We start from the raw sequence: 922746 nt of genomic DNA, 5'->3' as shown, positions 1-922746 counted from the left end.
TGTGCGCAGTTCGACGACGTGATCCCGCGTCTTTCCCCGAATTTCGAGTTGGCCGATGAGCCGGTACCCGTCGCCTGTTTTCTCGATGCTTCTTGCGCAGAAGCGGATCCCGGGAAAACTGGCCGAGTCCAACGACTTCAACGCGTTGGACCGCACCAAAGCCTTTTCCGGCCCGGTCAATCCCTTCACGCCGCCCTCGCCGCGCAGCACCTCGAAGGAATCGACCTCGACAGCCAACTCGGCGGTGACGGGGTCGGTGCCGGCCCACGCCACCGTGGCTTCCCAGCGCGTCATCGCGATGGTGAGCCGGTGGCCCATCCGCGCGGCCCTGCCGGCGACGCCGGTGCGGATCAACAACTCACCGTCAGCAGGGGTGAGGGTCCAGAGCTCGGTCACGGACCGACTGTAGTCACATCGTCAAGACGGTGCGGTAGTGCGCTCTGCCCTGCTCCAGCGCCGCATAGCCTTCGGCCGCCTGCGACAGCGGCAACTCCTCGATCCAGGCGCGGACACCGGACAGGACGGCGAAATGCATGGTGTCCTCGACGTCCTTGGCCGTGCCGGAGGGGTGGCCGACGATGCTGAGCCCCGGCGTGATCAGCTGCACGGGACTGATGGGCAGCGGGTCCGGAGTCACCCCGATGGTCACCAGCTCGCCTTGCGGCGCCAGCCCGCCGACCGTGTCGGCCATGGCCTGGGAGTTGCCGGCGGTGCCCAGGACGACCGTCGCCCCGCCCAGTGCCTGCAGCGCCTCGGCGACGTCACGGCTGGTGGAGTCGATGTAGTGATGGGCGCCCAATTTCTTTGCGTCCTCGGCCTTACCGGTGCCGCGCGCGATCGCGATCGTTTCGAACCCCATCGCGCGGGCGAACTGCACGCCGAGGTGGCCGAGCCCGCCGACGCCGAGGATCGCCACCCGGTCACCGGGCAACGCCTTGGTGTGCCGTAGCGCGTTGTAGGTCGTGACGCCGGCGCAACCCATGGGGGCGGCTTCCGCGTCGGTGAGCTCCGACGGGATCCGGGCCAGCGCGTTGGCCGGCACGGTCACCGATTCCGCGTAGCCGCCGGGGTAGTGCCAGCTCGGCACCTTGCCGTTGACGCAGTGGATGAAAATGCCCTTGCGGCAGGGGTCGCAGTGGTAGCAGCAGCCGCCGAACCAGCCGACCGCGACGCGATCGCCCACCGCGAAATCGTCGCCCCCCTCGCCGAGTTCGGCGACGGTTCCGGCGATTTCGTGGCCCGGGGTCAGCGGCCACGACATGTCCGGGAAACCGCCGTTGACGAAGGCGCGGTCGGTTCCGCATATCCCGCACGCGGTGACCGCGATGCGCACCTCGTCGCGACCGGGTGGGGGCGTTTCGACTTCGGCGAGCTCTAAAGGGCCGCCCACGGATTGAATCCGGACGGCTTGATGTGTCGGCATCGGCTTAGCCTAGTGTGCGACAGGTTCTTTCGCCGACCCGTCGGTGTGGTAGTCGACCTGCCAGTGCTTGATCCCATTGAGCCAGCCCGACCGCAGCCGTTCGGGCTTCCCGATCGATTCCAGGTTCGGGATGCCGTCGGCGATCGCGTTGAACATCAGATCGATGGTCATCCGCGCCAGGTTCGACCCGATGCAGTAATGCGCACCGGTACCACCGAATCCCACGTGCGGGTTGGGGTCGCGAAGGATGTTGAAGGTGAACGGGTCCTCGAATACGTCCTCGTCGAAATTGGCCGAGCGGTAGACCATCACCACGCGCTGGCCCTTCTTGATCTGCACGCCGGACAGTTCGTAGTCCTCCAGGGCGGTGCGCTGGAATGACGTCACCGGCGTGGCCCAGCGGACGATCTCGTCCGCCGCCGTGGCAGGTCGCTCCCGTTTGAACAGCTCCCACTGATCGGGAAAATCGGTGAACGCCATCATGCCCTGGGTGATGGAGTTGCGGGTGGTCTCATTGCCGGCCACGGCCAGCAGGATGACGAAGAAGCCGAACTCGTCGTCGGAGAGCTTGTGTCCGTCGATGTCGGCCTGGACCAGCTTGGTGACGAGGTCTTCCCCCGGATTCTTCGCCCGGTCGGCGGCCATCTGCATGCCGTACATGATGAGTTCGACGGACGCGGTCATCGAGTCGTTGGTGGCGAACTCGGGGTCCTGGTCGCCGACCATCTCGTTGGACCAGTGGAAAAGCTTCTTCCGTTCTTCCTGTGGCACGCCCATCAACCCCGCGATGGCCTGCAGCGGCAGCTCGCACGAGACCTGCTCCACGAAGTCACCGCGGCCCTGGGCGGCCGCCTCCTCGACGATGCGCCGGGCGCGCTCGGCGAGGTCGCCGCGCAGGCGTTCGATGGAGCGCGGGGTGAAGGCGCGCGAGATGATCTTGCGCAGTCGGGTGTGCTGCGGCGCATCCATGTTGAGTAGGACGAACTTGCCGCGTTCGACCTGCTCGCCGACTGTGCCGTCCTTGTAGCGCGGCAGGGCGGTGTTCTTCAGGCTGGAGAAGACGTCGCTGCGCAGCGAGATCTCTTTGACGTCCTTGTGCTTGGTGACCACCCAGAAGCCGCCGTCGTCGAATCCGCCCGCACCGATCGGCTGTTCGTTCCACCAGATCGGCGCCGTCCGCCGCAGTTCGGCCAGTTCCTCCACCGGCAGCCGTTCGGCGTGGATGTCCGGATCGGTGAAGTCGAATCCGGGCGGGAGATTGGGGACCGGCTTGGCGGTTGGCTCGACGGTTGGCATGGCCCGCTCCTCGATGACGAAGTGGTCTAGTCGTCTTTGTGCAAATAAACCATTGCCGCACCACGGTTGGGAAGCATTGACACAAGATCGCCGGGTCGAAATTGAAACGTGTTCCTCGTTGCCCGCCCCTCCGGTCGATACGGTCTTGTGGCGCGGGCCCCGATGGATATGCTTTGGTGCAGGTCACCGGCGACGACAGGCGGGGTGGAACATGATTCGGGAACTGCTCAGCGCCGCTGCTGCAGCGGGCATCGCGATCGGCGTCGCGCCGTGCGCCGCCGCCGGATACGACGGCGACGTGCCGGGCATGAATTATCAGGCGTCGCTGGGCGCGCCGTGCGACAACTACGAACGCTTCATCTTCGGCCGGGGCCCCAGCGGCCAGGCCGAGGCGTGCCACTTCCCGCCGCCCAACCAATTCCCGGCGGCCACCACCGGATACTGGGTCATGTCGTATCCCCTGTACGGGGTGCAGCAGGCCGGCGCGAAGTGCCCCGGGCCGCAGGCCGCGGCGCAGTCGGATCGCGGGTTGCCCATGCTGTGCCTGGGGGAGCGGGGTTGGCAGGAGGGATGGTTCACCGGGGCGGGCTTCTTCCCCCCGGCCGAATGAGATGACCATGAGCGACGGTCGGCCCGCCGAAACCGCGCTCCCGCGCTGGCTGCGCTTCGTCCTCGCGTCGGATCGCGCCGGCTCCGCCTGGTACATCGGTACCGGGTTCTTCTTCGCGCCGATCCTGGCCGTGCTGTCGCCATGGCCCGTCGTGACCGCCGTGCTCTGGGCGGTCATCGGGCTGGCCGGGCTGTGGCTGGGTCTACTCGGTATCGCGATGGCTGCGGGCCTAACCCGAGTGTTGCGGTCCGGGGCGGAAATCCCCGAATCTTATTGGCGCGCTTTGGTGAAGTACTGAGGCGCAGCGCCCGGGCTAGAGTCATAGCAACCGGTCCTGTGACAAGAGGAGACTCGAGATGGGCTTCAATCCGAAAGATGCGGTCGACGCGGCCCGGGACATCGCGACCAACGCGGTCGAGAAGGCCTCCGACATCGTCGAACACGCCAGCGACATCATCCGCGGCGACATCGCCGGCGGTGCCAGCGGGATCGTTCAGAACTCGATCGACATCGGCACGTACGCGGTGGACCGGACGAAGGAGATGTTCACCGGCCGCGACGAGGTCGACGACGACGTCTAGAAGTCCTCAGACGGAGGCGGCCTCATTGAGCTCGTCGAGCCTGTTGGTCGCCTCCAAGTACTCCTGCACCCAGCGCTCGATGACGGTCGCCGTCTTCTCCACCTTGGTGAACTGGCCGACGACCTGACCCACCGGGTTGAACGCGACGTCCACGCTCTCGTTCGGGTAGCGGTTGGTCGCCCGCACCGCCATCCCGGACACCATGTACTGCAGCGGCATACCGAGCGGCTTGGGGTTGTCCGGCTGTTCCCACGCCTCGGTCCAGTCGTTGCGCAGCATGCGGGCGGGCTTGCCGGTGAAGGACCGGCTGCGGACGGTGTCCCGGCTGCCCGCCTTGGCGTACGCCGCTTGCTGGATCGGCGTGTTCGAGGATTCCTCGACCATCAGCCACTGCGAGCCCGTCCATGCCCCCTGGGCACCCAGCGCCAGCGCCGCCGCGATCTGCTGGCCGCTGCCGATACCGCCGGCCGCGAGCACCGGCACCGGGGCGACCTCCTTGACCACCTGCGGCCACAACACGATGGAGCCCCCCTCGCCGCAGTGGCCGCCGGCCTCGCCGCCCTGGGCGATGATGATGTCGACGCCGGCGTCGGCGTGCTTGCGAGCCTGCGAGGGGGAGCCGCACAGCGCGGCCACCTTGAGGCCCGCCTCATGGATGTGCTTGATCATGTCGGCCGGCGGGGTGCCGAGCGCGTTCGCGATCATCTTCACCTTGGGGTGCTTGAGCGCCACCTCGACCTGCGGAGTGGCGGTCGCCTCGGTCCAGCCGAGCAGCTGCAGGCTGTCGCCGTCGCTGTCCTCGATCGGCACGCCGTGGTCGGCGAGGATCTTCTTGCCGAAGTCCAGGTGCTCCTGCGGCACCATCTTGCGCAGCGTCTCGGCGAGCTCCTCGGCGGACAGGTGCGAGTCCATGCCCTCGTATTTGTTGGGGATGACGATGTCGACGCCGTACGGGTGGTCGCCGATGTTCTCGTCGATCCAGTTGAGCTCGATCTCGAGCTGCTCGGGGGTGAAGCCGACCGCGCCAAGCACGCCGAACCCTCCGGCCTTGCTGACCGCGACCACGACATCACGACAGTGGGTGAACGCGAAGATCGGAAACTCGATACCAAGCTCATCGCAGATGGCGGTGTGCATCTCTACTCCTGGGACGCGGCCGAATTGAAACGTGTTCTAGTTTAGTACGTACCTCATTGACGTGGCCAGCGGGTCCTGACCTGCGTTTTGTCACTACGACCCGTCACGGGCGTCCACCGGCCACTCAGAGCGCCACACTGCGGGCGACCCACAGCGCCAGGAAGGCGAACATGCAACCGGCGCACACCAGATGATCCCGGCAAACCGACCGCGCCAGACGGGTCTGCTCGGGCCGGTCATCGGCCCGGCGCCCGAGTCGCACGGCATCCGGAACCGTTTGCGTCAAGGCCAGCATGATTGGAACTCCGGCGAGAACGGCCGAGAACACCAGAACCCACCACGGCTGGGGCCCGCGCGCGAACTCGTAGGTCAACGCCCCCAATAGGACCACCATGACAACGGCGATCAGCCGGCTCATCGGGCGCGACGTGGTCGTCGCGCGATGGTAGTAAGCCGCGATGGAATCAAGCACTGCGTCGGGCAAACCGGTTGGGGCAGAACGGAACCGGAGGACCTGAACGTCGAATACCAAATCCATCCACAAGACGGCGAACAAGAATCCGCCGCAGGCCGTGAGCAATGAGGCCATGACGCTCCTCCCTCTTCGGCTCACCATTGTTTCGCAGCAAACACTCGTCCGGGTAGGACCGAGCCGATCCGGTTGGTGCACGCCGGGGAGGCCGTCGGCTGCCATGATGGTGTGCGGTGCGGGTAGGGAGGTAGCGGTGCAGGACAGGGGCGCACGCAAACCGGCGACCGGCGTCGACGTCGCGCGCCGCGCCGGCGTGTCTACGGCAACGGTCAGCTATGTGCTCAATGGCGCTCGGGGCCAGTCGATCTCGGCGCAGACCAGGGCGGCCGTCCTGGGCGCGGCAAAGGACCTCGGTTACCGGCCGAACCTGGTGGCCCGCCACCTGCGCACCGGCGGCAGCGGGCTGGTGCTCTACGTGGTGCCGCGCATGGCTCTGGGCGAGGTGCTCATCGAGGTGGCCAGCCGGCTGACGGCCGCGTTGTCGCAACGTGGGCTGGTGCTGTCGTTGCAGGTGGAGACCACGGATGCGCAAGACGTCATCGACGCGATTCACAATTTACGGCCGATGGCGGTGACCAGCGTCTTCCCGCTCAGCGGTCGGGTGCGTGACGCCGTGGAAGCCGCTGGACTGCCGCAGGTCTATCTGGGCAGCGCGAACCTGCAGACGTTGGAATCGCTCAACGACAGCCTCGGCCGGATCTGGGTCGATCATCTGATCAGCCGCGGACATCGTCACCTGGCGTTCGCCTACTCGGGCGACGAGAAACTACGGGCGCAAGGCGACTACTGGCTGAACGGGCTTCGGGCCGCGGCATCGCAGGCCGGTCTGCCCGAGGTGGCCGCGGCAACGGTACCGACCATCGGGGGCGGCGCCGTCGCCGTCGTGGACGAGTGGAAGCAGTCGGGTGTCACCGCGATCTGTGCTCAGACCGATCTGACCGCGCTGATGGTTCTACGCAGCATCCACCAGTTGGGCTTGCAGTGCCCTGGCGACATGGCGGTGATCGGCGCCGATGCGGGTGAACTCGGCAACGTCAGCGACCCGCTCCTCACGTCGGTGTCCTTCAACATCGAGGCAATCGCCAGAGAGGCCGTGACGGCGCTGATGACACAACTGGGCTTGGAGGTCGACGTCGATGTCGATGACAGTCCCGCTGGCGGCGCGACCGAATTCGTCACGCTGATCCAACGCGAGTCCACCTAAGCCTCGGATAGTCGGCAGGGCCCCGGGGGTTGACTTAATCGCGTAACTAGCTTAATCGTGTAAGCGACCTCGTCTGAAAGGACGGCCCATGACCGTCAGCAACCCGACCCGGGTGTACTACGACCCCTACGATGCGGCGCTGAACACCGACCCGTACCCGATGTTCGCGCGGCTGCGTGAGGAGGCGCCGCTGTATTACAACGCCGACCACGACTTCTATGCGCTAAGCCGCTTCAGCGACGTCGCCGCGGCGCTGGTCGATCACGAGACCTACAGTTCCGCGCGAACGGCGATCATCGAGTTGATCAAGGCCGACATCACCATCCCGCCCGGTGTCTTGATCTTCGAGGATCCGCCGCTGCACGACGTGCACCGCAAGCTGTTGTCGCGGATGTTCACGCCCCGCAAGGTGATGGCACTGGAGCCACAGATCCGGAAGTTCTGCGCCGAGAGCCTCGACCCGCTGGTCGGGACCGGACGCTTCGACTTCGTCCAAGATCTCGGGGCGCAGATGCCGATGAAGACCATCAGCATGCTGGTCGGTATCCCCGAGGCCGACCGGGAGGCGATTCGCGATCACTCGAACGCACAGATGCGCACCGACGACGGTGAGCCGATGAAGGCGGCGTCAGAGGGCCTGGTGCTGGGAGAGATGTTCGGCGAGTACCTCGACTGGCGCGCACAGCACCCCGCCGACGACATCATGACCGAGTTGCTCAATGCGGAGTTCGTCGACGAGACCGGTACCAGGCGCCGGTTGACCCGGGAAGAGATCCTCAACTACGTCAACGTCGTCGCCGGTGCGGGTAACGAGACCACCGTCCGATTGATCGGGTGGACGGGCAAGGTGCTCGCCGACCACCCCGACCAACGTCGCGAACTCGTCGAACGCCCGGAGCTGATCCCGCAGGCGATAGAAGAACTGCTGCGGTTCGAGACCCCGGCTCCGCATGTCGCTCGCTACGTCACTCGCGATGTCCAGCTGCACGGGCAGACCGTGCCCCAAGGGAGCATCATGTTGTTGCTGCTGGCCGCCGCGACTCGCGACCATCGTCAGCATCCCCCCAGCGGTGACGTGTTCGACATTCGCCGCCAGGTACATCAGCATGCGGTCTTCGGCGTGGGCGCGCACTACTGCCTGGGGTCGGCGCTGGCGCGACTGGAAGGCCGGATTGCGCTCGAGGAAATCCTCAAGCGATTCCCCGAATGGGACGTAGACGTGGCCAATGCTCGGTTCTCCACCACGTCGACGGGTCGGGGCTGGGACACGCTTCCCGCCCACACCTATGCCGCAAAGTGCGGATGACTCCGAACATCTCGGCCCCCAGGGGTCGATCCGATTCAGCGCCGGCACAACGAGACCGGCACGTCGGCCCCGCAGATCCGCCGCAGCCGCCGAAGACCGGTCGCTATCGCCTCGACGTTGTCGGTCCTGATGTGCCGGAGATCGTCTGCGGCCTGGGAGGATGGCTCTTCGACCACGCCACGGCCGGCTGGGACGTGCGGGCCAGAATTGAGACGGTAACTGGGGAGCGTGCACTGCGGATACTGGGCGCTGAAATGTCGGACTTCGGCGAGACGCTGAGCCTCTCCTACTGGACCGAGGCGCCAGACGTCGTCGCCGTATCGGTCCGAGCCTGCCTGCAGCACAAGCCGATTCGCCAAGGAATCCTTCACGCGCTCGAAGATTTCCGTACCGACGTATTGCTGTGGGGAGATCACTGCCCCTCGTCGCTGCTTCGCGCACACCATGCGGTGCCCGTGCACTGCAGCCTGGCCGCGCGCGCCTTCGCGGACATAGCCCGCGCCGCCACGGACGGCGGCTGCGTCTCCTCACCCGCCACGCTGTTTCGCCTCACACCGGGGCGAGCGCACCCCGTGCGACGGAGGCGCCACGGCGTGCGACCTTCCTGGGCATCGGGACACACCAGCGGTCAGGGCGCGCACGCGTGAAGACGATCGTGATCACCGGCGCGACGGCCGGTATCGGCTTGCACAGCGCCGAGCAACTCGGCGCCCAGGGTCATCACCTGGTGCTCGTTGGCCGCAGTGAAGCCAAGCTCGGCGCCGCAGCCGCGAGAGTCCGTGCCGCCGGCGCGGTTCACGTCGACACGGTGGTGGCCGACTTCCAATCACTGAGCGCGGTCGATGCGGCGGCACATGTCATCCTCGACGGCTACGACCGACTCGACGTCTTGATCAACAACGCCGGCGGGCTGTTCCGGCACCGCACTCTGACACAGGACGGGTACGAGGCCACCTTCGGCGTGAACCACCTGGCGGGTTATCTGCTGACCGAACGCCTCAAACCCTTGCTGATACACACCGCCCCGGCGCGCGTCGTCATCACCGCCTCCTCGGGGCACTCCCACGGGTCCATCGACTTTGACGACCTGCACTTCGAACATCGCTACGACGGCTTCAGGGCCTACTACCGATCCAAACTGGCCAACGTCCTCTACACGCGCGCCCTGGCCACCGAGCTGACGGGCAAGGGGGTCACCGTCAACGCCCTGCACCCGGGCATGGTGGCCACCGACATCTGGGACAGCACACCCGCTTTGGCGCGCCCGCTGGTCGCAGCGGTCAAACGAGTCGCGATGCTGACTCCCGCCCAAGGCGGTGCTCGCATCACCCACGTCGCCGTCGAACCGCGGCTCGAGACCGTCACCGGCGCCTACTTCAGCCGAAATCGCGTCAAGCAACCCTCCAAGCTTGCGCGCGACGCGGCGCTGGGCACCCGGCTCTGCCGCGTCAGCGACCAGCTCACCGGCATGGACCGCAACCCCCTTCGCTGATCCCACCCGTCGCCACTCACCGAGGAGCAAGCACCTATGAAAGCCTGGCACCTGATCGCGGCCCACCAGCCGTTGCAGCGCGCGGAATGCGACGACCCCCGGCCCGGACCGGGTCATGTCGTTCTTGACGTCCGCGCCGCGGGCCTGTGCCACAGCGACGTCGGATTCCTCGACGGCACCCTGACCCCGTTGCTCCCCAAGCTGCCGATCATCCCCGGCCACGAAGTGGCCGGCGTCATCGCCGAGGTGGGCCCCGACGTCGGCGATCTGGCCGTCGGCGACCGCGTCGTCATCGAATTGAGCGAACATGGAGCGCCCGGCTGGTCAGCCGACGGCGGCTTCGCCGACAAGTGCCTGGCCTCAGCCAAGGGCGTCATCAAACTGGCCGATCAGATCAGCTTCGCCCAAGCAGCCACCGCCACCGACGCGGGCCAAACCGCCTACGGAGCCGTCATGGGAGTCGGCGCGCTACAAGCCGGGGAACGCGTCGGAATCGTCGGTCTGGGCGGATTAGGTCTCACCGGTGCACGCATCGCGGTGGTGGCTGGGGCCGAGGTTTTCGCCGCCGAACCCAAACGGGATGTCTGGGAGCTGGCGACGCAAAACGGCGTCACCCAGGTCTTCGAGGACGTTCGAGACCTGGCGCCCCTGCAACTGGACGTCATCGTCGACTTCGCCGGATTCGGGACCACCACCGCCGGCGCCATCAGCGCGGTCCGACCGGAAGGACGGGTCATCCAGGTTGGCCTCGGGGTCAACGAAGCCACCATCCCGACCACCGAACTCGTCTACAAAGAAGTGGCCCTGCGCGGGGCGCGCGGTGGGCACCCCGGCGACCTGGAGGCCGTGCTGGGCCTGATGGCCGCCGGCCAGCTGTCCATCCACACCGAGACCATCGGATTCGATGACATCCCCGAAGCGATCGAACGGCTCAAGACCGGTGACACCCGAGGACGCCTGGTCGCCGAAACCGAGTGACGTCGGATGACGCGCCGTAGCGCGCTATTGATCCGTTCCCTCGCCAGCGGGTAGCGTAGTGCTGCCAATTACGACACGGTACGTAGCGTAATTGGAGTCATTCACCGAGAGGATCCGCTCGATGCGCAGCGCCTATGCCGGCGTTCCCTTCAACACGTCCACGGCGGACATCGAAGCCGCCCTGGCGGACGTCAGCATTCCGACGCTGCTGCTTTCACTCGTGCACATCACCGGCGACCCCCGGTTCATCCGCGAGTTCAAGCAGATGGGCGTCTTCCTCAACGAGATCCAGGGCTTCATGTCCGAGGAGGACAAGGCCCGTGCCCGCGCCGCGGCCCTACCGGTGATCGCCGACTATCGGGACCGCGGTTGTCCCGAACCGAAGCCACTCGGCCTCGACCTCATCCGGGAGATGATGGACTGGGCGGCCTGCGAGCACGTGACCGACGACTACCTGCCGCTGGTGCTGGAAGAGATGGACCTCGACGGCGTCGACCCGCGCCGCCCGCCGGCGCTGCCGGCCGAAAGCGCGGCCGACACCCCGGTCTTGGTCGTCGGCTGTGGCGAGTCGGGCATTCTGGCCGGAATCCGGCTCAAGCAGGCCAACATTCCCTTCACCATCGTGGAGAAGAACGCCGGGCCGGGCGGAACGTGGTGGGAGAACAGCTATCCGGGCGCCCGCGTCGACGTGGCAAACCATTTCTATTGCTACAGCTTCGAACCCAACAACGACTGGACGCATTTCTTCGCCGAGCAGCACGAGCTGCAGGACTATTTCACCCGGGTGGTGACCAAGCACGATCTGGCCGAGCACGTGCTGTGGAATACCGAAGTGCTGGCCGCCGAGTGGATCGACGAGGACGGCACCTGGAGCGTTCGGTTGCGCGGCGCCGAGGGCCAGACCAGGACGGTGCGAGCCAGGGCCCTGATCACCGCGGTCGGTCAGCTGAACCGGCCCAGCATCCCCGACTTCGACGGGGCCGAGACGTTCGCCGGCCCGGCGTTCCATTCCGCCGCCTGGGACCACTCCGTCGATCTCAGCGGCAAGCGGGTGGCACTCGTCGGTGCCGGCGCCAGCGGATTCCAGATCGCACCCGCCATCGCCCCAGAAGTCGAGCACCTCACCGTGTTCCAGCGGACGGCACAGTGGATGTTCCCCAACCCGATGTACCACGATGAGGTCGGCGAGGGCATGCGCTGGGCGATGCGCCACCTGCCGTTCTATGGCCGGTGGTACCGCTTCCTGGTGCTCTGGCCCGGCTCCGACAAGGGCCTGGACGCCGCCGAGAGCGACCCTGACTTTGCCGACCAGGAGCATGCCGTCAGCGACATCAACGCCGCCGCCCAGATGATGTTCTCCCAGTGGATCACCAGCCAGATCGGGGAAGGGGACGAGCTGCTGAGCAAGGTGATGCCCGACTATCCGGCTTGTGGCAAACGGACGCTGCAGGACAACGGCAGCTGGCTGCAAACGCTGCAGCGGGACAACGTCGAGTTGGTGCGCACACCGATTCGGCGGATCACTCCCCACGGCATCGTCACCGAAGACGGTGTGACGCATGAGGCCGACATCATCGTGTACGCCACGGGTTTCCGGCACACCGACGTGCTCTGGCCGCTGAAGATCACCGGCCGCGACGGCGTCGACCTGCGCGAGTCATGGGGGAGCCGGCCGTACGCCTACCTCGGCATCACCGTTCCGAAGTTCCCCAACCTGTTCATCATCTACGGACCGGGGACTCACCTGGCGCACGGAGGCAGCCTGATCTTCCAGTCCGAACTGCAGATGCGCTATATCGACCAGTGCCTGGCGCGGCTGGCCGACCCGGACGTGCACTCGCTGGAACCGAAGCCAGAGGCCGCCACCGATTGGCACGAGCGCACCCAGACCCAGATCAAAAAGATGGTGTGGGCGCACCCCGCGGTCAAACACTCCTACTTCAAGAACGCCGACGGCGAGATCCACACCGTCAGCCCCTGGCGCCTCAACGAGTACTGGGCCGCGGTGCGCGAGCCCGACTGGTCACAGTTCGTCATGCGACAAAGGAAGTGAGCGCCTCATCATGCGTACGGTAGTCGTCGACGGGCCGCACAGCATTCGGGTCGACACCCGGCCCGATCCAGCCCTTCCCGGCCCCGGCGGGGCGATCGTCGAGGTCACCGCCGCCGGCATCTGCGGATCCGATTTGCACTTCTACGAGGCGGACTTCCCGATGCCGGCCCCGATCGCGCTCGGCCATGAAGCCATCGGCACCGTCGTGGAAGTCGGCGGCGACGTGCGCACGATCAAGGTGGGCGACCCGGTGATGGTCTCGTCGGTGACCGGGTGCGGTGCCTGCGCGGGCTGCGCCACCCGCGATCCGGTCATGTGCCACAACGGCTTCCAGATCTTCGGCGGCGGGGTGCTGGGCGGCGCGCAGGCCGACCTGCTGGCCGTGCCGGCGGCCGACTTTCAGCTGCTCAAAATGCCGGAAGCCATCAGCACCGAACAGGCGTTACTGCTCACCGACAACCTCGCCACCGGCTGGGCGGCGGCCCAGCGTGCCGACATTCCGCTCGGGGGCACCGTGGCCGTCATCGGCCTGGGCGCTGTCGGCCTGTGCTCCCTACGGAGTGCGTTATTCCAGGGCGCCGCAACGGTTTTCGCCGTCGATCAGGTGCAGGGACGGTTGGACCGCGCCGTCCGGTGGGGAGCGACACCCCTGCGGGCACCCGCGGTCGAGGCCATCCTCGAAGCCACCGGGGGCCGCGGCGCTGACGCCGTGATCGACGCCGTCGCCACCGACGCGTCCCTGACCGACGCGCTCAACGCGGTGCGGCCCGGCGGCACCGTCTCGGTTGTCGGCGTGCACGACATGAACCCGTTCCCACTGAACGCGCTGGGATGCCTGATCCGCAGCATCACGCTGCGGATGACGACGGCGCCGGTGCAGCGGACCTGGCCGGAATTGATCCCGCTGCTGCAGTCCGGGCGCCTCGACGTCGACGGCATCTTCACCACCACGCTGCCATTGGAGGAAGCGTCCAAGGGCTACGCCACCGCGGCATCCCGCTCGGGCAACGACGTGAAGATCCTGCTGACGCCCTAGCTACCGGGTCGCCGTGATGTATTGGGACCGCATGAAACCGTCGATCTTGACGTCGACGTCCGGCGGGGTCATGCCATAACCGGCCTGCAGTTCGAGCGTGTTGCGGACGGGTTCAACCGCCCATCCGTGCGCGGCCAGTCGTTCGGCGGGGTCGGTCCGCGGCTCGTATGTCAGGGCGGAGAAGTCGACATCGCCGGACAGGTTGACGCCGGGATGGGACGCCTCCAGGGCCTTGAGTTGGTCGTGATCCAGGCGGGACCCCAGCGCCCCGATGGCGATTCGGCTGCCGGGTGCACTGAGCCCGCTGATCCGGGTGAGGAGCGTGTTCTGGGCCTCGTCGGTGAGGTAGGGCAGCACTCCCTCCACCGACCAGGCGCTGGGGCGTTCCACGTCGAAGCCGGCGGCCTCCAGCGCCCTCGACCAGTCGGTGCGCAGGTCGGCGGCGACCTCGACCCGGGGGGCCTTGGGTTTGGCGCCGTGCTGGGCGAGCACGTGCGCCTTGAATTCCAGCACCTTCGGCAGGTCGATCTCGAAAACCTTTGTGCCCTGCACCCATTCGAGTCGGTATGCACGGGAGTCCAGGCCGGCGGCAACGATCACCGCCTGACGGATTCCCGCATCGCCGGCCGCGATGAAGAAGTCGTCGAAGAGCCGGGTCTGCACCCCGTAGAGGCGGGGGAAGGCCATCTCGTCTTCGGACGTTCCCGGGTTGGCGATCAGGCCCGCCAGATACGGGTCGCCCGAGGCCTCGATGAAGGCCTTGGCGTAGTCGTCGCGGACCAGCGGTTGCGGGCTCAGCGCATGCAGCGCCCGCCAGCCGGCCACCAGCAACGCGGTGTAACCCACGCTGCTGACGATGTCCCAGTGGTCGTCGTCGGAACGCAGCGAGCCGAATTCGGGCGTCGCGCTCATGGTCGGGCCTCCTGTCAAAAATCCGGCCACCGAAGAGCCGGCGTCGTCAACGTACCCGGAGTTCCTGTGTCAGAGCTCCAGAACAACTGTGACCGGTCCGTCGTTGACCAACTCGACCTGCATGTTCGCGCCGAACACCCCGGTCTGGACCTCGGCGCCCAACCGCCGCAACGCCTCGGCGAACGCCTCGACCAGCGGCTGCGCGACCGCACCCGGGGCGGCCGCGTTCCACGACGGTCGTCGGCCCTTGGCGGTGTCGGCGTACAGGGTGAACTGACTGACGACCAGAATCGGAGCGTTCACGTCCGCCGCCGACCGTTCCTGGTCGAGAATCCTTAAATACCAAACCTTTTCAGCGAGCCGCCGCGCCTTGTCCGAATCGTCGGTGTGGGTCACGCCGACGAAGGCCAGCAGGCCCTGACCGGACGGCCGGATGGCGCCCACCACTTCGCCTTCGACCGACACCGTCGCCGACGTAACCCGCTGCACCAAGACCCGCATGAGGCTCGATGCTGCCAGTCCGGCCCGGGAAAGGTTCGGTAGGCTCGTCGGGTGTCCGTGCTCGTCGCCTTTTCCGTCACACCGATGGGTGTCGGTGAGGGGGTGGGCGAGATCGTCGCCGAAGCGGTTCGGGTCGTTCGTGATTCCGGCCTGCCCAACGAGACCGATTCGATGTTCACCGTCATCGAGGGCGAAACCTGGGAAGAAGTGATGGCCGTCGTGCAGCGCGCGGTCGAGGCGGTGGCCGCCCGCGCGCCCCGGGTCAGCACGGTGATCAAGGCGGACTGGCGGGCCGGGGTCAGCGACGCGATGACGCAGAAGGTCGCCTCCGTCGAGCGTTACCTGGAGGGCGGCTAGCCCGTCGCCGTGGCTCGGCTCGGCGCTCCCGCCCTGCCAGTAGGCTCGTGGCGGTGAGCGCACGCGCAGGCATCGTCGTCACCGGAACGGAAGTCCTCACCGGGCGGGTCCAAGACGCGAACGGCCCGTGGATCGCCGACCGACTGCTGGAGCTGGGCGTCGAGCTGGCGCACATCACCATCTGCGGCGACCGCCCGGCCGACATCGAGGCTCAACTGCGCTTCCTGGCGGAGCAGGGCATGGACCTGATCGTCACCAGCGGCGGCCTGGGGCCCACGGCCGACGACATGACGGTGGAGGTGGTGGCGCGGTTCTGCGGTCGCGAGCTGGTGTTGGACGACGAGACCGAGAACAAGATCGCCGACATCCTCAGGAAGCTGATGGGGCGCTTCGAGGGCGTCGACTTCGAAGCGGTGCGCGCCGCCAATCGCAAGCAGGCGATGATTCCGGCCGGGGCACAGGTGCTCGACCCGGTCGGCACCGCACCCGGCGTCGTCGTCCCCGGCAAGCCGACCGTCATCGTGCTGCCGGGGCCACCGCGCGAGCTGCAGCCGATGTGGCGCCGGGCCATCGAGACGCCCGCGGCGCAGCAGGCGATCGCCGGCCGGACGCTCTACCGCCAGGACATCGTGCGCATGTTCGGGCTGCCCGAGTCAGGTTTGGCCGAAACGCTGCGCGACGCCGAGGCGTCGGTTCCCGGCTTCGAATCACTCGAAATCACGACCTGCCTCCGACGGGGCGAAATCGAGATGGTCACCCGCTACGAGCCGGACGCCGCGCCCGGCTACGCAAAGCTGATGCAGCTCGTGCGCGACCGGCACGCACAGCAGCTCTTCTCCGAAGACGGTTCCACGGTGGACGATCTGGTCGCCCGGGCGCTGGCCGGCCGCCGGATCGCGACGGCCGAATCCTGCACCGCCGGGCTGCTGGCCGCGCGGCTGACCGACCGGCCCGGCTCGTCGGACTACGTGGCGGGCGGGGTGGTGGCCTACGCCAACGACGCGAAGGTCGAGCTGCTCGGCGTCGACCCGGCGCTGATCGAGGCGCATGGCGCGGTGTCCGAGCCGGTGGCCGAGGCGATGGCGGCCGGCGCGCTACGCCGGTTCGGCGCCGACACCGCCGTCGCGATCACCGGTGTCGCCGGCCCGGGTGGGGGAACTCCGGAAAAGCCCGTCGGCACAGTGTGTTTCACGGTGACGCTGGCGGACGGCTTCACGGACACCCGCACGTTGCGGCTGCCCGGGAACCGCTCCGACGTCCGGGAACGCTCGACGACGGTGGCGATGCACCTGCTGCGCCGCGCCCTCACCAGCCCCGAGTAGGGATGTCGTCGAGGTTGCCGCCATGGTCGTGGGCGGCGCCCCGATCACAGCCGTGGCGGCCATCTCGGCGTGACTAACTCACCTCGGATCGGTTGCCAGGAAGGCGGTTTGCGCGGTGCCGAAACGAATTCCCGTGGCGTCCTTGCCGATCAGCGTCAGCAACGCGACGGCGATCAGCACCGGAACGATCGTCGCCGCCAGCGCGAAGGGATAGCCGTGCGACTCGGCCAGGCGCTCCTGAATCGGCAGGTTGAACGCCGCCAGTAGGTTGCCCAGTTGGTAGGTCACGCCGGGGTAGAGCCCGCGGATGGCGTCCGGCGACATCTCGGTCAGGTGGGCCGGGATGACACCCCAGGCGCCCTGCACGAACAACTGCATCAAGAACGAGCCGAGACACAACATGGCCGCGGTGCGTGAGTAGGCGAACAACGGCACGATCGGTAGCGCCAACAGCGCGCAGAAGATGATGGTGTGGCGGCGGCTGAACCGCTGCGACAGCGTGCCGAAGAACAGCCCGCCGATGATGGCGCCGACGTTGTAGACGATCACGATCCACTTGACCGTCGCGCTGGACAGGCCGGCGCCGTGGTTGGCGGTGGCCGTCAAAAATGTCGGGTAGACGTCCTGGGTGCCGTGACTCATCCAGTTGAAGGCGGTCATCAGCAGCACGAGGTAGAAGAACCGGCGGATGATCTTGGCGTCGCGCAGCACGTCGCGGATCTTGGTGCTGGTGAGCTTCATCTGGTCCTGCGCGGCCTCCCAGACCTCGGATTCCTCCACCCGGTACCGGATGATCAGGCTGACCAGCGCCGGAATGATGCTCAGCGCGAACAACCACCGCCACGACAGGCCGAGCCAATTCATCACGACCAGCGATGCGACGCTCGCCAGCAGATAGCCGAACGCATAGCCCTCCTGCAACAGGCCGGAGAAAAAGCCGCGCCGCTCGACGGGAACCTTCTCCATGGCCAGCGCGGCGCCCAACCCCCACTCGCCGCCCATGCCGATGCCGTAGAGCAGCCGCAGGATCACCAGCACGGTGAAGTTGGGGGCGAACGCGCACAGGAAGCCCACCACCGAGTAGAACATCACGTCCACCATCAACGGCAGCCGCCGACCGACTCGGTCGGCCCACAGCCCGAACAGCAGCGCGCCGACGGGACGCATGATCAGGGTGGCGGTGGTGACGAACGCGACCTCCGCCTTGCTGTGGTGAAACGTCTTCGCGATGTCGGCGTAGACGAGCACGACGATGAAGTAGTCGAAGGCGTCCATCGTCCAGCCCAATAGGGCCGCGATGAAGGAGTTCCGCTGATCCGCGGTCAACTTCTGCCGAGGGCTTTGAGTGGTCACGTCAGCATCGTGGCGTACCGGGCACCCTAAAGCGAGCCGTTTCGACATGCAATCCGCGAGAGTAAGTTGCGAATACATGCGGATCATCGACGCCGACGGACATGTTGCCGAGAACCCCTCACTGGCGACCGAAGCGATCAAACGCTGGCCGCAATACGTCAAGCCCGCGGCCGACGGCAGCAGGTTGATGTTCGAGGGGCGCAGCTACCCGGAGGATCAGGGCCCGGGTGCCGGGTGTCCGCCCCAGCACGGGATCAGCAAGGCGCCGGACATCAACTGCCGCTCGACCGAAGGCGTGCTCGGCGACGCCGATCGCGACCACATCGACACCATGGTGTTGTATCCGAGTCTGGGCCTGTGCGCGCCCACGCTGGAGGATCCGGAGTTCGCGGCGGGATTCGCCCGGCTCTACAACGAGTGGATCGCGGACTACTGCGCCCCGTCGGGCGGGCGGCTACGCGGCGTCGCGGTGACCCCGATCGAGCACGGCCAAGCGGCCATCGACGTGATGACCGAAGCGAAAGATCTTGGGCTGGTGGCGACTTTGGTTCCGCCGGCGCTCAAGAACCGCAACCTCGACCACCCCGACCTCGATCCCTTCTACGCCGCCGCGGTCGACCTGGAGATGCCGGTGGGGATTCACGGCGCGCCGGGCATCCACCTCCCGAAGATCGGCGTGGACCGCTTCACCAACTACATACAGGTGCACTGCATCAGTTTCCCGTTCGACCAGATGACCGCAATGACCGCGCTGGTATCCGGCGGCGTCTTCGAGCGCCACCCGCGGTTGCGGGTCGCCTTCCTCGAGGCTGGCGCGGGTTGGGTCCCGTTCTTCATGGATCGCCTGCACGAGCACTACGAGAAGCGCGGCGACTGGGTCGAGGACGGCTGGCGCCGCGATCCGCACGAGTACCTGGCCGCCGGCAACATCTGGGTGACGTGCGAGCCGGAGGAGCCGATCCTGCCCGGGGTGATCGACGTGCTCGGCGCCGACTTCATCATGTTCGCCAGCGACTACCCGCACTGGGACGGCGAATGGCCGGAGAGCACCAAGCATTTGCGCACCCGCGCCGATATCAGCGAGGAGGCCCGCGAAAAGATCGGCGGACTCAACGCGCAGCGCTTCTACAACCTGAACTAGGCTCTCGCGGCTCACCGCCCGGGGTTTCAGCCCGCACGATCCTGCTGGGCGGCGACCCGATAGCCTCCTAGCACCGGGGTTTTTTGGAGGCGATGATCTGACATGACCGACAAGTGGTTCTCCGATTTCAGCGCGCCGGGACAGCTGACCCTCGCGGACCTGTGCGACCAAATCGAGCAGAAGATCCATGTCAACGCGGACAACCAGAAAGCCCCGCAGGAGTTTCCCGATTGGCAGGCGTGTGTGGCAGATCGGGACGCGACCATCCAGAAGTTGAGCGCGGCTGTTGTCAACCTGTGCCAGATGGTGAAGTACCTGGCAGCGGAAGGCCGGCGCGGCGACGCCTAGCGACGAATGTCGACACGAATGGGCTGCCCTTCGCCGACGGCCGGTGGCAGGATCTTGGACCATGGGCCCTTTTCTGCTTCGCGCCGCACTGACCGGTTTCGCGCTGTGGCTGGTCACGAAGTTCGTCCACGGGATCACGTTCGTCGGCGGTGACACCAAGCTTCAGCGGGTCGGCATCATCTTCGTCGTCGCCGTCATCTTCGGTCTGGTCAACGCGTTCATCAAGCCGATCGTCCAGCTCTTGTCGATCCCGCTGTACGTCCTGACCCTCGGCCTGTTCCACGTCGTCGTCAACGCGCTGATGTTGTGGATCACCGCGTGGATCACCGAGCACACCACGCATTGGGGTTTGCAGATCGACCGTTTCTGGTGGACGGCGATCTGGGCCGCGGTCGTCTTGTCGATCGTGAGCTGGCTGCTGTCGCTGATCATTCGCGACGTCAGCCGCCGCTAGCGGCCCTGCCAGCGCGGCGGTCGCTTCTCGGCGAAGGCGCGCGGCCCCTCCTTGGCGTCCTCGGTCTCGAAAATGCGGTCGCTGTGCCGGGTTTCGTTGTCGTACGCCGACTCGAGATCGAGCGCCAAACCCTCGACGGCGGACTGCTTCGTCGCGAACACCGCGAGCGGGGCGTTCGCCGCGATGCGCTCGGCGTAGTCGTACGCGGTGTCCATCAGCCGCTCCGGCGGGACCACGCGGTTGATCAGCCCCATCGCCAGCGCCCGGTCCGCGTCCACCATGTCGGCGGTCAGCAATAGCTCCATCGCCAGCGGGTAGGGCATCTGACGCGGCAGTCGCACGGTGCTCCCACCCCCGGCGAACAGGCCGCGCTTGGGCTCCATCACCGCGAATCGCGCGGCCGGCACGGCGACCCGAATGTCGGTGGAGCTCAGCATCTCGAAGCCGCCGGCGACGCAGGTGCCGTTGACCGCGGCGATGACCGGTTTGTAGACGGGGAAGCGGTGCAGGACGGCGTGGATGGCGTCGTCCTTGTTCCATCCTTCCGGTTGCGGCAGGTCGCCGGTGAGCTCCGGGATGAACTTCTTGAGGTCGGCGCCGGTGCAAAAGTCTTGCCCCACACCGGTGATCACGGCCACCCAGGCGCTGGTGTCGTCGCGGAATGCCGCCCAGGCGTGGGCCAGGTCGCGGAAGTGCTGCATGTCGAGCGAGTTGCGGGTTTCGGGACGGTTGATGGTGATGGTCACGATGTGGGCGTCCAGCGCGTAGTCGATGCTCATCGTGCCTCCGACTGACCGGCCAGCCGGACCACGTCGCGTGCGCAACCCCACGACAGGGTCACGCCGTTGCCGCCGTGGCCGTAGTTGTGGATGCATAGCGCCCGCCCCAGCGGCTCGACCGCCACCCGCACCGAGGGGCGGTCGGGACGCAGCCCGGTGATGGTCTCCACCACCTCCGCTTCGGCGAGGCGCGGCTCAATCCGGCGGCAGCGGTGCAGGATTCGCTCGGTCACGTCGGGGTCCGCGGTGGTGTCCCAGCGGTCGGGGATGCTGATCCCGCCGCACACGACGCGCTGGGGATGGGGGAAATAGCAGGTCCATTCCGGGCCGCCGTTGATCTCCAAAAACAGTTGCCGCAGACCGGGATTGGTGAGCACGACGTGCTGGCCGAACAGGGGGCGAACGGTGTCGTCTCCGGCCAGGCGTCCGGCGGCGAGACCGGTGCAGTTAACCACGATCGGCGCGGCGTCGGCGACCTCGGCCAGTGACCGCACCGGATGCTCCTCGATTTCACCGCCGGCCGCGGCCAGCCGGCGCGTCAGGTAGTCGAGATAGTGCGACATGTCGATCATCGGCAGCGTGGCCCGGAAGCCATTGCCGACGCCGTCCGGCAGGTCCGTTGGGTCGGCCGGGCGCAGGTGGGGGATCAATCCCGCGGCGGACGCCATCGCCTCGGTCGCGGTCAGCTCGCCGGCGGCCAGCGCGGGCGCCAGTTGGACGCCCGAGCCCGCATCGGTGGCGAGTTCGCGAAAGACCCCCAGGGAGTGTTCGGTCCAGTCCAGTGTGTCGCTGGCCCGTTCGGCGGGCCGCGGTGGCAGCCATACCGCGCCCGCCACCTTCGATGTGGTGTGCTGTGGCAGGGCGGCGGTCCAGACCCGCACCGGCCAACCGGCCTCGGCCAGGCACACCGCCGATGTCAGCCCGCTGACACCGGCACCGACGACGACGATCTGTTGCGCACTGGCCACGGCGCCACCGTAGCGAAAGTAGCCCTACCGCGGGAGGTGCGGCCGGGTCGCGTCGGGACTTGTCAGTTGTGCGGGGGCGGCGGCGACGGCTGCTGCCCGGCCTGGCCGCCGAGCAACCCGTTGAGCAGGCCGAGGGTGCCCTGCACACCGGCGGGGGGCGTGGTGGGCGGCGGGGTGGCGTCCGGCGTCAGCTGCCACGGCTGGCAACCCGAGGTCTTGAATGCCTTGTCCGTCGGGTCGATCTGCACCACCTGCGGCTTCTTGCTCATGCTGTTGTCGATGATGTTGCCGTCGGGGTTGCCCGTCCGCTTCCAGTAACAGGTGCCGTTGTTGACGGGTCCACCCGAGCTGTAGATCCCGGGGACGATGTCGGTCCCGACGTTGTAGATACCGTCCTTGTCGATGCTCGTCTTGGGTCCGGGTGCCGGCGAGGCCGCCGGTGAAGCGCCCGGTGACGGCGCCGGTGAGGCGGACGACGGCGGGGGTCCCGGCGGGGGGCCCTGCGACGCCGCAGGCGACGGCGACGGTGCAGGCGTCTGGTCCGGGTCGGCCCCCGCGAAGCCCGCCGACGCCGTCCAACCCGCGATCACAAGTCCCGCGACGGCCAACCGCGCCGCGGTAGGAACACCAGCCTCAAACCCCATAGCACGCCAGCGTACCGGGACGAGCAGCCTAAATCACGTGAGGCGCCAACCGCCGGCCGCCGCGTCGGGACGCATAACCCCTGGTCGCAGCCGGCGGCGGACCTTACGCGAGCCGGCGCACCCGACCGGCGTAGCCGAGCGCATGCTCATACGTCTTGAGGTTGTCGCGAGAGATCTTCGCGTGCACCGGGCGTTCGAGAAGGAAGCGGAGCACCGGGTTGTAGGCGCGATAAGTCTCGTGGAAGGTCAGCACGGTGGTCCCGTCCGGCTGTTCCTCGAGCCGGTGATAGCCCTCGGCGCGGGACCACAGCGGCGCGCCGACGGCGACGTAGCGCGACAGCTTGTTCTTCTCGGCTTCCGTGACGGTCTCCCACGACCGTGCCCGGCCGCCCGACAGCAGGTACTTGGGCACCTCGTAGACGCAGGTGCGGACCAGGCCCTCGCCGGCCTCGTTGCCCTCGTTGAGGATCTCCATGCTGCCGCCGGGCCATTCGAGGACCCGCGGCCGCGGCGCGTGGGGCGGGGGGGGCGGATGCAGCACCCGCCACACCTTCGCCGGTGGCGCGTCGACGTGGAACCGCACGGTGTAGGACTTCATCAGCCGTCTCCCCAGCTATCCCAGAATGTGACGGTCTCGGCGGGCGGCCGCGCGGCCGGCCGGAAGTCGGTGCCGATGGTGTAGGCCACCGGGAACAGCGCGGCCTGCGTGACGGTGTCCGGGATGCCGAGCAACTCCGCCACCTCCTGCTCCTTGGCCAGATGCATCGTCGTCCACACCGATCCCAGCCCGCGGGATCGCAGGGCGAGCAGGAAGCTCCAGCCGGCCGGGATGATCGACGCCCATGCCGACGCGGCGGTCAACAGGTTCGAGTTGTCGATGCGACTGTCCAGGCACGGGATGACATGCACGGGGACCTTGCCCAGCGTCTCGGTCAGCGCCAGGGCGCCCGCGTACACCCGCCGGGTCTGCGGGTCGGAGGTCTCCTTGGCCGCGTGCGCCAGATAGTCGGCGCCGACGCTGCGGTAGATCTCGGCGATGGCGGCACGCTTGTCGGCATCGGTGATCACCAGCCACCGCCAGTCCTGCGCGTTGCTCGCGGTCGGCGCCTGCATCGCCAGCCGGATGCACTCGAGGATCACCTCGCGGCCCACCGGCCGGTCCAAGTCGAGACGCCTGCGCACCGACCGCGTCGTCGTCAGCAGTTCGTCGACGGTGGCCAGGTCCATCCCGTGTTCCTCACTAGAGATCGATTGCGCAGGACTGATCGACGCCCAGCACGGTCAACGAGCGCCCCAGGCCCAGGAAGACCGCGACACAGAGGGTGAGATCGAGGATCTCAGGGTCGGAGAACGACTCTCGCAGCCGCCCGAAGAAGGCATCGTCCAGCGACGCATGGTCCGTCGCGAACCGCTCGGCGTACTCGATGGCGAGTCGCTGCCGCGGCGTATAGCCGGGGTAGCTGGCGTACGCGGCGACGTTGTCGTAGAGCTCCGGCGCGACACCGGCGTCCAGCACCGATTGGGCCCGGAAACCGGCGCAGGCGACGCAGTCGTTGATCTGCGCGATGCGCATCCTGGCCAGCTCGCGCTCGTCGGCCGGCAGCACGCTCTGTTGGTATGCGCCGCGGATCATCCGCTCCACCATGTCACCGAGTTGCGGCCGCAGCGTCCAGAGCATGGCGGCTTCGCCGCCCGGGCCGTCCGGCACGTTGAGGCGGGCCATCGGCGACTCCTGCGGTGAGGTAGTTACTGAGTCGAGCAAACCAGTTCGCAACTCGGCTGTCCAGGGCGCGATGCGCACCCGTAGACCCGACAATACGTTCGGAGTTACCGTCTCGACGTGCTGTTCATGCACGAGGTGCACAAGGTACGCGGGCGCTGCGAGGACGACTTCGAGGCCGCGTTCCGGCAGGGCTGGATGCCCATGCTCGCCGCCGGTGACGATGCGCGGCTGCTCTGGTACGCCGACCACGCCCAGGGCAGCGGCCCGTCCTACACCGTCGTGACCGTCACCGCGGTCCGGGACGGCGCGGCGTGGGAGCGCCTGGCGCTGCGGGTGCAAAGGGGCGATCTGCAGGCGTGGATGCGCGAGCTGGACGAACTGCGCTACGACGTCGACGCCAAGCTGCTCGCGCCACTGCCGTGGTCGCCGTTGCAAGAGATGCGGCTGGAGGAGGTGCCGGTCGACGGGCGGGAGCACGAATTGAGCCTCTACATGGAAGACACCATGTGGCCCTTCCCGGACAGTTTCGACGAATACATCGAGCGCAGCGGCGACGTGTACGCCCAGAGCCTGGAGCGGCCGTCATCAATGCTGTTGATCCAGGCGGCTTTTCAGCCCGCCCTGGGCAGTCACCTGCACCGCGAGGTCATCCTGATGCAACGCATTGAGCAGCCCGAGCAACTGCTCGCGCTGCTCCGCACCCGGATCCCCCACCAATTTCGCGCCCCGGGGACCTGGATGCACGACGCCCTCGAACTGCGGGACCAGTGGACCAGTCGGCTGCTGCGCACCTCCGCGTGGTCACCCCTGCACTGAGCCTGGACCCCATGAATATCGGAACGATCCTCGAAGCCGCCGCGACGAACGATCCCGCTCGCGTCGCGCTCATCATCGACGGGCGCTCGATCGGTTACGGCGAGCTGGCGGACACCGTGCGCCGGTGCGCCGCCGGCCTGGCCGACCGCGGCGTGGTGGCCGGCCAGCGCATTGCGGTCGTCGATGGCGGAAGCGTGCTCTCGATCGCGGCCGTGCTGGGGGCGGCCCGCATCGGCGCCGCGGCCGCGCTGATGAACCCGGCGCTGACCCCGCCTGAACTCCGTGGGCTTTTGACGAATGCGGGCTGCGCCGAAGTGGCCGTCGCGGGGCAGCCGTACATCGGCCGGCTCCGAGAGGCCGGTGCGCCAACGGTATTGGGTGCCGAGCTGCTGCTGGAGGGCACCGATGCCGCGGCGCCTGATGAGATCGCCGACCGCGATGCCCTGATCCTGTTCACCAGCGGGACTACGGGACTGCCGAAGGCCGTCGGCATCACCGGCCGGCAGCTGACACGGCGGATCAAGGGGATGGCGGCGCCGTTTCGGGCCGACGCCAAACCCTCGGTGGGGATGATGTGCGTTCCGTTCTTTCACGTCGGGGGCGCGCTGGGCACGCTCGGCAGCCTCTACTCGGGCAACACCTCGGTGGTACAGCCGCGCTTTGACGCCGGCGAGTGGCTGCGCCTGGTGTCCCAACATCGGGTGACCACCACATTCCTCGTTCCGACGATGCTGCGACGCATCCTCGACCATCCGCACTTCGCCGACGCCGACCTGTCGTCGTTGGTCGCCATCGCCTACGGCGCCGCCGCCGCACCCGTCGCTTTGGTGCGCCGGGCGATGGCCGCCCTGCCCCATGTGGCTTTTGCCAACGTGTTCGGGCAGACCGAGACCCTCGGCGCCTACACCACGCTGATGCCCGCCGATCACCGCGATCCCGCACGGGCGGGATCCGTCGGCCGGCCGCTGCCCGGGGTCGACGTGCGCCTGGTGGACCCCGAAACGGGAGAGGACGTGAAGCCCGGGACGGTGGGCGAGTTGTGGGTGAACACCACCCAGAACGTCACCGACGGCTGGCTGCGCACCGGTGACCTGGCCCGCCAGGACGCCGACGGCTACCTCTTCCCGTGCGGACGGCTCAGCGACACCATCAATCGCGGGGGCGAGAAGTTCGGGCCGACCGAAGTCGAGGAAGCGCTGCGTTCCCACCCGGCGGTACGTGACGTCGCGGTCGCCGGAATCGCCGACGACGAGCTCGGCCAGCGGGTGGGAGCTGCGGTGGTGGCTTGCGCCCCAGTGACTCTGGAAGATCTGCGATCGCACTGCCGCGAGTCGCTCGCCTACTTCAAGCTGCCCGAGCGGCTGGCGCTCGTCGACGACATCCCCTATAGCTCGACCGGCAAGGTCAGCCGCCGCCAGCTCGCCACGCTGATCGCCAATCAGGGCTGAAACCAAGGAGTGTCGATGCTGTTCCTTCACGAGACCCACCAGGTGGTCGGCGCACGGCAGGACGAATTCGAGGCGGCCTACCGCGAGGGCTGGATGCCCACGCTCGCCGACGGCGATGAAGCGCGGCTGCTCTGGTACACCAACCACGCCCCCACGGGTCCGGGCCGTCCTACAACGTGGTCACCATCACCGGCATCGCCGACGGCGCGGCCTGGGAAAGGCTCGCGCGCCGGACTCGAAGCGGAGACCTGCGCCCATGGATGCGCAAACTGGACAACCTTCGCCACGAAGTGACGGGCAAGCTGCTGCTGCCGGTCAACTGGTCACCGTTGCAGTCGGTCGATCTGGCCGGCGTGCCCACGACGGGCCAGACGCACCCGCTGACGATGTTCATGGAAGACACCGGTTGGCCGTCCGCGCCGCTCGACGACTACATCCGGTCGTGGGACGAAATCTACTATCGGCCGCTGTCCCAGGCGCCGGCCAGGATGCGCATCCTCGACATCCAGGCGTGTTTCCAGGTGGCACATGGGAGCCACCGGCGCCGGGAGGCCATGCTGTGGCAGAAGATCGACGACTCCAACAACTACGCGGCGCTCGTCCACCTGCTGACCAAGGAGATCCCGCCGGAGCACCGGGGGCCCGGCAGCTACATGTTCGACGCCCTGCAGTACCGCGACCAGTGGCAGAGTCGGCTGCTGCGGACGTCGGACTGGTCACCGCTGTACTGAGGCCGTTCGGTTGAGGATCCGGGCGGCCTGCTCGACCATGTCGGCCAGGATGTCGGCGGCGGGCCGGACGTGGCGAATAAGCCCCACCCCCTCGCCCACGAGTATGGCCGCGGTGTCGAAGTCCTCTGCCGCAACGGCATTTTCGTACTCGGCCACCGCGTCGGGCAGCGACGCCGCCAACCGGTCCTCGTTGCCGTGCCACCTGTCGAGGAAGGCGTTGCCCAGCGCCCGCGCGTTGTAGTCTTCCGGCCAATCCAGCCGCCGCACAAGGTCATAGGCGCGCGTGCGAAAGGTGTCGTCACCGCTGGCCGTCAGCGCCCGCTCGTGCGCCCTCGGCGACACCAACGCCTCCGGCGACGCCCAGAACCTGGTGCCCACGAGCGCGCCGTCGGCGCCGAGCGCCAGCGCGGCGGCCAGGCCGCGCCCGTCGCTGACCCCGCCCGCGGCCAGCACCGGCGTGCCCGGTGCGCGTTCGACGACCAGGTCGACGACGTCGGGCACCAGCGTGAAGGTGGACCGAAGGGTCATGCCGTGCCCGCCCGCCTCGCCGCCCTGAGCCACGACGACGTCCGCGCCGGCATCCAGGGCCCGGCGCGCGTGGTCGAGCGTCTGCGCCTGCGCGATCAGCGGGACGCCCGCGGCGCGAACGCGATCGGCGAACGGCTGCAGCTCACCGAAGGACAGCATGATCGCGGCGGGCCGCCGCTCCAGGGCCTCGTCGAGCAGCCCGGGCTGGCGGGCCAGGCTCCAGGTGATGAACCCGCATCCGACATTTGCCCCCTCGGCTCGGGCGAATTCGCGCCGCAGCCATTGCGTGTCGCCGTAGCCGCCGCCGATGAGGCCCAGGCCGCCGGCCGCCGTCACCGCGGCCGCCAGCCGCCCCCCGGAGATCATCGCCATCGGGGCGAGCACGACGGGGTGTTCGACGCCGAAGAACCTGGTGACTCGTGTGTCGAGGCTCATCGCAGCTCCCCGGTGAGAAACTGCGCCCGGCCGTGGCCGAAAGACCAATCCTCGTCGCCGTTCTCGGTGACCGACACGATCAGGTCGGCCCCGTCGAGCCCGCACCGCTCCGCCAGGTTGCCGGCCAGCAGCTCGTAGAACTTCTCCTTCATCGCCCGCGTGCGCCGCCGACTCACCACCTGCACGATCACCTGCTGCGCCGAGCGGGTGATGCCGAGCCCGGTATCCAAAGCGACGATTTCGTGGGCCGGATGGGTCCGCACCACCTGGTAGCGGTCCCGCGGGGGCACGCCGAACGCTTCGACGACGGCGTCGTGAACGGCGTCGAGCAGTGCCCGGACCTCCGACGGCGTGCGGCCCTCGATGAGGTCGATGTACAGCAGCGGCATTTCGTCTCCTCCGATTGATGTCCTGGCAATGACGCTAGGTTCGCAGCGAGCGCCTGTGAAATGCCCGCTGTCATCGATCTATGCTTGTCAGGCATGGGCGTCACGGAGAGCGGCAGGGTCGAGTTGCGCCACCTGCGCGCCTTCGAGGCGGTCGCGCGGCTCAAGTCGTTCACCCGGGCCGCCGACGAACTCCGCATCACCCAACCGGCGCTCAGCCGTACCATCCGCCAGCTGGAAGACGCACTCGGCGTCACGCTGGTGGACCGCACGTCGCGGCACGTCGAGACCACTCAGGCCGGGCGGGCGTTCCTCGACCACGTCGAGCGGCTCCTCGCGGAGCTGGAGCGTGCCTTCGGCGCCGTACGCCGGCAGGCGAGCATCGGCCTCGGCTTCAGCTGGTTGCTACCCGACCCGTGGGCGCAGGACACCGTGGCCCGTTTCGAGCGGGCCACCGGGACGACGGTACGGCTGGTCCGTACCGACGATGCGCTCAGCGCCGTGCAACAGGGCCGGGTCGACGTCGCCGTTGTCCGCGGGCAGGTGACGTCAACGGCCGTCCGGGTCATGCACCTGTTCGACGAGACCCGGGTGGCCGTGTGTTCGGTCCACTCGCCGTTGGCCGGCAGAAGCGAGTTGGACTGGGCTGAGGTGCCGCAGTGGCCGCTAGTCGTCAACACCACCAGCGGGACCACCGGGCCGTGGTCGTGGCCGGCGGACGAAGGGCCGAAAGCCATTGTGGAGACAGCCAACTTCGACGAATGGCTGGAATCCGTCGCCGCGGACCGCGGCATCGGCGTGATCCCCGACGTCGCCGTTCGCCGCAACATCCACCCCGGCGTCCGATTCGTCGCGCTGCGGGGTGCACCCCGGAGCCCGGTCTCGCTGGCGTTTCTGCCGCGCGCCCGCAACGCCGTGCTGCGCCGCTTCGTCGAGGCCGCCGTCGAGAGCGCGCGGAACGTTTGAGTGTGCGCTGACGGCTTCGAGTGTGCGCACACGGCGCCGTTGCTCGGCGTGTCGCCACCGTGGGCGCACACTACTCCACCTACCGCGGCCCCTACACACCGGGAAGCGCCACCTGCCTGGCCTTCGCCCTGGCGGTGCCGGACGACTCCACGGCGATGATGACCAAACTCAAGGGCGGCATCGGCGCCCTCACCGAACACCTGCGGGAGCTCTTCGTCTCCCACGGTGGTGAGATCCGCTTCCGCACCAAGGTGGAACAGATCCTCGTCGAGCGCGGCGCGGTGACGGGGGTGCGGTTGCGCGACGGGTCGACGATCACCGCGCCGATCGTGGTATCCAACCTCGCACCGGACGTCACGCTCACCGACCTCGTTGCGCACGAGCATGTTCCGGCGGAGCTGATCTCGCGGCTGTCCGGCCGTGACCACCGGGCCTCCTTCGTGCAGATCCACTTCGCCCTTGACGGACTGCCCGAATTCGCCGCCCCCTACGAGTTCTTGAACGAAGAGGGCATGCAGCAGTCGGTCGGAATCTTCGGCGCTCCGGAGGAGCAGCAGCTGCACTGGGAGAACTGCCGGCGGGGCATCGTGCCGGACAACCCGTCGATGGGAATGCAGATACCGTCGGTGCATGATCCGGGCATGGCGCTGCCCGGCAAGCACGCCGCCAGCGCCTACGCGTACGCGTTCCCGGTCGAAGTCGACCGACAGGACCATGGGCGACTCAAAAACGAGATGGCACAGCGTGTTATCGACAAGATCACCAGGCTGGCGCCCAACTTCAGGGACATCGTGATCCGCCACATCACGTTCGCCCCCTACCACATGAACACGATGTTCGGCGCGCCCGCCGGTGACTTCTGCCACGGCCTGCTGCATCCGGACTTGATGGGCCCGAACAGGCCGGGCCCCAAGGGATTCCTCGACTTGCCGATCCCGATCGACGGCCTCTACCTCGGCGGTGCGGGATGCCACGGCGGGCCGGGCATCACCTTCACGCCCGGCTACAACGCCGGCTATCAAGCGCTCGACGACATGGCCTGAAGCGCGGTCAGCCGCCGAAGGTTCCTGTGAGCTGCGCCTGCGCGGTCGCGGCGCCGGCGATCGTGTTCTCCGCCTGGACGCCGGCGAGGCCGTCGGGCAACCGGTAGTCGTTGGGAAGCTGGTAGAGCGTGAACCGGTAGTGGTGGGTGCCGGTTCCCGCGGGCGGACACGGACCTTGGTAGGCGCGCTGTCCGGAGGTGTTCGGCAGGGTGGTCGCCCCGGCGGGCGTCTGACCGTCGGCGGTGCTGCCGCTGCCCGGAGCGATTCCGGTGACGACCCAGTGCACGTATAGCCCGTTGACGGCGTCGGGGTCGTCGACCACGAGCGCCGCGCCCAGCGGGGCCGACCATGTCAATGGCGGCGCCATGTTGGCGCCCTTGCAGGTGTACTGCACGGGGATCGCCGCGCCGTCGGCGAACGCCGGGCTGGCGATGCTCAACGGTCCGCCGGCGGGCGCGGCCGGGACGCTGCGCCCGAGGGTCGTCACCTTCGGCGTCGACGGCACCGTCATCCGGGTGTCGCCGTGCCCGCCGCAGCCGGCCATGCCCAGCACCGGCGCCAGCGCCGCCATGGCGAATGCGATCCGCCGAGGGCTGCCTGCCGTCATGGTTTTCATAGGGAAAGTGTCGCCGACCGGGGCGCCGTAGAAAAGGTGCTAGCTTCCGGACTTCTTCACCTCCAGGACCCGCTTGCGCAGGCCCTTGGTGGCGGTGTCCATCAGGCTTTTGGTGCCCCGCTTGAGCAGGAACCCCGGAACCGGCATCAGTAGGTCGACGGTGAGGTCGAAACGGACGCGGGTGGAATCCCCGTCGGGGGTCAGCGTGTACCGGCCCTCCTGCGCGCGCTGCTGTTTGGCGCTGTCCAGCGTCCAGCTGACACCGTCGTCGTGAACCACGTAGGACAACACCTGCTCCTCGGTGAAGCCCACCAGTTTGACCACTTGCCGGGACCTGAGCGGATGACCCTCGTCGTCGCGCTCGAGGATGTCGACGGTTTGATGCACCGAGGACCAGTCGGGCAACGACTCCAGGTCGAACAAGACGTCCATGACCTGATCGGGGGTGGCCTCGATGACGACTTCTCGGGATTCGGTGACAGCCATGGGTGCAACATAGCCAGAGCAACGACGCCAGAAACCCACTTTCCCGCGATAGTCGTGTGCCATAGGCGTGCCACCGATCCGGCGCTACCGTCGGAAGCCGTGCAGTTGACCTGGGAACGGCTGAGCGACGGAGTGCACCGCACCCGGCTGCCGTTCTGCGATGTCACGGTCGGGCTGGCGTGGGGGAGCACCGGGGTGCTCCTCGTCGATACCGGCTCCACCCTCACCGAGGCGGCGGCGATCGACGCCGACGTACGGCGGCTCGCTGGACGCCCGGTCACTCATATTGTGTTGACGCACAAGCATTTCGACCATGTCCTGGGCTCGTCGGTGTTCGCCGGGGCGGAGCTCTACTGCGCGCCCGGAGTCGTCGGCGCGCTGTCCTCGGCGACGGGCGCGCTCCGCGACGACGCGCTGCGCCACGGCGCCGAACCCCGCGCGATCGACCGCGCGATTGCGGCCCTGCGTCGCCCCGACCGGGGGCTGTACAACGCGGTCGTCGACCTCGGCGACCGCACCGTCGAGGTTGCGTACCCCGGCCGCGGCCACACCACGTCCGATCTGGTGGTGGTGGTGCCCGGGACGAACCCGGACGACCCGATCGTCGTCTTCACCGGTGATCTGATCGAAGAGTCCGGAGATCCGGCCATCGACGCGGACTCCGACCTCGCCGCGTGGCCGGCATCCCTCGATCGGGTGCTTGCACTCGGCGGATCGGAAGCCCTCTACGTCCCGGGCCACGGACATGTCGTCGACGCGGAGTTCGTGCGTCGCCAGCGCGACTGGCTTAGCCGACGCGCGGCCGGCGGGCCGAAATGACGAAAGAGACTGCGCTGCAAGACGTTGCGACCTCGAGCGGTCGCCCCGGTGCGCGACCCGCCCCGATCGGCGGCCACTCCCCGGCCGGGGGAGGCGCTCGATGGCTGTCGGAATACGGCACGACAACAGTTTTGGCTCGGGTCTTTTGACCCCTGATTGAACGGCCTGTTCCGGGGATAGACTCTCGTTTTCAGGGGAATCTCGCCGAAGAGGAGCTCACGGCCATGGCCATCATTGACTCGGACACCGAGGTCCGGACATCGTTCGCAGACGACATCGCCGCCACCCAGCGGTACATGGACGGCCCGCGCTTCGCCGGCATCACCCGCCTCTACACCGCCCGCCAGGTAGTCGAGCAACGCGGCACCATCCCCACCGACTATCCGGTGGCGCGCAACGCGGCGGCGGCCTTCTACGACCGGCTGCGCGAACTGTTCGCCGCCAAGAAGAGCATCACGACCTTCGGCCCCTACTCGCCCGGCCAGGCGGTGGCCATGAAGCGGATGGGCATCGAGGGCATCTACCTCGGCGGCTGGGCGACCTCGGCCAAGGGTTCCACCACCGAAGACCCCGGCCCCGACCTCGCCAGCTACCCCCTGAGCCAGGTGCCCGACGACGCCGCGGTGCTGGTGCGCGCCCTGCTCACCGCCGACCGCAATCAGCAGTACCTGCGCCTGAACATGAGTGAGCAGCAGCGAGCCACCACACCCGCGTACGACTATCGCCCGTTCATCATCGCCGACGCGGACACCGGCCACGGCGGTGATCCGCACGTGCGCAACCTGATCCGCCGTTTCGTCGAGGTCGGTGTGGCGGGCTACCACATCGAGGACCAGCGGCCGGGCACCAAGAAGTGTGGTCATCAGGGCGGCAAGGTGCTGGTGCCGTCCGACGAACAGATCAAGCGGCTCAACGCGGCTCGCTTCCAGCTGGACATCATGCGCGTGCCGGGGATCATCGTCGCGCGCACCGACGCCGAGGCGGCCAACCTGATCGACAGCCGTGCCGACGAGCGCGACCAGCCGTTCCTGCTCGGCGCCACCAACCTCAACATCCCTTCGTACAAGGCGTGTTTCCTGGCGATGGTCCGGCGGTTCTATGAGCTGGGCGTCAAGGAGCTCAACGGCCACCTCCTCTACGCGCTGGCCGATTCCGAGTACGCCGCCGCCACGGCCTGGCTCGAGCGCCAGGGCATCCAGGGCCTGATCTCCGACGCGGTGAATGCGCGGCGGGAGGACGGCCACGACTCGATCGACGACCTGTTCGACCAGGTCGAGTCGCGGTTCGTGGCCGCCTGGGAGGACGACGCCGGGCTGATGACCTACGGCGAGGCCGTTGCCGAGGTGCTCGCATTCGGCGAGAGGGAGGACGAGCCCGTCGGCATGAGCCCCGAGCAGTGGCGCCAGTTCTCCGAGTCCGCGTCGCTGTACGCGGCCCGGGAGAAGGCGAAGGAGCTTGGGGCGGACCCGCCGTGGGACTGCGAGCTGGCGAAGACACCGGAGGGCTACTACCAGATTCGCGGCGGAATCCCGTATGCGATCGCCAAGTCGCTGGCGGCCGCTCCGTTCGCCGACATCCTGTGGATGGAGACCAAGACCGCCGACCTGGCCGACGCCCGGCAGTTCGCCGAGGCGATCCACGCCAAGTTCCCCGACCAGATGCTGGCCTACAACCTCTCGCCGTCGTTCAACTGGGACACCACCGGCATGAGCGACGAGGAGATGAAGCGCTTCCCCGAGGAGCTCGGCAAGATGGGCTTCGTCTTCAACTTCATCACCTACGGTGGCCACCAGATCGACGGCGTGGCGGCCGAGGAGTTCGCCACCTCCCTCAAGCAGGACGGCATGCTGGCGCTGGCCCGGCTGCAGCGCAAGATGCGCCTGGTCGAGTCGCCGTACCGCACGCCGCAGACGCTGGTCGGCGGCCCGCGCAGCGATGCGGCGCTGCAGGCGTCCTCCGGGCGGACGGCGACCACGAAAGCGATGGGCAAGGGCTCGACCCAGCATCAGCATCTGGTGCAGACCGAGGTGCCCAAGAAGCTGCTCGAGGAATGGCTGACGCTGTGGAGCGAGCACTACCACCTGGGCGAGAAGCTGCGGGTGCAGTTGCGGCCCCGGCGCGCCGGCTCGGACGTGTTGGTGCTGGGCATTTATGGCAATGGGGACGAGCAGCTCGCCAACGTCGTCTTCGACCCCATCAAGGATCGGCACGGCCGCAGCATCCTGACCGTCCGCGATCAGAACACCTTCGCGGAGAAGTTGCGCCAGAAGCGGCTGATGACGCTGATCCACCTGTGGCTCGTGCACCGCTTCAAGGCCGACGCGGTGTACTACGTGACTCCGACGGAGGACAACCTGTACCAGACCTCGAAGATGAAGTCCCACGGCATCTTCAGCGAGGTGAACCAGGAGGTCGGCGAGATCATCGTTGCGGAGGTGAACCGGCCGCGCATCGAGGAGTTGCTGAAGCCCGACCGCGTCGCCCTGCGAAAGCTCATCACCAAGGAGGATTAGCCGGCGGATCCGTGCTCGCCGCTGCCGAAGGCGTTGGACGGCAACACGATCCGGGTTTCGGGCCCAGCACGGCGCCCGGGGTGGTTATCCAATTTACGAATAAGAAAATTTCTTATTGCCACGTTTGTAAATTCCCGCATGACAACAGTTGTCAGCGGATACGATTTGGCTCGCCGATGGTCCATTAGCCCGAGATGGGCCATCGGCCCCAACTCCTTCAGCCGCAAGGGCTTTCCGCTCGCGCCACCACCCGCACCCAGCACCGCCCCGGCCCTACATCAAGGGCCGTCAACGGGCGTGCCTTGCTGCGGTATTCACTCGCCGCCCGACACACAATGTGTCTTGTAGCAACAGTTGCACACGTGTATTATTGCCTTCATGGAAGCGCGCCACGCACGACGCGCTGCACCGGGAAGGAGCGGTTGATGAAGGCGCAGATCAAGACGGCGGTTGCAGTGTTCGGCGGGATGTCCGCGATCGCCCTGGCGGTGGGATTCGGCGGGGTCGGCGTTGACCCGGCGGGCGGCGCGTCGGCACCGGCGGCGCACACGCCGTCCAGCACGGCGGCGGCGACGACCGGCGGCACCCACGTGGCCACCCTGGCCAGCTGCGTGTCCGGCCTCGACTGCTAGGCCCGCCGCGGTTCCGGTGGCCCATCCGCGTGATGGGCCACCGGCGTTTTCGGGGGGAAGTCACGGCGTCGAATCCCGTTTGCCGCCACGCAACCCGGGGTAAGGAGAAGTGGACCTACTTGCACGCGGTGCGGGTGGGGTTTGCGACTCCGTCCGTCGGCTGAACCGGCCGTAATGCAGCCGAGACCAAGGCTTGCTCCCTAGTCGGCGGGGCTGGGATCACCCGGCCCCGCCGGCTGAAAACTCCCGACTTCGCCCAACGTCGCGCCGCCAACGCCCTAGGCCGGGCACCGCATTCGGGTTATGGTTCTGCCCAACTCGGATGCAAGGGGACTTCAATGGCGAAGCTCAGGTTTGGATACTTCATCGCCCCGTTCCATCGAGCGGGCACCAACCCGACGCTCGCCTTGCAGCGTGACCTCGAGTTCATCGAGCACCTCGACGCACTCGGCTTCGACGAAGTCTGGTTGGGCGAACACCACTCGGCGGGCAGCGAGATCATCAGCTCGCCGGAGATCTTCATCGCCGCCGCGGCCGAACGCGCCAAGCGGATTCGCTTTGGCACCGGGGTCATTTCGCTCTCGTACCACAACCCGCTCTGGGCCGCCGATCGGCTGATGCTGCTGGATCACCTCACCCATGGCCGGATCATCGGCGGCGTGGGTCCGGGTTCACTGCCCAGCGACTCGTCGATGATCGGGCTCACCCCCACGGACACCCGCGAGCTGCTCGAAACGAACCTCGACATCGTCGTCCGGCTGCTGGCGGGGGAGACGGTCAGCGCCAAGACGGCCACGCACCAGTTGTTCGACGCCAAGCTGCAACTCGCCCCGTACTCGGACGGCGGAATCCCGCTGTCGGTCGCCGCGGTCGCGTCGCCAACCGGTGCACGGCTGGCGGGCAAGCACGGCATCGGCCTGCTGTCCATCGGGGCGACGCTGACCGTCGAGGGTTTCAACGCGCTCTCCTATCACTGGGGCATCGTCGAGGAGCGCGCGGCGGCCTTCGGCACCCAGGTCGACCGCAAGAACTGGAGCCTGGTCGGCCTGTTCCACCTCGCCGAGACCGAGAAGCAGGCCCGGGAAGAGGTCAAGTTCGGCATCGAGCCATGGTTCCGCTACTTCCAGAAAGTGGCCGCCTTCCCGCAGATGACGATGCCGGGCGAGCAGCTCGACGAGATGATCGACGTCATCAACGACAACGGGGCGGGCATCATCGGTACGCCCGAGCGGGCGCGCGAGCAGGTGCAGCGCCTGTGGGATCAATCCGGCGGGTTCGGCTGCATGCTGCAGATGGGCCACGAGTGGGCCAACCCGGCCGCCACGCGACGATCGGCCGAGTTGTTTGCCGCCGAAGTCATGCCGCATTTTCAGGGCCAGGCGCAACCGACGCTGGATGCCGCCGCGCGAGCCGGACAGGCCCGCGACAGCCTGGCGCAATCGCAGCTGGACGCCGTCGCGCACATGACGCAGAAGTATGAAAGCGAAAAGCGTACGACGTGACCATCCGTGCGTAACGCCCGTCGACCGGTGCGAAAGACAATCGCCCAAGCGAGACGTTAACCGGCGCCATCGTGTGCCGCGCCCGCACCGGCTGTGGAAACCAACGGCCACCCCGCCCCGGCGGTGGGATCGATGCGGTGGCTGCACGCCGGCCGGCCACGGGGTACGGCGGAATTTGAGGTCGAAAGACCCTGACGATCCGACTCCGACGAGCGGAACGTTAATGCCCTCGGGCATTAAGTTCAGCACGAGGATGACGGAGTTGAGTCATGTCGCAAGTCACCAGAATCATCGTTGCCCTGATGATCACCTGCAGTGCGTTAACCACGTCGGGGTGCACCTGCACCCAGTCCCCGGGAGGTCTGGTTTGCAGCTGGTGAGAGGTTGGCGACCTCACGCTTGAGTGAGAAGCGCCGCGAGAAAGCAGTTCGCAGCGGGCTGCTGATCGTTACGCGCTCAAATACGCAACGAGCGCGAGCAAGCCACGCACACAAAGCAATTCGCCGCTGCCCTTATCGCGCGCTGCCAGATTCACGTTCGGCCGCTTTCACCAGCTGGCTGGCGAAGTATCGGACCGCACCGGCCATGGCGGCACGCACCACCGGACCCGTCCCGCGCACACCCTCGGTGAACGAACCGGTCCAGCGGATGTCGGTTCCACCGGCCGGGTTCGGCGTGAACACCACCTCACCCGAATAGTCCTTGGCCGGGGTCGGGGGGCCGACGAGCTTGTAGGCATGCCGGCGATCCTGCTCGTACTCGACGGTCTCTTCCTGCACCAGTACCGGCCATAGTCCCACCTTGCGGATGGCCCCGATCCCGCCGGGCGCGGGATCGCCCTGCCGCGCCCAGCTCGACTGCACGACGATGGGCTTGGCCCACTTCGACCAGTTGGCGCCGTCGGTCACGAGCCGGAACAGCGTCGCGGCGGGCGCGGTGCTGGTGCGGTTGACCTCGAATGAAAACGTCCTGCCTGACATGACCAACCCCCGCCTGCATTCATCGACGACCCTGCGTGTCGCTCGCGCGTAGGCTACCGCCCACGCCTTGCGTCTCCCGGGTGGGGTTCGCCGGCCGCGCCGCGGCCCGAAAGCGCGACCGCCAGGAACCGGCCCGAATGCGGTTCCCCGCGAACGTCCTTCACGGGCGGAGTGCGGATGATCACCGTCGCGGCGGGCCAGGCGCGGCGTGGGCTTGCCTACAGTAATTGCATGGAATTCGGTTTGCGCCGGCACGCCGAGGGTGGCCCCGGCCTGCTCGAGATCGAGGACTGCCTGGACGCCGACGGCAACGTCATGCCGCCGCCGGACGTCACGCTGATCTCGCTGATCGATCGCAACATCGCGAACGTCGGTGACGCCGTGGCGTACCGGTTCCTGGACTACAGCCGATCGGCCGACGGGCTGGTCGAAGAGGTGACGTGGAAGCAGTTCGGGGTCCGGTTGGAAGCCATCGGCGCGCGCGTGCAACAGGCGGCGAGCCGCGGCGAGCGCGTCGCGGTGCTGGCGCCGCAGAGCCTCGACTATGTGATGGGTTTCTACGCGGCGATCAAGGCCGGAACCATCGCCGTGCCGCTGTTCGCACCGGAGTTGCCCGGGCATGCGGAACGTCTCGATACCGCGCTGCGCGACTCTGAGCCGACGGTCGTGTTGACGACGGCGGCGGCGCGGGGCGCGGTCGAGGATTTTCTGAGCACCCTTCCGCAACTGCAGCGGCCGCGAGTCATCGTCATCGACGAGATCCCCGACTCGGAGCGGGGATCCTTCGCCCCCACCGAGTTACGTCATGACGACGTCTCCCACCTGCAGTACACGTCGGGTTCGACCCGGCCCCCGGTGGGCGTGGAGGTCACGCACCGAGCCGTCGGCACCAACCTGGTGCAGATGATCCTTTCGATCGACCTGCTCGACCGCGACACCCACGGGGTGAGCTGGTTGCCGCTCTACCACGACATGGGCCTGTCGATGATCGGCTTCCCGGCGGTGTACGGGGGACACTCGACACTGATGTCGCCCGCCGCGTTCGTCCGCAGGCCGCAGCGCTGGATCAAGGCCTTGTCCGCCCAGGCGGGCCGCGCCGTCACGGCGGCGCCGAACTTCGCCTACGAATGGGCGGCCCAGCGGGGTCTGCCCGCCCCGGGTGAGGACGTCGACCTGAGCAACGTGGTGCTGATCATCGGTTCCGAACCGGTCAGCATCGACGCGATCACCACCTTCAACAAGGCGTTCGCCCCGTACGGGTTGAAGCCCACGGCGTTCAAGCCGTCGTACGGCATCGCCGAGGCCACCCTGTTCGTCGCGACCATCGCCCCCGACGCCCAGGCGACCGCCGCCTATTTCGACCGTGACGAGCTGGGCGCCGGTCGCGCGGTGCGGGTCGCTGCGGACGCCCCGGGAGCGGTCGCGCAGGTCTCCTGCGGTCAGGTCGGCCGCAGCGAATGGGCCGTCATCGTCGACCCGGACACCGGGACCGAGCTGCCCGACGGCCATATCGGCGAGATCTGGATACAGGGCAACAACGTCGGCCGGGGCTACTGGGGGCTGCCCGACGACACCCGGCGCGCGTTCGGCGCCCGGCTGCAGTCGCGGCTCGCCGCGGGCAGCCACGCCGAGGGGGCAAGCGTCGAACGCTCGTGGCTGCGGACCGGCGACCTGGGCACCCACCTCGACGGCGAGCTGTACGTCACGGGCCGGATCGCCGACATGGTCAGCGTCGACGGCCTCAACCACTACCCGCAAGACATCGAGGCGACCGTCGCCGAAGCGTCCCCGCTCGTACGGCGCGGGTACGTGACCGCCTTCGCGGTGCCGGCCGAGGGCACCGGTCAACAGCTGGTGATCGTCGCCGAGCGGGCGGCGGGCACCAGCCGCGCCGACCCGCAGCCGGCGATCGCGGCGATCCGTGCCGCGGTCTCGCGCCGCCACGGGCTGCCCGTGGCCGACGTGCGTTTCCTGCCAGCCGGCGCCATTCCACGCACCACCAGCGGCAAGCTGGCGCGCCGGGCCTGCCGCTCCCAATACCTGAGCGGCAGCCTGGGCAGCCACTGACCCCGCCGCGGCGGGACGGCCGAAAAGCGGGGCCCTCGCGGCGCGGTTGACTTAGTCTCCCTTGCGGAGGCGAACGATGGTGCTCAAGGTTGCGGTGCCGGCGGATCGGATTTGTGGCGACGTCGACACCGGCTACGGAAAGGTTGCCGACGCCTTCCGCGCCAGTTTCCGCGACGGCGCGGAAGTTGGCGCAGCCGTCGCGGTCTACCGGGACGGGGTCAAGGTCGTCGACCTGTGGGGCGGCTATCGAAACGGGTCGGCCAGGGTGCCCTGGCGGCCCGACACCATGGTCAACATGTTCTCCACGACCAAAGGGGTCGCCGCCCTGGTCGTGGCCGTGGCGGTGTCCCGGGGGCTCATCTCCTATGACGCCCGGGTGGCCGAGTACTGGCCGGAATTCGCGCAGGCGGGCAAGGCCGAGGTGACCGTCCGGCAACTCCTCGGGCATCAGGCCGGGCTGTGCGCGCTCAAACCGAAGCCCACGCTGGCCGACGTCGCGGACCCCGCCAGGCTCTCGCCGATCCTCGCAGCGCAGGTACCGGCGTGGCGTCCCGGGACACGGCACGGCTACCACGCGATCACGCTCGGCTGGTACGAATCCGAGCTGATCCGCCGGACCGACCCGGCCGGCCGCACGCTGGGCCGCTTCATGGCCGACGAAGTCGTCCGGCCGCTGGGACTGGACCTGCACATCGGGCTGCCGGATTCGGTCGATCGCGAGCGGGTGGCGCACGTCCATAACTGGGCGCGCGCAGAGACGCTGCTGCATCTGAACGTGATGCCGCCCGGATTCGTCGGCGCCTCGCTCAATCCGGTCGGCCTGACCGCGCGCACCATCGGGGTCCCGCGCGGCGTCAATGCGTTCAACGGCGATTACAACCGCGACGAGGTGCGCAGGGTCGAGATCCCGTCGGCCAACGGCATCGGCACCGCCCGGGCGGTCGCGCGGCTCTACGGCAGCGCCGCCACCGGGGGAGCCGAACTGGGCGTCGGCGGGGACACCCTCGAGGCGCTGACGGCGCCGGCGCACGCCCCGAGTCGGGGCGCTGCCGACAAGGTCATGAACGTGGACGTGGCATATTCGCTCGGATTCTGTAAACCGGTGCCGCACTTCGCCTTCGGCTCCTCGGACAAGGCCTTCGGCACTCCCGGCTTCGGCGGCTCGTTCGGCTGCGCCGACCCGGACACCGGCGTCGGGTTCGCCTACGTGATGAATCGGCTGGGTTTTCACCTGTGGAGCGACCCGCGCGAACTCGCACTGCGGCAGGCGCTGTTTCGCGATGTATTCGGCGTGCGACCGCAGACGTGAGGCCGGTGGAGAGCCTTCCCGTCCGCTACGGTGAGGCTGCCGAGTTGCCTGGGGGACAGCCGGGAGATCCGCTGCACCAGCACCAGGAGGCGCCATGGTCGACCAGCCCCGCGGGGACACACGATTCGGCGGGGACCTCAACCCGTCGGCGGCCGACTCCACGCCGGTAAGACCGTCGATCGTCTCCCCACCCGCCGGCGCGCCCAACATCGTCGTGGTGTTGCTCGACGATGTCGGGTTCGGCGCCGCGTCGACCTTCGGTGGGCCGGTGCCGACACCCGCACTGGACCGCGTCGCGGGCGCCGGGTTGCGCTACAACCAATTCCACACGACCGCGCTGTGCTCACCGACGCGCGCCGCCCTGCTGACCGGTCGCAATCACCACAGCGCGCACATGGGCACCATCTGCGAGATCGCCTACGGATTCCCGGGTTACGACAGTGTGATACCGCAGAGCACCGCCACCGTCGCCCAGGTGCTGCGGATGAACGGCTACAGCACGGCGCTGTTCGGCAAAGCGCACTTCACCCCGATCTGGGAGATCGGGCCCGCCGGCCCGTTCGACCGCTGGCCGACCGGACTCGGGTTCGAACGTTTCTACGGATTTCTGGGCGGGGACACTTCGCAGTACGAACCCGCGCTCTACGACCAGACCACGCCCGTCGAGCCGTACCTGGGACGGGACGACTACCACCTGACCGAAGACCTCGCCGACAAGGCGATCGACTGGATCCGGCTGCAGAAGACGTCCGCGCCGGACAAGCCGTTCTTCCTGTACTTCGCGCCCGGCGCCACCCACAGCCCCCACCAGGTGTGGCCGGAATGGTCGGACCGCTTCGCCGGCCGATTCGATGACGGCTGGGATGCCCTTCGGGAAAGCATCTACGCCCGCCAGCTGGAAATGGGCATCATCCCCGCCGGCACCGGGTTGACGCCGCGACCCGAGCAGATACCCGCGTGGGCGGACTACGACGACCGCTACAAGCCGGTGGCCCGGCGGTTGATGGAGGTCTACGCCGGGTTTTTGGCCCACACCGATGCCCAGGTCGCACGGGTGATCGACGCCGTCGACGCGTTAGGTCATTGGGAGAACACGTTGTTCATCTACCTGTGCGGCGACAACGGTGCGTCCGCGGAAGGGACGCTGCACGGCGCGTGGAGCTCACCGGCCTTCCAGAACGGCATGCCCGAGGATCCCGAGTGGTTGCTGGCCCACATCGCCGACTTCGGCACGCCCCGCTGCGAAAACCACTACAACGTGGGCTGGGCCTGGGCGCTCGACGCACCGTTTCAGTGGATGAAACAAGTGGCTTCCCACTTCGGGGGAACCCGCAATGGACTGGCGATCTCATGGCCGCGGGGCATCGCGGCGGCGGGGGAGCAGCGCAGCCAGTTCCACCACGTCATCGACATCGTGCCGACGATCCTGGAAGCCGCCGGCATCGAGATGCCCACGTGTGTCAACGGCGTCGAACAGAAGCCGATCGAGGGTGTCAGCATGCGGTACTCGTTCGACGACCCCGCCGCAGCAGGTCGGCGGACCACGCAGTATTTCGAGATCTTCGGCAATCGCGCTGTGTACCACGATGGTTGGATCGCCTCGTGTTTTCACGGTCGACTGCCCTGGGTCCGCGCCCAGCGCGCCACCCCGTTCGGCGACACCGAACGCTGGGAGCTCTACCACCTGACCGACGATTTCAGCCAGGGCATCGACCTGGCCGCGCAACGGCCCGACAAGCTCGCGGAGCTGCAGGCCGTGTTCGATGCCGAGGCGCGGAAATACGACGTCTATCCGCTCAGCGACGCGACGCTGGCCCGCGCCTTTCCCGCAAACCGGCCGAGCCTGCTGGCCGAGCGCACCTCGATCACCTACTACGCCGGGCAGGTGCGCATCCCCGAACCCGTGACATTGAGCTACGCCAGCACCTCGTTCGATTTGCGGGCGCAGCTGACCATTCCGGTGGGGGGCGCTCAGGGCGTGGTCATCTGCATCGGGGGCGCGATGGCCGGGTGGAGCTTGTACTTGGAGCACGGCATTCCCCGCTTCGCCTACAACTACCTGGGTCATGAGCTCACGACCATCGCGGCGGCCGAGCCGCTGCCGGAAGGCCCTGTCGCATTGGGCCTTTCGTTCGAGTATGACGGCGGCGGTCTGGGCAAAGGCGCCTCGGTGTCGCTGCGTGTCAACGACATCACCGCGGCAGGCGGCCGCGTCGAACGCACGGTCCCGTTCCGCTTCTCGATGAGCGGCGAGACATTGGACGTGGGCACCGACACCGGCTCCCCGGTCGCGCCCTACGGGCACGATTTCCGGTTCACCGGCCGAATCGACCGCATCGACGCCACCGTGCACCCGCATCCCACCGATCTGGCCGCGGCGATCGCCGAGGCGGAGATGCGCGCCGCGCTCGGGGCGCAATAGTGCTTGCGATGTGGAGCGGCCTTGTCCCGCTGCTCCTCGGTTGTGCACTGGAGCCGATCGAAGTCGTCATCACGATCATGCTGCTGGGGACCCCGTCGCGCGTGCGGTCGGCCGGCGCCTGGGTTGCGGGGCACATCAGTACGCGCCTGCTGCAAGGCCTCATCTTCGGCACCATCCTGCATTGGGGAGCGCGCAGCGCCGACCCGGACCGCCCACACCACTGGATCGCTGCCACCGCGCTGTTGGTGGTGGCACTGCTGCTGCTGGTCACCGCGGCGCGGGAGCTGCTGACGGACGACGATCCCGACGCGCCACCGCCGAAGTGGATGACCATGCTGACGTCGGCCACGCCCGCCAAAGCGTTCTTCATCGGCGCCGGGGTCATCGCCGTGTCGGTGAAAGCCTGGGTCTTCACGCTCGGGGCCATCAGCGTGATCGGCACCGCGAATTTGAGCCGGCCCGCCAATGTCGGTTCCTACGTTCTCTTCGTGGCGCTCGCCGCGAGCGTGAATCTCCTCATCGTCGTCGTGGCAGCGGTTTTCCCTGACCGATCGCGCGCCCTGCTGGACAGGGTCTTGGGCTGGCTGCAAGGACACGACCGGCCGATCGTGATCGTGGTGAGCGTGGTCTTCGGTACCTGGTTCGCGATCAAAGCCCTGCGCGGCTTCGGGATTCTGTAGCTGGCCCGCCAGTCAGGGCGGCGTCACCGCGCGCCGTCGAATCCAAAACGTGTAGACCGCACCCACCGCGGCGGTGATCAGCCCGTAGAGCGCGACCGCCCCGTGTTCGTCCGCGTTGGGAAAGTTCGCCGATGCGATCGTCAACGCCGTCGCGGGGTGCCGGCAGCTGCTGGCGAATGCCAGCATCGCCGATGACTCTCGTTCGGGGCCGCCGAGCACATGCCCGACGACGACCGTGCCGCCGACGAACAACACCATCGCCACTAGCGTCGATTCGCCCAGGAGTTTCCACATGCTCGGCGCGGCGCCGATCAGGAGGACGACCATGGCCACCGGCAGAGCCCACCGCTGCACGCGGTCGATCGGTCCCCCGATGCGCGCCGCGACGGCCGGCCACCGCGCTCGGATCGCCATTCCCGCGGAGAGCGGCGCCACCACGGACATCAGCATCAGTTCCGCGATCGCCCAGGGGCTTGCGACATACTGGCGCCCGAACATCCGCCCGATCAGTGGCGCGGCCACCGAGATCACCGGAACCGCGAGGACGGCGAGCACCAGGACGAGGCCTAGCCCGTATTGAGCGCGCCCGCCCGCCTTTTCGCCGCGCCGCGGCAGCAACGGCGGCAACGGTGAAATCGCCAGGGTGACAAGCGCGATGGCGACCTGGGGGCGCAGGTCGAGCACCCCCACCAGCACACCGGCAATGACCGGCGCGGCGACCATGACGGCCAGCAACGAGCGAGCCAATAGATCCGGTAGGCGCAACACGTACGCGACGTCGGCGAACCGCGCGGTCAACCCGTAACCGAGGATCACCACGAAGAGGCTGACCTGGAAAGCTATGCGCGCCGCGTCGGCCATGGTCACACCGGCCAGCCTGCCACGCCGGCCTCGGAGCGGTGCCGAGATGGCCGAGTACCACCACGGGAGGCCGCGCCGGATGGCCCCGGGGTGGCATCCTGGCCGTGTGGGTGTGCTCATCCGGTTGGCGGAGCTGTTGATCGTGATCCTGCCCCTGGCGGGTGCGACCGTCGCGGCGGTGCGCGCGTTCGGGGCCAACCGCCGACAGGCGGAGCCACCGCCGCGTGCGGACCACGCCGAAACACCGCGGGCCGAGCCACCGCGGACCGGCGACGATCACGTCGCACGGTGGCGGTCGCTGCGCCGCGTCCTCGACGAGCACGGCCGCACCGACGCGCGATGGCTCGCGTATGAGCTCGACGCCGCCAAGCTCCTCGACTTCCCGCTCATGACCGACATGCGCGATCCGCTCACGGTGGCCTTCCACAAAGCCAAGCTGCGAGCCGACTTCCTGCGCCCCGTCAAAGCCGAAGACCTGCTCGACGACCGCGACGTCGCCGCGCAATACCGGCAGGCCGTCGAGGATTACGTGACGGCCTTCAACGCCGCCGAGACAGAGGCGATGCGCAGGCGTCGCAGTGACTTCTCCGGGGCCGACCAGCAGCGGATTGCGCGGGCTCAGAACCTGCTACGGGTGGCTTCGGATCCCGCGGCGACACCGCAGGAACGCGGGCGCGCGTACGATTTGGCACGCCGGGAACTCGACGGCCTCATCGTCTTGCCGGCCACCACACAAGCCGGGATCGAGCGGGGGGTCTCCGGGGAGCTGGAGGGGTGACCGCGAAGCCGGGCCGACTTCGGCCGGCGCATCCGAGTCGCCTGACCTATGGGCAGGTGTATCCGCCGTCGATCACGATGTCGGAACCGGTCATGTAGCTGGAAGCCTCGCCGGCCAGGTAGAGGTACAGGCCCGTGAGTTCTTCGGGGCGGCCGATCCGCCCGAGCGGTATCTTCGGCTCCCACTCGCGGTGGTATTCGGTCAGCGGCTCCACGAGTTCGGTGAGGATGTAGCCCGGGCTGACGCTGTTGACCCGGATGTTGTGCGGCGCCAACTCCACGGCCATGGCCTTGGTCAGGTGGATCACCGCCGCTTTCGACGTGCAGTAGTGACCCACCTGCTGCGGGATGTTGATGATGTGGCCGGACATCGAGGCCGTGGTGATGATGCTGCCGCCGAGACCCTGCCGGACCATCGCCCGTGCGGCCGCCTGCGCGGTGAGGAAAACGCCTGTGACATTGGTGCTTTGGATCCGTTCGAACTCTTCGGGGGACATGCCGAGCATCGGAGTCACGGTGATGATGCCGGCGTTGCAGACCGCGATGTCGACGCCGCCCAACTCCGCGGTCACCCGTTCCAGCATCGCGGTCACCTGGTCGGGCTGGGTCACGTCGCAGGGGATGGGCACCACCCTGCCCTCACCGTCCGCCGCGATCTCCCGGGCGACCTGCTCCAGGCTCTCGGCACGCCGCGCCGCGATGGCCACGTCAGCCCCCGCTTGCAGGTAGGCCTGGGCCACCTTCTTGCCGATGCCGCTGGATGCCCCGGTGACCAACGCCCGTTTGCCGCGCAGATCGAACAACTTCAAGACGTTCATGCGATATCCCTTATCCAGACGAGCTACCTGTAACGGAAACACGTTCTAGTGTGTCCGCCATGGGCAAATTCACCAGGGCCGAAATCGAGCAAGCCGTCGAGAACTACACGCGGGTGGTGGAGGGGTGCAGCGCCTCGGGCGACTGGCGACCTTTCGCCGATCTCTTCACCGAGGATGTCGTCTACACAGAACATCACTACGGGGTGTTTCACGGCCGTGAAGCCGTGCGGGACTGGATCGTCGCCGTCATGGCGCCGTTCCCGCACATGCGATTTCCATCCGACTGGACTGCCTATGACGAGGACAACGACGCCGTCGTCGTGATGATCAAGAATCTTCTGGACCACCCGACAGATCCCGACGGCGAGCCCTTCTGGTTCCCGAACTGGACCCGGCTGGTCTACGCCGGCAACGGCTTGTTCTCCAGCGAAGAGGACATTTACAACCCCAACCGGGACGCGCCCGGCGTGGTGGCCGCCTGGCTGCAGGCCGGCGGCCGGCTCGAGTCAACCGAGATCCTGCAGCCCCAGGCCTAGCGGTCGTCAGCTCACCGCCGCGACCGGACGGCGCCCAATGCCTGCTCCCAGGCCAGCATGGTGGCGGCCTTCAGGTTGGCCGGCTTCACGCTGTCCCTGGACAGTAGCGCGATCGCGGCGGCCTTCGTCGTCGCCGACGCCTTCGACAGATGGCCGGAGTCGAACGGCGGGTGGGGGTCGTATTCGATGGCCAACTGGATCGCCTTGGCGCGGCCTTCGCCACCGATTTCGCCGGCCAGCCACAGCGCCAGGTCGAGTCCCGCCGACACCCCGGCGCTGGTGATCACGTTGTCCTGCAGCACGACTCGTTCATCGCCCACCGGGACGGCGCCGAACGCCTTCAACGCCGGGACCGTCAGCCAGTGCGACGTGGCGCGGCGGCCTGCGAGGAGGCCGGCCGCCGCCAGGATCACCGACCCGGAGCACACCGACGTCGTCCATCGGGCGGTCCGGTGGGCCTGCCGCAGCCAGTCCAGCAGCGCCTCGTCACGGGCATGCACCGGTGTGGACGGGCCACCCGGCACGAGAATGACGTCGGGCGAAGGGGTTTCGGCCAGCGAATGGGTGGCCCCGAGCACCAGCACGCCGGAGTCAGCGGTGATCGGCCCCGGCTGGTGCCAGACGAACCGCACTTCGGCGTCCTGCAGGTTGCGCAGCACCTCGTACGGTCCGATCATGTCCAGCGCGGTGAATCCCGGATAGCTCACGATCGCGATCTGGGTCATGGGTGTCGTCCTCTCGGTTTCAGGCGTCGCTTTCAGGCGAAGGCCTTGCGGTATTGATCGGGCGGGATACCGACCCGGCGAAGGAAGTTGCGCCGCATGGTTTCCGCGGTGCCGAAACCGCATCGGGCGGCGATCGTGACGACGGTGTCGTCGGTCTCCTCCAACTGCCGACGCGCGGCTTCGGTCCGGATCCGCTCGACGTACTGGCCGGGCGCCTCGCCGACCTCGGCGGTGAACACCCGGGTGAAGTGACGCGGGCTCATCGCCGCCCGACGGGCGAGCCGGTCGATGCCGTGCTCACCGCCCGGCTCCGCCTCGATCGCCTCCTGGACGGCGCGGATCGAATGGCGTTTGGCCCGCGGCATCCACACCGGCGCCGCGAACTGCGTCTGCCCGCCGGGGCGCCGCAGGTAGAGCACCAGCCAGCGGGCGACGGTCTGCGCGACTTCGGTGCCGTGGTCGTCCTCCACCAGCGAGAGCGCCAGATCGATCCCCGCCGTGACACCGGCCGCCGTCCACACGGTCTTCGAGCTGCGCAGGAAAATCGGATCCGCGTCGACGTCGATCGCGGGGAATTCGCGGGCCAGCCGCCCGGCGAAGGCCCAATGAGTGGTAGCCCGTTGCCCGTCCAGCAGCCCCGCCTCGGCCGCCAGAAACGCGCCCGTGCAGACCGTGACCACGCGACGGGCGCTTCCGGCGACGGCCTTGATCCAGCCGATCAGCTCGGCATTCGACCGGGCCGCGTCGACACCGCCGCCGCCGGGCAGCACCAAGGTGTCGGTGCACTCGCCGGGTTCTGGCAGCGGCGCGGCGACGAACGCGAGTCCGGTCGGGGTGGTGACGGCCTGCCCGTCGGGGGAGGCGACGACGACGTCGTATCCGCCCTCGGTGAGCAGCGCCGCGCCGGTGAAGACGTCGTGCGGCCCCACCACGTCGAGCGCCTGCACGCCGGGATAGCCGACGATGACCACTTTGCGAGCCATGGGATTAAGTGTTGGGCACGCCCGGCATGGCGTCTACGCCGTGTATCCCACCAATTAGGACATGGGACCTGGCCCAGAGCCGTCACGACGGGCTTGGCAGACTGTCGCCATGGCACAGATAACCTTGCGTGGAAACCCGATCAACACCGTCGGCGAACTGCCTGCCGTCGGATCTCCGGCACCGGCCTTCAGCCTGACGGGCGGCGACCTGGGGGCGGTCAGTAGCGACCAGCTCGGCGGTAAGGCCGTGGTGCTCAACATCTTCCCGTCGGTGGACACACCGGTGTGCGCGACCAGCGTCCGGACCTTCAACGAGCGCGCCGCCGCCAGCGGCGCCACTGTGGTGTGCGTGTCGAAGGACCTGCCGTTCGCGTTCGCCCGCTTCTGTGGCGCCGAGGGCATCGACAACGTCAAGACGGCTTCGGCGTTCCGCAGCAACTTCGGCGAGGACTACGGCGTCACCATCAACGACGGACCGATGGCGGGTCTGCTCGCCCGGGCCATCGTGGTGGTCGGCGCCGACGGCAAGGTCGCCTACACCGAGCTGGTCCCGGAGATCGCCCAGGAGCCGAATTACGACGCGGCGCTGGCCGCGGCGGGCTAGCCCCGATCGCGGCTAACGTTCGGCCCGTGGGTCGATGAGCTCACGGAAGCTGGCCGCGGGGTGGACCGAGGCGCCCAGGCTCAGGACGCGGTCACTGAGCCCTTTGTCGGACGTCACCACCCGAATGTCGTGCGGTCGGGGGTCGGCTCGGACCCGGCGGACGATCTCGTCGTCCGCCGAGTTCGCAGCCGCCCTGGGCGCGTAGGCGATCTCGATCACCAACGCGGGAATGGCGGTCGACGGCGGCCGTTCGAAGACGACGGTCACGTCGTCTCCTTGGGCGGCTGCCCATCGGTCGAGTCGGTCCGCCAGCGCGACCATGGCGCCGCCGCGGTCCTTCCACCAACCGTCAGGGCGGCTCCCGATCACATTCATGCCGTCCACAATCCACCGCACGACCCATAGGGTAGGGCGACGTTTCGCCGCACCGCCGGCGGCCGCGAATTCCGTAGCGCGCCATTTCCGTTCTTGGACGTTGAGCGGTTGATACGGTCACCGATATCAGTTTCCGCTGATGCCGTCGCAATGATGGGACAGGTGAATGACGTCGATAGCCGAGACCGATGACCGGGTCGTGTCGCTGGCCCGGGGAATGCGCGAACTGGTGCGCGCCGAGGCCGCCGAATCCGAGCGGATGCGCACCCTCACCCCGGCGATCGTCGACGAGATGTGGGCAACCGGGCTCATGTCCGCGTTCAACCCGGGCGCGGCCGGAGGTGTCGAACCGTCGTTCACCGAGATGATCGAAACCTGGATCGAAATGGCTTGGCAGGACGGCTCTTTCGGCTGGATCGGGATCGCCAACCTGCCTTCGTCGTTCGCGGCGGCGGCGTACCTGCCCGACGAGGGTTTCGCCGAGGTGTTCACGGCGCACGACAACCGCGTCACCATGGGCGGCCAGTTCTTTCCCAACGGTCAAGGGGCCGCCGTCGATGGCGGTTACCTGGTGAGCGGGTCGTGGAACTTCGGCTCGGGCACCGGTCACTCGCAGTACATCGCTGCGGGGTTCTTGCCGATGGACAACGGCGAAATGCGCTGGATCAGTGACGGCTTCCCCGAGATGCGGGTCGCGGTGATCCCCCGGGATCAGATCAACTTCAACGACGGCTGGTTCGTGCAGGGGCTCAAGGGAACCGGGTCCTACGACTACAGCGCCCAGGAGGTGTTCGTGCCGGCGAGCCGCACCTTTGAGCTGTTCACCCGCCAACCCCATCGCGGCGCCGCACCCGCCACCCGGATGGGGCTGATGCCGGTCACCGCCGCCGGCCATGCGTCCTGGGCACTCGGCGTGGCGAAAAGCATGCTCGACGACGTCCAGGAACTGGCCGCGACGAAGTTCCGGATGAGTGACATGGCGTCGCTGGCCAGCCGACCCACCTTCCAGAAGGGGCTGGCGCACCACCGCGCGGCCTGGCGCGCCGCGCGTCTGCTGGTGCTCGACGCGTTCACCACGGCCGAGGCCGCGGTCGCATCGGGCGAGGAGCTGACACCCGCCCTGCGCGCGGACATGCGGGTGGCGGCGGTGTACGCGACCGACACGGCCAGAAGCTGTGCCGAGTGGGCGCACCTGGTCGCCGGCACCACGTCCATCCGGGAGGGCAGCCGGCTGGAGCGCGCCTTTCGGGACATCTACACCGGCACGCAGCACGCCTTCATCAGCGAAAAGGTTGCCATCGATGTCGCGCAGATCTGGCTCGGCATCATCGACGACCAGCCGGGGTTGTGACTCCCTGACCCTGCCGGCGCCTAGACCAGGCGTTCACCCGGCTGTTGCTCGCCCGGCTCGTCGCGCTTGCCTTCGTCGGTATTGCCGGCAAGCGACGAGGCCAGGCCCGGCCCGCCGGCCCCACCGGCCGACGCCCCCTGGCCCAGTGAGCTGAACGAGCTCAGGGGCGCCGCACCGGCGCCCAGCAACGTCGACGCGGCATTGACCGCGGCGGGCATCGCCGGGGCCGTGCTCGGCACCGTGGGCGAGGCGGCCGGCACCGTCGGCGAGGCGGCCGGCACCGTCGGCGAGGCGGCCGGCACCGTCGGCGCCGGGCCGGCGACCGGACCTCCCGCGACCAGGTTGGCCAGTGGCGGCGTGCGGGGGGCCGAGCCGCCCGCCCCCGGCAGCATCTCCGCGCGCAGCAGTCCACCGCCGCCCGCGGGCCCCACGAAAGTCTGGCCGGCGATCCGGCCGCCGGCCGAGTGCAAAGTGCCCGCCGTCTCCCCGTCGACCTGGGCGTACATCTGGGCGATGTCGGTGAACGCCGTGCCCGTCCGGGCGATCTCTTCCTGGGCTGCGGTGTTGAGGGCCAGCATGGCGGTGCCCTCGGCGGCGAATGCCGCGACGGCCAGCATCGAGACCTCGTCGGCGCCGGCGGGAGCCAACGCGGTCACCGGTCCCGTCGCGGCCGCGCCGGAAGCCAAACCTTGGGTGGCGAGCGCCACCACCTGCAACCCGATGGCTCCCGCGGCGGGGTCGTGTGACAGCGGTTCCATGTGCGTGTGCTCCTGTGCGAGCGATGAGCGCCGATACGTCGGGACCAGCTGCGCTGGACGATGAGATCAATTCTAGAGGCGCCGATAGGGTGCTGCCCACACTTTCAGGCGGGCCCGAACCGCGCGAGCACGCCGCCCAAAAGCCCGAAATCGTCGGCCCGCTCCTAACGTCGCCTACTATCAGCGCATGCGCGGCTCGAAGATCCTGATCACCGGCCCGACCGGACAAATCGCGACCCCGATTGCGCGGGCACTCGCGACCGACAACGAGGTGTGGGGCATCGCCCGCTTCACCGACCCAGCGGCACGCGAGGGTCTGGAAAAGTCAGGCGTCCACTGCCAGACGGTCAACTTGGCGGCCGGTGAGTTCAGCGATCTGCCAAATGATTTCGAGTACGTCCTCAACCTCGCGGTGGCCAAGAGCGGGAACTGGGACAAGGACCTCGCGGCCAACGCGGAGTCGGTGGGCCTGCTCATGGCCCACTGCCGCGACGCGAAGGCGTTTCTGCACTGCTCGTCCGCCGCCGTCTACGACCCGCCCGACGACAATCCCCGGACCGAGGGTGCCGCCCTGGGCGACAACCACAAGCCTTTGTTCCCCACCTACTCCATCTCCAAGATCGCCGGGGAGGTGGTCGCCCGGTCCATGGCCCGGGCCCTCGGAGTGCCCACCACCATCGCGCGGCTCAACGTTCCATACGGGGACAACGGCGGGTGGCCGTTCTACCACATGGAGATGATGCTGGCGGGCATCCCGATCCCGGTCCCACCCGGGGCACCCGCACGCTACAACCCGATTCACGAGGACGACATCATCGCGACCATTCCCAAGCTGCTGGAGGTGGCCGCCGTACCGGCGACCACGGTCAACTGGTGCGGCGATCAAACGGTCAGCATCCAGGAGTGGTGCGGCTACCTGGGTTCACTGGTGGGCAAGGAGCCGGTCTTCGAGGTGAGCGACCAGGCGCTCCGCGGCAACCCCACCGACAGCACACGGATGCACGAGCTCATCGGCGGCACCGCGGTTGACTGGCGTGACGGCCTGCGCCGCATGGCGGCCAAGTTCCACCCAGAGTTGGTCGGCGCGTAGGAAGCCCGCGTGCGCCAACGAGCCGATGATGTGCAGCGGCTGCGGAACCTCGCATTGCTCCGCCGCGTCCGCGACCGGATCGATCGGGAGTACGCGCGGCCGCTGGACGTGGACGGGCTGGCCCGTGACGTGCACATGTCCGCCGGCCACCTGAGCCGCGAGTTCCGCCGGGCGTACGGCGAGTCGCCCTATTCCTATCTGATGACGCGGCGCATCGAGCGGGCGATGGCGCTGCTGCGGCGCGGTGACCTCAGCGTCACTGGGGTGTGTTTCGCCGTCGGGTGCTCCTCGTTGGGCACGTTCAGCAACCATCGCCGAAATGATGGCCAAGGGCAGCTACGCCACGTTGCTCTTGGCGACAAAGGACCTCGATCGGACCTTCGAGCATCTGCAGGGCAACGACGTGGAGATCGTGCAGGAGCCGACGGACCAGCCCTACGGAATGCGTGACTGCGCCGTCCGCGATCCGGCGGGCAACCTGATCCGCATCCAAGAACTGCGCTGACGAGTCCCGTGGCTCGAGCCGGGCGCGCAACCGCGAAAGTTCCGAACCCCCAAAAGGTTCGGAACTTTCGCCTGCGCTGAACCCGGGTCAAGATCCCTTGGCGTAACGAGTCAGGAACCCGAACGCCGCGATCCCCGCGACGGCACCGATCACGCCCCACAGCACGAGCTGGAACACCATCGACCCCAGGAACCAGCCGAACGTCATCCCGATGTAGAGGGCCCAGATCAAGCGGAAGGCGCTCCACAGCGCGACCGCCCCGGCGCTGAGGCCGATGTATAGGCTGCGCTGCCGGTCCACCCGATTGATCTGCTCTTCAATGCCGGCCGGGACGATCTTCATTTCTGACTTCCTTTCGTGGGGCGCCGCCGGATTGGCGTCGTCGTTGCGCCAAGTACAGACGCGAGAACCGGCTACCGATCCCAAAACTCGCCGCCCGACCGCTTGCGTCACCACTGGTTCGCGCCAAAAGACAAGAGTCGGGCGACACCGCTGTTGGGGAATAACCTCAGTTGCGGACCACCGGCAACAGGTGGGTGAATCCAGATGAACGGTCACCCCTCGCGGCTCGCATCTCGGACCCGCTCGCAGGGTGTCCGCTCTGGTGTGCGTTCGCGACGCCGTTGGTCAGCCTTGCCGCTGCTTGAATCGAGAAAGGAAACGGTCCGATGATGAACCCCATCAAGCTCGCCGAGCAGGTGGCCGAATCGGTCCTGGCGGTGGGCGGCATCCGGGTCGGCACCGAGGAGCCGGCGTACACGCGCGAGCCACTGACGGGCGCCGTCGAGATCCGCCGCTACGGTCCGCGGATCGCCGCCGAGACGACGGTCGACGCCGACGAAAATCGCGCTCGTGACGTCGGATTCCGGCGGTTGGCGGGCTACATATTCGGCGGCAACCGGGGCAAACGATCAATCTCGATGACGACCCCCGTCAGCCAGCAGTCGAGCGGGGGCGGCCAGCAGATCGCGATGACCGCGCCCGTCGTCCAGTCCGCGGGCGGCGAGACCGGCTGGACGATCCGGTTCTTCATGCCCGCGAAGTGGACGACGGAAACCCTTCCCGCGCCCAACGATGATCAGGTCCGCCTCGTTGAGGTGCCGCCCGCCACCGTCGCGGTGCTGCGATTCAGCGGTGACCGCAGCCCTAAGGCGGTCGCCTTGCGCACGAAGGAACTCCTGAAGATATTGCAGGACAGCGGGATTCAACAGGCCGGCGATCCCGAGGCCTGGTTCTACGACCCGCCCTGGACGGTGCCGATGCGCCGGCGCAACGAGATCGCAATTCCCATCGATCCGGCGTCCGCGCCGGGCTAGCCCGAATGGGACGGCACATCGGCCCGTTCCTTGTGATGGCGGGAATCCGTATCGCGCCGCTCGGCATCCTGGTGTGGGCCGGCGGATTGTCATCGTTCCGTTCCCGCCGATAACGCCCTTCCGCGGGTCTACGCCCTCCTCGAATTCGGCTGAGTATCAGCCGACCTTGACCACCAGCTTGCCGACGTTCTTGCCGTCGAACAGCATGTTGATCGCCGTCGGCAGCTGCTCGAACCCCTCGACGACCGTCTCGAGCGGAGTGAGCTTTCCCGCCTCGATCAGACCGGCGATCTCGCTGATGGCCTCCGCCGCGCGCCCGAAGTGGTCGAGGACGATGAAGCCGCGCAGGGTGGCGCGCTGGATGAGGAGGTTCCCGAACGCACGCGGACCTGGCGGGGGATCCTCCGCGTTGTAACCGGAGATCAGGCCGCAGAGCGCGACGCGGGCGCCGATGTTGAGGCGCGCGAAGATCGCGTCCATGAGCTCGCCGCCGACGTTCTCGAAGTCGACGTCGATGCCGTCGGGTGTCGCCGCGGCCAGTTGGGCGGCCCAGTCGTCGGCGCGGTGGTCGACCGCCGCGTCGAAGCCCAGCCGGTCGGTGAGCAGCGCGCACTTCTCGGGCCCTCCGGCGATTCCGACGACACGCGCCCCCGCGGCCTTGGCGAGCTGACCGGCGACCGAGCCGACCGCACCGGCCGCCGCGGAGACGACGACGGTCTCGCCGGGCTGCGGCTTGCCGATATCGCGAATCCCGATCCACGCTGTGAGGCCGGTCATCCCCAGCGCGCCCAGGTAGGCGCTCGGCGAAATGCCTTGCGCGACCTGGACGGGATTGATCAGCGACGTATCCGAGACGACCGCGTACTCCTGCCAGCCGAGCAGCCCTTGCACCTGCTGACCGACGGCGTAGGTGGAACTCTTCGACGCGACGACCTCGCCGAGGGCGCCCGCTCGCATGACCTCGCCGATGCCCACCGGAGGCAGGTAGGGCGGGGTGTCGTTGATCCACGTGCGGTTCGTCGGGTCCAGCGAGATCCAGTCGACCCGCACTAGCGCCTCGCCGTCGCCGAGTTCGGGGATCGCCTCTTCGGTCAGCTCGAATGTGCCGGGGCCGATGCGTCCGACAGGCCGTTCGCGCAGCAGGAAACGACGGTTTCGTCCGGTCATTAGCGCACGGTACCCTCCGCACCCCTGCGCGTTCTACCCTGCGTAAAAGGGACGCCGCTCGACCCGGAGGTGGATTCGATGAAGGCGATGCCACAACTTGTCCTGGCGCCGGTCGCGGTGGTGGCGTTGGCCGTGTCCGCGCAGCCCGGTGTCGCAATCGCCGATCCGCCGCCGACGCAGGTGATCACCACGGTGGCCGTCGGCCCCGCCGGCCAACCGATCAACGGCTACAAGGAGTCGCCTCCGGAGGGCAACGTCGTCGTTGTCGACGACTGCAGCACCGCGTCGCCGTCGGCGGTGGCCGACGACGTCTATTACTGCTCGCCCAGCGCGGCCGGCGCGGGCACCTGCTGGCCGTCGACGCCCGGATCGCTGTTGTGTGTGGACGATCCCTGGCAGCAGCGTCTGCATCGGGTCAGCTACGGCGGCCCGCTTCCGCCCGTCCGGCCGAGCGCGACGCCGGACCCGTTCGCACTGACCCTGGACGACGGAACCCACTGCCTGCTGCGCAACGGCGGCGCATGGGGCGGACGCGCCGACGGCTACGTCGGCGTTTACGGCTGCGGCGACCCGCACGCCAACCTCGCGGTGCTGTGGCTGCCCAGCCAGGGCGCCGGCAGCTGCATCGACCGCTCCTCGGCGGTGTGGACGGTGAAGGTCGGTCAACTCGGCGCAACGAACGCCGCGCTGCCGCCACCGCAGACCCGGGCGGTGGCCGGCGCCTGGCTCGCGGGGGGTAAGGCCGGGCAGTAAAACCGGCGGCGACGCTGCTATAACGCAACGTATGTCGAGCCCCGAGCACACGATCACCCACGTTTCCGATACCGCCCGATGGACCGCCCTGCACCGGGCAACCGAATCCGCCCGGCCCGATGCACTGTTCAACGACCCGCTCGCCGACCGGTTGGCCGGTGAACACGGTCGCGAAATCGTCGCCAAGGTCCCGCGGTCGACCCGCAACGGTTGGTGGCTCGTCGCGCGGACCAAACTCATCGACGACGCCATCGCGCAAGCGATCAGCGACGGCTGCGACCGAGTGCTGAACCTGGCGGCCGGTTTGGACACCCGGCCCTATCGGCTGGACCTCCCGGCCGAACTCACGTGGGTGGAGGCGGATCTGCCGAAGTTGCTGGCGGAGAAGACGCAGCTACTCGCCGACGAGGCGCCGCGGTGCCGGCTGACCCGTGTCGCTGTCGATCTGGCCGACCCCGCCGCCCTCCACGCCTTCCTCGACGAGGCCCTGCGCGGCGCCGCCAGGGCGCTGGTACTGACCGAGGGCCTGTTGATGTATCTCGAGGACGGCGACGTCGCGGCGCTGTCGGCGGCCATTACGCGGCCCGAGGTCGCCTGGTGGATGCTCGACTTCGCCGGGCCGGGCCTGAAGAAGATGATGAACAAGAAAATGGCGGGCATGTTGCAAAACGCCCCGTTCAAGTTCGCACCCGAAAACGGGTTGGCGTATTTCGAAGATTTGGGCTGGCGCACCGTCGAGGTGGAGGCGCTATATGCGGCCGCCCACCGGTTTCACCGCCTGCCGGTGTGGATGCGCCCGTTGGCCTGGCTGCCCCAGCCGGATCCGCGTCACCCGGGCGGCAGAGTGTGGAGCGCGGTGGCCCTGCTTACCCATTGAGCCGGGCATAAAGGAACCAGTTGGCCACCGGCACAACTGATTTGCGTCTGCTAGCGCTCGTGTCGCACTTGCCTACGGTTAATGCGGCAGGTCTGGCACCTTACGCCCGCACGACAATTCGGGGATCTGGCCCTTTGCGCCTGCGGCAGCGCGGCGCCGGTCTTAATATCGCCGCATGCGCATCACGGTCAAATTCGACCTGGGTTTCAAATATCCCGAACTCGAGCAGTTGTGGCGCATCGCCGACAACCTCGGTTTTGACACGGTGTGGGATTACGACCATTTTTACGGGCCGATGGAACACACCGACCCCACCTTCGAGGGATGGACCGCGCTGGCCGCTATGGCCGTGGTGACCCGACAGGCGCGCATCGGTTGCCTGGTACCCGGTGTCACGTACCGGAACCCCGCGATCCTCGCCAAGATGGCGGTCACCGTCGACCACATCTCCGGCGGGCGGCTCAACTTCGGGATCGGCGCCGGATGGCACGAGGCCGAACATCGCGGCTATGGGATCGCGTTCCCTGGCCCGGGCACCCGCGTCGCGATGGTCGACGAGGCGCTGACCGTGATCCGTCGGCTCTGGGCCGAGGAATCGGTGACCTTCAAGGGGAGGTTCTTCACCCTCCAAGACGCGCTCTGCGAACCGAAGCCCCTGCAGCGCCCGCACCCGCCGATCGTGATCGGCGGCACGGAACCGAAGATGTTGAGCGTCATCGCACGTCACGCGGACATGTGGAACATGCCGGGACACGAGGGGCCAGAACGATGGGGCGCAGTCAACGGCCGGCTCTCTGAGGCGTGTGTCGTCGTGGGACGCGACCCGGGCGAGATCGAGCGCTCCGCACAGGTGTCACTACACCCGGCGGAACCCGGTCAGGTGGACGAGCAACTCGCGCTGTTGCCCGAATTCGAGCAACTCGGCTGCGAGCACATGGTGCTGGCGTTCCGGGAGGCGCCAACGACGGCACTGCTCGAACGCTGCCGGGCCCTCGACTACCAGACCCGTATCCAGTCGACCAGCATGCTGGCGGGATAGCTTCCGGGCCCGGGGTCGCCGCCGCCGGAGCCCGCCACCGCGAGGTTGAACACCGGATAGACGGTGTAGCCCGGCGCGTTGAAGGGCCAATCGGGCAGCGCGCTCGCCGGTACGTCGAAGTACGGCTGGGCCCCGTCGGCGTAGTCCTTCCAGAATCGGATTCCGGCCTCGTCCCACTGGGTGCGCCAGGTGTGCCAGGCGCTGTCCACCGCGATGTTGTGGGTCTTCCACTCGCCGCCGTTGGCTTTCGCGTGGACCGTGGTGGCCGAGGGCCAGCTGCCGTTGCCGTACCACTCCATCACGTCGATCTCGCCCTGGTCATCATTACCCAGCCAGTAGGCCGGCCAGGCGCCGGCGGTCAGGCAGTTGAGTTTGATGCGAGCTTCCCAGGTGTGGCCGACTCCGCCGCGCCAGAGGCTCTGCACCTTGCCGCTGTAGTAGGTGGGCCCGTCCTTGGCGGCGAGCAGCACGAGGTTGGAGTTGCCGTCGAGGAAGACGTTGCGCCGGTCGTCGCGGTATTGCCCGATGTGGTCGGGCTGTTCCCAGTACGTCGGGTCTTTGATCGTCTCGCGGGCCTTCGCCACCGTCCACTTCGAGGCGTCGGGTGCCGAGCCGGCGGGACCGTCGAACTCGTCGTGAAAGACGTAGGTGCCGGTTTGGCCGCTGGGCGCCGCGGGAGCGGGCGGGCGGTCCGCGGGCGAATCCCGTCCCGAGGGTTGGGCCAGGGCTTGCGGCGCAGGCAGCGCGGCTGCCAGCACGCCGATCCCGGTCGTCAAAATCATGCGGCGGCGATCCATCTTGGGCATACGCAAGGGACCATAGCAGCCGCCGGCGTACGGAGCCGAAACACAGAAATGTGTCGGTGGTCGCCGCTACCGTTTCGGATACCCGGCGGGCCAGCACGGACGCCGGCACGGCGGTGGTTGAACGATTAGTCGAAATTCATGGCTAATTCTCAACTTCACGGGTGGTTTGGTCTCAGGATCGGCCGGGCATTCTGAGATCACAAGCCGATAACCACCGGGTGTAGCTAATGCGGGTTGTACTGAGAGGAGTTAACGATCGTGGCTAATACAACGGGAGCGACGGTTATTTTCCTTCAGTCCCATCCGTTATGGACCGCGGCGCAGCGGCATGAGCGCGAACGTCGTGACGCGATGCGCCGTCACCCGGCTTTCCGCGCCCGGCAGCACGCCGCGATTCCCGGTGGCGAGGTCATTCCGCTCATCCGCGACTTCAAGCTGTACTCGAGCACCAACACTCCGGCCTGAATATTTCGCACGTAATAGCGCAAAATTGCGCATAGCGCGCCCGTTGGCCACCCGAGTGACCAGACGGTTGATCATTTCCCTGATTCGCGAATCCGATAGCGCCGGCGCTATCAAATCGGAGGGTCGCCTATTGGCCGGGAGCGACTCTCCCGCGTCTCAGAGCTTGCCGGCGACGAAGTCGGCGGCCTGGTTGGCCATGCCGGCATCGATGTAGGCACCGGCAAGGTGTTGCGGCCAGTTCGCCTTCCAGGTGTTCGGGTCCGCCGGGTTGCAGATGGGATCGGCGCCGTGGCACAACTCGATGGTCCGGTCGTTGTAGATCGGGCTGAAGTTGGTGATCGGCCCCACCCACTGGCTTCCGTTGCCGAACAACGCCACGGCCGCGATGTGCTGATCGGCGCCCGGCGGCAATGGGCTGTCGAATCCGAACGCACCAATGGGCGCCGCGAGCACAACGTCGGTGACGGCCGCCCCCAGCGAGTAACCGCCCAGCACCAGTCGGGTATTGGGGCAATTGGTGATCATGTCCTGAACATGGCGGCTCATGTCGTTGGCACCCTGAGCGACCTCGGTGTCGGCCGGGTAATTGACGGCATACACGCCGATGTTCTTGTTGACCTTGGATCGCAGCGCGCTGATGAACGCGTTGCCCAGCGCTCCCGGTCCGGGCGATTCCATTCGGCCGCGGGCGAACACCACCTGCACCGGGGGGCAGCTGGCCGCGGCGGCGCTCGGGATCCCGGACGACGGCACCGCGGCGGGCAATACCAGCCCGCCCACGGTCAGGACCACGGCGAGGACAGCAGCAACACAGCTACGAACGGGCGAGGGGCGGCGCACAGCATGATGGTAAAGCGGTCCCGCCCCGGCCGCTGGGCTTACGTTTTGTGAACACTCCTGATCGCCACCACGACCACCGCGCCGGCGCTGTCGCCGGAAACGATAGGTTCATCTGATGAGTCACGTCGATGCGAGCGCACCCGAGCGCTTGTTTGCGTTGGCCGAGCAGGTGCGGGGTTTCCTGCCCGCCGACGAGGGCCGCGCGCTCTACGACGCCGCCGTGCGATATCTCGACGGCGGCGTGGGCGTCGAGATCGGCACGTACTGCGGCAAATCCACCCTGTTGCTGGGTGCGGCGGCCCAGCAGACGGGCGGCGTGCTGTACACGATCGACCACCACCACGGCTCGGAGGAACATCAGCCCGGCTGGGAGTACCACGACGCCTCACTGGTCGACGAGGTCACGGGGCTGTTCGACACGCTGCCGACGTTCCGCCGCACGCTCGATGCCGCAGGGCTTGCCGACCACGTCGTTGCCATCGTGGGCAAGTCGCCGGTCGTAGCCTCCGGCTGGCGGTCGCCGCTGCACTTCTTGTTCATCGACGGCGGCCACAGCGAGGCCGCCGCCAACCAGGACTTCGACGGGTGGGCCAAGTGGGTGACGGTCGGCGGTGGACTGGCCATCCACGACGTCTTCCCGGACCCCAGGGACGGCGGCCGACCGCCGTACTACATCTACTGTCGCGCAACCGATTCCGGTCAGTTCCGCGAGGTTTCGGCCACCGGGTCGCTGCGGGTGCTCGAACGCGTCAGCGGGCAGCCGGGCGAAGCGATCTAGAGTCGACCGTTACCGACCGGGACCGGCGCCGACGCATTCGCAGTCGAAGTCCGTCTGCAAGCCCATCGGCAGTCGGTGGCCGCGGAAGATTCCGGCGCCCGCCGTGGTGTCCGAGAGCGCGTCCGCGGCCAGGATCATCGCCGCGCCCGTCCACGTGGTGCGCTCCTCGGGCCACCGCTTGCCGTCCGCGAAAACCAGCCCCGTCCAGTAGGAGCCGTCTTGTTCGCGCAGATGCTGCATCGCGCCGAACTGCCGGTGCGCCGCCGACCGCTGGCCGATGGCATCGAGCGCCATGACCAATTCGCATGTCTCGGCGCCGGTAACCCAGGGTCTGTCGACCACGCACCGAATGCCGAGGCCGCCGACCACGAAGTCGTCCCACCGCTGCTTGATCCGCGCGGCCGCCTGCGGCCCCCGCAAGGCGCTACCGAGGATGGGGTAGTACCAGTCCATCGAGTAGCGGTCTTTTTCGGTGAACACCTCCGGGTGAGCGGCGATCGCGTGACCGAGGCGGCCCAGGGCCAGTTCCCACTCCGGCTGCGGCTCGCCGACCAGGGCGGCGAGCGCCAGGGCGCACCGGATGCTGTGGAAAACGCTCGCGCAGCCGGTCAACAACGCTTCCTGCAGGGGACCGGCTTCGCTTCGGGCCCAACAGATCTCGCCATAGCCGACCTGCAGATCGATGACGAAGTCAATGGCCTTCTGCACGACCGGCCACATCTGAGTGGCAAAGCGCTGGTCGCCCGTGACCAGCACGTGGTGCCAGACACCGGTAGCGATGTAGGCGCAGAAGTTGCTGTCGCTGTTGGCGTCCTCGACGACCCCCGCGCGCAGCTGGATGGGCCAGGAGCCGTCGGCGCGCTGCGTGCGGCGGCTCCATTCGAAGGCGGCGCGCGCCGGTTCCAGCAACCCGGCGGCGGTGAGCGCCATCGCACACTCGATGTGATCCCACGGATCGGTGTGACCGCCCTCAGACCAGGGGATGGCTCCCGAGGGCTCTTGGAGGGCTGCGATTGACGCCGCGGTTTGACGGCACTGCTCGGGACTGAGGACGCCCGGGACCGATGGGGGATTAGACCGATGCAACTGCACATCCCACGGTCGCTGGGCTTTCGGCCGCCGGCTGTTTGACGAAGTACATCGCCACGCTCTTGCCGACCAGGGGATTGAGTAGCGATTCCGCCAGCTGCGTGATCTTCGGCCGCTGCATCAGGTCCCACACCAGGAGTTTGTGGTACGCGGACACGGCGCGGTGGTCGGTGTTTGACACGCCCACAGCGCATTTCAGCCACCAGAAGGGGGAGTGCAGCGCGTGGGCGTGGTGGGCGTGCGTCAATTGCATTCCACCGTCGACGATTTTGTCGCGTAGTTCGCTGGCCCGGTAGATGCGGACGTGGCCGCCCTCATTGCTGTGGTATTCGTCGGACAGCAGCCAACACACCCGCTCCGGCAGCCAGCGCGGCACGCTGACCGCCAGGGTGCCGCCGACTTTGAGCACCCTGATCAGTTCGGCGATGGCGGCGTCGTCGCGCGGAATGTGCTCGAGGATCTCCGATGCGATCACGCAGTCGAATGTCTCGTCGGCGTACGGCAATTTCAGCGCATCACCGAGCACCGCCTTCGCCGACGCCCCGGCGGGCGCCTCGCCGGCTTCCGCCATCGCGCGCAGAATGGTGTCGACCGAACGCAATTCGTCCGGGTCGCGGTCGAACGCGACCACGTCCGCGCCGCGCCGATACGCCTCGAAGGCGTGCCGACCGGCCCCGCACCCGACGTCGATGACCTTGGTCGCGGGCCCGACCCGCAGCCGGTCGAAATCGACGGTCAGCATGGCGCTTCGCCTTCAGCCGCGGCCGTGTTGCGTGCGATCGCCCGCTCGTACACCCGGACGGTTTGAGCGGCCACCGCCTCCCAGCTGAACACGTCGACCGCACGGGTTCGTCCCGCCTTACCCAGACTCCGCCGCTTCTCCGGCAAGTCCAGCAGGTCACCGAGCGCGCGGGTGAGCGCGTCGACGTCGGCCGGTGGCACCAGTTCGGCGCACGCGCCGTCGGCGCCGAGGACTTCGGGCAGGGCGCCCACCCGGCTGGCCACGATCGGCGTGCCGCTGGACATGGCCTCCACCGCGGGCAGCGAAAACCCTTCGTAGAGCGAGGGAATGCAGGCGACTTCGGCCGACGCGAACAGCGCGGCAAGCTCGGCGTCGGAAAGCCCACTGGTGATGTGGACGATGTCGGAGATGCCGAGCTCGGCGATGAGTTTATGGGTCGGGCCGTTGGGTTCGACCTTCGCAACCAGCCGCAGCTCGAGATCCCTGATCGTGCGCAGCCGCGCGACCGCCTGCAGTAGGGTGCGCACACCCTTGAGCGGGGTATCCGCGCTGGCGATGGCGATGACCCGCCCGGGATGCCGGGGCTGCGACCCCGGCTTGAACAGTTCGGTGTTCACACCCAGCGGCACCACGTGCAGCTGCTCCGGCGAGACCCCGAAGTCGCTGACGATGTCCGCCGCCGACGACGACGAAACGGTCAGCAGGTCCGGGATCTGGCGCGCCACCTGCTGCTGCATCCCCAGGAACCCATACCATCGCTGCACCAACGGTTTTCGCCACCAACGCGCCGCGGCCAGATCGAGCACCCGGTCACGGGTGATGGGATGGTGCACCGTCGCCACCACCGGCAGTCCCGCGCCGGCGATCCTGAGCAGCCCGGTGCCCAGGCTCTGGTTGTCGTGCACGACGTCGAAATCGGCCGCCCGGCCAGCCAGTAACCGCGCGGCGCGCATGGTGAATGTCCGCGGTTCGGGGAACCCCGCGGTCCACGTGGTGAGCAGTTCCAACAGGTCGATCGAGTCGCGAATCTCGCTGGGCCGCGGCACGCGGAACGGGTCGGGTTCGCGGTAGAGATCCAGGCTCGGCACTTTGGTCAGCCGCACCCGCGGGTCGAGCAGGTCGGGATAAGGCTGACCGGAGAACACCTCGACGTCATGACCGAGTTCCACCAGACCGTGGCTGAGATGGCGCACGTAGACGCCCTGTCCGCCGCAATGGGTTTTACTACGGTAGGACAGCAGGGCAATTCGCATACTCAACTCTTCTTTGCTGGTGAATGACCGCGGAACAACGCCGAACCCATCGCGGTCAACGGACTCCCGAGCTCCGTGACAGCAAACTGGACATGTGTCCAGACTATAGTTCGATTACCTAATCGAGCGCAACGAGCTCGCACGTCACCGGCTGCCGCGTAATCGCTCTGACGGAAATCCGGCACGCAAAAGATCATGCCACCCGGCCCCGAAGGGGATTGACCCGTTCGCCCCGCCTCCCGCGCACACAGCCCGATGCGCACTACCGAGCCATGGACTGTGCGAACGCTTCGGGGGAGCCGCGCCGCCCGCTTCACGGCGTCCTAGCCCCGTTTTCGAGCCGTTTGTTAGCATCACGCCCGTGCAGGATTCGGCCGCACCGGGCGAATGCGGCGCGCGACGATCGGTATCGCGGCGCGACGTATTCAAGTTCGCCGCCGCACCGGTGCTGCTCGGTCTGAGCGCGGCGGCCGCGCCCCTCAACGACCGGAAGGCCTTCGCCGCCGACATGCGGCTGATCGATTTCGCCGAGCGCAGGATTTCGCCGGACGAGATCAAGTCGGCGGGCTATGACGGCGTGGTGAACTACGTGTCGGAGTCGCGGCCGGGAGCCAACTTCGAGGCAAAACCGCTCACCCGCGGGTACGCCGACGCGCTGCGCGGGGCGGGCCTGCACATCGTCAGCAACTTTCAGTACGGCAAACCCGGCTGGCCGGACCCGTCGGATTACACCCGCGGCTTCGACGGCGGTGTGGCGGATGCCCAGACGGCCCAACGGTTGCACGGCGCGGCCGGGGGCCCGGGGTCTGCCCCGATCTTCTTCAGCGTCGACGACGACATCGACGAGAACACCTGGAACAGCGTTGCCGTCCAATGGTTTCGGGGGATCAACTCCGCATTGGGCGTGGGCCGCACCGGCATCTACGGGCATGCCAACGCGTGCGGCTGGGCGATCCGGGACGGCGTCATCGGAAACTCGACGACCGCGGGGCGCCGCTGGGCGTGGCAGACGAAATCGTGGTCGCACGGCTCGCGGGAACCCGCAGCGGTGCTGTATCAGGCCGTGGTGAACAGCCCGTCGAACCCGAGTCCGCTCCTCGGCGGCATCAACGTCGACATCGACGACGTGCTCGCGCCGGACTTCGGCCAGTGGGATCTCGCGCGCTGAGCGAGCCGCTAAACGACGCACGACGCCCCGCGAGCCGAAAACCCGCGGGGCGTCGCGTCGTATCCGTGCGTTACTTGAGGTCGAACCGGTCGGCGTTCATGACCTTGACCCAGGCGGCGACGAAGTCCTCGACGAACTTGCCCTCGTTGTCGTCCTGGGCATAGACCTCGGAAAGGGCACGCAACACCGAGTTCGACCCGAACACCAGGTCGTTCGCGGTGGCCGTCCACTTCAGCTGGCCCGACTTGCGGTCGACCACCTCGTAGACGTTCTCCGCCGACTCCGACGTCTTCCACGCGTTGTCCATGTCGACCAGGTTGACGAAGAAGTCGTTCGTCAGGACGCCGGGCCGGTCGGTGAACACGCCGTGCTTGCTCCCGCCGTGGTTGGCATTGAGCGCGCGCAGGCCACCGACGAGCACGGTCATCTCCGGACCGGTCACCCCCAGCAGGTAGGCCCGCTCGTGCAGCAACTGCTCCAGCGGCGCCTTCTCGCCGGCGCGGATGTAGTTGCGGAACCCGTCGGCCCGCGGTTCGAGCACCGCGAACGACTCCACGTCGGTGTTCTCCTGCGAGGCGTCGGTGCGCCCGGGCGCGAAGTGCACCGAGATCTCGTAGCCGGCGTCCTTGGCCGCCTTCTCGACCGCCGCGGATCCGGCCAGCACGATCAGGTCGGCCAGCGAGATCTTCTTGCCGCCCGACGCGGACGCGTTGAAGTCCTGCTGGATCTTCTCCAGCGCGGGCAGGACCTTGTCCAGCTCGGAGGGCTCGTTGACCTCCCAGCTGCGCTGCGGCTCGAGGCGCAGCCGCGCCCCGTTGGCGCCGCCCCGCTTGTCGGTGCGCCGGAAGCTGGACGCCGCGGACCAGGCCGTCTTGACCAGCTGCGGAACCGACAGGCCCGAGTCGAGCACCTTTTGCTTCAGCGCCGCGACGTCCTTGTCGTCGACCAGCTCGTGGTCGACCGGCGGGACCGGGTCCTGCCACAGCTGCGGCTCGGCAACCCACGGCCCGAGGTAGCGGCTGACCGGTCCCATGTCGCGGTGCAGCAGCTTGTACCAGGCCTTGGCGAACGCATCGGCGAGCTCCTCGGGGTGGTCCAGCCAGCGCCGGGTGATGTCGCGATAGATCGGGGACTCGCGCATCGAGATGTCGGTGACCAGCATCGTCGGCGCGCGGCCCGGGCCGCCGAACGGATCGGGGATGGTGCCCGCGCCGGCGCCGTCCTTGGCGACGAACTGCCAGGCATCGCCGGGGCTCTTGGTGAGCTCCCATTCGTAGCCGTAGAGGGTCTCCAGGAAGGTGTTGTCCCACTTGGTCGGGGTGGGCGTCCAGACGACCTCCAGGCCGCTGGTGATGGCGTCCTTGCCGACGCCGGTGCCATACGAGCTCTTCCAGCCCAGCCCCTGCTGTTCGATCGGGGCGGCCTCGGGCTCGGGGCCGACCAGATCGCCGCTGCCGGCGCCGTGGGTCTTGCCGAAGCTGTGCCCACCGACGATCAATGCGGCGGTCTCCTCGTCGTTCATCGCCATCCGGCCGAACGTTTCGCGGATGTCGATCGCGGCGGCGACGGGGTCCGGCTTACCCTCGGGGCCCTCGGGATTCACATAGATCAGGCCCATCGTGGTGGCCCCGTAAGGCTGGGCGAGGTCCCGCTTGCCCGAGTAGCGCTTGTCGGTGCCCAACCAGGTGTCCTCTTCGCCCCAGAGAACCTCCTCGGGCTCCCAGACGTCCTCACGGCCGAAGCCGAAGCCGAAGGTCTTGAATCCCATCGACTCCAGGGCGCAGTTGCCGGCGAAGATGATCAGGTCGGCCCAGGAGATCTTGTTGCCGTACTTCTTCTTGACCGGCCACAGCAACCGGCGGGCCTTGTCCAGGCTCACGTTGTCCGGCCAGCTGTTCAGCGGGGCGAACCGCTGCATGCCCTGGCCGCCGCCGCCGCGCCCGTCGTGAATGCGGTAGGTGCCCGCGGCGTGCCAGCTCATCCGGATGAACAGGCCTCCGTAGTGCCCGTAGTCTGCGGGCCACCAGTCCTGGGAGTGGGTCATCACCGAGATCACGTCCGCCTTGAGCGCCTCGACGTCGAGCTTGGCGAACTCCGCGGCGTAGTCGAAGTCGTCGCCGAGCGGGTTGGCCTGCGCGGAGTGCGGGTGCAGCGTCGACACGTCGATCTGGTCGGGCCACCAATCCCGGTTCGTCAGCGGCGCATTCGATTTCGGCTTGGGGGAGGGGATTGCGGGGTTTTCGCTCTCGCTGGTGCTGGCCGTCTTGCTGTCCTCGTGGGGCGGCCGGCCTTGGGAGATATCGCTGGACACAGCATTCCTTTCTTAGGGGTGATTGGGCTGCGAGCTAGGAACCTGCGGTCGAACAGTCGGGGCACACGCCCCAATAGATGACCTCGGCCTCGTCGAGGACGAAGCCGTCGAGAATTTCGTTCTCGTCTGACGGGGTGAGGCAAGGGGCAGCACCCACCGCGCAGTCGATGTCGGCGATCACGCCACAGGATCGGCACACGACATGGTGGTGGTTGTCGCCGACCCGCGACTCGTAACGGGCGACCGATCCGGAGGGCTGGATCCGGCGGACCAAACCCACGGTGCTCAGCGCGTTGAGGACGTCGTATACGGCCTGGCGGGAGACATCGGGCAGGCCGACGCGCACCGCCGAGAAGATCGTCTCGGTGTCGGCGTGGGGGTGGGCGTCCACCGCCTCCAACACCGCGACCCGAGGGCGGGTCACCCGCAGATCGGCCATCCGCAGTCGTTCCGCGTAATCGGCCGTCGATGACACCGCACCAATATGACGCACTTATCTGGAACGAGTCAAGAGTTTACTGTGAAATGGAGCACAACTATGGGTGACCAATGAGCTCCGTCACGTCACGTTCATGTCGGCTTCAGGGCGCTGCCCTTGCGCCAGTCGTCCCAGCTGATCGTCCAGTCGCCGTTCTGCGCCAGCGTCAACGGCGGGCCGCCGCTGTTGCGAACCTCGACCACATCGCCGGGCACCGAGAAGTCGTAGAACCACTTCGCGTTGTCGGCGTTGAGGTTCAGGCATCCGTGCGACGTGTCCCGATGCCCCTGAGCCCACACCGTGGCGTCGAGCTCATGCAGGTAAATACCGTCGGTGCTGATCCGGGTGGCGTAGTTGATGGTTTCGCGGTAACCCAGGCGCGAGTTCTTGGGCAGACCGAATGTCGAGGAGTCCATGACGACGGGGTTGCCCTTGTCGAGGACGGTGTAGACACCCGGCGGCGTCCACAGCGAGATGCTCTTTCCGCCGACGTTTTCGGTGCCGCCCATACCCATCGAGGTGGGCATGGTCCGCATCAACGCGCCGTTGTTGAAGACGCTGACTTGTTTGGTGGCATCGTCGGCGATGGACACGTGCGCGTCGCCGATCCGGAACGACACCTTGGTATCGTCTTGCCCGAATAGGCCGTTGCCCAGGGCGATTCCGTAGATCTTGGCCTCGGCCGTGACGGCCGTTCCCGGCGCGTAGTAGTGCTCGGCCCGCCAGTGCGCGGTTTGGCCGTCGACCCAGAACCACGAGCCCTGCACCTTGGGGTCGGTGGTCACGGCCAGCTGCCGTTCGGCGGCGGCCCGGTCGGCGATCTGCTCGTCGAAGTGGGCGACAACCACCGTCCCGACGCCGTACGTCCCGCCGTCTTTGAGCGCGGCCTCCGACGTGGTGGTGAACGAAACCTTCGTCTGGTTGGACGGTTTGAGCGTCGAAAAGGACGAAACCTGGTTCGACGCAAGGCCATTGGGGCCTCGGCTGTTGACCGTCAACGTGTAGGTGCGGCCATAGCCCAGCGGGACCGTGGGCTTCCACACGGTGTTGTCGGGCGTCATCACACCCTGCACCTGCTTGCCGCTCTCGTTGACCATGCTGACGTCGGTGAGCGTCCCCGACTCGGCCTTGACCATCACGGGTGCGAGTGGATCGACGTTGCGCGCATCCGGGCCGGGTGTGATGGTGACTTGTGCCGGTCCTGCGGTTTTCGGCGACGCGTTGCGATGACCGCAAGCCGCAATCACGACGACGCCCGCCACGGCCACGATCACCAGCGCGGCGATCAGCAACCGGCGCGGCCTGCGATCCCAGAGGATCCGGCGGGCGGGCCGATCACTGTTCGTGGGCATCATTGAGCTGTCGGATCCTTGCGTTCTGCTGGTTGCCGGGTTGAAGGCAGCGCCCAGCGGGAAGATGTTGCCCATCAGGTGCCACGGTCGTGCGATTTTTAAACCGGCGCGTGCGGGCGCGGGGATCATGGGGGTCATGGCCGACGACGAACTCGACCGTCTTTATTGGGCGCCGCCGAAGGACTTCGTCGCGGAGCGCACCAAATTGACGGCCGCGGCCAAGCGCCGCGGGGACGAGGCCGCCGCGAAGCGGATCGCCGCAGCCAACAAACCGACCACCGCGGCGTGGGTCGTCAACCGACTCGCACTGCGGCACACCGACTCCGCACAGCGCCTGGGGGGCCTGGGGGACCGGCTGCGCGCCGCGCACGCCGCGATGGACGGCCAACGTATCCGCGACTTGTCCGCCGAGCAACATCGGCTGATCGACGAACTCACGCGGGCAGCACTGCAAGCGGCCGACGTCAGCAACCCGTCCTCCGCCGTGCGCGACGACATCACCAGCACGCTGCAAGCCGCCATCGCCGAACGCGAGGTGAGGGAGCGGCTCGGCCGGCTGGCCCGCCCCGAGCGGTGGTCGGGTTTCGGTGATTTCGGCGCGGCGGCGCCGGTGGCGACGCGGACAGAAAAGGCGAAGGAGCCGGCGACGCCTCCGCGGCCCGCGCGCGACGCGGCCAGGGAGCGGCGGCTGGGAGAACTGACCGCAGCGGTGACCGCCGCCGAGCACCGGAAGGCCGATGCCGACGCCAGGCTGTCGGAGCGTCGGGCCGAACGGGACGCGTCCCGGCAGCGGCGTGAGCAGGCCGTCGCGGCTCTGCGCACGGCCGAACGCGACCTCGAGCGCGCCGAACAAGGCTACGAGCGGGCCAAGGAAGCCAGTCGCGCCGCGGGGGAATCGGTGAAAGCGGCGAGAGCACGGTTGAAGCGGGCGTGACGAGGGCGGCCGGCCCGCGGCGGGGTTTCCCTTGTTCCCGCGAGGGTATTAGCCCACCCGTGACGTCTTTATGGTTGGACAACCGAGCCGAACAGCCTTGGGCCGCAAGCGAGCTTGACAAGGGCCGCCGTTCCGCGGATGTCATCGTCGTCGGCGCCGGCATCACCGGGCTGATGACGGCGGTATTACTGGCCCGCGCGGGCAAGGATGTGCTGGTGCTCGAGGCGCGCACGGTGGGGGCCTGTGCGACGGGAAACACCACCGCAAAGATCAGCCTGCTGCAGGGCACCCACCTGTCGAAGATCCTGCCCAGGCATGGCACGGAACTGGCGCGTGCGTACGTGGAGGGCAACCGCGAGGGCCAGGACTGGGTGGTCGACTACTGCCAATCGCATGACATCGCGGTCCAGCGTGAGGACGCCTACACCTATGCCCAGTCGGCCAAGGGGGTGCCGTCCGCCCGCCTGGAGCTGACGGCGTGCCAGGCGGTTGGGCTGCCCGCGGTCTGGGACGACGACGCGGGGGTCCCGTTCCCGTATCACGGCGGGGTGCGCCTGCCCGACCAGGCGCAATTCGATCCCATGCCGTTCCTGGACGCGCTGGCCGGCGAGCTGCTCGGCCGCGGTGGCCGGCTGGTCGAGCACACGCGGGTCCGGCGGGTGTCAAGCCGCGGGGACCGGGTTCGGGTGCACGTCAACGACGCGGTCCGCCGCGACGCGGAACTCGAAGCCGGCCAGCTGGTTCTCGCGACCGGTATCCCGATCCTGGATCGCGGCGGATATTTCGCGCGCGTGAAGCCGAGCCGGTCCTACTGCTTGGCGTTCAAGGTGCCGGGCAACATCACCCGGCCGATGATGATCTCCACCGATTCGCCGACGCGCTCGGTGCGGTATGCGCCCGTCGCGGACGGGGAGCGGCTGATCGTCGGCGGGGCCGGCCACACCGTAGGCCGCAAGAAGAGCCCCTCGAAAGCCCTCGAGGAACTGGCGTCGTGGGCCCGCCAACACTACCCGGGCGCCGAACAGACACATTTCTGGTCGGCGCAGGACTACACCCCCATCGACCAGCTGCCCTACGTCGGACCCATCCTGCCGAATACCCAAACCATCTTCGTGGCAACGGGTTTCAACAAGTGGGGCATGACCAACGGGGCCGCCGCGGCGTTGGCCCTGTCGAGCCGCATCCTGGGCGGACGGATGGACTGGGCCAAAGCCTTCGCCAGCTGGAGCCCGCACGAGCTGACCGGGCTGCCCACCGCCATGCAGTTCAATGCCGAGGTGGGATTCGATCTGGCCAAGGGCTGGATCACCCCCCTGCTGCGCACCGGCCGGCGCAGCCCCGGCCCCGACGAGGGCGGCGTGGTGAGCGGGCCGCCGTGGCATCTGGAGGCGCATTGCCGTGTCGACGGCACGGAGCATGTCGTTTCCCCGGTGTGCCCGCACCTCGGCGGGATCGTGAACTGGAACGACGCCGACAAGGCGTGGGAGTGCCCCCTGCACGGGTCGCGGTTCGCGCCGGACGGCACCCTGCTGGAGGGGCCGGCGACCCGCGACCTCACCGCCGCGAGCTGAGCGGCATCACACCTGACGCCACGACGGCTGGGTGGCGTCCATCAGCTGCATGTCGACGGGTCCCATGCCGAAAACGGCGATCACTGCGGGGTCGGGTCGGTCGGCCGGAACGCCATCGTAGTGCGGAGTGCGGGCAACCCGCTTGACGTAACCGCCCGGCCCGACCGGGACAGCGTCCTGGGGTTCAAAACCGTTGCCGCTGTTGACAAACCACGTGCCGGACACCACGACCTGAATCCGGTCGGTCGCATAGGTGTGTGGCGCGCTGAACCAACCCGGATTCCACCTCATCATGACCAGATAGGGTCCCGGCCGGTCGAAGTCGCCGTACAACACGGCCATTTCCCCGCTGCGCGGGGGCAGATTGCCCCAGGGCCGGAAACCAATGTCCTGGTAGGGGAGGACGAACGTCTCGGCGGGGTCGGGGCCGGTCTTCGGCGGCGGCGACAACTGGATGTCTCCCACACCGTCCGCCTTGTCACCGGCCGCCAGCGCCGCCAATAACAGGGGCGTTGCCAGCAGCAGCGATCGCCGGTTCGGTTCCATATCACTCATGGGTGCAACGATATTCGACTTTGTTCAGGTCGACTTCTCGTAGACCAGCCAGCGCAACTCGATCGGCGAGCGCTCGCGGTCGACGTCGAACACATCGAGCCCGTTGGCCCATCCCTCGAACCAGCCCGTGGGCGGCCAGCCGCCCTCGGGCAGGTGGGCCTTCTCGTATTCGTAGGCGGAATCGTCGGCAACCAATTCGAAATCAAGACCGTCCGCCGCACCCGCCATCTGGTCGCGGGTGTAGATCATGGTGTTGCACTGCTGGCCGAGTTCCATCGCGACGTTGTCCGGAACATATCCCTCGCGCGGCAAGAAGGCGTTGAACACCAGACGCCCGCCGGGCGCCAGACAAGCGGCGGCGAGTTCGAACATGCCCCGCAACTCATGGGTCGTCCGGAAGTCGGGCACCACCTCGGAGAGCACCATCAGCTGGTATTCCTCGTGGACGCTTTCCATCGCGGTGAAGACATCGCTCTGAATCACCCGCACTGCCAGCGCTTCGCGCTCCGCCTCCGATTGCATGACATCGGCAAGCTTCGACGCCATCTCGACCGCGTCCACCGGGTGGCCGCGACGGGCGAGGGCCAAAGCGTTGCGCCCGGTTCCCGCACCCACGTCCAGCACGCGGTAGGTCGTCGGATCGGGTGCCTCGGCGGCCAGCGCCAGCACGCGCGCGTCGGGCTCGGTGCCGAACAGCGGCGGCGGACGGACGGCCACCCACTCGTCGTAATCGGCGTCGAGGCTGCGCCATTCGGCTTTGACCCGAAAATTCACGCTCGTCCCGAAGGGGGCGTTGAACGAGATGACAATGTCGGACCGGGGCGAAGCCTTGAAACCCTTCGCCAGCTCCGCCTCGAGGGTGGCCCTGAGCTGAGACGACTGTTCGGGCGTGTACCAGACGCCCAGGGTGGCACAGACGTTGCCGCACAACTGGACATATTCGTCGATCAACGCGGGCACTGCGGGCACCCGGATGTGCCCCTCGGCCATCGATCGGCGATACAACCGCCTGACTATCGCTTCGTGAAGCATCGACGGATCGAAGGGGTCAGAAGGCTGATCCTGCACCAGAACCTTCTACACGACCCGGCCGCTTAGCACCACTGAAGGTCGCACCGATCAGCCCGAGCGGGCGACGCCTTCGAGGAGGTCGGCAGCCATCGCGACACTTTCGGCGGGCTTGGTCATCGCGGTAGCGAGCTCGCGTGCCCGCGTGGCATAGTCCGCGGCGAACAGGGACCGCAGATCCGCGATGAGAGAATCGTAGGTTGATTCCGAAAAAGGTCTGGCCATGCCCACGTTTAACTGGCTGACCGCGGAGGCCCAGATCGGCTGATCGAGCCAAAGCCAGAGCACCAACATCGGGACCCCGGCCCGCATGCCCGCGGCGGTGGTACCCGCGCCCCCGTGATGCACGATCGCGCGGCATGTGGGGAAAACGGCGCCGTGGTTGACCGCGTCCACAATTTTGGTGTGGGCCGCCCGCGTGACGTGGCTGAAATCGTTTGGGCCGCTGCAAATCAGCGCTCGTTCGCCCAACTGTTCGCACGCCCCGCTGATCACTGCGACCGTTTCCGCGGGCGATGTCACCGGCGTACTACCGAAGCCGAAGTAAATGGGTGGCGTCCCGTCGGCGATCCACGACAACACCTCGTCGTCGACCTCGGCGGGCATGTCCAGCGTCAGCGACCCCACGAACGGCCGCCGCTGCCCGGATGTTGCCCACTCGCTGGCCAACTCGGGCACGCAAATCTCATAGTAGGTCTGGATCTCCAGTACGTCCCGAGTCAATGATCCGGCAGCTTCGGGTAACCCCAGCGCCTCGCGCTGCAGGCCTTCGGCCACATTCGTCACCTGCTCCTGGTACCCCCCGAGTTCCAGTGCCAGTGCGGGGAAAAAATGCAGCGCGGCGAACGGCATTCCGTAAAACTCTGCGACGTTGGCCGCCAACCGCTGCTCGTTCATGCCAGCCACCAGTAAGTCGGCACCCTCTGCTAACGAAGCCAGCGCCGAGTTCTTGCCCGCCCACACCTGGTTGACGCGCTCCATGAGTTGGGGCAGAGCGCTGATCGGATCCTGAACACGGTGCACGAAATCTGTCGTTTCGGTGATCTGCTGTCCTGTGTCGGGCCCGTAAGCGACGGCGTCGAGACCGGCCGCCTCGACGAAGCCGAGCATGTCGGGCGGGACCGCCATGCGCACCTCATGCCCGCGGCGGAGCAACTCGCGACCGACGGCGGCGCAGGGCTCGACGTCGCCCCGGCTGCCATAGCCTGCCAGCACAATTCTCATCAACGACCTCACTCACGGTGGTGGTATCGATCCAAGCAGACCATCCGCATCGGGACCGTGCGGCGGGGAACTCGCTGACGCCCTGCGCGCGTCCCGCGCCGATGACAGGCACGCGTGCAATAACGGCGGTAACTTATCGGTGACCGTCGGCGCCCACAGCGCGCTATTCCAGGTCAGAGGGGCATGTCGAAGCGATTGAGACGTCCGCCGCGCGGTCAGGGGGTGACAGACGGTCGTCGGCCGTTGCCAGACCTGTAGTACTTAGAAGGATCACGATTTGTTTGCTGTCCGTTGGGCTATCCCACAACGGCCCGTTGCAGGCCGTTAACGCTGTGGCCGCCCACTGAACCGTCCGGAGGAGACCGACTAAATGGATTTCGCAGCGCTGCCTCCGGAGATCAACTCGGCCCGGATGTACACCGGGCCTGGGTCGGCACTGACGCTGGCCGCCGCGATGGCCTGGGACGAGCTGGCCGTCGCACTGCATTCCGCGGCGGACGCCTATCAGGCCGAGATCACGGCCCTGACCGGTGGGCCCTGGCTGGGTCCCTCGGCGGCGGCGATGGCGGCCGCGGCCGCCCCCTACGTGGCCTGGGCGAGGACCGCCGCGGCGCAGGCGGAGCAAACGGCCAATCAGGCCAGAGCCGCTGCCTACGCCTACGAGGCGGCCTTCGCGGAGACGGTGCCGCCCCCGGTCGTCGCGGCCAATCGCAGCCTGCTGATGTCGTTGATCGCGACCAACGTCTTCGGGCAGAACACCCCGGCGATCGCGACCACCGAGGCGCAGTACTCGGAGATGTGGGCGCAAGATGCCGCAGCCATGTACGGCTACGCGGCGTCATCGGCGGTGGCAACGCGATTGACGCCGTTCGCCTCGCCACAGCAGAGCACCGCGCAGGGCGGGCCGGTGCGGCAAGCGGCCGCCCTCACCCAGGCCACCGGCACCTCGGCCGGGAAGGTGCAGAGCGCCCTCTCCTCGACGCAGCAAGCCTTCGCCGCGACGCCCAATGCGCTCACCAGCCTCGCCAGCCCCCTCGATTTCGGCTTCGGCGGGCGAGACCTGTTGGGACTGCTGGCCGACTTGAGTGCGGTGTTCGCCGATCCAGAACTCGGGTCCGCGGGACTCGCCTCTTCCTTAGTGGCCCTTCCCTACGACGTTGCCGGAGCCCTGACCGGTTTCCACACGGACGACATCGTCAGCGGCTGGGCGGGCGTCCAGTCCTGGCCCGGGTGGGCGCCCATTCCGCCCACGCCCTTCCCGGTGATCACCAACCTGGCGGGGGGATCGGTGGCGACGGCGAGCCTCGGCGAGGCGCACATGGTCGGCGGATTGTCGGTACCGCCGGCCTGGGCGGCCGCCGCGCCGGCGATCCGCCCGTCCGCCCTCGCCCTGCCCGCCACCAGCGTCGGCGCGGCCGCCCAGGCGTCGTCCAGCGGCTCCGGAAGCCTGTTCGGTGAAATGGCCGCGGCGAGCATGGCCGGGCGCGCGATGGCGGGCACGGGCACCGCTGCCGTTACGGGACGTGCCGAACGGTTCAGGACCGCCACGCAAAAGGGAACGCCGGACGCCAGCACCGCGTCCCAGGCCCCCGCTGGCGGCCCGATCACCAGCATCGCCGCCGAACTCCGCGAGCTGGCATCCCTGCGCGACGCCGGGATCATCACCGAAGACGAGTTCATCGAGCAAAAGCAGCGCCTGCTTCCGCACTGAGGCCGTCCGCGGCGAGACATTCGCGTGGCGACAAAACGCGTCCAATATCGACAGATGTCATCAGCAATTGTTTCGTGTGATTTTTGTATGTCGGTGCGTTCTTTCGAGAGGCCGTGTCACCGATACGCATTAACTGCTACCGTGTGAAAGCTTTCAAGCTTTATTGATCGAACCTCGACGAGCATTCATGTCCACCTCCCGGATCACGCCCGCGGTCGGCACCGCGGTGCTCTTGGCGTGCGTGGCTCTGACAGGTGTGGCGCCGCTGTCTTCGTGTCGTCCGTCGCCACCGGCACCGCAAGCCATCGCGTCGACGACGATTGCCGGCAGCGCTCCCAGCAATCAGCCACCGTCGCAGGCGGCCGGCGGGGCGCCGCCGGGCGGAAACGGTATCTACGGTGACCCCGGCGCGGCTGCCGAGTTCTGGCAACCCCAGTCGCTCGAGGACAATTGCGGGCTGATGGCCGTCGCCGACGTGGTCGGTGAGATCACCGGTCACGCGCCGACGGAACAGCAGATGATCGCACTGGGGGAGTCGACGCCTTCGCAGACCAACCCCGGACCCGTCTACGCACCGCGCAGCGACCCGAGCCACACCAACGGCAACGGCGGCATCGAAATGGCCGACGCGGTGGTGCTACTCGACCACTACGGCATCAAGTCCGAAATGATCTATTCGGACCATCCGGATCAAACCGGATTACCCGCGCTGGAGCGGTACCTCGCCCATGACCGGAAGGTCATCGCCTGGGTCAACTCCGCGGTCATCTGGAACACCAGCGACCAGCGGACCAAGGCCGACCACTTCGTGGTGGTGACCGGGATCGACACCAACAACCAGATCGTCCACCTCAACGACCCCGGGGCCGAGCACCCCGACGAACAGGTCGCGATACCGGTCTTCACGACGGCGTGGCAAACCGGTCAGGAGTCGATCATCGTCACCGCGCCCGCCGGCTGAACACCCCGCCGTCCGTGACCGGAAGTCGCCAAACTCGTCGATCGATGCTCACGCTGCACCCACCAGAAACACGTAACACCGGCCCGGTTTCATGGGTGAGCAATTTGCCCAATTTTAATATTCGCCGGCAGCGCCGACTCATATACTGGCCGCAACTCGACTCCGACAAGAAAAGAAGGGCACGAAATGCTTCCTCCGCGTTGGCTGGCTAAATTGACAATTCCCGTTATGGTTGGCGCTGCCCTCACCGCAAGCCCCGCGATCGCATCGGCCGACGCCACGGACGACGCGTACTTGGCGAAACTGCACAACCTCGGCTTCTCGTGGCCCTCGTCGAGTGACTCCGACATGATCGCTCTAGGGCATGCGGTCTGCTCCGACCGGATGGCCGGCAAAACACCGGACGCCATCGCCGCGGACCTGCACTCCGGCATGAGCTCCAAGGGCTTCACGTTCGCCGACATGACCGGTTGGGTCAGCGCGGCGGAATCCACCTACTGCCCGGGCTGATCTTCCTCACCACCGGCCTGAGCCCTTCCCGCATACTCTGAGCGGGACAGTTCGTGTGGGCTCGCCGAGTGAGGGTGGCAGTGCAGAATTCGACGGCCTTTCGGGGCGCCGCCGCGGCCGGCCTGCGGGTGGAAGGGCTGCTCCGGTACCCGGTGAAGTCGATGCTCGGCGAAACCGTACCTAGCATCTTCGTCGACGAGCACGGCGCGGAGGGCGACCGGCGACTCGCGCTGTTGGACACCGCAACCGGTCACGTGGCGAGCGCCAAGAACGCCAGGCTATGGCGGGGCCTGCTGAAGTGCACCGCCAACCGAGAGGCTGGGCGGGTGACGATCGGTCTGCCCGACGGAACCAGCATGGCGGTGGACGATCCGGGCATCGACGAATTGCTCTCGGGGCTGTTGGGAAGACCGGTCCGACTGATCACTCAGCGCCCGGAAGGCGCCACGCTGGTGCGCCCGGACCCGGAGAAGTTACTGGAGCTGGGCTTGGACGCCGAGGTCGGCGGCCGCATCCTTCAGATCGCCCAGGCCACCCCGGGTGACGCATTCACCGACGAGGCCCCACTGCACGCGATCACCACGGCCACGCTGGAACACATCGGCGTCGAAGCGCTGCGGTACCGGCCCAACATCGTGATCGGGACGCCACCGGGTTACCCGCCGTACGCCGAAAACGACTGGGTCGGAACGGAAATCGTCGTCGGTGATGCACGCCTGCGCGTGCTGACGGCCACGTCACGATGCGTGGTGCCGACGCTTGAACACGGCCCACTGCCGCGCGCTCCGCAGGCGCTGCGCACGCCGGCGGCCGAGAACCGTTGGGACACCGGCGGTCATGGCCCTCAGCCGTGTGCGGGCGCCTATCTGGCGGTGGCGGCGGAAGGCGTGATCCGCGTCGGTGACCGCGTCACCGTCGGCGGATAAGCGGGGGCGCGGCCGTGGACGCGATTATCTAGGTTTCCGCGTGCGGGGTGGGGCTTTGCGCAGACTCCCACTTCGACGCCAGCGACCTTCTCACCGTGGTGCCGGCGGCCAGGTCGAGCTGGAAGGTCTCCCCGTCGTCGTCCTGCAACGTCACGACGTAGCGTTCGCCGGTGGCGTCTTTGAACACCACTTTGTAGGGCCGTTCACCAGAGCCGCGGTCGACGGCGATGATGTCGCCAGGGCTGACGTCGTCGATTGGGGCGTTACCCGAGACTTCGGACATACCGTCGACGGTAGCCGATCCGTCGATTTCAGGATTTTCGCCCGGCGTGATGCCGGCGACGGCACCGGCGACCGGCCCGCGGCCCCGGTAGAGGGCATGACTTTCGTTGTCGCGCTTGATGACTCGTCAGTAGCGGACGATCCGAGGCGTTCCGGTGTGCGCGTGACCCAGGTCACACGGGTGTTTGATCTGCGGCATCGGTGGAACCACTGAGCGTGACACCAACGAACGAACTCAGTGCTTGGCTAACGCCGCGAGGAGACTGCCGAATGAGCGAACAGAACAAAGCCGACGAAGCGCGTAGGGGCCTGATCGATTCGGTGAAGGGCAAAGCGAAAGAGGTCTTCGGGGCGGTCACCGGCAACGAATCGCTGACCGCCGAGGGTCAACTCGAGCAAACACAGGCGCACGAGCGGAAGGAAGCCAACGCGATGGAGGCCGTCGCGGAGGCTCAGGCCAGGCAGGCGCAGGACGACGCTGCCGAAGCCCGGGTGGAAGGCGCCCAACAGCGCGTCGCGGCGAACGCGCAGGCCGTTGCCACCGAGGAGTCGATCGAGGCTCGGCAGGCGGCCCAGAAGCACGCGGCCGAGCAGGCCGCGCGGCAGCGGGCGACCGCCGAGAAGACACAGGCCGAGCTGGACGCACAGCACGAAATGCAACGGGCGAAGGCCGACGAGCGAGCCGAGATTCGTGACGCCTCCGAGGAAATCGTCGACGCCGTCGCCGAGCACCAGACATCGGTGCAGGTGGCCCGCAACGACGAGTCGGAGGCCGACCGTCTTCGCCGCGAAGCTCAGAACGTGACCAACGAAGCCGACCTGCCCTGACGGCGGGCCATACCCAGGAGAAGTTGATGAAGATTTCCGAACTCCCGTTCGCCGTTCTGCGGTTTCACTACCAACTCGCCCGTGTCCCGTTGCAGCTCATCGAGGACCAAGTCGTCACCCGCATCCCCGACGAGGCACCGGCGCGCCTGCTCTTCGAGCGCTCACTCGGCATGCTGGACACCACCGTCGGTAATGCGCTCGATGACCCGCGACTCGTCGAGCGGGGTACGGCGCTGATCGAGCGCAGCGACGCGCTGGGCCGTGCCGCGCAGCTGGATGCCAAGGCCGCGACCCGCAGGGAACGGGCCGACGCAAAGCTGAAGGACGCCCGCGATCAGGCGATCGAGGAGCGGGAGGAAGCGCAGGCGGCCACGCAGCAAGAGGTCAAAGAGGCGCGCAACTCCGCCGAGCAACGCAAACGGGAGGCGGCGCAGTCGGCTCAGCAGCGGAGCGCCGCGGCCAAACGCCGGGCCGACGAGGCGGCGGACCGGCAGAAGCAGACGGTCGAATCGGCCAAACGCCAGGTCGAGACCAGGACTCAGGCCGCCGAGAAGGCCGCATCCAAGGCCGCCGCAGCGAAGACCGATGAGGCCGAGGACAAGCTGGGCGACGCCGCCGACAAGCGGTCCGAGGCCGACCGGGTCGCGCACCTGGCCGCCGCCGAGCGGCAACAGCGGCAAGAGGAGCGGGCGAACGACTGACGCGTCAGACGCGCGGCGCCGGCCCCTGGTTGATCTTGTTAGCCGCGAACGTCGCGGCCTGAGCGGTCATCCCTGCGTCGATGTAGGACACGTGCGCCATGATGTTGCCGCCTCCCGAGCAGATCGGGTCGTCGGGGGCGCACAGGCTGATGGTTTTGGATCCATACGCGGGGTTGATGGTCGGCAGCGGCTGGCCGCCCCACAGCATGGTCGAGAACCCACTGGTCGGCTCGCCGAAGAGGGCGACGGCGGCGACGTGATCGGCGACCGAGGCCGGCATCGCGTTGGTGGCCAGATCGATCACCGTCGAGCCTTGCGAGTATCCGCCGAGCACGATCCTCGAGTTCGGGCAGCTGGCCACGGTGTCCTGGATATGGGTGCTCGCGTCGTTGGAGCCGGCGTTCGCGCTGTTGTGGTAGTCGTCATTGGCCGGGTAGTTCACCGCGTAGACATCGACGGACTTGCCGCCGAGCTGCGACGTCAGCGAGTCCACGAATGCCTGGCCGATGTTGCCCAGACCGGGCTCCTGGTGGGTGCCGCGGGCGAACACCACCGAGACGTCGGTGCACGGATCGGCAACGGCCACGGGAGCGGCTGAAGATCCCCACAGGGGTGCGCTCAGCCCCGCCCACATCGCCACGACCGGGACGCCAACAATGCGAGCAACTCTCCGTGCAGTCATGCCGAAATCCTGTCACATCACCGGGCGCGCCGGCCCCGGCGGTAGGCGCTCCCATCAGCATGTGAGCGCATCCGGCCGAGTCACGTTGCGGCGCAACGCAATCGCTCAGCCACAGCTAGTGGCCGCGCCACTGGGGCTTGCGCTTCTCGGCCCAGGCCCGAAGTCCCTCGGCTACGTCCTCGGTCGCCCCTGCCACCTTGCGCATGGTTTCGCCGAAGCGGACGGATTCGACCCAGCCCATGTCCGCCGTGCGCCACGCCACCTCCTTGGTCGCACGCTGGGCCAGGGGGGCGGCCTCGGTGAGGATGCGGGCCCACGCTTTGGCCTCGGCCTGCAGCTGATCCGCTTCGACGAGCCGCCAGACCAGGCCGATCTCCTTGGCGCGCTCCGCGCTCATCGGCTTGCCGGTCAACAGCAGCTCCATTGCGTTGGCCCAGCCGACCCGCTGGGGCAACCGAATGGCCCCGACGATGGTCGGCACGCCGATCGACACCTCGGGAAAGCAGAAGCTGGCCTCCGTGCTGGCGATGACGAAGTCGCAGAACAACACCCCCGTCAATCCATAGCCGATGCAAGGCCCGTGCACGGCGGCGATGGTCGGCTTGAACAGCTCCATCCCGCTTTCGAAGGAGTTGACCGTCGGCTTCTCCCAGAACGTTCCGCCGAAGGTGCCGACCGAGCCCTCGCCGTCCTTGAGGTCACCACCCGCGCAGTAGACACTGCCGTTCGCGGTCAGGATCGCGACCCAGGCGTCCAGGTCGTCGCGGAACCGCTCCCAGGCCGCGTTGAGGTCTTGGCGGAGCGACCCATTGATGGCGTTGCGAGCCTCGGGACGGTTGAGGGTGATGGTGGCGATGTGGTCGTCCAGCTGATAGGTGACGAGGCTCATGGGCTAACCCTAGGGCGCCGAGTGTGGGCCCTAGGGATGAAAACTGGCGGGAATTCGTCCACGGGCCCCACGCTCGGCGGCGGGATGCGTCGAGCGCACGCCTATCCTGGCCGAAATGGCCGAACTGTCCCGCGCGGAACTGCGCACGCGCCTTGACGGTCTGACCACCCGCGACGCCGCGCGCCTGGGCAGGCGCCTGAAGAACCTGCGCGACGCCAAACCCGACAAGCTGCGCCACCTCGCCGAGGAGATCGCCGGGGCGGAGGCGCTCGTCGCCGCCCGGCAAGCCGCGGTGCCGACCATCGCCTATCCCGACCTCCCCGTCAGCGCGCGGCGCCGGGAGATCGCCGATGCGGTGCGAGCGAACCAGGTCGTGGTGGTCGCCGGCGAGACCGGTTCGGGCAAGACCACGCAGCTGCCCAAGATTTGCCTCGAGGCCGGCCGCGGCGTTCGCGGAACCATCGGACACACCCAACCGCGGCGGCTGGCCGCCCGCACGGTCGCGCAGCGCATCGCCGACGAACTGGGCAGCCCCCTGGGCGAGACGGTCGGCTACACCGTGCGATTCACCGATCAAGTCAGCGACCGAACCCTGGTCAAGCTGATGACCGACGGTATCCTGCTGGCCGAGATTCAACGCGACCGCCGCCTGCTGCGCTACGACACCCTGATCCTCGACGAGGCGCACGAGCGCAGCCTGAACATCGACTTCCTGCTGGGTTACCTGCGCGAGCTGCTGCCGCGCCGCCCCGACCTGAAAGTGATCGTCACCTCGGCGACCATCGAACCGCAGCGTTTCGCGGACCACTTCGGGGGCGCGCCGATCGTCGAGGTGTCCGGGCGGACGTACCCGGTCGAGATCCGGTACCGACCGCTCGAAGTCCCGGTGTCGGGCGGTCCCGACGATGACCCCGACGACCCCGACCACGAGATCGTGCGCACCGAGACGCGTGACGAGGTCGAGGCGATCGTCGACGCGATCGGTGAGCTGGAGGCCGAGCCGGCCGGGGATGTCCTGGTATTCCTCTCGGGTGAACGCGAAATACGCGACACCGCAGAGGCATTGGGCGGACTGAAGAACACCGAGGTGCTTCCCTTGTACGCCCGGCTGCCGACCGCCGAGCAGCAGAAGGTGTTCGCACCGCACACCGGGCGCCGCGTCGTGTTGGCGACCAACGTGGCCGAGACGTCACTGACCGTGCCCGGCATCCGCTACGTCGTCGACCCGGGCAATGCCCGTATTTCACGCTTCAGCCGTCGCCTGAAGGTGCAGCGGTTGCCGATCGAACCGATCTCCCAGGCGTCGGCCGCGCAACGGGCGGGCCGCTGCGGCCGGGTGGCGGCCGGTGTGTGCATCCGTCTCTACTCGGAGGAGGACTTCGCGGCCCGTCCGCGCTACACCGACCCGGAGATCCTGCGGACCAATCTCGCCGCGGTGCTGTTGCAGATGGCGGCCCTGGGCCTCGGCGAGGTCGAGAGCTTTCCGTTCCTGGACCCGCCGGACCGGCGCAGCATCCGCGACGGCGTGCAACTACTGCAGGAATTGGGGGCTTTCGACGCCCAGGGCGCCATCACCGAACTCGGCCGCCGCCTGGCGCGGCTGCCGGTCGATCCTCGGCTGGGCCGGATGATTCTGCAGGCCGAGACCGAGGGATGCGTGGCAGAGGTGCTGGTGCTGGCCGCGGCGCTGACCATCCACGACCCGCGGGAGCGGCCCACCGACCGCGAGGACGCGGCTCGACAGAAGCATGCGCGTTTCGCCGACGAGGACTCCGACTTCCTGTCCTACCTGAACCTCTGGCGCTACCTAGGGGAGCGGCGTAAGACCCTGTCCGGCAATCAATTCCGCCGGATGTGCCGAGATGAGTTCCTGCACTATCTACGCATCCGCGAGTGGCAGGACCTGGTCGGGCAGCTACGCGGCATCGCGCGCGACCTGGGCGTTAGCGAGTCTGGCGACCCGGCCGACCCCGCACGGGTGCACGCGGCGCTGCTGGCGGGGTTGCTGTCGCATGTCGGCATGCGCCGCGAGGACGGGCGCGAGTATCTCGGCGCGCGCAACTCGCACTTCGTCCTCGCGCCGGGCTCGGCCCTGACCAAACGGCCGCCCCGCTGGGTGGTCGTGGCCGAACTGGTGGAAACCAGCCGCCTCTACGGGCGCACCGCCGCGCGCATTCAGCCGGAGGTCGTCGAGCGCGTCGCGGGCGACCTCGCGCAGCGCTCCCACAGCGAACCGCACTGGGACCCCAAGCGCGGCGAGGTGATGGCCTACGAGCGGGTGACGCTGTACGGCCTGCCCCTGGTTGCGCGCCGCCGCGTGGGTTACGCCCGGATCGAGCCGGCGGTGGCGCGGGAGTTGTTCATCCGGCACGCATTGGTGGAGGGCGACTGGCAGACGCGTCATCACTTCTTCCGCGACAACGCTCGGCTGCGCGCCGAGCTCGAAGAACTGGAGGAGCGGGCCCGCCGCCGCGACCTGCTCGTCGGCGACGACGAGGTCTATGCGCTCTACGACGCGCGCATCCCGGCCGACGTCGTGTCGGCGCGGCACTTCGACGCGTGGTGGAACAAGCAGCGGCACAACACCCCCGAGCTGCTGACGTTCACTCGTGACGACCTGTTGCGCACCGGAGACACCGCCGACACCGAGCGGCCGACGGCCTGGCATTCGGGCGATCTCAGCCTGCCCCTGACCTACCGGTTCGACCCCGGCGCCCCCGACGACGGCGTCACGGTGCACGTGCCGATCGACGTGCTCGCGCGGCTGGGTGGTGACGAGTTCGCCTGGCAGGTGCCGGCGCTGCGCGAGGAGCTGGTGACCGCCCTCATCCGCTCCCTGCCAAAAGACCTGCGCCGCAACTTCGTTCCCGCGCCGGACACCGCCCGCGCAGTGCTCGACGGGATCGATCCGGCCGGCGAGCCGCTGCTGGAAGCGTTGCAGCGCGAGTTGCGCCGTCGCACCGGCGTTCTGGTGCCCATCGACGCTTTCGACCTGGACAAGCTGCCCGCGCATCTGCGCGTGACCTTCGCGGTCGAATCAGCCGACGGCACCGAGATCGCCCGCGGCAAGAACCTCGATGCGCTGCAACAACGGCTGGCCGCGCCCGCCCGCCGGGCCGTCGCGCAGGCGGTCGCCGGCGAGCTGGAACGAACGGGCCTGCGTGCCTGGCCCGCCGACCTGGACGCGCTGCCACAAGTCGTCGAGGAGACGATCGACGGACGCACCGTACGGGGCTTTCCCGGTTTCGTCGACGCCGGTGGCGTGGTCGACCTGCGGGTGTTCGCGACGTCGGCGGAGCGGGACCACATGCTGGGGCCGGGCCTGCGCCGATTGGTGCGGCTCAGTGCGGCGTCACCGATCAAAGCCGTTGAGCGACAACTGGCCCCGCGAACACGGCTGGCACTGGGGTCGAACTCGGATGGCTCGCTGACCGCGCTGCTCGAGGACTGCGCCGACGCCGCGGCCGACACGTTGATACCCGGGCCGGTGTGGACCCGCGACGACTTCACCACGCTGCGCGAGCGGGCCGGCAAGAACATGGTGTCGGCGACCACCGACATTGCGGCCCGCGTGGAGCGGGTGTTGGCCGCCGCCCAGGACGTGCAGCTGCTCCTGCCCGACCAGCCGCCGCTCGCGCAGAGCGACGCGATCGCCGACATCCGCGCGCAGCTGAACCGGCTCTTGCCGCCGGGGTTCGTTACCGCCACCGGACGCGCCCACCTGGCCGATCTGACCCGCTACCTGAACGCGATCCGCCGGCGCCTCGACCGGCTGCCGCACGGGATCGACGCGGATCAACAGCGGATGCTGCGGGTGCACGCCGTCCAGCGCGCCTACGACGAATTGCTGCACGCGCTGCCGTCCGCGCGGCGGGCGGCCGACGACGTCCGCGATATCGCGAGGCAGATCGAGGAATTGCGCGTGAGCCTGTGGGCGCAACAGCTGGGCACCCCACGGCCGGTGAGCGAGCAGCGGATTTACCGAGCCCTCGACGGGCTGTGGGAGCGTCCGGCGGATTAATCCCCTCCCACTCTCAACCTATAGCGCACTGGGGGGCTTGCGGCAAGGCCCGGGTGATGCCGCACAATCGCTGGCCGAAGTCCGTTTTCGCTGTTACCGGGGGTGGGAATTGTTGTCGCACAGGAACGTCGACCATGGGGTGCTGGTTGTCGGGGGAGGCCCGACGGGGCTGATGTTGGCCGGTGAGCTGGCGTTGGCGGGGGTTGATGTGGCGATCGTCGAGCGGCGCGCCGACCAGGACCTCGTCGGCGCCCGCGCGGGGGGTTTGCATGCGCGCACCATCGAGGTCCTCGACCAGCGGGGAATCGCCGATCGGTTTCTTGCCCGCGGTCAGGTCGCCCAGGTCACCGGGTTCTCCCAGATCCGTCTGGACATCAGCGACTTTCCCACCCGGCATCCGTACGGTCTGGCGCTGTGGCAGAACGAGATCGAGCGGATACTCGCCGACTGGGTGCACGAGCTGGGGGTGCGAGTGTACCGCGGATGCGAGGTGACCGGCCTCGCCCAAGACCATGGTCGCGTGGGCGTTGCGTTGTCCGATGGGCGATCTCTCCAAGGGGAGTACCTGGCGGGCTGCGACGGCGGACGCAGCGTGGTCCGCAAGGCCGCAGGCATCGACTTCACCGGGTGGGAACCGACCACCAGTTATCTGCTCGCCGAGGTCGAAATGGATCCGGGCACAGGCGATTCGCCGGTGTGGGGGATCCGTCACGACACGGTCGGGGTTCATTCGCTGGCCGCGGCCGACAATGGGCGGGTGCGGGTGATGGTCACCGAGCAACGCCTGGGCCCCGCGAGCGAACCCAGCCTGCGTGAGCTCCGCGAGGCGCTCATCGCCGTCTATGGGACCGACTACGGGATCCACAGTCCCGCTTGGCTTTCCAGATTCACCGACACGGCCCGGCAGGCCGCAACCTATCGCGCCGGGCCCGTCCTGCTCGCCGGTGACGCCGCGCATGTCCACCACCCGATCGGCGGACAGGGCCTCAATACCGGCGTGCAGGACGCGGTCAACCTGGGATGGAAGTTGGGACAGGTGGTCAACGGAACATCGCCGGACAGCCTGCTCGACACCTACCACGCCGAACGGCACCCGGTCGCCGCGCGGGTGCTGAAGAACTCGATCGCGCAGATGGCGCTTCTTCGCCCGGACGACCGCACCAAGGCCTTGCGCGACACCATGTCCGAGCTCCTCGAGATGGACGAGCCCCGCAAACGGTTCGCCGGCATGATGGCCGGCCTGGATATCCACTACGACTTGGGCGACGGGCACCCGCTGCTCGGACGCCGCATGCCCGACCTCGACCTGACCACGAACGACGGCCCGCTGCGGGTTTTCACGCTGCTCCACCGGGCCCGGCCGGTGTTGCTCAACCTCGGTGAACCCTGCCGTTTCGACGTAGCCTCATGGGCGAACCGGGTTCAGCTGATCGACGCGCAATATGCGGGTACGTGGGAGCTTCCGGTCCTCGGCGCGGTCGCGGCTCCCGACGCGGTTTTGATCCGGCCGGACGGACATGTCGCCTGGGTCGAGGGATACGGCGGTTGCGCGCTTGGCGACGCGCTCGACGCGTGGTGCGGCGACTCGCGCTCTTCTAGCTGCTAGTCCGGCGGTTCGTCGCCCGAGCCGCGGGTGGGGGTGCGTTCCCGGTCGCTGGGCTTGCCCGCAACGCCCTCGGCCTCCCGGTCGTCGGCGACCTTCTCCTCGAGCTGGTCGACGATGTCCTCCAGCTCCTGAGAATGACCGCGCAGGTCTTTGTCGGGTTTCGTCATATTACTTCCCATTGACTGTGGTCGGGTGCCGTGCCGTCGGTATCCAGTACCCCGTCAGCCTGGTGGTAACCCGGTGGGGGCCTGTGATCCTCGGTTCATCTTGGTCCACGTCGGGTTGACCAGCTGGCGGTGACGGACGCGACATAACGCCGCGGCGGTGGAAGTATCGCACTTGTGGCCGACAAAAAACCGCAGACCATCTCTTACCCGGCGGCCGACGGACGCCCCCGCCGCCACCAGACCGAACGACTCGACCCCCACGTCATCGTCCTGTTCGGCGCGACGGGGGATCTGGCCAAACGCAAGCTGATCCCCGGTCTGGCATACCTGGACCAGTCCGAGCTCGCACCCGATATCCATATCGTCGCAACGTCGCTGGAAGACCTCAGCGACGACGAATTTCGCGAGATCGCCAAAGAGGCGATCGATTCGTTCGGCACGCACAAGCTCTCGCCCGAACAGTGGGCCAACTTCGCGAAGATCGTCACCTACGTCCCGCAGGGCGCCGGACCGGAAGCGCTGGCCGCGGCGGTCGCCGACGCCGAGGCCGAACTCGGTCCCGATGTCCGGCGTCTGCACTACCTGTCGGTGCCGCCGAAAGCCGCGCGTCAAGTCATCACCATGCTGCGCGACGCCAATCTCGTCGAGCGCTCGAGGGTGGTGATGGAGAAGCCGTTCGGGACCGACTTCGCCAGCGCGGTGGCGCTCAACGACTTCGTGCACGAAACGTTCGAGGAATCCCAGATCTTCCGCATCGACCACTTCTTGGGCAAGGAGGCTGCCCAGAACATCTTGGCGTTCCGCTTTGCCAACGGCCTGTTCGAGCCGATCTGGAACCGCAACTTCATCGACCACATCCAGATCGACATCCCCGAAGCCCTCGGCCTGGATCAGCGGGCGAACTTCTACGAGGAGACCGGCGCCTACAAGGACATGGTCGTGACCCACCTGTTCCAGGTGATGGCGTTCGTGGTCATGGAGCCGCCGACGGCCCTCGAGCCCTTTGCCATCAGCGAAGAAAAGAACAAGGTGTTCCGGTCGATGCTGCCGGTCAAGCCGTCCGAAGTGGTGCGCGGCCAGTACAACGGATACCGCGACGAACAGGGTGTGGCCAAGGACTCCGACACCGAGACGTTCATCGCCCTCAGGGTCGGCATCGACAACTGGCGCTGGGCCGGCGTGCCGATTTATCTGCGCACCGGCAAGAAGATGGCCGAGGGCATCCGCATCATCTCGATCGCGTTCCGGGAGGCGCCCCGGACGATGTTCCCGCCCGGCTCAGGGGTCGGGACTCAAGGTCCGGATCACCTCACTTTCGACCTCGCCGACAACTCGAAGGTGTCGCTGTCGTTCTACGGCAAGCGGCCGGGCCCCGGCATGAAGCTGGACAAGCTGTCCATGCAGTTCTCCTCGCAGGAGATCGACACCGTGGTGGACGTGCTGGAGGCGTACGAACGGCTCATCCTCGACGCCATGCGTGGCGATCACACGCTGTTCACCACCGCCGAGGGCATCGAATCGTTGTGGGAGCGTTCGCAGGAACTGCTCGACGACCCCCCGCCGGCGAAGATGTACCAGCCGGGCACCTGGGGCCCCAACGCCATTCATCAATTGATCGCACCCAATGCGTGGCGGCTGCCGTTCGAGCGCGAGTGGCGGGACGTCAGGGGCTGATTGCACCCCGGTTAGCCGGATCCATCCCGGGCAACCCAGGGCATATGACGAATAAGACCAACACCAGAGATGACGTCGCCAGCATCCAAGCGGTAACTCATGCATGGGAGAAGGCACTCGCGGAGCACGATGTCGAGGGGCTGCTGGCCTGCTATGCGCAGGACGCGGTACTGGAAAGCCCGGTCGCCGCTCACATACTCGGCGGCCCGGGGGTATGCCGGGGTCACGATGAGCTGCGTCCCTTCCTCACCGAAGTCGTTGCTCGTACACCCGATGAACGCCAGTACCACCGCGCCGGATTCTTCACCGATGGGCACCGCGCGACGTGGGAATACCCGCGCGAGACCCCGAACGGTCCCCAGATGGACTTCGTCGAGGTCATGGAGATTGACGACGAACTGATCACCGCCCACCGCGTCTACTGGGGATGGCGGGGCGTTCAGATCCTCATCAACGATGAGTACCACCGGGCAGACGGAAGCTAGGGGCGTGAACTCCCTCCGCTTTCCGCAGCCCACCGGAGGAGGCCGCGCTCAGCCCCTTTCGGCACTGATGTAGGTGACGGCGCCCCGGAAAGTCTTGAAGATCTCGCTGTCGGGAACGGCGAAGCCGTAGTCGGCGTACAGCCGCTCGGTGGGGTAAGGGGTGACGACCCAGCCGGTGGCGGCCAGGTGCTCGCCGGCGGGTTGGCGTTCCCCGTGCCACACCAGTTCGGCGACATCGATGTCCAGCCCGTGCTTCCGCCACGTGGTGCGCATCGCCCGGGCTCGCTCATCGCTGAACACGCCCATGTCGGTGATGTTCTCGGTCGCCAGCCGGCTGCCCGGCGCGCTGAGCGCGGTGATGTTGTCCAACAGCCGGTCCTGTGCCTGCGGTGGCAGGTACGGGAGCAGACCCTCAGCGATCCACGCCGTGGGGGCGGCGGCGTCAAAGCCAGTCTCTCGTAGGGCTTTTGGCCAGTCCTCACGCAGATCGATACCCACGGTTCGGCGTTCGGCGGTCGGTTCGGCCCCGATCCGGGCCAGCGTGTCGCCTTTGAACGCGATGACCGCGGGCTGATCGACCTCGTAGACCACCGTGCCCGCCGGCCACGGCAACCGGTAGGCGCGAGCGTCAAGTCCGGCCGCCAAGATGACGGCCTGACGTATGCCCGCCGCGGTCGCCGACGTCAGGAAGTCGTCGAAAAACTTGGTGCGCACGGCGATCTGCTCACGACGCTGCTGCAGCGTCAAGGGCATGTCGTCGCTGTCGAGCGGGATCTCGCCGTCCAGCATGCGGACGAAGAACGGGTGGCCGACGGCGCGCACCAAGGGCTCGGCGAACCGGTCGTCGAGCAGCGGGTCCGGCGCACGGGAGGCCAGCGCCCGGGACGCGGCAACCATCGTCGCGGTCGCCCCGACGCTGGAGGCCAGATCCCAGCTGTCACCCTCGGTGCGCGCGGAGCCAAGTGTTGACATTCGCTACTCCCTCCCGGGATTGCGCCGCCGCGGCGGCCAATTCGCGTTCCGGAGGCTCACCGCAGACCAACCGCGCGGCTAAACCACCCGTATCGAAGGGTACTTTCTGCCTATGCCGCGGTCACTATGCACCCATGAGCTCCACGACAGGAGGCGAATCGGTTGATGGCACCCACGTTGCGCCCGCGCCGCTCGGCCTTGTACCTGCCCGGCAACAAGCCTCGGGCATTGGAGAAGGGCAAATCGCTCGCCGCCGACGTGGTCATCTTCGACCTCGAGGACGCCGTCGGGCCTGACGCCAAAGCCGATTCGAGGGCGGCGGTGTGCGACGCGATCTCGTCCGATGGTTACAGCCCCCGGGAGGTCGTCGTGCGCATCAACGGTTTGGACACCGAGTGGCACGACGAGGACCTGGCGGCTGTGGCGCGCTCGACCGCCGACGGGGTGCTGGTGCCGAAGGTGGAGTCGGGTGACCAGGTTCGAGCGCTGGCCGCAACGCTCGACGCGCTCGACGCGCCCGAGTCGTTGCGGCTGTGGGTGATGATCGAAACGCCGCGGTCCTTCCTGCGGGCCGAGGAGATCGCCTCGGCCAGCGATCGATTGGCGGCAATGGTGGTCGGCACCAATGACCTGGTGAACGATCTGCACGGCTTGCACGTGCCCGGGCGCGCGCCCGTCGTGCCCGCGCTGGCGTTGGCCGTGCTGGGAGCCAGGGCGGCCGGAAAGGTGATCCTGGACGGGGTCTTCAACGACATCACCGACGAAGACGGGTTTCGCGCCGAGGCCCGGCAAGGCCGCGAAATGGGTTTCGACGGCAAGACTTTGATTCATCCGTCCCAGATAGGGCCGGCGAACGACCTGTTCGGCCCCTCGCAAGAGGAACTCACCGACGCCCGCAAGGTGGTCGCGGCCTACGAGCAGGCGCGGGCCGCGGGCACCAGTGTCATCACGATGGACGGTCGGATGATCGAGAGCCTGCACGTCCGCAACGCCGAGCGGATTCTCGCCCTCGCCGAGCTCATCGCGGAATTGGCATCCGCCTCGTAGGCGCCACGCCAGGAGCCAAGCGACTCACTGCTTGTCGACTTTGCCCGCGAGCTGACCGGCGAGCTTGGTAGCCAAGTCCGCGGGATCCTTGCGGACGACGCCGACATCGATCGCGAGGTTGTTGCGCACCGTCAGCGCGCGCTGGCAGGTCATGGTCAGCAGGACGTTGCCGTTGTCGCGCAGTGTCATCGTCAGGGTGGTGCTCAGCATGCCGTTGGTGTTGGAGACCGGCCCCACCTGCCACGCCGTCTCAGGGCTGTCCGGCCCGGCCGGGGTCGTGAATTGGCGGTTGGCGCAGACTGGCCACCGCTGCGCCGAGGTGGTGAAGAAACCGTTCGCCTCTTTGCCGGACGGGAACAGCACCAGAACCTGGCTCACCTCGGGATCCGGTTCGTTGGAGTTCGGCGGCAGGGATGCGACCTCATCGTCGCCGCTGGCCGCGGTGTAGCCGCTGCCGGCATAAACGGGCGCCTCCCCGGGGCCGATGGCGAAGAGGCAATCGTCAGGGAATTTCCACCCGGCGGGCCACTGCTGCTTCGCGTTGTCGTCCTGGAGCTTGTCCGTCTTTTCTTTGCTCTTGGATCCGGTGACGCCCAGCGCGCTGTCGATATCCGCCGACGAGAGCAGTAAGCCGGGCAGTGCGGCCTGCGCCACCGGTGGCCGCGACGACGTCGTGGGCGACGAGCCGGAGCCGCCCTGGTTACCGCCGCCGCACCCGGCGATCAGCAATCCGATGGCCACGGCCGAGACTGCGGTTGGTATTCGGCGCATTCGTTTGCACACCCTTTTGTCGTCGCGTAGCGGCCTCAAACTTCGGCGCGGCCGGCACATGCGCCGGTCAAAGCGAGAGGTGGACGGAAGCATATCCGCTGTGACAGCAAATTGCGCAAACTCACCCGAAATGACCGTCGGCTCATTTGTCCAAGCGCCGGTGATTCACCCACCGAGGGGATGGTGCGCGCCGGGTCCGCATGGAGAAGTCGGGGCTCGACGCGCGTCGACAGCGCAGAATGATTCGCAGTTCAAGGGTTTCCTAGGTCAACAAAAGCGGATGGTACGGATCCCATCGCCGCGCACCTCGCGGAATGGCTCCGACGTAAACAGCGCTTGAAAGTGCGCCCGGCGATCGCCGGCTGCCGGTAAGCTCCGCCCAGCAAACACCATTTCGGAATAAGGGAGCCTGCGATGCGGCTACACCGGATTACGTCCGCAGCAATGGTCGCGCTCGCCATCCTCACCGCGGGGTGTTCGAGCGGCACATCGGCGTCAGGCTCGACGGCGAGTCAGGCACCGACGTCGTCCCCGCAGGCGTCCACGTCGTCGCCGCCAACTACACCGCCCTCCACGCAAGCCCAGTCGTTCGACCAGTCCACCTGCCTGGACATCTCCTTCGCCAAAGACAACCTGATGGTGGCCAACAACCCCGAGAAGGCGCGCAAGTACGCCGACACGCTGGAAAAGTACGGTCCGCCGGACACGGTGAAGGCCGCGATCGAGCACTTCGTCACCACCGGCGGCGCGCGGCCCGACGACCCCGATCTCGACACCAACCGGGACGCGCTCACCGCTTGGATCAAACAGGTGTGCCCCAACGTGAACCCTTGACCCGCTGATCCAGCCACCTCCGTGTGACGGAATCGGGCTGCGCAGACGGGCGGCCGGATACGCGTTGCTCTACCGTTGGCTCCGCGGGTCGGGGTGCCCTCTTGTGGTGCGAGTCTCACGGCCCGGGCCGGTGGATCGACGGTGACCACGCGGTAGGTTGAACGCGGTCCCGGACGATCCGAAAGGAGACACCTTGCGTGACACCGCGGCCATGACCGACGCCGACCGCACGTGGATGGTCGACACCCTGCTCGCGCTGCTGCAGACGCCAAGCCCGGCGGGGCGGACGGATGCGGTGATGCAGCACATCGGCGACATCTTCGATGACTTCGGCGTGCCCTTCTCCTTGACGCGGCGCGGTGCGCTGACCGCCGAACTTCCAGGGGCGTCGGCCACCACCGACCGCGCGCTTGTCGTCCACGCCGACACCATCGGCTGCATGGTGCGCAGGCTCAAGGACAACGGGCGCCTCGAGGTCATCCCGGTCGGCACCTTCTCGGCCCGGTTCGCCGCGGGCGCGCGGGTGCGGATCTTCTCCGACGACCCCGACGAATTCATCACCGGCACGGTCATGCCCCTCAAAGCCAGCGGCCACGCATTCGGCGACGAGATCGACCTGCAGCCCACCGACTGGGAACACGTCGAGGTGCGCGTCGACCGCAAGGTCTCCTCCCGGGAGGACCTCCTCCGTCTCGGCCTGCAGATCGGCGACTTCGTCGCCCTCATCGCCAGCCCCGAACTGACCGCCGACGGCTACATCGTCTCCCGCCACCTCGACGGCAAGGCGGGCGTCGCGATCGCGCTCGCCCTGGCCAAGAACTTCGCCGAGCAGAAGCTGGTGCTGCCGCACCGCACCATGCTGATGATCACCATCACCGAGGAGGTCGGCCACGGGGCGAGTCACGGGTTACCCGCCGACGTCGCCGAATTGGTTTCGGTGGACAACGCCGTCTGCGCGCCGGGACAGCATTCCATCGAGGACGGCGTGACGATACCGATGGCCGACCTGCACGGGCCGTTCGACTACCACCTGACCCGCAAGTTGTGCCGGCTCGCCGAGGAGCAGGGCATCCCGTGCGCGCGCGACGTGTTCCGCTTCTACCGCTCAGACGCCGCCGCGGCGATCGAGGCGGGCGCGGGTACCCGCGCCGCGCTCGTCGGCTTCGGCCTCGACGGCAGCCACGGTTGGGAGCGCACACATCTGGACTCGCTGCAGGCGGTCTACTGCCTGCTGCACTCCTGGCTGCAGACGCCACTCACCTTCGCCAAATGGGACGCCAAGCCTTCGGGCAAGCTGCGGGACTTCCCGTCGTCCAAGCAACCCGCCCCGAGCGAGCGGTGGGTGCCGCTGGCCCGCGGGGAACACGATTCCCCGGGCGAGGCGTCGCCGGGCTCGCATTGGCCGCCCTCGGAGGGTCCCCAGGCCTGAGACGCCAACCCCTAACGGTCGGCGCGGGGGATCCGGTCTGCGCGCCAGCACCGAGACTTCATGGGGACGTCTATCGCTTCGGCATCAAAGAATCGCTCGTTCAAGGCGGCGCGGGCATTGGCCAGTCGCGCCGCGCGCTCATCCGGCGACGCGATGATCACCCTGCTGTAGGTGCCGACCATCGAGACGACGTCGTCTATGGTCATGGTCCGCACAAACGTGAACGTCTCGCGCGAAACGTTGTGGAAGATCTGCGGGTCGGGAAGCACGACGTTCTCGTGGCGCCGGCGGAAGCGGTCGGGGGATTCCGCCTCGGGCGTCTCTTCGCCCGGAAGCAGGTCCAGGTTCCGGACCCAATCCACCTCACGGTCTCGACTGGTCCAAATCAAGCCGAATCGCCCATGGTCGCGCAGGACGCGGCCAATCTCGGGAACTGCGCGCTGGGGATCCATCCAGTGCCACGCCGAAGAGACGAACACTGCGTCGACGGAAGCGTCGGGAAGCGGGATCGACTCACCCGTGCCTTCGACGGCACGCACCTCGGGCGACCGCTCGGTGAGCACCGCCCGCATGCGTGCGTCGGGCTCCACGGCGATGACCGTCGCCGCCCTGCTGATCAGCGCGCGGGTGAACAGGCCGGTGCCCGCACCCAGGTCCACGGCCACGCCGCACCGGGGCGGCACCAGCCAGTCCACCGCTTCTTCCGGAGGCCGCGGACGAAAGCCGTCGTAGTCGTCGGCGATCGAGCCGAATGACATCGCGCGTTCCTGGCGATCGGTCATATCCGCCAAAGTAATCCGTCTTGCTGGGCGGGAGGTGGGAAGGAGTTGTGCGTCACCACAGCGCACTGTGGTTGACGAGCGCGTCGGTCATCAGCCCGATCCCGAAGACCAGGAACAGAAGTCGCACCGATATCGGGCCGTAACGCGTCAGGGCACGCACGAGACTGCGCTGAATGCGCTTGGCTCGCATGGTTTTCCTCATCGAAAGCGTAAGGATCATCAGCGGCGGGGAAAGCGCGATGGCCCAGTAGACCAGGATGACCAACGGCCAGAGCGGCGGCCTCGGGTGTAGGGCGGCGAGCATGGTCAACGCGGTGAGATAGGGGATGGCGGTTGGCGCTTGGCCGCTACCGACCGCCAACCCGAGGAACCCGAGCAACCACGGGCGCTGGCGCATCGCCGCCAACGCCCAGCCGGGCGCCGATGACTGAGCGGTCAGCGGGAAGTAGGCCAGACCGGTCAGCACCACGCCGAGCGCCAACTCGCCGCGAAAACGGATCGCCGGTGTCACGTGGAAGCCGACGACGTGGGTCAGGAAGCTCAGACCCAGCACCGTGCACACCCCGAACGTGGTCGTCACGGCGAACACGCCCGCGACGAAGCTGAGGGCACCCGGAACCGGCGACCGGCGATTCAGCCGACTGTCGAAGATGACCGCGGAAACCACACCCAGGTTGAGGACGTTCAACGAATCGAGAAGCGCCAGGCCGGCAAGCGCCAGCACAAGAGCAGCCACCTGCCAGAGCCCCGCTTACCGTGCGATCTCGCGGGGTGCGCACATCGAAGCGGCGATCATGCTGCAGACAATACGAGGCGAAGACCCGGCTGTCCGTCTGAGGCCGGGTGCGTTGGGCCACGCGGGTGGATCACCGGTGCGATTCATATGGGTTTCGATCCGGTCTCGGGGCATGGGGCACCGCGGATTTCGGTGTCGCGCGGACAAGGATGCGAAACATGAGGCAGACGCGGGAGCCCGCCGGTGGCGCGTGAATTCTCCCGCCAGGCCTTCCTGCGGGGTACTGCCGGAGCGCTGGCCGCCGGTGCGGTCTTGGGCGCGGGCCGGGCCGCGGCCGCCCCGAATCCCACCGGCTGGGAGGGTCTGTCCACCGCCATCGGTGGACGGGTGCTGTTGCCGGACAACGGTGGGTTCGGCTCGGCCAAGCAGGTCTTCAACACCAACTACAACGGCTTGACGCCCGCGGCGATCGTCACTCCGACGTCGGCGGCCGACGTGCAGAAGGCCATGGCGTTCGCGGCGGCGCACAACCTGAAGGTGGCTCCGCGCAGCGGCGGTCATTCCTACATCGGCGCGTCCACGGCGAACGGCGTCATGGTGCTCGACCTGCGCCAGCTGCCGGGCGGTATCAACTACGACGCCGCCACCGGGCAGATCACCGTGACGCCGGCGACGAGTTTGTATGCCATGCACGAAGCGTTGGCCGGCGCGGGCCGGGGCATCCCCACCGGCACCTGCCCGTCGGTCGGCGCCTCCGGGCATGCGCTGGGCGGGGGACTGGGCGCCAATTCCCGCCACGCGGGCCTGCTCTGCGATCAATTGGTTTCGGCCTCGGTGGTGGTGCCCGGCGGCCAGGCGGTGACCGCGTCCAACTCCAGCAATCCCGACCTATTCTGGGCGTTGCGCGGTGGCGGCGGCGGGAACTTCGGCGTGACCACTTCGCTGACGTTTGCGACGTTCCCGACCACCGATCTCGACGTGGTGAACCTCAACTTCCCATCCGAGTCGTTTGCGCAGGTTCTGGTGGGGTGGCAGAACTGGCTGCGCACCGCCGACCGGAACAGCTGGGCACTGGCGGACGCCACCGTCGACGCGATGGGAACGCATTGCCGGATCATGGCGACCTGCCCGGTCGGGTCCGGGGGCAGCGTGGGGGCCGCCATCACTAAAGCCGTTGGGGTGCAACCCTCGGGGACCGAGAACCACACGTTCAACTATCTGGACCTGGTGAGGTATCTGGCCGTCGGGAACCTCAACCCGTCACCGCTTGGATATGTCGGCGGATCCGACGTGCTACCCGTCGTCAACGCCGCCACCGCCCAGGGGATCGCCAAGGCCGTCGAGGCATTTCCCCGCGGCGCCGGGCGCATGTTGGCGATCATGCACGCGCTGGACGGCGCCCTCGCCGATGTCGCGCCGGGAGCCACCGCCTTCCCATGGCGCCGGCAGTACGCGCTGGTGCAGTGGTATGTCGAAACCGGTGACGCGGCGGCGGCGACCAATTGGCTCAGCACCGCGCACCAAGCCGTGCAACCCTATTCGGTCGGCGGTTATGTGAACTACATCGAGGCGAACCAGCCCGCCTCGCGGTACTTCAGCTCGAACCTGTCCCGGCTGACCGCCGTGCGCCAGAAATACGATCCCGGCCGAATCATGTTCTCGGGACTCAACTTCTAGTGAATGGCGTGGGCGTCTGACGTCGGGACATAATCCCCACCATGACCGACACGGTAAAAGTCACGCTGAATCGCAATAGCGTTGCGATGGGCGATGACGTCGAGTCCCATCGGGTCTTCTGGATCTTCCCCGGCTCGGCCACCGTCGACGATTTGCTCATCGAAATCTCCCGCTACCTGCCGGGGGTTGCCGGACCGGTCGGGTGGTTTGTCAACGTCAACACCGACGATCAGCTGCGTCGCCGCGAGCTGGGGCTGATCTACACCCGCGACGACCTTCGGCAACCTGCACAGTTCTGCAGACTGGTGACGGGCAGTACGACATTGGGCGACCTGGCCCGGATGGCGAAGCTTCCGGACCTTGATGTGTACGCCCGGTACCTGACCTGGGACATGGGGCGCCCGCTCGCGTTGAGCGAGGTGACGGGCGGCCCCACCTACACCGGGGCCCAGCCGGCCAAGCTGGAATCGGAAGCCGCCGCACAAGCCAAAACGGACTGGGTTCTGGACCGCGAGCTGGATCGCCGCGCCGCGGCGGTCGCTACCGCGCGGCGTGACTGGATTCGCACCAACATCGTTTCGGGGAGCACGCCGCCACCCGGGACCGAGGTCTTCATCGCGCGGAACTTCCATTACTTGGCCGATCTGCACTGCCCGGCCAGCATGAATGTCGCCGCACAGCTGCTGGGGACCGATGAAGCGCGATACAAGAACCTGGAAGAGACAACCGATTTCGATGCGCGCCCGGCGGTGGTGACGCTGGCGTTGGTGCTCGCGGCGTTTGAATGGAACACCACCCGCGGCAGCTGGCAAGCCGGCGGACGCCCATACCTCAAGCCGTATTTCGAATACCTCGCCGGTTGCGGCTACCGGCTGTCCCCGATAGAACACGTCATGGCCGGGCACATCACGGCCGCGCAATTGAAGCTCTCGGCGGACGACACCACCAGGCTGGACCGCATCCGGCAGTTGCGCAATCTGCAATACCAGCTGCGCATGAACCGCTATTACAACAAGACGCTGGCCGATGACCAGTATCGGACGGCGATCGCGTCTGTCCACGCCGAACTTTCGGAGCTCGGGGAGCTTCCCGGGCCGGTGTAGCCGTCTCTGCGGGTGAGCCGACTTCCCGGCTGGCCCCGGCCCGCCAGTGCTGCAGGTCGGCGCGCCCGAACCGGCTGGTCGAACTAGCCTGAGGCGCTGAGGATCTTGATCGCGAAAACGAGCGAGTCGCCCGGCCGGATTCCCGCGCTGGGCTGACCGTTCGGGTAGCCATCCGCCGACGTCATCGCGACGGCCACCGTTGAGCCGACCTTCTGTCCCGCGATGGCCTTCTGGAAGCCCGGCACGACCCCGCTGAGCGGGAAGTCGATCGGGGCGCCCCGCTGGTAGCTGCTGTCGAAGACGGACCCGTCACGCCCGTTGACCCCCATGTAGCAGACAGACACCGTGGCGGTGCCCGGCACCACGGGTCCGTCGCCGGCGTGCAGCGTATGGACCTGGGTCTGCGTGACGCTAAACGGTGTCGTCACGTCCACCCGCGGAGCGGCCGTATCCGTGGAACCGGTCACCGCGACGCTGCCCGTGGTTCCGGCCAGGGTCCAGTCGGGGGTGCCACCGGCCGGCGGTGCCGCGGTGGGGCATGAGCCGGCCGCGGTGGCGTCGTTCGACGCGGCGATCGCCAGAACACTCGCCGCGACGCAGGCCGCGACGGAGGAATACACCAGGGAGGACTTCACGGGCGTCACGCTACAGCCAGTGATTGCGCACGTTGGCGCTGCCCTCAGCCGGGTCGCGGGCGAGCGCGAAGGCTGACGAAGCGACTTCACTGCGAACCAAGCGGCCTTCTCGGGCTTTCGTCTATTCTTCAGATGCGCGCTGCTGTGGACCCGAAAAGTGCCGGCGGCCCGGCGGAACGGAGCGATCGAATGCCCTCACCTCGCTTGCTTGCCCCACTGGCCGTCGCGGTGGCGGCGGGCGCCGCCCTGGTTGGGAGCGCTGCCGTCGCGACCGCCACCACACCCCAAGACGAGGCATACCTCGCCCAATTGCGCGCCGTCGGCCTGTCGTGGCCGCCCCAGACGGAAGAGGCTCTCATCGGCGAGGCCCACCTCATCTGCTACGACCTCACCTGGGGTTGGACGCCACAACAGATCGCCGACGACGTCCACGCCCACCTGAACGCGAGGGGCGTGACGCTGTTAGACGTCGGAACCATGGTCGACGCCGCGCACTCGGTCTATTGCCCCGGCAACGTGTGCGACGCCCCCACACTTTGCACATGAGGGCGCGTAGGGCTCAGAACGCCCCGTCGCCCTAGCCTGTCGCGGGTGCACGGCACCACATCGACTCGCCGAACCGACGGACCCAAGGGCAGCGGAAAGCGGCACGGACGGTCCTGTCCAGCAACGACCGAGAACACGCCAACAATGAGCAGAACTGCTCGTGAGGTGTGCCGTAGCCATATCCTGCTTGCAAGGCCACCCGACCGATCGAGGGGAACGGTGTCACTGACACGAAGCCGACGAGCGCTGGTCGTGTTGGCGACGATCGGCCTCCTCGTGTTCGCGGCGATGTTGTTCGGTGCCGGCGATGCCTCGCGTCGGGCGGTCATCGCCTCGGCGGGGACAGTCGTCGGGGGTGTATTCGCCGCCGGGTGCTCGATCAGCGCCGCGCGCAGGTCTCGAAGCCGCCAACGGTTTGCATGGACCGTCATGTCGATCGCCCTGGCCGGTTGGACGGCCGGCGAAGCGGTGTGGTTCTACGTCGCCCTGGGTGGCGTTCTGCCGGCCGCGGATCTCTCGGCGGCCAACATGGGCTACCTCATCTTGCCGCTGTGCGCGTTGATCGCCGCCCTTGCGATTCCGAGTCGGGACGACTCCCGATTCGGCGTCGGCCTCCTGCTCGACGGCATCCTCATCACCGCCTCGCTAGTGGTCGTCCTCGTCCTCCTGCCGCTGGGTCGCTCGGCGCACCCATCACAGACCGTGAGCGTTCCGCGGATCTTGTTGGCTACCGCCGCGGGCGTATATGTCGGGCTGGTTGCGATGAGCTTCATCATCGTGAGGAAGGCCGAGACGGGCCGCAAGCTTTCCCCGACGCTGATGACACTGGGCTGGGGAGTCATCGCAGCGACCGGGGTGGTCCACGTCTACCAGGATTACGCCTACCAGTTGCCGAGTGACCTGGTCCTTCTTGGCTGGGCCGGCGGAATGTACTTCTTCGCACTGTCCGGAATCACCTCTCATCCGACGCCGGAACCCGACCTCGGGTTTTCGCGACCCTCGTCCAGGGCGTCACTGTGGCTGCCGTACCTGCCGGTGTTGCTGGCCATTGTCGTTGGCGCCGTACACTTTTGGCCCACATACCGGGGCGAGGCGTTCGTCTTCGTGGTTTGCGTGGTGCTGTTCCTCACCACCCTGATCCGCCACATCCTGCTGCTGGACCGCAAGCAACGCCTCCTTGTCGCGGTGACTGACGCGGCGCTGCGCGACCCGACAACGGGGTTGGCGAATCAGCGGCTCTTCGACGATCGCCTTGCGCACGCGCTGCGCTTACACGTTCACCACAGCGTGCCGGTCAGCGTCCTGGTGGTGAGCGTCGACGATTTCAAACTGGTCAATGACACGCTCGGTGAGGATGTGGGCGACCAACTATTGCGCCGCGTCGGCGAACGAATCCAGGCCAATACCAATGACAGTCACACTGTCGCGCGGATAAGCGGGAACGAATTCGCCGTCCTGGTCGAAGACCGTCCCGACGTGGCCGCGCAGGTTGCCAACGGTCTGGTCCGGTCTTTCGAGGAACCAGTCGACATCGAGGATCATCGCCTGGACGTTCGGGTGAGCATCGGCGTGGCCTCGGCCGGATCGGGACTCGCCGCCGCTCCGACGTCGGGCGATCTGATCAAACAGGCAGATGCGGCTCGTTCCTATGCCCAGCTGGCGAGCGCCACCAGTGTGCGGACCTTTGCCCCCGGAATGGACGCCCCGCTTGGCGGGTCGCCGGCATACGAGGGTGCCATCGCCCGACTGCAACTGCTCGGAGAACTGCGACGCGCCATCGAGAACGGCTCGCTCACCCTGCTATACCAGCCGAAATTCAGCATGTGGACCGGTTCCGTCACCGGGGTAGAGGCGCTCGTCCGCTGGCAACACCCGCGATCTGGCGTGCTGGAGCCTGACAAGTTCTTGCCTCTGGCCCGCGAACACGGCCTGATGGACGCCCTCACCGATCTGGTGCTGTCGCGCGCCGTCGCCGATGCTGCCGCCTGGCACAGTGCAGGTGCCGCGATTCCTGTCGCGATCAACCTGGGGGCGCCGTCCGTCGACCAGGATTCGCTGCCCGATCGCATCATGTCCGTGCTCGACAACTACGGGATGTCGCCCAGTTCCCTCACGATCGAGATCACTGAGGATTTGGTGGTCGCCGACCTGGCGAAGGCGCGCACCGTGCTGAATCGTCTCCGCGAGAACGGTATCCGGGTGGCCATCGACGACTTCGGCAGCGGCTATGCCACCCTGACTTATCTGCGCGAGCTACCGGCCGATGAAGTCAAACTCGGCCACGAATTCGTCGCACCGATCCTGCATGACGACCGCGCCGCCACCATCGTGCGCTCGGTGATCGAGTTGTCATCGGGGTTTGACATCACCACCGTTGCCGAAGGCGTCGAAGACTACGAAACGGCCCATCGGCTCAAGGAATACGGTTGCGACGCCGTACAAGGGAACTTTTTCTGCCCACCGTTACCCGCTTCCGAGATCCCGCGGGTCCCCGCGAACTCGGCGCTCGCGGCGCAGTAGTTCGGCGGCGCGGGTCACCCGTTCTCCCTCGCTCCGTAGGCGGCGGCGATATCGGGGGAGCCCGGCCATCCCGAATAAGTCGGGCGCGAAGGCCACCCTTCCGGTGAATCCAGCCACTCCTCCTGCCGTCCCCAGGGCAGGATGTCGATCAGCCCGAACGTGTGGCTGAGTTGCTCGGTGCCTCGCCCGTTCGTATGCCACGTGCGGTACACGGTGTCACCATCGCGCAGCAACACGTTGACGCCGAAGCCCCCGCCGGGCGGCGCGTCCATGTCGGCGGCGAAGGAACTCTGCGACGACGAATACCACTCCATGCGGTTGCCGACCTTCCGCTGGTAGGCCAGGGCTTCCTCGATCGGTCCGTTGGTGACGATGACGAACCGGGCGTCGTAATTGTCGAGGAATTCCAGCCGGGTGAATTGCGACGTAAAGCCTGTACACCCGCTGCACTGCCACTCCGCGCCGTCGGACCACATGTGGTGGTAGACGATGAGCTGCGAGCGGCCGCCGAACACATCGACCAGGCGGATGGGCCCGTCAGCGCCCACCAGCGTGTAGTCGACCAATTCGACCATCGGTAGACGCCGGCGTTGGGCGGCGATCGCGTCCAGTTCGCGGGTGGCGGCCTTCTCACGTTTGCGCAATCCATCGAGTGCGGCCCGCCAGGTTTGCTGATCCACGACTGGCGGCAAGGCCGTGCGTTCAGAAGACATCGGGTCCACCTTTTCCTTCGATTGGCTCTTCTCCTAGGGTCTGACCGGTGAAGTACCCGGAATTCATCGCAGGACCGCCGTGGTCGCGGGAGCGTCGTCGGCGTGCACTGGGCTCTTGACCCCTTCGCCCCGCCTCGCTTCGATGAAGGTTAGGCACGAGGGGAGGCCCACGATGAGGACGTTGGTTCGCCACCTTGTCGTCGTCGCCATGATGGCGTTCGCGTCGACGGCAGCGGTGACGATCGCGACGCCGGCGGTGAGTTCGGCGGACTGCGCTGACAACGAGTGGTGGGACCCGACGGGCAAGGTATGCCGGCCACTCGGCGTCGGCCCGCAGCCTTTAGCGTGCGATCCGGGTCAGTGGTGGGACCCCACGGCTAATGTGTGCCGGCCTCTTGGCGTCGGGCCGCAACCGCTTGCGTGCGACAACGGCTGGTGGTGGGACCCCGGCGCCAACGTCTGCCGTCCGCCCGTGGTACCGCCGGCGGGCTAGTAGGAACGAATCGCTGGACCCACGACGCCGTAACCAATTGGGTTGCGGCGTCGGTGCGTCAACAATCGCCCGCACGCGGCTCTCGCGGGTCTACGATGTGGCCGTGGCGGACGTGACGGTGGCAATCTTCACGTTCACCAGGAACGAAGCAGTCGCCGTAACCGACTTGCTGGCAAGCCTTCACGTTGACCTTCCGGTAGACCGCACAACGGTCTGGACGCCGGCAGCGCCGGGCGGAAAAGTTCTGGAGGGTCGCCTGTCCGACGGCCGGACAGCCAGGGTGGAACACCATCCCCTCAGCGCCCAGGGGAATGTCGTGGCCGCGGCCGCTCTCAGCAGATCGACTCGGGAGAACCGGGCCGACTACTACCTCTTCTACGGCTGTTGCGGGACGGTCGATCCGAAGAATGTGGGTCAGGTGTTTCGGGCCGCGAGGGTGTCATACCTGTCGTTGGGAGTGGTGGTCGCCTCGCCCGACGGCGAGGTCGTCAAGCTGAAGAACAAGTGGATCGTCCGCACGCAGCCCGACGAGCAAGCTCCGCTCGAAGCGATCGAGATGCGGGCGGGGTCGGCAGGTGCTCCGGGCTCGGTGTCGGGTCTGGACCTTCCCGATGCGCACGTTCTGGCAACCGACAAAGTAATCAAGGTGTCACCAGGGGTCGCACCCGTGCCGATCGACTCGAGCGGTCGGGTCTACGCCAGGGAGGACTGGACGTATTCCCTGGCGCTGGCCCTGTACTCCGGAACGGCGACCCAGCCCGTGCTCGTCGACATGGAATCCTTCGGCATCGCTTCCGCAATGCGCTCGTTGGGCCTGTGTGAGCGAGTGCTCGTGCTGCGCGTGGTGACAGACGCCTTGAGTGACAAAGCAGATCAAACCGAGGAGGACCAACTCGACTTCCTGAGGGCAGGCTTGCCGGAGCTGGCCTCCGCGGTAGCGACCATCTTGGGCATCTCGACGACGCCCGAACGCAAACCGCGGGCACTCGAGGAAGAGGTGCGAAGGTTGCGGGCCGGCATCGTGATGGCGGCGCCCTCGACGCGCGACCCCAGGGAATCAGAACTGGTTCGTGTCGTCTCGGCCGCGTCGCTCGCCTGGGACGGGCAGCTCGACCGGGTTGATCGCTTCTCTCGTCCGCTCCTGCCATCGGGCGCCCAGATCGCAGAACGAGCCAACGCCGGCATGACAGCACGGCTTTTCTTAGAACAGGTGGCTTCCGATTTTCGACGCGTGGCATCCGTCGAACTCGATCTTCGGGAGGTGGAAGCACAACGTAGTTCGGACCAGGGTGCGGCGGCCCTGCAGCGCACAGGTGTGGTGAGCCGGCCGGTAGCCCCGTTAGCCGTCGGTCAATACCTTGCGTCCTATGAGCGTGACGCGGATGCGGACCTGGGGCGTGCGTTGGAGCCATGGATGCAGTCCGCGGACGCGGCTGACCGCGAATCGCAATGCGCCGCGTCATTCGGCGAAGTCCTCGGTCCCCTGGTTCACGTCGCATTGGGCACGGCGAACGACCACGCGTCGATGGTGCTGCCCGACTGGTCCGACGGAGTGGGGGAGTTGTGGTGCAAAGAGTTTCTGATAGCAGGGTCTGAGATCCTCAAAGACCCGGAATTGCTTGTCTCACAACAGATTTGAGTGAACTACCGGCACAAGTAGCAGCGACGCACCTAATGGTGGCCTGCCGTATCGCTCTGCATCGAGTCGTCGGCGGCCAGGTCGCGCGCACGCTTGTTGGCGTACATGCGTTCGTCCGCCAAGCGCATGACATCCTGTACTCCCGCGGCAATCCCGGCGCTGAAATCCACCGGATCAGCAAACAAACGTGCGCTGGATGAGCTGCCTGGTTTGGGCTAATGCGTCGGTCCTCGCCCGCCGGTGAACTCTCTGACGAGCAGCTGAAGGCGTTCCGAGTCGTAGCCGGGGCGTAGCCGTCCGGTAAGGGTGAGGCTGACCAGTCCGTGCAGTGCGGCCCACAACACCTCGGTCAGCGCGTCGGCATCCCGCTCATCGGCGACCAGGCGGACCGCGTGACGCAGCTCGGCGAACGCTGCTGCCAGCTGAGGCGGTGTGTCTTGGGCGGCGAAGCGCAACGTGGTCGTGCGGGCGAACATCGCGTCGTAAACCGCCGGGTTGTCGCGGGCGAAGTCGAGATAGGCCTGGGCGATCCGGGTGAGGGCGTCGGCGGCCCCACCCGCGTCCGAGCGGGCGGCCCGAATCGCGTCTGCGAGTTCGCCGAATCCATCGACGGCGACGGCGTCGGCGATCTGCTCCATGCCGGTGAAGTGCTTGTACAACACAGGCTGGCTGTATTCGATTTCGGTCGACAGCCGGCGGGTGGTGACGACATCCCAGCCTTCGGCCTCGGCCAGCCTGCGGGCCGTGGTGACGATCAGCCGCCGCCTGGCGGCGCGCTCACGCTCACGACGATCTTCGATGGCCATGCCCGAATGGTAGCACGACTAGAAAATCTAGCATTGCTATTGACGCCGGCCGGCGGAAGGGTTAGCGTCGCTAGCAGTTGCCAGTGAGGGGAGATCGAAATGGACTTGGATTTCGTCACGCGTGCTGTCGCACTGATCGCGGTGCTGGGCACCGCGGTGGTCTACGGCACCGATGTGTTCTCCGCGATCGTGTTGCGGCCGGCGTTGGCGGCGATCGACAACGACGCGTTGGTCGCGGTCATGGGGAGGGTGCATCGATACGGAGATCGGCGAATGCCCGTGCCCGGCGTACTCGGGATCGTCGCCGCCGCGGCGAGCGCGGTGCTGGCCATCGTCGCCGCGCACTGGCCGCAGGCGATAGCAGCGGCCGCCGCACTGGTGTTGCTGTTGGTCTGGCTTGGGCTCTACACACAGCTCAGCGCGCCCATCAATCGACGACTGACAGCGGCCGCCGACGCCGGACAACCACTCCCGAGCGGGCGCGTGCTGCAAGCGAAGTGGGACTCGGTCATCGATGCCCGCGCGGTGCTCCAGGGTCTGGCCGTGGCCGCCCTGTGCGTCGCGCTAGCGATCTGACGGGCTCATAACCGGCCGGGTTCGACTGAAGGAGAACCGAGTTCGATGTTTCAGCTCAGGATTTACACTCTGCGGTCGCCAGCAGCTCTGGAGCAGTATGCAACGGTGCACTGGGCCCGCCATCTCGCGACCTTCGAGACCTTCGGAGTGACCACTTCCGGTGTGTGGACCGAGCAGAGCGGCGGCTCAAACCGGCTCGTCGCGCTGATCCGCTACCCACCGGGCGCAGACCCCGAACAACTCACACGCCACATCATGGCGAGCCCGGAATTCGCCGCCGACATGGCCGGCTTCGACGTCGGTGACATCGTCGACGTCCAGACGACACTGCTTGACCCGACCTCGTTTTCACCAATTCACTGACCAAACCCACAGGAGTGCTCGACATGACCGTCACCATCATCGGCTACACGCTCGCCGGACTGCTCGCGGCGGGCATCATCTTCATCGGCGCACGCTTCCTCGTCGCGCCGCGTGTCGCCGCCCCCGGCTACGGGGTGCTGCCCGATCCGGACCAACCGGGTGCGGGCGCGTATTTGAGCGCCAAAGGCGTGCGCGACATCGCCTCGGGGCTAGTCGTCATCATTTTGATGGTCGCGGGCGCGACCCACCTGGTCGGCTGGGTGATGTTGGCGGCCACCATCATTCCGGTCGCCGACGCGGCCATTGTGTTGCGCAACGGCGGCTCCAAGTCGATCGCCTGGGGCGTCCACGGCGTGACCGCCGCCGTCATGCTCGTCACGACCGCGCTGCTGCTCGCCTCCTAACGCGGTGGGCCGCGGCGGCTGCCGGAGCAGTGCACGACGGCGAGCGCTGAGTCCCCTTTGTGGTCTGGGTGTCAGTGCTCGTCGTAATGTCCGTCGTGCGCGGCGTGCCGACAGCCGTCATGCACATAGTCGACGTGGTCGCCGTGGGGGATCGCGACGTGGCCACATCCGTCGCCGTGCCGGTGATCGTGGTGCTCGTGCACCGTGTGGCCGGCCGGTTCGCATTCGTCGTAGTGGTTCTCGTGCTGCCGATGAACATGACCGTCGTGGACGTAGTCGACATGGTCACCGTGCGGGATCGCGACGTGACCGCATCCCGCGCCGTGTACGTGTTCGTGCTGAAGGTGCTCGTTGTGCAGTGTGCCGGTCATTGTTTTCATCACCGCCCGTACCGAAATTGAATTCGCGCGCTATTGGTGCGACCGAGAGCCCCACTGTAACCCCGGACTCGTGCACGACGCCAGGCATGGCCGTAAGTCATCTGCCCGCCGAGCCGGCCCGCGGTGACGCTTGGATCCAACGGCGTGGGGCGCTCGTTGGAGGGCTGCCTCACGAAGTGCCGCTAGGCCTTTCGGCGCGATGCACCTTTACCCGGCCGCGACGCCCAGGGGCGGTTGCAGGGGCGGTTGCACGCTGGTCGTGGGGAGGCATCCGGTAGCTGTTACTGCAGTAAATGCGAGGACCGCGGCAACGACGACCTTTGTGGCTAGACGTGACATGACGACTCCGTTCATCCGGCCCCTGTCCAAACCGTAGATGAATCGAAGCATTATTTCAATACCCATTGAAATAGAGCGAACTTGCGGGCATAGTCCTACAGAGAATTCAGCCGCGGAGCGCGCCAATCGTGGCGAATGCGAACGAGAAAGGTAGTCGCTTGACGTCCAAGGTTCCGCCGGTCAAGGTCGCGCGAGCCGTTGAACAGGTCCGTCATCGCCTCTCGCGGTTGCGCCAACGGTTCGCTCCGCCTACAGCGGTGATGATGGAGTTGATCGTGAATGCGTGGGTTGCTCAAGCGATTACGTCCGCCGCGGATCTCGGCGTGGCGGACGCCCTGGCGGATGGCCCGCTGTCTGGTGAGCAGCTGGCGAACCGAGTCGGCGCGAACGCCGACGCCCTGAGTCGGCTCATGCGCGCGCTGATCGGCATCGGGATTTTCTGCCAGCGCAGCGATGGGCGTTATGCACTCACCCCGCTCTCGGACACTCTGCGCACCGATGCGCCCGTGTCAATGGCCGGGATGGCGCGGTGGGTTGGGTCGCCCCAACATCGCGAGCACTGGAGCCACCTGACCGACGCGATCCGGACCGGGAACGCGGTGGTCCCCGAGCTTCGCGGCAAACCGGCCTTCGAGTACCTGGCTGACGAAGTGGAGCTAGGGGACATTTTCAACTCGGCCATGACCAACGTGTCCGAGTTCGCGACCGTGCCCCTGACCGCGGCCTACGACTTCAGCGCTTTCGGGACGATCGTCGATGTCGGTGGGGGACACGGTCGGCTGTTGGCGGCGATCCTGGAGACGGCCCCGAATTCGCGTGGTGTGCTGTTCGATCTTCCGCAGGTCGTGGCGGACGCTCCCGAATTGTTTCGCAAGTACGGTGTCGACGACCGCGTCCGGATCGACGAGGGTTCGTTTTTCGATTCCGTGCCGGAGGGCGGCGACGCGTATGTGCTCAAGAACGTCATCCCGACTGGTCCGAGGAAGACGCGGTCCGCATCCTGAAAAACGTTCGCACCGCGACCCGCGTCGGCGCGCGACTGTTGCTCTGCGAGTTTGTCATTCCCGACCACGACCGCGACTTCCACGGCAAGTGGGTGGACATCGAAATGCTGGTCGTCGCCGGCGCCCGCGAACGCACCGCGGACGAATATGGTCGGCTTTTCAGCCGAGCCGGCTTCCGGTTGAACCGCGTCGTCGACACGGTATCGCCGCTGAGCATCGTCGAGGCGACCGCGGTGTAGTCGACGCATCGACCGCGGCATCGGCGCTTGGCCGGCTTACTGCGACGGCAGATCCAGCCCCAACTCCTCGGCGGGGATGGTCAAGAAGCGGTGCACTGCGGGCCCCACCAACCGAACCACCTCATCAACCCCGAGCGTCGACAGAGGCGGCACACGCATGATGTATCGCAGCATCGCGGTGCCGACGAGGTTGGTCGCGGCCAGCATCGCGCGCAGTCGCGCTTCTTCACCACCGCCCAAGGTGCTGGACACCGCAGTGAACAGATAGTCGTGCAGGAAACCGCGAAATGCATCGTTGGCATCGCTGTTCGTCGTCGCGGACTGGACCATCGACGCCATGCTCGCGGCCGTATCGGGTTGCTCCCAGAGGCCAAGGTAGGTCCGCACCACGCGGCAGCCCAAGTCGTCGTCCTTTCGGGCGAGCTCAGTCGTGAGCAGGTCAGACGGCAACACCAACTTCATCGACTCGCGAAACAATGCCGCCTTCGAGCCGAAGAGATAGAGGACCATCGACGGATCTACTCGCGCATCGTCGGCAATCACCCGCAGCGTCGTCTTGTCATAGCCATGCATGGCGAACTGCCGCTTTGCCGCGCGAAGGACCGCGTCGCGCGATACCGGCTCGCCTTGGCGTCTACCGCGGCGCTTCACCATCTTCCCAGGTGACGACACGGGCGAACCATATCATTTCAATACTTATTGAAAAGGTGACACGGCGGATGTACGCTCCCCGTGAGAGTTATTCTATGGCCGTTGAAAAGTCCTCGAGTGGCTCTTGAACCAGCCACCGCCCGTCCGCGGAGAGGACTGACGAGATGGACTTCGCGTCGCTGCCTCCGGAGGTCAACTCCGGGCTGATGTATGCCGGGCCCGGGTCGGGGCCGATGCTGGCGGCCGCGGCAGGTTGGGACGCGTTGGCCGCCCAGCTGGAATCCACCGCCAGCGGCTACGCGGCCGAGTTGGCCCGACTGACCGGCCAGGCATGGTCCGGCCCCTCGTCGGTGCTGATGACGGCCGCGGCCACACCCTATGTGGAGTGGCTGTCTATTACCGCCGCTCAGGCTGCGCAAACCGCCGCCGAGGCCTACGCGGCGGCGGCGGCCTACGAAGCGGCGTTCGCAATGACGGTGCCCCCGCCGGTGATCGCGGCAAACCGGGCGCAGTTGATGGCGTTGATCGCGACCAATTTCTTCGGACAGAACACCCCGGCGATCGCGGCCACCGAAGCCCAGTACATGGAGATGTGGGCGCAGGACGCCACAGCGATGTATGGATATGCCGCCGCGGCCGAGACGGCGAGCAGCTTGGCGCCGTTCGACGAGCCGCCGCAGACGACCAACCCGGCAGGGCAGGGCGCCCAGGCCCAGACCGTGGCGCAGGCCGCCGGCAACGCCGCCGGCGCGACACACCAGATCGCCTCGACCAATGCGACGATGCACACCCTCAGCTCCACCACCGCCGACACCGTCGGGCCCGTCGTTCCGGGCCAAACTGTCACCGTCGCGCCGGGAGACACCATCGCCGTCGGGGCCGATACCGGCATGTACCTCAACAGCGGGTCGATCACGATCACCGGGACCGGCACCAACCTCATCAGCTTCGGCACCGTAATCGTCAACCCCGGCAGCACGATTCACACGATTATCGACTGCTCCGAGGGCGGTGTCTTGATCCCCGAGGGCGTCAACGTCACCGCCGGCTCGAGTCCGATCGTCCTTGCCCCCGGATCGTTCCAGGAGGTTCTGGTCAATCTCGTCAACGGCTCCGCCACGCTCCCCGTTGTCGGCACTGAACAGGTCGCCGTCCAGACCTTCGCAAACACCGCAACCGCCATCGCCGGCCCCGCCGGCGCGTCCATCACCAACGTCTTCGGGACCGTCAGCGTCACCACCGTCACGCCCATACCTAGCTCGTCGAGCGCATCAGGGGCCCCCGTCGCGGTCGGCCTGGCGTCCCCGGGCCTCGCGGGTACCGCAGGAATTCAGCCTCAACTCAACGTGGATGAGCTGTTGGAATGGGCTCAGACCGTTTCCGGTGCCGACCTGACCGGCAACCTGGTGGGTGCCGGTTGAGGGTAGGAGAGTCGTGGTAGGCCGCGGGGATCCGTGCCGCCGACCCGCCGGTCATTCCAGAAAGGTTGCCGGGACACACCTTCCAGCAGACGCTGATGGCAATGGTGATCCGCCCACCCGTGCTCATGTCAACCCAATCCTCGACCTTGAATCATTAGTCGGGACGACCCGCCCGATAATCGGCAAACGAAACCTGTTTGTGTGCAATCGGATTAAGCCATTGCTAACGCTCACCGTCTGCAATTCCGCCGCGTTTACCGGACTTTGCGGTTAGGCGGGTCCGTCGGCGGGGACAGACGGACGGGTGGTAACGGGACTGTTGCGACCTGCGACCATTCGGCTGGCCGGTCTGCCAATTTGCCGGTGAAACCGCGTGCAGTAATCCTGCAATAACGGTCCAGCCATCAGATTGTTCTGTCAGGATATTGAGCGTCAACGCCGCGGGCTGGAGGGGGCGCGTTGCCGTTTGGGAGTCGTCGCCTGTGTCGCGGGCTATCTGCGGTCGTCGTCGCCGCGGCGGGGTTCAACGCGCTCGGGCTGTGGGGAGTCGCGACGGCGCAACGTGTGCAGTTTGTCCTCGAAGCAACGATCTGTTTCGGCGCGTTACTCGTTGGGCTTGCCGTCACGCGCCGGGTGACCGGCCTGTGGCGGTGGTGGCGGGTCGCGCTCCTCGTGGCGATCGCTACCTTTTTGACCGCCGAGTTTCTTTCGTGGCTGAGTCGAGCCGAGGACCGCGCGGCAACCGCGCCGCAACCAGCCGTCATCGGCTACTTTCTCGCCGGACTGTTATTCGGCACCGCGATGGTGCTTCTCGTGCGTGCCGGCAACCATGCCGGCGATAGAACATCGCTACGGATGTGGCCGGGGGTCATCACCACCGTCCTCGATGGCTCGCTGGTGACCCTGGCATTTTGCCACTTGGTGTACGTCGCCCGTCTGGGCGCCATGGGCGGCGCCGCGCTGCCGCGGTCGACGAATTCCGCAGTGGTCTTCGGCATCGCCGCTGTTGAGCTCGTCGTGGTGGTGGCCGCAGTTCTTGTTGCGATGTGGTATCCGCCGTATCGGCCCGGCCGGGCGAACTACATGCTGCTTGCAGCCGCGGTGATTACCCTCACCTCCTCGGACAGGCTGCTGGCCTACCTCCGGAGCGTCGGAGTGACGACGCTCGACCTGTGGATCGGCACCGGATTCGTCATCGCGCCGGTGTTGATCACGTGGAGCCTGCTTGAACTGCCACCGCGGCCCCGACCGCCCCACGACGAGATGGAACAACCCACCAACTGGGCGCAGCTGACGCTGCCTTACGTGGGCTTCATGGGCAGCACCGCACTCCTCGCGTTCCACGTGCTCATCGGCCGAATGGTAGATCCGATCTTCGTCAGCACTTATCTGGCGATGGCGCTGCTGGTCGCGACCCGCTACGTGGTGGCGATGCGTGTACAGCGGATGTTGACCGAACAGCTCGTCGACGCCAAGCGCCGACTTGCACACCAGGCCCACCACGATGCATTGACCGGACTACCGAATCGATTGTTGTTGGCGCAGCGGCTGGACGAAGCGATACACGATGGGCCGTTCGTCTTGATCTTCGTCGACATCGACGACTTCAAAGAGGTCAACGACCGATTCGGGCACGCCGCCGGCGACGAGCTGCTATGCGCGATCAGCGAGCGCCTAGGGCGTTGCCTCCGCCCCGGTGACACGCTGGCGCGGATCGGGGGAGACGAGTTCGCCATCCTGATCCCAGGCGGTGTCGAGGCACCCGAGATCTTCGCCGACACGCTACGGGTGGCGTTACGGAGCCCGTTCTCGGTGCAGGGGAGTTCGGTGCGGGTGCGCGCCAGCATGGGCCTGGTTAGCCCCGTATGTGATGGCCTCCCGCCGACGTCTGACGACCTGCTCAGGCAGGCCGACATCTCGATGTACACCGGTAAGCGGCTGGGCAAGGACACCGCCGTCGTTTACCACCCGGCATTCAGCGTGTCGGAAGATTTTTCGACGGCGCTCCGGCACGCGAAGGGGCGCATTCCGGAGGGCTTTCGGCTGAAGTATCAGCCGGTGGTGTCTCTCCCACAAGGCGTCCCCGTCGCGGTAGAGGCGCTTGCCCGGTGGACAGCACCAAGCGGGATACAGATTCCTCCGCAGACATTCGTTTCCCTGGCCGAAGCGAATGGCATGGGGGCCCAACTCGATGCCATGGTGCTCGATCTGGCCTGCGCAGAGATCCAGGCCGCCGGCCTCCATCTGGACCTCCACATCAATGTCGGTGCCGCACGACTTGGCAGCGTTGAATTCGAACATGTCATCAGCCGCACGCTGAGGCGACACCGCTTATCGCCGCGCCGGCTAGTCCTGGAAATCACCGAGACGGTTCCCGTCGTTGACCTCGCCGACGGGGCGGCCGCGATCAGACGGTTGTCCGAATTGGGCATCAGGGTGGCCTTGGACGACTTCGGCGCGGGCTACAACTCGCTGACGTACCTTCACGAATTGCCCGTGCAAATCGTGAAGCTCGACCGCGGCCTCGCAGTGGGCGTCGCGCCGGGCCGAAACCTGACGTTGTACCGGTCGGTCATCGGTTTGTGCGAGGCGCTGGGGCTCGACGTGATCGCCGAAGGGATAGAAGTAGTCGAGCAGGCCGAAACGGTTTTCAAAGCCGGATGCCTGTTGGCACAAGGTCACCTATTCGGGGCGGCATCCGAGCTCGTCGATATCGCCGTATCTTCTAGCCCCACCTAAGAACCGGGCAAACACGTCACCGATTACCGCAACAATCAGGCATTCCAAGTTCCGGAGACCCGACTCAATATGCTTGTTGGGCGGGGCATTTCGATTCCGCCATTATTCTGCGTGCCGAGCTGCTCAGGCGGGGCAGGCGCGCGCCAAGGCGGCCATCTCGTCGCCAAACTCATGGTTAACCTCACCCGCCGCTTTGGCCGATGGCGGCAATTTCACATTCAGCGGGTCTTGTCTGGCCAGCTCGTCGTTCATCTGGTTGGCGTCTTTCATGAATTCTCGCGCCAGCGCCGCAGCCCGTTGCGCGTGGGCCGACAGGCCAGGTTCGGTCACCTGGTTGGCGCGCTCCTGGAGACCGTCGAGCCATGCCCGGTAGTCGGCGTCAGTGGGTATCGAGTCTTGCTCGTAGGAGCCCGGCGGGGCGAACCGCGTCTTCGCTTTCAATGAGGCCTGCATGTCGCGGTTGAAATCGACGAATTGCCGCACGCTCCAACAAGGTTGTGCCCGCTCATCGATGCGCCACGCGATGACCAGACCCGCAGCGGCCGTGACCACGCAAAGAATCGTCAGCAATCTGCGGGCCGCAGTCGCCTCTCGCGGGCGCCCCCGCGTTCGAGTCACAGTCAACCGCAGGCCGACTGTTCTCGACCGCTGAGTGCCGCGACTCCCAGGCTGGCGAACAGTGCCGCGCCACCTCCGGCGACGATGGCACCGGAAGACGACAGGGTGCGAGCCCGGAGCCCGCGAATGGCAGCGATGACGTCCAGTACATCGGTGAGCAGTCCTAGCTGCAGCGCGCGCGTCCGTAACCGCGGAGAAGCGGCGTCGGTGATCGCGACTGCCAACGTCAGCTCACGCGAGCCGAAAAGTTGAGTGGTGAAGGGCTGGTCGCGACCGGAACTGAGCCCCATGAGCCGGGCCGTCGTGTTCGGAAGAAGCCAGGCGGCGGCGCCGGTAGTGAACCGTAAAGCGGCAAAGGTGCGGATGAGCGTGCTGCGTTGCATGCCTCAAACCCTTCAGGAAAGCCGCCGGCCCATCAAGGGATAAGCCAAAGCACACGGTCGCGACTTGGCAGCTGATGGCAGCGGGGCGGGTCGAGATGGCAGCCCGTTCACGGGCATCGTTGTCGCCATGAACACCCGCTCCGATGCAGAGCAGTTCGTCACGAGGTTCGCTGACTTCTGGCGCCATCCATCACCCCAAGGATTGTCAAACCTGCTGCATCCAGATGTGGTTCTTGTACAACCGCTCGCACCGCGCACGGTCGGACTACAGGCCGCACAAGCACGATTCCACCGATTCTGCTGCAGCCTTCCCGGACTGACTGCCGACATCGACCACTGGAGCGGCGACAACGACATCGTCTTCATCGAATTTCGGCTCCGCGCCAGCCTCGGACCCGACGTACTCGAATGGCCTAACGTCAACCGGCTCCGGCTGCGTGACGGCAAAGCGATCGAGCGCATCACCTACTTCGACCCTCTAGCCGTGCTGCCCGCACTGCTGCGCCACCCGTCAATAGCGTGGCGCTGGCACCGCTTCCACGTGCGGAAGTGCCAGCGCGATTTGGCAGGGGAGTGATGCCCGCAGACCGGTAGCGTTACGCGGCATGACCGACTCTGTCGTCGTCAGGGTCAAACCCGGCAGTCGCAAGGGCCCCCTGGTCGAGGTTGGCCCGGATGGTGAGCTGACCATCTACGTTCGGGAGCCAGCGGTTGATGGCAAGGCCAACGATGCCGTCACCCGGCTACTCGCAGCCCACCTTCAATTGCCCAGAAGCCGGGTCGAATTGATATCCGGAGCGACGTCGCGGCTCAAACGTTTCCGCGTGAGCCGCTGAGGGCAGCACCCTCGTACGTCGTGTCACATACCGCCGTCCTATTCCGTCTAGCGAGCAGAGGCAAGGAAGCACTGTCGGAAGGGCGGCATCATGAATCGATTGAGTACACCGGCGCAGACCTACCTGATTGCGGTGACAGCGGCCGTAGGGGTCGCCACCGCGGGGATCGGGATCTGGTGCCTCGTCGATCCGAATTCGTTCGCCGATGCCGTCGAATTTGATGCGCACCGCCACTTCTTGCATGACGTGGGCGCGTTCCAGGTCGGCCTGGGCCTCGCCCTGCTACTCGCCCTGATTTGGGCGGATGCGCTGGCCACGGCGCTGGCCGGATTCCTGGTGGCGAACACCGTGCACACGGTGAACCACATTGTGGACCTGGACGTGGGTGGCTCCGTCGGCCAAGCGTGGGCGCTCGGTGTGATTTCCGTTGCCCTGGTTCTGGCACTCATGCTGCGGTTACGTCAGCTCGGATACGTCCTGGGCGCCGTTGGCACGGCGACTAATCCGCCGTTGGCGCCATTCGTGCGCCAAAAGACGATCAGCCTCACGACCTTTCGCAAAGACGGCACGGCCGGCTCCAGCCCGGTCAGCATCGTTGTAGACGGGGATCACGCGTATTTTCGAAGTTTCGAACGGGCGGTCAAGGTGCGCAGGATTCGCCGCAATCCGAGCGTCGAATTCTGCCCGGCAACGGCATCGGGCAAGCCCGTGGGATCCGCGCTATCCGGCCGCGCACGTCTGCTAGAGGGCGCTGAATACCAGAAGGCGGCACGTCTGCTGCGGCAGAAATATCCTTTTCTGCATGGCGTGCTGGTGCCTTCGGCGCACCGGCTCTTGCGGTCCAAGTTCGGCCGCACCATACACGCGGAGCTGACTCTGCTTTCTGAATCGCCGAGCTAGCACCGTTGTGGTCACCTCTCCTCGGCGCGGATCTGAATTGATTCGCCAGATGAATCACCGGCTCTTCTGGGCCGCGAACATGGCATCGTCCTGTAACGCTGTGGTGCAGGGTATTTCTGCACAATTCAAGCGCCCACTCCCGCCCCACGGCGAGGAGGCGTAGCGGTAAGGGCGCCGTCAGCCGAGCATGGTTGGCGCGGAGCACGACTCTGTGCTGTGACCGTTAAGGATCGTTACCGAAATCGTGATTTTCGCACTCGTATCATTGGATTTACGCGAGATCCGCAAACGACGCCGATCGGCATCCGCGAGCCTAGGGGGCTGATATGACGACCGCAATCGCCGCGCACGAGCCAGTCGAGAAAGACGCGGTCGACGCGCATGATGATGTCACTTTGGCGGTCGCCAGGGTCAACGCCTTTGCCTATCGCGGGGAAACTGTTCTCGCCGAATTGAAGCCGCGCTGGCGCGCCACCGAAGAAGAGATCTTGCGCGCGGCGATCACGGTGATTTTGGTAGCCCTCGTGGCGGTGATCGGCGTCGCCGCGGGCGCGATCTTGACAATGGGCTAGCAGCGGATACGGCAGACGTCGCCGGGGGAGAGGACGTCAAGGCCTCGTCATGAGACAAACTGCGCCCAGCAGATGCGGACCATCGTTGAAGTCAGAGCTGGATCTGCCCGCCGTCCACAGCGATCTCCGCACCGGTGAGGAAGCTGCTCTGATCCGAGGCCAAGAACAGCACCGCCGACGCGATCTCCTCGGGGCGTCCCAGCCGCTTCATCGGTACCTGAGCGGCCATGCCGTCGAGCAGGTCTTGTTTCTGGTCAGCGGGTGCCAGCCCGGTGAGTCCGGGAGTTTCGATGGGGCCGGGGACGACGGTGTTGACCCGGATCCTGCGGTCGGCCAGTTCTGCTGCCCAGGTGCGGCCGAGGGACCGAATGGCTGCTTTGGATGCCGCATAGAGACCGAACGCGGGTACGCCCTTGGAGGCCGCGGTAGATCCGGCGAGGACGATCGAGGCGCCCTCGTTGAGCAACGGCAGCGTCTTCTGCACAGTGAACACCGTGCCGGCAACGTTGCGGTCGAAGTTGTCTCGGTAGTGTTCCGGGGTCACATCGACCAGGGCGGCGAAATCGCCGCCACCCGCATTAGCGAAGACAACGTCAAGGCCCCCGCCGTGCGCTGAGATTTCAGCCGCCAGCATGTCGAGTTCTTCTGGCCTACTGACATCGCTCTGCACAGCGTGGGCGCCGATCGAGGTGGCTGCCTCGTCGAGGCGGGCGCGGTCGCGGCCGGTGATGAAGACATAGGCGCCTTCGTCAGCAAGGCGCTTGGCGGTGGCCAGGCCGATGCCCGAGGTTCCGCCGGTGACCAGTGCTATCTTGCCGTCGAGCTGTCCCATGAGAGGGCTCCGATCTTCTTGTCTCTCGTGTGGTTGATGCGCCTTCGCGCTCTATAATGGCGGTGATATATCACCTATTTAGGGGTGTTCAACACCGTCCACAGCCGCTGGATCCGGTCATCGGATATTTCGGCCACGTCGAAGCCCGATGCAACGGCATGATTGTCAGAGGTGCGTAGCTCCCATGCCAAAAAACCCAGCCCACGGGTCTGGCGGACCGCACCGGCCTGGATGAAGTGCAGGCCGTGCAGCTTTTCTTGCAGCTCGGCAGCCTTAATATTCAGTTGGCCGCGGCCTCTGGCCACGCCTTCGTCGTCGATCCACTGCACGTTGTCCGCGTAGGTTGTCGCGATCGCCCCGGCGCGGCGCTCAGGGTCGCGCTCATTGAACACGGCAAGGAGGTTGGCTTCCATCAGGCGGGTGACTACATCGCTCACGTGACACTCCAAAACTAGGTGATGTATCACCTAATACTACCACTACCTGGTTGCGGGTGGCAGCGAGCTGTTGTGATCGAGGTTGACGTGAATGTGCTCCAGTGCGGCCGTGAGCGGTGCGAGCAGATTCTCAGGCAGCGGATCAAAGAACAGTCTGCGTACCAGGCTGACATGGCCGGGAGCGGCCTCCACGAGGGCCTGCCGTCCACTCGGGGTAAGTACGACATGCGTGGTACGGCCGTCCTCGGCGCTGGGCCGCCGTTCAGTGAGGCCACGTTCCTCCATGCGCCGCAACTGATGTGACAGCCTGCTGCGTTCCCATCCGATTTGCGCCGCCAGATCACTGACGCGCATGGCCTCCTCGCGGTCACCGCTGAGTGCCACCAGCACGTCGTAGTCGGCCAGTGACAACCCGGATTCGGCCTGCAGCTGGCGGTTCATCTCGTAGTTCATCCGCAGTTGGACGCGCATGTAGGCCACCCAGGCGCGCTGTTGTCTTGGGGTCAGCCACTCGCGCTTGAGTGATACGTCCCGTACTCTTCTTGGCGTCACGTTTGTCAGTATGACGGCGCAATGGGCTCCGTGCGGGTGATCGGGGAAGCTGTCCCAGGTGCATCCACCCCACCACAGGGTCTTCTCGTCTATATGTCTCATGACACTTGGCGGATCCGCCATCGCCCCGCAACCACTCTTGAGATTCCACTGGAGCACTCACCACCACGTGGCGACCAACAACCCCAAGGTGAGTCCGAGCGTATGAATCGCCGACTGGCGAAAACTGCTGCTGTCCAAGAATTTTGAGCGGATCGAAATACCCCGGGGTAGGGACGCGCGGTCGAGGCGGGGCTCATTTCAAAAGATGAGAACGAAGTAGTTTGCTGGTAACCCGAGACGCTGACGGGATGTGGGCCGATCGAGGATGAGGGGTTGTACTGTATCCAGGCGACTTTCGGAGGTTCACGATGACACAACCCGACGACGACACCTGGGGTCCGGCCACCAGGGTGGGAATTACGGCCACCATGGCGGCGGCGGCCAGGGCCATCGCCACCAGGGATAAGGTCATCGACGATCCTTTCGCCGAGCCGTTGGTGCACGCCGTCGGTGTGAGCTTTCTGACCCGCTGGGCTACCGGTGAGCTCCTCGCCTCGGATCTCGACGCCGAGGGCAGCCCATGGGGCCTGGCGCAGATGCCCGCATCGATTGCGGCCCGCACGCGGTACTTCGACGAGTTGTGTGCCGATGCCGCGGCAGCGGGCATCCGCCAAGCCGTAATTCTCGCCTCGGGCCTTGATTCCCGCGCCTACCGACTGGACTGGCCCGCAGGGATGACGGTGTTCGAGATCGATCAACCGGCTGTCATCGAGTTCAAAACCACGACCCTGGCCAAGCTCGGTGCCAAACCAAAAGTTGACTTGCGCACGGTCGCCATCGACCTGCGCGACGACTGGTCTACGGCACTGGCGACAGCGGGTTTTGACACCGGGAGGCCCGCGGTGTGGATCGCCGAAGGCCTATTCGGTTATCTGACACCGGAGGCCCAGGATGGGCTGCTCGACACGGTCACTGCGCTGAGCGCGCCGGGTAGCCGACTCGGGAGTGAGGCTGTGCCGAATACCGCCGACATGGACCCCAACGCAGCGCGCGAACGCATGCGCGAGGCGACGGCCAAGTGGCGTGACCACGGCTTCGAACTCGACTTCGACATGATCGGGTTTGAGGGTGAGCGCCACGACGTGGGGGCGTACCTGGATGCACACGGCTGGACGTCGGTCCCAACTCCGATGGCCGCGCTGCTCGCTCGCCACGGGTTAGGGGCGATCGCGCAGGCCGACGATGATCGACAGACGATGAATGGGGTCACCTACTACAGCTCAACGCTGAGCACAGACCGTTAGCGTTAGCGGCAACTCCCATCCCGCCGGCCCGCGCGATCAGGGACCCGGTGGTTGAGCCGGCCCTCAATTACCGCTCGGCGTGGCGATTCTCGCGCAGGATCGCACTTTTCCGCAGAATCGGAAAACTTAGACCTCGGATGCCGAGCTGCGTCAGCGGGGCATCGCGAGCGGAATCAAACGCGTTGCGGGGCAAAGGATTGGACAGCCTGGACGAGCTCGTCGGCCGCCTCCCAGTTCAGCAGGTGTCCGGCGTCGGGCACCGAGACGAGCCGCGCTCCGGGAATGCCCTCAACGAGCCGGCGTGAATGGCTGAGTGGTGTCGTGCGATCGGCGGTGCCGACCATCACCACCGTCGGTGTCGTGATCTCGCCCAGCCGCGGATACCGGTCCTCACGCGAGAACGCCCGCACGATCGGCAGTAGCGGCCCGTGCTCCTGCATGTGCTTGTTGAAGAATTCGACGAACACCGCGATCATGGCCGGCGACGGGCGCGCTCCGCATTGCGCGGCACCGAACAGCGTCGCGACAGTCTCGTTACGCATCAACCGCTGCATGATGCCGAGTTGCAGCAGGGGGATCTGCAACCGGTTCTGCGGCGCCTCGTCCAGGATGCGGCCCGCCCAGGTGGCGAACAAGATGAGACCGCGCAGGCGGGCCCCCAAGCCGACGTGATCGAGCATCGCGCGGATGGTGACGAACCCGCCCATCGAGTGGCCAACGAGGACCGCGTCGCGAAGATCGAAATGCTCTGCGACGGCGGCCAAGTCGGCCGCCATGGGCTGCGATCCGACTCCATCGGAACCGAGGGTCGAGCGCCCGTGGCCGCGCTGGTCGAAGGCGATGACCCGAAACCCGCGGGCTTGCAGTTCATCCCACACGAGGTTCCACTCCAGGACGTTGGCGGTGTAGCCGTGGACCAAGAGCACGGGCGGGCCCTCGCCGGCCACCAATGCATGCAGCTCGGTACCGTCGGGGCGAGGGATCGTGACGCGCTCCCCGGTGGGTTCGACGACCAGCCGTTCACGGGGGAAGGGGTCGGGGTTTCGCCCGATGCGAGTGGTGATTTCCCGCGCGGCGGCCCAGCCCACCACGCCGGTGGTCCCGAGCGCAACCCCCGCCGCCAGCCCAGTTCTCACGCGCAGATCCTTCCACCGGGCAGCGTCGCCCGCCGTCGTCGACACCGAGTGCTTCGCATAAAGGTATGCCACATTGGTTCGGCATCCGCACCCACCGTCGTCGGTGTTGTCGCTGCTGGCTTGCCTCAGCTTCGTCGATGCCTGCGTTCTGCGGTGAAATGCGGCTTTCTTTCAGACATTGGTTGCAACTTTGAATAACGCCCGGAATTGGGGGCACGTCGGTATCGTAATTCCGCAACCCTGACGCGCCGCTGGGAACGGGGGTGAATGTGGAGAGCCTGGTTCAGACACTGGCCGCGTCCATGGATCCAGTGTCTTTGATGGGTCGCGTCGCGGAGCAGGCTTGCGCGTTCATGCAGAAAGCCGATGGAGCGGCCGTCACCCTGCTTCGCGCCTCCGACAACGCCTACGTGACCGTTTCCGGACACGGCGTGCTTGCGAGTACGCCGGGTTTCGTAGTGCCCAAACAGAACAGCTTTCAGGGTCTCGCGGCGCGTGAGAAACACCCCAAGTTGATAGCCGATGCGCTTGTAGACCGACGACTGTCACCACGCGTTCGCGCGATGAACAAACAATGGGGGACTCGGTCTTGGGCCGCGATTCCCCTGATGTACAACGACGAAGCCATCGGTTCACTGCTGCTGGCCGCGACAACCCCCGGTGCGTTCACTGACGCTGATGTCGACGCGATGCTCGACATCAGTGAGTTCGTTTCCGCCGTGATCGGCGCCCAATCACAACTCTCAACGCTGCTGACCCACGTGATGACCGACAGCGAGGATCGCGGGCAGCGCGCCCTCACGGCGCGATTCATCGCTTCGGTGATGTTGCCCGAAGCAGTCGAGACCGAGGAGTTGCGACACCGCCTGGACGAACTGCTGGCACAGCCGAGCGCTCTCAGCGCGGTCTTCCAACCCATCATCGATCTGGCAAGCGGGACGACGACGGCCTACGAAGGGTTGATACGTTTTCCCGCATCGTCGGAGTTCACCCCAACACAATGGTTCAGCGCTGCCCGGCGCCTGGGCCGAGGTCTCGAATTAGAACACGCCGCTATGCACACCATCCTGAGTGCTGCTCGCCGCATCCCCAGTGATTGCCCAGTCGCCGTCAATCTGAGCCCGAGCGCCGTGCTGGAACCGGCGATTCAAGACATGCTGGCGGCCCAGGACCGGGCGTTGATCGTGGAAATCACCGAGCATGAACCGTTTCCCGATGACCTTGGCCCGGGTCTGAAACCTCTGCGCGATCGCGGCATACAGATGGCAGTCGACGATGCCGGCGCCGGATACGCCAGTTTCACCCAACTGCTGCGGCTGCGTCCGGACATCATCAAGATCGACGGGGAGTTGATCGCCGGCATCGACGACGATCCCGTCAAACGTGCGTTGGTGACCGCACTGAACGCGCTGGCATCGGAGCTGCACGCCAAGCTAGTGGCCGAGGCTGTGGAGACAGCCAGCCAGCTCGAGACACTGACTCGTCTCGGTATCGAATACGGCCAAGGCCTTTACCTGGGGCCACCTCAACCAGGGGCTCAGCCATACCAAGTCAAAGTGCGTTAGCCGGAGCACGTGCCGCCGCATCTTCAGTGCTACGCCCAGCGCAAGGCCGACTGTTCTCGACCGTTTCACTCCCCGTGTCCGACCTATGTCCAGAGACGAGGCGATCAGTCTAGATAGGAGATGCAATGCCAGCACACAGGTCGCTCGCGAAGTTCAACCGTCGTGCCACTAACCGAGTTGTTGGCCAGCTGGCGCCGTGGCTGCCGGGATTCGGGGTCGTGGTGCACATCGGGCGCAATTCCAGACGCGAATACCGTACACCCGTAAATGTTTTCAGGGTGCCTGACGGCTATGTGATAGCCCTGCCCTTTGGGCCAGAGGCTGACTGGGTGCGCAACGTCATCGCCGCAGGAGGATGCGAACTTCGTGTGCGGGGCGGCCGGATAAAGCTCGCATCACCCGAACTTTTCCACGATGAACAGCGGCGACACGCGCACCCCGTAGTCCGAGGGATCCTTCGGTTCGCCAATGTCACCGACTTTCTCCGGCTACGCTTCACTAGCCCTCCGACACCCGCAGCGACCTAGTCGCGGACACCACGGGTAGTCCACTTTTACGGGCGGATCCGATCGAACGTGTGAGACGAAGGCCGCGCGTGGCGCGTGCGTGGGCACGCCTTCAGTAGGGTGGATCCGTGAGTCTGAAGAATGCGCGTGTCCTCGTCATCGGCGGCACTCCGGCATCGGCTTGGGCGTAGCATCCGCTGCGGGGGACCGCGGCGCCATACCCATTGTGGTTTCACGGCATGAGTCCAGCGTCACTCGCGCGCTGGCCTAATTGCCCGAAAACGCCCGCGGCGCAACGGGCGACCTCACTGACCTTGCGGCGGTCGAGCAGCTGGCCGCTGACATCGGCGACATCGACCACCTCGTCTACACCGCGGGCGACTCGGTCACGCTGGCGCCGGTCGCCGATCTCACGCTGGAGATGATCACCGGTTTCTTTGGGAGTGGCCACCGATTGCTGCGGCGCTGATCGTGGACAGCTCGAGCCAAGCGCACCTAGCCCGGCCAGCGTCGCGATAGCTTGTCGGACGCCCACGCCGGCCACGTCGGTGCGCCAATGACCGTGCCCGCGGTCAGTTGGGCGACAATTCGGGGCCCGTCGAGGCGTGAATTGTCGTAGATCGTTGCGGTGTCGGCGATCTCGATCGCATTGGCCACCAGTTCCCATAATCGGCGGTGCCGTTCACGGATCTTGCCCTCGGGGACGTCGTGACCGCCGTGGAGGACGCGCCGCCGCACGCGTTCGACGGCGAGGCCCTCGGGAATCAGCATCACGTGCAGAGCGATGACGTAGCCCGCATCGTGGGCGGAGCGGATAAGGTCCAGCTTCGACGGATGGGAGAAGACGGTCTCGGCGATGAACGACACGCCAGCCTCGATCAGCTTGGCGCGGGTATCCGCAGCGATCCGCGCTGCATCGTAGGCGTGCGCAGCTGGATCATCGGGCCAACGCTGCTTGGCGATCTCATCGGCATTGACGAGAACGCTGCGTGGCAGCAACGGCGCCAACGTGAACGCGATGAACGTCGACTTACCAGCGCCGTTCGGGCCGATGACGAGGTCGAGCCGCCTCACCGGCGCCTCGCGAAGTCATGGCTCATCCGTCGACGTCGACCACCGAGGTGGTTCCGTCGGGCCGGTACTCGACTATCTCGCCGTCGTCGTTGAGCGCGACCGTCGTGATGCCGCGCGCTGACAGCAAGTCACCGTAATGGGCGGTGGCTAGCGACTCCTCGATAGCGGCCGAGATCTCCGCGTTGAAGACGATGCCCTCATCCTCGGACAGGTGGTTCGTGTCGAGATCACCGGCCAGGGCGGCCTCGACACGGCGACGCGAGGCCGTTTGATGGCTCGACACTGCCCGGCCCACCCGAGCCCAATGATCGAGTTGCTGCTTGGCCGACCGGCTCTGGCGAGCACCCTCAGCAGCCGCGCTGTCCACAAGATCGGCGGCAACCCTGGTGACGCGGTCGGCGACGTTTGTCATGTCCGCACCTCCTGTAGCAGGATGCTACGCCTTGTAGCATAATGCTACAAGGCGTAGGCTACTCGCTGCGGCCTCGCGTGCAATACGGCCCGAGGTACTGGTAACCCTCCATATTCGATTCGTGGATATTCCTCGAAACGCGTCTCCGGCAGGGGAGCGGCGCGGCGAAACGGAAGGCTTCATTACGGTCGGCTATTGCCGCGCTCACAGCCGCGGGCGCGGCGGCCGTAACTGGACTGTGTGTCGCGCGGTGCTGAGCTGAATCTGGCGACCAGCGCGGCATCTACGGCAATTACCCGCCCGCGGTCTGACTTAGTGCCAGCGCAGCGGCAAATTCGACAGCCGGACCGCGTCCTCGAGGATAACCGGAGGCACGGACTCAGCATCTAACACGAACGCGGGGATAGTGCGTAACCATTCGCTGACCAACACAGTCAACGCTGTTTTCGCCAGACTGACGGCCACACAGCGGTGCGGACCCCCGCCGAACGCCCAGTAGTCCGCCCGCGACCCGTGGCCGTTCGCCATGTCTTCTTGGATGGCCGCCCCTACGCACAGCCCGACCCAAGCCCCTGCCGGGATCTCGACACCCGCCACGGTGACGTTCTGAGCGGCCCTGCGGATAATCACCGGGGCCGGCGGCTCGCGGCGCAGCACGTCTTCGACGAATCCCTCAATCCCTGAGGGGTTTTCGCGCAGCGAAGCGCATAGCCGCGGGTCGCGGGCAAGGTCAAGAAACACAAAACCCACCGCGCTCCTAAACGGCGTAATGCCCGCAGCGATCAGCATCTCAACTACCGCGCACGCGTCAGCTTCGTCGAACCCATCGTCACCGGCAACCAACCGGGACATAACACCCGCAATATCAGGGCTGGCGCGGCGCTGCGCGAAAGCCTCCGTCAAATAGCCGAGCATCTCAACTTTTTGCACCCAATCCTGGAAACGGGCACCTGTGAGCGCGGCCAGAGGCGCCCGCTGGATCGCCCAAAGCGCCTTCTCCCAGCGCAGCAACCTATCCCCGTCTTGCGGCGGCAACCCCAACACTGTGAGAAGAACCTGAGCCGCGAATGGCTCCGCAACATCGGCGATCACCTCACAACTACCCTGCGCGGCCACCGCTTCGACCACCGCCGCGGCCCGATCTTGCAACGCGGGTTGCATCTGTTTCACCGCGTGGGAACTCAATAACGGCTGCAAGATTGCGCGCCAACGCGCATGGTCCGGCCGATCCAAAACGGCGTTAAGCGAAAACACTTCCGGGTTACGCAGCGCTGCGAGCACATCATCGGCCCGTGTGAGGCAATAGCCATTCATAAACACGCTGTCCTCGATAAACACGACCGGTCCGCGCTTGCGCAGCGCGTCCCAAAGCTCGCTGCGATCCTCTGCGAAAAAATCAGGCAGCAATTTCTTACCGATCGGTGAGAGGTGATCTATCCCAGGCCGCACCTGCGCCGGCACACTCACACATCGCCGAAGTACTCCCGGATCTGGTCGAACTCGTCCAACAGGTACAGCCGCTCCCGCGCACGCCCCTCCCCACCGTAAGGCAACCCCTCGTGCGCACGCTCACTCCCGGACAGCACAACCGACTCACCAGCCTTCAACGCACACTCGAACTCGCACATCCGGCCTTCACTGCGCCACCAGTCCCACGACGCCTGCTTGGTGTCGATCAGCCGTTGCCGCACACCGCTCGTAGTCGACAGCCGGCGCGGCGTCAGGCGCCCCTCCCGCGCCAGCGGATATTCGCCGCACGGCGGCCCTGATTTATGCCACTCATCATACCGACGCCTCGGGAACACCGGTCTTGATCCGCGCCAACGTCTCCTCGGCGACCAGCGTTCCATCACTGTCGGGTGCGAACGTGTAGCGCCATGTGAGGCAGACAGCGTTCTTGGGTGCGATCGGAAGTCCCATCGGCTGTGAGCGCACCGAGAAGGCGAATACCCGTAGGGGTCACACTGGGTGATCATGCACGACGTCCAGTAGATGGGTCCTTTTTCGTTGTGCTTGACCCGACCGCGGAACTTCGCACCGGGTTGAGGACCTGTTGCACCCTCGAGCCATTCGGCCCGGATGGTTTCTGGGCTGAATCGTCCGATCTGCCTGACGTCGCTGACTAGCTTCCACATATCTGGGGCTGGCGCGCTTAGTCGGATCGTCGCTGACCCCCCAACCCCAAGCCGCATAGCGACTTGATCTGTCCCGGTCAGTTGTATCGGAACAAAACCGGGGTAGTTCAGCGGCCATCTCGGCTAGTTCAGGGGAGGCACGGTGATGCTCGTTTGGATTCGCCGCGCTAATACCTGTCAGGGGCCTTTGTGCAGCGCTTTTACGGCGGTGTCGAGGTCTCGGAGCGCTTGCTGGACAAGCGTGGTCATGGAGTTCCGATTTCCGGGTTGCAGCCAACTTTGGAAGGCATTGGCGAGGGCGAGTGCGCCGAAGTTGGCGGCCAGGTTCGCAACAGGCGGTTTTACCCCGCGCGCGACCAGCGCGTCAGCTATCGCCGTTGTCAGGGCGGCGGCTTTGAGCAGGTCTCGCTCTTTGAGTTCGGGATTGGCGTCGATGACGGCTTGACGTTTGGCCACAAGTTCGCGGCGGTCGTCTGTGAAGCCGGCAGCGAACGCGGTCAGTGCGGCCCCGATCGCTTCCATGGGGCCGGCTTCGTCGGGCGCACCGGCGATGGCGTCGGCGAACATGCCTTGGTAGGCATCCTGGCCGCGGAATAGAATCTCGCGTTTGTCGGCGAAGTGACGAAAGAACGTCCGTTTGGTCAATCCCGCGCGCTCAGCGATCTCGACGACCGTGACATCTTCATATCCACGCTCGGCGAACAATTCCACCGCCGCGGCTCCCAATCGCTGGGCCGCGTTGGGTTCCCACCGACTCATATCCGCATTCTAAAGCGCGAAGACGTAGTGATGACACCAAGTGCCGTACTGATGTAGTGTGATGACACCTGGTGCCGTGTCGCCGGCGCCCGAATACCACCCCTGCGCAGACAGGAACCGGAATGAAAGATCTTCGCGCAGCCTACGGCCAGTACGCACTCGTGACCGGGGGCGTCCTCAGGCATCGGAGAGCAATTCGCACGCCACCTCAGTGCGGCGGGCGTCAACGTCATCTTGGTGGCGCGCCGCAAAGACCGTCTGGACGCCTTAGCCACCGAGCTCTCCCGAGCACATGGCACCGACAGTGTCGTGCTCGCCCTTGATTTACTTGCCGAGGGTGCAGTGGACGAATTGGCCCATCGGGTCACTAATCTCGACATCGGGTTAGTGGTGGCCAATGCCGGCATCTCTTCTGCAGGGCCACTGGTCAACAGTTCGCTTGCCTACGAACTCGACGTCCTCACCCTTGATGCGGTGGTGCCACTGCAGATGGCCTACGTTTTCGGCAATGCCTTCGTCCGGCGGGGTCGCGGAGCCATCGTATTGGTGGCGTCCAGCCTCGACGCCAGCGCCGTGCCCTACGTGGCCAACTACGCCGCGGCCAAGGCGTACATCTCCTCACTCGGCCAGGCGTTGCACTACGAACTGAAAAAAGACGGCGTCGACGTCCTGGTCCTCTCGCCCGGGATGACGAAGACCGAAATCACCGAAAAATCCTTTGGCCTTGACCCCCAGAAGATCAGCGGCCCAAGAATGACGGCGTCGCAGGTTGCCGAGGTGGCGTTGAACAGCCTGGGCGCGCGGGCGCGCGTCATCCCAGGCGTCACCAACAGCACTGGGGATCTTCTGGTCAAACACCTGATTCCGCGATCCCTGTCGGCCAAGATGTTCGGCTGGCTGCTCGGCCGCGCTCTCACCGAGACCGCGCCGCATGGGCCATGAGGCGGAATAGCCTCTACTGCAGAGTATTTCGAGAGGAGTCATCCCTTGCACATTCCCGGCATGCCAGTCGATATTCCTGACGAAATGCTCTCGGCAGTGCTCCGGCCCGAATTCGACACTCTGGCACCGGTCGAAGTCTTCCCCCGGGTAGCGAGTTATTTGGATCGCCCGTACGCCACTCGCATCGGATTTCGGCAACTCACCATGGATCTGCACATCCCGCACCACCCTGCAGCCACACCGGTTCCCGTGATCGTGTACGCACATCCGGGAGGCTTTTTCACCGGCATCAAGCAAATGGGCCCATGGCGATTTCTGCTCGAGGCTGGACTGGCGGTGGCGTCGGTCCAGTACCGGCTGAGCGGCGAGGCCGTCTTTCCTGCCGCGATCCAAGATGTCGCTACGGCCGTGCGCTGGGTACGGACCAACGCGGATCGCTACAGCTTGGATTCTGAGCGCATCGTGGGCTTCGGTTCCAGCGCAGGCGCCTACCTCATCAGCGCGGTTGCGCTTGCCGGAGACAACAGCGACCTGGTGAGCAGCCACGAACCCTACTCGGAAGTGTCCTGCGGTCTGACCGCTGTCGTGGAGCACTACGGACCCACCGATTTCCTCAAACACGATGAGGACGCACACCCCGACGCCATCGAACGAATGCACGGTCCCGACAGCACGCTGGCGCGCTTCTTCGGATTCGTGCCATCCAGCCAACCGCAGGTGGTTGAGCGGGGAAACCTGTGCCGCCTGGCACATCCCGGCGCGCCACCTTTCCTGATCGCCCACGGGGACAGGGATCGTCGCGTCGGCATCGAGCAGAGCCGGCGCCTGCATCGCGCACTCACAGCCGTGGGGGTCCGGGCGGACTTGGTGGAGATCGTCGGCGGCGACCACGGGTCTGCTCACTTCAACGCGGCTCCGCTGCATTACAGAACGTTGGCATTCCTCGAATCTGTTCTGGCAATGCCCCTATCCCGTTGACACACGACACCACTAATCGGAAAACTCACATGCCCACGATGAACCGAATTCAGTACCACCGCTACGGTGGACCGGACGTCATGCGGCTCGAAGGCTTCGAGCCCAGGAAACTCGGCGCCGACGATGTTCTCGTCCGGGTGCGCGCGGCCGCTGCTAACCCGATGGACTTCGGTATCCGAAACGGCGCGATGAAGATGGTGACCGGCCGAACCTTCCCACGTGGGATGGGCTACGACTTCGCCGGCATCGTCGAAGCTGTCGGTGACGACGTGACTCGGCTTCGTGTGGGTGACGAAGTGCTCGGGGGACCGCCGATCAAGTGGTCAGGCGCGTTCGCCGACGTGGTCGTCGCCGAAGAAAAAGGTGTCGTCACGAAGCCCGCCGCCTTGACATTCGAGGCGGCGGCCGCCATTCCCACTGTCGGTCTGACCGCCTACCAAGCCCTGTTCAACGAAGGGAAGCTGCAGCATGGTGAGTCGGTGTTCGTGCACGGAAGCCTTGGGGGAGTGGGCCGCTCGGCGGTACAACTCGCGTTGGCACACGGGGCGGCCGTGGCGGGAAGCTGCCGGGCCGGCTCGGCGGACGAGGCACGCGAGCTCGGTATCGATCCGATCGTCGACTTCGACTTCGATCCCACCGCCCTCACACGCCGATTCGATGTCGTCCTGGACGCCGCCGGCACGTTACCAGTCAGATATGCCCGAAAGATGTTGACACCCAACGGCCGTATCATCAGCGTCAAGCCGAGTCCAGCGGACATGCTCAGGAGCGCCCTGCCTGGCCCATTCCACGTCGTGATCGCCAAGGCAGTCACAACCGATATCGAGGCGGTCGCGAGAGCCGCCGGCGAAGGGGTGCTGCGGCTACCCATCGCCAAAACGGTGCCACTATCGCAAGCAATCTCAGCCCTTACGCAACTCGAACAAAACGGATTCGCCAAGCGGGGCAAGCTCATCATTGTGCCTGGCTGAGCCAGCCAGCCCGCAACACCAGGCCGATCACAGCCGACACAAGCCCGCACCACAGGGCCTGTGGGACGAAAGTCTTGCAACGCAGCCGAAAGGCGACGGGAGGAGCGGTGACTAGCAAGAGGTCAGGCGATGATTCATCTGGTGCAATATGCAGTGCTTAGCCTGACATAATGTCGCTTATCGGCACAACGGCTGCCAGGCAATGAGACCAAGGGCGCTCGCGAACGTGATTCAGATAGACAATCCGTCGCATGCCTACGATTGCCCCGATGCCGTCCCGCGCCGCGAGCCGTAGCTTGTCCGGCCTTCATGTCATGCAACCACGCGGCTGCGTCCGACTGGGTAATCCGGCCGAGCGCCGACCATGGAATGCAAGCGCCCGGATCTGACGGTCCGCCGCTGGCGGCCCCGGTCCACGGCCCCCGACCCTCTCCCCAGTTGGATAACCCAATACGTCACGGTGACGAATTGGCATGGCCCGCTGGGCTATTGGCGATTGCATCTATGGACACAATCTGCCGGTGTGAGCTCATGAAGCTCGGCGAAATCCGGGTTGAACCTTCGCCCCGGCCGGACAGCTCAACGGCCCAGACAAGCCCTCGTTGCACCTCCAACGCGATACGTGGCTCGAGTCCGCCGGCGACGCGTACAGTCCCGACCGGACCCAGGCCGCCGCGGAGCGCTAAAGTCGGCACGGTTCCGAGATCAGCTTGTTAGCCAGCGGCACAACATATTTCGTCACCGTGACGCTTTTCCCGACGAGCGGGGCCCCTACTACGACCGAATCAACGAGTGCCCCATCGGCATCGTGGCCGTCGTGGCCGACGCCACCGTGACATCGCGTATCCGAACGCCCCCCAGCGAGCCAGTTGCTGAGTCAGTCCCGTCGTAGAGCACCCTGGTTCCTGGAACGCGCGCTCAACGTGCTGAAGCCGTCGGCGATCGTTGCAGCCAGCTCCAGGAACGCATGTCGGGTTTGTCGGCTGAGCAGGTCGAAATTGATTTCTGAACCTTCGGCTAGATGGTCGTCGAACGGGATGATGTGCAACGCGCGCACGCGCGGGACGAAGTGGCTGGCCAACAGGTCGACATCCAGCCCCGTGGGTCCGGGCCGCGATGCGCTGAGAACCACGGTCGTCTGCGCCGCCAAATGCCCATAGCCGTTTTGCTCGAGCCAGTCGAGCGTTGCCAACGCGCTGCGCGCCGAGTCGATAGCGGGCGAAGCCACGACCACGATCACATCCGCTTCGTCGAGCACGGCACTCATAGCCGAGTGCACCAGCCCGGTGCCGCAGTCGGTCAAGATGATGTTGTAGAACCTGCGCAGTACGCTGAGCACGCCGCGGTAATCGTTGTCGGAGAAGGCTTCTGAGGTGACCGGATCGCGCTCTGAAGCCAAGAGCTCCAGCCTGCTCGACCCCTGCGAGGTGTGTCGGCGAATATCCGAATAGCGCACGATGTTCTCGTCGAGGAGCACGTCGCGCACGGTTGAGCGCGTCTCGTTGGGCCCACGTTGCGACAGGGTGCCGAAGTCCGGATTGGCATCTACCGCGATCACCCGGTCCCCACGCACGGTGGCCAGAGTGGCACCCAGCCCGATGGCCGTGGTCGTCTTGCCGACCCCGCCTTTCTGGGACAGAACCGCGATGCTGAAGGCCCCCCGCACGGGCTGGTTGATTCGGTCCAGGGTGGCCCGCTGGCGGGCCTGCTCAGCCGATTCACCCGGGTTGATGCCGGTGACCTGATGCAGCTTCTTGCGCCATCCAGCGCGTGGCACCGGGCGGGTCCGGCTGAGCCCCAGTTCGGCGTTGCTGGGCATACGCGCGCGAGGCAGCTCAGGCGGGTTAGCTGACGCAGTGCTGGTAAACGGCGTCGATGCCCGCCCGGTTTGTGGAGCCGGCCAAGGCGGGGTCTGGTCTCCGGCCGAGCGGCCGTTGCCGTCGCGAACGAACTTGTCGGGATGGATCATGGTGACTTTCCGGTCGTTGAGTGAACAGTGAGCAGACCGAGCACCTGCTGCAGTGCCGCTTGCATGTCGGAAAGTTCGATGCGCATCAACGAGGTTTCGTCGAGGTCTTCGATGCTGGCGCCGTGACATTCGGACAGTCGGTATTCGCGTTCGTCCTCGGCGGCCTCGATGACGTTGCGCACGAACCGCGCGTTGCCGACCAGGTCAATGCCGCGCCGAAGTCGGCCAGAGGCGTCGGCGGCCTGACGTTGATGCAGGGCGCGGCAGGCGACAACCAGTTCTTCGTAGGCTTGCGGGGACAACTCGGAGTCGCGCGATCGTGCGATGGCCCGCCCGATGGCTCCCAGCTCGTCGGGACTGTAGGTGCTGAAGCGGATGCGTTTGGTGAACCGCGACGCCAGACCCTCATTGGACGCCAGAAACTGGTCGATTTCATCGTCGTAACCGGCGATGATCACAACCAGCCGGTCGCGGTCGTTTTCCATTCGGGCCAGCAGGGTGTCGACAGCTTCGCGACCGAAGGCGTCACCGCCCGCCAGCCCGGTTTGAATGAGCGAGTAGGCCTCGTCAATGAACAACACACCGTCCATCGCGGAATCGATGGTCGCGGTGGTCTTGATGGCTGTGCTTCCCAGGTGCTGGCCGACGAAATCATGGCGCGCCGCTTCCACGATGGTCGCGGTCTTCAGTAGGCCCAGCCCGCAGTACGTTTGCGCGACGACGCGCGCAACGGTGGTCTTGCCGGTGCCCGGCGGCCCGGTGAACACCAGGTGCAGGCTGCGCGCGGCGGTGCTAAGGCCTTTGTCACCTCGCACTTTCGCCAGCATCGCCGCCGACTTGAGTTTGGCGACTTGCAGTTTGACCTCCGATAAGCCGATCTGCCGATCTAGTTGCTGCTGAGCTTCGCGCAGGTAGTCATGGCCGGGTTCGGTGTTGGCGGAACGGCCGGGGTCGGCGGTGGACGGATCCCACCGGTTGGCCCGCGAGTCGATCTCTTCGCTGGTCGTGACGACGAGCCGGTATTTCGGGTCTGTCAGGGCGGAAGCGTTCGCCTCGAAAGTTGGCTCCTCGCTGTAGATTCGCTCGAAGATGATGCGGGCTTCGTGTTCGTTCCCCATCTCGCGCAGCGTCAATCCCTTGCAGAACTCCGCAGCCCGCCGCGCCGCCGGAATCGGCCCATCGATGGCCTGCTCCAGCCGCCGGATCCCTTCGCCGAACAGACCGAGCTGCGCGCACGCCGAGCCGACCATCAAGTGGGCACCGGCCGCCAGGTACTCATCGGTGAAGGCGGCCGAGTCCTTCAGTGCGGTCAGGACGTCGGGCCAGCGTTGAGTGGTGAAGTGCAGCACGCCGCGGATATAGGCACAGATCGGTTCCGAACCGGGTTCCCCGCCGGGCAGCGCCGCGTGCATCGTTCCCAGCCCGTCGAGCACCCGTTCGGCCTCGTCGTACTCCCGGGAGCTGATCATGCTGGCCGCGTAGGCAAGCCATATCTCGGTCAGGGTGCTCAGTGGATAGTCCAAGAACAGGCCGGTTTGGAATCGGGCCCGCATGGTGCGCGGTGGCAGTCCCAGCCGGCGCTGTTCACGGCCCAACGAGATGGTGCTGCTCCGGTAAAGGTGATAGATCACTTCGGCGGTAACCTCGCCGGCGACCGCACGTCCTAACCAGGCATCGCACATGTCGGGGTCGCATTCGGTCGCCCGCTTGAAAGCCAGCGCCGCATAGCGCAAGTCGCGTTGGGTCTCGAGGCCCTCGATCGGGATGCCGAGCGAAAGCACGCCCGCATCAAACGCCCGCTGCGCATCGCTGGTGCCACTCATCGGCGCTGTCGTGTCTCCTCACTGCGCGTCGGGCTCATGCGGAGAAGGCTCGCTCTTGCGATCGGTGCAGTCAAACACCAAGTGGTAACTTACTTTTCACGTTCCGTTTAATGACCAGGGGAACGTGACCGGCCCCGCCAGTGTACTAAATTCAAAGGGGTACCACGCCACCGCGATGTACGGACAGCGGTGTCGTATCAGTTTCCGGGGGGAGGCTTGAGCGTGGCGCAGCAGCCAGTGCGCTCGCTGAGCGGCACGATATGCGTTCGTACCAATGAACGCGGCCTGCCGGTTGCTCTGCACCTCGACGCGGTCGAACTGAACAAGCCGCCCGAACGACTCGCGGCCGAGATCTTGGCGTTGTGTCGGTTGTCGGCGGCGCGGGCCCAGGTCGCGCGGCGGCGAACATTGGCCGAAATGGGTTTCGGCGCAACGGTGATCCGCGAATTGCACCTGGCCAGCGAAAGTGACCTTGCCCGTGCCGAGCAGGACACCTTCGGCGATACGGAGACGCCTACGGCCGCACGGCGGAGTTCGCTGTGAGCGGGTTGGCCGAAGCAGTCATGGCGAGGCTCGCAGAGCAGCGTGATTTGGTTGCGGCCGTCGACGAACAGATTAAATCGATGTCGGTGCGGGTGACCAGCCGTGACCATAACGTCAGGGTGCGAGTCGACGGATATGGTGCGATGACCGATCTGTGGCTTGGCCCGAGCGCGCACCGGCTTGGGCCCAGTGTGTTGGCCGCGCTCATCGTCGAAACCGCACGCGTCGCGGAGGCTTTGGTGACCGAGCGGTGCAACTACCTGGCGTCCGAGTTGGGCGCCCGTCTAGCACAGCTGCAGCAACAGAAAGTGTCGGATTGATGGGATTTTCCTTTGTGTTGCACCAGAGTTCAAGTTTGCTGACTACCGGAGCCGTTACCGTTTCGTTATATTGCCCTTTGTCCCCTGCCGCACGTGACCACATCAACCGGGAAAGTACCGACACATGAGTGACGTTTTTTCCGCGGCACCCGCCGGTATGGCGGAATTTTCTGCGGTGTCCCAGGCGGCGTCTGAGATGATTACCGCCGCTGGATCGTCCGATTCCGCGGCGATGCTGTCGGCCGCGGCTGCAGCGCTCGGACCGATCGGCGCGACGTACCTCGCGGCGTACGGGCCCGCGCAGGCAAGGAATTTGGCCGCCACGTTGCTCGTCGGCGCGGTACATGCCGGCGTCGGGGCGGCCACCGACGCGTCCAGGGCCGCCATTGTCGGCGCCGACGGCGGGTAGCCAAGCGCCGATGGTCACGTCTTCGTCGCCAACTGATCCGGCGGGCCGGTTCGGGCCGCAGCTCCTGGACTCCGATACGGCAGCGGTTATCGACGCGCAAGAGCAGAATTTGCAGCAGTACTTGAATTTGCCAGTCGATCAAATTCTCGCGCGCCTGGGTTTCCCCTCCTTTGCTGACCCGACCGGTATTGGTGGGACGACACCGTTTGGCGGGGAACCGACGAGCGTGGCGCCGATGGGCCAACAAGCCCCAGCCGCGCCGATCACCCCGATGGATCCGAGCGCGCTGATCCAACCCGTGACGTCGGCGCTGGGAACTTTGGGCAACGGCGCTTTTCAGGGCTTGGATCCGACCCAGATGCTGGGCGGAATCACCAACGCCTTTCAGTCGACCGGCGGGCCTCTGCAGCAGGCGCTCGGGTCGCTCGGCGGGATATGGCAAGGCGTTTCGAGCGGCGCTGCCGTCGACAAGACCACCGCCGCGATCGCCAACGGCAAGCAGGTCGCAGCGCAAGCCGATGCGCTGCGCAGCAGCTTGACCACCGCGACGGCCGACGTCGCGCAGGCGCGATCGCGGCTGATCGAGATCATCAGCGAATTTGAATCCACCTTGGCCGCAATCGGACCCAACATCGTTTTCCCTTGGGGGTGGGCGGCCGCTATTGCCGCGGCCAACCATGCGATTACGTCGACAGCCGAGGTGATGACCCAACTTCAGGCTTCGTTGAGCGCCGAGGCCGCCAAGGTGACCGCCGTCGGAGCGCCGGTCACCGTGACGGCTGCCCCGCAAGTCGCTACGGCTGGATCCGCCGGGACAGCCGCAGCGGGAACGGCGGCCGCAGCCGGCTCGGCCGGCTCGGCCGGTAGCGGGACCAGCGGACTGGCGTCGTCATTGATGTCTGCAGCCCCGCAGGCGCTCTCGTACGGGGCCAGCTCGCTGAGCCAGGGTCTGCAATCGGTGATGCAGGCGGGCAACGCGGCACGCGGCCCGGGGAGTCTGGCTGCCGCTCCGCTGACTGACGCCGCGGCCACCGCGATACATGGAAGCGCCAGGGGCGCAGCGGGCGCCGCCGGTCATGTAGCGGGAGGCGCCGGCGGCGCTGCCACTGCGGCGGCGCGGTCGATCCCCACATCGGCGATGGTGCAGCCACCCAGCGGTACCGCTGCTGTCGAGACAGCAGGAGCGCGGCCCGCGTCGGCAGTGGGGGCGCCCGGCGCGGGCGTGATGGGCGGCGGCAGCCCGATGGCGCCCGGTGGGGCGCGACTCGGTGCTGGGAGCAGCCACACCTCACCGTCGTTTTTGCACACCACGGACCAAGGCGGCGAGATCGTCGGGGACCTGGGAACCGCCGCGCCCGCCGTTATCGGACAATCCGACCCCAATGAGCCACCCGACGTGGCATTGCGAATCTAGGGGCCGCGGCCGTCGAAATGTCGAAACTGCCGATGCACTGGGGAGGAGAACGAAGTGAGTGATAATGCAGCCCTGTCGATTCGGCCCTCGGAGGTGGCCGAAGTTAGCAACCAACTCGCGACGCTGGCTGATCGGATCGAGCGGGTGATCGCCGACGAGACGGCCAACCTGACCGTGACCGCATCGGGTCGCGACGAGGTATCCGAGCGTGTCGCAGCCACTCTCAACGATGTATACCGGTCGTTTGCGGCCGCCGCCGGCCAGGGTGCCAGCCAGTTGCACGACGTAGGTGCGACCCTACGCGCGCAGTCGGGCAGCATCGCGACCTTCGATGGGGACGCGATCACCTAGCCGACTTCGCCCGGGGGAATTGGACGCGCCATTCGGGAAAGGGAGGTCCGGGCGTGGGTTTCACGGATGTGGTGTGGCAATCGCGCAACACAGAGCAGCTTGCCCGCGACCTCACTGACGGCCCAGGACCGGCTCCGGTAGGCGAAGCCGGCGCCTCATGGGAGCGGGTGGCCAGAGAACTCGCCGGTGTGTCAACCGATTTCGACAAGCTGGTCGACCGGCTGCGTGACGCGTGGACCAGCCAGGCCTCTACCGCGGCGGTAGGGCGCTTAGAGGAATTCGGACGGTGGCTGCAAGCACTGGCCCTCAGCGCCGCCACCAACGGCCAGCGCGCCGAAAAAGCCGCCATGGCCACCACCGAAGCTTGGCTGGCGATGCCCAGCGTCCCCGAAGCGCTACAGGCCAAAGCCACGCACGACATGATGGCCTCATTGGCCGCCTACAGCGGCGCGGTACTCACCGGTCGGTTCGCCGAACTCGACGAGGCGGCGACCACAAGCCAGGCCGACGCCGCCGCAGTGATGGCTCACTACGAAGACGCGGTCTCGGATCTGGCCCAACCGTGGGATCAGGCCTCCCCGCCGCAGGTCTCGCGCAACGGCCCGGCGCCGGCCGAGCACGCCCAGGATCGGTCGTCCGGGGCCGGCGGGCGCGCTTCGCCAACCACCGTTTCGGCCCCGCCGCTGGCGCCGATGCTGGCCACCGGCATCGCGCCGACCGCCCAGCCAAAGCCTCTACACCAGAACGGGTTTGCTGCAACGGGCGCGGCCGGCACCGGAGGCACCGCGGCAGGCGCCGGCTATGGGCCCATTGCCGCACTGGGAAGAGCCGACCAGAATCGCGAGTACGAGTCGAGTCAGGCGGGCGAGCCACTCGACGGCGCTGGCGAACCCGGTGCGGGCCTGGGCTACTCGGGGCAGCCCTGGTGGCAGGCCGGCGCATCGAACGAGTCGCAGTTGGCCTCCAGCGTCAGCTGGGTGCCCGATACCTCGGTGTTCGACCAACTGGCGGTCCCAGAGGGACCACCACCTGACACGGTGGCCGACGAGCCGGTGACAGCGCGCATGTTCGATGGCGGCGCGTCCACCCCCGTGATTGGCGTTGACCGAGAGCTACGCCTGTGATCGCCTCGCTGCGCGCGCATCTGGAACTCAGCGATGACGAGCTGATGGTGCTGGCCTCGCGTGCGGGCGTTCAGACGTTGCCCGTAGTGCTCGGTGTGCGGCCTCGCCACGGCACCGCATCCGAGTTGGCAGCGGCAACGCAGGCCGCTACCGCCGCACTCATTGACCGGGAACTACTTTTCGATGATGCGGTGGCGGACGAATTGGTCGGCCCGCTGTGGGCGCTGGAACGGCCCGATCGGGAGCTGGCGATGCGCTTGGTCACCCCGGAGGGCACCGCGCGCGTGACAGTGGTGCGTCGGGGGAAGCTGTGGGCATGGGCGCGGCGCGTGGGCAACGTCGTCGCCTTGCATCTGGGTACGGGCAGGCCGGTGCTGACTGAGGCGATCAAGCCACTGCTGCACCACTTGCCCGCCGCTCCGCCAGCCGACGTCGCCGCGTTCGGCGCTCCGCTGCACGCGGTCAGCGACGCCCTGACCGGCACCCATGACCCGGCCCGGTTGGCCGACCAACTGGCCGCGATAGGCGCGCCGGCGCGCACCGCGATGATGTTCGGCTCCGCACTGGGTTCGCGGCTCGCCTTCGCCGAGATCGTCTGTTACGCACTGAGCTTTGAGGCGGACCGGCTGCTGCGCGGTCCTGCCCCCGTTGGCGTCTTCTGCACCAGGCGTGGCCGCATAGTGGCCGCACCCAGTGTCTCACCAAGTGGCCAGTTGTGGACCACGCTCAAGGGTGGTTCCGACAACGCAATCAAGCAGGCGCTCAGCCAGCTTGTCGAAATTTCGGCTGAGAGGTGGGAGGAGGACTGACAGCAGCAGACAAGCGCCGCAGCATTGCCGCAAGACAGGACAGACATCTCAGAGATCTCAGGAGAGAGCTATGACCACCAGCCTTACGCCGCAGGAGGCCGAGGCCAAGATCGCCCAAGTCGACCAGGCGATGCAGAATGCCAGGGCCTTGGCCAACAACATCCTCGACCGCACCCAAACCATGACCGCCAGTTCCTGGCTGGGTCACAAGGCACAGAGTTTCGGCAACATCATGCAAAACCACCACGAGGACTTCACCGCGGTGATCAACGCCTTGAACCAGGTCGCCGAAACGGGCAAGACCAACATGCGCACCTTCGCCAACCTCGACGCCGAGTAGCAAGCTCTCAACGAAAGGACTTGAGCATGGACACGATTCGCTACGACTACGGCTCCAACTACGACCACTTGGACGCCATTCAATCCAACCTCAACGACGCGCAAGCGTTGCGCGAAGAAGTAGAGAAGGTCTTCAGCGTGCTGTCCACGGTGTATGAAGGCCAAGCCGCCGACGCGCTGCAACAAAAGCATCAGCAGGTTTCGGCGCTGATGGACAACGTGATCAACGACATCACCGCAACCCGCGCCGGCGGTGCCCAGCAGCAGGAAGACACGCGGGCGCTCGACGCGCACCTGGCCGGCAACTTCTGAGCAATCGGCCCACCCGATGTGCCGGGCCCCGTGCAACGCGCGGGCCCGGCACACCCGCGGTGAAATGTCGGAGGGGCAGCGACGGTTCGCTTTTGACGGTTGGGTTTACTTGGCGGGGATGATGGTCCCGCCGTTCATGCCGGTGTCGAACTGGTATTCCCATTGGCCCACATCGATTCCGTACCGGGAATACAGCTGTTTGGTTATCTCCGCTTGCGCACTGAGGTTGCTGACCTGGATGGTCGGGTTGCCGTTGTCGTCGTGGCGGTATGGCGCGAAGGCTGGATCGTTGACGATCGACGGATCCTTCGTCACGAGACCATTGACGATGCTTTGCACGGTGGTGTTGGTGTCGAGTTGATTGGCGGCGTGCTCATTAGGGATGGCATTGCTCGGGTTTTGCACTGCGTTTTGATTGATGATCCCGATGACGTCAGGCTTGATTCCGGGACCGGCGACGTCGATCAGGCTCTTGATCACCGGCCCCGCTTCGGGGATGTAATTCAGCACTGCGCCGGCGGCTTTGTACGCCGAGTCGTAGCTGGCACCGTTGACGGCGGCTTGCCACTGAGCCTTGTAGACATCGCCCTGGTTGAGGGCGGTTTCGGCCGACTGGGTGCCGACTTCTAGTGCGTGCTGCATCTGGCCTGCGGTCTGAGCGTAGGTGTAGGGTGCGTGGCCGCTGCCGTATGCGGTCGCCAGAGCGTTTTCCTGCCCGAAGGTGGCGATGGCGGCATTCACCCCGGCGGTGGGGTTGGTGGCCAGCACCGAGTACATGTTGGCCAGCTGACTGGAGTTGGCGAAATGGCTGACGCCCGGTATCGACTCGGAACCGGCGAATGTGCTGTAGTACGGGGCCAGGTCGCTGGCCAGGTTGACGATCAAGTCCGGGTTCCGCTGCCCGACAGCGGTTCCGGGATCGCCGGACAGATGCAGCAGTTCGTTGGAGTGGTTCGACATGTACTGGGCCACGGTTTGGGCGATCTGGCCGGACTCTGCCGCGCGCACTTCCGATGGGCGGTCGCCGGGGACGGCCACCGCGTCCTGGGAGCTGATATTGAACAGCTGCGAGACCGTCTTACCGTGATCGCTCCATTGATGGTTGAACACGTCCGACAACAGGGTCTGACCGTTGGACCCGGTCAGCTCCGCGGAAACAGCCGCTTTGTCATCGGCGACGGCGGCAAACATTTGTTCGGTCATCGGCGCGTTGGGCTCTTGGCCGCGCCCGTCGACGAAATACAAGGCTTGCTTGTCATTTTCGGCGGCGACCTGACCGCGCAGATACTGTTGCGCCGCGTTGAGGACGCCCTTGTCCAGACCGCTCCCGTGTTTGAGTCCGGGGCTGGCCATGGCCGCAATGGCCGCGTTGGCTTGGTTCGCCCCGACGCCGTTGAGGTTGATGGTGTTATAGCCGTAACCACCAACGAGGGAGAATCCTTCGGTCATCAAGTCGCCACGATTGAGTGCGTCGTACATCTGGTGCGGCAGCAGATTCGTAGCACCGTGGGCGGGGATCGTGCTGTCGCCGGTGACGCTGGCGCTGACGCTGTTGGTGGACAGCAGTTGCAGCGCGTTAGCGACACCTTGTCGCGCCTCGGCCGGCATCTCGTTGAGGATGGTCTCGATCTGTTGCGGCGACTTGCCGTCCAAGGAGCGGGCCAGCGCGTTGATGTATTGCATCTGCGAGGCCGGGATGTCCACTGTGGCACCGGATTGCAGCGCGGTCAGTTGCGCCGGGGTGAGAAGTCCCGCTGCGGTGAGCCGCTGAATCTCGTCGGCGCTGAGATGCCTGGGATCGTTGAGCAGCTGGTTACCGTCGCTTGCGCCTTGGTCGGTACCGAGGGTGGCGGGCTGGATGAACGCCACCTGCAGATCCAGGCGCGCGGCGTTGAGCGCGTCTTTGACTTGGGTGTCGGCCTCTTCGGTGGCGTCGGCGGCGCCGGTGATCTGGATCTGCCACTGTTCCTGAGCGGCCAAGTCGGCACTGGTGGTGAGGTCGGCTTTGGAGACCACCAAGTTCTCCGAGACGGTGAAGCCGGCCTGTTGAGCCCCCGCGATCGCGTTGCGCGCCCGCTGCAATGGCGCATCGATCTGGTGGAAGCCGTCGGTCGCGATCTTCGCGACCCGATCGAGATGATCGACCACGCGGGCGGCGGCTTGTCGATCGGATTCCGCACGGGTCATCGCGGCGTCCGCGGCCACCCCCTGCCAGTGGCCGCCGTTGACATTGGCGACCGCGGATTTGTATCGGTCGAACAGGCTGTCGATCTTTGTGCCCATCGCCGTCCAGGCTTCGCCAATCGCGGTCAACGTCGCCGGATTCCACGCCTCGATCTGGGTTTTGGTCAGGCTCACTTGGCCACCGCGGGAACACTCCAGTCACCGGTGGCATTGGTGTAGGTGGTCATCACGGTGTTCTCGCTGACGTTGCTGTTGTCCGCCTTGCGATATTGATTGGCCACGTCGACCATGATCTTCCCGGTCTCCGACAGTCGCTGCTTCACGGCGCCGACGAGGACGGAATCGATCAGGTCGTGAGCGATGCTGGAGGCTTCGGTGACCGCGGGTTCCATGCCCCCCGGTACCGACAGGTACGGGCCCGCTGCGGGCCCCGTGCGCAAAGCCCCGGCCTCGTTGGCCAGTCCCTGCAATACCGGCCCGAGTCCGGCCAGTCGATCCAGGTCGACGAGCAGCGTCATCGCACTCCCCCATTTAGCCCTGTGACGCGCGCAGGTTACTCGCGGTCAACGATTTGAGTGACCCCGTTACTGCCGGTTAATTCTATGCCGGGTCCGGCCGGCCGGACGCGCGCCGCTGCATTGTTCGCCGAGAATTCGAATTGCCGCAGGGCGGCGTTGTCCGCGGACAGCTGCTCCGGTTATATGTTGCAGCACAAAAGGGTTCGAACACGTGTCGCGAAGCACGGTCCGCGGCCGCCGCGGGACACGCCTGGTGCACTAGGGGCGGGATCGGTGCACCCGCGGGAAGGTCTGCGCCACCGCACCGGCCAACTGCAGGTAGGCCTCGAACGTGGCGGGTTTGAGCAACTCGACGTCGATGTCGGCGCCCTCGGCCAAATGCGGGTCGAACGGGATCAGGTGGATGGATCGACACCGGGACGCGAAGTGCTCGTAGACCTTGTCGAGCTTCAGAGCGGCTGATCCCGGTCGTGATGCGGAGAGCACTACGTGCGCGTCGCGCACCAGCGCCGAATGCCCGTGTTGCATCAACCAATCGAGCGTCGCCGAGGCGCTGCGGGCGGCGTCGATGGCCGGCGAACTGACCAGCACGATGCAGTGGGCGAGGTCCAGTACGCCTGCCATCGCCGAATGCATGATGCCGGTGCCGCAGTCGGTGAGGATGATGTTGTAGTAGTTGCGCAGGATGTCGATGGTGTGCCGGTAGTCGGCTTCGCCGAACACCTCCGACACCGCAGGTTCTTGCTCGCTGGCCAGCACCTCGAGTCGGCTGCCCGCCATTCGGGTATGACCCCTGACGTCGGCGTAGCGAGTTATGTTGGGATCGTTCAGCAGATCGCGCACCGAGGAGTTGGTCGAGGCGTCGCGGACCCGCTCGGCCAGAGTGCCGCGGTCGGGGTTGGCGTCGACGGCGATGACACGGTCCTGGCGCATCAGCGCCAGCGCCGATCCGAGCCCCAGCGTGGTGGTGGTTTTGCCGACGCCGCCCTTGATCGATAGCACCGCGATGCGGCAGTCGCCAATGATGGGCTGGCGGATCAAGGCCAACAGATCTTGACGTTCGCGCTCTTTGCGGGACTGGCCGGGGTTGATGCGTCCGCCGGTGGCCCGGTGCACCAGTCGACGCCAGCCAGATTGCGGCGCGCTGCGATCACGGTTGACGATCTCGGCCTCGTCCAGTGGTACCGGCATCCGGGCGGCCTGCGGCATGGCGGCCTGGCCTGGCGCGGGGTGGTGCGGTGCAACGGCGTGGTCTTCGGGGGCTGACCGGTGGTGCGGTGCAACGGCGTGGTCTTCGGGGGCTGACCAGCCCGGTGGGGCTGACCAGCCCGGTGGGGGTGGCCAGCCGGGGGGCAGCAGAGGTGGCGGCGGCGGCAACGGCGGCAGCGGCCAAGACGGCGGAGGCAGGGGCGGCCCGGCACGCCAATCCTCTTGTTGCGGTGGCGGTTCGCCGTACCTTTCCGGTGGTGTTCTGTTAACCGGTTGTTCCCCGAATGGAGGTGTTGGGGCCGCCTGGTGTTGCCTGAATCGCTGGCCTGTGTCCCTCGGCGTGATCATCGACGCGTTGGCCAGCTGCCAGGGCGGCAACGGGAGGCGAGGCTGCGCTGACGTGGCGACACCGGACTGCGGCCGGTGCTGCGCGGCGCTCGGCGAATCACCTGTGCCGCGTCCAGCGATTTCGTCGGGCTCACCGATCGATGGATCCTCGTGCGGCAGCATCGTTTTGTCCCCCCGCGATCCGGCGCTCAGTTCGGTTCCGATGGTACGTGCCGTGTCGGGCGTGTGCTCGTGTCGGTCAGCGGGAGCGTCGTCGGGCGGCAGCCAGTGCCGCGGCGGCACCCATCACCGCCAGGCTGGCCGCGGTGACACCGAACACGACGGTACGCGCGTGCTCCTTGCGCGAATCCGGTTGAGCGCCACGACCGATCGATGCAGCGCGCTCAGATCCGGTTCCGGTTTGCCAGGGTGGCAGCTGATAGGTCAGCGCGGCCACCGGGTCGACCACCCCGTACCCGGTGGCGGGGTTGGGTCCGTCGCCCGGCGTGTGCGCGGTGCGCTTGACCAATTCCATTACCTGCTGGGCTGTCAATTGCGGGAAGCGTGATCTGATCAGCGCGACGACACCCGACACAAGCGGAGCGGCGAAGCTTGTGCCGTTCAGCGGCATCAGGCCGCGTTGGCCCAGTTCGGCATCGACGAGGCCCGGGCCGTTGGCGTCTAATGAGGTGATGTTCTCCCCGGGTGCGGCGACGGCCAGCCAGGGGCCGTGCAGGCTGAAATCGGCCGGCAACGCCGAGGTGGTCACCGCGCCGACGGCCAGTACGTAGTCGCTGAACCAGGCCGGCGTGGCAATGGTTTGTACCGTGTCCCAGCCCTGCGTCATCGGCTGGTTCGGGTCGTTCTGCGAATTCTGGCTGGCGCAACGGCTCTGAGCGGAGACGTTGCCGGCCGCGGCCACCACCACCACGTTGCGGTCGAATGCGTAGCGAACCGCGCGACCCAGTCCGGCATCATCTAATCCGGTGCCGACGGCCGCGCAGGCGGCTTCGGAAATGTTGATAACGGTGGCGCCCAGATCGACCGCTCGGGTGACGGCCAGCGCAAGTGTCGCGGTGTCGCCGTAGCCCGTCGACGTGGCATTGGGATCGTTCGCGTTGTTGGCGCCGCCGACCGGCCCATAAACGCTGCTGTTCTGGCGGATCGACAGGATCGCAGCGTCGGGGGCCACACCCGCAAAGCTGTCGTCGCTGTCGGGGGCGGCGGCGATCAGTCCGGCGACCAAGGTGCCGTGCGCGTCGCAGTCGGCCAACCCGTCGGTGGTGGAGACGTAGTCGCCCCCACCTTCGAGCGCGTGCAGCCGCGGGTGGCGGTTCACCCCGGTGTCGATGACCGCCACCTTCTGACCCGCCCCGCGCGAGAATCGCCACGCCGAGCGGTAGTTGAGCATTGCGTCGGCACTGGTCTGCTTGCGGAAGTCGGTGCCCGCCACCACCCCGGTGGGCACGCCGCAGAGTGCTTTGAGCTCGCTCGGCTGCGGCGGAAGCGGTGGCCCCGCCGGTGGTGGGCCGGGCTCCACCACCGGGGGCCTGACGGCGCTGGCCGGCGCGGGGACACCGATGCCGGCGCCCGCGACCAGGACGGCGGCGCACATCCGCGCCGCGGCGCGACGGGAGCTGCCACTCACCAGTGCAGCCTGCCGTAGATGCCCATCACCCACAGCCCCACAGGTATCAGTGCACCCGTGGCGGCGTAGTCCAGGTAGGGCGCTGCAACCGAACACCATTGCCGCACACGGCTCTGTGGCGCCAACGCGCCGGCCAGCGTCGCCGCCGCGGCCAAGACGGCGAGTACGCCAATTCCGGTCAGCCGTAGCGGGAAATCCCCGGCCTGAGTCTGCACGCACACGGCCAACGTCAGTGCCACGGCGGGCGCCGCCAGCGCGGCCCGCTCGGCGAGCGTGCCAACCCGCCGGCTGCGCAGCGCCAGCACCGTCGCGCAGACCAGCGCGAAGGCCAACGCCGCCCATCCGGGGTCGGTGCGCTGCAGCACCGCGCAGCTCGTCGCGACGACGGCCGCCAGACCCGCCAGCAGGCCCGCCCGAGTCAGCGCCACCGCGTGGACCCGGGCCCACACCTGCTCAGCCCCGGGCATATCGCTGCCGGGGTCGTTGCCCTCAGCCGAATCCGTTGGTGTCGGCGTGAATCCCGGCATCGTGGCCCCGGGTCGGCGCTTGCGGCGTGCCTTGACCGGCGGTGCGGGGACGCGCGATAGCCGCGAGAAGACGGTGGGAACGGCCAGTGCAGCCACCGTCGCTATGGTGGCTGCCGGCACCGCCAGCAGCGCCACGGGTACGGCCAGACCCCGACCGAGAAAAGCAAGGCCCGAGAAGCCCAATATCACCTCCGCACCCAAATAGGCCCAGTGCGCGGCGCCGATGATCCGCTGGCAGAGTACGGCGAGGCCCAGCAGGATCGCGCTTGCCGCAGCCACGGCGTAGGGTCCGTGCGGTGCTGCCAGGTTCCAGCCCAGCGCGGCTCCCAGCGCAATGGGCGGCCAGGCGGTTGCGGCGGCGATGGGGCTCAAGCGCGGGGTGCGGCTCGCGACCGTCGCAACGGCGATCAGGCTGAGCGCGGTCAGCGCAGCGCCGGCGACCACGGCGCGGCGGTATGTCGCGGGCGACCCCTCCAACAAGAGGAAAAGCCACGCCGCGGCAGACAGCCACAGTCCTACGAAGCCCATCGTTTGGGCCGTACCGGAAGTCCAAGCCGGGTGCAGCGTCCGGTTCAGCCGGGCGGCGGCATCGACGACGTCGTCGTACAGCGTCGGTGGTGAGAGTGCGCGCTGTTCGCAGAGGCGCAACAACTCGTTGTCGGCGATGCCGATGGCCCGCAGCGTCTGGTCGGGGGGCAGCGGCTCCCCGCCCAGTCGGGTCAGCACCCAAAAGCTGCGACGTTCGTCGCGGGCGGCGGGATCCTCGACGTCACGGGTCTGGCGGGAGTGGATCAGCGTCACCAGCTCGGGCAACAAGGCCGCCACCGGAATGTCCGCCGGCAGGGCGACATCGAGCTGGGTCAGCGTGCCGAGCACCGAAACCCGGATCCGTGCGGGTCGGGCCGCGACGACCGGACGCAGCTCGCTCACCCCGGTCATCGGTCAGGCATCCTGGACAACTGGATCACGCCCTCCTTCATGGTGCGCGAGATCAGCATTCCCCGCCCGGGCGGCATCGGGCTGGCCTTGTAGCCACCGAACAGCGGACCTTCCTCTTTGCTACCGCTCATCACCAGCGCGTTGCAGGACAAGTCCTTGAGGCGACCGACGAACGGGTCCATCAGCGCGCGGGCGGCACCTCCGGTGCGTCGGGTGACCGCAACGCGCAAACCGATATCGCGTGCCTGGGGCAGGTATTCGAGCAGCGGGCCGAGCGGATGGCTCAGGGCGTTGCCACCCAACAGGTCGTAGTCGTCGACCAGTACGAACAATTCCGGTCCGGACCACCACGACCGATCCTTGAGTTGCTGCTGGGTGATGTCGGCAGGCGGGAGTCGGTCTTTGAGGGCACCGGCCAGTGCGGTCATCAGTTCGGTGCACGACTGCGGGGCACTGGCGTAGCCGCCAAGGTATGCGTCGTCGACGACGCCCAGGAGCGAGCGACGGAAATCGACGACGATGATCTTGGCTTGGTCGGGTGTGGCGTTCTCCATCACGCCGGCGGCGATGTTGCGCAACAGACCCGTCTTGCCGCACTCGGAGTCGGCCAAGGCCACCAGGTGCGGCTGTGCGTCGAAATCGACGACGACCGGGGCGAGTTCCTCCTCGTCGATGCCGATCGCGATGCGCGAGTGGCTCAACAGCCCGGCCTCGGCCGCCGCCGCGACGACCTTCCCGCGCTCGACGTTGTGCGGCAACATCCGGACTGGCGGCGCCTGCCGGCGGCCATAGTGGGCGCGCATCGCCGCTACGGCGCCGGCCACCCCGGCCGGCAGATCCTCGACGGTGTTTGCCGAGTCCAGCCGCGGCAGGGCTATCAGGATGTGCAGGCCCTGGGGGTTGATGCCCCGGCCGGGCCGGCCGACCGGAACCAATTCGGCCGACCGCCGGCCCACCTCGCTATCGATCGGATCACCCAGCCGCAGCTCGATGCGGGTGCCGAGCATGTCCTTGACGGCGGGGCGGATCTCCATCCAACGTGACGCCGAGATCGCCAGGTGCACACCGTAAGACAGGCCCTGGATTGCTATCGACTGCAGCACGGGCTCGAGGGCCTCGAAATCGCTTTTGATCGATGCCCAGCCGTCAACGACAAGCACGACATCGCCGAAGCTGTCATGCGCCAAGGGGTCGTCGCCGCATGCTTCGGCAGAAAGCGCGGCCAATTGTGCCTTGCGAGTCCGGAATTCGCGCATGGATTCGATGCCCAGGTCACGAAAACGAAGTTCCCGGGCACGAAGCACGCCCGCCACTTCAGCGACGGTGCGCCGGATCGCGTCGGAGTCCATACGTGCGGCCACCCCACCGACGTGCGGCATGCCCGCCAGCCCGGCCAGGGTGCCTCCGCCGAAGTCCAGGCAGTAAAACTGCAACTGCTCCGGGGTGTGCGTAGCCGCGGCCGCCATGATCAGGGTGCGCAGCGCCGTGGATTTACCCGACTGCGGGCCGCCGACCACGGCCACGTTGCCTTGCGCGCCGGACAGATCGACCATCAAGACGTCACGGCGCTGGTCGTAGGGCCGGTCCACGACCCCGATCGGCATGCGAAGCTGGCCGGTCAGGTTCTGCGCGGCACGCCAGTCGGAGTCGGTGAGCAACTCGTTGACCGCGGGGCTGTCGGCGAGCGGCGGGAGCCACACTTCATGGGCGGGGCGCCCGTGTCCGCGTAGCCGGCCGACCACCACGTCGAGGACGGTGGTTTTCTTCGGACCCGACGCTGCGGGGGTTTCCGCTGCCGGTTCCGCTGGGCTCGGGGCGGGCGCAGGCGCCGCTTCGGCGGCCGGCACGGGCACGGCAGTGAACAGTTTGGGCGCCAGTGCCCCCAACGCGGAGGTGCGACCCGTGCGCGCGGACACCCTGGGTTTGACGTATTCGCCGGAGACGTAGCTGGTATTGAACCGGACCGGCTCGTCGACGTCACACTTGAGGAACGCCGAGCCGGGCACGCTGGGCAGGTGGTACGCGTCGGGCACTCCCAGTACGCTGCGTGACTCGCCCGACGTGAAGGTTTTCAGCGCGATGCGGTAGGACAGATGCGAGTCCAGGCCGCGCAGCTTGCCTTCTTCGAGACGCTGGGAGGCCAGCAGCAGGTGCATGTGCAGGGATCTGCCCAGCCGCCCGATCATCACGAACAGCTCGGCGAAATCCGGCTTCTGGGAGAGCAGCTCGGAAAACTCGTCGACCACGATGAACAGCGCCGGCAGCGGCGGCAGGTCGGCGCCGCCGGCGCGGGCTCGTTCGTATTCGGTGACGTTGGGCAGGTTGCCGGCGGCGCGCAGCACTTCTTGACGCCTGTTCACCTCGCCCGCCAGCGCGTCACGCATCCGGTCCACCAGCGTCAGTTCGTCTTCGAGGTTGGTGATGATCGCGGCGATGTGGGCCAGACCTTCGAGTCCAAGGAATGTGGCGCCGCCCTTGAAGTCGACGAGCACCAGGTTCAGCGCGTCCGGCGAATGTGTGGTGACCATCGACAACACCAGTGTGCGCAGCAATTCGGATTTACCCGATCCGGTGGCGCCGATGCACAGTCCGTGCGGGCCCATCCCTCCCTCGGCGGACTCCTTGATGTCAAGTTCGACGGGCTGCCCTGTGGGGGTGGTGCCGATAGGCACCCGCAGTCGCTCGCGCGGTGATCGAGGACGCCATACCTGTTCCGGCACAATGTCTGCCGCGTCGGCGATACGGAGCAGCGCCATCAACCCAGGGTCTGTCACGCCCGTGGCGGCATGGAGATTGATGATGTGGGCGGCGCTGGCCGGGCGGTAGCGGCCGATGCGTCGCGCTGTGGTCTCCGCCTCTGCGGTGGTGAGCGAGTCGGGGGTCGCGAACCGTTCGGTGCCACTTGCGGTGTGCGCGGCGACGTCTTCGCCATCGACGACCAGTTGAAGGTTGCGTCGAGCCGCGACACCCTGGCGGGGACCGTTGAGATCGAGCACCGTCACGCTGTCCATGCCGGCGTCAGTGACCAGCCGCTCCTCACCGCTGACGTATCCGTCGTCGAGGACGACGACTAATTGTTTGGTTCCCTCGGTCGGCGGTGCGGTGCGGCTGAAGCGGCCACGCTCGGCGAAATCGGAGGCGAGCAGGGTTTCCAGTTGCGCCAGGGCAGGGACCAGCAGCCGGACCGATCCCATGCCATCGCGGGAATTGGGGTGCTGGGCGTGCGGCAGCCACTTGAGCCAACCCCAGTGCTCGCCGTCGGGGTCAGCGGTCACCATGGCGACTTGCACGTGATCCGGTCCGTGGAACGTGCACAGCTCGAGCAGCATTGAGCGCACCAATTGGCGGACCATGTTGCGCTGGCCCTCGAAGGTGATGGCCGGGAAGGCCCTCAGCGACACCGCAGTCGGCAATGCGTGCACCACCGCGTGGGTCTTGACGAATCGGCGCAGCGCCACGGTGGCGACCGGTTCGAGATCTTCGGGCGGACCGGTCTCGGGCGCCAGCATGCGGGTAGCCAGTCGATGGGTGCCGATGCCCAGCCGGACATGGCAGTAGTCGGCATCGGCCGGCCGGCGTTCCCACATCCGCCTGGTGCCAACCACATCGGCCAATGCGCGTGGGTCGGGATGGCTCCACTCCAGCGCGAGGCGCTGGGACTCGCCGGTGTTGTCGACCTGTTCCCGCAGGTTGGCCAGATAGCTGAAGTAGTCCTTACGTTCCTCGTTGAGTTCGGCGGCCGCCTTTCCGGTGCGGCCGCCGCCGCCCAGAAACATGCCGGCCACCGACATGACCATCATCATCGGGAAAATCAGGAACATCGGGTTGCGCGACAGGTCGCGACCCCCGACGGTGACCATCAGCGCGATCATGCCGACCACGGCGACCACCATCATCAGCGGCATCAGGCGCAACACCAGGTTGCCGGGCAGGACCCGCGGGACCTCGGGTGGTGCCTCCATGTTCAATTCCCCGCCGGGCATCGGCGGCGGCACCACCCGCGCTCGGCGAACAAAACCCTGAGTGCTCACAAACCCCCCGACAGTTCCCCAACCCGGCACCGGGACGGCGGCCGGTCTTGGTAGGTATTGTCAGCGTCAACCCGCCCCAATTCCCAGGAGGCCGACGGGGTTTGACTCTACCGCCATTGCTGTCTGACCTCGATCCGGATAGCCAGTCCGAACCCGAGCTGAGCCGGCTGACGTTGCTGGTAGCGACTATCAGTCTCGACGTCGGGCTGCCCGCCCATGTCCCCATCGCCGCCTTCATCGACGACGTGATCGACATCGCCAACGAGCAGCTCGCTGCCCGCGCGCCGGCCGTCGAGGTGCGGTTCGACACCGCGGACGGCTGGACGCTGGCGCCGCTGGGTCGCGAACCGATCGATCCGCAGCGCTCGCTCGACCAGGCGGGGGTCTATGACGGCGACCTTTTGATGCTCGCTGAGACGAAGCGACCGGTGGCCACGCTGCTGTTCGATGACGTCGACGAAACGGCTACCAAAAATTCATCGGCGCTAAATCTTTGGACGACCGGCGATATGGAGGCGCGACACTGGTTTGGCGTCGCCCTAACGGCCGCCCTGACGCTGGCCGCTCTGGTATCGGGCTGGGCCGATCAGCGGTGGGTGCCGGTCGCGGCGTTGGGTCTGGGAGCGGCGGCCATGATGTTCGCTTGCGTGCTCGGCGTGCGCGCGGCTACGTCGCAGCTGTCCGGGTGGGTCGCCGCGGTGGCGTTGCCGCTGCTGTTCGCTGGGGCGTTGTACGTGGTGCCGGGCGGGTTTGGCGCCACTTCCCTGCCGATGGCTTGCGCGCTCAGCGCGCTGGGGTCTGTTGTGGTGTTGCTGGTTTCCGCGACAGGACGCGTGCTGCACACCGCGGTGATCACCGCGGCCGCATTGGCGGGCACCGCCGCGTGCGCCTGGCTACTGTGGCAGCCGCCGGTGCACACGGTGGGCGCGGTGCTGACCACGGTGTCGGTCGTCGTCGTCTACTTGGCGCCGCGGACAGCGATCCTGGTTTCGCGGCTACCGATTCCGCGGGTGCCTACCGCCGGCGAGCCGCTCGACGACATCGAAACCCAGGGAGCGCCCACCGTGGAGGGTGTGGACGCGGTCGGCAAGCAGGTGATTCCCACCGAGGCCGACATGCTCGCCCGAGTCGGCCGGGCCAGCCAGTACCTCACGGGGATCCTGATCGCGGCCGCGCTGACGGCGGTCGTCGGCTGCTATCTGACCGTCGATGCGGGTAGCGAAACCTTCAGGCAGGAAACCATTTTCGCGATCCTGGTGGCCGCGGTGTTATGCCTGCGCGGGCGCGGGCACCACAACGCGGTGCAGTCGGCAACGCTCATCGGCGCTGGGCTAATGATCGCCATCGCAGTCATCGTCAAATCCGCGGTCGACCTGCCCGGCCAACAGTCGGTCGCCACTGTCGCGCTGATCGCGCTGATGGCCCTGGCCGGATTTTGCGGACTGGTCGCCCCGCGGTTGGAGTTCTCCCCCGTATTGCGTCGCCAGGTCGAGATCCTGGAATACCTGGCCGTGGGGTCGCTGTTTCCACTGCTGTTCTGGATTATTCGGTTGTACGCGTTCTTTCGGGAGCTGCGGGTCTGACTGGCCGCAAAGTCAGGTGACAGGCCCGCTGCCCCAAAGCGCACACGGTCGCCGGTGGCTGTCAGCGGCTCGGCGGCTGGACCTTCACGCTGTGAGGGTCAGCCGCTACGCCGTCATGTGCGATCAAGGCCGCCTCCTGCGACAGCTCAGGACCCGACGGCAGCAGCGACAGGGCCGGCCAGGGTGCGAGTTGAGGCGCATCGGCCGGTCGATCGGGCGCCTTCACACCGGTCACGCCGAGCGCCTCTGCGGACTGAGCGTCTTTGATGTGATACCGCACTCCGGTGTCGGAGATGTAGTAGAGCTGGCCAACCCGGTGGCTGTCGGGCTCACCGCCCGTCGCCTGCACATACTCCCCGCTGCCCGGCGGCAAATAGACGTCGCCGGCATGGGCGCCGTCGCTACCGGCGCCTGCCAACGTTACGCTCTGAGCGCCGTCGGGCATAGGCAACCGGTGCCCGACGAATAACCTAATCGCCGCCAGCGCAGCGGTATTGGGTCGTTGCCAGGCCATGCAGACCACCCGATCCGGGTCAACCGGCAGGATCTGCGGCGAAACCGAGGGGTAACGGTCGACCGGCAGCCGATGCACGACCGGTGCCGCCGCCACCACAGCGGGGGCGATCACCCGTGCGTCGCGCGTGGATACCTCGGCGGTGTCGGGTTCGCCGTAGCGAATGATGTCGGCGGTGGCGGCCGAGACGGGCTGCACTCCTTCACGCAGCACGACATAGCGTTGTTCGCCGCGGGAGTCGACGGTCTTGACAATGGAGCCGACCGGATATCCCGGCCCCAGCGCCGCGCTGGCCTCGCCGATCCCGTCGATGGCGACCGGGGCGATCGGTTCGACCATCGGGAACGCGTTGAGTAACCCGCGCGAGATCGGACGTGTCGGCGCGCCCTGCAGGTGAAGTCCATTGAGCACAGCAGGGTTTGACAGGTCGATCGGCGCGCGGACGCCGTCGTAGATGAGGTAGCTGGTGCCGCCGACGGCAGTCAGGATCGCCTGCGCGGGGTCAGCCGCGCGGACGTTGCCGCCGAGTACCGGGGAAACGGCCAACACCGTGGTGTCCACGGTGGCCGCGCCGGTCGGTTCAGTCACCGCGGGAGACTGCACGGTGTCGCAGACGGTCCACGATGAGGTGGTCATGTCGGCGCCGCCACGGATGCTGGTCGGCGCGCCGACGATGCCGACCATCGAGCCGCGGGGCAACACGTTGAGGAACTTGTCGTCGACTTCTTTCGGCTTGTCGTTCTTCCCCACGATCAGCCGCGCCGAGGCGAGATTGAGCACCGGGTGCAGCCGGCCGCCGATGCGGACGAACAGCGCACCGCTCGACTTGCTGAGCAAGATCGTTGCGTCGCCGAAGTTCGGCGCCGGTTTGAAGAAGGCGAGCACCGCGCACGCGCCGGTGACGAGTACCGCCGTGAACAGACCGACCAGAAGGGCGCGTATCTGGCCGCGCATCGGGTCGTGGATCATTCGCGAGTCGCCGCGGATCAGCGCGTGTTCAAGGCGCCGGATCAAAAATCGGTATCCGTTGACCTGCGCGCGCGTGGTAACTTGCGCTGGCATCGCCCCTCCCCCGTCACCGTCTGGCAGGCTGCCTTGCGACGGTACGGTATAGCACGATCAGGTTAATCATGGTGCGGCCGTTGCTTCTTCGCAGCGAACAGGAGGTCAACAGTGTCCTCTGGGAGGCAGCTCGCGTCGCAGACGATCACGGGAGCGTCGCCAGACTACGGCCCGCGCACGAGCGGGAGTGACGTGAGGGTGCAGCGCTGGTTACCGCTGAGTGAATTGCTCACGGCGGAGGTTTCGGTTGCCGCCGGCATGCTGACCGCGGCATGGCTGGACGTGTCGGGGTGGTGGGGCGCGGCCGCAGGTCTAGCGCTGGGCTGCGCAATCGTGGCGCCGGTGCGCGGCGACACGCTGCCCGCCCGGATCGCCCATCACGCCGGATACGTCGCCGACCGTGGCCTTCGCGCGCGCAAACCCGTGGTCGCCGATCCGTTCGACGTCCAGACCGGCGAAGACGAGCAGATCGGATTCCGCTGGGACGGTGCCACATTACTGTCGGTGCTGAAGATTGAGGACAACCCGCGGGAGATGACCGTCCTGGAACCGGGTATGACGGTGTCGGGCGAGATGGTGCCAGTGGGCTTGCTGGCCGACTGCCTGCGCCAGTCAGACATCACCGTGGCCGCTATCGACATCATCAGCCAGGGAGCCCGCTCATACGGCCACACCCGCGTGGCCGCGATCTACGACGCGACATTGGGCCCCTTGCCCGCCATCGCGCAGCGCAGCGTCTTCGTCGTGGTGCGTCTCGATCCGTCGCGGTGCGCCGACGCGGTGCGCCGCCGCGGCGGCGGCCGGGAAGGCATTCTGCGCACCGCCACCACCGCCACCCGCCGGGTGGCGCGTCGGCTGGTCGAAGCAGGTCTGCGACCGCACATCCTCAACGCCAGCGGGATCGCACGCGCCACCAATCAGCTCGGCGACGGGGTCAACCTGACCACGGTCGAGGAAACGCGAGACATGTGCCGCGATGGGCATTTCCGGCTGACCAGCTTCGCCGTCGCGCCTGATTCGCTGAACACCGCGGGCCTGGCAATGCCGTGGACCGTTTCCAGTTACTCGACGACGGTTTGCCTGTCATTGCGCGCAGGAACCGCGCGGGAGCAGGTGATGATTCGCGGCTTGGTCCGTTTCGACGGTGATGCCGCGCAACCACTTGTCCGCCACGCCGGTCTGATCCACTTGCGGGGGTTACAGTTCTCCGCCCTCACCGCCAGCCTCCCGGTTTCGCAACCGGCCCGCTCGACGGGGCATTGGGTCGACGCCGCGAACTGCGACGCGGCTGGGCTGGCGGTGCCGGCATCGGGGTGCGGTCAGGTCATCGGCGCCGACGAGCAGGGCCGCGCGGTGGCGGTGCCGCTGTTCGGGCCGCAGATCAGTCGCGTCGAGATTCGCGGCACGCTTCACCTCGCGCAGCAGGTGGTACTGCGGTCGCTGGCATTGGGCGCGCGAGTGCTGGTGCACAGCGGGAGGCCCGGCCGGTGGCGGCACATGGTGGACGAGGTCGACTGCCCCGATCTGTTGTGGGTCACGGACTTCGACCGCGGCACAATGCAAGCCGGGGCCAACCGCGACTACACCGTCGAGATGTTCGACGGGGTGGCTGAGCGGACGGTACGGGCGGGGGTGACCAGCATGACGGTCGCCCCGCCGACGACGTCGCTCACGTCCTCGACCGCTGATGTCACCCTTGACTTGATCTCCGTGGAGGATGCCGTCGTCGAGGTGCACACCCGCGCAGGTTCGGCGCTGGTGACCATGGTGGCCACCGATGAGGAGATGCGCTACCTCGACACCGCCGACAGCGACAGCGACTGAGCCCGCATCCTGGCCACCTGGCTGCACCGGGGCTGGTGCGCTAGCGTGGACCCGCAGTCAACGGCAACGAATTCCCAAAGCGCGGGAGTGACCGTGGTCTATTCGCGTGGTACTACTCAGGATCGCACGTCCTATCGGCCCGCCACCCGGCCAAGCGCTGGAAGCATCGGCCAATCCGGCACTGAAACCCGGTCGCAGCGCCGACTTTTCCTGGTTGTGGCGGTCCTTGGGCTGGCCGCCTACCTCCTCGGCTTCAGCCCCGTGGTCCACGGCGGCGGAGCCGACGGATGGAGTGTGCGGTTCGCATCGTTGGCGGCACTGGGCGCCGGATTCGCGCTGTTGCCGCGGCAGGAGCCGCACGAACTTGCGGTCGCAGCATTGGCCGCAATGGGGTTCCTCGATGCGCTCTCGTCGAGTGTTCTGGGGACGGACCGCGGATGGCCACTTATCGTCATGGCGGTGCTCAACAGCGCGCAGGCCACCGCCGCGGTGGCCGCGTTGTTACGCCGGCGCGCCGGCACAGGCGCCGGTTACGCCGGCTATGAAGCGTACGTCGACTACTACAACCAGCTCGCGCGGTACTACAGCGCGCAGGCGCCGTCGGCGCCCATGCCGTCACCGCAGTCTGCCCAATCGAGCGCCGACGCCCAGCGTTCGGCCGAGCACCCTGCTTCGGCCCCTGGCCAACCTTTGGCGGACGAACGATTGGCCGCACCGGATCCGGTAGGGGCGATGTCACAGCAGAGCAGCTCTGCCAATCCCGCCGGCGCCGGGCGCACGATGCACGGTGGATCCGCGTGGTCACCAGCCGAATACGGTCAACCCGTACCGTCGGATTCCCCAGTACCGCACGGCCCGTTCGCAATACATACCGGCCTGCCCAGCGCCGCGTCGTCTTGCGCGCCCGCCGGCGCGGCCGAGGAGGACACCCAGCGAACTTGGCCACCGTCCGCTGCACCGTAAGCAGCTACGGCCGGCGGATCGGCTCAGACAAAACCGGAGTGCCTTAATCGCGACCTTTCATTCGCGCCGTCCGACCTCGCCCGGTTCCCGCCACGCGCCCCGTTTCACTGTGTGATGCTGCCGCAGCCCGGCACAGCCAGATGATCAGGATGCGGATATATCTGCCGTTTTGTTCCGCATATACAGGAATATCACAGGGTATACACCGTATTCGAGTAACGATATCGGCCTACGATCTGCCTGCAGACCGGCCCGCCGGCGGCCCCGGGACCGCGTGCATCGAGCGGCTTCGGGCATGACGGTGGGTCTCGGCCGAAAGGACCCAGCGCTGACTTCTCTCCCTGACAACCCTGGCCGGCGACCGCGGCAGGGATCGACGAACCGGCGATGACGGCACCGATCTGGATCGCCTTCCCGCCGGAGGTCCATTCGACGCTGTTGTTCAGCGGTCCGGGACCCGGGCCGCTGCTGGCCGCGGCCGGCGCCTGGAACTCGTTGAGCGCCGAGTATGCCGCGGTCGCCGGTGACCTCGACGCGCTCCTCGGTGCGGTCCAGGCCGGCGCGTGGGACGGGCCAAGCGGCGCGCGATACGTGGCCGCCCACGTGCCGTACCTCGGCTGGCTGCTGCAGTCCAGCGCCGACAGCGCCGGGATGGCCGCCCAACACGAGGCGGCCGCGACGGCATACACCGCGGCGTTGGCAGCGATGCCGACACCGGGTGAGCTGGCCGCCAACCACGCCATGCATGCCGTGCTGGTGGCGACCAACTTCTTCGGCGTCAACACGATTCCGATCGCGCTGAACGAGGCCGACTACTCGCGAATGTGGGTTCAGGCCGCCACGACCATGAGCACCTACCAGGCGGTGTCCACGGCGGCGGTTGCCGCGGCCCCGCGCGCCACGGCGGCACCACGAATCGTGCACGCGGACATGGGCACCGGCAGCATGGATTCCGGTTCCGGAATGAGCGGTGGCTCGGGGATGAGCGGCGGCAACCCCTACATCACGGGAACCTCACTCCCCCAAAATCTGCAGGAGTGGCTCGAAGCGCTGTTTCCGTTCAATCCCTTTTCGCCGCAAGGCTGGTCGATGCACCCGAGCCTGTCGATGTTCCTCTCGCGCGTGGAGACCTTGATTCCCATGTATGCGCACAACCCGGCGCAGCTGCTCGAGACCATCGTGATGCTCGCTCTGCAGTTCGTGATTCACCGAACGCTCGTGCTGATCAACCTTCTGCTGTTCAACCCGGCGGGATTGCTGAGTTTCTTCCTGAGCAACCCGGTCTATACCCTTGGGCTGGTGGCCCCGGTCGTGGTGCTTCCCGCCGGAGCGTCGGCCGGCTTGGCGGGGCTGGCGGGCCTCGCTGCCACGACGCCCGTCCCCGCGTCGGCTCCGATCCCCCTGCCGGCCAATACGTTTCCTTTCACCCAGGCGCCTCCGCCTCCTGCGGTAGCCACCGCACCGGCGGTCGGTCCCGCCCCGTTGCACACATCCGCCCCGGTGCCGACACCCACACCGGCCGCTGCGGCTGCGTCGGCCGCCCCACCCGGGCCGCCCCCCTCGGTCGTGGGGCCGGAAAGTGCCATGAGCACAGAGCATTTCGTATCGCCGTACCTGGTGGGTGCGCTTGGCACCGGGTCCGACGCCGACGTTGCGGGCAGGGCGCGAAACGCGGCCGTGGCCGCCGTCGGGACTGAGGCGACCGCGCCGGCCAAGACTGCAGAGCCGCAGCAGCTGCGGCGGCGTCGACGAGCCGCACCTGGCCGCACACACCGCGGTTACCGTTACGAATTCCTCGACCCCGAACCAGAATTGACTGACGCGAGCAAAGCGCCCCTGGCTTCCGTGACCGTCTCGCACGACGGGGCGGGTCAGCTGGGCGCCGCCGGATTGACCAGGCTGGCCGTCGACAGATTCGGCGGCGGAGTGACCGCCCCCATGCTGCCCGGCAACTGGAGAGCCGGGTCCGACTGAGGCAAAACCTCCGCGGATTCAACTGCTACCGATCAGTTTCCGGGCGCCGACCAGTGCACCACCTTCATCGCGGTCATCTCGTCGAGAAGTTCGGGCCCGAAGCCGAAGCCCGTACCGCTGGCCCGCCGGGGTTCGGCCGCGCCACCGGGCGCTCCGCCGAATACGGCGTTGACCTTCACCGTGCCCACCGGAAGGCTGCGCCAGGCTTCTTGGGCATGCGCCATGTTGCCCGTCAGCACGCTGGCGGCCAGGCCGTAGCGGTCGTCGGCGGCTTCCGTCAGCGCGGCGGCGAAGTCCGGCACCACCCGCACCGGCGCCACCGGGCCGAACGTCTCCTCGCGCATGATCAGCATGTCGGGCGTGCAGTCGGTCAACACCGTGGGCGGATAAAAGGAGCCCGGGCCGGGTCGCGGCTCGCCGCCGACCAGAACGTGGGCCCCGGCGCGCGTCGCGTCTTCGACGTGCGCGTGCACGTGCTCGCGGTGACGGGTATCGACCAGGGGCCCGATGCGGTCGGCCCACGAAATCGCCTCGTCGATCAACGCATTGAGGAACGCGTCCGCGATCGACTGCACGACAAACACCCGCTCCACCGAGACGCCGATCTGTCCGGCGTTGGCGAAGGCGCCCAGCGCGGTTTGCCCAGCCGCCCAGGCCGCGTCCACGTCGGCGTCGACGATCAAGGCGTCGTTGCCGCCATTCTCGAGGAGCGCTTTGGCGCCGCGTTCGGCGCAGGCCCGCGCGATCTGTCGGCCGGTCGCGCTGCTGCCCACGTGCGCGACGACATCGACCAACTCCGCGGCAGCCAGGTGTTCCCCGACCGTCTGGTCGCCGTCCACGATCTCGAGCACACCCTCGGGGAGCCGGGCGGCCAACAGTTCGGCGAAGCGCCGGCCAGTCTGCGGGGAACGTTCGCTGGGCTTGTGCACCACGGTATTGCCGGCCACGAGCGCCGCGCCGAGCAGGCCGGCCGCCACCGCGACTGGATCGTTCCACGGGGTGATCACCGCGACCACGCCGCGCGGCTGCGGAACCATCAGATCGGTTGCGGACCATCCGCCCTGCAGTGCGTGCCCACGATGCACCGGCCCGAGTTGGGCATACTGCAACAGCGCGCCGACGCCGGCGTCCACGCCGCCGCGCGCGTCGCCACGAAACTTGCCCGTTTCCCGCTCATTGAGTTCGGCGAGCTCCTCAGCCGCGGCGCTAACGTCGGCCGCCGCGGCGGCGATCGCGGCGGCCCGTTCGGCCGGCGGGGTGCGGGCCCACGCACCGGCGGCGGCCGCGGCGCGCCTGACCGCTTCGTCACAGTCGGCCGGCTCGGTGATCGGCACCTGCGTGACGGTATCGCCGGTGCGCGGATCCAGGACGCTGATGATCTTGGTAAGGGTCGAAGCCACGCCTGCGGATACCCTGTCCCCTGGCCGACCAATCAGCCGCCGGCAAAGCGTCGCAGCTCAGCGGGGCGAAGATGCCCCGAGACACAATCCTGACCCTGTATGGTCAGCGTGTCCGCCGACGAAACGGATCGAGGGCATCGATGGCAAACAGGTTCCCCGACAACGCCTTTGTCGCGCGGCAGGCGGTTGATCCAGGTCTTCGGAGGGTTGCCCGGTTCCTGCCGCACGGCTATGCCCTGCACCGTGGGCTCAAGGTTCAGCGGGCGATCATGAACGTCTTCGGTACCACGGGGCGGCTGCGCGACGTGCCGGAGGCGACGGTCAACGAGAACGTGACGGTTCGCCTGCATCGTCCCGGCCATGCCCGCGACCGGGCGCCTGCCCTGTTGTGGGTCCATGGCGGCGGCACCGTCATGGGCCATGCCGCCCAGGACGACAAATACCTTCGCAAGCTGGCCCACCGCACGGGGGTGGCGGTCACTGCCGTCGAACACCGCCTCGCCCCCGAGCACCCGTATCCGGCCCCCCTCGAAGACTGCTACGCGGCGCTGCTGTGGCTCGCGCGCCAGCCCTGGGTCGACCCGAACCGGATCGCCGTGGGTGGCGCCAGTGCCGGTGGGCATTTCGCGGCGGCACTGGCGCAGCGGGCTCACGACCGCGGCGACGTCAAGCTCGCGTTCCAAATGCTGGTGTATCCCATGCTCGATGATCGGACCGGCATGGGCCAGCGCGGCCAGAAGCGCATCATGTGGACCGGGACCGACAACCAGCTGGCCTGGCGCTGGTACCTCAACGGCGCCGACCCCCAAGCAGCCGTTCCGGCGCGGCGCGAAGATCTGTCCGGCCTGCCGCCGGCGTGGATCGGGGTCGGCACACTGGACCTGTTCTATGAGGAGTGCCTGGAGTACGCGCGGCGCCTGCGCCAGGCGGGTGTCGCGGTGCACGAAGAGATCGCCCCGGGCGCCTTCCACGCGTTCGACCAGATCGTGGACAAGGCGCCGGTGTCGGTGAAGTTCTTCGCCAGCCAGTGCGATCACCTTCGGGGTGCCCTGGCCGAATCGGCGGCCTGACACCCGGCGCCGCAGTGGCTGAATCGGCCTGTCCCCGAACGGGTCTTGCGTCGGCATGCCGCGGGCGGCGGGGCCTCCCCAAACGGCGAGATGACCGAGGCCGCGCATTTTGACTGCAAAGTGTGCAGAATGTGCAACTATGGAGGCCGTGGTCGTCAACCAGATGGGTCTGCGTGAGCGCCGCCGCCGCCAAACCAGCGCTGACATCCGCGACGCCGCGGTGCGCCTGACGCTGGAACGCGGATACGACAAGGTCACGATCGACGAGATCTGCGCCGCAGCCGGCATATCGACGCGCACGTTCTTCAACTACTTCCCCAACAAAGAGTCCGCACTCGCCTACGGCCCCTCGGACATCCCCCCCGAGCTGGTGGCGGATTTCGTCGCCGCAGGTCCGGCCCCCTATTCGGTGGTGCTGGCGGAACTGATCACGCTGGCCGCGCACCACCTTCGCGACGTGCCTCCGCGGCGCGAACACGCGGCCCACATGCTGGAACTCGCCAAGACCTCGCCGGCGGTCTTGGCCGCGTTTCTCGCCGATCTGGAGCGGTTCCAGACTCACTTGACCGACGTGGTCGCCCGCCGCCAGGGCATGCGGCCGGACGACGAGATCGTCGCGTTGATCGCCGCGCTGGCCCTGACCGCGGTGCGTTCGGGTATCGAGCGCTGGTCGAAGGGCGAGGCGGGTGACGACGACGACACGCCGATGCCGCACGTCGAGCGGGCCGCCGCGCTGGTCAACAGCATCTTCACCGAGTGATTTGAAACACTGAGAGCAATTGTTGCATGGTGTGCAACATATGCACAGTATGTACTATGCTCTCTCTGCGGTACTCGAGAACGCCTTCGCATCACATGGCACGTGTCGGCACTGGGGGCGACGGCCGGTGTTCTCGGGATGCCGTTGCCCTGAGACCGTCGAACTTTCGTAGACCCTGGTCGCCGTCGAAACCGTTGCGGTGCACCGTCAGTCGTCGCGCACAACTAGCCACATCATGATCGGATGATGAGGAGGAATCCCTCAGGTGCAGAAATCCAAGGGTTTGCGCAATGCATGGCTGCCCCTGCTGATCGTCGCGGTCCTGGTGGTCGGCGGCTTTGCCGTGGCCAGGGTCAAGTCTTTCTTCGGCGCCCACGACACCGGCATCATGACCAGCCCGCGACTGGATGATTCCAAGCCGTTCAAGCCCAAAGTGGTCAAGTACGAGGTCTTCGGCTCGGCCCGCACCGCCAACGTGAACTACTTGGACCTGTCCGCCGACCCCAAGCGGGTCGACGGCGCGCCATTGCCCTGGACGCTGGTGCTCAGCACGACCGCCCCCTCCGTCTTCCCCAACCTCTCGGCGCAAAGCGACGGTGATTCCCTCGGTTGTCGCATCACCATCGACGACGAAGTCAAGGCCGAGAACATGACCAACCGCGTGCACGCCCTGACCTTCTGCATGGTGAAATCCGCATGAGCACACACCTTGACGACGCCCGCACCGACACCATCCCCGTCGCCCAAGAACCGGTGCGGGAAAAGATTCCGCGAATCATTCGAACCTTCGCGGTGCCCATCATCATCGGCTGGATCGCGCTGATCGCGGTGCTCAACGTCGTCGTCCCGCAGTTGGACGAGGTCGGGAAGATGCGCTCGGTGGAGATGACTCCCGACGATGCGCAATCGGTCGTCGCGACCAAGCGAATGGGCGCGATCTTCAACGAGTACAAGTCCAACAGCTCGGTCATGATCGTGCTCGAGGGCCAAAACCCGCTTGGCGCCGACGCGCATGCCTACTACGACCAAATGGTCAAGAAGCTCGACGCCGACACCAAACACGTTGAGCACGTTCAGGATATGTGGAGCGATCCACTGACCGGCGCGGGCGCACAGAGCAACGACGGCAAGGCCGCCTACGTCCAGGTGTATCTGGCGGGTAACCAGGGCGAAGCCCTGGCGAACGAATCGGTCGAGTCGGTCCAAAACATCGTCAAAAGCCTGACCCCACCCAAAGGGGTGAAGGCCTACGTCACCGGACCCGCGGCCCTGTCGGCCGACCAGCACACGGCCGGCGACCGCAGCCTGCAGCTCATCACCGCGGCCACGTTCACGGTCATCATCGGGATGCTGCTGTTGGTCTATCGGTCCGTCGTCACCGTCTTACTCACGCTGGTGATGGTGGTCCTCGAGCTCTCGGCCGCGCGCGGAATGGTCGCTTTCCTGGGTTACTACAAGATCATTGGCCTCTCGACGTTCGCCACCAACCTCTTGGTCACGTTGGCGATCGCGGCCGCCACCGACTACGCGATCTTCTTGATCGGCCGATATCAGGAGGCCCGTGCCGTCGGCGAGTCACGCGAAGACGCGTACTACACCATGTACAAGGGCACCGCGCACGTGGTGCTCGGGTCGGGCCTGACGATCGCCGGTGCGACCTTCTGCCTGCACTTCACGAACCTGCCCTATTTCCAGACGCTGGGTATCCCGCTGGCCATCGGCATGGTGGTGGTCGTGGCGGCGGCGTTGACGCTCGGTCCCGCGGTCATTTCGGTGGCGACGCGCTTCCGTCGGACGCTCGAGCCCCGACGCAGCCAGCGCATTCGCGGGTGGCGCAAGATCGGCGCGCTCGTGGTCCGGTGGCCCGGCCCGATCCTGGTGCTGACCATCGGGATCGCGCTCATCGGGTTGCTGACCCTGCCCGGTTACCGCACCAACTACAACGACCGCAACTACCTGCCCGCCGATCTCCCCGCCAACGAGGGCTACGCGGCCGCGGACCGGCACTTCTCGCAGGCGCGGATGAATCCCGAAGTGCTGATGATCGAAAGCGACCACGATCTGCGCAACTCCGCGGACTTCCTGGTGATCGACAAGATCGCCAAGACGGTGTTCCGCGTGCCGGGAATCGGTCGCGTGCAGGCCATCACCCGACCGCAGGGCACGCCGATCGAGCACACCTCGATCCCGTTCCAGATCAGCATGCAGGGCGTCACCCAGCAGATGAACCAGAAGTACCAGGAAGACCAGATGGCCGACATGCTGCACCAGGCCGACATGATGCAGACGACCATCGACAGCATGGAGAAGATGTCGAGCATCACCGCGCAGATGGCCAACGACATGCATCAGATGGTCAAGAAGATGCACGACATGACCATCGACATCAACGAATTGCGCCAGCACATGGCCGATTTCGAGGACTTCTTCCGGCCCATCCGCAGCTACCTGTACTGGGAACGGCACTGCTACGACATCCCGGTGTGCTGGTCATTGCGTTCGGTGTTCGACGGCCTGGACGGCATCGACATCATGACCGACGACATCGAGAGCCTGCTGCCGATCATGGATCACCTCGACACGCTGATGCCCCAGATGGTGGCGTTGATGCCGTCGATGATCGAGAACATGAAGGCCATGAAGACGACGATGCTGACCATGTATGCGACCCAGAAGGGCCTGCAGGATCAGCAGAACGAGGCGCAGAAGAACTCCAATGCCATGGGCAAGGCGTTCGACGCGTCCAAGAACGACGACTCGTTCTACCTGCCGCCGGAGACCTTCAACAACGCCGAGTTCAAGAAGGGGATGAAGAACTTCATCTCCCCCGACGGCCATGCCGTGCGCTTCATCATCAGCCATGACGGCGATCCGATGTCGCAGGAAGGCATTTCGCACATTTCCGCCATCAAGAAGGCCGCCTACGAAGCGCTCAAGGGCACGCCCCTGGAGGGCTCGAAGATCTATCTGGCGGGGACCGCGTCGATCTACAAGGACCTCAGCGACGGCAACACGTATGACTTGCTGATCGCCGGGATCTCTTCGCTGTGCCTGATTTTTATCATCATGCTGCTCATCACACGCGGTGTGGTGGCGTCGGCGGTCATCGTCGGCACCGTGTTGCTTTCGCTGGGCGCGTCGTTCGGCCTGTCGGTGTTGATCTGGCAGCACCTCATCGGCATCGAGCTGCACTGGATGGTGCTCGCGATGTCGGTGATCATCCTGCTTGCCGTCGGCGCGGACTACAACCTGCTGTTGGTGGCGCGGTTCAAGGAGGAGATCTACGCCGGCCTGAACACCGGGATCATCCGGTCGATGGGCGGGACCGGCTCGGTCGTCACTTCGGCCGGCCTGGTGTTCGCCTTCACGATGATGACGATGGCGGTCAGTGAGCTGACGGTCATCGGCCAGGTCGGCACCACCATCGGCCTGGGTCTGCTGTTCGACACGCTGATCGTCCGGTCGCTGATGACGCCGTCGATCGCGGCGCTGCTGGGCAAGTGGTTCTGGTGGCCGCAGCGGGTGCGGCAGCGCCCGGTGCCGTCGCCGTGGCCCAAGCCCAGCGCCGAGCAGGCGCCGCAGGAGACCGAATCCCTCAGTCCCGCTAGGTAACCCAGTCCGGCTGCCCGGCGGTGTCGACCGCCGAGAAGTCCTTGTGGCCCAGGCCGGCGGTGGTGCCGCCGTCGACGACGAACTCCGAGCCGGTCGAATAGCTGGACTCGTCGCTGGCCAGGTAGACGACCAGGTTGGAGACCTCCTGGGGCTGGGCGATCCGCCCGAGCGCGGTCTGGAAGATGTCCTCGGGGACCCATTCGGTCATCGGGGTCTTGATGAGCCCGGGGTGGATCGAGTTCACTCGGATCCCGCTGGGCCCCAGTTCCAGTGCTGCCGACTTGGTCAGCCCGCGGACGGCGAACTTGGTGGCGGTGTAGCCGTGGCAGGCGATGGTGCCGGCGATGCCCTCGATCGAGGAGATGTTGATGATCGATCCGCGGCCGGCTTCCTTCATGGGCTTGACCACGGCGCGGATCCCGAGGAAGACGCCCGTCAGGTTGATGTCGAGGATCCGCTGCCACTCCGAGAGGGCGTAGTCCTCGAAGGTGCCGATGTTGATGATGCCGGCGTTGTTGACCAGGATGTCGATGCGGCCGAACTCGCTCAGGGCGGTGGCCACCGCCGCGTCCCAATCCTCGGGCTTCGTCACGTCGAGGTGCAGGTAGCGGGCCGCGTCACCGACCTCCGCCGCGACGGCCTTGCCCTCGTCGTCGAGGATGTCACCGAACACCACCTTGGCGCCCTCACCGACCAGCGCCCGTACGTGCGAGGCCCCCATCCCCCGCGCACCCCCGCTGATGAGTGCGACCTTCCCGGCCAGCCGTTCTGCCACTGCGATTCTCCTGTCGTGTGAGTCTCAAGCACCATACGTACCCCAGGCGGTGTATGGCCAGAGTCAGCCCACGACGTCGAAGATCGCCGCGGCGGAGGTGACGGCCTTGTCGGCATTCCCCTCGTCGTGCAGCAGCATCCGTACCCCGACGCGTCCCGGCGCGCCGGCATGCGCGGTGCCCTCGACGCGGAAGGGACCCACCTTGCCGCGCGACATGAACATGACGTGCCAGCTGACCACCTGGAGCTTCCGCGTTCCGGCGACGCCGGCGGCGAGGTCGATAGCCGCGGTTTCTAAGACGACGTGTTGCGGCCCGATGTGTAATGCGGCGTCGGGGGATGCGAGTTCGGTGCTGAGCTCGGGCAGCACCCAATGGCCGTCGTCGCGGCGGCTGGCCCCGAACGCCTGCCACAGCGGCGGCAGGTCCGGCGAATCCTCGACCACCAGTTCGGTGCCCGAAACATCCATCCGGTCAAGGCCTTCCGGCGGGATGCCGATAATCGCCCCCTGCCCCTCGTTGAAGGCGATCACCCGGTCCGGGTTGTCGGCGTCGACGATCTTGCACCGCCCGTAGCCCATGGTGCGCCCCTGGTGCACGATGCCGGAGCCGACGATCTCGACTCGGCTGACGTCGTAGCCGGGGTCGACGATCTGCACGGACGCGATGACCGGGTTGGGCACCGCGACCATGTCGGTCTGACAACCCTCCGGCGAGGAAATGGCCAACGGCGCCACCATGATTCCCCCGGCCTCGTTGCGCATGTCCCGGCGAATGGTGACCGTGTCGTCGGCCTCGCCCAAGTCCATCGAGGAGTGTTTGCGGCCGATGTAGCGGTAGCTGAGCAGCCCCGTCCAGCGCCGGTACAGTTCGTCCCGATAGGCGTCGGAGTCTCCCGCCAACTCCCGGATGTCACGAAGCTGGTCGCCCAATTCCGGCCTCCCTCAGGCTTTTCCGTGCCGCACCTGGTTGAACGGCACGCCGCGGTCGGCGGCGTACTCACGCGGAAAGTTCAGGACACGCTCCCCGATGACGTTGCGAGCCATCTCGGTGGTCCCGCCTCCGATGCTGGCGATCTGCCGGCCCAGGTAACGGGTGCCGATGTCGAGCAGCCCAGCCTCGTCCTCGATCACGGCCGAGGGGCCCGCGACGGCCAGCGCGGTGTCGTTTTCGACGTCGTGCACCTCGGCCATGGACAGCCGGATGATCGATCCCGCCGCGGGCGGGAGGGATCCGCTGGTCACGGCGTGGAAGACGTGCTCGCTGAGTTGCCCGTGCACGACACGATGGACCAGGGCACGGCCCACCAATTCGCGGACTCGTTCGCTGCCGGTCTGGTTCGTCTTCTCGACCAGGGCGAGCAGGTCAACCGAGATATCTTGCGCCTCAGCGATTCCCGGGCCGCTGGTGTACTCCGATCCGTCGCCCATGCTGCGGCGCTCGTGGTAGAGCTGGCGCGAGGCGACGTCCCACCCTTTCCCGGGCTCCCCCACCACGGCGTCGTCACCGACGTCGACGTCGTCGAAGAATTCCTCGCAGAACTCCACGGAGCCGTTGACCTGCTTGATGCGGTTGATCGTGACCCCGGGGTGCCGAAGCGGCACCAGGAACATGGTCAGCCCTTCGTGTTTCGGAACGCTCCAGTCGGTGCGGGCCAGGCACAGGCCGTAGTCGGCGGCGAACGCCCAGGTGCTCCATGTCTTGGCGCCGTTGATGATCCATCGCCCATCCCGGCGGTCGGCGCGAGTCAGCACACCCGCGAGATCCGACCCCCCGCTGGGCTCCGACAGCAGCTGCACCAGCACTTCGTCGCCGCGCAGTGCGGCCGCGATGTGGGTGCGCTTCTGCTCCTCGCTGCCCATGTCCAGGATCGTCGCGCAGCAGATGGCGAACGACGGAACGTTGAGCATCAAGGGGGTCTCGTAGGCCAGGGCCTCGGCGTCGAACGCTTTCTTGTATTCGTAGCCCAAGCCCAGCCCGCCGTATTCGCGCGGAAAGCAGATGCCGGCGAATCCGCCGTCGTACAGCCTTTTTTGCAACTCGCGGGCGCGCTGCCAGGAGGTGAGCGAGTCGCGTTGCAGAGCCATCGCGTCGCCGGAATCAAGCCGCGGCAGGTTCTCGGCCAGCCACGCCTTGGCCCGGCCCCGGAATTCCTCGACCGACTCCGACGTCACCGGATGACCTCTCGTTCGAGCGTCGACCTTGTGCTGGGCGACTGTACAGCAGCGCTGCCGCGGCTGTACAGGTCGGCGCCTCACGACCGGTTCAACTCCACCGCGGAGCGGATCAGCGCCGTCAGCGCCTTCACGTCGAGCTCGTCGCCCTCGTGAAAATCGATCGCCCGTCGGGTGTTGCCGTCGAGACTGGAGTTGAACAGGCCAGCGGGATCATCGAGCGAGGCCCCCTTGGCGAAGGTCATCTTCACGACGTTCTTGTAGGTCTCGCCGGTGCAGATCATTCCGTCGTGGTACCAGACCGGGACGCCCCGCCACTTCCACTCCTCGACCACGTCGGGGTCGGCGTCCTTGACGAGTTGCCTGATGCGGGCGAGCATCTCGCCGCGCCAATCCCCCAACTCCTTGATCCTGGCGTCGATCAGCTCAGCGGGAGATTCGTCTTTGGAGTCGGCCATCCTGGCTTACCTTTCCGATGTTGTCGCTCGACCGCCCCGTTCCGACGACGGGGTCGGCGGCCCGTAGTCTGCAGTACTCAGCATGACCGATACACATCCCTTTGACGACGCCGTCCGCCTCGAGACCGTCGACGCCGACACCAGGCGCGGGCGGACCCATCCGGAATGGGCCAACATGGTGGGTCCCTTCGGCGGGATCACCGCCGCCGTGATGCTGCGCGCCGTCGAGTCGCACCCCGACCGCCTCGGCGAGCCGCTGGCGTTGACGGTCAACTACGCCGCGCCGATCGCCGACGGCGACTTCGACATCTCACTGCGGGCCGCGCGCACAAATCGCTCCAACCAGCACTGGATCGCCGAACTCGCCCAGGACGGAGACGTCAAGACGACGGCGACCGCGTTGTTCGCGATCCGGCGCGACGGTTGGGGCGACACCGAAAGCCGCCCGCCGAGCGCACCGGACCCGGAGCAGCTTCCTGCCACGGATCCGGGCCTGGTGCGCTGGACGAGCCTCTACGACATGCGCTACGTCGAAGGCCCCATGCCCGGCAAAGACGGCCACCCGAACCCCTCGTCGACGACCACCCTGTGGGTGCGCGACGGCGCGCAACGCCCCGTCGACTACCCGGCGCTCGCCGCGCTATGCGACGCGTTCTACCCCCGGGTGTTCCTGCGGCGGGGCGCCATCATCCCGTCCGGAACGATCTCGCTGACGACGTACTTCCACGCGGATCGGCACGAACTCGACCGCTCAGGCGACGACTTCGTCCTGTGCACCGCCCACGCCAACCGCTTCAGCCGCGGCTACTTCGACCAGAGCGCACAGGTGTGGACGCGCGATGGCGTGCTGCTGGCCACCACGCACCAGGTCGTCTACTTCAAAGGCTGAAGGGTTTACACTTCGCCGGGGAAACGTCACGCAGAGCCGCATAGAATCGAGCCGCCATGACAGAGCGCGCGGAGCGCAGCGTCACCGACGCGGACACCGCCACGCTGCTGGCCATCGAATCCATCAAGCAGCTCAAGGCCCGTTACTGCCGGCTGCTCGATACCAAGGACTGGGCGGGGTGGCGCACCATCTTCACCGATGACTTCCTCAGCGACACGGCCGAGGCCGGCGGCAAGGTCATCGAGGGGGCGGACGAGTTCGTGGCGTTCACGCGCAAGGCGCTCGGGCGGCCCGGGCAGGCCACCGCCCACCAGGTGCATGCCCCCGAGATCACGCTCACCTCGGAGACGGCCGCGCGCGGGGTGTGGGCGCTGCAAGACGTCGTCCGATTCGGCCCCGGCGTGACCCTGGTCGGCTACGGCCACTACCACGAGACCTACGAGAACATCGCCGGGCAATGGTTCATCAAGAGCTCCAAGCTGACTCGACTGCGAGAGGATATCGTCACTCCGGTGTTTTCGCTCTACATCTCCGACCGAATCCGCCGGGCCATCGGCCGAGTCGCGAATATGGTGATGAACCCATGACCGCCTCCACCGTTTTGGTCACCGGCGCATTCGGGCAAATCGGCAAGCGCTGCACGCAGATCCTGCTGGACCGGGGACGCACCGTGATCGCATTGGATCTGCGCACCGAGAACACCGTCGCCGTCGAAAAAGAACTGGCCGCCGCCCGCCACCCCGGAACGCTGATCCCGGCCTACACCGATCTGCTGGACGCCGAGGCGCTGCGCGACCTCGTCATGACCCGTCAACCCGACGCGGTCGTCCACCTCGCCGCGGTCGTGTCCCCGTTGTCGTATCGCAAACCCGCGCTGGCACGCAAAGTGAATGTGGGTGGGACCGAGAATCTCCTGGCAGCGTGCGCCGCACTCACGCGCCCGCCGTTGTTCCTGATGGCCTCCAGCGCCGCGGTGTACGGGTCGCGCAACCCGTACCGTCAGCCCGAACGGATCACCCCGGACACCCCCGTGAATCCCATCGATCAATACGGTCAGGACAAGGTGCTCGCGGAGGCGGCGATCCGCGCGAGCGGCCTGCCGTACGCGCTCTTCCGGCTGGGCGGGGTCATCTCGCCGGATATGCACACCACCGTCAACGGCGACTCCCTGCTGCTGATGCGATCCATGCCCGGCGACAACCGCATGCACGCGGTCGATGCTCGCGATGTGGCGCTGGCCTTCGCCAACGGCGTCGACCGGCAAGCCGGCATCGCGGGCAAGGTGATACTCATCGGCGGCAACGAGTCCTATGTCCTCACTCAGCGCGACCTCGAGGACGCCCTGATGGAAGCCATCGGCCTCGGTCGCCTCGGCCCGTCCGCCAGCCTGCCGGGCGACCCGACCGACGACCGCGGCTGGAGCTTCACCGGCTGGTATGACACCACCGAAGCCCAGGCGCTGCTCGATTTCCAAGAGCACGACTGGTCGCAGACGCTGGCCTGGATCGCCGAGACGCAGGGCCGTCTGCGCATGGTGGTTCGGCTGCTGAGCCCGGTCTTGCGGCCGGTCCTGCGGACCGTCCTGATGGTGCAGCGCCGGCTCGAGGGGCGCGGTCCCTACGCCGACCCCTGGACGCTGATCGAAAGGAAATACGGCACCGCGGCACTCGCCGGCGCGGACTAGCAAGCGATCATTACCGAGAGCTGTTGCACCGCAACATGACTCGCACGCCCGCACCCGTCAGCGATCGATCCATCCCATCTGCGCTTCGGCATGATGGCCGCCCACGGGCGGGGTGATCCGATCGAGCCGGGACAGTTGCTCGGGTGACAGTTGGACGGCATCAGCACCGACGTTCTCCTCGAGCCGCGCCACCCGCTTTGTGCCCGGAATCGGCACGATGTCAGGCCCTTTCGCCAACAGCCAGGCCAGAGCGACCTGAGCCGGGGTCGCACCGACGTCGGCGCTGATGGCGCGCAATTCGTCGGCGCTTTGCAGGTTGTGCTGGAAGTTCTCGTCGAAAAACCGCGGATTGGTCTTGCGGTAGTCGCTGTCCGGCAGCCCCTCGGTGGAGCGGATGGCGCCGGTGAGGAAGCCGCGGCCCAGCGGTGAGTAAGCGACGAATCCGATCCCCAATTCGCGCAGCACCGGCAATATCTCGTCCTCCTGGTCGCGCGTCCACAGCGAATACTCGGATTGCACCGCGGTGATGGGATGCACCGCGTGCGCACGCCGGATGGTGTTGACGCCGACCTCCGAAAGGCCGATGTGCCGGACCTTCCCGGCGGCGACCAGCTCGGCCAATGCGCCGACCGTGTCTTCGATCGGGGTGTCCCGGTCAAGGCGGTGCTGATAGTAGAGGTCGATTCGGTCGGTGCCGAGCCGTTGCAGCGAACCCTCGACGGCGATACGGATGTTGGCGGGGCTACTGTCCAGGCCGTTGCGCCCGGTGTGCGAGATCAGGCCGAACTTGGTGGCCAGCACCACCTGATCGCGGCGCCCCTGCAAGGCGCGGGCGAGCAGTTCTTCGTTGACGTAGGGGCCGTACACCTCGGCCGTGTCGATCAGCGTGACACCCAGGTCGATCGCGCGGTGGACGGTGCGGATCGCCTCGGCGTCGTCGCTGCCGGCGCCGGCGTAGGCCACCGACATGCCCATGGCGCCCAGGCCGATGCGGCCGACCTCCAAGCCGGCAAGGCGAGCTTGTTTCATGGCGTCATTGTGCGCTCAGCGACTTCGGGCCGTGGGGCGGGTACCGTTGCGCGAGTGCACCGCATCGATCTGACCGCGATCCGATGGACGACATAGAAACGACGCGACCGGCCCGCAATCTGGCGGTGGACTTCTACCGCGCGTCGGGCGTGGTCCTCATCGTGCTGGGCCACTGGCTGGCCGGTTCCGTGACCTACCACGACGGGCAATTCGGCCGGGAGAACCCGCTGCTGGACATGCCCTGGACGCAATGGTTGACCTGGATCTTCCAGGCGGTGCCGGTGTTCTTCTTCGTGGCCGGCTACGCCGGAGCCGTGTCGTGGGCGCACCGCCGCGAGGGCGGCAGCTTCTCACGCCAGGCCTGGATCCGGCATCGACTGGCTCGGGTGCTGGGTCCGACGACGGTCTACGTCGCGCTCGTTTCGGTGATCGTGGTGGCGCTCCAGGCCCAACGGGTGCCGGGCACCGTGCTGGAATACGCGGGGTGGGCGGTGGCCATGCACCTGTGGTTCCTCGCCGTGTACGTGCTGGTCGTCTCACTGACGCCCATTGCCGTTGCGGCACATCGACGTTGGGGCCTGAGGGTACCGGCGGTACTGGCCGCCGGGGTCGTCCTGATCGACGCCGTGTCGCTCGCGGGCCACGTGCCCTACGTCGGCTCGCTCAACTACCTGTTGTGCTGGGGCCTGCTCTATCAGCTCGGCATCGCCTGGGAGGGTGGGCTGTTGGCCGGCCGCAGACCGGTGTTGCTCGCCGCCGGTTCGGCCGTCGCCCTGGCACTGCTGATCCGAGTGGGGCCGTATCCGGTGAGCATGATCGGCGTTCCGGGGGAACCGATCGAGAACACGACGCCGCCCACGGTGGCGATGATGGCGTTCGCCTGCACGCAGGCCGGGCTGGCGATGGCAGTTGCGGCGATGCTCGACCAGGTCCTGCACCACGGCCCCGTGCGGCGCGTGTTGTCGACCGCCAACGCCAACGTGATGGCGCTTTACCTGTGGCACATGATTCCTGTGGTCATCGTCGCGATCGTCGCTTATCCGGCCGGCCTGATACCCCAGCCCCATGAGGGGTCTGCGACGTGGTGGCTGGTCCGACTGGAGTGGATCACGATCCTCAGCGTGGTTACGGCGGTCGAGTTGGTGCTGCTGTGGTGGCAGCGGCGGTTCTTCGCGGTTCCGCTGCCGACGTTCGGACTACCGCTCGGCGATCGCTGGGGCGAAACGATCATGCTCTCCGGCGCCGTCCTGGCCGCCGTTGGTCTGCACCTTTTGGCCCAGGGCGGCTTCGCACCGGACGGGCGCTTCTCCTGGCCGGCCGCGGCGGTGTTCGCCGCCGGCGTGGTCTTGGTGGCGTTGCGGCCCAAGGCGCCGTCGCCGGTGAGCGGCGTCGAGGCGCAGCGGCGCAGCGGCGCCTAGTGGTGGGCCGGCAGCACGTGGTCGGCCAGCCTGTCGGTGGACAGGCACAGCGAGCAGACATGCGCGTCGTGGGTTTCACACGCCGTCACGTCCGGCCGCTCGTAGTCATGATGGCAGACGTGGCACTTCAACTGCGCCGCTGAGGGATTGCCGTATTCGTCATACATGGGCAAGTCGATGCCGTCGTGGGTGCGACGCAGGTAATACCTGCCCTTGGTCGCGATCGCCAGGATCGGCGGCATGACCAACGCGACGACGATCGCCACCAACGGCGAGTACGGACGCAGCGCCTCACCGAGGCCGCCGAAGAAGGCGACTATCGACAACCCGGCGGCCAACAGCATCGACCCGAAGCCCACCGGATTGATGGCATACAGCATGCCGCGCCGAAACTCCGGGCGCTTCGGTGACAACTTGAGCAGGTACTTGTTGAACACGATGTCCGACGCCACGGCCACCACCCATGCCATTCCACAGTTGGCGTAGAACCCCAGGATCGTGTTCAGGACGTCGAACATGTCGGATTCCATCATGATCAACGCAATGACGAGGTTGACGGCGAGGAAGACGACCCGCCCCGGGTAATGCTTGGTGACCCGGGTGAACGAATTGGTCCACGCCAAGGAACCCGAGTATGCGTTCGTCACATTGATCTTGATCTGGCTGAGCACCACCAGGACCACCGCGAGTGTCAGCGCAAGCCATCCCGGCATGAAGTCGCGGTAGATCAACAAGAATTGGTGCACGGGCTGATTGGCGACCGACGTCGAGCCCGCAACGCGAGCGATCAGATAGACGGCCAAAAACAGGCCGATGATCTGTTTGATCGCTCCGAACACGACCCAGCCGGGTCCGGCGAGCAGCACCCACGTCCACCAACTGCGCGAGTTCGCCGGCGTCCGCGGGGGCATGAAACGCAGGTAGTCGATCTGCTCGGCGATCTGCGCGATCAGCGACAGGCACACGCCCGCCGCCAACAACGTCGAGCCGATGTTCACCGCGCCGCCGCCGCGGCCGTGGTACCCGAAGAACTGGTGGATGGAGTCCGGGTGGCGCACCACGAGGTAGACGAACGGAACGACCATCAGGATCAACCACAACGGCGTCGTCCAGAGCTGGAGCTGGGACAACACCTTCATGCCGTAGATCACCAGCGGGAAGATGATCAGCGTCGAGCAGGCATAGCCGGCCCAAAGCGGGAGGCGCAGGCCGAGCTTGAGGCCCTGCGCCATGATCGAGCCCTCGAGGGCGAAAAAGATGAAGGTGAACGACGCGAAGATCACGTTGGTGACCACCGAGCCGTAGTAGCCGAAACCGCTACCCCGGGTGATCAGGTCCAGGTCGAGGTTGTAGCGCGCCGCGTAATAGGCCAACGGCAGCCCGGTCGCGAAGATCACCAGGGCGAAGATCCCGATGCCGCACAACGCGTTGCCGGTTCCGTAGGAGATGCCGACATTGGCGCCGATCGCGAAGTCGGCCAAATACGCGATGCCGCCGAGCGCCGAGATGCCCACTACGGCTGTCGACCATCGTCGATAACTGCGCGGTGCGAACCGCAGCGTGTAATCCTCGAGCGTCTCTTTGGTGGCCGTCATGGTGTCCAGGTCCACCTCGGCCGCGGACGGATTGGTGTCGGATTCGGTTTCCTGCGTCATGCACTCCCCCTCGCCCACAAGTCCCGCCGAAGATAACCGACGCGGGTTGCGACAAAGTGACGCCCGGCATCGGCGAAGCCGCCCGCCGAGGTGCTGGATACGCCGACCGGCATCACGCTCTGTGGGCTAAACGACCTACGACCCCTCGATTGGGGTCGTAGTGCCCTGGGCGGGACGGTACCCGGGGAGAAAACGTTTTCCTCAAGGCTCGGATTCCGTGAACAGTTGAGCCTAGGCTAGACCAAGACACCCTCGCTAAGGGAGTACACAGATGTCACACGCTACGCTCCACACCAATCACATCCCTCAGCAACGCGCGCAGGATGCCCAGCTTCTGAAGGAGTCCGGGGTCCACAAGCTCGTCGTCACCGACCGCGACGGCAACTGCTTGGCGTTCTTATTGGCTTGGGAAAGCTTCGACTACGACGCTGAGACGGATACCTATGTGTGCGTGGCCGACGGCGACGGCAGAGAGCTGATGACCGTGTACACCGCCGGCGAGATCAAGCCGGCCGCCAAAGCGAACACGTATGTGGTAACCGCGCCGGACAGATTCGGCGGCCCCAGGGCGCTGTAGACGCGCCGATCGACGGGCCCGACCGGCCGGCGGCTTCTTTCACGCCTTCTTGGCGCGGTTGACCCGCGCGGTGATCCGATCGCCTCAGCCACCGATATCGCTGGTGGCTGCCGGCCCCACCCCGCGGCACACCTGGCGGGACCTTGACATCGCGAAACTTATGATAGACCGTTCGTACGGTTAGTTTGAGTCGAAGGTGGAAGATGCCCCGACCTGGGAGACGTGGCGAGATTTTCGACGCGTTCGTCCGTTATGTCGCCGAACGCGGCTACGACAGAACGAATATGGGCGACATCGCCGACGAGCTTGGCATGTCGAAGGGCACCATCGTCCATCACTTCGGGACCAAAGCGCAGATGTTGCGCGAACTCGAAGAGACCCACCTGGCCCGCCAACTCGATGCGCTGCAGATGGCGTGGGCCCGCCTGGCCGCGCCGCACGAACGCATCGCCGCAATCATCTACGCCTCCGCACTGCTCCAAGTGGTCGCTCGCGATGCGACGGTGGCAAGCCAGCGCGAAGTGGTTCAGCTGTTCGATGACCCCGCTATGCACCAGGTGCGGAAGTTGCGAAATCAGTTGCAGGCGCTGGCAACTGACGAGATCCGCAACGGGATAGAGAGCGGCGTGTTCCGAAGCGTCGACGTCGAGCTGGCAGCACTGCAGCTGTGGGGATCGCTGCAGTGGATGTGGGTATGGTTCGATCCCACCGGTTCCCGGACTCCCGAACAAGTCGGTGCCGCGTTCGTCGACGTGTTCCTCGGCGGACTGCTACTCGACCGACTGGCGCTCGGAAAGTGGGCAAACCCTTCCGCGGAGGTCGTCTCGGTGGTGCGCGAATGCCTCACCGCAGTCACCAGTTCTGGTGATTGACCGATCGGCCTCTAATACCTTGTGCAGGTCGGTAATTGGCCCGAACTGTTGCCCGCCTGATCGCCTTGGCCGTTCTTAACCGACCGGAGACGAGCGCCGGAGCGCGGCATCGTCGCCGTACGCCCGGTCGGTTATAAGGGCCCGCTTTCTCTTTATCCGTCCGTTGTCACCGGACACCGATTCACCCGGTCACTAGCCAAAGTTCCTGGTATTTGCCCGAACAACTCTACTGCAGCTCCGAGCGCTCTTCGGGCAGTTCGGTGGTGCAATTCGAGCCAGCGTGGCGGTTATTGACTGACCGTACGGTCTAATGCAATAGTGACTGCGTGGCGCAAACGAGGGCGGCATGGAGCTGAAAGCACGGTCCCGAAGTGCCGGTCGGGGGGATCACCTGGTCGACCGACATCGGAAACAAGGTGCTGCGCCAAGCGGCGGAAAGCGCCGAGCGCCGTCGCGGCGAGAGGTAGAGAGCAGAAGCCCGGAGTTGCATTCGCTGCCAGGTACTTCGAAACCTGCCGCATTGCAGAGCCTTTCGATACCAGCTCACCAGATCAATCAGACCGCGAGGCGGGTTCACGTCCACGCTCGCGATCCCCGTCCAGCGACCGTGCGTACCCCGCTTGACCCAGCAGTTCAGCCCTCGCGACTGAGTGCGCGGTCGGGTCAGGGGCGGCGCGGATGACCACCTCACACCTGACCGCCAGCAAAATAGGCCAAAGGATTCGACCGGGCACGGAAGTGGCCGGCGGGTTCTTCCGCATGTGCGTGCTGACCGGCAAGGCGCTCAGGCAGCCGTTCGAGTGGCGCGAGTTCATCTGGAACGGCTGGTTTCTCATGCGGGTATCACTGCTGCCCACGATCGCGGTGTCCATCCCCGAAACCGTGCTCCTCATTTTCACGCTCAACCTGCTGCTGGCCGAGATCGGCGCCGCCGACGTCTCGGGTGCCGGGGCCGCGATCGGCGCGGTCACCCAGCTCGGCCCGATCGTGACGGTGCTGGTGGTCGCCGGCGCGGGCGGCACCGCCATCTGCGCCGACCTCGGCGCGCGAACCATCCGCGAGGAGATCGATGCGCTCGAGGTGCTCGGCATCGACCCGATCCACCGGCTGGTGGTCCCCCGCGTCGTCGCCTCGACACTCGTCGCTGTGCTGCTCAACGGCCTCGTGGTCGCCGTCGGCCTGGGGGGCGGCTACCTGTTCAGCGTGTACCTGCAGAACGTCTCGAGCGGTGCCTACCTCTCCACGCTCACGGCGCTCACCGGCCTGCCCGAGGTGGTGATCGCGTTCATCAAGGCGGCGACGTTCGGGCTGATCGCCGGCCTGGTCGGCTGTTACCGCGGGCTGATCGTTCGCGGCGGGTCCAAGGGTTTGGGCACCGCCGTCAACGAGACGGTGGTGCTGTGCTTCATCGCCCTGTTCGCGGTCAACGCCGCGCTGACCACCATCGGCGTCCGATTCGGGACGGGGCGCTGACATGGCCGCGGCCACAGGGGTTCCCGCCCGGCACCTCCACGTTCCGCGGGCCGCCCTCATTCGATACGGGGAAGCCCCCGACCGAGTACTGGTCGAGATCGGGCAAATGGTCTGGTTCGCCCTGAGCGCAATCGGGCAGATCCCGTTCGCCGTGCACCGCTACCGCAAGGAGCTGCTGCGCATGGTGGCCCAGATGGGCATGGGCACCGGCGCGATGGCCGTGGTCGGCGGCACCGCCGCCATCGTCGGGTTCATCACCCTGTCCGCCGGCTCACTGGTCGCCATCCAGGGCTACGCGACGCTCGGCAACATCGGTGTCGAGGCATTCACCGGCTTCTTGGCCGCCCTGGTCAACGTGCGGTTCGTGGCGCCGGTGGCCGCCGGCCAGGCGCTGGCCGCCACGGTCGGCGCCGGCGCCACCGCCGAACTGGGCGCCATGCGCATCAGCGAGGAGATCGACGCGCTCGAGGTGATGAGCATCCGGTCGATCCCCTTCCTGGCGTCCACCCGGGTCGTGGCGGGCCTGATCGTGATCATCCCGCTCTACGGGTTGGCGATGACGATGGCCTTCCTGTCCCAGCAGGTCACGACGGTCTTCTTGTACGGGCAATCCATCGGCACGTACAACCACTACTTCCACACCTTCCTGCGCCTCAACGACGTGGCCTGGTCCTTCGCAGAGGTGATCCTGGTCGCGGTGGTCGTGATGACCACCCACTGCTACTACGGCTACACCGCCACCGGCGGGCCGGTCGGCGTTGGCGAGGCGGTGGGCCGGTCGATGCGGTTGTCGTTGATCACGATCGTCGTGGTGGTCGTTCTCACCGCGATGGCGGTGTACGGCAAAACCCCGAACTTCAACCTCACCGTGTAGCCGCCATGACCACCCCGGTGAAGCAGAACCCGCAACGCATACCTCCGTACCGGACGGCGGCTTTGGTGTTTTTGGTCGTCGCCGCGGTGGTGCTGGGGTTCGTGTGGTTGCAGTTTCGCGGCCGGCTCTCGCCGACGACACGCTTGACGATGTTGGCTCCCCGGGCCGGTCTGGTGATGGATCCGGGGTCGAAGGTCACCTACAACGGCGTGGAAGTCGGCCGGGTGGCCAGCATTTCGGAGGTCGAACGGGACGGCACACCGGCGGCCAAATTCGTCTTGAACGTGAATCCGAAGTGGATCGAGCTCATTCCGGCCAACGTGGACGCCAACATCAGGGCGACCACGGTGTTCGGCAACAAGTACGTCTCGCTGACCTCGCCGAAAAACCCGGCGGCGCAACCCATCACACCGGAGCACGTGATTGACGCGAGGTCGGTGACAACCGAGTTCAATACGCTGTTCGAGACACTGACCACGATCACGGAAAAGATCGATCCCGTCAAGGTGAACCTGACGCTGGCGGCGGCCGCGCAGGCGTTGACCGGGTTGGGCGACAAGTTCGGGCAGTCGATCGTCAACGCCAACGCCATCCTCGACGACATCAATCCGCAAATGCCGCAGATCCGGCATGACATTCAGCAGCTGGGGGTCCTGGGCGACATCTACGCCAACGCCGCACCGGATCTGTTGGACGCCCTCAACAACGCGGTGATCACCGCACGCACGGTGCACCGGCAGGAAAACGACCTGGACGCAGCGTTGTTGGCGGCGGCCGGGCTGGGCAACACCGGCGCCGACATCTTCGCCCGCGGCGGGCCCTACCTACAGCGGGGGGCCGCCGATCTGGTGCCCACCGCCGGCCTGCTCGACACCTACAGCCCGGAGTTCTTCTGCACCATCCGCAACTACTACGACGAAGAACCCCATGCCTATGAGACGACCGGCGGCGGCAACGGATACGCGCTGAGAACCATGACCGAACTGACGTCGGGATTGGGCGGCATCCTCACGCTCCCGGGGTTGGCCGGCACCGCGGCCACGATGGGACTCCTCGGACTGGCCGGGCTGGTCGGCGGGGCACCGAATCCCTTTGTGTATCCGGACAATCTGCCGCGGGTGAACGCGCACGGCGGCCCCGGGGGCGCGCCTGGCTGCTGGCAGGCCATCACCCATGACCTGTGGCCGGCGCCGAGTCTGGTGGTGGACACCGGCGCCAGCCTCGCGCCGTACAACCACCTAGAAACCGGCTCGCCGTACGCAATCGAGTACGTGTGGGGCCGCCAGGTCGGGGACAACACGATCAACCCATGACAGCGATGAATCCATGAAGATTACCGGCTCCGCCATCAAGCTCGGCATCGTCTCGCTGGTGCTGCTGCTGATCACCGTGTCGATCGTCGTGGTGTTCGCTCAGATGCGCTTCAACAGCACCAACAGCTATCACGCGGAATTCCGGAACGCCACCGGGCTGAAGAACGGCCAATTCGTCCGCGCCGCCGGGGTGGAGATCGGGAAGGTCAAAGCGGTGCGGCTGATCGAAGGGGGTCAGCGGGTCCGGGTGGACTTCGATGTCGACCGCTCCGTACCGCTCTACCAGTCGACGACCGCGCAGATCCGCTACCTCAACCTGTTCGCCGACCGCTACCTCGAGCTCAAGCGCGGCGACGGAGAGGGCGCTGACCGGATACTGCCGCCGGGCGGCTCCATCCCGCTGTCCCGAACGTCACCGGCGCTGGACCTCGACGCGCTGATCGGTGGCTTCAAGCCACTGTTCCGGGCGCTCGATCCCGAAAAGGTCAACACCATCGCGTCCGCCATCATCACCGTGTTTCAGGGTCAGGGCGGCACCATCAACGACATCCTCGACCAGACCGCGCAGCTGACCGCGCACATCGCTGAGCGCGACGAGGCGATCGGCGAGGTGGTCAAGAACCTGAACACCGTGCTGGACACCACCGTTCGGCATCGCAAGGAGTTCGACCAGACCGTCGACAACTTCGAGAGACTGATCACCGGGCTGCAAAACCACGCCGACCCGCTGGCCGCCGGCACCGCGAACATCAGCAACGCCGCCGGAACGGTGGCCGACCTCCTCGCCGACAACCGCGCTCTGCTGCACAAGGCGATCAACTACCTGCAGGCTCTTCAGCAACCGCTCGTCGACCAACGCGATCAGCTCGGCGACCTGATCCACAAGACCCCGACCGCGCTCAACCTCATCGGACGCAGCATCGGCCTCTACGGGGACTGGGTCAACTTCTACGTCTGCGACCTCACGATCAGGTGGAACGGACTGCAGCCCGGCGGCCCGGTCCGCTCGGTCCGCCTCTGGCAGCAGCCCACCGGCAGGTGCACGCCCCAATGAGAACGCTCACCGAATTCAACCGCCACCGGGTCGGCCTGATGGGCATCACCGTGCTCGTGCTCGTGGTCGCCGTCGGCCAAAGCTTCACCAGCATCCCGATGATGTTCGCCAGTCCCAGCTATTACGGACAATTCACCGACACCGGCCAACTCAACAAGGGCGACAAGGTCCGCATCTCCGGTGTGAATGTCGGCAAGGTCGAGGCGCTCGAGATCGACGGCGACCATGTCCGGATCAAATTCTCCGTCGGCGGCAACACCATCGGCACCGAGAGCCGGCTCGCGATCAAGACGGACACCATCCTCGGGAAGAAGGTGCTCGAGATCGAGCCGCGGGGAACCCGGACGTTGCGGCCCGGGGACGTGTTGCCACTGGGCCAGAGCACCACCCCCTATCAGCTCTACGACGCGAACTTCGACATCACCAAGGCCGCCACCGGCTGGGACATCGACACCGTCAAGCAGTCGCTGAACGTCTTGTCGCAGACCGTCAACCAGACCTACCCGCACCTGAGTGCCGCACTCGACGGCCTGACGAGATTCTCCGACACCATCGGTAAGCGCGACGAACAGATCAAGCACCTGCTCGCCCAGGCCCACCAGGTGGCCAGCGTGCTCGGTGACCGTAGCGAACAGATCAACCGGTTGTTGGTCAACACCAAGACGCTGCTGGCCGCGTTCAACGAACGTGGCCGCGCCATCGGCGCCCTGCTGCAGAACATCTCCGCGTTCTCGGCTGAGGTGCAGGGGTTCATCAACGACAATCCGAACCTCAATCCCGTGCTCGAGCAGTTGCGTGCCATCAGCGATGTGCTGGTGGCGCGCAAAGACGACCTGGCCCAGACCCTCACGTATGTCAGCCAATTCGCCGCCTCGCTAGGGGAATCCGTCGCGTCGGGACCGTACTTCAAGATCGTCCTGTCCAACCTGCTGCCGTATTGGATCTTGCAGCCGTTCGTCGACGCCGCCTTCAAGAAGCGCGGGATCGATCCGGAGGACTTCTGGCGCAGTGCCGGGCTCCCCGCGTTCCGCTGGCCCGACCCCAACGGCACCCGGTTCCCCAACGGGGCCCCGCCGCCCGCGCCGCCGGTGCTGGAAGGCACCCCGGATCATCCGGGACCGGCCGTCCCGCCCGGAACGGCGTGCTCGTACACCCCTCCGGCCGACGCGCTTCCGCGACCCGGGAATCCGCTGCCCTGCGCGGGTGTGGACGTTGGCCCCTTCGGCGGCAGTTTCCCCGCCCCGATCGACGTCGCGGCTTCGCCGCACCGAGAACCTGCAACCCGCCGGCCCCACCCCGCCGCCGTCGACCTTCGCGCCCGGCTTGCCCCCCGGGCCGCCGGCGCCGCCGGGACCCGGGCAGCAGTTGCCCGCACCGTTCATCAACCCGGGCGGCACGGGAGGCAGCGGCATCACGGGAGGTAGCCAGAATTGAGCAACGTCTTCCCCCTCCGCCACCTGCGGCCCCGGACGGTGATCGGGGCGCTGGTGGTGCTGCTGGCCGTGGTCGCCGGGTTCGTGGGCTTGCGGCTCTACCAGAGGTTGACCACCAACACCGTGGTCGCCTACCTCCCGACGGCGAACGCGCTCTATTCCGGGGACAAGGTCCAGATCATGGGCGTCCGGGTGGGTGCCGTCGACAAGATCGAACCGGCCGGCGACAAGATGAAGGTGACGTTTCACTACGAGAACAAGTACAAGGTGCCGGCCAACGCGTCCGCGGTGATCGTCAACCCCACCCTGGTCGCGTCGCGCAGCATTCAGCTGGAGCCCCCATATAAAGGTGGCCCGGTGATGGGCAACCACGCGGTGATCCCCATCGAGCGCACGCAGGTCCCGACCGAATGGGACGAACTGCGCGACAGCGTCGCCAACATCATCGCCAAACTCGGCCCGACACCCGAGCAACCCAAGGGTCCGTTCGGTGAGGCCATCGAGTCGTTCGCGGACGGTCTGGCCGGCAAGGGCAAGCAGATCAACACCACGCTGAACAGCCTGTCGCGGTCGTTGACCGCGCTGAACGAGGGCCGCGGCGACTTCTTCGCGGTGGTGCGCAGCCTGGCCCAGTTCGTCAACGCCCTGCACAAAGACGACCAGCAGTTCGTCGCGCTGAACAAGAACCTGGCCGAGTTCACCGACAAGTTGACCGGTTCGGACCGGGACCTCACGAATGCGCTTCAGCAGTTCGACAGCCTGCTGTCCACCCTGCGCCCATTCCTGGACAAGAACCGCGGGGTGCTCGCGCACGACGTCGACAACTTGTCCACTCTCACCACCACGCTGGTCCAACCCGATCCGCTGAACGGGTTGGAGACCGCCCTGCACGTCTTGCCGACGCTGGAGACGAACCTCAGCCAGATCTATCACCCGTCGCACGGCGCCGTCATGTCCATCCCGGCGATTCCCAACTTCGCGAACCCAATGCAGTTCGTCTGCAGCATGATTCAGGCCGGCAGCCGGCTGGGCTATCAGGATTCCGCCGAACTGTGCGCGCAATACCTGGCGCCGATCCTCGATGCCATCAAGTTCAACTACCTGCCGTTCGGACTGAATCTGTTCAGCACCGCCGAAGCGCTGCCCAAGGAAGTCGCCTATTCGGAGGACCGGCTGCACCCGCCGAACGGATACAAGGACACCACCGTGCCCGGTATCTGGGTGCCCGATACACCGTTCTCGCACCGCAACACTCAGCCCGGCTGGGTCGTCGCGCCGGGCATGCAAGGCACCCAGGTGGGGCCGGTTACCGGCGGCCTGATGACCCCGGAATCTCTGGCCGAACTGATGGGCGGCCCCGACGCCCCAGCCCCACCGCCGGGTTTGCAAACCCCGCCGGGACCGCCGAACGCCTACGACGAGAACCCGGTGGTGCCGCCGATCGGCCTGCGGGCGCCGCAGGTGCCGATCCCGCCACCGCCGCCGGGGCCGGGCGTAGTTCCGGGTCCGGTCCCGCCGACTCCGGCGGCCGCGTCGACGGGAGCGGGATCGTGAACCACCCGCGAAGCATGGCGATCCGGAACATGCTGCGCGCGTTCGGCTCTCGCACACGGCACCGGGCCTTCAAGGGGCTGGCCATATTGAGCGCCGCGGCGATGCTGGCGTCGTGCGCGAAGTGGCACGGAATCGCGAACGTGCCGATGCCGGGCGGCCCGGGCTCGGGGCCGGGGTCCTACACCGTCTACGTGCAGATGCCGGACACACTGGCGCTCAACGACAACAGCCGCGTGCGGGTGGCCGACGTCTTCGTCGGCACGGTACGCGCGATCCAACTGAAGAACTGGGTCGCGACGCTGACACTACGTCTGGGCAAGGACGTCAAGCTGCCCAGGAACGCAACCGCCAAGATCGGCCAGACCAGTCTCCTGGGTTCACAGCATGTCGAGCTGGCCGCACCGCCCAACCCGTCCCCGGAACCACTGCGGGACGGCGACACCATCCCGCTCAAAAATGCGTCCATGTATCCCACGACCGAGCAGACGCTGGCAAGTCTTGCCATCGTGCTCCGCGGCGGAGGCATCCCGAACCTCGAAGTGCTGCAGAACGAGGTCTACAACATCGTCAACGGCCGGGCGGACCAGATCCGCGCCTTCCTCGGCAAACTCGACACCTTCACCGCCCGACTCGACGAGCAACGCGCTGACATCACCCGAGCCATCAACTCCACCAACCGGCTGCTGGCCTACGTGGGTCCCCGTTCGGACGTCTTGGACCGTGTCCTCACCGAATTCCCGCCTTTGCTCAAGCATTTCGCCGACAAACAGAACCTTTTGATCAACGCGGTGGACGCGACGGGACGGCTCAGCCAACTCGCCGACCAATACCTGTCGGGCGCGCGCGGCGACATCCACCAGGACCTGTTGTCGCTGCAGTGCCCGTTGCGGGAACTCGGCCGTGCGGCGCCATATCTGATTCGCGCCCTCAAGCTGATCCTCGTCCGCCCGTTCGACATCGACGCCGTGCCCAAGGCGTTCCGCGGCGACTACTTCAACCTGTCGCTCACGCTGGACCTGACCATGAGCGCCGTCGACAACGCGGTCCTCACCGGGACCGGGTTCTCCGGAGCGCTGCGCGCACTCGAGCAATCGTGGGGCCGCGACCCCGAGACGATGATCCCCGACGTCCGCTACACGCCGAACCCCAATGACGTCCCCGGCGGGCCGCTGGTCGAGAGGGCGGACCGGCAATGCTGACCCGATTCATCAAACGCCAGCTGGTCATGTTCGCCGTCCTGACTGCGATCACGGCGGTCGCGCTGGGCTGGTATTACCTGCAGATTCCCAGCGCGGTCGGGATCGGCCAGTACACGCTGAAAGCGGAGCTGCCCGCGTCGGGCGGTCTCTACAAGACCTCGAACGTGACCTATCGCGGTGAAACCATCGGCACGGTCACCGCCGTCGAGCCGACCAAGACCGGCGCGCGGGTGACCATGAGCATCGCCGACCGCTACAAGATCCCGATTGACGCGTCGGCGAACGTGCATTCGGTGTCGGCGGTCGGTGAGCAGTACCTGGACCTGGTGTCGACGGGCAACCCCGGCCAGTACTTCTCGCCCGGACAGACCATCACCAAGGGCACGGTGCCCACCGAGATCGGGCCGGCGCTGGATGCCGCCAACCGCGGGCTCGCGGTGCTGCCCAAGGACAAGATCGCCTCGCTGCTCGACGAAACAGCCCAAGCGGTCGGCGGATTGGGCCCCGCGCTGCAGCGGCTGGTGCACGCGACGCAGGCGATCGCCGGTGACTTCAAGACCAACATCGCCGACGTCAACGACATCATCCAAAACTCCGGGCCGATCATCGACAGCCAGGTCAACTCCGGTGACTCGATCGAGCGCTGGTCGCACAACCTGAGCATCCTGGCCGCGCAGAGCGCGCAGAGCGATCAGCATGTGCAGAGCATCCTGACCCAAGGGGCGCCGACCGCCGATCAGGTCAACGAGGTGTTCAGCGACGTCCGTGACTCGCTGCCGCAGACGCTGGCGAATCTCGAGATCGTGCTGGACATGCTCAAGCGCTACCACAAGGGCGTCGAGCAGCTGTTGGTGGCCTACCCGCAGGGCGCCTCGGAAGGACAGACGGTCACGACGGCCTTCCCGGGCTACGCGTCGCTCGGCACCTCGCTGACGATCAACCAGCCCCCGCCGTGCCTGACCGGCTTTCTCCCGGCAGAGCAGTGGCGGTCTCCGGCGGATACCAGCCTGGCGCCGATGCCGTCCGGGACGTATTGCAAGATCCCGCAGGACACTCCGGCCAATGCCGTGCGCGGCGCACGCAACCTGCCCTGTGTGGATGTCCCCGGCAAACGCGCCGCGACGCCACGAGAGTGCCGCGACCCCAAACCCTATGTGCCGCTGGGCACCAACCCCTGGTATGGCGACCCCAACCAGATCCTGACCTGCCCGGCGCCCGCCGCGCGCTGCGACCAGCCGGTGAAGCCCGGCCAGGTCATCCCCGCGCCATCGGTCGACAACGGCATGAACCCGGCGCCCTCGGACAGGGTCTCGGGGACACCGCCGCCCGTCAGCGACGCATTGCAGCGGCCGGGGTCGGGCACCGTCGAATGCAATGGGCAGCAACCGAATCCGTGCGTATACACCCCCAGCGGCCCTCCCCCGGCCGTCTATCTTCCCCAGAGCGGTGAGCTGGTGGGGCCCGACGGCGTCAAGTACGCAGTTGAGAATTCGAGTAAGACAGGAGACGACGGATGGAAGGACATGCTGGCACCGCGCGGCTGACTCGAGCGGGCTCCGTCGGTTCAACATCGCCGCGGCCGGCCGGTGCATGCCGCGTTCGGCGTGAGATGCGGGAAACCATTGGCCTAGGCCAACTTCGGAGTGACGCGTGCACGTATCTCGAGCGGGTGGCCACCGGCGAGACCATCGACATCGTCCGTCGCGGCAAGCTCGTGGGCCGCATCGTGCCCGTCGGTGACTGGAGGGTCGCTCCTATCCCGGCGCGATCCGCCGAGCCCGCGGCATCGGACACCGGTGGTTGGGTCGGCCTCGACGAACTGCGAACACGTGCCGGGCGGTGCTTCGACCGGGTCGCGGCCGGGGAGGCCCTCAGCGTGGTTCGCGGCGGTCGATTACTGGCGCAGATCGTGCCCGCCGGTGACGCGGAGCCGGCCCCGATCCCCGCCGAAGCCAGCGGCGGGATCGAGCTCGACGAACTACGGAAGCGCGCGGGGCGATATTTCGACGAGGTCGCGGCCGGCCAGACGATCGAGGTCATCCGCGGCGGCAAGTTGGTCGCCCGCATCGTGTCGGTCGCCTAGGCGGATCGCCCAGCTCCGACCGCACCGCGGAAGCTTTGCCCCGGCACCGTTGTTACGCCTCGCGTGACCGCGACGGGATTCCACGAGGGCGAGACCGCAACACAGCGCCGAGCGGGGGTCGAAGCCGAGGCCAAGCGGCTTGAGGGCATGCTCGACGGTACGGGCCTGTCGCCCGGCGCCGCACGATTTCTGGCGTCACAGCGGTTCGCCGCGCTGACCGGACGAGACCGCGACGGGGTCCTGTGGATCTCGCCGCTGGCCGCGCCGCCGGGCTTTCTCCGCGGACAAGACGACGTCTTGCACGTGTCGACCTTCCCCCGCGACGGCGATCCGCTGCACGAGATCCCGAGCGGTCAACAGGTCGGCCTCATCGCGATCGACTTCGCCACCCGGCGCAGGCTGCGGGTCAACGGCGACCTCGTCAGTGCCGACCACCGGGGCATGACCGTCCGCGTCGACCAGTCATACGGCAACTGCCCCAAGTACATCCACCGCCACCCGATCGAGGTCGCCACCCTTGCCGCCCCTCGGTCGCAACAAGCCGGGCGCGCAACGCTTCTGGACCCGTCCGCTCAAGCGATGATTGCCACGTCGGACACGTTCTTCCTGGGCACCACCCATCCCAGCCGCGGCAGCGATGCGTCACACCGCGGAGGCCCACCCGGATTCGTCCGGGTCGACTCCCCGGCCCGACTGTGGTGGCCGGATTTCCCGGGGAACAACATGTTCAACAGTTACGGCAACCTCGCCGTCGACGACGAAGCCGCTTTGCTGTTCGTCGACTTCGCTACCGGCGCCGTTCTGCACGTCAACGGCACCGCTCAGGTGCGGTGGACCGCCCCCGACGCGGCCGGCGACGATGGGGCCGTCGGTCGCAACGTCGCATTCTCGGTGGCCGCCGTCGCCCGCTAGTCCGCGTCGAGTCCGTCGTCGGGCAGCGGGCGTCGGCAGATCGCGCGCGCCTCGGCGGCGCTGAGGCCGAACAGCCGCAGAACGTTCTCGGTGACGAGGTCCGCGGCGCGCGCGTCGTCACGATCGGGATCCTCACGCAACAGATTGCCCAGGCCGAGCAGCGCACCGCCGGCCATGGCGAGGGCCAGCTCGGGATCCTCGATGTCGAACCGCCCGGCGGCCACCCCGGCCTTGATATCGCGGAGGGCGCGCGGCGCCAGACCCCGTTGCGACGACAACAACTCCAGCCCATTGGCCAACAGAATCCGGCTCTCCTGCGGTCGGCGGCGAAACAGCCGACCGGTCAGCCGGAAACTGGTGGCGAACGTCTCGGCCGGGTCCTCGATGGACTCCGTGAGCCGGTCCAGCATCGACCCGTAAGCGTCGAGCACGTCGGCGACGGCCGCCTCGAACAGCTGCTCCTTGCTGTCGAAGTGGTTGTAGAAGGATCCCATTCCGACGTCGGCCGCCTGGGTGATCTCCAGGACGGGCACGTTGACCTTGCCCTCGGCAATCAGTTGCTGCGCGGCCTTGACCAGCGCCGCCCGGGTCCGCCACTTGCGCCGCTCCAGCCGATTGGCCGGCTCCACCATCGCGCTCATTCACAGCAGTATGCCTCAGTGATGACGATTCCGTCAGGGTCTTGACTGAACGTTCTCTCGTATGTGACGATTTCGTCAGTTACTCGATGGAGTGGTGATGCATCTGACGAAGAGCGCCCGTGCGCAGGCGCACAGCGAACAGGGTCCGCGACGCGGCGAACACCCCGGGCGTGCCCGCAACCCGGTGATCAAAGTCGCCGACATCGCGTGGCTGGAGTTCGAGCGACTCGACCTGACGCGGGCAGACGCGTTCGCGCGGGCGTTCGGCTTCCACACGGCGCAGCACCGCCCCAACGAACTGCAGCTGCGCGGCACCCGGGAAGGCGCGCCGTGCGTCATCCTGCGCCACGGCCCGAGCAACCGCTTCACGGGTGCGGCTTTCCGGGCGTGCGACGAGGCCGACGTGCTCCGGCTGGCGGACAGCTTCGGCGCGCCCGTCGAACCGTTACCGGAGACCATCGGTGGGTTGTCGGTCACGTTGATCGACCCCAGCGGCATGCCGGTCCGGGTGGTCGCCGGCGTACACGAACTCCCGGAGCTGCCGGGCCAACACGTCCACCAGTTCAATTTCGGACGCGAGGTCCGGCGCATCAACGCCGGCCAGCGGCCCCCTCGGGCGCCCGCGCAGGTGCAGCGCCTGGGCCATCTGGTGGTGCAGTCGACCAAGTACGTCGAGACGCTGAACTGGTACCTGGACAACCTGGGCATGATCGTCAGCGACTTTCTCTACTTTCCCGGGCAGCGCGACCGAGGGCCGACGATGAGTTTCATCCGGTGCGACCGCGGGTCGACACCGGCCGATCACCACACCCTGGCGATGGCCCTTGGCCCGGCTAACCGCTACGTCCATTCGGCATATCAGGTCAGCGATCTCGACGCGCTCGCCGCCGGCGGTGAATACCTTGGCGCCCAGGGATTTTCCCGGTCCTGGGGGATCGGCAGGCACATCCAGGGCAGTCAGATCTTCGACTACTGGCGCGATCCCGACGGCTATTTATTCGAGCACTTCACCGATGGCGACCTGTTCGATAACACGCTGGACCCCGGCTGGGCGCCCTTCACCGCGTCCGGTTTGGCCCAATGGGGACCGCCGGCAACCAGAGACTTCCTCGGCACCGATCCGAAATCGGCCCGCCGGGAAGTGGTTTCGATGATCACCGCGCTCCGAGCGCAAAACGAGTTCGATGTCAACCGCCTGATCGGCCTACTGAAAGTTCCCACGTCATGACCCTTTCCGTGCTGCACACCCACGACGCATGGTGGCTCAAGACCGCCCGCGGCGCGGCGAAGATCGACACCACCGCAACAACCACCGCCGCGCTGCTGGCCGACCGCAGTGCCATCGAGAACGCGGCCGCCAGCGCCGTTACCGTGCCCGTCGATACCCTGAAGTTGGTGTCGCCGGTGACCCGGCCCTGCCGGGTGATCGCCCAGATGACCAACTACGAATCGCACGTCAAAGACGCGGGCATGGACCCGGCGTCGATCCCGCTGACCTTTTTCCGCAAGGCGTCGGCCTCCATCAACGGGCCTTTCGCCGACATCGTCAAACCCCCGCACGTCCGGCTGCTGGACTACGAGGTGGAGGTCGGGCTGGTGATCGGCCGCGGGGTCCCGGTCGGCACCGCCATCTCCGAGGAAAACCTGAGCGATTTCCTCGCCGGCCTGGTCGTCACCAACGACGTCTCCGCGCGTGACATCCAGCTCCCGCAAACCCAGTTCTACGAGGCGAAGTCGTACCCGACCTTCACACCGGTCGGGCCGGAACTCGTCCTGCTCACCGCCGACGAGTTCAAGCGCTTCGGTGATTTGCGACTGCGCCTGAGCGTCAATGGCCAGGAACGCCAGAACTCACTCGTCGAGGGCGACATGCTCTACCGGCCCCTGCAGGCGCTGCAGTCGCTCACCCAGTTCCAGGAGCTCGCCCCGGGCGACCTGGTGCTCACCGGCACGCCGGCCGGCACCGCGCTGAGCGCCCCACCGAGGCCCGTGCAGGTCATCGGAAACCTGTTGCCGCCGGCGCTGAAATGGAAGATGTTCTTCTCGCGCCAGGCCGCCAACCGCAACTACTTGCGTGACGGTGACGTCGTCGAAGCGTCCGTGGCGACCGACGACGGGGCCATCGACCTCGGAACGCAGCGCACCACCGTCCGATTCGCGTGACAACTCCGCCCACCCGGCGGGTCCCCGTCGTCATCGTCGGCGCCGGACCGACCGGCGTCACCGCGGCCACGCTGCTGGCGCAGTACGGCGTGGACTGCCTGGTGCTCGACCGCTGGCCCGGCCTGTATCCCCAGCCCCGCGCGGTGCACCTGGACGACGAGATCTATCGCATCATCGCCCGCCTCGGGCTGGCCGACGAATTCGCCGCGATATCGCGGCCTACGCTGGGCCTGCGGTTGGTGGACAGCCGGTTTCGGACGCTCGCCGAGTTCGACCGCGACCCCGGGCACAATGTGCACGGCTTCCCGCCGGCCAACATGTTCGACCAGCCGGAATTGGAGGCCCTGCTGCGGGCCAACCTCGAGCGCCACCCGCGCGCCGAGCTCCGGGGGAACGCCGAAGTCACCGACGTCGTGACGGACGGGACATGCATTCGGGTTACGTTCGCCGACCGCTCCGACGGCGGGCTCCACCGGGTCGACGCCGACTACCTGCTGGGCTGCGACGGCGCCAACAGCATGGTGCGCGCGGGCATCGGTTCGACCATGCGGGACTTGAACTTTCAGCAGCGCTGGCTGGTGGTCGACGTCGCCAGCGACGCCGATCTGGGCCAGTGGGACGGGGTGCACCAGTTGTGCGACCCGAATCGCGCGGGGACCTACATGCGCATCGGGCCGGCCCGCTACCGGTGGGAGTTCCGGTTGCTGGACGGCGAGACCGCGGACGATTTCGGCACCCTGGACCGATTGCGCCCGTTGATCAAGCCGTGGACCAGCGCCGTGCCCGCCGGCGAGCTGACTCTGGTGCGCGTCGCCGAATACACATTCCGCGCACAGATCGCCGACCGCTGGCGCCGCGGAAACGTGTTCATCCTCGGCGACGCGGCGCACCTCACTCCCCCGTTCATCGGCCAGGGCATGGGAGCGGGTTTGCGCGATGCTGCCAACCTGGCCTGGAAGATCGCCGGGGTCCACCACGGCACGCTGGCGCCGAGCGTCCTCGAAACCTATGAGCGGGAACGCAAACCGCATACCCGATCCATGATTCGGCTGGCGCTGGCGGTCGGTTGGGCGATGACCGGCGGGGGCCGCCTGGGCAATGCAGCCCGCCGGGCTGTGTTGCCGCGGCTGCGGCTCATCCCCGGCCTGCGCGACAAGGTGGTGGACTCGACAACGCCGGCGCTGCACCGTTCCGCCTTGGTAGACACATCCCGGAAACCGCGCCGGCTTGCCGGCACGCTCTGCCCGAATGCGCCGCTGGGCCAAGGTCACCGGCTGGACGACGCGCTTGGCACCGGTTTCGCATTGATCAGCACCGTTCGCCCCGCTGCCGCCGACGAGGCGGCGCTGCGGCGGCGCAACGTCACTGTGCTGGTCGCCGAACCCGGCAGCCCGCTGGCGGCATGGCTACACCGTGGCCATGCCACCGCTGCGGTGGTGCGCCCCGACCGGACCGTGGCGCGCGCCGGACGCGACGTCGCCGCCCTTTGCGCGTGGACGGCGACGGTCGTCTCGCCCGGCGTAGATCAGGCGGACGCCGGTGGCCGCGCGACGATCACCGGTATCCGAACCGAGTGCAGGACCGCGTTGCTGACCGATCCCAACAGCACACCGGTCAGACCGCCGCGCCCGTGACTACCGACGACCAGAAGCTGTGCGGTCTCGGACTTTTCGGCGAGCTGCCGGGCCGGTTGATCCCGCACGACCAATCGCTGCACCGCCACGTCGGGGTAGCGTTCCTGCCAGCCCGCCAGGTTCTCGGCCAGGCTGCGGTGCGCCTCGGATTCCAGGGATGACCAATCCGCTTCCGGGAGGTCGGTGATCGCGATGTCGCTCCAGGCGTGCAGTGCCGTCAGGCCGACACCGCGCCGGGAGGCTTCGTCGAACGCGACTCCGATCGCGAGCTCGGAAGCCGGTGAGCCGTCGACCCCGACCAGTACCGGCGCGTCTTGCGCCGCCGGTTGACCGTCTGCATGGACGACGGCGACCGGGCAATGCGCGTGCCGCACGACCGTCGAACTGACCGAACCCAGCACGCCCCGGGCCAGCAATCCCCGTCCGGCGGTGCCCACGACGATCATCTCAGCCTCGTCGGACATCTTGATCAGGGCCAGCGCCGGGCTGGAGTACACGAGTTCCCGGTTGATCGTGACGTGTCCGTCCGCCGGAAGTGTCTCCTCGGCGAGCTTGATCGCGTGCATGATCGCCTTTTTGCCCTCGTCTTCCAGCCGCACCGCCAGAGAGTCGGGGTATGGGACCGGCGGCCAGGTGGCGGTGGGTGTCGTCACCGCGTGGACGACGGTCAGTGGAACATTACGCAGTGAAGCTTCGTGGGCGGCCCAGGTCGCGGCGGCGTTCGACGCCGACGAGCCGTCCACCGCGACGACGATGCCGCGGTGCTGGTCAGGTGTTGACATTTCGTTCTCCCTCCATCACCAGCGACGTTATAAACCCGCGGGCGTCCCGGTCGTGAGGCTTAAGTCCCTAACCAACGGGACGGAGGGCTGTTAGCGCCACCCGTTAAGGCGGCCGTAACGCCATGGTCAGGCGCCGGCTAGCTGCGTTGCCGCTGCAACTGCGCGATGACCCAGAACGGCAGCGCCACGAACAGCGTGCCGCCGACCAGGTTGCCCACGGTGGTGATGCCCAGGTTGGTGAGCAGGCCGTGTGGACCGAAGCCCCAACCGATGCCGGCTCGCGGCGCGGCGGGGTGAAACAGGTTGAGCAGCAGAGGAAGGCCGAGGAAGCCAACGTTGGCGATCACGTGCTGGGTGCCGCCGATCACGAATGCGAACGGCCCATAGAACGCGAACGTCATGCGGGCGACGTCGCTGCGGGCCTTGAAGAACATGCACATCGAGGTTTGCAGGAACCAGGTGCACACCACGGCCAGCAGCAGCGCCGTCCAGAAGGGCTGGCCGGCCTTCTGCGCGCCGACCGCGGCCGCCCGCTCGGCGAAGGCGCCCAGGTAGGGTCCTCCCGCGGCGCCACAGACGGTGACGAACGCCAGCGCCCCCAGGACGTTGCCGAGCAGGCCGACGATCACCAGAAAGGCGTAACCGCCGACGCTCATGGTGCGGTTGAGGACAGCCAGGAAACCGGCGGCCATGTCGGCGGTGATCAGCGACATCCCGGAGACCAGGATCAGGACGAAGGACATGCCGAACGCCAGGCCCATCAACAGGCTCGCAACGCCCGGGATCTTGACCCCGGTGCTCACCATCAACGCCAGCAGCGCGCCGAACGCTACCATCGCCCCGCCGACCAGGGAGCGCACCAGGAACGCCCACGGGTGCGTCGCCTTCTCGACGGCCATGGCGGCCACGCGGTCCACCATGGCGCCCACGCTGAGCGGCTCGAACGGGTCGCCGGCCGCGACCTCCGTCGTCCCCCCGGAGGCAAAGGGGGCGAAGGCGTTTGGCGGCACTTCGTCTTCCCACTGGGGCGCTTGCGCATTGATGGTCATCGGTGTTCGCCTTTCCGTAATGCGTTGAGCGCGTTGATGACCCCGCTGACATGCTCTTCGCTGAGCGTCTCGCCCTCGAAGACGTGGGCGAGCAGGATCTTCAGGTCGAGCATCTGCTGCAGGTAGATCAGGCACGGGGGGCATTCGTCGAGGTGCTTGGCGACGATCGGGCCCCATTGCCGGGGATCGGAGTCGACGAGTTCGTCGACGAGGTGGACGAACTCGACGCAGTCGATGGCGGGGACGGTGTTGTCGTGGACGGTCATCGGCGATACCGCTCTTCCAATTCGTTGCGCAGATTGCCGCGGGCGCGGTAGAGCAGCGCGCGTTGCCCTTCAGCGGTGAGTTCGAGCAGCTCGGCCGCCTCCTCCGCGGAGGCGCCGACGATGTCCCGCAGGATGACCAGTTGCCGTTGCCGAGCCGGCAGCGCGTCCAGCGCCGCACGTACCTGCCCGACGAGCTCGTTCTCGACGGTGTGGTCCGCGGGCAGGAAGCGCCGTGACGGCGGGAGGTTCCAGTGTCCGGCGTCAGGATGGCCGGCGGGATGCATGCGGCCCGCCAGCGGGTCGACATCCTCCGCGGACAGCACCTCGTGGTCGCGGATGCGGGATTCGCGGCGCCGGTGCCGCGATGCGGTGTTCTTGACGATCGCGAACAGCCACGTCGCGACCGAGGAACGGCCCTCGAACGACTCCGCGGACTGCAGGATCTGCACCCAGGCCTCCTGCACCGCCTCTTCGGCCACCGTGGGCGAATCCACCATGGTGCGGGCGAAATTGACCATCGGCCGGTGAAAGTCGCGCACCAGTTTCGCAAGCGGGACGCCGCCGACGACGCGTTCGGATTCGGTGCCCCCCGGCGGCACCGCCACCGGGGTCACCATGGTCTCGCACTCAAGCGCATGCCGCCAGTTCCCAGCGCAGCTGGCCTTCGGACGGGGACTGAACCGGGATGAACGCCGCCTCCCGGTAGCGGCGGCTCGCCGATGTCCTGCTCGCATACCCCTTGCCGCCGGCGGTACGGACCTCGAGATCCGCACTGGCGCTGGCGAGTTCGGCTGCGGCAAGCCGCAGCGACAACAGCTCCCGCTTGGTGGGCGGCTCGTCCCCGCCCACGGCGGCGGCCAGATCCGCCACTGCCGCCTCCGCACCGGCGAGCTTCTCCTCGACCTGGTCGACCTGGGCGCTGAAGACCGAGTTCACCCCGCTGAGGGCGTTCCTGGCCTGCCCCACCGCGGTTCTGGTCAACCCCAGGCACATGGCCGACTGCAGGACGAGGAACGTCGGACGGACCGCCCGCAGGAAGCCGTCGAAGTCGCTCGCCAACACCTGCTCCGAGGGGACATAGGCGTCCGCCAGCTTCAGGTACGACGAGGCGGTGCTACCCATTGCCAGCAGGTCGAAATGATCACCGACCGCAACGCCGGGTGTGTTCAGCGGCAGGGCCACGATCAGCCGCTCGCCTGCGTCGGTGCGCACCGCGGTCACCATCGTCGAGTCCGGATAGAGGTTGCTCGCCCACCTGATCGATCCGGACACCACGTAGCCCCCGTCGGCCGGCGCGGCCGTCAACTCCAAACTTCCGCAGCCCGCCGCCTCCTTGAACGCCGAAGCCATGCCGGTCACCCCAAGCGTGGTTCCGGCAAGCAGCGGCTGGGCCGCCGCGGCGCTGAAAGGTGTTGCCGCGGTGAGCAGATACTCCACCGCCATCCGATGGGCCCAGAGTGAGAAGCCGGTGCTCATGCATTCTCCGGAGATCGAGCGGATCACCTCGACCATGTCGGGCAGCCTGCCGTCGGCGTTGCCGGGAGCGCCGACCCCGAGCAGACCGGCCGCACCCAAGGCGGTGAAGCTGCGGCGGGCCTGGTGCTCGCCGCGGTCCAGCGCCCCGGCGTGGGCCCGGATGTCTTCCAGCAGTTCGACATCCAACCGGCTGGCCGCCGGGTCCATCGTCGCCGTCATCTCGATACCTCCTGGGCCGAATGCTTCCACGCATAGTCGAGGAATTTGCCGTCGAAAGTGACGACCACTCTGTCGCCTTCGGGGTGCGGCCGCCGCCGCACGCTCATCTGGAAGTTGATGGCGCTCATGATGCCGTCACCGAACTCTTCACCGATGAGTTCCTTGATCGCCGGGCCGTAGACGGCCAGCGCCTCGTGGAACCGGTAGATCGTGGGATCTGTTGTCATGGTCGCATCGGAACCCCGGTACGGCATCATTTGCAGGACCGCCACCGCCTCGTCGTCGAGGCCGAGAAGCGATGCGACCGTTGCCGCGTCACCGGCGGGGAGCGGATGCTGCCCGAGGAGCGCCGCGACGGTCCATACCGGGTCCTTGCCGATCGATTCGGCGATTTTCGCCCAGCTCAGCCCTCGCTTGACGCGGGCCAACCTGATCTCCTGGCCGAGATCGGTCTTCGTCAAAGTGGTTGCCATCGACCGTTGTCCGTGCCTATCCGGTGAACAGGGTGGAGTCGACGCTCACCGGGTTGCGGAAGGTGTTCACCACCGGTGACCAGGCGATCGCGTTGTCGTGGATCTCCTTGAGTGTCGCGTCGTCGGCGTCTCCGGCCAGCGTCACCCGGCAGCGAACCGCGCTGAAGCCGAGGCGCTTTCCCTCGGGAGTGTCACCCACCCCCCACACCGCGGAGATGTCGATGTCGCCTTCCATCTCGACCTCGATCTTGGTCAGCGTCACACCGCGGTGCGTCGCGTTCGCCAGCAGGCCCACCGAGACGCAGGAACCCAGCGCGGCCAGGGCGGTTTCGGAAGGGTTGGGTGCGGAGTCGTCGCCGAGCAGCGCGGGCGGCTCGCCCACCAGCATCGGCGCCAGGTCGCGGACGTAGGTCATGTTGCGGAACCCGGTCTCGCACACCGTCTTGGCCTTCAGGGTTTTTTTCCCCGTCTCCGGGTTCGCCCTGGCGTTACACGACAGCTTGTCGAGGCCTTCGGCGTCGATGACGAGCGCGTCGGTCATGTGACTTCCTCCGTTTCGCTGATTCTGCGGCTTCACGGAGTTAGTGCTCTGCGGCGGCCGATGTGTGACGGTGGACCCGATTGGTTTACGCGGGCGACACGAAACATCACACAGCCGAAACGTGGCGCCGTCCAACGCCGGGCCCCGCCACGGAGGTTTGCTCAGCCGAAAAGGCCTTGTCCGATGTAGTGGCCTTCCGCGGGCGCGGGAGGCACCGCGAAGATTGCCGAGCCGATGTGGCGGATGTACTCGTTGAGCAGGTCGTGGGCGCCCAGCCGGTTCTGCAGGCGAATAAAATCTTGCGGATCTTTTTGATACGAGATGAACAGCAGGCCGGCGTCGAGTTGGCCGTTGGCGTCGAGGCCGTCGGTGTAGTTGTAGGAGCGCCGCCGGATCATGATGCCGTCATTGTTTTCCCGGGCGGCCAGGGCGACGTGGGACATCGGGTCGATGAGCGGATGCCCGTCGGCCCCCCTGGCGGCGAAGTCGGGCGCGTCGAATTCGTCCATGCCGCTCAGCGGCGCTCCCTCCTCCTTGGTGCGGCCGAAGATCCGCTGCTGATTGCCGATGCGGTCGACATCCCAAGTTTCGAGCAGCATCCGGACCTTCCGCACCACTTGATACGTCCCGCCGTTCATCCACGGCTGGTCGTTGTCGTGCACCCAGACGAAGCGGTCGTACTCGGCGTCCGTGGCGATGTTGCGGGTCCCGTCCTTGAATCCCAGCAGATTTCGCGGGGTACGCTGGCCGGGACCGGCCGATGCTCGGCCGAATCCCAGCACAGACCAGGACGGTGCGACGAGGTTGCGGCCCAGCCGGGCCAGGTTGCGCACGGCGTGATAGCAGACCTGGGGGTCGTCGGCGCAGGCTTGCACGGACAGGTCGCCGCCGCGCAGCCGAGGGTCCAGGTTGTCGCCGTTGAGCGGGGGCAGGTCGGTGAAGACCGCGGGCCGCCGCGCGGCGAGCCCGAACCGATCGCCGAACAGCGACGGCCCCAATCCGATGGTGACGGTGAGACTGGCCGGGCTCAGGCCGTAGGCTTCCCCGGTGTCGGCCGGTGGCTGGACCTCCACCCGCGGCTCGATGGCGCCGACCGGCTTGCCCGCCTGCAGGATCGCGGCCGCGGCGGACCAGCGCGCGAGGAGGGTCTGCACCTCGGTGCGCCCGGCGCCGGCGGACAGCGAGAAGGACATGAACATGGCGTAACGCTGTGGGGGCGTGGCGATTCCGCCCTGATGCGGCTGACCGTAGAAGGGGTAGCTACGCCGCAGGTCGACATTGTCGTCCCCGCCGCCCGAGCCGTCGCCGGGGCGTCCGGCCGCCGTCGCGTAGCCCGCAAGGCCACCGACCGCGGTGCCGGTAAGCCCGGCCAGCGCGGCGCCGCCGAGCACGCGCCGGCGCGAAACCGATGCGGCTTCTTCGGGTTCGGCGATGTCGTCGGTCACGGTCAGCCCGCGGCGACGACTTTCTGGGCGACCGCGGACAGGCTTTGGTGCAGCGGCTGGATGACCGCGGTCAACTTCGGCGCGTCGGTCGCCTTCAGCGCGGCGGTGTACGTCCGGAACCCGCCCAGCGCGGCGGGCTCACGGTATCCGGCCAAAGTGGCCAGCACCGTGCGGAATTGCTGATCGATCCGGCCGACCAGATCGCCGTCGATCTTCTCCAGGCCCGGCCTCAGCGAGGCGTATGCCTGCTGGGCGCCCTCCACATTGCCGGAAAAGTCCACCAAGTCCAGGTGGCTGAACGCCTCCTCCTCGCCGGTGATCTTGGTGTTCTGGATCTCTTCGATCAGGTCGCTGGCACCGTTGGCCAGGTCCTCGGGCTGATACTGCAGGAGCGCGACCACGGCGTTCAACTTGGCGACGTTGCCCAGCAATTCGGTGCTGAGATTCATCGTGGCGGGGGTGATCACCCCGCCCTGCCACAGGTCACGTTCGATGGCGTGGAAACCCTTCCAGCCGACTTTCGCATCGACGGGGGTGGACTCGCGCATATCGATCAGATAGTCGAATTTCCCGGCATTGTCGCCGGCCGGGAAGCCCAACACGATGAATCCGCCCACCGCTGACTCCGAACGCTCCCAGAAGAGCCGGGCTTTGGCGTAAGCGGCCTTCGCGGCGTCGACGTTGCCCGACTGCACGGCGGCGTCGAGCGCCTTGACCCCGTCGCCGAGCTCACCGATCTGCCTGATGATGTATGCCGCGTAGTCCTTGGTGCCCTGGCTGAGGATGCCCGCCGCGGCGCCGGCCGGCCTCGCTGCCGCCCGGCCCGTCACCGTCAAGGTCTGGTGTTCGCGGCTGGCGCCGGGGCAATACAGTTCGTACGCACCACCGTCGAGGGTGACGGTGAACGACACCGGGTCCAGTCCGGGAGCGAGGTCCTCCTTCTCGCCGACGATCCGCTGGTCGCTGAGCAATTCGACCTCACTGATCCCCGGCGCGTTCGTGTTGGCGACCGTGAACGTCACCGGGCCTGCGGACACGGTGGTGTTGTCCAGCGCGCACACCTCCTTGCCGCCGACGCTGGCCATGGTGACCTTCACCGCGTTGACGCGGCCGGATTTCCCGCCTTCCGGGCGCGCCGCGTTACCACTCGGATGACTGCAGGCGGTCACACAACACGCCACCATCAGGGCCAATGCTGTTGCGGGGAAACAACACTGGTGATACCAGGGCCGGGATCCCGGCACGGTGCGATCCGGCGGCGTCACGGGGACGGCTGCGTGACGAAATCGATGAGTTCCTCGACGCGACTGATCAGCGCGGGTTCCAGGTCATTCCAGTCGCGCACGCGGGACCGGATGTGCCGCCAGGCCCTGGCGATGTCGGCCTGGTTGGCGTGGGGCAACCCGAGCGCCCGGCATGCGCCGTGCTTCCACTCGATGTGCCGCGGCACGTCCGGCCAGCCGGCCAAGCCGAGCCGCTGGGGTTTCACAGCCTGCCAGATGTCGACGTAGGGATGACCGACCACCAGGGTGTCGCTACCCCCGGGTCCGCGACGCACCGCGTCGGCGATCCTCGCCTCCTTCGAACCCGTGACGAGGTGATCGACGAGCACACCGAGCCGACGCCCCGGAGCGGGCGCGAACTCGGCCACGATGCCCACCAGGTCGTCCACACCGCCGAGGTGCTCGACGACGACCCCCTCGATCCGCAGGTCCTCTCCCCACACCTGGGCGATGAGTTCGGCGTCGTGGCGACCCTCCACATAGATCCGGCTGGCACGGGCTACCCGCGCGCGGGCGCCCGGCACGGCCACCGACCCGGAAGCCGTCCTCGCGGCGGCGACGGGCGCCGCACGGCGCGGCGCCGTCAGGATCACCGGGCGGCCCTCCAGCAAATATCCTGGGCCCAAGGGGAAGCCGCGCACGTGCCCGTGCCGGTCCTCGAGATCGACCCGACCGTACTCGACTCGTACCACCGCACCGACGTATCCGGTTTGCACGTCTTCGACCACCAGTCCCGGTTCGGCGGGGTGCTCGGTCGAGCGGGGCTTGCGCCGGCCCGCGGCGGCAAGGACGTCGGTTCCATAGCGATCAGCCACCCGGCAATACTAGGAACCCTTGCGGCCAAACGGCGTTACGGCACGCCCGCTCGAGGAGCATCGTGACCGAGATCGCCCGGGCCGCCGAAGCAATACCGGCGCGTAAAAAGTGCGTTTTAACTGTGTGGCGTTACACAGCTGATGACGTTGCCGGTGTTACGTTGCTAGTCATAAGATCTGCCGCTCGTTCTTCAATCGCGGCGGTGAGCGAGGTGGGAGTATGGACCTGGCACTGTGGGTGTCGAGCATTGTGGCTTTCGTGCGGGCCGGCTACCCCGCCGGCATGCCCACGACCGGATACTCGCCCGTGGCCGCCTTGGCTCGCCGACGGCTGTGCGATGACGAGATCAAGGCCATCGCAACCAAACTCATGAGGCGCCAATTCTGGCCGATCAACCCGGTTGACATCGGCGTCGAAATCACCCGGGTCACGAACCAATTGCCCTTGCCGGCCGACGTCGAGCGGGTCGAGCATCGTCTGCACGAGATCCGCTGCGCGCGGGGATAGTCGTCACCACCGAATCGGACTCTGCTAGGGCGCGCCTTTCTCCGGGCCGCCGCATGCGGCCAGGTAGTCCGGGTAGCTCCAGGTCCGCAGAAACTGTTGGCCCGCCTGCAATCCTCGTTGATACAGGGCGTCGCGTTGCTCGGCGGTGATGTCGAAGTCGATGGGGCTGACCTCGTCGGCGGGAACAAAGATGGTGCGCCGTACGGTGCACGGATCGTCGATGTATGCGTTGTCCTGGTTGCTCACCAGTGTCTCGATCGCGGCGATTCATGCCGGGGCGCGCGGACAGCCGGATGCCGAAGGTCGGCCAGCGGGGCTGCGCGTCCGGGCGATCGAACAACTCCACCGGGAAATCGGATAGTAGGCCGCCGTCGACCCAGGTGGCGCCGCCCACCCGGACGGGCTCGAACACATACGGAATCGCCGACGAGGCGTGCACGGCGCGGGCCACCGGAAAGTCGTCGGGGTCGATGCCGTAGGAGCCGAGGTCCCACGGGATGCGCACCAGCCGGCGCCGGGACAGGTCGCTGGCCGTGACGACCAGCGACCAGGCGAACTGGTCCGGCTCCTCGCCCGTGCGCAGGTCGCCGAACGTCCGCACGCCCAAGTCCGCGAGCAGGCCGGCCAGCAGGCGTTCCAAGTAGGCGCCACGGTAGACACCGTCGGACACCAGCAGCGACAATGCCCCACCGATCAGAGGCACCTCGCCGATCACGCTGCGATCCAGGAACTTCCGGTAGTCGATGGTCCGCATGATCTCCGCGAGCCGGCTCAGCGGCTCGCCCGCAGCCTGTAGCGCGGCCACCAGCGACGCGACGACCGAGCCCGCGCTGCTACCCGCAACCCGCGGAAACCGGTAGCCGGCCTCGCAGAGCGCATCGACCGCGCCGACCAGCCCGATACCCCGGACGCCGCCGCCTTCACACACCAGATCGGCGTGAGATCTGCTCACGGCCGCCTCCATCGCCTCACCCCCTCAACAGATTCGCCGGCCGTCCACACCGAAGAAGTGCAGGTGCCCCGGCTCCGGGTGCAGGCGCACCCGGCTGCCCTTCTCCGGAGGCCGACGCCCGTCGGCACGCGCGACGACGGGCTGATCGATAACCTTGCCGGAGCCCGTGATTCGGCCGTAGAGGTAGGCGTCCGCCCCGAGCTCCTCGACCACATCGACCTCCATCTCGACACCCTGGCCGCCCAGTTCGAAATGCTCGGGGCGGACGCCGACGACCACCTCGCTCGCGGTGGCGACGAGCTGCCCGGGTAGCGGGATGGGCCAATCCCCCAGCGACACTGCGGAATCGACGATCGGCAGGGTGAACAGGTTCATCGCCGGCGACCCGATGAAACCCGCGACGAAGACGTTGACCGGGTTGCGGTACAGCTCGCGCGGCGCGGCGAACTGTTGCAGCACGCCGTCGCGCAGGACCGCGACCCGGTCGCCCATGGTCATCGCCTCGACCTGATCGTGGGTGACGTAGACGGTGGTGGTGCCGAGGCGCCGTTGCAGTGCGGCGATCTGGTTGCGAGTTTGCACGCGCAGTTTGGCATCGAGGTTGGACAGCGGTTCGTCCATCAGGAAGACCTGCGGGCGGCGCACGATCGCGCGTCCCATCGCCACCCGTTGGCGTTGCCCGCCGGAGAGGTCCTTGGGCTTGCGGTCCAGATATGGCTGCAGGTCAAGCAGTTTCGCCGCGTCTAGGACACGCTCCCGGATCTCGGCCTTCGGTGTCTTGGCGATCTTCAGGGCGAAGCCCATGTTCTGCGCGACCGTCATGTGTGGGTAGAGCGCATAGTTCTGGAACACCATCGCGACGTCGCGGTCCTTGGGGTCGACGGTGGTGACGTCGCGGTCCCCGATCCGGATGCGCCCCGAATCCAGCGTCTCGAGCCCCGCGACCATTCGCAGCGAGGTGGTCTTGCCGCACCCCGAGGGACCGACCAGAACGACGAACTCGCCGTCTCCGACCTCCAGATCGAGGCTGTCCAGGGCCGGGCGATCAGCTCCGGCGTAGCGGCGGGTCGCCTGCTCGAAAGTTACCGAGGCCATGGGCTTAACCGTTGAGTCCCGTGACGGCGATACCCCGCACGAACGAGCGCTGCGCGACCGCATAGATGATGACCAACGGCAGCATGATCACCATTGAGGTCGCCATGATGATCGGCCAGCGCGCGACATACTCGCCCCGCAGCCGCACCAGGCCGAGCGTCAGCGTGGCCAGGCTGTTGCGCTGGAGCATCAGCAGCGGCCACAGGAAGTCGTTCCAGACGTTGACCCAGGTGAGCACCGCCAGCACCATCACGGCGGGACGGGCATGGGGCAGCAGGATTCGCCAGTAGATCTGCCACGGCGAACAGCCGTCGAGGATCGCCGCCTCCTCCAGGTCGGTCGGAAGCGTCCGAAAGAACTGGCGCATCAGGTAAGTGCCGAATGCGCTGCCGAACAAGCCCGGCACGATCATCGACCAGGGGGTGTCGACCCACCCGACGGTCCGCATCAGGATGAACTGCGGGATCACGGTCACGGTCAGCGGCACCATCAGGGTGCCCAGGTACAGCACGAACAGCGTGTCGCGGCCGCGAAATTGCAGCCGGGCGAACGCGTATCCGGCCAGAGAGCAGAAGAACACCTGCCCGGCGGTCACGCAGCCGGCGTACAGCACGGTGTTGAAAAACATTCGCGCGAAGGGCATCAACGAGAACACCTCGGCGTAGTTGGACCACCGCGGGTGCGCCGGAAACAGCCTCGGCTCGGTGATCTCGCCTTCCCTCTTCAACGAGCCGGACACTGCCCAGGCGATCGGGAACAACCAGCACCACGCGATCCCGACGAGCGCGGTGTAGACGAGCACACCACGAACGACATGGCGGGTGAACAACCGTTCAGCTGAGGCCACGAGACGTCTCCCAGGACCGTTGCCGGGTGATCCGCAGCTCCACCACGGTCAACACCAGCAAGATGGCGAACATCACCCATGCCAGCGCGGACGCGTACCCGAATTCCAGGAAGGAGAACGCGTGCTGAAACAGCATGATGCCCAGGACATAGGTGGCGGTTTCGGGGCCGCCGTTGGCACCGTTGAGGACGTAGACCATGTCAAACGCCTGGAACGCGTGGATGATCGAGATGACGCCCACAAATGATATCGACCCGCGGATCAGCGGGACCGTGATGGACACGAACTGCCGGATCTCGCCCGCCCCGTCGATTCGGGCCGCCTCGTAGACGGTCTCGGGAACGCCCTGCATCGCCGCGAGCAGGATGACGGTGGCGAACGGCACGCTGCGCCACACACTGACGATGCACAGCGAGGCCATCGCCCACCGGGGATCGACGAGCCACGGGACCGGGCCGATGCCGACCCAGCCCAGCATGATGTTGAGCAACCCGTTGTCGGTGTTGAACACGAACTGCCACACCACCGCCATGACCACCGACGAGATCGCCAGGGGCAGAAAGACGATGGTGCGGAATATGCCGATTCCCCTGACTTTTCGGTTCAGCACGCCGGCCACGACGAGGCTGACGACGATGGTCGGCACGACCGTTCCGAGGGTGAAGATGACGGTGTTGCGGATGGCGATCGCAAAGAGCGGATCCGAGGTGAACAGGTCGTGGAAGTTCTTGAGCCCCACGAACTTCGGCGGCCTGAAGACGTCCCACCGCTGAAAGCTCATATACAGCGAGAACCCGAGCGGAAACAGCATGAACACCGCGACGGCGGCCAGGTTCGGCGCCACGAAGAGGCGGCCGGCCCGGGCGCGCCGTCGCCAAGGGCCCGCGCCGTTGACGGGCTTGCGGGTGATGCGGCCGGGGGCCTGGCTGGTGCCGAGGGAGGTCATGGGGTGCGCAGCACCTCGTCGATGGCGGGCGACAGGCCGGTCAGGGATGTCGCGGGCCGCGAGCCACGCAGCACCGGCCCGAAGCTGCGGTCCATCAAGGCGACGATCTTCTCCCATGCCGGGGTGACCGGAAGCCCTTCGGAATACGCCGGCCCTTGCGTGAGCACGGCGAGGTTGCCAACGTTCCGGTGGGCCTTGGCGAAACCGGGCGAATTGAGCGCGGATTGCAGCACCGGCACGAAAAGGCTGGATTCACCGATCAGCGCCTGCCCGACGGGACCGGTCGCGAATTTCACGAACTCCCATGCCTGCTCCTTGCGCCGGCTGGACGCGGAGATGGCCAGCCCGGTGGAACCAATGTCGGAGTGGGCGGGCTGGCCCTGCCGGCGCGGACCCACCGGCAACGGTGCGACGTCGAAATCCAGGCCGTCGGCCCGGATGAAGGTCTGGTAGCGCCAGTGGCCGCCCATCGCCATCGCCGCCCGGCCGGCCGCGAACAGGTCGGGCGTGGACATCGATTGCACCTCGGAGGCATTGGGCGCGACCCTGTGCTTGTTGGCCAGGTCGGCGTAGAACTGCACCGCCTCGATGAACGCGTCGTCGCCGAAGTTGAAGTGGGTCGGGTTCTTCAGCGGGGTGGACCACGGCACGCCGTTGTTCATGGCGAACAGCCCGGCCGAATAGTACGAGAACCACATGTTCACGAAACCCCACTGGGTCACCCGACCGGAGCGGTCGCGCTTGGTGAGCGCGGTGGCGGTGTTCAAGAATTCGGCGAAGCTCCACGGCTGCTGCCACGTTCTGGGCGGCGGCGGCACCCCGGCCTCGGCGAACAATCGCTTGTTGTAGAACAGGTAGTTCCCGGACCATTGCTCCGGGAGCGCGTATTGGCCGCCGTTGAAGGCGAAGCTGTCGTACAGCGTCGCGACGCCGTCCGACTTCAGTTCGGCCGCGAAGGCCCGATCGCCCGACAGCATGGTGTTGAGGTCCAACAGCACGCCCCGGGCGGCCAGCTCGGCGTACGTGAGATCCCAGGCCATCAAGACATCCGGGCACTTGCCGCCGGCGCAGAACGTCGACAGCTGCTGCATCACGCCCGGGGCCGAAAGCACGGGGCGAACCTTGATGTCCGGGTGGCGGCGCTCGAACTCGTTCACGATGCGGAGCCTGGCATCACGTTCGTCGGGGTTGGCCGCGAAGAAGAACGTCAACGAGTCTTCTTCGGGAGCGCAGCCGGCGGCCCACGGCGCCAGCGATGCCGCGGTGAGCGCGCCGGCGCCGCGCAGCAGGCCGCGCCGCCCGAACGGCTTATCGAGCATGGTGCTCCCGTTCTCGCCCCGTTGCCGGCCGCCCGGCCGGCGGTGTCTGATCTCCTTGGTACCCGATGCGGCTGTGGTGTTGCCGGATCGGCCGGCTCGGCAAAGCCAGAACGGCCCGGCCGATGCGGTCGCGATCCCCGATGATGTCGATCGCGCGGATGCGGTCGTCGGGCCCGACATCGATCAGCAACAGCGCCTGCGCCCGCCCGTGGGGGGCGATCACGACGCCGGGCGCCCCGTCGATGAGCATGACAACACCGGCGCGCGCACGCTGAGCGAATCGGCGGGTCTCCTCCGCGACCCGTGTGGCGCCGCGCACCTCGGTCGGCACGTCGTCAGGAACCAGCGCGCGATCCACCGTGCGGACCACGTCCGGCGCCAGCAGCTCGAGCAGGGCGGCGATGTCACCGCCGCGGGACGCCGCGAGAAACGCTTCGACGATCTCGAGGTGCTTGGCCGCGTGCGCGGGCGGGCCATCCGGCTCCGCCTGCAGCCGCCCCCGCGCCCGGCTTGCCAGCTTCTTCGCGGCGTCCGGCGACCGGTTCAACGCGGTGGCGACCTCTTCGAAGGGCACCGCGAACAGGTCATGCAGCACGAACGCGGCGCGCTGCGCCGGTGAGAGCCGGTCGAGGACCACGAGCAGCGCGTTGCTCACCGACTCGGTCAACAACGCGTCCTCGTCCGCGGGCGCAGATGTGGTTGCGGTCAGCCGGTCCAGCTCGTCGGTGGTGGCGAGCGGTTGTTCGGCCCGTCTCTTGCGCACCCGGAGCTGGTCGACGGCCTCGCGCGCGGTGATCGTGGTAAACCAGCCGGTGAGGTTGTCGACTGCGCCGAAATCGGCGCGGCTGGCCTTGAGCCACGCCGACTGAACCGCGTCGTCGGCGTCGGCCACCGAGCCCAGCAGCTGGAACGCGACGGACCTCAGGTGTCGCCGGTCGGCGTCGAAACGCTGCGCGAGATCGGCCAGATTTTCCGGGGCGCTCATGGGTCACCTTTTCCGCACAGGAGCCGTCAAGAGAATGACCGCGTCCGTCGAGCTCTCTGTTGCAAAGGAGACCAGCATCATGACCTTGTCGATTGTGCGCCACCAAGCGCGCGGCGACCATCCGGATCGCCATTGCAAAACCAGCTGCCCCGCGGGGGTTTGGCACAGATGAACACCGCATACGTGGTGATCACGCTGGTGACCGCCGCCATCACCGCCGGAATCGCCGTGGCCGATCTCATCCCCGCGGGATTCGTCCTGGCGAACTCGGCTGAAGTGGGCGTGCCGCGTTCGTGGTTGCCGGCGCTGGGCGCGGTCAAGTTGGCCGGCGCGATCGGGCTGGTCGTGGGTCTGATGGGGTTGCGCGCCTTGGGAATCGCGGCCGCCACCGGCCTGGTGCTGTTCTTCGTCGGCGCCGTCGTGGCGCACCTGCGGGCCCACGTGCTGTACAACATCGCGTTTCCCGGGGCATACCTGTGCATGTCGGTGGCCTCACTGGCGCTGCTGGTGTCGCGTTGACCGGGTCAGCCGGGAAAATACCGGATCCGGTCGATGGTGCCGCCCCGCCATCCCATGTCGGCGAACAGGATGCCGCGCCCATGGCCGGAGTTGACCGAGATCGTCACCGTCCGGCCCGCGCCGATCGTCTTCGTCGGAGTGGCGCCGTCCAGTTGAACGGCGAGCTCGGCCAGATCGAGAGCCTCGTGGTCGCCGAGAGTTATTGTCGCGCTTGCCGAGAGGGCCCGCGCCGCTGCGTTGTGATCGCGCCGCGCGGCGGCGCGCAAGAACGCGTCCGCGAGTTTCTTGCGCCCCGCGCCCACCCGCCGGAACCCCGTGAGGAAGCCGGCCATGCCCCGCAGCCGCTGATTGCCCAGCAGGCCGCGTGACAGTTGCAGGGCCGGCGATACCGCGCGCGGACCGCTTGACAGGAATTGCAGCATCATCGCGGGCAGTTCCCAGTAGGCCTGCAGATTCTCAATCCGCCACTGCCCGTTGAGGTCTCGCAGGTCATAGCGCAAGTACGCGGGAATGTACATGGTAACCCGCGGGCCCATCGCCACTTCGAGCTCGAGATCACGCAGCACCACGGTCCCGAAAACGATATCGAGGTCGCGGTGAAAGGTGATCTCACGCGGGGCGATGAAGGTGTCATAGAAGCGGCCGATCTGTTCGTGCCCGATGTGCGGCCGCGACCCGACCGGGTCCTCTACCCGGGCCTCGTCGGTGAACAGGGCCACCCACCCGGCGCGGTCGTGCGCGGCGGCCGCGCGCGGCGATCGCTCGACGGCGGCCAGCAGCGCCTCCCGCGCCGGTGTCGCTCCCATCACGGTCCCCCAACCAGCTCGACGCCCGCGGACCGCATCTCCTTCAGTGCCTCGGCGGCCGACTCCGGCGAGACGGCCGCCGTCAGGTCCACCAGCACCCGGGTGGACAGGCCTGCCCGCGCGGCATCCTCCGCGGTCCGACGGACGCACTGGTCGGTGGCGATGCCGACCACGTCGACGGCGTCGACCCCGCGTTGCCGAAACCAGTCCAGCAACGGGACCCCGTTTTCGTCGACGCCCTCGAAGCCGCTGTAGCCCGGGGCATAGGCGCCCTTGCGGAACACCGCCTCGATCCGGCTGGTGTCCAGGTCGGGCCGAAGCTCCGCGCCTGAGCTTCCCGCGATGCAGTGCGGGGGCCACGACGACGAGTAATCCGGCCGGTCGGAGAAATGGTCGCCCGGCTGGATGTGGAAGTCCTGGGTTGCTACCACGTGCTGATAGCCCGGCTCGCCGGCCAGATAGGCGTTGATGGCGGGCGCGACGGCGGCGCCGCCGGCCACCGGAAGCGAACCACCCTCGCAGAAATCGTTTTGCACGTCGACGATGATCAACGCCCTCACGGGTCTCACCATATCGGTGGTGCGGCACGGCGCTTCAGCTGCGCGGATGGGCGGGGCGGTTTGTCCGCGAACCAGTCGGGTAATCCACCGGCCATGGTGATCCGGAGAATCGCGCGCCCGTTGCTGTCAGTGGCGTTCATCGGCCAAGGAGTCAATTCCCTGCTCAATCCCAAATCGGCGGCTGCGGCCGCCGCGCCCGCGGTGGATGGTTTGCAGGCGCTGCCGGATTCGGTGAGCGGCAACATCCCGAGCGACCCCGAGACGTTCGCGCAAATCACCGCGGCCGTCCAGATCGGCGGAGGCCTGCTGCTTGCCACAGGCAAGCTGCCCCGCGTCGCCTCGGCCGCGCTCGCGGTCACGGTGCTGCCCGCCAACCTCGGTGCGCACTCGTTCTGGAACGAGAGCGATCCGCAGGCCAAAGCCCAGAAGCGCCAGCAGTTCCTCACCGACCTCAGCCTGGTCGGTGGGTTGTTGATCGCGTCCGCCGATACGGCGGGCAAGCCGTCGCTCGGGTGGCGGGGGCGCCGGGCGGCCGAGCGGCTCTCGGAGCGAGTGTCGTCGGCGCTACCGGGGTCAGATGACTCCGCGTTCGATACCGACTTTGCGGAGTTGGGCGAGAAGATCGTGCACGGCCTGCAGGTCGGCGCCGAACGTGGCCGCGAACTGGCCAGCACAGCCGCCGAACGGGGCGCGCCCTACGCCGAGGCCGCGCTCGAGCGCGGGCGCGAATTCGCCAGCACGGCCGCCGAGCGCGGCAAGCCGCTGGCCAAGAAGGCCCGCAAGCGCGGCGAAGAACTCGCCGAAGAGGCCGCCGAGCGTGCCGCGCCGCTGGTGAAGAAGGCGCAGAAGCGCGGGGAAGAGTTCGCCGATGACGCCGCCGACTGGGCCGCGCCGCTGGCCAAGAAGGCCCGCAAGCGCAGCGAGAAGCTGGCCAAGAAGGCGCGCAAGCGCGGGGAGGAACTGGCGAGCACGGCGCTGGATCGGGGCGAGGATCTCGCCGACACCGCCCGCGCGCGTGGCAGCTACCTGGCCGACACCGCCCGCGCTCGCGGTGGCTACCTGGCGGACACCGCCCGCGAGCGGCTCGGTGAGCAGGTCAAGACGGGTCGCCGCAAGCTTTCCTCGTGAGCGAATCGGCCGTCGGCTAGGGCGTCCGCCCCGTCAGGAACGCGTCGACGATCGCGTCGACGTCCCGGCCGGCGTCGACGGTCGCGCCGCACTCCTCCGCGGCGAGCGGTTCCAGCGCATCGAATTGCGAGCGCAACAGGGTGGCCGGCATGAAGTGACCCGTCCGGGCGGCCAGTCGGCCGCTGATGAGCGCCGACGAACCGGCGAGGTGAAGGAATTCGACCTGCGGGCAGTGCCCGCGCAACTGGTCGCGGTACTTGCGCTTGAGCGCCGAACAACTCGCCACGCCGCCGCCGCGGTGCGCGGCCAACCACTCGCCGACGCGATCCAGCCAGGGAAAGCGGTCCTCGTCGTCGAGCGGCTCACCGGCCGCCATCTTGGCGATGTTGGCCCGCGTGTGCAGCGTGTCTGCGTCGACGAAGGGAACCCGCAAGCGTTGCGCGAGCGCGGTTCCCACGGTCGACTTGCCCGATCCCGAGACGCCCATCACCACGACGGGCGCCGGTCCGCTCACTCGGTTTCTGCGGGGAGGTTGCGGTTCCACTCCACCCAGCCGACCCCGCGGCGACCGTCGAGGGTGTTGACGGTGGCCCAGGCCCGCGGGAACTGGCTGACCCGCCCGTCGGCCGCGGTCAGGCGCACCGGCGCGTGCCCCCGCACGTCGAGGTCCGCGGTGATTTCGCCCGGCTCCAGGGTCAGCGTGGCCTTCAGCGGTAATCCGTTGGCGCCAAAGGACTCTCGTGAGTCGACCGTCTGCAGCTCGGTGACGTCGCCGTCGGCGCTCTGCGCGTAGCCGATGCTGAAGGACGGCGCGCCGGGAATGCGGATGTTCACCCCGTGCAGGTGGGTGCCGTCATCGAGGTGCAGCGCGCTCCAGATCCAGTCCATGCTCCACCAGTCGCGCACACCCCAGGAATGGTCGCGCTGCCCGGGAACCGACTCGACCCGGTAGCCGGTGTCGCCGATAGTGACGGTTCCCGAGACCCGGCACGGAATCTCATAGCGCGTCGTCAAGCGGTACTTGTAGGGGACACCGTCGGTGGCCCACACCAGGTTCATCGTCATCTCGACGGGGGTGCCGGCCTCCCCGCGCAACAACGCCGACGGATCGGCATAGGCCTGAGCCCGCGCCCGCAGGTCGATGCGGTAGGACTGCAGCGGCGCCGTCGCGGCGTGGCCGAGTTCGAAGGAGTCGGTGGATATTTCCCACGGGTCCGCCGGCAGCGGCACCCGCGCGTCCAGGGCGACGGTCGCCATATCTGGGCCGCACAGCAGCGCGTGCACCCACGCGGTCCGCTCGTTGGCGATCAGGCCGAGGCGGAACCAGCCGCCCAATCCCTGTGCCACATCGGCGAAGTCGGCGTACCAGCTTTCGCTCCACAGCGGCTCGGCCGTCGGCGCGTGCGCAGATTCGTCCTCCTCCGAAGGCCGCAATGGTTGGGGCGTCTGCGCGACGGGCAGCGTCGCCAGCGCATCCGTGTCGAGCACGTGATCACAGTGTCGTTGCAGCATCGTCATGAACATCCGGTCGCCGCGCTCGGTCCGCTCCACCAGCATCGAGGACACGATCGCCATCATCACGCCGAAAAAGCTCTGCCGGCGCACGCCTTCGGCGACGTCGGCGAGCGAAAGGGGCGCCGTCGGCCCGAGCGCCTCGTGGTAAGCCCGAAGTAGCGCATCGTAGTGCTCACGGCGATCCGGGGTGGGCAACGCGCAGCCGAGGAAATACGACAGGTCGGTCAGGGCTGGCCCCCAGGACACCGTCTGCCAATCGACGACCGTCAACGGACGGTCCGCCCCGGCTGTCCCGAACAGCAGGTTGTCCAACCGGTAGTCACCGTGCATCAGGCCATGGATGCGCTCCGGCGCCCCTTCTTGGGCCAGGTACCCGTCGAAGGACGCGACCAGGCGTTCGCACACCATGCGGTGTTCCGGCGCGATCTGGTCCCCGTAGCGGTCGATGAACCCGGCGTACAGCGGGGCGATCATCGCCTGGGTGAGCGGCGAATCACGGTTCAGCCACGGCGCTTCGGCCAGCACCGTGTCGCCGAGCAGCGGGCCGTGCAGCCGCCCCAGCTCGACGACGCACAGGTGCGCCTGTTCGGCTGTCGCGCCGGCGATTTCGTCGCCGACGATCGCCGGCCCGGCATCGCCCAGCAGGAGATCGAACGCACCCGTCGAGGTATCGACGGCGGCGTGGTAGCACGGCGCGATCGGCCCGCCCAGCCGAGGCGCTACGTCGCCGTAGAACCGGACCTCCCGTTCGTAGAGGCCCAGGGCCAGCCCCGTCTGTCGGCTCACCGGGTCGGTGGCGGCCACCTTGAGCACGACGGACGCGGGCCGGCCGGGGCCCGCCGCGCCGTCGGCGTAGGTGAGCCGGATGCGGTAGCACTCGCTCATCTGTCCGGTGCCGATGCGCTCCACGGCGAAGTCGGCGACGGGCCCGGCGCCGATCGCCGTGGTCAGCCATTCGGCGGTGAGATCTCCCGGGCGTTCGATGACTTGCGCGATGTCGGCATGCATGGGGTCAGCGTGCCAGGTCACCGCGCCAGGGAGAAGCCATCCCAGGCAATCCGCCGGTGCGGATGTGGATCGAACTCGACGCGGCTCTTGCGGTCGAAGACCATGACGGCACGGTCGGCGGTGGTGTAGGTGGGCCAGTCCTCGCCCGGCGCACCGGAGTGGCTGAAGGCCCGCCACCGCCGTTGCACCTGGTTGCTCACCCGCAACGCGGCGCGGCGATCGGCCGCGGCGGTCAGCAGGGCGCCGAATCGGGTGCGGTAGACGTCGAAGACGGCCAGCAACTCGGTGGCATGAGTGGCGCCCAGGCCCGACCAGCGCAACGTGCGCGGCGCGTAGTCGTACCGGTAGAGGTAGGTGGGCGCGTGTGCGCTGTGGGCCTCGGCGATCTGCCAGGCCGCCGAGCCGAACGCGAAGTCACCGCCGAGCTGGATGCATGCCGAGGGCGCGGGGTAATCCGGGTAGGCGGCGGTGATGCGTTCGCGCGCAGCGGGTTCCGTGTCGGCCAGCAGTTCCTCGATCATCGCTTGATTGGTCGGCAGCATTTTGAGGAAGCGGGTGAACAGGCGGCCCTCTTCGGCGTTGGTGCCCACAATGAGCGGCACCCGGTGCGCATGGCCACCACGCATCGCCTCGACGGGATCAAGGGGCACGACGTCGTCGCCGGCGACCGGGCCGATCGGGAACGCGCCGAGCCTGTCCCCCATGCCTTGGTCGATCAACCGGTGCTGGGCGTCCACCAGTTGCGCCGGGGACGCCTGCATCAGTGCCTCGGCGGCGTCCTGCGGCCGCGCGCCCAATATTGCGGCGAAGCGCGTCGCGAATTCCGCGGCGGTCTCTCGCGACCGAACCATCCCGGAGGCCGGGCTTTCCGCAATGGCCCGGGCGAACAGCCCTTCGGCGGCCGGCACCGCCAAGAGGGTAGCGGTGATGTGCGCGCCGGCGCTTTCCCCGAAGATCGTGACTTTGTCCGGGTCGCCGCCGAACGCGGAGATGTTGTCTTTCACCCAGCGCAACGCCATCACCAGGTCGCGCAGGAACAGGTTGCTGTCGATGGTGATGTCGGGCGTCGAAAGCGACGACAGGTCCAGGCAACCCAACGCACCCAGTCGGTAGTTCACCGACACGTACACACAGCCGCGGCGCGCCAACGCCGCGCCGTCGTACAGCGGCGTGGCGGAGCTACCCAGGATGTAGCCTCCGCCGTGGATGAAAACCATGACGGGCAGCGGCTCTTCGACCGGGATTTCGGGGGTGACGACGTTGAGGGTGAGGCAGTCCTCCCCCATCGCCTGGTAGCGGCCGACACCGAGCATGGTGTACCGCCGCTGCTGGGGTGCGCAGTTGGCGAAGCCATGGCAGTGCCGCACACCCGACCACGGTTGCGCCGGCCGGGGCGCCCGCAAGCGCAGGGGCCCGACCGGTGGGCGCGCGTAGGGGATGGATCGCCAACGGTGGACGCCGTCGCGGGTGAAGCCTTCCACAGTCCCGATCGTCGTGCGTGCGCGCACAGTGCGCTGGTGCATAACCCGACGTTAGCGGACACCACGGGCGTAACGCGCGCGCAGCGCCTTATTTTCGGCGCGTGGCGGTTAGCCTGACGGGATGCGGATCGCCGCGCTGCTGGCAGCGTCGTTACTGGTCGCCGGGTGTTCCCACACCGTCGGCGGTCAGGCGCAGCAAACTCGGACCTCCGCGGGCGCCGCCACCACTTCGTCGGGCGCCAAACCGCCGGCCCCGAACGGCGCGCCCACTCCCGGGGCGCCGATCTCCGACGTCATCGCGTGGATCGAAGCCGGCCATGCCGCGGACCCCGGTCGCTATCACAACGCGATTCGCGACGGTGCGACCACGCCACTCGGCGACGACATCGCCTTCACCGCGGCGGCCGGCAAAGCCTCCTGCGTGACCGATTCCAAACACACCGGCGGCGCGCTGCTCTGCCTGGTCAGCCTGACCAATCCACCGCCCGCGCCGCCGACGTCCTACGGCGGCTGGCAGGGCGGTTGGGTGAGCTTCGACGGCCAGAACCTGCAAGTCGGTGCGTCGCGCGCCGATCCCGGTCCGTTCCTCAACGGCAGCGGTTCGGAGCTGGCAAACGGTGATTCGCTGTCATTCGGTGACTATCGTTGCCGCGCCGATCAATCCGGGCTGTATTGCGTGAACTACGCCCACCAGTCGGCCGCCCGATTGAGCCCCGCGGGCATCGAGCCGTACGGTTGTCTACGACCAGGGCCCGCGCCAGACGGCGTCGGCGCGGCGTTCACCTGCTGAGTGTCCGGGCGATGCTCGCCGCCGCAAGGCGTTCTCACCAGGTGACCGGAAGCTCCTTCATCCCGTAGATGTCGGCTTCCTTGAACTTCAGCTCGTCGGCCGGTAGCGCCAGTTTCAGCCCGGGCAGGCGCCGCGCCAGCGTGGCGAAGGCGACCTGCATTTCCACCCGGGCAAGGTTTTGGCCGATGCATTGGTGCACACCGTAGCCGAAACCCAAGTGCCCGCGAGTGTTTCGGTCGGCGTCGAAGACGTCGGGATGCTCGACGAACTCGGCGTCCCAGTTGCCGGCGGGCAGATTCATCAACACCATGTCTCCGGCGCGGATCGGCTGGCCGCCGAGGGTGAAGTCCTCGGTCGCCACTCGATCCACCTGGCTGTGCACGATGCTGAGATAGCGCATGAGCTCCTCGACGATGTTGACGACCACGCCATGGTCGTCGGTCGTGCCAAGCCGTGCGAACACGTCCGGATGCTCAAGCAGCGCAACCGTTCCCAGCGAGATCATGTTGGCGCTGGTCTCGTGGCCGGCCAGCATCATGACGACGCCGGTCATGGCGGCGGTCTCGCGGGTGAGCTGCCCGGTCGCGACGTAGCCGGTGACCAGGCGGCTGATCAGGTCATCGCCGGGATCGTCGGCCCTGCGATCGACCAGCTCCTGGATGTAGGCATACATCGCCCCGAAGGATTCGGCCCGTTGCTCGTCGGTCGTGGTCCACTCCAGCCCACGCGTGGAGTGGTGCTGGAAGAACGGCAGGTCTTCGGACGGCACGCCCAGCAGCAACGCGATCACCAGTGAGGGCACCGGCAAGCCGAAGTCGCGGACCAGGTCAGCGGGCGGCCCGTTGTCGATCAACGCATCGAGGTGCTGATCTACCAATTCCTGGATCTGCGGCCGCATCCTTTCGCAACGCCTGAAGGTGAAATCACCGGTCAGCATGCGCCGCAACCGATGATGCTCGGGGTCGTCGACCCGCGCGAACATCACCGGGGTGGTGTTGTCCGTGCTTGTCGGTTTCATGGATGCCGGGATGGTGTCCGCGGACAGGCGCGGATCCAGCAGCGCCGCCCTGATGTCGTGGTAGCGACTCACCACCCAGGCCGGCTGCCCGTGGTACATCGCCCGTCGCAGTCCGGGTTCCTGACGCCAGCGCACGAAGTCGGCCGGCGGATGAAGCGGGCATCCGGCATCCCGCCGGGCGGGTATGACGGGAAGATCCGTCTCGGAAATCATTGACATATCGGCGCTTCCGCTTTAAATGTCAGTCATCTGTCAGTTATACGGAGCGTAGAAGCCGGAGAGGTGGCAGTCAACCGTCAGTTACGCTGTGCGGATGACAACGGTGGAAGACCGGCCGTTGCGGGCGGACGCGGCGCGCAACGCCGAGCGCATCCTGCGCGCCGCGCGGGCCGTCTACGGCGAGTTGGGACCGGATGCGCCCATCGAAGCCGTCGCCCGTCGCGCCGGAGTCGGCGAACGAACGCTCTACCGCAGGTTCCCGGCCAAGGCCGACCTGGTCCGGGCGGCCCTGGACCAAAGCGTCGCCGAGTACCTCACGCCGGCGATCGAAGACGCGCGGCGCATGGCCGACCCACTGCGCGGCCTGCACCAATTGATCGAAGCGGCAATCGGACTCGGGGTCCGCGAACGACACCTGCTGACCGCCGCGCACCGGGCCGGGTCGCTGACCGCCGACATCTCGGACTCACTGAACCAAGCCCTCTACGAGCTGGCCTGCCGGGGCCAGCGGGCCGGACTGGTCCGCGCGGACCTGGTTGCCGATGACCTTCCGCGTCTGGTCGCGATGCTCTACGCGGTGCTGCCGACGATGGACCCGGACAGCGACGGCTGGCGACGCTACGTCGCCCTTGTGATCGATGCGATCTCGGTGAAAGAACGCCGGCCGTTGCCCCCGGCGGCGGCGCTGAGTTATGTGGTCGCGCCGAATAGCTGGCCGCTGTAAGCGGTTTTGTTGATGGTCACCTCGGCGTCGACTTTGAACTCCAGCCCCGTGACATATCGCAACTCGCCCGGCTCACGTCCGCGTCGCGATGCCGCACATCAGGGTATCTATCAGTCCGTAGTAGCGTTCGGTGGTTTCTTCCGCAGAGGTCGTAACGCTGAGCATGCGGTAGAGCGTGGCGCCGATCAACGCGTCGGCGGCGGCTTCGACGTCGGCATCCCCGCGAATCTGGCCCATCGAGATTCCGACGCGTAACCGGTCTGACACTGCGTCGTGGAAACGGCTGGTGAGTTGGCGGTATAGGGCGTCGCGGTCGGTCAGGTCTTCGGCAGCGGCGGCAGCGAGAGAACGGATGAGTGCGACGTTCTCAGCGGCCGAACCGATTTCGGCGTACGCGCGCATCCAGGTTCTCAAGTCCTCGACCGTGTCTCCCGTATCCGGAAGCGTGAAGTCGGTTTGGTCGTAGGCCTGCATGACCGCCTCAGCGACCAGGGGGGCTTTCGACGGCCACCGTCGATACACCGTTTGGGTAGCCACGCCGGCGATCACGGCGACCTTGTCCATCGAGACTCCGCGGTAGCCGGCTTCGACGAGGAGCGACCGGGTGGCATCCAGGATTGCCTCATGCACGGCTGTGCTCCGCGGTCGTCCCCGCCGGGATTGGCTCACACACAGAACCTAGAGCAATGGCTCGAGGCCGCGCCTAGGCAACGGCGCCAGGATGTGCCACGATTAACGAGAGAAAATTTCTCGTAATTGACGCTAGCCATCGCCGACCCGGTCGAACAGGGTCGCGAACCGAGTCTGGCTTTGGGTTGTAAGGGCGACTACATGCGTGAGCTGTGCGTGATCACCGGAGGCGCGGGGGGCATCGGACTGGCAGCGGCGAAGATCGTCGGGCGGGACCGGCTGGTCGTCATCAGCGATGTCAGCGCGAGCGGTCTGCAGGCGGCGTCAGCCGAATTGCAAGGCCTCGGCATCGGCTGCGTGACGGTCCACTGCGACGTGACCGACCGCTCATCCGTCGCCGAGCTGATCGCCACCTCCACATCGTTGGGGTCGGTGACCTCGGTGATCCACACCGCGGGTGTGAGCCCGAGCATGGGCGACGCCGAACACATTCTGCGGATCAACGCGCTCGGCACGGCCCATGTCAACGAGGGGTTCCTCCCAGTGGCGCGTGAGGGCTTCGCGATCGTCAACGTCGCGTCCATGGCCGCGCACATGTTCCCCCGGTTGCTCATCCCCAAGCGTCACTTCAAGGACGCTCTGCACAACGAGGACCGCTTCATGACCAAGGCGACCTCGGCCTGCAACATCGTGCCGACCAGGGTCCGCCCCGGCTTGGCGTACTCCATCAGCAAGAACTTTGTGACGTGGTACAGCGCATCTCAGGCGGCCCGGTTCGGCAGCCGCGGCGCCCGTATCGTCTCGGTGTCCCCGGGCAGCATCAACACCGAGATGGGCAGGTTGGAGGAGCGAGCCGGATCGGAAGCGATGGTGAAACTGGCCGCGTTGAAGCGCTTTGGGAAGCCCGAGGAAGTCGCCGAAGTTTTGGCTTTCTGCGCTTCGACCAAGGCCGGCTACCTCACCGGTGCCGACATCGCCTGCGACGGTGGCGTTCTGGCGGCATTCACGCTCAAGAACATGATCCCGCTAGGTCGCAACACATAGCCCCGCGGTGACCGAAAGAGGACGACATCGCCATGGCGGACATCGACAACCGCAGCGCACACACGCGCCAAGCGCTCGGCTTACTAAGCAGCTCTATCGGCGTGGCGCACTTCCTCGTTCCGCGGATCTTCGATCCCATCAATCGCCTCGGCTTCCCCAATCACGCTCGCACGTTCACCTACGTCAACGGCGCGATCGAAACGGCGCTCGGAGTCGTCCTGCTGCGCACGCACACGCGTCGACCAACGGCCGTCTTGTCCACTTGCTACCTCACCTACCTGACGATCAACATCCTTCGCACCCAACTCCGCACGCGACGCGGCGACGGTCACCCAGTTGAGCGATCCGGTTAGGGCCGACGGTGTCGATCATCCGGACCGCCCACAAGGCAGCCGAAACGCTCCGACCAGTCGGTAGCGCCGTGCGGCTGAATGTAGCCGCCGCTATCCGGACCCGCCGACGCGGATACGACGGGTGGACCGGCGCGATCAACACCGACTACGACCCACAGAACCCTGCCACCGCCGCGGACCCGTTCGATGCGTACCGCGCCCTGCACCGAAGCGGCCGCGTGCATTACAACCCCAGGCGCGCCACCTTCATCATCAGCCGCCTTGACGACGTGCGGGCCGCCTTGCGCGACACCGACCAGGTCACCAGCACCCAAGGGGTCACGCGCCTGCGCATGTCCGCGCCATTGGCGGTCCTCACCGACGGTGAAGAACACACCCGGCTTCGCAAGCAAGTCCAGCCGGGATTCAGCACGGGGGCCATGAGGTCCTGGCAGGAGATGACCGAGAAGCTGGCCACCGACCTCATCACCGACGTGATGAAAGACCCCGGCTGCGACGTCGTACAGCGCTTGACCATACCCATGCCTATACGCTTGATCGCCCAAATCCTCGGAGTACCCGACACCGACGTCGCCGACTTCCGTCGTTGGTCGGAATGCGCCGTGGGAGTCATGGAGCTGAAGCCCAGGCTCTCCGGTGTCGTCGACGCGGCCAAGTCGATGTCGGCAATGCTGGCGTTACAGCGTTATTTCACACGCCAATTCGCTGCGGGCCGACTCAAGGGGTCCAACACCGTGCTCGGACGCCTTCTCGAGCACAACACCGACGGCAGCCTCACCGACCGTCAGCTTCTGATCATCGCCATCCATCTGCTGATCGCCGGCAATGAGACCACGACCAACCTCCTGGGCGGAATGTTCGACACGCTAGCGCGCCATCCCGACCAATACGACCTGATCCGCTCCAGCCCCGACCTGATCCCCCTGGCCGTCGAAGAGCAGCTACGCATCACGACGCCCATCCAGAACCTCTACCGCTACACCCGGGCCGACTACCGAATCGGCAACGTCACCATCCCCACCGGATCACGCGTGCTGCTGTCCTTCGGCGCGGCCAACCGTGACCCCACCGCGTTCGACGACCCCGACGAGTACCGCGCCGACCGCGACCCGCGAACGCACGTCGCCTTCGGCTATGGCGCACACATGTGCCTGGGAGCACCGCTGGCCCGCATGGAAGCCCATGCAGTACTGCGCCAACTCGCCACCCGCGTCGCCCGAATCACTCCCGAGGGCGCGACGCAGTGGTCGACCCACAGCTCGCTGCGCGGACCCATCTGCTTGCCGATCCGGCTCACCCCAGCCTGACGTAGACCATTGCCGGTACGCCAAGGAGACCCGGCCTCCTAAGTGGTCACCTCAAGCACTTGTATTTCGCCTGTCGCCCCGTCGACCTCGATCAGCGCCCCGGGCGGCAACGACTTCGTGGCTCCCTGCACGTCCACCACACAAGGGAAGCCGAACTCGCGGGCCACCACGGCGGCGTGTGACATCGGGCCGCCGAGCTCGGTCACCACGGCCGCGGCGTAGCAGAATGCCGCGGTGTATCCGACGTCGGTGACCTCCGCGACGAGGATCTCGCCGGGCTGCAGGTCGTCGATGGTCTCGGGACGCACGATCCGCACCCGGCCGCGCACCTTGCCCCCGCACACACCGACCCCGCGCAGGGTCTCCCCGCTGGCGAGGGCCGCCGACGTGGTCTCGGTTGGTTGCCAGCTCCCGCTGAACACCGTCGGCGGGACCACGGCGACCAGCCTCCGCTGTTCAGCGCGGCGCCGGGCCACCAGCGCCCCGACGTCGGCCGGCAGCGCATCGAGCTCGTCGACGAGCAGGTAGAACACGTCATCGGCGGTATCGAGGGTTCCGGCCTCGACCAGTCGGCGCCCGTACTCACGCATCAGGTTGCGGAGCACCCAGTTGGCCCGCACCACTTTGTCGCGACGGACTTCTCGGTCGCGCAACTGTCGTGCCGCGAGCTGCGCGATCGGCTTGGCGTGCAACGGAATCCGGGGGCGCCGCGGCTGGGGCGTCGAAGGGGCGCTCATCGCTTTGGTCACCATCCGGACGAGCAACTCGGGATCGTCGGCGTAGCTGATCGACCGCATCTCGAGTTCGGCCGGGCCGCGATGCCCGATCAGCGTCAGCTCGGCCAGCACGGCGGCGTGGAACTCCGGCGCCTCGACCGCCAGCTTGCCCAGCCGATCCCCCGGTTCGGCCAGTAGCGCTGTCACTTTCGGATCGCGTTGCGCGGCAAGGACCAACCGCTGCATTGCCTCGACCGACCGCGCACTGACCAATTCCGGCCCCGCCGGCGCGGCGGTGTCTCGCCCACATAAACCGCGCAGCAGGACGTTGAACGCGGCGCACAGCATGAACGACGCCGACGCCAGCACCCAGCCGTGCACCACATCGTCGCGCGCCAACGTGATCAGGCTGAGCAGCCGGCGATCGTCCAGCCCGGCGACGTCGTCACCCAGGCGCTCCAGGCGATCGACATCGGCGACGAACTCGTCGGTGTCCCTGGACGAGCCGGCGGACAGGCCGATGAGGTTGACACCGAACACACCGATGTTGCGAACGGTCCTCAGTTGCTTGCGGATGCGGCCGGTTTCGGAGCGCGGGCGCTGGTCACCGAAGATCGGCAACGACGCCATGCTGGGGCCGAAGAATCCGCTGTTGCTGACGATCGTCGCCGGCTTGGCGAAGGGTACGGTTTCGGCCATGTAGTGCGCGGAGGTGATGGCCCCGTAGAGCCGGTGCGCGAACACGGCGACGGTCCGCATGGCGATTTCGCGCTGGATGATGCCGCCGGGCCGCAGCCGCTCGGCGATGGCCACGCCGCCGGCACGCAGCCCCCGCACGGTCACCGAGGCCGACGCCGGCGAGAACGGGCCGGGCAGCGCCTCCGACAGATTGGTGGCCAGAAAGGTCGGAAAGCGCGGGTCGATCGGGGTGTCGAATTCCCCGTTATCTCCCGCCGGGCCGGCCCATTCGGGTTTCACCCCGTCCTCGGAAGTCGCGTCGACCGAGGGAAGGTCACCGATGGTGGCCATCCGCCAGGGCAGCGACACCACCCGCTTACCCACGGTGACCCGGCCGCGCACCGCGAGCGCGAAGTCTTCGACACATTCACCGGAATTCCACGCGGGCCGGAATCCCCACTGCTCGCGCAACCGCGCGGTATCCATGAAAGCGGCGCCGCGCACCAGTTGCAGCTCGGCGGGTCCGAAGCCCAACCGCACGACCGGGCGCCCGAGCGCCGCGGCGAAACGCCGGAAGGTCAGCTCGCCGGAGGCGGCGAGATTGACGGCGCCGCTGCCGATTTCGGTGTCCACCAGCGCCCGGTCGAATAGCCGAAGGGCGTCGTCGAGGTGGACGACCTGCATGAGGCGGTCGGCCGACCCGTCGGGAAAGACGGGCAGCGCCAGCAACCGACACACCCAGTTGTCGACGCTTCGGCCGAGAATCAACGCGGAGCGGATCGCGACCCATTCCAGGTCCGAGTCCTCGAGCAGCTGCTCGGCCCGGGCCTTGTAGTGTCCGTCCGCGGTGACCGGCGTCCTCGCGTCGTGCTCGGTCTTCGGCGCATCTCCGCCGCCGTAAACCTGCGACGACGACGCGAAGACGATCCGTCTGGCGCCGGACTCAGCCATCGCCGCCAGCACGTTGGCCGTGCCCCCGATGTTCACCTGCTCGCTGATCCGCGCCTCGGCGCCCGGGCTGTTCGCCCACGCGCAGTGCGCGACGACCTCGGCACCGGCGACCGCGCGGCTGACCGCACTGCTATCCCGGATGTCGCCCGCGACGAATTCGGCTGCACTCGGCCAGCTTTCGGGTCGGTGCCGCGAGATCCCGATGACGTCGTGGCCCTGGCTGAGCAAGCGGGACGTCAGGCCCCGGCCGAGCACGCCGCCGGCCCCGGTGACGGCGATTCTCACTGATTGTCGACTTTCATGACTATTCGTCGTCGTCCATCAGCGCCGCGTTGACCAGATCCTCGAGATCCATGTCCGCGATGTCCTTCTCCGAGGTCACCGCGGCGACCGGCTGCGCGTTGCCGTCTTCGTTCGCCAACGCCAGCAACAGCTCCAGCACCCCGGCCTGCCGCAGGCGCTTGACCGGAATCGAGCCCACCGCCCGCTGTATCTCGGCTTCCCCGGGCGCGGCCACCGGACTCTGCTGCTCGGCTGCGCCGACGAGTTCGCGGTGCATGTAACCGGCCAGCGCGGCGGAGTTCGGGTAGTCGAAGATCAGCGTGGGCGACAACGCCAGGCCGGTGGCGGATTTCAGCCGGTTGCGCATCTCGACCGCAGTCAGCGAGTCGAAGCCCAACTCCTGGAACGCCCGGTCCGGATCGATGGACTCGGGGCTGGAGTTGCCCAGCACGGTGGCGATGTTGGACCGCACCAGGTCCAGTAGCACCGCGTGCTGCTCGTCCTCGGGCAGCCCCTCCAGCCGCTGCAGCAGGGCCGATTTCGACTTCGCCGCGGCCAGCGAATCGTCGACCTGGCGCCGGGTCGGCGCGTTGATCAGATCGACGAACATCGGCGGCAACGTCCCGCCGTCGAACTTGACCCGCAGTGCCGCACGGTCGATGTGGGCGGGCAATAGGAACGGCTCGTCGACGATGAGCGCTGTGTCCAGCAGTTCCAGCGCTTCGTCCGAGGACATCGCGACGATCCCGTCGCGGCCGAACCGGGCGCGATCGGCGGCGCCGAGCGCGCCGGTCATGCCACTGGCCTGATCCCACAGACCCCAGGCCAGCGACATCGCCGGCAGCCCCAGCGTGCGCCGGTGCACCGCAAGCCCGTCCAGGAACGAGTTGGCCGCCGCGTAGTTGGCCTGACCCGAGGCGCCCGCCAAGCCCGCCATCGACGAAAACAAGACGAACGCCGACACATCCAGATCGCGGGTCAGCTCGTGCAGGTTCCACGCCGCATCGACCTTGGCCCGCAGCACCGCCGCCACTCGCTCCGGGGTGAGCGAGGAAATCACCGCGTCGTCGAGCACGCCGGCTGCGTGGATCACGCCCGACAGCGGCCGCTGCACCGGGATATCGGTGATCACCTTGGCCAGTGCCTCCCGGTCGGCGGCGTCACAGGCCACCACCTGCACCTGGGCTCCGGCGGCGCTGAGCTCCGTCACCAGTTCCGCGGCGCCCGGCGCGTCCAGGCCGCGCCGGCTCACCAACACCAGGTTGCGCGCGTCGTGGCGCGTCACCACGTGGCGGGCCAACGCCGAACCCGCCATCCCCGTGGCACCGGTGATCAACACGGTGCCGGCCGCCCAGGCGTCGGGCATGGTCATCACGACCTTGCCCACGTGGCGGGCCTGGCTCAGATACCGCAACGCCGCCGGCGCACGCCGTACGTCAAACCTGGTCACCGGCAACGGCCGTAGCACGTCGTCGCCGAACAGGGCGACCAGCTCGTCGAGGATCTGAGCGATGCGGTCCGGCCCGGCCTCGAAGAGGTCGAAGGCGCGGTAGCGCACGCCGGGGTGTTCCCGGGCGACCGCCTCCGGCTCCCGCATGTCGGTCTTGCCCATCTCCAGGAACACACCGCCGGGGGCGACGAGTCGCAGGGACGCATCCACGAAGTCGCCGGACAGCGAATCCAGCACCACGTCCACGCCGCGCCCACCGGTGACCGCCCGGAACTTCTCCTCGAAATCCAGGCTGCGGGAATCCGCGATGTGGTCGTCGTCGAACCCCATGCCGCGCAACGTGTTCCACTTGCCTCGGCTGGCGGTCGCGAACACTTCCAACCCCAGGTGGCGGGCCAGCTGCACTGCGGCCATGCCGACGCCACCGGCGGCGGCGTGCACCAGCACCCGCTGGCCCCGCTTGGCGGCGGCCAAGTCCACCAGCGCGTAGAAGGCGGTGGCGAACACCACCGTCGCCGTGGCGGCCGCCGTGTGCGACCACCCGGTCGGCACCTTGGCGAGCAGGCGCTGGTCGGTCCTGGCGACAGTTCCGGTGCCGTCGGGGAACAGGCCCATCACGCGGTCACCGATCGCGAAACGTGTTGTTTCAGGACCTGTTTCGATGACCGTGCCGGAAGCCTCGATACCCATGACAGCGTCGGGATCCGGGTACAGCCCCAGCGCGATCATCACGTCGCGGAAGTTGGCGGCCAGGGCCGACTGCGCGACCCGGACCTGCCCGGTGCCCAGCGGGGCGTCGGCGTCCGGGATGCGTTCCAACCGCAGGTTCTCGAAGGTGCCAGAGCTGCTCATGCCCAAACGCCACGGCCCGTCGGCCGGGGGGACCAGCAGACCGCCGACGGCGCGACTGCCGTGCACCCGGGCGGTGTACACCGTCGAGCCGCGCAGCACCACCTGCGGCTCACCGGCCGACAAGGCCGTGGCGACGGACTCCTCGTCCAACGGGCCATCGGTGTCGACGAGCACGATCCGACCGGGGTGTTCGGTCTGCGCCGAACGCACCAGGCCCCATACCGCCGCGCCCGCGAGGTCGGAGACGTCCTCTCCGGGCAACGCCATGGCGCCGCGGGTCGCCACCACCAGGGTGCCGGCCCCATCCCGGGCCAGCCAGGACTGCAGCACCGGCAGCACCGCGCGGGTGGCCGCGTAGACATCGGCGACGACATCGTCGGCCACCGGCGCGGACTCGAACACCACCGCCGACGGTTGCGCCTCGGATTCGCCGGATTCCGTTGCACCCCACGCAGATACCGATACGGGCTGCACCGATGTCGACCGCTGGGCCGACCAGATGACCTCGAAGAGCCGCTCCGGGCCGGAACTCGAGACCGCGGCCAGCAGCTGCTGGTCGGTCACCGGCCGGGCGACCATCGAGCCCACGGAGAGCACAGGGAGACCTAGCCCGTCCGCGAGTTCGATCGAAACCGCGGAATCGCTGACCGGCACGATCCGCGCCCGCACCGCCGCCGCGCCCGCCGCGTGCAGCGACACCCGTTGCCACGAGAACGGCACCAGCATCGAACCTTCGGGGAGCTCGTCGCCGTCGGCGGTCAGGATCACCGCATGCAGTGCCGCGTCGAGCATCACGGGGTGGACGCCGAAGCCCGCCGCCGAGACGCCGCTGTCCGCGGGCAGGGTCACTTCGGCGAAAACCTCGTCGCCGCGGCGCCACATCGAGGTCAGGCCGCGGAACGCCGGCCCGTAGCCATACCCGCGCTCGGCCAGGCGCTCATAGCCGTCGCCGACGTCCACCGGGGTGGCGCCCACCGGGGGCCACACCGAGAGGTCCGCGCCCGGCTGCACCGACCCGGCGCGGAGCACGCCCTCGGCGTGCAACGACCAAGCCGAACCCGCGTCGGCGCGCGAAAAGACCGACACGGCACGGGCCCCCGCTTCGTCGGCACCGCCGACCACCACCTGCACCGCGACCGACCCCGAACCGGGCAACACCAGGGGCGCGGCCAGATTCAGCTCCTCGATGACGCCGCAGCCCACTTCGTCGCCGGCGCGCACCGCCAACTCGACGAATCCCGCGCCCGGGAACAGCACGACGCCACCGACGGCGTGGTCGGCCAGCCAGCCCTGCGTACCGGGCGACAACCGACCCGTCAGCACCACCCCGCCGGACGCCGGCAGTTCCACCACCGCGCCGAGCAGCGGGTGCTCGCCGGGGGCGAGCCCCAGACCCGCGGCGTCGACCGCGGCGCCGTCACCGGAGAGCCAGAACCGCCGGCGCTCGAAGGCATAGGTGGGCAGCTCCACGAAGTTGGCGGTACCGACGACGCCTCGCCAGTCCACGTCCATCCCGGCGACGAATCCCTCCGCGACCGCGCGGGTGAGCGTCACCGGTTCAGGGCGATCCTTGCGCAGCGCAGAAATGGTGAACACGGAAGCGTCGGGAAGCGTTTCCTCGATCGATGCCGTGAGCCCGCTGGCGGGGCCGACCTCGAGGAAGCGGTTCCCGCCGGCCGAGTGCACCAGGCGCACGCTGTCGGCGAACCGCACCGCCTCGCGAATGTGCCGTTTCCAGTAGGCGGGCGAGGCGTAGTCGTCGGCCGCCAGCTGCCCGGTCACGTTCGACACGATCGGAATCACCGGCTTGCCGATCGCGAGTCCGGCTGCGACCGTGCCGAATTCGTCGAGCATCGGCTCCATCAGTGGCGAGTGGAACGCGTGGGAGACGGCCAACTGGTGGACGCGGCGGCCGTCGGTGCGCAGCCGGCTCGCGATCGCGGCCACCTTGTCCTCGGCGCCGGAAATGACCACGGACGTGGGCCCGTTGACGGCGGCGATGCCGACGGCTTGTTCGTAGGCCAGCAGCGGCCGCAGCTCCTCCTCGGTGGCCTGCACGGCGATCATCGCCCCGCCCTCCGGCAGGGCTTGCATGAATCGGCCGCGGGCCGCCACAAGTACGGCGGCGTTCTGAAGCGACAGCACGCCGGCGACGTGGGCGGCCGACAGCTCTCCGATCGAGTGGCCCAGCACGATGTCGGGGTGGACACCCCACGATTCGAGCAACCGGAACAGGGCGACTTCCACCGCGAACAACGCCGGTTGGGCGAATTCGGTGGTGTTCAAGAGGTTTTCGTCGTGACCCCAGATGACCTCACGCAGGGGACGCAGCAGGTGCCGGTCGAGCTCGCCCACGACGGTGTTGAACGCCTCGGCGAACACCGGGTACGCGGCGTGCAGGCCCATTCCCATGCCCAGTATCTGGGCGCCTTGGCCGGGGAAGACGAAGACGGTCTTGCCGCCCGGTGTCGCCGTGCCCTGCACGACCGACCCGACTTCGCCGGTGGCCAACTCGTCGAGGCCGGCCAGCAACTCGTCACGATCAGCACCGACGACGACCGCCCGGTGCTCGAAGTTCGACCGGCCTGCCAGCGACCAGGCCACGTCGCCGACGTCGAGGTCGCTGCGCCGGCGCAGGTGCTCGGCGAGCCGCCCGGCTTGGGAGCTCAACGCCGGCAACGACTTTGCGGACACCGCCCAGGGCACCACCGGCAATGTGCGGTGTTCCACCACCGGCGTGGACTCGACGGGTGCCGCCTCGATGATCACGTGCGCGTTGGTGCCACTGATACCGAACGACGACACGCCCGCCCGGCGCGCACGGTTCGCCGGCCAGGGCTGCGGCTCGGTGAGCAGCTCCACAGATCCCACCGACCAATCGACGTGCGGGCTGGGTTCGTCGACGTGCAGCGTCGCCGGCAACAAGCCGTGGCGCATCGCGAGCACCATCTTGATCACGCCGGCCACCCCGGCGGCGGCCTGCGTGTGGCCCATGTTCGACTTGATCGAACCCAACAGGAGCGGCTCGGACCGGTCCTGCCCGTAGGTGGCCAGCAACGCCTGGGCCTCGATGGGATCGCCCAATGTGGTTCCCGTGCCGTGGCCTTCGACCACGTCGATTTCGGCCGCGGACAATCCGGCACTGGCCAGCGCCGCACGCACCACCCGCTGCTGCGAGGGGCCGTTCGGCGCGGTCAACCCGTTCGACGCACCGTCCTGGTTGATGGCCGATCCCCGCACCACCGCCAGCACCGGGTGGCCGAGCCGCCGCGCATCCGAGAGACGCTCGACCACGAGCATGCCGCCGCCTTCGGAGAAACCGGTGCCGTCGGCGGCCCCCGCGTACGCCTTGCAGCGGCCATCCGCGGACAACCCGCGCATGCGGCTGAACTCCACGAAGATGTCGGGTGTGGCGTTGACGGTGACGCCGCCGGCCAGCGCCAGATCGCACTCCCCCGAACGCAGCGACTGCGCCGCCATGTGCAACGCGACCAACGACGACGAGCACGCGGTGTCCACCGACACCGCCGGCCCCTCCAAGCCCAGCACGTACGACACCCGGCCCGATGCCACACTCGACGACTGCCCGGTCAGGCGGAAGCCCTCCGCAGCCGGGGCGGCGCCCATGCCGTAACCCTGGGTGTACACCCCGGCGAACATGCCGGTTGCGCTGCCGCGCAACGCGCCGGGTTCGATTCCGGCTCGCTCCAACGCTTCCCACGACAGCTCCAGGAACATCCGCTGCTGGGGATCCATGGCCAGCGCCTCGCTGGGCGCGATGCCGAAGAAGGCGGGGTCGAAGTCAGCGACGCCGTCCACGAAGCCGCCGGTGCGGGTATAGCAGGTGCCCGGCACGTCGGGATCGGGGTTGTAGATGCCCGCCAGGTCCCAGCCGCGGTCGGTGGGAAAGCCCGAGAGCACGTCGCGGCGCTCGACCAGCATCTGCCAGAGGTCGTCGGGGGAATTCACCCCGCCCGGATAGCGGCACGCCATGCCGACGATCACGATCGGGTCGTCGCCGACGGCGCGAACCACCGGGGTGGGCGTGATTTCCTGTGGCATTCCGGCGAGTTCGCCGCGGATGTAGCTCGCCAGCCCATTGGGTGTCGGGTAGTCGAAGATTAGGGTGGGTGAAAGCGCCAGTCCGGTCGCGGTTTTCAGCCGATTGCGCATTTCGACCGCGGTCAGCGAGTCGAAGCCCAGGTCTTGGAACGCCTTGTCCGGGTCGATCGCGTCCGGCGTGGTGTTGCCCAGGACGGTGGCGATGTGCGAGCGGACCAGGTCGAGCAGCACGGCGTGCTGTTCTGGTTCGGGCAGCCCGTGCAGGCGGTGGGCCAGAGCCGATTTCGACTTCGCGGCGGCCAGCGAGTCGTCGACCTGGCGCCGCGCGGGCGCGTTGACCAGGTCGGCGAACATGGGCGGGACCGCGGCGGCGTGGGCACGCAACGCGGTCAGGTCGATGCGGGCGGGCGCCAGGAACGGCTCGTCGACGATCAGCGCGGTGTCGAACAACTCCATCGCCTCGCCCGACGACAAGGCCAGGATGCCGTCGCGGCCGAGCCGGGCGAGGTCGGCGGCGTCGAGCCCACCGGTCATGGCGCTGGCCTGATCCCACAACCCCCAGCCCAGCGAGATCGCCGGCAACCCGTGGGTCCGTCGATGCGCGGCCAGCCCGTCCAGGAAGGAGTTGGCCGCCGCGTAGTTGGCCTGCCCCGAAGACCCCACCAGCCCGGCCATCGAGGAGAACATGACGAACATCGACAGATCGAGGTCGCGGGTGAGCTCGTGCAGGTTCCAGGCGGCATCGACCTTGGCGCGCAACACGGCATCGACGCGTTCCGGGGTCAACGACGTGACCACCGCGTCGTCGAGCACACCGGCGGCGTGAACCACCCCGGTGAGTGGGTGCGCCGCCGGAATCTCGCCGATCAACGAGGCCAGGGCCTGCCGGTCGGCGGCGTCGCACGCGACCGCGCGCACCCGCGCCCCGGCTTCCTCCAGTTCGGCGATCAGCTCGGCCGACCCGGGCGCGTCGGGACCGCTGCGGCTCAACAACACCAGGTTCTGTACCCCGTGGTGCCTCACCAAGTGGCGGGCCAGCGTCGAACCCGCCATTCCGGTCCCACCCGTGATCAGCACGGTGCCTGCCGCCGGCGCGTCCGGGACCGTCATGACGACCTTGCCGATGTGGCGCGCCTGGCTCAGGTACCGCAACGCCGCACGGGCACGCCGGATGTCGAACGTGGTGACCGGCAACGGGCTCAGCACACCGGCGTCGAACAACCCGGCCAACTCGATCATCCACTGGTGCATCCGGGGCCGGCCGGGCTCGAAAAGGTCGAAGGCGCGGTAGCGCACGCCCGGATACTCCTGGGCGATCACGCCGGGGTCGCGGATGTCGGTCTTGCCCATCTCCAGGAACACGCCGCCCGGGGCCACCAGCCGCAGTGACGCGTCCACGAAGTCACCCGCCAGCGAATCCAGCACCACATCCATCCCGCGGCCACCGGTCACCGCGCGAAACTTCTCCTCGAACTCGAGGCTGCGGGAATCCGAGATGTGGTCCTCGTCGAAGCCCATGGCCCGCAACGTGTCCCACTTGCCCTTGCTGGCCGTCGCGAAGATCTCCAGACCCAAATGGCGGCCCAACTGGACCGCGGCCATGCCGACACCGCCGGCCGCGGCGTGCACCAGCACGCGTTGGCCCGGCTTGACATCCGCCAGGTGCACGAACGCCATGTACGCGGTGGTGAAGACGGCCGAGATGGCGGCGGCCTCCGCGTAGGACCAGTCCGCAGGCATCGGCTGCAGCAGCCGCACGTCGCCGGGGACCAACGTGCCGCTCCCGTCCGGGAAGAATCCGTAAACCGAGTCGCCGACGGCGAATTCGGTGACGCCCGGACCGACCTCGGTCACCACGCCGGCGCCTTCACCGCCGAGCAGCGCGTCATGGGTGAACATGCCCAGGGTGATCATGATGTCGCGGAAGTTGGCCGCGATAGCGCGCAGTGCGACCCGCACCTGACCGGGCTCCAGGGGCGCGTCGGCGTTGGGAACCGGCTCCAGCCGCAGGTTTTCGAAGGTTCCGGCGCTGCCGATGCCCAATCGCCAGGGTCCCTCGGCCGGGGGCACCAGGAGATCGTCGGCGGCGCGGCTGGGCCGCACCCGCGCCGTGTGGACCTGGCCGTCGCGCAGCAACACCTGCGGCTCCCCCGCGGCGAGCGCCGACGCGGCGGCCCGATCATCCAGCGGCACATCGGAATCCACCAGGACCATGCGGCCGGGGTGTTCCGTCTGCGCCGAACGCACCAGACCCCACACCGCCGCGCCGGGCAGGTCGCCGATGTCCTCGCCGGGCAGTCCCACGGCGCCGCGAGTCGCCACGATCAGCACACCGGAGTCACGTTCGGTCAGCCACGCCTGCACCGCGGTCAGCGCCCGATGCGTGCGCTCGTACGTTGCGCTGACCGGATCCTGTTCTTCGGCAAGCGATTCCAGTATTTCGTAAGACGGCGCGGGGCCGGTCGCCGACGCGGTGGCCGGCGACCACGCCACCTCGAACAGCCGCTCGGGGCCAGAACTCGACACCGCCGCACGCAGCTGCCGCTCGGTCACCGGGCGGGCAACCATCGCACCCACCGACAACACCGGCAATCCCAGACCGTCGGCGAGCTCGATCGAGATCGCGGTGGCGCCGCCGCCCGCCGCTGGGTTAACCGGCGCGATGCGGGCGCGCACCGCGGTCGCACCGGCGGCGTGCAACGAAACGTCCTGCCACGAGAAGGGCAGCATCACGTCGACAGGCCGGCCCGCCGCCTGCTGCGCCATGATGACGGCGTGCATCGCCGCGTCGAGCAACGCGGGGTGCACCCCGAAGCCACCGACGCCTCCGGCCGCGTCCGGCAGCCGCACCTCGGCGAACACCTCGTCGCCGCGGATCCACGTCGCGGTCAATCCCCGGAACGCCGGGCCGTAGCCGTATCCGTGGGCCGCCAGCCGGTCGTAGCCGTCGGCCACGTCCACCGCGACCGCGCCCGCGGGCGGCCACACCGACAGGTCGGCGCTCGGCTCGATCGAGCGGGAGCTCAACACCCCCTCCGCGTGGCACACCCAGCCCGAACCGGCGTCGCCCCGGGAGAACACAGAGACGGGACGCCGGCCCGATTCTTCGGCGGGGCCGACAACCACTTGCACGGCAACGGAACTGGCGGCGGGCAGCATCAGGGGCGCCTGCAGCGTCAGTTCGTCGACAACCGAACAGCCGACCTGGTCGCCGGCCCGGATCGCCAGCTCGACGAACCCCGCGCCGGGGAACACCGCGGCCCCGGAGACCGCGTGATCGGCCAGCCAGCCCTGCAGGCTGGCCGACAGCCGACCCGCCAGCAGCACCCCGCCCGACGCCGGCAACTCCACGACAGCGCTGAGCAACGCGTGCTCGCTGGCGCCCAGCCCGAGGCCCGCGGCGTCGGCCCCGACGCCCTCGCCCGACAGCCAAAACCTGCGCCGGTCAAAGGCGTACGTCGGCAGCTCCACGAAGCTCGCGCCGGCCAGGAGGCCGCGCCAGTTCACGCTCACCCCCGCCACGAACGCGGCGGCGGCCGACGCCAGGAATCGCTCGAGGCCGCCGTCATCGCGGCCCAGGGTGGGAACGACGATCGCCGCGGCATCGCCGGAGGCGCAGTCGTTGCAGGTGTCTTCGATGCCGGCGATCAGCGCGGGGTGCGGACTGGATTCGACGAACGTGCGGTACCCGTGCTCGCAGGCGGCGCGCACCGCCTGGTCGAACTGCACGGTCTGCCGGATGTTGCGATACCAGTAGGCGGCATCCAAACCGGCGGTGTCCAAACGATTTCCGGTCACCGTGGAGAAGAAGGCGACACGCGAGGAACTCGGTTCGATACCGGCCAGCGCCTCGATCAGCTCGTCGCGAATGGCCTCGACCTCGACCGAGTGCGACGCGTAGTCCACGTCGATCCGGCGGCTGCGCAGCTCGAGGTCGGCGCAGAATCCGGCGAGTTCATCCAGCGCGGCCACCTCGCCCGACACCACCACCGCCGACCGGCCGTTGACGGCCGCGATGCTGACCCGGTTGCCGTAGGGCGCCAACAACTCTCGTGCCCGCTCGGTGCTGCATGCGATCGACAGCATGCCCCCGGAGTGCGCCAGTGACCGCAGCAGCTTGCTGCGCAACGTGACCACCCGGGCGGCGTCGCGCAGCGACAGGGCGCCGGCGACATACGCCGCGGCGATCTCACCCTGTGAGTGGCCGATCACCGCGTCTGGGTTGACGCCGACCGATTTCCACAGTTCGGCCAGCGAAACCATCACCGCGAACAGCACCGGCTGGACCACGTCTACGCGATCCATCCCCGGAGCCCCGGGCGCGCCGCGCAGGACGTCGATCAGCGACCAGTCGACGAATTCGGCGAACGCCTCCTCGCACGCGTTGATCTGCTGGGCGAAAACCGGGGCGGTGTCGAGCAATTCGACGCCCATGCCCAGCCATTGGGAACCTTGGCCGGGAAACACGAAGACGGTCTTGCCGGCCGGTCCCGCGCTGCCCTGAACGACCGACCCCGTCAGCTCATCGCCGGCCAGCTCGTCGAGCCCCGCCAGCAACCGGTCCCGGTCACCACCGATGACGACGGCCCGATGCTCGAAGGTCGCGCGGCCCGCCAGCGTCCAGGCCACGTCGGCGACGTCGAGGTCACCGCGCCCGCGCACATGCGCTGCCAGCCGGGCGGCCTGGGACCTCAACGCCGACAAGGATTTCGCCGACACCGCCCACGGCACAGCCACGGGTGTCGGGTGGTCCTCGCGCGGCTCGGGCGCGGGAGCCGCCTCGATGATCACGTGTGCGTTGGTGCCGCTGATCCCGAACGAGGACACACCGGCGCGTTGCACCCGGTGCCCGGCGGGCCACGGCTGCGCCTCGGTCAGCAACGACACCGATCCCGCCGACCAGTCGACGTGCGGGCTGGGCACGTCCACATGCAAGGTCGCCGGCAGCATTTCGTGGCGCATGCCCTGAACCATCTTGATCACGCCGGCCACACCCGCCGCCGCCTGCGTGTGGCCCATGTTCGACTTGATCGACCCCAGCCAGAGCGGCTGGGACCGGTCCTGCCCGTAGGTCGCCAGCAACGCCTGCGCCTCGATCGGGTCACCCAGCGTCGTGCCCGTGCCGTGGCCTTCCACCACATCCACGTCCGCCGCCGACAGGCCTGCATTGGCCAGCGCCGCACGCACCACCCGCTGCTGCGAGGGGCCGTTCGGCGCGGTCAACCCATTCGACGCCCCGTCCTGGTTGACCGCCGATCCGCGCACCAGCGCCAGCACCGGATGGCCCAACCGCCGGGCGTCCGAGAGCCGCTCGACGACCAGCATCGCGCCGCCCTCCGACCAGCCGACGCCGTCGGCCGCCCCGGCGTAAGCCTTGGACCGGCCATCGGGGGCCAGCCCGCGGTGGCGACTGAATTCGACGAAGACCGTCGGGGTGGCGTTGACGGTCGCGCCGCCGGCCAGCGCCAGGTCGCACTCCCCCGAACGCAGCGACTGCACCGCCATGTGCAGCGCGACCAATGACGACGAACAGGCCGTGTCCACCGACACCGCCGGGCCCTCGAGCCCCAGCACGTACGACACCCGGCCCGAGGCGACACTGGAGGTCATGCCGGTCAGTCGGTAGCCCTCGATCTCCTCGGCGAGCATGCCGTAGCCCTGGACGATGAGGCCGGCGAACACACCGGTCGCGCTGCCGCGCAGCCCGCTGGGGTCGATCCCGCCCCGCTCCAGCGCCTCCCAGGACAGTTCCAACAGCATCCGATGCTGCGGGTCCATCGCGAGCGCCTCGCTCGGAGCGATCCCGAAGAAGGCCGGATCGAAGTCGGCCACACCGTCGACGAAACCACCGGTCTTCGCGTAGGTCTTGTGGCGCGCGTCGGGGTCCGGGTCGTACAGGCTCGCCAGGTCCCAGCCGCGATCGCTGGGGAAGTCCGTGATCACGTCGCGGCCGTCGGCGACCATCCGCCAGAGGTCTTCCGGTGTCTCGACTCCGCCAGGGAAACGGCAGGACATCCCGACGATCGCGATCGGCTCGCTCGACCGCTCCAGCAGCGCACGGTTGGTGCGTTTCAGGCGTTCGACCTGGACCAGCGCTTTGCGCAGCGCTTCGGTCGCATGCTGGAGTTGATCCACCATCACTACCTCTCGCCTAACTTGGCCGTCAGATGCCCTGATGCGACTCTCGCCGAGTCACGGAAATTGCTGCACGATGCGATGTCGTGCCGCTCTCCGGCCCAAGAATGTCGCTGGTGAGTATCGCCAACTCCGACGGGATTTCAAAACGTCCGATGCTCCCGGCTGCTACAGGAGGACCGGCTTGGGCGTGAGGAACGCCTTGTCCACGGGGATCGAAAACGCGCGTTTGCGCCCGCGGGTGCCGGGGACCGTCCGGGTCCCGCCAGGCCGGGATACAACTGACGCGCCTTCCATGGCGCGACTGTACCCGGCTGAGCATCGATCGTGGTCAGGACGGGTCAGACACCGGCCCGGCGCCAGCCGTCGGCCGCCCGGGCGGCTCGGATCAGCACGTCGCACAATTCGCGCAGTTCGGCGGGCCGGGCCCCTTCTTCGAGGGCGGTCGCGACGTCCTCGGCCGCGCACCGCACCTGGTAGACCCGGTCGGACAGGTCGACCGCGTCGTCGGCCGACAGGACCACCGCGTCAGGAGGCAGCGCCACTGCGGGCCCCCGGGTCAACGAGGCGCGCTGTTCGTACGCCCGCTGCCGGCACGACTGCCGGCAGTACTGGCGGCGGCGTCCCATCCCCGCGTCGGACACGTCTCGACCGCACCAGCGGCAGGGTTGCGGATGGGTGCGACGGCTCACGGCTGCCGACTTTAGTCGGGTTCGCGCGGCGATCCCGGTATCATTGAAGGCCGCGTCGCGTACGCCGGCCACCGAGCCGGGAACTACGCCGAGCGCCGCGACGTTTGCCAAGCGGGACAGAATTGCACTACAGCAGCCCGAAAGTTCGAAAAGACCTAGAGGAGTAGCAACATGGCTGATCGCGTCCTTAGGGGCAGTCGCCTCGGAGCCGTGAGCTACGAGACCGACCGCAACCACGACCTTGCACCACGTCAGCTCGCGAAGTACCGCACCGAGAACGGCGAAGAGTTCGAGGTCCCCTTCGCCGACGACGCCGAAATTCCCGGCACCTGGCTGTGCCGCAACGGCTTGGAAGGCACCCTGATCGAGGGCGACCTGCCCGAGCCGAAGAAGGTGAAGCCGCCGCGCACGCACTGGGACATGTTGCTGGAACGGCGCAGCGTCGAAGAGCTCGAAGAGCTGCTCAAGGAGCGGCTCGAAATCATCCGGTCACGCCGCCGCGGCTGACCTCAGACCGCTTTAGCTGCGGTTGTCCGCGCGCTGGGTGCCGGCGCGAGTCTTGCGCCCCTCGATGCCCCATCGGGTGACCTTGACCAGCGCCTCGCGGATGTTCGAGCCGCTCATCTTCGAGACGCCCAGTTCACGCTCGGTGAAGGTGATCGGCACCTCGGCGATGACGAACCCGTTGCACACCGTGCGCCAGGTCAGGTCGATCTGGAAGCAGTAGCCCTTGGAGTCCACCGCGTCGAGGCCGATCGCCTCGAGGACTTCGCGGCGGTACGCGCGGTAGCCGGCGGTGATGTCGTGCACACCGATGCCCAGCGCGACGCGCGCATAGGTGTTGGCCGTCCACGACAGCGCCCAGCGCCGCCACGGCCAGTTCCGCACTGAGCCGCCTTCGACGTAGCGGGAACCGATGGCCAGGTCGGCTCCGGCGTCGATGGCGTCCAGCAGGCGGTGCAGCTGTTCGGGCGCGTGGCTGCCGTCGGCGTCCATCTCCACCAACACGGAGTAGTCGCGGCTCAGTCCCCAGGCGAAGCCCGCCAGGTACGCCGCGCCCAGCCCGTCCTTGGCCGTGCGGTGCATGACGTGGGTACGACCCGCGTCTGCGGCCGCCAGTTCCTCGGCGAGCTCGCCGGTGCCGTCGGGGCTGCTGTCGTCGACGATGAGCAGGTGCACGTGGGGACAGGCGTCCTTCAACCGCCGGTGGATCACCGGCAGGTTCTCCCGCTCGTTGTAGGTGGGAATGATCACCAGGACGCGCTCGCTGGGACGACTTCCCGAGTCCCGGGGCGCCGGCTGGCCGGTGGTCATGTAGCTCCTCTGTGTCGCCCGAAATTACGCGACGGTCGTCGGCCGCCCTCGTGGAGCGGAGTGTAGTCACCCTCGTCATCCGGCGGCGCCTGGTCTCCGCCCTCCTCGGGAGGACTGTCCGCCTCGCCGGGTGGGGTTTCGCCTGGGGGCGTGCCGGCGTCCGAGGATCCGTCCGGACCCTTGGACCTCCGACGAATCGAACGCGCGAACCAACCATTCTGCCGTATCCCGGCCAAGATTGCCGCCCCGGCCGTCGCGACCAGGAGCCATTGCAACAGCGGGCCCCAGCGGGTGGCCGGCGTCAGCTTGGTCTTCAGGCGAACCTGCATATCCAGGTAATCGGGCTGGAAGAAGTCGGTGCGCACCAGCTCGGCCCCGTCCGGTGCGATCACCGCGCTGATCCCGGTGGTGCCGGCGACCACCACGTATCGATCGTGTTCAACGGCCCGCACCTTGGCGAAACCCAGCTGTTGTTCGCTCATCGTCTTGTTGAAAGTGGCGTTGTTGCTCGGAACGGCCAGCAACTGGGCGCCGTTGCGGACCGCGTTGCGCGGGACGCGGTCGAAGATCACTTCCCAGCAGGTGGCCACCCCGACCGGCACCCCGGCGATGTGCACGATGTCCCGGCCCGGGCGGGGCACCATGTTCCCGGCGCGGTCGGCGTAGCTGGAAAGGTGCCTGAAGAGCCAGGGCATCGGCAGGTATTCGCCGAATGGCTGCACGATTTCCTTGTCGTGCCGATCGGCCGGTCCGGTCGCCGGGTTCCACACGATCATGGTGTTGGTGTATTGCGGATTCTCCGGCGGGCTGCCGGGCAGTTCGGACACGGTACCGATCAGGATCGGCGCGCCGATCGCGGTCGCGGCCTGGGATATCTCCAGCGCGGCGTCGACGTTCACCAGGGGGTCGATGTCCGATGAGTCCTCCGGCCAGATGACGAATTGCGGTTGCGGCGCCTGTCCGGAGCGCACGTCCTCCGCCAGGTGCAGCGTCTCGCGCACGTGGTTGTCGAGCACCGCGCGGCGCTGCGCGTTGAAGTCGAGGCCGAGCCGCGGCACGTTGCCCTGCACCACCGCCACGGTGACCGAGGGCTCGCCGCCCGATCCCGTGCCGGCGTGCCGAACCTGGGGCCAGACGATGACGGAGACGAACAAGACCAGGCAGATGCAGACGCCAGGCAGCACCACGGCGGGCGGTGCCGCATCGGCTTTCACCGGTTCGTCGCCGCCGCGGTGCGCCCGATTGCCGGTGCGCCACCATTTCACGATCTCGAGCTCGATGGCGGTCGCGCTGAAGCCCACCAGCACGATCGCCATCGAGAGCAACGCGGGACCGCCGAGCTGGGCCAAGGGCAGGAAGGGGCCCTGCGCCTGGCCGAAGGCCACCACGCCCCACGGGAAGCCGCCGAACGGGACGGTTGATTTCAGCCACTCCTGTGCCGTCCACACCAGCGCGAACCAGACGGGCCAGCCCGGCAGCCGGCGCACGACCACGGCGCACAGGCCGAACAGCGCGGGAAACAGCGCACACGTCACGGCCAACGCCATCCAGGGCACGGCGCCGACGAGCAGGCTGATCCAGGGCAGCAGCGGCAGATAGAACGCCAGGCCGAACAGGAACCCGTAGCCCAAGCCGCCCGCCGGCGTCGTCGCCGGGTGCTTGAGCACCCAGGCCAGCAGCGCGGCGGCCACAACCGCGCCCCACCACCAGTTCAGCGACGGGAAGCTGGTGTACAGCAGCACACCGCCGGCCACGGCGCACGCCAACCGGGTCAGCCGCGGCAGCAGGGCGGCCCGCACGCCGGGCAGCCGCGCCGACACCCGCCGCCGCGCGCGGCCCAGGCGGTCCGCCAGCGCCGGGGCGCCGGGTTCCGGGGCGTCGACGCCGTCGTCGGGCTCGGGCTCGGGCTCGGGGGCAGACTGCGGTTGGACGTCGACGGGCTCGTCGTCGCGCTCTGATTCGGCTTCGTCGCTGATCGGATCGGTGTCCGGGTGCGGCGCGGGGCCGTCGTCCACCGGGCCGAGTTGGTCGGCCCGGTCGGGACCGTCCTTTCGGCCGAACCATTCCCTAGCCATGGATGACAGCGCCCCGGTGCACCGTTCGACGGCAGCGTGGCAGGGCATCGGTCGGGCCCAGGCGCGGTAGGGCCGGCACCCGGGCGCGCGGGTCGGTCGACCAGCGCGCGACGGCGTCGCGGGGTGCGTGGACGTCCAAGGGTCCCGCGTTCCAGACGGCGTAGGAGGCCGGGGCGCCCGGCACCAGCGTTCCCGTCGTGCCGTCGCGGACGCCGGCGGCCCGCCAGCCACCGCGGGTCGCGGCGGCGAACGCGGCCCGCGCGGAGATCGCGCTGCCGGGTGTTCGATGGGTGGCCGCCGCCCGCACGCTCGCCCACGGGTCGAGGCCCGTGACCGGTGCGTCGGAACCTAGGGCGAGGGGCACGCCTTGGGATGCTAACAGCGCAAGCGGGTTGAGCCGGCTGCCTCGCTGGGCGCCGAGGCGCCGCGCGTACATGCCGTCGGCGCCGCCCCACAGCGCGTCGAAGTTGGGCTGCACGCTGGCGATGACGCCCCATTGCCCAAGTTGGGTGGCTTGCTCGGCGGTGACCATTTCGACGTGCTCGAGGCGGTGACCGCACCGGGCGACGGCCGCCGCTCCGAGCCGCGCGACGACCCGTTCGAAGGCGGTGACCACCGCCGAGACGGCGGCGTCGCCGATGACGTGGAAGCCCGCGGTCACCTCCGCTTCGGTGCAGGCCCGCAGGTGCGCCTCGATGGCGTCGGGGTCGAGGTAGCAGGTGCCGAGCCGGTCCGTGGCGTCGGCGTACGGCTCGTGCAGCCAGGCGGTGCGTGACCCCAGCGCGCCGTCGACGAACAGGTCACCGGCCAGCCCGCGGGCTCCGGTCTGCTCGACAAGCGCGCGCGCCCGCTCCGGCGTGCTGACCGCCTCGCCCCAGTAGCCGATCACCTCGACGCCGTGATCGAGGGACCGCAGCTGCAGCCAGTCGTTCAGGCCGCCGATCTCGGGCCCGGCGCATTCGTGCACCGCGACGATGCCGGCCGCCGCGGCGGTCGAAAGGGCGGCCGTCCGGGCCTCGGTCAGCTGGTCGGGCGTCAGCAGGTCGCGGGCAACGGCGCGGACCAGGTGGTGCGCGTCGCCGGTGAGCGGCCGGTCGGGGGCGAAGCCCGCCGCCGCTGGTAGATCGGCGACCAGCCGGCGCAACGCGGTGGAGGCGAGCGCGGAGTGGACGTCGACTCTGGTCAGATAGGCGGGCCGAGAACCGAGGACGGTGTCGAGGTCGGCGGTGTCCGGCGGCCTGTTCTCCGGCCACGACGACTCATCCCAGCCATGCCCCCACACGGGCCGGCCCGGGTGGGCCGCCGCGTAGTCGGCGATCATTTGGATGCAGTGCTCCCGCGAGCGCGCCCCTCGCAGATCCAGTCCGCTGAGCGTCAGGCCGGTCGCGGTCAGATGGATGTGGCTGTCGACGAACCCCGGCGCCACGAAACCGCCGTCCAAGTCCTCGATGTCGGCGCCGGGAAACAGGCTGCGGCCGACGTCATCGCCGCCCAGCCACGCGACGACGTCGCCCCGCACCGCCATAGCGGTGGCGTCGGGATGGGTCGGGCTATACACCCGGCCGTTGACCAGCAGCGTGGTGGACGTCTCGCTCACAGGGCAAAACTACGTGTGCCGGCGGCCGGTGTTCAGTCCCAGGCGGGCCGCCCGGGATAGCCGCCGCGCACCGGCTCGTTCGGCAGGGCGGGCGGCCGGATGTCCCGGACGTCCACGACCTCGCCCTCGATGCAGCCGTCGAGGTAGCCGTCGCCCGGCGCGGCGCCACCGCGGGGCACACCGGCGCCGAACAGTGCCGTCTCGGCGAGCAGCGGGATCCGCCGCCGCAGACCGCGCATCGCGAGCGCGGCCAGCCCCGGGCCGACGGCCGACCGGACGGGCCGCACCAGCAGCAGGAGTCCCAACACCGTGGTGACCGGCCCGGGTATCACGACGAGCAGGGCGCCCAGCGTGACCAACGTCCCGTCCCGCACCGCCGTACGCCGCTCGGCGAGGCCGGACCGCAGGTGCCCGAGCTGACGGAGCAGGTGCGAGCCCGACATCGGCAACAAGAGCCCCCAGCCGAGCAGCAGGCTGCCCGCCAGCGCCAGCAGCGTCCAACCCCACCCGATCGTCGCAACCAGGGCGGTGATCGCCGCCAGCTCCACGAGGGCGTAGACCAGAAACAGCCGTGACAACATGTCTGGCCAACGTGCGCCGGCCGAGCCGAAGTTCCCATGGTGGTGTCCGGGGCGATTGCAGTTAGATGACGACATGACGACGATTGAGATCGACACCCCCGACGGACCGATCGACGCGCTGCTCGACCTCCCCACCGGTCAGGGCCCGTGGCCCGGCGTGGTGGTGATCCACGACATCGTCGGCTACCGCAGCGACAAGGAATCGACGAACAAGCGCATCGCCGATGCCGGCTACGTCGCGATCACCCCGAACATGTACGCGCGGGGCGGGCGCATCCGCTGTATCACCCGGGTCATGAAAGAGCTGCAGACGCAGCGCGGCCGTGCCCTCGACGACATCCTGGCCGCCCGCGATCACTTGCGGGCCATGCCCGAATGCACCGGTGAGGTCGGCGTCGCGGGCTTCTGCATGGGCGGCCAGTTCGCACTGGTGATGTCGCCCAAGGGTTTCGGCGCCTCCGCCCCGTTCTATGGCACTCCCCTGCCCCGCAACCTCGACAAGACCCTCGAAGGGGCGTGCCCGATCGTGGCGAGCTTCGGCAGTCGCGACCCGCTGGGCAGGGGCGCCCCCGAAAAGCTGCGCAAGGTGACCGCCAGTAAGAACATCACCGCCGATATCAAGGTCTACCCCGGCGTCGGGCACAGTTTCGCCAACAAGCTCCCAGGCCAGCCGCTCAACCGAATCGCCGGTTTCGGCTACGACGAGGCCGCCACCGAGGACGCGTGGAGGCGGGTCTTCGCATTCTTCGGCGAACATCTGGCGTCCGGGACGTAAGGCCTTCGGGCACACCAACTTTCGCGACAACGTCGTCGCTGACGTGCGCGTGTCGCCTGCGTCAGGCCGGCGCCACCCTGAGCTCGAGCCCGACGTTGTTTTCCATGCCGCCGCGCAGCTTGCTGAAGAAGTTGAACACCTTGCCCACGATGCCGTACCGCTTCCCGATCGCGTCGTAGACGGCCGGGGTGTGCGACGCGTCGAGGACGGCGGCGGTGCCTTCGACGGCCTCGCTCGTCGGCTTGCCCAGCATGGTGCAGGTCGCCAGGGTGACGCGCGGGGTGTTGCGGATCCGCTTGACCTTCCACGACTTTTCCTGGGTGATGACCAGGAGCCGGTCCCCGCTGAGCGTGTCCAAAGCCGCCCAGATCGGCGTCGGCTTGGGCTTGCCGTCCTTGGTGAAGGTGGTCAGCAGGATGTACTGCGCCTTGGCGAGATCGGCGAAGGTGGGCGTCACGGTAACAACCTACCGCCGGTCAGCCCTCCAGGTCGCCCTCGGTTTCCAACAGCGCCTGGCGCAGCCCGTCGATCGTCTCCGGCTGCGGCTGTTCCCACATGCCGCGGCCGGCGGCCTCCAGCAGCCGTTCGGCCATCCCGTGCAGCGCCCACGGGTTGGATTCGGCCATGAACTTGCGGTTCTCGGGATCCAGCACGTAGCGCTCGGTGAGCTGTTCGTACATCCAGTCGGCCATCACCCCGGCGGTCGCGTCATAGCCGAAGAGGTAGTCCACGGTCGCCGCCATCTCGAACGCGCCCTTGTAGCCGTGCCGGCGCATCGCCGCCATCCAGCGTGGGTTGACGACGCGGGCGCGGAACACCCGCGTGGTCTCCTCGGACAGGGTGCGGGTACGGATCGCGTCGGGCCGGGTGTTGTCGCCGATATAGGCGGCCGGGGCCTGGCCGGTCAACGCCCGGACCGTCGCCACCATCCCGCCGTGATATTGGAAGTAGTCGTCGGAATCGGCGATGTCGTGTTCACGGGTGTCGGTGTTCTTGGCGGCCACCGCAATGCGCCGGTACTGGCGGTTCATGTCGTCGACCGCCTCGCGGCCGTCCAGGTCGCGGCCGTACGCGAAGCCGCCCCACGCGGTGTACACCTGCGCCAGGTCGGCGTCGTCGCGCCAGTTGCGGCTGTCGATCAGCTGCAACAGCCCCGCCCCGTAGGTGCCGGGCTTGGATCCGAAAATCCTTGTCGTGGAGCGCCTTTGGTCGCCATGTTGGGCCAGGTCGGCCTGGGCGTGCGCGCGCACGTAGTTGTCGTCGGCGGCCTCGTCGAGGCCGGCCACCAGCTGCACCGCGTCGTCGAGCATCGTCACCACGTGCGGGAAGGCGTCCCGGAAGAAGCCCGAGATCCGCACGGTGACGTCAATACGCGGGCGGCCCAACTCGGCCGGCGGAATGGGCGTGAGATCGACGACGCGCCGCGACGCGTCGTCCCAGACGGGCCGAACCCCGAGCAGCGCAAGCACTTCGGCGATATCGTCGCCGGCCGTGCGCATCGCCGACGTGCCCCACACCGACAGCCCCACCGATTGCGGCCACCGCCCATGGTCGTTGCGGTAGCGGGCCAGCAGCGAATCCGCCAGGGCAACCCCGGCCTCCCACGCCAGCCGCGACGGCACCGCCTTGGGATCCACGGAGTAGAAGTTGCGGCCGGTGGGCAGCACGTTCACCAGGCCGCGCAGCGGCGATCCCGACGGGCCGGCCGCGATGAAGTGGCCGTCCAACGCGTTGAGCACCTGGTCGATTTCGGCGGCGGTGCCGGCGAGCCGGGGCACCACCTCGGTTGCCGCAAACCGCAAGACCCTTGCCACGTCTGGATTCTCGGTGATCCGGTCGACGGCGTCGGGATCCCAGCCGCTGACCTGCAGCGCGGCGACGAGTTCCCGGGCGGCGGACTCGGCCCGGTCGACCGCCGACCGCTCGTCGGTGCCGTCCTCGGCCAAGCCCAGCGCCTGCCGCAGGCCGGGAATGGCCTGCTCGCCGCCGAACAGCTGGCGGGCCCGCAGTATCGCCAGCACCAAGTCGAGTTCGGTTTCCCCCGAGGGCTTTTGACCCAGGATGTGCAGGCCGTCGCGGATCTGCACGTCCTTGATCTCGCAGAGCCAGCCGTCGACGTGCAGCAGCATGTCGTCGAAGGAGTCCTCCGGGGGCCGCTCGGTCAGCCCGAGATCATGGTCCATCTTGGCGGCCCGAATCAGCGTCCAGATCTGTTGGCGGATGGCCGGCAGCTTGCCGGGGTCCAGCGCGGCCACGTTGGCGTGCTCGTCGAGCAGCTGCTCCAGACGGGCGATGTCGCCGTAGGTTTCGGCGCGCGCCATCGGCGGGATGAGGTGATCGACCAGCACCGCGTGCGCCCGCCTCTTGGCCTGGGTGCCCTCGCCCGGGTCATTGACCAGGAAGGGGTAGATCAGCGGCAGGTCGCCCAGCGCCGCGTCGGATCCGCAGGCCGCCGACATGCCCAGCGTCTTCCCGGGCAGCCACTCCAGGTTGCCGTGCTTGCCCAGGTGCACTATCGCGTGCGCACCGAAACCCGTGTCCAGCCAGCGGTAGGCGGCCAGATAGTGGTGGCTGGGCGGCAGGTCCGGGTCGTGGTAGATCGCCACCGGGTTCTCCCCGAATCCGCGGGGCGGCTGCACCATCAGCACCAGGTTGCCCGCCTGCATGGCGGCGATGACGATTTCGCCGTCGGGGTCTTGCGTGCGATCCACGAAGAGGTCGCCGGGCGGCGGACCCCAGTGCCGTGTCACCGCGTCCGTCAGCTCGGCGGGCAGGGTGTCGAACCAGTCGCGGTAGTCCTTGGCGGACAACCTGATCGGATTGCCGGCCAGCTGCCCGTCGGTGAGCCAGTCGGGGTCCTGGCCGCCGCGTTCGATCAGCGCGTGGATCAGGGCGTCACCGTCGCCGGCCTCGACCCCGGGCACCTCGCCCACCTGATAGCCGCGCTCGCGCATGGCCCGCAGCAGCGCGACCGCGCTGGCCGGGGTGTCCAGGCCCACCGCGTTGCCGATGCGGGCGTGCTTGGTCGGGTAGGCCGAGAACACCAGGGCCACCCGCTTGTCGGCGGGGGCGACGTGGCGCAGCCGGGCGTGCCGGACCGCCAGGCCCGCGACCCGGGCGCATCGTTCCGGGTCGGCGACGTAGGCGATCAACCCGTCGTCGTCGATCTCCTTGAAGGAGAACGGGACCGTGATGATGCGGCCGTCGAACTCGGGCACCGCCACCTGGGTGGCCACGTCCAGCGGGCTGAGCCCGTCGTCGTTTGCGCTCCACTGGGCCCGAGAGCTGGTCAGGCACAATCCCTGCAGGATCGGAACGTCAAGGGCCGCCAGGTGTTCGACGTTCCAGCTGTCATCATCGCCGCCGGCGGACACCGCGGCCGGCTTCAGTCCCCCGGCGGCCAGGACGGTGACCACCATGGCGTCGGCGTCGCCAAGCCGTTGCAGCAGTTCGGGTTCGGCGGTGCGCAGCGACGCACAGTAGACCGGCAGCGGCCGCCCGCCGGCGTCCTCGATGGCCCGGCACAGCGCCTCGACGTAGCCGGTGTTGCCCGCCAGTTGCTGCGCGCGGTAATACAGGACGGCGATCGTGGGGCCGTCAGCGTCGGTGGTGGGTCGCTCCAGCTCGCCCCAGGTCGGTGTGACCACCGGCGGGCCGAAGCCGAACCCGGTCATCAGGACGGTGTCGGACAGGAAGGCGTGCAGCTGGCGCAGGTTCTCCACGCCGCCGTGCGCCAGATAAATGTGCGACTGGACCGCGATGCCGGCCGCCAGCGTGGACAGGCCGGTCAACTCGGCGTCGGCGGCCTGCTCGCCGCTGACCAACACCGTCGGCACGCCGCTGGCGAGGACCGTGTCGATGCCGCTCTGCCACGCGCGGTAGCCGCCGAGGATTCGCACCACGACGATCGCGGCATCCTCCAATAGCCCGGCCAGCGGCTCGGGCAGTCCCCCGCAAGCGGGAGGTGCCCCCACGCTTTCGTCCAGGCGCGACGGGTTGGCCCACCGATAGTTCTTGCCGCTGGCACGGGCGCTGATCAGGTCCGTGTCGGATGTCGACAGCAGCAGGATGGTCGGCTCAGCCACCCCTCATTCGTACAGCAGGGTCGCCGCGACCCGGGCGGCGACCTCTCCGGCCACCCGCAGCGCCTCCTCGCTCTTCCCCGGCACGTAGCGATCCGCGTTCGGGTCGTAGTCGGCGCCGGCGATGGATCCGTGGTCGGCGGCCAACTCCACCAATTCGACCGGCCAGCCGACCCGGTCGAGGGCCGTGGCGAACTCCCTGCTGGCCGTGACGGGGACGGCGTCGTCGGCCCGGCCGTGCAGCAGCAGGAACGGCGCGCCGATGCGCTGCGCCGAGAGGTGCTCGGTGGCACGTCGACCGAAAATCGGGTCGGGGACCATGAAAGCGCCCGCCAGGCAGACGGTGTGCGCCAGTTGCGCGTCGCCGCTGAGTGCGACGGCCGCCGCGGCCGCACCTCCCATCGACCACCCGACGAGGACGATGCGGTTGCCCCGACCCGCGAAATCGCGTGCGAAATCCAGCGATCCCAGCAGATCGGCGCGGCCGCCGTCGTCGGCGTGGGAGTTCCAGTCCGGCACCACCGCCGCCGCGCCGTGCTCGGCGAGCATGCCGGCGAGAGGACGGAAGGCAGCGCGGGCATCGGTCTGCATGCCGTGCCACAACAGGACGGTGGGTTGCGTCGCATCGCCGTAGACATCCACGAGACGTCCTGGGCCGTACTCCAGCGTCTCCACGGGCACGGGGATGCCCCGGATGGCACGGCCACAAACTGCCGATCAGGCCACGCCTTTCCCGCGCAGGATCGGCAGCACGCCCTCGGCGAACCAGTACGCCTCTTCGAGGTGGGGATGCCCCGACAGGATGAATTCGTTGCGATGGCTCGCCGGGACTAAGTGGTGCGGCGACGCGTGTGATCCCCCCACGATCGACCGGCTGTCACCCGTGGTGGGCGAAAACCCGTGGTGGGCAGAAACCAAAGAACTTTGCCGACATTCATCCCCCGAGTTCAGCTGACGAGGCCTTGTCGTAATACCTCATTGAATCGACGGTCGACCCAGTTGGAAAACCGGGGCGACGATTGAAGCTGGCCCGCCGCCGCAAAAAGGTTGGCCAGCTTCTGTTCCGAGGCGACCACCTCGTCACCGAGCTCGGTCGGTAGACGCAGGCTGCGAGCCTCGGCCACCGCAGCAACTCGTGGGTCCAATCCGACTGCGGCAGCATAGTTTTGGGCCCATTCCTGCGGGTGCGACCTGGCCCACTGCACGGCCCTTTCAAACCGGACCAACAGGTCGGACAGCGCGGTGTTGCGTTTCGGATCGGCCAGCGCCTGGTCGGACGCTACACCAATCCAGTCGCCGTTGGTCACCCCCTGCGCCTCGGCAATGCTGCGCACCGGGATCTGCTGTTCGGCCTGCGCAGTGTAGGGATCCCAGATGGCCCACGCGTCGGCCTGGCGCTGACTGAAGGCCGAAAGAGCGTCGGCGGGTTGCAGGAACACGAACTTCACCTCGACGGGCTTTAGTCCCGCCTTTTCCAGCTGCGCCAACAGGTTCGCATGGGATGAGCTGCCTTTGGCAACCGCGATCGTCTTGCCGCGTAGGTCGGTGACCGACGTGATCGGTGAGTCGGCGTGTACCAGAATGCGATTGCCCGCACCGCCCCCGCCGTATGCGGAAACCGCCTTGATCTTTGCGTTGCTGGCCGCCCCGAAAATCGGTGGAGTATTACCGGTGATCGCGAAGTCGATCTTGCCGGCGGTGGCCGCCTCCACCTGCGGCGGCCCGGATGTGAACGTCGAGAACGCGATCCGGTAGGGCAGCTTGTCCAGCTGCCCAGCGGAACGCAGCAGCGCTTCGGTGCCTCCTTTCTGATCCCCGACCTGCAGCGTGAGACCCGACAACTCCGACAATGGCACCGCAGCAGGAGCCGCGGCCGGGCCCGAATTACCTGCGCGGGAAACGCATCCGGTCAACACAAGCCCGACTGCCGCGGTCAGCGCCACGAAACCTCGCCACATGGCTACAGCCGCACCCCAAGGCGATCCAGCAACTCGGCACGATGCCGCGCGCTGTGAGCCCCTGGGTCTCCGGGCACGCGGCGAGGCTCGTCGATCGCCAATGTGTGAACGACCCGCCCTTCCTCGAGGACCAGGACACGGTCGGCCAGTGCGACCGCTTCGTCGACGTCATGCGTCACCAGGAGTACGCCAAACTCGTGCTCGCGCCACAGCTGCAGCAGCAGGGCGTGCATCGTCAGCCGCGTCAGCGCGTCCAGCGCCCCGAACGGTTCATCGAGCAGGAGCAGCTGCGGTTCGGCGACAAGCGCCCGGGCCAGCGAAACACGTTGCGCCTGGCCGCCGGAAAGGGTCAGCGGCCAGGCGTCGGCGTGGTCGGCCAGCCCTACGTCGATCAGTGCCTGATCAGCGCGTTGCCGAACGAGAGCCCGCGGAAGCCGGTTGCGGTTCAGGCCATATCCGACATTGGTTCGCACGTCACGCCATGGCAAAAGGCGCGGCTCCTGGAATGCCAACGCCGGGGCCCCGGCCACCACCCGATCGCCCGTGTGGTCACGCGAGAGGCCGGCCAGTACCCGCAGGACTGTGGACTTTCCCGAGCCGCTGCGCCCGACCAGTGCAACGATCTCGCCGCTTCCTACGCGCACCGAAACGTCTTTGAGCACATGGCGGCTGCCGTACCACTTGTCGACGTGGCGCAGCTCGCCGGCGATCTCGGTACGCAGCGCTCGCCGAGCTGCGCCGGATTCTGCGATGAGTGTCAAGCCCGAACCTTTCAGCGTTGGTAGCGCAGGGCGCGGCGTTCGAGCAGGCGTACGACCGTGTCGGTGGTGATGCCCAGCAACGCATAGACGGTCAGCCCGAAGATGATGATGTCGATGCGCAGAAAGTCGCGCGCATTGTTGATGAGGAAGCCAATCCCCTTGTCGGCGTTGATCTGCTCTGCCACGATCAAGGTCAGCCACGCGATCGCCAGTGACTGCCGGAAGCCGACCAATACCTGCGGCGCGGTGCTGGGTACGAGAATCCGGCTGAACCGCTGATACAGCGAAAACCCCAGCACCTGAGCGGTTTCGACCATTTTCGGGTCAACCTGACGGATCGCCGAAAAGGTGTTGAGGTACAAGGGGAAGGCCACACCCAACGCGACGAGCAGCACTTTGGGCAACTCGCCGATCCCGAACCAAAGAATGAACAGCGGGATCAAACCCAGGTGTGGCAGTGCGCGGATCATCTGCATGGGCGGGTCCACGGTCGATTCGACCCAGCGGGATAGGCCGACCGCGGCGCCCGCGACGATCCCGATGACGCCGCCCAGCAGGAGCCCCTCGACAACGCGGACGGCGGAGACGTGCAGCGCGTCCGCGAGCTGGCCGTTGCGGGTCAACTCCAAGCCGGCCTCGACGATCAACGAGGGAGCGGGAAGCACATCCGGCGGAATGACATCGATCGCGCTGCCCAACTGCCACAGCGCGAGCAACGCCAGCGGGGACGCGATGCGCACGACTTCCCATTTGCGGCGCTCCCATAGCCCGCTGGGCGCGGTGGGTGCGGAGCCGCCGGGATGCTTCGTGGCAGCGTTGAGCGCGGTGGCAGTGCTCACTGGGCCGACGCTATGGCGCGACCGGCACCTCGGTAAGGGTTTGCCTCTGGCTGAAGGCAATGCAGAACGTAATGGCCGTACGGTGGACGGGTGGCCAGGACGCGCGACACTGACGCCTGCCCGGGTGCGCTGCAGGTGCACCGGGCGGCCGACGGCGCCCTGGCGCGCGTCCGGCTACCCGGCGGCACGCTGACGGCGGCTCAGCTGGCCGCGCTGGCGCGGGTGGCCGGCGAATACGGCTCGGCGACGCTGGAGCTCACCGCGCGCGCCAATGTGCAGGTGCGTGGGATCACCGACGTGCCGGCGGCGGCCGCGGCGATCGCCGATGCCGGGCTGTTGCCGTCGGCGACCCATGAGCGCGTCCGCAACATCGTCGCGTCGCCGCTGTCCGGCCGGGCCGGCGGCAACGCCGATGTCCGGCCGTGGGTCTCCGAGCTGGACGCGGCGATCTGCGCCGAGCCCGGCCTCGCCGAGCTCGGCGGCCGGTTCTGGTTCGGCCTTGACGACGGGCGCGCCGACGTGTCCGGCCTGTGCGCCGACGTCGGCGTGCACGCGTTCCCCGACGGCTACGCGCTGCTGCTGGCCGGGCGCGACACCGGTGCCCGGCTCAGCGCCGGCGAGGTGATCGAGACGCTCGTCATCATCGCGACGCGTTTCGCGTTCACGCGCGGAACCGCTTGGCGTGTCAAGGAATTGGACGATATCGCAAGCCTGCTCCCCGGCGCCGAGCTCGACGCCACCCCCTTTGCCGCGGTTACCAGGCCGCCGGTCGGCTGGATCGACCAGGACGACGGCCGCGTGGCGCTCGGCGCCGCCGTGCCGCTGGGGGTGCTGCCCGCCCGCGTCGCGGAGTACCTCGCGGCGATCGAGGCGCCGGTGGTGATCACTCCGTGGCGGTCGGTGCTGGTGTGCGATCTCGACGAGGCCGTCGCGGACGTCGCGCTGCGGGTGCTGGCGCCGTTGGGTCTGGTGTTCGACGAGAACTCGCCCTGGCTCAACGTCAGCGCCTGCACCGGAAGCCCCGGGTGCGCGCACTCGGCATCCGACGTTCGGGCCGACGCCGCCCGGGCACTCGACGAGGATTCGGGAGTGCATCGCCACTTCGTTGGTTGCGACCGCGCCTGCGGCAGCCCGCTCGAGGGCGAGGTGCTGGTGGCGACCGGCGACGGATACCGCCAGCTACGGTAATCGGGTGCTCGACTACATCCGCGACGCGGCGGAGATCTATCGCCAGTCGTTCGCGACCATCCGCGCCGAAGCCGACCTGGCCCGGTTCCCGGACGACGTCGCGCGCGTCGTGGTCCGGTTGATCCACACCTGCGGGCAGGTCGACGTCGCCGAGCATGTCGCGTTCACCGACGATGTCGTCGGCCGCGTCGGCACAGCCCTGCGCGCCGGCGCCCCGGTGCTGTGCGACTCGTCGATGGTGGCGGCCGGGATCACCGGTGCGCGGCTGCCGGCCGGCAACGACGTGGTGTCGCTGGTGGCCGACCCGCGCGCCCCGGAGCTGGCGGCGCGCCGGCACACCACCCGCTCGGCCGCCGGGGTGGAGCTGTGGGCCGACCGGCTGTCGGGTGCCGTGCTGGCGATCGGCAACGCGCCCACCGCCCTGTTCCGTCTGCTCGAGCTGATCGACGAAGGAGTTTCCCCGCCGGCGGGTGTGCTGGGCGGCCCGGTCGGGTTCGTCGGGTCGGCACAGTCCAAGCAGGAGCTCATCGACCGCCCACGCGGGATGTCGTATCTGGTGGTGCGGGGGCGTCGCGGCGGCAGCGCTATGGCCGCCGCCGCCGTCAATGCGATCGCGAGCGATCGCGAATGACCGACCAGGCCAACCGGAGGGGCACGCTTTGGGGTGTCGGGCTTGGGCCCGGCGACCCGGAGCTGGTCACCGTGAAGGCGGCCCGGGTGATCGGTGAGGCCGACGTGGTGGCCTACCACAGCGCCCGGCATGGCCGCAGCATCGCGCGCGGCATCGCCGAGCCCTACCTGCGGCCCGGCCAGATCGAAGAGCACCTGATCTACCCGGTGACCACCGAGGTGACCGACCATCCCGGCGGCTACGCCGGTGCGCTGGAGGACTTCTACGTCGAGGCTGCCGCCCGCATCGCCGCCCATCTCGACGCCGGTCGCAATGTGGCGCTGCTCGCGGAGGGCGACCCGCTGTTCTACAGCTCGTATATGCATCTGCACACCCGGCTGACCGAGCGGTTCGACGCCGTCATCGTGCCGGGTGTGACGTCGGTGAGCGCCGCCTCCGCGGCCATCGCGACCCCTTTGGTCGCCGGTGACGAGGTGCTCTCTGTGCTGCCGGGCACCCTGCCGGTCGCGGAGCTGACCCGCCGCCTGGCCGACGCCGACGCGGCCGTGGTGCTGAAACTCGGTCGCTCGTATCACGCTGTGCGCGAAGCACTTTCAGCGTCCGGACAGCTCAACGACGCGTATTACGTCGAACGGGCCAGCACCGCCGGGCAGCGCATCCTGCCCGCCGCCGAGGTCGACGAGGCGGGCGTGCCGTACTTCTCGCTGGCCATGCTGCCCGGTGGGCGGCGCGGGCGGCAGCCCTCGCCGGCCGGAGCGGTCGCGGTGGTGGGTCTGGGACCCGGCGACGCCGACTGGATGACGCCGCAGAGCCGGCGCGAGCTGGCCGCCGCGACCGACCTGATCGGCTACGGCGGCTACCTCGACCGCGTCCCGCTGCGCGACGGCCAGCGGCGTCATCCCAGCGACAACACCGACGAACCCGCGCGCGCCCGACTGGCCTGCGCGTTGGCCGAGCAAGGGCGCTCCGTCGCGGTGGTGTCGTCGGGCGATCCCGGGGTGTTCGCCATGGCGACCGCCGTATTGGAAGAGGCCAAGGAGTGGCCGGGAGTTCGGGTGCGGGTCATTCCGGCGATGACCGCCGCCCAGGCCGTCGCCAGCCGGGTCGGCGCTCCCCTGGGCCACGACTACGCGGTGATCTCGCTGTCCGACCGGCTCAAGCCGTGGGAAATCATCGCTCAGCGGTTGTCCGCGGCGGCCGCCGCGGACCTCGTCCTGGCCATCTACAACCCTGCCTCCAAGGCCCGGACGTGGCAGGTCGCCGCGATGCGCGACCTGCTCCTGGAACACCGCGAGCCGGGGACGCCGGTGGTGATCGGCCGCAGCGTTTCCGGCCCCGACGAGGACGTGCGTGTGGTGCGGCTGGCCGATCTGGATCCCGCCGAGGTGGACATGCGCTGCCTGCTGATCGTCGGTTCCTCGCAAACCCAGTGGTACCCGGGCGATTCCGGCGACCGGGTGTTCACGCCCCGCCGCTATCCCCTGGGCTAGGCGTCGCCGTCCCAGCTGCTGGGCATCATCGGCACGGCGGGGCCGTCGCCCAACCCACCGCGGGTCAGCGTCGCCAACCCGGCCGGCCGGCCGACACCGGACCTCGTTGCGGCCCCGGCGAATCCGAGCGGCCCCCCGCCCTGATCCGAGGCACCCACGGCGGCCAGGTCCTCGTCGTCGGCGCCCGAATCCTGTTCGAGGTCCAGGAATTCGTAGCGGTACGCGCGGTCGGTGGCGGTACCGGCGCGGCGCCGGCGGGCCCGGGCCTTCTACCTGGCCGCTGCCACCGTCGCGGCCGCAGCGGGTGCGTCGACGTCGTCGGGCGCCGGTTCCTCCGACTTCCGCCGGGCCCGGCCGCTGGCGCTGCCGCGCGCCGCCAGCCCCGACAGCGCCGCAGCGTAGAGGGCGTCGGACATGCCCGCGCCGATGCCGTCCGCGGCCGTCGGGCTGAAGCCGGGGCCCGGTCCGCCGCCGACCGGCCCGCCTCCGGTGGGGCTGGCCACGGTCGACGCGGGGGCGCTCGACACCGTCGGGGCGTTGCTCACGCTCGCCGGCGCCGTGCTGATGGTAGGAGCCGGCGCGGACGCCATCGGCGCCGAGGCGGGGGCGGGCGCCGGCAGCGGGGCGCCGGCCGACAACGGCGCCGCGACGCTCACCGCGGTGATCGCGGCCGCCGCACCTCCGGCCGCGGCGGCGCCCAGAACGGAGACGACCATCGGTGCCAGCACCACGGCCATCTGGATGGCGGCCTGCATGAACGGCCAGAAGATCATCAGCGTGTGGAAGATCGCCCAGCCGAGCGCGCTGGACAGGGCCGGCGAGAAGCCCAACTGACCGAAGAACGAGGCGAGGCCATTGACGAACGGCACCGGCGGGAACGGCCAGCCGCCGGGGTTGAGGTCTTTGGACACCGGCCAGGCGAAGTTCTTGGTGTACTGCTGCAGCCAGGCCGTCAGTTGGTCCTGCCAGGACGGATAGGTCTGGGTGGCTTGCTGCTGGGTGTCGGCGGCTTGCATCGTGGTGACGCTCGCCTCCGCGCCCGGGGTGACGATCGGCGGCGCGGGCGTGCTCGCCGGAACCGCCGCGAGGCTGGATTCCGCCACCACCTGATAGGTGGTCATCGTCGTGGCGGCCTGCACCCACATGCGCGCGTAGTCGGCCTCGTTCACGGCGACCGGGACGGTGTTGATGCCGAAGAAGTTGGTCGCGACCAGCGCCGCGTGGGTCGCATGGTTCGCCGCGAGCTCGGGCATCGTCGGCATGGCGGCCAGCGCCGCGGTGTAAGCGCCGGCCGCGGTTTCGTGCAGTGCGGCCGCGGTCGCACTCGTGGCCGAACTCTCCTGCAGCCAGGCCAGGTAGGGCCCGTGTGCCGCGACATACTGTTCGGCGCTGGGTCCCTCCCATGCGCCGCCGTGCACCGCGCCCAGAAGCCCGGTCAGTTCCGCTGCGGCGTCGGCGTATTGGCCGCTCATCGACGACCACGTCGCCGCGGCCGTCAGCAGCGATCCGGGCCCGGGGCCGCTGCTGAGCAGGGTCGAGTGCACTTCCGGAGGGAAGGCGATCCAGATCGGGGCGGTCATCGTCGGGGGCCTTCGGGCACGAACACGAATACCTCTTCGGTGGCTGTCGGGGGTGGGCTGCTGATGTTCAGTGGTCGGTTTCCCGCACGGATTAGTTCCCGCCGGCCGTTTCGAGCGCTCTTTGCACCCCGACCGGGCATGCGCAACGATGCAGGGATGCGGTGTGAAGCGGCGCGTGAGGCGCTTTCGGCTCGACTGGACGGCGAGCGTCCCCAGGTGCTCGCGCAGCAGGTCGACGCTCATCTGGAATCGTGCCGGCGGTGCCGCGCCTGGCTGATCGGCGCCGCGGCCCAGACCCGCCGGCTGGCCACCGTCGAGCCGGGCGAGGGGCCCGACCTGGTCGCGACGATCATGGCGAGCATCGGCGAGGAATCCTCCGGGCGCCAGCGCAGGATGCGTTGGCTGCGCAAGCACTACCGGCGCTGGGGCCTGATCGGTGTCGGTCTCTTCCAGGTGGCGATCGCCGCCGCGCAAATCAGCGGCATCGATTTCGGGATGGTGTCGAGCCACATGCACGGCGCGATGTCCGGAGAGCATTTGATGCACGAGTCCACCGCCTGGTTGCTGGCGCTGGGCCTGGCGATGGTGGCCGCCGGCGTCTGGCCCGTCACCGCGATTGGGGTGGCGGCGATTACGGGCGTCTATTCGGTCGCGCTACTGGGTTACGTGATCGTCGACGCCTTCGCCGGCGACGTCACCGCGACGCGGATCGCCAGTCATATGCCCCTGCTGCTGGGACTCGCGTTCGCGTTACTGGTGGCGCGGGAACGGGTGCGGTCCGAAAGAGCCGGAGCGTCCGGGCACGCCGACGATGCCGCCTGGCCGGCAGAGTCTCCCGCAGCACGACGGCGCGGTCACCTCTGGCCCATCAACCGAACGGCTTCCGACCCCGCCGCCGCAGCTACGACAGGACGTCGTAGACTCGGTGAGCCCGCGACACAAAGGTGGTTGGTCATGATCGCTTCGAGCGATGACGACGCCGTTACCGAGTTCGCGTTGGCAGCCGCGCGTGGAAACGACAGGGCGCTCGAGGCTTTCATCAAGGCCACCCAGCAAGACGTATGGCGGTTCGTCGCATATCTGTCGGACGCGGGCAGCGCCGACGACCTGACCCAGGAGACTTTCCTGCGCGCGATCGGCGCCATCGAAAGATTCTCCGGGCGCTCGAGCGCCCGGACCTGGCTGCTGTCCATCGCGCGCCGTGTCGTCGCCGATCACATCCGCCACGTCCAGTCGCGACCGCGCGCCGCGGTCGGCGCCGACCCGGAGCACGTTCTGCGCGGCGACCGCCACGCGCGCGGATTCGAAGACCTGGTCGAGGTCACCACGATGATCGCGAACCTCACCGCCGAGCAACGAGAAGCCTTGTTGCTCACCCAATTGCTCGGGCTGCCCTATGCCGACGCCGCGGCGGTGTGCGGCTGTCCGGTCGGGACGATCCGGTCCCGCGTCGCCCGCGCCCGCGACGCGCTGCTGGCCGCCGACGCCGAGCGCGACGACCTGACCGGCTAATTGTACTGACCACGGACGTTGGTGACGGCGTGGCGTGGTGACATGACGAAGACCTCCGAGTGAAGTGCGAGCTGTCGAGGAACGCACTCACCATCGGAGGTCTTCGTGTCCCACCGTAATGCCCCATTGTCGGAAACCGGTCGTCTGCGACTGGCCCGTTGTGTCGTCGAGGAAGGCTGGCCGCTGCGGCGGGCGGCGGAGCGCTTTCAAGTCTCGGCGACCACGGCGTCGCGCTGGGCTGACCGCTACCGCGCCCTGGGGATGGCCGGGATGGCCGATCGCAGCTCGCGACCCCATCGCAGTCCGCAGCGCACGCCCACGCGCACCGAGCGGCGCGTGATCAAAGTCCGTGTCATCCGGCGATGGGGGCCTGCGCGAATCGGTTATCTGCTGGGCCTGCATCCGTCCACGGTGCACCGGATACTGACCCGTTACGGGCTGGCAAGGTTGCGGTGGTTAGACCGCCCGACCGGCCGCGTGATTCGACGCATCGAGTCGGTGCGCTGTGGGGATCTGGTGCATGTCGATGTCAAAAAGCTGGGCAAGATCCCCGCCGGGGGCGGCTGGCGGATGCTGGGCCGCACCCTAGGCAACCGCAACTCGCAGGCCGATAAAAGCTCGGGTCGCCGCAGCAAGCACCACAATCCGTTGCGCGGTCACCATTTCTTGCATACCGCCATCGACGCGTATTCACGACTGGCCTACAGCGAACTGTTGGCAGACGAGCGCAAGGAAACCGCTGCAGCGTTTTGGCTGCGCGCCAATACGTGGTTCACCGAATGTGGGATCACAGTCCGAAAAGTCCTCACCGACAACGGATCCTGCTATCGATCCCGCACCTTCGGTGAAGCCCTCGGCGACATCGAACACCGCAAGACCCGGCCCTACCGACCACAAACCAACGGCAAAGTCGAGCGATTCCACCGCACCCTGGCCGACGAATGGGCCTACGCCCGGCTCTACCGCTCCGACCACGAACGCTGCACTGAATTCCCCACCTGGCTGCACGCCTACAATCACCACCGCGGCCACACCGCACTCGGCGGCCAACCACCCGCCACCCGCGTACCTAACCTCTCGGGTCAGTACAGCTAATCCAGTCCCGTCAGCCATTCGGCGGCTTGTTCGACGCTGCCCACCACGTTCACCCCGGCCGGCAGTGGCGGGCGCGCCACCATCACCACCGGAATGCCCAGGGCCGCAGCGGCGTTCAATTTCGCCCGGGTCAGGTTTCCCCCGCTGTTCTTGGTGACCAATGCGTCGATGCGGTGCTCCCGCAGCAGCGCGACCTCGCCGTCGTAGTCATACGGGCCGCGGGAGAGCACCAGCTGGTGACGGCGCGGCAAGGACGCGGGGTCGGGTTCGGTGACCGCGCGGATCAGAAACCACGCGTTGCTGTCGGCGAAGACCCTCGTCCCCGAGCGTCCGGTGGTGAGGAATACCCGCGAGAAGCGTTCCTTTGCAACGGTTTCGGCGGCCGTGGTGTCCGATTCGACGACGATCGCATCGCCGGGCTCCCACGCCGGGCGGGCCAGGACTAAATGCGGGATCTCCAACTCGCCGCACGCTTGCGCGGCGTGCGCGGTCATGGTCGCGGCGAATGGATGGGTCGCGTCGATGACGGCGTCGATGCCTTCCTCGCGCAGCCAGCGCCGGAGACCCTCGACGCCGCCGAAGCCGCCCACGCGTACCGGGCCCACCGGCAGGGCGGGTTCCGGCACCCGCCCGGCCAGGGAGCTGACGATGTCGACGCGCGGGTGCAGGGTTTTGGCCAGCGCGCGGCCTTCGGCCGTGCCGCCGAGCAGCAGCACTCGCATCAGTGCCCGCTCCCCCGCGTCCGCCCGGCCGAGTACAAGTAGCTGTCGGTGAATCCCTCGGCGGCCAGTACGTCACCGACGATGATCACCGCCGTCTTGGTGATACCGGCCTGGCGCGTCTGCCCGGCGATGTCGGCGAGCGTGCCGCGCAGTGCCGTCTCTTGCGGCCAACTCGCGAAAGCCACGACGGCGGCCGGTGTTTCGGGCCGATATCCGCCGTCGAGGAGTTGCGGCACGATGGCATCGATCTGCGCCGCGGCCAGGTGCAGGACCAGCGTGGCCCCGGATCGGGCGAGGGTGGCCAGGTCTTCCCCGGGCGGCATGGCCGTCGACAGGGTCGCGACCCGGGTCAGCGTCACCGTCTGCGCGACCCCGGGGACCGTGAGCTCGCGCTTGAGCGCGGCCGCCGCCGCCGCGAAAGACGGTACGCCGGGCACGATTTCGTAGTCGATGCCCAGGGTGTCGAGCCGTCGGCATTGTTCGGCCAGCGCGCTATAGAGCGACGGGTCACCGGAATGCAGGCGCGCGACGTCGTGACCGGCGGCGTCGGCGTCCGCGAGTTCGGTGATGATCTGCTCAAGCGTCAGCGGGCCGGTGTCAATGACTTTCGCCCCGGGCGGGCACAGCGCCAGGAGGTCGTCGGGCATGATCGATCCCGCGTACAGGCACACTGGGCACGTCTCGAGGAGCCGCTGGCCGCGGACGGTGATCAGGTCGGCGGCGCCCGGGCCGGCGCCGATGAAATAGACCGTCACTTGGTCACCGACCACTGGGTGACCGGCATCTGTGGGCGCCATCCGGTGAAGCCGCCGAGCGGCTCGCCGTGGTAGTGCTGGAAGCGTCTCAGGTGGCCGCCGAGGCGCGAATGCGACTGTGCCAGCAGCGCTTCGGATTCCGCGGTGACGGCGTTGGCGACGAGGCGGCCGCCGGTCGGCAGGCTGGCGAGGCAGGCATCGACCAGGCCGGGTTGGGTGAGGCCGCCGCCGATGAAGATCGCCGATGGCGTGTCGAGCCCGCCGAAGGCTTTCGGGGCGTCACCGTGGACGTCGATGGCGACGCCGCAGGCCGCGGCGTTGAAGGCGATGTTGCGGCGGCGTCGTTCGTCGCGTTCGTATGCGGCCGCGCTGCAACCGTTGCCACTGAGGCACCACTGGACGCTGATGCTGCCCGAGCCCGCGCCGACGTCCCACAGTCGCTCGCCCGGGCGCGGCGCCAGCGCCGCCAGCGTCACCGCGCGGATGCCATGCTTGGTGATCTGCCCGTCATGGCGGAACGCGTCGTCGGGCAGCGGCGACAGCCGTTCGTCGGGCAGGTAGCGGATCGCGACGACGTTGAGGTCGTCGACATCGTGGGGCGCGTCCGCGGCCCATTGGCGCGCGGTGGTGTCGCGACGCCGTTCGGTTGGGCCACCGAGGTTTTCGAGGACGCTCAATTCGGAATCGCCGCGGCCGTGGGCTTCGAGAAGTGCGGCGACTTCGTGGGGCGTGGCCGCGCTCTTCGACAGCACGATCGCCTGGCCGCCGCGGCGCACCGCGGTGTGCGGCGGCGCGGTGACCAGGCTGATCACCTCGGTGTCGTGGGCGTTCCAGCCCATCCGCGCGCACGCCAGCGTCACCGAGGACACGTGCGGCAGCACCCGGACGTGTTCGGGGCCGTAGAGCCGGATCAGCGTGCCCCCGATGCCGTGCATGAGCGGGTCGCCGCTGGCCACCACGTGGATGTCTTCGGCATGGCGATCTCGCAGGGTTTGCAGGGCGGGCAGCATCGGCGAGGGCCACTGCCGGCGCGGCGCGGTCACGGTCTCGTCGAGCAGGTCGAGTTGCCGTTTCGAGCCGTAAATTATTGTGGCCCTGCGTAATTCATTGCGGGAGGTTTCCGCGAGCCCAGCCATGCCGTCGGCCCCGATGCCGACCACGATGATCATCGCGGCATCCTGCGCCACAGCGACTGCGGCAGCAGCCGCATCACGGCGGCCGCTGACCCCAGCGCCCACGGGATCCACACGGTGCGTCGACCCTTGGCCATCGCACGCGCGGTGGCCGCGGCCACCTGGGCGGGCGTGCTGGACAGCGGCGCGGGGTCCATACCTTGCGTCATGCGTCCGATCACGAAGCCCGGTCGGGCGATCAGCAGTTTCACGCCGGTGCCGTGCAGGGCGTCGGCCAGCCCGCCCGCGAAACCGTCCAGGCCGGCCTTCGCCGAGCCGTAGACGTAATTGGCGCGACGCACGCGCGCGCCGGCGATCGAGGAGAACACCACCAGTTGGCCGCTGTGCGCTTTGCGCATCGCGGTCGCCAGATGGGTAAGCATGCTGACCTGGGCGACGTAGTCGGTGTGCACGATGGCGACCGCGTGCGCGGCGTCGGTCTCGGCGCGGGCTTGGTCGCCGAGGATTCCGAAGGCCAGCACAGCCGTGGCGATGGGTCCGTGGTCCGCGACGACCGAGTCGACCAGCGGACCGTGCGATGCGAGGTCGTCGGCGTCGAACTCGACTGTGTGCACCGCTGTGGCGCCGGCGGCTCTGAGGGCGGCGACCTGCTCGTCGAGTCGATCGGCCCCGCGCGCGGCCAGCACCACCGTCGCCCCAGGCGCCAGGAGCCGCGCCAGCTCGATGCCGATCTCGCTGCGGCCGCCCAGGATCAGTACTGGACCTGCGCCCGTGTCGTCCACGGCTGCGATTATGACCTGCGCTAGCGTGAGCGGTGATGGCGAATACCACTACCCGGCTCACCGACGATGCGCTGGCGTTCCTGTCCGAACGGCATCTGGCCATGCTGACCACGCTGCGAGCCGACAATTCACCGCATGTCGTGGCGGTGGGTTTCACCTTCGACCCCAAGACGCACATCGCGCGGGTCATCACCACCGGCGGATCGCAGAAGGCAGTGAACGCCGACCGCGGCGGGGTCGCGGTGCTCAGTCAGGTCGACGGCGCGCGGTGGTTGTCGCTGGAGGGCCGGTCGAAGGTGAACAGCGACGGCGACGCCGTCCGCGATGCCGAGCTGCGCTACGCCCAGCGCTACCGGACTCCGCGCCCGAATCCGCGGCGGGTGGTCATCGAGGTGCGCGTGGAGCGAGTGCTGGGGTCGTCGGGCTTATTGGACCGGGGCGAGAAGTAGAACCTTCCCGGAACGACCGCGCAGGTAGACAACGGCGCAGCCCGTAGATTTCTTTGCTACTCGGTGCCGTTGTCAACGCAGGTTCCATCCGACGCATCGGCCAATCTCGTGCAACGCCTCCTCATTCAATTACGGATGACTGCCACGGAAGCGACGCAAGATTTCCTAGACCCCCCTGTTCTAATGTCATACAGCTCCAGTCGATCGGTATACTGCCAGCCTCCTGAATCAGTGCGGTGATGCAAGCATTAAGGAATTTGGCTTGCGAAGCACAAAAAATTCGGCAATCTTTCGCTGGTCAATATGCGGAACATCGCCATCTTTTATGGCCAGAGCAATTGCGGCGTTGATAGTTTCCGGATTCATCTCACCTCTTCCTGGCGCTCACTAAGTGTTGGCAGCGAGCCCGTCAGTCAACGTCGCGTCAAGTTCGTCGAACGATAGCGTCAAAACTCGGCTATAAGGCTCATCCGAGCTTGCTAAATGCGCACAGTGATTCGGTTGTGTCTTGACCGAGTATTTATGTATCAACTGCTGGACCGTATCGGGCGCAATGCCGTTATAGTCTGCGATAAAGCGGATCGCGACACGATCACTATCACTTTTGAGAAGCTTGTCACTCAAGCCGAAGCGATGCCATTCTCGGTATCGCGGTTCGAGCTTACATTCGCGGCGCAACATATCGCCTGCCTGCGCGATTATGTACTTTCCGGCGTCTTCGAGCGACGAGAAGATTGCTCTTACAGCAATATCCGGAGAAATCCTTCGCTCTGTCGTAGAATCGAGAACGACATATCCGAAAGGAGCAGGCTCGATCACCTGTGCCGTCCAGTCAGGATGTGGGAATCCATCGCGAAACCAGAGCCGTCCCTCTGCGAGTTCTGGTGCATCACGCGACGGTTCGCGCCCAGTCAATGAAATCCAACGGCGTCGCCAAGATTCATAACGGTCCACCACCATTTTTAGTTCGGGTTCGCTAGAGAGCCCTCTTGGTGAAGCGCCGATGTCCATTGAGCTCCTACGGTGTGAGATCGGTAATGACTCCGGCGAGATCCAGTTGCGCGACCGGAACTGGATGCCCTGAGAGCCTATCAATGACTACCCACTGTTCCGCGCCGCCTGGCTGCCCGAAGGCGGCCTTCGCCGGACCGTGCTTAACCACCCAGTTGTCTGGGACAGGTTCGCCACTCCCTGTCATCGTGTGGTACTGGGACGCGAGCCCTGGTGGCGTGGCGCGCCGCGCTAGAGGTTCGCCCTCCGGCGACATGAATGCACCGCCGTTTGGGCCGACGCGGTCCAAATGTATGCCCGCGGGAATGCGATCGGTTTCAGTCGGAGTGCCCGCAAAACCGTCATGGGGAGCCTGATTGTCCCAATCCCATTTCAGCTTTCCGGCAGAGTCACGAACGGTAAATTCGTTTGCAAATTCATCAGGCGTTCGACCCGCTAATGGGTCATAGTTTTCGAGAATGTGTGACGGTACTTTGCCGCTTGCCAGACGTGCAATCTCAGCGTGCGGATCCGACAAGATCTGTAGTGCTTGGTCAGGTGGAAACGGATAATCCTGACCTGCTACCGGTTTATCCGCGACGTGCGGTGGCCCTTCATGACTGTCGCCATGGTGCTCCCCATCGCGTCCATGCGGATCGTCTGCCCGCTGATCCGGCTTTCCGTCCCCAGAACCATCGGGTTCCCCACTATGCGGCGACTTCTCATACGGGTGCCCGCCGTGAGGCAAGGCGTCATTAGGCCCATGCACACTCCCGCCAGCCGCCGGCATGTCGGATGGGTGACCGCTGGGGGAAGACAAATGCGGCGCCGCGGCCACAGGCGCACTCGGGGGTGAAGGCGGCGCTGGTTGCGCCGCATGCGTAGCAGCGGGTGCCGGCTCGACGGGAGATCTTGTCTCCGGCACCGGAAGCTGCGTGGGCGAATGATCGATCAATTTCGGCATCGTTGACGGCGCACGCTCGGCCGCTGCGGCGGCCGCAGAGGCAACGGGTGAACCGGCGATAGGCGATGCAACCGGCTCACGCGGACCGCCTACGGGCGCCGGATCGTGTGGATCAACCGCGGGCCCGGGTCGCTCGCCAACTCCTCGCGGCGGCGGCCCGGCATCGGCCGGTCCATGCGGCGCACCCGGTGCGCCCTCAGACGGTCGAGGCGCCGACTCAACCGGCGCCTCCGGCAGCTTGCCGGGCGGCAAGTTCACCGGACTGCCGCTAGGGGGCAGATCGCCTTTGGGTAGATCGTCGCCGAGGTTTTGGAGGCCTTTGGTGATATCACCACCAGTCTTTCCGATGTCGGCCAGCGGACCACCAACACCGTTCAATTCGCCGACCGCCCCAACGGCTCCTTGGGCCACCTTCTCGCCGTCGGCCACTCCCTCGGTTGCTTTGGCGCCTGCCGCAGCAGCCTCAGCACCTTCTGATCCGGCCTTAATTGCGCCGCCGCCCACCGCAAATGTCGCGCCGTCGAAGATGAACTCCCCGACTGCCAGCCCCGGCCGACCGGAGGTCAGATCATCCCAGTGGGTAAGGCCTTTCGCGAGCCCCAAGTCGTTCTTCAGGGCGCCCTCTGGATCGAACAGCGCATACGCGGGAATCGATTTCACCGCGGTCTGATCAAGTGCCGCCCAGCTGGCCGCAGCGCCTTGGGGATCGAAGACGAAACGACTGGGGTCAAGCTGGTCTTGCAGTTCCGCCAGCCCGACTGCGCTCTTGAAAATGCCCTCCCCGGCGTCGGCGGTGAAGTCGAACCGGTTGGCCAAGAAATTGCCGACGGTCTCTCCCAAGAATTGGACCAGCTGGCCCCGCACGTAGCTCTTCATCTCGCCCACCAAACCGTCAATGATTTGCATTCCGGTTTTGATGACCTGCTCGCGCGCCTTGGCCTCGCGCTTCATGTTGTCCAGTACGGCGTTGATATCTCTGACGATCTTCTCTAGCTCGTCGACCGCATCACCCTCGAAGATCAAGACCACGTCGTGCCCTAAGTCACCGAGCGAACCCAGCCGCCTCAACAGATCCCGAATATTATTCTGGGCTTTGTCCACCTCGATCGCGAATCCGTCCAACGCATTGGCCAGTGCGTCGCACTGCCCGGCGAGGTCACCCAACTTGGCGCCGAGCTTCGAGATGCATTGCTGTACCAGCTCGGCTTCAGGGACCTGCTGTGCGGCGATGGTCGACTTAGGACCGTTGAGCGCCTCCCCCACCCCACGAAGTGCAGCGCCGAAACCCCGCCAGCATCCGGCAGCCGCCTGCATTCCGACGCCGTTGCCGTTGGGCCACACATCGTCGACCAACGCCTCCACCACTGCCCAAAGCAGCGGTTGAGCGACGCCGGGACCCATAGCCCCGGGCCGACCAGGAGCTGGAAACTCCTGCGGTTGCACGGGCGCGGGCAGCACGTGACCGCTTCCATGGACGTTGGACGCCGCGTCGGCCCTCGAGTAGTTGGATGCGCAAAGTTGCACCTTCGCCCCGACATATCTGCAAGCAAAGATGCCGGCCGCCGCCCCGTTCAGGAGCGATTCGGCCGCATTCTGATACCCCAACCCGAACACCAAGCCGGCTGCATCCTGGCCACTGTTGATCCCAAAACCTGCGGTAAGCGGGCCCAAGGCCGCCGCCAGGGCCTCGCCTACGGCGCCAATGCCGCTGCCGGCGGCGTACATCGCCTCGGGGTCGACCGACAAGGGAGCCACGCGCGAAATTCTCGTCGAGACCGCGCGCCGAAGCTATTCACCCAATGATGGCTTTGCCCAAGCTAGCCGCGGCCGTAGAGCAGCCACAACTCATTCATCAACAGCCTGGGCGGCCAAGGTGATGCGGTGCCGTCCCACCGGCACCGCCAAAGTCGGTTCGGCCGGATGGCCGTCGAGCTGGACGCCGACCCCGGCGGGCAGCGCACTCAGCGTGATCCGCGCGGCGGTGTCCGTGGCCACCGTGATGGTCGACGCCGGCAGCGGTGCCAATCCGGCCCGCTGGACATCCACCGTGATCGCGGCGACGCCGGTGAGCCGCAGTGTCAGATACGGCAGCGGACCCACGGGCGGACCCACCCGCCAGTCCAGTTCGCTGTAGACGCCGGGGGTCGGGTCGAAGTTCAGGAGGAACCCGCGGTGATGCCGAACGGTGTGCGTCGGATCCGGGCGCGCGTACGACCGCGCGTCGACTTCGGCCACGGCCCCACGCCGCGCCGTCACCGCGGGATCCGCGGTCAGGCCGGACAGCCACCACACCCGATGCGGCCCGATACCCAAGTCGTCGCGCACCAGTTGCGGGTGCCACGCGAACGTGATGTGCCCCGGATCTGCTTGGCGCAGGCCGGTTTCCATGTGGGCGATCGGGTCTTCGAACTTGTCCTGCAGCACCCAGGCGATGTGATCCTCGAACGGATACACCGTGAAGCGGTGCCGGTAGCCCAGCCGGTCGAGTTCGAGCACCTGCTCGGCGGCCGACGGGAACGGCACCAGCTCGTCGACCAGTCCGTGCGCGATCACGTAGGGCAGCCAGCGGGCGTTCACCAGCAGCTTCCACGTATCGCCCTCCCGGGCACAGGGCGACTCCGGGTCCAGGTCGGCCGGGATGTCGACGTCGGGAAGCAGCCGCACCCCGCACGTCGGCGGGCCGGCCAGCACGACGGCCTGCGAAAACACTTGCGGATAAGTCAATCCCAGCTTGTAGGCCGCATAGCCGCCCATCGAGTAACCGGAGATCACGGTGCGGTTGGGATCGGTGCCCAGCTGCTCGGCGACGCGCGCCCACACTTCCCAGACGTCCAACTCCCCGGTATCGAAGTACCACGTCGACGGCCCTCGGGCCAGCGGCGTGATCACCACCGAGCCGCGCACCTCGCACACCTGGTGCAGCAGGCGGGGGTCGATCGCGGCAAACTGGCTCTGCCCCAACGCAAGCGAATGCAGCAGCAGGGTCAACGGCAGCGCCCGGCCCGGCTTGAAACTCGATGGCAGGCACACCGAATACGGCTGCACCCGGCCGAGGAACTGCGGCTTGGTGCTCAAGATGTCGTCGGCGGCCACACCTTGGCCCAGCTCGATCGAGGACACATACCAGCGCGTCGACGGGCCGGTGATCACCGGCTCGGCAGCGGTCTCGCCGGCCGCCAGCCGCGCCCACTCCACGCTCACGGCGAACCTCGACACGTCGCCACCCGTCAACGCGTCGGCCTGCGCCGCGTCCGACCAGAAGTTCAGGTGCGGCGGCTCCTGCTCGTTGGTGCGGAATGCGACGTTGTACACGTTGGGTTGACCGGGCAGCGCGCCGCGCTCGGCGGGCACGTCGGCGAACCCGTCACCGGCCGCGTTGGCCAGCCCCGCGCCGAGCCGCACCGTCCAGGTGCCGCTCGGCTCCAACAGAGTCCGCGGCACCTGCGCCAGAAACGTTCGCGATCCCATGTCGACGCTGTGCTGCACCGGCGTCGTCGACTGGGTGGTCAGGTCGATCAGCGCGGCACCGCTGCCCGAAATCCGCAGGGCCATGTCGATTCCGGCCGAGCGCACCCCGGCCCCGGCGGGCCACTGGTCCGGCGCGGTCCGGGCCGGGTCGGTGTCGAGAGCGAACAGCGCGATGGGCACCGACGCGTCCAGCAATGTGTTCCAGTCGACCCGCCACCACGTGTGGGTTGCGGTGAGCCCGATCGCGACCCGGAAGATGTCGGCGCCGTTGCGGGCGGCGGGGCCGTCGGGATAGACGTAGGTTCCGCGCGGCGGCGCCTGCACTTTCAGGTCGCCGATCGGCAGGCCCGTCGCGCCGTGGTCGTCGTACAGAAAGTCGGTCCAAAACAGGGCCCCACCGGCCACGCGGCCCGCGCCGCAGGTGCGCGGAAACTCCTCGCCGAATGGCCAGCCCGACGGCACCGGGAGCTGTGGCTCGCGGCGCAGCGCCGCCGGGGGCACCCCCTCGGGCATTCCGTCGACGACGACGAGTTCGGCCGGCGGCGCGGGTGCCGTCGGGGCGGGATGCACCAGCGTATCGGCGATGTGACGTGCGATGCGGATCGGAAGGAGAGTCAAATCCAGAAGTGACATCAAGGCCAACGTACGCCCCGATAAGCGCCGGATGCTATGCCACGGGCACCACGATCAGGTCGTGCGGCCGGTTGTTGACGGCCAGCGCCCCGCCTTCGGTCACCACGACGATGTCCTCGATGCGGGCGCCCCAGCGGCCCGGGAAGTAGATGCCCGGCTCGACGGAGAACGCCATGCCCGCGGCCAGCGGCAGGTTGTTGCCCGTGACGATGTAGGGCTCCTCATGGACGGACAACCCGATGCCGTGACCGGTGCGGTGCACGAAAGCCTCCGCTAGCCCGGCGTCGGCCAGCACGTCGCGCGCGGCCGCGTCGACCTGCTCGGCCGTCACGCCCGGACGCACGGCGTCGACGGCCGCGCGCTGCGCCCGCTGCAGGATCGAATATTGCTGTGCAACTTCGGGATCCGGCTCGCCAATGCTGTAGGTGCGGGTCGAGTCGGAGTTATATCCGGGCTCGTAGGCGCCCCCGATGTCGACGACGACGATGTCGCCGACTTGCAGTTCGCGATCCGAGTAACCATGGTGCGGGTCGGCGCTGTGTGGCCCGGAACCGACGATGATGAACGCCACCTCCGAATGGCCTTCGGCCACAATCGCTTCCGCAATGTCGGCGGCCACGTCGGCCTCCGTCCGGCCCGGGACCAAGAACTCCGGCACCCGGGCGTGCACCCGATCGATGGCCGCGCCGGCTTTGCGCAGCGCGTCTGTCTCGCATTCCTCCTTGACCATGCGGAGCGTGCGCATCACGTTCGTCGCCAGCACGGGCAGCACGCCGAGCGCACCCGCCAGCGGCAGCAGGTGCAGCGCCGGCATGGAGTCGGTGACGGCGGTCGCGGCGGGAACCCCGCCCAACGCGGCGCCCACCAATTGGTACGGGTCGTCCCCGTCGACCCAATCCCGCACCGCCAGACCCAGTTCCGCAATGGCCGACCCCTTGAGCGAGGCCAGCTCCAGCCGCGGCACCACCACCGTGGGGTCACCGGAGGCCGGCAACACCAGCGCGGTGAACCGCTCGAGGGTCTGGGCGCGCGACCCGACGAGGTAACGCAGGTCGTAGCCCGGGGTGATGACCAGGCCGGACAACCCCGCCTCCGCGGTCGCGTCGGCCGCCGCTTTCAGGCGGCGGGCATACACCCCGGTGGCGAACCGATGAGAGTCCATGGCAGCCAGGCTAACCCGGTCGACGTTCGGCGGCGTGAGACCATACCGGCATGACCAGACCCTCAGGTACCAGCGGCGACCCGCAGCGCCCGGCTTCGCCGCGCTCGCGATCGCCGCTAGTGCTGCTCGACGGGGCCAGCATGTGGTTCCGGTCGTATTTCGGGGTGCCCTCCTCGATCACCGCGCCCGACGGCCGGCCCGTCAACGCCGTGCGGGGATTCATCGATTCGATGGCCGTGGTGATCAACCAGCAACGCCCCAGCCGGCTGGTGGTGTGCCTGGACCTGGATTGGCGGCCGCAGTTCCGGGTGGACCTGGTCCCGTCCTACAAGGCGCATCGCGTCGCGGAGGCAGAGCCGGCCGGCGAACCGGACATCGAAGAGGTCCCCGACGACCTCACGCCGCAGATCGACATGATCATGGAGTTGCTGGACGCGTTCGGCATTCCGACCGCGGGCGCCGAAGGGTTCGAGGCCGACGATGTGCTGGGCACGCTGGCCGCCCGCGAACGTCGTGACCCGGTGGTCGTGGTCAGCGGCGACCGCGACCTGCTGCAGGTGGTGTCCGACGACCCGGTCCCGGTCCGGGTGTTGTACCTCGGCCGCGGGCTGACCAAAGCGACCCTGTTCGGGCCCGCGGAAGTCGCCGACCACTACGGCGTGCCGCAGCACCGTGCGGGGCCCGCCTACGCCGAGTTCGCACTGATGCGCGGCGACCCGTCCGACGGCCTGCCCGGCGTGCCGGGCGTCGGCGAAAAGACCGCGGCGACCCTGCTGGCCCAGCACGAGTCGCTCGAACAGATCCTGGCGGCCGCCCGCGACCCGAAATCGAAGATGGCCAAGGGTGTGCGCTCGAAACTGCTGGGCGCCAACGACTACATCGAGGCCGCCGGACAGGTGGTACGGGTGGCCACCGACGCGCCCGTCAGCCTCTCGACCGCAACCGACGCGCTACCGCTGGCGGCCGACGACCCGCAGCGCACCGCCAAGCTGGCGACATCACTGGGCGTCGGGTCCTCGATCGCCCGGCTGCAAAAGGCGCTCGACGCGCTGCCGGAGTAACCGACTACTGCGGCCTGCCCACCTCGTAGGTGCCCTTGTTGTCCTGGAAGGTCACCGTCACGTGCTTGGGGGCGCCGTCGATGCTGACGTCGCAGTCGAACGTCGCGCCCTTCTTGACGGTCGGATTCTGGCCGTGGTTGCACTTGACGTTTTGGACGTTCTTGGCGCCGTAGCCGTTGGTCTCGTCCGACAGCACCTGCTGCACACCGGCCTGCGCCTTGTTCACGTCCAGCTTGGTGGTCACGAAGAAACCGGGCTGCCAAAAGCCCAGCACCAGGACGACCGCGATGAGCAGGAAGGCGATCACGCCGCCCACGCCCAGGATCACCCCCGTCGACCGCTTCTTGGCCGGCTGCTGGTCGTAGGGCGGGTACTGCTGCGGGTACTGGCCCGGCTGACCATACTGGCCCGGCTGACCGTACTGGCCTGGCTGCCCATACTGGCCGGGCTGCCCGTACTGCCCGGGCTGACCGTACTGGCCCGGCTGACCGTATTGACCCGGCTGACCGTACTGGCCCGCCTGCGCGTACTGCCCGGGCTGACCGTAGCCGGGCTGCTGCGGGTATTGCTGCGGGTACGCCTGCTCGGTCGGTTGTTGGTACTGCGGGTAGTCGGCGGGCGGCGTATACGCCGGGGCCTGCCACGTCGCCTCCTGCCCCGGCTGCTGCTGCCAGGGCGAACCGGCCTGGGTCGGCTCGGAGGACTGATCGCTACCCTGGCCCGGCGGTTGCCACTGCTGCTCCGGTCCCTGCGGTCCGCTCATCGTCTCTCCTCAGCCCCTTATGTCTTGGCATGAACTATCGGCGTTGTCGTTTCCGGATCTACGGTAGCTCCGGCTCAGCCTACCCGGCGTCAACAGCGACGACGCCGCGCCGAACGTCATTGATGGCGCGCTTGGCGGTGGCCCGCAACTCGGCGTCCGGGGCGGCGTTGCGGACCTGGTCCAACAGGTCGAGCACCTGGCGACACCAGCGCACGAAATCCCCTGCCAACAGGGGCGAGCCGGTGCCGACCGGGTCGACGGCCGCCAGCGCCGCCGCCAGGTCCCCGGTCTTGGCCCACCGATAGATGACGTTGACGAACCCGTCGTCAGGTTCCCTGCTGAGCGTGATCCGGTGCGTCTGCTCGTCAGAGCGCAGCGCATACGACAGCCGCGACGTTTGCTGCAGCGCTTGCCTCACCCGCTGAGTCGGGGCTTCGGCGGCGAACGCCGCCCGCGGGCCCTCGCCGCCCCTGGTTTCGTACAGCACCGCCGACACCACCGCCGCCAGCTCGGGCGGCTTCAGGTCGGCCCACGCGCCGGTGCGCAGGCATTCGGCAACCAGGAGGTCGCTCTCGCTGTAGATGCGGGCCAGCAGCCGGCCGTCATCGGTGACGTGGGGATCGGTGTCCGGGCCTTGGATGAAGCCGCGCTCGGTGAGCAGGCCGACGATGCGGTCGAACGTGCGCGCCAGCGAATTCGTCGCTGCGGCAACCTTTTTCTCCAGTTGCGCGTTGTCGCGTTCGATGCGCAGGTAGCGCTCGGCCTGCCGGACCTGGGTCTCGAGGCCGGGGCTGTTGTGCGACGGGTGCCGGCGCAGTTCGTCGCGCAAGGACGCCAGCTCCGGGTCCTGAAACGCGCCGTCGTGGTCGCCGCGGCCGCCGCGGCGCCGGGACGGAAGCGCCAGCCCGGCGGCCGCCGACCGCAGCGCCGACGCCAAATCACGCCGGACCCGCGGCTGGCGGTGCTCGACCCGCTTGGGCAAGGGCATCGAGCCGACCGGAGCCGACGCTCCCGGGTAGTCGGCCGTCGAAATCCGTCCCGCCCAGCGGTTTTCGGTGAGCACCAGTGGTCGGGGGTCCTCGCCGTCGCGGGCCGATTCCAGTACCACCGCCAGCCCGCCGCGCCGGCCTTGGGTGATGTTGATGATGTCGCCGCGCCGCAGCGCGGCCAGCGCATCGCTGGCTGCCTGGCGTCGGTGCAGCCGCGATGCACGGGACTGGGCGCGCTCCAGCTCGGAGATGCGCGCCCGCAGGCGGGCGTAGTCGAGAACGGGCGCCTGTGGGCCGCCCAGCTCGCCGGCGATCTCGGCGAGCATCGCGGTGCCGCGCTCGATGCCGCGGACCAGGCCGACGACCGAGCGGTCGGCCTGATATTGGGCGAACGACTGCTCCAGCAGCCGATGCGCCTGCTCGGGGCCCATCTGCTGGACCAGGTTGATCGTCATGTTGTAGGACGGAGCGAACGAGCTGCGCAGCGGGAAGGTGCGGGTGGAGGCCAGGCCCGCGACCGCGGCCGGCTCGGTGTTCTCGTCGGTGGGGTTCCACAGCACCACCGCGTGGCCTTCGACGTCGATGCCGCGCCGCCCGGCGCGCCCGGTCAGCTGCGTGTACTCCCCCGGCGTCAGCGGCATGTGTTGCTCGCCGTTGAACTTCACCAGCCGTTCGAGCACCACCGTCCGGGCGGGCATGTTGATGCCGAGCGCCAGGGTCTCGGTGGCGAACACGGCCTTCACCAGCCCTGCCGTGAACAGTTCCTCGACGGTGTGCCGGAACACCGGCAACATTCCGGCGTGGTGGGCCGCCAGCCCGCGTAGCAATCCCTCCCGCCACTCGTAGTAGCCGAGCACCGCCAGGTCGGCGTCGGCGAGATCGCCGCACCGGTGCTCGATCACCTCGGCGATCTGAGCCCGTTCCTCCTCGGTGGTCAGGCGGAGCGGCGAGCGCAGGCACTGCTGGACGGCCGCGTCGCAGCCGGCGCGGGAGAACACGAACGTGATCGCCGGTAGCAGCCCCTCGGAGTCCAGGGTCGCGATCACATCGGCCCGACCGGGCGGCCGGTAGAAACGCGGCCGGTCTGGGGCGCCGCGGCCGCCGCCACGCCTTCCCGCCTCCCGGCGGGGACCACGCCAGTCCGACATCCGGTCCGCCTCCCGGCGGTGCGCGATATGGCGCGCCAGCTCGGGATTGACCCGCGCCTCACGTCCGGCGCCCGGCTGCTCGCCGGCTTCCGCGTTGCGGTAGTCGAACAAGTCGAAGAGCCGCTTCCCCACCAGCACGTGCTGCCACAGCGGTACGGGCCGGTGCTCGTCGACCACCACGGTCGTATCGCCCCGCACGGTCTGGATCCAGCCCCCGAATTCCTCGGCATTGCTCACCGTCGCCGACAGGCTGACCACCCGCACGTCGTCGGGCAGGTGCAGGATCACTTCCTCCCACACCGGGCCGCGCATCCGGTCGGCCAGGAAATGCACCTCGTCCATCACCACGTAGGAAAGCCCTTGCAGCGCAGGCGAATCGGCGTAGAGCATATTGCGCAGCACCTCGGTGGTCATCACCACCACGGGCGCGTCGGCGTTCACCGACATGTCGCCGGTCAACAGGCCGATCCGGTCACGGCCGTAGCGTGCGGTCAGGTCGGTGTGCTTCTGGTTGCTCAGCGCCTTGAGCGGCGTGGTGTAGAAGCACTTCCCGCCCGCGGCCAGCGCCAGGTGCACGGCGAATTCGCCCACCACTGTCTTGCCGGCGCCGGTCGGCGCGCACACCAGCACGCCGTGCCCTCGTTCCAGTGCCGCGCACGCCCGCCGCTGGAAGCCGTCCAGCGCGAAAGGCAGCTCCGCGGTGAACCGGGTCAGTTCGACGAGGTCCGCCACGTCCTGCGGGGCTGACGGTTCAGGTGACATCGTCATGCTGGCCGGCGGTGTACGACGGCTCCGGAAGCGGCCGCTCGACGGGCGTCGGCGGTTCGATGACCGACGCCTCGTCGTCGGGGATCACGGTCTGGGCTTCGCGCTTGGCCTTCCGCCGGTCGTGCAGGCGGGCGATCTGGATGGCGAACTCGAGCAACACCGACAGCGCCACGCCCAGGGCGGTCATCGAAAACGGGTCGGAACCGGGCGTGAAAACGGCGGCGAACACGAACATCGCGAAGATCAGGCCACGCCGCCAGGACTTGAGCCGCTCATACGGCAGCACACCGGTCATGTTGAGCATGACGATCAGCAACGGGAATTCGAAGCTGACCCCGAAGACCACCAACAGGTTGATCAGGAAACCGAAGTACCGGTCGCCGGACAGCGCGGTCACCTGCACGTCGCTGCCGACCGTCAGCAGGAAGCTCAATGCCTTGGACAGCACGAAATAGGCCAGCACCGCACCGGCGACGAACAGCACCGCCGCGGGGACCACGAATCCGACCGCGAAGCGGCGCTCCTTCTGGTACAGGCCCGGCGTGATGAAGGCCCACAGCTCGTAGAACCACACCGGACACGCCAGCACAACCCCGGCGGTCAGCCCGACCTTGAGCCGCAGCATGAACTGGTCGAACGGCGCCGTGGCCAGCAGCCGGCATTGACCGTCGGCGCTGATGCTGGCGCGTGCGGATTGCGGCAGCGAACAGTAGGGGTGGCGCAGCCACTCGCCCAGGCTTTCCAGCCCGAAGATCGAATGCGAGTACCAGACGAACCCGAAAATCGTGGTGATCAGGATGGCGGCCAACGACAGCAGCAATCGGGTGCGCAGCTCGGTCAGGTGGTCGACGAGCGACATCGTCGCGTCGGGGTTGGTGCGGCTGCGCCTGTTACGCGGGTTGAGGCGCCTCAGCACGCCGGCAGTGCGCGCTGAAACCTTGAAACCTTTCACGACGCTCGTTCAGTGGCGTTCGGGCACCGCGACGATGATGGCGGGCTAAGCCGGGCGTGCTTCAGAGTGCCCCTGCTCGGGGGCCGCCGGAGCGTCGACCCGCTGCGACTGCACGGGAGTGGGGTTGGCCGCGGAGGGGGCGTTGTTCGTATCCAACGCGGACGGCTCCGCTTTGTTCTCGCTCTGCATTTCGCGCAGCTCAGACTTGAAGATGCGCATCGACTTGCCCAACGAACGTGCTGCATCGGGGAGCTTCTTGGCACCAAAAAGCAGGATCACCACCACCGCGAGGATCGCCCAGTGCCACGGACTAAGACTGCCCACTTTGATTACCTCCAGACGTCTACCCGATGCTACCGCAGTGCGGCCATGGACCGGGCCGCCCGCGCCGTGGCCTCAGGGGGCAAGCGCCTGATAGGACTCGCACGCCGCCGCCGCGGCACCCCGTACACGTCGTGCGAGCGACTCCGGTTCAAGCACCCGCACGGCTGACCCGAAACCCAGCACCAGACGCGTCATCCAGTCCTCCGAGGCATAGGTCATCACCGCCTCACAGGATCCGTCCGCCAGCTCCCGCACCTCTCGCATCGGGTAGTACTCGAACATCCACGACGCCGAGGGCGCGACCCGGAGCGTGGCCGACGGCAGGGAGGGATCGCCGTCGAACAGCGACGTGTCCGGCGGCGCCTGGACGGCCAGTTCGGGTGCGGCCGCCGGCTCCTCCAATTCGGTGGCGTCGACGATCCGGTCGAACCGGAACAGCCGAACCCCGTCGGCCTCGCGCGACCAAGCCTCCAGGTAGCTGTGTCCGCCGATCAGCAGCACCCGGATGGGGTCGACGATCCGGCTCGTCAGGGTGTCATGCGAGGCGGAGTAGTAGTCGAGGGCGAGCGCGTGTCCGGCCTGCACGGCAGTGCGCACCGCGGCCGCGGCGCGACTCTCCGCGGGTGCTTGTTGATTGACCGCCGCCGCCGATCCGGTGGCGTCATGGCCGACGGCGCCGGCCGCGTCCTCAATTTTGGCGATCGCACTGCGCGCCGCTTCGGGATCGACCACACCGGGAATGTCGGCGAGCGCCCGCAGGGCCACCAGCAGGCCGGTAGCCTCCGGCGACGTGAGCTTGAGCGGCCGGTCGATCCCCGCCGAGAACGTCACCTCGATGGTGTCGCCGGAGAACTGGAAGTCGATCAGGTCGCCTGGGTAATAGCCGGGCAGGCCGCACATCCACAACTGGTTGAGGTCCTCTTCCAGTTGCTTGGCGGTGACGCCGAGGTCGGCAGCGGCCTTGGCGCGCGTGACCCGCGGGTTGGCCTGGAAGTACGGCACCATGTTGAGCAGCCGGATGAGGCGGGTGGACACGGGTGTCATCCGGGTGACACCTCCAGATGAGCGCGCAGCCGGGCCAGCACGTCCTCGCGCAGTGACTGCGGTTCGAGCACGACGGCGTCGGGCCCGTAGCCGGCGATGTCGCGCGCCAGCCGGTCGCTGGACCCGATGTCGATTTCGATCACCTCGCCGTCGCGGCCGGCCAGTTCCCGCGCGCCGGTGGTCCTCCCGGCGCGCCGCAGCGCGGTGGCTCGCCCGTCGGCGACCCACACGCGCGCCTGCCCGCCGGTCGGGGTCTCGGCGATCGTGCGGGCCACGATCTGGCGCAGGTCCACACCCTCGGGCACGACGACCGCCCCGGGCGGACCGATCGGCCTGACCTCGGAGCCGATCCGCGAGAGCCGGAACGTGCGGGTGGCGTCGCGGTCGCGATCGTGTCCCACCAGATACCAGCGTCCCTTCTGGGTGACGACGCCCCACGGCTCGACGGTCCGCATGCTGTACGGCTCGGCGCGCGACGGCCGGTGCGGGAACTGCACCGCCTGCCGGGAATCGATGGCCGCCAACAGGATTCCGAGCACGTCTTCCGACCCGCGCAAACCCGGCACGCCGGCCGGCGAGGCGATGGCCACCGGCGCCCCCATCTCCATGGGGTCGACGTCCACCCCGGCGGCGCGCAGCTTGAGCAGAGCTCCCTGGGTGGCGGTGACCAGCTCTGGCGATTCCCACAGTTGTGTCGCGACGGCGACCGCGGCCGCCTCGTCGGCGGTGAGCTCGACGGGCGGCAGCGAGTAGGCGTCGCGGTTGATTCGGTAGCCCTCGGTGGGCTCCGCGGCCGACGCCCTGCCGACCTCGAGCGGGATGCCCAGATCACGCAGCTCGTTCTTGTCACGCTCGAACATGCGGGAGAACGCCTCGGCGCTGGGGCTTTCCGCGTAACCGGCGACGCTGGACCTGATCTTCTCCGCGCTGATATACCCGCGGGTGGACAGCAGGGCGATGACGAGGTTGACCAACCGCTCGACTTTCGAGGTTGCCATTCGCACCAGGTTATAACCGGTGCCCCGCCGGCGCCTGCACCGGTTAGCGAGTCGCAGGACTCACATTCGCCCCATCAGTCACCAGTGAGCAAGCATTGCCGCCCTGGCAAACGTGATAGCACCGGCGCTATCACATTCGCGCGTCGAGCATGGCCCGCCAGGGCGGGGCTGATGTGACGGATGGGGCCAGCGGGGACCGACAGGGCTACATGCTGGCGATCAGCCGCTTGACCCGCTCGTCGACCGCACGGAAGGGGTCCTTGCACAGGACGGTGCGCTGGGCCTGGTCGTTGAGCTTGAGGTGGACCCAGTCGACGGTGAAGTCACGGCCCGCGGCCTGGGCGGCGCTGATGAACTCGCCGCGCAGCCGGGCGCGGGTGGTCTGCGGCGGGTGATCGACTGCCTCGGCGATCTCCTCGTCGGTGGTGACCCGCGCCGCAAGCCCCTTGCGCTGCAGCAGGTCGAACACGCCCCGCCCCCGCTTGATGTCGTGGTAGGCCAGGTCCAGCTGGGCGATCTTCGGATCGGACAGCTCCATGTTGTAGCGGTCCTGGTAGCGCTGGAACAGCCTGCGCTTGATCACCCAGTCGATCTCGGTGTCGACCTTGGCGAAGTCCTGGCTTTCGACGGCGTCGAGCTGGCGGCCCCACAGGTCGACGACCTGCTCGATCTGGGCGTTGGGCTCCCGAGTCTGCAGGTGTTCGACGGCGCGGCTGTAGTACTCGCGCTGGATGTCGAGCGCGCTGGCCTGACGCCCGCCGGCCAGCCGGACCGGCCGCCGTCCGGTGATGTCGTGGCTGACCTCGCGGATGGCGCGGATGGGGTTGTCCAGCGAGAAGTCACGGAAGGGGACGCCTGCTTCGATCATCTCCAGCACCAGTGCGGCCGTCCCCACCTTGAGCATGGTGGTGGTCTCGCACATGTTCGAGTCGCCGACGATCACGTGCAACCGCCGGTACTTCTCGGCGTCGGCGTGCGGCTCGTCGCGGGTGTTGATGATCGGCCGGCTACGGGTGGTCGCCGACGAGACGCCCTCCCAGATGTGCTCGGCGCGTTGGGACAGGCAGAACGTCGCCGCCTTGGGGGTCTGCAGCACCTTCCCGGCCCCGCAGATCAGCTGGCGGGTGACCAGGAACGGCAGCAGCACGTCGGAGATCCGGGAGAACTCACCGGCCCGCACGATCAGGTAATTCTCGTGGCAGCCGTAGGAGTTGCCCGCCGAATCGGTGTTGTTCTTGAACAGGTAGATGTCGCCACCGATGCCCTCGTCGGCGAGCCGCTGCTCGGCGTCGATCAGCAGGTCCTCGAGCACCCATTCACCGGCCCGGTCATGCGTGACCAGCTGCACCAGGCTGTCGCACTCGGCCGTCGCATACTCGGGATGACTGCCCACGTCGAGATACAGGCGGGCGCCGTTGCGCAGGAAAACGTTGGAGCTGCGCCCCCAGGACACGACGCGCCGAAAGAGATAGCGGGCTACCTCATCCGGGGATAGGCGACGGTGTCCGTGGAAAGTGCAGGTGACACCGAACTCGGTCTCGATGCCCATGATTCGCCGCTGCACGTAATCGAGGGTACTGGTTGTCGGACCGAGACGGTGCGGAAGCCGCGCCTACGGGTCCCGACGAGTTTCACGACGTCCCGCCCTCGGCGGCCACGCCGGGGTTGCCAGCAACGCCGGCGTCGTCGTGTCAAGCCGAGCGTTTCGCCCTCAGCGAACACAACGGGGCGTGCCGAATCGGCCCGATTCAGCCCGCGGAGTCGCCGTTGGAGTCGGGCGCTTCGCCGTTGGTTTCCGGCTGTATCGAATCGCCCTCGTGCAGCAAGCTTTCCAGGGTGGCCCGGTTGATCCGCCGGAACGCCCGTCGCGGCCGGCTGACGTCGAGGATCGCGACCTCCAGGCTGCCCACGTCCGGGGAGGGCTGATCCCCGCTGGATCCGTCCCCACTGCCGGCCCGCAACGCCTTCACGGCGATCTGCGTCGCGTCGCGCAGGTCGGCGTTCTCGGCGTAGGACTCCTTGAGCGCGGTGGTGATCGGCTCGGTGGTACCGCCCATCACCACGAAATGCGGCTCATCGGCGATGGACCCGTCGTAGGTGATCCGGTACAGCTCAGGCGGTTTCGACTCGCCGTAGTGCGCTACCTCGGCGACGCACAATTCGACCTCGTAGGGTTTGGCCTGCTCGGTGAAGATGGTGCCCAGGGTCTGCGCGTAGACGTTGGCCAGCTGGCGGCCCGTGACGTCGCGGCGGTCGTAGGCGTAGCCCCGGGTGTCGGCGAACTGGATCCCGCCGCGGCGCAGATTGTCGAACTCGTTGAACTTGCCGGCGGCAGCGAAGCCCACGCGGTCATACAGCTCGCTGATCTTCTGCAACGACCGCGACGGGTTCTCCGCCACGAAGAGCACACCACCGGCGTAGACCAGCGCCACCACGCTCTTGCCACGGGCGATGCCTTTGCGGGCGAGCTCGCTGCGCTCGCGCATCGCCTGCTCGGGCGATATGAAATACGGGAAGCTCACTTCTCACCGCCGTCGGGGCCGAACGTGTCTGCGCGCGAGCGACTTTGGATGACCTCGCGAGCCAATTCGGCGATCCGGCTCTCGGGCACCTCGGCCGCACCCTCGGCGCCGATGGTGACCGCCGTCGGGTAGATACCGCGAACCAGGTCGGGCCCGCCCGTGGCTGAGTCGTCGTCGGCGGCGTCGTAAAGCGCCTCCACCGCCACCCGCACCGCGGAATCGGCATCGACGACCCTCGAGTACAACTTCTTCATGGACGACTTGGCGAAGATGGACCCCGAACCCACCGACTGATAGCCCTCTTCTTCCAGGTTCCAGCCGCCGGCGGCGTCGAACGACACGATCCGGCCGGCGCCCTCGGGATCGGCCGCGTCGATGTCATAGCCCGCCAGCAGCGGCAGGGCCACCAGCCCCTGCATCGCGGCGGCCAGGTTGCCGCGCACCATGATCGCGAGCCGGTTCACCTTTCCGGCAAACGTGAGCGGCACACCCTCGAGCTTCTCGTAGTGCTCGAGTTCCACCGCGTAGAGGCGGGCGAACTCGACGGCGATGGCCGCGGTGCCCGCGATGCCCGTGGCGGTGTAGTCGTCGGTGACGTACACCTTTTTCACGTCGCGCCCGGCGATCATGTTGCCCTGGGTGGAGCGCCGGTCCCCGGCGATGACCACGCCACCGGGGTATTTCAGGGCGACGATGGTGGTGCCATGCGGCAGCTGGGAACCCGCCCCATCGGCGTGCGCGCCGCCGCTGAGGCCGGCCGGCAGCAGTTCCGGCGCCTGGCGGCGCAAAAAGTCAGCAAAGGATGACAGGTCTACGGCGGAATTTGCCGGGAGTGCAGAGTTAGTGGACAGGCGATCGGAGAAGGGCCAGCTCACTGTCCGCCCTTTTGGACGTATGCCCGGACGAAATCTTCGGCGTTCTCTTCGAGGACGTCGTCGATCTCGTCGAGCAGATCGTCGGTGTCCTCGGCGAGCTTCTCGCGGCGCTCTTGGCCCGCGGCCGTGCTGTCGGCGAAGTCGTCGTCGTCGCCACCACCACCGCCACGCTTGGTCTGCTCTTGAGCCATCGCCGGCCTCCTGCTTCATCTGAACTTGTTCAGCGGCTTGCTGGGTTCCTCAGAGCCGCGCTGCCCGCTGGTATTTCTCTACCCTACCGGTCAACCCCGACGTTCCCCGGTCTAACCGGCTTAGCTGGTGAGTTGTTCCACCAGTTCGGCGGCGCTGTCCACCGAGTCCAGCAGCGCTCCGACGTGCGCCTTGCTGCCGCGCAGCGGCTCCAGCGTCGGAATGCGTACCAGCGAGTCGCCGCCCAGGTCGAAGATCACGGAGTCCCAGCTGGCCGCGGCGATGTCGGCGCCGAACCTGCGCAGGCACTCGCCGCGGAAGTACGCGCGCGTGTCGGTCGGCGGGTTGTCCACCGCCTCGAGCACCTGGTGTTCGGTGACCAGACGCTTCATCGAACCCCGGGCGACGAGCCGGTTGTACAGGCCCTTGTCCAGCCGAACATCGGAATACTGCAGGTCGACGAGGTGCAGCCGCGGCGCCGACCAGCTCAGGTTCTCCCGCTGCCGGAAACCCTCGAGCAGGCGCAGCTTGGCGGGCCAGTCGAGCACCTCGGCGCATTCCATCGGGTCGCGCTCGAGTTGGTCGAGCACGTGCGCCCAGGTCTGGACGATGTCGGCCGCGCGGGGATCGGGGTCGCGGCTGTCGACCAGCTTCGCCACCCGGTCGAGGTAAATCCGTTGCAAGGCAAGGCCGGTCAGTTCCCGGCCGTCGGCCAGGGCCACGGCGACCCGCAGCGAAGGGTCGCGGCTGATCGCGTGGACCGCATGCACCGGGCGGGCCAGGACGAGGTCGCTCAGGTCGATCCCGTGTTCGGGGCCGACTTCGATCAGGTCGAGCACCAGCGCCGTGGTGCCCAGTTTCAGGTAGGTCGACGTCTCGGCGAGGTTGGCGTCGCCGATGATGACGTGCAGTCGGCGGTACCGGTCGGCGTCGGCGTGCGGTTCGTCGCGGGTGTTGATGATGCCGCGCTTGAGCGTGGTCTCCAGGCCGACCTCGACCTCGATGTAGTCGGAGCGCTGGGACAGCTGGAAGCCGGGCTCGTCACCGGAGGGCCCGATGCCGACCCGCCCGGAGCCGGTCACCACCTGCCGGGACACCAGGAAAGGGGTCAGGCCGGCGATGATGGACGAGAACGGCGTCTGCCGCGACATCAAGTAGTTCTCGTGCGCGCCGTACGAGGCGCCCTTGCCGTCGACGTTGTTCTTGTACAGCTGCAGCTTGGCGGCCCCGGGCACGCTGGCGACGTGCCTGGCGGCGGCCTCCATGACCCGCTCGCCGGCCTTGTCCCAGATCACGGCGTCCAGCGGGTCGGTGCACTCGGGCGCCGAGTATTCGGGGTGGGCATGGTCGACGTAGAGCCGCGCCCCGTTGGTCAAGATCATGTTGGCGGCGCCGACCTCGTCGGCGTCGACCACCGGTGGCGGGCCGGCCGAACGACTCAGATCAAAACCGCGGGCGTCCCGCAGCGGTGATTCCACCTCGTAGTCCCAGCGGGTGCGCTTCGCGCGCTGGATGCCGGCCGCGGCGGCGTAGGCCAGGACCGCTTGTGTCGAGGTGAGGATCGGGTTGGCCGTCGGGTCCGACGGCGATGAAATGCCGTACTCGACCTCCGTCCCGATAATCCGTTGCATGTCCTAAGCGTAGGCCCGCCGACGATGCGCCCCGTGCGGCGGGGCGTTGAGAAGGCGGGCAATCCAGCTCCACCCGCCGACGATGCGCCCCGTGCGGCGGGGCGGGCAACCGACGGATGTTTGCAGTCGCTCAACGCCCAGCGCAGGGGACTTGCCCGCCGTAGGGTGAGCCGGCATGGACCTAACTCTGCGCCGCTCGCCGCGCCGCCGGGGTTCGGCGAGCGGCGCGGCTGAAAGCTGGTTCCTGGAGCGGGGTTTGCCGTCCGTTTTGACCAGGCGTGCCCGGTGGCGGCGGCTGTGGCCGCGCTCGGCGCCCATGCTGGCGGCGTATGCGATGCTGCAGGCCTGCATCCTGCCGGTGTACCTGATCACCGGCGGTCACGACGTCGAGATCAGCGGTACCCCAACGACTTCCGAACTGGTAGTGCTGGTGATCGTCGGCCTCGTCCTCCCGCTGATGGCCCTCGTGGGCTGGCTGGTGTCCCGGTCGCGAAACGGCCGGGCACGCGCGGCGATCGCGACCGCGTCCGTTCTGTTCGCGGCCGGCGTCGGGGTGACGACCGCGGACGCCGCGCAACTGCAGCAGGACGCCGCCGTGATCGCCGTCGTGCTGATCCTGACCGGCCTCGGCGTTGGCTCGGTGGTCGGCTGGGCGGTGCGCATGATGCTGTCGCACTTCGCCATGGTGGGCGCGCTGGCGGTCCGGGCACTGCCGGTCGTGCTGCTGACCGCGTTGGTGTTCTTCAACACCTACGTCTGGTTGATGGCCGCGACGATCAGCGGGAACCGGCTGGGGCTGGCCATGGCCTTCCTCGTCGCCATCGCGGCCGCCTTCGTCGTCTCCGCCACGGTGGAACGGGTCCGCCCGATGCTGAAGTCGACGGCGGCCCTGCCCGCAGAGACCGAACACCTCGCCGGCACGCCGTTCGCGGCCATGCCGGACGCCACGGACTGCGCACCGCTGAGGAAAGCCGAACGCCTCAACGTCGTCTTCGTTCTGGCCGCTTCCCAACTGGCGCAGATCCTGGTGGTGGCGGTGGTCACCGCCGCGATCTACCTGATCCTGGGGCTGATCGTGCTCAGCCCCGAACTGCTCAACGAATGGACTCACACCTACAAGAGCACCGCGACGGTATTGGGATTCACACTGCCGGTTGCGGATTCGCTGGTGCATATGTGCCTGTTCCTCGGCGCGCTGACCTTCATGTACATCAGCGCCCGCGCAGCCGGCGACGCCGAGTACCGCTCCACCTTCCTGGACCCACTGATCGAGGACCTGCACACGACGCTGATCGCGCGCAACCGCTACCGTGGCGCCGCCGCGCCGCCCGCGCGTGCTGTTGACGGCACCGACGGCAGTGACTAACTTCACCGTGTGTCCGCCCCCCAATCCGACCACGTCGGCAAACACGCGCTCGATCTGGCAGGTAAACGCTACGGCGAAGTGCTGCTGGTAACCGCCGGTGAAGCCGGTCCGCAGGCAACGGTCTACAACAGCTTCCCGCTCAACGACTGCCCCGCCGACCTGTGGTCCGCGCTCGACCCACACGCCATCGCCGCCGAAAACGGTGTGGCCGCAGCCTTGCTGAACGGTCCCCGGTACTGGCTGATGAACGCCATCGAAAAAGAAACCCAGGGTCCGCAGGTGACGAAAACCTTCGGCGGGATCGAGATGATCCAGCAGGCCACGGTTCTGCTCTCGTCGATGAATCCGGCGCCATACATCCCCAACAAGGTCAACCGCCACACGGTGTTCGTCTTCAACGCCGGCGAACAGATCTTCGAGCTCATCGATCCGCAGGGACAGCGCTGGGTGATGCAGACCATGAGCCAGGTCGCCGACCCCAATCTGACGCGGGACGACCTGCCACGGCTCGCCGACCGTCTCGACCTGCCCGCCGGGTGGACCTACCAGCCGCGAGTGCTCACCGAGGAGCTGCGGGTGGACACCAGGAGCAGGGCGGCTCAGGTCCTGCAGGACAACCTGACCAACAGCTACTCGCTGGTGAGCGCCTGACCCCTGGCAGCACAGGGCCGGCACTCGAACCGTGGCGCGCGGTGCGCCCGGTTCGAGTGCCGGCGTGGCTGAACGGCCTTACAGGTACTGGCCGAGGTTGGATTCCGTGTCGATGGCCCGCGACGCGCTCGAGCTCTTGCCGGTGACCAGGGTGCGGATGTAGACGATCCGCTCGCCCTTCTTACCCGAAATCCGCGCCCAGTCATCGGGGTTGGTGGTGTTGGGCAGGTCCTCGTTCTCGGCGAACTCGTCGACGATCGAGTCGAGCAGGTGCTGGATGCGCAGACCCGGCTGCCCGGTCTCGAGCACCGACTTGATCGCGTTCTTCTTCGCCCGGTCCACGACGTTCTGGATCATCGCCCCGGAGTTGAAGTCCTTGAAGTACATGACTTCCTTGTCACCGTTGGCGTAGGTGACCTCCAGGAACCGGTTGTCGTCGATTTCGGCGTACATCCGCTCGACGACCTTCTCGATCATCGCCTTGATGCAGGCGCTGCGGTCCCCGCCGAACTCGGCGAGGTCGTCGGCGTGCAGCGGCAGCGTCTCGACCAGGTACTTCGAGAAGATGTCTTGCGCCGCTTCGGCATCGGGCCGCTCGATCTTGATCTTCACGTCCAGGCGGCCGGGCCGCAGGATCGCCGGGTCGATCATGTCCTCGCGGTTGGAGGCGCCGATCACGATGACGTTCTCGAGGCCCTCGACCCCGTCGATCTCGCTCAGCAGCTGCGGGACGACGGTGGTCTCGACGTCCGACGAGACGCCGGTGCCGCGGGTGCGGAAGATCGAGTCCATCTCATCGAAGAACACGATCACGGGCGTACCTTCGGACGCCTTCTCCCGCGCGCGCTGGAAGATCAGCCGAATGTGACGCTCGGTCTCGCCGACGAACTTGTTCAGCAGTTCGGGGCCCTTGATGTTGAGGAAGTAGGACTTCGCCTCGCGCGCGTCATCGCCACGCACCTCGGCCATCTTCTTGGCCAGCGAGTTCGCCACCGCCTTGGCGATCAACGTCTTCCCACAGCCCGGCGGACCGTACAGCAGCACGCCCTTGGGCGGGCGCAACGCGTACTCCCGGTACAGCTCCTTGTGCAGGAAGGGCAGCTCCACGGCGTCGCGGATCTGCTCGATCTGCCGGGTCAGGCCGCCGATGTCGGAGTAGCTGACGTCGGGCACCTCTTCGAGGACCAGGTCTTCGACCTCGGCCTTGGGAATGCGTTCGAACGCGTAGCCCGCCTTGGTGTCGACCAGCAACGAGTCGCCCGGCCGCAGCTTGCGCGGGCGGCTGTCGTCGTTGAGCGCGTCGGGGTGCCCATCCGGGAGGTCCTCGGCGACCAGCGGCTCGGCGAGCCACACGATGCGTTCCTCGTCGGCGTGGCCGACGACCAGCGCCCGGTGCCCGTCGGCGAGTAGCTCGCGCAACGTCGAGATCTCGCCGACCGATTCGAACGTGCCGGCCTCGACCACGGTCAGCGCCTCGTTGAGGCGAACCGTCTGGCCCTTCCGCAGCAAGGAGACGTCGATGTTCGGTGAGCAGGTCAAGCGCATCTTGCGACCGGAGGTGAACACGTCGACCGTGTCGTCCTCGTGTGTACCCAGCAACACGCCGTAGCCACTCGGCGGCTGCCCCAGCCGATCGACTTCCTCCCTCAGCGCAAGTAGTTGCTGGCGCGCTTCTTTGAGCGTCTCCATCAACTTCGAGTTCCGGGCCGCCAGCGAGTCGATCCGGGCTTCGAGCTGATGCACATCACGTGCCGACCGGGTGCCGCCCTGCGTCCCGGCGGCGTGCTCGAGTTGCTCGCGCAGCAACGCTGCCTCGCGGCGTAGTTCTTCCAACTCGGCAGCATCGCCGCTGGACATGCCTGACTCGTGGGGGATACCGAATGATTCAGAACGCTCTGAGCCACCCATGTTGCGCTCCTTTCCCACACCTAATTGGCGCGGTGGATACTTCAAAGCTACCGGCGATTGGCCAATGATGTGCGGAGTCAAATACCCACGAAAAGTTAAGATTTTCGTCACGCTGGTAATCTCGGCCACTAATCTCGCTGATCGAAAGGGCCCTAGGAGGTGGCAGAGTGACCGCAAAAAGCCTCGCCACGGGCTTGGTCGGCACGACCGGCGCCGGCGTGGCGACCGCGAGTGTGAGTTCAGTTGCACCCGTTGGCCCCACCGCGCGGCGGGCACCCGCTTCGGCGAGCGCCCCTACCCCGCGACCGGCCTGATCGACTGGATGCACCGGCACCTGCGCGCGACCTTGAGTGCCGCCGCCGTCGTGGTGGCGGTCGGGATCTCGGGATGCTCGTCGCATCAACAACCCAGAATCGCCTCCTCCGCGCCCGCTGCGGCACCGGCCACGTCGAGCACCGTTGTCGTCTCTCCGACTACCCCGCTGCCGCCGCCCGAAGCCCTTACCGACATCTTGGCCCGGCTCGCCGACCCGAACGTACCCGGCATCAACAAGGTGAGTCTGGTCGAAGGCGCGACCCCCGAGAGCGCAGGCAGCCTGGACAAGTTCACCAACGCGTTGCGCGACAACGGCTACCTGCCCATGACCTTCGTCGCGCACGACATCGCCTGGTCGGACAAGACCCCCGCTGACGTGGTGGCGGCGATCGACGTCAACACGGCCCAGACCGCTAACGGCAGCTTCCACTTCCCCATGGAATTCACGCCCTTTCAAGGCGGTTGGCAGTTGTCCCGGCGAACCGCCGAGATGCTGTTGACACTGGGCAACTCGCCGGCGGTGCCGCCGCCGTCCAACCCTCCCCCGGCTCCGGCGTCCGCTCCCGAGCCGGCCCCTGTTCCGGCCCCGAGCCCGCCCGGTTGAGCCGCGGCATGTGGGTCGGCTGGCTCGAATTCGACGTGTTGCTGGGCGACGTCCGATCGCTCAAACAGAAACGGTCGGTGATCCGCCCCGTGGTCGCCGAACTGCGACGCAAGTTCAGCGTGTCGGCGGCGGAGACGGGTTCACCCGAGCTGTATCGACGGGCGGGAATCGGGGTGGCCACGGTGTCCGGTGACCGCAGCCATGCGGTCGACGTTCTGGACGCGGCCGAACGGCTGGTGGCCGCGCATCCGGAGTTCGAGCTGCTCTCGGTGCGGCGGGGGCTGCAGCGCAGCGACGACTAGCCGTCGCGGCCCTCGCGCTTGCGCCCCAACGGCGCCGGCGCGACCACGCCGGGCGCGAGCCGCCGCGTAAAAACCAGAAACGCAGTGTGCCCGCGCATCGAATGCTGGGGCCGGACTGCCAGGCCGACCACGTTCCAGCCGCGTTGCAGCGTCTCCCACGACCGCGGCTCGGTCCAGCACTGCTGCGCCCGCAGCGCCTCCACGACCCGCGACAGCTGGGTCACGGTCGCGACGTAGACCATCAGCACCCCGCCGGGAATCAGCAGCCGCGAGACCGCGTCGAGCACCTCCCAGGGGGCCAACATGTCGAGCACGGCGCGGTCGAAGGAGCCGTCGGGCATGTCCGAGTCGGCGACGTCGCTGACTATCAGCTCCCAGTTCTCCGGCGCCCCGTCGAAGAACACCGACACATTGCGGCGGGCGTGTTCGGCGTGATCGGCGCGCTGTTCGTAGGAGACCACCCGCCCGCCGGGCCCCACCGCGCGCAGCAGCGAGCAGGTCAGCGCACCCGAACCCGCCCCGGCCTCGAGGACGCGGGCGCCCGGGAAGATGTCGCCTTCGTGCACGATCTGCGCGGCGTCCTTGGGGTAGATGACCTGGGGGCCCCTGGGCATCGACATGATGTAGTCCACCAGCAGCGGGCGCAGCACCAGAAAGGGTGCGCCGTTGCTGGACTTGACCACACTGCCCTGCTCGAGCCCGATCAGCGCATCGTGGGCGATCGAGCCGCGATGGGTGTGAAACTCCGCGCCGGGCGTGAGCGACATCGTGTAGTGCCGGCCCTTGGCATCGGTGAGCTGGACGCGTTCCCCGACGGTGAACGGGCCGGTTGCGGACACGCCGTCTAGCGTGCCAGCCGACTCGCCGCGGGCGGTGCCCGGGGTTGTCGGCACCCGGTTCTACGCTGCGGGCATGACCGACCAACTGCAGGAGAGCGTGCGGTCGAGACCGGCGCTGTCGCCGTCGCGGGCGGCCGACTTCAAGCAGTGCCCGTTGCTGTACCGGTTTCGCGCGATCGACCGCTTGCCCGAGGCGCCGTCGGCCGCCCAGCTGCGCGGCTCGGTGGTGCATGCCGCCCTGCAGCACCTCTATGGGCTGCCCGCCGCGCAGCGCGATCCCGACACCGCCCTGTCGCTGCTCGAACCGGCCTGGGACCACGTGATCGCCTCGGCGCCCGACCTGGCCGGTGAGTTCGATCCCGAGCAGCGGGGCCAGCTGCTGGCCGAGGCACGCGCGCTGCTGTCCGGCTACTACCGGCTCGAGGACCCGACCCGCTTCGATCCGCAATGCTGCGAGGAGCGCGTGGAGGTCGAGCTCGCCGACGGCACGCTGCTGCGCGGATTCATCGACAGGATCGACGTCGCCGCTACCGGGGAGCTGCGCGTGGTCGACTACAAGACCGGCAAGGCGCCGCCGGCCGCGCGGGCCCTGGCGGAGTTCAAGGCGATGTTCCAGATGAAGTTCTATGCGGTGGCCCTGCTGCGCACGCGCGGCGTGCCGCCCACCCGGCTGCGACTGATCTATCTTGCCGACGGGCAGGTGTTGGATTACTCGCCGGACCACGACGAGTTAGTGCGCTTCGAGAAAACCCTGATGGCGATCTGGCGCGCCATCCAATCCGCGGGCCAGACGGGCGATTTCCGCCCCAGCCAGTCGCGGCTGTGCGACTGGTGCCCCCACCGGCAGCATTGCCCGCTGTTCGGTGGTACACCGCCGGCCTACCCCGGCTGGCCGGATCATGCACGCTCGCAAGGGGTTTCGCACCGGCCAGAGCCCGCGGCGGGACACCTGCTCCCAGCGGTTTGACCGCCCGTGAAGCGCCCGGGCTGCGCATGCGGTAGGCTCTTGTCAACGTTGGCCGCCAAACGGCTTGCCAGCACGTCGTGATCGATTCGTTATTTCTTCTCAGATCCCCGCGGGGCGCCGAGTCCGAGATGACCAGGTGCGCACCGCACAGCCTCGAGTCGCGGCGATCGATGTTGCCAGCAAGGCAATCTCGCTACCACCGATGCTTAGGGACAATGAAACATGCTTGAAGACACCACTTTTGCTCACCTCGGGGTGAGCCAGCCGTTGATTGACGCGCTCGCCAAGCGCGGCGCCCACCGGCCGTTTCCCATCCAGATCGAGACACTGCCGGACACGCTGGCAGGCCGTGACGTGTTGGGCCGCGGCAAGACCGGCAGCGGCAAGACGCTCGCATTCTCGATTCCGCTGGTGAGCCGGCTCGACGCCGGAAATCGGCGCCCGGCCAGGCCGACCGGGCTGGTGTTGGCGCCCACCCGGGAACTGGCGACGCAGATCGCCGCGACCATCGAGCCGCTTGCCGCGGTACGGGGTCTGCGCGTGGTCACGATCTTCGGCGGGGTGCCGCAACACAGGCAGGTCGCCGCGCTCAAGTCGGGAATCGATATCGTCGTCGCCTGCCCCGGGAGGCTCGAGGATCTGATGAAGCAACGCCTCGTCAGTTTGGACGCGGTGCAGGTGACGGTCATCGACGAGGCCGACCACCTCGCCGATCTGGGCTTCCTGCCCACCGTCACCCGCATCCTGGCGGCCACCCCCGCGAAGGGACAGCGGATGCTCTTCTCGGCCACACTCGACGCGGCGGTCGACACCCTGGTGAAGCGATTCCTCACCGACCCGGTGACCCGATCGATCGCCGAACCGAAGTCCGTGACTCCCGCCATGACGCACCACCTGTTCTGCGTCGACGGGCCGCAGGCGAAAAGGGATTTGGTGCACCGGCTGGCCGCAGGGGAATCCCGGCGAATCCTCTTCATGCGGACCAAGCACCAGGCGCGGAAGCTGGCCCGCCAGCTCACCCAGTCGGGTATCGCGTCGGTCGAGCTGCACGGCAACCTGTCCCAGTCGGTGCGCGACCGCAACCTGGCGGCGTTCGCGGCGGGTCACGCCCGGGTGCTGGTGGCGACCGACATCGCCGCACGCGGTGTACACGTGGACAACGTCGAGCTGGTGGTCCACGTCGACCCGCCCGCGGAGCACAAGGCTTACCTGCATCGATCCGGCCGCACGGCCCGGGCCGGCGCCTCCGGTGACGTGGTCACCATCGCGCTGCCCGAGCAACGCCGCGACACCGAATCGATGATGCGCAAGGCGGCCATTCGCGCCGTCCCCCAGCAGGTCACCGCGGCCTCCCCCGTCATCCACAACCTGGCCGGCCGGCCCGCGCCCCGCGAGGCCGTCGCGCCCGTGCCGGTGGCGGCGCGTCGGTCCGGTCCGACCCCGGTTGCACCCCACGGTCCGACGGCGGGGCGCAGCAGGCGACGCCGGTCCCGTCGGCCCGCACCCACCGCGCGCTAGATTGACGGTGGCGATCGCCACTAGTCCCCTAGCGGTGTCATCTCCTGCAGCATGGTGGGAACGAGTTCGCTGACGGTGGGATGGATGTGCATGGTCCGCGCCAGCGTCGTGTAGGGCGCCTTCGCCGACATGACGTCCAGGATGGCGTGAATCGCCTCGTCACCACCGACGCCGAAGATGGCCGCTCCCAGGATCTCCCGCGTGTCGGCATCGACCACGACCTTCATGAAGCCTTGCGTCTCACCCTTTTCCACCGCCCGGCCGACTCGTGTCATGGGCCGCTTACCAACCAGCGCCTTGCGGCCGGATGCGCGGACTTGGTCGACGGTCATGCCCGCGCGCCCCAGCGGTGGGTCGATGTAGAGCGCATAGGTGGTGATGCGGTCGCTCACGCGCCGCGGGTCGCCGTCGAGCAGGTTGGCGGCAACGATCTCGAAATCGTTGTAGGAGGTGTGGGTGAAGGCCCCCTTACCGTTGCAGTCCCCCATCGCCCAAATGTGCTCGACGTTCGTCTTGAGTTGGTCGTCGACCACGATGTAGCCACGGGCGTCGGTTTGCACGCCGGCAGCTTCCAGCCCCAAGTCGTCGGTGTTGGGCCGCCGGCCCACGGCCAGTAGCAGGTGACTCCCGACGATGGGGACGGCGCCCGCGCGCGGCGTGAGCTCGAACCCGCTGTCGTTCTTGTTGATTCGCACGTCATCGGCGCCGACGACGACGTCGATGCCCTCGTCCTCCAGGATGTCCCGGACGGTGGCGGACACGTCCTCGTCTTCCCGCGACGCCAGGCGCGCACCCCTCTCGACCACCGTCACCCGGGCCCCGAAGCGCCGGTACATCTGCGCGAACTCCAGCGCGATGTAGCTGCCGCCGAGGATGACCAGATGGGCCGGCAGCGCGTCCAATTCGAGAATCGAGACGTTGGTGAGGAACTCCACGTCGGACAGCCCCGGAATGTCGGGGACCACGGCGCGGCCACCGACGTTGAGGAAGATGCGGTCGGCGCGCAGCAGGTCGCCGTCCACGCTGAGGGTGTGCGGATCCTCGAACCGGGCGTGCCCGCGAAAGACGGTGCAGCCGTCCATGCCCGCCAGCCAGTCCTCGACACCCTTGCGGTCGCCCAGCATGATTTCGTCTTTGCGCGCCTTGACTTTCGCCATGTCGACGCTGACCGGCCCGGTCGCCACGCCGTAATCGGCCCCGCGGCGGGCCAGGTGAGCGGCGTGCGCGCTGGCCACCAGCGTCTTCGTCGGGATGCATCCGGTGTTTACGCAGGTGCCGCCGATCAGTTTGCGCTCCACCAGCGCGACCCGCTGCCCGGCAGCGGTCAGTCGCCCCGCCAGCGGTGGGCCGGCCTGACCGGCGCCGACGATGATCGCGTCGAAATGCCTTGTCACTTAAGGGCCGTCACTTAAGGGCCGTCACTTAACGGCCGACAGCAGGTATTCGGTCAGCACGTGCCCCGTCACCGCGGCGATGGCGAGTCCGCCGACGATCGCAACCGCGTCCTCCAGCAGCGCGATGGGCAGGTCCTTCCCGGCCACCGCGGCCAGCCGCTTGCGTGCCTGGTAGCCGCCGAGGGTGCCGAGCACCGCGCCGATCACGCCCGCACCCAGCGCGGAGAAGGTCCAGTGCGGCCAGGCGCCCAGGGCCGCGCCCGCCAACCCACCCATGACGATCCGGGCGGCGAAGATCGGTGGCGCCGTGCGGGCCGGGGTCTTGGGCAGCTTGTCGTTGACCAGTTCCCCGACGGCCAGAACGCTGAACACGACGACGGTGATGATGTTGGCCATCCAGGAGGCCCACGTGCCGTGCAGGTCGATCCAGCCCAGGTAGGCGGCCCAGGCGACCACGGCGGGAGCCGTCAGCGAGCGCAGCCCGGCGACGACACCGATCAGCAAAGCCAGCAGCAGAATAAGCGCATGTGTCACGAAGACCCTCCTGGGGAACGACCCGGCAACGTTAGGGATGACGGCCCATGGGCGTGACACGGGCAAGCAGCCCTAGGCGGACGCTAACACAACCGCGGGCACCGCACCCGTGCGGTCAGAACCGGCAGAACCTGATGTCGGACGCCAGAATCGCTTTGGCGCCGATGGCGGCCAGCTCATCCATGATCTCGTTGACACCCCGACGCGGCACCAGCGCGCGGATGGCGACCCAATCCGGGTCGGCCAGCGGCGCGATGGTCGGCGACTCCAGCCCGGGCGTGATCGACGTGGCCCTGTCGAGCACGGACCGCGGGCAGTCATAGTCGAGCATCAGATACTGCTGCCCGAACACCACGCCCTGGATCCGCGCCACCAGTTGATCGCGCGCCGCCCGCGTCCCGTCCTGGCCGTCCGGATCGGCGCGTTCGATCAGCACCGCCTCCGAGTCGCACAGCGGGTCGCCGAAGGCCACCAGGTCGTGCAGGCTCAGGGTACGGCCGGAGCCGACCACGTCGGCGATGGCGTCGGCCACCCCTAGCTGCACCGAAATCTCCACCGCCCCGTCGAGCCTGATGACGGTGGCCTCAATGCCCCGTTCCGCCAAGTCTTTTCGGACCAGATTCGGGTAAGCGGTGGCGATCCGCTTGCCGGCCAGATCGGCCGTCGTCCAGTCACGCCCGGCCGGTCCGGCATACCGGAAACTCGACGACCCGAAACCCAGCGCCAGGCGTTCGCGCACGGACGCGTCCGAGTCGCGGACCAGATCCCGCCCGGTGATGCCGAAGTCCAGCTGCCCCGAACCCACATAGATCGCAATGTCTTTGGGCCGCAGGAAGAAGAACTCGACCTGGTTCACCGGGTCGATGACGGTGAGGTCCTTGGAATCGGTGCGGCGCCGGTAGCCCGCCTCCGAGAGAATCTCGCTGGCCGGCTCGCTCAGCGTGCCCTTGTTGGGAACCGCAACGCGCAGCATGGTCACAGCTTCCGGTACACGTCGTCGAGGGACAGGCCACGCGCGATCATCAGCACCTGCATCCAGTAGAGCAACTGGCTGATCTCCTCGGCGAGCGCCTCGTCAGGCTCGTGCTCGGCGGCCAGCCACACCTCGCCGGCCTCCTCCAGGATCTTCTTGCCCAGCCCGTGTATGCCGCCGTCCAGCGCCGCGACCGTCGCGCTGCCGGCCGGCCGCGTGCGCGCACGCTCACCGAGTTCGGCGAACAGATCCTCGAACGTCTTCACGGCCAGCGATTGTTTCACGCGGTGGCGAGCAAAGTCACGGCGGTTTCACTCCCGCGCGGGTTTTAGCCGTCCGGGCAGGCGAATCCGGCGAGCGTGATCCGCAACGCCTCTTCCCGTTGGGCGTGAAACGGTGGGCTCGCGGGGATATCCCCGCTCAGCCACCCATCGAGAACGAATTTGACTGTGGCCAAACTCGTGTGGACCAATAGCGCGGGCCGGATGTCGACCGCCGCATCGACATCCATCCGGTGTGCGACCTGCTCGATCAGACCGCGGTGGTCGGCCTCGCTGACTAGCACGGACTTGCTCAACAGGTGGGGCGCCGTCGCGACGGCGTGTCGCCACGGATCGAGGTCGTCGACCTCGCTGACATCTCTGGCGTGCGTGACGAACAGCTGAATCAGCGCCTCGACCGGCGACTCGTGTGGGGGCCGCGCGCTGTAGGAACCGACGATCTCGGCGGCCGCCTCCCGGACCGGATCGACCAGCAGGCCTTCCTTGGTCGGCGCATACCGGAAATAGGTGCTGATGGAAATCCCGGCGGCCGCCGCGATGTCCTCCGTCGTCACCGCCTCGAAGCCGCGCTCGGCGAAAAGCCGGTGCGCGGTCTGCTGGATCTGGGAGAGCAACGCGGCACGGCGGCGATCCCGCAGCGAGCCAGTGTTTGCTGACGGCATGCCATCACCTTCGTCAATCCGACATTGAAACCCTACGGTGCCGTCCAACGACGAACTCAGATGAGTGACTCTACACTATTGAAAGTCCCTATCAAGTACGCTAATGTGATGCAGCACACACCGATGAACTGCGGATTCTTGGGGCCTGTTGACACTATTTTAATAAGGATGCGCGTCAATCCGCGTCAAAGGCGCCCGAAGTCGTCTGCTCGGCACTCAGGGATTCAAGGGGTGGGAAGAGGGCCGATGAAAACGGTAGCCGATACGCCATGGCCCGTGCCATGAGTTTGCTGGCTGGCGTCCAGCTCACGCCACTATGACGACACAAGTCGATGGCGTCGCCGCCGTTCGGGACTGGTCGGTCGGGTACGTCAGACGTCACCCGATCGCCTCGCTGACGACGGTCGGCGAACAGTTCATCTTGGGTGTGCGCACCGTTCAGTACTTCTTCTTCGACCTGATGACCGGGCGTTTCCAGTGGCAGGAGTTCGTCCGGCAGGGCGCGTTCATGGCGGGCACCGCCGTGCTGCCGACGATCCTGGTGTCCCTGCCGATCAGCGTCACCCTCTCCATCCAGTTCGCGCTGCTGGCCGGCCAGGTCGGGGCCACGTCGCTGGCCGGGGCCGCCAGCGGGCTCGCCGTCATTCGACAGGGTGCGTCGCTGGTGGCCGCGGTGCTCATGGCGTCGGCCGTCGGTTCGGCGATCACCGCCGACCTGGGTTCGCGAACGATGCGCGAGGAAACCGACGCGATGGAGGTGATGGGCGTCTCGGTGATCCGCCGTCTGGTCGTCCCCCGCCTCGCCGCGGCGGTGATGATCGGCGTGGCCCTCACCGGCGTCGTGTGCTTCGCCGGATTCTTCGCGAGCTACATGTTCAACGTGTACTTCCAGAACGGCGCGCCGGGCAGCTTCGTGTCGACGTTCGCGTCGTTCGCGACGACCGGCGACATGATCTTGGCGCTCGTGAAGGCGATCGTGTTCGGCGCCATCGTGGCCATCGTGTCGAGCCAGAAAGGCTTGTCCACCAAGGGCGGACCGACGGGCGTGGCGAACTCGGTGAACGCGGCGGTGGTCGAGGCGATCCTGCTGCTGATGATCGTCAACGTCGCGATCAGTCAGCTCTACATCATGTTGTCGCCCAGGACGGGGCTGTGACGTGACCGCCTCCGCGTATCAGCCGTTCGCACCGATTTCGGTCCCGCTCGTCCGGCTCTACCGGCGGGGGAAGGTACCGGTCATCCGGCTCGGCCATCTGCTGGTCTTCTTCGTGCGCGCGCTGGTCGCCGTCCCGCTCGCGCTGCGCCAGTACCGCGGCGAGTTCTTGCGGCTGTTGTCGAACATCACCTGGGGCAACGGCTCGATCGTGGTGGGCGGCGGCACCGCCGGTGTGGCCGTGGTGCTCGGCATGACGGTCGGTGCGCTGGTCGGCATCGAGGGCTACAACTTCCTGGATCTGCTCGGCCTCGGGCCCGCGACCGGATTCGTGTCCTCGTTGGTCAATACCCGCGAGCTGGCGCCCTTGATGGCCTCGCTGGCCTTCGCCATGCAAGGCGGCTGCCGCTTCACCGCCCAGCTGGGATCCATGCGCATCGCCGAGGAGATCGATGCCATGGAATCGATTGCGATCCGCCCGATCCCCTACCTGGTGACCACCCGGTTGATCGCTTCGGTGGTGGCGATCGTCCCGCTGTACGCCGCCTGCCTGGCGATCGGCTACCTGAGCACACAAGTGGTGGTGGGAATCAGCAGTGGCGGTTCGACCGGTTCCTACCTGCACTACTTCACGCTGATGCTGGCCGGGCAGGACATCGTCTACTCGTTGATCAAGGCCGTCATCTTCGTCTGGATCGCGTCCACGATCCAGTGCTACTACGGCTACTACGCGGGCGGCGGCCCCGAGGGCGTCGGCGTCGCCGCGGGACACGGCATGCGGGCCAGCATCACCGTCGTGATCATCGTGAACATGCTGCTCACCATGGCGCTGTGGGGCGTGGACTCGGGCGCGAGATTCGGCGGCTAGGTCGGTGGAACATGCCCAATTCCTTTGAGCTGGACGGTCGCGGCCCGTCCGACCGGCAGCTGTTCGGCATAGGCATCGCGGTCCTGGTGGTCAGCGCCCTGGTCACCACCGCGATGCTGGTCAAATCGACGGGCCGGCTCAACGATTACGTGCGGGTGGTCGCGGATCTGGTGAACGTCGGCGACGGACTTCCGCAGAAGTCCGACGTCAAGTACCACGGCGTCCTCGTCGGCATGGTCGATGGCGTGGTCCCCGCGGCGCACGGCAAACCCAACTACGTCCACATCGACCTGAAACATGAATACGCTGAATCGATTCCGGCCACCGTGACCGCGCGCGTGGTGCCCAGCAACGTGTTCGCCGTGTCGTCGGTGCAGTTGGTGGGCTCCCCAAACCAGCAGGGCCCGGGCGAGAAGATCCGCGACGGCGCGCACATCCCGGAGGACAACCGGCTTCCGACCGTTCTCTTCCAGACGACCGTCAGCAAGTTGCGCGACGTGCTCGCCGCGGCGGGGCGCGGACGCGACGACAGGTCCGTGGGGATCCTGGCCGCGCTCGGTGCCGCCACCGACCACCGCCGCGTCAGCCTGCTCAACGCGGGTGCACAACTGAATCGCCTTCTCGACCAGCTCAATTCGATTGTCAGCACCGACACCGGCCCCTCGACGGTGTCCGCGCTCCTGGATGCGACGCGTGGTCTCGCGCAGACGGCCCCCGACCTTCTCGACGCACTGCACCATGCCGTCGAGCCGATGCAAACCTTCGCCGAGACCCGTGGCCAGCTGGCCTCGCTGCTCTCGGGCGCCGACTACACGGTCGGCACGACGCGGCAATCGTTCGGCAATCACATCGACCAACTCATCCAGATCACCACCGATTTCACGCCGGTCATCGGCGTGCTGGCGCAGAAGTCGAACAACTTCGTGCCCGCCGTCGTCAAATTGGACAACCTGGCCAACCAGTTCATGGAGCAGGTCTGGAACCCCCGGACCAATCTCGGCAACATGCGCGCGATGCTGACCTTCACGCCCAGCTCTACCTACACACGTGCCGACTGTCCTCATTACGGGGAGTTGAAGGGGCCCAGCTGCTTCACCGCGCCGCTGATTCCGGTGCGGCCCGATCTGCCCGACGTGCTGCTGCCGCAGAACTATCAGCCGCCCAAGGATCTCGCGCCGCCCCCGGGCACCGTGATAGGCCCGGACGGCAACCTGGTGGCCGTGGGCCCACCGCTGATCAACCCGAACCCCAACCTGTCCGACCCCAATCCCCCGGCCGTGGGCCCACCGCTGATCAACCCGAACCCCAACCTGTCCGACCCCAATCCCCCGCTGCCCGCCGGGGTCACGCCGTCACCGCCCGTCCCCGGCAGCGCGAACCCCGACAACCCCTCACCCGGCGCGCCCGCGACACCGCAACCACACGAACCGTGGGTCGCACCGGTGGCCCCCAAGGCGCCGTGGATCCCCCAGGCCTCTTTCGGGGGGAACGTGGGCCCCGTTGGGAGCCAATACGAACGAAACGTGTTAGGCGTGATCACCGGCGCGCCCGCGACCGAAGCCACCGAGCTGCTGCTGGGTCCGGTCGCCCGCGGCACGACAGTGTCACTGGCGCACCCACCGGCTCAGCCCCCCGGGGAGGCGAAGTGAGGTTCCGCGGCCCGCTCGTTGCCCTGACGCTGTTCATGGTCGTCTCCTTGACGCTGACGTGGCTGGTGTATGTGAGCCTGCGCCGCGACGTGGCCGGCAACACCGCCAGGTATTCGGCTGTGTTCAGCGACGTCTACGGGCTTCGCGAAGGCGACGACGTCCGGATGGCCGGGGTGCGCGTGGGTCGAGTCGAAAAGATCGAGCTCGAGGGCAACCTCGCGAAGGTCTCGTTCGTGGTGCAGCAAGAGCAGCGGTTGTTCGGGAACACCGAGGCGTCGGTCACCTACCAGAACATCGTCGGCCAGCGTTACCTCGGACTGTCTCTGGGCAACGAGGGCGGTCGGGAGCTGCTCCCGCCGGGCAGCACCATCCCACTGGAACGCACCGAACCCTCCTTCGACGTGACCACGCTGCTCAACGGCTACGAACCGTTGTTCAGCCTGCTGAACCCCCACGACGCGGACAACCTCACCAAGGGCATCATCGCCTCGCTGCAGGGCGACACGTCGTCACTGGCCACGCTGGTCGGCCAGACCTCCACCCTCACAGAGACATTCGCGGGCAGGGATCAGGCCCTGGGCAATGTGATCACCAACCTCGACAAGGTGATGGGCAACCTGGCCCGGCAGAACGACGATCTCGACGGAGTCATCACCCAGACCCGCAGCATCGTCGGCGAGCTCGACGCGCGGCGCCCGAACCTGGTCGCCTCGGTGGGTTCGCTCGCGCGGGTGACCGGCCGGCTCTCGACGTCGGCGGCGGACGTGTACCCGGCACTGCGCGAATTCATCGACCGCCAGCCCGGTGTCACCAAGCACATCATGGACGTCGAACCGCAGGTGGCATTCTTCGGCGACAACATTCCGCTGCTGCTCAAAGGGCTGACCCGGGTCGGCAACCAGGGCGCCTACGGCAACGCCTACGTGTGCGACGTGAACTTCATGGGGTTCTTCCCCGGGCTCAACGACGTCGTACCGATCATCGTCAACGCCGCCACACCGGGCAACAAGGCCTGGCACACCCCGAGGTGCAGGAGCACGGCCGATGGCTGAAACGTCCGTCCGGCTTCGACTTTCGGGGATGAGAAAGCGTCCGCTGGAGAGCTACCACAAGACGTGGCTCGGGTTCATCGCCGTCGCGGTGGTCGCGGTCCTCATCGGGGTCATGCTGCTCGTGCACGCGCTCGGCGCCGGATACCGGCACTACACCGCGGAATTCCTGCAGGCGGCCTCGCTGCGGGCGGGCAACCCGATCGTGGTCGCGGGCATCCCGGTGGGCAACGTCACCAGCATGAAACTCGTCGGAGACCACGTCGAGGCGGGCCTGAAGATCCGGGACAACATCGCGCTGGGCAAGGATTCCCGGGCCCAGATCAAGGTCACCACCATCCTCGGTTCGCGCTACCTGGCGCTGGAACCCGGCGGCCCTGCGCACCTGCCCGACAACACCTTCGACCTGGCGCACACCGAGGTGCCCTACGACCTGCAAGCCGCGTTGCAGGACGCCACCACCACGTTCGAGCAGGTCGACTCCGACCGGTTCGCCCAGTCGCTCGCGGTGCTCGGCAAGCAACTCGAGGGCCTGCCCGCAGTTGTGCCCCAGGCCATTTCGAATATCAACACCCTCTCGTCGATCATCGCCGTGCGGCGCGACCAACTGGGACAGCTGCTGCGCAGCACCGAGCAGGTGACCAACACGCTGCGGCGCCAGCAGGCCGGCATCGGCAACCTGGTCGACCAGGGCCAGGACCTGCTGGGCCAATTCGTCGCGCGGCGCGCCATTTTCCACGCGATGATGCAATCGCTCTCGAGCCTGATCGACACGATGAGCCAGGTCGTGGTCAACGACCGGTCGGGGCTGGACGCATTGATCAAGGACATGCGCGACTTCACCAATTTGATGGCTCAACACGACGACCTGCTGCACAGCATGCTGCAAACCAGCCCGATCTTCTTCCGCGAGGCCGCCAACCTCACGGGCGACGGCAACGCGATCAACTTCAACGCCCCCAACGTTCCGTTGATCGACTCGTGGATGTGCGCGATCAGTGGCCGTGCCAAGCAGTTCGGCATGATCGAGTACTTCAAGGACTGCAAGTGAGGGGGCTCGGCGCCAAGGCGCTGACCCTCGTCGCCGCGGTCGCGGTCCTCGCCGCGACGGTCGGAATCGGTTGGTGGTACCTGAGTTCCGACGAGGACACGATCGCCGTGACCGCCCAATTCGACAGTGCCTCCGGCCTTTACGAGGGCAACGCGGTGGCGGTGCTGGGCATGCCGGTCGGCAAGGTCACCAAGATCAACGCCAAGGGCGGCTATGTCGAAGTCGAGTTCACCGTCGACCGCCACGTCAAGGTTCCCGCCACGGTGCAGGCCGTCACGGTGTCGACCTCCATCCTCACCGACCGGCAGATCGAACTCACGCCGCCCTACCGCGGTGGGCCGACTCTGCAGAACCACGACACCATCGGCTTGCCACGGACCAAGACGCCCGTCGAATTCAGCAGTGTCCTCAACGTTTTGGACAAGGTGACCAAGTCGCTCGAGGGGGACGGCCACGGCGGCGGCCCGATCGCCGACGTGCTCAATGGCGGCGCCGAAGTGGTCAACGGCAACGGCGAAAAGATCAAGGCGGCGCTGGGCGAGCTGTCCAAGGCGCTGCGCCTGTCCAGTGACCGCGGCGCGACGACCCGCGAGCAGATCACCACGATCGTCAGAAACATCAGCACCCTGTTCGACGCCGTCACCGCCAATGACGCCAAGTTGCGCGAATTCGCCTCGACCATCCACCAGGTCAGCCAGATAATGGCCGACGAGGACATCGGCAACGGCAGCACCGGACGCAGACTCGACCAGCTGATCCAACGGGCGGGTGACCTGCTCGACGCCAACCGCGACAACATCAAGCAGGCCGCGCTGAGCGGCAACACCACCCTGAAGATGGTGACCGACCAGCGGCGCGACCTCGCCGAGCTCCTGGACCTGGCGCCGCTGGTGGCCGACAACGCCTACAACATGATCGATCGGGCGAACGGCAGCGTGCGGGCCCGCTTCCTCACCGATCGGTTGCTCTTCGACAGCCAGTACACCAAGGAGATCTGCAACCTGATGGGGCTTCGTCAGCTGGGCTGCAGCACGGGGACCATCCAGGACTTCGGCCCCGACTTCGGGTTGACCTATGTGCTCGACGGCATGGCCGCAATGGGGCAGAAATGAGGAGCGCGGGCGCGCGCGGTGTGCTGGCGGCCGCGGCCGCGGCGATGGTGACCGCGGGATGTGCCACGAACGGGCTTGCCAGCCTGCCCCTTCCGGCGCCAGGGCTGGGTTCGGGAGGGTACTCGCTGAACGCGGTTTTCTCCAACGCGCTCAACCTGCCGATGAACGCCAAGGTGAAGCTCGGCGGCGCCGACGTCGGGCAGCTCGAATCGATGGTCGCGCGCAACTACACCGCGGTGACGCGGCTGCGTATCCGGGACGGGGTGCAACTGCCCCGGGGCAGCACGGCCGAATTGCGCACCGCGACACCGCTGGGCGACGTGTTCGTCGCGCTGAAGCCGCCGGCCCCAGGCGAACCCCCAGGCGAAGCGGACGGCCCCCTGTTGAAGGACGGCGACACCATCGGCCTGGATTCCACGGCCGCCGCCGCAACCGTCGAGTCGGTGCTGAGTTCGGCGGCGATTCTGGTGAACGGCGGGGCGGTACGCAATTTCACCAACATCATCAACGGCTTCGGCAAGGCCACCGGTGACCAGGGCCAGGCGTTCGGCGACATGATCCGCAAGTCCAACGAGCTGCTCGGCAGGCTGGATTCCCGGTCCGATCAGATCTCGGCCGCATTGACCCAATTGTCCCAGCTGGCCGACCAACTCGACGCCAAGAACCAGACCATCACCGACCTGGTGGTCGCGGCCGGCCCCGCCACCTCGGCCCTGGCCGACAACACCACCCAGCTCTCCGACCTGGCGGTGCAGGTGGGCGACACCTCCAGGTTGCTGGCCAGGTTCCCGTCGATCGGCGGGACCGACACCAGCGGCCGCAGCATCATCCGCGATCTGAACACCGTCGCCGGGGCCGCCAACGACGTCGCGATGAGCCCGGACACCAGCTGGCTGTCGATAAACCGGCTGATCCCCGCGTTGGTCAAATCGACTGCGGGGAACTCGATCTCGGTGAACGTGGGTGTGGACAAGATCATGCTCGGATCGCTGCCCGACATCGGGTTCCCCGGCGACATCGGGCTGCACGGACCCCACCACTACAACGTCAACCTGCTCGTCGGCACCCTCAAGTACACCCTGTGGCGGCTACAGGAACGCGTGGTCGGGCGGGGGCCGAACTCGCCGCAGGTTCCCGTCATTCCGGACCCGAACATCCCGGGCCAGATCGACGTGGCCCCCGGCCCGCCGCCGGAGCCCGCGCCGGGACCGCAACCGGGACCACAGCCGCCACCACAACCGGGACCACAACCGTGATCCGCGTCATCGACAACGTCGCGAATTTCGTTGTCCGCGTGGTCCGCACCGGTCACCGGCAACAGGTCTGGCTGTCGGTGGCCGGACTGGCGCTCATCCTGGTCGTTGCAACCGCCTACTTGCTTGTCGGTGCGTTGCGGGTGAAGCCGTTCGCCTCGTCCTACCGGGTCACCGTGCAATTGCCGGATTCCGGTGGCCTGCTGCCCAATCAGGATGTCGCCCTGCGCGGAGTGCGCATAGGCCGGGTGGAGTCGCTGCAGATCACCGACACCGGGGTGAACGCCGTCGCCAGCATCACGTCGAAGGTGCGGATCCCGGCGAGCAGCGTGGTGCACGTGTCGGCGCTGTCGCCCGCGGGTGAGCAGTACATCAACTTCGAGGCCGCCTCCGACGCCGGGCCGTACCTGCACGACGGCAGCCTCATCACCTCGGACCGCACGACCGTCCCGGTAAGCCTGGCGCAGTTGCTCGGCGACGCCGACGGGCTGCTGGCGCAGGTCGATCCCCACAAGATCGAGTTGATCAAGAGGGAATTGAGCCTGAGCAAGGAGGGGCCCGCGAAGCTGACCACGATCGTCGACGGCGGCACGTTCCTGCTCTCGACGCTGGATTCGGTGCTGCCGCAGACCACCAGCATCATCAAGACCAGCCGGGTGGTGCTCACCTTGGCAAGCGACAAGAACGCCGGGTTGGGCGCTGCGGCAACCGAACTCAACAAGACGCTGACCGGTGTGGCCAGGATGCAGGCCGGCTACCGCCGTCTGACCGGGCAGACGCCGCGCACACTTTCGGCAGTCGACAATCTGTTCGCCGACAATTCGGACACGATGGTGCAGTTGCTGGGCAGCATGGCCACCATGTCGCAGCTGCTCTATCTACGGGTCCCCGCGCTCAACGCGCTGTTCCCCGACTACCGCGGGTCGGTACTGGACGCGGTGACGAGCGCCTTTCACGACGGCGGTGTCTGGGCGACGGCCGACCTCTACCCCCGCTACGTGTGCGACTACGGGACACCCGCGCACGCCTCGTCCGCCGCCGACTATTACGAGCCGTTCATGTACACGTACTGCCGCGACGACGACCCCGCCGTCTCGATCCGCGGCGCCAAGAACGCGCCGCGGCCGGGCGGCGACGATACCGCCGGCCCGCCACCGGGGGCGGACCTGGGCCAGCGCACCGATCCGACCCCGCGGGGCCGCTACACCATTCCCACCCCCTACGGCGGCCCGGCACTGCCGATCGAGCCGCCGCACTGAGCCGTAGACCAGCCGACCCGAACCCTAGGAGATGACCGTGATCGTGACCACCGAGAAGAACCCGAAGGCCAAGGCGCATGCCGAAGCCGCGCCGGACGCCGAAACACCGGACAACGCAATCGAAGACGTCGCAATGGAAGACGTCGCAATCGAAGACGTGGACGAGGTGCGCGCCGACGAATCAACCGACGAAGACGAGGGTGCGCTGCTCAAACGCAAGCCCCCTGTGGCCGAGCGCCGCAGGCAACCTTGGAAGCACTATCTGCGTCGCAGCGTGCTGCCGGCGCTTCTCGTTGCGGCGCTTGCCGTTTCGGGATTCCTCGGCTGGCGGCTCTGGCAGGAGCATCAGGTCAGATTGGCCGGCGATCAGGCCCAACAGGCGGCGATCGCCTATGCGCAGGTGCTGACGAGCATCGACTCCAACAAGGTCGACGACAACTTCAGGCAGGTGCTCGACGGCGCGACGGGCGAGTTCAAGGACATGTACACCCAGTCCAGCGTCAAGCTTCGCCAGCTGCTGATCGACAACAAGGCGACCGCGCACGGCGTGGTGGTGGACTCGGCGATCCAGTCCGAATCCACGAACAAGGTCGTCGTGCTGGTCTTCATCGACCAGACCGTCACCAACACGGCCGCTCCCGACCCGCGCATCGACCGCAGCAGGATCAAGATGACGATGGAGAAGGTCGACGGTCGCTGGCGGGCAAGCAAGGTCCAGCTACTGTGATGCGACGAATGCTCGCGGCATCGGTAATGATTGCCGCTGCAACGCTTCCCGGCACCGCGCACGCGTCCGCCCCGTCCTTCTGTGGCGAGCTCGGCGGCGACTGGGACGGCCAGTACTGCCACACCTCCGTGACGTCGGAGCGCAAGGCCGTCCGGGACATCAAGGTCGCCGTGCCCGACGACCTGGTCGACAATCCGACCACGGGCCCGGTGATCCGGGACTACCTGCGCACCCTGGTCAACAATTGGAAAACGGCCAACGGCGCCATGGCCGCCGACAGCTACGGCGAGGAGAACTTCGAGGTGTTCCGCCACGGCAACCTGCTCAGCGCGGTGTTCCACGAGGACTACCACGCCGACGGACCGAAGCCCAACAACGCCTACCGGACCTTCACCTTCGACATGGCCAGTGGCCGGCGGGTGCAGCTGGCGGACCTGACGACGTCAAACCCGCTGACCGCCATTCCCCCACTGGCGCAACCGTTCATCGAAACGGCGCTCAACCAAGCGCCACCGCCACACGACCCGGGGACCTACCCCTTCACGGTCGACCGCTGGACTCCGGACAAGGTCTACTCCGGGGCGTACAAGGCGTGGGCGGTGACGCCCGACGAGCTGATCCTGTACATGCCCGACTACCCGGTGGGCCACGACGAGCCGCTCAACTTCACCCCGGGTGTCATGCAATGGTTCATGGACGGCGGCACGGTGCAAGCGCACATCCCGCTGTCCGCCCTGGCGCCCGTGCTGCGGATCTAGCCTCTAGCCCCGCACCAGGCGCGCGAGCGACCGCAAACTGCCACGCGGGACGGCGTGTCGTCGTGCAAACACGGTCGCTCGCGGTCACTGGGTGGGCAATCAATCCTCGGGGTTGTAGCCGAGGTTCGGGGCGAGCCAGCGCTCGGCTTCCTGCAGAGTCCAGCCCTTGCGCCTCGCGTAGTCGGCGACCTGGTCCTGGGCCATCCGGCCGATCACGAAGTACTGCGACTGCGGGTGCGAAAAATACCAGCCGCTGACGGCAGCGCCGGGCCACATCGCCATCGACTCGGTCAACTCGATGCCGGTCCGCTCCTTGACGTCCATCAACTTCCAGAGCGTCACCTTCTCGGTGTGATCCGGGCAGGCGGGGTAGCCCGGGGCCGGGCGGACTCCCACGTACTTCTCATCGATGAGCGCCTCGTTGTCCAACTGCTCGTCGGGCTGGAATCCCCAGAACTCCTTGCGGACCCGTTGGTGCATCCGTTCGGCGAAGGCCTCTGCCAGCCGGTCGGCGATCGACTCCAGCAGGATCGCGCTGTAGTCGTCCAGGGCCGCCTTGAACTCCGCGATCTTCTCCTGGCTGCCGAGCCCCGCGGTGACCGCGAAGGCGCCGACGTAGTCGGCCAGACCGGTGGCCTTGGGCGCGATGTAATCGCCCAACGACCGGTTCGGGATGCCGTCACGGTGCTCGCCCTGCTGACGCAGGTTGTGCAACGTGGTCAGCACCTCGGTACGGGTGTCGTCGGTGTAGAGCTCGATGTCTTCAATCCCCGAGCCGACCGCGTTCGCCGGGAAGAAGCCGATCACCCCGTTGGCGGTCAGCCACTTCTCCTTGATCAGGGTGTCGAGCATCTGCTGCGCGTCGTCGTACAGCTTGCGCGCGGCCTCGCCCGACGCGGGGTTGTTGAGGATGTCCGGGAAGCGACCCTTCATCTCCCAGGCGTTGAAGAACGGCTGCCAGTCGATGTACTCGCGCAGCTCGGCGAGATCGTAGTCCAGGAACTCCCGCACGCCTTCCCCAACACCAACGCCCTGGGCCGGCGCCGGCGGCGTGTAGCCGTTCCACTCGATCGGCGTCCGGTTCGCGCGGGCCTTCTCCAGCGTCAGCATCGGCCGCTCGTTCTTCTGGGCGTGCCGTTCGCGCAGGGAGGCGTAGTCGGCCTCGGTGGCCTCCAGCAGGGGACCCCGCTGCTTGTCGTCGAGCAGCGCGGCGGCGACCGGCACCGAGCGGGAGGCGTCCTTGACCCACACGACCGGGCCGCTACGGCGCGGCGAGATCTTCACGGCCGTGTGGGCGCGCGAGGTGGTGGCGCCGCCGATCAGCAGCGGGATCTGAAGCCCCTCGCGTTCCATCTCGACGGCGAAGTTGGCCATCTCGTCCAGGGATGGGGTGATCAGTCCCGACAACCCGATGATGTCGGCGTCGTGCTCCTTGGCAGCGTCCAGGATCTTCTGGGCGGGCACCATCACCCCGAGGTCGATCACTTCGAAGTTGTTGCACTGCAACACGACCCCGACGATGTTCTTGCCGATGTCGTGAACGTCGCCCTTCACGGTCGCCATGATGATCGTGCCGTTGGTGTCCTTCGCCGCCGCCCCAGTTTGGGAGGTGCCGTTCTGCTCCTTCTCCTCCTCGATGAACGGCAGCAGGTACGCGACGGCCTTCTTCATCACCCGGGCCGACTTCACGACCTGGGGCAGGAACATCTTGCCCGAGCCGAAAAGGTCACCGACGACGTTCATGCCGTCCATCAGCGGGCCCTCGATCACCTCGATCGGGCGGCCGCCCGCGGCGGCGATCTCGGCCCGCAACTCCTCGGTGTCGGCGTCGACGTGGGCGTCGATCCCCTTGACCAAGGCGTGCGTGATCCGCTCGCGGACCGGGAGGCTCCGCCACTCGGCCACCGCCGTGTCGCCGGCGTCTTCCTTGCTGTTGAACCTTTCGGCGATCTCCAGGAGGCGTTCGGCCGCGTCCTCGCGACGGTTCAGGACGACGTCCTCGATGCGGTCGCGAAGCTCGGGGTCGATCGAGTCGTAGGGCACCAGCGCGCCGGCGTTGACGATGCCCATGTCCAGGCCGGCCTTGATGGCGTGGTACAGGAACACCGCGTGGATCGCCTCGCGGACGGGATTGTTGCCCCGGAATGAGAACGACACGTTCGAGATGCCACCGGAGATGTGCACCCCTGGGAGGTTCTCCTTGATCCAGGCGCAAGCCTCGATGAAGTCGATCCCGTAGGTCGCGTGCTCCTCGATACCGGTCGCCAGCGCGAAGCAGTTCGGGTCGAAGATGATGTCCTCGGGCGGGAAGCCGACCCCTTCGGTCAGGATCCGGTAGGCGCGACCGCAGATCTGTTTGCGGCGCTCCAGGTTGTCGGCCTGCCCCTGCTCGTCGAAGGCCATCACGACGACGGCGGCGCCGTACTTGCGGCACAGCCGTGCCTCGCGGACGAACTTCTCCTCGCCCTCCTTCAGAGAGATCGAGTTGACGATCGGCTTGCCCTGCACGTTCTTCAGGCCCGCCTCGATGACCTCCCACTTGGAGGAGTCGATCATCACCGGGACGCGGCTGATGTCCGGCTCGGCCGCGACCAGCTTGGTGAACCGGTCCATCGCGGCGACGCCGTCGATCATGCCCTCGTCCATGTTGATGTCGATGACCTGCGCACCGACCTCGACCTGCTGCAGGGCGACCGACAGCGCGCTGTCGTAGTCCTCGGCCTTGATCAGGTTGCGGAACCGGGCGGAGCCGGTGATGTTGGTGCGCTCGCCGATGTTCACGAACAGGGAATCGTCGGTGATGTTGAGCGGTTCGAGGCCCGACAGCCGGGTGGCCACCTCGATTTTCGGGACCTCGCGCGGCGGCTTGCCCTCGACGACCTTGGCGATCTCGGCGATGTGCGGCGGCGCCGTCCCACAGCAGCCACCGACCAGGTTGACCAGGCCGGCCTCGGCGAAGTCGGCGATGTAGCTCGCCTGGCGCTCCGGGTCCTCGTCGTATTCGCCGAAGGCGTTGGGCAGGCCGGCGTTGGGATAGCAGGAGACGAAGGTGTCCGCGATCCGCGACATCTCGGCGATGTAGGGCCTCATCTCGGGCGCGCCCAGCGCGCAGTTGAGGCCGACCGCGATCGGCTTCGCGTGCCGGATCGAGTTCCAGAACGCCTCGGTGACCTGACCGGACAACGTCCGCCCGGACGCGTCGGTGATGGTGCCCGAAATGATCACCGGCCAGCGACGTCCGCGCTCCTCGAAGAGCGTCTCGACGGCGAACACCGCCGCCTTGGCGTTGAGCGAGTCGAAGATCGTCTCGACGATCAGGAGGTCGGCACCGCCGTCGACCAGGCCGTTGGCGGCTTCGAGGTAGGCGGCGACCAGCTGGTCGTAGGAGACGTTGCGGGCCCCGGGGTCGTTGACGTCGGGCGAGATCGACGCGGTCCGCGTGGTCGGCCCGATCGCGCCGGCGACGTAGCGGGGCTTGTCCGGGGTGCTGTACTCGTCGGCGGCCGCCCGCGCCAGGGCGGCGCCGGCGTAATTCAGCTCGTAGGCCAGCTCCTGCATCTCGTAATCGGCGAGCGAGATCGCGTTCGCGTTGAACGTGTTGGTCTCCAGGATGTCGGCGCCCGCCTCGAGATACTCCCGGTGGATCCCCTCGATGATCTGCGGCTGAGTCAGGTTGAGCAGGTCGTTGTTGCCCTGCAGCGCGGTCGGCCACTCCGTGAACCGATCCCCGCGGTAGCCGGCCTCGTCAGGTCGGTCACGCTGGATCGCCGTGCCCATCGCGCCGTCGATCACCATGATCCGCCGGCGCAGCGCGGCCTTGAGCTCATCGGTGCAGTCCGGGCGGATGTTCGGCACGAAGGTCCCTGACTCAGAGGTGTTCGGCGCCGGGGCATTTGCGGGGGCGTTCACATACGTTCCTTCCGTTACGGAAGGCGTCCTTGACTCTGCCGAGCGTGGCGGATACCGGCGGGGACCCGTATCCGTTGCAACGCCTCTCGACCAGAAAAGTCTACGTCGTCACCCGAGCGACGTCTGGACGCCCAACTCATCGCCGCGATCGGTGGCACGATTATCTCGGCGACGATCTCGGCGACGTGGTAGTTACCAAGGTTAACCAGTGTGAAACCGAAGTATTTCGTTCCGACCGCGCCCGTTCCGGTCATCGACGTCGTCCGGGGTCAGGTCGGCGGTCCCCCACAAGGATAGTCGTCCTATGGAATGCGCCCACTGGTTGACAGGTCCTTGCCAGGCAAGGCCGAACTCCGGCGTCTGAGGCCGTACGCTGATTTCTGTGACCCCGCCCGATGGCCCACCCTTTGGAAAAGGCGCACTGCCCGAACTGCACAACACCATCGTCGTGGCGGCGTTCGAGGGTTGGAACGACGCCGGCGACGCGGCCAGCGACGCGCTCGAGCACCTCGAGGCCATCTGGGAAGCCGATCCAATCCTGGAGATCGACGACGAGGCGTACTACGACTACCAGGTGAATCGCCCGGTGATCCGGCAGGTCGACGGTGTCACCCGGGAGCTGGTATGGCCGGCCATGCGGATCTCGCACTGCCGGCCGCCGGGCAGCGACCGTGACGTGGTGCTGATGCACGGCGTGGAACCCAACATGCGCTGGCGCACCTTCTGCGCCGAGCTGGTCGCCATCGCCGACAAACTCAATGTGGACACCGTGGTCATCCTGGGCGCCCTGCTCGCCGACACGCCCCATACCCGGCCGGTTCCCGTCTCCGGTGCCGCGTACAGCCCCGAGTCGGCGAAACGCTTCGGCCTCGAGGAAAGCCGCTACGAGGGCCCGACCGGCATCGCCGGGGTCTTCCAGGACGCCTGCGTGGCCGCCGGGATCCCGGCGGTGACGTTCTGGGCGGCGGTGCCCCACTACGTGTCGCAGCCGCCGAACCCGAAGGCGACCGTGGCGCTGCTGCGCCGCGTCGAGGATGTGCTCGACATCGAGGTTCCGCTGGGCGACCTGCCGACGGATGCCGAGGAGTGGGAGCAGGCGATCACCGAGATGGCCGCCGAGGACGAGGACCTGGCCGAATACGTGTCGTCGCTGGAACAGCGCGGCGACGCCGAGGTCGACATGAACGATGCCCTGGGCAAGATCGACGGCGACGCGCTGGCGGCGGAATTCGAGCGCTACCTGCGCCGCCGGCGGCCCGGCTTCGGGCGCTAAACCTTTTTGCCCAAGCCCTGGTTGTAGGCGCTGGTGGACCGGCCGAGCGCGGCCACTTGGGCGTCCAGTTGGGGCAGCAGCTCCGCCGTGGGTTTGTGCAGCGGTAGCTCCCCGGCCGGGGTGGACAGCACCGGCTTGATCCAGCGGAAGAAGGCGACCCAGCCCGGGCAGTAAACGCGTTTCCGGCGGCCCTCGATGCCCTTGACGAACGCGTCCGCGCATCTCGCGACGGTGGTGGTCTTGTTCAACGGCCACGGGAAGCTGGCCAGCAGCTTGCCGAAGGCGGGAAGGTCGGCCTCGCTGTCGCGGACCAGCGCGGTGTCGATCCAGGACATGTGCGACGAGCCGACGTCGACGCCGCGATGGGCGACCTCCAGGCGCAAGGCGTTGGCGAAGATCTCGACGCCGGCCTTCGACGCGTTGTAGGGCGCGAGGCCCGGACAAGCGGCGTAGGCGGCGAGCGACGAGACGACCAGCACGTAGCCGCGGCTCTCGATCACAGCGGGCAGCGTGGCGCGCACGGTATGGAAGACGCCGAGCACGTTGATGTCCATCACCCGCTTGAACGCCTCCGGGTCGACTCGCAGCACCGACCCGTAACTGGCGATGCCGGCGTTGGCCACCACCACGTCGATGCCGCCGAAGCGTTCGACGGCCCGAGCGGCGGCGGCCTCCATGGCCGGCAGGTCGCGCACGTCGGCGACGGCGGTCAGCACGTGCTCCTCGCCGAGTTCGGCGGCCAGCGCGCTCAGCTCGGCGTCGTTGAGGTCGGTCAGCACGAGCTTGGCACCCTTGTTGCGCAGCCGACGGGCGACCTCGGCGCCGATTCCCCGGGCACCGCCGGTGATGAAAACAACTTTGTCCTGCAGCGACGTCATGGCCGTCAACGTACCGCCTTCACAGCTGGCGTGTTCACAGCTCCACCCCGAGCAGCGCATCGATCGCGGTGGCCACCAGCTTCGGCGCCTCGGTGTCATGACCGCCGTATTCAAGCGCATCGGTGGCCCAACCATCAAGCGCAGCAAGGGCTTTGGGAGTGTTCAGGTCGTCGGCCAGGTACTGGCGGACGCGGGCGATGACGTCGGCGGCGTCCGGGCCCGCGGGCAGCTCGGTGGCCGTGCGCCAACGCCGCAGCCGGGAGTTTGCCTCGTCGAGCACGTCGGAGCTCCAGAACCGGTCCGCGCGGTAGTGCCCCGATAGGAGGCCCAGCCGGATCGCGGCCGGCTCGACGCCCTGCGCCCGCAACGTCGACACCAGCACCAGGTTCCCCCGGCTCTTGGACATCTTGTGCCCGTCCCAGCCGATCATGCCCGCGTGCACGTAGTGCCGGGCGAATCGTCGCTCGCCCCGGACGCATTCGGCGTGGGCGGCGGTGAACTCGTGATGCGGGAAGATCAGGTCGCTGCCGCCGCCCTGGATGTCCAGTCCGCTGCCGATGCGGCTGAGCGCGATCGCGGCGCACTCGACGTGCCAGCCGGGCCGCCCGGCCCCGAACGGCGACGGCCAGCTCGGCTCCCCCGGCCGCGCCGCCCGCCACAGCAACGCGTCCAGCTCGTCGGTCTTGCCGGGCCGGTGCGGATCGCCGCCGCGCTGCTCGAACAGTCGCAGCATGGTTTCGCGGTCGTAGCCGGACTCGTAGCCGAACTGAGGCGTGGCGTCCGCGCGGTAGTACACGTCCGGGTACTCGCCGTCGACGACGTACGCCGCGCCCGAGGCCAGCATCTTCTCGACGAGCTCGATCACCTCGGGGATCGCTTGGGTGGCCGCGACATAGTCGCGTGGCGGCAGGACCCGCAGCGCCGCCATGTCCGCGCGAAAGCGGGCAACCTCGCGATCGCCGAGTTCGCGCCAGTCGACGCCGTCGCGCTCGGCGCGCTCGAACAGCGGATCGTCGACGTCGGTGACGTTCTGCACATAGTGGACGTCGTGGCCGAGGTCCAGCCACTGCCGGTAGACCAGGTCGAAGGTCAGATAGGTGGCCGCGTGGCCGAGGTGGGTGGAGTCGTACGGCGTGATGCCGCAGACGTACATGGTCGCGGTCGATCCGGCCGCCACCGGGCGCACCTGCCGGTCGGAGGTGTCATACAGCCGAAGCTCGGGGCCACGCCCCGGTAACACCGGAACCGGTGGAAACTCCCACGACTGCATGGCATCGACTCTAAACGCGCGCGGTTAGCGCCACGCGTCGCGGATGGCCGCGAGCAGGATCGGCGCCACCTCGGCGCGGCACATCACGAAGTCGGGCAGGTACGGGTCGAACTGGTTGTAGCGCATGGGCGAGCCGTCCAGCCGCGACGCGTGCATGCCCGCGGCCATCACCACCCCGGCCGGCGCCGCCGAGTCCCACTCCCACTGGCCGCCCGCGTGCAGGTAGGCGTCGACGTCGCCGTCGATGATCGCCATCGCCTTGGCGCCTGCCGAACCGATGGCCACGGGCTGGATGGCGAGCGACTGCCGCATCCGGTGCAGCACGAAGGGCGGCCGGGTGGCGCTGACGGCGATCCGGAACGTGTGCGGTATGCCGACGCGCGCGGCGTCGGCGGTCACGGTGTCGGTGCGGTACACCGTGTTCCCGCGGGCCGGCAGCGACACCGCCGCGTCGGTGATCTCCCGCCGGCCGTTGGTGGGCTCGCCGGTGGGACGTTGCCACAGCGCGATATGCACCGCCCAGTCGTCGCGGCCCGGCGTGGAGAACTCGCGGGTGCCGTCCAGGGGATCGATGATCCACACCCGGTCGTGCTTGAGCCGGACCAGGTCGTCGTAGGCCTCCTCGCTGAGCACCGCATCGTCGGGGCGCTCGGTGCGCAGCCGCCGCAGAATCAGCTCGTTGGCCAGGGTGTCGCCGGCGTCACCCAGCTCCCACGGATGACCGAAGCCGATCTCGTCACGCACCCTGAGCAGCAACTCCCCCGCGTCGGCGGCGAGTTCGGCGGCCAGTGCGGCATCGGTCAGCTCGTCCGGGCCCTGGCTCACCGACTCAGTATCTCCGATGCCCGTGCGGGGCTTAAACACGTGGCGGAACACGTGGTGGCGACCGGCAGCGCCCGGCTACGCCGCGCTTGCCATGGCCTCAGAACGCCGGCCACTAGAACGCCGGGCACTAGCACGCCGGGCACTAGAACCCCGGGCACTAAAAGGCCGGGCACTAAAAGGCCGGCCAGGGAATGGGCCGGTGCCTGTTCGGTCCCGGCATCACCGGATCGTTGAGCAGCGCATGCGCGCGCCTGCGCAGCGCTGCGATCTCCGCCCGCGTGATCAGCTCGGACAGCTCGTCGCAAAACGAGTCGTCGAGCGCGTCAACGAGACCGGCCACCGCCTCCAGCATCTTCTTGTCGACCGGCTTGTTGGCCCAGCCCCACAGCACCGTCCGCAGCTTGTTCTCGACGTGCAGGCACACCCCGTGGTCGACGCCGTAGACGTGGCCCTCAATGTCGCGCAGAACGTGGCCCCCCTTGCGGTCGGCGTTGTTGACCAGCACGTCGAACACCGCCATGCGCCGCAGCCGGATGTCGTCGGCGTGCATCAAGACGACCTCGTCGCCGGCGTAGTCGTAGGCGCGCAGCACCGGCAGGTAACCCGGCTGCGGTTTGTCGGCGGGAAACAGGTCGACCAGGTCGGGGCCGGTGCTCGGGTCGGAGCCGGTGGCGTCGCCCGGTTGCTCCACCCACAACTGCAGCATGCCGGGGCCGGCCGGCCCGTGACGAATCACTGTGTACGGCACGATGTTCCAGCCCAACCGAGTCGACACCAGGTAGGCCGCGAGTTCGCGGCCGGCCAGCGTCCCGTCGGGAAAATCCCACAGCGGGGCCTCGCCCGAGACCGGCTTGTAGACGCAGTGCACGGTCGATTCGCCGAGCGTGGACTCGCACAGGAAGGTGGCGTTGCTGGCAGAGCGGATGCGTCCCAGGACCGTCAGCTCGCCGTTGCGCAGCACCTCACGGTCGTCAGGCCTCAAGTTCATCGTCAGGCCCGAGCAGCGCGCTGCGCCTATAGCCGTTGGCGCGCGCGCAGATATGGCCCTCCGGATCCAACGGTTCGTCGCAGAGCGGGCACGGGGGCCGTCCCGCCGAGATGACGCGATTGGAGCGCGTGGCGAACTGCCGCGCCGATTCCGGCGTCAGGAACACCCGCACCGCGTCGGGCCCCTCCTCGGTGTCGTCGAGCACCACCGACGCGTCGAACTCCGCGTCGGTGACGGCCAGCAATTCGACCACCACGGTCTGCGCCTCCGAATCCCAGCCCAGGCCCATGGTTCCGACCCGAAACTCGGCATCCACGGGCGTGACCAACGGGTTGAGATCCTCGACTTCGGTGGGCTCCGGCGGGACCGGCGTGCCGAACCTGCGATTCACCTCGAGCAGCAGGGCGTCGATGCGTTCGGCCAGCACCGCGACTTGCTGCTTCTCCAGCACCACCGACACCACCCGGGAATCGTGCACCGCCTGGATGTAGAACGTGCGGTTTCCGGGCTGGCCGACGGTCCCGGCCACGAAGCGGTCGGGTGTGCGGAAGACGTGGATTGCGCGGGCCATGGCACCTCCAAAATACCGGCTGTTGCCTTCGCCGTGCGATTCGATTGCCCCGCTCCGTCAGTTTTAAGCGGAATCAGTCAGTCGAGCCGCCGACCACCGCGTCGCTGGACGGCACGAGCCCGGCCGGCTGCTCCCCGGGCGCCGGCCGTTCCGTTGGCGCTTGTTCCTTTGGTGTCTGCTCCGCGGGCGCGTGTTCCGTTGCCGCTGCGTGGGAGTCGCCGTCGGTCTTCGCCTTCGCCCCGTTCTGGGGCGGTGGCCCGGCCCGCAGCGCTGCAGCCAATTTCGCACCGGTGTGGTTGACGTGCAACACGAACGGACGCAGTTCGGTGTACCGGATCACGCTCACCGACGCCGGGTCGGCGGTGACCCGCTGGAAAGCGTCCAGGTGCATGCCGTACGCGTCGGCGATGACGGCCTTGATGACATCACCGTGAGTGCAGGCCACCCACAGGGCGTCGCCGCCCTGTTCCCCGCCATGCTCGAGGGCCAGCCGTCGATCGTGTTCCCGGATGGCCGCCACGGCGCGCGCCTGCACCTGCGCCAGACCCTCGCCGCCGGGAAACACTGCCGCGCTCGGGTGGGCCTGCACGACCCTCCACAGCGGCTCGCCGGCCAGCTCGGCGATCTTGCGGCCGGTCCAGTCCCCGTAGTCCACCTCCGCGAGCCGGTCGTCGATGAGCGGCTCCAGGCACAGCGCGGCAGCGAGCGGCTCGACCGTGCGCCGGCAGCGCAGCAACGGCGAACTGATCAGCGCGCGGATGGGCAGGTCACCGATGCGGTCGATCAGCCCGGCGGCCTGGTCGCGGCCCTTCTCGTCAAGGTCGACGCCCTCCGAGCGACCCGCCAGGACGCCGGCGGTGTTGGAGGTGGAGCGGCCGTGGCGCAACAGGATCACCGTCATGCCGCGGCGCCCAACCGGGACGTCCGAGGCATCAGGGCAACCACGACCACGACCGTACCCGGTGCGACTGCGGGTTGATGATCAGCGCGCGACTAGCGCGGCACCGGCACCGCGTGCGCCACCGAGTCCCGCACGGCGGCGGTCAGGCTGCGCTCGTCGGTGAGGTCGATGTCGACCAGGCTGCGCACCGCGGTGGCGACGACCTCGTCGGCCTGCGGGACTGGCCCGGCAAGGCGGGGCCGGTAAATTTCGACGACGAGCAAGCCGTGCTCGATGTGGAACGAGAAACTGCGCCCATCACCGACTTGTCCATATCCGCTGGCGAAAATCCCTGTCGACATGTCTTCGACAGCAAACTCTTTCTCCGCGATATGCCGGTCAACGGTGACGGCCATAAGCCGACGATACCTCGCCCCCGAGGCTTGATGTGCGCGACATGGCCATATTGGATGCGAAGGCGTTCCTTAAAGTGGAAGGCCTACAGTCGTCGCACAAGGGAAGATAGTTGCTGTCATTGCACGGGCGTAATCAACCCACAGCTCATTGCCGTGTGATCGGATTCGCGATTTTGCTGGCCGCGGTGACCGGTTGTTCGTCGAATACATTCAAATCCGCGCCGCCCACCATCGAACCGGCCGCGGCCGCCGTCTCCCCGCCGGCGTCACAGAACCCCGCCGGCACGGTTCGCCCACTGCCGATCCACGCCGTCGCGGCCGCCTTCGACGGCGCCGCCCGCCGACTGACGGTGCTGGCGCCCGGCGCCGCCCCGGCGGGGCCGGGCAGCGTCGCCGTCTTCGATGACCCGAAGGCCGCGGCGCGGGTCATCGACCTGCCGGGCCCGGCGACCGCCATGACCGATGACGGCCACGGCACCGTCTACCTCGCCGCGCGGGGCGGCTATTTCGTGGTCGACCTGGGCACCGGCCATACGGGCCAGGTGAACGTCACCGACGCGCAGCAGACCGATTTCACCGCGGTCGCCCAACGTGCCGACGGCAAACTGGTGCTGGGCAGCGCCGACGGGGCCGTCTATACCCTCTCTTCTCCTGCTTCTCCCACACCAGCTTCTCCCGCCCCCGGGGCCGCCGCCACCGCGACCATCGGTAGCCGGACCAAGATCTTCGCACGCGTCGATTGCCTTGCCACACAAGGTAATACGACAGCTGTCCTGGACCGGGGGCAGACGTCGGTGACCACCATCGGCGCCGACGGTCGAGTCCAGCAGGCGTTGCGGGCCGGCGAGGGGGCGACCACCATGGCCGCGGACCCCTGGGGCCGGATTCTGGTCGCCGACACCCGCGGCGGCCAGCTCCTGGCGTACGGCGTCGACCCGCTGATCCTGCGCCAGGCCTATCCGGTGCCCCAGGCGCCCTACGGCCTGACCGGCTCGCGCGCATTGGCCTGGGTTTCGCAGACCGCTTCTAATATGGTCATTGGTTACGATCTGTCCACCGGAATTCCCGTCGAAAAGGTGCGTTACCCAACCGTGCAGCAACCGAATTCCCTGGCCTTCGACGAAGCGTCAGACACCTTGTACGTGGTGTCGGGGTCCGGTGCGGGGGTCCAGGTCATCGAACACGCGGCGGGTGGGCGTTGACCGCGCCGCGCCGAGGTCAGCTGCCTGCGGGCTGGGACACCGAACTGTCCGACGAATACGAGTGGGTGCCGCTGCGCCTGCCACCCGAAGTGACCCGCGTCAGCGCGTCCATCCGGCTGTCCATCGAGGCCGAATACCGGGGCTGGGAGCTCACCCGGGTGCGGCTTTACACCGACGGTAGCAGGCGAGTGTTGTTGCGCCGGAAGAAATCTCGACTGGACAACCGGCGACCCGACCAGCCGCAACTGTGACGGTGACCCAACCCCGCGAAGGCTTGGTCTACGGCCTGGTCCGACGCCTGTTTTTCCTGGTTCCGCCCGAGCGCATCCACACGCTGGTTTTCGCGGTGCTGCGCGGCGCCACCGTCCTCGGCTTGGCGCGTCGGCTGTTGCACCGCCTGCTGGGACCAACCGATCCGGTGCTGGCGAGCACGGTGTTCGGGGTGCGTTTCCCGGGGCCGCTCGGGCTGGCCGCCGGCTTCGACAAGGACGGCAAGGGCTTACTGACCTGGGGGGCGCTGGGCTTCGGGTACGCGGAGGTCGGGACCGTCACGGCGAACGCGCAGCCGGGCAACCCGCCCCCGCGCATGTTCCGGCTGCCCGCCGACCGCGCCCTGCTGAATCGGATGGGCTTCAACAACCTTGGTGCGGGGGCGCTTGCGATCCAGCTCGCGCGTCACCGCCCCGACATCCCGATCGGGGTCAACATCGGCAAGACGAAGTCCACGCCGGCCGCCGACGCCGTCGACGACTACCGGGCCAGCGCCCGATTGGTCGGGCCGCTGGCGTCGTATTTGGTGGTCAACGTCAGCTCACCGAACACGCCGGGCCTGCGCGACCTGCAGGCCGTCGAGTCGCTGCGGCCCATCCTGACCGCCGTGCTCGCCGAGGCCTCCGTCACCTGCACGCCGGTCCTGGTGAAGATCGCGCCCGACCTTTCCGACGCCGATCTCGACGACGTCGCCGACCTGGCCGTCGAGCTGGGCCTGGCCGGGATCGTCGCCACCAACACCACCGTGTCGCGCGACGGGTTGAAGACGCCGGGGATCGACGCGCTGGGTCCCGGCGGCATCTCCGGGCCGCCGGTGGCGCACCGCTCTGCCGAGGTGCTGCGCCGGCTCCACGGCAGGGTGGGCGATCGCCTGGTGCTGATCAGCGTCGGGGGCATCGAGACGGCCGACGACGCGTGGGAACGGATCACCGCCGGCGCGTCGCTGCTGCAGGGCTATACGGGCTTCATCTACGGAGGAGGCCTGTGGCCCAAGCGGATTCACGACGGCATCGCACGCCGGCTGCGCGAGGGCGGGTTCGCCTCGCTCAGCGATGCGGTCGGCTCGGCGGCGCCCAAGGCCGGCGGGGCGGCGAGTTAAGCCGCGCCTTCTTCGTCGGCTTCTTCGTCATCCTCGTCATCGCTCTCGCCCAGCACCTTTTCCGGGTGGTGGAAGGTGTTGACGCGGGGCTGCCCGCGGTCAAGGTGCGGCGGTGGGATCCAGTCGGTGTCGCCGTTGGCGCGTTTTCGGGTGGTCCAGCCCTTCTCGAGCAGGCGGTGGTGGGGTCCGCAGGCCAGGGTGAGTTGATCGATGTCAGTGCGGTGGGTGCCGGCCCAGTCCTCGACATGGTGGACTTCGCAGTAGTAGCCCGGCACATCGCAGCCCGGGGCCGAGCAGCCGCGATCCTTGGCGTACAACACAATTCGCTGGCCGGGTGAGGCCAGGCGCTTGCCGTGATACAGCGCCCCCGCCTTGCCCTTGTCGAAGACGGCCAGATAGTGACGAGCGTGGCGGGCCAGGCGGATCACGTCGGACATCGGCAGCACGGTGCCCCCGCCGGTGAGGCCCTTGCCCGCGGCGGCCTCGAGCTCGCTCAGCGTGGTCGTGACGACGATCGTCGCCGGCATCCCGTTGTGCCGGCCCAGTGTGCCGCTGGCCAACACGGCGCGCAGGGCGGCGTTGAGGCCGTCGTGGTTGCGCTGGGCGTGGCTGCGGGTATCGCGCTCGATGGCTTCCTCGGTGGCCGGTCCATCGACCACCGGTGTCAGGTCGTCGGGGTTGCACATCCCGGGCGCGGCCAGCTTGGCCAACACCGCCTCCCAGGTGGCCCGCGCCTCCGGCGTGAGCCACCCGCTCAGCTTGGACATGCCGTCGGCCTGCTGATGCCCCAGCACCAGGCCGCGGGCGCGCGCCCGGTCGGCATCGGTGTAGTTGCCGTCGGGATTGAGGCAGTCCATCAGGTGGCGAGCGAGCTTGGCGAGTTCATCGGGGCGATAGTGGGCGGCCTCGGACGCCAGGTGTTTCTCGGCGTGCTCACGCGTGTCGATGTCGACGCAGTCGGGTAGTTGGCGGAAAAACCGCCGGATCTCCGCGACGTGGTCGGCCCCGATGGCCCCGCCGCGCTGGGCCGCCGCCGTGGCGGGCAACACCGGCGCCAGCGGCTCACCGGTGAGCGCCCGACGAGGGCCGAGGTCCGCGGCCTCAGCGATGCGGCGGCTGGCCTCTCCGCGAGTGATGTTCAACCGATCGGCCAACGCCCACGACAGCTTGCCACCCAACTCGGACGAATCCGCCTGCTCGCCAAGCTGATTGATCAGCTGATGTTGCGGCGTCTGCAACCGGCGCGTCTCACACTCGAGCACCTCCAACAACCGCAACCGCTCCGGATTGGTCAGTGCCTCGTAAGAATGCCCCTGGAATCGGGAGACCACGGTGCGCAGGGCGTCGACGTCTTGCTGGATCTCCTCGCGGTCCGTCAATGCCACGTGCGCCGCCCGCCTGGCCGCCCGAACGGGCTGGACAACTCATAGATGAGAGCGTCCAGTGCCGCGAGCAGCTGGGCTCCGGCCAGAGAGTCGACGGACTCGAGGAACGGATCTCGCGCCGTCTCGACTTCGTCGAGTACGGCGGTGAACCGACCATAACCATCACTCGAACGCATGTTCGAATAATACGACGTCCCACCGACAAGAAGGGTGAAGCGCCCCCCGCGCCTACTTCTGCTCGTAGACGCCGTGAATGACGGCGCGGGCTATCGCGTGCTGGAACAGGTTGAAGCCCAGGTAGGCGGGGCTGGCATCCTCGCTCAGGTCGAGCTTGTCGACGTCCACGGCGTGCACGGCGACGTAGTACCGGTGCGGCCCATGCCCGGGCGGCGGCGCGGCGCCGAGGTAGCGGCGCATCCCGGCGTCGTTCACCAGCGTCAGCGCGTCACCGGGCAGGTTGCTCCCATCCCCCGCGCCCGCGGGCAGTTCGGTGACGTCGGCCGGCAGGTTGGCCACCGCCCAGTGCCAGAATCCCGAGGCCGTCGGGGCGTCGGGGTCGTAGACGGTGACGGCGAAGCTGCGCGTCTCACCCGGGAATCCGGACCAGCTCAACTGCGGGCTGACGTCTTCTCCGCCCGCGCCCATGATCCCGCTGACCTGCGGCATGGCCAGGGGCTGGCCGTCGGTGATCGATTCCGACGTCAGGGTGAACGACGGCAGCTTCGGCAGCGCGGCGTACGGGTCGGGCGCGGTGCTCATGGGCGATCCTCTCGTTGCGTGTCGTGTCTTCAGCTGTGTTTCAGTCAGCAGTGTGTCAGGAAGTGTGCCAGTACATCGGTGCCGAACCTCAGCGCATCCACGGGTACCCGCTCGTCGACCCCATGGAACAACGCGGTGAAGTCGAGGTCCGGCGGCAATCGCAGGGGGCTGAAACCGAAACAGCGAATCCCCAAGCGCGCGAAGGCTTTTGCATCGGTTCCACCGGACAGCATGTAGGGCACCGTGCGGCCATCCGGGTCCAGAGCCAGCACGGCGGCGTTCATGGCGTCCACCAGGTCGCCGTCGAAGCTGGTCTCATAGGACGAGAAGTCCTTGATCCACTCGCGGGTCACGTCCGGCCCGAGCAGCTCGTCGACCTCGGCCTCGAACGCCGCCTTGCGGCCCGGCAGGATTCGGCAGTCGATCACCGCTTCCGCCGTCGCGGGGACGACGTTGGCCTTGTACCCGGCCTTGAGCATGGTCGGGTTGGCGGTGTCGTGGAGCACGGCCTTGAGCATGCGGGCCATGGGCCCGAGCTTCTCGATCGCTCCCGCCAGGTCGCCCGACTCGACGTCGAACGTCAGCCCGGTCTCCTCGCTGACGGCGGCCAGGAACTGGGCGACGGTGTCGGTGAGCACGAGCGGGAATCGGTGCCGGCCGAGCCGCGCCACTGCCTCGGCGACGGCGGTGACGGCGTTCTGGTCATGCACCATCGATCCGTGCCCGGCCGGGCCGCGGGCGGTGAGCCGCATCCACGACAGGCCCTTCTCGGCCGTCTCGATCAGATAGAGCCTTCGTTCGCCCCCGTCGCGGCGCGGCACAGTCAGCGAGAACCCGCCCACCTCGCCGATCGCCTCGGTAACGCCTTCGAAGAGGTCGGGCCGATTGTCGACCAGCCATTGCGCCCCGAAAGTGCCGCCGTGCTCCTCGTCGGCGAGGAAGGCGAACACCAGATCGCGCGGCGGCACGATCCCGGCCCGCTTCAGCTGCCGGGCCACCACGATCATCATGCCGACCATGTCCTTCATGTCTACCGCGCCGCGACCCCAGACGAAGCCGTCCTTGACCGCGCCGGAGAAGGGGTGGACGCTCCACTCGGCTGGCTCGGCCGGCACCACGTCGAGGTGCCCGTGGATGAGTAGGGCCCCGCGTGAGCTGTCGGCGCCCGCGAGGCGGGCGATCACATTGCCGCGGCCCGGGGCGCCGGACTCGACGTATTGAGGTAGGTAGCCGACCTCGGCGAGCTGTTCGGCGACCCACTGCGCGCACTCGGCCTCGCCCCGCGTCGTCTCCGGTTCGCCGGTGTTGGTGGTGTCGAACCGGATCAACCTGCTGACGACCTCGACCACGTCGTCATGCGGATTGGCCGGGAACTCGGTCTGGGCGGTCACAACCCCCTTTCCTACCATTGCCGACGCCGCGCGGCTCGGTGCGAAGCGGCCCGGCTGGATTGGGTCCACGTGAGACAATCCGATAGCCTTAGCTGCCAACCCATGCGGTTGGTCTTGTCCGAGTGGCGGAATGGCAGACGCGCTAGCTTGAGGTGCTAGTGCCCTACTAATGGGCGTGGGGGTTCAAGTCCCCCCTCGGACACGCGCGGTGCAGGCCCGCTTCCCGCCTCGAGAGACGGCCTGCCGAAGTCATGCGCCAGGGGTCGAGAAGTGGCTCCTCCCGCTGCACGTCCGATGCGCGGCCACCGCGGCCGCGACGCGAGCGAACCCCTGTCCCAATCCCGTACGCGTAGAGTCGGCTTAGCGTCAGCCGAAATCCGGTTTCCCCGTTGACAGGTCAATTGCATGCATGATGGTGCCCACCTAGGCGTCGAGATCGACCTTGACGCTTTGTGGGCGGCGGTACCGTGCCCCACGCTGGTCATCGATCACGAGGGAATCGTGCGGGCGCTGAGCGGGTCGGCCGAATCGCTCTTGCCGGGAGCGGTGCCGGGCAGCCGGATCGACGAGTCGGTCGATTGGCTCTGGCGGGCACACGACCGTCTCATCCAGGCTGCCCCCGCTGCGGTCGATCGGGACACGTCCGTCGTCTCGGGAAACGTCGTCTCGGGAAGCGTCGTCTCGGGCAACGTCGTCCCGGGAAACGTCGTCTCGGGAAGCGTGGGCGGCCGCAAGTTCGACGCGCACGCCGCGGTCCTACCCAGCGGCGAGGTGGCGTGGTCACTGGTCGAGGACACCGCCCAGCTGTTGCGTCAGGCCCAGGAGGCGCTGGCGCGGGAGCAGGAGCGCACGGCGATCCTGCTCGAGGCTTCTTCGGTGTTGACGGCGTCGCTGAACGTGGACCGCTGCCGGGAGGCGACTGTGCAGATGGCCGCCCGGCACCTGTCCGACGCGGCGGTGCTGGTGGCCCCGGCGGGCCGCGGCCGGCGGCTGCCGGTCTTCTACAGCGGAGCGGCCGGGGGGGTCGAGCAGTGCAGTGTCGACGCCGCCCCCGCGGGGGGGGCGGGCCTGAGTGAGGCGCTGGACGGGTTCCCGCCGGTCTCCTCGGGCTGGATCGACCCGGCGACAATACCCGAATGGCTTGTCCCCCAAGATTTCCCGGGCCCAGTCGGCTCAGTGATGATTTTGACGCTGCCCGGCCACGGCGTTTCCGCCGGGGCGTTGGTGTTGCTGCGGTGCATCGATCGGCCGGTGTACAGCGCGGACGACGAGATGTTCGCGGGAATGTTCGCCGCCCGGGCCGGGGCGGCGTTGTCCGCCGCGCGGCTCTACGCCGAGCAGGCCGCCATCACCCGCACGCTGATGCGTGACCTGCTGCCCCCGCCGCTGCACGGATTGCACGGCATCGAATTCGCCGGCGGTTACCGCGCTTCGAAGGATTACGAGGTCGTCGGCGGCGATTTCTACGACTTCCACCCCGGGGCGCGTCCGGAGGACGAGACGCTGGTGGTCCTGGGCGACGTGTGCGGCAAGGGCCTGGAGGCCGCCGTGATGACCGGCAAGATCCGCAACACGCTGCAGGCGCTGACGCCGCTGGCCCAGGACCACGAGGAGGTGCTCACGCTGCTCAACCGCGCCATGTTGAGCGCGGATCACACCCGGTTCGCCACGTTGGTCCTGGCCTCGGTCGCCTACCGCGACGGCCAGGTGGTGCTGCGGTTGACCTGCGCCGGGCATCCGCCGCCCTTGATCGTGCGCGACAACGGGCAGGTGGAAGAGGCCGACACCAAGGGCACGCTGGTCGGCGCCCTGGAGCGCATCACCGTGCAATCGTTCGAAACGTCCCTCGCGCCCGGCGAGACGTGCCTGCTCTACACCGACGGAATCACCGAGGCGCGTGGCGGACCGCTCGGCGACGACTTCTTCGGCGAGCAACGGCTGGCGGCCTCGCTCACGGGGTGTGCCGGGATGCCGGCCGAAGCGGTCGTCGAACGCGTCCTGATGCTGGCCACGCAGTGGGTGGGGCAGCGGGTGCACGACGACATCGCGGTCGTGGCCATCACCGCCCCGCAGCGCACCCACCTCAGCGCCGTCGACGGCCACACCCGGGGCAGATACGTGGCATGAGGCCCTACGATGCCGATTCGGCCGCCGCCCGCGCGACCGGCGCCACCGACGAACTCCTTGTCCGCGAACGACTTTGGGGGGCGCTCACCGACCGCGACGAATACGCCGCGGCGGCCACCGTGTTCGCCGCGATGGATGCCGGCATGACGGCGGAGGACGTGCTGCTCGAGGTGATCGCCCCCGTCCAGCACAAGGTGGGCACCGAATGGGCCGCCAACCGCATCAGCGTCGCCCAGGAACACGCGGCCACGGCCATCAACGATCGCGTCATCGCCGCGTTGTCACATCCCCCCGCCGGCAAAGCCGTGACCCACGGCGGCCGAGTCGCTGTGGCGTGCGTGGACGGCGAGTGGCACGCTTTGCCCGCGCGGCTGCTGGCGGAGGTCCTGCGGTTGCGCGGCTGGCAGGTCGACTTCCTCGGGGCGCAGGTCCCGACCCCGCACTTGATCGCGCACCTGCACCAGCACGGCCCGGACGTCGTGGCGCTCTCCTGCTCCATCCCCACCCGGCTGCCCACCGCGCACGCGGCGATCGTCGCGTGCCAGTCCGCCGGGTTTCCGGTCCTGGCCGGTGGCGCCGCCTTCGGCCGCGACGGCCGCTTCGCCCGTCGGCTGGGCGCCGACGCCTGGGCGCCTGATGCCCGGACCGCCGATGAACGCTTGAACCGGGGATTCCCCGCCGTCAGGCGGATTCCCAACCGCCAGCCGGTCGATGACCTGCCGCATCTGGTAGACCAGGAATACACCTTGGTGAGCCGGAGCGCGGCGCAGCTGGTCAAGTCCACCGTCGCCGACTTGGAGGACCGCTTTCCCGCCATGCGCGCCTACTCCACGCAACAGCACCAGCACACCGTCGAGGACGTCGGCCACATCGTCGACTTCCTCACCGTGAGCCTGTACGCCGACGACGACGCGTTGTTCGCCGACTTCATCACCTGGACCGCCGACATCCTCGCCGCGCGCGGCGTTCCGGCGGCGTCGCTGCACCCGGCGTTGGATTTGCTGACGGCGCAACTCAAGGAGTTCCCCCGCAGCCAGCGCCTCTTGGCGGCAGCAAACCATGCCCTCACCACCGTCGGCCCGGGAGCGTCGGTATGAACCTCTCCCTGGACGTCACCGTGACCGGACGATCGGCCTGCGTGCGGGTGTCCGGCGACCTGGTCTACGAAACGGTGGATGCCATGGTCGACGCCGCGGGCCGGCTGCTCAGCGCAGTGCCGTCCCCGGCACACCTGCACCTCGACCTCTCCGGACTGGCCTTCTGCGATTCCGCCGGCCTATCCGGCCTGCTCCTCGTCCATCGCCGGAGCTGTCAGGCGGGCGTGCAGCTGCATTTGGATCAGCGGCCGCGGTTCCTCGATCGCATCCTGGACCTCACGGGAACGTTCGAGCACCTCGTCACCGCATCGCGCGGCGATGCCGGATCACGGAACGCCCCGGGAGAGAGCCGGGTTCGCTGACCGGCGCGGGGCCGCTGCCGAACCCGTAGGCTCGGTGGTGACCGATGACACCCAACGGATTCCTTCGCCGCACTGCGACGCGCACGTTCCGCGACCGTCGCGAGGCGGGTCGCGCCGTGGCCGAACAGTTGACGTCCTACCGCAACAGGGACGACGTGCTGGTTCTCGGCCTGGCCCGCGGCGGCGTGCCCGTCGCTTGGGAGGTCGCCGCGGCGTTGCACGCGCCCCTGGACGTGTTCCTGGTCCGCAAGCTCGGGGTGCCGCACTGGTCGGAGCTGGCGATGGGCGCGCTGGCCAGCGGCGGCGGTGTCGTGATGAACGACGACGTGGTGTCCAGCCTGCGCATCACCGACGAGCAGGTGCGCGAGGTGATCGACAACGAGGCGGCCGAACTGGCCCGCCGCGAGAGCGCGTACCGCGGCGGCCGCCCAGCGGCGAATCCGGCCGGCAAGGCGGTGATCCTGGTCGACGACGGGATCGCCACCGGCGCCAGCATGCTGGCCGCCGTCCGGGCGGTGCGAGCCACGGGCCCGAAGTCGATCGTCGTCGCGGTCCCGGTCGGGTCCGCGACGACCTGCCGTGAGCTCGGGCTCGAGGCCGACGAGGTGGTTTGCGTGTCGATGCCGGCCGGGTTCGAAGCCGTGGGCCAGGTATACGCCGACTTTCACCAGGTTGGCGACGACGAGGTGCGTCAGACGCTCGCCACGCCCACCGGCTGAGTGCTACTTGGCGGCGTCGTCGCCGCGGCCCTCCACGGGCACCGCCGACTGTTCGGTGGCCTGTTCGGTGGCCGCTGAATCAGCTTCCCCCGACGGTTCGTAGCCGCCCTCGTCCGGGGCCTCCTCGGGGTAGTCGACGGCCTCGTCGCTCGCGTCGGCCTGGGCCTCGCCCTCGTCCTGGTGCTGGTCTGCGCCGCCCGCGTCGCGCCGCTGCCGGTCCTGCAACGCGTCGACGATCAGCAGCACGACGCCGAGGACGCTGGCGCCGATGCACACCCAGGCGACCAACTCGTTGCTCGTGACCACCGCGAACACCAACGCGACGAGCCCGACCAGGGCCAGTACCAGCGCAATGATCAGCATGGGTCATCCTCCAAGCGGCGAGCGGGACAGCCAGTTCGTGTGCAGGTCTCAGTGTGCCAACCGCGCGGCTTGGCGAGTGTCCGGCACGCCTGTGAGGTTAGTTGTTACCCCGATTGAATTGGTCGAACCCGCCGGCATCGGCGCTGGAGTCGACGGGTGCCGCGGATCCGCGCTGGCCGAGCTCCTCCAGCTGCGATTCCAGGTAAGTCTTGAGCCGGGTCCGGTACTCGCGTTCAAAGGTGCGCAGCTGCTCGAGGCGGCCTTCCAGGACGGTGCGCTGCTGGTTGATCGTCCCCATGATCTCGGAGTGCTTGCGTTCGGCGTCGGCCTGCAGGGCGTCGGCCTTCTCCTGGGCCTGGCGCAGCTGTGTCTCGGAGCGGGTTTGGGCGTCCGAGAGCATCGCGTCGGCCCGCTGCCGGGCCTCGGTGACCGTGGTCTCGGCGGTCTGGCGGGCCTCGGTGAGGATCTGGTCGGCGTTGGCGCGCGCGTCGGCCAGCATCTTCTCCGACTCCGCCTTGGCGGTGCTGGTCAGCCGGTCGGCGGTGTCCTGGGCCAAGCTCAGCACCCGAGCGGCCTTCATGGCCTGTTCCTCGTTGCTCGACGCGGCGGCGGGCGCGGCTACGGGCGCCGGCTTGGGCGCCGGCTCCGGCTCGGGGACGGGAATCGCCTGAGTGGGCGCGGCCGCGGCGGCCGGAGTGGCTCCGGCGCCACCGCCGGCGGCCAGCTCCTGGTCCAGCTCCTCGATCCGCTGACGCAGATCGCTGTTCTCTTCGATGAGCCGCGTCAGCTCGGCCTCAACCAGATCGAGGAAGGCGTCGACCTCGTCTTCGTTGTAGCCCCGCTTGCCGATCGGTGGCTTACTGAACGCCACATTGTGGACGTCGGCTGGTGTAAGCGGCATTGTTTCGTCCCCTCAAGTTCCTGTCTAACGTTCTGGAAAGTGTAGAACGCAGTGGTAGCCGTCGTGCAACTGCCGTCCATCCTGTCACACCAGGCGCGACCGTTGCTGTTTAGGCCAATAAATAAGAACCAATTTCAAACCCTGAGGGCAATAAAATCCGAAACCTTAGAATTTTTAAATCGCAGCCATCAAACCGAAGCTAAAACGTGGCCGAACCGTCTCCGGGCCGGAAGCCGGGCCGACGGCAGGCTCAGGTTTGCGCGGCGCCGAACGCCAGCTGCATGCCGATGAACGCGACCAGCAACAGCACCATGATGGACAGGTCGAACCGGACCGCCCCGATGGTGAGCTGCGGGATCAGCCGGCGCAGCAGCTTCACCGGGGGATCGGTGATCGACATGATGATCTCGAGGATCACGACCGTGATGCCGGTGGGATGCCAGTCACGGCTGAACGAGCGGATGAACTCGACGACGACCCGGGCGATGAGCAGCAGCCAGAAGATGAACAGCGCAAACCCAAGGATCTGAAAGAACAGCACCAACTGAAGAGCCCCGACCTTACCGATGAGATGTCAAGCGCCGCGGGCGTGCGCGGCGAATGCCAGCGTACCGACTCCGGGCGGTGGGCCACATCTCAACCGGCATCTCAACCGGCCCAGCCGCCGAACGCGGCGACCGGCGGGCGCCGGCCGAGCCGGGTTATTGGTAAGCGTAGAAGCCGGTTTCGGCGATCCGCCGACGCTCCTCCGGGGACACATCGACGTCGGCGGGCGACAGCAGGAACACCTTGGTCGCCACCTTGTCGAAGGAGCCGCGCAAGGCGAAGGCGAGGCCGGCGGCGAAGTCGACCAGGCGCTTCGCGTCGGCGTTGTCCATCGACACCAGGTCCATGATGACCGGGGTACCGTCGCGGAACCGCTCGCCGATCGTGCGGGCCTCGCTGTAGTCCTTCGGCCGCAGCGTGGTGATCTTCGAGAGGGGGTGGCCCTCCTCGAACATCATCGCCATCCGGCGCGGGTCCATCGCCAGCGCGCCGCGGGTGGAGTTGCGCAGCCAGGACCCGAAGCGGGGCCTGCCCATCTCCGGCCGCTCGAACTCGCGGGGGTGGACGGCGCCGTAGCGCGACTCCTCCCCGTACCCGCCGCGGTAGCCGCCCGGCGGCGGGTAGTCGGCGGGCTCGCGCGGGTCGTCGTAGTCGCGGCCCTCGTACCGGCCTTCCAAGCGACCCTCCATGCGTCCATAGCCGTCGTCGAAGCGCGGGCGCGGGAAACCGCGGGACGGTGCGTGGTCGTCGTAATACTCGTCGTCGTAGTCGTCCATCGGGGCCATACCGAAATAGGCCTTGACTTTGTGCAGTGTGCTCATTGCGTTGACCCCTTCTAGCCCCTGATGCTTGGTGTCAGTGATGAAGATGTGACTACAGTGACTTAATACGGTGACGGTAGCGGCCGCGGGCCCAATAGCGCGGTACCGACACGCACACATGTGGAACCGTGTTTGACGGCGACTTCGAAATCGTCGGACATGCCGGCGGACAGGCCGACCGCGTTCGGATGCGACTCGAGGATGCGCAGGTGCTCGGTTCGCAGGCGGGCGAAGGCCGCGTCGGGGTCCGAGCCCAGCGGCGGGATCGCCATCAGCCCGGCCAGTTCCAGGTGCTTGGACTCCTCGACCTGGTCGCACAGCTGGTCGACCGCACCCGGAACCGAGATGTCGACGCCGCCGCGTGATTCGTCGCCGTCGAGGCTCAGCTGGACGTAGATCCGCATCGGGTCGGCGCGGCGGCCCTCCGCCATGGCCGCCGACACGCCCCGTTCGAGGGCACCGACCAGCTGCGAACCGTCTACCGAGTGGGCGGTGTGCGCCCAGCGGACGACCGAGCGGGCCTTGTTCCGCTGAATGTGGCCCACCATGTGCCAGCGCAGGGCCGGTGCATCCGCCCGCGAAGAGGCCGCCAAAAGTTTGGTGACTTCGCTCACTTTTGCCGACGCTTCCTGATCCCGCGATTCGCCGACGGCCCGACAACCCAATCGCGACAAAGTCACGACATCGGTTGCTGGAAAGAATTTGGTAATCGGCAGGAGTTCGATTTCACCGACATTGCGACCCACCGCTTCGGCGGCCGCCGCAAGGCGCGAGCGCACGGCGGCTAATGCGTGCATCAATTGCGTTTCCCGGTCGCCGTGACCCGCCGGGGCCGGCGTCCTGTCCGCCATCGCGGTCACTCCATCCACACCAACGAGGCCAGCCGCCCCGTCGGTGCGTCCCGGCGATGGCTGAACAGGGCCGGGTCGTCGACCGTGCACCGCGGATCGACGTCGATGGCCGTGACGCCCAAACCCTTTAACTGCCAAGCGATTCCGGCGCGAAGGTCGAGTCCGGGGGTACCGGTCGCGGTGGTGGTGCGGCTGCCGGGCAGCGTGGCCTCCACCTCGTCCGCCATGGCCGCGGGCACCTCGTAGTTGCGCCCGCTGACCGCCGGCCCCAGCAGGGCCGAGATGTCCTCGGCGTGCGCACCCAGGGCGAGCATCGCCTCCACGGTGCGGGCCACCACCCCGACCTGGGCGCCGACGCGACCGGCGTGCACCGCCGCGGCCACACCGGCGCGGGCGTCGGCCAGCAGCACCGGCACGCAGTCGGCGGTCACCACCGCCAGCGCCAGTCGCGGGGTGGTGGTCACCAACGCGTCGGTTTTGTCGACCGCGCCGCCGCGGGGCCCGTCGACCACCTCGACCCGGTCACCGTGGACCTGGTTCATCCACACCACGCGGTCGGGCCCGAGTCCGATCGCGGCGGCGAGCCGGTTGCGGTTGGCGGCCACCGCCGCCGGGTCGTCACCGACGTGGTCGCCCAGGTTGAAGGAGTCGAACGGTGGACCCGAGACACCGCCGGCGCGGGTGGTGGTCACCCGACGGATGCGCACGCTCACTTCTTCAGTATCCGGAGCCCCCCGGCTGCCAGTGGGCAGCGCCATCCGGCTCCTACCTTTCGTGGCCGGTTTGTCGCGCACTGGCAAGCAACTCGAGACCCTCAGCGGCGCATGAACGGCGGCACGTCGACGTCGTCGTCGTCGCCACCGATATTCAGCGTGGCGCCGTTGGTGTGGACCGGCACACTGACTGCGTCGACGGGTTCGAACAGCGTCGACGTGAGCTTGCCGGCCTTCGCGGATTCGATGCGATGCGCCCCACCCTTTTCGGCGGCACTGTCCCCGGTGACCGGTCTGCGGCCGGGGCCGGCCGCGCTGAAGCCCGCGGCGATGACGGTGACGCGCACCTCGTCGCCCAGCGAGTCGTCGATGACGGTGCCGAAGATGATGTTGGCGTCCTGGTGGGCGGCGTCCTGTACCAACGAGGCCGCCTCGTTGATCTCGAACAGGCCCAGGTCGCTGCCGCCGGCGATCGACATCAGCACGCCCTGGGCGCCCTCCATCGACTGCTCCAGGAGCGGTGAGTTGATGGCGATCTCGGCGGCCTTGAGCGACCGGCCCTCGCCGCGGGCCGACCCGATGCCCATCAGGGCCGTGCCGGCACCGGACATGATGCCCTTGACGTCGGCGAAGTCGACGTTGATCAGGCCGGGCGTGGTGATCAGGTCGGTGATGCCCTGCACACCGTTGAGCAGCACCTCGTCGGCGCTGCGGAATGCGTCCATCAGCGACACCGCGGCGTCGCCCATCTGCAGCAGCCGGTCGTTGGGGATGACGATCAAGGTGTCGCAGCTCTCCCGCAACGTGTTGATGCCGCCTTCGGCCTGCGAGCCGCGGCGCTTGCCCTCGAAGGAGAACGGCCGGGTGACCACGCCGACGGTCAGCGCGCCCAGCTTGCGGGCGATGCTGGCGACCACCGGCGCGCCGCCGGTACCCGTCCCGCCGCCCTCGCCGGCGGTGACGAACACCATGTCCGCACCGCGCAGCAGCTCCTCGATCTCGTCCTTGGCGTCCTCGGCGGCCTTGCGGCCGACCTCCGGGTCGGCGCCGGCGCCCAGCCCGCGGGTGGAGTCGCGGCCGACGTCGAGTTTGACGTCGGCATCGCTCATCAACAGCGCCTGCGCGTCGGTGTTGATCGCGATGAACTCCACGCCCTTGAGGCCCTGCTCGATCATTCGGTTGACGGCGTTGACACCGCCGCCACCGATGCCGACGACCTTGATCACGGCCAGGTAGTTATGCGGGGGGGTCATCATTCGGTTTCCTCCCTGATGGGCTCAAGTTCCTCGCGACGGGATTCCTCCCGCGTGTGCGGCCCGCCCTGGCAAACCCTCAACCTCAACCATAGAGTTAGAGTTATGTCAAGTAGTTCCGCGCAACCAGAACGGTATGGGCATGGCGCGCCCTAACCTCGCAGGCGCGCCGACGCGCGGCTCGCAAATTTTTTCTGTTGCCGCCGTCACACTGTCGGGCGGGCGTTCCTACTTCACCGTGGGCAGGTCGGGGCTGGACACGTCGTAGGTCCGCCCCGGCTGCGTCAGCAGCGCGGCCAGCTTCTCCGCCTTCTCGTCGGTGCGATCGGTCGTCCCCCAGATCACCACGCGACCGTCGCCCAACGTGAGCGTGATCGAGGCCACCGAGGGTGCCGCGATCCGGCCCACCTGGCCCGCGACCTCGGGCCGCAGCGCGGTCAGCACCTGCAGCGCCGCCTTGGTCGCCGGGTCGTTGGGACCGGGATTGGCGACGTCGAGGTACGGCAGCGCCGGCGGCGGCGGCCCGGTCGCGAAATCGACGCCGTCGCGGTCGAAGAGGTGCGGGCCGTCCGGAAAGTCCTTCACCGCCACCGGAATTCGCTCGACGATCGTGATCCGCAGCGCCGAGGGGTACTGACGCTGCACTCGCGCGCTGGCCACCCGACGGATCGCCGCCACCCGGTCGGCGACCTGGTTGGTGTTGATCTGCAACAGTGGCGTCCCGGGCCGTACCTGCGCCGCGTCCAGCACTTCCTCCCGGGTCACCTCACCGGTGCCGACCACGACGATGTTGCGGGCCGACATCGCCGGGGTGAAATAGAGGATCAGCGCGAGCCCGACGCCCAGGACGACCAGCAGCACCGTCACCAGCAGCATCTTCAGGCCGCGAACCACGCCGCGGGCGACGGGTTTGGGCTCGTCGACCGGGCGTCCGCTGGCCCGGCGTTTGGCCTCGCGGCGCGCTTCCTCGATGGCGGTGGCGCGCGCTTGCGCGGCGCGGCGTTCCGCTCGTTCGCGGCGTGCCCGCCGACGCGGCCCCTCGAATTCGTCCGGTTCCGCCGACGTTTCGGCCTCGGGTCCTCCGACGAACAGCGGCTCGGTCAGGTCTTCTCCGGCCGCGTCGGCGCCGGTCGGTTCGCCGACCACCGGCGTCGCGTCGTTCGGCTGGGTCATTGGAGGACTCCCGGGCGCCCGGGCGCGCTGCGGTTGTCCCGGATGCGCAGCGCGGTCACGATCTCCGGCCCCAGCAGGGTCACGTCGCCCGCGCCCATCGTGACGATGACGTCACCGGGGCCGGCGACCGCGGCCACCTGCTCGGCGACCGCGGAGAAGTCGGGCAGGTAGCGCACCGGCACGGTGACGTGCTCGGCGACGCTGGCGCCGCTGACGCCGGCCAGCGGTTGCTCGCGCGCGCCGTAGACGTCGAGGACGAAGACCTCGTCGGCGGCGTCGAGCGCGCGACCGAACTCCACGGCGAATTCCTTTGTGCGCGAATATAAATGGGGCTGGAACACGACCAGGCTGCGACCGCCGCCGCTCTGTTCGAGCACGGTGCGGACGGCGGCCAGCGTGGCGCTGATCTCGGTGGGATGGTGGGCGTAGTCGTCGAAGACACGCACGGACCCGGCGTTGCCGACCAGTTCGAACCGCCGGCGCACCCCCTCGAAGCCGGCCAGGCCGTCGAGCACCCGGTCGACCGGGGCGCCGATCTCGAGCGCGGCCAGCAGCGCGCCCAGCGCATTGAGCGCCATGTGCCGGCCGGGCACCGACAGCCGCATCACGCGGGGATGCTGTTCGCCCGCCAGCTGGATGTGCGCGACCGCTTCGGTGCCCTGCTGCTCCCAGGACAACAGGGTGGCCGCGAGCTCGGGCTGCGGCGGGGATCCGCAGCGCAGCACCCGGATTCCCAGCTCGGCGGTGCGCTCCGCCAGCGCGGCCGCGCCCGGGTCATCGACGCACACCACCAGCGCTCCCCCGGGGGCCAGTCGCTCGACGAAGGCGTCGAACACCCCGACGTAGGCGTCGGCACTGCCGTAGAAGTCCAGGTGATCGGTTTCGATGTTGGTGACCACCGCGACGTTGGGCGTGTATTCCAGCAGCGAGCCGTCGCTTTCGTCGGCCTCGGCGACGAAGCAGTTGCCGCTGCCGTGATGGGCGTTGGTTCCGGCCTCCCCCATTTCGCCCCCGACCGCGAAGGACGGGTCGCGCCCGCAGTGCTGCAGCGCGACGATCAACATCGACGTCGTCGTCGTCTTGCCGTGTGTGCCGGTGACCATCAGCGTGGTGCGCCCGGCCATCAGACTGGCCAGCACCGCCGGCCGCAGGATCACCGGGATGCCGCGCCGCCGGGCTTCGACGAGCTCGGGGTTGGTCTTCGGGATGGCCGCGTGGGTGGTGATGACCGCGGTCGGGCCGTCGGGCAGCAGGTCGAGCGACGACGCGTCGTGGCCGATGCGGATCGACGCGCCCCGGGCCCGCAGCGCGTGGATGCCGCGCGACTCCTTGGCGTCGGACCCGGACACCAGCGCGCCGCGGTCCAGCAGGATGCGGGCGATGCCGGACATGCCGGCTCCCCCGATGCCCACCATGTGCACCCTGTGCAGCTCGGGGGGCAACTCGGGCGGCGGCGGCTGCCCGGCGTTCACCGTCGCCCTCCCGCCGCTGCCTTCCTGGCGATGTCGAGCGCCGCCTGGGCCACCTGGCGCGCTGCGTCGGGATGCCCCACCTGCGCGGCGGCCGTCGTCATCGCGGCCAACCGCAGCGGGTCGTTGAGCAGCCCGGCCACCTCGCGGGCCACCAGCTCCGGCGTCAGGGCCGCGTCGGCGACCACCATGCCGCCGCCGGCGTTGACCACCGGCAGCGCGTTGAGCCGCTGCTCGCCGTTGCCGATCGGCAGCGGCACGTAGATGGCGGGCAAGCCGACCGCCGAGACCTCGGCGACGGTCATGGCGCCCGACCGGCAGATCGCCAGGTCGGCCGCGGCGTAGGCCAGATCCATCCGGTCGAGGTAGGGCACCGCCACGTAGGGCGGATCACCCGGCCGGCGCTCCGGCAGTTCCAGGGTGTTTTTCGGTCCGTGTGCGTGCAGCACCGACACGCCCGCGGCCGCCAGGTCGGCCGCGGCGCCGGACACGGCCCGGTTCAGCGACACGGCGCCCTGCGAGCCGCCGAACACCAGCAACACCCGCGCGTCGTCGGCGAACCCGAAGTGCCTGCGCGCCTCGGCGCGCAGCGCCGCGCGGTCCAGCGAGGTGATGGCCTCCCGCACCGGGATCCCGACCACCTCGGCGCGCGGCAGCCCGCAATCGGGCACCGCCGACAGCACCCGGTCGGCGCGGCGGGCGCCGATTCGGTTGGCCAGCCCGGCGCTGGCGTTTGCTTCGTGGATCAGCACCGGGACGCGCCGCCTGCGGCTGAGCCCGCCGGGTATACCGCGGGCGGCCAGGTACGCCGGCAGCGCCACGTATCCGCCGAATCCGATGACGACGTCGGCGTCCACCGCGTCGAGCACCGCGCGGGTCTCGCGGACCGCGCGCCAGACCCGCGGGGGCAGCCGCGCCAGGTCGCCGCTGGGCTTACGCGGCAGCGGGACGGGCGTGATCAGCTCGAGGTGGTAGCCGCGCTGCGGCACCAGCCGGGTCTCCAGCCCCCGGTGGGTGCCCAGCGCGGTGATGCGCACCTGCGGGTCGAGCGCGCTGAGCGCGTCGGCCACGGCCATCGCGGGCTCGACGTGGCCGGCGGTGCCCCCGCCGGCCAGCACCACCGACAGGGGCTTAAAAGCCGACAACGCGGCACCGGCGGGCTGGGGACTTGTCCCCCGCCCGCCGGTCGGCTTGCTGACCGTGTCGTTCACCCGTAACGCTGACCTTCCAGTGCGCGAGCGCGTCGTGCCTGACGCTGGCCGGCTCCCCGACTGGCGGAGCGTTGGCCAGATCCATGATGCACCGCCCTGCGGGCCGGGCGGGCGCCTGTGCGGGAGAACGCCGGCCGCAGCGGTTCCTCAGCCTTGTGCGGGGCCTTGCGGTAGGCCTTCTGGGAGGCCTTCTGCGAGGGCTTCTGGGAGGCCTTCTGCGAGGGCTTCCGGGCCGGCGCCTGGGCGGCCTTGCGCGTGCCGGTGCGGGACGGGGCGCCGTTGGCCGGCGGCTTGCCGCCGCGTTTGCGGTCGCGGAACGACTCGAGCCGGGTCGGCACGTACGGCTGGGGCAGTGGCAATCGCAAGAACCGGTTCACCTTGTCGTCGCGGCCGGCGCGCAGGGCGGCCACCGCCTCGGGTTCGTGCCGGGCCGCGTTGGCCATGATGCCGATCATGAAAAGCGTTGCCGCCGTGGAGGTGCCACCCGCCGAAATCAGCGGCAGCTGAATCCCGGTGACCGGCAGGATCCCGATCACGTAGCCGATGTTGATGAACGCCTGACCCAGCACCCACATCGTGGTGGTGGCGGTCAGCAGCCGCAGGAACGGGTCGGCCGACCGCCGCGCGATGCGCATCCCGGTATAGGCGAACAGCCCGAACAGGACCAGCAGCCCGAAGGCGCCGACGAAGCCCAGCTCCTCGCCGATGATCGCGAAGATGAAGTCGTTGTGGGCGTTGGGCAGGTAGTTCCACTTGGCGACGCCCTGCCCCAGGCCGTCGCCGAAGATGCCGCCGTGCGCCAGGGCGAACTTCGCCTGACGCGCTTGGTAACCGGTGTCCATGGGGTCGTTCTCGGGGTTCATCCACGACTTCACCCGGTCGGAGCGGTAGCCCGCCGACATGGCCAGCACGGCGCCGGCCATGAAGACCGCCAGCAGCGAGGTGGCGAAGACGCGCAGCGGCAGCCCGGCGTACCACAACAGCGCCAGCAGGATGATGCCCAGCGACACCGTCTGCCCCAGGTCGGGCTGCGCCACGATCAGCGCCAGCGCGATGACCGCGGCCGGCACCAGCGGGATCAGCATCTCGCGCAGCGAGGCCCGCTCCAGCCGGCGGGCCGCCAGCAGGTGCGCGCCCCAGATGGCGAAGGCGATCTTGGCCAGCTCGGACGGCTGCATCGAGAAGCCGGCGATGACGAACCACTTCCGGGAGCCGTTGGCCAGGTTGCCGATGCCGGGCACCAGCACGAGCACCAGCAGGATGACGGTGACGACGTAACCGGTGAACGCGACGCGGCGGATGAACCGCACCGACATCCGCAGCGACGCGTAGCAGGCGATCAGGCCGATCACCGTCCACAAAACCTGCTTGCCGAAGATCACCCAGGCCGACCCGTCGGCGTCGTAGGACCGCACTCCCGACGCCGAGAGCACCATGATCAAACCGAGCGTCGTCAGCAGCCCGGCCACCGCGATGATCAGGTGAAACGAGGTCATGGGCCGGCTCAGCCAGGCGCCGAACCGGTTCCGCCCCTCGCCGGCGAGCCGGGCTTTAGCCGCCGGCTTGGCCTCCGAGCTGCCGGCGGAGCTCACCGGGGCGGTCGCGGCGTCGGCCTCCCCCGGCTCGTCCGCTGTGGCGTCAGAGGTCTCCGCGGCGGCGGTGTCTGAAGTGTCTTTGCCCCGGCGTCTCAGCCGGGTCAGTGGGTTACCCACGCCCGCCTACCGGATGGCCGCGCGGACGGCGGCAGCGAAGGCGTCGCCGCGGGCGGCGTACCCGGTGAACTGGTCGAACGACGCACCGGCCGGAGCCAGCAACACCGTGTCGCCGGGCCGTGCCAGGTCGCGGGCCGCGGCCACCGCCGCCTCCATGACCGAAGCGCCGACATCCGGGCCCGAATGTTTCACTTCTGTCACATTTGCACCACTAGCCACAGCCGTCGCATTCATATCAGCATCCTCGCCTGTCACAACCTGGACGACGGGGACATCCGGCGCGTGTCGCGATAACGCCTCTGCAACCTCTTGGCGATCTCGGCCGATGAGCACCGCGCCGACCAGCCGGGGGGCGATCCTGGCGACCTCGGCGTCCACCGATGCGCCCTTGAGCAGACCGCCGGCCACCCACACCACGCGCGGGTAGGCCAGCACGGACGCCTCGGCGGCGTGCGGGTTGGTGGCCTTGGAGTCGTCGACGTAGGTGATGCCGTCGGCGACCGCGACGACCTCCGCCCGGTGCCGGCCCACCCGGAAGGAGGCGATCGCCTCCGCGATCGGCTCGGCGGGCACGCCGACGCTGCGGGCCAGCGCCGCCGCGGCCAGGGCGTCCAGGATGCCGACGGGCCCCGGCACCGGGATCGAGTCGACCGGCAGCAGCCGGAGGTCGTCGGCGAAGGCGCGGTCGATCAAGTGGCCGTCCCGCACGCCCAGTTCGCCCGCCGCCGGTGCGCCGAGCCGGAATCCGACGCGCAGCGGCGCCGCGGCGGTCTCGAGCAGCGCGGCCGCCCGGGCGTCGTCCAGCCCCACCACCGCCACCCGGCCGTCGAGCACCCGCGCCTTGGCGGCGGTGTACTCGGCCATGGTGGAGTGCCAATCCAGGTGGTCCTCGGCGATGTTGAGGACGACGCCCGCGTAGGGGCGCACCGACGGGGCCCAGTGCAGCTGGAAGCTGGACAGCTCGACGGCCAGCAGATCGGCCGGCGCCTGCAGGACGTCCAGGACCGGATCGCCGATGTTGCCGCACAACACGCTGCGCCGGCCCGCGGCGGTCAGCATGGCGTGCAGCATCGACGTCGTGGTCGTCTTGCCGTTCGTGCCGGTCACCACCAGCCAGCGGCGCGGTGGCCCGTAGTGGCCCGCGGCGTCGAGCCGCCAGGCCAGCTCCACGTCGCCCCAGATGGGCACGCCCGCCGTCGCGGCGGCGGCCAGCAGTGGCGTGTCCGGCGAGAACCCGGGACTGGTGACCACCAGGGCGTACTCGGCAAGGCGCTGCGCGGACGTCGACGTCGCCACCGTCGCCACGCCGCTCTCGGCGTAGCGCCGCAGCGTGGCGGGATCGTCGTCGCACAGGGTCGGCGCGGCGCCGAACCGGGCCAGGGCCGCCAGCACCGCCTTGCCGGTCACGCCGCCGCCGGCCACCAGCACCGGCGCGCCCGGCACCAGGGGCTCGAGCCCGGCCACGTCAGGCACCGATCGCGCCCAGCCACTCACCGTAGAAAAGGGCCACGCCCAGACCGCAGGTGATGGCCGTGAGGAGCCAGAAGCGGATGATCACCGTGGTTTCGGCCCAGCCGGCCAACTCGAAATGGTGGTGAAAGGGCGCCATCCGGAACACCCGGCGCCCGGTGGTCCGGAAGGCCAGGATCTGCAGCACCACGGAGGTGACCTCGGCGACGAACAGCGACCCCAGCACCACGGCGAGGATCTCGGTGCGGCTGGTGACCGACAGGCCCGCGATGATGCCGCCCAGCGCCAGTGATCCGGTGTCGCCCATGAAAATCTTTGCGGGAGCGGCATTCCACCACAGGAAGCCGATGCAGGCGCCCGCGGTGGCGGCCGCGACGAGCGCCAGGTCCAGCGGGTCGCGCACGTTGTAGCAGCCCAGGCCCGGCGCGGTGACGCAGGCGTTGCGGTACTGCCAGAAGGTGATCAACACGTAGGCGGCGGTGACCATCGCCATGCAGCCGGCCGCCAGCCCGTCCAGCCCGTCGGTGAAGTTGACCGCATTGGACCAGGCGCTGACCACCACCACGCAGAACAACACGAACAACCCGGGAGCCAAAGTGACGGTGGCGATCTCGCGCACATAGGACAGGTCCGAGCTGGCCGGCGTCAACCCGCTGCCGTTGCGGAACTGCAGCACGAGCACCCCGAACAGCACCGCGGCACAGATCTGCCCGACGGTCTTGGCCGTCTTGTTCAGCCCGAGATTGCGCGACCTGCGAACCTTGATCAGGTCGTCGAGGAAGCCGACGCCGCCGAGCACGGTGGCCAAGCCCAGCACCAACAGACCCGACGCGGAAACGCCCTCGCCGTCGAACGCCAGCCCGGCCAGGTGCGTCCCCAGGTATCCCGCCCAGATGCCGGCCAGGATCGCCACCCCGCCCATCGACGGCGTGCCGCGTTTGGCGTGATGGCTGGGCGGACCGTCCTCACGCGTGTGATGGCCGAAGCCCTGCCGGGTGAACAGCCGAATCAGCGCCGGGGTCAACAGGATTGACACGGCGAGCGCGACGGCCACCGCGATGAGGATCTGCCTCACTGGGCCGCTCCCTGGTCGCTCCGTCGTGACGACCCGCTTCGCCCGGCTTCGCCGCCCTCGCGATCGTCACAGGCCAGGGCGTCGGCCAGCGCGCCCAGACCGGCGGCGTTGGAGGCCTTGACGAGGACCACGTCGCCGGGCCGGAGTTCGGCCCGCAACAACGCCAGGGCGGCCTCCGCGTCGGGCACGTTGACGGCGCCCCGGTCATCCCCGGCTCCCCACGCGCCCTCCATGACCGCTCCGTGGTGCATGGCGCTCATCGACCTCCCACTTCCCACGACGACAAGTCGAGACACATCTAAGCGCACCGCCAGCCTCCCGACGCGATCGTGCTCGGCCACCGCGTCCTCGCCGAGCTCGGCCATTTCGCCCAGCACCGCCCAACTCCTGCGCTTTTCGGCGCCGGGCTCGCGGCCGTGGGCGATCCAGGCCAGCGCCTGCAGCCCGGCCCGCATCGAGTCGGGGTTGGCGTTGTAGGCGTCATCGATCACCGTTACCCCGTCCGCGCGGGTCGTCACGTGCATCCGGTGCCGCGACACCGGCCCGGCCTGGGCCAGGGCGGCGCCGATCTGCTCGACGGTCGCGCCGCATTGCAGCGCGACGGCGCTCGCGCACAGCGCGTTGGTGACCTGATGGTCGCCGTAGACGCCCAGCTGAACCTCGACCGCGCTGTTCATCGCGTGCAGGGTAAAGCGCGGCCTGGCCAGTTCGTCCAGCGACACTCCGTCCGCCCAGACGTCGCTGGGCCCGGAGTCGGTGTGGCTGAACCGGCTGACGCGTACCACGCGAGCGTCGGTGACGCGGGCCATCGCCGCGACGGCCGGGTCGTCGGCGTTCAGGATCACCACCCCTGACGGCGGAACAGCTTGGGGCAGTTCGGATTTGGTGCGCGCAATGGCTTCCCGCGACCCGAACTCGCCCAGGTGCGCGGTGCCGACGTTGAGGACCACCCCGATCGCCGGCGGGGCGATATCGGCAAGCGCGGCGATGTTGCCGGGATGGCGCGCCGACATCTCGAGGACGAGGTAGTCGGTGTCCCGCGTCGCGCGCAACACCGTCCAGGGATGCCCCAGCTCGTTGTTGAACGATCCGGGCGGGGCCACCACCTCACCCAGCGGCTCGAGCACGGCCTTGACGAGGTCCTTGGTCGAGGTCTTTCCCGACGAGCCGGTGATCCCGACGATGGTCAACCCGCCGGCCACCAGCTCCGCGGCCGCCGCCTTGGCCAGCTTGGCCAGCGCGGCCAGCACCGCCGCACCCGAACCGTCGGAGTCGTGTTCGAGCACACCGGCCAGGCCACCGTCGCGGCGACGGGATTGCGGGGGCACCACGATGGCCGGCACCCCCACCGGCCGGGCGGCCAGCACGGCCACCGCGCCGGCCGCTACCGCCGACTTCGCGTAGTCATGCCCGTCGGCGTGCGCGCCCGGCAGCGCGAGGAACAGCCCGCCGGGGCCGACCGCGCGCGAGTCGAATTCGACGGTGCCGGTGACGCGCAGCGCGGCGGCGGCCTCCGGCGAGATGTCGGCCAGCGTGCCGCCGACGATGTCGGCGATCTGCGCGACCGTCAGGTCGATCATGACCCGGCCCTCAGGGCGTTCAGCGCGTCGGTCAACTCCACCCGGTCGTCGAACGGGCGGGTCTCCGTGGCGCCGCGCTGTCCGGTCTCGTGCCCCTTGCCGGCGATCAGCACCGTGTCCCCGGGTCGCGCCCACCCGGCGGCATGCCGGATGGCCGCACGCCGGTCGCCGATCTCGACGACCTCGGCGGCACCCCCGGCCGCCCCGGCCAGGATCTCGCGGCGGATGGCGGCGGGGTCCTCGCTGCGCGGGTTGTCGTCGGTGACGACCACCAGGTCGGCGAGCTCGGCGGCGATCTCACCCATCGGCCTCCGCTTGCCCGGGTCGCGGTCACCGCCCGCGCCGAAGACCACCGCCAACCGCCCACCGGGGCGCCGCAGGGTGGCCAGTACGGCGCGGAGCGCTTCGGGCTTGTGGGCGTAGTCGACCAGCGCGAGGAAATCCTGGCCACAGTCGATCTCTTCCAGGCGGCCGGGCACCCGGGTCGCCAGCAGCCCCGGCGCCGCCTGTTCCGGCGATACCCCCACCGCGTCCAAAATAGCCAGTGCGACAAGGCAATTGGCGACATTGTAATGGCCCGGCAGCCGAATGCCGACCCGATGGCGCACGCCGGCGGGGTCGATCGCGGTGAACTGCTGTCCCCCGGCGCCCATCGGAAGCACGTCCACGGCGCGCCAGTCCGCGGGCCGGCCGGCGGCGCTGACCGTGATCGCGGCGGCTCCACCCTTCATGGCCCTCACGGCCATGGCGCCCCCGGGGTCGTCGTCGACGCAGACCACGACCCGGCGCGCCCGCAGCGGTGACGCGGGATCGAACAACTTCGCCTTGGCCTCGAAATAGTCGGCCATGGTGGGGTGAAAGTCGAGGTGATCACGCGACAGGTTGGTGAAAGCGCCCACCGCGAATCCGGTGCCGTCTACCCGGCCCAGCGCCAGCGCGTGGCTGGACACCTCCATGACGACGGTGTCCACCCCGCGCTCGGCCATCGCGGCGAACATCGCCTGCAGCGCGGGAGCCTCCGGGGTGGTCAGCGCGCTGGGAACGTCGGCGCCGTCGATGCGGATGCCAATGGTGCCGATCAGGCCGGCCGTCCGGCCGGCGGCGCGCAGGCCGGATTCGACCAGATACGTCGTCGTGGTCTTGCCGGAGGTGCCGGTGATCCCGACGACCGTCACCCGCTCCGACGGGTTGCCGTACACCGTGGCGGCCAGGGCACCGAGCACGGTGCGGGGCGCCGGGTGCACCAGCGTCGGCACGGTCGGGGCGGACGCGCCCATTTCCGCCACCCCGGCGGCATCGGTGAGCACCGCGACGGCGCCGCGCTCGATCGCCTCGGCCGCGAACCGGGCCCCGTGCGTCGTCGCGCCGGGTAATGCGGCGAACAAGTCGCCGGGCCGGATGTCCTGGGCGCGCAGCGCCACACCGATGACGGCCACGTCGGGCACGGCGGTGCCGCGGTCCGCGAGTACCGCCCCGACCTGGGCCGCGAGCGCGGGCAGGCGCGATCCCGCGCCCGCGCTGGGCCGCAAACCAGTGGGCACCGGCACCACCTGTTCACACCTCCTGCACACGCCGCGTGATCCTCATGATCGGCCATGACACCCTACCGAGAGGCACCCGCCACCGCGGTGCGCTCGTCAATCGAGTGTGCGTTGAGGGCCTTCAGTGTGCGTTGAAGGCGTGATTCGGGCCCGGATGCCGCCCTGAGCGCACACGCAACGCCGTCACCGCACGATCGGCGACCCGCCAGACCGCTAGGTGGCCTGCAGCGTCAGCGGCGGACCGGGATCGGGCGACAGCGGCACGTTCTCGCGCTGCATGAGCCAGCCGGCGATGTTGTGGAACAGCGGGGCGGCCGAGTGGCCCGGCGTACCGTCCGCGTTGCGCTCCGGGTTGTCCATCATGATGCCGATGACGTAGCGCGGGTTGTCGACCGTGGCCATTCCCGCGAAGGTGATCCAGTAGACGTTGTCGAAGTAGCAGCCGCACGCCGGGTTGATCTGCTGAGCGGTGCCCGTCTTGCCGGCCATCTGGTAGCCCGTCACCGCGGCGGCGGGCCCGGTGCCTTGCTGGTAGCCCATCGGGTCGCGTTGCACCACCGCGCGCAGCATGTTCCGCACGGTCTGGGCCGTCTGCGGCGAAACCACTCGCACGCCTTCGGGACGCGGTTCTTCCGTGCGGGTCCCGTCGGGCGAGATGGTGGCCTTGACGATCCGCGGCGGAATGCGCACCCCGTCGTTGGCGATGGTCTGGTACATGCCGGCCATCTGCAGCAGCGTCATCGAAAGGCCCTGGCCGATTGGCAGGTTCGAGAACGTGCTGCCCGACCACTGGTCGATGGGCGGCACCAGCCCGGCGCTCTCACCGGGCAGCCCGACGTTCGTGCGTTGCCCCAGGCCGAATTTGCGGACCATGTCGTAGAACCGCTCCGGGCCGACGCGCTGGGCGAGCATCAAAGTGCCGACGTTGGAGGACTTTCCGAACACACCGGTGGTGGTGTAGGGCATGACGCCGTGGTCCCACGCGTCGTGGATGGACACCCCGCCCATCTGGATGGTCCCGGGCACCTGCAGCACCTCGTCGGGATTGGACAAGCCGTACTCGATCACCGAGGACGCGGTGATGACCTTGTTCACCGAGCCGGGTTCGAACGGCGACGACACCGCCAGGTTGCCCAGTTGTTTGTCGCCCTGACGCCCGATGTCCTGGGACGGGTCGAACGTGTTGTCGTTGGCCATGGCCAGCACTTCGCCGGTCTTCGAATCCAGCACGACGGCCGAAACGTTGTGCGCGCCCGAGAGATTCTTGGCCTGCTGGACCTGCTGTTGCACGTAGAACTGGATGTCGTCGTCGAGGGTCAGCTGGACCATCGAACCGTTGACCGCCCGGTGCCGGTTGCGGTAACTGCCGGGAATGACGACGCCGTCCGATCCACGATCGTAGGTGACCGAGCCGTCGGTTCCGGACAGCACCGAATCCAGCGACTCCTCCAGCCCCAGCAGCCCGTGACCGTCCCAGTCGATGCCGCCGACGATGTTGGCCGCCAACGACCCGCCCGGGTACTGCCGCAGATCCTGCCGCTCCGAGCCGACTTCGGGGTATTTATCGGAGATCGCGCTGGCGACAGCGGGGTCGACTGCGCGGGCCAGATAAACGAAGTTCTCGTCGCTCTGCAACTTCTTCAGCACGGTCGCCGAATCCGGCTTGTTGCCCAGCCGGGTGGCGACCTCCTTGGCGATGTCCCGCAGCCGCTGCTGCGGATCGGGGGCCGCCGAGTTCTTGTTCTTGGCCTCGTCCAGCTGCTTGCGAATTCGCTTGGGCTGGAACGTCAACGCGCGCGACTCGGTGGTGAACGCCAGCTGATCCTTGTTGCGGTCGACGATGCTGCCGCGCACCGCCTTTTCGACGTCGGTGACCTTGAGCTGGCCCGCGGCCTGGGCACGCAGCGAGGGCGCGTTGGTGACCTGCAGGACGAACAACTGGGCCGCCGCCACCACGATCAAGACCCCGATGGCTGCGTTTCCCGCCCGGTGGCGGAACACGAACGACGCGCCGCGGCTGCCCGCCTGCACGAGCTGCCGGGTGCGCCGCTCCCGCGCCGAGTGCCCGGCCCCGTCCTGCCGGTCGGCCGGCCCCGCTTTCCCGGTGGCCTTGCCCTCCTTGGCTCTCCAAACCCTCTTCGGCTCGCGGACGTCCTGGGCCTGCTGCTTCGCCCGCCGTTTCGGCTGACGAATCCCCTTGGCCTCCTGGGCTTTACGAGGACCGCGGGTGGGCTGCGATCGCCGGGCGCGGATGGAGTCGCCGGGGCTCACCGGGGCGCTCCCGGCATCGCGACGGGCCCGGGCGCCGCGGGCTGCGGCACCAGCACCGGGGCGGCGGGGACAACCCCTTGTGGGGGGGGCCGGGCGGGGGGGGGCGGACCGGGCGGGCCGCCCGGGGGGAGCGCCCCCGGGGGGGGCGGCGGCGGGGGCGGGGGCCCCGCCGACGGCGCGGGCAGCCCCGGTACCGGCACCCCCGATGCGGGCAGCGCACGGGGCCCCGTCGCGCCGGCGGGCGCCCCCGGCGTGCCCGGCAGCTGGGGACCCGCCGGTGCCAGGTGCTGGCCACCCAGCGTCGACGCTCCGTCCGGTGCGCGCAACAGGGCCTCGGGCCCGGACCGCGCCGGCGGGGCCGCCACGGGGTCGGGCTGCAGCCGAACGGGGACCTCCGCGGGCGGCGCCGGCGGCGCCGGGGGCTGCGGCGGACCCTGTTCGGGGAGCTTGCTGTTCAACGGTGGCGGCGGCACCCCGTCCGCCGGCTTGGGCGTGCCGACCACCACCCAGTTCCCCGACGGGTCCTGCACCAGGTGCGCGGTGTCCCGCGTCGGGATCATCCCCAGCTTGCGGGCCGCCTCCGCCAGCGCCGGCGCGGATTCCGCTTCGCGCACATCGCGTTCCAGCGCCTCCTTCTGCTGTTGCAGCAGCCGGGTCCTCTCGCGCGCGTGACTCAACTTGTAGGAGCGCTCGGCGGAGTCCGTGGACAACCACAGCGTCAGACCAAGCCCGAGACCGAGCGCGCCGATGACCAACACGACGAACGGGACCTTGCTCGCGAGGGTGCGGGGACGCAGATCGATCGCGGCCAGCCGGGCCGCCAGCCGCTCACTCAGGCGAGGGCGAACAACCTTGGGGGCCTTGGCTTTCCGCGCCTTGGCCCGCGCCTTGGCCTGACTGGTGCTCTTGGGCCGCGCCGGCCGCTCGACCGGCCGGGCGATGGGGCTGGTGTGCGGTCCGGACTTGGGCGCGCGGCTCTCGCGGGTGGGCGCCGAGCTCCGCCCGGGCCGGGTGCGGCGGGCCGGGCCCGGATCGGCCGTCGAACGCCTGCTCCGCCGGGCGGAACCGTCGCGCCCGCCGCGGCGATTCGGCGTTTCGCGCTTTGCTTTCATGCCTGGCCCTTCCCGGTTGCCTGCTCGATCCGTTCGACAGCTCGTAGTCGCACCGCGGCGCTGCGCGGATTGCGTTCCACCTCATCGGCATCCGCGCGTTCGGCGCCGTGCGTCAGGGACCGGAACCGTGGCTCGTGGCCGGGCAGTTCGACCGGCAGGTCCACCGGTGTGCGGGAGGCGACCGCGTCGGCGAACAACCGCTTGACGATTCGGTCTTCCAGCGACTGGTAAGCCAGCACCACCATGCGCCCGCCGACGGTGAGCGCCTCCAGCCCGGCCGGGATCGCGCTGCGCAGCGAGTTCAGCTCGTCGTTGACGGCGATCCGCAGGGCCTGGAAGGTCCGCTTGGCCGGATGCCCCCCGGTGCGCCGGGCCGGGGCCGGAATCGCCTGGTAGAGCAGGGCTACCAGCTCCGCGGTCGACGTGAACGGTGCGCGGGCGCGCTGGCGCACGATCTGCGCCGCGATGCGGCGCGCGAACCGCTCTTCACCGTAGCGATGCAGGATGTCCGCCAAAGCCGCTTCGTCGTAGGTGTTGAGGATCTCCGCCGCCGTCAACGGCGACTCCGGATCCATCCGCATGTCCAGCGGCGCGTCCTGAGCGTAGGCGAAGCCCCGCTCGGCGCGGTCGAGCTGCATGGAGGACACCCCGAGGTCGAACAGCATCCCGTCGACCGATTCGGCCGTGCGGTAACCGGATTCGGTCAGAGCCGCGGCGAGGCCGTCGTAGCGGGTGTGCACCAGGGTGACCCGGTCGGCGAACGGTGCCAACCGGTCCCCGGCGATGTCCAGCGCGCTGGGATCGCGGTCGAGTCCGATCAGCCGCAACCCCGGCAGGTCGGTCAGGAACCGTTCGGCGTGCCCGCCCGCGCCGAGGGTGGCGTCGAGGAGGACCGCGCCCGAACCGTCGGCGTGGTGGCGGGTCAGCGCGGGGGTGAGCAGTTCGACGCAGCGGTGCAGCAGGACGGGCACATGTCCGAAGTTCGCTGAATCGTCAACCACGGCAACACCTCCCCGGGTCGGGCGAGACGCCCCTGACCCCTCGGCGGCCAGGAGGGCCGGCGCCCTTGCATCGAGGTCCCTGTCCGAAGGCACGAACCTGGCGTTGGGGAAGTACGCCAGGGTCGGTTCGGGCAGAGGCCACGTTGCACGGGCATGCGCCTCAGATGATGTCGCCGAGTGCTTCATCGCTGGCCGCGGAGAAGTTCTCTTCGTGGGTCTGCTGGTAGTCCTGCCATGCTTGCGCATCCCAGATCTCCAGGTAGTCGACCGCTCCGATCACCACGCAATCCTTGGAGAGGTTCGCGTAGCGGCGGTGATCGGCCGACAACGTGATGCGTCCCTGCGCGTCGGGATGCTGCTCGTCCGTGCCGGCGGCGAGGTTGCGCAGGAATGCACGGGCGTCGGGGTTGCTGCGCGACGCCTTGCTCGCCCGGCGCGCGAGCTGCTCGAATTCACCCCGCGGATAGACGGCGAGGCTGTGGTCTTGGCTCTTGGTGACCATCAACCCCCCTGCCAGCGCATCGCGGAACTTGGCGGGCAACGTGAGCCGCCCCTTGTCGTCGAGTTTGGGCGTGTAGGTGCCGAGAAACACCAGCTCACCTCCCCGCTCGGGGTCACCCAAACACTGCAGCCACCATACCCCACAATCCCCCACTTCGCCCCATTCCGACAGTGTGGTGGCGCAGTTTTCCGGGTTATCCGCCACCCGGGGCCACTCAAGCCATCGGGTCGCGGCTTTGGCGGTTACTCACGGCGCCCCCACAAGCAAGAAAAAAGCTGCCTCTTATAAACATCTCCGAGCCCCCGACTCTTTTACACATCTCCGCGCCCACGAGACGGGCTCCTATCTCGTAAAATCCAATCCGTGGCGGGGGCCGGTGGGGCTCGAATCCTGCCCCAAAGCTCGGTTAAGGCTCGGTTCGGCGTCGAAACGGCATCGACGGTTCGGCGATGGCGGGCCGGTCGGTATCTGGCTGCGACGATGGCGGCACCGGGCCGGTACGGACATGAAAACGGGGTAGCCGATGGCTACCCCGATGCGTCGGCGATGCCGTTAGTCGTCGAAGCGACGCCGGAAGCGGTCTTCCATGCGACTGGTGAAAGAACCTCCGCCACCCTTGGTGCGGCGCTGGCGCAACGACCCGGGCGCCGAGCCGGGGTGGTCGGGCCGGCCGGACAACCGGGGACCGGTGATGGCGAACACCACGCCACCGAACATCACGATGAATCCGAAGACACTGAGAATCGGGAAGTTTCCGATCATGGTGGCCTTGAAGGCCACGCCGGAGACCAGCATTGCCAGGCCGATAACGAACAACGCCGCGCCCTGCAGGCGGCGGCGCGCGGTGGGTGCACGGAACCCTCCGCCGCGGACACTCGACGCGAATTTGGGATCTTCGGCGTAGAGAGCGCTCTCGATCTGATCGAGCATCCGCTGCTCATGATCGGAGAGTGGCATTCGTCCCTCCTTGCCGACAGTCTGGCGCGTAACTATCGATAGCACGCGGATGCCCGTTGCGCGGGCAACTAATTGAAATGATACGAGGTCAATCTGCGCCATACCACTGGTTCGGTCGCGATTCTATCCCGGCCGCGGCCGGGGGCCCATCCGAGCCGGAACGGCCGTGCGCTACAACCGGCTTCCCCGCCCGCGGTGGTTCGCCGCTTCGATGCCGCAACCGCTCGCCAATCGGCCTCCCCCGGGGCCGATAATGGCGGTGGCGAAGCGGGCCGGACGAACGGTCGCAGGACGAGGAGGACACCGCGAGTTGGCGATATTCCTCATCGATCTCCCGCCCACCGACATGGAGCGCCGTCTCGGCGACGCCCTCAAGGTGTACGTCGACGCGATGCGCTACCCGCGGGGCACCGAAAACCAGCGGGCCGCGATGTGGCTCGAGCACATCCGCCGTCGCGGCTGGCGCGGCGTGGGTGTGGTGGAGACCGAAGCGGCCGAGCCGGCCGGCGGCGCGGACGCACCGCTCCCGCCCGCCACCGAGCTGAGTAACGCGCCGCTGCTCGGCGTCGCCTACGGCTACCCGGGGGCGCCCGGCCAGTGGTGGCAGCAGCAGGTCATCCTCGGCCTGCAACGCGGTGGCCTGCCGCCGCAGGAGATCGCCGGCCTGATGAACAGCTACTTCGAGTTGACCGAGCTGCACATCCATCCGCGCGCGCAGGGCCGTGGCCTGGGTGAGGCGCTGGCCCGGCGGCTCCTCGCCGGCCGGGCCGAAGAGAACGTCCTGCTGTCCACGCCGGAGACCAACGGTGAGCTCAACCGAGCCTGGCGGCTGTACCGGCGGCTGGGGTTCACCGACGTGATCCGCCGCTATCACTTCGCGGGTGACCCGCGGGCCTTCGCGATCCTGGGCCGCAAGCTACCGCTGTGACCGCCGGCCGCCAGGCGCGTCCGGGCAGACCCGCCGAAGCGGCAGGCCGGATCTGGCACGATGACCTGGTGCGCGCCAGCCCTGCCCCGTCCCGGCCCCGAGGATTCACCGCGCGGCGGCGCCGCCTGGTAGCCATCGCGATGCTGCTCATGCTGGTGCCGCTGGCCACGGGGTGCCTGCGGGTCAGGGCGTCGCTCACCATTTCGCCCGACGATCTGGTGTCCGGCGAGATCGTCGCCGCCGCTAAACCCAAGACGCCCAAGGACACCGGCCCTCAGCTGGACAGCAACAACCTGCCGTTCAGCCAGAAGGTGGCGGTGTCGAACTACGACAGCGACGGCTACGTGGGGTCACAGGCGGTGTTCTCCGATCTGACCTTTGCCGAACTGCCGCAGCTGGCCAACCTGAACTCCGACGCGCAGGGCGTCAACCTGTCGCTGCGCCGCAACGGCAACCTGGTGATCCTCGAGGGCCGCGCCGACCTCACGTCGCTCACCGATTCCGAAGCCGACGTCGAGCTGACCGTCGCCTTTCCCGGCGTGGTGACTTCCACCAACGGCGACCGGGTCGAGTCCACGGTGGTGTCCTGGAAGCTCAAACCCGGCGTCGTGAGCACCATGACCGCCCAGGCCCGCTACACCGACCCGAACACCCGCTCCTTCACCGGGGCGGGCGTGTGGTTGGGCATCGCGTCCTTTGCCGCCGCCGGCGTCGTCGCGCTGCTGGCCTGGATGAACCGCGACCGCTCGCCGCGGGTGACCGCCCCCCGCGACCAGCCGCCCAGCTAGCCCTGCTGCGCGGGTGACCAGTACGCCAGCATCTCCGCGAACGTCTGGAAAGCGGGCGCCGACACCCCGTAGGTCGCCTCGAGGTGGATGCTCAGCGGGAAGCCCAGCTCGGCGACCCCGTCGATCACGCTTTTGTACAGGTCGACCATGAGCCGACGCTTCTGCGGCGGTTCGCTGCCGGCCAATCGCCTGACGAACTCCTGCTCGGCGGCCACCGCCGCGTTACCCGGGTCCTGAATCAGCCAGTTGATCAGGCCGACCCGGCTCTCCATCTGCGGGACGAAGCCGAACGACAGCAGGATCTCCGGCCGGTGGTCGGTGCTCTCGGCGAACTCGCGCAGGAACCCCACGATCGCGTCGGAGTACAACAGCTGGGTCATACCGTAGGTGGCGCCCTGGTCGCATTTGAAGTTGAACCGGCCGTGTTCCCCCTCACGGGTGGGGATCAGGATCACGCCGCGGTTGGGCACCAACTCGCGATAGATCGACAGCGCGTCGGTCGGCGCGACGCCGGACCCCTCGCCGTCGTTCATGGTGCGCGGCACGCCGACGAAGACCACGCCCTCCATCCCGGCCTCGCGCAGATCGGTGAGCCGCTTGCGCAACGTCGGCTCGTCCGAGAAGGCGGTGACCTGGGTGCACAGCCCGTGCATTCCCGCCAGCTCGGGCTTGACGATCGACCAGAAGTCCAGGACGTCCAGCTTGGGTTTCATCGCAATGGGACGGTCGTCGTCCTCGGCGATGATGCCCGGAATCATCACGTGCCGGAGCCGGCCGACAAGACCGTATTCCGCCGAGAACTGCACCACCTTTCGCGCGTCTTCGAGCGCCCGCTCCCGGCCTTCATCGGCGTTGGGTGGCACCAGCTCGAGCGCAATGGTGTTGAGTGTCACGCGCCTTCTCTCCATCCGACGAATGTTTGGGGCGTCTCCCGGCCGCAGCAGCGGGCGGCCCCGACACCCCCGCCAGCATAGGCGTGGGGGTGCCGCCCCCCTTGCGGCGGAATAGTAAGGCAGTCGAAGCAACCGCTGCCGCCCGCCCTCCCCGTGTGGCAACGACCTCCGGCGCTGCGCCGAATACACTGGTCGGGCCTGCCATACACCGGAGCCACGTCGAGGAAAGGGGCGCCGCGCTGAGCCCGAAAGCCCCAGCAGCAGCGGCAACCGTCGAGTTGACCGGCGCGATCACCGATCGACTGCGGCGGTACCTGCACGACCGGCGCGCCGACACCGCCCACATCGGCGGCGACTACGAGGTATTGGTCGCCGCCCTCGAGGATTTCACGCTCAATGGGGGCAAACGGCTGCGGCCCGCCTTCGCCTACTGGGGCTGGCGCGCCGTAGCGACCGAAGAGCCCACTTCCGAAGTGCTGCTGCTGTTTTCCGCGCTGGAGTTGCTGCACGCCTGCGCGCTGGTGCACGACGATGTGATCGACGACTCGTCCACCCGCCGCGGCCGGCCGACGGCTCACGTCAAGTTCGCCGAGCTGCACCGCGACCGGCGGTGGCGAGGCTCGCCGGAGCGATTCGGCATCTCGGCCGCCATCCTGCTCGGTGACCTCGCGCTGTCCTGGGCCGACGACATCGTCTTTCGCGCTGACCTGACCCCCGAGGCCGCGCGGCGCGTCCAGCGGGTGTGGGCCGCAATCCGCACCGAGGTGCTGGGCGGTCAATACCTGGACATCGTCGCCGAAGCCAGCGCCGCCGAATCGATCGCGTCGGCGATGAACGTCGACACCTACAAGACCGCCTGTTACACGGTGTCGCGACCGCTGCAATTGGGGGCGGCCGCCGCCGCCGACCGACCCGACGTGCAGGACGTGTTCGGCCGGTTCGGGACGGACCTCGGGGTGGCGTTCCAGCTGCGCGACGACGTACTGGGGGTGTTCGGGGACCCGGACGTGACCGGCAAGCCGTCGGGTGACGACCTGCGGTCGGGCAAGCGCACCGTGCTGCTGGCCGAGGCGCTGGAGCTGGCGGACAAGTCAGATCCGTTGGGCGCCAAGCTGTTACGCGACTCGATCGGGGCGCAGCTGACCGACGCGGAGGTGGACCGGCTGCGGGCGGTCATCGAGTCCGTGGGGGCCCTGGCCGCAGCCGAACGGCGCATCGCCGAGTTGACCCGGCGGGCGCTGGACGTGTTGGCGGCCGCGCCCATCGACCCGGCGGCCAAGACGGGGCTTTCCGAGTTGGCCCGCATGGCCACCGACCGGTCCGCCTGAGCCGATGACGACCCCGACGCACATCCCGCCGTCCGACATCCCGGGAACGGAACCGGCTGGCGGCGGGCGGTTTTCGCGCCTGCGCGCGTTCGCCACCGGCGAGCAGTCCGCGCCGGCGAAGCTCGGCATGCTCGGTTCGTTACTGATCACCGTGGGCGGCCTGGGGGCGGGCAGCATCCGGCAACACGACCCGCTCTTGGAGTCGATCCACATGTCGTGGCTGCGATTCGGCCATGGCCTGGTGCTGTCGTCCGTGGTCTTGTGGACGGGTGTCGGCCTCATGCTGATCGCCTGGCTGGGGCTGGGCCGGCGCGTACTGGCCGGCGAGATGACCGAGTTCACGATGAAGGCCACCACCGGCTTCTGGCTGGCGCCGTTGCTGCTGTCGGTGCCCGTCTTCAGCCGGGACACGTATTCCTACCTGGCCCAGGGCGCGCTGCTACGCGACGGCCTCGATCCCTATGCGGTCGGCCCGGTCGCCAACCCGAACAGCCTGCTGGACAACGTCAGTCCCATCTGGACGATCACCACCGCCCCCTATGGCCCGGCGTTCATCTTGGTGGCGAAGTTCGTCACCATGGCCGTCGGCAACAACGTGGTGGCCGGGACGGCGCTGCTACGGCTGTGCATGCTTCCGGGACTGGCGCTGCTGATCTGGGCCACCCCACGATTGACCCGCCACCTCGGCACCGACGGCCCGACGGCGTTGTGGGTCTGCGTTCTCAACCCGCTGGTGCTCATCCATCTGATGGGCGGGGTGCACAACGAGATGCTCATGGTGGGGCTGATGGCCGCCGGCATCGCGCTGAGTTTCGCCGGCCGCCACGTCCTGGGCACTTCGTTGATCACCGTGGCGATCGCGGTCAAGGCGACCGCCGGCATCGCCCTGCCGTTCATGGTCTGGGTGTGGACGCGGCATCTGCGTGACCGCCGCGGGTACCGGCCGGCCTGGGCGTTCGTGGCGGCCACGGCGATGTCGCTGCTGATCTTCGCCGTCGTGTTCGGGATCCTGTCGGCCGTGGCACACGTGGGCCTGGGATGGCTGACGGCGCTGGCCGGGTCGGTGAAGATCATCAACTGGCTCACGGTGCCGACCGCGGCCGCCAACCTCATCCACGCCGTGTTCAGCGGGGTTTTCGCGGTGCACTTCTACCCGCTGCTGCGGATCACCCGGCTCGTCGGCATCGCGACCATCGCGGTGTCGCTGCCGCTGTTGTGGTGGCGGTTCCGGCGCGACGACCGGGCCGCGCTGACCGGCATCGCGGTCTCGATGCTGGTCGTGGTGCTGTTCGTCCCCGCGGCGTTGCCGTGGTATTACTCCTGGCCGCTGGCGGTGGCGGCCCCGCTCGCGCAGTCACGACGGGCGATCGCGATCATCGCCGGCCTGTCCACGTGGGTGATGGTGATCTTCAAACCCGACGGCTCGCACGGGATGTACTCATGGCTGCACGTCTCGCTGGCCACCGCCTGCGCGCTGGTCGCCTGGTACACCCTCTACCGTGCCCCCGACCATCGGACCGACAACCGGTCCGATCAGGCCCGCGAAGACGAAGTCACCGCTCAGTAAGCCATGGCCTGCGCCCGGCGCACCACTTCGCGGGCCTGGTGCGCGTGTAGCGCGTCGACGGGGCGGGCGTTGCTGATGGCATCCCGGCTGCCGTCGTGGGTGATGGTCAACGACGGGTCGGGGGTGAACAGCCACCGCACGATCTCGGTTTCGTGGTAGCCGCCGTCGTGCAGGATCGTCAACAGTCCTGGCAGGCTCTTGACCACCTCACCGGACTTGGTGAAGAACACCTGCGGCACCACCACGCCGCCGTCCCGCTTCACCGCGACCAGGTGACCCTCGCGGAGTTGCTGCTGGACCTTGCTGACCGAAATCCTGAGCAATTCGGCCACCCGCGGCAGGTCGTAGGTTGGCTCGTCGGGATCCAAAACGTCGTCGCCGGCAGGAATGCTGCTCACGGCGCCAGTGTAGGCCTTGCCACGCGGATCGAACCGGTGTTTTCCGGCCAATCGGGGGCCGCACCTACGATGGCCCCGTGGCCGAAGCTGAACCGCCCGGCGCTGCCCCGGGACGCCCCGGCCCGCATCGCCGCCGGATCGACACCGCGACGGGAGACCCCTTGGAGGGCGCGTTGCTGGATGGCCGATACCTGGTGCAGTCCAGGATCGCCAGCGGCGGAACGTCGACGGTGTACCGCGGTCTGGACACCCGGCTCGACCGGCCGGTGGCGGTGAAGGTGATGGATTCCCGCTACGCGGGCGACGACCAGTTCTTGACCCGGTTTCAGCGCGAGGCCCGCGCGGTCGCCAGGCTCAAGGACCCGGGCCTGGTCGCGGTCTACGACCAGGGTTTGGACGCCCGCCACCCCTTCCTGGTGATGGAGCTGATCGAGGGCGGGACGCTGCGCGAGCTGCTGGCCGAGCGCGGGCCGATGCCGCCCTATGCCGCGGCCGCGGTGCTGCGCCCGGTGCTGGGTGGCCTCGCGGCGGCGCACCGGGCCGGTCTGGTCCATCGCGACGTCAAGCCGGAGAACGTGCTGATCTCCGACGACGGCGACGTGAAGATCGCCGATTTCGGCTTGGTCCGCGCCGTTGCGGCCGCTGGAATCACCTCCACCAGCGTCATTTTGGGGACCGCGGCCTACCTCTCACCCGAGCAGGTGCGCCACGGCGACGCCAGTCCCCGCGGCGACGTGTACTCCACCGGGATCCTCACCTACGAGTTGCTCACCGGCCGAACACCGTTCACCGGCGACTCGCCGCTGTCGATCGCCTACCAGCGACTGGACACCGACGTGCCGCCGCCCAGCGCCCAGATCGACGGTGTGCCCCCGCAGTTCGACGAGTTCGTGGAGCGCGCGACCGCGCGCGACCCCGCCGACCGGTACGCCGACGCGATCGAAATGGGCGCCGAACTCGACGCGATCACCGAAGAGCTTGGGCTGCCGGACTTTCGGGTCCCGGCGCCGCGCAACTCGGCGCAGCACCGCTCGGCGGCGCTGCAGCGTGGCGGCACGAGCCAGCACCCCTTCGCGCCGGCACGGCCCGAACCACCCGCGGCCGCCCCGGTCCGCCAGCCCACCCGCCAGTTGACCCGCGGCCCCGGGGACTGGTCAGAGCCTGACCAACGCCCACACTCCGACGACGAGCCCGACGAGTACGACTACCAGCCCGTCACAGGGGAATTCGCGGGCATTCCGATCAGTGAATTCGCGTTCGCCCGGCAGCACGGCCGGCGCATGGTGCTGATCTGGGTGGCGGTGGTGCTGGCGCTGACCGGGCTGGTCGCCACCGCGGCGTGGACGATCGGGAGCAACCTGAACGGTCTGGTGGCCGGGCAGGGCCCGGCGAACACCGTTGGAGGGACTCAGTCGCGCAGCATTTCGGCGACCAGGAACGCCAGCTCCAGCGACTGCTGGGTGTTCAGCCGCGGGTCGCACGCGGTCTCGTAGCGCCCGGCCAGGTCCAGGTCCGAGATGTCTTGCGCCCCACCGAGGCATTCCGTGACGTTCTCGCCGGTGATCTCGACGTGGATGCCACCCGGATGGGTGCCCAGCGCGCGGTGCACCTCGAAGAAGCCCTGCACCTCGTCGACCACGCGGTCGAAGTGGCGGGTCTTGTACCCGTTGGACGACTCGTGAGTGTTGCCGTGCATGGGGTCGCACTGCCAAATCACCTGATGACCGGTGGCCTGCACCTTCTCGACGATCGGGGGCAGCAGATCGCGCACCTTGTGGTTGCCCATCCGGCTCACCAACGTCAACCGGCCGGGCTTATTGTGCGGGTCAAGCCGTTCCACGTATTCGACCGCCAGCTCCGGGGTCATCGTCGGGCCGATCTTCACGCCGATCGGGTTGGCGATCACCTCCGCGAACGCGATATGCGCACCGTCGAGCTGACGGGTCCGCTCACCAATCCACACGGTGTGCGCCGACAGGTCAAACAGCTGCGGCTCCCCATCCTCGCTCTCCGACAACCGCAGCATCGCCCGCTCGTAGTCGAGCACCAAAGCCTCATGGCTGGCATAGATCTCAGCGGTCTGCAGATTACGGTCGGCCACACCGCAGGCGCTCATGAAGCGCAGGGCCCGGTCGATCTCAGTGGCCAACGCCTCATAACGCGCGCCGGCCGGCGACGTCCGAACGAACTCCCGGTTCCAGTCATGCACCAGATGCAACGACGCCAGCCCCGACGACGTCAGCGCCCGCACCAGGTTCATCGCCGCACTGGCATTGGCATAAGCCCGCACCAGCCGCGACGGGTCATGCTCACGCGCGGCCGCATCCGGGGCGAAGCCATTGATCATGTCCCCGCGATAGGACCGCAACCCCAAAGCGTCGATGTCAGCCGAACGCGGCTTAGCGTACTGGCCCGCGATACGGGCCACCTTGACCACCGGCATGCTGGCGCCATAAGTCAGCACCACCGCCATCTGCAACAACGCACGAATATTGCCCCGGATATGGGGCTCAGTGTTGTCGGTGAACGTCTCCGCACAATCGCCACCCTGCAACAAAAACGCCTCACCCTTAGCGACCTGCGCCAGCTGCTCCTGCAAGCGCACGATCTCCGAAGGCACCGTCACCGGCGGCACACTCTCCAAAACCGTGCGCATCGCCGCCGCCTCATCGGCCGGCCAACTCGGCTGCTGAGCAGCCGGCTTAGCCAGCGCAGCGTCCAAACGCGCCCGCAAGTCCACAGGCAACGGCGGCAGCGACGGCAGCTGGTCGATCGGAATGTCGACGGTCCAGTTCATCGGTCCATGGTAACCGGGGCGCGATGGTGACTGATCAGCGCGAACGTCGTTCGGGCGGCCTCAGGCCGGCGCTCCCCCGTTTCGATCGCTCCCGAAACCGGTTGCGTCGGCCGAGGTGATCAGCCGGAAACGCCGCAGCTGGTCGCGGGCGTCGACCAGCGCGTCGTGGGCATCGCGCGACCGCGGCGGCATCGGCGGGGACCCGCGGTCCTCCCACAATTGCCTCAGGTCCCGGGTGAAGCGGGGCAGCGCCCGCGGCAACTCGGGCATGGTGCCCCACAGCTGGCACAGCGCCACGTGGTCGTAGGCGCCGATCCACGCCCACAGTTCGATGGGGTCGCTGCCCCGGACGTCGAAGAATTCCTCCAGGTCCAGGCGGATCTGCCTGCGCGAGCGCCACAGCTGCGACGCCGGCGACGGCAGCTTGGGCAGCACGTTGGCGCGCACCCAGGCCCCGGCGCGCTCCGGATCGAATTCGGTGGACACCGCGTAGTATTCGCGGCCGTCTTCGGCGACCACCCCGATGGAGATCAACTCGATGGTGCGGCCGTCCTCGATGAATTCGGTGTCGTAGAAGTACCGCACCGGCGCAGCTTATCTGCTGATCAGGATGGGCTCCGTAGGCGGCGGAGCGGCATGGACGTCGTGGTCGAGTTGGGCGTCGACCGCGCGCTCGTCGGGCAGGCCGGGGGTGCCCGCGATCGCGCACTGGACCCAAAGCTTGGCCCGCACGATCGGGCGACGCAGCCTGCGTTCCCGCTGCAGCGCGCGGCGCATCTTCTCCGGCTGGGTGGTGTAGCGCCAGCGGGCCCAGGGCGCGTGCGGCCGCGACAACCGGACGGCGCCGATCACCAGCAGGACCACGATGAACATCCCGAGCAGACCGGTCCACACCTTGCCCTTGAGCACCACCACCACGGCCAGCGGCAGCGTCAGCACCAGAGCGCCGGCCACCGCGGCCCGCAGCGGCCACGAACCGGCGCCTTCCCAGATCGGGAGGAAGAACATCAGCGGGTGCAGCCCCATGATCAACAGGCCCGCGACTCCCACCGCGGCGAACACCGCGTCCACCGAGGTGCGCCCGTCCTCTTCCCAATAGACGTCGGACAGGTGCAGGATCAACGCGTACTCGTCGAGCACCAGGGCGGCGCCGATTCCGAAAAAGATTGCCGACAAAGTGAATTCGGGCTCGTGGCCGTCGATGGACAGGGTGACCAGGGTCAGGCCGGAGAGCAACACCAGGACCACACCGAACGTCACGTGGTGGATGTGCACGCCGCCGAGGTGCACGTTGCGCGGGTGCCACCACCTGGTCGGGCGACCCGCGGCCGCGCGGTGGCGGATGAAGCGCACGAACGTCCGGGTGACGAAGAAGGTCATGATGAACGCCACCAGGCAGCACAGCAGGGGTAACCGGCCGCCGTCGAGGATGTCGTGCGCGAACCACCGGGTCACCCGCGGCACGAACCAGTGGAGCACTCTTGAAACGTACGCCTGTGCGCGCCGACCCCGTGTGAGCCGCGCTGGGCCGCGTGCCACCCCCGCGCACCGATTACGCTGTTGTGCGACATGAGTAGATGGCGGGCGCCCGGCGTGGGCTTCCCAGGCGGACGTGGCCCCGGCCAGGTCCTGTTGTGGTGCGGCCTTTGGCTGCTGGCGGCGGCGGGCCTGGGCTACGTGGCCTGGCAGCTGTTCGGGCACACGCCCTATCGCATCGACATCGACGTGTATCAGATGGGCGCGCAGGCCTGGATGCACGGGCATTCGCTGTACCACGGCGATGTGTTGTTCCACACACCGATCGGGCTCAACCTGCCGTTCACCTATCCTCCGCTGGCGGCGATCGTGTTCTGCCCGTTCGCCTGGCTGCACATGCCGGCCGCTAGCGCCGCGATCACGGCGTTGACGTTGGTGCTGCTGGTCGTCTCGACGGTGATCGTGCTGACCCGCCTGGATGTCTGGGCCGCCTCCACCGCGCTGCCCGGACCGGCGTGGTTGCGCCGCTGGTGGCTGGCCGTCGTCATCACCGTGGCGGCGACGATCTGGCTGGAACCGATCACGTCGAACTTCGCCTTCGGCCAGATCAACGTCGTGCTGATGACGCTGGTGATCGCCGACTGCCTGCCGCGCCGCACCCCGTGGCCGCGGGGCCTGCTGCTCGGTGTGGGGATAGCGCTCAAACTCACGCCCGCGGTGTTCCTGCTCTACTTCCTGCTGCGGCGTGACAACCGCGCGGCGCTGACGGCGCTGGCGTCCTTCGTGGGGGCGACGGCGGTGGGTTTCGTTCTGGCGTGGAGCGATTCGTGGGAGTACTGGACGCACACCCTGGCGCACACCGATCGGATCGGCGAGGCGGCCCTGAACACCGATCAGAACATCGCCGGGTCGCTGGCCCGGATCGGGCTGGGTGAGCAGCAGCGCTTTGTGTTGTGGGTGGCGGCCTCGCTGCTCATGCTCGCCTTGACGGTGTGGGCGATGCGCCGGGTGCTGCGGGCCGGCGAGCCCGTGCTGGCCGTCGTGTGCGTCGCCCTGTTCGGGCTGGTGGTCTCCCCGGTCTCGTGGTCACACCACTGGGTGTGGGGGCTGCCCACCGTCGTGGTGCTGGCCGTGCTGGCCCGGCGGCGCCGCAACGTGGCGCTGGCCGTGGTCGCCGCCGCGGGCGTGGCGCTGATGAGATGGTCGCCGATCGACCTGCTGCCCAAGCACCACGAGACGACGGCCGTCTGGTGGCGCCAACTCGCCGGGATGTCCTACGTGTGGTGGGCGATCGCGGTCCTCGTCGCGGCGGGCCTGACGGTCACCGCCCGCAAGGCCTCGCGGGATTCGGCGCCGCAGCAATTGACGCCGGCGACAGCGATCGGCTAGTCGACGCCGGCGATCAGCCGACGGCGGTTTCGGGGATCCGCGCGGCCTCGCTGGTCGAACCCTGACCGTTCGAGCCGTTGCGGTTCTCCTTCAGGCTGGCGGCGTAGATGTCCACGTATTCCTGGCCGGAAAGCCCCATCAGCTCGTAGATCACCTCGTCGGTGACGGCCCGCTCGATGAAGCGGTTGCCGGCCAGCCCTTCGAAGCGGGAGAAGTCCATCGGCTTGCCGAAGCGCACGGTGACCCGCCCGAAACGAAGCATGTTCGTCCCCGGGGGGTTGACCACGTTCGTGCCGATCATCGCCACCGGGATCACCGGCACCCCGGTGTGCAGCGCCAGCCGCGCCAGGCCGGTCTTGCCCTTGTACAGCCGGCCGTCCGGCGAGCGGGTGCCCTCGGGGTACATCCCCAGCACCTTGCCCGCCGACAGCAGCCGTTCGGCGGTGGTCAGCGCCGCCTGGGCGCTGTCGGCATCGGTCCGGTCGATCGGCACCTGGCCCACGGCGGTGAAAAACCAGCGCTGGAACCAGCCCTTCAGGCCGGTGCCGGTGAAGTATTCCGATTTCGCCAGGAAGGTGATCCGGCGACGCACCACCAGCGGCAGATAGAAGCTGTCCATCACCGCCAGGTGATTGCTGGCCAGGATCGCCGGGCCGGAACTCGGAATGTGTTCCAGGCCTTCAACTTTTGGCCGACCGAGCAAGTACAGCAGCGGGCCGAGGAGCACGTACTTGAATAGCCAGTACCACATGGCCCTCCCTCTCGCCCGCCCGCCGGTGTTCTGCGCCAACTGTACCCATCGCGTCCGCCATGGACCACCTTCGACGCGGGGCGGTCATTCCTCGACGGTGACCGGGATGGGCTGATAGCGGGTCCTGGTCGCGGCGTCCGGTGTCTGGGTCTCGGGGCCGCCATCGCCGGGGGGACCGCCGGGCGGACCGTCGGGTGGCGGTTTCGCCGCGCCGTCGATGTCGTCGAGCATGGCGCGCACGACTTCGAGCAACGCGATGCTGTGGTCGGCGATCACGGTGATCAGCGGGTGCTGGTCACCGGTCGCCAGCGCGGCCAGCGCACACACCGGACACCACACCTGCTGACACTTGCCGGTCCCGACGCCCCGTCCCGCGGTCAGCGCGGCCGCCGTCCGCATCGCCGGGTCGATGCCGTCCAGGATCGCCTGGGCGAGCCTGCGCAACTCCGGACCGATCTCGGGATGAGCCCCACTCACTTAGGCCACACCTCCGGGTCTGGTCGAAAACGTACGGTCAGCTCGGTTCCCCGCAGGTGCGCGTCCAGGACGGTGCACCGCCGGAGTACGGACGCCAACCGAACCCTGCGCCGCAATCCGCCCGCGCTGATGATCAGGTCGTCGTCGACGCGGCCCAGCGTCAGCCCCGACGGATCGAGTTGTGGCAACGCTAGCCGCATCCGGTAAATGGAGCCAAGTCCCGTCCCGGATTCCAGGTCCACCGTCGGCCGCAGCGGGCCCGGCGGCGCCGTTCCGCCCCGGCGGCGCGCGCTGTCGAGCAAAGCGCCCAGCGCCTTGGGTCCGATCGGTTCCCCGGACAGGTGCGGAGTCATCACCAGGGCCACTTCACCGATGGTGGCGTCGAGCTCGTCGAGAACGCCGCGTTGTTCGGAAATGCGTTCGGCGTACCAGTAGAACGCGGGGTGCTCCGGCAGGTTTCGGTATTCGTAGGACTCGTCTTCGGCCAGCACCTGGTTGACGATCAGTTCCTCCACGCGCACGCCCATCAGCGCCAGCGAGCCCAGCGTCCGGGCCGCCTCGGCCGCGACCACCCGTTCGGGCGTCAACACCAAATGCGCGCTGACCAATTCGCCGTCGGTCAGCAGGGCGCTGAGCGCCTCGACGCTGGCGCTGACGCGCTCGAGCAGCTCCACGACCGCCGCCGACCGCGCGTCGTCGGCGCTGACCGACAACCGGCGATGACGCGGCCACGCCCGCTCGACGTAGAGGCCGAAGGTGGCCGGCAGGGTCAGCATCCGCAGCGCGTCCGCGGTCGATGCGCAGTCGACGACGACGCGATCCCAGCGCCCGGACACGGCCAGCTCGCCGACGGCGTGCAGTCCGAGCACCTCCTGAACGCCCGGTAACGCCGAAAGTTCCTGGGGCGCAATGGTGCTCAACTCGGAATCGGGAAACCGCCGATCGAGTGTGTCCACCACGTGGTGCCAGCGGGCCTCGAGCAAGGCCAAAGTGTCCAACGCCAGCGCTTCCAGAAAGCCGCCGCCGGCCTGGGCGTCATCGGCGAGGACGCGAACCAGTTCACCCTGACTCGGTGGAACGGGAACGCCGAGCACGTCCCCGAGCGAGTGCGCCTGGTCGGTGGACACCACCAGCACCCGCTGCCCCGCGCTCGCGGCGCTGACCGCCGTGGCGCATGCCAGCGTGGACTTGCCTACCCCGCCCTTGCCAACGAAGAGACTGATCCGGGCCGGGGTGGGCGCCCGCGATTGGCCGGACTCACTCAGCCCTCGACTCGTTTCTTCAGATCCTTCAATGCGGTGTCGGTCAGCCGGCGCTCGGCCTTGCGCTTGAGCAGACCGATCATCGGGACGGCGAGATCGACCGAGAGCTCGTAGGTGACCTCCGTGCCGGATCCCTTGGGCGCCAATCGATATGTGCCTTCCAGGGAACGCAGCAGCGAGCTGGAGACAAGCGTCCAGCTGACCGATCGCCGGTCCTTGGGCCACTGGTAGGACATGACCAACGTGTCCTTGAGGACGGCGGCGTCCAGCACCACCCGCGCAACCTTCGGATAGCCGTCGGCGTCCGTCTCCTGGACCTCGGCCTCCCGGTATTCCGAGATCCACTGGGGGTAGGAATCGATGTCCGCGATGACGCCCATCACCGTGCTCGGGTCGGCGTCGATGTAGATGGTCTGCGACGTCTTCTCCGCCACCTGGTGCTGCCCTCTCTCCCGCCGGCGGTCGACGCCGCGGGGAAAACTGCCGTGCGGGTCCAAACCCCCGGGCCTCCGGTCCGAAACGGTAAAGTCCCCGCAAACCTGACCCGGCTAAACTACCGGAGAAACTCCCACCGGACGTGTCCGTTCCAGTCTCGTCTTGACCTCGAAGGCCATTTTCTTGCCCGCCACCCGACGGCGGTGTGTCATTTTCGCCAGATTGAGCTTGGCCAGCTGCCAGGCCGCCACGCCCGTCGGTTCGGCGTGCAGGAAATAGTGCAGCACCACCCCGTCCAGCGACGGTTCCAGCCAGATTTCCATGGTGCCGGTCAGCGCGCCGGTGACCGCCCAGCGGATGCCCTTGTCGGCGCGATCCTCGATGACCCGCAACCGCAGGTCCGGCCACCAACGACGCCAGCACGACGGGTCGGCGACCGCGGCACCGACCCGCGCGCCGTCGGCGGCGACGAACGTCTCGTCCGCGATCTGGATGCTGTTCACCACCTCAGCTTCACATATCTATCGGGCCCGCCACGCCGAGGGCGGGCCCGATTCCGGCCCCGGCCGGCACAGTGCCACCGTTCCTGCACGAATGCGCGGATTAGGCTGGACCACAACAAGCCGTCCCCCGGAACGTCACCAGCCAAAACGAGGTCAGCAAGAGTGCGTGAGTACAGTGTCCCCGCCCGCTTCTCCGTCGGCGAGCACGACAACATCGCGGCCATGGTCTTCGAACACGAGCGCGAGGACCCCAGCTTCGTCATCTTCCGGCGTCAGGTCGACGGCGTGTGGACGGACGTCACCTGCGCGGAGGTCACCGCCCAGGTTCGCTCCGCGGCGCTGGGCCTGATCGCGCTCGGGGTACAGGCCGGCGACCGGGTGTCGATCTTCTCGGCCACCCGATACGAGTGGGCGATCATCGACCTGGCGATCCTGTCCGTGGGGGCGGTCACCGTACCGATCTACGAGACGTCCTCGGCCGAGCAGGTGCGCTGGGTGCTGCAGGACTCCGAGGCGGTGCTGGCCTTCGCCGAGACCGACGCCCACGCCGCGATGGTCACCGAGCTCACCACCGAGCTGCCCGCCCTGCGCCGGGTGCTGCACATCGACGGCTCGGGCCCCAAGGCGCTCGACCAGCTCGACGAGGCCGGGGCGTCGGTCGAGCCCGCCGAGCTCGCCGCGCGCCAGGAGGCGCTGCGCGCCGCCGACCCGGCGACGCTCATCTACACCTCGGGGACCACCGGACGACCCAAGGGCTGCCAACTCACCCACTCCAACCTGCTGTACGAGACCCGCGGCGCCAAGGAATGCCTGCCGACACTCCTGGACGAAGGGCAGCGCCTGTTGATCTTCCTGCCGCTGGCCCACGTGCTGGCGCGTTCGCTGACGCTCTCGGCGTTCGCCAACAAGGTGACCGTCGGGTTCACCAGCGACATCAAGAACCTGCTGCCGATGTTCGCCGTGTTCAAGCCGACCGTGGTGGTGTCGGTGCCGAGGGTGTTCGAGAAGGTCTACAACACCGCCGAGCAGAACGCGGTCAACGACGGCAAGGGGCGGATCTTCGCGGCCGCCGTGCAGACCGCGGTCGACTGGAGCCAGGCCCAGGACCGCGGCCGCCCGGGGCTGGTGCTGCGCGCCAAGCACGCGTTGTTCGATCGGCTCGTGTACCACAAGCTGCGCACCGCGCTGGGCGGCGAATGCCACGCGTCGGTCTCCGGCGGCGCCCCGCTGGGCGCGCGGCTGGGCCATTTCTACCGGGGCGTCGGCCTGACCATCCACGAGGGCTACGGCCTGACCGAGACCAGCTCGGCCATCACGGTCAACCAGGTCGGCAACGTCAGGATCGGCACGGTCGGAACGTTGTTGCCGGGCAACAGCATGCGCATCGCCGAGGACGGCGAGCTGCTGGTGCGCGGCGGCGTGGTGTTCAGCGGCTACTGGCGCAACGAGCAGGCCACCGACGACGCGTTCACCGACGGCTGGTTCAAGACCGGCGACCTCGGCGCGCTCGACGAGGACGGCTTCCTGAAGATCACCGGGCGCAAGAAGGAGATCATCGTCACCGCCGGCGGCAAGAACGTCGCCCCCGCCGTGCTCGAGGACCAGCTGCGGGCACACGCGCTGATCAGCCAGGCCATGGTGGTGGGCGACGCCAAGCCGTTCATCGGCGCGCTGATCACCATCGATCCGGAGGCTTTCGGCGCCTGGAAGGAACGCAACCACAAGGCGGCCGGTGCGTCGGTGGCCGACCTGGTCACCGACCCGGACCTGGTCGCCGAGGTGGACGCGGCGGTCAAGCACGCCAACCAGGCGGTGTCGCACGCCGAGTCCATTCGCAAATTCCGCATCCTGCCGGTGGATTTCACCGAGGACACCGGTGAGCTGACACCGACGATGAAGGTCAAGCGCAACGTGGTGGCCGAGAAGTTCGCCTCCGACATCGACTGGATCTACGAGAAGGAATAGCTAGCCGCGCAGAAGCTCGGCCAGCCGGGCGGCCAGCGTGTCCCAGCGCCAGTGGGCCAGCACCCACTCGCGGCCGGCGGCGCCCATGGCCGCGGCCCGGTCAGGATCGCCGAGCAACTGGGCGACTGCGTCGGCGACGGCCTTCAGCGAGCGCCCGTCGACCACCAATCCAGTCTTGTTGTGCTGCACGGCTTCCGGGGCCCCGCCGGAGTCGCCGGCGATCACCGGCTTGCCGGTCGCGGACGCCTCCAGAAAGACGATGCCCAAGCCCTCGACGTCCATCCCGGCGCCGCGGGTTCGGCAGGGCATCGCGAACACGTCCGCCAGCGCGTGGTGCGCTGGCAGTTCGGCGGCCGGCACTCCCCCGGTGAACGTGACGTGCTCGGCCACCCCGCAGTCGCGGGCCAGTTTGCGCAGCGATTCCAGGTAGGGACCGCCGCCGACGATGACCAGGGCGGCGCCGTCGACGCGTTGCCGGATCGAGGGCAGGGCCTTGATCAGCATGTCCTGGCCCTTGCGCGGGACCAGCCGGGACACGCACACGACCGTGGGCCGCTCCCCCAGCCCATAGCGGTCGCGCAGTTCGGCGCCGGCCGCCGGGTCGGGCCGGAACCGGTCGGTGTTCACCCCGGGCGGCAGGTATTCCAGCGAGGCGTGCGGGCCGAAGGCCGGCGCGAACCGGCCGCGGGTGTAGCGGCTGACGAACGTGACGACGTCGGTGGTGTCACCGATGCGGCGCAATACCGACCGGGCGACCGGAAGCATCGACCAGCCCACTTCATGGCCGTGCGTGCTGGCCACCACCCGGCCCGCCCCGGCATGGCGGGCGCGCTGCGCCAACAGCGCCAACGGTGCGGCCGCACCGAACCAGACGGTGTCGATATCGCACTCGGCGATCAGCCGGCGCATCCGCGCGTCCACCGCCGGCCCGGGCAGCATCAAGGTGCCCGGATGCCGGACCACCCGATAACCGGCCGACTCGGCCGCCTCGTCGAAGGCGTCGGCGCCCTTCCATTGCGGCGCGTACACCGTCACCGAATGCAACCGGGCGTCGACCAGCCGGCCGACGAAGTCGCTCAAATAGGACTGGATGCCGCCCGGCCGGGGCGGAAAGTCGTTGGTTACCAGCAGGACCCGACTCACTGCGCCAGGCTAGCCTGGCGGTGCACCGGGCCCGTCGCAGGGCGCCCCTCACCCCGAGTGGGCCAGCCAGTCATGCCAGCGCACGAGCAGGCCGGGCGAGTCGGTGGCCAGGACGTCGTGGACGGCGGAGGCCACGTCGGTGCGGCCCACGCCGCAGACGGCCAGATACAGGTCGTGCAGCTTGGCCGTCCCGTAGGTGTCCGCGACGAAGCGCGCGAACCACCACGCACGGTCGTACGCCAGCGAGCGCTGCGGCCCCGGGGCGTCCAGGTCGGCGTCCGAGGGCAGCGTCAGCGGCACCGGCAACGCGTCGGCGGGCACCGGCGTATGGGGCCGCGCGACGAAATCGGCCACGCCTTCGGTCAGCCACCGGGGCGCGTCGGGGGCGGTGTCCACGCGCGCGGCATAGTGAAAAAGCTCGTGCGTCAACACGATTCGTAGCGCACCCGCGGTCATGTTGGCCGCACCGGGCGCGAAGACGATCCGCTGGCCGATGGCCATCCGGTGCACGGGGTCGACACGGTCGACGACCGTCACGGCCGCGATGTCGGCCCACTGCGCCGCCGGTCCCCCACCGGCGGCGGCGCGGAACTCCTCGTCCGTGCCGGCCGCCACCACCGAGATCTCGTGCGGCCAGTCGACGCCCCAGAACGCCTCGACCGCGCCGATTGCAACGCCGACGCCGGACGCCACCCGCGGCAGCAGCCGGTCACCGGCCGGGCCGCCGAGGCCGAGCAACCGGACGGTGCGGTCGCCGACGACCAGCGACTTCGTCGCGGCGCCGGCATGGCCGTGTGCCGGGACGATCAGCTGCGCGGGACGGGCGGCGCGGTCGCCGGCCGCGTCGAACGGCACGGCCGCCGCCACGACGACCTCGACGACAAACACCCAGGCCAGCAGCAGCGTGAGCCGGCGGCGCCGGCCGGGGCCTCTAGTAGCGGCGGGCGTCGTGGATCGGGCCTGCCGCGTTCATCGGCACCACGCGCACGGGCTGGCCGTAGGTGGAGGAATGGATCACCATGCCGTCACCGACGTAGAGGCCGCTGTGCGACGCGTCGTTGTAGAAGGTGATGACGTCGCCGGGCTGCAGGTCCGACAGGGCCACCGGTTGGCCGCCCTGGGCCTGCGCCTGGCTGGAGTGCGGCAGCGAAATGCCGGCCTGCTGGAACGCCCACATCACCAGTCCGGAGCAGTCGAACCCGCCGGGCGCGGCACCGCCCCACACATAGGGCGAGCCGACCTGGGTCAGCGCCGCCTGCACGACGGTCGCGCGGTCACCGCCGCCGACCCCACCGCCGAACGGCCCGGGCATTCCGCCGGGAGGCGGCGCCTCACCGGGTGCCTGCCCGGCCGGCGGCGGTGCGCCCGGGGGCGCGGCCTCCGGCGCGGGCGCGCCGGGTGCCGGGAGGCCGGCCGGTACGGAGCCGGGATCGGCGAGCGCGGTGCGCTGCTCGGGCGACAAGGACACGTATTGCGACTTGACGACCGCGATCTGCACCTGCAGCTGACTTTGCTTGGACTGCAGGCTTGCCCGCACCGCGGCCGCCTGCTCGGCGGCGCTCTTCGCGTCGGCGGCGGACTTGGCGGCCTCCCGCTCGGCCGTGGCGGCCTGCTCGCTGGCGACCCGGAAGTTCTTCATCTGGTCGGCCATCTGCGTCGCCATCTGCCGCTGCATGGCCAGCTTGTCGATCAGACCTTGCGGCGATCCCGCGGTCAACATGGCCGTCATGCCGTCGACGCGACCGCCCATGTAGGTCGCGGCCGCGAGCTTGTTGACCGCGCCCTGGTAGGACGCCAAGCGCTCCTTGGCCGCATCGACGGCGGCCTGGGCGTCGTCGTGCTTCTTGTCCGCCGCGCGCTGGGCCACCAATTTGTCGTTCAGGTCGAGCTGCGCGCTGTGCATCGCCTCGGTGGTCTGCTCGGCCTGGCGGGACAACTGGTTGAGTTTGGCCAGCGCGTCGTCGGCCGGGTCGGCCGACACGTGCGCGGCAAGGACACCGGATAACACCGTGAAGCCCGCTAGCGTCCCGATGGCAGTTCGTGTGAAGACACGCGCAAACGGGTATCTAGAGTCAAGCCTCAAGATTTTGCTTCCTTAAACGGCCATCGACGACCGCGGGCCGTCGAGCTGGTTTAGGTCTCAAGTAGGTTACGAAACGATATCGACGTTTGTCCAAAGCGAGCGGTTAAGAAATTGGCAAGATTTCTGTCATTATCATGTGAACGACGCCGACCCCCTCGTAAACCTTTGGCACGCAAAGCATCTTAGGCGACGCCCGAATCGCGTCCGCGGCGGATAGGCACCAACCGCAATCGCGGTGCCAGTCCCACATCGGCAAGCACCGCCAATGCAGCACATTCGTCTTCCAACAAAGTCTCCGGGACCCCGAGTAACACGCTGACGACGCAGTCGCGGCAGCCCGGCCCGCGGACCGCGCAGTCGTCGCAGTCGATCACCACCGGCGCCCCCGCTTCGGGCACCGTCGCGCCGTTGCTGTCGGGTCCACTGCTTCGTGCCATCAGGATCGGTCCTCTCGGTCAGGCTTGGGCGACGTCAGGTCGACTGTCCGAACCGTAACCGCGGCCACCGACAACCAGCCGGCACCGCCTTTCCACCGGAAACCCCCGCACCCGGGCGTGCGTTCGCCCGGCGTGGGAGCCGCGCGGGTGTCGGTGGCCACGCTTACCGTCGCGGCATGGGTGCCGGTGGTGCGACTCAGCTCAGTTTCGCCGACTTGGGGTCGTCCTTCGAAACGCCCGACGTCTTGCTGCGCGACACGACCTTCGTGGTGGTGGACCTCGAGACCACCGGCGGGCGCACCAAGAGCACCGGCGGCAGCACCCCCGACGCCATCACCGAGATCGGTGCGGTCAAAGTCCGCGGCGGCACCGTGCTCGGCGAGTTCGCCACACTGGTCGACCCGAAGCGCAGCATCCCGCCCCAGATCGTGCAGCTGACCGGCATCACCACCGCGATGGTGTCCGATGCCCCGACCATCGACGCGGTGTTGCCGATGTTCCTCGAATTCGCCGGCTTGGACCAGGGGACGGTGCTGGTGGCCCACAACGCCGGGTTCGACATCGGATTTCTGCGCGCCGCCGCGGCGCGGTGCGATATCCCCTGGCCCCGGCCACAGGTGCTGTGCACGGTGCGGCTGGCCCGCCGGGTGCTCAGCCGCGAGGAGGCCCCCAGCGTGAGGCTGGCCTCGCTGGCGCGGCTGTTCGCGGTCGCCACCCAGCCCACGCACCGCGCGCTGGACGACGCCCGCGCCACCGTTGACGTGCTGCACGCGCTCATCGAGCGGGTCGGCAACCAGGGGGTGCACACCTACGCCGACCTGCGCTCCTACCTGCCGGACGTCACCCCGGCGCAGCGGCGCAAGCGGGTCCTCGCCGAGGGCCTGCCCCGCCGGCCGGGTGTTTACCTGTTTCGCGGGCCGTCGGGCGAGGTGCTCTACGTCGGCACCGCCGTCGACCTGCGCCGCCGGGTCGCCCAGTACTTCACCGGCGCCGACCCGCGCGGCCGGATGAAGGAGATGGTCAACCTGGCCACCGCGGTCGACCACGTCGAGTGCGCGCACGCGCTGGAGGCCGGCGTCCGCGAGCTGAGGCTGCTGGCCGCGCACGCCCCGCCCTACAACCGCCGGTCGCGGTTTCCGCACCGGTGGTGGTGGGTCGCGCTCACCGACGAGGCGTTCCCGCGGCTGGCGGTGGTACGAGCGCCCCGCCACGACCGGGCCGTCGGCCCATTCCGCTCGCGTGCCGACGCCGCCGACACGGCCGCCCTGCTGTCGCGCTACACCGGGCTGCGGACCTGTACGACGCGGCTGGGACGTTCGGTCCTGCACGGCCCGGCCTGCGCGGAGGCGGAAATCTCACCCTGCCCCGCGGCGCGCGCCGTCACGGCCACGCAATACGCCGCCGCCGTGGCGCGCGTCGCCGCGCTGATCGACGGGATGGACAACGCCGCCCTGTCCGGCGCCGTGGACCAGATCACGGCGCTGGCCGAGCGGCGACATTTCGAGAGCGCGGCGCGCCTGCGTGACCGCACCGCCACGGCCGTCGAGATCCTGTGGCGCGGCCAGCGGTTGCGCGCGCTGGCCACGCTGCCCGAGCTGATCGCCGCCGCGCCCGACGGCCAGGGCGGCTATCACCTCGCCGTCGTCCGTCACGGCCAGCTCGCCGCGGCCGGCGCCGCCAGGCGCGGGGTGCCCCCGATGCCGGTGGTCGACGCGATTGTGGCTGGAGCACAGGCGATTCTGCCCACCGCGGCCCCGCTGGGCGGTGCGCTGGTGGAGGAATCCGCGCTCATCGCGCGCTGGCTGGCCGGTCCTGGGGTGCGCATCGTCCGGGTCGACGACTCCCCCGACGCCGCCGGCTGGGCATCACCGCTGCGCTCAGCCGGCGCGTGGGCATCGTGGGCGGCCTCGGCGCGCTCGGCGCGGTTGGCCTACGAGCAGACCTCGGCCCAAGCGGCGCAATATGATTCAGAGCTGCTCGCCGAACCGCACCCATCGCGCGAGCAGCTGTTCGGCCGCGCCGGAGTCGATCGCCGCCCCGGCGCGCCGCAGCCCGTCCTCCCACGCCGGCAACCATTCAGCGCGGCTGGATAGACCGGCGTAGGCGACCAGGGCCCCGGCGGCGTTGAGCACCACGGCATCCCGAACCGGCCCCTTGCCGCCGGCCAGCACCGCACGCACCTCGGCGGCGTTGGCTTGCGCGTCACCGCCCAGCAGGTCACCGAGATCGGCTCGGGCGAAACCGAATCCGGCCGGATCGAAGGTCAGCCTGTCCACCGTCCCGGCCTGCACGCGCCAAATGGTGCTGGTGGTGGTCGTGGTCAACTCGTCGAGCCCGTCGTCACCGTGCACCACCAGCACGCTCGACCGGCGCGCGGCGAACACCCCCGCCATCACCTCGGCCAGATCGGCGAACGCGCAGCCGATCAGCCCGGCCCGCGGTCTGGCCGGATTGGTCAGCGGCCCAAGGAGATTGAAGACCGTCGGTACCCCGATCTCGCGTCGTACCACCGAGGCGTGCCGGTACGAGGGATGAAACACCGGCGCGAAGCAGAACCCGATGCCGACCTCGGCCAGGCTCTGCGCGACCTGCTCGGGTCCGAGCTCGATGCGCACGCCGAGCGCCTCCAACGTGTCGGCGCCACCGGACAGCGACGACGCCGCGCGGTTGCCGTGTTTGACCACCGGCACGCCCGCGGCCGCGACCACGATCGCCGCCATGGTGGACAAGTTGACCGTGTTGACGCCGTCACCACCCGTCCCGACGATGTCGACGGCGTCGTCGCGCAGGGCGGGCATGGGGCGCGCGTGGCTCAGCATGACGTCGGCCAGCTCGCTGACCTCGGCCGAGGTGGGGACCTTCATCTTCATGGCCACGGCGAATGCGGCAATCTGCGCCGGGCTCGCGCCGCCGGCCATGACCTGTTCCATGGCCCAGGCGGCCTGGCCCCGCACCAGGTCGTGCCCGCCCGTCAACCGGGCCAGGACCTGCGGCCACGACGGCGCCGACCCCGGGCCCGCGGTCGAACCGCCGGGGGTCGAAGCCTCAGATGACACAGCCACGCGCCGATGGTCCCACGCGGACCGAACCTCGCCCAACAGCCGCGGAAAGCCGTCCGCTCCGGGCGCGGCCGCGACGCGAAAACATTAATTGCCGCCCCGGGTGGAGTTGATCAACTACAAAGCGTCATACTTGCGGATGTGACCAGCGCTGTAGGGACCTCGGGTACTGCAATCACGTCGCGGGTTCATTCGTTGAATCGACCCAACATGGTCAGTGTCGGCACCATCGTCTGGCTCTCCAGCGAGCTGATGTTCTTTGCCGGCCTGTTCGCGATGTACTTCACCGCGCGTGCGCAGTCGGGCGGGAAATGGCCGCCGCCGCCGACCGAACTCAACCTCTATCAGGCCGTCCCGGTGACGCTCGTGCTGATCGCGTCGTCGTTCACCTGCCAGATGGGGGTGTTCGCGGCCGAGCGCGGCGACGTCTTCGGGCTGCGTCGCTGGTACGTGATCACCTTCCTGATGGGCCTGTTCTTCGTTTGCGGGCAGGGCTACGAGTACTTCCACCTGGCGACTCACGGCACCACCATCCCCGGCAGCGCCTACGGCAGCGTGTTCTACCTGGCGACCGGGTTCCACGGTCTGCACGTCACCGGCGGTCTGATCGCCTTCATCTTCCTGCTGGCGCGCACCGCGATGAGCAAGTTCACCCCGGCGCAGGCCACCGCGAGCATCGTCGTCTCCTACTACTGGCATTTCGTCGACATCGTGTGGATCGCGCTGTTCACCGTGATCTATTTCATCCGATGAGCCGACGCTGGACGAACAGGAGTGCTGGGTTGAAGAAACTGGGGTCTACCAGATCCGGTGCGCGGCCCGGGCAGTCGCGAAAAGCCGCCAGTGATCGCTCCCGGCGGCGGCTGCGCCGCCGCCTCTCGGGCGGGCTGTTGCTGCTGATCGCGCTCACCATCGCCGGCGGCCTGGCCGCCGTGCTGACGCCGCGCCCCCAGGTGGCCGTCGCCGACGAGTCGTCCTCGGCGCTGCTGCGGACCGGGAAGCAACTGTTCGAGACGTCGTGCGTGTCGTGCCACGGGGCCAACCTGCAGGGTGTGCCCGACCGCGGGCCCAGCCTGATCGGCGTCGGCGAGGAGGCCGTGTACTTCCAGGTCTCGACCGGCCGGATGCCCGCGATGACCGGCGAGGCCCAGGCGCCCCGCAAGGAGCCGATCTTCGACGAGGCGCAGACCGACGCGCTGGGCGCATACGTGCAGGCCAACGGCGGCGGTCCGACCACGGTGCGCAACCCGGACGGCAGCCTGGCCATGAAGTCGCTGCGCGGCGACGACCTGGGCCGCGGGGGGGACCTGTTCAGGCTGAACTGCTCGTCCTGCCACAACTTCACCGGCAAGGGTGGGGCGCTGTCGTCGGGCAAGTATGCGCCGCCGCTGGAAGCGCCGAACGAGCAGCAGATCCTGGCGGCGATGCGGACCGGCCCGCAGAACATGCCGAAGTTCTCCGACCGCCAGCTGTCTTTCGAGGCCAAGAAGGACATCATCGGCTACATCAAGGCGGTTACCGAGGAGCGCCAGCCCGGCGGCTACGGCCTGGGCGGATTCGGGCCCGCACCCGAGGGCATGGCCGCGTGGATCATCGGGATGGTCGCCGCCATCGGTTTGGCACTGTGGATTGGGGCACGAGCATCATGAGCGAAAACGACGTTCGCGGCTCTGACACCGACAAGGGCGCCGCGCCGAACGAACCCGACGAGGCGGCCCTGGCCGCCATGTCGCGCGACGAGCTGGTGGCGCTGGGCGGCAAGCTCGACGGCGTCGAGACGCTGGTCAAGGAACCCCGCTGGCCCGTCGAGGGCACCAAGGCCGAGAAGCGCGCAGAGCGCGGAGTCGCCCTGTGGCTGTTGCTGGGCGGCATCTTCGGGCTGGCGCTGCTGCTGGTGTTCCTGTTCTGGCCGTGGGAGTACAAGCCGAAGGCGGCCGCGGGCAGCCTGCTGTACGACCTGGCCACCCCGCTGTACGGGCTGACCTTCGGGATGTCGATCCTGTCGATCGCCGTCGGCACCATCCTGTACCAGAAACGGTTTATCCCGGAAGAGATTTCGATCCAAGACCGGCACGACGGCGCCTCCCGGGAGATCGACCGCAAGACGGTCGTGGCCAACCTGACCGACGCCCTGGAAGGCTCGACCGTCCGGCGGCGCAAGGTGATCGGGGCATCGCTGGGGCTGGGCCTCGGCGCGTTCGGACTGTCCACGTTGGTGGCGTTTGCCGGCGGCCTGATCAAGAACCCGTGGAAGCCGGTGGTGCCCACCGCGAACGGCAAGAAGGCCGTGCTGTGGACGTCCGGCTGGACACCGCGCTACGCGGGCGAGACCATCTTCCTCGCGCGGGCCACCGGTTCCGCCGGGACGTCGCCGTTCATCAAGATGCGCCCGGAGGACCTCGACGCCGGCGGCATGGAGACCGTCTTTCCGTGGCGCGAGTCCGACGGTGACGGCACCACCCCGGAATCGCAGGAAAAACTGCGGGCGATCAACCAGGGCGTCCGCAACCCCGTGATGCTCATCCGGGTCCGGCCGTCGGACATGCCCCGCGTGGTCAAGCGCCAGGGCCAGGAGAGCTTCAATTACGGCGAGTTGTTCGCCTACACTAAGGTCTGCTCGCACCTGGGTTGCCCCGCGTCGCTGTACGAGGAGCAGTCCTACCGAATCCTGTGCCCTTGTCACCAGTCGCAGTTCGACGCCCTGCACTTCGCCAAGCCGATCTTCGGCCCAGCGGCTCGCGCGCTGGCGCAACTGCCCATCACGATCGACACCAACGGGTATCTGGTCGCCAACGGCGACTTCATCGAGCCCGTCGGACCGGCCTTCTGGGAAAGGACGACATCATGAGCCCGAAGCTGAGTCCCCCCAAGCCGCCCAAGATCGGCGACGTCCTGGCTCGCCAGGGCGAAGACATCGACACGCGCTATCACCCGTCGGCGGCGGTGCGCCGGCAGCTCAACAAGGTCTTCCCGACCCACTGGTCGTTCCTGCTGGGCGAGATCGCGATGTACAGCTTCATCGTGCTGCTGCTCACCGGTGTCTACCTGACACTGTTCTTCGACCCGTCCATGGCCGAGGTCACCTACAACGGGGCCTACCAGCCGCTGCGCGGGGTCGACATGTCCAAGGCGTTCGCGTCGACCCTCGACATCTCCTTCGAGGTGCGTGGCGGGCTGTTCGTCCGTCAGGTACACCACTGGGCCGCACTGATTTTCGCGGCGTCGATCATGGTGCACCTGGCCCGCATCTTCTTCACCGGCGCGTTCCGCCGGCCCCGTGAGGCCAACTGGGTCATCGGGTCGCTGCTGCTGATCCTGGCCATGTTCGAGGGCTACTTCGGCTACTCGCTGCCCGACGACCTGCTCTCGGGCATCGGGCTGCGCGCCGCGCTGTCCTCGATCACGCTGGGGATGCCGATCATCGGCACCTGGCTGCACTGGGCCCTGTTCGGCGGCGACTTCCCGTGCGGCGGCATCGGCAACGAATGTGCGACGGCGGGCTACATCATCCCCCGCATGTACGCGCTGCACATCCTGCTGCTGCCGGGGATCATCCTGGCGCTGATCGGGCTGCACCTGGCGATGGTGTGGTTCCAGAAGCACACCCAGTTCCCCGGGCCGGGCCGCACCGAGCACAACGTGGTCGGCGTCCGGGTCATGCCGATCTTCGCGGTGAAGTCCGGCGCGTTCTTCGCCGCGATCGTCGGTGTGCTCGGCCTGATGGGTGGCCTGCTGCAGATCAACCCGATCTGGAACCTTGGCCCCTACAAGCCATCCCACGTTTCGGCCGGTTCGCAGCCGGACTTCTACATGATGTGGACGGAAGGCCTGGCGCGCATCTGGCCGCCGTGGGAGTTCTACTTCTGGCACCACACGATCCCGGCCGCCGTCTGGGTGGCGCTGATCATGGGCCTGATCTTCGTGCTGCTGATCGTCTACCCCTTCCTGGAGAAGCGGTTCAGCGGTGACTACGCGCATCACAACCTGCTGCAACGGCCGCGCGACGTGCCGGTGCGCACGGCGATCGGCGCGATGGCGATCTCCTTCTACATGTTGCTGACGCTCGCGGCGATGAACGACATCATCGCGCTGAAGTTCCAGATCTCGCTGAACGCGACGACGTGGATCGGCCGCATCGGGATGGTCATCCTCCCGCCCGTGGTCTACTTCATCACCTACCGGTGGTGCGTCGCCCTGCAGCGCAGCGACCGGGAGGTGCTGGCGCACGGGATCGAGACCGGCATCATCAAGCGACTGCCGCACGGGGCGTACATCGAGCTGCATCAGCCGCTCGGCCCCGTCGACGACCACGGCCACCCGATACCGCTCGAATACCAGGGCGCGGCGCTGCCCAAGCGGATGAACAAGCTGGGCTCGGCCGGTTCACCGGGTCACGGCAGCTTCCTGTTTGCCGACCCGGCGTCCGAGGATGCGGCCCTGCGCGAGGCGGCGCACGGTTCCGAGCAACGTGCCCTGACCGCGCTGCGCGAGCACCAGGAAAGCACCGTCGGGTCAAACGGCAAGAACGGCGAGCACCACTAGCCTCGCGCTGGTCCGGTGACGGCCGCGCCGCACTGTTGGTAGGCGGCCCGCACGATGGAGCCGGCGGTCAGGAAGGCCGGCTTCACCTGGTCGCGGGCCTCGACCGGCAGGTTGGCCGCGCAGCGCAGCACCATCAGGGCGAGCGCGCTGTAGGTCGCGTACGGGATGACCAGCAGGTTCACCCGTGCGTCGTCCCCGACGACGGTCATCACGTGCTGGCGCTTGCGTTCCCATCCCGACCAGTTCAGGTCGGGTGGTCGTTGCAGCGGCGGCCAATTGACGTTGATGGTGCTGACTTCTCCCAGCAGAGGAGTCAGGACGGCGACCAACTCGGGCAACTCGTTGGTGATGCGGTCCGCGCGCGGCCACCACGCGCCGTCGATGGCGCGGCCCAGCTCATGGGCCACCGCCACCCGGACCGGGTTGGCGCGGCGGCGGCGTTCGAACGATTCGCGGCCGGGCAGATTCGCGACGACCATCGGCGGATCCCTTCACGTCGGCGTCGTTCGCCCCGGCGAGCGCGGGACGGACGGAGGAATCGCATTGCCTGTGGGTGGCCGGTAGAGGCCGACGACCGCTGACAACGAAACGGCTCACGCTGAACGCTACGCCACCAGCACCGCACCGGGGCGGCCAGGGCGCCGACGATGCGGGCTCATCTCGCACGGCGATCGCGGCCGCGCCTTCGCGGCCGCGCGGTCCGGTCGGGCCGGCCCGACCGGGATCGTGCACTACAGTTGCGAGGGTCCGACCGTGGCGCTGTCCGGGTGAGCGGAGGGCCGACACGGTGAGGATGGACGCAATGGCGATACAGGACTGGGGCGACGCCCCGGAGATCCATCCGTCCAAGATCAAGGTCGGTGACGTCATCGGCACGCTGCGGCCCACGACGCTGCGTTACACCGTCAAGATGATCAGCGGACCGCAGACCACTCCCCGGCGCTGGACATTCTTCGGCCGCGACGCCAACGGTACGCAACACACGGGCACCTTCGGCGAGGACGAACGGGTTCGCAGGTACGCCAAGGCGTCCTGACGCGGGCCTACTGCGCGGCGATGGCGCGGCGCAGCTGCCGGACGTGCAGCCACTCGATCGCCGGCATCCCGGCGGTGACGACCGCGGCCACGCCGTAAGCGACCCAGGACGGGCTGTCGTGGCCCACGGCCATCAGGTAGGTGGCAGTGGCCACCGCGACCAGCGCCAGGCCCATCGCGCCCACCAGCAGCACGGTGCCGCGCAACCAGACCCGATCGACCGCCTCCCCCGACCAGCCGGAGTCGGCCTCCTCAGCCGGCGCCTGCGCCCTCGGCTGACGCGCCCATTCGGCCGCGGTGCGCGGCGCCTGGGACATCAGGCGCACCGGGGCCCGGGGTGCCGTCATCCCCCGGGCGGCGGGCTCGCTCTGCGCCATCCGGCGGGCACGCAACAGCATCGGGATGGCCCCGGCGATGATCAGCGCGGACACCACGATCACGGCGTACAGCACCCACGACGTGGTATGGCTGCCGCCGGCCGCCTTGTGAAAGCCCCGCCCCAGGTCCGACAGCGCGACGGCCGCGGCCACGCTCACGCCCAGCAACACCAGCCAGACGACGGCGCAGGCGCCGATCAATATGCGGTCGACGACGTCGGGCGAAACGGTGTCGTCGCCCAACCCACGGCGGTACGCCGAATACCTGCTGACCATCAGCAGCTCGTCTGCGGTGCGTCGTTGGTGTTCGACGACAGGACGGTTCCATCGCTCGTCGTGATCGAGCAGTTGAGCCGGCTGACCCGGAAAAGGCTGGACGCCTCGACGGAGCCCACGTCGGACTGGGAGATGGGCGTGACGGTCATCGACCACGGGATGTACACGTTGTGCTGCGTGCGCCGCCGCCCCGACGCGTCGACGTAGGTCACCGAGATGATGTCACCGGGCGCCTTGGTGCCGGTCACCGAATAGGTCACTTGCCGCGGCCCCGCCGGGGTGGTCGGCGGCGGTGGCGGCGGCGCCGCCGCGGTCGAGGTGGCCGGGGGCGGGCGGCGGTGGCGGTTTGGTGGTCGTGATCTCGTCCTGCATCGGCGGCGTCGACGGGACGGTGGTGGTGGTGTTCGGGTTGGCCAGCTTGGTGGTGTCGGTGCGCGCGAACAACAGCGACACCGAGACGACGAGCGCGATGGCGGCCACGATGGCGGCGATCCCGACCACCCACGGCCAGCGCGGTGCGGCGTGCTCGTCGTCGGTGTCGTCCGACTCGTCGAAGGCGTCGTAGTCGTAGAGCCGGAGATCGGCCGGCAAGTACGGGCCGCTCATGAAGTGCTCCGACTCCGGGGCCGAATAGGCCCGCGAGTAGGCGTCGGTCTGGCCGGTCTGCTCGGCCGCCGGCTCGGCGCCGTCGTCGAAGGGCTCGAGTTCGTCGTCGGGACCGGGTTCGCCCGCGGATTCCGGGCCGTCCGCGGGCTCGCCGTCGGAATCGGGTTGGTGGGGAGCCTCGTTCACGGAATCGGGTTCCTCAGGTTCCCATTCCGGTGGTTTCGGCCCGCTCATCTTTGCCTGCCCTGTCCGACTGCCTCACCAGCGCGCGGGGCCCGACGGCCGTAGCGTTGCGCGCGCGCTTGAGAAATTGTCATTGCCTGGGCAAAACATTACCGAACCGAGAGTGGCAAAGAAGTCCTGGCGAAGCGGCCACAGATCACGTGATCGGATTGTGACCTTATCGCGTGCGGATCAGTGCTTCTCGGGTCCCACGTAGTACTCGAATACCAGTCCCGCGACCGACGCGAGGACGAACATCACCCCCGCGGCGATCAGCCACGGCAGCCACAGCGCGATGCCGACCGCACTCACCGAGGCCGACAGCGCGATCAGGATCGGCCACCAGCTGTGCGGGCTGAAGAAGCCCAATTCACCTGCTCCGTCGCTGATCTCGGCGCCCTCGTAGTCCTCGGGCCGGGTGTCGATGCGGCGCGCGACGAATCGGAAGAAGGTGGCCACGATCAACGCCAGTCCGCCGGTCAGCGCCAGCGCGGTTGTGCCCGCCCATTCCTCACCGCCGGTGGCGAAAAGGGCTGTCAGCACCCCGTAAAGCACCGCAACCACAATGAAAAACCCGGCGACGAATTCGAAAAGCCTGGCTTCAATATGCATTTGGTGTCCTAACCTACTGCTGACTTCCGGCCAACTGGCCGCGGCGGGTGTCGAACGGGTGGGTGGACACCGCGAGCGGTGCCTGACCGATGGCCTGCAATGCCTGGGCGTTGCTCTTTCCGTCGATCCGCTGCTGCAGGTAAGCCTTGAAGTCGTTGGGCGGCACCACCCTAACCTCGAAATTCATCATCGAGTGATAGGTGCCACAGAACTCGGCGCAATGGCCCACGAAGGCCCCTGGCTTGCTGATGTCGTCCACCTGGAAGACGTTGATCGAGTTGTTCGCCTCGGCGTTGGGGATCACGTCGCGCTTGAACAGGAACTCCGGCACCCAGAACGTGTGGATGACATCCGCGGAGGCCAGCCGGAACTGGATGCGCTTGCCGGTCGGCAGCACCAGCACGGGGATCTCGTCGCTGGTTCCCAGGGTCTCGACCTTGTCGAAGTTCAGGTAGGTGCGGTCGGAGGTGTTCAGCCCGCGTACCGGTCCGACGAGCTCCTCGCCGTGGGCGTCCTTGCCTTCGGGCTTGGACACCATCGCGTTCTTGCGCGCCTGGTCGGCGCCGTCGTAGGTCAGCGTGCCGTCCTTGAAGTCGACGCGCTGATAGCCGAACTTCCAGTTCCACTGGAAGGCGGTGACGTCCACCACCACCTCGGGGTCCTTGTCGACGTGCAGCATTTTCTCCTGGACCACCACGGTGAAGTAGAACAACACCGAGATGATCAGGAACGGCGTCACCGTCAGGACCAGTTCCAGCGGCATGTTGTAGCCGAACTGGCGGGGCAGCTCGGTGTCGGTGGCCTTCTTGCGGTGGAAGGCGGATGCCCAGAAGATCAAACCCCACACGATGACGCCGACGACCAGCGAGGCGATGGTGGCGCCGAGCCACAGCTCACGGTTGAGGTGGGCCTGCGGGGTGATGCCCTTGGGCCAGCCCAGGCCCAGCACGTCCTCCCAGCTGCATCCGCTCAGGGTCAGCGCCAACACGCCGAATGTCGCGGCCAGCGCCAGCGGCCGCAGGCGACGGGGCAGACCATGCCGAACGCCCCCGGAACGGCCCCAAAACCTGCCCTGCGACAAACGTTGCGAACGGACCTGCTCGCGAGGTGTCACGTCGGCGCCTCCTGCTCGGATATCGAATACTACGCAGCGTAGACCACGCCGCTGACCGCGGCGACGAAACCCCGGCCCGTCCCGGGTGTGCGGCACCACAATCGGCGGCCGGGTGCGGCATACTGGGGCGCCGTGTGTGGTCTGCTGGCGTTCCTCGCTGCCCCCGACAGTGCGGACGCCGCCCGGGCCGACGCCGCGATCGCGCGCGCGTCGCATCTGATGCGCCACCGCGGCCCCGACGAGCCGGGCACATGGACCGACCCGGGCGCCGACGGAAGCGTCGTGTTCGGCTTCAACCGGCTGTCGATCATCGACATCGCGCACTCGCACCAGCCGCTGCGCTGGGGCCCGCCGGAGTCGCCGGATCGCTACGTGCTGGTGTTCAACGGGGAGATCTACAACTACCTCGAGCTACGCGACGAGCTGGCCACCGCGCACGGCGCGGCCTTCGCCACCGACGGTGACGGCGAGGCGATCGTCGCCGGATACCACTACTGGGGCGCCGACGTGCTGACCCGGCTGCGCGGCATGTTCGCCTTCGCCCTGTGGGACACCGCCACTCTCGAATTGTTCTGTGCCCGAGACCCTTTCGGTATCAAGCCGCTCTTCATGGCCACCGGCACCGGCGGCACGGCGGTGGGCAGCGAGAAGAAGTGCCTGCTGGACCTGGCCGAGTTGGTCGGGTTCGACACCGACATCGACGACCGGGCCGTGCAGCACTACACCGTGCTGCAATACGTGCCCGAGCCCGAGACGCTGCACCGCGGGGTGCGCCGGCTGGAATCGGGCTGCCACGCGCGGATCCGGCCCGGGCGGCAGCCGGAGATCCCCCGCTACTTCGTGCCGCGCTTCGCGGCCACGCCGATCAGCCGCGACAGCGAGCAGGGCCGCTACGACGAGATCACCGCGGTGCTCGAGGACTCGGTGGCCAAGCACATGCGCGCCGACGTCACCGTCGGGGCGTTCCTGTCCGGAGGCATCGACTCCACCGCCATCGCGGCGCTGGCCATCCGGCACAACCCCAAGCTGATCACCTTCACCACCGGGTTCGAGCGGGAGGGCTTCTCCGAGATCGACGTCGCGGTGGCCTCCGCCGAGGCGATCGGCGCCCGCCACGTCGCCAAGGTGGTCCACCCGGACGAGTTCGTGGCCGCCCTGCCCGAAATCGTCTGGTACCTCGACGAGCCGGTGGCCGACCCCGCGCTGGTGCCCCTGTTCTTCGTCGCCCGGGAGGCCCGCAAACACGTCAAGGTGGTGCTGTCCGGGGAGGGCGCCGACGAGTTGTTCGGCGGCTACACGATCTATCGGGAACCGTTGTCGCTCAAGCCATTCGACTACCTGCCGAGGCCGCTGCGGCGGTCGATGGGCAAGGTGTCCAAGCCGCTGCCGGAGGGAATGCGCGGCAAGAGCCTGCTGCACCGCGGCTCGCTGACGCTCGAGGAGCGCTACTACGGCAACGCGCGCAGCTTCTCCGACGCCCAGCTGCGCGACGTGCTGCCCGGCTTCCGGCCCGAATGGACCCACACCGACGTCACCGCCTCGGTGTACGCGCAGTCGGCCGGCTGGGACCCGGTGGCCCGCATGCAGCACATCGACCTGTTCACCTGGCTGCGCGGCGATATCCTGGTCAAGGCGGACAAGATGACGATGGCCAACTCGCTGGAGCTGCGGGTGCCGTTCCTGGATCCAGAGGTCTTCGCCGTCGCCTCGCGACTGCCCGTCGAGGCCAAGATCACCCGCACCACCACCAAGTACGCGCTGCGCCGAGCGCTTGAGCCGATCGTTCCCGCGCACGTGCTGCACCGGCCCAAGCTGGGCTTCCCGGTGCCCATCCGACACTGGCTGCGTGCGGGCGAGCTCCTGGACTGGGCCTACGGGCTGGTGGCGTCCTCACAGGCCGGTCACCTCGTCGACCTGGCCGCCGTCCGGCGGATGCTCGACGAGCACCGCAACGGCGCCGGCGACCACAGCCGCCGGCTGTGGACGCTGCTCATCTTCATGCTCTGGCACGCGATCTTCGTCGAGCGCAGCGTGGTGCCGCAGATCAGCGAGCCGCACTACCCCGTGCAGCTGTAACGGTTCCGCTCGCCAGGTTCAGGCGAGCACCGCGGCGATCTCGTTGGCCGCGTCGTCGCCGTACGCGCCGGCCAACCGGCTCACCGCGGTCTCGCGGTCCCAGTCCCAGTTCTGGGTTCCCGTCGTCTCCAGGACCAGCACGGCGACCAGCGAGCCCAGCTGCGCCGAGCGCTCGAGGCTCAGGCCGGCGCTGCGGCCGGTGAGGAAACCGGCGCGGAACGCGTCGCCGACGCCGGTGGGGTCGGTTTGGCTGGTCTCGGGCACCACACCGACATGGGTGGTCGTGCCGTCGGGCTCGACGATGTCCACGCCCTTGGGTCCCAGCGTGGTCACCCGCAGACCGACCTTGCCCTGCACGTCGGCCTCCGACCAGCCGGTCTTGTTGAGCAGCAGCTCCCACTCGTAGTCGTTGGTGAACAGGTAGGCCGCGCCGGCGACGAGCTTCTCGATCTCGTCACCGGACAGGCGGGGCAGCTGCTGGGAGGGGTCGGCGGCGAAGGGCAGGCCCAGCTTGCGGCACTCCTCGGTGTGCACCACCATCGCCTCCGGGTCGTTGGCCCCGACGATGACCAACTCCGGCTCGCCGATGGCGGCGACCACGTCGGCGAGCTTGATGTCGCGGGCCTCCGACATGGCACCCGGGTAGAACGAGGCGATCTGGGCCATGTCGAGGTCGGTGGTGCAGGTGAACCGCGCGGTGTGCGCGGTCTTGGAGATCAGCACGTTGTCGCAGTTGACGCCGTGCGACTGCAGCCACTGCCGGTAGTCGTCGAAGTCGTCGCCGGCCGCGCCCACCAGCGCCACGTCGCCGCCCAGCACGCCGATGGCGTAGGCGATGTTGCCGGCCACGCCGCCGCGGTGAATCACCAGGTCGTCGACCAGAAAACTGAGCGATACCTTCTGCAAGTGCTCAGCCAGCAGGTGCTCGGAAAACTTGCCGGGGAACCGCATCAAATTGTCGGTCGCAATCGAACCTGTCACCGCGATCGTCACGAATGTCTCCGCCCTTCGTTAGTAAGGTTATCTAGCTTACGCACGCCTCCGGACCGTCACTGTGTGCACGGTCGGCGCGAGGCGGTGCGCTAGCCTCCCTAGGGAACTCGCTCAAGTCGCCGGTACCGCGGTGCTCGGTCGGGGTATCCGCACCCAGCCCCGTGTACAAGTCCCGTCTACCACCGTAGGAGACCACGATGGCAGGTCCGCACTCGCCGAACCACACCGTCGGCGGCAGCGGACCCAGCGGACCCGAACGCCCGGCCGAAGCCCGGCCGCTCGAATTCCCCGACGACCCCCGCGCCGGCGACGCGGCACCCGCCAATTATGCCGGGCAGGCGCCGCCGATGCCCTACCCGCAGCGACGCTCCAAGCGGCGGCTGGTCGTCGGCGTGCTGTTGGCCGCCGCGCTGGTGGCGGCCCTGACCGTGGCGATCGTCTACGGCGTGCGCACCAACGGGGCCAACACCGGCGCGACGTTCTCCGAGGGCGCCGCCAAGACGGCCATCCAGGGGTACCTGGACGCCCTCGACCACCGCGACATCGAGGAGATCGAACGCAATGCGCTGTGCGGCATGTACGACGGCGTCCGCGACAAACGGTCCGACCAGGCCCTGGCGAAGCTGAGCAGCGACGCGTTCCGGAAGCAGTTCTCCCAGGTCGAGGTGACCTCGATCGACAAGATCGTCTACCTGTCGCAGTACCAGGCCCAGGCGCTGTTCACCATGCGGGCGGCCCCCGCGGTCGGCGGCCCGCTGCGCGGCGACCTGCAGGGCATCGCCCAGCTGCTCTTTCAGCGGGGCCAGATCATGGTGTGCTCGTACGTGCTGCGCACCGGCGGCTCGTACTGAGCGCGCGGGCTCGGGCTTACCCGGTCAGTTGAACGAGTCGCCGCAGGCGCACGAACCGGTGGCGTTGGGGTTGTCGATCGTGAAGCCCTGCTTCTCGATGGTGTCGACGAAATCGATGGACGCGCCTTCCACGTAGGGCGCGCTCATCCGGTCCACCGTCAGCGTCACACCGCCGAAGTCGGCGGTCAGGTCGCCGTCGAGCGTCCGGTCGTCGAAGAAGAGGTTGTAGCGCAGGCCCGCGCAGCCTCCCGGCTGGACCGCGATACGCAGCGCCAGGTCATCCCGCCCCTCCTGGTCGAGCAGGGACTTTGCCTTGGTGGCGGCGGCCTCGGTCAGGATCACGCCGTGCGTCTTGGCGCTCGACTCGTTTTGCACCGTCATTGCTTCTCCTACATGCCTCATCGTTGGGTGGCTTCGTTCAGGTTCGAGCCCGCTGGTGTCGCGTTAGGCGGCCCGATCCGCCCGGAAAAAGCCCACTGCATCAACGGTACCTTGCAGGACCGCTATTCCCGAGTCGCGCCGCCACCACCGACGCCAATCCCATGAGCTGATTGGCCGCGTCGGCCTGCGCCAGCCGCACCGATCCGGCGTGATCGGCAATGGACAGGGCGGCCATGATGCCCGCCGAGCGCACCGTGGCGTTGTCCAGCCCGACCTGGCCGGCCAGCACGATCACCGGCACGCCCCGCGGCCGGGCCGCGTCCGCGAGAAAACCGACCACCTTGCCGTGCAGCGACTGTTCGTCGAAGCGCCCTTCCCCGGTGACGATGAGCTCCGCGGTGTCCAGATCGTCCTCCAGGCGGGTGTGATGGGCGATGATCGCCGCGCCCGACTCGCACCGGCCGCCGAGCGCCAGCAGCCCGGCGCCGAGCCCACCGGCGGCCGCCGCGCCCGGCTCGGCGCTGACGTCACGCCCGGCCACCGCTTCGAGGATGAGCGCCCACGCCTGCAGTCGGACCTCCAGCGCCGCGACCGTGACCGTGTCCGCGCCCTTCTGCGGCCCGAACACCCTGGCGGCCCCCCAGGGTCCGAGCAGAGGGTATTCGGTGTCGGAGGCGGCGATGAGCTCCACGTTGGCCAGCTGGCGGCGGGCGGAATCCAGGCCGCCGAGCTCGGCGATCATGCCCTGCCCGCCGTCGGTGCAGGCGCTGCCGCCGAGCCCGACCACGATCCGCGTCGCGCCGGTCCGCATCGCCTCGGCGATCAGCTGTCCCACTCCCCTGCTGTGGGCCGCCATCGCGGTCTCCGGGGTGGGTGGACCCCCCAGCAGGGCCAGGCCGCACGCCTGCGCGCATTCGAGGTAGGCGGTGGTCGTGGCGGGGTCGAACAGCCACTCCGCCTCGACCATGGTGGACAGTGGCCCGGACACCCGCAGGCGACGCGTCTTGCTCCCCAGCCGGCTGGCGAGCACCTCGACGAAGCCGGGGCCGCCGTCGGATTGCGGGGCGACGATGAAGCGGTCGCCCGGGCGGCTCCGGGTCCATCCGGTCGCGATCGCCGCGGCGGCCTCCACGGCCGTCATGCTGTCGCCATAACAATCCGGGGCCACCAGGACGAGCATGGCGGGCAGCTGCAAGCGGCCGGGAGCGAGGCCGAAGCCGGCGTCATCCGACGCCATCGACCCGTCGTCCATCACAGGCAGCCATTCATCACGTGTAAGAGTAGGGCCAAGTGAGCCGCTGACGCAGGTCTAATAGCGAGGCATTCCAAGCCAATTCCGAGACGGACCATCGGCGAAGTAACCTGGCCTCTGTGAAGCTGATGGGCCGTAAGAAGGGCCAAGACGATCTTGACGACGGCGCGGCCGCACTCGATGCCGCCGGCGACCCCGAGACGACCGCTCGGGGATCGCGCGGCACGAGCCCCAAGGGCCGCCCGACGCCCAAGCGCAACGAGGCGCGCCGCCCGCCGCGCAGGGGGCCGGCCGCGCCCGCCCCGATGCCCGCGTCGGGGGCGCGGGCCCGCCGCAAGTCGCTGGCCGGCCCCAAGCTGAGCCGCGAGGAGCGCAAGGCCGATCGGACCGCCAACCGCGCCAAGATGGCGAATCGCCGGGAACGCATGATGGCCGGCGACGAGGCCTACCTGCTGCCGCGCGACCAGGGCCCGGTCCGGCGCTACGTGCGCGACGTGGTGGACGCCCGGCGCAACCTGCTGGGCCTGTTCATGCCGGCGACCCTGTTCCTGATGTTCGCCATGTTCACCACCCCGCAGCTGCAGCTGTACGTCTCCCCGGCAATGCTGCTGCTGATGGCCGTGATGCTGGTCGACGGGCTGCTGCTGGGCCGCAAGGTGAGCAGGCGGGTGGACGCGAAGTTCCCCGACAACACCGAAAGCCGTTGGAAGTTGGGCCTTTACGCCGCCAGCAGGGCGTCGCAGATGCGCCGGCTGCGCACGCCGCGGCCCCAGGTCAAGCGCGGCGCCGATGTCGAGTAGGCCCGGCTGAGCGCGGTGCGCACGCTGGTGCTCGGCGGGATCCGGTCGGGCAAATCCCGGTGGGCGGAGGACGCCATCGCCGGGGCGCTGCCGGCCGGACAGCCGGTGTGTTACCTGGCCCCCGGCCCGACCGGGACGGGTGACGCGGCCTGGGCGGACCGGGTCGCCGAGCACCGCGAGCGCCGGCCGGGGCATTGGTCGACGATCGAAACCGACGACATCGCACGCCAATTGCGCGGGTCCCCGGACATCCCGACGCTCGTCGACGACCTCGGCGCCTGGTTGACCGGCACGCTGGACCGCCACAACGGATGGGACGGCGGGCCGGTGCCGGCCGCGGTCCGCGACACGATCGAATCCACGCTCGCCGCCGTCGGCGACTTTCATTCCACGTTGGTGCTGGTCAGCCCGGAGGTCGGCCTGGCCGTCGTCCCGGCCACCGCGTCCGGGCGCCGGTTCGCCGACGAACTGGGCGCCCTCAACCAGCGGCTCGCCGAGCTCTGCGACCGGGTGGTCCTGGTGGTGGCCGGGCAGGCGGTGCCGATCAAGCCGTCGGGAGCCTGATGGAATTCGCCCCGGTATCGCCGCCCGATGCGGGCGTCGCCGCTGCCGCCCGCGCCCGCCAGGACACCCTGACCAAGCCGAGGGGCGCGCTGGGCCGCCTCGAGGACCTCTCGGTGTGGATCGCGTCGTGCCAGGGTCATTGTCCGCCAAGGCAATTCGAGCGCGCCCGGGTGGTGGTGTTCGCCGGTGACCACGGCGTCGCCCGGTCCGGGGTATCGGCCTACCCGCCGGAAGTGACCACCCAGATGGTCGCCAACTTCGAGGCCGGCGGGGCGGCGATCAACGTGCTGGCCGACCTCGCCGGGGCGACGGTGCGCGTCGCGGACCTGGCGGTGGCGGGCGACGCGCCGGCGGGGCGGATCGATGCGCACAAGGTGCGCCGCGGCAGCGGCGACATCGCGGTCGAAGACGCCCTCACCCACGACGAGACCGTCGCAGCGATCGCCGCGGGCCGCGCCATCGCCGACGAGGAGGTCGACTCGGGCGCCGACCTGCTCATCGCCGGGGACATGGGGATCGGAAACACCACCCCGGCGGCGGTGCTGGTGGCGGCGCTGACGAACACCGAGCCGGTCGCGGTGGTGGGCTTCGGCACCGGGATCGACGACGCCGGATGGGCGCGCAAGACGGCCGCGGTGCGCGACGCCCTGTTCCGGACGCGGCCGGTGCTGCCCGACCCGGTGGCGTTGCTGCGCCGCGGCGGCGGCGCCGACCTGGCCGCGATCGCCGGCTTCTGCGCGCAGGCCGCGGTGCGGCGCACCCCGCTGTTGCTCGACGGGATGGCGGTGACGGCCGCCGCGTTGGTCGCCGAGCGGCTGGCTCCCGGCGCGCGGCTGTGGTGGCAGGCCGGTCATCGCTCCACCGAGCCGGGTCATGCCCTGGCGCTGGCCGAGCTCGGCCTGGAGCCGATCCTGGATCTGCGGATGCGGCTGGGTGAGGGAAGCGGCGCCGCGCTGGCGCTGCCGGTGCTGCGCGCCGCGGTGGCCACGTGCGCGTCGATGGCCACGTTCGCGCAGGCGGGGGTCTCCGAGCGGGCCGCTCCCCCACCGTGATGCGTTCGCTGGCAACGGCTTTCGCGTTCGGCACGGTGCTGCCCGTCCCGCGTTCGCACGGCGCCCGGATGGGCCGCGGCGCCATGACGGCGCTGCCGGTGGTGGGCGCGGCCCTGGGCGCCTTGGCCGCGGCCGTGACGTGGGGCGGGGCCTGGGCGTTCGGGGCGTCCAGCCCGTTGTCCGGCCTGGTCGCGGTCGCGGCACTGCTGCTGGCGACGCGCGGCCTGCACATCGACGGTGTGGCCGACACGGCCGACGGGCTGGGCTGTTACGGGCCGCCCGAGCGGGCGCTGGCGGTGATGCGCGACGGGTCGACCGGGCCGTTCGGCGCGGCGGCCGTCGTCTTGGTGATCGCGCTGCAGGGCCTGGCGTTCGCGGCGCTCGGGGCGGCGGGCAGGCCGGGAATCGTCGGCGTCGCCGTGGTGGTGTTCGCCGGCCGGATCGCCGCGGTGGCAGCCGGCCGCCGTTCGGTGCCGGCGGCCGCCGGCAGCGCCCTGGGGGTGCGGGTGGCCGGCAGCCAGCCGGTGATCGTGGTGGCGGCCTGGGTCGCGGTGCTGCTCGCCGTCTCGCCGGCGGGGGGACCGCGGCCGTGGCAGGGCCCGGTCGCGGTGTTGGCGGGCCTGTGCTGCGGCGCGGTGCTGGTGTGGCACTGCGTGCGCCGCTTCGGCGGCATCACCGGTGACGTGCTGGGCGCCGTCATCGAGCTGACGACGACGGTGGCGGCCGTGACGCTCGCCGGACTGGTGCGGTTCTAGGGCGAGCGCCCGGCTGGCCGGGCGCTCGGGCTCGGTGCGGTTAGCCAACCCACGAGTGTGAACTTATCTTCACGCTCGCGGCCGAACGTGAAACCAACTTCACGTTCGGCCCACCGGCCCCTAGCCCAGCCTGGCCATCCAGCCATGGGTGTCGGCGAAGGTCCCCCGCTGGATTCCGGTCAGCGTGTCGCGCAGCGCCATCGTCACCTCGCCGGGCTGGCCGTCGGCGACGGTGAACTCGGTGTCGCCGTACTTCACGTTCGAGACCGGGGTGATCACGGCGGCGGTGCCGCAGGCGAACACCTCGGTGATCTCACCGGCGGCCGCCTTCTTCTGCCACTCGTCGATGTCGATCTTGCGTTCCTCGACCGAGAATCCGGCGTCAATCGCCAACTGCAGCAACGAATCCCGGGTGATCCCCGGCAACAGCGAGCCGGACAGCTCCGGGGTGACCAACCGCGCCGACCCGCCGCTGCCGAACACGAAGAAGATGTTCATGCCGCCCATCTCCTCGACGAAGCGCCGTTCGACGGCGTCCAGCCACACCACCTGGTCGCACCCGTGCGCGGCGGCCTCGGCCTGCGCCAGCAGGGAGGCGGCGTAGTTGCCGCCGAACTTGGCCGCGCCGGTGCCGCCGGGGCTGGCCCGCACGTAGTCCGTCGACACCCACACCGTGACGGGGTTGATCCCGCCCTTGAAGTACGCCCCGGCCGGGGACGCGATCAGCAGGTACCGGTACCGCTTCGACGGCCGCACGCCCAGCCCGGGCTCGGTGGCGATCATGAACGGGCGCAGATACAACGCCTCCTCGCCGCCGGCGGCGGGAACCCAGGCCTTGTCGACGGCGACGAGCTGACACAGCGAGCCCATGAACAGTTCGTCGGGCAGCTCGGGCATCGCGAGCCGGCGCGCCGACGACCTCAGCCGGGCGGCGTTGGCCTCGGCGCGGAACGACACGACCGAGCCGTCCGCCCAGCGGTAGGCCTTGAGCCCTTCGAAGATCTCCTGCGCGTAGTGCAGCACGATCGCCGACGGGTCCAGCTCGATCGGGCCGTACGGCATGACGCGCGCGTTGTGCCAGCCCCGCTCGTCGTCGTAATCGATCGACACCATGTGGTCGGTGAAGTACTTGCCGAAACCGGGCTCGGCCAGGATGGCTTCGCGGTCCGCGTCGGACGTGGGGTTGGCCGAGCGCGAAACCGTGAACTCGAGGGAGCCGCTGGTCATGGGGCTGATTGTATATCCGCCTGCGACCGGGCTTTTCACCTGAACCTGCGGCATCACCGGGTTTTCGCTTCGACGAAGGGCGGCCGCACCACTTCGCATTCGGCGGCGCGCCCGCGGATGTCGACGGTGAGGTGCTGGCCGTCGTCGATCCCGGCGTCGGCGTCGATCAGCGCCAGCCCGATGCCGACTTGCAGCGTCGGGGAGAAGGTCCCCGACGTGGTGACCCCGACCGGCGTGTCGCCGGCGAGCACCGTCAGCCCGGGGCGCAGCACACCGCGGCCGACCATCCGTAGCCCGCGCAGCAGCCGCCGCGGCCCCACCGCCTTCTCCGCCAGCAGCGCGTCGCGGCCGAAGAAGGCGTCCTTCTTCCACCCGATCGCCCAGCCGCATCGGGCCTGCAGCGGCGAAATGTCCAGCCCCAGTTCGTGCCCGTGCAGCGGGTAGCCCATCTCGGTGCGCAGCGTGTCGCGGGCGCCCAGGCCGGCGGGCTCGCCGCCGGCGGCGCGGACCGCCGCGGCCAGCGCGTCGAACACCACGCCCGCGGAGTCCCACGGCGGCAGCAGCTCGTAGCCGTGCTCTCCGGTGTATCCGGTCCGGCATACCCGCACCGGCACGCCCGCGTAGGAGGCGTCGGCGTAACCCATGTAATCCATGCCGGTCGGCAGGCCCAGCTCGCCGAGCACCTCCGTCGAGCGCGGCCCCTGCACCGCCAGCACCGCGTAGGAGCGATGTTCGTTGGTGATGGTCAGCCCAGCGGAGTCAGCGGCCGCCCGCAGCGCCTCGACCACCGCGGCGGTGTTGGCCGCGTTGGGCACCAGGAAGATCTCGTCGTCGCTGACGTAGTAGGCGATCAGGTCGTCGATGACGCCGCCGGATTCGGTGCAGCACAACGTGTATTGCGCCTTGCCCGGACCGATGCGGCTCAAGTCGTTGGTAAGCGTGGAGTTGACGAATGCGGCCGCTCCCGGCCCACGGATCAACGCCTTACCGAGGTGGCTGACGTCGAACAGACCGACCGCGTTGCGGGTGGCGTTGTGCTCGCTGACGGTGCCGGCGTACGACACCGGCATCAGCCAGCCGCTGAACTCGGCGAAGCTGGCCCCCAGGTCGCGGTGGCGCTCTTCCAACGGGCCATGCTGTAGGTCATCGGTCACGACGATTCACCCTAATCGCGGGTGCTGGCACACTTGGGTGGGTGGTCGATTCCCCCGACTTCGAAGCGCTTGAGGCCGCCGGAATCTCTCGCGCGCGGGAGCGGGCCGACCTGATCAAGTACCTGGACGAACTCGGCTTCACCGCCGAGGAGATGGTGGAGGCCGAACGGCGCGGACGGCTGTTCGGGCTCGCCGGTGACGTCCTGCAGTGGTCGGGGCGCCCGATCCACACGATGGCGACCGCGGCCGAACAGCTCGGCCTCTCGCCCGAGGAGGTCGCCCAGGCGTGGGGTTTGCTCGGCCTGACCGTCGCCGGCCCCGACGTTGCGGTGCTGAGCCAGGCCGACGTCGACGCGCTGGCGACCTGGGTCGCCCTGAAGACGGTGGTGGGTGAGGACGGCGCGTCCGGAATGCTGCGGGTGCTCGGCGCCGCGATGGCCCGCCTCGCCGAGGCGGAGTCGACGGCGATCCGGGCCGGGACGCCGGACATCCAGATGACCTACACCAACGACGAGCTCGCCACGGCGCAGGCCTACCGGGCGGTCGCGGAGTTCGTGCCGAGGATTTCGGCGCTGATCGACGTCGTTCACCGCCACCACCTGACCAGCGCCCGTACCCACTTCGAGGGCGTCCTTCGCGACACCTCGGCGAGCGTGGTGTGCGGCATCGGTTTTGCGGATCTATCCGGCTTCACCGTGCTCACCCGCGCTCTGACCCCCGCGCAGCTTTCGGACTTGCTCAACGAGTTCGCCGGCACCGTGGCGGACGTGGTGCATCGCGACGGCGGCCGGGTGGTGAAGTTCATCGGCGACGAGGTGATGTGGGTGAGCGCGTCACCGGAACGCCTGGCCAGGGCGGCGGTCGACCTCGTCGACCATCCGCGGGCCCGCGAGGAGGGTCTGCAGGTCCGGGCCGGCCTCGCGTACGGCAGCGTGCTGGCGATCAACGGGGACTACTTCGGCGGCCCGGTCAACCTGGCGGCGCGTCTGGTCGGGGCCGCGTCCCCGTGCCAGATCCTGGCCGACTCGGCGCTGCACGAGCAATTGCCGGACTGGCCGGCCACGGCCCGTGGCCCCTTTGACCTCAAGGGTTTCGACGACCCCGTGATCGCCTTCGAGCTGCAGGCCGGGGGCGCCGCCGATCCCGGCGCGGGCCCCGCCGATTAGGGTAAAAGGCCGTGACCACCGATTTGAGCTATCAAGGCCCCGCCGTCAACGTCGCCGCGTCGCTGCCCAAACGGGCGGTGGGCTCGTCGGTATTGATCGTGCCGGTCGTCTCGACCGGCGACGAGGACAGGCCGGGCGCGGTGGTGGCCCCGGGTGGGTCGCCGCTGCCGGCCGACGCGGTCGCCGAAATCGAATCCGGCCTGCGGGCCCTGGAGGCCACCGGCGGCAGCGAGCAGGTCCACCGCCTGGTGGTGCCGTCGCTGCCGGTGTCCAGCGTGCTGGCGATCGGACTGGGTAAACCGCGACCCGAGTGGCCCGCCGACACGATCCGTCGGGCCGCCGGTGTGGCGGCGCGGTCGCTGGGCACCGCCGAGGCGGTGCTCCTCACGCTGCCCGGTGACTTCGACGCCGACGTCTGCTCGGCGGCCGTCGAGGGATTCATCCTCGGCAGCTACCGGTTCACCGATTTCCGCAGCGGCAAGACCGCGCCGAAAGACAAAGGGCTGCGCAAGATCACCGTGCTGTCGGCCGCGAAGGAGGCCAAAGCCGCCAGCGCCCACGGCGCGGCCGTGGCGACCGCGGTGGCCACCGCCCGCGACTTCGTCAACACGCCGCCGAGCCACCTGTTTCCCGCCGAATTCGCCAGGCGCGCAAGGTCACTGGGTGAGTCCGTGGGTCTCGAGGTCGAGGTGCTCGACGAGAAGGCGCTGCAGAAGGCGGGTTATGGCGGCGTGATCGGGGTCGGCCAGGGCTCGTCGAGGCCGCCACGGCTGGTGCGGCTGACCCACCGGGGGTCGAAGCTGGCCAAGAAGCCGAAGCAGGCGAAGCGGGTCGCGTTGGTCGGCAAGGGCATCACGTTCGACACCGGCGGCATCTCGATCAAGCCGGCGGCGTCGATGCACCACATGACCTCGGACATGGGCGGCGCGGCCGCGGTCATCGCCACCGTGGCGCTGGCGGCGCAGCTGCGGTTGCCGATCGACGTGATCGCCACCGTGCCGATGGCCGAGAACATGCCGTCGGGCACGGCGCAGCGTCCGGGCGACGTGTTGACGCAGTACGGCGGGATCACCGTCGAGGTGCAGAACACCGACGCCGAGGGCCGGCTGATCCTCGCCGACGCCATCGTGCGGGCGTGCGAGGACAACCCGGACTACCTGATCGAGACGTCCACGCTGACGGGCGCGCAGACGGTGGCGTTGGGCGCCCGCATCCCCGGGGTGATGGGCAGCGACGAGTTCCGCGACCGCGTCGCGGCGATCTCGCAGCGGGTGGGCGAGAACGGCTGGCCGATGCCGCTGCCCGACGAGCTCAAGGACGACCTGAAGTCGACCGTCGCGGACCTGTCCAACATCAGCGGGCAGCGCTTCGCCGGCATGCTGGTGGCGGGGGTGTTCCTGCGCGAATTCGTCGCCGAGGGCGTGGGCTGGGCGCACATCGACGTGGCCGGCCCGGCGTACAACACCAGCGGCCCGTGGGGCTACACGCCCAAGGGCGGCACCGGTGTGCCGACCCGCACCATGTTCGCGGTGCTCGAAGACATCTGCGAAAAGGGCTAGTGAACGGCTAGCGCCTTCCGGTCAGCAGCGAGAACACGGCGCGCTGCACCTGGCGGCGCGGCCAGCCGGTCGCGCCGTCGGCGGCCAGCGCGGCGTTGGCGGCGTTGCGCCCGCAGGCACCGTGCACCGAACCGCCCGGGGTCGCCGACGCGCTGCCCAGATAGAGCCCCTGCACCGGGGTTTCGGCGCGGCCCATGCCGGGCGCAGGACGGAAGATCAGCATCTGCTGCAATTGCGCGGTGCCGCCGTTGAGCGCACCCATGTGCAGGTTGGCGTCGCTGGCCTCCAGGTCCGACGGCCGTTGCACGAACCGCTCGACGACCGCCGAACCGAAGCCCGGCGCATGTTCCTCGATGACCCGCTCCACCGCTTCGGCGAGCCGGTCGGCCGACGCGTCGTCGGCGACATTGCGTGGCAAATGCGTGTAGGCCCAGACGCTTTCGGTTCCCTCGGGCGACCTGCTGGGGTCGGCCGTGGTGGTCTGTCCCAACAACATGAACGGATGCTCGGGCACCACCCGGGTGTTGAGGTCGGCCATCCAGCGGACCAGCCCATCGCCGTCGGCGCCCAAATGGACGGTGCCCACGCCGTGCAGATTCTCCGCCCGCCACGGAACCGGGCGGGCGAGCGCGTAGTTGACCTTCACCACCGGGGGATCCCACACAAAGTGCTCGAGGTCGCGTAACAGCTTGGGCGGCAAGGCATCCGCGGGCAACATGTCGCAGAACAGCCGCGGCGCCGTCACGTCGGCGACGACGGCCCGCCGCGCCGCAACCGTGCGCCCCTCTGCCGTAGTCACCCCCACCGCACGGCCGCCGCGCACCTCGATGCGGGACACGTTCTGATTGCACTCGATTCGCGCGCCCGCGGAGCGGGCGCGGTTGACCAGGGCGGCCGTCAACTGCCCGGAACCCCCGACCGGCACGGGCCAGCCGCAGTCTTGGGCCAGCATCGTCATCAGGAACCCCATGGCGCCGCTGATCGGGGCGTCCGGCGGGACGTCGGCGTGCATCGCGTTGCCCAACAGCATCACTCGCGGCGCCTCCCCGGCGAACAGCTCGCTGGCCATGGTGGTGGCCGGCTGCACCAGCAGCCGCGCCACCCGGAGCGCCTCGGAGGTCCCGAGCTTGGTCAGCAGCCGCATCAGCGGACGCACGGGTGGGAAGGGCGCCAACATCGCGTCGAGCAGCGGCGCCTTGATCCGCTGCCACAACTGGACTGCCCGCCACCAGTTGTCGCCGTCGGCCGGTTCCCGGCGCGCGAATTCCGTTGCCGTGCGGGCGGGGTCGTGGTAGACGACGGGCGGGTCGTCATCGGCCGCGCTGCGCGGATGTCCGACCACCGCGGGCGCGTGTGACCACCGCAGGCCGTGGTCTTCCAGCCCCAGCGCCGCGATCGCGGGTGAGGCCACCGTCATCGGGTAGTAGGAGCTGAACAGGTCGGTGATGTAGCCCGGCGTCAGCTCGGCGCTGCGCACCGCGCCGCCCGGTTCCGGCTGGGCCTCGAGCACCACCACGTCCCACCCGGCGTCGGCGAGCATCGAGGCGGCGACCAGCCCGTGGTGTCCCGCCCCGATGACGACGGCGTCGGCGGTGTCCCGCACGTTCATTTCACCTGGCTGGGCACCTTGCGCTCCGCCAGTGCCCCCAGCCGCCACAGGCACTCCTTGTTGCGCGGATAGGCCGCGGCCAACGCGAGCGAATCGGGGACGGCCCCCATCGGGCCTTCGACAGGCACCTCGATCATCTCCACCCGGCAGCCCTGCGGTGTCTCATGCAGCAGCATGGTGATCCGCGCGGCGCCCAGCGGCCCCAGGCGGGCGCAGAGCACGAGTTTGTGCGGCGGTTCGCTCTCCTCCACCACGGTCGCGTCGTTGATCACCAACGGCCAGATCCCGATCGAGTGCCGGATCGAGGAGCCGGGCTCCGGCCAGTTCGGATCGACCGCCCGCATGCGGCTGTTGCCCACCACCCACTGGGTGTAGGTCCACCCTTGCGCCAGGACTTCCCACACCCGCTCGCAAGGCGCGGCCACGTCCCGCGTCGCACTCAGCACCACGTCGCATCCCCTCTCGGCTATCGCGGCGGAATACCCAGGAATCGGGCGCTGTATCCGGTCAACTTCGCGTTTACCGGCCTCCCGCAGCGGCTAATCTCCCTCCGATCGAAAACCCGTACGAAGAAAGGCGAGATCGTGACGGTGCGACGGTTGATCCTCGGAGTGGGGGCCGTGCTTTTGCTGGCCGGCGTGATCGGGCTGCTGGCGCCGGTCTCGATTTCGGACGGCAACGGCCATTCGATCGGGTGCGGGAACGCCGTGGCCACGGACCTGTCCGCGGCCAGAAGCGCGAACAACAACAGCGTGGCGAACATCCCGATCCTCAACCAGGTCGTCCCGCACACCGATTACGTGGCGCAGTGCCAGTCCTCGGTGGGCAGCCGGCGCATGTGGTCGATCCCGCTGGCCGTCGTCGGGCTGATCGCGATCGGCGGGACGCTGCTGACTGGCCGCCAGGGCGCCGCGCGGACGGGCATCTAAAGGCGCGTCAGATCACCCGCATCCGCGCGAAGTTGCGCAGGCCTTGCGGCGCCAGGCGCGAAAGGCCGTACAGGGCATAGGCTTCCGGCGCCACCGGGCGAATCGGTTTCTTCTTCTGCACCGACGACAGGATTGCGTTGGCGACCTTGTCGGGGCCGTAGTGGCGTAGCGCGAACATCTTGCCCAGCTGGCCGCGCCGGCCGTCGACCTGTTCGCCCTTGCCCGCGGGAGCGTCGAACCGGGTGGTGTTGATGATGTTGGTGTCGATGACGCCCGGGCAGATCGTGGTCAGCCCCACCCCGGCGGCGTCGAGTTCGGCGCGCAGGCAGTCGGAGAACATGTAGGTCGCGGCCTTCGACGTGCAGTAGGCGTTCAGCGACTGCAGCGGCGCGTAGGCCGCCATCGACGACACGTTGACGATGTACCCGCCGGTGCCCCGCTCGACCAGCCGCCGCGCGAAGGACCGGCACCCGTTGACCACGCCGCCCAGGTTGACGTCGAGCACCCGGTCGAACTGTTCGGCCGGGGTGTCCAGGAATCCGCCCGCCTGCCCGATGCCGGCGTTGTTGACCACGATGTCGGGCACGCCGTGCTCGGCGCTCACCCGCTCGGCGAACGCCTCCACGGCCTGGGCGTCGGACACGTCCAGCACATAAGCATGCGCGACGCCGCCGCGGGTGGCGATCTCCGCGGCGGTGGCCTTGACGGCCGCTTCGTCGATGTCGCTGACGACCAGCTCGGCGCCCTCACGGGCGAACGCGAACGCCGTCTCGCGGCCGATTCCGCTGCCGGCGCCCGTGACCGACACCAGGGTGTCGCCGAAGGCCCCGCGGGGACGCCCGACCTGCGCGCGCAGCAGCGCGCGGCTGGGCGGCTTGCCCTCGGCGAGATCGGCGAAGTCGTGCACGGCCGCGGCCATCACCTGGGGGTGCGACATCGGCGAGAAGTGACCGGCCCTGATGTCGCGCCGCCACAGCCGCGGCACGAAGCGGGGCGTGTGGTCATAGCCGTACGGGCGCACGTACTTGTCTCTGGTGTTGACGATCAACTGCACCGGCACGTCGACGACGTGGATGCCCTGCCCACGGCCGGCGAACGAGCGAAAGTAGTTGGCGGGATAGGTTTTCACCGAACGGGCGGCGTCCCGGGCCAGGCGGGGCGAGTGGTGGATCTGCTCGGCTGCGATGTTGTCCACCGCGTTTCGCCGAAGCGCCGGGATCGACAGCGTCAGGCGCAGGAGCAGCGGCGCGAGCACCGGGATCGAGAAGAAGATCATGTACGTCAGTCGCAGCGCCTGGCTGATGGCGCGGACGAAAGTGCGCGGGCGCCAGGGCGCCCGCAGACCGCTCAAGATGTAGTCGACCAGTTGGTCCTGGCTCGGTCCGGACACCGACGTGAACGTCGCGACCCGGTCCCCGGCGCCGGGCCGCTTGAGGTAGTGCCACACCCCCACCGAGCCCCAGTCGTGGGCGAGCACGTGCACGGGCCGGCCTGGGCTCAGCTCGCCGGTCACCGCGGCGAAGTCGTCGGCGAACCGGTCCATGGTGTACGCCGACACCGGCTTGGGGGCCGAGGATTGACCGACGCCGCGATTGTCGTAGCGAAGGATGCGAAACCGGTCGGCCAGCAGCGGCACGACGCCGTCCCACAGCACGTGCGAGTCGGGGAAGCCGTGCACCAGCACGACGGTGGGGCCGTCGGGGTTGCCCTCTTCGAAGACCGCGATTCGCGCGCCGTCGGCGCTGTCGACGAAATGCTGGGCTAGCGGTTGTGTTGCCGGCACCGGTACCTCCCCGCTTCAAGTGCAGTGGCCACACCGTAGCAAGGGCGTTCCGGCCGTCCCGGCAACCGCGCGCGGTCCGCCCTGGATGTGTGCCGGCGCGGACGCAGTGACAGGATAGTTTTGGATAGCTGCTCCGAACGGCTAGCGAGATGTTCGACCCGCCCCCGACCCACGAGCGATCGAGGAGTCAAAACGATGGCCTTCTCCGTCCAGATGCCGGCACTCGGTGAAAGCGTCACCGAGGGGACGGTCACCCGCTGGCTCAAGCAGGAAGGCGACACGGTCGAACTCGACGAACCCCTCGTCGAGGTGTCCACCGACAAGGTCGACACCGAAATCCCCTCGCCCGCGGCCGGTGTGCTGACCAAGATCGTCGCCCAGGAGGACGACACCGTCGAGGTGGGCGGCGAGCTGGCCGTCATCGGCGACGCGGCGGAGAGCGGCCCCGGGGGCGGTTCAGAGGGTGGCGGATCCGAGGCGGCGCCGCAGGCGCCGAGCCAGCCGGAGCCGCAGGCCGAGTCCGCCCCGCCGGCCCAACCGGAGCCCGAGGCGCCGGCCCAACCGGAGCCCGAGGCGCCGGCGCCGGCCCAGCCGGAGCCCGAACCCGAGCCCGCCCAGCAGAGTTCCGGTGGCGGCGACGCCACCCCGGTGTTGATGCCCGAGCTCGGCGAGTCGGTTACCGAGGGCACGGTCACCCGCTGGCTGAAGAAGGTCGGCGACTCGGTCGGAGTTGACGACGCGCTGGTGGAGGTGTCGACCGACAAGGTGGACACGGAGATCCCCTCCCCGGTCGCCGGCGTCCTGATCAGCATCACCGCCGAGGAGGACGCCACCGTCCCGGTCGGCGGGGAGCTGGCACGGATCGGCAGCGGTTCGCAGGCCGCGGCCGCTCCCACCCCGCCGCCCGCTCCCAAACCGGAACCCAAGCCGGAGCCCGCACCCGAACCACCCAAGGCCGAGGCGAAGCCCGCACCCCAGCCGGTTTCGCAGCCCGAGCCGGCGCCGAAAACTCAACCGGCGCAGGCACAACCGGCCGCCGAGTCCGGCGGCGCCGGCACGAACGGCGCGCCGTACGTGACCCCGCTGGTGCGCAAGCTGGCCACCGAGCACGACATCGACCTGGCCGGGATCACCGGCACCGGTGTCGGTGGCCGCATCCGCAAGCAAGACGTGCTCGCCGCGGCGGAGGAAAAGCAACGCCAGAAGCAGCAGGCCCAGAAGGCGCCTGCAGCGGCGGCGCCTGCGGTTGACGGCAAGGCCGCCCCAGCCCCGGCGGCAGCGCCGACGCCCGCTCCGGCGCTGGCGCACCTGCGCGGCACCACGCAGAAGGCCAGCCGGATCCGCCAGCTCACCGCCAAGAAGACGCGCGAATCGCTGCAGGCCACCGCGCAGCTCACCCAGACGCACGAGGTCGACATGACCCGGATCGTCGGGCTGCGGGCCAGGGCGAAGTCGGCGTTCGCCGAGCGCGAGGGGGTCAATCTGACCTTCCTGCCGTTCATCGCCCGGGCGGTGATCGACGCGCTGAAGGTCCACCCCAACATCAACGCGAGCTACGACGAAGACTCCAAGGAGATCACCTACTACGACGCCGAGCACCTCGGCTTCGCCGTCGACACCGACCAGGGCCTGCTCTCCCCCGTCGTCCACAACGCCGGCGACCTCTCGCTCGCCGGGCTCGCCCGGGCGATCGCCGACATCGCCGCGCGCGCCCGCTCGGGCGACCTCAAACCCGACGAGCTGTCCGGTGGCACCTTCACCATCACCAACATCGGCAGCCAAGGGGCGTTGTTCGACACCCCGATCCTGGTTCCGCCGCAGGCCGCCATGCTGGGCACGGGCGCCATCGTGAAGCGGCCCCGGGTGATCGTCGACGAGTTCGGCAACGAGTCCATCGGCGTCCGCTCCATCTGCTACCTCCCGCTGACCTATGACCATCGGCTCATCGACGGCGCGGACGCCGGACGCTTCCTCACCACGATCAAGAACCGGCTGGAAGAGGGCGCGTTCGAGGCCGACTTGGGTCTTTAGGAGGGCTGCCGAACCGTGGCCAAGCCCGTCATCGCCATAGCGGGGTCGTCCGGGCTGATCGGATCCGCCTTGACCGCGGCGCTGCGTGCGGCCGACCACCGGGTGCTGCGGATCGTGCGCCGGGCGCCGTCGAATTCCGACGAGTTGCACTGGAACCCCGAGAGCGGCGAATTCGACGTCGACGCGATCGGCGACGTCGACGCCGTCGTCAACCTGTGCGGCGTCAACGTCGGCCAGCGGCGCTGGTCGGGCGCCTTCAAGCAGAGCCTGCGGGACAGCCGCATCGCCCCCACCGAAGTCCTGGCGCACGCCGTGGCCGAGGCCGGGGTGCCGACCCTGGTCAACGCCAGCGCGGTGGGCTACTACGGGGACACCAAGGACCACGTGGTCGACGAAAACGACCGGGCGGGAAAGGGTTTCCTCGCCCAGCTGTGCGAGGACTGGGAAGCAGCCACGCTGCCGGCTCAGTACGGCGGCGCCCGCGTGGTGCTGGCCCGCACCGGGTTGGTCTTCTCCCCCGCCGGCGGTGCGTTGGGGCGGTTGCGGCCGTTGTTCCGGACGGGTCTGGGAGCCCGGCTGGGCAGCGGCCGTCAATACATGTCCTGGATCACCCTGGAAGACGAGGTGCGAGCGTTGCTGTTCGCCATCTCCAACCCGGCGTTGTCCGGTCCGGTGAACATGACCGGGCCCGCCCCGGTCACCAATGCCGAATTCACCACCGCGTTCGGCCGGGCGGTGAACCGACCGACCCCCTTGATGTTGCCGGGCTTCGCGGTGCGGGCCGCGCTCGGCGAGTTCGCCGACGAGGGTGTGCTCATCGGCCAGCGCGCCATCCCGTCGGCGTTGGAGCGGGCGGGTTTTCAGTTCCACCACAACACGATTGGCGAGGCGCTCGGCTACGCCACCGCCCGGCGCGACCACGACTAGGCGATCGCGAGCGCGGCGAAGCCGGGCGAAGCGGGTCGCCGTCATCAGGTCTAGCGGCGATCGCGAGCGCGGCGAAGCCGGGCGAAGCGGGTCGCCGTCAGGTCTAGCGGCGATCGCGAGCGCGGCGAAGCCGGGTCCCGGCCCGCGGGAGGATCGCCCGGCGAGTACCGTCGCGAACGTGATCGATTCCATCCGGTCCAGCCGGGAGGCGATCGACGTTCGCCAGCTCGGAACCGTCGATTACCGCACCGCGTGGCAGCTGCAGCGTGAGCTGGCCGACGCCAGGGTCGGCGGCGGCAGCGACACCCTGCTGCTGCTCGAGCACCCGCCGGTCTACACCGCCGGGCGGCGCACCGAGCCGCACGAGCGTCCGCTGAACGGCACCCCCGTCGTCGACACCGACCGCGGCGGCAAGATCACCTGGCACGGGCCGGGGCAACTGGTCGGCTATCCGATCATCGGCCTGGGCGAACCACTCGACGTGGTCAACTACGTTCGACGCCTCGAGGAGGCGCTGATCAAGGTGTGCGGCGACCTGGGGCTGGAGACGTGTCGGGTGCACGGCCGGTCCGGGGTGTGGGTGCCGGGCGACCGATCCTCCCGAGGCCGGCCCGACCGCAAGGTCGCGGCCATCGGCGTCCGGGTGTCGCGCGCGACCACGCTGCACGGGTTCGCGCTCAACTGCGACTGCGACCTGGGCGCCTTCACCACGATCGTGCCGTGCGGCATCACCGACGCCGGCGTGACGTCGTTGTCGGCCGAGCTGGGCCGCCCGGTGCTGGTCGACGACGTCCGCGCCGCCGTCGCCGACGCCGTCAGCGACGCCCTCGACGGCGCCCTACCGGTCCGGGAACACCCCGGCACCCGCGTAGCATCGGCCATGTGACTGTCGCACCCGAAGGACGCAAGCTGCTGCGCCTCGAGGTCCGCAACGCGCAAACCCCGATCGAGCGCAAGCCGCCGTGGATCAAGGTCCGCGCCCGGATGGGCCCCGAGTACACCCAGCTCAAGGGCCTGGTCCGGCGCGAGGGGCTGCACACGGTCTGCGAAGAGGCCGGCTGCCCCAACATCTTCGAGTGCTGGGAGGACCGGGAAGCCACCTTCCTCATCGGCGGTGACCAGTGCACCCGCCGCTGCGACTTCTGCCAGATCGACACTGGAAAGCCCGCCGCGCTGGACCGCGACGAGCCCAGGCGCGTCGCCGACAGCGTGCGGACCATGGGACTGCGCTACGCCACCATCACCGGGGTGGCCCGCGACGACCTGCCCGACGGTGGGGCCTGGTTGTACGCCGAGACCGTGCGCGCGATCAAAGAGCTCAACCCGTCGACCGGCGTCGAGCTGTTGATCCCGGACTTCAACGGCGAGCCCGCGCGCCTCGCCGAGGTGTTCGGATCGCGCCCGGAGGTGTTGGCGCACAACGTCGAAACCGTGCCGCGCATCTTCAAACGGATCCGGCCGGCCTTCACCTACCAGCGCAGCCTGGACGTCATCACCGCGGCGCGCGACGCCGGGCTGGTCACCAAGAGCAATCTCATCCTCGGCCTCGGCGAAACCCCCGACGAGGTGCGCACCGCCCTCGCCGACCTCCGGGGGGCCGGCTGCGACATCGTCACCATCACCCAATACCTGCGTCCGTCGACGCGTCACCACCCGGTCGAGCGCTGGGTGCGGCCGGAGGAGTTCGTCGAGTTCGCCCGGCACGCCGAGGGTCTGGGGTTCGCCGGGGTGCTGGCCGGGCCGCTGGTCCGGTCGTCCTACCGGGCGGGCCGGCTATACGAGCAGGCCGCGCGCACCCGCGCCTGAGAAGGCCCCGACGCCGTAGGCGCAGTTGTCCGCGATCCCGGTACGTATTCTTTGACTATGGCTAAACCCCGCACCGCCGCTGAGAACAAGGCCGCCCGGGCGCAGGCGCAGGCCGCGCGCAAGGCCGCGGCGAAGGAGCGCCGCGCCCAGTTGTGGCAGGCGTTCAATTTGCAGCGCCGCGAGGACAAGCGGCTGCTGCCCTACATGATCGGTGTCTTCGTGCTGATCGTGGCCATCTCGGTGGCCGTCGGCGTGTGGGCCGGCGGGCTGACGATGATCACCCTGATCCCGCTGGGCGTGGTGCTGGGCGCGCTGGCGGCCTTCATCGTTTTCGGCCGCCGCGCCCAGAAGAGCGTCTACAGCAAGGCCGAGGGCCAAACCGGCGCGGCCGCATGGGCTTTGGACAACCTTCGGGGCAAGTGGCGGGTGACACCCGGGGTCGCCGCGACCGGCCACCTGGACGCGGTCCACCGGGTCATCGGCCGGCCGGGCGTCATCTTGGTGGCCGAAGGTTCGTCGTCCCGCGTCCGCCCGCTGCTGGCCCAGGAGAAGAAGCGCACCGCGCGGCTGATCGGCGACGTGCCGATCTACGACCTCGTCGTCGGCAACGGCGACGACGAGATTCCGCTGTCCAAGCTGGAGCGCCACCTCAACCGGCTGCCGGCCAACATCACGGCCAAGCAGATGGACACGTTGGAGTCCCGCCTGGCTGCGCTGGGGACGCGTGCCGGCGCCGCCGTCCTGCCCAAGGGGCCGCTGCCCAACGCCGGCAAGATGCGCGGTGTGCAGCGCAGCGTGCGGCGGAAGTAACGCGGCGAAGCCGGGGCGCCGGGGGTCGCCGCCATTGACCTCAGCGGCGATCCCAAGCGCGGCGAAGCGGGCGCCGGGGGTCGCCGCCATTGACCTCAGCGGCGCACCACCGCCGTTGCGGTCAGCCGGTCCTGCAGGCCGCGACCGTCCCAGTCGGTGAACAACGCGGGGACGACGGTGCCGACGAGCACGCCCCGCACCACCGCCCGGACGATCCCGACCGAAGGGTGACCATCGACCGTCACCACCTGCAGGCCCAGCACCAGCTGGCCGGGGGTGAAGCTGAACAGCCGCACCGAGACGACGCCGAGCACGAACCAGACGGCCAGCACCGCCGTCGCCAACGTGTGTTCGGAGAACACACCGAAGCGCATGGCCAGCGCCGCCAGGCCGTAGGAGATCAGCCAGTCGATCATCAGCGCGCCCAGCCGGCGTCCCATCGGGGCCAGGGAGCCCGGTCCGCTTTCCGGCAGGCCCAGCCTCTCGCCGGGGTAGGCGGAGCGCGGTTCCGGCGTCATCGGCGCAGACCGGCGTTCGGCTCCCCCGTCCGCGCGGTGCGCAACGGACAGAGAACGCTGCGCCGGGCTGCCGGAACGGATACGATCTTGCGATCCATGGCCCCACAATAGAACCCGCCGCCGACCCCACCTGTTCGGTGGACGACATCGGTCGCGTAACCTGCGCGCAACACGGGGTTGACTGGCGGGCAACATCTGCTCCATAGCGTCAGGCCGCGGATCTCACCAAGTAAAGGAGCATCTCTGTGACGGAAACGACGCCCGACGACGTCTTCAAACTCGTCAAGGACGAGAACGTCGAGTTTGTCGACGTCCGGTTCTGTGACCTGCCGGGCATCATGCAGCACTTCACGATTCCGGTTTCGTTTTTCGATGAGAGCGTCTTCGAGGACGGCCTGGCCTTCGACGGCTCGTCGATTCGCGGATTCCAGTCCATCCACGAATCCGACATGCTGCTCCTTCCCGACCCCGCGACGGCGCAGATCGACCTGTTCACCGAACACAAGACGCTGAACCTGAACTTCTTCGTGCACGACCCGTTCACCCTCGAGCCGTACTCGCGCGACCCGCGCAACATCGCCCGCAAGGCGGAGAACTACCTGATCAGCACCGGCGTCGCCGACACCGCCTACTTCGGCGCCGAGGCCGAGTTCTACATCTTCGACTCGGTGAGCTTCGACTCGCGCACCAACGGCTCGTTCTACGAGGTCGACGCGATCTCGGGATGGTGGAACACCGGCGAGCCGACCGAGAACGACGGCAGCCCCAACCGCGGCTACAAGGTCCGCCCCAAGGGCGGCTACTTCCCGGTCGCCCCCGTCGACCACTACGTCGACCTGCGCGCCGACATGCTCTCCAACCTGATCAAGGCCGGCTTCAGCCTGGAGAAGGGCCACCACGAGGTGGGCACCGGCGGGCAGGCCGAGATCAACTACAAGTTCAACACGCTGCTGCACGCGGCCGACGACATGCAGTTGTACAAGTACATCGTCAAGAACACCGCCTGGCAGGCCGGCAAGACCGTGACCTTCATGCCCAAGCCGCTGTTCGGCGACAACGGGTCCGGCATGCACACCCACCAGTCGCTGTGGAAGGACGGCAGCCCGCTGATGTACGACGAGACCGGGTACGCCGGGCTGTCGGACACCGCCCGCCACTACATCGGCGGCCTGTTGCACCACGCCCCGTCGCTGCTGGCCTTCACCAACCCGACCGTCAACTCCTACAAGCGACTGGTCCCGGGTTACGAGGCGCCGATCAACCTGGTCTACAGCCAGCGCAACCGCTCGGCCTGCGTGCGCATCCCGATCACCGGCAGCAACCCGAAGGCCAAGCGGCTGGAGTTCCGTTGCCCCGACTCGTCAGGCAACCCGTACCTGGCGTTCTCGGCGATGCTGATGGCCGGGCTGGACGGCATCAAGAACAAGATCGAGCCGCAGGCCCCGGTCGACAAGGACCTCTACGAATTGCCGCCGGAGGAGGCCGCCAACATCCCGCAGGCGCCCACCCAGCTGTCCGCGGTGATCGACCGGCTGGAAGAGGACCACGAATACCTCACCGAGGGTGGCGTTTTCACGCCTGACCTGATCGAGACGTGGATCAGCTTCAAGCGCGAGAACGAGATCCTGCCGGTCCAGATCCGGCCGCACCCCTACGAGTTCGCGCTCTACTACGACGTCTAAGTCGAGGGGCATTCGCTAGACGACACCACCCGCGCCGCGATCGCATCGCCGATTGCCGCGCGGGTGGTTTCGTCTGTGCGGATCTGCCAATGACTCCGCCGGGCCGAGCCTCCTGCTGCTGGTGCCGGCCGACCCAAAACCTAGCCGTCGCAACGCAAACGGCCCGCGCGACGGGACGCCTTTAGGGCACTGGTCCGTTCGTCGAGGCCAGCACAAGGCGCTCGCCGACGCCGGATGTTCAGATAAAAACTCTTGCGGCGGCTACGAATTCCGCGTTAGCGTTTCGGCCATGACTATCAGCACCGCACAAGCAATGGTCGGGGGCGGCGGCGTGGGCGGTGGCGGCGGATTCGTCGGCGGCGGCGGCGGCTTCGTCGGCGGTGGCGGCGGCTAACCGATCACACGATCGGGTTTGGCGGCTCGTCGGAGTCGGCCGAGCCGACCAGTTCCAGTTGCATCCACGCGACGTCGTGCCAGCGCCCGTCTTTCCATGCGGTGCGCCGGTATAAGCCGGCGTCGTGAAAGCCGAATGACCGGTGAAAACCGTTGCTGGCCTCGTTCGGTTGCGTGATGCCCGCGAAAGCCGTTCGGTAGCCGCGCTCCCTGAGCCGGTGCAGCAGCCGCGTGTAGAGCTGGCGACCGCCGCCCGTGCGGTGATGCTCGAGCTCGACATAGATTCCGGTCTCGGCCGACCACTGGAAGGTCGGCAGGCGCCGGAGCGCGTGACCGTAGGCGAAACCGACGACCCGACCATCGCGTTCGAGGACCAGCCAGTCGTGCGCCTCGCGCGCGGTGGCGATGCGGGCGGCCATCTCCCTTACGCTCGGGACGTCGATCTCCCAGCTGATCACCGTGTCCTCGACGTACGGGCGATAGATCGCACGGCACGCCGCGGCGTCCTCCGCAGACGCCGGGCGCACTCGGCCGATTGACATGCCAGTCATTCTTTCAGGCTGCAAGGGATTACAAGCCGCCCACAGGCGATCTGGGCCCGCGAGACTGAAACTATGGCGCACGTTTGCGGCGTGTCGTCGCCATCGGTTAAGTGTCGCGCGCGAAAAGTGCGATACACCTATGCGTCGAGCGCCAGGTCCTTGCGGAAGCGCTGCATGCCGTCGATCTTGTCGGCCAACGAGGCGTCCGGCCCGGCGTAGAACATCCACGGCATGGTGATGATGCCGGTGATGCCGGCGTCGGCGGCGCGCCGGTAGTCGGCGGTGGTGAACGCGTCCGTCAGCGGCGTCAGGATGGTGAAATCGTCCATGGAAAGCCCGTTTTCGGCACGCATCTCCCGCAACCGGCCCACGGCCTCGATGGCGCGTTCGGTCTTGATCAGGTCACCGATCCAGCCGTCGTTGCGGGCGGCGCGGCGCAGCGCGATGTCGCTGAGCCCGCCGACGTACACCGGGATCGGCGGCGGCGTCGGCTCCATCTCCAGTCGCGGCGCCCGGTAGAACGCGCCCTCGAACTCCGTCCATCCCGGCCGCCACAACGCCCGCATCAGGTCGATGATCTCGTCGGTCCGTTTGCCGCGGGCCTCGAATTGTTCGCCCATCAATGCGAATTCCTCGCGGCACCAACCCACACCGATACCGAGCTCCACCCGGCCCTCCGCCAGAACCGCCGCGGTGCCAATCGCTTTGGCCGCCGAGTACGGGTTGCGCATCGCCGGGATGTAGACGGTGGTGACGAATCGGAGCCGCGTGGTGACCTGAGCCAGCGCACCGATCAGGACCCACGGGTCGGGCCAGTCGGTGAACGGCTGCCAACGGCGTTGCCCGTCCTTGGTGTAGGGATACGGGGTGTCCAGGGTCTCCAGGTTGACGACGTGGTCGGGAATCCCGATGCCGTCGTAACCGAGTTCGTCGGCGGCCTTGGCGAGTTCGATGATCTCCCGGGTGTTCAGGAAGGCACTGCTGATATAGAACTTCATTGGCCTTCCCGCGCCCACGCCGGCTCGATGAAGACGCCCTCGGCCTCGACGGTGACGCCCGCGGCGTCCGAAATAGTCCCGCGCGCAAAGACTTTGCGGCCCTCCTTGCCGTCGACCCACGCCTCGCAACGGAGCGGGCCCAGCGGGGTGCCGCGCAGGTATTTCACCGTGATGGTTCCGGTGAACCGCGCCTTGGACAGCCCCTCGCTGGCCGCCTCGCCGAGCATGTGGTCGAGCACCAGGGCGCTGACCCCGCCGTGCACCAGTTTGGGCGGACCCTCATACGCCGAGCCCAGGACGAACTCGCTCCAGCAGCGGCCGCCGCCGTCGTGGTGGACGACGATCGGCGGCGCGATCGGATTGCACACCCCGATCGCGGCGTTACCCAGCGGCAGCGGGCGGCCGTTGACGCGGTAGCTCACCCCGACCGGCCGGGTCCGTTGCCGCAGCGAGGCGGTGACGGCCTCGATCGCGGAGCGCGCCTGGTCGACGACGTCGTCGTCGACCTCGGTGCGGATGGTGGCGTCGACGAGTTCGCGCACCGCGTCGGCCAACGGGGCGTAGAGGGCTGTGACTCGGTCAGCCTCCGCCGCGTCGAGCACCTCGAATATGGCGTCCAACGCGCCGGCCTCCTGATTCAACTTCCAAACACCTTCCGCACCACGGCTTTTGCTCGCCGCGTCACCCGTAGATAGTTGTCCAGGAACTCCCCGCCGTCGTCGGTCGGCCAGCCCGCGGCCACCGCGACCGCATTGAGCTGGCGGCCGGGCCCCGGCAGCTGGTCGGTCGGCTTGCCGCGGACCAGCACCAGCGCGTTGCGGGCCCGCGTAGCGGTCAGCCAGGCCTGCCGCAGCAGGTCGACCTCGTCGGCGGGAACCAGGCCGGCCAACTCGATCGCATCCAGGGATTCCAGCGTCGAGGTGTTGTGCAGGGCGGGGATGTCGTGGGCGTGGAGCAGCTGCAGCAGCTGTACGGTCCACTCGATATCGGCCAGTCCCCCGCGGCCCAGCTTGGTGTGGGTGTTGGGGTCGGCGCCGCGCGGCAGCCGCTCGGCGTCCACGCGGGCCTTGATGCGGCGGATCTCGCGCACCGCATCCGACGACACCCCGTCGGCCGGGTAACGCGTCTTGTCGGCGATCACCAAGAACCGCTGGCCCAGCTCCGCGTCGCCGGCGACCGGGTGGGCGCGCAGCAGGGCTTGAATCTCCCACGGCTGCGCCCACTGTTCGTAATAAGCGGCGTAGGAGCCCAGCGTGCGCACCAGCGGGCCCTGCCGACCCTCGGGCCGCAGGTTGGTGTCGACCTCCAGCGGCGGGTCGACGCTGGGCGTGCCCAGCAGCGTGCGCACCTGCTCGGCGACGGTCGTGGACCACCGGATCGCCACCGAGTCCTCGACACCGGTCGCCGCCTCGCACACGAACATCACGTCGGCGTCGGACCCGTAGCCAAGCTCGGCGCCGCCCAGCCTGCCCATGCCGATCACCGCGATGGCCGCCGGCGCCCTTCCCTTTTCGGGGCCGTCCTTGGGAAGGTTGGCGCGGATGATCGCGTCGAGCGCGGCCTGCAGCACGGCCACCCACACCGAGGTGAGCCCCCGGCAGACGTCGGTGACCTCGAGGAAGCCCAGCAGGTCGGCCGAGCCGATGCGGGCCAGTTCGCGGCGGCGCAGTGTGCGGGCCGCGGCGATCGCCCGCACCGCGTCGGGGTGGCGGCCGGCCGAGGCGATCAGCGCCCGGGACACCGCGGCGATGTCCGTCTCGAGCAGTTTGGGGCCGGACGTGCCGTCGCTGTAATCCTGAATCACCCTGGGCGCGCGCATCAACAAGTCCGGGACGTAGGCGGAGGTGCCCAGCACGTGCATGAGCCGCTTGGCCACCGCAGGCTTGTCACGCAGCGTGGCCAGATACCAGTTCTCCCCGGCCAGGGCCTCACTCAGCCGGCGGTAGGCCAGCAGGCCGCCGTCGGGATCGGGGGCGTAGGACATCCAGTGCAGCAGCCTGGGCAGCAGCACCGACTGCACCCGACCGCGCCGGCCGCTCTGGTTGACCAGCGCCGACATGTGTTTCAGCGCCGTCTGCGGCCCCTCGTAGCCGAGCGCGGCGAGCTGCCGCTCGGCGGCCTCCGACGTCATGCCGTGCCGGATCTCCAGGCCGGCCGGGCCGATCGACTCCAGCAGCGGCTGGTAGAAGAGCTTGGCGTGCAGCTGCGAAACGCGCAGGTTCTGGTGGCGCAGCTCCTCGCGGAGCACGCCCGCGGCGTCGTGCCGCCCGTCGGGGCGGATGTGTGCGGCGCGCGCCAGCCAGCGCACGGCCTCCTCGTCCTCGGCCTCCGGCAAGAGGTGGGTGCGCTTGAGCCGCTGCAGCTGGAGCCGGTGCTCGAGCAGTCGGAGGAATTCGTAGGACGCGGTCAGGTTCGCCGCGTCCTCGCGGCCGATGTAGCCGCCCTGACCCAGCGCGTCCAGCGCGTCCACCGTGGACGCCACGTGCAGCGACTCGTCGCCGCGGCCGTGCACCAGTTGCAGCAGCTGCACCGCGAATTCCACGTCACGCAGCCCGCCGCTGCCGAGTTTGATCTCGCGGCCGCGCACGTCGGCGGGCACCAGCTGCTCGACCCGGCGGCGCATGGCCTGCACCTCGACGACGAAGTCCTCGCGCTCGCAGGCCACCCACACCATCGGCATCAACGCGGTCAGGTAGCGCTCCCCGAGCTCCGCGTCGCCCACGGCCGCGCGGGCTTTGAGCAACGCCTGGAACTCCCACGTCTTCGCCCAGCGCTGGTAGTAGGCAATGTGCGACTCGACGGTGCGGACCAGCTCACCGCTGCGGCCCTCGGGCCGCAGCCCGGCGTCGACCTGGAAGAAGGCCGCCGAGGCGACCCGCATCATCTCGCTGGCCAGCCGGGTGGTGAGGGCGTCGGCCCGCTCGCCGACGAAGATGACGTCGACGTCGCTGACGTAGTTCAGTTCGCGGGCACCGCATTTGCCCATCGCGATGACGGCCAGCCGTGGCGGCGTGCGGTCGCCGCATGCGCTCATCTCCGCCACCCGCAGGGCGGCGGACAGCGCGGCGTCCGCCAGGTCCGACAGCTGGGCCCCCACCACGGTGAACGGCAGCACCGGTTCGTCCTCCACCGTCGCCGCCAGGTCGAGCGCGGCCAGCACCAGCAGCTGGTCGCGGTAGAGGGTTTGCAGGCGCGCCACGACCGTCCCGGGATCGCCCGACGCCTCGTCGACGCATCGGGTGAAGGCCGCGCGCAGCTCGTCGTGCGTGGGCAGTTTGGCCTTGCCCCGCAACAGTTTCCACGACTGCGGGTGAACGGCTAGGTGATCGCCCAGGGCCAGCGACGAGCCGAGCACGGCGAACAGCCGCCCGCGCAGCGGGCGTTCGGTGAGCAGCGCGGCGTTGAGCTCGTCCCAGTCGGTGTCGGGGTTTTCCGCCAGCCGGATCAGGGCGCGCAGCGCCGCGTCGGGGTCGGGTGCGCGCGACAGCGACCACAGCAGGTCGACGTGCGCCTGGTCGTCGTGGTCGTACCAACCCAGTTGCGTCAGCCGATCGCTTGCCGGGGGGTCGACCAGGCCGAGCCGGCCCACGCTGGGCAGCCGGGGGCGCTGCGTCGCGGGTTTGGTCACGACCACGACGGTATCGCAACCCGCCTGCGTTGCCGGGGAAAGGCGGGCGCCCCGGTGAGCGCGGCGCCTGCTAGAGCGACAGGTAGGTGCTCAGCTCGTACGGTGTGACGTGGCTGCGGTAGGTGGCCCACTCCGTGCGCTTGTTGCGCAGGAAGAAGTCAAAAACGTGCTCCCCCAACGTCTCCGCGACCAGCTCGGAGGCCTCCATCGCCTTGAGCGCGGCGTCGAGGCTGGTCGGCAGCTCGCGGTAGCCCATCGCGATCCGCTCCTCGGCGGTGAGGTCCCAGACGTTGTCCTCGGCCTGGGGTCCCAGCACATAGCCCTTCTCCACCCCGCGCAGCCCGGCGGCCAGCAGCACGGCGAACGTCAGGTAGGGGTTGCAGGCCGAGTCGGGGCTGCGCACCTCGATGCGCCGCGACGACGTCTTGTGCGGTGTGTACATGGGCACCCGCACCAGCGCCGACCGGTTGGCCGCGCCCCACGACGCCGCGGTGGGCGCCTCGCCGCCCTGCACCAGCCGCTTGTAGGAGTTGACCCATTGGTTGGTGACCGCGCTGATCTCGGAGGCGTGCTCCAGGATGCCGGCGATGAACGACTTGCCCACGTCGGACAGCTGCAGCGGGTCGTCGGGGCTGTGGAAGGCGTTGACGTCGCCCTCGAACAGGCTCATGTGGGTGTGCATCGCCGAGCCGGGGTGCTGCCCGAACGGCTTGGGCATGAACGACGCGCGGGCGCCGTTCTCGATCGCGACCTCCTTGATGACGTAGCGGAACGTCATCACGTTGTCGGCCATCGACAGGGCGTCGGCGAAGCGCAGGTCGATCTCCTGCTGGCCGGGCGCACCCTCGTGGTGGCTGAACTCCACCGAGATGCCCATGAACTCCAGCGACTCGATCGCGTGGCGGCGGAAGTTCGAGGCGGAGTCGTGGATGGCCTGGTCGAAGTAGCCCGCGTTGTCGACCGGGACGGGCACCGAGCCGTCGTTGGGGCCGGGCTGCAGCAGGAAGAACTCGATTTCGGGGTGGACGTAGCAGGAAAACCCGAGGTCGTTGGCCTTCTGCAGCTGGCGGCGCAGCACGTGTCGCGGGTCCGCCCAGGACGGCGAGCCGTCCGGCATGGTGATGTCGCAGAACATCCGCGCCGAGTGGTGGTGTCCGCCGGACGCCCAGGGCAGCACCTGGAAGGTCGACGGGTCCGGGTTGGCCACGGTGTCGGATTCCGAGACCCGCGAGAAGCCCTCGATCGAGGATCCGTCGAAGCCGATGCCCTCTTCGAAGGCACCCTCGAGTTCGGCTGGGGCGATGGCGACCGACTTGAGGAAACCGAGCACGTCGGTGAACCACAGCCGAACGAAGCGGATATCCCGTTCCTCCAGCGTGCGGAGGACGAATTCCTTCTGGCGATCCATAACCGAAACAGTAGGCAACAGCTGTTAATTCTGTGTTACCGACGCGCGATCGGAACAATTGCCAACATTGCAAACAAGCTGCTCAGTGCGGTCACGACTGGCATCGGTAGCCCGGCGGCGGCAATGTGCCCGCGACGAGGTACCTCATCACGGCGCCGTCCACGCACTGGTCCCCGTTGAACACCGCGGTGTGCTGCGTCCCGTCGTAGGTGATCAGCGGGCCGCCCAGCTGGCGGGCCAGGTTGACCCCGGCCTGGTACGGGGTGGCCGGATCGTGCGTGGTGGAGACGACGACGACCTTGCCCGGCGCCGCGGGCGCGGCGACGTGCGGCGTCGACGTCGCGGGCACCGGCCACAGTGCGCACAGATCGCGGGGCGCGGCCCCGGTGAACTGCCCGTAGCTGAGGAACGGCGCCGCCTGGCGAATCCGTTGATCGGCCGAGACCCAGCTCGCCGAATCCTTCGGCGACGGCGCGTCGACGCAACGGATCGCGTTGAACGCATCCTGATCGTTGGTGTAATGACCGCCGCGGTCGCGGCCCTCGTAGTCGTCGGCGAGCACCAGCAGGTCACCGGCGTCGGTGCCGCGCTGCAGGCCGAGCAGGCCGCTGGTCAGATATTTCCAGTGCGCCGGGGTGTAGAGCGCGTTGATGGTGCCGGTGGTCGCGTCGGCGTAACTCAGGCCACGCGGGTCCGACGTGCGACCGGGCTTGGCGACCAACGGGTCGACCAGCGCGTGGTAGCGGTTGACGAACTGGGCCGGGTCGGTGCCCAGCGGGCAGCCCGCCGAGCGGGCGCAGTCGGTGGCGTAGTCGTTGAAAGCGGTTTGAAATCCCGCCATTTGCTGAACGTTCTCGTCGACCGGGCCGACGGTCGGGTCGATCGCACCGTCGAGCACCATCGCCCGCACGTGGGCCCCGAACTTTTCCAGGTACGCGGTGCCCAGCTCGGTGCCGTAGCTGTAGCCGAGGTAGTTGATCTGGTCGTCACCCAGCGCCTGGCGGACCATGTCCATGTCGCGCGCCACCGAGGCGGTGCCGACGTTGGCCAGAAACCCGGGTCCCATGCGGCTCGCACACTGCTGGGCCAGCTGCTGATACAGATGTTCGATGTGCGCCACACCGGCCGGGCTGTAGTCGACCATCGGCTCGCGCCGGTAGGCGTCGAACTCGGCGTCCGAGCGGCAGCGCAGCGCCGGGGTCGAATGCCCCACCCCCCGCGGGTCGAAGCCGACGAGGTCGAAGTTGCGCCGAATGGGCGTGCCGTCCAGATCCGGCGCCATGCCGGCCACCATGTCGACCGCGGACCCGCCGGGACCGCCCGGATTGACCAACAGCGAACCGATCCGTTGGCCGGTGGCCGGCACGCGGATCACCGCCAGCCTGGCCTGCCCCGCTCCCGGATTGTCGTAGTCGACCGGAACGGAGACGGTGGTGCACTGCGCGGTGGGGACATCGCTTGTGTCGGTGGCGAATTGACCGCAACTCCCCCACGTCTGCGGGGTCGCGGACGACGGCCTCGGAGCGGGACTCTGCCCCGAACCCGGCTCCGGGGTGGCGCCCGCGACCGCCGGTCCCACCACCGATTGCGCGGCCAACAGCCCGAATGACACCAGCGCCGAACTGAACGGTCTCAGGCGCGACATGGCAGTCATCGTGTCAGCCTCGGGTTCCCGAAATGGCGCGAAACGGTTACGCCTTGATCTCGTCTGCGACCCGCACCGAGTGTGCGATTGCGCTCGACGTCAGACCCGTACGCGCCCTAGCACTTTGCGCCGCTGGGCGGCGTCGTGCCGCCGACCAGGTACGCGGTGACGTAGTTGTCGATGCAACCGTCGCCCTGGAACACCACCGTGTGCTGGGTGCCGTCGTAGGTGAGCAGCGAACTGCGCAGCTGGTTGGCCAGGTCGACCCCGGCCTTGTAGGGGGTGGCCGGGTCGTGGGTGGTCGATACCACCACAGTCGGGGCCAGGCCGGGCGCGGAGATGGTGTGCGGCTTGCTCGTCGGCGGCACCGGCCAGAACGCGCAGGTGCCCAGCGGGGCGTCGCCGGTGAAGGTGCCGTAGCTCATGAACGGCGCGATCTCCCGCGAGCGACGGTCCTCGTCGATCACCTTGGCGCGGTCGGTGATCGGCGGTTGGTCGACGCAGTTGATGGCGACGCGCGCGTCGGTGGCGTTGGTGTAGTGACCGTGCGCGTCACGGCGCATGTACATGTCGGCCAGCGCCAGCAGCGTGTCGCCGCGGTGGTTGACCAGTTCGCTCAGCCCGTCGGTCAGGTGGTGCCACAACGTCGGCGAGTACAGCGCCATGATGGTGCCGACGATGGCGTCGCTATAGCTCAGTCCCCGCGGATCCTTGGTAGGAGCCGGCCTTCCCACCATCGGGTTGTTCGGGTCGACCAGCGGGTCGACCAGGCTGTGGTAGACGTCGACGGCCTTGTCCGGGTCCGTGCCCAACGGGCAGCTCGACTGTTTCGCGCACTCGGTGGCGTAGTCGTTGAACGCGTCCTGGAAACCCTTGGCCTGGCGCAGGTCTGCCTCGACGGGATCGGCGTTGGGGTCGACGGCGCCGTCGAGGATCATCGCCCGCACCTTGTCCGGGTAGGCCTCGGCGTAGGCGGAGCCGATTCGGGTGCCATAGGAGTAGCCCAGGTAGGTCAGCTTGTCGTCGCCCAGCGCCGCGCGGATCGCGTCGAGGTCCCTGGCGACGTTGACCGTGCCGACGTTGGCCAGAAAGTTCTTGCCCATCTTGTCCACGCAGCGGCCGACGAACTCCTTGGTCTCGTCCTCGATGTGGGCCACGCCGGCGGGGCTGTAGTCGACGTTCGGCTCCGTGCGCAGCCGGTCGTTGTCGGCGTCGGAGTTGCACCAGATGGACGGCCGCGACGATCCCACCCCGCGGGGGTCGAAACCCACCAGGTCGAAACGTTCGCGGACCCGCTTCGGCAACGACTGGACGACACCGAGGGCGGCCTCGATACCGGACTCGCCGGGCCCGCCGGGGTTGATCACCAGCGAGCCGATCTTGTCCCCGGTGGCGGGGAAGCGAATCATCGCCAGCGTGGCCACGTCGCCGTCGAGGTGGTCGTAGTCGACCGGCACCGCGAGCTTGCCGCACAGCGCGCCCGCGGGGATCTTGGCCTTCGGGTTGGATGACCGACACGGTGTCCATTCCACGGCCTGCCCCAGCTTGGGTTCGGCCAGCAGGGCGCGCCCGTTGACGACGCGAACGCAGCCCCCGACCAGGAGCGCCACGGCAGCAACCGTTGTCGAAACCAGCAGCATGCGCGCGAACTTGCCGCGGCGAGACAGACCCATGCCAACATATGCTGCCAGAGGGAAGCTGAGATTCTCGTGAGCGGCACCGCCGAGCGGTTACCGGCCGGCCGCGAGCCCCACGCATGGCATGTCTCACATCACCCGGACGGTGCGACTGCGCGGAAGAGATGGCAGAATGGCACCGTCAGACGAACCCGGGGACCCGTTGAGGGCCACGAGGATCGACCCGACCACCAATAGGACAATGATGTCTGAGCAGAACGTCTATGGTGCGGGCACGTCCGAACAGGCGCAGCCGCTCATCAAGATCCGCACCCACCACCTGCAGAAGATGAAGGCCGAAGGGCACAAGTGGGCCATGCTCACGGCCTACGACTATTCGACCGCCCGCATCTTCGACGAGGCGGGCATTCCGGTGTTGCTGGTCGGCGACTCGGCCGCCAACGTCGTGTACGGCTACGACACCACGGTGCCGGTCTCGATCGACGAAATGATCCCGCTGGTGCGCGGCGTGGTGCGCGGAGCGCGTCACGCCCTGGTCGTCGCGGACCTGCCGTTCGGCAGCTACGAGGCGGGCCCGGCCCAGGCGCTGGCGTCGGCCACCCGGTTCATGAAGGAGGGCGGCGCCCACGCCGTCAAGCTCGAGGGCGGCGAGCGGGTGTCCGAGCAGATCGCCTGCCTGACCGCGGCGGGGATCCCCGTGATGGCGCACATCGGGTTCACGCCGCAGAGCGTGAACAGCCTTGGCGGCTTCCGGGTCCAGGGCCGCGGTGACGCCGCGGAACAGACCGTCGCCGACGCGATCGCCGTCGCCGAAGCCGGGGCGTTCTCCGTCGTCATGGAGATGGTGCCGGCGGAACTTGCCACCCAGATCACCGGCAAGCTGACCATCCCGACCGTCGGAATCGGGGCCGGCCCGAACTGCGACGGCCAGGTTCTGGTCTGGCAGGACATGGCCGGGGTCAGCAGCGGCAAGGCCGCCCGATTCGTGAAGCGGTTCGGCGACGTCGGCGGGGAATTGCGCCGGGCCGCAAGGCAATATGCGAAACAGGTGGCGGAGGGGGTCTTTCCCGCCGACGAGCACTGCTTCTGACGGGCGCGACTAGACGTTTCGCCCACCGGATCCTGTCAATTCCGAAAATCCTTGTGTGGCAGGCCGGTACGATTGTTCTTGGATGAGGTCTCTACTCCGAGAGCAAGGGTGAAACCGATCGACCGGGCGATTCATGGTGACTTCGTGCACCGTCGAACGGTGCTGAAGATACCGCTGGCATTGGCAGGGGGCGCTGCACTGGCCCGAGCACCTCGCGCGGCCGCGCAACCGCCCCCCACCTCGCCGAAATCGAGCCCGTGGTCACCAGACCGGGCCAGTAATTGGTACCGGGCTCAAGGTTGGCTGGTCGGCGCGAACTACATCACGTCGAACGCCATCAACCAGCTGGAGATGTTCCAGGCCGACACCTACGACCCGCAGCGCATCGATACGGAGCTGGGCTGGGCCCGGTCAGCCGGGTTCAACACGATCCGGGTCTTCCTGCACGACCTGCTCTGGGCGCAGGATTATCAAGGGTTCCAGGGCCGTCTCGCGCAGTTCGTCGACATCGTGGCGCGGCACGGCATCAAGCCGCTCTTCGTCTTGTTTGACTCCTGTTGGGATCCGCTCCCGCAAGCAGGTCCGCAGCGCCCGCCGAGGCCCGGCGTCCACAACTCCGGCTGGGTGCAAAGTCCGGGCGCGCAACGCATCGATGATCCCAACTATGCCCGCACGCTGCATGACTACGTCACCGGAGTGCTGACCCAGTTCCGCAACGACGACCGCATTTTGGGCTGGGATCTGTGGAATGAGCCCGATAATCCCTCGCACCAATATCGCGCCGTCGAGAGGAAAGACAAACAAGCCGTCGTCGCGAACCTGCTTCCGCAGGTGTTCGAGTGGGCACGCGCGGTAGATCCCTGTCAACCATTGACGAGCGCCGTGTGGCAGGGCGAGTGGGCAGACCCGGGACGCCGCAGCGCGATCAGCGGCATTCAGCTCGACAACTCCGACGTGATCACGTTCCATTCCTATGACAAGCCGGCGTGGTTTGAGACCCGCATCAACGAGCTTGTCCCCTACGGGCGCCCCATCCTGTGCACCGAGTACATGGCCCGGCCGTTGGGCAGCACCATCCCGGGCGTGTTGCCCATCGCCAAGCGCTACAACGTCGGGGCGTTCAACTGGGGGCTGGTCGCGGGGAAGACCCAGACCTTCTTTCCGTGGGACTCCTGGGAGCACCCGTACACGGCCATGCCCGCGGTGTGGTTCCACGATCTGCTCGCGCCCGACGGACGTCCGTTCCGCGAGCCCGAGATCCAGACGATCCGCGAACTGAGCGGCCTGGCGCTGCATCTCCGCGAAGACTCGCCGCCGCCGCCGTAACGCCGCGCCGGTAGCTGCCGGCGCCGCCATTCGCGTCACCGCGGTATGGCAGGCTAGGAGAACCCATTATCCCTTCACGGCCGCGACGACGCGCCCTCAACGGAGCCGAAAATGCCTGCAAAAGCGCCACAAACCTCGCGCCATCGCGAGGTGGAGCGCAAGTTCGATGTCGGCGAGTCCACCGTGTCACCTTCGTTCGAAGGCATCGCAGCGGTGGCGCACGTCGAGAAGTCGCCCACTCAGACACTGGACGCGACGTACTTCGACACCCCCGCACAGGACCTCGCCCGCAACAAGATCACCCTGCGCCGCCGCAGCGGCGGCTCGGACGCGGGATGGCACCTGAAGCTGCCGGCCGGGCCAGAGGCGCGTACCGAAGTCCGGACGCCGCTGGACGCCTCGGGCCCGGGCGGGCCCGACACCGTGCCGGAGGAGCTGGTGGACATCGTGCTGGCGATCGTGCGCGACCGTCCGCTCGAACCGGTCGCCCGCATCACCACCCAGCGTGAAACCCAGGTGTTGTACGCGGCCGACGACACGCCCCTGGCGGAGTTCTGCAACGACCACGTCACCGCCTGGTCGGCCCGCGCTTCCGACGACCCCGACGTGGAGCCCACCCAGCAGGAGTGGCGCGAGTGGGAGCTGGAACTGGTCGAGACGAATGGGGCGCCGGACACCGAGCTGTTGAACCGGTTGGGCAATCGGCTGCTCGACGCCGGCGCCGCACCGGCCGGTCATGCCTCCAAGCTGGCGCGGGTACTCGGCACGACGCCGCAGCCCGACGGCGCGCCGGCCGCCGAGCACCCGTTGCAGCGCGCGGTGGCCGATCAGATCCGCGAACTCTTGGTGTGGGATCGCGCGGTACGCGCCGACGCGTTCGATTCCATTCACCAGATGCGGGTCACCACCCGCAAGCTGCGCAGCCTGTTGCGCGACTACCAGGAGTCGTTCGGGTTACCCGACGAAGGGTGGGTGCTCGACGAACTGCGCGAGCTCGCCGGCATTCTCGGCATTGCGCGCGACGCCGAAGTCCTCGCGGAGCGTTACGAGCGCCAACTGGACGGCCTCACACCGGATTTGGTGCGCGGTCCGGTGCATGAGCGTCTGGTCGGCGGCGCGCAGCGCCGCTATCAGACCGGGCTGCGTCGGTCGCTGATCGCCATGCGGTCGCAGCGTTACTTCCGTCTGCTCGACGCCCTCGATGCGATAGCGGCGCAACCCCCGGCCGCCGCGCCCGGCGAAGAGCACCCGCCGGTCACCATCGACGCCGCCTACAAGAAGGTTCGCAAGGCCGCCAAAGCCGCCGCCCAGGTGGCCGGCGAACACCCGGAGGACCATCACGCGCGTGACGAATCGATCCACCGGATTCGCAAGCGGGCCAAGCGACTTCGGTACACCGCCGCGGCCACCGGCGCCGACAGGGTGTCCGAGCAGGCGAAGGCCGTTCAGTCGCTGCTCGGCGACCATCAGGACAGCGTGGTCAGCCGCGAACATCTGCGCCACGAATCCGAAGCCGCGCACGCCGCCGGCGAGGACACCTTCACCTACGGCCTGCTGTATCAGCAGGAGGCCGACTTGGCCGAACGCTGCGAACAGCAGCTCGACGACGCGTTGCGCAAGCTCGCCAAGGCGGTGCACAAGGCCGGCTGAGCGGGGCGCTCAACCCCGCGAGACTGTAACGGGCGACGGGGTTACTCGGCGAACGCGTCGCGGAATACAGTTTCGCGGATGCCTAAAGCGGGGCGGACGAGTTGGCCTGTAAGCCGGATTCTGTTCCGCGCACCTCCGGCAGCCGAAGATGCGCGGCGGCGACCATCCATCTGGACACACCGTCGCCGGGTGCCTCGAGCGGCCTACCCGCAGGCTCGGGCGAGCAACCCTCGAACGCCTGCGCGGCCGCACCTTCCGGTGCGGCCTTCTTGGCCTTGCTTCGGGTGGGGTTTGCCTAGCCACCCCGGTCACCCGGGATGCTGGTGCGCTCTTACCGCACCGTTTCACCCTTACCACCGCGAGGGTGGCGGTCTGCTTTCTGTGGCACTGTCCCGCGAGTCACCTCGGATTGCCGTTAGCAATCACCCCGCTCTGTGAAGTCCGGACTTTCCTCGAACCGCCTTGCGGCGGTCCGCGGCCGCCCGGCCAACTCGTCCGCGACGATCCAGGCTACTACCTGCGCGATGCCGTTGCCAGCAACCTCGCACGCCGGCTCTATCGTGGACCTCGCAGACAGGCACACGAAAGGGCGCCAGATGTCCCGGTGGAAGAAGCGCGTCGACTCCGGCGACTGGGACGCCATCGCCGGCACGGTCAACGAAGACGGCGGGGCGCTACTGCCGAGGCTGGTCACCACCAGCGAAGCGGCGCGGCTCCGCAAGCTCTACAACGACGACGGCCTGTTCCGCTCGACCATCGACATGGCACCCAAGCGGTACGGCGCCGGGCAGTATCGCTACTTCCGGGCACCCCATCCCGACCCGATCGACGAGCTCAAACACGCGCTGTACCCGCGGCTGCTGCCGATCGCCCGCGACTGGTGGGGCAAACTCGGCCGCGACGCGCCCTGGCCCGACGGTCTGGACGATTGGCTGGCGATCTGCCACGCCGCCGGCCAAACCAGGTCCACCGCGCTGATGCTGAAGTACGGCGCGGGCGACTGGAACGCCCTGCACCGAGACCTCTACGGCGACTTAGTGTTTCCGCTGCAGGTGGTGATCAACCTCAGCGAGCCCGGCACCGACTACACCGGCGGCGAATTTCTGCTCGTCGAACAGCGGTTGCGGGCCCAATCCCGCGGCATGGCAACGCAATTGCCGCAGGGGCATGGATTCGTGTTCACCACCCGCGAGCGGCCCGTGGCCTCCAGCCGCGGCTGGTCCGCGGCGCCGGTGCGGCACGGCGTGTCGGTGGTGCGCTCCGGCGAACGCTACGCCCTGGGGTTGATCTTCCACGACGCGGCCTGAGGTTATCCGACGCGCCGCAGAGCCATCACGTTGTCCCGCAGGGCCGCGGCTTGTCCGTCGGGTCCGACCGCCTCCCGTTCCACCGTCTCCGCCCGCACCGGGGTCCAGGCGTTGTCCAGCCGCAACGATGCGAGCACCTCGTCGATCGTGGGAAAGGAGTGGTGGTGGTGGTGCTCCGCCCACGGTGGGGCTGCCGCGTGGTCGACGATCAGCAGCACACCGCCGGGGCTCACATGCTCGGCCGCCCGCCGCAGCGCGAAGTCGCGGTCCAGCCGGGCCGGCGAGTGCAGAAACTGCGCCGATACCAGCTCGAACATCCCGTCCGGGAAGCTCTCGTTGAGATCGTGGAGCTGAAAGTCGATGCGCCCGTCCACGTTTCGCGCCGACGCCGCCTCCGCCGCGCGTTGCAGCGCGGTGGCCGAGACGTCGACCGCCACCACCTGCCACCCACGCTCGGCGAGCCACAACGCGTCGGCGCCCTCCCCACAGCCCAGGTCGAGAGCCCGGCCCGCAGGCAAGTCGGCAGCCACCTCGGCGAGGCGCGGGTTGACCCGCCCGCTCCACACCCGGTCGGTCGATCGGTAACGCTCTTCCCAGAACCGCTGGGCGTCATCAGGTTTGCATGAAGTTTCCATACCGCGAGCTTGCCCAGCTGGGTTCGGCTTGCCAAGCTTATTTGCCATGCAGGCAAAGACCGCTCCCGATATCGACCTTCAGGTGCGCCGGCGCCTGCGTGAGCTGCGCACGCAGCGCGGCATGACGCTGCAAGAGGTCGGCGCGCGCGCCGGCATCGACGTCTCGACGCTCAGCCGCCTCGAGTCGGGAAAGCGGCGGCTCGCCCTCGATCACCTCCCGCGCCTGGCGCGGGCGCTGTCGGTCAGCACCGACGAGTTGTTGCAGCCCTCCGAAGCCCACGATCCGCGGGTGCGCGGCGCCGCCCACACCCACCACGGGGTCACCTATTGGCCGCTGACCCGTCAGGGTCCCGCCGGCGGTCTGCACGCGTTCAAGGTTCGGGTCAGCGCCCGGCGCCGCACCCCGCCGGCGGAGTTGCCGGTGCACGAAGGCCAGGACTGGATGTACGTCCTGTCCGGCAGGCTGCGGCTGCTGCTCGGCGACCGCGACTTCACCATCGCGCCGGGCGAAGCGGTCGAGTTCTCCACCTGGACACCGCACTGGTTCGGGGCGGTCGACGGCCCGGTGGAGGCCATCGTGATCTTCGGGCCGCACGGCGAACGGCTGCACCTGCACAGCTGAGCGCCGCGCGGCGATTGTGCGGCCGCTCAGCATTGACCATTGCCCGGCGGGGACGTTGGTGCCAGTCTGACCAGATGACAGATACCGAGGGGTTCGTCGACCAGACGGTGACCGGTCTGGCGGACCCACAGCCGATGTACAAGGCGTTGCGCGAATCGAGCCCGGTGTTCCGGTCACCGCAGGCCGTGGTGCTCAGCCGACTGGCCGACATCGAGATGGCGCTCAAACACACGGAGTTGTTCTCGTCGAACATGGACGCGGTCGACCTGGGCAACGTGCGGCCGCTGATCCCCCTGCAGATCGACCCGCCCGAGCATGCGAAGTACCGCCGCATCCTCGATCCGTTGTTCACTCCGCGCGAGATGGCCCGCCGCGAGCCACGCGTCACCGAGCTGGTGAACGAGATGATCGACGGCTTCGCCGATCGGGGCGAGTGCGACTTTCACACCGAGTTCGCGGTGCCCCTGCCGTGCACCGTCTTCCTGCAGCTGCTCGGGTTGCCGCTGGAAGACCTCGAGAAGTTTCTGGAATGGAAGGACGGTGTGATCCGACCGGAGGGCGACTCCGGCTTCGACCGGCGGCACGAGAGCGCCGCCGCGGTGGCGCAACAGATCTACGACTACTTCGACCGCGCTATCGACGACCACATCGCCAGCCCCCGCGACGACGTGCTGTCGGCGATGATCGCCGCCGACGTCGCCGGGCGGCCGCTGTCGCGCGAAGAGCTCCTCGACATCTGCTTCCTCTTCCTGATCGCCGGCCTGGACACGGTGACCGACTCACTCGACTGCTTCTTCGTGTACCTGGCGCGCCACCCCGACCACCGTCGTCAGCTGGTCGAGCAGCCCGACATCCTGCCCAGCGCCGTGGAGGAGTTGTTGCGCTGGGAGACACCGGTGCCCGGTGTCGCACGGGTCGCCATCCAAGACGTCGAGGTGGGCGGCTGCCCCATCCACAAGGGCGAACGGGTCAGCCCGTTGCTGGGCGCGGCCAACACCGACCCGGCCGAGTTCGCCGATCCGGAGCTGGTCGACTTCACCCGCAACCCCAACCGGCACCGCGCGTTCGGGGGCGGTCCGCATCGCTGCCTGGGCTCCCACCTGGCCCGCATGGAGCTGAGGGTGGCGTTACGCGAGTTCCACCGGCGCATACCGGATTACGAGATCAAGCCGGGCACCCAGCTGAGCTACACCGCGGCCCTGCGCTCGGTGGAGTCGCTGCCCCTGGTGTTTCCGGCGCCATGACCCGCCCAGCCGTCGACGATGCAGAGCGCAGCGATGAGGAGGAGGCGGCGTGGCTAAAGTAGCCGTCGACGCCGACCGCTGCACCGGGCACGGGCGCTGTTACACCCTGGCGCCCGACGTCTTCGACGCCGACGACGCCGGCCACTGCGTTGTGCTCGTCGCCGAGGTCTCTGGTGAACTCGAGGCACAAGCCGTCATCGCCGAGCAGAACTGCCCCGAAGCCGCCATCTCCGTGGCGCGCTGAAGGCGTCCGGGCTCAGGGTTTGGGCTCCGCCCACAGGATGGTGTTGGACTCGCAAAGCCCTGAACGCGGCGCGTTGGGCGGTCCCGCGCCGCCGACGAGCAGGGTCGCCGTGTACTTCGAGGCCAAGATCGGCGACGCCGTCCTGACGTTGCCGGCCCTGAGGGCTTTGGGCGAGATCTTCACCGCGCCATTGACGCTCATCTGCCCGAAAGTGGCGTTCGATCTGTGCTTCCGGGAGGTCAGTCCGCGCCTGATCGACACCACGGCGTTCCACTCCGGCGACCTACCCTCGAACCGAAGCGGCGATTACGACGCGCTGGCAGCGCGGGTCGGCGCTGTCGATCTGCTGATCAACACCCTGTCGTTCACCATCCCCTCGGAGACTTTTCGCGCCCTTCGGCAGCGGCTTGCTCCCACCACGAGCGTCGGCTTCCAGAACGACTACGACTCCTATGACATCGCGATCCCGAAAGGGGTATGCCACTCGGCCGACCAGATGTTCAAGCTGGCCCACCTATTCGATCCGTCGGCGCGGATCGAAACGTATGCGCAGCCGTTGCCGATTCCACCGAAGGTGCAGGAGAAGGCTAGGGCGATGCGGGCGGCGCTGCCTTCCGGTTTGAAGGTGCTCGTCGTCCACGCCGACACAGACTGGCCGGAAAAGCGTTGGCCCGTAACCCGATTCATCGATGTGCTGGACCGGTTCTTGTCGCGCCGTCGCGACTTCGTGGCGTGGATAGTCGGGATGGGCCACGAGGAACTCAACGTCGGGCATCAGGGCGAGCGGGTGGTTCCCCATCTCGGGTTACCGCTCGATCTCGCCATGGGTCTGGTCGCCGAGGCAGACCTTTTTCTGGGGATCGATTCGAGCATGCTGCATGCCGCCGACTTGGCCCGGGTCCCCGGTGTCGGGCTGTTCGGGCCGACGCGGTCGGCCACGTGGGGGTTCCGGTTCGGCCCGCACATTCACATCGATCGCAGGAACATAGCCGATATCACCGTGGAAGACGTGCTGAGCGCAATGGAGGATCTTGCCGAAGATCGACGCGACAGCCGCACGACCGGCGTTCGGTTCACGTTCACCCGCCCGTAATCATCGCGAGCCCGCTGAAAGTCCGTGATGCGACGACGATCTCGTGGCCTTAGGATGACCCTCGGTTGGGCTCGGCCTACCGCCGCGCCCCGCCTTGTGTCCCGGTAGCGGAAGGGGTGCCCGGGGGTGGCACCCATCTCGCTCCTTGCTTCGGCGCTGGCGCAATCGAGCGCCCGCCGGACCGGGGGCCGTGACACCGTCGATCGCGATGACGGCCCGAGCGCCCAAAGGAGACACCCACCCCCATGACCGAGCCGCTGAAGGTCCGGCACGACGAACTGGTGGCCAGAGCCGCCGAACTCGAGGCGCCATTGCCGTCCCCACCGGCCGACGACCCTGCGCCGCCCTGCGACATCGGGTTCATCGTCGACTCAGCCACGCAACTCGCGCTCTCCGCCGGGGCGATACGAGACTGCGTCGCATACTGCGAACGGCAGTATCAGATTCTGGCCCAATCTCTGCGGAACGCGGCCAAGGCCTACGAGGAACTCGACTCGGCGGCCGCCGAGTCGATGACGGGTGATTCCCCGGGCTCGTCCGTGGCCCGAGGCCCTGTCGGCGGCAGCGAACAGGCGGCGGCCAAATCTGCTGCGGTCCAGCCCTACTCACCGCCGACCACCCCACCACCAAGCTCCGACCTCAGCTATTACCCGGTCAAACAAGCGGCCCAGCACATCGAAGCCCCCGACCAGGGCCCCGCCTTCGTCAAGTTCGCGGACAACTGGAATGCCTACGCATTGACCTTGCAGCAAGATGTCCTTCCGCGGTTTCGCCCGTTCGCTTACTGGCAAGGTCCGTCGGCAAAAGCCGCCGAGGACAATTTCGAGAAGCAGAAGCGCTACGTTATCGGGCTGGCGGATAACTGCAATCAGCTCGCCGCGCAGGCCAGGCAGGTGGTCTCCGCGCACAAATGGGCCGTCTCCGAGCACCCATCGAGCTACGAGATTTACATCACCGAATTCTGGATCATCGAGTATACGAAACGAAATGATCTGGCCCGCCGGGCGCAACAAGTCGACTGGTACCAGGAATTGCAGAAAAAGTCGGAAGAGGTGCTGGCGCAGTATCGGCAGCTGGCCAATGTGCCGCTTGCTCCGATCTATCCGTCGACCCCTCCCGCCGCCACGGTTATTGCGCCCCCCGTCATCAGGTTCTCCGATCTGCGTGGCAATGTCGGCGGAGGCGGCGGTACTTACGGCGGTGGCGGCGCCTGGAGCGACGCGGGAACCGGCGGGCAACTGGCTTCGGCGAACGTCGCCGACCGGGTCAGTGGCATCAACGACATGGTTTCGGGGCTGACCGACACGACCGCCGCCCCCTCCGCCGCCGCGCCCGCCGTGTCGGCGGGCGCCCCGCCGCCGGCGGCCGGCGCGTCGATGGGCGGCGGGGGGAAGCCCGCATCGTTGGCGGGGGGCGCCGATATGCCGTCGGCGCCGCTGCAACCCCCCGTGGAGGCCGGATCGGCGCAAAGCGGTCCGGGCCGCGGTCCAGGTCAAGGCGGTGCGGCCCCGGGTTCGGGCGGCGCGATGGGCGGCCGCGGCGGCATGGGCATGGCGCCCATGGGAGCGGGAGCCGGTCAGGGCCAAGGCCAGGACAAGAAGGCCAAGCGCATGCAAGACGACGAGGAGCTCTACACCGAAGAGCGCCCATGGACGTCGTCCGTCATCGGCATCCGGCCGCGCAACGACGCGCCAGAGGAAACCCACCGATGACCAAACACCGGCACCGGGCAACGCGGAAAGGGGCGGCCGCCAAGGCATTCCGAACAGCCACCGGCGGCGTCATCGAGCGGTGATTTGAATGAACAACAGTCGACTCCGCAGTTGCCTGGAAGTGTCGAGGGGTCAAAGCGATTGGCGCAGTCCGGCATTCGCGCACACGACGGTAGGCGAGCATTGTTAAACTCAAGTCGAATAACCGGCAGGCGGTCCCGGCTCGACGGCGCGGAAGGTGGGTAGCGATGCCGAAGGTCTCAGACTATTGGAAGCCCGGCTTCAGTGTGGCCGCGTCGATCAAAGCCGGCGTCTCGGGCAATCCGTGGGATGCCACCTTCAACGCTGTCTTGGCACTCGGGCAGTTGGGGTATGCAGGGGGAAAATACAAGATTCCCGGGGACAAATTCGGCCCGCGCCATGAGGGCGGGGAATCGCTGAAACAAGCCTTCGGGGTGGAGTGCGTGATCCTCGAGCGCGGGATACAGATCGTGACCGCGCTGACGCTGTTGCACGGCAGCGGTACGGACAAAGGCCAGTACTATCAGATGGGTTCCGACAAGTTCCAGTTGGCCTGGGAGAACCTCAAGGACGCGACCGCGGAGAGCGATTCCTGGACGGGCGCTGCGGCCGAGTCCTATAACGCGCTCAACGCCGCTCAAATGGATTGGGCGACAGCGATGGCCGACCTTGATCTGCAGATCGCGGCGATCCTGGCCGACGAAGCCGATTGGCTCAAAAACGCGAAAGTCACCCTCACCGCGTGCAGGGCGCTCTTCACCGCGGCGATCCCGATAGCAAGCACCCTGAGATGGGTCTCGGGCCCGCAGGCATCCCTGCTTTTTCAGCTCGCAACCTTCGCGGCGGGTATGCCGGTCGCGGTCTTCATCACCGCGGCGTCGATGGACGAATCACTGCAGAACAAGCGGAAGATCGACGGCATCAGCGCTCAATACCGGGAGGTCGCCGACAGTGCGGTCGTCACGGGTTCCGGCTTCGTGCCGCCCACGGCGGCGCCCGCGCCCCGATCGACCGTGAACTCGTTTGACGAAGTCAGCGCCGGCGACGCGCCGCCGGCCCTGGCGCCCGGCGGGCGACATGCCGCCCCATCCGCAGGTGCCGCGAGCACCGCGGAAAACTCGAACTTCGGACGGTATCCGGCGACGTTGCCTTCGGAACGCGCCACGGCGTCGGCGGGCGTCTCACCGGCCTACTCCGTGTCCGCCGCGAGTCGGGCGGCCGGGGGGGCGCCGGACGCGAAATCCTCGCCGAGGTCGCGCCCGGCCCCCGCGGCGGAGCCGGACGGGGCGACTGCTGCGGCCGGCGAGAACGTCGTCGCGGCCGACTTCGACGGCGCGGCAAGCGGTACCGCGGAGGCAGAGCGGGCGCCCATCGACACGGTGAGCGGCGCCACCGAACGCGCGCAGGACCGCGTCCGGTAGGCGCAGCCGGCGCCCCGCAAGGCACAGCGAGCGGTGAGGAGAGGAATCGATGGCGAAGTTGCAAGTCACCCCCGAGTACCTGCAACAGTTGGCGGCCGAGCAGGAGGAGGCGGCGGGCCGGCTTGACGAAGCCATCACCGCGGTCGCCGGAAGAGCCGGAAAGCTATGGTACGACCACGGTTTCATCTCCTTTAACTCCGTCCTTGCCATGCAGGCGGCGGAGCAGGAACGCGAATCGGCATGCAACAACATGATTGCGGTGTGCAACGACGCATCCGAAAAGCTGAGTGCCGGGGCGGATGCGTACACCGGCACCGACAAGCAGGCGGGTGCAAACCTTGACCGCCAGATGCTCTACGAATGAGATGCCGGCCGACGCGAACTCCTGCTAACCGTCGAATCGCCAGAAAGAGGAACGACATTGGGCACCATACAGAACCGGCCCGGCGACGACGACCAGGGTTTCGCCTTTCTGGACTTCGGTGACCAGGCCGGCCTGGACGGCGGTGCCGGCTCGGCTTTCGGCGACGGGTACGGCCAAACCAGCGGTGCGTTCCTCGATTTCGGTGACCAGGCCGGTCGTGACGTCACGGGCCGATCGGCCATTGACGCACTGGTCACCGCCGAGCCGCCGTCGCCCGCCGACCCCGGATCCGCACAGAATCTGACCGACGTGCTGCCCACCGACACCGGCGTCGCCGAGCCGGCGCCCGCAGGGGACGACACCGGAGCCGTGCCTGCGGCCACGGTGGTCAATCCTCCCGAAACGGTTTCGGTGACGGCGACCATAGACGGCAGGGTGCTACGCATCGAGCTGTCACCGGCCGTAGCCGAGATGTCCGAGTCTGGGCTGGCTGAGGAGATCCTGACCATCGCGGACGTGGCTCGACAACGGGCGCTGGCCATTCAACAGAGCTTGGTGCTCGAATGTTTCCACGAGCTCGGGATCGACGACGAAGGATTTGTGGCCGAGGCGTTGCGGAGCGGCGTGACGGAATTGCCGTCACCGGCACAGGCGGCGGCGACACAGGCGGAAGTGTTCGCCAGCCGGTACCACAGCGATGACGGCTGACCGCCCCGAGGAACCCCGGCAGTTAGGAAGCCCAGTGAGCACCGAGATGCACCCCCGAGTGGCCGAAGTCATGCGCCAAACCCAGCAGATTCAGTCGGTGGTGGACGAAGAGGCGCACACGCTGAGGGCGCAAACCTTCAGGGGCACCGACGAATCCAGCACCGTGCGCGCCACCGTCGATGGCCGCCAGTGGCTGACCGGCCTGCATATCGAAGACGGCTTGCTGCGGCTAGGCGCCCACACCGTTGCTCAGCGCATGAACGCGGCGGTGCGCGAGGCGCAGGCCCTCGCCGCGGCCGCCACCGAAGCCCAGCAGGAGCGGCTCATGGAGTCGCTTTCCGGCTTCGCCGATTCGCTCGAAGAAGCGATGCGGCCGATGACGGAAACGATGCGGTCGACGGAAACGGAATCGCGGTAGCGGCAACGATTCCGGCCGGGCGGCCGGTCGCTTCACTTCGGGGCGGCTATTTGCGCGCCAGCGCGTGCCACGCCATGTCGACGATGGCCGCACAGTACTCGTCGTCGACGGGAGCGTCGGAGAACAGGACACGAATGTTGAGCGGCGCCAGCACGATCTGGACGGCGGCCAGGGTGTTGACGCCCTCGCGCAGTTCGCCCCGCTCCCTGGCCCGGTCCACGACCGCACGCACCGCGTTGAAATGCGCCCGCCAGAACCTGAGCCGGGTGGCTTCGTCGTGTCCCCCGCGCCGGTCCATGACCAGTGCGCGCATGAGCGTGCGGCCGACCTCGCTGTTGATCCGGTTGGTCACGTTGCGGGCCAACGCCTCTAGGTCCCCGCGCAACGAGCCGGTCTCGGTTCCCGAACTCACCGTCTCCACGTCGCTGAGCACCGCATCGACGATCAGCTGACGCCGATCTCCCCAGTACCGGTACACCATCGCCACATCGAGGTGATACCGCTCGGCCAGGGCCTCGACGCTGAACCGCTCGACACCCCAACGGGTCAGCTCGTCGAGCACCGCCGGCATCACCCGCGCCCGCACATCCGCGGGGACCGCCGCACGGACCGGCTCGGACGGCTGCATCGACGTCTCCTCACACCTGGTGGTTAAAGGTAGCCGGTCTGGTTCACCAGACGCACGGAGGACGCACCGTCGGGATAGAACTCGGCGATGCTCAGCGACGCGAGGTCGAGGTGCAGCCGGTACAGGATGCCCGGCCCCGCCTCCAGCGCCAGCCGCAGCAGCATCTTGATCGGCGTCACGTGGGACACCACCAGCACCGTCGTGCCCTCGTGCGCGGCGATGATGCGTTCGCGCGCCCGGACGACCCGGTCGAGCACGTCGTCGAAGCTTTCCCCGCCCGGCGGCGTGGTCCCGGTGTCACGCAGCCAGCGGCCGTGCAGCTCCGGGTCGCGCTCGGCGGCCTCGCCGAAGGTCAGCCCCTCCCAGGCGCCGAAATCGGTTTCGATCAGATCGTCGTCGACGGTCACGTCCAGGCCGAGCGCCTTGGCGGCCCGGGCCGCGGTGTCGTACGCCCGCTGCAGCGGCGAGGCGAACACCGCGGAGATCCCGCCACGCTGCGCCAGATAACGCGCCGCGGCATCGGCCTGCCGCAGACCCACTTCGGTGAGACCCGGGTTGCCGCGGCCGGAGTAGCGACGCTGCACCGAGAGCTCGGTCTGGCCGTGCCGCAGCAACAGCAGCCTGGTCGGGGTGCCGCGCGCACCGGTCCAGCCGGGAGCCTGCGGTGATTGCGGCGCGGCGGTTTTCGCGGGCTCGGCCGCAGGTCGCGGGGTTTCCTGCGCCGGGTCGCCGAAGGCGGCATCCATCGCCTCGTTGGCCAGCCGATCGGCGTAGGAGTTGCGGTCCCGCGGAATCCACGTGTAGTCGATCCGCTCGAACCGCGCCGCCAGGTTTCGGGCCTGCCCGTGCAGTTCGATGAGGTCGGGGTGCTTGACCTTCCACCGGCCCGACATCTGCTCCACCAACAGCTTGGAATCCAAGAAGACCGCGGCCTCGGTGGCGCCGAGCTCGAGCGCGTCGCCCAAACCGGCCAGCAGGCCGCGATATTCGGCCACGTTGTTGGTCGCCCGGCCGATGGCCTGCTTGGCCTCCGCCAGCACCGTCGAGCGGTCCGCGGTCCACACCACGGCGCCGTAGCCGGCCGGGCCGGGGTTGCCGCGCGACCCGCCGTCGGCCTCGATCACCACTTTCACTGGTCGAGCCCCTTGACCCGCAACAGGATCGCGCCACACTCCGGGCAGCGCACCACGTCGTCCTCGGCGGCGGCGGAGATCCGGGACAACTCACCCCGGTCGATCTCGAGCCGGCAGGCACCGCACCGGCGCCCCAGCAACGGCCCGGCACCCGGCCCTCCCCCGGCGCGCTGCCGTTCGTAGAGCGCGGAGAGGGCGGGGTCCAACGCCGCACTCAGCGTGTCGCGGCGCGACGAATATTCCTGGCGGGCGTCGCCGATTTCGGCGAGCGCGGTATCGAGAGCCTCTTGGGCGCCGGCCAATTCGGCCTCCAGCGCCTCGACCTTGCGCTGCGCATCGTCCAACTGGGACTGCAGCTCCTCGCGGCGTTCCATCACGTCCAGCAGGGAATCCTCCAGGCTGGCCTGGCGCCGCGTCAGGGTCTCCAGCTCGTGCTGCAGATCCGACAGTTGCTTCGCGTCGGGCGTACCGGACTGCAGCAACGACCGGTCCCGGTCTTCGCGCTTCCGGACCGCCTCGATTTCGGACTCCAATCGCGACACGTGGATATCGATGTCCTCCAACGCGATTCGAATGGCGCCCACGCGGTCACCGGCGACGTTGAGTTCACCCTGGACCCGCTCAAGGGCCTGTTGCTCCGCGAGATGGCCGGCCCGGTGCGTGATGCGGGCCAGCTCGGCGTCCAGCTTCGACAGCTCGAGCAGCGAACGCTGCTGCGCGATTTCGGCCTTCATCACTGCTCACTCCCGATCTCGTCGTCGCACTGCCCCATGTTCCAGGGGTCGGTGCGGATGGTGCACACCCGCACCGACAGGGCCGCACCAAAATGGGACCGCAGCAGGTCGGCAGCCTGGTCGCACCACGGAAACTCGCTCGCCCAGTGCGCCACGTCGATCAACGCCACGCCGGAGCCCCGGCCATGCTCGTCGGCCGGATGATGCCGCAGGTCGGCCGTGACGTAGGCCTGCACGCCGGCGCCGGCCGCGGTCCCCAGCAGCGAATCCCCGGCGCCACCGCAGACCGCGACCCGGGAGACCGGCATGTCGGGGTCGCCCGCCGCGCGGACGCCCCACGCCGTCCGCGGCAGGGCTGCGCCGACGCGGGACACGAAGTCGCGCAGCGGCTCGGGCCGGGGCAGGGTGCCGATGCGGCCCAACCCGGCGTCGCCGGGCAGGGGCAGCAACGCGAAGACGTCGAATGCCGGCTCCTCGTAGGGATGGGCGGCGCGCATCGCCGCCAGCACGGCGGGCCGGATCCGCGCGGGAGCGATGACCTCGAACCGGTCTTCGGCCACCTGCTCGACGGTTCCGACGCTGCCCACCGCGGGCGACGCACCTTCGTGCGGCAGGAACTGCCCGATGCCGCCGACGGTCCAGCTGCAGTGCGAATAGTCGCCGATGTGTCCGGCGCCGGCCTCGAAGACGGCCGCCCGCACCGCGTCCGCGTGCTCGCGCGGCACGTAGATCACCCACTTGTCGAGGTCGGGGGCGGCCGTTCGCGGCTCCAGGGCCGCTTCCACGGTCAGGCCGAGCGCCTGGGCCAGCGCGTCGGACACCCCCGGTGAGGCGGAGTCGGCGTTGGTGTGCGCGGTGAACAGCGAACGCCCCGTTCGGATCAGGCGGTGCACCAGCGCGCCCTTGGGGGTGCTGGCCGCCACCGTGTCGACCCCCCGCAGCAGCAGCGGGTGGTGGGCCAGCAGCAGGCCGCCCTCGGGAACTTCGCCGACCACCGCCGGCGTCGCGTCGACCGCGACGGTCACCGACTCCAGCGCATCGTCGGGGTCGCCGCACACCAGGCCCACCGAGTCCCACGATTCGGCCAGCCGCGGCGGGTAGGCCTCGTCCAGCACGCCGATGACGTCGGCCAGCCGCACGCTCATCGGAGCGCCTCCGCAATCGCCTGGACCAGCAGCGGCCACTCCCGGCGTACCGCGGCCCGCAGATAGCGCTCGTCCAAGCCGACGAAAGTATCACAGCGGCGGATGGCAATCCCCCTGTCCCGCAGGCTCTTTCGAATCAAGCCGGCGTCCGGCATGCGGAACAGCACGAATGGGGCCCGACCGTCGACCACCTCGGCGCCCACCGACGTCAGCCCGGCCACCATCTCGGTGCGCAGCTCCGCCAACCGCACCGCACCGGCCGCCGCTTCGGCGACGGCCTGCCGGCCGCAACATGCCCCGATGGCCGTCAGTTGCAGCGTCCCCAGCGGCCAGTGCGCACGCTGAGTCGTCAAGCGGGTCAACACCTCCGGCGAGCCCAGGGCGTAGCCCACCCGCAGCCCGGCCAGCGCCCACGTCTTGGTCAGGCTGCGCAGCACCAGCACGTCGGGCAGCGAGGCACCGGCCAGCGACTCCGGTTCCCCGGGAATGGAATCCGCGAACGCCTCGTCGACCACCAGGATCCGCCCTGGCCGGCGCAACGCGAGCAGCTGCTCGCGGCTGTGCAACACCGACGTGGGGTTGGTCGGGTTGCCCACCACCACCAGGTCGGCGTCGTCGGGTATGGTCACGCCCTCCAGGCCGAATGGCGGCTCGAGCACGACGTGGTGCACAGGCACGCCGGCGGCCCTGAGCGCGTCCGCCGGCTCGGTGAACGAGGGCGCGACGACGGCCGCCCGCGCCGGACGCAGGTTGGGCAACAACGCGAACCCCTCCGCCGCGCCCGCCAGCGGGAGCACCTCGTCGGCGGCGCGGCCATGCCGCTCGGCGACCGCGTCCTGCGCCGCGCGCACGTCCTGGGCGCTGGGATAGCGCGCCAGATCGGTCAGCCGCGCGGCCAGCCGCCCCATCAGCCACTCGGTCGGTTGCGCGTGCCGGACGTTCACGGCGAAATCCAGCATCCCGGGTGCGACGGCCTGATCACCGTGATAGCGCACCCCAGGCGGGGTCAGGTTCAGACTCGCCATCCGAGAAACACTAGTGGGCGGCGTCCGGGCTCAGCAGCGACACCGTCACACCCGGCCCGGCCCATCGAGGACAATGGTGAGGTGACAGGCACAATCTTGACGGCCCAGCTGGTGATCTTCGACCTCGACGGCACGCTCACCGACTCCGCGGAGGGCATCGTGGCCAGCTTCCTGCACGCACTCGACCATGTCGGGGTCGCGGTGCCCGACGGCGACCTGGTGGCGCGGATCGTGGGGCCGCCGATGGACGACACCTTCCGCACCATGCTGGGCGAGGACGCCGAGCCGGCGATCGCCGCCTTCCGCGCCGAATACGGCAGCCGGGGCTGGGCGATGAACACCCTGTTCGAGGGCATCGAGCCGCTGCTGGCCGACCTGAAGGCCGCCGGTGTCCGGCTGGCCGTGGCGACCTCGAAGCTGGAACCGACGGCCCGGCGCATCCTGGCCCATTTCGGGCTCGATCAGCATTTCGAGGTGATCGCCGGGGCAAGCCCGGACGGCTCCCGCAAGACCAAGGTCGAGGTGCTCGCGCACGCGCTCGAACAGCTGCAACCGCTGCCCGAGCGGGTGCTCATGGTCGGCGACCGCAGCCACGACGTGCACGGCGCGGCCGCCCACGGCATCGACACCGTGGTGGTGGGCTGGGGTTACGGGCGCGACGACTTCCCCGCCGGCGCGGCGGCGGCCGGGTCCACGGCGGTGACGCACGCCGCGACCATCGACGAGCTGCGGGCGGTGCTGGGTGTCTGAGTCGCTGCACGTCACGTTCGTCTGCACGGGCAACATCTGCCGGTCGGTGATGGCCGAGAAGATGTTCGCCGACCAGCTGCGCCGCCGCGGCCTGGCCGACGCCGTGCGGGTGACCAGCGCGGGCACCGGCAACTGGCACGTCGGCGAATGCGCCGACGACCGGGCGGCCGACGTGCTGCGCGCCCACGGCTACTCCGCCGAGCACCGCGCCGCCCAGGTCGACGCCGACCATCTGGCGGCCGACCTGGTGGTGGCGCTGGGCCGCAACCACCTGCGGATGCTGCGCGAGCTGGGCGTAGACGGGGAGCGGGTGCGGATGCTGCGGTCCTTCGATCCGCGTTCGGGCGCCCACGCCTTCGACGTGGAGGACCCCTACTACGGGGACGCGCAGGACTTCGAAGACGTGTTCACCGTCATCGAGGCCTCGCTGCCCGGCCTGCACGCCTGGGTCGACGAGCGACTCGCCCGCAACGGGTCCGGTTGACATGCGTCGGCTGGCATTCCTGCTGCGGCCGGGCTGGATCGCACTGGCGCTGGTGGTCGTCGCCTTCACCTACCTGTGCTTCACGGTGCTGGCGCCCTGGCAGCTGGGCAAGCACAACCGGACGTCGCAGGAGAACCGCCAGATCGAGTATTCCCTCAACACCGAGCCCGTTGCGCTGAAAACACTGTTGCCGCAGCAGGATTCGTCCGCCCCGAACGCGCAGTGGCGCCGCGTCACGGCGACGGGGCACTACCTGCCCGACGTCCAGGTGCTGGCCCGGTTGCGGGTGATCGAGGGCAAGCCGGCGTACGAGGTGCTGGCGCCCTTCGTCGTCGACGGCGGACCCACCGTCCTGGTCGACAGGGGCTACGTCCGGCCCGAGCAGGGATCCCACGTCCCGCCGATCCCTCGCCCGCCCCGCGACACCGTCACCGTCACCGCCCGGCTGCGCGATTCCGAGGCCGTCGCCACCGGCAAAGAGCCCCTCACCGAAGACGGTGCGCTGCAGGTGTATTCGATCAACACGGGGCAGGTGTCGGCGCTCACCAAGGTCCCGCTCGCCGGGTCGTATCTTCAGTTGACCGAGGACCAGCCCGGCGGGCTCGGGGTCATCGGCGTGCCGCACCTGGACGCCGGCCCGTTCCTGTCCTACGGGATCCAGTGGATTTCCTTCGGTATCGTCGCCCCGCTCGGCTTGGGTTACTTCGCGTACTCCGAGCTCCGCGCCCGCCGCCGGGAAAAGGAACAGCGACCGGCGGAGGGGCCGGCGGCGCAGCAGGCCCCGACGACCGTGGAGGCCAAACTCGCCGACCGCTACGGCCGGCGCCGGTAACACAGCGCCCCGGCCAGCAGCGCCGCGCCCGCCTGCACCAAGCGCGACAGCGCCACCGCGCGGCGCAGGTCGGCCACCGTCGGCTCGTGGCCGTCACCCAGCGTGGGCCGAATCTGCAGCTCGTGACGGTACTGGGTGGGCCCGCCCAGCCGCACCCCGAGCGCCCCGGCGAAGGCCGCCTCGACCACGCCGGCGTTGGGGCTGGGGTGACGGGCGGCGTCCCGACGCCAGGCCCGCACCGCCCCCGACGGTGACCCGCTGACGAAGGGCGCGAACGCCACCACCAGCGCCGCGGTCACCCGCGCGCCCACATAGTTGGCCGCGTCGTCCAATTTCGCTGCGCCCCAACCGAATCGGGCATAGCGCGCCGATCGGTAACCGATCATCGAGTCCAGCGTGTTGATGCCGCGGTACGCCAGCACCCCGGGCGCCCCGCCGACAGCCGCGCACAGCAGTGGCGCCACCTGGGCGTCGGAAGTGTTTTCCGCGACCGATTCCAGCGACGCACGGGTCAGGCCGGGGCCGTCCAGCCAGGCCGGGTCGCGCCCGCACAGCGCCGGCAGCAGCCGGCGCGCGGCTTCGATGTCTCCGCGTGCCAGCAGGTCCGACATCTCCAGGCCGGTGCGCGCCAGCGTGGTTCCACCCACCGAGACCCAGGTGGCCGCGGCGGTAACCGCGATCGAGGCGGGCCGGCCGGCGCGGTCGGCGGTGCGTTGCAGCGCGGCGCCGAGCAATCCCACCGCCCCGACCAGGGCGCCGACGTGCAGCACGCCGGCTGCCCGGCTGTCGCGGTAGGTCACCTGCTCCAGCCCCGCGGCGAGTCGGCCGAACGCCGCGACCGGATGCCCCCTCGCCGGGTCGCCGAGCGCGACGTCGGCCAGATATCCGGCCAGCACGCCGGCCAGCCGGGTCCGCGTCGCAACCACCCCGGCAGCGTCTCACAACGCAGCCGTCGCGACGACAAGCGCTGCCTAGGCCATGGCGAAGATGCCCGCGACGATCACCGCGGCGATCAGCACGACGATCACCCACCACATCAGGAGGGATGACTCGAACGCGCCCGCCGTTGCGGTCGCCCGGTGGCGCGCCGGGCCGGTGGCCGAGACGCCGAATTGGGTGCTCATCTGGCTAGGCGTGCCCGTTTTCAGGCGGATGTAACGTCCGGGACGTGGTTGACTCGAAGCCATGGCGTCGTCCGCGATGAAGCGGCCCGCGACCCGGGTTGCCGACCTGCTAAACCCGGCGGCGCTGCTGTTGCCGGCCGCGAACGTGATCATGCAGTTGTCCCTGCCCGGCGTCGGTTACGGCGTGCTGGAGAGCCCGGTGGACAGCGGCAACGTCTACAGGCATCCGTTCAAGCGGGCCCGCACCACCGGCACCTACCTGGCGGCCGCCACCATCGGCACCGAGTCCGACCGCGCGTTGATCCGAGGCGCGGTGGACACCGTGCACCGGCAGGTCCATTCCACGTCGTCGAGCCCGGTGTCCTACAACGCTTTTGACCCCAAACTGCAGCTGTGGGTGGCGTCGTGCCTGTACCGCTATTTCGTCGACCAGTACGAGTTCCTGTACGGCCCCCTCGACGACGACGCTGCCGACGCCGTGTATCTCGACGCCAGGCGGCTGGGCACCACGCTGCAGGTGCCCGAACGCATGTGGCCGCCGGACCGGGCGGCGTTCGACGAGTACTGGAAGCGCTCGCTCGACGAGCTGCGCATCGCCCCGCCGGTGCGGGAGCACCTGCGCGGCGTGGCGTCGCTGGCCTTCCTGCCGTGGCCGTTGCGCGTGCTGGCCGGCCCGTTCAATCTGTTCGCGACGACGGGGTTTTTGGCTCCGGAGTTTCGCGCCTTGATGCGGCTGGACTGGTCGCAGGCACAGCAGCGTCGGTTCGGGTGGCTGCTGTCCGCACTGCGGCTGGCGGACCTCTTCCTGCCGCGCGGGACCTGGATACTTGGCTACCGGATCTACTTGTGGGACATGCGCTTTCGGGCGCGACGCGGCTGGCGGATCGTCTAGCGCCGCACGGTCGCGAAGAACGCGCGCACGTCCTCGACGAACAGCTCCGGTTGCTCGAAGGCGGCGAAGTGTCCGCCGCGGTCCATGGTCGTCCAATGCGTGATGTTGTAGACCGGCTCGCACCACGACCGCGGGGCGCCCAGGATCTCTTTGGGGAAAGCCGCGACCCCGGTGGGTAATTCGACGCGACCCAGCTGCCCCCAGGCCCTGAAGCTCTCCCAGTACAGCCGGGCCGAGGACGCGCCGGTGTCGGTCACCCAATAGACCATGACGTTGTCGAGAAGCTCGTCTCGGGTGAACACGTTTTCGGGATGGCCGTCGCAATCGGCCCACGCCCAGAACTTCTCGACGATCCACGCCAGCTGCCCCACCGGCGAATCGGCCAGCCCGTAACCCAGCGTCTGCGGCCGGGTCGACTGCTGCTTGGAATAGCCGGTGCCCCACTCGCGGTGCTCAGCCAACGCGGCCAGCACCCGCTGCTCTTCTTCCGTCGGATTCTTCAGGGATTCCGGCGCGGGCCGCCCGATCGGCATGTTGAGGTGGATCGCCGCGCAGTGGCCCTGGTTTCGGCCGATCTGCGTCGTCACGGCGGCGCCCCAGTCGCCGCCCTGGGCGCCGTAGCGGTCGTAGCCCAGGCGCAGCATCAGCGCCTCCCAGGCGTCGGCGATCCTCTCCACGCCCCAGCCCGTGCGGGTGGGTTTGCCGGAGAATCCGTACCCCGGTAGCGACGGGCAGATCACGTGGAAGGCGTCCTCGGCGCGCCCGGACGCCGGATTGGTCAGCGGCTCGATCACCTTGTGGAACTCGACGATCGAGCCGGGCCAGCCGTGGGTGATCAGCAGCGGGAACGCGCCGTCGTGCGGGGAGCGCTGGTGAATGAAATGAATGTCGAGCCCGTCGATCTCGGTGGTGAATTGGTCGAAGCGGTTGAGCCCGGCTTCGCGTGAGCGCCAGTCGTATTCGTCGGCCCAATAGCCGGCCAGGTCGCGGGTGTAGGCCAGCGGCATGCCCTGGCTCCAGTCGTCCACGCATTCGGCCTCCGGCCAGCGGGTGCGAGCCAGGCGCGAGCGCAGGTCGTCCAGGACGTCGTCGGGCACGTCGATGCGAAACGGTTCCACGGGTTCATCGTTCACGCCGCGAGCGTAACGCCACGGCGAAAATCGGGGCCGAAAGTCGCCGTGGCGTTACGCTCGCGAATCCCGGACAAGATGAGTGGGCGCGGACGGTATCGAACCGCCGACCGCTGGTGTGTAAAACCAGAGCTCTACCACTGAGCTACGCGCCCGTGCCCCGGGGAGGCTACACGCCCCAAGCCCGAGCACCCAAAACTCAGTCCCGCAAAGCCGCCAGCGCGTCGGTCCACAGCCCCTGGTTGCGGGATTCGCCGGGCTGTTTGCACTCGGCGAACCGGATGATGCCGGTGCGGTCGATCACGAAGGTGCCGCGGTTGGGGTACCCGGCCTCGTCGTTGAACACGCCATAGGCCTGGCTGACCTCGCCGTGCGGCCAGAAGTCCGACAGCACCGGAAAGGTGAACCCGCTCTCCAGCGACCAGATCCGGTGCGTGGGCGGCGGCCCCACGGAGATGGCCAGCGCCGCGCTGTCGTCGTTCTCGAAGTCGGGCAGGTGATCGCGCAGCTGATCCAGCTCGCCCTGGCAGATGCCGGTGAAGGCGAGCGGGAAGAACACCAGCAAGACGTTCTTGGCGCCGCGGTAGGTGCTCAGGGTGACCCGCTGTTGGTTCTGGTCGCGCAGTGTGAAGTCCGGGGCGGTGGCGCCGACGGGCAGCATCAACGCTTCCCGGTTCGGGACTTCGGCTGCACCAGCCGGCTGGCGCTCCAATCGCCCAAGTTCACCGACGAGGTCGGCATCAGGCCGGCGGTGGGCGCGGCCTCGGCGATCTCGGCCGGCAGCACGTGGCCGGGCTTGCCGGTCTTGGGCGTCAGCACCCAGATCACGCCGTCCTCGGCCAGCGGGCTGATCGCATCCATCAGGGTGTCCACCAGGTCGCCGTCCCCGTCACGCCACCACAGCAGCACGACGTCGACCACCTCGTCGGTGTCCTCATCGAGCAAATCACCGCCGCACGCTTCCTCGACGTCAGCGCGGATCTCGTCGTCGGTGTCCTCGTCCCAGCCCCATTCCTGGACAACTTGGTCTCGTTGGATGCCCAGTTTGCGGGCGTAGCCCGGGGCGTGATCCGCCGCGACCACCGTGGAGCCTCCTTGCATCTCTCCGCAAGCCATCTGCGCGCTCTGCGATTGGGGATTATCGTCGCACAGCCACAACCCGGTCGTCACTCGCGCCTCACCAGGCGCCTCAGAAGGACGCCAGGCAGAGTTTCAGCGCCTTCGTCTTGGCGTCGTTGAGCCGGTCCACCCGCCGATTGAATTCCCCCGTCGGCGCGTGGGTGCCGATCGCGTTGGCCACGCCGCGGGCGGCGTCGATGTAGGCGTTGAACGCGTCCTTCAGCTGCTGGGACAGCGCATCGTTGAAGCTGCTGCCCACGGTGTCGGCGCTGCTGTTCAGCGCGTCGATGGCCGGCCCTTCCGTGGGGCCGGTGCCGCGGCCCGCGTTGAAGGCGCCGACGAAGACGTTCACCTTGTCGATCGCGTCCTTGCTGGAGGTGGCCAGCGTGTCGCACGACGTGCGCACCGCCCGGGTGGTCAGCGACTGCTGCCGCTGCGACTCGCGCACGCGCGACGTCGCGGAGGAGGCCGACACCGACGCCGACACCGACTGACGATAGGCCGGGGCCACCTGGGTGTCGGGGGTGGCCGTCCCGTTGGTGACGCTGGTACACCCCACGATCCCCATCAGCGTCGCCGCGATACATCCGAGCGCCAGAGCGCCTCGCCTGGGGAAGCTCCCCGCAGGGACGGCACGCCATCCGATGAGCACGCCCTGACGTTACCGGGTGCCTTTGCCGAAAGTCCCGCCACGCACGCGTTCGTGTCGGCCCGGTGAACCCGCGTCGGCTACCGGACGTCGGCTGGCCCCGCCACAGGCGGGTGCGGCACGATAGAGGGAGACGGTGCGCAGCACCCGAGGGCATATCCCCCGCCAACTACAGGAGCAGTGCGTTGACAACCGAGTTCGCGCGCCACGATCTGGCCAAATCCCCTAGCAGCGCAAGCGAACCCGACCGGGTTCGGGTGATCCGCGAAGGTGTCGCGTCGTACCTGCCCGACATCGACCCCGAAGAGACCTCGGAGTGGCTGGAGTCGTTCGACGACCTGCTGGAGCGCTCCGGGCCGGCGCGGGCGCGGTATCTGATGCTGCGACTGCTGGAACGGGCCGGCGAGCAGCGTGTCGCCATTCCGTCGCTGACGTCAACCGATTACGTCAACACCATCCCGACGGAGCTGGAGCCGTGGTTCCCCGGCGACGAGGACGTCGAACGGCGCTTCCGGGCGTGGATCCGGTGGAACGCCGCGATCATGGTGCACCGCGCCCAGCGGCCGGGAGTCGGCGTCGGTGGCCACATTTCGACCTACGCGTCGTCGGCGGCGCTCTACGAGGTCGGCTTCAACCACTTCTTCCGGGGCAAATCGCATCCCGGCGGCGGCGACCAGGTTTTCATCCAGGGCCACGCCTCGCCTGGGATCTATGCGCGCGCCTTCCTCGAGGGCCGGCTCAGCGAGGATCGGCTGGACGGCTTCCGCCAGGAACACAGCCACGCCGGGGGCGGGTTGCCGTCCTATCCGCACCCGCGGCTGATGCCCGACTTCTGGGAGTTCCCCACCGTCTCGATGGGGCTGGGCCCGCTCAACGCCATCTACCAGGCGCGGTTCAACCACTACCTGCACGACCGGGGCATCAAGGACACCTCCGACCAGCACGTGTGGTGTTTTCTGGGCGACGGCGAGATGGACGAGCCCGAGAGCCGGGGAATGTTGCATGTCGGGGCACTCGAGGGCCTGGACAACCTGACATTCGTGATCAACTGCAACCTGCAGCGGCTCGACGGCCCGGTGCGCGGCAACGGCAAGATCATCCAGGAGCTGGAGTCGTTCTTCCGCGGGGCGGGCTGGAACGTCATCAAGGTGGTGTGGGGCCGCGAGTGGGACGCCCTGCTGCACGCCGACCGCGACGGCGCGCTGGTCAACCTGATGAACACCACCCCCGACGGTGACTACCAGACGTACAAGGCCAACGACGGCGCCTACGTGCGGGACCACTTCTTCGGCCGCGACCCGCGCACCAAGGCGCTGGTGGAGAACATGACCGACGCCGAGATCTGGAACCTCAAGCGCGGGGGCCACGACTACCGCAAGGTGTACGCCGCCTACCGGGCCGCCATCGACCACAAGGGCCAGCCGACGGTGATCCTGGCCAAGACCATCAAGGGCTACTCGCTGGGTGCGCACTTCCAGGGCCGCAACGCCACCCATCAGATGAAAAAGCTTGCGCTGGAAGACCTTAAGCACTTCCGGGACTCGATGCGGATCCCGATCAGCGATGCGCAGCTGGACGAGAATCCCTACCTGCCGCCCTACTACCACCCCGGTCCGGACGCGCCGGAGATCCGCTACATGCTCGACCGTCGCCGCACCCTGGGCGGCTTCCTGCCCGAGCGCCGCACCAAGGCCAAGGCGCTCAAGCTTCCCCCGCGTGACATCTACGCCCCGCTGAAGAAGGGGTCGGGCACCCAGGAGGTCGCCACCACCATGGCGACGGTGCGGACCTTCAAGGAAGTGTTGCGGGACAAGGAGGTTGGCCCACGGATCGTGCCGATCATCCCCGACGAGGCGCGCACGTTCGGCATGGACTCGTGGTTCCCGTCGCTGAAGATCTACAACCGCCTGGGCCAGCTGTACACCGCCGTGGACGCCGAGCTGATGCTGGCCTACAAGGAGAGCGCAACCGGGCACATCCTGCACGAGGGCATCAGCGAGGCGGGGTCGGTGGGCTCGTTCATCGCGGCCGGCACCTCGTACGCCACGCACAACGAGCCGATGATCCCGATCTACATCTTCTATTCGATGTTCGGCTTCCAGCGCACCGGCGACGGCCTGTGGGCCGCCGCCGACCAGATGGCCCGCGGCTTCCTGCTGGGGGCCACCGCGGGGCGCACCACGCTGACCGGCGAGGGTCTGCAGCACGCCGACGGCCACTCGCTGCTGCTGGCGAGCACCAATCCGGCGGTGGTGGCCTACGACCCGGCGTTCGCCTACGAGATCGCCTACATCGTCGAGAGCGGGCTGGCGCGGATGTTCGGCGACGACCCCGAGGACGTGTACTTCTACATCACGATCTACAACGAGCCGTACGTGCAGCCGCCGGAGCCGGAGCACTTCGATCCCGAGGGCGTGCTGCGCGGCATCTACCGCTACCGTCCCGCCACCGAACAGCGCGCGAACACGGCGCACATCCTGGCCTCCGGCGTGGCGATGCCGTCTGCGCTGCAGGCGGCCGAGATGCTGGCCGCCGAGTGGGACGTCGCCGCCGACGTCTGGTCGGTGACCAGCTGGGGCGAACTGAACCGCGACGGCGTGGCCGTCGAGAAGGCGAAGCTGCGCTACCCCGACCGGCCGGCCGGCACCGCCTACGTGACCCAGGCCCTGGCGAACGCCAGCGGCCCGGTGATCGCGGTCTCGGACTGGATGCGCGCCGTCCCGGAGCAGATCCGGCCGTGGGTGCCCAACACGTTCGTCACCCTGGGCACCGACGGTTTCGGTTTCTCGGACACCCGGCCCGCCGCGCGGCGTTACTTCAACACCGACGCCGAGTCGCAGGTGGTCGCGGTGCTGGAGGCGTTGGCGCGCGACGGCGAGATCGACCCCTCGGTTCCCGTCGCGGCCGCGCGCCAGTACAAGATCGACGACGTACAGGCCGCGCCCGAGCAGACGTCCGACCCCGGCGTGGCCTAGCGGGCCAGCGCCTTCTGCCGAGCGTGAAGCTACCTTCACGTTCGGCGCCGAGCGTGAAGCTACCTTCACGCTCGCGGCTCCTCGGACAGCCAAAACACCCCACCCTTTGGCGAATCCTTCTAGAAAAGTGGCGTAGGTTTTAGGGGTGAATGACAACCCGTTCGCCGGCCCGTTCGCCAAGCAGCCCCGGTCTCCACTCGAGCTGCTGGACACGGTGCCGGATTCCGTGCTGCGCCGGCTCAAGCAGTACTCCGGCCGGCTGGCCACCGAAGCCGTCTCGGTGATGCAGGACCGGTTGCCGTTCTTCGCCGACCTGGAAGCCTCGCAGCGGGCCAGCGTGGCGTTGGTGGTGCAGACGTCCATCAACAACTTCGTCGAGTGGATGCAGGACCCGCACAGCAACGTCAGCTACACCGCCCAGGCCTTCGAGCTGGTGCCCCAGGACCTGGCCCGCCGGATCGCGTTGCGGCACAGCGTCGACATGGTGCGCGTCACGATGGAGTTCTTCGAGGAGGTGCTGCCGCTGGTGGCCCGCTCCGAGGATCAGTTGACCGCGCTGACCGTGGGCGTGTTGAAGTACAGCCGCGACCTGGCGTTCACCGCCGCGTCGGCCTACGCCAACGCGGCCGAGGCGCGCGGCACCTGGGACAGCCGGATGGAGGCCAGCGTGGTCGACGCGGTGGTCCGCGGCGACACCGGCCCCGAGCTGCTGTCCCGGGCCGCCGCGCTGAACTGGGACACCACCGCCCCGGCCACCGTCGTGGTCGGGGCTCCAGCACCCGGACGTGACGGCACCACCGGGCCGGGCGACAGCCAGCGGGCCAGCCAGCACGTCCGCGACATCGCCGCACGGCACGGCCGCGCGGCCCTCACGGACGTGCACGGCACCTGGCTGGTCGCCATCGTGTCGGGCCAACTGTCGCCAACCGACAAATTCCTCGGCGAACTGCTGAACGCGTTCTCCGACGGGCCCGTGGTCATCGGACCGACGGCGCCGATGCTGACCGCGGCGTACCACAGCGCCAGCGAGGCGATTTCCGGGATGAACGCCGTCGGCGGCTGGCGGGGGGCGCCGCGGCCAGTGCTGGCGCGGGAGCTCCTGCCCGAACGCGCCCTGATGGGGGACTCCTCGGCCATCGTGGCGTTGCACACCGACGTCATGGGGCCGCTGGCCGACGCGGGGCCCACGCTCATCGAGACTCTTGACGCTTACTTAGATTGTGGCGGCGCGATTGAAGCTTGTGCCAGAAAGTTGTTCGTTCATCCAAACACAGTGCGCTACCGGCTCAAGCGGATCACCGACTTCACCGGACGCGATCCCACCCAGCCCCGCGACGCATACGTGCTGCGAGTGGCGGCGACCGTCGGGCAGCTCAACTACCCCACCGCCCCCGCCAGCGTCGCCACCAAACCGATGCCTCCCGTTCCGCTGCCGGTCAGGGCGGCTATCGGGGGGCAATCCGACTCAGAGTGACCCAGGCCACAGGTCGCGGCACGGTATCGAACACGTAGCTTACGGAGCTATTTTGTGGGGACTACACAAAAACCTAAGACGAGGTTCATAATCTGTTACACCCGCCAAAACCGTTTCCACAGTGTTCTCTTAAACACGTGATTGCATTGCTTGCGCCCGGACAGGGTTCGCAGACCGAGGGGATGCTCTCGCCGTGGCTCGACCTGCCGGGCGCCGCGGACCAGCTCGACCTGTGGTCGAAGGCCAGCGGCCTCGACCTGGTCCGGTTGGGCACCACCGCGTCGACCGAGGAGATCACCGACACCGCGGTCACCCAGCCCCTGGTCGTCGCCGCCACCCTGCTGGCCCACCAGGAACTCACCAAGCGCGGCCTGCTTTCCTCCGAAACCAAGAATGCGGACCTGATCGTGGCGGGCCACTCCGTCGGCGAGATCGCGGCGTACGCGATCGCCGGTGTGATGGCCGCCGATGACGCCGTCGCGCTGGCCGCCACCCGCGGCGCCGAAATGGCCAAGGCGTGCGCCATCGAGCCGACCGGCATGTCCGCCGTGCTCGGCGGTGACGAGGCCGAGGTCCTGGCCCGCCTCGAGCAGCTCGACCTGTTCCCCGCCAACCGCAACGCCGCCGGCCAGATCGTCGCCGCCGGCCCGCTGACGGCGCTGGAGAAGCTGGCCGAGGACCCGCCGGCCAAGGCCCGGGTCCGCGCGCTCGGAGTGGCCGGGGCGTTCCACACCAAGTACATGGCGCCGGCCCTCGACCGCTACGCCGCCGCTGCGGCCGCCGTCGCGACCGCCGAGCCCACTGCCACGCTGCTGTCGAACCGCGACGGGCAGCCCGTCGCCTCCGCGGCGGCGGCGATGGAGGCGCTTGTCGCCCAGCTGACCCAGCCGGTGCGCTGGGACCTGTGCACGGCGACCATGCGTGACCGCGAGGTCACGGCGGCCGTGGAGTTCCCGCCCGCGGGCACTCTGACGGGTATCGCCAAACGAGAACTTCGGGGGGTCACCACCCGCGCCGTCAAGGCACCCGCAGACCTGGACGCACTGGCCGAACTCTAGAAAGCCGCATCCAGTACAACCACATAACGCTCTATAACGCTCTGTTCGATCAACACAACACATTACGAAGGGAAGACGCTGTGGCCGTCAGCCAGGAAGAAATCATCGCCGGTATCGCGGAGATCATCGAAGAGGTCACCGGTATCGAGCCGTCCGAGGTCACCCCGGAGAAGTCGTTCGTCGACGACCTGGACATCGACTCGCTGTCGATGGTTGAGATCGCCGTGCAGACCGAGGACAAGTACGGCGTGAAGATCCCGGACGAGGACCTCGCCGGCCTGCGCACCGTCGGTGATGTCGTCTCCTACATCCAGAAGCTCGAGGAAGAGAACCCCGAGGCTGCCGAGGCGCTGCGCGCCAAGCTGGAGACCGAGAACCCCGACGCCGTCGCCAACGTCAAGGCGAGGATGGACGCGGACAAGTGAGCAAGCCTTCCACTGCTAATGGCGGTTCCCCCAGCGTTGTGGTAACCGCCGTCACGGCGACGACATCGGTCGCGTCGGACATCGAGAGCACGTGGAAGGGTTTGTTGGCCGGCGAAAGCGGCATCCACGTTCTCGAAGACGAGTTCGTCACCAAGTGGGACCTGCCCGTGAAGATCGGGGGTCACCTCAAGGAGCCCATCGACGAGCACATGAGCAGGCTCGACTTGCGGCGGATGTCCTACGTCCAGCGGCTGGCCAAGTTGCTCAGCACTCAGCTGTGGGAATCTGCCGGCACCCCGGAGCTCGACCCCGACCGGTTCTCGGTCGTGGTCGGCACCGGGCTCGGTGGCGCCGAAAGGATCGTCGAGAGCTATGACCTGATGAACGAGGGCGGCCCCCGCAAGGTGTCGCCGCTCGCCGTTCAGATGATCATGCCCAACGGCGCCGCGGCGGTGGTGGGCCTGCAGCTCGGGGCGCGCGCCGGGGTCATCACCCCGGTGTCGGCCTGTTCGTCGGGCTCCGAAGCGATCGCCCACGCGTGGCGCCAGATCGTCATGGGCGACGCGGATGTCGCCGTGTGCGGTGGCGTCGAGGGTCCCATCGAGGCGCTGCCCATCGCGGCATTCTCCATGATGCGGGCCATGTCCACTCGCAACGACGAGCCCGAACGCGCATCGCGGCCGTTCGACAAGGACCGCGACGGCTTCGTGTTCGGCGAGGCCGGGGCCATGATGCTCATCGAGACCGAGGAGCACGCCAAGGCGCGCGGCGCCAAGCCGCTGGCCAGGCTGATGGGCGCCGGCATCACCTCGGACGCCTTCCACATGGTGGCGCCGGCGGCCGACGGCGTGCGCGCCGGCCGGGCGATGACGCGGGCGCTGGAGTTGGCGGGCTTGTCCCCCAAGGACATTGACCACGTCAACGCGCACGGGACGGCAACACCGATCGGCGACACGGCCGAGGCCAACGCCATCCGGGTCGCCGGATGCGAGCAAGCGGCGGTGTACGCACCGAAATCCGCACTGGGCCACTCCATCGGAGCGGTCGGTGCGCTGGAATCTGTTCTCACGGTATTGAGCCTTCGGGACGGCGTGATACCGCCAACACTCAACTACGAAACCCCTGATCCCGAGATCGACCTTGATGTTGTCGCGGGCGAACCTCGCTACGGCGATTTCCGTTACGCCATCAACAACTCGTTCGGATTCGGGGGCCACAACGTGGCGCTCGCCTTCGGGCGGTACTGAGCACGGCGTCGGGCGACGACCCGGGCCGTAACGGCCCGGGGAAGAGCCGACAAGTACGGAAGGAACGTTCGCAAGCCCCATGACAGAGCTAGTTACCGGGAAAACTCTCCCGAACGTGGTCGTCACTGGCGTCGCCATGACGACCGCTCTGGCAACTGATGCCGAAACCACCTGGAAGCTGTTGTTGGACAGCCAAAGTGGTATCCGCAAACTCGAGGACCCGTTCGTCGAGGAGTTCGACCTGCCGGTGAAGATCGGCGGGCATCTGTTGGAGGAATTCGACAGCCAGATGACCCGCGTCGAGCTGCGCCGGACGGGTTATCTGCAGCGGATGTCCACCATCTTGAGCCGGCGGGTCTGGGAGAACGCCGGCTCGCCCGAGGTCGACTCCGACCGCTTGATGGTGTCCATCGGCACCGGTCTGGGCTCCTCGGAGGAGATGGTCTTCAGCTACGACGACATGCGCGCTCGTGGCATGAAGGCGGTTTCGCCGCTCGGGGTGCAGAAGTACATGCCCAACGGCGCCGCCGCGGCGGTGGGCCTGGAGCGGCATGCCAAGGCGGGTGTGATCACTCCCGTTTCGGCGTGCGCGTCCGGCTCCGAGGGCGTCGCCCAGGCGTGGCGCAACATCGTCTTCGGCGAGGCCGACATCGCCATCTGCGGTGGTGTGGAGACCAAGATCGAAGCCGTGCCGATCGCGGCGTTCGCCCAGATGCGCATCGTGATGTCGACCAAGAACGACGACCCGGCGGGCGCGTGCCGCCCGTTCGACCGGGACCGCACCGGCTTCGTGTTCGGCGAGGCGGGGGCGCTCATGGTGATCGAGACCGAGGAGCACGCCAAGGCTCGTGGGGCCAACATCCTGGCCCGCATCATGGGTGCCAGCATCACCTCGGACGGCTACCACATGGTGGCGCCCGATCCCAACGGGCTGCGGGCCGGGCACGCGATGAGCCGGGCGATTCAGCTCGCCGGCTTGTCGCCTTCCGACATCCAGCACGTCAACGCCCACGCCACCGGCACTTCGGTGGGTGACGTCGCCGAGAGCAAGGCGATCAACAACGCGCTGGGCGCCCACGGCGGCAACGCGGCGGTCTACGCGCCCAAAGCGGCGCTGGGGCACTCGGTCGGCGCCGTGGGTGCGGTCGAATCGATCCTGACGGTGCAAGCCCTGCGGGACCAGGTCGTTCCGCCGACACTGAACCTGGAAAACCTCGACCCTGAGATCGATCTGGACGTGGTGTCGGGTAAGCCGCGGCCGGGCAACTACGAATACGCGATCAACAACTCGTTCGGATTCGGCGGCCACAACGTCGCGATCGTGTTCGGGCGGTACTGATCACCGCTTCTCAACCGAGAGCACACCGGAGAACAGGAGACCTTGCGATGACAATCATGGCCCCCGCGTCGGTCGGCGAGTCGCTCGACCCCAGGGACCCGTTGCTGCGTCTGAGCAACTTCTTCGACGAGGGCAGCGTCGAGCTGCTGCACGAGCGTGACCGCTCCGGGGTGCTGTCGGCGTCGGGCACCGTCAACGGTGTGCGCACCATCGCGTTCTGCACCGACGGAACGGTGATGGGCGGCGCCATGGGCGTCGAGGGCTGCGCGCACATCGTCAACGCCTACGACACCGCCATCGAGGAACAGAGCCCGATCGTCGGTATCTGGCACTCCGGCGGGGCCCGGCTGGCCGAGGGCGTCAAGGCGCTGCACGCGGTCGGGACGGTGTTCGAGGCGATGATCCGCGCGTCGGGATACGTCCCGCAGATCTCGGTGGTCGTCGGTTTCGCGGCCGGCGGCGCCGCCTACGGCCCCGCGCTGACCGACGTCATCGTGATGGCGCCCGAGAGCCGGGTGTTCGTCACCGGGCCCGACGTGGTGCGCAGCGTCACCGGTGAGGACGTCGACATGGCGTCCCTCGGTGGCCCGGAGACCCACCACAAGAAGTCCGGGGTGTGCCACATTGTCGCCGACGACGAGCTCGATGCTTACGAGCGCGGTCGTCGCCTGGTCGGGTTGTTCTGCCAGCAGGGGCATTTCGACCGCACCAAGGCCGAAGCGGGTGACACCGACATCCACGCGCTGCTGCCGGAATCGTCGCGGCGTGCCTACGACGTGCGTCCGATCGTGACCGCGATCCTGGACGACGAGACCCCGTTCGACGAGTTCCAGGCCAACTGGGCGCCGTCGATGGTGATCGGCCTGGGTCGGCTGTCCGGCCGGACGGTCGGCGTGCTGGCGAACAACCCGCTGCGGCTGGGCGGCTGCCTGAACTCCGAAAGCGCCGAGAAGGCAGCGCGTTTCGTGCGGCTCTGCGACGCGTTCGGCATCCCGCTGGTGGTGGTCGTGGACGTGCCGGGCTACCTGCCCGGTGTCGACCAGGAGTGGGGCGGCGTGGTGCGCCGCGGCGCGAAGCTGCTGCACGCCTTCGGCGAGTGCACGGTTCCGCGCGTCACGCTGGTCACCCGAAAGACCTACGGCGGGGCCTACATCGCGATGAACTCCCGGTCGCTCAACGCGACCAAGGTGTACGCCTGGCCGGACGCCGAGGTGGCCGTGATGGGCGCGAAGGCCGCCGTCGGCATCCTGCACAAGAAGAAGCTGGCCGCCGCGGCCGATCACGAGCGCGAGGCGCTGCACGACGAGTTGGCGGCCGAGCACGAGAAGATCGCCGGTGGTGTGGACAGCGCCATCGAGATCGGTGTGGTCGACGAAAAGATCGACCCCTCGCACACCCGCAGCAAGCTCACCGAGGCGCTGGCCCAGGCGCCGGCGCGCCGTGGACGCCACAAGAACATCCCGCTGTAATTTCTTACGCTCGAACTTCGTGCGCTCGCGAGCGTAACCGTACTGCGAAAAATCGGGTCTGAAATCGCAGTGTGGTTACGCTCGCGGAGTCCTCAGCGGCCCAGGATCGTCGTAAGCGCCTGCCGCAGTTCGCCTTCCGGATTTGCGGGTAGCGCGTCACAGCGCCAGCCGACGAAATCGTCGGGGCGAACCAGCAGGGCGCCGGAAGGACCGAGCCCGGTGGCCGCCGCCCACTCGTCGCTGTAGACGCGCTGCGCGGCCACCGACACCGAAGCCGCGGCGGCACACCAGCGCTCGTCGCCGGTGAGCACCGTGAATCCCGGGCCCAGCAGGTCCAGCGTCGAGACACCGTCGCGCACCCACACGTGCGGCACCCGGGTGCCGGGCTGGGCGCGCAACTCCGAGACCAGTTGCACCGTGTCAGGCTCCCCCTGCCCGTTCACAATGGCCGCCGAGTGGTAGCGGTATCCGATGAGCAATTCGAACATCGAGCACTCTTCGTCGGCCGGCAGCTGCGGGCGGTCGTCGCCCAAGGGGAGCACCGCAAGCGTCGGGCCGGTCAGCGACTGGCGCGCCGCGAATCGCCCCACCGGGTGGCGTTCGGCGTGGTAGGTCTCCAGCAGCGCCGGACCTGCGGTCCCGTCCAGCACGGCGGCGAGCTTCCATGCCAAGTTGTGGGCACTCTGAATCGCGGTGTTGGCTCCCCCGGCCTTGAACGGCGGCATGGTGTGCGCCGAATCGCCGACGAGAAAGGCGCGGCCGCATTGGAATTGGTCGGCGACCTGCTCGTAGGGCTGCCACGCCGCGACCTCGATGACGTCGATGTCGATCGGCTCGCCGAACGCCTTGGTGAGCACATCGCGGCACCGCTGCGGGGTGAACTGGTCCGCCGTTTCGCCGCTGCCCGGGAAATACATGGTGATGAACATGCCCAGGTCGCCCTCGACCAGCAGGAAGATGCCGTCGACGTCGGCGTTCTTGACCTGCACGCCATCGCCGTCGGCCAGGTGCGAGACGAACTTCGTCCAGGGCGCCCGGAAGTAGATGAACACGACGTAGATCGGCAGTGCGCCGTAGCCGGATGTGGTGATGCCCAGCCAGTTTCGGATCGGGCTGTGCGCGCCGTCGGCGCCGACGAGGTAGTCGGCGCGGATGGTCTCCGGCTCCCCCGAATCCCGGTCGCGGACCGCCGCGGTGACGCCGGCCCCGTCCTGCTCGAGCGACACCACTTCCGTCCCGTACCGCACCTCGCTTCCCCGTCGGCGCGTTTCGGCGAGCAGGATCGGCTCCAGCCTGCTCTGCGGACAGTACTGCGCCGCGGGCTCCGGGCTCAGCGCGTCGAGTCCCGCGAAGACCGCGTTGACGTCGATGGCCAGCTTCTCCTCGGGGCTGTTGAGCGCGGGCCTGACCATCAGGGCCGAGACATGGTCGGCCACCGCGTGTACCTGGTCGCTGAGACCGAGGCCACGCAGGATTTCCAGGCTGCGAAAGCTCAGGTTGCGGGCCTTCGGATAGATGAAGACCTCATGCCGCTTCTCGACCAGCAGCGAACGCACCCCATGCCTGGCGAGCAATGCGGAGGTGGCGAGGCCGCCGGCGCCGGCGCCGACGATGAGTACGGGAACGCGCGTGGTAGTGGTCATGACAAAATGATAGTAACTACCATTCGATATTTACAGTCAGAATCGAAAGGAGCCTGGCGCCCTAGCCGAACCGCTCCACGAACTCCTCGGCCACCGCGGCCACCCGCTCGCGGTCGGATTCCACCAAGCCGATGCGGGTGCGCCGATCCAGGACGTCGGCGGCGTCCAGGGCGCCCTCGTGGGTGATCGCGTACTCGAATTCCGCCCGGGTGACGTCGATGCCCTCGCCCACCAGTTCCGTCGGGCGCTTGCAGGAGGCGGTGGCGACGACCTTGGCCGCCTCGGCGCCGTACCGCCGCACCAGCGACGCGGGCAACCCGGCAACCGAGCCCGGGCCGACCGATCCCGGGTTGGCGGGCGCGCCGATCAGCGGCAGGTCGTGCGTCCGGCACTTTGCGGCGCGCAGGTGCCGGACGCTGGCGGCGCGATCCAGCACGTCCTGCGCCATGTAGCGGTATTCCGTGAGCTTGCCGCCGATCACGCTGATGATCCCGGACGCCGACTCCACGACGGCGTGCTCGCGCGAGACGTCGGCGGTGCGGCCCTCGCCGGTGTCGATGAGCGGCCGCAGCCCCGCGTAGGCGCCGATGACGTCGGCCGGGCCGAGCGCCACCCCCAACGCGGTGTTGACCGTGTCGAGCAGGAACGCGACCTCCTCTGCCGACGGGGTGGGCACGTCCGGGATCGGGCCGGGCGCCGCTTCGTCGGTCAGCCCCAGGTAGACCCGGCCCAGCTGCTCGGGCATGGCGAACACGAACCGGTTGAGCTCGCCCGGAATCGGGATGGTCAGCGCCGCAGTGGGATTGCCGAAGGCGCCGGCATCGAACACCAGATGCGTGCCGCGACTGGGCCGCAGCCGCAACAGGCCGTCGATCTCGGCGGCCCACACCCCGGCCGCGTTGATGACCGCCGGCGCCGAGACGTCGAACGACTCCCCAGTGCGCTGGTCGGTCAACCGCACCCTGCTTCCGGCCGCCTTCGACGCCGCCACGTAGGTCAGGATCCGGGCGCCGTGCTGCGCGGCGGTGCGAGCGACCGCGGTGACCAGCCGGGCGTCGTCGATCAGCTGCCCGTCATAGGCCAGCAGACCCCCGTCCAGGCCCTCGCGTCGCACGGTCGGCGCCATCTGCGCGACGCGGTCCGGGCCGACTCGGCGCGACCGGGGCAGGATCGACGACGGCGTTCCCGCCAGCATCCGCAGCGCGTCGCCGGCCAGGAACCCGGCGCGCACCAGGGCGCGTTTGCCCCGGCTCATGGACGGCAGCAGCGGAACCAGTTGCGGCATCGCGCGAACGAGATGGGGGGCGTTGCGGCTCATGAGGATTCCGCGCTCGACGGCGCTGCGCCGGGCGATGCCCACGTTGCCGGTGGCCAGGTAGCGCAGCCCGCCGTGGACGAGCTTGGAGCTCCAGCGGCTGGTGCCGAAGGCCAGGTCGTGCTTTTCCACCAACGCGACCCGCAGGCCCCGTGAGGCGGCATCCAGTGCGATGCCGGCGCCGGTGATGCCGCCGCCGATCACGACGACGTCCAGCGGCTCGCCCTCGGCCAGGGCCGCGAGATCGGCCGCGCGGCGGGCGGCGTTCAGCGCGGTGGGATCGGGTATCACGACAGGTATCCGTTCAGCGAGTAGGCGAGCTCGCCGGCAAGCGCGTCGGCGTCCAGGATCGGTTCGACGATCTGGGCCGACTGAATGGTGGACTGGGCGATCAACAACACCATCGTGGCCATCTGGACGGGGTCACCGGCGCGGACGCTGCCGGTGCGCTGGGCCACTGCGAGCCGGGCGGCCAGGGCGTCGATCAGCATGTGCTGGCTGGTCCCCAGGCGTTCGGTGATGTAGATCGGCGCGAGCTCGGAGTGCAGCACCGACATGACGAGCCGGTCCCGTCGTAGCAAGTCGGCCACCGTAACGATCTGTCGCACAAGGGATTCGCGGTCATCACCGAGCAGCGGCGCGTCCCGCATCGCCTCGCTGACGTGCCGGGTCAACAGCGCCGCGACGATCGATTTCGTGTCCGGCCAGCGGCGGTACACCGTGGGCCTGCTGACGCCGGCGCGCCGGGCGATTTCGGCCAGGGTGACCCGGTCCACCCCGAAGTCGACCACACAGCTGGCTGCCGCCGCGAGGATGCGCTCCCCCGTGTCCGCCACAGTCGGAGCGTTACTGATTGACAGCATGTGTAATACTGTAACGCATGACGCAACCCGAGGGCCTCGTCCCCCCGATGAAGTGGAACGCGTGGGGTGACCCCGCGGCGGCCAAGCCGCTCTCCGAGGGAATCCGGGCGCTGCTGAAACAGGCTGTCGGCGTGGAGGATTCCGATGCGGCCGAACTCGCAGCCGACGCGGTGCGCCTCCGGCCGTCGGCCTTGCCGCAGGCGCACCTCGACGCGCTGGCCGAACTCGTCGGCGCCGCCTACTGCCGCACCGACGACCGGGACCGGCTGCTGCACGCCGGCGGCAAGTCCACGCTCGACCTGCTGCGCCGCAGGGACACCGGGGTGCAGGATGCGCCCGACGCGATCCTGCTCCCCGGCGACGAGGATGCAGTCGCCACGATCCTGCGTTACTGCTCGCACCATCGCATCGCCGTCGTGCCGTTCGGCGGCGGCACCAGCGTGGTCGGCGGCCTGGATCCGATCCGCGGTGAATTCCCCGCCATCGTCGCCCTCGACCTGCGCCGCCTCGATCGACTGATCTCGCTCGACGAGGTGTCCGGCCAGGCCGTGTTCGAAGCCGGTGTCACCGGGCCGGATGCGGAGCGCATGCTTGGCGCCCAAGGCTTTTCGCTCGGGCATTTCCCGCAGAGCTTCGAATACGCCACGATCGGTGGCTTCGCCGCGACGCGCTCGTCCGGGCAGGACTCGGCGGGCTACGGCCGATTCAACGACATGGTGCGCGGCCTGCGCGTGGTGACGCCGGTGGGCACCCTGGACCTGGGCCGCGCGCCCGAGTCCGCCGCGGGCCCCGACCTGCGTCAGCTGCTCATCGGGTCGGAGGGCGTCTTCGGTGTCATCACGCGGGTCCGGCTGCGCGTGCACCGGGCGCCGGAGGCCGCCCGCTATGAGGCGTGGTCCTTCCCCGACTTCGAGACCGGCGCCGCGGCGCTGCGCGCCGTCACGCAAACGGCCACCGGCTCCACGGTCATCCGGCTCTCCGACGAGGCCGAGACCGGGGTCAACCTGGCCACCACCGAGTCCATTGGCGAAAGCCAGATCACCGGCGGCTGCCTGGGCATCACCGTGTTCGAGGGCACCAAAGAACACGTCGAAAGCCGGCACGCCGAAACCAGCTCGCTGCTGGTGGCCCAGGGCGGAACGTCGCTGGGTGAAGCGCCGGCGCGGGCGTGGGAGCACGGGCGGTTCGGCGCACCGTATCTGCGCGATTCGCTGCTATCGGCCGGTGCGCTCTGCGAGACCCTCGAGACCGCGACCGACTGGTCCAATATTCCCGCGCTCAAAGCCGCTGTGACGCAAGCGCTTACCGATGCACTGGCGAAGACCGGCACGCCGGCGCTGGTGATGTGTCACATCTCGCACGTCTACCCCACCGGCGCGTCGCTGTACTTCACCGTCGTCGCCGGGCAGCGCGGCAACCCGATCGAACAATGGCGGGCCGCCAAAGCGGCCGCCTGCGACGCGATCATGGCCACCGGCGGGACGATCACCCACCATCATGCGGTCGGCGCCGACCACCGGCCGTGGATGCGTGACGAGGTCGGCGAGCTCGGGGTGCATGTCCTGCGCGCGGTCAAGGCGACCCTGGACCCGGCCGGAATCCTCAACCCCGGCAAGCTGATTCCATGAGCCGGCGCGAGATCACGAAGGTGATCGCGCTGACCAATCCCGTCTCCGGACACGGCACGGCGATCCGGGCGGCGGAGCGCGCGATCGCGCGGCTGCACCACCGTGGCGTGGAGGTCGTCGAGATCATCGGCGACGACGCACAAGACGCGCGCTACCTGGTGAGCGCGGCACTGGAGAAGGGTGCCGACGCCGTCATGGCGACCGGCGGCGACGGCGTCGTCTCCAACGCGCTGCAGGTGCTCGCGGGCACCGACGTTCCGATCGGCATCGTGGCGGCGGGGACAGGTAACGACCACGCCCGCGAATTCGGCCTTCCCACAAAGGATCCCGAAGCCGCAGCGGACATCGTCGCCGACGGCTTTGCCGAAACCGTCGACCTGGGAAAGATTCGCGACAGCACCGGCTCCGAGAAATGGTTCGGCACCGTCGCCGCCACCGGATTCGACTCCCTGGTGACCGACCGGGCCAACCGGATGACGTGGCCGCACGGGCGGCTGCGCTACTACCTGGCGATGCTCGCCGAACTATCGCAACTGCGGCTCTTGCCGTTTCGCATGGTGCTGGACGGGACGCGGGAGATCGATGACGACATCACGCTGGCGGCCTTCGGCAACACGCGAAGCTACGGCGGCGGCATGCTGATCTGCCCGCACGCCGATCCCACCGATGGCCTGCTCGACATCACCATGGTGCACTCGGCGTCGCGGACGAAGCTGGTGCGCCTGTTCCCCACCGTGATGAAGGGCACCCACATCGACCTCGACGAGGTGAGCACGACGCGGGCCCGCTCGATCCACGTCGAGTGCCCCGGGATCAACGTCTACGCCGACGGCGACTTCGCCTGCTCGCTTCCCGCGGAGATCAGCGCGGTTCCCGGCGCGCTGCGGATCCTGCGTCCGGCCCGGCCGTAGTTTGGGCACACAGCTACGAGCCATCTTGCCGTCCAGCTTTCCCACGAGTCACAACCGACCGGTGTGCGCGATCACCTGGCTCGCGAAGTCAAGCGTCTGGTCAAGGCTGGGAAACGCTGCGAACGCGTCCACGAACGCCTCATCAACGCCGGACCCGGCCAGGCGCTTGAGCTTGCCGGCAAGCGAGTCGACCGACGTGCCCGGTTCGAGGTTGATCCGCATGGCCGTCTTCAGCGCGTCGGGATCGCGGCCGGCCTCCTTCGCCGCACGACGCGCAATCGACCACAAGTGGTCGGTGAACTCGTCCTGCAGCTCCTCGACCCCCAGCCAGCCGGTGCCGCGGCGGCCGACCCGGCGCATCGCGGCCTCGCTGACACCGCCGATCCAGATGGGCGGACCGCCGGCCTGGACCGGACGCAGCTCGGCATGGACCGGCGGCAGCGAGAAGAACTCGCTGTCCCAGGACACCGGGGTGGTCGTCCACCACCGGTGTAGGAACGCCAGCAGGTCATCGAGCATCCGTCCGCGTCGGCGCCAGTCCGCGCCGCGGGCGATATCGTGCTCGTCCTTCATCCACCCGATTCCCACGCCAACGTCAAGGCGGCCGTCGCTCAGCACGTCGAGCGTGGTCAGCAGCCGGGCCAAGTGCACCGGCTCGTAGTAGAACGTGCTGAGCGTGCTGGAGTTCAGTCGCACCCGGCTGGTTGCCGTCGCGGCGACCGTCCACAGCAGCACCGGGTCGAGGTAACGAGTCATCTGCGGCGGGTACGGCTGTTCTTTGCCCGGGTAGGCGCTGTGCATATCAACCGGCGTGACCAAGCGATCGCCGACCCACAGCGTGTCATAACCAAGGTCCTCAAGTCCGCGGCAGAACGCGGCCAGGTCAGCGGCGCCGCTGACCGCGGGCCCGACTATGGGAATAGCGAAACCAAGTTTCATTAGAGAATTCCTTTCAGTGATCCATCAACCATTGCCCCGGGCGCACGGCGCCCCTTGTCGTTGACGGCGTGGACCGGGGTGACTCAGGCGGGAACGGTGGCGCCGAGGGCGAAGTCGAAGTTCCCCACCCCGTGGCGGGCCAGGCCCATCACGACCAGGCCCGTTCCTTCCAGCCAGTGCGCCATGTTCAAGCCGCCGACGTCCAGTGGGCGCAGCCCGAGGCTCTCGATGAACTCCGCCACGGCCGCCTTGGCGCGCGCGTCGTCGCCGGCGATGAAGACGTCGAGCGGCCGGCCCTGGGCCAGCACCACACCGAAGATCGTGTTGAATGCCTTCACCACGCTGGCGCTGGCCGGGGCCACCTTGGCAACTTCCTGCGCGACGGAGGTGTCATCAGGGATCGCCAGCCCGTCGGCCGCGGAATTGAACGGGTTGCTGATGTCGACGATGACCTTGCCCGCGAGGGCGTCCCCGTACTGGGCGACGACCGGAACGACGTCGGCATACAACACGGACACGATGACGATGTCCCCCGACGGGACGGCGCCGAACTCTCCCGTCGTGGCGCTGCCGCCGAGAGCCTTGGCCAGGTCAGCGGCCTTGGATCGATCACGGCCGATGACTTCGACGGCGTTGCCGCCCGCTACCGCCAAAGCGCCGATGGCGCGGGTCATGTTGCCGGTGCCGATGATGCTGATCTTGCTCATGAGGTGTCCCGTCTGAACTCGTCGGAAAGGTTGACTACTCAACCTTAAGGAAGGTTTGTTGACGAGTCAACCAATCCGCTAGCATGGTGGGTGATGGAACCGAATTGGCTGGACCCTCGTGAAGACCGCGCCTGGCGGGCCTTCCAGCACGCACATCATCAGCTCGACGTGCACCTGAACCGGGGCCTGCAAAAATCGGGTCTGTCCGGGGCCGACTACGAGATCCTGGCGGTGCTCTCAAGCCACGACGGGGACCGCATGCCCGCGCACGACCTGTGCAACACACTGGGATGGGAGAAGAGCCGTGTCTCCCACCAGGTGCGGCGCATGCAGAAGGACGGGCTGATCTGCCGCGAGCCGAACCCCAACGACGCTCGCAGCACCATGGTCTGCCTGCTACCGGCCGGCCGCGCCGCCATCGAGAAGGCGGCACCCGGGCACGTGGAGGACGTCCGGCGGAACTTCATCGACCTGCTCACCCCGGCCGAGCTTGACATGCTCGCCGCCCTCAACGAACGAGTGCTGCGCCACCTGGCTGAAGACGACGACTCCCCCGCCGAAGATGAGCCCTCATAGCCGTCAAGCGCGCGGCTAGCCGACGCCCCGACTGAGCCAGGTCACCTCGCCGACCTCGCCACCGTCGCGGTACGCCTCGAGGGCGTCGTCCCATGCCGTTCCCAGCACCGTGTCCAGCTCGGCGGCCAGGGTGTCGGCGCCGTGGGCCATCAGTGCGCGCAGCCGCATCTCCCCGACCATGACGTCGCCGTTCGCGCTCATCGACCCGCTCCAGAGGCCGAGCTGCGGGGTGTGGCTGAACCGCTGGCCGTCCACTCCGGGGCTGGGGTCCTCGGTGACCTCGAACCGCAGCACCGACCAGGAGCGCAAGGCGTTGGCCAGCCTCGCGCCGGTGCCCACCGGCCCGACCCAGTTGGTGACGGCGCGCAGTTGTCCGGGCATGGCCGGCTGCGGCGTCCACGTGAGGTTCGCCTTCGACCCCAGGGTCGACGACAACGCCCACTCGACATGCGGGCATACCGCCGCCGGCGAAGCGTGCACGTACACCACGCCAGTCGTCACGTCGGCGAATTGATTCGACGCACGCATTTCCTGCTCCTTCGGTTCCGCGAGGGACGTCTTCCCCAACGACCTGGCGGCACCTGGAAAGCAGGATTGCTAACTATTTTGTGTGTCGTGCGTGTCTATTGTGCCCTGTGATACCCATGTTGCGCTAGTGTGCATTTTCTCTTAGGCGTATTCGGCCAGCACGGCGTCGGAAAGCGCAGGCCACGGCCGCAGTGCCCACTCCCCGAAATCGCGGTTGGTCAGGGTCACCAGGGCCAGGTCCCGTTCGGGATCCGCCCAGATGAAGCCCCCCGCCTGGCCGAAATGGCCGTACGTTCGCGGCGAGTTGCCCGCGCCCGTCCAGTGCGGCGATTTCGCGTCCCTGATCTCGAAGCCCAGCCCCCAGTCGTTGGGCCGCTGGACGCCGTAACCGGGCAACACGCCGTCCAGGCCGGGAAATTGCACGGCCGTCGCCTCGGCGTGCAGCTCGGCCGAGACCGTCGCCGGTCGCAGCAGGTCGCCGGCGAAGGCGGCCAGGTCGGTCACGGTGGACCTCGCCCCGAACCCGGCGGCCGCCGCGCCGCCGTCCAGCCGGGTCGCCGCCATGCCCAGGGGTTCGCACACGGCCTCGGCCAGGTAGCGGCCGAACTCGATCCCCGACTCGCGCTCCACCGCCCGGGCCAGCACGGTGAAACCGTGGTTGGAGTAGATGCGCCGTGCCCCGGGGGCGGCCAGCACGTGGTCGTTGTGCATGGCCAGGCCGGACGCGTGGGCCAGGAGGTGCCGGATGGTGGCACCGGGCGGTCCGGCGGCGGTGTCCAGGTCGACGACGCCCTCTTCGACGGCCACCTGCACGGCGCGCGCCACCAACGGCTTGGTCACCGACGCCAGCTCGAAGACCCGTTCGGTGTCGCCGTGGCTGGCCAGCACCCCGCCGGGCCCGATCACCGCCGCGGCGGCGGCCTCGACCGGCCAGTCGTCCAGGGCGTCGAGGGCCGGCATCACTTAGAGGCGATGTAGTAGTTGTTGATCGGGTCGGACTCGATCTCCGCCACCCGAACGTCGCCGAAGCCGGCGTCGCTCAGCATCGCCGTGGCCAGCTGTGTCCCCCAGGCGGCGCCCAGCCCGGCGCCGTCCAAGGCCAGCGACACCGTCATGCAGTGCATCAGCGAGGTGGTGTAGAGGTAGGTGCTCATCGGCACGCCGACGTTGTCCTCGAGCCGGCTGGACGCCTTGATGTCGGCCATCAGCAGGACGCCGCCGGGCCGCAGGGCGCGGTGGATGTTCTCCAGCACCCGCGCCGGCTGGGCCTGGTCGTGGATGGCGTCGAAGACCGTGATGAGGTCGAAGGCGTCCCGCTTGTCCAGCTGCGCCAGGTTGTGGCTCTCGAAGCTCGCGTTCGCCAGGCCGAGGTCGGCGGCCTCGCGGGCGCCGACGGCGATGGCCTCGTCGGAGAAGTCGATGCCGGTGAACCGGCTGGCCGGGAACGCCCGCGCCATCACGTTGATCGCGTGGCCGCTGCCGCAGCCGAAGTCGGCCACGTCGGCTCCGCCGCGCAGGCGCTCGACGAGCCCGTCGACCAGCGGCAGCACGACGTCGACCAACGCCTTGTCGTACACCACGCCGCTCTGCTCAGCCATCAGCGCGTGGAACCGGGGGAACTCGCCGTAGTGCAGGCCGCCGCCGTCGCGGAAGCAGCCGATGATCTTCTGTTCGACCTCGGCGAGCTGCGGGACGAACAGGGCCACCAGGGCCAGGTTGTCCGGCCCGGCCGCCCGGGTCAGCACGGCGGCGCGGTGCGCGGGCAGCGAGTAGGTGGCGGTGGCGGCGTCGTAGTCGACGACGCGTCCGGTCGTCATGCCGGCCAGCCACTCGCGCACGTAACGCTCGTCGAGGCCGGCCGCTTCGGCGATCTGCGCGCTGGTGGACGGCGCCAGTCCGGCCATCGTGTCCAGCAGACCGGTCTGGTGCCCGATGCTCAGCAGCAGGGTCAGGCTGGCGCCGTCGATGGCCGCGGCAATTCGTTCGCTGAATTCTTCTGACGTTTCGGAGGCGGTCTCGTCACCGGCGCGCATGCCCTGCGACGGTACACCGTAGGTTGGTGGCCATGAGTCAGACAGTGCGCGGCGTGATTTCACGAAAGAAGGGCGAACCCGTCGAGCTGGTGGACATCGTCGTTCCGGACCCCGGACCCGGCGAGGCTCTGGTCGACGTCATCGCCTGCGGGGTGTGCCACACCGATTTGACCTACCGCGAGGGCGGCATCAACGACGAGTATCCCTTCCTGCTGGGCCACGAGGCCGCCGGCCGGGTCGAGGCGGTCGGGCCCGGGGTCACCGGGGTCGAGCCCGGCGACTTCGTGATCCTGAACTGGCGTGCCGTCTGCGGCCAGTGCCGGGCCTGCAAGCGCGGCCGCCCGCACCTGTGTTTCGACACCTTCAACGCCGCCCAGAAGATGACGCTGACCGACGGCACGGAGCTGACGCCCGCGCTGGGGATCGGAGCGTTCGCCGACAAGACGCTGGTGCACGCCGGCCAGTGCACCAAGGTCGATCCCGCCGCCGACCCAGCCGTCGCGGGCCTACTCGGCTGCGGGCTGATGGCGGGCATCGGCGCGGCGATCAACACCGGCGGGGTGACCCGCGACGACACCGTCGCGGGGATCGGCTGCGGCGGCGTCGGCGACGCCGCCATCGCCGGTGCCGCGCTCGTCGGCGCCCGGCGCATCATCGCGGTCGACACCGACGACACCAAGCTGGACTGGGCCCGCAAGTTCGGCGCCACCCACACCGTCAACGCCCGCCAGGCCGACGTCGTCGAGGCCATCCAGGACCTCACCGACGGATTCGGGGTCAACGTCGCCATCGACGCCGTCGGCCGGCCCGAAACCTGGAAGCAGGCCTTCTACGCCCGCGACCTCGCGGGAACCGTTGTGCTGGTGGGGGTTCCGATGCCCGACATGAAGCTCGAGATGCCGCTGATCGACTTCTTCAGCCGAGGCGGGTCGCTGAAGTCGTCGTGGTACGGCGACTGTCTGCCCGAGCGCGACTTCCCGACCCTGATCGACCTCTACCTGCAGGGCCGGCTGCCGCTGGAGCAGTTCGTCTCCGAGCGCATCGGCCTCGGAGACGTCGAGGAGGCCTTCCACAAGATGCACGGGGGCAAGGTGCTGCGTTCGGTGGTGGTGCTCTGATGGTTGAGATTCAGCAGGTGGTCACCCAGGGCACGTTCGAATTAGACGGCGGCAGTTGGGAAGTCGACAACAACATCTGGCTGATCGGTGACAACTCCAACGTGGTGGTGTTCGACGCCGCGCACACGGCCGAGCCGATCGTCGAGGCCGTGGCAGGCCGCCACGTCGTCGCGGTGGTGTGCACGCACGGGCACAACGACCACGTGACGGTCGCACCGGAACTGGGCAAGACGCTCGACGCGCCGGTGCTGCTGCATCCGGCCGACGACGTGCTGTGGCGAATGACGCATCCCGACAGCGACTTTCGCTCCATCTCCGACGGCGAGACGCTCAGCGTGGGCGGTACCGAGCTGCGGGCGATGCACACCCCGGGCCACTCCCCGGGGTCGGTGTGCTGGTATTCGCACGACCTGGGTGTGGTGTTCAGCGGGGACACCCTGTTCTCCGGCGGCCCGGGCGCGACGGGCCGCTCGTATTCGGATTTCCCGACCATCCTGCAGTCCATCTCCGAGCGGCTGGGCAAGCTGCCCGGCGAGACGGTGGTGCACACGGGCCACGGCGACAGCACCACGATCGGCGACGAGATCGTGCACTACGAGGAGTGGGTGGCCCGCGGGCACTGAGCGGTTCGCCGCATAGGATCACGCTCGTCACATCGGTCACATAGGTACCAGTTTGTAGACCACCATCCGATCGCGAAACTTGATATCACCGGCGATATCAAATTCGAGCGTCGACTAGTGGTCTGAGAGAGCCGCGTCCGCAAGAGCCCCTTGAGGATCCGGCGCTTCACCTGCTCACCCGCCACCGCGGGCGGGGCGCCGCCAGCGCACCAGCGCCACCACGAGGACGACGAAGGCCAACACCGGCACCCTGTCGCCCAGCCGTTGGTAGGGCGTGACGCGCGACCGCAGCGGCACGCTCACCACGGTTACGCCGCGAACGTTCGACGGGCACCACGCCAGCCGGTGGCCTTGCGCGTCGAAGGCCGAGCTGTCGCCGGACAATGCGGCGTGCACGGCCGGGCGGCCCGCCTCGACGGCGCGGACGGCCGGCTGCGCGGCCAACTGCGGCTGCGCCCAACTCCCCTGGTATGACGACGTGGAGCTCTGATAGACCAACAGCTCCGCACCCAGTTGCGCCTCCCGGCGGGCGAGGTCGGAGAACAGGGTCTCGTAGCTGACCAACGGGCCGATCGCCAGGGCGCCGGCATGCAACACGACGGGTCCGGTCCCGCGCTGCCGGTCCTCGGCGGCGGCCCTGCTGTGGCGGGTGATCCAGCCGAAAAGCGGTCGCAGCGGCACGTATTCGCCGAACGGCACCAGCCGGGTCTTCTGATACGTGCCCAAGGTTCCGCCCGGCCCGATGAGCACCGCCGACTTGTAGATCCCTCCGCCGGGCGCGGGCGCGTCGACGTTGACCAACAGGTCCGCGCCCACCCGCCGGGACAATTCGGCAAGCCGCGCCACAACCTCCGGGTGGCTGGCGAGATCGGATCCCACGCTGCTTTCTCCCCAGACCACCAAGTCCGGGCGCTGACCCGCAACCGAGGCGGTGAGCTCCTCGCTTGCGGCCTGGCGCGCGCCGGCGTCGGCGATGTCGCCGGGCTGCACCAGCGCCACCCGCACCGTGGGACCGCCCGCGGGCATCGGGCCCAGGAAATACCAGGCCGGGCCGACCGCCGCCAGCCCCACCGCGCAGCCCAGGACGACGAGCCGGCCGGACAGCTCGCGATGCACGAAGGCACCCACCAGAGCCGTATTGACCGCGGCCACAAGGAAACTCGTCAGCCACACCCCGCCCAACGACGCCGACGCCAGGGTGACGGGCTGCGCGGATTGGGACGCGCCCAATGCCGCCCACGACCCACCGAGCGGCGGCCAGGACCGCACGGCCTCGGCCGCCACCCACGCGCTGGGCAACACCATCACGGCCGCGACCGTCCGGCCCGGTCCGACCGGCGCGGACAGCAACCGATGCGCCAACCACCCCCAGGGCAGCCAGAGCGCGCCGAAGCCGGCGGCCATCACCACCAGCAACGGGCCCACGAACGTCACCAGCCAGTACTGCGTGGTCAGCACGTACCCGGCGACGCCGAACCAGGCCCGCACGGACGCCTCCCACGGGGTCGGCGCGGCCCGCACCAACAGCAGCAGCGGCACCAGGCCGAACCAGGCCAGCCACCACCACGCCGGCGCGGGAAAGGCGAGCGCGGGCAGCACGCCGAGGACCAACGCGGCCGCCCAGCCGCGGATGCGCTGTCGACGAGCCGACACAAAGAGCACACTATGACGGGGCGCACACGAAGGGAGTGATTCGCATGGCCAACGATCTCGTCGCCACGGTGCCCGACCTGTCGGGCAAGCTGGCGATCGTCACCGGCGCCAACAGCGGCCTGGGCTTCGGCCTGGCCCGGCGGCTCGCGGCCGCCGGCGCCGACGTCGTCATGGCGATCCGCAATCGCGCCAAAGGCGAAAAGGCGATCGAGGAGATCCGCACCACAGTGCCCGACGCCAAGCTGACCATCAAGTCGCTGGACCTGTCGTCGCTGGCCGCGGTCGCGGCGCTGGGCGAGCAGCTCAACGCCGAGGGCCGCCCCATCGACATCCTGATCAACAACGCCGGCGTCATGACGCCGCCCGAACGCGACACCACCGCAGACGGCTTCGAATTGCAGTTCGGCAGCAACCATCTCGGGCACTTCGCCCTCACCGGCCACCTGGTACCGCTGCTGCGCGCCGCCGGCAAGGCGCGCGTCGTCTCCCTGAGCAGCCTGGCGGCCCGGCAGAACGCCAAGATCCACTTCGACGACCCCCAGTTCGAGAAGTCCTACGCGGCGATGTCGGCCTACGGCCAGTCGAAGCTGGCGGTGTTGATGTTCGCCCTCGAGTTGGACCGGCGTAGCCGCGCGGCCGGCTGGGGCATCATGTCCAACGCCGCGCACCCCGGCCTGACCAAGACCAACCTGCAGATCGCCGGCCCGTCGCACGGCCGCGACCGGCCTGCGCTGATGGAACGGCTGTACAAGGCGTCCTGGCGGTTCACGCCGTTCCTGTGGCAGGAGATCGACGAGGGCATCCTCCCGGCGCTCTACGCCGCGGCCGCGCCGCACGCCCAGGGCGGCGGGTACTACGGGCCCCGCGGATTCTACGAGGCCGCGGGCGGTGGGGTCCGACCGGCCAAGGTGCCCGAGCGAGCCCGCAACGAGGCTGACTGCCAACGGCTTTGGGAACTCTCCGAGCAGCTGACCGGCGTCCGCTACCCCAGGCCCAGCTGACGACTATCGTTGGGCCATGCGGCCTGAACCTCGGATGCCCGAATCGAGCATTGTGGTCCGGCCCGAACCCGTGTACACCCAGTCGTCGCGGCTGCAGGCTGCCGGGCTGGCCCCGGCGATCGCGTTGTTCGAGCGCGCCGCCGAGCAGGTGGCGCTGCCCAAGCCGCCGCAGCCCATCGTCGTCGCCGACTACGGGGCCGCCAACGGGCACAATTCGCTCAAGCCGCTGTGCGCGGCCATCACGGTGCTGCGTCGCCGCACCCGTCACGATCACGCAATCCTGGTGGCGCACACCGACATACCGGACAACGACTTCTCGGCGCTGTTTCACACGCTCGAGGACGACCCCGAGAGTTACCTGCACCTGGACGCGGCGACGTTCGCGTCGTCGATCGGCCGTTCCTTCTACGATCAGATCGTGCCGTCACAGACGGTCAACCTCGGCTGGTCATCGTGGGCCACACAGTGGCTGAGCACGATGCCGGGCGAGGTGCACGACCACGTGCACGTCGCCTACAGCACCGACGACACCGTGCACGCGGCCTACGCCAACCAGGCGGCCCTGGACTGGCACAACTTCGTGGCGTTCCGCGGCCGCGAACTGGCCCCCGACGGGCGGCTGGTGGTGATGACGATCGCCCTCGACGAGGACGGCACGCCGGGTTTCCCGACGCTGCTCGACGCGATGCTCGCGGCGCTGCGGGAGCATGTGCGCGACGGCCTGCTGCGCCACGACGAGGCCCGGCGCATGACCATTCCCACATTTGCCCGCAGCGAGAAGGACTTTCGCGCGCCATTCTCGCCGAGAGGACGCTTCGAAGGCCTGTCGATCGACCGTCTCGACCTGTTCACCGCCCAGGACCGATTCTGGGCTCGATTCCAGGTGGACCACGACGCCGAGGCCTTCGGGGCGCAGTGGGCGGCCTTCGCCCGCGCGGCGCTGTTCCCCGCCCTGGTGCGCGGGCTGGACGGCGGCGTCCGCGACGCGCGGGCCGGGGAGTTCGTCGACCAGCTCGAGCGGGCGGTTGCGGGGCGGCTGTCAAGCGCTCCCGAGCCGATGCGGATCCCGCTGGCGCTGGTCGAGCTGGTCAAGCGCGAACGATCGCGGCAGTGAGAGTTTCGACACAACGCCGCAACGGGTAACCCCCCGAACATCGCGACATGCGATTGCGAGGGGGTTTGAAGCATGAGCGTCCAGGACGATAAAGCGGCAGATCAGGACACCGATCAAAAGCTGACGGAAAAGCCGGAGCCGGACGAAGGCGACAAGGAGAAGGCCGCCGAGATGATGGAGGCCTACAAAGAAAAGCCCACCATCGTGCTGCCCGGCACCGGGGGAAGCGTGTCGGGGACCGCGGTCAACGAATGGTTGGACGAGGACGGCAACCCCAGGCACGAAGTGCCCGAGGGTGCCGACTCCGACGGCCAGGCGAAGGCCGACGACTCGCGCGACGAGCAGGCTCTGCAGGACCAGATCGAGAAGGACAAGGCCCTCAACGAGCAACTCAAAGAGGCCGCGAAGGCGGAGAACAAGGGCGAAAAGCGTTGACCTATCGGGTCGTTCCCAGCTGAGGGTCCAATTGGGGGATGCCGCTGATGCCCAAGTCTCCGCCGATGCCTTGAATGATCTGGTTGACCCGATCCAGGCCGGGGATGGGTTCGTTGAGTCCGGGGACCGCCGGAATGGGCGGGACCTCAGGGACCCGCGGGATCGCCTGACGCGGCGCCGCCGCCAGCGGCGGTGCCTGCTGCGGTTTGGCTGACGGGACGCTGGTCGACGGCGTCTCGGTGTTGGCGGGGGGGGTGGGGGTGTCTCTTTTTCACATACGACCGTGGCGGCGAACAGAGGAGGGGAGAGCTCGCGCGGGAACCGGGCTGCTGGTCACGCCCGGCGCCGGCGTCGTCGCGGATTTGTTCGCCGAGGTCAGGCCGATCGTGACGGCCGTCCCCACCAGCGCCACCGCCGCCGCCCCGCCGACGACCGCGGCCAGGACCGGCAGCCGAAACAGGCGGCCCTTGCGCTTGGCGGCCGCGGGCTCGTCGGTGGTCTCCTCGCCGGCGGGGGTGGGCGTGACCTGCGGTTGCTTACCGGTCAGCGACCACGCCCGCACGGGAGCCGCGCCGGTGATCGCCGCCGACGGGGCGGCCTGCGCCGTCGCGGTCGCCTCCGGCGACACCGAAGCCGCCGAAGCCGCCGCGGATACCTCGCCGGGACCGTTCGCCGCCCGCAGCGCGGCGCCGGTGGCGGCCGTCAGATGTGGGCGCGGCGTGGTGATGACCGGGACGCGGAAGTACTGCGACAGCGTGGTGGTGAGCGCGGGGATGTTGCCCCCGCCGCCCGCCGTGACGACCGCCGCCAGGTCCTGAATCCCGTTGCGGGCCAACGCGTTTTCCAGTACCGCCACGAACCGGTCCAGCGGCGTGCGGATCGCGTCGTCGAGTTCGGCGCGGGTGACCCGGACTTGCCCGGTCAGCCCGTCGCTCAGGGTGGTCGCCGTGCTCGACGACAGCTCTTCCTTGGCGCCCCGGCATGCGGTCCGCAGCCGGCTCAGTGAGCCGATCGCCACGGTGCCCGCCGGGTCGAAGGAGGTGGTGGTGGGCATGTTGGAGATGACGGTGCTCAGCAGCGCCTGATCGATCAGGTCGCCGGAGAAGTCGTTCAGCCGCACGGTCGGGGCCAGCGCCTGATAGTCGCCGTCGGCGCGCATGAACGTGACGCTGGTGCCGGTGCCGCCGAAGTCGCACACCGCCACGGTCCCGTGGGCGGGTATGCCCGGGCCGGTCCGCACGGCGAGCAGCGTGGCCGCGGCGTCGGGGATGAGCAGCAGCGGCCGCGCGCGCTGGGACCATTCGGCTACCGAGCTCAGCGCGGTGCCCACGGCGTCGACCGCTTCGGAGGCCCAGTGGGCGGGATAGGTCACGGCGACGCTGTCGGGCAGGGGCCGCCCACCGGTGAGGGCGTAGGCCAGCGCGCGCATCGCGTCGGCGATCAGTTGCTCGCCGCGGTGTACCGAGCCGTCGGCCGCCACCAGTCCCCGCGGGTCGGTGACCCGCTGCACGAATCCCGTCATCACCAGGCCGGGCTGGTCGAGCCGCGGGTTCTCCGCGGGCACGCCCACTTCCGGCGCGCGCTCGGGGTAGAGCGTCAGGACGGGCTTGCGGGTGATGGCCCGGCCGGCGGCCACCGCCGCCAGGTTGGTGTTACCGATCGACAGGCCCAGCGCGGTCCCGTTTCCATTGGCCATCTGCCCCAACCCCAACTTCAGCAACTCGCATCCCAGGCTAGCCGTTATTGTGCCGCCGAAACCTGTACCTCGTCTCAGGGGAACCTAGGTGCCGCCTGTGCGCCAGCCGGTCAGCGGATGTTGCCGGCGCCGGCGATCAGCGGCAGGTCGAGCGGCGTGACCCAGCCCGGCCGCAGGTCGTTGACGGCGGGCACGGCGTTGAGCGCCCGCATCCCGGTCGCCAGGCACCCGGCCGTGGCCGCGTCGCGGCCCGACCCGTCGGTGAACCGGAACGCGGTTTCCTGGAACACGCTGGGCGTGCCCTCGATCTCCACCCGGTAGACGTCGTTGTCGTGCCCGGTGGGCCAGTCGGGGGCGGCGTCGAGGCCGATGCGGTTCACATGCTCGAGCTGAATCCTGGTCTCGCCCTTGTAGATCCCGTTGATGGTGAACCGGACCGCGGCGACGTGCCCGGGCTTGATGACACCCTTGACGGTGTTGCGCTCGGTCGGCGTCACCCACTTGTCCCAGGTGGTGGTGATCTCGTCGAGCATGATGCCCGCGGCGTGGGCGATCATCGGCACGGTGGCGCCCCACGCGAAGATCAGCATGTTGGAGTCTTCCAGCAGCGGGTGGTATTCGGGCTCGCGGCCGATGCCCATCTCGACTTCGTAATCGCCTTCGTAGTTGGTGTAGTCGAGCAGTTCGGACGCGCGCACCCGGCGCACCTCCGAGCACAGGCCCATCAGCGTCATGGGGAACAGGTCGTTGGCGAATCCGGGGTCGATGCCGGTGGTGAAGCACGACGACTCCCCCAGCTCGCACGCCTCGGTGATGGGCTGGATCCACTGCGGCGGGTTGAGGTGCATGGTCGGCCACACCCACGGGGTCATCGCCGTCGAGCAGACGTCGATCCCGGCCCGCAGGAACCGCGTGATCAGCGCGATGTTGTCCTGGGCGTGCATCGCCGTCGGGCCGTAGTGCACCAGCGCGTCGGGCTTCAGCGCGATCAGCGCGTCGACGTCGTCGGTGGCGATGATGCCGACCGGCTCGGGCAGCCCGCAGATGTCGCCGACGTCGCGCCCCACCTTGTCGGGGTTGCTGACGCCCACCCCCACCAGTTCGAACAGCGGATGCTTGACGATCTCGGCGATCACCATCTTGCCCACGAAGCCGGTGCCCCAAACCACCACACGTTTTGCGCCGTGTTCCGACATACTCACCTTCCCGTGCCAGCCCCCCTTGGGACTCACATTAGAGCGGCGCCGCTTCGTCTGGGCGGAAAGCTTCCGTAGCACCGCATGTGGTGACACGATGCAAATCATGACGAAGCATCGGCGTGGCCTGAGGATCCTGTTCGCCGTCGGAGTCGGCTGGGTCGCGACGGTCCCCGGCGTGGCCCAGGCCATCCCCCAGATGCCGCAGGCCCGCTACGAGGTGACCGGCGGCCCGGTCGCGCAGTACATCTCGTACCAGACCGACGCCGGTCAGCTGCACCAGGTCAACGTGCCGCTGCCGTGGTCGACGGAGTTCACCTCCTTCGGCGGGCAGGTGTTCGTGATCAGCGCGCAGGGCGCCGGCCCCCTGCGCTGCCGGATCCTGCTCGACGGCAACGTGGTCGCCGACGCGCAGTCGGCGGGCGGCAGGACCGTCTGTGCCCACTAAGACGGGTATCGCGACGCGAACGAACGGGGCTCCGCCGCCGGAGGTCCCTTTGTCCGACATCCACCTGGACTCGCTGGACTTCTGGGGCCTCGACGACGACTTCCGCGACGGCGCCTTCACCACGTTGCGCCGCGAGGCGCCCATCTCGTTCTGGCCCGCGATCGAGATGGAGGGGTTCGTGGCGGGCGACGGGTACTGGTCGCTGACCCGGCACGACGATGTGCACTTCGCCAGCCGCCATCCGGAGATCTTCAGCTCCAGCCCCAACATCACGGTCAACGACAACGCGCCGGAGATCGCCGAGTACTTCGGTTCGATGATCGTGCTCGACGACCCGCGGCACCAGCGGCTGCGTTCGATCGTCAGCCGGGCGTTCACCCCGAAGGTGGTGGCGCGCATCGAGGCGTCGGTGCGGGAGCGAGCCCGCCGGCTGGTCGCGTCGCTGATCGCCAATCACCCCAACGGGGAAGCGGACCTGGTCACCGAGCTCGCCGGCCCGCTGCCGCTGCAGATCATCTGCGACATGATGGGGATCCCCGAGGAGGACCATCAGCGAATCTTCCACTGGACCAACGTGATTCTCGGGTTCGGCGACCCCGACCTGACGACCGACTTCGACGAATTCCTCAAGATCTCGATGGACATCGGCGCCTACGCGTCCGCGCTGGCGGAGGACCGCCGCGTCAATCACCACGACGACCTGACCAGCAGCCTGGTGGAGGCCGAGGTCGACGGCGAGCGGCTGTCGTCGGCGGAGATCGCGTCCTTCTTCATCCTGCTGGTGGTGGCGGGCAACGAGACGACGCGCAACGCGACCAGCCACGGCGTGCTGGCCCTGTCGCGCTACCCCGACGAACGGGACAAGTGGTGGGCCAACTTCGACCGGCTGGCGCCGACGGCGGTCGAGGAGATCGTGCGGTGGGCCTCGCCGGTGGTCTACATGCGGCGGACGCTGACCCGCGACTTCAAGCTGAGCGGCACCAAGATGGCCGAGGGCGACAAGGCCGTGTTGTGGTACAACTCGGCCAACCGCGACGAGGCGACGTTCGCCAACCCCTGGCTCTTCGACCTGGCGCGAACCCCCAACCCGCACTTCGGTTTCGGTGGCGGCGGGGCGCATTTCTGCCTCGGCGCCAACCTTGCCCGCCGCGAGATCCGGGTGGTCTTCGACGAGTTGCGCCGCGAGATACCCGACATCGTCGCCGTCGAGGAGCCCGCCCGGCTGCTCTCGCAGTTCATTCACGGCATCAAGGCGCTGCCGGTCGCCTGGACGCCGCCCCGGGGGTAGCGCGCGGTCCGGAAGCATGTGCGCACTCGAAAACTTGATGGCGCCGGCGCTATCAAAATTCCGCCTAACCTATTCGTCATGACGATTCCCGCGTTCCCCGCCGCGGACGTACTTGCCGCCCGCCAGAAGCTCGTGCTCGACCACTTCCACGACGAGGTCCGCCAGGACTGGGACGACGTGTTGTCGACCTTCCCGCATCCGCGCTACGAGCTGATCCCGCAGATGATCGTCCACGACGGCGATCGAGCGGTGCGCGACTACTACGCCTACACCCGCACCGCGTTTCCCGACCAGGACCACGAGATCATCGCACTGCGGCACAGTGCCGACGCGGTGATCGTCGAGTTCTGGCTGATGGGTACCCATCTGGGCTACCTCGGCAAGGTGCCGCCGACGGGCAGCCGGTTCCGGGTCCGCATGACCGCCTACTTCGTCTTCGACGAGACGGAAACGCTTGTGTGCGAACGCATTTACTTCGACACGCTGACCATGATCAAGCAGCTGCTGGGCGGGCTGGACATGAAGAAGCCCGCCAATTGGCTGCTGGCCGCGCGCTGCGCGCGCGGCTTCCTGTCGATGTCGTCGGAGAAGCCGGACCCGGCGCTGACCAATACCGTCCCGCCGAGCTTCGCGACTGCCTGAACCGATCAGCAGCCGAGTTGGGCTGCGAGATCGAGGAAGTCGGACGCGTTGATGTCGAATTCGTCGGAATAGGTCACGTCGGCGTCGCCGTCGGCGCCGAACTCCAGCGGGCGCGCGACGAAGGCGGTCCGGAACCCGAGCCGGGCCGCGGCGCGGATGTCGTACTTGTGGCTGGCCACCATCATGATCTCGCCGGCGTCCAGGCCCAGATACGTCGCGGCCATCCGATACACCGCCGGGTCGGGCTTGAACGCCCCGGCCATCTCCGCGGCGAAGATCGCGTCGAAGGGCAGCCCCGCCCGCTTGCAGATGCTGACGACTGCCGACACGTCGGCGTTCGACAGCGTGGCCAGGGTGTAGGCGGTTCGAAGCCGGGTCAGCCCGGGCATCGCGTCGGGCCAGGGCTTGAGCCGCTGCCAGGCCAGGGTCAACTCGTCGCGTTCGGCGCCGGACAGGGCGATGCCGCGCTGGTCCAGGACCGCGTCGAGGGCCCGCCGATACACCGCGCGCACCGACACCCACGCGGTACCGTGGTGCTCCGCCGTGTCGAGCGTCGTGAAGTAGCCTGCGCGCCAACGCCGTACCACGTCGGGCCAGTCGGCTTCCGGGTGCCGCCCGGCGGCGATCCGCCGCGCCTCCTCGCACAACGTCGAATGAAAGTCCGTCGCCGTGCCTTGCACGTCGAACAGCAGCGCCTTGACCACAGGCTTCATCATGCAACGATGTGCCTCGTGGCCGACACCGACAGCGCCGAAGAGCGCGAGCCCGATTACCGGTTCACCTTCGCCAACGAGCGGACTTTTCTGGCCTGGCAGCGCACGGCGCTGGGGTTGCTCGCCGCGGCCGTGGCGCTCGTGCAGTTGGTCCCGGAGCTGGGAGTCCCCGGCGCGCGCCGTGTGCTCGGTGGGGGGCTCGCGCTGCTGGCCATCCTCACCAGCGGGATGGGGTTGTTGCGTTGGCAGCAGGCGGATCGCGCCATGCGTCACGGGACCCCGCTGCCACGGCATCCCTCGCCGACCTACCTGGCGGTGGGCCTGACGGTGGTGGGGCTGATCGCGCTCGCGTTGGTGATCGCGAAGGCGGTCATGAGTTGAGCGAGCCGACGGCGAACCGCGGGGACCCGGCCGAGCGGACGATGCTGGCCTGGACGCGGACGTCGTTCGCGTTCCTGGGCAACGGCGCCCTGCTGATGATCAGGAACCTCCACGGCCCGGTCCGCCCGGCCGACCTGGTCCCCGCCGGGCTCGCCGGCGCCGTGGCGTTGGGAACGTTCCTGATCGCCGTGCGCCGCCAACACACCCTGCAGCAGCGGCCCCTCCCGCAGCGACTCACGCCCCGGCGCCAGGTGCACGTCATCGGCGGGGCCGTGCTGGCCCTCATCGTCGTCACCGCGCTCGCGCAGCTGATCTAGCTACTCGCCCAGCAGGGCCCGCACCGCCGGGCGGGGCCCAGTCGGCCGGAGCATGGCGCTGGCGGGGCGGGGACGCACCGTCAGCGGCCACCAGAACCAGCGGCCCAGCAGCGCGGCGATGGCCGGGGTCATGAACGCGCGCACCACCAGGGTGTCGAACAGCAGGCCCAGGCCGATGGTCGTGCCCACCTGGCCGAGCACCCGAAGCTCGCTGACCGCCATGGAGGCCATGGTGAAGGCGAACACCAGGCCCGCATTGGTCACCACCTTGCCGGTGCCGCCGACGGCCCGGATGATCCCGGTGTTCAGCCCGGCGCCGATCTCCTGCTTGAACCGGGCGACCAGGAGCAGGTTGTAGTCGGACCCCACGGCAAGCAGGATGATCACCGACATCGCCAGCACCAACCAGTGCAGCTCCATCCGAATGAGGTGCTGCCACAACAACACTGAGAGCCCGAACGAGGCGCCCAGGGACAGCGCGACCGTCCCCACGATCACCACGGCCGCGGCCAGGCTGCGGGTGATCACCAGCATGATGATGAAGATGAGGCACAGCGAGGAGATCGCCGCGATCATCAGGTCGTAGCTGGCGCCGTCGGAGATGTCCTTGAACACCGCCGCGGTGCCCCCGAGGGAGATTCGTGCGTTTTCCAGCGGGGTGGTCTTCAGCGCCTCCTCGGCCGCGGTCTTGATGGCCTCGACCCGGGCGAAACCCTCGGGCGTCGCCGGGTCGCCTCGGTGCAGGATGAACAGGCGCGCGGCTTTGCCGTCCGGCGACAAGAACATCTCCATGCCGCGCTTGAAGTCTCGGTTGCCGAAGACGTCCGGTGGCAGATAGAAGGAATCGTCGTTCTTGGACGCGTCGAAGGCCTGGCCCATGGCGCCGGGGTTCTTGCCGTTCTCATCCAGCTGGCCGAGCACCCCGGACATGGTGCTGTGCATCGTCAGCATCATGGTCCGCATGCTGGCCATGGAGTCGATCATCGGGGGGATCTGGGCGATCAGCTGGGGCAGGAGCACGTCGATCTTGTCGATGTCGGTGACCAAATCGCCGAGCCTGTCGTTGATTTCGTCGACTCCGTCGATCGCGTCGAAGATCGATCGCAGCGACCAGCAGACCGGGATGTCGTAACAGTGGCGTTCCCAGTAGAAGTAGCTGCGCACCGGCCGCCAGAAGTCCTCGAAATCCGAGATGCGGTCGCGCAATTCGGCCGTGATCGCCTGCACGTCGTGGGTTTCGCCGGTCAGGTGGTGGGTGGTGGCGACGAGCTGCGACATCAGGCCATGCATGCGCTGCATGATGGCGATCATCGTCGCCAGCTCGTCGGCCTGCCGCAGTAGGTCGTCCATCCGTTGCCGTTGGAAGGCGCTGTTCTCGGCCAGGACGGCGTTTTGCGCACCGATCATGAACGGCAGCGTGGTGTGCGGGAGTGTGGTCCCGTCCGGCCGGGTTATCGCCTGCACCCGGGAGACACCCGGAACGGCGAGCACGCCTTTGGCTAACTTGTTCAGTACCAACATGTCTGCCGGGTCGCGCAGGTCGTGGTCCGCCTCGACCAACAAGAGCTCCGGCTTCATCCGCGCCTGGGAGAAGTGGCGGTCGGCCGCGGCGTAGCCGGCGTTGGCCGGAATGTAAGCGGGAACGTATTGCCGGTCGTTGTAGCTGGTCTTGTACCCGGGCAACGCGAGCAGCCCGACGAGGGCGACGCCACACGTCGCCACCAGAACGGGCGCGGGCCAGCGGGTGACCACCGTGCCCATCCGTCGCCAGCCGCGGACCTTGATCATCCGCTTGGGGTCGAAGAGGCCGTAGCGGCTGCCGACGGTGAGCACCGCGGGCCCCAGGGTGAGCGCGGCCGCGACGGCGACGAGCATGCCCGCAGCGCAGGGGATGCCCAGGGACTGGAAATAGGGCAACCGGGTGAAGCTCAGGCAGTACGTCGCGCCCGCGATCGTCAGGCCGGAGCCGAGGATGACGTGGGCCACCCCGCGGTAGGTGGTGTAGTAGGCCGTCTCCCGATCCTCGCCGGCCTGGCGGGCCTCTTGGTAACGGCCGAGCAGGAAGATCCCGTAGTCCGTTCCGGCCGCCAGGCTCAGCGAGGTGAGCAGGTTGATGGCGAAGGTGGAAAGCCCGACGACGCCCAGGTCTGCGAGCAACGCGACGGTTCCGCGCGCGGCGACGAACTCGACGCCGACCAGGAGCAGCAGCAGCACGACGGTGACGATCGAGCGGTACACGGCGAGCAACACGACGAAGATCACCAGGACGGTCGTCGCCGTGATCAAGACGAGGGACTTGTCGCCGCTGGCGTGCATGTCCGCGATCAGCACCGAGGGCCCGGTCAGATAGACCTTGAGCCCGGCGGGCGGGGGCGTTCGCGCGACGATGCCCCGAACCGCCTCGATCGATTCCGCCGCCAGGGCCTCGCCCTGGTTACCGGCGAGGTCGAGTTGCACGTAGGTGGCCTTGCCGTCGGCGCTTTGCGCGCCCGCGGCGGTGAGCGGATCGCCCCAGAAATCCTGAACGTGCTGGACGTGCCGCCGGTCGTCTTTCAGCGTGCGGATCAGGGCGGCGTAGAACTTGTGCGCGTCGTCGCCAAGGGGTTGGTCGCCCTCGAGGACGATCATCGCCGCGTTGTCGGAATCGGATTCGGCGAAAACCTTGCCCATCCGCTTCATCGCCTGGATCGATGGCGCTTCGTCGGGCGTCATGGACACCGAATGTTCTTGTCCGACTTTTTCCAGCGATGGGACACAGAGGGTCACCAGGACCGCGACTGCCAGCCACCCGAAGATGATGGGGATCGAAAATCGGCGGATGGCGCGTGCGATGAATGGCTGTTCCGGATGTGCGGTGGCCGTGCGATTGTTGGTCACTCGGATTTCAATTATTGCCCTTTGCCCCGAGGTTTCTCGTAATGCGCACGACGCTTAGCACGGACGTCCACTTTGGTGTTGGTGTGTTCCGCGGGTAAACGTACGCTACGACGGGCGATGACGACTCGCAAATCGAACAATTGCCGTCTTCTTGGTCTCCGGCGACCTGCCGCAACGGCAGCGGGCGCTCCCTCCGGCCGGTGACGGGCGTCACCTCGGGGCCCCGGGCTGCGCAGGTCGGCCCGACCCGAGTCTTCAGTCCGCCTGCGCGGCGGGCATTTTCGCGCCCCGCACCGCCGAGCGGGCGCCGTTTCCGGTGGTTGCCGAAGCCGAGCGGAACGTCACGACCGGCGCTACACTGCTCCCTCATGTGTTCAACGTAGACACGTGTTGAACAAGCCGCCCTTGCGGGGTTAAGGTTTCGAGAAAACAAGCGATATCCGGAGGCAGACTGGGCCGCGATTGCCTTAGGGTCCGAATCAATGAGCGCACCGAATTCCCCGCAGCGGGCAATTCGGTGCGCATGTTCCACCGGCGCAGGGTCGGGGCCAATGCCAGTTTCCGTTTCTGCGCCTTCGCAGATTGGTCTCTGAGTAATGCCCCAACAGCCGTCCGTCGCGATCGTCATTCCGGCCTATAACGAGGAACGTTATATCGGCAAATGCCTGGCATCGTGCCTCGACCAGACCTCTGCGCCCGAGGAGATAATCGTCGTCGACAACAAGTCGACGGACGGTACCGCGGCCATCGTGCGCCGGTTTCAAGCCGAGAACGCGCACGTCGACATCCAGCTGATCGAGCAGAACGACCATCAGGGAATCGCCCCAACGCGCAACCATGGCTTCGATCACGCGCGCAGCGACGTCATCGCCCGGACCGACGCCGATTCCGTGGTCGCCAGGGACTGGGTCGAGACGATTCGCCGCCGGTTCGAGGATCCCGACGTCGACGCGGCGAGCGGGCCGATCGGGTTTCACGACATGCCGCTGCGGGGGTTCCTGTTCTGGACCGACTCGACCCTGCGCGGCAAGGTGCACAAGTACGCGAAGAACGAGCGGTTCCTCATCGGCGCCAACATGGCGATTCGCGCCCAGGCGTGGAAGTCGGTCCGCCACCTGACGCAGCTGGACCTCGAGGACTGCCTGCACGAGGACGTCGATCTCGCGCTGACCTTGTTCAAGAACGACTTCGAGATCGCCTACGAGCCGGGCATGGTAGTCGCCATGTCGGCCCGGCGGGTGGAGTCGTCACCGCGCGAGTTCTACCGGTATGTCACGCGCTATACGAGGACGACCGACCTGCACGGGGTCAGAAGTCCCGCGGGCTACACGGCGATCACCACACTGCTGTTGCTGTACTTCCCGTTCCGGACGATGCGGTTCTTCTACGATCCCGAAAACCTGCAGTTCACGTCGTCGAAGGCGCGCAACAAGCTGCGCGCGATGCGCGCCGGGCGGCGGTTACCCCGCGCGTCACGTCGATGACCGCCGGCGGTGAACTAGCCGATCCCGACGGCCCGCGACCCGCCGACCCCGGCGCCGCGGACGCCCCACGTCCGGGCGGGCCGATCGCCGGCCTCCGCAGGCAGGCGGCGCTGGTCGCGGGGTTCGGGTTGGCCGTCCCGCTCGCCGCCGGCGCGCTGGGGCTTGGCCTGCTCAGCGGGAGCCGGCGCCGCGGGCTCAACCTCTTCTCCTCCACCTGGCCCCACGCGCTGCTGGCGACCAACGGCATCCGCATCAATGTCGTTGGCACACAGAACCTGACGGCGCAGCGCCCGGCCGTCTTCCTCTACAACCACCGCAACCGCGTCGACCCGTTCGTCGCCGCCGCGCTGCTGCGCGACAACTGGATCAAGATCGCCAAAAAGGAACTGGCGAGCGACCCGATCATCGGCACGCTGCTGAAGCTGAACGACGGGGTGTTCCTCGACCGCGACGACACCGCCGCGGCGGTGGAAACCCTGCACCAGGTCGAGGAGCGCGCGAAGCAGGGGCTGTCGATCCTGATCGCCCCGGAGGGCACCGCGCTGGACACCACCGGGGTGGGGCCGTTCAAGAAGGGGGCGTTCCGCATCGCGATGGCGGCGGGAATTCCGATCGTGCCGATCGTGATCCGCAACGCGGAGATCATCGCCGCGCGGGATTCGATGGAGATTCACCCCGGCACGGTGGACGTCGCGGTGCTCCCGCCGATAGCGGTCGACGACTGGACCCTCGACACGTTGACCGATCGCATCGCCGAGGTGCGCGGGCTGTATCTGGACACGCTGGCCGATTGGCCGGCCGAGTCCTAGGCGGTTGCCCGAAGCCCGGAAACCGTCGAGCGCATCGGACGCAGCGACGACAGGAACATCACCCCGTAGCCGTTGGCGCGCAGGCTGACTCGCAGGCCCGCGCTCGGCGTGTTGTGCTCGAACCACCGGGCCAGGGCCGGACGGTGCTGGTAGGCGGAAGCGTTCTCGACGCCCAGCAGCCGCAAGAGGGCCGACAACGTGTTGGGCTGGCTGGCCCCCGAGGCGATGGTCAATGTGTTCCTTCCTGGGTGTGCAGGGGTAGCAGCTGCTGTGTGGTCGAGTCGGCTACCGAATGCGCGGGCGCGTCGATGTCACCCAGCACGAAAGCGAAGGTGATCGCCAGGCAAGCGCATCCCGGCACAGTGTTTCCATTGGGCCACATCGACTTTCGCGTCGGTCGCGGACGGAAGTCCGCGTATCTGCTTCAGGCCCGATTACCCCGCTCCGACACGCGCAAACGGCACGCGGGTAAATCCACGGAATCGCCGGCGTCCCATCGGCCACACGCGTCACTGGAACGGCCGCCGCGGCCCGGGGTTGCTGTGGCGGGTGTGGCGTTAAGCGATCACGTAGTCGCTGAGCGGGAACGTCGCGGCTTCCCGCACCGAGTTCAACGTCGACGTGGGCCGCAGCAGCGACGCCTCGCCGCTTGGGCTGAAGTAGTACGACCGCGACGTGGCGCAGTTGCCGGAGTAGAACACCGTGTTGTCCAGCCGTTCGGTCATCCGCTCCATGAACCGGTCGTTGGCCTCCTCGGTCACCTCGAATGTCGTCGCGCCGCGGCGCTTGACCTCGCCAAGCAGCCGGTCCATGTGCCGCATCTGGTACTCGATGGTGTGGAAGAAGGACAGGCCGGAGAAGGCGAACGGGCTGGCCAGGCTGAAGTAATTGGGGAAGTACGGCATGGTGACGCCCTGGTAGGCCTGGAACCGGGTCTCCCGCCACCACTTTCCGAGGTTGCGGCCCTTGCGGCCGACCACCTCGATGGCCGGGAAGTTGGCCTCCCACAGGTCGAAGCCGGTCGCCAGGACCAGGGTGTCGATCACGGTCTTACGCCCGTCGACGGCGACGACGCCGTCCGGCTCGATCCGCTCGATCCCGGCGGTCTCCAGGTGCACGTTGGGCTGGGTGAACGCGCGGTAAAAGGTGTTGGAAAAGGTCGGCCGCTTGCAGCCGAGGTCATAGTCCGGCGTCAACCTGGCGCGCAGTTCTTTGTCGCGGATCCACCGGAACCGGTTGATCTTGGCGAGGTCGGAGGCGGAGATGTTGCCCCGCCCGCGGGACTCTTTGAAGTGCAGCGCCCCGACCACCATGATGATCTCGAGGAGGATGTCGGTCACCCACCGCAGCGCGCGCTGCGCCGCCGGCACCCGGGCGAACAGCCGCCGCACCCCCGGGGAGAACCCGAAGTCGAACTTCGGCAGCACGTGGGTCGCGGTGCGCTGGTAGACGGTCAGCTCGCCGGCCTGCCTGGCCAGCTCCGGAATGACCTGCACCGCCGACGCCCCGGTCCCGATGACCGCGATGCGCTCGCCCTGGTAGCGGTGGTCGTGGTCCCACGCGGTGGTGTGGACCACCTTGCCCCGGAAGCTGGAGACGCCGGGGATGTCCGGCATGCGGGGCTGGGACAGGAAACCCGTGGCGGTGATCAGGAAACGGGACGTCAGGGTTTCCCCGCTGGCGAGCGCCACCCGCCACACCGCGGCGTCCTCGTCCCACTGGGCGCCTTCCACCGTGGTGTTGAACCGCATCTTGCGGCGCACGTCGTACTTGTCGGCGACGTCTTCGGCGTACTTCTTGACCTCACCGCCAGGCGCGAACAGCCGCGACCAGCCCGGATTGGGCTCGAACCAGTAGGAGTAGGTGGTCGACGGGATGTCGACGGCGATCCCCGGGTAGTGGTTGACGTGCCAGGTGCCACCCAGGTCGTCCTCGCGCTCGACGATGACGAAGTTGTCGTATCCGAGGCGCTTGAGCTGGATCGCGGCGCCGATGCCCCCAAAGCCCGCGCCGACGATGACGGCGTCGAAAAGGTCCGTGTTCACATCCCGCTCCGTGTTCACTTGCTCTTGCTCCGCGCTTACACACAAAGAACTTTCACTAATCTTACGGAATTCTAATAGTGCTGTGCGCGACGACGCGGGCGTGTTTGCCGGCATGTGACCTTGCCGACACCAAAAGCTGCTGCCAGACAGGCTGCTTTGCGGGACGCGGCGTCGCCGGCGCTCTTAGCGCGCGGCCGGCCCGGCCGAGGCCGTCGCCTGGAGGCGGCCCAGGAACTCGTGGCATCGCCGCGCGCGCTCGGAGTCTTGCGCCATCACCTCGCTGAAGAACGATGCGACGTCGTCCATGCCAGCGTTTTTCGCGTCGCGCACGTACTGGCCGTAGTCGTGTCCCGCCTTCAGCGAGTGGTACTGCACGGAGATGAGGTCGAAAGCCACGTCATCGAAACCTGTTTCACCCGTAGTCATGTCATCACCCTTCCGTGTCGTCAGCGTGTTCGCCGGACCGGCTACCCTGGGAGATCGACACCAAACGGCGGCCCGGGGGCAGTTTCGTTAGATGGCGTTTCCCGGGTCCCTTCGGATGGGCGTCATATCGGTGCGACGACACGCGGCGCTCATCCGACGCATGTTGCGGCGCCTAGGTATACAGGAAACAATGACGAATTGTTCGCCATATTGACAGTTTGGGAGGGGTCCGTATGGGCACTAGTCGCGGCATGATCGCACGTCTCTTCATCCGTTCCCTGGCTCCAGCAGTCGCCGCGGCGTCCGGCCTCGGCGCGTCGGCCCTCGTCGGTTCCGCCCTGCCCACCGCCGCCGCCCAATGTCCCGACGTACAGGTGGTCTTCGCCCGCGGCACCGGCGAAGCCCCCGGCGTCGGCCCCACCGGACAAGCCTTCGTCGACGCCCTGCACTCGCGCATGGGAAGCAAATCCTTCGACGTCTACCCGGTCAACTACCCCGCCAGCGACCAATGGGACACCGGCGTCGACGGCATCAGAGACGCCGCGAACCATGTCAATTCGATGGCCCACGACTGCCCCAACACCAAAATGGTGCTCGGCGGCTACTCCCAGGGCGCGGCCGTGATGGGCTTCGTCACCTCCCCCTCGGTGCCCGACGGCGTCGACCCCAACACCGTGCCCAAGCCCCTAGACCCCGCGGTCGCCCAACACGTCTCCTCGGTCGTGCTGTTCGGCATGCCCAACGTGCGCGCCATGAACTTCCTCAACGAGCCGCCGGTGGTCATCGGCCCGGCCTACCAGGACAAGACCATCAAGGTCTGCGCCACCGAAGACCCGGTCTGCTCCGACGGCATGAACTTCGCCGCCCACAACACCTACGCCGACGACGGCGCCATGATCGACAAAGGCGTCGCCTTCGCCTCCAGCCACCTCGACGCGGGCACCAGCCCCGCCGGCGCGTCGCCGGTCCGCGGCTTCACCGGCTGAGCGACCGCTCGGCTGGCTGTACTGGCCCAATGCCGACGGACCTTCGCGGCAGTGACTTTCGTCTCTCGTGCGCGACGGCAGGCCTGGGGTGTGCTTGGCGCCAAAGGAGGCGCTGATGAATATCGGAGTGGGGACCCGCGGCCGAAGCACTGCCGTCGTGCTGACCGTCGCCGGCCTGGCCCTGGCCTGGCTGGTGCTGTTGCCCAGGGTCCTTCGGCGGCACCGGGACCTCATGGTCCGACACGGCCCGTTCAAGCGGTTCTTGACGGCTTACAACAACTTGACCCGCGGGATCGCGGGGACCGAGCGGTCGCCGTGGGGGCTGTTGACGCATGTCGGGCGCCGCAGCGGACGCGAATACCAGACGCCGCTGGGCGCGTACCCCTTCCGCGACGGTTTTCTGGTGCCCCTGGGCTACGGGCCGCACACGGACTGGTACCAGAACCTGATGGCAGCCGGGACGTGCACGTTGACCTGGAGGGGCCGTACCTACCGGCTCGAGCGGCCCGAGCTCATATCCGGGGTCGGGGTGACACGCGCATGGCCGCCGGCGTCTCGGGTCTTCCTGCACCTGGCCGGTATTCACGATTTTGTGTGGCTGCATACCAGCCGCGCACATGAAGCCGAGGCGCGACCGCTCACGTCGCCGGTGCAACAAGCGGCAGGGTGACGGCGACTCGTGACGCGGCCTACCCGCCTTTGGCGTTCAGGAAGGCGACGATGCCCTGGGTGACCGCGGCGGCGTACTTCGCCCGGCCGTCGGGGCTCTGCATGCGCGCGGCCTCCTCGGCGTTCTTCATGTTGCCGAGTTCGACGAGGACGGCCGGGTACTGGGCCAGGTTCAGCCCCGCCAGGTCGTCCCGGCCGTACAGGCCGCCCGACCCGATGTAGTTGGCGGGCTGGAAACCGGCCTGCGACAGCGCATCCCGCATGGTGGTGGCCAACTGCACGGCCGGGCCGGCCTGGATGTCGTTCAGCGGCGGGCTGGAGTAGTTCACGTGGAATCCGCTGCCGGACGGCGGTCCGCCGTCGGCGTGGATGCTCACGATCGCGTCCGGGCGCATCGCGTTGGCGGCCGCCGCGCGTTCGTCGATGCACGGGCCGACGGAGCTGTCGTCGCCGCGGGAGAGTTGGGTGCGAACGCCCATCTGGTTGAGCGACTCGCTGATCAGGGTCACGACGGCCCAGGTGAAGGCGTGCTCGGGGTAGCCGTCGGCGGTGGCCGTGCCGGAGGTCTGGCAGGCCTTGGTCCCGCCCCGGCCATTGGGGACCTGCTGGTTGATCGAGGCGTCGTTGACGGCGTTGTGCCCCGGGTCGAGGAAGACGGCCGCCCCGGCCAGGCCGGCGTGGGCGCGGGGTGCGCTGATGAGCGCGCCGGCACCGAGCAGCGCCGGCGTGAATCTCAGCAGGTCGCGGCGCGAAACGGGTCCCAGCCGGCCGGGGCGGTCAGTCACCGCGTGATGGTAACAATCAGCGTTCCTGCACGGCCGCCGCGAGTGCGTCGGCGACGCCCTTCAGCAAGGTGGCCGGCACGTTGTAGCCGCAGGTCACCATCCTCAGCCTGCCCTCGAACGTCGTGATCCCGGTGACGTACTCGCCGTCGGTCTGGCTTTGGACGATCGGACCCCACACCGCCGTGGGCCGCAGCGGGCCGGCGCCGTCGAGGTTCTGCACGCCCAGGTTCGTGGCGATCATCTCGAATGGGCAGAAGCGGCTGAACAGTGCTTCGGCGTGGTCTACTTCGGCGTCGACGGGGATCGCTTGCGCGACGGCCTGCGAGGCCGCGCGGATCCCCCGGGCGGACCGTGCGACGTCCAGGTGTGCGGTCGTCGCACGCGCCTGCTCCCAGAACGGCATTCCGTCCCACGGGGACAGCCCCGTCCAGGTCGACTGGATGTAGAGACCGCAGTCGCCCCCCACGCCGATCAGCCCCCGGAAGTTGATGGGGTTGAGCACCCGCACAAAGTTTTCGCCACGCTCGGCGGCGCGCACCCGGCACAGCGCCACCACGAGCGCCGCGTGCACCGTGGTGCGTTCCTCGCGGCACCGCTGCGCCAGTAGCGCGGTATCCACTTCCGGCATCGCCATGGTGTGCACGTTGGTCACGGCGCCGTCGAACGGCCGGATCGCGCTCGGTTCGCGCATCCTCGGGTCCTCGGGCAGCTCCAGCGGCGCGATCTCACCGAGCGTGCGGGCGACGAGGTCCTCCTGGGCCTGCGGCACCGGCAGATTGGGCAAGTCCGCGCCGTTGAGCGCGGCGATGACATCCTTGAGCACCAGCACCGAGGAAATTCCATCGGCGACACTGTGGTCGAACGTCAGCGCCAGCGCGCTGCTGGTCCGCCCCTGCAGCAGCGATGCGCGTATCAACGGTGCGCGCGAGCGGTCGAATGGTCGGCCTAGCCCGTCCGCCACGGCGGCCTCCCAAGACTCCGCGCGGCGGACGGTCAACGTGATCGGTGCGACTTTGGCGGCGCGGTAGAAGCCGAGCCGCGTACCGGGCTGGTCCTCAACGTGTACTGACAACAAGGGATGTCGTCGCTGCACGGACACCAGCGCGGATCTCACCTTGTTTGCGGTGAGCACTTGGTCGAACTCGGCGACGAGCGAGAAGTGTGTCGGATTGCGTTCGCTGTAGCGGTAGAAGAGCCGTTCCATGGCACCAATCGGGCGAATCAAATCTGCTGCGATCACCAAGTCTCCAAACATCTTTGAGGCACTGCGACACAATGCAGACGGCCGCCGGCAACGTTTGGTTCAAGACGGTGCGCGAAATCGGTTGAGCGTTAACGCAAATGTTATGCGCTCAGACCTCGGTCAGCGCCCGCACCGCGGCGCGGAACATGGTCTGCTTGATCGCGCCGAGCGTGCCCGGGTCCTTGCCGCCCAGCGGGCGCAGCCGGCCGCTCGCCGCTTCGGTCACCTCGCCCTCGGCGGCGGTCGCGTCGACGATGCCGAGCTCCGCCGCCTCTTCCCCACCGAACCGCCGCCCGGTCGTCATCGACGCCACCGCGGCGCGCGGCGTGAGCTTGGCCTGGATCAGCGCGGCCATGCCGTCGGTGAACGGGATGCGGATGTCGACTTCGGGGAAGCAGAAGAAGCCCCGGTCGGTGCGCATCACGCGGACGTCGTGGGCCATGGCCAGCATGGCGCCGGCGCCGAAGGCGTGCCCGGTGATCGCGGCGGCGGTGGGCGTGGGGAAGGTGAGGACGCGGGCCAGCAGTGCCTGCACCCGCGCGACGTAGTCCTGGGTCTGCTCGGCGTGCGCGCCCAGCCAGTCCAGATCCAGTCCGTTGGTGTAGAACTTGCCGCCCGCGGTGGTGACCAGCCCGTGGGCGCCCGCCTTCTCGATGTCGTCGAGCTGTTCGTTGATCGCGCCGAGAAACTCCGGGGAGAACCGATTCTCGTCCTCGCCGAGGTGCAGCACCGCGATCGTGTCGTCCCAGCTGAGTGTCGGTGTCATGTCCCGTCCTTTTCTGTGGTTTTGCGCCGGGGCTCCCCGGCGTCGAGCACGGCTATGACCGCGGCGCGCAATCGCTCACGCGCATGGGGGTCGTTGATCCGGTTGCGGCGCAAGAGGATCGCCGTCGGCAGGTCGACGATGCACATCGTGACAACATCGACGGCCGCCGCGTCCTTGCGGTCCCACAGCAGGCGGGCCAGCCGGATCATCGATTCCACCAGCAGCCGGTCCAGGTCACGCAGCTGCGCCGCGAGGTCGGGCGGCGTGTCCGGGCCCAGCAGTTCGTCGCGGCGCACCGTCAGCAGCAGCCGCGACGACGTCGGATGGTCTTCGGCGAACGTCGCCGGCGCCTCGGCAGCGGCCACCACCGCGGCCACGGCGTCCCCCTGCGGCGCGGCGTCGATCAATTCGGCCTGCGCGCAAAGGAATCGGTGCCCGGCCCGCAGCCAGGCCCGCCCGACCAGTCCCGCCCGCGAGCCGAACGTGTGGTACAGCGCGCCGTTGGAGACCCCGGTCGCGTCGCTGACGGCCCTGATCGTGACCGCGGCGGGCCCGGCCTGCACGGCCAGCCGTTCGACGGCATCCAGGATCTGATCCTGGTCGTGAACCCGGGGACGCGGCACACCCGTCATCATAACAGAGCGGTTGCTCCGTTACTGCACGGTGTACGACGCGCGCGAGGTGCGGAAGGAGTGACCCCTGCGGAAGCACGTCGTCACCGTACAAAAAGGTATGGTACGGTCGGCGCCATGTCCGTGATCGACGACCGGCAGTTGCACGGCATCACCGACGACTTCGTTGCCCGGCTGGCCGAGCGCGCCGACGAGGCCGAGCGGCTGCGCCGGTTGCCCGCGGCGACGGTCGACGAATTCCGCGAGACCGAGCTGTTCCGGCTGTTGCTGCCGGCCCGGTTCGGCGGCATGCAGGCGTCGTTTCCCGAACTGCTGCAACCGATTCGGCGCATGGCGCACGGGTGTGCGTCCAGCGCGTGGACGCTGGGCTTCTATGCCCTGCACAACTGGATGCTCTCGCTGTTCGACATGCGGGCCCAGGAGGAGGTGTTCGGGGCGGGGCCGGTGCTGGCGCCCGCTCCCCTCGCCCCCACCGGGCGCGGCACCCCGGCCGACGACGGGGTGCGCCTGACGGGCAGGTGGTCGTGGGCTACCGGCGCGATGGACGCCGATTGGGTGATGGTCGGGGCGCTCGTCGAGCGGCCGGACCGGATCGACCCGGCGCTCGTGCTGCTGCCCGCCGACCGGGTCGAGGTCGTCGACACCTGGCACACCGCGGGCATGCGCGGCACCGGTTCCCACGACGTGGTCGTCACCGACGTGCTCGTCCCGGAACACCGCATGGTGTCGGTGGCCGACATCTATGCCGGGACGGCGCCCGGCGCGCGGGCCCATGACGCCCCGACGTATCGGTGGCCGATGGTGCCCGCGCTGGCGCTGGTGGCGTCGATGCCGGTGCTCGGCGCCGCCGAGCGGGTGACCGAGCTGTTCGCCGAGCGGTTGGGCGGCCGCGTCCTGGCGTACAGCGGTGCGGCGCAGAAGGATCAGCCCGCCGCCCAGATCCGGCTGGCGAGCGCGCGGGTGCGGCTGCGCGCGTTGCGGGCGCTGGTCGACGAGACCGCCGGCGGCATCGAGGACCTGGTGGTCCGCGGCGAACGGGTGAGCCGGGCGGTGCGGGCCGAGGCGCGGCTGGCGGCCGCCCACACGGTGCACGAGAGCACGGCGGTCATCGCCGACCTGGTGGAGGCCTCCGGCGCCAGCGCGCAGTTCCTGTCGAATCCGATGCAGCGCTTCAAGCGCGACGTGGACATCGCGGCGGGGCATGTGGTGTTCGACTACGACGTGAGCCGAGAGTTGGCCGGGGCGTTGGCGATTGGCGCCAAAATCTCCCCCATCGCGATGGTCTAGTCCTTGAGCATCAGCTCGAGGAATCGTTCCCGCTGGGTGGCCTTTTGCGCCTGCTGGGCCGACTCGGCCAGGTGCAGCAGCCCGATGCCGGCGGCGAAGGTCAGCTGGGCGCGCAGCCTGGCGTCCTCGGGACCGAAGCCGTAGTCGCTGTAGGCCTTGGTCACGGCGCGCAGCAGGCGCCGGTCGGCCGCGCGGACGTTGGCGGCGGCGGCGGGGTCGGTGCGGGCCCATTCGCGCATCGCGCGTTCCAGGGTCCAGTGCCCCGGGCTGGTCAGCGCCGCCATCATGGCCGACAGGCGCTCGCGCGGCGGCAGCGCGTCGAGTTCGGCCAGCGATTGCCGGTCCTTTTCCAGGAACGTGTTCCACGAGTCGACCAGCGCGGCCCGGTAGCTGTCCATGTCGTCGAAGTGCCAATAGAAGCTGCCGCGGGTGACGCCGGCCTGCTGGCAGAGGCGCTCGATCTTCAGCGCGCGCACCCCTTGCTCGGCGAGCAGCGCGTAGCCCGCCTGCAGCCAGTCCTCGACCGTCAGTCGGGGGGTCTTACGCTCGGGCACCCCTGAAGATTACGGGTGGTTTGACGCTGGCAGGCCGGGTTATCCGGCGCGGTCTAGGGTTTGCTCGCCGCCGTCGCTGCAGGCCGGCTCGCGGCGTCGGTGAATTCCTGCCAAACACACGGCAAAGGGAAGCGGTGGGCCCGACACAGGGGTGTAACGTCCCGATTTGCTAGCCGACAAATTCCTGTTAACTGTTGGCCGCTTTGCTTGGCCAAAGGATCAGGGGGTGCCGTGAGCACGACCGACATGTTCGACGTGTCGGCCGGGACCGACGCCGACGAGGTCGTGGTCGCGCTGCACGACGAGGCCCTCCTGCTGGGTGGCGACCCCACCGCCGTCGAGTCCTACCTGACGCGGCTGCGTTCCATCGCCGGGCAGGGGATGCGGGTCGCCGGGATCGACACCGCCTCGCTGGCGAGCGGGTTCGTCGGGGTGGCCGCCCTGCTGGCCGAGGGCGGCAAGTACGTGCAGCTGCACCGCGACACCGTGGAGGCCCTGAAGGAAGGCAACCTGGTTCCTCTCGGCGAGGGCTTCTTCCGGCTGGCGACGGGCGTCGACGCCGGGGACCTTTTGGCCGCGCTGCAGTGGCAACCGGCGATGCTGGGCGCCGAAGCGATGATGTCCGCGCAGATGATCGCGGTGCAGGTCGCGTTGAAGTCCGCGGTCGCCGAGGTCGAAGACGCCGTCCGGCGGGTGGAGGACAAGGTCGACGCGGTGCTCGAAGTCGCGCGGGCGCAGCGCGCGGGCGACGTCCTGGGCAACAGCCTGACGGTCTCGCGGATGGTCGAGTCGCTGGAGAAGTACGGGTCGCTGCCGGATGCGTACTGGGATTCGGTCGCCGCGCTGGGGCCGGCGCTCAACGTCGCGGTCGAGCAGCTGCGCAACCACGTGAGCCGCATCCTGGCGTCGTTCGATCACACCCTGGGCGTGCAGCAGCGGGCCGGGAAGCTGCGAAACGCCATCGACGACAACCGGCTTGGCGACACCCTGAGCCTGCTGGTGATCGCCGAGGAGGCGCTGCACAAGTGGCAGCGGCTGAACCTCGCGCGCATCGAGGCTAAGGAGCCCGAGCAGCTGCTGCGGGCGATCGACGAGGCTCGCGGGCTGGTCGACCATCATCTGCGCGAAGACCTCGACATCTACCGGAGCGCGAAGGAAGTGCTCGACCGGTTCGGGAAGACGGCGGCCATCGACGGCTTCCGATTCTGGGCGGTGCGCGAGCTGGCCAAGCAGGGCGCCGCCCTGCGCGACGAGCTCGACCGCTTCGCGAAGGCGCGCCAGCACCAGGTGGAGACCTGGGAGGACTTCCACATCCCGAGCGTGTTGGATGCTGCCTTGGCCACGCTTGGGGTCGTCGGAGGCGTGACGGGCCGTGCGTTCGTGGCCGTCGGCCGCGGGGTCGTCTACTTGGGCGGGCAGGTCGTTGGGCCGTTCCGGGGCAAGGCGAGCGAGGAACCGTCTCAGGCGAGTAGCTCCGGAGTCGAGGAACACCAGCCGGCGTGCTGATTGCGCGGTGACTCGGCGCAGCGCGTCGTCGTTGACTGCGGTCGAGGGCGCCTCGATACTCCACCAGTACGGCCGTCGGCCATCAACGGCGTTCGGCCCGCGAAGGAGGTCGGCGTGATCGATTTGGGGCTCTCGGGCAAGCGTGCGGTGGTGTCGGGTGCGGGCTACATCCCCGAGCGCGCGGGCCACGGCTGGTTCACGTCGTTGGCCCTGGCCGACGCGGGCGCCTCGGTGGCCTGCATCGACATCGACGAGGAGCGCGCGGAGCAAATCGCCGGCGAGATCATCGGCAGGGGCGGTCACGCCGTCCCGATCGTCGCCGACATGACCGACCCCGAGCAGGTCGGCCGGGCGATCGACGACGTCGAGGCGGCGCTGGGCGGTATCGACGTGTGCATCGACATCATCGGTGGTGCGACGTGGTCGAAGGTCGAGGACTTCACCCCCCAATTGTGGGACGCGGCAATCCATTACAACCTGACCCAGGTGTTCTATCTCTTTCAAGCCGCGTCCAGGTACATGATCGCCCAGGGCAGTGGTGGATCGCTGGTGGCGATCGCGTCGGTCGACGGCATCGCCTCGGCGACCTATCACGCCGCCTACGGCGCCGCCAAGGCCGGCGTCATCTCGCTGGTGAAAACCTTCGCGGATGAACTGGGGCGCTATGGGATTCGCGCCAATGCGGTGGCGCCGGGCAATGTGGGCTCGGGCAATGAGGACCAGCCGCCTGGTGAATATGCCGTCAACGGCATTAACCCGTTGGCGGCGCCCCGCGCGCATGACATCGCCAACGCAGCGCTGTTTTTGTCCTCCGAGCTGGCCGCCCGCATCACCGGCCAGACGCTCGTCGTCGACGGCGGTGCGACCATTCGGCAGCTGTGGGGACTGTCCGAATCGAAGATCCCGGCCAACCCCGAGGAGGCGCTGCCGGACTTCATGAGGCCGGGGCCGTCGGCCGGCTAGCGCTGGTGGATGAGCGGCAGGCCTGGTACCGAGCTTCTGCCCTTGAGCACGTACGGCGTGGTGATCGAGCCGATGTAGATGTCGCGCATGTTGTGCCCGCCCACGTCGGCTGTCTCGTCAGTGGACGCTGTGGTTTACGTCATCGCGCTCCACAGCAGCGCACGCCGTAGCCTCGACGAGCGGAGGGCCGCTAGGGACGATCCCCAGCAACTGCCCCCGCCATTGTCGTACGGGTAACGACCGTCGCGATGAGGGCAGTGGTCGTACGTATCCCAAAGATACTGGAGGCAGCGTTCAACGTGTGAGCGGGCAACGTCGAACTACCTGACATTTCTAAAGGGGATGTGAGGCGTCGAATCGTTGCGGCGTACCGCTCCACAAGCCGTAACCGCTAACGTTGCGTTGGCCTATGACGGCGGGTTCCAGGATCGGGCCGTTGAGAACCCCATAGGTTTGAGCCCGCACTTGCAGAACGCGATTCCACCTTGTCGTACTGCGCTGCACTGTTATACAGATTGCGCAACACGTGAAGGGGGCAAAATACCGCCATGACCGGTGTCTGGACGTCGGACGAAGTACGCCCGCAAAGCTGGGCAGACGCGTTTCCGTGGCTCGCTGGGGCCTCGGGTGTCGGTGCTGTCGACTGGTGGAGTGAGTCGATCGAGGGCACTGATGCTGCGGACCGGCGGTCGCGCCTGGCCACGATCTCGACACTTGCCATGGAGCGATTGACACGTTGGACGATCGGTCAAATCTTCCCAGGCTTGCCAGCCGACATCGACTTGCTGAGCCTGGAGATGCCTGCGCGGGCACGCAATGCGCTGTCGAAGTCTAGCCGCTCTTTGCCTGGCCATCTGATTGCCACGACTGTCGAGGAGATGCTCGACTGGAACCAGGTGGGAGTCGGCACGGTCGACACGATCCTGCAGACCTTGGCGGACGCATCAACGTCCACAGCGACACCCACGATCAGGGCCTCGGTGTCCGCACGATTGTTCCCGGGCGACTCGTCTGTCGCGGTATCGAACCAATCTGGCTGGGTCGATTCCTTGGTTGAGGACCTTACAAGTATCGCCACTTGGTACAGCACCATCGGATCCCTCAATCAACCGTTGATCGACGGCCAAGTGGCGCCAGGCACGCCTGACGAGATCATCAAGGCACGGCAGCGGATCGCGGCGCTCCGCGTGAGTGACATTCTCAGCGAACAAGAGAGCGAACGAGACGTCGCCGCCCTCTTCGACGGCGCCCTCAGCGTGCTCGATACCCGTGCAACCGAAGTTCTGAGCGCGCGCCTCTTCGCCGACGATCCCGTGACTCTTGACCAGCTTGGCCAGAGATACGACGTCACCCGCGAGCGAATTCGCCAGATCGAGGGACAGGCCCGTGGCACCATGATGACCGTCGTCTCCAAAGACGGTCCGCTGGCGATGATCAGTGAGAGTGTGCGCGGCCTTATCGGGACCATCCGGCCACTCGACGATCTTCTCGAAATGATCCCGGCACTCGGCAGAGAAGTCGAACGGGTGGGACAACCTGCGTGGCGCCTGCTTGACCGACTCGACGACGCCTATGAGATTGAGGACGGCTGGTGCGTTGTACCCACGATGAGCGCGGCGCTGGAACTCACACGAACTCAGCTTGCTGAGCGAGCGAATCAGTACGGCGTTGTTCGGCTCGACGAACTGGACCTGGTCGAGTCGAGCCACCCCGACCGGCGGCCCGACCTAACCGCATCATGGCTGACTCATTGCGGTTACATCATTAGCGGTGAATGTGTTCTGGTGCGGACATCGTCTGTTGGCGACTACGCAGCGGCTGTTCTGTTTCTTGAGGGTTCACCGCTGAGCTCTCAGGAGATCGTCGACCGCTTCGTCTTCGACCGCAGCGCCCGTTCCCTGGGTAATGCGCTGGGTGATGACGACCGCTTCGAGCGAGTTGACCGTGACCGCTGGGCTCTCAAGGAATGGGGCATGGAGGCGTACACCGGCATTCGGTCGATGATCCGCGAACTCGTTGCCCGCAGCGGTGGGCGAGCACGGTTGAACGATGTTGTCGAGTACATCACTGGCCGTTACAGCGTCAGTGCCAGCAGCGTGGTCGCGTACGCGGCAGCCGCACCGTTCACGACCAAGGACGGGATCGTGCAGTTAGGCGGCGAAAGGACCGCCCGGAAGTCGCCGCGCCGTACGCGCCGGCTGTTCCGGCGGGCTGACGGGTGGGCGTACCGCGTGCGGATCACGACCGACCATCTTCGCGGCAGTGGTTCCGTGGCGCCAATAGCGATCGCAACGATTCTCGATATGACCGAGGGCCAGACGGTGCAGCTCGACTCGCCCCTCGGACCGCAAGCCGTCGCCTGGACAGGAATTCAACCGTCTTTCGGAACGATTCGCCGTTTTCTGATGGAGGGGGACATAGCGGCGGATACCGAGGCATTTCTTGTCATCCATGACGACCGCAGTTTCAGCTTCGAGCGGGCGCGTGACGTGGTCGACGAACCGATCGCTGACGCTTTGACGCTCATCGGAGCGGGACCGACATCCGATCCTGCGGAGGCGCGCGTTGCCTTGGCGACCGCAATCGAGCTACCCGAAGACGCTCCAGTCAGCAGCATCATTGGGGACTACCGCGTCCGCGGCGACGATGATGTTGCCGACTTACTGCTTGCGGTGCGCGAACAGCTTGAGACGGGGTACGCCCCAACCGACCGAACCAATAGCGCGGACGTGGACGAAATCCTGGACCTTCTGTGACCGATACGCAGCGCGGTCTTCGATCGCTGTCGCTGAATGATCGGTACCGCAGCGACAGAGAAGATGTCGTCTGCAATTTTTTCGTGCCTGCGTTCACCGTGGCATCGAGTTACAGCCGGGCAGTGGGCTACTTCACCTCGACCAGCCTGGCGCTGTACGCCCGTGGCATCGAGATCTTCGCTGAGCGCGGTGGATCAATGCGACTCATCGCGTCACCCCACCTGAATGAAGATGACATCCTCGACATCGAGCGCGGATACGACATCCGCACCGTACTGGAGCGGGCGACGCTCCGGGAGCTAGAAGATGACGATCAGCCGGACACCGTACTCGACGGGCTTGGGCTACTGGGTCGACTCATCGCCGAAGGTCGGCTCGATATCAAGCTCGCTTTCGTCAAGCAAGACGGTCGTGTCGGCATCTATCACGAGAAGATCGGCATCTTTCGTGACGACCTCGGCGATCTTGTTGGATTCACCGGCAGCAGCAACGAGACCTACGGCGGACTGATGGCTAATTTCGAGTCGGTCGAGGTCTACCGTGGGTGGGTTTCAGGAGATGGTGCACGCGCACTCCGGTTGGAGGCTGATTTCCAATCACTGTGGTCGAACCAGACGCCGAATCTCAGCGTGGAGCGGTTTCCTGACGTCGCGCGCGAGCGACTCATCAGACTCGGCACCGACAGACCTCACCGCCCTCTGCCAGGCACAGACGACGCCCTTACTCCGCGACCGGTGGAGGTCAACGAACCAACTCGTCTGAAAATCCCGGAAGTACTTGAGATTCGCGATTATCAGCGGGACGCGGTCATGGCATGGCTCGGACAACAAGGCCGTGGAATCCTCAAGATGGCCACCGGCACCGGTAAGACGAAGACCGCCATGATCGCTGCAACCAAGCTTGGCGAGCTGTTGCGGCAGCGCGAACAGCCGCTGGTGGTGTTGGTGTTGGCACCATTCATCCACCTGGTGGACCAGTGGATCACCGAGATCGAGGACTTTGGTGTCCGGCCGGTTGCCGTCTACGAATCAAGTGAGAAGTGGCTTCCAGTCGTAGAGGACCAGCTTGCAGCGGCACGCTTGGGACAGCGCCCCGTAGTGGCGATGGTCGCCACGAATGACTCATTCTCTGGTCAGCGATTCCAATCGGTCTTGTCGCGCATTGCGCAGCCACTACTTGTAATCGCCGACGAGGCACACAATCTCGGCTCCAAAACCTTTCGTACGTCACTCCCCGAGAACGCGACCTACCGATTGGGATTGTCGGCAACACCGGAACGCTGGTTCGACGACGAAGGGACGGACGCGCTCGCCGAGTACTTTGGACCCGTCTGCTTCGAGCTTGGACTCGGCAAGGCAATCGAAATAGGCGCGCTCACCCCGTACCTCTATGTGCCCCGGCTCATCGAGCTGAACGGCGCTGAGACCAACATGTACGTTGACCTATCGGCCCAGATCGCAAAGTGCATCGGGTCGGGCGATGACCTCCAGAGCTCCGATCCAGATTCACCTTTGGGGTTCCTATTGCGTCAACGAGCTGGGGTGCTCGGGCACGCTGAAGGCAAAATCGGCGCCCTGCGAGCCGATCTGGACGCGCGGCGCGATCAGTGGTTCCAGCTCATCTACTGCGCCGAAGGCCGGCGGCCAACGGAACCAGGCGAACCGCCGGGACCGAAGCAAGTGGACGAAGTGATGCACCTTGTCGGCAATGAACTCCATTTGTCTGGGCACACCTACGTGTCGGAGACACCGAGGAGCGAGCGAAAGTTACTCCTACGACGATTCGGCAGCGGCAACGATCTCCGCACCCTGATCGCGATGCGTTGCCTCGACGAGGGAGTTGACATCCCAGACGCCCGGATCGGCTATCTGCTAGCGAGCAGCAGCAATCCGCGACAGTTCATCCAGCGCCGTGGACGCCTTCTGCGCCGTGCGCCAGGCAAGGATCGCGCGGAGATTTTGGACTACCTGGCAGTTCCCCCGGCCGGGGCGCCGATCAACTTCAACGTCGAGCGCGCCCTGCTTGTCCGAGAACTTCAAAGGGCCAACGAATTCGGCAAGTTGTCGGAAAACTACGACGCAACGCTACAGGTGTTGCGCCCGCTCAAAGAGCGCTACCAACTCATGGACATATAGGAGAAGAACGTGGCCGGAACCTTAACGTCGAAGGGAGCAGCGTGATGGACAAACGCACCGAAAGGCAGGTGCTGGAAGACTTGAGCGCCGAAGAGCTTGCGCTGCTCAAGCGGGTACTGGAGATTGAGCGGGCCAAGCTCCACATCACTGCGTACGACGCGACGGACGACTTGCTGGCTGCGGTGAAGGAGATCATCCCATGAAGTTGCAGTCCATCACACTTACGAACTTCCGACAGTTCAGGGGAACACAGACACTCGACCTGACGTCGGATGCCATCAAACCAGTGACGCTCGTATTCGGGGCCAACGGCGCGGGTAAGACAACACTGCTCAATGCCTTCACTTGGGGGCTATACGGCAACATGTCTGAGGACGTCGAGCAACAGCAACGCATGATCACCGATAGCGTCTGGCGAGCGCTCCCCATCGGCGGTTCGATCGAAGTCGCGGTGGAGATTCGATTCGACCACGCGGGACAGGACTACCGCCTTCGGCGCAGCGCATACCTCCGCAAGGAGTCGGACAACCAAGGCCCGCTGTCCCCCACGTTGGAACTGTGGACGACGCGACCAGACGGGTCGTCCGAGGTAAGCCACGCTCCGCAGGAGACCGTCCTCAGCATCCTTCCAGTCGGCGTCAGTCGGTTCTTCTTCTTCAACGGCGAGCGGATCGAGAACCTTGTCAAGAAAGGCGCTTACGCAGAGGTTCAAAAGGACATTAAGGTGCTGCTCGATCTGGAGCAGGTGGAGCGGGCCATCGCTCACCTTCCGAAGGTGAATCGCAAGCTCACCGATGAACTCAAGAAACACGGCGGTGAGACGGCAAGTGCGATCCAAGACGCCATCGACTCGCTGACAGACAGGCAGATGAAAGCCAAGGATGAGCTGAAGGTCGCCGAGGGCAAGATCGCTGTACTGACCGAAGAGCGCAACGCCACAATGGATTTGCTGCGACAGCACGCCGAAGCGGCTCCGATTCAAGAGGAACGCGACATGGTTTCGACCGAACTCACGGAGGCACGGGCCGCACGAGATGCAGCACTGACCGAGCGCGCGGTGCTAGTCGCGACCAAGGGTTTCCAGGCGTTCACCGAAACCCTGGGTGAAAAGACGAAAGCGATGGCCGACAACCTCTATCAGAAGGGCGCATTGCCGGCGCCGCTGAAGCGCGAGTTTGTCGACCAGTTACTCGAAGAGGGTTCGTGCATCTGCGGAACCCCGCTCGCGGAACACAGCACGCCGTGGGGCCACGTAAAACAATGGCGTCAACGGGCCGGATTGCAGGCAGTGGAAACCGCCTGGCAGCAACTCAGTGGCCAAATCGTTCCGCTAGCAGACGCACGGGGCAATCTTCGGGATTCCCTCCGCACGTTGCTCGATCGTATTCAAACTGAGCGCGAACGGGTTTCGCGTCTTGAGGCCCGCAAATCGGAACTAGACGGCAAGCTCAAGGGCAGTCGGATGGAGGGCGTCCCCGAGCTGGAAACCAAGCGGATCGATCTAGAGGGCCGTATCGCAATTGAGAACCAACGCAAAGGTTCGATTCAGACCGAGCTGGAATCGATTAGCAAGGCGATCGAGCAGAAAACCAAGGAGCGATCGCGGGCGCAAGTGACAGACGAGCTGGCTCAAAAAGCCCGTTCACGTTCCGACCTGGTGCAGTCTGTGAAGAAGGCGCTGGAGGAAATTCTCACCTTTCGTGAGGAGGACATGCGCCGCCGCCTCGACGCCGAGGTCAAGAAGGTTTTCAAGGGCATTACCTTCAAACCATATATCCCGACCCTCAACGATGGCTTCGAGCTGACGCTCCACCAGAACGTCAACGGTGTGGAGCTGCCTGTGCCTAAATCTACTGGCGAGAACCAGATTCTGAGCCTCAGCTTCGTGGCCGCGGTGTCCAAGCTGGCCCGCGAAATCCGCAAAGGTGGCCGCGCTGAGGGCGCCGCGGCCGCCGACGCCGGCACCTTCCCGATCGTGATGGATGCGGCGTTCGGTTCGCTCGATGAGGACTATCAACAAGCGGTATCGCGGGCACTGGCACAGATGGCACCACAGTTGGTGGTCCTGGTAAGCAAGAGCCAGGGCCTCGGCAAGGTGGTCACGGAGCTGCTGCCGTACGTCAGCCATCTCGGTGTTATCGAGGCACATACCACAGCCGTGGGCAGCATCGCCGAGGACATCGAACTCAAAGGCATGTCGTATCCCTATATTCGGTCCGACGACTCCGACCACTCTGAACTCAAGGTGATCAAATGACAACCGCGCAGGGCGAGATCCGCGCTCGCCGACCGCAACAGCATGAAGCCCTGATGCAGGAGATGCAGACCGAGGCCAAGTTCCCGACCTACCGCGACATCCTTTTGTTCGCCGCCGGGGTCGGATTCCACCAGCAGCGTCGGGTGCCATTCACGGCTAGCTCAGGCGACCCCATCCGATATGAGGTGCTGACGTATCCGGGGTTCAGCGACACGCTGATCAACATGATCGCCACCAACGTGGTCTCGGACGACCCGGAAATCATGGATGGTTCCCGCCTGGAGGAACGCATCAAGATCTTCGAGGAGTTCGCCAACGGTGGCCTCGAATACATCCAGGAGCAGATCAACGTTCGGCACCAACCTGTGAATCTCATCGTCATCGACCTGGTAACAGAAGCTCTTGCCGATGATGGTGGGGCGAAGCCGCTGTCGGTTGATGAACTTCTGGGTGGAGTTAACTGGGGCTGATGGCTCAGAAGCTGGCATCCCCGTCGGCTGAGTTCGACAACTCGGCCGACGGGGATGCGGCAGCGCACGCCATCACGCACAGAATTCTGGCGGCGCGCCAGTCGCGCTCAGGTGCTCTCCGAGTTCATCACGTCGCTATACCGCCGTCGATAGTAGCCGCCAACAACTCGGCCGGCTCGTAGCCCAGGTCTGCAGCGTGCTCCAGCACGATCCGGATCGTGTCGACAAGTCGCTCACGCGATGGACGAAAAATCGTAACTCGACGTGTCACGCTTTCCCCGGTTGCACCGTGAGCACAGAGCCTGAAGATTACGAGCGTCGTCAACGGGAACGCGGCTGCCGTCCTTCATCGTCACGTATCCCTTCACTGACTTGTTACGCGGAACAATGTGATCGACGTCGATCGGTCGCACGGAGCCGGGTACTCCACACGCTTGGCATCGACCGCCCGATGCTTCGATCACGCTGAAAAAGCGTGAGGCAATCTTCGGCGCTTCCTTCTGTTGCCAGTTTCGGATTGCCCCATCGCACTCGGCCACAATCTGTTCGCGAACATCATTGCCGTCAAACTCGGCAAGAAGCTTGAAGGTCCGGGCAGTGCGGTCGTAGGCAACAATTCCGTGCTTCTCCAAAGTGCTTTTGGGCCAACGCATTAATGTCTCGACGAACTTCGCCATGGCGAATTGGTCCTCGACGAGGAGCGCCTTCGCGAGGTCCTCGCGCGAGAGTGTCCCGCCAGCCTCTATGAGTGACCGAATCACGAGCGGTTGATAGTAGGACGACTGTCTCATCTGTTCACGGACGAAGCGGAGTAGCGCTACACCTGTCATCTTCACCACGGCGAGCCCCTTCTTGCGTCTGCCGATGACTAATGCACTGGTGCGGTGTTAACGGCGCATCAGCCGATGCCCGCGAAGCGAGACGCCAACCGAATCCATGGTCGCCAGCCATCCTTTGAGCGTCCCGATATGCTCAGGGTGCTCGTACAGTCCGGCCCTCATCTCCGCTCGCGTCAGACGTTCGTAAAGCGATCGTCTCGGGTGTTCCGCGCCGAGGAACTCCTCTTTCCGGTGGAGCAGCGGCGGATTGTCTGAACGGCTGTAGTCACGCCAGTCGACACTGAGCTTTCGCAAGTTCACGGTGATCGCCGACCGCAATGTCGGATGGGGATCGCGGTCAAAGTCGGGGTAGCTCAGGTAGGACACCTGGGGCTCAGTTACCGACAGCTTCACCATGTTGGCGTGCTCCACAGTGCCGGCGAGTACCCGTCCACAGGCTTCGTAGACTCGCAACACCGGTGGCAAATGGCCGAGAGCAGAGCGGTGCACGTACAGCGCTGACGGCGTCTGTTTGCCGATGCTAGCGCTGCGAGCTGAGACGAGCACGATCGCCGGGTCGCCGGCCGCCAAGAGCAGCCGGTCCGCCTGGAGGCACGCATCGCTGTACTTGCCGAAGTGGGTCTTTACGTCTAACGCAAGTGTTTTTGCTAGCTCGCCAAACCGTGGGCGGCGCCCGAACCTCGACATCGCGATATAAACAAGCAGTTCTTGACGTCGCTGCAGTCTGACCTGATCCCAGTATCCGTCATCGGTGACTTGTCGAATAAGGTTGGTAGCGCGGGCAATACTGATTAAGTGCTCGCGTATCGGTACCTCGATGGACTCGTCCAACTCGCCTGCGCGCGGCGGGCGAGCATGAACGGTGAGAAAGTCGAGCAGCGGCGCCAGGATGTCCTGATGCGCTTCGTACACCGCATGCGGATCGACGCGGAGTCGCGGCCGGTAGGTGTACGCCCTCGTCGCGAGGAACTCATGTTCACGCGCGGAGTCACGGAAGACATAGAAAATGCCCGGGGCTGCGGCGATCGGCTTGACGCCCAGCGCCTGTTCAATCCAATCCGCGAGTTCTGCTTGTTCATAGAACTTTTGGAAGGTCCCGGTACGCGTCACGAGCCCATCGGCATGCGGACGCCCTTCGAGATCCCTGGCTTCCCATGTCAACCTGGCGGAAACGATCAGAATTTGGTGGGCAAGGTTCCACGCACGCTGCAGAGTCTCGCGGCGCTCGTGCCGATCCTCAATAACGTTCACCACGTAGCCGAGATTGACGACGTCGGCTGGGTTCAACGCATTCCCGGGCCTGTGTCCTGGATCCCAGCCGTCAATGCGGTAGCCCAGCGCGGTGAGATTTCGTAAGTCGTCCCCTCGACCACACCCGTAATCGAAGACCGATTGGCTGGTGCTGAGCACGCCGTCACCGATCGCCATGGCGACCGGGCGGGATAGTGCTGCGCGCGTCATCGCGGTTTTATGACGCGCGACCTGTTCGGTCATGCCGCCGGCGACTGATCCAGCGCGACAGATACGAGCCCGGCGATGTTGGTGACGCGCGGATCGCCGACGAGATAGCCGATACCGCGGTGAAGATGCAGGCGCAACTGCTGGCCCACCATGTCCTCATCAGTCGCCAGACCGTCGATGTGGCAGCGGTATCGCACTAAAGCGAGCAGCTCGTCGCCATACTCACCGGCGAACACCCGCCAGGTCATTTCAACATTGCTGTCAAACACCAACTTTGCCGCTGGCGGCGGCGCCGGCTCCGCCAGCGAACGGCATAGTGCCCAGCGGCACAACACGTTCCATTGGGTGATGCCGGTTCGGCGCTTCAGCGTGACGAGCTGGTCACGGGCGGTCGTGGTCAGTCGGATATGTTCGATTCCCATTGCTCACTCCCAAAAGTAACCGGGTTGGACCGTGGTGGCGTTAACGGCGCCGTCGAACTCCAGCCGGTACATCCGCCCTACGAACGGCCGCAATGATTTCAGTGCCGCTTCGTCGACCTCAGTATCCGTGGAGAGCAGCACCACCTGGTGTGCTGCATAGGGGAAGTACCGTTCGATGAGCCGACCGCGGTGAGAACCGTCGAGCCGTCCAAGCGGGGTATCGATGACCATCGGCAACGGTTGGCCGGCAGCTTGAGCGAGCCCCCACAGTAACGCCACCGCGAGCAGTTGGCGCTCCCCTGCCGATAGTTCGGTGGCCGTGAGACCCTGACCGTCAGCGCCGATCAAGTCCACCGTGTATGACGCGGGATCAATGTGTACGTCGGTGACCAAGCGATCCTTCCGCAGTAGCCTGTTGAGCGCTTCCAGCACCAGGCGCGATATCTGACCGACATGACGTTCGGCCGCCTTGGCTTTCAGCATCTCCAAGGTTTGTCGCGCCCGCTCGGCGTGCTCCACGAGTCGGCGATCATCGTCAGCGTCCAGCGTGGCCTGCGCCGCCTTATCCATCGCGGCTTCGTAGGCAGTGTCGGCGCGGGCACGCTCTTGCCGTGCGGCCTCTAACCGGTCCTCACCCTGAACAAGCAGGGCATGGCACCGAACCGCAGCCTGTGATGCCTCATCGAGTTCTTGTTTGAGCGATGCCAGAGCTTCCGGGTCAGGAATGGCCACGAGTGTCCGCTCAGCCTGTTCTAACTCCACTGCAAGCGCATTCCGGCGTTCCACCAGCGATGCCAGGCGCTTGCGCACTGAGGGCAGGATGCTTGAGCGCAATGCTTCGACATCGCGGCCGTCACCCAGTCCACTGACCATCGGCACCCGCGCTGATGTCTCTTGCCGCTCAGCCACATCGGTCGACATAAATGTCTCGACCGCTGCGAGCGCTGCCCCGGTTACCTTCGCCTTACGCAGCTGGTTCAACAACTTGCGGTCGCGCGCTGCAACGACATCGAGCACCACCGCGTCGCGACGAGCATCTCGTTCCAGCGCAACCTGATTCGCAAGGGATCCGAGCAGTTCAGCAGTCTGGAGGAAGGGTGCCGCTTCGGCCGCCTCGGAGCGCAAATCCTCCTCAACGTCGGTAATCTGCTGGCGCACCAACGTTAGGCGGCCCTCAGCAGCTTCGCGTTGTTCGAGGAGGTGGCCGCCGGCAGCTCGGTATTGCTCGGTGACCTCGACCAGGCGCTTATCAGCCCGCTCGGCCTCCACCCTCGCAGCGCCGACGTGCTCCTGAGCTAATTCTGCAGCTTGTCGCGCATACGTGACCGCCGTCTTGGTTGCCTCTACAAGTTGGCGCAGTTCGTCCGGTACCTCGGCGCCACGATGGCGACGACGTAGCACCGCCAGGTCGGTCGACAGGCGGTCGATCAAATCAAGGCCCAGGAGAGCGGCGAGAGCGGACCGCAGGACGTGCTGCGACTGCTCTAAGTCAGCCAGGGCTTCGATCTGCTCGCCATCAAAGAAGAACAGACCGGCAATGCCGCGCGGAATGAAGGTCTCGACATGCTCGCTCCATGTCGAGGCGAGAGCGTCGTCGTGCTTGCCATCAATCCAGACCATCACGAACTCACGCAGGGCGGCTCCGCCACCCTGCCATCGTCGCCTGATCCGATACGAGTGCTTCATCCCCTGTTGAAAAACATGGAAGGTCAGCTCAACGGCTGCACCCTCGGACGCGGGAACACCGTGATGAATGAGACTTTTTAGGTAGCTGTCGTAGCTACCGGCTCGCCGGCCAAAGCCCTGCGATAGTGCCCCGTAGAGCGCCAGGTGGATGGCTTCGAGGATCGTCGTCTTGCCCGCGCCATTTAAGCCGCCAATGAGAACAACCGGCCTATTCGAAGATGTTGGCGTGAGCTGGATTTCATTCTTACCGCGGAACGTGCCGACGTTCTCCAAAACGAGCGAATCGAGAATCACGAAACGACCTCCTCGGTGGCCTGCCGTACGTAGCCATCGGCGATGTCGAGCGGATCCGGTTCTTCAGCTGACTCGTCAGTTCGATCCTTGGCTGCTTTGCGCCGCTGCGCCCGCAGAGTGGCATCGGTCTCGTCGTCGTAGAAGCTCCGCCGGATCGCCCCTTCGAGCGAGTCGAACAATCCAGCGCGACGAGTCTGCGACCGATATCGCTGCTCGATATCCAGAAGTTCTCGGACGAGTTCGAAGTGCAGACGATCACCGCCGGTGACGTCACGCAGCGTATCGACCAGCTCAGGCCCCAGCGGTAAGTGCTCGTCGAGCGGGCCGCCGGGGTAGGGCGTACCCATGGCTTGCTCATAGATGGCCGGGAGGTGGTCCTCGAACTCATGCTTCTCCACCACCCAGATGCGGCGGATCTCCTCCAGCTCGGCTTGCGTGATCAGCTCGAGCGACCGGACATAGTCAGGCCCTTCTTCACGGATAAACGCCTGTGCCTCAAGGAGTCTGCGCAGCCAGTCCTCGCGTGAGGTTTGGGTATAGGGTCCGGGGATCGGCTTGCCGTGGAAGAGCTGGACCGAGCCGTTCATCCGGCGGAAATCGCGCAGGTGCCGGTCGTCGGCGATGTCGAGCGCGTTACGAAGATCAAGCAGCGGCAGCATCCACTCTTTCTCCTCGTCATTCTGAATCATCGCCGACATCGACTTGTCCTTATCGACAAGGGTGCAGGTCCAGCAGCCGAACCGACTGTCACCACAACTCGGTGTGCTGGAATCGACCACCAGCGGGCATTCCCCATCAGGCGAGGCGCCCTGGTACATCGTCAGCAGCTCTTTGTTGGAGTAGCCCCACGGATTGGCTTCCTGCATAAGGAAGGTCCAGACGTCGTCGTTGGACCAGTCCTCGATCGGTGAATAAACAAGGCAGTTCGGTAACGAGTTGTTCGGACTAAGTAGATCTCGCACGCGGCGTGCCTGCAGTTCGGTCATGCGGTGGGACCGGCCCGAACTCTCAGCCTTCCGCGTGCCGAGCACCAAGATCGCCTCACCGTGGGCTCTGACCATCTCACGGATGAACAAGTTGGACGGCTTGATTTTCAGCCTCTCCGTGCACCATCGAAACTTGTGCCGAGGCGCCGGATAACCTCGACCAATTAAGTTGACCCAGAACGTATCTGCCACGGCCGGCGTTAACCGGTGAGGTGTAAGGGGTAGTCTGCCGCCGCGCGCCGCCCCCTCCATCACCTCCAATGAATGCGTCACCCACGCGGCCACGACCGGGTTCTCGACCAATGTGTCAGTGCTGATCACGTGGACTCGCTTGTGGCGCTGCTTCTTCGGAAGTGCTTGGAGGGCAAGCCATACGATCTGCAGCACGGCAGTCGAGTCCTTGCCGCCCGAGTAACCGACCACCCATGGCACGTCGTCAGCCGCATAAAGTTCCTGCGTCTTACCCACCACCGCATCGACAGTCGCCGCGAATCCCAGTTCATCGAACGCCGACCGACGCTTCGGCGAGATTGGCAGACTTCGCTTCATTTAGCTCCTCCTCGGAATGCGTCTTCTGCCCGCTGTTCGTCCGGCGGTAATGGCAGCCCCATCGCGGTGCGCATTGCAGCTGCGGTGAGAAGTACGTTCGCGGCGCTTTTCGAAACGCGCCCACCAATGACGGCGCGACCCTCCCAGGTACCGCTTGACCGATGCCAGTCCAGTTCGCGCAGAGTCTTGAGTGCGATCGACCATGATCGGACGCCCCGACTTTGGCTCAGGAGACTATTGCCGACCCTGCCCAATGCGTGAAGCACGACGCCGTGCGTGTGGATGAAGTCCTGACGCACCTCGCCAGCAGTGATCTCGCGGTTGAACACCAGCTCCCACTCCGGGAACTGATCGGCCACCAGCTCCCAATACTTTGCGGCTAGATCCACTTGGCGCTCGAAGTTGTCTTCTTCGACACCGTCGAGCAGCACTTTGGTAGCGGTGTAGAGCGCCGACAGCGTGAACAGTTTTCGTGACCGCTGCGCCAAATTCGACGTCTCCATCTCGGTGAGATCGCGGAGGAAAGCTGATCGCATCACGACAAGCCTTGTCAGCGCCGATATCTCATCACGATGGTCGTAAAGCACGCCGATCGACTTGGCGGGCCGAACGGCATGACGATTGAGGTCGGCGAACATCTGCTGGCAGCGCTCCAAGCCGACATCCAGGAACATGACGATCGCGATGCTCTCGTCGCCCAGGGCGGGATTCTCGGTTAGCGCCTGTTGAATCGCCGCGCGCCGGTGCTGACCATCGTTGATTACGAATCGGGCCGACATGGGAATGGTCAACGTACCCACACGCTCTGTTGGTCCGTCGCCTGCGATCGGTTCGAAGTGGACGTCGGCATCTACGGAAGCGGTCAGGGCAGAGAAGACGTAGTTATCGCTGTTTTCAACGATGTACCGGGCGATCTCGGGCACCCGTCCCTTGTTCAGCGTCCGCTGCGCACGTAATTCAGGAGTCAGTTCCTCCTCATCGAACAAGAACATCCGAGGGATAAGCCGCAGAGGGCACATCGTCACGTAGTACTCGCGGCCGGCTTGAACGCCGCGGATGGCGGGGAACACGTACTCAAACGCCCCCGTGCGCGCACGCCCAGGCGATGCAGATGGCTGCTGCGGGGCGGTATCGGTTTGCGTCACCTCACATCCTCCTACGGTAATTGTTCGGAAAACATAATCCGTACACGCGGGGGCGATCCTCCAAACATATGTCCGAACCTACGCGTACGGTGTTGCCCATGAACGTAGGCGCGCCGTCTGACATTTTTGATGACGATGTGGCTGACCGCCGCCCCGCCTACCTGGATTTCAACGCCACGACGCCCGTAGACCCGCGCGTATTCGCCGAGGTCATGACCTATATGGTCCGCGAGTTTGGCAATCCAGGTAGTCGCACCCACACGTACGGGCAGCTTGCTAAAGAACGCGTGGCGCGCGCCCGCGAGCAGGTCGCGGCCGTCGTCGATTGTCGACCGGACGAGGTGACCTTCACCAGCGGCGCAACCGAGAGCAACAACCTGGCGATCCTCGGGTTGGCGCCGTCAGGCGACAGGTCCGGTCGGCGGCACATCGTCTCAACCCAGATCGAACACAAGGCTGTGCTCGAACCCCTCGCCGTGCTCGCCGACCGCGGTTTTGAAGTCACCTTGGTGCCGCCAACGAAGGGCGGATGGGTGGATCCGGCTGCGATTGCCAACGCGGTGAGACCGGACACCCTGCTGGTTTCCGTGATGGGCTCAAACAACGAGACTGGCGTCATCCAACCGATCCTTGAAATCGCAGCAGTTCTGGAACAACATGACGCCTACTTCCATGTCGACGCTGCCCAAGCCTTCGGAAAGCTCATCGAACCCCTTCGTTCTCCGCGAATCGACTTGCTGAGCGCCTCCGGCCACAAGATCTTCGCGCCCAAGGGAATCGGAGCATTGGTCGCGAAACGCAGGCGGTTCAGACGGATTCCCTTGGAACCAATCATGTTCGGCGGTGGACAGGAACGCGGGCTTCGGCCTGGCACGCTACCGGTCGCGCTGATTGCGGGGCTTGGGCTGGCGTCAGAGCTCGCGCTCACGGAGTATGCTTCGCGCGTAGAACGCACCACCGCAATTAGGCAGGATGCGCTCGCCGCGTTGGCCCCCTTGGGGATTGAGCTCAACGGCGACGAGGCGCGGACTGTCCCGCACACGCTCAACTTCTCGGTACCTGGTGTCGATGCCGAGGCGGCGATCGTCGCTCTAAAGGATGTCATCGCCGTCTCCAACGGCTCCGCGTGCACCTCTCAGAGCTACGAACCTAGCCACGTCCTAGTTGCTGCCGAACTCCCCGAACAGCGAATCAACGAGGCACTGCGACTCTCGTGGAGCCATCTCACTGGTGACTTGCCGTGGGACGATATAGCTCAACGACTATCGCGTCTTCGATCGGGATGACAAAGGAAGATGATTCGCGCTTAGGGCAGGGTCGCTCGGAACCGCGCCTCACGGTTGAGCTCGTGCCGACGAGCTCTTGGGGTGCAAACCTGCGCGCTCTGATGTCGCGATCTGATTGGGACAAGCTCCGCCGCCAAGTCGCGCTGAGCGCCGAAAACTGTTGCGAGATCTGCGGACGTCAAGGTCGCCGTCACGCAGTCGAATGCCATGAGGTGTGGGACTACGACGATGAAACGCACGTGCAGCGCCTGGTCCGGCTAATCGCATTGTGCCCGGCGTGTCACCAGGTAAAGCATTTCGGGTCTACTTCGATGCGCGGACAGTCGCGAGCCGCGCTTGCTCAGCTTGCACGCGTAAACCACTGGAGCAATGCAGAAGCGGAGCGTCACATCACTTATGCCCTCGAGGTGTGGAGACGTCGCAGCATGCACGAATGGCTGCTCGACCTTCGCGCGTTGTGGGCCTATGGACTTGAGGTGCCGCCTGGAACACGCTCAGAGGGCCAATCTCCAAGTTCGTAGAGGAATAGAGCACTGCACCGGAATGCGCCTTTGCTAGTCGGCCCTGTCGACTTCTGTCTCGGTCGCGTCGCCCTCTGTGAGAACATACCTTCAGATTCGAGGATGCCGATAACATCGATCACCGCCTCCTCGCCGCCATCGGCGCCGAACCCATCCCTCTCAGCGTCACCGATGACGGATTCCACGTCGTCGCCGCCCTTCTCGTATCGAGACGCTCGCGATATGCCGAGTAGGCGGCGCTGGCGACGTCGTCGACCACCTTCCAGGTCAGAGCAGTACCGATCCCGAGATGGGAATCTGAAATTTGCGAATCTTCGGTGGTTCACCGTCGTGTCGCTGCTGCATGAGAGTCTGCTGCCGTGAGCTCCGACCACAGCTTCGCCCTCCCAGCCAAATTGCCCGCTCTCGTTGACATGTACGCGGGCAAGGCTCCGGCGCCGGTGCGATTCCGGGCGCCGTCATGGGGCGTGGCCCTCGCCAACATCTCTGACCAGCCGATGCGCTTGTTATGCGACCCCACTATCACGAGCGAGCCAAATAGTGAGCGATTTCGTAAGCTCGGTGACCGCGAAGTCACGCGTGATGCGGTTGCACAAGTCTGCAACTCGCTTGACTTGGGGGACAACGACGCGGTTGTAACAGCATTCGTTCTCGTCATGGTCTGGGGGTCAGGCACTAGAAACAGCCGGTCACTCCGGAACACCAAAATGGCGCTCCAAGACGTCGGTGTTGCCGCGACGGCCCTTCGAGAATCCGCAGCAGCATTGCGCTCGATACAGCACGTGAACGACCCGGCCATCGCGGACGTGCATCGCCGCTTCGCGTTAACTGGCATCGGCGAACCCTTCTTCACGAAGTGGTTCGCCTTCGCAGGCTCTGTTCCCGATCGCGAATGGCAGCCACTGATACTCGATAGCAGGGTTCGTGCCACCCTGCACAAGACGCTCGACGTCTGGCTGAATCGGTTGACTGACATTCACAACGATCGCCAGCGATATATCGCGTACCTACTAGCCATGCACCGGTGGGCAGCGCAGCTGCCACAGCCGATGACGGCGGCACGGCTCGAATGGATCATGTTCACACACAACGGCAGAACGGCATGAACGCTCATTGCTGCCGATGAGCGTAAGGCGAGTGCGGGCGACTTCTATGCGTCAGAAGACAACGCAAGAAGCCGCCCGAGAACCCAAACAACTCGCCCGATCGACATGATTGCAGCAACCGCTAGGCCGACCATCACCAACTGCATCCACCAATAGCCACGGTCAAGGTTTGCATCAGTCGCGATTGCGACGAGCGCGCCAACGAAGAGCAGCAGAAGGGCCGGCAGAACCGACAGAAAAACTGCACCGACACGACGTTTGTCTTCTGCGGGCAGCAACCTATCGACGGTCGTCAACGGCGTCCGGAGCAGGTTGACGAGAATCGACACGCTGGTGAGGGTGAACCCTCCCATTGTGGCGGCGACTGTTCCCAGGATCTGATATAGCGCACGGCGCGTATCGTGTGGAATGTCGGTCAGCGCGTGTGGAATCCACCCTGCTTTCCCGAGCCCGATCCAGATACCGACAGCAGCCACACCGATGAGCCAGTCAACGCATCGGTGGCGAATCCAATAATGCTGCGCACGTTCGAAGAAACTGAATTGGGTAAGCGCGCGATCAGTTGTGCTCATCGTCAGGCGTCTCGATAAAAACATCTGCGAACGAAACCTGCTCATCGGGCACTTCTTCCACAACAGAGAATAGATAATCACGGTTGCGCGTCAGTGACGCCCGAAGCAGTTCCCTCGCATACTCAGTCGAGCGCTCCGGATCGTTCAATCGGTCCGCATCGACCTCGGTTTTCTCAACGAACTGGTCTTCAAGGAGGTCGACTGACCGCGGTGCGCCCGCGATCGTTCCGTGAACACGCGCACTGTTGAACTCGGACAACGCGCCTGATCCACGGAGGTTCTGAATGAGCTCCACAAAACGCTGACGGATACCGTCTTTGTGGGCCCGCGTCCCTCGGCGGCCAACGGACATACCGATCCGAACGACTCCATCATGCGCAAGTAGACGGGCTCCGTCGAGAGCCTGCACCCAGTCGCCGCCGACCAGATCGCGGGTGATCCGGCTTACCGGGATCGCAACGTCGATTCCAGAGACGCTCATATCGTTGAGCACCTGATCGAGATTCTGGGTGAGCACCGGCTCGATCCCGACATCAATATTGAGTTTTGCCCTCAGATAATCGACGACGCGTCGGGCACGCGGCCCATTGCCGCTCGTCAGCATCGCCACAATATTGCGCTCTGCGAAGACGCAATACGTCGGTTCAAGTAGACCCTCCCCTTCGGCCAAGCCGATGGCACGCCGTACGCCCTCCCGATTCCCAACGCTGGGGAGGTTCTCGCGGCGCACCTTGTCGAGGATGAGTATGTGCTTGTTCCTATCGGCCACGCCGTGGGCAATGAGCACCATTCCGTCTCTGCAGCGCCGATGGCGGTCGAGCCCTTCCTGCGCGGCGCGCGCCAGCTGCTGCAGTACCCGCTGCGTTGGAAACCTGCCTGGCAGTGACGAACCGTCAGGTTGAATTAGTCGCCAGTACTGCACCGTCCGATTCATGGCCCCTCGTCGCCCTTTCTGCGGCCGACACTACTCGCGACCACCGACACCATTGCCAGGGTCAGACTCTGGCGGCACCAATCCGCTGACGAGTCCACCGGCGTCGAACCACCAGGCCGTCGTCGAATCTCGACGGTCGTCTCGACTGTCGATGCTGACGGCCATGTTAAAGACATGTTCGCGAATGATCGGGATCACCCGACAGCACCGGCAGCCGGACTACAGCATGGCGACCAACGGTTGCGGGATGGGCTGAAGTGGTCGATGTCGACGGTGTCCGTGGAGGGCGGCGGGCCGTCGGTCTTCGCCAGGCAGGTCTAACGTCGAGCACAATGAGCTGCTCCCGAGTCTGTACGATGTAAACCGATCGCCGTCGGGACCTGGCGCAGCCCTGCCAGAGGGTGAAGTGGTGCGCGGCTCGAACCCAACGCAATATGACGGCATTGCCAGCGGCCACACTAAGACGACCCTACGGAGACCCCCTACGGCCGAGGCGGCAATGCCGACAACCACCCCTCCGCAAGCAACTCCAGCAACTGCCCGTCCGGATCCCGAATCATCGCCATCGCCTCGGTCACGGTCCCGTCGACCACGGCACCCCCAAACTCGACAACCTTCTCCAACGCGCCAGGAAGATCAGACACCGAGAACGAAATATGCGTCAGCCCAATCTGATCCATCACGCGCTCGGACCCGGCCTGAACCTGGCGCCTCGAGTAGTCCATTAACTCGAGCACGAAGCCATCCCGCACCAGATAGGTCGCGTGCACGCCGAGTGGCTCGGGCAGCTGCACCAGCTTGGACGTCGGGCCGTCTGGCGGATCGAGCTCCCACCAGAACTGGAACCCGAGCACATTTTCGTAGAACCGCCGCGACCGCTCGCGATCGGAGACGCACAATCCGACATGGTTGAAGGTCGTCCGGTGACTAATCATCGTGGCCTTTCTCGGGCGCGCAATAATGCAAAGATAGTGTAAAAAGCACCTCGGTCGCGGTGGAGGACCAACCAAATGACAACCCGTCCCGACGTCGCCGAAGACGCCATCGTCGACTTCGACCATCACTCCGACGCGTTCAACCTCGACGAAAACGCCGTCAACGCCGAGCTGCGACAGAAGTGCCCGGTCGCCTGGAACGAGAACTACGGCGGGTTCTGGTTCCTCAGCAGCTACGACGCGGTCAGCCGCACGGCCAGAGACGGCGAAACCTTCGCCCCCAAGTACGAGCCCAACTCGGAAGACGGCGTGGACTACCAGGGCGAGATGGGCGTCCCGCGCCCGGAAGGCCAGCCGGCCCTGGGCATCGGCGAGGTCGACGGCCCCTACCACCAGGCCCTGCGCCACGCGCTGGCCCCGTTCTTCTCCCCCGGCGCAGTCCAGAAACTCAAGCCCTTCATGGAACACAAGGCGCATGAGTTCCTCGACCACAAGATCGAAGACGGCCGCATGGACCTCGTCCTCGACTACGCCAGCCCGGTCCCGGCCATCCTCACCATGAAGCTAATGGGCCTGCCCCTCGACAACTGGCACCTCTACGCCCACCTCTTCCACTCCGTCATGGCCGTCCCGCAAGACAGCCCGGAGTACCTCGACGCCATCGCCAAAGTCCCGAAGATGATGGAAGAAGTCCTCGAGTACGCGGCCGGCAGGCGGGCCAAACCGACAGACGACCTGACCAGCTTTCTGTTTCAGTTCGAGTTCGACGGCCACCGCCTCACCGACGAACAGCTGCTCAACATCCTGTGGAACCTCATCGGCGGCGGCGTCGACACCACCACCTCCCAGACCGCGCTCACACTCCACCACCTGGGCACCCACCCGGACCTGAGGCGACAACTCATCGACCACCCCGAGCTCTACCGCACCGCCACCGACGAATTCCTGCGCTACTTCTCGGTCAACCAAACCCTCAGCCGCACAGTCACTCACGACGTCGAACTCGACGGCCAACGCCTGCGAAAGAACGACAGGGTCGTCATCAGCTGGCTGTCGGCCAACCACGACGAGAAAGAATTCCCGAAGCCCGACGAGGTCATCCTGGACCGCGCGCCCAACCGTCACGTCGCGTTCGGGCTCGGGCCGCACCGCTGCATCGGCTCACACCTCGCGCGCCTCATGGCCGAGGTCATGGTGAAGGCCGTCCTCGACTGCATCCCCGACTACCGAGTCGATATCGACAACGTCCACCAATACCTGGGCAACCCCAGCATGACCGGGCTCGGCACGCTGCCGGTCACCTTCACCCCCGGGGCAAAGCGAGGCTAGATGCCAGAAACCGCCAACCCGATCACGCACCTGCTCGGGCCATTCACCCGCACCGGCGGCTTCTACGCCCGCTCCTGGGGCACCTACCTGGATCGTCAGCCCGACGAGCTACCGGTGGCCCGGCCCACCATCGCGCTCGCGGCGCAGGCATTCCGCGACGAAATCCTGCTGAGCGGCTTCAGCCTGCTGCGTGGAGCCCCCGACGCGGCAACGCTCGAACGAATCGACACAGAAACCGTTGCGGCACAAGAGTTCTATGGCGACAAGGGCTGGCTCGACAATCCCGAGGGGTTCTTCGCCCCGCCCCCGCCTCCCACCGACGTCACGGTCAAACGCGTCAGCAGGATGGGACGCAACTACGAGCGGCTGTCCTTCGACAGCGACTACGAGCCCCACGACGGCGAACCCGGCCGGGGCCGGTGGCGCAGCTACACCCGCAACAACCGCGAGTACGCCCTGATGTTCCGGCACCGCCGGCCGCGGCCCTGGCTGATCTGTATCCACGGCGCCGAGATGGGACGCGCCGCCCTGGACCCCATGCTGTTTCATGCCTGGCACCTCTACCGAGATCTCGGCCTGAACGTCGCGCTCCCCGTGCTTCCCCTGCACGGCCCCCGAGCAAGCGGCCCGAAATTCCCCAGTGAGGACGTGCTCGACGACGTGCATGGCGCCGCCCAGGCGGTCTGGGACATCCGGCGCCTCATCACCTGGATCCGCGCGGAGCAGCCCGACGCGGCGATCGGGGTCAACGGCATCTCCCTCGGCGGCCTGATCTCGTCGCTGATCGCCAGCCTCGACGACGGCCTCACCTGCGCGATCCTGGGCGTACCGGCCGTCGACCTGGTGAACCTGGTCGGACGCCACGCCGGCCTCAGCGGCCACGCCGCCCTGCGCCACACGATGGACACGGCCAAACCCCTCGGCCGGATGATCTCCCCGCTGGCGTTAACCCCGCGCGTGCCGAAAAAGGGCCGCTTCATCTACGCCGGCCTCGCCGACCGGCTGGTGCACCCACGCGACCAGGTCACCCGGCTCTGGGAGCACTGGGACAAACCCGAAATCCAATGGTACCCAGGCGGTCACACCGGATTCTTCCGCTCGCGGCCGGTGCAGCGCTTCATCGACGACGCGCTCGTGCAGTCGGGCCTGGCCGAGGAGTCGCCGCCAACAACCGGTCGAAGGCGTCGGTAAAGCCTTCGACGATCGCCTCATGTTCGGGCACAAGGGTTTTGTCACAGGCGATGCCCACGGTCACGTCACCGTTGTAGGTAAAGATGCCGAAGCTCATGGGCTGGTTGCCCGAAACGGGCGCCCACCCGACGATGCCCTCCACCTTGCTGCCGGCCAGGTACACCGGCATCGGCGGGCCGGGCACGTTCGTGAGCGTGCCGATCGTGCGGTCGGTGAACAGGCCCACCGACGCTTCATAGAGCTGCCTGTTGAACCCGGCGATGGTCTCCTGCAGGCGAAACGCCACGGCCGCCTCGTGGCCGTGCTTGATCCGGTTCATCCGCCGTTTGGCCACGGCCAGCACTCGCAGGGCATCGGGTTCGTCGGTCGGCAGTTCGAGTTGTACGAGGGCGAATTCATTTCCCAGATTGTCGGGCAGCGTCACGTCGACCGGCTTGAGGTTGACCGGCACCATGAAGGTCACCGCGGAGCAGCGGGCGTGTTGGGCCTCGAGGTAGTCGTGCAACGCTCCGGCCACACACGTCACCAGCACGTCGTTGACCGTGCACCGGTTCGCCTTGGCGACGGCCTTCACTTTGGCCAGCGGGATCGGCTCCGACCATGCCACCGCTTTGTCGAGGCCTGCGGCCCCCGTCCACAGGGTCGCGTCGTTGCGGGTGCCGATCAGCAGTTTGCGGACCGTGTCCACGTCACCGGGCGCGGACGAGAACACGTCGACCAGCGCGCCACTGCCGGGCACCGCCGCCCGCATGGTGGAGCGGACGGACTCGGCGACGTCGGACACCGTCGCCCGCGCCGACATCGTGATCGTGTGGCCGGCCCCCACCGGGTTCTCCAACGCCAAGCGACCGAAGTCGTTGGCACGAGCAAGAATTCGAGGCAATCCGGCGGTGACCCTCACGACCCCTTCAGCCATGTCCGTCCCCCGTCCGACCGGGTCGTCCAGCATCTCATCGACGACCGATCTCGCGCGCCGCGCCGTGCCCGCCACCCGTACCGCCGCGGCCCGCAGCCGGTCCTTCATCGGCCGCCCCGGCGGGTGGGGCCGCGCCGCGTGCTGCACGACGTCGGGACCGCGGATGGGCCCACCTTCGGGCGACGCGTCGAACAGGCTCATCGCCAGCTCGACCATGCGCATGCCGTCGGCGACGGCGTGGTGGGTCCGCATGATCATCGCGCTACCCTTCCGGTAGCGGTTCACCCAAATGCCTTTCCAGAGTGGCTTTTTGCGGTCGAGCATTTCGGTGTGGTGGCTGGCCACCAATGCCTGCAACTCGCGGCGGTCGTCGGGGTCCTCGAGGTCCACGATCGTGACGTGCTGCCCGAAGTCGAAGTTCTCGTCGACCTCCCACCACCACGAGCCGTCGGAGTCCTGGACCGCCAGGCTGCGGAACACGGGATAACGGTTGGTGAGCCGCTCATCGATGACCTGACGCACCCGGCCCCAGTCGAGCGGATCGGCCGTCCAGACCACCGTGTCGACGACCATGAGGTTGTTGGGGCGGTCCATCTCCAGCCACAGGGCGTCCTGGATGCCCAGCCGGCGTCGCTCTGCCACCTTGCACCTCCACGACCTGCAGGTACCCGAGTCTCCATCCACAACCGGGATACGGCCAGAGGACAAGGTCCCCTTGTCGGGTGGACGTTGCGGCCGTGGTGATCAGGACGCTGTCGCGTACTGCAACACCGGCTCCGACGAATCGACGTGCCCAAAGCTGATGATCCGCAGCCGATCCGGGCGCACCTCGTAGCGCACACCGTTCAACGGATTGGTGACGTCGAACCCGTCCCCCGCGCGCTCGGCGTTCGACAGCTCGATGTGCGCGCCGTCGCTGATCCGTTCGCCGCGGTAGTAGTAACTGCCGCTGAGGTTTTCACACACCACGGCCAGCGACTTGGCGGTCCGCACCACGGCCGCCGGCGGATTCCCCGGGTCGCAGCGGGCGGTCTCGCCGACGAACCCCAACCCGTCGGCGCCCCGCACCGGAGCCGACAGCGCCGGCGTCTTCGGCGGCGGCGTGCTGGACGGCGCGGGTGATGGCGCCTGAGCCGCCCGCGGCGGCGGCGCGCCGCCCTGACTGAGAGCCGAGACCAGCGCCACGATCAGCCCGACGATCACCAGCGCCACCGCCGCCCCGGCCGCCACCAGCGGGCCGCGGCCGACGAACGGCCGATGCGGCGGCGAAGGGGGCGCGTCAGCAGGCGGATACGGGGTGACCCCCGTGTCGTCGGGATTCGGATAGACCGCCTCGAACGGCCGGGTGCGAAGCGGCGCCGCGGCAGCGCTGACCGCCGCCGGCTCGTACACCTCGGACACGGCCTCGCTGGCCGCGCGGGCGAGTTCGCCCGCGGAGCCGAACCGCGCCGTGCGCTGTTTGGCCATGCCGCGGGCGACGACGTCGTCGAAGGCCCGGCCCACGCCGCGCCGCATGATGCTGGGCCGCGGCGCCGGCGAAAGCATGTGCGCCGTCTTCAGCTCGTCGGGGTCCGCGGTCTCGAACGGCGGCTGACCGGTGAGGCACTCATAGAGCAGGCACGCCAGGGAGTACACGTCGGTCTGCGGCCCGACGCGGCCGGTGGTGAACCGCTCGGGTGCCATGTAGACGCGTGACGGGTCGGCGTGCCCGATCCCGAAGTCGACCAGATACGCGAAGTGATCGGGAGTCAGCAGCACGTGTTCCGGCCGGACACCCAGGTGCACCAGCCCGGCGGCGTGCGCGGCGTCCAGCGCCCGCGCCACCTGCGCGACGATCGACGCGGCCCGCGGCGCTTCCAGCGGTCCCCGCTCGCGCAGCAGGTCCTTGAGGCTGCCGCCCTCGACCAGATGCATGTCGACGAAGAAAACCCCGATAATCGCACCGAAGTCGTGCATCGGGATGACGTGGGGCTCCCGCAACCCTGCGGCAACAGCGCATTCCCGCCGAAACCGTTGCTGGAAGCCGGGATCCGCGGACATCGCGGCGGGCAACAGCTTGACCGCGACCGTCCGGTCCCTCACCGTGTCGTGTGCCCGGTAGACCTCGCCCGTCGCGCCCGCCCCGATCAGTGATCGCAGCTCGTAGGGCCCGAACCGGGTGCCAAGCCGCGAGGTCAATGGGCAGTCCTTTCGCTACGTCCAACAGGTCCAGCCCGGCGGGTTCCCCAATCCGCCGCCGACCTAACGTGCGCCGGCTCATGCGTGCGGCGGCACCGGGCACCAGAATAGGCCGCAGTTGAAGTTGGGCGGGCCGGCTACCGATCCCACATCAGGCGTCAGCCGCCGTGCCCGCCCTTGTGTTTGCCCGGGTGCGGCGGCGGCCCCTGTGGCGCCGGCAGCGTCGTCGTCGTGGTGGGTGTGGTGGTCGTCGTCGTGGGCGGGGGCGCCGGCGTGGTCGTGGTGTTGACCGGCGTGGGCGGCGACGCCGAGAACGGCGGGTCGATCGCCAACAGGAGCAGGGCCAGCACGAACGCGGCGACGATCGCCGCCACCCACCACTTGCGCCGCGGCGTGGCCGGCTCCGGCGGCGCGCCCACGAATGTGTAGGTGAGCGGCGCGACGACCGGGGCGTCCATCACCCGGGTGCCGGTGGACCTCGCCGCGACGGCACGGCCCGCGAGCGCGGCGCGCATCGTGCCGGCCTGGTCGAACCGCCGGGCCGGGTCGCGGGCCATCGCCCGTTCGATCGCGGCGGCAAGGGGCGGTGGCACGTCCGGGCGCAGCGCCGCAACCGGCGGCGGCGAGTCGTGCAGGATCGCGTGCGCCAGGGCGCCCAGGTCCTCCTGCGGGAACGGCCGCCGCCCGGTCAGCGCCTCGAACCCCACCACGCCGACGGCATACAGGTCGTCGGACGGCATACAGGTCGTCGGCAGCGGTGGCCGGCTTGGACGTCAGTCGCTCGGGGCTCAGATAGGCCATGCTGCCGACGACTTCCCCCGCCCGGGTGTAGGCGGCGCCGGACGTCTTGGCGATGCCGAAATCGGCGAGCTTGGGTTCGCCCGCGGCGGTGAACAGGATGTTGCCCGGCTTGACGTCGCGGTGCAGGATGCCGGCGTGATGCGCCTCGGCCAGGGCGTCGAGGACGCCGTCGAGGACGGCGTGCACGAACGCCGGGGGCAGCGGCCCGCGGGCGATGTGGTCGGCCAGCGACACCCCCGGCAGGCGCTCCATCACGATGAACGGCAACCCCTGATGCTCGCCGACGTCGTGGACCACCACGACGTGCCGGCCGGTCAGCCGCGCGGCAGCGCGCGCCTCGGTGTCGAACCGCAAGCGGCTGTCCGGCCGGTCGGCCACCCCGGGATAGAGCAGCTTGATGGCGACGGGCCGGCCCAGCTTGCGATCCCAGCCCTCACGCACCTCGGCCATCGCCCCGCGGCCCAGGACACCGCGCAATTCGTACCGACCGTCGCCGAGAACCCCGCCCGGTGCAATCTGCACTCCATCAGTGGCCCGGGCGCGGAGATAGTCAGTCCGTTGGAGCTTCGTTTGGATCCCGCCTTGCTGTTGCCCCGCTGTTGCGGTTGCCGCCGCCAGCAAACTCAGGAATAGCCCAACGTCTCACAGCCGAAACCTAGGGCGACGCTCGCGGTCCGCCGCGCGGCCGCACCCGCTCATGCCAGCCAGATCGGGTTGGTGAACGCAACCATCGCGCCGAGCGGACGCCGTTGTGCGTCGCGCAGCTCCAGCCGCGCGAAGCGCGCGGACTCGGCGTCGAGTGCCCATCGCAGCATGGTCCGCGCCGGCCCACCGACCCTCGCGCGTCCCACACAACCGGCCGCGGTGATCAGGGTGGCAGTTGTGCCGGGTGCTCCCGTGACCATCGCCGTGACGGTGACCGGGGTCTCGCGCGGAACCTTCAGTGTCTGGCCGGGGCCGGCGACGTCGGCGGCGTCCGGGCTCGACGCGGTGAACTCCACGGTGACGGCACGTGATCGGGCGATGTACGAGCGGCCGCAGCGCAGCCCCTCGATGATCGCGGGTACCGACAACTCACGCGCATGCACGACGGTCTGCGGTGAACCCACCGGCTGCTCGTGGGTGTGGGAGTCACTGCCGGCGACCGCCGCGACGCGCCGGCCCGCGGACAGCAGCCGCTGCCAAATGCGAAGCGACGCTTCATCATCGAGGTTCCACCGGCCGTTCCACACCTCGAGCGCGTCCACCTCGCCAAAACCGAACTCCCACAACGACCCGGGCACCGGCGCGGCCGGATGGGCGGCAACCACCAAGCCGCCGGCGTCGCGGACGTCGGCGGCGAAACGCCCGAACACCCGGTCACGCGGCGCGTATCGCCAGTCGACCCAGGCGTGCGGCGGCAGGCCGACCGCGAGCCAGTGCCCATGCCTGGTGGTGACCTCCTCGCCGGGAATCACCAACAGACCACCGGTGCGGCATGCGGGCCACACCCGGTTCGCGGAGTTCGTGTTGTGGTCGGTGGACACGATGAAGTCCAGTCCGCTCGAGTGCGCGGCCTCGACCAGCTCACCGGGATGGCGCTGGCCGTCGGAGTGCACGGTGTGCAGATGCAGATCCCCGCGGTACCACCCGGCACCGCGGGCCGAGGGCGCCGGACCGGCGACGACGGTGTCACCCGCCGGGGCGGCCCGCCCACGCTCGAGGACGACGCGCGCGTCCCACGCCATCCCCCACGGGCTCAGAACCACCGGGCCGAGCGCCACCGCCCATCGACCCGGCTCGATCGGGCCGGCAAGATAGCCAGGCGTCGCGTGCGTGCCGGAGATCACGAAGCCGTCGCGCGCTCCCCCTGACCACCCACGGAACCCGGCCGCATTGCCCACGTCGTGGCCGGCGGGGCCAAAGACACCTAGATCCAACACGTTTCGGACCGGCCCGCCCACCGCGAAGCCGTCATGCGCGGTGTCGACACGGATTCGGTGCACACCCGCCGGCACCTCGAATGGCAGGTACGCCCACTGGTCGATGCCAAACCCGAATCGCCCTGAAAACGTTATGTGGATCGTCGCGCCCTCGCGCTGCTGGGTGACGGCACCGGGGGCGACCATCGCGACACTCATGGAAGTCCTTCCTATCGGTACACCACCAGCATTCGGCACCAAGGAGTGACGACCCGTTACATCGACACGAACACCGTGCGTCGGGCCACTGTCATGTTCGTGTGGTGCCGCGGCGGCATACAGTGAATCACTGTGAGCGACATGACAGCGCGGTTCGCCGAGATCGTCGGCCAGCACAACCTGCTGACCGGCGACGCCATCCCCGAGGACTACTGGCACGACGAGGTGTTGACCAAGCCGCCGCAGAGGCCGGCGTACGTCGCCAAACCGGCGAGCGCGGAAGCGGTTTCGCAGCTGCTGAAGGCCGCTTCGGACAACAACATCCCGGTGACGGCCCGCGGATCCGGAACCGGCCTGTCCGGCGGGGCGATCCCCAGGGCCGACGGGCTGCTGATCTCCTTCGAGCGGATGAACGCCGTCCTCGAGGTCGACACCACCAACCAGGTCGCCGTCGTCCAACCCGGGGTGACGCTCACCGAGCTGGAAACCGCGACCGCCGACACCGGCCTGCGCTACATGGTCCACCCCGGCGAGCTGTCCTCCAGCGTCGGCGGCAACGTCGGCACCAACGCCGGCGGCATGAACGCGGTCAAGTACGGCATCGCCCGCCACAACGTGCTCGGGCTGCGGGCGGCGCTGCCCACCGGCGAGCTCATCCGCACCGGCGGCAAGATCGCCAAGATCTCCACCGGCTACGACCTGACGCAGCTCATCGTCGGCTCCGAGGGCACCCTCGCCCTGGCCACCGAGGTGACCGTCAAGCTGCACCCGCGGCTCGACCACACCGCGACCGTGCTCGCCCCGTTCGCCGACTTCGACCAGGTCATGGCCGCGGTGCCCAAGGTGGTGGGCAGCGGCCTGGCGCCCTACATCCTGGAATACATCGACAACGTGACGATGGCCGCGCTCGTGCATACCCAGAACCTGGAGTTGGGCATTCCGGACACGGTCCGCGACAGCTGCGACGCCTATCTTGTTGTGGCGCTGGAAAACCGGACCGCGGACCGGCTGGACGAGGACGTCGAGAAGGCCGGCGAACTGCTGGCCGAACTGGGCGCCGTGGATGCCTATGTGCTGGAAGGGGGTTCGGCGCGCAAGCTGATCGAGGCGCGCGAGAAGGCGTTTTGGACGGCGAAGGCGATCGGCGCCGACGACATCATCGACACCGTGGTGCCCCGCTCCGCGATGCCGAAGTTCCTGTCCGCCGCGCGCGGTCTGGCCGCGGCCGCCGGTGGCGCCTCGGCGGGCTGCGGGCACGCCGGCGACGGCAACGTGCACCTGGCCATCTTCTGCAAGGACACGGCCGCCCGCAAGAAGCTGATGACCGACATCTTTGCGCTGGCAATGGAATTGGGCGGCGCGATCTCGGGCGAACACGGCCTGGGCCGCGCGAAGACCCCGTACTTCCTCGAGCTGGAAGACCCCGTCAAGGTCGACCTCATGCGCCGCATCAAGCAGAGCTTCGACCCTGCGGGCATCCTCAACCCCGACGTGGTGTTCGCAGGGGCTTAGCCGATCACCGGGTAACGGCGTTGGGCGGCAAGTTCTCTGAGCCCCCTCCGCATCACCCACCGCACGTGCGCGTCGAGCCACTTGATGTCGTGTGCGCCGGCGAACTTGGCGATCTCGATGGGCCGCAACACCTCGGTGACGATCTTGGTGGGCAACGGCATGTTGACCGGCGCCACCACGCTGAGCCCGAACGGAAAGCCGAACGAGATCGGCAGGATGTCCGTGCGAAACAGCTTGCGCTCGAACTTGGTGAGCCGAAGCGCACGCGCCAGCCACCGACCGCGGCTCAAGAACAGCTGGCTCTCCTGCCCGCCGATGGAGACCGCGGGAACGATCGGGACGTCGGCCTCGACGGCCGTGCTGATGTAGCCGGTTCGCCCGTCGAAGTCGATGGTGTTCTCCTGCAGGGTCGACCGGTAGACGTCGAAGTCACCGCCCGGGTAGACCAGCACGACGGCCCCGGCGGCCAGCGCCTGGGCGGCGTTCTCCCGCGTCGCGCGGATGACGCCGGTGCGCCGGAAGAAATCAGCGGCGGGCCCGGCGAAGATGGTGTCGAAGCCCAGCGCGTACAGCGGCCGGTCGTAGCCGAACGTGTCGTAGTAGTCGACGGCGAACACCGGGAGATCGAACGTCATCAGGCCGCCGGAATGGTTGCCCACCACCAGCGACGGCCCGTCCGGGATGTTGTCCAGGCCCCGCACCTCGGAGCGGAAATAGTGCTTGACGATCGGGCGGGTCAGCGCGACGACGTGCTCGGTCAGACCGCGGTCCCATTTGTCGACGTCGGTCGAGTCCGTGTGGGTGTGAGTCATGTCATCCCCGCTCGTCGTTGAGCGTGAGCTGATGGTACGCCCGCCGATCTGAGCTGACGTCTGTTTCCTGCACGGATTCGCGCCGGCGCTTCGAGGGATATGCCGAAGTGCCCGCCTCCGAGCGACCCCTCACATCCCGAAGTGCGTGCGACGCACCGCCGCGACGGCCTCGGGCGGTCCGCTCACCTCGACCTCCGCCGCGCCGACGCGGCCAAACAGGTACAGCAGCAGCTCACCCGGTCGGCCGCTCAGCACGGCCACCGGTGAACCCGGCCGCACCGTGGCCCGCTCGCCGGTGCCGAGCCAGGAGACCTCAAGACCGCAACCGGAAAGCCGCCGACTCAGGTACCGACCGCCGCGCCGCACGTTGCGCCACAGCGCGGCGTCCAGCTCGGGCGGCAGACCGCGCGACCCGAGCCCATTCGCCCGGCGCAGATCCTCGTGATGGACGAAGAACTCGTTGAGGTTCGCCATCGCGCGAACCCAGCCGAGACGGAAGAACCCGACAGGCGGGCCGGAGCGGATCGTCGCAACGAGCGATGCGAAGTCCGTGCGCCGGGCCAATGCCGCCCGGCGCCGCTCGGCGAACCGTTGAAAGCGGCCCGGCAGCACCAGGCACGGGCCGGCGACGAAGTCGTGTTCCCGCAACACGAGATGGGCGGCCAGATCGTGAGCGGTCCAGCCCTCGATCAGTGTGGGAGCGGACGGGCCGAGCCCGGCGAAAAGATCACACAGCGCGGAGCGCTCCCGGGCGTCTAGCGAAGGCCCAGTCACACCCGCAGGCTACTGCAATCACGCTGCGCGCCAAACCAATAAACGTGAACCGGCACACACAACCAACGGTTGTGCCCTCACAACGGCGCGACCTCTACTACCGCACGCCTATGCCGGGCACTATGAAGCCATGAGACGTGGGCGCAACGGCGCGCCCCCAACAGACATCATCGCGTCGATGCCGCGGCCCGCAGCCCTGCAGCCCCAGCCGATCTGCACCGCGAAGGAGCACACCACATGACCACAGCACGTCCCGCCAAGACCTGCAGCGAGGGCCAGTGGGCGCTGGGTGATCGCGAACCGCTGAACGACACCGAGAAGATCAAGAACGAGGACGCGCCGCTGAACGTGCGCGACCGCATCGTCAACGTCTACGCCCAGCAGGGTTTCGACAGCATCGACCACTCCGACCTGCGCGGGCGGTTCCGCTGGATGGGCCTGTACACCCAACGCGAGCAGGGCTACGACGGCAGCTGGACCGGCGACGACAACACCGACAAGATCGAAGCCAAGTTCTTCATGATGCGGGTCCGCACCGACGGCAAACCGCTGACGGTGCACTCGATGCGCACGCTGGGCCAGATCTCGACCGAGTTCGCCCGCGACACCGCCGACATCAGCGACCGGGAAAACCTCCAACTGCACTGGATCCGCATCGAGGACGTCCCCGAGATCTGGCGCCGCCTCGATGCGGTGGGGCTGCAGACCACCGAGGCCTGCGGCGACTGCCCGCGCGGCATCCACGGTTCGCCGCTGGCCGGCGACTCGCTCGACGAGGTGCTCGACCCCACCCCCGCCATCGAGGAGATCGTCCGCCGCTCCATGGGCAACCCCGAATACGCCAACCTGCCACGCAAGTACAAAACCGCGATCTCGGGCCTGCAGGACGTTTCCCACGAGACCCACGACGTCGCGTTCGTCGGCGTCGATCACCCCGAGCACGGCCCCGGCATGGACCTGTGGGTGGGCGGCGGCCTGTCGACCAACCCGATGCTGGCCCAGCGGGTCGGCGTGTGGATCCCCCTCGACGAGGTGCCCGACGTCTGGGAGGCCGTCACCCAGGTCTTCCGCGACTACGGCTACCGGCGGCTGCGCGCCAAGGCCCGGCTGAAGTTCCTGATCAAGGACTGGGGCGTCGAAAAATTCCGCGAGGTGCTGGAAACCGAATACCTGAAACGTCCGCTCATCGACGGCCCGGCCCCCGCGCCGGTCAAGCACACCATCGACCACGTCGGCGTGCAGAAGATCAAGAACGGGCTCAACGCCATCGGCGTCGCCCCGATCGCGGGCCGCGTCTCGGGCGCCACCCTGTCGGCGGTCGCGGACCTGATGGAGAAGGTCGGCTCCGACCGGGCGCGGCTGACCCCGTTCCAGAAGCTGGTCATCCTCGACGTGCCCGACGCCTTGGTCGACGAGACCGTCGCCGCGCTGGACGCGCTGGGGTTGCCGTCGCGGCCCTCGTCGTGGCGCAAGAACACCATGGCCTGCACCGGCATCGAGTTCTGCAAGCTGTCGTTCGCCGAAACCCGGGTGCGCACACAGACTTTGGTGCCCGAGCTGGAACAGCGCCTGGCCGACGTCGACTCCAGGCTCGACGTGCCGATCAGCGTCCACCTCAACGGCTGCCCGAACTCGTGCGCCCGCATCCAGGTCGCCGACATCGGCTTCAAGGGCCAGTGGATCGACGACGGCGAAGGCAATTCGGTCGAGGGCTTCCAGGTCCACCTGGGCGGCGGCCTCGGCGAGGCGAGCGGCTTCGGCCGAAAACTGCGCCAGCACAAGGTGACCAGCGACGAGCTCGGCGACTACATCGACCGGGTGACCCGCAAATTCCTCGAAGGCCGCGACGGCGGAGAGACTTTCGCGTCCTGGGCGCTGCGCGCCGACGAGGCCGACCTGCGATAGGAGCTGAGGACCCGCCATGGTGGCGATGAACTTCACCAACGAGCAGTTGCGCGAACTCGCGGCGCGCGGCGCTGCCGAGATGGAGGGCGCCGGCGCGGTCGACATCCTGCGCTGGACCGATGAGCACTTCGGCGGCGTCGACGGTCCCCGCGGCTGGGCCACCTGCAAGTACGTGGTGGCCGCCAACATGCAAGACGCCGTGACGATTTCGCTCGCCTCCGATGTGCGGCCGGGCGTGCCGGTGATCTTCCTGGACACCGGCTACCACTTCGCCGAAACCATCGGCACCCGCGACGCGGTCGAATCCGTCTATGACATCCACCTGCTCAACGTCACGCCCGAGCACACCGTGGCCGAACAAGACGAACTGCTGGGCAAGGACCTGTTCGCCCGCGAACCGAACGAATGCTGCCGGCTGCGCAAGGTCCTCCCCCTGCGCCGCGCCCTGCGCGGCTACGCGGCCTGGGTGACCGGGCTGCGGCGGGTGGAGGCCGCCACCCGCGCCAACGCGCCGCTGATCAGCTTCGACGAGTCGTTCGAGCTGATCAAGGTCAACCCGATCGCGGACTGGACCGACGAAGACGTCCAGGACTACATCGAGCGCAACAACGTGCTGGTCAACCCGCTCGTCGAGGAGGGCTACCCGTCCATCGGCTGCGCCCCCTGCACCTCCAAGCCAGCCGAGGGTGAGGATCCTCGCAGTGGGCGCTGGCGGGGACGAAACAAGGTCGAATGCGGGTTGCACGCAACATGAGCACCCTCGTCCTCACCGCCCACGGCAGCCGGGACCCACGGTCGGGCGCCAACGCGCAGGCCGTCGCCGACCGGCTGGCGAGCGTGCGCCCCGGCCTCGACGTGCGGCTGGCGTTCCTGGAGCTCAACGAACCGAACTTCGCCGACGTCCTTGCCGGACTGCCGGACCGCCGCCGCGCGGTGGTCACCCCGCTGCTGCTGGCCAGCGCCTACCACGCGCGACGCGACATCCCCACGCAGATCGCCAAAGCGGGCGCCCACGGCATCCGGCAGGCCGACGTGCTCGGCGAGGACGAGCGTCTGGTGTCGGTGCTGCGCGAACGCCTCACCGAGATCGGGGTTTCCCCGCTCGACGACGAGCTCGGGGTGATGGTGGTCGCGATCGGCTCGTCCAACACCGTGGCGAACGTGCGCACCGCGAAGGTCGCGTCCCGGCTGGCCGTCGGCACCCAGTGGGCCGGAGCCACCACCGCTTTCGCCACCCGTCCCGAGGCGTCGGTGGAGCGCGCCGCTGGCCACCTGCGCCGCCGCGGCGCGCGCCGGCTCGTGATCGCACCCTGGTTCCTGGCGCCGGGGCTGCTCACCGACGGCGTCGCAACCTACGCGCGGGACAACGACATTCCGATGGCCGCGCCGCTCGGCGCGCACCGCCTGGTGGCCGCCACCGTGCTCGACCGTTACGACGAAGCCCTGACTGCCGACGCCGCGGCCTAGTCCCGCTCGAACGTCGACTTGTTGCGGGAAAACTCTCCGAAATCCCCCAACAGCTCGACGTTCGTCGGCCTTAAGCCTTTGCGCGGCTGTTGATGTGGCTCAACAGGTCTCGGACCGCCCCGGCCGGCGGGGTGCGCCCGCCCACCCAGATCGCGCGGAACTTGCGGCGTAGGTCCAACTTCGGGATCGTGACGGCGCGCAGCCGCCCGACGGCCAGGTCGTCGGCCACCGCCAGCCTGCTCATGGCCGCCGGGCCCGCGCCGGCGAGCACGGCCGCACGCATCGCCGCCGCCGACGTCAACTCCAGAACCGGCGGCGCCTGTTCCATGTCGTCGCCCAGCACCCGGCGCAACGCCTCCGTCAGCGAATCCCGGATCCCCGAACGGGGTTCGCGCGCAACCAGCGGCGTCTCCGCCAGTTCACGCGCGGAGACACCCCGCGCCCGTCTCGTCCACTTGTGACCGGGCGGCACCACGATCACCAGCTCGTCCTGTCCCACCACGCACGTACCCAATCCCTTTGGCGTGCCCGGATTTTCGACAAATCCCAAATCGACGGTGCCGTCGCGGACCGCGGCGATCGCGTGCTCGCTGTTGGTGGCGGTCAACATCACCTGCGGCGCGGCGCCACCGCGGCGCGTTGCCTCCGTCTGCAGGGACAACAGCCAATGCGGCATCAGCTGTTCGGAGATCGTCTGGCTGGCCGCCACCCTGATCCGCTCACGACCCTCCTTGCGCAGCGCCCCCATCCCCGCGTCGAGCTCGGTGGCGACCTCGAGCAACCGTCGGGCCCAGTCCGCGACGATCAGGCCCGCCGGCGTCAGTTGCGATCCGCGGGTGGTCCGCACCGCCAGCGTCACCCCGACCTGCGCCTCCATCGACGCGAGCCGCCGCGAAATGGCCTGCTGCGTCAGCCCGAGTTCGCGCGCGGCGCGGCCCAGGCTGCCGGTCTCGGCGATCGCCAGGAACACCTCGAACGAGGCGAGTTCCGGCATCCGGGCGCTGAGCGGCATGGCTGATCCCCTCACAATCAATCCGTGTGACACAACCATAGCTTGTGACTTCACAACGCCGAGACCTCTACTCGCGCCCGGTCGGGGCGACGACTATGGCGTCATGGCTTATGTGATCGCCGAACCCTGCGTCGACATCAAGGACAAGGCGTGCATCGAGGAATGCCCCGTGGACTGCATCTACGAGGGCGCACGGATGCTCTACATCCACCCCGATGAGTGCGTGGACTGCGGCGCCTGCGAGCCGGTGTGCCCCGTCGAGTCCATCTACTACGAGGACGACCTGCCCGGCGAATACGGCCAGTACACCCAGATCAACGCCGACTTCTTCACCGAACTCGGCTCGCCCGGCGGCGCCGCGAAAATCGGGCTGACCGAGAACGATCCCGCCGCGGTCAAAAAACTCGAAAGTCGGGCCGAGGCGACGTAGGGCTACGCCATCAGGGCGGCGAGTTCGGTACGGGGTACCGAAACTTGCTGCGGCCCGTTGACCGACGGCAGCACCTGCCCCTGGCCGAAGAAGAAAATGACGGCGTCATCGGTGATCGCGAAATTCTGATACGCCTCGACTCCGGGCTCGCCGAACGGCAGCGGGCCTAATTGGCGCTCAACGATCGGGTTGAGGACGTCCAGCGGTTTGGTGCCCGGCTTGAACAGCGTGTCGAACGTGATCGGGGCGCCCTTGCCGAGGTCGTAGTTGAACGCCTTGAAGGACGTCACGGGGTGGGCGCCCAGGTCCTGGTTCATGTCCAGCACCACGCTTTGGGTGCTCGAGCCGGGCGCGGCCGACCGATACGCCGTTCCGGTGATGGTCAGCAGGTAGGGCGGCCGATCATGCCGGGGGTACGTCCGCACGTCGTCGACCCAGGTGTCTCGGGTATGGACGAGGTAATCGGACATGGCCTGCTGGTCGGGTTAGCTGACCGGGAAGCTCAGGTCGAGCGTGTAGTCGGCCGTGGTGATGTGGCCCTGGCAGACCTGGTTTTGGTCGACGGTCCCACCGAGGGCGGCACACGCCGATTGCGCGCCCGCAATCGGGGCGATCGAACAGTTCACCGAGGCGCAGACGGCCGCGGCCGCTCGCCCCAATAAGCGCATCTTGGTAGCCATCTTCTCGCTGCCCTCTTAGGTGGCCGAATCGGCTCGCGCCGCTGTCAGGCCAAATCGTAGAACTCGATCAAAAGCGCGGTTTTTATCCGCCAATAGTCCGGGCATTCAAATATCCCAGCACCAAATTATGAGGAGACACCGATGTCCTTTGTGATTACCAATCCGGACGCCTTGACCTATGCCGCGGCCAAGCTGGAAACGCTCGGTTCCGAGATGGCGGCGGAAAACGCCGCCGCTGCGGCCCCGACCACCGGCGTGGCCCCCGCGGCCGCCGACGAGATATCGGCTCTGCAGGCGGCGATCTTCGACGCATACGGCACCTTGTACCAATCGGTCAGCGAACAAGCCTCGAGCATCCATCAGCAGTTCGTGAAAACCCTTGGCACCAGCGCCGGCTCGTATCAAACCACCGAGGCCGCCAACACCGCGGCGACCGCTTCACCCTTCGCGGCCGCCCCGGCCATCGGCAGTGCGGCGAGCCCGGCGGCCGCGGCCGACCCGCCGCCGGGAAGTGGCCTGCTCAACATCGGCGACATCGGGATCGGCAACTGGGGCTCGGCCACCTCCGATCTGCTGGGGATGGCGGGCGGTGGCCTGCTCGTCAGACCCGACGCGGTGGGCCCGGTTGCGGCGGCCCCCTCCGCGGCAACGCTGGCGTCCGCCCCTGCACCGCTGACAGGTGCGGCGGCGCCCACCGGTTCTGGCGCGACCCTCGGGGGTGTCGGACAGGCGGCCGCGGTCGGCCGGCTGTCGGTGCCGCCCAGCTGGGCCGCGACGGCCGGCGCGCCGGCGGCGAACCCGACCGCGACGTTGACCGGCGCGGGTTGGACCGCAGCGGCGCCCCACGGCCCCACCACGACGGCCCTGCCGGCCGGGGTGCCGTCGGTGGCCACGGCCACCAGGGCCGGCGGCCTGGGGGCACCGCGCTACGGCGCCAAGCCCACCGTGATGGGACGACCCACTGTCGTCTAGAGAACCCAAATTTGACCGAAAAGGAGTGGAGAACAATGGATTTCGGAGCACTTCCCCCGGAAATCAACTCGGCACGCATGTACGCCGGAGCCGGCGCCGGTCCGATGATGGCCGCGGCGGCCGCCTGGAACACCCTGGCCGCCGAGCTGAGCACCACCGCGGCGGGATACGAGTCGGTGATCTCGGAGCTGACCGGCGAGCAGTGGATGGGTCCGGCGTCGGCGTCGGCGGCCGCCGCGGCCCAGCCCTTCGTGAACTGGCTGGACACCACCGCGGCGGCCGCTCAGCACGCCGGGGCCCAGGCCATGGCGTCCGCGGCCGCCTACGAGGCGGCGTTCGCGATGACGGTTCCGCCTCCGGTGATCGCGGAGAACAGGGCCCAGCTGGCGGCGCTGGTCGCCGGCAACGTGCTCGGCCAGAACACCCCGGCGATCATGGCCACCGAGGCGCAGTACTCGGCGATGTGGGCCCAAGACGCTGCCGCCATGTACGGCTACGCGGCCTCGTCGGCGGCCGCCGGAAAGCTGAACCCGCTGACCTCGCCGACACCGACGACCAGCCCGGGCGGAATTGCCCGCCAGGCCGCGGTGGTGTCCGGTGCCGCCACCAACACGCAGGCCGGGCTCATGCAGACCGTCAACACGTTCCAGAACACGGTGGCCGGATTCGCCGCCCCGACGGCGGCCGCCGACCCTCCCGCCGCCACACCCTTCTTCCAGATCCCGATCGTGCAGAACACCATCAACGGCGCAATCAACACCGCGGCCTGGTGGACCATGAACACCATCCCGAACGCGACGTTGTTGTCACACACCACGAACGGCGTCCCGTCGATCATGCTCGAAACCGCCGGGCCCTACGTCGGGCCCACGCTGGCGGGGTCGGTGGCGCCGGGCGGATCGGCCCAGGCACCCGTGCTGGCGGGGCTGGGCAAGGCCGCCACGGTCGGCGGGGTGTCGGTCCCGGCCAGTTGGTCCGCGTCCGCACCGGCGTTGAACTCCGGCGCGTCGGCGCTGGAGGGCTCCGGCTGGGCCGCGGCGCCCGACGAAGGGCTGACGACGGTGCCGACGGGGATGCCGGCAATGGCCACGGCCGGAAGGGGTCTGGGCTTCAATACGCCGCGGTACGGGGTCAAACCCACGGTGATGCCCAAGACGGTGTTCGCATGAGACAACTGGTCGCGGTCGACGCAGCGGGGGCTTTTAATAAGGTGAGCCCATGCGGACAGCTCGAATCATCCACGTCATCCGGCAGATAGGGTCGCTCGCGGTCACGGCGGTGACCGCCGTGTCCACGCTCAACGCGTACCGGCCGCTGGCGCGCAGCGGCTACCTCTCGCTCTTCTCGTTCATGTTCGGGGTGGTCGTCACCGAGCTGCCGCTGCAGACCCTGGTCAGCCAGCTCGGCGGGCTGGCGTTGACGGCCCGACGCCTGACGCGGCCGGTGCGGTTCGCCGCGTGGGCGGTCGCCGGTGTCTCGGCGCTGGGGTTGCTGAACTTCAGCCGTGCCGGGCACAAGGCGAACGTGCCGCTGACCGAGGCGCTGGACAGTGGCCTGGGCGCGTCGCGCCTCACCGAGTCGGGGGATCTATGGCGCCGGCCGGCCGGTAGCGGCACCGCCAAGACGCCGGGGCTGCTGCGGATGATGCGGATCTACCGCGACTACGCCCACGACTCGAACATCAGTTACGGCGAATTCGGCAGCGCCAACCACCTGGACATCTGGCGCCGTCCCGATCTGGACCCGGCCGGCAAAGCGCCGGTGCTCTTCCAGATCCCGGGCGGTGCGTGGACGACGGGAAACAAGCGCGGACAGGCACATCCGTTGATGAGCCACCTGGCGGAGTTGGGCTGGGTCTGCGTGTCGATCAACTACCGGCACAGCCCGCGCAACACCTGGCCCGCCCACATCGTCGACGTCAAGCGCGCCCTGGCGTGGGTCAAGACCCACATCGCCGAGTACGGCGGCGATCCCGAATTCATCGCCATCACCGGCGGTTCGGCCGGCGGCCACCTGTCGTCACTGGCCGCGCTCACGCCCAACTATCCGGAGTTCCAGCCCGGCTTCGAGGACGCCGACACCCGGGTGCAGGCCGCCGTGCCGTTCTACGGCGTCTACGACTTCACCCGTTTCAACGACGCGATGCACCCGATGATGCCCGCGCTGCTCGTCAAATCCGTTGTCAAGGAACGACCCTCGACGAACATGCAGCCGTTCATCACCGCGTCGCCGGTCAACCACGTCTCCCCCGACGCTCCCCCGTTCTTCGTGCTGCACGGCCGCAACGACTCGCTGGTGCCCGTCGAGCAGGCGCGCGCATTTGTCGAACGGCTGCGACAGGTCAGCACCCAGCCCGTCGTGTACGCCGAAATGCCGCTCGCCCAGCACGCTTTCGACATCTTCGGTTCGGCGCGGGCGGTGCACGCCGCAGTGGCCGTCGAGCAATTCCTGGCCGAGGTCTATTCGACGCTCCGCAAGGCCAACGTGGCCTAGCCGCTGAGCATTTGGGCGACCACGCCGGCGACGATGGCGTCCGGGTCGTGCTCGATGCCGACCGCACGTAGGTCGCCGCCGATCGCCAGCGATGCGACACCGTGCACCAGGGACCACAGCGGCGCGGCGAGTTCGCGCGGGTCATCACCGCCGACGACGCCCGCCTGCTGGCACGCCGCGATCGCGCCGAGCAGATCACCGAACGCCTCCTCCCCGGCGGTCGCCAAGTCGGGATGGTCGCCCTTGGACAGCTCGGCGCCGAACATCACCCGGTAGTGGTCCGGGTGAGCGACGGCCCAGCGCACATACGCGCGGCCGAGTTCGGTCACCCGGTCCTTCGGGTCGGGAGCCTCGTCGGCGGCCGCGCTCAACGCGGCGTGCAGGTCGCGGAATCCCTGTTCGGCCACGGTCGCGAGTAACGCGGCCTTGTCGGCGAAGTGCCGGTACGGGGCGGCGGCGCTGACCCCGGCGCGCCGCGCCGCCTCCGTGAGGGTGAAACCCTTCGGCCCCTTTTCGGCCACCAGTGACAGGGCGGCGCTGCTCAGGGCGCGTTTGAGGTCTCCGTGGTGGTAGCTGTCCCGACGCTTCGCACTGGCCGGGGCTTTCCGCGGGCGTGCCATGTTGACGATATTAACATTGCCCGAGTATGTTAAGGCCATTCACATCTTTCGGAAGGGGACGAAATGGACCAGCAACTGACGGCCCCCCGCGCCGGCGACCGCGACCGGGAGGCGACGGCCGAACGCCTGGGCCAGGCATTCGCACAGGGTTACCTGCAACTGGACGAGTACGAGCAACGGGTGCAGGCGGTGTTCGGCGCGCACACCACCAGTGAGCTCGACCGGCTCCTCGCCGACCTGCCGCTCGAGCGGATCCGGCGTGCGGACCCACGCCGGCGCGCCGCCCGCGTCGAGGCCGCCCGGCGCGGCGTGCGCCTGCACCTGGCCGCCTACGTCGCGATGACCGTCGTCGTGCTCGCCGTGTGGGCGGCCGTCGCCGCCACCACCGGCGCCACTTACTTCTGGCCGATCTGGCCCATCCTCGGCGCCGGGATCGGCCTCGTCAGCCACGCGCTGGGCATCCACCCCGCCGCCAAAGGCGCCGCGAGATGGGCAAGCCCCTGCCACGCCGTGGGACGCAGTCGTTTGCCGGCGCGGCTCACTGCACCGTGATGTTGGCCGTATAGGTGCACGCCGGTTTGGAATCCTTACCGACGAAACTGGTGTAAGACGTGCCGATCGTGGTGGTCCCCGGCTTCAACGCCGTGAACGTCCACACCTCGGTGCCGGGCGCCCCCAGCGCATCGGAGCTCGGGGGCACGAATTCATGGCTGGTTTGCCTGATGATCGCCGGGTCGCCGATCTTGGTCTCCGGCGTCCACCGGTACGGGGTGGTGTAATTCGAGCCCAGCTTCACGACCAGCGTGTTGCCGACGGCCAGCGTGATGCTTTGCGTGATGGCGTCTTGCGTGAGGACGTCGTTCATGGGGACCTGCAGCGTCTTGGTCGACGGTGGGTTCCTGGACGCGAAGTGGCAGCCCACCAACATCGGCCAAACGAGCATCGCGACGGTCACCAAGAGCCTGATCTTCCCGACAGTCATCGAGCCCATTATGGCCCGGATGCGTGGTGCTCAGGTCGGCGCGTCGAGCGAAGGTAGATTGCCCGCCGACACCGGGCTGGTCAGTCGGACCGTCATCGCGAACTTTTGCCCGTGCGGTGTGGCAGGTAAGCGCGGATGGCGTCGCGGTACGGCAGTTGCCCCGCTTCGACCTGTTGACGGAGGTACTGCTCGAACGTGATCACGCCGACGACGTGCTCCGAGGCCAGCAGCCCGCCGGCGCGGATCCCGCCAAACACCTTGCCGGGCAGGCGGACCGGCACGAGGGGTCGCCGTTTGCCAACGATCGCCAGGTAGCTGCGGGCAAGGTCGTCGAGTGTACGGGCCTCCGGGCCGCCGAAATCCGGCGCACGTCCAATCGGCTCGCCGAGCGCCAACCTTGCCAACCGCTCGCCCAAGTCGCGCACGTCGACCGGTTGGAACCTCAGGCCCGACGGCACGACCATGACCGGCGGTTTCGCGAGCATGCGCAAGAGGAACGCGATCAGATCGTGAAACTGGGTCGCCCGCTGCACCGTCCACGGCAAGCCCGACTCGGCGATCATGCGTTCGTTGGCGAGCATGATGCGGTACAGGGCGAATGGGACGCGGTCGATTCCGACGATGGAGACGTAAACCAGATGCGGTGAACCCGCCCGTTTCGCCGCCGCGACCAGGTGCTCGGTGGGATAGACGCAGTGCACGATCGTGTCGACGCCGTCGACGGCCGCATCCAGGCCGTCGCCGGTCCGCACGTCGCCGACCACATGCTCGACGTCGGTGTGCCCGCGCCGCCGCCCGCGGCTCAGAACGCGGACGTCTTTGCCGGCGGCGGTCAGGTTGTCGACGACGATGCGGCCCACGGTTCCCGTGCCGCCGGTTACGAGTACAGAGTTCGTCACACCTTATGAACCGGACAGGCCCGCCGGATGTGACAACTGCCCGGCCAGAAATCGCAATTTGTCCGGATTGGCGATGGCCCGCAGGGCCGCGATCCGTTCGCCGACGATCTCGAAGCACAGCACGCCGGTCAGCGTTTCGCCGTCGAACGCCAGGATCGCCGGCTCGCCGTTGACCTCGGCGACGTCCATCCGCAGCCCCAGCCGCGGGACGTTCCTGCTGAACGCGCGGGCCACGTAGGAGGCCACCCGGTCGCGCCCGATGATTGGGCGCCGGGCGGCCGCCACCTTGCCGCCGCCGTCGGCCGTGGACGTCACGTCGTCGGTCAGGATCTCGACGAGTCCGGCGACGTCGCCGGCGTGGGCGGCGGTAAAGAATCGGTCGACCAGGCGGCGCCACCGCGCGGGATCCGGTTGGAAACGCTGCCTCGGCTCACCCAGCCGCTGCTTCGCTCGCCGGTACAGCTGGCGGGCGTTGGCCTCCGAGGTCTGCAGGATCTCGGCGATCTCGAAATGGCTGTAGGCGAACGCTTCTCGGAGTACGAATGCCGCGCGCTCGGTCGGGCTGAGGCGCTCCATCAGGCTCAGCAGCGCGACCGACACGGACTCGCGTTGTTCGGCGGTATCCAACGGGCCCAGTGTCCGGTCGTCGGTCAGAATCGGCTCCGGGAGCCACGGCCCGGCGTAAACCTCTCGACGGGCACGCGCCGACGTGAGCCGGTGGAGGCACAGGTTCGTGACGACCTTGGTCAGCCAGGCCGGCAGCGACTCGATTGCCTGCGCATCCGCGGCGTGCAGTCGCAGATAAGCGTCCTGCACAGCGTCTTCGGCCTCGCTCGCCGACCCCAGCAGCCGATACGCCAACCAGAACAGCCGCGGTCGCTGGGACTCGAACGCCTCCGCGTCGCTCACACCGCCAACACTGCCACGTCTTGCCGGCCCTGCGTGGCGCCGAACGCCCGCCTATCAGTCGACTCTTGAACTTGATATCGCGGGCGCTATCAAGTTGGAGACTCGCATACCACCCCGCCGACGGGGCTGAAGTGACGGGAGTGACAGCGCGTGGCCCAAGCCCCGGTCGGCGCGACCCGCACCGGTCCGGCAGGATGGGCTGGTGTTTGGCCTCGTCCTGATCGTCGCGCTCGTCTCCACCGTCATCGTCGGGACGGTCGTCGGCCGGCGCTACCGGGTAGGCCCCCCGGTGCTGCTCATCGTGCTCGGCACGTTGCTCGGTCTGATCCCGCACTTCGGTCACGTGCACATCAACGGCGAGATCGTGCTGCTGTTGTTCCTGCCGGCGATCCTCTACTGGGAGGGCCTCAACACCAGCTTCCGCGAGATCCGGGCGAACGCGCGCATCATCGTCTTCCTCAGTGTCGGGCTGGTGATCGCCACGGCGGTGGCCGTGTCGTGGACGGCGCGGGCGCTGGGCATGGACTCGCACGCGGCGGCCGTCCTGGGCGCCGTGCTCTCCCCCACCGACGCCGCCGCCGTGGCCGGCCTGGCGAAGAAGTTGCCGCGCCGGTCGGTCACCGTGCTCAAGGCCGAGAGTTTGATCAACGACGGCACGGCCCTGGTGCTGTTCGCCGTCACGGTCCACGTGGCGATCGGCGGATCGGCGATCACCCCGATCGATCTGGTCGGCCGTTTCGTCGGCTCCTATTTGGGCGGCATCGCCGCCGGACTCCTGGTCGGCGGAGCGGTCACGCTGGTGCGCAAGAGAATCGACGCCCCACAAGAGGAAATGGCGTTGAGCCTGCTGACGCCCTTCGCGGCCTTCCTGCTGGCCCAGAGCATGGACTGCAGCGGCGTGGTGGCGGTCATGGTCGCGGCGCTGGTGCTCGCCTACGCCGGGCCGGTGGTGATCCGCGCCCGGTCCCGCCTGCAGGCCTACTCGTTCTGGGACAGCGCGACGTTCCTGCTCAACGGCTCGCTGTGGGTGTTCGTCGGCGTCCAGATCCCGGCGGCACTGCACGGCATCGCCGGCGTGGACGGCGGGATTCGCCGCGCCCTGTTCATTGCACTCGCCGTCACCGCCGTGGTGATCGTCTCGCGCATTTTCTGGGGCGAGCTCACGGTGGTGTTGATCCGGCTGATCGACCGCCGCGAGGCGCAACGCGAACGTCGCGTCAGCTGGCGGCAACGCTTCGTCACCGCCTGGGCCGGATTCCGTGGGGCCGTGTCGCTGGCCGCGGCCCTGGCCGTCCCGGCGACCACACTCAGCGGCGCGCCGTTCCCCGACCGCAGCCTGCTCATCTTCATCGTGGTCGTCGTGATCCTGACCACCGTCCTGGTCCAGGGCACCACGCTGCCCGCCGTGGTGCGCTGGGCGAAGATGCCCGAGGACGTCGCCCACGCCGAGGAGTTGCAGCTGGCCCGCACCCGGGGCATGCGGGCCGCCCTCGACGCGTTGCCGGCCGTCGCCGACGAGGTCGGCATCGGCGACGACCTGCGGCGCCGGCTGCAGAAGGAGTACGAGGAGAAGGCCGCGGTGGCCGTCGCCACCGAGAACGGCTCGACGGACAACCACCTCGTCAAGAAGAAGGAGCTGGTGCGCCGGGTGCGGCTGGGTGTCCTGGACAGCAAGCGGCGGGAGATCACCGCGCTGCGCAACCAGAACCTCATCGACGACATCGTGTTGCGCGAGCTGCAGAACGAGATGGACCTCGAGGAAGTGCAGCTGCTGGACGCCGCCGACAACGAGTAGGCGCGTCGGTCCCCGACCGTACAGTCGGCTCCATGTTGCACACGGTGGCGATCCGCGGTTACCGGTCGCTGCGTGAGGTGATCCTTCCGCTGGGCCGGCTCTCGGTGGTCACCGGCGCCAACGGCGCCGGGAAGTCGTCGCTGTACCGCGCGCTGCGGCTGCTGGCCGATTGCGGACGCGGCGAGGTGATCGCGTCGCTGGCCCGCGAGGGCGGTCTGCAGTCCGCGCTGTGGGCCGGACCCGAGGAGCTGAAGGGCGCACGCGGGACGGGCAAAGCCCAGGGCACGGTGCGCACCCGTCCCGTATCCCTCGAGTTGGGTTTTGCCGCAGACGATTTCGGCTACCTCGTCGACCTGGGCATCCCGGTGTCCGCGGGGCGAGCGGATTCGTTTTTCGCCCGCGATCCCGAGATCAAACGCGAGGCGGTGTTCGGTGGCCCGGTGCTGCGCACCGGCACGACGCTGGTGCGCCGCGCCGCGAGTTTCGTCGAGGCCAGCGCCGACACCGGCCGCGGATTCGACGAGCTGTCCCGGTCCCTGCCGTTGTACCGCAGCGTGCTGGCCGAGTACGCCCACCCGCACGCGCTTCCCGAGTTGGCCGCCGTGCGGGAGCGGCTGCGCGGGTGGCGGTTCTACGACGGCTTCCGGGTGGACGCGGACGCGCCCGCGCGGCACCCGCAGGTCGGGACGCGCACCCCGGTGCTCGCCGACGACGGCAGCGACCTGGCCGCCGCCATCCAGACGATCATCGAGGCCGGCATCGACGGCCTCGGCGAAGCCGTCGCCGAGGCCTTCGACGGCGCCACGGTGTCGGTCGCCGTGCACGACGGGCTGTTCGACTTGCAGCTCCGGCAGCGCGGCATGCTGCGGCCACTGCGCTCGGCCGAATTATCCGACGGCACACTGCGATTCCTGCTGTGGGCGGCCGCTCTGCTCAGCCCGCAGGCGCCCTCGCTGATGGTGCTCAACGAGCCCGAGACGTCGCTGCACCCGGAGTTGGTGCATCCACTCGCCGGGCTGATCCGCGCCGCCGCGGCCCGGACCCAGGTCCTGGTGGTCACCCATTCACGATCACTGCTGGAAGCCACCGGCGACGACACGGTCGAGATCGAGCTCTACAAGGAGTGGGGCGAGACACGCGTCGCCGGTCAGAACCTGCTGACGACGCCGCCCTGGGACTGGGGCAAGCGGTAGCAGGCGCGCTCACCTTACGAATGCATCGAGGGCGCGTAAGAGACGCCGATGATCGTGCCTTCGACGGACTGCAGTCGAGCGACAGTCTGTCCCCACGGCTCGGTGCGTGCGTCGTGCAGCAGCGTGAATCCCTTCTGCGTCAACTCGTTCGCGGCGGCGCGGACGGCGTCGGCGTCCGCGACCTCGAACTCGACGCTGGCCTGCGGCACCGGCCGCTCAACCGGCCAGTCAGGCACGCCAAAGCAGGCTTGCGCGGCCTGAGCCAGTGGCCAGACGCCGAAGGACTTGCAGCCGTCGATGGCTTCACTGTGGAGATAGCCGTCGGCCTCCGCGGTCAGGGGCAGGCCAAGCGTGTCCACGTAGAGCCGTCGGCTGACCGCCGGCTCAGGGGTGATTACTGCAACGCTCGTGATGAATTGCACATCCATGGCTTCGCCCTCCAGCGCGAATTCGGTTGACCCACCGATCGTGGCATCCGCTGCCCACACCCCAGGCTAGGCGCGGACCCCTAATATTGCTCGCCGTGCAATATTGCCTGACGTGCAACTTTTGCATACGGTGGTCGTCATGACCGAACCACCGCGCGGGTTGCGCGAGCGCAAGAAGGCCGACACCCGGCGTGCGCTCAGCGACGCCGCGCTCAACCTGGCCTTCGAACGCGGACTGGACAACGTGACGCGCGAGGACATCGCCGGCCTGGCCGGCGTTTCGTTGCGCACCTTCAACAACTACTTCGGCGGAAAGTACGAGGCGCTCGCCTACCGACAGACCGAGCGGATGCGCCGCGGCATTGCCGCGTTGCGGCAACGCCCGCCCGACGAACCGCTGTGGACGGCGATCACGAACGCCGTGCTCGAGCCGCTGGAAGCCGACTTCGGCGAGGTGTACGGGGAGGAAAACCAGGTGCCCAGCCGCCAGGAACTCGTCGAGGTACGCAAGATGCTGATGAACCCGCAGGTGCGTAACGCGTTGCCGCAGAACCTCTTCGATGAATGGCTCACCGTGATCGCCGAGCGCACCGGCACCGATCCCGAGCACGACCTGTATCCCCGGCTGGTGGTGGCGATCGTGCGCGCCGTCGGCGACGCCGCGGCGGAGGCCTACGTCCGGGCCGACCCACCGGTCCCGATCACCGACCTGATTCGTTCCGGCTTCGCTGCCGTCAGCGCCGGCCTGCCCGAACCCGCCAAGCACAAGAAGAGGTCCCATGACTGACGAATACGCCGACATCGTCATCTCCGGTGCCGGCCCCAACGGACTCATGCTCGCGTGCGAGCTCGCGCTGGCCGGCATCCGCCCCGTCGTGCTCGACGGCCTGCCTGGACCCAGCGACGAGCCGAAGGCGAACGGTCTTGTGGGGCAGGTCGTCCGGACGCTCGACATGCGCGGCATGTACCGGGAGCTGACCGGGGACGCCGATCCGCCGAAGCCCACGTACGGCTGGATGTTCGCCGCCATGATGCTGAACTTCGCCGGCCTGGAAGACAATCCGATGTACGCGATGGTCATGCCCCAGCCTCGGCTGGTGCGGTCGCTGGAGAAGCGGGCCCGCGATCTCGGAGTGGACCTGCGCTGGGGACACCAACTGACGGATTTGCAGCAGGATGCACACGCCGTTGCGCTGCGGGTGTCGTCCCCCGAACGCGACTATCGCATCGCCGCCGGGTATCTGGTGGGCGCCGATGGCGGACGCAGCCTGGTGCGCAAGACGGTGGGGATCGACTTCCCCGGTACCACGCTGGACGTGGTGGGCCGCCTCGCCCACGTGCACGTCCCCGATGACCTCAAGCGCGCCGACGGCAGCCTGGACATTCCCGGGTTCGGCCGGCTCCCCTTGGGCCACACGCGCTTGGACCGTGGCGGGGTGATCTACGCCGAGTTCGAACCCGGTCGGTCCTTGTTCGGCACATTGGAATTCGGGCCGCCGGTCGAGGACACACCGATGAGCGTGGCCGAAGTGCTGGCAAGCGCCCGACGTGTCCTCGGCGTCGACGTTCCCTTCGAAGAGCCGAAAGGTGCGGGGCCACATGCTCTTCGGCGGATAAACGGTCAAAATACCCGCCACGCCGAGCGCTACCGCGCCGGCCGGGTCCTATTGCTCGGCGACGCCGCACATGTCCACAGCGCCATGGGCGGCCCCGGCCTGAACCTGGGCCTGCAAGACGCCATGAACCTGGGCTGGAAGCTCGCCGCCCACCTCGACGGGCGCGCGCCGGCCGGACTGCTCGACACCTATGAATCCGAACGGCATCCCGTCGGCGAACGCGTGATGATGCACTCGCAGGCCCAGACCGCCCTGATGTTCCCGGGCGCCGAAGTCGCCGCGCTGCGCACCCTGATGGGTGAACTGTTCACCTTTCCCGACGTCGCCAAACACATGGCCGCGTTGCTGGCCGGCACCGACGTGCGGTACGACGTGGGTGACGACCACCCCCTATCGGGTTGGCCCGTGCCCGAGCTGACGCTCACCGATGGCCGACGGGTCACCGAACTGCTGCACAGCGCACGCCCGGTGCTGCTCGATTTCGACGGCAGCATCGGGGCCGCGGCGTCCGGCTGGGCCGATCGGGTGGACATCGTGACCGCGACGCTCCACGACCCGCCCGCGGCGGCACTGCTGATCCGGCCCGACGGATACGTCGCCTGGGCTGCGAGCGAATTCGGGGCGGCCGACGATCCCCGCCTACACGCGGCGCTGCGGCGCTGGTTCGGGCCGGATTCCAGCGGGTAGGCGAAAGGATTCGCCGTTGAGTGTGCGCCTAGGGCGGCGCCGCTCGGCGTGTCGCCGCCCTGGGCGCACACTCAAGGCCCTGAGCGCACACTCGAATCGCCAACAGACCACGACCCGTGCTTGGCTGGGTGCATGGCCCCCACGAACCCCGGTGATCCCGTGCGCAGCGCGCAGAAGATCGTCGACGTCTTGTCGGCGCAGGGCGTGCAGTACGTCTTCGGTGTGCCGGGCGCGAAGATCGACGCCGTCTACGACGCCCTACTGGACTCCGGCCCGCAATTGGTGGTGTGCCGCCACGAACAGAACGCCGCCTTCATGGCCGGGGCCATCGGCCGTCTCACCGGCATCCCCGGCGTGGTGCTGGTGACATCGGGCCCCGGCACCACCAACCTGGCCACCGGATTGTTGACTGCCAACACCGAACAGGATCCGGTGGTGGCGCTGTGCGGCGCGGTGCGCCGGGAGGACCGGCTCAAACGCACGCACCAGTCCATGGACGCCGCCGCGATGCTCAGGACGGTCACCAAATTCACCGGCGAGGTCAACGACCCGGGCAACGCGGCCGAGGCCACCGTCGGCGCGTTTCGCGCCGCGCTCAGCGAACCGCGCGGGGCCGCCGCCGTCGTACTGCCCGCCGACGTCCTGGCCGCCCCCACCGCGGCGAGCATCCATGGGCGGCAACCTATTCCGCCGTTGGCGGCCGCCCCGGCAGCGTCCGTCGCGCAGGCGGGCGAGCTGATCCGCGCCGCGCGGCGGCCGGCGTTATTGGTCGGTATGCGCGGCGCCGACCCCGACAGCTGCCTGGCGCTGCGCGCCCTGGTCGCCACGACGGGGTTGCCCGTCGTCGAAACCTTCCAGGCCGCGGGGGTGATCTCCCGCGCGCTGGAGGACAACTTCCTGGGCCGGGTGGGACTGTTCCGCAATCAGCCCGGCGATGTCGTCCTCACCCACGCCGACGTCCTGGTCGCCGTCGGCTACGACTCCGTCGAGTATGACCCGGTGCTGTGGAACACCGACGTCGACCGCACCGTCGTGCACGTCGACTCGGTGCCGACCGACATCGACAACCACTATCAACCCACCGTCGAACTGCTCGGCAACATCGCCGCCACCCTCACCTCGTTGACCGACCAGCTGGCCGGCCTGACGCTCACCGACGACTATCAGCACGAGATCGCCAACCAGCGAAAAGCATTGACCGACATCGACATAGCGGCCGGGGGTGCCATGCCCGAAGGCCCGGGCCTCAACCCCGTCGCCGTGCTGCTGCGGCTGCGCGACGAACTCGACGACACCGCCACCATCACCTGCGACGTGGGCTCGGTCTACATCTACATGGCCCGCCACTTTCGGGTGTACGAGCCGCGGCGGCTGTTGTTCTCCAACGGACAACAGACCCTGGGTGTGGCGCTGCCCTGGGCCATGGCGGCCTGTCTGGTGCGGCCCGGAACGCAGGTGGTGTCCGTCTCCGGCGACGGCGGATTCCTGTTCTCCGCCCAGGAACTCGCGACCGCAACCCATCTGGGGCTGACGTTCACCCACATCGTGTTCCGGGACAACAGCTATGACATGGTCGGCTTCCAGGAGATGCTCAAGTACGACCGCAAATCCGGTGTGGAGCTCAGCGACTACGACCTGGTCTCCTACGCCGCGGCCTTCGGCGCCCGCGGTTACCGGGTGAACACGCTGGACGAATTCACCGCCACCCTGCGCCAGGCGCTGGCCGAGGACGGCCCTTCCCTGATCGACGTCCCCGTGGACTACAGCCGCAATACCGACCTCGCCGCACACCTGCACGACGACCCCTTCGAATGAGGACCATGGACACCCCTACCGGCGCCTACGAACGCTTCCGCCATTGGGCGACAACGCTGCTGACCCATCAACGCGCGAACGACGCCGAGGTGTACCAGTTCTCGACGATCGGCGCCCTGCTGGAGGGCGTCTACGACGGCGACGTCACCGTGGCCGAGATCCTGCGCCACGGTGACTTCGGGCTGGGCACCTTCAATCACCTGGACGGCGAGATGGTCATTCTCGACGGCGTCTGCTACCGGTTGCGCGCGGACGGCTCCGCCAGCCGGGCCGCCCCGACCGACCGCAGCCCCTTCGCGGCGGTCACCCGATTCCACAACGACTTTCAGATCGCGATCCGCAGCCGTACTCCCCGCACGGAGCTGACCGCCGCGATCGACCGCCAAATCACCAGCGCCAACCTCATTTACGCCGTTCGGATCACCGGGCATTTCGCCGAGCTGCACACCCGCACCGTGATGGCGCAGAAGCCGCCCTATCCCCCGCTGACCCAGGCCACCGAGGAACAGGCCGAGACCGTCTTCACCGACGTCTCGGGCACGGTGGTTGGGTTCCGCACCCCCGACTTCGAGCAGGGCATCTCGGTCGCCGGGTATCACCTGCACTTCCTCAACGCTGACCGCACCGGCGGCGGGCACATCCTCGATTTCACCCTCGAGCGTGGAAAGGTCGCGATCAGTGGGGCCTCGCAATTGCATCTGAGCCTGCCCACCTCCGGCGACTTCCTCGACGCTCGGCTGTCCGGCGCCGACATCGCCGAGCAAATCGACCAGGCCGAAGGTCCGAAGGGCGACCGGGCGTAGCCCGTTCGGCGGAATTCATGGACTGTTCAGGCCAGCGTCAAGTCCACATTGTTGAACGCACACGCGCACCGCGTGTCCTCACGTTATGCGCGTAGTACAGGTCGCCAATTTCTATGGCCCTCGCTCCGGCGGCCTTCGCACCGCGGTGGACCGACTGGGCGCCGAATACTGCGCCAGCGGGCACGAGGTGTTCTTGATCGTTCCCGGCCAGCGCGCCGAGCGCAGCCAGCTGCGCACCGGCGTCGTGCGAATCACCCTGCCGGCGCGGCTGATTCCGCTCACCGGCGGCTACCGCGCGGTCCTGCCCGGCCCAGTCAAATCGCTGCTGGAGGCGTTACGGCCCGACGCCCTGGAGGTATCCGACCGGCTCACGCTGCGATCCCTGGGCCGGTGGGGCCGCAACCACGGCGCCACGACCGTCATGATCTCTCACGAGCGGCTGGATCGCCTTGTGGGGCAGATACTTCCGCGCCGTGCCGCGGTCAAGTTCGCCGACCTGGCCAACGCGCGCACCGCCGCCGACTACGACACCGTGGTGTGCACCACCGGTTTTGCGCGTGAGGAATTCGACCGCATCGGCGCGACGAACACCGTGACCGTCCCGCTGGGCGTGGACCTGCAGACCTTCCACCCGCGCCGGCACTCGTACCTGGTACGGCGGCGCTGGGCCGCGCCGGGCCAGCTGCTGCTGGTCCATTGCGGCCGGCTGTCGGTGGAAAAGCGCGTCGACCGCAGCATCGACGCGATCGGCGAGCTGTGCCACGCCGGGGTCGACGCCCGGCTCGTTGTCGTGGGCGAGGGTCCGCTGCGGGCCCGGCTCGAGCGGCAGGCCGCCCGGCTGCCGGTGGACTTCACCGGTTTCGTCTCCGATCGCCACACGGTGGCCGGGCTGCTGGCCTCGGCCGACGTGACACTGGCGCCCGGGCCGCACGAGACGTTCGGGCTGGCCGCGCTGGAGTCGCTGGCCTGCGGCACACCGGCGGTCGTCTCGCGGACCTCGGCGTTGACCGAGATCATCACCCCGGACAGCGGCGCTTCGGCGGACAATCACCCGGCCGCGATCGCGCGGGCGGTCGGTGCGGTCACCAGCCGTCCCGAGCACCACCGCCGTGTGTCGGCGCGCCGCCGCGCCGAGGACTTCACGTGGCACCGGGCGGCGACGGGCATGCTGGCGTCGTTGGGGGCGCCGGCGCTGCCCGATCAGCGTGGCGATTCCGAACACACCGCATAACCCTTACGGGCCCCAGATGAGCAGGTCTTCCATCCCGTTGTTCATCGTCACCGTGGTCGGCGCCGAGCCCGTGACGTCGAAGTGGATTTTGCCGGTCGCTTGCGCACCGTCAGGAATGGTTGCCCCGCTGATGTTCGTCGGGCTCGCGACCCACCATAGAACCCGATAGGCGGCCGCATTCGGGGCGACGGCGTTAAATTGCGAAATCGCTGGAGTGACAGTGCCGCGAATCGACCTGACGGTAGCCGTCGCTTCCCATAGCTTGCCCGTCGGCGTGTAGCCCGGAGTTACGTCGCTGCTGGGCTGCAGGTTGCTGACCGTCCACGCAAGGACAACCTGGCCGACGCTGTCGGTCATCGTCAGTTCGCTACCGAGTTTGCCGACGACGGGGTAGGTGGCCGATGCGATGGGTGCGCTGCTCACACCGATGGCGGTCATTACGACGGCCGCGACCGTCATGATCATCGTGGGGATCTTCACTGGTATTCCTCCTCGTTTGAGCTGCGAGAGCATTTGCCGCCAATCGACTCCGAAACATCAACCGTGGCTCCCGCAATGCCGTTTCACTAGGGCCGTTTGGCCCCATTAGTTCGGGGACGTACGCCATCCAAATGGGCCGGAATTCGCGGCTTACGTGGAAATGGAAATGGTCGCGAGCTTAATTATCCGCGGAGCGCTCCGGCTTCCAGCCGACATATGTCAGGTACAGCCCCGCGGACGCCAGGCAACCGAACAACACCCATATCGCCGCGGACATGCCTGAGCTGTATATCGCGTCTCCGGCCGCGTCGTAAGCTCGGGGCAACGTCAACAGCAGCACCCCGCGGATCGCGAAGAACCAGCCCACGGCGGACACGATGACCGCCGCGAGGCCGCGCCAATACTGGTGAAACGCAATGATGAAAATGCCACCCATCAACAGAATCGCCCCATAGAGCCACGGCCACATGGGATTCGCCTTGAACTCGGTGAACAGCGTCTGCATGTACGAGCCGCGCACGGCGACCGTGATCGGCACGATCGTCAGGTACGGGCCCAGCACGCGGGCGAACATACGGGTACGGGTCTGCGCTTGCTCGGATGTGCTCATGGCCGTAGACGTCCTTCGAAGTCGGAGCCTTCCGCTCCATTGCCCTACTTCCGATCGCGACGCTACGCCACCCTTTTGCCGAGCAGGGCGGCATTTCGGGCGGCAGCTAGTCTCGGTGCACACGATCAGGGAGGCGAATCGGTGACAGCCCGGGACCAGGTGTTGATCAGCGTCACGCAGCTCGCTGCACTCATGGAGGCCGGCGACCCGGTCACCATCCTCGACGTCCGGTGGCGGCTCGACGAGCCGGACGGGCGGCCGGTTTACCTGCAGGGCCACCTACCCGGCGCGGTGTACGCCTCCCTCGAGGAGGAACTCAGCGATCACACGATTTCTGGACGCGGCCGCCATCCGCTGCCGTCGGGACGCAGTCTGCAGGCCGCCGCGCGGCGATGGGGAGTCCGACAGGATTCGCCGGTGGTGGTGTACGACGACTGGAATCGCGCCGGTTCGGCGCGCGCCTGGTGGGTATTGACGACGGCCGGGCTGCCGGACGTCCGCATCCTGGACGGCGGCCTGGCCGCCTGGCGATCGGCCGGGCTGCGCCTGGAAACCGGCGAGGTGACACCGCAACCCGGGAATGTGACTGTGCCGCACGATGATCTGTATGCCGGTCACCTGCCGACCCTCACCGCCGACGAGGCAGGCGCCGGCACTATGCCGCTCCTCGATGCGCGGGCGCCCGAACGCTTTCGCGGTGACGTCGAACCGCTCGACCCCGCCGCCGGTCACATCCCCGGCGCCCAGAATTTGCCCAGCACGGCCGTCCTGGCTGCCGACGGCACGTTCGTCGGCGACGACGCGCTTACCCGACTGTTGGGCGAGCGCGGGGTCGATGGGGACGGTCCGCTGGGTGCTTATTGCGGCTCGGGCGTCACCGCCAGCGTCGCGGTCGCCGCGCTCGCGGCGGCGGCCCGGAAGGCGGCGCTGTTTCCGGGGTCGTGGTCCGAGTGGTGTTCGGACCCGGGACGGGCGGTCGCGCGCGGCCCCGAGTAACGATCAAACCCCGGGCCAGCTCTCGAGGAAGGCCGCGGTTACCCGGGCCGCGTTGGCCGCCGCGATCCGCTTGTAGCAGAAGAACTGGAACGGGAAGCCGGGCAAGTGAAGTGGATCGCCCGGTCCGTCGGTGATGCCCCGGATGCCCAGGAACGGAACCCCGTGTGTGTCGGCCACCGCCTGCGCGGCCGCGGTCTCCATGTCCGTCGCCTCGAAGGCCGGGTCCGACGTCGAGACGATGCGCAGGTTGCTGATCAGGGCGCTCCTCAGCCAGCCGACACCCGCCTGCCGAAAGTTGCCGGTATACCGCAAGGACCGGTCGGGCGCGCTGCGGGGCTGGCAGCCGAATACCTCGCCCCCGTTGGGGATGCACGGAAACGCCACGCCGTTGTTGTTGTCCCAACTGCAACCGTCGCCGCCGACGACGACGTGCGGCCTGCGCCGCAGATCGATCCGGTGGGTCGCGCCGTCGAGTGCCACGGAAAGCTTCTCGGCGAGGGCCAGCATGCCGGGGTCGACCGGACGATACGTCCCGCCGTGGTCCAGGGTCCAGCGCGCCGGCACGGCGACATCGGCGATCCTGGTGCGGCCCGCACCGCCGGCGACACCCGAAAACACCACCGCGCCAATCGCATTGGGGGTGTCGGGCGGGAAGCGAGCGAAGGCGACGGCGGTGGTGTCGCCCGCGTTCACCAGGCCGATGCCCGTCATCGCCACGACCACCCTCTTGCCGGCGATCGAACCGAGGTAGAAGTGCCGGCGGTCGGCGACCACCACCGGATCACGATCGAGCGTGGTGTGGGACAACACCGCGTCGGCCTCGGCCGGGAAGGCGGACAGCACCAGCACGCGCGTCCCGCCGGAATCCGCGTCAGCTCCCACCGGCCCAGTAAACGCCCGCCGGGGCGCGCTTCGGTGCACCTTTGCTGATTCCGGCCCTGCACGGGTGGGCCAGCGGCTAGTCTCAGCGGCGTTGCAGCCAACCAGGGGCGCGGCCGACGGAGGAGTCACGCTCATGCTCGAAGTGATCGAACGACAGCCGAGCGGCGAATCCCGCAAGCCACCGGTGTTGTTCGTGCACGGCGCCTGGCATGGCGCCTGGTGCTGGGACGAGCACTTTCTGGACTTCTTCGCCGACAAGGGCCACCGGGCGCTGGCGGTGAGCCTTCGGGGTCACGGCAACAGCCCGGCGGCCAGGTCGATGCGGTTCTGCTCGATCACGGACTTCGTCGCCGACGTCGCCGCGGTTGCCGACTGCTTGCCCGAACGGCCGGTGGTCGTAGGCCACTCCATGGGCGGTTTCGTGGTGCAGAAGTACCTGGAATCACACGAGGCCGCCGCGGCCGTGCTGCTCGCCTCAGTGCCCCCCAGCGGGATCCTGGGATTCCTGGCGCGCAGGCTCAAGCGTCACCCGTGGTACACCGCCAGCGGCCTGGCCATGACCAGGTCGTTGCGTGGCGTCGGCGCCACACCGGAATTGGCCCGCGAAACCTTCTTCTCGCGGGCACACTCCGAAGCCGACGTGGCGCGCTACGCCGCGGCACTCGACGAAGAGTTCGCGCTGAGGCTCGCGATCGACATGCTGTGGCTCAAGCTTCCCAGGCCGCATCTGGTTACCACGCCGCTGCTGGTGCTCGGAGCCGAGGACGACGTCTGTTTCACCGCGGACGAAGTTCTGGCCACCGCGGCCGCCTACGACACTCGGGCCGAGTTCTTCCCTAAGATGAGCCACGACATGATGCTGGACCCCGGATGGCCTGCCGTCGCCGAACGAATCCACGCGTGGCTCGAAACATGCGTGCCCGCAAGTTGACTGCGCCATGACGGGCCGCCTCGACGGCAAGGTCGCGATCATCACCGGGGCGAGCACCGGTCTGGGACCCGTGCTGGGCTCGCGGTTCGTCGGTGAAGGCGCCAGGGTGTTGCTGGCCGCGCGCCGCGAAGAACTTGTTCGCGCAGCCGCCGACGCCGCCGGTCCCGGTGCGATCGCGATGCGCGCGGACGTCACCGACGAGCACGACGTCGCAGCCATGGTGGCGCGCGCCGTCGACGAATTCGGCCACGTCGACATCTTGTGCAACAACGCGGCCGCGCCCGGTGAAGACCGCTGGATCTGGGAACAGACCCTGGACAACTGGAACGCCACGATCGCCATCGACGTCACCGCGGCGATGCTGTGCACCCGGGAAGTGCTCAACCAGTCGATGTTGGCCCGCCGTCGCGGCGTCATCCTCAACTTCTCCTCCACGGCAGGCTTTTTCGGCATCGTCCGCAAGAGCCACTACGTCACCGCGAAGGCGTCACTTCGTGCGTTCACCAAGACCGTGGCTCTGGAGGTCGGCCCGTACGGCATCCGGTGCAACTGCATCGTGCCCGGCTCGATCGACACCGAGCTGTGGCGCCGATGGGTGCAACGCACCGCCGACGAACGCGGCATCGACTTCGCCACCCAACGCGCCAATGCCATCAAAGGCGTTGCCTTGCAGGATATCTCCACACCAGACGACGTCGCCAACCTGGCGCTGTTCCTGGCGAGCGACGAAAGCCGCACCATCACCGGGCAATCGATCCCCGTCGACGCCGGAGGGTACATGCAGGGATGAGCGCCCCCCGACTCTCGGTGGCCACCCCCGTGGTGACGATGTTCCCCAAAGCCCGTGGGGATTGGGAGAAGACCGCGTCCATCGAGGACCTGACGCGGGTCGCCGTAGCCGCGGATCGACTCGGCTACCACCACCTGACCTGCAGCGAACACATCGCCCTGCCCGCGGCCGAAAGGCACCGCCGCGGCACCCGCTACTGGGATCCGCTGGCCACCTTCGGCTACCTGGCCGCCCACACCGAGCGAATCCGGTTGGCCACCAACGTGCTGGTGCTCGGATACCACCATCCGCTCGAGATCGCCAAGCGCTACGGCACGCTGGACAAGGTCAGCGGCGGCAGGCTCATCCTCGGCGTCGGCGTCGGCAGCCTCAAGGAGGAATTCGACCTCCTCGGAGCGCCGTTCGACGACCGCGGACCGCGAGGAGACGACGCGCTCAGGGCGCTGCGCGCCTCGCTGTCCGTGCCCGAACCCGAATACCGCGGCGAGTTCTATTCGTTCCGCGGCATGGTCGTCGATCCGTGCGCCGTGCAGGAGCGGGTCCCTGTCTGGGTCGGCGGCCGGACCCCGCGATCGCTGCGCCGCGCCGCGACCCTGGCCGACGGCTGGGCACCCTTCAGTGTCAGCCTGCGTGACGCACGAGACTGGTTGAACCGCTTCGATCTTCGGCCCGGGTTCGAGGTGGTCTTGCCACCCCCGGCGCCGCTGGACCCGATCGACGAGCCGGAGCAAACCCGCGATGCCATCGGCCGGGCCGCCGCACACGGAGCCACCATCGTGCCCGCCGTCTTCCGCCACACATCGCTGCAGCACTACCTGGACCAGCTGCAGGCGCTCGCCGAGCTGCAGCCCCCGGGGGGCGCCGCGTGATACGCGTCAGGGCGGGCATATTCAGCCTCACCGCCACCGCGCCGGCCGACGACGACGGCAGTTACCTGCGCTGGCACCTGCTGGATCACATGCCCGAGCAGTACCAGCTGCCGGGCATCGTGCACGGGCTGCGCTGGATCGCCGACGGCGACTATCCCGCGCACCGCTTGGCGGCCCACGGTGACCTGGGTGAGATCGGCAACGCGGTGCACTACCTCGTCGGCGACCCCGTCGAGGAAACCTTCGACGACTTCGTCACACTGGGTCGCGCGCTGCGCGAGAACGGCCGGTTCCCCGTCGTCCGGCCCTCCTTACAGGTGGCCGGCCTGCGCCTGCTGCAGTGGCAGTCCTCGCCGCGCGCACTCGTTTCCGCCGAGGTGGTGCCGTTTCGGCCGCACCGCGGCGTCGTGCTCATCGTCGAGGAACCCGTCGCCGGGCGCCGCCCAGACGAGTGGCTGCAATGGCTGCACGCCGAGCACCACCCGGCGCTGCTCGCCGCGCCGGGCACCGCCGGCGCGTGGACCTTCGGGTCCAGCGCGGGCTGGAGCCACCTGCCGCGGGGATGGCGCACCGACCACCAGTACATCACCGTCATCTACCTCGACGAAGACCCGCTGACCACCACCGACGCCTTGGCCCCCGTCATCGAACAGCGGTGGCGGTCAGCGGCCGTACGGCCGCTGTTTGCCGGGCCGCTACGCAGCATGGTCAGTTGGGAAGCCTGGCGGTAAACCCTGCGGTTGACTGGTCGCCAGAGAAATGAGACCTTCCCGAAACGAAGGGGATCTATAGTCCTCGCTGGCAAAGGAGGTGAGATGAAGATTCCGTACATCTTCGTGGTGGCCGGGCTCGTGCTGACCGCCGGCCTGGCCGGCTGCTCCGGTAAAGGAAGTCAACCGGCGTCGGCCCCGAGTTCGAGTCCGGATCCCGTGAGCACCACGGTCATGATCGACGGGAACAAGCACACGATGACCGCGGGGGTGGACTGCACCAGTTCGGCGGCCCAACCGGACGCGTCACCCCCGGAGTCCGGGGACCTCACCACCCACATCAGCGTGCACGACGATACGGCGTCGGTCTCGCTGGCCCTTTCGGACGAGAAACCGCCCATGGTGGACGGATTCGCGATCTCGCTCACGCTGGGCACCGGCCAGTATCAACTGCCGTACCAGGCGACCAAGTCGGCAACCCAGGTCCAAGCGACCAAGCAGGGCAAGAGCTACACGGTGACCGGGACGGGGCAGGCGACCACGCCCGGCCAAAACGGCACGCGCCCGGTGACTTTCGGGGTCCACATCACCTGCCCGTGAACGCGGCGTCCATGCGGCCGGCTTGCGGTAACGGCATGGTTGTCTATCGCCCTTAGCTCTGCGATGCTGGCAGCTTGGATATCTTCGAGGAGTGGCAAACCGGCGGTACGGAACTACGGTGGCGGTCGACGACCGCCGCCAACGATGCACAGGAAGTCGCGGTCTTCAGTCGCCGCTGCGGAATGCCGGGCGCCCCCGCCTTGGTGCTCGTGCACGGCTTTCCGACGTCGAGCATCGATTATTTCGCCCTGGCCAATGAATTGGGCTCGGAGTTCGACATCTACGCGCTGGACTTTCCGGGGTACGGCCTGTCGGACAAACCGGCTGAACCCTATGTGTATTCGCTCTACGACGACGCGCGGCTGCTGGTCTACGCGATCACCCAGGTGTGGACTCTGACCGAATTCCGCATGCTCACCCACGATCGCGGGAGCAGCGTCGGCATGATCGCGCTGGAGATGCTGGCGGCGCTGGATCCGCCCGTCGCGCCCGTCGACCTGGTCGTGACCAACGCCAACATCTACCTGCCGCTGTCCAACCTCACCGCGTTCCAGACCGCACTGCTCGACCCCGACACCGGGCGGCCCACCGCCGCGGCGACCACGCCGGAGATGCTGGCCGCCGGCCTGGGCGCCAGCACCTTCATGCCGCGACGCACACTCGACGACCCCGAGATCGCCGCGCTGGCGAAGTGTTTCGCCCACAACGACGGGATCCGCGTGTTGCCGGACACCATCCAGTACCTCCACGAGCGCGCCGCCGACGAAACGGGTTGGCTGGAAGCGCTTTCCACCAGCCCGGTCAACACCACGGTGGTGTGGGGATTGCACGACAGCGTCGCGCCGCTGCGCGTCCCCAACCACGTGTGGCAGACGTATCTGAAGACCAAGCCCGGCCGCAACCGCTACTGGGTGGTGCCCGGCGCCGACCACTACCTGCAGTGTGACGCCCCCGCGCAACTGGCCCAGATCGTTCGGCTGACGGCCCAGGGTGGGGACATAGCGCTGCAGACGCTGGGCAACCAGCCCGACGGCGCGGTGTTGGTGGACCAAACAGCCGGCTAGCGCGGCCTCTCTTGGACGAGCGTGAAGCTAACTTCACGCTCGACGGCCAGCGTGAAGCTAACTTCACACTCGGCGGAACGACGCCCACTCACCCCGTCACGACGGGCAGGCGCGCCCACCCGCGCACGCTCGCGGTGTGCGCCCGTTGCGCGTTGGCATAGTCGACTTCCCAGTCGGGCCAGCGTTTGAGGACCTCTTCGAGGGCCACCCGGCCTTCCATCCGGGCCAGCGCCGAGCCGAGGCAGAAGTGCAGGCCCTGGCCGAAGCTCAGGTGGGCGCCTTCGCGGTGGATGTCATAACGGTCGGGATCGGCGAACCGGCGATCATCGCGGTTCGCGGAACCGTTGAGCAGCAACATGTATGAGCCCTCCGGTACGACCCGACCGTAGAGTTCGGCGTCCTGCGCCACGTACCGGGCCTGCACCGGCGACGGCGGCTCGTAGCGCAGTGTCTCCTCGACGGCGCCCGGGATCAGCGACGGGTCGGCGACCAGTTCGCGGCGCTGGTCCGGATGATCCGACAGCAGCTGACCCATGAAACCGATCAGCCGGGCCGTGGTCTCGTTCCCGGCGCCGGCGATCATCGCGGTGTAGGCCAGCACCTCGGTCCGGGACAACGGACGCCGCGTGCCGTCGGGTTCTTCGATCTCGGCCCGCAACAGATCAGTCATCAGGTCATCGGAGGGGTGGTCGGCTCGCCATTCGATGTACTCGGCGAACACGACGATGCTTTCCTCGAACAGCTTCGCGTTGACCGCGGCGGGATCGCGCCCGTCTGACAACTCGATGTAGGCCCCGCCGCGATCGCGAATCTTGGCCTGATCCTGTTCGGGAATGCCCAACAGGTAACCGATGGTCCGCATCGGCATCATCGCCCCGAGATCGGCGATGAAATCGAACCCGCCCGCGCCGACCAGCGGATCCAGCTCCCGCACACAGAAGCCCCGGACCAGGTCCTCCACCGCAAGCATGCGACGGGGCGTGAAGACCCGGGACAACAGCCGCCGGTGCAGGTCGTGCAGCGGCGGGTCCTCGAACAGCAGAATGCCCGGCGGCACTTCGATATTGGCGAACAAGATGTCGGCCGTGGTGCCGCGGCCGGACCGGTACGTCTGCCAGTTCGGCAGTTCGCGCGCCACGTCGTCGTACCGGCTCAGCGCGTAAAAGTTGTACCTCTCGTTGTAGTACAGCGGCGCTTCCTCGCGCATGCGCTTCCACACCGGGTATGGGTCGTCGTCGATGCCGGAGTCGAACGGGTCGTAGTACAGGTCGATCGCGCTGGCGCCCGCCTCGTGCATGGTTAGTCAGTCCCTTCGCTCAGTCGTTTCTGTGCAGGAAGCCGTGCAGGACCGCCTGGGTGAGTTCTTCGACAATCACGTCTCGCGATGGCGGCCTGACGCCGAAATAGGTGGAGCGCAACGCGGCCATGCCCGCGATCATCGCCACCGTCGAGTGAGCGGGTAGGTCGGGATGGTCCGACCGCAGACCCCGAAGGTGCATGCCCTCCGCGCTGATCTCACCGAGCGCCGTGATCGCCCGCCTGATCTCCGCGATGCCGGCGTCGGCCTTCTCCTCCTCGCTCAGTGCCTCGGACGCCATCAGCGTCAACAGCAGACCCTGGTGTTCGACGAACACGTCGTAGAGCTGCCCGACGAAGTGCCTCGCCAGTTCCTTCTCGTCGGTCTCCTCCGGGACGACGGACTGCCAGGTCCGGCCGAACTCCTCGACGAAGTTGGTGAAGGGCAGGACGAGCGCCTCCCGGAACAGGGCCGCCTTCGACCCGAAGTGCCGAAACAACAGATGCTCGGTAACGCCTGCGGCCTGGGCGATTTCACGCGTCGTCGTGCCGCGGTAGTCCTGGCGCGCGAAGAGGGCGCGCGCAGCGTCGAGCAGCAGCCCGCGCGGGGCACCACGGGGCCGGCGGGTGGTCGCAACAGGTGTGCCGCTCTTCGTGGAAGGCCGCTCGGGCACGGACGTTTACTCCTCGAACATCGGGGTTGACTGGCTTTAGGATAGTGTGCACTATCCAAAGAGTCGAGCTCGGACTGGAAGGGGTGCGACCGTGGGCGCCGTCATCATGCTGGGCACGCTGTTCGGGCTGATCGGCCTGATATTCGGGCTGGTGCTGCACTTCGACCCCCAGGCACGCCGGACTCCGGGACACGACCGGTGAGCTCGCCGATGACTCCCGTGATGCAGGCGGCCAGTGACTTCGCGCTGATCGGCGGCATCGGGTTCACCGCCCTCGGCGTGTACCTCAGCGTTCGGCGGCGCCGCCTACACCCGCTCCTGCTGCTGTGCATCTCGGCGATGTCGTTTTCGTGGATCGAGGCGCCCTACGACTGGGCGATGTACGCGCAATTCCCGCCGGCCATCCCCCGCATGCCCTCGTGGTGGCCGCTGAACGTGACCTGGGGCGGGCTGCCCCTGTTCGTCCCCGTCGGCTACATCTCCTACTTCGTGCTGCCAGCCGTGACAGGCACGGCGCTCGGGCGACGGCTGAGCGCACGGTTCGGATGGCGCAGGCCCCCAACGCTGTTGGTGGTGGGCCTCGTCGTCGGCTTCTGCTGGGCGTTGTTCTTCAACGGGTTCCTGGGCGCCAAGCTCGGCGTGTTCTACTACGGCCGCGTCATTCCCGGTCTGGCGATCCGCGAGGGGACCGTCCACCAGTACCCGCTTTACGACTCCCTCGCGATGGCCATCCAGATGATGGTCTTCACCTATCTGCTGGGTCGCACCGACGCGCAGGGACGCAACGTCATCGAGATGTGGGCCGAGCACAGGTCGAGGAGCCGCCTCGGCTCGTCACTGTTGTCCGCCCTCGCCGTCGTCGTGGTCGGAAACGTCCTATACGGGGCGGTTTTCGCGCCCCATCTGGTCACGAAACTGGGTGGGTGGGTGACCGCCGGGCCGACGGAGCAGTTGTTCCCGGGCGTGCCGAACCAGCCCGAGTAATTACCAGCGCCTCCGCAGTCACCCGAGCGCCTGAGGAAGCACAACCTCGCCCACGCGCTGTAGATACGGCCACGCGACGTCCGGTGGCAGCCCGCCGCACAGCGGTGACAGGTTGAGCACCTGGCCGGCACGGACCCGCGAAATGGCTTCCGGCACAGAGATGATCACGTGCGATTTCCCGGTCGCGCGCAGCTCGTCGACGGTGTTCACGTGCGAGAAGCCGGCCGTGGTCTCGTCGCCGGGGTTCCACGCGGCATAGGTGCGCACATCGTGCAGCATATGGTCGCCGATCTCCTTCCACGCCTGATCCACGTCGTCGGCGACGAACACGACCGACGGGGTATCACGGTCGGGGAACATGGTCGGTCCGGGCTCGTGGCCGTGCTCGCGACAGGCGGCCTCGTAGGCCTCCCGAATACCCGGAGCATTCGCGTTGCCCAACATGCCCAGGCCATACCTGCCCGCCCGCCGGGCCGCCGCCAAAGTTCCGCCGCCCCACATCAATCCCGGACCGCCTGCGGTCAGGGGGCGAGGTGTCACGGTGATCCGCCGACCGTCTTCGACGACGGTTTCACCGGCAAGCAGCCGCCGCAACAGCGCGAGTTTCTCGTCGCAGAGGCGGCCACGGGTCTTCATCGGCACGCCGAAATGCTCGAACTCCTCGGGCCGATAGCCCAGCGCGAGGATGTACGACGCCCGCCCACCGCTCAAAATGTCGAGCACCGCCATGTCTTCGGCGAGCCGCACGGTTTCGTAGAACGGGAGAATCAGGATCAGGCTCAGCGCCAGACGCTGCGTGCGTGCCGCCACGGCCGACGCCAACAAGAACGGGGACGGTAGGTAGCCGTCCTCGGAACCGTGGTGTTCACAGAAGACGGCGGCCAGGCCGCCGTGATCCTCGGCCCACGCCGACATGTCGAGCGCCGCAGCGTAGAGATCGGTTGGGGACGCGGCCCACTCGGGATCGCGCATGTCGAAGCGCAGTGTGTACACGGCGAACTCCTCGCTGCCCAAATCTTTGGGATGCACGTTACATGCTCAGTCGAACGCGTAAAGCGTGAACACCAGCAGCACCATAACCTAACATTTGTTCTTTAAGATAGTGCGCGCTTTCTTAAGGCCTTGACCGCGCTGACTCGCGGCTGTTAGCTTCAGATCACAGGCTGCGTAAGGGCAACGGCCGCCCCCACTTTCATGGTGTTCGTGACGTGCCCGCACCGAGGAGGAACCAATGACGACTCATCGGGTTGTGGTGTGGGCGACGGGCGGTATCGGGTCGATCGCCATCCGCACCATTGCACGGCGTCCCGATCTGGAGCTGGCCGGTGTGTGGGTGCACTCGCCGGAGAAAAACGGCAAAGACGCGGGCGAGCTCGCCAACGGCGAGCCGATCGGCCTGAAAGCCACCACCGACGCGGACGCGCTCATTGCGCTGAATCCCGACTGCGTCATCTACGCCGCCAGCGGCCCGGAACGCGACGCGCTGGCCATCCCGGACTACGTCAGGCTGCTCGAGTCCGGTATCAACGTCGTCACGACCAGCACCACCCGGCTGGTCAACCCGCACGCTTACGAACCCTTCGAGTGGCGCGACCAACTGGTCGCCGCCGCCAAGCACGGCCAGGTCTCCCTGTACGCGTCGGGGATCGAGCCCGGCTTCGCCGCCGACTACCTGCCCCTGGTGCTGTCCACCCAGTCGTCCTCCATTGAGAAGATCCACGCGTTCGAGATCGGCCTGTACGACGACTACGGCGTCCCCGACATCATGAGCGACGCACTGGGTTTCGGCCGGCCACTCGACTACCAGCCCTGGATCGGCTTCCCGGGCGCGATCGCCGGCGAATGGCAGGGTCAGATCCGGTTGGTCGCCGACGCGCTCGGCGTCGAAGTCCAGGAGGTCCGCGAATCTTTCGACCGCGCGATCACCCACCGGACGCTGGAGGTCGCCATGGGCACCGTCGAGGCCGGAACGTGTGGGGCGCTGCGGATGCGCGCGACCGGCGTGGTAGTCGGCCGGGAGGCCATCGTCATCGAGCACGTCACCCGACTGGCTCACGACGTCGCGCCGGACTGGCCCACGGGGATCGGGGATCTCTCCTACCGCGTCATCATCAGCGGCGATCCCGACATCGATTGCACGCTGGCGGCGACCCTCAAGGATCCGCGCAAGGCCGGCGTCGGTGGAATGACGTCCGGGGCCGGCGCGATGGTCGCCACCGCGATGCGCGTCGTCAACGCCGTGCCGTATGTCGTTGCCGCCGAACCGGGGTTGCTGAGTTCGGTCGATCTCCCGTTGACGATTCCCAAGCACGCGTTCGCCACCTAGTCTGCCCTACAATCTGGCCGAGTGACGTTTAACCCGCTCGAGGAACTCACCCTCCCCCAATTGCGGCTGCGCACCAGCATGAAGTGGCGCGCGTACGCGGACGACGTGTTGCCGCTCTGGGTTGCCGAGATGGACGTCAACCTGGCGCCGACGGTGGCCGCGGCCCTGCGCCGGGCCATCGACATCGGTGACACCGGATACCCTTGCGGCACTGCATTTGCCGAAGCGGTGAGTGAGTTCGCCTCGCGGCGTTGGCAATGGCACGACCTGGAGGTCGGCCGCACCGCGATCGTCCCCGACGTCATGCTCGGCGCCGTGGAGCTGTTGCGTCTGGTCACCGACCGCGGTGACGCCGTCGTCGTCAACCCGCCCGTGTACGCGCCGTTCTACGCGTTCATCTCGCACGACGGCCGCCGCGTGATCGAGGCCCCACTGGACGCCGACGGACGAATCGATTTGAGCAACTTGGAGGGCGCGTTCGCGCGTGCCGGCGCTGCGGGCGGCAAGGTCGCGTACTTGCTGTGCAACCCGCACAACCCGACCGGCTCGGTGCACACCAGCGAGGAATTGCGCCAGGTCGCCGAGCTCGCCCACCGGTTCGCCGTCCGGGTGGTCTCCGACGAGATCCATGCACCCGTCGTCCTGTCCGGGTCGCGGTTCACCCCGTACCTGACCGTCCCCGGTGCGGAGAACGCCTTCGCCCTGACGTCCGCCTCCAAGGCGTGGAACCTGTCCGGCCTGAAGGCGGCTCTGGCCATCGCGGGCCCGGAGGCGGCCGCGGATCTGCGCCGGATGCCGGAGGAGGTCAGTCACGGGCCGAGCCACCTGGGCGTCATCGCGCACGCCGAAGCCTTCCGGACCGGCGGCGAATGGCTTGACGAGCTGCTGCGCGGCCTCGACCGGAACCGCCGGCTGCTCGGCGATCTGGTCGCCGAACACCTGCCGAGTGTGAAATATCAATGGCCGCAAGGGACTTACCTCGCGTGGCTCGACTGCCGGGAGCTCGGGTTCGTCGAGGACGCCGCCGACGGCCCTGCGGTGGTCGCCGACCTGTCCGGGCCCGCCCGGTGGTTCCGCGACCACGCCCGGGTGGCGCTCAGTTCCGGCCACGTTTTCGGAACCGGCGGGGCGGGGCACGTCCGGCTGAACTTCGCGACCTCGGCGGCCATTCTCACCGAGGCCGTGTCCCGGATGGGCCGGGCGCTCGCCGACAGGGGTTAGGCGGGGATCTCCTCGGCCCCGCGACCCAGGTTGCGGAACCCCTCGGCGGGCTCCTTGAACCCGAGCACGAAGGGCAACGAGCTCAATTCCAGCTTCATCGTCGCCCCGAACCGGCGAAAGAAGTTGGACTGGACCGGAGCGAGGGAAACCTGCGCCGTCGCAAGGTCGATGTAGTGCGTCGACGTCTCCCCGATGTCGTCGAACACGTGCATCAGCGGTTTGCACTGCGAGCGCACGGATTCGTCCAGGCACGCGGCGACGGGATCGGTCATCAACACGTATTCGACCACGGGCACCAGGTTTTTCAGCATTCGATGCACCAGGATCACGTCGAAGCCCGCGAGTTCCACGTGGCGCTTCACCCGTTGCTCGGCCACCTCACCCTGGTGGACGACGAACTTCAACGACAGGTTGTCCAGCTGCGCGCAACACGCGCACTCGCAGGCCAGATCCTTCTTGAAGCGCTCGCGCCGCGCGATGAACGCCTCCCGCATCCGGGACAGCCGGTCACACACCAGCACTTTGGCGTCGCCGTCGGGCGCCCAGAAGAAGGCGGCGTCGCCCTCCAGCTTGGCCAGCTTCATGCCTCTGCCGGCGTCGATCACCGACTCCAGCAGCCCTGCCACCGTCAACTGGGCGTGCGCCAGGTGGGTGCGGTTCCACTGCATGTAGTGGGTGTAGCCGCTGATGTCGGCAATGAGCAGGACCGCACGCCGAATCGCCATGAACAAGCCAGTTTAATGTCCTGTCAACGCCGGGCCCAATGAAATCTCCCAATCTCCCACTAGACGAACTGGCGTCGCCGCGAGAGGCTAACTCAAGGCGCCCACCCACCGGAGGAGCTGAATATGCATGTGCTACGAACCCCGGATTCCCGATTCGAAAACCTGGAAGGGTATCCGTTCGTAGCGAACTACCTCGACGTGGCGGCGAGCGACACGCAGCCGCTGCGCATGCACTTCCTCGACGAGGGCCCGGCGGATGGGCCGCCGATCGTGCTGCTGCACGGCGAGCCCACCTGGAGCTACCTGTACCGGACGATGATCCAGCCCCTCGCCGACGCCGGGAACCGCGTGCTCGCGCCCGACCTGATCGGCTTTGGTCGCTCCGACAAGCCCGGCCGGATCGGCGATTACACCTATCAGCGGCACGTCGAATGGGTGACCTCCTGGTTCGAGCGGCTCAACCTCAAGGACGCGACGTTGTTCGTGCAGGACTGGGGATCGCTGATCGGGCTGCGCATCGCCGCCGAGCAGGGTGACCGCATCGCGCGACTGGTGGTCGCGAATGGTTTCCTGCCCACCGCGCAGCGGCCCACCCCGCCCGCCTTCTACGCCTGGCGGGCGTTCGCACGCTACTCCCCCGTATTGCCCGCCGGCCGCATCGTCTCGGTTGGGACCGTGCGGCGGGTTCCGGCCCGGGTGCGGGCCGGGGACGACGCACCGTTCCCCGACAAGTCGTATCAAGCCGGGGCCCGGGCCTTCCCTCAGTTGGTGCCGACCTCACCGGACGATCCCGCGATCCCCGCCAACAGAGCCGCATGGAAAGTCCTGGGGCAGTGGGAGAAACCCTGCCTTGCCATCTTCGGCGCCCGCGACCCCATCCTCGGGCGGGCCGACCGTCCCCTGATCCAGCACATCCCCGGCGCCGCGGGCCAACCGCACGCCCGCATCAATGCCGGTCACTTCATCCAGGAAGACTCCGGACCCGAACTGGCCGAACGCATTCTGTCCTGGCAGCAGGCCCTGCGCTGACCACGCATCAGGGCTCCACTCCGGTAGCGCCCGCCCGCCTCGCCAATCCCGGCTTTTAGCAACGGCTCCCGGTAGAACGCCGGCATCGCGTGGTGGTGGGTGTCGATCCGCGACATCGCTGCGCTCCGCTAGGCCGTCGGACACTGGTCCGGCACGATCGTAGGTCCCCGCCGACGGCTCGTCCGCCGGGCTCCGCGTCGGGCGGCCGGTGTCGAATGGAACGATCAGCGCATGGACGGTGCGTTGATGGGTCTCATGGGGATGGTGGTGGGCGCGTCGGCCGCGGGGGCGGCGGGCGTCGCGAGGTCGGTCTCCGACACCGTGCTGCCCAGGATGATGGGCAGTGCCGACCACAAGCACCAGATGATCTTGCAGTTGCACGGGCAACGCTGCGAGACGATTCAGCGATGGCGGGCCGGCTTGGCCGACGCCCGGGATGCCTACCGGCAATGGGCCTGCGGACCCAGGGACGGCGATCCGCCCAATGTCGTGGGCGACGAGTGGTTCGAGGGGTTACGGCCACACCTGCCCGCCACCGGTGAAACGGCGAAGTACCGCACCGGACACGAAATCCACTGCGATAACCCGACCCTCACGCTGCTCTCGCTCGAGATCGGGCGGATCGAGAAGGAGTGGACCGAGGAGGCCAAGGGGCGCAGGCGCCGGCTGTGAACGCGGCTGGACCCACGGTTGCGGCGGCACTCGGGGATCGGGCTGTTACGCGGCAATCGCCCCGCGGCGTATCAGGTCGGCGAACTCGTCTGGGGATTCGAGCGGTGCGAAGTGGCCGGCGCCATCGACGGTGGTCAGCTGAACGTCCGTGAAGAACTCGTCGAGGCGATCCGACCACACGGGGGGAAACAGCGGATCGCGTATTGGCCAAAGCACGGACGCGGGCGTACTGATGCGTTGGTCCCGCCGCGGTGGCCGTTCGCCCGGTGCGGTCGCCACCGTTCCGGAACCCGCCCGATACCAGGCAATCGAGGCGCGGAAAGCGCCGGGCGGCGAATAGGCGGCGACGAGATGCTCCAAGTCGGCATCCGCGAGCCCGAACGTCGGGCCGGACCATGCCCCCCAGAAGTGAGACAGGTACCTGCGGACGGCACGGGGATTTCCGTCGATCAGCTCGTGCGCCAGTGACAGCTGGTGAAACGCTTGGTACCAGAACTGCTCTTGGGCGTCCGGATCGAGCACGCGGGTTCCGACGCCGGGCAGCGGAGGCGACAGGACCAGGTGCTTGACGAGCCCCGGCCGATCCGTGGCCAGGGTTTGAGCTATCCGGCTTCCGATGTCGTAGCCGGCGACGACAGGTCGCCGCAAGCCGAGTTCATCGATCAGGCCGACGATGCTGGACGCCTGGGCCGCGGCACCGTATCCGTGGGCTGGGTCGACGGGCTGCTTGTCCGACCGTCCGAACCCGCGCAAGTCAGGAACCACAACGTCGAAATCCTTGTCCAGCAGGGGTACAACGTGGCGGTAATCCGTGTGGTCGCCGGGCCATCCGTGCAGCAGTATCACCGATTGCCCGCCGGTCCCGTGACGTTGGTAGGCCAGCCGAAAGCCATCGCACGGAGAACTCGTCAGCATTCCTCAAACGTAGTCGCGTGCCCTGCCGAGAAAATGAGGCCGCACGTCGGGATTTGGGCGTGCTCGGCGCAACTAGCCGACGTTCGGCCCCGACGTGACCGCGAGCACCGCCTCGGCCAGCTCGGGCCGGCAGACCACCAGATCGGGCAACTTCGGGTCCGACTGGTTGTAAACCAGGGGGGACCCGTCAATGCGCGACGTATGCAGCCCGGCGGCGCGGGCCACGGCCACCGGGGCGGCCGAGTCCCACTCGAACTGGCCGCCGGCGTGCACGTAGACGTCTGACAATCCCTGGACCAGCGACGCGACCTTGGCTCCGGCGGAGCCCATCTCCACCAGCACGCCGTCCAGCGCGTCGCGGACGGTCAGGGCGACGGCGGGCGGCCGGGTGCGTGACACGACGATGCGCGGCTTGCCCGGGGCCGCGGGTGGCGAATCGACCTCGGGGGTGGCCAGGGTGATGCCCTGCGCCGGCAGCGCCACCGCACCGGCAACCAACTCGCCCGCCTCCCACAGCGCGACGTGCACCGCCCAGTCGTCGCGCCCGAGTTCGGAGAATTCCCGCGTGCCGTCCAGGGGATCCACGATCCACACGCGTTCCGAGCGCAGCCGAACCGGGTTGTCGGCCCCCTCCTCGGACAGCACCGCGTCGTCGGGCCGCTCGTCGGCGAGAGCCGCCATCAAGAAATCGTGGGATCGCTTGTCGCCCGCGGCTTTCCGCTCGCTTGCGTCGGCGTCGGCGAACTCTTCGCGCACCGTGAGCAGGAGCCGCCCGGCCTCGGTCGCCAACCGCGCCGCCAGTTCGTGGTCATCCGTCAGTCGCAGGGCCATCACAATCCTTAAGTTGGTAGCGTTGACCAACTTTACCCTGCCTAGGCGAAGGCTGACGGGCACCACCCCGGGCGGAACGGTTCGGTCGTAATCTGTTGAACGTGAGCGGGGGCAACGTTCCTTTGTTGAGCCGACTGGGACGCGTTCCACGGGGGCGCCTGATCGTGATCGGCATCGTCTCGGCGCTCGCGTTGGGCGGCCTACTCGCCTTTGTCGGGTTCAAGGTGACCCAGGGCAGTCAAGCCGCGGCCCCGGCCACGTCGCTGCCGCCACCGCCGCAGAGCTTCGCCATCCCTGGTTGCTACAACCTGTCCGCTCCGCCGGTCGAGCGCCCGAAGCGGCTCAACGTGCTGGGCTGCGCGAGCGTCGCCGTTGCGCTGCAAGGCATGTCGTGGAGCGCGTGGGGGCCGCAGGGCGCCGACGGGACCGGCACGGCCGTCTTCAAGGTCTGCGACCCGAATTGTGCGGCGGGCTATCAGCTGACGGAGCCGGTTGTCGTACACGCGTGGAATCCGCAACCGCCACGGCGCGAAGCCATCTGCCAGGCCGGCCTGAACATCTTCGCCGACATGATCCTGGCCTTCCCCAAAGACGTCCCCCCACCAAACGTGCAGAAGATGAACGCCCAGTACAACGGACAGCCGGCCGTCCACTTCGCCAACTACTCGAGCGGCGATACGCGCGGCACCCAGTTCATCGGCTACACGTTCTGCAACTAGGCAGACCCGTTGGCGGCGACCCGCTGCTGAACCGGATGGCGGCGATCCGCCGCCAGACCTCGCGATCGCCGCGCCCAATGGCGGCGACCCGCCTCGCCCGGCTTCGCCGCGCTCGCGATCGCCGCGCCCAATGGCGGCGACCCGCCTCGCCCGGCTTCGCCGCGCTCGCGATCGCCGCTAGACCTCGATGACGACGGCACCGCCCTGGCCGCCGCCCGCGCACATGGCCGCGACGCCGATGCCGCCGCCCCTGCGGGCCAGCTCATAGGCCAGCGTGGTCACCATGCGCGCGCCCGACGCCGCGATGGGGTGGCCGAGGCTGCACCCGCTACCGGAGAAGTTCACCTTCTCCTCGTCGAGGCCGTACTCGCGGCACGCGGCGATCGGTACCGAGGCGAACGCCTCGTTGATCTCCCACAGCGCCACGTCGCCGACCGACAGACCGGCCCGCTGCAGCACCTTGCCGATGACCTTGACGGCACCCAGCCCGGTGTCCCTGGGGGCGACACCCGCGGCGGCCCACGCCCGCACCGTGCCCATCACGTTGAGGTTCTCCGCGGTGGCGTACTCGCGATCGACGAGGGCGACCGCCGCGGCGGCGTCATTGGTGCCACTGCTGTTGCCCGCGGTGATCGAGAACCCCTCGATCTCGGGGTGCAGCACCTTGAGTGCGGCCAGCTTCTCGACGGTGGTGTCCCGGCGGGGATGCTCGTCGACGGAGAAGTCGATCACCGAACCGTCGAGCTGGGTGACCTTCAGCGGGACGATCTCGTCGACGAACTTGCCCGCATCCATGGCAGCGATGGCGCGCTGATGCGAGCGCGCGGCCCAAGCGTCCATTTCCTCGCGGGTGATGCCGACCGCCTGCGCCGTATTCCAGCCGACGGTGATCGACATGTCCCGGGTGGGCGCATCGGGCGTCTCCACATGTGTCGGCGGCATCCACTGCTCCTGGAACTTCAGCTCAGGACCGGGAATTCGCCAGTTGGTCAGCGGCGTCATCGACAACGACTGCACGCCGCCGGCGATGAGGACGCGTTCCATCCCGGAGCCGATCTGGGCCGCGGCGTTTCCGATGGCGGTCAGGCTGCCCGCGCAGTGCCGGTTCACCGATTGGCCGGGAATGTCCTCCATGCCGGTCGCGGTCGCCGCATAACGCGCCAAATCGCCGCCGCCGTAATGGGATTCGGCGAAGATGATGTCATCGATCGCGGATGGGTCGACGCCGGACCTGCGCACCACCTCCGGAAGCACCGTGGTGATCAGCGTCTCGGGGGGTGTGTTGACGAGCGTGCCCTTGAAGGAACGGCCGATCGCCGTCCGAACCGCTCCGACAATGACGGGTGTGGCCATGTGCTCAACCTCGAAGTGTCTGGCTGCGGTCGGCAGCAACGGGTGGATGGAATCGTATTCAATACCGTATGAGCAATAGTAACGGGCTAGGTTGCGGACCCCGCGGTCTGTGACGGCGCTAACAATCAAGCAACCGCCGGCGGCCTAAACTTGCACCATGCCACTTGGGCGCGACTACACGGGCCAGAGCTGTGCGCTCGCCCGTGCGCTGACGATCCTCGGCGAGCGCTGGACGCTGCTGATCGTCCGCGATGCCTTCCACGGGTTGACCCGCTACGACGAATTCCTTCGCAGCCTCGGGCTGGCGACAAATGTGTTAAGCGCTCGGCTGCAGAAGCTGGTCGATCACGGCGTGCTGGAGCGCAGCGGGTCGCGCGGCTCGTACCACCTGACCCCAAAGGGCCGCGACCTGTTCCCAGTGGTGTTGACGCTGACGGCCTGGGCCGACCGACACGAACCGGGTCCGGACGGCCCCGAGGTCCTGATCCTCCACACCGGCTGCGATCACGAGGCCGGTGGCGCGCTGCGATGCGAGCACTGCGACGAACCCATCGGGCTGCGCGACCTGCGCGTCGTGCCCGCGCCCGGTGCCGTCGGAGCGGATGGCGAGCCGACCACCCTGACACCGCCTCAACTGGCTGCGTGGGAAGGCCGTCCGGCGCGACATTGAGTCGCGCCATTGCCGACCTACTTGCACCATGCAAGTATGCTCTCATGTCGATCAGTGCCGATCTTGGCCAGGAGCGTCGCGTCGTCATCCCGCAAGGCGCGATCAACTACCGCGACCGCGGCGATGGCCCGCCGATCGTGTTCGTGCATGGCGTCGGCGTCAACGGCGATCTGTGGCGAAACATCGTGCCGCGCTTGGCCCGCAGCCATCGATGCATCACGCCAGACCTGCCGTGGGGCTCGCATTCGCTGCCGCTGAAAGCCGATGCAGATCTGTCGCTGCCCGGCATGGCCCGGATCACCGCGGACTTCATCGCCGCCTTGGGCCTCGACGACGTCACGATCGTCGCCAACGACACGGGTGGCGCCGTCGCGCAGGCGCTGGTGGGACGCCACCCTGAACGGATCGCCCGCCTGGTGCTCACCTCGTGCGACGCGTTCGAGAAGTTCCCGCCGACGCCACAGAAGTACCTGGAGGTGATGGCACGCTCGCGGCTACTCACCTGGATCGTCGCCTACACGGCGCAGTTCAAGGCGATCCAGCGCCTGCCCACTGCCTACGGGTTTGTGACCTCACGGCCCATGCCCCCAGACATCATGCGCTCCTTCACCGACCCCGTGCGCCTCAACCCGGGAGTCAGGCGCGACTTCCGGCGCATGCTACGAGCGGTCGACACGAAATACACGTTCGAGGCCGCGGACCGGCTCACCGGCTTCGACAAACCCGCGCTCGTGCTCTGGGCCGACAACGACAAGATCTTTCCCCGCGACCACGGACGGCGGCTGGCAAAGCTATTGCCGCAAGGCCAATTTGAACTAATCGCCGGCAGCCGCACCTTCATCCCCGAAGAGCAGCCCGATCGCCTTGTCACCGCGATCGAGGGCTTCCTTGACGCACACCCGACGAGAGCGGAGTGACCGATGGTCCACACGCCCCCGGTTGGCTCGCTGGAATGGGAAAGACGGGGCGGCCCGCCGCTGTCGGTGCCCCAGCGCCTGGCTCTGCTCGCCGGCACCGGCGCGGTGCTACTCGGTGACGCCGCTCCCCGACTGCGCTGGGCGCTCCGCCGCTTTCCTATTGCCGCACCCGAGGTTCCCCGAAAAATCGACCTGGCGCAGTGGGCACCGCCGCGCACGGACGCAGTCCGCGCGGCCGAGGAGCGCCTGCGCGCCGTCGCCAGCCCGCAGATCGTCAACCACAGTTACCGCACCTATTACTTCACGGCCATCCGCTACGAGTTGAGCGGTCACCCCGACCCAATCGACCGCGAAGCGCTTTGTGTCGCAGCGCTACTCCACGACGTCGGGCTCTTCGACCCCGGTCGGCGAGGGTGCTTCACCGTCGCCGGCGCCAGACAGGCTCGCGAGATCGCGGCGGCCGCCGGGTGGACGGGCTCACGTCAGGACAGCGTGGCCCTGGCCATCACGACCAACCTCAACCCGTTCGTCCCGGCGCACCGATACGGAGCGATAGCTCACTGGCTCCGTGTGGGCGGATTGGTCGACGTCCTGGCCCAGCAATGGGCGCTGCACCCCGACAACCTCGACGAGATCCTCAACCGCTACTCCCGAGACGGATTCGCCGAGGACACCGCCCGACTCGTCAAGGAGGAAGCACGCCGAAACCCCGGCTGTCGATTCGCGTGCTTTGGACCGATCTTTCCCACGGCGGTCCGCTGGAGCACATTCACCACGGCACAAGACACAATAGGTCGATGACCACCCCCCTCGCTGGATCCGACGCGACCCAGAACACGGCCTACCGCATCGCGGCAATGCTCGTGGGCGTCGGCACCCTGCACTTCCTGGCGCCCAAGCCGTTCGACGACATCGTCCCCGCCGAGCTGCCCGGCGACGCGCGGCTCTACACCTACGCATCGGGAGTCGCCGAGATAGTCATCGGCGCGCTCTTGGTGCCACCGCGCACCCGACGGCAGGCCGCGCTGGCGGCCGCCGCACTCTTCGTCGGCGTGTTCCCGGCCAACGTCAACATGTGCCGGTTGTGGTGGGGCAAGCCCTGGCCGATGCGCATCGCCGCGCTGGCCCGGCTGCCGCTGCAAATCCCGATGATCACCACCGCGCTCAAAATCAGACGCAACAGCTGACGCCCCGGGGGGTCACCCACGGCGCATCCGTCCCTGCCGGCGGCAATGACTCGTGGTGGATTTGTGACTGATGCGACGCAGGGGCTGAATGCAAATCAGTTGTGCCGCACGGCCCCGGCGTCGACTGAGCGCCCGAGAAAAGCCATGAGTCGAGCAGTCGGTGTCGCATCATCCGGCGCGGCCTGGGCCGGTCCGAAGCCGCCCGGTCGCCGCAACATAGGCTCCGGCAGCGACTCCACCAAACCGCGGCACAGCCCGAGCAGGTCCGCGGGCAGCTCGATCAGCCGCCCTTGCGAGCGGTGGATGTCCCAGGCGTGCATGGCCAGGTCCGAAACCGGAAAAGTCAGCGCCCGGCGCAAAGGGACCTGGCCTTCCGGCGATTTCCGCATCCCGTCGAGGTCGGCACCCGGCAGCGCGTCGTCCAGCCGCGTTGCCAGTCCACGAAGCCGCCCGGCCGGGTCGTCGCAAACCCAGTCCGACGGCGCAGAGGGACGATCCCAGATTTCACCGTCCTCGACGAGCGTCACCACCTTCGCTGCGCTGCCGGTCACGTGACCCACCAGATCGCGCAGGCTCCAGCCCTCGAGGTTGGACGGGCGGTCCCAGTTCTCCGGCGGAATCCGGTCCACGGCGTCGATGAGCAGGCCGATCGCCTCGGTCGCCAGCACACCGATGTCACTCATCAGCCGCGCTCCCCTGCTGCAACCGCCGGATTGACTTGCGCGCTTTCGCCTTCGGCCGTGCGATGGAGCCAGACGAACTTGTTCTGTCCTGCGGCGCCTGCCAGGAATGGCCGCACGAGCAAGGGATAAGCCTCCATCGCCGCTGCCCGCGGGATTAGCTCGGGGTTTTCCAGCGCATACTGTGCGCCGTTCCAGGTGAGCCTGCAGGTGCGGGCGGCCAGCACGTTGTCCAGCCAGTCAACGTGGGGGTACGCCGCCGCGAGCACGAAACCGTCACCGAGCGGATAAGCGCTGAGCGGCGTCACATAGGTTCGGCCACTTCGCCGCCCGACGTGCTCCAGTGCGCTGAGGTTGAAGTAGAGCATTCCCAGTCGGGTCCCGGCGATCTTGCGCAGGTAAGGATTTCCCCGCTTGGTGAGCTGCCGCGTCCAGTCGCTGATGCGTCGTACCCGCATCAGCGTTCCCCAACCGAGCAAGAGCAGATACAACGCCGCCAGAATGCCGGCGACGGCGGCGGGTGGCCACACCAGCACACGCAACAACCGTCGGTTTGTCATGGTGGCGACCTCCACTGTCTGCTTTCTGCGCGCAACGTGACCCGAGATTCCGCCAGATGCCACCCAACCGTCTAGGGTCGCAAGTCCTTGGATCGGTTGGCAAGGTGAGACGTGCGTCGGGCTGATGGGACAGGAGATCTCGGTGGGCAGAGCAGACATCGCGGCGGTCCTTGCGGTCGCGGCCGCCCTGATGGTGGGCATCGGCGACGTCATCCAGCAGCGATCCGCCCAACAGGTCACCGACGAACCGGTGGGCACCCTCGCCCTGTTTCGCCGGCTGCTGCGCGACCGTCAGTGGTGGACCGGCAGCCTGGTGGCCGGCGCCGGGTTCGGGTTTCAGGCCGCCGCGCTGGGCTTCGGCTCGGTGGTGCTCGTGCAAGCGCTGTTGGTGACGTCGTTGCTGTTCGCGTTGCTCATCAGCGCCCGGGTGAACCACCGCAGAATTACTGCCTGGCAAGCGCTTTGGGCGGTGTTGCTGGCGGCCGCGGTGGCGATCGTGGTGACGGTCGGCGACCCCCAGGAGGGGACTCCCCGCGGGTCGGTGCACATATGGACGATCGTGGCGCTGGTGATGGGTCCGGCGCTCATCCTGTGCGTGATCGGCGCGCGCATGTTCCCGGGCGCGGTCGCGGCGCTGTTGCTTGGGCTGATGTCCGGCTCGCTGTGGGGACTGTTCTCGGTCTTGACCAAAGGCGTGGTCGACCAGCTCGACCACGGCATCCCCGCCCTGCTCCGCACACCCGAGTTGTACGTGTGGGTGGTGGTGGCGATCGCGGCCACCGCCTGGGAGCAGTCGGCGTTTCGGGCGGGCCCGCTCACCGCGTCGCTGCCCGCGGTGACCGTCGCCGAGCCCGTCGTCGGATCGGTGCTCGGTGTCACCGTGCTGGGCGAGACGCTCCGGACCAACGATGTCGGCCTGGTGGCGCTGGGCGTCTCGGTCGCGGTCATGGCCGCGGCGACGGTGGCGCTGGCCCACAGCCAGGCCGCCGCCCCGCCGGCCGGCGAAACGCCCGCGGTATCAACCTGATTGGATGCGCGAGCCAACGCGGTGCGCGGTGCCGTCCGGATCGACGTAGGCGAATTCGCGCAGACCATAGTCCGTGTCCTGCGGTGGGATCAGGCGGCCATCGAGGCCTTCCAGCGCCGCCCACTCCGCGTAGAGAGCGTCGGCGTCGCTGACGTAGAGATACACGCCGGCGGCCGTCCGCAGCGGGTCGTGCTCGTCCCATTCGGTGAGGTGGATCGACACCGGTCCGCGGTCGGCGAACCCGTAACGCTCGGGGCCGTCGTATTTGCGTGCGTCGAACCCAAGTCGTCGATAGCGGTCGATCGCGGCATCGAGGTCTCGGACCGGCACGATCGGCGCCACCGAGGTGAAGTTCACTGCGGACACCCGGGAACATATCGCTTGGTGCGGATTTTCCTCGCAGGAGAAGGCTGCTGTCGTAGGCTTCGTTGGCGAACAACTCGTGAACACCCGACGCGCTGGGGGCGCGCGAAGATGCTCGAGAGGGAACTCGAGCAGGAAGGGCCTCGACATGCGCCAGCTGAAAACCGCAGTCGCCGTTGCCGCCTCCGTCGGAATCCTGCTCTGCGGTTGCGCCCACAAAGAAGGGGGCGGCGCCGCCTCGCCGTCCACCACGACCACCACGGCGGGGCCGAAGGGGCCCCTGACGAAGGACCAGCTGGCCAACCTCATGCTCAGCCCGACCGAGCTGGACACCGCGCTCGGCGTCACGGGTACTTACAGCGACCCGCCGAAAACCGCTCTGGTACTAGACCCGGTCAAGCGCAGTGACTACACGGTTCCCCCCGAATGCGCCTATGCCATCCGCGCGGCCCTGGAAGGCGTTTACGCCGACAGCGGGAACAGCGCGGTCTACGGCTACCACGACGTCGCACCCGCTCCCCCGGGTGCGACCGACATGGAAAGGCCGGACGTCGATCAGTTCGTGGTGTTGTTTCCTTCGCCGGATCAGGCGACCGCATTCTTCACTGCCTCGTCCCAGCGGTGGCCGGCCTGCGCCAACCGCCAGGACACCGTTCCCGCTGAGGGCGGTCAACCGGAACTGCAGTGGAAGGTCGGCGACGTTGCCACCACCAACGGGGTTGTGCGCGCCGCCGTGACGGTGACCGTCACCGCTAACGCCGGGAACGTCACCATGCCGTGTCAGCGGGCGCTGACCGTCCGCAACAACGTCGTCATCGACGTCGACGCGTGCCGCAAGGACGTCGGAGACCTCGGCGTCAACATCGCCAACCAGATCGCTGCAAAGGTCGACAAGCAATAGGCGGGCAACAGGGTGGCGTACCGGCGCGCGTCCCCCGAACCCCTCTGGCCGCCCGGCGTTCACCTACCTGCAGTAGCTGCTCGCCGGGACCCCGGCGTACGATCTTGCGGCCGAACCCGGTCAAGCCACAACACTTGCGCCACCACCGATACTGGCGGTAAGCCGTAGCTGCACACGTTGTCGCGGAATCGTTTCGGGCGGTCGGTCGTGGGGTGTCGAAAGGGAACTGAATGAGCGCATCGGAGATGGCGGCCGAAACTGGCGGGGGGCGGCCGGTGATTCACCTCTCACAGTTGCTGCGCGCCCCGGTGCTGGCCCGCGCCGGGGAGACCGTGGGGCGGGTCGAGGACGTGATCGTGCGACTGCGCGGCACCGACGAGTATCCACTGGTGACCGGCATCGTCGCCGGGGTCGGCGGGCGGCGGGTCTTCATCGGTGACAAATCCATCGATGAGTACAACGCCGAGCGAGTTCTGTTGACCAAGAACAAGGTTGACCTCCGCGGCTTCGAGCGGCGCGACGGTGAGGTGCTGTTGCGCGCCGACGTGTTGGGCCACCGGCTGATCGACGTCGCCAACGTGGAGCTGATCCGGGCGTACGACGTGGAGCTGGAAGATACCGGCGCCGGGTGGATGCTGACGCGCGTGGACACCCGACGGCCGCCACGGTTGTTCGGGCTGATCAAGCAGTCCGGTGGGCACGCCGCTCGCGATTGGAAGGCATTCGAACCGCTGATCGGCGACGCTCGCTCGGACGCCGTGCGGCGCTTGTCGGATCGCTTCGGCGAGTTCAAAGCCGCCGAGATCGCCGACCTTCTCGAGGAGGCGGACAAGGCCGAGGGCGGCGAGATCCTCGACCGCGTGCGCAGCGACCCCGAACTCGAAGCGGACGTGTTCGAAGAGCTGGAGCCGGAAAAGGCAAGCCGCCTTCTCGATGGCATGCCCGACAACGAGGTCGCCGGGCTGCTCGGCCGGATGCGCGCAGACGACGCCGCCGACGCGATCGCCGATCTGCGCCAGTCGCGGCGGCGACGGGTACTAGAACTGATGCCCGGCCCCCAGCGCACCAAGGTCATCACCTTGATGGGGTTCAACCCCGAGAGTGCCGGCGGGCTGATGAACGTCGACTTCGTCTCCTGCGCCGCGACCAGCACGGCGGCGGAAGCGTTGAGGTTGCTCGCCACCGCCCACACCATCCAGCCGGAGGCGCTCATCAAAGTGCACGTCCTCGGCGAGGACGGGCGGCTCGACGGTGTGGTCTCGGTGATCACGCTGCTGCAGGCTGCCGCCGGTGAAACCCTTGAGGGACTGATGGATTCGGATCCCGTGCGGGTCACCGCCGACGCCGACCTGACCGACGTCGCGCTGTTGATGGCCGACTTCAATCTCTATTCCATCCCGGTCGTCGACGACCAGGACCGCGTGCTCGGGGTGGTCACCGTCGACGACGTGCTGGAGGCCACCATCCCCGAGGACTGGCGGCGGCGCGAACCCGCGCCGCGTCCCGTCCGCGAGCCCACCCAACCCGGCGACCAGCACACGCGCGCGCCGGGAGGTAACGGGCTGTGACCACGGGTAGCGAGGAGACGGCCCGTAGCGCGGTGCTCGACACCGCGCACCTGGGTGACATCGAGGGCGCGTTCGGACGGATCAGCGTCGGCGAGACCGAGCACCCCCGCACCTGGAAGACGCGGCTGCTGACCCTGCTCGCGATCGTCGGCCCGGGAATCATCGTCATGGTCGGCGACAACGACGCCGGCGGCGTGGCGACCTACGCCCAGGCGGGTCAGAACTACGGCTACTCCCTGCTGTGGGTGCTGCTGCTGCTGGTGCCGGTGCTCATCGTCAATCAGGAAATGGTGGTCCGGCTCGGCGCGGTCACCGGCGTCGGACACGCCCGGCTGATCAACGAACGGTTCGGCCGTGGCTGGGGCTGGTTCTCGGTCGGGGACCTCTTCCTGCTCAACTTCCTCACGATCGTCACCGAGTTCATCGGCATCTCGCTGGCCGCCGAATACATCGGCGTCTCCAAATACGTCGTGGTGCCGATCTCGGCGGTGGCGCTGGTGGCGATCATGGCAAGCGGCAGCTTCCGTCGTTGGGAGCGCGCGATGTTCATCTTCATCGCGATCACCCTGCTGCAGATCCCGATGCTGCTGATGTCCCATCCGCAGTGGGGTCAGGCCGCCAAGTCCTTTGTAATGCCCAGCATCTCGGGCGGGGTGAGTTCGGACGCGGTGCTGCTCATCATCGCCATCGTCGGCACCACCGTGGCCCCCTGGCAGTTGTTCTTCCAGCAGTCCAACGTCGTCGACAAACGCATCACGCCGCGATTCATCGGCTACGAGCGCGCCGACACCGTGCTGGGCGCCTTCGTCGTCGTCATCGGCGCGGCGGCCCTGGTGATGACTGGCGAATGGGCGGCGCGCTCCACCAACACCGTCGGCGGTTTCACCGACGCCGGCGCGACGGCGCACCTGCTCGGCCAACAGCGCGGCGCGCTCGGCTCGATCTTCGCGATCGTCTTGATGGACGCCTCGATCATCGGCGCCGCGGCGGTGACGCTGGCCACCAGCTACGCCTTCGGCGACGTGTTCGGCCTGAAGCACTCGCTGCACCGCGGATTCGCCGACGCCAAACAGTTCTACCTGTCCTACACCGCGATGGTGGCGTTGGCCGCGGCCATCGTGCTCATCCCCGGCGCGCCGCTCGGGTTGATCACCACCGCGGTTCAGGCCCTGGCCGGCCTGCTGCTACCGAGCGCCAGCGTCTTCTTGCTGCTGCTGTGCAACGACCCACAAGTGTTGGGGCCGTGGGTCAATCGGCCCTGGCTCAACTGGGTCGCCGGGCTGATCGTCGGCACGCTGTTGCTGCTGTCGGGAATCCTGATGGCCACCACGCTGTTTCCCAAACTCGACGTCGTCGCGGTGGCCGGCTACCTGGCTCTGTCCCTGGTCCTTCTCGCCGTTGCCGCCATACCGGTGCTGCGCTTGATGGCCCGACGCCAACCGGCGCTCCCCGCCCCCCAGCTGCCGGCGCGCGGCGTGGACCGCAACGCCTGGCGCATGCCACCGTTGACCCTGCTGGAGCCGGTCGTCTGGTCCCCGGGCACCCGGCTCGGGATGATCGCGCTGCGCGGCTACCTGGTGATCGGCGCGCTGCTGTTGGTGGTCAAGGCAATCCAGCTCAGCCACTGACCGCGTCGCGTATCCGGCGGGCCACCTCGCCGTACCGCTCGAAACGCTCCGGGTCGCCCACGGCGTTGTAAAGGACCAGGCGCGTGGCCTTTCCGGCATATTTGTCCGTCAGCGCGCCGGCCAACCCGTCCCACGTCGACTCGGTGGCGAAGGCGGCGATGTGATCGTCGCTGACTTGGGCCGCCATCCCGGCAAAGTCCCCGGCCTTCTGCTTTTCCCGGATCCGGGCCGTCGTGCCCTCGAACCCCGCCTGGTCCCAGATGAACGCGTAGTTGGGTGTGCTGCCGTAGAAGGCCATGCTGGCGCGCACCGCTTCTCGTTGTTTGTCGCGCTCTTCGTCGGTGTCGCCGACGATGGTCATCACCGGCACGATCACTGCGAGGTCCGACGGCGAGCGGCCGGCTTTCGCCGCCCCTTCGGCGATGCTGGGCAGGACGTGGCGGTCGATGTAGCCCGGCTCGCCGATCGGATGCACGTGCACCCCGTCGGCCACTTCGCCGGCCATCCGCAGCATCCACGGGTTGACCGCTGCGATATCGACTTTCGGATCGGGCGTCGCGATCGGGCCCGGGCTCCATTGCGGGGTGATGAAGTCGAGGTCGTAGAAGTCGCCGTGGTGCTCAAGCGTCCCGCTACGAAACGCCGCAAAGCACGCCTTGACGGCGAACAAGTAGTCGCGCAGCCGCGGGCCCGGCCGCTCGAACGCCACTCCGTAGCGCCGGACGACGTGGGTGCGTACCTGGGTGCCCAGGCCCAGCCGGAAGTTCCCGCCGGTCGCTTCCTGAAGCTCCCAGGCCGTGGCGGCAGTGATGAAGGGACTGCGCGGAAAGGCCACGGCCACCCCCGTGGACAGCTCGAGACCCGGCGCGGCCTGGGACGCGACGGCGGCGTTGAGGTAGGCCGTCCGGCCCGTCTCGGTGAACAACAGGCCCGAGAACCCCGCGGATTGCGTTCGCCGGGCCAGGTCGCCGATCTGCTGCAGCGGCTGGGGGACCGTCATCGCGTCGACGTGCATTCCTCGGAGCCTACGTGGGGCCCAGCGGTGCGTTGGCCGCGGCACGACGGCCGCCCCTTGCTGGGCGGCCACTTCACGGTGTTAGCTCGGTAGTCAGCAGCAACCACCGCCGTTTCGTTAACAGGAGGCTCGCGAACATGCTTCGTGGATTGATCACGGCTGGAGCAATCGCCGTGGGGATTGCCCTCGCTCCCCTGGCTCAGGCCGCACCGTTGACCACGACGACCCAATAACGTTGGCGCCTCGATGTCTGTGCCAGCCGCGCGATTGATCGCCGTCGTCTCGATGGGATGTGCCGGCCTACTGGCGTGCGGGGCCCAGCACGCCGCGCCGCCCAGCCCCTCGAGCTCGAGCGTGACCAAACCGGTAGCGTCCAGCAGTTCGAGCGCGCCGCACGGCCCGGCGGAATCCCCCACGGCCACGACCACGCCGACCTGCGTCGGGTTGTCCATCTGTCCGCCACCGCCACCCGACGCCGAGGGGAATCCGGCGTGCTACTACGCCGACGGCTGGCGCGCCGATGACACCGGGTCTGGAATCGAGGTCTGGTATTTCCGCGACCCGAAGAACCCGTCCGGCCCGGAAAAGATCACGGCGCTCGTGCGCAAGAAGGACGGCACCACCGAGTCGCAGGACGCCGATATCGAACCGGGCCAACAGGTGCATCGCTTCGGATTCCCCAACGCCGCGCCGTCCACGGTGCAAGAGGTGCTGTTCAGCAGCGCCACCGGCCGCTGCTTCGTGATCGGGCCCGGCTGAAGCGCGGGCCCCGGTCGACGATTAGCGCTTTGGGGGACGGTGGCTCACCGGTGCGGTGAAGCCCTGAGTGTCGTCAAAGTGAGCCCACTGGCCGTCGTCGTTGACTTCCATGCGCCAACCGAGCTCGGTACTGCCGCCGATCGAATGGATGAACCATGCGTGCGCGGACTCCGCGCTGGCAAAATCCCTCGTCGCGACGACCCGGCCACGTGGGTCGATAACGCGAAACTCAACCATGGGATGTGATTATCCCTGCCAGCGACTTTTCAATCGGCTAATCGCCGATTTGCGGGCAAAGCCGAACGCGAACGCTGCTACGGCAACTCTGGCAAATCCCGGGCTAGACGGTGCGGGCCAACCGGTCGGCGAGCAGCTCGGCGAACCTCGCCGGGTCCTCGAGCGCGCCACCTTCGGCGAGAAGCGCTGTGCCATAGAGCAATTCGGCCGTCTCGGCGACTTGGGCAAGTTCCGCCTCGCCGGTCGCCTGCTGTTGCGCCGCGCGCAGTCCGGTCACCAGCGGATGGTTCGGATTGAGCTCGAGAATCCGCTTGCCCACCGGGATGTCCTGCCCGGAGGCACGGTAGAGCCGGGCGAGGGCAGGGGTGATGCCGAAGACGTCGGTGATCAGGCAGGCCGGCGAGTCGGTCAGGCGACTGGAAAGCCGTACCTCCTTGACATGTTCGCTTAACGTCTCCTTCATCCAGTTCAGGAGGTCGGCGAACTCCTTCTGCTGCTCCTCGCGCTCCGCTTCGCTCTCGTCGCCCTCGGAACTGAGGTCCACCTCACCCTTGGCGACCGACTGCAGCGGTTTGCCCTCGAACTCGGTCACCGTTCCCACCCAGACCTCGTCGACCGGGTCGGTGAGCAACAAGACCTCGTAGCCCTTGGCTTTGAACGCCTCCAGGTGGGGCGATTTCAGGATCTGTTGGCGCGTCTCCCCCGTCGCGAAGAAGATCTGCTCCTGACCCTCCTTCATGCGCTGCACGTACTCGGCGAGGGTGGTCGGCTCCTCCTCGCTGTGCGTCGAGGCGAACGACGAGATCTGCAGCAAGGTCTCGCGGTTGTCGAAGTCCGACAGCAACCCCTCTTTGACGACCCGCCCGAACTGGGTCCAAAAGGTGCGGTAGTCGTCGGGCCGCTCGGCCTGCAGCTCCTTGATGGTGGAGAGGACCTTCTTGGTGAGCCGCCGGCGGATGGCCTTGATCTGCCGATCCTGCTGCAGGATTTCGCGGGACACGTTGAGCGACATGTCCTGTGCGTCCACGACGCCCTTGACGAAGCGCAGGTATTCGGGCATGAGCTGGTCGCAGTCGCCCATGATGAACACCCGCTTGACGTAGAGCTGGATCCCGGTCTGGGCGTCGCGGTTGAACAGGTCGAACGGGGCGTGGGACGGGATGAACAGCAACGCCTGGTATTCGAAGGTGCCCTCGGCCTTCATCGCGATGATCTCGAGCGGGTCGTCCCAGGCATGCGCGATGTGCTTGTAGAACTCCTTGTACTCCTCCTCGGAGACGTCTTCCTTGGGCCGGGCCCACAGCGCCTTCATCGAGTTGAGGGTCTCGACCTCTTTGGTGACGGTCTCCTCGCCGCTCTCCCCCTCTTCGTCCGAGGTCGCGGGCGTCCGCCGCTCGACCTCCATCCGGATGGGCCACGCGATGAAGTCGGAGTACTTCTTGACCAGGCCCCGGATCTTCCATTCCGAGGTGTAGTCGTGGAGCTCGTCCTCGGTGTCTTCGGGCTTGAGGTGCAAGGTGACCGACGTCCCCTGCGGAGCGCCGTCGACGGCTTCGATGGTGTAGGTGCCCTCGCCGCTCGATTCCCACCGGGTGGCTTCGCTCTCGCCGGCCTTGCGGGTGAGCAGCTCGACCTTGTCGGCGACCATGAAGCTGGAGTAGAAGCCGATGCCGAACTGGCCGATCAGTTCCTCGGAGGCGGCCTCGTTCTTGGCCTCCCTCAGCTGCTGACGCAGCTCGGCGGTGCCCGACTTGGCCAGCGTGCCGATCAGGTTGATCACCTCGTCGCGCGTCATCCCGATGCCGTTGTCGCGGATGGTGAGCGTCCTCGCGTCTTTGTCGACCTCGATGTCGATGTGCAGGTCGGAGGTGTCGACGTCGAGGTCCTTGTTGCGAAATGCTTCCAGCCGCAACTTGTCCAGTGCGTCGGAAGCGTTCGAGATCAGCTCCCGCAGAAACGAATCCTTGTTGGAGTAGACGGAGTGGACCATCAGGTCCAGCAGTTGCCGTGCTTCCGCCTGAAACTCCAGCTGCTCGACACGCGCGTTCATGGCTTTCCCTACGTCTCTTCCCAGGTCCCCTCGGGGACGTTGACGAGTCAAATTTACCGAGTTGCGAAGCGCAGGCGCTTGGGGGTTCGCCCTCGTCCCGCCGGCCTCTAGGCTGAGGCCATGTCTGTTGCTCAACGCGAACGAGCCGCCCTGGTGGAGACGATGCGCGCCGTGGGACCGGAGGCGCCGACGCTGTGCGAAGGGTGGAAGACGCGCGACCTGGCCGCCCACCTCGTGATCCGGGAGTATCGGCCCGACGCCGCTCCGGGCATCTTGATCCCGTTCTTCGCGTCGCACACCGAGAAGGTGCAGAACCAGGCGGCCGAGCAGGGGTGGGACGAGCTGGTCGACAAGGTGGCGTCCGGTCCGCCGGTCTACTCGCCGTTCAAGCTGCTCGATCCGGTCGCCAATGTTGCCGAGATGTTCATCCACCACGAGGACGTGCGGCGGGCACAGCCGGGCTGGCAGCCGCGCGCCCTCGAACCCGAGCTGAGCGCCAGGCTGCGCCGCACCCTGCCCCTGATGGCGCGGCTCACGCTGGCCAAGCTGCCGGGCCGGGTGGCGTTGCGCACCCCGGAGGGCAAGACCCTACTCACGGCGGGACGCGGCCCCGCCGTCACGGTGACCGGTGCACCCGAGGAGCTGTTGCTGTTCTCGGTGGGGCGAGCCGCGCAAGTGGAATTCGACGGCGACGCTGCGGCGGTCCAGGCCGTCCGCGAAGCGCCCAAGGGGCTATAGCGCCCCTGGCTTCACCCGAAGGCTTGGCGAAGGTCCTTCTTGATGACCTTGCCGAACTGGTTGCGCGGCAGCGCATCGACGATCACCAGGCGCTCGGGATGCTTGTAGCGGCTCAACCCGCTCGAATGACAGTGCCGCACCAGCGATTCCAGTGATACCTCTTCGGTCGCGGGTACCACCACCGCGCATACGCGTTCGCCGGTACGCGGGTCCGGGACGCCGATGACCGCGACGTCGGCGACCGAGGGATGGGTGGCCAGCACATTCTCGACTTCGAGGGCCGAGACATTCTCCGCGTTGCGAATGATCGCATCCTTGATGCGCCCCGTCACGCGCACATTTCCCTCCTCGTCGACCAGGCCGAGATCGCCTGTGCGAAGCCAGCCGTCGTGGTCGAACGCGTCGACGTCGAGAGCGGGGTCGGCGTAGCCCAGGAAGCACTGGGGTCCCTTGAGCCGCAACTCACCTTCCTGCCCGGTGGTCAGTTCGGTTTCGTCGGCGCCGACCACCCGGACCTTGACCCCGGCCGTCGGCGTGCCGACGGTGTGGTCGAGCGAGTCAGGTGAGGCGGTGAGCGACGGGGAAGCCGCCACGGGGAACTCGGTGAGGCCCCACGCGTTGGCGATGCCGGGCAGGTCGAAGGCTTCTCGGACCTGGCGGCCCAGTTCGGCGGTGATGGGCGCACCGCCGGCCAGGCAGCCGCGGAGGAAGGGGAACAGCGGCCGGTCGCCGTGGGCTCGCTGGGCCGCGAGGAAGCCGACGAAGAACGGCGTGGCCGTGCCCAGAAACGTCGGGTTGTGCGCCGCGATGGAAAACGGTGTGGTCGCGGGGTCGAATACCTCGAACAGTGCCAACCGCATGCCGGTTTGCAGCGCTGCTGCCAGCATCACCGCCCCGCCGATGTGCGCGACCGGAAACGCGATGGGATCAACGTCGCTGTCGGTGATGCCGACCGCGCCGACCAGAGCCATCGCACCGGCGATCACCGATGCGTCGGTATGCCGGATCCCTTTGGGCGCCGCGGTGGTTCCCGACGAGTAGTAGATCCATCGCGGGTCGCCAGCCGAAGCGGGCGGGGGCGCGAGCGCATCGGTTCCTGCGCGCGGCAGCCGGAGCTCGGCGCCTATCGGCGGCGTCGCCAAGTCGAGCGTGATCACCTGGAAGCCGCGGGCCGCGGCCAGGTCGCGCGCCAGCGCGCCGTGCCCGAAGCCGCGCCAAACCTCGGGAACCACAAGGTATTCCGAGGACAGCTGCTCGGTGATGAAGCCGACCTCGCGTTCCCGCAATATCGGGATGATCGGGTTTTGCACCGCGCCGAGCTGGGCCAGCGCGGCCATCACGACCATGGTTTCGAGCGTGGTGGGCAGCTGCCACGAGACGACCGTTCCCGCGCCGATCCCGCGTTCGGCGAACGCGGCGGCCGTCGCACAGGCGGCGTCGTGGAACTGACGTGCGGTCAGGCGGCGCCCCTGGTCGTCGGCGAGCAACGGCCGCGGCGATGCCGTCTTCGCCGCGTCGGCGATCAACGTCCAGTAGGTGACGCCGCTTCCGATGCTCATTCGTTCGTCGGATTGACCTGCGTCGGGCGGAATCCGGAGTGCGCTATCGCGACCGACACGCCACTGCCGATGGGACCTGTGCGGTCGACGAGGACGGCCGACCCGGTGGCCACCCCGTCGTGGCTGTAATGGGTCAGGGAGGCCATGCCGATGTGCGGGCCTTCCGGCAGCCGGCTCAGCGTGAGCGTGTAGTCGACGTTGATGAACTGCAAGCCGTTCGTGCCCCAATTGGCAAGGGACGCCGTGATATCGGCCGCCATGGCGGCGCGGGTGAAGGGGGTGAGCGGTTCGCCGTCGATGAGCGAACGTGTCTCGTACAGCCAGGTATATTTCGGGCCCGAGGTGTCGGCCCAGTCGGGGTCGCGATTCTGCAGTTCGGTGCCCCAGCCGTAGGTGCGCATGAAGAGCGTGGGTTGGGCGCCGTCCTCGAGGGGCAGCGGCGGCATCTGCGGTTGCGGCGACCACACCTGCCCCTCCGGCTGGGGGCCGCGGCGCAGGAACAGCGCACTCCCCCGCGCGACCGGGGCGTCACGCTGGGTGACGACGGCCTCGACGAGCCGCAGGCGCCGACGGTCGTGGTGCACGGTGGTGTGCACCTTCATGGGTTCCAGCGCGACCGGTGCGGGAAGGTCGACGGTCAGCCGGGCGGGTTGCAGTTCCGGGTCATCGACCGCGCGTTCGAGCGCCCAGCCCAGCAGGCCACCAACCACATGCCCGCTGAGCGATGGACCCCACCCACCGCGGGCGATCCGATTTGGCACGAAACGGCTTTCGTCACGCGAGAAGTACGGCGCCTGCGCCGCTGCAGCAACGTCATCCGGCACGACATTGGTCTCGGTCAATGCACGACGCTCCGCCCAGAGATGGATCCCTCGTGTGAGGATGGCAACAGTAGATATTACAGTTTGCTCGCCAGTCTCAACGGGCCGACCTGTTGCGGGTCAATTGTGCAGCCGAGCAACGGCGTTGGCGCGCGTCAGGCGATCGCGGCGCCCACCAGGTGGCCGATCGCGTAGGTGATCGACAGCGCGAGGCCGCCCCCGATGACGTTGCGCAGCACGGCCGGGCCCCTGGGCGCCCCACCCAAACGGGCCGACACCGCCCCGGTCATCACCAGCGCGGCGAGTACGGCCGCGACGGTGACCGGGATTCGCCACGCCGCCGGCGGCGCCAGGATGGCGATCAGCGGCAGCAGGGCGCCGACCGCGAACGACAGCGCCGACGACGACGCCGCCTGCCACGGGTTGGTGAGCTCATCGGGATTGATACCGAGTTCGACTTCGGCGTGGGCGAGCAGCGGATTGTGGTCGGTCAGCTCCTCGGCGACAGTGCGGGCGGTGGCCGCACTCAGGCCTTTCGCCTCGTAGAGGGCGGCGAGCTCGTCCAACTCGGCGGCAGGATCGTCGCGCAGTTCTTGGCGCTCCTTGTGCAACAGCGCCTTCTCGGTGTCACGCTGGGTGCTGACCGACACGTATTCGCCCAGCGCCATCGACACCGCCCCGGCGACCAGTCCGGCGCTGCCGGCGGTCAATACCGGGGCGCGTTCTATCGTCGCGGCGGCAACGCCCACCACGATGCCCGCCGTGGAGACGATTCCGTCATTGGCGCCCAACACTCCGGCGCGCAACCAGTTCAACTTCGATGAGACCGAGCCCTGATGCGGTTCGGCGGGATGCGGATGCGACGGACTCGACACGGCCGCAACGATATACGCCGCCACGCCGGCGGACTAGCATACGTAGCCTTGCCAAAGCAGTGACGACGTCTCGGCCGCGGCGTTTTGCCCGAAGGTGGCCGCGGCGGGCCGGCGTCGATTCGCGACACATAAACGTCTGCGACGACTCGCCGTCACAAGTCGCCGTGGCTTATCTCTCGCGGTTCCCGGCGCCGTCCGCCCCCCTTCCGCCACGTCAACACGCAGGTCGGCGCGCCCCAGAGGTTCTGCATGGACCACTCACAGCCGTTGCATAGGGAAGCTATCTAGGGTCGGTCGGGTAAGGGGGGATTCTGAGGAGTTCACCAGCCGATAGACAGGTGAAGGACTATGAAACTTAAGCAAATACTCGGGGGGATCACCGTCGCCGGCGCTCTGGGAGCCGCCGCGCTGGGTATGAGTGCCGGTGCGGCCAACGCCGCTCCGGGTGCGCCGCCCGGCCCGGCCGGCAGTCACGGCGGGCCAGCACCCGGAGGTATCCATCCACCGAACGCACCGGGTGATCCGGGCGGCCCCGGTGGTCCGGGCGGACCCGGCGGTCCGGGCGGACCGGGTGGCCCCGGTCACCCCGGCGGCCCCCAGGGCGGACCCGGCGGACCCGGCGGACCCGGCGGTCCCGATCATCCGGGCGGACCGGGCGGACCCGGTGGACCCGATCACCCGGGCGGACCGGGCGGACCGGGCGGACCCGGCGGACCCGATCACCCGGGCGGGCCTGGGGGTCCCGGCGGTCCCGGCGGACCCGGTGGGCCGGGCGGCCCGTGGCACGGAGACCCGCAGCGTGGCTACTTCCGCGGCGCACCTTGGGGTGACGGGCCGGCACCCTGGGGGCCCGGCGAGCCGCCGCGACCCGATTGGGACAGGCCACTCCCGCCGCCTGGCGGGCAATGGGGATACGGCCCGATCAACTACTGGGGTTACCAGGAGACGCCCATGTGGGATGACGGATTCCACCAGTGGGGGTTCTGGTTCTTCGGAGTCTGGATTCCGCTGTAAACAGCAGTGACCACAGCGCCCGCTTCGCCACTTGGCGAGGCGGGCGCTGTGCTGCCGTCCGATGAACGAGCCAGGCCGCCGGGGCGACGCGTGCGGTGGTTGCTCAGGTGGGACCTTTGGCCTTCGGGCGGGGGCCCTACGCCATCCCATAGATGCCGTATGACCCTCGTTTGACGTGTCTCGATAGCGAAACATCGAGGTCACGGATTGGGCTCAAAGCTGAGCAATTGACCGGACAGGAGGCGCGATGACCTCGCCAGAACTTCGCGTGAGCCCGCTCTACGCGGGCACGGTTGTCGTCGCCGTCGTATCGGGAATCTGCGCATTGGCCGCGCTTGCCGCCGGATCGCCGCTTCAGTTCGGTGTCGCGTTGGCGATATTCGCCGCGGGGTGGATCGCCGCCGACTTCATCGAACGAGCGGCTGCGCCCGGGCAGCAGCGTTTGGCTCGATGTGAAGTCACCGTCGCCCCCCCGCTGCCCGCTTACCGGCCCTCGCGCGTCGTGCACGCCGGTCAGTGCGAGCATTTCTCGCGGCCGGCTCCGCGGGTCGTGAGCAAGTTCGCCGCCTGACGATCGATCAGCTCTTGGTGCCGACCGTAATCAGGTCGGGAATGACCTGCGTCCACATCGGTCGCCGAACGCGATGCTGATCGCTGATTGCAAACCCGGCACCCTCGAACAACGCGCGCATCTCCCCCGGCGACGCATTGTGCTGCGGCTTCCATCTGTTGGCCGAGGGTGCTTGCAGCAGCGGTTGCCGGGCGCTCAAGGCCGCGACGGCCACCAACCCGCCCGGCGCCAGGACGCGGTGGAATTCGCGCAACGCCGCCGGCTGATCGAAGAAGTGGAACGCCGAGGTGGTCACCACCGCGTCGAGCGCACCGTCGTCGAACGGCAACTGTTCAGCCGGGCCCCGCAGCCACCGCACCCGGTCCGTCCTGGCGCGGGCGCGGGCGAGCATGCCGTCGGACATGTCGACACCGAAGATCTCGTCGGGCACCAGCTCTCGGGCGATCCGGTCACTGAGAATGCCGGTGCCGCAGGCGATGTCGGCGATCTTGCGGGCCCGATGAGCGCGCAGCTGCGCAATCACCTCATCGTGAGGCGGGCGGTAAACCCACCGCTGGAGGAACGGCAGATCGTACGCCGGGGCCAGAACACTCCACAGCCGCGTGACCGTGTCGTTGAGCCCCCGCCTACTCGGTGCCGTCATTTGCCCAGCACGGAGCTGTAGTAGATGGTGTCGGCGACCGACACCGAGTCGTTGGTTTGCGGAATCGCGGCGAGCCCGCTGCCGGCCAACAGCTCGCTCATCTTGGTGCCGACCGTCCGCCACCCCAGGTTCTTCAGATATTCGGCAACGTCGTTGCGCTCGCCCTCGAAACCCAGCTCCTCCCAATCCAACTCGAAGCCGTGGTCACGCCACTTGGCGGTGGCCCTGCGCATCATCTCCCGTGCCTTCTCGACGTCCTGTTGTGGCCGGTCCGGGATGGCTTCCACGGCCAGCCTGCTGCCCTCGGCGCTCAGCGCGGAGATGTTGTCGAGCAAGCGATCCTGCGCGTCCGGCGGCAAGTACCCGAAAAGGCCTTCCGCGATCCAGGCCGTCGGGCGGCTCTTGTCGAAACCCGCTTCCACCAACGCTTTCGGCCAATCGCGTCGCAGGTCAATCGCGACCGTGCGCAGGTCGGCCTGCGGGGCGGCGCCCAGCTTCGCCAGTGTGGTGGTCTTGAATTCGATCACCTCCGGCTGGTCGATCTCGAACACCGTCATGTCGGCCGGCCACGACAACCGGTAAGCGCGCGCGTCCAGGCCGGACGCCAGGATGACGGCCTGACGGATGCCCGCCTGCGCCGCCTCGCGAAAGAACGCGTCGAAGAACCGGGTACGAGCGGCCATGGCCGCGGGCATGTGCTCGAGTTTCCACCCGGAGTCGTGGTCGTCGACGTCGGCGGCGTCGAGGTCACCGTCGACCCATCGTGTGAAGAAGTCCACGCCGACGGCGCGAACCAGCGGCTCGGCGAACCGGTCCTCGATCAGCGGAGTGTCGGCCTTGGTGGCGATCGCCCGGGCCGCGGCCACCATGGTGGCCGTCGCGCCGACGCTGGTGGCCAAGTCCCACGAGTCGTTGTCTGTGCGTGGCATGCGCCTGTTTCCCCCTCGGAGTGAAGCGATACTTAGCCACTATAACGACCGCGAGGTGCTGTGGGTTCCCGCGTGTTTCGCGGCAGGTCGCCGCGGGCCCGGGGCGTGGTTGTGGGTCCTACCGGGGGCCGGGGCCGCCAGGCCCACCCGGTCCACCCGGCCCGCCGGGGCCGCCAGGCCCACCCGGCCCGCCGGGACCACCTGGTCCACCCGGCCCGCCGGGCCCGTTCACGGCGGGGACCGCGGGAACGCATTGATGCAAGTCCACGCTCCACACGAACCCTTCAGCGCAATTCGGGTCGGCGCGGCTGATGGCCGGCGCGGAAATCGCGATTGCCGGCAATGCCGTCAAAGCGAGCGCGAAGGCGCCGAAAGCCCAACCCCGTAACAGGTGCTTCATCGCCGCGATGCTCATGTCGGTCATTTTGCGACAGGCGACCCACTGGCGGTGCTGTTATTCGGTAACCAGTTCGAACACCGGGATGAGCCGGTCGGTGCGCTCCTGGTACTCGCCGAACCCCGGCGCGCGCTCGACGACGATCCGATACACGGAATCGCGCTCGTCGGGCGGCAATTCACGCACGGTCGCCGGCTTGGGGGCCTGCGAGCCGATCTCCACAGTCACCCGTGGGTTGGCGCGGATGTTGTGCACCCATGCGGGGTTGTTGTCCCGGCCCGCGGCGGACCCGACGACGTAGATCCTGCCGTCCACGTCGAAGTAGGCGACGGGATTCACTCGCTGCGCACCGCTGCGCGCACCGGTCGAGGTCAACAGCAGCAACGGAAAGCCCTCGAACTGTCCGCCGACCTTGCCGCCGTTGTGGCGGAACTCCTCGATGTTGCGCTCGTTGAATTCGCGCTCGGAGCGCTTCACATCGTCGGCCATCACCCCATCCTCGCAGGGAATCCGGCGGCGAACTGACCCACGGTTGACCGTCGCCGAATTCGGGTATCACCTGGCAATCCCATCGGGGGGATCCGCTTCCGCTGCGACGAAGTGAGCACGAGATGGTCGGCTGGCTGGACAGGCTGCAGCGACGAAACCGCGCCGCGGGCGTGGTGATCGCCGTCGTTTACAAATACCTCGACGACCAAGGCGGATATCTGGCCGCATTGATCACCTACTACGGCTTCGTGTCGCTGTTCCCCCTGCTCTTGCTGTTGACGACGGGCCTCGGGCTGATCCTCGCGGGGCGCCCGGATCTGCAGCAACAGGTGCTGCACAGCACCTTGAGCCAATTCCCCGTCATCGGCAACCAGTTGCATGAGCCCGCAGGCCTCAGCGGCGGCACCGTCGCCGTGGTCGTCGGCATCGCAGGTGCGCTTTACGGTGGCCTGGGCGTCGGTCAGGCCGTGCAGAATGCGATGGACTCGGTATGGGCCGTACCGAGGAACAAGCGTCCCGACCCGTTGCGCTCCCGCGCGCGCAGCCTGCTTCTCTTATTGGTCCTCGGCTCGGCCGCCCTGGCCGCCACCGCCCTGTCCGCGGCCGGCCAGGCCACCGGGGCGCTGGGCGTATTCGGAAAGATCGGCGTCGCACTGGTCGCCGTGGGAATCAACGCACTGATCTGCCTCGTGGCCTTCCGGGTGACCACCGCCCGGGGGCTCACCTATCGCCAGGTATTGCCCGGAGCGCTTGCGGCAGCTGTGATCTGGCAGGTATTGCAGTGGGGCGGAGCCGGTTACATCCGGCACACGGTGAAGACGGCCAGCGCCACCAACAGCGTCTTCGCTTTGGTGCTGGGATTGTTGGCCTTCCTGTTTCTCATCTCGTCAACACTGGTTTTGTGCGCCGAAATCAATGTCGTTCTGGTGGAACGGCTTTACCCGCGCGCCTTGCTCACGCCGTTCACCGATGACGCGGAACTCACCCCGGCCGACCGCAAGACGTACACCAAGAAGGCAAAAGCCGAACAGGTCAAGGGGTTTCAACGCGTCAGCGTCAGGTTTGGAGACCTCGCCCGCAAGGCGGGCCGGCCCCGTACGCCGACGCCGCCGACGATCCGGAGCCGGCCCGCCGGCTAGTCAGTTGCCGCGGCCCGTTTCTTGCTGTAGCTCGTCGATGAGCTCCGACGCCTGGGCCTTGGTCATGTCGTCGGGCACCTCGCGCTTGGCTTCCTGGGCCAGGGTGTGCACGTAGCTCCGCTGGGGACCGGTCATCGGCTCGTCGCCGGTCACCCACTGGGACGGGTCCTTCTCGGGATTTTCGCCGGCCGCCTGTTGCGTGTCGTCAGTCATGTCTTCCACCTCCGCGCAGGGGAATAGCCATCGCACGTACGTTCGAAACATGGCTTGGGTGTGGCAGGCGTCGCAGCCAGGACCCGTCGCATTTTGGAAGAATCGATGCCATGTCGCGTTCCTTCGACATCCTGATCGAGTCGCCGGTGAGCGTGGAGCAGATCCACGCAACGTTCGGCCGCGAGGACTATTGGCTGGCCCGCCTTCGGGTCAGCGATGCTCCCACGACCCTGGATTCACTGGTCGTCGACGCCGACGGCACGGTGGCGGTTCGCGCGACCCAGCACGTGTCTCGCCAGCTACTGCCCACGCTGATCGCCAAAGCCGTCCCCGGCGAGCTCAAGATCGTCCACAGCGAGACGTGGCGACCAAGCGGGGGCGGCGAGGTCCGAGGGCAGATCAGGGTGGTGACCTCAGGCGGCGTGGGATCCGGCCGTGCGGAAGCACGGATGGCGCCGACCGACGACGGCACGCAACTGCGGTTTGCCGTCCAGGTGGCGGTGAAAATCCCGCTGGTGGGCCGCAAGCTCGAGAAGTCGATGGAAGCCGACCTGGCCGAGAGCATTCCGGCGTTGCAGCGCTTCACGACCACCTGGATCGCCGAAAATCCCTGAGACCTGAGAGGCTCGTCAGCCGTCCGCGATGGGCGAGGCGGGCTCGACGGCGACGAGTTCGGTGAGTCCGCTGATGGTGAGGATGGGCATCAGGATCGGGTGGGCGATCAGGTTGATGTGGTTGGCGTGGGCGAACAGGGCGTTGATGGCGGCGCTGTCCAGGTACTCGACGCCGCTGAGGTCGACGGTGAGCGGGCCACCCCCGGCGGCCTGGCCGCTGGCGGCGGTGAGGGCTTGAACGAAGGCGTCGATGTTGCTCAGGTCGATCTCCCCCGCGGCGACCAACATCAGTTCCCCGTCGTTGCGGCGCGCGGTGTCGAGGGTGAGCGACGTGGGCATCACGTGATCCTCGCGGATAGACGGACCGTGGTTCCGGCGGCGTCGGGGTCGATGGTGACGTCGTGCATGAGCCCCCGCATCAGGGCGATACCCCGGCCCCGATATGGATAGCTGGCCGGCTGCGGGGGCTTCCACGTGCCGGTGTCGGTGATCGTCAACTGCACTTGGTCCACCAGTGCGGTCGCGCCGAGGCTGATCGTGCCCTCGGGTTTGTCACGATGACCGTGCTCGATGGCGTTGGCGACGGCCTCGCCGGCGGCGACGAGCACGTTCATCGCCTGCTCTGGGTCCAACCGGGTCCGAGTCAACCAGTGGCGCAACGCCGTTCGGGCCGGGGCGAGGTGGCTGACGTCGGCGGGGAAGGTCAGCTCCAGCGGCGCGGGATGGCGGTAGAGCAGCAGGACGACGTCGTCCTGATAGCCGCCGCCGGGAGCCAAACCGGACATGATGTTATTCGCCAAGTCGTCGAGGGTGGAGCTCCGTCCGTCCTGCACCAGCGTCGCGGCGCGGGAGATGCCATGTCCCAGCGCGGTGCGGCGGCGTTCGACCAACCCGTCGGTATAGAGCAGCAGGGTCGCCCGCGCCGGCAGGATCACCCGACCCTCGGGGCGGGGCCAATCCGCACGCACCCCCAACGCGATGGTGTGACCGTCGTCGAGCATCTGCGTGGTGCCGTCCGCGTGGACCAGGATGGGCGGCGGGTGCCCGGCGCTGGAATACACCAGCTCCCCCGTCTCCGGGTTGAGCACCGCGCAGACGGCGGTGGTGCACTGGGCGCCGGGCAACCGCGCCGCGAAGCGATCCATCCCGGCCAAAGCGGCGCCCGGGCTTGGGTTTTCGAACAGCAGCGCCCGGCAGGCGCTGCGCACCTGGCCCATCACGGTGGCGGCGGCCAGGCCGTGCCCGACGCAGTCGCCGACGACCATCGCGATGCGCCCGTCGTCCAGGTCGACGATGTCGTACCAGTCGCCGCCGACCTGGAGCGGCCGGCTGGCGGCCTGGTAGCGCACCGCGAAGCCGTGCGGCAGATCGGCGGGGCCCAGGATCGCGTGCTGCAGCGCCAGCGCGGTTTCGCGCTGCTGGTCGACCTGATGGACCCGCTGCAGGCCCTGGCCCAGGCGGCCCGCGAGGACCGTGAGCAGAGTCTGGTCCTCGAGGGTGAACGCCCGCCGCTCGGCCAGATCGATCCACACCACGAGCACGCCTTCGGGATGCTGCAGCGCGATGCCCGCCGTCCCGGCGTCCCCGGTGCTGGGGGTGAGGAGGTCGCCGTCTCGCAGTGAGCTGAGCGTCTGTTGGGTGGCGGGCGGCAGTTCATCCCACTGCGCGGACTCGCCTACCGATACGACTTGCGGTGCCGCGTAAGCGGTTTCGTTCGACGAGCCGTGAGTTGGGAAGGTGACCGCAACGACGCGACGGGCCCGCCATAGTCGGCGCAACTCCTCGGCCGCGGCGTTGATCGCCTCGTCGACGGTGTCGGCTTGCGCGAGTTCCTGATTCAGCGCGTGTTCGCGACCCGCCGCCAGCGCCAGGGCGATGGCCGCGTGCCGGGCGAAGTCGCTGACCAGTTCGAGGTAGTCGCTGCCGAACGGGGACTGCTGCGGGTCGCGGGCGACGGCGATGACGCCGAGCACCGCGCCGTCGGCGATCAGCGGCATGACGATCGCGGAGCGTTCGCCGACGTCGGTGAATCCCTCGATCGGGTATTGGAAGGAATCGGTGATCAACGGCAGGCCTCGCCGCGCGACACCGCCGGTGGTGGAGCCGTCCATCGGCACCTGGCGACCGATCACCTCGGAGGAGTACCGCCCGGCCGTCGCGGCGACGACGAGGGTGTTGACCTCTTCGGCGGGCAGGTCGGGCTCCTTGGGAACCAGCAGGATGGCCTGCTCGGCTCCGGCCAACTCCAGCGCCCGGTTCACGATCAGCTGCAACGGCCCGGTCTGTGGGTCGCCGGACAGCAACGCGGTGGTGATCTCGCGGCTGGCCTTCGTCCACTTGGCCGACTCACGTTCCCGCTCGAACAGCCGCGCGTTGTCGATGGCCGCCGCGGCCGCAATCGCCAGCGCCCGCACGGCGGCGGCCTGGGAGTCGGTGAACACCCGGCCGGGGCGATCGTCGACCAGGTAGAGGCTTCCGAAGTCGGCCGCCCGCACCGTGATCGGCAATCCCAGGAGTGCCCGCATCGGCGGATGGTGGGCTTGCAGCTCGCCGGCCTGCGGATGGGCACTCACGTCGTCGAGGCGCAGACCGTCGCCCACCGGCAATTCGCCGAGTTGCCGCGCCGTTTGCTCGTCGATGCCGGCGCGGACGAAAGTGGCCAGGGTGCCGTCGGGAGCGCGGATGCCCAGGGCTGCGTAGCGGGAGCCGGTCAGCTCGATCGCGCCCGTGACGATGCGATGCAGCGTCACGTCCAGGTCGAGATCGGAACCGACTTCGCTGATGACCCGCACCAGTTGTTCCATCTGGTCGCGAGCCGCCACCAGCTCGTCGAGTTGTTCGTGTATCTGGCTCACCAGCTCGCGCCGGCCCTGCCAGGTGAACGCCGATCCACCCCCTTCGTTGCCCATGGATACAAACCTAACCGTTCACCTGAGCGATCCCTACGGGCGGCGTTGATCGTCAAGGCCGGACATAGGGGGTTTACTCGGTCTTGACCACGCTTTGAATCGCCCCACCGACGATGGCCGTTATGAGTATTGCCCCACTACATCAGCCGCTTTATCTGCTGGCGGACAGCCAGCTGCTGTTCTGGAGGCGGCGGGGCCGACTGCTCCTCGAAGAAGCCGTCGAGCGGTTGGCCGGGGCCACACCGCCGAGCGCGGCCTACCTTGGCGCCTCTAACGGGGATCGCCCCGAGTTCTACGACATCTTCGAGGCGGCGATGGAAGCCGTCGGGATCACCGACCGTCGCATGATCGACTCGTCGTTCGACCGCGCAGACCGCGCCTTCCTCAAGGGCGCCCAGCTGATCGTCCTCGCGGGCGGCGACGCGCGTCTCGGCTGGCACACGTTCGAGGAAACCGGCATGAGGGACGTCATCCTGGACCGGTACGCCCGCGGGGCAGTCCTGGTGGGCATCTCGGCCGGCGCCGTCCAGCTCGGGCGTTACGGGATGGTCGAGGCACCGCAATCCCCCGAGCCGGGGCTGTTCGACGTGTTCGGTCTGGTCCCCCTGGTCGTCGACGCGCACGACGAGCGAGCCGGGTGGGCACGGCTGGCGCGGACCATCGAATCGCTGGGTGGAGCGGCCGCCGGGCTCGGGATCCCCTCGGGCGGCGGAGTCATCGCGCATGCGGACGGCACCATCGAGGCCCTGCGCCGGCCGGCCCACAAACTCGTCTTCGACGGCGTTCGCGTCGTGCGCTCACCCATGAACGCCGAATAGGCAATCTGCTGACGGTTGGCCGTCCTAGTAGTGACTTTCGGCCCGAGTAATGACCCTCGCGGCGTGCCCAGAGTTGACACCATGCCAATTGCAGCTCGACTCAGCTTGAAGCGGGCGGCAACCGACATCGGTCCCGGCCAGGTTCATCGCCGGATAAAGGAGCCAGTCATGTTCCTCGCATCTCTGTTCACGCGCCGGCTACTGGTCGGGGCGATCGGCGCCGGCGCGCTCAGCGGCACCCTGCTATGTGCGACCGCGGGGACCGCCGTGGCCGATCCGCCGCCCCGGCCCCCCAACTGCACGGCAGCCGACATGGCCGGCGTTGCGGCCGGTGTGGCCGCGGCGCTCTCGACGTATCTGTACACCCATCCGGACCTCAACGGGTTCTACACCGGCCTGCAGGATCAGCCCAAGGATCAGATTCGGGAGGACGTGCAGCAGTACTTCAACGCCAACCCGCAGGAGCAGTCCGATCTCGAGAACATTCGCCAACCGCTGGCTGACATCAGGCAACGCTGCCAGTGGACACCGCTACTCGGGCAGGTCGGCGCGACTCCCTGACTGTCGGGCTGTGCGAGCATGCCTTACAAGCGCCCTCGATTCGCCTCCGGTGCGCGTGAGCGCAGCCGTGATGGGAAGGAGATCCCGATGAACGTGCGGTCTTGGACTGCAGGTGCGCTGGCGGCGTTGGCCTTTGCCGCCATTCCAGAGATCTATGCCGTCGTGCAGCCCGCCGGCGTGGCCAACGCGGACGTCTGCGCAAGCGTCGGCAGGCGTGTTTCCGTGAGCGGGTGCACGAACATCGCCGATACGGTCAACGCCAATGTGACGCCGCCGGAGGCGTATGCGCCGCTGCCGCAAGACTTTCCGCCACCGCCGCCACCGCCGCCCCCGGTCAACGTCTGTGTGGGAGGCGGCCGACGGATTCATGTGAGCGGCTGCTTCTGAGGCCCGCGGTTGGCGCAAAGATCATCGGGTGGATGCGGAGCCCCGGCCTCGTGGTGGGCGGTGCGCTGCCAGCACGTCGGTGTTCGCGAGCGTTTGCGCCTGCGCGGCCAGCGTCGAAGCCCGGTTGGCGTGGGCGATTGCTTCAGCGGCATTGTTCGCTTCCTTGGCTTGCGCCGCCGCGAAATGCCTTTTCGCCTCGTCGACTCGGGCCAGCGCCCCGGCGCCGACGCTGTCGTGATGCCGGGTGACGTAGTCGGAGATTTGGCGCAATCTGGTGTCCGCGGTGGACAACGCCTGCCCCGCCGAATCGGCCACGCTGATCTGGCCATCGCCGGGGTCGACCCGCCGCGGGGCACGCCGGCGGCGGCGCACCCGATAGAACACGAGAAACAGCACGACGATCAACACCAGGACGCCGAGTCCGATCGCGATCGGCACCCACATCGGCTTTGAGGTGCCCACCGCCTTGTTCAACCCGTCCGCCGCGGCGACCGCAGCACCCGCCCAGTCTTTGACGGCCACCGCGGGTTCAATCTGGTTGCTGCGCAGACTGTTCAGCTCGTCCGGCGTCACTGCCGTATTGGGCGGCACCGAAAACGCGTACAGCTTCGTGTTGGTGGCCACCGCCAGCAGCGCGTCGTGGTCGCCCAATCCGCTGGCGCCGCGGGTTCGCTCGGCCCAGTTATCGGGTTTGAACCTGGAAAAGTTGTCGACGTAGACCACCCACAGCTGAATATGCCGATGGCTGTAGAGCCGGTCGATCGCCGCATTGACCGCCGCCCGACCGGGATCCGTCAACGCCCCGACGCCGTCGGTGACGTGGTCCATGAGCTTGGACGGTGGTTGCGCGCCGGCGGGGGCGGGCATCAGCAGTCCCGTCATGAGGATCGCCAGGAGTGCACTGATCAGGCGAGCAACGCGCATAGGGGTAATTTAACCGGCGATTCCCGGTGGGGCGCAGACCGCCGCCAGGCCAATCGATCAGGGTGAGGAAAACGGTAGGCGGCAGGCGCACGCGCTGGAATGCTGATGGTTCATGCGGGTGTGGCTGAGCGGCTAGGCAGCGGCCTGCAAAGCCGTATACACGGGTTCGAGTCCCGTCACTCGCTCCATCAGGCGACCGGAGCAACCAACCCTTTCCCCGGTCATTCCGCGGCGGCGGCGTCGAGGTAGAACCATCGGCCGGCGCGGCGCTCGAAACGACTGCGCTCGTGCAGGCTTCCCGCGCGACCCGCGGACTCGAACCGGGCCGTGAACTCCACCTCACCGAAATCGTCGTCCGGGCCGCCCTCGCGCAGTTCGATCACGTTCAGGCCGGTCCATCTGATACGCGGGTCGACCGTCACGTCGGCCGGACGGGTGCGCGGATGCCATGTGCGGAACAGATAGTCGGCGTGACCGTAGGCGAACGCCGAGTAGCGCGATCGCATCAGTTCCTCAGCCGAACCGGCTTGTGACTCGCCATCGTGAAGCGGTCCGCAGCACACGCGATAGGTGGCACCGCCGCCGCAGGGACACGGTTCGTTCACGCCGACAGCTTGTCAGATACCTATGGGTTGCTAGGTGTGGACTTTCCAGCCCGCCAGCGGGGTGGGCGCCGCCGGAGCGTTGGGGTCGAGGAATTCGACGTAAACGTCGCCCTGGGCGACGCTGGCGTCGTAGGCGATGAATCCGTGAGCGGTCTGGCCGTTGGTGACGCTTCCCGAGCGCAGCGGCGGCGTCTTGTTGATCTTCTGGTAGTCAATCGTGGGTGAGGCGCCTTGGATGTCCCGATACGGGTCTTGCCGCCACGGCGACGACGCGGCGGTCACTGAGGTCTGGCTGTAGCTGAAGGGTGCATCGGACTTGCCGACGATGGTGAGCTCGATGACGTTGCAGCCCCCGCCGCTGAGCGAGCAGCCGGACGAGACCCAGTTCGCGTTGTTGAGGGTGACGTCGGCGGTCGCGCCGCTGTACTCCGTCACGTGGATCGTGGTGCCGGCTTTCCCGGTCGGAAACGGCGACTGCTGGGGTGTCGGGTCAGCGGCGACGAGGGGCGCCGTCACGCACGCGGTTACCGCAAGCACTGTCGCGACCGCTGTGCTCGCAGGAGTCGATATGGCCACCCGCAGACGATAGCGCGTCGATCGAATGGACCACTCTGCCGAGGAAGCAGCGGGCACCTGATCCGTGCCTGGTCACGGCCCCGGTCGCCACCTGAGCGGCACCTGACCCGGGAACCATCCCTCGAAGATCTCATTGGGCGCCGGGTTGTAGGGCTTGGGATGCCACGCGTTGGGGACATCGCCACCATCTGAGTCGAACCAGAAGAACGGGACCTCGGCAAGCCAGACCTCGAAGAACATCTCCAGCAGGTCCCGGGCCAGGTGCGAGGCCGGACACCGGTGCGGGCCTCCGCCGAAGCTCCAATGCCGTTGCGGGCCATCCAGTTTGATGCTGTGGCCGGACATGTCGTCGGCCTCGTCACGATGAACCAGTCCGACACACAGATGGATGGGAGACCCGGCCGGGATGGTCGTTTCGCCGATCGTCACCCTCCGAGTCGTTCTTCGTGAGACGGTCTTCGCCCCGCCGTCCAGCCGCAGCAGCTCCTCGATGAACCTGCGTTGCCGGTCCGGGTTTTCGCGTAGCTCGCGCTGAAGCATCGGCTTCCGCGCCAGCACCGCCAGCCCGGCCTTGATAGCGAACGACGTGAAAACCAGACCGCGCAGCACCGCGCCGATGATGCCCAGCACTTCTTCGTCGGTGAGCGGTTCGGTGGCGAGGCGGCTGATCACGTCGGGGCCACCGAGCGGTGCTCGGCGGATCGCCCCGACCAGCATCGGGTTGACGGCTTCGATGGGGGTGTCCGTCGGCAGCCCACAGACCGCGACGAATGCCGCGCGCCACACCACCTCGGCGACGCGCGCCCCGTCGCAGCGGTCGAGCTTCGTCGCCACGGCATCGACGCATTTTTCGATGATCCCGCGCACGGGACTCAGCATTTCGCGCGAATTGACCGGATTGAACAACAGGTCGACCATGATTTCCCGGTACGGCCCGAACGGCGGATTGCCGGGCATCAGTTCGCTTTGGCGGCTCGCGAAAAGATCGCCATCGCGGACGGCGGCGAGGACGTCGTCGCGCCGCCACAGCACGTAGGTGCCGTCCGGCTCCTGCAGCACCCGTCGACCGGCCCGCTGGGCGGCGGCCAGCCACTCTCGATAACCCGCGGCCGCCTCTTCGTCGGACCGCATGGCGTGCTCGACGGCGGAGGCCGCCTCGCCACCGGACCCGGTCACCGCCTACCACCTTTCCCATCGCCGCGTCAGCGGCGCCAACTGCGACGTCGAAGGCGTCAGTTTATCGCCGGGGAGGCTGGCGGCGCCCCCGCGCGGAACTCAGGTGTTCGCTGTGCAGCAACACGGGCCCGTGGAGTGCGCCCGCCCGCCGCGCGACGAATTCAGGGCTACAGCCCGGACGGTACGACCTTGCCGTTGACCGTCACCTGGAGCTGGTCGGTCGTCGGGTTGTACGCGATTTGGCCGTGCTCGAAGTTGGACACGAGCGCATCGCCGACGGTGTTGGCGTCGCTGGTCGGGGAGCCCAGCGGGCCCGCCGACCCGTTCTCACCGGTGATCGCGGGTACGCCGGACGGGTCGCGTGGCACGTTCCAGGCCTCCCGGATCTTGCCCAGCGTGATGTAGGCGGGCGTACCGGCGTCGCCGTTCTTCGCGGTGATCACGCCGCCTTGAAACTGCTGGAACACCAGCCCGCTCGGTCGGGTGCCCGCGTTGTGGTCACCCGTCAGGGGCTTGCCCAGAGCGTCCTTCTGACTCTGCGTTGCCGACGCGTACTTCGCAGCGATCGGTCCGGTCAGCGTCACCTCGACCCCGCGCTCCCCGGCGAGCTTCACTTCGGTGGGCGGCGCCGGCTGTTGAGGTGCGGAGGTAACGCTGACCCCGGCCCGCTGCGGCACCGACGGGCTGGCGCTTTTGGTATCGGCGCAGCCCACGGCGATCAGCGCGACGGCGGCCAGGCCAACGACTCCCGCGCGGCGGTATGCGATCGTTCTCATCGGCGTCCTCTCGCTTCATGTCAGTGGCGCAGGCGGCCACGGTCGTTATGGCCGCGGACGAACTTACAGCGCGGGCACGGGCCGCAATCCGTGGGCGGCGCGCACACCGGTTGTGGGGCGAGGCATCCGAGAAGAGGCCGGCAGAGTTCGTACCGCTTCAGTTGATCAGCAGGGCGACACCGGTATCGGTGACCTCGACGTCAACGCAGGAGAGATCGCCGACGACGACGTCGGCGTCTGCCAGTTCGGTCGCGTGGTGAGTGGTGGTGACGGCAAGCACTTGCGCCCCCGCGGCCCGCCCAGCGCCGACGCCCGCGGGCGCATCCTCCACGACCACGCACTCCTGGGCGTCGAGGCCCAGCGCGGCGGCCGCCTTGAGGTAGCCCTGGGGGTTTGGCTTGCCGTCTGCTACATCCTCTGCACCGATCAGCAATTTCGGAGCGGGGAGCTGCGCCGCCGCCAGTCGGGCGGCCATCAACGAGCGCGGACCCGAAGTCACTGCGGCCCAGTGACCATGTGGGAGGGCATCAAGCAGTCGGCGTGCTCCCGGTAGCGCCACGACACCGTCGAGATCGGCCAGCCCTTGCAGAGCGAGTAGCCGGGCTGTCGCAGCGACGCGGTCGTGTGGTGCGACGAATTGCGCGACGGTGTCCTCGGTCCGCCTGCCATGGCACACCTTGAGCACCTCTTGGTAGTCGACGCCGTACTCGTCGGCCCAGGTGCCCCAGGAGCGTTCGACGGTGGCGGTCGAGTCGACCAGGGTGCCATCGATGTCGAACAAGATCCTCTTGCCACGCAGCACCGCCATAGGCTGCACCCTAACGGGGGTGGGCCCCGGCACCGGCGGGATGTGTCTCTGACCACATTCGCCCCGTGGAATGCGCTGGCTCACAGGACACTTCATTGAGCTGCCGCGTCGGCGCCGCGGGCACGCTGACGACGGGAGCGCTACGCGTCCGCGATCGTTTGCCCTCAATGACGCTTTTCGACAGCGTTCGAGGCGCCCGGGTCGAAGCGGTGGGGTCGGGACCGGTGAGAACCGCATGTCACACGGGCTTTCGCTCGGCGGCCGAAGTGGCGAGCCGCGGCCGCGTCATTCAGCTGGCCGTCTTTGCTTTACGCGCGTTGAGCAACGATGTAAAGGCGAACCAGGGAAATTTAACGGCTCTTTCGCCAAATATCTCTATTCGCAATGCACTGATACCATGCTTTCAGTCAATTGCTTTGGCCTCCGCCTGCCGCTACCCAACGATGCCGCGCCAGGCGTTTGAAGCGTGCGTGACGGAAGGATTGTTGGTGCGAACAGCCACCACACGAGCTCAATACGAGTTTATTCACGGGATTTTGCAGCACGAAACCACCGCCCTGAACTTTACTTTGTCGGTACTGGAACACAGTTACAAATCCCATTTTCCCGATTATTCCGACGACGTGCGAGCGACCCTGGAAGACGTATCCAAGTACTTGCTGGCGGCAGATAATGGGCGTGAACTTTACCAAGCGGCCGAAGAGGTGCACACACGATTCTTCACATCCGAGGGAGACGGGTCGTGGTTCAGCGAGGGCTACTCGGCGTATAAGTCACAGCGCAAGCCGGTGCAGGACTTCAAGAATTTCGCGGATGCCATCAGCGGAAGCATGGTGCTCGATTTCGGCAGCGGCCGCGGTCATTTAGCTGCGCTGGTCGCACGTGCCGGCTACGACTGCTACACCACCGACGTCATGGACTACCGCGGCGCCGACGCCGCACATCTGCCGTTTCGGCAGATGGCTTCGCCCGTCGACGTGCCCTATGCGGACGACATGTTCGACAGTGCGATCATCAAGACCGTCCTGCATCACGTGGACGAACCCGACTTGATTCCGTTGCTGAAAAATTTGCGACGTGTCGCGCGGCGGTTGATCATCGAGGAAGACACCTACGCCGTCCCCGCGGCCCCGTCCGGGGTTGCGGCGGGGCAAATCGAGCTGACCGAATTCACCAAGCTCGACGAAAGCGATCAATTTCACGCGCTGGTGCTTATCGATTTCTTTGGCAACGCCGTCGCCCAGGGTCTGGTCGACATGAATTTTGGTTGCCAATTCAAGCGCATCGACGAATGGCACTCGATATTCAAAGGCCTGGGTCTTCGAGTCGTCGATACCGACGTCGTGGGCTTCCGCCCGGGCAATATTCACAAAGCCTGTCAGGTTCGCTTCGTTGTCGATCGCGAGGAGTTTTAAGCCGGTCGTTCAAGCCCAGGTTGATCGGGAAATGTGGACGCGGTGCACTCGGCGGAATCGACCCCGGCGCCGCAGGATCGGCACGACCTGATCGATGAACGTCGTAAGCTCTTGCGGCAGCGTCGATCCCAGGACGGTGAGCCCGTCGACTGCGCCTGCGCCCTGCCTACGCGACCCCATGGTCGGCCAGCTTCTCCGGCATGCGGCTCAATGCGTCCTTCGCTTCTCACGTCGGCCACTGCAAGGGCATGGCGGTCGGGCCGAGTCGGGTGCTGTCATCGCCGACGTTCAACTCGACGTGGCCCGGCGCCACGGTGAATCCGGGGATACGACGCACGAACTCGGCGACGAGGACGCTCAGCTGCATTCGGGCAACGTGCATTCCGAGACATCGCCGCGACCCGGATCCGAATGAGTAGTACGGGCGACCGTGGACTTTGTCGTCGCTGTACGTTATGAGGTAACCGCCGTCCAAATTCAACGTGCGCAATGAGAGTTCCAGTTCGGTTAGCGGCGGCACCTTCACCCCACCGATGGTGATCTCCTCCAGGGTGACCCGCGGGCAATAGCCGATCGGAGAGTAAAGGCGCAGCACCTCGTTGATAAACGTTGCGATTTGATCGGGGTGGCGGATGAGGAGTGCCCGCAACTGCGGGTCGGTGGCCAGCTCGAACAGGGCAAAACCGATTCCCGCGGTCGTCGTCTCGATTGCCGCACCGAACAGGAGCAAGACAAAGCTCAGTATTTCCACTTCCTCGAATTCACCGCGGACGGCGGCAATGATCCCCGGCGGCCTGGCTGTGGAAATTGCTTGGCTGACGTATTCGATCAGGTCGGCATGGAAGGGCGCGCTCCTGGGGAATTCCGCTTGCCGCGCCAGTAAATGCAGCAGCCTCTCAAGGCTGCCTGCCGGCAATCCGAGCAGCGTCAGCAATGTTTGGGCCGCCAGCCGGCGGCCGATCTCGCCGACGGCCTCGCACTGGCCCTTCGCGGCCACCCCGTCGACGAGCGCCACCACGTGTTCCTGGATGGATGGCGTGAGCCACGCCAAAGCTCGTGGCCTGAACAGCGGGTCCAGGAGCGCCCGGTACCTGGCGTGTTGGGCGGGTGCCGCGCCGGTGGGTACCCAGGGGTGAGCGTCGTCGTGGCCCCGCATCGGATGGGTGAGTCTGGTCGTGTCGTGCAGAAGCGCCACGATCTCCTCGGGTCGCGTCGGGCAGATCGTGCCGCGGCGGGAAACGACCAGCGGGCCGGTTAGCCGCGCCTCGATCTGCTCGACGCGCTCATGAGCCCGGCTCAACTGCCATATGAGCCGTGTGGTCATGTCGCGTCTCCATTGCGCCGCAACGCAGTTCGGTTACAGACTCTCGCCGAGCGCGTCGCCCGCTGCGCGACCTTAGCCTTCGCGTGCGCCGCAGCGCGGACCCGATGAGACGATAGAAATCCTCCGGACATGTCGCCGTCGACCTCTCGGCGGTTGTCGGACCTTCGGGTAGAGGCCCGGAACTTTCAAGCTTAACGGCTGGTGAACCGCCCGGTGGGTCCGGAGACTTCGGACATGCTGGAGCGATCAGCCACCCTCAACTCCCTCATCTAGGGAGCGTCAAGGATCAGCCGAAACACTGTCAAGCCTCACCCGGAACCGAAATGTCAAGCATCAGCCGAGGTCATACAAACAGGCGGTGGGGCGGGCGGGGCTCGAACCCGCGACCAACGGATTATGAGTTCTGCCGACCTGCGGTTTTGGACCGAATCTAGCGGTCTACCAGCGCGTTTGGGCGATCCATCTTGAAGCGTTGAATCCCTTGTCCTTCAACAGGTTTCATTGAATCAAGGCATTCAAAAGTTCAGATTGAATCATCGATGCAGGTCAGAACCACCAAGGCGGGGTTGCGTAAGAGTTGCGTAACGGATCGTCGGTCGGCGGGTTTGCTGGCCGGATCGCAGATTGATTCGGCGTGGTTCATTCCTGACCGTTGAACCGGCTTGTAATATGCGGAAATGGCTGACGAGTTGCAAGAGTTGATGGATGGCACTACCGGCCATTTCTGGACAAAAATAGACGATATATTGAAATTTGCAGAAGCCGCCAACGGGCATGTTGAGCTAAAAGATGACGGCCTTTGGCACATCGAAACACTGACAAGCCTTGAATTGGTACGCAGTCTGTACGCATCATCCACGGCAACCCGAGAAATCCCGAGGGCAATATACGGATCTACCAAACCAGCAGGCGCGGTGTTCTATGACGTTGCAGGGTTGAGCAGCAACAACATTATCGGTGGCGTTAGAGCGTCATCTGCCGCGTATCGACTGAGCTCCGTTCTATGCGGTGTAAATCTACGAAATGTCGCGAGTGACAAACTGACCAGGATGCTGGTAACTTTCCCGAAAGTGATGTTTTGGTCTGGGATCGGAGGTGTGGCTACAAAGGCCGAAAAGGACGAATTGGGTCGCTTACAATCTGTGGATGCTAAGCTCCGCCGCGCAAAAGCCATATCGGCTCCCGTACGGCGCAGTATTAAATTGTCATTCTCATCACATTGGTCGATGACAGGACCGGATGACGTACGACTGCTCAAAAATCCGCTGGCAGTCATCACCGAGAGCGCTAGGCCTAAAGACTGGTGGGACCACCTAGAACCAATACTTGCAGTGCAAGATTTAATTAATATGGCATACCAAGGCTTTGTCGTTGCCGACGTCGGCACCGCCGATATTGAGGTCAAACAAGAAGACCCGCGCGCCAGGTCGCCTGAACTCTGGATTGGCCGGATAATGAAAGTACCGCCAGGCAGCGCAGCACCTGAATCCATGAATGAGTTTCCAGTTTTTAACCTTCCCCAAATTGGTGGTATCAGAGGGGTAGATGGATGGATCGAGCTAACCCACAAATATGGGCGCGCCACAGGTCCGATCAGTAAAATATATCGCTTCGGTACTGGTTTGGCAGCCGAAACAAGATGCATGGAAATTGCTGCCGCCATCGACTATTGGTCTGAGATTCACCGCCGAAGCGGAGCGGCTTGGGCAGACCGCACTAACGGCACGCTTACAGAGGTTTTGGCCAAATTCGTAGGACCGGCTTTCACGGAGTTCGTCGGCGATATTAAAGTCTGGTCAAAGATCTTCCGCGATACCTACAACCGTATCAAGCACGAACCGGTTTTCTCGTACGATGCTGAAGATGTTTACACCGTCACACGCTCAGCAGAGATTCTACTCCAGTCAGCACTACTCAACCGCATCGCGCGTCACAAGAAAATGACTCATATAGTCTGCAATAGTCACCGCAATCATAACATTGGCGTTGAAGTCAGAAAAATAGTGGCGCGGGGCCAACTATAGGCTAATCCGAGATTTCGGGCGAATAGAGTTCTCTGCGAGCCGCACGGAAAAATTTTCGTTCAGCCGCCTCATACGCAATGCGCTTCGGATCACGCTCAATCTCAATCTTTAATTCAGGCTTGCCATCCGCTCCCAGAACAGCTGTCGACTTGAATTTCACCCTGATTTCATCGTCAGATGTGAGACCACTAACAACCCGCTCGACGATATCTTCCTCCACCACTTTCGCGTATTCCGCAGCGGCATCATACAATACCGGCCGGCATATTACCTCCAAACAACCACGGCGAAACCACATTTCTGCAAGCAATGCGTGCGCTTCTTCGGTTATGGCAGTAGCGTCTTCCACTAGTCCAAGGATAGGAATCTTTGAAGTCAGAGTGCGAGCACGCTGCACAACTTCGATGAAATCGTTGATTGCTTTGTGTCGGTCGACGCGGAGGGCACTTGCTTGAGTGGCGCGGGAAATATTCCTGTTTGTTCGGCTAATGAGGAACTGGCCCACAACGGTGGCGACGCCGCCAACCAGGCCGCCAGCTAGAGCGATTAACAATTGACTTACTATTGATAACTGCTGTGCAACTTGATCAGCGGCATAGGAAATCATTGGCTTGACCGCCCACCCATTGAGACCGCGTTATTGACGGTTGGTGCGCCCCCCAGAGGTCGCGCTAGGCTTGCTGGCTGTGAAACATCGCTACTAACGGGCATCGAAAGCCCACCGCAACGCGCTAGCCAAACCAGCAATGTACTGCTGCTCAAGAGAATCATCGTGCTGCCTCAAGATCCATGATGGATGCGGCATAAAAAGATAGTGCCGATTGTTCGGCGCTTTAGTTTTGGGAGCGGTAAACGGCTGCCACGGCAGCTTCTCTACATCGCCATACTCCTTCAACATGGTATTTTCCGCGTCTCCACCTAACCCGATCACTAGCTTTGGCCTGACAATCTCTAGCTCTTCAAACAAGTAATCCTTACAATTCTCGATCCATTCGGGGTGCGATTTTTTTGCCTCGGGCGGCGGGTGACAGTGAACGACGTTGGTGATAAAAATGTCGGGCTTGTACAATCCGGCAATTTGTAGGCTCGCGTCGATAAGACGGCCACTGCCGCCGGTGAACGGAACTTTTGTGTCCATGCACTTTTCGCAGAGGCTTTGACCCACAATCACGACCGGCGAACGAATAGAGCCGAAGCCCGGTGCGGCTTCTGTCTTACCCGGTTCGTTCAATCCATCGCACTTGCTGCACTGCTCAATCGTTATGGCAAGGTCTCGGCGGCGCTGGTGTCTGTTCATGCCGGTCATGCGTTGCGCCTGTTCAACGGCACTACATTCGATTGCACTGCCACAGGCCTCGCCAGACCTGCGGGCTGGGAAACGTCGTCATTGATGTAGTCGCCGTAAACGTCCAACGTCAGCGTGAAGCTGCTGTGCCCTAGCCACTTTGACACCCGCTTGAAGTCAACGGCTGGATTGGCCGAGAGCAGATTGACCGCGAAGCTATGCCGCAAGTCATGAAACCGTGCCGCTGGCAGACCCAGCGCGGCCTCGCCAGGTTGCATGAATCGTTTGTAGAAATTCGATGGGTCAACCGGTCGAGACCAATCGAACCGCTCCCCCGAAACCTTGACGTTTCTCCCCTGCGCTTTCGCGGCGGCTAGATCCAACCGGCCGGGGAACAACGGCGCTGTCGGTTCATCTGCTCGCGGGTGGTTGGCAAGGTAACCCCGTAGGTCTTGGGCTAGCCAGTGCTCTAGCGGCACCGTTCGCGCCGACTCATCCGTTTTGAGCGGTTCTGTTGCCCACTTGCCGCCGCGCTTGGTTTTGGCCCGCTCAACCCGCACCGACCCGCCCGAATCAGTCAGGACCACATCGCGGATCTCCAGACCCGCCAACTCAGAGGCACGCAAGCCGGTGAAGCCGGCAAAAGTGACGAACAGCCCGTAGGCCGGTAGACCCCTATTTGCGACGTGATCGGCCAAGGCGATGATTTGGCTACCTGTAAGCGGAGTATGGCGAAACTTGGACGCTCGTCGCTTAGACGAGGTTGTGAGCTTCACCAAGGCGGGATTCGCCATGATGGCGTTGTCCAGAACCGCGACCGCACAGATGCGCCGCAGGACACCAAGGGCTTGCTTGGCGGTCTTGGGGCTTCGTTTAGCTAGTTCTCGCTCATCGGAATCATCTTGCGAGTTGGCATAGCGGTTGGAATCCCCCGCTAACAGATCAGAGAACCACGCTGAGACGTCGCTAGGCAGGATTGATCCGATGGGTCTAGATCCGAAGGCATCGGCAATGTGGCGATGGTAGAGCTTGCGGTACCCGACCAGGGTCGCATCGCCCATGGTTGGCGCAGCAGCATCGAAGTAGCGGGCGGCATACGTTCCCAGCGGGGTCACGGCCTTGTCGCGTCTAGCGGAAGGGTCGTGCCCGGATTCAATCTCACGCTCTATGTCGATCTTGCGGCGCTCGGCTTCTTTGGCCGTAGCAACTGTTTCGGAGCGCTGGCGGTACTGACCCTTGATCGGTGAACCGTAGTCATCTTGGGCGTTCTCGCGCCAGAGGATGCGAAACTTCCCGTTGGGTAGCTCCCGAATGTATGCCATGACTACTTACCTCCACGCGCTAGAACTTTTTGAATGGTGCTGACTTGCCAGGCTGCTCCCCCACGTGCCGTAGTCAAGGTCGCCGGCGACTACGAGATTCCAGATGTCCCGAAGTGATCGATGCACCGGATACCCGCTAGGTGCCGATAATGATCCTGTGCCTATCGGTGAAGCGCAGCTTCGCGAACGGTTCGATACCGCGAGCGAGTTCGGTTCGCCTGAAGGGTTCCCGCAAGATTATTGCGCCAAGTCGCCACAACCGGACAAGATCATAGGCGCCGTTCAAGAGCTCTGAATGCCGGGCCGGGCCAACTTGTCTACTGGCAGACAGGTTCACGTGTGAACTTGAGTGGCTCGCCGCCCCCCGCCGGTTGCGTGGGGCAGCCTGGCTAATCGGCATGGTTCAATCTGTGGCTTTGAATCGCGTTACTGTTCAATCCGGCCCTTTGGCACCTGGCTTCCAGCAGCCAAGTCGAAAACCGGCTGCTAGGGACCTACGCTGCGCGGCCAGAACGGGCATCTGCGTGGCCTGGCGGCAGCCGATGGCGGCCAGTGTGGCAGTGACGCGAGCGCCGCAACCACGGCGGGGTCGTCAGAGGCAAATAACTCAAATTCCGGGGCGGCATATCTAACCTCATCGATACCGGTTTAGACGGCGCAGATGGACGATTCGTACCTGCATGCCAGGCTGCCGCGCGGGCCGTCCATCTAAGAATGCTTCTTGATGACCCGGCTCACAGTGCTGGTAGAACAGCCAACTTCGGCAGCAATCGCCTTTAGAGAATTGCCCTCTTGGCGTAGAGCCATAATTGATTGTTCGCGGATTGCCGTGGCGGCTTTGCGCTTCGATTTGTCAGGAATGCGTATGACGATGCTCATCTTTCGGGAATCGGGACCGTGCGAAGCTTGGTTGGCCCGCAAGATGTCCATGATGACTGAAAGTTTATGCATTCGAGACAGTCCGGCATGTTCGTTAGGGCGCGGTATTCCGGTGTCGTTGTAGTGGCTCGCGTTGATTCCAATGAGGAACGACTGGTGATAGTTCTTAGATCCGATTTGTGCCCGAGCGGCAGTTTTGCCGTCGCCCGTAGGGATCAGGAAGTCCATCGGAGCCATGCCGCGTTGGGCAACGTATACAGGACTTCCTGAGTTGCCGCTTGTTGAGAAGGCATCGAATAATACCTGATGATTACTATCCTCTTTTGCGGGCGCACCTTTGCCCGAGCGGTAGTCGGTTTGCGGATCACTAGCGATCAAGCCGGAGCGCATCACTGGTCTTATCTGCAGCTGGTCGTACCAGATAGGATAACCAGGGAAGACAACGAACTCTCCCGGTTGTAGTTGTGGCCACAGTTTTTCGCATTTCAAGAGCATTTCCCAACTGATCGCATGGTTTAGCGTGATGTCAGTTGGACTATTTTCAGCGATGAATTTCGCTATGTCACCATAAATTTCAGCGGTAGCCTCTAATGGTGCTTCCGGCGTCGATGCAATCGGAATAACTGCAACGTCAAGCAAAGAGTCCGCGTGATATAGCGGCTTTGGATCGGTAATGATATGCTCGCATCGCAATTCCTTACTTTGCCACCATTGCATCTTGATCGACTTTATCGTTGACCCTTTATTTTCCAACTCGTTGTAGAAGACGGCATCAACTATGTGGCGATTGGTGACCAATGCCAAACGATTGTCGCCGGTGGGAAACTCCACGAGAAATCCGGTTCCTGCAAGGTCGGTGCAATGGGTTCCATCACTTGAGAAGTGATGCGTCGCCTCTAACCTGCACGCCGAGTAGAGCTGCTGTGCGCTGAAACCAGTATCCACGGCTGCACGGTACGCCGAACCGCCGACAATGACGGTTTGCCAACGCCGGTTTGTACCTCGGCTGCACCATCAGTTTGCGTAAGACTTGCGCAAATTTGGGTCAAGTCGGAGGCCCGCCGACCGCCCACAGAGGTCACAACAGGCGCTCTAGCTGCAGCAACTATCGGTGGGGCGGGCGGGGCTCGAACCCGCGACCAACGGATTATGAGTCCGCGGCTCTAACCAACTGAGCTACCGCCCCTATGCTAACTAGCTGCGGATATGTTCTCGACTCTAACTGGATCAGCTTCCGAATACCGCAGTGACACCGCAGCGCCTTCAATGGCCTGTCCAAGGGCATCTGCCACGCCCGCGAGGTCGTCGCTGAGCAGGTGGCCATAACAGTCCAAGGTCATGAGCGCAGTGGCGTGTCCTCGTAGCCTCTGCACGACCTCGACATTAGCGCCCGCACTGATCGCGAGCGATGCCGTGGTGTGCGGACGGGGTTCCCTGGCCGCTAGGGACTTCGGGCTCTAGCGAGCGTATGGACGGGCATCGAGACTGAAGCTGCAATTTAGGGCGTCGAGGCCTGGAAGGGGACGGGTTGAATACCAGTACGTGTGCCTTCGACAAATTCATTCTTCATGCTCACCCGACCCAGCACGCACAGTGAGCGGGAACGCGAGAAGGCCGAATGCGGCACCGTTCCAGCTGCGACCGAAAGGTCCAGCAACGCCGATCCGACTAGGTCGTAAATGACCTGTAGCTAGCCATAAAGGAAACGCAACATGAAGCGCGACGTCTGCAAATTCTTGTCTGGATCGTGTGCCGCACTGGCTTACGTACATGCCGCGTATGCCGTGGCGACAAAACGCGGCATCGTCGACGAGCCCGTCTTCCTCGGCAGAAGCTGGGGTGTCGGATACATGTGGACCGAGGCCGCTGTGTACTCCGTGGCCAGTCTGGCACTCGGGTACGTCGGGTGGATCTCCAAACCTCAAGAGCAGCCGCAGAAGCCGGCAACGTTCGCGATGGATGGGCAAAGCAAGCAACCCGGGGACGCAGGTGACCAATCTCAGTTTGTGGCCCGCTGAGTCATGCCGAAGAGCCTCGCAGCCGAGCTGCGCTGCAACCGGCAGGCGGTGCTCACGACCCGAACACCCCGGATGCTGCGCACCACCCGAAGGCACCCACACATCCCTATCAAAGGTGCTGCTGAGGCCGCATCGTTCGCACCCAAAACACAGCCCAAAAAAGGAAAGTTCAGTCATGTTCAGGCACAACATTCACAAGCGCTTGGGTGCCGCCGCTGTCGCGGCTGCGGTTCTTTTCGCTGTGGGGACACCTGCAATCGCTGACGCCGTCTACCCCGGCGTCCCCGAATGGTATGCACAGGCCAAAGTGCACTTCGACAATACGAGGAACTATATGCAGGCGATGATTGATGCGATCAACGCCAAGGACGTTGCCGCTACGCGGTCAGCGTGTTCATCGGCCCACGACGAATTAGCCATCAACCTCCAGGCCCACTTGCCTACGCCGGATCCAGCACTGACTACTGCGTTGCAGTCAGAGATCGATGACGTTCACGCCGCGATGCACATCTGTATGTCGCTTGGGCCAAACAGCACCTCAGCCGATCTGGCGAATGCCGATTCAGTTATGCAGCAGGCAACTCTCCACATGAAAACTGTCGACGCCATTCTGGCCACAGACCTAAGTTGAGGACGTAGCCTGTCGCGGCGGCCGCAATCGGATTGACAACATGCCTCTAGGCCGGGTGCAGGGCCTGCGACCCCACGAACCGGTATCTATTACTGCCGACCGGCCCCAATCGATTTGTAAGGAAATGAACTCGCGGGTAGGTCGCGGATCTCGGTGTGCGCCAGCCAGTCACGCCTGCTTTAGCCGACGGGATTCGAGGGCCAAAGACCCCTTTCCCGCTGCCCAAAGGCCCTCATCCGCGTCGTAGCAACCGCGGCACACTCGGGGACGCGAGTAGTCGTGACCGGAAGCCGAAATGAGGGGTCGAGTGCCACAAGACATCTCGAAGCTGATCCAACCCACACGCGACGAGGTCGAAACGATCGGCTTCCGATCAGGAGTCCTTGGCCTTCACGGCCGACTTCGGTACCAGGCCGACGACGCGCCGACTGTCGTGTTGCTCTGCGGGCTGGGTTTTCACACCTTCGAATATGAGCCGCTCGCCACCGAATTGGCTCGCCGGGGCATGAACTCGCTCAGTTTCGACTTTCGCGGACATGGCCGCAGCAGCGGACCACGCGGCCGTTGGACGCTCGACGAACTTGTCGCCGACACCGTGGCGGCAATCGACTTCCTACGGCAACGCCACGGGGGGCCGATCGGCCTGTTCGGCAACAGCCTAGGTGCGATGATCGCGATAATGGCAGGCGCCCGCGATGAGCGCGTCATCGGTGTCGCCGCCGCCAACACTCCGGCGCGGGCGACCGAGTGGGCACTCAGCACACCCTATCGCCGCGCGTTGTTCGCCCTGCTGCAGCTTTTCGCGCCGGTCGCTCCGATCCGGATCAGTGTCAACCCATTCCTCAAATACGAGCAGCTGATCGACGACCCCGCGTGGCTCTCGGTGATCCGACGCGATCCGCTCATCCCCGACGCCAGGCGCCTCTCCGCGCCCGCCTTGCGCGCCCTACTGCAAACTTGGGACGGCACGGAGGCGGTGCGCGGCCTGCACAAACCGCTATTGGTTATCCAGGGACGGAACGATCATCTTCAACCCCCACGGCAGTCGGAGCTGGTCTATGCCGCTGCCAATGAGCCCAAACAGTACAAGCTCGTCGACACCGGTCACCTCCCGCACCTTGAGGCGCCGGCCATGCTCGCCGAAATTCTTAGCCCGTGGCTGTCCGACATCAGCCGGTAATCCTCATGGATGACTCGACTGGTAAGCGGACCGACAGATGATGGCTTGTCAGACACCCGCGATGCCGCTGTTGCGTATCGAGTAAGGCTATCCAGCCGATACCGCGTTTCCAGTGGTGTGCGGGCTAAGTTGTCGACGGGTGACGAGGACGGGTCTGCTGAATAGGAGTCGTGGTGAGCTGGCAGCAAATCCAGCCGTTCCTGGTGGCGCTGGCCGTCGGGTTGCTGCTCGGCCTGGAGCGAGAACGCAGTCACGGCCGCAAGCTTCCCGCCGGGTCGCGTTCGTTCGCGCTCCTGTCACTGGTCGGGGCCATCGCCGCGAGCTTCAATCAGTGGATCGTGCTCGGCGGTCTCGTCGGTATCGGGGTGCTACTGGGGCTCGCCTACTTTCGCACCAGCACCAAAGACCCGGGAACCACCACACTGTTCGCCGCGCTCGTCGCCTACCTGCTCGGTGCGGTCGCCTACACCCGCCCGACGGTCGCCGTGGCCCTCGCCGTGGTCGTAGCGGGGCTGCTGGTCTCGAAGACCCGCCTCCATCGGTTCGCCCGCGAAATCATCAGCGACGTCGAACTAGAGGACGCCATCAAGTTTTTCGTCGTGGCGTTCGTGATCCTGCCGCTGCTGCCCAATCGGCCGCTCGGACCTTTCGGCGTGCTGAATCCGGAGAAGGTGTGGCTGCTGGTGGTGCTGCTGACCGGTATCGGCTGGTTGGGCTATATCGGCGTTCGAGCGCTCGGGCCGGAGCGCGGCCTGCTGGTCACCGGTTTGGCGGGCGGGTTCGTCTCGGCCACCGCGACGACCGCGTCGATGGGCAGGCTCAGCCGGACCGCCCCAAGCTTGCGTGCGCCGCTGGCCAGCGCCCTGCTGGCCAGCCTCGCTACCTTCGTGCAGCTGCTCATCGTGATCGGGCTCGTCGATGTCGACGTGCTGCGCCGCCTCTGGCCTCCCGTGGTCGCCGCGGCGCTCGTCCTCGTCGGCGTCGCCGCGTTCGTCTACCGCGGCGGCACCCGGGCCCAGCAACAGAAGCCGGAGCAGGGCGACACCCCCGCAGTGACCAAGGAAACCCGGCCTTTCACCTTGCGGCCCGCCCTCATCCTGGCCGGGGTACTGACCTTCGCCCTGCTCGTCGGCCGGTGGGGCGCCGCCGCGCTCGGCCCGCAGGGGCTGGTGCTTGCCACGTTCGCCGCCGGTCTCGCCGACGCCCACGCCGGGGCGGTGGCCGCCGCCAGCCTGGCGGCCAAGGGTGACGTCACCGTCGACACGGCCTTGGTCGCCATCGCCGCCGCGCTCGGCTCCAATCTGCTCGTCAAGACGGTGCTGGCCTTCACCGCGGGCGGCCGCCGCTTCGGGCTCGGGTTTCTCGCGGCCACGGCCGCGGCCGCCCTGGTATTCGGCGTCGCGTTGACCGTGGCCGTGACCGCGGTATGAGGCGAGCGGCCCCTATGCGGGCGCGGGTTGCCCGGGCGCCTGCCGCGCGGCTTGATCCTTGAGCCTGGGGATCAAGTCCGGCGCGTAGACATAGATCGCCGACTCGACCTCCCACTCCGCTTGGGCCTGGCTCATCGGCGTGGTGTTGGTGATCATGTTCACCAGCTCCTGCGCCTCGCCGAACGGGTTCGGGTTGGCCCGCACCTGATTGGCGAACCAACGCCCCTCGGCGGCCTCGCTGCAGTCGTTGAAATCGGCGTTGTGCACCATCTTGTTCTGCGCCAGCAGCTTGATGTACTGGTCGTCGGCCGGGCTCATGTTGCACGACGCCGATGCGTGCGGCGCCGACAGCACGGCACCGCCGAACATCGCGGCTCCCAGCACGACACCGGCCGCCCCCACGGCCAGCACTTGTGCGCGCGATCGGGTAGTTGTCACTTCTCCGAACCCCCTTGTCGTGGAATTAGCTACGTGTCGTTTCGCGCTGAACAGCGGGTACCACCAACGCCGCGCGGGGCAAACGCGTGCTCTTCAAACAATGAATGAACAACCGGTGCCAAATCCACGGCGAGAGTTGGAAATACGACAGTAAGCTGAACTCCGGCGACGCGGCTCGTGGCAGGACAAGCGAACGCGCTTCGGACCCATCACCCGCGCCCGCAGGAGCGGGTGTCCTGCCCTCAAGTTAGCTGGGTAGGCAGCGAGATCCCCGCAAGCCCGTCACAATTCCTGCGCGGACGTCCAAGCGGGTGAGCAGCCCTTCCCTACTCGGACGGCCAGTTGAAGTGCGCGGCCTGATCCTTGATCTTCGGGATCATGTCCGGCGCGTAAACGTAGATCGCCGACTCGACCTCCCACTCGGCCTGCTTCTGGTCCATCGACGTGGTGTTGGTGATCATGTTGACCAGCTCCTGGGCCTCCCCGAACGGATTGGGGTGGTTCCGTACCTGGTCGGCGAACCAACGCCCCTCGGCGGCCTCGGTGCAGTCGCTGAAATCGGCGTTGTGCACCATCTTGTTCTGCGCGAGCAGATTGATGTACTGGTCGTCCTTCGGGCTCAGAGTGCAATTCGCCGAAGCCTGCGGCGCCGACAGCACGGCGCCGCCGAGCATCGAGGCCCCCAGCGCAACGCCGGCAGCCCAGACCGATGACACTCGCATGCGCGAGCGCGAACGGGTGGTTGTCATCCCCGAACCTCCCTCTGCGCGGGGTGCTCCCCGACGCTAGCCAAGCTTTGTGTGGCGACAATTAGCCGAGACAGCGAATCAGCCCACGGCTAACAGTCGCGCGGTCGACTGTCGTTAACTCAGGCGGCGCTGCCATCTGAGGATCACCGTCACGCATCAGTTTCGGTGCCGAGAGATAAATTTAGCCAGTGCCGGCGGCCTGAGCGACGAACTTTTGTTTGCGGAACCGTGTACGGAGGGTTAACATTTCCTACTTCGTCCCAGGGCGAACAATCATCGACGCGTCCGTGTCGCGCAGGGTGGCCGAGGCCGAGACGACGAGCGGATCCCGGGCATAACCAGCGGATACTCGTTCTGCGCCAGTCGTCGGGCAGCAGCCCTCCGCGTCGACGTAGCAGTCAGCTGAATACGGTCTGGCCGTCGGCACCCAGCAGATACCGCTCGGTACCCTGCTCGACGCGGGGGGCATCAGCGCCAAGCGCAACCGCGACCTTGTTGCTTGCGTTCCGCATGATGTCAAAGGTGAGCTCCACGGCCTCGGCTTCCGAGAACCGGGAGCGCACCTCGGCGACATCGTCGGCGGCGAGGTGCGCAGGGGTCCAAATTAACGCATCGACGTAGCGCAGCGCTGCTTTGACGCGGTCATCGAGCAAACGCGAGGCTTCGAAGCGGCCGATCTCGTCATATAGCGTCTCCGAACCGCCGGCATCGAGCGCTGTGGCCTCGCGCAGCGACTTGCACAACCGGCAGTTGTGCTGAGCCGCCCCGCGCAACCGGACCAGCTCGGAGGTGACCGGGTCGAGCGCGCGCATCCGGGCCACCGCGGGCAAGAAGTCGTTGAACACCAGGTTCGCCGGGTTCGTCGTGTGATCCCACGCGACGCCGTTCACCCAGCCCATGTACTCCGAACCGACGCCGAGTGCCTCCAGCCCGGCGCGCACTCGCGGGACGAAGTCGGCGACATACATCGAGACCACCACGCCGAAGGCGCCATCGCCCAGCTGCTTGACCAGCCGGGCCCGCTGGTCCTCGGTGATCGCGGAGACGTCGGCGCTGAACTGCTCGGCGAAGTCGGCGACGACGGCTTCAGCCTCCGATTCGGGCGCGCCGACCTCGACGGGGCTCGGCAGCGGTGGCAGCGACAGCGTCTCGGCGCACACCCGCCGGACGAGGGCCGCGACCCGAGCGTCCGCCGGGGACCCCGGAGACAGGGCCACCAACCGCGTCAGCTGATCTTCTCGAACCGAAACCGGAGCCGCCATTCGTCACACGCTAGAACGCGGCCCGCCCAGCGGCAATCGCCTATTGCGCCTGGCTGACCGACGACATGTAGAAGTCCGGTATCCGCAGCGACGGCATGGCCGCGCGGGTGGCCCAGTCGGACCACTCGCGGGGCAGGGTCTGCTCACTCACCCCGGCCTCGGTTGCCCGCCGCAGCAGGTCCAGCGGGCTCTCGTTGAAGCGGAAGTTGTTGACCGCGGCCGTCACCTCACCGTCCTCGATGAGGTAGACGCCGTCGCGGGTCAGCCCGGTGAGCAACAGCGTGGTCGGGTCGACCTCGCGGATGTACCACAGGGTGGTCAGCAGCAGGCCGCGTTCGGTGGCCGCGATCATGTCCGCAAGCTCGGCCGACCCGCCGGTCATCACCAGGTTGTCGGCGGCGACGGCGACCTCCGCATCGAATTTGGCGGCCGTCGCACGCGGGTAGGCCAGCGCGTTGATCACCCCGTTGCGGATCCAGTCCACCTGGCCGATCTCCATGCCGTTGTCGAACACCGACATCGTTTCCGACGAGCTGCTCACCGCGACGAACGGCGTGCACGTCAGGCCCGGCGCCATCGGGTCGGAAAACAGGGTCAGCGGCAGCTCGGTGAGCCGCTCCCCCACCCGCGTCCCGCCGCCGGGGGCCGAGAAGGCGGTGCGGCCCTCCCGCGCGCCCCGGCCGGCCATCGACCAGGCCAGGTACAGCATCATGTCGGCGACCGTGGAGGGCGGCATGATCGTCTCGTAGCGTCCCGCGGGCAGCCCCACGCTGCGCTCGGCCCACCCGAGCCGCATCGCCAACTCCTCGAGCAACGAATCCATTGGCACGTCGACGAAGTCGGGTGTGCCGATACCCGCCCAGGCGCTCGCGTCGCCGCGCTTGCCGTTGATCTCCACCGCCCCAGCGGGCTGCGTGTAGCGTCGGCGCAGCCCCGTCGACGACGCCAGGAACGTCGTCGAAACGCTATGGTGCGCAAAGCCGTACAGGCGGTCGGTGCCGCGGAAGCCGCGGCTCAGGGAGTCGGCGACGTCGGCGAACACCAGGGGGCCGGTGCCGGGCGCCGGCGCGTCCCAGTCAACGGGCATCCCGGTGTCGGCCAGCAGCGGCGCAGCGTCACCGGCCTCGGGCGCCGAGCGGGCCGCCTCCTGGGACGCCGCCACCAGCTCGGGAATCACCCGCGGGTCGACCTCGGCCGAGACCATGGTGCCGATCCGCGCGCTGGATCCTTGGCGGACGACGGAGATCACCGTGATGCTGCGATTGACCGAAACACCGTTGGTGGTCATCGAATTGCCGGCCCAGCGCAGCGTCGCCTCGACCTTGTCGGTGACGAGCACCATGGTCTCGCTGGCGCCACCGAGCTTGGCCGCCTCGTCCAAAACGAGGTTGACGACGTGCTGCGGGGTGATCATCGGCCGCCCTCGGTCCGGGTGTTGAGCACGTTTACGCCGCGGAACAACGCCGACGGGCAGCCGTGGCTGACCGGGGCGATCTGGCCGGGCTGCGCCTTGCCGCAGTTGAAGGCGCCCCCCAGCCGCCACGTCGACGGGCCGCCCACGGCCTCCATGGAGTTCCAGAACTCGGTGGTGGTGGCCTGGTAGGCGACGTCTCGCAATTGGCCGTCCAGCCGGCCGTCGCGGATGCGGAAGAACCGTTGACCGGTGAACTGAAAGTTGTAGCGCTGCATGTCGATCGACCACGACTTGTCGCCGATGATGTAGATGCCGTCCTCGACGCGGCCGATCAGGTCGGCGGTGCTGACGTCCTCGCGGGCGGGCTGCAGCGACACGTTGGCCATCCGCTGAATCGGCACGTGATGCGGGGAGTCGGCATACGAGCACCCGTTGGACCGCGGCTGCCCCAGACGCGGAGCGAACACCCGGTCAAGTTGATAGCCGACGAACACCCCGTCGCGCACCAGGTCCCAGCTTTGCGCCGCCACCCCTTCGTCGTCGTAGCCGATGGTGGCCAACCCGTGCTGGACGGTGCGGTCGGCGGTCACGTTCATCACCGGGGAGCCGTACCGCATGCTGCCGAGTTTGTCCGGCGTGGCGAACGACGTTCCGGCGTAGGCGGCCTCGTAGCCGATGGCGCGGTCGTATTCGGTTGCGTGGCCGATGGATTCGTGAATCGTGAGCCACAGGTTGGTGGGGTCGATCACCAGGTCTGTGCGGCCCGCGGTGACGCTGGGCGCTTTGACCTTTTCGGCCAGCAGCGACGGCAGCTGTGCGAGCTCGTCGGTCCAGTTCCACACGTCGTCGCCGGTCAGCACTTCCCAGCCGCGTCCCATCGGCGGCGCCAGCGTGCGCATCGAGTCGAAACTGCCCGCGGCGGGGTCGACGGTCACCGCCTCCAGCGACGGCTGCACCCGGACCCGCTGCTGGGTGATCGACGACCCGAAGGTGTCGGCGTAGAACGTCTGCTCCTTGACGGCCGTGAGAACCGCCGACACGTGGTCGACGCCGTCGGCGCTGAGCAACCGGCCGGAGTATTCCTCGAGCACGCCGATCTTGTCGGTCGCCGGGATGCTGAACGGGTCGATCCGGTAATCCGAAACCCAGGTGGCATCGGCATACACCGGCTCGGGCGCCAATTCCACGCGCTCACTGTTCAGCGTCGCCAGGGTGGTGGCGACCTGCACGGCGCGCCGCGCGGTCTCGGCGGCCACCGAGGGCGCCAGCTCCGCGTGCGAGGCGAATCCCCACGTGCCGTCGACGATCACCCGCACCGCCAGCCCCACCTCGCGATTGACCACCGCCGTCTCCAGTTCGCCGTCGCGCAGCTGGATGATCTCGGTCACGACGCGGTGAACCCGCAGGTCGGCGTAGCTGGCGCCGGCCGCGGTGGCCGCCGACAGCGCGGCGTCGGCCAGCTGGTGGCGCGGCAGGTTGAGGAAGTCGGCATCGATCCCCCGGTTCGGTGTCACGGCTCCACCGTAACGGCCGTTCACGCCAAACCCCGGCGCCGCCCGCTTTAATTACCTCCATGGCCAGCGGCGCCCTGAGGACACAGCCTCGCTCCACCGCGCTGGGCTACGCCCTGCTGGCGCCCAGCCTGTTCGGCGTCGTCGCCTTCTTGTTGCTGCCCATCCTGGTGGTGATCTGGCTGAGCCTCTACCGCTGGGACCTGCTGGGCCCGCTGCGCTATGTGGGCCTGGCCAACTGGCGCTCGGTGCTCGCGGATCACGGCTTCGCCAACTCGCTGATCGTGACGGCGCTCTTCGTGGCGATCGTCGTTCCGGCCCAGACGGTGCTGGGCCTGGTTGCCGCGTCCATGCTGGCCCGCCGGCTTCCCGGCACGGGCCTGTTCCGCACCCTGTACGTGTTGCCGTGGATCTGCGCACCGCTGGCGATCGCGGTGCTGTGGCGGTGGATTCTGGCCCCGACGGACGGGGCCGTGAGCACCCTGCTGGGGCACAGCATCGAATGGCTGTCCGACCCCACATTCGCGTTGCCGCTCGTCTCGGCCGTGGTCGTGTGGACCAACGTCGGATACGTCTCGCTGTCGTTCCTGGCCGGCCTGCTGGCGATCCCCGAGGACGTGCAGGCCGCCGCGCGGACCGATGGCGCCAACGCGTGGCAACGGTTCTGGCGCATCACCCTGCCGATGCTGCGGCCGACGACGTTCTTCGTCCTGGTGACCGGGATCGTCAGCACCGCACAGGTTTTCGACATGGTGTACGCGTTGACCGGCGGCGGCCCCGGAGGCAGCACCGACCTGGTGGCCCACCGCATCTACGCGGAGGCCTTCGGCTCGGCGGCCATCGGGCGTGCGTCGGTGATGGCGGTGGTGTTGTTCGTCATCCTGATCGGCGTCACGGTCGTGCAGCATCTCTACTTCCGCCGGCGGATCAGCTATGACCTCACCTAGCCGGCTCGTCGTCTACGCGGGACTCGTCCTGGGTGCGGTGATCACGTTGGTGCCCTTCGCCCTTGGCTTATTGACCTCGTTCACCTCAGCACACCAGTTCGCCACGGGTACGCCCCTGCAGCTGCCGCGCCCCTTCACGCTGGCCAACTACGCCGACCTCGGCGGGGCCGGATTCGGCCGGGCGGCGGCCGTGACCGCCTTGATGACGGCGGTGATCCTGGTGGGCCAGTTGACCTTTTCGGTGCTGGCCGCATACGCGTTCGCGCGGTTGGACTTTCCCGGACGCGACGCGCTGTTCTGGGTCTACATCGCCACCTTGATGGTGCCGGGCACGGTCACCGTGGTGCCGATGTATCTCATGATGGCCCAGCTCGGTCTGCGTAACACGTTCTGGGCGCTGGTGCTGCCGTTCATGTTCGGCTCGCCGTACGCGATCTTCCTGCTGCGCGAGCACTTTCGCATCATCCCCAACGACCTGATCAACGCCGCCCACCTGGACGGGGCCAACACCTTGGACGTGATCGTGCACGTGGTGATCCCGTCCAGCCGGCCGGTGCTGGCGGCCTTGACACTGATCACGGTGGTCTCGCAGTGGAACAACTTCATGTGGCCGTTGGTGATCACCAGCGGGCACAAGTGGCGGGTACTCACGGTGGCGACGGCCGATCTGCAGTCGCGGTTCAACTCGCAGTGGACGTTGGTGATGGCGGCGACGACCGTCGCGATCGTCCCGCTGATCGCGCTTTTCGTGGTCTTCCAGCGTCACATCGTCGCGTCGATCGTCGTCTCGGGGCTCAAGTGAGCCGCTCACGCGCCGAGAGTGCGGTCACGGCCGCGATTCCGGGCGCTCCACGACCATCGCGGCAATCTCGGCGCGCACCATGACCCGGCCCCGCGTTTCGACGCTGATGGCTTCGGCGCTCGCGCTGGTCGCGGTCCTGTTGGGCGCGACCGCGGTGCTGCTCGACTACTCCGGCCAGCCGGCCGGCGGCAAGATCGTTGTGACGGTGCGGGTCTGGGCCGAGCAGATCGCCGCGGCCTACCGGCGGTCGTTCGAGGCGTTCAACCGCACGCATCCCGATATCGCGGTGCACACCAGCGTGGTCGCGTATCCGACCTACTTCGACACGCTGCGCACCGATGTCGCCGGCGGCAGCGTCGACGACATCTTCTGGCTCTCCAACGCCTACCTGGCCGCCTACGCCGACAGCGGCCGGCTGATGGACATCGGCGCGGCCCTCGGACCGGGCTCCGCCTCGGCGTGGGACTCGGCGGTCGTCGGCCAGTTCACCCGCGGGGGCGCGCTGTGGGGGGTGCCACAGCTGACCGACGCCGGGATCGCGCTGTATTACAACGCCGACCTGCTCGCCGCGGCCGGCGTCCAACCCGCCCAGCTGAACGGCTTGCGGTGGGGCGCCGGCGGTGACGACACGCTGCGCCCGATGCTGGCCCGGCTCACCGTCGACGCCGACGGACGTCGCGGCGGCACCGCGGGTTTCGACGCCGGACGGGTTCGGCAGTGGGGCTACAACGCCGCCAATGATCCGCAGGGGATCTACCTCAACTACATCGGCTCGGCCGGGGGGGTCTTCCAGCGTGGCGACGACTTCGCGTTCGACAATCCCGGGGCGGTGCAGGCCTTCCGTTATCTGGTCGGCCTCATCAACGACGACCACGTCGCGCCGCCCGCCTCGGACACCAACGACAACGGCGACTTCTCCCGTAACCAGTTCCTGGCCGGCAGGATGGCGCTCTTCCAGTCCGGCACCTACAACCTTGCGCCGGTGGCCCGCGATGCCCGCTTCCACTGGGGTGTGACGATGATGCCGTCGGGCCCGGCCGGCCGGGTGAGCGTCACCAATGGCATTGCGGCGGTGGGCAATTCCGCGACGAAACATCCCGGCGCGGTGCGCCAGGTCCTGGCCTGGATGGGTAGCAAACCGGGCAACGAGTTCTTGGGCCGCGAGGGAGCGGCGATCCCGGCGGTCCTGTCGGCTCAGCCGGTCTACTTCGACTACTGGTCGGCCCGGGGCGTGGACGTCACACCCTTCTTCAGCGTGCTCGACGGCCCGCGCATCGCGGCGCCGGGGGGCGCCGGTTTTCCGGCCGGTAACGACGCCCTGCAGCCCTACTTCGATGAGATGTTCCTGGGCCGTGGCGATGTCGCGGCGACCCTGAAACGCGCGCAAGCGGCCGCCAACGCCGCGGCGCAGCGTTAGCCGGGCAGCACCAGCACCGGCACCGGGCTCTCGCGGATGATCTTGGTGCTGCGGGAACCGAGGAAGACGCGCCGGATGTCGCCGCGCGGCCGGGTGCCCAGTGCCAGGATCTCGCCCTCCTGCCAATCCGCCTTCGCCAGCGCCTCTTTCCAGCTGCGGCCGGTGACCACCTGCAGCGCGACGTCGTCGCTGACGATCTCGTCCGTCTTGAGCTCTTGGAGGATGTCTCGCACTTGTGACGCCCAGGCCTGCAGCACCTGATCCTCGACCTCGAGCCCCACCTCCGGCGGATACATCGTCTTGCCGCGGACTGCGAACGTGATGACCCGGACCGGCACACCGAATCGCTGCCCGAATTCGAAGCAGCGCTTCACCACATCGATCGAGTCCGGGGTGGCCGAGTAGGCGCAGGTGAGGCGGGTCAACTTGCCTTGGTTCGAACGGTATTCGCGCGGGCTGATGGCCACCGGCACGGTCGAGGCGTGCAGCAGCCAGTCGGCGGTGGAACCGATCAGCACTTGACCGCGGCCGCCGCTGGGCAACGAGCCCAGCACCAGCACGTCGGCGTCGACCTCCTGGATGACCTCGAGGAGCCCACCCGACACCGATCCGTGCGCGCGGTGCGCGTAGTTGACCTCGATCCCGTCGGCCATCGTGGCCAAAATCCCGGCGGCCTCGTTCGCCGACTCCGCGGCCAGGGCGTCGGCCCACAGCTCGAACTCCGCGTCGACACGGGCGCGCGACGGCGTCAGCCACGGCTTGGGCACGATGGTCGCGACGGTCAGCGAGGTGCCGCGGGTGCGCGCGATGCGCACCCCCAGGTGCAATCCCGAGAGCCCGACCTGGCCGGCCCGGTACCCGACGACGACGGTCACAGCGCGTCCCGCTGCAGGGATTGGCTGTTGAGCGCGCTGTGATGGCGGCCCCACACGAAGTAGAAGATTAGCGCGAGCGCGAGCCAGCCGCCGAACGCGATCCAGGTGTACCAGTGCAAGCTGACGAGGATGTAGCCGCACGCCAACACCGAAAGGACCGGCGTCACGGGGTAACCCGGGACCTTGAAGCCCCGTGGCAGGTCGGGCTCGCGCACCCGCAGGATGATCACACCCACGGATACGACGACGAACGCGGTGAGCGTGCCGATGGACACCATGTCCGCCAACTTGTCCAGCGGTATGAAGGCGGCCAGCGCCGAGGCCGCGATAGCCACGATCACCGTGTTGCTCACGGGCGTCATGGTGCGCGTGTTCACCCGCGCGAATCGCGAGGGCAGCAGCCCGTCGCGACCCATGGCGAACAGGATGCGCGTCTGCCCGTACATGGTGACCAGCGTGACCGAGAAGATCGAGATCACCGCCCCCGCAGCCAGAATGGTGCTGGCCCAGCTGCCGCGCGTGACGTTGTCGAGGATGGTGGCCAGCCCGGCCTCCTGCTGTCCGGCGAACTCCTGCCACGGTTGAGTGCCGAGCGCGGCCAGCGCGACGAACAGGTAAACGCCGGTCACGGTCAGCAGCGCCGCGATCAGCGCGCGCGGCATGGTCTTCTGCGGGTTCTTCACCTCGTCGCCCGCGGTCGACACCGCGTCGAGGCCGATGTAGGAGAAGAAGATGGTGCCGGCGGCCGAGCCGATGCCCGCGGCGCCGAAGGGCGCGAAGTCGCGCAGGTGGGTCGCGTCGAAGGCGGTGAACGCGACGACGACGAAGATCACCAGCACGCCCAGCTTGATCAGCACCATGATCGTGTTGACTTTGGCCGATTCGCTGGCGCCGCGGATGAGCAGGACGGCGCACATCGCGAGCAGGATGATCGCCGGCAGATTCACCAAGCCGGGTTGCGCATCCCAGGGCGCGGCGGACAACGCGTGCGGGAATTGGATTCCGAGGATATTGCTGAGCAGCTTGTTGAGGTAGCCGCTCCAGTTGACCGCGACCGCGGCCGTCGACACCCCGTATTCCAGCAGCAGGCAGGCGGCCACCCCGATCGCGACGACCTCGCCCAGCGTGGTGTACGCGTAGGAATACGACGACCCCGAAACCGGTACCGCGGAAGCTAATTCGGCGTAACAGATGGCGGCGAGCCCGGCCGCGAGCCCGGCGATGAGGAACGACAGGATCACGCCGGGGCCGGCCTCGGGAACGGCCTGAGACATGACGAAGAAGATGCCCGTCCCGACGGTCGAGCCGACACCGAACATGGTCAGCTGGAAAGTCCCGATGCTCCGCTTGAGATGGTCCGCGGCCCCGTAGGCGACGACGTTGCCCACGACTGGACGGCGCCGCAGCATCTGCTCCCTCAGGCTGATCGACGTCGGTGGCATGCCCCTCCTTGCTCGATCAGCTGATTATGGGCCAGCCTCCCGCAACGCCATAGCGAACTGCTCAACCGCCCAGTCGATTTCTTGCGCGCTGATCACCAGCGGGGGCGCGAACCGCAGCGTCGAGGAGTGGGTGTCCTTCACCAGCACACCGCGGTCGGCCAGCCGAAGGCTCATCCGCTTGCCCGTCCCGAGCACCGGGTCGATGTCGACGCCGGCCCACAGGCCCACCCCGCGCACCGCCCGCACACCGTGGCCCACCAGTTCGCGCAGGCGCGCGTGCAGGCGCGCGCCCAACTCCGCCGAGCGGGCCTGAAACTCTCCGCGGCCCAGCATGGCGACCACCGTGCTGCCGATCGCGGCGGCCAACGGGTTGCCGCCGAAGGTGGAGCCGTGTTCGCCGGGGTGCAGCACGCCCAGGACCTCGCGGTCGGCGACGACCGCCGACAGCGGGACCACGCCGCCGCCCAGCGCCTTGCCCAGCAGGTAGACGTCGGGCACCACGCCCCAGTGGTCGCAGGCGAAGGTGTGCCCCGTGCGCGCCAGGCCGGACTGGATCTCGTCGGCGATCATCAGCACGCGGTGCCTGCTGCACAGCGCGCGGACCGTCGGCAGGTAGTCGTCGGGCGGGACGACGATGCCCGCCTCCCCCTGGATCGGTTCGAGCAGCACCGCGACGGTGTGGTCATCGATGGCGCGGGCCAGTGCGGCGGCATCGCCGAAGGGTACCGAGCGGAACCCGGGGGTGAACGGTCCGAATCCCGCCCGCGCCGTCGGGTCCGAGGAGAAGCCGACGATGCTGATCGTGCGGCCGTGAAAGTTGTTGTCCGCCACGATGATGTTGGCCCGTCCGTCGGGGACGCCCTTGACGTCGGTACCCCATTTGCGTGCGACCTTGAGGCCGCTCTCCACCGCTTCGGCGCCCGAGTTCATCGGCAACACCAGGTCCTTGCCGCACAGCCGCGCGAGGGCGGCGCAGAACGGGCCGAGCGTGTCGCAGTGGAACGCGCGGCTCACCAACGTGACGGTGTCGAGCTGCGCATGGGCCGTCGCGGTGATCTCGGGGTTGCGATGGCCGAAGTTGACCGCCGAGTAGGCGGCCAGGCAGTCCAGGTAGCGCCGGCCCTCGACATCGGTGATCCAGGCACCCTCGGCGCTGGCCGCCACCACGGGCAACGGCGAATAGTTGTGCGCGGCATGGCGTTCGACCAGGCCGATCGCGGCCTGCGTTCGGGTGGACGTCCGGGCGTCGAGGATCGTCATGGAAACAACTCCAATGTGCAGCACTTGACCGAGCCGCCACCCTTGAGGAGCTCGGACAGGTCGACGCCGACGGGCTCGAAGCCGGCGTCGCGCAATTGCCCGGCGAAACCCGTTGCGGCCGAGGGAAGGACGACGCGCAGTCCGTCGGAGACGACGTTGAGGCCCAGCACGAACGCGTCGGCGCTGCCGACCACGATCGCGTCGGGAAACAGCGCGCGCAGTTGGTCCTGCGCCGCGGTGCTGAACGCCGGCGGGTAGAACGCGATCGTATGGTCGTCGAGTACGGCCAGCGCGGTGTCGAGATGGTAGAAGCGCGGATCGACCAACTCCAGCGAGACCACCGGCACCCTCAGCGCCGCGGAAATCTCCGCGTGCGCACGCCGGTCGGTGCGAAAGCCGTAGCCCGCCAACACCGTTTCGCCGATCATCAGCAAGTCGCCCTGCCCCTCGTTGACGTGACGGGTGGACACGGGCCGGTACCCGAGCGAAGACATCCATTGGGCGTAGGCCTGCGACTCGCCGGCCCGCTCCGCGAATCGAAACCTCGCGACGATCGCGACATCGCCGGCGATGAATCCGCCGTTGGCGGCGTAGACCATGTCCGGAAGCCCCGGCGCCGGCCCGATCACCTCGACCTGATGCCCTAACCGAAGGTAGGTGGTGCGCAGGTCGTCCCACTGGGCCTGCGCGCGGCCGACATCGACGGGTGTGGCGACGTCCATCCAGGGGTTTATCGCGTACTCGACGGCGAAGAACGCCGGCGGCGTCATCGCGTACCGGCGGGCGCGGGGCGTGCGGACCCGGCGGCCGGGTGCCGAGCCGGACCCGGCCGCCACCACGTATTGTTCCGTCATAGATCAACGGTATTTCGGCATCCTGACACAATCAAACGCTATATATTGCGTGTCTATAGGCGATTTATTGCGTAAGAGTGGCTTCGCCACCGATTCATTGCGCCCGATCGAAGGGAAGGGTGATGGAGCGCCTCGACGAGACCGACGCCCGCATCCTGGCCGAGCTGACCGAGCACGCGCGTGCAACGTTCGCCGAGATCGGCGAAAAGGTGAATCTGTCTGCCCCGGCGGTCAAGCGGCGCGTCGACCGGATGCTCGACGCCGGCGTCATCAAGGGCTTCACCACGATCGTCGACCGCAATGCGCTCGGCTGGAACACGGAAGCCTACGTGCAGGTGTTCTGCCACGGCACGATCGCGCCGGACCGGCTGCGGGCGGCCTGGGTGGACATGCCCGAGGTGGTCAGCGCCGCGACGGTGACCGGCACGTCGGACGCCATCCTGCACGTGCTGGCGCGCGACATGCGCCACCTGGAGGCCGCCCTCGAGCGGATCCGGTCGAGCGCGGACATCGAGCGCAGCGAGAGCATCGTGGTGTTGTCGAACCTCATCGACCGGATGCGGACTTAGCCCGGGCGCCGCGGCGTCACGACGTTGCCGATCAACCGCTTCAGCATCGACGGCCGCGCGCCGGATGGGCGGCGAGAGGCGTAGGGCCACGGCACGTTTCGCTCCGGAACGGAGTCGGCCCGGACGTGTTTGAGCCGCGCTCGCAGGTGCGCGCGCAGGGCATGCAGGTCGGGATCGGCCCACCGGTTGACGGCTTCGATCGGATCGGCGGTGAGGTCGTACAGCTCCCACTGGTCGTCGAGCGGGGACGTGCGGTACGCGTCTCCGCCGAGCCCGTTGGCCGCCAAGTGCCGCACCCCCGGCTCCGTCCAGGTGCTCGGGTCGTCGAAGGTACGCACCAGCTTCCACAGGTGGCCCGCGCCACCGGTGGCCGCCGTCTCGTCGACGCGGACCACCAACCCCTCGAAGTTGGAGGCGGTGTGGGCCGGCACCCGGATGCGCAGCGGCGCGGGCGGATCGACGGTCCGCTTCAGCCGCCGCGCCAATCCCGATGCGCCGCTGTCCCCTTCGAGCATGTTGTCGCGGGTCATCAGGTAGACGGCGCGTGCCTCGTCCGCCGCCGCGCCGTCCACGATCGGCATGAGGTTCCGCCCGGGCAGCGGGTGCACTTCCGAGAACGACTCGGCCAGCGTGGCGGCCGCCGCGGCGACGTCGACGCCCGCCGCCGCCAGCAGGGTGGGGACCAGGTCGACGTGTGAGGTCGGCGCCGTGACGCGGCGTGGCCGCGTCGACCGCTCGCCGATGCGCGCGATGACGAAGGGAACGCGGGTGGCCTCGTCGTACAGGTTGAACCACTTCTGGTGCAGGCCGCCGTGGGCGCCCAGCAGGTCGCCGTGGTCGGCGGTGCGCACCAATACCGCGTCGCCCGAACCGCCTTCGGTGACCGCCCGCCTGACGCGATCGAGCGGGCCGTCCACCTCGGCGTGCAGCCGGTAGTACAGGTCGCGGTAGCGCTGCGCGTTGCGCTCATAGGTCCGCTCGATCGCGGGTGCGGGGCCGTAGCCGGAGTAATAGGCCTCGCGGAACGCGATCTGCGCCGCCGGCTTGGTGGACAGGTCTTCCTGCGCGGTGGGCGCGGCGGGCACCGCGGGCGGGTCGAGCGGCGACGGCTTGACCGGGCTCCGGCGCGACCAGGCCGGGAACAACACGATGTCGTGGGGATTGACGAAGCTGGCCACCAGGAGGAACGGACGCAACGCGGCGGGATCGCCCTGGCGGCGGCGGGCGTAACGATCGGCCAGCCAGGCGACCACCCGGTCGGCGATCAGCGGGTCGCGGCGCACGCCGGCGTCGGCCAATGCCGCCCCGTGCGGCTCCGGACCGACCCACCCGGAGAAACCGAACGGCCCCAGCGGATCTGCGGCCAGGTAGCGCCGCACCGCGGCGGCGTCGACGGCGCCGTTCTTGTCATTGGTGGCCAGCGGTCGGCCGGTCGAAGGGTCGGTGATATCGGCGTGCGAGATGTGCCACTTGCCGTCGTAATGGGTGTCGTATCCGGCGGCGCGGAACCAATTGCCCAGTGTGGGCACCTCACCCTGGCGCAACCAGCGCATGCGCGAATCGCCGGCGGTCTTTCCGATGCCATCGGTCTGGGTGACGCCGTGCAGGTCGGGGTAGTGCCCGGTGAAAATCGTTGGGCGGCTTGGCACGCAGGCCAGCGATCCGGTGTAGTGCCGGGTGAAGCTGACGCCGTGGTCGTCGAACCACTTGCGGCCGCCGAGCGTCCGGTCGCGCCACGCGAGCACGTCGGGGGCCTCGTACGGCGGCACCGCGCGTTCCTCGTCGGTCATGATGATGACGACGTCGGGGCGATCAGACACCAGCGTGCTCCAATCGATTCGCCAGGCCGGCGAGCATCGCCTCGGACTGTCGCACGAGGACGCGGCACAGGACAACTTCGGCCAGCTGTTGCGTTGCGTGCGGGCCGATTTCGACGGTGCTGGTGAGGGTCACCAGGGTGGTCGCGGCCGAATCACCGCCGGCGGGTGCCAGCGTCCAGCGGTTGGACACCCTGCGCAGGCGGCGTGGCAGGCCTTCGATGTCGTAGGCGAGGGCGCGGGGCGGGTCGAATTCGGTGATGCGCTCGACGAGGGCGTCGCGCTTGACCTGCACCCGGCGGGCCGTGCCGACGCCGGGTCCGTCGGGCCCGGAGTACAAGATGCACGAGTGATCGACGTTGCCGGCCCACGAACTGATCGACCCGAAGTCTGCGAGTGTTTCCCAGACGTCGCCGATGCGTGCCGCGATCGCGCGAGTCCGGTGGATGTCGGCCACCCGCTCACGCTACGCGAGGGCCTAGGCCGTCAGGTGGAATATCGTCTCGATCGCCACCGCAGCACCGCTGACCGCGACGGTGACGCCGAGCGTGACCCAGTCCCCCAGTTTCGGCCGTGCCGGATCGGCGGAGAGCTGGCCGATGCCGCCGCGAGCGGTGATCGCATCGCCCATCTCGTCGGCCCGGCGCAGGGTCACCACGATGGCGGCGGCGACCAGATCGATCGAGTTACCCGCCGTCTGCCTGACCCGCGCCTTGCGACTCGTCGGCATGTGGTTGGGCCGCAGTCGACGGGCGGCGTAGAGCACCTGGAATTCCTCGATCAGCAACGGGAAGGCACGCAGCGCCAGGGCCAGGGCCACCGCCCACTCGTCCACCGGAATCCGCAACAACTTGAACGGGCGGCCCAAAATCGCCAGGGCGGGCGCGATTTCGGCGACGTTGGTGGTCCAGGACACCATCGCCCCCAGCCCGAGCAGAACCACCGATAACGTGGAGATCCGCAGGAAGTTCAACGCCCCGCCGAGCCAGATGTGGGCCCCGTTGATGGTCAGCATCGGACTACCACCGGCCAGCGCGGCGGTCACGAAACCCAGTGTGAGGAGGATCCACAGCCACCGCGGAACCGACGGAAGCGCCCCCCGCGGGATGTGAGCGATCCAGACCGCCGCCAGCACCAGCGCCGCCACCGACCCGATGGTCACCCAGCCCGGAAACAGGGTGAGCAACACCGAAACACCGAAGACCACCAGGAGTTTGGTTCCGGCCCACAGGTTGTGGATGGGGGACCTGCCCGGCACCGGAACCAATAGCACCACCGGCCGGTAGGTGCGCCGACTCCTCCTGGGGGCCGAGGCGGAGGTTACGGTCACGCCACACCCCCGGCCGCGGCGGTGGCCGACACCGCTTGCAGCGCGCCCTTCTGCAGATGCACGGTCCGCGTGCACACGGCTTCCAAACCGACGAAGTCGTGGGAAATGACAACTACGGTCAGGCCCCGGTGACGGCGCAGATCCGCCAGCACGCGCAGCAGGCCCCGCTGGCTGGCGACGTCCAACCCGGCCAGCGGCTCGTCGAGGATCAGCACGCGCGGCGAACACGCCAGCAGGCCGGCCAGGACCACCCGCCGCATCTGGCCGCCGCTGAGCTGATCGATGCGCCGCTTGCCCATCGCGGGTTCCAGCCCGACCGCGGCAAGGGCGGCGACCACCCGGTCTTCGTCATCGTCGGAAAAGCCCGCCACGGAGGCAAGTTCCAGGCCGACGTGACTGCGCATCAATTGCAGCCGCGCCGTCTGAAATGACAGCGCCACCGCGCCGACGTGCTCCCGGATGGGCTCGCCGTCGATCAAGCAGGCGCCGTTGGTGGGAACGGTCAGCCCGGCCATGATCCACGCCAGCGTCGACTTGCCCGAGCCGTTGCCGCCGTGAATCAAGATCCCGTCACCCTGCTCCACGACGAGGTTGATGTCGCGCAGCGCGGTCTTCGCCCACGGTGTCCCGCTGTTGTATTCGTGTCCGACGCCGATGATTTCGAGCACCGGCTTGTTCGAGCCCCAACCACAACGGTGTTGTCCGGGGAATCGCTGAGGTTGATCGTCCGGTCCGCCGACGCGGCCTCGTTGTCGAAATGCGTGATGTGCACCAGGGCGGTTCGATGCCGTTGGGGAAGGCCCGACAGCACGTTCAACAAGACGTTACGGCCCTCTCGGTCGATCATGCTGGTGAATTCGTCGGCGATCAGCAGCGCCGGTTCTCGGGCCAGCGCCGCGGCGAGGGCGAGGCGCTGCAACTCCCCGCCGGACAGGCTTCCGGTGTCCCGTTCGCCGAAACCCTCGAGCCCTACTTCGCGCAACAAATGGTCGACGTCGACCGCGGTGCCCGGCGGCAGCCCCCAGACGACATCATCGGCCACCCGGGTGCCCAACACCTGGCTCTTCGGGTGCTGCAGGACAAGCGCCGTGCCGCCCACCATGCCCAACCCCACCGCTCCGGGGCGCCGCACGGTGCCCGATGTCGGGGGCCGGCCCGCCAGGATCAGCGTCAACGTGGTCTTGCCGGACCCGTTGGCGCCGATGACGGCAACGTGTTCTCCGACTTGCAGTTCCATGCTGAGCTCACGCAACGCGTCCTGCTGGGCGTGCGGGTAGCGGAACCGCACCTTGTCGAGCCGCACCGGCACGGGCCCGATCGGGGCGTCGGGCGGCTCGTCCGGAGCGTCCAGTTTGTGCACATCCGGAACGTTGCCCATCCGATCCAGGAGGCGGGACAGCGCCCACCAACCGATCAACGACGACACCACGACGCCGTAGGTGACATAGCCGAGCATCAGCCACGGCCAATACTGCAACCCGAATTCGAAGACCCGCTTGACGTCGACGCCGAGCCACCCGAGATTCACCCGGTCGAGGAACGCCACGACACCGTCCACGTTGGCGGTCATCACCTGGAAGATCAGATGGCGCAACCGATTCAGCACCGCCAGCATGCCGACCGTGGCGACGGCGACGAAGAAGCCGGCGATCAGGGACGCGAACGTCACGGTCGGTGTGCCCCTGCCCCGGCGTTTGACGATTCCGGTCAATCCGCCGATGTAGGCGCAGTTGATGACGGTCAGGAAACTGCCCAATCCAGAGATGAGGAAGGCCAGAGTTCCGGCAGCAAACGTCGCGGCGATGAGCACCCGGAGGCGGTAACGGTAGGTCAGCAGCCCCATGGGCACGGTGCCCAACAGCGCCAAACCCTGCGCGAACGGGATCACCCCGGCGACGATCGAGATCACCGCGCACAGCGCCCCCATCACGGAGGCCTGTGCCAATTCGGCCGGTCGTAACGGCCCACCCCGATGGTGCGAACGGACGGGGCGACGGGCATTCACTTCACTGATTGTGCCAGCCCGCCGCGCCGAGTCGCGTCATACACTTCGTGACTTCCGGCCCAGTTCGGGCCGGCGCCTCTCGTCTCAGTTAGCAAAGCTATGGAACGATGGGCACATGGACAGAGTTGTCGATACCGCACACGTCGAGGCCCAGCAGCTGGGAGCGGATCTGCTCGCCGTGGTGGCGCGGCTCAACCGGCTGGCCACCCAGCGCATCCAGATGCCCTTGCCCGCGGCGCAGGCCAGGCTGCTCGCCACGATCGAAGCTCACGGGGAAGCCCGCATCGGTGATCTCGCGACCGTCGACCACTGCTCCCAACCGACCATGACCACCCAGGTGCGCCGGCTCGAGGAGGCCGGCCTGGTCACCCGGACCATCGACCCGGGGGATGCGCGCGCCGTCCGGATCCGCATCACCCCTCAGGGCAAACGCATGCTCAACGCGGTCCGCGCCGACCGCGCCGCCGCGATCGAACCCCAACTCGCGCTCCTCGAACCGGGCGACCGCCGGGTGCTCACGGACGCGGTCCAGGTATTGCGCCGGCTCCTCGACAATGCGTCGCCGGCCGGGCGGCGTAGCACGCTGTGAGGGCTTAAACCGGTGAAGAGGCCGCGGCCAGCGGGTAGACACTAAGTCGAGCTGACCGGTGACGAAAGGGGGCGGGCGATGCGGACCGAGGCTTCCGCGTTCAGGGCCTCCCCGTTGACCGTGTGGGTCGGGCCCATGAGGTTCGACTTCGCCCCGGGGCGCGACGTGATCGTCGGCTACGGCCCGGGCTGCGACATCGCCCTCGAGCGCCTCGGTAACCCGGGCTCGCCGCCGCCACCGCCCGGGCCGGAGATGGTGCTGCGGTTCGCCGGCACCCAGTGGGTGGCCATCGACCTGAGCCACCACGGGATCTTCGTCGACGGCGCGCGGGCGTCGACGGTGAACATCCGCGACGGCCAGGCGATCAGTGTCGGTGATCCGCAGCGGGGCCCGCGGCTGGTCTTCCAGATCGCGCAGCCCGCAGGTCCGCCGGCCCCGGCTCAGCGCCCGGCGCCCCGGCCCGGGGCTCACCCGCCGCCTCCTTTTCCGGTCGCGCCGCCACCGCCCCGCCCGCACGGCCCCACCCTGCGGGCCCCGACACAGCGCGAGACGCAGCGGATGCCCGTCGTGCCGCTCAGCCGCACCCCGCGCCGCCCGCTCAGGACACGGGCGGTCCGGGGCTGATCGAACGGATGGTCACCTCGAAACTGCGCGTCGCGCGTCCTTCGATTCGCCCGGCGGAGCCGAACGCCACCTACCGCCTGCCGCTCAAGGCCGACGCCCGCACCGTCGGAGTCGCCGCGTACCGGCTCGGACTCACCGTCGACGGGCGCGAGACGCTGTCGGATATCTCCTTCACGGCGCGTCCGGGCACGTTCACCGCGGTCGTCGGGCCCTCGGCCGCGCGCAACTCCGCGCTGCTCGGACTGCTCGCCGGCACCAGGCAACTCAGCTCCGGCCGCGTCACCGTCGACGGCCACGACGTGCACGCCGAGCCGCAGTCCATGCGCAGCCGCATCGGCATCGTGTCGCCCGACGACCGCCTGCACCGGCAGCTGACCGTCGAACGGGTCGTGCGATACGCCGCCGAAATGCGCCTGCCGCAGGACGTTTCGACCGAGCAACGAGACCGCGTGGTCAGCCAGGTTCTCGAGGAACTCGAGCTGACACCGCACCGGGCCACCCGGATCGGCAAGCTACCGCCCGAGCTGCGCCGGTGCGCCGCGCTGGCGGTCGAGCTCGTCACCCGGCCGACGCTGCTCGTGGTTGATGAGCCGAGCGCCGGCCTGGACGCCGAACAACAGCGCCACGTGATGGCGATGCTGCGGCGCCAGGCCGACATCGGCTGCGTGGTCGTGGCGGCCGCGTCATCGCGGACGTCGTCGACCGACTTCGACCTGTGCGATCAGGTGCTGGTTCTCACCTCGGCCGGTACGACGGCATTCCTCGGGCCGCCCGCGCAGATCGAGGCCGCGATGGGCACGGCCGACTGGTCCGCGGTGCTCGCCCGGGCGGGCGCCGATCCCGGCGGACCCCACCGTGCGTTCCGTGCCCGCCCATCGGCGTCGGCGTTGACGGCGCCGCCCGAGGTGGCCGCCCCGTCGCCGCCGCCCGCCGAACCCCCGATGGCGCGGCAGGTCCGGCTGCTGGCCCGCCGCGACGTCAGGCTGATCTTCGCCGACCGGCTCTACTTCGTGTTCTTGGCGATTCTGCCGTTCCTGCTGGCGGGAGCGACGCTGCTGATCCCGGGCGATTCGGGCTTGGCCCGGCCACCGGCGGGCGCCGCCCACCCGCACGAAGCCATCGAGCTCCTGGCCGCCCTCAACGTCGCCGCGGTGATCATCGGCACCGCGCTGACGATCCGGGCCGTGGTGGGCGAGCGGCACGTCTTCCGGCGCGAGCAGGCTCTCGGGATGTCGACGACGGCCTACCTGGCCGCCAAGATCCTGGTGTTCGGCGTCGCCGCGGCCCTGTTGACGGCAGTCGTGTTCGCCATCGTCGTCGCCGAGAAGGGCGGTCCAACGCGCGGCGCCGCCTTGCTGCACGACGCCACGCTCGAGCTCTATGTGAGCGTGGCGGTGACGGCCATCGTGTCCGCGGTGATCGGGCTCGCGTTGTCGGCGCTGGGCACTCGGCTGCGTGAGGTCCTGCCGCTGCTGTTGCCGGTGATCCTGGCGTCGGCGCTGTTCAACGGGAGCCTCGTCCAGCTGGTGAGCAAGTGGGGCTTCCAGGAGATCTCCTGGTTCGTTCCCGCCCGATGGGGCTTCGCCGCGTCGGCGTCCACGGTCGACCTGCGCAGGGTCGACGCGCTGGCCGCCGACTCCCAGACGTGGACCCACTACAGCGGTTGGTGGGTGTTCGACATGACCATGCTGGTGCTCTTCGGCGTGGCGGCGACGGGCTTCACCCTCTACCGGCTGCGGCCCGAGCCCGGCCGGGCCCGCATCACATCGCCAACAACAGGAACTGGGTGACCTGGCGGGGCGAGAAGTTGTTGTCGCTGACCAGCACCACCGACTGGCGACCGTCGGGCAGCTTCGGTCCCAGCGTGATGCCCTCGACGTTGTCCAGCGGTGACAGTCCCGGCGTGGACGACAAATCGACCGCCAGGGTTTTAGTCATGGGCGTCACGGCCGCGTGCTCCATCGACGGGGTGGTCAAAACGTCTGTCGCCGCACCGATTTCGGCGCGGTAGATCCGCACCGTCGGCGGCAGGGCCGACGATCGCTCGATCACCAAGAAGGTCGTGTCCGACAGGGCGACCAGATCGGAGACACCGTTGACATCGGCGGGCGGGGCCGGCGGCTCCCTCGGGGACGCGGATTGGGCCGTGGCCGCGCCGGGCGCGACGTCGAACTTCGTGATCCGGGGGAGGATGCGGGGGCCGCCGCCGCTGAGCGGACCGTCGTTGTAGCCGGGGGCCTCCATCGCGGCGAACAGCGATCGGCCGTCGGGCGTCAGCGCCAGGCCCTCCAGCGCCCTGTCTCTGCGCGGGCCCACGCGCTGCGCCGACATCGCCAGATTGGCCGGCAGGGTGAACTGGCCCAGGTAGGCACCGTCGAGCGCCGCGGTCCGGATCCACGGGTCGAGCAACACCGGGCCGGCGGTGAGCCGCTCACCTTCGGAGGACCAGTACAGCCGCTGCCGGGCGGGATCGAACGCGATGCCTTCGGGGTCGGGGGGAACGATCGGCGGCGTGGTATCCGCCCTGAGCGGCGGGAACGGCCGGCCGGACGGGTCGAGCAGCGGATGGGTGCCGGTGAACGTGACGTGGTCAATTCCCCTGTCCGACAGGGACAACTGCACCGTGTAGAACCGGGCCGGATTCTTCTTGGAGCGATCGTCACTGATCACGTAATACAGCTGGCGGCCCGGGTCGTAGCTGAGCGCCGACAGCCCGCCGATGACGGTGCCGTCGAAGGTGGCGTCGAACGGAACCTGCGACTGGCCCAGATACGTCAGCATCGGCCGCGGCGCGGGTGGATGCCCGGACGCGCATCCCACCAACGCCAGGGCGAGACACATCGACGCCACCCACCGACTCATAACCGAGAAGGTAGCGGGCGAGCGTGCACTCAGCACGAAAATTCGGCCTCGACCTCGCCATGGATGCACGTTCGGTGAAAATCGGGTTGTTGTTTCACGCAACGCGAACCGGGGGATACGGTCGGTCTATGGCGCCAGATAGCACAACCATTGCCGAGCAGCTGCGCAACGCCCTCGACGGGCGTTGGCGCGACGTCAAGAACCAGCTGCGGTCCACCATGAGTGAGGACCTCTTCCGCCCGCACTACACCCCGAACACCGTGATCGCGCGCACCAAGGTGGCGGAGCAGATGAGGATCATGGCCGCGTTCGGCGCCGCCGCCGACAACTTCCGCAAGGAGCACGGCGGCACCGGCGACATCGGCGCCGCCATCACGATGATCGAGATGCTCGCGATGTCGGATCTGTCGTTGATGGTGAAGGCCGGCGTTCAGTGGGGGCTGTTCGGCGGCGCCGTGGAAAACCTCGGCACCGAGCGCCACCACGAGGCCTACGTGAAGAAGATCATCAGCCTGGAATTGCGGGGCTGCTTCGCGATGACCGAGACCGGACACGGCAGCGACGTGCAGTCGCTGGAGACCACCGCGACGTATGACCCCGCGACGGAGGAGTTCATCGTCGACTCCCCCACGCCGACGGCCCGTAAGGATTACATCGGTGGGGCGGCCGAAACCGCCACCATGGCAGCGGTATTCGCGCAACTCATCACGACCGAGAACGGCGAGCCGGTCCAGCACGGCGTGCACTGTCTGCTGGTGCCGATCCGCGACGCCGACGGCAACGACCTGCCCGGGGTGACGACGTCGGACTGTGAGTACAAGGGCGGCCTGCCCGGGGTCGACAACGGCCGAATCGTCTTCGACCACGTCCGCGTCCCGCGGGTGAACCTGCTGAACAAATACGGCGACGTGGCGCCGGACGGGACCTACAGCTCACCGATCGAGAACCCCAACCGCCGGTTCTTCACCATGCTGGGCACGTTGGTGCGCGGGCGGATCACGGTGGGCGGCAGCGCGGGCGCGGCCGCGCGCGTCGCGTTGGACATCGCCACGCGATACGCCTTGCAGCGCAAGCAATTCAGCGCACCCGACGACGAGTCCGAGGTGCTGATCATGGACTACCTGGTGCACCAGCGCCGGCTGTTCCCGTTGATCGCCAAGTCGTACGCGCTGCAGTTCGCCCAGAACGAGCTGGTCGGTAAATGCCATGACATCCAGACCGCCGACGCAGTCGACGCCGACGAGCAACGCGAATTGGAGGCACGTGCCGCCGGCTTGAAGGCGGCCAACACCTGGCACGCGTCCCGGGCGATTCAGGAGGCGCGGGAGGCCTGCGGCGGCGCGGGCTACATGGCCGAGAACCGGTTGGTCGCGCTACGCGGCGACACCGACGTGTTCACCACGTTCGAGGGTGACAACCACGTCCTGACGCAGCTGGTGGCCAAGGAGCTGCTGACGGCCTACGCCGACGACATCCGCAGCATGAGCCCCGTCGAATGGGTCCGTTTCGCCGCCAACACCGTCGGTGAGCGCGTGGTCAAACGCACTGCGGCAGAGACGATCATCCAAACCATCGTGGACGCCCGGCAGGACAGCGAGGAAGAGGGCAGCCTGTTCAACCGGGGCACCCAGATCAAGATGTTCGAGGATCGGGAGGAATACCTCCTCGCCTCCGTCGCGCGCCGGCTGCAGGCCAAATCCAAGGAGATGTCGGAGTTCGACGCATTCAACGCGGTGCAGGACCACGTGCTGCACGCCGCGGCCGCGCACATCGACCGGGTGATCCTCGAAGCGTTCGTGGCCGGCATCGACGCCTGCCCGCACGAGGAGGCCCGGGAGCTGTTGGGCATCGTCTGCGATCTGTACGCGCTGTCGGTGATCGAGGACGACAAAGCCTGGTACATCGAGCATCGGTACCTGTCCACCGAACGCGCCAAGGCCGTCACCCGGGGCATCAACGATCGATGCCGCGCGCTGCGCCCCCACGCGCAAACGCTCGTCGACGGCTTCGGGATCCCCGAGCAGCTGCGCTATGCCGAGATGCTGCACCCGGAGAACTTGGCGGACACGGTCACGAGCTGACGGGCTGCTCGCCGAGCACCTCCCAGCCCGGCCGCGCCGCGTCCCGTTGCGGCCCGACGTATCTGACCCAGGTCAGGATCGCGGCAGCGACGTAACAGATCAGGAAGAACCAGAACGCCGGCGTCTCGGTGTCGGCGCTGGCGTAGGACTGCCGCAGCGCCAGGTTGATCACCACTCCCCCGAGTGCGCCCAGCGAGCCGGCGAATCCGATCAGCGCTCCTGCCCGCACGGTCTCCCAGTGCCGCCGCTCGGCGTCGGCGACACCCAGCGCACGGCTTCGCTCCGCCACGACCGACGGGATGAGCTTGAACACCGAGCCCTTGCCGATGCCGCAAAAGATAAACAGCGCAATGAATCCGACGACGTAGCCGATCGTCGTGAAAGCCCCCACCGGGTCGCCGGGAACGCGTGTGAGGTCTTCATGGGTGCTGACGGCGACCAGGAAGCCTCCGGCGGCGATCATGGCGGTCAGGACGACCAGCGTGACGCGGCCACCGTCGAAACGATCGCCCAGCCTGCCACCGACCACCCGTGCGATCGATCCCAACAGCGGTCCGACGAAGGCGATTTCGGCGGCGTGCAGCGCGGCCTGCCCGTGGCTTTGCCCGGCGGCCATCAGGTTGTGTTGCAGCACTTGGCCGAAGGCGAACGCGAAACCGATGAAGGATCCCGCGGCGCACATGTAGAGGAATGAGATCGCCCAGGTATCGGGGAACGACAGAACGGATCGCACGTGGGCGACCTCGATCGAATGGTCGAGGTTGTCCATGAACAGGGCCGCGCCGACACCGACGACGGCCAGCAGCACCAGATAGACGGCGCACACCCAGTACGGCGCCCGATGGCCTGCGGTGGCCAGCACCACCAGGCCGACGGCCTGGATGGCCGCGGCACCGAGGTTGCCGATCCCGCCGGTGAGCCCCAGCGCCATCCCCTTGCGCCGCTGCGGATAAAAGGATTCGACGTTGGCCAGCGACGCCGCGTAGTTGCCACCGCCCAATCCCGTCAGCGCCGCGCACACCAGGTAGGGCCACAACGGCAGGCCGGGATGGGCCAGCAGCGCGATCGCACCCACGGTCGGGATCAGGAGCACGACCGATGACAGCACCGCCCAGTTACGCCCGCCGAACCTGGCCGTGCCCATCGCGTACGGGATGCGCACGAGCGCCCCGACCAGGGCGGCGGTGGCACCCACCAGCAGCTTGTCGCCGGTGGTGAACCCGTAGACGTCCTCCGGCATGAACAGCACCATGACCGACCACAGGTACCAGATGGAAAAGGCGACGTGCATGGTCGCGATCGACCAGATCAGGTTCCGGCGGGCGATCAGCCTGTTCCCGGCTTCCCACGCCACGACATCCTCTGGGTCCCAGTGTGTGAGGCGCCGCGAGCTGCCCATGAGACCTGCCTTCCTCCGCCGGATCCACTGCCGGCACTGGTTGTCAAGGATGACAGGGCTCGCCCGGTGATGGCGCAGCCCGGCGTAAAAGTCTACTGAATAAAGCCTGTGAAATTCGGCCTTTTGGCCGCACGAAGCCGCTCTCGGGTCTGAATATTCACAACGCGGGCCGGACAATCAACGTGCGGGGTTCGCGCGCGTTCGGCTTGTGGCCCAACGTCATTGATTCGGGATCTTGCCGAGCGCCCTCAGCTTGCCGTCCGGGCCGATCTCGAACTTCACCGTGCCGATACCGGTGGGGCAGCACGGCTGATCGTTGCCCTTCAACCATTGGTACTGAACCGTGATGGTGTCGTCGGAGGGCGGAAGCACGGTGATGTACGGCTTCGGGTTCGGGGTCGCCGTGCCCAGCGACGTGTTGTGATCGAAGAACAGCAGCTGCTGGCCGGTGGATTCGCTGGCAATGGTGGGGATGATCTGCACCCAGTACAAGCGGCACTTCCTGGCATGTCCGCGAGCGATTTCCACCCACGTGGCACCCGGGACGGTGATGGGAACCGACGCGATGGCGCGCTGCACGGTGTCGGGCGCCGGCCCATCGGAGTCCTTGCACTTGTCGGCCGGCGCCGGCGGCGCTGCGGCGTGCTTCTCGCCGCAACCGGACGCCAGCAGGATCAAGAGGATCACCATCAGCCGACGCACGCGGTGAGCTTAGCGAAGGCTGTGAATGTGCCGTTTGTTTGGTCGGAGACGCCATTCCGATAGGTGATGCCGCCAGCCGCCCCGGTAGCCTTGAGCGGAGTCAGCGGGTCGACGATGACCCTGGCTGACCTGGGGGTTTGCGGCTTTTCCGAGAGTTCACGGACGCGCTTTGGCCGGTGAGAGGAAGCCGTAAAACGGGGGAAACTCCGGATACCCGGTGCCGAAACATCCTCGTCGCACCATTCGATGTAAGCCTGTTGCGCTCAAAGGAGGGAAGTGCGTGGCCAGGGAGTCCATGGCGTCTCACACCGATGCCGTGAACACCGTGTGCGCATACTGTGGCGTGGGCTGCGGAATGGTGTTGCAGGTCACAGAAGATGCCGAGAGCGGTCGCCGTCACATCGCGAAGTCGGTTGGGGACAAACAACATCCAGCCAACTTCGGCCGGTTGTGCACCAAAGGCACCACCACTTCGGACCTGTTGCAGGCGCCCGGCCGGATGGAAGCGGCGCACGTGCGCGCCGACCGCGGGGAACCGATCGAGGCCGTCGACATGGACAGCGCGATCACGCAGTGCGCGGGCCGGTTACGGGCGATCATCGATGCGCACGGCCCGGATTCCTTCGCCATGTACGTGTCGGGACAGATGTCCATCGAGGCGCAATATCTGGCGAACAAGCTGACCAAGGGCTTCATCGGCACCAACCAGATCGAGTCGAACTCACGGCTGTGCATGGCCAGCGCCGGTTCCGGCTACAAGCTCTCGCTGGGGGCGGACGGGCCGCCCGGCTCATACCAGGACTTCGAACACGCCGACGTCTTCTTCGTCATCGGCGCCAACATGGCCGACTGCCATCCCATCCTGTTCCTGCGGATGATGGACCGCGTCAAGGCCGGGGCAAAGCTGATCGTCGTCGATCCGCGCCGCACCGCGACCGCGGACAAGGCCGACCTGTTCCTTCAGATCGCTCCGGGCTCAGATCTCGCCCTGCTCAACGGGCTGCTGCACCTGATCGTCGAAAACGGGCACACCGACCCCGAATTCATCGCCGAGTTCACTGACGGGTGGGAGGTGATGCCCGGCTTCCTCGAGCAGTACCCCCCGGCCACGGTCAGCGAGATCACCGGGATCCCCGAGGCCGACATCCGCGCCGCGGCCCGCATGATCGGTGAAGCCGAGAACTTCGTGAGCTGCTGGACCATGGGCCTCAACCAGAGCACGCACGGCACCTGGAACACCAACGCCCTGTGCAATCTGCACCTGGCCACCGGCGCGATCTGCAAACCCGGCAGCGGCCCCTTCTCGCTCACGGGTCAGCCCAACGCGATGGGCGGCCGCGAAATGGGTTACATGGGACCGGGTCTGCCCGGCCAGCGCTCCGTCCTGTCGGCAGAGGACCGCGCCTTCACCGAAGACCAGTGGGGCCTCCCCCGGGGAACGTTGCGCACCGACGTCGGCGCCGGCACCATCGACATGTTCTCCCGGATGGCGGAGGGCGACATCAAGGCGTGCTGGATTGTCTGCACCAATCCCGTTGCCTCCGTGGCCAATAGGCGAACCGTGCTGGCCGGGCTGGAGCGCGCGGAATTGGTCATCACCCAGGATGCCTTCCTGCAGAACGAGACCAACGAATACGCCGATGTGCTGCTGCCGGCGGCCCTGTGGTCGGAGGCCGAGGGCGTGATGGTCAACTCCGAGCGCAACATGACGTTGTTCCAGCCCGCCGTCACGGCACCGGGCGATGCGCTGCCCGACTGGCAGATCATCGCCCGTATCGCCTGCGAGATGGGCTTTTCGGACGCTTTCAGCTACGACTCCGCCGAGGAGGTCTTCGAAGAGATCAAGCGATTCTCGAACCCGAAGACCGGCTATGATCTGCGCGGAGCCAGCTACGACCGGCTGCGCCGGGGCCCGCTGCAGTGGCCCTGCGCACCAGAGCAGCCGGGTGACCGCAACCCCATTCGTTACCTCAACAACGGGGTCAGTCAGAGCCGGCTGGTCCGCGAGGACGGCAGCACACCCCGCTTGGCCTTCCCCACCGAGAACGGTCGCGCGGTGTTCTTCGCCCGCCCGCACCTACCGCCCGAGGAAATGCCGGACAACGACTACCCGTTCCTGTTGAACACCGGCCGCCTGCCGCACCAGTGGCACACGATGACCAAGACCGGCAAGGTCGCCAAACTCAACAAGCTCAACCCCGGGCCGTTCATCGAAATCCACCCCGAGGACGCCGCACGACTGGAGATCGCCGACGGCGACGCGACAGAGATCGCTTCCCGGCGCGGCCGCGCCGTGCTGCCCGCCGCGATCAGCGACCGGGTGCGGCCCGGTAACTGCTTCGCCCCCTTCCACTGGAACGACGTCTTCGGCGAATACCTGGCGATCAACGCGGTCACCAACGACGCGGTGGATCCCATCTCGAACCAACCGGAATTCAAAGCGTGCGCCGTCACGTTGGCGAAAGTCGCTGTCTCCGCGCCAGATCCGGCCGCCAAGCCGGCGGCGGACGCCGACTCACCGCAACCCGCGCCCACGGAGGTCACGGAAATCAGCGTGTCACAGGTCGATGCCCTGGCCGACTTGCTCGGTGTGGCAACCAAACCCGTGCCGGAATTCGACGAGCTCGGCCGCTCCTACCTGGCCGGGATGTTGACCGCGCTTCGGTCGGACGCCGGGCGACGCGTGACGGGGGTGCCCACCCTGCCCCAGAGCGCTCCTTTCGATTCCGGCACCCGGCTATGGGTGGATGGTCTGCTCGCGGGTCTGTTCTCGCGCGATGACGCGCCGGCTCCAGCGCGAGCCGCCAAGCAGTCCACGACCGAGGCCCCCTACACCAAACCCGCGCCACGGGCACCCATCGTGGTGTTGTGGGCGTCGCAGACCGGGACCGCGGAAGAGCTCGCCGCCGATGTCGCCGCAAGGCTCGGCGACGCCGAGCTGCCGGTCGCGTTGCATGCCATGGACGACTTCCCGCTGGCCGACCTGGCCTCGACGCGGGAACTGCTGCTGATCACCAGCACCACCGGTGACGGTGAACCGCCGGACAACGGTGCCGGCTTCTGGCGGGCGCTGACGGCGGACGGCGCGGCCAGGCTGACCGACACCCGTTACGCGGTGCTCGCCCTCGGCGACTCGAACTACGACAATTTCTGCGGCCACGGACGCAGCCTCGACACACGCCTCGCCGAACTGGGCGCGACCCGCATCGCCGACCGGGCCGACTGTGAGCCCGACTATGACGACGCCGCGGCCAAGTGGCTGGGCGAGGTGATGGAGGCGCTCACCCGCGCCCCCGCGCCTGTCGGCCGCGATCAGCACGCGCCGGCGCGCGCAACGTCGACCGTCCCGTCGCCCTCCCGGTCCGCCCGGCCGGGAGTGGGCACCTACAGCAAAAAGCACCCGCTGATCACCGGGGTGGTCCGCAACACCGTGCTGAGTCGGCCGGAATCGGCAAAAGACGTGCGACAGCTGGTTTTCGACCTGCCGGAAGAAACCGTGAAGTACGAAGCCGGTGACGCGCTGGGGGTGTGGCCGCGCAACAGCGACCAACTGGTCGACGAATGGCTGTCTGTCACCGGACTGGACGGGCAGACCCCGGTCGAGGTCGGCGAGCACGGGTTGATGTCGTTGCGCTCCGCCCTGACCGAGCGCCTGGAGATCGCCCACATCAGCCGGGACCTCGTGCGGTTCGTGCAGGAGCGCACCGGTGACCCGAAACTCGCCGAGCTGCTGAAGCCGGACAACAAAGCCGCCCTGAGCGATTGGACATGGGGCCGCCAGTCCATCGACCTGCTGGCACGACTGCCGGTCTCGGCGTCGGCCCACGAATGGGTGCGGGTCCTCAAACGCCTTCAGCCGCGGCTGTACTCGATCTCGTCGAGCCCCAAAGAGCACCCCGGGGAAGTCCATCTGACGGTGTCGCCGGTGCGCTACAACTTCCAGGGCGTCCCACGCCGCGGGGTGTGCTCGACGTATCTCGCGGACCGCTCCCCCGGCGACCGGGTCGCCGTCTACCTGCAGCCATCGAGCAACTTCCGGCCGCCCAGCGATCCCGACACCCCGATGATCATGGTCGGGCCCGGCACCGGGATCGCGCCGTTCCGCGGTTTCCTGCAGGAGCGTCGTGCGCTCGGCCACACCGGCCCCAACTGGCTGTTCTTCGGCGAACAGCACGCGGCCACCGACTACTACTACCGCGACGAGCTCGAACAGATGCGCAACGACGGGTTCCTCACCGAGTTGGACCTCGCCTTCTCCCGGGACCAGCGCGAGAAGGTGTACGTGCAGCACCTGATGCGTCAGCGCGGCGCCCAGCTGTGGCACTGGCTGCAGGACGGGGCGCAACTGTACGTGTGCGGCACCGCGGACCCGATGGCCAAGGACGTCGACCGCGCGCTCTGCGAGATCGCCGCCGAGCACGGCCGCCTCGAGCCCGATGCCGCAAAGGAGTACGTCCGCTCGCTGAGCTCCGACAAGCGCTATCACCGGGACGTGTACTAGGCGGCCTGCCTTCCGCCCGACTCGTAATACGACGGAAACGTCGCGCGCCTGTCGCCGAAACAACCTCGCTGCACCATTCAGTCATTGGTGGCGCCGAGGAGGGACGTACGCGTGGCTCTGGATTTCGATGGGCCCCTCGAGGACACCGGACAGGCCGTCTGCCCGTTGCGGTGCCGCCTGCGACGGGCAGCCGCAGGCGACGAGGGTGACCAGGTCGACTGGGCCGGGTTGCCGATCAACTTGGACCTGGCGTTCTCGCCGCAGCAGCGCGACAAGGTGTACCGGCAGCATCTGATGCGCAAGCGCGGCACGCAGCTACGGCGCTGGTCGCAGGACAGCGGTCGCTCATGCGCCTGCGAGTTTGCGGCCGACGGTCGACGCGTCTACCCGGACGGCGCCGACTCGATGTCCAGCAGCTAGCGATTCCGCCGCCCGTCCCTGTTCGGGCAGAGAAGAAATCACCGGGGTTCAAACTGATGTCGACCCCGGCGCCCGAAGGGTTTGCGGCATTCGCTCAGAGCCGATGTCGTCGCGATGCCGCATTGAGCCGTGCTTACGCCCGATCAACGCCCACGTCATAGCATCCCGATTGTCAACCCCCTCCGCCGGCGCGGGCCTAGCCACGGGGACACCGCGTTTGCTGGCCGTTACGTTGACAGGGTCAGTCGGCGTGTGCACACAGAGCAGCTTGGAAGAACCATGGTGGACGTCTCGGTTATCGAAACCTCTGGGTTGGGCGACCGCAGTTACCTGGTGAGCGACGGCGAGGTGGCGGTCGTCATCGACCCGCAGCGTGACATCGACCGCGTGCTACAGCTGGCCCGCGGCCTGCGCATCACCCATGTGCTGGAGACCCACATCCACAACGACTACGTGACCGGCGGCTTGGCGCTCGCCCAAACCAGCGGCGCTGAATACGGTCTGCCCGCCGGGGAAGAGGTCGACTTCTCGCATCGGCCCGTCGCCGACGGCGACCGGATCGACACCGGCAGGCTGCGCCTCGAGGCACTCTCCACGCCCGGCCATACGCACCATCATGTCTCCTATGTGCTCCGCGACCATACCGGCCAGGCGGTCGCGGTCTTCACCGGCGGATCGATGCTCTTCGGCAGCACCGGGAGGACCGACCTGGCCGGCGAGGAGCACGCCGCCGGATTGACTCGGCAGCAGTACCGTTCGGTTCGCCGGCTCGCCGACGAGCTGCCCGCGAGCACCGCCGTCTACCCCACGCACGGCTTCGGCAGCTTCTGTTCGGCCGCCCCCACCGACGGCGACGAGTCGACAATCGGCGACGAACGCCGGACCAATCCGGCGCTCACCCAGGACGAACAGAACTACGTCGAGCAACTGCTAGCCGGCCTTTCCGCTTATCCCGCCTACTACGCCCATATGGGCGTGATCAACAGGAAGGGGCCCGAAGCGCCGGATCTCTCCCCCGTAGCACCGGTGCATCCCGACGAGCTTCGCGCGCGAATCGACGCCGGCCAATGGGTGGTTGACCTGCGCAACCGAAGCGCGTTCGCGGCAGGGCATCTGGCCGGCACATATGGTTTCGAGCTAGCCGGCTCCTTCGTCAATTACCTTGGCTGGCTTTACGCGTGGGGCGCACCGCTGACCCTGATCGGGGAGGACGCCGGGCAGGTGGCGGAAGCCCAGCGTGAGCTCATTCGCATCGGTGTCGACCGACTGACCGGCAGCGCCACCGGCGACATCCGCACGCTCGCCGGGGGATCAGAGCTGCGGAGCTACCGCGTCGCGGACTTCGAGGATCTCGTCGACGTGCTCGCTGACCCGCGTGTCCTCGTGCTCGATGTGCGTCAAACGGGCGAGTTCGACAGTGGCCACGTGCGCGACGCGATCAACGTCGCGTTGCACGAACTGCCCCAACGCATCGAGGAACTTCCCCAGGACCGCCAGCTATGGGTCCACTGCGCCAGCGGCTACCGCGCATCGATCGCGGCCGCGCTGCTCGACCGCCAATGTCGTGACGTCGTCCTCATCGACGACGAGTACGGCAACGCCGAAAAGCTTGGGATAGCCATTTCCACCACGCCTTGAGAACGGGAGTAAGCATGAACGCACCCACCGCCGACGCCATCACCTCGACAGAGCTGCGCAAGCTGATCGAGTCGCCCAAGTCTCCACGCGTCGTCGATGTGCGGACCCCCGCCGAATTCGAAACCGCACATATCGCCGGGTCTCTCAACGTGCCCCTTGACTTGCTGGGCCAGCACGCCGCCGAGATCGCCGAGCGCCTCGGCCGGGACGACGACGTGGTGTTGGTGTGCCGTTCGGGGCAACGCTCAACCAAGGCGCAAGCGCTGTTACGCAACGCCGGGCTTACCAGCGGGCGGGTGCTGGAAAACGGAATCACCGACTGGGAGGGCCAAGGTTTCGAGGTAGACCGCGGCGCGCAACGTTGGGAACTCGAGCGTCAGGTCCGGCTCGTCGCCGGATCCCTGGTGCTGACATCCGTTGTGGGCAGCGTCGCAGTCCCACGCCTGAAGTGGGTGGCCGCCCTGATCGGGGGTGGGCTGACGTACGCCGCGCTGAGCAACACATGTGCCATGGCCACAGCCCTGTCCAAACTGCCCTACAACCGCGGCGCGACCTCAGACGTCAAGGTGCTGACGCAACTCCGGGGCTAAGCCGGCCCGCGGCGTTCACCGCACCTCAACGCTGATGGTCTGAATCGCGTTGCCGCCGTAGCCGAACCGATTCCATTCAGGTCGCTCGGGTTGGGTGTTGCCGGCCTCGTCAGTGGCCCGTGCCCGGACCGTCATGGGCCCTCGAACGGCGCAGTGCGTGAACAACTCCCACCACTGCCAGCTGTGCCGGCGGCGTTCGCCGAGCAGGCGGGCGGCCTGCCACGGACCGTCGTCGATGCGGACGTCCACGCGGTCAATGGGTGCCGAGCCCGACCAGGCGACGCCCCGCACGACGAAATCCCCCGCGGGCACCGCGGCGCCGTCGGCGGGCTGGGCGATCAGCGCGCGCACGCGCTGCAGGCGGACCGGATCACGGACGACGGCGCCGTCGCGCTCCCATTCGTACTGATACCGCTGCGTTTGGAAGAACGCCTCGAAGGGATGGCCGATCACGTCGATCTCGGTCAGCCACTTGACCGACGCGACTGAATACCAACCGGGCACGACCAGCCGCACGGGACGACCGTGCTGCAGTGGCAGCGGTTCGCCGTTCATCGCGTACGCGACGAGCGCGCCGGAATCACGGGCGTCCCGCACCGACAGGGCGCGCTCGAACCGCACCGGCCCCGTCTTGCCGTCGACCCGACCCGCGTCGGCGCCGCGGAATACCACATCGTGGGCGTCCGGCATCAGACCCGCCCGGTCCAGGATTTCCGCCAGCGGGACGCCGGTCCATTCGGCGGTGCTCGCCGCCCCGAAGCGCCACTGCTCGCCGTCAACGGGCGGATCGAACTGTGCGCGACCGTTTCCGGCGCATTCCAGCGTCGCGAGCAGCGACAGTTTCGGCATGTTGTGTAGGTCGCGCAAGCAAATGCGCAGGGGCCGCTCCACCAGCCCGGTGACCGTCAGCTCATAGCGCTGCGGATCCAAGATCGGAGTCGTGAAATGGTTGCGGACGTAGAAATGGGCGGAGGGCACGACGACGCCCCCGATCAGCTCGGGCAGCGATGTCTCGCAATTGAGCGGATCCTCGCGATGCACAACCAATCCGGGATCACCGCCATGACTCACGACCGGCAACCCGGCGGCGGCCCAGGCGCACATGCCGCCCGCCAGGTTCACCGCGTCGAAGCCCGAGCGGCGCAGCGAGGCCGTCACCGCGGACGACCGGCCGCCCGAGCGGCACACCACGACGATGCGGCGGTCGCGAGGTAGTTCGTCTTGCCGAGTGCGCACGCGCCCGGCCGGCAATAGCAACGCGGCCGGCGCGTGCTCGGTACACCATTCGTCGGGCTCTCGCACGTCGAGCAGCAGGGCGCCGGCATCAAGCAGGGCTTTGGCTGCGCGGGGGCCGACCTGCGGTGTGTCCGCAACGATCTCATGACCGGTGGCGACCGGGAATCCGGCGGCCTGCCAGGCTTCGAAGCCGCCAACCAGGTCCGAAACATCGTCAAACCCCGAGGTGCGCAGCAGGTTCGCGGCCGCGATGGAACGCTGGCCGCTGCCGCAGTAGACGACCAACGGAACCGCCGGATCCAGATCGGAAAGCGAATCCATCAGTGCCGGGGCCGGAATCACCCGCGCGCCCGGGATGATGCCGTGCACCGTCTCGTGCGGACCGCGGATGTCGACCAGTTGCAGCTGAGGGTCCAAGCCGCGCAATTCGGCGAGCTGGCCGATGGTCAATCGCGGCGAGGTCTCGACGACCTCCATGCCCGGCGGCTCGAAATTCATCGGGACCTTCTCTCCAGACCTGTCATCGATTGCGCGGGGCCGGCTGTCCGTACATGGCCACCACGACGGTGCGGTCCATGCTGTTGTTCGACCACACCCCCATGGAGCTGTTGGCGCAGTCGCGGATGATCGCCATGTCGTCGGGGTTGTAGTACCACTGGTTGACCAGTTCCAGGCTGCTGATGGCGATGGCCGGGTTGATCGCGATCGTCTCGGCGGCCTTACCGTGGAATCCCGCCGCGTTGGCGCGGTCCTGGGGCGTCGACCCGTCGGATCCGATGTCGTCGTTGATGTTTCGGTTGTTCATCATGTCGTCGGCGTGCCACTGGGCGGCGAGCGTGAGCGCGTTGTCCCTGATGACATCGTTGGTGCAGCCGGCCTGGTGTTGCAGCGTGTAGACGGCGGAGACGACGGCGCTGTTAAGCCGCTTGTTGTCGGCATGCGCCGAGGGCGCCGCCAGCAGCCCCGGCCCCGCGAGAAGGACGGCCGCGGGCAACACGCGCACCCATCCGATCATGACCACTCCCCTCACACCGGGTCGAAATGCGAAACCAGCCATCGCCCGTTGACGTTCTCCAACGCCACCCGGATAACGGGCTGGGTGTCGGTGGGAGCACCCTCGCCGATCGTGACGGTCTGGTTGACATACAGCAGGACCACGGCGTGGTTTGCCGTCGCCGAAACCGGTGCCGCCGCATTGACTTTGGCGGCTGCGGTGATGTGCTTTTCCTTGGCACCCGGAATGACCACCTGGCGGGTCAGCTCCGTGTAGGCATCCTTGAAGTCCCCCGTCAGCCGCTCGCGCGCGGCGGCGAGGTCTTTGTCCACCGACTCGGCCTTGTACGACAGCAGGGCGACCGCGTCTTCGCTGGCGACGCGCACCGATTCCGCGCGCGCCCGCGCGAGGTCGTCCGCGGAGCCCACCGCCCACTTGAAGTAGCCCGCCGCGAGCGCCAACAGCAGCGCCAACGCGGGTAGCACCGCGTACGCGAGGACACGGGACCACGCGATCGGTGGCCTTGCCCGCGTGGTGGTCTCTGGTTCGTCGTCGGATGCCTCACCGGCACCGGCCACGTCCGCGGGCGTCGCCTCGGTGTCGACGATCTCCTCGTCGTACGTGGCGGTTTCGTCGAGTGTCGTCATGGCACGAACACCACGTTCGCCACCTTGGCGTCGTCACCGACCGACCGAACCTCGATGCGCATGCGCCATTCCCGCGGCGCCTCCTCGCCGCCGGCGGTGCGCGACTTCACTGCGACAGCGACCAAGACCTGCGCGGCATCGCCACGCTGCGACTCCAAACCGGCATCGGTCACGGTGCCTTCCGATTTGGACTGTGCCGCCTTGACGACTTCGATGAACGGCTTGGATCGCTGCTCGAAGTCGTCGCGGAATGCCCCGGTGGCCAGATCGAGAATGCGTTGCACGTCGGCGTCGACCTGGGTGTAGTTGATGGTCGTGAGGTTCACGGCGCCCTGGCGGGCGACCTGCACGAACAGATCCCGCTGCGCTTGGGCCTCATGCTTCTGGTGGGCCCGGTAGCCGAGCCAACCGGTCAATCCCGCCAGCACCGCCACGACGAGGGCGCCGGCCACCAACGCCCGCCCGTTGCGCGATAGCCGCGGGGTGGCACGGCGACGTAGGCCCGCGAGCCGGTTCTTCGAAGCCGCCGTGTCCTCAGCGGTCTCGTCAGCCTCGTTCGCCTGTTCGGCGCCGGTCGGTGCTGATTCACCGAGTTCCTCAGCGGTATCGGCGATTTCGGGCTTCTCAGTATCTTCGGCCATCTTGCTCCTTTCTTAAGCCGGCGGCACCAGAAGTGACTGCCAGTTCTTGGCACGCGGGTGCGCCAGGTCGAACTCGGTGTAGCGGCGCCCATCGGGGCCTATGTAGTCACCGTTGGCCGGGTCGTAGGTCGCCACGGCGAGCGGCGGCGGCGCAGGCGCCGGCGGCGCGGTGCCCCGGGGCGGCGGCAGTCGCGGATCCTGGCCCGGCGGATACTGGGGCACGCCCTGGCCGCTGTAGGTGGCGTTCGGGTCGCCCTTCCAGTTGTAGCCGTCGTTGAGCGGCACGTACTCCTCGTCGCTCTCACAGAGTTCGACCGTGGGGGCCCGCTTCCACGGCTTCGTCTCGCAGGGAATGTTGCGCGCCCCGCGCACATTGAGTTCGGAATCCTGCGGGACCCGGCAATACAGGTCCGCCGCCGGCCGGTCCGGGGCGTCGACATCGGCCGGCGAGCGACGCTGCGGGGGGGGCAGGAAACCCGTCGTGCACGGTGGCGGCAGGTTGAGGTTGAGGTTGAAATCCAGGTAGAAGCCTTTGTATTCCTGCTTGCTGTTCAGGTTGGGCACCAGAGCCCCGGACATCACCGCGATGCCCTGCGGGAGGAGCACCAGGATCTGCTCGATGTCGTGGCGGTAGACCACCGCGATGTCGCCGAGGCTCACCAGGTTGGCCATCAGCACCGGCAGGGCCGGCGTCACCCGGTCGAACAGCGCGCGCCCTTCCTCCAGCCCGGAACCGCCCTGGGTCAACAGGTCTCGCACCGCCGCGTTCTGCGCCTTGAACTGCGCCATGATGGCCGAGGTGCGATTGGCCCATGTCCCGATCGCGTCCGACGTCTGCACCTGGGAGTTGAGCACCGCGGGCGACTGGTCGATCAGCGCGGCGAGCGGGTCGGCGGTGCGCCCGCCCGCGATGGCCAGCGCCGTGGACCCGTCGACGATCCGGGACAGCTCCGGTCCGAGTCCGCTGACGGCGCGGTCGGTCTCGTCGAGGACAGTGCGCAGGTTGTCGCGGGGAATCGCTTGCAGCGCACGGTTGGTCAAGTCGAGCAGGTGTCCGATATCGACGGGAACGTCGACGCGGCCGGCCGGGATGACGTCACCGGCGCGCAGCGGCCGGGCATGTTCCCCGTCCTTGTTCGGCTGCGGGGTCAGGTCGATGTACTGCTCACCGATCGCCGAGCGGCTGTGCACCGAGGCCTGCACATCCGAGGGCACCTTGACACCTGACCTCAGGGCGAGCACCGCGCGCACCCCCGTCGCGGTGACGTCGACCGACTTGACCTGGCCGATGTCGGTGCCGCGGTAGGTGACGACCGAGGTCTTGTAGAGCCCGCCCGACGTGGGCAGGTCGACGGCGACGGTGTACTCCCCGATCCCGAACAGCGTCTCCGGCAGCTTCATGAAGCTGAATGCCATTGCGCCACAAGACACGACGGTCACCAAAGACAAGACGGCCAGCTGGATCCACGTCCGGCGGTTCAGCCGCAGCATTCAGTAACCCCCGTTGTGATAGGGGAAGGTCAGCGGGTTGCCTCCGGTGACCGGGCTCGGCTGCATGCCGATCGTGCGTCCCCACTGCAGCTCGAGTTCGGTGAGGTTCCCCTCCCAGCGTGAGCCGGTGAACAGCGAGGTATCGATGCGGCTGAGCGTCAGGTCGACGATCATCGTGAGGTTGGCGTAGTCGCCGCGGAACCAATTGGTCACCGTGGACGTCGGCCATGGATAGGTGGCCAGGCCGTCGAGGCCCTTGGTGAGCGCCGGCCCGGCGTCGGCGAGTGACCGCAGCACCGGGGCGATGTTGCGCAGGTTGTTCACCAACGATTCCCGGCTCTGGTGGATGGTGTCGGCCGCGATGGCGCTGAACTTGCCCAGCTGGTCGATCGCGTCGGCGATCTTGGTGCGCTCCTGGGCGAGGATCGCCAGCGCTTTGGGCACCGTCATGAGCGCCTTGTCGACCACGGGATCCTTGTCGGCGAACTGGCCGGCCAGCGAGTTGAGGTTTTCGGCGGCGGCGATGATGTCGTCGGTCTGCTCGTTGGTGCCTTTGATGAACTCGTCCAGTTGGCCGAGCAGGCTGCGCATGTCGTTTTCCCGGCCGCCGAACGCTTTGGCGATTGCCTGGTTGATCTCCTGCAGCTGTCCAATCCCGCCGCCGTTCAACAGGATCGACACCGACGCCAGGGTCTGCTCGGTGGTCGGATACATGCTCGCGCGCGACAGCGGGATCACCGAACCGTTCTGCAGTCGCCCGACCGGCGGCTCGTCCTTGGGGGGCGCGAGTTCGATGTGCATCGAGCCGAGCAGGCTCGTCTGCCCGAGCTTGGCCGTCGAATTGGCCGGCAGGTGCACATCACCGTCGATGCGCATGGTGACCAGCGCATGCCAGTCCTGCACCTCGATCTTGGTGACGTTGCCGACGTTGACGTCGTCGACCCGAACACGGGTGTTCTGCTGGATCGTGACCACGTCGGGCAGCTGCGCCTGGATCGTGTAGGCGCCCGGCCCCCCACCCGCGGTGCCCGGGAGCTTGAACGAGTTCAGGCCCCGCCATTCACATCCGGGCAGCGCGGCGATGCAGACGACGCCGAGCGCGGCGGCCAACGCGCGCCTCATGGCGTCCCAGTCGGAAGCATCAGGTTCTGCAGGACCTGGGTCGAGCTCACGTTCAAGCACCGCCGGGGGCGCTGCCGGCGGCGGGGCCTCGGGCGGCGGGGGCGGCGTGTACCCGGGGCGCAGCGAATCCTCGCTGTAGGTGATCTCGTTCGGCCGGGCCTGAGTGCCGACGAATGGATTGATTCCCGCCGGAATGTAGTTGTAGAGGCGGTTTTTGATGATCGGGTTGACGTACTGGAGGCACAGCTTCGAGACCCGGTCCAACCGGGCCCGGGCGGCCGCCTCGATCGAGCTGCAGATCCATTGCGGGATGTCGGCGAAGTTGTTCAGCGCCAGGATGCCGGTCATCGCGCTCTGCGCCGGCTGATAGATGTTCATGAAGTTCTGGAACACCGTCGGGACGACGTGCAGGATTTGCTTGATGTCGGCGCGGCTGTCGTTGAGGGCGGTCGTGATCGAACTCAGCCGGTCGAACGTGGCGCCCATGGATTCCCGGTTCTCGGCGAGGAAGTCGCGCAGATCCGCCAGGGCGCCGTCGAGGCCCTTCACCGCGTTGGCGATTTCGTTGGGGCTGTTCGTCAGGATCGTCGTCACGCTGGCCAGGTTCTGGTTGAAGGAGGCCAGCAGGTCGCTGCTCGAATACAGCGCCGACACCAGCAACTGCAGATTGCGCACCGTACTGAAGATGTCGTCCGCGTGGTCGCCCAGCGCCGAAATGGCCTGGGAAAGCTTGATGACCGTGTCCCGGGCGGTGTCTCCCTGGCCGCGCAGGTTGTCCGCCGCCGAATTGATGAATTCACCGGCCGAGTTCACACCGCCGGGCGTCGTCGGCTGCAGGGCGTCGGTCAGCTTCTCCAGCTGCTTGCGGAAGTCGTCCCATTCGACGGGGACCGCCGTGCGGCTCAAGGGGATCGAGGCTCCCGGGCTCAGTTTCGGCCCGCTCGAGTAGGCCGGGACGAGCTGGATCGCGCGAGCTGTCACCAACGACGGCGACAAAATCGCCGCGCGCGCATCGGCCGGCACCGGGTACTGCTTGTCGACGGAGAACGTCACCTTGGAACTGTTGGGTTGTGGCTCGATCTTGTCCACCACGCCGACGGGGACGCCGAGGATCCGGATCTCGTCACCGACGAACAGTCCGTTGGCCTCCGTGAAATACGCCGAGTAGGTGTTCTTTTCCACGTCATTCCAGAGCTTCTTGCCGACCAGGAACGACGCGACGACCAGCGTCACGGCCAGGGTCACGGCGGTGACCCGGCGCAGGGTGCGTCGCGTCATTGCCCGCCACCTTGCGCGGGCGCGGGGCCGGGCTCGGGAGTCGGCCCCGGTGAGGGCGGCTGGGACCAGATGGGGTGCGGCGCGTTCTCCGGCGGCACGGGCGGGGTTCCGGTCGGCGGGTCCACCGCCTCCGACGGAGGTTTCTGGTTGGGATCCAGCGGCCGGTCATACATCCGCGCATCGAGGGTCGGCCCGCCCAGCTGACCCGGGATCAGGTTGGCGACGTACGCCTTGAAAAACGGCCCGGAGCCCAGCACTTCACCAAACGACATCGCGTACCGCTTGAATTTCGGCAGCGTCCGTTGCAGGTCTTCCTTGCGGTTGTCGAGGATCTCGAGCACGCCGTTGAGCTTGTCGAGGGCGGGCTTGAGCTGGGTCCGGTTCTCGTTGACCAGTCCCGAGATCTGGTGCGACACCGCGGTCAGGTTGTTCATCAGCGCGTCGACCGAATCCCGTTCGTCCAGCAGCGCGGCCAGCAACGCGTTGGAGTTCGCCACCAGCCCCGCGATCTGCTGACTGCGCCGGCCCAGCACACCGGAGACCTTGTTGGCATTGCCCAGCAGGTTGCGGAGTTGCTCGTCGCGGTTGTTGAGGGTCTGCGAGAACCGGGCCACGCCCTGCAGCGCGGGCTTGAGATCCGCCGGCGTTTCCTTGAAGGTCTCGGCCAATGTCGTCAGCGCCGAGGACAATTGGTTGGTGTCCAGGCCGCTGACCGTGGTGGTCAGGTCGCCCAGCGCGACCGGGAGGTCGTAGGGCGAGGTGGTGCGTTCCAAGGGAATCGCGCCCGCCAGCTTGCCTTGGCCGCGCGGCGTGAGTTCGAGCATCTTGCTGCCCAAAATCGTTTCGGTCTTGATCGCCGCTTCCGTGCGGTCACCAAGCTCGATCCCCCTACGGACGGTGAAGCCCACTCGAACCTTGGTGCCTTCCAGGCGGATCATCGAGACCCGGCCGACACCCATGCCGGAAACCCGCACGGTGTTACCCACCTTGATGCCACCGGCTTCGGAGAAATACGCCGCGTAGTCGTTGGTGTTCTTGACGAACGGCAGCTTGTCGTACTGGAAGGCGGCCACGGTCACGCAGATCAAGATCGCGGTGCCGATCACGCCGATGGTGACGGGACTTCGCGAGCCGAACGATAGCTTCGGTAGCCTCATTTCGGCGTGCACCGCCCGCTCGCCTGACCGAGCAGCTTGACGTAAATCGGATTGCCCCCCTTGCCGTTCAGCTTCAGCAACACCTCGCAGAAGTAGAAGCCGAAGTAATCGCCGTTGAGCCCCTGCCGAGCCAGCACCTGATAGGTGTCGGGAAGCTGCTTGAGCAGGTTGTCCACGTAATCCCGGTCGGCAAGTACCTGGGCCGACATCCGGTCGGTCTCGTGCACGACGTCCTTGATCGGCTGCCGCGCCTGCACCAGCAGGTCCGTCATCGAGCCCGCGGCCGCGTTGATGTAGGCCAGGCCCGTGGCGATGTCGTCCTTGCGTTGCGTCAGGCCGTCGACGAACGCGGACAGTTTGTCCAGCCCGTCGGAGAATTCGTGGTCGCGCGCGGCGAAGGTGTGCAGCACGGTGTTCAGGTTCATGATCAGCTCACCGATCAGCTCGCTGCGCCCCGCCAGGGTGGAGGTCAGCGTCGAGGTCTGCGCCAACACCGAGGAGAGCGTCCCGCCCTGCCCCTGGAAGATCCGCAGCAACTCCCCCGACAGCGCGTTGACCTGGTCGGGATCGAGAGCCCGGAACAGCGGGCGGAAGCCCCCGATCAGCGCGTCGATGTCCAGCGCGGGTGACGTCCGCGCCAGCGGGATCGTCGCATCCGGCGGCAGCCGGCGCGGCGAGCCTGGCCCTTCCTCGAGCGCGAGGTAGCGATCACCGATCAGATTCTCGTAGCGCACAAGGGCTTTGGTGCCCTCGGTGAGGCGCACACCCTTGTCCACCGAGAAGCCGACGGTGACTGTGCCGTCCCGGTGCAGCGTGAGGTCACCCACCTTGCCGACCTCCACCCCGGCGATGCGGACGAAGTTGCCGGACTTCAGACCGGAGATGTTGGTGAAGACCGCCTGATAGCCGGTGCGGTCCTCGAAGCGCAACTGCCCGAAGACCGCGATCAGCGTGAACGTGAACACGAGGCAGATGGCCGTGAAGAGCGCGACGCGCGCGATGATCCCGGAAAGGTTCTTTCTCATGGGGGCGGCTGCCCCCCGCGGAAGAAGTAGCGCGGCGCCTCGGGCGGGTTCTTGGTGGTCGGGAAGTAGTTCGACCACCAGGGGTTACCGGCGGCGACGTTGGTGCGGATCTCGTTCGGAGCGGCGCCCCAGCCGGTGTCGGTGACCAGCGCGCGCACCGGGAAGTTGGCGCTCGGGTCCGGCAACGAACCACAGCTGGGACGACCGCCCGGACCGCCGGTCGCGTTCACCTTGGGCAGGTGTTTCGGGTACCGGTACGGGTCGTCGCCGAAGAGCAGCCCGGCGTCCATGATGAACGAATAGCCGTTGCCCCCCAGCATGTCCCGACCGCCGTGGTCCACGTACCACTGCGCGCCCTGGAACAGGCAGGTGAAGGTCGGCGAGTATTTGTTCAGCAGCGCCATGGTCGGGTCGAGCAGGTTCACCGAATGCACGATGTCGGCCTCGTTGCGGCCGATGACGTTGATTCCGGCCTGACTGAAGCCCGCCGCCGACAACAACAGCGTGTCGAGCGACCGCTGGGTTTCGGTGAGCGTGGAGCTGGTGGTCGCGGCCGAGTCGAGGATCGACAGAATGTCTTGTGCCGCATCGGAATAGATGTCCGCCGTCTTGCCGAACAGCCGCCAGTCCCGGTGGATCGTGTCCATCCGGGGGTTGACGGTCAGCAGGACGTCGTTTGCATCGGTGATCGCCTGGCCGATCCGTTCCCCCTTGCCGCGCACCGACTGCGCGAACGCCGACAGGATCGCGTTCAGCTTGGCCGGGTCGATGGCCTGGACCACGCCCTGCAGATTCTCGAAGACCGTGTTCACTTCGACGGTGACGTTGCGGGAGTGCAGCACCGCGCCCTGCTTCAACGGTGTCGGACTGGGGTGCTCGGGCACGATCAGATCGACGTACTTAGAGCCGAAGGCGGTGGTCGACTTGATCTCGGCCTCGAGGTTGCTCGGCAGATATTTGAACGGGCCGGGCTGAATTTTGAGTTGCAGCTGAGCCGCTTTCACGTCGGTGCCGATGGACGCGACCTGTCCCACCTCCACGCCGCGCAGCTTGACTTTGGCTCCGGTTTCCATGACGAGCCCCGCCCGGTTCGACACCAACGTGAGCGGGACGAAATCCTGGAATTTGCCGGAGAACGACGCGGCGGTGAGCGCGACCAGTCCCCCGATCAGGACGAACAAGGTCGGCGCCCACCAGATCGGGTCGATCTTGCTCTCGCGGACCCTGTTGCTCGCGCCGGGCCCACTGCTGTCGTAGTTGCTCATGCAGTCATCCCGACAGGTTGAAGTTGCCGGACTGCCCGTACACGGACAACGAAATCGCCAGGCAGACAAACGCCGTGACGATCATTGACGACCGCACCGAACGACCGACGGCCTCCCCGACCCCGGCGGGACCGCCGGTCGCGGTGAAACCGTAATAGGTGTGCACGACCATCACACCGGTCGCCATGGTGAGGGCCGCCAGGAAGGACCAGAACAAGTCGGTGGGGCGCAGGAACGTGGAGAAGTAGTGCTCGTAGACGCCGCGGGATTGGCCGTAGCTGTAGATCGTCAGGAACTTGGCCGCGATGAACGACATCAGCACCGCGACGGCGTAGAGCGGGATGACGACCAGGATCCCGGCGATGATCCGTGTCGACGACAGATACGTGATGGCGCGAATACCCATCACTTCCAGCGCGTCGATCTCCTCGTTGATCCGCATGGCCCCCAGTTGCGCCGTCGCACCGGCGCCGATCGTGGCCGCCAGGGCCAGGCCTGCGGTGCAGGGCGCGATCATCCGAACATTCAAGAAAGCCGACAGAAAACCGGTCAACGCCTCGACCCCGACGTTGGACAACGTGTCGTAGCCCTGGACAGCAACCAGGGCGCCGGTGGTCAGGGTCAGGAAACCGATGATGCCCACCGTGCCCCCGATCACCGCCAAAGCACCGGTGCCCATTCCCATTTCGGCGATCAATCGCAACAGTTCGCCCGGATAGCGTCGCACCGCATCGGCGGTGTTGGCCAAGGATCGGCCGTAGAACGCGGTCTGTTCACCGAGATTACGGGCGTAATCCGTCGCCCTCGGTCCGAGGTTGGTGAACCACGTTGGTTCTCGGGCTGCATCGGTCATTTGGCGGTGACCTTCACGCCCAGCGCGGTGAGGATGATGTTGATGAAGAACAGCGCCATGAAGGAGAATACGACGGTTTCGTTGACGGCATTGCCGACGCCGGTGGGACCACCGCCCACGGAAAGGCCCTTGTAGCAGGCGATCAGGCCCGCCGACAACCCGAACAAAGTTGCCTTGATGAGCGACGTGACTACTTGGGGCAGCCCCGTGACGAGTGTCATTCCCGCGACGAACGCACCGGGGGTGACGTGCTGGACGAAGACCACGAAGACGTAGCTGCCCACCAAGCCGGTGACAGCCACCACCGAGTACAGCAGGACCGCGACGAAAGTCGCGGCGATGATGCGGGGAACCACCAGGGCCTGGATCGGATCGACGCCGATCACCTTCATCGCGTCGATTTCCTCGCGGATGGTGCGGGCGCCGAGGTCGGCGCACATCGCCGTCGACCCGGCACCGGAGACCACCATCGCCGTGACGACCGGACCGACCTGTGTGACCGAGGCCAGACCCGCGCCGGCGCCGGACAGGTCACCGGCGCCGATCTCGACCAGCAAGATGTTCAGGACGAACACGATGAGGACCGTGTACGGGATGGACAGCATGATCGTCGGAAAAATGGACACTCGGGCGACGAACCAGATCTGCTCGAGCAACTCCCGCCAGGCCCAAGGACCCCGCACCGCGGCGATCAACGCCTGGGCGCCGAGCACAAAGAAATCGCCCAACGCGTTCATGGGCTTGGCGATGGTGGTCCCTTTCATCGGGCTCGCTCAGCCCGACCGCCGTCCATATGACTCAAACCTGTTTTCCGTTCTCTTAACGCAATTAATCTGCTCGCAATTAGCCGACTCGAGCGGCTTTCTTACACGCCGAACCGCGATGTCACGTTGCGCGCATAGACCACGCGAGGAATTTACGGGCAAGACTATGACCGCGTCAGGGTTGCAATCACTAAGAAGAAATCAGGCAAGCGGCATGTGACCCTGGGGTCAGGTCCCGTATCTCCGGCCCGCACTCGGTCCGGCTGCAGCGCATAACCCCCGGATATGACCGTCATCAGCGGTCGCGCGGCGACCGTGTCAAACCACCGTTAGCACCGCCGGCGGCGCGCGGGGCCCACCCGGCCGACATGCGGCCGACGTCACATTTGTTCCGAAGCGGTTCGGCAGCGGGGACGCGGAATAGGAACTCGTTACCCGACGAGTTTCCATGTTCTGACAACCTGGTTGAGCACTCACGGCCACCGTCCCGTTCGGCTATCGCCGCCAATCGACACAGTTCGGACAATCGGTGTTCACGGCAAGGATTACCTTCAGGGTGAGCGGAAAACGCAGTACCTGCGCAAGCACTTACGTGCCGATAGGCTGACACAGTGACCGACGCCCCGTCCTCCTACTTGGTGCTCGCGTCGCAGCGGAGCGGCAGCACGCTGCTGGTCGAGTCGCTGCGCGCGACCGGCGTCGCCGGCGAGCCGCAGGAGTTCTTCCAGTACCTGCCGGCCACCAGCCAGGCGCCACAGCCCCGCGAGTGGTTCGCCGGCGTGGAGGACGAGTCGATCCTGCGCCTGCTCGACCCGCTCGATGTCGGGACCCCGGACCTCGCGCCCCCCGAGATCTGGCGCGACTACATCCGCACCGTCGGCAGGACGCCGAACGGCATATGGGGCGGCAAGCTGATGTGGAACCAGACGCCGCTGTTGTTGAACCGCGCCAAGAATCTGCCGAATCGCAGCGGCGACGGCCTGCTGGCCGCGATCACCGACGTGGTGGGTGAGGAACCGCTGTTCATCTATGTGCATCGCCCCGACGTGATTTCACAGGCGGTGTCGTTCTGGCGGGCGGTGCAGACGCGGGTGTGGCGGGGGCGGCCCGACCCGGCTCGCGATGCGCGGGCCACTTATCACGCCGGCGCGATCGCACACGTCGTGACCATGCTGCGCGCCCAGAACGAGGGCTGGCGAAATTGGTTCGCCGAGGAAGACGTCAAGCCCATGGAGATTCCGTATCCGGTGTTGTGGCGCAACCTGACTCAGGTGGTGGCCGCCATCCTGGAGGCATTGGGGCTCGACCCGCGGCTGGCGCCCGAGCCCGTGCTCGAACGTCAGGCCGACCAGCGCTCCGATGAGTGGGTGGACCGGTACCGTGCGGACGCCGAGAAGCTCGGCCTGCCAACCTGACCAAAGCCGAAACCGCGCTTCTAAATTCAGCACGAGCCAATCACTTTCCCGGGGCCGTCCCAGACGCCACCATTCGCTCAGCAGCGTGTGGCGTCCCAGGCCGCCGTAGTGATCGAGGAGCGGTGATCGTGAGTGAAGGCGTGCCGACCGACGGCGGCGACAAAGAGATCGCGCAACGGCCGGGCTGGGCCGCGAGGCTCGGTTCGATATCGGTGGACTGGTGGGCTACCGCGGTGGCCGGCGTGATCGTCGCGTTGGCGGTGGCCGACGTGCTCCCGAAGATCCCGTGGTGATCGCGTGAGCACGGTTCGTGTCGAACCCGACGAAACATCGGCCGACGCCACTTTTACCAGTGCACGCCCGCTGGACTACGTGCCGGGCATTCTGCTCCTGATCGGGGTCGGCGTGCTGGGCAAGTACGCGCAAATCTGGTGGAACACCCTGGCCAAGCACCACCACTGGACGGTGCCCGACATCGAATACGTGTTGTGGGCCATCGTGATTGGGCTGCTCATCACCAACACCATCGGTCTGCATCCGATCTTCCGGCCCGGCGTGCAGACGTACGAATTCTGGCTCAAGGTCGGAATCGTGGCGCTGGGTTCGCGATTCGTCCTCGGAGACATCGCCAAGCTGGGCGGCATCAGCCTGGTGCAGATTCTGGTGGACATGACGATCGCGGGGACCATCATCATTGTCGTGGCACGAGCGTTCGGGCTTTCGGGCAAGCTCGGGTCGCTATTAGCGATCGGTACGTCGATCTGCGGCGTATCCGCGATCGTGGCCGCCAAGGGTGCGATCCGCGCCCGCAACTCCGACGTCAGCTATGCGATCGCGGCGATTCTGGCCCTCGGCGCCGTGTCGCTGTTCGTATTGCCGCCGTTGGGGCACGCGATCGGGCTGACCGATCACGAATTCGGGTTGTGGGCGGGACTTTCGGTGGACAATACCGCCGAAACCACGGCCACCGGGTATCTGTACTCCGACCACGCCGGCAAGATCGCCGTGCTCGTGAAATCGACGCGAAACGCGCTGATCGGGTTCGTGGTCCTGGGATTCGCCCTGTATTGGGCCGCGCGCGGGCAGGCCGACGAGATCGCGCCGGGGGCGAAGGCCAAGGCCGCGTTCATCTGGGAGAAGTTCCCGAAATTCGTGCTGGGCTTCCTCGTGGTTTCCGCGATCGCGACCGCGGGCTGGTTGACGAAGGGCCAAACCGCCAACCTCGCCAACGTGTCGAAATGGGCTTTCCTGCTGACCTTCGCCGGTGTCGGGCTGAACACCGACATTCGCCAGATCGCGCGCACCGGGTGGCGCCCGCTGGTCGTCGCCGTCATCGGCCTTACCGTCGTCGCGACGATCTCCCTGGGAATCGTGCTGCTTACCTCACGCGTGTTCGGTTGGTACGCGGGCAGTTAGTCGTGCGCTAGCCGCGGCCGGGGCGGCTACCCGACGTTGGTGCCGCCCTCGGCGATCCGGCGCACCGCGCGCAAGAAGACGTCGATCTCCTCGAACGTGTTGTAGAACGCGAACGACGGGCGAACGGTGGCCTCCAACCCGAGGCGCCGCAGGGCCGGCTGCGCGCAATGATGACCGGCGCGCACCGCGATGCCCTCGGCATTGAGCGCCTTGCCCACCTCCAGCGGCTCGTGTCCCGCCAGCACGAAGGACAGCACACTGGCCTTCTCGGTCGCCGTACCCACCAGCCGGACGCCGGGGATGTCGGCGAGGCGCGGCGTCGCGTACTCGAGCAGCGCGTGCTCGTAGGCCGCGATCCGCTCGATGCCCAACCGCTGCACGTAGCGCAGCGCCTCGGTCAACCCGACCGCGTCGGCGATGTTGCCGGTGCCCGCCTCGAACTTGGTCGGCGGCCCCTGATAGAGCGAGCGTTCGATCGTGACGTCGGCAATCATGTGGCCGCCGCCCTGCCACGGCGGCGTCTCGGTCAGCGCCTCCTCGGTGCCGTAGAGCGCGCCAATTCCGGTGGGGCCGTAGATCTTGTGCCCGGAGAACACGAAGAAGTCGGCTCCGAGCTCGGCCACGTCCACCGGCATGTGCTGAATCGACTGGGCGCCGTCGATCAAGACCTTGGCGCCGTAGCGATGGCCCAGCTCGACGATCTTGTCCGCCGGGACCACCGTGCCCAACGCGTTGGACACCTGGGTGGCGGCCACCAGCTTCGTCCGCGGACCGAGCAGTTCCTCGAATTCGCTCAGCAACAGGTTGCCCGCGTCGTCGATCGGCGCGACCTTCAGGATCGCGCCGGTCTTCTGCGAAATGAGCTGCCAAGGAACGATGTTCGCGTGGTGTTCGAGGTGGGTGATGACGATCTCGTCGCCCGGTTGCAAATGCTTTGCGCCCCAGGCGTGCGCCACCAGGTTGATCGCCTCGGTGGTGCCGCGCACGAACACGATGTTCTCGGAGCTCGGGGCGCCGATGAAATCGGCCACGGTGTCGCGGGCCTCTTCATAGGCATCGGTGGCCCGCGCCGCCAGCTCGTGTGCGGCGCGGTGGATGTTCGAATTCTCGTGAGAGTAGAACCGCACCAGCCGGTCGATCACCACCTGGGGCTTCTGGGTGGTCGCCGCATTGTCGAACCAGATCAACGGCTTACCGTTGACGACCTCCTTCAGGATCGGGAAGTCCGCCCGGATCGCGTTGACGTCGAACACCTCATGGTCGTCCCGCAATCGCGGCACCGACTCGGTCGCCGTCGGGAAGTGGTAGTTCTGTTCGTCGCCCACCGGCGCGGCCGCCGGCGCGTCAGACCAGCCAAGGTTGACGGCCGCCGGAGCCTCGGGCAGCCACCACGGCGCCGAATTGCGCTGGGCCGCCGGAACAGCCGGCGGCGTCCCGGCCAGCACTCCGGGGACCGTCGGCACGATGCCACGGGGCACCACGAATCCGCCCGGGTGGGTGGCGCTGGGCGGTAGATGGGGACCTGCCGGTGCCGCCGTCGTATCGGGCACACCGCCGCGGGGGGCGACCGGCAACGCCTGCGGCGGGGCTTCGGGTTCGGGTGACGTCGGCGCGGGGAGGTAGATGTCGGTGAAACCCAGCGCCGGAACCGGCGCCGGATACACATCGGCGGTACCCGCGGCGGCCTGCCCGGCCGACGTCGCGGCCGTCGTGTCCGGCACGCCGCCCCGCGGCGCGACGGGCACCGCCTGCGGCGGGACCTCGGGTCCGGGAGACGCCGGCGCCGGCAGATAGATGTCGGTGAAACCCAGCGCCGGAACCGGCGCCGGATACACATCAGCGGTGCCCGCCGCCGCCTGCCCCTCCGACGTCACGGCCGTGACGTCGGGCACGCCGCCCCGCGGGGCGGCCGGCACCGACTGCGGCGGGCTGTCCGGACCCGGGCGGATGCTGGCCGCATACAACTGGCTGGCCAGCGCGGCGAGCTCCGCGGCGCTGATCGGCAGGTCGCTTTCGGCGTCTACCGCGCGGTACTCACTTGTACTCATGGAACTGGTCCACGGCGACGCCGTCCAGCACGCCGAGCGCGTCGTCGGTAAGCACGGCCAGGGACGTGTAGAGGGTCACCAGGTAGGTCGCGATCGCCGACTGGTTGATGCCGGTGAACCGCACCGAGAGGCCCGGCGCCTGTTCGCCAACCAGTCCCGGCTGGAACAGGCCCACCACGCCCTGCCGCTCCTCACCGGTGCGCACCAGGATGAACTTGGTCTTGCCGTCCTCCACCGGAACCTTGTCCGACGGAATCAGCGGGATGCCGCGCCAGGTGATGAACTGCGCGCCGAACAGGCTCACGACCACCGGTGGCACGCCCCGGTAGGTGGCCTCACGGCCGAACGCGGCGATGCCCAGCGGATGGGTCAGGAAGAAGCTGGGCGTCTTCCAGACCTTGGTGATCAGCGCATCCAGGTCGTCGGGCGTCGGGGCGCCGGCCAGCGTCTGGATCGTCTGCTCGGGAGTCGCCTGGGCGAGCAGCCCGTACTCGGGGCTGTTGACCAGCTCGAACTCCTGGCGTTCCTTGATCGTCTCGATGGTCAGCCGCAGCTGCTGCGCGATCTGATCGTGCGGGCTCGAGTACAGGTCGGAGACCCGCGTGTGGATGTCGACCAGGGTCGAGATGCTGCGCAGCGTGTATTCGCGCGGACTCGTCTCGTAGTCGACGTAGGTCTCCGGCAGGGGTTCTTCGGTGCCCGCGCCCGCTTCGGCCTTGATCGCCACCCCTTCGGGGTTGACCACCCGGTTCACCCGGTACAGGCCCGCTTCCACCGGGACCCAACTGAGCAGATGCAGCAACCAGCGGGGGGTGATGGTCGAAAGCTGCGGGACGGTCTTGGTCGCATTGGCAAGCTGCCTGGCTGCGAGATCGCCAAGTGCCTGAGACTCGCTTTGAGCCGACGTCATTGGGTCCTCCATGGTCGGTCGAATACCGCGGCGTGGTGCGGCAGGTCCATGTCACCGGCCGTGACCGGGTCCGCGCGCCGAGCTTAGGCAAGTTTAGGAGCGCCGCACAGCCTTTACTTGCGTACTGAGTAAAAGGGCCGTAACCCGCCCGCGATCTGACAGTGATCGTCGTCTGCCCCTATAGTGGGGCCTATGCAACAGGCCGTTCAGCTGCGCTTCGTTCCTTCGCGCTGCATTGTCGCCGGCCGTTGTTGTCGCTGTTGTTGATTTCCTGACGCTCTTACGACGCCTTAGAAAATTCCGCGCTCTCCCGCCGGTGGATGGGTTATCCGTCTTCCCCGCGGTCGCCGGGCGCGCATTCGTAACCAACGCCTTTCAGGAAGATCAACCACCCATGACAGTGTTGTCCATACCCACCCGCGCCTCGGCGCCGGTGGCGACCCGCCGCCGGGTCCTCGTCCGGCCGGCAACCGAGCTCGCGCGGATGACGCGTTACCGCGGCGGCACGTACTCGCATACCGTGGACACGATCGTGTTCGCCGACGGTAGCTCTGCACGCACCGACCTGATCAGGGTCAATCCCAACCTGCACGCGTATTCGCTGGACTTCTTCGGCATCGCGCCTCATGAGCCATCCCGATACCGCCTGGGCTGCTGGTCCGCGCTGCCCCACCTGCGCAGCCGCGACCACGAAGCGGAGGTCGACTGGATCCTGCGCAACTCCTTCCCGATGCGCTCGACCGCCGCACTGAGCGACGAACTGCGCGCCGCGCGCGATGCTCTGGGACGTGCCCACATCAGCGAACATGAAGCGATAGCCGCAACGCAGGCCGCGATTTGGCATTTCACCAACGGTTTGGATCTCGACACCCGGCCCCTCAACGTTCCCGTCAAGGTGCGCCGAGCGGGCGGACGCGTGATCACCTTCGAATTCGACGGCGAACCGCAGTTGGGCGGCTACTCGGTGTGGGTGGCGTCCGACGCCGCCGTCGGCCTGAAGCTGCAGAAGTCGGCTGACGGTGTTGTCTGGCAAGATATTTCGCGATCTGAACTGACGGTTGACGCGGGGACGGGCCGCCATCGGCGCACCCTCGGGGTGGGCAGCACGCTGTCGACCAGCAGCCACGGCGGCGGCGGGCGCGGCTATCGCCACTACCGGTTGGTCGCGACGACGGACGCCGCCAACCCGACAATCGACCATGTTCGCTTCTGGCTGACCGGTGCCCGCCACTACCGCAATGCCGACCGCATTGTGCACCTCTACAATTATTTGGTTGACGGGGCGCGCAAAGCCCTGCGCGATACCGTGGAGCCACAGCTAGTCGACACCGAAGCAACCGCCAATTCGGAGCTAATAGGACCGTTTCAAGTGCCAATCCCGTTGAAACTCAACGTCGGTGAAGGACACACACTCGTCGACTCCGACGGTGCGAACATCGTCGGCATTGTGCAGGCGGGCACGGACTTTTACCTGCGGCCCGCACCGGGTACGTCCACAACGACCGTCACGGCAACAACACCGCAGAGCTTCAGCGGGCGGGTGCTGACCGGAGTCGCACAGGAGGGGGCATCACACCGATTCACACCGATCGCGCTCACCGTGCCCACGGACGTGGCCATCGAATTCGACATCAGCTGGCAGACCGACGAGTCATGTACCGACATCGCCTGAGGAAGACAGATGAGCATCGCAGATAACGTCACACAACTGATCGGGAACACGCCGCTGGTCCGGCTGAACCGGGTCACCGAAGGGGCGGTCGCCGACGTCGTCGCCAAGCTGGAGTTCTTCAACCCGGCGAACAGCGTGAAGGACCGCATCGGGGTCGCCATGCTGGACGCGGCGGAGGAGGCGGGGCTGATCAAGCCCGACACCATCGTCCTGGAGCCGACGAGCGGAAACACCGGCATCGCGCTCGCGATGGTGTGCGCCGCACGCGGCTATCGGTGCGTGCTGACCATGCCGGATACGATGAGCACGGAACGCCGAATGTTGTTGCGCGCGTTCGGCGCCGAGATCGTGCTGACGCCGGGCACCGAAGGCATGGCGGGGGCCATCGCCAAGGCCGAAGAGCTGGCCAAGAACGACCAACGGTATTTCATCCCCCAACAGTTCGAGAACCCCGCGAATCCCGCGATCCACCGCAAAACCACCGCTGAGGAGGTCTGGCGGGACACCGACGGCAAGATCGACTTCTTCGTGGCCGGGGTGGGCACCGGGGGAACGCTCACCGGCGTCGCACAGGTCATCAAGGAGCGCAAGCCGTCGGCGCGCTTCGTGGCCGTGGAGCCCTCCGCCTCAGCGGTCCTGTCCGGCGGGCAGAAGGGGCCGCATCCCATTCAGGGCATCGGGGCCGGATTCATCCCGCCGGTGCTCGACGTCGACCTGGTAGACGAGATCATCGCCGTCGGCAACGAAGAATCGCTGGACATGGCGCGGCGGTTGGCCCGGGAGGAGGGGCTGCTGGTCGGCATCTCCTCGGGCGCCGCAGTGGTCGCGGCGCTGCAGGTGGCGCGCCGTCCCGAAAACGCCGGCAAGCTGGTGGTGGTGGTGCTGCCCAGCTTCGGTGAGCGGTATTTGAGCACCCCACTCTTTGCCGACCTGGCGGATTAGCCATGCTCGCGGACATACGACGTGACATCCAGGCCGCCAGGGAGCGCGACCCGGCCCGACCGACCACGCTCCAGGTGATCCTCGCCTATCCCGGCGTGCACGCGATCTGGGGACATCGAATCAGCCACCGGTTATGGAACCGCGGTGCGCGGCTGGCCGCCCGGATACTCAACGAAGTCACTCGCATCCTGACCGGGGTCGACATCCACCCGGGCGCCGTCCTCGGCCCCGGCCTGTTCATCGACCACGCGACGGGCGTGGTCATCGGCGAGACGGCCGAGATCGGCGAGGACGTGACGATCTACCACGGCGTCACCCTCGGCGGCAGCGGACGGGACACCGGCAAACGCCACCCCACCATCGGGGACCGGGTGACCATCGGCGCCGGCGCGAAGGTGCTCGGCGCGATCAAAATCGGCGACGACAGCCGGATCGGCGCCAACGCCGTGGTGGTCAAGGAGGTGCCGTCGAGCTCGGTGGTGGTGGGAGTTCCCGGGCAGGTCATCAGCCGCAGCCGGCCCGCGCCCGGTGGCTCCGACGACGCGATGATGCCCGACCTCGTCGGTGTCAGCCTGCAGTCGCTGCTCACCAGGGTTTCCAAGCTGGAGAACCGGGTGGACGGTTCGGAGACCGGCCGCGTGATCCGGCCACCCGAGGCCGGGGTGTGGCACGGCGAAGACTTCTCCATCTGAGGACCCCGTGAGCACTCTTGTCATCGCCGGAACGGCCCTGGTCGCAGCGCTGAGCGCTGCGACCGCGATCGGTGCGGTGCTCAATCGACGCTCGGGCGTGCTGCGCGAGACCGGCACCGATTCCGAACACGACAACTCGGACCTCGGCTTGGCATCGACGGGGCCGACGGTCGTGCACTTCAGCGCCGCGTGGTGTGGGCCATGCGGAGCGGTTCGCCGCGTGGTCGACCAAGTGTGTGCCGACCTCGGCGACGTGTCGCACGTGGAGATCGATATAGACGCCAATCCCGCGGCCGCCAAACGGCTCTCGGTGTTGTCCCTGCCGACGACGTTGATCTTCGACGCCGAGGGCCGCCAGCGCTACCGCAGTGCCGGCGTGCCGAAGGCCGGCGACCTGCGAGCATTGTTACAGCCCCTGTTGGCGTAGCTCGAATCACCAAGAAATCGAACGATTTTGCGCCACGCGTGGCGGCGTGAACTCGGCGAAATATTACTCGCCGCGAACTTAATTCGGTTGCGGAATGCATCGTCGCGCACGGCGTTGCACAGTGGGTTGGCACCGCAATCGGAAGGCCTGCCATGACGAAGCTACACCTGGCCGTGGGGCTGGACGGCTACGGCTGGCACCCGCACGCGTGGCGATACGCCTTCGCGCACAACGCAACCGGCGGCGGGCACCTCGGCGGCCGGTACTGGGCCGCGCTGGCCGGCATCGCCGAGCGGGGCCTGCTGGACTTCCTGACCATCGACGACAGCCTCGATGTGCAACCGGGCCGGCGGCCCGAGGTGTCTCCGCGGCGGTTGGCGGGCCGAGCCGACGCCGTGCTGGTGGCCGCGCGCATCGCGCCGGTCACCACCCACATCGGCCTGGTGCCGGTGGCGACGGTGACGCACACCGAACCCTTCCACGTATCCAAAGCCATTGCGACGCTGGACCATATCTCGCACGGGCGGGCGGGCTGGCAGGTGCGGGTGAGCGCCACGGCGCACGAGGCCGCGCTGTTCGGGCGGCGGACCGCCGTCGAGGCCGAGCCGCTGTTCGACGAGGCCGCCGACGCCGTGGATGTGGTGCGGCGGCTCTGGGACAGCTGGGAGGACGACGCCGTCATCCGGGACGTGACCACCGGGCGCTACATCGACCGCGACAAGCTGCACTGCATCGACTTCGTCGGCAAGTTCTTCGAGGTCAAGGGCCCGTCCATCACCCCGCGGCCACCGCAGGGCCAACCGGTGGTCATCGCGCTGGCACATCAGCCGCGCGTCTATGGGTTCGCCGCGACCGGCGCCGACCTCGTCCTGGTCACCCCGCACGACGAGGAGTCCCTGCGCGTGATCCTGGGGGACGTCGCCGCGGCGGAGCGCGCCGCCGGTCGCGCGCTCAAGGTCTACGCCGACCTCGTCGTCTCGCTCGTCGAGGACCCATTGACGCCCAGGGCGGCCATTTCCTCGGACGCACACGTATTCGCGGGCAGCGCAGACGATTTGGCCGAACTGCTGCTCGCCTGGCACGACGCCGGGGTCGACGGGGTCCGGTTGCGGCCCGCGGTCAACGCGATCGACCTGCCCGCGATCGTCGACAAGCTGGTGCCGCTGCTGCAGCGCGCCGGGGTGTTCCGCACCGGCTACCGCGACGGCGAAACCCTGCGCGAACGCCTCGGATTGGCCCCCGCACCCAACCGCTACGCGACGGTGCCGGCGTGACCGTCACCCCGCTGTCGATCCTCGACCTGTCCCCGATCAGCGCCGGGTGCGATGCCGCGACCGCGCTGCGCAACACCGTCGACCTCGCCCAGCACGCCGAGCAATGGGGCTACAAGCGCTACTGGCTCGCCGAGCACCACTTCGTCGCGGTCGCCAGCTCGTCGCCGGCGGTCCTGATCGGCCAGATCGCCGCGGCCACCGACCACATCCGCGTCGGCTCGGCCGCGGTGCAGATCGGCCACACCACGCCGATCGCGGTCGTGGAGAGCTTCGGCATCATCGACGCGCTTTACCCCGGCCGCATTGACATGGGGCTCGGCCGATCCGGGCAGCGACGCACGGAGGCCGCCACGTCCCCGGCGCCGACGACTTCGCGCCCCCCTCGGCCGTGGGGCGACATCGACGGCATCGTCATCCCCCCGCCGTTCGATCCGACCTCTCTGATGAAGAGCGGGCGGATACGGGCGCAGGCGTCCGCGCTCGCCCAGCCCTGCGCGCAACCCGCCGACTTCGCCGAGCAGATCGCCGCCATCGAAGCGTTGCTCGACGGCTCGTACTGCGTCGACGGCCACGAATTGCACGCCGTACCAGGCGAACACGGCCAGCTGACACCGTGGATCTTCGGCAGCACCCGGGGGCAGAGCGCGGAAGTCGCCGGCGCTCGTGGGCTGCCGTTCGTGGCGAGCTATCACATCACCCCTGGCACCGCGCTCGACGCGATCGCGGCTTACCGCGCAGCATTCCGGCCGTCGACTTGGCTGACCGAGCCGTATGTGGTGGTCTCCGCCGACCTCGTGGTCGCCGACGACAGCGCCACCGCACGGCACCTCGCGTCCAGTTACGGGCGCTGGGTGTATTCCATCCGCAGCGGCCAGGGCGCGATCCCCTACCCCGACCCCGACCTATGCGGGCCACTCACCGAAGACCAGGGCGACCTGGTAGCCGACCGCACCGCGACGCAATTCGTCGGCAACCCCGACGAAGTCGCCGATCGACTGGAGCGACTGCGCCGAGTGACCGGCGCCGACGAACTCGTCATCACGTCCGTGACGCATCGGCACACCGACCGGCTGCGCTCGCACGAATTGATCGCCAAACGATGGGGGCTGACCGGATGAGCGTTCGAATCCCAGAACGCCGCAAGCAGATCATCCTCGGCGCCCACTTTCCCGGGGTGAACAACACCACCGTGTGGTCGGATCCGAGCGCGGGCAGTCAGATCGCGTTCGAATCCTTTGTGCACCTGGCCCAAACCGCAGAGCGGGGGCTGTTCGACTTCTTCTTTTTAGCCGAGGGCCTGCGGTTGCGTGAGCACCGTGGCAAGATCCACGACCTCGACGTCGTGGGCAGGCCCGACACGTTCACCGTGCTGGCCGCGCTCGCCGCGGTCACCGAACGGCTCGGCCTGGCCGGCACCATCAACACCACGTTCAATGAACCCTACGAGGTGGCAAGGCAATTCGCGACCCTGGACCATCTATCGGACGGGCGCGCGGCGTGGAACATGGTCACCTCGTCCGACGCGTTCACCGGAGAGAACTTCCGTCGCGGCGGATTCCTCGACCACGCCGATCGATACAAGCGGGCCGAGGAATTCGTCACCGTCGCCCGGAGGTTCTGGGACGGCTGGCAACCCGATGCCGTGGTCGCCGACATCGATGCGGGGATCTATGCGGATCCCGCCCGCATCCACACCGTCGAGCACCACGGCCCGCAATTCGACGTCCGCGGCGTGGCGTCGCTGCCCGCCGGACCGCAAGGCCATCCCGTGCTGTTGCAGGCCGGCGACTCCAGCGACGGCCGCGACTTCGGCGCCAAGCACGCCGACGCCCTGTTCACGCTGCACGGATCGCTGGAAGCCGGTCAGCGGTACTACGCCGACGTGAAGGCACGCGCCTCCGCCCTCGGGCGGGCACCCGATCAACTCAAGGTCCTGCCTGGCGCGACGTTTGCGCTCGGCGACACCCCCGAGGAGGCGCAGGACAACGCGCGCCACATCCGCGAGCAACAGGTCAGCGGCCCGACGGCGATCGCATTCCTCGAGCAGGTGTGGGGAGTCGACCTGTCGGCTTACGACCCAGACGGGCCGCTGCCCGATATCGATCCGGTCGAGAATCCCGACATCACCCGTGGCCGCGTCCGCCATGGCGACCCGAAAACCGTCGCGGCGGCGTGGCGGGCCCGCGCAGAGGCGGAGAACCTGTCCATTCGCGAGTTGATCATCGAGGGGACGAGCCGCCAGCAGTTCGTGGGGACCCCGGCGCAGGTCGCCGATGAAATCGACAACCACGTGCAGTCGGACGCCTGCGACGGTTTCATCCTGGTGCCCCACCTGACACCGCACGGTCTCGACGAGTTCGTCGACAAGGTGGTGCCCCTGCTGCAGGAGCGCGGCAGCTTCCGCACCGAATACCGCGGCACGACGCTGCGTGAACACTTGGGCTTGTTGCCCGTCTCGGGGTGGTCGGGGGCCCGGACGGATGTGGCGGTCGGCGACTGAAGAAGCTCGCCGCCGGCGCTTCAAACCCTCTTCAAGATGCGTTCACCGCGATCGACGCTACGGTTGCCCCAGGGGCCACGTAGGGGACGGAGATTGCCATGAGCGACGCCCACGCGCCGCGGATCCCGCCGGCACTCGCTGCGCCGAGCCTGAACCGCGGGGTCGGCTTCACGCACGAGCAGCGCCACCGGCTGGGGCTGACCGGACGACTGCCCTCGGCGGTGCTCACGCTCGACGAACAGGCCGACCGGGTGTGGCATCAATTACAGAGCCTGGCAACCGATCTGGGCCGCAACCTGCTGCTGGAACAGCTGCACTACCGCCACGAACTGCTCTACTACAAGGTGCTCGAAGACCACCTGCCCGAGCTGATGCCGGTGGTCTACACCCCCACCGTCGGCGAGGCCATTCAACGGTTCTCCGACGAATACCGCGGGCAGCGCGGGCTGTTCCTGAGCATCGACGAGCCCGACGACATCGAGGCGGCCTTCGCGACCTTCGGGCTGGAGCCCGGCGACGTCGACCTGATCGTGTGCACCGACGCCGAAGCGATCCTGGGCATCGGTGACTGGGGCGTGGGCGGCATCCAGATCGCGGTGGGCAAGCTGGCGCTGTACACCGCCGGCGCCGGCATCGACCCGCGCCGCTGCATCGCGGTGTCGCTGGATGTCGGCACCGACAACGAACAACTTTTGCAGGATCCGTTCTACCTGGGCAATCGTCACGCCCGGCGGCGCGGCGCCGAATACGACGACTTCGTCAATCGGTACATCGAAACCGCGCACCGGCTGTTCCCGAGCGCCATCCTGCATTTCGAGGACTTCGGGCCCCTGAACGCCCGGCGGATCCTGCACACGTACGGCGACAAGTACTGCGTGTTCAACGACGACATCCAGGGCACCGGCGCCGTGGTCGTCGCGGCCGTGTACGGCGGATGCCACATCACCGGCGTGCCGATGCGCGACCAAACGGTGGTGGTCTTCGGGGCCGGCACCGCCGGGATCGGGGTGGCCGATCAGATTCGCGATGCGATGGTCTCCGACGGCGCCACCGTCGAGCAGGCCACGGCGCAGATCTGGCCGATCGACAGGCAGGGCCTGCTGTTCGACGACATGGACGACCTGCGCGATTTCCAGGTGCCCTACGCCAAGAACCGCGCCCGGCTGGGCGTGACCGAAGGCGAGCGGGTGGGCTTGGTGGACACCATCAAGCTCGCCTCCCCCACCATCCTGCTGGGCGCATCGGCCGTGTTCGGCGCGTTCACCGAGAAGGTCGTGCGGGCCATGGTCGCCTCCTGCGAGCGCCCGATGATCTTCCCGCTGTCCAACCCCACCTCGCGCATGGAAGCCGTGCCGGGCGACCTGCTGCAGTGGTCCGACGGCAAGGCGCTGATCACCACGGGAACCCCCGTCGCGCCGGTCGAGTACGACGGCACCACCTACACCATCGGCCAGGCCAACAACGTGCTGGTGTTCCCCGGGATCGGGCTGGGCATCATCGTCGCCGGGGCCCGGCTGCTGACCAAGGGGATGCTGCAGGCGGCGGCGGAAGCCGTTGTGCGACAAGCCAGCCCGTCAGCCCTCGGGGATTCCTTGCTGCCCGACGTCCGGGACTTGCGCGCCATCTCGACGGCGGTTGCCGAAGCCGTGTATCTCGCCGCCGTCGCCGAAGGGGTAGCGACGCGGACGCACGCCGACCCCCGGCAAGCCGTCCTGGACACCGTGTGGACCCCGAAATACGACTAGTTCTCGGCCTTGCTCCCCCGCCTGGACTCGAACCAGGAACCTATCGGTTAACAGCCGAACGCTCTGCCAATTGAGCTACAGGGGATCAACACGATCGCGGGACGACTCTAGCGTACTGGCACAACCGCGCCCAACTAGACGCCGGGACGGATCGGGCGCGCACGCACCCGTCCGGGTGAGGCAGGATGGAACCGTCGCTAGTCGGGAGGAACGTTTTGATCCGGTATGTCGTGGTGCTTGGACTGGGTTACGTGCTGGGCTCGAAGGCCGGGCGGCGCCGATACGAGCAGATCGTGGGCACCTATCGGGCGCTGACCAGCAGTCCCGTGGCCAAGTCGGTGATCGAAGGGGGGCGCCGCAAGATCGCGAACCGGATCTCCCCGGACGCCGGATTCGTGACCGTCGCCGACATCGACGACCAGACGGCCATCATGGAGCGTGACCCCGGGCGAACGGCCGACGAGGCCCTCACATCGGCAGATCGTCGCCGCTAGCCTGCTCCAGCAGGCTGCGCCGGTAGGCCTCCATCGCGACCAGGTCACCGAACAACGCGTGGTACTCGTCACCCTGTTCGATCGGCGACATGCGCTGCAGCTTTGACTTCACCTCGGCGATCTGGTGGCCCATCCACACTTCCTGCAGCCGGGCCAGCACGCCGGCGATGTAGCGGGGCAGCTTCTCGTCGTCGACCTCGATGGCCTCCACGCCCAGCTCGTTGATCAACCCCGCGGTCAGGTCGGATCCGGCGCGCTGGCGCACCGCGTCGATCCACTGCGCCCCCGTGACGCCGCTGGACGTGCCGCCCGCGGCCTCGATGGCGCCGCGCACGGCGGCGTACCCGGGATGGGTGAAGCTTTCGACCGTCAGCGTGTCGAACACCGGCCCGGCCAGCGCCGGCGACTGCAGCGCCGACTTGAGCGCCTCGCGCTGGAGCCGCAGGGTCGGGTCGCGCGGGTCGGGGCGGGTGGCGGCCGGTTGCGTCGGCGCCGCCGCACGGGCCTGCTGGGGGGCCCGGCGGGAGGCGTTCGCACCGCCACCGCCCCGGGCGGGTGCCGGCGACTTCTTGGCCTGACTGCGCACCCGGTCGATGACCTGGGCGACGTCGTCCCAGCCGACCCAGCCGGCGAGCTGGCGAGCGTACTCGTCGCGCAGCGTCGGGTCTTTGATCTGGGACACCATCGGCACGCATCGGCGCAGCGCCCCGACCCTGCCCTCGGCGCTGTCCAGGTCCATCTCGGCGATCGCCGTGCGGATCGCGAACTCGAACAACGGGGTGCGCCGCGCCACCAGGTCGCGCAGGGCGCCGTCGCCGGACTTCAGGCGCAGGTCGCAGGGATCCATGCCGTCCGGGGCCACCGCGACGAACGACTGCCCCGCCAGGTTCTGCTCCCCGCCGAAGGCCTTGAGCGCCGCAGCCCGCCCGGCCTCGTCACCGTCGAAGACGTAGATCAACTCGCCGCGGAAGAAGCTGTCGTCCATCATGAGCCGCCGCAGCATCGCCAGGTGCTCGTCACCGAACGCGGTGCCGCACGACGCCACCGCGGTGGTGACGCCCGCCAGATGCATTGCCATCACGTCGGTGTAGCCCTCGACGACGACCGCCTGGTGTCCCTTGGCGATGTCGCGCTTGGCCAGATCGATGCCGAACATCACCGACGACTTCTTGTATAGCAGCGTCTCGGGGGTGTTGATGTACTTGGCTTCCATCGGGTCGTCGTCGAACAGGCGGCGGGCGCCGAAGCCGATCACCTCGCCGGCCGCGGTGCGGATGGGCCACAGCAGCCGGCGGTGGAAGCGGTCGATGGGGCCGCGCCGGCCCTGCCGCGAGAGGCCGGCCGCCTCCAGCTCCTTGAACTCGAAACCCTTGCGCACCAGATGTTTTGTCAGTGAGTCCCAGCCGGACGGCGCGAAGCCGCAGCCGAAGCGACGGGCCGCCTCGGCGTCGAAATTCCGCTCGGTCAGGTACTGGCGGGCCGGCGCGGCCTCGGCGGACTCCAGCGCCGCGGCGTAGAACTCCGCCGCGGCCGCGTTGGCCGCGACCAGCCGGCTGCGACTCCCGCGGTCCCGCTGCACGCTGGTCGCCGGGCCGGTGTAGCTGATGGTGTGGCCGATCCGGTCGGCGAGGAGTTCAACGGCCTCGACGAAGGTGACGTGTTCGATCTTCTGGATGAACGCGTAGACGTCGCCGCCTTCCCCGCAGCCGAAGCAGTGGAAGTGGCCGTGGTTGGGGCGAACGTGGAACGACGGCGACTTCTCGTCGTGGAACGGGCACAGGCCCTTGAGGGAATCGGCTCCGGCGCGTCGCAATTGGACGTAGTCGCCGACGACTTCGTCGATGCGGACGCGCTCGCGGATGGCGGCGATGTCGCGGTCGGGGATCCGGCCGCGGCCCCTGGGCCGGGCGTCGTCCTCCCCCGCGCGCGGTTGGCGCCCCCACGAACCTGCCGGGCTGGACATCGGCTCAGTCTAGAGCGCCGAGCCGGCCGGCTATCCGGTTCCGATGACGCCGCACGCCACCCGGTCCATCGCGTTGTCGCTGTATTCGGCGCCGTGCAACATCAACGCCTTGCCGTCACCGCCCACCAGGACGTCCCGGGTGAAGGCGTCGGTGGTGGTCACCAGGTAGGCCGACCCGTCCTGGCGCACCTCGAGCGACGTCAGGTCGCCGCTTTCGGGCTTCCCGGTGTGGCCGGGCGCGTTGTAATGACCGCCTGCCGACAGGAAGTTTCCGGGCGGACCGCCGGTCGGGGCGACGGAGTTGGGCTCGCACTTGCCGATCTGGTGGACGTGCAAGCCGTGGAAGCCCGGAGTCAAGATGCCCGGTGCGACCGTCTTGACGGTGACGGTCACGTAGCCGCCGGTGAAGTCGAACGTCGCCGTGGCGACGGACCGGCCGTCCGGCGTCTTCAGTTGCGCGCTGAGCGATTCGCCGTTGGGCGGCGGCGTGGTCGTCTCGCCCGACGATGCCGGCGGGGCGCTCTTGACCGGAGGGGTGGTGCCGGGCTGGGTGCTCGCGTGTTGTGGCGAGCTGCAGGCGGTCATGACGGCGACGGGAAGCCCCACCGCGAGGGTGGCGATGCCGCTGAATTTGGTCATGCGGGGCAGCCTAGTCCGCGACGGCGACGGCGCTGCCGTGGGATGACCTGCGCCGGGGCCGCGGCCTAACCGGTGGTCTGACGCGCGTCGATGCGTTCCAGCCGGCCCTCGGTATAGGAGGCGATCTGGTCGACGATGACCCGTAACCGGGCACGGTCGTCGGCCGCGACGGTGAACGCCGCGGCGAAGACCGGGTCGAGCGTGTGCGGCGCCCCGGCGTGCAGCCATTGCGCCACCCGGTGGATCCGTTGGCGTTGCATGCCCTGGGTGTCCAGATGGCGCGGGTCGGACATGATGAACTGCAGCGCAAGGATTTTCAGCAGAGCGACCTCGGCGCGCACCAGGTCGGGGACCAGCAGGTCGGCCCGGTAGCGCACCAGAGGCCCGGGACCGGCCGCGGCGCGGGTGGTGGCGATGGCGGCCGACGCGAACCTGCCGACCAGTTCACTGGTCAGTCGCTTGAGCGCGACGGACGCCGACAAGGTGGCGTCGTATTTTCCGACGGCTGCCACCACCGGCAACGCCGAGAGCCGCCCCGCGGCCGCCAGGAAGTCGTCGGCGCTGACCCGGAAGAACTCGCTCTCACCCAGTTTGGCCAGCGCGGCCGCCTCGTGCTCATCGGCGAGCACCCGCAGGTCGATGCGTTGGGAGACGACGCCGTCCTCGACGTCATGGACGGAGTAGGCGATATCGTCGGCCCAGTCCATCACTTGCGCTTCCAGGCACATCCGGCCTTCCGGCGCGCCGGCCCGCACCCAGTCCGCCGGCTCGCGGTCCTCCTCGTAGAAACCGAACTTTTTCTTCTCTTTGCCGGGACCCTTGCCGCGGTACCACGGATACTTGGTGACCGCGTCCAATGACGCGCGGGTCAGGTTCAGCCCCGCGCTATTGCCTTGTTCGTCAAGGACTTTGGGCTCCAGGCTGGTCAAGATGCGGAAGTTCTGCGCATTGCCCTCGAAACCGCCGTGGCCGGCAGCGACCTCGTCCAGGGCGCGCTCGCCGTTGTGCCCGTAGGGCGGATGGCCGATGTCGTGCGCCAGCCCGGCCAGCTCGACCAGGTCGAGGTCGCAGCCCAGGCCGACCGCCATCCCCCGCCCGATCTGGGCGACCTCCAGCGAGTGCGTCAGCCGGGTGCGCGGCGTGTCGCCCTCGCGAGGCCCGACCACCTGGGTCTTGTCGGCCAGCCGGCGCAGCGCGGCGCTGTGCAACACGCGGGCCCGGTCCCGCGCGAAGTCGGTACGGTGCTGACCTTCCGTACCCGGCAGACCCGCAGTCTTCGGCGCTTCGCATACCCGCCGTTGACGGTCGAAGTCGTCGTAAGGGTCTTGCCGATTCGTGTTCACCTTCTCAATCACCGCAGCACAGTCTGCCAGGGAATGCCCGACGAGGTACCGGGCCGGCGCGCGCGTATTTGCCCGCATCCCGGCGGCGCTAAATTGACCTCATGCGCATGCGCACTGCCCGCCTGGTCGGTCTAATCGGGGCGATCCTCGCGCTCGGTCTCGGCGGCGGACTGCTGGTTGCACCCGCGGCCGGCGCGCAACCCCCGTTCCGGCTCGCGGACTACGTCACCGACAACGCGGGCGTCCTGACGGACTCCGGCCGCGCGGCGGTCACGTCGGCGGTGGGCAAGCTGTACACGGATCGCCACATCCGGCTGTGGGTGGTCTACGTCGACGACTTCTCCGGCCAGGGCGCGGTGAGCTGGGCACAGCGCACGGTGAGCGCCAGCGATCTGGGCGGCTATGACGCCCTGCTGGCGGTCGCGACCAACAGCCGTGCGTACGCCTTCCTGGTGCCATCCACCGTCAAGAGCGTCAACGCCCGCCAGGTCGATGACTTGCGGCACAACAAGATCGAGCCCGCCCTGCACAACGGCGACTGGAGCGGCGCCGCGGTCGTGGCGGCCAATGGGCTCAACACGTCGCCGGGCTCGTCGGGCCGGGTCGCCCTGCTGGTCACGCTGGCGATCATTCTCGCCGCGGTGACGGCCCTGCTGTTGGTCATGCGCTACCGCGGCCGGCGGCGCCGCGCGGCCCAACTCGCCGCAGCCCGCCGCGTCGATCCCACCGACGTCGACGCGCTGGCCGCCGTGCCGTTGCAGGCCCTCGACGACCTGTCCCGCGCACTGGTGGTGGATGTCGACAACGCCGTGCGAACCAGCGCCAACGAACTCGCCCTGGCGGTCTCCGAGTTCGGCGAAGAGCGGACCCGGCCGTTCACCCAGGCCGTGGACAACGCCAAAGCCGCTCTGTCGCAAGCGTTCACGGTCCGCCAACAGCTCGACGACGGCACACCGGAGACCCCCGACCAGCGCCGCGACCTACTCACCCGAGTCGTGGTGTCCGCGGCCCGCGCCGACCGTGAGCTGGAGTCACAGACCGAAGCCTTCGAGAACCTGCGCGATCTGGTGATCAACGCCCCGTCGCGGCTCGACGCGCTGACCCGGCAGTACGTCGAGCTCACCACCCGGATAGCCCCCGCAGAACAGCGACTGGCTGAGCTGCACCACCAATTCGACGCTGCCGCACTGACTTCGGTGTCCGGCAACGTCTCGGCCGCCAAGGAGCGGCTGGCGTTCGCCGACCGCAACATCAGCACCGCCCGTGAGCTGGCCGGCGAGGCGGTCAGCGGCCGGCAGGCCGGCCTGGTGGACGCCGTCCGTGCCGCCGAGTCGGCGCTCGGGCAGGCTCGGGCGCTGCTCGACGCGGTGGACAACGCGGCCACCGACATCCAGCACGCCATCGACCGGCTGCCGTCGGCCATGGCCGACATTCAGGCGGACATCGAGCGCGCGAACGAGCTCCTGCAGAAGGCGCAAACCACCAAATCCGCCCATACCGGCGATCTGATCTCCGCGCGCGATGCGGCCGCGCGGGCCGTCGACGGTGCGCGCGCCGGCGCCTCCACCGACCCGCTGGGCGCCTTCGCGCAGTTGGCCAAGGCGGATGCCGATCTCAACCGGCTGCTGGTCACGCTCGCGCAGGAGCAGGCCGCCGCCGACCAGCTCAACCGGTCACTGGGGCAGGCGCTGTTCACCGCGGAATCCCGGGTGCGGGCGGTCTCGGACTACATCGACACGCGACGCGGCAGTGTCGGGCCGGAGGCCCGCACCCGGCTTGCCGAAGCCGAACGGCACCTGCAAGCCGCACGGGACAAGAGGGCGGCGCACGCGGCCGAAGCGATTTCCCACGCCAACGCGGCATCGACGCTGGCCGCCCAGGCGCAGTCGTTGGCCAACGCCGACGTGCAGTCGGCTCAGCGGGCCTTTACCCGTGGCGGGGGCGGCGACATGGGCGCGATGCTGGGCGGAATCATCATCGGCAACGTGCTCAGCGGCGGCATGCGGGGCGGATTCGGCGGCGGCTGGACTCCGACGTCGTTCGGTGGTTCGTCAGGCGGCGGCTTCATGGGCGGCGGCGGCCGATTCTGAGCCGCCCACCGGGGATCCGGCCGTCAGCCGGCGGCCGGTGAATGCGGGATCACGCCCCCGCTGCGCGGCATTTCGAAGTGGGGTTCGGCTTCGCCTTCCCACCGCGTCCACTCGTTCCACTGAGTGGCCTCCGCAACCGCGACCGCGGCGGGGGCGGGGACGTCCGCGCACGGGTCGGCGGCGTCGGCGCTCGGGTCGGGCTTCGGGGCCCAGTGGTCGTAGTCGTCCGGCGGCACGGCCACACCCCACTTCAGCGGAACCGACAAGCCGCCGAGCATCCCCGACTCACCCCGAACCGCTGCCACCGAGTCATCTGGTAGCGGCGGACCAAGAGGCAAAAGCATGTTGCCCCCTTCCACAGCCGATCTTCGGACGCTGTGGCCGAACCCAATAACACCAAGCAGCCACATCGTAAGCCAAACTCGAGACAAATACCCGAAAAACGTGGATTTGCTTTCGACAAGCGAATGCCCGAACCGGATGCGGTCGTCGGCCCTCATCCGCCCTTGGTCCGCGGCACCACCTTGGGGCGCGACTGGACCACGTGCGGGTTCTCCCCGCCGCGGCGCCCCCGCCGATCGGTCTTGTTCGCGTCGGCGTCCCGTTCATCCACCGCCATGGCCACGGCCGGCGTAGAACCGGCGGGTGCCGACGACGCCGAGGACGAACCGGCGGGCGCGATCGGGGGGGGCAGTTGGGGGCCCAGCGCCGGTACCGCCCGACTCGTCAGGACCGCCGGCACCGGCATCGACCCCTGCCAGGTCGGCGGTACCGTAATCGCCCCCACAAACCGCGCGGTGCCCATCCCGGCCATGGCCGGGCCCAGCCCGCCGAGCGACTGCAGCCCGTGGACCCCACCCGCGGGGGCGAGTGGAACCTCCGCGGACACGGTGGTGACGCCGGCCGCCGCCGGTGCCGCAGGCCCCACGCTGTGGGCCAGCACCATCATCGGGGACATCAGCGCGCTCGCGGGATACATCCCGATCGGCGCCAGCGCGGTCATCGTCGTCACCGGCATCGACGACAACAACGACGTCACCGACGACAGGCCGGGGAAAAACGCCCCCAACACCGACTGCAGCTCGGACACGAACGAGGCCCCCAGCGACCCGACCGCCCCGAAAGCCTGGGACGCCCAGTCGAGCGGCGCCGTCACCAAGCCCGCCAAGCCACCCAGTGCTACCGGCGGGGCGCTGAAGGCCGGCAGCGTCGCCGCCACCGTCTGCGCCCCGACGTGATAGCCGACCATTGCGGCCACGTCCTGGGCCCACATCTCCATGTATTCGATTTCGGTCATCGCGATCGCCGGCGTGTTCTGACCGAAGAAGTTCGTCGCGATCAGCATCAGCAACCGGAGGCGGTTGGCGAGCACCTCCGGGGTGGGCACCGTCGCCATGAACGCCGCCTCGTAGGCCGTCGCCGCCGCCGTCGCCTGGGCGGCCGCCATCTCGGCTTGTGCGGCGGCCGAGATCAGCCACTGCAGGTACGGCGTCGACGCCGCCACCATCGCCGCCGAGGAGGGGCCGGTCCAGGGCCCGGCGGCCACTCCCGTCACAACCGCCTCAAATGACGCAGCAGCAGCCGCCAAATCCTCCGCCAGCGCCTGCCAGGCGGAGGCCGCCGTCAACAATGAGCCGGGCCCGGCGCCGCCATACATGAGCGCAGAGTTGATCTCGGGGGGGAAGAACAGAAAAGCTGGAATCATCACATCCCCAACCCACCGACCGAGTCAACGGCACCTACGCTCACACGAATCGACACCCACCCCCGGCGACTAGACAGGTGAGGAACATCGCCTTAAGAGCTTAAGGCAATCGGGTACCCGAAGCCGCTTTTTTACGAAACGTTTAATTACGCGGCGCAGGGGTGTGGGGGCCTGTCCACCAGGCGATTCAGGACGCCGGCGGGGCGCCGCCGGAACCGGTCAGCAGCCCTTGAGCCGCGCGGCCAGATAGTCGGCCACGGCGTTCATCGCGACTCGCTCCTGCGTCATCTCATCGCGCCGGCGCACGGTGACGGCGTTGTCTTCGAGCGAATCGAAGTCCACCGTCACACAGAACGGCGTCCCCACCTCGTCCTGGCGCCGGTAGCGTCGCCCGATCGCGCCGGCGTCGTCGAAATCGATGTTCCAGCAGGTGCGCAACTCTGCGGCCAAGTCGCGCGCCTTGGGACTCAGGTCGGCGTGCCGGGACAGCGGCAGCACCGCGGCCTTGACCGGCGCCAGCCGCGGGTCCAGGCGCAGGACCGTGCGCTTCTCCATGACGCCCTTGGCGTTGGGCGCCTCGTCCTCGGTGTAGGCATCGATCAGAAACGCCATGAACGACCGGGTGAGACCGGCGGCGGGTTCGATGACGTACGGGGTGTACCGCGTATCGGTCACCTGGTCGTAGTACGACAGGTCGGCTCCGGAATGCTTTGCGTGGGTGGACAAGTCGAAATCGGTCCGATTGGCCACGCCTTCCAGCTCGCCCCACGGGTTGCCGGCGAAGCCGAACTTGTACTCGATGTCGACGGTGCGGTCGGAGTAGTGCGAAAGCTTCTCCGCCGGGTGCTCGAATAACCGCAGATTCTCCGGGTTGATGCCCAGCTCGACATACCATTGCAGCCGGGTGTCAATCCAATACTGGTGCCATTCCTTGGCGGTCGACGGCTCGACGAAGAACTCCATTTCCATTTGTTCGAACTCGCGGGTCCGGAAAATGAAATTGCCCGGCGTGATCTCGTTGCGGAAACTCTTGCCGATCTGGCCGATACCGAATGGCGGCTTCTTTCGCGCGGTGGTGGCGACGTTGGCGAAGTTGACGAAGATGCCCTGCGCGGTCTCCGGACGCAGGTAGTGCAGCCCCTCCTCGGTCTCGATGGGCCCCAGGTAGGTCTTGAGCATCATGTTGAACTCGCGGGGCTCGGTCCAGCGCCCCTTGGTGCCGCAGTCCGGGCAGACGATCTCGGTCATCGGCACCGAGTCGGGGTCGTCGATCCCCTTCTTCGCCGCGTACGCCTCCTGCATGTGGTCCTGGCGGTGCCGGTGGTGGCAGTTGAGGCACTCGACCAGCGGATCGTGGAAGACCTCGACGTGGCCGGAGGCCACCCACACCTGCCGCGGCAGGATGATCGACGAATCGAGCCCCACCACGTCGTCGCGCCCGGTCACCACGGAGCGCCACCACTGCCGTTTGATGTTCTCCTTGAGCTCCACACCCAGCGGCCCGTAGTCCCACGCCGACCGGGTGCCGCCGTAGATCTCACCCGAGGGAAAGACGAAGCCGCGCCGTTTGGCCAGGTTCACTACGGTGTCGATGACGGACGCCACGGGGTGGTGCACTCCCTTTCCGGGTTTGAACGGGCGCGCGCGGCGGCCGGCCGCCGTGCGCAGAGCATCAGTCATGGTAGCGATCGGCGCCGGGGTCTTTGACATGCGTCATCATGCATGTGACAGTGGAAGTCGGCCGTCCGCGAGACCTCACGGCGGGACCTCCCCACTACCTGGCACTTCTCGAAGGTGATGACTCTCTCCCATGGCGATGTCCCCCTCCCCGCCTTCCCCGATGCCGGCCACCGCCGGTAGCGGCATGGGACCGGCCATGACCGCGGTCGCCCAGGAGCACGGCGACGCCGGGCCCGGCGGACATCGCGCGCTGGCCGACTATCCCGTCCCGCCGTCGCGGGAGATCCTGGACGCGGCCGGCGAACTCCTGCGCGCGCTGGCAGCTCCGGTGCGGATCGCCATCGTGCTGCAGCTGCGTGAATCCCACCGCTGCGTGCACGAGCTGGTCGACGCGCTCGGCGTCCCGCAGCCACTGGTCAGCCAGCACCTGAAGATCCTCAAGGCCGCCGGCGTCGTCACCGGCGAGCGCTCCGGCCGCGAGGTGCTCTACCGGCTGGCCGACCATCACCTGGCGCACATCGTCGTGGACGCGGTCGCCCACGCGAGTGAGGACGCCCAATGACAGGCGCGAGCGTCCGGTCGACCCGTCAGCGGGCGGCGATCGCCACCCTGATGGACACCCTCGACGACTTCCGCTCGGCACAGGAGTTGCACGACGAGCTGCGCCGCCGCGGCGAGAACATCGGGTTGACCACGGTCTACCGGACGCTGCAGTCGATGGCGGCGGCCGGCATGGTCGACACGCTGCGCACCGACACCGGCGAGTCGGTCTACCGTAGGTGCTCCGAACACCACCATCATCACCTGGTCTGCCGCGGCTGCGGTTCCACCATCGAAGTCGGCGACCACGAGGTCGAGGAGTGGGCGGCGCAGGTCGCGGCCAAACACGGCTATTCCGACGTCAGCCACACCATCGAGATCTTCGGCACCTGCAAGGACTGCCAATAACCCGCCGGCCGTGAAGCTGGCTTCACGATCGCGGCCGAACGTGAAACCAGTTTCACGTTCGCGGCCGTGAACCGTCAGGCCGTCAGCGCGCTGCGGATCCCGGCGCCCGTATCGAGCACCAGCAGGATCAGGGTGCGCAGCGCGTCGTCGGTCAGGCCGGCGCCGGGAAAGTTGTACCGCAGCATCACGTCGGCACTCTTGGCCGCGCCCTTGCCCGAGTTGCGTTGCACCGCCTTCGCGTTGACCTTCTCCACGAGCGTGACGCTGCCGAAGTTGCTGTCACGGGCCTGCCCGGCGACCTGGTCGCTGATCTTCTTGGTCAGGGGCAGATCCCACGCCACGACCTGGGTGAGCGAGACGAGGTCGAGGTCGTCGACGATGTGGACCACCCGCAACGACGCGATGGTCCCGGCGTGGCGCACCGTCAGCGCGCCGTCGGACTCCTCCTCGACCGGAAGGACTTCGCCGAGCACCGACGCCAGCCGCTCCTGCAACGACGGCATCGGATCATCCCCGTGAGGACCCGGTGCGCCCGGCTCCGCCGCGCTTCCGGTCCCCACTGAATCATCCCCGTGAGGACCCGGTGCGCCCGGCTCCGCCGCGCTTCCGGTCCCCACTAGGCGCTCCCGAATCTTCTGTTGCGCGAAGCGTATTCCTCGCACGCCGCCCACAAGTCGCGGCGGTCGTAGTCGGGCCACAGCTTGTCCTGGAAGATGTACTCGGCGTACGCCGCCTGCCACAGCATGAAGTTGCTGGACCGCTGCTCCCCCGACGTCCGCAGGAACAGGTCCACGTCGGGGATGTCGGGCCGTTGCAGATGCTGTGCCACCGTCGCCTCGGTGATGCGCTCCGGGTTCAGCCGGCCGGCGGCGGCCAAGCGCGCGATTTCCTTTGTAGCATCCGCGATTTCGGCGCGCCCCCCGTAGTTGACACAGTAGTTGACGGTGATGACGTCGTTGCCCTTCGTCATCTCTTCCGCGATCGCCAATTCATTGATAACACTGCGCCACAGCCGTGGACGCGAGCCCACCCAGCGGATCTTGACCCCGATCGCGTTGAGGTTCACGCGGCGCATACGCACCACATCGCGGTTGAAGCCCATGAGAAAGCGGACCTCCTCGGGCGACCGCTTCCAGTTCTCCGTGGAGAATGCGTAAAGGCTCAGCCACTTGACCCCGATTTCGATTGCGCCACAGACGATGTCGATGACCACCGCCTCGCCTGCCCGGTGGCCGTCGGTGCGGCTCAATCCCTGTTGGGTGGCCCAGCGGCCGTTGCCGTCCATCACGATCGCCACATGGTTGGGCAAGCGGTCGGCCGGGATCCGGGGAGCGGCGGCCTTCGAGATGTGTTGCGGTGGGCGGCACGGGCCACCGTCGGCGGATGAAGGCAGTTCGGGGAAGACGACCGGCCAGGTCGACTTGTCGGGGAAGGTCGGGTAGTCGTCGGGGGCGGGCGGCAGCTGCGGGAAGACGATGGACGCCAGCTTGCGCTCGGCCTTGCTAGCCACAGTCCAGATCCTGCTCGACCAGCGCGGCACGCCGCTGCGCGATGGCGCGGTCGACATGATACGTCCGCTCCACCAGTGGCAGCGTCTTGAGCTGCCGTTCCAGGTGCCATTGCAGGTGCGCGGCCACCAGCCCGCTGACGTAGCTGCGGTGCGATTGCGGGGTCTTGTCGGCGAACTCCCAATCGCCGTCGTGCAGCGCGGACATCAGATCCAGCACGCCCGGCGGCGGTGTCGTCGAACCGGCCGGACGGCAGTGTGCGCAGACGCTGCCCCCGGCGCCGACATGGAACGCGCGATGCGGCCCCGGGGTGGCGCACCGCGCGCACTCGGTCAGCGCCGGCGCCCATCCGGCGATGCCCATGGCGCGCAGCAGATAGGCGTCCAGCAGCAGGTCCCGGGACCGGCGGCCGTCGGCCACCGCCCGCAACGCGCTCACCGTGAGCCGGTGCAGGGCCGGGGCGGGGGCCCGCTCCTCACCGGCGAGGCGTTCGGCGGTTTCCAGCATCGCGCACCCGCAGGTATAGCGGCCGTAGTCGCTGACGATGTCGGTGGCGAACGCGTCGATCGAGACAACCTGGGTGACGATGTCGAGGTTGCGGCCGGGATGCAGTTGCGCGTCGATGTGCGCGAACGGTTCCAGCCGCGCCCCGAATTTGCTGCGGGTGCGACGGACCCCCTTTGCCACCGCCCGAACCAGCCCGTGATCGCGGGTGAGCAGGGTGACGATCCGGTCGGCCTCGCCGAGCTTGTGTTGACGCAACACCACCGCCCGGTCTCGATACAGCCGCATCACAATAGTTTTGCACCCCGCCGCGACAATGCTGGTATCCGCGCCGATTAGTCTCGTACCCCGTGATTGGCGCTTCCGAGTCGAGTGCCGGGTCCGTTTTCGGATCCGGTGGCCAGCGCCTGCCCACACTGACTGACCTGCTCTATCAGCTGGCGAGTCGCTCGGTGACCTCCGTCACACTGGTGCGCCGGTCCCTGCACGCCATCCACGCGAGCCAGCCGACGCTGAACGCCTTCCGCGTGGTGCTCACCGAGTCGGCACTGGCCGACGCGGCGGCGGCCGACCGTCGCCGCGAGGCCGGGGACACGGCGCCGTTGCTGGGCATCCCGATCGCGGTCAAGGACGACGTCGACGTTGCCGGGGTGCCGACCGCGTTCGGCACCGAGGGATATGTCCCGCCCGCCACCCACGACGCCGAGGTCGTTCGCCGCCTGAAGGCGGCGGGCGCGGTGATCGTCGGCAAGACCAACACCTGCGAACTGGGTCAGTGGCCGTTCACCAGCGGACCCGGATTCGGGCACACCCGTAACCCCTGGTCACGCCGGCACACCCCGGGCGGCTCGTCGGGGGGCAGCGCGGCCGCGGTGGCCGCGGGGCTGGTCACCGCCGCGATCGGCTCCGACGGCGCCGGCAGCATTCGCGTCCCCGCCGCGTGGACGCACCTGGTCGGCATCAAACCGCAGCGTGGCCGCATCTCCACCTGGCCGCTGCCGGACGCGTTCAACGGCATCACGGTCAACGGCGTGCTGGCCCGCACGGTGGCCGACGCGGCGTTGGTGCTCGACGCGGCGTCGGGCAACGTCGAGGGCGACCGGCACAAGCCCGCCCCGATCACCGCGTCCGACTATGTCGGTATCGCGCCCGGCCCGCTGAACATCGCGCTGTCAACGCGGTTCCCCTACACCGGTTTTCGGCCCAAGCTGCATCCCGAGATCCTGGCCGCGACGCGAGCCGTGGCCACGCAGCTCGAGCTGCTCGGCCACACGGTGGTGCCCGGAAATCCCGACTACGGCCTGCGGCTGTCGTGGGACTTCCTCGCGCGGTCCACCGCCGGCCTGCGGGATTGGGAGGAGCGACTGGGCGACGGCGTGATCCTCGACCCCCGCACGCTGGCGAACCTGCGCGTGGGCCATGTCCTGGGCCAGGCCATCCTGCGGACCGCGCGCCGGCATGAAGCCGCCCTCCAGCGGCGGGTGGGTTCGATCTTCGACATCGTCGACGTCGTCCTGGCCCCGACCACGGCCCAACCGCCGCCGCTGGCGCGCGCGTTCGACCGGTTGGGCAGCTTCGGCACCGATCGGGCCATGATCGCCGCGTGCCCGGCCACGTTCGCGTGGAACGTGCTGGGGTGGCCGTCGATCAACGTGCCGGCCGGATTCACCTCCGAGGGGCTGCCGATCGGCGTGCAGTTGATGGGGCCCGCCAACAGCGAAGGCATGCTGATCTCGCTGGCCGCCGAGCTGGAGGCGGTGTGCGGATGGTCGACCAGGCAGCCCACGATGTGGTGGAACGCCGAAACGGGCACGCCGCCGGTGGCGGGCGCACCGCCGGCGCGGAGGTGAAACGTCGACCGGTGCGCTGCCTGGTGTCGACTTCGCTTGAGCGGCTTGGGTTGCCGAAGACCACACCGGGTAATTGACCGCGGTGCACCGATCCGACGATCTGGAGCGGTGCAGCGAACACGGGTCGCTCGAGGCCACGGTCGCATAGCGCCCATCAAGGCGGGTATTCCGAGCCGATGGACCAATCTGATGCACCGCTGTTAGATGCGCTGGTCGATTACCGCGAGAAGAACCGGTACGGGTTCACCCCGCCCGGTCACCGGCAGGGCCGCGGCACCGATGAACGGGTCCTGGCGGTCCTGGGCCGCGAGCCGTTCGCCGACGACGTGCTGGCCAGCGGCGGGCTGGACGACCGCAGGACCAGCCACCAATACCTGAAGCACGCCGAGGACCTGATGGCCCAGGCCGTGGGCGCCGACGTCGCCTGGTTCTCCACCTGCGGCAGCTCGCTGTCGGTCAAGGCGGCGATGATGGCCGTGGCCGGCGGCGACGGCAGCCTGCTGGTCAGCCGCGACAGCCACAAGTCGATAGTGGCGGGGCTGATCTTCTCCGGCGTGCAACCCCGGTGGATCACCCCCCGCTGGGACGCCGAGCATCATTTCTCGCACCCACCGTCGCCGCAGCAGGTGCAGGAGGCCTGGGAGAAGCACCCCGATGCCGCCGGCGCGCTCGTCGTGAGCCCCAGCCCGTACGGCACGTGTGCCGACATCGCCGGGATCGCCGAGGTGTGCCACGCGCGCGGCAAGCCGTTGATCATCGACGAGGCGTGGGGCGCGCACCTGCCGTTCCACGAGGACCTGCCGACGTGGGCGATGGACGCCGGTGCGGACGTCTGCGTGGTCAGCATTCACAAGATGGGAGCAGGTTTCGAGCAGGGTTCCGCGTTCCACGTGCAGGGCGACCGGATCGACCAGGACCGGCTCTCGGCGTGCGCGGACCTGCTGATGACCACCAGCCCCAACGTCCTGGTGTACGCCGCCATGGACGGCTGGCGCCGCCAGATGGTGCAGCGCGGGCACGAATTGCTGGGCGGTGCATTGGATCTCGCCCGTCAGCTGCGTCGCGACATCGAAGCCATCCCCGACGTGAAGGTGCTCGACGACGAGTTGCTCGGCGTGCAGGCCTCGCATGACCTGGATCGGCTGCAGGTGTTGATGGACGTGTCCGCGACGGGCACCTCGGGTTATCAGGCCCATGACTGGCTGCGCGAGCACGCACACCTGGACACCGGGATGAGCGATCACCGCCGCATTCTGGCGACGCTGTCCATGGCCGACGACTACGACACCGCCGGCCGCCTCGTCGACGCGCTCACGGACTGGCGCAAGGCCGCCGACGGATTCGACCCGCCACCGCCCATCGACCTACCGTCACCCGAGCAACTGCAGCTGGAGACGGTCTGCCTGCCGCGCGACGCGTTCTTCGGGCGCGTCGAGACCGTGCCGACCGACCGGGCCGCCGGTCGCGTCGCCGCCGAGCAATGCACCCCGTATCCGCCGGGGATTCCCGCCGTGGTGCCCGGCGAGCGCCTCAACGACGCCGTGCTGGATTACCTGTGTTCCGGTGTGCGGGCCGGGATGAACGTCCCCGACGCGGCGGATCCGTCGCTGCGGACCATCCGGGTGCTGGTGTGACCCTGACTCTGATCAGCCGGCGCGCGGCCGCGACATCACGCGGTTGCCAACGGCTTTGACGCTGTCGGGCAGCACGCGGTTGGCCGCCCCCATGGCCTTGCCGAGGACCGAACCGGACAGTGAAAAGACCTTGTCCTGGCGGTCTAGAAGCCCAGCCGACCAAGCTGTTTGGGGTCGCTCTGCCAATTCTTGGCGACCTTGACGCGCAGGTCGAGGTACACCTTGGTGCCGAGCAGCTTTTCGATCTGGCCGCGCGCGGCAGTACCCACCTCCCGCAGCCGGGCGCCGCCCTTGCCGATGATGATGCCCTTTTGGCTGTCGCGCTCGACGTAGAGCAGCGCGTGCACGTCGATCAGATCGTCACGGTCCTCCCGCGGGCTGACCTCGTCGATGACCACCGCCAACGAGTGCGGCAGCTCGTCGCGGACCCCCTCCAGGGCTGCCTCGCGGATGAGCTCCGCCATCAGCACCTCCTCGGGTTCGTCGGTCAGCTCACCGTCGGGGTAATACGCCGGACCGACGGGCAGCGCCGCCGCCAGCACGTCGATCAGGACGTCTACCTGCGTCCCGGTCGTCGCAGAGACGGGCACGATCTCGGCCGAGTCGCCGACGAGTTCACTGACCGCGACCAACTGGGCGGCCACCCGGTCCCTGGGCACCTTGTCGATCTTGGTGACGATGGCCACCAGCGTCGTTTTCGCTGCGGTCGAACGGATTTGGTCGACGATCCACCTGTCCCCCGGACCGATCGCCTCGTCGGCCGGGATGCACAACCCGATGACGTCGACTTCGGCGTAGGTGTCGCGCACGAGGTCGTTGAGCCGCTTGCCCAGCAGGGTGCGCGGCCGGTGCAGGCCGGGCGTGTCGACGAGGATGATCTGGAAGTCGTCGCGGTGGACGATTCCGCGGATGGTGTGCCGGGTGGTCTGCGGCCGCGTCGAGGTGATCGCCACCTTGGTGCCGACGAGCGCGTTGGTCAATGTCGACTTGCCGGTGTTGGGCCTGCCGACCAAACAGACGAAGCCCGAATGGAATTCGGTCATGTCACCCCACCCCGCCGCTCAGCCATGCTCGTCCGCCCCGGGTTCACGGGAGCCGTTGGACTCCGGCTCGGCCGGGCTCAACAGGACGGTCCCGACCCGCACCCGCCCGCGGTGGTCGGTGCCGCCCTCGGCCTGCAGCCGCAAACCGTGCGAGACCACCTCGGCGCCCGGCAGGGGCACCCGGCCCAGCTCCAGGGCGAGCAGACCGCCGACGGTATCGACGTCGAGATCGTCGTCGAAGTCCACGTCGTACAGCTCGCCGAGGTCCTCGATCGGCAGCCGCGCCGAGACGCGGAAACGTTTGTCGCCCAGGTCTTCTATCGGCGCCGTCTCCGCCTGGTCGTACTCGTCGGCGATCTCGCCGACGATCTCCTCCAACACGTCTTCGATGCTCACCAGGCCGGCTATCGCGCCGTACTCGTCGACCAGGAGGGCCATGTGGTTGCGGTCCCGCTGCATTTCGCGCAGCAGCGTGTCCAGCGGCTTGGAGTCCGGTACGAAGACCGCCGGGCGCATCACCTGCGCCACGGTGATGCCCCGGCCGCCGTCACCCGACAAAAAGCTTTGCTGCACAAGGTCTTTGAGGTATACCACGCCGACGATGTCGTCGACATTCTCCCCGATCACGGGCAGGCGGGAATGCCCGCTGCGCACCGCCAGGTTCAGCGCCTGACTGGCGAGCTTGTCACTTTCGATCCAGATCATCTCGGTGCGCGGCACCATCACCTCGCGGGCCGGGGTATCACCGAGCTCGAACACCGACTCGATCATCCGGCGTTCGTCGGCGGCGACCACGCCGCGCTGCTGGGCCAGGTCGACGACCTCGCGCAGTTCGATCTCGGACGCGAACGGCCCGTTGCGCAAGCCGCGGCCGGGCGTCAGCGCATTACCCAGGACCACCAGCAACCGGCTCAACGGCATCAACAACCACGAAATGAGGCGCAGCGGAACGGCCGTCGTCAACGAGATGGAATACGCGTGCTGGCGGCCGAGGGTGCGCGGCCCGACCCCGATGACGACGAAGCTCATCACCACCATGGTGGCCGCGGCGCCGAACAACGCCCAGTTCAGCCCGAAGTTGTCGTACAGGAACAGCACCAGCAGCACGGTCGCCGTGACCTCGCAGGTGATCCGCAGCAGCACAACCAGGTTGATGTAGCGCGGCCGCTCGGCCATCACCTCCGCCAGCGACACCGCGCCGGGTCGCTCCTCGCGCACCAGCTCCTGGACCCGGGCCAGCGACACCGTGCTGATGGCGGCGTCGATCGCCGCGAACAGCCCGCCGATGGCGATCAGCGCCATCGCGCCGAGCAGCCAAGACAGGCCGGTCAACTGCCGGAGGACCTTGACGTGCTGACGGGCTCCCGTACCTCGTCGTCACTCCGCTTGCGGTTGAGCGCCCAGGCGGTGAGGCCGACGAACACCCCCAGCGCCCCGTAGCCCAGGGCCGAGGGCCACCAGGGCTGGGCGGGTTGCGGCGGCTCCTCGTGCGGGCGGACGGCCAGCACCACCAGGAAGCTGCCGTCGTCGGTCGGCCCCGCGCCGGGCAGCGACTGGGTCTTCGTCACCCTGATCTGGGCGTTGGCGCTGCTGGAGTCGTTGATCTGGCCCCAGGCCAGGGTCGAGTCGTCGAGCATGAACATGGTGTCCCGGTTGCCCGCCGGTTGGCTGGTGTCGGGCCCCACCACCGTCACCTGGCCCAATTCCACGATCTGGTTGGCGGCGGGGACGGCGACCAGCACGTTCTGATACACCTTGGGCGGCGCCGGCGGCTTGAAGTCCGGCGGCGGGGGGCCGTTGAAGCCGTCCGGCGGTACCGAGCCACCGCCATAGAAGCTGCCCGCCGCCACCCAGCTGTCACCGACCGCGGTGAACGGAACCACGCCGACAGTCGCAGCGTCCAGCACGATGCGGGCTCCGGCCGGCAGGTACGCCTCCCGGTCGGCGCCGTTGTAGGAGTAGCGGAAGACCATGCCCTCTTTGAGAGGGTTGAACAGCGCGGGGCGGCGATAGGCGTCGTCGTAGTCGACGTAGTCCCAGTGGCGGGGCCGGATCAGCCGCTGATTGTCGACCTTGAGGACGTCGACGTTCTCCCGGTGGGTGTTGACCACGTTCTGCACCCGCTGGTTGAAGTCGACCTGCGTCGGCGGCTTCGGCGGGTCGGCCGGATTGACGCGCGTCGGTGCCGCGGTCTTGGCCCCCGCGACGGCCTGTGGCGCGACGTCCAGCCCCCGCGGCGGCGCCACCACCGAGACGTTCCTCGACGCGTCGGGTCCCGGCGGACTGATCGTCGGGACCGCGTTGGGGGGCGGCAGGTTCGGGGGGATGACCGGCGGCGCATGCACCGGCTCTACGGCGGGAGCTCGGGGACCTGCACCGGGGTCGGGGACGGCTGAGCCCGGCGGGGCGGCGCGTCCTGGGAGCACACGTTGGAGGTGTGGTACTGCGCCACGAGATACTGACACCAATTGCAGCTGGCCGGGTTCGACCCGTTGCCGGCGCAGGGGGCCGCCTCCGCCGCACCGATCGTGGTGGCCACCAACGTGATCGGTGCGAAGGTGATGGCGGCCGCGGCCGCGATTCCCAGTATTCGAAGTCGGCTCAATTGTCGAAATACCTCGACTTGTCCAGCAACCGGCGGTCCCGCTCCAGCTGGCGGTCCTGCCGGTAGGACTCGACCTGCTCGGCAACCCATTCCTCGAGCAACCGGTCCTGCAGGGCGAACATTTCCTTTTCCTCGTCCGGCTCGCCGTGGTCGTATCCCAGCAGATGAAGCACGCCGTGGATGGTCAGCAGCGCCAGCTCGTGGCCCAGGCTGTGGCCCGCCGCGTCGGCCTGCCCGGCGGCGAATTCCGGGCACAGCACGATGTCGCCCAGCATCGACGGCCCCGGCTCGGGGGCGTCGGGCCGGCCTCCCGGCTCGAGCTCGTCCATCGGGAAGCTCATCACGTCCGTCGGCCCGGGCAGGTCCATCCAGCGCATGTGCAGGTCGGCCATCGCCGCGGTGTCCAGCAGCACCATCGACAGCTCGGCGGCCGGGTTGACGTCCATCTTGGCGATGACAAACCGTGCCACGCTGATCAACTCGGTTTCGGAGACGTCGATGCCCGACTCGTTGGATACCTCGATGCTCATAGCTGCTTACTGCCCTATCACCGGCGCCCGCGGGAGCCCGACGCGCGCCGGGCCGCCCGGTTCATCGCCAGCCCGGGCTCCTCGAATTTCGCGTAGGCGTCCACGATTTCGGAAACCAGCCGATGGCGCACCACGTCCGCGCTGGTGAGCTCCGCGATGTGGATGTCCTCGACGCTGTCCAGAATCTCGATCGCCGACCGCAGGCCCGACCTGGCGCCGCCGGGAAGATCCACCTGGGTGATGTCCCCGGTGATGACCATCTTGGAGCCGAACCCCAGCCGGGTGAGGAACATCTTCATCTGCTCGGCCGTGGTGTTCTGCGCCTCGTCGAGGACGATGAAGGCCGAATTCAGCGTGCGGCCACGCATGTACGCCAGCGGCGCCACCTCGATGACCCCGGCGGACATCAGCTTGGGGATCAGCTCTGGATCCATCATGTCGTAGAGCGCGTCGTACAGCGGCCGCAGGTACGGGTCGATCTTTTCGCTCAGCGTGCCCGGCAGGAACCCAAGGCGCTCACCGGCTTCCACCGCCGGCCGGGTCAGGATGATGCGGTTGACCTGTTTGGTCTGCAGCGCGCTGACCGCCTTGGCCATCGCCAGATACGTCTTCCCGGTGCCGGCCGGGCCGACCCCGAAGACGATGGTGTTGGCGTCGATCGCGTCGACGTAGCGCTTCTGGTTGAGCGTCTTGGGCCGGATCGTCTTTCCGCGCCGGGACAGGATGTCCAGGGTGAGCACCTCGGCCGGTGACTCGTTGTCGGTGCCGGCCAGCATCGCCACGCTGTGGCGGACCACCTCCGGGGTCAGCGGCTGCCCGTTGGCGACGATCGCGACCAGCTCGGAGATCGCCCGCTCGGCGAGCGCGACGTCGGCCGGCGCACCCGAGACCGTCACGGCGTTGCCACGCACGTGCAGGTCGGCACTGAGGCTGCGTTCCAACGCGCGGAGGTTTTCGTCTGCCGAGCCCAACAAGCCGACGACGACATCGGGCGGAACATCGATGCTGCTGCGTACTCGGGCGTTGGCCTGGAGGCCTCCGGCTGCGTCAACAGCGCTGGTCTCGCGGGGCGTCACGTGGTTCTCGATGCCTGCTTTCTCGGCTTGTCGGTGGTTTGCTCGGCTGCCTAAGTCTACGCCCGGACCCCGCGTTGGCCAGCCTTCAGCCGCGGAATCAGAGGGTGGAAGCGTCGTCCCAGCGTGGCGTGAGCACGCCGAGCGCCCCCAGCGCCACCGCCGCGGCGGTCGAGGTGCGCAGCACCTGCGGGCCCAGCCGCACCGGTCGCGCCCCCGCGTCGGTCAACGCGGTGATCTCGTCGGGGGCGATGCCGCCTTCGGGACCCACCACGAGAACCAGGGACGTCGCACGGGCGACGTCGAGGTGGGCCAGCGGGTCGGTCGCCGACTCGTGTAACGCCAGCACCACCGCCCCGGCGGCCACGTCGTCGCGGATCCGCCGGGTCAGCGCCGCGGTGGACAGCACGCCGTCGACGGGCGGGATGTGCGCCCGTCGGGATTGCCGGGCCGCGGACCGGGCGACGGCCCGCCACCGGCGCAGGCCCTTGTCCGCGCGGGGGCCCTGCCAGGCGGCCACGCACCGGGCCGCCTGCCAGGCCAGGAACGCGTCGGCGCCGGCTTCGGTGGCGAGCTCGACGGCCAGCTCCGACCGCTCGGACTTGGGCAGCGCCTGGACCACCGTCACCGGCGGCCGGCCGGGCGCGACGTTCCAGCGCTTCAGCACCCGGGCCCGCAACCCGTCGCGGCCGGCGTGCTCGACCTCGCAATGCGCCAGACCGCCGGCCCCGTCGCCGAGGACCAGTTGTTCGCCCGGACGGATCCGCCGCACGGTGGCGGCGTGGAACCCCTCGTCACCCTCGACCAGGGCCAGCGACCCGACGTCGGGCAGTGCGTCGACGTAGAACAGGGTCGCGACCATGGGTTTCTCCTACGCCGCCGACCGAACGCGACGCCGAGCGTGGGTGCTAGGTAGCAAAACGGGCCTCATATCGTCCATAGACCCCACACTCGATGCGCCTTGCGAAGCGACTAGCGCCCGGTGAAGGTCTCACGCAGCCGGCTGAACAGCCCACCGCCGCTGTGCGTCGAGCGGACCTCGGGCACGTCGCGGCTGCGCCGGTTCTTCAACTCCCGCAGCAGTTCGGTGTCGTGGTGATCAAGCCGGCTGGGCACCACCACCTCGACGTGGACGTGCAGGTCGCCCCGGGTGCCCGAGCGCAGGTGCGGCATGCCGTGTCCGCGCAGCGTGATGACCGAATTCGGTTGCGTGCCCGGCGGAATCGTGACCTCGCTGAGGCCGTCCAGGATGGCGTCGACGGTGATCGTGGCGCCCAGGGCCGCGTCGACCATGGGCACCGACACCGTGCAGTGCAGGTCGTCACCTTCGCGCACGAAGACGTCGTGGGGCTGCTCGTGAACCTCGACGTACAGGTCCCCGGCCGGGCCGCCCCCGGGTCCGACCTCGCCCTGGGCGGCCAGCCGCACCCGCATGCCGTCGCCGACCCCGGCGGGGATCTTGACGCTGATCTCGCGGCGGGCCCGGACCCGGCCGTCGCCCATGCACTGGTGGCAGGGATCCGGGATGACCACGCCGACGCCGCGGCAGGTGGGACACGGGCGCGAGGTCATCACCTGACCCAGCAGCGAGCGCTGCACGGTCTGGACCTCGCCGCGGCCGCCGCACGTGTCGCACGGCACCGGCACGGAATCGCCGTTGGTGCCCTTGCCCTGGCAGCGATCGCACAGCACCGCTGTGTCGACGGTGACCTGCTTGGTCACACCGGTCGCGCACTCCTCGAGGTCGAGGCGCATCCGCAGCAGGGAGTCCGAGCCGGGCCGCACCCGGCCCATGGGACCGCGGGAGGTGGCGCCGCCGCTGAAGCCGCCGCCGAAGAAGGCCTCGAACACGTCACCCAGGCCGCCGAAACCGCCACCGAAACCGCCGCCCGCGGCGGCGTTCTCCAGCGGATCGCCACCCAGGTCGACGATGCGCCGCTTCTCGGGGTCATTGAGCACCTCGTAGGCGACGCTGATCTCCTTGAACTTGGCCTGCGCGGCCTCATCCGGGTTGACGTCGGGATGCAGTTCGCGCGCCAGTTTGCGGTACGCGCGCTTGATCTCCGCGTCGCTGGCGTTTCTGCTCACGCCGAGCAGCCCGTAATAGTCGCGTGCCACGCCTGACTCTCCTAAACCTGGTCTTTATCCCGCGCCTGCGCATACTGCGGGTGCGCGTTCATCGAGCACCCAGGACTTCGCCGATGTATAGGGCAACCGCGGCGACGCTGGCAATAGTTCCCGGATAGTCCATCCGGGTGGGCCCCAGCACACCCATCCCGCCGAAGACGGTGTCGGAGGTGCCGTAGGCGGTGGTCACCATCGAGGTGCCCGCCATCTCCTCGGCGGCCGTCTCATGGCCGATGCGCACCGTCACCTTACCGGCTTCCTGCTGGGCCGCCAGCAACCGCAGCACCACCACCTGCTCCTCGAGCGCTTCCAGGATGGAGCGCAGCGAGCCGCCGAAATCGGCGGCGTTGCGCGTGAGGTTGGCGGTACCGCCCATCAGCAAGCGTTCTTCGCTGTGTTCCACCAGCGACTCCAGCAACACCGTCGCCGAGCGGCCGACGGCGTCGCCCAGGCCGTCCGGGGCGCGGAGCTGCCCGGCCAGGTCGGCCACCGCGATCGAGGCCGCCGAGAGCTTCTTGCCGACCAGCGCCTGGCCCAGCATCTCGCGAAGCTGCGACAGCTGGTGGTCGTCGATCACGTCGCCGAGCTCGACGATGCGCTGATCCACGCGGCCCGTGTCGGTGATGACCACCATCAGCAGCCGGGCCGGGGTCAGCGCGATCACTTCGAGGTGGCGCACGGTGGACGACGTCAGCGTCGGGTATTGCACCACCGCCACCTGGCGGGTCAGCTGGGCCAGCAGCCGTACCGCCCGGCGCAGCACGTCGTCCAGGTCGACACCGGACTCGAGGAAGCTCAGGATCGCGCTCCGCTCGGCCGAGGACAGCGGCTTGACGTCGTGGAGGCGATCGACGAATTCGCGGTAGCCCTTCTCCGTCGGCACGCGTCCGGAGCTGGTGTGCGGCTGGGTGATGTAACCCTCGGCCTCCAGCACGGCCATATCGTTGCGGATGGTCGCGGACGAGACGCCCAAGTTATGACGCTCCACCAGGCTCTTGGAACCGATTGGTTCCTTGGTGGCAACGAAATCGGCGACGATGGCACGCAATACCTCGAAGCGACGATCGTCGGCACTTCCCACTCGTGTCACCTCCCTGCACCGCGTTGACCGGTCCATTTTACGGGTCCCGAGTCATGCCAACCGTTACCAGCAGCCGTTCGCCGGCGCCCGGCGACGGCGAACCTGGGGCCCACCGCGATTCGGGCGGCTTCGACGCTGACGCCGCGTCCTCCGACTAGCCTGTCCAGCATGAACCGGTCCGGTGATGGCAGCGCGTCGCGGAAGATCGGCCGATGATCTTCAAGGGCGTGCGCGAGGGCAAGCCGTATCCCGAGCACGGGCTGTCCTACCGGGACTGGGCCCAGATTCCGCCGCAGCAGATCCGGCTCGACGAACTGGTCACCACGACGACGGTGCTCGCGCTGGACCGCCTGCTGTCGGAGGACTCGACCTTCTACGGCGACCTGTTCCCGCACGCGGTGCGGTGGAAGGGCGTCACGTATCTCGAGGATGGGCTGCACCGGGCGGTCCGGGCGGCGTTGCGGAACCGCACCGTGCTGCACGCGCGGGTGTTCGACATGGACATGGCGCCGGGGCCGCCGCGGTAGCCCGGTCACGTTTGTGCGGCGCCCGGTGTCGACTTAGTGAGGACGTTGGTTCACACCCCAACCCGCTAGGAGGATGCCATGTCCCGGTTGCCAGGGGTCTCCGACCGCGACGCCGGCCTGGGCGCCAGGGTCGCCTTCTTCTTCACCAAGCGCAAGCTGGCACAGATGACCGGTCTGCAGACGGCCGGGATGCTGGAACCGCTGCGGATGTACGCGCACATTCCCCGGCTGCTCAACGCGTACGGCAAGCTCGAGCAGGCCGAGTCGAAGCTGGACATCCTCAGCCCCCGCCAGCGCGCTCTCGCGGAGCTGAAATCGGCGACGACCGTGCGATGCGAGTACTGCATCGACCTGGGTTCGCAGATCGCCCGCCAGTGGGGCATCACCGATGAGGAACTGCTCGGGATGGCGGACTATCGAAACGCCGCCTGCTTCTCCGAGGTCGACAAGCTGATCCTCGAGTACGCCGCCGCGATCAGCCGGACCCCGGTCGAGGTCAGCGACGAGCTCTTCGACGCGCTGCGCGCCCATTTCGACACCGCCCAACTCGTCGGGCTCACCCACGTCATCACGCTGGGGAACCTGCGCGCCCGGTTCAACCTCGCGCTCGGGATCGGCTCGTCCGGCTTTTCCGGCGACCGGGTCTGCGCCCTGCCCGACACCGGCGGCGGTGGCACGTGACCGCGGATGCTTCGGTGACCGAGCGGTTCGAGGCAGTGCGGCCGCAGCTGGGCGCCATCGCCTACCGCATGCTGGGCTCGATCGACGACGCGCAGGACGCCGTGCAGGAAACGTGGCTGCGGCTCAACGGCCGGGGCGCCGAAGGCGCTGACGAAATCGCCAACCTGGACGCGTGGCTGACCACCGTGGTGGCCCGCATCTGTCTGAACATGCTGCGCGAGCGCCGGGCCCGCGGGCGAGAGGAGCCGATCCTGGTCCTGCCGGATCCGATCGTGGAAACCGAAGGCGAATTCGACCCGGAACGCCGGGCGATGCTGGCCGACGCGGTGGGGCTGGCGTTGTTCGTCGTGCTGGACACCTTGCCGCCGGAGCAGCGCCTGGCGTTCGTGCTGCACGACGTCTTCGCCGTGCCGTTCGACCGGATCGCACCCATCGTCGGCCGGACGCCGGAGGCCACCCGAAAGCTGGCCAGCCGGGCGCGCCGACGCATCGAGGAGGCCGAGCCGACTCCGGACGGCGACATGGTCGCCCAGCGGGAGGCTGTGGACGCCTTCTTCGCGGCGGGCCGAAGCGGCGACTTCGACCGCCTGGTGGCGGTGCTGAATCCCGACGTGGTGCTGCGCGGCGACTTCGGGCACGGCACCGCCGGTTTCCGCGCCGAGGGGGCGTCCGCCGTCGCGAAGCTGGCCCGCGGCTATGCGGGTCCGGACCGCGAGGTGCGCGCCGCGACGGTCAACGGCGCCGCGGGCGCGGTGATCTTCGTGGCCGGCCGGGCGACGGCGATCATGGGCTTCGTGGTGCGCGACGGCCTGGTCGCCTCGATCGACGTCCTGGCCGACCCCGCCCGCGTCGCCGGGTCAGACCTGCGCGCGTTGCGCGCCGATCACTGACCGGCGGCCTGCAGCAACTCCATCGCCGACGCCCGGGACAGCACCCAGCCGCCCTGGTTGACGAACGTGATGTTCTGGGTGACCGGCGACGTCAGCTTCGGACCGGAGACCGCGACGTCGGCGGTGGCCGTACCGGCGGCGGAGGGCTGGATGTTCGTGATGTCGAACGACAGCGGCAGGTCGCCGTTCTTGGCCGCCTTCTGCAGCTTCTTGTCGGCGACGTGCGCCTCGATCCCGCTGATGCCGCCCTGGACCAGGTTGCTCTTGCTGGCGAAGGGCACGCTCGGGTCGGCCAGGCTGTTCAGCACCCCGGTCAGCTGGTCGGCGGTCGGGACGTCGGCGGCGACCGGAGCCGGATCCTGCGGCTGGGGGTACCACCCGCTTGCGGGGGACGGCGCGCCGACCGCGGCGAGCCGTACCTGGTCCACCGGCGCCACGCTGGACGCCGCGGCGGCGGCCGCGCCCCCGATGACGGCGAAGGCCGCCACGCCGGTGGCGAGCAACTTAACGGTTTTCATGGTTCCCCCTTCGACGGGCACGAATCGTTGGAAACGACCCACACATCTGGCGTGTGTCAACGCGCCTGCTACTCCTGTTGTTTCGCGACTCGGCACGGCTACGTTACGGCCGGGCCATGTGAAGACAACATGCACAACCTATGCGCTGACTGTGTGGCCGCCCAGAGTACCGGCCGCCTAGTTGGTCGCCGTCGCGGCCTGGATCAGGGCGATGGCGGCGTCGTGCTGCAGGACCCAGTTCCCGCCCTGGTTGACGAACACCAGGTGCTTTTGCACCGGCCCGGCGAACTTCGGACCCGAGATGGCCACGTCGGCCTGGGCCATGTTGGGGCCGGCCGGCGCGATGTTGGTCACGGCGAAGGTCTCCGGAAAGTTCCCGTTGCGGTAGGCCTTTCGCAGATCGTGGTCGGCAACGTGGCCCTCGTCGGGGCTGATGCCGTTTTCGACCAGGTTGTTCTTGGTCGTGTAGGAGACGCCCGGGTCGGTGGCCTGGTTGCACAGGGTCGACAACTGTTCGGCGGTCGGCAGCGCTCCCGGGGCCGGCGGTGGCGGTGGCGGGTCCTGCGGCAACGGCGCGCCGAGCGCGGCCAGCTGCACCTGATCCATCGGCGCTGTGACGAATGCGCCACCGGCGGCTCCCCCTACGACGGCGAACGCCGCCACGCCGGTGGCGATGGTCTTCCAGGTCTTCATGGTGTTCACGGTTCCCCCTTCGATGCGCGTGCACCATGACGGGATTTCAGTGACGTTGTCCCCCACACGGTTACGCGTTACCACGGTTTGGTTGGTGTAAGTGTGCCTGGTGTGACCGGCATTTGCGTCTCGGGCCGGTCACGTTACGGTGACGCTACGGCGGCGTGCACCGGGTGTCAGCGTCGCTTGAGCGATTCCTGGAGACTCTTCGGTCGGATGTCGGTCCAATTCTGTTCGATGTACTCCAGGCACTCGGCGCGGCTCGCTTCGCCGTGGACCACCCGCCAGCCGGCCGGTTTGTCGGCGAAGCTGGGCCACAGGCTGTGCTGGTCCTCGTCGTTGACCAGAACGAAGAAGGTGCCGTTTTCGTCATCGAAGGGGTTGATGCTCATCGCGTCTCCTTGTCGTATGCGTGGACGGGCCCACCAAGCCGCCACTGGACCCCAGTATCCGGTCGGACAACAATCCCAAGCAGCTGAGGTTGGGAAATCCCGGCCCCTGCGTCAGTCCGGACAGGTTGGGCAGAAACAGCTTGGGCTTGACGTCGGTGACGGCCAGGTCGTAGCCGATCGCCTCCTGCAGGGTGTCGGCGGTCAGCGGTCCGCCGAGGCCGAGCTCCAGCAGGTCCAGCACGTCCTGCCCGAACAACGACGTGAACCACAGCGCGTCGGCGCCGGAGCCGTCGATGACCAGGTCGAAACCGTGTACCGTCTCGAGGTTTTCGCTGCCGCGGTTGGTGGACAGGGTCAACCGGATCTGCCCGTCCCGGCCCACCGCGTGGGCCACCCTGCCCCGCAGGTGGCGGATGCGGTCGTCGGCCAGCAGGGCCTCCTGCACGTTGGCCGAGAACACCCCGCGGTCGGTTCGGGCCAGCGCGTCACGGCGCTCGGCCAGCGTCAAGGCGCTCCAGTCGGTGGGGTCGGAGAACAGCGAGTTCTCGAAGAAGCTCTCCCCACGGGTGAACAGCGTCACCTGCGGTGAAATGACGGTGATGGTCGAAACCCGGTGCCGGAACAGCTCGTTGAGCATGGATGCGGCCGTCTCGCCCCCGCCGATCACCGCCACCCGCTCGGCGCTGATCCGGTCGTGACCGGCGGCCCGGTCCCAGAACTGGGCGATCGAGAGCATCCGTGGGTTGCCGGGCAGCAACGACTTCTCGGCCTGTCCAGGCCCGGTGATCATCAGGGCGTCCGCGTGCACGGTGGTCTCGTGGGTGTGCAGGGCCCATTGGTCGCCGCTGACGGTCAGCCGTTCCACCTCGCCGTGCACGACGTCGAGGCCGATCTGGTCGGCGACCCAGCCCAGGTATTGACTCCACTTGCGATGAGTCGGGGCCGGCCGGCCCCGGTCGATCCACTCGGCGAACGCCGCCGTCGCGATCAGGTAGGACTGCCAGCTGTAGCGGGTCATCCGCTCGTCGAGTTCGGCGTTGCGGCGGGGGACCAGCGCGGACCGGTACGGAAACCCGACGTCCTTTTCCGGGCTGGTGCCCAGCCGGTGCGCTCCGTCGGTCCAGCCGCCGCTGGCCTGCCAGTTGGCCGCGACACCGATCCGTTCGACCGCGACCACCTCGGGGGCGTCGACGCCCATGTCCCGCAGCACGGACGCCTTGGCCGCCACGGCGACCGCCTTGGCTCCCGCGCCCAGGATCGCAAGTCTGCTCATGTCACCGTCTCCCGCAGCGATTCGAGCCAAAGGCGTTGCAGCTCAGCGACGTCGGCATCGCCGAGAATGCCGGGCAGCGTGCGCCACTGCGCGGCCAGCACGCGCTGACCGTCGAACGTGAGCATGGCGGCCACGATGGTGAGCTCGTGACGCACCGCCAGATCGGGCTCCGGTTGCGGCGACACCCCGGCGAGGAGCTCGCGCTCGAGGGTGAGACCGGTCCCGCCGCCGGAGTGGGCGGCGCCGAGGTAGTTCAGCAGCAGTTGTGGGCCGGGCAGCGGGGCGAGGCGCTCGGCGGTGTCGGGGCGCAGGTAGCGCAGCAGGCCGTAGTCCAGCCCGTCGCCGGGGATGGCCGCCAGCTGCTCCCCCACGCTGCGCGGATCGGCCGACGGCACCCGGATCGGGTAGATGGAACTCAGCAGTCCGACGGTGTCGCCGGTGTCGAGGACGTGCGCGCCCGGCCCGTCGACGAGAGCGTCGGCGCGCCCGTGGGTTTCCAGCGCCAGCAGGGGCGGCGGGGTGGCCTGATGGCGGGAGCGCCGCCACCGCGTCACCATCGCCGCAGTGGCGGCGATCAACAGGTGCGGCAACGGCAGGCCCGACTCCAGCAGCCGGCGGGTGGTGTCGGCGTCTGCGGCCATCATGCGGACCGTCAGGTCGCGGGCCCGGGCGCGACCCGGGGCGACCCGCCGGGCGCCGAGGTCGGGATCCGCACCCTCGGACTGGGCGGCCCAGAACCGCACCGTGTCCAGCCGGTGGGCACGCTCGACGAGCGCGCCGGCCCAGCGCCGGTAGCCGGTATGCTCCCGGACCGGGGCGGGCGGGTGACCGGTGGCCAATGCCGTTAGCGCGGTGTCCAATTCGCCGAGTACCACTCGCCACGACGCCGGGTCCATCGCCAGGACGTGGGCGGTCAGCAGCAGCACGCTCGGCCCGGCCGGGGGACGAATCCACACCGCGGCCAGGAGCGCTCCCCGCTCCGGGTCCAGGCGGTCGACGGACCGCGCGACGTGACCGGGGACGGCAGCCCGCGGGTCGCCTTCGATCGCGACTTCGAGGAGGTCGATCCCGGCGGTCCGCGCCGGGACCAGGGTCATCGCGGCGCGGTCCCGGCGGGCGCGCAGCACCTCGTGACCGCGCACGATGCCCGCCAGCGCGGTGTCCAGATGCTCGCGGGTGACACCGTCGGGCAGCCGGATGGCCTCGGTCTGCGCCAGGCGCCGCGGCTCGCCGTATTCGTAGAGCCAGCGGCCGTTGGGGAGCACGGGCATGGGTTCGGTGCCGCCGTCGACATCGTTTGTCGCGGCGAGGTTTTCGGAGTCGATCGCCTCGGCCAGCTCGCGGATGTTGGCGCACTCGAGGATCAGCCTGGCGCGCAGGGCGATCCCCCGCGCGCGGGCCGCCTGCACCACCGACAGGGCGGCGATGCTGTCCAGGCCCAGCTGCAGGAAGTCCGCGGCCACATCCACCCGGGGATGTCCCAGCAGTCCCGAAAGCACTTCGGCCAGTGCGGCTTCGGTGGGGGTTTCGGGCTCGGCCCGGGCGGAGTCCGGTTCGGTGGTGTCGAGGGCGCTCAGCGCTGCCTCGTCCAGCTTGCCGTTGACCGTGAGCGGGATTTCGTCGACCGTGACGATGCGCTGCGGAATCATGTAGCGCGGCAACCGGGAGCCGAGCATGCCGCGCAGCTCGGCGGGCGACGGCGGGTGCGGTGCCGCGTCGGCGACGACGACGTAGGCGGTCAGGCGCGCGACGCCGCGCCGCCGGCGCACCAGCACGCCCGCATGCCGGACGGCGGGATGCGATTCGAGGACGGCCGCGATCTCGCCGGGCTCGACGCGGTAACCGCGGATCTTCACCTGCGCGTCGGCGCGGCCCACATACTGCAGCGCTCCGCCGGCACCCCGACGCACCAAATCGCCGGTGCGGTACATGCGTTCGCCGGCCGCGAACGGGTCGGCCACGAATCGGCCGCCGGTTTCCGCGGCCCGGCCGAGGTATCCGCGGGCCAGCTGGGCGCCACCAAGGTAGAGCTCACCGGTCGCACCGCATGGCACCGGGCGCAGCGCCGAGTCCAGCACGTAGCCGCGGGTGTGCAGCGTCGGCCGCCCGATCGACGGCTCGCCGTGCTCCGCGATGGCGGCGACCACCGCCTCGACCGTGGTCTCGGTGGGGCCGTAGCAGTTGTAGGCCGTCATGCCCGTGCGCGCGCACTCGGCTCGGATCAGATCCCAGGCCGCCGTGCCGAGCGCTTCGCCGCCCAGCGCCAGCACCTCCAGCGGAACCCTGGTCAGCAAACCGCATGACGTGAGTTGGGCAAACATCGATGGGGTGGTGTCGATCATGTCGATGCCGTGTTGGGCGATCGCCGCGACCAGCGCCTCGGCGTCGGTCTGCGTGTGCTCGTCCACGACGTGCACGGCGTGGCCGTCGAGCAGCGCGACCAACGGCTGCCAGGCGGCGTCGAACGCGAACGACCATGCGTGCGCGATGCGCAGCGGTCGGCCCAGCCGGGCGGCCGCGGGCCGCAACACGTTGTCCAGGTGGTCGTCGGCGTAGGCCGTGACCGCCGCGTGAGTTCCGATGACGCCCTTGGGTTCTCCCGTGGTGCCCGAGGTGAAGACGACGTAGGCCGCCTGGCCGGGCGGCACGTCGGCCGCGCGAAAGTCGGCACCGGGTGATACCCCGGCCGAGAGCCACTGGTCGTCGATCACGAGGGACGCGCCGGATTGGCGCAGCATCGATGCCACCCGTTCGGGGGGCGTCCCCGGCTCCATCGGCACGCACACGCCACCGGCCTTGAGCACCGCGAGGATCGCGACGATGTACTGCGGGCCGCGGAAAAGCCTTATGGCGACCGGGGTTTCGCGCCGCACGCCGCGGTCCGCGAGCCTGGCTGCCAGGCCGTTGGCGAGCGCGTCCAGTTCGCGGTAAGTCAGCGCGCCGCCCGCCCAGCTCACTGCCAGGCTGTCCGGGGTACTGGCGGCGACGTCGGCGAAGCGCGTGTGGATGCCGGCCGGCGCCGGGGCGGGAACGTCCCCGGCTTGCGAGGCGACCTCCTCGTCCTCGAAGAGCACGCTGACCCGGTGCAGCGGACGCTCCCAGTCGCGCAGCAGGCGCTCGGCGGTGGCGAGCACCCGCCGGCCCAGCCCGGCGGCGGGGACGGCGCCCAGCGCGCCGTCGATCGCCTCGACCAGGACCACCAGTTCGTCGCCCGCCATGTGGGCCGCGACGGTGATCGGGAAATGCGACAGGGTTTGCAGCGCCGACGGCCGGAAGGTCGCACCGGCGGCGGTCAATTCGGCGCCGGCGGTCAGGCCGTCCAATGGGAAGTTCTCGTAGACCAGCAGGGTGTCGAACATCTCCCCGACCCCGGCGAGTGCCCGCAGCTGCGCGTGTCCAAGGTAGCCGTGCTCGCGCAGCAGCGCGGCGTCGCGCTGCACGGCCCGGCATTGCTCGCCGACGGTGACGGCCGGGTCGAGTCGCACCCGCATGGGCACGGTGTTGACGAACAGACCGATCATGGTCTCCACGCCGGCCAGTTCGGGCGGCCTGCCCGACACCGTGACCCCGAAAACCACATCCTCGGTGTCGGTCAACCGGGACAACACCAGCGCCCAAGCCATCTGCATCAGGGTGCTGACGGTGATGCCCCGGGAACGGGTCTGCTCGACCATGCGCGCGGCGGCCGCGGCCGGCACCCGCAGTTCGGTGGTGCGGGGCAGCCCGGTCCGCCGGTCCTCCGCCGACCCCAGCGCCGCCGACAGCAGGGTGGGGCCCGCAAGGCCGGCCAGGTGTTCCCGCCAGACCCGTTGGCTCGCTTCCGGATCGCGACTCGCCAGCCAGCCGATGTAATCGCGGTACGGCCGCGGGGTGACGGGCAGCGCCGACAGGTCACCACCGGCCCGGTACAGCATCATCATCTCGTTGACGAACACGGGCAACGACCAACCATCGATCACGATGTGGTGGGCGGTGAGCACCAAACGCCATTGCGCGCCGGGCAGTTCGACCAACAGGAAGCGGATTGCCGGCCCGTGTTCGAGGTCGAACGGCCTGCGACGTTCGGCCGCCTCCAACGCCGGCACATCCTCGAACGCGGCGGCGACGGTGCGCCACGGCAGGTCGACCCGGGACGGCACGATCTGCACCGGGCGCGCGATGCCGCGGCTGAAGAAGCTGGCCCGCAGGTTGGGGTGTCGCTCCAACATCTTTGCCGCGCAATCACGGAGCAGCGCGACATCGAGCGCACCGGAGATGTCTGCGGCCATCCCGATCACGTACGGATCCTCGGCGGTGTCGCCGTCGCCGAATTCGGCGAGCGTGGTCAGCGAATACAGGCCCTCTTGCAGCGGGCTGAGCGCCATCACGTCCTCGATGCCGGGCGCGACGTCCCTGGTGGCCGTCATGGCGTACCGTCGCGCGACGACGACCACAGCTGCGTCACGGCGGCGAGATCCTCGGCCGACAGCCCGGATGCGCTCATCGGCTCGAACCGGGCGTCGGCCGGCTCGGCCTCATTTCCGTTCTCGCCCCATGCGTCGAGAGCGGCCGCCAGCTGCTGCACCGTCGGGTTCTCGAAGATCATCCGCGGACTGACCGCCAGGCCGGCGGCTCGCGCCCGCGAGGCCAGCTGCACCGACAGGATGCTGTCACCGCCCAGCGCGAAGAAGTCGTCGAAGCGACCCACCTCGGGCGTCGACAGCAGCTCGGCGAACACCTTGGCCAGCGCGCGTTCGGTGTCGGTGCGCGACGGTTCCGTCTGTCCGCTGGTGCTGACCGCCGGTCGCGGCAGCCCGGGCCGGTTCAGCTTGCCCGACTCGGTCTTGGGGAGCGCGTCAAGGACGGTCAACGACGACGGCATCATGTAGCCCGGCAGCGCCGCGCCGATCGCGGCGCGGACCTCCGATGCGAACGATGCCTTCTCGGCGTCCTCGACGACCGGCCGTTGTGGCACAACGTATCCGGCGAGCGAGGTGCCCCCACGCAGTTCCCAGGTGCGGGCGGCCGCGGCGGCGACGCCGTCGACCCCCGCCAGCGCCGCCTCGACCTCGCCCAATTCGACCCGGAAACCGCGCACCTGTACCTGATGGTCGGAGCGCCCGACGAACTCCAGCAGACCGTGCTGGGTCCAGCGGGCAAGGTCGCCGCTGCGGTAGAGGCGCGAACCCGGTTCGGTCGCATAGGGATTGGCCACGAACCGGGTGGCGGTGAGCCCGGGCCGCTTCCAGTAGCCCCGGGCCAGTTGATCGCCGGCGTAATACAGCTCACCGACCACCCCGACCGGCACCGGCCGCAGCGCGTCGTCGAGCAGGTAGGCGTCGGCCCCCGGGACCGGCTTGCCCACCAGCGGACGCGGCGGCTCCAGCCGCCCGCGGCACACCGCACCGGACGTCTCGGTGGAGCCGATGTTGTTCAACAGCTCGGGGCCCGCGCCGGAGCACACCGAAACGAGTCGCTGCAGGAGCGCGGTGCCCACCGGTTCTCCGCCACACACCAGGCGGGACAGTGCCCGCACCGCGTCGGGCCGGCTGTCGATCAGGGCGGAGACCAGGCTGGGCACCGCGGTCAGTTGGGCGACCGAATGCCGGATCATCAAGTCACCCAAGGCTTCCGGGTCGCGGTGCTCGGCGTCGTCGGCGAGGATCATGGTGGCCCCCGCCGCGAGACCGGCCAGCATCTCCATGCCGCCCTCGAGGAACGTCATCGACGCCTGCGCCAGCCGGACGTCGTCCGCTTTCGGCGGGTAGTGCCTCAGCTGCCAGTCCAGCCGGGCCGTCATCGATCGATGGGTGCCCACCGCACCCTTCGGCGTGCCCGTCGACCCCGACGTGAAGACCAAATACATCGGGTCGTCCGGGTGCGGCAGCGGCAATTCCCGCCGACCGGCCCCGCCGTTGTGCACCACGTCGCGCACCTGCGGGTCGTCCAGCGAGATCACCGTGATGCCGGCGACTTCGGGCATGTTGGCGGCGGCGTCCGCGGTGGCCAGCACCACCGGCGGCCGCACGTCGTCGAGCATGAACTGCTTGCGCGCCGTCGGGTAGCCCGGATCGATCGGGAAATAGCCGCCGCCGGCCTTCATGATGGCCACCAGCGCCACCACCAGGTCGAGTCCCCGCCGCGTCGAAAGCCCGACCAGCGTCCCGGGCCCGACCCCATGCGCGGCGAGCAGCTCCGCCAGATTGTCCGAACGGCGGTGCAGCGCGGGGTAATCCATCTGCTGATCGCCGCAGCGCACCGCGATCCGGCCGGGTCCCCAGGTTCGGCTCGGCCGCAGCAGTTCGGGAATGGTGCGCGGCCGATCCCGCGGCGCGCGCTCGCCGCGGCTCCAGCCGTCGAGCATCGCCCGCCGCTCGCCGGCGTCGGTCAACTGAACGCCCCGCAAAGTCTGTTCGGGGTGGTTGGCAAACTCGGTGACCACCCGGGTCAGCCAGCCGGCCAGCCGCTCGATGGTGGTCCTGGCATACAGCTCCGTCCGGAAGATCAGGTTGCCGTTGTAGCCGACGCCGCCCGAGCCGTCGGTGCCGAAGAAGTTGACGCTCAGATCGGCGTGCGCCATGTCGAAGACGGGGTCCAGGGAGGTGCACACCGCGTCTTGCCCGCCCTCGACCGGCGCCTGCTCGATCACCCGGGTGGCGGGCAGGTGGTCACGGACGTGCACGACGACCTGGAATAGCGGGTTGCGCGACAGGGAACGGACCGGGCTGACGGCGTCGACCACCCGGTCGAACGGCAGGTCCTGGTGGGCGTAGGCGGCCAGCGCCGTCTCGCGCGCCCGGGTGAGCAGTTCGCGCAGCGTCGGGTTGCCGGTCAGGTCGTTGCGCAGCACCAGGATGTTGACGAAAAAGCCGATCAGTTGGTCCAATTCGGCCTCGGTGCGCCCGGCGACCGGGGTGCCGAGCGGGACGTCCAGGCCACCACCGGCCTTGTGCAGCACCACCGCGACCGCCGTTTGCAGCAGCATGAACTCGGTGATGCCCAACTCGCGGCACAGTGCGGCAAGCTTGCCCCGCGTCGCCGCGTCGATGCGGAACTCGACGGATTCGCCCGCGCCGCTGGGCACCGGCTGGCGGGGGAAGTCGGGCCGCAGCCCGGTGTCCTCCGGCAGCCCGGCCAGCTGCCGCGTCCAATACTCGCGCTGCGCGGCGGCAACGGCGGACTCCTGGCCGCTCGCGTCACCCAGGAACGCCGCCTGCCACGCCGCGTAGTCGGCGTACTGCACCCGTAGCGGCGCCCAGGACGGGACCTCCCCGGCCCGGCGCGCACGATAGGCGGTCATCACGTCGGCGAACAGCACTCCGGCCGACCAGTGGTCGGAGGCGATGTGGTGGATCACCAACGACAGCACATGCTCGGCGGGGTTGTCGGTGCTGTCCAGCACCGCGACCCGGACAGGCAGCTCGCGGTCCAACTCGAAGCAGTGCCGGCGCTCGGCCTCCAGCTCCCGCTGCAGCCACGCGTCGTCGGGCCCGGTTGCTCGGCGCACGGAGACCTCACCCGCGGGCCCGACCACCTGATGGGGCACGCCGTCCACCTCGACGTAGGAGGTGCGCAGGATCTCGTGCCGGGCGACGACGTCGCCGACCGCGGCGATCAGGGCCTCGATGTCCCACGGGCCGGTCAGTTTCGCGGCGAAGGGAATGTTGTTGACCCAGCTGGGACCGTCGACGCGGTAGGCGAACCAGCTGCGCAGCTGAGACGCCGACAGCGGCATGGGCTCATCGTGGGCGGTCGCGATCAGCTTGGGCCGCGACGGCCTGAGCCCGCCGGAACTCAGCTGGTCGAGCCGCTCCGCCAGCAGGCCCACGGTCGGCAGCTCGAACACGTCCCGGATGCCGAGCTCAACCCCACACTCGGAGCGAATCGCGGTGACGAGTTTCGTGGCCACCAGCGAGTGGCCACCCAGGTCGAAGAACGAGTCGTCGGCGCCCACCCGGTCGTGACCCAGCAGCGCGGAAAACAGTGCGGCGACGCGGCGTTCGGTGGCGGTGGTCGGGTCGCGGTATTCGGCGGCCGCCGCGATCTGCGGTTGCGGCAGCGCGGCGCGGTCGATCTTGCCGTGCGCCGTGATCGGGATTTCGTCGAGCGTCACGTAGGCCGCCGGTGTCATGTAGTCGGGCAGCGCGGCGGCCACCCGGGCGCGAATGCGCTCGACCTCAACGGTTTCCGGTCCACCGCCCTGGGCCGGCGTGACGAATCCCACCAGGCTCTTGCCCAGCCGGGGCAGGTCCATGGCCAGCACAACCGCTTGTCCCACACTGGGGTCCACGGAGATGGCGGCGGCGACCTCACCCAGCTCGATGCGAAAGCCGCGGATCTTCACCTGCTCGTCGGCACGGCCGACGAACTCGATGTCCCCGTCGGCGTTGCGGCGAGCCAGGTCGCCCGAGCGGTACAACCGGCGGCCCGGGGTGAACGGGTCGGCGACGAAACGTTCGGCCGTCAGTCCCGGCCTGCCGTGGTATCCGTGCGCGACATGTGTTCCGCCGATGTAGATCTCGCCTATCACGCCCGCGGGAACGGGCCGCAGCGCGTTGTCGAGCAGGTGCACCTGCGTGTTGATCTTGGGACGGCCGATGGGCACCACCCGGGTGCCCTGTGCCCCTTCCACCGGGTAACTGGTGCAGTTGACCACGGTCTCGGTCGGCCCGTAGAAGTTGTACAGCAGCGCATCGAAGGTGGCGTGGAACTTGTCGGCGATCTCGCCCGGCAAGGCCTCCCCGCCGATCGGTACGCGCCGCAGGGTGCGCCACTGGCCGACGCCGGGCAGCGACAGGAACAGTCCGAGCAGCGACGGCACGAAGTGCATCGAGGTGATGCCCTCGCGGCTGAGCAGTTCGGTGAGGTAGCCGATGTCGCGCAGCCCGTCGGGCCGCGGAATCACCAGGCGGGCACCCATGATCAACGTGCCGAAGATCTCGCCCATGGAGACGTCGAAGCTGGGCGACGCGACCTGCAACAGCCGGTCGGTTTCGTCGACGCGATACTCGTCGCCGAACCAGACGAAGTACTCGGCGATGGGCGCATGGGGCACCGGCACGCCCTTGGGCAGCCCGGTCGATCCCGACGTGTAGATCAGGTACGCGGTGTTCTGCGGGCTCAGCGGCCGGACCAACTCGGCGGGCGCGGAGGCGGGGTATCGCGACAGGCCGGTAACGGGCTCGCGCAGCACCAGTTCGGCGCCGGCGTCGGCGAGGATGAAGGTCAGCCGATCTTCGGGGTAGGTGGGATCCACCGGCAGATAGACCGCGCCCGCCTTGAGCACGCCCAGCGCCGTGATGACCAATTCGGGTGACTTGCCCAGCAACACCGCGACGCGGTCCTCGGTGCCGATGCCCCGCTCGATCAGCCAGTGCGCCAGGCGGTTCGACTCTTCGTCGATCTCGCGGTAGGTGTACTGGCGTCCCTCGTAGACGACGGCGACGGCCTCGGGCGACAGCCCGGCCCGGCGGGTGACCAGCTCGGGCAGTGTGGCGGCCGGGGTTTCGAAGTCCTCGCCGGTCGAGGCCCTGCGCAACCATTCGGCGTCATCGGCGTCCATCAGCGCGCACGCCGACAGCGCGGCGTCGGGATTGCGCAACGCGTCGTCCAGCAACACGGCATAGTGCCGCAGCAACTGATCGACCAGCCGCTGATCCAGCACCTCGACCAGGTATTCGGCTTCGACAAGCCCGCCGCTCGGGCCATTCGCAGCGCGGTCCAGCTCGACCATGAAACTCAAGGGCAGCTGGTTGAAATGGCCGCGCAGCTCCCCCCGCTCGCATCGCACCCCGGGCGGGCAGAAGCCGGCGCCCTCGGGCTCGCGCTGCCCGAAGCTCACCCGGGTCATCCGGTCGGCGCCGTGCCGGCGATCGGGATTGGACTCGCGCACCAGCCATTCCAAGTCGGCGCGCGAGTGCGCGAAGGCGCCCACCGCGCTGTCCCGGGTCTGGGCCAGCAGCTGGCGGAACGTCTGGTGTGGCTCCGGCCGCAGGCGGAGTACCACGGTATTGCCGTAGTAGCCGATGGCGGACTCGGTCCCGACGTCACGGTTGAGCACGGGGGCGGCGACGAGGAAGTCCGTCGACTGGGTGTAGCGGTGCACCAGCGCGGCGAACGCCGCCATCAGCACCATGTAGGGGGTGGCACCGGTTTCCCGCGCCAGCGCGGCCGCCCGATCGACGGTGGCCCGCGGCAACCGCGCGGTAGCGCGCTGTGCGCGCCACGTGCTGGGCACCACCGAGCCGTTGGGGCCCGGAAGTTCGAGCGGCTCGGGCAGATTCGCCATCAGGGGCCGCCAGTACTGGGTGTCCGCCGCGGGGTCCGCGGCGTCGTCCGGGGGTGGCGCCGCTGACGCGGGTTGGTCGTCGAATGCGTCCGGGTCGGTGTAGGCGCGGGTCAGGTCGGCGAAGAACGGTGTCCACGAGGCGTCGTCCCAGGCGACGTGATGGGCGGTGATCAACAGCATCAGCTCGTCGGCGGACAGGCGGGCCACGGTGACCCGCAGCGGCGAATCCTCGGCCAGGTCGAAGGGCCGGCGAAAGTCCCGCTGCGCCAGCACGTCCAACCTCAGCCGACGGGCCTGATCGGACAGCCCCGACAGGTCGTGGTCGGCCCACTCGGGCCGCAGCTCCTCCCGGAGGACCGGATACGGGTCGCCATCCGCGCCCACGGCGTATGTCGTGTGCAGCACCGGGTGCCGCGCGGCCACGGCGTCGACCGCGCGCCGCAAGCGGCCGGGGTCGACCGGGCCGGTGATGCGGTAGGAGACGCAGACGTTGAGCAGCGCGCTGTCCGGGTCCACCGACTGCACGAACCACATCCGGTGCTGGCCGGCGGACATGCGCGGCCGCTGACGGCTTGCCGCGGGTGTCTCGACGGCCGGCCTGCCCAGGCCGCGTTCGGCGATCTTGCGGCGCAATATCTCCAGGCGCTCGTCGTCGAGACGGGCCCTGGTCCCGGTGGTGTCCGTCACGCTGGGAGTCCAACCTTTCTGCCTTCGGGAGCGTCGAGTGTCACTCCGTCTCGCGAGCCGCCGGCTGAGCCGGCGCTCAACGCGTCGACCAATTCGTTGAGGGTGATCCCGCCGAGCATGCGGGCGACGGGTACGGAGCTTCCGACCGTCCGGCGCAGCCGCTTGCGCAAGTCGAGTGCGAGCAGCGAGTCGACACCGAGGTCGATGAGCGGTGCGGTCGGGTCGATCGTGGCCGGGTCAGCCAGCTGCAGCGTCGCGGCGAGTTCGGTGCGCACCGCCGCGGCGAGGGGTTTGGCCGCGGACTCGTCCGCTGCCGCGACCGGCGTCGTGAACGGCGTTGGCATGCCCTGACTTTCGAAGAACACCCCGAGCCGGTCGAGGTCCGCGTCGAAGATCAGCGGATCGCCGTCGTAGCTGCGCAGGCTCGCCTCGATCGCCCGGTCGGGAGCCATCGCGATCAGGCCGGAGCGTTCGGTGCGGGCGATCTCCTCGGCCGTCACGACACCGGCGGTCTGCCACAGGCCCCACCGGATCGCCATGGCGTCGCGGCCCTTGCGGCGCAGCGCGGCGACCAGCACGTCGAGCATCCGGTTCGAGGCGGCGTACGCGGCGTGGCCGTGGCCGCCCCATACCCCGAACACCGACGAGCAGGCCAGGATTCGGCAGTCCGGCCGCAGCGGCCACACCTCGGCCAGCACCGCCAGGCCGCGAACCTTGGCGGCACACACCGCCGCCACGTCGGCGCCTCTCAGCTCGGAACTAGGGCGGGCCTCAGCGATGCCGGCGGTATGGATCAGCAATGACGCGCCCGGGCCGGCGTGTCGGGCCGCGACGGCCGCGAGGGCGGCCGGATCGGTGATGTCGCCGCGGGGGGCGTGTACCTCGGCGCGGTGGTTTTGGGTGAGCCGGCGCAGCGCGCCCCCGCCGATGCCGTTGCGGCTCAACAACGTGACCGTCCGCGCCCCGCGCTCGATGCAGTACCGCGCATACTGCAGGCCGATGGCTCCGCTGCCGCCGGTGATCACCACGTGGTCCAGCGCGTCGGCACTCAGCGGCCGTTCGGTTGCCGAGTCGGAACAGTGCCGAAAGGTTCGGACGTAGGGTCGCGGCGATTCGCCGCCGCGCAGCGCCACCTCGGCCGCCTCGCCGAGCAGGGCGTCGACGACGGCGCGCGCGGTTGCGGCGTTGACGTCCCGATCCGGCAGGTCGAGATGTGTGAAGGTCTGCTCGGGGAATTCGAACCCGGCGCTGCGATGCATCGCGGCCAGCGCCGCCTGCGCCGGGACGGCGTCGGAGTCATCCGGATCGACGGTCTCGGCGCCCGCGGTGAGCAACCAGACGGTCCGGCAGCGCGGGCCGATCAGGGCGGCGTAGTCGGGTAGACCCGCGTCCGGCCGGCCACCGATCTGCTCGACCGCGGCGGCGGGGTCCGGCTCGTCCAGCTCCGGCGCGATGACCGCGAGGACCTCGGCGTCGTTCGGCGGCACCACCCGGCAACCACCCTGCGCCCCAAGGGCATCGATGAGGCGGCGCGTCAGGGCGCCTGCCGTCGGCGCGGCGGCGAAGACGCCGACGTCGGCGCCCGGCGCGGCCGACGGGGCCGCGTGCCGCCAGTCCTCGACGACGACATTGAGCGCCGGGGCGGGCGGCGCGGTCTCGATCGGCGGTTCGGGCGCCGCCCACAGGTGGACGGCCCGCATGGGCGCGTTCGGGAACCCGCGCAGCGGTGGCCGGACGCCACCGGGGATGGCGTGGGCCCATTGGCAGCCGGGGTCGGCGGTCGCCACGGCCGCGATGTTCGCCGCCAGCGTGTCGACGATGTCGCCGTCACGATGACCGGACCCCACGGCCACCGCCGTCTCGCCGATCAGGTCGGCGAGCGGATACAGCAGCGAGGGGTGCGCGGACAGCTCGACGAACGTGTTGGCCCCGAGCCGTTGGGCCGCCGCCACCGCTTGGTCGAACCGGACCGTGCTGCAGAGGTTTTCATACCAGTATTGGGAGAAGTCCGCGCCACTGCCGACCGGGGCGCCAAAGGTCGAACCGATGAACCGCACCGGACCGTCCCGGAATGCCGAGCGGGGCACCCGCTCGGCCAGCGCGGCGCGCAACTGACGCAGCACGCTGGTGTGCCCCGGGTAATCCACCGCCAGTTGATGGGTGAACACGCCCCGCTGCCGCGCCAGCCGCACCGCGGCCGCCACGGCGTCGCGGTCTCCGGACACCACGGTCGACGCCGGGCCGTTGACCGCCGAGACTTCCAGCCAGCCTGCCGTTTCTCCGATCAGGGACTCGGCCTCGTCGACGCCGGCACCGAGCACCGCCATGGCATAGCGCCCCGCCAATTGGTCGACGATGGTGGCGCGGGCGCCGACCAGGCTGACCGCGTCGGGCAACGAGATCGCGCCGGCCACGTACGCCGCCGCCACCTCACCGAGGCTGTGACCAACCGCGAGGGCCGGCAGCACGCCGTGGAATTGCCACTGGTGGGCCAGGCTGACCGCGTGGGTGAACTGCGCCCCCTGAATTTCGGTGCGCGACCAGTTCCCGTCGCGCTCCCCGATCAGGTAGGGCAGCGGTGAGGGCAGCCCGGCGGCGCGGAAGGCCCGGGCGCACCGGTCGGCCTCGGCCCGGTACGCCGGAAGCCGTTGGTAGGCATCGGCACCCATCGACTGCCATTGATTGCCCTGACCGGGGAACACGAAGGCGATGCAGGGGGCGGCACCGAGGGAGGATCGGGTGACCAGCGGATGCTCCTCGCCGCGGGCCAGCGCGGACAGGCCGGAGAGCAGCTCGCCGCGGCCGGAGGCCCACACCACCGCGCGGTGCCGGCGCACCCGCCGCAGGCGCAGCAGCGTCGAAGCTACCGCCGCGGTGTCCGCGTCATCGCGGCCCAGATAATCCACGATGGCCCGGGCGTCCTGACCGATCAGCCCTTCGTCGTGCGCCGAGAGCAGCACCGGCGCGCGGCCGTCGGGCAACGGGGCGGTCAGCATCATGCGACCTCGGGGAGGGAGACGATCACGTGCGCGTTGGTGCCGGCGATGCCGAATGCCGACGCCGCCGCGACCCGTTGGCCGCCGATCGCGGGCCACGGCGTCAGCGTCGTCGCGAGGCGCAATCCCTGGCGGTCCCAGTCGATTTCCGGGCTGGCTTCCGACGCGTGCAGCGTCGGCGGGACGGCGCCGTGGGCCGCGGACACCACCACTTTGGCCAGGCCGAGGGCCCCGCTGGCGGCCAGCGCGTGGCCGACGTTGGATTTCACCGAACCGAGCAGGGCGCCGCCGCCGGGCGCCGTGTCGCCGTAGGTGTGTGCCAGCGACCGCAACTCGGTGCGGTCACCGAGGCGGGTGCCCGTGCCGTGGCCCTCGACCATCCCGACGTCTCCGGGCCCGATCCCGGCCTGCGCCATGGCGCGCCGGAACAGGCGGACCTGGGCGTCCCCGCTGGGGGCGCTCAGTCCGGCGCTGCGACCGTCCTGGTTGACGGCGGTGGCGCGCACCTCGGCGACGACCGGGCGACCGGCGCGCAGCGCGGCCGATTTGCGTTGCAGCACAAACATCGCCGCCCCTTCGGCCCACACCGTCCCGCTGGCCTGTGCGCTGTACGGCCGGCAGTGGCCGTCGTCGGAGAGGGCGTGCTGTTTGGAGAACTCGACGAAGAACCCGGGCGAGCCCAGCACGTTGACCCCACCCGCCAGCGCCAGATCGCAGTCACCGTTCTGGATCGAACGCACGGCGAGGTGGAACGCCGCCAGCGCGGACGCGCACGAGGAGTCCACCGTCAGCGCCGGGCCGGCCAGCCCCAGCGTGTACGCGACCCGGCCGCTGATCACGCTCAGGGCCGTCCCGGCCAGCAGGTGGCCGCTGTGCCGGGAGAAGCTGGACATCTGCGGGCCGTATCCGGTGGCCGAGGCGCCGACGAAGCACCCCACATCGTGCCCGGCCAGGTCGTCGGGGTTGATGCCGCTGTTTTCCAGCGCGCGCCAGGACACCCGGAGCACGACGCGTTGCTGGGGGTCCATGGCGACGGCCTCCCGCGGGGAGATGCCGAAGAACTCGGGGTCGAACATCGTTGCACCGGAGAGGAATCCACCGCGATCGTGGATCTCCTTGAAACCGCCGCGCCGCGAACCGGCGAGCAGCTCGCGCACCCGCCAGCCCCGATCGGCGGGGAACGGCCCCAGCGCCTCACGCCCGTGTGACAACAGTTCCCAATACTTGTCGGCGCTGTCGATGCCGCCCGGCGCTTCGAGCGCCATGCCGACGATCGCCACCGGATCGGACGCCCCGTCGAACCCGTTGTCACCCATCGGCATTCACCCGCTGCGCAACCGCATCGAGGTGGTCGTTGAGATAGAAGTGCCCGCCGTCGTAGAGGAACATCTCGAAGGCGCCCGCGGTGTGGTCCTGCCACAGCCGCAAGGCGACCGGATCGACGCGGTGGTCGTCGCGCGCCCCCAGTACCGAGATGTCGGCACCGATGCGGACGCCGGGGGCGCACCGGTAGCGGTTGACCGCTTGGTAGTCGGCCCGCACCGCGGTGGTCAGCAGCTCGGCGAACTCCTCGTCGGCGAGCAGCTCGGGGTCGGTGCCGCCGAGATCGGCGATGTCGGCTAGCAATCCGTCGTCGGTGGTGGGGAGTTCGGGCATGGCGGCAACCGCGGACGGCGCCGGCCCGGCCGAGACCCACAGGCGCTGCACCGCCGTGTCGCGGGATTCGGCGACCCTGGCGAACTCGAAAGCGACGACCGCACCCATGCTGTGGCCGAACAACCGCAGCGGCGCGACCCGGCTCCACGGTCCGCCGTCGAACAGGTCCTGGGCGAGGTCGTGCACGGTGTCGGGGGCCGGATGGTCCAGCCGGTCCGCGCGCTGCGGGTACTGGACGATGTACGTGTCGCCGCCCGCGGCCAGCTCGGACGCCAGCGCCCGGTAGCCCGCCGCGGCCGCGCCGGCGTGCGGAAACACGACGGTCGCGCCGGGCCGCCGGCCCCCATTCCTGCCCGGCACCCGCTTGATCCAGGATGCGAAATCGGTGGGCATGCTCACCACGTGGTTGAAGGTCATTGCGGCGTACCGGATTTCCCGCCGTGGTGGGCAGCCGACAGCACCGCTTCGGCGTCCATCTGGATGACCTCGAGATACAGCTCGGCCACCTGATCGAGCCGCTCGCCACCGCGCTCACGAGCGGCAAGCAGATCGGCGAGCGCCGCGACTGTCCGGGTGGCGAACACGTCCGCGACCATCACATTCGGGGTGTCGAGCCACGTGCGGATGCGGCCCACGGCCTGGGTGGCCAGCACCGAATCGCCACCGAGGGCGAAGAAGTCGTCGTCACGACCGACCCGCTCGGCGCCGAGCAGCTCGCCGAGGAGCGCGGCGAGCGCGGATTCCAGGGGCGTCGACGGGGCCCGGTAGCCGGGCTGCCCGGACAGCGAAACCGCCACTCCCAGGTCGCGTGCGACGGCGCGACGATCGATCTTGCCGGCGTCGGTGAACGGGATGCGCTCGACCAGCGCGACGTGGCGCGGAACCATGTGCGCGGGAACGAATTCGCCCATCAGCTCCCGAATCCGCTCGGCGGTCAGCTCGGCGCTTTCCCTGCGGACGGCGGCGGCGAGCACCTCGGACCCACCGGATCCGGGCAGCACCGCGGCGACCGCTATCGCGACGCCCGGCAGCCGGCGCAGCGCGGCCTCGATCTCGCCGAGTTCGACGCGGTACCCGGCGATCTTGACCCGGTGGTCGGCCCGGCCGACGAACTCCAGCGTGCCGTCGGGCCAGTAGCGGGCGAGGTCGCCGGTGCGGTACCAGGTCCGGCCGGCGTGCTCGACGAAGCGCTCGGCGGTCAGCTCCGGACGTCCGCGATAGCCCCGGGCGATGCCGCGACCGGACACCCAGAGTTCGCCCGCGACCCAGTCGGGGCAGTCGTCGCCCGCGTCGTCGACGACGCGGCAGGCGTTGTTCGCCAGCGGGACGCCATAAGGCAGGGCGGCCCAGTCCGTCGGCAGTTCGTCGGGATCATCGACCTCGAAAATGGTGTTGTGCACCGGGGTTTCGGTCGCTCCGCCCAGGCCGGCGAAGCGGAGGTTCGGCGCCTCGGCTTTCAGGCGGCGCGCCACCTCGGGGCGCACCCAGTCCCCGCCGGTGGGAATCACCCGCACCGAGGAGAGCCTTCCGCGGCCGACCTCGAGCAGCATCTCCAGCCAGCCCGGCATGAAGTGCAAGACGGTCACCCGGTGGGCGTCGATGAGCCGGGCCCAGGCGTCGGGGTCGCGGCGCTGGGCCTCGTCGACCATGACGATCGACCCGCCGGTCCGCAAGGTGACGAAGACGTCCATCACCGAGATGTCACCTTCGAGCGTGGAGAGGGCCAGGCAGCGGTCCGCGGGGCCGATGTCGAAGTGGCGGGCGATGAACTCCACGGTGTTCATCGCGGCGTCGTGGGTCACCTCGACACCTTTGGGCTCGCCGGTCGAGCCGGAGGTGAACAACACGTAGGCGAGCTCGGCGGGATCGACTCTCGCCGGGCGCATCTCGGCGGAGGCGGTTGCGCCGCGCAGCACGCCGGCGAGGATCAACTCGGGCACGGGCAGTTCCAGCCGCTGCCCGCCGCACACCAGGGCCAGGCGCACGCCGCCGGTCCGCAGGATGCGTTCCGCGCGATCGCGCGGCTGGTCGACGCCGATCGGCAGGTAAGCCGCGCCGATGCTCAGGATGCCCAGCAGCGCGGGCACCTGCTCCGCGGTTTTCGGGCCCACCACCGCGACCGTGTCGCCGGCGCCGACGCCGGCCGCGTGCAGCGCGGCGGCCACCGCCAGCGCCCGGTCGCGCAGCTGGCCGTAGCTGAGGTCACCGGAGTCGGCGAACACCGCGGGTGCGTCGGGCCCCCGCTCGGCTTGCCGAAAGAACCCGTCGTGCAACGCTTCTCCGCTGGGGCGGGCGGTGCGGCCGTTGACGGCCTCCCGCACCACGCGCTGCGCGGCCGGCAGCGGCGCCGGCCCGGGTGTGTCCCAGTCGTCGTCGGCGCGGGCCAGCCTGAGCAGTTCGTCGATGTGGTAGGCGAACATGGCGTCGATGACACCGGGGGCGAAGATGCCCTCGCGGACATCCCAATTCACCAGCACGCCGCCGTCGAACTCGGTGACCTGAGCGTCGAGCAGCACCTGCGGACCCTGGGAGATGAGCCACGCGGGCGTGCCGAATTGCGCCGTGACCTCGCGGCTGAACAGCGCGCCGAGTCCCAGGGCGCTGGTGAACACCACCGGTGCCAGCACCTGGGTGCCGCGGTGCCGGCTGAGGTCCCGCAGCACCGACAGCCCGGGATAGGCGCAGTGTGCGGCGGCGGTCCGCATCGCGTCCTGCACCGCCTCCGCCCGCGCCGCCGGCGTGCGGGTTCCGGTGAGGTCGATATCGAGCAGCAGCGAGGAGGTGAAGTCGCCGACCAGCGAGTCGACGTCGGGATGCAGGGGCTGGCGGCCGAACAGCGGCACGTTCAGCAGGAAGCGTGAGGTGGTCGACCAGCGCGCGAGCGCGTTGGCGAACGACGCGGCCAGCGTCATGGCCGGGGTGATCCCGCGGGCCTGCGCGCGCGAGAACAGGGCGTCGCGGGTGTCAGGGTCCAGCCAGTGCCAGAGCCGGGTGCTCCTGCGCGAGCTGCGGTCGCCGGTGGTGGGGAGCGCCGGCGGGTCCGGTAGACCCGGGATGCGCCGTGCCCACCACTCGCGGGCGGCATCGCGTGCCGGCTGGGGCCGCGCCCCGTCCGCCTCAATCGCCTGCCGGTATTGCCGGTAGGTGTAGTCCAGCGCGGGCAGTTCGTGCCCGAGGTAGAGGGCGGCCAGGTCGGTCATCAGGGTGCGATAGCTCATCGCATCGGCGGCCTGCATGTCCAGGTCGACGTGCAGGCGCGAACGCTCGCCGGGCAGCCGCGTCAGTGCGAGCTCGAACACGGCGTCGTCGAGCTGCTGGTGCGATTTGGTGTCGCGGATGGCGGCCAGCCGCTGATCGATGTGGTCGCGGTCCAGGTGGCGGAGGTCTTCGACGGCGACCGGGAAGTCGTCGCCGGCCGCGGTTTCGGCGATGCGCTGGGTGCCGTCGGGCAGGAACCGCACCCGCAGCATCGGATGGCGCCGGGCCAGGGCCGTGGCGGCCGCGCGCAGCCGCTCGGGATCGATGGGACCGCCGTCGAATTCGACGTAAAGGTGTCCCGCCACACCGCCCAGCTGCTGACCGTCCTGGCGGCCGACCCACATCGCGTGCTGCATCGGCGCCAGGGGGAAGGGATCGCCGGCCGCACCCGCCGGCGTTTCGGCGGGCGGCGGATCGGCGGACGCGTCCCGGCCGGTGAGCAGGTCGGCCCAGGCCTCGAGCGTCGGGGCGGCGGCCAGCGCGGCGAAGTCGACCGCGATGCCCCGACGTCGCCAGCGGCCCGCCAACGTCATGATCCGGATCGAGTCCAGGCCCTGACCGATGAGGTTGGCGTCCGGCTGCAGACCGTCGGCATCGACGCCGAGCAGTTCGGCAACCTCCGCCCGGACGTCTTCCGAGCGCACCGAGGCACGCACCACGAACCCTCCCTGAATTAGCACAGGCTGCCCTAAGTTGTGGTTACCCTATCCTTACTCCCGGATCGCCGCTACTACGCCCCCCATGCCTGAGGACCTCATGAACGCGAACACAGGGCAGCCCCCGGCCGGGCCCCTCGACGGGTTCGTGCCGTTCCCCGCCGAGCGGGCCGCCGCCTACCGGGCGGCCGGCTACTGGGCGGGGCGCACACTGGACACCATCCTGAGCGACGCGGCGCGCCGGTGGCCCGGCCGCACGGCCGTGCTCGACGCCGTGGGCGGCGCGGGCTTGACTTATGCGCAGCTCGACGAGCGTGCCGACCGTGCCGCGGCGGGACTGCGCGGTGCGGGCATCGCGCCGGGCGACCGGGTGCTGCTGCAGCTGCCGAACGGGTGCCAGTTCGCGGTGGCGCTGTTCGGGTTGTTGCGGGCGGGCGCCATCCCGGTGCTGTGCCTGCCCGGACACCGGGCGGCGGAACTGGGGCATTTCGCCGCCGTCAGCCAGCCCACGGCGTTGGTGATCGCCGGCGCTGCAACCGGTTTCGACTACCGCGCCATGGCGCGCGAGCTCGTCGCGGACCACCCCGGGCTCGAGCACGTCATCGTCGACGGCGACCCGGGCCCGTTCACCTCGTGGGCGCAACTCTGCGCGCAGGACACCACCCTGCCCCCCACACCGTCGCGCGACCCGGAATCGCCTGCGCTGCTGCTGGTTTCGGGTGGCACCACCGGCACACCCAAGCTCATCCCCCGCACCCACGAGGATTACCTGTTCAACGCGACCGCCAGCGCCCAGGTCTGCCGGCTCACCGCCGACGACGTGTACCTGGTGATGCTCGCGGCGGGGCACAACTTCCCGTTGGCCTGCCCCGGGCTGCTCGGCGCCATGACGGTGGGCGCCACCACCGTGTTCGGCACCGACCCCAGCCCGGAGGCCGCCTTCGCCGCCATCGAGCGTCACGGCGTCACGGTCACCGCGCTGGTGCCGGCCCTGGCCAAACTGTGGGCGCAGGCCCGCGAGTGGGAGCCGGTGACGCCGAAGTCCCTGCGGCTCTTGCAGGTTGGCGGCGCGAGGCTGGAGCCCGACGACGCCCGCCTGATCCGCACCACCCTGACGCCGGGGCTGCAGCAGGTCTTCGGGATGGCGGAGGGGCTACTCAATTACACCCGGCCGGACGATCCGCCCGAGCTCGTCGACCACACCCAGGGGCGCCCATTGTGCGCGGCGGACGAATTGCGGGTGGTCGGCGCCGACGGTGAACCGATCGAGCCGGGCGAGGAAGGCGAGCTGCTGGTGCGCGGCCCGTACACGATGAACGGCTACTACCGGGCCGCGCGCGACAACGAGCGCTGCTTCGATCCCGACGGCTTCTTCCGCAGCGGTGACCTGGTCCGGCTTCGACAGGACGGCTATCTGACGGTCACCGGGCGGGTCAAGGACGTGATCTGCCGCGGCGGTGAAACCATCTCCGCGGCCGACCTCGAGGAGCAGATGCTGCGCCACCCGTCGATCTTCGCGGCGGCCGCAGTGCCGCTACCCGATCCTTACCTCGGCGAAAAGATCTGCGCGGCGGTCGTTTTCACCGGCCCGCCGGTGACGTTGGCCGAGTTGAACGCGCACCTCGACCGGCGCGGCGTGGCCACACACGCCCGGCCCGATGTGTTGTTACCGATGGCCGCGCTACCGACCACGCCGATCGGCAAGGTGGACAAGAAGGCCATCACCAGGCGGCTTTCGGTGCAGGCACCCTCGTCGAGCTGAGCCGACCCGCGTCAGCCGGTGTCCTTAACGCGCAACGCATTGAGGAGCCGATCCATCACGGCGCCGGCATCAGCGCGCGCCTGGCGCTGATCGTCCGCGCGGGCGATGTAGAGCGTCGCCTCGCGCAACGCACCCATGACGGTGAGCGCCGTCGCCTCGACGGGTTGCGGCGGGATGCTGCCGGATTCGATGGCGTCGGTCAGCAGCGCCGTCACGAAGCCGATGTTGTATCGGTGCCCGATGTCGCTCCAGCGTTCCCATCCCAACACCGCCAGCGCCTCCAGCAACACGATGCGCTGAACCTCGGGTTCGGCGCACGCGTCCAACCACAGGCCCGCGCACAGCCGCATGATCTCGACCGGATCGGAGTGCCCCGCCGCCGCGACGGCCTCCCCCATCCGGGCGGCCATCTCGCCCTCTACCTGCTCGAACACCGCCGCGAAGAGCTCAGTCTTGTCGGCGAAGTGGTGGTACAACGCGCCGCGCGTCACTCCCGCGTCGCGCACGATCGTCTCCAGCGATACCTCCGCGAACCCCCGCTCGGCGAACAGGGGCCGGGCGGCGCTGATCAGCGCGCCACGCGTGTCGGCGGCACGCTCGGCCTGCGTGCGGCGACCGTCTTGCGCCATGCCACCCTCACTTTCACACGTAGGTATGCATTGTCATACACACCGCATGAAGGTTGCGGGACGGCCTGGCGCGGCGTCGTTCAGAACACCCTGAACCGGCGGACGATGTCCAGGGCCGACGGGTCGCCCTCGGCCCGAACGCCAAGTCCCTCCCAGGTGCCGCGCTGGGTCACCCACCGCACGAACGCCTGTGAATCCGACACGATCCGCGCGGCGGGCTCCCCCTGGGCGCCCAGGTGCAGCGTCCGGGCGCACATTCCGTCGAGGCGGATCTCGAGACCGCCGCGCAAACCGTCCAGCAGTTCGGTGTTCTGCTGCGGCAGCGCAGCCTCGATCCAGTCCAGCGTCGGGGCGAGCCGGAGCTCGTCGACGGGCGGGGGATCCGACCGCAACGGGCCATCGGGCGCGAACAGGTCGTACCGAAGGTGAACGAAGGACTCGAAGACAAAAGTCGTGGGCACGACCGAGGCCGGATACGTTCCGACATCGCCGATCGGTATGTCGATGTCTTGGCCCTCGACCGCGGCCAGCACGTCCAGGCCGCGTGCGCTGACCGACTCGTAGTCGGCCAGCACCTCGGCGGGGGTCATGGAGCGACGCGAGTCGACGTAAAGATCCGCCGCGCGTTCGGCGGGCAGCCCACCGGGATCGGGCAGCTTTGACGGGTCGACCGCCAACCAGTAGCTACACGCCATGTGCGACACCAGGTCTTGGACGGACCAGCCGGGACATCCGCTGTCGGCGGCCCACGTCGACTCGGGCAGGCGGGAGCACACGTCCAGGACGATCGCGCGCTCCTCTGCGATGGCTTCAAGCGTGGTACTCATCAATCCCTCCTTCATACATACCGTCTGTATTAATATACACACTGTATGTATGAGGTCAACAGCGTGAGCGCTGCCGACGCCCGCCAAGTTCCGTGTTCGATGCGTTTGAAGCTGTTCGTGGCGGCGCTAGCCGCCGCACTTCCACCACACCGTCAATTGACTTGCTGCGCTGACGTTTTCACTCATGACGAAAGTTGTTGCCCGCGGCCGACACTGGTGTCCTCGCAGAAATGGTGCGCATCTTCGCGCCGGCGTTCGATGCCCCAATCGGGGCGATGCCAATTCGCGCATTCAACCGGCCGTGGCCCAGGCCGCAGCGAAATCTTCGGGATGACGCCTTGGGGCTCTGAGCGGCGACGATCTGAAACGATGCGCTATCCGCAGCAAAAATGTTGCCGCACAATGGGATGGCCGCCCATATCGATGCCGGCCACCGCTTCGGATAGTGGCTTGACTTAAACGCAAAGTGCGCATAACGGATACGCGTGGTCGCTCCCCTTATTGCCCCAGAACGCTCGGGCCGTTTGCTCGACAAGCGCAAAAAGTGTTCGGCTGGTACTATTCCGCCGTGGCCGTACCTGGGATATGGTGACCGAGGCCCGTTTTGCAGGATTGACAGAGCCGGGAATGGCTTCGTCAAGATAGCGCCGGCTATCGGGGAAGACATCGACGGATTGGGTCGAGACGTCGATGTAAAGGCTTGGTAGAGAACTGTTTTGGAGTTAACCGCGCGCGAATTCAGCGCGTTCGCGTTGCGGTTACCTTGCACGGCACAGACGATGGCAATGGGGTGGATTGCTCAGAAATCCTCTGAGATTGCCGGGTTCAAGGGGGCCCACTATGGTTGCGCCAGCATGCGGGAGCAGCGGCTCGAACCGCAGCGAGGACAACGTCGTTCAGCAACTTCCAAGCAGTCGGGTCAAGTCCGTTCGGAATTGACGCCGCTAACCGACGAAGGAAAGGTAGCGCATGTTCCTGGGCACGGTGGACGACTGGACGGCCGAGGGCACCGTCGTGTCCTGGTATCCCACCGCGGACACGTACGCGCGCGCCACCGAAGCGCAATATCATCCCGCCCCGGTCAGTTACCAGCAGTCGCAGCATCTTCGGTATTACCGCCGGCAGGTCAGCCTCGGTCGTGACATCCCGCGATTGTGCATCGGTGCCTGGGAGATCAGCGGCGTCTGCGATATCGATGCGATGACGCAGGCGCTGAACAGCCATGTGCGGCGCCACGACGCCTACCACGACTGGTTCGCCCTCCGCGGCAAGGACGACGAGATCCTCCGCTACGTGATTGACAACCCGGAGAGCATCGCCTTGGCGCCAACGGTTCTCGGCGAAATGGCTCCGCTCGAGATCCGCAAGCTGATCCTGGACACGCCCGATCCGCTGCAATGGGATTGCTTCAGCTTCGGAATCATCCAGGGCGAGGACCGTTTCACGATTTTCATTGCCGTCGACCACTTACGCGCCGACGGCATGTCGGCCGGTGTGATCTTCTTGGACATCCAGACGGCGTATTTCACCGCGCTGCAGCAGGGGCACGTCGCGCTGCCACCCGCACCCAGTCACCGCGAATACAGCGCAAAGCAACGTGCCCACACCGCCGCCCTCGATGAGGATTCGCCCGAAATCCGGCGCTGGCGAGCCTTTCTCGCCGCAAACAACGGTGCGCTGCCGAAGTTCCCGCTCGAACTCGGCGAGGCCTCCGCGGACACGCCCGGTGCCATCGACGTGTTCAACCTGATCGATGGCGACCAGGGCCGGCGTTTCGAGGCGACGTGCCGCGCCGCGGGAGCCCGGTTCAGCGGTGGCGTGTTCGCCTGCGCCGCACTCGCCGAACATCGATTGACCGGCGCGGCCACGTACTTCGGGCTCACTCCCTTCGACAACCGGCGAGATCCCGCCCACGCCACCGCGGTGGGTTGGTTGGCCAGCTTCGTCCCGCTGGCGATCCCGACGGCGGGTGCCTCCTTCGCCGAGGTGGTCAGCGCCGCCCAGGCATCGTTCGACGCGAACACGTCACTCGGCGCCGTCCCCTATTACCACTTGCTGGAGAGGGCGGACGGATCGTGGGGGCGTCTCGAGGTTCCGGACCGGCCCGTCCCGATGCTGTCCTACATCGACATCCGCAAGCTCCCGTTCGGTGACTACTTCGACGGCCTGCGTGCGGGGATCTGGGGTGACAACCGGCTATCGGAGACGGTGTGCATGTGGGTCAACCGCATGCACGACGGAACGCAGTTGGTGGCCGCTTACCCGGGCACCGAGGTCGCCCGCGGGTCCGTCCTGCGCTACGTCGAGACGATGCGTGCCGAGTTCACGCGCGTAGCGGACGCCGGGCTGCACGTCGACGCCTGATGCAGTTCTCTTCTCGTGCGGAGGGTCTCGGTATCAATGAGGCCGCGGCAATCGCGTGCCGAGCGCGAGCGGTCGAAGCGGGGCGCCGGTGACGAGGCTGGCGTTTCTGGACCAGGCCGCCTTCTTGCGGCTGCGGGCCACCGGTCAAGGCAGCACGGTGCAGTGCACGTGGCTGTACGACCGCGACGTGCACCTCGACGCGTTGCGGGGCTTCAACGAGGATCTGGGCGCCGGTCTTCTCGGCCGGCGGATCGAGCGTTCGCCGCTGCCGTTCGGGCGTCATCGCTGGGTGCTGGATAACCGCGCACCCGACATCGCACTGGAACCACGGCAACCGCGGTCGCAGGTCGGCGCGTGGGTCGAAAGACGCGCGCAGGTGCCCGTCGATCCCGAGGACGGTCCGGTGTTCCATCTGGGCGTCCTGCCGTTGGATGGCGGCGGTGCGGCGGTCACCTTGGTGGCATCACACTGCGTTGTCGACGGGCTCGGGCTCATCACGGCGGTCACCGAAGCGGTCAAGGGTGAACGACGCAATTTCGGCTATCCCCAGCCACATTCACGGGCCCGGCTGCGCGCCGTGTGCGAGGATCTGATCGACGCCGTTCGCGGCCTGCCGGCGGCCATTCGCGCACTGATGGTGACGCTGGCCATCACGCTCAAGGCTCCGGCCGGCCCCCGTGGGGCGCATCAGCCCGGGCCGCCCTCCCCTATGGGCGATGACCAGACGGCGCTGCCATCGGTGACTGTGCAAACCGACGCCGCGGCATGGGAAGCGCGGGCGCGCAGTCTCCAGGGCAGCAGCAACACGCTCTTCATCGCGTTCGCGGCCCGCCTGGCTCACCGCATGGGCAGGGTGCTCGCCGACGGGAACTCGGCGACGGTCGTGCTTCCGGTCAGCGATCGCACCGCCGCCGACGACCGCGCCAACGCACTGACCTCGATCACCCTCACCGTCGACGGAGCCGCGGTGACCAACGACTTGGGTTGCGTGCGTGCAGAGGTCAAGCGGCTGCTGACGTCGCTGCAACACCAGCCCAACGAGATGCTCGCCGCGTTGCCCCTCGTCCCGTACACGCCGCGCCGGCTGGTCCGGCACGCCGAAGGCATCGCGATGTCGACCGGCCGGCTCCCGGTCGGCTGCTCCAACCTCGGGAGCCTCGACGCCGCGGTCGGGCGCATCGACGGTGAGGATGCCGACGAGGTCTGTATCCGGCTGGCCGAGCAGGGCGTCACCCGCGGCCGCCTCGAACAGATGCAGGGCCAATTGTTCTGCACCACAGGCACAATCAACGGCAGCCGGTTTCTCAATGTGATCGCGTGCCGGGCCGACGCCGACAACACCGCGGCACAGACCCGCGATCTGGCGTTGAGTGCACTGGCAGATCTGCAGCTGTCCGCCACCACGGTCTATGCGGGGCGGATTTGACGGCGGAGCCGAAGGTGACGGCGCCCGAACACGCACGTCGCCTCAGGTATGTGGGTATCGGTGCCGGCATCGCGGCCTGGGCGGCGGTGATGCTGTGGTTCGCGATCAAGATCGTTCCGCTCGACGTGTACTGGATGTCGTACTACGCCGCCGATTACACGCACGGCTTCGTGCGGCGCGGGCTCGCGGGTGAACTGGTGCACTCGGTGCCGGGCCACTACTTCGCGGCCACGCTGAGCCTGCGGTGGTTGTCGACGGCGGTCTACCTGTGCGCGCTGGCGACGGTCGCGGGCGTGATCCTCGTCGGTCGCCCTCGGTCGGGGCGCAGGCTGATGGTGGCGATGCTGATCCCGTTGTTGCCCTTCGGTGTCCCGTTTGCGGCCTATTCGGCCCGGCCGGACCTGTTCGGTGGGGCGGCCCTGGCGCTTTTCTCCTGCGCGCTGGTGGTCGCGCGTTCCCGCGCCGTCGCAACGGCGTGGTGCGCGGCCTACGGCGCGGCGATCGCGGCGTTGACGCTCGTGCACGAGGCGGTAGGGCTGCAGTTCGCGTTGGGGTCCGTGCTGGCGGTCCTGGTCCTCGGAAGCGCGCTGAAGAACAGTTGGGGGCTTGGCGCGCTGCTCGCGGTGGTGCCGGGCGTCGTCGCGACGGCCGCCGTGGCGGCGTTCGGTCGCCACGACGTCGCCGCGCAACTGTGCGCGTCGGTTCCCCACCGCCTGATGCCCAACCCGTTCGCCACCGTGACGTCGCCGACCACGTTGCTGCGCTACGTCATTGACGGGCGAACGAGGCAGACCGACTATCACGACTGGGTGTGCCGCAACGTGATGCCGAATTACGACAACGGGATCGGCGATGCCATCCGGACCGTCGGCCACATCGGGATAGTCGGCCTGACGATGTCCCTCCTGTTCGGTGCGGCCGCCGTCGTGGCGACGATGTGGGGACTGGGCAACGCCTCGGGTGTGCCACTGGATGCGTTCGTCGAGGCGCTGCGCGGGCGGATGGCGTGGGTCATCGCTGCCCTGCTGTTGGTGAGCCCGGTTTTCCTGACCGGCTACGACTGGACCCGCTGGCTGACGGTCGTGGCGCTGGATGTCGGCGTGGTGTTCATCCTCTTCGCGGCGCGCCGGCCGGAGATGGACCAGGAGCCCTCCCCAAAAGCGTTGCGGCGGTTCGCCGTTCTCGCCATCGCGCTCGCGTTGATCCCGATCGGCACGGTTCCCGGCTTCGGCGGACCCCGGATGATCTAGCCGGTACACGGATGTGGCCTCGCTGGCGGAAAGGCTCGTCGGGCATAACCGGACCGGCGGGCAGGGAGGCTGGGTAGCCGGGATTTGTCGGTGGTCGCTGCGATGATGTGGTTATGTCTTTGACCGCCTCGCCTCCCGCTGCAGTTACCCCTGCCGAGCGCCTGGATGGGTTGTTCGAGGAGTTGGCGGAGTTGGCGGGTCAGCGTAATGCGATTGATGGGCGCATCGTGGAGATCGTCGCTGAGTTGGATCGTGACGAGCTCTGTGGTGTCACGGGTGCGCGGTCGGTGGCGGCGTTGGTGGCCTGGAAGCTGGGCTTGTCGTCGGCGAATGCCCACACGATTAGCACCGTGGCACACCGGCTACAGGAGTTTCCGCGCTGCGCCCAGGGCCTGCGGGAAGGTCGGCTGTCGCTGGATCAGGTCGGGGTCATCGCCGCGCAAGCGGGTGAGGGATCCGATGAGCATTACGCGCAGCTCGCCCAGGTCGCCACGGTCAACCAGCTGCGCACCGCGGTCAAGCTGGAACCGCGACCCGAACCTCAGACTCGGCCGCAACCGCAGCCGGCGATCACCAAGACCGCCGATGAGGAGTTCACCTGCTGGCGCATCAGGCTGCCGCACCTGGACGCGGCGAAGTTCGACGCCGCCTTGGCCTCTCATCGGGATGCGCTGATCGCCGAATGGAAACACGACCGCGACAACGGCCAGGCCGCAGCGAAGATCGCGCCGCCGGTGCCGGGCACCGTCGAGGCGTTTCGGCGCCTGGTCGAGACCGGGTGGGATGCCGAGGCGGCCCGCCGGCCGCACGGGCAGCACACCACCGTGGTGGTGCCCCTCGCCGTCGAGCAGCCCGCCGCCGCGCTGCATCTGGGTCCGCTGCTCACCGAGGATGACCGCCGCTACCTGACCTGCGATGCCACCTGCGAGGTGTGGTTCGAACGTGCCGGCGAGGTCATCGGCGCCGGCCGAACGACGCGCACCATCAGCCGGCGGCTGCGCCGGGCGCTGGAGCATCGCCACCGCATGTGCGCGGTGCCCGGCTGCGGCGCCACCCGCGGCCTGCACGCCCACCACCTCCGGCACTGGGAAGACGGCGGCCCCACCGAGCTGGCCAACCTCGTACTGGTCTGCCCCTATCACCACCGACTGCACCACCGCGGCCTGATCACCCTCACCGGACCCGCCGCCGACCTCACCGTCACCGACAACCGCGGCAGACCACTCAGCGACCCTCGCCCCACCCGCCGTCGCACCATGCCCCGGACCCACCGGCGAACGCGCCCAATGGTGGTGGTACCAACCCTTCCAACCACAACCACCACCACCCAACTAAGCGGGTTGCCCCGGCCTCATCCGAGCCGAAACACGCTTAATAGCAACCGCTTTCGTTTGCCCCCGGCACCCAAAGCCGGCTGCACGTCGCCGGACTCCGCGGACGGCTCCAAAAGCTGCCATTGACCAATGTCACCATTTGGTGTTGACTGCGTGGCATGGCGGACGGTGTTCCGGCTCGCGGGTCATTGCGGTCCCGCGGTGCGGCAGCGGTGAGTACATACACCCTGCGGCCCGTCACCGGCCTGCTCCCGCCCGAGCGGGCATGGGGCTTGTGGCTGTCGCGGCGGATCATCGCCGGGATCATGGGGACCTTCGGTCCCCCGCTGGCCGGCACCCGCGTGGAACACGTCGACGCCATGCTGCCCGACGGCCGCCGCGTCAAAGGCGAATGGGTTTACGGACCGCGAACGCCGACGAGCGGGACCCCGCGATCGTCAACCAGCGCGGGCACAATCTACTACGTCCACGGCAGCGGTTACGCCGTGTGCTCGCCAAAGACGCACCGGCGCTTGACATCCTGGCTCTCATCCCTGACCGGCTTGCCGGTGTTCTGCATCGACTACCGACTGGCACCCCGCCACCGCTTCCCCGCCGCCGCCGAGGACGTCCGGGCCGGGTGGGACTGGCTGATGCAAGCCCGCGACATATCGCCGAAACGCACAGTGATCGCCGGAGATTCGGCTGGCGGTCACCTGGCCGTCGACATGTTGCTGCAACCGGAGATCACGGCCGATCACCCCGCCGCGCTCGCGCTGTTCTCCCCGCTCTACGACATCACCTTCGCGCTCTGCCTCGCGCGTGAACGCCTTCACCGCGATCCGGCGATCCGGGCCGCCGACGCGGCCCGCCTGGTCGCCATGTATCACACCGGCCTCGATCCCGCTCACCAACGTCTGACACTCAATGTGGCCGGCGGGCCGCCACTTCCGCCGACGTTGATCCAGGCCGGCGGCGCGGAGATGCTCCAGGACGACGCGCGTCAGCTCGCCGCCGACATCCGGACCGCTGGCGGTCGGTGCGAACTCCAGATCTGGCCACACCAGGTGCACGTCTTTCAAGCGCTGCCGCGCCTGACACCCGAAGCCGCCAAGGCCGTGACCTACGTTGCGCGGTTCATCGCCCACGCGTTGCAGGACGCGCGGGCGCTCGCCGAGGAGGTGCACTGAGCGATGTTGGACAGGCTGCTGGGCAGGGCCAAGACCAGCCGGGGCGCCTCGGCGGTGGTGACCGGTGCCGGAAGCGGCATCGGTGCGGCGTTCGCCGTCGAGCTGGCGCGCCGTGGCGGCGCGGTCGTGTGCAGCGACATCGACGAAGCCGCCGCCCAACAAACGGTCGACGCGATCACCGAACGGGGCGCCAGGGCCACCGCCGTCCGTTGCGACGTCTCGAAATTCGAGGACGTCCAGGCGCTGGCCGAGCGGTCGCAGGCGTGGTTTTCGGGGCCGCCGACGCTGGTGATCAACAACGCCGGTGTCGGCGCCGGCGGCGCGGCCATCGGCGATGCGCCACTGGACGATTGGGTGTGGACGCTGGGCATCAACCTGTGGGGTCCGATCCACGGCTGCCACGTATTCACCCCGATCCTGCGCGAGGCCGCCCGGTCGCACGCCCCCCGCGGCATCATCAACGTGGCGTCCGCGGCGGCGTTCGGCGCGGCCCCCGGAATGGCCGCCTACAACGTCAGCAAGGCCGGCGTGCTGTCACTGTCGGAGACCCTGGCCGCCGAACTGGCCGGCACCGCGGTGCGGGTCACCGTGCTGTGCCCGACCTTCGTGAAGACCAACATCATCGAGTCCGGCCGCATCAGCGAGGAGTCCAGCGAGCTGGCCCACCGATTGATGCGCTGGACCGGATTCTCGCCGGCCAAGGTCGCGCGGATCTGTCTGGACGCGCATGACCGCGGCGACCTGTACTGCATGCCGCAACTGGACGCCAGGATCGGCTGGAGCATCAAACGCATGGCCCCGCAGGCCTATACGCGTGCGGCCGGCCTGATCTCCCGCATCAACCTGCCCTGATTCCGTCAACGAAAAGGAGCTCCCCCCATGGCCATCGACATGGAAGCCATGCTCGCCAAGATCAAGGATCGGCAGTGGGCGCTCGCCGACATCGACTGGGACGCGCCCGGTGCGGAGACCATTCGGCCCGAATTCCGCCCCAAGCTGAAGGCCTTCATGGCCGACCTGTGCTGGATCGAGAACGTGGGCGCCCGCGGGTTCGCCGCGCTGGCCAAGAAGGCGCCCGACCCGACGCTCGCGGAGATCTACCGCTACTTCCACGCCGAGGAGCAGCGCCACGCCAACGCCGAGATGGCGCTGATGAAGCGCTGGGGGATGCTTGACGACGGCGAGCTGCCCGAGCCGAACATCAACATCCGGCTGTCCATCGAGTGGCTCGACGCGTTCGCCGACAGCATGCCGCTGTCCGTGCTGGGCACCGTCATTCCGATGCTGGAGGTGGCCCTCGACGGTGCGCTGTTGAAGTTTCTGCTGGACACCGTGGAAGACCCGGTATGCCACCAGGTGTTCGAGAAGATCAACAACGACGAATCCCGGCACATCGCGGTCGATTTCGAGGTGCTCGACCTGATCGGACACGCCAGGGCGCGCCGACTGGCCATCGAACTCATTGGCCGCACGGCGTCCCCGGGCCTCATTATCGGCATGCTCATGTACGTTCCGCTGCTCAAACGCATCTACGGCGAGATGGCCGAGATGGGACTCGAGCCCGAGCGGCTGAACAACGCGGTGAAGCGGTTCAAACAACTCGGCGAGCGCGGGGAACACACCTGGCGTGTTCCCACCTACCAGCTGCTCAAGCGGCACGCCGCGATGGTCGTCAACCCGCAGCATCCCTATCAGCTCCTGGCCGATTCGATGGTCTGGCTGTCGGACCGATACCCCAAGACGCTGCTGAGGCCCGTGCCCAGCTGGTTCAAGGAACTCACCTACAAGCCGGCGGCCTGACCATGACAACCGACCGCGCCCACGCGGTGCTCATCATCGGGGCCGGCTTCACCGGCCTGGGAGCGGCCATTCGACTGGCCGACGCCGGGGTCGACGACGTCGTGATCCTGGAGCGCGGCGACCGGGTCGGCGGAACCTGGCGCGACACAACCTATCCCGGTGCCAGCTGTGACGTTCCCTCGCTGCTGTATTCGTATTCGTTCGTCAGGAACCCGGCCTGGTCGCGCACCTACTCCCCGGCCCCGGAGATCTGCCGACACCTCGAGGACACGGCGACCAGATTCGACATCCGCCGCCGCATCCGGTTCGGCCACGAGGTCAGCCATCTGACCTTCGACGAAGGTGCCGGGATCTGGACCGCAACCACCAAGGGCGGCAAGCGGTTCCGCGCGCGCACCGTGGTGCTGGCCTCCGGTCCGCTGTCGGACGCGAGCTTCCCCGCCATTCGCGGCCTGGACAGTTATCGCGGACACAAGATGCACAGCGCGCGCTGGGACCACGGCTACGATTTCGCGGGCAAACGCGTCGCCGTCATCGGCACTGGTGCCAGCGCGATCCAGATCATCCCCGAACTGGTGAAGCAGGCCGGGTTCGTCAAGGTCTTCCAGCGCACACCGTGCTGGGTGTTGCCGCGCCTCGACACCGCCACCCCGCCAGCCGTGCAAGCCCTGTTTGCCAAAGTCCCTGCGGCCCAGCTACTTGCGCGTCAGGCCTTGTTCTGGGGCCACGAGGCCAGCGCCACTGCTCTGGTGTGGGACACGCCGCTGACCTCGCTGGCCGCGCGGCTGGGGCGGGCGCACCTGCGGGCGCAGGTGAAGGACCCGTGGCTGCGGCGCCAGCTGACGCCGGACTTCCGCCCGGGGTGCAAGCGCATGCTGGTCTCCAGCGACTATTACCCCGCCCTGCAGCGCGACAACTGCAAGCTCATCGACTGGCCGATCGCCACGATGAGCCCGGCCGGCATCCGCACCAGTGACGGTATCGAGCATCACGTCGACTGCGTCGTGTTCGCCACCGGCTACGACGTCCATCTGACCGGACCCCCCTTCGCGATCACCGGGCTCGGCGGCCGGTCCCTGGCCGACGAATGGGCCGGCGGCGCACAGGCTTACAAGAGCATCAACGTGCACGGATATCCCAACCTGTTCGTCATGACCGGACCCAACTCCGGGCCGGGCCACAACTCGCTGCTGGTCTACATCGAGGGTCAGCTGGAGTACGCGGTGCGTGGCGTCACCGCCGTTCTCGACAACGACCTGCGCTATCTCGATGTGCGAGAAGGCGCCCAGCGCCGCCACAACGACAACATCCAGCGACGCCTCACCAAGACGACGTGGATGTCCGGCTGCCGCAGTTGGTACCTCACCAAGGACGGATACAACGGCTCGATGTACCCGGGTTTCGCGACGCAGTATCTTCGCCAGATGAGGGATTTCCGCTACCAGGATTACCAAGCGGTGGCGCGGCGCGCGCCTGCCGTCTCGCCGGGCTGAACGCATGGCACCCGACCGCCCGCTCGACCGTTCTCCGAGAGCCGAACCCGGCACCATCGCCGGCGTGCTGCACAATGTGCGGCGCGCGCCCAAGCGCGTTCGGCGCCAGTCGCGCGAATACCGGCAATTGATCGAGACGGCGGTCTCGCAGCTGTTCGACGCGGCGGTCCGTCATCCCCACGGCGACCCCGCATCCGGCGAATACCGGATCGACGACCTGGCCCGGCTGGCCGGCACCACCACCCGCAACATCCGGGTCTATCGCGATCGCGGGCTGCTCCCCCCGCCGTTGCGCGTCGGTCGCATCGCCTTGTTCAACGACACCCATCTGACCCGGCTGCGGCTGATCACCTCGATGCTGGACCGCGGATACACCATCGCGCACGTACGCGAAATGCTCAGCGCCTGGGAAGAAGGCAAGAATCTCGGCGACGTGCTCGGCCTGGAGACGGCGATCGTGGGCACCTGGACCACCGAGAAGCCAGAGACCATGCCGCTTGTCGACGCGCAGCGACTCGTCGACGATCCGGAGGCCTTCCAGCGCCTGGTGGCGCTGCAAGTCATCCGGGTCGACGGGAACCTCGCCACGGTCACCCGTCCGAAACTGATCGAAGCGTTCAACGAAATCCGTGGCTACGGCGTCAAATTGGAAAAACTGATCGACCTACACGAGCAGATCGTGCCCGAAATCGACAAGATCAGCGATCTGCTGGTGCGCGCCGGGGCCGAGCACGTGCTGGATCGCATCAAGCCGGGTGAGCCCCTTCCGGCGGATGCCGAAATCGCCGAGCTGATCACGATGCTGGTGCGCTTCCGGACTCAAGCCGTGGCCACCGTTACCGCCACACTCGCGTCGTCGATCGAGTCCAACATCGAGTCACTGGTGAGCCGCATCCTGTCCGACTATCTGGAGTCCAGCTCGTCGGCCTGAACGTCACGCCTCAGTGTCCGCTCAGGGTCAGCCGCCCCTCCGTCTCAAGCACTTTCCGCGCGGTGATCTTTTCGGTCTTGCGGGCCTCGCGCTCGAGATAGCGCTGCTTGGACTCCTCGAATTTGTCGGAGGCCTGCTCGAGCTCCTTGACCAGCACCGCAAGATCGTCGCGCATCCGCGCGGCCTCGCCGCTGAAGTCTTCGCGTTCGAAGATGCGCCAGTTTCTGAGCACCGGCATCACCACTTCGTCCAGATGGATGCGCGGGTCGTAGACGCCGCCGACGGCGATGACCACCGCCTTGCGCCGGAACTCCGGCACTGTGAACCCGGGCATCTTGAAGTTGCGCAAGATCCGGTGCACCGACTTCATCGCCTGGTTGGGGGCGATGTCCAGGCCCGCCGCGCTGACGTCCCGGTAGAAGATCATGTGCAGGTTCTCGTCGTGGGACACCCTGGCCATCAGCCGCTCGGCGATGGGGTCCTGGGAGGCCTTACCGGTATTGCGGTGGGAAACGCGGGTGGCCAGTTCCTGAAACGACACGTACATCACCGCGTCGAACAAGCTCTCGGCAAACATGTCGCCCTGCTGATTCTGCCCCGGGCTGAAGCCTCGGGTCATTTGCTCCATGCGCAGCTTTTCCAACGCCACCGGATCGACGGCGCGGGTGACCACCAGGTAGTCGCGCAGCGACGTGCTGTGCCTGGCCTCCTCGGCCGTCCAGCGGTTGACCCACTGCCCCCACGGGCCGTCCATGCTGAAGTTCATCGCGATCTCGCGGTGATACGAGGGCAAATTGTCCTCTGTCAGCAGGTTCTGCACCATCGCGACCTGCGCGACGTCGGGCAGCCGGGTGTCTCCGGGCTCCCAGTCCTGACCGTCCAGCGCATGGAAGTTCTTGCCGTCGGACCATGGGACGTAGTCGTGTGGATTCCACTCTTTGAACATCGAAAGGTGGCGGTTGAGCAGACCCTCGACCACAGGCTCCAGCTCGTGGAGTAGCTGCAGGTTTGTCAGATCTTTGGACACAAAGCCCTCCAGTTATGTGTGCCGTCAAGTAACGCACAATGTATCTGTGTCATACGGTTACATAAAGATGACACGCCGGAAACTGCGCCAACTAGGGCCAAAGGTCCCTATGGCGGAAAGGGGCTCAGTGCGCCGCGGTGACCTTCGCCACCACCGGTCAGACGATCAGCGGCGGGCAACCAGATACGGCGCGAGAGTGGAGAGCTTTTCGCAGGTCTCTTCGAATTCGCGCTCGGGCGTGGACTCTTCGATGATGCCGGCGCCCGCTCGCAGCCAGGCCTTGCCGTCGCGTTCGTAGGCCGCCCGCAGCGTCAGCGCCGCGTCCAGGCCGCCATCAGCCGAAAACATCACGACCGCTCCCGAATACAGTCCGCGCGGGCTCTCGTCGAGACGCAGGATCGCTTCGACGCCGTCGGCTTTCGGGATGCCCGATGCGGTGACGGCCGGGAAAAGCGCTTCCAGCGCGTCCATCCGGTCGTTCGACGGATCCAGCCGCCCCCTGACCGTAGACCCGAGGTGCTGCACGCTCCCGCGCTCCCGCACCGTCATGAAGTCGGTGACCGCCACACTGCCGGGTGCGGCGATCTCGGTCATCTCCTGCAGCGAGCTCCGCACCGAAATCGCATGCTCGACAATCTCCTTGGAATTCGATTCCAGATCGTCGCGCGCCTGCCGGTCGCGCGCCACACCGCGGCCCAGCGCGCGGGTGCCCGCCAGGGGCTCGGTCACGACCATCCCGTCGTCGCGGACGGCCGCGACGAGTTCGGGGCTGTAGCCGAGCGCGCGAATCCCGCCCAGCCGCAACAGGAACGACCGCACCGGGGTGTTGTGTCGGCGACCCAGCCGGTAGGTGGACGGAAAGTCCAGCGCGAAGGGGATTTCCAGACAGCGGGAGAGGATCACCTTGTGGTAGCGGCCCGCCGCGATCTCGCCGACGGCGGACGCCACCCGATCGCGGTAGCCCGAAGGGGCGGCGGCAACATCAAGGGCGCGAGCCTTCCCCCCGTCGGGCACACCGTCGCCCCGCAAGCCGAGAACCGTATCGCGATGAACCGCGGTCGCACCCCACAGCTGCACCTCCTCCCGGGTCACCACGATGCGTGTGCGCGGCCAGACCACGCGGGCCAGCGGCGTTCGTGGCGCCAGCCGCTGTTGCAGCCCATAGCGGTACACACCGAACTCGAACGCAATCCAGCCGAGGAGTTGGTCGGTCTCGAGCAACAGCCTGTCGACGGCTTCGCCGAGAACGGGGCCGGGCCGCCCCGACCACTCTTGCCGCCGGGTCACCCCGTCCCGGATGACGCGCACCTCGTCGCTGTCGAGCTCGACCATCGCGCGCACACCACTGCCCAGCACCCATTGACCACTGCGCTCATACAGGACGTACTCCTCGCCGACCCGCTCGGGCAGCCGTGCGACCAGCTCTGCGGCCAAGTCGGCCGGGTCGACGTGCTCGGGAAGCGGAATCGGTGACGACGTGGAGCCGGCGGAACTCGTCTGAACGCTGACCTCGGTCACGGTTAGTAAATGTAGCCTAACCTATCTAACGGCGCGCGGCCGATCCCCGCCACGGTCGATCGCGCCCCGCCCGCCAGCCAAAACTCCCGTCGAGTCAAAGCGCCGGCCATCCCCCCGCCAACGCGCGCACCCGGACCTCGGCGCCCAGTCCGGTCTCCCGTTTCCGCAGCTGGCAGGGTGCGACGGGGGCCATCGACGACGGCCCGCCCCCGCCCACCAGGACATCGGCGACACCAAACGTTTCCCGACCGTTTACGTCGCGGCCGCACAGCGCCCGGCCGGCCGGCGGTGATGTCTCCTAAAATCGGTGTCTAACCGTGTGAACCCCCTGGCCGGGGGACCCCTGTGGGTGCGGTGGCTGGACAGCTCCGTCGGCGCGTGTAAAGGAGTGGCGTCATGGACTCCTGCGCGGACGTTCGAGGGTTGCTTCGGCCGGACGACGGGCGCATCGTGAATCGACCCGCCTGATCGCTCAGTGCCGGCCAATCATTTCGAGAGGAACACCATGTTCGTAATCCGCCTCGCGAACGGCGAAGAGGTTCAGGGTGGCGACGGGGACGAACTCGAGATCAATCAGGATACGGGTGTGCTCACGGTTTCCCGCGTCGACGGATTCGAGGAAATCACCACCCATTACTCGCCAATGGCGTGGGTGTCGGTGACGCACCGGAAGAAGGGCGTCGGGGTGCGGCCGTCGCTGATTTCGTCGAATCATTGACCCTCTATTGGGCCCACAGCAAATACACAGGACCTTCACACCAAATCCACGCCTGCCTCGGCGCCGGCCCACGCTCGCAAGCGCGCCACGCGCGGGCCTCTGACCAGGCAGATTAGCCGCCTTCGGCCGCCTCAGATCGGTCCGACACGCTTAAACGTCGTGCTTTGCATTCGAGTGGCGGTTTGACACCTGCGGGGATAAATTTTGCACGGTCGTCGGGATGTTCGTGGTGGCTCCGCTTGCGGACGGTGCTTTCCCTGATCACCGCACTCATCGAGGAAGGCATCGGATGCTGCAAGAGTTTTGGCTCAACTTCACCCACAACCTGTTCAAGCCGCTCCTGCTCTTCTTCTACTTCGGGTTCCTCATTCCGATCCTGAAGGTGCGGTTCGAATTCCCGTATGTGATCTATCAGGGTCTGACGATGTACCTGCTGCTGGCCATCGGCTGGCACGGCGGAGAGGAACTCGCCAAGATCAGCGCCGGCAGCGTCGGGGTGATCGTGGGCTTCATGGTGTTGGGCTTCGTGCTCAACTTCGTCATCGGCGGCATCGCCTACCTGCTGCTGAATTGGCTGACCTCGCTTCGACGAATCGACCGGGCGACGGTCGCCGGGTATTACGGGTCGGACTCGGCGGGGACGTTCGCCACCTGCGTGGCCGTCCTGACGGCCGTCGGCATGGCGTTCAACGCCTACATGCCGGTCATGTTGGCGGTCATGGAGATTCCGGGCTGTCTGGTGGCGCTGTACTTCGTGGCGCGCCTTCGCCACCGCGGGATGGACGAGGCCGGCAACATGGAGGACGAGCCGGGCTACATCGCGCCGGTCAAGGTGGCAGTCGGGCCCGGCGCCGCAGCGATGCCCCCGCACGGCCAGAGCCTCGAGGAGGCCGAGCACGAGCGCGGGCTGGAGGAGGAGCTGGAACTCTCCCTGGAAAAACTCGACCATCCGGACTGGGAGCCCGAGAACGCGCCCCACACCGCCGGCAAGAAGCCGCCCATCTTCTCCCGGGAGCTGTTCCAGGAGGTGTTCCTCAACCCCGGGCTCGTCCTGCTCATGGGTGGCATCATCATCGGCCTGGTGAGTGGGTTACAGGGCCAGAAGGTGGTCGCCGACGACGACAAGTTCTTCGTCCTGGCATTCCAGGGCGTGCTCTGTTTGTTCCTGCTCGAAATGGGCATGACCGCCTCCCGGAAGCTGAAGGACCTGCGAACGGCCGGCCCCGGTTTCATCTTCTTCGGCCTGCTGGCCCCGAACATCTTTGCTCCCCTTGGCATCCTGATCGCCCACATCTACTCCTCACTCACCCATGCCGATTTCAAGCCCGGCACCTACGTGCTCTTCGCGGTGCTCTGCGGCGCGGCCTCCTACATCGCCGTCCCGGCTGTCCAGCGGCTGGCGATCCCCGAAGCCAGCCCCACCCTGCCGTTGGCCGCATCGCTCGGCCTGACGTTCTCCTACAACGTCACCATCGGAATCCCGCTCTACATCGAGGTCAACCGGCTGATAGCCCACTGGTTCTAGGGTTCGCGCCCGCCGGGCGATCGTCGGGACCGCCGAATCATCCTGGACCACAGCGCCTTTGACGTGTTCCGGTGGCCCGCCGGGTGGCGCCCGATTCCGCTCGTTGTTAATTGTTCGTAAAGACGGGTTGAGTCGGGCCCCCCGAACCGGCGGGTTTCCACTAAGTTCGGTGACGCCGCGCGTCGGTTGCCGTCCCGCGCAGGGCCCGACTGCGTCGCCGGGAGGCGTACATGCTCTACGAGTTGTGGCAGAACTTCATCCACAATCTCTTCAAGCCGCTGTTGCTGTTCTTCTATTTCGGGTTCCTGATCCCGATCCTGAAGGTGCGATTCGAATTCCCCTATGTGATCTATCAGGGCCTGACCATGTACCTGCTGGTGGCCATCGGCTGGCAGGGCGGTGAGGAACTCGCGAAGGTGAAACCGGCCGACATCGACAACATCGCCGGGTTCGTCGCTCTGGGCTTCGCGCTGAACGTCGTCGTCGGCGCGCTCACCTACTTCCTGCTCAGATACCTGACCCGGCTGCGGCGCGTCGACCGGGCGGCGGTCGCCGGCTACTACGGATCCGACTCGGCGGGCACCTTCGCGACCTGCGTTGCCGTCCTGGCCGGCCTCAGGATCGCCTTCGACGCCTACATGCCGGTCCTGCTGGCGTTCATGGAGATTCCCGGATGTCTGGTGGCGCTCTACCTGGTGGCCCGGCTGCGGCACCGGGGGATGGACGAGGCCGGGTTCATGCCGGACGAACACGGCTACATCGCACCCGTAGCGGTGGGGCCGGGAGTGGCCGAGCAGCGGGAACGGGCCGAGGGAGACGACGACGTCGAACGCGGGATCGAGGAGGAGCTGGCCCTCTCGCTGGAAAAGCAAGAGCATCCCGAGTGGCACGAGGCCAACCCGCAGCGCAAGAACGCGCCACTGATGTCGGGCGCGATCTTGCAGGAAGTGTTTCTCAACCCCGGACTGATCCTCCTCGTCGGTGGTATCGCCATCGGTTTCATCGGCGCGCTGCAGGGCCAGAAGGTGGTGCACGACCAGAACGAGCTTTTCGTCGCGGCGTTTCAGGGGGTGCTGTGTTTGTTCCTGCTCGAGATGGGCATGACGGCGTCCCGCAAGCTGCGGGATCTCAGACTGGCGGGCAGCGGGTTCATCGTCTTCGGTTTGTTGGCGCCCAACTTGTTTGCGCTACTGGGTATCGTGGGCGCCTACTGCTACGCGAACCTCACGGACACCCACTTTCAGCCGGGTACCTATGTGCTGTTCGCGGTCTTGTGCAGCTCGGCGTCCTACATCACGCTTCCCGCGGTCCAGCGGTTGGGCATCCCCGAGGCGAGCCCGACGCTGCCACTCGCGGCGGCGCTGGGTCTGACGTTCTCCTACACCGTCACCATCGGGATTCCGCTCTACATCGAGATCAATCGGGCAGTCGCGCACTGGTTTCCGGCGAGTTGAGTACTAGCCCAGGACCGTGCGCACCACCGCGTCGGCCAGCAGCCGTCCGCGCGGTGTGAGGACGAGCCGGTCGGCGTCGGACACCAGCAACCCGTCCGCGACCGCACCTTGGGCGCGCTCTTGTTCGACGGGGCTCAACACTGCGCGCGGAAGCCCCTGGCGCAGTCGGGTTTTCAACAACACGTCTTCGGTGTGCAGGGCGTCGGCGTCCAACCGCTCGAATCCGCCCACCGGCAATGCGGCACCGGCCAGCGTCTCCGCGTAGGCGTTGGGATGCTTGACGTTCCACCAGCGGGTGGCGCCGACGTGGCCATGGGCTCCCGGCCCTGCGCCCCACCACTGACCACCGACCCAATAGCCGAGGTTGTGCCGGCACTCACCGCCCGGCCGCGACCAGTTGGACACCTCGTACCACGACATGCCGGCCTCGGACAGCCGGGCATCGAGCAACTCGTAGCGGTGCGCCAGCACATCGTCGTCGGGGGCCGCCAGCTCGCCGCGCCGCACCCGTCGGGCCAGCGCGGTCCCTTCCTCGACGACCAGCGCGTAGGCGGACACGTGATCGACACCGGTGTCGATCGCCGTGTCGACCGAGCGCAGCAGATCGTCGTCGGACTCCCCCGGCGTCCCATAGATCAGGTCGAGGCTGACGTGTTCGAAGCCGGCGTCCAACGCTTCGCGGGCGGCGGCCGCCGACCTGTTCGGCGTGTGGATGCGGTCGAGTACCCCCAGCACCCGCGGTGACACCGACTGCATGCCCAGCGACACCCGCGTATAGCCGGCCGCCCGGACGGCGTCGAAGAAGTCCGGCCAGGCCGACTCGGGGTTGGCCTCGGTGGTGACCTCGGCGTCGGGTGCCAGCGCGAAGTGCTCGCGCACCATGTCCAGGATCGTCGCCACCCGCGTGCCGCCCAACAGCGACGGTGTCCCTCCCCCGACGAACACCGTGTTCACCGTCGGCCCGGAAAGCCGCTCGGCGGCCAGCTTCAGCTCCGTCCGCAGCGCCGCCAGCCAGGCGTCGGGGTTCACGCCACCCAACTCGGCAGGAGTGTAGGTGTTGAAATCGCAATAGCCGCAACGTGTTATGCAGAACGGAACATGGATGTACATCCCGAACGGGCGCCCGGGGACGGGCTGCAGATCGGGCAGCTCGACCGGTTCCTCGCGAAGTGCCATGCCAAATCTTCCCACGGTGCGCCCGTCGCGGCCGGGGGTCGATCCGGCCGACGAAATTCCGGGTGTTCTTACCGGGGCGGCCGATTTAATCGGGGTTTCGCTCACCGTGAGCCGATATTTGACCTGGTGACATGGGCCCCGATCGGGCATGGCACAATGGGTGCGTGACCGTCGCTCAGCCCAGCCTTCGCATTGCGCTCGTGGCGCGGCGGCACATTGATCTCAAGCGTGTTTGCAGCTGTTGCTGTCTCCCTTGATGTCGTAGACCCGCCCACCTGTACGTCCAGCTGGCATCGGATCTGCGCCGCCGATACCACCGGTGAGCTGCGCTTTCATGCCTGCGATGTCGAAAAGGAGACCTTTTCCAATGACCACCGCCCGACCCGCTGGGTCCCCGAACAAGGCCCGCAACGAGGGCCAGTGGGCGCTGGGAGACCGGGCACCGCTCAATCCCAACGAAGAGATGAAGCAGGCCGGCGCCCCCCTCGACGTGCGCGAGCGCATCGAGAATGTCTACGCCAAGGCCGGGTTCGACAGCATCGACAAGAGTGACCTGCGCGGGCGCTTTCGCTGGTGGGGGCTCTACACCCAGCGCGAACAGGGCTACGACGGCACATTCACCGGTGACGAGAACGCCGATCTGCTCGAGGCCAAGTACTTCATGATGCGGGTGCGCTGCGACGGCGGCGCGCTGTCGGCCGCGGCGCTGCGCACGGTCGGGCACATCTCGACCGACTTCGGTCGCGACACCGCCGACATCTCCGACCGGCAGAACGTGCAGATGCACTGGATCGAGGTCGAGAACGTCCCGGAAATCTGGCGGCGCCTCGCCGAGGTCGGCCTGCAGACCGCCGAGGCGTGCGGTGACTGCCCCCGCGTCATCCTGGGTTCGCCGCTGGCCGGTGAGTCGCTCGACGAGGTAATCGACCCCACCTGGGCGATCGACGAGATCGTGCGCCGCTACATCGGCAGGCCGGACTTCGCCGACCTGCCGCGCAAGTACAAGACCGCAATCTCGGGTCTGCAGGATGTCGCGCACGAGATCAACGACATCGCCTTCATCGGGGTCAACCACCCCGAGCACGGGCCCGGCCTGGACCTGTGGGTCGGCGGCGGCCTGTCCACCAACCCGATGCTGGCCCAGCGGGTCGGCGCCTGGGTGCCGCTGAACGAGGTGCCCGAGGTCTGGGAGGCCGTGACCTCGATATTCCGCGACTACGGCTACCGCCGGCTGCGGTCCAAGGCGCGGCTGAAGTTCCTGATCAAGGACTGGGGCATAGCAAAATTCCGCGAGGCGCTCGAAACGGAGTACCTCAAGCGGCCGCTGATCGACGGCCCGGCCCCCGAGCCGCTCAAGCATCCGATCGATCACATCGGGGTGCAACGGCTCAAGAACGGGCTCAACGCGGTCGGGGCCGCTCCGATCGCCGGCCGGGTCTCGGGCACCATCCTCTCGGCGGTCGCCGACCTGATGGACCGGGCCGGCTCCGACCGGATCCGGTTCACCCCGTACCAGAAGCTGGTCATCCTCGACATCGCCGACGACAAACTCGACGAGGTGCTCGCAGGCCTGGAGGCGCTCGGGCTGCAGACCACGCCTTCGCATTGGCGGCGAAACCTGATGGCGTGCACGGGCATCGAATACTGCAAGCTGTCGTTCGCCGAAACCCGGGGCAAGGCGCAGGTCTTGGTCCCCGAGCTGGAACGCCGGCTCGAGGACGTCAACGCCGCGCTCGACGTCCCGATCACGGTCAACATCAACGGTTGTCCTAACTCGTGCGCGCGAATTCAGGTGGCCGACATCGGCTTCAAGGGCCAAATGGTCGACGACGGTCATGGGGGCTCCGTCGAGGGCTTTCAGGTGCACCTGGGGGGCAGCCTCGGGCTGGACAGCGGATTCGGGCGAAAGCTGCGCCAGCACAAGGTCACCAGCGACGAGCTGGGTGACTATATCGATCGGGTGGTACGCAACTTCATCAAACACCGCAGTGCGGGAGAACGGTTCGCGCAGTGGGCGATTCGGGCAGATGAGGACGATTTACGATGAGTGGACGAGCAACGAAACGGACCGAGGCGCAACTGCGGGACCTGGCGGCGCGGGGTGCCGCGGAGCTCGAAGGCGCCAGCGCCATCGAGGTTCTGCGCTGGACCGACGAGACCTTCGGCGGAGTCAACGGGCCGCGCGGCTGGGCCACCTGCAACTACGTGCTGACGTCGAGCATGCAGGAGGCCGTGTTGATAGACCTGGCGTCCAAGGTCCGGCCGGGTGTGCCGGTCGTCTTCCTGGACACCGGCTACCACTTCGCCGAAACCATCGGAACCCGGGACGCGGTCGAATCGGTGTACGACATTCACGTGTTGAACATCACGCCCGAGCAGACGGTGGCCGAGCAGGACCAGCTGCTGGGCAAGAACCTGTTCTCCCGGGATCCGGGCGAGTGCTGCCGGTTGCGCAAGGTCGTGCCCCTGCGCCGAGCCTTGAGCGGGTACTCCGCCTGGGTGACCGGGCTGCGCCGCAGCGAGGCGAAGACGCGTGCCAACGCCCCGGTGATCGGTTTCGACGAGGGCTTCAAGCTGGTGAAGATCAACCCGCTGGCGACGTGGACCGACGAGGACATGCAGAACTACATCGACGAGCACGGTGTGCTGGTCAATCCGCTTGTCTACGACGGGTATCCGTCCATCGGCTGCGAACCGTGCACGGCCAAACCGCTGGCCGGGGCGGACCCGCGCAGTGGGCGCTGGCAGGGGCTGGCCAAGACCGAGTGCGGGCTGCACGCGTAGCCGGCGAAATCGCTTGATTCAGGCCGGCGTCAGCGTGGTCTGATCTTCGCCGGCGGGGCCGTCGCCGCGGTCGGCCGTCGCCTGATCGGCGATGAACGGCATTCGGGTCGCGCGCACGTAGACGGTGTCGCCCTCGCTCAGGGCCAGCGCCTCGGCGTCGCCGCGGGTGATCTGCGCGGTGAAGGGGCCGCCGGTGGCGGCGCTGGTCAATTCCACCCGCACCTCGAAGCCGAGCACGACCACGCGGTCGACGGTGGCGCGCACCACCCCGATCGATTCCGCGGTGCCGTCCCCGCCCGCAATCGCCATCTCGGGGTTGCGGCCCACCCGGATGTCATGTGGCCGAACCAGATTCCCGTTCAGGGTGGACACCGCCCCGAGAAACGACATCACGAAGGCGTTCGCCGGCGCGTCGTAGACCTCGGTCGGCGATCCCACCTGCTCGATGCGACCGTGATTGAGCACGGCGATCCGGTCGGCGACATCCAGGGCCTCCGCCTGGTCGTGGGTGACCAGCACCGTGGTCACGTGCACCTCGTCGTGCAGGCGGCGCAACCACGCGCGCAGGTCCTCACGCACCTTGGCGTCCAGGGCGCCGAACGGCTCGTCGAGCAGCAGCACCTGCGGGTCGACGGCCAGGGCCCGCGCGAGCGCCATCCGCTGTCGTTGGCCACCGGAGAGCTGGTTGGGGTAGCGGTTTTGAAATCCGCTCAGCCCCACCACTTCCAGCAGGTTGTCGACCTTGGCCTTGACCTCGGCCTTGGGCCGCTTGCGGATCTTCAGCCCGTAGGCGACGTTGTCGCGAACGGTGAGGTGCTTGAACGCCGCATAGTGCTGGAACACGAAACCGATGCCCCGCCGCTGCGGCGGCACCCGCGTGACGTCCGAGCCGTTGATCGTGATCGTTCCGCTGTCGGGCTGGTCGAGCCCGGCGATGGCACGCAGCAGGGTCGATTTACCGGAACCACTGGGACCCAACAGTGCAGTCAGCGAACCGGAGGGCACGACGAAGTCGACGTTGTCCAAGGCCACGAAGTCGCCGTAGCGCTTGTAGGCGTTGCGCACGACGATCGCGTGGTCGACGGGGCCGTTGTTGTCGTCAGTCATCTAGGAGTCTCCATGTCAGGCCTACCTCGCCGCTCGTACTCGGCGGACATCCAGAATCACTTGGAAGACCAGGACCAACACCGCAACACCCATCAGCAGCGTGGACAGCGCGTACGCCCCGTACTCGGCGCCGCGGTTGTACCGATCCGACACCAGCAACGTCAGGGTTTGCGACTTACCCGGCAGGTTCGACGACACGATGATGACGGCACCGTATTCGCCGAGGGTGCGCGCGACGGTCAGCACGATGCCGTAGGTCAGGCCCCATCGGATCGATGGCAGGGTGATCCGCCAGAAGGTCTGCCACCAGCCCGATCCCAGCGTTGCGGCGGCCTCTTCCTGGTCGGTGCCCAGTTCGTGCAGCACCGGTTCCACCTCCCGGACGACAAACGGCAGGGTGACAAAGATGCTGGCAAGCACGATGCCGGGCAGCCCGAAGATGATCTTGAACCCGAGGTCCTTCTCGACGAAGCCGAACGCGCCGGCCGAACCCCACAACAGGATCAGGGCCACGCCCACGATGACCGGCGACACCGCGAAAGGCAGATCGATGACCGCCTGGAGCACGCCCTTGCCACGAAACCGGTTGCGGGCGAGCACCAAAGCGGTCGGAATGCCGAAAACCACGTTCAGCGGCACCACGATGGCGACGACCAGCAAGGTCAGGTTCAGCGCCGATATCGCCGCGGGCGTGCTCACCCAGTCGAAGAACTGACCCAACCCCGGCCGGAAGGTCCGCCACAGGATCAGGGCCACCGGGACAACCAGCAGAACGAAAAGGTATGTGAGCGCGATGAATCGGATCAGGTATCGGACCCTGGGACTCAGCGTCACGCGGCCAGCTCCTCACGCTTGGCCGCGCGCCCACCCACGACCCTCAGCAGGAAGAGCACGACGAACGAGATCGACAGCAACACGATGGATATCGCGGCGGCGCCGGTGCGGTCATCGTTCTCGATCAGGGTCCGTATCCATTGCGAGGACACTTCGGTCTTGCCGGGCACCGCGCCACCGATCAGCACCACCGACCCGAACTCGCCGATCGCGCGCGAGAACGCCAGGCCCGCACCGGACATCAGCGCGGGCGTCAACGACGGCAGCACGACCGAGGTGAAGATCTTGGGAGCGGTGGCACCCAACGACGCCGCCGCCTCCTCGGTCTCCCGATCGATCTCCAGCAGCACCGGCTGCACCGCGCGCACCACGAACGGCAGGGTGACGAAGGCCAGCGCCACCGCCACGCCCCACGCCGTGTGCTGCAGATGCAGACCCACCGGGCTGTTGTTGCCGTAGAGCGCCAGCATCACCAGGCTGGCGACGATGGTGGGCAGCGCGAACGGCAGGTCGATGATCGCGTCGACCAGCCGCTTGCCGACGAAGTCGTCCCGCACCAGCACCCAGGCGATGACCAGACCGAAGACCAGGTTCACCAACGCGACCCCGGCGGAGATGGTCAGCGTCACCCGGAACGACTCCACGGCGGCGTTGGAGGTGACCGCCAACCAGAACGCGTGCCAGCCGCCGCCGGCGGCCTGCCACGCGATGGCGGCCAGCGGCAGCAGCACGATGACCGAGAGCCACAGCGTGGCCACGCCCACCCGCAAAGAGGTCGCGTTCCCGCGGGACGCCCGCCGGCCGTCCGCTGGGCGGCGCCCGTCGCCGCCCAGCTCGGGCCCGATCGCCCGGGGACCGGGCGTGAGCGCGGCCGTCATCCCGTGGCCTGCGTGTAGATCTTGGTGATGCTGCCGGTGGTTTTGTCGAACAACTGCGGGTCCGTCGTCGACCAACCCCCGAGGTCGGCGATCGTCCACAGTTTCGCCGGCGCCGGGAACTGGCCGCGAAACTCGGCCGCGACGGCCGGGTCGACCGGCCGAAAGCCGGCCTGCGCCCACACCTTCTGCGCCGTGGCCGTGTACTGGAAGTTCTTGAAGGCGACCGCGGCGTCCAGGTGTGCGCTGGTGCTCACCACCGCGACCGGATTATCGATCTTGAACGTCTGCGGCGGGTTGATGTGCTCGACCGGCTTGCCCGCACGCTCCGTCGCGATCGCTTCGTTCTCGTAACTGATCAACACGTCCCCACTGCCCTGGACGAACACATCGGTAGCCTCCCGTCCCGAACCCGGACGCAGCTTGACGTGTTCGTGCACCAGCTTGCTGATGAAGTCGACGCCGGCCTGCGGGTTGCTGCCGCCTTCGCTCTTGACCGCATACGGCGCCAGCAGATTCCACTTGGCCGACCCCGAACTCAGCGGACTGGGGGTGATGACCTCCACGCCAGGCCGCAGCAGATCGTCCCAGTCCTTGATGTTCTTCGGATTGCCCTTGCGCACCAACAACGTCACCACCGACCCGAACGGAATTCCCTTGGTGGCGTCGGTATTCCAATCTTTCGAGATCTTTCCGGCTTTCACCAGCCGGGTGATGTCCGGTTCGACGGAGAAGTTCACGATGTCGGCCGGCTTGCCGTCGAGGACACCGCGTGATTGGTCACCGGAGGCGCCGTAGGAGGTGATCACCTGCACGCCCTTGCCCTCGTCGGCGGCGTTGAACGCCGGGATCACCTTGCTCCAGCCGGGTTCTGGGACCGAATAGGCGACCAGCGTGATGCTCGTGCGCGCGTTGGCCGGCCCGCCCCCGCCGACGACATCGCTGGGACCGCCGCTGCACCCGGCCACGACAGCGACGGTCAGGGCGAACGTGACCATCGACCGCCAACGGGGTGCGATGTCGTTGAGCATTCGGGCCTTCCAGGACGGGGACTTAAGGAGACAGCGGTCCCGATGCTGCGGAAAGGCGCCTTATCCGACGGGAGATATCACAAACCCCATACCAGACCGCACACGGGTTTGGCAGTCAGCGACAACAGTGCACGAAGACATGGCGCTCCACGACACCCGATGTCACCTGCATGGCGGGAAGCCTAACAGGAATCGGTGGGGCCGCCACCGCTCGAGTGCCTGGCGGGCGGCCTGCATGCTCAGTGCGTCAGCAACCACGCGACGATCACCAGTACCACGAGCGCGACGAGAATCAACGTCACGTGTGACCGAGGCATGAGCGCTACCCGGGCGCCTCACCGGCGTGGCGGGCACGACGCATCAGGGCGATGCCCTTGCCGAGCAACCCATCGAGCAGGCCCGCCGTGACCGCGGCGACCAAGAGCACGACCGGCATCACCACCATGGCCTGGAGTACGAAAGCGAGCCCGGAAAGCCACAGCTCGTTGCCGTCCCACCAATTCAGGAACGCGGTCACGGGCTCACCCTATTCGGCCTTGCGCCGGAAAACCAATGTGCCAAGATCGGCGCATGGCTGCCCCGTCGTCCGCGCCCGAGTCGACGGCCTGCCTCATCGCCGGCGGGGGCCCGGCGGGCATGGTGCTGGGGTTGCTGCTGGCCCGCGCCGGTGTTGACGTCACGGTGATGGAAAAGCACGCCGACTTCCTGCGCGACTTCCGCGGGGACACGGTGCACGCGAGCACCCTGGGACTGCTCGACGAACTGGGATTGGGCGGGCGGTTCGCGCAGATTCCGCATCGGCTCATCGACACCGTCCACATGGAGATACAGAACGCGCCGCTGGCGCTCGACCTGACCCGCCTCCCGGGCGCGCACAAGCACATCGCCCTGGTGCCGCAATGGGACTTCCTGGAGCTGCTGGCCACCGCCGCGGAGGCCGAGCCGACCTTCCGGCTGTTGCGCAGCACGGAGGTCACCGGCGTCATCCGCGACGCCGACCGAGTCGTCGGCGTCACCTACCGTGACCAGGCCGGTGAGGCGAAAAGCATGCGCGCCGAGCTGACCGTGGCCTGCGACGGTCGCTCGTCCACGGTGCGTTCGGCGCTGGGCCTGGATCCGCGCAGTTTCGGCGCGCCGATGGACGTGTGGTGGTTCCGGCTGCCCCGCCAACCCGGCGACCCACGCGGACTGGCCGGCGTGCTGCGGGCCGGACACGCGGTCATCGTGATCGACCGCGGCGATTACTACCAGATCGCTTACATCATCCCGAAGGGGACCGACGCCCGGCTGAGGTCGCAAGGCATCGAATCGCTGCACCGGGCGCTGGTCGGCATGGTGCCCTGGCTCGGAGACCGCGTGCAGACGCTGACGTCGTTCGATGACGTGAAACTGCTTGACGTACAACTGAATCGGCTTCGACGCTGGTATGCCGGCGGCGTCCTGTTCATCGGCGACTCCGCGCACGCGATGTCACCGGTCGGCGGCGTCGGGATCAACCTTGCGGTGGCCGACGCGGTGGCCGCCGCGCGCATCCTGGCGGGCGCGTTGCACGCGGGCCGGGTGCCCACCTGGCGGTTGGCGCGCGTGCAGGCGCGTCGTTGGCTTCCCACGGTGCTGCTGCAGACGGCACAACGGGTGATCCACGCCAACGTGATCGCCGCGGCGGTCAGCGGAAACGAACATCGCGCGCCCCTGGGTGTGCGGCTGGTGGGCCGGTCCGCGGCGATGGGGCGGCTGGCCGGCTACCTCGTTGCCATCGGTCCGCTGCCCGAGCACGCGCCGGGGTTTGCCCGACGCCGAGATTGAACCAGACGGACGCCACGTGGGCGAAAGAATGGACGCCGGGCCGCTCAACAGATGATGATGTCGGGATGGTTTTGCACGCCCAGCCCGATGACCAGCCCGCCGACGCCATGCCCGAGGAGGCGTTCCAGGCGGCCCCGGCGGTCCTGCCCTCGCCCATCGACTTCAGCGCGCCGGCGCCGCTCGCTTCCAGCGCGGCACTGCGGAACCCGTTTCCGCCGATCGCCGACTACGCGTTTCTGTCGGACTGGGAGACGACGTGCCTGATCTCCCCCGCGGGATCGGTCGAATGGCTGTGCGTGCCTCGGCCGGACTCCCCCAGCGTGTTCGGTGCCATCCTGGATCGCAGCGCCGGCCACTTCCGGCTCGGGCCCTACGGCGTCTCGGTGCCCTCGGCCCGCCGCTACCTGCCCGGCAGCCTGATCATGGAGACCACGTGGCAAACCCACACCGGGTGGTTGATCGTGCGTGACGCGCTGGTGATGGGACCGTGGCACGACATCGAGCGCCGATCGCGGACCCATCGCCGCACCCCGATGGACTGGGACGCCGAGCACATCCTGTTGCGCACGGTGCGCTGCGTCAGCGGGACCGTCGAGCTGATGATGAGCTGCGAGCCGGCGTTCGACTACCACCGCGTCGGTGCCACCTGGGAATACTCGGCCAACGCCTACGGCGAGGCCATCGCGCGGGCCGCCAAGCAGCCCGACGCCCACCCGACGCTGCGGCTCACCACGAACCTGCGGATCGGGCTGGAGGGGCGCGAAGCGCGGGCACGCACGCGGATGAAGGAGGGGGACGACGTGTTCGTCGCCCTGAGCTGGACCAAGCACCCTGCACCGCAGACTTACGAAGAGGCCGCGGACAAGATGTGGCAGACCACCGAGTGTTGGCGGCAGTGGATCAACATCGGCAACTTCCCCGACCACCCCTGGCGGGCGTACCTGCAGCGCAGCGCGCTCACGTTGAAGGGCCTGACGTACTCGCCCACCGGGGCGCTGCTGGCGGCCGCGACCACGTCGCTGCCGGAAACGCCGCAGGGCGAACGCAATTGGGACTACCGCTACGCGTGGGTGCGTGATTCGACGTTCGCGTTGTGGGGCCTCTACACGCTGGGTCTGGACCGCGAGGCAGACGACTTCTTTGCGTTCATCGCCGACGTCTCCGGCGCCAACAGCAACGAACGGCACCCGCTGCAGGTGATGTACGGCGTGGGCGGCGAACGCAGCCTGGTCGAAGAGGAGCTGCACCACCTGTCGGGTTATGACCATGCGCGGCCGGTGCGCATCGGCAACGGCGCCTACGACCAGGTCCAGCACGACATCTGGGGCTCGATCCTCGATTCGTTCTACCTGCACTGCAAGTCCCGCGAACAGATCCCGGAGAGCCTGTGGCCGGTGCTGAAGAAGCAGGTGGAAGAGGCCATCAAGCACTGGCGGGAGCCCGACCGGGGCATCTGGGAGGTCCGTGGCGAACCCCAGCACTTCACGTCGTCGAAGGTGATGTGCTGGGTGGCGCTCGACCGCGGGGCGAAACTCGCCGAGCGCCAGGGCGAGAAGAGCTATGCCCAGCAGTGGCGGGCCATCGCCGAGGAGATCAAGCAGGACATTTTGGAGCACGGGGTGGATTCCCGCGGGGTGTTCACCCAGCGCTATGGCAGCGACGCGCTGGACGCCTCGCTGCTGCTGGTGGTGCTGACCCGCTTCCTGCCGCCCGACGACCCCCGGGTGCGCAACACGGTGCTGGCCATCGCCGACGAGCTCACCCAGGAAGGCTTGGTGCTGCGCTACCGGGTCGAGCAGACCGACGACGGGCTGGCCGGCGAGGAGGGCACGTTCACGATCTGCTCGTTCTGGCTGGTGTCGGCGCTGGTGGAGATCGGCGAGGTGGCGCGGGCCAAGCGCTTGTGCGAGCGGCTGCTGTCCTACGCCAGCCCGTTGCACCTCTACGCCGAGGAGATCGAGCCGCGGACCGGCCGGCACCTGGGTAACTTCCCGCAGGCGTTCACCCACCTGGCGTTGATCAACGCCGTGGTGCACGTGATTCGCGCCGAGGAGGAGGCCGACGGGTCCGGGATGTTCCAGCCGGCCAACGCGCCGATGTAGGAGCGGCGATCGCGAGCGCGGCCGTCAGGCCGGGCGAAGCGGGTCGCCGCCATCAGCACAGCGATCGCGAGCGCGGCCGTCAGGCCGGGCGAAGCGGGTCGCCACCGTTGCTGTAGTCGCGATCGCGAGCGCGGCCGTCAGGCCGGGCGAAGCGGGTCGCCGCCGTTGCTGTGGTGGCGGGTCAGCTCAGTGCGCTCACTTTGTCCCGCATGACTTGGGCGATGTCCAGCGCGCTGGAGTTCACGTCCCCCTGCGCGTCCGGTAACGCGCCGGGTGTGCCGAAGAAGTCGACTTCGACTTCGATCAGGCAGTTGTCCCGCACGCCGACGGCCCTGGCGGCGGGAAGCGATGGGGGCGAGAACAGGGTGGGCGTGTTCCATCGCATCGAAATCGTCGCAGCGACAACGGAAACGGCGTTCTGTACGTGACTGACTTGCACTTTCAGCGGCAGACTTCCGCCCGAAATGGGCACCGTCTTACCGTCGCATTCCTGCCACTGCCTCGAGACGGTGGCGAACAGGGCGTTGGCTACGGCGGCGGTGGGCAAGCTGATCGCGGCCTCTTGCACCCTGGTCACCGTCACGGCGGACCCGGCATCGGGCCGCCAGGTCGTGAGCGCAAAGCCTTTCACGTTGGCGGACCGGTAGGCACCCGCCTGCATCATCACCGCCACTGCGAGGCAACTGTCGGACCACCCCGCGCCCGTACCCGCCAACAGCTCGGGGCCCCCGACAAGCGGCGGGAAACGCGGGTCGGGCTCCAGCGGTTGCTTGACGATGCGGGATAGCGCGCTCCTGCCCAACAGCACCCGATTGAGGGCCTGCCCGTCGAGGGATCGCGGCGTGAGGTTCGCTGGTGGCCGCGCCGCGCCGGCGACCGTGACGGAGCAACCCGTCGCCGACATCAAGACGACCAGAAGCGCTGCCGCACACCAACGTCGACCCCGACCGCGGCGCTTATCGGACAACGCGGCGACAGACGCGGGCCGCGGCACTTCAATGCGACGAATACTTCCCATGCGCTTTTCGGCTACCTCTCACCCCCACCGAGTTTAGGTTTCGCGACACCACCAAGACGGCACGTACACGTCAACACAGCCCAACCCCAGAAAAGTCCCAGCCTGATGCCAGCTGCGCGTCAGCTCAACGCGCTGACCTTGTCCATCAGCGCGTGCGCGATGTCGATGGCGCTGTGGTGTACGTCACCGGTTCCCTCGTCCCTCGGTTGCGTCGCGCCGAAGAACGCGACGTCGACTTCGACGAGGCAGTTCCCCCGAATGCCGAGCGCGCGCGCTTCGGGGCGCGGTCCGCTGGACGGTAGGCCGGGCAACTGGGTATCGATCGAAAGGGTCGCACCCACAACCGAATCGGTGACGCGCACGTCGGAGATGTTGTCGGAGAAGACGATTGCGGGGCGGTCGGTGATGATGCTGGAACGCCCGATGGTCACGGTGGTGCCGTCGCAGTCGCGCCACTGCTGGGTGAACTGCTGGAACAACGCGGCGGCCCCACCGGCGCTGGACAGGGCGACCACGCCCTCGGCCACGCTGATCACCTTCGCCGGCCCGCGCAGGTTCCACCACGTCTCCCGCGCCGCGTTCTTGACGTCGCCGGATTGGTAGGCGTTCTTGACCATCATGGAGGTGACGCCGATGCAGTTGAGGGGTGAGACCGCCCCGAACGCGGGCGGCAACACCTCGGGCCCGCCGAAGCGCCCCGGAAGTTCGGTCTTGGCCACGAAGGACTGACCGAGCAGCTTCGACAGCTCGCCGTCGTCGAGGAGCACCTTCTTGACGGCCTGCCCGGTGACCGGGTGGGGCTTCAAACCCGGCGCGGGGCGCGCGGTGCCAGCGACGGTGCAGCCGGTGGCCAGCGCTACGACGGCCAGGCAGGCGAGGACGATGCGGCCGGTTCTCATCAGTTGTTGCTCGAGACTTTTCGCAACATCGCCTCGACGACGTCGATGGCCCTGCTCCCGGCTTGCACATGCGGGCCGTCGGCGACTTTGACGTCGGCGACGACATCGGCGCGCACGCCCACGGCCCGCTCGTCCGGGGCCGGCCCAGTGTGATGGTTGTCCCACGCGCTGACGGTCGCCGACAGGACCGGCCCGTCGACGCGGATACCGGTCGCCTTGGAATACAACTCGGTGTTGCTCGAGTCGTGGGTGTACATCGTGACGGTGACGCCCTCACAGCGTTGCCATTGCGTGACGAACGACGCGAAGAGCCGTTGCGCGTCGGCCGGCGACGCCAGCTTGATCGCCGCCGCCGTAGCACTGGACACCGCCACGCCGGAGTCGTAGTTCCAGTAGTCCTCCGTCGCGACGGCACGGACGTGGCCGGGTTCGTAGACGATGCGCATCGCCGGCGCGACGAGCCCGAGACATTCGATGGGTGCGGCGCCGCCGCTGTCGCGAATCCCGTTGGGCAGCATATCGATATCTCCAACCAACGGGGGGGCGTGTGGCGGCAGCTGGTTGCCGACGGCCGCGCTGACCTCCTCGGTGTCCGGCAGGATTTGCTCGAGCGGCAGCGCTGCTCCGCCGAGATGCCCGGCGCGCGTGGCCGTGCCGGTGACGGTCGTGACGCATCCGGTGCTCAGCAGGCCGATACCAGCCACAGCAGCGGCCCGCGTGAGCATCACGGCTACTTCTTGCCCTTCTCACCCGCGGCGTCGGTGGACAGCGCCGCCACGAAGGCCTCCTGCGGCACGTCGACCCGCCCGATGGTCTTCATCCGCTTCTTGCCCTCCTTCTGCTTCTCCAGCAGTTTGCGCTTGCGGGTGATGTCCCCGCCGTAGCACTTGGACAGCACATCCTTGCGGATCGCCCGAATGTTCTCGCGGGCAATGATTTTCGATCCGATGGCCGCCTGCACCGGCACCTCGAACTGCTGGCGCGGAATCAGCTCTTTGAGCTTGGTGGTCATCTTGTTGCCGTACGCCGATGCCCCGTCCTTGTGGACGATCGCGCTGAACGCGTCGACGGCCTCGCCCTGCAGCAGGATGTCGACCTTGACCAGTTGGGCCTCCTGCTCGCCGGCCTCCTCGTAGTCGAGGCTGGCGTAGCCGCGGGTTCGCGACTTCAGCGAGTCGAAGAAGTCGAAGATGATCTCGCCAAGCGGCATGGTGTAGCGCAGTTCGACCCGCTCGGGTGAGAGGTAGTCCATGCCACCCAGCTCGCCGCGGCGCGACTGGCAAAGCTCCATGATGGTGCCGATGAACTCGCTGGGCGCGATGATGGTGGTCTTGACGACGGGCTCGTAAACCGTGCGGACCTTGCCCTCGGGCCAATCGGACGGGTTGGTCACGATGATCTCCGTCTCGTCTTCCTTGATGACGCGGTAGACGACGTTGGGTGACGTCGAGATCAGGTCCAGATCGAACTCGCGTTCCAGGCGTTCGCGGGTGATCTCCATGTGCAGCAGGCCCAGGAAGCCGCACCGGAACCCGAAGCCCAGCGCCACCGACGTTTCTGGCTCGTAGGTCAGGGCCGCGTCGTTGAGCTGCAGCTTGTCCAGCGCATCACGCAGGTCCGGGTAGTCGGAGCCGTCCACGGGATACAGGCCCGAGTAGACCATCGGCTTGGGTTCGCGATAACCCGTCAGCGCCTCGGTGGCGCCGTGCCGGGCCGTCGTCACCGTGTCGCCGACCTTGGACTGGCGGACGTCCTTCACGCCGGTGATCAGGTAACCCACCTCACCCACTCCCAAGCCCTCGCTGGGCTTCGGTTCGGGCGAGACGATGCCCACCTCGAGCAACTCGTGGGTGGCGCCGGTGGACATCATCTTGATCCGCTCACGCGGGACGATCTTGCCGTCCATCACCCGGACGTAGGTCACCACGCCGCGGTAGATGTCGTAGACGGAGTCGAAGATCATCGCGCGGGTGGGCGCGTCGGCGTCGCCCTGCGGCGGGGGCACCTCGCGCACCACATGGTCGAGCAGGTCGGCGACGCCCTCCCCGGTTTTGCCGGACACCCGCAGCACGTCGCCGGGTTCGCAGCCGACGATGTGGGCGAGTTCGGCGGCGTAGCGCTCGGGGTCGGCCGCGGGCAGGTCGATCTTGTTGAGCACCGGGATGATGTGCAGGTCGCGGTCCAGCGCCAGGTAGAGGTTGGCCAGCGTCTGCGCCTCGATGCCCTGGGCGGCGTCGACCAGCAGCACCGCGCCCTCACACGCCTCCAGCGCGCGAGACACCTCGTAGGTGAAGTCGACGTGGCCCGGGGTGTCGATCAGGTGCAGGACGTAATCGGTTTGATCGACGCGCCACGGCAGCCGCACGTTCTGCGCCTTGATGGTGATCCCGCGCTCCCGCTCGATGTCCATCCGGTCCAGGTATTGCGCGCGCATCGACCGCTCATCGACGACGCCGGTGAGCTGAAGCATCCGGTCCGCCAGCGTGGACTTGCCGTGATCGATGTGGGCGATGATGCAGAAGTTCCGAATCTGCGCCGGCGCGGTGAAGGTCTTGTCGGCGAAACTGCTGATGGGAATCTCCTGGTCTGCACATGCTTGCGGCCGCTTGAACACCGGCTCATGGGTATGTCCAGGGTATCCAGGGCCGGCCGCCGAGACCTACTCGGACACAATCGCGCCCGGGCGCGGCGCGTCTATGCTGCGAATATGGCGTCTGCCCGCAAATCCCAGTGGAAGACGTTCCAGCGGTTCGCGGAAAACCTGGTGTTCGACCGGGCCCCGCGACTGGCCCGGCACGTGCAGAACTCGCAGTCCGTGCTGCGGGAACTGCAACAGGCCGTCAAGATCACCGCGAACGTCATCGCGGCCGCCGCGCCGCAACAGCCCGCGATCGCGGCGGGCCGCCCGGTGACCAACACGAGCTTTCCCACCGCGCAGCGCGCGCGCAAGCTGGTCTACGCGCCCGACCTCGACGGCCGGGCCGATCCGGGCGAGATCGTCTGGACGTGGGTGGTTTACGAGGACGACCCCACGCGCGGCAAGGACCGCCCCGTGCTGGTGGTCGGTCGCGACCGCCGCGTCTTGCTCGGGTTGATGGTGTCCAGCCAGGAGCGCCACGCCGAGGACCGGGACTGGATCGGGATCGGTTCCGGCGCGTGGGATTACGAGGGCAGACCGAGCTGGGTCCGGTTGGACCGGGTGCTCGACGTGCCCGAAGAGAGCATTCGCCGCGAGGGCGCGATCCTGGACCGGGAGATCTTCGACGTCATCGCCGAGCGGCTGCGGGAGGACTACGCCTGGAGCTAAGACTCCCTCCCGCCGAACGTGTAACCACGGCGAAAAAATGGCCGGATCTTCGCCCTGAGTGCACGTTCGGCGAACCGGCGGGTCAGCCCTGGGTGATGTAGGAATGCAGCTGCTGCTGCTCGGCCTCGAGCTCTTCCATGCGGGTCTTCACCACATCGCCGATGCTGACGATGCCGATCAGCTTCTTGCCGTCGAGCACCGGCACGTGGCGCACCCGGTTCTTGGTCATCAGCACGCTCAGGGAGTCGACCGTGTCGGCTTTGGTGCACGTGGCGACGGTGGCGGTCATGATCTTGGAGACCGGCCGCGACAGCACGCTGGCGCCATGGGTGTGCAGCTGGCGCACCACGTCACGCTCGGAGACGATGCCGACGACGCCCTCGTCGCCGACCACCACCATGGCCCCGATGTTCTGCTCGGCGAGGCCCGCGAGCAGCTCTTTGACCGTCGCCTCGGGGTTGATGGTCACCACCGCCGCGCCCTTGTTCCGCAAGACGTCTGCAATCCGCATCAAGGCCTCCAAGCCGGTTGTGATCCGCTTCACATCAGGCTACGGCTAACTTGCGCGGCGCAAAAGCCGCGACGAGAACCGGTAGCCGATCCGTGTCCATACCCTGACGTCGTCGTTCGAAACCACCCCGGGGCCGCGTCGACCCGGATCGCCCGATTGAGCTGCCGCCGAGCGCCCGGGCTTGCAAGATAGGGGCCATGATCGAGATCACGCTGCTGGGAACCGGGAGCCCGATCCCCGACCCGAACCGTGCCGGGCCGTCGACGCTGGTGCGCGCCGGCGGCCAGGTTTTCCTGGTGGACTGCGGGCGTGGCGTGTTGCAGCGCGCGGCGGCGGTGGGTGTGGGCGCGGCCGGATTGTCGGCGCTGCTGATCACCCATTTCCACAGCGACCACATCGGGGATCTGGGCGATCTGCTCATCACCCGGTGGATCAGCACCTTCGCACCGGATCCCGCACCGCTGCCGATCATCGGACCGCCCGGGACCGCGGAGACGGTGGACGCGACGCTGCACGCGTTCCGCCACGACATCGAGTACCGGATCGCCCATCACGCCGACCTGAACGCCCCGCCGGCGGTCGAGGTCCACGAATGCACGGAGGGGACGGTGTGGGACCGCGACGGGGTGTCGATCCGCGTGGCCCCGACCGATCACCGGCCGGTCGCGCCGACCGTCGGGTTCCGAATCGACTACGGGGCCGCGTCGGTGGTGCTGGCCGGGGACACGGTGCCCTGCGCCGGCCTCGACCAGCTGGCGGCGGGCGCCGGCGCGCTGGTGCACACCGTGATCCGCAAGGACATCGTCGGCAACATCCCGCAACAGCGGCTCCAGGACATCTGCGACTACCACTCGTCGGTCCAGGAAGCGGCGGCGACGGCGGCGCGCGCGGGAGTCGGCACCCTGGTCATGACCCACTACGTGCCGGCGCTGGTGCCGGGCCAAGAAGAACAGTGGCGGGCGTTGGCGGCCTCGGAGTTCGGCGGGCGGATCGAGCTGGGCGACGACCTGCACCGCGTCGAAATCGACGCGCCTTAACGGTCATTCGGGAGGTCGCTGCGCCGGGCTACGCCAGCCGGGTGACCTCCACGACGACGTCGAGATCGGTCGCCCCCTGACCGGAGTAGATGCCCTTGAGCGGAGGCACGTCGGTGTAGTCGCGACCGGCACCTACGCTGACGTACTGCTCGGAGATCTCGGTTTCGTTGGTCGGGTCATAGCTCCACCAGCCGCCCGTCCAGGCCTGGATCCAGGCGTGGCTGCGCCCGTCGACGGTGTCGCCGATGACGGCGTTGCGCTTGGGATGCAGGTAACCCGACACATAGTGCGCGGGAATCCCCATGGCCCGCAACAACATCAGCGACAGGTGGACGAAGTCCTGGCAGACGCCCCTGCCCTCGTTCAACGCGTCCAGTCCCGACGAGTGCACGCTGGTGGTTCCCGGAAGATATTCCAGCTCGCCGCGCACCCAATGGGCCGCGGCGGCGACGGCCTCTACGGGCCGGTGGGATTTGACGATCTTTTTCGCCACCGACCCGACCTTCTTGCTCGCCGGGGTATGCGCGGTGGGACGTAGCAATTCGTCGAACCGATCGATCACCGCCTCCGACCGCAGTTCGCTCCAGTCGACGTCGGTCACCGGCGGTTCGGGCCCCTCCGTTTCGACCACCGAGGAGGACGTCACCGTGAGGTCGGAGTGCGGCGCGTGCAGATCGAAAGCCGTTACGGCCGTGCCCCAATAGTCGACGTAGCGATAGGACCGCGTCGCGGGGATGGTTTCGACGCGATTGAGGATGACGTTCTGCCTGGAGTTCGACCGCGGGGTCAGCCGCGCTTCGTTGTAGGAGGCGGTGACCGCCGACTGGTATGCGTAACCGGTGGTGTGCACCACCCGCAGCCGCCACATCAGTTGTCCCCCGGCCGGCCGACCAGCCGGGTCCGATCGCCGGCGTCGGACCACGCCACCCAGGGGGTAACGTGAAAGTACTGGACCGACAATGCTTCTCCTACCTCGTGACAGGTTCGCTGCAGCCCGGCCAGGCGGAATTCCAAGGACTCCAGCAGCACACCGGGCTGCACGAATTCCAGTTCGCTGCGGGCCTGGCCAAGCAGCCGCTGCGCCTCCCCCGTCGCCCCGATCCGGCTCTGCCGATTGTGCAGCAGCTCGTCGAGGTTGTGTTCGGCCAGCCGCAGCGAATAGAACACCGACCGCGGGAAAAGCCGGTCGAGCATCATGAATTCGACGACCCGGCCGGCGTCCAGCACGCCGCGGTAGGTGCGCAGGTAGGTGTCGTGCGCGCCCGCGGAGCGCAACAGCGTCACCCATGCCGGCGACGACGCGCTGTCGCCCACCCGGGACAGCAGCAGCCGCACCGTCATGTCGACCCGCTCGATCGCGCGGCCCAGCACCATGAAGCGATAGCCGTCGTCGCGCGACAGCGTCGAGTCGGCCAGCCCGGCGAACATCGCTGCCCGGCCCTCGATGTACGCCAGGAATTCATGTGGCCCAAGGCGTTTGGCGGCGCGCTCGCGTTCGGGCAGGGCATGGTAGGTGGTGTTCAGGCACTCCCAGATCTCGCTGGACGTCACCTCCCGGGCGGACTTGGCGTTTTCGCGCGCCGCCGTGATGGCGTCGACGATCGACGAACCCCCGGATGCGTTGGTGCTGAAGGCCACCAGGTCGGTCAACGACCACACGTCGAGGTCGTGGGTGGGGGGATCGATGCCGAGCACCCGCAGCAGCAGGCGGGACGCCTGGTCGGGGTCGACGCTGGAATCCTCTAGCAGCTGGTGCAGGACCACGTCGAGAATGCGCGCCGTGTCGTCGGCGCGCTCGACGTAGCGCCCGATCCAGAACAGCGCCTCGGCATTGCGGGCCAGCATCAGCGCCTCCCCCGCCGCTGTTGCTGCTGGAGCTGTTGTTCCTGGGGCAACTCCGTGAGTTGCGACTGTGTTTGCGACATCCGCTGCCCGCCGTCGAGCGCCGGGTCGGGAATGGACTCCGGCAGCGAGCGCACCACTTCGGCCGCGCCGAGCTCCCGGTCGCTGTCCGAGCCCCGCGATGCCAGCACCCAGGTGTCCTTCGAGCCACCGCCCTGGCTGGAGTTGACCACCCGGGAGCCCTCGACCAGAGCCACCCGGGTCAGCCCGCCGGGCAGCACCCACACGTCGTCGCCGTCGTTCACCGCGAAGGGCCGCAGGTCGACGTACCGGGGCGCCAGGGTGTTCCCGATCTGCGTCGGCACTGTCGAGAGCTCCATCATCGGCTGGGCGATCCAGCTGCGCGGGTCGTCGCGGATCTTCTTGGCCACGGCGGCCAGCTCTTTGTCGGATGCTTCCGGTCCGAACACGATGCCGTAGCCGCCGGACCCCTCGACCGGCTTGAGCACCAACTCGTCGATCCGGTCCAGCACCTCTTCGCGTTCGTCGTCGAGCCAGCACCGATACGTCTCGACGTTGGCCAGCAGCGGCTTCTCCCCCAGGTAGTACTCGATCATGGTGGGCACGTAGGTGTAGACGAGCTTGTCGTCACCCACACCGTTGCCGATCGCGCTGGAGACGACCACGTTGCCGGCGCGCGCGGCGTTGACCAGGCCGGCCACCCCCAGCACCGATTCGGCGCGGAACTGCAGCGGATCCAAGAAGGCGTCATCGATGCGCCGGTAGATGACGTCGACCTGCACCTCGCCGTCGGTGGTGCGCATGTAGACCTGGTTGTCCCGGCAGAACAGGTCGCGACCTTCGACCAGCTCGACGCCCATCTGCCGGGCCAGCAGCGAGTGCTCGAAGTAGGCCGAGTTGTACACCCCGGGGGTCAGCACCACCACCGTCGGGTCGGCCTCGTTGGTGGCCGCGGAGTTGCGCAGGGCCCGCAGCAGGTGCGAGGCGTAGTCGTCGACCGCGCGCACCCGGTGCGTGGCGAACAGGTTCGGGAAGACCCGCGCCATGGTCCGCCGATTCTCCATGACATACGAGACGCCCGACGGCGAGCGCAGGTTGTCCTCGAGGACACGGAAATTCCCCTTCTCGTCGCGGATCAGGTCGATGCCGGCGACGTGGATGCGGACGCCGTTGGGCGGGACGATGCCCATCGCCTGGCGGTGGAAATGCTCGCAGGAGGTGATCAGCCGGCGGGGAATGATGTCGTCGTTCAGAATCTCCTGATCGCCGTAGATGTCGTCGAGATACATCTCGAGCGCCTTGACGCGCTGGATGATGCCACGCTCCAACCGGCTCCACTCGGCGGCCGAGATCACCCGCGGGACCAGGTCGAGCGGAAACGGCCGCTCCTGGCCCGACAGCGAGAACGTGATGCCCTGGTCGAGGAATGCGCGGCCCAGGGCCTCCGCGCGCGCCTTGAGCTCCGAGGCGTCCGACGGCGCGAGCTCGGCGTAGATGCCCTTGTAGGGGCCCCGGACGGCGCCCTGTGCGTCGAACATCTCGTCGAAGGCCATCGAATAGATGTCCGACGACGTGTTGTACCCGCCGAAGATGCGCTCGTGGCGCGCAGCACGCAACCCCCGCCTGTTTTCCTCAAGCTGGCTCGGAAGACTCACTTTTCAGATGCTGCCTCAAATTGACGTTAGGGCAGGCCACGGGTTCCCGTTTTGGGAGAAAACGTAACCGACTGATAACCTGGGCAGTCGCTGTGGTGATATCCGGCACCCATACAAACGTCGAATCGAAGAAGGAACTTACAAGCGTGGCCAACATCAAGTCGCAGCAGAAGCGCAACCGCACCAACGAGCGCGCTCGCCTGCGCAACAAGTCGGTGAAGTCTTCGCTGCGCACCGCTGTGCGTGCGTTCCGCGAGGCCACCCACGCCGGCGACAAAGAGAAGGCCACCGAGTTGCTTGCGGCGACCACCCGCAAGCTGGACAAGGCCGCCAGCAAGGGCGTGATCCACAAGAATCAGGCGGCCAACAAGAAGTCGGCCCTGGCCCGGGCGCTCAACAAGCTCTGAGCCCGGCCCGCGCTCACCGGCCCCGGTGGGCGGCCAGCTCGGCCACCGTCCTGACCGCCGACTCCAACGCGTAGTCGGCGTCCGCCACCGCTCCTTTGACGTTGGCGTTGAGCGTCGCCCCCACCTTCATCGCCGCCGCAACACTCTCGCGCGACCAATACCGCGCCTGCTTCTGGGCCTTCTGTACCCGCCAGGGGGGCATCCCCAGCTGCGAGGCCAGCCGATAAGGATCGCCCGACAGCGGGCCGACCCGGCCGATCGTGTGGATCGCTTCCGCGAGCGCGTCGGCCAGCACCACCAGCGGCTCGCCCCGCATCATCGCCCACCGCAGCGCCTCGGCGGCGCCCGCGACGTCACCGGCCACCGCCTTGTCGGCGATGTCGAACCCCTTCACCTCGGCCTTGCCGCTGTGGTAGCGGCGGACCGCGGCGGCATCGACGACCCCGCCGGTGTCGGCGACCAACTGCGAACAGGCCGCCGCGAGCTCCCGCACGTCGGAGCCGACCGCGTCCAGCATCGCGGTCACGGTGTCCTCGTCCACCTTGACCCGCAGCGCGCGGAACTCCTTGCGGACGAAGTCGATTCGCTCGCTGGCCTTGGTGATCCGCGCGCAGGGGTGCACGACGGCACCGAGCGACTGCAGCTCGGTGGCCAGCGCCTTGGCGCGCCCGCCGCCCGAATGCACGACCACCAGCATCGTGCCCAGCGGGACGTCCGCCGCGGCGGCGGCGATCACCGCGGCCGCCTCCTTGCCCGCTTCCCCGGCGGCCTCCAGCACGACGATGCGCTCATCACCGAACAGCGACGGGCTCAGCAGTTCGGCGAGCTCGTAGGTGCTGACGTCACCCGCCCGCATGCGGCTGACGGGGACGTCGGCCTCGTTCTGCGAACCGGCCCGCCGGCGCGCCGCCCGCAACACGTCGGCCACCGCCCGCTCGACCAGCAACTCCTCGTCACCCAGGACCAGGTGCAACGGCGAATCCTCGCTCACTCCACGATGGTGTCACGGCGGACCGACTACGCCGCTCTGAGGATCCAGGGCCGTCGACAACCACCAGGCCAGCGCGCAGAGCACAGCCGTCAATGCGGCCACCCGGGCGGCGGCGCCGGACCGGCGGCGCCCGCGCAGCCGGGTGACCGCGACGACGATCAGCGCAGTCGCCCCCGCGACCAGCAGCACTCCGGGCACCCCGGCCGGAACGGGCACCGTCGCCGCCGGCGCGCCGGCCGACCAGTGCGCCACCCGCACCACCCACCACAGTTCGGGGCCGGTGAAACGGATCAACAGCTGGGCGCCGGCCGGCCACGGCACGCTCAACACCGCCGCCGCGCTGCCGAGCACGGTGATCGGCGCGATCGCCGGGGCCGCCGCGAGGTTGGCGCCGACTGCCACCAGGCTGACTCGCCCGGAGATACCCGCCACCAGCGGGGCGGTCACCACGTGTGCGGCCGCGGCGATCGCCAGGGCGTCGGCGAGCGGCCCGGGGCAGCCCCGGCTCACCAGGCGCCGTGACCAGACCGGCGCGATGACGACCAGCGCGGCCGTCGCGACCACCGACAGCGCGAAGCCCACGTCGACGGCCAGCTGCGGGGCCATCGCCAGCAAGACCAGCACCGTGGCGCTGAGCGCGGGGATGGCCTGGCGCCGCCGCGAGAACAGCATCCCGGCCAGCGCGATCGCGCCCATCACGGCCGCGCGCAACACGCTCGCCGTCGGCTGCACCAGAACGACGAACGCTACGAGTGTCAGTCCGGCGAGGACGACGGCCGCCCGAGGTCCGATCAAGCGCGCCGAGAACAGCACGGCCGCACACACGATGGTCACGTTGGCACCCGACACCGCCATCAGGTGCGTCATGCCCGCCGCGCGGAAGTCGCGGTCGGTCTCGGCGGTGACCGCCGAGGTGTCACCCAGGACCAGGGCGGGCAGCATCGCCGCCAGCTCGGCCGGCAGCGCGCCGCGAACGGCGGCGGCGAACCGGCCGCGCACCGTGTGGGCGGCCCGCTGCACGGCGCCGGCGGTGCCCAGGGCAGGCCGGCCCGACGCGTTGAGCACCGCAACGGTGAGATCGCGGCGGGTCGGGCGGCCGATCCGCGCGGTGAATCGCACCGGCCGGCCCACCATCAGTCCGTCGGCTTCCGATTCGAAGTCCGACGCGCGCGCGAAGACCACGACGCGACCGGAAATCGGCGCGTCGCGCAGCCGCTGCAGCGTGGCGCGAAACATGAGCCGGCCGCGGCTCAGCGAGACCGGGCTCTCGGTGGGTGTGACCGTCACCGGGGCGGCCGTCCCGAACGCCGCGGTGATCGGGTGGCGATCGACCGCTTCCGCGCGCAGCGCGACCGCGAACCCGAACCCGGCGCCGATGACCCCGGCCGCGGCCAGGCCGGTGCCGACGGCTCGCAACGGCCCGGTTGCGCCCCGCCGACCGTGCGCGGCGTACCACGCCAGCGCGCCGGAGGCGGCGGCCAACGCGACGCAACACGCCGCCACCACCCGGCCGATCGGCCACCAGATCCCCGCGGCGGTCACCACCCAGCAGGTGACCGCGGCCGGCACCAGGCGGGCGTCGACGCGCGCCGCGCCCTCTTCGACGAGGCCGGAACCGTCCACGGGTCTCAGACACGGACCAGGGCGCGCAACTTCTCCAGCCTCGCCGGACCGATGCCGTCGACCTCGGCGAGCTGGTCCACGCTGGTGAACTTGCCGTTCGTCTGCCGCCAGGCGACGATCGCGGCGGCCGTGACCGGCCCGACGCCGGGCAGGGCGTCCAAATCCTCCGCGCTCGCGGTGTTGAGGTCGAGCACCTCGCCCGCCTTCGGCCTCGCCGGTCCGGCCCCCTGCCGCGGTGGCTTCGACGTCGGTGTGGGGCCGGACGCCACCGAGCTTCCCAACGCCGCCGGCTGCCCGGGGGTCGGGGCGAGCCCGACGACGATCTGCTCGCCGTCACCGAGCGGGCGCGCCATGTTCAGTCCGATGGTGTCCGCCCCGGTGACGGCGCCGCCGGCGGCCTGCAGCGCGTCGGCGACGCGCGCCCCGGGCGCCAGGGTGACCAGCCCGGGATTGTGCACCAGGCCCACCACGCTCACCACCACGGGCCGGTCGGGGCCGGCACTCGGGCCGGCGGACGACTTGGGACTCACCGTCGCCGCCTTCTCCACCGGCGGCAGTTTGGCCGACATCACCGGCGCGGGCCGATCCCTCAGCAGCGTGAATATCGTGACGAGCACGGCCAGCGCCGCCACGATCGCCAGGCCAATCGCGCCGGCGCGCCCCGGGTCGGCACGCAGCCTGGCCAGCCAGCCGCGCTCCGGGGATGCGGCGGGCAGCCAGCGCGGCAACAGCGAATTCTGGTCCTCGTCGGCCGACTGCCCGGCTGGCGTCGACTCCGCGGCGTCGGGCTCGGCGTCCGGCTCGGCGCCGAGTCTCCGCTGCAAACGCTCGGCGGGAAGTTCTGTTCGCATGCGCCGACCGTAGGTGCGCCAACCGTCGGCTCGGCCCCGACCGGCGACGGCAAGGCCCGAGACTGTGGACTAAACCGAGGCTGTGGACAACGGCTGCGGGGAATGGGTCAAGATGGAGCCAAGAACGGCATCGCCAGAACCGGGCCCTCCGACGCTGGTGGCCACGTTCACCCCAGATGACAGGAGGCCGCCGTGCAACTGGCGCTCACACCGGAGGAAGCCGCGTTCCGCGACGAGCTCCGCACCATCTACACCACCAAGATCCCCGAAGAGGTGCGCGAGCGGGTGCGCCGGGGTGCGGCGGAAGTGAACCACGACGACATCGTCACCAGCCACAAGATCCTGCACGAGCACGGCCTGGCGGTACCGAACTGGCCTGTCGAGTGGGGCGGCAAGGAGTGGACGCCCACCCAGCACCAGATCTGGGCTGACGAGATGCAACTGGCGTGCGTCCCGGAGCCGCTGAACTTCAACACCAAGATGGTGGGCCCGGTGATCGCCGAATTCGGTTCGGAGGAGGTCAAAGAACGCTTCCTGCCGCCGACCGCCAGCCTCGACATCTGGTGGTGCCAAGGCTTTTCCGAGCCTGAGGCCGGTTCGGACCTGGCGTCGCTGCGCACCACCGCGGTGCGGGATGGCGACAGCTACATCGTCAACGGCCAGAAGACCTGGACCACGCTCGGCCAGTACGCGGACTGGATCTTCTGCCTGGTGCGCACCGACCCGCAGGCGCCCAAGCGTCAGGCCGGCATCTCGTTTCTGCTGTTCGACATGAAGACGCCGGGCATCACCCTGCGGCCCATCAAGACGATCGACGGCGGCCACGAGGTGAACGAGATCTTCTTCGAAGACGTCCGCGTGCCCGCCAATCAGCTTGTGGGAGAAGAGAACAAGGGCTGGACGTACGCGAAGTTCCTGCTCGGCAACGAACGGACCGGCATCGCCGGCGTCGGGCGGACCAAGGTGCGCTTGGCCGAGGTGAAGAAGCACGCCGCGGCGGCCGGCGTGCTGGAGGATCCGCTGTTCGCGGCCCGGCTCGCCGAAGCCGAAAACGAGCTGTTGGCACTGGAACTCACGCAGTCGCGCGTGGTCACCGATTCCGCGAACGGGCAGCCCAATCCGGCGTCGTCGGTGCTCAAACTCCGCGGCAGCCAACTGCAGCAGATCGCCACCGAACTGCTCGTCGAGGTGGCCGGGCCCGACGCGCTGCCCGCCGACGGGGAAGGCATCGCGTCTCCGGACTGGGCGCAACACAGTGCGCCGCACTACCTCAACTACCGCAAGACGTCGATCTACGGCGGCAGCAACGAGGTGCAGCGCAACATCATCGCGTCCACCATTCTGGGATTGTGAGGCAGCCATGGACTTTCAGTTGACCGACGAGCAGACACTGCTCCGCGACACCACCCGCGAACTGCTCTCACGCAGCTACGACCCGGAGAGCCGCAACAAGGTGATCGGCTCTGACCTGGGCTGGAGCCGCGAGGTATGGAGTCAGCTCGCCGACACCGGGATCCTCGGCCTCGGCTTCGACCCGGAGGAGGCGGGCCAGATCGAGATCATGGTCGTGCTCGTCGAGGCGGGGCGCCGGCTGGCCCCCGAGCCGATCCTGCACGCCGCGCTCGCACCGGGCGCGCTGATCGCCGAGTTGGGCACGGATGCTCAGAAGGAACAACTCGACGACGTCGCGGCCGGCCAACGCCTGCTGGCCTTCGCCCACCTGGAACCGGGCCACCGCGCCCCGACCGCGGACGTGGGCACCAAGGCTGTGCGGCAAGGCGATTCGTGGGCGCTGAGCGGACGCAAGAACCCGGTGCTCGCCGGCGACTGCGCCGACACCCTGGTGGTCAGCGCCGCGTTACCGAACGGCGGCACGGGGCTGTTCCTGGTCGACGCAAGCGCCGTTACCCGTCACCCGTACCGGACCTTCGACGGACAGCGCGGCGCGCAGATCGACTTGGACGCCACACCCGCGGAGCCCCTGGGCGAAGCGGCTGACGCGTCGCAGGCGATCCGCGACGCCATCATCCGCATCCAGGCGGCGCTGTGCGCCGAAGCGGTCGGGGCGATGGAGGAAGCGCTGCGACTGACCACCGACTACCTCAAGACCCGCAAGCAGTTCGGCGTCACGCTCAACAAATTCCAGGCGCTCACCCAGCGGGCAGCCGACATGTACGTGTCGCTCGAACTGGCGCGCAGCATGAGCATGTACGCGTCGATGTCGATCTCGGACGGCAACATCGATCCGGTGATCGCCTCGCGGGCCAAGCTGCAGATCGGCCGCTCGGGCCGGCACATCGCCCAGGAGTCGATCCAGCTGCACGGCGGCATCGGTGTGACCGCGGAATACCCGGTCGCCCACTATGCCGCCCGGCTCACCGCGATCGAGCACACGCTCGGCACATCCGGCGACCACCTGCACAACCTGATCGACCACATCGGCGACTACGACCTGGCCCGTCTCTAGTCATGGCCGCGCCCGCCACGCTCTCGCAGAGGGTTGTCGAGTTCCTGTCAGCCGGCACCCGTACGGGCATGCTCGGTTACGTTGCCGCCGACGGCCGGCCGCTGGTCGCGCCGGTGTGGTTCGTCGTAGACGAGGGACAGCTGGCGTTCAACACCGGCCGTGACACTTCGAAAGGCCGTGCCCTGCATCGTGATCCGCGAGTGGTGATGTGCGTCGACGATCCCCACCCGCCCTACTCGTTCGTCCAGGTGCAGGGCGTGGCGACGGTGAGCGAGGATCCGGCCGACGTGCTCGACATCGCGACCCGCACCGGCGCGCGGTACATGGGCGCCGACCGCGCCGAGGAGTTCGGCCGCCGCAACTCCGCGCCCGGCGAACTGGTGGTGCGCCTGCGCCCGACCAAGGTCATCGCCGGTTTCGATATCAGCGACTGACGCTGCGGCGCACGCCGACTGGTTGTCCGCTCATGCGGGTCCTGCCGCACCGCCGGGCTCCGCGCCGCGCGCCCCCGACGCCTGTACCACCTCGGGCATCTGACCGGCCAGGTACTCGGCGAGCGCGCCGATCGTCGGATAGTCGAAAACCGCTGTGGCGCTGATGGTGAACGCGCCACCGAACTGACCGTACAACCGATTGCGGAGCTCGACCGCCATCAGCGAGTCGGTACCCAGGTCCAGGAACCGGCTCGTCGCGGCCGGCGGCTGTGCGAGCCGCAGGAATTGCTGCACCTCCTGCTGCAGGAACTCCGTCAGGAAACTGACCCGCTCCGCCTCCGGGACCTCGTGCAGCTTCTTGAGCAACTCGCTGTCGCCGGGCGCGGTCGCGGCGTCGCTCGGCAACAAGTGGTCGAGAATCGGTGGGCGAGCACCACCCAGCATCTTCGCGGCGCGCTGCCAATTGGCTTTGATGACGGTCACCTGGCCCGTGCCGTGCGCGACGATCTCACCGAGCGCGTTGAGCGCCGCGGAGGGTTCCATCGAAACCAGGCCCTGCGCACCGAGATTGGCACGCGCCGCCTCCGACGCGGCCATGCCGCCCTGCGCCCACGGACCGAAGTTCACACTGGTGGCGGGCAGGCCTTGCGCCCTGCGCTCCGCGACCAGCCCGTCGAGCAGCGCGTTGGCCGTCGCGTAGTTGGACTGCCCGGGTGAACCGAGCACGCTGGAAATCGACGAGTAGACGATGAAGAATTCGAGTTCGTCTTTTCTGGTCAGCCGGTGCAGGTTCCAGGACCCCAACGCCTTTGGCAGCAGGGTCGTCCGGAAGCGGTCGACGCTTTGCTGCGGCAGCAGCGCGTCATCGAGCACGCCCGCCAGGTGCACGACGCCCGCCAGCGGCGGCAACTCCGCCCGGATCCGCTCCAGCAGTTCCTCGACCTCGTCCTCGTCGCCGATATCGGCCGCAAAGGTGTGGATCCGGCACCGGTAGCGCTCGGTGATGGCGGCGATCGCCTGTTGCGCGTCCGCGTCGGGCGCGCGGCGGCTGGTCAGCACGATGTCGCCGGCACCGAGTTGGGCCAGGTAGGACGCGGTGTGCAGGCCGAGCGCGCCGAGGCCGCCGGTGATCAGGTAGCTCCGATCGCCCTGCGGCTGCAGCGGGCTCGGCATCTGCAGCACGATCTTGCCGATGTGCCGCGCCTGCTGCATGCGGCGAAACGCGGTCTTCGCCTCGGTCAACGGGTAGATCTCGGCGGGCAGCGGCGCCCACTCGCCGTCGCCCAACCCGTCGGACACTTCGCCCAGCAATCGCCGGATGCGCTCCGGGTCTTGCACGATCGTGCCGTCCAGCGCAACGACCTCGTAGGCGATGTCGGGACGGGCCGCCGCCATCTGCGCATGCGTCCAGATGTCTCGCTTGGCGATCTCGGCGAACCGGCCATTGCGGGCGGTGGCCCGCACGGTCGCTTCCACAAAGCCTTCGTTGGTAAGGCTGTTGAGCACCACGTCGACGCCCGCCCCGTCGGTGTCCGCGAGGATTTGGTCAGCGAACTCCGTCGTGCGCGAGTCGTATACGTACTTCACACCCAGCTTGCGCAGCGTCGCCCGTTTGTAGGTGCTGGCGGTGGCGAAGACGATCGCGCCCTGCTGCTGCGCCATCTGGATGGCGGCCAGTCCGACGCCACCGCTGGCGGCGTGGATGAGCACGCGGTCACCGGGCTTGAGTTGCGCCCAGTCGAAGGCGAGTCGCACGGTGAGGGCGGCCGCCGGAATGGTGGCCGCCGCCACCGCACCCAGCTCGTGCGGTACCGGCGCCAGCAGTTGGGCGGGCACGTTGATCCGGCTGGCGAAGGCCCCCTGCATGAAGCCGAAGACACGCTCGCCGACCTCGAATCCGGCCACACCCTGGCCTATTTCGGTGACGATGCCGGAGAAGTCGCCGCCGATCAGCCCCGGATCGCCCGGGTAGAGGCCCAGCACGTTGAGCACATCCCGGAAGTTGAGACCGGCGGCCTCCACCCGGATCTGAACCTGGCCGGGTTCCGGCGACGGGACCTCCGTCTCGGCGAGATGCAGGTTGTCGATCGCGCCGCGTTCGGTCGGCGCCAGCACGTAGTCGCCCGTGCGCGGTACGGCCAGATGACCGCTGCGCGCCCACGGCAGCAGCCTGGACGCCAGGAACTTCCCTTGCCGCAGTGCGACTTCGGGTTCTTCCAGAGACGTGTCGGGCGCGCCGAGCAGCCCGCCCAGCGCGTGCACGGCCTCGTCGGATCCGTCGTGATCGATCAGCCTGCAGCGCAGCGTCGGCTGCTCGGAGATGATGGTGCGTCCCAGCCCCCACAGCGCGGCCTGCACCGGGTCGACCCGCTCACCGGATTCGGTCGCCACGGCCCGTTCGGTGATGATCCACAGTCCGCCGGGCAGTTTCACCGACTCTTCGGCCAGCAGCGTGTGCACGGCGCCCAGCAGATTGCCGATGTCCGTCTCCAGCCGGGCGGCGAACTCGTCGCTCGACTCCTCCGCGCCCGGTCGACCGCTGCCGCGCCAGACGACGCCGGTGATCGGCGCGCCGTTCTCCCGCGCTTGGGCGAACAGCTGCTGCCAGTCCCGCTGTCCCATGGCCGCGGTGGACGGAATGCAACCCGGCAGTTCGGCCGCCAGCTCGTCGAATCCGGCGACCAGCCAAGTGCCGCGGTCCTTTTCGCCCTGGCCCTTGCCGGTGCTCGACGCCGGTGCGGGCACCTCGTGCCAGCCGAGGGTGTACAGCAGCCGGGCGACATCGCCGCCAAGTCCGCGCAGCAACGCTTCGCGGGGCGCGCGTTTGACGGTGAACTCGCGTATCCCGCCCAGGTGGCGGCCATCGCGATCCACGAAATCAAGGTCGAAGACCTGTGTTTCGCTCTCCATGCCGCCGGCGCGCCACTTGGCCCGGCAGTAGAACCGCCGCGGCATCCGCTCGGCGAGCATCACCCGCCCATAGCGCAGCGGCAGAAACAGGTCGGGGACCGCTCCCTGCTCGGTCGCCGCGAGAAGCGCGGGAAACGCCGGGAAGGCGACGCCGGTGCACAGGTCGAGCAGTACCGGGTGGACCGGCTCGCCGCCCAGGTGTTCGGCGAGTTCTTCACCGACGACGACGTCGCCGATCGCCTCGCCCTCGCCCACCCACAGCGATTTCAAGGAGGTGGACCACGTGGGGCCCCAGGCCAGTTCCATGTCGGCGAAGGTGTCGAACAGCTGCTGGGGGCGGGTACGGTTCAACCGTTCGACCGCGGCGTCAACGGAATCCACCGGCTCGTCTTCGACGTCGGCGCCTCCGGTGACGACGGTGCCGTCGGCGTTCAGCGACCATTCCGCGTCGCGGACGCCATAGGGACGGCTGTGCACCTGGAAGGTCCAGCCACCACGATCCTCGGACGGATGCGAGGTCAGCTGCACCTCGCGAGAACTCTTGTCGGGCAAGATGATCGGTTCGTAGAAGAAGACGTTTTGGACCTGAGCCGGCGTCCCGACCGCGGCAAGGGCCATCGCCGCGTAGGTCGCTCCGGGAACGACAACGGTGCCATAGATGACGTGGTGGGACAGCCACGGCTGCGATTTGACGGACAGCCGACTGGTGTACACGACATCACCGGAGGCCAGATCCTTTTCGCTGCCGAGGATTCCGGACACGGCGGCGCCCGGACCGTCGACGCCGGCGATACCGGACGCCTTGGGCCAGAAGTGGCGGCGCTGGAACGGATAGGTGGGCAGGTCGAGTCTGCGACCGGGTCGCTGGTGGACCGTGGCGAACTCGGGCCGGTGCCCGGCGACATAGGCCGCCGCCAGCGCATCGGAGATCTGACGCCGGGCGCCGGCGCCCTTGCGCAGGGAGGCGATCGCGCGTGGCGCCGCCGAGTGTTCCGGCCACGCCTGCACCGCGGACGCGGTCAGGATCGGTTGCGGACCGATCTCCATCAGCACCGAGCAGCCCAGCGCCGCCACCGTGCGCACGCTCTCGGTGAACTGCACCGGCTGGCGGGAATGCCGCCGCCAATACTGCGCGTCCAGCGGGGTTTCCGCGGTCAGCACCGCGCCGGTGCGGTTGCACACCAGCGGGCGGGTCGGGGTGGCGAACTGCAGCCGCGTCGCGTACGCCTCGAATTCGTCGAGCACCGGCTCGAGCAACTCGGAGTGGAAGGCGTGGCTGGTGTCCAGCCAGGTGCAGCGGATCCCGTCATCGCTGAAGGCCGTGACGATCTGTTCCAAATCGGTACCCGGACCCGACATCACCGTATTGCGGCCGTTGTAGGCGGCGACCGAAACCCGGGAGAACCGCTTGGCGGCGTCCTCCACGTGCTCGGGGTCGGCGAACACCGCCACCATCCGGCCACCCTCGGGCAGGCTGCCGAACAGCCGCCCGCGTTCGGCCATCAGCCGCGCACCGTCCTCGAGGCTGAACACGTCGGCCACACACGCCGCCGCGTACTGGCCGACGCTGTGCCCGAGGACGACGTCGGGCTCGATGCCCCACGACTGCCACAACCGGGCCAGGCCCATCTCGATGGCGAAGAGCGCCGGCTGCGCAAACGACGTGTGCTGCAACGTCTCTGCGGCGTCGCGGTCGGTGTCGAACAGAACCTCCAACAGCGGGCGCGGCAGCATGCCGTCGACCGCTTCCGCGCACCGCGTCACGGTCTCGGCGAATACCGGCTCGGAGTCGAACAGCTCGCGGGCCATCCCCGGGTACTGGCTGCCCTGCCCGGTGAACAACCACGCCGTCTTCGGTGGGTCGCCGCACTCGCCCCGGACCACACCCGGTCGCAAACGGTTCTCGGCCAACTCGTCCAGCATCTCGCGGGCGCCCCGCGCCGAATCCACGACCAGCGCGGCGCGGTGTTCGAAGTGCGCACGGCCGACCCCGGCGGTGAAGCAGACATCGGCGATGTCGACCTCGGGGTGCGAGTCCAGCCAGGACCCGTATCGTTGCGCCAACGCCACCAAAGCCTGCGGTGAGCGCGCCGACATGGGGAACACGCCGACGCGTTCGGTTGAGGCGTCCGGCGCCGGTGTCACCGCAAGGCCGTCCGCCGGGTCGGCGGTCACCGTTTCCGGTGGCGCCTCCTCGATCAGAACGTGAGCGTTCGTTCCGGTGAACCCGAACGAGCTCACCCCGGCCCGGCGCGGCCGGCCGTTGGCCTGCCAGGGCGTCGCCCTGTCGACGACCCGCACCGGCAGGGAGTCCCACGGAATGTGCGGCGACGGATTCTTGAAGTGCAGGTTCTGCGGCAGCACCTCGTGCTGCAACGACAGCACGACCTTGATCAGACCCGCGACGCCGGCGGCCGACTCGAGGTGGCCGAGGTTGGTCTTCGCCGATCCGATCAGCAGGGGCCGGCCCGGATCCCGGTCGGCGCCGTAGACGGCCGCGGCGGCCTGCACCTCGATCGGGTCACCGAGTGAGGTGCCGGTGCCATGCGCCTCGAGGTAATCGACCTCTCCCCCGCTCACCCCGGCGCGGGCCAGCGCCGCGGAGATAAGCCGTTGCTGTGCACCACCATTGGGGACAGTCAGACCGCTGGAAGCGCCGTCCTGATTGACCGCGCTGCCCCGGATGACCGCGCAGATGCGGTCGCCGCTGCGTTGCGCATCGCTCAGCCGCTTGAGCACGAGAATTCCGCAGCCTTCGCTGCGCACGTAGCCGTCGGCGGCGGCGTCGAAGGTCTTGCACCGTCCGTCGGGCGAGAGCATCCTGGCTCGCGAGGCGGCGACGATGGATGCCGGGCTCAGCAGCACGTTGACACCGCCGGCCAGCGCCAGATCGCAGTCGCCGGAGTGCAATGCCTGGCAGGCCTGATGCACGGCGACCAGCGACGAGCTGCACGCGGTGTCGACCGCCACGGCCGGCCCTTCCAGCCCGAGCGCGAAGGCGACTCGACCGGCGATCGCGTTGAGCGCGTTGCCGGTGATGAAGTGCGCCTCGATGCTCTCGACCGAGTCTCGCGACAACAGGTGCGAATACTCGTTGGCGGCCACGCCCACGAAGATGCCGCTTCGGCTGCCCCGCAACGCGGCCGGCGAATACCCGGCCCGTTCCAGTCCCTCCCAAGCGATTTCGAGCATCAGCCGCTGCTGCGGATCTATCCACACGGCCTCCCGCGGGGAGATCCCGAAGAACTCGGGATCGAATCCGGCGATCCCATCCAGGAATCCGCCGCTGCGGCTGTAGATCTTGCCCGGCGTCTCCGGGTCCGGGTCGTAGTACTCGTCGATATCGAAGCGGTCATCCGGGATCTCCCGGATCGCGTCGACACCGCCGGATAGCACCTCCCAATAGCCTTCGGGGTCGGGCGAGGCCGGAAAGCGGCATGCCACCGCGACGATCGCGATGGGCTCGTCGGCGGGCCCGGTCGTCACCGACGCCGGCCGGGCATCCGCCTTGGCGGCCGCCTGCGCGTTGAGACCCAGGACGTCGTCGAGCAGGTAGAGCGCCACGTCGGCCACCCGCGGATAGTCCATCGCGAGGGTGGCCGGCAGTTCCCTGCCCACCGCGTGCTCGACCCGGCGGCGTAACTCGACGGCCATCAGCGAATCCATGCCGAGGTCGAAGAACCCGGCCTCCTCGCGAATCTCCGCCGCGTCGATCCGTGTCACCTCGGCGACGACGTCGCGCAGGTAGTCCACCAGCAGCTTCTTCCGCTGCTGCACCGGGGCGTGGGTGAGCTGTTCGACCAGCCGGGTGTTCCCGGACGACGACGGCACCGGCACCGACTCGGGCAGCTCCCCGGCCAACTCGTCCAGGAATGCCCGCCGGCCCGCCTGCTGATAGAGCGGCAGGAAGCGGGCCCAGTCGATCCGGGCCACCACCCCGTGCGCGGCGGAAGTCGCGACGAGGTCGGCCATTCCGGCCAACGCGTCTGCGGGTGGCAGTGTGCGGACCCCGCGCTGCTCCAGGCGCGCACGGGCCTCCTCGTCGGCCATCCCGGCCGCCCACGGGCCGAAGTTGACGCTGACCGCCGGCACGTCCTGCTCACGCAGCCGCCAGGACAATCCGTCGAGGAAGGCGTTGGCCGCGCCGTAGGCGGTCTGGCCGAAGCTGCCCCAGACCGAGGCGATCGAGGAGGTGCTCAGGAAGAAGTCCAGTGGCAGCTCGGCGGCAGCCTCGCTCAAATTCCAAGCGCCCCAGACCTTGCCCGCGAACACGCGATCGACTTCGGCGTCGTCCAAGGCCCGCAGCGGCGTGGTGCCCATCTCGCCCGCGGCGTGGACGATGCCCGCCAGCGGCGGCAGTTGTGCCTCGACCGTGGCCAGTAGGCGGGCGACGTCGTGCGGATCGGCGACATCGGCCGCGATGACCCGGATTTCACAATCCGACCTTTCCCGGATGGCATCGACGCGCTGCTGCGCCGCAGCACTGGGCGCCCGCCGGCTGGTCAGCACCAGGTGGCGCGCGCCGCGGTCGGCCAGGTACCCGGCGACTTCCAATCCGACGCCGCCCAGCCCGCCGGTCACCAGATAAGTTGCCCCATCACGCAATACGAGCGGCGCCGCGGTCGGCAGCCCCGAACGCCGGGTCAGCCGGGGAACGAAGATGCCGCCGTCTCTGAGCGCGATTTGATCTTCGTCCCGCGGTCCGGCCACGACCTGACCGATCAGCCGGCTCCAGTCGTCGGCGCCGCCTTGGGACAGGTCTGCCAGCCCGCCCCACAGCTGTGGGTGTTCCAGGGAGGCGGCGCGCCCGAATCCCCACAGACAGGATTGCGCCGGCGACACGGTGTCGGCGTCGGTGACGCGTTGCGCACCGCGGGTGATCAACCAGACGGGGGCGCGCAGTTCCGCTGCGGCCGCGGCGCGGAAGAGTCGACGTGTTCCGCTCAGGACGCGGTGTTGCATCCGCAGCAGTGAGCGCATCGACGGCGCCGTATCCCCTTCGAGCGCGGCGCAGTTCAGGATCCGCGGCGTCGATTCGCCTGCCGCCGTTGCGCGTAGCTCCGCTTCGAGCCGTTCCTCGTCGGCGTCCGACACGGGCAGCCCGACGATCCGAAACGGCTGGCCCTGGGCGCTCAGCGCGTCGACCAGCGGCGCGACCGCCGCGGTGTCATCGCTGATCAGCAGCCACTCGGAGCCCGCGCCCGCGAGGGCGGCCGCGACAGCGCTTTTCTCCCAGCGGATCTCGTAACGAGCGTCCGCGATGGTTTGGGTCTCACGCTGCTGGTTGTGTTGTGCGGCAAGCCTGGCCAGCACGTCGGCGGTCTGCCGCTCGGCGTTCGGACCGTCGAGCAGCGCGGCGAGTTCCTCGATCCGGCCGTCCTCGAGAAGCCGGACCGCTTCGGTGCGCGCGGCGGCGGTTTCGGCGACGGACGCGGTGGCCGGGGCGTCCTTGTCGCGAAACCAGTACTGGCGATGCTGGAACGGATAGGTGGGCAGGTCAAGCTTGCGCGTGGGTCCCGGTTGCAGAGCGCCGAAGGCCGGCAGGTGGCCGCAGATGTAGGCGTTGGCAAGGGCTTCGGTGATCTGGCGGTGGTCGGCGCCGTTCCGGCGCAGCGAGGCGATCGCGCGGGGCGCGGTGGCCGGATCGGGCCACGCCCGCAGGGCGGCGGCGGTAAGCACCGGTTGCGCGCCCACCTCGAGGAGGACCGCGCAGCTGAGATCGGCCAACGTGGACACGCTCTTGGCGAACTCGATCGGCTGGCGCGCGTGGCGGCGCCAGTAGGAGGCGTCCAGCTGCGCGGTCCTGCCGAGGGCCGCGCCGGTGCGGTTGCAGATCAAAGTTCGTTGTGGCGCGCTGAATTCGAACCGGCTCGCGTATGCCTCGAACTCGTCGAGAGCCGGATCCAACAGCGCCGAGTGGAATGCGTGGCTGGTGTCCAGCCAGTCGCAGCGAACGCCGTCGGCGGTCAGGCCGGCCACCACCCGCTCCAGATCGTCCGCGGGCCCCGCCAGCACGGTGTTGGCACCGTTGTAGGCGGCCACCGACAGCCGGGGGAACTCGTCGGTGAAGCCTTCTACGCGCTCGGCCGCGGCGAAGACCGCGACCATCCGGCCGCCCGCCGGCAGATCGCCGAAAAGGCGGCCGCGTTCGGCGAGCAAGAGGGCGCCGTCTTCGAGGCTGAACACCCCGGCGACACAGGCGGCGGCGTACTGGCCGACGCTGTGGCCCAGCACCACGTCGGGTTCCAGGCCCCACGACTGCCAGAGCCTGGCCAGACCCATCTCGACGGCGAACAGGGCGGGCTGGGCGTAGCTTGTCTGCCGCAGGGTGTCCGGGCTCTCGGGATCGAAAATGACGTCCAGGAGCGGCTTTTCGAGCACCGCGTCGACCACCGCCGCGCATCGGGTCATCACCTCGGCGAACACCGGCTCGGTTTCGAACAACTCCCGGGCCATGCCGGCGAACTGGCTGCCTTGACCCGGGAACAACCACGCCGTCTTCGGCTTGTCGTCGCAGTCCCCCCGCAGCAAACCCGGCGCGGGGCGGTCGTCGGCGAGCGCGTCGAGCAACTCGGCGGCGGATTGCGTCGAATTCACCACCAGCGCGGCGCGATGCTCGAAGTGGGCTCGCCCGTCGCCGGCGGTGAAGCACACCTCCGACAGGTCGGCCTCCGGATGCGCGGTCAACCAACTGCGGTAGCGCTCGGCGAGCTGCACCAGGGCCGCCGGGGTGCGGGCCGACAGCGGCAGAACACTGAAACGCCGGTCGTCGGGCTGCTCGACGGCGCCCGGCGCCGCGGCCCGGCGGCCGATGTCGTCGGGCGCTTCCTCGAGGATGACGTGCGCGTTGGTTCCGGAGAACCCGAACGAACTGACCCCCGCGACGCGGGGGTGACCGTTGCGTTCCCAGCCGATCGCCTCGTCCACGACGCGCACCGGAAGCCGGTCCCACGGAATGTACGGCGACGGGTTCGAGAAGTTGAGGTGTTTCGGCAGGAGCTGGTGCTCGAGCGACAGGACGACCTTGATGATCCCGGCGATCCCCGCGGCCGCTTCCAGATGCCCGATATTCGTCTTCACCGACCCGATCAACAGGGGCCGGTCCGCGTCGCGCCCCTCGCCGAGTACGGCCGCCGCGGCCTGGACCTCGATCGGATCGCCCAGCGACGTCCCGGTCCCGTGCGCCTCCAGGTAGCCGACGTCGCGTGCCGAGACACCGGCGCGCTCCAGCGCTTCGGCGACGACCCGCTGCTGGGCGACACCGTTCGGTACCGTCAAACCGCCCGACGCGCCGTCCTGGTTGACCGCACTGCCACGGATCACGGCGCGAATCCGGTCGCCGTCGCGGATCGCGTCGTCGAGTCGCTTGACGACGATGACGCCGCAACCCTCGCCGCGCACGTAGCCGTCCGCGGACGCGTCGAACGTCTTGCAGCGGCCGTCGGGCGCGAGCATGTGCGCCCGGGAGAAGGTCATCATGGTTGCCGGGCTGAGCAGCACGTTGGCGCCGCCGGCCAGCGCGAGGTCGCATTCCCCCAGCCGCAGCGCCTGGCAAGCCTGGTGGACCGCCACCAACGACGAGCTGCAGGCGGTGTCGACGGTGATGGCCGGGCCCTGCAGCCCCAACCGGTAACTGATGCGACCCGCTGCCGCGGCGGCCGCCGTCCCGATCGCCATGTACGCGTCGATCGCGTCGTACTTCAACTCGTCGGAGACCATCGCCAGGTAGTCGTGGGTGGACAGACCGACGAACACCCCGGTCTTGGTGTTCGCCAAAGCCGTTGGGGCCGTCCCGGAATGCTCGACGGCCTGCCATGCCGTCTCCAGCAGGAGCCGATGCTGTGGGTCCATCAACATGACCTCACGCGTCGACACCCCGAAGAACGGCGCGTCGAACCCCACTACGTCGTCGACGAAGCCCGCCCGGCGGCTGACGATCTTGCCCGCCGCATCAGGGTCCGGGTCGAAGAATTCCTCGACGTTCCACCGGTCCGGGGGGACCTCCGACACCGCATCGCGCCCTTGCCGCAACACGTCCCAGAATTCGGAAGCGTCGGCGGCGCCCGGAACACGCACTGCGTAGCCGACTATCGCGAAACCTGATGCGCGCTCCGTCCGAGTCTCGGCGGTTGCCATGCATCTGTCCTCTCACCTCGGACGACGAAGGTGGCTCCCCCGGGGGCCAGCCTCCGGCGATAGGTCCGTGACTTTTTACGGGCCAAGCTTTTGACCCGCTCACCGCACCACGTCGACCCGGTGCGCAGCAGAGTAATCCCCCCAGCGGCGAGTAGTGTCGCCGGATGCCGGACTGTGTCCCACGCCGGGCCGGTCCTACCCTAACCGTCGCCAACTACGTCGCGGTATACCTGTGGCCCGGCATGTCGCGGTCAGCGGTCGCCGAAGAAGTTATGTTGATCTCGCCACCAGCTTGGCCCGGAACTGCGGCCTGGCCGACCGAGGAGAAGATTTTTGCGCATCGGGAAAATCACGATCGGCTCGATCGGTGAGTGGACGCTGAGCCCAGGCGAAGTCGTCTCGTGGCACCCGACACCCGCCTCGCGGGACAAGGCGCGGCAAGCGCCGGTCAGTCCGGTGCCGGTCAGCTACATGCAGGGGCAACATCTTCAGGGCTATCACCGGCAAACGACCTCGGGGCTCGACTATTCACGGCAGATCATCGCCACGTGCGAAATCGCCGGGCAGTGCGACATTCCCGCCATGAACGAGGCGCTCAACGCATACCTGCGCCGCCACGATACGTACCGCAGTTGGTTCGAATACACCGAAACCGGAGAGATCCTCCGGCACACAATCGATAATCCCGACGACATCGAATTCGCGCCCACCGTCCACGGCGAATTGGCCATCGACGAACTGCACGATCATGTGGTCGCGACACCCGACCCGTTTCACTGGGAGTGCTTCAGCTTCGGGATCGTTCAAAACCAGGACCACTTCACCTTTTACGCGAGCATCGATCACGTCCACGGTGATGCCGCGCTGATCGGTATCACGATGGTGGAGTCCCATGCGAGGTATTCGGCGTTGACAAGCGGCGCCGGACCCCTCGCGCTGCCCGCAGCCGGGAGCTTTGACGATTTCTGTGTCGAAGAGCGCCGGTACACGTCGGCTTTGACGGCGGACTCGCCTCAGGTACGCGCGTGGATCGAATTCGCGGAGAACAACAACGGAAGCCTGCCGGAATTCCCGCTGCCATTGGGCAACCCATTGGAGCCGACCAAGAGTGACATGATCACGGACACATTGATGGACGCGGCGCAGACAGCGAGATTCGAATCGGCCTGCTCGGCGGCAGGCGCCCGCTTCGTCGGCGGGTTGTTCGCCTGCCTCGCCCAGGTAGAACACGAATTTACCGGCGCAACAACATATTACGGGCTCACCCCCAGGGACACCCGCAGGACGTCGGACAACTTCATGACCCAGGGCTGGTTTACCGGATTGGTTCCGATCACCATCCCGATAGCAGCGGTGTCATTCACTGACGCGGCGTGGGCGGCGCAGACGTCTTTCGATTCAAGCCTGGACATGGCCAAGGTGCCGTATTACCGCGTGCTGGAATTGGCGCCGTGGCTGAGCAGGCCCCGCCCGAACTTCCCGGTGACCAATTTCCTGCACGCCGACGCCGCCCCGATGAACGCCGTGCTGGCGGCGGCCGAGATGGGCTACGCAAATAGCATCGGAATCTATTCCGACGGAAGATATTCGTATCAACTGACGATCTATATCTTCCGGTACGAAGAGGGCACCGCGATGGCGATCATGTACCCCGCCAACGCAGTTGCCCAGAAATCAGTTTCCCGGTACGTCGCAGCGATGAAGTCCGTATGTATGCGGGTCGCCGATACCGGGCACTGGGGGCGCGTTGCATAGCAAGGAGTGCCGACGATGGCTGCTGCCTTTCTTCGGATGAGCCATCTCCGGCGGGCCGGGGGTTCGATGTGCGACGGCTAGCCGATTTCGTGATGCGGTGGCCCGGGGTGGTGATCGGGCTGTGGGTGGTGGTCGCGGTCGCCCTGCCGCTGACGTTTCCGACCCTGAACGAGATGGCGCAGCAGCATCCGCTCGCGATACTGCCCAGCGGCGCCCCGTCGAGCGTCGCCGCCCGCAAGATGACCGAGGCGTTTCACGAATCGGGCGCCGAAGACCTCCTATTGGTGGTCCTCACCGATGAGAAGGGGCTGGGACCACCCGACGAAGCCGCTTACCACAAAGTGGTGACCGCGCTGCACGAGGACGCGCGTGACGTGCTGATGTTGCAGGATTTCGTCAGCACGCCGTCGCTGCGCGCGGTGTTGACCAGTAAAGACCACAAATCCTGGGTGCTGCCGGTCGGCATCGCCGGCGAATTGGGCACGCCGAAGGCCTACGCCGCCTACACCCGCGTTGCCGACATCGTCCGGCACAGCGTCGCCGGGACTCCGCTGACCGCGAACCTCGCCGGACCCGCGGCCACCGTCAGCGACCTCACCGTCGCGGGCGAGCGGGACCGCACTCCGATCGAACTCGCGATCGCCGCGCTGGTGCTCGTCGTCCTGCTCGTGGTGTACCGCAACCCGATCACCATGCTGCTACCGCTCATCGCGATCGGGGCGTCGATGGTGATCGCGCAGGCCGTCGTGGCCGGCATCTCGCAAGCCAGCGGGTTAGGGGTGTCGAATCAGTCCATCGTCTTCTTGAGCGCGATGGTCGCCGGCGCGGGAACCGATTACGCGGTCTTCCTGATCAGCCGCTATCACGACTACTTGCGGCTCGGCGCCGGCTACGAGGAAGCGGTACGGCGGGCTTTGCTCTCGATCGGCAAAGTGATCGCCGCGTCCGCGGCGACGGTGGGGATCACCTTCCTCGGAATGAGTTTCGCCCGGATGGGCGTGTTCTCCACGGTAGGGGTGTCCTCGGCCATCGGGATCGGTGTCGCATTCCTCGCAGCGATGACCTTGCTGCCCGCCATTCTCGTGCTGGCCGGGCCGCGCGGATGGGTCAAACCGTCGCGCGAACTGACCGCCCGGTTTTGGCGACGGTCGGGGATACGCATCGTGCGCCGGCCGAGGAGTCATCTGGTCGCCAGCGTGCTGGTGCTGATCATTCTCGCCGGCTGTGCGGGCTTGGTGCGCTTCAACTACGACGACCGCAAGGCGCTGAGCGCCTCGGCCCCGAGCTCGATCGGGTATGCCGCGCTGGATCGCCATTTCCCGGTCAACCAGTCCATTCCCGAATACATCCTCGTCCAGTCACCGCACGACCTGCGCACACCCCGGGCCCTGGCCGATCTGGAGCAGATGGCCACCCGAGTCAGCCAACTGCCCAACATCGCTGCGGTCAGCGGCGTGACCCGGCCCGCGGGAGCCGTGCCGGAACAGTTCCGGGCGACGTATCAGGCGGGCGCGATCGGCGCTCGCCTGGGCGCCGGCTCCACCCTGATCAGCGACCACACCGACGACCTGAACCGACTGGCCGCCGGGGCGAACACGCTGGCCGACAACCTCGGCGATGTGCGCGGGCAAGTCAACCAGATGGTGGCCGGGATGCGGGGCCTGACCGACGCCTTCACGTCGATCAGGAGCCAGTACGGCGGTGACAAGTTGGTCAGAGAAGTCGTCTTGGCGGCCAAGCTGGTCAGCAGCATCAACTCGCTCGGCCATACCATCGGCGTGAACTTCGCGGCGATCAAGGATCTGTTCGCGTGGGTGGCCCCGGTGCTGACCGCGCTGGAGGGCAACCAGGTCTGCGATGCCGACCCGTCCTGCAGCGCCACCCGGGCCAATTTCGAGCGCGTGGTCAACGCGCGCGGCGACGGAAGCCTCGACCAGATCAACGATCTGGCCGGACAACTGCAGGCGTTTCAGGACCGGCAGACGCTCAACGCCTCGGTCGATCATCTGCGTGGTGCGCTGGCCAGCTTCGTCAAGGCGCTGCATGCCATGGGGCTGGACCAACCCGGGGGCCTGCAGGCCGACCTGAACCACCTGCAACAAGGCGCCGAGGAGTTCGCGGGCGGGAGCCGGCAAGTCGCCGACGGGGTGGACCAGCTGGTCGACCAGATCAAACAGATGGGGGCGGGGCTCGGCGAGGCGTCGGCGTTCCTCCTGACGCTGAAACACGACGCGGCCGAACCGTCGATGGCAGGGTTCAACGTCCCGGCGCAGCTCCTGCACATGGAGGAGTTCAAGAAGGCCGCGAAAGCGTTCGTCTCGCCCGACGGGCACTCGGTGCGTTACCTGGTTCAAACGAAATTGAATCCGTTCAGCTCCGAGGCGATGGATCAGGTCAACGCGATCGCCGACACCGCCCGCGGGGCCCAACCGAACACCGCGTTGGCGGACGCCTCCATATCGATGGCGGGCTACCCCGTCACGCTGCGGGACACGCGGGACTTCTACCAGCACGACATCAGATTCATCGTCGCGGTCACCATCGTCGTCGTGCTGTTGACCCTGATGGCCCTGCTGCGAGCGGTCATCGCACCGCTGTATCTGGTGGCTTCCGTCGTGGTCTCGTATTTGTCCGCGGTCGGCATCGGCGTCCTGACGTTTCAATTCGCCCTCGGCCAGCAATTGCATTGGAGCGTGCCGCCCTTGGCCTTCGTGGTCCTGGTCGCGGTCGGGGCGGACTACAACATGCTGCTCATCTCGCGAATGCGTGACGAGTCCCCGCACAGCATGCGATACGGCATCATCCGCACGCTGGGTTCGACCGGCGGGGTGATCACCGCGGCGGGTTTGATCTTCGCCGCCTCGATGTGGGGGCTCGTGTTCTCCAGCATCAGCACCGTTGTCCAAGGCGGTGTGGTGATCGGGATCGGAATCCTGCTCGACACCTTCGTGGTGCGCACCATCACGGTGCCCGCCCTGGCTACGCTGGTCGGGCGGGCGAGCTGGTGGCCGTCCCGACCGGGACCGCGGCGGCCGTCCGTGGCCTCACCGGCCGGGAATGCGCCGTAGGCACCCGGTCAGCCGGCGCGGTATGCGACACTACGAGGCGGAGTCGAGCAGGCGGGAAGTGGCCGGGAAGTGGTGATGCAGAAACTACTCGCAGGAGTTACCGCCCTGGTAACCCTCGGCGCCACAGGATGTTTCGGCGTCGGAATCGCCACGGCCGACGACGCGCCGGGCGACGGGACGCCCGCCGGCGGAACGGCGTACGCCCTCGGAGGCGCCCACGTCCCGGGCATCCCTTACGACGAGTACGGCCGGCGCCTGGGGGCCGGATGGTTCCCCGGGCTCAGGCGCGAGATCGTCAACTACCCCGCCGGGCAGGTGCAGGGCCACGTGTTGGAGCGGCTCTTTCCGGGGATCGGCCGGCTGGATGAAGCCTTTCCGGGCCTGGGGGTCGACGGACCCAGCATCGGCGAGTCGGTGGCCGTCGGGGAGGACAACCTGGACGCGGCCATCCGCCGGGGTGGCCTCGGCGCCGCGATCGGCCTGTCCGAGGGTTCGCTCGTGGTTGACGCCGAGCAGGCCCGGCTGGCGAACGATCCGGCCGCTCCCCCACCAAATCAATTGGTCTTCAGCACCTTTGGCAATCCGGTCGGGCATCACGCCTTCGGCCAGAGTTTCCTGACCTCCGTTTTTCCGGTCGGCGCCGTCGTTCCCGCAATGGACTACCGCATACCGCCCCCGGTGGAGAGCCAGTACGACACCAAGGCGTTCGTCGCGGCCTACGACATGATCGCCGACTTCCCCGACCGGCCGGACAACCTGCTGGCCCTCGCCAACACCCTGGTGGGCGAGGCGACCGGGCATACCGCGGTCGCGTTCACCGACCCGAGCATGGTGCCGCCGCAGAACATCAGAACCACCGTCAACTCCCGGGGCGCGACGACAACGACGTACCTGATTCCCGAAAAACACCTCCCGCTGGTGATACCGCTGGGCTACCTCGGGGTGCCGGAAGACGAGCTGAACCAGCTCGACGCCGAGCTGATGCCCATGGTGAACGCGGGATATTCGCGAAACGACGACCCGCTGACCGCACCCGTCCAAGTGGATCCGGTGCGCGGCTTCGACCCCGCGGCCGTGATCGCACCGGCCAGTCAGGCCACCTTCGGCGGCGGTGCCGACCCGTTTTCCCAGCTGTTGTCCAGCTCCATGGCCGCGTTCGGCCAGGGCAACCGTTGACCGGATAGCCGGGCCCCGAGACGCGCCGGCCCGTCGGTGATAATGGCTCAAATTCGCCACGTCAAAGGAGACGCGATGAGCAGGTTTCCGGCCGACCGTCCGCTGCGGGTGATCCAATGGACGACCGGAAACATCGGGCGCCGTTCGCTGCACGCCATCATCGGCAGGCCGGACATGGAGCTGGTCGGGGTGTATGCGCACGGGGCGGACAAGGTGGGCGTGGATGCCGCCGAACTGGCCGGCTGGCCCGAACCGACGGGAGTGCGGGCGACGAACGACATCGATGCGCTGCTCGCCCTGGGTGCCGACGCGTGTTGCTACAACCCGTTGTGGGCAGGCGTCGATGAATTGGTGCGGTTACTCGAGGCCGGCGTCAACGTCTGCTCCAGCGCGGCCTGGATCACCGGCGGCAAGCAGACGCCGGAGGACCGCGAACGCATCGTCGACGCCTGCAAACGGGGCGGTTCGACGATCTTCGGCAGCGGCGCGCACCCCGGCATGACGAACATGGTCGGCATGGTGCTGTCCGGCGCCTGCGAACGCGTCGACGAGATTCGCATCACCGAGTCGGTGGACTGCTCGACCTACGAATCGGCGGAAACCCAGACGGCGATGGGGTTTTCGCAGGATCCCGAGACGCCGGGGCTGGCCGAAAGCGTGCGGCGCGAAAGCGAGGTCTTCGCCGAATCCGCCGCCATGATGGCCGACGCGATCGGGGCGAAGCTGGACCGGATGACCTTCGACGTGACGTTCACCGCCGCCACCGACGATTCCGATCTGGGGTTCATGCGGATCCCCGCGGGAACGGTGGGCGGCGTCTATGGCTACCACCGCGGCTGGGAGGGCGACCGCAACGTGGTCAGCGTGGGCTTCAACTGGACCATGGGCAATCACGTGGTGCCGCCCAAACCGCTGGAGCACGGCCACGTCATCCAGGTGTTCGGGTTGCCCAACATGCGCACCGTCCTGCATTGCCTGCCGCCGAAGGACTGGACCGAGCCGGGGTTCATGGGGCTGGGGATGATCTACACCGCGATGCCGGTGACCAACGCGGTCCCGGCCGTCGTCGCCGCCGAGCCGGGGATCGTGACACTCGCCGATCTGCCGCCGGTGACCGGCCGGGTGGCCCGTTAGGCCGCACCATATGCCGTTCACCACACCGAAGGCCCCCGGAGGAACGCTTGCGTGCACTAAGGTTTAGAGTGCTTAGCTGAGCAAATAGTCGAAAAGACAGCGGTGTCGTCGGCGACGTAGGTGAGCTTTGCGGCAATGCCCGGACGGCGGGCAAGCGGAAGGCGGTCAGGTGGTGGCTAGTCCAGACTCGGGTCCACGTACTCCCACCGTGACCCGTGTGCTCAAACGGGCGTGGATACCGCTGGTTTTGGTGGTAGTCCTGGCCGTTTCGGCATTGATCGTGTCGCGGCTCCACAAGATTTTCGGCTCTCAGGACCTCAACGCGAACGCCGGCAAGGGGATCGAAATCGTGCAGTTCAACCCGAAGGTCGTCGTCTACGACATCACCGGGCCGCCCGGGGCCACCGCCAACATCAACTACTGGGACGAGAACGCCAACACCCATCAGGTGAACGCGGCGCCGCTGCCGTGGTCGGCCACCATCTCGACGACCTTGCCGTCGGTCAGCGCCAACATCATGGCGCAAAGCGACAGCGGTGAGATCAGCTGCAAGATCACCGTGGACGGCGTCGTGCGCGAACAGCGCAGTTCCGACGGCCACAACGCGCAGACCTTCTGCCTGGTGAAGTCCGCATGACCAACGCGAGCAACGAGACCCAACGTGACGTGAGCGCGGCCGACACCGGCCCGATCAACATCAAGGGCCTGTCCAAGGCCGAGCGGGGCCACCGCCCGTACCTGCCGCACGCGATCCGCATCTTTGCGGTGCCAATCATTTTGGTTTGGCTGTTCGTGACAGTCCTGGTGAATGTCATCGTTCCGACACTGGAAAAGGTGGGTGAGGCCCACTCGGCGCCGATGACACCGCTGGACGCGCCGTCGATGAAGGCGATGATGCGCCTGGGCCACAATTTCCACGAATTCGACTCCAACAGCACGGTGATGATCGTGTTGGAGGGCCAGCAACCGCTCGGCCCCGACGCGCACCAGTACTACGACAAGCTGATTCGGCAACTCCGCCAGGATCCCAAGCACATTCAGCACATTCAGGACTTCTGGGGCGACCGGCTGACGGCCGCGGGCGCGCAGAGCGCCGACGCCAAGAGCGCCTATGTGCAGGTGAACCTCGCGGGTAACCAGGGCACGACGCTGGCCAACGAGTCCGTGGATTCCGTCCGCAAGGTGATCGAGGAGAACAAGGCGCCACCGGGCGTGAAGGCCTACGTCACGGGGCCTGCCGCGCTGTCCGACGACATGCACATCATCGGTAACGCCAGCCTGGCCAAGATCACGCTGTTCACCCTGGGCGCCATCGCGATCATGTTGCTGCTGGTCTACCGGTCCATCGTCACCACGCTGGTGCAGCTGTTCATGACCTTCGTCGCGCTGGCGTGTTCCCGGGGTGTCGTCGCGGTTCTCGCGTACCACAACGCATTCGGGCTCACCACCTTCGCCGCCAACATCCTCACCATGTTGGCGATCGCGGCGGGGACGGACTACGGCATCTTCCTGATCGGCCGCTATCAGGAGGCGTTGGCCGCGGGCGAGGACCGAGAAACCGCGTATTACACCACATTCAAGGGCGTCGCCCCGGTCGTCTTGGGGTCGGGCCTGACGATTGCCGGCGCGACGTATTGCCTCAGTTTTTCGCGGCTACCGTGGTTCAACACCATGGGGGCACCCGTGGCGATCGGCATGATCGTGGTGGTGCTGGCCGGCGTCACGCTGGGGCCCGCGGTGGTCTTCGTGGGCAGCCGCTTCCACTTCTTCGAGAGGCAGGCCAAGCGTGGCCGACTGTGGCGCCGGGTGGGTACCGCCGTAGTACGTTGGCCGGCACCGGTTTTGGCCGTGAGCGCCGCCGTCGTGCTGGTCGGCATGATCGCCCTGCCGAGCTTCCACACGAGCTACAACGACCGCCATTACCTGCCGTTGTCAGCCCCATCCAATCAAGGACAAGAGGCCGCGAACCGGCATTTCTCCGAGGCGCGGATGAACCCCGACCTGTTGATGGTCGAATCCGACCATGACATGCGAAACCCGGCCGACATGCTGGTGCTGGACCGGGTGGCCAAGAACGAGATGCGCACGCTGGGCATCGCCATGGTCCAGGACATCACCCGGCCGCTGGGCATCCCGATCCAGCACAGCTCGATACCGTTTCAGAACAGCGTCCAGAGCCAGACGACGATGCAGAACATGAGCTTCCTCAAGGACCGCATCGCCGACATCCTCCGGATGGCCGACGACCTGCAGACCCAGATCGATACCACGCAACGCCAATACGAGGTGTCGCTGGACCTGGCCAACGCCGCCGACGACAGCGCGAAGACCACCGCGGTGACGTCGCAGATCACCGATACCCTGCGTGACCACATCGCGGATTTCGACGACACCTTCCGGCCGATACGCAGCATCTTCTACTGGGAACGGCACTGCTACGACATCCCCGTGTGCATCGGGTTGCGGTCCCTGTTCGACACGTTCGACGGGTTCGACCAGCTCGCCGAGCAATTCCACTATCTGACAGCCGATATCGCGCACACCGCCAAGGCCACCCATGACCTGAATGCGCTGTTTCCCACGCTGATCACCACGCTGAAGACCACCAGGGGCATCACTCTCACCCTGTATCAGACGTTCAAGGCGATGATCGACCAGATGGAGGCGATGAGCAACACCTCGATCGTGATGGGGCAAAGCTTCGACGCATCGAAGAACGACGACTTCTTCTACCTGCCGCCCGAGGCCTTCGACAACCCGGACTTCCAGACCGGCCTTCGGATGTTCTTGTCGCCGGACGGTAAATCGGCGCGGTTCTTCATCACGCATCAGGGCGATCCGATGTCGCCTGAGGGCATTGCGCAAGTCGACGCCGAACGCACCGCCGCGCAGGAGGGTCTCAAGCAATCGTCGCTGTCCGACGCCCGGGTCTATCTGGGCGGAACCGCCGCGACGTTCAAGGACATGGCCGACGGCGAGAAGTACGACCTGATGATCGCCGTGGTGTCCGCCCTGACGCTGATCTTCATGATCATGCTGCTGCTTACCCGGAGCGTGGTGGCCGCGCTGGTGATCGTCGGCACCGCGGCCAGCTCGATCGCCGCGTCGTTCGGCCTGTCCGTGCTGATTTGGCAGGACCTGTTCGGCATCAGGATCCACTGGATCGTGATGGCGCTGTCCGTGATCATCCTGCTGGCCGTCGGATCCGACTACAACCTGTTGCTGGTCTCCCGGTTCAAAGAAGAGATCCATGCCGGCCTCAAGACGGGAATCATCCGGTCGATGGCGGGTACCGGCGGGGTGGTGACGGCGGCGGGTCTGGTGTTCGCGTTCACCATGGCGGCCATGTTGGGCAGCGACTTGCGGGTGCTGGGGCAGTTCGGTTCGACGGTGTGCATCGGTCTGCTGCTCGACACGCTGGTCGTGCGCACGTTGCTGATGCCGTCGATCGCGACGCTGCTGGGCCGTTGGTTCTGGTGGCCGCAAGTGGTGCATCCACGGGGCGACAACGCGCGGCGGTCGGTGGCGGCAGCCTCCGTCTAAGGCGTCGGCAGCTGCACGACGACGGCGACGGCGCCCGCGCCGACGTGCAGCGCCAGCACCGGCCCCAACGGGGTGATGATCGCCGGCTCACACGCCGGTAACCGCCGCGCCAGCGTCGCGGCCACCTCCTTGGCGCCGTCCGGATTGGCGACGTGATGGACCGCCAGGGCGGCGGGACTGTCGCCCGCCACCTCGCAGACCCGGTCGATCATCGCCTCGGTCGCGTGGGTGACGGTACGAACGCGTTGCGCGAGAACGAGTTTGCCGTCGTCGATGCGCAGCAGCGGCTTGAGCGCCAGCGCGGTACCCAGCCACGCCTTGGCCCCGCCGATCCGTCCGCTGCGTCGGAGGTTGTCCAGCCGGTGCACCACCATGAACGCATGGCTGTGCCGCACAGCCAGATCCGCCGCGTCGGCGACGGCGTCGAGATCGCCTCCCGCGGCCGCGGCCCGCGCGGCGGCCAACGCGACGAAGCCGGTGCCCATCGCGGTCGACCTGGAGTCGACGACGCGCACGTGGGGGTCCAGGTCCGCGGCGGTCCGTTGGGCGGCGCCACAGGTTCCCGACAGCGCGGACGAGAGGTGCACCGCCACCACGCCGTCACCGCAGCTGTCGGCCAGCGCCTGCTGGTAGGCGTCGGCGAGTTCGGCCGGCGTGGCCGCCGCGGTGGTGGCGTGGCGCTTGTAGACGTCCTCAGGGATCTCGTCCACGCCGTCACGCAGATCGACACCGTCGAGCAGAATGTGCAGCGGCACAACGCGAATCGCCCACTTGTCCAGCAGGTCCGCCGGCAAGCGCGCCGACGCGTCGGTCACAACTACGACAGGCATTGTTCAGCCGCGGTGTTTCTCGTTCGGTACCCCCGCCTCGGCCAGGGCCTTCAGCATCAGCTCGGCAACCGCCTGGTGTGCTTCGAAATTCCAGTGAATGCCGTCGGGATTCCCTCGTCCACTCATGATGTGCTCGGCGACAGCCGCTTTGAGGTCCACCAGCGGGACATCGCGGCTTTGCGCCCACTCGGTGATGGCCGCCGCGGTGGCGGGACGGCCGTGGTGGGCCCTGCCGTAGGTGTCGGCAATGTGCACCGACGGCAGTGACGCCACGATCGGGATACCGGGGCGGTTGAAATCGATCGCGTTGCGGGTCTGTTCGAGGTAGTCGGCGCTCAGGTGCGCAGGCAACGCCGACCGGGCCACCGGTGACAGCCTGGGCTGCAGCCAGCCATAGCCGTCGCGGACCCAGCGGCGCAGCCGTGGCGGCCGCACGTAGCGGATCAGTTCGCGCAGCGCCGTCGGCAGCACCGACGGCAGCGAATCCATGCCGCCGGTGGCGAAGATGACCGCGCCCGCCCTGGGCAGGGCCGCCCAGGCACGCGGGTCCTGGGTCGCGGCCCACCAGATGTCGCGGCAGGTCCAGCCGATGCGGCCGATGAGCTCGACATCCCAATCCAGTTGGGCAGCAACGATGTTGGGCCAGATCCGCGGATCGTCGGCGGGCAGGCCGCCGGTGGGCCCGTAATAGGCCAGCGAGTCGGCGAATATCAGCAGGGTGGGCCGGGCCTCAGAGGACATCGTTGGACACCTGCGCCGAAGCGTTCCAGACGTCCAGACGCCAGCGGATGGCGTCCACGCCTGCGTCATCGTCGGAATGGCCCGAAAGCTGCACCCAGCTGGCATTGCCCATGCCACCCAATACCGGCCAGTTGGCCACCGGAAGCTCCAGCAGCGCGGCCGACAACGCGGCGATCAGGCCGCCGTGGGCCACCAGCACCACCGGGCGGTCGGCGTGCTGGGGGCCGCCCCACTCCGGCTCGCCGGACACCAGTTCGGCCACCAACGGCACGCTGCGGGCGGCGACGTCGACCCGGCTCTCGCCGCCATGGGGCGCCCAGGTGGCGTCTTCGCGCCAGGCCAGGCGGGCGCCGGGGGCCTGCGCGTCGACCTCGGTGTGCGTCAACCCCTGCCAGTCGCCGAGATGCGTTTCGCGCAACCGCGGGTCCACGCGGATGGACAGCCCGGTCCGCTCCCCCAGCCGGATCGCCGTGTCGTAGGCGCGATGCAGATCGGACGAGACGATCAGCAACGGCTGCAGCTTGCCCAGCACCTCGGCGGCGGCGATCGCTTGTGCCCGCCCCAGTTCGCTGAGTTGGGAATCCAGCTGACCCTGCATCCGGCTACCGGCGTTGAACTCAGTCTGCCCGTGCCGCAACATGATCAGGCGACGAATCGTCATTGCGTTCCCGCCTGGTCTTCCGGGACCTCGGCGAGGTCCACCGGCACCACCGGGCAGTCGCCCCACAACCGGTCCAGGGCATAGAAGTCGCGGTCGTCCTGGTGCTGGATGTGCACGACGATGTCGCGGTAGTCCAGCAGCGTCCAGCGGCCCTCTCGGGTGCCCTCCCGGCGCGCCGGCTTGTAGCCGGCCCGGCGCATCTTCTCCTCCACCTCGTCGACGATGGCGTTGACCTGCCGCTCGTTGGACGCCGACGCGATGACGAAGCAGTCCGTGATGACCAGCTGGCCCGACACGTCGATCACCACCACGTCGTCGGCCAGCTTCGAGGTGGCCGCGCCGGCGGCGACGGTCGCCATGTCGATGGCCTCCTGGGTGGCGGTCACGTGTTGTTCCCGGCGGGCAGGCTTGAGCGGCTCACGGTGTCCTTCGGTTGTCCGCCGCCGCGATACAGCCGGCGCTTGGAGACGTACTGCACGACACCGTCGGGCATCAGGTACCACAGGGGTCGACGCTGCTCGGCGCGCAGACGGCAATCGGTCGACGAGATGGCCAGCGCCGGGATCTCGACAAGCGTGAGCACGTCGTCGTCCAGCTCGCCCAGGACGCCGGTGATGTGTTCGCGCCGCAGCTCGTATCCGGGCCGGCTGACGCCGACGAACCGCGCCAGGTCGAACATCTCCTGCCAGCCCTGCCAGGACAGGATGGAGGCGAGCGCGTCGGCGCCGGTGATGAAGTACAGCTGCGCATCGGGGTTGAGGGCGTGCAGATCCCGCAGGGTGTCCTTGGTGTAGGTGGGTCCGGCGCGGTCGATGTCGACGCGGCTCACCGAGAAACGCGGGTTGGACGCGGTGGCGATCACCGTCATCAGGTACCGGTCCTCCGCGGCGGAGACGTGCCGGTCCTTCTGCCAGGGCTGACCGCTCGGCACGAACACCACTTCGTCGAGGTCGAACAGGTCGGCGACCTCGCTGGCGGCAACCAGGTGCCCGTAATGGATGGGATCGAACGTCCCGCCCATCACGCCCAGCCTGCGGAGCTGCTTTTGCACGATTTGCCAGCTTACTTGAGCCGGCGACGGCGCCTGATTTCCCAGCCGCCGCCCGCGAGCGTGCGCGTTTGTACGGCTAGCGCGGCGTGTCGCCGTACTGGGGGCACCTCCCGCTTGCGGGGGAACACGCACGCTGGGCAGAATTCACACCGGCAGCAGCTGGTCGATCACCGCGGCGAGCTGCTTGGCCGACCGGCATTCGTGCATCGTGATGATCTCCTGGTAGCGCGGCACCGCCGAGTCGCCGCTGCCCCACAGATGCCTCGGCTCGGGGTTCAGCCAGTGGGCGTGCCGGCTCGCGGTGACCATATGGGCCAGCAACCCGGTCTCGGGATTGCGGTAGTTGGTGCGGCCGTCCCCGAGCACCAGCAGCGAGCTGCGCGGCGACAGCACGTTGGGGAACGCCTGCACGAACGACGCGAAGGCGTTGCCGTAGTCGGAATGCCCGTCGCGGCTGTACACCCCGGCCTCCCGGGTGATGCGCTGGATCGCCACGGCCAGATCGGCCTCCGGGCCGAACATGTGGGTCACCTCGTCGGTGGTGTCGATGAATGCGAACACCCTGACCCGCGAGAACTGTTGACGCAGAGCGTGCACCAACAACAGGGTGAAATGGCTGAACCCGGCGACCGAACCGGACACGTCGCACAGCACCACCAGTTCCGGGCGCGCCGGGCGCGGTTTGGCCAGCACCACGTCGATCGGCACGCCGCCGGTGGACATCGACTTGCGCAGCGTCTTACGCAGATCGATAACCCCGGCGCGGCTGCGTCGCCGCCGCGCCGCCAGCCGGGTGGCCAGGGTCCGGGCCAGTGGGGCCACCACCCGCTGCATCTGGCGCAGCTGGTCTCCGGAAGCGCGCAGGAACTCGACGTTCTCGGAAAGCTGTGGGATGCCGTACATCTGGACGTGGTCACGCCCGAGTTGTTCGGCGGTGCGCCGTTTGGTCTCGGCGTCGACCATCTTGCGTAACTGGGTGATCCGCTGCGCGGCAAGCGCTTTGGCGATCTGCTCCTGGGTGGGAGTGGGCTCGTCACCGTAGGGCGCGAGGAGCCCCGCCAGCAGCTTGCCCTCCAGTTCGTCCAGCGCCATCGCCTTGAGCGCCTGGTATGACGAGAACGACGGGCCGCGGCTGGAACTGTATTTGCCGTAGGCCTCCACGATGCGCGCGATCATCGCGACCAGCCGCTCGTCCATGTCCGCGAGGTCGGGATTCTCGGTGAGCAGGTCCAGCAGCATCTGGCGCATCGCCTCGACGTCGTCGGGCGGCAACGAGTCATCCTGTGCCCCGTCGGCATCTTCGTCGGTGACCACCGCGCGTGTGCCCAACGCGGCGGGGAACCACAGGTCGAACATGGCGTCGTAGGTCTCGCGGTGTTCCGGACTGCGCAGCACGGCGCACGCGACGCCCTCGCGCAGCACCTCGCGGTCACCCAGACCCAGGGTGGCCATCACCCGGCCGGCATCCACCGTCTCGGATGGCCCCACCGAAATACCCACTCCGCGAAGCGCTTCCACGAAACCAACCAGGTGACCAGGCAGTCCGTGCGGGGCCAGTGGCCGGGTGGGCCGGATGCGACGAGGGGCCATCGGTGGGTTCCTAGTTCAACCGGAGCTCGCCGCTTGCGCGCTGCTGGTCGGATTGATGCTTGAGGACCACACCCAGGGTGGCGGCGACGACGGAGTCGTCGATGGTGTCGAGGCCGAGTGCGAGCAGCGTGCGGCCCCAGTCGATGGTCTCGGCGATGGACGGCACCTTCTTGAGCTGCATGCCGCGCAGCACGCCGATGATGCGCACCAGTTCTTCGGCGAGATGCTGGGGCAACTCGGGCACCCGCGACAACAGGATGCGGCGTTCCAACTCGGGACTGGGAAAGTCGATGTGCAAGAACAGGCATCGACGCTTGAGGGCCTCGGACAGTTCCCGGGTGGCGTTGGAGGTCAGCACCACGAAGGGTGTCCGCTCCGCGGTGATCGTGCCCAATTCCGGTACGGTCACGGCGAAGTCGGACAGCACCTCGAGCAGCAGTCCCTCGATCTCGATGTCGGCCTTGTCGGTTTCGTCGATCAGCAGCACCGTGGGCTCGGTACGCCGGATAGCGGTCAGCAGCGGACGTTGCAGCAGGAATTCCTCGCTGAACACATCGTCTTTGGTTTGATCCCAGTCCCCCGAGCCCGCCTGAATGCGCAGGATCTGCTTGGCGTGGTTCCACTCATAGAGCGCGCGGGCCTCGTCCACCCCTTCGTAGCACTGCAGGCGGACCAGTCCCGAGCCGGTCGCCTCGGCGACGGCGCGGGCCAGTTCGGTCTTGCCGACGCCCGCGGGGCCCTCCACCAGTAGCGGCTTGCCCAGCCGGTCGGCAAGGAACACCGCGGTCGCGGTGGCGGTGTCGGGCAGGTAACCGGTCTCGGCCAACCGTCGCGAGACGTCATCGATGTCGGCGAACAACGGCTTGGGCCGGGCGGGCACGCTCACTATCTCAGTTCTCCTCAAGCATTTTTCGTCGCTGATGTCAGGCGGGACGGACGTGTCCGTCGCCCCAGGCAATCCATTTGGTCGAGGTCAGCTCCGGCAACCCCATCGGACCGCGGGCATGCAGCTTCTGGGTGGAGATGCCGATTTCGGCACCGAAGCCGAACTGCTCACCGTCGGTGAACGCCGTCGACGCGTTGATCATCACTGCTGCGGCGTCGACACCGTCACTAAACCGTTGCGCCGCAGCCATATTGCTGGTGACGATGGCCTCGGTGTGGCCCGTGCCGTACTCGTTGATGTGCGCGATCGCGGCGTCGATGCCGTCGACCACCGCGACCGCGATGTCCATCGACAGGTATTCGCGGCGCAGGTCGTCCTCCGACGCGTCCGCCGAGAACCCTCCGTGCACGGTCACACCGGCATCTTCGAGGGCGGACACCAACCGCGGCAGGGCCTTCTTGGCGATCGCCGCGTCGACCAACAGCGTCTCGGCGGCGTTGCAGACACTGGGCCGGCGGGTCTTGGAGTTCAGCAGGATGCGTTCCGCGACATCGAGGTCGGCCCCTTCGTGCACGTAGACGTGGCAGTTCCCGACGCCGGTCTCGATGGTGGGCACCTGGGCGTCGCGGACGACCGCGTTGATCAGGCTCGCACCGCCGCGCGGAATCACCACGTCGACCAGGCCGCGGGCCTGGATCAGGTGCGTCACCGTGGCGCGGTCGGCGGCCGAAAGCAGTTGCACGGCATCGGCGGGCAGGTCCTCGCTGACCAGCGAAGCCCGCAGCACCTGCACCAGAGCCTGGTTGGATCGCGCCGCCGACGAGCTTCCGCGCAACAACACGGCGTTGCCCGACTTGAGCGCCAGACCGAAGGCGTCGACGGTGACGTTGGGCCGGCCTTCGTAGATCATGCCGACGACGCCGAGCGGCACGCGCTGCTGCCGCAGATGCAAGCCGTTGGGCAGGGTGTAGCCGCGCAACACCTCCCCGACCGGGTCGGGCAGCCCGGCGACCTGGCGCAGGCCGGCGGCGATTCCTTCGACACGTGTGGCATCCAGCGCCAACCGGTCGAGCATCGCCGTCGGTGTGCCGACGGCTTCGGCGGCGCTGAGATCTTCGGCGTTGGCAGACAGGATCAAGTCGGTGTGGGCCGCTATCGCGTCGGCCGCGGACCGCAGCGCCTGGTCCTTGGCGACGGTCGGCAGCAGCGCCAGCACGCGGGAGGCGACCCGGGCGCGGCGAGCGGCGTTGTGGACTTCTCGGCGCAAGTCAGGCAGCGATGGTGCTTGCAGACTCATTGAACCAGGGTAGCGGGCCTTCACCGGTCGGGTGAGGCGGCCCGGGTATTACGGCATCCGCCCCGCGCGTAACGCGCCGGCGATCGACATGCCCGCTCGCCGGAGGTCAGCGGAGGGGTTTCGCCGACATCGGCGCCTCGATACGGGCGGGCCCGGTTCGCTCATGCCGAGTTGCCTGTCGCACCTTGGCTTGCCGCTCGTCGATCAGTCGGCCCAGGTCTTGCAGGAGCAAGGGCTTACGCATCACGAGATCCTCGAGGTGTTCGCGATCGATCTGTAGCGCGGTCACCTCGTCCAGTGCGTACGCGCCGGCGAGGTTGGGTTGACGGGTGAGCGCGGTCAGGCCGAGGAACGATCTCTCGTCCAGGGTGGTGACCGGTACCACCGATCCGTCGTCGGCCGTCGCGGTCAAGCGCACCCGGCCGGCCACCAGGAAGGTCATCCCACGGGACACCTCACCCGCCGACTCGAGGATTTCGTCGGCGCCGAAGCGGACGATCTTCGCGTACGGCACAAGTGACTGCTGATCGGCGTGACTCAGCCGCAACGCCGGCGCCACCACCGTGCGCAACGCCTTTTCCACCCGTTGCTTGGTCGAATAGTTGTCGTCAGCACCGTCAAGCCGAAGCCTCGCCCGCCGCGCGGCGTACCAAACCCAGCGCAGGAACGTCGCTTCGGTGGCCTCGGCGTCGGCGGGCGACGACAACCGAATGCTCGTGCGGTACTGCCCGCCGCCCAAGGCGACGGTGGTGGGCGGGATTTCGGGTCTGCGGGCCGGTAGCGCCACGGCCACCCGCGTCAACATCGCGCACACCTTGTCCGGCGCATCGCCGGCCGCGAATTTCGTTGTGATCGCACAGTCGTACGCGCGGGACGGGCGACTGAGATTAGTGAACGAGGTGCTGGCCAGCATCGAGTTGGGCATGATGCGGATCCCGCTGCCGGTGTCGATGTGTACGGATCGCCAGTTCACTTCGACGACGCGCCCCCGCGCCGTCCCGGTGTCCAGCCACTCATCGATCCGGAACGGCTGCTCGAACAGCATGAACAAGCCGGACACGACCTGGCCGACGGAGTTCTGCAGCATCAGGCCGATGACCACCGACGTGACGCCCAGCGCGGTGAACAAGCCGCCGATCCGGACGCCCCAGATCATCGACAGCATCACCGCCAGGCCGACGCCGATGACCCCGAAGCGGGCGACGTCGACGAAGATGGTGGGCAGTCGTTTGCGCCAGCTGTCGTCGGGCGCGCCCTCGAACACTGTGGCGTTCAGGGCGGACAGCACCAGCACCAGGACCAGCAGGCCGAACACCGTCGTGAGGATCCGCACCGTGCCGTCTCCGGCCGGCACCTGCGAAGCCTTGACGAGCAGCAGCAACAGCGCACCCAGCGGCAGCAGGTAGTTGCGCAGCAGGCTTACCTGCCTGGCCAGCTGGCTGTTTCGGCGGACCAGCATGCGGTGCAGCTCGGTGAGCAGGATCAAAACGACCGGGAACCCGACCGCGACCCCGATGGCCCAGTAGAACCACGATGAGTCGAACAGGTTCATGGCCGCTCCGACAACCGGTAGATCGCCTGCTCGGCTCCGCCGACCGAGATGGTGCCGTCCGGCGTGAAATGCCGCACGTCCCGCATCGCCTCGTACACCTGCGAGGTCACATAGATGCCCGATTGGTTTGCGCCGCTTTGCATTCGGTAAGCCAAGCTCACCGCCGCGCCCCACATGTCGTAGACGAGCCCCGAGCGGCCGACCAGTCCGCTGATGACGTCACCGGTGCTGATGCCCACCCGAAGGCGCAGCTGGTGACCGGCTTGGGTATTGAACCGATCGATGATGTGGCGCATTTCGATGGCGAAGTCGACGCTGCGGTGGATGCTGTCCAGCCGCGGCGTGACCACCCCACAGCTGGCGAGATAGCCATTGTGGAAGGTGCGGATCCGCTCGACGCCCAGAGACTCGGCCGCCGAATCGAACTGGCGGAACAATTCGTCGACGATCCCCACCAATTCGTCGCCGGATACATCGACGGAAACCTCGTCGAGCCCGACGATTTCGGCGAAGATCACCGCCACGCCCTGGTGTTCCAGCGCGATGGTCTCCTGCCCCTCGCGATATCGCTGAACCACCGACTCGGGCATCAGCGCCAGCAAAAGGCGGTCGTTCTCCCGGCGTTGTTCGTTGAGCAACTCCTCCTTGATCGCCAGGCTGCGGCTCATCTCGTTGAAAGCCGCGGTGAGGTCGCCGATTTCGTCGCGCGTCTTTACCGGGATGTTGACCGCGTAGTCGCCCGAGCTGATCTTCTGCGTGCCCGCCTGCAGCCGGCGGATCGGCCGCAACATCAGCTGCGCAAGCACCATCGACGCCACGCAGATGGCAAAGATCATGATCGATACCGCCAGCACGACCGTTCTACTGAACCTACCCAGGCGCGCGAAGGCATCCGAGTTGTCCCGGGTCGCCAGGATCGACCAGTGCAGATCGGAGTTCGGCACGGTCAACGGGGCGTAGGCCTCCAACTCCCGGTTGCCCAGGTAGTCGGTGGCGCTGATGACCCCCGTCTGTCCGCGTTGGGCGGCGCGAAGACCCGCGGTCGGGACCGGCTGCACCAGCGTCGTACCGCCGAGCCGGATCGCTTGCTCCACCACGTCGGCCGGGGTGCCCGACGCCACCGCCTCGCGTTTGTATTCCGCTGGATCCTCCAGGAAAAGCCTTGAGTCCGAACGCATCAGGTTGTCGGGGCCTGCCAGGTACGTCTCGGTCGCCGGCCCCATGCCGACGGCCTCCCAGTGTTTGTCAGCGGTCATGATCTTGTTGATCTTCGAGATCGGCAGCGGCAGGGCCATGACGCCGTTGAATTTGCCGTTCATCCCCACCGGCGACACCGCCCACGCCGTCGGGGTGTCGAGCTGCGGCTGGTACGGCTGGAAGTCGGTGATCCAGACGAAGTTGATGTCGTTGGAGCGCAAGGCTTTCTGGTAGGCGTCGCGCAGATTGGATTCCCGGTAGGGGCCGGTGAGGATGTTGGTGCCCAGGTCCGGGCCTTTGTTCACCGAGAAGACGACATTGCCCTGCATGTCCAGCAGCAGCGCGTCCGGGTATTCGAAACGGGTGACGATGTCGTGCATGTAGAAGCCGTAGCGGGCGCTGGCCGCCGACCATGCGCTGCCGTCGCCGGCATCCTGGACCTTCCGCGCGTCGGAGATCGACGGATACGGCGCCGTGTAATAAGCCTGAAGATACTTCTGCGCGTTGGAACTCGGGAGGATCGCGTTGCGATCGAGTTCCTCACCCGTGATCCGCTTGATCGGCTTGATCATGTTTTCGTCGTAGTAGTTGACGAGAGCCAGCTGCTGGGCCGGCGTGATGGTCGCGTTGGACAGCTGCGCGAACCCGTCGGTGAACGCCGTTGCCGCCTCGACGATGCTGAACCCGCCGCTGTAGACGATCAGCGAATTGGTCACCTCTTTGAAAAGCGACCGCACCTGCTGCGCCTGGGACTCGCGCAGTTCGATGAGCCGCTCGGATTCGACCTGGCGCAGCGCGTTGCGGCCGGACGATGCCCCGATGAACCCGATCACCCCGATCGACAGGATGCTGGAGAGCAGCAGCATCAGCATCAGCTTCGATTGAAGGCCGATCCGGAAAAGCCGGCGACGGCGAAACTTATGGCCCTTGCGCGCCTCTGCTCGCTGCGCCGCAGTCGTTTCGGCCGGCGTGGACGCCGGTGCCGTCTGGGAAGCCGGCTCAGCGTCTTGTAGCTCGCTCGAGGTCACTCGACTACGCCCTTCCTGGGACAACGCAGCATCGCTCACGCAGCACACTAGCGCGCGCGTCGCAAGATATGGGCGATTGCCGCAAAGCGTTCGACGGGCAGAATGCGCGGCCGTAATTCAACTGAGGCTGCGGACTTATCCTTGGCGCTATGAGCGACGCGTGCGCCGGGGGTTGTGGTGACGGCGCGACCGGCGTGGCCGCCACCCGGCGACCGGAGCGCGATGCCGAGTGGGTACGGGCTGCGCGCAGGGCACGTTGGCTCGCGTGGGCCAGCCTGGCGTGGATGTGCGCGGAGGGCGCGCTCGGGCTCTGGCAAGGGTTCGCCGTCGGCTCCATCTCCCTGATCGGCTGGGCGCTCGGCAGCGCGGTCGAGGGCCTGGCGAGTGTGATCGTCGTGTGGCGGTTCACCGGGGCACGCACGCTGTCGGAGACCTCGGAGCGCCGGGCGCAACGCGGAGTGGCCGTGTCGTTCTGGCTCATCGCGCCTTACATCGCGCTGGAATCTGTCCGGAATCTGGCGGCGGGCAACCGACCGGGCACCACGCTGATCGGGATGGTCCTGACCGCCGTGGCGGTGATCCTGATGCCACTGCTGGGGTGGGCCAAGCGGAGGCTCGGCACGCGCCTGGGCTCGCGGGCCACCGCCGGGGAGGGCACGCAAAACTATGTGTGCGCCGCGCAGTCCGCCGCTGTGCTGTTCACGCTGGCCGTCATGGCGGGATGGCCGGGTGGCTGGTGGCTGGACCCGACGGTCGGGCTGGTGATCGCCGGGGTCGCGGGGCGCGAGGGGTTCGAGGCGTGGCGCGGCAAGGAATGCGGATGCTGATCGTATCGCCAAAAATACTGCGCGGCAACGTGTTTCATCACCTCCCAAGCCGCGGTGCGCGGCGGCGGACGACCGGTTAACGTCACAGTCATGGCGCAGGTCTGTGTGGTCGGCAGCGTCAACATGGACGTGTCGCTGCGCGTCGACGCCCTTCCCCGACCCGGCGAGACGGTGCTGGCTTCGTCGCTGACCCACGCACCGGGCGGCAAGGGCGGCAATCAAGCGGTGGCGGCGGCGCGGGCGGGCGCGCAAGTGCAGTTCGTCGGCGCGGTCGGCGACGACCCGGCCGCCGAACAGTTACGCGCCCACCTGCTGACCAACGGCGTCGGGTTGGACGCAATCGCGGCAACGCGCGGACCGAGCGGCACGGCGATCGTGGTGGTCGATGCCGACGCCGAGAACACCATCGTGGTCGCCCCGGGCGCGAATGGGCGGCTGACGCTGGACTCCCCCGCTGCGCGGACCGCCATCGCCGGCTGCGACGTGTTATTGACGCAACTGGAAATTCCGGTGCGGGCGGCGGTGGCGGCGGCACGCCAGGCCCGCTCGGCCGGAGCGGTCGTCATCGTCAACGCTTCACCGGGCGGGCAGGACCGAAGCTCGTTGTCCGACCTGGCGGCCCACGCCGACGTCGTGATCGCCAACGAAGCCGAGGCCGAAGAGTGGCCATGGCGCCCCACCCACTTGGTGACCACATTGGGGGCGCGCGGCGCGCGGTACGTGGGCGACGACGGCGACTTCGTGGTGCCCGCCCCCACGGTGGCCGCGGTGGACACCACCGGGGCGGGTGACGTGTTCGCCGGGGTGCTGGCCGGGAGCTGGCCGCGCAACCCGGGTTCGCCCGCCCAGCGCCGGCGCGCGTTGCAGCGCGCCTGTGCCGCGGCCGCGCTGGCAACCCTGGCGCACGGCGCCGGCAACTGCGCCCCGGACGCCGAAGCGATCGATGCGGCGCTGCGCGGCGGCCGCTAGCCGGTGTCGCCGCGGACGTCGTGGGCGATTATCAGGCCGTCGCCGGTCTCCATCTCCTCCGCGGTCTGGCTGAGCAGCACGCGGCTGCGACTGGGCGACAGCACGGTCGACACGTAGTGATGCGGGGCCCCGGCCACGAATTCCAGGCGGTTGATGCGGAGCAGCGCGGCGCCGATGGCGGTGCCGAGCAGGTGCGCGTTGCGCGGTCCGGCGATCTCGGCGGTGATCTCGTGCCGCACCCGGTCGACGGCGACGCCCGCCTGTGACAGCAACTCGTACAGCGGCGCACGCCGCAACTCCGGCTCGGTCAGCACGCCGGCCAATTCCTGCGGCAGCCAGGCTTCGGTCACCATCAACGGCTCATCGGTCCTGCGCTGACGCCGCACCCGCACGATCTGTAGCAGCTCGCCGGACGTCTCCCCGGACGTTTGCAAGGCCTCCCCGATGGCCCTCGGGGGACGCCGCGTCCCGAGCTCGACGACTTCGACCTTGGTCTCGAATTGCGTCTGCCGCAGGCTCTGCATGAACGAACGCCCGGCCCCCGCAACGCCCGAGACGTCCGCCGGCCCGTGCGGCCGCACGAACGACCCGACGCCGTGCCTGCGCTCGATGTATCCCTGGTGGGCCAGGTCGGCCAGCGCCCGGCGCACGGTGATGCGGGATACACCGAACTGGTCGCAGAGGGTCTGTTCGGTGGGCAACGCGTCGCCGGGGGCGATGACGCCACGGTCGATCTCGTCGTGCAGGACCAGGAACAGCTGCCGGTGCAGCGGCACCCCGGCCGCGGCCGAGACCGGCCCTGCTCTGCCCTCCTGCACGGTGGTCAATGCTTCCACACGGACTCCCTTGCCAACTCGCTCGAGTTGTTATATGTATATAACAACTCGACATGCCTGGGGGGATCGATGCACGCACCGGCCGCCAGTGACCCGGACGGTCCGACCGGGCGACTTGCCACCTGGGTCGCCGGCCTCACCCTGGACGACGTCCCGCGCGAAATCCTCGACCGGGCGAAGCACCTGCTGCTGGACGGGATCGGATGCGCGCTCGTCGGCGCGCAACTGCCGTGGTCGCGCGTCGCGACCGACGCCGTCCTCGCGCTCGAGGGTCGGGGCGACGCCGTCGTCATCGGCACCGGGCGCACGACCGGGGCGCCCGCGGCCGCGGTACTCAACGGCACCTTCATCCAGGGCTTCGAGCTCGACGACTTCCATCCCCGCGCCCCGCTGCACAGCTGCTCGCTGCTGATTCCGGCGCTGATGGCGACGATGTCCACGCGGCCACGACCCTCGACGGGCGCCGAGGTCCTGCTGGCCGCGGTCGCCGGCTTCGAGGTGGGCCCGCGGGTCGGCTACACGCTGCACGGCACCCAGATGCTGGACCGCGGCTGGCACTCGGGATCGGTTTTCGGCACCCACGCCGCGGCGATGGCGTCCGGAAAGTTACGTGGGCTGCCGCCGGCGCAGTTGGAGGACGCCCTCGGGCTGGCCGGAACCCAGTCGGCGGGGCTGATGGCCGCCCAATACGAGGCCATGAGCAAGCGCATGCATCACGGTCTGGCGGCGCGCAACGGCTTCTACGCGGCGGGGCTGGCGGCGGCGGGTTACACCGGCATCAAGCGGGTGTTCGAACGTGAATACGGCGGGTTTCTCAGCGTTTTCGGCGAGGGCCACGACCCGGACCCCACCGCACTCACCGGGCAACTCGGCCAGCGGTGGGAGACCGCCGTCATCATGGTCAAGTCCTACGCCGCGATGGGCGGCTTGCACGCAGCGATCGACGCCGCGCGGCGGGTGCGCGAGTCGATTGCGCCCCAGGACATTTCGAAGATCGACATCACCGTCGGCGAGACCATCTACAAGCACGGCTGGTGGCGACCGCAACGGCCGCTCACCCCGGTCGGCGCCCAGATGAACATCGGGTACGCGACCGCCGCGGCGCTCCTGGACGGCAACGTGTTGCCGGAACAATTCACCCCTGCCCGTCTCGATTCCGACGACATCTGGTCGCTCATCGCGGCGACGTCGGTGCACCTCGACGAATCACTCACCCACGCCGGCATCACTGAGAAGTTCCGCACCGACGTCGCGGTCACCACCCACGACGGCACGGTCCACCGCGCCCGCGTGGCGTTGCCGCACGGCGCGCCCAACGATCCCGTCACCAACGACGAACTGGTCCGCAAGTTCCACTCGCTCGCCGACCGGGTCACCCGCCGCGCCCGTGCCGAGGCGATCGAGCGGGCGGTGCTCAATCTCGACGACCTCGACGATGTCGAGCAACTGACCGATCTGCTCGCGGCCCCGGTCGCGGGCGCCCTGGACTGAAAGGAGAACCATGCCCACCACCCCGGCCCGCCAACGGCTGACGGACTTGCTCGGTGCCGGCGAACTCATCGTCGCCCCAGGCGTTTTCGACGGGATCTCTGCGCACCTGACGAAACGCACCGGCCACGCCGCGGCGTACATGACCGGTGCCGGGGTGGCCGCCTCCGGCTTCGGCTTACCCGACATCGGGCTGGTCACCGCGACCGAGATGGCCGGCCGGGCCGCGATGATCACCGACGCGTTGGGCGACGTTCCGTTGATCGCCGACGCCGATACCGGCTATGGGGCGCCCATGAACGTGGTGCGCACCGTTCGCTCCTACGACGCGGCGGGGGTGGCCGCAGTTCAGTTGGAAGATCAGGTCTTTCCGAAACGGTGCGGCCACCTGCCGGACAAACAGGTGGTCGACGCGGCCGTGTTCGAACAGACCCTCGCCGCGGCGCTGGACGCCCGCTCCGACGACAGCCTGCTCGTGGTGGCCCGCACCGACGCCCGGGCCCCCCTCGGTCTGGACGCGGCCATCGAGCGCGCCAACCGATACGCGCGGGCGGGCGCCGACATCATCTTCGTCGAGGCGCCACAGGACGCCGACGAGATCGAGCGCATCGCACGCGAAGTGGACGCTCCCCTGCTGATCAACCTCGTGCAGGGCGGGCTGACGCCGTTGCAGTCGGCCGCGCGGCTGCAAGAGTTGGGCTACGCCATCGCGATCCACCCGAGCAATCTCTTGGTGCAGGCGACTTTCGGCATGCTGCAGAGCCTTTGCGAACTGAACGGCACCGACATCGCCGGCCACCTACCCACGACGCCCGCCGATTTCTTCAACATGGTGGGGATGGCCGAATGGCTCGAACGCGACGCCCGATACGCCCGGAAGGACCCCTCATGGGCATGACGGTCATCGAGAAGATCTTCGCCCGCAAGGCCGGTCTGCATTCGGTGTCGGCGGGTGACACGGTCGTGGTCGAGGTCGACATGACCGCTCTGATCGACCTGCAGTTCGCCACGATGTGGATCACGCCCAACCGGATCCACGACCCCGACAAGCTGGCGGTGGTCATGGACCACGCCGTGCCGGCGCCGACCATCAAAGACGCCGCGGGCGGCCCACAGGCCCGCCGATTCGTCGCCGACTTCGGCATCACACGCTTCTACGACGTCGGCCGGCACGGCATCTGTCACCAGGTGATCGCGGAGAACGGACTCGCGCGGCCCGGAGAGATCTTGGCCTGCACCGACTCTCACACCTGCGCGGCGGGCGCCTACAACACCGCCGCCCGGGGCCTCGGGCCCGCGGAGGTCTATTCGATCATGTGCACCGGCGCGACGTGGTTTCAGGTCGCGCCCACCATCCGCTACGAACTCGAGGGTGCGAAACCGGAGACGGTCAGCGGCAAAGACGTGTTCTTGCATATCGCCAACGAGTACGGCGACGCCCCGAACCTGAACCTCGAATTCGGCGGCTCCGGCCTGTCCGGCGTCCCGATGCACGATCGGCGCACCATTGCGACCCAGTGCGCCGAGGTCTCCGCCGACTTCGCCACGTTCGAGCCCGACGACGTGTTGACGTCGTTTCTGCACGAGCGCGGCGTCTCCGGATACGACGCTGCCGCGCCGGATCCAGATGCCGGATACCAAGAGATCCGGCGTGTCGACCTGACGACGCTGGAGCCTTTCGTGGCGCGGCCGGGAACCGTCAGCCGCAACGGACTCCCGGTTTCCCGGCTGGAGCGCCAGAAGATCGACCAGGCCTTCATCGGGTCGTGCGCGAATGGCCAGCTCGAGGACCTCGAGATCGCCGCACGGGTGGTGCGCGGCAAGTCTGTCGCGCCGGGCGTGCGCCTGTTGGTCACGCCCGCCTCCCAGGCGGTGTACCGGGAGGCCATGCGGCTGGGGTACTTGCAGGACCTGGCGGACGCGGGTGCGGTCATCACCAACTCCACCTGCGGCGCGTGTTTCGGCTACCACATGGGTGTGGTCGGTCCCGGCGAGGTGTGCATCACCTCGAGCACCCGCAACTTCACCGGCCGCATGGGCAGCACCGAGGCGGAGATCTTCATGGCGTCACCGGCGACCGTTGCGGCCTCGGCCATCGCCGGACATATCACCGATCCGAGGAGTGTGACGGCATGAGCGTGGTGTTCGGCGGAAGGATCTGGGTGTTCGGGGACAACCTGAACACCGATGCCATGTACCCGGCGTTCGCGATGAAGATGGATCCGCCGGAAGCGGCCAAGCATGTCTTCTACGAGGTCCGCCCCGGTTGGACAGACCAGGTGTCCCCGGGTGACATCGTCGTGGCGGGCAGGAACTTCGGGCTCGGATCTTCCCGGCCCGTCGCGGCCCTTTTCCTCGAGCTCGGCGTCGCGGGACTCGTCGCCGAGGAATTCAACTCGTTGTTCTTCCGCAATGCCGTCAACGCCGGCCTGCCGGCGATGACCGTGCCCGGTGCCACCACCGTGTTCCACGAAGGCGACACGGGAACCTTCGACCTCACCGGCGGCACCTGGCGCAACAACACCACCGGTGCGTCCGGAAGCGTTCCGACCCTTCCCGGGCTCATCCTCGACATCATCGAAAGCGGCGGCGTGCTACCGCGGTTGGTCGAGCAGGGATACCTGCCCAGCGAACTGGGCGACCTCGTGCGGTCGCCCACCGTCGCGATTCGCGGCGCGGGCAGCGGCGCATGACGGCGTTGCCCGGCAGGCTGCTGCGCCGCGTGCGCGCCGGCCCGCGCCGAAGCCCTCTCGCACGGGCCGCGCTCGATGCGCCCGGCTCCATCAGCGTCGGCAGCGCCGCGTTCACCGACGGCGGCGCCATGCCGACCTCCAGCGCCGGCGTGGGCGTCGGAGACAACGTCTCGCCTCCGCTGCGGTGGAGCCCGCCGCCGCCCGGGACCCGGCAGCTGGTGCTCATCATCGATGATGTCGACGTCCCCCTGCCCCGCCCGCTGCTGCACACGGTCGCGGTGATCGACCCGGCACTGGACGGCCTCGACGCCGGCGGGTTGCGCCCGGGCGCGGCGGGCATCCGCTGCCTGCGAGCCGATCTGGGCCACCGCGGCTACGCCGGGCCGCGCCCGATCCCCGGGCACGGCCCGCACCACTACCGATTCCACGTGTTCGCGATCGACCGGGACGTCCCGGACGGCATCACCACGGCCACGGCGCTGCTCGCCGCCATGAGCGGGCACGTGCTGGCCCGCGGTGTGCTGACCGGAACATACGAACGCTGACCCCCCGGCGGTCGGCGCCACCGGCCTGACCTGCGGTTGGCAGTGGTTGGCAGCGTCCGACGTCGATCTGGCAGTGGTTCGCGGGCAGCGTCGGGAGCGATCAGCCATCGACGAAAGGAACATCATGTCCGCGACCACGATTGCCCGCACCCGGGACGGCCTGCTTCGCCTGGCCATGCGCGCCGACGCCGCCATCAGCGGCGTGGTCGGCCTGGCGGGGATGCCGCTGGCCGGCCGGCTCGCCGAGCTTTCGGGGACCACGCCGACCTTCGAGTACGCCATGGGCGCGTTCTTGATCGGCTACGGCGTTGTCGTGTTCGGGCTCGCCGCCCTGCCTTCGGTGCGCCGGGCGGGTATGGGCGTCATCATCGCCAACCTGGCGTACACGGTGGCCGCCGTGGTTCTGGTGCTCGAAGACGTCTTCCCGTTGACCACGGCCGGCGTCGCGTTGAACCTGGCCGCCGGCGCCTACACGCTGGTGTTCGCCGAACTCCAATACCAAGGCTGGCGCCGCGCGCGGGCCTGAGCCCGGCGCCCTAGGGCCCGCCCGGCAATCCCGCGGGCGGGCCCATCGGCGGGCTACTCCTCGGGAATCTGCCGGTCGATCTCGTCGAGCCAGATGCGCGCGGACATGTCCGACGGGGCCCGCCAGTCACCGCGGGGCGACAGCGCGCCTCCGTGCGACACCTTGGGCCCGTTGGGCAGCGCCGAGCGTTTGAATTGGCTGAACGAGTAGAACCGCTGCACGAAAACCCCCAGCCAGTGCCGGATCTCCTTCAGCGAGTACGTCGGTCGCTTGTCGTCGGGGAATCCCGGCGGCCAGTTGCCCCGGTCCGGGTCGCTCCACGCATGCCAGGCCAGAAACGCGATCTTCGAGGGCCGGAATCCGTACCGCAGCACGTGGAAGAGCGAAAAATCTTGCAGGGCATACGGTCCGACCTTGTCCTCGCTGCTCTGCAGTTCTTCCTCTTCGCCTTTCGGGACGAGTTCCGGGGAGATCTCGGTGTCCAGCACCGACTGCAGCACGTCGGCGACGTCGGAGGAGAACTGGCCGGACGAGATGACCCAGCGGATCAGATGCTGGATCAGCGTCTTCGGGACACCGCCGTTGACGTTGTAGTGCGACATCTGGTCGCCCACCCCGTACGTCGACCAGCCCAGCCCGATTTCGGAAAGGTCGCCGGTGCCCAGCACGATGCCGCCGCGCTGGTTGGCCAGCCGGAACAGGTAGTCGGTGCGCAGCCCCGCCTGCACGTTCTCGAAGGTGACGTCGTAGACCTTCTCCCCGCGCCCGAACGGGTGGTCCATCTCCTTGAACATCACCATTGCGGTCTCGGTGATGTCGATTTCGGAGAAGGTGACCCCCAGTGCGCGGCACAGCTCGATGGCGTTGCGCTTGGTGCGATCGCCCGTCGCGAAGCCGGGGAGCGTGAACGCCAGAATGTCGCTGCGCGGCCGCCCTTCCCGATCCATGGCGCGTGCCGCAACGATGAGCGCGTGCGTCGAGTCCAGGCCACCGGAGATGCCGATGACGATCTTCGGGTAGTCCAGCGCGCGCAGCCGCTGCTCGAGCCCCGACACCTGGATGTTGTAGGCCTCGTAGCAATCCTGTTCCAGCCGTTCGCGATTCGCGGGCACGAACGGGAAACGCTCGACATCGCGGCGCAATCCGATGTCGCCGGCCGGCGGGTCCAGCCGGAACCCGACACGCCGGAACGACTCGGCCGACCCGCGGTGGTGGCGCCGGTTGTCGTCGAATGTGCCCATGCGCAGCCGTTCTGAGCGCAGCAGATCGATGTCGACATCGGCGATGCTGCGCCGCTCCCCCTTCGGGAAGCGCTCGGAGGAGGCCAGCAGTTGGCCGTTCTCCCACACCATCGTCTGACCGTCCCAGGCCAGGTCGGTGGTCGACTCTCCCTCCCCCGCGGCGGCGTAGACGTAGGCGGCCAGACAGCGCGCCGACGCCGAGCGGGCCAACAGGCAGCGGTCCTCGGCGCGGCCGATCGTGATGGGGCTGCCGGAGAGGTTGGCCAGTACGGTCGCGCCCGCCAGCGCTGCCTCCGCGCTGGGCGGGATCGGCACGAACATGTCCTCGCAGATTTCGACGTGCAGCACGAAGTCGGGGATATCCGATGCGGCGAACAGCAAGTCGGGGCCGAAGGGGACGTCGGCGTCACAGAGCCGGATGGTGCCGCGCTCGTCGTCTCCGGCCGCGATCTGGCGGCGCTCGTAGAACTCTCGGTAGGTGGGCAGGTACGACTTGGGCACCACGCCGAGCACCGCGCCGCGGTGGATGACCACGGCGGTGTTGTAGATGCGCTGCCGGTAGCGCAGCGGAGCACCGACGACCAGGACCGGCAGCAGATCGGTCGAGGCGGCGACGATGTTCTCGACGGCGCCGGTGACGTCGTCGAGCAGTAGGTCCTGCATGACGATGTCCTCGATGGAGTATCCGGACAACGTCAACTCCGGGAACACGGCCACCGCGACACCGTCGTCGTGGCACGCGCGCGCCAACCGTACGACCGAGTCAGCGTTGGCCGCCGGATCGGCGATCGCGGTGTGGTGCGTACACGCGGCGACCCGGACGAAACCCTGGCTGTAAGCGTTGTAAAAGTCCATCGCCCTTCCATTGTCGCCTGACCTGTGTCAACCCGTGGCCGCCGGGTATCCCCTCCATCATGAGCGATACTGCCGTGATCGTGGTCGACATGATGAACACCTATCAGCATCCCGATGCTGAGGAACTAATACCCAATGTCGCCAACATCATCGACCCGCTGGCCGACTTGGTCCGGCGCGCACGCGAATCCGACGCCGTCGACCTGGTGTACGTCAACGACAACTACGGCGACTTCGCCGCCCAGTTCTCCGACATCGTCGGCTCCGCGCTCGACGGGGCGCGGCCGGATCTGGTCAAGCCGATCGTTCCGGCCGGGGACTGCCGCGTGATGACCAAGGTGCGGCACAGCGCCTTCTACGCGACCGCGCTGGCGTATCTGCTCAACCGGCTCGAGACCAAGCGGCTGGTCATCACCGGCCAGGTCACCGAGCAGTGCATCCTCTATACCGCACTCGACGCCTACGTCCGCCACTTCCCCGTCGTGATCGCGAGCGACGCCGTCGCCCACATCGACCCCGATCTAGGCGCGGCCGCGCTGAAGATGATGGAACAGAACATGTCGGCCGAGCTCACCACCGCGGCCGATTGCCTGGGTTAGTCGGCCCGCCATCAATCGGGCGACGAAATCGGTGGCGGAAGCACCCGTCGGGCCGCCCGTGTCGTCAGCCTCGGTGATGGGTCCCAGGGCGCGCTGTCGGTGCTGTCCCAGGCGTAGGCGGGCACGCCGTCGCGCAGCAGCGGGTAGAGCTGCGGTATCGACAGCTCGGTTGCCGACCAGGAGTAGAGCGCCTCAAGTCGCGGCCCGATGACGCCGAGGTCGAGGATGCGGCCGAACCCGTTTTCCCGCCCGACGTACCAGTCGAGGTCTTCCCGCAGCGGGTAATGGTCCGGCAGCACCCGCGACAGCTGCAAGAAGATACCGGTGATTGCCAGTCGCGGGTCGCCCAGCACAGGTGCGAAAGGCGACAGCCAGCCCAGTGCCAGGCGGGGGGCCGCCACCAACGCGTGCGCGAAGAGCACCCGCACCAGCACCACGTTGATGAAGAAGCGTTCGACGCGCGATTCGGTGTGGGCCAGCTCTTGATTGTCGAGGTAGCCCCTCACGATGATCGCGTTGTGAGCCCGATACCACGTCCGCACCGACGGTGGCGAATGAAGGTCACCGCGTCGGCGACGCTCGATGAGGATATGGGACCGCCCATTCCGAGCACGTGGGCGCGCGCCTCGGCGGTATCGCGCAAGAGCCGCTCGTTGACCGCCCGCCACCACGGACTGCCTGGCGCTCCGGCGTCCGCCGGGTTCAGGACTCCCCGACGCAACTCCCAGCCCATGAACGCCAGCGCCGCGCGTCGGTAGGGCAGCCGCCGCGCGTCCAGCCTGGTGGCGTCTCGTAGAGCGAACGCAGTAACGCCAGGCGCGCCGTCGGGTCCTCACGTACCGAAGCGACCTGCTCAGCGGCATGCTCGGCGGCGGTGGGCATGCCGCTAAATCAACCACATTCCACCGGTTTCCGTACCCTCGAAGAGGTGACCCCCCGCCGCGCCGAATCGCCGGAACTGGTCGCGCTGCTGGCCGGTCGCCGGATCGCGGTGCTGACGGGCGCGGGCCTGTCCACCGACTCCGGCATCCCGGACTACCGCGGACCCGATTCGCCGCCCAGCAACCCGATGACGATCCGCCAGTTCACCTCGGACGCCGTCTTTCGGCAGCGGTACTGGGCGCGAAACCACGTCGGTTGGCGGCACATGGACGACACGCTGCCCAACGCCGGCCACCGGGCGCTGGCGGCATTGGAACACGCCGCGGCGGTGACGGGGCTGATCACGCAGAACGTCGACCTGCTGCACACCAAGGCCGGCAGCCGCAACGTCATCAACCTGCACGGCACCTACGCCCAGGTGGTCTGCCTGAACTGCGGGTACATCATGTGCCGCGCCGCTCTTGCCGAACGGCTGGAAGAGCTCAACCCCGGATTCGCCGAGCGCGCGGAAGCGGTCGGCGGTCTCGCGGTGGCACCCGACGCCGACGCCGTCGTCGCCGATACCACGTCGTTCCGGTATCTCGACTGCCCCCGCTGCGGCGGCATCCTCAAGCCGGACATCGTCTACTTCGGCGAGAGCGTCGCCAAAGGTGTTGTTGATCAGGCCTATTCACTGATATCCGAAGCCGACGCGCTGCTGGTCGCCGGCTCGTCGCTGACGGTGTTCTCCGGCTATCGGTTCGTGCGTCACGCCGCCGCGCTGGGCATGCCGATCGCGATCATCAATCGGGGGCGGACCCGCGCGGACGACCTGGCGACCGTCAAGGTCGACGGGGGCTGCTCCGAGCTGCTGGCGCTGCTTGCTGACGAATTGTTACCGATGACAACGCATTAGAAGGTGCACGGCATGCTGCGGACGGCGTGAATGAAGTTGCCCGCCACGTAAGTCGGGTCGCCGGCCTGGATTTCGGGCAGCTGGCGCAACAGCTCGCCGAAGATGGCGCGCAGCTGCGCCCGGGCCACATGGGCGCCGAGGCAGAAGTGCACGCCGCCGCCGCCGAAGCCGACGTGCGGATTGGGGCTGCGGCTCAGGTCGAAGCGCTCCGGGTGGTCGAACGCCTCGGTGTCCCAGTTGCCGGACGGATAGAACATGACGACCTTCTCCCCCGCCCGGATCCTCTGGCCGCCTAGCTCGAAATCCGTTGCGGCCGTGCGACGGAAGGTCATGACCGGACTGGCCCAGCGGACGAACTCCTCGACGGCGGTTCCGATCCGGTTGTCGAAGTCCTCCACTAGCCACGCCCGTTGATCCCCGAAGTCGGTGAGCGCCCTCATGGCGTGGCTGGTCGTTTGGCGGGTGGTGTCGTTGGCGGCCACGGAAAGCAGCACGAAGAATGCGGCCACCTCGGCGTCGGTCAGCCGGTCGCCGTCGACCTCGGCGTTGACCAGGCCGCTGAATAGGTCGTCGCCGGGACGCTCGCGGCGCTCGGCGGCCAACGAGCCGGCGATTTGGTGCAGGTACACCTGGTTTTCGACCAGCACCTCCAGCGGGTTGCGACCGTCGAGGTAGACCGGGTCCGCCCAGGACACCAGCGCATCGGCGGCCCGCGCCACGTGCTCTCGCTCCGATTCCGGGATCCCCACCATGTCCGACAAGGTTCGGATCGGCAGTTGCTTGGCGCAGTGGTCGACGAAGTCGGCCCCGCTACCGGCCGCGCGCAGCTCTTCGACGATGGCCTTGGCGTTCGCCCTGATCGAGTCCTCGATGCGGCGGATCTGCCTCGGGGTGAACGCGGCGCTGACGAGCTTGCGTAGCTTGGTGTGTCGCGGCGGATCCATCGCCAGGAACGACTGGGACGCTTCGAGCAACTCGACCGGGATGTTCTCGAACATCACACCGTGGCCGGACAGGAACACCTCGTTGTTGCGGCTGGCCGAGACGATGTCGGCGCGTCGCGTGACCGCCCAGTAGCCGGGATCCTGCGGATCGGGCATCAGGGCGTCCTCCACGGGTGGGTGCCAGCTCACCGGCCGCTCGGCCCGCAGCACCGCGAACGCGCGTTCCCGGTCGGCCGCGGTCGTGGACCAAAACGCGCGCGAGGACAGGTCGATGGGGTCATAGGCCCGGCCGGGCCGCTCGGCGCCCGACGTCCCGGTCATCACGGTCATGGCCCACCTCCGTTGTGTATGACCCCGGTCACAGATCGTCAGCGACACTATTCCTAGACATGGTGTCTAGTCAAGTTGTCAAACAGAGTTCTATGCTGGGCCAATGCCATCGGTCACCAGGAAGCCGCAGGCCAGCCGCGAGCATGGACGTCAGCAGCGGCGAGAGCAGATCGAGCGACGGCTGTTGGACGCCACCGAGCGGCTGATGCGCGGCGGCGCCAGTTTCACCGAACTCAGCGTCGACCGGCTGTCGACCGAAGCCGGCATATCCCGCGCGAGCTTCTACATCTACTTCGAGGACAAGGGCCACCTGCTGCGCCGCCTGGCCAACCAGGTGTTCACCGACCTCGCCGCCAGCGCGGACCGGTGGTGGAGTGTGGCCGGGCGGCGCGATCCTGGCGACGTCCGCGCCGCGATGGACGGCATCGTCGCCAGCTATCGGCGTCACCAACCGGTGTTGGTCGCCCTCAACGAGATGGCGGGCTACGACGCGCTGGTCGCCGCGACCTATCGCAACCTGTTGACCGCTGTCACGGGGCGGATGACCCGGGTCATCGAAGAGGGTCAGGCCGACGGCTCGATCCGGCCGGAGTTGCCCGCGGCCACCACGGCCAGCGCGCTGACGTGGATGGTCGAGCGCGCGTGCCAGCAGGACCTTCCGGCGAAGCCGCTCGACTACGACGCGGAACTGGCCGCCACGCTGGCCGAAATCGTCTGGGGAGCCCTCTATCTCAAGAGCGCTTCGGCGCACTGATGCGGCAGTGGCCCGGCGGGCATAACCAGCCCTGTGACCGGAACAACATAGTTAGTGCCCTATCTATTCGCGTACCATGCGAATATGGCATCGCCGGCCGCGCCCGACATCGACCCGCTTTCCCTGGAACAGCAGGTCTGTTTCGCGCTGAGCGTGACCAACCGCGCCGTGTTGGCGGTCTACCGGCCGCTGCTGGAGCCGTTGGGGCTGACCCATCCCCAGTATCTGGTGATGCTGACGCTCTGGGATCATCAGAAATCGGCGCCGGGGCAGCGCAAACCGCTGTCGGTCAAGGAGATCGCAGCCACGCTGCAGATGGATTCGGCCACGCTGTCGCCGATGCTCAAGCGCTTGGAGGCCCTCGGTCTGATCACCCGTACACGAAGCACCGTCGATGAGCGCTCCACCGAAGTCAAACTCACCGACAGCGGCACCGCCCTACGTCGGCGTGCGTGCAAGATTCCGCCCGCCGTGGTCGAGCGTCTCGGTGTCGACATCGACGAACTTCGGCACCTGCATCAGGTGCTCACCCGCATCAACGCGGCCGCCTTGGCAGCGGGCGCATTGCAGTCCTGACCCCCTCATAGGAGCCGCCATGACCACCGCCAAGACCAAACCCAACATTTGGCAACACATCGCCTATTCCTACGGCCGGACCCTGCCCAGCTCGATGCGCGACTGGGTCGCCAACGACCTGGCGGGCAAGGGCGCCGTGCGCCGGCACATGATCCGGTGGGCCATACCACCGCTGTTCGTTCTCGCGCCCTTCTGGCTACTGCCCGCTTCGCTGTATGTGCATAGCGAGATGACGGTGCCGCTCTACATCTGGGCACTGCTCATCTCGCTTGCGCTGAACAAGGTTTGGCGTCGACACCGGCTGGCGCAGCACGGCCTCGACCCGAACCTGGTCGACGTGATCAAGAACAAGAAACAAGCGAAGATGCACGAGGATTACGCGCGCCGTTTCGGGCCGCGCCCGGAATCGGCGGCGTGGCAGGACAACAGCAACCCGTTCAGCTGACGGGCTTACACCGCCACCAGGTCGTCGGCGTGTACCGCGGGCCGGCGCAGCTCACCCGGCAGCTCGGAGGTCGACCTTCCGATCATGGTCGCCAGTTCGGTGGCGTCGTAGGCCACCACACCGCGGGCCACCATGGCCGCGTCGGGGCCGCGCAATTCGACGACGTCTCCCGCATAGAACCGGCCCGACACCCCGGTGATGCCGGCGGGCAGCAGCGAGCGGCGCTGCGCCAGCACCGCGCGCACCGCACCCTCGTCGAGCGTCAGCGCACCGGCCGCCTCGGCGGCATAGCGCAGCCAGAACCGCCGCGCCGACATCCGTTGTGGCCGTGCGGCGAACACCGTGCCGACCGAGGCATCGCTCAGCGCGGTGCCAGCGTCGGCCGCGGCGGCGAGCAGGACCGGCACCCCGGCGTCGGCGGCCAGTAGCGCCGAGGACATCTTCGATACCATTCCGCCGGTCCCCAGGTCGCTGCCGGGGCCCGCGACCACCCCGATCAGATCGTCCGCTCCGGATACCTCGGCAATGAACTTGGCGCCCTTGGTCTTTCGCGGATCGGCGTCGTAGAGCCCGTCGATGTCGGAGAGCAACACCAGGGCTTCGGCGCCGACCAGGTGAGCCACCAGCGCCGAGAGGCGATCGTTGTCGCCGAACCGGATCTCGTTGGTGGCCACCGTGTCGTTCTCGTTGACGATCGCGACCGCGTGCAGGGCCCGCAGCCGGTCCAGGGTGCGCTGGGCGTTCGTGTGCTGCGCCCGCATGGAGATGTCGTGCGCGGTCAGCAGCACCTGGCCGACCGTGCGACCGTACCGCGCGAACGCCGCGCTCCACGCGTTCACCAGCGCGACCTGCCCGACGCTGGCCGCGGCCTGCTTGGTCGCCAGATCCTTGGGGCGACGGGTCAAGCCGAGCGGTTCGATGCCGGCGGCGATGGCGCCCGACGAGACGATGACGACATCGGTGCCCGCCTTCATGCGCGACTCGATGGCGTCGGCCAGCCCGGCCAGCCGGCCGGCGTCGAATACCCCGGACGGGGTGGTCAGCGCGTTGGTCCCGATCTTGACCACCAGGCTGCGCGCGGTGCGGATCGCCTCGCGGTGCGGGGTCACGACTCGTCCCCGCGTTCTCTGGTTCTGCGCCGCTCTCCCCCGCAAGCGGGAGGTGCCCCCTCCGCATCGCTGCGTCCCCCGCAAGCGGGAGGTACCCCCACTGCATCGTCGCCGGCGCGCCGCTGACGGCGGGCCGCCTTGCGCTCCGCGGCGCCGGCGCGCTCAGTGCGTTCCAGTCGCACGTCGGTGCCTCTGCCGGACATCGCAACGTGTTGTCCCGCAGGTGTTTGGGGCTCCCAGTCGAACGTCATGTCCCCGATGGTCACGGCGCACCCGGGTTGGGCGCCCAGCCGCAACAGTTCCTCCTCGACGCCCAGCCGGGCCAGCCGGTCGGCGAGATAGCCGACGGCTTCGTCGTTGTCGAAGTTGGTCTGCCGAACCCACCGCTGCGGCCGGGCGCCGCTGACCACGAAGCCACCCTCCCCGTCCGGCTCAACCGTGAAGCCGCTGTCGTCGACGGGAACCGGGCGGATGACCGGCCGGCGCGGCACTGCCTGCGGCCGGGCGGCGTTGTATTCCGAGATCATCCGCCAGAGCCCGAAGATCAACGGCTGCAATCCTTCCCGCGACACCGTCGACACTTCGAACACCGGCCAGCCGCGCTCGGCGATCTCGTCGCGGACGAATTCGGCGAGCTCCCGCGCCTCGGGTACGTCGATCTTGTTGAGCACCACCGCGCGGGGCCGCTCGGCGAGGTCGCCCAAAGTCGTGTCGCCCCGCAGGGTGGGGGTATACGCGGTGAGTTCGGCTTCCAGCGCGTCGATGTCGGAGATGGGGTCGCGGCCCGGCTCCGACGTGGCGCAGTCGACGACGTGCACCAGCACGGCGCAGCGCTCAATGTGCCGCAGGAAGTCCAGACCCAGGCCGCGGCCCTGCGATGCGCCGGGGATGAGGCCCGGCACGTCGGCGACCGTGAACGTGTGCTCGCCGGCCGACACCACCCCGAGATTGGGCACCAGCGTCGTGAACGGATAGTCCGCGATCTTCGGTTTGGCCGCCGAGATCGCCGACACCAGTGACGATTTGCCGGCCGAGGGAAACCCGATGAGACCGGCGTCGGCGACAGTCTTGAGCTCCAGCGTGAGGTCTCGCGCTTCGCCCGGTTCGCCGAGCAGCGCGAAGCCGGGAGCCTTGCGGGCGCGCGACGCCAGCGCCGCGTTGCCCAGCCCGCCACGGCCGCCGGCCGCCGCTTCGAAGCGGGTGCCCGCTCCCACCAGATCGGCCAGCAGCCGGCCGTTTTCGTCCAAGACGACGGTGCCGTCGGGGACTTTGACTTCTAGATCCGTGCCCGCCGCTCCGTCACGGTTGTTGCCCATGCCCTGTTTGCCCGACGGGGCGGTGACGTGCGGATGGAAGTGGAAGTCCAACAGGGTGTGCACCTGCGGATCGACGACGAACACGATGCTGCCGCCGCGGCCACCGTTGCCGCCGTCGGGACCGCCCAGCGGCTTGAACTTCTCGCGGTGGACCGACGCGCAGCCGTTACCGCCGGAACCCGCACGCGCGTGGATGACGACCCGATCGACGAATCGAGGCATCAGATACCAGCCCTTCGAAAGTCACGCCCGGGCGACAACACCTCGAGAAGCCGCCGCAGCGTTTTCCCGCGCGGGGCGCGATGCCCCGGCTCGCGAGGCTAGACCTGGGGCGTGATGCTGACGGTTTTGCGTCCGCGCTTGATGCCGAACTCGACGGCGCCGGCAGCCTTGGCGAACAACGTGTCGTCGCCGCCACGCCCGACGTTCAGACCGGGGTGGAACTTGGTGCCGCGCTGACGCACGATGATCTCGCCCGCCTTGACGATCTGGCCGCCGAATCGCTTGACGCCCAGCCGCTGAGCGGCGGAATCGCGACCGTTGCGCGAGCTGGAAGCGCCCTTCTTGTGTGCCATTTATGTGGTCTCCGCTCAGTCTTGTCTGTTCTTCGCCTGACGGCTCATCACTTGATTCCGGTGACCTTCAGGACCGTCAGCTGCTGACGGTGTCCCTGACGCTTGTGGTAGCCGGTCTTGTTCCTGAACTTGTGGATACGGATCTTGGGGCCCTTGGTGTGCTCGAGCACCTCGCCCGTCACCGCCACCTTGGCCAGCGCGGCGGCGTCGGTGGTGACCTTCGCGCCGTCCACGACCAGGGTCACGGGCAGCGACACGTTCGCGCCCGGGTCGGAGTCGAGCTTTTCGACCTTGACCACGTCCCCGACGGCGACCTTGTACTGCTTGCCGCCCGTCTTGACGATTGCGTAGGTCGCCATCGTTGCTCCTGCCTTCTTTCCTCTGCTCAGCCGCTTCTTCGGCTCTGTCGCGCGCGAGCCACCGGCGGTGAGCTCAGTGGGTCTGGGTTGCGGGTCCACTCCGATTGCCCGGTGGCCCGCTGTCGCCGGCCAAAGTCCACACGGCCTGGCGACAACTGTCCTAGGGTACTTGACCAGCGGCTACAGGGTCAAACCGGGCCAGGTCAGTCCACGTGGATCGGCGGGCCGGCCGGCCGGCCCGCCGCCCGGCGGCGCCGCGGACGCCCGAACCCGGCCTCGCCGGACGACTCGGGCCCGTCGTCGGAGTCCGAGTCGGAGTCATCCTCGACGTCCAGGTCGTCGTCGTCCATCTCGAGGTCTTCGTCGTCGTCGCCCAGGTCCTCCTCGTCATCGAGGTCCTCGTCGTCGTCATCGAGATCGTCGTCGGCCTCTTCGTCGGTGTCTTCGTCGGTGTCGTCGTCGGTGTCTTCGTCAGACTCCTCGAAGTCCTCCTGGTCGGCGTCCTCCATGTCGGCCGCGTCCGCCGGCTTCTGCTCGTCGAACTCGGTGGTCGCTTCCTCGGCGGCCTCGTCGGATTCCTCGTCGTCGCGGACCGCAGTTCCGCCGGCGGCCATCGCCTTGAACATCGGGTGCTCGCCGGGGGCGTGCGCGGGCACCTTGGCCACGATGGGCTGTTCCGACGGCTCCTCGGCCCCCTTCTTCTTGGAGCGCCTGCCGCGGCGACCCCCGGACTCCGACTTGCGCCCATTGGAGGGGGTCGAGTCCACCGGGTCGGTGTGCAGCACGATTCCCCGGCCGCCGCAGTGGGTGCACGACGTGGAGAAAGCCTCGATCAGCCCGGTACCCAGCCGCTTGCGGGTCAGCTGGACCAGGCCCAGCGACGTCACCTCGGACACCTGATGGCGGGTGCGGTCGCGGGCCAACGCCTCGGTAAGCCGCCGCAGCACCAGGTCGCGGTTGGACTCGAGGACCATGTCGATGAAGTCGATGACCACGATGCCGCCGATGTCGCGCAGCCGCAGTTGGCGCACGATCTCCTCGGCCGCCTCGAGGTTGTTCTTGGTGACGGTCTGTTCGAGATTGCCGCCGGAGCCGGTGAACTTGCCGGTGTTGACGTCGACCACGGTCATGGCCTCGGTCCGGTCGATCACCAGCGTGCCTCCCGACGGCAGCCAGACCTTGCGCTCCATCGCCTTGGCCAGTTGCTCGTCGATGCGGTGCACCGCGAAGACGTCGGGGCCGGCCTGACCATCCGGGCCGCTGGGCGGCTCATACTTGTTCAGCTTCGAAACCAGATCGGGCGCAACGGAATTCACATAGTCGGTGATCGTCGTCCACGCCTCGTCGCCGGAGACGATCAGGCCCGCGAAGTCCTCGTTGAACAGGTCGCGGATGACCTTGACCAGCACGTCGGGCTCTTCGTAGAGCGCGACCGCCGCACCGGCGGCCTTCTCACTGATCTCGGTCGCCTTGGCCTCGATCTGCTTCCAGCGCTCCTGCAGCCGGGTGACGTCGTTGCGGATGTCGTCCTCTTTGACGCCCTCGGAGGCCGTGCGGATGATCACCCCGGCATCGGAGGGAACCACCTCGCGCAGGATCTCCTTGAGCCGCTGCCGTTCGGTGTCGGGCAGCTTGCGGCTGATCCCCGTCGACGACGCGCCCGGCACGTAGACCAGGTACCGGCCGGCCAGCGACACCTGGGTGGTCAGCCGGGCGCCCTTGTGCCCGACGGGGTCCTTGCTGACCTGGACCACGACGTAGTCGCCCGGTTTGAGCGCCTGTTCGATCTTGCGGTCGGACCCGCCCAGCCCCGCCGCCTCCCAGTTGACCTCGCCGGCGTAGAGCACGCCGTTGCGGCCGCGGCCGATGTCGACGAACGCCGCCTCCATCGAGGGCAGGACGTTCTGCACGATCCCGAGGTAGATGTTGCCGACCAGCGAGGCGGATGCGGCCGACGTCACGAAGTGCTCGACGACGATGCCGTCCTCGAGCACCGCGATCTGGGTGTACCGCGCCCCCTGGTGCGGCGGCTCCGTACGGACGCGGTCGCGCACGACCATGATCCGTTCGACGGCCTCGCGGCGCGCCAGGAACTCCGCCTCGGTCAGTACCGGCGGCCCGCGCCGCCCCGCGCCGCGCCCGTCGCGGCGCCGTTGCCGCTTGGCCTCCAGCCTGGTGGAGCCGTCGATGCCCTTGATCTCGGCGTTCGACGAGCCGTTGCCGCCATCGCCGCCGTTCTTGCCGCTGCGGGGCGGGCGCTCGTGCACCACGGTGTTGGGGGGGTCGTCGGGCGAGGGGCTCTCGTCGCCGTCGTCACCGGAGCCCGACTTGCGCCGCCGGCGCCTGCGGCGGCGACGGCTGGCGCCCTCCGCCGAACCGTCGTCACCGGTGTCGGAGTCATCGGAGTCCGAATAGTCGGAGCCCTCTTCGTCGTCGCCGTCCTCGGTGTCGGAGGTGTCGCCGCGGCCCGCCTTCTGGCGCCGCTGGGGCTCTTCGTCGTCACCGGCGTCGTTCTGGTTGTCCGGTCCGCCCTGCTCACCGCGGCCGCGGCCGCGGCCGCGGCGGCCACGACGCCGCCGACGGTTGGCCGGCCGATCGGCCTGCTCGTCGTCTTCGTCGTCGGCATCGGAGTCGTCGGAGTCGGCGCCATCGTCGGCGTTCCCGTCGTCTTCGTCCGCCTCCAGCGGCTGCGGCGCGACGAACAGCGGCATGTAATGCGGCCGCTCCACCGCGGTCTCGAGCATCAGCCGCGATTCGGGTTCCGCGGCGGCTTCGTCGCCCTCCCCGCCGCCGACGGCGGCGCCGTGGGCGTCCTCCGCACCGGCGTCGGGCTGGGCGGCCAGCAGATCGCGTACCCGCACCGCGTCGTCGCGGTCCACGGTGGAGTGCGCGCTGCGGATGCGCCCGTCGAGGGCGCTCAACGCGTCCAGCACCCGCTTACTGGTGGTCCCCAGCGTGCGTGCCAGTGAATGAACTCTCAGGCGGTCAGGCAGTTCGTCGTGCCGGGTCGGCTCTTCGGATGACTCTGCGGATGGTGCACCGTCTACCACGTATTCTCCTCAAGCCCCCGGGCGCGTCATGGCGACGCGGCCACGCGAGGGCTTCGCTATGGGCCCGGGTGACTTCCCCGGGCTTGTGATGGTCTCGCCCCGAGCGGTTCGCGGAGAACGCACTCGGCGCCGTGCTGAATGACGGCCTGACATGCCGCGCACCAACGCGGGGTGGCGATGATCGCGCTTGTCTAAGTCTTCATTCGGGTGTCCGACGCCGGTCCGGCGACGTTCACCCTCCATCAGTATCCCACATCACTCGGCAAGCCAAGCCGCCCCCGAGCGAACACGCCGTCAACGGCGTGGCGCGGCCCGTTTGCTGGGCGCTACGCGTCGGGAAACCAGAGCGCGATTTCGCGCTTTGCGGACTCGGCCGAATCCGACCCGTGCACGAGGTTGAACTGGGTCTCCAGCCCGAAATCGCCCCGGATCGTGCCGGGGGTCGCCTTGTCCACCGGGTCGGTGCCGCCCGCGAGCTGCCGAAACGCGGCGATCGCGCGCGGTCCCTCGACGATCGCCGCCACCACCGGCCCCGAGGTGATGAACTCCAGCAGCGATCCGAAGAACGGCTTGCCGTCGTGCTCGGCGTAATGCTGGGCGGCCAGGTCCTCGCTGACGCGCCGCAGCTCGAGCGCGGCAATGGTCAGGCCCTTCCGCTCGATGCGGCTGATGATCTCCCCGACCAGCTGCCGCTCGACGCCGTCCGGCTTGATCAGTACCAGGGTCCGTTCGGTCACGGCCGACAGCGTACAGAACGGGGCGGGAATCGGCCGGGCGGCGGCCGCGGCAGTCGGGGGGCCGCCCTACCCCTGGCGGCGCCGCACCTCGGCCCGGAAGTACGCGATGAGGGCCCACAACCCGGTGAAAAGCACCCCGATGAACCCCACTCCCGGATACACCGCGAAGCCGGCGAGGAGCAGCAGTTGAACGCCCAGGTTCACCCAGATCGCCCAGGGTTTGCGCTGCACCCCGCCCAGCAGGATGAGCAGCGCCGCCACGCCGATCAGGTAACCCAGCGTCACCGGCGTCAGTCCACCGCCGACCGCGCTCACCACCGGAATCGCCAGCAACACCACGATCGCTTCCAGGAACAACGTCGCGGCCATCACCGCGCCGAAGCTCCTCCAGGGGTCAGCCCGGTTGCGGTCGGTCATTCCGGATCCCGGCCGAACAGGGTGCGTGCGGCCCCGGCGGTGACGACCGAACCGGTGATGACGATGCCCGTGCCGGAGAAGGCCTCGGCGTCCCCGGCCACCGTGGCGTCGTCGACCAGGGCGGTCGCGACGTCGATCGCGTCGCGCAGGTTCTCGGCGGTGGTGACTCGGTCGGGCCCGAAGCGCTCCCCCGCCGCCAACGCCAGCGACTCGACGTCCAGGGCCCGCGGCGACCCGTTCTGGGTCACGACGACGGCATCGAACGCCGGCTCGAGCGCGGCGAGGATGCCGTGGACGTCCTTGTCGGCCAGCACGCTGAGCACACCGACCAGGTATCGGAAGTCAAATTCGTCGCTGAGTGTCTGCGCCAGCGCGGTGGCGCCGGCCGGGTTGTGCGCGGCGTCGATGAACACGGTGGGCGCGCTGCGCATGCGTTCCAGGCGGCCGGGGCTGGTGACGGCGGCGAATCCGGCCCGCACCGCGTCGACGTCGAGTTGCCGCTGCGCGCCGGCACCGAAGAAGGCTTCCACCGCCGCGAGCGCCACCGCCGCATTGTGCGCCTGGTGTTCGCCGTGCAGGGGCAGGTAGATGTCGGAATACACGCCGCCCAGGCCCTGCAGCTGCAGCACCTGGCCGCCGATCGCGACCTGACGCCCCAGGACGGCGAACTCCGAATCCTCGCGGGCCACCGCCGCGTCGGCGCGCACGGTCTGGGCCAGCAGCACTTCCATCGCTTCGGGCGCCTGACGCGCGATGACGGCGACGGTGTCGGGCGCGCCGTCAGGAGCCTTGGTGATGATGCCGGCCTTCTCGCCGGCGATACCGGCGAGATCGTCGCCGAGGTATTCGACGTGGTCGATGCCGATCGGGGTGATGACCGCGACCGGCGCGTCGACGACGTTGGTGGCGTCCCACCGCCCGCCCATGCCGACCTCGATGACCGCGACGTCGACGGGCGCGTCGGCGAACGCCGCGAACGCCATGGCGGTCAGCACCTCGAACTTGCTCATCGCCGGTCCGCCGGCGGCTTGGGATTGCGCGTCGATCATCTGCACGAAGGGCTCGATCTCCCGATACGTCGCGACGTACTGCGCCGGGGTGATCGGCCGGCCGTCGATCGCGATGCGCTCGACCGCCGATTGCAGGTGCGGGCTGGTGGTCCGGCCGGTGCGCCCGTGCAGGGCGGTCACCAACGCGTCGACCATGCGTGCCACCGAGGTCTTCCCGTTCGTGCCGGCGATGTGGATGCAGGGATAGGCCCGTTGCGGCGAGCCCAGCAGGTCCATCAGCGCGCTGATCCGGGTCAGGCTCGGCTCGATCTTGGTCTCCGGCCAGCGTTGGTCGAGCAGATGCTCGACCTGAAGCAGCGCGGCGATCTCGTCCGGGGTGGGAGCCAGGTCGGTGGCGCCGTTTTGGCGGTCGTCTTCGGGCCAGTCGGGGGGCTCGGTCATCGAGAACTCATTGCAGCCCGGCCAGCCGCGCGGAGATCCGGTCGGACTCGTCCCGGGCCACGCGCTGACGGTCCCGGATCTTGTCCACGACGTTCTGCGGGGCCTTGGACAGGAAGTCCTCGTTGGCGAGTTTGGCGGTGGTGGACGCCAGTTCCTTTTGCGCCACGGCGAGGTCTTTTTCCAGGCGGCGCCGTTCGGCGGCGACATCGATGGCGCCCGAGGTGTCGAGTTCGACGACGACCGTGTGGTTCATCTGGGGGCCCAGCCGCACCTCCAACGACACCGACGACTGGAAGTCTTCGCCCGGCGCGGTGAGCCAGGCCAGCGACGACACGGCGGCCACCTGTGCGCCCAGGTCCGCGGCGTCCACGCCGCCCAACCTGGCCGGCACCTTCTGCCGGTCGGCCAGGCCTTGATCGCTGCGGAACCGGCGGACCTCGGTGACCAGCCGCTGCATATCGCTGATCCGTTGCGCCGCAACGGGGTCCGAATCGATACCCGAGGATTGCGGCCAGGCGGCGATCACCAGCGATTCCTGGCCGGTCAGGGCCTGCCACAACGCCTCGGTGAGGAACGGGATGACGGGGTGCAGCAGCCGCAGCAGGGTGTCCAGCACGGCGGCGAGCACCGCGGTGGTGTGAGCGTTCCCCTCGGCCAGCTGCGTCTTGGCCAATTCGACATACCAGTCGCAGAATTCGTCCCACGCGAAGTGGTAGAGCGCCTCGCAGGCGCGACTGAACTCGTAGTCGTCGAGGGCCGAATCTACTTCGGCGCGAACCTCTTCCAGCCGTCCCAGGATCCACCGGTCGGCGTCGGTCAGTTGGTCCTGCGCCGGCAGCGGCGCGACACGGGCGCCGTTGAGCAACGCGTAGCGGGTGGCGTTGAACAGCTTGGTGCAGAAATTGCGCGATGCCCGCACGGCGTCCTCGCCGACGGCCAGGTCACCTCCGGGGTTGGCGCCGCGGGCCAGCGTGAACCGCAGGGCGTCGGCGCCGAAGCTGTCCATCCAGTCCAGCGGGTCGACGACGTTGCCCCTGGACTTGCTCATCTTGCGGCCGAACTCGTCACGGATCAGTCCGTGCAGGAACACGTCGGTGAACGGCACCTGCGGTCCGCGGCGACCGTCGAGCGTGATGGCGTCGTCGTCGCCGACGAAGGTGCCGAACATCATCATGCGAGCCACCCAGAAGAACAGGATGTCGTATCCGGTGACCAAAACGCTTGTCGGATAAAACTTTTCCAGCTCCGGTGTCTTGTCCGGCCAGCCCAGCGTGGAGAACGGCCAGAGGGCCGAGGAGAACCAGGTGTCCAGCACGTCGGGGTCCTGCTCCCAGCCCTCCGGCGGGGTCTCGTCCGGGCCGACGCACACCTGCTCGCCGTCCGGCCCGTACCAGATCGGGATGCGGTGGCCCCACCACAGCTGCCGTGAGATGCACCAGTCGCGCATGTCGTCGACCCAGCCGAACCACCGCGGCTCCATGCTGGCCGGGTGAATCACGGTGTCCCCGTTGCGAACCGCGTCCCCGGCGGCCTTGGCGAGCGACTCGACCTTCACCCACCACTGCAGCGACAGGCGCGGCTCGATGACCTCGCCGCTGCGCTCGGAATGTCCGACGCTGTGCAGATAGGGCCGCTTCTCCTCGACGATGCGGCCTTGCGCCGCGAGCGCGTCGCGCACCGCCGTGCGGGCCTCGAACCGGTCCATGCCGTCGAATTCTGTTCCCGTATCGGCGATGACGGCCCGGGCGTCCATGATGCTCGGCATCGGCAGGTTGTGCCGCAACCCGATCTCGAAGTCGTTGGGATCATGGGCGGGCGTGACTTTGACCGCGCCGGTGCCGAACTCGGGATCGACGTGCTCGTCGGCGACGACGACGACTTGTCGATCCAGGAACGGGTGCGGCAGCGTTGTCCCGACCAGGTCCGTGTAGCGCTTGTCGTCCGGATGCACGGCGATGGCGGTGTCGCCCAGCATCGTCTCGACCCGGGTGGTCGCCACCACGATGTGCGGCTCGTCGTCGTTGAGCGAGCCGTACCGGAACGAGACCAGTTCGCCCTCGACCTCGTCGTAGACGACCTCGATGTCGGAGATCGCCGTCTGCAGCACCGGGGACCAGTTGACCAGCCGTTCGGCCTGATAGATCAGCCCGGCGTCGTAGAGCCGCTTGAAGATGGTGCGGACCGCGCGCGACAGGCCCTCGTCCATGGTGAACCGGTCGCGGCTCCACGCCACCCCGTCGCCGAGCCGGCGCATCTGACCGCCGATGGCACCGCCGGACTCCCGCTTCCAGTCCCACACCTTTTCGACGAACAGCTCCCGGCCGAAGTCCTCTTTGGTCTTGCCGTCCACCGCGAGCTGCTTTTCCACCACGCTCTGGGTCGCGATGCCCGCGTGATCCATGCCCGGCTGCCACAGCACCTCATAACCCTGCATCCGTTTGCGACGGGTCAGGGCGTCCATCATGGTGTGTTCCAGCGCGTGGCCCATGTGCAGGCTGCCGGTCACGTTCGGCGGCGGCAACACGATCGAGTACCCGGGTTTGGCGCTCGTCGGGTCCGCCTCGAAGTAGCCCGCGTCGAGCCATCTCTGGTAGATCGCGCTTTCGGCGGCGCCCGGATCCCACGACTTGGGCAGGTCGGTGGCGGGGCTGCGGCTGGCGGTCACCCGTCAATTCTAGGGAGCGCCGTTTACCTGTGTGTAAGTGCCCAAATCGCAGGTGAGCCGGGTCACTTCCCCAGCCGGTCGACCTGCAGCGTCACACCCGCGGCGGGGAACCGGGCCAGCAGGGCATCGCCCATCGCCGCGGCGGGGGTGAGGACGCCGTGCAGATCGGGCAGCTTGTCGCGGTCGAAGGCGAGCGCGAGGCCGCACTCCCCCAACAGCACCGAGGTCGCCTTGTAGCCGGGGTCGCCGCGCTGCTCCATGCGCGCGACGTAACGCGCGCCGGTGGTCGTGGTGGTGTAGGTCTCGATCTTGTAGAAGCCGCGCTCGCGCGCCGCCGGGCTGGGGCCGGTCCCGGGCTTGGGGACGATCCGCTCCACCAGCCGGCGCGGCAGCAGCCGGAAGTAGCGGCTGCCCAGTCCGAAGGTGGCGTTGGCGACTCCGCCGACCGCGGCGGACGCCAGCGGCGCCAGCGGCGAGGACCCCAGGCTCATGCTTTCGGTGTAGCGGAACTGGCGGCCGTACGCCCAGTCCAGTAATGCGTTGCTGCGCCGCACGATTCGGGTGTTGTAGGGCGCCATCACGAATCCCGACGTCCATACGCCGGTCAGTTCCGGTGCGATCTGACGGCCCCGGCGCCACGGCAGGTCGGGCTGCGGTCCGATCTCCGGTTCGGCGCTGCGGTCGGTGCTCAAGGTGTACGGGTCGGCGAGCTGACGACGGGCATCGGGATCGCGGGATGCGGTGTCCAGCACTTCCAGCATCGACGCCACGGTTCCACCGGACACCCCACCCGAGAAGGACCGGACCACCAGGTCGGTTTCGCCGAGTTCGCCGGCGCCGTCGTCTCGCGCCGCCCGGTAGAGCGCATACACGCTGAGGTCCGAAGGGACGGAATCGAATCCGCAGGCGTGCACGATCCGTGCGCCGGTGTCGGCTGCCTGCTTGTGGTAGCAGTCGATGCTCTCGCGGACGAACATCGCCTCGCCGGTCAGGTCGGCGTAGTCGGTCCCCGCCGCCGCGCAGGCGGCCACCAGCGGCAGCCCGTAGCGGGTGTACGGCCCGACCGTGGTGATGACGACCCGGGTGCGGCTGGCCATCTCATTCAGCGTGGACGGCGACGAGGCGTCCGCGGCGACCAGCGGCCAGGACCGCGCGGATTCACCTAGGGTGTCGCGAACAGCCCGCAAGCGCTCGGTCGATCTGCCGGCCAGCGCCACCCGCGTGCCCGGCCCGGACCGGGCCAGGTATTCAGCGGTCAGCTTCCCGACGAAGCCGGTCGCCCCGTACAACACGATGTCGAATTCGCGCGGCGTTGCGGTCACGGGCCCGACGCTACCCCCGCAGACAAGTAGTGCCGGGCCAGGGGCCCGGCACTACTTGCCACTACTTAGTACTGCGTTGGGGAGGTCAGCCGCGACGGCCGCACACCGGCCAGGCGCCGATGCCCTGGGAGTGCAGCACGTTCTCCGCTACCCGGATCTGCTCCTCACGGCTCGCGTTCTGGGGCGAACCGTTGCCGCCGTTGGCGCGCCAGGTGCTCGGGGTGAACTGCAGGCCACCGGAGAAGCCGTTACCGGTGCTGATCGACCAGTTGCCGCCCGACTCGCACTGCGCGATGGCGTCCCAGTTCACGCTGTACGCCCGGACCGGCGGAGGCGGCGGGGCATCCGGGCCCGGAGGCGGCGGCACGTTGGGGTCAAACCCCGCACCCCAACTTCGCGCCCGCCGGGGCGCCGGAGGCGGCGGCGGTGCGTCCGGCGCCCCGGCGGGCGCGAAGTTGGGGTCGAAACCCGTCGGTTCCGCACTGGCGGTGGCCGAAGGGATGGTCACGAGGGTGCCCGTGATCGCGGCGAGAACGAGCGTCTTACGGACGTTCTTCAATATCTTTCCTTTCGCGGTGCGCGCGCGCCAAAGCAAGCCCACGGGGGTGGGCTGACGGTTTTTGGTTGGTGCGGAAACCTGCTTCGGACCGTGCCGGTTCTCCTGGCACGACAGCGGTGGGCTCGAGTCGCCCGGCGGGTGCTACCCACCGGCCACGGACGGCCTTGCGACGTCCGCGGCCCCGCTCACACGCGGGTCCGTGATTCTGTTTTCAGTTACTCTTCCGTAACCCGTTGCGGGCTAACACGGACCGTACGAGACCCAGCCGCGTTCGTCATCTTCGGAAAACGGACATCTCGTTTCGGTAACGGGGTGATCACAGCGCAATCCCGTCGTCATTTCGGCAGGTCAGCACTGCAATTCCGGCAGGTACCCAACATTTGCAATCGCTTTCAAATCGTGAGCCGAATCACGCGCATTTTGTGAACTGGCCCACGTATTTGCGCTGGCGCGTTTACGTCGATTGCGCCCTACCGGGCCGGGGTCCGTGGCGCGAAGCCGCGCAGCTTACAACAAATTACGTGTCATCGCCCATCCGCCACGCCCAGTGACGCGGACGAATTATGTTGCGCGCCTGCTAACTTGCGTTGTTCGAATAGCGAGCGCGCAGAACGGCCGGATCGCCGGAGGACCGGCATCTGATCGTCGAAAGAGGGTTCTAAGCAATGTCTTTCGCGTGGCCTGGCGCCGACGGCGACGCATTATGGATCGGCCGCCGCCGTCGCTGTCTGTCCACTGAGCTTCTGCCATTCACTTATGCAATTTGCTGGGCGGGCGCGGCATTCGGCCGATCTCACGTCGCTCCCGCGTTACCTTCTCGGACTGTCCCCCGATCATCCCATCCGAAATGCGCTATGCCCCAACAGATCACGATCGGATGGGTGAATTCGCCCAGAGCAGGAAACCGTACGCCCGCGTGGCCATTCCAAGGCGAAAGGAGAACTCGCCTCAGGTCGAATAGCTTTGTGAATTTCGGCTTTCGACTGCGACGGCTGATGACGTACGAGCATCGATCCGGCGCGGTCCAACCGCGACCCGCTCGCGTGAGGTCGACGTCAGCTGCGCGGCTGCGCGAGGGCGCGCAACTCGGCGTCGGTGTTGACGTTGGTCAGCGACCGCGAATCCGACGTCAAGATTCGCTGGGTGTCCGAGGCGTCCACCAGGGCGCGCATCCGGCGCTCGCCGGCCGCCACCAAGGCGTCGGCGCGGTCGGCCAGGTCGGTCCGGTACACCGCGGCGAGGTAGTGGTCCTGGCCGTCCCACGGCAGCACCACTTCCGCGCCGGTCTCCAGCGCCCGGCGGGTGAGATCGTCGATGAGATCGATTGCCAGGAAAGGCATGTCGACGGCGCAGACGAAGGCGAGCCGGGCACCGGCGTCGGCGGCCGCCCGCAGCGCCCGCCCGGTCGCCGGCAACGGCCCCAACCCGCGCAGTTCGTCGCGCATCACCCGCGCCCGCAGTTCGGGCAATGGCTGGCCCTGGGCGGCCATCACGAGGACCGGATCGCAACGCTGTCCGAGGATGCCGACCACGTGCTCGACCATCGTGGTCGCCTGGGAGCCCGCGGACGCAGGCACTGGGAGGCTGGCCTTGTCGCGGCCCATGCGTTGCGATGCGCCGCCGGCGAGCACTACTCCGGCCAGTGAAGCTGTCTCGGCCACGTCAGTCGACGGTCCAGGTGTCGCGCCCACGCAGCAATGATTGCAGAGCGGTGTCGTCGAACGGCTTCGAGGCCCGCGCGGCCTGCACCTGGGAGCGCGCCGCGTCGTCGTAGGTGGGCCGGGTGACGTCCCGGAAGATGCCGAGCACCGTGTGATCGAGGTTCTGATCGGAGAGCCGCGACAGCGCGAAGGCGTAGGCCGAGTCGTCGGTGTGCGCGTCATGCACCATGATCTCGTCGACGGCCACGTCGGCGGTCTTGGCGAATTCGAGGCCGAAGCCGGACTTCACCACGCAGTACTCGCCGTCGGCACCGAAGGTGATCGGCTCACCGTGGCGGACGTTGATCACCCGCTCCTCGGCGCCCTCCTTGCGCAGCACGTCGAACGAGCCGTCGTTGAAAATCGGGCAGTCCTGCAGGATTTCGACCACGGCGGCACCGCGGTGCTCGGCGGCCGCGCGCAGCACCTCGGTCAGTCCGTTGCGGTCGGAGTCCAGGGCGCGGCCGACGAACGTCGCCTCGGCGCCCAGGGCCAACGACACCGGGTTGAACGGGTGGTCCAGCGAACCCATGGGGGTCGACTTGGTGACCTTGCCGACCTCCGACGTGGGCGAGTACTGGCCTTTGGTCAGCCCGTAGATCCGGTTGTTGAACAGCAGGATCGTGATGTTGACGTTGCGGCGCAGCGCGTGAATCAGGTGGTTGCCGCCGATCGACAACGCGTCACCGTCGCCGGTGACCACCCACACGGACAGGTCCTCTCGGGCCAGCGCCAGACCGGTCGCGATCGCCGGCGCGCGGCCGTGGATCGAGTGGAACCCGTAGGTCTCCAGGTAGTACGGGAAGCGGCTGGAGCAGCCGATCCCGCTCACGAACACGATGTTCTCCCGCCGCAGTCCCAGCTCGGGCAGGAAGTTGCGGATGGTGTTGAGGATGACGTAGTCGCCGCAGCCGGGGCACCAGCGGACCTCTTGGTCACTGGTGAAGTCCTTGCCCTTCTGCGGCTGATCCGTGGTGGGGACGCCGTCGTTCTTCTTCAACCTCGGGGTCAACCCCAGGTCCGCGCCCGCCAGATTTCCCATCAGGTCGGTCATTCGCTAGCTCCCGCTCCCACCGTCGCTGCCGCCATTCTGGCGACCATCGTCTTGTCTTGCTCGATTTCGGCCAGCGTGCCGCCCAGCGCGGCGCGGATGACCCGCCCGATCTCATCGGCCAGGAATGCGACGCCCTGAACCTTGGTGACCGACTGCACGTCGACCAGATACTTGCCGCGCAGCAGCAATGCCAGCTGGCCCAAGTTCATTTCCGGGCACACCACCATCGGGTAGCGCCGCAGCACGTCGCCCAGGTTCCCCGGGAACGGGCTGAGATGGCGCAAGTGGGCGTGCGCGACCTTGACGCCCTTGCGCCGCGCGCGCCGGCAGGCTTCGCCGATCGGGCCGTACGAGCTGCCCCAGCCGATCAGCAGCAGCTCGGCGTCCCCGGTCGGGTCGTCGACTTCCACGTCGGGCACCGAGATGCCGTCAATCTTGGCCTGGCGCAACCGGACCATCAGGTCGTGGTTGACCGGTTCGTAGGAGATGGCACCCGAACCGTTGGCCGCCTCCAGACCGCCGATGCGGTGCTCGAGCCCCGGGGTGCCGGGGATGGCGAACTGACGGGCCAGCGTGTCCGGGTCACGGTTATACGGCTGGAAGGGCTCGTCGGGCTTGGCGAAGGTGTGCTTGATCGGCTGCAGCGTGCTGACGTCCGGAATGCGCCACGGCTCAGAGCCGTTCGCGATCGCGCCATCGGACAACACGATCACCGGCGTGTGATACGACACCGCGATGCGCACCGCCTCGATCGCGACGGCGAAGCAGTCGGACGGCGAGCGCGGCGCCAACACGGCGACCGGTGACTCCCCGTTGCGGCCGTACAGCGCCTGCAGCAGGTCGGCCTGCTCGGTCTTGGTGGGCAGGCCGGTCGAGGGCCCGCCGCGCTGAACGTCGATGACCAGCAGCGGCAACTCGGTCATCACCGCCAGGCCCAGCGCTTCGGACTTCAGCGAAATCCCCGGGCCCGAAGTACTCGTGACACCGAGCGCACCGCCGTAAGAGGCGCCGATTGCGGCACAAATGCCGCCGATCTCGTCCTCGGCCTGGAAGGTGATCACGTTGAAGTTCTTGTGCTTGGACAGCTCGTGCAGGATGTCCGACGCCGGGGTGATCGGGTAGCTGCCGAGCACCACCGGAATGTCGGCCAGCTGCCCGGCCGCGACGATGCCGTAGGCCATCGCGGTGTTGCCGGAGATCTGCCGGTATTCGCCGGATGGCAGCGTCGCCCGCGAGACCTCGTAGGTGGTGCCGAACGCCTCGGTCGTCTCGCCGTAGTTCCAGCCCGCCTTGAGGGCCAAGACGTTGGCCTCGGCGATGTCGGGCTTGCGGGCGAACTTCTCCCGGATGAACTTCTCGCTGGTTTCGATCGGGCGGCCGTACATCCAGGACAGCAGGCCCAGCGCGAACATGTTCTTGGCGCGCTGGCCGTCCTTCTTCGACGCGCCGATCGCCTCGACGGCACCCAGCGTCAGCGTGGTCATCGCGACGGAATGCACGACGTAGTCGGACAACTCGTCGGACTCGAGCGGGTTCGTCACGTAACCCACCTTGGTCAGGTTGCGCTTGGTGAACTCGTCGGAATTCGCGATCACCATGCCGCCCCGCGGCAGGTCGCCGAGGTTGGCCTTGAGCGCCGCCGGGTTCATCGCGACGAGCACGTCGGGGCGGTCACCGGCGGTCAGGATGTCGTAGTCGGCGATCTGGATCTGGAAGGAGGAGACCCCGGGCAGTGTTCCTGCGGGAGCCCGGATCTCGGCGGGATAGTTCGGCTGGGTCGCCAGGTCGTTTCCGAAAAGCGCTGCCTCTGAGGTGAACCGGTCGCCCGTCAGCTGCATCCCGTCGCCGGAGTCGCCGGCGAAGCGAATGACGACCTGCTCCAGGCGCCGGCGGTCGGACCCGCCACCGGAAGGCGACCCGTTCGAGCCGTTGTGAGAATCAGACCCGGCTCCGCTGCCGTTCGGATCCACGTATCCGCCTTCCATTCGTTATCCGGATAGGCACTCCGCTGGAGTTTTACGTTACGCGCCGTTCAAGCGCGCCCCGCACCCTTGAGCTGTGTGTCACTAGTAGTACCAATTATGGCACTTCTTTAAGACTCTCTAAGACGAGAATGGCCGTCTCTAAACGGTTGCATACAGCGGTTTTACACCTAAAGCCGATGTCAGCGCGCGGACGGTGGTGCGGGCCGTTCAAAACTGTGGTATTGGTCACTTTTCGCGGATTCGCTCGCGTCTTCGGGCGCCGTCTCCGGCATCGCGACCAGGTAGAGGAGAAAGCCCGCGGCGGCGAGTGCTCCCAGTAAGGCGAAGGCGGCGTTGTAGCCGGCGGCCACCACGATCCACCCGGCCGCGAGATTGGACACCGAGGCGCCTATGCCCGTCGCGGCCGTCACGGCACCGAGGCTCACGTTGAACCGGCCGGTGCCGTGCGTGACGTCCTGGACGACGAGGGGGAACAGCGCGCCGAACACGCCGGCCCCGACGCCGTCCAGCAGCTGCACGCCAACCAACCAATACGGGTTGCCGGACAGGGTGTAGAGAAATCCGCGTGCCGCCAGGACCGCGAAACCGAGCAGGAAGATCGGCTTTCGCCCCCACGAATCGGCCTTGGCTCCGGCCAGGTAGGCCACCGGCACCATGACCACCTGGGCGGCCACGATGCAACCGGCCATCAGCGCGGTCCCGACGTCCTTGTTGTGCAGCGCCAGCAGCTGACCGACCAGCGGCAGCATGGCCGCGTTGGCGAAGTGGAAGGCGATGACCGTCGCGGCGAAGATCATCAGCCGGCGATTGTGCAGCAGCACGGCCATCCGGGACGGCGTCTCGTGCGGCCCACCCGGCACGTGGTCCATGCCCCGCGCGACGTCATGATCGATCGCGTCGCCCGGAATCCGCAGCGTGGCAAGCACACTCGCGGCCGCCATGACGGCGAGCACCCAGAACACCACCACCGGGCCGAAGAAGTAGGCCAAGCCGCCGGTGATGGCCGCGGCCGAGGCGTTGCCCGCGTGGTTGAACGACTCGTTGCGTCCGATCCGGCGGGCGAAGAAGCGCGGACCCACGACGCCCAGAGTGATCGCGGCCAAAGCCGGGGCGAAGACCGAGCCGGCGATACCGGTCAGGGCCTGCAGGACAGAGATCGAATACAGCCCCGGAAAGACCGGCATAGCCAATGAACCGGCGGTGATGGTCAACGCGCCGCCGACGATCAACGCCCGCTTGGCCGTGCTCCGGTCCACCAACGCACCGGCCGGGGCCTGCGCGACGATCGCCCCGATTCCCCCGACCGCCATGACGAACCCGATCGACGCCTGGTCCCAATGGTGGGCCAGCAGCAGGTAGATCGACAGGTAGGGGCCCAGCCCGTCGCGGACGTCGGCCAGCAGAAAGTTCAGCAGGTCCAGCGCGTGCGTCAGCCGGCGCGGTACGGGGCTGGGGAGCTCAGCGGCGGCCGGCATGCGCATCTAGTACCCAAATGCGCGGCCGCTCGACCGCGAGGCGGGTTAGGCGCTCTTGTCGCGGCGCTCGGTGCGCGACGGCTTGCGCGGCACGATCGTCGGGAGCACGTTGTCCTGCACGGTCTCCTTGGTCACCACGACCTTGGCGACATCGTCCCGGCTCGGGATGTCGTACATCACCGGCAGCAGGACCTCTTCCATGATGGCGCGCAGGCCACGGGCCCCCGTGCCGCGGTGGATGGCCTGATCGGCGATCGCCTCCAGTGCGTCGTCGGTGAACTCGAGCTCGACGCCGTCCATCTCGAACAGCCTGGTGTACTGCTTGACCAAGGCGTTCTTCGGCTCGGAGAGGATCTTGACCAGCGACTCGCGGTCGAGGTTGGTCACCGACGCGACGACGGGCAGCCGCCCGATGAACTCGGGGATCAGCCCGAACTTGATCAAGTCCTCGGGCATGACCTCGGCGAAGTGGTCGGTGGTGTCGATCTCGGCCTTCGAGCGCACCTCGGCGCCAAACCCGAGGCCGCGCTTGCCGACGCGCTCGTAGATGATCTTCTCCAGGCCGGCGAACGCACCCGCGACGATGAACAACACGTTGGTGGTGTCGATCTGGATGAACTCCTGGTGCGGGTGCTTGCGGCCGCCCTGCGGGGGCACCGAAGCCTGGGTGCCCTCCAGGATCTTCAGCAGCGCCTGCTGCACGCCCTCGCCGGAGACGTCGCGGGTGATCGACGGGTTCTCGCTCTTGCGGGCGATCTTGTCGACCTCGTCGATGTAGATGATGCCGGTTTCGGCGCGCTTCACGTCGTAGTCGGCGGCCTGAATGAGTTTGAGGAGAATGTTTTCGACGTCCTCACCGACGTAGCCGGCTTCGGTCAGCGCGGTGGCGTCGGCGATGGCGAACGGCACGTTGAGCATCTTGGCGAGCGTCTGCGCCAGGTAGGTCTTGCCGCAGCCGGTGGGCCCGAGCATCAGGATGTTGGACTTGGTCAGCTCAACCGGCTCGTGCCGGGAGTCGCGCCCCTTCTCCCCCGCCTGAATGCGCTTGTAGTGGTTGTAGACCGCGACGGCCAGCGTGCGCTTGGCGGTGTCCTGCCCGATGACGTATCCCTCGAGGAATTCCCGGATTTCGACGGGCTTGGGTAGTTCGTCGAGTTTGACGTCGTCGGCGTCGGCCAGTTCCTCTTCGATGATCTCGTTGCAGAGGTCGATGCACTCATCGCAGATGTACACACCGGGACCAGCAATGAGTTTCTTGACCTGCTTCTGGCTCTTCCCGCAGAACGAGCACTTCAGCAGGTCACCGCCGTCTCCGATGCGCGCCATGGTGCTGAGGGCCTACTTCCTATTCGCCGTTCGTCGTGCTGTGCCGCATGTATCCCCCGACGCTACCCGCTAGATCGGGCCCGACGCGACCATTAAGGCCGAATCGCGCCGATGATATTCGGGGGAGTCATGCTGGTCCCGTCTGGATGAAACATATAGCCAGACGGTGCCCGTCACTCGCGAACGACGCGCTTTGCGTGTCTTTGGCGTGTCGCGGTCGTGACCCAACCGAGGCTGATGCGCCGCCCGATCCCCACGAAATCACCCTACAGCGGTTCGGCGGAATCGGCTCTGATCAGCGAGTCGGTCTTGATGAGGTGTGCTCGGCAAGCATGGCCGACGTTCGCCCAGCCCGCACTGAGCGCGAAAAATCAGGTGGGGATTCGCGGCCAGTGCACGTTCGACGCAGGGCCGATGACGCTAGGCGGTCTGCGCGGAGAGCTTCCGGTATTCCAGGACGGTGTCGATGATCCCGTACTCCTTGGCCTCTTCGGCGGTCAGGATCTTGTCCCGGTCGGTGTCCTTACGGACGGTCGCGGCATCCTTGCCGGTGTGGCGGGCCAGTGTGGTCTCCATCAGCGTGCGCATCCGCTCGATCTCGGCGGCCTGGATCTCCAGGTCGGAGAACTGGCCCTGGATCACGCCCTGAAGCGACGGCTGGTGGATCAGCACGCGAGCGTTGGGCAGCGCCATCCGCTTGCCTGGGGTTCCGGCGGCCAGCAACACCGCCGCGGCCGACGCGGCCTGACCGAGGCACACCGTCTGAATGTCGGCGCGGACGTACTGCATGGTGTCGTAGATCGCCATCAGCGAGGTGAAGCCGCCGCCGGGCGAGTTGATGTACATGGTGATGTCGCGGTCGGGGTCCAGCGATTCCAACACCAGCAGCTGCGCCATGATGTCGTTCGCCGAAGCGTCGTCCACCTGGACGCCGAGGAAGATGATGCGCTCCTCGAACAGCTTGTTGTAGGGGTTGGACTCCTTGACACCGAAGCTGGAGTGCTCGATGAACGACGGCAGGATGTAGCGCGCCTGGGGCTGCATGTTCGGGTGCTGGGTGCTCACTGGGCTTCTCCGTTGGTGATGTGGGCGGCGCGGGTGATGATGTGGTCGACGAACCCGTATTCCAGGGCTTCCTGCGCGGTGAACCAGCGGTCGCGGTCGGAGTCCGCTTCGATGCGCTCGATCGACTGCCCGGTGAATTCGGCGTTCAGCCGGAACATCTCCTTCTTGATGACGTGGAACTGCTCGGCCTGGATCGCGATGTCGGCCGCGCTGCCCGTCACCCCGCCCAGCGGCTGGTGCATCAGGATGCGCGCGTGCGGCAGCGCGAAGCGCTTGCCCTTGGTGCCGGCCGCGAGCAGGAACTCTCCCATCGAGGCGGCCATGCCCATCGCGTAGGTGGCGATGTCGCAGGGCGCCAGCACCATGGTGTCGTAGATGGCCATGCCGGCGCTGATCGATCCGCCCGGGGAGTTGATGTACAGCGAGATGTCCTTGTCGGCGTCCTCGGCGGCGAGCAACAGGATCTGCGCGCACAGCCGGTTGGCGACCTCGTCGTTCACCTCCGAACCCAGGAAGATGATGCGCTCGGAGAGCAAGCGCTCATAGACCGAGTCCGTGAGGTTGAGCCCCTGCGAGGGCGAACGCATGTCAGACACGACTGGGTTACCTGCTTTCTCGAGTTCTTCTATGCACCGACACTAACCAACCTGGCCGACTGTTTCGCGGTCACGCTCCCCCTCAATTCGGCGCTTTCGCTCACAGCGTCAAGACCGGTCACTCCGCTTCGTCGTCGGACGCTTCGGTTTCCGGGGCCTCGTCGGTCGGCTCGGCATCGTTGGCCTCCCCGGTCGAATGGTCGGCCTCCTCAGCCTCGCCAGTCGGCTCGGCATCGTCGGCCTCCCCGCGCTTGCCGAAGAACTCATTGGTGTCGATCGCGTTCCCGTCGGTGTCGGTCACCGTCGCCGCCCGCACCACCTCGGCGATGGCCAGCCCGCGCCGCACGTCGGCGAACATGGCCGGCAGCTGGTTGTTCTCCTGCAGGTAGCCCAGCAGCTGCTGCGGCTCGATGCCGTATTGGCGCGACGTCATCATCAGCCGCTCGGTCAGGTCGTCCTGGCCGACCTGGACCTCCAGCTCGTCGGCCAACGCATCCAGCAGCAGCTGCCTCTTGACGTCCGTCTCCGCGGCCGAGCGCGTCTCGGTCTCGAACTCTTCGCGCGTCTTGCCCTGTCCGGCGAGCGCCTGGTCGAGCTTGGCCTCGTCGTGCTCCAGCCCGTGCAGGGCGTTGTGCAGGGTGCTCTCGACCTGCGCTTTGACGATCGCCTCCGGCAGCGGCACGTCGACCTGGTCCAAGAGAGCGTCCAGCGCGGCGTTACGTATCTGGTCGGCCTGCTGAGCGCGCTTGACCCGGCCCACCTGCTCGCGCAGATTGGCCCGCAGCTCCTCGATGGTGTCGAACTCGCTGGCCAACTGGGCGAACTCGTCGTCGGGCTCGGGGAGCTCGCGCTGCTTGATCGACTTGACGGTGACGGTCACCTGCGCGTCCCGCCCGGCGTGGTCACCGGCCGCCAGCTGCGCGGTGAACTCGCGGGACTCGTCGACGGACAGACCGACCAGGGCGTCGTCGAGGCCCGCGATGAGACGGCCGGAGCCCACCTCGTGGGACAGCCCCTCCGCGGCGGCCCCCGGCACCTCTTCACCGTCGATGGTGGCTGACAGGTCGATGGAGACGAAGTCGCCGGTTTCCACGGGCCGGTCCACCCCGGTGAGGGTGCCGAACCGGGCGCGCAGGGACTGCAATTCGGCGTCGACGTCATCGTCGCTGACCTCGACCGGGTCGACCGACACCTTCAGCGTGGCCAGGTCCGGAAGCTCGATCTTGGGGCGGATGTCGACCTCGGCGCTGAACGCCAGCTCCTGGCCGTACTCCTTCTTGGTGACCTCGATCTCGGGCTGACCGAGCGGCTGCACTTCTGAGTCCACGACCGCCTGCCCGTACCGCGCGGGCAGCGCCTCGTTCACAACCTGGTCCAGCAGCGCCTCTCGGCCGAACCGGGCCTCCAGCAACTTCGCCGGCGCCTTGCCGGGGCGAAAGCCGGGCAGCCGCACCTGCTTGGCCAGCTCCCGGTAGGCCCGCTGGAAGTCGGGCTCCAGTTCGGCGAACGGCACCTCCACGTTGATGCGGACCCGGGTGGGGCTCAGCTGCTCGACGGTGCTCTTCACGGGGGTGCTCCTCGGTGGTCGTTCCTGGCGTTCGGTGGGCCGCGTGCATGCGGCGCGGGGTGGTGCTCTGGTCGGGGTGACAGGATTTGAACCTGCGGCCTTCCGCTCCCAAAGCGGATGCGCTACCAAGCTGCGCTACACCCCGCGCTGACCTCGATGATCCTAAGGCCCGTCGAGTCCGGGTCGGCCACGGCCTTCGCGGCGACCTCACAGACCCTCACGGAGCGATCACAAGACCGCGTCGATTAGATTTGATCTTCGTCGACAGCTACAGTCACGCTCGACCAATACATGCGGGCGTAGCTCAATGGTAGAGCCCTAGTCTTCCAAACTAGCTACGCGGGTTCGATTCCCGTCGCCCGCTCGGGTTAGGGATCTGCTCCACAGAGAGGCGCCATGAGCGACCTAGAAACGGATGCGCTGATCCACGGCTCATGCGCGCCGGACTTCGTCGGGGTGCGCGAGGCATTCGAAGGCAACTTCACGCGGGGCGATGAAGTCGGCGCGGCCGTCGCGGTCTGGCTGGACGGGGACCTCGTCGTCAACCTCTGGGGCGGTTGGGCCGACGCCGCCCACACCCGGACCTGGCAGCAGAACACCCTGACGACGGTGCTATCCGGCACCAAGGGCTTGTCGGCCACCTGTGTCCATCAACTGGCCGACCGCGGCGAGCTGGACCTGCAGGCCCCGGTCGCCCATTACTGGCCCGAGTTCGCGCAAGCCGGCAAACAGGACATCACGCTGGCGATGGTGATGAGCCACCGGTCCGGCGTGATCGGCCCCCGCACCCGGCTGCGCTGGGAAGACGTCGCCGACTGGGATTTGGTCTGCGAGCAACTGGCCGCCGCCGAACCGTACTGGGAACCGGGCACCGCCCAGGGCTACCACATGACCACGTTCGGATTCATCCTCGGCGAGGTGTTCCGCCGCGTCACCGGCCGGACGATCGGCCAGTACCTGCGCACCGAGATCGCCGAACCGTTGGGCGCCGACGTCCATATCGGGCTGCCCCTGGCCGAACAGCGCCGCTGCGCCGAGCGGGTCAACAAGCCGCACGCCCGTGACCTGCTGGCCGACGCGCAGGCCCCCGGCCACCCGGTCAGCCTGTCCGACCATCCGAAGGCCGGGCTCTCGATCTCGATGGGGTTCGCCCCCGACGACGAGCTCGGCTCCCATGATCTGCAGCTGTGGCGCGAACTCGAGTTCCCGGGGACCAACGGGCAGGTGTCGGCCCTGGGGTTGGCGACGTTCTACAACGCGCTCGCGCAGGAGAAGGTGCTCAGCCGCGAGCACATGGACCTGGTGCGGGAGTGTCAGGGCGGCCTGGAGACCGACCTGGTGCTGGGGCCACGGGTCGCGGACCACGGCTGGGGCCTGGGCTACATGCTCAACCAGCGGTGCGTCAACGGGCCCAACCCTCGGATCTTCGGCCACGGCGGCCTGGGCGGCTCCTTCGGGTTCGTCGATTTAGAGCACCGCATCGGTTACGCGTACGTGGCGAACCGCTTCGACGCCACCAAGGCCAATGCGGACCCGCGCAGCCTCGCGCTGAGCAACGAGGTCTACGCGACGCTGGGAGTCATGCCGGAAGCGCGAGCGGCGACCTGACGTTGGGGGTACGGGCCACGCGCACGCGGCCCGCACCCATCGACGGATCAGTGTTGCCAGGGCTGCGGCTGATACGGTCCCGGTCCGCCGGGTCCACCGGGCCAGCCAGGACCGCGTTGGTCGGGTCCCGGGCCATTCCAGTCACGGCTGTGGTCGTTGCCGTCCATGTCGCGATGGCGGTCATCGTGGCAGTTGTTCGAGTCCCAGTTCTGCCCCCAACCCGGGTCCCACCCTTGCCCCGGGCACCAGTGGTAATCGGGCAATGGCGCGGGCTGGGCCTGGGCGCCGACCGCGGCACCCAGCCCAGCCAGCCCCAACCCGACGATCGCGGAAACCGTTGCAGCTAAACGCGGAAGAGTATTCACGGCTTCCACCAGTACCCTCAATCGAGCCGCGCTCAAACAGTAGACGTCAGCGTTTCTTGCTGGGAGTTTCCTGCCAATTGGCGCCACCTTGGGGAGAGCGCAATGATGGTGAGGCGCATCACTTTTGGCAGGACGGGCACCAAAACACGTTTCGCCCCTCCAGGACGGACGTGCGGATCGAATCTCCGCACACCCGGCACCCTTCGCCGGCGCGCCGGTACACGTACGTCCGGGGACGCCCGGCCCGATACGACGGCGGGCCGTGGTCGTGTTCGGGCCGCACCACGACGATCTTGCCGCGGCGGAAGCCGACCTTCATCAGCGCCACCAGGTCGGTCCACGCCGCGTCGAACTCCGCCTGGCCGACGTCCCGGCCCGGGCGGAAGGGGTCGATGTTGTGGCGGTACAGCAGCTCGTTGCGGTAGACGTTGCCCACGCCGGCGACGATGGTCTGATCCATCAACAGTGCGCCGATAGGTCTGCGGGACTTACTGATTCGCTTCCACGCCCAGGATGGATCGGCGTCGTTGCGCAGCGGGTCGGGGCCGAGCTTGGCCAGCACGTCGGAAACCTGGCCCTCGTCGATCACCTCGCAGACCGTCGGCCCGCGCAGATCGGTGCCGTAGTCGGCGCCCACCATGCGCATTCGCACCTGCCCGACCGGCTCGGGAAGGACCGCGTCCTCGCGCGGCCATTCGGTGAAGGCGCCGTAGAGGCCCAGGTGCACGTGCACGATCGGGCCGCCGTCATAGTGGTGGAACAGGTGCTTGCCCCAGACGCTGGTGCGGCGCAACACGCGCCCGTCCACCACGGCCGCATCGGCGAAGCGCCCCTGCGGGCTGGACACCGCTACGGGCGCACCACCGAACCGGCGCTGGTGCAGCCGGGCCAGCCGGTGCAGGGTGTGCCCTTCGGGCATGGGGCCTCAGCCCTGCGCGCCGGGCACCGGCGGCGCCTGGTGGGTGCGTTCGTACTCGGCGAGGATGTCGATACGCCGTTGGTGGCGTTCGGCTTTCGACCACTGCGCGGTCAGGAACGCATCCACGATCGCCAGCGCCTCTTCGACGGTGTGCATGCGGCCACCGATCCCGATCAGCTGGGCGTTGTTGTGTTCGCGTGCCAGTGTCGCCGTCTCCACGCTCCACGCCAGCGCGCAGCGGGCTCCGGGCACCTTGTTGGCGGCGATCTGCTCACCGTTGCCCGACCCGCCGAGGACGATGCCCAGGCTGTCGGGGTCGGCGACCGTGCAAGTCGCGGCCGCGATGCAAAACGCCGGGTAATCGTCCTCGGCGTCGTACGTGTAGGCACCGCAGTCGATCGGCTCGTGCCCGGACGCCTTGAGGTGCTCGATGATCTGCTGCTTGAGCTCGAATCCGGCGTGGTCAGAGCCGAGGTAGACGCGCATGCCCGCAATCCTTACACAACGGTGCGCTGCGGGTCGCCGCCCGACGATCTAGTCGAATTCGGGCTTCTCGGTGCGCGTGCGCTTGAGCTCGAAGAAGTGCGGGTAGGACGCAAAGGTCACCGACGCGTCCCACAGCTTGCCGGCCTCCTCGCCGCGCGGGATCTTCGACAGCACCGGCCCGAAGAACGCCACACCGTTGACGTGGATGGTCGGCGTGCCGACGTCGTCGCCGACGGCGTCCATGCCGGCGTGGTGGCTCTTGCGCAGGGCGTCGTCGTAGGCGTCGCTGTGCGCGGCCTCGGCGAGCTCGGCGGGCAACTCGGCGTCGGCCAGCGACAACTTGATGACCTCCTCGAGGTTCTTGTTGTCCTCGTTGTGGATTCGAGTGCCCATCGCGGTGTACAGCGGGTCCAGGACTCCGGCGCCGTGGGCCTGCTCGGCGGCGATCGCCACTCGGACCGGCCCCCAGGCGTGCTTCATCATCTCGCGATACTTGTCGGGCAGGCCCTCGCGGTTCTCGTTGAGGATCGCCAGGCTCATCACGTGGAAGTGCACGTCGATGTCGCGGACCTTCTCCACCTCGAGGATCCAGCGCGACGTGATCCAGCACCACGGGCACAGCGGATCGAACCAGAAATCGGCTTGGTCTTTCCCGGCAGCCTTGTCAGACATAGCGCAATCCTCTCGTCGGTCGACACACCGTTCAGCACAACCGTAGGCGCCGCGGCCCTGTTCCCGCAGTGCCCCGGATGCGATCCGGGCACGTAAGTTGGACGCGTGGCCCTTCCTAATCTCACCCGGGACCAGGCCGTCGAACGCGCGGCCCTGATCACCGTCGACAGCTACCAGATCCAGCTCGATGTCACCGACGGCTCGGATGTTGGGGGTCCCCCGGCCACCCGCACGTTCCGGTCCACGACCACGGTCGTGTTCGACGCGCTTCCGGGCGCCGACACGTACATCGACCTCGCCGCCGAGACGGTACGCGGTGCCACGCTCAACGGTCACGACATCGACGTGTCCGGATACGACGAATCCACCGGCATCGCGTTGCGCGGCCTGGAGCAACACAACGTGCTCGTCGTCGACGCGGACTGCCGCTACTCGAACACCGGTGAGGGGTTGCACCGCTTCGTCGACCCGGTCGACAACGAGACGTATCTGTACTCGCAATTCGAAACCGCCGACGCCAAGCGCATGTTCGCCTGCTTCGACCAACCCGACCTCAAGGCGACGTTCGACCTGCGGGTGACGGCGCCCGGGCACTGGAAGGTGGTGTCGAACGGCGCCACGGTGTCGATCGAGGACGGGGTGCACACCTTCGCCACGACCCCGCGGATGAGCACCTATCTGGTGGCGCTGATCGCCGGCCCCTACGCCGAGTGGAAAGACACCTACACCGACGAGCATGGGGAGATCCCGCTGGGGATCTTCTGCCGGGAATCCCTGGCGCGCCACATGGACGCCGAGCGGCTGTTCACTCAGACCAAACAGGGATTCGGCTTCTACCACAAGAACTTTGGGCTCCCGTACGCATTCGGCAAGTACGATCAGCTGTTCGTCCCCGAATTCAACGCCGGCGCAATGGAAAACGCGGGTGCGGTGACCTTCCTGGAGGACTACGTCTTTCGCAGCAAGGTCACCCGCGCCTCCTACGAGCGGCGCGCCGAAACCGTGCTGCACGAGATGGCGCACATGTGGTTCGGGGACCTGGTCACCATGTCCTGGTGGGACGACCTGTGGCTCAACGAGTCGTTCGCCACCTTCGCCTCGGTGCTGTGCCAGGCGGAGGCCACCGAATTCACCGAGGCCTGGACGACGTTCGCCACGGTCGAGAAGTCGTGGGCGTACCGCCAGGACCAACTGCCGTCGACGCATCCCATCGCCGCCGACATCCCCGACCTCGCCGCGGTGGAGGTGAACTTCGATGGCATCACCTACGCAAAGGGCGCCTCGGTCCTCAAGCAGCTGGTCGCCTACGTCGGGCTGGAGCAATTCCTGGCCGGTCTGCGCGACTACTTCCGCGCCCACGCGTTCGGCAACGCCACCTTCGACGACCTGGTCACCGCGCTGGAGAAGGCGTCGGGCCGAGACCTGTCGGACTGGGGCCGGCAATGGTTGAAGACGACCGGGCTGAACACGCTGCGCGCCGACTTCGACACCGACGCCGACGGGAGGTTCACCCGATTCGCGGTGACGCAGAGCGGTGCCGCGCCCGGGGCAGGCGAGACCCGGGTGCACCGGCTGGCGATCGGCATCTACGACGACGACGGCGCCGGCAAACTGGTGCGGGTGCGGCGGGAAGAGCTCGATGTCGAGGGCCCTGTCACGGAAGTCCCTGCGCTGGTAGGTCTTTCGCGCGGCGAGCTGGTGCTGGTCAACGACGATGACCTGACCTACTGCTCCCTGCGGCTCGATCAGGAGTCGCTGCAGACCGCGTTGCGGCGCATCGCCGACATCGCCGAGCCGCTGCCGCGCTCCCTGGTGTGGTCGGCGGCGTGGGAGATGACCCGCGAGGCCGAAATGCGGGCGCGCGACTTCGTGGCCCTGGTCTCGACCGGGGTGCACGCCGAAACCGAGGTCGGGGTGGCGCAGCGGCTGCTGCTGCAGGCGCAGACGGCGCTGGCTTCCTACGCCGAGCCGGGCTGGGCGCACGAGCAGGGCTGGCCGCAGTTCGCCGACCGGTTGCTGGAGCTGGCGCGCGCGGCGGAGCCCGGCTCCGATCACCAGCTCGCGTTCGTCAACAGCCTGTGCTCGTCGGTGTTGTCGACCCGGCACGTCGTGACGCTGGCGGACCTGCTCGACCACGACCCGGCCGAGCTGGGGCTGGCCGGTCTCGAGATCGACACCGATCTCCGGTGGCGCATCGTGACCGCGCTCGCCGGCGCGGGCGAGATCGACGCCGACGGGCCCGGCACGCCCTTCATCGACGCGGAGGTGCAGCGCGACCCGACCGCCGCCGGCAAGCGGCACGGTGCGCAGGCGGCGACGGCTCGGCCGCAACGGCAGGTCAAGGAGGAGGCCTGGACCACGGTGATCGAGGACGACACCCTGGCCAACATCACGGCCCGGTCCATCATCGCGGGCTTCGCCCCGCCCGGGCAGCACGCCTTGCTCGACCCCTTCACCGACCGCTATTTCGCAGCGATACCGGGCGTGTGGGCACGGCGGTCCAGCGAGGTCGCGCAGACCGTGGTGATCGGGCTGTACCCGCACTGGAACATCAGCGAGGCCGGTATCGCGGCCGCCGACAGGTTCCTTTCCGACCCCGAGGTGCCGCCGGCTCTACGACGGCTGGTGCTGGAGGGCCAGGCCGGCGTGAAGCGGGCCCTGCGGGCCCGCGGGTTCGACGCGGCCTGATAACGCCTGACGCGAGCGCGCGTGTTTGTACGGCGACACGCCGCGCTCGGCGTGCATTTGCGCACCCTCGCGCGGTGGGCGGGCAGTTAGGCCGGGGCGATTCCCGCGCTGAGGACGCGGATCGCGCTGACCAGCCCGTCGACCAGGTCGCCCCGCTGAAACGCCGACGACGCGGCGGCGACCCCGAGCGGCGCGGACGACTCGGCGCCACGACCGCGGACCTGGGAGCCGTAGACCACCTCGATGACCTTCTGGTCGGGTGAGACCGCCAGCAGCACCGCGTTGTCCGGCGTCGGGACCTTGGCCAGGATCTCGCGGGCCCGCGCGGCGGTGTCGTTGCCCAGGTCGCCGAGGTAGATGGCGAACCTCGCCTTCGATGCCCGCGAACCGAACTTCAGCGCGTCATCGATGGCGACCAGGTCCTTGATCGGGAACGGGTAATGGACGGACAGCTCGCCCGGCTCCGTCACCCCGGAGATCCGCCCGCTGGTGGTGATCACCCACCCGTTCGGCAGCTCGCCGGGCTCGATCGTCGCTACGTCACCACGTGCCACTGGCGCCACCTCCAACTGCGAATTCGTGTGTGTCGTGCCCGCCGTGCGCGTGACCGACGTCTTCGTCCGCGGCCGCCCACAGGATCGGCGGGTGGGTCCACTTCTCGCCCAGCTTGTAGCTCGCCGGGTGCGGTCCCTTGCGGGCCACGGTCAGCAACGCCAGCACTGCGACCAGCAGCAACGGTATCCCGATGAAGTACAGGTGAATCTGCAAAAGGCTCACGGCGAAAACCGTAACCCACGCGGTGATCCCTCGGCACACTCGGACACGAGATGTCGTGCGATCCGGGCGCTACGCCGCGCCCTCGCCGAGGTAGCGCGCCCACGCCGGGTCGAGCTCCTTGACCGTCGACAACAGTCGCCAGTGCTGGCCCGTCGGCGGCAGCGGCGTCCGGCGCAGCACCCAGCCGAGCTCGGTGAGCAGCTTGTCACCCTTGCGGTGGTTGCACGTCGAACAGCAGGCGACGCAATTCTCCCAGGAGTGGTCGCCGCCGCGGCTGCGTGGCACCACGTGGTCGACGGTGTCGGCCTTGGCCCCGCAGTAGGCGCAGGAGAACCGGTCCCGATGCATCAGCGCGGCCCGGGTCATCGGAACCCGGGCCCGGTACGGAACGCGGACGTAGGACCGCAGCTGAATCACCGAGGGCACCAGGATCGAGCTGGTGGCCGAGTGGATCACCGGTCCGCTTGGGTCGTGATGCACCACGTCGGCCTTGCCGCAGATCACCATCACGATCGCCCGCCGCATCGGCAGCGCGGTCAGCGGCTCGTAGGTCGAATTCAGCAGCAACACCCGCCGGCGACTCCACAGGGAAGCGGTGTCCTGGCGGGTGGGGGGATGGGTGTCGACGCTATGCAGGCATGACGCGGTTGGGGGCCCGGTTAACCCTGCCGCGGCACCGCAACTGCGGTGGCTGCGGCGTCTCTTGCCCTGCGCCATAGATCCTCCGCGGATAGTCCACCATGATTCGTCGCCAATCGCACCCCTATTGCAGGTGAACGGCATGTCGCCCGGGTGAACACCGGGAGCGCCCGCGGCCCGCCTCGGCCGGACGCCGCCGCCATGGACCACAATGGAGGTGATGGATTCCGAGCCCCAGTCCTTCTATGACGCCGTCGGCGGTGCCGAGACCTTCCACGCGATTGTGTCCCGCTTCTACGCCCAGGTCGCCGAGGACGAGATCCTGCGCCAGCTGTACCCCGAGGACGACCTGGCGGGCGCCGAAGAACGGTTACGCATGTTCCTCGAGCAGTACTGGGGCGGCCCGCGCACCTACTCAGACCGCCGGGGCCATCCCCGGCTGCGGATGCGGCACGTCCCGTTCCGGATCACGCCTATCGAGCGGGACGCCTGGCTGCGCTGCATGCACACCGCCGTCGCCTCGATCGATTCGCAGACCCTCGACGACGAGCACCGGCGCCAGCTGCTCGATTACCTCGAGATGGCGGCCAACTCGCTGGTCAATTCGCCCTTCTGATACCCAACCGAACGGAGCAGGATGAGCCCCGGAGCATGGTGGTCGAACGCGGTGTTCTATCAGGTCTATCCCCGGTCGTTCGCCGACAGCGACGGCGACGGCGTGGGCGACATCGACGGGTTACTGGCCCATCTGGATCACCTCGAGCGGCTCGGGGTGGACGCGATCTGGCTCAACCCGGTCACCGTCTCACCGATGGCCGACCACGGCTACGACGTCGCCGACCCCCGCGACATCGATCCACTGTTCGGGGGGATGGCGGCCATTGAGCGCCTGATCCCCGCGGCGCACAAGCGGGGCATCAAGATCACCATGGACGTGGTGCCCAACCACACCAGCTCGGCACACCCGTGGTTTCAGGCCGCGCTGGCCGCGGGGCCGGGCACCGAGGCGCGGGAGCGCTACTACTTCCGCGACGGCCAGGGTCCGGATGGGGAGCTGCCGCCGAACAACTGGACGTCGGTATTCGGTGGGTCCGCCTGGACGCGGGTGGTGGAGCCGGACGGCAATCCGGGCCAGTACTACCTCCACCTCTTCGACACCGAGCAGCCGGACCTGAACTGGGAACACCCGGACGTCTTCGACGATTTCGAGAAGACGCTGCGGTTCTGGCTGGAGCGCGGCGTGGACGGCTTCCGCATCGACGTCGCACACGGCATGGCCAAGCCGGCTGACCTGCCCGACGCGAAGGACGACGTCAAGGTGCTCAGTCACAGCGACGACGACCCGCGCTTCAATCATCCGAGCGTGCACGAGATCCACCGCGGGATCCGCAAGATCGTCGACGACTATCCCGACGCGGTGACCATTGGGGAGGTGTGGGTGCTCGACAACCTCCTGTGGGCCGAGTATTTGCGGCCCGACGAACTGCACCTCGGTTTCAACTTCCGGCTCACCAAGATCGCCTTCGACGCCGACCAGATCCGCCATGCGATAGAGAATTCGATGGAGGCCATCGCGATCGAACACGCCATCCCCACCTGGACCCTGTCCAACCACGACGTGGGGCGGGAGGTCACCCGTTACGGGGGCGGCGAGGTCGGGCTGAACCGGGCGAAGGCGATGGCGATGGCGATGCTCGCCCTGCCGGGCGCGGTGTTCGTCTACAACGGCGAGGAGCTGGGGCTGCCGGACGTCGAGCTGCCCGACGAAGTGCTGCAGGACCCGACGTGGGAACGCTCCGGGCATACCGAGCGCGGCCGCGACAAGTGCCGCGTTCCGATCCCGTGGTCGGGCGACGCTCCCCCGTTCGGGTTCTCCAGCTCCCCCGACACGTGGTTACCGATGCCGCAGGAGTGGGCGTCCCTGACCGTCGAGCGCCAGATCGCAGACCCCGAATCGACGTTCTCGTTCTTCCGGCACGTCATCAAATTGCGCAAGGAGCGCGCCGAATTCGAGGGCGACGAGATCGACTGGTTGGACGCGCCACCAGATGCGCTGATCTTCCGGCGCCGCGGCGGCGGGGCGGTGTGCGCGGTCAACGCCGGCCGCCGACCGATCCCACTGCCGCCGGGAGAGCTCATCATGGCCAGCGCCCCGCTGGTCGACGGCGAACTCGCGCCGGACGCCGCGGCGTGGCTGGCCTGAACGGCGAATCCAAAGCTGCGGCAGTCCAGCCGTTTTCACATTGGGGTTGGCCAACCGCCGGGGTGCCTCCGAAGCGGAGATACCCGGTGGGGGTACTCTCGTGCCATGACCGAGATCGAACCGCCGATTCCGGGTCCTAGGCCGACACCGTGCGAGCCCACCGGCGAAAGGCGGGTTGGTGGATAACACGTTGCGATGGCTGGTGACGGCACTCTTCGCCGTGAGCTTCGCAGCCTACGGATATTTCCTTGTCGCTCAACGCCGCTGCTGGACCAGCATCGTGAGCCAGCTGCTGCATCTGGCGATGTCGGCGGTGATGATCCTGATGGCGTGGGGTGTGGGCATGAGCATCCCGACCATGGTTGCCGCGACGTGCTTCCTGCTCGGCGGCGCCTGGTTCGTCGGCATCGCCGGCCACACGCCCTGGGCCGCCGACGGCAGGCTGACCAACTATTACTACGCCCTGATGATGGTGGCGATGGCCTGGATGTACGGGGCGATGAAGGGCAGCTTGCCGGGACGCGCCGGGCATCCGGACGACCTTGCGATGAGCATGCCGGCGCACAGCGCCGCCTCGGGGATGCAGCACGCGACGCACGACATGTCCCAGCCCACGCCGGACTGGGTCAACATGGTGAACGGGATCGCGGCCCTGGGGTTCGGCGCGGTGGCGATTTTCTGGGCGTACCGCTGGGTGGCGCAGCGCTGGACGAAACTGATGCCGCGCACCGTTAAACTCACCTACGCGCAAATCGTGACCCAGACGGTCACCGCCGCAGGTACGGCGCTGATGTTCGCCGACATCGTGTGATCCGATCCCGCCCTTCCGGCTCGGCGCGTGGCCTGCCGCTCCTCTATACCTAGTACATGGCGACGTACGCGTGGACGGTGATCGGGGCGGGACCCGCGGGCATCGCGGCGGTGGGAAGGCTGCTCGATCAGGGCATACCGCCCGACACGATCGCCTGGGTGGATCCCGCCTTCGCCGCAGGAGACCTGGGCGGTAAGTGGAGGTCGGTGTCCAGCAACACGATCGCCGGGACGTTTATGAGCTTCTTGAATGGCTCTGCGGCCTTTGGGTTCTCACATGCTCCGCCATCGCCGCTGGCCGAAGTCGACCCCGAGGAGACCTGCGCCCTTGCCCTGGTCGCCGACCCGTTGGTATGGGTGACCGGGCAGCTGCGCCAGCGGGTGCACGTATTCGAGACGACGGCCAGCACGCTGACCCTGGCGCAACGGCGGTGGCGGATCGAAACACGGGATAGGGAATTGGCGTCGGACAACGTGATTCTCGCGGTCGGCGCGGTACCCAGGAGGCTCGACTACCCCATCGAGGAGATTCCGGTCGAGGTCGCCCTCGATGCCGACAAGCTCGCCGAGGTGCCGCTGGAAGGGGCGACGGTTGCGGTCTTCGGCTCGTCGCACTCGTCGATGATCGCGTTGCCGCACCTCCTGCGGTGTCCGGTCGCCAAGGTGATCAACTTCTACCGCAGCCCGCTCAAATACGCGGTCTACCTGGATGATTGGATCCTGTTCGACGACACCGGCCTCAAGGGGCGGGCCGCGGTGTGGGCTCGCGAGAACATCGACGGGGTGTGGCCGGATCGGCTGGAGAGGTGCCTGGTGTCGAGCCCGGAGTTCGACGAGAAGGTCGCCGAGTGTGATCGCGTCGTCTACACCGTCGGTTTCGAGCCGCGGAAGCTGCCCGAGACGCCCCAATGGGGCCGGCTGGGCTACAACCGGATGAACGGAATCATTGCCCCCGGCCTGTTCGGGTTGGGCATCGCCTTCCCCGAGTACGCCGAAGACCCCTACGGCTACGGGCAATACCGCGTGGGCCTGAAAAAGTTCATGGATTACCTCGACTCGGTTCTCCCGCTGTGGATGGTCTACGGCACGTGACCCGAGGTGATCGCTGCTCGACACCTCAGCGCAGCAGCAGCGCCGGGTCGCCGCGGCGCCGGTACACCGAGCCGAACCGCGCGTCGATGCGCAGCCAGGTGGGCAGGATCCGGACCCGGATCATCTCATCGGCGCCTACGGCGTCCGGAGACTGCGGCAGGAAACCCATTGCGGTCAAGGCGAACACACACCGCATGGGCAGCCCGACGCTGGCGTCGGGCGCACTCACCTGAATGACCTCCTGGTCGAGCAGTGACACCGGCGGGCCATGAGAACTGCCGTGTTCCTTGGCAAGTCGCGCGCCGCGCTGCGCCAGATCCAGCATCACCCGGGCGGGGATGTCCTCGAGGTGGCTGAAGCCGGTGTCCGGGGGCAACGCCCCCCGCCACGCGGAGTCCATCGCGAACCCGGGGTCGACGTAGCCGGAGTCATCCATCGCGGTCAGGCCGCGCGCCAGGGCGTCGGCGCCCACGGACAGGTCGTCGGGCCGCACCTGGCCGCCCACTACACGGCTGGCCAGCACGTCGAAACCGGTTGCCACCCAGGCCGTCAGGAGCCCTGTGGATCGGTTGCGGAGGCGGATGACCGCGGCGTCGTCGAGACGCAACGCGTGATCGACGAACGCGCCCAGATCCCTGCGCTGGGCGGCCCGGTCCTGTGGACCCAGCCAAAGTCCGCGGTCAACTACCGGATCCACCGCTGCAGATACTCCCGATGGTGTGGGGAGAGCCGCACCAGCCGCTCCTCCTCGATATGGACGGCGGCCAGTTGCGACTCGGCGATGACGGCGGGCTTGGATTCCGGATCCGCGGACACCGAGCGCACCTCGTAGCCCAGCGTGAAGTCCACCGCCCGCAACCGCTTGGTCCACATCGTCACCTGCAGCGGCGAATCGACCAGCCGCAGTTGACCTTTGTAGGTCACCTTGACTTCGGCGATCAGCAACCCGATGGTCAAGATGTCGACCTCGAACGCTTCACGCAGGAACTGGACCCGGGCCTCCTCCAGGATCGTGACCATCGTGGCGTGGTTGACGTGCTGGTACATGTCGATGTCCGACCAGCGCACCGGTACGGGGGCGACGAAGCCGACGCTCAACTCGATGAACCTCTTCCGCTGGTGCGGGTCATGCGCCGGATCTGACGCGCGGCCACCGAAAGCGTCGCGAGATCCTTCTCCCCGCTTTCCTGGATTTCGATGAGGGTGCGGCGGGCCCGCTCCACCCGCGACGCGGACAGGTGTTCCCACTCGGCGATCTTCTCCTCGCCGCTTTCGTTCGGCTCCCCCACCGCGAGCACGTCGAAGCACAACGACCGCAGCGATGCGTAGATGTCATCGCGAATCGCCAAGCGCGCCAAGGAATGCCAGCGGTCGTTGCGGGGCAGTTCGGATACCGCCGTCAGCAGGCCGTCGGTGCCAAGCCGGTCCATCAGGGCAAAGTAGGTGTCCGCGACCTCGGCGGCGTCGATGTCGTTGATGTCGCCGATGTCGATGATGTCCAGCAGGCTGAAGCGGTACAGGCCGGCGGCGATCATGTACGCCAGGTCCTCGGGTGTTCCCTGCGACGCGAACTCGGCGGCTTCCTTTTCGACGATCGCCTTGTCGTCGCCGCGCAGCCACTCCGACATCCGAGGGGTCAGGTCTTTGACCTTCGCGGCGAACCGGTTGATCTCGGCGCCGACGGCCAGCGGCTGTGGACGGTAGTTGAGCAGCCAGCGGCCGGCGCGATCGATGAGCCGCCGGGTATCCAGCGTCAAGCGGTCGGACAAGGCGACCGGGAGATTGGCCGCGCGGGTGCGCCGCCAGATCTGGCCCACGTCGAAGATGGCGTCGGTGGCCACGTACGTCCGCACCGCGTCCACCGGCCCGACGCCGACGTCCTCGGTGATTCGGAAGGCGTAGCTGATGCCGGCGGTGTCGACCAGGTCGTTGATCAGCATGGTGGTGACGATCTCGCGGCGCAGCTGGTGGGTGCGGATCTCCGGGGTGAACCGTTCCCGCAACGGCGTCGGGAAGTACAGGGGCAGCCGGGAGGCGAACACGTCCTGCTCGGTCAGTTCGGTGTTCAGCATCTCTTCTTTGAGCCCGAGTTTGACGTGCGCCATCAGGGTGCACAGCTCGGGCGAGGTGAGGCCGATGCCGGCCTCGCATCGGCGGTCGATCTCCTTCTCCGACGGCAGCGCCTCCAGTTCGCGGTTGAGCCCCCGGTGGTCGACCAGGTACTGAATCTGCCTGCCGTGCACCGGCAGCAGGCTGGCCGCGTTGGCGCGGCTGGTGCCGATCAGGTCGTTCTGATCCTCGTTGTCGGTGAGCACCAGCTGCGCGACCTCGTCGGTCATCGACTCCAGCAGCTCTTTGCGCTCGTCGGGATCGACCCTGCCGGCGGTCACCAGCGAGTCAATCAGGATCTTGATGTTGACCTCGTGGTCCGAGCAGTCCACGCCGGCGGAATTGTCCATGGCGTCGGTGTTGATGCGCCCGCCCGACAGGTCGAACTCGACCCGGCCCAGGGCGGTCACCCCCAGGTTGCCACCTTCACCGATCACCTTGGCGCGCACCTGGCTTGCGTTGACCCGCACCGGATCGTTGGCGCGATCACCGACGTCGGCGTCGGACTCGGATTCGGCCTTGATGTAGGTGCCGATGCCGCCGTTGAACAACAGGTCGACCGGTGCCTGCAGGATCGCCTTGATCAGGTTGGGCGGCGTCATCTCGGTGACGTCGCCGTCGATGCCCAGCGCCTCGCGCACCTGCGGGCTGACGGGGATGGATTTGTGCTCGCGGCTGTACACCCCACCGCCCTCGCTGATCAACGACTTGTCGTAGTCGTCCCAGCTGGAGCGCGGCAGGTCGAACATGCGCCGGCGTTGTTCCCACGAGGCGGCGGGGTCGGGGTCGGGGTCGAGGAAGACATGCCGGTGGTCGAAGGCGGCGATCAACTTGATGTGTCGGGACAGCAGCATGCCGTTGCCGAACACGTCGCCGCTCATGTCGCCGATGCCCACCACCGTGAAGTCCTCGGTCTGGGTGTCGACGCCCATCTCCCGGAAGTGGCGTTTGACGGCCTCCCACGCGCCCTTCGCGGTGATGCCCATGGCCTTGTGGTCGTAGCCCACCGATCCGCCGGAGGCGAAGGCGTCCCCCAGCCAGAATCCGTAGGACTTGGCGACGTCGTTGGCGATGTCGGAGAAGGTGGCGGTGCCCTTGTCCGCGGCCACCACCAGATACGCGTCGTCGCCGTCGCGCCGGATCACTTCGGGCGGCGGGCTCACCTTCTTCGTTTTGTGATCGACGTTGTCGGTGACGTCGAGCAACCCGGAGATGAACAGCTGATAGCAGGCGATGCCTTCGGCGCGGGCGGCCTCGCGGTCCTCCGCCTGATCGCCGGTCGCCATCGGCGGCCGCTTGACGACGAAGCCGCCCTTGGCCCCGACCGGCACGATGACGGCGTTCTTCACCGCCTGCGCCTTGACCAGGCCGAGGATCTCGGTGCGGAAATCGTCGCGCCGGTCCGACCAGCGCAGCCCGCCCCGCGCCACCGGGCCGAAGCGCAGGTGCACGCCTTCGACGCGGGGCGAATAGACGAAGATCTCGTATTTGGGGCGCGGCAGCGGCAACTCGTCGATGAGCTGGGCATCGAGCTTGAGGGCCAGCACGTTTCGGGCGCGCGCCGAACCCTCTCGCGTGACGAAGTAGTTGGTGCGCAACGTCGCCTGTACCAGCGAGGCGAACGCCCGCAAGATGCGGTCGGTGTCCAGGCTCATCAACGCGTCGATGTCGGCGGCGACCGCGGCCGCCGCCGCCTGGGCGTCGCGGTTCGCCGACGCCCCGGACGGGCGGGGGTCGAAGAGCGCCTCGAACAGGACGACCAGCGATCGCGCGGTGGAGGGGTGCTCGTTGAGCACCGACTCGATGTAGGACTGACTGTACGGAAAGCCCGCCTGCCGTAGGTATTTCGCGTAGGCGCGCAGCAGCACGACTTGCTGCCAGCTCAGCCGCGCGCGCATGACGAGCTCGTTGAACCGGTCGATCTCGACGCGGCCCTGCCAGATCGCGGTGACCGCATCGGCGAATCGTTGCGCGGTCGCCTCCCGCTCGGCCGTCGTCGTCGCTGGCGCGATGGTCGGGTGCGTGGAGATCTTGAACTGATAGATCCACACCGGCAGCCCGTCCTGGCGGGTCACCGTGAAGGGCCGCTCCTCGAGCACCACCACGCCCATGCTCTGCAGCATGGGCAGCAGCTGGCTCAGCGATGCGGTGCGCCCGCCCAGGAACCAGGTCAGCTGGGCGGCGCCCTCCTCGCCCCGTTCGGAGAACACCAGCTTGACCGAGTTGTCTTGCAGCTCTTTGATGATCGCGATGTGCTCGATGGCATCGGCGGGAGTGACCGCCTGTTTGTAGACCTCGGGGAAGGCGGTCGCGTAGTGCTCGGCGTCGTCATGCTCGACGGAACCGTCCGCGGCCGCGGCGATCAACCGGTCGGTCCAGGTGCGGGCGGCCTCGCTCAGCAGGCCCTGAATGCGGACCCGGTTGTCCTCGGAGACGTCGACCTGCGGTGCATCTTCGGGTAGCCGGACCATGAAATGCATGAGGGCCCAGGGCGATTCGCTCACCCTTGCGGTGAATTCCAGCCGCGTGCCGCCGAATTCGCGGACCAGGATGTCCTCGATCTGCAGCCGCACCTGCGTGGTGTAGCGGTCGCGGGGTAGGTAGACCAGGCACGAGACGAAGTATTGGAGCCGGTCGGCCCGCAAGAACAACAGCGCCCGCCGCTGGGACCCCAGGTCCACTACCGCTTTGGCCATCGCCAACAGCCGTTCGGCGCTCAGCGTGAACAGTTCCGAGCGCGGGACGGTCTGGATGACGTCGAGCAGCAGTTGGCCGGGGTGGATCGGGTCGCTGTCGGCCAGGGCGAGCGCCTGGCGCACCCGCGTGGAGACCGTCGGGATCTCCAGGACGTCCGCGTTCATCGCGGCGACGGTGAACAGCCCGACGAAGCGGTGCTCGACGACGCCGTCGTCGCCGCCGAGGTTCTCCCGAACCGCGATGGCGTACGGGTACGCGCCGTAGCGCAGGTAGCTGCCGACAACCGATTGGGCCAGCACCAGCAAGGTGTCGTCGTCGGTCAACCGGGGCCGGGAACCGGTGCGAGTGCGCAGGACGCCCAGGCCCGGTGACCCGTCGCCGGAGACCAGGCCGCCGTGCACGCGGCAGCGTTGGTAGCCGAGCAGCAGGAAGTTACCGTTGCCCAGCCAACGCAGGAGCGCCGCGACGTCCTCGCGGTCGGGGGCCGAGAAGTGGCCCTGCGCGTTGCCTTCGACCTCCGCGGCCAGCCCGCTCAGGGCGTCGATCAACGCGCCCGCGTCGCTGGCGACCTGCTGCACGTCGGACAGGACCTTGGGCAGCAGCCGTTCGACTTCGGCAAGGCCCTTGCTGTCGACCGACGGCAACAGTTGCACGTGTATCCACGCCTCGCCCACGTATTGCGGAGCGCCGGGGGGTTTCGAGTCGACGCTGACCAGCTCGCCAGTCGGTTTGCGGTGCACCTCGAAGACCGGAGTCATGATGGCCGCGTAGGGCACGCCCAGCCGGTGCAGCAGCACCGTGACGGAGTCCATCAGCATGCCGCCGTGGTCGGTGACGACTTGCAGGGCGGGCCCGAATCCGGCCGGGTGATCCGGCGGGTAGACCGCGACCCGGCTCTCACCGGAGGGGCGGTGCCGGCCGAGCTGATAGTGCGCGCCGAGCATGCCGGGAGTCACGATGGCGGTGGGGACCGTCAGGTCGATCGGACCGGATTCCGCCGCCCCGGGGTCGTCGCCCTGCGGACCGCGATAGCTCTCGATGTAGGCCCGCGCGATCCAGTCCGGTATGTCCTGCTGCTGGGTGAAGGCGGTCCACGGCTCGAGGGCCTGCTTCGCTCCGGGATCGATCGTCATGCCGATGGCTCCCAACTCATACACATGCCACTGTGCTCAACCGCCCACTCTGCCCGCAACGGGGACGCCCCCACCGCGGCCATCGGGGCCGCTTCGTCGGGGCTGCGCAGCTGACACTAGTCGCGCGTGAGCTTCCGGTGGGTCACTCTGTGCGGCCGCGCCGCGTCGGCACCGAGCCGTTCGACCTTGTTCTCCTCGTAGGCACCGAAGTTGCCCTCGAACCAGAACCACTTGGCCTCGTTGTCCTCGTCACCCTCCCAGGCCAGGATGTGCGTGCACGTGCGGTCCAGGAACCAGCGATCGTGGGAGATCACCACGGCGCAGCCCGGGAATTTCTCCAGGGCATTCTCCAGCGAACCCAGCGTTTCGACGTCGAGGTCGTTGGTCGGCTCGTCGAGCAGGAGCAGGTTGCCGCCCTCTTTCAGCGTGAGGGCCAGATTCAACCGGTTGCGCTCGCCGCCGGACAGCACGCCGGCCGGCTTCTGCTGGTCCGGGCCCTTGAAGCCGAACGCCGAGACGTAGGCCCGTGACGGGATCTCGTTCTGGCCGACCTCGATGTAATCCAGCCCGTCGGAAACGACTTCCCAGACGGTCTTTTTGGGATCGATACCGGCGCGGGACTGGTCCACGTAGCTGAGCTTGACGGTTTCGCCGACCTTGACCGTGCCGCTGTCCGGCTGCTCGAGCCCGACGATGGTCTTGAACAGCGTCGTCTTGCCGACACCGTTCGGGCCGATGACGCCGACAATGCCGTTACGGGGCAGGGTGAAGGACAGGTCCTTGATCAGGGTCCGCCCGTCGTAGCCCTTGTCGAGGTGGTCGACCTCGACGACGAGGTTGCCCAGCCGCGGCCCGACCGGGATCTGAATCTCCTCGAAGTCGAGCTTGCGCGTCTTCTCCGCTTCGGCGGCCATCTCCTCGTAGCGCTGGAGGCGGGCTTTGTTCTTCGCCTGCCGCGCCTTGGCCCCCTGCCGCACCCAGGCCAGCTCCTCGGTGAGCCGCTTCTGCAGCTTGGCGTCCTTGCGGCCCTGCACCGAGAGCCGCTCGGCCTTCTTCTCCAGGTAGGTCGAGTAGTTGCCCTCGTAGGGATAGGCACGACCGCGGTCGAGCTCGAGGATCCACTGGGCGACGTTGTCCAGGAAGTACCTGTCGTGGGTCACCGCCAGCACCGCACCCGGGTAGGCGGCCAGGTGTTGTTCCAGCCACTGCACGCTTTCGGCGTCCAGGTGGTTGGTCGGCTCGTCGAGGAGCAGCAGGTCGGGCTTGGACAACAGCAGCTTGCACAGCGCCACGCGGCGCCGCTCACCACCGGACAGATTCGTCACCGGCTCATCCGGAGGCGGGCAGCGCAGCGCGTCCATCGCCTGCTCGAGCTGCGAGTCGAGGTCCCAGGCGTCAGCGTGGTCCAGCTCCTCCTGCAGCCGGCCCATCTCCTCCATCAACTCGTCGGAGTAGTCGGTGGCCATCAACTCGGCGACCTCGTTGAAGCGGTCCAGCTTGACCTTGATGTCGCCGAGCCCCTCTTCGACGTTGCCGCGCACCGTCTTCTCTTCGTTCAGCGGCGGCTCCTGCTGCAGGATGCCGACGCTGGCGCCGGTGGCCAGAAACGCCTCGCCGTTGTTCGGCTTGTCCAGCCCGGCCATGATCCGCAAGACGCTCGACTTGCCGGCGCCGTTGGGGCCGACGACACCGATCTTGGCGCCTGGATAGAAGCTCAACGTGACGTCGTCCAGGATCACCTTGTCGCCGTGCGCCTTGCGGACCTTTTTCATCGTGTAGATGAACTCAGCCATGCCGCGGTTGTGCCTTTCTGGTCTTTTCAGAGAGTTCTCGCGACCATCCTAGGCATCACCCGGGGGCCGGATTCCGCAGCTAAGCCGACATCGGCAGCGGTCCCGTTCCCGCGGACTCGATGCTGCCGTCGCAATCGGCGTCCTCACCAGCGGCGCCGGCCGCATCCGCGGGTGGCTTGGTGGCTTCGCCGGCAGTCGGGCCGGTGTAGCCCGGCCTCTCGATGCGCACGATCGCGCGCGACACGTCGGGCCCGACGGAGGTGGCACGCATCTCCAGTGATGAGCGGCGGTTGCCGTCGCGGTCTTCGTACTCACTGGTGTACACATGGCCCACCACGATCACCGGTGCGCCCTTGCCCAGCGCGGCGCCGACGCCGGTGACCAACTTGCCCCAGCAATTGACGTTGATGAACAGCGAGTTGCCGGGCTCCCAGCCGCCGTCGGCCATGCGTCGCCGGGAATTGCTGGCGACGCGGAACTTGATCACTTCCTGCGCGCCGACCTGTCGCCGTTCGGGGTTGGTGACGATGTGTCCGACGACCGTTAGCGGTGTTTCAAACATTGGCTGATCCCTTCTCGGTTGCTATTGGGCGGCGAACGCGTCACCGCCCGTCCTGGTTGCCATTGAGCTCGGCGCCACCGACGGGCCGGCGGGCAAGAGCGGCTCAAACCGTGTCCAGGTCGGCGGCCCTGTGGAAGGAGTCGGGACTGTGGAGTAGTCCGGCGATGAGTGCGATCGCGCATTATTGGTCCTTGGTCCCCTTACCACCCCGGGCCTGCAGTTTCGGGCCAATCAGGTTGTCCGCTTGAGGTGACGAAGGTCAGTCCGAGCGCGAAATCGGCAGCCGAAACCCGTCGTACCCCGCTGCGATGATGGGTCCATGTCTTCCACCGCACCGGCTAGCGCTGTGGCAGTGAGCCCTGCCGAGCGTTTGGAGGTGATGTTCGAGGAGTTGGCGGAGTTGGCCGGCCAGCGCAATGCCATCGATGGGCGCATCGTGGACCTGGTCGCCGAGATCGAGCGTGATGAGCTGTGCGGCATGACCGGCGCGCGCTCGGTCGCGGCGTTGGTGGCCTGGAAGCTGGGGTTGTCGTCGACCACCGCGCACACGATCGCCACCGTCGCGCACCGGGTCGAGGACTTCCCCCGCTGCACCCAGGGCCTGCGCGACGGGCGGCTGTCGCTGGACCAGGTCGGCATCATCGCCGCACGCGCCGGCGACGGCTCCGACGCGCACTATGCGGAGTTGGCGCGGGTGGCCACGGTGCACCAGCTGCGAACCGCGATCAGCCTCGAACCGCGCCCTGACCCAGAACCCCGGCGCGAGCCCGAGCGCTCGTTCAGGAAGACTTCCACCGAGCAGGGCAGCTGCTATCGGATCACCCTCCCGCCTCCGGACGCCGCGAAATTCGACGCCGCGTTGGCCTCGCACCAGGACGCGCTGATCGCCGAATGGAAGCACGACCGCGCCGACGGAGCGTCGGAAAGCGCGCCGCCGCTGCCGGGCACTGTCGAGGCCTTCATGCGCCTGGTCGAGGCCGGGTGGGACGCGGAGGCGGCCCGCCGGCCCCACGGACAGCACACCACCGTGGTGGTGCACGTCGATGCTGAAACGCGCACCGCGGCTCTGCATCTGGGTTCGCTGCTCACCGACGCCGAGCGCCAATACCTGACCTGTGATGCCACCTGTGAGGTGTGGTTCCACCGCGACGGCCAGCCCATCGGCGCCGGCCGAACCACCCGCCTGATAAACCGGCGACTGCGCCGCGCGCTGGAGCACCGCGACCGCTCGTGCGCAGTTCCCGGCTGTGGCGCCACCCGCGGTCTGCACGCCCACCACATCCGGCACTGGGAAGACGGCGGCCCCACCGAGCTGACCAACCTCGTGCTGGTCTGTCCTCATCACCACCGGCTGCACCACTCCGGGGGCATCACCATCGTGGGACCCGCACCCGATCTCACCTTCAACGACGGCGCCGGGCGCACACTGAGCCCAACCGCCGCCCGCCGTCCCGCCGTGCCCGGGACCGATCGGCGAACGCGCCGAATGGTGGTGGTACGACCCCTTCCGACCCCAACCACCACCGTCCAGGAATTAGCCCGGCGTCGAAGCGAAACGGGTTGGCGGGGAGGCGAGTCGTTCGCAGTATCCGTCAACGGGGTGTTGTCAGGGACAAAGAGCCGCTCGAGCTCCGCAACTCAAGCACCTCGTCACCGCGGCTTGGCATGTCCCGGCGTGCCGCGCCGCCCCAGCTCGGCGAGCATCGCGTTGTAGGCGACCAGCTCGGCGTCGTCATCGCGTTCGGCGGCGCGGTCCAGCCGGCGGGCCATGCGGTCGTCGCTGCGCGCCCACTGCACCAACAGCGCCAGCATCACGATCACCAGGGGCACCTCCCCCGCCGCCCAGGCGATGCCACCACCCAGTCGCTGATCGCCCAGCAGGTCGGTGTGCCAGCTCAACCCGAGGGAGCGGTAGTAGTCGGCGCCGAGGACTTTCCGGGTGCCCATCAGCACCACGCCGAAGAACGCGTGCAGCGGCAGGGACGCGAACACCACGCCCACCTTGGCCAGCGGAGGGATCGGGCGCGGCGTGGGGTCGACCCCGATGACGATCCAATAAAAGACGTAGCCGCTGACCAGGAAGTGCACGTTCATCGCCAGGTGCCCCGCGTGACTGCCCACGGCCGTGTCGAACAGGTTCGAGAGGTACAGCCCGTAGAAGCCCGCGACGAACAACACGGTCGCGACCACGGGGTTGGTGACGAAGCGTGAGTAGCGGCTGTGCAGCGCGGCGAGCAGCCATTCCCGCATCCCGGGCGGCTCGTCACGACCGGCGGCGGGCAGCGCCCGCAGCGCCAGGCTGACCGGGGCGCCGAGCACCAGCAGGATCGGGACCAGCATCGACAGGCCCATGTGCGCGATCATGTGCACGCTGAACATCGCCGGCATGTAGCGGCCGACCCCCGACGAGGTGACGAACAGCAACGCGAAACAGCCGAGTAGCCATGCCGCGGTCCGGCCCGGCGGCCACGCGTCGCCTCGGCGACGCAGCCGCAGCACGGCGGCCACGTAGAGGACCGCGAAGACGATGGCGGCCGTGCCGAAGATCAGGTCGAAGCGCCAATCGAACAGGATGCGGGCTGGCGTCGGCGGCCCGTCGAAGTCGTAGCCGATTTCGGCCTCGGGGATCGAGGGCAGCCGACTCGGCGGGGGCGGCGGCGCGGTGCGGCCCAGCCCGACGGCGACGCCGAACGTCAGCCCGAAGACCGCGGCCTCGGCAAGCGCCAGCCGGAGCAGGGCGCGACGCGCGTCGGGGAGGTCCGGTTCCACCTGCAGCCGGGCCACGGCCGAGCGCCGCTGGCGCCAGCCGAGGATCCCAAGCGCGCACAGCGCGGCGAACTTGGCGACCACCAGGCGCCCGTAGTCGGACGTGAACAGGTCACCGATGGGCACGCGCACCACGGCGTTCATCACCCCGCTGAGCGCCATCGCGACCCAGCACCACAGCGCGATCGCGGAAAACCGCCGCGCCGCCAGGGCGACATATCCCCCGCCGCGCAGCCCGTACGCGGCGAGCGCCAGCAGCCCACCGGCCCACACCGCGGCGGCCACGAGGTGGATCAGCAGGCTGTTGGTGGCCAGGTCGTGTGACCCGCCCGCGGACGAGTGGCCGGTCAATCCCAGCGGGATCAACGTCAGCAGCGAGCCGGCGAACAACAGCGGCGTCCACGACCAGCGCAGCACCGGCAGGCTGGCCAGCATCACCACCGCGGCCAGCGCCGCGGTCCAGCGCCAGGCGGAGGCGGTGGTGACCAGGCCGGCCACCGACCAGATCCGCACCGGGTCGAGGAGTGTGACCAACGGTCGGCCCGACACGTCGGAGATGGTCAGCGGGACCAGCAGCGCGGCACACACCGCCCACACCCCCGACGCGAACGTGCCCAGGCGAAGCGCCCGATAGCCGTCGGCGTCCAGGACGCCGTTGCGTTGCGGCGGCACGAAAAACGCCGCGAACAGGAACGACCCGACCGCGAGCACCGCGGCGATCTCCCCGGCCGCCCGCACGAATGGCAGCCCCAGCGTGGTCGCGGGGCCGGGATTCGGCAGGCCGGTGGCGGTCAGCGCGTCGGCCAGTGACAGCGCCCCGATGCCGGCCGCCGTGCAGCCGGCCAGCACGGCGACGCCGGTCAGCATCGGCCACACCAGCGCGCGCGGGGTGGCCACAGACCGATCGACCGTCATACAGCCAGGGTATGGCCGCGCACCGGCGGCTACCGAGGCAGGCGCTCCTGACGCGCCTTCTTCTCGCGGGCGACGAACTGGTTGCGGGCGATCCGGCTGATGTGATCGGAGTCCCGCAGGATGTCCCGCAGTTCCTGCCGGAACGCGATCCGCCGTTCGACGAGATCGGGCGCGGGTGCTGTGAGGTCCTGATCGGCGACCACCTGGTAGGCGGTGGCGAACAGCAGCGTCGACACCGATTCGCTGCTGCGGACCCGGGTCTGCGCCACATATTGGCGGCCCACGCCGAGCGCCGATTTCGTCAACTCCTTCTGATCGACGTCGGGCGGCGCATCCCGCAGCACGTCGGCGACGATCTCGTAGGCCTCAAAGAAGACCCGCAGCATCGCGTCCGCCATCAGCGGCCGCTTGGCGAACAGCAACGCGTCGATCTCGTCGCCGCCGGCGGCGACGTGGGCTTCCCAATCGTCGTGCCAGGCCATCTCTTCGGCGATGTTGTCCCGGAACGCCGCCGAGTCCGCGAAGTAGAAGTCGAACTTCAACAGGTCGCGCAGCCGCATCGCCTGATCCCAGAAGGCCTGCATGCGGTCGCCCTCGACGTGCCGCGCGTGTGCCAGCGCCAGCTCGACGATCGACGTCTCCAGGAAGGCGTGGATCAGCGAGTTGCGGTAGAACGCCGCCGCGTGCTGCTCGTCGGGGGCGATGCGCCACACCGGCTCCCGGCCCCCGTCGACCCGGGTGATCGGATGTCCGTTGGACAACGCGTCGACCGCCGCCCGCACCCCGTCGCGCGAGCGCAGCCGCAACGCGCTCGTCGACATCGGGGTTTGCTTGCGTTCCAGATAGTCGAGCGAGTCCTGCAGCGTGTGGTGCAGCTGGGCGAGCGTCAACGCCGCGCCGCGCGTGGTCAGCAGCAACGCGCACACCAGACCCGTCGCGGTCACCGGCGTCGCCTGCAGGATCCGCCAGGCTACCTCGAATGACATCTTCTGCAGCGCAAGCCGTTTGGCGTCCTGGTCGTGGGTCAGCGGGCCGTGGGCCGGGCCCAGGTACTGGCGCATCGACACCGCCTCGGGAAAACGGACGTAGATCTTGCCGTAGTTGCGCTCGCCCTGCGCCCGGATGAAGTTGTACAGCCAGCTGACGCCTTCGGGCGTCTTCTCGCCGCCGCGGGCGTAGGCCGCATACTCGTCGGTTTCGTGCAGCTGGTCGAAGCTGATGGACACCGGCTGCAACAGGATGTCCTCGCTGCGGCCGTCCAGGTAGGCGTCTGCGACGTAGGACAACAGGCCGAGTTTCGGGGGCAGCATCTTGCCGGTGCGCGAGCGGGTGCCCTCGATGGACCAACTCAGGTTGAACCGCTTCTCGACGATGTAGCCGACGTATTCGCGCAAAACGTACTTGTAGAGCGGGTTTCCGCCGATGTTGCGCCGGATGAAGATGACCCCGGATCGGCGCAGCAGCGGACCCATCGCGCCGAAGGACAGGTTGATCCCGGCGAACACGTGCACGGGCGGCAGCCGGTTCTCCTGCATCGCCACCGGGACCACCGCGCCGTCGATGTAGGACCGGTGCGAGAACAGCAGCACGGCCGGATGGGTTTCCAGGGCGGCGCGCATCGCCGCGACCTGATACCCGTCGTAGTCGATCTCCGGATCGAAGCCGCGGCTGATCGCCCTGCTGAGGACCGATACGAGGTCGACCGACACCCGACTCCAGCCGGTGGAGAGTTCGTCGAGCATCCGGCCGGCTTCCTCGACGGTCGCGCCGGGGATGTTCTTCAGCCCGGCGCGAAACCGGCTGGACTCCAAGATCTCCGGCTTCACCAGCCGCGGAGACTTGTACTGCGGCCCCAGGATCCGGTACTCGACGCGTTCCAGCGCCAGCAGCGCGCGGCGGATGACGAACCGGGCGAAGTCGGTCTCGTTCTCGCCGACGGTGATGTCGCGCCATTGCTGGCGCAGTTCGGAGACCTTCGCCGGTTCGCCGGCCACCACCCGCGCCCGCTGCGGGGCGTTGCGGATGATGTGCAGTTGCTGACGTTCGTTGGGGTGGTAGGGATCCCGCCCGGGGAGCAGACCGGCCAGCTTGGCGACCCTGCCGCGATCCGGCGGCGGCAGCCAGAACACCCGCACCGGCACGATGGAACGGTCGGCGGGTGCGCGGTCAGGGTCATCGTCGCCGGCCTCGAGCCGCTCGATCAGCGCGGTCAGCGCGTCGGGCGGGGCGTTGGGCGGTGGCAGTTCGAGGACGTCGAATCTGGCCTCCGGCTGGTCGCCGCACTGCTGGGCCATCCAGGTTGTCACCAGTTCCCGCTCGACCGGCGACGCCATGGACGCCAACACCAGCGAGTCGTCGCCGGTGAGGACCGCGGTGGTATCCGCGGCCGGTTCGGTCACGGCTGCCCTTCGGGCGGTTCGGCGTTGACCGCCGCATCGGCGGGCCTATGCGCCTCGCCGTCTTTGAGGGCGGCCTGGGATTCGTGCGGATTCGCGTTGGCCGGCTTGGCTTTCGGCGCGGCCTTCTTTGCCGGCGCCTTCTTCGCCGCCACCTTCTTTACGGGCGCCTTGGAAACACCCTTGGCCGCAGCGTTTTTCGCCGGCGCCTTGGCCTTCGCCGCGGGCTTCTTCTCCGGGTACAGGCCGACCTCGGGCAGCTCGTCGCCGACGGGCCAGTTGGCCAGCGTGTCCAGGTACAACTGCCGGACCTCGGCGATCCGGTCCGGCAGGTTCTCGATAGTCCAGTCCTGCACCGAGATCGGCGGAAACACCGCGACGTCGACCGTGCCGGGGTTGACGACGGTGGAGTTCCGGGCGGCGACGAGCTCGGCGTTGCGGATCACGATCGGCACGATCGGGATTCCGGCGGCCATGGCGAGGCGGAACGGGCCCTTCTTGAACGGCCCGACCTCGGTGGTGTCGACCCGGGTGCCTTCGGGGGCGATCACGATCGACAGCCCCTTCCTGGCCCGGTCCTCCACCTCGTGCATCGTCTCGACCGCGGCGGCGGGATCGTCGCGATCGATGAACACGCCGTCGAGCAGCTTGCCGAGCGTGCCCATGATCGGGTCCTTCTGCAGCTCCTTCTTGCCCACGCCGATCCAGTTGTCGCGCACCAGTGCGCCGGCGATGACGGGGTCCACCTGGTTGCGGTGGTTGAAGATGAACACCGCCGGCCGCTGCGCGGTCAGGTTCTCCTGGCCGATGACGTTGAGGTGCACACCGGTGATCGCGAGCGACAGCTGGGAGAAGGTCGAGGTGAAGAAGTTGACGCCGCGCCGGCGGTTGCGGGTCAGCACGCCGATGCCGACGGCGCCGGCGGCGACCGGGAACATCGAGCCGAAGCCGGCGAGGGTGCGCAGCTGGCGCCGCAGACCCACCGGCCCCCGGCTGCTGAACCGCAGGATCGGCCAACCGCGGCGCTTGGCCACGGCGGCCATCTTGCCCTCTGGATTGGTCGGGCGCGGGTTGCCGACCAGGTACATCAGGGCGACGTCCTCGTCTCCGTCGGCGTAGAAGTAGCTGTCCTTGAGGTCGATGGCGTTCTCGGCGGCAAACCGTTGCACCGCAGCGGCTTTGCCGGGTCCCCACAGGATCGGCTTCTGCACACCGCCGGTGAGTATCCCGTCCTCGGTGGTCTCGAACTTGTTGGTGAGCATGTTCGAGATGCCCAGGAACCTCGCCACCGGGTTGACCTGGATGGTCAGCGCCGACGAGCTCAGCACCACGGTGTGCCCGCGAGCCACGTGCGCCCGCACCAGCTCGCGCATCTCCGGGTAGATCCGCGACTCGATGCGCTGCACGAACAGCCGCTCACCGATCTCCTCCAGGTCGTCCAGCACGCGGCCGGCCAGCGCGGCGGCGGCCTTGCCGATGAGGTCCTCGAACTCGATGCGGCCCAATGTGTGGCTCAGGCCGGCCTGCACCATGCCGAGCAGCTCACCCACGCCCATGTCGCGGCGAAGCAGCCGCTCCTGGGTGAGGATCACCGCCGTGAAGCCGGCCACCAGCGTCCCGTCGAGGTCGAAGAACGCGCCGATCTTGGGGCCCGGCGGGCTGGCCATGATTTCGGCGACCGAGCCGGGCAGACGCATGTCCCCGCCGGCCGCCCCGCCCTGGCCTCCCTGGTCCTCGGTGGCGCTCATGAACCCGCCACCGTCCGCGCCGACGTCGCCGGCTCGGTGAACGAGGCGGGCACCGCGCGGGGTGCCCCATCGCCGGCCAGCGCCAGGATTTCGTCGAAGCCCTCCAGCAGGCATTGGGCGAACAGCGGCTCGTTGCGCACCGCCGCCCGGTCGTAGCGCACGGTGATGGTGCACCACCCGCCGCGTGAGATCAGCACGACCATCATCGCCACTCCCGGCAGCGGACCGATGCCGTACTGCCGCAACACCTTTGCACCGGCGATGTAGGTGTCCCCGGGATACACCGGGACGTTGCTGGCCTGGACGTCGGAACCGATCACCGACCCGGTGATGCCCTCGAGCACCGCGGTCGGCAGGACGCTGAGCAGGGGCGCGACCGAACCGATGATATTCATCGCGGGCTCGTCGCGACGCTGCGTCATCTGCGCGCGGATCTTCTTCATCCGCGAGACGGGATCGACGGTACCCACGGGCGCGGCCAGGTTGACGCCGGTGAACCGGTTGCCCCCGGCCGTGTCGGCCTCGGCCCGCAGGTTCACCGGTACCGCCATCGGCAGCGTGCTGATGGGCACGCCGAGCGCCTCGTGGTACCGCCGCAGGGTGCCGCACAGGCCGGCGAGGTAGGCGTCGTTGATCGATCCCCCGCCGGCCTTCGCGGCCCGGTGCAGGTCGGCGAGCGGGATATCGATCGCCTCGGTGCGGGTGGCCAGGCTACGCCGCCGCAGCAACGGCGACGGCTCGGCCGCCCGGTTGAGCACCCGCATGCCCGAGAGGGCGTAACCCACGACGCCCGACACGGTGGACGCGGGCTCGAGGACCGCACGCCCGGCGACCGAGACCGCGCCGGAGACCGCGCTCAGGACGCCGCCGACCACCGCGGCGGGCAGGTGGTTAATGCCTTGGCGCATCAAATCATTGGGTGTGAGGTCCTGCGGAACCGGCAGCGGGGGTGTCGCCTTGGCAGGTGGGTTGCGTTCGAGGTCGTAGATCTCGGCGAACATCTGCACCCCGCCGACGCCGTCGGTGACGGCGTGGCTGACGTGCAGCAGTGTCGCGGCCTTCCCGCCGGGCAGCCCCTCGATCAGGGTGGCCGTCCACAGCGGCCGGGAGATGTCCATCGGCGACTGCAACATCACCTCGGCGAGGTTGAAGACGTCGCGCAGCGTGCCGGGTTCGGCCACCCTCATCCGCCGCACGTGGAACTCGAGGTTGAAGTCGGGGTCCACCACCCAGCGCGGTGACGCCGTCGGCAGGGTCGGCACGACCACCTTCTGCCGCAGCCGCAGGACCCGTCGGGAGGCGTTTTCGAAGCGGCTCAGAAACCGGTCCCAGTCCGGCGTGGTGTCAAGGAGCTCCAGCGCCATGATGCCCGATCGCGTCCGCGGATTCGCTTCGCCCCGATGCATCAGATAGTCGACCGGTCCCAGCTGGTCGGACAATTTCACGACCCCATCGGACTCAGTCATGGCTCTCCGACCGACGCGCCAACCCTGTCACCGAAGATCAAGCCTCCTGCCTCGGACCCACCACCAACCCCCATCGCCAACCCAACGCTAGTCGGGTTGCCGCGCTGGTGAAAGGAGCGGTCGGCGCCGGGCGCCGGTTTACCGGGGCCGGGCTCAGCTGGCCGACGTGGCCGCCAGCGGGACGAAGTCCAGCAGCGGGCTGACGCGGCGCCCGTAGACGACACCGAGGAAATCCGCGACGGCGTTGGCGGCCAGCCGCGAGCGGACCGTCGAGAGGATGTCGAACGCGTGATGGGCGTTGGCGAGTTCGGCGTGGGCCACCGTGGCGGCGCCTGCCGCACGCAGCGCGGCGCAGAAGGCACGGGCCTGGCCGCTGGGCACCAATTCGTCCTTCTCGCCGTGCAGCACGAAGAAGGGTGGCGCCCCGCTGTGCACGTAGGAGACCGGCGACGCCGCCCGGAACCGCTCGGGCTCGTCGGCGTAGCGGGCCTTCATGACGAAGTGCTCCAGGAACGGCAGCATCAAGTCGTGCATGTGCTCGGAGTCGGTGAAGTCGTACACCCCGTAATAGGGCACGACGGCCTGAACCGTGGTGTCGGCGTTTTCGAATCCGGGCTGGAACGCCGGGTCGTTCGGGGTGAGCGCGGCCAGCGAGGCCAGATGCCCGCCCGCCGACCCGCCGGTGATCGCGATGAAGTCGGGATCGCCGCCGTAGTCGGCGATGTTGTGGCGGACCCAGGCGATCGCCCGCTTCACGTCGATGAGGTGCGCCGGGAACGTCGAACGCGGGCTCTTGCGGTAGTTGATCGAGACGCAGATCCAGCCGAGCTCGGCCATGCGGCTCATCAGCGTGTAGGCCTGCACCCGTTTGTCGCCGACGGTCCACGCCCCGCCGGGAACCTGGATCAGCACCGGCGCCCGCCGCCCCGGGGCGAGGTCGTGACGCCGCCAGATGTCGAGCAGGTTGTCGCGTCCGCCCGGACCGTAGGGGATGTCGGACGTCTGGGCCGCGTACCGGCGGTGCGGTCCGGGCCTGTTCAACACGCCGCTGCGGGGTGCGCAGACGGGCTTGATGCCGGCCGGGTGGCAGACCTGCTCGCGGAAGTCGGGACCGAGGGCTTCGTCGAGCGCCGCGGTGAGGGCCCGGTCCGCCAGCTGCGCCGCCCAGCTGGTGCCGACGCGCCCGATGGACGGGTGCGCGAGGCGCGACAACGCGTGCCCGGTCACGACGTGGGGAGGAAACTCGGTGGAGAGCCAGCCCGCGAGGCAGCCCAGCGCGAACGGCGAGCCGCGCAGCAACAGCGTGCCGACCCGATAGGCGTCTTTCGCATCGCCCGCCAGGCGTAAGGCCTGGTTACCGGCCCACGAGCACCGGGAAGTCACGTGCGTGGTCACGCTCATAGCAACGCCACCCCTCGACGATATGCACACGCCTCATTGCGGTTAACGGCCGATGACCGGTCGGTGTTCTACGTGTGTCGAGGTTCCCAACCATAGCCGATAACGCCGGGGCGCGAACGCTTTTCGTGTGCGGCGCGGCGGCGAGTCGGGTTACGACACGCCGTTGGAATAGACTGACGTGCACATTGCCTCCGTAGCTCAGGTGGATAGAGCAAGGGCCTTCTAATCCCTAGGTCGCACGTTCGAGTCGTGCCGGGGGCACTGGTCGGACGGCGTTTTTGGTCCGCTGAAAAGCCGATGATCGGCTCCACCGGCATCGTGGTGGACGGCTTTCGGCTGGGTCGGACTCCGGGACATTCTTCGCCTCAGCCCACCAGCGAAGTCGATGCCGTGGAACGTGACCGCGACCGTGACTTGCCGTCGCATCTCGCTTTTGGTGCACCTAGCCGCGCAGCATTTCGGCGACCAGGAACGCCAGCTCCAGCGACTGCTGGGTGTTCAGCCGCGGGTCGCACGCGGTCTCGTAGCGCCCGGCCAGGTCCAGGTCCGAGATGTCTTGCGCCCCACCGAGGCATTCGGTGACGTTCTCACCGGTGATCTCGACGTGGATGCCACCCGGATGGGTGCCCAGCGCGCGGTGCACCTCGAAGAAGCCCTGCACCTCGTCGACCACGCGGTCGAAGTGGCGGGTCTTGTACCCGTTGGACGACTCGTGAGTGTTGCCGTGCATGGGGTCGCACTGCCAAATCACCTGATGACCGGTGGCCTGCACCTTCTCGACGATCGGGGGCAGCAGATCGCGCACCTTGTGGTTGCCCATCCGGCTCACCAACATCAACCGGCCGGGCTTATTGTGCGGGTCAAGCCGTTCCACGTATTCGACCGCCAGCTCCGGGGTCATCGTCGGGCCGATCTTCACGCCAATCGGGTTGGCGATCACCTCCGCGAACGCGATATGCGCACCATCGAGCTGACGGGTCCGCTCACCAATCCACACCGTGTGCGCCGACAGGTCAAACAGCTGCGGCTCCCCATCCTCGCTCTCCGACAACCGCAGCATGGCCCGCTCGTAGTCGAGCACCAAAGCCTCATGGCTGGCATAGATCTCAGCGGTCTGCAGATTACGATCGGCCACACCGCAGGCGCTCATGAAGCGCAGGGCCCGGTCGATCTCCGTGGCCAACGCCTCATAACGCGCCCCGGCCGGCGACGTCCGAACGAACTCCCGGTTCCAATCATGCACCAGATGCAACGACGCCAGCCCCGACGACGTCAGCGCCCGCACCAGGTTCATCGCCGCACTGGCATTGGCATAAGCCCGCACCAGCCGCGACGGGTCATGCTCACGCGCGGCCGCATCCGGGGCGAAGCCATTGATCATGTCCCCCCGATAGGACCGCAACCCCAAAGCGTCGATGTCAGCCGAACGCGGCTTAGCGTACTGGCCCGCGATACGGGCCACCTTGACCACCGGCATGCTGGCGCCATAAGTCAGCACCACCGCCATCTGCAACAACGCACGAATATTGCCCCGGATATGGGGCTCAGTGTTGTCGGTGAACGTCTCCGCACAATCGCCACCCTGCAACAAAAACGCCTCACCCTTAGCGACCTGCGCCAGCTGCTCCTGCAAGCGCACGATCTCCGAAGGCACCGTCACCGGCGGCACACTCTCCAAAACCGTGCGCATCGCCGCCGCCTCATCGGCCGGCCAACTCGGCTGCTGAGCAGCCGGCTTAGCCAGCGCAGCGTCCAAACGCGCCCGCAAGTCCACAGGCAACGGCGGCAGCGACGGCAGCTGGTCGATCGGAATGTCGACGGTCCAGTTCATCGGTCCATTCCCTTCTGCGCCGACGGTGCCCCCGGGATGGTCGATCGCGGCTCGCGACCGTGCATCGGCCCCACCCGGACCGGCTCCCAGGCCGCCCGGCGCGGGCATCGCTAGCAAGGCGTATCTCATTGGCGGTGTGGGGATTTCAACCTGAATGGTGGTGGTACAGGCTAAGGCCAAGCAGCACGATGACGCCGGCCAGTAAGAGCACGCGCGGAATGATCACGCGGTTCCAGGCGGCTTCCAGCGACGGGCCGTCATCGAGTTCATTACCCTGCAACGCCGCTTCGGTGAATCTAGCGTTGATCGGCTTAGCCACGATGAAGTAGATCGCCAGCCAGACCAACGTGAGCACAGCGGCCGCAGCACGAAGTCCTCCTGCGGCCGGATCGTGCCCGACGAACGCGAGGATCGCCGAAGACACAATGGCCACAGCGCCGATGGCTCCCGGGATGGGCAGGCGCCTATCACCGTAGTAGTGGACGAAGCCGACAACTCTGGTCAGCTCGGCCTTCGTGAGGCGTTTGAGCGCGGAATCCCACACGACCGCTGCGAATGTGTCGGTGCCATACGTCACGCCTGCACCGAGCAGCCCAACGAGAACCGTGACAGTGGTAGCAATCTCCATGAACACTCTCCTTGATTTCAGGGCCGCACTCCCGGGATGGTTGGGGCCAGTGGCTTCCCCATCGGCCCGGTGCAGCAGGCCCACCTTCAGATCGCCCCGATCAGTCGCTCAGGTCGTTTGCCGGGCAACCACCTCGCACAAGGCGGTGACGGTGTACGCCTGCTGCAGCTCACTCTGCGGCAGAGTCACCTGATACTCCTTCTCCACTTTTGCCGTGATCTCCATCAGATTGAGTGAGTCCGCGTGGTAACGCTCAACGAAGTCGGCGGTGTCGTCGATCCCGGCCGGATTCATCGCCAGGACCTCTGCCACGATCTCGCGGATCCTTGCGAGTGCGTTGTCCGTATCGTTCATCTGACATCCTTCGATTGCGGCGGCACCGGACTGGAGGACAGCAAGCTCGCGGCCGGGCGGGAGACGACCAGGAATGAGCCCACGGTGAGAATGGTTCGGCCGCCTGCTCGCGTCTCACCGCTGAACTCACCGAGCGCCCCGGAACGATGTTGGAGCTCTACGTGGTGTTCCAGCACTTCCCCGGGAATGGCTGATGCGGCGAAGGCAAGGTCGCGGACGCCGACCATCAGCGGGAGCTCGTCCGGCGGGCCGAGCTCGGCGAGCGACCACAGGAGCGAGGCAGCCTGGCCGAACGACTCGAGGACGAGCGCAGACGGATACCGGAATCCCTCGATTCCGGTTCCGTCTTCCATGTCCCGGTAGCAGTCTTCCCCGCCCGTGACAGCCTTGGTGGCGACGAGCGAATTGGGCGGCGAAAACTCCCGCACGGTATCGAGCAGAAGCATCGGGGGGCGCTGCCGGAGTAGACCGCGCACCTGGCTGTGGTCAAACATCAGACCCCCGCCGGTTCGAGCGTGAGGTGCACCTCCGCTGCCGTCTGACCGTCGGCACGCACGCCGCGAGCGACCACCCCGACCCGCCCGATCGCCTGAGGAGTCAGCAGCAGGGAGAGTTCCAGTTCGTCGCCCGGAAGCAGGGGTCGGACGAAGCGAGCGCGGCCGATGCTGCACAGCCGAAGTTCGGCGCCGCGGGCTGAACTGGCCGCCTGACGGACACATTCGATCAGGAGAACCCCCGGCAGGATCGGGAAGTCAGGATAGTGGCCGGCCATCTGCGCGGCTGCCCGTTCTACGGCCAACCGCACGGATACCCGAGTGCCCTCTGGGGTGTGCTCGGTCTGCGGTGGGCGGTCGAGCGCGTCAAACACCGTCGCTGTCCGAGTCGAGGCGCGCACGACAGCCTCAGCCCATGCCCGGATGAGCGACGAGGCGCTGCGCGAGCTCTTCTACGTAGTCTGTGACTGTTATGTCCCGGTCGAGATATGGGACCACCTGACGCGTCTGTTCGTAGAGCCGCCGGGTCGCGGTCGACAGGCCCTCGGCGCCTCGGATGTCAACGGCCTGGCAGGCGCACAGCAGTTCGAAAGCGACCACGTGCGCGACATTTTCCAGCACTTCGTTGGCGCGCCTGGCCGCGACGAAGCCGAAGGAAACGATGTCCTGGAAGTCTCCGGTCGAGGTCAACGACTGAATGGATATGGGCATTGCCTTCGCCCGGGTCTCTGCGGTCAGTGAGGCGGTCATGAACTGCCCGCCCATCAGCCCCAACCGCAGGCCGGGGTTTTCCCGGCACAGAAAGCCCGGAAGCCCGTTGCTGTTGCCGGCGTCGAGATATCGGTCGATCCTTCGGTTGGACAGGTTGATCAGCGTGGTCATCGCGATGACCAGGTGGTCCATTGCCATCGACACGTATTGCCCGTGGAAGTGCCCGTTGTGGAACACCTCGGCCTCATCCGGGTCGATCAGCGGATTGTCGTTGGAGGAGTTGAGCTCGTCCTCGACGACCCGCGCGATCGTGGCGACGCTGTCCATCACCGGCCCCAGTATCTGCGGTGTGCACCGAACTGAGTACGCGTCTTCGATCGACTGCGATCCCGCCTTTGCGGTGTCCCCCATCTCAGCCGAGAGAAGGTGCTCCGTGTCGAGCTCGTCGACCGCGAGGCCGGAGTCGCCCAACGTGTCCCACAGGAACCTGGCGACCTCCTGCTGTCCCTTGTGCGGCTTGAGCTTGTGAACCTGCGGATGGAATGGCTTGGTCTTGCCGACGAGGGCTTCCACGGATAGGGCCGACACGAGCAGATATGACTGCAGCAGACGCCGGGCCCGGGCAACGCTCATGCTGCCCAGCCCCACCATGCCGGAGGTGCCGTTGATCAGCGCCAGTCCCTCTTTGAAACTGAGTTCCATCGGCACGATGCCGACTCGTTGCAGCGCCTCGGCGCCCGGTAGGACTTCGCCATCCAGCCTCGCTTTCCACTGGCCTATGCAGACCAGTGCGATCGCGGCCAACGGCCCGAGGTCGCCGCTGGTGCCGAGCGATCCCTTCTCGGGCACGCACGGCACGACACCCGAGTTCAGTACCGCAATGAGCTTTTCCAGGTTGGCCAAGGAAATGGCCGAGTTACCACGGGCAAGCGACACAATGCGGGACAACATGATCGCGCGGACCATGGCGTCGTCGAGATGTTTGCCAACGTTGGTCGCCACTGCATTGAGCAGGTTCTCCTGCAGTTGGCGTGCCATGGATACCGGAACCAGCCAATTGACGAACCCGCCCATACTGGTGTTGACGCCATAAATGACGCGCCCCTCCGCGACGAACTTCTCCAGCGTTTGGCGGGAAGTTTCCACCCGTGCGCAAACGGCGTCGTCGATGGCCACAGGAACGGCTGAGACCGCGGTCGACTCGATCTCGGTCAGCCGAACCCGCCGATCTAGGGACAGGGTGAAGACCACGTGTAGCTCCTAAGCGTTCGTAGCGGGTTGTAATTCGGACGTGCTTTCGGGAGCGGCCAGCCGTTGCCTGAGCAACGCGCGATCGACCTTCCCGTTTTCGGTCAAGGGAAGCTCCGGCAAGGTGTAAATCGACCGAGGCACCATGTAGGTGGGCAGCTCCCGCGCACAGAACGCGAGTGCAGCGACTTCGTCGAGTTCCGATTCCGGGCGGTCGAGGACGACGGCCGCCATCAGAATGTGGTCCCCGGAACGTGCTACCAGGGTCGCCGCGGCCGCCGTCACGGCGGGAAAGCGAGTGAGGACGCTCTCCACCTCGCCCAGCTCCACCCGATTTCCGCGGACCTGTACCTGGTAGTCGGATCGGCCCACGAAGTAGAGCTCGCCCGCTGAACCCAGGCGGGCCAGATCGCCCGTGCGAAGCACTGTCTGCCCATGCCGCGGCTCGACCGGGTCGGACACCAGCACTGCGGCTGTGGCCTCGGGGTCGTTCCAGTAGCCGGTGAACAGCGCCGGGCTACGCAGGTAGATCTCCCCGATCAGGCCGGGCCGGGTGACCACCTGTCCGTGATCGTCCACCAGGGTCATCTCGGCCCCTGCGTGGGCGTGTCCGATCGACAGTCGGTCCTGCTCGGTCGGCAGCGGATGCGGAACATGGGTGAACGAGGCGGCCATCGACTCTGTCGCTCCGTAGCCGTTGATGAGGCTGACGCCGGGAAGCACCGCCTGCAGCTGGCGAATCTCAGGGATCGGGAACTCCTCGCCAGCGAATACGACTGAGCGCAGCCCCTCCAATTCCTTGAGCAAATCTGGATCGTGGCGAAGGACGGGTCGCCATAGTGACGGAACGCCGTGAACCTGGGTGACCTCGGCGTTTCGCAGGACAGCGACCATGCGCCGAGGTGAGCTGAGGTGCTCCCGCCGAACGGGCACGAGTGTGGCACCGCTGCTCAGGGCCACGCCGATCCCGAACAGCGCGAAGTCGAATTGGAGCGGTGATGTGCTGGCAACCCTGTCGTCGGGTCCGGCCAATCCGTCGTCCAGCATCGCGCGCAGGAACGTCACAATTGCCCGGTGGCTCATCACCACGCCTTTGGGACAACCGGTCGAACCGGAGGTGAAGATGATGTACGCGGTATCGTTGGCGACCACGTTCCGGCGCCGGCGCGCCTTGCTCGCCGGCGCGCGCTCGATCACCAGGCCGTTCGAGCCGAACTGCGCACTGCCGCTTGCCTCTGGCAGTTCCCTGTGCTTGATGCCGTCCGCCCGTGCGTGCAGTTCCGGTTCGACCGACTGCAGGATCGCCCGCAGGCGGGTGTCCGGCGTCTGCGGGCTCACCGGCACAAACGCCAAACCGAGCATCGAGCACGCCAGCAGCATGGCCACCGAGGCTGCCGAGGTGTCCGCCTCGACTGCTACGCGGTCACCGACATCAAGCCCGAGGCTGTCCAAGACCGCTGCGTACTCCCGGATTTGGCCGTCGAGGCGCCGGTAGGAGATCTCTTCCAGAGTTCCGTTCTCGTCTGCCTCGATCACTGCAGGTTTGTCCGGGGTGCCGTCCGCAGGCGCCATGAGCAGCCGATACAGGTTGTCGGCCGAAGGATGCGCACGTTCCATAGCGTCCCCGTTCTCACTTGAGCGGTTGAGTCGAGCGGCCTTCTTCTGTTGCCGCATCGGGCTCTTGGGATTAATCGTTCGACACCGGGACGGGCGCCGAACTGGAGCGCATCTTGATGCGGGATGGATTGCCAGGGTGACGCGCTATACGGGCGGCTGCACGGTCGTAATTTGGCCACCATCATTTGCCCACGTGCGCCCCAACACGCGGCGACGTCGTTGCCGAACATCGATGACGTGAGAGAGGTGTCGAACTCGGGCAGACGGGTCAGCCAGCCTCAGAATGCTTTGCGGGAGCGCGATCGACAGCCCGCTCCCAGGACACGATCCCGTGTCAACGGTCGGCGAATCGCCCTCTTGAAATTTGCTGTTGCTCAGACGCGCGGTCGTGAACGACACAACCGCGCGTGCTCAGAACTGGCCCCGGCAGAGATCGAGCAGGGCCATGGCGAAGGCCGTGCCGGGTTTGCCAAGCGACTCGCGATACCGTCTGAGGACCTGCATCTCGCGCGAGAGATGCACCCGGCAGCCGCCCGAGGTGATCCGAGCCTGCTGGATTTTGTCCGAGACGAACATGCGCTCAAGCACCAAAGCGATGATCCGCTCGTCCAGCGCATCGATCCGCTCGCGGGTACCACCGATCAGGACCGCCGCATCGTCGGTGCGCGCGCCGGTCGTCTCTCTGTTCACGCTCATCGTTCATCTCCTTGAGGGCTAAGTGGTGAAGTGCTCGTCAAAGCGCCGCAGCTTGGTGGTGGGGTAGCGGCGGCATCGGTTCGGAGGGCCTGGTCATGTCGCTTCCCCGGGGGTGCGCGTTGGCCGAGCCGGGGTCTTCGGAGTGGCTTGCAGGCACTCTTCAAAGAAGGCAAACGCGCGCAGGTGGTAGCAGCGGGCGACCCGGCCGAGGCTGATGTTGTGGCCCGCGTCGGGTTGGCGTTCCACCCGGACGACGGGTGCCTTGGTCAGCCGGGAGCACAAGTCCGCGATGTCCGGCTCGTCGTGAAGCCACCAGGCCTCGTGCTCGGCAAACGTCAGCCGCAGCGGGATTTCGATCCGCGGCGCCAGTTCCTCGAACCTCGCCGGCCACAGGTACACCTCGGCGGCCTCGCGGGCGGGCACGGGGGCGACCAGCGCCTCGGCCGCGCGGAAAGTGCCTGGGGGGTAGAGACCCAGCGGTCCCCAGTTGCGTTCCCATTCCATGCGGCGGCGGAGCAGTGTCCGGTCGGCCGAATCGAAGTTGTATCGGTGGCCGATACCGGAGGCATCCAGCGCAAGCAGTCCGGGGGTGCGCGCGGCGGTCGCGAGGGCGAGTTTGCCGCCGTAGGAATGGGCCAGCAACAGGAAGCCCTTCCCGACGGCGTGCCGTTCGGCGAACGCGTCGAGAGCCCCGGGCAGGACGGCGGCCTGCTCGTCGAGGGTCATGCCGTCGGGTACCTGCGCCGCGGAGCGGCCATACCCGGGCCGGTCGAGCGCCAGGACCGTGAAGCCGAGCTGTGCGCCCAGCGTGAGCAGAGATAAGTCAGGCTGGGCCTGCCCGTCGAAGTAGCCCGCGCGCATGCCGCCACCGTGCACCGCGAGGACGGTCGCCCGTGGCTGCCTGTCGGGCGGCTCGGCCAACAGGCCGGACAGGGTCAGGCCCGCAGCCTCAAGGAGGATCGTGCGGACCCCGGCCGACTGGGTCTGCGACGGCATATTTCGGTCCGTCCCGGGCACGCTCATGGTGTCCTTGTCGGTTGCAGACCGACCGGTGCCGCCGGAGTCGCTAAGGGGAGCCATCGGGGCGGTTAGGGGTGAGTCGTGGTGGCGCTGTCCAGGTGAGACCGGCCGACTCGGCGGATGTGACGGGGGCCGCCCACGGATCCTCGCCGTGGATGTCGAGGATCTGTTCACGCAGCCACTGGTCGAAGGGGTGCTGTGACTCAGTCCAGCGCTTCCTGGTCCGCTCCGGTGCCACGGTCTCGAAGTGCACGATCGCGTAGTCCCGATCGGGCCGAGGGTCGATGCGGAGCACCTCGTGGGTGATGCCCAGCCTCCGCCGGGAGGCCTCGTAGTCGCGTCGGCGCGGCCCCTGCAACTCGGCGATGAGCAGGTGCCAGGCGCTGGCCTTCTCGTTGTTCAACGGCACCGTGCGCACCACGGACCGGACACCCTCCACGGTGCTCCGGCCCCCCTTGCGGGGGGCCAGCATCCGCAGGCCGAGCGCGGCGAACATGTTGGATGCCACACCATGCTCCCATCGCTCGGCGATCCTGCCCTCCTCGTCGAACCGCCAAATGACGATGCCGACGGAAAGGAACGCACGGCCGGTGGGCGCCACCCCGAGCAGATCGCCCTGGTGAGTGCCGCGCCAGGTGTTGTGGATGACGACCATGTCGTCGTGTGCACTGATGTCCTCGATGGTGACGTGGAAGTCGGGGAACGCCTCACGCAGTCCGGCGATGGTGTATTTCACGCCCTCGGCGCCCTCGGGCGCGCCGGGCAGGCCGGCGTGGTCGACGACGTCCGGCCGGTAGAGCTCGTCGACCAGCGAGAAGTCGCCCTGGTTGACGAACTCGGCGAAGACCCGCCGGATGGTCGCCTTGTTGCGTTCCTCAGCGCTTTCCCACGCTGGCGGGATCCTGGTCGCAGTGGTCAAGACAGCAGTCCTCTCATCGGTCTCGGCGGTTCCGAACACGCTCATGTCGCGCTGGCGGTGCTCCTGGGGGCCCACCGCATGCCGTACGCGACGTGTTCGTGTTCCGCGGTGTGGAAGGTGCGATTCCAGACGAGTTTGAGAATCCGGTCGCGCAACCAGATGGCGGCCGGGTTCTGCAGGGCGCCGATCACGCCGATCCGGTGCGCCAACAACTGCATCGGCCGGGTTCGCTGCTGCCGCTCGGCCTCGTAGGCGCGCAGCGCCTGGGTGATGGTGGCACCGGGCGTGGCGAGATGATCGGCCAGGACCAGGGCGTCTTCGATTGCCAGGCAGGCGCCCTGCCCGATGTTGAAGCTGATGGGGTGCGCGGAGTCGCCTAGCAGGGTGACCCGCCCCCGTCCCCAGACAGAGTCTGGTTTGCGGTCCATGACATCGCTGCGCAGGATGCTCTCCGGAGTGGTGGCGTCGAGAATTTGCTGAACCGGGGCGATCCAGCCGGCGTGCCTGGCGCGCAGCATGTCCAGGGTCTGCTCGGGCGTGCCCTCGTCGCGCAGGCCGGCGGGGCCGTTGGCGACGCTCATCCAGTGCACGACGCCGGGGGCAATGTCGTAATACGTGAAGCGGGTTCCGGGACCGAACAGCGCTCGGAAGGTGCCGGGCGGGAACTCCGCAGGAGTCATGTTGGCGTGGCCACGCCAAGCGATGTAGCCGGTGTAGTCGGGAGGTTCGGGACCCAGCAGCCGGCCGCGGACGGTGGAATGGATGCCGTCGGATCCGACCAGCAGGTCGCCCTCCTCGGAGGTGCCGTCGGCGAAGTGAACGCTCACCCCATCGGCATGCTCGGTGTACCCGGTGACTTCGGCGCCAGTGACGATGGGAGCTGTCACGGCTTTACGCAGGATGTCGTGCAGGTCGGAGCGGCTGATGGCGACGGTGGGTTGCCCGTAGCGCTCGACGAATTGGCCCACCGGGTACTCGCCGATGACCCGACCGGTCGAGGTCGCGAAGTGGCACACGGACTGCGCGGGAGCGATCTTGGCTACCTCTTCGGCGACTCCGAGGTAGGCCAGAGCCAGCATGCCGTTGGTCCAGATGTGCAGTCCGGCGCCGCCGTCGCGGAGTCGGGGTGCGCGTTCGAAGACGACGGAGTCGATACCCCGCTGCTGCAAGGCCAGTGCGGTGGCAATCCCGCCGATCCCGCCGCCGGCGATGAGAACCCGGCGTCTGGCACGGGGCGTTTCTGCGGACATGACTTCTCCTTCGGGTCAGTGCGGACGACTCGGCGGCAGTTGGGTCAACCGCTCAGGCCAGCCATCGCGCCATCCGGGTAAGAGTCGGGGGTGTCTGAAAACTGGCTGTCGGCCGTCAAAGGCGGCAGGGGCGCCCGCCAGGTGACCGAAAGCCCGGTGTACACGTACCGGCTGGCCTCGATGCCAAGCAGCACGATCCGGTCTCCCGGCCGGATGCGCCCCGAGGTCCAACCCGCGTCCAGGGACAGCGGCACCGCAGCCGAGCCGGTCGCCCCCACCGCGGCGAGGTTCTCCACGATCCGCCCGATAAGTGCGTGGTTGTCCTCGGCGGACAGGCCGGCGGCCGTGTACTCGTCGGCGAAGTAGTCTGCGTTGCCCTCCGGCAGCACGATCGCGTCGAACTCTTCAAGCGCCCGGCCTTCCTTCCGTGCCATCTCCTGAATCGCGCGGACGAAGACCCGGGGCCCGAATTTGGAGGTGCCGGGGACATCGATCTTCATCTGGATCAGCTGGCGCCGGCGCATCTGCTCGGCCTGCGGCACGTCCGTACCGCCGCCAATGATTTCCATGCCAGGCTTTCGCAGGCCACCCACGCAGGCGTTGATGAAGGTGAACTCGTCCGCCGATACCTCCGCCGGTTCAGCCTGCATCACCACGGCCGCCGCACCGTCGCCGAATGTGTACAGCGTCAACCGGTCCCGCATCCGTACGCGCGCCGGGTCAGTGCCCAGAAAAAGCGGCGCCATCAGCGGCGAGGCGACGTCGCTCCCCACGACGAGGGCGGTGCGCGCCGTCCCGTCGGCCAGGTGCCGCCGGGCCAGGTCCAGCGCCTGTACCCAGCCCGCGCAGGCCCCGCGGATCTCGATCGCGGCGACACTCTCCAGACCCAGGTAGTGCTGCAGGGTGGTGGCGACGTTGGGCAGCGTGTACTCCGGTGTCGCCGTGCACACCACGATCAGGTCGACCTCGTCGGGCTCCACACCCGCGCGTTCCAGGGCCTGCCGGGAAGCACGTTCAGCCATCCGGCTGTTGTTGATCGTGTGCTCGCCGGTGGCCGGGTCGATCATCCAGTGCCTGGTCTTGACCTGAATGCCGTCGAGGACGTCGTCCGGCAGCGGTCCGACATACTTCTCGAGCGTCGCATTGTCCAATGGTTCTCCCGGGACAAAGCTGCCGCTGGAGAGGATCTTCACGTCGTACGTGGTGGTCATTGGCCGGACTCCGTTCCTTGGAGGGGTGCGGGGGACAGGGCGAGCGAGGTGTGGGTGCCGCCGAGAGATGAGCTGTTGATCAGGACAGGGCTGCGGCTCCCGCCCTCGCGCCAGGTACCGACGGCGAGGACCGCCGAGAGCTGGGCACCCGCGCCGATCGGCTCGCCGAGTATCCGCTTCGGAGCCTCGAACCGCACCCCGCCTGTGCCGAACACGCGCTCGACGGCGGCCTGTTCAGGACGGTCGACGGCAGCCAGGCCCGCCGCGTTCGCCCAGACGGCTGAGACGTCGTTCGGCTTGAGCCCGGCGCCGCGCAGTGCCCCGCGCATCGCCCTCTCCATGCCGTTGCCACTCGGGTCCCAACGGCCGATGCCACGCGCATCTGATGCGGTCTCGTACCCCAGCACCTCGGCGTGCACCGGGGCGCCGCGTCGCTCGGCGCTCGACCGGCGCTCCAGCATTAGTGCGATACCGGCCTCGGCAAGCGTGTACCGGCGCCCGGCCGCCGAACCGAACAACGGGATGCCGTGGTACGCGGCCAGCACGGCGGGTGAGAACGCCTCGACCGCGGGCACCAACAGCCGCTCGGCACGTCCGGCGCGCAGCATGTCGTACGCGACCCCCAATGCCGCGGCGCCCGCTGCATGCCCCGACGTCAGCGTCGACGTCGGCCCCTTGGTGCCCAGGGCCATGGCGACCATTCCGGCCGCCCCGTTGAACACGGTGAACGGGAACACCGCGGGGTTTGCGGCCCGGGCGCCTTCGCGCAGAACCGGGACGGTGAAACGTTCGCTGAACTCCATCGGCCCGATGCCCGTGCCGAGCACTACGCCTGTCGCGGCGACTGCGTCCGCGTCATCTTCCGCTCCCGCCGCGCTCAGGGCGGCTCTGCACACGGCGACGGCGAGCTGAGAAACCTTGTCCATCCGCCGCCGCTCCCTGGCGGAGCCGGCGGCCGAACGGTCGAACTCGGCCCGCGCCAACCGCAGACCATGCTCCGAAACACCTTGCTGGCGCCCGGCCGCATAGGCCGCCCAAAGAGCCTCGGGACCCTCGCCGGCCGAGGTGATCGCACCGAATCCGGTCACCACGACGTCCTCCGGGGCCTCGGCCGGCGCCGGCGCGTAGGCGCCGCCGGCGCGGGCGAAAGCGATGGTGGCGTTGGCGCCGGCGAATCCGAAGTTGTTGGACAGCGCGGTGTCCAACACCATCGGCCGGCCCGTGCCTGCCACCGGGTCAAGGCCGCACTGGGGATCCGGCTCGGTGAAGGACGCAGTGGGCGGCACCACCTGGTCACGCAGGGCCAGCACGGTGACGATGCCCTCCACCGCACCCGCAGCGCCCAGCAGATGGCCGATCATCGACTTGGTACTGGACAGCGCGGTCTTTGCGGCACTCTCGCCAAGCGCGGCGAGCACCGCCTTGCTCTCAGCCGTGTCGTTCTTCGGCGTCCCTGTGCCGTGTCCGTTGATGTACCGGACGTCGTCGGGTGTCAGATCCGAAGAATCGAGCGCTGCGAGGATCGCCCGGGCTGCGCCCTCGCCCTCGGGGTGTGGGGCCGTCGGGTGATAGCCGTCGGCGGACAGGCCATAACCCAGTACCTCCGCGATGACCGGGGAACCGGTCCGCTCCGCGACCCGCCGGGAGAGCAACACCAGCATCCCGCCGCCCTCGCCCAGGGTCAGCCCGGACCGGTCCTTAGAGTAGGGCGCCGCTGGCCGCGGAGAGAGCGACCACAGGCTGCTGAACCCGGCGAACGCCGACTCGGTGAAGGCATCCGCGCCGCCGACCAGCATCGCATCGGCCCGCCCCGCCCGGATCACGTCCAGGGCATGGGCCATCGCGTGCGCGCTCGAGGCACATGCCGTGTTGACGCTGAACACCGGCCCCTTGAGACCGAATGCTGCCGACAGCGCCTCCGCACCGGCGTGTGGCGGTACGAACGTGTAGCGGTGCCAGTCGGGTGTGTTGCCTTCCCGCAGCTCGCGCAAGGCGAGTTCGGCGCTGCGCCAGCCGCCGTGGCAGGTGCCGTACGCGACGCCCCACCGCTCGGCCGGGATGTCCGCGTCGACCCGCAGACCTGAGCCTGCCATGGCCTCCTCGGCGGCGGTCAGGGCGTAGTCGACGGACAGATCACGGCTGTCGGAGCCCGGGGCGTAGTCGTAACTGGGTGAGCAGCTCTCAGTGACCTCGCCACCCAGGGCGGTCTGGTAGTCGTCCATGGGCAGGCGGCGCACCGGCGCAATAGATACTCGCCCCGCGCGCACCCCGTCCCACAGGGCTGCAGCCGAACCGCCGTGCGAGGTGACCGCGCCAACCGACGCGATTATCACACTGACAGCCGGGTCAGGAACGTCAGTCACTTTCGTCTGCTCCCTCTCTGAACAGCAGCGTTCGCCCGCTTACGCGTGCCTGGACAGGGTCAGCGCCACGGCCTGGCCCTCGATGCCCCGGGCCAGAGCCATCGCATGGGAGGGCTGAGACTCGCGGGCGCTGCCGCGGACGTGGTTCAGATCGCAGGCCGGGTCGGGGTCATCGAGGTTGAGCGTCGCGGGCACGGACCCGTGGTATAGGGCCAGCGCGGCCACGGCAGCGTTGAGCGCACCGCCGCCCCCGACGAGATGACCGGTCTGCGGCTTGACACAGCTCACCGGCACCGACCGGACGGCGGGGCCCAGCGCGGCACGCAGAGCGGCAGCCTCGCCGGAGTCCCCTAGCCGGGTCCCGGAGCCGTCGGCGGCAACGTAGCCGAGGTCGTCGGCAGCCAGCCGGGCGTCGTCGAGCGAGCGCCGCACCGCTCGGGCCAAACCGCGTCCCTCCGGGTCTGCGGCCGGTGGTGTACGAGCGTCATGGCCGGCGCCATAACCGCTGAGCTCTGCATAGATCCGGGCGCCGCGGTCGAGCGCCGCTTGCTTCTCCTCGAGCACCAGCAGCGCGGCGCCCTCGCCGGGGAGCCCTCCGTCGCGGCCCCGGTCGTAGGGCCGGTACGCCCCGTGCCCCCGCTCGTTGCGGGTGGTCAGGAGGCCAAGCCTGTCCAGAAGCGTCATCGACCACCAGCTGGTGGCGTCGTCGTAGCCGCCTGCGATCGCCACATCCGCGTCCCCGCGTCGCACAGCGCGCATGGCCCGGCCGATCGCGGTGGCACCGGCGTCCGCGTAGCCCGCGAAGAAGCTGCTGGAGCCCCGGATGCCGTACACCTGCGAGATGTTGAACACCGCGCCGGCGGGCAGCCCCTCGACGAAGAACAGTGGCGGCATGATGCGATCGCCGTGTCGCGCAAGGTGCGCGAGGTCGGCCGTACCGTCTGGCCGGCGGATGGTTTTCAGCTCGTCGATCAGCTGCTCAGTGCGCCCGAGCGACTTGTTTCCGCCGAGATATAGGCCGGCCCGATGGCCGAGCTCGTCGCCGCCAGTCTGGGTGTGCGGCAGGTCCGCGTCGTCGAGGGCGAGCCGGGCGGCGGCCAGCGCCAGGCAGTCGCCTCGGTTGATGGTGCGCAGCTGGCGCCTGGTGGCGAACCGGGACGCGTCGAAATCGGCGATTTCGCCACCCAGTCGGGTTTGCAGCGGCGACGGATCGTAGGCCCTGATCGGGCCAATCCCGGACTTGCCGGTCACCAGGGCCTTCCAGTTGGCCTCGGGGCCCTCGCCCAGCGCGGTCAGCACTCCGATACCACTGATGACGACCTGGCGCCCGGTGCCGTTGTGCGGTGTTGTAGTTCGGATCCGCTGCGCGGTCGTCATCGCTCCTCCTCGTAGCGCCCCACGACTAGCCCGACGTTGGTGCCACCGAAGGCGAACGCGTTAACGAGGGCGTACCGCACGTCTCGCTCGCGAGCTGTGTTCGGGACGAAGTCGAGGCCGAGACGCCGGTCGGGTGCCTCCTGGTTGATGGTCGGCGGCACCACTGAGTTGTTGATCGCCCCGATGGCCGCCAACACGCTCAAACCGGCGGCCGCCGCGGTGAGATGACCGGCCATCGACTTGGGTGAACTAATCACCAGCCGTTCGGCGGCGTCACCGAACACCTTCTTGATCGCAGTGGTCTCCGAGAGGTCGTTGCCCGGAGTGCTGGTGCCGTGCGCTACGACGTAGTCGATGTCGGCCGGCTCGAGACCGGCGTCCGCGATTGCCGCCTGGATGGATTCGATGGCTCCGCTGCCGTCCGGCGGCGAATCGGTTATCCGCCAGGCGTTCAAGCTGGTGCCGTAACCCAGGATCTCGGCAAGGATGCGCGCCCCGCGGGCCCGGGCCGCCTCCAGTTCCTCCAGTACTAGGACGATGCCGCCCTCCCCGAGCACGAACCCGGACCGATTAGCGTCAAACGGGCGGCTGGCCCGCTCCGGGGCGTCGTTGTAGTCCTTCGTCAGTGCGCCCAGCAGGTTGAAGCAGAGCACGTCGAGCCAGGTCGTCAGCGAGTCGTAGCCGCCGGCGAGCATGAGCGTCGCGTCGCCCTCCTGTAGGGCGCGAAACGCCTCCCCAACGGCGTGGCCGGAGCTCGAGCAGGCCGTGGACAGGCCCATCATCGGGCCGGTCGCGTCAACCATCCGGGCCATGGCCGCCGCGGCGATGTTCTGGCTGTAGGCCAACGCGTCCGAGGGCGCGTACGGGATGAACGCGTCATCGCGACCCGTCTCGTCGCGCAGCGCGCCGACGTCCACCAGCCACTGCAGGTCCGGCCGGTCCACGCACGCCCCCATGGCCACGCCCATGTCCGCGCTGTCGTACGTCTCCTTGTCGACGGCCGCGTCGCGCAGTGCCTCCCAGGCAGCGGCCACACCGAAGGTGCCCGGCCGTAACAGATGGCGGAGACCGACCGAGCTGGGCACCACATCGCCGAGCGTGAAGTCCTTAACCTCGCCGGCGATGGTCACCTCGAAGCCGGTGGTGTCGATCGTGGTCAGCTGACCGACTCCGCTGCGCCCTTCGACCAATCCCTGCCATGTGCTCGGCGCGTCGTTGCCCAGCGGGGTCACGGCGCCCATGCCGGTCACGACTACCCTGCGGTTCATAGCACCGCCTCCGTCCGCGGCATCTGCTCGCCGTCGACGTGGCCCATCGGATGGAACCGCGCCATTTCGCCAGTCTTGGGCCGCCCCAGTCCGAGCTGCGCGGTCCGGCCGTCAAGCCTCATACCGATCGCCTCCTTCTGCCCTATCCGACTGCCCTGCCGGATCGTCTTCTTCTGCCGTATCTGGTGCGGGCTGGTGCTGTGTCCGAAGCCCCGCGGGCGGGCGGCTCCCGTTAGGGGGCGGCGCCGAGGGGCAGGGCAGGCACACCAGGACGGCCTGAGCGACAGCGAGTCCTCCGCTGTGGCTCAGAGAGATGTCGATGTAGTCCATGTCTAGGGATCGGGCGACGACGGCCACCTCGCCGTACAGCCGCACTGTGGGGCGTCCGCCACGGTCATTGACGACCTCGATATCCGTCCACTCCATCCGCGGGCCCATCCCGGTCCCCAGGCTCTTGAGAACGGCCTCCTTGGCGGCCCACCGACATGCCAGGTGCTCGCCCACCCTTCTGCGCCGATAGCAGTAGGCCAGCTCGCGGGAGGTGAACACCCGTTCCCTCAGCTCGGGTTGCGAGGTCATCAGCTCCTCTATCCGGGCCACTTCGACCAGGTCCACACCGGTCCGCACCCGCAGTGGCGACGGGGCGGAGCGGTCTGGCGGCCGCCCCTCCCCCGTTTCACACTGACGCTGTGGAGCGGGCAGCACGCTCGGTCACCAGATCCGTCAGGTTCTGAACGGTGAACAGGGTCAGCACCTCGTCCGCCGTGAGCTTGCCGGCCAGTTCCTCCACATCGATCTGCGGCAGCGACTTCTTGAGCTGAGCCAATCCGACCTCGTTGATGATGTCGTTCTCGTCGGCGAATTCCTCGTCGGGTATGCCGCCCTGGAGCAGTTCGGCCATGTCCGCGACCTTGATCTTTACGCCCGACGCCTTTTCGATGCGGAACAGGACGTCGAGCAGGTCGATGGACTCGGCGTCCAGGTCACCCAGCAGGGTGGCCTCGGGTACGACCTCCTCGATGTCGACGCCTAGCGCGGCGGCGACTGCCTCCTGGACGACGGTGTCGAGGTTCTTTTCCTGTTGAGACATATGTTCTTCACCCTTCTTGGATCACTGCTGCTAATGGATGGGCCGGGCTGTTGCAGGCCGTCGGCGGGCCAGCATCCGGTGCCAGTTCGCGGTAGAGCGCCGTCAGGCGACGCGGGTCTCCAGTGGAGCGGATGCAGACCTCTCCGAGCGTTCGCCGGGCGAGTCCGCTGAGCACGCGGCCCGGGCCAATCTCCGTGTACGCGCTGACCGGGTGCTTTGCGGCCGTGCGCAGCACGTCGACCCAGCGGACCGGTCCGGTGAGCTGACCCCGCAGCAGTTCCCGGGCCTCCTCGCCCGAGCGAACGTAGGTGCCGGTGACCGAACTGATCACCGGCAACGTGGGGTCAGCGAACCGCTTGGCAGCGAGGGCCTCGGTGAACCGCTCTTTGACCGCGGCCATCAGCGAGCAATGGAAGGGTGCACCAACGTCCAGCGGCGCGACCCGCTCGGCGTCGGCCTCCAGCGCGGCCCGGCCCACCGCCTCTACGGCGCGGGCATGCCCCGAGATGACGGTCTGCAGCGGCTCGTTGTAGTTCGCGACTTCGACCACGCCGACGTCGTCGGCGCTACGGCAGGCGGCCAGCACCTTGTCCGCGGGCAGGCCCATTATCGCCGCCATCGCGCCGGGCACCTCGCGAGCCACGTCGCCCATCAGTTGGCCGCGCAGCCGCACCAGCTCCAGGGCCGACTCGAGGGACAACACCCCGGCGGCGACCAGAGCCGGATACTCGCCGAGGCTGTGGCCCGCGATTACTGCGGGCCGGTAGCCGGCTGCCCGCAGCAGATCCCAGATGGCGAGGCTGGTCGTGGCGATCGCCGGCTGGGTGATCTCGGTTCGGGCGAGTTCCTCTGCACTTCCTGTCACGCAGATCTGCGACATCGGCAGGCCCAGGATCTCATCGGCCTGGGCGAACAGCTGTTGGGCCGAGGGATAGGTGTCGAGCAGGTGGCTTGCCATGCCGGGGCGCTGCGAGCCCTGTCCGGTGAACATCGCTAGGCAACCCCGCGGCGTCTCGCGACTGACAGAGCCGGTCCGACTGGTCATGAGGTACTCCTCCCGCGACCCGGTGTGACGCTGGCGCAGCCAGCCGATCGCATTGGTAAGTGCTGCCGGGGTCAACCCTGGGGTACTGAGATGGGCGCAAGGCTGGAGCCCGTCTTGACCGGGGGTGTAATAGCAGGTCAGCGCGCTAGACGGAGCTGCACCGCCTCCGTGGTCTCGTCGGCACGGTCATCCCTGAGCCCGCGCGCGAAACTGCGCTGTAGACCGTCGAGGCGGTAGCGGGTGTGGTGCTGGGCTACTGCGGACTCGGCCACCGTCAGAAAATGGGTCTCCACCAGTTTCTCGCAGGTGTCCTCGACTGCGGTGAAGTCCTTGCCGAGCCACTGGCATGCCAGATTTGCGTCGAACTCGGCCACCGTCAGATCGGCCAGGCAGCGGAGCGCTTCGCGGGCATCGGCGGGCAGCGTCTCGTACGACGCCATGAAGCAGGCGCGCACGCTCAGTGAGCTGTGGGCCAGCTCGTCCAGGCGCCGGGCCCCCTCCCTGAGCCGTTCCGCGTAGCGACGCAGCGACCAGGGGGGGGGGATGTTGAGCCGCACGGCCGCAGCGCGCCGCGCGAGCGGCAGCCCGCCACAATACCGGGCGACCGCTGCGGCCGCGGCCGGCTCCCGGTTGACGCGCTCCTTGCCAAGTACGTGGGTCAGGAGCCGCACACTGTCGCCGGGCGGCAGGGCCGTCAGCTGTATGACGCAGGCGCCGGGCCGAGCGCTGAGCCAGCCTCTGCTGGTGATCAGTACCGCGGTGGCTCGGCTGCTCGGCAGCAAAGGCTGCACCTGGTCATCGTCGACGGCATCGTCGAGTATGAGCAGCAGCCGACGCCCGGCCAGAGCCAGCTGGTAGACCTCGGAACGCTCGTCTGGGTCGGTCGGGATGCGGTCGTGATCCGTCCCCAGGGCCCGCAGCAGCCGACCCTGAACCGCGTAGGGGTCTGCCGGATGCGCGCCGCTGCGGCGCAGCGCCGCATACAGCTGCCCGTCCGGGAAGGCGGACCGGTGTCGATGCCCCAGGCGCACGGCCAGCGCGGTCTTGCCGACACCTCCCCCGCCCACTACCAGCACGACTGGGGGCTGTGAGGCCGTCGGCCGCGTCAAGGCTCTCTCGGCCACATCGAGTTCCCCGGCCCGCCCGATGAAGTCAGGTAGGTCGAGCGGAAGCATCTGCGGGACGACCAGGGTCGGCCGGGAGACCTCGACGACCTGGTGCGTCTCGGCACTGCGCAGGTCGCCGCTTCGCTCGGGCGCCGGTGTGGGATCGACCGCTTCGCCACGCAGGATCGTTTGATAGAGCTGCTGCAGCCGCCGCGACGGATCCGTACCGAGTTCCTTGGCGATCAGCTGGCGTATCGACTCATAGCGCTCAAGGGCGTCGACTGTGCGGCCCTCAATGTAGAGCGCGAGCACCAGGCGTTCGCATAGCTGCTCGGAGAGTGGGTCGTTCAGCATCGCATTCCGGAGTTCCGCGAGAACGGCGCTCGGGCGCCCGAGCCGAATCTCGGCATCCGCCCACTGGCAGAGCGCCTCGCTGTGCAGCTGCCGCAGCGTCTGCCGGACCCCGTCCGCCCACTCGCTATGCATGCCGACCAGTGCGTCACCCCGCCACATCTTCAGCGCCTGCTGGAGCAGCGTGCTGCGTTCCTGGTCGTCCACCCCCTCCTGCTGCGAGCTCTTGAGCAGCCGACGGAACCGCACGAGATCCACGGCGCCGAGATCGGTCGAAACCAGATAGCCGGCCGGCGATCTGACCAGGCTAATCGGCTCGGGCAGCGCCGCCGAGGCCTGAGCTAATGCGCGGCGCAACCGGGTAACGTACGTATAGACGACGTTACGGACTTCTGCCGGCGGTCGGTCCCCCCATACGCGGTCGACAAGGGACTCCAGTGGCACCGGCCGTCCAGCGTCAACCAGCAGGGCGCCGAGGATAGAGCGTTGCCGCGCAGGGCCGATATTTGCCAATGAGCTGCCCGTCCAGAGCTCTATCGATCCCAGTATTCGGAGCTCCATACCCGGATGTCCCCCTCTCAGCTCCATACCCGGATGTCCCCCTCTCGGATTCGGTGACAATGTCACCGGAAATTTCGGTTACAACGTCACCATAAAGGGACGTTGTAAACATTATGGGGGGTCTTAGGACTGGTCGGGCTACCAGGAAGGCCAGAAACGAAGGATTTCAACTCGGCGCAACGATGTGTTTATTAGACTGTGAGGCCGCTTTGGCGAGATGCCGACCGGGTGGTGAACGCGTCGCCTAGGCGCCGTTCACGGATTCGCGGAAGTCCTTCGGCGACAGCGGGATTGGCGCCTGGCGAATCAGGTTCGCTGTGGTCATGGGCTGCACGGCAAGGGACCGTGCAACAACGCCGCGACTATTTGGTTCACAGTCGTCATAGGCTGCGCGGCCAGCCCAGCGAACTGGACGGCGCGCCCGTCCTCGGCGCTTGCTGAGGAGCACTCGGATCGGCTATTTCGTTGATCGGCGTAGCCGCAACCTCGCGAACCACGTCACCCGATCCGTGCGTGAGGACGGGGGTTCGAGACGGCGTCTACCTCCTCCACCGTCCCTCGTCGCCAACTCCGTCGATATCGCCTATCCGGCGGCCAGCTCTTCTAGGAGGCCCGGCCGGTGCGGTTGCCAGCCCAGCTCGCCGCGGGCGTGAGCGTGAGTAGCGACTTGATCCAACATGAGCGCTTCAACCATCACATTCCAATACCGCTCAGCGTCCGCCGGATCCCATGCCTGCACCTGGGCGGAATGGCGATCGGCCATGACTTTCGCCGCATCCTTCATGCGCACCGACTCGTCGCTGGCAGCCAGATAGACCGACCCCGCCGGCGCTGACTCGACCGCCAACGCGTAGAGATCACCGAGGTCGTCGGCGTGCACGACGGCCCACCGGTTGGAGCCGTCGCCAAAGTGACGAACGACCCTGTCCTCACCGCTCCCTTCCGGAGCCAACAGCATGGGCACGTAGCCGCGCCTGCCGCCATAGACCAGCCCGGGGCGGATCCGAATGGTGCGCAGGCCCTGGCCGGCGGCCTCGAGCAACATCTGTTCTATCGCAGGCCGCCAAGCGACGACCATCGGTGGTGCGAGCGGTGAGTCCTCGGTCAACGGAGCCGATCCGACGTTGCCATGGAGCCAGAGGCCGCTGGTGTAGACGAACGGCTTGTCGGTGCCGGCGAAGGCTGCGACCAGGGCAGCTACCACACGCTGATCCAGTTCAGCAGCCCGCTCATCATTGCTGGAGGCCGCGTGCACCGCGCCGTCCATGCGCTGCGCGAGGTGGGACAACCCATCGGTCTCGAAAAGGTCGGCCACAACCACCTCGACGCCATCTGGCACCCCCGCGCGACTGCTTTCGTCGCGGACCGTACCGGTGACGGTATGGCCGCGTTGGGTGAGAGCGCGGGCCACCGCGCCGCCGATCGTTCCCGTGACGCCAGTTACTAGTACATGCATGGACATTGTCCCTTCACTCTCGATTCGCAATCAGGATCGCTCGCGGGGCCAGGTACGGTGGCGCGGCCTTGCCGTTGCGCCGGATAGCGTCATCAATTCGGCGGGCACGGCGGTCTGTGACCGGAAGCGCCTCCTCCAGTTCGGGGCGCATCGTGGAAGCACACGGCCGGAACACGCGGCCGCGCCTCCGACCTGCTTGACTGTACAGGTTACACAGTACACAATTATTACGGTGTGAGTAAGCCGTAAGTAGTACGAGGGTGGAGTCATGAGCACCAGCACCACGGAACATTCCGCGAAGACGGTCAACGGCCACAATCCGGACGCGATTGACAGCTTCGTCGCCGAGGAGGGTGGTGAACAATGACGCTTCGCGAACAGGACACGCCTCCCCCGGCCCCACCTACGCTGACACCGGCCCAGCGACGGAGAGACCGGGAGCGAGCCGCCGCGCGGGCGACGATCCTGTCCGCGGCCCTGGATGTGGCCCGCCGCGACGGGTGGGACGCAGTCACCATGCGTCGGCTCGCCGGCGAAATCGAGTACTCCGCGAACTTTGCCTATCGCTACTTCACCGGCCGCGACGACATCCTCCGTACCCTGGTGCGCGAAGCGTTCGCCCGGCTCCGGGAGGCCATGGCCACCGCGAGTCAGCAGACGGAGCCGGATTCTGACAGCGGCTCCACCACCCACGTGTCGAGCACTGACGCGTCGAGCGCGGCGGCTGCAAGAGTGCGGCGTGCGGGCCATGCCTACCTCGATTTCGCCCTGACCGACCCCGACCTCTATCAGCTGATGTACGGCCTGGGCGGCGTGCGGGTGCCCGCCACCGACGCCTGGACTGAAGGGCAGGCTATCGGCAACATCATGAGCGAACTGCTCAGCGCCGCCGGTGACACCCGTGCCGAGCAGCACGTATTGCAGCTGTGGGCGACCGCGCACGGGCTGATTGCGCTCCTCGTCGTCGGCCGTGTCGATGTCGATGCCAGTGAACTTCATGCGCTGTTCGAGGACGCACTGACCGACTGCCTCACCCGCGCCCTGCCCGGGCCCGAAACAGCCCGGGCGTAGCCCGTCCGACCTCCTGGAAGGAACGACCTCGCCACCATGAACACCGTTGCCATCGCTATCGCCGTCGTCGGCGTGCTCAGCCTAGGAATCATCTACGGCACCGACCTGTTTTGCGCACTCATCGTGCGGCCGGCCGCAAGCGGCGCCGCCGATGCCTCCATCGCGGACTTGATCGGCCGAGTCCACGAATATGGGGACCGCCGCCTGCCTATACCTGGGGTGGTATCGATCCTGGCTGCAGGACTCGCCATCGCCATCAGCGACGGCGTCCCGGCCCGCGTCGGGGCAGCGACCGCCCTGATCGGACTGCTGGCCTGGCTCGCCATCTATTTGCGTATCAGCGCGCCCATCAACAAGAGGCTCCGCTCGGCCGCAGCTAGCCATACCGTCCCGGCAGACACCAAAGAGCTTCAGCGACGCTGGGACCGCGTCATCTGGCTTCGAGCTGCTCTGCAGACCATTGCACTGGGCGGTCTCCTGGCGGTCATCATCGTCCGCTGAACCGCAAAGAGGGCCACGCCCCGTCGCGCGCACAGCTGGTGGAAGCAGCCCATCGCTCGGACGGTGATGGATGAGGAGCTTGAGCCCAGCGTAGATTTCCCGCCGCCTCGTGATTGACACCGACTTCCCCGATGTTGTGTCGTCGCGGCTCCGCCGCGAGGGTCTAAGTGCTGTTCATCGCCGCCAGCGGCCAGGCGCTCGAGCGTGAATGATCTGTTTGCGGACCGGGCGTGCGCTACCGATGCCCGAGGCGGGTCGAAACGTCGCCGCTGCCGCATGTAACCCCATCCGATCAGCACCGAGCTGGGGATCCATTCCCAGTCAAGGAAGGCTCCAGTCCCGCCCCCTAGATTTGCGGGGCAGCGAAGACGTCAAAAAGAGCTTCCGTGGAAGGTGACCCACTCATGGCAGGACAGCAAGACCTGAAGCTTCTGCAGCCACACGACTACGACGAGCTGTACCGGGAGGGAAAGACATCGCCGGGCGAGGTCGGCACGAGTCTCGACGTTATTCCGTGGGACATTGGGGCGCCGCAGCCGATCATCGTCGAGCTCGCGCAGGCCGGCGAGATCACCGGCCCCGTGCTGGACGCCGGGTGTGGCCTCGGGGAAAACGCGCTGTTCTTCGCCGAATGCGGCTACCAGGTCACCGGGGTCGACGCGTCCTCATGCGCGATCGAAGACAACCGGACTAAGGCGCACGAACGCGGCTTGCAAGTCGAGTTCGTCGTGGCCGATGCGACCACGATGGAGGGCGTCGAAGGCCCGTTCCGCACGGCTGTGGATAGCGCGCTATTGCACTGTCTGGACGCAGAGGCGCAGCGCAGCTACATATCCGCGCTGCACGGGATCTGCGAACGCGGAGCACGCCTGCATTTGCTGTGCTTCTCGGACATGCTTCCCGCGGAAATCCCGGCCTATCGGAGCACCGAGGCCCACCTGCGCGAATCTTTCAGCAACGGTTGGATGATCCACCGGCTACAGCGCCGCGGCTACGCCACCACCTTTACCAAGGAAAAGGTCCGCAGCCTCCTCGAGAGGGACTCTTCGGCGATGGACCTCAGTCACCTTGAGGTCGATGATGCGGGGCGACTTCTGCTGCCGATCTGGCAACTGACAGCTGAACGGATCTGACGCGTCCATTCCCGAACAGCTCGCTGACGACGACGAAGTCAGCGTGAATCGCACAGTCCGCGTTAACCCGCCCCTTCCCGCGTACCCTCCATCTTACGGATATCTTAGATATCTCTTACTTTTCTTATTTTTGGTGTACTGTCGCCCGTCATGAGGTCGACGAAACCGTGGGTTGGCGCGGATCAACAGGAGCGACCCGCGAGTCGGCTCGGTGAACACGCCGTCGTATTGGGCGCGGGCATCGCGGGCTTGCTTGCGGCGCGGGTTCTTTCGGAGTTCTACGATTCGGTGACCGTCGTGGAACGGGACGCGCTGGCCAACGATCCCTGCGGGCGCAAGGGTGTGCCGCAGGATCGGCACCTCCACAACTTCTTGGGCGGCGGCACGCGGGTGCTGGCCGAACTCTTCCCCGGGCTGCTCGACGAGATGGGTGCCGCCGGAGCCGTGGTCGTGAAGGACGGCGACTTGTCGCGGATCTATGCGCGGACGGGCCGTTGCGAGTTGAAGCGCTCGGGCAGGCTGGCCGATCCCGCGGCGCTGACATTGTGCCTGGCCAGCCGACCGTTCGTGGAGCTCCACGTGCGCCGTCGGGTCGGCGCCCTGCCCAACGTGACGATTACCGACCGACACGACATCGTCGAACCGATTGCCGTCGCAGATGCCGTCACCGGGGCGCGGATCGTCAACCGCGACAACGGGTTAGCAACCACCCTGAATGCCGACCTGGTGATCGATGCGATGGGCCGCGCCGCGCGCACCCCCGCATTCTTAGAGCGACTGGGGTATGGCCGGCCGCCGGAGAAACGGTCGACCACCGCCCTCGGCTATTCCAGTCAACGGCTGCGCATCCCCCACGGCCGCATCGTTGAGCAACTGGTCGCGGTCAATCAGGGGGTCGATCGGCCTGGGGCATTGCTCATGGCGTGTGAGCACGACACCTGGATGCTGGCCGTCGGCCGGCCCGACGACCAGGGCGGTGCGCCAACCGATTTCGCGACAATGCTCGCCGTGGCCGCCGAGGCCCTGCCGAGGTCGATCGCCGACGGGCTGCACCGCGCCGAACCCGTTGGGGAGATCGCCACCTACCGCAACCCGGCCTCGGTGTGGCGCCGCTACGACCGGATGCCGAAGTTCCCTCGCGGCTTGTTGGTGACGGGCGATGCGCTGTGCAGTCTGAACCCCGTCTATGGCCAAGGCATGACGATGGCGGCGCTGCAAGCACTGGCACTGCGCGGGCGTCTACGGGGTGGCGATCGGGATTTGGCCAAGCGGTTCTTTGACGCCGCTGCCGCCGATATCGGTCCCACGTGGGCCCGCAACCAAGCTAACGACCGGGTCCCGTCTCGTGCCGGGAAGCGCTCGCTGCGCCAGAGGCCGCTCGCGGCGATGGTCAACGCGATGTTGATCGCCGCCGGCTACGACATCGCGGTGGCCGAACGCCTACTCCGCGTCGCCCACCTGGTCGATCAGCCGTCCCGGCTGACCGACCCCGCACTGCTGCCCCACGTCCTCGCCGCAAACCTTCGGCATCTGTTCGTGCGGACCCGCAACAGGGCGAGTAGGGCGCCGACCGATGTCGACCGGTCGCCCGGCGCGTTGCTTTACCGAGGACAACAGCATGGCTGACAGCGAAATCGAGGACGACCGCGATCCGCGACCGCCCCGGTTGTTGCCGCATTCAGACGCGGCGGCGGCCTACCGCCTCGTCTACGGGCGTGTCGATGAGCTGCTACGCGGCCGTGCCGAGGTCGCCGAACTGGCGGTGCCGGCTTGTCCTGCCTGGACGATCCGCCAGACGGTGGCTCACCTGGCCGGCGTTGCGGCGGACGTCGTTTCACTCAACGCGAAGGCCAAGGGCGCGAACTCCTGGACTCAGGCGCAGATCGACCGCCTCGACGGACACAGCGTCGACGAGTTACTGGACCTGTGGGAGCAGATGATCGAGGCGGTGACGGCAACGCTCGCTCTGGCCCCCCAAGCATCCGCATGCCAGCTGGTCTTCGACACCCTCACCCACGAGCACGACATTCGTGGCGCCTTGAGCGAACCAGGCTCTCGCACAGGCGATCTCACGTTCGAAGTAGCACTGGGGTTCGTGACGACCATGGGCGACCAATTCATTCGGCAAGCGGGATTGCCGGTGCTGCGGTTGATCACCCCCACGACCGGATCCGTACAGCTCGGTGCGTCGCATACGGCGCGCGGCGAAGTCGCCCTCGACGTCTCGGATTTCGAGGCGCTGCGCGCCTTCGGCGGCCGACGCAGCATCCGGCAACTGTTCGCGCTGCCCTGGCAGGGAGACCCGACAGATCTCCTGCCGGCCTTCACACAGCTGCTGCCGGCCTTCAGCAACGGCGGTGTGCGACCTCCTGAGGATGACCTCGTCGAATGACCACGGCGTGATGTGGTGCGGTTACCTTGACACTTCCCTAAAGGGAGTTGAGCGTTCGGGCCGGCCCCCGAAGACGAACGGGCGGCCCGGCCAACTGGTCAGATGCTTTTTGGTGCGGCAGTGATGCGGGTAACCTCGTGGGGTGCGCGCGGAATCTAGAATTGCCGCACCCGCGGTTGCCGCGGCGATCGCCGCCTGCCCGTGGCCCGTCGCTTCGGCTGACCCCACGCCCGAGAATCCACCGTTTCCTATCGGGCAGTTGGGCGCGCCCGTGCATGCGCGGGCGGCTGGCGGCGCGACCGCCGACATCACTGTCAACAGTGCAACGTGGTTACCGCCGGGGTGCGCCTCTCATTTTGCGGATCCGACGTCCGGCTCAGGGTGCAACGTGGTGGAAGTGACTATCACCGCGACGTCCCACCGGTTCTTCCAATTCGACCGCAATTACCTCTTCGCCGGATACGGCGGCGGCAATCAGCCGTTGACCCATCCCGCCGATGCGCCCCAGCCGGCAACGCTTGCGGTGGACTACCAACGGCTCGACAAGATGCCCCCGCTGCAATCGGGCGGCCTGCACGACGGGCAGTCCGCACATGGATTCGTCGGCTTCGCGATGTCGAGGGCGGGCGACCTGTACATCACGATCAACGATCCCTCGCAACCCGCTCCCTACACCGAGGCGGGCTGGGTCGTCCACACCTGACGCGGCCTGCAGGCACTAACGCGCGATTCCGGCCAGCTCGCGTGCGACCGCATCGAAGGCACGCAGCGTGTCCAGCATGTGCGGCTCGTGGGAGTGCGGCTGGGCGGACACCTTGGCGGCGACCAGCTCGGCCGGACGGTTGACGTAGATCATCTGCCCGCACATGCCCAGGCACAACACGACGTCGTTGCCCGGGTACGGAAACCACATCTGGTTGCGGTACATGCCGCCGGGCAGATCGGTGTCGTGGTCGGGGCTGGCGGCGAAGGCCTCGCGTGAATCGGGGCCGCCGTCGAGGGTGTCGGCGATCCACGCAGCCGACACCACCCGCCGGCCGGTCAGCGACACGCCGTCGCGCAAAAACAGCGACCCGAACCGGATCATGTCGATCAGGCAGGCGCTGATGCCGCCGTCAAAAAATCCGGTGCCGACGGGATCGACACCGATGGTGGCGTCGCTTTGGGCGCCGATGCGGCTCCACAGCAGTTCGGACATCAGGTCGGTCATCCGCTGGCCGCCGGCGACCTCGCAGATCCACCCCAATACGTCGGTCTCACACGAGCGGTATTCGAACGGGCCGCCGTGTGGCGACTTCTGCCTCAGCGTCAGCAGGAAGTCGTGCACCGTGGCGGGATCGTCCGCAGAACGCCGGGGCGCCCAGCCCATCGCGCGGTCGAGGCGGTGTATCTCTGCGGCCGGGTCGGCGTAGTTCTCGGAGAACTTGATGCCCGACCTCATGTCCAGCAGGTGGCGCACCGTCGCACCAGCGTACCCGCAATTCGCCAGGGCGGGAACATATTTCGTCACCGGTGCGTCCAGCTCGATGGCGCCGGAGCCGTGCAGCGCGCCGACGACGGCCGCCACCATCGACTTGCTCACCGAGAACAGCAGATGTCGGCTGTCCGCCCTGAGGTGGTCGAGGTACTCCTCGGCCACCAGCGACCCGCGGTGGGCGACGGCCCAGCCGTCGGTAACGGTGGCGGCCATCACTGCGCCCACGGTGCTGGCCGCGCCGTCAGTGCTGGTCAACCGGATCTCGGCCACCGGCGCAGGGGCCGTGGGCAGCACCGCGGCCGGCCCCGTCCCGCGCGAGATGATCGCCGTCGGCACCATGTCTTCGACGTGCTGGAACGACCACCGCGAATACGGGGGCGACAGCCAGTTGTCCAGTGAGATTCCCGCCGGGACGCTCACGCGCGCGCGACGAGCCGCGAGACGATCGGCGCGGCGGGCGTCAGGGGCGTTGAGGTGAACTTCGCCTTCATGCCCTTGACCCAGCGCTGGCAGCGCTCGCTGAGCTGATAGTCGTCCGTCTGCAGGTGTGCGCGGGTGACGAGCACGCCGAGTTGGGCGCCCTCCGAACGCAAGTCGCCGGGCGCCGCGACCCGCATGTAAAAGGCCTCGGAGCCGTCGAGCAGCGTGGCCCAGTCGTTGGCGGTCCGCGAGAAGGAGACCCGGCCGTCGTCGTCGATGCGCCATACCCCGGTGCGTGGCGTCGCGGTGAAGATCTCGATATCCGGCGAGGTCTCGGTGAGTATCACCTGGCCCCAGACCTCGTCCTCGCCGTAGCCGCGCTCCCAGCGCGAGTTGATCTCGTCGATGTCGAGCTCGTAGTCCACGTCCATGTACTCGAGCAGGTGAAAGAGGAACAGCGGCATGTCGGCGTAGGCCTCGGTGGTCAGGTTCGTCATCGGACTCGCGCCACTCAGCCGCGGATTCACCTCGCCGAGGTAGAGCTCGTCGGAGTCGAGGTCGTGCAGCAGGTCCACCTCGAAGTAGCCGAGGTAGCCCTCGCGGCGCATGACGTCGCCCAGTTTTGTCACCATCTCGCGCGCGGCATGCGTCTGGGCGGGCGGCAGCACCTCGTGCCAGATGTCATTGCCACACCAGCTGCCCCGGCTCGGCGTCAGCTCCGAATAACCGACGAGACTGGTCATCGCGGGGCCGACCACGGTGCCGTGGCGGGTCACCGCACCCTCGAGGCATACCTCGACATTGCGGATGCGCTTCATGACCTTGAGGTCCTGCCCGACCAGGTCACCGGCGTGCTCGTCCCAGTCGCGCTGACCGTGCACAAAGAACGTCCCGCTGCCGGCATTGCCATATGCGATCGAGATGACGAGGTCGTCTCCCAAGCCGGCGTCTTGTGCGAGCGCCAGCAGTTCGTCGTAGGAGCCGGCCCGACCGATCGTGTTGGGCACACTGGGCACCCCGGCCTCGTCGGCCAGGCGCGTCATGACGATCTTGGAGCCCAGGCGGTTGCGCAGCTCGATCGGCGGATGCATGACCTCGAGGCCCGCGGACCGCGCGAGCGCCTGGATTTCCTCGTTCATCATCACAAAGCAGCACTTGCCGCCGGGGCCTTTACCGGCGATGAACTCGAGCGTCTCGGGGTCGGACAAGAGGTGGCTGCACACCTCGTCCATCGAGTCGAAATCGCGGCGGTCGCGGCGCCGCGGCACGAATACGCGCGAGTGTGTGCCCTCGAAAGAGTCGAAGTAGGTGAGGTAGAAGAAGTTTCGTATCCAGCGGTCGACGCCCAGCAGGTTGAACGGGGTCGGCGAGATGAAGTACAGCGGCACCTTGTTGGTGTGGAAGAACGCGCGTACGTCCGAGAGGCCTTTCAGCGGCCCGCGCTGCGCCGGGCCGGACCCGCCGGCGGGCACGCTCACGCCACCCGCGCTGACGTCGGCGCCTGCTGCCGGCGCTGGCGTCGGAGGGGTGGGGGCGACGCGGTCGGCGTGTGGGCGGTGAGCTCAGGTGTCTTCATTCCACAAGTCTGGCCCGGCGCACCGCCGGGCGAAAGTGCAGAGTGCCGCGGCGTCGGCGTCATCTTCCGTCTCTGCGCCAATAACGGGCGCGTCCCGCGCTCATGCACGGCGATCAGCCACCGAACGCGTTGGCGCCCATGACCAGGGCCGCGGTGCCACCGAAGAGATATCCGACCTCGACCGCCTCGGTCACTTCGGGCTCCGAGGCGCCCGCGGCGCGCGCGTTCCCGGCAAGCGTCTTGACGCCGTCCGGATGTGCGGCGATCGCGTCGGTCACCATCGCCATGAGGAGCTTGTATTTGGCCGGAATAGCGCCATCCCTCAGGATTCGCTCACGCATCGCCAGGTAGGAATCGCCGAATTGCGGGTCGCGCTGCTCGATGGCCCCGAGCCACGGCGGCTTGGCAAGGCCCGGGGCCGGCGGGCCCGCTACAGGGTTGCCGGGGTCGGGGCAGCCACTAGCCGGGACGGCAGCGCCGTCACCGCACACGTCGGCGCGGCTGGGCGGCGCCCCGTGCGCCAGCAAGAGGGCGCCCACGATGAGCGCCACGATCCATAGCACCGTGCACGCCCGGAAATCCGCGACCGCCACCGGCAGCGCGTGCCTTCTGCGCATGGTGGCGGCCCCAACGGAGCGGCCGAGCCTGACCGCTTCGGCGATCTCGGCCGCCGAGGCACCCGCCGAGCGCGCATCGCCGGCCGCCGCAGCGGCCGCGCCCGGACGCGCGCAGGCCGCGCCGGCGGCCATCGCGATAAGCGCGCGGTACTTGGCCGGAATGGCGGCATGGTGTGGGTCCGTGCACGGGAGTCGCGCCGGCGTTGTCGGCGACGGGCGGAATCTGACGGTCATTGCCGAAACGTACGCCCGGGCATTGCCCGGCGCAACCGAAACATGTTGCGGCCCTTCGCTTAAGGCAGTTCCTTCATGAACTCCTTCGCCAAAGGGCCCGCGGAGGCCGGATTCTGGCCGGTGAACAGGTTGCGGTCCTTCACCGTGTAGGGCTTCCAGACCTCGCCCCGGGAGAAGTCGACGCCCATCTTCACCAGTTCGTCCTCGGCGGTCCACCGCGCCTTCGCCCGCAGCCCGACGGCGTCCTCCTCGTCGTTGGTGAAAGCCGTGACCTTGTAGCCGGCGAACGGGGAATTGCCGTTGCGCCGAGTCGCCATCATCGCGACCGGCGCGTGGCAGACGATGGCCAGGGGCTTGCCGGAGGCCAGCGCTGCGGTCAGCAACCGGCCTGAATCGGCGTCCTGCCAGAGGTCCTCCATCGGGCCGTGACCACCGGGGTAATAGACGGCGTCGTAGTCCTCGAGGCGGGCGTTGGCCAATGCGATCGGGTGCCGTAATTCCTCGGCGGATCGCAGGATCTCCTCGAGTTCCGCAGCAATCTCTTCACTGCCGGCCATCGACGGACGCAAGCTCATCACATCCACATGCGGGACAACGCCTTTCGGCGTGGCCACCACGACCTGGTGACCCGCGTCCGTGAGTGTGCGATACGGCGCCGCAAACTCCTCGGCCCAGTAGCCGGTCGGATGTCTCGTCCCGTCCTGAAGCGTCCAGTAGCTTGCGCCCGTCACCACGAAAAGAACCTTCGCCATCGCGCTTCCCCTCGATTGCCCCGCAACGTATCGATCCGTCCCAGCGTCGCCCATCTGGCCTGGGCCTGCAATACCCGCCCGCGCCCATCGCATCCATGACACCCGGCGGAAATGGTTTTTAACAACGGCTTCACCGCCGCTTGTCGCCCAGAGTTTGCCTATTAGACGGTTCGGGAACCACAATTGGCGTGTCGTGCGAGCAGATGACGCCAGCGGGGGGATTATGACGTAGGCGTCTCTATTCGAGGGGTGGTCGATGATGACGTCGGACGACTGGCAACCGGTGGTACGAGTTGGAGAACCAAAGTTCGTAGCCGGCCTGGGAAACAGGATCAAAGTCGAGGTCAAGACACGGGGGTGGCTGAGCCGGGACTGGCGAAGCTACTTCGGTCTACAGGTATCGCAGCAACGGCTCGATGCCAGGTACTCCTCTTATCCCTGCTGGGATGAGGTCCAGCGCATCGAGGGGACGTGCGCCCTCGACGATGCGGAGCGCTACATCGAAATGATCGATGCCGCAATCCACTACGCGAACACCAGATTGCGAAATGACGCGGTGCCAAAGACGGTCATGTCCGGCGCGCAGCCGGATCAACGGGCGTGCGCGGTGCGACGGCGCCAGGCGGCGCTCGATGAACTGGCGAAGAAGTTGGCGAAACCCGAGGTCGGCGACAACGTCGCGTCTTTAAATACATCCTGGTAATCAGCGCCGTCCGATCGCGCGCGCATGCGATCGAGGCCGAGACGAGGAAAGCGCAAACGCATTTGAGAGTGCACGACCATTCTTTGCCGAATTTCGACGCCACCTCAATGGCGTTCGCGTTGTTGGATCTAAGCAATCCCCGAAGGACGCCACGCGAAGCCGATTAATCGGCTGTTCATGACCGCGTGGAACCACACCCATACGCCGGCCGACTTGGCGAAACCCACCGGGACGCCCGCAGTACCCTTACCCTGCCCCGAGTCGCAGCCGCGGCACCGTAATCGTGCGTCGCCAAGACGCGCCAACTCCAAGCCACGGAGGTACCCGATGGCCCAGTCAGACCTCGTCTTGTTCACCGTCGACAATCGCGTCGCGCTCATCACCGTCAACGACCCCGACCGGCGCAACGCGGTCACCGCCGAGATGTCGGCCCGCCTGCGCGCGGCCGTCGAGCGGGCGGAGGCCGATCCGGACGTGCACGCCGTGGTGATCACCGGCGCCGGCAAGGCCTTCTGCGCCGGCGCGGACCTGAGCGCGCTCAGCGCGGCCGGCGGTGACAAAGCCGAGACCGGGCTGCAGCAGCTCTACGACGGCTTCATGGCCGTCAGCAGTTGCCGGCTGCCCACCATCGCCGCGGTCAACGGCGCGGCCGTCGGCGCGGGCCTGAATCTCGCATTGGCGGCCGACGTTCGCATCGCCGGGCCCGCGGCGTTGTTCGACGCCCGATTCCAGAAGCTGGGGCTGCACCCCGGCGGCGGCGCGACGTGGATGCTGCAGCGGGCGGTGGGCCCCCAGGTCGCGCGCGCGGCACTGCTTTTCGGCATGCGTTTCGACGCCGAAGCCGCCGCCCACCACGGCTTGGCGCTGGCCGTCGCCGACGATCCCGTCGCCGCGGCGCTGGAGCTGGCAGGGGGGCCAGGGGCCGCCCCGCGCGAGGTCGTCCTGGCGACGAAGGCCACCATGCGCGCCACCGTCAGCCCGGGATCGCTGGATCACGAACAACACGTGTTCGCCATGCGCACCGAACTCGGGCCGCAGGCCTACTCCATCCAGTCTCCGGAGTTTGCCCAGCGATTGGCCGCCGCGCAGCGCCGGTAGTGCGAGTGCGGCCTGTTCCGGTATCCGATGCCGCCGCACCACGGGCTACAGGTCGAGCAATGCGGTCATCGGTGATTCGACCAGATCCCTCAGCTCGGTGACGAACTGGGCCGCCTGGGCGCCGTCGGCGACGCGGTGGTCGAACACGCAGGTGAGCGTCATGGTCGGGCGCACCACGACCTGATCACCCACGGCCACCGGGCGCGGTTTGATCGCACCCATCCCCAGGATCGCCGCTTCCGGGTGGTTGATCACCGGCACGCCGTCGTCGGCACCCAGCGCCCCGAAGTTCGACACGGTGAAGGTGGAGCCGCGCAATTCGGCCGGGGTCAGCGTGCCCTCCCGCGCGCCGGTGACCAATTCGGTTGCTCGTCTTGCCAGTTCGCGGGTGGTCTTGGTGTGCGCGTCGGCGATCACCGGGACCAGCAGCCCACGCGGGGTGGCCACTCCGAATCCGAGGTGCACACGTCGCTCGACGCGAACCGCCGGACCTTCGGCCGAGTCGACCCATGTCGCGTTGAGAATCTGGTTGTGGCACAGCGCAATGAGTAGTAGCCGCATCGTCAGGATGAACGGCGTGATCTTCTCGTCCGTCGACACCCGATCCGATAGCCGCATCAATTCGGTGCAGTCGACCTCGACGCTGACTTTGGCGGCCGGGATCTCGCGGTGCGACAACGCCATCTTCTCGGCCATCCGCGCCTGCACGCCACGGACCGGTCGGACGTCGGCACCGTTCTGGTCCGCGGCCGCCAACACGTCGGCGCGGGTGATGATGCTGTCGGGATCGCGTGGCAGCGAGCGCAGGTCGACCATCAATTCCTTGGCCAATTTGCGCACCGGAGGGGCGGCGAGCGGGCGGCGGGTTCGCCGGCTGGTGTCGATGCCGGCGTCCGCGCCATAACCGACGAGCGTGGGGACGGTCCCGGCGGCCGCAGGCTCGTCGCCGTTCAGCGGTGCCGTATCGATGCGGACCAGCACCTCCCCCACCGGCAGCACATCGCCTTCGCCGCCGCGCGTTTCGACGATCCGACCCGCGTACGGGCTGGGCAGCTCCACCTCCGCCTTGGCCGTCTCCACCGTGCACAGCACCTGGTTGAGTTCGACGTCGTCGCCCGCGGCGACGTTCCAGTGCGTCACGGTCACTTCCTGCAATCCCTCGCCGAGGTCGGGGACGCGGAATGACTTCACCCGCTCGGTGGCGTTCATGGCAGCCCCAACGCACGCTCGACGCAGTCCAGCAGCCGGTCGGGGCCGGGCAGCCACAGTCGCTCCAGCCGTGCCGGCGGGTAAGGGGGGTCGAATCCGCAGGCGCGCAACACCGGCGCCTCCAACTCGTAGAACAGCTCCTCTTGAATCCGGGCGGCCAACCCGGCACCATATCCCAGGCTGCGCGGCCCCTCGTGCATCACCACACAACGCCCGGTCCGATGAATCGACGCGGCCACGGTGTCGAAGTCCAACGGGACCAGTGATCGCAGGTCGATGACCTCGACGCTCCAACCACGTTGGCGTTGCGCCTCTTCCGCCGCACCGACCGCGGTGCCGACCAGGCTGCCGTAGGTCACGACCGTCACATCCGAGCCGGGGCGGCGCACCGTCGCCCGCCCGATCGGCGGTTCGGGGCGGTCGGTGTCGACCGTGCCGCGGACCTGATAGCGCCGCTTCGGCTCGAGGTACATCACCGGGTCCGGGCAGGCGATCGCGTGGCGAAGCAGCCAGTAGGCGTCGGCCGGAGTGGACGGAACCACCACCTTGAGGCCGGCGGTATGGGCCCAATACGACTCGGTGGAGTCCGAATGATGTTCGGCGGCACCGATTCCACCGAAGGACGGGATCCGCACCGTTACCGGCATGTCGACCTCGCCGCGGGTGCGGGTGCGGTACTTCGCCAGATGGCTGACCACCTGATCGAAAGCCGGGTAGCAAAACCCGTCGAATTGAATCTCCGGTACCGGGACGAAGCCGCGCAACGCCAGACCCACCGCGATGCCGATGATGGCAGACTCGGCCAGCGGCGTGTCGAAACAGCGTGTGTCACCGAATTTTTCGGCCAGCCCCTCGGTTACCCGGAACACCCCACCCTCGACCGAGACGTCCTCACCGAACACCAGCACCCGGTCGTCGGCGGCCATCGCGTCATGCAGGCTGCGGTTGAGCGCTTGCACCATGGTCATCGACTGCGCACCCAGTGCCGCGTTCTGCGTTGCCGTGGTGAGGGTTTCGGCGGGACCGGCGGGCCGATCGGCGAGCTGGGTCATTCGATCCTCCCCAGTTCGGCCCGCAGCGCTTGGCGTTGCGCCTCCAACCCGGGCGTCATTTCGGCGTACACGCTGGTGAACACCTCGTCGATGTCGAAGTCGGGTGCCCCGAACACCGCGTCGCGCAGCTCGGTGCGCATCCGCTTCGAGCGGGCAGCGACCCGCTCCTCCAAGCGGTTCGACCACAGCCCCTGCCCCTGCAGGTAGGCGCGGTAGCGCGGGATCGGGTCGAGCGCCGCCCAGCGGTCCACCTCCTCCTGGGTCCGGTAACGGCTGGGATCATCCGACGTGGTGTGCGGGCCGAGCCGGTAGGTGACCGCCTCGATCAGGGTCGGTCCGCCGCCGGCCCGGGCGCGGGCGGCGGCCTCGGCCATCACCGCGTAGCAGGCCAGCACGTCGTTGCCGTCCACCCGGATTCCCGGCATGCCGTAGCCGATTGCCTTGTGCGCGATGGACGGTGCCTTGGTCTGTTTGTGGATCGGCACCGAGATCGCCCACTGGTTGTTCTGCACGAAGAACACGCACGGCGTGGCGAACACGGCCGCGAAGTTCAGTGCCTCGTGCACGTCCCCCACGCTGGTGGCACCGTCACCGAGGAAGGCCACCGCCACCGAGTCCTCGCCGAGCCGCTGCGCGGCCATCGCCGCGCCGACGGCGTGCAGCGTCTGCGTGCCGATCGGGATCGAGGTCGGGGCGCAGCATTTCTTGGTGAATTCCAGTCCGCCGTGCCAGGTTCCGCGCCATACCGCGCCGACGTGCCCGGGCGGGATGCCGCGCACCAGGTACACGCCGAGCTCCCGGTATTGCGGAAACAACCAGTCCGTCTTGCGCAGACAGGCCGCCGCGCCCACCTGGGCGGCTTCCTGACCGCGGCAGGACGCGAACAACGCCAACTCCCCCTGGCGCTTGAGGTTGACGAACTCGGTGTCCAGCTCTCGGGTGACCACCATCATCTCGTAGAGCCAGGACAGTGTCTCCACGGGAAGGTCGCGGCCGTAGCGGAGTTCGGGCGTCGGTGTGCCGTCGGGAGCGACAAGTTGCACCGGATCGAGGTCGACGGTCATCGGTGGTTGAGGCGCCTTTGCCATACCGTCTCCCTACTTCGGTGCCGCAGGGGTCACAGCAAAAGCTCAACCGGGACCCGCCGCGAGCCGAAGTCGATCGCCAGCTACACGAAAGGCTCCGCTCGCCGCGACACTGGCGTACTCACCATTATGCGCTCAGATGAGAAGAGACCGCGGCGATCGCGACCGTGTCGCGCCCACCGGGGGTTTGGGCGGGGCCGGCCGGAGCCTCCAACCATTAGACGACTTTCGATTTTGATATCGCCGGCGATATCGCTTTCGCGAAGCTTCAACCGGCGCCGGACTGCCCCGCCCTGCGCACCAGCATCTCGGCGTGCTTGAGCACCGGCGAGTCCACCATCTGGCCCTCGAAGGCGAAAACGCCGCGCTCGGTCTGCGCGGCCGCCAATACCCTTCGCGCCCAGTCGACTTTGTCCTCGCTGGGGCGATAGGCGTCGCGCACGACCGGAATCTGGGTCGGGTGAATGCAGACCGTCCCGTGGAAGCCCACCGCGACGGCGTCGTAGGCTTCCGCCCGCAAGCCGTCGAGGTCGCGGATGTCCAAATGCACCGCGTCGAGGGCGATCCGGCCGAAGGTGGACGCCGCCAGCAGGACCGTCGACCGCACATGGCGGGCAACGTCGCGGTAGGCGCCGTCGGCCAGCCGGCTGGAGCTGCCCCCGAGCGCGGCGACCAGGTCCTCGGCGCCCCACATCATCGCGACGGTGCCGTCGGCAGCGGCGATCTCGGTGCTGAACACCGCCCCGCGGGGCGTCTCGATCAGCGCGATGACGTCGCGCGGTGCCAGCGCGGACACCTGCGCGGCCGACTCGGTCTTGGACAGCATCACCGTCGTGTAGGGCGTCGCGGCCAGGGCGTCCAGGTCGCGGGCGTACTCGTCGGTGCCGGCCGCGTTGATGCGCACCACGGTGCGCTCGGGGTCCAGCGGGGTCTCCCGCAGCGCCTTGCGCGCGGCAGGCTTGTCCGCTTCGGCCACCCCGTCCTCGAGGTCGAGGATCACCACGTCGGCCGCGGCGGCGGCCTTGACGAACCGCTCGGG

The 922746-nt window shown here is 67.9% G+C and carries 823 protein-coding genes, 8 tRNA genes, 1 other RNA gene and 26 pseudogenes (2 of these 858 only partly in view); 384 read left to right on the top strand and 474 right to left on the bottom strand.

The window, feature by feature from the left end; translation table 11 throughout:
• The 3 genes in view from C1737_RS05670 to C1737_RS05660 are tightly spaced (at most 13 nt apart) and all read right to left on the bottom strand, a layout consistent with a single transcriptional unit that may run on beyond the window.
• A protein-coding gene (locus C1737_RS05670; protein WP_102417465.1) for a YceI family protein crosses the window boundary here: on the bottom strand, window positions 1–396 show its 5' portion. The gene continues 153 nt to the left of window position 1, outside the view; 396 of the gene's 549 nt are visible here — the first part of the coding sequence; it begins with the start codon at window positions 394–396; the stop codon falls past the left edge of the window.
• Between the two features lie 13 nt (window positions 397–409).
• The gene (locus C1737_RS05665; RefSeq protein ID WP_102417464.1) at window positions 410–1423 is read right to left on the bottom strand and encodes an alcohol dehydrogenase catalytic domain-containing protein; all 1014 of its coding nucleotides are present in this window, start codon (window positions 1421–1423) and stop codon (window positions 410–412) included.
• Window positions 1424–1432: 9 nt separating this feature from the next.
• Window positions 1433–2719: a cytochrome P450 gene (locus tag C1737_RS05660; protein ID WP_067924110.1), complete on the bottom strand. Its 1287-nt coding sequence runs from the start codon at window positions 2717–2719 to the stop codon at window positions 1433–1435.
• A 211-nt stretch (window positions 2720–2930) separates the two neighbouring features.
• On the opposite strand from C1737_RS05660, the gene C1737_RS05655 reads away from it, so the two are divergent.
• Genes C1737_RS05655 through C1737_RS05645 form a run of 3 tightly spaced genes read left to right on the top strand, consistent with a single transcriptional unit; the run spans window position 2931 to window position 3910 of the window.
• Window positions 2931–3329 carry a hypothetical protein gene (locus C1737_RS05655; RefSeq protein ID WP_068052100.1) on the top strand — a complete coding sequence of 133 codons (399 nt, stop codon included), beginning with the start codon at window positions 2931–2933 and terminating at the stop codon, window positions 3327–3329.
• A gap of 1 nt (window position 3330) precedes the next feature.
• Entirely contained in the window at window positions 3331–3627 is a 297-nt protein-coding gene (locus C1737_RS05650; RefSeq protein WP_068098199.1) for a hypothetical protein, read from the top strand.
• Between the two features lie 58 nt (window positions 3628–3685).
• Window positions 3686–3910: a hypothetical protein gene (locus C1737_RS05645; protein WP_068098200.1), complete on the top strand. Its 225-nt coding sequence runs from the start codon at window positions 3686–3688 to the stop codon at window positions 3908–3910.
• Window positions 3911–3916: 6 nt separating this feature from the next.
• On the opposite strand, the gene C1737_RS05640 is transcribed toward C1737_RS05645, so the two are convergent.
• Together C1737_RS05640 and C1737_RS05635 are read right to left on the bottom strand one after the other, a co-directional pair.
• Window positions 3917–5047: a nitronate monooxygenase gene (locus C1737_RS05640; RefSeq protein WP_102417463.1), complete on the bottom strand. Its 1131-nt coding sequence runs from the start codon at window positions 5045–5047 to the stop codon at window positions 3917–3919.
• A gap of 124 nt (window positions 5048–5171) precedes the next feature.
• Entirely contained in the window at window positions 5172–5636 is a 465-nt protein-coding gene (locus tag C1737_RS05635) for a hypothetical protein (protein ID WP_068098201.1), read from the bottom strand.
• A 136-nt stretch (window positions 5637–5772) separates the two neighbouring features.
• Here C1737_RS05635 and C1737_RS05630 point away from each other — a divergent pair, with 136 nt between their 5' ends.
• From C1737_RS05630 to C1737_RS05600, 7 genes are all read left to right on the top strand, one after another.
• The gene (locus C1737_RS05630) at window positions 5773–6783 is read left to right on the top strand and encodes a LacI family DNA-binding transcriptional regulator (protein WP_068098249.1); all 1011 of its coding nucleotides are present in this window, start codon (window positions 5773–5775) and stop codon (window positions 6781–6783) included.
• An 88-nt stretch (window positions 6784–6871) separates the two neighbouring features.
• Window positions 6872–8089, top strand: coding sequence for a cytochrome P450 (locus C1737_RS05625; protein ID WP_068098202.1), 1218 nt, complete (start codon window positions 6872–6874; stop codon window positions 8087–8089).
• 131 nt (window positions 8090–8220) lie between these two features.
• Window positions 8221–8736: a hypothetical protein gene (locus tag C1737_RS05620; RefSeq protein ID WP_102417462.1), complete on the top strand. Its 516-nt coding sequence runs from the start codon at window positions 8221–8223 to the stop codon at window positions 8734–8736.
• Window positions 8733–9581 (top strand): SDR family NAD(P)-dependent oxidoreductase, encoded by an 849-nt coding sequence (locus C1737_RS05615; protein WP_068098204.1) that lies wholly within the window; start codon window positions 8733–8735, stop codon window positions 9579–9581. Before C1737_RS05620 ends, C1737_RS05615 begins: the two co-directional genes overlap by 4 nt.
• A gap of 36 nt (window positions 9582–9617) precedes the next feature.
• On the top strand, window positions 9618–10559 hold the full coding sequence (locus C1737_RS05610) for an alcohol dehydrogenase catalytic domain-containing protein (protein WP_102417461.1): 942 nt from the start codon (window positions 9618–9620) through the stop codon (window positions 10557–10559).
• A 121-nt stretch (window positions 10560–10680) separates the two neighbouring features.
• Complete coding sequence (locus C1737_RS05605; RefSeq protein ID WP_102417460.1) at window positions 10681–12612, top strand: NAD(P)/FAD-dependent oxidoreductase; 1932 nt, start codon at window positions 10681–10683, stop codon at window positions 12610–12612.
• Window positions 12613–12622: 10 nt separating this feature from the next.
• A complete protein-coding gene (locus C1737_RS05600; RefSeq protein ID WP_102417459.1) occupies window positions 12623–13648 on the top strand; it encodes an alcohol dehydrogenase catalytic domain-containing protein in 1026 nt (341 codons plus the stop codon).
• Here C1737_RS05600 and C1737_RS05595 read toward each other — a convergent pair whose 3' ends face one another.
• Complete coding sequence (locus C1737_RS05595) at window positions 13649–14560, bottom strand: class I SAM-dependent methyltransferase (protein ID WP_102417458.1); 912 nt, start codon at window positions 14558–14560, stop codon at window positions 13649–13651.
• 69 nt (window positions 14561–14629) lie between these two features.
• The gene (gene dtd / locus C1737_RS05590) at window positions 14630–15061 is read right to left on the bottom strand and encodes a D-aminoacyl-tRNA deacylase (RefSeq protein WP_068098208.1); all 432 of its coding nucleotides are present in this window, start codon (window positions 15059–15061) and stop codon (window positions 14630–14632) included.
• Between the two features lie 51 nt (window positions 15062–15112).
• Between dtd and C1737_RS05585 the strand changes: the two genes are divergently transcribed.
• On the top strand, window positions 15113–15418 hold the full coding sequence (locus C1737_RS05585) for an MTH1187 family thiamine-binding protein (protein ID WP_067924078.1): 306 nt from the start codon (window positions 15113–15115) through the stop codon (window positions 15416–15418).
• A 47-nt stretch (window positions 15419–15465) separates the two neighbouring features.
• Entirely contained in the window at window positions 15466–16740 is a 1275-nt protein-coding gene (locus tag C1737_RS05580; RefSeq protein ID WP_102417457.1) for a competence/damage-inducible protein A, read from the top strand.
• 78 nt (window positions 16741–16818) lie between these two features.
• On the opposite strand, the gene C1737_RS05575 is transcribed toward C1737_RS05580, so the two are convergent.
• A complete protein-coding gene (locus C1737_RS05575; protein ID WP_369807503.1) occupies window positions 16819–18171 on the bottom strand; it encodes a sialate:H+ symport family MFS transporter in 1353 nt (450 codons plus the stop codon).
• Between C1737_RS05575 and C1737_RS05570 the strand changes: the two genes are divergently transcribed.
• From C1737_RS05570 to C1737_RS05560, 3 genes are all read left to right on the top strand, one after another.
• A complete protein-coding gene (locus C1737_RS05570; RefSeq protein ID WP_102417456.1) occupies window positions 18170–19234 on the top strand; it encodes an amidohydrolase family protein in 1065 nt (354 codons plus the stop codon). The genes C1737_RS05575 and C1737_RS05570 overlap by 2 nt on opposite strands.
• Window positions 19235–19336: 102 nt before the next feature.
• Window positions 19337–19582 (top strand): hypothetical protein, encoded by a 246-nt coding sequence (locus C1737_RS05565; protein WP_102417455.1) that lies wholly within the window; start codon window positions 19337–19339, stop codon window positions 19580–19582.
• A gap of 61 nt (window positions 19583–19643) precedes the next feature.
• Window positions 19644–20036 carry a phage holin family protein gene (locus C1737_RS05560; protein ID WP_067924056.1) on the top strand — a complete coding sequence of 131 codons (393 nt, stop codon included), beginning with the start codon at window positions 19644–19646 and terminating at the stop codon, window positions 20034–20036.
• Here C1737_RS05560 and C1737_RS05555 read toward each other — a convergent pair.
• The 6 genes from C1737_RS05555 to C1737_RS05530 all read right to left on the bottom strand — a co-directional run bounded on the left by C1737_RS05555 (window position 20033) and on the right by C1737_RS05530 (window position 24150).
• Entirely contained in the window at window positions 20033–20815 is a 783-nt protein-coding gene (locus tag C1737_RS05555; protein ID WP_067924053.1) for an enoyl-CoA hydratase/isomerase family protein, read from the bottom strand. The genes C1737_RS05560 and C1737_RS05555 overlap by 4 nt on opposite strands.
• Window positions 20812–21783 (bottom strand): FAD-dependent oxidoreductase, encoded by a 972-nt coding sequence (locus C1737_RS05550; RefSeq protein WP_102417454.1) that lies wholly within the window; start codon window positions 21781–21783, stop codon window positions 20812–20814. Before C1737_RS05550 ends, C1737_RS05555 begins: the two co-directional genes overlap by 4 nt.
• Before the next feature lie 62 nt (window positions 21784–21845).
• Window positions 21846–22427: a hypothetical protein gene (locus C1737_RS26835; RefSeq protein WP_199182785.1), complete on the bottom strand. Its 582-nt coding sequence runs from the start codon at window positions 22425–22427 to the stop codon at window positions 21846–21848.
• A 103-nt stretch (window positions 22428–22530) separates the two neighbouring features.
• The gene (locus tag C1737_RS05540) at window positions 22531–23025 is read right to left on the bottom strand and encodes an SRPBCC family protein (protein ID WP_102417453.1); all 495 of its coding nucleotides are present in this window, start codon (window positions 23023–23025) and stop codon (window positions 22531–22533) included.
• Complete coding sequence (locus tag C1737_RS05535; RefSeq protein ID WP_102417452.1) at window positions 23025–23654, bottom strand: nitroreductase family protein; 630 nt, start codon at window positions 23652–23654, stop codon at window positions 23025–23027. Before C1737_RS05535 ends, C1737_RS05540 begins: the two co-directional genes overlap by 1 nt.
• A gap of 13 nt (window positions 23655–23667) precedes the next feature.
• A complete protein-coding gene (locus C1737_RS05530; protein WP_102417451.1) occupies window positions 23668–24150 on the bottom strand; it encodes a carboxymuconolactone decarboxylase family protein in 483 nt (160 codons plus the stop codon).
• A gap of 126 nt (window positions 24151–24276) precedes the next feature.
• On the opposite strand from C1737_RS05530, the gene C1737_RS05525 reads away from it, so the two are divergent.
• The 3 genes from C1737_RS05525 to C1737_RS05515 all read left to right on the top strand — a co-directional run bounded on the left by C1737_RS05525 (window position 24277) and on the right by C1737_RS05515 (window position 27145).
• Window positions 24277–24966, top strand: coding sequence for a hypothetical protein (locus C1737_RS05525; RefSeq protein ID WP_233214706.1), 690 nt, complete (start codon window positions 24277–24279; stop codon window positions 24964–24966).
• Window positions 24967–24977: 11 nt separating this feature from the next.
• Window positions 24978–26414, top strand: a complete 1437-nt coding sequence (locus C1737_RS05520) for a class I adenylate-forming enzyme family protein (RefSeq protein WP_102417799.1) — start codon at window positions 24978–24980, stop codon at window positions 26412–26414.
• 176 nt (window positions 26415–26590) lie between these two features.
• Complete coding sequence (locus C1737_RS05515) at window positions 26591–27145, top strand: hypothetical protein (RefSeq protein WP_233214668.1); 555 nt, start codon at window positions 26591–26593, stop codon at window positions 27143–27145.
• Here C1737_RS05515 and C1737_RS05510 read toward each other — a convergent pair.
• Window positions 27131–28108, bottom strand: coding sequence for a nitronate monooxygenase family protein (locus C1737_RS05510; RefSeq protein WP_067926588.1), 978 nt, complete (start codon window positions 28106–28108; stop codon window positions 27131–27133). The two genes, C1737_RS05515 and C1737_RS05510, sit on opposite strands and share 15 nt — an antisense overlap.
• A complete protein-coding gene (locus C1737_RS05505) occupies window positions 28105–28497 on the bottom strand; it encodes a tautomerase family protein (protein ID WP_067926590.1) in 393 nt (130 codons plus the stop codon). Before C1737_RS05505 ends, C1737_RS05510 begins: the two co-directional genes overlap by 4 nt.
• Before the next feature lie 93 nt (window positions 28498–28590).
• Between C1737_RS05505 and C1737_RS05500 the strand changes: the two genes are divergently transcribed.
• Both C1737_RS05500 and C1737_RS05495 read left to right on the top strand, forming a co-directional pair.
• Window positions 28591–29460, top strand: a complete 870-nt coding sequence (locus tag C1737_RS05500) for a LysR family transcriptional regulator (RefSeq protein WP_102417449.1) — start codon at window positions 28591–28593, stop codon at window positions 29458–29460.
• Window positions 29461–29525: 65 nt separating this feature from the next.
• Window positions 29526–30503, top strand: a pseudogene (locus C1737_RS05495) (phytoene desaturase family protein); the annotation flags it as partial.
• Between the two features lie 7 nt (window positions 30504–30510).
• Here C1737_RS05495 and C1737_RS05490 read toward each other — a convergent pair.
• Entirely contained in the window at window positions 30511–31119 is a 609-nt protein-coding gene (locus tag C1737_RS05490; protein WP_102417448.1) for a YbhB/YbcL family Raf kinase inhibitor-like protein, read from the bottom strand.
• A gap of 39 nt (window positions 31120–31158) precedes the next feature.
• Window positions 31159–31605, bottom strand: coding sequence for an SRPBCC family protein (locus C1737_RS05485; protein ID WP_102417447.1), 447 nt, complete (start codon window positions 31603–31605; stop codon window positions 31159–31161).
• A 99-nt stretch (window positions 31606–31704) separates the two neighbouring features.
• Between C1737_RS05485 and C1737_RS05480 the strand changes: the two genes are divergently transcribed.
• From C1737_RS05480 to C1737_RS05465, 4 genes are all read left to right on the top strand, one after another.
• Window positions 31705–32424 (top strand): MBL fold metallo-hydrolase, encoded by a 720-nt coding sequence (locus C1737_RS05480; protein WP_102417446.1) that lies wholly within the window; start codon window positions 31705–31707, stop codon window positions 32422–32424.
• 224 nt (window positions 32425–32648) lie between these two features.
• Entirely contained in the window at window positions 32649–34937 is a 2289-nt protein-coding gene (gene aceA / locus C1737_RS05475; protein ID WP_067926606.1) for an isocitrate lyase ICL2, read from the top strand.
• Between the two features lie 425 nt (window positions 34938–35362).
• Window positions 35363–35569: a hypothetical protein gene (locus C1737_RS05470; RefSeq protein ID WP_067926608.1), complete on the top strand. Its 207-nt coding sequence runs from the start codon at window positions 35363–35365 to the stop codon at window positions 35567–35569.
• Window positions 35570–35907: 338 nt separating this feature from the next.
• Window positions 35908–37071: an LLM class flavin-dependent oxidoreductase gene (locus tag C1737_RS05465; protein WP_102417445.1), complete on the top strand. Its 1164-nt coding sequence runs from the start codon at window positions 35908–35910 to the stop codon at window positions 37069–37071.
• A 512-nt stretch (window positions 37072–37583) separates the two neighbouring features.
• On the opposite strand, the gene C1737_RS05460 is transcribed toward C1737_RS05465, so the two are convergent.
• On the bottom strand, window positions 37584–38051 hold the full coding sequence (locus tag C1737_RS05460; protein ID WP_067926613.1) for an SRPBCC family protein: 468 nt from the start codon (window positions 38049–38051) through the stop codon (window positions 37584–37586).
• 231 nt (window positions 38052–38282) lie between these two features.
• Between C1737_RS05460 and C1737_RS05455 the strand changes: the two genes are divergently transcribed.
• From C1737_RS05455 to C1737_RS05440, 4 genes are all read left to right on the top strand, one after another.
• Window positions 38283–40118 carry a fatty acyl-AMP ligase gene (locus C1737_RS05455; protein WP_102417798.1) on the top strand — a complete coding sequence of 612 codons (1836 nt, stop codon included), beginning with the start codon at window positions 38283–38285 and terminating at the stop codon, window positions 40116–40118.
• A 76-nt stretch (window positions 40119–40194) separates the two neighbouring features.
• Window positions 40195–41427 carry a serine hydrolase domain-containing protein gene (locus C1737_RS05450; RefSeq protein ID WP_102417444.1) on the top strand — a complete coding sequence of 411 codons (1233 nt, stop codon included), beginning with the start codon at window positions 40195–40197 and terminating at the stop codon, window positions 41425–41427.
• 94 nt (window positions 41428–41521) lie between these two features.
• Window positions 41522–43849 (top strand): arylsulfatase, encoded by a 2328-nt coding sequence (locus tag C1737_RS05445; protein WP_102417443.1) that lies wholly within the window; start codon window positions 41522–41524, stop codon window positions 43847–43849.
• Between the two features lie 8 nt (window positions 43850–43857).
• The gene (locus C1737_RS05440; protein ID WP_068092728.1) at window positions 43858–44529 is read left to right on the top strand and encodes a GAP family protein; all 672 of its coding nucleotides are present in this window, start codon (window positions 43858–43860) and stop codon (window positions 44527–44529) included.
• A gap of 12 nt (window positions 44530–44541) precedes the next feature.
• Here the strand turns inward: C1737_RS05440 and C1737_RS05435 are convergent, their stop codons facing one another.
• Complete coding sequence (locus C1737_RS05435) at window positions 44542–45390, bottom strand: bile acid:sodium symporter family protein (RefSeq protein WP_231985816.1); 849 nt, start codon at window positions 45388–45390, stop codon at window positions 44542–44544.
• A 106-nt stretch (window positions 45391–45496) separates the two neighbouring features.
• Between C1737_RS05435 and C1737_RS05430 the strand changes: the two genes are divergently transcribed.
• On the top strand, window positions 45497–46168 hold the full coding sequence (locus tag C1737_RS05430) for a hypothetical protein (protein WP_067926707.1): 672 nt from the start codon (window positions 45497–45499) through the stop codon (window positions 46166–46168).
• A 46-nt stretch (window positions 46169–46214) separates the two neighbouring features.
• On the opposite strand, the gene C1737_RS05425 is transcribed toward C1737_RS05430, so the two are convergent.
• Window positions 46215–46985, bottom strand: a complete 771-nt coding sequence (locus C1737_RS05425; RefSeq protein WP_068092614.1) for an SDR family oxidoreductase — start codon at window positions 46983–46985, stop codon at window positions 46215–46217.
• A 59-nt stretch (window positions 46986–47044) separates the two neighbouring features.
• Between C1737_RS05425 and C1737_RS05420 the strand changes: the two genes are divergently transcribed.
• Window positions 47045–47521, top strand: a complete 477-nt coding sequence (locus C1737_RS05420) for a nuclear transport factor 2 family protein (RefSeq protein ID WP_067926627.1) — start codon at window positions 47045–47047, stop codon at window positions 47519–47521.
• 11 nt (window positions 47522–47532) lie between these two features.
• Here C1737_RS05420 and C1737_RS05415 read toward each other — a convergent pair whose 3' ends face one another.
• Window positions 47533–48246, bottom strand: coding sequence for a DJ-1/PfpI family protein (locus C1737_RS05415; RefSeq protein ID WP_068092611.1), 714 nt, complete (start codon window positions 48244–48246; stop codon window positions 47533–47535).
• Window positions 48247–48278: 32 nt separating this feature from the next.
• Window positions 48279–49229 (bottom strand): GlxA family transcriptional regulator, encoded by a 951-nt coding sequence (locus C1737_RS05410; RefSeq protein ID WP_102417442.1) that lies wholly within the window; start codon window positions 49227–49229, stop codon window positions 48279–48281.
• A 109-nt stretch (window positions 49230–49338) separates the two neighbouring features.
• Here C1737_RS05410 and tpx point away from each other — a divergent pair, with 109 nt between their 5' ends.
• The gene (gene tpx, locus C1737_RS05405) at window positions 49339–49833 is read left to right on the top strand and encodes a thiol peroxidase (protein ID WP_067926635.1); all 495 of its coding nucleotides are present in this window, start codon (window positions 49339–49341) and stop codon (window positions 49831–49833) included.
• Window positions 49834–49845: 12 nt separating this feature from the next.
• Here tpx and C1737_RS05400 read toward each other — a convergent pair whose 3' ends face one another.
• Complete coding sequence (locus C1737_RS05400; protein WP_067926638.1) at window positions 49846–50229, bottom strand: NYN domain-containing protein; 384 nt, start codon at window positions 50227–50229, stop codon at window positions 49846–49848.
• A gap of 145 nt (window positions 50230–50374) precedes the next feature.
• Here C1737_RS05400 and C1737_RS05395 point away from each other — a divergent pair, with 145 nt between their 5' ends.
• Window positions 50375–51559, top strand: coding sequence for an acyl-CoA dehydrogenase family protein (locus C1737_RS05395; protein WP_068092606.1), 1185 nt, complete (start codon window positions 50375–50377; stop codon window positions 51557–51559).
• A gap of 33 nt (window positions 51560–51592) precedes the next feature.
• On the opposite strand, the gene C1737_RS27065 is transcribed toward C1737_RS05395, so the two are convergent.
• Entirely contained in the window at window positions 51593–52159 is a 567-nt protein-coding gene (locus C1737_RS27065) for a hypothetical protein (RefSeq protein WP_369807518.1), read from the bottom strand.
• Window positions 52060–52317: pseudogene (locus C1737_RS27495) on the bottom strand (PE family protein); the annotation flags it as partial. The gene C1737_RS27065 and the pseudogene C1737_RS27495, both read right to left, overlap by 100 nt.
• Before the next feature lie 187 nt (window positions 52318–52504).
• On the opposite strand from C1737_RS27495, the gene C1737_RS05380 reads away from it, so the two are divergent.
• The 3 genes and pseudogenes from C1737_RS05380 to C1737_RS05370 form a co-directional block, all read left to right on the top strand.
• Window positions 52505–53407 (top strand): NAD(P)-dependent oxidoreductase, encoded by a 903-nt coding sequence (locus tag C1737_RS05380; protein ID WP_102417441.1) that lies wholly within the window; start codon window positions 52505–52507, stop codon window positions 53405–53407.
• 9 nt (window positions 53408–53416) lie between these two features.
• Window positions 53417–53713, top strand: a pseudogene (locus C1737_RS05375) (helix-turn-helix transcriptional regulator); the annotation flags it as partial.
• Window position 53714: 1 nt separating this feature from the next.
• Window positions 53715–53912 (top strand): annotated as a pseudogene (locus C1737_RS05370) (VOC family protein); the annotation flags it as partial.
• Between the two features lie 87 nt (window positions 53913–53999).
• On the opposite strand, the gene C1737_RS05365 reads toward C1737_RS05370, so the two are convergent.
• Window positions 54000–54254: a hypothetical protein gene (locus C1737_RS05365; RefSeq protein WP_067926656.1), complete on the bottom strand. Its 255-nt coding sequence runs from the start codon at window positions 54252–54254 to the stop codon at window positions 54000–54002.
• A 326-nt stretch (window positions 54255–54580) separates the two neighbouring features.
• On the opposite strand from C1737_RS05365, the gene C1737_RS05360 reads away from it, so the two are divergent.
• Complete coding sequence (locus C1737_RS05360; RefSeq protein ID WP_102417440.1) at window positions 54581–55228, top strand: heme-binding protein; 648 nt, start codon at window positions 54581–54583, stop codon at window positions 55226–55228.
• A gap of 156 nt (window positions 55229–55384) precedes the next feature.
• Here the strand turns inward: C1737_RS05360 and C1737_RS05350 are convergent, their stop codons facing one another.
• A complete protein-coding gene (locus C1737_RS05350; RefSeq protein WP_102417439.1) occupies window positions 55385–56395 on the bottom strand; it encodes an NADP-dependent oxidoreductase in 1011 nt (336 codons plus the stop codon).
• An 87-nt stretch (window positions 56396–56482) separates the two neighbouring features.
• Here C1737_RS05350 and C1737_RS05345 point away from each other — a divergent pair, with 87 nt between their 5' ends.
• From C1737_RS05345 to C1737_RS05335, 3 genes are all read left to right on the top strand, one after another.
• Window positions 56483–57148: a hypothetical protein gene (locus C1737_RS05345; RefSeq protein WP_233214666.1), complete on the top strand. Its 666-nt coding sequence runs from the start codon at window positions 56483–56485 to the stop codon at window positions 57146–57148.
• 31 nt (window positions 57149–57179) lie between these two features.
• Entirely contained in the window at window positions 57180–58025 is an 846-nt protein-coding gene (locus C1737_RS05340) for an SAM-dependent methyltransferase (RefSeq protein ID WP_068092589.1), read from the top strand.
• A 175-nt stretch (window positions 58026–58200) separates the two neighbouring features.
• Window positions 58201–59064, top strand: a complete 864-nt coding sequence (locus C1737_RS05335) for a TIGR03560 family F420-dependent LLM class oxidoreductase (RefSeq protein WP_067926667.1) — start codon at window positions 58201–58203, stop codon at window positions 59062–59064.
• Here the strand turns inward: C1737_RS05335 and C1737_RS05330 are convergent.
• The 3 genes from C1737_RS05330 to C1737_RS05325 form a co-directional block, all read right to left on the bottom strand.
• The gene (locus C1737_RS05330; RefSeq protein WP_067926670.1) at window positions 59022–59870 is read right to left on the bottom strand and encodes a family 16 glycosylhydrolase; all 849 of its coding nucleotides are present in this window, start codon (window positions 59868–59870) and stop codon (window positions 59022–59024) included. The two genes, C1737_RS05335 and C1737_RS05330, sit on opposite strands and share 43 nt — an antisense overlap.
• Before the next feature lie 306 nt (window positions 59871–60176).
• Window positions 60177–60410: a hypothetical protein gene (locus tag C1737_RS26830; RefSeq protein ID WP_199182784.1), complete on the bottom strand. Its 234-nt coding sequence runs from the start codon at window positions 60408–60410 to the stop codon at window positions 60177–60179.
• Between the two features lie 81 nt (window positions 60411–60491).
• Window positions 60492–61121 (bottom strand): cutinase family protein, encoded by a 630-nt coding sequence (locus C1737_RS05325; RefSeq protein WP_369807517.1) that lies wholly within the window; start codon window positions 61119–61121, stop codon window positions 60492–60494.
• Window positions 61122–61290: 169 nt separating this feature from the next.
• On the opposite strand from C1737_RS05325, the gene C1737_RS05320 reads away from it, so the two are divergent.
• Complete coding sequence (locus C1737_RS05320) at window positions 61291–61953, top strand: class I SAM-dependent methyltransferase (protein ID WP_102417438.1); 663 nt, start codon at window positions 61291–61293, stop codon at window positions 61951–61953.
• Window positions 61954–61962: 9 nt separating this feature from the next.
• On the opposite strand, the gene C1737_RS05315 is transcribed toward C1737_RS05320, so the two are convergent.
• The 3 genes from C1737_RS05315 to C1737_RS05305 are packed head-to-tail and all read right to left on the bottom strand — an operon-like array spanning window position 61963 to window position 65037.
• A complete protein-coding gene (locus tag C1737_RS05315; RefSeq protein WP_102417796.1) occupies window positions 61963–63039 on the bottom strand; it encodes a prenyltransferase in 1077 nt (358 codons plus the stop codon).
• Window positions 63026–63784, bottom strand: a complete 759-nt coding sequence (locus C1737_RS05310) for a class I SAM-dependent methyltransferase (RefSeq protein WP_102417437.1) — start codon at window positions 63782–63784, stop codon at window positions 63026–63028. Before C1737_RS05310 ends, C1737_RS05315 begins: the two co-directional genes overlap by 14 nt.
• Window positions 63778–65037: a glycosyltransferase family 4 protein gene (locus C1737_RS05305; protein ID WP_102417436.1), complete on the bottom strand. Its 1260-nt coding sequence runs from the start codon at window positions 65035–65037 to the stop codon at window positions 63778–63780. Before C1737_RS05305 ends, C1737_RS05310 begins: the two co-directional genes overlap by 7 nt.
• A 361-nt stretch (window positions 65038–65398) precedes the next feature.
• On the opposite strand from C1737_RS05305, the gene C1737_RS05300 reads away from it, so the two are divergent.
• Window positions 65399–66205 (top strand): DUF1906 domain-containing protein, encoded by an 807-nt coding sequence (locus C1737_RS05300; protein ID WP_102417435.1) that lies wholly within the window; start codon window positions 65399–65401, stop codon window positions 66203–66205.
• 70 nt (window positions 66206–66275) lie between these two features.
• On the opposite strand, the gene katG is transcribed toward C1737_RS05300, so the two are convergent.
• The 3 genes from katG to C1737_RS05285 form a co-directional block, all read right to left on the bottom strand.
• The gene (gene katG, locus C1737_RS05295) at window positions 66276–68516 is read right to left on the bottom strand and encodes a catalase/peroxidase HPI (protein ID WP_102417434.1); all 2241 of its coding nucleotides are present in this window, start codon (window positions 68514–68516) and stop codon (window positions 66276–66278) included.
• 34 nt (window positions 68517–68550) lie between these two features.
• On the bottom strand, window positions 68551–68991 hold the full coding sequence (locus C1737_RS05290) for a Fur family transcriptional regulator (RefSeq protein WP_102417433.1): 441 nt from the start codon (window positions 68989–68991) through the stop codon (window positions 68551–68553).
• Window positions 68992–69086: 95 nt separating this feature from the next.
• Window positions 69087–70349: an Ig-like domain-containing protein gene (locus tag C1737_RS05285; RefSeq protein WP_102417795.1), complete on the bottom strand. Its 1263-nt coding sequence runs from the start codon at window positions 70347–70349 to the stop codon at window positions 69087–69089.
• 133 nt (window positions 70350–70482) lie between these two features.
• On the opposite strand from C1737_RS05285, the gene C1737_RS05280 reads away from it, so the two are divergent.
• Window positions 70483–71280: a hypothetical protein gene (locus C1737_RS05280; RefSeq protein WP_102417794.1), complete on the top strand. Its 798-nt coding sequence runs from the start codon at window positions 70483–70485 to the stop codon at window positions 71278–71280.
• 59 nt (window positions 71281–71339) lie between these two features.
• Window positions 71340–72851: an FAD-dependent oxidoreductase gene (locus C1737_RS05275; protein ID WP_199182783.1), complete on the top strand. Its 1512-nt coding sequence runs from the start codon at window positions 71340–71342 to the stop codon at window positions 72849–72851.
• Window positions 72852–72857: 6 nt separating this feature from the next.
• Here C1737_RS05275 and C1737_RS05270 read toward each other — a convergent pair whose 3' ends face one another.
• From C1737_RS05270 to C1737_RS05260, 3 genes are read right to left on the bottom strand one after another with little or no spacing between them, the layout of a single operon-like run.
• Window positions 72858–73406 carry a tat pathway signal sequence gene (locus C1737_RS05270; protein ID WP_142393426.1) on the bottom strand — a complete coding sequence of 183 codons (549 nt, stop codon included), beginning with the start codon at window positions 73404–73406 and terminating at the stop codon, window positions 72858–72860.
• 24 nt (window positions 73407–73430) lie between these two features.
• Window positions 73431–74474 carry a bifunctional 2-polyprenyl-6-hydroxyphenol methylase/3-demethylubiquinol 3-O-methyltransferase UbiG gene (locus C1737_RS05265; RefSeq protein WP_233214665.1) on the bottom strand — a complete coding sequence of 348 codons (1044 nt, stop codon included), beginning with the start codon at window positions 74472–74474 and terminating at the stop codon, window positions 73431–73433.
• Between the two features lie 51 nt (window positions 74475–74525).
• Window positions 74526–75698, bottom strand: coding sequence for a glycosyltransferase (locus C1737_RS05260; protein WP_102417429.1), 1173 nt, complete (start codon window positions 75696–75698; stop codon window positions 74526–74528).
• Between the two features lie 370 nt (window positions 75699–76068).
• On the opposite strand from C1737_RS05260, the gene C1737_RS05255 reads away from it, so the two are divergent.
• From C1737_RS05255 to C1737_RS05240, 4 genes are all read left to right on the top strand, one after another.
• Window positions 76069–77409, top strand: coding sequence for a PPE domain-containing protein (locus tag C1737_RS05255; RefSeq protein WP_102417428.1), 1341 nt, complete (start codon window positions 76069–76071; stop codon window positions 77407–77409).
• Window positions 77410–77596: 187 nt separating this feature from the next.
• Complete coding sequence (locus C1737_RS05250; protein ID WP_102417427.1) at window positions 77597–78370, top strand: C39 family peptidase; 774 nt, start codon at window positions 77597–77599, stop codon at window positions 78368–78370.
• Window positions 78371–78598: 228 nt separating this feature from the next.
• Entirely contained in the window at window positions 78599–78880 is a 282-nt protein-coding gene (locus tag C1737_RS05245) for a DUF732 domain-containing protein (protein WP_102417426.1), read from the top strand.
• Between the two features lie 80 nt (window positions 78881–78960).
• Window positions 78961–79806: an MOSC domain-containing protein gene (locus C1737_RS05240; protein WP_102417425.1), complete on the top strand. Its 846-nt coding sequence runs from the start codon at window positions 78961–78963 to the stop codon at window positions 79804–79806.
• Window positions 79807–79834: 28 nt separating this feature from the next.
• On the opposite strand, the gene C1737_RS05235 is transcribed toward C1737_RS05240, so the two are convergent.
• A complete protein-coding gene (locus tag C1737_RS05235; RefSeq protein WP_067919695.1) occupies window positions 79835–80089 on the bottom strand; it encodes a hypothetical protein in 255 nt (84 codons plus the stop codon).
• A gap of 269 nt (window positions 80090–80358) precedes the next feature.
• Between C1737_RS05235 and C1737_RS05230 the strand changes: the two genes are divergently transcribed.
• Together C1737_RS05230 and C1737_RS05225 are read left to right on the top strand one after the other, a co-directional pair.
• Window positions 80359–80916 carry a general stress protein CsbD gene (locus tag C1737_RS05230; RefSeq protein WP_067919696.1) on the top strand — a complete coding sequence of 186 codons (558 nt, stop codon included), beginning with the start codon at window positions 80359–80361 and terminating at the stop codon, window positions 80914–80916.
• Between the two features lie 26 nt (window positions 80917–80942).
• Window positions 80943–81617, top strand: coding sequence for an IF2 family translation initiation factor (locus C1737_RS05225; RefSeq protein ID WP_102417424.1), 675 nt, complete (start codon window positions 80943–80945; stop codon window positions 81615–81617).
• A gap of 4 nt (window positions 81618–81621) precedes the next feature.
• Here the strand turns inward: C1737_RS05225 and C1737_RS05220 are convergent, their stop codons facing one another.
• A complete protein-coding gene (locus C1737_RS05220; protein ID WP_067919709.1) occupies window positions 81622–82299 on the bottom strand; it encodes a cutinase family protein in 678 nt (225 codons plus the stop codon).
• 115 nt (window positions 82300–82414) lie between these two features.
• Complete coding sequence (locus C1737_RS05215; RefSeq protein WP_102417422.1) at window positions 82415–83188, bottom strand: enoyl-CoA hydratase/isomerase family protein; 774 nt, start codon at window positions 83186–83188, stop codon at window positions 82415–82417.
• A gap of 115 nt (window positions 83189–83303) precedes the next feature.
• Between C1737_RS05215 and hrpA the strand changes: the two genes are divergently transcribed.
• Both hrpA and C1737_RS05205 read left to right on the top strand, forming a co-directional pair.
• Window positions 83304–87209 carry an ATP-dependent RNA helicase HrpA gene (gene hrpA, locus C1737_RS05210; RefSeq protein ID WP_102417421.1) on the top strand — a complete coding sequence of 1302 codons (3906 nt, stop codon included), beginning with the start codon at window positions 83304–83306 and terminating at the stop codon, window positions 87207–87209.
• 112 nt (window positions 87210–87321) lie between these two features.
• Window positions 87322–88815 (top strand): FAD-dependent monooxygenase, encoded by a 1494-nt coding sequence (locus C1737_RS05205; RefSeq protein WP_255413375.1) that lies wholly within the window; start codon window positions 87322–87324, stop codon window positions 88813–88815.
• On the opposite strand, the gene C1737_RS05200 is transcribed toward C1737_RS05205, so the two are convergent.
• Window positions 88812–88994, bottom strand: a complete 183-nt coding sequence (locus C1737_RS05200; protein WP_102417419.1) for a hypothetical protein — start codon at window positions 88992–88994, stop codon at window positions 88812–88814. The two genes, C1737_RS05205 and C1737_RS05200, sit on opposite strands and share 4 nt — an antisense overlap.
• A gap of 162 nt (window positions 88995–89156) precedes the next feature.
• On the opposite strand from C1737_RS05200, the gene zwf reads away from it, so the two are divergent.
• Window positions 89157–90656, top strand: a complete 1500-nt coding sequence (gene zwf, locus C1737_RS05195; protein ID WP_102417418.1) for a glucose-6-phosphate dehydrogenase — start codon at window positions 89157–89159, stop codon at window positions 90654–90656.
• 44 nt (window positions 90657–90700) lie between these two features.
• A complete protein-coding gene (locus C1737_RS05190; RefSeq protein WP_102417417.1) occupies window positions 90701–91141 on the top strand; it encodes a nuclear transport factor 2 family protein in 441 nt (146 codons plus the stop codon).
• Between the two features lie 48 nt (window positions 91142–91189).
• On the opposite strand, the gene C1737_RS05185 is transcribed toward C1737_RS05190, so the two are convergent.
• Window positions 91190–92113, bottom strand: coding sequence for a class I SAM-dependent methyltransferase (locus C1737_RS05185; protein ID WP_102417416.1), 924 nt, complete (start codon window positions 92111–92113; stop codon window positions 91190–91192).
• 165 nt (window positions 92114–92278) lie between these two features.
• On the opposite strand from C1737_RS05185, the gene C1737_RS05180 reads away from it, so the two are divergent.
• Window positions 92279–93160 carry a CoA ester lyase gene (locus C1737_RS05180; protein WP_102417415.1) on the top strand — a complete coding sequence of 294 codons (882 nt, stop codon included), beginning with the start codon at window positions 92279–92281 and terminating at the stop codon, window positions 93158–93160.
• A 24-nt stretch (window positions 93161–93184) separates the two neighbouring features.
• Here C1737_RS05180 and C1737_RS05175 read toward each other — a convergent pair whose 3' ends face one another.
• The gene (locus tag C1737_RS05175) at window positions 93185–93901 is read right to left on the bottom strand and encodes a sensor domain-containing protein (protein ID WP_233214664.1); all 717 of its coding nucleotides are present in this window, start codon (window positions 93899–93901) and stop codon (window positions 93185–93187) included.
• A 444-nt stretch (window positions 93902–94345) separates the two neighbouring features.
• Here C1737_RS05175 and C1737_RS26570 point away from each other — a divergent pair, with 444 nt between their 5' ends.
• Both C1737_RS26570 and C1737_RS05165 read left to right on the top strand, forming a co-directional pair.
• The gene (locus C1737_RS26570) at window positions 94346–94765 is read left to right on the top strand and encodes a hypothetical protein (RefSeq protein WP_142393425.1); all 420 of its coding nucleotides are present in this window, start codon (window positions 94346–94348) and stop codon (window positions 94763–94765) included.
• Window positions 94766–94958: 193 nt separating this feature from the next.
• On the top strand, window positions 94959–96194 hold the full coding sequence (locus C1737_RS05165) for an osmoprotectant NAGGN system M42 family peptidase (protein ID WP_102417793.1): 1236 nt from the start codon (window positions 94959–94961) through the stop codon (window positions 96192–96194).
• Between the two features lie 11 nt (window positions 96195–96205).
• Here C1737_RS05165 and C1737_RS05160 read toward each other — a convergent pair whose 3' ends face one another.
• Window positions 96206–96976, bottom strand: coding sequence for a class I SAM-dependent methyltransferase (locus C1737_RS05160; RefSeq protein WP_068092524.1), 771 nt, complete (start codon window positions 96974–96976; stop codon window positions 96206–96208).
• A 52-nt stretch (window positions 96977–97028) separates the two neighbouring features.
• Window positions 97029–97712: a GAP family protein gene (locus C1737_RS05155; RefSeq protein ID WP_068092521.1), complete on the bottom strand. Its 684-nt coding sequence runs from the start codon at window positions 97710–97712 to the stop codon at window positions 97029–97031.
• 243 nt (window positions 97713–97955) lie between these two features.
• Here C1737_RS05155 and C1737_RS05150 point away from each other — a divergent pair, with 243 nt between their 5' ends.
• Complete coding sequence (locus tag C1737_RS05150; protein WP_068092518.1) at window positions 97956–99389, top strand: FAD-binding oxidoreductase; 1434 nt, start codon at window positions 97956–97958, stop codon at window positions 99387–99389.
• A 41-nt stretch (window positions 99390–99430) separates the two neighbouring features.
• Window positions 99431–100492: a hypothetical protein gene (locus tag C1737_RS05145; RefSeq protein ID WP_102417413.1), complete on the top strand. Its 1062-nt coding sequence runs from the start codon at window positions 99431–99433 to the stop codon at window positions 100490–100492.
• Window positions 100493–100575: 83 nt separating this feature from the next.
• On the opposite strand, the gene C1737_RS05140 is transcribed toward C1737_RS05145, so the two are convergent.
• Window positions 100576–101127: an FKBP-type peptidyl-prolyl cis-trans isomerase gene (locus C1737_RS05140; protein WP_369807490.1), complete on the bottom strand. Its 552-nt coding sequence runs from the start codon at window positions 101125–101127 to the stop codon at window positions 100576–100578.
• A gap of 189 nt (window positions 101128–101316) precedes the next feature.
• On the opposite strand from C1737_RS05140, the gene C1737_RS05135 reads away from it, so the two are divergent.
• Together C1737_RS05135 and C1737_RS05130 are read left to right on the top strand one after the other, a co-directional pair.
• Window positions 101317–101673 carry a DUF732 domain-containing protein gene (locus C1737_RS05135; protein WP_067916961.1) on the top strand — a complete coding sequence of 119 codons (357 nt, stop codon included), beginning with the start codon at window positions 101317–101319 and terminating at the stop codon, window positions 101671–101673.
• A gap of 252 nt (window positions 101674–101925) precedes the next feature.
• Window positions 101926–104193: a bifunctional diguanylate cyclase/phosphodiesterase gene (locus C1737_RS05130; RefSeq protein WP_158243951.1), complete on the top strand. Its 2268-nt coding sequence runs from the start codon at window positions 101926–101928 to the stop codon at window positions 104191–104193.
• A gap of 14 nt (window positions 104194–104207) precedes the next feature.
• Here the strand turns inward: C1737_RS05130 and C1737_RS05125 are convergent, their stop codons facing one another.
• Window positions 104208–104906: a DUF899 family protein gene (locus C1737_RS05125; RefSeq protein WP_102417410.1), complete on the bottom strand. Its 699-nt coding sequence runs from the start codon at window positions 104904–104906 to the stop codon at window positions 104208–104210.
• Window positions 104907–104969: 63 nt separating this feature from the next.
• Window positions 104970–105188 carry a hypothetical protein gene (locus C1737_RS26825; RefSeq protein ID WP_197508976.1) on the bottom strand — a complete coding sequence of 73 codons (219 nt, stop codon included), beginning with the start codon at window positions 105186–105188 and terminating at the stop codon, window positions 104970–104972.
• Here C1737_RS26825 and C1737_RS27060 point away from each other — a divergent pair.
• The gene (locus C1737_RS27060; RefSeq protein WP_369804366.1) at window positions 105118–105399 is read left to right on the top strand and encodes a hypothetical protein; all 282 of its coding nucleotides are present in this window, start codon (window positions 105118–105120) and stop codon (window positions 105397–105399) included. The genes C1737_RS26825 and C1737_RS27060 overlap by 71 nt on opposite strands.
• A gap of 103 nt (window positions 105400–105502) precedes the next feature.
• Complete coding sequence (locus C1737_RS05115; RefSeq protein WP_142393423.1) at window positions 105503–107038, top strand: hypothetical protein; 1536 nt, start codon at window positions 105503–105505, stop codon at window positions 107036–107038.
• Between the two features lie 32 nt (window positions 107039–107070).
• On the opposite strand, the gene C1737_RS26695 is transcribed toward C1737_RS05115, so the two are convergent.
• Together C1737_RS26695 and C1737_RS05110 are read right to left on the bottom strand one after the other, a co-directional pair.
• Window positions 107071–107208, bottom strand: a complete 138-nt coding sequence (locus C1737_RS26695; RefSeq protein ID WP_199182816.1) for a hypothetical protein — start codon at window positions 107206–107208, stop codon at window positions 107071–107073.
• Between the two features lie 45 nt (window positions 107209–107253).
• Entirely contained in the window at window positions 107254–107844 is a 591-nt protein-coding gene (locus tag C1737_RS05110) for a TetR/AcrR family transcriptional regulator (RefSeq protein ID WP_102417408.1), read from the bottom strand.
• A gap of 99 nt (window positions 107845–107943) precedes the next feature.
• On the opposite strand from C1737_RS05110, the gene C1737_RS05105 reads away from it, so the two are divergent.
• The 3 genes from C1737_RS05105 to C1737_RS05095 are packed head-to-tail and all read left to right on the top strand — an operon-like array spanning window position 107944 to window position 109187.
• On the top strand, window positions 107944–108420 hold the full coding sequence (locus C1737_RS05105) for a DUF1772 domain-containing protein (protein WP_102417407.1): 477 nt from the start codon (window positions 107944–107946) through the stop codon (window positions 108418–108420).
• Between the two features lie 45 nt (window positions 108421–108465).
• On the top strand, window positions 108466–108783 hold the full coding sequence (locus tag C1737_RS05100; RefSeq protein WP_067916949.1) for an NIPSNAP family protein: 318 nt from the start codon (window positions 108466–108468) through the stop codon (window positions 108781–108783).
• Window positions 108784–108806: 23 nt separating this feature from the next.
• On the top strand, window positions 108807–109187 hold the full coding sequence (locus C1737_RS05095; RefSeq protein WP_102417792.1) for a DUF4267 domain-containing protein: 381 nt from the start codon (window positions 108807–108809) through the stop codon (window positions 109185–109187).
• Window positions 109188–109258: 71 nt separating this feature from the next.
• Here the strand turns inward: C1737_RS05095 and C1737_RS27055 are convergent, their stop codons facing one another.
• Window positions 109259–109558 carry a hypothetical protein gene (locus C1737_RS27055; protein ID WP_082972758.1) on the bottom strand — a complete coding sequence of 100 codons (300 nt, stop codon included), beginning with the start codon at window positions 109556–109558 and terminating at the stop codon, window positions 109259–109261.
• A gap of 506 nt (window positions 109559–110064) precedes the next feature.
• On the opposite strand from C1737_RS27055, the pseudogene C1737_RS05085 reads away from it, so the two are divergent.
• Window positions 110065–111149 (top strand): annotated as a pseudogene (locus C1737_RS05085) (methyltransferase).
• Window positions 111150–111185: 36 nt separating this feature from the next.
• On the opposite strand, the gene C1737_RS05080 reads toward C1737_RS05085, so the two are convergent.
• On the bottom strand, window positions 111186–111803 hold the full coding sequence (locus C1737_RS05080) for a TetR family transcriptional regulator (RefSeq protein ID WP_067916944.1): 618 nt from the start codon (window positions 111801–111803) through the stop codon (window positions 111186–111188).
• A gap of 161 nt (window positions 111804–111964) precedes the next feature.
• On the opposite strand from C1737_RS05080, the gene C1737_RS27415 reads away from it, so the two are divergent.
• Window positions 111965–113221, top strand: a complete 1257-nt coding sequence (locus C1737_RS27415) for a PPE family protein (RefSeq protein ID WP_068092486.1) — start codon at window positions 111965–111967, stop codon at window positions 113219–113221.
• A gap of 564 nt (window positions 113222–113785) precedes the next feature.
• On the top strand, window positions 113786–115960 hold the full coding sequence (locus C1737_RS05070; RefSeq protein WP_233214663.1) for a bifunctional diguanylate cyclase/phosphodiesterase: 2175 nt from the start codon (window positions 113786–113788) through the stop codon (window positions 115958–115960).
• A 123-nt stretch (window positions 115961–116083) separates the two neighbouring features.
• Here C1737_RS05070 and C1737_RS05065 read toward each other — a convergent pair whose 3' ends face one another.
• Window positions 116084–116512 carry a hypothetical protein gene (locus tag C1737_RS05065; RefSeq protein ID WP_233214662.1) on the bottom strand — a complete coding sequence of 143 codons (429 nt, stop codon included), beginning with the start codon at window positions 116510–116512 and terminating at the stop codon, window positions 116084–116086.
• Between the two features lie 68 nt (window positions 116513–116580).
• The gene (locus C1737_RS05060) at window positions 116581–116961 is read right to left on the bottom strand and encodes a hypothetical protein (protein WP_102417404.1); all 381 of its coding nucleotides are present in this window, start codon (window positions 116959–116961) and stop codon (window positions 116581–116583) included.
• Between the two features lie 64 nt (window positions 116962–117025).
• Between C1737_RS05060 and C1737_RS05055 the strand changes: the two genes are divergently transcribed.
• The 4 genes from C1737_RS05055 to C1737_RS05040 all read left to right on the top strand — a co-directional run bounded on the left by C1737_RS05055 (window position 117026) and on the right by C1737_RS05040 (window position 119269).
• Window positions 117026–117538 carry a nuclear transport factor 2 family protein gene (locus C1737_RS05055; RefSeq protein WP_233214661.1) on the top strand — a complete coding sequence of 171 codons (513 nt, stop codon included), beginning with the start codon at window positions 117026–117028 and terminating at the stop codon, window positions 117536–117538.
• A 28-nt stretch (window positions 117539–117566) separates the two neighbouring features.
• Window positions 117567–117797, top strand: a complete 231-nt coding sequence (locus C1737_RS05050; protein WP_082972756.1) for a DUF167 domain-containing protein — start codon at window positions 117567–117569, stop codon at window positions 117795–117797.
• 87 nt (window positions 117798–117884) lie between these two features.
• Window positions 117885–118697, top strand: coding sequence for a PPOX class F420-dependent oxidoreductase (locus C1737_RS05045; protein ID WP_102417402.1), 813 nt, complete (start codon window positions 117885–117887; stop codon window positions 118695–118697).
• 326 nt (window positions 118698–119023) lie between these two features.
• A complete protein-coding gene (locus C1737_RS05040) occupies window positions 119024–119269 on the top strand; it encodes a hypothetical protein (protein WP_068092478.1) in 246 nt (81 codons plus the stop codon).
• Between the two features lie 91 nt (window positions 119270–119360).
• On the opposite strand, the gene C1737_RS05035 is transcribed toward C1737_RS05040, so the two are convergent.
• The 3 genes from C1737_RS05035 to C1737_RS05025 form a co-directional block, all read right to left on the bottom strand.
• The gene (locus C1737_RS05035; RefSeq protein ID WP_068092475.1) at window positions 119361–120101 is read right to left on the bottom strand and encodes an SDR family NAD(P)-dependent oxidoreductase; all 741 of its coding nucleotides are present in this window, start codon (window positions 120099–120101) and stop codon (window positions 119361–119363) included.
• 74 nt (window positions 120102–120175) lie between these two features.
• Window positions 120176–120538: a nuclear transport factor 2 family protein gene (locus tag C1737_RS05030; RefSeq protein WP_233214657.1), complete on the bottom strand. Its 363-nt coding sequence runs from the start codon at window positions 120536–120538 to the stop codon at window positions 120176–120178.
• Between the two features lie 42 nt (window positions 120539–120580).
• Complete coding sequence (locus C1737_RS05025; RefSeq protein WP_233214656.1) at window positions 120581–121009, bottom strand: MarR family winged helix-turn-helix transcriptional regulator; 429 nt, start codon at window positions 121007–121009, stop codon at window positions 120581–120583.
• 491 nt (window positions 121010–121500) lie between these two features.
• Between C1737_RS05025 and C1737_RS05020 the strand changes: the two genes are divergently transcribed.
• Window positions 121501–122436, top strand: coding sequence for an SAM-dependent methyltransferase (locus C1737_RS05020; RefSeq protein WP_102417401.1), 936 nt, complete (start codon window positions 121501–121503; stop codon window positions 122434–122436).
• Window positions 122437–122609: 173 nt separating this feature from the next.
• Here the strand turns inward: C1737_RS05020 and C1737_RS05015 are convergent, their stop codons facing one another.
• Window positions 122610–123572: an alpha/beta fold hydrolase gene (locus C1737_RS05015; protein WP_102417789.1), complete on the bottom strand. Its 963-nt coding sequence runs from the start codon at window positions 123570–123572 to the stop codon at window positions 122610–122612.
• A 263-nt stretch (window positions 123573–123835) separates the two neighbouring features.
• Between C1737_RS05015 and C1737_RS05010 the strand changes: the two genes are divergently transcribed.
• The 3 genes from C1737_RS05010 to C1737_RS26820 all read left to right on the top strand — a co-directional run bounded on the left by C1737_RS05010 (window position 123836) and on the right by C1737_RS26820 (window position 126112).
• A complete protein-coding gene (locus C1737_RS05010; RefSeq protein ID WP_102417400.1) occupies window positions 123836–125137 on the top strand; it encodes an EAL domain-containing protein in 1302 nt (433 codons plus the stop codon).
• Window positions 125138–125262: 125 nt separating this feature from the next.
• The gene (locus C1737_RS05005; protein ID WP_102417399.1) at window positions 125263–125664 is read left to right on the top strand and encodes a nitroreductase family deazaflavin-dependent oxidoreductase; all 402 of its coding nucleotides are present in this window, start codon (window positions 125263–125265) and stop codon (window positions 125662–125664) included.
• A 250-nt stretch (window positions 125665–125914) separates the two neighbouring features.
• Entirely contained in the window at window positions 125915–126112 is a 198-nt protein-coding gene (locus C1737_RS26820) for a hypothetical protein (RefSeq protein WP_199182782.1), read from the top strand.
• Between the two features lie 26 nt (window positions 126113–126138).
• Here C1737_RS26820 and C1737_RS04995 read toward each other — a convergent pair whose 3' ends face one another.
• From C1737_RS04995 to C1737_RS04975, 7 genes and pseudogenes are all read right to left on the bottom strand, one after another.
• Window positions 126139–126717 (bottom strand): zeta toxin family protein, encoded by a 579-nt coding sequence (locus C1737_RS04995; protein ID WP_102417398.1) that lies wholly within the window; start codon window positions 126715–126717, stop codon window positions 126139–126141.
• Between the two features lie 22 nt (window positions 126718–126739).
• A complete protein-coding gene (locus C1737_RS04990; RefSeq protein ID WP_067916924.1) occupies window positions 126740–127129 on the bottom strand; it encodes a hypothetical protein in 390 nt (129 codons plus the stop codon).
• Window positions 127130–127441: 312 nt separating this feature from the next.
• The gene (locus tag C1737_RS04985; protein ID WP_102417397.1) at window positions 127442–128590 is read right to left on the bottom strand and encodes a cytochrome P450; all 1149 of its coding nucleotides are present in this window, start codon (window positions 128588–128590) and stop codon (window positions 127442–127444) included.
• 2 nt (window positions 128591–128592) lie between these two features.
• A complete protein-coding gene (locus tag C1737_RS04980; protein ID WP_102417396.1) occupies window positions 128593–128820 on the bottom strand; it encodes a hypothetical protein in 228 nt (75 codons plus the stop codon).
• A gap of 91 nt (window positions 128821–128911) precedes the next feature.
• Window positions 128912–129049, bottom strand: a complete 138-nt coding sequence (locus tag C1737_RS27045; RefSeq protein ID WP_197509434.1) for a hypothetical protein — start codon at window positions 129047–129049, stop codon at window positions 128912–128914.
• A 125-nt stretch (window positions 129050–129174) separates the two neighbouring features.
• A pseudogene (locus C1737_RS27490) lies at window positions 129175–129321 on the bottom strand (SRPBCC family protein); the annotation flags it as partial.
• Window positions 129322–129441: 120 nt separating this feature from the next.
• Window positions 129442–130023, bottom strand: coding sequence for a TetR/AcrR family transcriptional regulator (locus C1737_RS04975; RefSeq protein WP_102417395.1), 582 nt, complete (start codon window positions 130021–130023; stop codon window positions 129442–129444).
• Between the two features lie 180 nt (window positions 130024–130203).
• Here C1737_RS04975 and C1737_RS04970 point away from each other — a divergent pair.
• From C1737_RS04970 to C1737_RS04960, 3 genes and pseudogenes are all read left to right on the top strand, one after another.
• A pseudogene (locus C1737_RS04970) lies at window positions 130204–130965 on the top strand (SDR family NAD(P)-dependent oxidoreductase); the annotation flags it as partial.
• A gap of 45 nt (window positions 130966–131010) precedes the next feature.
• Window positions 131011–131943, top strand: coding sequence for an alpha/beta hydrolase (locus C1737_RS04965; protein ID WP_142393422.1), 933 nt, complete (start codon window positions 131011–131013; stop codon window positions 131941–131943).
• 29 nt (window positions 131944–131972) lie between these two features.
• Complete coding sequence (locus C1737_RS04960; protein WP_102417394.1) at window positions 131973–132914, top strand: NADP-dependent oxidoreductase; 942 nt, start codon at window positions 131973–131975, stop codon at window positions 132912–132914.
• 877 nt (window positions 132915–133791) lie between these two features.
• Here C1737_RS04960 and C1737_RS04955 read toward each other — a convergent pair.
• Both C1737_RS04955 and eccA read right to left on the bottom strand, forming a co-directional pair.
• Complete coding sequence (locus C1737_RS04955; protein ID WP_369804361.1) at window positions 133792–134883, bottom strand: MinD/ParA family protein; 1092 nt, start codon at window positions 134881–134883, stop codon at window positions 133792–133794.
• Window positions 134880–136706 (bottom strand): type VII secretion AAA-ATPase EccA, encoded by a 1827-nt coding sequence (gene eccA / locus C1737_RS04950; RefSeq protein ID WP_068092439.1) that lies wholly within the window; start codon window positions 136704–136706, stop codon window positions 134880–134882. Before eccA ends, C1737_RS04955 begins: the two co-directional genes overlap by 4 nt.
• A 222-nt stretch (window positions 136707–136928) precedes the next feature.
• Here eccA and C1737_RS04945 point away from each other — a divergent pair, with 222 nt between their 5' ends.
• The 9 genes from C1737_RS04945 (at window position 136929) to C1737_RS04905 (ending at window position 142327) form a co-directional block, all read left to right on the top strand.
• Window positions 136929–137249, top strand: a complete 321-nt coding sequence (locus tag C1737_RS04945) for a hypothetical protein (protein ID WP_233214702.1) — start codon at window positions 136929–136931, stop codon at window positions 137247–137249.
• On the top strand, window positions 137246–137569 hold the full coding sequence (locus C1737_RS04940) for a YbaB/EbfC family nucleoid-associated protein (protein ID WP_067927705.1): 324 nt from the start codon (window positions 137246–137248) through the stop codon (window positions 137567–137569). Before C1737_RS04945 ends, C1737_RS04940 begins: the two co-directional genes overlap by 4 nt.
• A gap of 196 nt (window positions 137570–137765) precedes the next feature.
• Window positions 137766–137978, top strand: a complete 213-nt coding sequence (locus C1737_RS04935; RefSeq protein WP_231980229.1) for a hypothetical protein — start codon at window positions 137766–137768, stop codon at window positions 137976–137978.
• Window positions 137979–137988: 10 nt separating this feature from the next.
• The gene (locus C1737_RS04930) at window positions 137989–139392 is read left to right on the top strand and encodes a hypothetical protein (RefSeq protein WP_102417392.1); all 1404 of its coding nucleotides are present in this window, start codon (window positions 137989–137991) and stop codon (window positions 139390–139392) included.
• A 54-nt stretch (window positions 139393–139446) separates the two neighbouring features.
• Window positions 139447–139743: a PE domain-containing protein gene (locus tag C1737_RS04925; RefSeq protein WP_102417391.1), complete on the top strand. Its 297-nt coding sequence runs from the start codon at window positions 139447–139449 to the stop codon at window positions 139741–139743.
• A gap of 53 nt (window positions 139744–139796) precedes the next feature.
• Window positions 139797–140867: a PPE domain-containing protein gene (locus C1737_RS04920; protein ID WP_102417390.1), complete on the top strand. Its 1071-nt coding sequence runs from the start codon at window positions 139797–139799 to the stop codon at window positions 140865–140867.
• Window positions 140864–141676 carry an ESX secretion-associated protein EspG gene (locus tag C1737_RS04915; RefSeq protein ID WP_067927721.1) on the top strand — a complete coding sequence of 271 codons (813 nt, stop codon included), beginning with the start codon at window positions 140864–140866 and terminating at the stop codon, window positions 141674–141676. The genes C1737_RS04920 and C1737_RS04915 overlap by 4 nt, the downstream gene beginning before the upstream one ends.
• Before the next feature lie 70 nt (window positions 141677–141746).
• On the top strand, window positions 141747–142016 hold the full coding sequence (locus C1737_RS04910; RefSeq protein ID WP_068092423.1) for a WXG100 family type VII secretion target: 270 nt from the start codon (window positions 141747–141749) through the stop codon (window positions 142014–142016).
• 26 nt (window positions 142017–142042) lie between these two features.
• Entirely contained in the window at window positions 142043–142327 is a 285-nt protein-coding gene (locus C1737_RS04905) for a hypothetical protein (RefSeq protein ID WP_067927725.1), read from the top strand.
• Window positions 142328–142432: 105 nt separating this feature from the next.
• Here the strand turns inward: C1737_RS04905 and C1737_RS04900 are convergent, their stop codons facing one another.
• The 6 genes and pseudogenes from C1737_RS04900 to eccCa form a co-directional block, all read right to left on the bottom strand.
• Window positions 142433–144685, bottom strand: coding sequence for a hypothetical protein (locus tag C1737_RS04900; RefSeq protein ID WP_102417389.1), 2253 nt, complete (start codon window positions 144683–144685; stop codon window positions 142433–142435).
• A complete protein-coding gene (locus C1737_RS04895; protein ID WP_067927734.1) occupies window positions 144682–145029 on the bottom strand; it encodes a hypothetical protein in 348 nt (115 codons plus the stop codon). Before C1737_RS04895 ends, C1737_RS04900 begins: the two co-directional genes overlap by 4 nt.
• Before the next feature lie 258 nt (window positions 145030–145287).
• Window positions 145288–146715: pseudogene (locus C1737_RS04890) on the bottom strand (AAA family ATPase); the annotation flags it as partial.
• 109 nt (window positions 146716–146824) lie between these two features.
• Window positions 146825–148180 (bottom strand): type VII secretion-associated serine protease mycosin, encoded by a 1356-nt coding sequence (gene mycP / locus C1737_RS04885; protein ID WP_102417388.1) that lies wholly within the window; start codon window positions 148178–148180, stop codon window positions 146825–146827.
• 29 nt (window positions 148181–148209) lie between these two features.
• Window positions 148210–149679 carry a type VII secretion integral membrane protein EccD gene (gene eccD / locus C1737_RS04880; protein WP_102417387.1) on the bottom strand — a complete coding sequence of 490 codons (1470 nt, stop codon included), beginning with the start codon at window positions 149677–149679 and terminating at the stop codon, window positions 148210–148212.
• The gene (gene eccCa / locus C1737_RS04875; RefSeq protein ID WP_199182781.1) at window positions 149676–153710 is read right to left on the bottom strand and encodes a type VII secretion protein EccCa; all 4035 of its coding nucleotides are present in this window, start codon (window positions 153708–153710) and stop codon (window positions 149676–149678) included. The genes eccD (C1737_RS04880) and eccCa overlap by 4 nt, the downstream gene beginning before the upstream one ends.
• Window positions 153711–153826: 116 nt before the next feature.
• On the opposite strand from eccCa, the gene eccD (C1737_RS04870) reads away from it, so the two are divergent.
• Window positions 153827–155293, top strand: a complete 1467-nt coding sequence (gene eccD, locus C1737_RS04870) for a type VII secretion integral membrane protein EccD (protein WP_233214654.1) — start codon at window positions 153827–153829, stop codon at window positions 155291–155293.
• A 61-nt stretch (window positions 155294–155354) separates the two neighbouring features.
• On the opposite strand, the gene eccB is transcribed toward eccD (C1737_RS04870), so the two are convergent.
• Window positions 155355–156869 carry a type VII secretion protein EccB gene (gene eccB / locus C1737_RS04865; RefSeq protein ID WP_102417385.1) on the bottom strand — a complete coding sequence of 505 codons (1515 nt, stop codon included), beginning with the start codon at window positions 156867–156869 and terminating at the stop codon, window positions 155355–155357.
• A 192-nt stretch (window positions 156870–157061) separates the two neighbouring features.
• Here eccB and eccE point away from each other — a divergent pair, with 192 nt between their 5' ends.
• The 3 genes from eccE (at window position 157062) to C1737_RS04850 (ending at window position 161630) form a co-directional block, all read left to right on the top strand.
• Window positions 157062–158693 carry a type VII secretion protein EccE gene (eccE, locus tag C1737_RS04860; RefSeq protein ID WP_231980226.1) on the top strand — a complete coding sequence of 544 codons (1632 nt, stop codon included), beginning with the start codon at window positions 157062–157064 and terminating at the stop codon, window positions 158691–158693.
• A 45-nt stretch (window positions 158694–158738) separates the two neighbouring features.
• Window positions 158739–159656, top strand: a complete 918-nt coding sequence (locus tag C1737_RS04855) for a DUF5336 domain-containing protein (RefSeq protein WP_369807480.1) — start codon at window positions 158739–158741, stop codon at window positions 159654–159656.
• A 387-nt stretch (window positions 159657–160043) separates the two neighbouring features.
• Window positions 160044–161630 carry a PPE domain-containing protein gene (locus C1737_RS04850; protein WP_102417383.1) on the top strand — a complete coding sequence of 529 codons (1587 nt, stop codon included), beginning with the start codon at window positions 160044–160046 and terminating at the stop codon, window positions 161628–161630.
• A gap of 32 nt (window positions 161631–161662) precedes the next feature.
• Here the strand turns inward: C1737_RS04850 and C1737_RS04845 are convergent, their stop codons facing one another.
• Window positions 161663–163030 carry an aldehyde dehydrogenase gene (locus C1737_RS04845; RefSeq protein WP_369807478.1) on the bottom strand — a complete coding sequence of 456 codons (1368 nt, stop codon included), beginning with the start codon at window positions 163028–163030 and terminating at the stop codon, window positions 161663–161665.
• A 140-nt stretch (window positions 163031–163170) separates the two neighbouring features.
• Between C1737_RS04845 and C1737_RS04840 the strand changes: the two genes are divergently transcribed.
• The 4 genes from C1737_RS04840 to C1737_RS04825 all read left to right on the top strand — a co-directional run bounded on the left by C1737_RS04840 (window position 163171) and on the right by C1737_RS04825 (window position 168472).
• Window positions 163171–164100 carry an alpha/beta hydrolase gene (locus C1737_RS04840; RefSeq protein WP_102417382.1) on the top strand — a complete coding sequence of 310 codons (930 nt, stop codon included), beginning with the start codon at window positions 163171–163173 and terminating at the stop codon, window positions 164098–164100.
• Window positions 164101–164239: 139 nt separating this feature from the next.
• Window positions 164240–164860, top strand: a complete 621-nt coding sequence (locus C1737_RS04835) for a TetR/AcrR family transcriptional regulator (RefSeq protein ID WP_067927762.1) — start codon at window positions 164240–164242, stop codon at window positions 164858–164860.
• Window positions 164861–165143: 283 nt separating this feature from the next.
• Window positions 165144–165560 (top strand): MmpS family transport accessory protein, encoded by a 417-nt coding sequence (locus C1737_RS04830; RefSeq protein WP_067927820.1) that lies wholly within the window; start codon window positions 165144–165146, stop codon window positions 165558–165560.
• Window positions 165557–168472 carry an RND family transporter gene (locus C1737_RS04825; protein WP_068092385.1) on the top strand — a complete coding sequence of 972 codons (2916 nt, stop codon included), beginning with the start codon at window positions 165557–165559 and terminating at the stop codon, window positions 168470–168472. Before C1737_RS04830 ends, C1737_RS04825 begins: the two co-directional genes overlap by 4 nt.
• Here C1737_RS04825 and C1737_RS04820 read toward each other — a convergent pair.
• The 4 genes from C1737_RS04820 to C1737_RS04805 form a co-directional block, all read right to left on the bottom strand.
• Window positions 168465–169247, bottom strand: a complete 783-nt coding sequence (locus C1737_RS04820) for an SDR family oxidoreductase (protein ID WP_068092384.1) — start codon at window positions 169245–169247, stop codon at window positions 168465–168467. The genes C1737_RS04825 and C1737_RS04820 overlap by 8 nt on opposite strands.
• 63 nt (window positions 169248–169310) lie before the next feature.
• The gene (locus C1737_RS04815) at window positions 169311–170177 is read right to left on the bottom strand and encodes a hypothetical protein (RefSeq protein WP_067927769.1); all 867 of its coding nucleotides are present in this window, start codon (window positions 170175–170177) and stop codon (window positions 169311–169313) included.
• A gap of 12 nt (window positions 170178–170189) precedes the next feature.
• On the bottom strand, window positions 170190–171419 hold the full coding sequence (locus tag C1737_RS04810; RefSeq protein WP_102417381.1) for an acyl-CoA dehydrogenase family protein: 1230 nt from the start codon (window positions 171417–171419) through the stop codon (window positions 170190–170192).
• A gap of 80 nt (window positions 171420–171499) precedes the next feature.
• Window positions 171500–171877 (bottom strand): DUF1801 domain-containing protein, encoded by a 378-nt coding sequence (locus C1737_RS04805; RefSeq protein WP_067927775.1) that lies wholly within the window; start codon window positions 171875–171877, stop codon window positions 171500–171502.
• 82 nt (window positions 171878–171959) lie between these two features.
• Here C1737_RS04805 and C1737_RS04800 point away from each other — a divergent pair, with 82 nt between their 5' ends.
• The 3 genes from C1737_RS04800 to C1737_RS04790 are packed head-to-tail and all read left to right on the top strand — an operon-like array spanning window position 171960 to window position 174450.
• Window positions 171960–172766: an acyl-CoA thioesterase II gene (locus C1737_RS04800; RefSeq protein ID WP_102417380.1), complete on the top strand. Its 807-nt coding sequence runs from the start codon at window positions 171960–171962 to the stop codon at window positions 172764–172766.
• A gap of 56 nt (window positions 172767–172822) precedes the next feature.
• Complete coding sequence (locus C1737_RS04795; protein WP_067927781.1) at window positions 172823–173353, top strand: nuclear transport factor 2 family protein; 531 nt, start codon at window positions 172823–172825, stop codon at window positions 173351–173353.
• On the top strand, window positions 173350–174450 hold the full coding sequence (locus C1737_RS04790; RefSeq protein WP_102417379.1) for an NAD(P)-dependent oxidoreductase: 1101 nt from the start codon (window positions 173350–173352) through the stop codon (window positions 174448–174450). Before C1737_RS04795 ends, C1737_RS04790 begins: the two co-directional genes overlap by 4 nt.
• Before the next feature lie 57 nt (window positions 174451–174507).
• Here the strand turns inward: C1737_RS04790 and C1737_RS04785 are convergent, their stop codons facing one another.
• Complete coding sequence (locus tag C1737_RS04785; RefSeq protein ID WP_102417378.1) at window positions 174508–175479, bottom strand: aldo/keto reductase; 972 nt, start codon at window positions 175477–175479, stop codon at window positions 174508–174510.
• Between the two features lie 83 nt (window positions 175480–175562).
• Between C1737_RS04785 and C1737_RS04780 the strand changes: the two genes are divergently transcribed.
• A complete protein-coding gene (locus C1737_RS04780; RefSeq protein ID WP_102417377.1) occupies window positions 175563–176897 on the top strand; it encodes an acyltransferase in 1335 nt (444 codons plus the stop codon).
• Here C1737_RS04780 and C1737_RS04775 read toward each other — a convergent pair.
• Window positions 176894–178492 (bottom strand): cytosine permease, encoded by a 1599-nt coding sequence (locus C1737_RS04775; protein WP_233214700.1) that lies wholly within the window; start codon window positions 178490–178492, stop codon window positions 176894–176896. The genes C1737_RS04780 and C1737_RS04775 overlap by 4 nt on opposite strands.
• A 331-nt stretch (window positions 178493–178823) precedes the next feature.
• Here C1737_RS04775 and C1737_RS04770 point away from each other — a divergent pair, with 331 nt between their 5' ends.
• From C1737_RS04770 to C1737_RS04715, 12 genes and pseudogenes are all read left to right on the top strand, one after another.
• Window positions 178824–179129 carry a hypothetical protein gene (locus C1737_RS04770; RefSeq protein ID WP_067927791.1) on the top strand — a complete coding sequence of 102 codons (306 nt, stop codon included), beginning with the start codon at window positions 178824–178826 and terminating at the stop codon, window positions 179127–179129.
• Between the two features lie 203 nt (window positions 179130–179332).
• Window positions 179333–180001 carry a TetR/AcrR family transcriptional regulator gene (locus C1737_RS04765; RefSeq protein ID WP_067927795.1) on the top strand — a complete coding sequence of 223 codons (669 nt, stop codon included), beginning with the start codon at window positions 179333–179335 and terminating at the stop codon, window positions 179999–180001.
• A 759-nt stretch (window positions 180002–180760) separates the two neighbouring features.
• Window positions 180761–181474, top strand: a complete 714-nt coding sequence (locus C1737_RS04760) for an MlaE family ABC transporter permease (RefSeq protein ID WP_369804363.1) — start codon at window positions 180761–180763, stop codon at window positions 181472–181474.
• Window position 181475: 1 nt separating this feature from the next.
• Window positions 181476–182348 (top strand): ABC transporter permease, encoded by an 873-nt coding sequence (locus tag C1737_RS04755; protein ID WP_068092348.1) that lies wholly within the window; start codon window positions 181476–181478, stop codon window positions 182346–182348.
• A 5-nt stretch (window positions 182349–182353) separates the two neighbouring features.
• Complete coding sequence (locus C1737_RS04750; RefSeq protein WP_102417375.1) at window positions 182354–183661, top strand: MCE family protein; 1308 nt, start codon at window positions 182354–182356, stop codon at window positions 183659–183661.
• 13 nt (window positions 183662–183674) lie between these two features.
• Window positions 183675–184715: a virulence factor Mce family protein gene (locus C1737_RS04745; RefSeq protein ID WP_068092341.1), complete on the top strand. Its 1041-nt coding sequence runs from the start codon at window positions 183675–183677 to the stop codon at window positions 184713–184715.
• Window positions 184712–186149, top strand: a pseudogene (locus tag C1737_RS04740) (MCE family protein). Before C1737_RS04745 ends, C1737_RS04740 begins: the two are co-directional and overlap by 4 nt.
• Entirely contained in the window at window positions 186146–187702 is a 1557-nt protein-coding gene (locus tag C1737_RS04735; protein ID WP_102417373.1) for a virulence factor Mce family protein, read from the top strand. Before C1737_RS04740 ends, C1737_RS04735 begins: the two are co-directional and overlap by 4 nt.
• 29 nt (window positions 187703–187731) lie before the next feature.
• Window positions 187732–188901 carry a virulence factor Mce family protein gene (locus tag C1737_RS04730; protein WP_102417785.1) on the top strand — a complete coding sequence of 390 codons (1170 nt, stop codon included), beginning with the start codon at window positions 187732–187734 and terminating at the stop codon, window positions 188899–188901.
• A complete protein-coding gene (locus C1737_RS04725) occupies window positions 188895–190445 on the top strand; it encodes an MlaD family protein (protein ID WP_102417372.1) in 1551 nt (516 codons plus the stop codon). The genes C1737_RS04730 and C1737_RS04725 overlap by 7 nt, the downstream gene beginning before the upstream one ends.
• Before the next feature lie 125 nt (window positions 190446–190570).
• Window positions 190571–190984: a type II toxin-antitoxin system Phd/YefM family antitoxin gene (locus tag C1737_RS26815; RefSeq protein WP_199182780.1), complete on the top strand. Its 414-nt coding sequence runs from the start codon at window positions 190571–190573 to the stop codon at window positions 190982–190984.
• A gap of 63 nt (window positions 190985–191047) precedes the next feature.
• Window positions 191048–191896 carry a pyridoxamine 5'-phosphate oxidase family protein gene (locus tag C1737_RS04715; protein ID WP_102417371.1) on the top strand — a complete coding sequence of 283 codons (849 nt, stop codon included), beginning with the start codon at window positions 191048–191050 and terminating at the stop codon, window positions 191894–191896.
• Here C1737_RS04715 and C1737_RS04710 read toward each other — a convergent pair.
• Window positions 191893–192537, bottom strand: coding sequence for a TetR/AcrR family transcriptional regulator (locus C1737_RS04710; protein WP_067918019.1), 645 nt, complete (start codon window positions 192535–192537; stop codon window positions 191893–191895). The two genes, C1737_RS04715 and C1737_RS04710, sit on opposite strands and share 4 nt — an antisense overlap.
• A gap of 97 nt (window positions 192538–192634) precedes the next feature.
• Between C1737_RS04710 and C1737_RS04705 the strand changes: the two genes are divergently transcribed.
• From C1737_RS04705 to C1737_RS04695, 3 genes are read left to right on the top strand one after another with little or no spacing between them, the layout of a single operon-like run.
• The gene (locus C1737_RS04705; RefSeq protein WP_068096520.1) at window positions 192635–193765 is read left to right on the top strand and encodes a VOC family protein; all 1131 of its coding nucleotides are present in this window, start codon (window positions 192635–192637) and stop codon (window positions 193763–193765) included.
• Window positions 193762–194700 carry a fumarylacetoacetate hydrolase family protein gene (locus tag C1737_RS04700; RefSeq protein WP_102417370.1) on the top strand — a complete coding sequence of 313 codons (939 nt, stop codon included), beginning with the start codon at window positions 193762–193764 and terminating at the stop codon, window positions 194698–194700. Before C1737_RS04705 ends, C1737_RS04700 begins: the two co-directional genes overlap by 4 nt.
• Entirely contained in the window at window positions 194697–196334 is a 1638-nt protein-coding gene (locus C1737_RS04695; protein ID WP_199182779.1) for a bifunctional 3-(3-hydroxy-phenyl)propionate/3-hydroxycinnamic acid hydroxylase, read from the top strand. Before C1737_RS04700 ends, C1737_RS04695 begins: the two co-directional genes overlap by 4 nt.
• On the opposite strand, the gene C1737_RS04690 is transcribed toward C1737_RS04695, so the two are convergent.
• The 10 genes from C1737_RS04690 to C1737_RS04645 all read right to left on the bottom strand — a co-directional run bounded on the left by C1737_RS04690 (window position 196226) and on the right by C1737_RS04645 (window position 204683).
• Window positions 196226–197116, bottom strand: a complete 891-nt coding sequence (locus tag C1737_RS04690) for a universal stress protein (protein ID WP_068096504.1) — start codon at window positions 197114–197116, stop codon at window positions 196226–196228. The two genes, C1737_RS04695 and C1737_RS04690, sit on opposite strands and share 109 nt — an antisense overlap.
• Before the next feature lie 137 nt (window positions 197117–197253).
• Window positions 197254–198165, bottom strand: coding sequence for a formate/nitrite transporter family protein (locus C1737_RS04685; protein ID WP_067916754.1), 912 nt, complete (start codon window positions 198163–198165; stop codon window positions 197254–197256).
• Entirely contained in the window at window positions 198162–198431 is a 270-nt protein-coding gene (locus C1737_RS04680; protein WP_067916752.1) for a hypothetical protein, read from the bottom strand. The genes C1737_RS04685 and C1737_RS04680 overlap by 4 nt, the downstream gene beginning before the upstream one ends.
• Window positions 198428–199048 carry an RNA polymerase sigma factor gene (locus C1737_RS04675; protein ID WP_102417368.1) on the bottom strand — a complete coding sequence of 207 codons (621 nt, stop codon included), beginning with the start codon at window positions 199046–199048 and terminating at the stop codon, window positions 198428–198430. Before C1737_RS04675 ends, C1737_RS04680 begins: the two co-directional genes overlap by 4 nt.
• A gap of 10 nt (window positions 199049–199058) precedes the next feature.
• The gene (locus tag C1737_RS04670; protein WP_067916748.1) at window positions 199059–200126 is read right to left on the bottom strand and encodes an acyl-CoA dehydrogenase family protein; all 1068 of its coding nucleotides are present in this window, start codon (window positions 200124–200126) and stop codon (window positions 199059–199061) included.
• The gene (gene cynS / locus C1737_RS04665; RefSeq protein ID WP_102417367.1) at window positions 200123–200599 is read right to left on the bottom strand and encodes a cyanase; all 477 of its coding nucleotides are present in this window, start codon (window positions 200597–200599) and stop codon (window positions 200123–200125) included. Before cynS ends, C1737_RS04670 begins: the two co-directional genes overlap by 4 nt.
• Window positions 200600–200615: 16 nt before the next feature.
• Complete coding sequence (locus tag C1737_RS04660) at window positions 200616–201140, bottom strand: OsmC family protein (RefSeq protein ID WP_067916744.1); 525 nt, start codon at window positions 201138–201140, stop codon at window positions 200616–200618.
• 161 nt (window positions 201141–201301) lie between these two features.
• The gene (efeB, locus tag C1737_RS04655; RefSeq protein ID WP_102417366.1) at window positions 201302–202591 is read right to left on the bottom strand and encodes an iron uptake transporter deferrochelatase/peroxidase subunit; all 1290 of its coding nucleotides are present in this window, start codon (window positions 202589–202591) and stop codon (window positions 201302–201304) included.
• Window positions 202588–203769 carry an iron uptake system protein EfeO gene (gene efeO, locus C1737_RS04650; RefSeq protein ID WP_233214653.1) on the bottom strand — a complete coding sequence of 394 codons (1182 nt, stop codon included), beginning with the start codon at window positions 203767–203769 and terminating at the stop codon, window positions 202588–202590. Before efeO ends, efeB begins: the two co-directional genes overlap by 4 nt.
• 77 nt (window positions 203770–203846) lie before the next feature.
• On the bottom strand, window positions 203847–204683 hold the full coding sequence (locus C1737_RS04645) for a DUF3097 family protein (RefSeq protein WP_102417365.1): 837 nt from the start codon (window positions 204681–204683) through the stop codon (window positions 203847–203849).
• A gap of 220 nt (window positions 204684–204903) precedes the next feature.
• On the opposite strand from C1737_RS04645, the gene C1737_RS04640 reads away from it, so the two are divergent.
• Entirely contained in the window at window positions 204904–205191 is a 288-nt protein-coding gene (locus tag C1737_RS04640) for a DUF3349 domain-containing protein (RefSeq protein WP_067916738.1), read from the top strand.
• 24 nt (window positions 205192–205215) lie between these two features.
• On the opposite strand, the pseudogene C1737_RS04635 reads toward C1737_RS04640, so the two are convergent.
• From C1737_RS04635 to C1737_RS04610, 6 genes and pseudogenes are all read right to left on the bottom strand, one after another.
• Window positions 205216–206155, bottom strand: a pseudogene (locus C1737_RS04635) (patatin-like phospholipase family protein).
• Between the two features lie 12 nt (window positions 206156–206167).
• Entirely contained in the window at window positions 206168–207238 is a 1071-nt protein-coding gene (locus tag C1737_RS04630) for an ABC transporter ATP-binding protein (protein WP_067916733.1), read from the bottom strand.
• Window positions 207239–207242: 4 nt separating this feature from the next.
• Window positions 207243–208085 (bottom strand): carbohydrate ABC transporter permease, encoded by an 843-nt coding sequence (locus tag C1737_RS04625; protein WP_067916731.1) that lies wholly within the window; start codon window positions 208083–208085, stop codon window positions 207243–207245.
• Entirely contained in the window at window positions 208072–209031 is a 960-nt protein-coding gene (locus C1737_RS04620; RefSeq protein ID WP_233214652.1) for a carbohydrate ABC transporter permease, read from the bottom strand. Before C1737_RS04620 ends, C1737_RS04625 begins: the two co-directional genes overlap by 14 nt.
• Window positions 209028–210350, bottom strand: coding sequence for a sugar ABC transporter substrate-binding protein (locus C1737_RS04615; protein ID WP_102417364.1), 1323 nt, complete (start codon window positions 210348–210350; stop codon window positions 209028–209030). The genes C1737_RS04620 and C1737_RS04615 overlap by 4 nt, the downstream gene beginning before the upstream one ends.
• Window positions 210340–211335: a sigma-70 family RNA polymerase sigma factor gene (locus tag C1737_RS04610; protein WP_102417363.1), complete on the bottom strand. Its 996-nt coding sequence runs from the start codon at window positions 211333–211335 to the stop codon at window positions 210340–210342. The genes C1737_RS04615 and C1737_RS04610 overlap by 11 nt, the downstream gene beginning before the upstream one ends.
• A 168-nt stretch (window positions 211336–211503) precedes the next feature.
• Here C1737_RS04610 and C1737_RS04605 point away from each other — a divergent pair, with 168 nt between their 5' ends.
• Window positions 211504–211854, top strand: a complete 351-nt coding sequence (locus C1737_RS04605; protein ID WP_068095437.1) for a DoxX family protein — start codon at window positions 211504–211506, stop codon at window positions 211852–211854.
• 5 nt (window positions 211855–211859) lie between these two features.
• On the opposite strand, the gene C1737_RS04600 is transcribed toward C1737_RS04605, so the two are convergent.
• Together C1737_RS04600 and pncA are read right to left on the bottom strand one after the other, a co-directional pair.
• On the bottom strand, window positions 211860–212660 hold the full coding sequence (locus C1737_RS04600; protein ID WP_102417362.1) for a ketosteroid isomerase family protein: 801 nt from the start codon (window positions 212658–212660) through the stop codon (window positions 211860–211862).
• Complete coding sequence (pncA, locus tag C1737_RS04595) at window positions 212660–213220, bottom strand: pyrazinamidase PncA (RefSeq protein WP_158243948.1); 561 nt, start codon at window positions 213218–213220, stop codon at window positions 212660–212662. Before pncA ends, C1737_RS04600 begins: the two co-directional genes overlap by 1 nt.
• Window positions 213221–213313: 93 nt before the next feature.
• Between pncA and C1737_RS04590 the strand changes: the two genes are divergently transcribed.
• Window positions 213314–214348, top strand: coding sequence for a DoxX family protein (locus tag C1737_RS04590; RefSeq protein WP_067916718.1), 1035 nt, complete (start codon window positions 213314–213316; stop codon window positions 214346–214348).
• 16 nt (window positions 214349–214364) lie between these two features.
• On the opposite strand, the gene C1737_RS04585 is transcribed toward C1737_RS04590, so the two are convergent.
• From C1737_RS04585 to C1737_RS04575, 3 genes are read right to left on the bottom strand one after another with little or no spacing between them, the layout of a single operon-like run.
• Window positions 214365–214862, bottom strand: a complete 498-nt coding sequence (locus C1737_RS04585) for a gluconokinase (RefSeq protein WP_102417360.1) — start codon at window positions 214860–214862, stop codon at window positions 214365–214367.
• Window positions 214859–216871 carry a phosphotransferase gene (locus C1737_RS04580; RefSeq protein ID WP_102417783.1) on the bottom strand — a complete coding sequence of 671 codons (2013 nt, stop codon included), beginning with the start codon at window positions 216869–216871 and terminating at the stop codon, window positions 214859–214861. Before C1737_RS04580 ends, C1737_RS04585 begins: the two co-directional genes overlap by 4 nt.
• Before the next feature lie 17 nt (window positions 216872–216888).
• Window positions 216889–218394, bottom strand: coding sequence for a carboxylesterase/lipase family protein (locus C1737_RS04575; RefSeq protein WP_102417359.1), 1506 nt, complete (start codon window positions 218392–218394; stop codon window positions 216889–216891).
• Between the two features lie 79 nt (window positions 218395–218473).
• On the opposite strand from C1737_RS04575, the gene C1737_RS04570 reads away from it, so the two are divergent.
• Window positions 218474–219142, top strand: a complete 669-nt coding sequence (locus C1737_RS04570) for a hypothetical protein (RefSeq protein ID WP_068095426.1) — start codon at window positions 218474–218476, stop codon at window positions 219140–219142.
• Between the two features lie 34 nt (window positions 219143–219176).
• On the opposite strand, the gene C1737_RS04565 is transcribed toward C1737_RS04570, so the two are convergent.
• Entirely contained in the window at window positions 219177–220379 is a 1203-nt protein-coding gene (locus C1737_RS04565; RefSeq protein ID WP_199182778.1) for a cytochrome P450, read from the bottom strand.
• A gap of 94 nt (window positions 220380–220473) precedes the next feature.
• Between C1737_RS04565 and C1737_RS04560 the strand changes: the two genes are divergently transcribed.
• On the top strand, window positions 220474–221103 hold the full coding sequence (locus C1737_RS04560) for a TetR/AcrR family transcriptional regulator (RefSeq protein WP_102417357.1): 630 nt from the start codon (window positions 220474–220476) through the stop codon (window positions 221101–221103).
• 72 nt (window positions 221104–221175) lie between these two features.
• Here the strand turns inward: C1737_RS04560 and C1737_RS04555 are convergent, their stop codons facing one another.
• Complete coding sequence (locus tag C1737_RS04555) at window positions 221176–221733, bottom strand: TetR/AcrR family transcriptional regulator (protein ID WP_255413372.1); 558 nt, start codon at window positions 221731–221733, stop codon at window positions 221176–221178.
• 201 nt (window positions 221734–221934) lie between these two features.
• Here C1737_RS04555 and C1737_RS04550 point away from each other — a divergent pair, with 201 nt between their 5' ends.
• The 3 genes from C1737_RS04550 to C1737_RS04540 all read left to right on the top strand — a co-directional run bounded on the left by C1737_RS04550 (window position 221935) and on the right by C1737_RS04540 (window position 224437).
• Window positions 221935–222777, top strand: a complete 843-nt coding sequence (locus tag C1737_RS04550; protein WP_102417782.1) for an SDR family oxidoreductase — start codon at window positions 221935–221937, stop codon at window positions 222775–222777.
• A 32-nt stretch (window positions 222778–222809) separates the two neighbouring features.
• Window positions 222810–223130 carry a hypothetical protein gene (locus tag C1737_RS04545; protein WP_102417355.1) on the top strand — a complete coding sequence of 107 codons (321 nt, stop codon included), beginning with the start codon at window positions 222810–222812 and terminating at the stop codon, window positions 223128–223130.
• 74 nt (window positions 223131–223204) lie between these two features.
• Complete coding sequence (locus tag C1737_RS04540; RefSeq protein WP_369807516.1) at window positions 223205–224437, top strand: cytochrome P450; 1233 nt, start codon at window positions 223205–223207, stop codon at window positions 224435–224437.
• A 38-nt stretch (window positions 224438–224475) separates the two neighbouring features.
• Here C1737_RS04540 and C1737_RS04535 read toward each other — a convergent pair whose 3' ends face one another.
• From C1737_RS04535 to C1737_RS04525, 3 genes are all read right to left on the bottom strand, one after another.
• Window positions 224476–227067 carry a sugar epimerase family protein gene (locus C1737_RS04535; protein WP_102417353.1) on the bottom strand — a complete coding sequence of 864 codons (2592 nt, stop codon included), beginning with the start codon at window positions 227065–227067 and terminating at the stop codon, window positions 224476–224478.
• A 19-nt stretch (window positions 227068–227086) separates the two neighbouring features.
• The gene (locus C1737_RS04530; protein WP_102417352.1) at window positions 227087–239566 is read right to left on the bottom strand and encodes a type I polyketide synthase; all 12480 of its coding nucleotides are present in this window, start codon (window positions 239564–239566) and stop codon (window positions 227087–227089) included.
• A gap of 338 nt (window positions 239567–239904) precedes the next feature.
• Window positions 239905–240255, bottom strand: a complete 351-nt coding sequence (locus C1737_RS04525; protein ID WP_082975257.1) for a hypothetical protein — start codon at window positions 240253–240255, stop codon at window positions 239905–239907.
• Between the two features lie 171 nt (window positions 240256–240426).
• On the opposite strand from C1737_RS04525, the gene rbpA reads away from it, so the two are divergent.
• On the top strand, window positions 240427–240762 hold the full coding sequence (gene rbpA / locus C1737_RS04520; protein WP_067926986.1) for an RNA polymerase-binding protein RbpA: 336 nt from the start codon (window positions 240427–240429) through the stop codon (window positions 240760–240762).
• On the opposite strand, the pseudogene lnt (C1737_RS04510) reads toward rbpA, so the two are convergent.
• The 3 genes and pseudogenes from lnt (C1737_RS04510) to C1737_RS04500 form a co-directional block, all read right to left on the bottom strand.
• Window positions 240737–243644, bottom strand: a pseudogene (gene lnt, locus C1737_RS04510) (apolipoprotein N-acyltransferase). The gene rbpA and the pseudogene lnt (C1737_RS04510) overlap by 26 nt on opposite strands.
• Window positions 243637–245169 (bottom strand): amidohydrolase, encoded by a 1533-nt coding sequence (locus C1737_RS04505; RefSeq protein ID WP_102417781.1) that lies wholly within the window; start codon window positions 245167–245169, stop codon window positions 243637–243639. The pseudogene lnt (C1737_RS04510) and the gene C1737_RS04505 overlap by 8 nt, the downstream one beginning before the upstream one ends.
• 104 nt (window positions 245170–245273) lie before the next feature.
• Window positions 245274–245822 (bottom strand): FxsA family protein, encoded by a 549-nt coding sequence (locus C1737_RS04500; protein WP_102417350.1) that lies wholly within the window; start codon window positions 245820–245822, stop codon window positions 245274–245276.
• Between the two features lie 73 nt (window positions 245823–245895).
• Between C1737_RS04500 and C1737_RS04495 the strand changes: the two genes are divergently transcribed.
• Window positions 245896–246597 carry a dienelactone hydrolase family protein gene (locus C1737_RS04495; protein ID WP_067926973.1) on the top strand — a complete coding sequence of 234 codons (702 nt, stop codon included), beginning with the start codon at window positions 245896–245898 and terminating at the stop codon, window positions 246595–246597.
• A 61-nt stretch (window positions 246598–246658) separates the two neighbouring features.
• Here the strand turns inward: C1737_RS04495 and C1737_RS04490 are convergent, their stop codons facing one another.
• The 7 genes from C1737_RS04490 to C1737_RS04465 form a co-directional block, all read right to left on the bottom strand.
• A complete protein-coding gene (locus C1737_RS04490; RefSeq protein WP_102417349.1) occupies window positions 246659–247054 on the bottom strand; it encodes a PPOX class F420-dependent oxidoreductase in 396 nt (131 codons plus the stop codon).
• Window positions 247055–247073: 19 nt separating this feature from the next.
• The gene (gene cobN / locus C1737_RS04485; protein WP_102417348.1) at window positions 247074–250682 is read right to left on the bottom strand and encodes a cobaltochelatase subunit CobN; all 3609 of its coding nucleotides are present in this window, start codon (window positions 250680–250682) and stop codon (window positions 247074–247076) included.
• Window positions 250683–250685: 3 nt separating this feature from the next.
• Window positions 250686–251354, bottom strand: a complete 669-nt coding sequence (locus tag C1737_RS04480; RefSeq protein ID WP_199182777.1) for a S9 family peptidase — start codon at window positions 251352–251354, stop codon at window positions 250686–250688.
• Between the two features lie 42 nt (window positions 251355–251396).
• Window positions 251397–251543, bottom strand: a complete 147-nt coding sequence (locus tag C1737_RS26685; protein ID WP_158243947.1) for a hypothetical protein — start codon at window positions 251541–251543, stop codon at window positions 251397–251399.
• Window positions 251544–251626: 83 nt separating this feature from the next.
• Window positions 251627–252637, bottom strand: a complete 1011-nt coding sequence (locus C1737_RS04475) for an ABC transporter substrate-binding protein (protein WP_067926964.1) — start codon at window positions 252635–252637, stop codon at window positions 251627–251629.
• 2 nt (window positions 252638–252639) lie between these two features.
• Entirely contained in the window at window positions 252640–253398 is a 759-nt protein-coding gene (locus C1737_RS04470) for an ABC transporter ATP-binding protein (protein WP_067926962.1), read from the bottom strand.
• A gap of 11 nt (window positions 253399–253409) precedes the next feature.
• Entirely contained in the window at window positions 253410–254237 is an 828-nt protein-coding gene (locus C1737_RS04465; RefSeq protein WP_102417346.1) for an ABC transporter permease, read from the bottom strand.
• Between the two features lie 90 nt (window positions 254238–254327).
• Here C1737_RS04465 and cobG point away from each other — a divergent pair, with 90 nt between their 5' ends.
• Genes cobG through C1737_RS04450 form a run of 3 tightly spaced genes read left to right on the top strand, consistent with a single transcriptional unit; the run spans window position 254328 to window position 257546 of the window.
• Window positions 254328–255425, top strand: coding sequence for a precorrin-3B synthase (gene cobG / locus C1737_RS04460; protein WP_102417345.1), 1098 nt, complete (start codon window positions 254328–254330; stop codon window positions 255423–255425).
• 4 nt (window positions 255426–255429) lie between these two features.
• Entirely contained in the window at window positions 255430–256056 is a 627-nt protein-coding gene (locus tag C1737_RS04455) for a precorrin-8X methylmutase (protein WP_102417344.1), read from the top strand.
• Window positions 256053–257546 carry a precorrin-2 C(20)-methyltransferase gene (locus C1737_RS04450; RefSeq protein WP_102417343.1) on the top strand — a complete coding sequence of 498 codons (1494 nt, stop codon included), beginning with the start codon at window positions 256053–256055 and terminating at the stop codon, window positions 257544–257546. The genes C1737_RS04455 and C1737_RS04450 overlap by 4 nt, the downstream gene beginning before the upstream one ends.
• Here C1737_RS04450 and C1737_RS27035 read toward each other — a convergent pair.
• Window positions 257543–257704 carry a hypothetical protein gene (locus C1737_RS27035; protein ID WP_233214649.1) on the bottom strand — a complete coding sequence of 54 codons (162 nt, stop codon included), beginning with the start codon at window positions 257702–257704 and terminating at the stop codon, window positions 257543–257545. The two genes, C1737_RS04450 and C1737_RS27035, sit on opposite strands and share 4 nt — an antisense overlap.
• Window positions 257705–257815: 111 nt before the next feature.
• A complete protein-coding gene (locus C1737_RS04445) occupies window positions 257816–259126 on the bottom strand; it encodes a PPE family protein (protein ID WP_233214648.1) in 1311 nt (436 codons plus the stop codon).
• Between the two features lie 63 nt (window positions 259127–259189).
• Here C1737_RS04445 and C1737_RS27365 point away from each other — a divergent pair.
• From C1737_RS27365 to C1737_RS04435, 3 genes and pseudogenes are all read left to right on the top strand, one after another.
• Window positions 259190–259909: pseudogene (locus C1737_RS27365) on the top strand (DUF2275 domain-containing protein); the annotation flags it as partial.
• Window positions 259910–260080: 171 nt separating this feature from the next.
• Window positions 260081–260638 (top strand): RNA polymerase sigma factor SigC, encoded by a 558-nt coding sequence (gene sigC / locus C1737_RS27025; protein WP_231980219.1) that lies wholly within the window; start codon window positions 260081–260083, stop codon window positions 260636–260638.
• Between the two features lie 105 nt (window positions 260639–260743).
• Window positions 260744–261733 carry an IS481 family transposase gene (locus C1737_RS04435; protein ID WP_067916778.1) on the top strand — a complete coding sequence of 330 codons (990 nt, stop codon included), beginning with the start codon at window positions 260744–260746 and terminating at the stop codon, window positions 261731–261733.
• On the opposite strand, the gene C1737_RS04430 is transcribed toward C1737_RS04435, so the two are convergent.
• The 4 genes from C1737_RS04430 to C1737_RS04415 are packed head-to-tail and all read right to left on the bottom strand — an operon-like array spanning window position 261730 to window position 265125.
• Window positions 261730–262458, bottom strand: a complete 729-nt coding sequence (locus C1737_RS04430; protein WP_199182807.1) for a cobalt-precorrin-6A reductase — start codon at window positions 262456–262458, stop codon at window positions 261730–261732. The two genes, C1737_RS04435 and C1737_RS04430, sit on opposite strands and share 4 nt — an antisense overlap.
• Window positions 262455–263210 (bottom strand): precorrin-4 C(11)-methyltransferase, encoded by a 756-nt coding sequence (gene cobM / locus C1737_RS04425; protein ID WP_102417340.1) that lies wholly within the window; start codon window positions 263208–263210, stop codon window positions 262455–262457. Before cobM ends, C1737_RS04430 begins: the two co-directional genes overlap by 4 nt.
• Window positions 263207–264379 (bottom strand): precorrin-6y C5,15-methyltransferase (decarboxylating) subunit CbiE, encoded by a 1173-nt coding sequence (gene cbiE, locus C1737_RS04420; RefSeq protein ID WP_102417780.1) that lies wholly within the window; start codon window positions 264377–264379, stop codon window positions 263207–263209. Before cbiE ends, cobM begins: the two co-directional genes overlap by 4 nt.
• Window positions 264376–265125, bottom strand: coding sequence for an SDR family NAD(P)-dependent oxidoreductase (locus C1737_RS04415; RefSeq protein WP_102417339.1), 750 nt, complete (start codon window positions 265123–265125; stop codon window positions 264376–264378). The genes cbiE and C1737_RS04415 overlap by 4 nt, the downstream gene beginning before the upstream one ends.
• Before the next feature lie 35 nt (window positions 265126–265160).
• Here C1737_RS04415 and C1737_RS04410 point away from each other — a divergent pair, with 35 nt between their 5' ends.
• Window positions 265161–265574 (top strand): F420-dependent biliverdin reductase, encoded by a 414-nt coding sequence (locus C1737_RS04410; protein ID WP_067917614.1) that lies wholly within the window; start codon window positions 265161–265163, stop codon window positions 265572–265574.
• A 228-nt stretch (window positions 265575–265802) separates the two neighbouring features.
• Here the strand turns inward: C1737_RS04410 and C1737_RS27020 are convergent, their stop codons facing one another.
• The 5 genes from C1737_RS27020 to C1737_RS04390 form a co-directional block, all read right to left on the bottom strand.
• Window positions 265803–265940: a hypothetical protein gene (locus tag C1737_RS27020; protein WP_233214647.1), complete on the bottom strand. Its 138-nt coding sequence runs from the start codon at window positions 265938–265940 to the stop codon at window positions 265803–265805.
• Between the two features lie 21 nt (window positions 265941–265961).
• Window positions 265962–266585, bottom strand: coding sequence for a hypothetical protein (locus tag C1737_RS26560; RefSeq protein ID WP_142393421.1), 624 nt, complete (start codon window positions 266583–266585; stop codon window positions 265962–265964).
• Between the two features lie 7 nt (window positions 266586–266592).
• On the bottom strand, window positions 266593–269283 hold the full coding sequence (locus C1737_RS04400; protein ID WP_102417338.1) for a glycohydrolase toxin TNT-related protein: 2691 nt from the start codon (window positions 269281–269283) through the stop codon (window positions 266593–266595).
• A gap of 90 nt (window positions 269284–269373) precedes the next feature.
• Window positions 269374–271629, bottom strand: coding sequence for a prolyl oligopeptidase family serine peptidase (locus tag C1737_RS04395; protein WP_102417337.1), 2256 nt, complete (start codon window positions 271627–271629; stop codon window positions 269374–269376).
• Window positions 271630–271663: 34 nt separating this feature from the next.
• Window positions 271664–272791, bottom strand: coding sequence for a Xaa-Pro peptidase family protein (locus C1737_RS04390; RefSeq protein WP_102417336.1), 1128 nt, complete (start codon window positions 272789–272791; stop codon window positions 271664–271666).
• Between the two features lie 50 nt (window positions 272792–272841).
• Between C1737_RS04390 and C1737_RS04385 the strand changes: the two genes are divergently transcribed.
• Window positions 272842–273852: a 5'-3' exonuclease gene (locus tag C1737_RS04385; RefSeq protein WP_199182776.1), complete on the top strand. Its 1011-nt coding sequence runs from the start codon at window positions 272842–272844 to the stop codon at window positions 273850–273852.
• A 4-nt stretch (window positions 273853–273856) separates the two neighbouring features.
• Here the strand turns inward: C1737_RS04385 and C1737_RS04380 are convergent, their stop codons facing one another.
• The 11 genes from C1737_RS04380 to dop all read right to left on the bottom strand — a co-directional run bounded on the left by C1737_RS04380 (window position 273857) and on the right by dop (window position 286055).
• Entirely contained in the window at window positions 273857–274615 is a 759-nt protein-coding gene (locus tag C1737_RS04380) for a DUF4333 domain-containing protein (RefSeq protein WP_102417334.1), read from the bottom strand.
• Between the two features lie 79 nt (window positions 274616–274694).
• Entirely contained in the window at window positions 274695–277484 is a 2790-nt protein-coding gene (locus C1737_RS04375; protein ID WP_068099029.1) for an RNA helicase, read from the bottom strand.
• A gap of 19 nt (window positions 277485–277503) precedes the next feature.
• Window positions 277504–278472, bottom strand: a complete 969-nt coding sequence (gene tatC / locus C1737_RS04370; RefSeq protein WP_102417333.1) for a twin-arginine translocase subunit TatC — start codon at window positions 278470–278472, stop codon at window positions 277504–277506.
• Window positions 278473–278517: 45 nt separating this feature from the next.
• Window positions 278518–278796, bottom strand: coding sequence for a Sec-independent protein translocase subunit TatA (gene tatA / locus C1737_RS04365; protein WP_067919975.1), 279 nt, complete (start codon window positions 278794–278796; stop codon window positions 278518–278520).
• A 72-nt stretch (window positions 278797–278868) separates the two neighbouring features.
• Window positions 278869–279840 carry a YafY family protein gene (locus C1737_RS04360; protein WP_102417332.1) on the bottom strand — a complete coding sequence of 324 codons (972 nt, stop codon included), beginning with the start codon at window positions 279838–279840 and terminating at the stop codon, window positions 278869–278871.
• Window positions 279837–280838 carry a YafY family protein gene (locus C1737_RS04355; RefSeq protein ID WP_102417331.1) on the bottom strand — a complete coding sequence of 334 codons (1002 nt, stop codon included), beginning with the start codon at window positions 280836–280838 and terminating at the stop codon, window positions 279837–279839. Before C1737_RS04355 ends, C1737_RS04360 begins: the two co-directional genes overlap by 4 nt.
• Window positions 280839–281043: 205 nt before the next feature.
• The gene (pafA, locus tag C1737_RS04350; protein WP_102417330.1) at window positions 281044–282402 is read right to left on the bottom strand and encodes a Pup--protein ligase; all 1359 of its coding nucleotides are present in this window, start codon (window positions 282400–282402) and stop codon (window positions 281044–281046) included.
• Between the two features lie 184 nt (window positions 282403–282586).
• Window positions 282587–283360, bottom strand: a complete 774-nt coding sequence (prcA, locus tag C1737_RS04345; RefSeq protein ID WP_067919984.1) for a proteasome subunit alpha — start codon at window positions 283358–283360, stop codon at window positions 282587–282589.
• The gene (gene prcB / locus C1737_RS04340) at window positions 283357–284235 is read right to left on the bottom strand and encodes a proteasome subunit beta (RefSeq protein WP_067919986.1); all 879 of its coding nucleotides are present in this window, start codon (window positions 284233–284235) and stop codon (window positions 283357–283359) included. Before prcB ends, prcA begins: the two co-directional genes overlap by 4 nt.
• Window positions 284232–284426: a ubiquitin-like protein Pup gene (locus C1737_RS04335; RefSeq protein ID WP_007170369.1), complete on the bottom strand. Its 195-nt coding sequence runs from the start codon at window positions 284424–284426 to the stop codon at window positions 284232–284234. Before C1737_RS04335 ends, prcB begins: the two co-directional genes overlap by 4 nt.
• Window positions 284427–284546: 120 nt before the next feature.
• On the bottom strand, window positions 284547–286055 hold the full coding sequence (gene dop, locus C1737_RS04330; protein ID WP_067919988.1) for a pup deamidase/depupylase: 1509 nt from the start codon (window positions 286053–286055) through the stop codon (window positions 284547–284549).
• A 175-nt stretch (window positions 286056–286230) separates the two neighbouring features.
• Here dop and C1737_RS04325 point away from each other — a divergent pair, with 175 nt between their 5' ends.
• A complete protein-coding gene (locus C1737_RS04325; RefSeq protein WP_102417329.1) occupies window positions 286231–287421 on the top strand; it encodes a hypothetical protein in 1191 nt (396 codons plus the stop codon).
• A 9-nt stretch (window positions 287422–287430) separates the two neighbouring features.
• Complete coding sequence (locus C1737_RS04320; protein ID WP_068099024.1) at window positions 287431–288072, top strand: hypothetical protein; 642 nt, start codon at window positions 287431–287433, stop codon at window positions 288070–288072.
• A 78-nt stretch (window positions 288073–288150) separates the two neighbouring features.
• On the opposite strand, the gene arc is transcribed toward C1737_RS04320, so the two are convergent.
• On the bottom strand, window positions 288151–289980 hold the full coding sequence (arc, locus tag C1737_RS04315; RefSeq protein WP_067920007.1) for a proteasome ATPase: 1830 nt from the start codon (window positions 289978–289980) through the stop codon (window positions 288151–288153).
• Window positions 289981–290302: 322 nt separating this feature from the next.
• Here arc and C1737_RS04310 point away from each other — a divergent pair, with 322 nt between their 5' ends.
• Together C1737_RS04310 and C1737_RS04305 are read left to right on the top strand one after the other, a co-directional pair.
• On the top strand, window positions 290303–290899 hold the full coding sequence (locus C1737_RS04310) for a hypothetical protein (RefSeq protein WP_102417328.1): 597 nt from the start codon (window positions 290303–290305) through the stop codon (window positions 290897–290899).
• An 8-nt stretch (window positions 290900–290907) separates the two neighbouring features.
• Complete coding sequence (locus tag C1737_RS04305; RefSeq protein WP_067919995.1) at window positions 290908–291201, top strand: DUF503 domain-containing protein; 294 nt, start codon at window positions 290908–290910, stop codon at window positions 291199–291201.
• Here the strand turns inward: C1737_RS04305 and trmI are convergent.
• Window positions 291198–292040, bottom strand: coding sequence for a tRNA (adenine(58)-N(1))-methyltransferase TrmI (gene trmI / locus C1737_RS04300; protein WP_102417778.1), 843 nt, complete (start codon window positions 292038–292040; stop codon window positions 291198–291200). The genes C1737_RS04305 and trmI overlap by 4 nt on opposite strands.
• A gap of 73 nt (window positions 292041–292113) precedes the next feature.
• On the opposite strand from trmI, the gene C1737_RS04295 reads away from it, so the two are divergent.
• Both C1737_RS04295 and C1737_RS04290 read left to right on the top strand, forming a co-directional pair.
• A complete protein-coding gene (locus C1737_RS04295) occupies window positions 292114–293007 on the top strand; it encodes a RecB family exonuclease (RefSeq protein WP_102417779.1) in 894 nt (297 codons plus the stop codon).
• Window positions 293008–293229: 222 nt separating this feature from the next.
• Window positions 293230–294525 (top strand): DEAD/DEAH box helicase, encoded by a 1296-nt coding sequence (locus C1737_RS04290; protein WP_102417327.1) that lies wholly within the window; start codon window positions 293230–293232, stop codon window positions 294523–294525.
• 20 nt (window positions 294526–294545) lie between these two features.
• On the opposite strand, the gene C1737_RS04285 is transcribed toward C1737_RS04290, so the two are convergent.
• The 5 genes from C1737_RS04285 to C1737_RS04265 form a co-directional block, all read right to left on the bottom strand.
• On the bottom strand, window positions 294546–295919 hold the full coding sequence (locus C1737_RS04285) for an FAD-containing oxidoreductase (RefSeq protein WP_102417326.1): 1374 nt from the start codon (window positions 295917–295919) through the stop codon (window positions 294546–294548).
• 24 nt (window positions 295920–295943) lie between these two features.
• Complete coding sequence (locus C1737_RS04280) at window positions 295944–296453, bottom strand: DUF4126 domain-containing protein (RefSeq protein ID WP_067918380.1); 510 nt, start codon at window positions 296451–296453, stop codon at window positions 295944–295946.
• Window positions 296454–296568: 115 nt separating this feature from the next.
• Window positions 296569–297426 carry an ATP phosphoribosyltransferase gene (gene hisG / locus C1737_RS04275; protein ID WP_102417777.1) on the bottom strand — a complete coding sequence of 286 codons (858 nt, stop codon included), beginning with the start codon at window positions 297424–297426 and terminating at the stop codon, window positions 296569–296571.
• Window positions 297427–297428: 2 nt separating this feature from the next.
• On the bottom strand, window positions 297429–297710 hold the full coding sequence (locus C1737_RS04270; protein ID WP_068099018.1) for a phosphoribosyl-ATP diphosphatase: 282 nt from the start codon (window positions 297708–297710) through the stop codon (window positions 297429–297431).
• Between the two features lie 44 nt (window positions 297711–297754).
• A complete protein-coding gene (locus C1737_RS04265; protein WP_102417325.1) occupies window positions 297755–298369 on the bottom strand; it encodes a TetR family transcriptional regulator in 615 nt (204 codons plus the stop codon).
• 316 nt (window positions 298370–298685) lie between these two features.
• On the opposite strand from C1737_RS04265, the gene C1737_RS04260 reads away from it, so the two are divergent.
• Genes C1737_RS04260 through C1737_RS04215 form a run of 10 tightly spaced genes read left to right on the top strand, consistent with a single transcriptional unit; the run spans window position 298686 to window position 309248 of the window.
• Complete coding sequence (locus C1737_RS04260; RefSeq protein ID WP_068099017.1) at window positions 298686–299525, top strand: ABC transporter permease; 840 nt, start codon at window positions 298686–298688, stop codon at window positions 299523–299525.
• Between the two features lies 1 nt (window position 299526).
• Window positions 299527–300390: an ABC transporter permease gene (locus C1737_RS04255; RefSeq protein WP_068099016.1), complete on the top strand. Its 864-nt coding sequence runs from the start codon at window positions 299527–299529 to the stop codon at window positions 300388–300390.
• A gap of 11 nt (window positions 300391–300401) precedes the next feature.
• Window positions 300402–302039: an MlaD family protein gene (locus C1737_RS04250; RefSeq protein ID WP_102417324.1), complete on the top strand. Its 1638-nt coding sequence runs from the start codon at window positions 300402–300404 to the stop codon at window positions 302037–302039.
• Window positions 302036–303091, top strand: coding sequence for an MlaD family protein (locus C1737_RS04245; protein ID WP_102417323.1), 1056 nt, complete (start codon window positions 302036–302038; stop codon window positions 303089–303091). Before C1737_RS04250 ends, C1737_RS04245 begins: the two co-directional genes overlap by 4 nt.
• A complete protein-coding gene (locus C1737_RS04240) occupies window positions 303084–304139 on the top strand; it encodes an MlaD family protein (RefSeq protein WP_102417322.1) in 1056 nt (351 codons plus the stop codon). Before C1737_RS04245 ends, C1737_RS04240 begins: the two co-directional genes overlap by 8 nt.
• A complete protein-coding gene (locus tag C1737_RS04235; protein ID WP_102417321.1) occupies window positions 304136–305251 on the top strand; it encodes an MCE family protein in 1116 nt (371 codons plus the stop codon). Before C1737_RS04240 ends, C1737_RS04235 begins: the two co-directional genes overlap by 4 nt.
• Window positions 305248–306507, top strand: coding sequence for an MlaD family protein (locus tag C1737_RS04230; protein ID WP_102417320.1), 1260 nt, complete (start codon window positions 305248–305250; stop codon window positions 306505–306507). Before C1737_RS04235 ends, C1737_RS04230 begins: the two co-directional genes overlap by 4 nt.
• Window positions 306504–307763, top strand: coding sequence for an MlaD family protein (locus C1737_RS04225; protein WP_102417319.1), 1260 nt, complete (start codon window positions 306504–306506; stop codon window positions 307761–307763). Before C1737_RS04230 ends, C1737_RS04225 begins: the two co-directional genes overlap by 4 nt.
• A gap of 31 nt (window positions 307764–307794) precedes the next feature.
• Window positions 307795–308490, top strand: a complete 696-nt coding sequence (locus C1737_RS04220; protein ID WP_102417318.1) for a tetratricopeptide repeat protein — start codon at window positions 307795–307797, stop codon at window positions 308488–308490.
• The gene (locus tag C1737_RS04215) at window positions 308487–309248 is read left to right on the top strand and encodes a mannan-binding family protein (RefSeq protein WP_082973152.1); all 762 of its coding nucleotides are present in this window, start codon (window positions 308487–308489) and stop codon (window positions 309246–309248) included. The genes C1737_RS04220 and C1737_RS04215 overlap by 4 nt, the downstream gene beginning before the upstream one ends.
• A 99-nt stretch (window positions 309249–309347) precedes the next feature.
• Here the strand turns inward: C1737_RS04215 and metH are convergent, their stop codons facing one another.
• Entirely contained in the window at window positions 309348–313157 is a 3810-nt protein-coding gene (gene metH, locus C1737_RS04210; RefSeq protein WP_102417317.1) for a methionine synthase, read from the bottom strand.
• A 382-nt stretch (window positions 313158–313539) separates the two neighbouring features.
• On the opposite strand from metH, the gene C1737_RS04205 reads away from it, so the two are divergent.
• Entirely contained in the window at window positions 313540–314430 is an 891-nt protein-coding gene (locus C1737_RS04205; RefSeq protein ID WP_197509260.1) for a PAC2 family protein, read from the top strand.
• On the opposite strand, the gene C1737_RS04200 is transcribed toward C1737_RS04205, so the two are convergent.
• The 7 genes from C1737_RS04200 to C1737_RS04170 all read right to left on the bottom strand — a co-directional run bounded on the left by C1737_RS04200 (window position 314427) and on the right by C1737_RS04170 (window position 320258).
• Window positions 314427–315308, bottom strand: a complete 882-nt coding sequence (locus tag C1737_RS04200) for an SDR family oxidoreductase (protein WP_102417316.1) — start codon at window positions 315306–315308, stop codon at window positions 314427–314429. The genes C1737_RS04205 and C1737_RS04200 overlap by 4 nt on opposite strands.
• 34 nt (window positions 315309–315342) lie before the next feature.
• Window positions 315343–316578, bottom strand: a complete 1236-nt coding sequence (mshC, locus tag C1737_RS04195; RefSeq protein ID WP_067924382.1) for a cysteine--1-D-myo-inosityl 2-amino-2-deoxy-alpha-D-glucopyranoside ligase — start codon at window positions 316576–316578, stop codon at window positions 315343–315345.
• 24 nt (window positions 316579–316602) lie between these two features.
• Window positions 316603–317403 carry a 3'(2'),5'-bisphosphate nucleotidase CysQ gene (locus tag C1737_RS04190; RefSeq protein ID WP_102417315.1) on the bottom strand — a complete coding sequence of 267 codons (801 nt, stop codon included), beginning with the start codon at window positions 317401–317403 and terminating at the stop codon, window positions 316603–316605.
• Between the two features lie 172 nt (window positions 317404–317575).
• Complete coding sequence (locus C1737_RS04185) at window positions 317576–318391, bottom strand: SCO1664 family protein (RefSeq protein WP_369807468.1); 816 nt, start codon at window positions 318389–318391, stop codon at window positions 317576–317578.
• A complete protein-coding gene (locus C1737_RS04180; protein WP_067924315.1) occupies window positions 318375–318962 on the bottom strand; it encodes a DUF3090 domain-containing protein in 588 nt (195 codons plus the stop codon). Before C1737_RS04180 ends, C1737_RS04185 begins: the two co-directional genes overlap by 17 nt.
• Window positions 318963–319035: 73 nt before the next feature.
• Window positions 319036–319863 carry a histidine phosphatase family protein gene (locus C1737_RS04175; protein WP_102417313.1) on the bottom strand — a complete coding sequence of 276 codons (828 nt, stop codon included), beginning with the start codon at window positions 319861–319863 and terminating at the stop codon, window positions 319036–319038.
• A 92-nt stretch (window positions 319864–319955) separates the two neighbouring features.
• Window positions 319956–320258, bottom strand: a complete 303-nt coding sequence (locus C1737_RS04170) for a hypothetical protein (RefSeq protein ID WP_067924313.1) — start codon at window positions 320256–320258, stop codon at window positions 319956–319958.
• Window positions 320259–320428: 170 nt separating this feature from the next.
• On the opposite strand from C1737_RS04170, the gene C1737_RS04165 reads away from it, so the two are divergent.
• The 3 genes from C1737_RS04165 to C1737_RS04155 are packed head-to-tail and all read left to right on the top strand — an operon-like array spanning window position 320429 to window position 322829.
• Window positions 320429–321460: a YncE family protein gene (locus tag C1737_RS04165; RefSeq protein WP_233214697.1), complete on the top strand. Its 1032-nt coding sequence runs from the start codon at window positions 320429–320431 to the stop codon at window positions 321458–321460.
• Entirely contained in the window at window positions 321457–321711 is a 255-nt protein-coding gene (locus tag C1737_RS04160; protein ID WP_068098381.1) for a DUF5703 family protein, read from the top strand. The genes C1737_RS04165 and C1737_RS04160 overlap by 4 nt, the downstream gene beginning before the upstream one ends.
• A 23-nt stretch (window positions 321712–321734) precedes the next feature.
• Window positions 321735–322829 carry a quinone-dependent dihydroorotate dehydrogenase gene (locus C1737_RS04155; protein ID WP_102417776.1) on the top strand — a complete coding sequence of 365 codons (1095 nt, stop codon included), beginning with the start codon at window positions 321735–321737 and terminating at the stop codon, window positions 322827–322829.
• Here C1737_RS04155 and C1737_RS04150 read toward each other — a convergent pair.
• Genes C1737_RS04150 through C1737_RS04135 form a run of 4 tightly spaced genes read right to left on the bottom strand, consistent with a single transcriptional unit; the run spans window position 322826 to window position 326382 of the window.
• Window positions 322826–324214 (bottom strand): HNH endonuclease signature motif containing protein, encoded by a 1389-nt coding sequence (locus tag C1737_RS04150; protein ID WP_102417311.1) that lies wholly within the window; start codon window positions 324212–324214, stop codon window positions 322826–322828. The two genes, C1737_RS04155 and C1737_RS04150, sit on opposite strands and share 4 nt — an antisense overlap.
• Window positions 324205–324390 carry a hypothetical protein gene (locus C1737_RS04145; protein WP_102417310.1) on the bottom strand — a complete coding sequence of 62 codons (186 nt, stop codon included), beginning with the start codon at window positions 324388–324390 and terminating at the stop codon, window positions 324205–324207. The genes C1737_RS04150 and C1737_RS04145 overlap by 10 nt, the downstream gene beginning before the upstream one ends.
• Window positions 324391–324442: 52 nt before the next feature.
• Window positions 324443–324973: a YbhB/YbcL family Raf kinase inhibitor-like protein gene (locus C1737_RS04140; protein ID WP_102417309.1), complete on the bottom strand. Its 531-nt coding sequence runs from the start codon at window positions 324971–324973 to the stop codon at window positions 324443–324445.
• A 44-nt stretch (window positions 324974–325017) separates the two neighbouring features.
• Complete coding sequence (locus C1737_RS04135; RefSeq protein ID WP_067919743.1) at window positions 325018–326382, bottom strand: M20/M25/M40 family metallo-hydrolase; 1365 nt, start codon at window positions 326380–326382, stop codon at window positions 325018–325020.
• 98 nt (window positions 326383–326480) lie between these two features.
• On the opposite strand from C1737_RS04135, the gene C1737_RS04130 reads away from it, so the two are divergent.
• From C1737_RS04130 to C1737_RS04110, 5 genes and pseudogenes are all read left to right on the top strand, one after another.
• A tRNA-Leu gene (locus C1737_RS04130) sits at window positions 326481–326566 on the top strand.
• Between the two features lie 203 nt (window positions 326567–326769).
• On the top strand, window positions 326770–328491 hold the full coding sequence (locus tag C1737_RS04125) for a PP2C family protein-serine/threonine phosphatase (protein WP_102417307.1): 1722 nt from the start codon (window positions 326770–326772) through the stop codon (window positions 328489–328491).
• Window positions 328488–329588: a B12-binding domain-containing protein gene (locus C1737_RS04120; protein ID WP_102417306.1), complete on the top strand. Its 1101-nt coding sequence runs from the start codon at window positions 328488–328490 to the stop codon at window positions 329586–329588. The genes C1737_RS04125 and C1737_RS04120 overlap by 4 nt, the downstream gene beginning before the upstream one ends.
• Entirely contained in the window at window positions 329585–329950 is a 366-nt protein-coding gene (locus C1737_RS04115) for an STAS domain-containing protein (RefSeq protein ID WP_102417305.1), read from the top strand. Before C1737_RS04120 ends, C1737_RS04115 begins: the two co-directional genes overlap by 4 nt.
• A gap of 50 nt (window positions 329951–330000) precedes the next feature.
• Window positions 330001–330669 (top strand): annotated as a pseudogene (locus C1737_RS04110) (phosphoribosyltransferase); the annotation flags it as partial.
• Window positions 330670–330672: 3 nt separating this feature from the next.
• Here C1737_RS04110 and C1737_RS04105 read toward each other — a convergent pair.
• The 20 genes from C1737_RS04105 to C1737_RS04005 all read right to left on the bottom strand — a co-directional run bounded on the left by C1737_RS04105 (window position 330673) and on the right by C1737_RS04005 (window position 353191).
• The gene (locus tag C1737_RS04105) at window positions 330673–331032 is read right to left on the bottom strand and encodes a hypothetical protein (protein ID WP_102417304.1); all 360 of its coding nucleotides are present in this window, start codon (window positions 331030–331032) and stop codon (window positions 330673–330675) included.
• 97 nt (window positions 331033–331129) lie between these two features.
• Window positions 331130–331933 (bottom strand): DivIVA domain-containing protein, encoded by an 804-nt coding sequence (locus tag C1737_RS04100; protein WP_067919427.1) that lies wholly within the window; start codon window positions 331931–331933, stop codon window positions 331130–331132.
• Window positions 331934–332183: 250 nt separating this feature from the next.
• Window positions 332184–332477: a YggT family protein gene (locus C1737_RS04095; RefSeq protein WP_067919429.1), complete on the bottom strand. Its 294-nt coding sequence runs from the start codon at window positions 332475–332477 to the stop codon at window positions 332184–332186.
• 157 nt (window positions 332478–332634) lie between these two features.
• Entirely contained in the window at window positions 332635–333300 is a 666-nt protein-coding gene (locus C1737_RS04090; protein WP_068060961.1) for a cell division protein SepF, read from the bottom strand.
• Window positions 333301–333362: 62 nt separating this feature from the next.
• Window positions 333363–334151, bottom strand: coding sequence for a YggS family pyridoxal phosphate-dependent enzyme (locus tag C1737_RS04085; RefSeq protein WP_102417775.1), 789 nt, complete (start codon window positions 334149–334151; stop codon window positions 333363–333365).
• A gap of 5 nt (window positions 334152–334156) precedes the next feature.
• Window positions 334157–334864, bottom strand: a complete 708-nt coding sequence (gene pgeF / locus C1737_RS04080; protein ID WP_199182775.1) for a peptidoglycan editing factor PgeF — start codon at window positions 334862–334864, stop codon at window positions 334157–334159.
• Between the two features lie 101 nt (window positions 334865–334965).
• The gene (ftsZ, locus tag C1737_RS04075; RefSeq protein ID WP_067919435.1) at window positions 334966–336117 is read right to left on the bottom strand and encodes a cell division protein FtsZ; all 1152 of its coding nucleotides are present in this window, start codon (window positions 336115–336117) and stop codon (window positions 334966–334968) included.
• Between the two features lie 228 nt (window positions 336118–336345).
• Window positions 336346–337290, bottom strand: a complete 945-nt coding sequence (locus C1737_RS04065; RefSeq protein WP_067919437.1) for a cell division protein FtsQ/DivIB — start codon at window positions 337288–337290, stop codon at window positions 336346–336348.
• Window positions 337287–338705 carry a UDP-N-acetylmuramate--L-alanine ligase gene (gene murC, locus C1737_RS04060; RefSeq protein WP_199182805.1) on the bottom strand — a complete coding sequence of 473 codons (1419 nt, stop codon included), beginning with the start codon at window positions 338703–338705 and terminating at the stop codon, window positions 337287–337289. Before murC ends, C1737_RS04065 begins: the two co-directional genes overlap by 4 nt.
• 53 nt (window positions 338706–338758) lie before the next feature.
• On the bottom strand, window positions 338759–339970 hold the full coding sequence (murG, locus tag C1737_RS04055; RefSeq protein ID WP_102417301.1) for an undecaprenyldiphospho-muramoylpentapeptide beta-N-acetylglucosaminyltransferase: 1212 nt from the start codon (window positions 339968–339970) through the stop codon (window positions 338759–338761).
• The gene (gene ftsW / locus C1737_RS04050) at window positions 339967–341682 is read right to left on the bottom strand and encodes a putative lipid II flippase FtsW (protein ID WP_102417300.1); all 1716 of its coding nucleotides are present in this window, start codon (window positions 341680–341682) and stop codon (window positions 339967–339969) included. Before ftsW ends, murG begins: the two co-directional genes overlap by 4 nt.
• Before the next feature lie 6 nt (window positions 341683–341688).
• Window positions 341689–343146: a UDP-N-acetylmuramoyl-L-alanine--D-glutamate ligase gene (gene murD, locus C1737_RS04045; RefSeq protein WP_233214695.1), complete on the bottom strand. Its 1458-nt coding sequence runs from the start codon at window positions 343144–343146 to the stop codon at window positions 341689–341691.
• 1 nt (window position 343147) lies between these two features.
• Entirely contained in the window at window positions 343148–344227 is a 1080-nt protein-coding gene (mraY, locus tag C1737_RS04040; protein WP_067924772.1) for a phospho-N-acetylmuramoyl-pentapeptide-transferase, read from the bottom strand.
• Window positions 344224–345807, bottom strand: coding sequence for a UDP-N-acetylmuramoyl-tripeptide--D-alanyl-D-alanine ligase (gene murF, locus C1737_RS04035; protein ID WP_067924775.1), 1584 nt, complete (start codon window positions 345805–345807; stop codon window positions 344224–344226). Before murF ends, mraY begins: the two co-directional genes overlap by 4 nt.
• A complete protein-coding gene (locus tag C1737_RS04030; RefSeq protein WP_199182773.1) occupies window positions 345804–347357 on the bottom strand; it encodes a UDP-N-acetylmuramoyl-L-alanyl-D-glutamate--2,6-diaminopimelate ligase in 1554 nt (517 codons plus the stop codon). Before C1737_RS04030 ends, murF begins: the two co-directional genes overlap by 4 nt.
• Before the next feature lie 204 nt (window positions 347358–347561).
• Window positions 347562–349619 (bottom strand): penicillin-binding protein 2, encoded by a 2058-nt coding sequence (locus C1737_RS04025; RefSeq protein WP_102417299.1) that lies wholly within the window; start codon window positions 349617–349619, stop codon window positions 347562–347564.
• Complete coding sequence (locus tag C1737_RS04020; RefSeq protein WP_102417298.1) at window positions 349616–350731, bottom strand: hypothetical protein; 1116 nt, start codon at window positions 350729–350731, stop codon at window positions 349616–349618. The genes C1737_RS04025 and C1737_RS04020 overlap by 4 nt, the downstream gene beginning before the upstream one ends.
• Window positions 350728–351918, bottom strand: a complete 1191-nt coding sequence (rsmH, locus tag C1737_RS04015) for a 16S rRNA (cytosine(1402)-N(4))-methyltransferase RsmH (protein WP_102417297.1) — start codon at window positions 351916–351918, stop codon at window positions 350728–350730. The genes C1737_RS04020 and rsmH overlap by 4 nt, the downstream gene beginning before the upstream one ends.
• Window positions 351893–352324, bottom strand: coding sequence for a division/cell wall cluster transcriptional repressor MraZ (mraZ, locus tag C1737_RS04010; RefSeq protein ID WP_007170790.1), 432 nt, complete (start codon window positions 352322–352324; stop codon window positions 351893–351895). The genes rsmH and mraZ overlap by 26 nt, the downstream gene beginning before the upstream one ends.
• 462 nt (window positions 352325–352786) lie before the next feature.
• Entirely contained in the window at window positions 352787–353191 is a 405-nt protein-coding gene (locus C1737_RS04005; RefSeq protein WP_067919829.1) for a DUF3040 domain-containing protein, read from the bottom strand.
• Between the two features lie 310 nt (window positions 353192–353501).
• Between C1737_RS04005 and C1737_RS04000 the strand changes: the two genes are divergently transcribed.
• Window positions 353502–354119 carry an N-acetyltransferase gene (locus C1737_RS04000; protein ID WP_067919828.1) on the top strand — a complete coding sequence of 206 codons (618 nt, stop codon included), beginning with the start codon at window positions 353502–353504 and terminating at the stop codon, window positions 354117–354119.
• Between the two features lie 140 nt (window positions 354120–354259).
• Complete coding sequence (locus C1737_RS03995) at window positions 354260–354907, top strand: DUF3153 domain-containing protein (protein ID WP_067919833.1); 648 nt, start codon at window positions 354260–354262, stop codon at window positions 354905–354907.
• Here the strand turns inward: C1737_RS03995 and C1737_RS03990 are convergent.
• On the bottom strand, window positions 354904–355800 hold the full coding sequence (locus C1737_RS03990) for a mycobacterial-type methylenetetrahydrofolate reductase (protein WP_067919827.1): 897 nt from the start codon (window positions 355798–355800) through the stop codon (window positions 354904–354906). The genes C1737_RS03995 and C1737_RS03990 overlap by 4 nt on opposite strands.
• Before the next feature lie 278 nt (window positions 355801–356078).
• Between C1737_RS03990 and idsA2 the strand changes: the two genes are divergently transcribed.
• The gene (gene idsA2, locus C1737_RS03985; RefSeq protein WP_102417296.1) at window positions 356079–357128 is read left to right on the top strand and encodes a bifunctional (2E,6E)-farnesyl/geranyl diphosphate synthase; all 1050 of its coding nucleotides are present in this window, start codon (window positions 356079–356081) and stop codon (window positions 357126–357128) included.
• A 4-nt stretch (window positions 357129–357132) separates the two neighbouring features.
• Window positions 357133–358695: an alpha-(1->6)-mannopyranosyltransferase A gene (locus tag C1737_RS03980; RefSeq protein WP_067919820.1), complete on the top strand. Its 1563-nt coding sequence runs from the start codon at window positions 357133–357135 to the stop codon at window positions 358693–358695.
• Here C1737_RS03980 and C1737_RS03975 read toward each other — a convergent pair.
• Window positions 358689–359093, bottom strand: a complete 405-nt coding sequence (locus C1737_RS03975; protein WP_067919831.1) for an Rv2175c family DNA-binding protein — start codon at window positions 359091–359093, stop codon at window positions 358689–358691. The two genes, C1737_RS03980 and C1737_RS03975, sit on opposite strands and share 7 nt — an antisense overlap.
• 137 nt (window positions 359094–359230) lie before the next feature.
• On the opposite strand from C1737_RS03975, the pseudogene C1737_RS03970 reads away from it, so the two are divergent.
• A pseudogene (locus C1737_RS03970) lies at window positions 359231–360466 on the top strand (protein kinase); the annotation flags it as partial.
• A 35-nt stretch (window positions 360467–360501) separates the two neighbouring features.
• Here C1737_RS03970 and C1737_RS03965 read toward each other — a convergent pair.
• Genes C1737_RS03965 through C1737_RS03955 form a run of 3 tightly spaced genes read right to left on the bottom strand, consistent with a single transcriptional unit; the run spans window position 360502 to window position 363369 of the window.
• Window positions 360502–361890 (bottom strand): class II 3-deoxy-7-phosphoheptulonate synthase, encoded by a 1389-nt coding sequence (locus tag C1737_RS03965; RefSeq protein ID WP_102417294.1) that lies wholly within the window; start codon window positions 361888–361890, stop codon window positions 360502–360504.
• Between the two features lie 60 nt (window positions 361891–361950).
• Window positions 361951–362475, bottom strand: coding sequence for a polyadenylate-specific 3'-exoribonuclease AS (locus C1737_RS03960; RefSeq protein ID WP_067918127.1), 525 nt, complete (start codon window positions 362473–362475; stop codon window positions 361951–361953).
• A 9-nt stretch (window positions 362476–362484) separates the two neighbouring features.
• Window positions 362485–363369, bottom strand: coding sequence for a hypothetical protein (locus C1737_RS03955; RefSeq protein WP_067918129.1), 885 nt, complete (start codon window positions 363367–363369; stop codon window positions 362485–362487).
• 90 nt (window positions 363370–363459) lie between these two features.
• On the opposite strand from C1737_RS03955, the gene C1737_RS03950 reads away from it, so the two are divergent.
• A complete protein-coding gene (locus C1737_RS03950; RefSeq protein ID WP_102417293.1) occupies window positions 363460–364755 on the top strand; it encodes a glycosyltransferase 87 family protein in 1296 nt (431 codons plus the stop codon).
• Window positions 364756–364768: 13 nt separating this feature from the next.
• Here C1737_RS03950 and C1737_RS03945 read toward each other — a convergent pair whose 3' ends face one another.
• From C1737_RS03945 to C1737_RS03925, 5 genes are all read right to left on the bottom strand, one after another.
• Entirely contained in the window at window positions 364769–365506 is a 738-nt protein-coding gene (locus C1737_RS03945; protein ID WP_102417292.1) for a 1-acyl-sn-glycerol-3-phosphate acyltransferase, read from the bottom strand.
• Between the two features lie 84 nt (window positions 365507–365590).
• Window positions 365591–365983, bottom strand: a complete 393-nt coding sequence (locus C1737_RS03940; protein ID WP_067918132.1) for a hypothetical protein — start codon at window positions 365981–365983, stop codon at window positions 365591–365593.
• Window positions 365980–367248, bottom strand: coding sequence for an ArsA family ATPase (locus tag C1737_RS03935; protein WP_199182803.1), 1269 nt, complete (start codon window positions 367246–367248; stop codon window positions 365980–365982). Before C1737_RS03935 ends, C1737_RS03940 begins: the two co-directional genes overlap by 4 nt.
• Window positions 367245–367679, bottom strand: coding sequence for an SRPBCC family protein (locus C1737_RS03930; protein ID WP_067918136.1), 435 nt, complete (start codon window positions 367677–367679; stop codon window positions 367245–367247). Before C1737_RS03930 ends, C1737_RS03935 begins: the two co-directional genes overlap by 4 nt.
• 114 nt (window positions 367680–367793) lie before the next feature.
• A complete protein-coding gene (locus C1737_RS03925; RefSeq protein WP_067918146.1) occupies window positions 367794–368183 on the bottom strand; it encodes a polyketide cyclase / dehydrase and lipid transport in 390 nt (129 codons plus the stop codon).
• 162 nt (window positions 368184–368345) lie between these two features.
• Between C1737_RS03925 and C1737_RS03920 the strand changes: the two genes are divergently transcribed.
• Window positions 368346–370148 (top strand): long-chain fatty acid--CoA ligase, encoded by a 1803-nt coding sequence (locus C1737_RS03920; protein ID WP_102417291.1) that lies wholly within the window; start codon window positions 368346–368348, stop codon window positions 370146–370148.
• Here C1737_RS03920 and pimB read toward each other — a convergent pair whose 3' ends face one another.
• The 4 genes from pimB to C1737_RS03900 all read right to left on the bottom strand — a co-directional run bounded on the left by pimB (window position 370149) and on the right by C1737_RS03900 (window position 373811).
• Window positions 370149–371291, bottom strand: coding sequence for a GDP-mannose-dependent alpha-(1-6)-phosphatidylinositol monomannoside mannosyltransferase (gene pimB, locus C1737_RS03915; protein WP_102417290.1), 1143 nt, complete (start codon window positions 371289–371291; stop codon window positions 370149–370151).
• A 48-nt stretch (window positions 371292–371339) separates the two neighbouring features.
• Window positions 371340–372179 (bottom strand): hypothetical protein, encoded by an 840-nt coding sequence (locus C1737_RS03910; protein WP_102417289.1) that lies wholly within the window; start codon window positions 372177–372179, stop codon window positions 371340–371342.
• Window positions 372180–372222: 43 nt separating this feature from the next.
• The gene (ripC, locus tag C1737_RS03905; RefSeq protein ID WP_102417288.1) at window positions 372223–373374 is read right to left on the bottom strand and encodes a peptidoglycan hydrolase RipC; all 1152 of its coding nucleotides are present in this window, start codon (window positions 373372–373374) and stop codon (window positions 372223–372225) included.
• A 182-nt stretch (window positions 373375–373556) separates the two neighbouring features.
• Window positions 373557–373811, bottom strand: coding sequence for a hypothetical protein (locus tag C1737_RS03900; RefSeq protein WP_068099228.1), 255 nt, complete (start codon window positions 373809–373811; stop codon window positions 373557–373559).
• 176 nt (window positions 373812–373987) lie between these two features.
• Here C1737_RS03900 and C1737_RS03895 point away from each other — a divergent pair.
• Window positions 373988–375841 (top strand): annotated as a pseudogene (locus C1737_RS03895) (DEDD exonuclease domain-containing protein); the annotation flags it as partial.
• Here the strand turns inward: C1737_RS03895 and trpD are convergent.
• Window positions 375779–376873 carry an anthranilate phosphoribosyltransferase gene (trpD, locus tag C1737_RS27015; protein ID WP_142393420.1) on the bottom strand — a complete coding sequence of 365 codons (1095 nt, stop codon included), beginning with the start codon at window positions 376871–376873 and terminating at the stop codon, window positions 375779–375781. The pseudogene C1737_RS03895 and the gene trpD sit on opposite strands and share 63 nt — an antisense overlap.
• Before the next feature lie 138 nt (window positions 376874–377011).
• Between trpD and C1737_RS03885 the strand changes: the two genes are divergently transcribed.
• The 4 genes from C1737_RS03885 to C1737_RS03870 are packed head-to-tail and all read left to right on the top strand — an operon-like array spanning window position 377012 to window position 381412.
• Window positions 377012–377623, top strand: coding sequence for a heme-copper oxidase subunit III (locus C1737_RS03885; RefSeq protein ID WP_055401014.1), 612 nt, complete (start codon window positions 377012–377014; stop codon window positions 377621–377623).
• 29 nt (window positions 377624–377652) lie between these two features.
• A complete protein-coding gene (locus C1737_RS03880) occupies window positions 377653–378519 on the top strand; it encodes a c-type cytochrome (protein ID WP_082972787.1) in 867 nt (288 codons plus the stop codon).
• The gene (locus C1737_RS03875; RefSeq protein WP_067917844.1) at window positions 378516–379718 is read left to right on the top strand and encodes a ubiquinol-cytochrome c reductase iron-sulfur subunit; all 1203 of its coding nucleotides are present in this window, start codon (window positions 378516–378518) and stop codon (window positions 379716–379718) included. The genes C1737_RS03880 and C1737_RS03875 overlap by 4 nt, the downstream gene beginning before the upstream one ends.
• Window positions 379715–381412 (top strand): cytochrome bc complex cytochrome b subunit, encoded by a 1698-nt coding sequence (locus C1737_RS03870; protein ID WP_068093071.1) that lies wholly within the window; start codon window positions 379715–379717, stop codon window positions 381410–381412. Before C1737_RS03875 ends, C1737_RS03870 begins: the two co-directional genes overlap by 4 nt.
• Here C1737_RS03870 and C1737_RS03865 read toward each other — a convergent pair.
• The gene (locus C1737_RS03865) at window positions 381409–381891 is read right to left on the bottom strand and encodes a DUF5994 family protein (protein WP_102417285.1); all 483 of its coding nucleotides are present in this window, start codon (window positions 381889–381891) and stop codon (window positions 381409–381411) included. The two genes, C1737_RS03870 and C1737_RS03865, sit on opposite strands and share 4 nt — an antisense overlap.
• Before the next feature lie 323 nt (window positions 381892–382214).
• Between C1737_RS03865 and C1737_RS03860 the strand changes: the two genes are divergently transcribed.
• A complete protein-coding gene (locus C1737_RS03860) occupies window positions 382215–382448 on the top strand; it encodes a hypothetical protein (protein WP_067917846.1) in 234 nt (77 codons plus the stop codon).
• A 7-nt stretch (window positions 382449–382455) separates the two neighbouring features.
• On the opposite strand, the gene C1737_RS03855 is transcribed toward C1737_RS03860, so the two are convergent.
• From C1737_RS03855 to C1737_RS03840, 4 genes and pseudogenes are all read right to left on the bottom strand, one after another.
• On the bottom strand, window positions 382456–383100 hold the full coding sequence (locus tag C1737_RS03855; protein ID WP_067917838.1) for a DUF2561 family protein: 645 nt from the start codon (window positions 383098–383100) through the stop codon (window positions 382456–382458).
• A pseudogene (locus tag C1737_RS03850) lies at window positions 383100–383940 on the bottom strand (MmpS family transport accessory protein). The gene C1737_RS03855 and the pseudogene C1737_RS03850 overlap by 1 nt, the downstream one beginning before the upstream one ends.
• Window positions 383941–384120: 180 nt before the next feature.
• Entirely contained in the window at window positions 384121–384540 is a 420-nt protein-coding gene (locus C1737_RS03845) for a cytochrome c oxidase subunit 4 (RefSeq protein ID WP_067920667.1), read from the bottom strand.
• Window positions 384541–384553: 13 nt separating this feature from the next.
• Window positions 384554–385654, bottom strand: a complete 1101-nt coding sequence (locus C1737_RS03840) for a cytochrome c oxidase subunit II (protein WP_082972786.1) — start codon at window positions 385652–385654, stop codon at window positions 384554–384556.
• A 132-nt stretch (window positions 385655–385786) separates the two neighbouring features.
• Between C1737_RS03840 and asnB the strand changes: the two genes are divergently transcribed.
• Window positions 385787–387730 carry an asparagine synthase (glutamine-hydrolyzing) gene (gene asnB / locus C1737_RS03835; RefSeq protein ID WP_102417284.1) on the top strand — a complete coding sequence of 648 codons (1944 nt, stop codon included), beginning with the start codon at window positions 385787–385789 and terminating at the stop codon, window positions 387728–387730.
• Between the two features lie 18 nt (window positions 387731–387748).
• On the opposite strand, the gene C1737_RS03830 is transcribed toward asnB, so the two are convergent.
• A complete protein-coding gene (locus C1737_RS03830; RefSeq protein ID WP_067920671.1) occupies window positions 387749–388723 on the bottom strand; it encodes a carbohydrate kinase family protein in 975 nt (324 codons plus the stop codon).
• 197 nt (window positions 388724–388920) lie between these two features.
• Between C1737_RS03830 and C1737_RS03825 the strand changes: the two genes are divergently transcribed.
• Window positions 388921–389574, top strand: a complete 654-nt coding sequence (locus tag C1737_RS03825) for a hypothetical protein (protein ID WP_068093055.1) — start codon at window positions 388921–388923, stop codon at window positions 389572–389574.
• A gap of 24 nt (window positions 389575–389598) precedes the next feature.
• Here the strand turns inward: C1737_RS03825 and C1737_RS03820 are convergent, their stop codons facing one another.
• Together C1737_RS03820 and C1737_RS03815 are read right to left on the bottom strand one after the other, a co-directional pair.
• On the bottom strand, window positions 389599–389955 hold the full coding sequence (locus C1737_RS03820) for an iron-sulfur cluster assembly accessory protein (RefSeq protein ID WP_067920675.1): 357 nt from the start codon (window positions 389953–389955) through the stop codon (window positions 389599–389601).
• 100 nt (window positions 389956–390055) lie between these two features.
• The gene (locus tag C1737_RS03815) at window positions 390056–391135 is read right to left on the bottom strand and encodes a glycerate kinase (RefSeq protein WP_102417770.1); all 1080 of its coding nucleotides are present in this window, start codon (window positions 391133–391135) and stop codon (window positions 390056–390058) included.
• A 191-nt stretch (window positions 391136–391326) separates the two neighbouring features.
• Between C1737_RS03815 and C1737_RS03810 the strand changes: the two genes are divergently transcribed.
• The 4 genes from C1737_RS03810 to C1737_RS03795 are packed head-to-tail and all read left to right on the top strand — an operon-like array spanning window position 391327 to window position 394378.
• On the top strand, window positions 391327–392007 hold the full coding sequence (locus tag C1737_RS03810) for a DUF3043 domain-containing protein (RefSeq protein WP_102417283.1): 681 nt from the start codon (window positions 391327–391329) through the stop codon (window positions 392005–392007).
• Between the two features lie 15 nt (window positions 392008–392022).
• The gene (locus C1737_RS03805) at window positions 392023–392571 is read left to right on the top strand and encodes a bifunctional adenosylcobinamide kinase/adenosylcobinamide-phosphate guanylyltransferase (RefSeq protein ID WP_102417282.1); all 549 of its coding nucleotides are present in this window, start codon (window positions 392023–392025) and stop codon (window positions 392569–392571) included.
• Entirely contained in the window at window positions 392568–393623 is a 1056-nt protein-coding gene (gene cobT, locus C1737_RS03800; RefSeq protein ID WP_102417769.1) for a nicotinate-nucleotide--dimethylbenzimidazole phosphoribosyltransferase, read from the top strand. The genes C1737_RS03805 and cobT overlap by 4 nt, the downstream gene beginning before the upstream one ends.
• Entirely contained in the window at window positions 393620–394378 is a 759-nt protein-coding gene (locus tag C1737_RS03795) for an adenosylcobinamide-GDP ribazoletransferase (protein ID WP_102417281.1), read from the top strand. The genes cobT and C1737_RS03795 overlap by 4 nt, the downstream gene beginning before the upstream one ends.
• 120 nt (window positions 394379–394498) lie before the next feature.
• Here C1737_RS03795 and C1737_RS03790 read toward each other — a convergent pair whose 3' ends face one another.
• Both C1737_RS03790 and gcvT read right to left on the bottom strand, forming a co-directional pair.
• Entirely contained in the window at window positions 394499–395605 is a 1107-nt protein-coding gene (locus C1737_RS03790) for a branched-chain amino acid aminotransferase (RefSeq protein ID WP_067920702.1), read from the bottom strand.
• A gap of 53 nt (window positions 395606–395658) precedes the next feature.
• The gene (gene gcvT, locus C1737_RS03785) at window positions 395659–396765 is read right to left on the bottom strand and encodes a glycine cleavage system aminomethyltransferase GcvT (RefSeq protein WP_369807515.1); all 1107 of its coding nucleotides are present in this window, start codon (window positions 396763–396765) and stop codon (window positions 395659–395661) included.
• Between the two features lie 35 nt (window positions 396766–396800).
• On the opposite strand from gcvT, the gene C1737_RS03780 reads away from it, so the two are divergent.
• Window positions 396801–397925: an adenylate/guanylate cyclase domain-containing protein gene (locus tag C1737_RS03780; RefSeq protein WP_068093038.1), complete on the top strand. Its 1125-nt coding sequence runs from the start codon at window positions 396801–396803 to the stop codon at window positions 397923–397925.
• 11 nt (window positions 397926–397936) lie between these two features.
• Window positions 397937–399484 (top strand): leucyl aminopeptidase, encoded by a 1548-nt coding sequence (locus C1737_RS03775; RefSeq protein ID WP_102417279.1) that lies wholly within the window; start codon window positions 397937–397939, stop codon window positions 399482–399484.
• Window positions 399485–399491: 7 nt separating this feature from the next.
• Here the strand turns inward: C1737_RS03775 and C1737_RS03770 are convergent, their stop codons facing one another.
• Both C1737_RS03770 and C1737_RS03765 read right to left on the bottom strand, forming a co-directional pair.
• Entirely contained in the window at window positions 399492–401093 is a 1602-nt protein-coding gene (locus C1737_RS03770) for an NAD(P)/FAD-dependent oxidoreductase (protein WP_102417278.1), read from the bottom strand.
• Window positions 401090–401539: an SRPBCC family protein gene (locus C1737_RS03765; protein WP_068093080.1), complete on the bottom strand. Its 450-nt coding sequence runs from the start codon at window positions 401537–401539 to the stop codon at window positions 401090–401092. Before C1737_RS03765 ends, C1737_RS03770 begins: the two co-directional genes overlap by 4 nt.
• Window positions 401540–401677: 138 nt before the next feature.
• On the opposite strand from C1737_RS03765, the gene C1737_RS03755 reads away from it, so the two are divergent.
• On the top strand, window positions 401678–402022 hold the full coding sequence (locus C1737_RS03755) for an aminopeptidase (RefSeq protein ID WP_067920693.1): 345 nt from the start codon (window positions 401678–401680) through the stop codon (window positions 402020–402022).
• Between the two features lie 7 nt (window positions 402023–402029).
• Here the strand turns inward: C1737_RS03755 and C1737_RS03750 are convergent, their stop codons facing one another.
• Window positions 402030–403805, bottom strand: a complete 1776-nt coding sequence (locus C1737_RS03750) for an SDR family oxidoreductase (RefSeq protein WP_102417277.1) — start codon at window positions 403803–403805, stop codon at window positions 402030–402032.
• A gap of 195 nt (window positions 403806–404000) precedes the next feature.
• Between C1737_RS03750 and sucB the strand changes: the two genes are divergently transcribed.
• The 5 genes from sucB (at window position 404001) to C1737_RS03720 (ending at window position 409379) form a co-directional block, all read left to right on the top strand.
• Window positions 404001–405836: a 2-oxoglutarate dehydrogenase, E2 component, dihydrolipoamide succinyltransferase gene (gene sucB / locus C1737_RS03745; protein ID WP_102417276.1), complete on the top strand. Its 1836-nt coding sequence runs from the start codon at window positions 404001–404003 to the stop codon at window positions 405834–405836.
• 15 nt (window positions 405837–405851) lie between these two features.
• The gene (locus C1737_RS03740) at window positions 405852–406763 is read left to right on the top strand and encodes a TIGR01777 family oxidoreductase (RefSeq protein WP_067924755.1); all 912 of its coding nucleotides are present in this window, start codon (window positions 405852–405854) and stop codon (window positions 406761–406763) included.
• 178 nt (window positions 406764–406941) lie between these two features.
• Entirely contained in the window at window positions 406942–407649 is a 708-nt protein-coding gene (lipB, locus tag C1737_RS03730) for a lipoyl(octanoyl) transferase LipB (RefSeq protein ID WP_102417275.1), read from the top strand.
• Window positions 407646–408569, top strand: coding sequence for a lipoyl synthase (lipA, locus tag C1737_RS03725; protein ID WP_068051389.1), 924 nt, complete (start codon window positions 407646–407648; stop codon window positions 408567–408569). Before lipB ends, lipA begins: the two co-directional genes overlap by 4 nt.
• Before the next feature lie 57 nt (window positions 408570–408626).
• Window positions 408627–409379 (top strand): DUF4191 domain-containing protein, encoded by a 753-nt coding sequence (locus C1737_RS03720; protein ID WP_067924761.1) that lies wholly within the window; start codon window positions 408627–408629, stop codon window positions 409377–409379.
• Between the two features lie 95 nt (window positions 409380–409474).
• Here C1737_RS03720 and C1737_RS03715 read toward each other — a convergent pair whose 3' ends face one another.
• Window positions 409475–409897: an RDD family protein gene (locus C1737_RS03715; RefSeq protein ID WP_068093008.1), complete on the bottom strand. Its 423-nt coding sequence runs from the start codon at window positions 409895–409897 to the stop codon at window positions 409475–409477.
• Window positions 409898–410142: 245 nt separating this feature from the next.
• Here C1737_RS03715 and glnA point away from each other — a divergent pair, with 245 nt between their 5' ends.
• A complete protein-coding gene (glnA, locus tag C1737_RS03710) occupies window positions 410143–411579 on the top strand; it encodes a type I glutamate--ammonia ligase (protein WP_007170851.1) in 1437 nt (478 codons plus the stop codon).
• A 398-nt stretch (window positions 411580–411977) separates the two neighbouring features.
• Here glnA and C1737_RS03705 read toward each other — a convergent pair whose 3' ends face one another.
• From C1737_RS03705 to C1737_RS03675, 7 genes are all read right to left on the bottom strand, one after another.
• Complete coding sequence (locus C1737_RS03705) at window positions 411978–412514, bottom strand: GNAT family N-acetyltransferase (protein ID WP_199182772.1); 537 nt, start codon at window positions 412512–412514, stop codon at window positions 411978–411980.
• 137 nt (window positions 412515–412651) lie between these two features.
• Window positions 412652–413512 (bottom strand): TIGR03619 family F420-dependent LLM class oxidoreductase, encoded by an 861-nt coding sequence (locus tag C1737_RS03700; RefSeq protein ID WP_068098246.1) that lies wholly within the window; start codon window positions 413510–413512, stop codon window positions 412652–412654.
• A complete protein-coding gene (locus C1737_RS03695; RefSeq protein ID WP_102417273.1) occupies window positions 413509–414153 on the bottom strand; it encodes a PaaI family thioesterase in 645 nt (214 codons plus the stop codon). Before C1737_RS03695 ends, C1737_RS03700 begins: the two co-directional genes overlap by 4 nt.
• Window positions 414150–417146, bottom strand: coding sequence for a bifunctional [glutamine synthetase] adenylyltransferase/[glutamine synthetase]-adenylyl-L-tyrosine phosphorylase (locus C1737_RS03690; protein WP_102417272.1), 2997 nt, complete (start codon window positions 417144–417146; stop codon window positions 414150–414152). The genes C1737_RS03695 and C1737_RS03690 overlap by 4 nt, the downstream gene beginning before the upstream one ends.
• 64 nt (window positions 417147–417210) lie before the next feature.
• The gene (locus C1737_RS03685; protein ID WP_068098244.1) at window positions 417211–418548 is read right to left on the bottom strand and encodes a glutamine synthetase family protein; all 1338 of its coding nucleotides are present in this window, start codon (window positions 418546–418548) and stop codon (window positions 417211–417213) included.
• A 91-nt stretch (window positions 418549–418639) separates the two neighbouring features.
• Window positions 418640–420202, bottom strand: coding sequence for an alpha/beta hydrolase (locus C1737_RS03680; protein WP_102417271.1), 1563 nt, complete (start codon window positions 420200–420202; stop codon window positions 418640–418642).
• 107 nt (window positions 420203–420309) lie between these two features.
• On the bottom strand, window positions 420310–421866 hold the full coding sequence (locus tag C1737_RS03675; protein ID WP_067921484.1) for an alpha/beta hydrolase: 1557 nt from the start codon (window positions 421864–421866) through the stop codon (window positions 420310–420312).
• A 208-nt stretch (window positions 421867–422074) separates the two neighbouring features.
• On the opposite strand from C1737_RS03675, the gene panB reads away from it, so the two are divergent.
• The 3 genes from panB (at window position 422075) to C1737_RS03660 (ending at window position 425896) form a co-directional block, all read left to right on the top strand.
• Window positions 422075–422920, top strand: coding sequence for a 3-methyl-2-oxobutanoate hydroxymethyltransferase (panB, locus tag C1737_RS03670; RefSeq protein ID WP_102417767.1), 846 nt, complete (start codon window positions 422075–422077; stop codon window positions 422918–422920).
• A 144-nt stretch (window positions 422921–423064) separates the two neighbouring features.
• Window positions 423065–424246 (top strand): cellulase family glycosylhydrolase, encoded by a 1182-nt coding sequence (locus C1737_RS03665; RefSeq protein WP_067921496.1) that lies wholly within the window; start codon window positions 423065–423067, stop codon window positions 424244–424246.
• Window positions 424247–424357: 111 nt separating this feature from the next.
• Window positions 424358–425896, top strand: a complete 1539-nt coding sequence (locus tag C1737_RS03660) for a CYTH and CHAD domain-containing protein (protein ID WP_102417270.1) — start codon at window positions 424358–424360, stop codon at window positions 425894–425896.
• A gap of 93 nt (window positions 425897–425989) precedes the next feature.
• On the opposite strand, the gene rnpB is transcribed toward C1737_RS03660, so the two are convergent.
• An RNA gene (gene rnpB / locus C1737_RS03655) (RNase P RNA component class A) lies at window positions 425990–426390 on the bottom strand.
• Window positions 426391–426492: 102 nt separating this feature from the next.
• On the opposite strand from rnpB, the gene C1737_RS03650 reads away from it, so the two are divergent.
• Window positions 426493–427203, top strand: a complete 711-nt coding sequence (locus tag C1737_RS03650) for a 2OG-Fe(II) oxygenase (RefSeq protein WP_102417269.1) — start codon at window positions 426493–426495, stop codon at window positions 427201–427203.
• A gap of 2 nt (window positions 427204–427205) precedes the next feature.
• On the opposite strand, the gene C1737_RS03645 is transcribed toward C1737_RS03650, so the two are convergent.
• Window positions 427206–427838 (bottom strand): cyclopropane-fatty-acyl-phospholipid synthase family protein, encoded by a 633-nt coding sequence (locus C1737_RS03645; RefSeq protein WP_102417268.1) that lies wholly within the window; start codon window positions 427836–427838, stop codon window positions 427206–427208.
• A 46-nt stretch (window positions 427839–427884) separates the two neighbouring features.
• On the opposite strand from C1737_RS03645, the gene C1737_RS03640 reads away from it, so the two are divergent.
• From C1737_RS03640 to C1737_RS03600, 9 genes are all read left to right on the top strand, one after another.
• The gene (locus C1737_RS03640; protein ID WP_102417267.1) at window positions 427885–428460 is read left to right on the top strand and encodes a helix-turn-helix domain-containing protein; all 576 of its coding nucleotides are present in this window, start codon (window positions 427885–427887) and stop codon (window positions 428458–428460) included.
• A 74-nt stretch (window positions 428461–428534) separates the two neighbouring features.
• A complete protein-coding gene (locus C1737_RS03635; RefSeq protein WP_102417266.1) occupies window positions 428535–429704 on the top strand; it encodes a cytochrome P450 in 1170 nt (389 codons plus the stop codon).
• A gap of 49 nt (window positions 429705–429753) precedes the next feature.
• Window positions 429754–429948, top strand: coding sequence for a ferredoxin (locus C1737_RS03630; RefSeq protein ID WP_102417265.1), 195 nt, complete (start codon window positions 429754–429756; stop codon window positions 429946–429948).
• Window positions 429949–429991: 43 nt separating this feature from the next.
• Window positions 429992–431041 (top strand): glycosyltransferase family 9 protein, encoded by a 1050-nt coding sequence (locus tag C1737_RS03625; protein WP_158243946.1) that lies wholly within the window; start codon window positions 429992–429994, stop codon window positions 431039–431041.
• Between the two features lie 245 nt (window positions 431042–431286).
• Window positions 431287–432753: a hypothetical protein gene (locus C1737_RS03620; RefSeq protein WP_102417263.1), complete on the top strand. Its 1467-nt coding sequence runs from the start codon at window positions 431287–431289 to the stop codon at window positions 432751–432753.
• A 248-nt stretch (window positions 432754–433001) separates the two neighbouring features.
• The gene (locus C1737_RS03615; RefSeq protein WP_102417262.1) at window positions 433002–434195 is read left to right on the top strand and encodes an EspA/EspE family type VII secretion system effector; all 1194 of its coding nucleotides are present in this window, start codon (window positions 433002–433004) and stop codon (window positions 434193–434195) included.
• Between the two features lie 49 nt (window positions 434196–434244).
• Complete coding sequence (locus tag C1737_RS03610) at window positions 434245–434559, top strand: ESX-1 secretion-associated protein (RefSeq protein ID WP_068098236.1); 315 nt, start codon at window positions 434245–434247, stop codon at window positions 434557–434559.
• Between the two features lie 57 nt (window positions 434560–434616).
• Window positions 434617–435267: a hypothetical protein gene (locus C1737_RS03605; protein ID WP_102417261.1), complete on the top strand. Its 651-nt coding sequence runs from the start codon at window positions 434617–434619 to the stop codon at window positions 435265–435267.
• A 58-nt stretch (window positions 435268–435325) separates the two neighbouring features.
• Window positions 435326–435685, top strand: a complete 360-nt coding sequence (locus C1737_RS03600; RefSeq protein WP_233214646.1) for a YbaB/EbfC family nucleoid-associated protein — start codon at window positions 435326–435328, stop codon at window positions 435683–435685.
• Between the two features lie 46 nt (window positions 435686–435731).
• Here the strand turns inward: C1737_RS03600 and C1737_RS03595 are convergent, their stop codons facing one another.
• The 5 genes from C1737_RS03595 to cobC are packed head-to-tail and all read right to left on the bottom strand — an operon-like array spanning window position 435732 to window position 440350.
• The gene (locus C1737_RS03595) at window positions 435732–436313 is read right to left on the bottom strand and encodes a TetR-like C-terminal domain-containing protein (protein WP_102417259.1); all 582 of its coding nucleotides are present in this window, start codon (window positions 436311–436313) and stop codon (window positions 435732–435734) included.
• A gap of 23 nt (window positions 436314–436336) precedes the next feature.
• Window positions 436337–437446: a bifunctional RNase H/acid phosphatase gene (locus tag C1737_RS03590; RefSeq protein WP_102417258.1), complete on the bottom strand. Its 1110-nt coding sequence runs from the start codon at window positions 437444–437446 to the stop codon at window positions 436337–436339.
• Window positions 437443–438180, bottom strand: a complete 738-nt coding sequence (locus tag C1737_RS03585) for a zinc ribbon domain-containing protein (RefSeq protein WP_102417257.1) — start codon at window positions 438178–438180, stop codon at window positions 437443–437445. The genes C1737_RS03590 and C1737_RS03585 overlap by 4 nt, the downstream gene beginning before the upstream one ends.
• Entirely contained in the window at window positions 438180–439325 is a 1146-nt protein-coding gene (locus C1737_RS03580) for a Nif3-like dinuclear metal center hexameric protein (RefSeq protein WP_102417256.1), read from the bottom strand. Before C1737_RS03580 ends, C1737_RS03585 begins: the two co-directional genes overlap by 1 nt.
• A complete protein-coding gene (gene cobC / locus C1737_RS03575; RefSeq protein ID WP_102417255.1) occupies window positions 439322–440350 on the bottom strand; it encodes an Rv2231c family pyridoxal phosphate-dependent protein CobC in 1029 nt (342 codons plus the stop codon). Before cobC ends, C1737_RS03580 begins: the two co-directional genes overlap by 4 nt.
• Before the next feature lie 111 nt (window positions 440351–440461).
• On the opposite strand from cobC, the gene C1737_RS03570 reads away from it, so the two are divergent.
• The 3 genes from C1737_RS03570 to C1737_RS03560 are packed head-to-tail and all read left to right on the top strand — an operon-like array spanning window position 440462 to window position 442416.
• Window positions 440462–441100 carry an HAD-IA family hydrolase gene (locus tag C1737_RS03570; RefSeq protein WP_102417766.1) on the top strand — a complete coding sequence of 213 codons (639 nt, stop codon included), beginning with the start codon at window positions 440462–440464 and terminating at the stop codon, window positions 441098–441100.
• Window positions 441093–441584 (top strand): low molecular weight protein-tyrosine-phosphatase, encoded by a 492-nt coding sequence (locus tag C1737_RS03565; RefSeq protein ID WP_102417254.1) that lies wholly within the window; start codon window positions 441093–441095, stop codon window positions 441582–441584. Before C1737_RS03570 ends, C1737_RS03565 begins: the two co-directional genes overlap by 8 nt.
• A gap of 1 nt (window position 441585) precedes the next feature.
• A complete protein-coding gene (locus C1737_RS03560) occupies window positions 441586–442416 on the top strand; it encodes an SURF1 family protein (protein ID WP_068098229.1) in 831 nt (276 codons plus the stop codon).
• On the opposite strand, the gene C1737_RS03555 is transcribed toward C1737_RS03560, so the two are convergent.
• Window positions 442398–443342 (bottom strand): cobalamin biosynthesis protein, encoded by a 945-nt coding sequence (locus tag C1737_RS03555; RefSeq protein ID WP_102417253.1) that lies wholly within the window; start codon window positions 443340–443342, stop codon window positions 442398–442400. The two genes, C1737_RS03560 and C1737_RS03555, sit on opposite strands and share 19 nt — an antisense overlap.
• Before the next feature lie 45 nt (window positions 443343–443387).
• Complete coding sequence (locus tag C1737_RS26680; protein ID WP_156764355.1) at window positions 443388–443540, bottom strand: hypothetical protein; 153 nt, start codon at window positions 443538–443540, stop codon at window positions 443388–443390.
• 76 nt (window positions 443541–443616) lie between these two features.
• Here C1737_RS26680 and C1737_RS03550 point away from each other — a divergent pair, with 76 nt between their 5' ends.
• A complete protein-coding gene (locus C1737_RS03550) occupies window positions 443617–444432 on the top strand; it encodes an oxygenase MpaB family protein (protein WP_199182801.1) in 816 nt (271 codons plus the stop codon).
• On the opposite strand, the gene C1737_RS03545 is transcribed toward C1737_RS03550, so the two are convergent.
• The 5 genes from C1737_RS03545 to C1737_RS03525 form a co-directional block, all read right to left on the bottom strand.
• Window positions 444429–445550, bottom strand: coding sequence for an epoxide hydrolase family protein (locus C1737_RS03545; protein ID WP_102417764.1), 1122 nt, complete (start codon window positions 445548–445550; stop codon window positions 444429–444431). The genes C1737_RS03550 and C1737_RS03545 overlap by 4 nt on opposite strands.
• A gap of 95 nt (window positions 445551–445645) precedes the next feature.
• Window positions 445646–445717 (bottom strand) — tRNA-Val (locus tag C1737_RS03540).
• A 44-nt stretch (window positions 445718–445761) separates the two neighbouring features.
• Window positions 445762–446223: a peroxiredoxin gene (locus C1737_RS03535; RefSeq protein WP_102417252.1), complete on the bottom strand. Its 462-nt coding sequence runs from the start codon at window positions 446221–446223 to the stop codon at window positions 445762–445764.
• A complete protein-coding gene (locus tag C1737_RS03530; protein ID WP_067921490.1) occupies window positions 446223–446645 on the bottom strand; it encodes a DUF3052 domain-containing protein in 423 nt (140 codons plus the stop codon). Before C1737_RS03530 ends, C1737_RS03535 begins: the two co-directional genes overlap by 1 nt.
• 106 nt (window positions 446646–446751) lie before the next feature.
• A complete protein-coding gene (locus C1737_RS03525) occupies window positions 446752–447333 on the bottom strand; it encodes a hypothetical protein (protein ID WP_068092627.1) in 582 nt (193 codons plus the stop codon).
• 182 nt (window positions 447334–447515) lie between these two features.
• On the opposite strand from C1737_RS03525, the gene aceE reads away from it, so the two are divergent.
• The 7 genes from aceE to C1737_RS03485 all read left to right on the top strand — a co-directional run bounded on the left by aceE (window position 447516) and on the right by C1737_RS03485 (window position 457317).
• The gene (gene aceE, locus C1737_RS03520; RefSeq protein ID WP_068092628.1) at window positions 447516–450305 is read left to right on the top strand and encodes a pyruvate dehydrogenase (acetyl-transferring), homodimeric type; all 2790 of its coding nucleotides are present in this window, start codon (window positions 447516–447518) and stop codon (window positions 450303–450305) included.
• A 145-nt stretch (window positions 450306–450450) separates the two neighbouring features.
• Entirely contained in the window at window positions 450451–451779 is a 1329-nt protein-coding gene (locus tag C1737_RS03515) for a CdaR family transcriptional regulator (protein WP_102417251.1), read from the top strand.
• Window positions 451780–451916: 137 nt separating this feature from the next.
• Window positions 451917–452837 carry an ACP S-malonyltransferase gene (locus C1737_RS03510; protein WP_067917888.1) on the top strand — a complete coding sequence of 307 codons (921 nt, stop codon included), beginning with the start codon at window positions 451917–451919 and terminating at the stop codon, window positions 452835–452837.
• An 80-nt stretch (window positions 452838–452917) separates the two neighbouring features.
• The gene (acpM, locus tag C1737_RS03505; RefSeq protein WP_067917886.1) at window positions 452918–453262 is read left to right on the top strand and encodes a meromycolate extension acyl carrier protein AcpM; all 345 of its coding nucleotides are present in this window, start codon (window positions 452918–452920) and stop codon (window positions 453260–453262) included.
• The gene (kasA, locus tag C1737_RS03500; RefSeq protein WP_102417250.1) at window positions 453259–454509 is read left to right on the top strand and encodes a 3-oxoacyl-ACP synthase KasA; all 1251 of its coding nucleotides are present in this window, start codon (window positions 453259–453261) and stop codon (window positions 454507–454509) included. The genes acpM and kasA overlap by 4 nt, the downstream gene beginning before the upstream one ends.
• Before the next feature lie 79 nt (window positions 454510–454588).
• Window positions 454589–455848, top strand: a complete 1260-nt coding sequence (gene kasB, locus C1737_RS03490) for a 3-oxoacyl-ACP synthase KasB (protein ID WP_068092635.1) — start codon at window positions 454589–454591, stop codon at window positions 455846–455848.
• Between the two features lie 47 nt (window positions 455849–455895).
• On the top strand, window positions 455896–457317 hold the full coding sequence (locus C1737_RS03485) for an acyl-CoA carboxylase subunit beta (RefSeq protein ID WP_067917879.1): 1422 nt from the start codon (window positions 455896–455898) through the stop codon (window positions 457315–457317).
• A gap of 92 nt (window positions 457318–457409) precedes the next feature.
• Here the strand turns inward: C1737_RS03485 and C1737_RS03480 are convergent, their stop codons facing one another.
• From C1737_RS03480 to C1737_RS03470, 3 genes are all read right to left on the bottom strand, one after another.
• Window positions 457410–458960, bottom strand: a complete 1551-nt coding sequence (locus C1737_RS03480; RefSeq protein WP_102417249.1) for an FAD-dependent monooxygenase — start codon at window positions 458958–458960, stop codon at window positions 457410–457412.
• A gap of 61 nt (window positions 458961–459021) precedes the next feature.
• Window positions 459022–460566 carry a glycerol-3-phosphate dehydrogenase/oxidase gene (locus C1737_RS03475; protein ID WP_102417248.1) on the bottom strand — a complete coding sequence of 515 codons (1545 nt, stop codon included), beginning with the start codon at window positions 460564–460566 and terminating at the stop codon, window positions 459022–459024.
• The gene (locus tag C1737_RS03470; protein ID WP_068092648.1) at window positions 460563–461138 is read right to left on the bottom strand and encodes a TetR/AcrR family transcriptional regulator; all 576 of its coding nucleotides are present in this window, start codon (window positions 461136–461138) and stop codon (window positions 460563–460565) included. The genes C1737_RS03475 and C1737_RS03470 overlap by 4 nt, the downstream gene beginning before the upstream one ends.
• Before the next feature lie 47 nt (window positions 461139–461185).
• On the opposite strand from C1737_RS03470, the gene C1737_RS03465 reads away from it, so the two are divergent.
• Both C1737_RS03465 and C1737_RS03460 read left to right on the top strand, forming a co-directional pair.
• The gene (locus tag C1737_RS03465) at window positions 461186–462766 is read left to right on the top strand and encodes an FAD-binding oxidoreductase (RefSeq protein WP_369807514.1); all 1581 of its coding nucleotides are present in this window, start codon (window positions 461186–461188) and stop codon (window positions 462764–462766) included.
• The gene (locus C1737_RS03460; RefSeq protein WP_102417246.1) at window positions 462763–463677 is read left to right on the top strand and encodes a diacylglycerol kinase; all 915 of its coding nucleotides are present in this window, start codon (window positions 462763–462765) and stop codon (window positions 463675–463677) included. The genes C1737_RS03465 and C1737_RS03460 overlap by 4 nt, the downstream gene beginning before the upstream one ends.
• Before the next feature lie 48 nt (window positions 463678–463725).
• On the opposite strand, the gene C1737_RS03455 is transcribed toward C1737_RS03460, so the two are convergent.
• Window positions 463726–464616: a TIGR03619 family F420-dependent LLM class oxidoreductase gene (locus C1737_RS03455; RefSeq protein ID WP_102417245.1), complete on the bottom strand. Its 891-nt coding sequence runs from the start codon at window positions 464614–464616 to the stop codon at window positions 463726–463728.
• An 83-nt stretch (window positions 464617–464699) separates the two neighbouring features.
• Complete coding sequence (locus C1737_RS03450; protein WP_102417244.1) at window positions 464700–465323, bottom strand: NADPH-dependent F420 reductase; 624 nt, start codon at window positions 465321–465323, stop codon at window positions 464700–464702.
• Between the two features lie 93 nt (window positions 465324–465416).
• Between C1737_RS03450 and C1737_RS03445 the strand changes: the two genes are divergently transcribed.
• Window positions 465417–465899 carry a MarR family winged helix-turn-helix transcriptional regulator gene (locus C1737_RS03445; protein ID WP_067917866.1) on the top strand — a complete coding sequence of 161 codons (483 nt, stop codon included), beginning with the start codon at window positions 465417–465419 and terminating at the stop codon, window positions 465897–465899.
• Between the two features lie 15 nt (window positions 465900–465914).
• Here C1737_RS03445 and C1737_RS03440 read toward each other — a convergent pair whose 3' ends face one another.
• The 3 genes from C1737_RS03440 to C1737_RS03430 form a co-directional block, all read right to left on the bottom strand.
• A complete protein-coding gene (locus C1737_RS03440; RefSeq protein ID WP_067917864.1) occupies window positions 465915–466427 on the bottom strand; it encodes a DUF3145 domain-containing protein in 513 nt (170 codons plus the stop codon).
• 141 nt (window positions 466428–466568) lie between these two features.
• Complete coding sequence (locus tag C1737_RS03435) at window positions 466569–467387, bottom strand: serine hydrolase (RefSeq protein ID WP_102417762.1); 819 nt, start codon at window positions 467385–467387, stop codon at window positions 466569–466571.
• Window positions 467387–468460, bottom strand: coding sequence for a class I SAM-dependent methyltransferase (locus C1737_RS03430; RefSeq protein WP_102417243.1), 1074 nt, complete (start codon window positions 468458–468460; stop codon window positions 467387–467389). Before C1737_RS03430 ends, C1737_RS03435 begins: the two co-directional genes overlap by 1 nt.
• Window positions 468461–468492: 32 nt before the next feature.
• Here C1737_RS03430 and C1737_RS03425 point away from each other — a divergent pair, with 32 nt between their 5' ends.
• Both C1737_RS03425 and C1737_RS03420 read left to right on the top strand, forming a co-directional pair.
• The gene (locus tag C1737_RS03425; protein WP_102417242.1) at window positions 468493–469578 is read left to right on the top strand and encodes an S-(hydroxymethyl)mycothiol dehydrogenase; all 1086 of its coding nucleotides are present in this window, start codon (window positions 468493–468495) and stop codon (window positions 469576–469578) included.
• Window positions 469578–470201 carry an MBL fold metallo-hydrolase gene (locus C1737_RS03420; protein WP_102417241.1) on the top strand — a complete coding sequence of 208 codons (624 nt, stop codon included), beginning with the start codon at window positions 469578–469580 and terminating at the stop codon, window positions 470199–470201. The genes C1737_RS03425 and C1737_RS03420 overlap by 1 nt, the downstream gene beginning before the upstream one ends.
• Window positions 470202–470375: 174 nt before the next feature.
• Here C1737_RS03420 and lnt (C1737_RS03415) read toward each other — a convergent pair whose 3' ends face one another.
• Window positions 470376–471812: an apolipoprotein N-acyltransferase gene (gene lnt, locus C1737_RS03415; protein WP_102417240.1), complete on the bottom strand. Its 1437-nt coding sequence runs from the start codon at window positions 471810–471812 to the stop codon at window positions 470376–470378.
• A gap of 86 nt (window positions 471813–471898) precedes the next feature.
• On the opposite strand from lnt (C1737_RS03415), the gene C1737_RS03410 reads away from it, so the two are divergent.
• The 3 genes from C1737_RS03410 to C1737_RS03400 all read left to right on the top strand — a co-directional run bounded on the left by C1737_RS03410 (window position 471899) and on the right by C1737_RS03400 (window position 474404).
• Window positions 471899–472855 carry an SDR family oxidoreductase gene (locus tag C1737_RS03410; protein WP_102417239.1) on the top strand — a complete coding sequence of 319 codons (957 nt, stop codon included), beginning with the start codon at window positions 471899–471901 and terminating at the stop codon, window positions 472853–472855.
• Between the two features lie 16 nt (window positions 472856–472871).
• A complete protein-coding gene (locus tag C1737_RS03405; protein ID WP_102417238.1) occupies window positions 472872–473969 on the top strand; it encodes an SAM-dependent methyltransferase in 1098 nt (365 codons plus the stop codon).
• Window positions 473970–474041: 72 nt separating this feature from the next.
• A complete protein-coding gene (locus C1737_RS03400) occupies window positions 474042–474404 on the top strand; it encodes a hypothetical protein (protein ID WP_102417237.1) in 363 nt (120 codons plus the stop codon).
• Window positions 474405–474675: 271 nt separating this feature from the next.
• Here the strand turns inward: C1737_RS03400 and C1737_RS03395 are convergent, their stop codons facing one another.
• Window positions 474676–476100, bottom strand: a complete 1425-nt coding sequence (locus C1737_RS03395; RefSeq protein WP_369807467.1) for an Hsp70 family protein — start codon at window positions 476098–476100, stop codon at window positions 474676–474678.
• Window positions 476101–476210: 110 nt separating this feature from the next.
• Entirely contained in the window at window positions 476211–477296 is a 1086-nt protein-coding gene (locus C1737_RS03390) for a dihydrodipicolinate reductase (protein ID WP_068093763.1), read from the bottom strand.
• A gap of 106 nt (window positions 477297–477402) precedes the next feature.
• Here C1737_RS03390 and C1737_RS03385 point away from each other — a divergent pair, with 106 nt between their 5' ends.
• The 3 genes from C1737_RS03385 to C1737_RS03375 all read left to right on the top strand — a co-directional run bounded on the left by C1737_RS03385 (window position 477403) and on the right by C1737_RS03375 (window position 479674).
• Entirely contained in the window at window positions 477403–477744 is a 342-nt protein-coding gene (locus C1737_RS03385; RefSeq protein ID WP_197509080.1) for an MmpS family transport accessory protein, read from the top strand.
• A complete protein-coding gene (locus tag C1737_RS03380; protein WP_102417236.1) occupies window positions 477734–479032 on the top strand; it encodes a cytochrome P450 in 1299 nt (432 codons plus the stop codon). The genes C1737_RS03385 and C1737_RS03380 overlap by 11 nt, the downstream gene beginning before the upstream one ends.
• Window positions 479033–479110: 78 nt before the next feature.
• Window positions 479111–479674: an ester cyclase gene (locus C1737_RS03375; RefSeq protein WP_067919002.1), complete on the top strand. Its 564-nt coding sequence runs from the start codon at window positions 479111–479113 to the stop codon at window positions 479672–479674.
• Between the two features lie 5 nt (window positions 479675–479679).
• Here the strand turns inward: C1737_RS03375 and C1737_RS03370 are convergent, their stop codons facing one another.
• A complete protein-coding gene (locus C1737_RS03370) occupies window positions 479680–480390 on the bottom strand; it encodes a haloacid dehalogenase type II (protein ID WP_102417235.1) in 711 nt (236 codons plus the stop codon).
• Between the two features lie 6 nt (window positions 480391–480396).
• On the opposite strand from C1737_RS03370, the gene C1737_RS03365 reads away from it, so the two are divergent.
• Window positions 480397–480768, top strand: coding sequence for a YidH family protein (locus tag C1737_RS03365; RefSeq protein WP_067919003.1), 372 nt, complete (start codon window positions 480397–480399; stop codon window positions 480766–480768).
• A 41-nt stretch (window positions 480769–480809) separates the two neighbouring features.
• A complete protein-coding gene (locus C1737_RS03360) occupies window positions 480810–481085 on the top strand; it encodes a DUF202 domain-containing protein (RefSeq protein ID WP_199182799.1) in 276 nt (91 codons plus the stop codon).
• Here the strand turns inward: C1737_RS03360 and C1737_RS03355 are convergent, their stop codons facing one another.
• Window positions 481086–483962 (bottom strand): RND family transporter, encoded by a 2877-nt coding sequence (locus C1737_RS03355; protein ID WP_233214642.1) that lies wholly within the window; start codon window positions 483960–483962, stop codon window positions 481086–481088.
• 596 nt (window positions 483963–484558) lie between these two features.
• Here C1737_RS03355 and C1737_RS03350 point away from each other — a divergent pair.
• Both C1737_RS03350 and C1737_RS03345 read left to right on the top strand, forming a co-directional pair.
• A complete protein-coding gene (locus C1737_RS03350) occupies window positions 484559–485446 on the top strand; it encodes a glycosyltransferase family 2 protein (protein ID WP_102417232.1) in 888 nt (295 codons plus the stop codon).
• A gap of 32 nt (window positions 485447–485478) precedes the next feature.
• A pseudogene (locus C1737_RS03345) lies at window positions 485479–486249 on the top strand (lysophospholipid acyltransferase family protein); the annotation flags it as partial.
• A 2-nt stretch (window positions 486250–486251) separates the two neighbouring features.
• Here C1737_RS03345 and C1737_RS03340 read toward each other — a convergent pair.
• The 3 genes from C1737_RS03340 to C1737_RS03330 all read right to left on the bottom strand — a co-directional run bounded on the left by C1737_RS03340 (window position 486252) and on the right by C1737_RS03330 (window position 488726).
• Window positions 486252–486488: a hypothetical protein gene (locus C1737_RS03340; RefSeq protein WP_068093751.1), complete on the bottom strand. Its 237-nt coding sequence runs from the start codon at window positions 486486–486488 to the stop codon at window positions 486252–486254.
• Between the two features lie 324 nt (window positions 486489–486812).
• Entirely contained in the window at window positions 486813–488300 is a 1488-nt protein-coding gene (locus C1737_RS03335; RefSeq protein WP_102417760.1) for an NAD(P)/FAD-dependent oxidoreductase, read from the bottom strand.
• Window positions 488301–488483: 183 nt separating this feature from the next.
• Entirely contained in the window at window positions 488484–488726 is a 243-nt protein-coding gene (locus C1737_RS03330; protein WP_102417230.1) for an acyl carrier protein, read from the bottom strand.
• A 233-nt stretch (window positions 488727–488959) separates the two neighbouring features.
• On the opposite strand from C1737_RS03330, the gene C1737_RS03325 reads away from it, so the two are divergent.
• The gene (locus C1737_RS03325) at window positions 488960–489712 is read left to right on the top strand and encodes a cutinase family protein (RefSeq protein ID WP_102417229.1); all 753 of its coding nucleotides are present in this window, start codon (window positions 488960–488962) and stop codon (window positions 489710–489712) included.
• Window positions 489713–489827: 115 nt separating this feature from the next.
• Window positions 489828–490382, top strand: coding sequence for a nitroreductase family deazaflavin-dependent oxidoreductase (locus C1737_RS03320; protein ID WP_142393419.1), 555 nt, complete (start codon window positions 489828–489830; stop codon window positions 490380–490382).
• Between the two features lie 19 nt (window positions 490383–490401).
• On the opposite strand, the gene C1737_RS03315 is transcribed toward C1737_RS03320, so the two are convergent.
• From C1737_RS03315 to C1737_RS03300, 4 genes are all read right to left on the bottom strand, one after another.
• Window positions 490402–491166, bottom strand: a complete 765-nt coding sequence (locus tag C1737_RS03315) for an Rv3717 family N-acetylmuramoyl-L-alanine amidase (RefSeq protein WP_102417228.1) — start codon at window positions 491164–491166, stop codon at window positions 490402–490404.
• Between the two features lie 16 nt (window positions 491167–491182).
• Window positions 491183–492370, bottom strand: coding sequence for a condensation domain-containing protein (locus tag C1737_RS03310; RefSeq protein ID WP_233214639.1), 1188 nt, complete (start codon window positions 492368–492370; stop codon window positions 491183–491185).
• Between the two features lie 148 nt (window positions 492371–492518).
• Window positions 492519–493175, bottom strand: coding sequence for an enoyl-CoA hydratase-related protein (locus C1737_RS03305; protein ID WP_102417227.1), 657 nt, complete (start codon window positions 493173–493175; stop codon window positions 492519–492521).
• A complete protein-coding gene (locus tag C1737_RS03300) occupies window positions 493172–493798 on the bottom strand; it encodes a TetR/AcrR family transcriptional regulator (protein ID WP_102417759.1) in 627 nt (208 codons plus the stop codon). Before C1737_RS03300 ends, C1737_RS03305 begins: the two co-directional genes overlap by 4 nt.
• A 126-nt stretch (window positions 493799–493924) precedes the next feature.
• Here C1737_RS03300 and C1737_RS03295 point away from each other — a divergent pair, with 126 nt between their 5' ends.
• The gene (locus C1737_RS03295) at window positions 493925–495094 is read left to right on the top strand and encodes an acyl-CoA dehydrogenase family protein (RefSeq protein ID WP_102417226.1); all 1170 of its coding nucleotides are present in this window, start codon (window positions 493925–493927) and stop codon (window positions 495092–495094) included.
• On the opposite strand, the gene C1737_RS03290 is transcribed toward C1737_RS03295, so the two are convergent.
• Window positions 495091–495648 carry a TetR/AcrR family transcriptional regulator gene (locus tag C1737_RS03290; protein WP_102417225.1) on the bottom strand — a complete coding sequence of 186 codons (558 nt, stop codon included), beginning with the start codon at window positions 495646–495648 and terminating at the stop codon, window positions 495091–495093. The genes C1737_RS03295 and C1737_RS03290 overlap by 4 nt on opposite strands.
• Before the next feature lie 231 nt (window positions 495649–495879).
• Here C1737_RS03290 and C1737_RS03285 point away from each other — a divergent pair, with 231 nt between their 5' ends.
• The 7 genes from C1737_RS03285 to C1737_RS03260 all read left to right on the top strand — a co-directional run bounded on the left by C1737_RS03285 (window position 495880) and on the right by C1737_RS03260 (window position 505735).
• Complete coding sequence (locus C1737_RS03285; RefSeq protein WP_233214638.1) at window positions 495880–497154, top strand: hypothetical protein; 1275 nt, start codon at window positions 495880–495882, stop codon at window positions 497152–497154.
• A gap of 114 nt (window positions 497155–497268) precedes the next feature.
• Window positions 497269–498117, top strand: a complete 849-nt coding sequence (locus C1737_RS03280) for an SDR family NAD(P)-dependent oxidoreductase (protein WP_102417224.1) — start codon at window positions 497269–497271, stop codon at window positions 498115–498117.
• A gap of 548 nt (window positions 498118–498665) precedes the next feature.
• A complete protein-coding gene (locus C1737_RS03275; RefSeq protein ID WP_102417223.1) occupies window positions 498666–500873 on the top strand; it encodes a sigma factor-like helix-turn-helix DNA-binding protein in 2208 nt (735 codons plus the stop codon).
• Window positions 500870–503008: a DEAD/DEAH box helicase family protein gene (locus C1737_RS03270; RefSeq protein WP_102417222.1), complete on the top strand. Its 2139-nt coding sequence runs from the start codon at window positions 500870–500872 to the stop codon at window positions 503006–503008. The genes C1737_RS03275 and C1737_RS03270 overlap by 4 nt, the downstream gene beginning before the upstream one ends.
• A gap of 44 nt (window positions 503009–503052) precedes the next feature.
• Window positions 503053–503211 carry a hypothetical protein gene (locus tag C1737_RS26675; RefSeq protein WP_158243945.1) on the top strand — a complete coding sequence of 53 codons (159 nt, stop codon included), beginning with the start codon at window positions 503053–503055 and terminating at the stop codon, window positions 503209–503211.
• Entirely contained in the window at window positions 503208–505265 is a 2058-nt protein-coding gene (locus tag C1737_RS03265) for an AAA family ATPase (RefSeq protein ID WP_102417221.1), read from the top strand. Before C1737_RS26675 ends, C1737_RS03265 begins: the two co-directional genes overlap by 4 nt.
• On the top strand, window positions 505262–505735 hold the full coding sequence (locus C1737_RS03260; RefSeq protein WP_102417220.1) for a DNA phosphorothioation-associated protein 4: 474 nt from the start codon (window positions 505262–505264) through the stop codon (window positions 505733–505735). Before C1737_RS03265 ends, C1737_RS03260 begins: the two co-directional genes overlap by 4 nt.
• 233 nt (window positions 505736–505968) lie before the next feature.
• Here the strand turns inward: C1737_RS03260 and C1737_RS03255 are convergent, their stop codons facing one another.
• From C1737_RS03255 to dndB, 6 genes are read right to left on the bottom strand one after another with little or no spacing between them, the layout of a single operon-like run.
• Complete coding sequence (locus tag C1737_RS03255; RefSeq protein WP_233214694.1) at window positions 505969–506565, bottom strand: HNH endonuclease; 597 nt, start codon at window positions 506563–506565, stop codon at window positions 505969–505971.
• Window positions 506566–506622: 57 nt separating this feature from the next.
• Complete coding sequence (locus C1737_RS03250; RefSeq protein WP_102417218.1) at window positions 506623–508068, bottom strand: DNA phosphorothioation-associated putative methyltransferase; 1446 nt, start codon at window positions 508066–508068, stop codon at window positions 506623–506625.
• Complete coding sequence (gene dndE / locus C1737_RS03245) at window positions 508065–508457, bottom strand: DNA sulfur modification protein DndE (RefSeq protein WP_102417217.1); 393 nt, start codon at window positions 508455–508457, stop codon at window positions 508065–508067. Before dndE ends, C1737_RS03250 begins: the two co-directional genes overlap by 4 nt.
• 3 nt (window positions 508458–508460) lie before the next feature.
• Entirely contained in the window at window positions 508461–510437 is a 1977-nt protein-coding gene (gene dndD / locus C1737_RS03240; protein ID WP_102417216.1) for a DNA sulfur modification protein DndD, read from the bottom strand.
• Window positions 510434–511972 (bottom strand): DNA phosphorothioation system sulfurtransferase DndC, encoded by a 1539-nt coding sequence (gene dndC, locus C1737_RS03235; protein WP_102417215.1) that lies wholly within the window; start codon window positions 511970–511972, stop codon window positions 510434–510436. The genes dndD and dndC overlap by 4 nt, the downstream gene beginning before the upstream one ends.
• Window positions 511969–513117 carry a DNA sulfur modification protein DndB gene (dndB, locus tag C1737_RS03230; protein WP_102417214.1) on the bottom strand — a complete coding sequence of 383 codons (1149 nt, stop codon included), beginning with the start codon at window positions 513115–513117 and terminating at the stop codon, window positions 511969–511971. The genes dndC and dndB overlap by 4 nt, the downstream gene beginning before the upstream one ends.
• A 98-nt stretch (window positions 513118–513215) precedes the next feature.
• Between dndB and dndA the strand changes: the two genes are divergently transcribed.
• Entirely contained in the window at window positions 513216–514403 is a 1188-nt protein-coding gene (gene dndA, locus C1737_RS03225; protein ID WP_102417213.1) for a cysteine desulfurase DndA, read from the top strand.
• A gap of 880 nt (window positions 514404–515283) precedes the next feature.
• Complete coding sequence (locus tag C1737_RS03220; RefSeq protein WP_102417212.1) at window positions 515284–516030, top strand: hypothetical protein; 747 nt, start codon at window positions 515284–515286, stop codon at window positions 516028–516030.
• 44 nt (window positions 516031–516074) lie between these two features.
• Here C1737_RS03220 and C1737_RS26670 read toward each other — a convergent pair whose 3' ends face one another.
• From C1737_RS26670 to C1737_RS03205, 3 genes are all read right to left on the bottom strand, one after another.
• The gene (locus C1737_RS26670; protein WP_102417211.1) at window positions 516075–516602 is read right to left on the bottom strand and encodes a hypothetical protein; all 528 of its coding nucleotides are present in this window, start codon (window positions 516600–516602) and stop codon (window positions 516075–516077) included.
• Entirely contained in the window at window positions 516589–517536 is a 948-nt protein-coding gene (locus C1737_RS03210) for an oxidoreductase (protein ID WP_102417210.1), read from the bottom strand. Before C1737_RS03210 ends, C1737_RS26670 begins: the two co-directional genes overlap by 14 nt.
• A 482-nt stretch (window positions 517537–518018) precedes the next feature.
• A complete protein-coding gene (locus C1737_RS03205; RefSeq protein WP_102417209.1) occupies window positions 518019–518471 on the bottom strand; it encodes a VOC family protein in 453 nt (150 codons plus the stop codon).
• A 75-nt stretch (window positions 518472–518546) separates the two neighbouring features.
• Between C1737_RS03205 and C1737_RS03200 the strand changes: the two genes are divergently transcribed.
• Both C1737_RS03200 and C1737_RS03195 read left to right on the top strand, forming a co-directional pair.
• A complete protein-coding gene (locus C1737_RS03200; protein WP_102417208.1) occupies window positions 518547–519800 on the top strand; it encodes a cytochrome P450 in 1254 nt (417 codons plus the stop codon).
• A complete protein-coding gene (locus tag C1737_RS03195) occupies window positions 519801–520991 on the top strand; it encodes a S9 family peptidase (protein WP_102417207.1) in 1191 nt (396 codons plus the stop codon).
• Here the strand turns inward: C1737_RS03195 and C1737_RS03190 are convergent.
• From C1737_RS03190 to C1737_RS03175, 5 genes and pseudogenes are all read right to left on the bottom strand, one after another.
• Window positions 520918–522549 carry a WS/DGAT domain-containing protein gene (locus C1737_RS03190; protein WP_102417206.1) on the bottom strand — a complete coding sequence of 544 codons (1632 nt, stop codon included), beginning with the start codon at window positions 522547–522549 and terminating at the stop codon, window positions 520918–520920. The genes C1737_RS03195 and C1737_RS03190 overlap by 74 nt on opposite strands.
• Window positions 522550–522651: 102 nt before the next feature.
• Window positions 522652–524085 (bottom strand): serine/threonine-protein kinase, encoded by a 1434-nt coding sequence (locus C1737_RS03185; RefSeq protein WP_102417205.1) that lies wholly within the window; start codon window positions 524083–524085, stop codon window positions 522652–522654.
• A gap of 158 nt (window positions 524086–524243) precedes the next feature.
• A complete protein-coding gene (locus tag C1737_RS27485) occupies window positions 524244–524825 on the bottom strand; it encodes a hypothetical protein (protein ID WP_369807520.1) in 582 nt (193 codons plus the stop codon).
• 52 nt (window positions 524826–524877) lie between these two features.
• Window positions 524878–525336, bottom strand: a pseudogene (locus tag C1737_RS27480) (serine/threonine-protein kinase); the annotation flags it as partial.
• A 245-nt stretch (window positions 525337–525581) separates the two neighbouring features.
• Window positions 525582–527006: a CehA/McbA family metallohydrolase gene (locus tag C1737_RS03175; RefSeq protein ID WP_102417204.1), complete on the bottom strand. Its 1425-nt coding sequence runs from the start codon at window positions 527004–527006 to the stop codon at window positions 525582–525584.
• Window positions 527007–527138: 132 nt separating this feature from the next.
• Between C1737_RS03175 and C1737_RS03170 the strand changes: the two genes are divergently transcribed.
• A complete protein-coding gene (locus C1737_RS03170; RefSeq protein WP_102417203.1) occupies window positions 527139–528518 on the top strand; it encodes an FAD-binding oxidoreductase in 1380 nt (459 codons plus the stop codon).
• On the opposite strand, the gene C1737_RS03165 is transcribed toward C1737_RS03170, so the two are convergent.
• A complete protein-coding gene (locus C1737_RS03165) occupies window positions 528515–529330 on the bottom strand; it encodes a 1-acyl-sn-glycerol-3-phosphate acyltransferase (RefSeq protein ID WP_102417202.1) in 816 nt (271 codons plus the stop codon). The two genes, C1737_RS03170 and C1737_RS03165, sit on opposite strands and share 4 nt — an antisense overlap.
• 129 nt (window positions 529331–529459) lie before the next feature.
• Window positions 529460–530104 carry a TIGR03085 family metal-binding protein gene (locus tag C1737_RS03160; protein ID WP_102417201.1) on the bottom strand — a complete coding sequence of 215 codons (645 nt, stop codon included), beginning with the start codon at window positions 530102–530104 and terminating at the stop codon, window positions 529460–529462.
• A gap of 237 nt (window positions 530105–530341) precedes the next feature.
• Here C1737_RS03160 and C1737_RS03155 point away from each other — a divergent pair, with 237 nt between their 5' ends.
• The 3 genes from C1737_RS03155 to C1737_RS03145 are packed head-to-tail and all read left to right on the top strand — an operon-like array spanning window position 530342 to window position 533476.
• The gene (locus C1737_RS03155) at window positions 530342–532009 is read left to right on the top strand and encodes a nitrite/sulfite reductase (protein WP_102417200.1); all 1668 of its coding nucleotides are present in this window, start codon (window positions 530342–530344) and stop codon (window positions 532007–532009) included.
• Between the two features lie 16 nt (window positions 532010–532025).
• The gene (locus C1737_RS03150; RefSeq protein WP_102417199.1) at window positions 532026–532763 is read left to right on the top strand and encodes a phosphoadenylyl-sulfate reductase; all 738 of its coding nucleotides are present in this window, start codon (window positions 532026–532028) and stop codon (window positions 532761–532763) included.
• Entirely contained in the window at window positions 532760–533476 is a 717-nt protein-coding gene (locus C1737_RS03145) for a sirohydrochlorin chelatase (protein ID WP_102417198.1), read from the top strand. The genes C1737_RS03150 and C1737_RS03145 overlap by 4 nt, the downstream gene beginning before the upstream one ends.
• Window positions 533477–533546: 70 nt before the next feature.
• Here C1737_RS03145 and C1737_RS03140 read toward each other — a convergent pair whose 3' ends face one another.
• Complete coding sequence (locus C1737_RS03140; protein ID WP_102417197.1) at window positions 533547–534488, bottom strand: LysR family transcriptional regulator; 942 nt, start codon at window positions 534486–534488, stop codon at window positions 533547–533549.
• 103 nt (window positions 534489–534591) lie between these two features.
• Between C1737_RS03140 and fdxA the strand changes: the two genes are divergently transcribed.
• Window positions 534592–534918 (top strand): ferredoxin, encoded by a 327-nt coding sequence (gene fdxA, locus C1737_RS03135; protein ID WP_067917555.1) that lies wholly within the window; start codon window positions 534592–534594, stop codon window positions 534916–534918.
• A gap of 2 nt (window positions 534919–534920) precedes the next feature.
• Here the strand turns inward: fdxA and C1737_RS03130 are convergent.
• Both C1737_RS03130 and C1737_RS27010 read right to left on the bottom strand, forming a co-directional pair.
• A pseudogene (locus C1737_RS03130) lies at window positions 534921–535391 on the bottom strand (RsiV family protein); the annotation flags it as partial.
• 12 nt (window positions 535392–535403) lie between these two features.
• On the bottom strand, window positions 535404–535598 hold the full coding sequence (locus tag C1737_RS27010) for a hypothetical protein (protein ID WP_233214636.1): 195 nt from the start codon (window positions 535596–535598) through the stop codon (window positions 535404–535406).
• A 141-nt stretch (window positions 535599–535739) separates the two neighbouring features.
• On the opposite strand from C1737_RS27010, the gene C1737_RS03125 reads away from it, so the two are divergent.
• From C1737_RS03125 to C1737_RS03115, 3 genes are read left to right on the top strand one after another with little or no spacing between them, the layout of a single operon-like run.
• Window positions 535740–536570, top strand: a complete 831-nt coding sequence (locus C1737_RS03125; RefSeq protein ID WP_102417196.1) for a PE domain-containing protein — start codon at window positions 535740–535742, stop codon at window positions 536568–536570.
• 35 nt (window positions 536571–536605) lie between these two features.
• Window positions 536606–537739, top strand: coding sequence for a PPE family protein (locus tag C1737_RS03120; protein WP_102417195.1), 1134 nt, complete (start codon window positions 536606–536608; stop codon window positions 537737–537739).
• A 49-nt stretch (window positions 537740–537788) separates the two neighbouring features.
• Window positions 537789–539063 carry an alpha/beta hydrolase gene (locus C1737_RS03115; RefSeq protein ID WP_102417194.1) on the top strand — a complete coding sequence of 425 codons (1275 nt, stop codon included), beginning with the start codon at window positions 537789–537791 and terminating at the stop codon, window positions 539061–539063.
• Here the strand turns inward: C1737_RS03115 and C1737_RS03110 are convergent.
• Window positions 539060–539683, bottom strand: coding sequence for a TetR/AcrR family transcriptional regulator (locus C1737_RS03110; protein ID WP_067917551.1), 624 nt, complete (start codon window positions 539681–539683; stop codon window positions 539060–539062). The genes C1737_RS03115 and C1737_RS03110 overlap by 4 nt on opposite strands.
• Before the next feature lie 63 nt (window positions 539684–539746).
• Between C1737_RS03110 and C1737_RS03105 the strand changes: the two genes are divergently transcribed.
• Window positions 539747–540235: a DUF1707 domain-containing protein gene (locus tag C1737_RS03105; RefSeq protein ID WP_067917548.1), complete on the top strand. Its 489-nt coding sequence runs from the start codon at window positions 539747–539749 to the stop codon at window positions 540233–540235.
• Here the strand turns inward: C1737_RS03105 and C1737_RS03100 are convergent.
• The 3 genes from C1737_RS03100 to C1737_RS03090 all read right to left on the bottom strand — a co-directional run bounded on the left by C1737_RS03100 (window position 540222) and on the right by C1737_RS03090 (window position 542473).
• A complete protein-coding gene (locus C1737_RS03100; RefSeq protein WP_082974767.1) occupies window positions 540222–540674 on the bottom strand; it encodes a protease inhibitor I42 family protein in 453 nt (150 codons plus the stop codon). The genes C1737_RS03105 and C1737_RS03100 overlap by 14 nt on opposite strands.
• Before the next feature lie 83 nt (window positions 540675–540757).
• The gene (locus tag C1737_RS03095; protein ID WP_102417193.1) at window positions 540758–541564 is read right to left on the bottom strand and encodes an SDR family oxidoreductase; all 807 of its coding nucleotides are present in this window, start codon (window positions 541562–541564) and stop codon (window positions 540758–540760) included.
• A 3-nt stretch (window positions 541565–541567) separates the two neighbouring features.
• Complete coding sequence (locus tag C1737_RS03090; protein ID WP_102417192.1) at window positions 541568–542473, bottom strand: RNA polymerase sigma-70 factor; 906 nt, start codon at window positions 542471–542473, stop codon at window positions 541568–541570.
• A 202-nt stretch (window positions 542474–542675) separates the two neighbouring features.
• On the opposite strand from C1737_RS03090, the gene C1737_RS03085 reads away from it, so the two are divergent.
• Window positions 542676–544268, top strand: a complete 1593-nt coding sequence (locus C1737_RS03085) for a Na+/H+ antiporter (protein ID WP_067917542.1) — start codon at window positions 542676–542678, stop codon at window positions 544266–544268.
• Window positions 544269–544300: 32 nt separating this feature from the next.
• On the top strand, window positions 544301–545461 hold the full coding sequence (locus C1737_RS03080) for an AAA family ATPase (protein ID WP_102417191.1): 1161 nt from the start codon (window positions 544301–544303) through the stop codon (window positions 545459–545461).
• Between the two features lie 14 nt (window positions 545462–545475).
• Here C1737_RS03080 and C1737_RS03075 read toward each other — a convergent pair whose 3' ends face one another.
• Window positions 545476–545949 carry a VOC family protein gene (locus tag C1737_RS03075; protein WP_233214635.1) on the bottom strand — a complete coding sequence of 158 codons (474 nt, stop codon included), beginning with the start codon at window positions 545947–545949 and terminating at the stop codon, window positions 545476–545478.
• A 79-nt stretch (window positions 545950–546028) separates the two neighbouring features.
• On the opposite strand from C1737_RS03075, the gene C1737_RS03070 reads away from it, so the two are divergent.
• The 5 genes from C1737_RS03070 to C1737_RS03050 all read left to right on the top strand — a co-directional run bounded on the left by C1737_RS03070 (window position 546029) and on the right by C1737_RS03050 (window position 552041).
• Window positions 546029–546676 carry a TetR family transcriptional regulator gene (locus C1737_RS03070; protein WP_102417756.1) on the top strand — a complete coding sequence of 216 codons (648 nt, stop codon included), beginning with the start codon at window positions 546029–546031 and terminating at the stop codon, window positions 546674–546676.
• Entirely contained in the window at window positions 546669–548192 is a 1524-nt protein-coding gene (locus C1737_RS03065; protein WP_102417190.1) for an FAD-dependent monooxygenase, read from the top strand. The genes C1737_RS03070 and C1737_RS03065 overlap by 8 nt, the downstream gene beginning before the upstream one ends.
• 132 nt (window positions 548193–548324) lie before the next feature.
• Window positions 548325–550007, top strand: coding sequence for an acetolactate synthase AlsS (gene alsS, locus C1737_RS03060; protein ID WP_102417189.1), 1683 nt, complete (start codon window positions 548325–548327; stop codon window positions 550005–550007).
• Window positions 550004–550810: an acetolactate decarboxylase gene (gene budA, locus C1737_RS03055; protein WP_369807466.1), complete on the top strand. Its 807-nt coding sequence runs from the start codon at window positions 550004–550006 to the stop codon at window positions 550808–550810. Before alsS ends, budA begins: the two co-directional genes overlap by 4 nt.
• 85 nt (window positions 550811–550895) lie before the next feature.
• Window positions 550896–552041 (top strand): glycosyltransferase, encoded by a 1146-nt coding sequence (locus C1737_RS03050; RefSeq protein WP_067917535.1) that lies wholly within the window; start codon window positions 550896–550898, stop codon window positions 552039–552041.
• Window positions 552042–552044: 3 nt separating this feature from the next.
• On the opposite strand, the gene C1737_RS03045 is transcribed toward C1737_RS03050, so the two are convergent.
• Together C1737_RS03045 and C1737_RS03040 are read right to left on the bottom strand one after the other, a co-directional pair.
• Window positions 552045–552521, bottom strand: a complete 477-nt coding sequence (locus C1737_RS03045; RefSeq protein WP_102417187.1) for an MPT63 family protein — start codon at window positions 552519–552521, stop codon at window positions 552045–552047.
• A gap of 178 nt (window positions 552522–552699) precedes the next feature.
• The gene (locus C1737_RS03040; protein ID WP_102417186.1) at window positions 552700–553131 is read right to left on the bottom strand and encodes a hypothetical protein; all 432 of its coding nucleotides are present in this window, start codon (window positions 553129–553131) and stop codon (window positions 552700–552702) included.
• A gap of 141 nt (window positions 553132–553272) precedes the next feature.
• Between C1737_RS03040 and C1737_RS03035 the strand changes: the two genes are divergently transcribed.
• Window positions 553273–554127: a sulfurtransferase gene (locus tag C1737_RS03035; RefSeq protein ID WP_102417185.1), complete on the top strand. Its 855-nt coding sequence runs from the start codon at window positions 553273–553275 to the stop codon at window positions 554125–554127.
• Between the two features lie 3 nt (window positions 554128–554130).
• On the opposite strand, the gene C1737_RS03030 is transcribed toward C1737_RS03035, so the two are convergent.
• A complete protein-coding gene (locus C1737_RS03030; protein WP_233214634.1) occupies window positions 554131–555009 on the bottom strand; it encodes a hypothetical protein in 879 nt (292 codons plus the stop codon).
• Window positions 555010–555142: 133 nt separating this feature from the next.
• Here C1737_RS03030 and C1737_RS03025 point away from each other — a divergent pair, with 133 nt between their 5' ends.
• From C1737_RS03025 to C1737_RS03000, 6 genes are all read left to right on the top strand, one after another.
• The gene (locus tag C1737_RS03025) at window positions 555143–555940 is read left to right on the top strand and encodes an alpha/beta hydrolase (RefSeq protein WP_102417183.1); all 798 of its coding nucleotides are present in this window, start codon (window positions 555143–555145) and stop codon (window positions 555938–555940) included.
• Between the two features lie 7 nt (window positions 555941–555947).
• Complete coding sequence (locus tag C1737_RS03020; RefSeq protein WP_102417182.1) at window positions 555948–556730, top strand: SDR family NAD(P)-dependent oxidoreductase; 783 nt, start codon at window positions 555948–555950, stop codon at window positions 556728–556730.
• Complete coding sequence (locus C1737_RS03015) at window positions 556727–557599, top strand: LLM class F420-dependent oxidoreductase (protein WP_102417181.1); 873 nt, start codon at window positions 556727–556729, stop codon at window positions 557597–557599. Before C1737_RS03020 ends, C1737_RS03015 begins: the two co-directional genes overlap by 4 nt.
• Window positions 557599–558330: a hypothetical protein gene (locus C1737_RS03010; protein WP_102417755.1), complete on the top strand. Its 732-nt coding sequence runs from the start codon at window positions 557599–557601 to the stop codon at window positions 558328–558330. Before C1737_RS03015 ends, C1737_RS03010 begins: the two co-directional genes overlap by 1 nt.
• 84 nt (window positions 558331–558414) lie before the next feature.
• A complete protein-coding gene (locus C1737_RS03005; RefSeq protein ID WP_068096793.1) occupies window positions 558415–558909 on the top strand; it encodes a lipoprotein LpqH in 495 nt (164 codons plus the stop codon).
• A gap of 74 nt (window positions 558910–558983) precedes the next feature.
• Window positions 558984–559973, top strand: coding sequence for an alpha/beta fold hydrolase (locus C1737_RS03000; protein ID WP_102417180.1), 990 nt, complete (start codon window positions 558984–558986; stop codon window positions 559971–559973).
• Window positions 559974–560061: 88 nt separating this feature from the next.
• On the opposite strand, the gene C1737_RS02995 is transcribed toward C1737_RS03000, so the two are convergent.
• Window positions 560062–561270, bottom strand: coding sequence for a cytochrome P450 (locus tag C1737_RS02995; RefSeq protein WP_102417179.1), 1209 nt, complete (start codon window positions 561268–561270; stop codon window positions 560062–560064).
• A gap of 19 nt (window positions 561271–561289) precedes the next feature.
• The gene (locus C1737_RS02990; RefSeq protein ID WP_102417178.1) at window positions 561290–561943 is read right to left on the bottom strand and encodes a TetR/AcrR family transcriptional regulator; all 654 of its coding nucleotides are present in this window, start codon (window positions 561941–561943) and stop codon (window positions 561290–561292) included.
• A 198-nt stretch (window positions 561944–562141) separates the two neighbouring features.
• On the opposite strand from C1737_RS02990, the gene C1737_RS02985 reads away from it, so the two are divergent.
• The gene (locus C1737_RS02985; RefSeq protein ID WP_102417177.1) at window positions 562142–562927 is read left to right on the top strand and encodes a spirocyclase AveC family protein; all 786 of its coding nucleotides are present in this window, start codon (window positions 562142–562144) and stop codon (window positions 562925–562927) included.
• Window positions 562928–562945: 18 nt separating this feature from the next.
• Here C1737_RS02985 and C1737_RS02980 read toward each other — a convergent pair whose 3' ends face one another.
• Window positions 562946–563920: an LLM class flavin-dependent oxidoreductase gene (locus C1737_RS02980; protein WP_102417754.1), complete on the bottom strand. Its 975-nt coding sequence runs from the start codon at window positions 563918–563920 to the stop codon at window positions 562946–562948.
• Window positions 563921–564158: 238 nt separating this feature from the next.
• On the opposite strand from C1737_RS02980, the gene C1737_RS02975 reads away from it, so the two are divergent.
• Together C1737_RS02975 and C1737_RS02970 are read left to right on the top strand one after the other, a co-directional pair.
• Window positions 564159–565253 (top strand): dihydrodipicolinate reductase, encoded by a 1095-nt coding sequence (locus C1737_RS02975; protein WP_102417176.1) that lies wholly within the window; start codon window positions 564159–564161, stop codon window positions 565251–565253.
• A 78-nt stretch (window positions 565254–565331) separates the two neighbouring features.
• Window positions 565332–566474 (top strand): MalY/PatB family protein, encoded by a 1143-nt coding sequence (locus tag C1737_RS02970; protein WP_369807513.1) that lies wholly within the window; start codon window positions 565332–565334, stop codon window positions 566472–566474.
• On the opposite strand, the gene C1737_RS02965 is transcribed toward C1737_RS02970, so the two are convergent.
• The gene (locus C1737_RS02965; protein ID WP_102417753.1) at window positions 566471–567199 is read right to left on the bottom strand and encodes a DUF2652 domain-containing protein; all 729 of its coding nucleotides are present in this window, start codon (window positions 567197–567199) and stop codon (window positions 566471–566473) included. The genes C1737_RS02970 and C1737_RS02965 overlap by 4 nt on opposite strands.
• 123 nt (window positions 567200–567322) lie before the next feature.
• Between C1737_RS02965 and C1737_RS02960 the strand changes: the two genes are divergently transcribed.
• Together C1737_RS02960 and C1737_RS02950 are read left to right on the top strand one after the other, a co-directional pair.
• The gene (locus C1737_RS02960) at window positions 567323–568228 is read left to right on the top strand and encodes a haloalkane dehalogenase (RefSeq protein ID WP_102417174.1); all 906 of its coding nucleotides are present in this window, start codon (window positions 567323–567325) and stop codon (window positions 568226–568228) included.
• A gap of 231 nt (window positions 568229–568459) precedes the next feature.
• Window positions 568460–568900, top strand: coding sequence for a hypothetical protein (locus tag C1737_RS02950; protein ID WP_068096782.1), 441 nt, complete (start codon window positions 568460–568462; stop codon window positions 568898–568900).
• A 45-nt stretch (window positions 568901–568945) separates the two neighbouring features.
• Here C1737_RS02950 and C1737_RS02945 read toward each other — a convergent pair whose 3' ends face one another.
• Together C1737_RS02945 and C1737_RS02940 are read right to left on the bottom strand one after the other, a co-directional pair.
• Window positions 568946–569815: an alpha/beta fold hydrolase gene (locus tag C1737_RS02945; protein WP_102417173.1), complete on the bottom strand. Its 870-nt coding sequence runs from the start codon at window positions 569813–569815 to the stop codon at window positions 568946–568948.
• 72 nt (window positions 569816–569887) lie between these two features.
• On the bottom strand, window positions 569888–570646 hold the full coding sequence (locus C1737_RS02940; RefSeq protein ID WP_102417172.1) for a 3'(2'),5'-bisphosphate nucleotidase CysQ: 759 nt from the start codon (window positions 570644–570646) through the stop codon (window positions 569888–569890).
• Window positions 570647–570810: 164 nt separating this feature from the next.
• Between C1737_RS02940 and C1737_RS02935 the strand changes: the two genes are divergently transcribed.
• Entirely contained in the window at window positions 570811–571365 is a 555-nt protein-coding gene (locus C1737_RS02935; RefSeq protein ID WP_369807512.1) for a hypothetical protein, read from the top strand.
• Between the two features lie 177 nt (window positions 571366–571542).
• On the opposite strand, the gene C1737_RS02925 is transcribed toward C1737_RS02935, so the two are convergent.
• Window positions 571543–572718: a thiolase family protein gene (locus C1737_RS02925; RefSeq protein WP_068096825.1), complete on the bottom strand. Its 1176-nt coding sequence runs from the start codon at window positions 572716–572718 to the stop codon at window positions 571543–571545.
• 157 nt (window positions 572719–572875) lie between these two features.
• On the opposite strand from C1737_RS02925, the gene C1737_RS02920 reads away from it, so the two are divergent.
• The 4 genes from C1737_RS02920 to C1737_RS02905 are packed head-to-tail and all read left to right on the top strand — an operon-like array spanning window position 572876 to window position 575492.
• On the top strand, window positions 572876–573388 hold the full coding sequence (locus tag C1737_RS02920; protein WP_102417171.1) for a helix-turn-helix domain-containing protein: 513 nt from the start codon (window positions 572876–572878) through the stop codon (window positions 573386–573388).
• 44 nt (window positions 573389–573432) lie between these two features.
• Window positions 573433–574305 carry an alpha/beta fold hydrolase gene (locus C1737_RS02915; RefSeq protein ID WP_158243944.1) on the top strand — a complete coding sequence of 291 codons (873 nt, stop codon included), beginning with the start codon at window positions 573433–573435 and terminating at the stop codon, window positions 574303–574305.
• A gap of 3 nt (window positions 574306–574308) precedes the next feature.
• Window positions 574309–575106, top strand: a complete 798-nt coding sequence (locus C1737_RS02910) for an HD domain-containing protein (RefSeq protein ID WP_102417169.1) — start codon at window positions 574309–574311, stop codon at window positions 575104–575106.
• A complete protein-coding gene (locus C1737_RS02905; RefSeq protein ID WP_067917498.1) occupies window positions 575103–575492 on the top strand; it encodes a MauE/DoxX family redox-associated membrane protein in 390 nt (129 codons plus the stop codon). The genes C1737_RS02910 and C1737_RS02905 overlap by 4 nt, the downstream gene beginning before the upstream one ends.
• A gap of 95 nt (window positions 575493–575587) precedes the next feature.
• Here C1737_RS02905 and C1737_RS02900 read toward each other — a convergent pair whose 3' ends face one another.
• Window positions 575588–576175, bottom strand: a complete 588-nt coding sequence (locus C1737_RS02900) for a TIGR03086 family metal-binding protein (RefSeq protein ID WP_102417168.1) — start codon at window positions 576173–576175, stop codon at window positions 575588–575590.
• Window positions 576175–576747 (bottom strand): hypothetical protein, encoded by a 573-nt coding sequence (locus C1737_RS02895; protein WP_068096766.1) that lies wholly within the window; start codon window positions 576745–576747, stop codon window positions 576175–576177. The genes C1737_RS02900 and C1737_RS02895 overlap by 1 nt, the downstream gene beginning before the upstream one ends.
• A 127-nt stretch (window positions 576748–576874) precedes the next feature.
• Between C1737_RS02895 and C1737_RS02890 the strand changes: the two genes are divergently transcribed.
• Window positions 576875–577759: a DMT family transporter gene (locus tag C1737_RS02890; protein ID WP_067917581.1), complete on the top strand. Its 885-nt coding sequence runs from the start codon at window positions 576875–576877 to the stop codon at window positions 577757–577759.
• Here the strand turns inward: C1737_RS02890 and C1737_RS02885 are convergent.
• Window positions 577751–578116 carry a VOC family protein gene (locus C1737_RS02885; RefSeq protein WP_102417166.1) on the bottom strand — a complete coding sequence of 122 codons (366 nt, stop codon included), beginning with the start codon at window positions 578114–578116 and terminating at the stop codon, window positions 577751–577753. The two genes, C1737_RS02890 and C1737_RS02885, sit on opposite strands and share 9 nt — an antisense overlap.
• 154 nt (window positions 578117–578270) lie before the next feature.
• Between C1737_RS02885 and C1737_RS02880 the strand changes: the two genes are divergently transcribed.
• The 3 genes from C1737_RS02880 (at window position 578271) to C1737_RS02870 (ending at window position 582219) form a co-directional block, all read left to right on the top strand.
• The gene (locus C1737_RS02880; RefSeq protein WP_102417165.1) at window positions 578271–579023 is read left to right on the top strand and encodes a sensor domain-containing protein; all 753 of its coding nucleotides are present in this window, start codon (window positions 578271–578273) and stop codon (window positions 579021–579023) included.
• A 245-nt stretch (window positions 579024–579268) separates the two neighbouring features.
• Window positions 579269–580591 carry a magnesium transporter MgtE N-terminal domain-containing protein gene (locus tag C1737_RS02875; RefSeq protein WP_102417752.1) on the top strand — a complete coding sequence of 441 codons (1323 nt, stop codon included), beginning with the start codon at window positions 579269–579271 and terminating at the stop codon, window positions 580589–580591.
• Window positions 580588–582219, top strand: a complete 1632-nt coding sequence (locus C1737_RS02870; protein ID WP_102417164.1) for an Nramp family divalent metal transporter — start codon at window positions 580588–580590, stop codon at window positions 582217–582219. The genes C1737_RS02875 and C1737_RS02870 overlap by 4 nt, the downstream gene beginning before the upstream one ends.
• On the opposite strand, the gene C1737_RS02865 is transcribed toward C1737_RS02870, so the two are convergent.
• Window positions 582209–583234 carry a TIGR03617 family F420-dependent LLM class oxidoreductase gene (locus C1737_RS02865; RefSeq protein ID WP_067917484.1) on the bottom strand — a complete coding sequence of 342 codons (1026 nt, stop codon included), beginning with the start codon at window positions 583232–583234 and terminating at the stop codon, window positions 582209–582211. The two genes, C1737_RS02870 and C1737_RS02865, sit on opposite strands and share 11 nt — an antisense overlap.
• A 246-nt stretch (window positions 583235–583480) precedes the next feature.
• Here C1737_RS02865 and C1737_RS02860 point away from each other — a divergent pair, with 246 nt between their 5' ends.
• A complete protein-coding gene (locus tag C1737_RS02860; protein WP_233214632.1) occupies window positions 583481–583993 on the top strand; it encodes a hypothetical protein in 513 nt (170 codons plus the stop codon).
• A 21-nt stretch (window positions 583994–584014) separates the two neighbouring features.
• Here the strand turns inward: C1737_RS02860 and C1737_RS02855 are convergent, their stop codons facing one another.
• Both C1737_RS02855 and htpG read right to left on the bottom strand, forming a co-directional pair.
• Window positions 584015–584230 carry a hypothetical protein gene (locus C1737_RS02855; RefSeq protein ID WP_068096751.1) on the bottom strand — a complete coding sequence of 72 codons (216 nt, stop codon included), beginning with the start codon at window positions 584228–584230 and terminating at the stop codon, window positions 584015–584017.
• A gap of 103 nt (window positions 584231–584333) precedes the next feature.
• Window positions 584334–586280: a molecular chaperone HtpG gene (htpG, locus tag C1737_RS02850; RefSeq protein WP_102417163.1), complete on the bottom strand. Its 1947-nt coding sequence runs from the start codon at window positions 586278–586280 to the stop codon at window positions 584334–584336.
• A gap of 120 nt (window positions 586281–586400) precedes the next feature.
• On the opposite strand from htpG, the gene C1737_RS02845 reads away from it, so the two are divergent.
• Window positions 586401–587018 carry a TIGR03085 family metal-binding protein gene (locus C1737_RS02845; RefSeq protein WP_068096746.1) on the top strand — a complete coding sequence of 206 codons (618 nt, stop codon included), beginning with the start codon at window positions 586401–586403 and terminating at the stop codon, window positions 587016–587018.
• Between the two features lie 11 nt (window positions 587019–587029).
• On the opposite strand, the gene C1737_RS02840 is transcribed toward C1737_RS02845, so the two are convergent.
• From C1737_RS02840 to C1737_RS02830, 3 genes are all read right to left on the bottom strand, one after another.
• Window positions 587030–588577: a class I adenylate-forming enzyme family protein gene (locus tag C1737_RS02840; protein WP_102417162.1), complete on the bottom strand. Its 1548-nt coding sequence runs from the start codon at window positions 588575–588577 to the stop codon at window positions 587030–587032.
• Entirely contained in the window at window positions 588574–589419 is an 846-nt protein-coding gene (locus C1737_RS02835; protein ID WP_102417161.1) for an acyl-CoA thioesterase domain-containing protein, read from the bottom strand. The genes C1737_RS02840 and C1737_RS02835 overlap by 4 nt, the downstream gene beginning before the upstream one ends.
• A gap of 134 nt (window positions 589420–589553) precedes the next feature.
• Complete coding sequence (locus tag C1737_RS02830; protein WP_067917579.1) at window positions 589554–590273, bottom strand: VIT family protein; 720 nt, start codon at window positions 590271–590273, stop codon at window positions 589554–589556.
• Between the two features lie 348 nt (window positions 590274–590621).
• Here C1737_RS02830 and C1737_RS26550 point away from each other — a divergent pair, with 348 nt between their 5' ends.
• Window positions 590622–591287: a chitin-binding protein gene (locus C1737_RS26550; protein ID WP_142393417.1), complete on the top strand. Its 666-nt coding sequence runs from the start codon at window positions 590622–590624 to the stop codon at window positions 591285–591287.
• 247 nt (window positions 591288–591534) lie between these two features.
• Window positions 591535–591858, top strand: a complete 324-nt coding sequence (locus C1737_RS02825; RefSeq protein ID WP_102417160.1) for a hypothetical protein — start codon at window positions 591535–591537, stop codon at window positions 591856–591858.
• A 7-nt stretch (window positions 591859–591865) separates the two neighbouring features.
• Here the strand turns inward: C1737_RS02825 and C1737_RS02820 are convergent, their stop codons facing one another.
• The 3 genes from C1737_RS02820 to C1737_RS02805 all read right to left on the bottom strand — a co-directional run bounded on the left by C1737_RS02820 (window position 591866) and on the right by C1737_RS02805 (window position 594316).
• Entirely contained in the window at window positions 591866–592501 is a 636-nt protein-coding gene (locus C1737_RS02820; protein WP_102417159.1) for a class I SAM-dependent methyltransferase, read from the bottom strand.
• Window positions 592498–593430 (bottom strand): SAM-dependent methyltransferase, encoded by a 933-nt coding sequence (locus C1737_RS02815; RefSeq protein ID WP_067917466.1) that lies wholly within the window; start codon window positions 593428–593430, stop codon window positions 592498–592500. Before C1737_RS02815 ends, C1737_RS02820 begins: the two co-directional genes overlap by 4 nt.
• 454 nt (window positions 593431–593884) lie before the next feature.
• On the bottom strand, window positions 593885–594316 hold the full coding sequence (locus C1737_RS02805; protein WP_102417158.1) for a nitroreductase family deazaflavin-dependent oxidoreductase: 432 nt from the start codon (window positions 594314–594316) through the stop codon (window positions 593885–593887).
• Window positions 594317–594438: 122 nt separating this feature from the next.
• Between C1737_RS02805 and C1737_RS02800 the strand changes: the two genes are divergently transcribed.
• Window positions 594439–595455 (top strand): YihY/virulence factor BrkB family protein, encoded by a 1017-nt coding sequence (locus C1737_RS02800; RefSeq protein ID WP_102417157.1) that lies wholly within the window; start codon window positions 594439–594441, stop codon window positions 595453–595455.
• Here the strand turns inward: C1737_RS02800 and C1737_RS02795 are convergent, their stop codons facing one another.
• Complete coding sequence (locus C1737_RS02795) at window positions 595456–595668, bottom strand: DUF3072 domain-containing protein (RefSeq protein ID WP_102417751.1); 213 nt, start codon at window positions 595666–595668, stop codon at window positions 595456–595458.
• Window positions 595669–595778: 110 nt separating this feature from the next.
• Between C1737_RS02795 and C1737_RS02790 the strand changes: the two genes are divergently transcribed.
• On the top strand, window positions 595779–596282 hold the full coding sequence (locus tag C1737_RS02790; RefSeq protein WP_067917460.1) for a DUF2505 domain-containing protein: 504 nt from the start codon (window positions 595779–595781) through the stop codon (window positions 596280–596282).
• Window positions 596283–596297: 15 nt separating this feature from the next.
• Here the strand turns inward: C1737_RS02790 and C1737_RS02785 are convergent, their stop codons facing one another.
• Both C1737_RS02785 and C1737_RS02780 read right to left on the bottom strand, forming a co-directional pair.
• On the bottom strand, window positions 596298–596621 hold the full coding sequence (locus C1737_RS02785) for an STAS domain-containing protein (protein ID WP_067917575.1): 324 nt from the start codon (window positions 596619–596621) through the stop codon (window positions 596298–596300).
• Window positions 596621–599191: a SpoIIE family protein phosphatase gene (locus C1737_RS02780; protein ID WP_102417156.1), complete on the bottom strand. Its 2571-nt coding sequence runs from the start codon at window positions 599189–599191 to the stop codon at window positions 596621–596623. The genes C1737_RS02785 and C1737_RS02780 overlap by 1 nt, the downstream gene beginning before the upstream one ends.
• A 122-nt stretch (window positions 599192–599313) precedes the next feature.
• Here C1737_RS02780 and C1737_RS02775 point away from each other — a divergent pair, with 122 nt between their 5' ends.
• From C1737_RS02775 to C1737_RS02765, 3 genes are all read left to right on the top strand, one after another.
• Window positions 599314–600009 (top strand): Type 1 glutamine amidotransferase-like domain-containing protein, encoded by a 696-nt coding sequence (locus C1737_RS02775; RefSeq protein ID WP_102417155.1) that lies wholly within the window; start codon window positions 599314–599316, stop codon window positions 600007–600009.
• A 168-nt stretch (window positions 600010–600177) separates the two neighbouring features.
• Window positions 600178–600570: a heme-binding protein gene (locus C1737_RS02770; RefSeq protein WP_102417154.1), complete on the top strand. Its 393-nt coding sequence runs from the start codon at window positions 600178–600180 to the stop codon at window positions 600568–600570.
• A gap of 87 nt (window positions 600571–600657) precedes the next feature.
• Window positions 600658–600957: a hypothetical protein gene (locus tag C1737_RS02765; RefSeq protein ID WP_082974769.1), complete on the top strand. Its 300-nt coding sequence runs from the start codon at window positions 600658–600660 to the stop codon at window positions 600955–600957.
• 21 nt (window positions 600958–600978) lie between these two features.
• Here the strand turns inward: C1737_RS02765 and C1737_RS02760 are convergent, their stop codons facing one another.
• On the bottom strand, window positions 600979–601881 hold the full coding sequence (locus tag C1737_RS02760) for a YgcG family protein (RefSeq protein ID WP_102417153.1): 903 nt from the start codon (window positions 601879–601881) through the stop codon (window positions 600979–600981).
• 114 nt (window positions 601882–601995) lie between these two features.
• Between C1737_RS02760 and C1737_RS02755 the strand changes: the two genes are divergently transcribed.
• Window positions 601996–602069: transfer RNA gene (locus tag C1737_RS02755), tRNA-Cys, on the top strand.
• A 33-nt stretch (window positions 602070–602102) separates the two neighbouring features.
• On the opposite strand, the gene C1737_RS02750 is transcribed toward C1737_RS02755, so the two are convergent.
• The 5 genes from C1737_RS02750 to C1737_RS02730 all read right to left on the bottom strand — a co-directional run bounded on the left by C1737_RS02750 (window position 602103) and on the right by C1737_RS02730 (window position 605822).
• Window positions 602103–602486, bottom strand: a complete 384-nt coding sequence (locus tag C1737_RS02750) for a YchJ family protein (RefSeq protein ID WP_068091363.1) — start codon at window positions 602484–602486, stop codon at window positions 602103–602105.
• A gap of 30 nt (window positions 602487–602516) precedes the next feature.
• The gene (locus C1737_RS02745; RefSeq protein WP_369807511.1) at window positions 602517–603056 is read right to left on the bottom strand and encodes a hypothetical protein; all 540 of its coding nucleotides are present in this window, start codon (window positions 603054–603056) and stop codon (window positions 602517–602519) included.
• A gap of 78 nt (window positions 603057–603134) precedes the next feature.
• Window positions 603135–604238, bottom strand: coding sequence for a cytochrome P450 (locus C1737_RS02740; RefSeq protein ID WP_102417151.1), 1104 nt, complete (start codon window positions 604236–604238; stop codon window positions 603135–603137).
• 167 nt (window positions 604239–604405) lie between these two features.
• Window positions 604406–605014, bottom strand: a complete 609-nt coding sequence (locus C1737_RS02735; RefSeq protein ID WP_102417150.1) for an LGFP repeat-containing protein — start codon at window positions 605012–605014, stop codon at window positions 604406–604408.
• Window positions 605015–605171: 157 nt separating this feature from the next.
• On the bottom strand, window positions 605172–605822 hold the full coding sequence (locus C1737_RS02730) for an HAD-IA family hydrolase (protein ID WP_067917444.1): 651 nt from the start codon (window positions 605820–605822) through the stop codon (window positions 605172–605174).
• A gap of 167 nt (window positions 605823–605989) precedes the next feature.
• Here C1737_RS02730 and C1737_RS02725 point away from each other — a divergent pair, with 167 nt between their 5' ends.
• Complete coding sequence (locus tag C1737_RS02725; protein WP_102417149.1) at window positions 605990–607237, top strand: bifunctional 2-polyprenyl-6-hydroxyphenol methylase/3-demethylubiquinol 3-O-methyltransferase UbiG; 1248 nt, start codon at window positions 605990–605992, stop codon at window positions 607235–607237.
• Window positions 607238–607463: 226 nt separating this feature from the next.
• On the opposite strand, the gene C1737_RS02720 is transcribed toward C1737_RS02725, so the two are convergent.
• Entirely contained in the window at window positions 607464–608561 is a 1098-nt protein-coding gene (locus tag C1737_RS02720) for a cytochrome P450 (RefSeq protein WP_102417148.1), read from the bottom strand.
• A gap of 677 nt (window positions 608562–609238) precedes the next feature.
• Here C1737_RS02720 and C1737_RS26545 point away from each other — a divergent pair.
• Window positions 609239–610585: a HEPN domain-containing protein gene (locus C1737_RS26545; RefSeq protein ID WP_142393416.1), complete on the top strand. Its 1347-nt coding sequence runs from the start codon at window positions 609239–609241 to the stop codon at window positions 610583–610585.
• Between the two features lies 1 nt (window position 610586).
• Here the strand turns inward: C1737_RS26545 and C1737_RS26540 are convergent, their stop codons facing one another.
• The 6 genes and pseudogenes from C1737_RS26540 to C1737_RS02695 form a co-directional block, all read right to left on the bottom strand.
• Window positions 610587–611192: a hypothetical protein gene (locus tag C1737_RS26540; RefSeq protein ID WP_142393415.1), complete on the bottom strand. Its 606-nt coding sequence runs from the start codon at window positions 611190–611192 to the stop codon at window positions 610587–610589.
• A gap of 93 nt (window positions 611193–611285) precedes the next feature.
• Window positions 611286–611891 carry a uracil-DNA glycosylase family protein gene (locus C1737_RS02715; RefSeq protein WP_102417147.1) on the bottom strand — a complete coding sequence of 202 codons (606 nt, stop codon included), beginning with the start codon at window positions 611889–611891 and terminating at the stop codon, window positions 611286–611288.
• Window positions 611888–613192 (bottom strand): site-specific integrase, encoded by a 1305-nt coding sequence (locus C1737_RS02710; protein ID WP_102417146.1) that lies wholly within the window; start codon window positions 613190–613192, stop codon window positions 611888–611890. The genes C1737_RS02715 and C1737_RS02710 overlap by 4 nt, the downstream gene beginning before the upstream one ends.
• A 708-nt stretch (window positions 613193–613900) precedes the next feature.
• Complete coding sequence (locus tag C1737_RS02705; RefSeq protein WP_142393414.1) at window positions 613901–615016, bottom strand: helix-turn-helix domain-containing protein; 1116 nt, start codon at window positions 615014–615016, stop codon at window positions 613901–613903.
• A 167-nt stretch (window positions 615017–615183) separates the two neighbouring features.
• Window positions 615184–615257 (bottom strand) — tRNA-Ile (locus tag C1737_RS02700).
• Between the two features lie 4 nt (window positions 615258–615261).
• Window positions 615262–615492, bottom strand: a pseudogene (locus C1737_RS02695) (site-specific integrase); the annotation flags it as partial.
• A 291-nt stretch (window positions 615493–615783) separates the two neighbouring features.
• Here C1737_RS02695 and C1737_RS27005 point away from each other — a divergent pair.
• From C1737_RS27005 to C1737_RS02675, 4 genes are all read left to right on the top strand, one after another.
• On the top strand, window positions 615784–616089 hold the full coding sequence (locus tag C1737_RS27005; RefSeq protein ID WP_233214628.1) for a hypothetical protein: 306 nt from the start codon (window positions 615784–615786) through the stop codon (window positions 616087–616089).
• A 175-nt stretch (window positions 616090–616264) separates the two neighbouring features.
• Window positions 616265–616720 carry a hypothetical protein gene (locus tag C1737_RS02685; protein ID WP_102417144.1) on the top strand — a complete coding sequence of 152 codons (456 nt, stop codon included), beginning with the start codon at window positions 616265–616267 and terminating at the stop codon, window positions 616718–616720.
• A gap of 307 nt (window positions 616721–617027) precedes the next feature.
• Window positions 617028–617900: an alpha/beta hydrolase gene (locus tag C1737_RS02680; RefSeq protein WP_158243943.1), complete on the top strand. Its 873-nt coding sequence runs from the start codon at window positions 617028–617030 to the stop codon at window positions 617898–617900.
• Window positions 617901–618073: 173 nt separating this feature from the next.
• Window positions 618074–619330: a DUF4010 domain-containing protein gene (locus C1737_RS02675; RefSeq protein WP_102417750.1), complete on the top strand. Its 1257-nt coding sequence runs from the start codon at window positions 618074–618076 to the stop codon at window positions 619328–619330.
• 12 nt (window positions 619331–619342) lie between these two features.
• Here the strand turns inward: C1737_RS02675 and C1737_RS02670 are convergent, their stop codons facing one another.
• The 5 genes from C1737_RS02670 to C1737_RS02650 all read right to left on the bottom strand — a co-directional run bounded on the left by C1737_RS02670 (window position 619343) and on the right by C1737_RS02650 (window position 624707).
• Entirely contained in the window at window positions 619343–619732 is a 390-nt protein-coding gene (locus C1737_RS02670; protein ID WP_068091377.1) for a DUF732 domain-containing protein, read from the bottom strand.
• Between the two features lie 362 nt (window positions 619733–620094).
• Window positions 620095–620517 (bottom strand): DUF732 domain-containing protein, encoded by a 423-nt coding sequence (locus C1737_RS02665; RefSeq protein ID WP_067917436.1) that lies wholly within the window; start codon window positions 620515–620517, stop codon window positions 620095–620097.
• Between the two features lie 398 nt (window positions 620518–620915).
• Entirely contained in the window at window positions 620916–621779 is an 864-nt protein-coding gene (locus C1737_RS02660; RefSeq protein WP_102417142.1) for a carboxymuconolactone decarboxylase family protein, read from the bottom strand.
• Window positions 621780–621819: 40 nt separating this feature from the next.
• Window positions 621820–623193: a TldD/PmbA family protein gene (locus tag C1737_RS02655; protein ID WP_102417141.1), complete on the bottom strand. Its 1374-nt coding sequence runs from the start codon at window positions 623191–623193 to the stop codon at window positions 621820–621822.
• Entirely contained in the window at window positions 623190–624707 is a 1518-nt protein-coding gene (locus C1737_RS02650) for a TldD/PmbA family protein (protein WP_102417749.1), read from the bottom strand. Before C1737_RS02650 ends, C1737_RS02655 begins: the two co-directional genes overlap by 4 nt.
• A gap of 74 nt (window positions 624708–624781) precedes the next feature.
• Here C1737_RS02650 and C1737_RS02645 point away from each other — a divergent pair, with 74 nt between their 5' ends.
• The 3 genes from C1737_RS02645 (at window position 624782) to C1737_RS02635 (ending at window position 627870) form a co-directional block, all read left to right on the top strand.
• Complete coding sequence (locus tag C1737_RS02645) at window positions 624782–625651, top strand: carbohydrate ABC transporter permease (protein WP_102417748.1); 870 nt, start codon at window positions 624782–624784, stop codon at window positions 625649–625651.
• Window positions 625638–626453 (top strand): carbohydrate ABC transporter permease, encoded by an 816-nt coding sequence (locus C1737_RS02640; protein WP_068094831.1) that lies wholly within the window; start codon window positions 625638–625640, stop codon window positions 626451–626453. Before C1737_RS02645 ends, C1737_RS02640 begins: the two co-directional genes overlap by 14 nt.
• Before the next feature lie 79 nt (window positions 626454–626532).
• Window positions 626533–627870 (top strand): sugar ABC transporter substrate-binding protein, encoded by a 1338-nt coding sequence (locus tag C1737_RS02635; protein WP_102417140.1) that lies wholly within the window; start codon window positions 626533–626535, stop codon window positions 627868–627870.
• Here C1737_RS02635 and C1737_RS02630 read toward each other — a convergent pair.
• The 4 genes from C1737_RS02630 to ddaH are packed head-to-tail and all read right to left on the bottom strand — an operon-like array spanning window position 627867 to window position 632301.
• Window positions 627867–628745 (bottom strand): universal stress protein, encoded by an 879-nt coding sequence (locus C1737_RS02630; RefSeq protein WP_067918310.1) that lies wholly within the window; start codon window positions 628743–628745, stop codon window positions 627867–627869. The two genes, C1737_RS02635 and C1737_RS02630, sit on opposite strands and share 4 nt — an antisense overlap.
• On the bottom strand, window positions 628742–630187 hold the full coding sequence (locus tag C1737_RS02625) for an amino acid permease (protein WP_067918308.1): 1446 nt from the start codon (window positions 630185–630187) through the stop codon (window positions 628742–628744). The genes C1737_RS02630 and C1737_RS02625 overlap by 4 nt, the downstream gene beginning before the upstream one ends.
• A gap of 24 nt (window positions 630188–630211) precedes the next feature.
• Window positions 630212–631447: an ornithine--oxo-acid transaminase gene (gene rocD, locus C1737_RS02620; RefSeq protein WP_102417139.1), complete on the bottom strand. Its 1236-nt coding sequence runs from the start codon at window positions 631445–631447 to the stop codon at window positions 630212–630214.
• On the bottom strand, window positions 631444–632301 hold the full coding sequence (ddaH, locus tag C1737_RS02615; protein ID WP_102417138.1) for a dimethylargininase: 858 nt from the start codon (window positions 632299–632301) through the stop codon (window positions 631444–631446). The genes rocD and ddaH overlap by 4 nt, the downstream gene beginning before the upstream one ends.
• Before the next feature lie 122 nt (window positions 632302–632423).
• Between ddaH and C1737_RS02610 the strand changes: the two genes are divergently transcribed.
• A complete protein-coding gene (locus tag C1737_RS02610; RefSeq protein WP_067918302.1) occupies window positions 632424–632870 on the top strand; it encodes an Lrp/AsnC family transcriptional regulator in 447 nt (148 codons plus the stop codon).
• On the opposite strand, the gene C1737_RS02605 is transcribed toward C1737_RS02610, so the two are convergent.
• From C1737_RS02605 to C1737_RS02590, 4 genes and pseudogenes are all read right to left on the bottom strand, one after another.
• Window positions 632867–634690, bottom strand: a complete 1824-nt coding sequence (locus tag C1737_RS02605; protein ID WP_102417137.1) for a sulfatase-like hydrolase/transferase — start codon at window positions 634688–634690, stop codon at window positions 632867–632869. The two genes, C1737_RS02610 and C1737_RS02605, sit on opposite strands and share 4 nt — an antisense overlap.
• Complete coding sequence (locus C1737_RS02600) at window positions 634683–635144, bottom strand: SRPBCC family protein (RefSeq protein ID WP_102417136.1); 462 nt, start codon at window positions 635142–635144, stop codon at window positions 634683–634685. Before C1737_RS02600 ends, C1737_RS02605 begins: the two co-directional genes overlap by 8 nt.
• A 21-nt stretch (window positions 635145–635165) precedes the next feature.
• Window positions 635166–636017: a CbiQ family ECF transporter T component gene (locus C1737_RS02595; RefSeq protein WP_102417135.1), complete on the bottom strand. Its 852-nt coding sequence runs from the start codon at window positions 636015–636017 to the stop codon at window positions 635166–635168.
• Window positions 636014–638022, bottom strand: a pseudogene (locus C1737_RS02590) (ATP-binding cassette domain-containing protein). The gene C1737_RS02595 and the pseudogene C1737_RS02590 overlap by 4 nt, the downstream one beginning before the upstream one ends.
• Window positions 638023–638137: 115 nt before the next feature.
• On the opposite strand from C1737_RS02590, the gene C1737_RS02585 reads away from it, so the two are divergent.
• From C1737_RS02585 to C1737_RS02575, 3 genes are all read left to right on the top strand, one after another.
• Window positions 638138–638611 (top strand): MarR family winged helix-turn-helix transcriptional regulator, encoded by a 474-nt coding sequence (locus C1737_RS02585; protein ID WP_067918292.1) that lies wholly within the window; start codon window positions 638138–638140, stop codon window positions 638609–638611.
• Between the two features lie 78 nt (window positions 638612–638689).
• On the top strand, window positions 638690–639235 hold the full coding sequence (locus C1737_RS02580) for a hypothetical protein (protein ID WP_102417134.1): 546 nt from the start codon (window positions 638690–638692) through the stop codon (window positions 639233–639235).
• An 8-nt stretch (window positions 639236–639243) separates the two neighbouring features.
• Window positions 639244–641025: an ATP-binding cassette domain-containing protein gene (locus tag C1737_RS02575; RefSeq protein WP_102417133.1), complete on the top strand. Its 1782-nt coding sequence runs from the start codon at window positions 639244–639246 to the stop codon at window positions 641023–641025.
• On the opposite strand, the gene C1737_RS02570 is transcribed toward C1737_RS02575, so the two are convergent.
• Window positions 640997–642097, bottom strand: a complete 1101-nt coding sequence (locus tag C1737_RS02570; protein ID WP_233214627.1) for an esterase-like activity of phytase family protein — start codon at window positions 642095–642097, stop codon at window positions 640997–640999. The two genes, C1737_RS02575 and C1737_RS02570, sit on opposite strands and share 29 nt — an antisense overlap.
• Before the next feature lie 128 nt (window positions 642098–642225).
• Here C1737_RS02570 and C1737_RS02565 point away from each other — a divergent pair, with 128 nt between their 5' ends.
• Window positions 642226–644178 (top strand): acyl-CoA dehydrogenase, encoded by a 1953-nt coding sequence (locus C1737_RS02565; RefSeq protein WP_102417132.1) that lies wholly within the window; start codon window positions 642226–642228, stop codon window positions 644176–644178.
• Here the strand turns inward: C1737_RS02565 and C1737_RS02560 are convergent.
• Window positions 644168–645577 (bottom strand): NarK/NasA family nitrate transporter, encoded by a 1410-nt coding sequence (locus tag C1737_RS02560; protein ID WP_102417131.1) that lies wholly within the window; start codon window positions 645575–645577, stop codon window positions 644168–644170. The genes C1737_RS02565 and C1737_RS02560 overlap by 11 nt on opposite strands.
• Window positions 645578–645796: 219 nt before the next feature.
• Window positions 645797–646264, bottom strand: a complete 468-nt coding sequence (locus C1737_RS02555; RefSeq protein WP_102417746.1) for an LppP/LprE family lipoprotein — start codon at window positions 646262–646264, stop codon at window positions 645797–645799.
• 310 nt (window positions 646265–646574) lie between these two features.
• Between C1737_RS02555 and C1737_RS02550 the strand changes: the two genes are divergently transcribed.
• The 4 genes from C1737_RS02550 (at window position 646575) to C1737_RS02535 (ending at window position 653428) form a co-directional block, all read left to right on the top strand.
• On the top strand, window positions 646575–650780 hold the full coding sequence (locus tag C1737_RS02550; protein ID WP_102417745.1) for a bifunctional nitrate reductase/sulfite reductase flavoprotein subunit alpha: 4206 nt from the start codon (window positions 646575–646577) through the stop codon (window positions 650778–650780).
• A gap of 111 nt (window positions 650781–650891) precedes the next feature.
• The gene (locus tag C1737_RS02545) at window positions 650892–651200 is read left to right on the top strand and encodes a hypothetical protein (protein WP_102417130.1); all 309 of its coding nucleotides are present in this window, start codon (window positions 650892–650894) and stop codon (window positions 651198–651200) included.
• A gap of 282 nt (window positions 651201–651482) precedes the next feature.
• Complete coding sequence (locus tag C1737_RS02540; protein ID WP_102417744.1) at window positions 651483–652838, top strand: rhodanese-like domain-containing protein; 1356 nt, start codon at window positions 651483–651485, stop codon at window positions 652836–652838.
• A 14-nt stretch (window positions 652839–652852) separates the two neighbouring features.
• Window positions 652853–653428, top strand: a complete 576-nt coding sequence (locus C1737_RS02535) for a rhodanese-like domain-containing protein (protein WP_102417129.1) — start codon at window positions 652853–652855, stop codon at window positions 653426–653428.
• Between the two features lie 15 nt (window positions 653429–653443).
• Here C1737_RS02535 and C1737_RS02530 read toward each other — a convergent pair whose 3' ends face one another.
• The 12 genes and pseudogenes from C1737_RS02530 to C1737_RS02475 form a co-directional block, all read right to left on the bottom strand.
• A complete protein-coding gene (locus C1737_RS02530; RefSeq protein WP_102417128.1) occupies window positions 653444–655162 on the bottom strand; it encodes a molybdopterin-dependent oxidoreductase in 1719 nt (572 codons plus the stop codon).
• Window positions 655163–655184: 22 nt separating this feature from the next.
• Window positions 655185–655679, bottom strand: coding sequence for a CAP domain-containing protein (locus C1737_RS02525; protein WP_102417743.1), 495 nt, complete (start codon window positions 655677–655679; stop codon window positions 655185–655187).
• A gap of 11 nt (window positions 655680–655690) precedes the next feature.
• Window positions 655691–656305: a hypothetical protein gene (locus C1737_RS02520; RefSeq protein ID WP_231985662.1), complete on the bottom strand. Its 615-nt coding sequence runs from the start codon at window positions 656303–656305 to the stop codon at window positions 655691–655693.
• Complete coding sequence (locus C1737_RS02515) at window positions 656302–656946, bottom strand: Mce protein (RefSeq protein ID WP_067918286.1); 645 nt, start codon at window positions 656944–656946, stop codon at window positions 656302–656304. Before C1737_RS02515 ends, C1737_RS02520 begins: the two co-directional genes overlap by 4 nt.
• A 12-nt stretch (window positions 656947–656958) precedes the next feature.
• Entirely contained in the window at window positions 656959–658437 is a 1479-nt protein-coding gene (locus tag C1737_RS02510) for an MCE family protein (protein WP_102417127.1), read from the bottom strand.
• Window positions 658438–659559 (bottom strand): MCE family protein, encoded by a 1122-nt coding sequence (locus C1737_RS02505; RefSeq protein WP_068099234.1) that lies wholly within the window; start codon window positions 659557–659559, stop codon window positions 658438–658440.
• A 441-nt stretch (window positions 659560–660000) separates the two neighbouring features.
• Window positions 660001–660837 (bottom strand): annotated as a pseudogene (locus C1737_RS02500) (MCE family protein); the annotation flags it as partial.
• On the bottom strand, window positions 660834–661994 hold the full coding sequence (locus C1737_RS02495; RefSeq protein WP_102417741.1) for an MCE family protein: 1161 nt from the start codon (window positions 661992–661994) through the stop codon (window positions 660834–660836). The pseudogene C1737_RS02500 and the gene C1737_RS02495, both read right to left, overlap by 4 nt.
• Window positions 661991–663019 carry an MCE family protein gene (locus tag C1737_RS02490; RefSeq protein ID WP_068099236.1) on the bottom strand — a complete coding sequence of 343 codons (1029 nt, stop codon included), beginning with the start codon at window positions 663017–663019 and terminating at the stop codon, window positions 661991–661993. The genes C1737_RS02495 and C1737_RS02490 overlap by 4 nt, the downstream gene beginning before the upstream one ends.
• Complete coding sequence (locus tag C1737_RS02485; protein ID WP_102417126.1) at window positions 663016–664284, bottom strand: MCE family protein; 1269 nt, start codon at window positions 664282–664284, stop codon at window positions 663016–663018. The genes C1737_RS02490 and C1737_RS02485 overlap by 4 nt, the downstream gene beginning before the upstream one ends.
• A 4-nt stretch (window positions 664285–664288) precedes the next feature.
• Window positions 664289–665137 carry an ABC transporter permease gene (locus C1737_RS02480; protein WP_067928154.1) on the bottom strand — a complete coding sequence of 283 codons (849 nt, stop codon included), beginning with the start codon at window positions 665135–665137 and terminating at the stop codon, window positions 664289–664291.
• Window positions 665134–665901: an ABC transporter permease gene (locus C1737_RS02475; RefSeq protein WP_102417125.1), complete on the bottom strand. Its 768-nt coding sequence runs from the start codon at window positions 665899–665901 to the stop codon at window positions 665134–665136. Before C1737_RS02475 ends, C1737_RS02480 begins: the two co-directional genes overlap by 4 nt.
• 611 nt (window positions 665902–666512) lie before the next feature.
• Here C1737_RS02475 and C1737_RS02470 point away from each other — a divergent pair.
• The 3 genes from C1737_RS02470 (at window position 666513) to C1737_RS02465 (ending at window position 668732) form a co-directional block, all read left to right on the top strand.
• Entirely contained in the window at window positions 666513–667316 is an 804-nt protein-coding gene (locus C1737_RS02470; RefSeq protein WP_067928159.1) for a Stf0 family sulfotransferase, read from the top strand.
• 128 nt (window positions 667317–667444) lie between these two features.
• Window positions 667445–667609: a hypothetical protein gene (locus tag C1737_RS26665; protein WP_156764574.1), complete on the top strand. Its 165-nt coding sequence runs from the start codon at window positions 667445–667447 to the stop codon at window positions 667607–667609.
• A 4-nt stretch (window positions 667610–667613) separates the two neighbouring features.
• Window positions 667614–668732, top strand: a complete 1119-nt coding sequence (locus tag C1737_RS02465) for a YeiH family protein (RefSeq protein ID WP_102417124.1) — start codon at window positions 667614–667616, stop codon at window positions 668730–668732.
• Between the two features lie 26 nt (window positions 668733–668758).
• On the opposite strand, the gene C1737_RS02460 is transcribed toward C1737_RS02465, so the two are convergent.
• On the bottom strand, window positions 668759–670780 hold the full coding sequence (locus C1737_RS02460; protein ID WP_102417123.1) for a family 2A encapsulin nanocompartment cargo protein cysteine desulfurase: 2022 nt from the start codon (window positions 670778–670780) through the stop codon (window positions 668759–668761).
• Window positions 670767–671690 carry a family 2A encapsulin nanocompartment shell protein gene (locus C1737_RS02455; RefSeq protein WP_067917186.1) on the bottom strand — a complete coding sequence of 308 codons (924 nt, stop codon included), beginning with the start codon at window positions 671688–671690 and terminating at the stop codon, window positions 670767–670769. The genes C1737_RS02460 and C1737_RS02455 overlap by 14 nt, the downstream gene beginning before the upstream one ends.
• A 394-nt stretch (window positions 671691–672084) precedes the next feature.
• On the opposite strand from C1737_RS02455, the gene C1737_RS02450 reads away from it, so the two are divergent.
• From C1737_RS02450 to C1737_RS02415, 8 genes are all read left to right on the top strand, one after another.
• Complete coding sequence (locus tag C1737_RS02450; RefSeq protein ID WP_102417122.1) at window positions 672085–673362, top strand: thioester domain-containing protein; 1278 nt, start codon at window positions 672085–672087, stop codon at window positions 673360–673362.
• A gap of 9 nt (window positions 673363–673371) precedes the next feature.
• Entirely contained in the window at window positions 673372–674304 is a 933-nt protein-coding gene (gene cysK, locus C1737_RS02445; RefSeq protein ID WP_067917182.1) for a cysteine synthase A, read from the top strand.
• 2 nt (window positions 674305–674306) lie between these two features.
• The gene (gene cysE, locus C1737_RS02440) at window positions 674307–674996 is read left to right on the top strand and encodes a serine O-acetyltransferase (protein ID WP_102417121.1); all 690 of its coding nucleotides are present in this window, start codon (window positions 674307–674309) and stop codon (window positions 674994–674996) included.
• Window positions 674997–675003: 7 nt separating this feature from the next.
• Window positions 675004–675423, top strand: a complete 420-nt coding sequence (locus C1737_RS02435) for a thioredoxin family protein (RefSeq protein ID WP_067917178.1) — start codon at window positions 675004–675006, stop codon at window positions 675421–675423.
• Window positions 675424–675575: 152 nt separating this feature from the next.
• A complete protein-coding gene (locus C1737_RS02430) occupies window positions 675576–676697 on the top strand; it encodes an LLM class flavin-dependent oxidoreductase (RefSeq protein ID WP_102417120.1) in 1122 nt (373 codons plus the stop codon).
• The gene (locus C1737_RS02425) at window positions 676694–677815 is read left to right on the top strand and encodes an LLM class flavin-dependent oxidoreductase (protein ID WP_102417119.1); all 1122 of its coding nucleotides are present in this window, start codon (window positions 676694–676696) and stop codon (window positions 677813–677815) included. Before C1737_RS02430 ends, C1737_RS02425 begins: the two co-directional genes overlap by 4 nt.
• Window positions 677797–679197, top strand: a complete 1401-nt coding sequence (locus C1737_RS02420; protein ID WP_369807465.1) for an NtaA/DmoA family FMN-dependent monooxygenase — start codon at window positions 677797–677799, stop codon at window positions 679195–679197. Before C1737_RS02425 ends, C1737_RS02420 begins: the two co-directional genes overlap by 19 nt.
• A 98-nt stretch (window positions 679198–679295) precedes the next feature.
• Entirely contained in the window at window positions 679296–680942 is a 1647-nt protein-coding gene (locus C1737_RS02415; RefSeq protein ID WP_068094119.1) for an NAD-dependent malic enzyme, read from the top strand.
• 12 nt (window positions 680943–680954) lie between these two features.
• On the opposite strand, the gene C1737_RS02410 is transcribed toward C1737_RS02415, so the two are convergent.
• Window positions 680955–681027 (bottom strand) — tRNA-Asn (locus C1737_RS02410).
• A 130-nt stretch (window positions 681028–681157) separates the two neighbouring features.
• Between C1737_RS02410 and C1737_RS02405 the strand changes: the two genes are divergently transcribed.
• Complete coding sequence (locus C1737_RS02405; RefSeq protein WP_067917168.1) at window positions 681158–681436, top strand: hypothetical protein; 279 nt, start codon at window positions 681158–681160, stop codon at window positions 681434–681436.
• Here the strand turns inward: C1737_RS02405 and dnaG are convergent.
• The 3 genes from dnaG to C1737_RS02390 form a co-directional block, all read right to left on the bottom strand.
• Complete coding sequence (gene dnaG / locus C1737_RS02400) at window positions 681411–683399, bottom strand: DNA primase (protein ID WP_233214626.1); 1989 nt, start codon at window positions 683397–683399, stop codon at window positions 681411–681413. The two genes, C1737_RS02405 and dnaG, sit on opposite strands and share 26 nt — an antisense overlap.
• A gap of 30 nt (window positions 683400–683429) precedes the next feature.
• Window positions 683430–684038 (bottom strand): superoxide dismutase family protein, encoded by a 609-nt coding sequence (locus tag C1737_RS02395; protein ID WP_102417117.1) that lies wholly within the window; start codon window positions 684036–684038, stop codon window positions 683430–683432.
• Between the two features lie 65 nt (window positions 684039–684103).
• The gene (locus C1737_RS02390) at window positions 684104–685393 is read right to left on the bottom strand and encodes a deoxyguanosinetriphosphate triphosphohydrolase (RefSeq protein ID WP_369804378.1); all 1290 of its coding nucleotides are present in this window, start codon (window positions 685391–685393) and stop codon (window positions 684104–684106) included.
• A 95-nt stretch (window positions 685394–685488) separates the two neighbouring features.
• Between C1737_RS02390 and C1737_RS02385 the strand changes: the two genes are divergently transcribed.
• Window positions 685489–687471, top strand: a complete 1983-nt coding sequence (locus C1737_RS02385) for a TPM domain-containing protein (RefSeq protein WP_102417739.1) — start codon at window positions 685489–685491, stop codon at window positions 687469–687471.
• A 23-nt stretch (window positions 687472–687494) separates the two neighbouring features.
• Here the strand turns inward: C1737_RS02385 and C1737_RS02380 are convergent, their stop codons facing one another.
• From C1737_RS02380 to C1737_RS02370, 3 genes are all read right to left on the bottom strand, one after another.
• Window positions 687495–687815 carry a hypothetical protein gene (locus C1737_RS02380; RefSeq protein WP_369804377.1) on the bottom strand — a complete coding sequence of 107 codons (321 nt, stop codon included), beginning with the start codon at window positions 687813–687815 and terminating at the stop codon, window positions 687495–687497.
• A 152-nt stretch (window positions 687816–687967) separates the two neighbouring features.
• Window positions 687968–689176: a PPE family protein gene (locus tag C1737_RS02375; protein ID WP_102417116.1), complete on the bottom strand. Its 1209-nt coding sequence runs from the start codon at window positions 689174–689176 to the stop codon at window positions 687968–687970.
• A 219-nt stretch (window positions 689177–689395) separates the two neighbouring features.
• On the bottom strand, window positions 689396–690793 hold the full coding sequence (locus tag C1737_RS02370; RefSeq protein ID WP_199182796.1) for a glycine--tRNA ligase: 1398 nt from the start codon (window positions 690791–690793) through the stop codon (window positions 689396–689398).
• A 247-nt stretch (window positions 690794–691040) separates the two neighbouring features.
• Between C1737_RS02370 and C1737_RS02365 the strand changes: the two genes are divergently transcribed.
• Window positions 691041–691418, top strand: a complete 378-nt coding sequence (locus C1737_RS02365; RefSeq protein WP_369807510.1) for an ArsR/SmtB family transcription factor — start codon at window positions 691041–691043, stop codon at window positions 691416–691418.
• Window positions 691415–691804 carry a Fur family transcriptional regulator gene (locus C1737_RS02360; protein ID WP_067917156.1) on the top strand — a complete coding sequence of 130 codons (390 nt, stop codon included), beginning with the start codon at window positions 691415–691417 and terminating at the stop codon, window positions 691802–691804. Before C1737_RS02365 ends, C1737_RS02360 begins: the two co-directional genes overlap by 4 nt.
• A gap of 74 nt (window positions 691805–691878) precedes the next feature.
• On the opposite strand, the gene C1737_RS02355 is transcribed toward C1737_RS02360, so the two are convergent.
• The 3 genes from C1737_RS02355 to recO form a co-directional block, all read right to left on the bottom strand.
• A complete protein-coding gene (locus C1737_RS02355) occupies window positions 691879–692307 on the bottom strand; it encodes a hypothetical protein (protein ID WP_102417114.1) in 429 nt (142 codons plus the stop codon).
• A gap of 113 nt (window positions 692308–692420) precedes the next feature.
• Entirely contained in the window at window positions 692421–693314 is an 894-nt protein-coding gene (locus C1737_RS02350) for a decaprenyl diphosphate synthase (RefSeq protein WP_067917150.1), read from the bottom strand.
• Window positions 693307–694104 (bottom strand): DNA repair protein RecO, encoded by a 798-nt coding sequence (gene recO, locus C1737_RS02345; RefSeq protein WP_067917152.1) that lies wholly within the window; start codon window positions 694102–694104, stop codon window positions 693307–693309. Before recO ends, C1737_RS02350 begins: the two co-directional genes overlap by 8 nt.
• 62 nt (window positions 694105–694166) lie before the next feature.
• Between recO and C1737_RS02340 the strand changes: the two genes are divergently transcribed.
• Together C1737_RS02340 and C1737_RS02335 are read left to right on the top strand one after the other, a co-directional pair.
• Window positions 694167–695666: an amidase gene (locus tag C1737_RS02340; protein WP_102417113.1), complete on the top strand. Its 1500-nt coding sequence runs from the start codon at window positions 694167–694169 to the stop codon at window positions 695664–695666.
• 176 nt (window positions 695667–695842) lie between these two features.
• On the top strand, window positions 695843–697300 hold the full coding sequence (locus tag C1737_RS02335; protein ID WP_102417112.1) for an aminotransferase class I/II-fold pyridoxal phosphate-dependent enzyme: 1458 nt from the start codon (window positions 695843–695845) through the stop codon (window positions 697298–697300).
• A 143-nt stretch (window positions 697301–697443) separates the two neighbouring features.
• On the opposite strand, the gene era is transcribed toward C1737_RS02335, so the two are convergent.
• The 8 genes and pseudogenes from era to hrcA all read right to left on the bottom strand — a co-directional run bounded on the left by era (window position 697444) and on the right by hrcA (window position 705759).
• Window positions 697444–698343, bottom strand: coding sequence for a GTPase Era (gene era / locus C1737_RS02325; protein WP_102417111.1), 900 nt, complete (start codon window positions 698341–698343; stop codon window positions 697444–697446).
• 18 nt (window positions 698344–698361) lie between these two features.
• On the bottom strand, window positions 698362–699675 hold the full coding sequence (locus C1737_RS02320) for a hemolysin family protein (RefSeq protein WP_067924366.1): 1314 nt from the start codon (window positions 699673–699675) through the stop codon (window positions 698362–698364).
• Window positions 699672–700948, bottom strand: a pseudogene (locus C1737_RS02315) (hypothetical protein). Before C1737_RS02315 ends, C1737_RS02320 begins: the two are co-directional and overlap by 4 nt.
• Window positions 700945–701478: an rRNA maturation RNase YbeY gene (gene ybeY, locus C1737_RS02310; RefSeq protein WP_067924357.1), complete on the bottom strand. Its 534-nt coding sequence runs from the start codon at window positions 701476–701478 to the stop codon at window positions 700945–700947. The pseudogene C1737_RS02315 and the gene ybeY overlap by 4 nt, the downstream one beginning before the upstream one ends.
• Before the next feature lie 17 nt (window positions 701479–701495).
• The gene (locus C1737_RS02305) at window positions 701496–702554 is read right to left on the bottom strand and encodes a PhoH family protein (RefSeq protein WP_067924354.1); all 1059 of its coding nucleotides are present in this window, start codon (window positions 702552–702554) and stop codon (window positions 701496–701498) included.
• A gap of 97 nt (window positions 702555–702651) precedes the next feature.
• A complete protein-coding gene (locus C1737_RS02300) occupies window positions 702652–703413 on the bottom strand; it encodes a 16S rRNA (uracil(1498)-N(3))-methyltransferase (RefSeq protein ID WP_102417110.1) in 762 nt (253 codons plus the stop codon).
• A 110-nt stretch (window positions 703414–703523) separates the two neighbouring features.
• Window positions 703524–704669, bottom strand: coding sequence for a molecular chaperone DnaJ (gene dnaJ / locus C1737_RS02295; protein ID WP_102417109.1), 1146 nt, complete (start codon window positions 704667–704669; stop codon window positions 703524–703526).
• Between the two features lie 58 nt (window positions 704670–704727).
• Entirely contained in the window at window positions 704728–705759 is a 1032-nt protein-coding gene (hrcA, locus tag C1737_RS02290) for a heat-inducible transcriptional repressor HrcA (protein ID WP_068053640.1), read from the bottom strand.
• 212 nt (window positions 705760–705971) lie between these two features.
• Here hrcA and C1737_RS02285 point away from each other — a divergent pair, with 212 nt between their 5' ends.
• The 3 genes from C1737_RS02285 (at window position 705972) to C1737_RS02275 (ending at window position 707857) form a co-directional block, all read left to right on the top strand.
• Complete coding sequence (locus C1737_RS02285) at window positions 705972–706286, top strand: type II toxin-antitoxin system VapB family antitoxin (protein ID WP_067918923.1); 315 nt, start codon at window positions 705972–705974, stop codon at window positions 706284–706286.
• 78 nt (window positions 706287–706364) lie between these two features.
• A complete protein-coding gene (locus C1737_RS02280) occupies window positions 706365–706967 on the top strand; it encodes a carboxymuconolactone decarboxylase family protein (protein ID WP_102417108.1) in 603 nt (200 codons plus the stop codon).
• Window positions 706964–707857: a sigma-70 family RNA polymerase sigma factor gene (locus tag C1737_RS02275; protein WP_102417107.1), complete on the top strand. Its 894-nt coding sequence runs from the start codon at window positions 706964–706966 to the stop codon at window positions 707855–707857. The genes C1737_RS02280 and C1737_RS02275 overlap by 4 nt, the downstream gene beginning before the upstream one ends.
• On the opposite strand, the gene C1737_RS02270 is transcribed toward C1737_RS02275, so the two are convergent.
• From C1737_RS02270 to C1737_RS02225, 10 genes are all read right to left on the bottom strand, one after another.
• A complete protein-coding gene (locus tag C1737_RS02270) occupies window positions 707851–708375 on the bottom strand; it encodes a hypothetical protein (RefSeq protein ID WP_067918920.1) in 525 nt (174 codons plus the stop codon). The genes C1737_RS02275 and C1737_RS02270 overlap by 7 nt on opposite strands.
• A 177-nt stretch (window positions 708376–708552) precedes the next feature.
• Window positions 708553–709068 (bottom strand): hypothetical protein, encoded by a 516-nt coding sequence (locus C1737_RS02265; RefSeq protein WP_068094130.1) that lies wholly within the window; start codon window positions 709066–709068, stop codon window positions 708553–708555.
• A 176-nt stretch (window positions 709069–709244) separates the two neighbouring features.
• Window positions 709245–709460: an MbtH family protein gene (locus C1737_RS02260; RefSeq protein WP_067918919.1), complete on the bottom strand. Its 216-nt coding sequence runs from the start codon at window positions 709458–709460 to the stop codon at window positions 709245–709247.
• Entirely contained in the window at window positions 709438–710733 is a 1296-nt protein-coding gene (gene mbtG / locus C1737_RS02255; protein WP_102417106.1) for an NADPH-dependent L-lysine N(6)-monooxygenase MbtG, read from the bottom strand. Before mbtG ends, C1737_RS02260 begins: the two co-directional genes overlap by 23 nt.
• The gene (locus tag C1737_RS02250; protein WP_102417737.1) at window positions 710730–715139 is read right to left on the bottom strand and encodes a non-ribosomal peptide synthetase; all 4410 of its coding nucleotides are present in this window, start codon (window positions 715137–715139) and stop codon (window positions 710730–710732) included. Before C1737_RS02250 ends, mbtG begins: the two co-directional genes overlap by 4 nt.
• A complete protein-coding gene (locus tag C1737_RS02245; RefSeq protein WP_102417105.1) occupies window positions 715136–721687 on the bottom strand; it encodes a non-ribosomal peptide synthetase in 6552 nt (2183 codons plus the stop codon). The genes C1737_RS02250 and C1737_RS02245 overlap by 4 nt, the downstream gene beginning before the upstream one ends.
• Window positions 721684–724686: a mycobactin polyketide synthase MbtD gene (gene mbtD / locus C1737_RS02240; RefSeq protein WP_233214623.1), complete on the bottom strand. Its 3003-nt coding sequence runs from the start codon at window positions 724684–724686 to the stop codon at window positions 721684–721686. Before mbtD ends, C1737_RS02245 begins: the two co-directional genes overlap by 4 nt.
• Window positions 724683–725999, bottom strand: coding sequence for a polyketide synthase (locus tag C1737_RS02235; RefSeq protein WP_102417735.1), 1317 nt, complete (start codon window positions 725997–725999; stop codon window positions 724683–724685). Before C1737_RS02235 ends, mbtD begins: the two co-directional genes overlap by 4 nt.
• A complete protein-coding gene (locus tag C1737_RS02230; RefSeq protein ID WP_102417104.1) occupies window positions 725992–726756 on the bottom strand; it encodes a thioesterase II family protein in 765 nt (254 codons plus the stop codon). Before C1737_RS02230 ends, C1737_RS02235 begins: the two co-directional genes overlap by 8 nt.
• Entirely contained in the window at window positions 726753–730256 is a 3504-nt protein-coding gene (locus tag C1737_RS02225) for a non-ribosomal peptide synthetase (RefSeq protein ID WP_102417103.1), read from the bottom strand. Before C1737_RS02225 ends, C1737_RS02230 begins: the two co-directional genes overlap by 4 nt.
• 97 nt (window positions 730257–730353) lie before the next feature.
• On the opposite strand from C1737_RS02225, the gene C1737_RS02220 reads away from it, so the two are divergent.
• Window positions 730354–732015, top strand: a complete 1662-nt coding sequence (locus C1737_RS02220; protein WP_102417102.1) for an AMP-binding protein — start codon at window positions 730354–730356, stop codon at window positions 732013–732015.
• A gap of 11 nt (window positions 732016–732026) precedes the next feature.
• Here the strand turns inward: C1737_RS02220 and C1737_RS02215 are convergent, their stop codons facing one another.
• Window positions 732027–732644 (bottom strand): TetR/AcrR family transcriptional regulator, encoded by a 618-nt coding sequence (locus C1737_RS02215; protein ID WP_068099100.1) that lies wholly within the window; start codon window positions 732642–732644, stop codon window positions 732027–732029.
• Window positions 732645–732724: 80 nt separating this feature from the next.
• On the bottom strand, window positions 732725–733471 hold the full coding sequence (locus C1737_RS02210; protein WP_102417734.1) for a maleylpyruvate isomerase family mycothiol-dependent enzyme: 747 nt from the start codon (window positions 733469–733471) through the stop codon (window positions 732725–732727).
• A 969-nt stretch (window positions 733472–734440) separates the two neighbouring features.
• On the opposite strand from C1737_RS02210, the gene C1737_RS02205 reads away from it, so the two are divergent.
• The 9 genes and pseudogenes from C1737_RS02205 to C1737_RS02165 all read left to right on the top strand — a co-directional run bounded on the left by C1737_RS02205 (window position 734441) and on the right by C1737_RS02165 (window position 745238).
• The gene (locus tag C1737_RS02205; protein ID WP_102417101.1) at window positions 734441–735835 is read left to right on the top strand and encodes a condensation domain-containing protein; all 1395 of its coding nucleotides are present in this window, start codon (window positions 734441–734443) and stop codon (window positions 735833–735835) included.
• Window positions 735836–735923: 88 nt separating this feature from the next.
• Window positions 735924–737261 carry a hypothetical protein gene (locus tag C1737_RS02200; protein ID WP_102417100.1) on the top strand — a complete coding sequence of 446 codons (1338 nt, stop codon included), beginning with the start codon at window positions 735924–735926 and terminating at the stop codon, window positions 737259–737261.
• 50 nt (window positions 737262–737311) lie between these two features.
• A complete protein-coding gene (locus C1737_RS02195; RefSeq protein ID WP_369807464.1) occupies window positions 737312–738511 on the top strand; it encodes a hypothetical protein in 1200 nt (399 codons plus the stop codon).
• A 113-nt stretch (window positions 738512–738624) separates the two neighbouring features.
• Window positions 738625–739846: pseudogene (locus tag C1737_RS02190) on the top strand (HNH endonuclease signature motif containing protein).
• Window positions 739847–740003: 157 nt separating this feature from the next.
• Window positions 740004–741014 carry an alpha/beta hydrolase gene (locus tag C1737_RS02185; RefSeq protein WP_082974833.1) on the top strand — a complete coding sequence of 337 codons (1011 nt, stop codon included), beginning with the start codon at window positions 740004–740006 and terminating at the stop codon, window positions 741012–741014.
• 3 nt (window positions 741015–741017) lie between these two features.
• A complete protein-coding gene (locus tag C1737_RS02180; protein WP_102417098.1) occupies window positions 741018–741866 on the top strand; it encodes an SDR family oxidoreductase in 849 nt (282 codons plus the stop codon).
• Between the two features lie 27 nt (window positions 741867–741893).
• Window positions 741894–742814 carry a reductase gene (locus tag C1737_RS02175; RefSeq protein ID WP_068099107.1) on the top strand — a complete coding sequence of 307 codons (921 nt, stop codon included), beginning with the start codon at window positions 741894–741896 and terminating at the stop codon, window positions 742812–742814.
• Between the two features lie 2 nt (window positions 742815–742816).
• Complete coding sequence (locus tag C1737_RS02170) at window positions 742817–744307, top strand: flavin-containing monooxygenase (protein WP_369807463.1); 1491 nt, start codon at window positions 742817–742819, stop codon at window positions 744305–744307.
• Between the two features lie 4 nt (window positions 744308–744311).
• Window positions 744312–745238, top strand: a complete 927-nt coding sequence (locus C1737_RS02165; protein WP_102417097.1) for a MerR family transcriptional regulator — start codon at window positions 744312–744314, stop codon at window positions 745236–745238.
• Between the two features lie 10 nt (window positions 745239–745248).
• Here C1737_RS02165 and C1737_RS02160 read toward each other — a convergent pair whose 3' ends face one another.
• Window positions 745249–746265, bottom strand: coding sequence for an acyl-ACP desaturase (locus C1737_RS02160; protein ID WP_067918692.1), 1017 nt, complete (start codon window positions 746263–746265; stop codon window positions 745249–745251).
• Between the two features lie 165 nt (window positions 746266–746430).
• Window positions 746431–747783, bottom strand: coding sequence for a salicylate synthase (locus C1737_RS02155; protein ID WP_102417096.1), 1353 nt, complete (start codon window positions 747781–747783; stop codon window positions 746431–746433).
• Between the two features lie 505 nt (window positions 747784–748288).
• Here C1737_RS02155 and C1737_RS02150 point away from each other — a divergent pair.
• The 3 genes from C1737_RS02150 (at window position 748289) to C1737_RS02140 (ending at window position 751480) form a co-directional block, all read left to right on the top strand.
• The gene (locus C1737_RS02150; protein WP_067918747.1) at window positions 748289–748501 is read left to right on the top strand and encodes a hypothetical protein; all 213 of its coding nucleotides are present in this window, start codon (window positions 748289–748291) and stop codon (window positions 748499–748501) included.
• Between the two features lie 289 nt (window positions 748502–748790).
• Complete coding sequence (locus C1737_RS02145; protein ID WP_102417095.1) at window positions 748791–750026, top strand: sodium-dependent bicarbonate transport family permease; 1236 nt, start codon at window positions 748791–748793, stop codon at window positions 750024–750026.
• Between the two features lie 230 nt (window positions 750027–750256).
• Complete coding sequence (locus C1737_RS02140; RefSeq protein ID WP_102417094.1) at window positions 750257–751480, top strand: sodium-dependent bicarbonate transport family permease; 1224 nt, start codon at window positions 750257–750259, stop codon at window positions 751478–751480.
• 3 nt (window positions 751481–751483) lie between these two features.
• Here C1737_RS02140 and hemW read toward each other — a convergent pair whose 3' ends face one another.
• Window positions 751484–752656, bottom strand: coding sequence for a radical SAM family heme chaperone HemW (hemW, locus tag C1737_RS02135; RefSeq protein WP_102417093.1), 1173 nt, complete (start codon window positions 752654–752656; stop codon window positions 751484–751486).
• A gap of 131 nt (window positions 752657–752787) precedes the next feature.
• Here hemW and C1737_RS27475 point away from each other — a divergent pair, with 131 nt between their 5' ends.
• The 3 genes from C1737_RS27475 (at window position 752788) to C1737_RS02125 (ending at window position 755440) form a co-directional block, all read left to right on the top strand.
• Complete coding sequence (locus C1737_RS27475; protein ID WP_369804534.1) at window positions 752788–752913, top strand: Ms4527A family Cys-rich leader peptide; 126 nt, start codon at window positions 752788–752790, stop codon at window positions 752911–752913.
• A 110-nt stretch (window positions 752914–753023) separates the two neighbouring features.
• Window positions 753024–754703, top strand: coding sequence for a nitrite/sulfite reductase (locus C1737_RS02130; protein ID WP_102417092.1), 1680 nt, complete (start codon window positions 753024–753026; stop codon window positions 754701–754703).
• Window positions 754700–755440, top strand: coding sequence for a phosphoadenylyl-sulfate reductase (locus C1737_RS02125; RefSeq protein WP_102417091.1), 741 nt, complete (start codon window positions 754700–754702; stop codon window positions 755438–755440). Before C1737_RS02130 ends, C1737_RS02125 begins: the two co-directional genes overlap by 4 nt.
• Before the next feature lie 18 nt (window positions 755441–755458).
• On the opposite strand, the gene C1737_RS02120 is transcribed toward C1737_RS02125, so the two are convergent.
• The 5 genes from C1737_RS02120 to C1737_RS02100 all read right to left on the bottom strand — a co-directional run bounded on the left by C1737_RS02120 (window position 755459) and on the right by C1737_RS02100 (window position 759804).
• Window positions 755459–756547 carry a sulfate/molybdate ABC transporter ATP-binding protein gene (locus tag C1737_RS02120; RefSeq protein ID WP_067918706.1) on the bottom strand — a complete coding sequence of 363 codons (1089 nt, stop codon included), beginning with the start codon at window positions 756545–756547 and terminating at the stop codon, window positions 755459–755461.
• Between the two features lie 21 nt (window positions 756548–756568).
• Window positions 756569–757381 (bottom strand): sulfate ABC transporter permease subunit CysW, encoded by an 813-nt coding sequence (gene cysW / locus C1737_RS02115; protein WP_102417090.1) that lies wholly within the window; start codon window positions 757379–757381, stop codon window positions 756569–756571.
• Complete coding sequence (gene cysT / locus C1737_RS02110; protein ID WP_102417089.1) at window positions 757378–758259, bottom strand: sulfate ABC transporter permease subunit CysT; 882 nt, start codon at window positions 758257–758259, stop codon at window positions 757378–757380. Before cysT ends, cysW begins: the two co-directional genes overlap by 4 nt.
• Window positions 758256–759287: a sulfate ABC transporter substrate-binding protein gene (locus C1737_RS02105; protein WP_067918712.1), complete on the bottom strand. Its 1032-nt coding sequence runs from the start codon at window positions 759285–759287 to the stop codon at window positions 758256–758258. The genes cysT and C1737_RS02105 overlap by 4 nt, the downstream gene beginning before the upstream one ends.
• Before the next feature lie 322 nt (window positions 759288–759609).
• Window positions 759610–759804, bottom strand: coding sequence for a hypothetical protein (locus C1737_RS02100; RefSeq protein WP_067918713.1), 195 nt, complete (start codon window positions 759802–759804; stop codon window positions 759610–759612).
• A gap of 53 nt (window positions 759805–759857) precedes the next feature.
• On the opposite strand from C1737_RS02100, the gene C1737_RS02095 reads away from it, so the two are divergent.
• Window positions 759858–761093, top strand: a complete 1236-nt coding sequence (locus C1737_RS02095; RefSeq protein ID WP_068099112.1) for an FAD-dependent oxidoreductase — start codon at window positions 759858–759860, stop codon at window positions 761091–761093.
• A gap of 65 nt (window positions 761094–761158) precedes the next feature.
• Window positions 761159–763195 (top strand): glycoside hydrolase family 15 protein, encoded by a 2037-nt coding sequence (locus C1737_RS02090; RefSeq protein WP_067918716.1) that lies wholly within the window; start codon window positions 761159–761161, stop codon window positions 763193–763195.
• A 181-nt stretch (window positions 763196–763376) separates the two neighbouring features.
• On the opposite strand, the gene C1737_RS02085 is transcribed toward C1737_RS02090, so the two are convergent.
• From C1737_RS02085 to lepA, 4 genes and pseudogenes are all read right to left on the bottom strand, one after another.
• Window positions 763377–764099, bottom strand: coding sequence for a sensor domain-containing protein (locus C1737_RS02085; RefSeq protein ID WP_199182771.1), 723 nt, complete (start codon window positions 764097–764099; stop codon window positions 763377–763379).
• A 233-nt stretch (window positions 764100–764332) separates the two neighbouring features.
• Entirely contained in the window at window positions 764333–765112 is a 780-nt protein-coding gene (locus tag C1737_RS02080; RefSeq protein ID WP_102417087.1) for a sensor domain-containing protein, read from the bottom strand.
• Window positions 765112–765837, bottom strand: coding sequence for a sensor domain-containing protein (locus tag C1737_RS02075; RefSeq protein ID WP_067918749.1), 726 nt, complete (start codon window positions 765835–765837; stop codon window positions 765112–765114). Before C1737_RS02075 ends, C1737_RS02080 begins: the two co-directional genes overlap by 1 nt.
• Before the next feature lie 5 nt (window positions 765838–765842).
• Window positions 765843–767838: pseudogene (lepA, locus tag C1737_RS02070) on the bottom strand (translation elongation factor 4).
• Here lepA and C1737_RS02065 point away from each other — a divergent pair.
• A complete protein-coding gene (locus C1737_RS02065; RefSeq protein ID WP_102417086.1) occupies window positions 767820–768419 on the top strand; it encodes a type II toxin-antitoxin system PemK/MazF family toxin in 600 nt (199 codons plus the stop codon). The pseudogene lepA and the gene C1737_RS02065 sit on opposite strands and share 19 nt — an antisense overlap.
• An 82-nt stretch (window positions 768420–768501) precedes the next feature.
• On the opposite strand, the gene C1737_RS02060 is transcribed toward C1737_RS02065, so the two are convergent.
• The gene (locus C1737_RS02060) at window positions 768502–768930 is read right to left on the bottom strand and encodes a CBS domain-containing protein (RefSeq protein ID WP_102417732.1); all 429 of its coding nucleotides are present in this window, start codon (window positions 768928–768930) and stop codon (window positions 768502–768504) included.
• A gap of 197 nt (window positions 768931–769127) precedes the next feature.
• On the opposite strand from C1737_RS02060, the gene C1737_RS02055 reads away from it, so the two are divergent.
• Window positions 769128–769967, top strand: a complete 840-nt coding sequence (locus tag C1737_RS02055) for a ribonuclease Z (RefSeq protein WP_102417085.1) — start codon at window positions 769128–769130, stop codon at window positions 769965–769967.
• 28 nt (window positions 769968–769995) lie between these two features.
• Here C1737_RS02055 and C1737_RS02050 read toward each other — a convergent pair whose 3' ends face one another.
• The 3 genes from C1737_RS02050 to C1737_RS02040 are packed head-to-tail and all read right to left on the bottom strand — an operon-like array spanning window position 769996 to window position 773485.
• Complete coding sequence (locus C1737_RS02050) at window positions 769996–770835, bottom strand: transglutaminase family protein (protein ID WP_067918728.1); 840 nt, start codon at window positions 770833–770835, stop codon at window positions 769996–769998.
• On the bottom strand, window positions 770835–771812 hold the full coding sequence (locus C1737_RS02045; RefSeq protein ID WP_067918730.1) for an alpha-E domain-containing protein: 978 nt from the start codon (window positions 771810–771812) through the stop codon (window positions 770835–770837). The genes C1737_RS02050 and C1737_RS02045 overlap by 1 nt, the downstream gene beginning before the upstream one ends.
• Window positions 771812–773485, bottom strand: a complete 1674-nt coding sequence (locus tag C1737_RS02040) for a circularly permuted type 2 ATP-grasp protein (protein ID WP_102417084.1) — start codon at window positions 773483–773485, stop codon at window positions 771812–771814. Before C1737_RS02040 ends, C1737_RS02045 begins: the two co-directional genes overlap by 1 nt.
• A gap of 146 nt (window positions 773486–773631) precedes the next feature.
• On the opposite strand from C1737_RS02040, the gene rpsT reads away from it, so the two are divergent.
• Window positions 773632–773892 (top strand): 30S ribosomal protein S20, encoded by a 261-nt coding sequence (gene rpsT, locus C1737_RS02035; protein WP_067918734.1) that lies wholly within the window; start codon window positions 773632–773634, stop codon window positions 773890–773892.
• Between the two features lie 13 nt (window positions 773893–773905).
• Here rpsT and holA read toward each other — a convergent pair whose 3' ends face one another.
• The 3 genes from holA to C1737_RS02020 are packed head-to-tail and all read right to left on the bottom strand — an operon-like array spanning window position 773906 to window position 777357.
• The gene (gene holA, locus C1737_RS02030) at window positions 773906–774865 is read right to left on the bottom strand and encodes a DNA polymerase III subunit delta (RefSeq protein ID WP_102417731.1); all 960 of its coding nucleotides are present in this window, start codon (window positions 774863–774865) and stop codon (window positions 773906–773908) included.
• A 30-nt stretch (window positions 774866–774895) separates the two neighbouring features.
• On the bottom strand, window positions 774896–776506 hold the full coding sequence (locus C1737_RS02025; RefSeq protein WP_199182770.1) for a ComEC/Rec2 family competence protein: 1611 nt from the start codon (window positions 776504–776506) through the stop codon (window positions 774896–774898).
• Window positions 776507–776511: 5 nt separating this feature from the next.
• Window positions 776512–777357: a ComEA family DNA-binding protein gene (locus C1737_RS02020; RefSeq protein ID WP_068093096.1), complete on the bottom strand. Its 846-nt coding sequence runs from the start codon at window positions 777355–777357 to the stop codon at window positions 776512–776514.
• A gap of 192 nt (window positions 777358–777549) precedes the next feature.
• Between C1737_RS02020 and C1737_RS02015 the strand changes: the two genes are divergently transcribed.
• The 3 genes from C1737_RS02015 to C1737_RS02005 are packed head-to-tail and all read left to right on the top strand — an operon-like array spanning window position 777550 to window position 780258.
• Window positions 777550–778710, top strand: a complete 1161-nt coding sequence (locus C1737_RS02015; RefSeq protein ID WP_068093093.1) for an acyl-CoA dehydrogenase family protein — start codon at window positions 777550–777552, stop codon at window positions 778708–778710.
• Window positions 778711–778717: 7 nt separating this feature from the next.
• A complete protein-coding gene (locus C1737_RS02010; protein ID WP_102417083.1) occupies window positions 778718–779824 on the top strand; it encodes an acyl-CoA dehydrogenase family protein in 1107 nt (368 codons plus the stop codon).
• Between the two features lie 2 nt (window positions 779825–779826).
• A complete protein-coding gene (locus C1737_RS02005) occupies window positions 779827–780258 on the top strand; it encodes a PPOX class F420-dependent oxidoreductase (protein ID WP_068093089.1) in 432 nt (143 codons plus the stop codon).
• A gap of 30 nt (window positions 780259–780288) precedes the next feature.
• Here the strand turns inward: C1737_RS02005 and C1737_RS02000 are convergent, their stop codons facing one another.
• Window positions 780289–791304: a type I polyketide synthase gene (locus C1737_RS02000; protein ID WP_102417082.1), complete on the bottom strand. Its 11016-nt coding sequence runs from the start codon at window positions 791302–791304 to the stop codon at window positions 780289–780291.
• A 333-nt stretch (window positions 791305–791637) separates the two neighbouring features.
• On the opposite strand from C1737_RS02000, the gene C1737_RS01995 reads away from it, so the two are divergent.
• The 6 genes from C1737_RS01995 (at window position 791638) to C1737_RS01970 (ending at window position 801980) form a co-directional block, all read left to right on the top strand.
• Window positions 791638–793059 carry a condensation domain-containing protein gene (locus C1737_RS01995; RefSeq protein ID WP_102417081.1) on the top strand — a complete coding sequence of 474 codons (1422 nt, stop codon included), beginning with the start codon at window positions 791638–791640 and terminating at the stop codon, window positions 793057–793059.
• 68 nt (window positions 793060–793127) lie between these two features.
• Complete coding sequence (locus tag C1737_RS01990; RefSeq protein WP_304442214.1) at window positions 793128–796127, top strand: RND family transporter; 3000 nt, start codon at window positions 793128–793130, stop codon at window positions 796125–796127.
• Window positions 796128–796202: 75 nt separating this feature from the next.
• Complete coding sequence (pe, locus tag C1737_RS01985) at window positions 796203–797303, top strand: acyltransferase PE (RefSeq protein ID WP_102417728.1); 1101 nt, start codon at window positions 796203–796205, stop codon at window positions 797301–797303.
• A 75-nt stretch (window positions 797304–797378) separates the two neighbouring features.
• The gene (locus C1737_RS01980) at window positions 797379–798437 is read left to right on the top strand and encodes a dihydrodipicolinate reductase (protein ID WP_067919157.1); all 1059 of its coding nucleotides are present in this window, start codon (window positions 797379–797381) and stop codon (window positions 798435–798437) included.
• Window positions 798438–798645: 208 nt separating this feature from the next.
• On the top strand, window positions 798646–799074 hold the full coding sequence (locus C1737_RS01975; RefSeq protein WP_102417080.1) for an MmpS family transport accessory protein: 429 nt from the start codon (window positions 798646–798648) through the stop codon (window positions 799072–799074).
• The gene (locus C1737_RS01970; protein ID WP_067919155.1) at window positions 799071–801980 is read left to right on the top strand and encodes an RND family transporter; all 2910 of its coding nucleotides are present in this window, start codon (window positions 799071–799073) and stop codon (window positions 801978–801980) included. Before C1737_RS01975 ends, C1737_RS01970 begins: the two co-directional genes overlap by 4 nt.
• Here C1737_RS01970 and C1737_RS01965 read toward each other — a convergent pair.
• From C1737_RS01965 to C1737_RS01920, 10 genes are all read right to left on the bottom strand, one after another.
• A complete protein-coding gene (locus tag C1737_RS01965) occupies window positions 801977–802810 on the bottom strand; it encodes a DegV family protein (protein ID WP_102417079.1) in 834 nt (277 codons plus the stop codon). The two genes, C1737_RS01970 and C1737_RS01965, sit on opposite strands and share 4 nt — an antisense overlap.
• Window positions 802811–802813: 3 nt before the next feature.
• The gene (gene octT / locus C1737_RS01960) at window positions 802814–803551 is read right to left on the bottom strand and encodes a diglucosylglycerate octanoyltransferase (protein WP_067919151.1); all 738 of its coding nucleotides are present in this window, start codon (window positions 803549–803551) and stop codon (window positions 802814–802816) included.
• Window positions 803541–804212, bottom strand: a complete 672-nt coding sequence (gene gpgP / locus C1737_RS01955) for a glucosyl-3-phosphoglycerate phosphatase (protein ID WP_102417078.1) — start codon at window positions 804210–804212, stop codon at window positions 803541–803543. The genes octT and gpgP overlap by 11 nt, the downstream gene beginning before the upstream one ends.
• Window positions 804209–804598: a ribosome silencing factor gene (rsfS, locus tag C1737_RS01950; RefSeq protein ID WP_102417077.1), complete on the bottom strand. Its 390-nt coding sequence runs from the start codon at window positions 804596–804598 to the stop codon at window positions 804209–804211. The genes gpgP and rsfS overlap by 4 nt, the downstream gene beginning before the upstream one ends.
• The gene (gene nadD / locus C1737_RS01945) at window positions 804595–805263 is read right to left on the bottom strand and encodes a nicotinate-nucleotide adenylyltransferase (protein ID WP_082972930.1); all 669 of its coding nucleotides are present in this window, start codon (window positions 805261–805263) and stop codon (window positions 804595–804597) included. Before nadD ends, rsfS begins: the two co-directional genes overlap by 4 nt.
• A 144-nt stretch (window positions 805264–805407) precedes the next feature.
• Window positions 805408–806853 carry a VWA domain-containing protein gene (locus C1737_RS01940; protein WP_102417076.1) on the bottom strand — a complete coding sequence of 482 codons (1446 nt, stop codon included), beginning with the start codon at window positions 806851–806853 and terminating at the stop codon, window positions 805408–805410.
• A gap of 10 nt (window positions 806854–806863) precedes the next feature.
• A complete protein-coding gene (locus C1737_RS01935; protein WP_067919142.1) occupies window positions 806864–807739 on the bottom strand; it encodes a MoxR family ATPase in 876 nt (291 codons plus the stop codon).
• Between the two features lie 37 nt (window positions 807740–807776).
• Window positions 807777–809036 (bottom strand): glutamate-5-semialdehyde dehydrogenase, encoded by a 1260-nt coding sequence (locus C1737_RS01930; protein WP_068095996.1) that lies wholly within the window; start codon window positions 809034–809036, stop codon window positions 807777–807779.
• Window positions 809037–809142: 106 nt separating this feature from the next.
• Window positions 809143–810588 carry a mechanosensitive ion channel domain-containing protein gene (locus C1737_RS01925; protein ID WP_102417074.1) on the bottom strand — a complete coding sequence of 482 codons (1446 nt, stop codon included), beginning with the start codon at window positions 810586–810588 and terminating at the stop codon, window positions 809143–809145.
• Window positions 810585–812813, bottom strand: a complete 2229-nt coding sequence (locus tag C1737_RS01920) for an adenylate/guanylate cyclase domain-containing protein (RefSeq protein ID WP_369807462.1) — start codon at window positions 812811–812813, stop codon at window positions 810585–810587. Before C1737_RS01920 ends, C1737_RS01925 begins: the two co-directional genes overlap by 4 nt.
• Window positions 812814–812962: 149 nt before the next feature.
• Here C1737_RS01920 and C1737_RS01915 point away from each other — a divergent pair, with 149 nt between their 5' ends.
• Together C1737_RS01915 and C1737_RS01910 are read left to right on the top strand one after the other, a co-directional pair.
• The gene (locus C1737_RS01915; protein ID WP_102417072.1) at window positions 812963–813640 is read left to right on the top strand and encodes a cation transporter; all 678 of its coding nucleotides are present in this window, start codon (window positions 812963–812965) and stop codon (window positions 813638–813640) included.
• Window positions 813641–813730: 90 nt separating this feature from the next.
• Window positions 813731–814609 (top strand): PfkB family carbohydrate kinase, encoded by an 879-nt coding sequence (locus C1737_RS01910; RefSeq protein ID WP_102417071.1) that lies wholly within the window; start codon window positions 813731–813733, stop codon window positions 814607–814609.
• On the opposite strand, the gene C1737_RS01905 is transcribed toward C1737_RS01910, so the two are convergent.
• On the bottom strand, window positions 814606–815445 hold the full coding sequence (locus C1737_RS01905) for a GntR family transcriptional regulator (protein ID WP_068096000.1): 840 nt from the start codon (window positions 815443–815445) through the stop codon (window positions 814606–814608). The two genes, C1737_RS01910 and C1737_RS01905, sit on opposite strands and share 4 nt — an antisense overlap.
• A 69-nt stretch (window positions 815446–815514) precedes the next feature.
• On the opposite strand from C1737_RS01905, the gene C1737_RS01900 reads away from it, so the two are divergent.
• The 6 genes from C1737_RS01900 to C1737_RS01875 all read left to right on the top strand — a co-directional run bounded on the left by C1737_RS01900 (window position 815515) and on the right by C1737_RS01875 (window position 820697).
• Complete coding sequence (locus C1737_RS01900) at window positions 815515–816936, top strand: MmgE/PrpD family protein (RefSeq protein ID WP_102417070.1); 1422 nt, start codon at window positions 815515–815517, stop codon at window positions 816934–816936.
• 10 nt (window positions 816937–816946) lie between these two features.
• Window positions 816947–817831 (top strand): oxaloacetate decarboxylase, encoded by an 885-nt coding sequence (locus tag C1737_RS01895; RefSeq protein ID WP_068096004.1) that lies wholly within the window; start codon window positions 816947–816949, stop codon window positions 817829–817831.
• Window positions 817822–819069, top strand: a complete 1248-nt coding sequence (locus C1737_RS01890; RefSeq protein ID WP_102417069.1) for an aconitase/3-isopropylmalate dehydratase large subunit family protein — start codon at window positions 817822–817824, stop codon at window positions 819067–819069. The genes C1737_RS01895 and C1737_RS01890 overlap by 10 nt, the downstream gene beginning before the upstream one ends.
• Window positions 819066–819626 (top strand): 3-isopropylmalate dehydratase, encoded by a 561-nt coding sequence (locus C1737_RS01885; RefSeq protein WP_067919125.1) that lies wholly within the window; start codon window positions 819066–819068, stop codon window positions 819624–819626. Before C1737_RS01890 ends, C1737_RS01885 begins: the two co-directional genes overlap by 4 nt.
• On the top strand, window positions 819623–820171 hold the full coding sequence (locus C1737_RS01880) for a YbhB/YbcL family Raf kinase inhibitor-like protein (protein WP_102417068.1): 549 nt from the start codon (window positions 819623–819625) through the stop codon (window positions 820169–820171). Before C1737_RS01885 ends, C1737_RS01880 begins: the two co-directional genes overlap by 4 nt.
• 124 nt (window positions 820172–820295) lie before the next feature.
• Window positions 820296–820697: a hypothetical protein gene (locus C1737_RS01875; protein ID WP_102417067.1), complete on the top strand. Its 402-nt coding sequence runs from the start codon at window positions 820296–820298 to the stop codon at window positions 820695–820697.
• Window positions 820698–820750: 53 nt separating this feature from the next.
• Here C1737_RS01875 and C1737_RS01870 read toward each other — a convergent pair whose 3' ends face one another.
• On the bottom strand, window positions 820751–822793 hold the full coding sequence (locus C1737_RS01870) for an NAD(+) synthase (RefSeq protein WP_102417066.1): 2043 nt from the start codon (window positions 822791–822793) through the stop codon (window positions 820751–820753).
• Window positions 822794–822852: 59 nt separating this feature from the next.
• On the opposite strand from C1737_RS01870, the gene C1737_RS01865 reads away from it, so the two are divergent.
• Entirely contained in the window at window positions 822853–823392 is a 540-nt protein-coding gene (locus C1737_RS01865; protein ID WP_067919118.1) for a cysteine hydrolase family protein, read from the top strand.
• A gap of 11 nt (window positions 823393–823403) precedes the next feature.
• Here the strand turns inward: C1737_RS01865 and C1737_RS26990 are convergent, their stop codons facing one another.
• Window positions 823404–823898 (bottom strand): hypothetical protein, encoded by a 495-nt coding sequence (locus C1737_RS26990; RefSeq protein ID WP_233214619.1) that lies wholly within the window; start codon window positions 823896–823898, stop codon window positions 823404–823406.
• A gap of 422 nt (window positions 823899–824320) precedes the next feature.
• Here C1737_RS26990 and C1737_RS01855 point away from each other — a divergent pair, with 422 nt between their 5' ends.
• On the top strand, window positions 824321–825169 hold the full coding sequence (locus C1737_RS01855) for an NAD-dependent protein deacetylase (protein ID WP_068096014.1): 849 nt from the start codon (window positions 824321–824323) through the stop codon (window positions 825167–825169).
• Here C1737_RS01855 and C1737_RS01850 read toward each other — a convergent pair.
• The gene (locus C1737_RS01850) at window positions 825166–826443 is read right to left on the bottom strand and encodes a cytochrome P450 (RefSeq protein ID WP_068096015.1); all 1278 of its coding nucleotides are present in this window, start codon (window positions 826441–826443) and stop codon (window positions 825166–825168) included. The genes C1737_RS01855 and C1737_RS01850 overlap by 4 nt on opposite strands.
• 103 nt (window positions 826444–826546) lie before the next feature.
• Here C1737_RS01850 and C1737_RS01845 point away from each other — a divergent pair, with 103 nt between their 5' ends.
• From C1737_RS01845 to C1737_RS01835, 3 genes are all read left to right on the top strand, one after another.
• Window positions 826547–827197 (top strand): TetR/AcrR family transcriptional regulator, encoded by a 651-nt coding sequence (locus C1737_RS01845; protein WP_102417065.1) that lies wholly within the window; start codon window positions 826547–826549, stop codon window positions 827195–827197.
• Window positions 827198–827281: 84 nt separating this feature from the next.
• Window positions 827282–827773, top strand: coding sequence for a MarR family winged helix-turn-helix transcriptional regulator (locus tag C1737_RS01840; protein ID WP_067919109.1), 492 nt, complete (start codon window positions 827282–827284; stop codon window positions 827771–827773).
• 19 nt (window positions 827774–827792) lie between these two features.
• Window positions 827793–828218: a DUF5313 domain-containing protein gene (locus C1737_RS01835; RefSeq protein ID WP_068096019.1), complete on the top strand. Its 426-nt coding sequence runs from the start codon at window positions 827793–827795 to the stop codon at window positions 828216–828218.
• 5 nt (window positions 828219–828223) lie between these two features.
• Here C1737_RS01835 and proB read toward each other — a convergent pair whose 3' ends face one another.
• From proB to C1737_RS01735, 20 genes are all read right to left on the bottom strand, one after another.
• On the bottom strand, window positions 828224–829327 hold the full coding sequence (proB, locus tag C1737_RS01830) for a glutamate 5-kinase (RefSeq protein ID WP_067919105.1): 1104 nt from the start codon (window positions 829325–829327) through the stop codon (window positions 828224–828226).
• The gene (obgE, locus tag C1737_RS01825) at window positions 829324–830865 is read right to left on the bottom strand and encodes a GTPase ObgE (protein WP_067919102.1); all 1542 of its coding nucleotides are present in this window, start codon (window positions 830863–830865) and stop codon (window positions 829324–829326) included. Before obgE ends, proB begins: the two co-directional genes overlap by 4 nt.
• 98 nt (window positions 830866–830963) lie before the next feature.
• Window positions 830964–831218, bottom strand: a complete 255-nt coding sequence (rpmA, locus tag C1737_RS01820; RefSeq protein ID WP_046186480.1) for a 50S ribosomal protein L27 — start codon at window positions 831216–831218, stop codon at window positions 830964–830966.
• 47 nt (window positions 831219–831265) lie between these two features.
• Complete coding sequence (gene rplU, locus C1737_RS01815; RefSeq protein ID WP_007169506.1) at window positions 831266–831577, bottom strand: 50S ribosomal protein L21; 312 nt, start codon at window positions 831575–831577, stop codon at window positions 831266–831268.
• A gap of 203 nt (window positions 831578–831780) precedes the next feature.
• The gene (locus C1737_RS01810) at window positions 831781–834627 is read right to left on the bottom strand and encodes an Rne/Rng family ribonuclease (protein WP_102417064.1); all 2847 of its coding nucleotides are present in this window, start codon (window positions 834625–834627) and stop codon (window positions 831781–831783) included.
• Window positions 834628–834953: 326 nt separating this feature from the next.
• A complete protein-coding gene (gene ndk, locus C1737_RS01805; RefSeq protein WP_067919098.1) occupies window positions 834954–835364 on the bottom strand; it encodes a nucleoside-diphosphate kinase in 411 nt (136 codons plus the stop codon).
• A 66-nt stretch (window positions 835365–835430) separates the two neighbouring features.
• On the bottom strand, window positions 835431–835781 hold the full coding sequence (locus tag C1737_RS01800) for a DUF4233 domain-containing protein (protein ID WP_102417063.1): 351 nt from the start codon (window positions 835779–835781) through the stop codon (window positions 835431–835433).
• Entirely contained in the window at window positions 835778–837232 is a 1455-nt protein-coding gene (locus tag C1737_RS01795; protein WP_102417062.1) for a folylpolyglutamate synthase/dihydrofolate synthase family protein, read from the bottom strand. Before C1737_RS01795 ends, C1737_RS01800 begins: the two co-directional genes overlap by 4 nt.
• A gap of 7 nt (window positions 837233–837239) precedes the next feature.
• A complete protein-coding gene (locus C1737_RS01790; RefSeq protein WP_102417061.1) occupies window positions 837240–839897 on the bottom strand; it encodes a valine--tRNA ligase in 2658 nt (885 codons plus the stop codon).
• A 62-nt stretch (window positions 839898–839959) separates the two neighbouring features.
• Window positions 839960–841219 (bottom strand): trans-acting enoyl reductase family protein, encoded by a 1260-nt coding sequence (locus C1737_RS01785; RefSeq protein ID WP_067919091.1) that lies wholly within the window; start codon window positions 841217–841219, stop codon window positions 839960–839962.
• 85 nt (window positions 841220–841304) lie between these two features.
• Window positions 841305–841778, bottom strand: coding sequence for a transglycosylase family protein (locus C1737_RS01780; RefSeq protein WP_102417727.1), 474 nt, complete (start codon window positions 841776–841778; stop codon window positions 841305–841307).
• A gap of 1055 nt (window positions 841779–842833) precedes the next feature.
• Complete coding sequence (gene mobA, locus C1737_RS01775; RefSeq protein ID WP_067917123.1) at window positions 842834–843439, bottom strand: molybdenum cofactor guanylyltransferase; 606 nt, start codon at window positions 843437–843439, stop codon at window positions 842834–842836.
• A gap of 1 nt (window position 843440) precedes the next feature.
• On the bottom strand, window positions 843441–844532 hold the full coding sequence (locus C1737_RS01770; RefSeq protein WP_102417060.1) for a 2-oxoacid:ferredoxin oxidoreductase subunit beta: 1092 nt from the start codon (window positions 844530–844532) through the stop codon (window positions 843441–843443).
• Window positions 844529–846502: a 2-oxoacid:acceptor oxidoreductase subunit alpha gene (locus C1737_RS01765; RefSeq protein WP_102417726.1), complete on the bottom strand. Its 1974-nt coding sequence runs from the start codon at window positions 846500–846502 to the stop codon at window positions 844529–844531. The genes C1737_RS01770 and C1737_RS01765 overlap by 4 nt, the downstream gene beginning before the upstream one ends.
• Window positions 846503–846696: 194 nt before the next feature.
• Window positions 846697–847992 (bottom strand): MFS transporter, encoded by a 1296-nt coding sequence (locus C1737_RS01760; RefSeq protein WP_233214617.1) that lies wholly within the window; start codon window positions 847990–847992, stop codon window positions 846697–846699.
• Window positions 847993–848037: 45 nt separating this feature from the next.
• Window positions 848038–849318, bottom strand: coding sequence for an ATP-dependent Clp protease ATP-binding subunit ClpX (gene clpX, locus C1737_RS01755; protein WP_055400128.1), 1281 nt, complete (start codon window positions 849316–849318; stop codon window positions 848038–848040).
• A 420-nt stretch (window positions 849319–849738) separates the two neighbouring features.
• On the bottom strand, window positions 849739–850362 hold the full coding sequence (gene clpP2, locus C1737_RS01750; protein ID WP_067917143.1) for an ATP-dependent CLP protease proteolytic subunit ClpP2: 624 nt from the start codon (window positions 850360–850362) through the stop codon (window positions 849739–849741).
• A 17-nt stretch (window positions 850363–850379) separates the two neighbouring features.
• A complete protein-coding gene (gene clpP1, locus C1737_RS01745) occupies window positions 850380–850970 on the bottom strand; it encodes an ATP-dependent CLP protease proteolytic subunit ClpP1 (RefSeq protein ID WP_067917131.1) in 591 nt (196 codons plus the stop codon).
• A gap of 127 nt (window positions 850971–851097) precedes the next feature.
• The gene (gene tig, locus C1737_RS01740; protein ID WP_102417058.1) at window positions 851098–852546 is read right to left on the bottom strand and encodes a trigger factor; all 1449 of its coding nucleotides are present in this window, start codon (window positions 852544–852546) and stop codon (window positions 851098–851100) included.
• A 68-nt stretch (window positions 852547–852614) separates the two neighbouring features.
• Window positions 852615–852691 (bottom strand) — tRNA-Pro (locus tag C1737_RS01735).
• A gap of 148 nt (window positions 852692–852839) precedes the next feature.
• On the opposite strand from C1737_RS01735, the gene C1737_RS01730 reads away from it, so the two are divergent.
• Together C1737_RS01730 and C1737_RS01725 are read left to right on the top strand one after the other, a co-directional pair.
• A tRNA-Gly gene (locus C1737_RS01730) sits at window positions 852840–852910 on the top strand.
• A gap of 32 nt (window positions 852911–852942) precedes the next feature.
• Window positions 852943–854154 (top strand): serine hydrolase domain-containing protein, encoded by a 1212-nt coding sequence (locus C1737_RS01725; protein WP_102417057.1) that lies wholly within the window; start codon window positions 852943–852945, stop codon window positions 854152–854154.
• Window positions 854155–854637: 483 nt separating this feature from the next.
• Here C1737_RS01725 and C1737_RS01715 read toward each other — a convergent pair whose 3' ends face one another.
• From C1737_RS01715 to C1737_RS01705, 3 genes are read right to left on the bottom strand one after another with little or no spacing between them, the layout of a single operon-like run.
• Entirely contained in the window at window positions 854638–855438 is an 801-nt protein-coding gene (locus tag C1737_RS01715; protein WP_067917137.1) for an Fpg/Nei family DNA glycosylase, read from the bottom strand.
• A 6-nt stretch (window positions 855439–855444) separates the two neighbouring features.
• Window positions 855445–855924, bottom strand: a complete 480-nt coding sequence (locus tag C1737_RS01710) for a ribose-5-phosphate isomerase (RefSeq protein WP_067917139.1) — start codon at window positions 855922–855924, stop codon at window positions 855445–855447.
• 48 nt (window positions 855925–855972) lie between these two features.
• Window positions 855973–856596, bottom strand: a complete 624-nt coding sequence (locus tag C1737_RS01705; RefSeq protein ID WP_067917141.1) for a DsbA family protein — start codon at window positions 856594–856596, stop codon at window positions 855973–855975.
• A 105-nt stretch (window positions 856597–856701) separates the two neighbouring features.
• On the opposite strand from C1737_RS01705, the gene pepN reads away from it, so the two are divergent.
• Window positions 856702–859284 carry an aminopeptidase N gene (gene pepN / locus C1737_RS01700; RefSeq protein WP_068096041.1) on the top strand — a complete coding sequence of 861 codons (2583 nt, stop codon included), beginning with the start codon at window positions 856702–856704 and terminating at the stop codon, window positions 859282–859284.
• Window positions 859285–859370: 86 nt separating this feature from the next.
• Here pepN and C1737_RS01695 read toward each other — a convergent pair whose 3' ends face one another.
• The 3 genes from C1737_RS01695 to C1737_RS01685 all read right to left on the bottom strand — a co-directional run bounded on the left by C1737_RS01695 (window position 859371) and on the right by C1737_RS01685 (window position 860778).
• Window positions 859371–859838 (bottom strand): DUF5130 domain-containing protein, encoded by a 468-nt coding sequence (locus C1737_RS01695; RefSeq protein ID WP_067921988.1) that lies wholly within the window; start codon window positions 859836–859838, stop codon window positions 859371–859373.
• Window positions 859825–860052, bottom strand: coding sequence for a hypothetical protein (locus C1737_RS01690; protein ID WP_067921996.1), 228 nt, complete (start codon window positions 860050–860052; stop codon window positions 859825–859827). The genes C1737_RS01695 and C1737_RS01690 overlap by 14 nt, the downstream gene beginning before the upstream one ends.
• A 78-nt stretch (window positions 860053–860130) precedes the next feature.
• Entirely contained in the window at window positions 860131–860778 is a 648-nt protein-coding gene (locus tag C1737_RS01685; RefSeq protein WP_102417054.1) for an HNH endonuclease, read from the bottom strand.
• 142 nt (window positions 860779–860920) lie between these two features.
• On the opposite strand from C1737_RS01685, the gene C1737_RS01680 reads away from it, so the two are divergent.
• The 4 genes from C1737_RS01680 (at window position 860921) to C1737_RS01665 (ending at window position 864805) form a co-directional block, all read left to right on the top strand.
• Window positions 860921–861316, top strand: coding sequence for a globin (locus tag C1737_RS01680; protein ID WP_067921993.1), 396 nt, complete (start codon window positions 860921–860923; stop codon window positions 861314–861316).
• Between the two features lie 21 nt (window positions 861317–861337).
• Complete coding sequence (locus C1737_RS01675) at window positions 861338–862903, top strand: glycoside hydrolase family 13 protein (protein WP_102417053.1); 1566 nt, start codon at window positions 861338–861340, stop codon at window positions 862901–862903.
• 178 nt (window positions 862904–863081) lie between these two features.
• Entirely contained in the window at window positions 863082–863714 is a 633-nt protein-coding gene (locus C1737_RS01670) for a DUF5134 domain-containing protein (RefSeq protein WP_102417052.1), read from the top strand.
• A gap of 56 nt (window positions 863715–863770) precedes the next feature.
• Window positions 863771–864805, top strand: a complete 1035-nt coding sequence (locus C1737_RS01665; RefSeq protein ID WP_199182769.1) for an FAD/NAD(P)-binding protein — start codon at window positions 863771–863773, stop codon at window positions 864803–864805.
• A gap of 25 nt (window positions 864806–864830) precedes the next feature.
• Here C1737_RS01665 and C1737_RS01660 read toward each other — a convergent pair whose 3' ends face one another.
• The 5 genes from C1737_RS01660 to C1737_RS01640 all read right to left on the bottom strand — a co-directional run bounded on the left by C1737_RS01660 (window position 864831) and on the right by C1737_RS01640 (window position 873099).
• Window positions 864831–865502 (bottom strand): hypothetical protein, encoded by a 672-nt coding sequence (locus tag C1737_RS01660; RefSeq protein ID WP_068096047.1) that lies wholly within the window; start codon window positions 865500–865502, stop codon window positions 864831–864833.
• Window positions 865490–865903: a thioesterase family protein gene (locus tag C1737_RS01655; RefSeq protein ID WP_055400158.1), complete on the bottom strand. Its 414-nt coding sequence runs from the start codon at window positions 865901–865903 to the stop codon at window positions 865490–865492. Before C1737_RS01655 ends, C1737_RS01660 begins: the two co-directional genes overlap by 13 nt.
• Window positions 865900–870744, bottom strand: coding sequence for an NAD-glutamate dehydrogenase (locus C1737_RS01650; protein WP_102417051.1), 4845 nt, complete (start codon window positions 870742–870744; stop codon window positions 865900–865902). The genes C1737_RS01655 and C1737_RS01650 overlap by 4 nt, the downstream gene beginning before the upstream one ends.
• A gap of 116 nt (window positions 870745–870860) precedes the next feature.
• On the bottom strand, window positions 870861–872537 hold the full coding sequence (gene ettA, locus C1737_RS01645; protein ID WP_067921970.1) for an energy-dependent translational throttle protein EttA: 1677 nt from the start codon (window positions 872535–872537) through the stop codon (window positions 870861–870863).
• 79 nt (window positions 872538–872616) lie between these two features.
• Window positions 872617–873099: a single-stranded DNA-binding protein gene (locus tag C1737_RS01640; RefSeq protein ID WP_067921967.1), complete on the bottom strand. Its 483-nt coding sequence runs from the start codon at window positions 873097–873099 to the stop codon at window positions 872617–872619.
• 319 nt (window positions 873100–873418) lie between these two features.
• Between C1737_RS01640 and C1737_RS01635 the strand changes: the two are divergent.
• Window positions 873419–874637 (top strand): annotated as a pseudogene (locus C1737_RS01635) (HNH endonuclease signature motif containing protein).
• Between the two features lie 112 nt (window positions 874638–874749).
• Here C1737_RS01635 and C1737_RS01630 read toward each other — a convergent pair.
• The 5 genes from C1737_RS01630 to C1737_RS01610 form a co-directional block, all read right to left on the bottom strand.
• A complete protein-coding gene (locus C1737_RS01630) occupies window positions 874750–876780 on the bottom strand; it encodes a cytochrome c oxidase assembly protein (RefSeq protein WP_102417050.1) in 2031 nt (676 codons plus the stop codon).
• Window positions 876781–876809: 29 nt separating this feature from the next.
• Entirely contained in the window at window positions 876810–879179 is a 2370-nt protein-coding gene (locus tag C1737_RS01625; protein ID WP_102417049.1) for a glycerol-3-phosphate 1-O-acyltransferase, read from the bottom strand.
• Entirely contained in the window at window positions 879176–880924 is a 1749-nt protein-coding gene (locus C1737_RS01620) for an HAD-IB family hydrolase/lysophospholipid acyltransferase family protein (RefSeq protein WP_102417048.1), read from the bottom strand. The genes C1737_RS01625 and C1737_RS01620 overlap by 4 nt, the downstream gene beginning before the upstream one ends.
• Window positions 880921–882390 carry a wax ester/triacylglycerol synthase family O-acyltransferase gene (locus tag C1737_RS01615; RefSeq protein ID WP_068096059.1) on the bottom strand — a complete coding sequence of 490 codons (1470 nt, stop codon included), beginning with the start codon at window positions 882388–882390 and terminating at the stop codon, window positions 880921–880923. The genes C1737_RS01620 and C1737_RS01615 overlap by 4 nt, the downstream gene beginning before the upstream one ends.
• A 153-nt stretch (window positions 882391–882543) precedes the next feature.
• Window positions 882544–883791 carry an alpha/beta hydrolase gene (locus C1737_RS01610; RefSeq protein ID WP_102417047.1) on the bottom strand — a complete coding sequence of 416 codons (1248 nt, stop codon included), beginning with the start codon at window positions 883789–883791 and terminating at the stop codon, window positions 882544–882546.
• Window positions 883792–883978: 187 nt separating this feature from the next.
• Between C1737_RS01610 and C1737_RS01605 the strand changes: the two genes are divergently transcribed.
• Window positions 883979–884052: transfer RNA gene (locus tag C1737_RS01605), tRNA-Arg, on the top strand.
• Window positions 884053–884233: 181 nt separating this feature from the next.
• On the opposite strand, the gene C1737_RS01600 is transcribed toward C1737_RS01605, so the two are convergent.
• The 21 genes from C1737_RS01600 to C1737_RS01505 all read right to left on the bottom strand — a co-directional run bounded on the left by C1737_RS01600 (window position 884234) and on the right by C1737_RS01505 (window position 906387).
• The gene (locus C1737_RS01600) at window positions 884234–885622 is read right to left on the bottom strand and encodes a class II 3-deoxy-7-phosphoheptulonate synthase (RefSeq protein ID WP_102417046.1); all 1389 of its coding nucleotides are present in this window, start codon (window positions 885620–885622) and stop codon (window positions 884234–884236) included.
• Window positions 885623–885767: 145 nt separating this feature from the next.
• Window positions 885768–886250, bottom strand: coding sequence for a DUF1772 domain-containing protein (locus C1737_RS01595; protein ID WP_142393413.1), 483 nt, complete (start codon window positions 886248–886250; stop codon window positions 885768–885770).
• 108 nt (window positions 886251–886358) lie between these two features.
• Window positions 886359–886604, bottom strand: a complete 246-nt coding sequence (locus C1737_RS01590; RefSeq protein ID WP_068096118.1) for an acyl carrier protein — start codon at window positions 886602–886604, stop codon at window positions 886359–886361.
• Entirely contained in the window at window positions 886601–887098 is a 498-nt protein-coding gene (locus tag C1737_RS01585; protein WP_067924498.1) for a 3-hydroxyacyl-ACP dehydratase FabZ family protein, read from the bottom strand. The genes C1737_RS01590 and C1737_RS01585 overlap by 4 nt, the downstream gene beginning before the upstream one ends.
• Window positions 887098–887472: a 3-hydroxyacyl-ACP dehydratase FabZ family protein gene (locus tag C1737_RS01580; RefSeq protein ID WP_142393412.1), complete on the bottom strand. Its 375-nt coding sequence runs from the start codon at window positions 887470–887472 to the stop codon at window positions 887098–887100. Before C1737_RS01580 ends, C1737_RS01585 begins: the two co-directional genes overlap by 1 nt.
• A 34-nt stretch (window positions 887473–887506) precedes the next feature.
• On the bottom strand, window positions 887507–889060 hold the full coding sequence (locus tag C1737_RS01575) for a phenylalanine aminomutase (D-beta-phenylalanine forming) (RefSeq protein WP_102417045.1): 1554 nt from the start codon (window positions 889058–889060) through the stop codon (window positions 887507–887509).
• A 9-nt stretch (window positions 889061–889069) separates the two neighbouring features.
• The gene (locus C1737_RS01570) at window positions 889070–890674 is read right to left on the bottom strand and encodes an AMP-binding protein (RefSeq protein WP_102417044.1); all 1605 of its coding nucleotides are present in this window, start codon (window positions 890672–890674) and stop codon (window positions 889070–889072) included.
• A gap of 411 nt (window positions 890675–891085) precedes the next feature.
• Window positions 891086–891370: a chorismate mutase gene (locus tag C1737_RS01565; protein ID WP_067924507.1), complete on the bottom strand. Its 285-nt coding sequence runs from the start codon at window positions 891368–891370 to the stop codon at window positions 891086–891088.
• 93 nt (window positions 891371–891463) lie between these two features.
• The gene (locus tag C1737_RS01560) at window positions 891464–892393 is read right to left on the bottom strand and encodes a S9 family peptidase (RefSeq protein WP_233214616.1); all 930 of its coding nucleotides are present in this window, start codon (window positions 892391–892393) and stop codon (window positions 891464–891466) included.
• Between the two features lie 43 nt (window positions 892394–892436).
• Window positions 892437–893309, bottom strand: coding sequence for an ester cyclase (locus C1737_RS01555; protein ID WP_233214615.1), 873 nt, complete (start codon window positions 893307–893309; stop codon window positions 892437–892439).
• 41 nt (window positions 893310–893350) lie between these two features.
• Window positions 893351–894559: an NAD(P)/FAD-dependent oxidoreductase gene (locus tag C1737_RS01550; protein WP_102417042.1), complete on the bottom strand. Its 1209-nt coding sequence runs from the start codon at window positions 894557–894559 to the stop codon at window positions 893351–893353.
• Between the two features lie 44 nt (window positions 894560–894603).
• Entirely contained in the window at window positions 894604–895770 is a 1167-nt protein-coding gene (locus C1737_RS01545; protein ID WP_199182768.1) for a 3-oxoacyl-ACP synthase III family protein, read from the bottom strand.
• Window positions 895767–898133, bottom strand: a complete 2367-nt coding sequence (locus tag C1737_RS01540; protein WP_233214614.1) for a beta-ketoacyl-[acyl-carrier-protein] synthase family protein — start codon at window positions 898131–898133, stop codon at window positions 895767–895769. The genes C1737_RS01545 and C1737_RS01540 overlap by 4 nt, the downstream gene beginning before the upstream one ends.
• 39 nt (window positions 898134–898172) lie before the next feature.
• Entirely contained in the window at window positions 898173–899510 is a 1338-nt protein-coding gene (locus C1737_RS01535) for a beta-ketoacyl synthase (protein WP_102417041.1), read from the bottom strand.
• On the bottom strand, window positions 899507–900778 hold the full coding sequence (locus C1737_RS01530; RefSeq protein WP_102417040.1) for a beta-ketoacyl synthase: 1272 nt from the start codon (window positions 900776–900778) through the stop codon (window positions 899507–899509). The genes C1737_RS01535 and C1737_RS01530 overlap by 4 nt, the downstream gene beginning before the upstream one ends.
• Window positions 900775–900900 carry a hypothetical protein gene (locus tag C1737_RS27360; RefSeq protein WP_255396502.1) on the bottom strand — a complete coding sequence of 42 codons (126 nt, stop codon included), beginning with the start codon at window positions 900898–900900 and terminating at the stop codon, window positions 900775–900777. Before C1737_RS27360 ends, C1737_RS01530 begins: the two co-directional genes overlap by 4 nt.
• The gene (acpS, locus tag C1737_RS01525) at window positions 900890–901393 is read right to left on the bottom strand and encodes a holo-ACP synthase (protein ID WP_102417039.1); all 504 of its coding nucleotides are present in this window, start codon (window positions 901391–901393) and stop codon (window positions 900890–900892) included. Before acpS ends, C1737_RS27360 begins: the two co-directional genes overlap by 11 nt.
• A 61-nt stretch (window positions 901394–901454) precedes the next feature.
• Entirely contained in the window at window positions 901455–901868 is a 414-nt protein-coding gene (locus C1737_RS01520) for an acyl carrier protein (RefSeq protein WP_102417038.1), read from the bottom strand.
• A gap of 7 nt (window positions 901869–901875) precedes the next feature.
• The gene (fabD, locus tag C1737_RS01515; RefSeq protein WP_199182767.1) at window positions 901876–902913 is read right to left on the bottom strand and encodes an ACP S-malonyltransferase; all 1038 of its coding nucleotides are present in this window, start codon (window positions 902911–902913) and stop codon (window positions 901876–901878) included.
• 137 nt (window positions 902914–903050) lie between these two features.
• Window positions 903051–904931, bottom strand: coding sequence for an AfsR/SARP family transcriptional regulator (locus C1737_RS01510; RefSeq protein WP_158243942.1), 1881 nt, complete (start codon window positions 904929–904931; stop codon window positions 903051–903053).
• A gap of 583 nt (window positions 904932–905514) precedes the next feature.
• A complete protein-coding gene (locus C1737_RS01505) occupies window positions 905515–906387 on the bottom strand; it encodes an NAD-dependent epimerase/dehydratase family protein (protein ID WP_068096718.1) in 873 nt (290 codons plus the stop codon).
• Between the two features lie 363 nt (window positions 906388–906750).
• Here C1737_RS01505 and C1737_RS01500 point away from each other — a divergent pair, with 363 nt between their 5' ends.
• From C1737_RS01500 to C1737_RS27470, 6 genes are all read left to right on the top strand, one after another.
• Entirely contained in the window at window positions 906751–907458 is a 708-nt protein-coding gene (locus tag C1737_RS01500) for a TetR/AcrR family transcriptional regulator (RefSeq protein ID WP_102417035.1), read from the top strand.
• A 36-nt stretch (window positions 907459–907494) separates the two neighbouring features.
• Window positions 907495–907959: a DUF1772 domain-containing protein gene (locus C1737_RS01495; RefSeq protein ID WP_102417034.1), complete on the top strand. Its 465-nt coding sequence runs from the start codon at window positions 907495–907497 to the stop codon at window positions 907957–907959.
• A 404-nt stretch (window positions 907960–908363) separates the two neighbouring features.
• A complete protein-coding gene (locus C1737_RS01490) occupies window positions 908364–909092 on the top strand; it encodes a class I SAM-dependent methyltransferase (protein ID WP_102417033.1) in 729 nt (242 codons plus the stop codon).
• A 150-nt stretch (window positions 909093–909242) separates the two neighbouring features.
• Window positions 909243–910718, top strand: coding sequence for an NAD(P)/FAD-dependent oxidoreductase (locus tag C1737_RS01485; RefSeq protein ID WP_102417032.1), 1476 nt, complete (start codon window positions 909243–909245; stop codon window positions 910716–910718).
• The gene (locus C1737_RS01480; protein WP_158243941.1) at window positions 910711–911484 is read left to right on the top strand and encodes a maleylpyruvate isomerase N-terminal domain-containing protein; all 774 of its coding nucleotides are present in this window, start codon (window positions 910711–910713) and stop codon (window positions 911482–911484) included. Before C1737_RS01485 ends, C1737_RS01480 begins: the two co-directional genes overlap by 8 nt.
• Window positions 911485–911626: 142 nt before the next feature.
• Window positions 911627–912187 (top strand): hypothetical protein, encoded by a 561-nt coding sequence (locus C1737_RS27470; protein WP_199182766.1) that lies wholly within the window; start codon window positions 911627–911629, stop codon window positions 912185–912187.
• Window positions 912188–912202: 15 nt separating this feature from the next.
• On the opposite strand, the gene C1737_RS01470 is transcribed toward C1737_RS27470, so the two are convergent.
• From C1737_RS01470 to C1737_RS01455, 4 genes are all read right to left on the bottom strand, one after another.
• On the bottom strand, window positions 912203–913381 hold the full coding sequence (locus C1737_RS01470) for a serine hydrolase domain-containing protein (RefSeq protein WP_102417030.1): 1179 nt from the start codon (window positions 913379–913381) through the stop codon (window positions 912203–912205).
• Window positions 913378–914859 (bottom strand): biotin carboxylase, encoded by a 1482-nt coding sequence (locus tag C1737_RS01465; RefSeq protein WP_067926755.1) that lies wholly within the window; start codon window positions 914857–914859, stop codon window positions 913378–913380. Before C1737_RS01465 ends, C1737_RS01470 begins: the two co-directional genes overlap by 4 nt.
• 211 nt (window positions 914860–915070) lie before the next feature.
• A complete protein-coding gene (locus C1737_RS01460; protein WP_102417029.1) occupies window positions 915071–915808 on the bottom strand; it encodes a carboxymuconolactone decarboxylase family protein in 738 nt (245 codons plus the stop codon).
• A gap of 59 nt (window positions 915809–915867) precedes the next feature.
• Window positions 915868–916560, bottom strand: a complete 693-nt coding sequence (locus C1737_RS01455) for a type 1 glutamine amidotransferase domain-containing protein (protein WP_102417028.1) — start codon at window positions 916558–916560, stop codon at window positions 915868–915870.
• A 259-nt stretch (window positions 916561–916819) separates the two neighbouring features.
• On the opposite strand from C1737_RS01455, the gene C1737_RS01450 reads away from it, so the two are divergent.
• Both C1737_RS01450 and C1737_RS01445 read left to right on the top strand, forming a co-directional pair.
• On the top strand, window positions 916820–917263 hold the full coding sequence (locus C1737_RS01450) for a hypothetical protein (RefSeq protein ID WP_067926749.1): 444 nt from the start codon (window positions 916820–916822) through the stop codon (window positions 917261–917263).
• A gap of 327 nt (window positions 917264–917590) precedes the next feature.
• Window positions 917591–918361 carry an enoyl-CoA hydratase gene (locus C1737_RS01445; RefSeq protein WP_102417027.1) on the top strand — a complete coding sequence of 257 codons (771 nt, stop codon included), beginning with the start codon at window positions 917591–917593 and terminating at the stop codon, window positions 918359–918361.
• 45 nt (window positions 918362–918406) lie between these two features.
• Here C1737_RS01445 and C1737_RS01440 read toward each other — a convergent pair whose 3' ends face one another.
• From C1737_RS01440 to C1737_RS01425, 4 genes are all read right to left on the bottom strand, one after another.
• Entirely contained in the window at window positions 918407–919570 is a 1164-nt protein-coding gene (locus C1737_RS01440; protein WP_102417026.1) for a dihydrolipoamide acetyltransferase family protein, read from the bottom strand.
• Window positions 919567–920622: a 3-methyl-2-oxobutanoate dehydrogenase subunit beta gene (gene bkdB / locus C1737_RS01435; RefSeq protein ID WP_102417025.1), complete on the bottom strand. Its 1056-nt coding sequence runs from the start codon at window positions 920620–920622 to the stop codon at window positions 919567–919569. The genes C1737_RS01440 and bkdB overlap by 4 nt, the downstream gene beginning before the upstream one ends.
• On the bottom strand, window positions 920619–921710 hold the full coding sequence (gene pdhA / locus C1737_RS01430) for a pyruvate dehydrogenase (acetyl-transferring) E1 component subunit alpha (protein WP_067926739.1): 1092 nt from the start codon (window positions 921708–921710) through the stop codon (window positions 920619–920621). The genes bkdB and pdhA overlap by 4 nt, the downstream gene beginning before the upstream one ends.
• A 265-nt stretch (window positions 921711–921975) precedes the next feature.
• A protein-coding gene (locus tag C1737_RS01425) for a CoA ester lyase (protein WP_102417024.1) crosses the window boundary here: on the bottom strand, window positions 921976–922746 show its 3' portion. Its footprint extends 51 nt past the window's final position; only the last 771 of its 822 coding nucleotides appear in the window; its start codon lies off the right edge, out of view — the gene reads right to left on this strand; its stop codon occupies window positions 921976–921978.

Source organism: Mycobacterium sp. 4858, from assembly GCF_900240975.1.
Lineage (GTDB): Bacteria > Actinomycetota > Actinomycetes > Mycobacteriales > Mycobacteriaceae > Mycobacterium.
This window is presented reverse-complemented; position numbering and strand designations above follow the sequence as displayed.

What these genes read in the sequence shown, in the direction of transcription:
- C1737_RS04250 (WP_102417324.1), top strand. Translation starts at nt 300,402, where the DNA reads ATGCCCAATTCCTTTGAGCTGGACGGTCGCGGCCCGTCCGACCGGCAG.
- C1737_RS05410 (WP_102417442.1), bottom strand. Translation starts at nt 49,229, where the DNA reads ATGGCTCGCAAAGTGGTCATCGTCGGCTATCCCGGCGTGCAGGCGCTC.
- C1737_RS04725 (WP_102417372.1), top strand. Translation starts at nt 188,895, where the DNA reads ATGCTGACCCGATTCATCAAACGCCAGCTGGTCATGTTCGCCGTCCTG.
- C1737_RS27060 (WP_369804366.1), top strand. Translation starts at nt 105,118, where the DNA reads ATGGCGTTCGCGTCGACGGCAGCGGTGACGATCGCGACGCCGGCGGTG.
- C1737_RS02640 (WP_068094831.1), top strand. Translation starts at nt 625,638, where the DNA reads ATGACCTCACCTAGCCGGCTCGTCGTCTACGCGGGACTCGTCCTGGGT.
- C1737_RS04660 (WP_067916744.1), bottom strand. Translation starts at nt 201,140, where the DNA reads ATGACCGACGCGCTCGTCATCGACGCCGAAGGCCTCGACAAGCTGTCG.
- C1737_RS02530 (WP_102417128.1), bottom strand. Translation starts at nt 655,162, where the DNA reads ATGAATTTCGAGCCGCCGGGCATGGAGGTCGTCGAGACCTCGCCGCGA.
- kasB (WP_068092635.1), top strand. Translation starts at nt 454,589, where the DNA reads ATGACAGAGCTAGTTACCGGGAAAACTCTCCCGAACGTGGTCGTCACT.
- C1737_RS04800 (WP_102417380.1), top strand. Translation starts at nt 171,960, where the DNA reads ATGACCGATACACATCCCTTTGACGACGCCGTCCGCCTCGAGACCGTC.
- C1737_RS04495 (WP_067926973.1), top strand. Translation starts at nt 245,896, where the DNA reads ATGACGACGATTGAGATCGACACCCCCGACGGACCGATCGACGCGCTG.
- C1737_RS05280 (WP_102417794.1), top strand. Translation starts at nt 70,483, where the DNA reads ATGGCCGACGACGAACTCGACCGTCTTTATTGGGCGCCGCCGAAGGAC.
- C1737_RS02085 (WP_199182771.1), bottom strand. Translation starts at nt 764,099, where the DNA reads ATGTCGGCGACGGGTTGCTCCGTCACGGTCGCCGGCGCGGCGCGGCCA.
- C1737_RS02725 (WP_102417149.1), top strand. Translation starts at nt 605,990, where the DNA reads ATGACGCTTTTCGACAGCGTTCGAGGCGCCCGGGTCGAAGCGGTGGGG.
- C1737_RS05040 (WP_068092478.1), top strand. Translation starts at nt 119,024, where the DNA reads ATGACGACCGCAATCGCCGCGCACGAGCCAGTCGAGAAAGACGCGGTC.
- C1737_RS03350 (WP_102417232.1), top strand. Translation starts at nt 484,559, where the DNA reads ATGCCCCAACAGCCGTCCGTCGCGATCGTCATTCCGGCCTATAACGAG.
- C1737_RS03455 (WP_102417245.1), bottom strand. Translation starts at nt 464,616, where the DNA reads ATGAAACTTGGTTTCGCTATTCCCATAGTCGGGCCCGCGGTCAGCGGC.
- C1737_RS02205 (WP_102417101.1), top strand. Translation starts at nt 734,441, where the DNA reads ATGTTCCTGGGCACGGTGGACGACTGGACGGCCGAGGGCACCGTCGTG.
- dtd (WP_068098208.1), bottom strand. Translation starts at nt 15,061, where the DNA reads ATGCGGGTCTTGGTGCAGCGGGTTACGTCGGCGACGGTGTCGGTCGAA.
- C1737_RS04605 (WP_068095437.1), top strand. Translation starts at nt 211,504, where the DNA reads ATGAACACCGCATACGTGGTGATCACGCTGGTGACCGCCGCCATCACC.
- C1737_RS03370 (WP_102417235.1), bottom strand. Translation starts at nt 480,390, where the DNA reads ATGATGAAGCCTGTGGTCAAGGCGCTGCTGTTCGACGTGCAAGGCACG.
- C1737_RS03860 (WP_067917846.1), top strand. Translation starts at nt 382,215, where the DNA reads ATGGCGATACAGGACTGGGGCGACGCCCCGGAGATCCATCCGTCCAAG.
- C1737_RS05035 (WP_068092475.1), bottom strand. Translation starts at nt 120,101, where the DNA reads ATGGGACAGCTCGACGGCAAGATAGCACTGGTCACCGGCGGAACCTCG.
- C1737_RS02905 (WP_067917498.1), top strand. Translation starts at nt 575,103, where the DNA reads ATGACCACCCCCCTCGCTGGATCCGACGCGACCCAGAACACGGCCTAC.
- C1737_RS03145 (WP_102417198.1), top strand. Translation starts at nt 532,760, where the DNA reads ATGAGCACCCTCGTCCTCACCGCCCACGGCAGCCGGGACCCACGGTCG.
- C1737_RS04170 (WP_067924313.1), bottom strand. Translation starts at nt 320,258, where the DNA reads ATGGCCGTCACCGTTGACCGGCATATCGCGGAGAAAGAGTTTGCTGTC.
- C1737_RS02950 (WP_068096782.1), top strand. Translation starts at nt 568,460, where the DNA reads ATGGACGGTGCGTTGATGGGTCTCATGGGGATGGTGGTGGGCGCGTCG.
- C1737_RS03120 (WP_102417195.1), top strand. Translation starts at nt 536,606, where the DNA reads ATGGATTTCGGAGCACTTCCCCCGGAAATCAACTCGGCACGCATGTAC.
- C1737_RS02610 (WP_067918302.1), top strand. Translation starts at nt 632,424, where the DNA reads ATGGAGCGCCTCGACGAGACCGACGCCCGCATCCTGGCCGAGCTGACC.
- C1737_RS02495 (WP_102417741.1), bottom strand. Translation starts at nt 661,994, where the DNA reads ATGAGGCTACCGAAGCTATCGTTCGGCTCGCGAAGTCCCGTCACCATC.
- C1737_RS02770 (WP_102417154.1), top strand. Translation starts at nt 600,178, where the DNA reads ATGTTCCTCGCATCTCTGTTCACGCGCCGGCTACTGGTCGGGGCGATC.
- C1737_RS05535 (WP_102417452.1), bottom strand. Translation starts at nt 23,654, where the DNA reads ATGGACCTGGCCACCGTCGACGAACTGCTGACGACGACGCGGTCGGTG.
- C1737_RS03420 (WP_102417241.1), top strand. Translation starts at nt 469,578, where the DNA reads ATGGTTGAGATTCAGCAGGTGGTCACCCAGGGCACGTTCGAATTAGAC.
- C1737_RS03610 (WP_068098236.1), top strand. Translation starts at nt 434,245, where the DNA reads ATGGCGAAGTTGCAAGTCACCCCCGAGTACCTGCAACAGTTGGCGGCC.
- C1737_RS01440 (WP_102417026.1), bottom strand. Translation starts at nt 919,570, where the DNA reads ATGAACGCCACCGAGCGGGTGAAGTCATTCCGCGTCCCCGACCTCGGC.
- C1737_RS04825 (WP_068092385.1), top strand. Translation starts at nt 165,557, where the DNA reads ATGAGCACACACCTTGACGACGCCCGCACCGACACCATCCCCGTCGCC.
- C1737_RS02140 (WP_102417094.1), top strand. Translation starts at nt 750,257, where the DNA reads ATGCTCTACGAGTTGTGGCAGAACTTCATCCACAATCTCTTCAAGCCG.
- C1737_RS04630 (WP_067916733.1), bottom strand. Translation starts at nt 207,238, where the DNA reads ATGGCCTCGGTAACTTTCGAGCAGGCGACCCGCCGCTACGCCGGAGCT.
- C1737_RS01915 (WP_102417072.1), top strand. Translation starts at nt 812,963, where the DNA reads ATGAGCGACGCGTGCGCCGGGGGTTGTGGTGACGGCGCGACCGGCGTG.
- C1737_RS26550 (WP_142393417.1), top strand. Translation starts at nt 590,622, where the DNA reads ATGAAACTTAAGCAAATACTCGGGGGGATCACCGTCGCCGGCGCTCTG.
- C1737_RS02855 (WP_068096751.1), bottom strand. Translation starts at nt 584,230, where the DNA reads ATGGTTGAGTTTCGCGTTATCGACCCACGTGGCCGGGTCGTCGCGACG.
- C1737_RS01770 (WP_102417060.1), bottom strand. Translation starts at nt 844,532, where the DNA reads ATGACCGACCTGATGGGAAATCTGGCGGGCGCGGACCTGGGGTTGACC.
- C1737_RS27045 (WP_197509434.1), bottom strand. Translation starts at nt 129,049, where the DNA reads ATGGGACTTCCGATCGCACCCAAGAACGCTGTCTGCCTCACATGGCGC.
- C1737_RS02995 (WP_102417179.1), bottom strand. Translation starts at nt 561,270, where the DNA reads ATGCACGAGGCGGGCGCCAGCGCGATCGACCTGTACTACGACCCGTTC.
- C1737_RS01595 (WP_142393413.1), bottom strand. Translation starts at nt 886,250, where the DNA reads ATGGAGATTGCTACCACTGTCACGGTTCTCGTTGGGCTGCTCGGTGCA.
- C1737_RS03480 (WP_102417249.1), bottom strand. Translation starts at nt 458,960, where the DNA reads ATGACCACTACCACGCGCGTTCCCGTACTCATCGTCGGCGCCGGCGCC.
- C1737_RS03965 (WP_102417294.1), bottom strand. Translation starts at nt 361,890, where the DNA reads ATGAACTGGACCGTCGACATTCCGATCGACCAGCTGCCGTCGCTGCCG.
- C1737_RS05095 (WP_102417792.1), top strand. Translation starts at nt 108,807, where the DNA reads ATGACCGTCACCATCATCGGCTACACGCTCGCCGGACTGCTCGCGGCG.
- C1737_RS03865 (WP_102417285.1), bottom strand. Translation starts at nt 381,891, where the DNA reads ATGGTCGTCGCGAATCTGCCCGGCCGCGAATCGTTCGAACGCCGCCGC.
- C1737_RS05220 (WP_067919709.1), bottom strand. Translation starts at nt 82,299, where the DNA reads ATGACTGCACGGAGAGTTGCTCGCATTGTTGGCGTCCCGGTCGTGGCG.
- C1737_RS01885 (WP_067919125.1), top strand. Translation starts at nt 819,066, where the DNA reads ATGAGCGTGGTGTTCGGCGGAAGGATCTGGGTGTTCGGGGACAACCTG.
- C1737_RS03980 (WP_067919820.1), top strand. Translation starts at nt 357,133, where the DNA reads ATGACGACCCCGACGCACATCCCGCCGTCCGACATCCCGGGAACGGAA.
- C1737_RS04685 (WP_067916754.1), bottom strand. Translation starts at nt 198,165, where the DNA reads ATGACCATCAATGCGCAAGCGCCCCAGTGGGAAGACGAAGTGCCGCCA.
- C1737_RS02260 (WP_067918919.1), bottom strand. Translation starts at nt 709,460, where the DNA reads ATGAGCATCAACCCCTTCGATGACGAAAACGGCACCTTCTTCGTTCTG.
- C1737_RS03550 (WP_199182801.1), top strand. Translation starts at nt 443,617, where the DNA reads ATGAAGCGGCCCGCGACCCGGGTTGCCGACCTGCTAAACCCGGCGGCG.
- C1737_RS01560 (WP_233214616.1), bottom strand. Translation starts at nt 892,393, where the DNA reads ATGAGCGTGCCCGGGACGGACCGAAATATGCCGTCGCAGACCCAGTCG.
- C1737_RS04905 (WP_067927725.1), top strand. Translation starts at nt 142,043, where the DNA reads ATGGACACGATTCGCTACGACTACGGCTCCAACTACGACCACTTGGAC.
- C1737_RS02380 (WP_369804377.1), bottom strand. Translation starts at nt 687,815, where the DNA reads ATGCTTTTGCCTCTTGGTCCGCCGCTACCAGATGACTCGGTGGCAGCG.
- C1737_RS26830 (WP_199182784.1), bottom strand. Translation starts at nt 60,410, where the DNA reads ATGATCAACCGTCTGGTCACTCGGGTGGCCAACGGGCGCGCTATGCGC.
- C1737_RS27020 (WP_233214647.1), bottom strand. Translation starts at nt 265,940, where the DNA reads ATGAATCCGGAAACTATCAACGCCGCAATTGCTCTGGCCATAAAAGAT.
- C1737_RS04305 (WP_067919995.1), top strand. Translation starts at nt 290,908, where the DNA reads ATGTGGGTCGGCTGGCTCGAATTCGACGTGTTGCTGGGCGACGTCCGA.
- C1737_RS02735 (WP_102417150.1), bottom strand. Translation starts at nt 605,014, where the DNA reads ATGAGAACGATCGCATACCGCCGCGCGGGAGTCGTTGGCCTGGCCGCC.
- fabD (WP_199182767.1), bottom strand. Translation starts at nt 902,913, where the DNA reads ATGACCAGTCGGACCGGCTCTGTCAGTCGCGAGACGCCGCGGGGTTGC.
- C1737_RS02560 (WP_102417131.1), bottom strand. Translation starts at nt 645,577, where the DNA reads ATGGGCAGCTCGCGGCGCCTCACACACTGGGACCCAGAGGATGTCGTG.
- C1737_RS05575 (WP_369807503.1), bottom strand. Translation starts at nt 18,171, where the DNA reads ATGTATTCGCAACTTACTCTCGCGGATTGCATGTCGAAACGGCTCGCT.
- C1737_RS04640 (WP_067916738.1), top strand. Translation starts at nt 204,904, where the DNA reads ATGGACCTGGCACTGTGGGTGTCGAGCATTGTGGCTTTCGTGCGGGCC.
- C1737_RS04930 (WP_102417392.1), top strand. Translation starts at nt 137,989, where the DNA reads ATGGTCACGTCTTCGTCGCCAACTGATCCGGCGGGCCGGTTCGGGCCG.
- C1737_RS01965 (WP_102417079.1), bottom strand. Translation starts at nt 802,810, where the DNA reads ATGCCTGTCGTAGTTGTGACCGACGCGTCGGCGCGCTTGCCGGCGGAC.
- C1737_RS05050 (WP_082972756.1), top strand. Translation starts at nt 117,567, where the DNA reads ATGACCGACTCTGTCGTCGTCAGGGTCAAACCCGGCAGTCGCAAGGGC.
- C1737_RS04570 (WP_068095426.1), top strand. Translation starts at nt 218,474, where the DNA reads ATGCGGATCGCCGCGCTGCTGGCAGCGTCGTTACTGGTCGCCGGGTGT.
- C1737_RS05445 (WP_102417443.1), top strand. Translation starts at nt 41,522, where the DNA reads ATGGTCGACCAGCCCCGCGGGGACACACGATTCGGCGGGGACCTCAAC.
- C1737_RS04620 (WP_233214652.1), bottom strand. Translation starts at nt 209,031, where the DNA reads ATGACCTCCCTCGGCACCAGCCAGGCCCCCGGCCGCATCACCCGCAAG.
- C1737_RS04580 (WP_102417783.1), bottom strand. Translation starts at nt 216,871, where the DNA reads ATGCATGCCGACATCGCGCAAGTCATCGAACGCCCGGGAGATCTCACC.
- C1737_RS03250 (WP_102417218.1), bottom strand. Translation starts at nt 508,068, where the DNA reads ATGACCGAACAGGTCGCGCGTCATAAAACCGCGATGACGCGCGCAGCA.
- C1737_RS02715 (WP_102417147.1), bottom strand. Translation starts at nt 611,891, where the DNA reads ATGACCGGCATGAACAGACACCAGCGCCGCCGAGACCTTGCCATAACG.
- C1737_RS02475 (WP_102417125.1), bottom strand. Translation starts at nt 665,901, where the DNA reads ATGAAAGGGACCACCATCGCCAAGCCCATGAACGCGTTGGGCGATTTC.
- C1737_RS02635 (WP_102417140.1), top strand. Translation starts at nt 626,533, where the DNA reads ATGACCCGGCCCCGCGTTTCGACGCTGATGGCTTCGGCGCTCGCGCTG.
- C1737_RS03040 (WP_102417186.1), bottom strand. Translation starts at nt 553,131, where the DNA reads ATGAGCACATCCGAGCAAGCGCAGACCCGTACCCGTATGTTCGCCCGC.
- C1737_RS02920 (WP_102417171.1), top strand. Translation starts at nt 572,876, where the DNA reads ATGCCACTTGGGCGCGACTACACGGGCCAGAGCTGTGCGCTCGCCCGT.
- arc (WP_067920007.1), bottom strand. Translation starts at nt 289,980, where the DNA reads ATGGGTGGCTCAGAGCGTTCTGAATCATTCGGTATCCCCCACGAGTCA.
- C1737_RS02170 (WP_369807463.1), top strand. Translation starts at nt 742,817, where the DNA reads ATGACAACCGACCGCGCCCACGCGGTGCTCATCATCGGGGCCGGCTTC.
- C1737_RS04850 (WP_102417383.1), top strand. Translation starts at nt 160,044, where the DNA reads ATGACGGCACCGATCTGGATCGCCTTCCCGCCGGAGGTCCATTCGACG.
- C1737_RS05605 (WP_102417460.1), top strand. Translation starts at nt 10,681, where the DNA reads ATGCGCAGCGCCTATGCCGGCGTTCCCTTCAACACGTCCACGGCGGAC.
- C1737_RS02230 (WP_102417104.1), bottom strand. Translation starts at nt 726,756, where the DNA reads ATGACCTTCAACCACGTGGTGAGCATGCCCACCGATTTCGCATCCTGG.
- C1737_RS03580 (WP_102417256.1), bottom strand. Translation starts at nt 439,325, where the DNA reads ATGAGCGTGCGGCTGGCCGACGTCATCGGCGTGCTGGACGAGGCCTAC.
- C1737_RS05105 (WP_102417407.1), top strand. Translation starts at nt 107,944, where the DNA reads ATGGACTTGGATTTCGTCACGCGTGCTGTCGCACTGATCGCGGTGCTG.
- C1737_RS03070 (WP_102417756.1), top strand. Translation starts at nt 546,029, where the DNA reads ATGACCGAACCACCGCGCGGGTTGCGCGAGCGCAAGAAGGCCGACACC.
- C1737_RS04230 (WP_102417320.1), top strand. Translation starts at nt 305,248, where the DNA reads ATGAGGAGCGCGGGCGCGCGCGGTGTGCTGGCGGCCGCGGCCGCGGCG.
- ybeY (WP_067924357.1), bottom strand. Translation starts at nt 701,478, where the DNA reads ATGAGCATCGAGGTATCCAACGAGTCGGGCATCGACGTCTCCGAAACC.
- C1737_RS03115 (WP_102417194.1), top strand. Translation starts at nt 537,789, where the DNA reads ATGCGGACAGCTCGAATCATCCACGTCATCCGGCAGATAGGGTCGCTC.
- C1737_RS02460 (WP_102417123.1), bottom strand. Translation starts at nt 670,780, where the DNA reads ATGAGTACAAGTGAGTACCGCGCGGTAGACGCCGAAAGCGACCTGCCG.
- C1737_RS02800 (WP_102417157.1), top strand. Translation starts at nt 594,439, where the DNA reads ATGGTCGGCTGGCTGGACAGGCTGCAGCGACGAAACCGCGCCGCGGGC.
- C1737_RS02360 (WP_067917156.1), top strand. Translation starts at nt 691,415, where the DNA reads ATGACAGGCGCGAGCGTCCGGTCGACCCGTCAGCGGGCGGCGATCGCC.
- C1737_RS03645 (WP_102417268.1), bottom strand. Translation starts at nt 427,838, where the DNA reads ATGGAAACTTCATGCAAACCTGATGACGCCCAGCGGTTCTGGGAAGAG.
- C1737_RS01675 (WP_102417053.1), top strand. Translation starts at nt 861,338, where the DNA reads ATGAGCCCCGGAGCATGGTGGTCGAACGCGGTGTTCTATCAGGTCTAT.
- C1737_RS01610 (WP_102417047.1), bottom strand. Translation starts at nt 883,791, where the DNA reads ATGAGCGTGACCACGCACGTGACTTCCCGGTGCTCGTGGGCCGGTAAC.
- pe (WP_102417728.1), top strand. Translation starts at nt 796,203, where the DNA reads ATGCAGAAACTACTCGCAGGAGTTACCGCCCTGGTAACCCTCGGCGCC.
- C1737_RS04325 (WP_102417329.1), top strand. Translation starts at nt 286,231, where the DNA reads ATGGACCTAACTCTGCGCCGCTCGCCGCGCCGCCGGGGTTCGGCGAGC.
- C1737_RS01760 (WP_233214617.1), bottom strand. Translation starts at nt 847,992, where the DNA reads ATGCCGGCCGCCGCTGAGCTCCCCAGCCCCGTACCGCGCCGGCTGACG.
- C1737_RS03440 (WP_067917864.1), bottom strand. Translation starts at nt 466,427, where the DNA reads ATGCGTGCGTCGAATCAATTCGCCGACGTGACGACTGGCGTGGTGTAC.
- C1737_RS05255 (WP_102417428.1), top strand. Translation starts at nt 76,069, where the DNA reads ATGGATTTCGCAGCGCTGCCTCCGGAGATCAACTCGGCCCGGATGTAC.
- C1737_RS04770 (WP_067927791.1), top strand. Translation starts at nt 178,824, where the DNA reads ATGTCACACGCTACGCTCCACACCAATCACATCCCTCAGCAACGCGCG.
- C1737_RS04200 (WP_102417316.1), bottom strand. Translation starts at nt 315,308, where the DNA reads ATGACGTCGCTGCAGGACAAAGTTGTTTTCATCACCGGCGGTGCCCGG.
- C1737_RS02270 (WP_067918920.1), bottom strand. Translation starts at nt 708,375, where the DNA reads ATGAAAACCGTTAAGTTGCTCGCCACCGGCGTGGCGGCCTTCGCCGTC.
- C1737_RS03660 (WP_102417270.1), top strand. Translation starts at nt 424,358, where the DNA reads ATGCCTGCAAAAGCGCCACAAACCTCGCGCCATCGCGAGGTGGAGCGC.
- C1737_RS26540 (WP_142393415.1), bottom strand. Translation starts at nt 611,192, where the DNA reads ATGATTTCCTATGCCGCTGATCAAGTTGCACAGCAGTTATCAATAGTA.
- C1737_RS02865 (WP_067917484.1), bottom strand. Translation starts at nt 583,234, where the DNA reads ATGCACGTCGACGCGATGACGGTCCCCCAGCCGCTGCAGCAGATCGGC.
- C1737_RS05450 (WP_102417444.1), top strand. Translation starts at nt 40,195, where the DNA reads ATGGTGCTCAAGGTTGCGGTGCCGGCGGATCGGATTTGTGGCGACGTC.
- C1737_RS03390 (WP_068093763.1), bottom strand. Translation starts at nt 477,296, where the DNA reads ATGTCGGAACACGGCGCAAAACGTGTGGTGGTTTGGGGCACCGGCTTC.
- C1737_RS04290 (WP_102417327.1), top strand. Translation starts at nt 293,230, where the DNA reads ATGCTTGAAGACACCACTTTTGCTCACCTCGGGGTGAGCCAGCCGTTG.
- C1737_RS03080 (WP_102417191.1), top strand. Translation starts at nt 544,301, where the DNA reads ATGTTGCACACGGTGGCGATCCGCGGTTACCGGTCGCTGCGTGAGGTG.
- C1737_RS03110 (WP_067917551.1), bottom strand. Translation starts at nt 539,683, where the DNA reads ATGGCACGCCCGCGGAAAGCCCCGGCCAGTGCGAAGCGTCGGGACAGC.
- C1737_RS01940 (WP_102417076.1), bottom strand. Translation starts at nt 806,853, where the DNA reads ATGGCCCCTCGTCGCATCCGGCCCACCCGGCCACTGGCCCCGCACGGA.
- era (WP_102417111.1), bottom strand. Translation starts at nt 698,343, where the DNA reads ATGACCGAATTCCATTCGGGCTTCGTCTGTTTGGTCGGCAGGCCCAAC.
- C1737_RS01600 (WP_102417046.1), bottom strand. Translation starts at nt 885,622, where the DNA reads ATGAACTGGACCGTCGACATTCCGATCGACCAGCTGCCGTCGCTGCCG.
- C1737_RS05540 (WP_102417453.1), bottom strand. Translation starts at nt 23,025, where the DNA reads ATGAAGTCCTACACCGTGCGGTTCCACGTCGACGCGCCACCGGCGAAG.
- C1737_RS05260 (WP_102417429.1), bottom strand. Translation starts at nt 75,698, where the DNA reads ATGAGAATTGTGCTGGCAGGCTATGGCAGCCGGGGCGACGTCGAGCCC.
- sigC (WP_231980219.1), top strand. Translation starts at nt 260,081, where the DNA reads ATGATCGCTTCGAGCGATGACGACGCCGTTACCGAGTTCGCGTTGGCA.
- dndC (WP_102417215.1), bottom strand. Translation starts at nt 511,972, where the DNA reads ATGAAGCGAAGTCTGCCAATCTCGCCGAAGCGTCGGTCGGCGTTCGAT.
- C1737_RS03100 (WP_082974767.1), bottom strand. Translation starts at nt 540,674, where the DNA reads ATGGGCTCGATGACTGTCGGGAAGATCAGGCTCTTGGTGACCGTCGCG.
- C1737_RS04380 (WP_102417334.1), bottom strand. Translation starts at nt 274,615, where the DNA reads ATGAGCGGACCGCAGGGACCGGAGCAGCAGTGGCAACCGCCGGGCCAG.
- C1737_RS04560 (WP_102417357.1), top strand. Translation starts at nt 220,474, where the DNA reads ATGACAACGGTGGAAGACCGGCCGTTGCGGGCGGACGCGGCGCGCAAC.
- C1737_RS04775 (WP_233214700.1), bottom strand. Translation starts at nt 178,492, where the DNA reads ATGACGGCCACCAAAGAGACGCTCGAGGATTACACGCTGCGGTTCGCA.
- C1737_RS04955 (WP_369804361.1), bottom strand. Translation starts at nt 134,883, where the DNA reads ATGATCCATCCCGACAAGTTCGTTCGCGACGGCAACGGCCGCTCGGCC.
- C1737_RS03155 (WP_102417200.1), top strand. Translation starts at nt 530,342, where the DNA reads ATGACCACAGCACGTCCCGCCAAGACCTGCAGCGAGGGCCAGTGGGCG.
- C1737_RS01615 (WP_068096059.1), bottom strand. Translation starts at nt 882,390, where the DNA reads ATGACTGAGTCCGATGGGGTCGTGAAATTGTCCGACCAGCTGGGACCG.
- C1737_RS05365 (WP_067926656.1), bottom strand. Translation starts at nt 54,254, where the DNA reads ATGAAGATCGTCCCGGCCGGCATTGAAGAGCAGATCAATCGGGTGGAC.
- C1737_RS02710 (WP_102417146.1), bottom strand. Translation starts at nt 613,192, where the DNA reads ATGGCATACATTCGGGAGCTACCCAACGGGAAGTTTCGCATCCTCTGG.
- C1737_RS01505 (WP_068096718.1), bottom strand. Translation starts at nt 906,387, where the DNA reads ATGCATGTACTAGTAACTGGCGTCACGGGAACGATCGGCGGCGCGGTG.
- panB (WP_102417767.1), top strand. Translation starts at nt 422,075, where the DNA reads ATGTCTGAGCAGAACGTCTATGGTGCGGGCACGTCCGAACAGGCGCAG.
- C1737_RS02130 (WP_102417092.1), top strand. Translation starts at nt 753,024, where the DNA reads ATGACCACCGCCCGACCCGCTGGGTCCCCGAACAAGGCCCGCAACGAG.
- C1737_RS01565 (WP_067924507.1), bottom strand. Translation starts at nt 891,370, where the DNA reads ATGAGCGTGAACAGAGAGACGACCGGCGCGCGCACCGACGATGCGGCG.
- C1737_RS03175 (WP_102417204.1), bottom strand. Translation starts at nt 527,006, where the DNA reads ATGAGTGTCGCGATGGTCGCCCCCGGTGCCGTCACCCAGCAGCGCGAG.
- C1737_RS04020 (WP_102417298.1), bottom strand. Translation starts at nt 350,731, where the DNA reads ATGAAAGCAAAGCGCGAAACGCCGAATCGCCGCGGCGGGCGCGACGGT.
- ddaH (WP_102417138.1), bottom strand. Translation starts at nt 632,301, where the DNA reads ATGACGGAACAATACGTGGTGGCGGCCGGGTCCGGCTCGGCACCCGGC.
- C1737_RS26570 (WP_142393425.1), top strand. Translation starts at nt 94,346, where the DNA reads ATGCGGCTACACCGGATTACGTCCGCAGCAATGGTCGCGCTCGCCATC.
- C1737_RS02490 (WP_068099236.1), bottom strand. Translation starts at nt 663,019, where the DNA reads ATGAGAAAGAACCTTTCCGGGATCATCGCGCGCGTCGCGCTCTTCACG.
- C1737_RS01715 (WP_067917137.1), bottom strand. Translation starts at nt 855,438, where the DNA reads ATGCCCGAAGGGCACACCCTGCACCGGCTGGCCCGGCTGCACCAGCGC.
- C1737_RS03295 (WP_102417226.1), top strand. Translation starts at nt 493,925, where the DNA reads ATGTCCGTGATCGACGACCGGCAGTTGCACGGCATCACCGACGACTTC.
- C1737_RS02045 (WP_067918730.1), bottom strand. Translation starts at nt 771,812, where the DNA reads ATGCTGGCCCGCAATGCCGAGGCGCTGTTCTGGATCGGGCGCTACGTC.
- C1737_RS05525 (WP_233214706.1), top strand. Translation starts at nt 24,277, where the DNA reads ATGCACGAGGTGCACAAGGTACGCGGGCGCTGCGAGGACGACTTCGAG.
- C1737_RS26545 (WP_142393416.1), top strand. Translation starts at nt 609,239, where the DNA reads ATGGCTGACGAGTTGCAAGAGTTGATGGATGGCACTACCGGCCATTTC.
- C1737_RS04145 (WP_102417310.1), bottom strand. Translation starts at nt 324,390, where the DNA reads ATGCGTTCGAGTGATGGTTATGGTCGGTTCACCGCCGTACTCGACGAA.
- C1737_RS05080 (WP_067916944.1), bottom strand. Translation starts at nt 111,803, where the DNA reads ATGGTGAAGCGCCGCGGTAGACGCCAAGGCGAGCCGGTATCGCGCGAC.
- C1737_RS02730 (WP_067917444.1), bottom strand. Translation starts at nt 605,822, where the DNA reads ATGGCGGTGCTGCGTGGCAAGAGGATCTTGTTCGACATCGATGGCACC.
- C1737_RS03585 (WP_102417257.1), bottom strand. Translation starts at nt 438,180, where the DNA reads ATGAAGGCCGAAATCGCGCAGCAGCGTTCGCTGCTCGAGCTGTCGAAG.
- ettA (WP_067921970.1), bottom strand. Translation starts at nt 872,537, where the DNA reads ATGGCTGAGTTCATCTACACGATGAAAAAGGTCCGCAAGGCGCACGGC.
- C1737_RS02235 (WP_102417735.1), bottom strand. Translation starts at nt 725,999, where the DNA reads ATGGGTGACAACGGGTTCGACGGGGCGTCCGATCCGGTGGCGATCGTC.
- C1737_RS02220 (WP_102417102.1), top strand. Translation starts at nt 730,354, where the DNA reads ATGAACGCGAACACAGGGCAGCCCCCGGCCGGGCCCCTCGACGGGTTC.
- C1737_RS03140 (WP_102417197.1), bottom strand. Translation starts at nt 534,488, where the DNA reads ATGCCGCTCAGCGCCCGGATGCCGGAACTCGCCTCGTTCGAGGTGTTC.
- gpgP (WP_102417078.1), bottom strand. Translation starts at nt 804,212, where the DNA reads ATGACGATTCGTCGCCTGATCATGTTGCGGCACGGGCAGACTGAGTTC.
- C1737_RS02845 (WP_068096746.1), top strand. Translation starts at nt 586,401, where the DNA reads ATGTCTGTTGCTCAACGCGAACGAGCCGCCCTGGTGGAGACGATGCGC.
- C1737_RS03445 (WP_067917866.1), top strand. Translation starts at nt 465,417, where the DNA reads ATGGAACCGAATTGGCTGGACCCTCGTGAAGACCGCGCCTGGCGGGCC.
- clpX (WP_055400128.1), bottom strand. Translation starts at nt 849,318, where the DNA reads ATGGCGCGCATCGGAGACGGCGGTGACCTGCTGAAGTGCTCGTTCTGC.
- cynS (WP_102417367.1), bottom strand. Translation starts at nt 200,599, where the DNA reads ATGGCAACCACTTTGACGAAGACCGATCTCGGCCAGGAGATCAGGTTG.
- C1737_RS03855 (WP_067917838.1), bottom strand. Translation starts at nt 383,100, where the DNA reads ATGGTCAGCAGGTATTCGGCGTACCGCCGTGGGTTGGGCGACGACACC.
- C1737_RS02365 (WP_369807510.1), top strand. Translation starts at nt 691,041, where the DNA reads ATGGGACCGGCCATGACCGCGGTCGCCCAGGAGCACGGCGACGCCGGG.
- C1737_RS02965 (WP_102417753.1), bottom strand. Translation starts at nt 567,199, where the DNA reads ATGGCGATTCGGCGTGCGGTCCTGCTCATTGCCGACATCAGCGGCTAC.
- C1737_RS03255 (WP_233214694.1), bottom strand. Translation starts at nt 506,565, where the DNA reads ATGACAGGTGTAGCGCTACTCCGCTTCGTCCGTGAACAGATGAGACAG.
- C1737_RS03950 (WP_102417293.1), top strand. Translation starts at nt 363,460, where the DNA reads ATGAGTAGATGGCGGGCGCCCGGCGTGGGCTTCCCAGGCGGACGTGGC.
- eccA (WP_068092439.1), bottom strand. Translation starts at nt 136,706, where the DNA reads ATGAGTGGCACCAGCGATGCGCAGCGGGCGTTTGATGCGGGCGTGCTT.
- C1737_RS01845 (WP_102417065.1), top strand. Translation starts at nt 826,547, where the DNA reads ATGCCATCGGTCACCAGGAAGCCGCAGGCCAGCCGCGAGCATGGACGT.
- C1737_RS03205 (WP_102417209.1), bottom strand. Translation starts at nt 518,471, where the DNA reads ATGATTAGTCACCGGACGACCTTCAACCATGTCGGATTGTGCGTCTCC.
- budA (WP_369807466.1), top strand. Translation starts at nt 550,004, where the DNA reads ATGAGGACCATGGACACCCCTACCGGCGCCTACGAACGCTTCCGCCAT.
- C1737_RS02120 (WP_067918706.1), bottom strand. Translation starts at nt 756,547, where the DNA reads ATGACTGACGACAACAACGGCCCCGTCGACCACGCGATCGTCGTGCGC.
- fdxA (WP_067917555.1), top strand. Translation starts at nt 534,592, where the DNA reads ATGGCTTATGTGATCGCCGAACCCTGCGTCGACATCAAGGACAAGGCG.
- C1737_RS05285 (WP_102417795.1), bottom strand. Translation starts at nt 70,349, where the DNA reads ATGATGCCCACGAACAGTGATCGGCCCGCCCGCCGGATCCTCTGGGAT.
- C1737_RS05490 (WP_102417448.1), bottom strand. Translation starts at nt 31,119, where the DNA reads ATGAAAACCATGACGGCAGGCAGCCCTCGGCGGATCGCATTCGCCATG.
- C1737_RS01910 (WP_102417071.1), top strand. Translation starts at nt 813,731, where the DNA reads ATGGCGCAGGTCTGTGTGGTCGGCAGCGTCAACATGGACGTGTCGCTG.
- C1737_RS03400 (WP_102417237.1), top strand. Translation starts at nt 474,042, where the DNA reads ATGAGCGTCCAGGACGATAAAGCGGCAGATCAGGACACCGATCAAAAG.
- C1737_RS02765 (WP_082974769.1), top strand. Translation starts at nt 600,658, where the DNA reads ATGAACGTGCGGTCTTGGACTGCAGGTGCGCTGGCGGCGTTGGCCTTT.
- C1737_RS04675 (WP_102417368.1), bottom strand. Translation starts at nt 199,048, where the DNA reads ATGGTGACCCCGGTGGCGGTGCCGCCGGGGGGCACCGAATCCGAACGC.
- C1737_RS04505 (WP_102417781.1), bottom strand. Translation starts at nt 245,169, where the DNA reads ATGGCGGTGCGGGGCGACGTCGTCGCGTGGCTGGGCGGCGATGACGTC.
- C1737_RS05005 (WP_102417399.1), top strand. Translation starts at nt 125,263, where the DNA reads ATGCCAGCACACAGGTCGCTCGCGAAGTTCAACCGTCGTGCCACTAAC.
- C1737_RS03465 (WP_369807514.1), top strand. Translation starts at nt 461,186, where the DNA reads ATGAAGTGGAACGCGTGGGGTGACCCCGCGGCGGCCAAGCCGCTCTCC.
- C1737_RS02180 (WP_102417098.1), top strand. Translation starts at nt 741,018, where the DNA reads ATGTTGGACAGGCTGCTGGGCAGGGCCAAGACCAGCCGGGGCGCCTCG.
- C1737_RS04125 (WP_102417307.1), top strand. Translation starts at nt 326,770, where the DNA reads ATGCATGATGGTGCCCACCTAGGCGTCGAGATCGACCTTGACGCTTTG.
- C1737_RS02665 (WP_067917436.1), bottom strand. Translation starts at nt 620,517, where the DNA reads ATGACAACCACCCGTTCGCGCTCGCGCATGCGAGTGTCATCGGTCTGG.
- C1737_RS05460 (WP_067926613.1), bottom strand. Translation starts at nt 38,051, where the DNA reads ATGTCAGGCAGGACGTTTTCATTCGAGGTCAACCGCACCAGCACCGCG.
- C1737_RS04410 (WP_067917614.1), top strand. Translation starts at nt 265,161, where the DNA reads ATGGCGAATACCACTACCCGGCTCACCGACGATGCGCTGGCGTTCCTG.
- C1737_RS04355 (WP_102417331.1), bottom strand. Translation starts at nt 280,838, where the DNA reads ATGGCAACCTCGAAAGTCGAGCGGTTGGTCAACCTCGTCATCGCCCTG.
- C1737_RS04615 (WP_102417364.1), bottom strand. Translation starts at nt 210,350, where the DNA reads ATGCTCGATAAGCCGTTCGGGCGGCGCGGCCTGCTGCGCGGCGCCGGC.
- C1737_RS01725 (WP_102417057.1), top strand. Translation starts at nt 852,943, where the DNA reads ATGAGCGACCTAGAAACGGATGCGCTGATCCACGGCTCATGCGCGCCG.
- C1737_RS05145 (WP_102417413.1), top strand. Translation starts at nt 99,431, where the DNA reads ATGACCGACACGGTAAAAGTCACGCTGAATCGCAATAGCGTTGCGATG.
- C1737_RS04750 (WP_102417375.1), top strand. Translation starts at nt 182,354, where the DNA reads ATGACCACCCCGGTGAAGCAGAACCCGCAACGCATACCTCCGTACCGG.
- C1737_RS03945 (WP_102417292.1), bottom strand. Translation starts at nt 365,506, where the DNA reads ATGTGGTACTGGCTATTCAAGTACGTGCTCCTCGGCCCGCTGCTGTAC.
- C1737_RS04005 (WP_067919829.1), bottom strand. Translation starts at nt 353,191, where the DNA reads ATGCCACTCTCCGATCATGAGCAGCGGATGCTCGATCAGATCGAGAGC.
- C1737_RS02355 (WP_102417114.1), bottom strand. Translation starts at nt 692,307, where the DNA reads ATGCCGTCGTTGCAGGAGCGGCTGGCGTCGGTGCTCGGCGAAGTCCTT.
- C1737_RS04260 (WP_068099017.1), top strand. Translation starts at nt 298,686, where the DNA reads ATGACGACACAAGTCGATGGCGTCGCCGCCGTTCGGGACTGGTCGGTC.
- C1737_RS03395 (WP_369807467.1), bottom strand. Translation starts at nt 476,100, where the DNA reads ATGGCCAATGGAAACGGGACCGCGCTGGGCCTGTCGATCGGTAACACC.
- C1737_RS03635 (WP_102417266.1), top strand. Translation starts at nt 428,535, where the DNA reads ATGACAGATACCGAGGGGTTCGTCGACCAGACGGTGACCGGTCTGGCG.
- C1737_RS02550 (WP_102417745.1), top strand. Translation starts at nt 646,575, where the DNA reads ATGGCGTCTCACACCGATGCCGTGAACACCGTGTGCGCATACTGTGGC.
- C1737_RS03365 (WP_067919003.1), top strand. Translation starts at nt 480,397, where the DNA reads ATGTGCCTCGTGGCCGACACCGACAGCGCCGAAGAGCGCGAGCCCGAT.
- C1737_RS04175 (WP_102417313.1), bottom strand. Translation starts at nt 319,863, where the DNA reads ATGACGGTGATCCTGTTGCGCCACGGCCGCTCCACCTCCAACACCGCC.
- C1737_RS05330 (WP_067926670.1), bottom strand. Translation starts at nt 59,870, where the DNA reads ATGCCCAAGATGGATCGCCGCCGCATGATTTTGACGACCGGGATCGGC.
- C1737_RS02185 (WP_082974833.1), top strand. Translation starts at nt 740,004, where the DNA reads ATGGCGGACGGTGTTCCGGCTCGCGGGTCATTGCGGTCCCGCGGTGCG.
- C1737_RS02945 (WP_102417173.1), bottom strand. Translation starts at nt 569,815, where the DNA reads ATGCTGACGAGTTCTCCGTGCGATGGCTTTCGGCTGGCCTACCAACGT.
- C1737_RS03675 (WP_067921484.1), bottom strand. Translation starts at nt 421,866, where the DNA reads ATGGGTCTGTCTCGCCGCGGCAAGTTCGCGCGCATGCTGCTGGTTTCG.
- C1737_RS03700 (WP_068098246.1), bottom strand. Translation starts at nt 413,512, where the DNA reads ATGAAGTTCTATATCAGCAGTGCCTTCCTGAACACCCGGGAGATCATC.
- C1737_RS03815 (WP_102417770.1), bottom strand. Translation starts at nt 391,135, where the DNA reads ATGCTCGTCCTGGTGGCCCCGGATTGTTATGGCGACAGCATGACGGCC.
- C1737_RS01650 (WP_102417051.1), bottom strand. Translation starts at nt 870,744, where the DNA reads ATGACGATCGATCCCGGAGCGAAGCAGGCCCTCGAGCCGTGGACCGCC.
- C1737_RS05060 (WP_102417404.1), bottom strand. Translation starts at nt 116,961, where the DNA reads ATGCAACGCAGCACGCTCATCCGCACCTTTGCCGCTTTACGGTTCACT.
- C1737_RS05350 (WP_102417439.1), bottom strand. Translation starts at nt 56,395, where the DNA reads ATGACCGGACGAAACCGTCGTTTCCTGCTGCGCGAACGGCCTGTCGGA.
- C1737_RS05310 (WP_102417437.1), bottom strand. Translation starts at nt 63,784, where the DNA reads ATGCTGACCGTCGATTTCGACCGGCTGCGGGTCGGGCCCGCGACCAAG.
- hisG (WP_102417777.1), bottom strand. Translation starts at nt 297,426, where the DNA reads ATGCTGCGCGTTGCGGTTCCCAACAAGGGCACGCTGAGCGAGCCGGCC.
- C1737_RS05555 (WP_067924053.1), bottom strand. Translation starts at nt 20,815, where the DNA reads ATGAGCATCGACTACGCGCTGGACGCCCACATCGTGACCATCACCATC.
- C1737_RS01535 (WP_102417041.1), bottom strand. Translation starts at nt 899,510, where the DNA reads ATGACGACCGCGCAGCGGATCCGAACTACAACACCGCACAACGGCACC.
- C1737_RS01865 (WP_067919118.1), top strand. Translation starts at nt 822,853, where the DNA reads ATGAGCGATACTGCCGTGATCGTGGTCGACATGATGAACACCTATCAG.
- C1737_RS03275 (WP_102417223.1), top strand. Translation starts at nt 498,666, where the DNA reads ATGACCGGTGTCTGGACGTCGGACGAAGTACGCCCGCAAAGCTGGGCA.
- C1737_RS02020 (WP_068093096.1), bottom strand. Translation starts at nt 777,357, where the DNA reads ATGCGAACAGAACTTCCCGCCGAGCGTTTGCAGCGGAGACTCGGCGCC.
- C1737_RS26680 (WP_156764355.1), bottom strand. Translation starts at nt 443,540, where the DNA reads ATGAGCACCCAATTCGGCGTCTCGGCCACCGGCCCGGCGCGCCACCGG.
- C1737_RS01620 (WP_102417048.1), bottom strand. Translation starts at nt 880,924, where the DNA reads ATGAGCGCCACCGAGGACCAGGGAGGCCAGGGCGGGGCGGCCGGCGGG.
- C1737_RS01840 (WP_067919109.1), top strand. Translation starts at nt 827,282, where the DNA reads ATGGCATCGCCGGCCGCGCCCGACATCGACCCGCTTTCCCTGGAACAG.
- C1737_RS04105 (WP_102417304.1), bottom strand. Translation starts at nt 331,032, where the DNA reads ATGCTGATCATTGCGCTGGTACTGGCCCTGGTCGGGCTCGTCGCGTTG.
- C1737_RS01980 (WP_067919157.1), top strand. Translation starts at nt 797,379, where the DNA reads ATGAGCAGGTTTCCGGCCGACCGTCCGCTGCGGGTGATCCAATGGACG.
- C1737_RS05180 (WP_102417415.1), top strand. Translation starts at nt 92,279, where the DNA reads ATGGCACCCACGTTGCGCCCGCGCCGCTCGGCCTTGTACCTGCCCGGC.
- C1737_RS01500 (WP_102417035.1), top strand. Translation starts at nt 906,751, where the DNA reads ATGACGCTTCGCGAACAGGACACGCCTCCCCCGGCCCCACCTACGCTG.
- C1737_RS05465 (WP_102417445.1), top strand. Translation starts at nt 35,908, where the DNA reads ATGGCGAAGCTCAGGTTTGGATACTTCATCGCCCCGTTCCATCGAGCG.
- C1737_RS03900 (WP_068099228.1), bottom strand. Translation starts at nt 373,811, where the DNA reads ATGGCACGAAGCAGTGGACCCGACAGCAACGGCGCGACGGTGCCCGAA.
- C1737_RS05025 (WP_233214656.1), bottom strand. Translation starts at nt 121,009, where the DNA reads ATGCGCGTCCAACTGCGGATGAACTACGAGATGAACCGCCAGCTGCAG.
- C1737_RS04790 (WP_102417379.1), top strand. Translation starts at nt 173,350, where the DNA reads ATGACCGCCTCCACCGTTTTGGTCACCGGCGCATTCGGGCAAATCGGC.
- C1737_RS02065 (WP_102417086.1), top strand. Translation starts at nt 767,820, where the DNA reads ATGGCGTCTGCCCGCAAATCCCAGTGGAAGACGTTCCAGCGGTTCGCG.
- C1737_RS04450 (WP_102417343.1), top strand. Translation starts at nt 256,053, where the DNA reads ATGACCGACCAGGCCAACCGGAGGGGCACGCTTTGGGGTGTCGGGCTT.
- C1737_RS01705 (WP_067917141.1), bottom strand. Translation starts at nt 856,596, where the DNA reads ATGTCTGACAAGGCTGCCGGGAAAGACCAAGCCGATTTCTGGTTCGAT.
- C1737_RS03020 (WP_102417182.1), top strand. Translation starts at nt 555,948, where the DNA reads ATGACGGGCCGCCTCGACGGCAAGGTCGCGATCATCACCGGGGCGAGC.
- C1737_RS04710 (WP_067918019.1), bottom strand. Translation starts at nt 192,537, where the DNA reads ATGAGCGCGATGGTGGAGCCGGCCAATCGGCTGGAGCGGCGCAAGTGG.
- C1737_RS03200 (WP_102417208.1), top strand. Translation starts at nt 518,547, where the DNA reads ATGACAACCCGTCCCGACGTCGCCGAAGACGCCATCGTCGACTTCGAC.
- C1737_RS04680 (WP_067916752.1), bottom strand. Translation starts at nt 198,431, where the DNA reads ATGACCGTCCACGACAACACCGTCCCCGCCATCGACTGCGTCGAGTTC.
- C1737_RS04835 (WP_067927762.1), top strand. Translation starts at nt 164,240, where the DNA reads ATGGAGGCCGTGGTCGTCAACCAGATGGGTCTGCGTGAGCGCCGCCGC.
- C1737_RS05230 (WP_067919696.1), top strand. Translation starts at nt 80,359, where the DNA reads ATGAGCGAACAGAACAAAGCCGACGAAGCGCGTAGGGGCCTGATCGAT.
- C1737_RS02095 (WP_068099112.1), top strand. Translation starts at nt 759,858, where the DNA reads ATGGCTGCCCCGTCGTCCGCGCCCGAGTCGACGGCCTGCCTCATCGCC.
- C1737_RS03995 (WP_067919833.1), top strand. Translation starts at nt 354,260, where the DNA reads ATGCTGCTCATGCTGGTGCCGCTGGCCACGGGGTGCCTGCGGGTCAGG.
- C1737_RS02210 (WP_102417734.1), bottom strand. Translation starts at nt 733,471, where the DNA reads ATGAGTACCACGCTTGAAGCCATCGCAGAGGAGCGCGCGATCGTCCTG.
- C1737_RS04690 (WP_068096504.1), bottom strand. Translation starts at nt 197,116, where the DNA reads ATGTCAACACCTGACCAGCACCGCGGCATCGTCGTCGCGGTGGACGGC.
- C1737_RS01520 (WP_102417038.1), bottom strand. Translation starts at nt 901,868, where the DNA reads ATGTCTCAACAGGAAAAGAACCTCGACACCGTCGTCCAGGAGGCAGTC.
- C1737_RS04840 (WP_102417382.1), top strand. Translation starts at nt 163,171, where the DNA reads ATGGCAAACAGGTTCCCCGACAACGCCTTTGTCGCGCGGCAGGCGGTT.
- C1737_RS04395 (WP_102417337.1), bottom strand. Translation starts at nt 271,629, where the DNA reads ATGTCACTTCTGGATTTGACTCTCCTTCCGATCCGCATCGCACGTCAC.
- clpP2 (WP_067917143.1), bottom strand. Translation starts at nt 850,362, where the DNA reads ATGCAGCCCCAGGCGCGCTACATCCTGCCGTCGTTCATCGAGCACTCC.
- cobC (WP_102417255.1), bottom strand. Translation starts at nt 440,350, where the DNA reads ATGGCGAGTCTGAACCTGACCCCGCCTGGGGTGCGCTATCACGGTGAT.
- C1737_RS03050 (WP_067917535.1), top strand. Translation starts at nt 550,896, where the DNA reads ATGCGCGTAGTACAGGTCGCCAATTTCTATGGCCCTCGCTCCGGCGGC.
- C1737_RS05660 (WP_067924110.1), bottom strand. Translation starts at nt 2,719, where the DNA reads ATGCCAACCGTCGAGCCAACCGCCAAGCCGGTCCCCAATCTCCCGCCC.
- C1737_RS04065 (WP_067919437.1), bottom strand. Translation starts at nt 337,290, where the DNA reads ATGACCCAGCCGAACGACGCGACGCCGGTGGTCGGCGAACCGACCGGC.
- C1737_RS01450 (WP_067926749.1), top strand. Translation starts at nt 916,820, where the DNA reads ATGACGTCGGACGACTGGCAACCGGTGGTACGAGTTGGAGAACCAAAG.
- obgE (WP_067919102.1), bottom strand. Translation starts at nt 830,865, where the DNA reads ATGCCTCGATTCGTCGATCGGGTCGTCATCCACGCGCGTGCGGGTTCC.
- C1737_RS03330 (WP_102417230.1), bottom strand. Translation starts at nt 488,726, where the DNA reads ATGACTACGGGTGAAACAGGTTTCGATGACGTGGCTTTCGACCTCATC.
- C1737_RS04795 (WP_067927781.1), top strand. Translation starts at nt 172,823, where the DNA reads ATGACAGAGCGCGCGGAGCGCAGCGTCACCGACGCGGACACCGCCACG.
- dndE (WP_102417217.1), bottom strand. Translation starts at nt 508,457, where the DNA reads ATGGGAATCGAACATATCCGACTGACCACGACCGCCCGTGACCAGCTC.
- C1737_RS02535 (WP_102417129.1), top strand. Translation starts at nt 652,853, where the DNA reads ATGAACGCACCCACCGCCGACGCCATCACCTCGACAGAGCTGCGCAAG.
- C1737_RS04780 (WP_102417377.1), top strand. Translation starts at nt 175,563, where the DNA reads ATGGACGACATAGAAACGACGCGACCGGCCCGCAATCTGGCGGTGGAC.
- rsmH (WP_102417297.1), bottom strand. Translation starts at nt 351,918, where the DNA reads ATGAAGCACTCGGCGACATCATCTGAGGCGCATGCCCGTGCAACGTGG.
- C1737_RS03650 (WP_102417269.1), top strand. Translation starts at nt 426,493, where the DNA reads ATGTCCCGGTGGAAGAAGCGCGTCGACTCCGGCGACTGGGACGCCATC.
- bkdB (WP_102417025.1), bottom strand. Translation starts at nt 920,622, where the DNA reads ATGACCCAGCTCGCCGATCGGCCCGCCGGTCCCGCCGAAACCCTCACC.
- C1737_RS03825 (WP_068093055.1), top strand. Translation starts at nt 388,921, where the DNA reads ATGGCAGGTCCGCACTCGCCGAACCACACCGTCGGCGGCAGCGGACCC.
- C1737_RS02150 (WP_067918747.1), top strand. Translation starts at nt 748,289, where the DNA reads ATGTTCGTAATCCGCCTCGCGAACGGCGAAGAGGTTCAGGGTGGCGAC.
- C1737_RS02790 (WP_067917460.1), top strand. Translation starts at nt 595,779, where the DNA reads ATGTCGCGTTCCTTCGACATCCTGATCGAGTCGCCGGTGAGCGTGGAG.
- C1737_RS04265 (WP_102417325.1), bottom strand. Translation starts at nt 298,369, where the DNA reads ATGCCGTCAGCAAACACTGGCTCGCTGCGGGATCGCCGCCGTGCCGCG.
- C1737_RS01510 (WP_158243942.1), bottom strand. Translation starts at nt 904,931, where the DNA reads ATGGAGCTCCGAATACTGGGATCGATAGAGCTCTGGACGGGCAGCTCA.
- pdhA (WP_067926739.1), bottom strand. Translation starts at nt 921,710, where the DNA reads ATGGCAAAGGCGCCTCAACCACCGATGACCGTCGACCTCGATCCGGTG.
- C1737_RS02010 (WP_102417083.1), top strand. Translation starts at nt 778,718, where the DNA reads ATGGACTTTCAGTTGACCGACGAGCAGACACTGCTCCGCGACACCACC.
- C1737_RS04590 (WP_067916718.1), top strand. Translation starts at nt 213,314, where the DNA reads ATGGTGATCCGGAGAATCGCGCGCCCGTTGCTGTCAGTGGCGTTCATC.
- C1737_RS05235 (WP_067919695.1), bottom strand. Translation starts at nt 80,089, where the DNA reads ATGTCCGAAGTCTCGGGTAACGCCCCAATCGACGACGTCAGCCCTGGC.
- C1737_RS04975 (WP_102417395.1), bottom strand. Translation starts at nt 130,023, where the DNA reads ATGAGTCGGTGGGAACCCAACGCGGCCCAGCGATTGGGAGCCGCGGCG.
- C1737_RS04385 (WP_199182776.1), top strand. Translation starts at nt 272,842, where the DNA reads ATGACCAGACCCTCAGGTACCAGCGGCGACCCGCAGCGCCCGGCTTCG.
- C1737_RS03485 (WP_067917879.1), top strand. Translation starts at nt 455,896, where the DNA reads ATGACAATCATGGCCCCCGCGTCGGTCGGCGAGTCGCTCGACCCCAGG.
- C1737_RS01710 (WP_067917139.1), bottom strand. Translation starts at nt 855,924, where the DNA reads ATGCGCGTCTACCTCGGCTCTGACCACGCCGGATTCGAGCTCAAGCAG.
- C1737_RS04705 (WP_068096520.1), top strand. Translation starts at nt 192,635, where the DNA reads ATGCATCTGACGAAGAGCGCCCGTGCGCAGGCGCACAGCGAACAGGGT.
- C1737_RS03260 (WP_102417220.1), top strand. Translation starts at nt 505,262, where the DNA reads ATGACAACCGCGCAGGGCGAGATCCGCGCTCGCCGACCGCAACAGCAT.
- dndA (WP_102417213.1), top strand. Translation starts at nt 513,216, where the DNA reads ATGAACGTAGGCGCGCCGTCTGACATTTTTGATGACGATGTGGCTGAC.
- C1737_RS05510 (WP_067926588.1), bottom strand. Translation starts at nt 28,108, where the DNA reads ATGAGCCTCGACACACGAGTCACCAGGTTCTTCGGCGTCGAACACCCC.
- C1737_RS03615 (WP_102417262.1), top strand. Translation starts at nt 433,002, where the DNA reads ATGCCGAAGGTCTCAGACTATTGGAAGCCCGGCTTCAGTGTGGCCGCG.
- C1737_RS05625 (WP_068098202.1), top strand. Translation starts at nt 6,872, where the DNA reads ATGACCGTCAGCAACCCGACCCGGGTGTACTACGACCCCTACGATGCG.
- C1737_RS02455 (WP_067917186.1), bottom strand. Translation starts at nt 671,690, where the DNA reads ATGACGTCGGCTCAAAGCGAGTCTCAGGCACTTGGCGATCTCGCAGCC.
- C1737_RS01900 (WP_102417070.1), top strand. Translation starts at nt 815,515, where the DNA reads ATGCACGCACCGGCCGCCAGTGACCCGGACGGTCCGACCGGGCGACTT.
- C1737_RS01630 (WP_102417050.1), bottom strand. Translation starts at nt 876,780, where the DNA reads ATGACGGTCGATCGGTCTGTGGCCACCCCGCGCGCGCTGGTGTGGCCG.
- C1737_RS01545 (WP_199182768.1), bottom strand. Translation starts at nt 895,770, where the DNA reads ATGACCACCACGTACGACGTGAAGATCCTCTCCAGCGGCAGCTTTGTC.
- C1737_RS02060 (WP_102417732.1), bottom strand. Translation starts at nt 768,930, where the DNA reads ATGCGGATTGCAGACGTCTTGCGGAACAAGGGCGCGGCGGTGGTGACC.
- C1737_RS04310 (WP_102417328.1), top strand. Translation starts at nt 290,303, where the DNA reads ATGCACCGGCACCTGCGCGCGACCTTGAGTGCCGCCGCCGTCGTGGTG.
- C1737_RS27010 (WP_233214636.1), bottom strand. Translation starts at nt 535,598, where the DNA reads ATGGCTACCAAGATGCGCTTATTGGGGCGAGCGGCCGCGGCCGTCTGC.
- C1737_RS01930 (WP_068095996.1), bottom strand. Translation starts at nt 809,036, where the DNA reads ATGAGTCTGCAAGCACCATCGCTGCCTGACTTGCGCCGAGAAGTCCAC.
- C1737_RS05335 (WP_067926667.1), top strand. Translation starts at nt 58,201, where the DNA reads ATGCGCATCACGGTCAAATTCGACCTGGGTTTCAAATATCCCGAACTC.
- C1737_RS02780 (WP_102417156.1), bottom strand. Translation starts at nt 599,191, where the DNA reads ATGGGCAACGAAGGGGGTGGATCGGCGTTCACCTGGCAGGGCCGGCGC.
- C1737_RS05635 (WP_068098201.1), bottom strand. Translation starts at nt 5,636, where the DNA reads ATGGCCTCATTGCTCACGGCCTGCGGCGGATTCTTGTTCGCCGTCTTG.
- rocD (WP_102417139.1), bottom strand. Translation starts at nt 631,447, where the DNA reads ATGACGATCCTCGACGCCCGGACGTCCACCCGAACGCAGGCCGCGATC.
- C1737_RS02480 (WP_067928154.1), bottom strand. Translation starts at nt 665,137, where the DNA reads ATGACCGATGCAGCCCGAGAACCAACGTGGTTCACCAACCTCGGACCG.
- C1737_RS02915 (WP_158243944.1), top strand. Translation starts at nt 573,433, where the DNA reads ATGTCGATCAGTGCCGATCTTGGCCAGGAGCGTCGCGTCGTCATCCCG.
- C1737_RS03680 (WP_102417271.1), bottom strand. Translation starts at nt 420,202, where the DNA reads ATGACTGCCATGTCGCGCCTGAGACCGTTCAGTTCGGCGCTGGTGTCA.
- C1737_RS02840 (WP_102417162.1), bottom strand. Translation starts at nt 588,577, where the DNA reads ATGAGCATCGGAAGCGGCGTCACCTACTGGACGTTGATCGCCGACGCG.
- C1737_RS02805 (WP_102417158.1), bottom strand. Translation starts at nt 594,316, where the DNA reads ATGGCCGACGATGTGAAGCGCTCCGAGCGCGAATTCAACGAGCGCAAC.
- C1737_RS02570 (WP_233214627.1), bottom strand. Translation starts at nt 642,097, where the DNA reads ATGAGTCGGTGGGTGGCGTCGATGTGTCTCGCCCTGGCGTTGGTGGGA.
- C1737_RS02385 (WP_102417739.1), top strand. Translation starts at nt 685,489, where the DNA reads ATGCGCACTGCCCGCCTGGTCGGTCTAATCGGGGCGATCCTCGCGCTC.
- C1737_RS01530 (WP_102417040.1), bottom strand. Translation starts at nt 900,778, where the DNA reads ATGAACCGCAGGGTAGTCGTGACCGGCATGGGCGCCGTGACCCCGCTG.
- C1737_RS03770 (WP_102417278.1), bottom strand. Translation starts at nt 401,093, where the DNA reads ATGAACGTGCGGGACACCGCCGACGCCGTCGTCATCGGGGCGGGACAC.
- C1737_RS27415 (WP_068092486.1), top strand. Translation starts at nt 111,965, where the DNA reads ATGGACTTCGCGTCGCTGCCTCCGGAGGTCAACTCCGGGCTGATGTAT.
- murF (WP_067924775.1), bottom strand. Translation starts at nt 345,807, where the DNA reads ATGATCGACCTGACGGTCGCGCAGATCGCCGACATCGTCGGCGGCACG.
- C1737_RS01835 (WP_068096019.1), top strand. Translation starts at nt 827,793, where the DNA reads ATGACCACCGCCAAGACCAAACCCAACATTTGGCAACACATCGCCTAT.
- C1737_RS04240 (WP_102417322.1), top strand. Translation starts at nt 303,084, where the DNA reads ATGGCTGAAACGTCCGTCCGGCTTCGACTTTCGGGGATGAGAAAGCGT.
- C1737_RS05185 (WP_102417416.1), bottom strand. Translation starts at nt 92,113, where the DNA reads ATGTCAACACTTGGCTCCGCGCGCACCGAGGGTGACAGCTGGGATCTG.
- C1737_RS03015 (WP_102417181.1), top strand. Translation starts at nt 556,727, where the DNA reads ATGAGCGCCCCCCGACTCTCGGTGGCCACCCCCGTGGTGACGATGTTC.
- C1737_RS03410 (WP_102417239.1), top strand. Translation starts at nt 471,899, where the DNA reads ATGGCCAACGATCTCGTCGCCACGGTGCCCGACCTGTCGGGCAAGCTG.
- C1737_RS02175 (WP_068099107.1), top strand. Translation starts at nt 741,894, where the DNA reads ATGGCCATCGACATGGAAGCCATGCTCGCCAAGATCAAGGATCGGCAG.
- mshC (WP_067924382.1), bottom strand. Translation starts at nt 316,578, where the DNA reads ATGCAGTCGTGGGAGTTTCCACCGGTTCCGGTGTTACCGGGGCGTGGC.
- C1737_RS04700 (WP_102417370.1), top strand. Translation starts at nt 193,762, where the DNA reads ATGACCCTTTCCGTGCTGCACACCCACGACGCATGGTGGCTCAAGACC.
- C1737_RS02395 (WP_102417117.1), bottom strand. Translation starts at nt 684,038, where the DNA reads ATGACCAAATTCAGCGGCATCGCCACCCTCGCGGTGGGGCTTCCCGTC.
- C1737_RS03265 (WP_102417221.1), top strand. Translation starts at nt 503,208, where the DNA reads ATGAAGTTGCAGTCCATCACACTTACGAACTTCCGACAGTTCAGGGGA.
- C1737_RS02075 (WP_067918749.1), bottom strand. Translation starts at nt 765,837, where the DNA reads ATGCTCACGCGGGCCGCTGCTGTGGCTGGTATCGGCCTGCTGAGCACC.
- C1737_RS03165 (WP_102417202.1), bottom strand. Translation starts at nt 529,330, where the DNA reads ATGACTCACACCCACACGGACTCGACCGACGTCGACAAATGGGACCGC.
- C1737_RS04140 (WP_102417309.1), bottom strand. Translation starts at nt 324,973, where the DNA reads ATGAGCACCGCGCCCGACCCGTACGCCGCGCTGCCGAAGCTGCCGTCG.
- C1737_RS05160 (WP_068092524.1), bottom strand. Translation starts at nt 96,976, where the DNA reads ATGACCGATCGCCAGGAACGCGCGATGTCATTCGGCTCGATCGCCGAC.
- C1737_RS01880 (WP_102417068.1), top strand. Translation starts at nt 819,623, where the DNA reads ATGACGGCGTTGCCCGGCAGGCTGCTGCGCCGCGTGCGCGCCGGCCCG.
- C1737_RS04805 (WP_067927775.1), bottom strand. Translation starts at nt 171,877, where the DNA reads ATGGCCGACTCCAAAGACGAATCTCCCGCTGAGCTGATCGACGCCAGG.
- C1737_RS04545 (WP_102417355.1), top strand. Translation starts at nt 222,810, where the DNA reads ATGGCGGACATCGACAACCGCAGCGCACACACGCGCCAAGCGCTCGGC.
- C1737_RS05110 (WP_102417408.1), bottom strand. Translation starts at nt 107,844, where the DNA reads ATGGCCATCGAAGATCGTCGTGAGCGTGAGCGCGCCGCCAGGCGGCGG.
- dop (WP_067919988.1), bottom strand. Translation starts at nt 286,055, where the DNA reads ATGCAACGGATTATCGGGACGGAGGTCGAGTACGGCATTTCATCGCCG.
- rbpA (WP_067926986.1), top strand. Translation starts at nt 240,427, where the DNA reads ATGGCTGATCGCGTCCTTAGGGGCAGTCGCCTCGGAGCCGTGAGCTAC.
- C1737_RS02520 (WP_231985662.1), bottom strand. Translation starts at nt 656,305, where the DNA reads ATGACGACACTCGACGAAACCGCCACGTACGACGAGGAGATCGTCGAC.
- C1737_RS05640 (WP_102417463.1), bottom strand. Translation starts at nt 5,047, where the DNA reads ATGCACACCGCCATCTGCGATGAGCTTGGTATCGAGTTTCCGATCTTC.
- C1737_RS02280 (WP_102417108.1), top strand. Translation starts at nt 706,365, where the DNA reads ATGTCCCGGTTGCCAGGGGTCTCCGACCGCGACGCCGGCCTGGGCGCC.
- C1737_RS02775 (WP_102417155.1), top strand. Translation starts at nt 599,314, where the DNA reads ATGAGTATTGCCCCACTACATCAGCCGCTTTATCTGCTGGCGGACAGC.
- C1737_RS05380 (WP_102417441.1), top strand. Translation starts at nt 52,505, where the DNA reads ATGCGCGGCTCGAAGATCCTGATCACCGGCCCGACCGGACAAATCGCG.
- C1737_RS02685 (WP_102417144.1), top strand. Translation starts at nt 616,265, where the DNA reads ATGTTCAGGCACAACATTCACAAGCGCTTGGGTGCCGCCGCTGTCGCG.
- C1737_RS02575 (WP_102417133.1), top strand. Translation starts at nt 639,244, where the DNA reads ATGGTCACCTCGAAACTGCGCGTCGCGCGTCCTTCGATTCGCCCGGCG.
- C1737_RS02165 (WP_102417097.1), top strand. Translation starts at nt 744,312, where the DNA reads ATGGCACCCGACCGCCCGCTCGACCGTTCTCCGAGAGCCGAACCCGGC.
- C1737_RS05470 (WP_067926608.1), top strand. Translation starts at nt 35,363, where the DNA reads ATGAAGGCGCAGATCAAGACGGCGGTTGCAGTGTTCGGCGGGATGTCC.
- C1737_RS05610 (WP_102417461.1), top strand. Translation starts at nt 9,618, where the DNA reads ATGAAAGCCTGGCACCTGATCGCGGCCCACCAGCCGTTGCAGCGCGCG.
- C1737_RS02970 (WP_369807513.1), top strand. Translation starts at nt 565,332, where the DNA reads ATGAAGTGGCGCGCGTACGCGGACGACGTGTTGCCGCTCTGGGTTGCC.
- C1737_RS03065 (WP_102417190.1), top strand. Translation starts at nt 546,669, where the DNA reads ATGACTGACGAATACGCCGACATCGTCATCTCCGGTGCCGGCCCCAAC.
- ftsZ (WP_067919435.1), bottom strand. Translation starts at nt 336,117, where the DNA reads ATGACCCCCCCGCATAACTACCTGGCCGTGATCAAGGTCGTCGGCATC.
- C1737_RS05305 (WP_102417436.1), bottom strand. Translation starts at nt 65,037, where the DNA reads ATGCGAATTGCCCTGCTGTCCTACCGTAGTAAAACCCATTGCGGCGGA.
- htpG (WP_102417163.1), bottom strand. Translation starts at nt 586,280, where the DNA reads ATGAACGCGCGTGTCGAGCAGCTGGAGTTTCAGGCGGAAGCACGGCAA.
- C1737_RS02815 (WP_067917466.1), bottom strand. Translation starts at nt 593,430, where the DNA reads ATGCCACGCACAGACAACGACTCGTGGGACTTGGCCACCAGCGTCGGC.
- mbtD (WP_233214623.1), bottom strand. Translation starts at nt 724,686, where the DNA reads ATGATGCTGACCGCCCCGTTGCCCGACGGCCGCGCGCCGGTGCTGCTC.
- C1737_RS02105 (WP_067918712.1), bottom strand. Translation starts at nt 759,287, where the DNA reads ATGCTCAACGACATCGCACCCCGTTGGCGGTCGATGGTCACGTTCGCC.
- C1737_RS04765 (WP_067927795.1), top strand. Translation starts at nt 179,333, where the DNA reads ATGCCCCGACCTGGGAGACGTGGCGAGATTTTCGACGCGTTCGTCCGT.
- C1737_RS05135 (WP_067916961.1), top strand. Translation starts at nt 101,317, where the DNA reads ATGCCCTCACCTCGCTTGCTTGCCCCACTGGCCGTCGCGGTGGCGGCG.
- C1737_RS02265 (WP_068094130.1), bottom strand. Translation starts at nt 709,068, where the DNA reads ATGAAGACCTGGAAGACCATCGCCACCGGCGTGGCGGCGTTCGCCGTC.
- recO (WP_067917152.1), bottom strand. Translation starts at nt 694,104, where the DNA reads ATGCGGCTGTATCGAGACCGGGCGGTGGTGTTGCGTCAACACAAGCTC.
- C1737_RS05650 (WP_068098199.1), top strand. Translation starts at nt 3,331, where the DNA reads ATGACCATGAGCGACGGTCGGCCCGCCGAAACCGCGCTCCCGCGCTGG.
- C1737_RS02415 (WP_068094119.1), top strand. Translation starts at nt 679,296, where the DNA reads ATGAGCGACGCCCACGCGCCGCGGATCCCGCCGGCACTCGCTGCGCCG.
- C1737_RS03870 (WP_068093071.1), top strand. Translation starts at nt 379,715, where the DNA reads ATGAGCCCGAAGCTGAGTCCCCCCAAGCCGCCCAAGATCGGCGACGTC.
- C1737_RS03450 (WP_102417244.1), bottom strand. Translation starts at nt 465,323, where the DNA reads ATGAGCAAGATCAGCATCATCGGCACCGGCAACATGACCCGCGCCATC.
- C1737_RS05225 (WP_102417424.1), top strand. Translation starts at nt 80,943, where the DNA reads ATGAAGATTTCCGAACTCCCGTTCGCCGTTCTGCGGTTTCACTACCAA.
- C1737_RS03305 (WP_102417227.1), bottom strand. Translation starts at nt 493,175, where the DNA reads ATGACACCGACACTCAGCTGGGACGACACGATCGCGGTGCTGCACCTC.
- C1737_RS04600 (WP_102417362.1), bottom strand. Translation starts at nt 212,660, where the DNA reads ATGGGAGCGACACCGGCGCGGGAGGCGCTGCTGGCCGCCGTCGAGCGA.
- C1737_RS01585 (WP_067924498.1), bottom strand. Translation starts at nt 887,098, where the DNA reads ATGTTTGACCACAGCCAGGTGCGCGGTCTACTCCGGCAGCGCCCCCCG.
- C1737_RS27055 (WP_082972758.1), bottom strand. Translation starts at nt 109,558, where the DNA reads ATGACCGGCACACTGCACAACGAGCACCTTCAGCACGAACACGTACAC.
- C1737_RS05435 (WP_231985816.1), bottom strand. Translation starts at nt 45,390, where the DNA reads ATGGCCGACGCGGCGCGCATAGCTTTCCAGGTCAGCCTCTTCGTGGTG.
- C1737_RS05345 (WP_233214666.1), top strand. Translation starts at nt 56,483, where the DNA reads ATGCCACAACTTGTCCTGGCGCCGGTCGCGGTGGTGGCGTTGGCCGTG.
- C1737_RS04550 (WP_102417782.1), top strand. Translation starts at nt 221,935, where the DNA reads ATGCGTGAGCTGTGCGTGATCACCGGAGGCGCGGGGGGCATCGGACTG.
- hrpA (WP_102417421.1), top strand. Translation starts at nt 83,304, where the DNA reads ATGGCCGAACTGTCCCGCGCGGAACTGCGCACGCGCCTTGACGGTCTG.
- C1737_RS03125 (WP_102417196.1), top strand. Translation starts at nt 535,740, where the DNA reads ATGTCCTTTGTGATTACCAATCCGGACGCCTTGACCTATGCCGCGGCC.
- C1737_RS05565 (WP_102417455.1), top strand. Translation starts at nt 19,337, where the DNA reads ATGACCGACAAGTGGTTCTCCGATTTCAGCGCGCCGGGACAGCTGACC.
- C1737_RS02825 (WP_102417160.1), top strand. Translation starts at nt 591,535, where the DNA reads ATGACCTCGCCAGAACTTCGCGTGAGCCCGCTCTACGCGGGCACGGTT.
- C1737_RS03360 (WP_199182799.1), top strand. Translation starts at nt 480,810, where the DNA reads ATGCTGGCCTGGACGCGGACGTCGTTCGCGTTCCTGGGCAACGGCGCC.
- C1737_RS02335 (WP_102417112.1), top strand. Translation starts at nt 695,843, where the DNA reads ATGGACCAATCTGATGCACCGCTGTTAGATGCGCTGGTCGATTACCGC.
- C1737_RS02125 (WP_102417091.1), top strand. Translation starts at nt 754,700, where the DNA reads ATGAGTGGACGAGCAACGAAACGGACCGAGGCGCAACTGCGGGACCTG.
- C1737_RS05420 (WP_067926627.1), top strand. Translation starts at nt 47,045, where the DNA reads ATGGGCAAATTCACCAGGGCCGAAATCGAGCAAGCCGTCGAGAACTAC.
- C1737_RS04445 (WP_233214648.1), bottom strand. Translation starts at nt 259,126, where the DNA reads ATGACCGCCCCGATCTGGATCGCCTTCCCTCCGGAAGTGCACTCGACC.
- C1737_RS02145 (WP_102417095.1), top strand. Translation starts at nt 748,791, where the DNA reads ATGCTGCAAGAGTTTTGGCTCAACTTCACCCACAACCTGTTCAAGCCG.
- C1737_RS01485 (WP_102417032.1), top strand. Translation starts at nt 909,243, where the DNA reads ATGAGGTCGACGAAACCGTGGGTTGGCGCGGATCAACAGGAGCGACCC.
- C1737_RS01665 (WP_199182769.1), top strand. Translation starts at nt 863,771, where the DNA reads ATGGCGACGTACGCGTGGACGGTGATCGGGGCGGGACCCGCGGGCATC.
- C1737_RS05665 (WP_102417464.1), bottom strand. Translation starts at nt 1,423, where the DNA reads ATGCCGACACATCAAGCCGTCCGGATTCAATCCGTGGGCGGCCCTTTA.
- C1737_RS02900 (WP_102417168.1), bottom strand. Translation starts at nt 576,175, where the DNA reads ATGAGTGACATCGGTGTGCTGGCGACCGAGGCGATCGGCCTGCTCATC.
- C1737_RS02875 (WP_102417752.1), top strand. Translation starts at nt 579,269, where the DNA reads ATGGCGGCCGAAACTGGCGGGGGGCGGCCGGTGATTCACCTCTCACAG.
- C1737_RS02430 (WP_102417120.1), top strand. Translation starts at nt 675,576, where the DNA reads ATGACGAAGCTACACCTGGCCGTGGGGCTGGACGGCTACGGCTGGCAC.
- C1737_RS02005 (WP_068093089.1), top strand. Translation starts at nt 779,827, where the DNA reads ATGGCCGCGCCCGCCACGCTCTCGCAGAGGGTTGTCGAGTTCCTGTCA.
- C1737_RS03595 (WP_102417259.1), bottom strand. Translation starts at nt 436,313, where the DNA reads ATGCAGCCGTCCGAGCCGGTCCGTGCGGCGGTCCCCGCGGATGTGCGG.
- C1737_RS03150 (WP_102417199.1), top strand. Translation starts at nt 532,026, where the DNA reads ATGGTGGCGATGAACTTCACCAACGAGCAGTTGCGCGAACTCGCGGCG.
- C1737_RS04335 (WP_007170369.1), bottom strand. Translation starts at nt 284,426, where the DNA reads ATGGCTCAAGAGCAGACCAAGCGTGGCGGTGGTGGTGGCGACGACGAC.
- C1737_RS05440 (WP_068092728.1), top strand. Translation starts at nt 43,858, where the DNA reads ATGTGGAGCGGCCTTGTCCCGCTGCTCCTCGGTTGTGCACTGGAGCCG.
- clpP1 (WP_067917131.1), bottom strand. Translation starts at nt 850,970, where the DNA reads ATGCGTTCGCCCTCGCAGGGGCTCAACCTCACGGACTCGGTCTATGAG.
- C1737_RS02450 (WP_102417122.1), top strand. Translation starts at nt 672,085, where the DNA reads ATGACAGTGTTGTCCATACCCACCCGCGCCTCGGCGCCGGTGGCGACC.
- C1737_RS01970 (WP_067919155.1), top strand. Translation starts at nt 799,071, where the DNA reads ATGACCAACGCGAGCAACGAGACCCAACGTGACGTGAGCGCGGCCGAC.
- C1737_RS02975 (WP_102417176.1), top strand. Translation starts at nt 564,159, where the DNA reads ATGACGACTCATCGGGTTGTGGTGTGGGCGACGGGCGGTATCGGGTCG.
- C1737_RS03325 (WP_102417229.1), top strand. Translation starts at nt 488,960, where the DNA reads ATGGGCACTAGTCGCGGCATGATCGCACGTCTCTTCATCCGTTCCCTG.
- C1737_RS02090 (WP_067918716.1), top strand. Translation starts at nt 761,159, where the DNA reads ATGGTTTTGCACGCCCAGCCCGATGACCAGCCCGCCGACGCCATGCCC.
- C1737_RS02860 (WP_233214632.1), top strand. Translation starts at nt 583,481, where the DNA reads ATGTCTGTGCCAGCCGCGCGATTGATCGCCGTCGTCTCGATGGGATGT.
- eccB (WP_102417385.1), bottom strand. Translation starts at nt 156,869, where the DNA reads ATGCCAGCGCAAGTTACCACGCGCGCGCAGGTCAACGGATACCGATTT.
- C1737_RS04745 (WP_068092341.1), top strand. Translation starts at nt 183,675, where the DNA reads ATGAAGATTACCGGCTCCGCCATCAAGCTCGGCATCGTCTCGCTGGTG.
- C1737_RS01480 (WP_158243941.1), top strand. Translation starts at nt 910,711, where the DNA reads ATGGCTGACAGCGAAATCGAGGACGACCGCGATCCGCGACCGCCCCGG.
- C1737_RS03790 (WP_067920702.1), bottom strand. Translation starts at nt 395,605, where the DNA reads ATGACCAGCGGCTCCCTCGAGTTCACGGTTTCGCGCTCGGCCAACCCC.
- C1737_RS04575 (WP_102417359.1), bottom strand. Translation starts at nt 218,394, where the DNA reads ATGCACCAGCGCACTGTGCGCGCACGCACGACGATCGGGACTGTGGAA.
- C1737_RS04085 (WP_102417775.1), bottom strand. Translation starts at nt 334,151, where the DNA reads ATGGCGGACAGGACGCCGGCCCCGGCGGGTCACGGCGACCGGGAAACG.
- C1737_RS04500 (WP_102417350.1), bottom strand. Translation starts at nt 245,822, where the DNA reads ATGTTGTCACGGCTGTTTCTGGTCTACGCCCTCGTGGAGCTGGCGGCG.
- C1737_RS04760 (WP_369804363.1), top strand. Translation starts at nt 180,761, where the DNA reads ATGTGCGTGCTGACCGGCAAGGCGCTCAGGCAGCCGTTCGAGTGGCGC.
- C1737_RS01800 (WP_102417063.1), bottom strand. Translation starts at nt 835,781, where the DNA reads ATGACCGACCGCAACCGGGCTGACCCCTGGAGGAGCTTCGGCGCGGTG.
- C1737_RS01455 (WP_102417028.1), bottom strand. Translation starts at nt 916,560, where the DNA reads ATGGCGAAGGTTCTTTTCGTGGTGACGGGCGCAAGCTACTGGACGCTT.
- C1737_RS01895 (WP_068096004.1), top strand. Translation starts at nt 816,947, where the DNA reads ATGCCCACCACCCCGGCCCGCCAACGGCTGACGGACTTGCTCGGTGCC.
- C1737_RS02910 (WP_102417169.1), top strand. Translation starts at nt 574,309, where the DNA reads ATGGTCCACACGCCCCCGGTTGGCTCGCTGGAATGGGAAAGACGGGGC.
- eccD (WP_102417387.1), bottom strand. Translation starts at nt 149,679, where the DNA reads ATGACCGGGGTGAGCGAGCTGCGTCCGGTCGTCGCGGCCCGACCCGCA.
- C1737_RS01640 (WP_067921967.1), bottom strand. Translation starts at nt 873,099, where the DNA reads ATGTTTGAAACACCGCTAACGGTCGTCGGACACATCGTCACCAACCCC.
- mycP (WP_102417388.1), bottom strand. Translation starts at nt 148,180, where the DNA reads ATGTGCGCCGCCGTCCTGGTCGCGGGCGCCGGCATCGGTGTCCCCGCG.
- C1737_RS03405 (WP_102417238.1), top strand. Translation starts at nt 472,872, where the DNA reads ATGCGGCCTGAACCTCGGATGCCCGAATCGAGCATTGTGGTCCGGCCC.
- C1737_RS26560 (WP_142393421.1), bottom strand. Translation starts at nt 266,585, where the DNA reads ATGGACATCGGCGCTTCACCAAGAGGGCTCTCTAGCGAACCCGAACTA.
- C1737_RS02880 (WP_102417165.1), top strand. Translation starts at nt 578,271, where the DNA reads ATGCGCCAGCTGAAAACCGCAGTCGCCGTTGCCGCCTCCGTCGGAATC.
- C1737_RS05360 (WP_102417440.1), top strand. Translation starts at nt 54,581, where the DNA reads ATGATGAACCCCATCAAGCTCGCCGAGCAGGTGGCCGAATCGGTCCTG.
- C1737_RS01445 (WP_102417027.1), top strand. Translation starts at nt 917,591, where the DNA reads ATGGCCCAGTCAGACCTCGTCTTGTTCACCGTCGACAATCGCGTCGCG.
- C1737_RS26675 (WP_158243945.1), top strand. Translation starts at nt 503,053, where the DNA reads ATGGACAAACGCACCGAAAGGCAGGTGCTGGAAGACTTGAGCGCCGAA.
- C1737_RS05520 (WP_102417799.1), top strand. Translation starts at nt 24,978, where the DNA reads ATGAATATCGGAACGATCCTCGAAGCCGCCGCGACGAACGATCCCGCT.
- rplU (WP_007169506.1), bottom strand. Translation starts at nt 831,577, where the DNA reads ATGGCGACCTACGCAATCGTCAAGACGGGCGGCAAGCAGTACAAGGTC.
- tpx (WP_067926635.1), top strand. Translation starts at nt 49,339, where the DNA reads ATGGCACAGATAACCTTGCGTGGAAACCCGATCAACACCGTCGGCGAA.
- C1737_RS04730 (WP_102417785.1), top strand. Translation starts at nt 187,732, where the DNA reads ATGCTGCGCGCGTTCGGCTCTCGCACACGGCACCGGGCCTTCAAGGGG.
- C1737_RS05645 (WP_068098200.1), top strand. Translation starts at nt 3,686, where the DNA reads ATGGGCTTCAATCCGAAAGATGCGGTCGACGCGGCCCGGGACATCGCG.
- C1737_RS02505 (WP_068099234.1), bottom strand. Translation starts at nt 659,559, where the DNA reads ATGAGGCGCGCGTTGGCCGCCGCGCTCGGCGTCGTCTGCATCGCCGCG.
- hemW (WP_102417093.1), bottom strand. Translation starts at nt 752,656, where the DNA reads ATGGCACTTCGCGAGGAACCGGTCGAGCTGCCCGATCTGCAGCCCGTC.
- C1737_RS04100 (WP_067919427.1), bottom strand. Translation starts at nt 331,933, where the DNA reads ATGCCGCTTACACCAGCCGACGTCCACAATGTGGCGTTCAGTAAGCCA.
- C1737_RS04220 (WP_102417318.1), top strand. Translation starts at nt 307,795, where the DNA reads ATGACCGTGATCGTGACCACCGAGAAGAACCCGAAGGCCAAGGCGCAT.
- C1737_RS03005 (WP_068096793.1), top strand. Translation starts at nt 558,415, where the DNA reads ATGAAGATTCCGTACATCTTCGTGGTGGCCGGGCTCGTGCTGACCGCC.
- C1737_RS05485 (WP_102417447.1), bottom strand. Translation starts at nt 31,605, where the DNA reads ATGGCTGTCACCGAATCCCGAGAAGTCGTCATCGAGGCCACCCCCGAT.
- C1737_RS03685 (WP_068098244.1), bottom strand. Translation starts at nt 418,548, where the DNA reads ATGGATCGCCAGAAGGAATTCGTCCTCCGCACGCTGGAGGAACGGGAT.
- C1737_RS02960 (WP_102417174.1), top strand. Translation starts at nt 567,323, where the DNA reads ATGCATGTGCTACGAACCCCGGATTCCCGATTCGAAAACCTGGAAGGG.
- C1737_RS05595 (WP_102417458.1), bottom strand. Translation starts at nt 14,560, where the DNA reads ATGAGCGCGACGCCCGAATTCGGCTCGCTGCGTTCCGACGACGACCAC.
- C1737_RS04895 (WP_067927734.1), bottom strand. Translation starts at nt 145,029, where the DNA reads ATGACGCTGCTCGTCGACCTGGATCGACTGGCCGGACTCGGGCCGGTA.
- C1737_RS27360 (WP_255396502.1), bottom strand. Translation starts at nt 900,900, where the DNA reads ATGAGGCTTGACGGCCGGACCGCGCAGCTCGGACTGGGGCGGCCCAAG.
- C1737_RS03470 (WP_068092648.1), bottom strand. Translation starts at nt 461,138, where the DNA reads ATGCTGTCAATCAGTAACGCTCCGACTGTGGCGGACACGGGGGAGCGC.
- C1737_RS03715 (WP_068093008.1), bottom strand. Translation starts at nt 409,897, where the DNA reads ATGACGCCGGAACCGCGCTCCGCCTACCCCGGCGAGAGGCTGGGCCTG.
- C1737_RS05190 (WP_102417417.1), top strand. Translation starts at nt 90,701, where the DNA reads ATGACGAATAAGACCAACACCAGAGATGACGTCGCCAGCATCCAAGCG.
- C1737_RS02515 (WP_067918286.1), bottom strand. Translation starts at nt 656,946, where the DNA reads ATGGCCGAAGATACTGAGAAGCCCGAAATCGCCGATACCGCTGAGGAA.
- C1737_RS02660 (WP_102417142.1), bottom strand. Translation starts at nt 621,779, where the DNA reads ATGGCGGCTCCGGTTTCGGTTCGAGAAGATCAGCTGACGCGGTTGGTG.
- C1737_RS05200 (WP_102417419.1), bottom strand. Translation starts at nt 88,994, where the DNA reads ATGGGAAGTAATATGACGAAACCCGACAAAGACCTGCGCGGTCATTCT.
- C1737_RS05020 (WP_102417401.1), top strand. Translation starts at nt 121,501, where the DNA reads ATGACACAACCCGACGACGACACCTGGGGTCCGGCCACCAGGGTGGGA.
- C1737_RS02080 (WP_102417087.1), bottom strand. Translation starts at nt 765,112, where the DNA reads ATGAGAACCGGCCGCATCGTCCTCGCCTGCCTGGCCGTCGTAGCGCTG.
- C1737_RS02760 (WP_102417153.1), bottom strand. Translation starts at nt 601,881, where the DNA reads ATGCGCGTTGCTCGCCTGATCAGTGCACTCCTGGCGATCCTCATGACG.
- C1737_RS02375 (WP_102417116.1), bottom strand. Translation starts at nt 689,176, where the DNA reads ATGATTCCAGCTTTTCTGTTCTTCCCCCCCGAGATCAACTCTGCGCTC.
- C1737_RS03535 (WP_102417252.1), bottom strand. Translation starts at nt 446,223, where the DNA reads ATGCTGCCCGTCGGCGCCACCGCCCCGGACTTCACACTGCGCGACCAG.
- C1737_RS01875 (WP_102417067.1), top strand. Translation starts at nt 820,296, where the DNA reads ATGTCCGCGACCACGATTGCCCGCACCCGGGACGGCCTGCTTCGCCTG.
- C1737_RS05125 (WP_102417410.1), bottom strand. Translation starts at nt 104,906, where the DNA reads ATGTCTTCTGAACGCACGGCCTTGCCGCCAGTCGTGGATCAGCAAACC.
- cysK (WP_067917182.1), top strand. Translation starts at nt 673,372, where the DNA reads ATGAGCATCGCAGATAACGTCACACAACTGATCGGGAACACGCCGCTG.
- C1737_RS03460 (WP_102417246.1), top strand. Translation starts at nt 462,763, where the DNA reads ATGAGCCGGCGCGAGATCACGAAGGTGATCGCGCTGACCAATCCCGTC.
- C1737_RS05600 (WP_102417459.1), top strand. Translation starts at nt 12,623, where the DNA reads ATGCGTACGGTAGTCGTCGACGGGCCGCACAGCATTCGGGTCGACACC.
- octT (WP_067919151.1), bottom strand. Translation starts at nt 803,551, where the DNA reads ATGTCCTCTGAGGCCCGGCCCACCCTGCTGATATTCGCCGACTCGCTG.
- C1737_RS02300 (WP_102417110.1), bottom strand. Translation starts at nt 703,413, where the DNA reads ATGGTCGCGACCCTGTTCTACGTCGACGCACTGCCCGACGTCGGGTCG.
- C1737_RS02585 (WP_067918292.1), top strand. Translation starts at nt 638,138, where the DNA reads ATGGACAGAGTTGTCGATACCGCACACGTCGAGGCCCAGCAGCTGGGA.
- aceA (WP_067926606.1), top strand. Translation starts at nt 32,649, where the DNA reads ATGGCCATCATTGACTCGGACACCGAGGTCCGGACATCGTTCGCAGAC.
- C1737_RS04960 (WP_102417394.1), top strand. Translation starts at nt 131,973, where the DNA reads ATGCCCACGATGAACCGAATTCAGTACCACCGCTACGGTGGACCGGAC.
- C1737_RS01795 (WP_102417062.1), bottom strand. Translation starts at nt 837,232, where the DNA reads ATGACCGAGCCCCCCGACTGGCCCGAAGACGACCGCCAAAACGGCGCC.
- C1737_RS02510 (WP_102417127.1), bottom strand. Translation starts at nt 658,437, where the DNA reads ATGCTGCGGCTGAACCGCCGGACGTGGATCCAGCTGGCCGTCTTGTCT.
- C1737_RS03375 (WP_067919002.1), top strand. Translation starts at nt 479,111, where the DNA reads ATGACGATTCCCGCGTTCCCCGCCGCGGACGTACTTGCCGCCCGCCAG.
- cysT (WP_102417089.1), bottom strand. Translation starts at nt 758,259, where the DNA reads ATGACGGCCGCGCTCACGCCCGGTCCCCGGGCGATCGGGCCCGAGCTG.
- C1737_RS05100 (WP_067916949.1), top strand. Translation starts at nt 108,466, where the DNA reads ATGTTTCAGCTCAGGATTTACACTCTGCGGTCGCCAGCAGCTCTGGAG.
- C1737_RS04475 (WP_067926964.1), bottom strand. Translation starts at nt 252,637, where the DNA reads ATGTGGCGAGGTTTCGTGGCGCTGACCGCGGCAGTCGGGCTTGTGTTG.
- C1737_RS02565 (WP_102417132.1), top strand. Translation starts at nt 642,226, where the DNA reads ATGGCGCCAGATAGCACAACCATTGCCGAGCAGCTGCGCAACGCCCTC.
- cysE (WP_102417121.1), top strand. Translation starts at nt 674,307, where the DNA reads ATGCTCGCGGACATACGACGTGACATCCAGGCCGCCAGGGAGCGCGAC.
- C1737_RS02525 (WP_102417743.1), bottom strand. Translation starts at nt 655,679, where the DNA reads ATGATCGGATGGGTGCGCGTGTTGCCCGCGGCCGTCCTTCTCGCGGGG.
- C1737_RS02940 (WP_102417172.1), bottom strand. Translation starts at nt 570,646, where the DNA reads ATGGCCCTGCGACTGACGGATGACCACGAACTGGCGGCGCGGTTGGCG.
- C1737_RS01570 (WP_102417044.1), bottom strand. Translation starts at nt 890,674, where the DNA reads ATGGAACGTGCGCATCCTTCGGCCGACAACCTGTATCGGCTGCTCATG.
- C1737_RS03425 (WP_102417242.1), top strand. Translation starts at nt 468,493, where the DNA reads ATGAGTCAGACAGTGCGCGGCGTGATTTCACGAAAGAAGGGCGAACCC.
- C1737_RS03105 (WP_067917548.1), top strand. Translation starts at nt 539,747, where the DNA reads ATGGACCAGCAACTGACGGCCCCCCGCGCCGGCGACCGCGACCGGGAG.
- C1737_RS01460 (WP_102417029.1), bottom strand. Translation starts at nt 915,808, where the DNA reads ATGACCGTCAGATTCCGCCCGTCGCCGACAACGCCGGCGCGACTCCCG.
- dnaG (WP_233214626.1), bottom strand. Translation starts at nt 683,399, where the DNA reads ATGTCCAGCCCGGCAGGTTCGTGGGGGCGCCAACCGCGCGCGGGGGAG.
- C1737_RS03820 (WP_067920675.1), bottom strand. Translation starts at nt 389,955, where the DNA reads ATGACGGTGCAAAACGAGTCGAGCGCCAAGACGCACGGCGTGATCCTG.
- C1737_RS01550 (WP_102417042.1), bottom strand. Translation starts at nt 894,559, where the DNA reads ATGTCCGCAGAAACGCCCCGTGCCAGACGCCGGGTTCTCATCGCCGGC.
- C1737_RS02720 (WP_102417148.1), bottom strand. Translation starts at nt 608,561, where the DNA reads ATGACCACACGGCTCATATGGCAGTTGAGCCGGGCTCATGAGCGCGTC.
- C1737_RS05320 (WP_102417438.1), top strand. Translation starts at nt 61,291, where the DNA reads ATGAGTCACGTCGATGCGAGCGCACCCGAGCGCTTGTTTGCGTTGGCC.
- C1737_RS04360 (WP_102417332.1), bottom strand. Translation starts at nt 279,840, where the DNA reads ATGACACCCGTGTCCACCCGCCTCATCCGGCTGCTCAACATGGTGCCG.
- C1737_RS01490 (WP_102417033.1), top strand. Translation starts at nt 908,364, where the DNA reads ATGGCAGGACAGCAAGACCTGAAGCTTCTGCAGCCACACGACTACGAC.
- murC (WP_199182805.1), bottom strand. Translation starts at nt 338,705, where the DNA reads ATGGTGGGCATCGGGGGAGCCGGCATGTCCGGCATCGCCCGCATCCTG.
- C1737_RS02785 (WP_067917575.1), bottom strand. Translation starts at nt 596,621, where the DNA reads ATGCCCACGTCGCTCACCCTCGACACCGCGCGCCGCAACGACGGGGAA.
- C1737_RS04180 (WP_067924315.1), bottom strand. Translation starts at nt 318,962, where the DNA reads ATGGCCCGCGCAATCCACGTCTTCCGCACACCCGACCGCTTCGTGGCC.
- C1737_RS02420 (WP_369807465.1), top strand. Translation starts at nt 677,797, where the DNA reads ATGGGGGCTGACCGGATGAGCGTTCGAATCCCAGAACGCCGCAAGCAG.
- mbtG (WP_102417106.1), bottom strand. Translation starts at nt 710,733, where the DNA reads ATGAGCAGACTTGCGATCCTGGGCGCGGGAGCCAAGGCGGTCGCCGTG.
- C1737_RS02055 (WP_102417085.1), top strand. Translation starts at nt 769,128, where the DNA reads ATGATCGAGATCACGCTGCTGGGAACCGGGAGCCCGATCCCCGACCCG.
- efeO (WP_233214653.1), bottom strand. Translation starts at nt 203,769, where the DNA reads ATGGTGGCGTGTTGTGTGACCGCCTGCAGTCATCCGAGTGGTAACGCG.
- C1737_RS05270 (WP_142393426.1), bottom strand. Translation starts at nt 73,406, where the DNA reads ATGAGTGATATGGAACCGAACCGGCGATCGCTGCTGCTGGCAACGCCC.
- C1737_RS27005 (WP_233214628.1), top strand. Translation starts at nt 615,784, where the DNA reads ATGAAGCGCGACGTCTGCAAATTCTTGTCTGGATCGTGTGCCGCACTG.
- C1737_RS04090 (WP_068060961.1), bottom strand. Translation starts at nt 333,300, where the DNA reads ATGAGCACACTGCACAAAGTCAAGGCCTATTTCGGTATGGCCCCGATG.
- C1737_RS05415 (WP_068092611.1), bottom strand. Translation starts at nt 48,246, where the DNA reads ATGACCCAGATCGCGATCGTGAGCTATCCGGGATTCACCGCGCTGGAC.
- C1737_RS04390 (WP_102417336.1), bottom strand. Translation starts at nt 272,791, where the DNA reads ATGGACTCTCATCGGTTCGCCACCGGGGTGTATGCCCGCCGCCTGAAA.
- C1737_RS04120 (WP_102417306.1), top strand. Translation starts at nt 328,488, where the DNA reads ATGAGGCCCTACGATGCCGATTCGGCCGCCGCCCGCGCGACCGGCGCC.
- C1737_RS03195 (WP_102417207.1), top strand. Translation starts at nt 519,801, where the DNA reads ATGCCAGAAACCGCCAACCCGATCACGCACCTGCTCGGGCCATTCACC.
- C1737_RS01495 (WP_102417034.1), top strand. Translation starts at nt 907,495, where the DNA reads ATGAACACCGTTGCCATCGCTATCGCCGTCGTCGGCGTGCTCAGCCTA.
- C1737_RS05530 (WP_102417451.1), bottom strand. Translation starts at nt 24,150, where the DNA reads ATGGCCCGCCTCAACGTGCCGGACGGCCCGGGCGGCGAAGCCGCCATG.
- C1737_RS04755 (WP_068092348.1), top strand. Translation starts at nt 181,476, where the DNA reads ATGGCCGCGGCCACAGGGGTTCCCGCCCGGCACCTCCACGTTCCGCGG.
- C1737_RS26835 (WP_199182785.1), bottom strand. Translation starts at nt 22,427, where the DNA reads ATGGGGTTTGAGGCTGGTGTTCCTACCGCGGCGCGGTTGGCCGTCGCG.
- C1737_RS05395 (WP_068092606.1), top strand. Translation starts at nt 50,375, where the DNA reads ATGACGTCGATAGCCGAGACCGATGACCGGGTCGTGTCGCTGGCCCGG.
- C1737_RS05425 (WP_068092614.1), bottom strand. Translation starts at nt 46,985, where the DNA reads ATGAACGTCTTGAAGTTGTTCGATCTGCGCGGCAAACGGGCGTTGGTC.
- C1737_RS04565 (WP_199182778.1), bottom strand. Translation starts at nt 220,379, where the DNA reads ATGTCAATGATTTCCGAGACGGATCTTCCCGTCATACCCGCCCGGCGG.
- C1737_RS02485 (WP_102417126.1), bottom strand. Translation starts at nt 664,284, where the DNA reads ATGAGCAACTACGACAGCAGTGGGCCCGGCGCGAGCAACAGGGTCCGC.
- C1737_RS02655 (WP_102417141.1), bottom strand. Translation starts at nt 623,193, where the DNA reads ATGATCACCCCGCAGCACGTCGTCAACCTCGTTTTGGACGAGGCGGCC.
- C1737_RS01870 (WP_102417066.1), bottom strand. Translation starts at nt 822,793, where the DNA reads ATGGACTTTTACAACGCTTACAGCCAGGGTTTCGTCCGGGTCGCCGCG.
- C1737_RS03560 (WP_068098229.1), top strand. Translation starts at nt 441,586, where the DNA reads ATGCGTCGGCTGGCATTCCTGCTGCGGCCGGGCTGGATCGCACTGGCG.
- C1737_RS01680 (WP_067921993.1), top strand. Translation starts at nt 860,921, where the DNA reads ATGGATTCCGAGCCCCAGTCCTTCTATGACGCCGTCGGCGGTGCCGAG.
- C1737_RS05250 (WP_102417427.1), top strand. Translation starts at nt 77,597, where the DNA reads ATGTCCACCTCCCGGATCACGCCCGCGGTCGGCACCGCGGTGCTCTTG.
- C1737_RS03430 (WP_102417243.1), bottom strand. Translation starts at nt 468,460, where the DNA reads ATGCGCGCCGGTGACGAGACCGCCTCCGAAACGTCAGAAGAATTCAGC.
- C1737_RS02250 (WP_102417737.1), bottom strand. Translation starts at nt 715,139, where the DNA reads ATGACGGCCACCAGGGACGTCGCGCCCGGCATCGAGGACGTGATGGCG.
- C1737_RS04910 (WP_068092423.1), top strand. Translation starts at nt 141,747, where the DNA reads ATGACCACCAGCCTTACGCCGCAGGAGGCCGAGGCCAAGATCGCCCAA.
- C1737_RS01850 (WP_068096015.1), bottom strand. Translation starts at nt 826,443, where the DNA reads ATGACCGTGATGACCGGGACGTCGGGCGCCGAGCGGCCCGGCCGGGCC.
- C1737_RS02580 (WP_102417134.1), top strand. Translation starts at nt 638,690, where the DNA reads ATGCGGACCGAGGCTTCCGCGTTCAGGGCCTCCCCGTTGACCGTGTGG.
- C1737_RS02215 (WP_068099100.1), bottom strand. Translation starts at nt 732,644, where the DNA reads ATGGCGCAAGACGGTCGCCGCACGCAGGCCGAGCGTGCCGCCGACACG.
- C1737_RS03025 (WP_102417183.1), top strand. Translation starts at nt 555,143, where the DNA reads ATGCTCGAAGTGATCGAACGACAGCCGAGCGGCGAATCCCGCAAGCCA.
- rpmA (WP_046186480.1), bottom strand. Translation starts at nt 831,218, where the DNA reads ATGGCACACAAGAAGGGCGCTTCCAGCTCGCGCAACGGTCGCGATTCC.
- C1737_RS02795 (WP_102417751.1), bottom strand. Translation starts at nt 595,668, where the DNA reads ATGACTGACGACACGCAACAGGCGGCCGGCGAAAATCCCGAGAAGGAC.
- cbiE (WP_102417780.1), bottom strand. Translation starts at nt 264,379, where the DNA reads ATGATCATCGTGGTCGGCATCGGGGCCGACGGCATGGCTGGGCTCGCG.
- C1737_RS04115 (WP_102417305.1), top strand. Translation starts at nt 329,585, where the DNA reads ATGAACCTCTCCCTGGACGTCACCGTGACCGGACGATCGGCCTGCGTG.
- C1737_RS03845 (WP_067920667.1), bottom strand. Translation starts at nt 384,540, where the DNA reads ATGCATATTGAAGCCAGGCTTTTCGAATTCGTCGCCGGGTTTTTCATT.
- C1737_RS04530 (WP_102417352.1), bottom strand. Translation starts at nt 239,566, where the DNA reads ATGGTGGATCAACTCCAGCATGCGACCGAAGCGCTGCGCAAAGCGCTG.
- C1737_RS05655 (WP_068052100.1), top strand. Translation starts at nt 2,931, where the DNA reads ATGATTCGGGAACTGCTCAGCGCCGCTGCTGCAGCGGGCATCGCGATC.
- C1737_RS05215 (WP_102417422.1), bottom strand. Translation starts at nt 83,188, where the DNA reads ATGAGCCTCGTCACCTATCAGCTGGACGACCACATCGCCACCATCACC.
- C1737_RS26670 (WP_102417211.1), bottom strand. Translation starts at nt 516,602, where the DNA reads ATGAGCACAACTGATCGCGCGCTTACCCAATTCAGTTTCTTCGAACGT.
- C1737_RS05455 (WP_102417798.1), top strand. Translation starts at nt 38,283, where the DNA reads ATGGAATTCGGTTTGCGCCGGCACGCCGAGGGTGGCCCCGGCCTGCTC.
- C1737_RS05560 (WP_067924056.1), top strand. Translation starts at nt 19,644, where the DNA reads ATGGGCCCTTTTCTGCTTCGCGCCGCACTGACCGGTTTCGCGCTGTGG.
- sucB (WP_102417276.1), top strand. Translation starts at nt 404,001, where the DNA reads ATGGCCTTCTCCGTCCAGATGCCGGCACTCGGTGAAAGCGTCACCGAG.
- C1737_RS04185 (WP_369807468.1), bottom strand. Translation starts at nt 318,391, where the DNA reads ATGAACTTGAGGCCTGACGACCGTGAGGTGCTGCGCAACGGCGAGCTG.
- C1737_RS02820 (WP_102417159.1), bottom strand. Translation starts at nt 592,501, where the DNA reads ATGACGGCACCGAGTAGGCGGGGGCTCAACGACACGGTCACGCGGCTG.
- C1737_RS02050 (WP_067918728.1), bottom strand. Translation starts at nt 770,835, where the DNA reads ATGTGGCGGCTGCGGGTGGTGCACACCACCGGTTACGCATACCAGTCG.
- C1737_RS04295 (WP_102417779.1), top strand. Translation starts at nt 292,114, where the DNA reads ATGACCGACCAACTGCAGGAGAGCGTGCGGTCGAGACCGGCGCTGTCG.
- C1737_RS01685 (WP_102417054.1), bottom strand. Translation starts at nt 860,778, where the DNA reads ATGGCGCAGGGCAAGAGACGCCGCAGCCACCGCAGTTGCGGTGCCGCG.
- C1737_RS01890 (WP_102417069.1), top strand. Translation starts at nt 817,822, where the DNA reads ATGGGCATGACGGTCATCGAGAAGATCTTCGCCCGCAAGGCCGGTCTG.
- C1737_RS27475 (WP_369804534.1), top strand. Translation starts at nt 752,788, where the DNA reads ATGGGCCCCGATCGGGCATGGCACAATGGGTGCGTGACCGTCGCTCAG.
- C1737_RS03640 (WP_102417267.1), top strand. Translation starts at nt 427,885, where the DNA reads ATGCAGGCAAAGACCGCTCCCGATATCGACCTTCAGGTGCGCCGGCGC.
- C1737_RS03620 (WP_102417263.1), top strand. Translation starts at nt 431,287, where the DNA reads ATGACCGAGCCGCTGAAGGTCCGGCACGACGAACTGGTGGCCAGAGCC.
- C1737_RS02000 (WP_102417082.1), bottom strand. Translation starts at nt 791,304, where the DNA reads ATGGCAACCGCCGAGACTCGGACGGAGCGCGCATCAGGTTTCGCGATA.
- C1737_RS04610 (WP_102417363.1), bottom strand. Translation starts at nt 211,335, where the DNA reads ATGAGCGCCCCGGAAAATCTGGCCGATCTCGCGCAGCGTTTCGACGCC.
- C1737_RS03210 (WP_102417210.1), bottom strand. Translation starts at nt 517,536, where the DNA reads ATGAATCGGACGGTGCAGTACTGGCGACTAATTCAACCTGACGGTTCG.
- C1737_RS27485 (WP_369807520.1), bottom strand. Translation starts at nt 524,825, where the DNA reads ATGCCGTCCGACGACCTGTATGCCGTCGGCGTGGTGGGGTTCGAGGCG.
- C1737_RS02925 (WP_068096825.1), bottom strand. Translation starts at nt 572,718, where the DNA reads ATGGCCACACCCGTCATTGTCGGAGCGGTTCGGACGGCGATCGGCCGT.
- C1737_RS03720 (WP_067924761.1), top strand. Translation starts at nt 408,627, where the DNA reads ATGGCTAAACCCCGCACCGCCGCTGAGAACAAGGCCGCCCGGGCGCAG.
- C1737_RS01925 (WP_102417074.1), bottom strand. Translation starts at nt 810,588, where the DNA reads ATGAACCTGTTCGACTCATCGTGGTTCTACTGGGCCATCGGGGTCGCG.
- C1737_RS03875 (WP_067917844.1), top strand. Translation starts at nt 378,516, where the DNA reads ATGAGCGAAAACGACGTTCGCGGCTCTGACACCGACAAGGGCGCCGCG.
- C1737_RS04990 (WP_067916924.1), bottom strand. Translation starts at nt 127,129, where the DNA reads ATGACAAACGTCGCCGACCGCGTCACCAGGGTTGCCGCCGATCTTGTG.
- alsS (WP_102417189.1), top strand. Translation starts at nt 548,325, where the DNA reads ATGGCCCCCACGAACCCCGGTGATCCCGTGCGCAGCGCGCAGAAGATC.
- C1737_RS02625 (WP_067918308.1), bottom strand. Translation starts at nt 630,187, where the DNA reads ATGCCACCGACGTCGATCAGCCTGAGGGAGCAGATGCTGCGGCGCCGT.
- C1737_RS03435 (WP_102417762.1), bottom strand. Translation starts at nt 467,387, where the DNA reads ATGCCGGCCCTCGACGCCCTGGACGACTGGCCGGTCGAGGCCGCCGCC.
- C1737_RS05340 (WP_068092589.1), top strand. Translation starts at nt 57,180, where the DNA reads ATGTCGAGCCCCGAGCACACGATCACCCACGTTTCCGATACCGCCCGA.
- C1737_RS02285 (WP_067918923.1), top strand. Translation starts at nt 705,972, where the DNA reads ATGATCTTCAAGGGCGTGCGCGAGGGCAAGCCGTATCCCGAGCACGGG.
- C1737_RS04670 (WP_067916748.1), bottom strand. Translation starts at nt 200,126, where the DNA reads ATGACGGCGACGATGGACCCGGCGGCCAGCCGGTTGGATGTCGAACTG.
- C1737_RS04935 (WP_231980229.1), top strand. Translation starts at nt 137,766, where the DNA reads ATGATTACCGCCGCTGGATCGTCCGATTCCGCGGCGATGCTGTCGGCC.
- C1737_RS03320 (WP_142393419.1), top strand. Translation starts at nt 489,828, where the DNA reads ATGAATATCGGAGTGGGGACCCGCGGCCGAAGCACTGCCGTCGTGCTG.
- C1737_RS05500 (WP_102417449.1), top strand. Translation starts at nt 28,591, where the DNA reads ATGGGCGTCACGGAGAGCGGCAGGGTCGAGTTGCGCCACCTGCGCGCC.
- C1737_RS01590 (WP_068096118.1), bottom strand. Translation starts at nt 886,604, where the DNA reads ATGAACGATACGGACAACGCACTCGCAAGGATCCGCGAGATCGTGGCA.
- C1737_RS05505 (WP_067926590.1), bottom strand. Translation starts at nt 28,497, where the DNA reads ATGCCGCTGCTGTACATCGACCTCATCGAGGGCCGCACGCCGTCGGAG.
- C1737_RS04785 (WP_102417378.1), bottom strand. Translation starts at nt 175,479, where the DNA reads ATGAAACAAGCTCGCCTTGCCGGCTTGGAGGTCGGCCGCATCGGCCTG.
- C1737_RS04135 (WP_067919743.1), bottom strand. Translation starts at nt 326,382, where the DNA reads ATGGTAGGAAAGGGGGTTGTGACCGCCCAGACCGAGTTCCCGGCCAAT.
- C1737_RS05570 (WP_102417456.1), top strand. Translation starts at nt 18,170, where the DNA reads ATGCGGATCATCGACGCCGACGGACATGTTGCCGAGAACCCCTCACTG.
- C1737_RS03705 (WP_199182772.1), bottom strand. Translation starts at nt 412,514, where the DNA reads ATGTCAATCGGCCGAGTGCGCCCGGCGTCTGCGGAGGACGCCGCGGCG.
- C1737_RS03310 (WP_233214639.1), bottom strand. Translation starts at nt 492,370, where the DNA reads ATGGAACGGCTCTTCTACCGCTACAGCGAACGCAATCCGACACACTTC.
- C1737_RS05245 (WP_102417426.1), top strand. Translation starts at nt 78,599, where the DNA reads ATGGTTGGCGCTGCCCTCACCGCAAGCCCCGCGATCGCATCGGCCGAC.
- C1737_RS03385 (WP_197509080.1), top strand. Translation starts at nt 477,403, where the DNA reads ATGACGAAGCATCGGCGTGGCCTGAGGATCCTGTTCGCCGTCGGAGTC.